Origin of the sequence: Mucilaginibacter sp. PAMB04274 (genome assembly GCF_039634385.2) — a bacterium.
Taxonomy (GTDB): domain Bacteria; phylum Bacteroidota; class Bacteroidia; order Sphingobacteriales; family Sphingobacteriaceae; genus Mucilaginibacter.
In genome coordinates this window covers 2,479,591-3,402,336 of the sequence record NZ_CP155081.2, presented here as the reverse complement: position 1 = coordinate 3,402,336, position 922,746 = coordinate 2,479,591, and the positions used below count along the sequence as shown (strand labels likewise).

General features: G+C 42.9%; 738 protein-coding genes, 7 tRNA genes, 1 other RNA gene, 3 pseudogenes and 3 riboswitches (2 of these 752 cut by a window edge). Of the genes and pseudogenes, 489 read left to right on the top strand and 260 right to left on the bottom strand.

What is annotated here, in order from left to right; translation table 11 throughout:
* Positions 1–813 carry the 3' portion of a PQQ-dependent sugar dehydrogenase gene (locus ABDD95_RS14210; protein WP_345947999.1) on the top strand. It extends 297 nt beyond the left edge of the window, so only the last 813 of its 1,110 coding nucleotides appear in the window; its start codon lies off the left edge, out of view; its stop codon occupies positions 811–813.
* Between the two features lie 86 nt (positions 814–899).
* On the opposite strand, the gene ABDD95_RS14205 is transcribed toward ABDD95_RS14210, so the two are convergent.
* Positions 900–1,865 carry a glycosyltransferase gene (locus ABDD95_RS14205; RefSeq protein ID WP_345947998.1) on the bottom strand — a complete coding sequence of 322 codons (966 nt, stop codon included), beginning with the start codon at positions 1,863–1,865 and terminating at the stop codon, positions 900–902.
* Complete coding sequence (locus tag ABDD95_RS14200; RefSeq protein ID WP_345947997.1) at positions 1,865–3,583, bottom strand: carbamoyltransferase C-terminal domain-containing protein; 1,719 nt, start codon at positions 3,581–3,583, stop codon at positions 1,865–1,867. The genes ABDD95_RS14205 and ABDD95_RS14200 overlap by 1 nt, the downstream gene beginning before the upstream one ends.
* Positions 3,584–3,843: 260 nt before the next feature.
* Here ABDD95_RS14200 and ABDD95_RS14195 point away from each other — a divergent pair, with 260 nt between their 5' ends.
* Entirely contained in the window at positions 3,844–4,077 is a 234-nt protein-coding gene (locus ABDD95_RS14195) for a hypothetical protein (protein WP_345947996.1), read from the top strand.
* A 125-nt stretch (positions 4,078–4,202) separates the two neighbouring features.
* Here ABDD95_RS14195 and ABDD95_RS14190 read toward each other — a convergent pair whose 3' ends face one another.
* The 5 genes from ABDD95_RS14190 to ABDD95_RS14170 all read right to left on the bottom strand — a co-directional run bounded on the left by ABDD95_RS14190 (position 4,203) and on the right by ABDD95_RS14170 (position 7,665).
* Positions 4,203–4,811 carry a DUF1349 domain-containing protein gene (locus ABDD95_RS14190; protein WP_345947995.1) on the bottom strand — a complete coding sequence of 203 codons (609 nt, stop codon included), beginning with the start codon at positions 4,809–4,811 and terminating at the stop codon, positions 4,203–4,205.
* A gap of 65 nt (positions 4,812–4,876) precedes the next feature.
* Positions 4,877–5,731, bottom strand: coding sequence for an alpha/beta hydrolase (locus tag ABDD95_RS14185; RefSeq protein ID WP_345947994.1), 855 nt, complete (start codon positions 5,729–5,731; stop codon positions 4,877–4,879).
* A gap of 53 nt (positions 5,732–5,784) precedes the next feature.
* Entirely contained in the window at positions 5,785–6,840 is a 1,056-nt protein-coding gene (locus ABDD95_RS14180) for a nucleoid-associated protein (RefSeq protein WP_345947993.1), read from the bottom strand.
* 58 nt (positions 6,841–6,898) lie between these two features.
* The gene (locus tag ABDD95_RS14175; RefSeq protein WP_345947992.1) at positions 6,899–7,261 is read right to left on the bottom strand and encodes a helix-turn-helix transcriptional regulator; all 363 of its coding nucleotides are present in this window, start codon (positions 7,259–7,261) and stop codon (positions 6,899–6,901) included.
* 74 nt (positions 7,262–7,335) lie between these two features.
* Complete coding sequence (locus tag ABDD95_RS14170) at positions 7,336–7,665, bottom strand: hypothetical protein (RefSeq protein WP_345947991.1); 330 nt, start codon at positions 7,663–7,665, stop codon at positions 7,336–7,338.
* A 203-nt stretch (positions 7,666–7,868) separates the two neighbouring features.
* On the opposite strand from ABDD95_RS14170, the gene ABDD95_RS14165 reads away from it, so the two are divergent.
* The 4 genes from ABDD95_RS14165 to ABDD95_RS14150 all read left to right on the top strand — a co-directional run bounded on the left by ABDD95_RS14165 (position 7,869) and on the right by ABDD95_RS14150 (position 11,585).
* Positions 7,869–8,447, top strand: a complete 579-nt coding sequence (locus ABDD95_RS14165) for a CAP domain-containing protein (protein WP_345947990.1) — start codon at positions 7,869–7,871, stop codon at positions 8,445–8,447.
* A gap of 219 nt (positions 8,448–8,666) precedes the next feature.
* Positions 8,667–9,812 carry a zinc-dependent alcohol dehydrogenase gene (locus tag ABDD95_RS14160; protein WP_345947989.1) on the top strand — a complete coding sequence of 382 codons (1,146 nt, stop codon included), beginning with the start codon at positions 8,667–8,669 and terminating at the stop codon, positions 9,810–9,812.
* 12 nt (positions 9,813–9,824) lie between these two features.
* Positions 9,825–10,313, top strand: a complete 489-nt coding sequence (locus ABDD95_RS14155; RefSeq protein ID WP_345947988.1) for a hypothetical protein — start codon at positions 9,825–9,827, stop codon at positions 10,311–10,313.
* Between the two features lie 231 nt (positions 10,314–10,544).
* Positions 10,545–11,585: a DUF4097 family beta strand repeat-containing protein gene (locus ABDD95_RS14150; protein WP_345947987.1), complete on the top strand. Its 1,041-nt coding sequence runs from the start codon at positions 10,545–10,547 to the stop codon at positions 11,583–11,585.
* Between the two features lie 71 nt (positions 11,586–11,656).
* Here ABDD95_RS14150 and ABDD95_RS14145 read toward each other — a convergent pair whose 3' ends face one another.
* Both ABDD95_RS14145 and ABDD95_RS14140 read right to left on the bottom strand, forming a co-directional pair.
* Entirely contained in the window at positions 11,657–12,502 is an 846-nt protein-coding gene (locus ABDD95_RS14145) for an endonuclease/exonuclease/phosphatase family protein (protein ID WP_345947986.1), read from the bottom strand.
* Between the two features lie 66 nt (positions 12,503–12,568).
* Positions 12,569–14,425: a hypothetical protein gene (locus ABDD95_RS14140; RefSeq protein WP_345947985.1), complete on the bottom strand. Its 1,857-nt coding sequence runs from the start codon at positions 14,423–14,425 to the stop codon at positions 12,569–12,571.
* Between the two features lie 382 nt (positions 14,426–14,807).
* Between ABDD95_RS14140 and ABDD95_RS14135 the strand changes: the two genes are divergently transcribed.
* From ABDD95_RS14135 to ABDD95_RS14125, 3 genes are all read left to right on the top strand, one after another.
* Entirely contained in the window at positions 14,808–18,050 is a 3,243-nt protein-coding gene (locus tag ABDD95_RS14135; protein ID WP_345947984.1) for a TonB-dependent receptor, read from the top strand.
* Positions 18,051–18,067: 17 nt separating this feature from the next.
* On the top strand, positions 18,068–19,573 hold the full coding sequence (locus tag ABDD95_RS14130) for a RagB/SusD family nutrient uptake outer membrane protein (RefSeq protein WP_345947983.1): 1,506 nt from the start codon (positions 18,068–18,070) through the stop codon (positions 19,571–19,573).
* A 64-nt stretch (positions 19,574–19,637) separates the two neighbouring features.
* Positions 19,638–20,705, top strand: a complete 1,068-nt coding sequence (locus tag ABDD95_RS14125) for a glycoside hydrolase family protein (RefSeq protein ID WP_345947982.1) — start codon at positions 19,638–19,640, stop codon at positions 20,703–20,705.
* 89 nt (positions 20,706–20,794) lie between these two features.
* Here ABDD95_RS14125 and ABDD95_RS14120 read toward each other — a convergent pair whose 3' ends face one another.
* A complete protein-coding gene (locus ABDD95_RS14120) occupies positions 20,795–22,552 on the bottom strand; it encodes an alpha-L-arabinofuranosidase (protein ID WP_345947981.1) in 1,758 nt (585 codons plus the stop codon).
* 447 nt (positions 22,553–22,999) lie between these two features.
* On the opposite strand from ABDD95_RS14120, the gene ABDD95_RS14115 reads away from it, so the two are divergent.
* From ABDD95_RS14115 to ABDD95_RS14015, 21 genes are all read left to right on the top strand, one after another.
* Positions 23,000–23,248, top strand: coding sequence for a GntR family transcriptional regulator (locus ABDD95_RS14115; protein ID WP_345947980.1), 249 nt, complete (start codon positions 23,000–23,002; stop codon positions 23,246–23,248).
* Between the two features lie 9 nt (positions 23,249–23,257).
* Positions 23,258–25,432, top strand: coding sequence for a family 43 glycosylhydrolase (locus ABDD95_RS14110; RefSeq protein ID WP_345947979.1), 2,175 nt, complete (start codon positions 23,258–23,260; stop codon positions 25,430–25,432).
* A 181-nt stretch (positions 25,433–25,613) separates the two neighbouring features.
* Positions 25,614–29,657 (top strand): two-component regulator propeller domain-containing protein, encoded by a 4,044-nt coding sequence (locus tag ABDD95_RS14105; protein ID WP_345947978.1) that lies wholly within the window; start codon positions 25,614–25,616, stop codon positions 29,655–29,657.
* 335 nt (positions 29,658–29,992) lie between these two features.
* The gene (locus ABDD95_RS14100) at positions 29,993–31,195 is read left to right on the top strand and encodes a glucuronyl hydrolase (protein WP_345947977.1); all 1,203 of its coding nucleotides are present in this window, start codon (positions 29,993–29,995) and stop codon (positions 31,193–31,195) included.
* Positions 31,196–31,208: 13 nt separating this feature from the next.
* Positions 31,209–32,438 (top strand): DUF2264 domain-containing protein, encoded by a 1,230-nt coding sequence (locus tag ABDD95_RS14095; RefSeq protein ID WP_345947976.1) that lies wholly within the window; start codon positions 31,209–31,211, stop codon positions 32,436–32,438.
* Positions 32,439–32,447: 9 nt separating this feature from the next.
* Positions 32,448–33,557, top strand: a complete 1,110-nt coding sequence (locus ABDD95_RS14090; RefSeq protein ID WP_345947975.1) for a glycoside hydrolase family 43 protein — start codon at positions 32,448–32,450, stop codon at positions 33,555–33,557.
* Position 33,558: 1 nt separating this feature from the next.
* Positions 33,559–35,409 (top strand): glycoside hydrolase family 2 TIM barrel-domain containing protein, encoded by a 1,851-nt coding sequence (locus tag ABDD95_RS14085; protein WP_345947974.1) that lies wholly within the window; start codon positions 33,559–33,561, stop codon positions 35,407–35,409.
* Between the two features lie 23 nt (positions 35,410–35,432).
* A complete protein-coding gene (locus tag ABDD95_RS14080) occupies positions 35,433–37,268 on the top strand; it encodes a beta-galactosidase family protein (protein WP_345947973.1) in 1,836 nt (611 codons plus the stop codon).
* 39 nt (positions 37,269–37,307) lie between these two features.
* Positions 37,308–38,162 (top strand): glycoside hydrolase family 16 protein, encoded by an 855-nt coding sequence (locus ABDD95_RS14075; RefSeq protein ID WP_345947972.1) that lies wholly within the window; start codon positions 37,308–37,310, stop codon positions 38,160–38,162.
* 117 nt (positions 38,163–38,279) lie between these two features.
* Positions 38,280–41,387, top strand: a complete 3,108-nt coding sequence (locus ABDD95_RS14070; protein WP_345947971.1) for a glycoside hydrolase family 2 TIM barrel-domain containing protein — start codon at positions 38,280–38,282, stop codon at positions 41,385–41,387.
* 252 nt (positions 41,388–41,639) lie between these two features.
* Positions 41,640–42,467: a glycoside hydrolase gene (locus ABDD95_RS14065; RefSeq protein WP_345947970.1), complete on the top strand. Its 828-nt coding sequence runs from the start codon at positions 41,640–41,642 to the stop codon at positions 42,465–42,467.
* Positions 42,468–42,820: 353 nt separating this feature from the next.
* Positions 42,821–45,841 (top strand): TonB-dependent receptor, encoded by a 3,021-nt coding sequence (locus tag ABDD95_RS14060; RefSeq protein WP_345947969.1) that lies wholly within the window; start codon positions 42,821–42,823, stop codon positions 45,839–45,841.
* Between the two features lie 14 nt (positions 45,842–45,855).
* On the top strand, positions 45,856–47,481 hold the full coding sequence (locus ABDD95_RS14055; protein ID WP_345947968.1) for a RagB/SusD family nutrient uptake outer membrane protein: 1,626 nt from the start codon (positions 45,856–45,858) through the stop codon (positions 47,479–47,481).
* Between the two features lie 721 nt (positions 47,482–48,202).
* Complete coding sequence (locus ABDD95_RS14050) at positions 48,203–51,235, top strand: SusC/RagA family TonB-linked outer membrane protein (RefSeq protein ID WP_345947967.1); 3,033 nt, start codon at positions 48,203–48,205, stop codon at positions 51,233–51,235.
* A gap of 13 nt (positions 51,236–51,248) precedes the next feature.
* Positions 51,249–52,982, top strand: a complete 1,734-nt coding sequence (locus tag ABDD95_RS14045; RefSeq protein WP_345947966.1) for a RagB/SusD family nutrient uptake outer membrane protein — start codon at positions 51,249–51,251, stop codon at positions 52,980–52,982.
* Positions 52,983–53,023: 41 nt separating this feature from the next.
* The gene (locus tag ABDD95_RS14040; protein WP_345947965.1) at positions 53,024–56,167 is read left to right on the top strand and encodes a TonB-dependent receptor; all 3,144 of its coding nucleotides are present in this window, start codon (positions 53,024–53,026) and stop codon (positions 56,165–56,167) included.
* Positions 56,168–56,200: 33 nt separating this feature from the next.
* The gene (locus ABDD95_RS14035) at positions 56,201–58,021 is read left to right on the top strand and encodes a RagB/SusD family nutrient uptake outer membrane protein (RefSeq protein ID WP_345947964.1); all 1,821 of its coding nucleotides are present in this window, start codon (positions 56,201–56,203) and stop codon (positions 58,019–58,021) included.
* A gap of 208 nt (positions 58,022–58,229) precedes the next feature.
* Positions 58,230–59,231 carry a glycoside hydrolase family 43 protein gene (locus ABDD95_RS14030; protein ID WP_345947963.1) on the top strand — a complete coding sequence of 334 codons (1,002 nt, stop codon included), beginning with the start codon at positions 58,230–58,232 and terminating at the stop codon, positions 59,229–59,231.
* An 84-nt stretch (positions 59,232–59,315) separates the two neighbouring features.
* Complete coding sequence (locus tag ABDD95_RS14025) at positions 59,316–61,013, top strand: beta-xylosidase (protein WP_345947962.1); 1,698 nt, start codon at positions 59,316–59,318, stop codon at positions 61,011–61,013.
* Positions 61,014–61,036: 23 nt separating this feature from the next.
* Positions 61,037–63,448, top strand: coding sequence for a glycoside hydrolase family 2 TIM barrel-domain containing protein (locus ABDD95_RS14020; protein WP_345947961.1), 2,412 nt, complete (start codon positions 61,037–61,039; stop codon positions 63,446–63,448).
* A gap of 34 nt (positions 63,449–63,482) precedes the next feature.
* Positions 63,483–65,588, top strand: coding sequence for a DUF2264 domain-containing protein (locus ABDD95_RS14015; RefSeq protein WP_345947960.1), 2,106 nt, complete (start codon positions 63,483–63,485; stop codon positions 65,586–65,588).
* 113 nt (positions 65,589–65,701) lie between these two features.
* Here ABDD95_RS14015 and ABDD95_RS14010 read toward each other — a convergent pair whose 3' ends face one another.
* Positions 65,702–67,432: a glycosyl hydrolase family 28-related protein gene (locus ABDD95_RS14010; protein WP_345947959.1), complete on the bottom strand. Its 1,731-nt coding sequence runs from the start codon at positions 67,430–67,432 to the stop codon at positions 65,702–65,704.
* A gap of 424 nt (positions 67,433–67,856) precedes the next feature.
* Between ABDD95_RS14010 and ABDD95_RS14005 the strand changes: the two genes are divergently transcribed.
* The 5 genes from ABDD95_RS14005 to ABDD95_RS13985 all read left to right on the top strand — a co-directional run bounded on the left by ABDD95_RS14005 (position 67,857) and on the right by ABDD95_RS13985 (position 77,159).
* Positions 67,857–69,497: a DUF6377 domain-containing protein gene (locus ABDD95_RS14005; protein WP_345947958.1), complete on the top strand. Its 1,641-nt coding sequence runs from the start codon at positions 67,857–67,859 to the stop codon at positions 69,495–69,497.
* A gap of 411 nt (positions 69,498–69,908) precedes the next feature.
* Entirely contained in the window at positions 69,909–73,061 is a 3,153-nt protein-coding gene (locus ABDD95_RS14000) for a TonB-dependent receptor (RefSeq protein WP_345947957.1), read from the top strand.
* Between the two features lie 25 nt (positions 73,062–73,086).
* Positions 73,087–74,913: a RagB/SusD family nutrient uptake outer membrane protein gene (locus tag ABDD95_RS13995; protein ID WP_345947956.1), complete on the top strand. Its 1,827-nt coding sequence runs from the start codon at positions 73,087–73,089 to the stop codon at positions 74,911–74,913.
* On the top strand, positions 74,913–75,038 hold the full coding sequence (locus ABDD95_RS13990; RefSeq protein ID WP_345947955.1) for a hypothetical protein: 126 nt from the start codon (positions 74,913–74,915) through the stop codon (positions 75,036–75,038). Before ABDD95_RS13995 ends, ABDD95_RS13990 begins: the two co-directional genes overlap by 1 nt.
* A gap of 21 nt (positions 75,039–75,059) precedes the next feature.
* The gene (locus tag ABDD95_RS13985; protein ID WP_345947954.1) at positions 75,060–77,159 is read left to right on the top strand and encodes a glycoside hydrolase family 97 protein; all 2,100 of its coding nucleotides are present in this window, start codon (positions 75,060–75,062) and stop codon (positions 77,157–77,159) included.
* Between the two features lie 143 nt (positions 77,160–77,302).
* Here ABDD95_RS13985 and ABDD95_RS13980 read toward each other — a convergent pair whose 3' ends face one another.
* Complete coding sequence (locus ABDD95_RS13980) at positions 77,303–81,868, bottom strand: Ig-like domain-containing protein (RefSeq protein ID WP_345947953.1); 4,566 nt, start codon at positions 81,866–81,868, stop codon at positions 77,303–77,305.
* A gap of 386 nt (positions 81,869–82,254) precedes the next feature.
* Between ABDD95_RS13980 and ABDD95_RS13975 the strand changes: the two genes are divergently transcribed.
* The 11 genes from ABDD95_RS13975 to ABDD95_RS13925 all read left to right on the top strand — a co-directional run bounded on the left by ABDD95_RS13975 (position 82,255) and on the right by ABDD95_RS13925 (position 97,212).
* Positions 82,255–83,214, top strand: coding sequence for a PorP/SprF family type IX secretion system membrane protein (locus ABDD95_RS13975; protein WP_345947952.1), 960 nt, complete (start codon positions 82,255–82,257; stop codon positions 83,212–83,214).
* Positions 83,215–83,409: 195 nt separating this feature from the next.
* Positions 83,410–84,147: a FadR/GntR family transcriptional regulator gene (locus ABDD95_RS13970; RefSeq protein ID WP_345947951.1), complete on the top strand. Its 738-nt coding sequence runs from the start codon at positions 83,410–83,412 to the stop codon at positions 84,145–84,147.
* A gap of 35 nt (positions 84,148–84,182) precedes the next feature.
* The gene (locus ABDD95_RS13965) at positions 84,183–86,324 is read left to right on the top strand and encodes a heparinase II/III family protein (RefSeq protein WP_345947950.1); all 2,142 of its coding nucleotides are present in this window, start codon (positions 84,183–84,185) and stop codon (positions 86,322–86,324) included.
* A 5-nt stretch (positions 86,325–86,329) separates the two neighbouring features.
* Complete coding sequence (locus tag ABDD95_RS13960; RefSeq protein WP_345947949.1) at positions 86,330–86,680, top strand: cupin domain-containing protein; 351 nt, start codon at positions 86,330–86,332, stop codon at positions 86,678–86,680.
* A gap of 16 nt (positions 86,681–86,696) precedes the next feature.
* Positions 86,697–87,587, top strand: coding sequence for an alpha/beta hydrolase (locus tag ABDD95_RS13955; RefSeq protein WP_345947948.1), 891 nt, complete (start codon positions 86,697–86,699; stop codon positions 87,585–87,587).
* Positions 87,588–87,598: 11 nt separating this feature from the next.
* Complete coding sequence (locus tag ABDD95_RS13950) at positions 87,599–88,885, top strand: MFS transporter (protein ID WP_345947947.1); 1,287 nt, start codon at positions 87,599–87,601, stop codon at positions 88,883–88,885.
* 8 nt (positions 88,886–88,893) lie between these two features.
* Positions 88,894–89,646 (top strand): SDR family oxidoreductase, encoded by a 753-nt coding sequence (locus ABDD95_RS13945; protein ID WP_345947946.1) that lies wholly within the window; start codon positions 88,894–88,896, stop codon positions 89,644–89,646.
* A 225-nt stretch (positions 89,647–89,871) separates the two neighbouring features.
* The gene (locus tag ABDD95_RS13940; protein WP_345947945.1) at positions 89,872–93,123 is read left to right on the top strand and encodes a TonB-dependent receptor; all 3,252 of its coding nucleotides are present in this window, start codon (positions 89,872–89,874) and stop codon (positions 93,121–93,123) included.
* A gap of 10 nt (positions 93,124–93,133) precedes the next feature.
* Positions 93,134–94,732, top strand: a complete 1,599-nt coding sequence (locus ABDD95_RS13935; RefSeq protein ID WP_345947944.1) for a RagB/SusD family nutrient uptake outer membrane protein — start codon at positions 93,134–93,136, stop codon at positions 94,730–94,732.
* Between the two features lie 18 nt (positions 94,733–94,750).
* Positions 94,751–96,331: a hypothetical protein gene (locus tag ABDD95_RS13930; protein ID WP_345947943.1), complete on the top strand. Its 1,581-nt coding sequence runs from the start codon at positions 94,751–94,753 to the stop codon at positions 96,329–96,331.
* 65 nt (positions 96,332–96,396) lie between these two features.
* Entirely contained in the window at positions 96,397–97,212 is an 816-nt protein-coding gene (locus ABDD95_RS13925; RefSeq protein ID WP_345947942.1) for a polysaccharide lyase family 7 protein, read from the top strand.
* A 457-nt stretch (positions 97,213–97,669) separates the two neighbouring features.
* Here ABDD95_RS13925 and ABDD95_RS13920 read toward each other — a convergent pair whose 3' ends face one another.
* Positions 97,670–99,238, bottom strand: a complete 1,569-nt coding sequence (locus ABDD95_RS13920) for an MASE3 domain-containing protein (RefSeq protein ID WP_345947941.1) — start codon at positions 99,236–99,238, stop codon at positions 97,670–97,672.
* 364 nt (positions 99,239–99,602) lie between these two features.
* On the opposite strand from ABDD95_RS13920, the gene ABDD95_RS13915 reads away from it, so the two are divergent.
* The 3 genes from ABDD95_RS13915 to ABDD95_RS13905 all read left to right on the top strand — a co-directional run bounded on the left by ABDD95_RS13915 (position 99,603) and on the right by ABDD95_RS13905 (position 102,397).
* On the top strand, positions 99,603–100,691 hold the full coding sequence (locus ABDD95_RS13915; RefSeq protein WP_345947940.1) for a GAF domain-containing protein: 1,089 nt from the start codon (positions 99,603–99,605) through the stop codon (positions 100,689–100,691).
* A 47-nt stretch (positions 100,692–100,738) separates the two neighbouring features.
* Positions 100,739–101,824, top strand: coding sequence for a GAF domain-containing protein (locus ABDD95_RS13910; RefSeq protein WP_345947939.1), 1,086 nt, complete (start codon positions 100,739–100,741; stop codon positions 101,822–101,824).
* A gap of 273 nt (positions 101,825–102,097) precedes the next feature.
* Positions 102,098–102,397, top strand: a complete 300-nt coding sequence (locus tag ABDD95_RS13905) for a hypothetical protein (protein ID WP_345947938.1) — start codon at positions 102,098–102,100, stop codon at positions 102,395–102,397.
* A gap of 342 nt (positions 102,398–102,739) precedes the next feature.
* Here ABDD95_RS13905 and mnmE read toward each other — a convergent pair whose 3' ends face one another.
* Positions 102,740–104,119 carry a tRNA uridine-5-carboxymethylaminomethyl(34) synthesis GTPase MnmE gene (gene mnmE, locus ABDD95_RS13900; protein ID WP_345947937.1) on the bottom strand — a complete coding sequence of 460 codons (1,380 nt, stop codon included), beginning with the start codon at positions 104,117–104,119 and terminating at the stop codon, positions 102,740–102,742.
* 392 nt (positions 104,120–104,511) lie between these two features.
* Here mnmE and ABDD95_RS13895 point away from each other — a divergent pair, with 392 nt between their 5' ends.
* Positions 104,512–105,018, top strand: coding sequence for a DUF4385 domain-containing protein (locus ABDD95_RS13895; RefSeq protein WP_345947936.1), 507 nt, complete (start codon positions 104,512–104,514; stop codon positions 105,016–105,018).
* Between the two features lie 13 nt (positions 105,019–105,031).
* Here ABDD95_RS13895 and ABDD95_RS13890 read toward each other — a convergent pair whose 3' ends face one another.
* A complete protein-coding gene (locus ABDD95_RS13890) occupies positions 105,032–105,505 on the bottom strand; it encodes a hypothetical protein (RefSeq protein WP_345947935.1) in 474 nt (157 codons plus the stop codon).
* A 201-nt stretch (positions 105,506–105,706) separates the two neighbouring features.
* Between ABDD95_RS13890 and ABDD95_RS13885 the strand changes: the two genes are divergently transcribed.
* Positions 105,707–105,937 carry a hypothetical protein gene (locus ABDD95_RS13885; protein ID WP_345947934.1) on the top strand — a complete coding sequence of 77 codons (231 nt, stop codon included), beginning with the start codon at positions 105,707–105,709 and terminating at the stop codon, positions 105,935–105,937.
* Between the two features lies 1 nt (position 105,938).
* Here the strand turns inward: ABDD95_RS13885 and ABDD95_RS13880 are convergent, their stop codons facing one another.
* The gene (locus tag ABDD95_RS13880) at positions 105,939–106,583 is read right to left on the bottom strand and encodes an HAD family hydrolase (RefSeq protein WP_345947933.1); all 645 of its coding nucleotides are present in this window, start codon (positions 106,581–106,583) and stop codon (positions 105,939–105,941) included.
* Positions 106,584–106,757: 174 nt separating this feature from the next.
* On the opposite strand from ABDD95_RS13880, the gene ABDD95_RS13875 reads away from it, so the two are divergent.
* A complete protein-coding gene (locus ABDD95_RS13875) occupies positions 106,758–108,011 on the top strand; it encodes a metallophosphoesterase (RefSeq protein WP_345947932.1) in 1,254 nt (417 codons plus the stop codon).
* 125 nt (positions 108,012–108,136) lie between these two features.
* On the opposite strand, the gene ABDD95_RS13870 is transcribed toward ABDD95_RS13875, so the two are convergent.
* From ABDD95_RS13870 to ABDD95_RS13825, 10 genes are all read right to left on the bottom strand, one after another.
* The gene (locus ABDD95_RS13870; RefSeq protein ID WP_345947931.1) at positions 108,137–108,943 is read right to left on the bottom strand and encodes a hypothetical protein; all 807 of its coding nucleotides are present in this window, start codon (positions 108,941–108,943) and stop codon (positions 108,137–108,139) included.
* Positions 108,944–109,050: 107 nt separating this feature from the next.
* Entirely contained in the window at positions 109,051–109,989 is a 939-nt protein-coding gene (locus ABDD95_RS13865; RefSeq protein ID WP_345947930.1) for a phosphatase PAP2 family protein, read from the bottom strand.
* 1 nt (position 109,990) lies between these two features.
* Positions 109,991–110,611, bottom strand: coding sequence for a sterol desaturase family protein (locus tag ABDD95_RS13860; protein ID WP_345947929.1), 621 nt, complete (start codon positions 110,609–110,611; stop codon positions 109,991–109,993).
* A gap of 6 nt (positions 110,612–110,617) precedes the next feature.
* Positions 110,618–111,199 carry a DUF4833 domain-containing protein gene (locus ABDD95_RS13855; protein WP_345947928.1) on the bottom strand — a complete coding sequence of 194 codons (582 nt, stop codon included), beginning with the start codon at positions 111,197–111,199 and terminating at the stop codon, positions 110,618–110,620.
* 9 nt (positions 111,200–111,208) lie between these two features.
* Positions 111,209–111,925: a CDP-alcohol phosphatidyltransferase family protein gene (locus ABDD95_RS13850; RefSeq protein WP_345947927.1), complete on the bottom strand. Its 717-nt coding sequence runs from the start codon at positions 111,923–111,925 to the stop codon at positions 111,209–111,211.
* A 27-nt stretch (positions 111,926–111,952) separates the two neighbouring features.
* Positions 111,953–114,469: a DUF5686 family protein gene (locus ABDD95_RS13845; protein ID WP_352432907.1), complete on the bottom strand. Its 2,517-nt coding sequence runs from the start codon at positions 114,467–114,469 to the stop codon at positions 111,953–111,955.
* Between the two features lie 577 nt (positions 114,470–115,046).
* The gene (locus ABDD95_RS13840; RefSeq protein WP_345947925.1) at positions 115,047–116,369 is read right to left on the bottom strand and encodes an inositol-3-phosphate synthase; all 1,323 of its coding nucleotides are present in this window, start codon (positions 116,367–116,369) and stop codon (positions 115,047–115,049) included.
* A gap of 33 nt (positions 116,370–116,402) precedes the next feature.
* Positions 116,403–117,386: an NAD-dependent epimerase/dehydratase family protein gene (locus ABDD95_RS13835; RefSeq protein WP_345947924.1), complete on the bottom strand. Its 984-nt coding sequence runs from the start codon at positions 117,384–117,386 to the stop codon at positions 116,403–116,405.
* Complete coding sequence (locus ABDD95_RS13830; protein ID WP_345947923.1) at positions 117,383–118,501, bottom strand: hypothetical protein; 1,119 nt, start codon at positions 118,499–118,501, stop codon at positions 117,383–117,385. The genes ABDD95_RS13835 and ABDD95_RS13830 overlap by 4 nt, the downstream gene beginning before the upstream one ends.
* Positions 118,498–119,703 (bottom strand): pyridoxal phosphate-dependent aminotransferase family protein, encoded by a 1,206-nt coding sequence (locus ABDD95_RS13825; RefSeq protein WP_345947922.1) that lies wholly within the window; start codon positions 119,701–119,703, stop codon positions 118,498–118,500. Before ABDD95_RS13825 ends, ABDD95_RS13830 begins: the two co-directional genes overlap by 4 nt.
* A 334-nt stretch (positions 119,704–120,037) precedes the next feature.
* Here ABDD95_RS13825 and ABDD95_RS13820 point away from each other — a divergent pair, with 334 nt between their 5' ends.
* The 3 genes from ABDD95_RS13820 (at position 120,038) to ABDD95_RS13810 (ending at position 126,029) form a co-directional block, all read left to right on the top strand.
* Positions 120,038–121,489: a TolC family protein gene (locus tag ABDD95_RS13820; RefSeq protein WP_345947921.1), complete on the top strand. Its 1,452-nt coding sequence runs from the start codon at positions 120,038–120,040 to the stop codon at positions 121,487–121,489.
* Positions 121,490–121,501: 12 nt separating this feature from the next.
* The gene (locus tag ABDD95_RS13815) at positions 121,502–122,683 is read left to right on the top strand and encodes an efflux RND transporter periplasmic adaptor subunit (RefSeq protein WP_345947920.1); all 1,182 of its coding nucleotides are present in this window, start codon (positions 121,502–121,504) and stop codon (positions 122,681–122,683) included.
* Between the two features lie 163 nt (positions 122,684–122,846).
* A complete protein-coding gene (locus ABDD95_RS13810) occupies positions 122,847–126,029 on the top strand; it encodes a multidrug efflux RND transporter permease subunit (protein ID WP_345947919.1) in 3,183 nt (1,060 codons plus the stop codon).
* Between the two features lie 406 nt (positions 126,030–126,435).
* Here ABDD95_RS13810 and ABDD95_RS13805 read toward each other — a convergent pair whose 3' ends face one another.
* Positions 126,436–127,731 carry a beta-mannosidase gene (locus ABDD95_RS13805; RefSeq protein WP_345947918.1) on the bottom strand — a complete coding sequence of 432 codons (1,296 nt, stop codon included), beginning with the start codon at positions 127,729–127,731 and terminating at the stop codon, positions 126,436–126,438.
* A gap of 232 nt (positions 127,732–127,963) precedes the next feature.
* On the opposite strand from ABDD95_RS13805, the gene ABDD95_RS13800 reads away from it, so the two are divergent.
* Both ABDD95_RS13800 and ABDD95_RS13795 read left to right on the top strand, forming a co-directional pair.
* Entirely contained in the window at positions 127,964–128,548 is a 585-nt protein-coding gene (locus ABDD95_RS13800; RefSeq protein ID WP_345947917.1) for a hypothetical protein, read from the top strand.
* A 251-nt stretch (positions 128,549–128,799) separates the two neighbouring features.
* On the top strand, positions 128,800–129,354 hold the full coding sequence (locus ABDD95_RS13795; protein ID WP_345947916.1) for an outer membrane beta-barrel protein: 555 nt from the start codon (positions 128,800–128,802) through the stop codon (positions 129,352–129,354).
* A 152-nt stretch (positions 129,355–129,506) separates the two neighbouring features.
* On the opposite strand, the gene ABDD95_RS13790 is transcribed toward ABDD95_RS13795, so the two are convergent.
* Complete coding sequence (locus ABDD95_RS13790; RefSeq protein ID WP_345947915.1) at positions 129,507–130,700, bottom strand: pyridoxal phosphate-dependent aminotransferase; 1,194 nt, start codon at positions 130,698–130,700, stop codon at positions 129,507–129,509.
* A gap of 59 nt (positions 130,701–130,759) precedes the next feature.
* Between ABDD95_RS13790 and ABDD95_RS13785 the strand changes: the two genes are divergently transcribed.
* Genes ABDD95_RS13785 through ABDD95_RS13770 form a run of 4 tightly spaced genes read left to right on the top strand, consistent with a single transcriptional unit; the run spans position 130,760 to position 134,086 of the window.
* Positions 130,760–131,764, top strand: a complete 1,005-nt coding sequence (locus ABDD95_RS13785) for a cation diffusion facilitator family transporter (RefSeq protein ID WP_345947914.1) — start codon at positions 130,760–130,762, stop codon at positions 131,762–131,764.
* Positions 131,764–132,201, top strand: a complete 438-nt coding sequence (locus ABDD95_RS13780; RefSeq protein ID WP_345947913.1) for an NUDIX hydrolase — start codon at positions 131,764–131,766, stop codon at positions 132,199–132,201. The genes ABDD95_RS13785 and ABDD95_RS13780 overlap by 1 nt, the downstream gene beginning before the upstream one ends.
* Complete coding sequence (bioA, locus tag ABDD95_RS13775; protein WP_345947912.1) at positions 132,198–133,463, top strand: adenosylmethionine--8-amino-7-oxononanoate transaminase; 1,266 nt, start codon at positions 132,198–132,200, stop codon at positions 133,461–133,463. The genes ABDD95_RS13780 and bioA overlap by 4 nt, the downstream gene beginning before the upstream one ends.
* A gap of 5 nt (positions 133,464–133,468) precedes the next feature.
* Complete coding sequence (locus tag ABDD95_RS13770) at positions 133,469–134,086, top strand: hypothetical protein (protein ID WP_345947911.1); 618 nt, start codon at positions 133,469–133,471, stop codon at positions 134,084–134,086.
* Between the two features lie 80 nt (positions 134,087–134,166).
* Here ABDD95_RS13770 and ABDD95_RS13765 read toward each other — a convergent pair whose 3' ends face one another.
* The 3 genes from ABDD95_RS13765 to ABDD95_RS13755 all read right to left on the bottom strand — a co-directional run bounded on the left by ABDD95_RS13765 (position 134,167) and on the right by ABDD95_RS13755 (position 137,429).
* Positions 134,167–134,793 carry a DUF4412 domain-containing protein gene (locus tag ABDD95_RS13765; protein WP_345947910.1) on the bottom strand — a complete coding sequence of 209 codons (627 nt, stop codon included), beginning with the start codon at positions 134,791–134,793 and terminating at the stop codon, positions 134,167–134,169.
* A 43-nt stretch (positions 134,794–134,836) separates the two neighbouring features.
* Positions 134,837–136,954, bottom strand: coding sequence for a ComEC/Rec2 family competence protein (locus ABDD95_RS13760; protein WP_345947909.1), 2,118 nt, complete (start codon positions 136,952–136,954; stop codon positions 134,837–134,839).
* A 139-nt stretch (positions 136,955–137,093) separates the two neighbouring features.
* Complete coding sequence (locus ABDD95_RS13755) at positions 137,094–137,429, bottom strand: MerR family transcriptional regulator (protein ID WP_345947908.1); 336 nt, start codon at positions 137,427–137,429, stop codon at positions 137,094–137,096.
* Positions 137,430–137,667: 238 nt separating this feature from the next.
* Here ABDD95_RS13755 and ABDD95_RS13750 point away from each other — a divergent pair, with 238 nt between their 5' ends.
* From ABDD95_RS13750 to ABDD95_RS13740, 3 genes are read left to right on the top strand one after another with little or no spacing between them, the layout of a single operon-like run.
* Positions 137,668–138,651, top strand: coding sequence for a D-alanine--D-alanine ligase (locus ABDD95_RS13750; RefSeq protein WP_345947907.1), 984 nt, complete (start codon positions 137,668–137,670; stop codon positions 138,649–138,651).
* A 9-nt stretch (positions 138,652–138,660) separates the two neighbouring features.
* Positions 138,661–139,296 (top strand): ABC transporter ATP-binding protein, encoded by a 636-nt coding sequence (locus ABDD95_RS13745; protein WP_345947906.1) that lies wholly within the window; start codon positions 138,661–138,663, stop codon positions 139,294–139,296.
* Positions 139,293–140,402, top strand: coding sequence for a hypothetical protein (locus ABDD95_RS13740; protein ID WP_345947905.1), 1,110 nt, complete (start codon positions 139,293–139,295; stop codon positions 140,400–140,402). The genes ABDD95_RS13745 and ABDD95_RS13740 overlap by 4 nt, the downstream gene beginning before the upstream one ends.
* A gap of 141 nt (positions 140,403–140,543) precedes the next feature.
* Here the strand turns inward: ABDD95_RS13740 and ABDD95_RS13735 are convergent, their stop codons facing one another.
* Positions 140,544–140,966: an acyl-CoA thioesterase gene (locus tag ABDD95_RS13735; RefSeq protein WP_345947904.1), complete on the bottom strand. Its 423-nt coding sequence runs from the start codon at positions 140,964–140,966 to the stop codon at positions 140,544–140,546.
* A gap of 107 nt (positions 140,967–141,073) precedes the next feature.
* Here ABDD95_RS13735 and ABDD95_RS13730 point away from each other — a divergent pair, with 107 nt between their 5' ends.
* The 7 genes from ABDD95_RS13730 to ABDD95_RS13700 all read left to right on the top strand — a co-directional run bounded on the left by ABDD95_RS13730 (position 141,074) and on the right by ABDD95_RS13700 (position 148,152).
* Entirely contained in the window at positions 141,074–142,027 is a 954-nt protein-coding gene (locus ABDD95_RS13730) for an adenylyltransferase/cytidyltransferase family protein (protein WP_345947903.1), read from the top strand.
* A gap of 112 nt (positions 142,028–142,139) precedes the next feature.
* A complete protein-coding gene (rpsO, locus tag ABDD95_RS13725) occupies positions 142,140–142,418 on the top strand; it encodes a 30S ribosomal protein S15 (RefSeq protein WP_345947902.1) in 279 nt (92 codons plus the stop codon).
* Between the two features lie 118 nt (positions 142,419–142,536).
* A complete protein-coding gene (gene pnp, locus ABDD95_RS13720) occupies positions 142,537–144,678 on the top strand; it encodes a polyribonucleotide nucleotidyltransferase (RefSeq protein WP_345947901.1) in 2,142 nt (713 codons plus the stop codon).
* A gap of 177 nt (positions 144,679–144,855) precedes the next feature.
* A complete protein-coding gene (locus tag ABDD95_RS13715) occupies positions 144,856–145,131 on the top strand; it encodes a hypothetical protein (protein ID WP_345947900.1) in 276 nt (91 codons plus the stop codon).
* A gap of 82 nt (positions 145,132–145,213) precedes the next feature.
* Positions 145,214–145,864, top strand: a complete 651-nt coding sequence (gene rpe / locus ABDD95_RS13710) for a ribulose-phosphate 3-epimerase (protein ID WP_345947899.1) — start codon at positions 145,214–145,216, stop codon at positions 145,862–145,864.
* Between the two features lie 144 nt (positions 145,865–146,008).
* Positions 146,009–147,079 carry a 3-phosphoserine/phosphohydroxythreonine transaminase gene (gene serC / locus ABDD95_RS13705; RefSeq protein ID WP_345947898.1) on the top strand — a complete coding sequence of 357 codons (1,071 nt, stop codon included), beginning with the start codon at positions 146,009–146,011 and terminating at the stop codon, positions 147,077–147,079.
* A gap of 116 nt (positions 147,080–147,195) precedes the next feature.
* Positions 147,196–148,152 (top strand): D-2-hydroxyacid dehydrogenase, encoded by a 957-nt coding sequence (locus ABDD95_RS13700; RefSeq protein WP_345947897.1) that lies wholly within the window; start codon positions 147,196–147,198, stop codon positions 148,150–148,152.
* A gap of 73 nt (positions 148,153–148,225) precedes the next feature.
* Here ABDD95_RS13700 and ABDD95_RS13695 read toward each other — a convergent pair whose 3' ends face one another.
* From ABDD95_RS13695 to ABDD95_RS13680, 4 genes are all read right to left on the bottom strand, one after another.
* The gene (locus tag ABDD95_RS13695) at positions 148,226–148,969 is read right to left on the bottom strand and encodes a hypothetical protein (RefSeq protein ID WP_345947896.1); all 744 of its coding nucleotides are present in this window, start codon (positions 148,967–148,969) and stop codon (positions 148,226–148,228) included.
* A gap of 52 nt (positions 148,970–149,021) precedes the next feature.
* The gene (locus ABDD95_RS13690) at positions 149,022–150,416 is read right to left on the bottom strand and encodes an MBL fold metallo-hydrolase (RefSeq protein WP_345947895.1); all 1,395 of its coding nucleotides are present in this window, start codon (positions 150,414–150,416) and stop codon (positions 149,022–149,024) included.
* 95 nt (positions 150,417–150,511) lie between these two features.
* Positions 150,512–152,347 (bottom strand): ABC transporter transmembrane domain-containing protein, encoded by a 1,836-nt coding sequence (locus tag ABDD95_RS13685; protein WP_345947894.1) that lies wholly within the window; start codon positions 152,345–152,347, stop codon positions 150,512–150,514.
* A gap of 216 nt (positions 152,348–152,563) precedes the next feature.
* A complete protein-coding gene (locus ABDD95_RS13680) occupies positions 152,564–153,340 on the bottom strand; it encodes an SAM-dependent chlorinase/fluorinase (protein WP_345947893.1) in 777 nt (258 codons plus the stop codon).
* Positions 153,341–153,443: 103 nt separating this feature from the next.
* Between ABDD95_RS13680 and ABDD95_RS13675 the strand changes: the two genes are divergently transcribed.
* The 4 genes from ABDD95_RS13675 to ABDD95_RS13660 all read left to right on the top strand — a co-directional run bounded on the left by ABDD95_RS13675 (position 153,444) and on the right by ABDD95_RS13660 (position 156,854).
* Positions 153,444–154,406 (top strand): PhoH family protein, encoded by a 963-nt coding sequence (locus ABDD95_RS13675; protein WP_345947892.1) that lies wholly within the window; start codon positions 153,444–153,446, stop codon positions 154,404–154,406.
* A gap of 125 nt (positions 154,407–154,531) precedes the next feature.
* A complete protein-coding gene (locus tag ABDD95_RS13670; protein ID WP_345947891.1) occupies positions 154,532–155,476 on the top strand; it encodes a phosphoribosylaminoimidazolesuccinocarboxamide synthase in 945 nt (314 codons plus the stop codon).
* Between the two features lie 51 nt (positions 155,477–155,527).
* Complete coding sequence (locus tag ABDD95_RS13665) at positions 155,528–155,905, top strand: STAS domain-containing protein (RefSeq protein ID WP_345947890.1); 378 nt, start codon at positions 155,528–155,530, stop codon at positions 155,903–155,905.
* Positions 155,906–155,927: 22 nt separating this feature from the next.
* A complete protein-coding gene (locus ABDD95_RS13660) occupies positions 155,928–156,854 on the top strand; it encodes a ribonuclease Z (protein WP_345947889.1) in 927 nt (308 codons plus the stop codon).
* Positions 156,855–156,957: 103 nt separating this feature from the next.
* Here ABDD95_RS13660 and ABDD95_RS13655 read toward each other — a convergent pair whose 3' ends face one another.
* Both ABDD95_RS13655 and ABDD95_RS13650 read right to left on the bottom strand, forming a co-directional pair.
* Positions 156,958–157,905, bottom strand: coding sequence for an MlaD family protein (locus ABDD95_RS13655; RefSeq protein WP_345947888.1), 948 nt, complete (start codon positions 157,903–157,905; stop codon positions 156,958–156,960).
* Positions 157,906–157,929: 24 nt separating this feature from the next.
* Positions 157,930–158,793 (bottom strand): N-acetylmuramoyl-L-alanine amidase, encoded by an 864-nt coding sequence (locus tag ABDD95_RS13650; protein WP_345947887.1) that lies wholly within the window; start codon positions 158,791–158,793, stop codon positions 157,930–157,932.
* A 91-nt stretch (positions 158,794–158,884) separates the two neighbouring features.
* Here ABDD95_RS13650 and ABDD95_RS13645 point away from each other — a divergent pair, with 91 nt between their 5' ends.
* The 6 genes from ABDD95_RS13645 to ABDD95_RS13620 all read left to right on the top strand — a co-directional run bounded on the left by ABDD95_RS13645 (position 158,885) and on the right by ABDD95_RS13620 (position 168,974).
* Positions 158,885–161,569, top strand: coding sequence for a putative LPS assembly protein LptD (locus tag ABDD95_RS13645; protein ID WP_345947886.1), 2,685 nt, complete (start codon positions 158,885–158,887; stop codon positions 161,567–161,569).
* Positions 161,570–161,571: 2 nt separating this feature from the next.
* Entirely contained in the window at positions 161,572–162,813 is a 1,242-nt protein-coding gene (locus ABDD95_RS13640) for a competence/damage-inducible protein A (RefSeq protein ID WP_345947885.1), read from the top strand.
* A gap of 51 nt (positions 162,814–162,864) precedes the next feature.
* Entirely contained in the window at positions 162,865–164,217 is a 1,353-nt protein-coding gene (locus ABDD95_RS13635) for a dihydrolipoamide acetyltransferase family protein (RefSeq protein ID WP_345947884.1), read from the top strand.
* A 668-nt stretch (positions 164,218–164,885) separates the two neighbouring features.
* Positions 164,886–165,001: riboswitch (SAM riboswitch) on the top strand.
* 265 nt (positions 165,002–165,266) lie between these two features.
* Complete coding sequence (locus ABDD95_RS13630) at positions 165,267–166,601, top strand: O-acetylhomoserine aminocarboxypropyltransferase/cysteine synthase (RefSeq protein ID WP_345947883.1); 1,335 nt, start codon at positions 165,267–165,269, stop codon at positions 166,599–166,601.
* A gap of 103 nt (positions 166,602–166,704) precedes the next feature.
* Complete coding sequence (metX, locus tag ABDD95_RS13625) at positions 166,705–167,760, top strand: homoserine O-acetyltransferase (RefSeq protein ID WP_345947882.1); 1,056 nt, start codon at positions 166,705–166,707, stop codon at positions 167,758–167,760.
* Entirely contained in the window at positions 167,760–168,974 is a 1,215-nt protein-coding gene (locus ABDD95_RS13620) for a homoserine dehydrogenase (protein ID WP_345947881.1), read from the top strand. Before metX ends, ABDD95_RS13620 begins: the two co-directional genes overlap by 1 nt.
* 93 nt (positions 168,975–169,067) lie before the next feature.
* On the opposite strand, the gene ABDD95_RS13615 is transcribed toward ABDD95_RS13620, so the two are convergent.
* Entirely contained in the window at positions 169,068–169,421 is a 354-nt protein-coding gene (locus tag ABDD95_RS13615) for a hypothetical protein (RefSeq protein ID WP_345947880.1), read from the bottom strand.
* Positions 169,422–169,576: 155 nt separating this feature from the next.
* Here ABDD95_RS13615 and ABDD95_RS13610 point away from each other — a divergent pair, with 155 nt between their 5' ends.
* The 3 genes from ABDD95_RS13610 to ABDD95_RS13600 are packed head-to-tail and all read left to right on the top strand — an operon-like array spanning position 169,577 to position 172,475.
* Positions 169,577–170,743 carry a glycosyltransferase family 87 protein gene (locus tag ABDD95_RS13610; RefSeq protein WP_345947879.1) on the top strand — a complete coding sequence of 389 codons (1,167 nt, stop codon included), beginning with the start codon at positions 169,577–169,579 and terminating at the stop codon, positions 170,741–170,743.
* On the top strand, positions 170,744–171,697 hold the full coding sequence (locus ABDD95_RS13605; protein ID WP_345947878.1) for a glycosyltransferase family 2 protein: 954 nt from the start codon (positions 170,744–170,746) through the stop codon (positions 171,695–171,697). It abuts the gene before it with no gap.
* Positions 171,678–172,475, top strand: a complete 798-nt coding sequence (locus ABDD95_RS13600) for a polysaccharide deacetylase family protein (protein ID WP_345947877.1) — start codon at positions 171,678–171,680, stop codon at positions 172,473–172,475. The genes ABDD95_RS13605 and ABDD95_RS13600 overlap by 20 nt, the downstream gene beginning before the upstream one ends.
* A gap of 39 nt (positions 172,476–172,514) precedes the next feature.
* Here the strand turns inward: ABDD95_RS13600 and ABDD95_RS13595 are convergent, their stop codons facing one another.
* The gene (locus tag ABDD95_RS13595) at positions 172,515–173,636 is read right to left on the bottom strand and encodes an aminotransferase class V-fold PLP-dependent enzyme (RefSeq protein ID WP_345947876.1); all 1,122 of its coding nucleotides are present in this window, start codon (positions 173,634–173,636) and stop codon (positions 172,515–172,517) included.
* A 270-nt stretch (positions 173,637–173,906) separates the two neighbouring features.
* Here ABDD95_RS13595 and gatB point away from each other — a divergent pair, with 270 nt between their 5' ends.
* The 3 genes from gatB to ABDD95_RS13580 all read left to right on the top strand — a co-directional run bounded on the left by gatB (position 173,907) and on the right by ABDD95_RS13580 (position 177,286).
* Positions 173,907–175,376, top strand: coding sequence for an Asp-tRNA(Asn)/Glu-tRNA(Gln) amidotransferase subunit GatB (gatB, locus tag ABDD95_RS13590; RefSeq protein ID WP_345947875.1), 1,470 nt, complete (start codon positions 173,907–173,909; stop codon positions 175,374–175,376).
* The gene (locus tag ABDD95_RS13585; RefSeq protein WP_345947874.1) at positions 175,376–176,491 is read left to right on the top strand and encodes a TlpA disulfide reductase family protein; all 1,116 of its coding nucleotides are present in this window, start codon (positions 175,376–175,378) and stop codon (positions 176,489–176,491) included. Before gatB ends, ABDD95_RS13585 begins: the two co-directional genes overlap by 1 nt.
* Positions 176,492–176,560: 69 nt before the next feature.
* Positions 176,561–177,286 carry a response regulator transcription factor gene (locus ABDD95_RS13580; RefSeq protein WP_345947873.1) on the top strand — a complete coding sequence of 242 codons (726 nt, stop codon included), beginning with the start codon at positions 176,561–176,563 and terminating at the stop codon, positions 177,284–177,286.
* 148 nt (positions 177,287–177,434) lie between these two features.
* Here ABDD95_RS13580 and ABDD95_RS13575 read toward each other — a convergent pair whose 3' ends face one another.
* Positions 177,435–177,815, bottom strand: coding sequence for a hypothetical protein (locus tag ABDD95_RS13575; protein ID WP_345947872.1), 381 nt, complete (start codon positions 177,813–177,815; stop codon positions 177,435–177,437).
* A 149-nt stretch (positions 177,816–177,964) separates the two neighbouring features.
* On the opposite strand from ABDD95_RS13575, the gene ABDD95_RS13570 reads away from it, so the two are divergent.
* On the top strand, positions 177,965–178,690 hold the full coding sequence (locus ABDD95_RS13570) for an RNA pseudouridine synthase (RefSeq protein WP_345947871.1): 726 nt from the start codon (positions 177,965–177,967) through the stop codon (positions 178,688–178,690).
* A 132-nt stretch (positions 178,691–178,822) separates the two neighbouring features.
* On the opposite strand, the gene ABDD95_RS13565 is transcribed toward ABDD95_RS13570, so the two are convergent.
* The 5 genes from ABDD95_RS13565 to ABDD95_RS13545 all read right to left on the bottom strand — a co-directional run bounded on the left by ABDD95_RS13565 (position 178,823) and on the right by ABDD95_RS13545 (position 183,556).
* Complete coding sequence (locus ABDD95_RS13565) at positions 178,823–179,563, bottom strand: class I SAM-dependent methyltransferase (RefSeq protein ID WP_345947870.1); 741 nt, start codon at positions 179,561–179,563, stop codon at positions 178,823–178,825.
* A 95-nt stretch (positions 179,564–179,658) separates the two neighbouring features.
* Positions 179,659–180,372: a siderophore-interacting protein gene (locus tag ABDD95_RS13560; RefSeq protein WP_345947869.1), complete on the bottom strand. Its 714-nt coding sequence runs from the start codon at positions 180,370–180,372 to the stop codon at positions 179,659–179,661.
* A 75-nt stretch (positions 180,373–180,447) separates the two neighbouring features.
* A complete protein-coding gene (locus ABDD95_RS13555) occupies positions 180,448–181,299 on the bottom strand; it encodes an AraC family transcriptional regulator (protein WP_345947868.1) in 852 nt (283 codons plus the stop codon).
* Between the two features lie 62 nt (positions 181,300–181,361).
* Positions 181,362–182,756, bottom strand: coding sequence for an arginine decarboxylase (locus ABDD95_RS13550; RefSeq protein WP_345947867.1), 1,395 nt, complete (start codon positions 182,754–182,756; stop codon positions 181,362–181,364).
* Between the two features lie 221 nt (positions 182,757–182,977).
* A complete protein-coding gene (locus tag ABDD95_RS13545; RefSeq protein ID WP_345947866.1) occupies positions 182,978–183,556 on the bottom strand; it encodes a Crp/Fnr family transcriptional regulator in 579 nt (192 codons plus the stop codon).
* A gap of 154 nt (positions 183,557–183,710) precedes the next feature.
* Between ABDD95_RS13545 and ABDD95_RS13540 the strand changes: the two genes are divergently transcribed.
* Both ABDD95_RS13540 and ABDD95_RS13535 read left to right on the top strand, forming a co-directional pair.
* Positions 183,711–184,079 carry a response regulator gene (locus ABDD95_RS13540; RefSeq protein WP_345947865.1) on the top strand — a complete coding sequence of 123 codons (369 nt, stop codon included), beginning with the start codon at positions 183,711–183,713 and terminating at the stop codon, positions 184,077–184,079.
* Positions 184,080–184,181: 102 nt separating this feature from the next.
* Positions 184,182–184,607: a BLUF domain-containing protein gene (locus tag ABDD95_RS13535; RefSeq protein ID WP_345947864.1), complete on the top strand. Its 426-nt coding sequence runs from the start codon at positions 184,182–184,184 to the stop codon at positions 184,605–184,607.
* Here ABDD95_RS13535 and ABDD95_RS13530 read toward each other — a convergent pair.
* Together ABDD95_RS13530 and ABDD95_RS13525 are read right to left on the bottom strand one after the other, a co-directional pair.
* Entirely contained in the window at positions 184,604–185,590 is a 987-nt protein-coding gene (locus tag ABDD95_RS13530) for a glycosyltransferase family 9 protein (RefSeq protein ID WP_345947863.1), read from the bottom strand. The two genes, ABDD95_RS13535 and ABDD95_RS13530, sit on opposite strands and share 4 nt — an antisense overlap.
* 20 nt (positions 185,591–185,610) lie before the next feature.
* Positions 185,611–185,883, bottom strand: a complete 273-nt coding sequence (locus ABDD95_RS13525; RefSeq protein WP_345947862.1) for a DUF3072 domain-containing protein — start codon at positions 185,881–185,883, stop codon at positions 185,611–185,613.
* Positions 185,884–186,004: 121 nt separating this feature from the next.
* On the opposite strand from ABDD95_RS13525, the gene ubiE reads away from it, so the two are divergent.
* The 23 genes from ubiE to ABDD95_RS13410 all read left to right on the top strand — a co-directional run bounded on the left by ubiE (position 186,005) and on the right by ABDD95_RS13410 (position 209,391).
* Positions 186,005–186,736, top strand: coding sequence for a bifunctional demethylmenaquinone methyltransferase/2-methoxy-6-polyprenyl-1,4-benzoquinol methylase UbiE (gene ubiE, locus ABDD95_RS13520; protein WP_345947861.1), 732 nt, complete (start codon positions 186,005–186,007; stop codon positions 186,734–186,736).
* On the top strand, positions 186,736–187,464 hold the full coding sequence (locus tag ABDD95_RS13515) for an outer membrane beta-barrel protein (RefSeq protein ID WP_345947860.1): 729 nt from the start codon (positions 186,736–186,738) through the stop codon (positions 187,462–187,464). The genes ubiE and ABDD95_RS13515 overlap by 1 nt, the downstream gene beginning before the upstream one ends.
* Before the next feature lie 270 nt (positions 187,465–187,734).
* A complete protein-coding gene (locus ABDD95_RS13510) occupies positions 187,735–188,493 on the top strand; it encodes an SDR family NAD(P)-dependent oxidoreductase (RefSeq protein ID WP_345947859.1) in 759 nt (252 codons plus the stop codon).
* Between the two features lie 127 nt (positions 188,494–188,620).
* Complete coding sequence (locus ABDD95_RS13505) at positions 188,621–189,070, top strand: GatB/YqeY domain-containing protein (RefSeq protein WP_345947858.1); 450 nt, start codon at positions 188,621–188,623, stop codon at positions 189,068–189,070.
* A 131-nt stretch (positions 189,071–189,201) separates the two neighbouring features.
* Positions 189,202–189,969, top strand: coding sequence for an alpha/beta hydrolase (locus ABDD95_RS13500; RefSeq protein ID WP_345947857.1), 768 nt, complete (start codon positions 189,202–189,204; stop codon positions 189,967–189,969).
* 3 nt (positions 189,970–189,972) lie between these two features.
* Positions 189,973–190,632, top strand: coding sequence for a CBS domain-containing protein (locus ABDD95_RS13495; RefSeq protein ID WP_345947856.1), 660 nt, complete (start codon positions 189,973–189,975; stop codon positions 190,630–190,632).
* 4 nt (positions 190,633–190,636) lie between these two features.
* Positions 190,637–191,515 carry an NAD kinase gene (locus ABDD95_RS13490; RefSeq protein WP_345947855.1) on the top strand — a complete coding sequence of 293 codons (879 nt, stop codon included), beginning with the start codon at positions 190,637–190,639 and terminating at the stop codon, positions 191,513–191,515.
* 9 nt (positions 191,516–191,524) lie between these two features.
* On the top strand, positions 191,525–192,316 hold the full coding sequence (locus tag ABDD95_RS13485; RefSeq protein WP_345947854.1) for a DUF6089 family protein: 792 nt from the start codon (positions 191,525–191,527) through the stop codon (positions 192,314–192,316).
* A 375-nt stretch (positions 192,317–192,691) separates the two neighbouring features.
* Positions 192,692–193,207 carry a biopolymer transporter ExbD gene (locus ABDD95_RS13480; RefSeq protein ID WP_345947853.1) on the top strand — a complete coding sequence of 172 codons (516 nt, stop codon included), beginning with the start codon at positions 192,692–192,694 and terminating at the stop codon, positions 193,205–193,207.
* Positions 193,208–193,517: 310 nt separating this feature from the next.
* Entirely contained in the window at positions 193,518–194,258 is a 741-nt protein-coding gene (locus ABDD95_RS13475; protein ID WP_345947852.1) for an isoprenyl transferase, read from the top strand.
* Between the two features lie 61 nt (positions 194,259–194,319).
* On the top strand, positions 194,320–196,866 hold the full coding sequence (gene bamA / locus ABDD95_RS13470; protein ID WP_345947851.1) for an outer membrane protein assembly factor BamA: 2,547 nt from the start codon (positions 194,320–194,322) through the stop codon (positions 196,864–196,866).
* 9 nt (positions 196,867–196,875) lie between these two features.
* Positions 196,876–197,406 carry an OmpH family outer membrane protein gene (locus ABDD95_RS13465; RefSeq protein ID WP_345947850.1) on the top strand — a complete coding sequence of 177 codons (531 nt, stop codon included), beginning with the start codon at positions 196,876–196,878 and terminating at the stop codon, positions 197,404–197,406.
* A 49-nt stretch (positions 197,407–197,455) separates the two neighbouring features.
* On the top strand, positions 197,456–197,968 hold the full coding sequence (locus tag ABDD95_RS13460; RefSeq protein WP_345947849.1) for an OmpH family outer membrane protein: 513 nt from the start codon (positions 197,456–197,458) through the stop codon (positions 197,966–197,968).
* A 62-nt stretch (positions 197,969–198,030) separates the two neighbouring features.
* Positions 198,031–198,858 (top strand): glutamate racemase, encoded by an 828-nt coding sequence (gene murI / locus ABDD95_RS13455; RefSeq protein ID WP_345947848.1) that lies wholly within the window; start codon positions 198,031–198,033, stop codon positions 198,856–198,858.
* A gap of 205 nt (positions 198,859–199,063) precedes the next feature.
* The gene (gene nuoH / locus ABDD95_RS13450) at positions 199,064–200,134 is read left to right on the top strand and encodes an NADH-quinone oxidoreductase subunit NuoH (protein ID WP_345947847.1); all 1,071 of its coding nucleotides are present in this window, start codon (positions 199,064–199,066) and stop codon (positions 200,132–200,134) included.
* Between the two features lie 101 nt (positions 200,135–200,235).
* Positions 200,236–200,829, top strand: coding sequence for a 4Fe-4S binding protein (locus tag ABDD95_RS13445; protein ID WP_345947846.1), 594 nt, complete (start codon positions 200,236–200,238; stop codon positions 200,827–200,829).
* Positions 200,826–201,374: an NADH-quinone oxidoreductase subunit J gene (locus tag ABDD95_RS13440; protein WP_345947845.1), complete on the top strand. Its 549-nt coding sequence runs from the start codon at positions 200,826–200,828 to the stop codon at positions 201,372–201,374. Before ABDD95_RS13445 ends, ABDD95_RS13440 begins: the two co-directional genes overlap by 4 nt.
* The gene (gene nuoK, locus ABDD95_RS13435) at positions 201,371–201,676 is read left to right on the top strand and encodes an NADH-quinone oxidoreductase subunit NuoK (RefSeq protein ID WP_345947844.1); all 306 of its coding nucleotides are present in this window, start codon (positions 201,371–201,373) and stop codon (positions 201,674–201,676) included. Before ABDD95_RS13440 ends, nuoK begins: the two co-directional genes overlap by 4 nt.
* A 5-nt stretch (positions 201,677–201,681) precedes the next feature.
* Positions 201,682–202,188, top strand: a complete 507-nt coding sequence (locus tag ABDD95_RS13430) for a TonB-dependent receptor plug domain-containing protein (protein ID WP_345947843.1) — start codon at positions 201,682–201,684, stop codon at positions 202,186–202,188.
* Positions 202,185–204,242 carry an NADH-quinone oxidoreductase subunit L gene (locus ABDD95_RS13425; RefSeq protein ID WP_345947842.1) on the top strand — a complete coding sequence of 686 codons (2,058 nt, stop codon included), beginning with the start codon at positions 202,185–202,187 and terminating at the stop codon, positions 204,240–204,242. The genes ABDD95_RS13430 and ABDD95_RS13425 overlap by 4 nt, the downstream gene beginning before the upstream one ends.
* A 5-nt stretch (positions 204,243–204,247) precedes the next feature.
* Positions 204,248–205,846, top strand: a complete 1,599-nt coding sequence (locus tag ABDD95_RS13420) for an NADH-quinone oxidoreductase subunit M (RefSeq protein ID WP_345947841.1) — start codon at positions 204,248–204,250, stop codon at positions 205,844–205,846.
* A gap of 3 nt (positions 205,847–205,849) precedes the next feature.
* On the top strand, positions 205,850–207,352 hold the full coding sequence (locus ABDD95_RS13415) for an NADH-quinone oxidoreductase subunit N (protein WP_345947840.1): 1,503 nt from the start codon (positions 205,850–205,852) through the stop codon (positions 207,350–207,352).
* A 131-nt stretch (positions 207,353–207,483) separates the two neighbouring features.
* Positions 207,484–209,391: an amidophosphoribosyltransferase gene (locus ABDD95_RS13410; protein ID WP_345947839.1), complete on the top strand. Its 1,908-nt coding sequence runs from the start codon at positions 207,484–207,486 to the stop codon at positions 209,389–209,391.
* A gap of 89 nt (positions 209,392–209,480) precedes the next feature.
* Here ABDD95_RS13410 and ABDD95_RS13405 read toward each other — a convergent pair whose 3' ends face one another.
* Together ABDD95_RS13405 and ABDD95_RS13400 are read right to left on the bottom strand one after the other, a co-directional pair.
* Positions 209,481–210,002: a hypothetical protein gene (locus ABDD95_RS13405; RefSeq protein WP_345947838.1), complete on the bottom strand. Its 522-nt coding sequence runs from the start codon at positions 210,000–210,002 to the stop codon at positions 209,481–209,483.
* Between the two features lie 66 nt (positions 210,003–210,068).
* Positions 210,069–210,725: a LysE family transporter gene (locus ABDD95_RS13400; protein ID WP_345947837.1), complete on the bottom strand. Its 657-nt coding sequence runs from the start codon at positions 210,723–210,725 to the stop codon at positions 210,069–210,071.
* Positions 210,726–210,877: 152 nt separating this feature from the next.
* Here ABDD95_RS13400 and ABDD95_RS13395 point away from each other — a divergent pair, with 152 nt between their 5' ends.
* Positions 210,878–212,485 (top strand): MFS transporter, encoded by a 1,608-nt coding sequence (locus ABDD95_RS13395; RefSeq protein WP_345947836.1) that lies wholly within the window; start codon positions 210,878–210,880, stop codon positions 212,483–212,485.
* A 6-nt stretch (positions 212,486–212,491) separates the two neighbouring features.
* On the top strand, positions 212,492–212,968 hold the full coding sequence (locus ABDD95_RS13390) for a dCMP deaminase family protein (RefSeq protein ID WP_345947835.1): 477 nt from the start codon (positions 212,492–212,494) through the stop codon (positions 212,966–212,968).
* Here the strand turns inward: ABDD95_RS13390 and cmk are convergent.
* Entirely contained in the window at positions 212,958–213,635 is a 678-nt protein-coding gene (gene cmk, locus ABDD95_RS13385; protein WP_345947834.1) for a (d)CMP kinase, read from the bottom strand. The two genes, ABDD95_RS13390 and cmk, sit on opposite strands and share 11 nt — an antisense overlap.
* A 66-nt stretch (positions 213,636–213,701) precedes the next feature.
* Between cmk and arfB the strand changes: the two genes are divergently transcribed.
* A complete protein-coding gene (gene arfB / locus ABDD95_RS13380; protein ID WP_345947833.1) occupies positions 213,702–214,112 on the top strand; it encodes an alternative ribosome rescue aminoacyl-tRNA hydrolase ArfB in 411 nt (136 codons plus the stop codon).
* Between the two features lie 60 nt (positions 214,113–214,172).
* Here the strand turns inward: arfB and ABDD95_RS13375 are convergent, their stop codons facing one another.
* The 4 genes from ABDD95_RS13375 to lon all read right to left on the bottom strand — a co-directional run bounded on the left by ABDD95_RS13375 (position 214,173) and on the right by lon (position 218,959).
* On the bottom strand, positions 214,173–215,147 hold the full coding sequence (locus tag ABDD95_RS13375) for a lipid A deacylase LpxR family protein (protein ID WP_345947832.1): 975 nt from the start codon (positions 215,145–215,147) through the stop codon (positions 214,173–214,175).
* Between the two features lie 78 nt (positions 215,148–215,225).
* Positions 215,226–215,726: a hypothetical protein gene (locus ABDD95_RS13370; protein ID WP_345947831.1), complete on the bottom strand. Its 501-nt coding sequence runs from the start codon at positions 215,724–215,726 to the stop codon at positions 215,226–215,228.
* Positions 215,727–215,825: 99 nt separating this feature from the next.
* Positions 215,826–216,422: a hypothetical protein gene (locus ABDD95_RS13365; protein WP_345947830.1), complete on the bottom strand. Its 597-nt coding sequence runs from the start codon at positions 216,420–216,422 to the stop codon at positions 215,826–215,828.
* 50 nt (positions 216,423–216,472) lie between these two features.
* Entirely contained in the window at positions 216,473–218,959 is a 2,487-nt protein-coding gene (gene lon / locus ABDD95_RS13360; protein WP_345952108.1) for an endopeptidase La, read from the bottom strand.
* Between the two features lie 373 nt (positions 218,960–219,332).
* Between lon and ABDD95_RS13355 the strand changes: the two genes are divergently transcribed.
* Positions 219,333–219,944, top strand: a complete 612-nt coding sequence (locus tag ABDD95_RS13355; protein ID WP_345947829.1) for a hypothetical protein — start codon at positions 219,333–219,335, stop codon at positions 219,942–219,944.
* Between the two features lie 58 nt (positions 219,945–220,002).
* Here the strand turns inward: ABDD95_RS13355 and ABDD95_RS13350 are convergent, their stop codons facing one another.
* Positions 220,003–220,539 carry a hypothetical protein gene (locus ABDD95_RS13350; RefSeq protein ID WP_345947828.1) on the bottom strand — a complete coding sequence of 179 codons (537 nt, stop codon included), beginning with the start codon at positions 220,537–220,539 and terminating at the stop codon, positions 220,003–220,005.
* Between the two features lie 10 nt (positions 220,540–220,549).
* Positions 220,550–222,070, bottom strand: a complete 1,521-nt coding sequence (gpmI, locus tag ABDD95_RS13345; protein ID WP_345947827.1) for a 2,3-bisphosphoglycerate-independent phosphoglycerate mutase — start codon at positions 222,068–222,070, stop codon at positions 220,550–220,552.
* A 196-nt stretch (positions 222,071–222,266) separates the two neighbouring features.
* Here gpmI and nadC point away from each other — a divergent pair, with 196 nt between their 5' ends.
* The 4 genes from nadC to ABDD95_RS13325 all read left to right on the top strand — a co-directional run bounded on the left by nadC (position 222,267) and on the right by ABDD95_RS13325 (position 225,438).
* Positions 222,267–223,115 (top strand): carboxylating nicotinate-nucleotide diphosphorylase, encoded by an 849-nt coding sequence (gene nadC, locus ABDD95_RS13340; protein ID WP_345947826.1) that lies wholly within the window; start codon positions 222,267–222,269, stop codon positions 223,113–223,115.
* Positions 223,116–223,156: 41 nt separating this feature from the next.
* The gene (gene plsY, locus ABDD95_RS13335) at positions 223,157–223,804 is read left to right on the top strand and encodes a glycerol-3-phosphate 1-O-acyltransferase PlsY (protein ID WP_345947825.1); all 648 of its coding nucleotides are present in this window, start codon (positions 223,157–223,159) and stop codon (positions 223,802–223,804) included.
* Positions 223,805–223,816: 12 nt separating this feature from the next.
* Positions 223,817–224,620: a M48 family metallopeptidase gene (locus tag ABDD95_RS13330; RefSeq protein WP_345947824.1), complete on the top strand. Its 804-nt coding sequence runs from the start codon at positions 223,817–223,819 to the stop codon at positions 224,618–224,620.
* Positions 224,621–224,691: 71 nt separating this feature from the next.
* Entirely contained in the window at positions 224,692–225,438 is a 747-nt protein-coding gene (locus ABDD95_RS13325; protein WP_345947823.1) for a DUF2071 domain-containing protein, read from the top strand.
* Positions 225,439–225,536: 98 nt separating this feature from the next.
* On the opposite strand, the gene ABDD95_RS13320 is transcribed toward ABDD95_RS13325, so the two are convergent.
* Complete coding sequence (locus ABDD95_RS13320; RefSeq protein WP_345947822.1) at positions 225,537–227,402, bottom strand: SPFH domain-containing protein; 1,866 nt, start codon at positions 227,400–227,402, stop codon at positions 225,537–225,539.
* A gap of 238 nt (positions 227,403–227,640) precedes the next feature.
* Between ABDD95_RS13320 and ABDD95_RS13315 the strand changes: the two genes are divergently transcribed.
* Both ABDD95_RS13315 and ABDD95_RS13310 read left to right on the top strand, forming a co-directional pair.
* Positions 227,641–228,105 (top strand): hypothetical protein, encoded by a 465-nt coding sequence (locus tag ABDD95_RS13315; protein ID WP_345947821.1) that lies wholly within the window; start codon positions 227,641–227,643, stop codon positions 228,103–228,105.
* Positions 228,095–228,598, top strand: coding sequence for a hypothetical protein (locus tag ABDD95_RS13310; RefSeq protein WP_345947820.1), 504 nt, complete (start codon positions 228,095–228,097; stop codon positions 228,596–228,598). Before ABDD95_RS13315 ends, ABDD95_RS13310 begins: the two co-directional genes overlap by 11 nt.
* 72 nt (positions 228,599–228,670) lie before the next feature.
* Here ABDD95_RS13310 and ABDD95_RS13305 read toward each other — a convergent pair whose 3' ends face one another.
* Entirely contained in the window at positions 228,671–229,465 is a 795-nt protein-coding gene (locus tag ABDD95_RS13305) for a TIGR00266 family protein (protein WP_345947819.1), read from the bottom strand.
* 429 nt (positions 229,466–229,894) lie between these two features.
* On the opposite strand from ABDD95_RS13305, the gene ABDD95_RS13300 reads away from it, so the two are divergent.
* The 3 genes from ABDD95_RS13300 (at position 229,895) to ABDD95_RS13290 (ending at position 233,563) form a co-directional block, all read left to right on the top strand.
* Entirely contained in the window at positions 229,895–231,370 is a 1,476-nt protein-coding gene (locus ABDD95_RS13300) for a S41 family peptidase (RefSeq protein ID WP_345947818.1), read from the top strand.
* A 132-nt stretch (positions 231,371–231,502) separates the two neighbouring features.
* The gene (locus ABDD95_RS13295; RefSeq protein WP_345947817.1) at positions 231,503–232,753 is read left to right on the top strand and encodes a DUF2130 domain-containing protein; all 1,251 of its coding nucleotides are present in this window, start codon (positions 231,503–231,505) and stop codon (positions 232,751–232,753) included.
* Positions 232,754–232,831: 78 nt separating this feature from the next.
* Positions 232,832–233,563 carry a DUF481 domain-containing protein gene (locus tag ABDD95_RS13290; RefSeq protein WP_345947816.1) on the top strand — a complete coding sequence of 244 codons (732 nt, stop codon included), beginning with the start codon at positions 232,832–232,834 and terminating at the stop codon, positions 233,561–233,563.
* A gap of 125 nt (positions 233,564–233,688) precedes the next feature.
* Here the strand turns inward: ABDD95_RS13290 and ABDD95_RS13285 are convergent, their stop codons facing one another.
* Positions 233,689–234,180: a VOC family protein gene (locus ABDD95_RS13285; RefSeq protein ID WP_345947815.1), complete on the bottom strand. Its 492-nt coding sequence runs from the start codon at positions 234,178–234,180 to the stop codon at positions 233,689–233,691.
* 57 nt (positions 234,181–234,237) lie between these two features.
* On the opposite strand from ABDD95_RS13285, the gene yihA reads away from it, so the two are divergent.
* From yihA to ABDD95_RS13250, 7 genes are all read left to right on the top strand, one after another.
* The gene (yihA, locus tag ABDD95_RS13280) at positions 234,238–234,846 is read left to right on the top strand and encodes a ribosome biogenesis GTP-binding protein YihA/YsxC (protein WP_345947814.1); all 609 of its coding nucleotides are present in this window, start codon (positions 234,238–234,240) and stop codon (positions 234,844–234,846) included.
* Between the two features lie 89 nt (positions 234,847–234,935).
* Entirely contained in the window at positions 234,936–235,790 is an 855-nt protein-coding gene (locus ABDD95_RS13275; protein WP_345947813.1) for a UbiA-like polyprenyltransferase, read from the top strand.
* Positions 235,778–236,386, top strand: coding sequence for a Crp/Fnr family transcriptional regulator (locus tag ABDD95_RS13270; protein ID WP_345947812.1), 609 nt, complete (start codon positions 235,778–235,780; stop codon positions 236,384–236,386). The genes ABDD95_RS13275 and ABDD95_RS13270 overlap by 13 nt, the downstream gene beginning before the upstream one ends.
* Before the next feature lie 80 nt (positions 236,387–236,466).
* Entirely contained in the window at positions 236,467–237,402 is a 936-nt protein-coding gene (locus tag ABDD95_RS13265) for an NAD-dependent epimerase/dehydratase family protein (protein WP_345947811.1), read from the top strand.
* A gap of 144 nt (positions 237,403–237,546) precedes the next feature.
* On the top strand, positions 237,547–239,247 hold the full coding sequence (locus tag ABDD95_RS13260) for a M3 family oligoendopeptidase (protein ID WP_345952107.1): 1,701 nt from the start codon (positions 237,547–237,549) through the stop codon (positions 239,245–239,247).
* 138 nt (positions 239,248–239,385) lie between these two features.
* Positions 239,386–240,780 (top strand): DNA/RNA non-specific endonuclease, encoded by a 1,395-nt coding sequence (locus tag ABDD95_RS13255; RefSeq protein ID WP_345947810.1) that lies wholly within the window; start codon positions 239,386–239,388, stop codon positions 240,778–240,780.
* 96 nt (positions 240,781–240,876) lie between these two features.
* Positions 240,877–241,341: a DUF2147 domain-containing protein gene (locus ABDD95_RS13250; protein WP_345947809.1), complete on the top strand. Its 465-nt coding sequence runs from the start codon at positions 240,877–240,879 to the stop codon at positions 241,339–241,341.
* A 40-nt stretch (positions 241,342–241,381) separates the two neighbouring features.
* On the opposite strand, the gene trxA is transcribed toward ABDD95_RS13250, so the two are convergent.
* On the bottom strand, positions 241,382–241,678 hold the full coding sequence (gene trxA / locus ABDD95_RS13245; protein ID WP_345947808.1) for a thioredoxin: 297 nt from the start codon (positions 241,676–241,678) through the stop codon (positions 241,382–241,384).
* A gap of 178 nt (positions 241,679–241,856) precedes the next feature.
* On the opposite strand from trxA, the gene ABDD95_RS13240 reads away from it, so the two are divergent.
* From ABDD95_RS13240 to ABDD95_RS13225, 4 genes are all read left to right on the top strand, one after another.
* Complete coding sequence (locus tag ABDD95_RS13240; protein ID WP_345947807.1) at positions 241,857–242,192, top strand: cupin domain-containing protein; 336 nt, start codon at positions 241,857–241,859, stop codon at positions 242,190–242,192.
* A gap of 195 nt (positions 242,193–242,387) precedes the next feature.
* Positions 242,388–242,612: a hypothetical protein gene (locus ABDD95_RS13235; RefSeq protein ID WP_345947806.1), complete on the top strand. Its 225-nt coding sequence runs from the start codon at positions 242,388–242,390 to the stop codon at positions 242,610–242,612.
* An 85-nt stretch (positions 242,613–242,697) separates the two neighbouring features.
* The gene (locus ABDD95_RS13230; RefSeq protein WP_345947805.1) at positions 242,698–243,498 is read left to right on the top strand and encodes an SDR family oxidoreductase; all 801 of its coding nucleotides are present in this window, start codon (positions 242,698–242,700) and stop codon (positions 243,496–243,498) included.
* A 139-nt stretch (positions 243,499–243,637) separates the two neighbouring features.
* Positions 243,638–244,156, top strand: a complete 519-nt coding sequence (locus ABDD95_RS13225; protein ID WP_345947804.1) for a GNAT family N-acetyltransferase — start codon at positions 243,638–243,640, stop codon at positions 244,154–244,156.
* A 67-nt stretch (positions 244,157–244,223) separates the two neighbouring features.
* Here the strand turns inward: ABDD95_RS13225 and ABDD95_RS13220 are convergent, their stop codons facing one another.
* The 6 genes from ABDD95_RS13220 to ABDD95_RS13195 all read right to left on the bottom strand — a co-directional run bounded on the left by ABDD95_RS13220 (position 244,224) and on the right by ABDD95_RS13195 (position 248,270).
* Entirely contained in the window at positions 244,224–244,541 is a 318-nt protein-coding gene (locus ABDD95_RS13220; protein ID WP_345947803.1) for a hypothetical protein, read from the bottom strand.
* Between the two features lie 5 nt (positions 244,542–244,546).
* Complete coding sequence (locus ABDD95_RS13215) at positions 244,547–245,266, bottom strand: pirin family protein (RefSeq protein WP_345947802.1); 720 nt, start codon at positions 245,264–245,266, stop codon at positions 244,547–244,549.
* Positions 245,267–245,511: 245 nt separating this feature from the next.
* On the bottom strand, positions 245,512–245,724 hold the full coding sequence (locus tag ABDD95_RS13210) for a hypothetical protein (protein ID WP_345947801.1): 213 nt from the start codon (positions 245,722–245,724) through the stop codon (positions 245,512–245,514).
* Between the two features lie 51 nt (positions 245,725–245,775).
* Positions 245,776–246,435 (bottom strand): YdeI/OmpD-associated family protein, encoded by a 660-nt coding sequence (locus tag ABDD95_RS13205; protein ID WP_345947800.1) that lies wholly within the window; start codon positions 246,433–246,435, stop codon positions 245,776–245,778.
* A gap of 4 nt (positions 246,436–246,439) precedes the next feature.
* Positions 246,440–246,970 (bottom strand): RNA methyltransferase, encoded by a 531-nt coding sequence (locus ABDD95_RS13200; RefSeq protein WP_345947799.1) that lies wholly within the window; start codon positions 246,968–246,970, stop codon positions 246,440–246,442.
* Positions 246,971–247,109: 139 nt separating this feature from the next.
* The gene (locus ABDD95_RS13195) at positions 247,110–248,270 is read right to left on the bottom strand and encodes a galactokinase (protein WP_345947798.1); all 1,161 of its coding nucleotides are present in this window, start codon (positions 248,268–248,270) and stop codon (positions 247,110–247,112) included.
* A gap of 135 nt (positions 248,271–248,405) precedes the next feature.
* Here ABDD95_RS13195 and ABDD95_RS13190 point away from each other — a divergent pair, with 135 nt between their 5' ends.
* Complete coding sequence (locus ABDD95_RS13190) at positions 248,406–248,696, top strand: YciI family protein (protein ID WP_345947797.1); 291 nt, start codon at positions 248,406–248,408, stop codon at positions 248,694–248,696.
* 159 nt (positions 248,697–248,855) lie between these two features.
* Here ABDD95_RS13190 and ABDD95_RS13185 read toward each other — a convergent pair whose 3' ends face one another.
* The 5 genes from ABDD95_RS13185 to ABDD95_RS13165 all read right to left on the bottom strand — a co-directional run bounded on the left by ABDD95_RS13185 (position 248,856) and on the right by ABDD95_RS13165 (position 251,862).
* On the bottom strand, positions 248,856–249,590 hold the full coding sequence (locus ABDD95_RS13185) for an SDR family NAD(P)-dependent oxidoreductase (RefSeq protein WP_345947796.1): 735 nt from the start codon (positions 249,588–249,590) through the stop codon (positions 248,856–248,858).
* Between the two features lie 72 nt (positions 249,591–249,662).
* Positions 249,663–250,523: an aldo/keto reductase gene (locus tag ABDD95_RS13180; protein ID WP_345947795.1), complete on the bottom strand. Its 861-nt coding sequence runs from the start codon at positions 250,521–250,523 to the stop codon at positions 249,663–249,665.
* Positions 250,524–250,615: 92 nt separating this feature from the next.
* Positions 250,616–250,972 carry a hypothetical protein gene (locus ABDD95_RS13175; protein WP_345947794.1) on the bottom strand — a complete coding sequence of 119 codons (357 nt, stop codon included), beginning with the start codon at positions 250,970–250,972 and terminating at the stop codon, positions 250,616–250,618.
* A 167-nt stretch (positions 250,973–251,139) separates the two neighbouring features.
* Entirely contained in the window at positions 251,140–251,373 is a 234-nt protein-coding gene (locus ABDD95_RS13170) for a hypothetical protein (protein WP_345947793.1), read from the bottom strand.
* A 126-nt stretch (positions 251,374–251,499) separates the two neighbouring features.
* Positions 251,500–251,862: a hypothetical protein gene (locus ABDD95_RS13165; protein WP_345947792.1), complete on the bottom strand. Its 363-nt coding sequence runs from the start codon at positions 251,860–251,862 to the stop codon at positions 251,500–251,502.
* Positions 251,863–251,995: 133 nt separating this feature from the next.
* Here ABDD95_RS13165 and ABDD95_RS13160 point away from each other — a divergent pair, with 133 nt between their 5' ends.
* Complete coding sequence (locus tag ABDD95_RS13160; protein WP_345947791.1) at positions 251,996–252,247, top strand: hypothetical protein; 252 nt, start codon at positions 251,996–251,998, stop codon at positions 252,245–252,247.
* Positions 252,248–252,297: 50 nt separating this feature from the next.
* Here the strand turns inward: ABDD95_RS13160 and ABDD95_RS13155 are convergent, their stop codons facing one another.
* Positions 252,298–253,215 carry a glycosyltransferase family A protein gene (locus tag ABDD95_RS13155; RefSeq protein WP_345947790.1) on the bottom strand — a complete coding sequence of 306 codons (918 nt, stop codon included), beginning with the start codon at positions 253,213–253,215 and terminating at the stop codon, positions 252,298–252,300.
* A 461-nt stretch (positions 253,216–253,676) separates the two neighbouring features.
* Here ABDD95_RS13155 and ABDD95_RS13150 point away from each other — a divergent pair, with 461 nt between their 5' ends.
* The 4 genes from ABDD95_RS13150 (at position 253,677) to ABDD95_RS13135 (ending at position 255,380) form a co-directional block, all read left to right on the top strand.
* Complete coding sequence (locus ABDD95_RS13150; RefSeq protein WP_345947789.1) at positions 253,677–253,922, top strand: hypothetical protein; 246 nt, start codon at positions 253,677–253,679, stop codon at positions 253,920–253,922.
* A 19-nt stretch (positions 253,923–253,941) separates the two neighbouring features.
* Positions 253,942–254,721, top strand: a complete 780-nt coding sequence (locus ABDD95_RS13145; protein ID WP_345947788.1) for a DNA-formamidopyrimidine glycosylase family protein — start codon at positions 253,942–253,944, stop codon at positions 254,719–254,721.
* A gap of 163 nt (positions 254,722–254,884) precedes the next feature.
* A tRNA-Asp gene (locus ABDD95_RS13140) sits at positions 254,885–254,996 on the top strand.
* A 219-nt stretch (positions 254,997–255,215) separates the two neighbouring features.
* Positions 255,216–255,380 carry a lmo0937 family membrane protein gene (locus tag ABDD95_RS13135; RefSeq protein ID WP_345947787.1) on the top strand — a complete coding sequence of 55 codons (165 nt, stop codon included), beginning with the start codon at positions 255,216–255,218 and terminating at the stop codon, positions 255,378–255,380.
* Positions 255,381–255,446: 66 nt separating this feature from the next.
* Here the strand turns inward: ABDD95_RS13135 and ABDD95_RS13130 are convergent, their stop codons facing one another.
* The 4 genes from ABDD95_RS13130 to ABDD95_RS13115 all read right to left on the bottom strand — a co-directional run bounded on the left by ABDD95_RS13130 (position 255,447) and on the right by ABDD95_RS13115 (position 258,750).
* Positions 255,447–256,418 (bottom strand): hypothetical protein, encoded by a 972-nt coding sequence (locus ABDD95_RS13130; protein WP_345947786.1) that lies wholly within the window; start codon positions 256,416–256,418, stop codon positions 255,447–255,449.
* 85 nt (positions 256,419–256,503) lie between these two features.
* Positions 256,504–257,511, bottom strand: a complete 1,008-nt coding sequence (locus tag ABDD95_RS13125) for a PmoA family protein (protein WP_345947785.1) — start codon at positions 257,509–257,511, stop codon at positions 256,504–256,506.
* Positions 257,512–257,595: 84 nt separating this feature from the next.
* On the bottom strand, positions 257,596–257,922 hold the full coding sequence (locus ABDD95_RS13120) for a hypothetical protein (protein ID WP_345947784.1): 327 nt from the start codon (positions 257,920–257,922) through the stop codon (positions 257,596–257,598).
* A 216-nt stretch (positions 257,923–258,138) separates the two neighbouring features.
* Positions 258,139–258,750 carry a hypothetical protein gene (locus ABDD95_RS13115; RefSeq protein ID WP_345947783.1) on the bottom strand — a complete coding sequence of 204 codons (612 nt, stop codon included), beginning with the start codon at positions 258,748–258,750 and terminating at the stop codon, positions 258,139–258,141.
* A gap of 433 nt (positions 258,751–259,183) precedes the next feature.
* Between ABDD95_RS13115 and ABDD95_RS13110 the strand changes: the two genes are divergently transcribed.
* From ABDD95_RS13110 to ABDD95_RS13100, 3 genes are all read left to right on the top strand, one after another.
* Positions 259,184–260,290 carry a hypothetical protein gene (locus ABDD95_RS13110; protein ID WP_345947782.1) on the top strand — a complete coding sequence of 369 codons (1,107 nt, stop codon included), beginning with the start codon at positions 259,184–259,186 and terminating at the stop codon, positions 260,288–260,290.
* A 702-nt stretch (positions 260,291–260,992) separates the two neighbouring features.
* Positions 260,993–263,647 carry a DNA mismatch repair protein MutS gene (gene mutS / locus ABDD95_RS13105; protein ID WP_345947781.1) on the top strand — a complete coding sequence of 885 codons (2,655 nt, stop codon included), beginning with the start codon at positions 260,993–260,995 and terminating at the stop codon, positions 263,645–263,647.
* A 109-nt stretch (positions 263,648–263,756) separates the two neighbouring features.
* On the top strand, positions 263,757–264,527 hold the full coding sequence (locus tag ABDD95_RS13100) for an AAA family ATPase (protein WP_345947780.1): 771 nt from the start codon (positions 263,757–263,759) through the stop codon (positions 264,525–264,527).
* Between the two features lie 132 nt (positions 264,528–264,659).
* Here ABDD95_RS13100 and yidC read toward each other — a convergent pair whose 3' ends face one another.
* On the bottom strand, positions 264,660–266,489 hold the full coding sequence (gene yidC / locus ABDD95_RS13095) for a membrane protein insertase YidC (protein WP_345947779.1): 1,830 nt from the start codon (positions 266,487–266,489) through the stop codon (positions 264,660–264,662).
* Positions 266,490–266,512: 23 nt separating this feature from the next.
* Complete coding sequence (locus tag ABDD95_RS13090) at positions 266,513–268,123, bottom strand: CTP synthase (protein WP_345947778.1); 1,611 nt, start codon at positions 268,121–268,123, stop codon at positions 266,513–266,515.
* Between the two features lie 323 nt (positions 268,124–268,446).
* Between ABDD95_RS13090 and glgB the strand changes: the two genes are divergently transcribed.
* Complete coding sequence (gene glgB / locus ABDD95_RS13085; RefSeq protein ID WP_345947777.1) at positions 268,447–270,738, top strand: 1,4-alpha-glucan branching protein GlgB; 2,292 nt, start codon at positions 268,447–268,449, stop codon at positions 270,736–270,738.
* Positions 270,739–270,773: 35 nt separating this feature from the next.
* Here glgB and ABDD95_RS13080 read toward each other — a convergent pair whose 3' ends face one another.
* Together ABDD95_RS13080 and ABDD95_RS13075 are read right to left on the bottom strand one after the other, a co-directional pair.
* Positions 270,774–271,637 carry a CPBP family intramembrane glutamic endopeptidase gene (locus tag ABDD95_RS13080; RefSeq protein ID WP_345947776.1) on the bottom strand — a complete coding sequence of 288 codons (864 nt, stop codon included), beginning with the start codon at positions 271,635–271,637 and terminating at the stop codon, positions 270,774–270,776.
* A 72-nt stretch (positions 271,638–271,709) separates the two neighbouring features.
* Positions 271,710–272,192, bottom strand: coding sequence for a tetratricopeptide repeat protein (locus tag ABDD95_RS13075; RefSeq protein WP_345947775.1), 483 nt, complete (start codon positions 272,190–272,192; stop codon positions 271,710–271,712).
* Between the two features lie 131 nt (positions 272,193–272,323).
* Here ABDD95_RS13075 and ABDD95_RS13070 point away from each other — a divergent pair, with 131 nt between their 5' ends.
* From ABDD95_RS13070 to fbp, 7 genes are all read left to right on the top strand, one after another.
* The gene (locus tag ABDD95_RS13070) at positions 272,324–272,509 is read left to right on the top strand and encodes a hypothetical protein (RefSeq protein WP_345947774.1); all 186 of its coding nucleotides are present in this window, start codon (positions 272,324–272,326) and stop codon (positions 272,507–272,509) included.
* A 105-nt stretch (positions 272,510–272,614) separates the two neighbouring features.
* Positions 272,615–273,163, top strand: a complete 549-nt coding sequence (locus ABDD95_RS13065) for a hypothetical protein (RefSeq protein WP_345947773.1) — start codon at positions 272,615–272,617, stop codon at positions 273,161–273,163.
* 257 nt (positions 273,164–273,420) lie between these two features.
* Entirely contained in the window at positions 273,421–275,643 is a 2,223-nt protein-coding gene (gene purL / locus ABDD95_RS13060; protein WP_345947772.1) for a phosphoribosylformylglycinamidine synthase subunit PurL, read from the top strand.
* Positions 275,643–276,032 (top strand): VOC family protein, encoded by a 390-nt coding sequence (locus tag ABDD95_RS13055; protein WP_345947771.1) that lies wholly within the window; start codon positions 275,643–275,645, stop codon positions 276,030–276,032. Before purL ends, ABDD95_RS13055 begins: the two co-directional genes overlap by 1 nt.
* Positions 276,033–276,036: 4 nt before the next feature.
* Positions 276,037–276,750, top strand: a complete 714-nt coding sequence (locus tag ABDD95_RS13050) for a methyltransferase (RefSeq protein WP_345947770.1) — start codon at positions 276,037–276,039, stop codon at positions 276,748–276,750.
* 28 nt (positions 276,751–276,778) lie between these two features.
* Positions 276,779–277,276 (top strand): metallophosphoesterase family protein, encoded by a 498-nt coding sequence (locus ABDD95_RS13045; protein ID WP_345947769.1) that lies wholly within the window; start codon positions 276,779–276,781, stop codon positions 277,274–277,276.
* A 16-nt stretch (positions 277,277–277,292) separates the two neighbouring features.
* On the top strand, positions 277,293–278,342 hold the full coding sequence (gene fbp, locus ABDD95_RS13040; RefSeq protein ID WP_345947768.1) for a class 1 fructose-bisphosphatase: 1,050 nt from the start codon (positions 277,293–277,295) through the stop codon (positions 278,340–278,342).
* A gap of 14 nt (positions 278,343–278,356) precedes the next feature.
* On the opposite strand, the gene rnhA is transcribed toward fbp, so the two are convergent.
* Positions 278,357–278,827: a ribonuclease HI gene (rnhA, locus tag ABDD95_RS13035; protein ID WP_345947767.1), complete on the bottom strand. Its 471-nt coding sequence runs from the start codon at positions 278,825–278,827 to the stop codon at positions 278,357–278,359.
* Between the two features lie 110 nt (positions 278,828–278,937).
* Between rnhA and ABDD95_RS13030 the strand changes: the two genes are divergently transcribed.
* A tRNA-His gene (locus tag ABDD95_RS13030) sits at positions 278,938–279,011 on the top strand.
* On the opposite strand, the gene ABDD95_RS13025 is transcribed toward ABDD95_RS13030, so the two are convergent.
* From ABDD95_RS13025 to ABDD95_RS13015, 3 genes are all read right to left on the bottom strand, one after another.
* Positions 279,007–280,533 carry a recombinase family protein gene (locus ABDD95_RS13025; RefSeq protein ID WP_345947766.1) on the bottom strand — a complete coding sequence of 509 codons (1,527 nt, stop codon included), beginning with the start codon at positions 280,531–280,533 and terminating at the stop codon, positions 279,007–279,009. The two genes, ABDD95_RS13030 and ABDD95_RS13025, sit on opposite strands and share 5 nt — an antisense overlap.
* Before the next feature lie 577 nt (positions 280,534–281,110).
* Positions 281,111–281,230 carry a helix-turn-helix domain-containing protein gene (locus tag ABDD95_RS13020; protein ID WP_345947765.1) on the bottom strand — a complete coding sequence of 40 codons (120 nt, stop codon included), beginning with the start codon at positions 281,228–281,230 and terminating at the stop codon, positions 281,111–281,113.
* 94 nt (positions 281,231–281,324) lie between these two features.
* Positions 281,325–282,038, bottom strand: coding sequence for an AraC family transcriptional regulator (locus ABDD95_RS13015; RefSeq protein WP_345947764.1), 714 nt, complete (start codon positions 282,036–282,038; stop codon positions 281,325–281,327).
* Positions 282,039–282,108: 70 nt separating this feature from the next.
* Between ABDD95_RS13015 and ABDD95_RS13010 the strand changes: the two genes are divergently transcribed.
* From ABDD95_RS13010 to ABDD95_RS13000, 3 genes are all read left to right on the top strand, one after another.
* Positions 282,109–282,564: an SDR family NAD(P)-dependent oxidoreductase gene (locus ABDD95_RS13010; RefSeq protein WP_352432906.1), complete on the top strand. Its 456-nt coding sequence runs from the start codon at positions 282,109–282,111 to the stop codon at positions 282,562–282,564.
* Positions 282,467–282,823: a hypothetical protein gene (locus tag ABDD95_RS13005; RefSeq protein ID WP_352432905.1), complete on the top strand. Its 357-nt coding sequence runs from the start codon at positions 282,467–282,469 to the stop codon at positions 282,821–282,823. The genes ABDD95_RS13010 and ABDD95_RS13005 overlap by 98 nt, the downstream gene beginning before the upstream one ends.
* Before the next feature lie 209 nt (positions 282,824–283,032).
* Positions 283,033–284,226 (top strand): MFS transporter, encoded by a 1,194-nt coding sequence (locus tag ABDD95_RS13000; RefSeq protein ID WP_345947763.1) that lies wholly within the window; start codon positions 283,033–283,035, stop codon positions 284,224–284,226.
* A 239-nt stretch (positions 284,227–284,465) separates the two neighbouring features.
* Here ABDD95_RS13000 and ABDD95_RS12995 read toward each other — a convergent pair whose 3' ends face one another.
* Entirely contained in the window at positions 284,466–286,355 is a 1,890-nt protein-coding gene (locus ABDD95_RS12995) for an ATP-binding protein (RefSeq protein ID WP_345947762.1), read from the bottom strand.
* 458 nt (positions 286,356–286,813) lie between these two features.
* On the opposite strand from ABDD95_RS12995, the gene ABDD95_RS12990 reads away from it, so the two are divergent.
* From ABDD95_RS12990 to ABDD95_RS12855, 28 genes are all read left to right on the top strand, one after another.
* A complete protein-coding gene (locus ABDD95_RS12990) occupies positions 286,814–287,143 on the top strand; it encodes a hypothetical protein (protein WP_345947761.1) in 330 nt (109 codons plus the stop codon).
* A gap of 92 nt (positions 287,144–287,235) precedes the next feature.
* Positions 287,236–288,627 (top strand): TolC family protein, encoded by a 1,392-nt coding sequence (locus ABDD95_RS12985; protein ID WP_345947760.1) that lies wholly within the window; start codon positions 287,236–287,238, stop codon positions 288,625–288,627.
* 7 nt (positions 288,628–288,634) lie between these two features.
* A complete protein-coding gene (locus tag ABDD95_RS12980) occupies positions 288,635–291,877 on the top strand; it encodes an efflux RND transporter permease subunit (protein WP_345947759.1) in 3,243 nt (1,080 codons plus the stop codon).
* 7 nt (positions 291,878–291,884) lie between these two features.
* A complete protein-coding gene (locus ABDD95_RS12975) occupies positions 291,885–292,967 on the top strand; it encodes an efflux RND transporter periplasmic adaptor subunit (protein ID WP_345947758.1) in 1,083 nt (360 codons plus the stop codon).
* 8 nt (positions 292,968–292,975) lie between these two features.
* Positions 292,976–293,410 carry a MarR family winged helix-turn-helix transcriptional regulator gene (locus tag ABDD95_RS12970; protein ID WP_345947757.1) on the top strand — a complete coding sequence of 145 codons (435 nt, stop codon included), beginning with the start codon at positions 292,976–292,978 and terminating at the stop codon, positions 293,408–293,410.
* 301 nt (positions 293,411–293,711) lie between these two features.
* Entirely contained in the window at positions 293,712–294,101 is a 390-nt protein-coding gene (locus ABDD95_RS12965) for a DUF202 domain-containing protein (protein ID WP_345947756.1), read from the top strand.
* 60 nt (positions 294,102–294,161) lie between these two features.
* Positions 294,162–295,256 carry a c-type cytochrome gene (locus ABDD95_RS12960; RefSeq protein ID WP_345947755.1) on the top strand — a complete coding sequence of 365 codons (1,095 nt, stop codon included), beginning with the start codon at positions 294,162–294,164 and terminating at the stop codon, positions 295,254–295,256.
* A gap of 18 nt (positions 295,257–295,274) precedes the next feature.
* Positions 295,275–295,730 (top strand): DsrE family protein, encoded by a 456-nt coding sequence (locus ABDD95_RS12955; RefSeq protein WP_345947754.1) that lies wholly within the window; start codon positions 295,275–295,277, stop codon positions 295,728–295,730.
* 6 nt (positions 295,731–295,736) lie between these two features.
* Positions 295,737–296,654, top strand: a complete 918-nt coding sequence (locus tag ABDD95_RS12950; protein ID WP_345947753.1) for a substrate-binding domain-containing protein — start codon at positions 295,737–295,739, stop codon at positions 296,652–296,654.
* Position 296,655: 1 nt separating this feature from the next.
* Positions 296,656–297,399 (top strand): substrate-binding domain-containing protein, encoded by a 744-nt coding sequence (locus ABDD95_RS12945; protein ID WP_345947752.1) that lies wholly within the window; start codon positions 296,656–296,658, stop codon positions 297,397–297,399.
* A gap of 58 nt (positions 297,400–297,457) precedes the next feature.
* Positions 297,458–298,105, top strand: coding sequence for a Crp/Fnr family transcriptional regulator (locus ABDD95_RS12940; RefSeq protein WP_345947751.1), 648 nt, complete (start codon positions 297,458–297,460; stop codon positions 298,103–298,105).
* A 65-nt stretch (positions 298,106–298,170) separates the two neighbouring features.
* Positions 298,171–298,968 (top strand): sulfite exporter TauE/SafE family protein, encoded by a 798-nt coding sequence (locus ABDD95_RS12935; RefSeq protein ID WP_345947750.1) that lies wholly within the window; start codon positions 298,171–298,173, stop codon positions 298,966–298,968.
* Positions 298,968–299,435, top strand: coding sequence for a methyltransferase (locus tag ABDD95_RS12930; protein ID WP_345947749.1), 468 nt, complete (start codon positions 298,968–298,970; stop codon positions 299,433–299,435). Before ABDD95_RS12935 ends, ABDD95_RS12930 begins: the two co-directional genes overlap by 1 nt.
* 57 nt (positions 299,436–299,492) lie before the next feature.
* A complete protein-coding gene (locus ABDD95_RS12925) occupies positions 299,493–299,816 on the top strand; it encodes a rhodanese-like domain-containing protein (protein ID WP_345947748.1) in 324 nt (107 codons plus the stop codon).
* Positions 299,817–299,832: 16 nt separating this feature from the next.
* Positions 299,833–300,639 (top strand): universal stress protein, encoded by an 807-nt coding sequence (locus ABDD95_RS12920; RefSeq protein WP_345947747.1) that lies wholly within the window; start codon positions 299,833–299,835, stop codon positions 300,637–300,639.
* The gene (locus tag ABDD95_RS12915; RefSeq protein ID WP_345947746.1) at positions 300,623–301,177 is read left to right on the top strand and encodes a YeeE/YedE thiosulfate transporter family protein; all 555 of its coding nucleotides are present in this window, start codon (positions 300,623–300,625) and stop codon (positions 301,175–301,177) included. Before ABDD95_RS12920 ends, ABDD95_RS12915 begins: the two co-directional genes overlap by 17 nt.
* Before the next feature lie 4 nt (positions 301,178–301,181).
* Complete coding sequence (locus ABDD95_RS12910) at positions 301,182–301,595, top strand: DUF6691 family protein (protein ID WP_345947745.1); 414 nt, start codon at positions 301,182–301,184, stop codon at positions 301,593–301,595.
* 80 nt (positions 301,596–301,675) lie between these two features.
* Positions 301,676–301,888: a DUF2892 domain-containing protein gene (locus tag ABDD95_RS12905; protein WP_345947744.1), complete on the top strand. Its 213-nt coding sequence runs from the start codon at positions 301,676–301,678 to the stop codon at positions 301,886–301,888.
* The gene (locus ABDD95_RS12900; protein ID WP_345947743.1) at positions 301,885–303,090 is read left to right on the top strand and encodes an FAD/NAD(P)-binding oxidoreductase; all 1,206 of its coding nucleotides are present in this window, start codon (positions 301,885–301,887) and stop codon (positions 303,088–303,090) included. Before ABDD95_RS12905 ends, ABDD95_RS12900 begins: the two co-directional genes overlap by 4 nt.
* Before the next feature lie 21 nt (positions 303,091–303,111).
* Positions 303,112–304,473: a rhodanese-like domain-containing protein gene (locus ABDD95_RS12895; RefSeq protein ID WP_345947742.1), complete on the top strand. Its 1,362-nt coding sequence runs from the start codon at positions 303,112–303,114 to the stop codon at positions 304,471–304,473.
* 5 nt (positions 304,474–304,478) lie between these two features.
* Positions 304,479–305,909: a bifunctional metallophosphatase/5'-nucleotidase gene (locus ABDD95_RS12890; RefSeq protein WP_345947741.1), complete on the top strand. Its 1,431-nt coding sequence runs from the start codon at positions 304,479–304,481 to the stop codon at positions 305,907–305,909.
* Positions 305,910–305,961: 52 nt separating this feature from the next.
* Entirely contained in the window at positions 305,962–306,375 is a 414-nt protein-coding gene (locus tag ABDD95_RS12885) for a hypothetical protein (RefSeq protein WP_345947740.1), read from the top strand.
* Positions 306,376–306,472: 97 nt separating this feature from the next.
* The gene (locus tag ABDD95_RS12880; RefSeq protein WP_345947739.1) at positions 306,473–307,846 is read left to right on the top strand and encodes a TolC family protein; all 1,374 of its coding nucleotides are present in this window, start codon (positions 306,473–306,475) and stop codon (positions 307,844–307,846) included.
* Between the two features lie 8 nt (positions 307,847–307,854).
* Positions 307,855–311,040: an efflux RND transporter permease subunit gene (locus tag ABDD95_RS12875; RefSeq protein WP_345947738.1), complete on the top strand. Its 3,186-nt coding sequence runs from the start codon at positions 307,855–307,857 to the stop codon at positions 311,038–311,040.
* Positions 311,041–311,056: 16 nt separating this feature from the next.
* Positions 311,057–312,169, top strand: a complete 1,113-nt coding sequence (locus ABDD95_RS12870) for an efflux RND transporter periplasmic adaptor subunit (RefSeq protein WP_345947737.1) — start codon at positions 311,057–311,059, stop codon at positions 312,167–312,169.
* A 28-nt stretch (positions 312,170–312,197) separates the two neighbouring features.
* On the top strand, positions 312,198–312,794 hold the full coding sequence (locus ABDD95_RS12865) for a TlpA disulfide reductase family protein (protein ID WP_345947736.1): 597 nt from the start codon (positions 312,198–312,200) through the stop codon (positions 312,792–312,794).
* A gap of 3 nt (positions 312,795–312,797) precedes the next feature.
* Positions 312,798–313,373, top strand: coding sequence for a cytochrome c oxidase subunit 3 (locus ABDD95_RS12860; protein ID WP_345947735.1), 576 nt, complete (start codon positions 312,798–312,800; stop codon positions 313,371–313,373).
* 9 nt (positions 313,374–313,382) lie between these two features.
* A complete protein-coding gene (locus ABDD95_RS12855) occupies positions 313,383–313,781 on the top strand; it encodes a DUF983 domain-containing protein (RefSeq protein WP_345947734.1) in 399 nt (132 codons plus the stop codon).
* Positions 313,782–313,849: 68 nt separating this feature from the next.
* Here the strand turns inward: ABDD95_RS12855 and ABDD95_RS12850 are convergent, their stop codons facing one another.
* From ABDD95_RS12850 to ABDD95_RS12840, 3 genes are all read right to left on the bottom strand, one after another.
* Positions 313,850–314,182: a hypothetical protein gene (locus tag ABDD95_RS12850; protein WP_345947733.1), complete on the bottom strand. Its 333-nt coding sequence runs from the start codon at positions 314,180–314,182 to the stop codon at positions 313,850–313,852.
* Between the two features lie 262 nt (positions 314,183–314,444).
* Complete coding sequence (locus tag ABDD95_RS12845) at positions 314,445–315,077, bottom strand: DUF932 domain-containing protein (protein ID WP_345947732.1); 633 nt, start codon at positions 315,075–315,077, stop codon at positions 314,445–314,447.
* Positions 315,078–315,262: 185 nt separating this feature from the next.
* On the bottom strand, positions 315,263–315,547 hold the full coding sequence (locus ABDD95_RS12840) for a hypothetical protein (protein WP_345947730.1): 285 nt from the start codon (positions 315,545–315,547) through the stop codon (positions 315,263–315,265).
* Positions 315,548–315,636: 89 nt separating this feature from the next.
* On the opposite strand from ABDD95_RS12840, the gene ABDD95_RS12835 reads away from it, so the two are divergent.
* Genes ABDD95_RS12835 through ABDD95_RS12820 form a run of 4 tightly spaced genes read left to right on the top strand, consistent with a single transcriptional unit; the run spans position 315,637 to position 321,410 of the window.
* Positions 315,637–315,981 carry a hypothetical protein gene (locus ABDD95_RS12835; protein WP_345947729.1) on the top strand — a complete coding sequence of 115 codons (345 nt, stop codon included), beginning with the start codon at positions 315,637–315,639 and terminating at the stop codon, positions 315,979–315,981.
* 11 nt (positions 315,982–315,992) lie between these two features.
* Complete coding sequence (locus ABDD95_RS12830; protein ID WP_345947728.1) at positions 315,993–316,718, top strand: Error-prone repair protein ImuA; 726 nt, start codon at positions 315,993–315,995, stop codon at positions 316,716–316,718.
* Positions 316,711–318,213: a DNA polymerase Y family protein gene (locus ABDD95_RS12825; RefSeq protein WP_345947727.1), complete on the top strand. Its 1,503-nt coding sequence runs from the start codon at positions 316,711–316,713 to the stop codon at positions 318,211–318,213. The genes ABDD95_RS12830 and ABDD95_RS12825 overlap by 8 nt, the downstream gene beginning before the upstream one ends.
* The gene (locus ABDD95_RS12820; protein ID WP_345947726.1) at positions 318,210–321,410 is read left to right on the top strand and encodes an error-prone DNA polymerase; all 3,201 of its coding nucleotides are present in this window, start codon (positions 318,210–318,212) and stop codon (positions 321,408–321,410) included. The genes ABDD95_RS12825 and ABDD95_RS12820 overlap by 4 nt, the downstream gene beginning before the upstream one ends.
* A 4-nt stretch (positions 321,411–321,414) precedes the next feature.
* On the opposite strand, the gene ABDD95_RS12815 is transcribed toward ABDD95_RS12820, so the two are convergent.
* Complete coding sequence (locus tag ABDD95_RS12815) at positions 321,415–322,341, bottom strand: SOS response-associated peptidase family protein (protein WP_345947725.1); 927 nt, start codon at positions 322,339–322,341, stop codon at positions 321,415–321,417.
* A complete protein-coding gene (locus ABDD95_RS12810; protein ID WP_345947724.1) occupies positions 322,290–322,592 on the bottom strand; it encodes a hypothetical protein in 303 nt (100 codons plus the stop codon). The genes ABDD95_RS12815 and ABDD95_RS12810 overlap by 52 nt, the downstream gene beginning before the upstream one ends.
* A 182-nt stretch (positions 322,593–322,774) precedes the next feature.
* Here ABDD95_RS12810 and ABDD95_RS12805 point away from each other — a divergent pair, with 182 nt between their 5' ends.
* A complete protein-coding gene (locus ABDD95_RS12805; protein ID WP_345947723.1) occupies positions 322,775–323,608 on the top strand; it encodes a potassium channel family protein in 834 nt (277 codons plus the stop codon).
* Positions 323,609–323,644: 36 nt separating this feature from the next.
* Positions 323,645–324,463, top strand: a complete 819-nt coding sequence (locus ABDD95_RS12800; protein ID WP_345947722.1) for a DUF2971 domain-containing protein — start codon at positions 323,645–323,647, stop codon at positions 324,461–324,463.
* Between the two features lie 529 nt (positions 324,464–324,992).
* Here the strand turns inward: ABDD95_RS12800 and ABDD95_RS12795 are convergent.
* Positions 324,993–325,520, bottom strand: coding sequence for a hypothetical protein (locus ABDD95_RS12795; RefSeq protein WP_345947721.1), 528 nt, complete (start codon positions 325,518–325,520; stop codon positions 324,993–324,995).
* A gap of 206 nt (positions 325,521–325,726) precedes the next feature.
* Between ABDD95_RS12795 and ABDD95_RS12790 the strand changes: the two genes are divergently transcribed.
* Positions 325,727–325,924, top strand: a complete 198-nt coding sequence (locus tag ABDD95_RS12790; RefSeq protein ID WP_345947720.1) for a hypothetical protein — start codon at positions 325,727–325,729, stop codon at positions 325,922–325,924.
* A gap of 2 nt (positions 325,925–325,926) precedes the next feature.
* A complete protein-coding gene (locus tag ABDD95_RS12785) occupies positions 325,927–326,673 on the top strand; it encodes a hypothetical protein (protein ID WP_345947719.1) in 747 nt (248 codons plus the stop codon).
* Between the two features lie 142 nt (positions 326,674–326,815).
* On the opposite strand, the gene ABDD95_RS12780 is transcribed toward ABDD95_RS12785, so the two are convergent.
* Positions 326,816–328,753: a P-loop NTPase fold protein gene (locus ABDD95_RS12780; RefSeq protein WP_345947718.1), complete on the bottom strand. Its 1,938-nt coding sequence runs from the start codon at positions 328,751–328,753 to the stop codon at positions 326,816–326,818.
* Positions 328,754–329,535: 782 nt separating this feature from the next.
* Between ABDD95_RS12780 and ABDD95_RS12775 the strand changes: the two genes are divergently transcribed.
* The 4 genes from ABDD95_RS12775 (at position 329,536) to ABDD95_RS12760 (ending at position 332,264) form a co-directional block, all read left to right on the top strand.
* Positions 329,536–330,579, top strand: coding sequence for a DUF932 domain-containing protein (locus tag ABDD95_RS12775; RefSeq protein ID WP_345947717.1), 1,044 nt, complete (start codon positions 329,536–329,538; stop codon positions 330,577–330,579).
* Between the two features lie 42 nt (positions 330,580–330,621).
* Complete coding sequence (locus tag ABDD95_RS12770) at positions 330,622–330,861, top strand: hypothetical protein (protein WP_345947716.1); 240 nt, start codon at positions 330,622–330,624, stop codon at positions 330,859–330,861.
* Between the two features lie 79 nt (positions 330,862–330,940).
* Complete coding sequence (locus ABDD95_RS12765) at positions 330,941–331,126, top strand: hypothetical protein (RefSeq protein WP_345947715.1); 186 nt, start codon at positions 330,941–330,943, stop codon at positions 331,124–331,126.
* 1 nt (position 331,127) lies between these two features.
* Positions 331,128–332,264: a hypothetical protein gene (locus ABDD95_RS12760; RefSeq protein ID WP_345947714.1), complete on the top strand. Its 1,137-nt coding sequence runs from the start codon at positions 331,128–331,130 to the stop codon at positions 332,262–332,264.
* A 158-nt stretch (positions 332,265–332,422) separates the two neighbouring features.
* Here ABDD95_RS12760 and ABDD95_RS12755 read toward each other — a convergent pair whose 3' ends face one another.
* Positions 332,423–332,647 (bottom strand): helix-turn-helix transcriptional regulator, encoded by a 225-nt coding sequence (locus ABDD95_RS12755; RefSeq protein WP_345947713.1) that lies wholly within the window; start codon positions 332,645–332,647, stop codon positions 332,423–332,425.
* Positions 332,648–332,783: 136 nt separating this feature from the next.
* Here ABDD95_RS12755 and ABDD95_RS12750 point away from each other — a divergent pair, with 136 nt between their 5' ends.
* The 7 genes from ABDD95_RS12750 to ABDD95_RS12720 all read left to right on the top strand — a co-directional run bounded on the left by ABDD95_RS12750 (position 332,784) and on the right by ABDD95_RS12720 (position 341,053).
* The gene (locus tag ABDD95_RS12750; protein ID WP_345947712.1) at positions 332,784–332,915 is read left to right on the top strand and encodes a hypothetical protein; all 132 of its coding nucleotides are present in this window, start codon (positions 332,784–332,786) and stop codon (positions 332,913–332,915) included.
* 243 nt (positions 332,916–333,158) lie between these two features.
* Positions 333,159–334,079, top strand: coding sequence for a hypothetical protein (locus ABDD95_RS12745; RefSeq protein WP_345947711.1), 921 nt, complete (start codon positions 333,159–333,161; stop codon positions 334,077–334,079).
* The gene (locus tag ABDD95_RS12740) at positions 334,076–335,956 is read left to right on the top strand and encodes a hypothetical protein (protein ID WP_345947710.1); all 1,881 of its coding nucleotides are present in this window, start codon (positions 334,076–334,078) and stop codon (positions 335,954–335,956) included. The genes ABDD95_RS12745 and ABDD95_RS12740 overlap by 4 nt, the downstream gene beginning before the upstream one ends.
* The gene (locus tag ABDD95_RS12735; RefSeq protein WP_345947709.1) at positions 335,946–336,893 is read left to right on the top strand and encodes a hypothetical protein; all 948 of its coding nucleotides are present in this window, start codon (positions 335,946–335,948) and stop codon (positions 336,891–336,893) included. The genes ABDD95_RS12740 and ABDD95_RS12735 overlap by 11 nt, the downstream gene beginning before the upstream one ends.
* Positions 336,893–338,002: a methyltransferase gene (locus ABDD95_RS12730; RefSeq protein ID WP_345947708.1), complete on the top strand. Its 1,110-nt coding sequence runs from the start codon at positions 336,893–336,895 to the stop codon at positions 338,000–338,002. The genes ABDD95_RS12735 and ABDD95_RS12730 overlap by 1 nt, the downstream gene beginning before the upstream one ends.
* A 296-nt stretch (positions 338,003–338,298) precedes the next feature.
* Positions 338,299–340,236 carry an AAA family ATPase gene (locus tag ABDD95_RS12725; protein ID WP_345947707.1) on the top strand — a complete coding sequence of 646 codons (1,938 nt, stop codon included), beginning with the start codon at positions 338,299–338,301 and terminating at the stop codon, positions 340,234–340,236.
* Positions 340,223–341,053, top strand: a complete 831-nt coding sequence (locus tag ABDD95_RS12720; protein WP_345947706.1) for a hypothetical protein — start codon at positions 340,223–340,225, stop codon at positions 341,051–341,053. The genes ABDD95_RS12725 and ABDD95_RS12720 overlap by 14 nt, the downstream gene beginning before the upstream one ends.
* A gap of 262 nt (positions 341,054–341,315) precedes the next feature.
* On the opposite strand, the gene ABDD95_RS12715 is transcribed toward ABDD95_RS12720, so the two are convergent.
* Entirely contained in the window at positions 341,316–341,552 is a 237-nt protein-coding gene (locus tag ABDD95_RS12715) for a helix-turn-helix transcriptional regulator (RefSeq protein WP_345947705.1), read from the bottom strand.
* A 558-nt stretch (positions 341,553–342,110) separates the two neighbouring features.
* On the opposite strand from ABDD95_RS12715, the gene ABDD95_RS12710 reads away from it, so the two are divergent.
* The 4 genes from ABDD95_RS12710 to ABDD95_RS12695 all read left to right on the top strand — a co-directional run bounded on the left by ABDD95_RS12710 (position 342,111) and on the right by ABDD95_RS12695 (position 348,394).
* A complete protein-coding gene (locus ABDD95_RS12710) occupies positions 342,111–342,464 on the top strand; it encodes a hypothetical protein (RefSeq protein ID WP_345947704.1) in 354 nt (117 codons plus the stop codon).
* 84 nt (positions 342,465–342,548) lie between these two features.
* Positions 342,549–343,841, top strand: a complete 1,293-nt coding sequence (locus ABDD95_RS12705; RefSeq protein ID WP_345947703.1) for a TlpA disulfide reductase family protein — start codon at positions 342,549–342,551, stop codon at positions 343,839–343,841.
* A 10-nt stretch (positions 343,842–343,851) separates the two neighbouring features.
* Complete coding sequence (locus tag ABDD95_RS12700) at positions 343,852–347,031, top strand: SusC/RagA family TonB-linked outer membrane protein (RefSeq protein WP_345947702.1); 3,180 nt, start codon at positions 343,852–343,854, stop codon at positions 347,029–347,031.
* Positions 347,032–347,041: 10 nt separating this feature from the next.
* Positions 347,042–348,394: a RagB/SusD family nutrient uptake outer membrane protein gene (locus tag ABDD95_RS12695; protein WP_345947701.1), complete on the top strand. Its 1,353-nt coding sequence runs from the start codon at positions 347,042–347,044 to the stop codon at positions 348,392–348,394.
* Between the two features lie 43 nt (positions 348,395–348,437).
* Here ABDD95_RS12695 and ABDD95_RS12690 read toward each other — a convergent pair whose 3' ends face one another.
* The 4 genes from ABDD95_RS12690 to ABDD95_RS12675 form a co-directional block, all read right to left on the bottom strand.
* Entirely contained in the window at positions 348,438–348,782 is a 345-nt protein-coding gene (locus ABDD95_RS12690; protein ID WP_345947700.1) for a hypothetical protein, read from the bottom strand.
* A 132-nt stretch (positions 348,783–348,914) separates the two neighbouring features.
* A complete protein-coding gene (locus ABDD95_RS12685; protein ID WP_352432904.1) occupies positions 348,915–349,271 on the bottom strand; it encodes a MauE/DoxX family redox-associated membrane protein in 357 nt (118 codons plus the stop codon).
* Between the two features lie 132 nt (positions 349,272–349,403).
* Positions 349,404–349,610, bottom strand: a complete 207-nt coding sequence (locus ABDD95_RS12680) for a DeoR family transcriptional regulator (protein ID WP_345947699.1) — start codon at positions 349,608–349,610, stop codon at positions 349,404–349,406.
* 78 nt (positions 349,611–349,688) lie between these two features.
* Complete coding sequence (locus tag ABDD95_RS12675) at positions 349,689–350,036, bottom strand: helix-turn-helix transcriptional regulator (protein WP_345947698.1); 348 nt, start codon at positions 350,034–350,036, stop codon at positions 349,689–349,691.
* Positions 350,037–350,160: 124 nt separating this feature from the next.
* Here ABDD95_RS12675 and ABDD95_RS12670 point away from each other — a divergent pair, with 124 nt between their 5' ends.
* Entirely contained in the window at positions 350,161–350,334 is a 174-nt protein-coding gene (locus tag ABDD95_RS12670; RefSeq protein ID WP_345947697.1) for a hypothetical protein, read from the top strand.
* Positions 350,335–350,364: 30 nt separating this feature from the next.
* Here ABDD95_RS12670 and ABDD95_RS12665 read toward each other — a convergent pair whose 3' ends face one another.
* Complete coding sequence (locus tag ABDD95_RS12665) at positions 350,365–350,985, bottom strand: rhomboid family intramembrane serine protease (RefSeq protein ID WP_345947696.1); 621 nt, start codon at positions 350,983–350,985, stop codon at positions 350,365–350,367.
* 105 nt (positions 350,986–351,090) lie between these two features.
* Here ABDD95_RS12665 and ABDD95_RS12660 point away from each other — a divergent pair, with 105 nt between their 5' ends.
* The 9 genes from ABDD95_RS12660 to ABDD95_RS12620 all read left to right on the top strand — a co-directional run bounded on the left by ABDD95_RS12660 (position 351,091) and on the right by ABDD95_RS12620 (position 358,845).
* Positions 351,091–351,732 carry a hypothetical protein gene (locus tag ABDD95_RS12660; protein ID WP_345947695.1) on the top strand — a complete coding sequence of 214 codons (642 nt, stop codon included), beginning with the start codon at positions 351,091–351,093 and terminating at the stop codon, positions 351,730–351,732.
* A 22-nt stretch (positions 351,733–351,754) separates the two neighbouring features.
* Positions 351,755–353,155, top strand: a complete 1,401-nt coding sequence (locus ABDD95_RS12655) for a cysteine peptidase family C39 domain-containing protein (protein WP_345947694.1) — start codon at positions 351,755–351,757, stop codon at positions 353,153–353,155.
* A 135-nt stretch (positions 353,156–353,290) separates the two neighbouring features.
* Positions 353,291–354,130 (top strand): RteC domain-containing protein, encoded by an 840-nt coding sequence (locus ABDD95_RS12650; protein ID WP_345947693.1) that lies wholly within the window; start codon positions 353,291–353,293, stop codon positions 354,128–354,130.
* Positions 354,131–354,603: 473 nt separating this feature from the next.
* Complete coding sequence (locus ABDD95_RS12645) at positions 354,604–354,873, top strand: hypothetical protein (RefSeq protein ID WP_345947692.1); 270 nt, start codon at positions 354,604–354,606, stop codon at positions 354,871–354,873.
* 58 nt (positions 354,874–354,931) lie between these two features.
* Entirely contained in the window at positions 354,932–355,879 is a 948-nt protein-coding gene (locus ABDD95_RS12640) for a toprim domain-containing protein (RefSeq protein ID WP_345947691.1), read from the top strand.
* 208 nt (positions 355,880–356,087) lie between these two features.
* Entirely contained in the window at positions 356,088–356,498 is a 411-nt protein-coding gene (gene mobC / locus ABDD95_RS12635; protein ID WP_345947690.1) for a plasmid mobilization relaxosome protein MobC, read from the top strand.
* 388 nt (positions 356,499–356,886) lie between these two features.
* Entirely contained in the window at positions 356,887–357,858 is a 972-nt protein-coding gene (locus tag ABDD95_RS12630; protein ID WP_345947689.1) for a relaxase/mobilization nuclease domain-containing protein, read from the top strand.
* 16 nt (positions 357,859–357,874) lie between these two features.
* Entirely contained in the window at positions 357,875–358,501 is a 627-nt protein-coding gene (locus tag ABDD95_RS12625; protein WP_345947688.1) for a ParA family protein, read from the top strand.
* On the top strand, positions 358,498–358,845 hold the full coding sequence (locus ABDD95_RS12620) for a hypothetical protein (protein ID WP_345947687.1): 348 nt from the start codon (positions 358,498–358,500) through the stop codon (positions 358,843–358,845). Before ABDD95_RS12625 ends, ABDD95_RS12620 begins: the two co-directional genes overlap by 4 nt.
* Positions 358,846–358,868: 23 nt before the next feature.
* Here ABDD95_RS12620 and ABDD95_RS12615 read toward each other — a convergent pair whose 3' ends face one another.
* Complete coding sequence (locus tag ABDD95_RS12615; protein ID WP_345947686.1) at positions 358,869–359,180, bottom strand: hypothetical protein; 312 nt, start codon at positions 359,178–359,180, stop codon at positions 358,869–358,871.
* Between ABDD95_RS12615 and ABDD95_RS12610 the strand changes: the two genes are divergently transcribed.
* The 25 genes and pseudogenes from ABDD95_RS12610 (at position 359,174) to ABDD95_RS12490 (ending at position 385,308) form a co-directional block, all read left to right on the top strand.
* Entirely contained in the window at positions 359,174–359,416 is a 243-nt protein-coding gene (locus ABDD95_RS12610; RefSeq protein WP_345947685.1) for a DUF4134 family protein, read from the top strand. The two genes, ABDD95_RS12615 and ABDD95_RS12610, sit on opposite strands and share 7 nt — an antisense overlap.
* A 242-nt stretch (positions 359,417–359,658) precedes the next feature.
* Entirely contained in the window at positions 359,659–359,967 is a 309-nt protein-coding gene (locus tag ABDD95_RS12605; RefSeq protein ID WP_345947684.1) for a DUF4134 domain-containing protein, read from the top strand.
* 2 nt (positions 359,968–359,969) lie between these two features.
* Positions 359,970–360,257 carry a plasmid transfer protein gene (locus ABDD95_RS12600; RefSeq protein WP_345947683.1) on the top strand — a complete coding sequence of 96 codons (288 nt, stop codon included), beginning with the start codon at positions 359,970–359,972 and terminating at the stop codon, positions 360,255–360,257.
* On the top strand, positions 360,235–362,337 hold the full coding sequence (locus tag ABDD95_RS12595; protein ID WP_345947682.1) for a DUF87 domain-containing protein: 2,103 nt from the start codon (positions 360,235–360,237) through the stop codon (positions 362,335–362,337). Before ABDD95_RS12600 ends, ABDD95_RS12595 begins: the two co-directional genes overlap by 23 nt.
* Before the next feature lie 548 nt (positions 362,338–362,885).
* Positions 362,886–364,694 (top strand): reverse transcriptase domain-containing protein, encoded by a 1,809-nt coding sequence (locus ABDD95_RS12590; RefSeq protein WP_345947681.1) that lies wholly within the window; start codon positions 362,886–362,888, stop codon positions 364,692–364,694.
* Positions 364,695–364,819: 125 nt separating this feature from the next.
* Positions 364,820–365,443, top strand: a pseudogene (locus tag ABDD95_RS12585) (conjugal transfer protein TraG); the annotation flags it as partial.
* Positions 365,440–366,105 carry a hypothetical protein gene (locus ABDD95_RS12580; RefSeq protein ID WP_345947680.1) on the top strand — a complete coding sequence of 222 codons (666 nt, stop codon included), beginning with the start codon at positions 365,440–365,442 and terminating at the stop codon, positions 366,103–366,105. The pseudogene ABDD95_RS12585 and the gene ABDD95_RS12580, both read left to right, overlap by 4 nt.
* A complete protein-coding gene (locus tag ABDD95_RS12575) occupies positions 366,102–366,764 on the top strand; it encodes a hypothetical protein (RefSeq protein WP_345947679.1) in 663 nt (220 codons plus the stop codon). Before ABDD95_RS12580 ends, ABDD95_RS12575 begins: the two co-directional genes overlap by 4 nt.
* Positions 366,761–367,423 carry a hypothetical protein gene (locus ABDD95_RS12570; RefSeq protein WP_345947678.1) on the top strand — a complete coding sequence of 221 codons (663 nt, stop codon included), beginning with the start codon at positions 366,761–366,763 and terminating at the stop codon, positions 367,421–367,423. The genes ABDD95_RS12575 and ABDD95_RS12570 overlap by 4 nt, the downstream gene beginning before the upstream one ends.
* A complete protein-coding gene (locus ABDD95_RS12565) occupies positions 367,420–368,199 on the top strand; it encodes a hypothetical protein (RefSeq protein WP_345947677.1) in 780 nt (259 codons plus the stop codon). The genes ABDD95_RS12570 and ABDD95_RS12565 overlap by 4 nt, the downstream gene beginning before the upstream one ends.
* Positions 368,196–369,365, top strand: a complete 1,170-nt coding sequence (locus ABDD95_RS12560) for a plasmid transfer protein (RefSeq protein WP_345947676.1) — start codon at positions 368,196–368,198, stop codon at positions 369,363–369,365. Before ABDD95_RS12565 ends, ABDD95_RS12560 begins: the two co-directional genes overlap by 4 nt.
* Before the next feature lie 82 nt (positions 369,366–369,447).
* A complete protein-coding gene (gene traK, locus ABDD95_RS12555; RefSeq protein WP_345947675.1) occupies positions 369,448–370,062 on the top strand; it encodes a conjugative transposon protein TraK in 615 nt (204 codons plus the stop codon).
* Positions 370,040–370,450 carry a hypothetical protein gene (locus ABDD95_RS12550; RefSeq protein ID WP_345947674.1) on the top strand — a complete coding sequence of 137 codons (411 nt, stop codon included), beginning with the start codon at positions 370,040–370,042 and terminating at the stop codon, positions 370,448–370,450. The genes traK and ABDD95_RS12550 overlap by 23 nt, the downstream gene beginning before the upstream one ends.
* A 9-nt stretch (positions 370,451–370,459) precedes the next feature.
* Complete coding sequence (locus ABDD95_RS12545; protein ID WP_345947673.1) at positions 370,460–371,617, top strand: conjugative transposon protein TraM; 1,158 nt, start codon at positions 370,460–370,462, stop codon at positions 371,615–371,617.
* A 1-nt stretch (position 371,618) separates the two neighbouring features.
* Complete coding sequence (locus ABDD95_RS12540) at positions 371,619–372,428, top strand: DUF4138 domain-containing protein (protein WP_345947672.1); 810 nt, start codon at positions 371,619–371,621, stop codon at positions 372,426–372,428.
* Positions 372,429–372,438: 10 nt separating this feature from the next.
* Complete coding sequence (locus ABDD95_RS12535) at positions 372,439–372,654, top strand: hypothetical protein (protein WP_345947671.1); 216 nt, start codon at positions 372,439–372,441, stop codon at positions 372,652–372,654.
* A 1-nt stretch (position 372,655) separates the two neighbouring features.
* The gene (locus ABDD95_RS12530; RefSeq protein WP_345947670.1) at positions 372,656–378,097 is read left to right on the top strand and encodes a helicase-related protein; all 5,442 of its coding nucleotides are present in this window, start codon (positions 372,656–372,658) and stop codon (positions 378,095–378,097) included.
* A gap of 71 nt (positions 378,098–378,168) precedes the next feature.
* Positions 378,169–380,172 (top strand): type IV secretion system DNA-binding domain-containing protein, encoded by a 2,004-nt coding sequence (locus ABDD95_RS12525; RefSeq protein ID WP_345947669.1) that lies wholly within the window; start codon positions 378,169–378,171, stop codon positions 380,170–380,172.
* A complete protein-coding gene (locus ABDD95_RS12520; protein ID WP_345947668.1) occupies positions 380,172–380,585 on the top strand; it encodes a hypothetical protein in 414 nt (137 codons plus the stop codon). The genes ABDD95_RS12525 and ABDD95_RS12520 overlap by 1 nt, the downstream gene beginning before the upstream one ends.
* 20 nt (positions 380,586–380,605) lie before the next feature.
* On the top strand, positions 380,606–381,022 hold the full coding sequence (locus ABDD95_RS12515; protein ID WP_345947667.1) for a M23 family metallopeptidase: 417 nt from the start codon (positions 380,606–380,608) through the stop codon (positions 381,020–381,022).
* Entirely contained in the window at positions 381,000–382,184 is a 1,185-nt protein-coding gene (locus ABDD95_RS12510) for a zincin-like metallopeptidase domain-containing protein (RefSeq protein ID WP_345947666.1), read from the top strand. Before ABDD95_RS12515 ends, ABDD95_RS12510 begins: the two co-directional genes overlap by 23 nt.
* 4 nt (positions 382,185–382,188) lie before the next feature.
* On the top strand, positions 382,189–382,959 hold the full coding sequence (locus tag ABDD95_RS12505; protein WP_345947665.1) for a DUF4099 domain-containing protein: 771 nt from the start codon (positions 382,189–382,191) through the stop codon (positions 382,957–382,959).
* Positions 382,959–383,561 carry a hypothetical protein gene (locus ABDD95_RS12500; RefSeq protein WP_345947664.1) on the top strand — a complete coding sequence of 201 codons (603 nt, stop codon included), beginning with the start codon at positions 382,959–382,961 and terminating at the stop codon, positions 383,559–383,561. The genes ABDD95_RS12505 and ABDD95_RS12500 overlap by 1 nt, the downstream gene beginning before the upstream one ends.
* 480 nt (positions 383,562–384,041) lie before the next feature.
* On the top strand, positions 384,042–384,989 hold the full coding sequence (locus ABDD95_RS12495) for a hypothetical protein (RefSeq protein WP_345947663.1): 948 nt from the start codon (positions 384,042–384,044) through the stop codon (positions 384,987–384,989).
* 64 nt (positions 384,990–385,053) lie between these two features.
* Positions 385,054–385,308 (top strand): hypothetical protein, encoded by a 255-nt coding sequence (locus ABDD95_RS12490; RefSeq protein WP_345947662.1) that lies wholly within the window; start codon positions 385,054–385,056, stop codon positions 385,306–385,308.
* A 437-nt stretch (positions 385,309–385,745) separates the two neighbouring features.
* On the opposite strand, the gene ABDD95_RS12485 is transcribed toward ABDD95_RS12490, so the two are convergent.
* Together ABDD95_RS12485 and ABDD95_RS12480 are read right to left on the bottom strand one after the other, a co-directional pair.
* Complete coding sequence (locus ABDD95_RS12485) at positions 385,746–388,439, bottom strand: DEAD/DEAH box helicase (protein ID WP_345947661.1); 2,694 nt, start codon at positions 388,437–388,439, stop codon at positions 385,746–385,748.
* Positions 388,432–389,376, bottom strand: coding sequence for a Hachiman antiphage defense system protein HamA (locus ABDD95_RS12480; protein ID WP_345947660.1), 945 nt, complete (start codon positions 389,374–389,376; stop codon positions 388,432–388,434). Before ABDD95_RS12480 ends, ABDD95_RS12485 begins: the two co-directional genes overlap by 8 nt.
* A 247-nt stretch (positions 389,377–389,623) precedes the next feature.
* On the opposite strand from ABDD95_RS12480, the gene ABDD95_RS12475 reads away from it, so the two are divergent.
* Positions 389,624–391,579, top strand: coding sequence for a DUF4365 domain-containing protein (locus ABDD95_RS12475; RefSeq protein WP_345947659.1), 1,956 nt, complete (start codon positions 389,624–389,626; stop codon positions 391,577–391,579).
* A 48-nt stretch (positions 391,580–391,627) separates the two neighbouring features.
* Positions 391,628–392,704, top strand: coding sequence for a hypothetical protein (locus ABDD95_RS12470; protein ID WP_345947658.1), 1,077 nt, complete (start codon positions 391,628–391,630; stop codon positions 392,702–392,704).
* A 560-nt stretch (positions 392,705–393,264) separates the two neighbouring features.
* On the opposite strand, the gene ABDD95_RS12465 is transcribed toward ABDD95_RS12470, so the two are convergent.
* From ABDD95_RS12465 to ABDD95_RS12455, 3 genes are read right to left on the bottom strand one after another with little or no spacing between them, the layout of a single operon-like run.
* Positions 393,265–394,914: a RagB/SusD family nutrient uptake outer membrane protein gene (locus tag ABDD95_RS12465; RefSeq protein ID WP_345947657.1), complete on the bottom strand. Its 1,650-nt coding sequence runs from the start codon at positions 394,912–394,914 to the stop codon at positions 393,265–393,267.
* A 14-nt stretch (positions 394,915–394,928) separates the two neighbouring features.
* A complete protein-coding gene (locus ABDD95_RS12460) occupies positions 394,929–398,069 on the bottom strand; it encodes a TonB-dependent receptor (RefSeq protein WP_345947656.1) in 3,141 nt (1,046 codons plus the stop codon).
* 39 nt (positions 398,070–398,108) lie between these two features.
* Positions 398,109–399,260, bottom strand: a complete 1,152-nt coding sequence (locus ABDD95_RS12455) for a phosphotransferase (protein WP_345947655.1) — start codon at positions 399,258–399,260, stop codon at positions 398,109–398,111.
* A 297-nt stretch (positions 399,261–399,557) separates the two neighbouring features.
* Between ABDD95_RS12455 and ABDD95_RS12450 the strand changes: the two genes are divergently transcribed.
* Genes ABDD95_RS12450 through ABDD95_RS12440 form a run of 3 tightly spaced genes read left to right on the top strand, consistent with a single transcriptional unit; the run spans position 399,558 to position 405,255 of the window.
* Positions 399,558–402,299: a glycoside hydrolase domain-containing protein gene (locus ABDD95_RS12450; RefSeq protein WP_345947654.1), complete on the top strand. Its 2,742-nt coding sequence runs from the start codon at positions 399,558–399,560 to the stop codon at positions 402,297–402,299.
* A gap of 4 nt (positions 402,300–402,303) precedes the next feature.
* Positions 402,304–404,583: a right-handed parallel beta-helix repeat-containing protein gene (locus ABDD95_RS12445; RefSeq protein WP_345947653.1), complete on the top strand. Its 2,280-nt coding sequence runs from the start codon at positions 402,304–402,306 to the stop codon at positions 404,581–404,583.
* 18 nt (positions 404,584–404,601) lie between these two features.
* Positions 404,602–405,255 (top strand): carbohydrate-binding family 9-like protein, encoded by a 654-nt coding sequence (locus ABDD95_RS12440; protein ID WP_345947652.1) that lies wholly within the window; start codon positions 404,602–404,604, stop codon positions 405,253–405,255.
* Here the strand turns inward: ABDD95_RS12440 and ABDD95_RS12435 are convergent.
* From ABDD95_RS12435 to ABDD95_RS12415, 5 genes are all read right to left on the bottom strand, one after another.
* Positions 405,252–406,319 carry a substrate-binding domain-containing protein gene (locus ABDD95_RS12435; RefSeq protein WP_345947651.1) on the bottom strand — a complete coding sequence of 356 codons (1,068 nt, stop codon included), beginning with the start codon at positions 406,317–406,319 and terminating at the stop codon, positions 405,252–405,254. The genes ABDD95_RS12440 and ABDD95_RS12435 overlap by 4 nt on opposite strands.
* Positions 406,320–406,392: 73 nt before the next feature.
* On the bottom strand, positions 406,393–407,673 hold the full coding sequence (locus ABDD95_RS12430; protein ID WP_345947650.1) for a sugar MFS transporter: 1,281 nt from the start codon (positions 407,671–407,673) through the stop codon (positions 406,393–406,395).
* Between the two features lie 24 nt (positions 407,674–407,697).
* Positions 407,698–408,510, bottom strand: a complete 813-nt coding sequence (locus tag ABDD95_RS12425; protein WP_345947649.1) for a TIM barrel protein — start codon at positions 408,508–408,510, stop codon at positions 407,698–407,700.
* A 2-nt stretch (positions 408,511–408,512) separates the two neighbouring features.
* Positions 408,513–409,406 (bottom strand): phytanoyl-CoA dioxygenase family protein, encoded by an 894-nt coding sequence (locus tag ABDD95_RS12420; protein WP_345947648.1) that lies wholly within the window; start codon positions 409,404–409,406, stop codon positions 408,513–408,515.
* A gap of 11 nt (positions 409,407–409,417) precedes the next feature.
* Positions 409,418–412,588 (bottom strand): DUF5107 domain-containing protein, encoded by a 3,171-nt coding sequence (locus ABDD95_RS12415; protein WP_345947647.1) that lies wholly within the window; start codon positions 412,586–412,588, stop codon positions 409,418–409,420.
* A gap of 233 nt (positions 412,589–412,821) precedes the next feature.
* Between ABDD95_RS12415 and ABDD95_RS12410 the strand changes: the two are divergent.
* Positions 412,822–413,739 (top strand): annotated as a pseudogene (locus ABDD95_RS12410) (LacI family DNA-binding transcriptional regulator); the annotation flags it as partial.
* Between the two features lie 32 nt (positions 413,740–413,771).
* On the opposite strand, the pseudogene ABDD95_RS12405 reads toward ABDD95_RS12410, so the two are convergent.
* Positions 413,772–413,819 (bottom strand): annotated as a pseudogene (locus ABDD95_RS12405) (hypothetical protein); the annotation flags it as partial.
* Positions 413,820–414,133: 314 nt separating this feature from the next.
* On the opposite strand from ABDD95_RS12405, the gene ABDD95_RS12400 reads away from it, so the two are divergent.
* The 7 genes from ABDD95_RS12400 (at position 414,134) to ABDD95_RS12370 (ending at position 428,415) form a co-directional block, all read left to right on the top strand.
* Positions 414,134–416,356 carry a glycoside hydrolase family 3 N-terminal domain-containing protein gene (locus ABDD95_RS12400; protein WP_345947645.1) on the top strand — a complete coding sequence of 741 codons (2,223 nt, stop codon included), beginning with the start codon at positions 414,134–414,136 and terminating at the stop codon, positions 416,354–416,356.
* A gap of 87 nt (positions 416,357–416,443) precedes the next feature.
* A complete protein-coding gene (locus ABDD95_RS12395; protein ID WP_345947644.1) occupies positions 416,444–419,155 on the top strand; it encodes a glycoside hydrolase family 78 protein in 2,712 nt (903 codons plus the stop codon).
* Between the two features lie 16 nt (positions 419,156–419,171).
* Entirely contained in the window at positions 419,172–420,692 is a 1,521-nt protein-coding gene (locus ABDD95_RS12390; RefSeq protein ID WP_345947643.1) for a glycosyl hydrolase family 28 protein, read from the top strand.
* A 9-nt stretch (positions 420,693–420,701) separates the two neighbouring features.
* On the top strand, positions 420,702–421,922 hold the full coding sequence (locus ABDD95_RS12385) for a DUF2264 domain-containing protein (protein ID WP_345947642.1): 1,221 nt from the start codon (positions 420,702–420,704) through the stop codon (positions 421,920–421,922).
* 282 nt (positions 421,923–422,204) lie between these two features.
* A complete protein-coding gene (locus ABDD95_RS12380; RefSeq protein ID WP_345947641.1) occupies positions 422,205–423,260 on the top strand; it encodes a FecR family protein in 1,056 nt (351 codons plus the stop codon).
* Positions 423,261–423,491: 231 nt separating this feature from the next.
* Positions 423,492–426,707, top strand: a complete 3,216-nt coding sequence (locus tag ABDD95_RS12375) for a SusC/RagA family TonB-linked outer membrane protein (protein WP_345947640.1) — start codon at positions 423,492–423,494, stop codon at positions 426,705–426,707.
* A gap of 10 nt (positions 426,708–426,717) precedes the next feature.
* Positions 426,718–428,415: a RagB/SusD family nutrient uptake outer membrane protein gene (locus ABDD95_RS12370; RefSeq protein ID WP_345947639.1), complete on the top strand. Its 1,698-nt coding sequence runs from the start codon at positions 426,718–426,720 to the stop codon at positions 428,413–428,415.
* 106 nt (positions 428,416–428,521) lie between these two features.
* On the opposite strand, the gene ABDD95_RS12365 is transcribed toward ABDD95_RS12370, so the two are convergent.
* The gene (locus tag ABDD95_RS12365; RefSeq protein WP_345947638.1) at positions 428,522–429,103 is read right to left on the bottom strand and encodes an RNA polymerase sigma-70 factor; all 582 of its coding nucleotides are present in this window, start codon (positions 429,101–429,103) and stop codon (positions 428,522–428,524) included.
* Positions 429,104–429,568: 465 nt separating this feature from the next.
* Here ABDD95_RS12365 and ABDD95_RS12360 point away from each other — a divergent pair, with 465 nt between their 5' ends.
* From ABDD95_RS12360 to ABDD95_RS12290, 15 genes are all read left to right on the top strand, one after another.
* Complete coding sequence (locus tag ABDD95_RS12360; protein ID WP_345947637.1) at positions 429,569–431,431, top strand: beta-galactosidase; 1,863 nt, start codon at positions 429,569–429,571, stop codon at positions 431,429–431,431.
* A gap of 23 nt (positions 431,432–431,454) precedes the next feature.
* Positions 431,455–433,767: a family 20 glycosylhydrolase gene (locus tag ABDD95_RS12355; RefSeq protein WP_345947636.1), complete on the top strand. Its 2,313-nt coding sequence runs from the start codon at positions 431,455–431,457 to the stop codon at positions 433,765–433,767.
* Between the two features lie 3 nt (positions 433,768–433,770).
* A complete protein-coding gene (locus ABDD95_RS12350; protein WP_345947635.1) occupies positions 433,771–435,891 on the top strand; it encodes a discoidin domain-containing protein in 2,121 nt (706 codons plus the stop codon).
* Between the two features lie 6 nt (positions 435,892–435,897).
* The gene (locus tag ABDD95_RS12345; RefSeq protein ID WP_345947634.1) at positions 435,898–438,165 is read left to right on the top strand and encodes a GH92 family glycosyl hydrolase; all 2,268 of its coding nucleotides are present in this window, start codon (positions 435,898–435,900) and stop codon (positions 438,163–438,165) included.
* 42 nt (positions 438,166–438,207) lie between these two features.
* Positions 438,208–440,892, top strand: coding sequence for a glycoside hydrolase family 2 TIM barrel-domain containing protein (locus ABDD95_RS12340; protein ID WP_345947633.1), 2,685 nt, complete (start codon positions 438,208–438,210; stop codon positions 440,890–440,892).
* 6 nt (positions 440,893–440,898) lie between these two features.
* The gene (locus ABDD95_RS12335) at positions 440,899–443,262 is read left to right on the top strand and encodes a glycoside hydrolase family 3 N-terminal domain-containing protein (RefSeq protein ID WP_345947632.1); all 2,364 of its coding nucleotides are present in this window, start codon (positions 440,899–440,901) and stop codon (positions 443,260–443,262) included.
* A gap of 90 nt (positions 443,263–443,352) precedes the next feature.
* Positions 443,353–443,928, top strand: coding sequence for an RNA polymerase sigma-70 factor (locus ABDD95_RS12330; protein WP_345947631.1), 576 nt, complete (start codon positions 443,353–443,355; stop codon positions 443,926–443,928).
* Positions 443,929–444,113: 185 nt separating this feature from the next.
* Positions 444,114–445,313 carry a FecR domain-containing protein gene (locus ABDD95_RS12325; protein ID WP_345947630.1) on the top strand — a complete coding sequence of 400 codons (1,200 nt, stop codon included), beginning with the start codon at positions 444,114–444,116 and terminating at the stop codon, positions 445,311–445,313.
* A 260-nt stretch (positions 445,314–445,573) separates the two neighbouring features.
* Positions 445,574–448,819: a SusC/RagA family TonB-linked outer membrane protein gene (locus tag ABDD95_RS12320; RefSeq protein ID WP_345947629.1), complete on the top strand. Its 3,246-nt coding sequence runs from the start codon at positions 445,574–445,576 to the stop codon at positions 448,817–448,819.
* An 18-nt stretch (positions 448,820–448,837) separates the two neighbouring features.
* Positions 448,838–450,457, top strand: a complete 1,620-nt coding sequence (locus ABDD95_RS12315) for a RagB/SusD family nutrient uptake outer membrane protein (RefSeq protein ID WP_345947628.1) — start codon at positions 448,838–448,840, stop codon at positions 450,455–450,457.
* Positions 450,458–450,487: 30 nt separating this feature from the next.
* Positions 450,488–451,516, top strand: a complete 1,029-nt coding sequence (locus ABDD95_RS12310; RefSeq protein WP_345947627.1) for a glycoside hydrolase family 18 — start codon at positions 450,488–450,490, stop codon at positions 451,514–451,516.
* A gap of 33 nt (positions 451,517–451,549) precedes the next feature.
* Entirely contained in the window at positions 451,550–452,716 is a 1,167-nt protein-coding gene (locus ABDD95_RS12305; RefSeq protein ID WP_345947626.1) for a DUF1735 and LamG domain-containing protein, read from the top strand.
* 9 nt (positions 452,717–452,725) lie between these two features.
* Positions 452,726–453,727, top strand: a complete 1,002-nt coding sequence (locus ABDD95_RS12300) for a DUF1735 domain-containing protein (protein ID WP_345947625.1) — start codon at positions 452,726–452,728, stop codon at positions 453,725–453,727.
* A gap of 145 nt (positions 453,728–453,872) precedes the next feature.
* Complete coding sequence (locus ABDD95_RS12295; protein ID WP_345947624.1) at positions 453,873–455,294, top strand: glycoside hydrolase family 125 protein; 1,422 nt, start codon at positions 453,873–453,875, stop codon at positions 455,292–455,294.
* 28 nt (positions 455,295–455,322) lie between these two features.
* Positions 455,323–455,652, top strand: coding sequence for an L-rhamnose mutarotase (locus ABDD95_RS12290; protein ID WP_345952105.1), 330 nt, complete (start codon positions 455,323–455,325; stop codon positions 455,650–455,652).
* Positions 455,653–455,911: 259 nt separating this feature from the next.
* Here the strand turns inward: ABDD95_RS12290 and ABDD95_RS12285 are convergent, their stop codons facing one another.
* Complete coding sequence (locus tag ABDD95_RS12285) at positions 455,912–457,546, bottom strand: RagB/SusD family nutrient uptake outer membrane protein (RefSeq protein ID WP_345947623.1); 1,635 nt, start codon at positions 457,544–457,546, stop codon at positions 455,912–455,914.
* A gap of 20 nt (positions 457,547–457,566) precedes the next feature.
* The gene (locus ABDD95_RS12280; RefSeq protein WP_345947622.1) at positions 457,567–460,503 is read right to left on the bottom strand and encodes a TonB-dependent receptor; all 2,937 of its coding nucleotides are present in this window, start codon (positions 460,501–460,503) and stop codon (positions 457,567–457,569) included.
* A 367-nt stretch (positions 460,504–460,870) separates the two neighbouring features.
* On the opposite strand from ABDD95_RS12280, the gene ABDD95_RS12275 reads away from it, so the two are divergent.
* The 16 genes from ABDD95_RS12275 (at position 460,871) to ABDD95_RS12200 (ending at position 492,882) form a co-directional block, all read left to right on the top strand.
* Positions 460,871–463,465 carry a glycoside hydrolase family 2 TIM barrel-domain containing protein gene (locus ABDD95_RS12275; RefSeq protein ID WP_345947621.1) on the top strand — a complete coding sequence of 865 codons (2,595 nt, stop codon included), beginning with the start codon at positions 460,871–460,873 and terminating at the stop codon, positions 463,463–463,465.
* Positions 463,466–463,478: 13 nt separating this feature from the next.
* Positions 463,479–464,570, top strand: a complete 1,092-nt coding sequence (locus ABDD95_RS12270; RefSeq protein WP_345947620.1) for a sulfatase-like hydrolase/transferase — start codon at positions 463,479–463,481, stop codon at positions 464,568–464,570.
* 13 nt (positions 464,571–464,583) lie between these two features.
* Positions 464,584–467,616, top strand: coding sequence for a discoidin domain-containing protein (locus ABDD95_RS12265; protein WP_345947619.1), 3,033 nt, complete (start codon positions 464,584–464,586; stop codon positions 467,614–467,616).
* An 8-nt stretch (positions 467,617–467,624) separates the two neighbouring features.
* Complete coding sequence (locus ABDD95_RS12260) at positions 467,625–469,865, top strand: GH92 family glycosyl hydrolase (protein WP_345947618.1); 2,241 nt, start codon at positions 467,625–467,627, stop codon at positions 469,863–469,865.
* A 12-nt stretch (positions 469,866–469,877) separates the two neighbouring features.
* Positions 469,878–472,799 carry a glycoside hydrolase family 2 TIM barrel-domain containing protein gene (locus tag ABDD95_RS12255; protein ID WP_345947617.1) on the top strand — a complete coding sequence of 974 codons (2,922 nt, stop codon included), beginning with the start codon at positions 469,878–469,880 and terminating at the stop codon, positions 472,797–472,799.
* A gap of 20 nt (positions 472,800–472,819) precedes the next feature.
* Positions 472,820–474,052: a DUF2264 domain-containing protein gene (locus ABDD95_RS12250; RefSeq protein WP_345947616.1), complete on the top strand. Its 1,233-nt coding sequence runs from the start codon at positions 472,820–472,822 to the stop codon at positions 474,050–474,052.
* A gap of 18 nt (positions 474,053–474,070) precedes the next feature.
* Positions 474,071–475,264: a glycoside hydrolase family 88 protein gene (locus ABDD95_RS12245; protein WP_345947615.1), complete on the top strand. Its 1,194-nt coding sequence runs from the start codon at positions 474,071–474,073 to the stop codon at positions 475,262–475,264.
* 104 nt (positions 475,265–475,368) lie between these two features.
* Positions 475,369–476,835, top strand: a complete 1,467-nt coding sequence (locus ABDD95_RS12240) for a glycoside hydrolase (RefSeq protein WP_345947614.1) — start codon at positions 475,369–475,371, stop codon at positions 476,833–476,835.
* A 363-nt stretch (positions 476,836–477,198) separates the two neighbouring features.
* Positions 477,199–480,006: a SusC/RagA family TonB-linked outer membrane protein gene (locus tag ABDD95_RS12235; RefSeq protein WP_345947613.1), complete on the top strand. Its 2,808-nt coding sequence runs from the start codon at positions 477,199–477,201 to the stop codon at positions 480,004–480,006.
* A 13-nt stretch (positions 480,007–480,019) separates the two neighbouring features.
* Positions 480,020–481,711 carry a RagB/SusD family nutrient uptake outer membrane protein gene (locus tag ABDD95_RS12230; protein ID WP_345947612.1) on the top strand — a complete coding sequence of 564 codons (1,692 nt, stop codon included), beginning with the start codon at positions 480,020–480,022 and terminating at the stop codon, positions 481,709–481,711.
* A 37-nt stretch (positions 481,712–481,748) separates the two neighbouring features.
* Positions 481,749–484,826, top strand: coding sequence for a TonB-dependent receptor (locus ABDD95_RS12225; protein WP_345947611.1), 3,078 nt, complete (start codon positions 481,749–481,751; stop codon positions 484,824–484,826).
* 19 nt (positions 484,827–484,845) lie between these two features.
* Positions 484,846–486,540 (top strand): RagB/SusD family nutrient uptake outer membrane protein, encoded by a 1,695-nt coding sequence (locus ABDD95_RS12220; protein ID WP_345947610.1) that lies wholly within the window; start codon positions 484,846–484,848, stop codon positions 486,538–486,540.
* 31 nt (positions 486,541–486,571) lie between these two features.
* Positions 486,572–488,059 carry a hypothetical protein gene (locus tag ABDD95_RS12215; protein ID WP_345947609.1) on the top strand — a complete coding sequence of 496 codons (1,488 nt, stop codon included), beginning with the start codon at positions 486,572–486,574 and terminating at the stop codon, positions 488,057–488,059.
* 60 nt (positions 488,060–488,119) lie between these two features.
* Positions 488,120–489,607: a hypothetical protein gene (locus tag ABDD95_RS12210; RefSeq protein WP_352432903.1), complete on the top strand. Its 1,488-nt coding sequence runs from the start codon at positions 488,120–488,122 to the stop codon at positions 489,605–489,607.
* Between the two features lie 16 nt (positions 489,608–489,623).
* A complete protein-coding gene (locus ABDD95_RS12205; protein ID WP_345947607.1) occupies positions 489,624–491,384 on the top strand; it encodes a DUF4998 domain-containing protein in 1,761 nt (586 codons plus the stop codon).
* A 13-nt stretch (positions 491,385–491,397) separates the two neighbouring features.
* The gene (locus ABDD95_RS12200; protein ID WP_345947606.1) at positions 491,398–492,882 is read left to right on the top strand and encodes a hypothetical protein; all 1,485 of its coding nucleotides are present in this window, start codon (positions 491,398–491,400) and stop codon (positions 492,880–492,882) included.
* 76 nt (positions 492,883–492,958) lie between these two features.
* Here ABDD95_RS12200 and ABDD95_RS12195 read toward each other — a convergent pair whose 3' ends face one another.
* Genes ABDD95_RS12195 through ABDD95_RS12180 form a run of 4 tightly spaced genes read right to left on the bottom strand, consistent with a single transcriptional unit; the run spans position 492,959 to position 498,485 of the window.
* On the bottom strand, positions 492,959–495,172 hold the full coding sequence (locus ABDD95_RS12195) for a glycosyl hydrolase 115 family protein (protein ID WP_345947605.1): 2,214 nt from the start codon (positions 495,170–495,172) through the stop codon (positions 492,959–492,961).
* A gap of 10 nt (positions 495,173–495,182) precedes the next feature.
* Entirely contained in the window at positions 495,183–496,181 is a 999-nt protein-coding gene (locus ABDD95_RS12190; protein ID WP_345947604.1) for a GRP family sugar transporter, read from the bottom strand.
* 19 nt (positions 496,182–496,200) lie between these two features.
* Positions 496,201–497,100, bottom strand: a complete 900-nt coding sequence (gene rbsK, locus ABDD95_RS12185; protein WP_345947603.1) for a ribokinase — start codon at positions 497,098–497,100, stop codon at positions 496,201–496,203.
* 14 nt (positions 497,101–497,114) lie between these two features.
* The gene (locus ABDD95_RS12180) at positions 497,115–498,485 is read right to left on the bottom strand and encodes a hypothetical protein (protein WP_345947602.1); all 1,371 of its coding nucleotides are present in this window, start codon (positions 498,483–498,485) and stop codon (positions 497,115–497,117) included.
* Between the two features lie 203 nt (positions 498,486–498,688).
* On the opposite strand from ABDD95_RS12180, the gene uxuA reads away from it, so the two are divergent.
* The gene (gene uxuA / locus ABDD95_RS12175) at positions 498,689–499,873 is read left to right on the top strand and encodes a mannonate dehydratase (RefSeq protein WP_345947601.1); all 1,185 of its coding nucleotides are present in this window, start codon (positions 498,689–498,691) and stop codon (positions 499,871–499,873) included.
* 51 nt (positions 499,874–499,924) lie between these two features.
* Here uxuA and ABDD95_RS12170 read toward each other — a convergent pair whose 3' ends face one another.
* Positions 499,925–504,097, bottom strand: coding sequence for a two-component regulator propeller domain-containing protein (locus tag ABDD95_RS12170; RefSeq protein ID WP_345947600.1), 4,173 nt, complete (start codon positions 504,095–504,097; stop codon positions 499,925–499,927).
* A 460-nt stretch (positions 504,098–504,557) separates the two neighbouring features.
* The gene (locus ABDD95_RS12165; RefSeq protein WP_345947599.1) at positions 504,558–506,234 is read right to left on the bottom strand and encodes an arylsulfatase; all 1,677 of its coding nucleotides are present in this window, start codon (positions 506,232–506,234) and stop codon (positions 504,558–504,560) included.
* Between the two features lie 189 nt (positions 506,235–506,423).
* On the opposite strand from ABDD95_RS12165, the gene ABDD95_RS12160 reads away from it, so the two are divergent.
* The 3 genes from ABDD95_RS12160 to nagB (ABDD95_RS12150) all read left to right on the top strand — a co-directional run bounded on the left by ABDD95_RS12160 (position 506,424) and on the right by nagB (ABDD95_RS12150) (position 511,546).
* The gene (locus tag ABDD95_RS12160) at positions 506,424–508,211 is read left to right on the top strand and encodes a sugar-binding domain-containing protein (RefSeq protein WP_345947598.1); all 1,788 of its coding nucleotides are present in this window, start codon (positions 506,424–506,426) and stop codon (positions 508,209–508,211) included.
* Between the two features lie 205 nt (positions 508,212–508,416).
* Positions 508,417–509,601: an ROK family protein gene (locus ABDD95_RS12155; RefSeq protein ID WP_345947597.1), complete on the top strand. Its 1,185-nt coding sequence runs from the start codon at positions 508,417–508,419 to the stop codon at positions 509,599–509,601.
* Between the two features lie 25 nt (positions 509,602–509,626).
* On the top strand, positions 509,627–511,546 hold the full coding sequence (gene nagB / locus ABDD95_RS12150; RefSeq protein ID WP_345947596.1) for a glucosamine-6-phosphate deaminase: 1,920 nt from the start codon (positions 509,627–509,629) through the stop codon (positions 511,544–511,546).
* A gap of 174 nt (positions 511,547–511,720) precedes the next feature.
* Here nagB (ABDD95_RS12150) and ABDD95_RS12145 read toward each other — a convergent pair whose 3' ends face one another.
* The 4 genes from ABDD95_RS12145 to ABDD95_RS12130 all read right to left on the bottom strand — a co-directional run bounded on the left by ABDD95_RS12145 (position 511,721) and on the right by ABDD95_RS12130 (position 514,619).
* Entirely contained in the window at positions 511,721–512,038 is a 318-nt protein-coding gene (locus ABDD95_RS12145) for a DUF3817 domain-containing protein (protein WP_345947595.1), read from the bottom strand.
* A gap of 65 nt (positions 512,039–512,103) precedes the next feature.
* Positions 512,104–512,565, bottom strand: coding sequence for a hypothetical protein (locus ABDD95_RS12140; RefSeq protein ID WP_345947594.1), 462 nt, complete (start codon positions 512,563–512,565; stop codon positions 512,104–512,106).
* A gap of 47 nt (positions 512,566–512,612) precedes the next feature.
* A complete protein-coding gene (locus ABDD95_RS12135; RefSeq protein WP_345947593.1) occupies positions 512,613–513,200 on the bottom strand; it encodes a TetR/AcrR family transcriptional regulator in 588 nt (195 codons plus the stop codon).
* Between the two features lie 243 nt (positions 513,201–513,443).
* On the bottom strand, positions 513,444–514,619 hold the full coding sequence (locus ABDD95_RS12130; protein WP_345947592.1) for an MFS transporter: 1,176 nt from the start codon (positions 514,617–514,619) through the stop codon (positions 513,444–513,446).
* A 313-nt stretch (positions 514,620–514,932) separates the two neighbouring features.
* On the opposite strand from ABDD95_RS12130, the gene ABDD95_RS12125 reads away from it, so the two are divergent.
* The 3 genes from ABDD95_RS12125 (at position 514,933) to ABDD95_RS12115 (ending at position 519,813) form a co-directional block, all read left to right on the top strand.
* Positions 514,933–515,955 carry an LLM class flavin-dependent oxidoreductase gene (locus ABDD95_RS12125; RefSeq protein WP_345947591.1) on the top strand — a complete coding sequence of 341 codons (1,023 nt, stop codon included), beginning with the start codon at positions 514,933–514,935 and terminating at the stop codon, positions 515,953–515,955.
* Between the two features lie 59 nt (positions 515,956–516,014).
* Positions 516,015–516,608 (top strand): DUF4202 domain-containing protein, encoded by a 594-nt coding sequence (locus ABDD95_RS12120; RefSeq protein WP_345947590.1) that lies wholly within the window; start codon positions 516,015–516,017, stop codon positions 516,606–516,608.
* Between the two features lie 286 nt (positions 516,609–516,894).
* Positions 516,895–519,813, top strand: a complete 2,919-nt coding sequence (locus ABDD95_RS12115; RefSeq protein WP_345947589.1) for a glycoside hydrolase family 3 N-terminal domain-containing protein — start codon at positions 516,895–516,897, stop codon at positions 519,811–519,813.
* A gap of 9 nt (positions 519,814–519,822) precedes the next feature.
* On the opposite strand, the gene ABDD95_RS12110 is transcribed toward ABDD95_RS12115, so the two are convergent.
* Positions 519,823–520,566, bottom strand: a complete 744-nt coding sequence (locus tag ABDD95_RS12110) for a DeoR/GlpR family DNA-binding transcription regulator (protein WP_345947588.1) — start codon at positions 520,564–520,566, stop codon at positions 519,823–519,825.
* Between the two features lie 197 nt (positions 520,567–520,763).
* Here ABDD95_RS12110 and murQ point away from each other — a divergent pair, with 197 nt between their 5' ends.
* The 6 genes from murQ (at position 520,764) to ABDD95_RS12080 (ending at position 532,147) form a co-directional block, all read left to right on the top strand.
* A complete protein-coding gene (murQ, locus tag ABDD95_RS12105; RefSeq protein WP_345947587.1) occupies positions 520,764–521,582 on the top strand; it encodes an N-acetylmuramic acid 6-phosphate etherase in 819 nt (272 codons plus the stop codon).
* Between the two features lie 65 nt (positions 521,583–521,647).
* Entirely contained in the window at positions 521,648–523,567 is a 1,920-nt protein-coding gene (nagB, locus tag ABDD95_RS12100; protein WP_345947586.1) for a glucosamine-6-phosphate deaminase, read from the top strand.
* Positions 523,568–523,613: 46 nt separating this feature from the next.
* Positions 523,614–525,548: a family 20 glycosylhydrolase gene (locus tag ABDD95_RS12095; protein ID WP_345947585.1), complete on the top strand. Its 1,935-nt coding sequence runs from the start codon at positions 523,614–523,616 to the stop codon at positions 525,546–525,548.
* 1,025 nt (positions 525,549–526,573) lie between these two features.
* Positions 526,574–529,678, top strand: coding sequence for a SusC/RagA family TonB-linked outer membrane protein (locus tag ABDD95_RS12090; RefSeq protein ID WP_345947584.1), 3,105 nt, complete (start codon positions 526,574–526,576; stop codon positions 529,676–529,678).
* Positions 529,679–529,690: 12 nt separating this feature from the next.
* Positions 529,691–531,301 (top strand): SusD/RagB family nutrient-binding outer membrane lipoprotein, encoded by a 1,611-nt coding sequence (locus ABDD95_RS12085; protein WP_345947583.1) that lies wholly within the window; start codon positions 529,691–529,693, stop codon positions 531,299–531,301.
* 18 nt (positions 531,302–531,319) lie between these two features.
* Positions 531,320–532,147, top strand: a complete 828-nt coding sequence (locus ABDD95_RS12080; protein ID WP_345947582.1) for a DUF4397 domain-containing protein — start codon at positions 531,320–531,322, stop codon at positions 532,145–532,147.
* Positions 532,148–532,427: 280 nt separating this feature from the next.
* Here the strand turns inward: ABDD95_RS12080 and ABDD95_RS12075 are convergent, their stop codons facing one another.
* Together ABDD95_RS12075 and ABDD95_RS12070 are read right to left on the bottom strand one after the other, a co-directional pair.
* A complete protein-coding gene (locus tag ABDD95_RS12075) occupies positions 532,428–532,610 on the bottom strand; it encodes a hypothetical protein (RefSeq protein WP_345947581.1) in 183 nt (60 codons plus the stop codon).
* A 142-nt stretch (positions 532,611–532,752) separates the two neighbouring features.
* Positions 532,753–534,363 carry an ATP-binding protein gene (locus tag ABDD95_RS12070; RefSeq protein ID WP_345947580.1) on the bottom strand — a complete coding sequence of 537 codons (1,611 nt, stop codon included), beginning with the start codon at positions 534,361–534,363 and terminating at the stop codon, positions 532,753–532,755.
* A gap of 251 nt (positions 534,364–534,614) precedes the next feature.
* Here ABDD95_RS12070 and ABDD95_RS12065 point away from each other — a divergent pair, with 251 nt between their 5' ends.
* Positions 534,615–535,832 (top strand): hypothetical protein, encoded by a 1,218-nt coding sequence (locus ABDD95_RS12065; protein WP_345947579.1) that lies wholly within the window; start codon positions 534,615–534,617, stop codon positions 535,830–535,832.
* Between the two features lie 67 nt (positions 535,833–535,899).
* Here the strand turns inward: ABDD95_RS12065 and bglX (ABDD95_RS12060) are convergent, their stop codons facing one another.
* From bglX (ABDD95_RS12060) to ABDD95_RS12030, 7 genes are all read right to left on the bottom strand, one after another.
* Entirely contained in the window at positions 535,900–538,203 is a 2,304-nt protein-coding gene (gene bglX / locus ABDD95_RS12060; RefSeq protein WP_345947578.1) for a beta-glucosidase BglX, read from the bottom strand.
* A gap of 10 nt (positions 538,204–538,213) precedes the next feature.
* Positions 538,214–538,873, bottom strand: a complete 660-nt coding sequence (locus tag ABDD95_RS12055; RefSeq protein WP_345947577.1) for a GDSL-type esterase/lipase family protein — start codon at positions 538,871–538,873, stop codon at positions 538,214–538,216.
* 6 nt (positions 538,874–538,879) lie between these two features.
* Positions 538,880–540,604, bottom strand: coding sequence for a family 43 glycosylhydrolase (locus tag ABDD95_RS12050; RefSeq protein WP_345947576.1), 1,725 nt, complete (start codon positions 540,602–540,604; stop codon positions 538,880–538,882).
* Position 540,605: 1 nt separating this feature from the next.
* Positions 540,606–541,958 (bottom strand): glucoamylase family protein, encoded by a 1,353-nt coding sequence (locus tag ABDD95_RS12045; RefSeq protein WP_345947575.1) that lies wholly within the window; start codon positions 541,956–541,958, stop codon positions 540,606–540,608.
* Between the two features lie 130 nt (positions 541,959–542,088).
* The gene (locus ABDD95_RS12040) at positions 542,089–543,630 is read right to left on the bottom strand and encodes a RagB/SusD family nutrient uptake outer membrane protein (RefSeq protein ID WP_345947574.1); all 1,542 of its coding nucleotides are present in this window, start codon (positions 543,628–543,630) and stop codon (positions 542,089–542,091) included.
* Between the two features lie 14 nt (positions 543,631–543,644).
* On the bottom strand, positions 543,645–546,662 hold the full coding sequence (locus ABDD95_RS12035) for a TonB-dependent receptor (protein ID WP_345947573.1): 3,018 nt from the start codon (positions 546,660–546,662) through the stop codon (positions 543,645–543,647).
* A gap of 272 nt (positions 546,663–546,934) precedes the next feature.
* Positions 546,935–549,817, bottom strand: coding sequence for a triple tyrosine motif-containing protein (locus ABDD95_RS12030; RefSeq protein WP_345947572.1), 2,883 nt, complete (start codon positions 549,815–549,817; stop codon positions 546,935–546,937).
* 18 nt (positions 549,818–549,835) lie between these two features.
* Between ABDD95_RS12030 and ABDD95_RS12025 the strand changes: the two genes are divergently transcribed.
* On the top strand, positions 549,836–550,030 hold the full coding sequence (locus ABDD95_RS12025; protein ID WP_345947571.1) for a hypothetical protein: 195 nt from the start codon (positions 549,836–549,838) through the stop codon (positions 550,028–550,030).
* Positions 550,031–550,445: 415 nt separating this feature from the next.
* Here ABDD95_RS12025 and ABDD95_RS12020 read toward each other — a convergent pair whose 3' ends face one another.
* The 3 genes from ABDD95_RS12020 to ABDD95_RS12010 are packed head-to-tail and all read right to left on the bottom strand — an operon-like array spanning position 550,446 to position 553,738.
* Complete coding sequence (locus tag ABDD95_RS12020) at positions 550,446–551,294, bottom strand: TIGR01459 family HAD-type hydrolase (protein ID WP_345947570.1); 849 nt, start codon at positions 551,292–551,294, stop codon at positions 550,446–550,448.
* A gap of 16 nt (positions 551,295–551,310) precedes the next feature.
* The gene (locus ABDD95_RS12015) at positions 551,311–552,360 is read right to left on the bottom strand and encodes a hypothetical protein (protein WP_345947569.1); all 1,050 of its coding nucleotides are present in this window, start codon (positions 552,358–552,360) and stop codon (positions 551,311–551,313) included.
* A 22-nt stretch (positions 552,361–552,382) separates the two neighbouring features.
* Entirely contained in the window at positions 552,383–553,738 is a 1,356-nt protein-coding gene (locus ABDD95_RS12010; RefSeq protein ID WP_345947568.1) for a glutamine synthetase family protein, read from the bottom strand.
* A 230-nt stretch (positions 553,739–553,968) separates the two neighbouring features.
* Between ABDD95_RS12010 and ABDD95_RS12005 the strand changes: the two genes are divergently transcribed.
* Entirely contained in the window at positions 553,969–556,023 is a 2,055-nt protein-coding gene (locus ABDD95_RS12005; RefSeq protein WP_345947567.1) for a tetratricopeptide repeat protein, read from the top strand.
* Here the strand turns inward: ABDD95_RS12005 and ABDD95_RS12000 are convergent.
* The 4 genes from ABDD95_RS12000 to ABDD95_RS11985 are packed head-to-tail and all read right to left on the bottom strand — an operon-like array spanning position 556,020 to position 559,253.
* Positions 556,020–557,279 (bottom strand): aspartate kinase, encoded by a 1,260-nt coding sequence (locus ABDD95_RS12000; RefSeq protein WP_345947566.1) that lies wholly within the window; start codon positions 557,277–557,279, stop codon positions 556,020–556,022. The genes ABDD95_RS12005 and ABDD95_RS12000 overlap by 4 nt on opposite strands.
* Before the next feature lie 7 nt (positions 557,280–557,286).
* Positions 557,287–558,084, bottom strand: a complete 798-nt coding sequence (locus ABDD95_RS11995) for a DUF3298 domain-containing protein (RefSeq protein WP_345947565.1) — start codon at positions 558,082–558,084, stop codon at positions 557,287–557,289.
* The gene (locus ABDD95_RS11990) at positions 558,081–558,554 is read right to left on the bottom strand and encodes a GNAT family N-acetyltransferase (protein ID WP_345947564.1); all 474 of its coding nucleotides are present in this window, start codon (positions 558,552–558,554) and stop codon (positions 558,081–558,083) included. The genes ABDD95_RS11995 and ABDD95_RS11990 overlap by 4 nt, the downstream gene beginning before the upstream one ends.
* A 9-nt stretch (positions 558,555–558,563) precedes the next feature.
* Positions 558,564–559,253 carry a YggS family pyridoxal phosphate-dependent enzyme gene (locus ABDD95_RS11985; protein ID WP_345947563.1) on the bottom strand — a complete coding sequence of 230 codons (690 nt, stop codon included), beginning with the start codon at positions 559,251–559,253 and terminating at the stop codon, positions 558,564–558,566.
* Between the two features lie 49 nt (positions 559,254–559,302).
* On the opposite strand from ABDD95_RS11985, the gene ABDD95_RS11980 reads away from it, so the two are divergent.
* Positions 559,303–559,824: a DUF4296 domain-containing protein gene (locus tag ABDD95_RS11980; RefSeq protein WP_345947562.1), complete on the top strand. Its 522-nt coding sequence runs from the start codon at positions 559,303–559,305 to the stop codon at positions 559,822–559,824.
* A 7-nt stretch (positions 559,825–559,831) separates the two neighbouring features.
* Positions 559,832–562,198: an endonuclease MutS2 gene (locus ABDD95_RS11975; RefSeq protein WP_345947561.1), complete on the top strand. Its 2,367-nt coding sequence runs from the start codon at positions 559,832–559,834 to the stop codon at positions 562,196–562,198.
* A gap of 76 nt (positions 562,199–562,274) precedes the next feature.
* Here ABDD95_RS11975 and galU read toward each other — a convergent pair whose 3' ends face one another.
* A complete protein-coding gene (gene galU / locus ABDD95_RS11970) occupies positions 562,275–563,150 on the bottom strand; it encodes a UTP--glucose-1-phosphate uridylyltransferase GalU (protein WP_345947560.1) in 876 nt (291 codons plus the stop codon).
* A gap of 2 nt (positions 563,151–563,152) precedes the next feature.
* Positions 563,153–564,148, bottom strand: coding sequence for a hypothetical protein (locus ABDD95_RS11965; RefSeq protein WP_345947559.1), 996 nt, complete (start codon positions 564,146–564,148; stop codon positions 563,153–563,155).
* Positions 564,149–564,719: 571 nt separating this feature from the next.
* On the opposite strand from ABDD95_RS11965, the gene ABDD95_RS11960 reads away from it, so the two are divergent.
* Positions 564,720–565,697 (top strand): SGNH/GDSL hydrolase family protein, encoded by a 978-nt coding sequence (locus tag ABDD95_RS11960; protein WP_345947558.1) that lies wholly within the window; start codon positions 564,720–564,722, stop codon positions 565,695–565,697.
* A gap of 350 nt (positions 565,698–566,047) precedes the next feature.
* Here ABDD95_RS11960 and ABDD95_RS11955 read toward each other — a convergent pair whose 3' ends face one another.
* A complete protein-coding gene (locus ABDD95_RS11955; protein WP_345947557.1) occupies positions 566,048–566,632 on the bottom strand; it encodes a hypothetical protein in 585 nt (194 codons plus the stop codon).
* Positions 566,633–566,903: 271 nt separating this feature from the next.
* On the opposite strand from ABDD95_RS11955, the gene ABDD95_RS11950 reads away from it, so the two are divergent.
* Both ABDD95_RS11950 and ABDD95_RS11945 read left to right on the top strand, forming a co-directional pair.
* A complete protein-coding gene (locus tag ABDD95_RS11950; protein WP_345947556.1) occupies positions 566,904–569,603 on the top strand; it encodes a glycoside hydrolase family 2 TIM barrel-domain containing protein in 2,700 nt (899 codons plus the stop codon).
* 90 nt (positions 569,604–569,693) lie between these two features.
* Positions 569,694–572,522, top strand: coding sequence for an FAD-binding and (Fe-S)-binding domain-containing protein (locus tag ABDD95_RS11945; protein ID WP_345947555.1), 2,829 nt, complete (start codon positions 569,694–569,696; stop codon positions 572,520–572,522).
* Positions 572,523–572,655: 133 nt separating this feature from the next.
* Here the strand turns inward: ABDD95_RS11945 and ABDD95_RS11940 are convergent, their stop codons facing one another.
* A complete protein-coding gene (locus tag ABDD95_RS11940; RefSeq protein ID WP_345947554.1) occupies positions 572,656–573,219 on the bottom strand; it encodes an acyl-CoA thioesterase in 564 nt (187 codons plus the stop codon).
* 330 nt (positions 573,220–573,549) lie between these two features.
* Here ABDD95_RS11940 and tkt point away from each other — a divergent pair, with 330 nt between their 5' ends.
* Genes tkt through pgl form a run of 7 tightly spaced genes read left to right on the top strand, consistent with a single transcriptional unit; the run spans position 573,550 to position 581,513 of the window.
* The gene (gene tkt / locus ABDD95_RS11935; protein WP_345947553.1) at positions 573,550–575,574 is read left to right on the top strand and encodes a transketolase; all 2,025 of its coding nucleotides are present in this window, start codon (positions 573,550–573,552) and stop codon (positions 575,572–575,574) included.
* Positions 575,571–576,026, top strand: coding sequence for an RpiB/LacA/LacB family sugar-phosphate isomerase (locus tag ABDD95_RS11930; RefSeq protein ID WP_345947552.1), 456 nt, complete (start codon positions 575,571–575,573; stop codon positions 576,024–576,026). Before tkt ends, ABDD95_RS11930 begins: the two co-directional genes overlap by 4 nt.
* Positions 576,023–577,150, top strand: coding sequence for a transaldolase (tal, locus tag ABDD95_RS11925; RefSeq protein WP_345947551.1), 1,128 nt, complete (start codon positions 576,023–576,025; stop codon positions 577,148–577,150). Before ABDD95_RS11930 ends, tal begins: the two co-directional genes overlap by 4 nt.
* A complete protein-coding gene (locus ABDD95_RS11920) occupies positions 577,147–577,779 on the top strand; it encodes an HAD family phosphatase (RefSeq protein ID WP_345947550.1) in 633 nt (210 codons plus the stop codon). Before tal ends, ABDD95_RS11920 begins: the two co-directional genes overlap by 4 nt.
* 35 nt (positions 577,780–577,814) lie before the next feature.
* Entirely contained in the window at positions 577,815–579,221 is a 1,407-nt protein-coding gene (gene gndA / locus ABDD95_RS11915; RefSeq protein WP_345947549.1) for an NADP-dependent phosphogluconate dehydrogenase, read from the top strand.
* A gap of 34 nt (positions 579,222–579,255) precedes the next feature.
* A complete protein-coding gene (gene zwf, locus ABDD95_RS11910) occupies positions 579,256–580,770 on the top strand; it encodes a glucose-6-phosphate dehydrogenase (RefSeq protein ID WP_345947548.1) in 1,515 nt (504 codons plus the stop codon).
* 11 nt (positions 580,771–580,781) lie between these two features.
* Complete coding sequence (gene pgl, locus ABDD95_RS11905; RefSeq protein WP_345947547.1) at positions 580,782–581,513, top strand: 6-phosphogluconolactonase; 732 nt, start codon at positions 580,782–580,784, stop codon at positions 581,511–581,513.
* A gap of 108 nt (positions 581,514–581,621) precedes the next feature.
* Here the strand turns inward: pgl and ABDD95_RS11900 are convergent, their stop codons facing one another.
* Positions 581,622–583,526 carry an AAA domain-containing protein gene (locus tag ABDD95_RS11900; RefSeq protein ID WP_345947546.1) on the bottom strand — a complete coding sequence of 635 codons (1,905 nt, stop codon included), beginning with the start codon at positions 583,524–583,526 and terminating at the stop codon, positions 581,622–581,624.
* Between the two features lie 250 nt (positions 583,527–583,776).
* On the opposite strand from ABDD95_RS11900, the gene ABDD95_RS11895 reads away from it, so the two are divergent.
* The 16 genes from ABDD95_RS11895 (at position 583,777) to ABDD95_RS11820 (ending at position 606,485) form a co-directional block, all read left to right on the top strand.
* A complete protein-coding gene (locus tag ABDD95_RS11895) occupies positions 583,777–585,177 on the top strand; it encodes a serine/threonine-protein kinase (protein WP_345947545.1) in 1,401 nt (466 codons plus the stop codon).
* Between the two features lie 97 nt (positions 585,178–585,274).
* Entirely contained in the window at positions 585,275–586,237 is a 963-nt protein-coding gene (locus tag ABDD95_RS11890; RefSeq protein ID WP_345947544.1) for a hypothetical protein, read from the top strand.
* A 68-nt stretch (positions 586,238–586,305) separates the two neighbouring features.
* On the top strand, positions 586,306–587,805 hold the full coding sequence (locus tag ABDD95_RS11885; RefSeq protein WP_352432902.1) for a protein phosphatase 2C domain-containing protein: 1,500 nt from the start codon (positions 586,306–586,308) through the stop codon (positions 587,803–587,805).
* On the top strand, positions 587,786–591,880 hold the full coding sequence (locus ABDD95_RS11880) for an FtsW/RodA/SpoVE family cell cycle protein (protein ID WP_345947542.1): 4,095 nt from the start codon (positions 587,786–587,788) through the stop codon (positions 591,878–591,880). Before ABDD95_RS11885 ends, ABDD95_RS11880 begins: the two co-directional genes overlap by 20 nt.
* A gap of 34 nt (positions 591,881–591,914) precedes the next feature.
* Positions 591,915–592,706: an FHA domain-containing protein gene (locus ABDD95_RS11875; protein WP_345947541.1), complete on the top strand. Its 792-nt coding sequence runs from the start codon at positions 591,915–591,917 to the stop codon at positions 592,704–592,706.
* Positions 592,699–594,111, top strand: coding sequence for a serine/threonine-protein kinase (locus ABDD95_RS11870; protein WP_345947540.1), 1,413 nt, complete (start codon positions 592,699–592,701; stop codon positions 594,109–594,111). Before ABDD95_RS11875 ends, ABDD95_RS11870 begins: the two co-directional genes overlap by 8 nt.
* Before the next feature lie 68 nt (positions 594,112–594,179).
* Positions 594,180–594,875 carry a sulfite oxidase-like oxidoreductase gene (locus ABDD95_RS11865; protein ID WP_345947539.1) on the top strand — a complete coding sequence of 232 codons (696 nt, stop codon included), beginning with the start codon at positions 594,180–594,182 and terminating at the stop codon, positions 594,873–594,875.
* Positions 594,876–594,957: 82 nt separating this feature from the next.
* Positions 594,958–598,338: a DEAD/DEAH box helicase gene (locus tag ABDD95_RS11860; RefSeq protein ID WP_345947538.1), complete on the top strand. Its 3,381-nt coding sequence runs from the start codon at positions 594,958–594,960 to the stop codon at positions 598,336–598,338.
* 403 nt (positions 598,339–598,741) lie between these two features.
* The gene (locus ABDD95_RS11855; RefSeq protein ID WP_345947537.1) at positions 598,742–599,272 is read left to right on the top strand and encodes an OmpA family protein; all 531 of its coding nucleotides are present in this window, start codon (positions 598,742–598,744) and stop codon (positions 599,270–599,272) included.
* Between the two features lie 393 nt (positions 599,273–599,665).
* A complete protein-coding gene (locus ABDD95_RS11850; protein WP_345947536.1) occupies positions 599,666–600,601 on the top strand; it encodes a ring-cleaving dioxygenase in 936 nt (311 codons plus the stop codon).
* Between the two features lie 2 nt (positions 600,602–600,603).
* Entirely contained in the window at positions 600,604–601,227 is a 624-nt protein-coding gene (locus ABDD95_RS11845) for a dienelactone hydrolase family protein (protein ID WP_345947535.1), read from the top strand.
* A 46-nt stretch (positions 601,228–601,273) separates the two neighbouring features.
* On the top strand, positions 601,274–601,561 hold the full coding sequence (locus tag ABDD95_RS11840) for a GNAT family N-acetyltransferase (RefSeq protein WP_345947534.1): 288 nt from the start codon (positions 601,274–601,276) through the stop codon (positions 601,559–601,561).
* Positions 601,562–601,572: 11 nt separating this feature from the next.
* On the top strand, positions 601,573–601,929 hold the full coding sequence (locus ABDD95_RS11835) for a hypothetical protein (RefSeq protein WP_345947533.1): 357 nt from the start codon (positions 601,573–601,575) through the stop codon (positions 601,927–601,929).
* Positions 601,930–602,027: 98 nt separating this feature from the next.
* Positions 602,028–603,434 (top strand): ATP-binding protein, encoded by a 1,407-nt coding sequence (locus tag ABDD95_RS11830; RefSeq protein ID WP_345947532.1) that lies wholly within the window; start codon positions 602,028–602,030, stop codon positions 603,432–603,434.
* Between the two features lie 33 nt (positions 603,435–603,467).
* Complete coding sequence (locus ABDD95_RS11825) at positions 603,468–605,129, top strand: FAD-dependent oxidoreductase (protein ID WP_345947531.1); 1,662 nt, start codon at positions 603,468–603,470, stop codon at positions 605,127–605,129.
* Positions 605,130–605,225: 96 nt separating this feature from the next.
* Positions 605,226–606,485: a cation:proton antiporter gene (locus ABDD95_RS11820; protein WP_345947530.1), complete on the top strand. Its 1,260-nt coding sequence runs from the start codon at positions 605,226–605,228 to the stop codon at positions 606,483–606,485.
* A gap of 10 nt (positions 606,486–606,495) precedes the next feature.
* Here the strand turns inward: ABDD95_RS11820 and ABDD95_RS11815 are convergent, their stop codons facing one another.
* The 4 genes from ABDD95_RS11815 to accD form a co-directional block, all read right to left on the bottom strand.
* Complete coding sequence (locus tag ABDD95_RS11815; RefSeq protein WP_345947529.1) at positions 606,496–607,293, bottom strand: molybdopterin-dependent oxidoreductase; 798 nt, start codon at positions 607,291–607,293, stop codon at positions 606,496–606,498.
* A complete protein-coding gene (locus ABDD95_RS11810; RefSeq protein ID WP_345947528.1) occupies positions 607,271–607,978 on the bottom strand; it encodes a cytochrome b/b6 domain-containing protein in 708 nt (235 codons plus the stop codon). Before ABDD95_RS11810 ends, ABDD95_RS11815 begins: the two co-directional genes overlap by 23 nt.
* A gap of 111 nt (positions 607,979–608,089) precedes the next feature.
* Positions 608,090–608,632, bottom strand: a complete 543-nt coding sequence (locus tag ABDD95_RS11805) for a pyridoxamine 5'-phosphate oxidase family protein (protein WP_345947527.1) — start codon at positions 608,630–608,632, stop codon at positions 608,090–608,092.
* A gap of 244 nt (positions 608,633–608,876) precedes the next feature.
* Complete coding sequence (accD, locus tag ABDD95_RS11800) at positions 608,877–609,722, bottom strand: acetyl-CoA carboxylase, carboxyltransferase subunit beta (protein WP_345952104.1); 846 nt, start codon at positions 609,720–609,722, stop codon at positions 608,877–608,879.
* 181 nt (positions 609,723–609,903) lie between these two features.
* On the opposite strand from accD, the gene fbaA reads away from it, so the two are divergent.
* From fbaA to ABDD95_RS11785, 3 genes are all read left to right on the top strand, one after another.
* The gene (gene fbaA, locus ABDD95_RS11795) at positions 609,904–610,983 is read left to right on the top strand and encodes a class II fructose-bisphosphate aldolase (protein WP_345947526.1); all 1,080 of its coding nucleotides are present in this window, start codon (positions 609,904–609,906) and stop codon (positions 610,981–610,983) included.
* A gap of 86 nt (positions 610,984–611,069) precedes the next feature.
* Positions 611,070–611,561 carry a low affinity iron permease family protein gene (locus tag ABDD95_RS11790; protein WP_345947525.1) on the top strand — a complete coding sequence of 164 codons (492 nt, stop codon included), beginning with the start codon at positions 611,070–611,072 and terminating at the stop codon, positions 611,559–611,561.
* Positions 611,536–611,964 (top strand): GNAT family N-acetyltransferase, encoded by a 429-nt coding sequence (locus tag ABDD95_RS11785; RefSeq protein ID WP_345947524.1) that lies wholly within the window; start codon positions 611,536–611,538, stop codon positions 611,962–611,964. The genes ABDD95_RS11790 and ABDD95_RS11785 overlap by 26 nt, the downstream gene beginning before the upstream one ends.
* Positions 611,965–612,075: 111 nt before the next feature.
* Here the strand turns inward: ABDD95_RS11785 and ABDD95_RS11780 are convergent, their stop codons facing one another.
* The 4 genes from ABDD95_RS11780 to ABDD95_RS11765 form a co-directional block, all read right to left on the bottom strand.
* Positions 612,076–613,395 (bottom strand): NAD(P)/FAD-dependent oxidoreductase, encoded by a 1,320-nt coding sequence (locus ABDD95_RS11780; protein ID WP_345947523.1) that lies wholly within the window; start codon positions 613,393–613,395, stop codon positions 612,076–612,078.
* A gap of 100 nt (positions 613,396–613,495) precedes the next feature.
* Positions 613,496–616,471 carry a protein translocase subunit SecDF gene (gene secDF / locus ABDD95_RS11775; protein WP_345947522.1) on the bottom strand — a complete coding sequence of 992 codons (2,976 nt, stop codon included), beginning with the start codon at positions 616,469–616,471 and terminating at the stop codon, positions 613,496–613,498.
* Positions 616,472–616,581: 110 nt separating this feature from the next.
* The gene (locus ABDD95_RS11770) at positions 616,582–617,070 is read right to left on the bottom strand and encodes a dihydrofolate reductase (RefSeq protein ID WP_345947521.1); all 489 of its coding nucleotides are present in this window, start codon (positions 617,068–617,070) and stop codon (positions 616,582–616,584) included.
* Positions 617,071–617,078: 8 nt separating this feature from the next.
* Complete coding sequence (locus tag ABDD95_RS11765; protein WP_345947520.1) at positions 617,079–617,900, bottom strand: thymidylate synthase; 822 nt, start codon at positions 617,898–617,900, stop codon at positions 617,079–617,081.
* A gap of 113 nt (positions 617,901–618,013) precedes the next feature.
* Here ABDD95_RS11765 and ispE point away from each other — a divergent pair, with 113 nt between their 5' ends.
* Positions 618,014–618,817, top strand: a complete 804-nt coding sequence (gene ispE / locus ABDD95_RS11760; protein WP_345947519.1) for a 4-(cytidine 5'-diphospho)-2-C-methyl-D-erythritol kinase — start codon at positions 618,014–618,016, stop codon at positions 618,815–618,817.
* Positions 618,818–618,868: 51 nt separating this feature from the next.
* Here ispE and gap read toward each other — a convergent pair whose 3' ends face one another.
* Positions 618,869–619,864, bottom strand: a complete 996-nt coding sequence (gene gap, locus ABDD95_RS11755; protein ID WP_345947518.1) for a type I glyceraldehyde-3-phosphate dehydrogenase — start codon at positions 619,862–619,864, stop codon at positions 618,869–618,871.
* Between the two features lie 6 nt (positions 619,865–619,870).
* Positions 619,871–620,719 (bottom strand): hypothetical protein, encoded by an 849-nt coding sequence (locus ABDD95_RS11750; RefSeq protein WP_345947517.1) that lies wholly within the window; start codon positions 620,717–620,719, stop codon positions 619,871–619,873.
* 260 nt (positions 620,720–620,979) lie between these two features.
* On the opposite strand from ABDD95_RS11750, the gene ABDD95_RS11745 reads away from it, so the two are divergent.
* A complete protein-coding gene (locus ABDD95_RS11745) occupies positions 620,980–621,672 on the top strand; it encodes an NUDIX domain-containing protein (RefSeq protein ID WP_345947516.1) in 693 nt (230 codons plus the stop codon).
* 63 nt (positions 621,673–621,735) lie between these two features.
* Here ABDD95_RS11745 and ABDD95_RS11740 read toward each other — a convergent pair whose 3' ends face one another.
* Positions 621,736–622,596, bottom strand: a complete 861-nt coding sequence (locus ABDD95_RS11740) for an N-acetylglucosamine kinase (protein WP_345947515.1) — start codon at positions 622,594–622,596, stop codon at positions 621,736–621,738.
* 267 nt (positions 622,597–622,863) lie between these two features.
* Between ABDD95_RS11740 and ABDD95_RS11735 the strand changes: the two genes are divergently transcribed.
* The 15 genes from ABDD95_RS11735 to ABDD95_RS11665 all read left to right on the top strand — a co-directional run bounded on the left by ABDD95_RS11735 (position 622,864) and on the right by ABDD95_RS11665 (position 641,446).
* Positions 622,864–624,195 (top strand): nucleotide sugar dehydrogenase, encoded by a 1,332-nt coding sequence (locus ABDD95_RS11735; RefSeq protein ID WP_345947514.1) that lies wholly within the window; start codon positions 622,864–622,866, stop codon positions 624,193–624,195.
* Between the two features lie 162 nt (positions 624,196–624,357).
* Entirely contained in the window at positions 624,358–625,458 is a 1,101-nt protein-coding gene (gene glf / locus ABDD95_RS11730) for a UDP-galactopyranose mutase (protein ID WP_345947513.1), read from the top strand.
* A 115-nt stretch (positions 625,459–625,573) separates the two neighbouring features.
* On the top strand, positions 625,574–626,401 hold the full coding sequence (locus ABDD95_RS11725; protein WP_345952079.1) for a polysaccharide biosynthesis/export family protein: 828 nt from the start codon (positions 625,574–625,576) through the stop codon (positions 626,399–626,401).
* Positions 626,402–626,406: 5 nt separating this feature from the next.
* On the top strand, positions 626,407–628,794 hold the full coding sequence (locus tag ABDD95_RS11720) for a polysaccharide biosynthesis tyrosine autokinase (protein WP_345952078.1): 2,388 nt from the start codon (positions 626,407–626,409) through the stop codon (positions 628,792–628,794).
* Between the two features lie 6 nt (positions 628,795–628,800).
* A complete protein-coding gene (locus tag ABDD95_RS11715; RefSeq protein ID WP_345952077.1) occupies positions 628,801–629,742 on the top strand; it encodes a GDP-L-fucose synthase in 942 nt (313 codons plus the stop codon).
* A 7-nt stretch (positions 629,743–629,749) separates the two neighbouring features.
* The gene (gene gmd / locus ABDD95_RS11710; protein ID WP_345952076.1) at positions 629,750–630,862 is read left to right on the top strand and encodes a GDP-mannose 4,6-dehydratase; all 1,113 of its coding nucleotides are present in this window, start codon (positions 629,750–629,752) and stop codon (positions 630,860–630,862) included.
* A 1-nt stretch (position 630,863) separates the two neighbouring features.
* The gene (locus ABDD95_RS11705; RefSeq protein ID WP_345952075.1) at positions 630,864–632,105 is read left to right on the top strand and encodes an FAD-dependent oxidoreductase; all 1,242 of its coding nucleotides are present in this window, start codon (positions 630,864–630,866) and stop codon (positions 632,103–632,105) included.
* A gap of 29 nt (positions 632,106–632,134) precedes the next feature.
* Complete coding sequence (locus tag ABDD95_RS11700; RefSeq protein ID WP_345952074.1) at positions 632,135–633,250, top strand: glycosyltransferase family 4 protein; 1,116 nt, start codon at positions 632,135–632,137, stop codon at positions 633,248–633,250.
* Position 633,251: 1 nt separating this feature from the next.
* The gene (locus ABDD95_RS11695; RefSeq protein ID WP_345952073.1) at positions 633,252–634,691 is read left to right on the top strand and encodes a flippase; all 1,440 of its coding nucleotides are present in this window, start codon (positions 633,252–633,254) and stop codon (positions 634,689–634,691) included.
* A 4-nt stretch (positions 634,692–634,695) separates the two neighbouring features.
* Positions 634,696–635,763 (top strand): glycosyltransferase family 4 protein, encoded by a 1,068-nt coding sequence (locus ABDD95_RS11690; protein WP_345952072.1) that lies wholly within the window; start codon positions 634,696–634,698, stop codon positions 635,761–635,763.
* Positions 635,764–635,766: 3 nt separating this feature from the next.
* Positions 635,767–636,906, top strand: a complete 1,140-nt coding sequence (locus ABDD95_RS11685) for an NAD-dependent epimerase/dehydratase family protein (protein ID WP_345952071.1) — start codon at positions 635,767–635,769, stop codon at positions 636,904–636,906.
* 5 nt (positions 636,907–636,911) lie between these two features.
* Complete coding sequence (locus tag ABDD95_RS11680) at positions 636,912–637,805, top strand: glycosyltransferase family 2 protein (RefSeq protein WP_345952070.1); 894 nt, start codon at positions 636,912–636,914, stop codon at positions 637,803–637,805.
* A gap of 50 nt (positions 637,806–637,855) precedes the next feature.
* Positions 637,856–639,037 (top strand): hypothetical protein, encoded by a 1,182-nt coding sequence (locus ABDD95_RS11675; protein ID WP_345952069.1) that lies wholly within the window; start codon positions 637,856–637,858, stop codon positions 639,035–639,037.
* On the top strand, positions 639,030–640,130 hold the full coding sequence (locus tag ABDD95_RS11670; RefSeq protein ID WP_345952068.1) for a glycosyltransferase family 1 protein: 1,101 nt from the start codon (positions 639,030–639,032) through the stop codon (positions 640,128–640,130). Before ABDD95_RS11675 ends, ABDD95_RS11670 begins: the two co-directional genes overlap by 8 nt.
* A gap of 182 nt (positions 640,131–640,312) precedes the next feature.
* Positions 640,313–641,446, top strand: coding sequence for a glycosyltransferase (locus tag ABDD95_RS11665; protein WP_345952067.1), 1,134 nt, complete (start codon positions 640,313–640,315; stop codon positions 641,444–641,446).
* Between the two features lie 12 nt (positions 641,447–641,458).
* Here ABDD95_RS11665 and ABDD95_RS11660 read toward each other — a convergent pair whose 3' ends face one another.
* Positions 641,459–643,147 (bottom strand): gliding motility protein RemB, encoded by a 1,689-nt coding sequence (locus tag ABDD95_RS11660; RefSeq protein WP_345952066.1) that lies wholly within the window; start codon positions 643,145–643,147, stop codon positions 641,459–641,461.
* Positions 643,148–643,302: 155 nt separating this feature from the next.
* Here ABDD95_RS11660 and rfaE1 point away from each other — a divergent pair, with 155 nt between their 5' ends.
* From rfaE1 to rplT, 12 genes are all read left to right on the top strand, one after another.
* On the top strand, positions 643,303–644,307 hold the full coding sequence (gene rfaE1, locus ABDD95_RS11655) for a D-glycero-beta-D-manno-heptose-7-phosphate kinase (RefSeq protein ID WP_345952065.1): 1,005 nt from the start codon (positions 643,303–643,305) through the stop codon (positions 644,305–644,307).
* Positions 644,308–644,328: 21 nt separating this feature from the next.
* Entirely contained in the window at positions 644,329–644,892 is a 564-nt protein-coding gene (locus ABDD95_RS11650; RefSeq protein ID WP_345952064.1) for a D-sedoheptulose 7-phosphate isomerase, read from the top strand.
* Positions 644,893–645,198: 306 nt separating this feature from the next.
* Complete coding sequence (locus ABDD95_RS11645) at positions 645,199–646,596, top strand: undecaprenyl-phosphate glucose phosphotransferase (RefSeq protein ID WP_345952063.1); 1,398 nt, start codon at positions 645,199–645,201, stop codon at positions 646,594–646,596.
* A 108-nt stretch (positions 646,597–646,704) separates the two neighbouring features.
* Positions 646,705–646,786: transfer RNA gene (locus tag ABDD95_RS11640), tRNA-Leu, on the top strand.
* A gap of 364 nt (positions 646,787–647,150) precedes the next feature.
* Positions 647,151–649,550, top strand: coding sequence for an ABC transporter permease (locus ABDD95_RS11635; RefSeq protein WP_345952062.1), 2,400 nt, complete (start codon positions 647,151–647,153; stop codon positions 649,548–649,550).
* A 116-nt stretch (positions 649,551–649,666) separates the two neighbouring features.
* Positions 649,667–650,989, top strand: a complete 1,323-nt coding sequence (locus ABDD95_RS11630; RefSeq protein WP_345952061.1) for an MFS transporter — start codon at positions 649,667–649,669, stop codon at positions 650,987–650,989.
* 15 nt (positions 650,990–651,004) lie between these two features.
* Complete coding sequence (locus ABDD95_RS11625) at positions 651,005–651,733, top strand: (Fe-S)-binding protein (protein WP_345952060.1); 729 nt, start codon at positions 651,005–651,007, stop codon at positions 651,731–651,733.
* 21 nt (positions 651,734–651,754) lie between these two features.
* Positions 651,755–652,135, top strand: coding sequence for a hypothetical protein (locus ABDD95_RS11620; protein WP_345952059.1), 381 nt, complete (start codon positions 651,755–651,757; stop codon positions 652,133–652,135).
* Positions 652,136–652,279: 144 nt separating this feature from the next.
* The gene (gene thrS, locus ABDD95_RS11615) at positions 652,280–654,205 is read left to right on the top strand and encodes a threonine--tRNA ligase (protein WP_345952058.1); all 1,926 of its coding nucleotides are present in this window, start codon (positions 652,280–652,282) and stop codon (positions 654,203–654,205) included.
* Between the two features lies 1 nt (position 654,206).
* Positions 654,207–654,776, top strand: a complete 570-nt coding sequence (gene infC, locus ABDD95_RS11610) for a translation initiation factor IF-3 (protein WP_345952057.1) — start codon at positions 654,207–654,209, stop codon at positions 654,774–654,776.
* A gap of 74 nt (positions 654,777–654,850) precedes the next feature.
* Positions 654,851–655,051 (top strand): 50S ribosomal protein L35, encoded by a 201-nt coding sequence (gene rpmI / locus ABDD95_RS11605; RefSeq protein ID WP_090525627.1) that lies wholly within the window; start codon positions 654,851–654,853, stop codon positions 655,049–655,051.
* Between the two features lie 79 nt (positions 655,052–655,130).
* Positions 655,131–655,478: a 50S ribosomal protein L20 gene (rplT, locus tag ABDD95_RS11600; protein ID WP_345952056.1), complete on the top strand. Its 348-nt coding sequence runs from the start codon at positions 655,131–655,133 to the stop codon at positions 655,476–655,478.
* A 205-nt stretch (positions 655,479–655,683) separates the two neighbouring features.
* Here the strand turns inward: rplT and ABDD95_RS11595 are convergent, their stop codons facing one another.
* Entirely contained in the window at positions 655,684–656,439 is a 756-nt protein-coding gene (locus tag ABDD95_RS11595) for an SRPBCC family protein (protein ID WP_345952055.1), read from the bottom strand.
* 169 nt (positions 656,440–656,608) lie between these two features.
* Here ABDD95_RS11595 and ABDD95_RS11590 point away from each other — a divergent pair, with 169 nt between their 5' ends.
* On the top strand, positions 656,609–657,199 hold the full coding sequence (locus ABDD95_RS11590) for a DUF6580 family putative transport protein (protein ID WP_345952054.1): 591 nt from the start codon (positions 656,609–656,611) through the stop codon (positions 657,197–657,199).
* 70 nt (positions 657,200–657,269) lie between these two features.
* On the opposite strand, the gene ABDD95_RS11585 is transcribed toward ABDD95_RS11590, so the two are convergent.
* The 5 genes from ABDD95_RS11585 to ABDD95_RS11565 form a co-directional block, all read right to left on the bottom strand.
* Positions 657,270–658,235: a YpdA family putative bacillithiol disulfide reductase gene (locus tag ABDD95_RS11585; RefSeq protein WP_345952053.1), complete on the bottom strand. Its 966-nt coding sequence runs from the start codon at positions 658,233–658,235 to the stop codon at positions 657,270–657,272.
* A 12-nt stretch (positions 658,236–658,247) separates the two neighbouring features.
* Positions 658,248–658,526 carry a GNAT family N-acetyltransferase gene (locus tag ABDD95_RS11580; RefSeq protein ID WP_345952052.1) on the bottom strand — a complete coding sequence of 93 codons (279 nt, stop codon included), beginning with the start codon at positions 658,524–658,526 and terminating at the stop codon, positions 658,248–658,250.
* Between the two features lie 101 nt (positions 658,527–658,627).
* Positions 658,628–658,726, bottom strand: an RNA gene (ffs, locus tag ABDD95_RS11575) — signal recognition particle sRNA small type.
* A 213-nt stretch (positions 658,727–658,939) separates the two neighbouring features.
* Positions 658,940–659,500, bottom strand: a complete 561-nt coding sequence (locus tag ABDD95_RS11570) for a 2'-5' RNA ligase family protein (protein WP_345952051.1) — start codon at positions 659,498–659,500, stop codon at positions 658,940–658,942.
* A gap of 35 nt (positions 659,501–659,535) precedes the next feature.
* The gene (locus tag ABDD95_RS11565) at positions 659,536–660,072 is read right to left on the bottom strand and encodes a 2'-5' RNA ligase family protein (protein WP_345952050.1); all 537 of its coding nucleotides are present in this window, start codon (positions 660,070–660,072) and stop codon (positions 659,536–659,538) included.
* Between the two features lie 77 nt (positions 660,073–660,149).
* Between ABDD95_RS11565 and dinB the strand changes: the two genes are divergently transcribed.
* A complete protein-coding gene (gene dinB, locus ABDD95_RS11560; RefSeq protein WP_345952049.1) occupies positions 660,150–661,331 on the top strand; it encodes a DNA polymerase IV in 1,182 nt (393 codons plus the stop codon).
* Positions 661,332–661,510: 179 nt separating this feature from the next.
* Here dinB and ABDD95_RS11555 read toward each other — a convergent pair whose 3' ends face one another.
* Both ABDD95_RS11555 and ABDD95_RS11550 read right to left on the bottom strand, forming a co-directional pair.
* A complete protein-coding gene (locus tag ABDD95_RS11555; RefSeq protein ID WP_345952048.1) occupies positions 661,511–662,605 on the bottom strand; it encodes an L-dopachrome tautomerase-related protein in 1,095 nt (364 codons plus the stop codon).
* 215 nt (positions 662,606–662,820) lie between these two features.
* The gene (locus ABDD95_RS11550; RefSeq protein WP_345952047.1) at positions 662,821–663,411 is read right to left on the bottom strand and encodes an acetate uptake transporter; all 591 of its coding nucleotides are present in this window, start codon (positions 663,409–663,411) and stop codon (positions 662,821–662,823) included.
* A gap of 106 nt (positions 663,412–663,517) precedes the next feature.
* Here ABDD95_RS11550 and gpmA point away from each other — a divergent pair, with 106 nt between their 5' ends.
* Positions 663,518–664,207 carry a 2,3-diphosphoglycerate-dependent phosphoglycerate mutase gene (gene gpmA, locus ABDD95_RS11545; protein WP_345952046.1) on the top strand — a complete coding sequence of 230 codons (690 nt, stop codon included), beginning with the start codon at positions 663,518–663,520 and terminating at the stop codon, positions 664,205–664,207.
* 97 nt (positions 664,208–664,304) lie between these two features.
* On the opposite strand, the gene ABDD95_RS11540 is transcribed toward gpmA, so the two are convergent.
* The 4 genes from ABDD95_RS11540 to argB all read right to left on the bottom strand — a co-directional run bounded on the left by ABDD95_RS11540 (position 664,305) and on the right by argB (position 670,455).
* Positions 664,305–667,166, bottom strand: a complete 2,862-nt coding sequence (locus ABDD95_RS11540) for a prolyl oligopeptidase family serine peptidase (RefSeq protein WP_345952045.1) — start codon at positions 667,164–667,166, stop codon at positions 664,305–664,307.
* Between the two features lie 200 nt (positions 667,167–667,366).
* Positions 667,367–668,740 (bottom strand): aspartate kinase, encoded by a 1,374-nt coding sequence (locus ABDD95_RS11535; protein WP_345952044.1) that lies wholly within the window; start codon positions 668,738–668,740, stop codon positions 667,367–667,369.
* 110 nt (positions 668,741–668,850) lie between these two features.
* A complete protein-coding gene (gene proC / locus ABDD95_RS11530) occupies positions 668,851–669,660 on the bottom strand; it encodes a pyrroline-5-carboxylate reductase (RefSeq protein ID WP_345952043.1) in 810 nt (269 codons plus the stop codon).
* A gap of 3 nt (positions 669,661–669,663) precedes the next feature.
* Complete coding sequence (gene argB / locus ABDD95_RS11525) at positions 669,664–670,455, bottom strand: acetylglutamate kinase (RefSeq protein ID WP_345952042.1); 792 nt, start codon at positions 670,453–670,455, stop codon at positions 669,664–669,666.
* Between the two features lie 166 nt (positions 670,456–670,621).
* On the opposite strand from argB, the gene ABDD95_RS11520 reads away from it, so the two are divergent.
* From ABDD95_RS11520 to ABDD95_RS11505, 4 genes are all read left to right on the top strand, one after another.
* Entirely contained in the window at positions 670,622–670,990 is a 369-nt protein-coding gene (locus tag ABDD95_RS11520) for a BlaI/MecI/CopY family transcriptional regulator (RefSeq protein WP_345952041.1), read from the top strand.
* Positions 670,987–672,642, top strand: coding sequence for a M56 family metallopeptidase (locus ABDD95_RS11515; RefSeq protein ID WP_345952040.1), 1,656 nt, complete (start codon positions 670,987–670,989; stop codon positions 672,640–672,642). Before ABDD95_RS11520 ends, ABDD95_RS11515 begins: the two co-directional genes overlap by 4 nt.
* Before the next feature lie 130 nt (positions 672,643–672,772).
* Positions 672,773–674,083 carry an NAD(P)/FAD-dependent oxidoreductase gene (locus ABDD95_RS11510; RefSeq protein WP_345952039.1) on the top strand — a complete coding sequence of 437 codons (1,311 nt, stop codon included), beginning with the start codon at positions 672,773–672,775 and terminating at the stop codon, positions 674,081–674,083.
* Between the two features lie 101 nt (positions 674,084–674,184).
* On the top strand, positions 674,185–674,424 hold the full coding sequence (locus tag ABDD95_RS11505) for a hypothetical protein (RefSeq protein ID WP_345952038.1): 240 nt from the start codon (positions 674,185–674,187) through the stop codon (positions 674,422–674,424).
* Positions 674,425–674,461: 37 nt separating this feature from the next.
* Here ABDD95_RS11505 and ABDD95_RS11500 read toward each other — a convergent pair whose 3' ends face one another.
* The 8 genes from ABDD95_RS11500 to ABDD95_RS11465 all read right to left on the bottom strand — a co-directional run bounded on the left by ABDD95_RS11500 (position 674,462) and on the right by ABDD95_RS11465 (position 681,183).
* Positions 674,462–675,094 carry an FMN-binding negative transcriptional regulator gene (locus ABDD95_RS11500; RefSeq protein WP_345952037.1) on the bottom strand — a complete coding sequence of 211 codons (633 nt, stop codon included), beginning with the start codon at positions 675,092–675,094 and terminating at the stop codon, positions 674,462–674,464.
* A 189-nt stretch (positions 675,095–675,283) separates the two neighbouring features.
* A complete protein-coding gene (locus ABDD95_RS11495) occupies positions 675,284–676,231 on the bottom strand; it encodes an N-acetylornithine carbamoyltransferase (RefSeq protein WP_345952036.1) in 948 nt (315 codons plus the stop codon).
* A 48-nt stretch (positions 676,232–676,279) separates the two neighbouring features.
* Positions 676,280–677,422 (bottom strand): aminotransferase class III-fold pyridoxal phosphate-dependent enzyme, encoded by a 1,143-nt coding sequence (locus tag ABDD95_RS11490; RefSeq protein ID WP_345952035.1) that lies wholly within the window; start codon positions 677,420–677,422, stop codon positions 676,280–676,282.
* Positions 677,423–677,458: 36 nt separating this feature from the next.
* Positions 677,459–678,472 (bottom strand): N-acetyl-gamma-glutamyl-phosphate reductase, encoded by a 1,014-nt coding sequence (gene argC, locus ABDD95_RS11485; RefSeq protein ID WP_345952034.1) that lies wholly within the window; start codon positions 678,470–678,472, stop codon positions 677,459–677,461.
* Positions 678,473–678,475: 3 nt separating this feature from the next.
* Positions 678,476–678,964 carry a GNAT family N-acetyltransferase gene (locus ABDD95_RS11480; protein ID WP_345952033.1) on the bottom strand — a complete coding sequence of 163 codons (489 nt, stop codon included), beginning with the start codon at positions 678,962–678,964 and terminating at the stop codon, positions 678,476–678,478.
* Positions 678,957–679,307, bottom strand: coding sequence for a cupin domain-containing protein (locus ABDD95_RS11475; RefSeq protein ID WP_345952032.1), 351 nt, complete (start codon positions 679,305–679,307; stop codon positions 678,957–678,959). The genes ABDD95_RS11480 and ABDD95_RS11475 overlap by 8 nt, the downstream gene beginning before the upstream one ends.
* A complete protein-coding gene (gene argG, locus ABDD95_RS11470; protein WP_345952031.1) occupies positions 679,308–680,501 on the bottom strand; it encodes an argininosuccinate synthase in 1,194 nt (397 codons plus the stop codon). It lies immediately after the preceding gene.
* 34 nt (positions 680,502–680,535) lie between these two features.
* Complete coding sequence (locus ABDD95_RS11465; protein WP_345952030.1) at positions 680,536–681,183, bottom strand: GNAT family N-acetyltransferase; 648 nt, start codon at positions 681,181–681,183, stop codon at positions 680,536–680,538.
* A 351-nt stretch (positions 681,184–681,534) separates the two neighbouring features.
* On the opposite strand from ABDD95_RS11465, the gene ABDD95_RS11460 reads away from it, so the two are divergent.
* The 3 genes from ABDD95_RS11460 (at position 681,535) to ABDD95_RS11450 (ending at position 683,333) form a co-directional block, all read left to right on the top strand.
* Entirely contained in the window at positions 681,535–682,134 is a 600-nt protein-coding gene (locus ABDD95_RS11460) for a Crp/Fnr family transcriptional regulator (RefSeq protein ID WP_345952029.1), read from the top strand.
* Positions 682,135–682,199: 65 nt separating this feature from the next.
* Entirely contained in the window at positions 682,200–682,793 is a 594-nt protein-coding gene (locus ABDD95_RS11455; protein WP_345952028.1) for a DinB family protein, read from the top strand.
* 30 nt (positions 682,794–682,823) lie between these two features.
* Complete coding sequence (locus tag ABDD95_RS11450; RefSeq protein ID WP_345952027.1) at positions 682,824–683,333, top strand: 2'-5' RNA ligase family protein; 510 nt, start codon at positions 682,824–682,826, stop codon at positions 683,331–683,333.
* Positions 683,334–683,419: 86 nt separating this feature from the next.
* Here the strand turns inward: ABDD95_RS11450 and ABDD95_RS11445 are convergent, their stop codons facing one another.
* Both ABDD95_RS11445 and ABDD95_RS11440 read right to left on the bottom strand, forming a co-directional pair.
* Positions 683,420–683,665: a hypothetical protein gene (locus ABDD95_RS11445; RefSeq protein ID WP_345952026.1), complete on the bottom strand. Its 246-nt coding sequence runs from the start codon at positions 683,663–683,665 to the stop codon at positions 683,420–683,422.
* A complete protein-coding gene (locus ABDD95_RS11440; protein ID WP_345952025.1) occupies positions 683,662–684,372 on the bottom strand; it encodes a DUF3291 domain-containing protein in 711 nt (236 codons plus the stop codon). The genes ABDD95_RS11445 and ABDD95_RS11440 overlap by 4 nt, the downstream gene beginning before the upstream one ends.
* Before the next feature lie 78 nt (positions 684,373–684,450).
* Between ABDD95_RS11440 and ABDD95_RS11435 the strand changes: the two genes are divergently transcribed.
* From ABDD95_RS11435 to ABDD95_RS11405, 7 genes are read left to right on the top strand one after another with little or no spacing between them, the layout of a single operon-like run.
* Complete coding sequence (locus tag ABDD95_RS11435) at positions 684,451–684,927, top strand: GAF domain-containing protein (RefSeq protein WP_345952024.1); 477 nt, start codon at positions 684,451–684,453, stop codon at positions 684,925–684,927.
* A complete protein-coding gene (locus tag ABDD95_RS11430) occupies positions 684,927–685,586 on the top strand; it encodes an alpha/beta hydrolase (RefSeq protein WP_345952023.1) in 660 nt (219 codons plus the stop codon). Before ABDD95_RS11435 ends, ABDD95_RS11430 begins: the two co-directional genes overlap by 1 nt.
* Entirely contained in the window at positions 685,573–686,175 is a 603-nt protein-coding gene (locus ABDD95_RS11425) for a DNA-3-methyladenine glycosylase (protein ID WP_345952022.1), read from the top strand. Before ABDD95_RS11430 ends, ABDD95_RS11425 begins: the two co-directional genes overlap by 14 nt.
* A 60-nt stretch (positions 686,176–686,235) precedes the next feature.
* On the top strand, positions 686,236–686,742 hold the full coding sequence (locus ABDD95_RS11420) for a pyridoxamine 5'-phosphate oxidase family protein (RefSeq protein ID WP_345952021.1): 507 nt from the start codon (positions 686,236–686,238) through the stop codon (positions 686,740–686,742).
* A gap of 44 nt (positions 686,743–686,786) precedes the next feature.
* Entirely contained in the window at positions 686,787–688,070 is a 1,284-nt protein-coding gene (gene kynU / locus ABDD95_RS11415; RefSeq protein ID WP_345952020.1) for a kynureninase, read from the top strand.
* Between the two features lie 4 nt (positions 688,071–688,074).
* Positions 688,075–688,920, top strand: coding sequence for a bestrophin family ion channel (locus tag ABDD95_RS11410; protein ID WP_345952019.1), 846 nt, complete (start codon positions 688,075–688,077; stop codon positions 688,918–688,920).
* Between the two features lie 8 nt (positions 688,921–688,928).
* Positions 688,929–689,831, top strand: coding sequence for a histone deacetylase (locus ABDD95_RS11405; RefSeq protein WP_345952018.1), 903 nt, complete (start codon positions 688,929–688,931; stop codon positions 689,829–689,831).
* Here the strand turns inward: ABDD95_RS11405 and ABDD95_RS11400 are convergent.
* From ABDD95_RS11400 to ABDD95_RS11390, 3 genes are read right to left on the bottom strand one after another with little or no spacing between them, the layout of a single operon-like run.
* Positions 689,820–691,202, bottom strand: a complete 1,383-nt coding sequence (locus ABDD95_RS11400) for an MATE family efflux transporter (protein WP_345952017.1) — start codon at positions 691,200–691,202, stop codon at positions 689,820–689,822. The genes ABDD95_RS11405 and ABDD95_RS11400 overlap by 12 nt on opposite strands.
* Before the next feature lie 60 nt (positions 691,203–691,262).
* Entirely contained in the window at positions 691,263–691,886 is a 624-nt protein-coding gene (locus ABDD95_RS11395; protein ID WP_345952016.1) for an RNA-binding domain-containing protein, read from the bottom strand.
* Position 691,887: 1 nt separating this feature from the next.
* Positions 691,888–692,358 (bottom strand): GNAT family N-acetyltransferase, encoded by a 471-nt coding sequence (locus tag ABDD95_RS11390; protein WP_345952015.1) that lies wholly within the window; start codon positions 692,356–692,358, stop codon positions 691,888–691,890.
* 178 nt (positions 692,359–692,536) lie between these two features.
* Here ABDD95_RS11390 and ABDD95_RS11385 point away from each other — a divergent pair, with 178 nt between their 5' ends.
* Positions 692,537–692,737, top strand: coding sequence for a Vmc-like lipoprotein signal peptide domain-containing protein (locus ABDD95_RS11385; RefSeq protein WP_345952014.1), 201 nt, complete (start codon positions 692,537–692,539; stop codon positions 692,735–692,737).
* Between the two features lie 37 nt (positions 692,738–692,774).
* Here the strand turns inward: ABDD95_RS11385 and ABDD95_RS11380 are convergent, their stop codons facing one another.
* The 3 genes from ABDD95_RS11380 to ABDD95_RS11370 form a co-directional block, all read right to left on the bottom strand.
* Entirely contained in the window at positions 692,775–693,719 is a 945-nt protein-coding gene (locus tag ABDD95_RS11380; protein WP_345952013.1) for a glycosyltransferase family 2 protein, read from the bottom strand.
* Between the two features lie 61 nt (positions 693,720–693,780).
* A complete protein-coding gene (locus ABDD95_RS11375) occupies positions 693,781–694,140 on the bottom strand; it encodes a DUF4174 domain-containing protein (RefSeq protein WP_345952012.1) in 360 nt (119 codons plus the stop codon).
* A 40-nt stretch (positions 694,141–694,180) separates the two neighbouring features.
* Positions 694,181–694,642: a DUF4268 domain-containing protein gene (locus tag ABDD95_RS11370; protein ID WP_345952011.1), complete on the bottom strand. Its 462-nt coding sequence runs from the start codon at positions 694,640–694,642 to the stop codon at positions 694,181–694,183.
* Between the two features lie 79 nt (positions 694,643–694,721).
* Here ABDD95_RS11370 and ABDD95_RS11365 point away from each other — a divergent pair, with 79 nt between their 5' ends.
* Positions 694,722–695,705: an SMP-30/gluconolactonase/LRE family protein gene (locus tag ABDD95_RS11365; protein ID WP_345952010.1), complete on the top strand. Its 984-nt coding sequence runs from the start codon at positions 694,722–694,724 to the stop codon at positions 695,703–695,705.
* A gap of 37 nt (positions 695,706–695,742) precedes the next feature.
* On the opposite strand, the gene ABDD95_RS11360 is transcribed toward ABDD95_RS11365, so the two are convergent.
* The gene (locus ABDD95_RS11360) at positions 695,743–698,178 is read right to left on the bottom strand and encodes a prolyl oligopeptidase family serine peptidase (protein WP_345952009.1); all 2,436 of its coding nucleotides are present in this window, start codon (positions 698,176–698,178) and stop codon (positions 695,743–695,745) included.
* Between the two features lie 128 nt (positions 698,179–698,306).
* Complete coding sequence (locus ABDD95_RS11355; RefSeq protein ID WP_345952008.1) at positions 698,307–698,993, bottom strand: class I SAM-dependent methyltransferase; 687 nt, start codon at positions 698,991–698,993, stop codon at positions 698,307–698,309.
* A gap of 74 nt (positions 698,994–699,067) precedes the next feature.
* Between ABDD95_RS11355 and ABDD95_RS11350 the strand changes: the two genes are divergently transcribed.
* Positions 699,068–699,781 (top strand): DUF92 domain-containing protein, encoded by a 714-nt coding sequence (locus ABDD95_RS11350; RefSeq protein WP_345952007.1) that lies wholly within the window; start codon positions 699,068–699,070, stop codon positions 699,779–699,781.
* A gap of 123 nt (positions 699,782–699,904) precedes the next feature.
* Positions 699,905–700,099: a cold shock domain-containing protein gene (locus ABDD95_RS11345; RefSeq protein WP_345952006.1), complete on the top strand. Its 195-nt coding sequence runs from the start codon at positions 699,905–699,907 to the stop codon at positions 700,097–700,099.
* 115 nt (positions 700,100–700,214) lie between these two features.
* On the opposite strand, the gene ABDD95_RS11340 is transcribed toward ABDD95_RS11345, so the two are convergent.
* The 4 genes from ABDD95_RS11340 to epsC all read right to left on the bottom strand — a co-directional run bounded on the left by ABDD95_RS11340 (position 700,215) and on the right by epsC (position 707,417).
* Positions 700,215–704,999: a PAS domain-containing protein gene (locus ABDD95_RS11340; RefSeq protein WP_345952005.1), complete on the bottom strand. Its 4,785-nt coding sequence runs from the start codon at positions 704,997–704,999 to the stop codon at positions 700,215–700,217.
* A gap of 261 nt (positions 705,000–705,260) precedes the next feature.
* Positions 705,261–705,692 carry a DUF1810 domain-containing protein gene (locus ABDD95_RS11335; protein ID WP_345952004.1) on the bottom strand — a complete coding sequence of 144 codons (432 nt, stop codon included), beginning with the start codon at positions 705,690–705,692 and terminating at the stop codon, positions 705,261–705,263.
* Between the two features lie 29 nt (positions 705,693–705,721).
* Positions 705,722–706,594 (bottom strand): cysteine synthase CysM, encoded by an 873-nt coding sequence (gene cysM, locus ABDD95_RS11330; protein WP_345952003.1) that lies wholly within the window; start codon positions 706,592–706,594, stop codon positions 705,722–705,724.
* A gap of 10 nt (positions 706,595–706,604) precedes the next feature.
* Positions 706,605–707,417, bottom strand: coding sequence for a serine O-acetyltransferase EpsC (gene epsC, locus ABDD95_RS11325; RefSeq protein ID WP_345952002.1), 813 nt, complete (start codon positions 707,415–707,417; stop codon positions 706,605–706,607).
* A 255-nt stretch (positions 707,418–707,672) separates the two neighbouring features.
* On the opposite strand from epsC, the gene ABDD95_RS11320 reads away from it, so the two are divergent.
* The 4 genes from ABDD95_RS11320 to ABDD95_RS11305 all read left to right on the top strand — a co-directional run bounded on the left by ABDD95_RS11320 (position 707,673) and on the right by ABDD95_RS11305 (position 713,948).
* Positions 707,673–708,077 (top strand): hypothetical protein, encoded by a 405-nt coding sequence (locus ABDD95_RS11320; RefSeq protein ID WP_345952001.1) that lies wholly within the window; start codon positions 707,673–707,675, stop codon positions 708,075–708,077.
* Between the two features lie 167 nt (positions 708,078–708,244).
* Complete coding sequence (locus ABDD95_RS11315; RefSeq protein ID WP_345952000.1) at positions 708,245–709,327, top strand: efflux RND transporter periplasmic adaptor subunit; 1,083 nt, start codon at positions 708,245–708,247, stop codon at positions 709,325–709,327.
* 27 nt (positions 709,328–709,354) lie between these two features.
* Entirely contained in the window at positions 709,355–712,522 is a 3,168-nt protein-coding gene (locus ABDD95_RS11310; RefSeq protein ID WP_345951999.1) for an efflux RND transporter permease subunit, read from the top strand.
* Positions 712,515–713,948 carry a TolC family protein gene (locus tag ABDD95_RS11305; RefSeq protein ID WP_345951998.1) on the top strand — a complete coding sequence of 478 codons (1,434 nt, stop codon included), beginning with the start codon at positions 712,515–712,517 and terminating at the stop codon, positions 713,946–713,948. Before ABDD95_RS11310 ends, ABDD95_RS11305 begins: the two co-directional genes overlap by 8 nt.
* A gap of 109 nt (positions 713,949–714,057) precedes the next feature.
* Here ABDD95_RS11305 and ABDD95_RS11300 read toward each other — a convergent pair whose 3' ends face one another.
* Positions 714,058–714,666, bottom strand: coding sequence for an alpha-ketoglutarate-dependent dioxygenase AlkB (locus ABDD95_RS11300; RefSeq protein WP_345951997.1), 609 nt, complete (start codon positions 714,664–714,666; stop codon positions 714,058–714,060).
* A 10-nt stretch (positions 714,667–714,676) separates the two neighbouring features.
* On the bottom strand, positions 714,677–714,949 hold the full coding sequence (locus ABDD95_RS11295; protein WP_345951996.1) for a hypothetical protein: 273 nt from the start codon (positions 714,947–714,949) through the stop codon (positions 714,677–714,679).
* 264 nt (positions 714,950–715,213) lie between these two features.
* Here ABDD95_RS11295 and ABDD95_RS11290 point away from each other — a divergent pair, with 264 nt between their 5' ends.
* The 9 genes from ABDD95_RS11290 to ABDD95_RS11250 all read left to right on the top strand — a co-directional run bounded on the left by ABDD95_RS11290 (position 715,214) and on the right by ABDD95_RS11250 (position 730,390).
* Positions 715,214–715,945: an Error-prone repair protein ImuA gene (locus ABDD95_RS11290; RefSeq protein ID WP_345951995.1), complete on the top strand. Its 732-nt coding sequence runs from the start codon at positions 715,214–715,216 to the stop codon at positions 715,943–715,945.
* A gap of 2 nt (positions 715,946–715,947) precedes the next feature.
* Positions 715,948–717,450, top strand: coding sequence for a DNA polymerase Y family protein (locus tag ABDD95_RS11285; RefSeq protein ID WP_345951994.1), 1,503 nt, complete (start codon positions 715,948–715,950; stop codon positions 717,448–717,450).
* An 11-nt stretch (positions 717,451–717,461) separates the two neighbouring features.
* Positions 717,462–720,659, top strand: a complete 3,198-nt coding sequence (locus ABDD95_RS11280; RefSeq protein WP_345951993.1) for an error-prone DNA polymerase — start codon at positions 717,462–717,464, stop codon at positions 720,657–720,659.
* 18 nt (positions 720,660–720,677) lie between these two features.
* Positions 720,678–722,681: an HRDC domain-containing protein gene (locus ABDD95_RS11275; protein WP_345951992.1), complete on the top strand. Its 2,004-nt coding sequence runs from the start codon at positions 720,678–720,680 to the stop codon at positions 722,679–722,681.
* Positions 722,682–722,757: 76 nt separating this feature from the next.
* Positions 722,758–723,027, top strand: coding sequence for a hypothetical protein (locus ABDD95_RS11270; protein ID WP_352432939.1), 270 nt, complete (start codon positions 722,758–722,760; stop codon positions 723,025–723,027).
* A 10-nt stretch (positions 723,028–723,037) separates the two neighbouring features.
* Complete coding sequence (locus ABDD95_RS11265; protein ID WP_345951990.1) at positions 723,038–724,876, top strand: DNA topoisomerase 3; 1,839 nt, start codon at positions 723,038–723,040, stop codon at positions 724,874–724,876.
* 145 nt (positions 724,877–725,021) lie between these two features.
* Positions 725,022–727,151, top strand: coding sequence for an FUSC family membrane protein (locus ABDD95_RS11260; RefSeq protein ID WP_345951989.1), 2,130 nt, complete (start codon positions 725,022–725,024; stop codon positions 727,149–727,151).
* A 186-nt stretch (positions 727,152–727,337) separates the two neighbouring features.
* A complete protein-coding gene (locus tag ABDD95_RS11255) occupies positions 727,338–728,894 on the top strand; it encodes a protein adenylyltransferase SelO (protein WP_345951988.1) in 1,557 nt (518 codons plus the stop codon).
* A gap of 101 nt (positions 728,895–728,995) precedes the next feature.
* Positions 728,996–730,390, top strand: coding sequence for a glycoside hydrolase family 28 protein (locus ABDD95_RS11250; RefSeq protein WP_345951987.1), 1,395 nt, complete (start codon positions 728,996–728,998; stop codon positions 730,388–730,390).
* A 142-nt stretch (positions 730,391–730,532) separates the two neighbouring features.
* Here the strand turns inward: ABDD95_RS11250 and ABDD95_RS11245 are convergent, their stop codons facing one another.
* Positions 730,533–730,868, bottom strand: a complete 336-nt coding sequence (locus ABDD95_RS11245; protein WP_345951986.1) for a hypothetical protein — start codon at positions 730,866–730,868, stop codon at positions 730,533–730,535.
* A 387-nt stretch (positions 730,869–731,255) separates the two neighbouring features.
* On the opposite strand from ABDD95_RS11245, the gene ABDD95_RS11240 reads away from it, so the two are divergent.
* From ABDD95_RS11240 to ABDD95_RS11195, 10 genes are all read left to right on the top strand, one after another.
* Entirely contained in the window at positions 731,256–732,788 is a 1,533-nt protein-coding gene (locus ABDD95_RS11240; RefSeq protein WP_345951985.1) for a DEAD/DEAH box helicase, read from the top strand.
* A gap of 78 nt (positions 732,789–732,866) precedes the next feature.
* Positions 732,867–734,519 (top strand): alpha-glucan family phosphorylase, encoded by a 1,653-nt coding sequence (gene glgP / locus ABDD95_RS11235; RefSeq protein ID WP_345951984.1) that lies wholly within the window; start codon positions 732,867–732,869, stop codon positions 734,517–734,519.
* A gap of 469 nt (positions 734,520–734,988) precedes the next feature.
* Complete coding sequence (locus ABDD95_RS11230) at positions 734,989–736,728, top strand: alkaline phosphatase D family protein (RefSeq protein WP_345951983.1); 1,740 nt, start codon at positions 734,989–734,991, stop codon at positions 736,726–736,728.
* A gap of 142 nt (positions 736,729–736,870) precedes the next feature.
* Positions 736,871–737,122, top strand: coding sequence for a hypothetical protein (locus ABDD95_RS11225; protein ID WP_345951982.1), 252 nt, complete (start codon positions 736,871–736,873; stop codon positions 737,120–737,122).
* 570 nt (positions 737,123–737,692) lie between these two features.
* The gene (locus ABDD95_RS11220; RefSeq protein ID WP_345951981.1) at positions 737,693–738,964 is read left to right on the top strand and encodes an Hsp70 family protein; all 1,272 of its coding nucleotides are present in this window, start codon (positions 737,693–737,695) and stop codon (positions 738,962–738,964) included.
* Positions 738,965–739,299: 335 nt separating this feature from the next.
* A riboswitch (SAM riboswitch) is annotated at positions 739,300–739,413 on the top strand.
* Between the two features lie 81 nt (positions 739,414–739,494).
* Entirely contained in the window at positions 739,495–740,109 is a 615-nt protein-coding gene (locus ABDD95_RS11215; protein WP_345951980.1) for a TlpA disulfide reductase family protein, read from the top strand.
* 7 nt (positions 740,110–740,116) lie between these two features.
* Positions 740,117–740,188, top strand: a tRNA-Cys gene (locus ABDD95_RS11210).
* A 266-nt stretch (positions 740,189–740,454) separates the two neighbouring features.
* Positions 740,455–742,683 (top strand): transferrin receptor-like dimerization domain-containing protein, encoded by a 2,229-nt coding sequence (locus ABDD95_RS11205; protein WP_345951979.1) that lies wholly within the window; start codon positions 740,455–740,457, stop codon positions 742,681–742,683.
* A 14-nt stretch (positions 742,684–742,697) separates the two neighbouring features.
* Positions 742,698–745,829 (top strand): TonB-dependent receptor, encoded by a 3,132-nt coding sequence (locus ABDD95_RS11200; RefSeq protein WP_345951978.1) that lies wholly within the window; start codon positions 742,698–742,700, stop codon positions 745,827–745,829.
* A gap of 10 nt (positions 745,830–745,839) precedes the next feature.
* Positions 745,840–747,321, top strand: a complete 1,482-nt coding sequence (locus ABDD95_RS11195; RefSeq protein WP_345951977.1) for a RagB/SusD family nutrient uptake outer membrane protein — start codon at positions 745,840–745,842, stop codon at positions 747,319–747,321.
* A 497-nt stretch (positions 747,322–747,818) separates the two neighbouring features.
* On the opposite strand, the gene ABDD95_RS11190 is transcribed toward ABDD95_RS11195, so the two are convergent.
* A complete protein-coding gene (locus ABDD95_RS11190; protein ID WP_345951976.1) occupies positions 747,819–748,841 on the bottom strand; it encodes an LLM class flavin-dependent oxidoreductase in 1,023 nt (340 codons plus the stop codon).
* 579 nt (positions 748,842–749,420) lie between these two features.
* Here ABDD95_RS11190 and ABDD95_RS11185 point away from each other — a divergent pair.
* The 11 genes from ABDD95_RS11185 to ABDD95_RS11135 all read left to right on the top strand — a co-directional run bounded on the left by ABDD95_RS11185 (position 749,421) and on the right by ABDD95_RS11135 (position 769,276).
* Positions 749,421–750,008: a sigma-70 family RNA polymerase sigma factor gene (locus ABDD95_RS11185; RefSeq protein ID WP_345951975.1), complete on the top strand. Its 588-nt coding sequence runs from the start codon at positions 749,421–749,423 to the stop codon at positions 750,006–750,008.
* Between the two features lie 102 nt (positions 750,009–750,110).
* Entirely contained in the window at positions 750,111–751,172 is a 1,062-nt protein-coding gene (locus tag ABDD95_RS11180; RefSeq protein ID WP_345951974.1) for a FecR family protein, read from the top strand.
* A 232-nt stretch (positions 751,173–751,404) separates the two neighbouring features.
* Complete coding sequence (locus tag ABDD95_RS11175) at positions 751,405–754,809, top strand: TonB-dependent receptor (RefSeq protein ID WP_345951973.1); 3,405 nt, start codon at positions 751,405–751,407, stop codon at positions 754,807–754,809.
* Positions 754,810–754,820: 11 nt separating this feature from the next.
* On the top strand, positions 754,821–756,272 hold the full coding sequence (locus tag ABDD95_RS11170; RefSeq protein ID WP_345951972.1) for a RagB/SusD family nutrient uptake outer membrane protein: 1,452 nt from the start codon (positions 754,821–754,823) through the stop codon (positions 756,270–756,272).
* A 138-nt stretch (positions 756,273–756,410) separates the two neighbouring features.
* On the top strand, positions 756,411–758,726 hold the full coding sequence (locus tag ABDD95_RS11165; protein ID WP_345951971.1) for a glycoside hydrolase family 3 C-terminal domain-containing protein: 2,316 nt from the start codon (positions 756,411–756,413) through the stop codon (positions 758,724–758,726).
* A 12-nt stretch (positions 758,727–758,738) separates the two neighbouring features.
* Complete coding sequence (locus ABDD95_RS11160) at positions 758,739–760,511, top strand: glycoside hydrolase family 2 TIM barrel-domain containing protein (RefSeq protein ID WP_345951970.1); 1,773 nt, start codon at positions 758,739–758,741, stop codon at positions 760,509–760,511.
* Between the two features lie 6 nt (positions 760,512–760,517).
* Positions 760,518–762,740: a beta-glucosidase BglX gene (gene bglX / locus ABDD95_RS11155; RefSeq protein WP_345951969.1), complete on the top strand. Its 2,223-nt coding sequence runs from the start codon at positions 760,518–760,520 to the stop codon at positions 762,738–762,740.
* A 3-nt stretch (positions 762,741–762,743) separates the two neighbouring features.
* Positions 762,744–763,931 (top strand): prolyl oligopeptidase family serine peptidase, encoded by a 1,188-nt coding sequence (locus ABDD95_RS11150; RefSeq protein WP_345951968.1) that lies wholly within the window; start codon positions 762,744–762,746, stop codon positions 763,929–763,931.
* Positions 763,928–766,285: a glycoside hydrolase family 2 TIM barrel-domain containing protein gene (locus tag ABDD95_RS11145; protein ID WP_345951967.1), complete on the top strand. Its 2,358-nt coding sequence runs from the start codon at positions 763,928–763,930 to the stop codon at positions 766,283–766,285. Before ABDD95_RS11150 ends, ABDD95_RS11145 begins: the two co-directional genes overlap by 4 nt.
* 7 nt (positions 766,286–766,292) lie before the next feature.
* Positions 766,293–768,455 carry an alpha-galactosidase gene (locus ABDD95_RS11140; protein WP_345951966.1) on the top strand — a complete coding sequence of 721 codons (2,163 nt, stop codon included), beginning with the start codon at positions 766,293–766,295 and terminating at the stop codon, positions 768,453–768,455.
* Between the two features lie 26 nt (positions 768,456–768,481).
* Positions 768,482–769,276, top strand: a complete 795-nt coding sequence (locus ABDD95_RS11135; RefSeq protein ID WP_345951965.1) for a GDSL-type esterase/lipase family protein — start codon at positions 768,482–768,484, stop codon at positions 769,274–769,276.
* Between the two features lie 66 nt (positions 769,277–769,342).
* Here the strand turns inward: ABDD95_RS11135 and ABDD95_RS11130 are convergent, their stop codons facing one another.
* Entirely contained in the window at positions 769,343–769,588 is a 246-nt protein-coding gene (locus ABDD95_RS11130; RefSeq protein WP_345951964.1) for a hypothetical protein, read from the bottom strand.
* A gap of 256 nt (positions 769,589–769,844) precedes the next feature.
* Here ABDD95_RS11130 and ABDD95_RS11125 point away from each other — a divergent pair, with 256 nt between their 5' ends.
* The 6 genes from ABDD95_RS11125 to ABDD95_RS11100 all read left to right on the top strand — a co-directional run bounded on the left by ABDD95_RS11125 (position 769,845) and on the right by ABDD95_RS11100 (position 780,710).
* Positions 769,845–773,216, top strand: a complete 3,372-nt coding sequence (locus tag ABDD95_RS11125; RefSeq protein WP_345951963.1) for a TonB-dependent receptor — start codon at positions 769,845–769,847, stop codon at positions 773,214–773,216.
* A 43-nt stretch (positions 773,217–773,259) separates the two neighbouring features.
* The gene (locus ABDD95_RS11120) at positions 773,260–775,074 is read left to right on the top strand and encodes a RagB/SusD family nutrient uptake outer membrane protein (RefSeq protein WP_345951962.1); all 1,815 of its coding nucleotides are present in this window, start codon (positions 773,260–773,262) and stop codon (positions 775,072–775,074) included.
* 233 nt (positions 775,075–775,307) lie between these two features.
* Positions 775,308–776,294: an alginate lyase family protein gene (locus ABDD95_RS11115; protein ID WP_345951961.1), complete on the top strand. Its 987-nt coding sequence runs from the start codon at positions 775,308–775,310 to the stop codon at positions 776,292–776,294.
* A 56-nt stretch (positions 776,295–776,350) separates the two neighbouring features.
* On the top strand, positions 776,351–777,214 hold the full coding sequence (locus ABDD95_RS11110) for a glycoside hydrolase family 16 protein (RefSeq protein ID WP_345951960.1): 864 nt from the start codon (positions 776,351–776,353) through the stop codon (positions 777,212–777,214).
* Positions 777,215–777,244: 30 nt separating this feature from the next.
* A complete protein-coding gene (locus tag ABDD95_RS11105; protein WP_345951959.1) occupies positions 777,245–778,435 on the top strand; it encodes a glycoside hydrolase family 88 protein in 1,191 nt (396 codons plus the stop codon).
* Between the two features lie 13 nt (positions 778,436–778,448).
* Positions 778,449–780,710 carry a trehalase family glycosidase gene (locus tag ABDD95_RS11100; RefSeq protein ID WP_345951958.1) on the top strand — a complete coding sequence of 754 codons (2,262 nt, stop codon included), beginning with the start codon at positions 778,449–778,451 and terminating at the stop codon, positions 780,708–780,710.
* A gap of 1,148 nt (positions 780,711–781,858) precedes the next feature.
* Here the strand turns inward: ABDD95_RS11100 and ABDD95_RS11095 are convergent.
* Together ABDD95_RS11095 and ABDD95_RS11090 are read right to left on the bottom strand one after the other, a co-directional pair.
* Complete coding sequence (locus ABDD95_RS11095) at positions 781,859–782,560, bottom strand: hypothetical protein (protein WP_345951957.1); 702 nt, start codon at positions 782,558–782,560, stop codon at positions 781,859–781,861.
* Complete coding sequence (locus tag ABDD95_RS11090; protein WP_345951956.1) at positions 782,557–792,663, bottom strand: FG-GAP-like repeat-containing protein; 10,107 nt, start codon at positions 792,661–792,663, stop codon at positions 782,557–782,559. Before ABDD95_RS11090 ends, ABDD95_RS11095 begins: the two co-directional genes overlap by 4 nt.
* Positions 792,664–792,820: 157 nt before the next feature.
* Here ABDD95_RS11090 and ABDD95_RS11085 point away from each other — a divergent pair, with 157 nt between their 5' ends.
* Positions 792,821–793,153, top strand: coding sequence for a hypothetical protein (locus ABDD95_RS11085; protein ID WP_345951955.1), 333 nt, complete (start codon positions 792,821–792,823; stop codon positions 793,151–793,153).
* On the opposite strand, the gene ABDD95_RS11080 is transcribed toward ABDD95_RS11085, so the two are convergent.
* The 7 genes from ABDD95_RS11080 to ABDD95_RS11050 form a co-directional block, all read right to left on the bottom strand.
* Positions 793,094–793,342: an Arm DNA-binding domain-containing protein gene (locus ABDD95_RS11080; RefSeq protein WP_352432938.1), complete on the bottom strand. Its 249-nt coding sequence runs from the start codon at positions 793,340–793,342 to the stop codon at positions 793,094–793,096. The two genes, ABDD95_RS11085 and ABDD95_RS11080, sit on opposite strands and share 60 nt — an antisense overlap.
* Before the next feature lie 249 nt (positions 793,343–793,591).
* Positions 793,592–793,679, bottom strand: a tRNA-Ser gene (locus ABDD95_RS11075).
* A 104-nt stretch (positions 793,680–793,783) separates the two neighbouring features.
* Positions 793,784–794,761, bottom strand: coding sequence for a YihY/virulence factor BrkB family protein (locus ABDD95_RS11070; RefSeq protein ID WP_345951954.1), 978 nt, complete (start codon positions 794,759–794,761; stop codon positions 793,784–793,786).
* Positions 794,762–794,770: 9 nt separating this feature from the next.
* Positions 794,771–795,178: a thioesterase family protein gene (locus ABDD95_RS11065; RefSeq protein WP_345951953.1), complete on the bottom strand. Its 408-nt coding sequence runs from the start codon at positions 795,176–795,178 to the stop codon at positions 794,771–794,773.
* 8 nt (positions 795,179–795,186) lie between these two features.
* Positions 795,187–796,242: an endolytic transglycosylase MltG gene (gene mltG, locus ABDD95_RS11060; RefSeq protein WP_345951952.1), complete on the bottom strand. Its 1,056-nt coding sequence runs from the start codon at positions 796,240–796,242 to the stop codon at positions 795,187–795,189.
* 26 nt (positions 796,243–796,268) lie between these two features.
* The gene (locus ABDD95_RS11055; protein WP_345951951.1) at positions 796,269–796,610 is read right to left on the bottom strand and encodes a rhodanese-like domain-containing protein; all 342 of its coding nucleotides are present in this window, start codon (positions 796,608–796,610) and stop codon (positions 796,269–796,271) included.
* Complete coding sequence (locus tag ABDD95_RS11050; RefSeq protein ID WP_345951950.1) at positions 796,570–797,382, bottom strand: PASTA domain-containing protein; 813 nt, start codon at positions 797,380–797,382, stop codon at positions 796,570–796,572. The genes ABDD95_RS11055 and ABDD95_RS11050 overlap by 41 nt, the downstream gene beginning before the upstream one ends.
* Positions 797,383–797,588: 206 nt before the next feature.
* Between ABDD95_RS11050 and alaS the strand changes: the two genes are divergently transcribed.
* Entirely contained in the window at positions 797,589–800,225 is a 2,637-nt protein-coding gene (gene alaS, locus ABDD95_RS11045; RefSeq protein ID WP_345951949.1) for an alanine--tRNA ligase, read from the top strand.
* Positions 800,226–800,335: 110 nt separating this feature from the next.
* Here alaS and ABDD95_RS11040 read toward each other — a convergent pair whose 3' ends face one another.
* Positions 800,336–801,007 (bottom strand): hypothetical protein, encoded by a 672-nt coding sequence (locus tag ABDD95_RS11040; protein WP_345951948.1) that lies wholly within the window; start codon positions 801,005–801,007, stop codon positions 800,336–800,338.
* A gap of 175 nt (positions 801,008–801,182) precedes the next feature.
* On the opposite strand from ABDD95_RS11040, the gene mqnE reads away from it, so the two are divergent.
* From mqnE to ABDD95_RS11015, 5 genes are all read left to right on the top strand, one after another.
* Positions 801,183–802,376, top strand: coding sequence for an aminofutalosine synthase MqnE (mqnE, locus tag ABDD95_RS11035; protein WP_345951947.1), 1,194 nt, complete (start codon positions 801,183–801,185; stop codon positions 802,374–802,376).
* Positions 802,377–802,378: 2 nt separating this feature from the next.
* Positions 802,379–802,999, top strand: a complete 621-nt coding sequence (locus tag ABDD95_RS11030) for a histidine phosphatase family protein (RefSeq protein ID WP_345951946.1) — start codon at positions 802,379–802,381, stop codon at positions 802,997–802,999.
* Between the two features lie 9 nt (positions 803,000–803,008).
* Entirely contained in the window at positions 803,009–803,752 is a 744-nt protein-coding gene (locus tag ABDD95_RS11025; RefSeq protein WP_345951945.1) for a menaquinone biosynthesis protein, read from the top strand.
* A 237-nt stretch (positions 803,753–803,989) separates the two neighbouring features.
* Positions 803,990–804,490 (top strand): hypothetical protein, encoded by a 501-nt coding sequence (locus tag ABDD95_RS11020; RefSeq protein ID WP_345951944.1) that lies wholly within the window; start codon positions 803,990–803,992, stop codon positions 804,488–804,490.
* A gap of 147 nt (positions 804,491–804,637) precedes the next feature.
* Positions 804,638–806,827: a bifunctional alpha,alpha-trehalose-phosphate synthase (UDP-forming)/trehalose-phosphatase gene (locus ABDD95_RS11015; RefSeq protein ID WP_345951943.1), complete on the top strand. Its 2,190-nt coding sequence runs from the start codon at positions 804,638–804,640 to the stop codon at positions 806,825–806,827.
* On the opposite strand, the gene ABDD95_RS11010 is transcribed toward ABDD95_RS11015, so the two are convergent.
* Positions 806,824–808,638, bottom strand: coding sequence for a glycoside hydrolase family 15 protein (locus ABDD95_RS11010; protein WP_345951942.1), 1,815 nt, complete (start codon positions 808,636–808,638; stop codon positions 806,824–806,826). The genes ABDD95_RS11015 and ABDD95_RS11010 overlap by 4 nt on opposite strands.
* 347 nt (positions 808,639–808,985) lie before the next feature.
* On the opposite strand from ABDD95_RS11010, the gene ABDD95_RS11005 reads away from it, so the two are divergent.
* The 4 genes from ABDD95_RS11005 to ABDD95_RS10990 all read left to right on the top strand — a co-directional run bounded on the left by ABDD95_RS11005 (position 808,986) and on the right by ABDD95_RS10990 (position 812,231).
* Positions 808,986–809,183 carry a cold-shock protein gene (locus tag ABDD95_RS11005; RefSeq protein ID WP_345209171.1) on the top strand — a complete coding sequence of 66 codons (198 nt, stop codon included), beginning with the start codon at positions 808,986–808,988 and terminating at the stop codon, positions 809,181–809,183.
* A 102-nt stretch (positions 809,184–809,285) separates the two neighbouring features.
* Positions 809,286–810,581 (top strand): MFS transporter, encoded by a 1,296-nt coding sequence (locus ABDD95_RS11000; protein ID WP_345951941.1) that lies wholly within the window; start codon positions 809,286–809,288, stop codon positions 810,579–810,581.
* A 31-nt stretch (positions 810,582–810,612) separates the two neighbouring features.
* A complete protein-coding gene (hemF, locus tag ABDD95_RS10995; RefSeq protein WP_345951940.1) occupies positions 810,613–811,524 on the top strand; it encodes an oxygen-dependent coproporphyrinogen oxidase in 912 nt (303 codons plus the stop codon).
* A gap of 308 nt (positions 811,525–811,832) precedes the next feature.
* Positions 811,833–812,231: a hypothetical protein gene (locus ABDD95_RS10990; protein WP_345951939.1), complete on the top strand. Its 399-nt coding sequence runs from the start codon at positions 811,833–811,835 to the stop codon at positions 812,229–812,231.
* A gap of 45 nt (positions 812,232–812,276) precedes the next feature.
* On the opposite strand, the gene ABDD95_RS10985 is transcribed toward ABDD95_RS10990, so the two are convergent.
* Positions 812,277–812,411: a hypothetical protein gene (locus tag ABDD95_RS10985; protein WP_345951938.1), complete on the bottom strand. Its 135-nt coding sequence runs from the start codon at positions 812,409–812,411 to the stop codon at positions 812,277–812,279.
* A 379-nt stretch (positions 812,412–812,790) separates the two neighbouring features.
* Here ABDD95_RS10985 and gyrA point away from each other — a divergent pair, with 379 nt between their 5' ends.
* Genes gyrA through ABDD95_RS10970 form a run of 3 tightly spaced genes read left to right on the top strand, consistent with a single transcriptional unit; the run spans position 812,791 to position 817,750 of the window.
* On the top strand, positions 812,791–815,364 hold the full coding sequence (gene gyrA / locus ABDD95_RS10980) for a DNA gyrase subunit A (RefSeq protein WP_345951937.1): 2,574 nt from the start codon (positions 812,791–812,793) through the stop codon (positions 815,362–815,364).
* Between the two features lie 3 nt (positions 815,365–815,367).
* Entirely contained in the window at positions 815,368–816,489 is a 1,122-nt protein-coding gene (locus tag ABDD95_RS10975; RefSeq protein ID WP_345951936.1) for a tetratricopeptide repeat protein, read from the top strand.
* Between the two features lie 7 nt (positions 816,490–816,496).
* Positions 816,497–817,750, top strand: coding sequence for a hypothetical protein (locus tag ABDD95_RS10970; RefSeq protein ID WP_345951935.1), 1,254 nt, complete (start codon positions 816,497–816,499; stop codon positions 817,748–817,750).
* Positions 817,751–817,868: 118 nt separating this feature from the next.
* Here ABDD95_RS10970 and ABDD95_RS10965 read toward each other — a convergent pair whose 3' ends face one another.
* Positions 817,869–818,411: a DUF4142 domain-containing protein gene (locus tag ABDD95_RS10965; protein ID WP_345951934.1), complete on the bottom strand. Its 543-nt coding sequence runs from the start codon at positions 818,409–818,411 to the stop codon at positions 817,869–817,871.
* A gap of 113 nt (positions 818,412–818,524) precedes the next feature.
* Positions 818,525–821,122 carry a phosphoenolpyruvate carboxylase gene (locus ABDD95_RS10960; protein ID WP_345951933.1) on the bottom strand — a complete coding sequence of 866 codons (2,598 nt, stop codon included), beginning with the start codon at positions 821,120–821,122 and terminating at the stop codon, positions 818,525–818,527.
* 183 nt (positions 821,123–821,305) lie between these two features.
* Between ABDD95_RS10960 and ABDD95_RS10955 the strand changes: the two genes are divergently transcribed.
* On the top strand, positions 821,306–823,489 hold the full coding sequence (locus ABDD95_RS10955) for an FUSC family membrane protein (protein WP_345951932.1): 2,184 nt from the start codon (positions 821,306–821,308) through the stop codon (positions 823,487–823,489).
* Here the strand turns inward: ABDD95_RS10955 and ABDD95_RS10950 are convergent.
* The 3 genes from ABDD95_RS10950 to ABDD95_RS10940 all read right to left on the bottom strand — a co-directional run bounded on the left by ABDD95_RS10950 (position 823,486) and on the right by ABDD95_RS10940 (position 827,406).
* The gene (locus ABDD95_RS10950; protein WP_345951931.1) at positions 823,486–824,835 is read right to left on the bottom strand and encodes a PhoH family protein; all 1,350 of its coding nucleotides are present in this window, start codon (positions 824,833–824,835) and stop codon (positions 823,486–823,488) included. The two genes, ABDD95_RS10955 and ABDD95_RS10950, sit on opposite strands and share 4 nt — an antisense overlap.
* A 556-nt stretch (positions 824,836–825,391) precedes the next feature.
* Positions 825,392–826,150 (bottom strand): TIGR03915 family putative DNA repair protein, encoded by a 759-nt coding sequence (locus tag ABDD95_RS10945; protein WP_345951930.1) that lies wholly within the window; start codon positions 826,148–826,150, stop codon positions 825,392–825,394.
* Complete coding sequence (locus ABDD95_RS10940) at positions 826,150–827,406, bottom strand: putative DNA modification/repair radical SAM protein (RefSeq protein ID WP_345951929.1); 1,257 nt, start codon at positions 827,404–827,406, stop codon at positions 826,150–826,152. The genes ABDD95_RS10945 and ABDD95_RS10940 overlap by 1 nt, the downstream gene beginning before the upstream one ends.
* Before the next feature lie 91 nt (positions 827,407–827,497).
* Between ABDD95_RS10940 and ABDD95_RS10935 the strand changes: the two genes are divergently transcribed.
* Entirely contained in the window at positions 827,498–827,911 is a 414-nt protein-coding gene (locus ABDD95_RS10935; RefSeq protein ID WP_345951928.1) for an organic hydroperoxide resistance protein, read from the top strand.
* Between the two features lie 116 nt (positions 827,912–828,027).
* On the opposite strand, the gene bioB is transcribed toward ABDD95_RS10935, so the two are convergent.
* From bioB to ribD, 6 genes are all read right to left on the bottom strand, one after another.
* Entirely contained in the window at positions 828,028–829,041 is a 1,014-nt protein-coding gene (gene bioB, locus ABDD95_RS10930) for a biotin synthase BioB (protein ID WP_345951927.1), read from the bottom strand.
* 27 nt (positions 829,042–829,068) lie between these two features.
* Positions 829,069–830,418, bottom strand: coding sequence for a magnesium transporter (mgtE, locus tag ABDD95_RS10925; protein ID WP_345951926.1), 1,350 nt, complete (start codon positions 830,416–830,418; stop codon positions 829,069–829,071).
* A 103-nt stretch (positions 830,419–830,521) separates the two neighbouring features.
* Positions 830,522–830,800 (bottom strand): hypothetical protein, encoded by a 279-nt coding sequence (locus ABDD95_RS10920; RefSeq protein ID WP_345951925.1) that lies wholly within the window; start codon positions 830,798–830,800, stop codon positions 830,522–830,524.
* Positions 830,801–830,898: 98 nt separating this feature from the next.
* Entirely contained in the window at positions 830,899–831,513 is a 615-nt protein-coding gene (locus ABDD95_RS10915) for a YigZ family protein (RefSeq protein ID WP_345951924.1), read from the bottom strand.
* 5 nt (positions 831,514–831,518) lie between these two features.
* On the bottom strand, positions 831,519–832,385 hold the full coding sequence (locus ABDD95_RS10910; protein ID WP_345951923.1) for a DMT family transporter: 867 nt from the start codon (positions 832,383–832,385) through the stop codon (positions 831,519–831,521).
* A 6-nt stretch (positions 832,386–832,391) separates the two neighbouring features.
* Positions 832,392–833,417, bottom strand: coding sequence for a bifunctional diaminohydroxyphosphoribosylaminopyrimidine deaminase/5-amino-6-(5-phosphoribosylamino)uracil reductase RibD (gene ribD, locus ABDD95_RS10905; RefSeq protein WP_352432937.1), 1,026 nt, complete (start codon positions 833,415–833,417; stop codon positions 832,392–832,394).
* A 54-nt stretch (positions 833,418–833,471) separates the two neighbouring features.
* On the opposite strand from ribD, the gene prmC reads away from it, so the two are divergent.
* Positions 833,472–834,332, top strand: a complete 861-nt coding sequence (prmC, locus tag ABDD95_RS10900; protein WP_345951921.1) for a peptide chain release factor N(5)-glutamine methyltransferase — start codon at positions 833,472–833,474, stop codon at positions 834,330–834,332.
* A gap of 4 nt (positions 834,333–834,336) precedes the next feature.
* Here prmC and ABDD95_RS10895 read toward each other — a convergent pair whose 3' ends face one another.
* The 6 genes from ABDD95_RS10895 to ABDD95_RS10870 form a co-directional block, all read right to left on the bottom strand.
* Positions 834,337–835,704: an oligosaccharide flippase family protein gene (locus tag ABDD95_RS10895; protein ID WP_345951920.1), complete on the bottom strand. Its 1,368-nt coding sequence runs from the start codon at positions 835,702–835,704 to the stop codon at positions 834,337–834,339.
* Positions 835,705–835,752: 48 nt separating this feature from the next.
* Positions 835,753–836,544, bottom strand: coding sequence for a glycosyltransferase (locus ABDD95_RS10890; protein ID WP_345951919.1), 792 nt, complete (start codon positions 836,542–836,544; stop codon positions 835,753–835,755).
* Between the two features lie 16 nt (positions 836,545–836,560).
* Complete coding sequence (locus tag ABDD95_RS10885; RefSeq protein ID WP_345951918.1) at positions 836,561–837,445, bottom strand: glycosyltransferase family 8 protein; 885 nt, start codon at positions 837,443–837,445, stop codon at positions 836,561–836,563.
* A 266-nt stretch (positions 837,446–837,711) separates the two neighbouring features.
* On the bottom strand, positions 837,712–838,566 hold the full coding sequence (locus tag ABDD95_RS10880) for a fumarylacetoacetate hydrolase family protein (RefSeq protein WP_345951917.1): 855 nt from the start codon (positions 838,564–838,566) through the stop codon (positions 837,712–837,714).
* Positions 838,567–838,644: 78 nt separating this feature from the next.
* A complete protein-coding gene (locus ABDD95_RS10875; protein ID WP_345951916.1) occupies positions 838,645–839,685 on the bottom strand; it encodes an aldo/keto reductase in 1,041 nt (346 codons plus the stop codon).
* Positions 839,686–839,779: 94 nt separating this feature from the next.
* Positions 839,780–840,337 carry an arylesterase gene (locus ABDD95_RS10870; protein WP_345951915.1) on the bottom strand — a complete coding sequence of 186 codons (558 nt, stop codon included), beginning with the start codon at positions 840,335–840,337 and terminating at the stop codon, positions 839,780–839,782.
* A 119-nt stretch (positions 840,338–840,456) separates the two neighbouring features.
* Between ABDD95_RS10870 and ABDD95_RS10865 the strand changes: the two genes are divergently transcribed.
* On the top strand, positions 840,457–841,275 hold the full coding sequence (locus ABDD95_RS10865; protein ID WP_345951914.1) for an SDR family oxidoreductase: 819 nt from the start codon (positions 840,457–840,459) through the stop codon (positions 841,273–841,275).
* Positions 841,276–841,330: 55 nt separating this feature from the next.
* Here ABDD95_RS10865 and ABDD95_RS10860 read toward each other — a convergent pair whose 3' ends face one another.
* Positions 841,331–842,656: a hypothetical protein gene (locus ABDD95_RS10860; protein WP_345951913.1), complete on the bottom strand. Its 1,326-nt coding sequence runs from the start codon at positions 842,654–842,656 to the stop codon at positions 841,331–841,333.
* A 229-nt stretch (positions 842,657–842,885) separates the two neighbouring features.
* Between ABDD95_RS10860 and ABDD95_RS10855 the strand changes: the two genes are divergently transcribed.
* On the top strand, positions 842,886–843,941 hold the full coding sequence (locus ABDD95_RS10855; RefSeq protein ID WP_345951912.1) for a spore photoproduct lyase family protein: 1,056 nt from the start codon (positions 842,886–842,888) through the stop codon (positions 843,939–843,941).
* Positions 843,942–843,970: 29 nt separating this feature from the next.
* Here the strand turns inward: ABDD95_RS10855 and ABDD95_RS10850 are convergent, their stop codons facing one another.
* The 4 genes from ABDD95_RS10850 to ABDD95_RS10835 form a co-directional block, all read right to left on the bottom strand.
* Complete coding sequence (locus ABDD95_RS10850) at positions 843,971–845,104, bottom strand: GAF domain-containing protein (protein ID WP_345951911.1); 1,134 nt, start codon at positions 845,102–845,104, stop codon at positions 843,971–843,973.
* Positions 845,105–845,223: 119 nt separating this feature from the next.
* On the bottom strand, positions 845,224–845,841 hold the full coding sequence (msrA, locus tag ABDD95_RS10845) for a peptide-methionine (S)-S-oxide reductase MsrA (RefSeq protein ID WP_345951910.1): 618 nt from the start codon (positions 845,839–845,841) through the stop codon (positions 845,224–845,226).
* 75 nt (positions 845,842–845,916) lie between these two features.
* Positions 845,917–846,168 (bottom strand): hypothetical protein, encoded by a 252-nt coding sequence (locus ABDD95_RS10840; RefSeq protein ID WP_345951909.1) that lies wholly within the window; start codon positions 846,166–846,168, stop codon positions 845,917–845,919.
* 90 nt (positions 846,169–846,258) lie between these two features.
* Positions 846,259–847,077 carry an MOSC N-terminal beta barrel domain-containing protein gene (locus tag ABDD95_RS10835; protein ID WP_345951908.1) on the bottom strand — a complete coding sequence of 273 codons (819 nt, stop codon included), beginning with the start codon at positions 847,075–847,077 and terminating at the stop codon, positions 846,259–846,261.
* 120 nt (positions 847,078–847,197) lie between these two features.
* On the opposite strand from ABDD95_RS10835, the gene ABDD95_RS10830 reads away from it, so the two are divergent.
* The 4 genes from ABDD95_RS10830 to ABDD95_RS10815 all read left to right on the top strand — a co-directional run bounded on the left by ABDD95_RS10830 (position 847,198) and on the right by ABDD95_RS10815 (position 848,934).
* Positions 847,198–847,271, top strand: a tRNA-Arg gene (locus ABDD95_RS10830).
* A gap of 347 nt (positions 847,272–847,618) precedes the next feature.
* Positions 847,619–847,867 carry a YtxH domain-containing protein gene (locus ABDD95_RS10825; RefSeq protein ID WP_345951907.1) on the top strand — a complete coding sequence of 83 codons (249 nt, stop codon included), beginning with the start codon at positions 847,619–847,621 and terminating at the stop codon, positions 847,865–847,867.
* A gap of 8 nt (positions 847,868–847,875) precedes the next feature.
* A complete protein-coding gene (locus ABDD95_RS10820; RefSeq protein WP_345951906.1) occupies positions 847,876–848,241 on the top strand; it encodes a hypothetical protein in 366 nt (121 codons plus the stop codon).
* A 45-nt stretch (positions 848,242–848,286) separates the two neighbouring features.
* Positions 848,287–848,934: a DUF748 domain-containing protein gene (locus ABDD95_RS10815; RefSeq protein ID WP_345951905.1), complete on the top strand. Its 648-nt coding sequence runs from the start codon at positions 848,287–848,289 to the stop codon at positions 848,932–848,934.
* A gap of 100 nt (positions 848,935–849,034) precedes the next feature.
* Here ABDD95_RS10815 and ABDD95_RS10810 read toward each other — a convergent pair whose 3' ends face one another.
* Positions 849,035–849,433 (bottom strand): BON domain-containing protein, encoded by a 399-nt coding sequence (locus ABDD95_RS10810; RefSeq protein ID WP_345951904.1) that lies wholly within the window; start codon positions 849,431–849,433, stop codon positions 849,035–849,037.
* A 195-nt stretch (positions 849,434–849,628) separates the two neighbouring features.
* Positions 849,629–849,829: riboswitch (cobalamin riboswitch) on the top strand.
* A gap of 99 nt (positions 849,830–849,928) precedes the next feature.
* On the opposite strand from ABDD95_RS10810, the gene ABDD95_RS10805 reads away from it, so the two are divergent.
* The 4 genes from ABDD95_RS10805 to ABDD95_RS10790 are packed head-to-tail and all read left to right on the top strand — an operon-like array spanning position 849,929 to position 855,156.
* Positions 849,929–851,983: a TonB-dependent receptor gene (locus ABDD95_RS10805; protein ID WP_345951903.1), complete on the top strand. Its 2,055-nt coding sequence runs from the start codon at positions 849,929–849,931 to the stop codon at positions 851,981–851,983.
* 13 nt (positions 851,984–851,996) lie between these two features.
* Positions 851,997–853,112, top strand: a complete 1,116-nt coding sequence (locus ABDD95_RS10800; RefSeq protein ID WP_345951902.1) for a DUF5074 domain-containing protein — start codon at positions 851,997–851,999, stop codon at positions 853,110–853,112.
* 15 nt (positions 853,113–853,127) lie between these two features.
* Positions 853,128–854,240: a DUF5074 domain-containing protein gene (locus ABDD95_RS10795; RefSeq protein ID WP_345951901.1), complete on the top strand. Its 1,113-nt coding sequence runs from the start codon at positions 853,128–853,130 to the stop codon at positions 854,238–854,240.
* Positions 854,241–854,259: 19 nt separating this feature from the next.
* Positions 854,260–855,156 (top strand): cell surface protein, encoded by an 897-nt coding sequence (locus ABDD95_RS10790; protein ID WP_345951900.1) that lies wholly within the window; start codon positions 854,260–854,262, stop codon positions 855,154–855,156.
* A gap of 70 nt (positions 855,157–855,226) precedes the next feature.
* Here ABDD95_RS10790 and ABDD95_RS10785 read toward each other — a convergent pair whose 3' ends face one another.
* Both ABDD95_RS10785 and ABDD95_RS10780 read right to left on the bottom strand, forming a co-directional pair.
* The gene (locus ABDD95_RS10785; protein WP_345951899.1) at positions 855,227–855,610 is read right to left on the bottom strand and encodes a VOC family protein; all 384 of its coding nucleotides are present in this window, start codon (positions 855,608–855,610) and stop codon (positions 855,227–855,229) included.
* Positions 855,611–855,633: 23 nt separating this feature from the next.
* The gene (locus ABDD95_RS10780) at positions 855,634–856,074 is read right to left on the bottom strand and encodes a DoxX family protein (protein ID WP_345951898.1); all 441 of its coding nucleotides are present in this window, start codon (positions 856,072–856,074) and stop codon (positions 855,634–855,636) included.
* A gap of 336 nt (positions 856,075–856,410) precedes the next feature.
* Between ABDD95_RS10780 and ABDD95_RS10775 the strand changes: the two genes are divergently transcribed.
* Positions 856,411–858,354 (top strand): sialate O-acetylesterase, encoded by a 1,944-nt coding sequence (locus ABDD95_RS10775; RefSeq protein ID WP_345951897.1) that lies wholly within the window; start codon positions 856,411–856,413, stop codon positions 858,352–858,354.
* A gap of 7 nt (positions 858,355–858,361) precedes the next feature.
* Positions 858,362–859,180 (top strand): polysaccharide deacetylase family protein, encoded by an 819-nt coding sequence (locus tag ABDD95_RS10770; RefSeq protein ID WP_345951896.1) that lies wholly within the window; start codon positions 858,362–858,364, stop codon positions 859,178–859,180.
* A gap of 5 nt (positions 859,181–859,185) precedes the next feature.
* On the opposite strand, the gene ABDD95_RS10765 is transcribed toward ABDD95_RS10770, so the two are convergent.
* Positions 859,186–860,328: a serine hydrolase domain-containing protein gene (locus tag ABDD95_RS10765; RefSeq protein ID WP_345951895.1), complete on the bottom strand. Its 1,143-nt coding sequence runs from the start codon at positions 860,326–860,328 to the stop codon at positions 859,186–859,188.
* A 157-nt stretch (positions 860,329–860,485) separates the two neighbouring features.
* On the opposite strand from ABDD95_RS10765, the gene hscB reads away from it, so the two are divergent.
* The gene (hscB, locus tag ABDD95_RS10760; RefSeq protein WP_345951894.1) at positions 860,486–861,013 is read left to right on the top strand and encodes a Fe-S protein assembly co-chaperone HscB; all 528 of its coding nucleotides are present in this window, start codon (positions 860,486–860,488) and stop codon (positions 861,011–861,013) included.
* Positions 861,014–861,029: 16 nt separating this feature from the next.
* Positions 861,030–861,113, top strand: a tRNA-Leu gene (locus tag ABDD95_RS10755).
* 182 nt (positions 861,114–861,295) lie between these two features.
* On the opposite strand, the gene ABDD95_RS10750 is transcribed toward ABDD95_RS10755, so the two are convergent.
* Together ABDD95_RS10750 and ABDD95_RS10745 are read right to left on the bottom strand one after the other, a co-directional pair.
* Positions 861,296–861,979, bottom strand: a complete 684-nt coding sequence (locus ABDD95_RS10750) for a YihY/virulence factor BrkB family protein (protein WP_345951893.1) — start codon at positions 861,977–861,979, stop codon at positions 861,296–861,298.
* Positions 861,940–862,260: a YhjD/YihY/BrkB family envelope integrity protein gene (locus ABDD95_RS10745; RefSeq protein ID WP_345951892.1), complete on the bottom strand. Its 321-nt coding sequence runs from the start codon at positions 862,258–862,260 to the stop codon at positions 861,940–861,942. The genes ABDD95_RS10750 and ABDD95_RS10745 overlap by 40 nt, the downstream gene beginning before the upstream one ends.
* Before the next feature lie 208 nt (positions 862,261–862,468).
* On the opposite strand from ABDD95_RS10745, the gene ABDD95_RS10740 reads away from it, so the two are divergent.
* Entirely contained in the window at positions 862,469–862,660 is a 192-nt protein-coding gene (locus ABDD95_RS10740) for a cold shock domain-containing protein (RefSeq protein ID WP_345951891.1), read from the top strand.
* A 103-nt stretch (positions 862,661–862,763) separates the two neighbouring features.
* Positions 862,764–864,311 carry a bifunctional GNAT family N-acetyltransferase/carbon-nitrogen hydrolase family protein gene (locus ABDD95_RS10735; protein ID WP_345951890.1) on the top strand — a complete coding sequence of 516 codons (1,548 nt, stop codon included), beginning with the start codon at positions 862,764–862,766 and terminating at the stop codon, positions 864,309–864,311.
* Positions 864,312–864,469: 158 nt separating this feature from the next.
* On the opposite strand, the gene ABDD95_RS10730 is transcribed toward ABDD95_RS10735, so the two are convergent.
* A complete protein-coding gene (locus tag ABDD95_RS10730) occupies positions 864,470–865,327 on the bottom strand; it encodes an RNA polymerase sigma factor RpoD/SigA (protein ID WP_345951889.1) in 858 nt (285 codons plus the stop codon).
* A 731-nt stretch (positions 865,328–866,058) separates the two neighbouring features.
* On the opposite strand from ABDD95_RS10730, the gene kdsA reads away from it, so the two are divergent.
* The 7 genes from kdsA (at position 866,059) to ABDD95_RS10695 (ending at position 874,180) form a co-directional block, all read left to right on the top strand.
* Positions 866,059–866,838, top strand: coding sequence for a 3-deoxy-8-phosphooctulonate synthase (gene kdsA, locus ABDD95_RS10725; RefSeq protein WP_345951888.1), 780 nt, complete (start codon positions 866,059–866,061; stop codon positions 866,836–866,838).
* Between the two features lie 56 nt (positions 866,839–866,894).
* A complete protein-coding gene (locus ABDD95_RS10720; RefSeq protein ID WP_345951887.1) occupies positions 866,895–867,830 on the top strand; it encodes a KpsF/GutQ family sugar-phosphate isomerase in 936 nt (311 codons plus the stop codon).
* Positions 867,831–867,892: 62 nt separating this feature from the next.
* Positions 867,893–868,240, top strand: coding sequence for a DUF3140 domain-containing protein (locus ABDD95_RS10715; RefSeq protein ID WP_345951886.1), 348 nt, complete (start codon positions 867,893–867,895; stop codon positions 868,238–868,240).
* Positions 868,241–868,660: 420 nt separating this feature from the next.
* The gene (locus ABDD95_RS10710) at positions 868,661–870,028 is read left to right on the top strand and encodes an NAD-dependent succinate-semialdehyde dehydrogenase (RefSeq protein ID WP_345951885.1); all 1,368 of its coding nucleotides are present in this window, start codon (positions 868,661–868,663) and stop codon (positions 870,026–870,028) included.
* 160 nt (positions 870,029–870,188) lie between these two features.
* Positions 870,189–871,277, top strand: coding sequence for a tRNA 2-thiouridine(34) synthase MnmA (gene mnmA, locus ABDD95_RS10705; protein ID WP_345951884.1), 1,089 nt, complete (start codon positions 870,189–870,191; stop codon positions 871,275–871,277).
* A gap of 131 nt (positions 871,278–871,408) precedes the next feature.
* Positions 871,409–873,739: a type I DNA topoisomerase gene (topA, locus tag ABDD95_RS10700; RefSeq protein WP_345951883.1), complete on the top strand. Its 2,331-nt coding sequence runs from the start codon at positions 871,409–871,411 to the stop codon at positions 873,737–873,739.
* Positions 873,740–873,775: 36 nt separating this feature from the next.
* Positions 873,776–874,180, top strand: a complete 405-nt coding sequence (locus tag ABDD95_RS10695) for a hypothetical protein (RefSeq protein WP_345951882.1) — start codon at positions 873,776–873,778, stop codon at positions 874,178–874,180.
* Between the two features lie 37 nt (positions 874,181–874,217).
* Here the strand turns inward: ABDD95_RS10695 and ABDD95_RS10690 are convergent, their stop codons facing one another.
* Complete coding sequence (locus tag ABDD95_RS10690) at positions 874,218–874,943, bottom strand: glycosyltransferase family 2 protein (RefSeq protein ID WP_345951881.1); 726 nt, start codon at positions 874,941–874,943, stop codon at positions 874,218–874,220.
* Between the two features lie 209 nt (positions 874,944–875,152).
* Between ABDD95_RS10690 and ABDD95_RS10685 the strand changes: the two genes are divergently transcribed.
* The 5 genes from ABDD95_RS10685 (at position 875,153) to ABDD95_RS10665 (ending at position 881,300) form a co-directional block, all read left to right on the top strand.
* The gene (locus ABDD95_RS10685; protein ID WP_345951880.1) at positions 875,153–875,857 is read left to right on the top strand and encodes a 3'-5' exonuclease; all 705 of its coding nucleotides are present in this window, start codon (positions 875,153–875,155) and stop codon (positions 875,855–875,857) included.
* A gap of 57 nt (positions 875,858–875,914) precedes the next feature.
* A complete protein-coding gene (locus tag ABDD95_RS10680; RefSeq protein ID WP_345951879.1) occupies positions 875,915–877,645 on the top strand; it encodes an ABC transporter ATP-binding protein in 1,731 nt (576 codons plus the stop codon).
* Between the two features lie 103 nt (positions 877,646–877,748).
* Positions 877,749–879,887 carry a ribonuclease R gene (rnr, locus tag ABDD95_RS10675; protein WP_345951878.1) on the top strand — a complete coding sequence of 713 codons (2,139 nt, stop codon included), beginning with the start codon at positions 877,749–877,751 and terminating at the stop codon, positions 879,885–879,887.
* A 23-nt stretch (positions 879,888–879,910) separates the two neighbouring features.
* The gene (locus ABDD95_RS10670) at positions 879,911–880,885 is read left to right on the top strand and encodes a polyprenyl synthetase family protein (RefSeq protein ID WP_345951877.1); all 975 of its coding nucleotides are present in this window, start codon (positions 879,911–879,913) and stop codon (positions 880,883–880,885) included.
* 4 nt (positions 880,886–880,889) lie between these two features.
* The gene (locus ABDD95_RS10665; protein ID WP_345951876.1) at positions 880,890–881,300 is read left to right on the top strand and encodes an energy transducer TonB; all 411 of its coding nucleotides are present in this window, start codon (positions 880,890–880,892) and stop codon (positions 881,298–881,300) included.
* A 69-nt stretch (positions 881,301–881,369) separates the two neighbouring features.
* On the opposite strand, the gene rpmA is transcribed toward ABDD95_RS10665, so the two are convergent.
* From rpmA to ABDD95_RS10645, 4 genes are all read right to left on the bottom strand, one after another.
* Positions 881,370–881,792: a 50S ribosomal protein L27 gene (gene rpmA, locus ABDD95_RS10660; RefSeq protein ID WP_345951875.1), complete on the bottom strand. Its 423-nt coding sequence runs from the start codon at positions 881,790–881,792 to the stop codon at positions 881,370–881,372.
* Between the two features lie 48 nt (positions 881,793–881,840).
* On the bottom strand, positions 881,841–882,149 hold the full coding sequence (rplU, locus tag ABDD95_RS10655) for a 50S ribosomal protein L21 (protein ID WP_345951874.1): 309 nt from the start codon (positions 882,147–882,149) through the stop codon (positions 881,841–881,843).
* Positions 882,150–882,230: 81 nt separating this feature from the next.
* On the bottom strand, positions 882,231–882,737 hold the full coding sequence (locus ABDD95_RS10650; protein ID WP_345951873.1) for a hypothetical protein: 507 nt from the start codon (positions 882,735–882,737) through the stop codon (positions 882,231–882,233).
* A gap of 130 nt (positions 882,738–882,867) precedes the next feature.
* Positions 882,868–884,241, bottom strand: a complete 1,374-nt coding sequence (locus tag ABDD95_RS10645) for a dicarboxylate/amino acid:cation symporter (RefSeq protein ID WP_345951872.1) — start codon at positions 884,239–884,241, stop codon at positions 882,868–882,870.
* A gap of 61 nt (positions 884,242–884,302) precedes the next feature.
* Here ABDD95_RS10645 and ABDD95_RS10640 point away from each other — a divergent pair, with 61 nt between their 5' ends.
* The 6 genes from ABDD95_RS10640 (at position 884,303) to ABDD95_RS10615 (ending at position 888,247) form a co-directional block, all read left to right on the top strand.
* Entirely contained in the window at positions 884,303–884,827 is a 525-nt protein-coding gene (locus ABDD95_RS10640) for a hypothetical protein (protein ID WP_345951871.1), read from the top strand.
* 51 nt (positions 884,828–884,878) lie between these two features.
* On the top strand, positions 884,879–885,376 hold the full coding sequence (locus tag ABDD95_RS10635) for an RNA polymerase sigma factor (RefSeq protein WP_345951870.1): 498 nt from the start codon (positions 884,879–884,881) through the stop codon (positions 885,374–885,376).
* On the top strand, positions 885,363–885,953 hold the full coding sequence (locus ABDD95_RS10630; protein WP_345951869.1) for a hypothetical protein: 591 nt from the start codon (positions 885,363–885,365) through the stop codon (positions 885,951–885,953). The genes ABDD95_RS10635 and ABDD95_RS10630 overlap by 14 nt, the downstream gene beginning before the upstream one ends.
* 5 nt (positions 885,954–885,958) lie before the next feature.
* Positions 885,959–886,483, top strand: coding sequence for a GNAT family N-acetyltransferase (locus ABDD95_RS10625; RefSeq protein WP_345951868.1), 525 nt, complete (start codon positions 885,959–885,961; stop codon positions 886,481–886,483).
* 45 nt (positions 886,484–886,528) lie between these two features.
* Entirely contained in the window at positions 886,529–887,752 is a 1,224-nt protein-coding gene (locus ABDD95_RS10620; protein WP_345951867.1) for a serine hydrolase, read from the top strand.
* A gap of 111 nt (positions 887,753–887,863) precedes the next feature.
* Complete coding sequence (locus ABDD95_RS10615; protein WP_345951866.1) at positions 887,864–888,247, top strand: SRPBCC domain-containing protein; 384 nt, start codon at positions 887,864–887,866, stop codon at positions 888,245–888,247.
* Between the two features lie 53 nt (positions 888,248–888,300).
* Here the strand turns inward: ABDD95_RS10615 and ABDD95_RS10610 are convergent, their stop codons facing one another.
* The 4 genes from ABDD95_RS10610 to ABDD95_RS10595 form a co-directional block, all read right to left on the bottom strand.
* Complete coding sequence (locus ABDD95_RS10610) at positions 888,301–889,644, bottom strand: OmpA family protein (protein ID WP_345951865.1); 1,344 nt, start codon at positions 889,642–889,644, stop codon at positions 888,301–888,303.
* A 250-nt stretch (positions 889,645–889,894) separates the two neighbouring features.
* Complete coding sequence (locus ABDD95_RS10605) at positions 889,895–890,737, bottom strand: maleylpyruvate isomerase N-terminal domain-containing protein (RefSeq protein ID WP_345951864.1); 843 nt, start codon at positions 890,735–890,737, stop codon at positions 889,895–889,897.
* A gap of 8 nt (positions 890,738–890,745) precedes the next feature.
* A complete protein-coding gene (locus ABDD95_RS10600; protein WP_345951863.1) occupies positions 890,746–891,936 on the bottom strand; it encodes an aminotransferase class I/II-fold pyridoxal phosphate-dependent enzyme in 1,191 nt (396 codons plus the stop codon).
* A gap of 10 nt (positions 891,937–891,946) precedes the next feature.
* Positions 891,947–892,384, bottom strand: coding sequence for an OsmC family protein (locus ABDD95_RS10595; RefSeq protein ID WP_345951862.1), 438 nt, complete (start codon positions 892,382–892,384; stop codon positions 891,947–891,949).
* 94 nt (positions 892,385–892,478) lie between these two features.
* On the opposite strand from ABDD95_RS10595, the gene ABDD95_RS10590 reads away from it, so the two are divergent.
* The 5 genes from ABDD95_RS10590 to ABDD95_RS10570 all read left to right on the top strand — a co-directional run bounded on the left by ABDD95_RS10590 (position 892,479) and on the right by ABDD95_RS10570 (position 901,492).
* Positions 892,479–892,952, top strand: coding sequence for a hypothetical protein (locus tag ABDD95_RS10590; protein WP_345951861.1), 474 nt, complete (start codon positions 892,479–892,481; stop codon positions 892,950–892,952).
* Positions 892,953–892,979: 27 nt separating this feature from the next.
* Positions 892,980–894,218 carry a nucleoside recognition domain-containing protein gene (locus ABDD95_RS10585; protein ID WP_345951860.1) on the top strand — a complete coding sequence of 413 codons (1,239 nt, stop codon included), beginning with the start codon at positions 892,980–892,982 and terminating at the stop codon, positions 894,216–894,218.
* A gap of 213 nt (positions 894,219–894,431) precedes the next feature.
* Complete coding sequence (locus tag ABDD95_RS10580; protein WP_345951859.1) at positions 894,432–899,963, top strand: PKD domain-containing protein; 5,532 nt, start codon at positions 894,432–894,434, stop codon at positions 899,961–899,963.
* Between the two features lie 5 nt (positions 899,964–899,968).
* On the top strand, positions 899,969–901,000 hold the full coding sequence (locus tag ABDD95_RS10575) for a PorP/SprF family type IX secretion system membrane protein (protein ID WP_345951858.1): 1,032 nt from the start codon (positions 899,969–899,971) through the stop codon (positions 900,998–901,000).
* Between the two features lie 81 nt (positions 901,001–901,081).
* Entirely contained in the window at positions 901,082–901,492 is a 411-nt protein-coding gene (locus tag ABDD95_RS10570; protein ID WP_345951857.1) for an OsmC family protein, read from the top strand.
* 171 nt (positions 901,493–901,663) lie between these two features.
* Here the strand turns inward: ABDD95_RS10570 and ABDD95_RS10565 are convergent, their stop codons facing one another.
* Positions 901,664–902,149: a DUF4126 family protein gene (locus ABDD95_RS10565; protein ID WP_345951856.1), complete on the bottom strand. Its 486-nt coding sequence runs from the start codon at positions 902,147–902,149 to the stop codon at positions 901,664–901,666.
* Positions 902,150–902,368: 219 nt separating this feature from the next.
* Here ABDD95_RS10565 and purB point away from each other — a divergent pair, with 219 nt between their 5' ends.
* Complete coding sequence (gene purB / locus ABDD95_RS10560) at positions 902,369–903,712, top strand: adenylosuccinate lyase (RefSeq protein WP_345951855.1); 1,344 nt, start codon at positions 902,369–902,371, stop codon at positions 903,710–903,712.
* Between the two features lie 83 nt (positions 903,713–903,795).
* Positions 903,796–904,344, top strand: coding sequence for a NifU family protein (locus tag ABDD95_RS10555; RefSeq protein ID WP_345951854.1), 549 nt, complete (start codon positions 903,796–903,798; stop codon positions 904,342–904,344).
* A gap of 134 nt (positions 904,345–904,478) precedes the next feature.
* Here ABDD95_RS10555 and ABDD95_RS10550 read toward each other — a convergent pair whose 3' ends face one another.
* The 7 genes from ABDD95_RS10550 to ppk1 all read right to left on the bottom strand — a co-directional run bounded on the left by ABDD95_RS10550 (position 904,479) and on the right by ppk1 (position 912,098).
* Entirely contained in the window at positions 904,479–905,267 is a 789-nt protein-coding gene (locus tag ABDD95_RS10550) for an inositol monophosphatase family protein (protein ID WP_345951853.1), read from the bottom strand.
* Entirely contained in the window at positions 905,248–905,715 is a 468-nt protein-coding gene (locus tag ABDD95_RS10545) for a GtrA family protein (RefSeq protein WP_352432936.1), read from the bottom strand. The genes ABDD95_RS10550 and ABDD95_RS10545 overlap by 20 nt, the downstream gene beginning before the upstream one ends.
* Positions 905,708–906,889, bottom strand: coding sequence for a prolipoprotein diacylglyceryl transferase family protein (locus ABDD95_RS10540; RefSeq protein WP_345951852.1), 1,182 nt, complete (start codon positions 906,887–906,889; stop codon positions 905,708–905,710). The genes ABDD95_RS10545 and ABDD95_RS10540 overlap by 8 nt, the downstream gene beginning before the upstream one ends.
* Positions 906,890–906,917: 28 nt before the next feature.
* The gene (gene mtaB / locus ABDD95_RS10535; protein ID WP_345951851.1) at positions 906,918–908,237 is read right to left on the bottom strand and encodes a tRNA (N(6)-L-threonylcarbamoyladenosine(37)-C(2))-methylthiotransferase MtaB; all 1,320 of its coding nucleotides are present in this window, start codon (positions 908,235–908,237) and stop codon (positions 906,918–906,920) included.
* 209 nt (positions 908,238–908,446) lie between these two features.
* Positions 908,447–909,007: a UbiX family flavin prenyltransferase gene (locus tag ABDD95_RS10530; protein WP_345951850.1), complete on the bottom strand. Its 561-nt coding sequence runs from the start codon at positions 909,005–909,007 to the stop codon at positions 908,447–908,449.
* Positions 909,008–909,162: 155 nt separating this feature from the next.
* Positions 909,163–910,044, bottom strand: a complete 882-nt coding sequence (locus ABDD95_RS10525) for an exopolyphosphatase (RefSeq protein WP_345951849.1) — start codon at positions 910,042–910,044, stop codon at positions 909,163–909,165.
* Complete coding sequence (gene ppk1 / locus ABDD95_RS10520) at positions 910,041–912,098, bottom strand: polyphosphate kinase 1 (RefSeq protein ID WP_345951848.1); 2,058 nt, start codon at positions 912,096–912,098, stop codon at positions 910,041–910,043. Before ppk1 ends, ABDD95_RS10525 begins: the two co-directional genes overlap by 4 nt.
* Before the next feature lie 146 nt (positions 912,099–912,244).
* Between ppk1 and ABDD95_RS10515 the strand changes: the two genes are divergently transcribed.
* On the top strand, positions 912,245–912,736 hold the full coding sequence (locus tag ABDD95_RS10515) for a YajQ family cyclic di-GMP-binding protein (protein ID WP_345951847.1): 492 nt from the start codon (positions 912,245–912,247) through the stop codon (positions 912,734–912,736).
* An 83-nt stretch (positions 912,737–912,819) separates the two neighbouring features.
* Here ABDD95_RS10515 and ABDD95_RS10510 read toward each other — a convergent pair whose 3' ends face one another.
* A complete protein-coding gene (locus ABDD95_RS10510; RefSeq protein WP_345951846.1) occupies positions 912,820–913,260 on the bottom strand; it encodes an Hsp20/alpha crystallin family protein in 441 nt (146 codons plus the stop codon).
* 138 nt (positions 913,261–913,398) lie between these two features.
* Here ABDD95_RS10510 and ABDD95_RS10505 point away from each other — a divergent pair, with 138 nt between their 5' ends.
* Positions 913,399–913,848, top strand: a complete 450-nt coding sequence (locus tag ABDD95_RS10505; protein WP_345951845.1) for a thioesterase family protein — start codon at positions 913,399–913,401, stop codon at positions 913,846–913,848.
* 5 nt (positions 913,849–913,853) lie between these two features.
* Here ABDD95_RS10505 and folB read toward each other — a convergent pair whose 3' ends face one another.
* The gene (gene folB, locus ABDD95_RS10500; RefSeq protein ID WP_345951844.1) at positions 913,854–914,204 is read right to left on the bottom strand and encodes a dihydroneopterin aldolase; all 351 of its coding nucleotides are present in this window, start codon (positions 914,202–914,204) and stop codon (positions 913,854–913,856) included.
* Positions 914,205–914,420: 216 nt separating this feature from the next.
* Between folB and ABDD95_RS10495 the strand changes: the two genes are divergently transcribed.
* Entirely contained in the window at positions 914,421–916,457 is a 2,037-nt protein-coding gene (locus ABDD95_RS10495; protein WP_352432935.1) for a HAMP domain-containing sensor histidine kinase, read from the top strand.
* Positions 916,458–916,464: 7 nt separating this feature from the next.
* Here the strand turns inward: ABDD95_RS10495 and ABDD95_RS10490 are convergent, their stop codons facing one another.
* Positions 916,465–917,820 (bottom strand): GH1 family beta-glucosidase, encoded by a 1,356-nt coding sequence (locus tag ABDD95_RS10490; RefSeq protein WP_345951842.1) that lies wholly within the window; start codon positions 917,818–917,820, stop codon positions 916,465–916,467.
* Positions 917,821–918,055: 235 nt separating this feature from the next.
* The gene (gene lysA, locus ABDD95_RS10485; RefSeq protein ID WP_345951841.1) at positions 918,056–919,243 is read right to left on the bottom strand and encodes a diaminopimelate decarboxylase; all 1,188 of its coding nucleotides are present in this window, start codon (positions 919,241–919,243) and stop codon (positions 918,056–918,058) included.
* Between the two features lie 441 nt (positions 919,244–919,684).
* On the opposite strand from lysA, the gene ABDD95_RS10480 reads away from it, so the two are divergent.
* From ABDD95_RS10480 to ABDD95_RS10470, 3 genes are all read left to right on the top strand, one after another.
* Positions 919,685–919,888 carry a hypothetical protein gene (locus ABDD95_RS10480; protein WP_345951840.1) on the top strand — a complete coding sequence of 68 codons (204 nt, stop codon included), beginning with the start codon at positions 919,685–919,687 and terminating at the stop codon, positions 919,886–919,888.
* A 255-nt stretch (positions 919,889–920,143) separates the two neighbouring features.
* Positions 920,144–922,456 carry a TonB-dependent receptor gene (locus ABDD95_RS10475; protein ID WP_345951839.1) on the top strand — a complete coding sequence of 771 codons (2,313 nt, stop codon included), beginning with the start codon at positions 920,144–920,146 and terminating at the stop codon, positions 922,454–922,456.
* A gap of 2 nt (positions 922,457–922,458) precedes the next feature.
* Positions 922,459–922,746: the 5' end (the start) of a PepSY domain-containing protein gene (locus ABDD95_RS10470; RefSeq protein WP_345951838.1), read on the top strand. The gene runs 1,170 nt beyond the window's last position; the window shows 288 of its 1,458 coding nt (coding positions 1–288); the start codon lies at positions 922,459–922,461; the stop codon falls past the right edge of the window.

Sequence of the window (922,746 nt, the reverse complement as noted above, 5' to 3'; positions counted from 1 at the left end):
ATGGTCTTACATCCTGATTTTGCCAATACTCCGCAGGTGTTTGTAGCTTATAATTACGACAAGAATGGTACGTACACCGAGAAGATTGTTCGCTATACCTACAATGGCGGGTCGTTGATTAGCTCGGTAATATTGTTGGATAATATCCAGGCAGCTAACAATCACAACGGCTGCCGGTTGGCCATATCACCGGATGCCAAGCTTTTCATTACCACCGGAGATGCTACAGTGGCTTCGCAAGCACAAAGTTTGAACAGCTTATCGGGCAAGATACTGCGTATTAACCTGGATGGTAGCATACCTGCCGATAATCCTTCGGCAAACAGCCCAATATGGAGCTATGGTCATCGTAATGCGCAAGGACTGGTATTTGCCAACAACCGCTTATACAGCTCGGAGCATGGCAATACTACTGATGATGAAGTGAACATTATTCAAAAGGGCCGCAACTTTGGATGGCCTAATGTAGAAGGATACTGTAGCACGGGTAATGAACCGGCTTTTTGCAGTACCAATAACGTGGCGGAGCCCATACAGGCATGGTCACCCACTATTGCGCCATCGGGCATTGATTATTATAACAACAACGCCATACCCCAGTGGAAGAACTCATTGCTGCTGGCCGTACTGAAAGACAGCGAATTACTACAGCTTAAATTAAACGACGCCGGCGACAGGGTTGAAAAGGTAAATACCTACTATAAAAGTACCTATGGCCGCCTGCGCGATGTATGCGTTGCACCTGATGGCCGGGTTTATATGATTACCAGTAATGGCAATAACGATAAAATTGTGGTGGTTAGTAAAAAGTGATAAACGGACACTTTATTTGGTAGATAGCTGTTGCTGATCTATTGGATAAACTGTTGTTTATTAATTCTATTTAAATTCTAAAAGTTTCAACCAAACCAAACCCCATACTTATAACACCCATAAAAATGCCAGTAAACCGATGCAAAAGGGATAACAGCCGAAGTATAGAGCATTTCTGACACATGGCTAAATGCGTGCGACGTATGCGCCAGGCGTTTCAGTGTAAATTGAAGTGTGAACAGCAACCATACGGCAAAGGCCATTAAAGCGATTATAGAATGTTGCAGCACCAAAGCAACTACAGCTAGCAGTAACGCAATTACCATTACGTAATAAGTAACCGGTGGTTTTGCCTGTATTTGCTGTTGATATAGCTCCGGAAACTTTTTAAATAGCAAGGCATTAAACAGCGTTTTCTTTTGCTCACGGATGCTCACTCCCCATGCTGCCTGCCGTACCGGATGTACTATTACGGCCTCTTCAACTTTACTTAAGGATATGCCTGCCTGCATAATTTTAAAATGCAGGTCGCTGTCTTCGCGCCAGGCCATGGCAAAGCGCTCATCAAAACCATCAATAAGTTTTAGCGACGCTTGGGTACAAGCGCAGTTAGCAGTTACAAAATCGGCCTTTTCTAAGCCGGCGGTATTTAAGGCAAAGTCGGTTGGGTGGGGTGGAAGCGGCACAATTACTTTACCGGTAAAGGCGGCCAGTGTTTGGCCTTGCCAGGCTTGCAAATAGGCAGTGAGCCAGTTGCTGTCAGGTAATGTGTCATCATCAGTAAAGGCAATTAACTTACCTTGTGCATGTTGCCACCCAAAGTTTCGGGCGGCGGCGGGGCCACCTTTTTTGGGCATGGGCAAATAGTGCAGGTTCAAGGAAGTGTCTGGCCTGTTTTCCAACGCATGTTCGGTGACCGAGTCGGGGCCATCACTTACTACAATAACTTCAAACTGGTCCTTTGGCAAGGTCTGCTCACACAGCGCCCCGATGCACTTTAAAAGTAAATCGGGGCGACGGTAAGTAGGTATAACTACAGAAACACGGATCATTATTTCTCAATAACGAACGAGCCTATAACCAGTGCATCAAAAGGTGACGACCAAAAACACTCAATTGCATCCCTCGGTGTACAAACAATAGGTTTGCCCAAGGTATTGAACGAGGTATTCACTAATACGGGTACACCGGTTTTGCGTTGAAATGCTTTAAGTAAGTCGTAATAGTTCTTGTGCTGGCGCTCATTAACGGTTTGTATACGCGCCGTACCATCGGTGTGACGCACAGCCGGAATTTGGTCGGCTTTCTCAGGCTTTACATCATAGATGAACAGCATAAAAGGCGAATAACTTGCGTTTTCAAACCAATTGCCGGCTTCTTCTTCCAATACAACAGGTGCAACGGGACGGAAATCTTCCCTATCCTTAACTTCATTTAACCGCTGTTGCATAGCCGGACTAATAGGCGACGCCAGTATAGACCGGCTGCCCAGCGCCCTTGGGCCAAACTCCATACGGCCCTGGTACCAACCTATAATTTTGTCTTGCGCCAATATATCGGCAGTTTCTTCGGCTATATTATTGAGTTTACGGTAAGGTACTTTGCACCATTTCATAAACTTCTCAATCTCTGCGTCGCTGTATTCTGGTCCCCAATAACAGTGCTCCATTACAAACTCGCGCTTGGTTGATTTGCGTTGCTGGGCATCTACCCATAGCGCTGCACCCAAAGCGGTACCATCATCGCCTGATGCTGGTTGAACCCAAATGTTCTGAAACGCGCCTTTATCGCGTATACGGGCGTTGGCTACGCAGTTAAGGGCCACGCCACCGGCCAGGCAAAGGTTTTGTTCGCCAGTTTCTTTTTGCAGCCAGTCCGTTAGTTCCAGCAGGGTTTCTTCCAATACCAATTGCAGCGAGTGCGCTATGTTAAAGTGGTGAGCCGTAAACTCCTCATGGCGCAGGCGTTTGGGGCCAAAGCGCTCCACAAAGTTTTTATTGTCAATAGTATACTGCCCGTTTACGCCAACTTTGATGATCTCGCGGAAATCTTTAACGAAATCCGGTTTACCATAACTGGCCAGTGCCATCACCTTATACTCATCAGACGAATGCAGGAAACCGAGGTGCGTGGTTATTTCTTCATACAGTAAACCCAACGAATTGGGAAAATTAACCTGACCAATGCGTTTCAAGTCATGGCCGTTGCCAATGCTGTAAGTGGTTGTTGCATGCTCGCCGCGGCCGTCAACCGTCATTACAGCAGCGCGCTCAAATGGCGAGCAGTTAAAGGCACTAGCGGCGTGCGCTACGTGGTGATCTACGAAGTGCCATTTTTCGCGCGGTACGTTGGCACCCACAAAGCGTTGTTGCAGGTGTTGCGGCCAGCCGTCGTTTAACTGCCCAACGGCGTTAATGATAGATGAAAGAAAAAGCGGGTCCCAAACGTTGAGCCAATCGGCGTTAATTGGATCGGTTGATGGTTCGAAGGGAATGTCGATAGTGCCTTTACCCTGGTATTGCTCTTTAATGAGTTGATACGGATCGAATGAGTAGGCTATATGATCTACATCATTTATATGTATGCCGGCTATCTTAAGGCAGTAATCAATGGCATGAAAAGGAAGTTCCCATGTGCTGAAAGGCACCGGACGCTTGCCATGTTTAATGTGCGTAAAGCGTTCTTCTTCAGTAGCGGCTAAAAGTTGGCCGTCTTTAATAATACATGCTGCCGAATCATGAAATACAGCGTTAATGCCTAAGGTGTACATGCGGAGTAGATGTTTTTATAGTTAATGTTTTTGCACACTAAGAAGCAAGTAACGAGCTAAAAGGTTTTGAAATATTGATATTATACTATTAGTTAAAATAAGTATTGCTGAGTTGGAGTGTACAACCGGCTTATAATAGCCAAGGCTTGGAATGGTATTTTCCATTTTTTAAACTGCGTCATAAAAATTTAGTCCAGCCTCATGCTAAAACCAAGAGTTGTGGTATGGTTTACTGGTATAACGTTTGCAAAACTATAGTTATGATTTTACAGCTCGATCCGGCCATATTAGTAGATACTCCTTTAGGCAAAGGCCACGCAATATTTTTAATTGACTATGGCATGCACCAAAACACCTGCTGGGTGGTTGCCCTGCACAAAGATGGTGTAATAAAGCACTTTGACTGCAACGATGTGATTATGGGAACCAATTACACATACGGTATGAACTTAACCCGTCATCATAACCACTTGCCTAGCGCAAGCGACCAATAAAACGTACATTTGTATAGTATTGTACCATTTTTGATTTAATGGTATAATGATGTATTAAGGTAGCTATAAATTATTGAAGGTGCAATAACTGATGCTCTTACTAAAGCAATGGGATGGAAGTAGGGTTACTTTGCTGCTTTAACTGAAAAGCTTTCAAATATAACCGGAAAGCTTTTCTTACCGGGCGCTGCTGCTACCATACCAATTTGTGCTTTAACTTTAGGTGGAAAATAAGCCAGTCGCAGCATCTTAAACGTCTTGTTATCAAACGAGTATTGTATTTGAACGTAATCACTCTTGCGCAGCAATTTAAGCCAGATAGATTTTGGACTGTCGTTACGCGGTACGACCGACCAGTCTGACACCTCGCGAGTAACCACAGCGCTTACATTCTGCACCCCGTCAACATATTCAATACCTGTTTTAATCCAGTTCTTGTTATCAATGCGTATCATTAAGCCAGCCTGATGGAAAAGCTCCTGATAGCTGCCGGTCACTTTTACGCTGGCTTCAAAATCACCTGCGGCTTCCTGATAATAGAAAGGCCCTGAATCGCGTATAAAGCCATAATGTGTAATGCGCCAGTAATCAGTGCCGGGGTCAACCGTAAAGGTAAGTTTATCGGCATTGCCGCTCCACTTTTTGGGTTGGTTAAACCATTTCATGGATTTATTTTGTGCAGCGGCTACTATTTGCAGTAGCACTAAAGCGGTAAGTAAAAAGATGTTTTTCATGATGTAAGATGAGGTTATTTATAAGTTGACTGCAAGGATAGTGATAACCTCGTTAACGCACAAACCTACACCAGTTCTTCCTTAGCAAAGTCCAGTATGATCTGGTTAACCCTGTCGGGCATTTCGTGGTGAAGCCAGTGGGTAGCATTATTAAGCATAACCAGTTTACCTTGTCTGCACATAGCTAGGCTATCATGGGCCATTTGCGCGTTTAAGGTAGCGTCTTTCTTTCCCCATATAATGAGTGTAGGTACGGTTACCTTTGGGTATTTTTTTAATATATCATACAAAAATGCCCGGTACCAGTTTAACATGCTGGTTAAAGCGTTGGGCTCGCTCCAGGCTTGTTTGTACTGCTGCATTTTTGTGCGGGTAAATGTTTTCGGGTTAGCCGATTTCATCATCGCGTTCACCAAAAAACGATAATCCCACATGCGGCAAACCAGTTCGGGCACAACCGGTAGTTGAAAAAATGCTGCATACCAGCTTTTTAACATTTGCTTAGGGTTAGTACGCAAGTGCTTTTTCATTACTGCCAGGTGCGGCATGTTCATAATCACCAATTTTTCTAAAAGCTCAGGGTGTTTTAGGGCCAGTGCCCAGGCTACGCCGCCACCCCAGTCGTGGGCGGCTAATATCACTTTATTAGGTGTAAGCTGCTTAATCCAGGCGGCTATATCGGCTACTAAGTTGTCAATAACATAGGCTTTAACGCCTTTGGGCTTGCTGCTCAGGTTGTAGCCCCGTTGGTCGGGTGCCAGGGCGTAAAAGCCGTGCTGCGCAAAAAAAGAAACCTGCTTTTGCCAGGCCAAGCTAAACTCCGGGAAACCGTGAAGAAAAATGATGATCGGTGCGCTGATCTCGCCTTCGTGTAAAACATGTAGCCTTAAACCGTTTACCTCGTCAAATCTTTCCTGCATAGCCTGCTATTTATTAAATAATAGCTGTAAGTCAGGAATTGTTTAGATACCCATTACTGTTCTTCCTTAAAATATACCTTATAATAGTTCATGGCCTTATCATCGTCGAAGCCTTTTTCAATAAGCTCTTTATTGCCATGAATATAAATGTGAAAGTTTTTATCGAGCTTTAAAACGCTTTTATATACTCGCGCCTGCTTTTTAACGGCATTGTCAGATATCTCAAAAGTGTCGGGTATTTTGGTTTCAAATTCTTGCTCGTACTGGTTCTTGTAGTTTTTGAACGATTCAATAGCCTCATTGTTACCCAATACTTCGCCCGTAAATTCGTCCAGCTCAAAAGTGTCTTTCTCTTTAAAATACTTCATCGAGCGGTTTAGCAAATCAATCTTATCAGCCTTGCTCATCTCAAACTCGTCGTCCAGTTTTTGGGTAACAAAATTTTTATAGATGCTTAGCGTGTTATTGGTTTGGTTAAAGTTGTCGTTACGTATCTTAAGCTTCAAAAAATCATCTTTCCAGTATACGGCTTCCTGGCTTCGGTTGGTTTGGTCAATTACCACAACTTTGTAGCCTTCTTCTTTTTGCGTGTTAATAATAAGGCAGCCTTTGTCAAGCTTGTTAATGTTAATAGCGTTCTCTTCGTAATCCAGTCCAAAACCACCTTCCTGGGGGTAAACCTTTAAAAAGGTTTCTTTCGTTTCCGATTTAAAAATGCCTACGGCATCCAGTTGTTCTCCTTCTATTTGTATGTTGCTAAAGTAGCCTATGTAAACCTCGCCTGCCTTAATTTTAGGATGGCCTGATACGCTGTACAGGTGCTTGGCAATTTGCTGCGATAGTTCATGAAAGCGACTTTCGTCGGCAAACATATCGGTGCAATAGTGGTAAATCTCATTCAGGTGTAAATCATCGCCGGGATGCATGAGATGGTACACTTCGTTGGTTTTCTCAAATGGTGTTAAGAAATACTGCATCAGCAAGCGCGGAATAATATCATCCTTTAATGCCAGCGGTGCATCAGAAAGCGCATAGCGTTCATCCTGCAATGGGTTACCTACGTGGTGTACCGAAATATCCTGAAGAGAAGCCTCGAAAAAACTTACCATAATTAGAGGCGGCAAATAAACAAATAATTTACGGGTTGGGCCGTATAACGTGGCTTATTTACCCTGCTTGTTGCGGGTGAGTAAGGGTATTTTCGCGCAGGTCATTTAATTGCAGTTCATAAGCGCGCATGCGGGCGTGAAGTATGTCAACCTCTGTACGCAGCATTTGTATTTCGGTGATAAGCTTGGGCGATTCTGCTTTGGTGATTTTCTTCTCACCGCTACCCAATATTAACCACTCGGGTGAGTATTTGAGTTGAAAGCACAGTTTACGTATAAGATAATAGCTAATCTCCTGTTTTTTATTGATCACCTTACTGATAAAGCCCTGGTCAACTTCAATAGCCCTGGCCAGGGCCAGTTGCCCGCCGTGGTCTTTTACAATTACCTTGAGCCGCTTTATGAGTGCATCATCAGACATAAAAAATGCTTTTTTGCAATAATAACTATTATTGGCAAAAAAGCATGTGAAATTTAAGGTTACTTGAAATGAAGTTATTTGGCGTTTAGCTGCTTCATTAATTGATCTAAACCTTGGTTGTACGTTTTTATGCAAATGGTTTGATTGCGGTACTGGGTTACAAGCGTATCAAGGTTCGTTTTAATTTTTTGGTGATGCTCTTCTGCAGCATGTGGTAATTTGGAACGTATGGCGTTAAACTTGTGATGCGCAGATTGCTGCAACAATAAAGGCGCTACATTTTTGTTTAGCTTCATAATATGATTTACCTTTTTGTGCTGACGGCTTAAGTAAACAGTAATGGCAATAATACCTACCATACCTATTGCCGCAAAACCAATAATGATATTATTAATAGTGAACATGATACTTGAAGTAAGATATAAGGTTGATTTGTAATATCTTAGACGTCAAACCTACCTGTTATGTTACGTTATTTTAACATATTTTTTAAAGTATAGTAATATGATATTTAGAAGAAATTTTAGTTAAAAGGGGGATAATTAGATTTAAGTTAATTAACGGTTAATTAAACTTTGCTTTTTGGCGAAAGTCTAAAATTATAGATATGTTTAAACTTGTAATTAATACCATTGCTATATCTGCCAGCTTAATGCTGGGCATATTCCATACACCGGTTATCAACCCTGAGTGGGAGAGTAATTCATTTAAAAATGAGTTTTTGTCTCGCATAAATAAGGTTAGGCAGGAGGGGTGCAAATGCGGCACCAATTATATGCGACCTGCCCCGCCGCTCACCTGGAACAACGAACTGGCCGATGCTGCCCGTGCACATGCCCGCGACATGAGTAAGCGCGATTATTTTAGCCATACCAGTAAGGATGGCCGTACTATAGAAGACCGTATTATGGCTGCCGGGTACACTTACGATGGTTATAAGAGCTACGCTATTGCCGAAAATATTGCCAAAGGCCAGCAAAGCATAGCAGAAGTTACCGACGGCTGGTTTAAAAGCCCCGGACATTGCGGCAACCCGATGAACCCTGACTTACGTGAGATAGGCATTGCCGAATATGATAAATATTGGGTACAGGACTTTGGCGGTCGTGAAGCATTTTCGGCCCGTGAGAAGCAAATGATAAAAAGTGGCAGGCTGATCATTAAGCACCGCAAGACCGAAGAGTAATTATTCTTGCGTTTTGCGAATCATCTTTCACCCCCCCCATATATGATGTTTACGAGCGGCAGGGTTGGATGCTTTTTTTGTTGGGTTAATAAATTATGCATTTGTAAAGCATAATGATTTATTATGATAATAATTAAACAATAAGTTATCTGTTAGGTTATTTAGATTAACCACAAGTTTAATCTAAAAAAAGAAAGGAAATAGATACCTATGTTGGCAATGAATTACCGCGGACCGTTCAGGGTACGTGCAGAACAAAAACCCTACCCCGAAATTTTGCACCCAAGCGATGCGATTGTTCGTGTAACCCGTTCGTGTATTTGCGGATCAGACCTACACTTGTACCATGGTTTAGTACCAGATACCCGGGTTGGTACCACGTTTGGCCACGAGTTTATTGGCATTGTGGAGCAAATTGGCCCTGGTGTTGAAAAGCTTAAGGTAGGCGATCATGTGCTGGTTCCGTTTAATATTGCCTGCGGTACTTGTGCTTTTTGTAAACAGGAGTTATACGGTAATTGTCATGAATCGAATCCTATGGCTACAGCTGTAGGGGGGATATTTGGCTACTCGCACACAGCAGGTGGTTTTGACGGGGGCCAGGCTGAGTATGTACGTGTACCTTATGCTGACGTTGGCCCAACGGTTATCCCGGCCGATATGGATCCGGATGATGCCGTGCTGCTCACCGACGTAGTGCCAACAGGTTATCAGGCCGCCGAAATGGGTGGCATTAAAACCGGCGATACGGTTGTTGTATTTGGCGCCGGCCCGGTAGGGATTATGGCTGCTAAATGTGCATGGCTGTTTGGCGCAGCACGTGTTATAGTGATAGACCACCTGGAGTACCGCCTTGACTTTGTTAGACAGTATGCACAATGCGAGGCTTATAATTTTAAATCTCTTGAAGACCCGGTTCTTTTCCTTAAAAAAACTACCGATTGGCTGGGCGCCGATGTTTGTATTGACGCCGTAGGCGGCGATGCTGCAGGTAGCGCTATGCAAACCATTACAGGCCGTAAACTAATGCTGCAGGCAGGTTCGGCCACGGCGCTGCACTGGGCTATAAACTCGGTAAAAAAGGGCGGCATTGTATCAATAGTGGGTGTTTATGGCCCAACAGATAACCTGGTGCCCATCGGTAACGTGGTTAACAAAGGCATCACCATTAGGGCTAACCAGGCATCGGTAAAACGCTTATTGCCAAGGCTGATTGAGCACATACAAGCAGGCCGCTTAAACCCGAAAGAGATTATCACACATCGCATACCTTTAGAGGAGGTTGCCGATGCGTATCATATATTTTCGGCCAAGCTGGATAATTGTATCAAACCAATTTTAATTCCACCATCAGCCAGAGTTTAAAGGAGATTTATTATGGAAAGCACAGAAAAAGATTTTTCACACATAAAAGGTTGGGGTATTGATGCCGATCCGAAGAACGAGCCAACTTACCCAATGAAAAAATATACGGGCGACGATCATAAACGTATCAATTGGGTACGTCCGCCGTTACAACCGGTCACGGTAGAGATTCTTCATTCAAACGAGCGTCCTAACGTAACTGCTGTGTTTGGTACTGTAGCGCCTCCATCGGGTTTAAGCGGAGCCATTCGCCGCTACGCGTTTAAGTACAGTGAGTCAAGTTACGGACACTGGTTACCGTTATTATTGGCCGACCGCGTAAATGTGGTAGAGGGTGTAATTGATGACTTGAAACGGGGTCACGTTCCGAATATTTTTGCCGAAAAAGGTTGGGGGGCCGAGTGGAAGTACAACCGCAAAGCACTGATTCAAAAAGTGGCAACCGGCGCTATACTGGCCGTAGTAGTATGGGCTTCGTTAAACAAGAAAAAGAAGAAGTAAACCGCATTATATATTTATAAAAAAGGCGCTTATACAATTGTATAAGCGCCTTTTTTATGCCTGAAGCTGTATCATAACCGAACGATGATTGTTGCAGATACGAACAATTAGTTATTTAATCAGCGTTGCAAGAGATTGATTTTTAGATATTTGCTTGTTTGGTACTAAATTTAACTGTTTAAATTACACGAAATAACACAGACACTTGAATAACCGTTAAATCAAAGTATCATGAAAAAATATACCCTTATCATTCTTATGGCCATGAGCAGTGTAGCTGCGCTGGCACAAAACAAATGGAATACTGAGCCTTACTTAACCAAGTCGTTATCGCAGGCAGCCATTAAAGAAGCATTTGTGCGTACCTCTGGTGGCAGCATTAGTGTTAGCGGTGTCGAAGCCTCACAGGCACGCATTGAAGTATATGTGAGTCCTAACAATAATGATAAAAACATCAACACAGAAGAACTCAAACAGCGTCTCGACGATAATTATACACTCGAAATAACCGACAAAGATCATGAACTGCATGCTACAGCCAAATCTAAATTCGGTAACATCGACTGGCGTAAGTCGGTAAGTATTTCTTTTAAAATATTTGTACCGGTACAAGTAGCTACTAATTTAACCACCAGTGGCGGTAGTATAAGGCTTGCCAATCTGGCCGGCGATCAAAACTTTGCCACCAGCGGTGGCAGCCTTCACATAGCCAGTGTAAGCGGTAAAATAAAAGGCCGTACCAGTGGCGGCAGCATACAGGTAGAGGATGCTAAACAAGAAATTGATCTCACAACCAGCGGTGGCAGTATCACAGCCAACAACTGTGACGGTATTATCACATTGGTAACCAGCGGCGGCTCCCTCAAACTAAATCAACTTAACGGAACTATAAATGCTACTACAAGCGGCGGCAGCGTAACAGGCAGCGGCGTTAAAGGAGAGCTTATAACAAGTACATCAGGTGGTAGTATAAACCTTACAGAAATGGCCTGCAGTATTGAGGCATCAACCAGTGCAGGTAGCCTGCGGGTGCAGATGAGCGAGGTTGGAAAATATGTGAAATTAAATACCAGTGCCGGCAGCATCGACCTGAAAATGCCACCCAAAAATGGTTTGGATCTGGATTTGAAAGGCGACCGGGTAAATGCCAGCATAAGTGGCAAGTTTCAGGGCAGTACGGAGACAGATCGCATTGAAGGTAAGTTAAATGGGGGTGGTACCCTGGTACAGGCCCACGCTTCAAACGGCCGTGTTACCTTGCGCTTCGAATAAGTTGCTTTTACCCATACCTTATCACAAGCAAAGAGCCCCTGCGTTAACGCAAGGGCTCTTTGCAGTTTGGATTATTTGAAAGTGATCTCTGCCATTACCGGAAAGTGGTCTGAAGGAAATTTACCGTGGTAGCTATCTGTAATTACCCCCCAGCGATTAACCAAAACGTTAACCGTAGTAAATATGTGGTCAATGATCTCATTGTTTTTAAGTGATGCGCCGAAGCCGTTAAATGAGCCGTTGTTAAAGTAAGGGTATTTAACCTGCTGATAAGTATCTTTCAATAAATCAGATGTAGCAATGCGCTTGTACCAGCTGCTGTTATGATCGCCATTAAAATCACCAGTTAATATAGCAGTGGCACTGCCGGCTATAGCTTTTATCTTTTGCAGTATAAGTTTACTGCTTTCCTCACGCGCCACCATGCCCTGGTGATCATAATGCACGTTAAAAAAATAGAATCTCTTTTTCGACGTAACATCCTGTAGATATACCCATGAGCATATGCGGTTACAGCAGGTGGCATCCCAACCCAGTGATGGTTTTTCGGGCGTTTGCGATAACCAAAAATCGCCTTTGTTCAGCAGCTTAAATTTATCTTTCCTAAAAAATATGGCGGAGTGTTCGCCCTTGTCGCTACCGTCATCACGACCCACACCGTAGCGCTGGTATTGCGGCAAGGCAGTAGCAACATCGTCCAGCTGGTTCTTCAGGGCCTCTTGGGTCCCAAAAATATCAAAGTTATGAAAGCGTATGAGTGCCGCAACCACCGGCGCGCGGTTTACCCACAGGTTACCCGTATCGCGCGGATTATCAAACCTTAAATTATAAGTAGCAACGGTTAGCGTTTGGGCATGTAGCATACCTGTAACAAGAGTTAGCAGCAAAAGCAATTGCATAAAAAATCTTACCTTCATAAGTATATCAGTTATATGAACTGCAATAATACATTTCCTGTTTAAACGCAAGATTAACAGGCAAACTTATTGATTTGCTTTTTTCTGCTGCTCTTCAGCCTTTTCTCGAGCCTTTTTCTTTTGCTTATCCAGCTCCTTTTGCCTGTCCTTTTCCGCCTTCTCTTTCTTTTCGGCTTCCTTTTTCTTCTTTTTAAAAAACTCCTTCTTTTCTTTTTCCGAGAGTTTTAAATCGGCGTCCCGTTGGGTTTTAGTATCAAGACCAGCACACTTTTTTATACCCACTAACAGTGTACGCCACAGTGTTTGAAAGAAAGGGTAATTTTTAGGTCGTAGATAAATTACATCTACCGAACGTGGCTGTTGGTCAGGCTTATCCGGGTTATTATCTTTTAAGATCAGCGTGTTGGCAATTAGTGAAACCAAGGCTAACTTGCGCATTTTGAGGCTGGCCGTGTCAGCCTTAAGTAGCTGTACTTTCAAGTCGTTGTACAGTAAGGTCACTTTCCCTTGTGCCTGTTTACGGTTGCCCTGTATGTTGAAGTCCATGCGTTTTAACCGGCCCGATTCAATCTTGATGGATGAAAGTGGAACAGTGGCTACATTAACTGCCTGCAGGTTAAGCGGGCCTGCCCATCCCCGGTAACTGTAAGCGTATAAGCTATCCTTCAAATTAAATATGAAGTTTACCGCCATGGGGGCGCGGTTCATAAAGCTTGCCCTTAGGTTAGCCTTCCAGAGATGGTTTTTAGCTATGGCTGCCGAATCGGTGGTTACATTATACATGCGTCCGTTTATCCGGTTAAAGGTAATATACCCGGTGCGCTTGGTTTTAGGGTTGTATTCTTTATAATAGACTTCGTATCCTGACAGCTTAAGGGTATCAATTTTAAGCTTAACGGGTAGCTGCTGAACAGTTTTGTTAGGAAAGGTGATCGACTTATCTAACTTAAAGCTTTTGGGATCGGTGCGTGGGTTACTGTAAACCTGTATATATCCGGATGATAAACTGGCGCTGGATGCCTTTATGGTTTGGTTCTTATTAAAAGTCTCGAAATCGAAATTATTAAACTGTAAGCTTTTAACACGCAGCACAAAGCGGTCTGAATAAGTTTTTTGGAAAAAGCTGGCCGGCGTTTGTAGCGGAAGTAGTGATAGACCATTGATCTGGAGCTGCTTGGTACGGGTGGAATAAGTAATGCGCTTAACCTCATAACCGTATAGTGCCTTAGCTGCCCGGCCACGATAATTATGGAGTTGTACACTTACCTCTCTGCAAAACAGGAAGCGGCTTTTATCAAATTGTGTAGCCGAGTCAATCAACAAATCGGTTGCTTTAAAGTCGAGTTCTTTAAAGGCGTTAACTGCGGGTTGTTTATTGGTGTAATTTTCATAGCGCAGTTTTACGTTGCTAAAAACAATCTGGCCTATATGCAGCATTTTTAGTGAACCCGCCATGCGCTGGTAAACAGTGCGATTGTCTTTGGGCTTGTTTTTAGGCGTTAAAAAGGGGTATTGCGCTACCCGTATCTCAGGCGCATCTAATACTATCGTTCCAATATCGAGCTGCTTTTTAAAGTAAAGCTTTAGCAGATGTGCGTTGTTGATTACCAGCCTGTCCACTCTAACGTGATAGAGCTTATCGGGCGCTGTGCCTAACTGTTTTTGCCAGTTAAAAGCCGCCGTATCGGGTATAAGGCTTGCATGATGAAGAACAACTCGCCCTAACAGTAAATTCAAACTTGCATCATCAAAATTGGCATGGTACAAACCATCCGAACCTCTACGAAGTGCATTATTGATTTTGTCTTTTAGGATAGGTTTAAAGCACAGGGTTAACACAAAGCCTGCTACCAAGAAAATAGTTATAATAATGAGTAGTGTACCGAGCGCTATTTTTACCCACTTGTGCTTAAAAATATCCATGTTATTAAAAAAAGAACTTGTATGGGTGCATGATGCGCTTCAGAGAATAATCTAATTCACTAACAAGTGATAGTGCGGTAAGTTTTGTTAAGCCAATGCGATTACCAATAGTGAGTTTTTAATGTTTTAACGAAGTACTTGTGTACCGACTATAAAGTTTAAAGAAAAGGTAATATGGACTGTTGTTAAGGTTAATAGGTGATCAATCTGAGTTTTAAACATTTATTTAAAAGAAAATGCAATAACAATGAACCGTAAGCGTAATAAGAAAGTTACATTCAGGACAGTTCAGGACACTACAGATTTCCGAATTGATTAATATTGACCCGAACCAATTACGAGCGCTGTTTATCAATTGCAGCCTTAAACTATTTTTGAATTTATGATACGACAATTACAGTATTTGCCTATTGGCAAAAGGCTATGCCTACTGCTATTGATTAGCATTTTGAGCATAGGAACAGTATTAGCCCAACAAGTTACCGTTACAGGTACAGTAACAGATGAGAATGGTGAAACGGTACCTGGTACTACCGTTACTATAAGGAATAAGGCGGGCGGCACATCAGTTGATGTGAACGGCAAATATAGCATCAGAGCCACTAAAGGTGATGTATTGGTTTTTAAACTGCTGGGCTATACCGATCAGGAAGCTACCGTTGGTGACAACCCGGTGGTTGACATCAAATTTGCCCGGAATACCAAGCAACTTACCGATGTTGTGGTTATAGGGTACGGTACACAAAAGCGGGGTGATGTTACCGGTTCTGTATCCAGTTTAAAAGCAGGCAATATACCAGAAAGGCCAGTTACCCGCGTTGACCAGGCATTGGTTGGTCAAATTGCTGGTGTAACCGTAAGGCAAACCACAGGTGTACCGGGTAAAGCATTTAGTGTGCAGGTTAGAGGTACCGGTTCTATCTCGGCTGGTAACGAGCCCTTGTACGTAGTTGATGGTTTTCCGCTAACTCCTGCCGCACCGAATGGTTCGGGCAACTTTGCTACCGGTAACCCTTTAGATAACATCAACCCTGCCGATATAGAGTCGATAGAGGTGCTAAAGGACGCTGCTGCGGCTGCCATCTATGGTTCACGTGCATCCAACGGTGTTGTATTGATTACTACCCGCCGTGGTAAAATTGGCAAACCCGTAATTACTTACAACGCTTTTGCCGGCTATAACGACAAAACAAGGGGATTAAATATGTTAGATGGGCAGGGATGGATTGATCGTGCTACCGAAATGATAAACGGTGCTTATGTAAATAACTATGGTTCTATCGGTGCTAAAGTAACTGATACGTATGAGCAGCGCCGTCAACTCATTAACACAACGTTAGCAGCCTCCAGTCAAATTCAAGCAGGCCAATTTAACACTGCCTACATGCTTGATGACCGCTGGGCGCAACCAGGGCATCCGGGATTAACCTTTGTTGACTGGCAAAAAGAGGCTTACCGCAAAGCGCTGGTACAAAGTCATCAATTAACAGCAAGTGGCGGTACCGAAAATGTGAAATACTTCGTTTCGGGCGCGTTTAATGATCAAAATGGCATACTAAGAGGGCTTGATTATAAAGCATACTCTTTAAGAGCCAATGTTGACGTTACAGCAAGCAAGGTGTTTAAGTTTGGTATAAATATATCACCTTCTTATTCTATAGCCCACGATCCGGGGGTTGAAGGTAAAGACAATATCTTTCACCAAATCTTGAGCATGACTCCTGTACAGGAAGCTAATGCAGGCAGGTATGCCAATTCGGGTTTGTTTCCGCAATACAACTGGAGTGTATCAACCAACAGCCCAATTTCTAAATTAGAAAACAACATAGGAGAAACCAAGCGCTACCGTACTTTGGGAACCATATATGCGGAGGTTAACATCCTGAAAAACTTGGTTTTCAGAACAACGTTAAACCTTGACAATACTGATAACACGTCGAGCTCATACGTGCCGTATATCAATGCGAGTTCGTTAACAGCGCGCTTAGCACAAACTACAACGTTAACCAGCGGAACATACAACACCTTCCGTCATCAAACATTTGTAAATGAAAATACGCTAAATTATAATGCTACCATAAGCAAGAACCACAACTTAAACTTATTAGCAGGTTATTCATTTACAGCCGATCGTAATGATCTGTCAACAATGTCATCCTCTAACGGATTTTCAAGCTCCGTAATACAGACACTTAGTGCGGCTAATGCTATAACAGGTGGCTCCAGTGCTAATAAAAACACGCTTGAGTCTATGTTTGCCAGGGCGCAGTACTCGTTCAGGAGTAAATATTTATTTTCTGCCAGTATACGTCGTGACGGTTCATCGAGATTTGCCGAGAACAACAAGTATGGCTATTTCCCATCTGCCTCAGTAGGATGGAGAGTTACAGAAGAAAACTTTGCCAAAAAACTGACCGCGCTTAGTGATTTGAAATTACGTTATAGCTATGGTGAGGGTGGTAATTATAACATTGGTAATTATTCGGCCATATCGCAAATTGGTTTGTATAACTACTCCTTTAACGGAGCCTCAGCAATCGGCCAAAACAGTTCTAATAACCCTGCTGCCGACCTAAGATGGGAAAAATCGAAAACCCATGATGTGGGAATTGACTTCGGCTTTTTTAAGAATCGTTTAACTGGTTCGGTTGACTACTACATTAAAGATAATACAGATCTTTTGTTGAACGTTCCAACTCATGCCTTATCGGGTTTTACGTCAACGCTTATGAATGCCGGCTCAGTTAGAAACAAAGGACTTGAAATTGAATTAACCTCGCAAAACTTTTCACGCGGCGTATTTACCTGGAGCACATCTGTAAACGTAAGTCATAACAGCAACAAGGTAACAGCATTGGCCAGCGGGCAAAGCCAGCTGCTTATTCCATCAAGCTTTGATATCGAGCATAGTATTTTGCAGGTAGGTCAACCGCTATACAGCATTTATGTAGTTAAGCAAATAGGTATTTTATCACAGCAAGATATTGCCAATAATTATCCGGTATATCAGGGCTCTACAAAAGAAACAGTGGGTGACCCCAAATACTTTGATGCCAATGGCGATGGTGTAATAGACGCTAACGACCGTGTAATTGTTGGTCAGCCTAATCCAAAATGGATTTGGGGTTTTACTAACAGCTTTAAATACAAAAATTTCGACTTGAGCGTTTTAGTTCAGGGACAGAACGGTGGTTCGATCTATTCACTGCTCGGGCGCGCATTAACCCGTACTGGCCAGGGTTTCACAGATAATACCCCGGCATTTTATGAAAACAGGTGGCGCTCACCATCAAACCCGGGCGAAGGCAGGGTAAGTAAAGCTTACTCAACTTTTGGCCGTATAGCTAATACCGACTGGCTTTACTCATCAGATTACTGGAGGGTACGTAACATTACATTAGGTTATAACTTAAACAATGTGATTAAAAAGGCCAAGTTTATTTCATCGGCCCGTATCTATATTACAGCAGAGAACTTCTTCGGACATGATAAATACTACGGCGGCTTAAACCCCGAGGCTAACAACACCAATTTAAGCGGAAGCGATACCTACCCAGAGGCTGGAGATTATGGTGGTTTGCCATTAGTTAAATCACTGGTGTTTGGTTTAAACTTTGGTTTCTAACAATTAAGAAAATTATCATGAAAAATAAATTAATATATATAGTAGCGCTTGCATTCACATTTAGCGTTGGTTGCAAAAAGGAACTCAATCAAACGCCCATTTCAACGGCAACTACTGAAACCTTTTTTGCATCGAACAACGATTTTTTACAGGCCGTGAATGCGGTTTACGCTGACTTGCGTACGTACCCCGACCGGATGCTGAATTTGTCGGAAACACGCTCAGATAACTTATATGCCGTTGCCGACGGGCCGCGGGATTGGGAGCCGATTAACAACTTTGCCCGTACCATCTCTGGTAACCCTTATATTCAGGAAGCGTGGAACACTAATTTTAACGGCATTTACCGAGCAAACACCGTTTTAAATAAGCTGGAAACTAACGGAAACGTAATAACTGATGCAAATCTAAAAACCAGGTTAACAGCAGAAGCACGTTTCCTGAGGGCTTTCTTTTATTTTGATTTGGTAAGATGGTTTGGCAAAGTGCCTATTGCTGATAAGGTTTATAATTCGGCAGAAGCAACAACGATACCGCGCAGCGGCGTTGCAGCAGTTTACAATTTTATACTCGCCGATTTGAAGTTTGCTGCTGATAATTTGCCTGACACCTATACAGCCGCTGCAGATAAAGGCCGCGCCACAAAGTGGGCAGCTAAAGGTATTATGGCGTTAGTGTACATGACCCGTTCTGGACCTACTTATAATATTGATGGCCCGGGCTTAGCCACTAACGACTGGCAGGTTGCGCTCGATTTACTGAACGAGGTGATTAATAGCAAACGCTTTAATTTCCTTACTTCGTATGCCGATATCTTTTCTTATAGCAATGAGAACAATGCCGAAGTTGTGTTTAACGTAGAGTATTCAACACTATCAAACCCTGTGGTAGGAAGTACTTTTGCTTGGCTGCTGGTACCCGATACTTATTTTACTTCCATAGGTAAAGCGGTTCAGGGTGGCTTGTTAATACGTCCGGTATCAACAGACCTGGTAAACACTTATGCTACCAATGATATACGCAAGCCGTTTAACATATATACTGCCGGTTATACCGCACCGGGTATCGGAACTGAAAGCCGTCCGTTCTTTAAAAAGTATTTAGATATTAGCAAGGTACCGAACAACCGTGTCGACTGGCCAATTAACTACATCGTAATGCGCTATACAGACGTTTTGATGTTAAAAGCTGAATGTATTTTAAGGGGTGCGTCAGGTTCACAAGCTGATGTGGATTTAATTATGAACCAGGTTCGGAGCAGGGCCGGTTTAACAACTCCTGTTACCGGAACTACAATACCGCAATTAATGGAAGAACGCCGCCGTGAATTTGCCGCAGAAGGGCTGCGTTGGCATGATTTGGTAAGAAGTGGCCTGGTAACAACGGTTATACCAGCATGGGATGCTAAAGAAGATGTATCTAACAGTATAGCTCCGTTTAATAATAATTACATCATTTATCCGGTTCCACAAGCAGAGTTGAATGTCACACCTGGACTATACACGCAAAATCCGGGATATTAATTTAACTTTAAAAGATATCAAAGCCACTCTAAGGTAACTGGGGTGGCTTTGATGATTAAAAACTATGCAGAGAAGAAAATTTATACAAGGGCTGGGGCTGACATCAGCAGCACTGGCCTTTATGCCCGATTTTGTTTTTGCTGAAGATGGTAAGGAATCAGACTTTGCCAAACACCTGGTTCCGGTTGGCCGCAGGCTGGAGATGGAAGGCTACTACGTTTGGTGCAACAGCCCTATTGAAGGGCCTGATGGAAAGATTCATATTTTCTTTTCGCGCTGGGTTGCAACTAAAAAGATGGGTGGTTGGATAAACGGTTCTGAAATTTGCCATGCGGTGGCTGATGGCCCAGAGGCAGAATTTAAATTTGTGGACGTTGTTTTAGCGCCGCGCGGCCCTGGCCATTGGGATGCCACCACCTGTCATAATCCGTCTATAAAGTTTGTAGATGGTAAGTATTGCCTGTTTTTTATGGGCAACTCTAACGGAAAAACCAACACTAAACGCATTGGTTTAGCCACGGCCCCAACGTTGAACGGCCCCTGGAAGCGGCCGGACCAACCGCTACTTGAAGCCGGCCCCGCCGGTGCCTGGGATGACCATTGTACAACTAACCCGGCTTTTATAAAGCAAACTAACGGAGAGTACTGGTTGTATTACAAATCATGGAACACGGCTGAATATGAAACTTCTAAAGACCCGCTGGTACGCGGTAACCGAAAATATGGCCTGGCTATATCCCGTAACTTAGAAGGCCCATATGTTAAGTATGAACACAATCCGGTTATCGACTTTTCATCGCGCCCTAACAATGCTCAATTGGAAGATGCTTTTGTTTGGATGGATAAAGATAGAATAAACATGCTGGCCCGGGATATGGGAATATTTAACCATGAGTACGGCCTGCTGATGCAGTCGAAAGACGGAAAGAAGTGGAATGAGCCCCAGGTTGCATATTATGATGCCGCACATTACCATATTGGGCAGCCTCCACCACCATCATACCTCAAAAAATATGGGAGATTTGAGCGGCCGCAGTTGCTTTTCCAGAATGGTAAGCCCACCTACCTGTTCACCACCTCGCAAGGCGGAAAGTATATGACGGCTTCCTCTTTTCTGTTTAAGATTGTGTAGCGGTCAGTTAGTTGGCCGCTAAGCAAAGACCGCTAATGTATCATCGGCAGATTACACATTAGCGGTCTTTGTTTTATAAGTATGGAAAGTTATGGTTTACTTACTATACTAAATACGGCGCCATAAGCCGGCAGCCAAACCTTAATACCACCTTGTGTGGCTGAACGGTACGGTGGGAGATAGGCGTAGCTTAAAGGTCCGCCTTCGGCGCCGGCTGTAGTTGCGCCATTTACATACACTTTACGGGAAAAATTTGGATCATCAGTTCCGCCCTGTAGCGTGTAGTAGTAGTAATATGCGCCGGGCGTATAATTGTTAGTATTTATGGTAACAGCCTGCCCCTTGTTGCTTTTGTTAACCAGTACAATGCCTACCTGGCCTGATGAAAAAGTAGAGGCATAACTTACTACATCTGTATTTCCTTGTACGGTTGAAGCTACCATGCGGTCACCAAAAAAATTTTGGAAATAGTACATATAATAGAACGCCGGACGCGGATTCCATTTAGGATCGGCTGCGGTGTTGGCAGCTTTGGCATTAAGCATTCCCATGTCGTTACCACCTTGGGCGCCGTTATTGGCTAAGTCCCAGCGGCAGGCAACACCGTATTGGTTTTTAATGAGCTCGCCTAAAACCAGTGCCGAATGCAGGCCCGATATGTTAGATATCATTTGTTTTGAGCCTTCGGCAAAAATATTCCACTCGGTTAAAGCAACCGGCTTTTGTATCACGCCCGCCTTTGCTGCACTGGTTTTCATCCAGTCCATAATGTCACGTGTTACGGTCGCGGCTGAGTTTAAAATAATTGAGGGCGTGGAGTTTTGCGCATAAGGCGTGTAATAGTTGTGCACCGAGTAGTAGTCAGGAGCATTACCGGCGGCGGCTAAAACGCCTTCGTTCCAATTACTCACTTCTTCTCCGCTGGCCTCACTGCGGTCAATCATTACGGCACCAATTTTAATCGTAGAGCCAATCTCGGCGGCAGCTTTGCGCATCGAGTCGGCAAAAACTTTAAAATGCTTACCATATAGTTGCCCGGTAATGATTTTGGGTTGTCCGTCTTTGTTTTTAGTAACATCAATAATAAAACCTGCTTCCCAATTGCCAAAACATTCGTTACCCACTTCCCAATATTTGGTACGGCCTTTATCATAGCGTACCCAATCGGCGGCTAAATGTGCTGCAATTTGTACCGGGTGTGCACTGGTGCCATAACGTGCGTAGCCATAATTTACTGTGATAAGGCCGGTGCTGCGGGTGGTTTGCAGCATTTGGTAGTAATTGTCAAGAGTACAGGTCCAGGTGCCAGTGTTACGGCCATACCAGTAACCACCGGCTGGTATTACGTTGCCTGATGGATCATATAACTGATCCGGAACATCAGTAGGCTTTTGCTCGGGAGAACGGTTCCAGAAGTAAGTATCAGAAAAGCTACCACCCGGAACACGTATTATACGGGGAGCTAAGTTAGTAACATGATTAAGTAGTACAGGCTCGTTAACCATAGGCCCCATATATGCATTAGCGTTGTTGCCATAAATGTAACTTGGAACCTTGCTAACTACCTGGTTTGGGTTAACAGTAACCGTAACTGATGAATAGGTGGGTTTTTGTAAATCTAGGTAGCTGGCAACATTAAAGGTTCGAGTTTGCCAACTGTCCATAAAAAATCCGGTAGTAGCCGGCAACTGCGGGTCAATTGACGAAACAGCAGCAGTAGTTTTAGACGCTGCCTCAAACTGGGTGTTTTCGGTTGCATTCGGCGGCGCCTGTGCCTCTTCTTTTTTACAAGCTTGCACAGCTAGCGCAAGCCATAACGCAATAGCTAATTTTTTAGGGGTTTTCATAACAGCTTTTACGTTATATAAATGTTATAGGTTCTCTTTATATAAGCATATTTAACTATTGATTGTGCTATTATAACTGGTAGTGTGGTATTTTTAGATGTATATTAAATATATGTCATATAGGTTTTCTTGCATGCGGAGCTTTAGGATTAGTAAAATGGTTGTTTACTAATCCTAAGCATCATTATGTAAATACCGATCATTTTAGGATTAACAAGGCTGCCATCTGCATCAAGTAAATTCGGTAGCCTTTTCGAAACTGTATGCGCTGGTTGCTACAGTTTAAAGCCTATTTTATACTTTTAACAATAATACCCCTGCTCTTTTACAGATTACTCCCCTTTAAAATAGTACTTAACCAAGTATATTGCGCCAAAACAATTTTCCATTCACTGTCAGTAATCTAAAAAAGACTAAAAGAATCACATTAATTGACTGATTTTAAATATGTTGAACTGGACACCAAATTTCGTGGCATTGCTTCCTTTAGATTTGCAGCTAACAAACTTGATTATTTCCAAGCTTAAGCGGCACGAGCTAAAAGAGGGAGATTTATTACCTGCAGTAAGAGAATTAAGCAACCAAACGCTTGTGTCGGTTTTTGTTATTCAACAGGCTTACTCAAAATTGAAAATTATGGGTATAATTAATACTGATACTATCAATGAAAATCCAATCCTCACTTACAACCAATAAAACAAGTAAATGAATCTTAACAGAATCAGCATTATCTCAAGCCTCGTGCTATCCTTATCGCTACATTTCTTGTACCTGGTACCGCTCAACGCCAAGCCGGTTGCCAATACTGTTCCCCAACCTGAAGCTTACCTGTTCGTTTACTTTACCGGCAACGGAAAGGGGGGGGAGGAAATTCGCTTTGCCATTAGTAAAGATGGCTATCATTTCAAATCCCTTAACCGGAATCAGCCAGTTTTAAGCAGTACCGAAATCAGTGCTTCTGGCGGTGTAAGAGATCCTCATATCCTACGTACTCATGATCAAAAAGGTTTTTATATGGTTGCAACCGACATGGTGTCGGCTAAAGGCTGGGATTCTAACCGTGGAATCGTCCTGATGAAATCGAAAGATTTAATCAAGTGGACTACAAGCCGAATCAACATTCCCGAATCCTTCAAAGCATTTCAAGGAGTTAACAGGGTGTGGGCACCGCAAACTATTTATGACCCGGTACATAAAAAGTATATGATCTATTTTTCGATGCGCAAGGGGAACGAACGAGACAAGATATACTACGCTTATGCAAACAAAGATTTTACCAGTCTTGAAACCGAACCACGCCAGCTTTTCTTTCATCCCGACAGCAACGCCTGTATCGATGGAGACATCATTTTAAAGGATGGCAAATACCATTTAATTTTTAAAACCGAAGGCAGCACCAAAGGGTTAGGCATTGCCGTTTCCAACAGTCTTACCACGGGTTACCAGCTGGCTAAGCAAGGCATACAACAAACTACCGACCCGGTTGAAGGAGCTGGTGTTTTTAAGCTTAACGGAAGCAACACCTATATATTAATGTATGATATTTACACTAAAGGAAAATATCAGTTTACAAAAACTACAGATTTTGAGCATTTTACTGTTGTTGATGAGCAGGTATCTATGGATTTTCACCCGCGGCATGGTACCGTTATGCCCATTACTAAAACCGAAGCCGAAGCGCTGATGGACAAATGGTTTTCAACCGATGATGTATTTTCAACCCTTAAGGGGCCTGGCATTAAAGCGAATAACTTAGTGTTAGATACGGCTGCCAAAATGGTAAGTGTTCCAGTAAATGATAACATTACTGCCAGTGCATTTAAAGGCTCTTTCTTAAATCTGCCGGACCTAAACGTTAAAAAGTTGACGGTTAATGAGGCTAAGGGAACCTTAAATTATCGGGTACAAATAGGTAGCACACCGGCAGTTACTTATCAAGTCAGCCTTAAAAAGTTTCATAACCCCGTATTGCCCGGTTACTTTGCAGATCCGGAAATTATGTATTCGGAAAAGAACCGGCTATTTTATCTTTATCCCACATCTGATGGGTTTACCGGATGGAGTGGTACTTACTTTAAGGCGTTCTCATCGCCCGACTTAGTGACCTGGAAAGATGAAGGTGTTATTTTAGACCTGAACAAGGACGTGAGTTGGGCCAAAAGAAATGCCTGGGCACCCTGCATTATTGAAAAAAAGATAGATGGGAAATTTAAGTACTTTTATTATTACACCGCAGCACAGAAAATTGGTGTAGCGGTAGCCGATGATCCCGCCGGACCGTTTAAAGACACCGGTAAGCCTCTTGTTGAAAATCGCCCTGAAGGAACGAGGGGAGGCCAGCTGATTGATCCGGATGTTTTCACTGACCCTCAGACTGGTAAAAGTTATTTGTATTGGGGAAACGGTTATCTCGCCGGAGCTGAACTTAATGCCGACATGATTTCTATAAAGGCGGGCACCACAGTAATATTAACACCCGACCGAACTTTTAGAGAAGGAACATACGTCTTTTACCGCAACGGCCAGTATTATTTCACTTGGTCTGAAGATGACACGCGGAGTGTTAATTATAAAGTAAGATACGGTACGTCGTCGGGCCCCCTTTCCAAGATCACTGTACCGGAGAATAACATTGTTATTTCTAAATTGGATGAAAAGGGTATTTATGGAACTGGTCATAACTCCGTAATTCAAGTTCCCGGCAAAGATGAATGGTATCTTGTTTATCATCGCTTTACATATCCCACTGGTATAAAAATGGGCAGTGCTGCCGGTTACAATCGCGAGGTGTGCATAGACCGGCTTACCTTTAAGGCCGACGGTAGCATCCAGCCTGTTACACCTACCCATGAGGGTATAAAAGCTGTAACAGTACGGTAGCGATTGAAGCCATGGTGGTACCTGCAATTTCTATATTTTGAGAAATTATCTGAGGTAAGTATAAAAGTGACAACCGAATAATTGTTTAATTGTCGGGTTGACATTTTTGGTACCGGTTAAGTAAAAGGACACTAAAAATATTAAATTTGAAATACCTTTTATAACCGATTTGCCTCCTATTATGAATAACATACTTTACAAAAAGTATTCATTCTGTATTTTAATGCTGCTCTTCACTTCCTACTTTACGTTTGGTAGTGAGCAGGTACGTTGTTTAGGTATCGAGAAAGGGTTGTCCAACAACTCTGTTACTGCCATTTTTAAGGATTACTATGGCTACATGTGGTTTGGAACATACGATGGTCTGAACCGATACGACGGCCAAAAATTTAAGATATTTCGTAACAGTTGGGGAGACGTTAGCTCGCTCGGAAACAATCACATCACTACCTTAACGGGCAACACACGTGAACTTGTTGTAGGTACCCAAAAAGGTCTTTTTCGTTATGATTATCGTTCAGCAAAGTTTGCTCCTTTACAATATTATTTTACACAAGCTATTGGGCAAAGGCCTGTAACGGCAAGCATCAATTCGCTGGTGAGCGGTAAAGATGGAACGGTATATGCCGGCGCCGAAAAACTTGGGCTGCTGCTATACCGCGGCAAAAATGCTGTTTGCCAAAAAGTAGTAGGGGCAAATGGAAGTACTTATACAGTACAGGCTTTAGCTTTAGATACTGATGATCAGCTTTTTGTTTTCGTAGCTAATGAGGGCCTTTTCAGGCTAAATAAAAAGAACAATGTTTTACAACCTGTAAACCGCGACTTAGGCTCGGCTACCTGCATGTTGTTTGATAGGTTTAACAACCAGGTTTGGATCGGTACAGAAAACGGGCTTTACTACTATGACCAAAAAGACGGCATTCTGCACCGGTATCAATCATCATTGGGCAAGCTTTCCAGTTATAACATAACTGATCTTAATTATGATAGTCAGGGAAATTTATGGGTGAGTACAAATGGTGGAGGTATTAATATTCTCAATATTAAACAAGAAAAGCTAACTTACCTTACACCCGGCAGGGAACAGGGCAGGCTGCGGAGCGGTGCAATAAGTGCCGTATATATGGATAACGAGTCGCGCAAATGGATTGCCACTTTGAGGGGTGGGGTAAATATTGTTGAACCCGACAACGGAAACTTTAAGCAGTATCGCCATGACCCTTTCAACAAGAATAGTGTAGTTAACGATTTTATTCTATCATTTTGCGAAGACGAACGCCGGAATATATGGATAGGTACAGATGGTGGCGGCTTGAGCTATTGGAACCGGAAAACAAATGCTTATCAAAACTTTGTACATAGTACAGATCCAAAAAGCCTTCAAAGTAATTTTGTGGTAAGTGTTGTTAAGGATTACACCAACCGCATTTGGGTTGCAAGTTTTAGCGGCGGCATTGATGCTTTTAATCCTAATACAAATTCATTTATTCATTACACGTGTTACAATCCAGTACGTAAAGCAGCCGAAAAGAACATGTGGAAGCTGTTTGAGGATTCGAAGCATAATTTGTGGGCCGGCGCTACACGGGGCGGGGCGTTATATAAGTACAACCGGGTAAAAGACTGTTTTGAGATTTATGACAACACATTAACGGATATACATGTCATTTTTGAAGATGCAGCCGGAACGCTTTGGGCAGGTGACTATGCTGATTTGATTAGCATAAGCCCCAACACTCGAACAACTACTCGGTATAATGTTGGGTACGCTTTAAGGGCCATCTCACAAAGTGATCGCAGCAGCCTGTGGATTGGCACAGAAGGAGGTGGCCTGCTCCGGTTTAATTTAAGCTCGCACCGTTTTGAACGCTATACGCAAAAGGATGGCTTGGCCGGCAATTCGGTTCTAAACACGTTGGTGGCTAACAACGGCGATTTGTGGTGCAGTACTTATAATGGCCTGTCGAGGCTTGATGTTAAGCGTCGCGTTTTTACAAATTATAACGGATCTGATGGTTTGCAAAGCAATCAGTTTAATTACAACGCTGCATTAAAGTTGAGGTCCGGGGAGTTGCTATTCGGTGGCATTTCAGGCTTTAATCTTTTTGATCCGGATAGCATCAGGTCTGTAGCCAGAAGTCCCAAATTGAGGATTAACGATGTTCGCATCGGCAATGCAACCGTAAACGGGAGTAGTGAATTTACCGATGGAAAACCTATTGCACAGTTAAGGGAAATTACTGTACCCTATAACGAAGCTACCATTGCGATTGAGTATACAGCACTGGAATATTCATTGCCGGATAAAATAAATTACGCCTATTATCTTGAAGGCTGGGATCATGGTTGGAATTCGGTTGGCAAATTGCAAACGGCGTATTATACCCGTTTAAATGAGGGTAGTTACCGCCTGCATATCAAAGCTTCTGATACGCAGGGTAAGTGGTCGGCCGGGCAGTTAACTATCGAAATCACCATTTTGCCGCCATGGTACCGAACCTGGTGGGCATATCTGCTGTATATCGGCGTTGGAGGCGCCACTTTATATTGGTTCTGGTTATACCGGAGTCGCCAACAGCAGCTCAGATATGAAGTGCAGATTGCGAATCTGAATATGGAGCGCGAAAAAGAGTTGAATGAGAAGAAGCTCTCCTTTTTTACCAATGTCTCTCATGAGTTTCGCACACCGCTTACGCTTATCATCAATCCAATAAAGGATCTGCTGAGCCAAAACAAAGGTCAAAACGACGAACTTAATGTCATTTATCGAAATGCCCGCCGATTATTGGGGCTTGTAGACCACCTGCTTTTATTCCGCAAAACCGAAACAGAGAACGCAAGTCTCCGGGTATCCAGAATGAATTTTGTAACTATCTGTAATGAGGTGTTTATGTGCTTTACTCATCAGGTAAAAATAAAGCACCTTAAGTACACGCTGGTTGTTTCCAATGAGCAGATGGAGGTTTATGCCGACCGCGAAAAAATTGAGATAGCACTTTTTAATCTCATATCTAATGCTATAAAATTTACCCCCGATGGTGGCGAAATCCAGGTAATGGTGCACGACGATGGCACTCAGGTGTTTTTCGAAATTGCAGATAGTGGCATTGGCATTAGCGCTGATGTCGGCGAAATGCTGTTTGATAAATTTTTCAGAATAAAAGATAAGCAATATTCTAAAACCGGATTTGGAATAGGCCTATACTTGGTTAAGAATTTTATTGACAGTCACTTCGGCAAGATCTATTACCATGCGAGCAAACTGGGAGGTACAACTTTTATCATGAGTTTGCCTAAAGGCAATGCTCATTTCTCTGAAGAACAAATCGATGAAACAATTATTTCCCCAACGCACATAAACGAATTAATCGATCATGACAATAAAGACATTCTTCCGGAGGAGGAGAGTAACAATCTGGAATTACTAATTTCTGATAAACAAACCATCCTGGTAATTGATGACAATGACCAGATCAGAAATTATATTAAAAAACTCCTGACGCCTGAATACAGGGTGATTGAATCGGAAGATGGGCAAGCCGGATTGAAATTAATCAAGGTAAACTTACCTGATCTGGTGCTTAGTGATATAGTGATGGGCGAACTTAACGGTATTGAACTGTGCAAAATACTTAAAGACGATAACGCGACCAATCATATTCCCATCATACTGCTTACAGGAAATGCCACGCCGGAGTTGATGTTGAAGAGTATCAATGAAGGTGCAGCAGATTTTATCAGTAAGCCGTTTGAAAAGGATGTTTTGCTTGCAAAAGTTAAAAGTGTGCTCCGCAGCAAAAAAGAGTTGCAGAATTACTTTTACCAGGAGATAACCTCCAAGAATACTATTAAAAATGTTTCGGAAGAACACAAGGATTTTCTTTATAAGTGTATCAGCATAATTGAGGCGCATCTTACCGATCCTGCATTTGACGTAGAGAGCTTAGCCAGGATGATGAAGATGAGTTATCCTACGTTATTTAAGCGTATCAAGTCAACCACCGGTAAATCCATTAACAACTTTATACGCTTTGTTCGCCTACGTAAGGCTGCCGAATTGTTGATCCGTACAAACTGTAATGTTAATGAAGCAGCGTTTCAGGTAGGAATAAACGATCTGAAATATTTTCGCGAACAATTTCACAAACAATTTGACCTCAACCCATCCGAATTTCTGAAAAAGCACCGGGCTAATTTCCAAACCACCTACCGGGTGGAGTAATTTCTTGTGAACGGTAAGCCTTTGTCAGTTTTGGGGAACCTGGAACTAAATTATTGCGAATTACGCGATTTAACAAAAATACCCCCTAAGATTTACCATTCAATCCCCCTACAATTAGATGATTTTCTCTTTATTTCGTAGCCGGACTTATAACGAAACCAATTATATTATAGGATAAACTTGCTTTTCGGCTTTATATTGAAAATTCTAAATATAGTTATCCGGACAAAAGTCAGGGAAAAAAATGACCGGCTTTTGCGTAAGGGCGTGCATTTTGCATGTCAAGTAAGTGTGAAGGAACAGACTAAAGAGTGGGCGTTAAATAAAATTACATAATGCGATTAACAAGTATTGCAATTGTTTGCCTGATAGGTATTTTGACCCTATCATCAACGTACGCACAAAAGGCCACGGGCTTCAAGAAAGATAAGGCGCTGCTGGGTTCCTTAAGCCAGCAGTTTAAGGCTGGCGGGTCCCAGTACAAGCTGCTGGCTGCGCGGTTGAAGGCAGACCGCTTCCCCAAAACCTACTATGCCAAAACCGACAGTTTGGAGACCAGCGGCTCGGGCTGGTGGTGCAGCGGCTTTTACCCCGGCACGCTCTTTTACCTGTACAAGCAAACCCATGATAAGGCACTGCTGGCCGAGGCCAACCGTGTCCTTTTGCCACTGGAAAAAGAACAGTATAACAAATCGACCCATGATCTGGGCTTTATGATGTACTGCAGCTTTGGCAACGCCTTAAAGGTTGACCCCAAGCCCCGCTATAAGCAAATACTGCTGAACAGCGCCAAATCCCTGTGCACCCGTTTTGACCCCAAGGTGGGCTGCATTAAATCATGGGATTCCAAAAAGCCGGAGTTTTTGGTGATCATTGATAATATGATGAATTTGGAACTGCTGTTCTGGGCCACCCGGGTAACCGGTGATTCGAGCTTTTACAAGATAGCGTTAACCCATGCCAATACCACAATGAAGAACCACTTCAGAGCCGATTACAGCTCATACCATGTTATCGACTATAACCCCCAGACAGGCGCCGTACAACAAAAGCGTACCGCCCAGGGCTATGCCAATGAGTCGGCCTGGGCCCGGGGGCAGGCCTGGGGCTTGTATGGTTATACGGTAATGTACCGCCATACCCGCGATAAGAAGTACCTGGTGCAGGCCAATCACATTGCGCAGTTTATCCTGGGCCACCCTAACTTGCCAAAAGACAAGATACCGTACTGGGATTTCAATGCGCCTGACATTCCCAAGGCCTTAAGGGATGCCTCGGCAGGAGCGGTGATGGCATCAGCCCTGCTGGAGCTGTGCACTTATACGGATAAAGCCATGGCACAGCGCTACTTCGGCAGTGCGCAAACGATGCTCAAAAGCCTGTCGGCAGCGCCATACAAGGCAGCCCGGGGCAGTAACGGCGGCTTTATTCTGCAGCACAGCGTTGGGCACATACCCCAGGGTACAGAAGTGGATGTACCCCTTACCTATGCCGACTACTACTTTATGGAGGCACTAGAACGGTATAAAGCGTTGTAGTAATTTGCAGGCTATGTTTCAGAAAAATAAAATATTACTGTTGCTGGTCTTGATGCCTCTCATAGCATCCGGTCAGCGCAAAGCGAAGCAAAACACCAGGGAAACGTGGTTGGCTTATATGGACCGCATTGCCAGGCCGGTGATATACAGCCTGGCGCAGGGTAAGCTAAAAGCTAATATGCCGGTGGAGTTTTCTGAGCATGTCGACAATAAGGCTTCAAGGTCACGGGTTGCTTATTTGGAAGCATTTGGTCGCACACTTTCGGGTATTGCGCCGTGGCTACAGCTTGAAGGCGGGAGTGAGAAGGAAATAAAGCTGCGTAACCAGTACAGGCAATGGGTAGTGGCAGGTATTGCAAATGCTGTAAATCCGCAATCTGCCGATTACATGGAGTGGAATGGTGGGCAACCGCTGGTAGATGCCTCGTTTCTTGCTTTAGCACTCATCAGGGCACCCTGGATATGGGAGCACCTGGATAAAACGGCAAAAGCCCAGGTGGTGGCAGCTTTTCTGCTTACCCGCAACACTGTTCCGGTTTATAGCAACTGGATATTGTTTACAGGAGCTATTGAGACGTTTTTTGATAAATACGGTTTAGACTACGACCCTGTAAGAGTAGAATTTGCAATCAGAGAATTTACACAGCATTGGTACACAGGCGATGGGATGTATGCAGATGGAATGAGCTTTCACCTCGATTATTATAATAGTATCGTTATTCAGCCTTATCTCAGCGATATTTTGGATGTAATGGCAGATAAACAAAAACGCTACCTGCGTGAAAGGGATCAGGTAATGCAAATAGGGCAGCGGTATGCGCAAATTTTGGAACGCTCGGTTAATACAGACGGTAGTTACCCTACGTATGGCCGTTCAATCGTTTACCGCGGAGGAGTATTTCATCACCTGGCCAACGTAGCGCTTAAAAAACAATTGCCATCGTCTATTTCACCGGCGCAGGTAAGAGAAGCTTTGACAGCCGTTATGAAAAAGACCATAGATGCGCCGCAAACCTTCACCAGTTCCGGCTGGCTAAATATTGGTTTGTATGGTAAACAGCCCGGCCTGGCCGAAGGATATATAACCACTGGGAGCGGCTACCTTTGTTGCACACTGTTCCTGCCTTTGGGCTTACCCGAAACCGATGATTTCTGGTCGTCGGCGCCGCAGCCATGGACGGCTGTAAAAATCTGGAGTGGACAGGATGTGCCTGCCGACCACGCCCTGGAACTTAGAAAATAAACATGCCTTATGAAAACCTTTAATCAAATAAAATACCTGATCTTATTATTCATACTCCCTGCTTTATACGCTCACGGGCAACGCAATAACTTTACACCTGGCGAAATCTGGCCCGATGATAAAGGCGTGCATATTAATGCTCACGGTGGCGGCATAATGTATCAAAAAGGGAAGTATTACTGGTTTGGCGAGCACAAAATTGCCGGAGGTGCTGGGAATAGGGCCATGGTTGGTGTGCATTGTTACTCATCAAAAGACCTATACAATTGGAAGGATGAAGGTATTGCTTTAAAGGTGTCTGAAGATACCACAAGCGACATTGCCAAAGGCTGCATTTTAGAACGGCCTAAAGTAGTTTACAATAAGAAAACGAAGAAGTACGTGATGTGGTTCCATTTGGAGTTGCGTGGGCAGGGATACAAAGCAGCACGAGCGGGAGTGGCCACAAGTGACCGTATTAATGGCCCGTATACCTTTATCAAGAGCTATCGCCCAAATGCCGGTTTTATGCCAATTTCTCCGGCCGGAACGCCAGACGCTGAGAAAGTAGATTGCGCCAACATTAAGAACCGGAGCGAGGGTTTCTTTTGCAGAGACCTGCCCGGAGGACAAATGGCCAGAGATATGACTGTGTTTGTGGATGATGACGGGAAGGCCTACCATGTGTTCTCTGCAGAAGAGAACGCCACGCTTGATATGGCAGAACTGACAGACGACTATACCGCTCACACCGGCAAGTTTGCAAGAGTTTACCCTGGGCGCTCAACCGAAGCGCCGGCTGTATTTAAGCGTAAGGGTACTTACTATATGATTGGCTCGGGCACAACAGGTTGGGATCCAAATCCGGGGCGTTGGTTTTCTGCGCCATCCATTTGGGGGCCATGGACATATCATGGTAATCCATGTAAAGGGTTGAAAGCGGAAATTACATTTGGCGGGCAAAGTACGCACGTACTGCCGGTACAGGGCAAAAAAGACGCTTTCATTTTTATGGCCGATAAATGGACGCCGAAAGATGCAATTGATGGGCGTTATCTCTGGCTGCCAATAAAGTTTAACGGAGACGAGATGGAAATTGATTGGCTGGAAAAATGGGATCTAACGGTATTTGATAAGTAAGATGATCAAGATAATTCTGACAGGAGTACTGTTGGCGACGGGATTGCTTGCCACTGCACAAAATAATTTAATTACTAATATAGGGAGCCGCAAGGCCGTTAGCCTGAACGGCACCTGGCAGTATATTGTTGACCCTTATGAAACTGGTTTTTACGATTACCGCTACAAAGAACTGCGCGAAGACCACCCGGATGCGTATTGGAATACCGATGTACCCACCGACCGCAGTGAAAAAAAAGAGCATGGTTATACCGACAAGTACACCTTACAGGTACCAGGTGACTGGAACCATCAAAAACCGGAGTTTGTGTATTACGAAGGCACTGTATGGTATAAGAAGAACTTTAGTTACCCTAAAACGACTGCCGGCAATAAATACTACTTGTATTTTGGTGCTGTAAATTACCGGGCCGATGTTTACCTGAATGGCAAAAAGCTCGGCATGCACAAAGGTGGCTTTACTCCCTTTAACTTTGAAGTGCCCGCAACGCTGCTTAAAGAAACCGGCAACTTTCTGGTGGTAAAGGTAGATAACAAGCGCGATGCCAATGAGGTACCCACGCTGAACACCGATTGGTGGAACTACGGCGGCATAACCCGCGATGTAAAGCTAATTGAGGTGCCGCAAAACTTTATACAGGATTACGTCATCCAGCTTAAAAGGCCGCAGCCAGGCAAAGCACCGGCCAAATCACCATTGGCAGAAGGCTGGGTGAAACTTAGCCAGCAGCCTGCAGCTAATGAAATGATTAGTATTGAAATTCCGGAACTGAAATACAAAAAGCAGGTACCGGCTACCGCTCAGGTCACTAAGCTAAGCATCAATTTACCTAAAGTGCAGTTATGGTCGCCGGTACAACCCAAACTGTACAAAGTATTAGTAAGTACTGCAACTGATAGGGTAGAAGATAAAATCGGTTTCAGAACAATTGAAGCCTATGGTAAACAGGTATTACTTAATGGCAAACCGCTGTTTATGCGCGGCATTAGTATACATGGCGAGATACCACAGGATGTAAGACGCGCTTACAGCGAGGCGGATGCCCGGCAACTGCTGGGTCAGGCTCGTGAACTGGGCTGCAATATGGTAAGATTAGCACACTATCCGCACGACGAAACAACGACGCGTTTGGCCGATTCGCTGGGCATAGTGGTATGGTCGGAAATACCGGTGTACTGGACTATTAACTTTGGCAGTGCCGAGGTGTTAGCCAAGTCCAAGGTGCAACTTAACGAGATGATTACCCGCGATCACAACCGCGCCAGCGTCATTATTTGGTCGGTAGGTAACGAAACACCTATCAGTCAAACCCGAACTAATTTTATGAAAAGCCTGATTACGGCTGCGCGTGAGCTCGATAACACCCGCATGATATCTGCAGCTCTAGAAGTGAACTATAATTCGGGTAAAAATCTCAATCTGATAGACGATCCTCTGGGCGAATTTGTTGATCTGGTAGCGTTTAACGAATACCTTGGCTGGTACGGCGGCCTGCCCGATAAGTGCCGAACCACTAACTGGGGCACTGTTTACAACAAACCCTTATTTGTTAGTGAAACAGGTGCCGAAGGTAAAACCGGCTTCCATGCCGATTCGCTTACTCGCTTCAGTGAAGAATACCAGGCTTGGTATTACCGCGAGCAGATAGCTATGCTCAAGCGCATGCCCGATAATTATGTAGGCATTTCACCCTGGGTACTGGCAGATTTTCGTTCACCCAAGCGTAACAACCCGCTTTACCAGGAAGGTTGGAACCGCAAGGGCTTGTATGACGACAAGGGAAATAAAAAACAAGCGTTTTATATTCTTCAACAATATTATCAAGACATCGCGCAAAAAACAGGCAAATAGGTTCAACAATAACAATTACTATTATGATAAAAGTAAAGTGGCTTACATTAGCCATTGGTGCCATTATATTGTGCCATGCTCCGGTCAAAGCACAAACAAAACATTCATTTTCATTAGGCGAGCAGGACTTTCTGCTCGACGGGAAGCCTTTCCAGATGATAAGCGGAGAAATGCACTATCCGCGTGTACCGCGCGAAGCCTGGCGAGACCGCATGAAGATGGCCAAAGCCATGGGGCTAAATACCATCGGCACCTATGTGTTCTGGAATTTACATGAACCCCAAAAAGGCGTTTTTGATTTTACAGGCAACAATGATATTGTTGAATTTGTACGAATTGCCCAGCAAGAGGGGCTGTGGGTTGTTCTACGGCCAAGCCCGTATGTATGCGCGGAATGGGAATTCGGCGGCTATCCGTACTGGCTGCAAAACGAGAAGGGGCTGGTTGTTAGGAGTAAGGAGGCCCAGTATCTGAAAGAGTATAAGGCATACATCGATGAAGTAGGTAAAAGGCTGGCCCCCATGCAGATAAATCACGGTGGCAATATTTTGATGGTACAGATTGAAAATGAGTATGGTTCATACGGCAGTGATAAAGAATACCTGGCTATTAATCAGAAAATGTTTAAAGAAGCCGGTTTTGATGGCTTGCTTTACACCTGCGACCCTGCTGCTGATGCTGCAAACGGCCACCTGGAAGGACTTCTACCCGCGATTAACGGCTTGGACAACCCCGCCAAAGTAAAAGCGCTGGTAAATAAATTGCACAACGGAAAAGGGCCGTACTACATTGCCGAATGGTATCCGGCTTGGTTTGACTGGTGGGGAGCACCTCACCATACTGTGCCTGCCCAAGCCTATGCCGGTAGGTTAGATTCGGTGCTAACCGCTGGTATGTCTATCAATATGTACATGTTTCATGGTGGTACAACGCGCGGCTTTATGAATGGCGCCAACTATAAAGATACCAGCCCTTATGAACCGCAAACCAGCAGTTACGATTATGATGCCCCTCTGGATGAAGCTGGTAATCCTACTGCTAAATATCTGAAATTTAGGGAGGTTATTCAACGCAGTTTACCAAAAGGGCAGGCGTTGCCACAGGTGCCCGCAGCGAAACCAGCTATGCAAATTAGTCCGGTTACTTTGAGCCAAGCCGCCGTTTTGTTAAATAATCTGCCTAAAGCTGTAGAAAACCCAACACCATTAACTTTTGAGGACCTTAAGCAGGATTATGGCTATATGCTATACAGTACAACGGTTGAGGGAGGACGAAGTGCTTTATTAAAAGTAAAGCAATTAAGAGACTTTGCCATAGTTATGTTGAACGGAAAAACGGTTGGAACCCTGGACCGCAGGACCAAACGCGACAGCATTAACCTGGAGCTCCCTACAGGTAATGTTAAACTCGATATACTGGTAGAGAATATGGGCCGCATTAATTTTGGCAAATATCTGTTAGAGAATAAAAAGGGTATCACCGAAAAGGTTTTGCTTGGTGGTGAGGAAGTTAAAGGCTGGAAAATGTACAGATTCCCGATGGCCAATAGCAACGCTTTCCGATTTATAAAAGCAACTCAATCCGGAAATTCTCCCGTTATGAAAAAAGGAAATTTTAATGTAAGTACGCTTGCAGATACCTATCTGGATATGAGTAAGTGGGGAAAAGGGGTTGTTTGGGTAAATGGACATAATTTGGGTAAGTACTGGAACATTGGCCCTCAGCAAACGATTTATGTGCCCAAAGAATGGCTTAAAAAAGGCAGCAATAGCATCATCGTTCTGGATTTACTGACCTACAACGAACAAAAGGTAGTTACCACCAGTAAGCCTGTGTTAAATGTTATGGTAAAAAAGTAAAAGTTGAGTGCCAATAGCATGGCTGAAAGATAATAGCTTATGAAAGTATTAATCACCTTGTTGCTCTTTTTGCCCTCGCTGTCAATGCAAACGCCCGTGAGCCTGACCCAGCAATCTGACTACAAGCTTGTATGGAGCGACGAGTTCAATAAAGACGGAGCGCCGAACCCTGACAATTGGACGTATGAGAAAGGTTTTGTTCGCAATCATGAATTACAATGGTATAGTACTGAAAATGCACGCTGCAAGGGAGGGAAATTGATTATTGAAGCCAAGAAAGACACTTCTAAAAATCCAATATACGACCCAACTTCTTCAGATTGGAAAAAAGCCCGTCCAAAAATTGGGTATACCTCAGCAAGTATCAATACATCAGGCAAGCACCAGTGGCAGTATGGACGTTTTGAAATGCGTGCCCGTTTCGATGTAGACCCTGGGCTTTGGCCGGCATTTTGGACGTTAGGCGTTAATGGCGAATGGCCCTCCTGCGGAGAAATTGATATTATGGAGTATTACAGGGGCAAAGTCTTAGCCAACATTGCCTGCGGAACTTTGGCCAGGTACAAAGCCCGGTGGTTCAGTAATACCAAAGCGCTTGAAGAGTTTAAGGATAAAGATTGGGCTCAAAAGTTTCATACCTGGAAGATGGATTGGGATGAACAAGCTATTAGTCTTTACGTGGATGATCAACTGCTAAATTCTGTAAAGCTAAGCGAGCTCGAAAACGCCAGTAAAAACCCGGTTAACCCATTTAAGCAGCCACATTACATTCTGCTTAATCTTGCACTTGGTGGTGATAACGGTGGCGATCCTAAAGGCACACCATTTCCGCGTACCTTCGAGATTGATTACGTGCGTGTTTACCAAAAAGAACCCAATGCTATTAAACAGTAAAGGTCACTTACAAATAAACAGATTCTGAAAAAGCCTGCATATAAAAAGATAACTGGGCTTTATTGTAAAAATATATCCTACAGTTACACATTATTGTAACCGCCAATCTAAACTTCCATGAAAAAACTGCTACTTATCTTTACTTTCATTACCTCAGTGGTTAGCGCACAAGATGCCCGAAACGACTGGGAGAACCCCAGCTTGTTGGATTGGAATAAAGAAAAGGCACATGCAGCCTTCATGCTTTATGATAACGCCGCTAATGCTAAAACTGATGACTATAAGTTGTCGCCATATTTCCGGTCATTGAACGGTGATTGGAAGTTTAGCTATGTAAATAAATATGCACAGCGGCAAAAGGATTTTTATCGAACCGACCTTGACGACTCTAAATGGGGTACTATTGCGGTGCCCTCCAACTGGGAGCTAAAAGGTTTTGGTATTCCTATTTACACCAATATCACTTATCCGCATTTGCGGCAGCCGCCTTTAATTGGAGATAACAACCCGGTGGGAACCTATCGGAAAAGATTCAGCGTGCCTGCAAATTGGCAAGGTAAGGAAGTGCTGCTCCATTTTGGTTCAATTAGCGGATGTGCATTTGTTTTCGTTAATGGACAGAAAGTGGGCATGTCTAAAGTGGCTAAATCCCCGGCAGAATTCAACATTACAAAATACCTGAAACCAGGCGAAAACCTGCTGGCTGTACAAGTTTTTCGCTGGCACGATGGCAGTTATCTGGAAGATCAGGATTTTTGGCGACTGAGCGGGATAGAACGCGACGCTTTCCTTTACGCCGTGCCCGGTAAAACCGTATGGGATTACTTTTTACATGCAGGCCTCGATGATGCTTATAAGAACGGCACTTTCTCTGCAGAGGTAGCTTTAAGATCTTTTGTGAAACAAGTTACCGCCTCATCTTCTCTTACCATCGAAATATTTGATCGTTTAGGTAAACGTATATTTTCCGAAAGTCAGTCTTTAAATGCCAGTAATGATACTTTGCAGCAAGTGCGTTTCAAAGGGCTGGTAAAGCAACCTTCAAGATGGAGTGCGGAATCTCCCTACCTGTATGATTGCGTAATGACCTGGAAATTGGGAGGCGAAACTTTTGTTACCTCCAATAAAATCGGGTTCAGGCGGGTGGAGATCAAAGGTGCTCAACTGATGGTAAATGGCGTTCCCATATTGGTGAAGGGAGTGAACCGCCATGAACATGACGATGTGCAGGGCCACGTGCCTGTACGCGAAACGATGCTTAAAGATATAAGGCTGATGAAACAGTTTAATATCAATGCCGTCCGTACCAGTCATTACCCCAACGATCCGCTGTGGTATAAACTGTGCGACCAGTACGGCCTATATCTGGTAGATGAAGCCAATATTGAAACCCATGGCATGGGAGCGGAGTTGCAGGGATGGTTTGATCGGTCTAAACACCCGGCTTATCTCCCCGAGTGGGCACCTGCACACATTGACCGCACCATACGTTTGGTAGAACGGGATAAAAACCATCCGTCTGTGATCATTTGGTCTTTAGGAAACGAGTGCGGTAATGGCCCGGTGTTCCATCAAACATATAATTGGATTAAAGAACGCGACCCTAGCCGCCCGGTTCAGTTTGAGCAGGCTGGCGAGAGCGAGAATACCGATATTGTTTGCCCAATGTATCCCAGCATCACTAACATGAAAAAATATGCTGCTGCAGACAAGCAAAGACCATATATTATGTGTGAGTATGCGCATGCCATGGGTAACAGTAACGGAAACTTTCAGGAATACTGGGATATCATCGCCAGCAGTAAGCACATGCAGGGCGGTTTCATTTGGGACTGGGTAGATCAGGGCATACGCACTGTAAATGCCAACCAGGATGTGTTTTGGGCTTATGGCGGCGATTTGGGTGCTTTTCATCTGCAAAACGATGAGAACGGTGTGGCCGATGGGTTGCTAAGCTCCGACCGTACACCCGACCCGGGATTATATGAAGTAAAGAAAGTATACCAGAATATTCATTTCAGCTCTACATCCCCCGGTAGTGGCAGGTTCACCGTGCGGAATATGTTTGATTTTACCGACCTCGATCAGTATAATTTCATGTGGTTGTTATACAAAAATGGTGAGTTGATTAAACAGGCGCCTTTTACGTTAAAGTTACCACCTCATCAACAAAAGGAAGTTAAACTACCGCTTAACGGCATCGGCAAAAATTTGAGCGATGAATATTTTGTTATCATCCGTGCATTAGCTAAAAAGCCATCAGAGATGATACCGCAGGGCCATGTAATTGCCGAAGAACAGTTTAAGCTAGGCGGTGATTATTTTGCAAGCCAGCCTGAAAAAAAAGGACAATTGGTTATAAAGCGGAACGAAAAGACGCTGAGCTTTACAGCCGGCGACATTAGCGGGGAGTTTGATATAACTGCCGGCCGCATGAACACGTTTGCAAGCAGTGGCGGGCAAGCACTAAGGCAATTCCCGGAACCTTATTTTTGGCGTGCACCAACCGATAACGATTTTGGAAATGGAATGCCCGAAAAATTAGGCATTTGGCGCAATGCTCATGCAGCCCGCACAGTAAAGAGTGTGGTTGTTGGTGAGCAAAATACCACTGGGTTAAACATTGCCGTAAATTATTTATTAGACGGCATTGACGTACCGTATACGGTTAACTATCACGTTAACAACGATGGTTCGGTTAAAATAACTGCTGCAATAGATATGACAGGCCGCAACCTGCCCGAATTGCCTCGCTTTGGTATGCGGATGCCGGTTCGTGGCGGTTATAACCATTTGTCTTATTACGGACGGGGGCCTTGGGAAAATTATAGCGACCGTAATACGGCAGCATTTATTGGCCGTTATAACGACCTGGTAGAAAATCAATTTTACCGCGGTTATATAAGGCCGCAAGAAAGTGGCTATAAAACCGATGTAAGGTGGCTAACATTGCTTGATGCCGAAGGAAAAGGCTTAAAGGTGGAAGGTGCCCAGCCCTTATGTTTTAGCGCGATGAACATTGCGACCGAAGCCCTTGACCCCGGCCTGTCCAAAAAGCAGCAACATCCAACAGATCTGCGTTACAGTAACAATGTGTTTCTGCAAATTGACCTGGCCCAGCGCGGAGTTGGGGGAGATGACAGTTGGGGAGCATTGCCTCATCAACAGTACCGTTTGCTGGGAAAGAAGTACAGCTATTCCTATACATTAAGTTTGGTTAAATAACTCCTGCAATCGGAGAGTTTAAGTTTGCCTGGTTCATATTTCTAATGAGTTTTAAAAAGGTTTGATAAATTTTGATGGTGTGATTTGAAGTTAAACAGTAGGTTATCTAACATTATGAAATACCCACCAAAAAAGATTGGTTTACCCCTCACTAGGTAATAGTAAATGGTCCTAATTTGCCCAATAATTAATTATTTTTTAATTAATAGTATTAGGGGAAGCCGTTTCTATTAACCAATTAAAACCTTCTTTATGAGACCTTTAAAAATTATTTTGCTTTTACTTTTGTCGGTTACTGCTTTTACCTCGTGTAAAAAAGGTAATGCCGGCATTGAAGAAACCAGCGCGAGCGCTGACAATCTAACAGTCAAAAAAGATAATGCCGTATCGTGGGTAAACGTCATCCCGGCTAATTCTTTCAGCTCATTCTCTACGTACTGGAATAACCTTTACCCTTGGGGATCTGACCATAATGGTACAGCCAGAATGCGTGCGGAAAATATCAGCGTATCGGGCGGTGTGTTAACGCTAACCAGTGCGCCAAGCGGCAGCGTGGGCAACAGCAATAAAGACCCTTACTTGCCTATCCATTACTATTCAGGTACCGTCTATGCGAAAACAATCCCCGTGATCGATACATCATGGCCCAAATGGCACTTTAAAGGCGAGTTTCAGTGCGAATCCCAGCGCGGAACCTGGCCAGCGTTTTGGATTACAGGGGCAGACTCCTGGCCGCCTGAAAGCGATTTTATGGAATTTAAGGGAAGTGCAACCTGCTGGACAAATACTTACAAAAATTTAAGTGGGGGGTGGTCAAGTGTGGGTACAACCGTTGCTAACCCTGGCAACTGGCATACTTACTCAGTATACGTAACCAAAACTAACGCGACCGACGTATCTATAGAATATTGGATAGACGGCTCGTTAAAAAGTACTCAAACCGGCGCCAACTTTGTAGGTAAACGATTTAACATCATAATTGATTATCAGATGGAGGGCTCATCAGGCTCTCCGGGCCCTACCGGAACAACGTATATGCGTGCGCGAAACGTTATTGTTGAAAAAAGTGCAACCTTGTAAATAACCCCAGCGGCTTCCCCTTAAATTTACCATTCTCCTTGCTAGTCTACCAAACCCGAAAAAAACAATGCGTTTAAATGGGGTTTAAAATAAACTTTTAATTTTACGAATTTTCCTGTCAGATGAACGGCGTAAGATGTACAGTGATTATTTAACCCACATTTTAATTAATTGCCCCCGTTTATTTATTGTTTTGTCCCCCTATCTTCATAAATAAATCCCATTAATTAGCATTGTATTCTCTTAACCGGAGTTGCAAGCCCAATTTAAAAACCAACAACCCATGTCACCTTACTTTGTCCTGTATTGCAGGTTCCGGGTAAGGCTTAACTAATTGTTAAAATTAAGTATGTATGAGAAGAACACTAACTTATTATGTTCGGCTTACTGTGCTGGTAAGCCTTCTAATGCACAGCCTTTTGCAGCACGCCTTTGCACAAGCATCCTATGTAGTGACCGGGCGCGTACTCGATAGCAAAAGCGTGCCCCTGCCCGGTGCATCAATTAAAGTAAATGGAACACAACAAGGGGCGGTTGCTGATCCCAACGGTAATTTCAGACTTGAACTCAACGCACCGGTCACACTGGTTATATCCTTTACGGGCATGATTACAAAGACGGTGCAGGTAAGCTCTGCCAACACAAAGGTGGATGTTACCCTTGCTGATGGTGGTAAGCAGCTATCAGATGTAGTTGTTGTGGGTTACGGTACACAAAGAAGATCAGATGTAACGGGTTCGGTAGCTTCGGTACCCAAAAATCGATTGTCGCAGTTGCCGGTTACCAATGTACTGCAGGCGCTTGAGGGCGCCGTAGCTGGCGTAAATATCACTACGGTATCTTCTATCCCCGGGTCTCAGCCTGCTGCAACAGTTCGCGGTCAGAACTCCATTACTGCATCAAATGCGCCATTCGTAGTAGTAGATGGAATACCGCTGAGCAAAACAGGCGGCTCACTGAACGATATCAATCCTAATGATATAGCTTCGATGGAAATACTGAAAGATGCCTCGGCAGCAGCTGTATACGGTACCAACGGTGCAAACGGAGTTATTTTAATTACAACCAAACGCGGCTCAATCGGCAAGCCGGTTATTCGGTACAACGGCTATGCAGGGCTGGAGAATTACGCTCATGTGCTCCAACCTCGCGACCCAGCTTCATTTACACAGAAGTACCTCGATTACCTTAAGCAGAACAATTTACCACAACAATTCACTGAGCCGGTTTACAACAATGGCGAACGTGCCAATTACGCAGCCGGAAGGACAGTGAACTGGTTAGACGAAATTAGTCAGCAGGGCGTGATGCAGGATCATAACCTCAGCGTTCAGGGCGGAAGTCCGGATGTTAAATACTTTGTGTCTGGCGACTACCTGAAACAGAAAGGTATTCTTCAGGGCTATCAATATCAACGCGTTAGTTTCCGTTCAAATCTGGATATTAATGTTACCGACTTTTTGACGGTAGGTGCATCTGCTTTTTTTACCAACAATAACTATGATGGTGGCCGGGTAAATCTTCTGTTTGCAACAGCACTTAGTCCATACGGCAACATTTATAATGCGGATGGTACCTATGCCATTTATCCGCAGGCCCCAGAGCAACTCTACACAAACGCTTTCCTGGGTTTAACAACTGATGTGGTTAACCGCAGCGTTAACGCGGTTGGCAACGGTTACGCAGACGTTAAATTTGATAAGCTAATTAAGGGATTAAGATACCGCCTTAATGTTGGCTATAATTATTTGCCTACCCGCTATAATAGCTACAGTGGCCGCTTGGCTAATTCAACAATAGGATCGGCAACAGCAACGGCTAATGAGACAACGGGTTATACAATTGACAACCTGCTTTATTATGTACGTGACTTTAACAAGCACCGTATTGATTTTACAGGTTTATACGGCGCTCAAAGAACGCGGTATTTTAGCCAAACTTCAGGCGCCACCGGCTTTGTTAACGATGCGCTTTCTTATAACAACATAGGTGCCGGAGCAACTCAAACAGCTGGCTCAAATTCTACTCGTTATGCGTTAAATTATTATATGGCCCGTGCGGTATATTCTTATGACCAGCGCTACGTGGCTACTTTAACTTTCCGCCGCGACGGCTCATCTGTTTTTGGTGCCAACACCAGTAAGTTTGGTACTTTTCCGTCAGCTGCATTAGCCTGGAACATCAGCAATGAGAACTTTATAAAAAGTGTAAAGTGGATCAACACGCTTAAACTGAGGGGTTCTTACGGCAAATCGGGCAATGAAGCAATTGGCGTTTACGGAACTATCACTACCGACAATAGCGTAAGATTTCCTTTTAACGGTGTAAGCCTTGTTGGTTTGCAGGCTGGTAACCTGGGTAATGTTAACCTGCAGTGGGAGACCACCAAATCAGGCAATATCGGTATAGACTTTGCCGTGCTTAACAGTCGTATAAGTGGTACCCTTGATTTTTATCATAACATTACCGATGGATTGCTGCTGCGAAGGGTGCTTCCGGCAGTAACCGGCTATGCTAACGTGTTAGACAATCTGGGTAAAACACGTAACAAGGGTGTTGAGCTTACGGTAAATACCCGCAACATACAATCTAAAACCTTTAGCTGGGAAAGTAACATCGTATTTGCCGCTAATAAGAACAAAATTGTTGACTTGTTTGGTGATGGCCAAAATGATGTTGCCAATAACTTATTTATAGGCTCGCCTGTAGGGTCAATTTATGATTACCGGATGACCGGTGTGTGGCAAACGGGAGAAGATGCTTCGAGGCAGGACCCCAGCGCAAAGCCCGGCGATCTGAAATTTGCTGACACCAACGGCGACGGCCGTATAACTGCTGATGATCGCGTTATTTTAGGGCAGACTGCCCCAAAATGGACAGGCGGTATATCCAATACCTTCAGATACCAGAATTTAAGTTTGACCGTATTTATCCAAACAGCACAAGGTATGCTGCGAAACAATACAGATTTTAATTATGCCGATGAAGCCGGACGCCGTAACACACCAGCCGAAATTGGATATTGGACGCCTACAAACGGCAGTCAGGAATTCCAGTCGTTGTCTTACACCAATACGCGAGGCTATGGGTATCCGCGTAACGCTAGCTTTACACGTTTAAAAGATATAACCTTAAGCTACACAGTACCTCAAAGTATGGTTAACAAGCTGGGCATATCAACACTAAGCATTTATGCCAGCGGGCGCAACCTGCATACCTGGACCAAGTGGATTGGTTGGGACCCTCAGCAAACTTATTATACCCGCGGTGTTACCAGCCAGGCTAACGATCAGAGTGCGTTTGCAGCAGGCTTTAATAATAACTATCCCATTACGCGTACAGTTGTTTTAGGGTTAAACATTTCGTTGAAATAATATCTGAAGATATCATGAAAAGAACTTCCATTATAATAGGCGTTTTAGTAGCTGTAATACTAGGCGCTGCATCCTGTAAGAAAGCTTTTTTGGATGAAAAGCCATATTCAAACTACATACCGTCAACAGTAACCGATTCGCTTGGATTTGAGGCATCCCTGATTGGTTTGTATCAATATCAAACCGGTACGCTAACATGGTCGGCTGACCAAGGGTGGCCCAGTGTTTGGCAAGTAGGTACAGATGTGGCTAATGCCACCGCACAGCAGCAGGGCATTGAAGTGCCTTATTACACCTATTCGCAATTAACCGCTACAGACCGGGCTGCATCGATTACCTGGAGCCGCTACTATGCTTTAATTAACAATGCAAACATCATTATCGATGGATTACAGTCTGCCACAGGTATGGGCGCTGTAGGTAAGCGTTTGGTAGAAGCTGAAGCAAAGTTTTTTAGGGGATACGCTTATAACACCTTGGCCACACTTTACGGTCGGTTACCTATTATTTTGCATACCATTACCAGTCCTAAGCTGGATTTTACCCGTGCACCGCTCGAAGAAGTGAACAACCAGATTACAAGCGACCTGGCATTTGCCGCAGCTAACCTGCCCGACCTGAACGCTGGCAACAGCAGAACAAACGCAGCAGGCAAACCCGTAGGCCGGGCTAACAAGTATATGGCTATGCAGGTACTTGCTGAAGCCTACTTGCGGATGGGTAAAAATGACCTGGCAGAACAGCAGGCCCAAGCCGTTATCAATAGCGGTAAATTCAGCCTGATCCGTTCTCGTTATGGAGTTAGGGCTGGGGGTGCCGGCGACTATTATTCAGATATGTTTGTTTATGGTAACCAGCGCCGCTCACAAGGTAATACAGAGGCTATATGGGTTTTAGAACAGGAAAACCCTTCACTGGTACCAGGCGGCAATGTGGATAATGCACAACAGCGTCGTGTTTTTGGTGCCGCCTATTATGCCATTCCAGGTATGCTACCGGCAGATTCGCTGGGCGGTAGGAGTGTAGGCAGGTTGCGCCTGAGCAATTGGGTATTATACCGGTTGTATAAAGGCAACGATATCCGCAATTCTCAGTACAGTATTAAGCGCCGGTACTACTATAATGACCCGGCACCTGCTTACGCATCCCTGTATGGTAAGCCGGTTCCGTTTACCGGTGCCGATACACTTTTTCGTATCGCACCCAGTACGCTTAAATGGGGCGCTTTCGACCCTAATGACACATTCGGCTATGCTATGATTAAAGACTTTATTATGATGCGGTTGGGCGAAACTTATCTTTTGCTGGCCGAAGCGCAGTTTAAACAAGGCAAAATAGGCGATGCTGTAAATTCTATCAACGTTTTGCGTACCCGTGCTAATGCGCCGCAGGCTACAGCAACTGAAATGTCGCTCGACCTGATATTAGACGAACGTGCAAGGGAGTTGATTGCAGAAGAAAACAGGCGGATGACGCTGATGCGTACCGGTACTTTAGTTACAAGGTCGTTAAATTTAAACAGTAACGATCCTCAGAAGCCGACAACCGGCCTTACCAACACCCACCTGCTCTTGCCCATTCCTTTAACAGATATTCAGGTAAATAAAGATGCCAGGCTTGAACAAAATCCGGGCTATTAAAAAAAAGCGGGTTCGTCCATCGAACCCGCTTTTTTTGTTTAAGTCGCTTAGGCTTCTAAACGGAGATGTAGGTGTCATTGAGTGCGGCATTATTAATCAATTGATTCATCAAATCTCAGCCTGTGCCATCCATTAAGCACCGTAATAATGAATTTGCCCCTTATCAAATATGGATTTACCCCTTCTGGTGGTTAATTATTTATATTTTATTTGCAATGAGAAGAAACCAAAACCAATTATAACCAAACCAATTTATGAAAAAACATTTACCTAGTTAAACTCCAATCAACGCTCCCAATGCCACTAATTGATGGTATAAAATGCAGCGACCAAGCTATTGCTTTTATAGTAGTAGTAAGCCAATTAGGCAACCAATATTATTAAAATCTGTTGCGGGATGTTAGTCAGCCCCACTTGCATGTTTTTACATTAATCCCGTGTGATCTACCTGTGTATACTATGTGTATACTATAGGCCTTGGCACTGCTTTGTCCAATTTACTTGGATAAAAGAATAATAGCGTGGGTTATTAGGTGCCTAACATTAATTAATAGGTGATGATAGCTCTCGCATACTATGGGGGACCAACTATATAAGCTATATGGCGATGTTTCAGGAGCAACGAATTTTTAAGGAAGCGGCTTCAATTAGTAATCACTAAAGTTTTCCAATTACAACATCCTTTTATAAACAGAAAATACTAACCAATTACTCTTTAATTATGAAAGTTTTGCTCAAAACCACACTGCTATGCCTATGGACATTCGTGTCCTTGAGTGTAGTGGCCTCCTCGTACAGCAAAAAACCACATCCAACCCCTAAGCGATTCCCCCAAACTACCCGGGCCGATTATCAGGGTACGGTGTCGGATGCTCAGAACAACCCTTTAGCCGATGTTGCAATCAGGGTGTCGGGAAAGCAGATAGTAGTTAAAACCAACAGGAAAGGCCTATTCAATTTAACGGCAGAAAGTGGCGACACCATTGTTGTAAGTTTAAACGGATTTAAGAACTTAACCTACATTTTGGGTAACGAAGCTCAACTTGCCCTAACATTAGAAGCAGATAACACTTTGCCGTTGGTTAAGCCTACCACAGTGCAGCAGATATACCATTCTGTGCCACAGGAGTTTAACGTTAGTTCAACAGACGCTGTGTATAACAGCGAGTTGATTAAATCTCCGGTTACAAGTTTTAGAAATGCAATAACCGGCCGGCTCGCTGGTTTGTATACATTACAAACGTCCGGCCTGCCTGGTTCAGACGGGGCAAACCTAACCTTAAGGGGCCAGAGCCCTATAATTCTGATAGATGGAGTAGTTGCCAACCTAACCACTTTTGACTTAGAAGAGATTGAATCGGTGACAGTTTTAAAGGATGCACTTGCCACGGCCATGTTAGGCGTACGTGGTAGCCATGGGGCCATCTTGGTTACTACCCGAAAGGGGAGTGCCAGAAAACAGCAGCTGTCGTTCACCGTGCAGTCTGCCATACAACAGCCAATAACCTGGCCTAAACCGCTAAACGCGTTCAACTATGCAACGCTGAGAAATGAAGCATTACGCAATGACGGCGTGCCGGCTGCATCCGGTTTATATTACAATCAGGCTGCGCTTGATGCTTACAAAAACAATTCTGATCCCATTAATTTTCCGAATGTAGATTACAGGCGGGCTATTACCAAAAACAGTTCTGTATTTAATAGGTACACCTTTAGTGCAAGCGGTGGCAACCAGTCGGCCAAATATTTCGTTTCATTAGAACATGTAAACCAGGGCGGCTTTTTTAAAACGGTTGATACTACCGCTTATAATACTAACAACAACTTTAAAAGCTATGTCATCCGCTCAAACGTAGATTTGAACATTACCAACAAGCTAACCGGCGGGTTATATCTTTTAGGTAGAATTCAGAATACAAACGAGCCTGGCGTTACTACCGGAACAATTATCTCCAATTTGTTAAACACTCCGGCTAATGCGTACCCACTTTTAAATCCTAACAATTCCTATGGCGGTTCGCAACTGTATCAAACTAACCTTTTGGCGCAAACCATTGGCTCAGGTTACCGGCAACGATATTTCAGAGATATCCTCGTGAACCTGTATTTAAAGCAGAATCTGGATGATTTAGTTAAAGGCTTATGGATTAAAGGAAAAGTGGCCTATAACTCAACTCTGGCAGAAGATATCAACAGAAGCAAATCATTTGCAGTGTTTCAGCAAGGTACCGCATCACTGGCTCAATTCGGAACAAATGGCGCACAATCAAATTCCAATTCAATAGCCTACCAGGGCAGGCAGGATTACGAGGAGTTTTCGATTGGGTACGATAAGAACTTTGATAAGCATGGTTTAAATATACTGTTGTTGGCCAATAGGGACAATACAACCACCCCAAGCGATGCGCAAGCGTTGCCATATACCATTGTGGGGACCTCCGGTAGGTTTGCCTATAATTACGATGGTAAATACCTGGCAGAAGCTGCCTTTGGATTTAATGGTTCGAACCGCTACCCGCCTGATGGCAACACCAAGCTGGGCTTCTTTCCAGCTTTCGGCTTGGGATGGAACATGGAGAAAGAGGATTTTATGAAGCCGGTAAGCATGTTTAATCGTTTAAAGCTTTATGCCTCTTACGGTATAAGTGGATGGGATAATCCTGGTTATTTCATTTACTACCCACGCTATTTTGACGGCCCTTCCCCTTATTTTGGAACCGGTGCAGGTACAGTAACATCTATCACAGAGGGAGTACTGCCCAATGCCAACATAACGTTCGAGAAAGCAAAAAAACTAAATATTGGATTAACCGGAACATTACTGGATAACAGGCTGTCGTTCACGGCTGAGTATTTTAATAATAAATACTATGATTTAATTCAGCAACGTGGTGCCAGTGCTGGTTTGTTGGGCAATATTTACCCTGATGAGAACATTGGGCAAAACAGGTATTATGGTTGGGAAGGGCAGTTGAGCTGGCAACAACATGTTAACAAGTTCCAATACTTTATATCGGTAAACGCATCAACCGTAGGCAGCAAAGTATTATTTGCTGATGAAGTAGCCCGTCCATACGCCTACATGTATCAAACAGGTCAGCCCGTTGGCCAGCAGTTCGGATATGTTTCACAAGGTTTATTTCAAAGCCAGGCCGAAATTAACAGTAGCCCTACCACTGTTGGTTACAAACCACAGCCGGGTGATATCAAGTATCAGGATCTAAACGCCGACGGAATCATCAATCAAAATGATATTACTGCTATCGGGTCTACCAAGCCGCTTTTCTTTTACGGCATTTCACTCGGTGCAGGCTGGAAAGGAATTGATTTTAGCGTGCTGTTTCAAGGCGTCCAAAACAGAAATGTTTATTTAAGCGGTAACAGTTACTGGGCGTTTCAGAACAACGGTACCGGACAAGCATACGAACAGAACCTGAACCGATGGACGCCACAAACGGCAGCAACGGCCACCTACCCGCGGCTGAGTTATGGTGCCAATTCTAACAACGATGCCATGTCTTCTTTCTGGATCAGGAGCGGGGATTATTTCCGCTTAAAAAATATTGAGATAGGCTATTCCTTGCCAACCGCATGGGTGAGCAAATTGGGACTAAGTTCTACAAGGCTTTTTGCCAATGGCTATAATCTGTTTACAAAAAGTTCATCACAATTGGATGGATTGTCTCCTGAGTCTTTTGCTGGTGGCTTCCCGGTACTCCGCCTCTATAACTTTGGTATAAACGTAAAATTTTAACGACCTCAAAAGTATGAAAAAGCATTTTTACTTAATATGTTCATTCGGGCTGTTCATCTTCATGAGTACGTCCTGTCGTAAGTACGAAGAGCAGCCAAAAGACTGGTTTACCAAAGAAATGGCCTTCGACTCAACCGACAAGAATGGAATTGTAGCAGGTTATGTGTTGAACAACATTTATACCTACATCCCCGACGGGTTTGCCCGGGTAAACGGCGAATTTTTAGATGCAGCAACAGATGATGCCGTACCATCGAGATACAACACGCAGGTTGAATATTTTACCCGCGGTACGGTTACGGCTCAAAATAACCCTGAAGAAAATACCGGCAACGGCTACACACTAACTTTTTGGGCCAATTGTTATTCCGGCATTCGCAGAGCCAACTTGTTTTTAGCCAATATTAACAAAGTGCCGGTAACCGCGCAAACTAAGCAATACTGGATTTCGGAAGCCCGTTTTTTGCGTGCCTATTTTTACTGGGAACTGCTTAAAAGATATGGCGGTGTGCCCCTTTTAGGTGATACCGTTTACGGTTTGGAAGATGACATTAAACTTCCCCGGAACACTTTTGCTGAAACAGTAGATTACATTATAAGTGAATGTAATTCGGTCAAAAATAATATGCGCCCTGATCCTGTTTCCTCTTCCGACTTCGGGCGGGTATCAAAAGGTGCAGCGGTTGCATTGAAATGCCGTGTATTGCTTTATGCTGCCAGTCCGCTTTTTAACGGCGGTGGTTTTGAATCTGATGCCACAAAAAAGGCATTAACCGGTTACCCAAGCAATAACCCAAATCGCTGGCAAGCAGTTGCAGATGCTTATACCGAATTTAAAGCTTTGGGTTATTACAACCTGGTTTCCAGCGGTACTCCAACGCCTTTTATCTCAGTATTCATCAATAAGATGTCGGCCGAAATAATTTTTGCCAAGCAAAGTGCCAACACCCTTACACTCGAGAATAACCAATCTCCTGTTGGATACATTGCCGCAAACGTAAAAAGTCAGGGGTTAACCAGTCCTACCCAAAATTTGGTTGATGCATTTCCAATGTTAAACGGATTGGGTATCAATGATGCCGGATCAGGCTATTCGGCGTCTGCGCCTTACAATGGCCGTGATCCGAGGTTGGCTGCCACTGTGTTTCATAATGGTTTAACCTGGTTAAACCGCCCTGTGCAAACTTATGAAGGCGGTTTAGACAAACCCAATAACACGGGTATATCCACTGTTCAAACCCGTACTGGTTATTACCTGCGTAAATTCTTGGGCAACTTTGCTACCAGTACTACCTACTCTAATACCAGTCATAACTTTCCCATTTTTCGTTATGCGGAGATCATCCTGAATTATGCTGAAGCGCTGAATGAACTTGGGCGAACAGAAGAGGCCGTTCAACAGGTTGCTTTAATAAGACAACGGGGAGGTATTGCTGCAGGCGCCAACAGCCGGTATGGTGTACCTGCTGGAATTACTCAGGCAAACCTCAGAACGCTCATTATGAACGAACGCAGGATTGAATTTGCCTTTGAGGAACACCGCTTTTGGGATATACGTAGATGGAAAATAGCTCCCCAGGTGATGACACAGAATCTGACCGGCGTTTCTATAACTAATGGAACAACGCCATCTTTTCAACCAATTTCTGTAACAACGCCGGTGTGGAATGATCGCCTGTATCATATGCCCATCCCTTATGACGAAGTGCTCAAGAATCCCAAACTCATTCAAAACGAGGGCTGGTAACCTCTATGTTCAGGCAATTAATCATCAATTAAAGATTAAAAATGAAAAATATTTTTTATTGGGTTCTCGCCATCTACTGCTTATGCAGTGTGAAAGCCATGGCGCAGAACAACAACATCTCAGGATTGGTTTCAGACACAACGGGTGCTCCCATAGCTGGCGCAACCGTTACAGAAAAGGGGGTAAGCAATTCCGTTCAAACGAACGCTGTAGGTCGTTTTACACTTGCCTTAAAAGGTACATCAAAAACGCTGGTAGTATCTATTGTAGGTTTTATTACAAGGGAGATTAACATAGGCAGTCAGCAAACAATATCGGTAAGGCTGAGAGAATCTTCTCAAGGGCTTTCAGAAGTTGTAGTGGTAGGCTATGGTACGCAAAAAAAGATAACAACCACAGGCGCCATTAGCACAGTATCGGGTGCAGACCTGCGCCGAAACCCTGCTGCCAGTATTCAGAACACGATGGCTGGAAAACTTCCGGGCTTTTTTACGCAGCAAACCTCGGGGCGCCCGGGTGCAGATGGGGCCGATTTTTACATTCGTGGGGTTAGTTCTTTCAACTCCGGTAACAACTCGCCTACTATTTATGTAGATGATATTGAGTATACGCTCGATCAGTTTTCGAGGCTCGACCCAAATGAAATTGAATCGGTAACGGTTTTGAAAGATGCATCGGCAACGGCTGTATTTGGTGTTAGGGGAGCTAATGGTGTAATTATCGTTACCACCCGTCGCGGCAAAATTGGTACCCCTCAAATTACTTTTCGCGGAGAGACCAGCATTTCACAGCCTACTATTTTCCCCAAATTCCTGAATGCGTATGATGCTGCGGTACTGTACAACCAGGGCAAAAAAAACGATGGCCAAACACCCCAGTTTTCGGATGCTGATTTGGCCGCCTACCGCGATCATACCGACCCTTACGGGCATCCGGACATAAACTGGAAAGATGAGTTGTTTAAAAAGTATAGCCAACAGTATCGCGGCAACTTTGATGTTAGCGGTGGCAGTCAAACCGTTAGATACTTTGTATCTGCCGGCTATCTTCATCAGGATGGTATGGTAAAGGATTTTGGTAGCAAGGTTGGCGTGAATAACAATTATTACAACGAGCGCTATAACTACCGTTCAAACCTCGATTTGAAATTAACCTCAAGTACAGATTTCAAAATTGATTTATCAGGCAACATCAGCACCATCAATGTGCCGCAAGTAGGTAGTCCGAACGGCTGGAATGATGTATTTGCCGATTATGGCAGTATATGGACGCTTGCACCCTGGGCTTATCCGCTTTACAATCCGGATGGATCATTAGGTTACAGCCAGTGGGCCCGTAGTCCGGGTACAGGTGGTACCGTTTACGATGCCAATAACATTATTGGCCGGCTAACTTACCTGGGCTATGTGCGCACGTTTGAAAACAACATGAACTTAGCAGCACAATTAAATCAAAAGCTGAATTTCGTTACAAAAGGCTTATCGTTAAAAGGAACTTTATCTTACGCTTCTAACTACAACAATCCCAACGTACGCATGGATGGCGGCGAGTTTCCTTCCTTTATTTACGATGCTGCTGCTAATACCTATACACCCCGCAATAGTAACGTTTTCCGTGTAAGGAGGTTAATAAGGGGCTCCAATAATGGTAGTACTATCCGGTTGCTCAATGCGCAGGCATCTTTAAATTACGACAGAAGCTTCGGATCTCATCATGTAAACGCCCTGGCACTGGTGTTACAACAATCTGATACGCGGGCCGGCACCGGCGAGTACAATTTTAAACCTACCGTGTTTAGAAGTTATGTTGGTCGTTTAGGTTATAATTTCAGGGAAAAATATCTACTGGAATTTAATGGCGCTATTAACGGGTCAGACCGTTTTTACATTGATAAGCGCTTTGGTTTCTTTCCTGCGATATCAGCCGGCTGGGTAATGAGTCAGGAAGCATTTATGAAGAAGGTAGATTTTGTTAGTTTATTTAAAATTCGGGGTTCTTATGGTTTAACAGGTAACGACAAACTGGGTGGATTTACCTATTACTATCAGCAGGTTTACACCTCTAATGGAAACCAGACTTACTTTGGCAACCCCAACCCTAACACAAGCGGCGGTATATATGAAGGCAGACTGGGGAACCTGGAGGTAACCTGGGAAACTGAAAAGAAACTGGACTTAGGTTTAGAGCTGGGTTTTTTTAACAATAAGCTTACCACTACAGTTGAATATTTTAATAACAATAGGTTTGATATCCTTACAGACCGCGGCGGAGCAGCCGATTCACGGTTTGGCTCTGTTTCGCGGACTGTTGGGCAAGACTTGCCACCCGTAAACATAGGTAAGGTTAACAATAAGGGTTACGAAGTTGATGTAAATTATAACGGAAGGGTTGCAAAGGATTTTACTTTTAGTGTAAGAGGAACTTATTCTTTTGCAAAAAACAGAATTGATTTTGCTGATGAACCTTCATACTTGTACAGTTACCAGGCATACACAGGTCACCCCATCAATACACAGCGTGTTTATACGTGGATTGGTTATTACCAGGATGCTAATGATATTGCCAACAGTGCTAAGCCTGCCGGCCTTACCGTTCGTCCGGGAGATTTGAAATATGCTGACTTAAATGGAGACGGTATTATTAACGGCTATGATGCCAGCGTACAGGGTAACCCTAATATCCCTAATACAACAGGGGGCTTAAATTTATCGGTACGGTATAAAAATTTCAACTTTGGTGTATTTTTCCAGGGATCAAGAAATTTCAATGTGCGGGGCGCTGCCGAAGCCATTCAGCCATTCGGCTCTAACTTCAGGGCTATTCATCAGCAGGCCTGGACACCCGAAAATGCCGGCAACGCGCAGTTTCCGCTGCTTTCGTTCATTCCCGGTATCAGCGATTCGAGGGCCTATCCGTCTACCTTCTGGTTAATTCCGGGAGATTTTATCCGCTTAAAAACCGCCGAAATTGGCTACGCATTTCCCAAGAGTATTGCGTCAAAACTAAAAATGAAGGATTTGAGAATATACTCTAACGGATACAATTTATTTACCTGGACCAAGCTTAGTAAGCTTTATCAATTGGATCCGGAAATTGGTCAGGGTACAAACGGATCAGGCGGTACCGACAGGACCAATTATCCGCCGCAAAGGACATTTAACTTTGGTATTTCTGCAACATTTTAATGATTGAGGTTTAAATCAATAACAAGATATTTTATGAGAAAGAGCTTATTTATCATATTAGGTGCTTACATAGTCCTATCTTCCTGCAGCAAAACATCAGGGTTTCTGGATACTTCAGCACCTGCCTTGGATGAAGCGCAAACATTTACCGACAGTTTGCGCACTATGCAATTTTTAAACGGGATTTATGCTGAAGGAAATGCTGGTGAAACCAGTTATGCAGGCATCGGGTTTTCCTTCAACAAACGAAGATGGGAAACGCACGGCAACTGGGAAACCTCTGCAGACGATGCAGAATACTCATTAAGCTCTGCCACCCGTCCATCAGTAATGTTTTATCAGGGCACCTTTTCACCGGCAAACTACGGTTCAAGCCCAAAGGCTACAGATATTTGGGCAACACCGTACCGGAATATACGACGGTGTAATGTGCTGTTAAAAAATATTGACAGGGGGCCTCTTACTAATGTTACCAAAAACCGAATGCGCGGTGAGGCACGGTGTTTACGTGCCTGGTACTACCTGCAGCTGCTTATTGTTTACGGCGGGGTGCCAAACGTAGGCGATAGTGTTTATGGCATCGAAGATTTTATTGATCTTCCGCGTCAAAATTTTGCGGAATTTGTGACTTACCTATCTAACGAGCTCGATCAGGCAATGCAACTGTTGCCCGCACCTAACGCGGCTCCGCCTGCAGGGTACCAGGATGCTGATTTTGGCCGGGTAACTAAAGGAACCGCAATGGGGTTAAAATCAAGGTTGTTGTTATATGCTGCCAGTCCGTTGTTTAATGGCGGTGCCATACCGGCTGCAAATGCACAGCAAAAGGCAATTGTAAGTTACCCGGAGTACAACGTAAGCCGCTGGCAGGCCGCAGCTGATGCAGCTGATGCTGTTATTAATAGCGGATATTATTCTTTAAATGTTAACACTGCCAAACCAGGGCTTGGTTTCTATGAGGTTTTTTTAACCAGGGCCAATAAGGAATATATTTTTATGGTAACCCGTCCAAATAACAAAGATTTTGAGTCTTATTATCTGCCCGGAACAAGGAGTGGTCAGAACTATTCACGCCCTACTCAGGATGTGGTGGATGCGTTTCCGATGCTTAACGGAAAAGCAATTAATGACCCGGCATCTGGTTACAATCCTAATAATCCTTATGTTAAACGCGATCCGCGGTTTAATTACAGTATCATTTTTAATGGCTCCAGGTATCAAAGTAATTCAAATGTTCAGGATTTTGTTTGGACCTTTACCGGCACCGGATCTAACGGCGATGCATTCTCATCTGGCGGTAATACGGGGTATTTTTGCCGTAAAATGTGCGACAGTACCATAACAAATAACGTAGGTGCCAGCCCTACCAGGAACTGGCCATTGATGCGTTATGCCGAAATATTATTAAACTATGCAGAAGCAATTAACGAAACCGGAAGAACAGACCTTTCTTATCCGAAATTAAGAGAACTTAGGGAAAGGGCAGGCATTGAGCCCGGGGCAGATAACAATTATGGAATGAAAGCCAATATGACGCAGGCCGAAATGCGGGCATTTATTCAAAACGAGCGGAGAATTGAGCTGGCCTTTGAAGATCAGCGTTGGCACGATATAAGAAGGTGGAAAATCGCCATGTCGCTTTACAACGGTGGTCCAAATGGTTTTAACCGGGTAATGCATCCAATACGTGTGGGGTCAGCCGGTTCTTTAGCCACCGGAGTTGGCTTAACTTTTACCTACCAGGTTGAAAATAACATTCGTCAGCATGTGTTCAGACCCGAAATGTATTTGTTGCCAATAATGGACGAGGAGATCCGAAAAATGCCGTCGATGATTCAAAATCCAGGATGGTAAATCAACGCAGCTGATTTGTCTTAAACAAATATAGCTTCATAGATAGTAAATAGTTGTAGTGGTGATACCTGAGTGGCTGTCACCATTACATATTTATACCTGCTAAATATGTTGATTGGCCGAAAAAAGACAGCCTACGGGAACTTTTGGAGTGCCATTGGTATATATTAAGGGCACATTTAGGGGTATTGTATAACTTGGTAAAGACATGGTAAAGAATTTCATTGTTATAATGGCCGGAGCATTGCTGCTCATTTCTTCCTCTGCAAGGGCACAGCGGAGTAATAAGATTAGAATCGATGTTCCTTTAGATTCTATTAGGTTGAGCGACCCTTTTATTATGGCCGACCAAAAAACAAATGCTTATTATATGACCGGCACGGGGGGCATGTTATGGAAAAGCAAAAATTTAAAGTTATGGGATGGTCCTTACAACGTGGCTCAGGTTGATACCTCTTCATGGATGGGGCCTAAACCCATGATATGGGCGGCCGAAATACATGAGTATAAAGGTCGCTATTACTATTTTGCCACCTTTACCAACCGTAATATCAAAATTGATAATTATAAGGGTAATACTGTTGAAAGGCGGGCTTGCCATGTTTTGGTTAGCAATAAGCCCGACGGCCCATTTGTTCCTATGAAAGACTCGCTGTACCTGCCTGCCAACAAATCAACTCTGGATGCTACCTTGTGGATTGATAAGGATAACAAGCCGTACATGATTTATTGCCACGAGTGGCTGCAAAACTGGAACGGCACGGTAGAGAAAATTGCATTAAAGCCCGATTTAAGTGGCACCACAGGCGAAGGCAAAGTACTGTTCCGGGCCAGCGATTCGCCCTGGAGCAGGGAAAAAGATGAGCAAGGCTCAGAACGGCCAAACCGGGTTACAGACGGGCCTTATTTGTTTCGGACATTAACCGGGCGTTTAGGCATGATATGGACAAGCTGGGTATACAGCGTTTATACGCAAGGCGTTGCCTATTCAAAAAGCGGTACCCTAGACGGCCCCTGGATACAGGAAAAGCTGCCTATTACTCCGCCCGACTATGGGCATGGTATGTTATTTAAAACGTTGGCGGGAAAGACTTTGATGGCTATTCACAGCCACAAAAGTGTAAACGGCCGTTACATCCGGGTGCCTCATCTGTTCGAAGTTGATCTAACCGGCAACCAAATTAAGGTAGGCAATTCTTATCAACCTTAACTGGAAATTTCTACCTTGTGTACTGTTTTCTAATAACCAACTTACAGCTCTACTGATCACAAAATTCTACTTCCCATTATATCAATGATGCGCAACTATTGGCTATTGTTACTTTTTTTTTACGCCCTAATATTTGGTAAGCAAGCAAATGCACAACCCACACCAGATAGTGCGGCCTATATTACTGTAGATCTGAACCAGAAAGTTGGACCTATGAAACCAGTATGGGCATGGTTTGGATATGACGAGCCCAATTATACCTACATGAAAGATGGTAAAAAGCTGCTTAGTGAGCTAGCGCAGCTAAGTCCTGTTCCGGTATATGTGCGTACGCACAGCCTGTTGGTAACGGGCGATGGCACAGCCGCTTTAAAGTGGGGGTCAACTAATGCTTATACCGAAGATGCTAACGGTAAGCCGGTTTATAATTGGGCCATTATTGACAGTATTTTTGATACCTACGTTAAACGTGGTATGAAGCCGCTGGCGCAAATTGGTTTTATGCCCCGGGCTTTATCCACCCACCCAGAACCTTACCGGCATTATTGGAAACCCGGCGACCCTTATACGGATATTATCACCGGCTGGGCCTATCCGCCTAAAGACTATGATAAGTGGCGCGAATTAGTATATCAATGGGTAAAGCACTCCGTTGACAGGTATGGTAAAAAGGAAGTGGAAAGTTGGTATTGGGAAGTATGGAACGAGCCCAACGGGTACTACTGGAAAGGCTCCCGTGACGAATTCTTTAAACTTTACGATTACGCAGCCGATGGCTTAAAAAAAGCGCTGCCTACTGCAAAAATTGGGGGTATCAACATTGCTGGTACGGGCGGTAAAACTGCTACAGAGTGGACAACTCAATTTATCAAACATTGTATTTCGGGAACTAATTATGCTACCAACAAAAAGGGAGCTCCTTTAGATGCATTGCTGTTTCATGCCAAAGGTAGTCCCAAGCTTAGCAACGGTGTAGTTAGAATGAATATGTCGCCCCAGTTACGCGATATATCAGCAGGATTCAAAATGGCAGCCTCTTACCCCGAAACAAAAAAATTGCCGCTTATTATTGGTGAATCAGATCCGGAAGGCTGTGCGGCCTGCGGTATGGCTACTAACCCCGAGAATGCTTATCGGAACGGCACTTTATACTCCAGCTATACAGCCGCTACCTTTGCACGTAAATATTTATTAGCCGACCGTTATCAGGTCAACTTTCTTGGCGCTGTATCGTGGTCATTCGAGTTTGAAAACCAGCCATGGTTTTATGGCTTCCGCGATTTGGCTACAAACGGCGTAGACAAACCGGTTCTGAACGTTTTCAGGATGTTTGGAATGATGAGGGGCGATCGGGTAAAAGTTGACGGCAACCGAATGCTTCCGTTACAAACCGTTGTCGACTCCAGTATCAGAAAAAATAAAACTGAAATAGGAGCGCTTGCCGCCAAGGCGCCAAAATCGGCCGCTGTAATGGTTTGGAACTATCATGATGAGGATAAGCAAGGTTCTGCTGAACCGGTGAAATTGACAGTCACAGGAGTGCCGGCCAAGGTGGTTACGGTTAAGGTTTATTTAATTGACCGTGACCACAGTAACTCCTATGAGGTATGGAAAAAGATGGGAGCACCACAAAGTCCAACCACCGTCCAGTTTGCAACATTAGAAAAAGCGGGAAAGCTGCAATGTATACAGGTGAAAAAACAAACGGTTCGTGCCGGTGAAGTAAAGCTGCCTTTAGGCTTGCAGCGTCAGGCTGTGGCTTTAGTAACCCTGAACTGGTAACCAATTTCATAACAACCATCTCCATGAAAAAAGTATTGCTTATAGTTCTTTACTGCGCATTCTCCAACCTGTTATTCGGCCAAACAGCAGGTAAATGTTACTTGTTTACCGAAGGGTGGAAGTTCTATAAAGGCGATGCCGGCTCGCAAGCGCAAACAACTGCTTTTGATGATAGCGGCTGGAGGTTAGTTAGCCTGCCGCATGACTGGAGTATTGAAGGGCCTTTTAGTGAGCAATGGGCCAGCGGTACCGGATATCTGCCCGGTGGAATCGGTTGGTATCGTAAAATGTTTCAAGGCGGTGCGTTTCCTTCCTCTGGTAAAACCTTAATTTACTTTGATGGCGTTTACAAAAATAGTGAAGTTTGGATAAACGGACATTTATTAGGCAAACGGCCTAATGGGTTTATACCATTTTATTATGACCTGACCGCTTACCTTAAAAAAGGGAACAACACGTTGGCTGTAAAAGTAGACCATACACAGTTTGCCGATTCGCGTTTTTACACCGGTTCGGGCATTTACCGCAATGTATACCTAATTACCAAAACGCCGGTGTACATGCCGGTTTGGGGTGTAAAGTTTACAACACCTGTTGTGAACGTTAGTCGTTCGGCGGCTAATGTAGATGTGTTAGTTAATAATTCGTTAAATGAAAAAGCTGCCGTTACGCTTCAGGCTACATTACGTTATAAAAATGCTACTGTAGCCAGTTCTAAGCAAAACGTTTTAATTCTGGCCAGGGGTTCAACAAGCAGTCACCTTTCTATCGTGGTGAATGATGTGAAGTTATGGTCAGACAGTAACCCTAATTTGTATGACTTACAAGTTGCTGTTATAAAAAATGGAAAGAAAGTTGATGAGTACAGTCAAAAAGTTGGCTTCAGGTCATTAAAGTTTGATGCGGATAAAGGCTTTTTATTGAATGGAAAGAATACCAAACTCAAAGGCGTTTGTATACATCATGATGCAGGCGCTCTGGGCGCTGCGGTGCCTAAAGATGTGTGGGCAAGGCGTTTAAAGTTACTCAAAGCAGCCGGTTGCAATGCCATCAGGATGAGTCATTATCCGCATCAGGTTTATATGTATGATTTGTGCGACGAGATGGGGTTTTTGGTGATGGATGAGGCCTTTGATGAGTGGGAAGTGGGGAAAAACAAGTGGATAGCAGGCTGGAACGTTGGCAAACCCGGTAAAGACGGCTATCATGAAGCTTTTACAGCATGGGCCCGTCGCGATGTAAAAGATATGGTACTGCGCACACAAAACCATCCGTCAATCATTATGTGGAGCATTGGTAACGAAATTGATTATCCAAACGACCCTTACAGTGCCGAAGTACTAAACACCGGAAGAAACCCGCAAATTTATGGCAAAGGGTACCTGCCCGATCATCCGCCGGCAAGCCGCCTTGGCGAGTTGTCTGAAATGCTGGTAAAAGCAGTTAAAGAAGTAGATACTACCAGAGCTGTGACCGCTGCACTTGCCGGTGTGGTCATGTCAAACACTACCACTTATCCGCAAAACTTAGACATTGTGGGGTATAACTATCAAGAATACCGTTATGCTGGTGACCATAAAAGTTACCCCAAACGAATAATTTATGGCAGCGAGAACGGAAAAACGGCAGATGCTTGGACCGCTGTAGATACCAGCACGAACGTATTCGGCCAGTTTTTGTGGACAGGTTATGACTTTATTGGTGAGGCCAGAAAATGGCCCGTTAGAAGTAGCGGGGCCGGGTTATTGGATTTGGCTGGTTTTCCTAAAGCGGACTTTTATGCCCGCAAAAGCTTATGGTCAGCCGACCCTGTGATTTATTTAACGGCTTCTAAAGCTACAAATGGTAATGAAGACCGGAGCCAGCGCACCTTAAAGCCTTCATGGAACTGGGAAAGGGGAGATAAAATAAGGGTTAATTGCATCTCTAATGTTGAAAGTGCAGCGCTTTTTCTGAACGGAAAGTCATTGGGTAGTAAAGAACGAATAGCTTCAAGCGGACAGGGTACTTTTTGGATGGTGGATTATGAGCCTGGTGAGCTGATGGTAAAAGGCGTCAAAGACGGCAAAAGCGTTTCCTTTACATTAAAAACAACTTCGGCAACCGCGCAGATAAAGGCTACGGCTGATAAAAAAATACTTCGATATGCGCAAAAGGAGCTTGCACATATCGAGATACAACTTACAGATAAAGATGGAAACCCGGTTTACGAAGCCGACAACGAGTTATCAATCAGGGTGGAAGGTCCGGCCAAGCTCCTGGGACTCGAAAGCGGCGATTTGGCCAGCCATGAAAGTTACCAGGCTAACCGGCGGAAGGCCTATCATGGCAAACTGCTGGCATATATACAGTCGCAAAAAAGCCCGGGAGTTATTAAAGTTAGCGTCAGTTCAGCCGGTTTAGCACCAGCAATGGTTACCCTCAAATCTCAGTAAGCTATTTGTTGCATCTTGATTAAACTAGACTTGTATGAAAATTAGACCCATAAAGTTGCTCATTTTGCTATGTGCGTTAATGCAAGGCGCATTTGGTCAGATTTCCGGTGCTGGCTCAACGGTTGGTGTTTTCCTAGCTGATACGGAACCAAGGAGCACCGTTGCTCCTGATAGCACTCCGGGCAATAAAAGGGTATTCGACGTAAGTGATCCCGATACACAGCTGAGTCCACTAACGGGTATGACTAGAAAGCATTGGAAGGACGCCGGTGTTTACCTGTTGGCCGGAGCCTTCAACTACGTCAAGACGCTTGATGACCCGATGGAGTTCCCTAAACAGCCGGGAAAGAGTTATCCACGTGACGATAAGCCGAATGCTACCGAAAAAATGGAAGGGCTGTGCCGCACCATGTTTATAGCCGGCCCACTTTTAAAAGAACAGCCAGATTTAACTATTAATGGCATTCCTCTGGCGAAATATTACAGGCATCAACTGGGTTTAATGCTCAATCCTCAAAGCAGTACTTACATAGAACCTCGTGCTAAGGGCGGAGGGCCGAGCCAGAAGCTTGTTGAGTTTGGCGGGCTTGCTGCCTCTCTGTTGGTAGCGCCCGAAATCTTTTGGACACCTCTATCAACAGAAGTTAAAGCAAAACTATCCGAAACCATGCTGAGCTATGGTGATGGCCCGACGATAGGGATGAACTGGCGCTATTTTAACATCATGATCTTAAGCTTTTACAAAAGCCAGGGATACCAAGTTAATGAGCCATTGCTTAAGGATTTGATGGAAAAATCTTTAGCTCAATACGATGGGCAAGGGTGGTATAATGATAGTCCGTATTATGATTATTACAGCATGTGGGCATTCCAGATGTATGGAAAAATTTGGTCTGAATATTTTGGCAAGAAATATTACCCGGCATACGCCGCCCAACTGGATAAGAACTTTGATAATTTACAGGATAACTATCCTTACATGTTTTCCAAAAAAGGGGAGATGATTATGTGGGGGCGCAGCATTTCTTATCGAATGGGGGCTGCTGTTCCCTTTCCATTAATGGGGTTTACTGCCAATCCAAAGATTAACTATGGGTGGATGCGGCGTATTGCATCGGGCACCATTCTGCAATTTTTGAAAAACCCCGACTTTTTGAAAGACGACGTGCCAACGCTGGGTTTTTATGGAGCTTTTGAGCCAGCCGTTCAGACCTACAGCTGCAGGGGAAGCGTTTTTTGGTTGGGGAAATTGTTTTTAGGGCTGCTGGTTCCGCCAAACAGCCCGTTTTGGACAGCTAAAGAAAATGAGGGGGCCTGGACCACCCAGTTACAAACGGGTAAGGTATACAACAAATACGCAAAAACGTCGAACGTTCTGATTACTGATTATCCGGATATTGGTGCTTCGGAGATTAGGGCGTGGTGTTACAGCAAAACTGTGGGGGTATACCAAGGAACGGAGAATTATACCAGGCTTTCCTACAACAGTGCTTTCCCGTGGCAAGCCGATGGCAAGAATGGTGAAGTGGCAATGGGCTATGTGTTCAAAACTGATAAAGATGAATGGGAGGCCATGCGCATGTTTACTTTTAAGGGATATGATAATGGTGTTTATTACCGCGATGGCGTGTTTGCGTCAAATGATAAAGTAAAAATAAATCTGGCCGAAATTCCACTTCCAAATGGTGTTTTGAGAATAGACAGAAACATGAGTACGGTACCGGCAACCATCAGGTCGGGGCACTACTCACTGCCCGCTGTTAACGGAACAATCAAAAGGGAAACCCGCCGCATTAAGGGACATCAGGTTGAAATTATAGACAACGGTATTTACCAGCTTGCTTTGGTATCACTCAGTGGATGGGATAAAGTGGAGGTGGTTAATAGTACCGGCTTACATCCGGTTGCGCTAAAAAGTGCGGTTATCGATGTAGAGGATAAGTACGACCCGGCTCAACATTCTGACAACTTATATGCAACGCTAATGCTTTGGAAGAAATCAGGGGAACAATGGTTGGAAAAGGAATTGCTGCCAGTTCGTAAAATGAAGTACACAGTTAAAAAAGGAACCGTAAGCCTTTCTTTTTACAGTGGGGATAAAAAGATAGTTGATTTTAATTCGAGAAGTGAAGCGAAATAAAGGTTGCATGCTAATCATCTTTTTATGGATACGGTCAGATGATCCTGGGGCCGGTTCGCTGTATGCGCAGCTTCATTAACGCGGCTTTAATTTCCGTTAGTATAAAATATTCGTTACTTACTTAAGTTCGACAAGCTAAAGTTGGGGGATTTGTTTTCGATTGCTGATATTTTTGAATTAATGATGGTTAGCTGCCCTTTAGCATCGGTCGATATGTATAAAGCATGCTTATCCTTCGCCGCAATGCCATAACGCACAATGTTGATGTTGTGCAAACTGGCGTTACTAAGTCTTACTGCCTTGACATTATCTTGCTTAGTTATAACGCTTAGGGCGTTTGAGAGGCTGTTGCTAACTTTGATGTCCTTTATCGCAAGCCCGCTGATACTGCGTTTATCAAGGCATATTTCTATTGCAGCCCGCCAATCCCATTCATGGTCAAAGCCGCCACTTGTTTTAATTTCACAGTTTTGTATGGTGGTAACACCTTTAAAGTTGTTATTGACTGTTTTATCACCATTTTCTGTCGGAAACGTAGTGCTTAGCAAAATAGCCGAGCCTTGGCAAATATCTGCAAAAGAGCAGTTGGCTATTTCATTGCTGTCACCTCCGTAAATGGCCGCTCCGTTAGCCAGAAAAGGTAACTGGCCCGTACAGTTCTTAATAATGTTGTGTCCAGGTGCAAATTCTTGTTTGCTAAATACGGCTGGCCATATAGCAAAGCAGTCGTCACCCGTTCCTCTTGCCGTGCAATTTTCAATGGTGGATGAGTTCATCCCTACACAGAAGTTAATACCGTCGGCCATTGTGTTCCGCAATCTGCAACCTGCAACTTTCAAATTACTGGAATTTTCTATCCACATACCCACCTTGGTGTGTTCCACCCATATTCGTGAAATTGTTGAATTCGTTCCATAAGAGCCTACAATGCCGTCATTAGCTTCCTTGTCGCTCCTGTAATTAAGGTTTCCGGTTATGGCAAAATCAGCTAGGTGAATATTGCTGCCACGGCCAACTAATCTTACCCGCTTATTAGGATCGGCGTACAACTGGTCATCGCCAACCAATTGGCTGTACCACATTCCGGCTCCGTTAATCTGTATATTTGCAGGCAGTATTATATCTCCGCTTATCTTGAAAACACCGGCAGGAATCCAAACGCTTCTTCCGGTCTCTACAGCCTTGCTTATACACTTATTAAAAGCTTCAGTATAGTCTCCGTTAACCGGAACGGCAATGCTTGGGTCGGTAATGGATATGGAACTTGAAAGTGCTTTTAACGGTAAATCAACGTTTTCAAGGTCCGCCAGGTCAATTGTACAATAAGCAGCTTCATCGCCTTCCTGATCATCACGTTGTATTCTGATAACGTCGCCTTTCTTTACCTGTATTCCGCTCAATCTAGTTTCATCAAAAAAATGCCTGGGCGTACCGCCATTAAGGTTGTTGGAAAAAGGATACTTACCATACAGCCAGGCAAAACGCGATGTTATTTTTTTTTGCTGATTTAGTTTACCATTCTTGTATACGCCCAGTGTTGCCGTTTGGCCGTTTCCCTGTTTGCTGTCTGGCAAACTGTACCTTATTACCAGTGTATTGGCTGTAACGGTAGCCGTAAATTCAACAAATTGCTTTTTAACACTAAGTTTAACGCAACGCTGGCCGGATGATTCAGTTTCCACTCTATATGGATTATATGTTGGACCCATAACCATGCCGTTTGTACGCATGTTCTCCGCTTCATAAGTGGTCCATAAAATACGGGCGCCACGACCAGGCAGTTCTGTTGCAAAACTTGTTGAAACAAACACCACGAACACTACAAATAAGAATTTCAACCGCATATTAATTGAATTGCTAGGATACTTATGTTATGTAGAATACACCTCGTTTACAAATAGAAGAAATAAGCGGTAATCTTTCCAGCTGTGAAAGTGGAATATAAACCAGGATTGCTCTTTTAATACGCTTTGAGACTGACTAACAATAATTTATAAGTAAATGGGCAACACCAAAATATAAATGGTAGTAGATCTTGGTTTTCATAACTTTATACCACCAGTATGCAAAAGCATTAAGATGAATGTTTTTCACAGCTAAAATTTAAACAATGCCTTAGTTATTAAATCTTTGTTTTCCTAACCGGTTTTCTAAGTTTAGTATGCACTTGCTTTTCTTATTAAAAGCAATTAACTATCGTTGGTATAAAAAATTTGCTGAAATTCACAGACCAATTTATAACCAAGTTCTATTATATAATATAAGTTTATGAGGCGTATTGCACTTTGCATAGCTTTTATGGTAATTGCTATTAAAATTGTTTGGGCAAGCGGTAACGATAAGCTTTTAACACAATTGAATAGCGTAATTGAACAAAAGGCGCAATATGATACCGGCAAGCTAAAAAGGATTTCTGCTTACCAGAAAGAACTTGCCAACGCAAAAAATTTACCCGGTCAATACAGCATCTGTTTAAGCCTGTATAATGAGTTTAAGGCTTTTAATTATAATAAGGCATTTTTTTATTCGCGAAAGTTGCAACAGTTAGGACAGCAACTTAAAGAGCCTTCCAAAATATCGTATGGCAAAATAAAGATGGGCTTCACCATGCTTTCATCGGGCATGTTTAAAGAGGCCTTTGATGTGCTACGAACAGTTAACGTAAAACTGCTGCCCGATACAGTAAGGATGGAATATTACCTGCTAACCGCCCGTACTTATTACGATTTGGCCGATTATGATAAGGATGAGTATTTTACCGCAAATTATAACCAGTTGGCTGGTAAATACATCGATTCTGCTTCCAGGTACTGTAGCCCGGATTCTTATTCATTTTTGTATTACCACGGACTAAAGTATTTAAAGGCAGGTAATTTTGAATTTGCTATCAACAATTTAAGCCGGCTTATTGCTAATCATAAACTTACTAACCACGAGGTAGCCGTAACTGCATCAACACTAAGCGACGTTTACATACAAACCGGCAAGCCCGATTTGGCAGTAGCGTTACTTGTTAAGGCAGCAATTGCTGATATCAAGACATCAACCAAAGAAACGGCCGCCATGGTAACCTTGGCGCAGTTGCTACATAAACAAGGGGAGGTGAAGAAGGCCTACTTTTATATAAAACAAGCCTTGGACGATGCTACCTATTATGGTGCCAGGCAGCGAAAAATACAGGTTACTGCTATTTTGCCGGTTATAGCCGGCGAGCGTATCAATACCGAAGAAGAGCAGAAGCAATTGCTGTTCCTATATGCAGCTTTGTTAACCGTTTTAGCCGTTATAATTGTGGTGTTCGCGTTTATCATTAGCAAACAACTCAAAAAGCTTAAAGCTGCCGATAAAATTATTATGGAGGCCAACCGGGAGCTTCAGCATACCATAGATCAGCTCGATCTTACCAACCATACTTTAAAGCAGACTATACTTAAACTTGATGAAGCTAACCATATTAAAGAAGAATATATCGGCTATTATTTCAACATCATAGCCGATTATATTGATAAGCTGGATAAGTTTAAAAGATCGGTAGAGAACAAGTTGCTTACTAAGAAATTTGAAGACATACGTGTGCTTGTCAACAATATAAACCTGCGTAAAGAACGCGAAGAACTTTTTGTGAATTTCGATAAAGCTTTTTTAAAAATCTATCCAAATTTTGTAAAAGAGTTTAACTCTTACTTTAGTGAAGAAAACCAGGTGAAACTTAATAACGGCCAATTGCTTAACACGGATCTCCGCATTTTTGCACTTATTCGTTTAGGGATTAATGATACCGAAAAGATAGCCCGCATTTTAGAGTATTCACTCAATACCATATACAATTACAAAGCTCGTATTAAAGGCAGATCGACATTACCCAATGATGATTTCGAACATGCAATTATGGCTATAAATGCTATATGACGTAATGGTGCGGTAGTTTTTTAGGTTACATTTCATTTATATTCCGTAATGTAAGTTCTTGTTTTAAGTGTCTCTTTATTAGCGGTTTATGATATGTAATTAGCTAAAAGCGTTTATATTTTTATTTTGAGATTTGCTTACCCCAAGTTAATGCTGTCTCTTTGAATATCGTTACGGCGTGCTTTACCATGCTGCCGCTAACTTTAGCCAATTTTATATAAACCTATAAATTAACCGAATTTATGATGTTAAAGTTCAGGGCTCATTTGATGTCTTGAGAAGCCTCGTACTGCACTGTTTTGAGCACACAAAGTTTGCCGCTGCGCATGTTTGATGTGATCTCATGTAAACGGAATGACCGATGGGGTATTTGACCAGTTAGCCAATTTATTAAACCTATAAACAAGAATTATGTATAAAAAACTATTACTAAAAAATGTAATGCTTTGCTTTTTCCTGCTGCTATCACACCTGGTGCTGGCACAGAGCATTACAGTAACCGGTAAGGTTACTGATGAAAAAGGGAACCCGCTTCCGGGCGTTACTATAGCCCTAAGGGGTTCCTCAAAAGGCACAAATTCTGATGCGGGCGGTAATTACTCTATTAGCGCCGGCAGCAATGATGTGCTGGTATTTACAACCGTTGGATTTAATAAAAAAGAAGAAACGATTGGTAGCCGCGCATTAATCAATGTGCAGATGAAGGAAGACCAGAGAATGCTTAGTGATGTGGTTGTAGTAGGCTACGGCACCCAGCGCCGCCGCGATTTAACAGGTTCGGTAGGTTCAGTAAAGGGCGATGTCTTTAAAAACCAGCCCATTACTAACCCAACAGAGGCTTTGCAAGGGCGTGTAGCTGGTGTTGATATCATTAAAAGTTCCGGCGCGCCTGACGCTACTCCAACTATTATAATACGCGGCCTGGCTTCTTTAAATCAGCCAAACCCGCTTTACATTGTAGATGGCGTACGCGTACCCGATGGTAACAACATTAACCCGCAGGATATTGCCACCATAGATGTGCTGAAAGATGCCAGCTCGGCTGCTATTTATGGCGCTGCGGCTGCGGGCGGCGTAATAGTAATTACTACCAAAAAAGGGGCTGGTGTCGGCACAACGCCAACTATCAATTTTAACGCCCGGTATGGTGTAACTCAGCCTAAGTTGATCAAGCTACTGAATAAAAATGATTTTATCCGCCTGGAAAATATCATCAACCCGTCGTATTTTCAAAATACGGATGGTACAGCCAAAGGAGGCATAGATACTTTGGCCGATACCGATTGGACCAAAGCATTGTACCGTAATGCTTATGAGCAAAACTATAACTTATCTGTAGCGGGCTCTTCCCCTGTGGTTAATTACTTGTTTTCGGGCTTTTATAACTCCCAAAAGGGTATCTATATAAAAAATTACTCAAACATTGGCGGCGCCCGCATAAATACCGATTATAAGCTAAGTAAATGGCTTAAAATCGGAGAGCAGCTTGCCGTATCGCAACGCAGAACCTCGCCGCCGGTAGGAAGCGAAGCCCAGTTGCACAATGCGCCGTTCCGTACCTTACCGGTTATACCCATAATGGATCGTTTTGGTAAATACGGCGTTGTGCCTAACGGTTATGGTCAGCTATCGCAGTTTGCCGGTACCAACCCAGTTGGCTCAGCTAATTACGCCAACGCACAAAACGCCCGGAATAACCTGCAATCAAACGTATACGCCGACATTACACTTCCGTATGGCTTTAATATTAGAGCTAATTTTAGTTACAATTACTACCTCGAAAATCAGGACTATTTTCAGGATGCGTTCACCATCGGTAAAATATCTGTAGGTAGTAATTCGCTGAACAAGTATTTTATAGAAAGTACGCAGTTTTTAAGCAACTATGTTTTAAGCTGGAACCATAGCTATGGTAAGCACAATATAAACGCCATTGCAGGTTATGAGCAAATACAAAATAAGTATAATAACCTTAACGCTTCCGAAACCGCTATTGGCCTGCCCGGTTATTCATTCATTCAAACCTCAAATTCTAACTTATCTATTTCAGGCAAAAATGATCCGAACGGATTGATCAAATCAAAATTTGCCAGGTTAAACTATAATTTCAACAGCCGGTATTACCTGTCTGGTTCTGTACGCCAGGATGCCAATTTTGTAGTGTTTGGTCCTAACAAGCAAAAAGGCGTGTTCCCAGCCGCATCAGCGGGATGGAATATTAGTGAAGAGCCGTTCTTTAAGAAATTGCTGCCGGCGGTTACTACGTTAAAACTGCGTGGCAGTTACGGTGAGTTAGGTAATAGTAACATTGGTCCTTACTTATTTAATTCATCTTATCAACAGTTTCAGGCTACGAATGGCATAGCCTCTGGTGGTCAGAATTTCTCGCCAAATGGTCCGTTCACCATCGCCAATTCTATTAATGCCATACCCAATCCCTCCCTGCATTGGGAAACCATCCGGGAAACTAACCTGGGCATAGATGGTGAGCTGTTAAGCGGCCGCTTATATTTTACGGCAGAGGTGTATAACAAGAACACGGTTGACATGCTTTATAATATTAAGTTACCGCTGAGTACCGGTTTTACAGCTCCATACATAGCTAACATTGGTAAAGTAAACAGCAAGGGTATCGATTTAATGGTAGGTTCCCGTAGTAGTGGCAACAGTGCGTTTGGATATGACGTTAGTGCTACAGCAGGTTTTAACCGCAATAAGGTAACCAGTTTATCAGGCCTGGCTACAGATGCTATTTACGATGGTTATAATTATTACAGCGTTGGAGATGCCGGCTTTAACATGATGCCTAATCAAACGCTTACTATTACGCAGGCAGGTTCGCCTTTTGGTTCATTTTACGGGTATAAAGTGCTGGGCATTTTTCAAACAGATGCCGAAGCTGCGGTGCAAAAAGCTGGTGCCGGCTTAGCCCGTGCAGGCGATCTGCACTTTGAGGATGTGAACAAAGATGGTGTTATTAACGATGCCGACCGCCAAATCATTGGCAACCCTAACCCAAAACTGGTTTATGGTATTAACGCCCGCTTTAATTTTAAGGGTTTCGACGCCGCTTTGTTATTTAACGGTGTAGCCGGCGTTGATATATTCAACGGGGTAAAGGCTTATGAGCAATACCCATTTTCTGACGGTAACACTACCAGTCAGGTATTTAATAACTCCTTCTTAGGCAACAATGGGGTAACCGATCAGCCTCGTCTGGGTATTAAAAATGCCGATGGTTCCTTCACCTTAGATCCCAATAAAAATTTCACTTCAGTTAACAGCTACTTTGTAGAGAGCGGCAGCTACCTAAAATTGAAGAATCTGCAAATTGGCTATACTTTTTCGAGTGCTTTGCTTCAAAAAGTAAAAGTTAAAAATGCAAGGGTGTTTATTATGGGTAACAATCTGTTCACCATCACCAAATACTCGGGTTTAGACCCAGAGTTGGGCAGTGCTGCGTCGGCACAGGGATACTCTGGTGTAACCACGCGCGGTGTAGATGCCGTTTCGCAATATCCGCAAACACGCATTTACTCGGCAGGTATAGATATCAACTTTTAATCATCGCTAATAAAAGCTAAATCAAATGTCTAAAAAATTATATATAACCTCAATGCTGGCTTTAGCAATGCTTGCCGGCTGCAAAAAGGATGTGGATACAACCAGTGACCCTTCGTTATACTCAACCAGTAATTATCCAACTACGCTAAACGATCTGCAGAGTACTCTGGCCCCATGTTATTCTATTTTGCGCGACCAGAACTTATTAGGTTTCAATTTAATACCTAAGGCGTTGTCAAATGCTACGCACACGGCAAATTCGGCCTATAACGGCGATGCATCCTGGAACGAAATGGCCAATACTAATTTAAGTGTCACCAATTCTTATTCGAGCGGTGCTTACACCTCATATTTTGTTGGTGTAAAAAACTGTAATGTTGTTTTAGCCGCTGCCGATTTGTATTTAAGCAAATTTGCAAAAGGCGAAGAAAAAACTGCAGTAGATCTAATACGCGGTCAGGCTTACTTTTTAAGAGCTTATTACTACTTCCAGCTGGAGTGTTTGTTTGGCGAAAGCTATATCACCACAGCCGGAGGGGGCGATAAAATGGGCATGCCGATTTACAATGGTGTGCCTACAGATTTAGCCAGCACTCAGGTTTCCCGTTCAACAGTGCGTCAAACCTGGGATTTTATAGAAAACGACTTAAAACAGGCAGCAACCTTACTAAAAGGTAAGGTTTGGAGCGGAGACGAAAGGGGTAGGGTATCTGAGTGGGCGGCCAAGGGCTTACTAGGCAAGGCCTACGTATTTACGCAAGACTGGGCAAATGCCCGTACTACTTTGCTCGATGTGATACAAAACAGTGGTAAAACCCTAATGCCTTTTGCTAAATATGCCGACGCATTTGACGGTAACAGTGCCAACGAATTTAATGAGGAATCATTATTTGAATTGAACGTTGATCCCGATGCGCGCGGCAATGACTATGGTATCTATGGCGGAAAAGCCTACAACTCTACAACTATTAATGGTCTTATATGGCCAGCGTGGGCATTAGGGAGTGACGGGACTGAAGGTGGTGCACAGCCCCTAGGTTATGGAAACGAGGTTGTGCATGACAAAAACATTCTGCGTTTTGGTTATAATATAGGTACTTATAATCTCGTAGCTAATCCGGCATTCAGCGGTACGCCTACACAAAATAACCCGCGCCTCATCATGGATCCGGTTTATCGCGCAAAAGCTTTGCAGGTGCGCGCGGCTAAAACAGCCGATCCCCGCTTGTTTGTTAATACCGTACAACCCTGGATTGACCAGGTTAAACCCGACGGCGTAACCGTTTATCCGGCTTCAAAACCTAATTTTTATGCCGGTCAGGCAAATACTTATGGTTTTAGTTTCCGCAAATATTCGCCCGTTAATTATAATGTGAACGATCCTTCGCCCTTGAAAGCTGGGGCTAATGGTCCGGCTGATGCATGGAATCAGTATCTGTTGCGCATGGCCGATGTTTACTTGTTGTATGCTGAAGCTTGTAAAGGGGCAGGTGATAACGGCACCGCACTGGAGTATATTAACCGCGTTAAACGCCGCGCTTACAATCTGCCTTTAACGGCACCGTCGGCTGTTGATTATACTTCGTTGAGCAGCACTACATCTGCCATCGGTGACCCGGTGCTGGGCAACAACCCTCTGTATTACGAGCGTTGGGCAGAGCTGTTTAATGAAGGCGGCTGGTGGTACGACGTGTGCCGCTGGAGAATAGGAGCATCTGAAGCTGCATATTTTGGCACGGCATTAAATCTTACCGGTGCAATTCAATGGAACGATAGCAAATCATACACCTGGCCCATACCGCTGGCCGAGATTAACAGCAATAGTAAAATCAAGCAAAATCCGGGATATTGATGGCACAGTGCGGGGGCATATTACTGCCCTGCACTAACCTAGGTGAGCTACATGCGCTGGCTCTGGATATGCAGCTTAACAGCATGCTGCTGATACATGTGCAGGCAGGCAGCCAAGCGGATTAATTTTATAACCAATTACTACTAATGAAGAAATTATTTGCCTGTTTATTGGGTTGGGTGGCCATAAGCCAGGTATATGCCCAGCCCGGTAAAAGCATTAGTGCCAGTCTTGGCAAGGTTAAAGTTCAATTTATACTTGAAGACGGAGGCAAACCAGCCTACACGGTTACTTACGGCGCAAAACCGGTTATCAATAAATCTAACTTAGGGTTTGCATTGGCCGACGATAGCACATTTTATAAGGGTTTTAAACTACTGAGCACCAAGTACGACCAGGTGGACGAAAGTTGGGCGCCTGTTTGGGGTGAGGTAAACAGCATCCGGAATCATTATCAGCAAGTAACAGTTCACCTACAGCAAGAGGGCGGGAAGCAACGCCTGCTTAATGTTGTTTTTAGAGTATTTGAAGATGGTGTTGGGTTCAGGTACGAATTTCCTAAGCAGGCAAACCTAAACTACTTTATTGTTACACAAGAGAAGACCGAGTTTGCCCTGGCATCCGATGCGAAAGCATTTTGGATCCCCGGTGATTATGACTCCAATGAGTACGCTTATTCTACTACGAAAGTAAGTGAGATAGACAACCAAAAGATAGTGGGTGCGTCAGGCGATATTGCGGTACGTTTGGCTCCTGACAGGTACTCGGTACAAACACCGCTTATGCTAAAAAGCGATAACGGTTTGTACATCAACATCCATGAAGCAGCACTGCGCAACTATTCAAGTATGCAGTTACATGTTGATAGAAGCCAGTTTAAGCTAAAGAGTAGCCTGGTGCCCGATGCCGTAGGCAATATGGCTTATCTGCATGCACCTTTCCATACGCCATGGCGTACCGTTATCGTTAGCGGTAAGGCCGCGGATATTTTATCGTCTAAAATGATACTGAACCTTAATGACCCTTCAAAGGTTGAGAATACCTCATGGATAAAACCAATGAAATTTGTGGGGGTGTGGTGGGAGATGCAGATTGGTAAAAGCACCTGGAGTTATGCCAAAAGCATGAACGATGTTGATGCCAATGGCAAACTTATTCCAAGCGGCTTGCATGGCGCTAACACGGCCAACGTAAAACGCTATATTGATTTTGCAGCCAGGCATGGCATACCAGGTGTACTGGTTGAAGGTTGGAATACGGGTTGGGAAGATTGGTTTGGAAATTGGAAAGAGGACGTTTTTGACTTTGTTACCCCTTACCCGGATTTTGATGTGGCCGCGCTAACCAGTTATGCCAGGGCAAAGGGCGTAAGCATCATTATGCACAACGAAACTTCGGGATCGGCTACCAATTATGAACGTCAGTTAGACACTGCGTACCGATTTATGAACGAACATAGCTATCCAGCTGTTAAAACAGGCTATGTAGGCAAAATCATTCCACGCGGAGAGCATCATGATGGGCAATGGATGGTAAATCACTATGCGCGGGTAGCTCAAAAAGCAGCCGAGCATCATGTGATGTTAGATGCCCATGAACCTGTAAGACCAACCGGCTTACAACGCACCTATCCAAACTGGATGGCAAGTGAGGCTGGCCGTGGTAATGAGTACAATGCGTTTAGCGAAGGTAACTTACCCGAACATGAAACCATTTTACCGTTTACGCGCTTAATGGGCGGCCCAATGGACTACACGCCCGGGATATTTAAACTAAAAGGTTATACCACCGTACCTAATAGGCAGGTGCATACTACACTGGCTAAGCAACTGGCTTTGTACGTAACCATGTACAGTCCGCTGCAAATGGTTGCCGATTTGCCCGAGAATTATGATAAGTATCCTGATGCCTTTCAATTTATTAAAGATGTAGCCGTTGATTGGGATGATACTTACATACTGGAAGCCGAACCCGGCGATTACCTTACCATTGCGCGTAAGGCAAAAGGAAAAAACGAATGGTTTATAGGAGGCATTACTGATGAGCATTCGCGTACAGCAAATTTTAAATTAAATTTTCTTCCTCAAGGCCGAACATTCGAGGCAACAATTTACGAAGATGGCAGGACAGCTAGTTTCGATAAAAATCCTGAAAGCTACGCTGTTCGTAAGATCAAAGTAACTTCAAAAACAGTACTACAATTAAAGATTGCCCCCGGTGGTGGATTTGCATTAAGCATTAATTAAGGTAACAAGTGCCTTCATTTTGGTTCAAAAAACCGATATAAACGTTTTTTTGCTTCCAAAATGAAGGCACTTGCTTTTCCATTCATGTGGATCATTTAGGAATTTTCCTATTGCCAAGCTGTATGAATGGTATCAGGAGTTTATCAATTGTTCTTCAGTACAAAATATCCAGTCATTCGCTTCTCCACGCCACCGTTAGTGGTGTATTTTAACAAATAGTAATATGTGCCCGGAGGCTGTATCGAACCTGTAACACTGGAACGGCCATTAAACGCACGTGTCACATTATCATAATTTTGCGTTTCAAATATTTTGTTACCGTTACTGCTCATAACCAGTAACTGATTTTTTGGGTGCTCATCAATACCTTCAATATATAGAACATCGTTAAGGCCGTCGCCGTTTGGCGATAAAGCTTGCCGAACAACTAATTTCTTACTGCCTGCTTCATCGTTTAACGAATGATCAGTTACTGTATTTGTGGTAGTGCTGTTTTTGTTCAAGGTTGCAGACATTGCAGCGGTCAAGGTGGTAAACTCTGCGTCCCGACCATAACTGATACCTGTGCTGTTGATAGCATATGCTCTATAAACATAAAAGGTATTTGGAGTTAAGCCTGTTACAACTGCGGAAAAATTACCAGCACCACTTCCTATAACTACTTTTGTATCAACACCCACTGTAGACGAGTAATGATTGCTGTATACTATGCCCCGTTCTGTTACAGTTGCCGTGGCCCCGCCCTGGTCTGTAACGTTACCGCCCATGGTAGCAAAAGTGTCGCCTATAGAGGTAGCTTCGGTTGTGGATACCCTGGCGTAATCGTTAGGTATCAGCATTTTTGTAGCAACAGGGCTGGTAGTTGCACCGTCAGATACCGTGTAGTTTAGCGTGCGGGTTAGCAGCGAGTTGCTAAAGGTTGAAAACTTGATGCTTCTTAATATGGTTTCTGCTTCGCCCACAGTAACCTGTGCAAAGATGGTAAGTACACCTGTATTTCGGTTATAAGTTACCGGATAAGTAAGATTTAAATTAGTTGAAAGCTGGTCACCGAAACTAAAGTTGGTGATTGTAATTCTGGCGCCCGAAAGGTTAGCATTTTTATCGCCCGAAACGCTTACTCCGGTATCAACAAAATCATTAAAGGCACTTGGTGTGAATATAACGTTGCCAGGACTCGTGGTTACAATCGAAGCAGGTTTGTCCGGTCTTGTAATGGTATATACCTCGCTGTTAAATGGAACGGTACCTACAACTGGCGGGTCAATAAAGTTACTGTTGTCAAAACTCAACTGCAGCGTTCCGCTACCCGTCCCTGTACGAATAGTTACTACAAATTCGGTACCCAAACCTGTTATACCCATGCTGCCATCTAAAGCAGGCTTTAAATTGAACCCGGTAGTTATTAATTTTAGATTTTCTGTATATAAACGACTAATAGGCTGAGAGAATTTGATGGTGTATCTCACCTTTGGGGCATCAGTTACAGCCGGGTCATTACGGGTTATTGATAAAACCCGCGCTTGCGAATTTGTGGTAAACGACAACTGCTCACCATATGAAACCCCCAAATCATTTATGGCGTAGGCCTTGAAATAGTATAGCGTATTTAAAAGCAGATTCCGGGCAATGTCGGCAAAGTTATCCAGCTCAGAGGCCACCAGCTTGGTGCCAGATGTGATAGTTGGATCTGGGTTGGTACTATACACCAGCCCGCGTTCAGTTATTTGCAATCCGCCATTACTAAGAATAGTGCCAAACAAGCGGGCCTCTGTTGCGCTAAGAAGCGTTGCAGAATCTGTTCTAACCACAGCAAGGTACCTGAAATCGGCCGATGCTTCGAGGTTTCCGGTACCTTTGGCATCAATAGCTACTCCGGCCGGAACAGTGATCTTAATTGGGCCGCTTGCAACAGGCGTAAGCAAAAAGTTATAATCGTCGCCACTACCAGTAAAATTACTAACTGTAGCGTTAATTGTAACGATATCTGAAGCGGTAAAGCCGGTTACAGGGTTAGAAAACGTTACCCTTATCGGGAACGCGGTTTGCTGACCAGTGGCAGTACCGGATATGGTTACATTAACCTGATCGCGGTTAATGGTATAGCTGCCACCATAAAATGGCAGGTTAGCAATAGCCGGTTCAATGCCGGCTGTATTCGAAAACCCTAACTGGAATGTACCACTACCGGTACCTGTACTCAAAGTTACCACGTAACTATTACCTGAGCCGATTAAATCTCTGATGGCAGGAGGGGTGATGAAGCCCGTGGCCGGCACGGTGAAGTTTGAGGCAGTTAAACCGGTAACGGGTTGCGATAAGGTAATGTTATAACTTACAAAATCCGATATGGTGTTCATAGGATAGTTACGCGTTATGGACGTTACCTCGGTTGGCATTTTAGTGGTGAAGGTTTGATTTTCGCCATAAGAAGTGCCCAGGCTGTTGATAGCATAAGCGCGGTACACATAAAAGCGGTTAGGAGCAAGGCCCGTTTCTACTTTTGAAAAACTGCCTGTGCCGCTGCCCAGCACAATCTTATTAGTCGAAGCTGTGGTAGGATTATAATCGGTGTCATACACAATGCCTCTTTCGGTAACAGGCAGGCCACCGTCATCGGTCACGTTGCCGCCCATGGCGGCAAAGGTAGCACTTATGGCCTGGGCCGCTGTAGTGGTGACTGTTGGATAAGCATTGAACGAGAACGATTTTTCACTATTTCCATTACCTACGCCATCAAGCGCAGCACCTGCCGGTATGGTAACCTGGGTTTTTCCGCCTGAGGTTGGCGTTAACTGGAAGGTATAGTAATCGCCGCTGCCGTTAAAATTACTAACGGTTGCATTGCTTGCGTTAATATCTGAAGCGGTAAAGCCGGTAACAGGTTTAGAGAATGTAACCATTACTGGGAAAGCGGCCAATTGAGCTGCTGCGATACCAGCAATAATTACCTGAGGCTTTTCACGATCTATTACATAAGAGCCTCCGTAAAACGGCAGGTTTACAATAGCGTGATTAACACCGGTAGAGTTAGAGAATGCCAATTGCAACGTGCCACTCCCGGTTCCCGTGCTTAAGGATACAATGTAAGTATTGCCTGAGCCGGATATGCCGGTGATTGTCGGCGGTGTGGTGAAATTTGATGCAACTATAGTGAAATTAGCGGCTGTGATACCTGTTACGGGTTGCGATAAATTCACTGTGTAACTTAGTGTTTCAACATTGCTGGTCATGACACCGTTACGCGTTATGGACGTTACCTCGGTTGGCATTTTAGTGGTGAAGGTTTGATTTTCGCCATAAGAAGTGCCCAGGCTGTTGATAGCATAAGCGCGGTACACATAAAAGCGGTTAGGAGCAAGGCCCGTTTCTACTTTTGAAAAACTGCCTGTGCCGCTGCCCAGCACAATTTTATTAGTCGAAGCTGTGGTAGGATTATAATCGGTGTCATACACAATGCCTCTTTCGGTAACAGGCAGGCCACCGTCATCGGTCACGTTGCCGCCCATGGTGGCAAAGGTAGCACTTATGGCCTGGGCCGCTGTAGTGGTGACTGTTGGATAAGCATTGAACGAGAACGATTTTTCACTATTTCCATTACCTACGCCATCAAGCGCAGCACCTGCCGGTATGGTAACCTGGGTTTTTCCGCCTGAGGTGGGCGTTAACTGGAAGGTATAGTAATCGCCGCTGCCGTTAAAATTACTAACGGTTGCATTGCTTGTGTTAATATCTGAAGCGGTAAAGCCGGTAACAGGTTTGGAGAATGTAACCGTTACCGGGAAAGCAGTCAAGGAGCCGGTGGGCGTACCTGCTATAGTTACTTGCGGCAGTTGACGGTCAATGGTGTAAGAGCCTCCGTAAACGGGGAGGTTGCCGATAAAAGGTTCTACACCGTTTGTATTTGAAAATGCAAGCTGAAAAGAACCACTGCCGGTGCCTGTGTTAAGCGTTACCACATACACGCTCCCCGAACCCGATATATTGGTGATTGCCGGAGGTATGGCAAGGCCGGTTGAGGGTATGGTAAAGTTGCTCGCTTTAACGCCGGTAACAGCCTGAGAAAGATTAACGGTATAGCTTACGCTTTGTGCATTACTGGTTACAGGACTGTTGCGCGTAATAGAAGTTGCCTCCGTTATGCCTTTGGTAGTAAAAGTCTGGTTTTCGCCATAAGAGGTACCCTGGCTGTTTATGGCGTAAGCGCGATATACATAGAAGCGGTTAGGAGCAAGGCCTGTTTCTACTTTTGAAAAACTGCCTGTGCCGCTTCCCAGTACAATTTTATGGGTGGAGGCTGTGGTGGGGTTGTAATCAGTATCATACACAATGCCGCGTTCAGTAACGGCTGATCCGCCATTATCGGTCACATTACCGCCCATGGTTACAAAGGTAGCGCTTATAGCTTGAGCCGGTGTTGTGGTAACCGTTGGACTAGCATTAACGTTGCCTAACTTTTTATAAAATGCACCGCTTGGAATGCCATCCTTATTGGTGTAATAGATAATATGGGGTGCTTTGGTTGTAGTGGCAGCCTGTAATGTTATACTTAATGGGTCTAAATTGGCAATCCAGTTATGGGGTTCATCGCCTACGCCTAATCCATCATCAATGGCCAGGGCATGGCCTGTGTTAGCCTCTGTAACAACAGCCCTGCTCAAGGCGCAACTAAATAAAATAATCAGAACAGTTAAGGATAGGTTTCTCATGATTGGTTTGATTAGCTGAATACTTATCAAAACTATCTTTTTATTTCAAGATGAGTTAACTGTCGGTTAAGTCGTGTGCTGATTTTAGATCGTTTTGCTCTATTAATGAGCAAGTTAATGAGAAAGTGTGTTTTTAAACGATACGGTATGTGTGCACAATAAAATGGCTAATTGTTGCTTGTAGTTTCTACATTGAACCGCATATCATCGGAGGCTTACCGGCGTTCAACTATTCTAAAATGATGCATCAGGCATAGGCTGTATTACGTACTATTACAGCTAAAGTGCCTTTTTATCCTAACCAATTAAGATAAACCAGAAATACAGTATATAAATAGGTTTAAACAAATCTTGTTGTATAAGCAACAGCGTTTAATTTATCCTTTATGAATAACTCAAAACCAAAACCATCACATCCACACCTATCTATCTGCAAGCAAACATTCGGTTTAATAACGGCTTTTTGCTGTTTTATTGCAGCACAAAATTGTAAAGCCCAGCAACTTTTTAACTACACGCAGTATATGCACAACCTTGTGCCTTTAAATACTGCTGCCGCCGTGCTGGAGCAAGCGGGATCCGTAAACGTGGTTATACGAAGGCAACTTACAGGTATTGAGGGCGCACCGTCTACTTTCATTTTTAACGGACAACTGCCTGTAGAATCCATTGGTGCAACGGCCGGCCTGGTGTTGCTTAATGATCAGTTTGCCATTGAACGCCTCACCGAAATCAACGCATTTTTGGCCAAGCGCATACGCCTGGCCCAGGGAGGTCAGTATCTCTCGGTTTCCCTGAATTTAGGAATCAGGAGGTATACTGCCAACTATTCTTCGTTGGATGCTACTGATCCGCAGTTTAGAAACGATGTAAGGGAATCAAGGCCAAATATTGGCTTTGGAATTTTGTACCATAGTGCAAGATATTATCTTGGTATAGCCGTACCTGAGTTTACTACGCGCAGTTTAGGTCAGGCATCACTGGTTGATAACAGCTTTTTTAGCAGTCATTACAATTTTTCAGGCGCTTATCTACTGGGCGATGAAGGTGGAGAGGTTAGAGTTAAGCCCTCAGTGCTTGCCAGCTATGCTAAAGACCTGCCATTGGTTTGCAACTTCTCGACCACCTTATACCTGAAAAGTACCCTGGGGCTGGGGGCTAACTACCGGACTAACAAAGAGATGGCAGGGATTCTTTCCTACACATCAGACCTGTTAAAAGTTGGCTATTCTTATCAATTTGGTACAGTAAACAATAATGTCGTCAACGGCTTCCGTAATAATACGCATGAAATTACCTTCACCTACCGCTTCGGTAACAATCTCGGCAATCGTTCGTTGCTGTAAATGATACCTCCAACCACAGCCATCTTAATTCAAATGTAAATTTGAGTTAGTTGTCATTGCATCTTTGTTGATGGTCAGCAACTTCCCCAATTACTATTACACATACCCACAACAGGCAAAAAAAATTAATCTTTTTTATTTGCAAATACAAAAATAACAATCCATATTTGGTTAACCAATCTGGTCAACCAATTTATGAAGCCAATTACTGAAACACTGCCGGCTATGCAGCCTGAAAGTTCTGTTGATAAAATCATCAGGGAGTTAAAGCAACTGATCGTCTCGGGCCAGTTAAAGCCTGGGGATAGGTTACCGGCCGAGCGATCCTTGTCCGAAAAATTTGGTGTAGGTCGCAGCTATGTTCGCGAAGCTATTTTGAAACTGGAGTTTTATGGCTTACTAAAAACTAATCCACAAAGTGGCACTTACGTTTCAGGCTTAAGTATTAAGGTGATTGATAATATCATTAATGATATCATAAAGCTTAACAAAGACAATTTTAGTGCATTAATTGAAGCGCGGTATTATTTGGAACTAGACGCCGTTAAACTGGCGGCCGAGCGCAGAAGCCAGGCCGACTTGGAAGCCATTGAGCAGGCTTTGCTTGATTATGAAACTAAGACCCTGGCAAACCAGGATGCGGTAGAAGAGGATATGCTCTTTCATATCATGATAGCGCGTGCCGCCAACAACTCTGTTATCGAATCTATGATACTGGTATTAATTCCTGACTTGATTAAAACCATTATCGAAAATAAAGTGTGTGGCGAAAACCGGGGCAAAACTGCTATGAAAGAGCACCGCGCCATATTAGAAGCTTTAAAAGCAGGTGATATTGATGCTGCCGAAGATGCCATGGCACAACACCTTGACGAAATACTGCAGATAAGCCGAACCGATTATACAGCAAAAAAAATTATAAACAACCAATAAAGCGTTCTATAACCGCTTAAATCCATTTTAAAAACATGAAAATGAACTACTTTAAAAAGGTGGTATCACTACTCTCATGCCTTTGTTTTAGCGTTTGTGCCCTTGCGCAAATACACCCTAATATAATGCTTACTAAGGCCAATATTGCTGCAGTGCGCAAAGGTGTAACCCTATATCCGTTACTTAAAAGCTCTTACCAGGATGTAAAAAAAGAGGCCGACCGCGCGTTGGCGGCTCCTGTTGTTGTACCGGTTCCGAAAGATGGTGGTGGTGGAGCCAGTCATGAACAGCATAAGCGTAATTACCAAAATATAATGGCCTGCGGTATAGCTTACCAAATAACCGGCGATGCTAAATACGCCACTTATGTTAAAAACGTGCTGCTGCAATATGCGGCTCAGTATCAAAAATGGCCATTACATCCAAAGCGCGAAAACAGCAACCCACCCGGCCGTATGTTTTGGCAAATTCTAAATGATTGTGTTTGGCAGGTAAACGTAATACAAGGCTACGATATGGTATATAACGGTATAACTCCGGCCGACCGCAAGATCATCGAAACACAATTATTTGCCCCTATCGTAAAGTTTATTTACGACGATAACAAGGAAACTTTTGACCGTTTGCACAACCACGGTACCTGGGCTGTTGCAGCGGTAGGCTTAACCGGTTATGTATTAAACAAGCCCGAGTGGGTGCAAATGGCCCTCAAAGGAACCGATAAAAGCGGGCAAAGCGGCTTTTTGGCACAGGTAGATGAGCTCTTTTCGCCCGATGGTTACTACACCGAAGGGTTTTATTATCAGCGCTATGCCTTACTGCCGTTTGTGGTTTTTGCCAAAGCCATAAACCAATACGAACCTCAAAGGCATATATTTCAGTATCACAGTGGTATTTTAACCAAGGCAGTAAACATTGCCTTGCAGGGGACTTACAGCAACGGCGCTTTTTTCCCTATTAATGATGCCATGAAGGATAAAACCTTCGAAAGTTTAGAGCTGATTAATGCAGTTGATATTGCCTATGCAGATATTAGTCCTGATAAAGGTTTGCTTGATGTAGCAGCCCGTCAGAAAAGGGTGGTGGTATCTGATGCAGGTCTTAAGGTGGCTAAAGATCTGGCTGCTGGTTTGGCTAAACCCTTCAACTACCAGCCTATGTGGATGACAGACGGTAAGAAAGGCGATGAAGGAGGTATTGGCATCCTGCGCTGGGGCGAAGGCAATAAGCAACAGGCCGTATTGTTAAAAGCCGCTGCACAAGGTATGGGCCACGGCCACTTCGACCGGCTGAACATGTTGTACTATGACAACGGCGGCGAGGTGTTTCCCGACTATGGAGCTTCGCGCTTTATAAACATCGAAACTAAAAACGGCGGCGGTTATTTGTCCGAAAATACCTCATGGGCAAAGCAAACCGTGGCACATAATGCATTGGTGGTTGATCAGATGTCGCATTTTAAAGGCAACCTGAAAGAAGCTTCCAAATATCACCCTGAATTAGTTGCGTTTAAAATCACAGATAAAATACAAGTAGTAAGCGCCCGCGAGGACCACGCTTATCCGGGTGTGCAAATGGTTCGTGCCACGGCTTTAATGCAAGTGCCGGGGTTAACTAAACCCTTGCTGGTTGATGTGGTAAAAGCATCAGCGGCAACTAATCACCAGTATGATTTACCCTACTGGTACAAAGGAACCATTGTTGACGCTTCATTCAAAAAGGAAGCTATTCGGGATGATTTAAAGGCGTTGGGAAAATCAAATGGTTACCAGCATTTATGGCTCAACAGCGAAAACGAAGTGCCTGCAGCCGAAGGGTACGTAAGCGTAATGCAGGGGCAAAGCTTTTACACCACCTGCTTTGCCGGCACTGCGCCCATGAAAGTCAAACTGGTATCAACCGGGGCCAATGACCCTGATATGAGTATATTGGAAAGCAAAGCTTTTATGTTGTCGCAGCCGCAAGCCGCCAACCAAACATTTGTTACGCTAACCGAAAACCACGGGCAAATTGACCCTGTAGCCGAAACCACATCTGGTGCTAAAAGCGCCATTGGTAAGCTGAATATAATAAGCTCCAACGATAGTAAAACGATATTCACTTTCGAGGTGAAGCATAAAGCTTATACCGTTACCCTCAATTACCAGGATAAGAACAATTTTGTACAAGTAAATTAATAGCAATGTTACAAGGAACTTTATTTCAGATAGAAGACGAAACTCCGTGGCAGGATTTAGGAAATGGCGTGAAACGGCAGATGTACGGTTACGATGATAAAATCATGCTGGTAAAGGCCAAGTTTGAAGAAGGCGCTGTGGGTACACTGCACCAGCATTACCACTCGCAGGTTACTTATGTAGATAGTGGTGTATTTGAGATGACCATAGGCGATCACAAAAAGATTATACGCAAAGGTGACGGCTACTATGTACCGCCGCACGAAATACACGGCTGTGTATGCCTTGAACCGGGTATACTGGTTGATGTATTTAGCCCTCACCGCGAAGATTTTATTGAAAACATTAAGTACTAACCCCATCCTTATAAACATGAGAAGAATATACATCGTGGCATTACTGGCACTTATGTGTGTTGCAGCAAAAGCACAAGACAGTGCTGCCGTGCCGAAAGTTATAAAAACGCCTGCCGGCTATACATCGCAGATTGATGTGGTGTATACTAAGGTAAATGGCTGGGATGGACGCATGGATTTATACCTGGCACCTAAAGATAAAGCCCCGTCTCCGGTAGTGATTAACATTCACGGCGGCGGTTGGAACAAAGGGCGGAAAGAAGACCAATCGGGCTGGAATGCCTTTTTTAAAAAAGGTTATGCTGTAGCTAATGTGGAATACCGCTTATCGCAAGCAGCACCTGCACCGGCAGCTATTGAGGATGTGCGGTGTGCACTGATCTATATTGTTGAGCACGCCAAGGAACTGAATGTAGATGCTAACAAAATTGTCATCATGGGCGGATCAGCGGGGGCACACCTGGCCTTAATGGGCGGCTTGCTGGAAAACGACCATAAATTTGACACTAACTGCAAAACCACTAAAACCATTAAGGTTGCCGCTATTATAGATCAGTATGGCATTGCCGATGTAAGCGACTGGGCTTATGGTCCGCATAAAACCAGCAAGTCGGCTATCCAGTGGCTTGGAGACAGGGCTAAAGAAAAAGGCTTTGCCGAATCGGTATCGCCTATTACTTATGTTAAAAAGAGCAGCCCGCCAACCTTTATTGTGCATGGTGATGCCGATCCGGTGGTGCCTTATGAACAATCGGTAATTCTGTACAAAAAGTATCAGGACATGGGCGTTAAATCGCAGTTTGTGACTGTTGCGGGTGGCCAGCATGGCAAGTTTACACCCGAAAAGAAAACTGAGCTTAACGCCCAGATCATGGAATTCCTGAAAAGTGTTGGTGTACACCAATAACCCATAAATTAATGAAAGTTAAAGGTTTACGCTGGTTTATTATTGCGCTTATTGGACTGGCCACGGTTATTAATTATATTGACCGTAGCGCCATCAATATAATGTGGCCTTACATATACCACGAGTTTGGTATAGCCGATGTTGATAACAAAAGCACACTGGCCTTAATTACTACCTTTTTTATGTTGGCTTACGCATTAGGCCAAACATTTACCGGCAAACTGATGGATGCCGTAGGTACACGCCTGGGCATGGCGGTATCCATAGCTGGCTGGAGTGTATCCATTGCCTTGCATGCGCTGGCACGGTCTATATTTTCATTCAACATATTCAGGTTTTTCCTCGGCTTTTTTGAAGCCGGTAATTGGCCTGGTGCCACTAAAAGTAACGCTGAATGGTTTCCGGCTAAGGAGCGGGCTATTGCACAAGGCATTTTTGGTGCAGGCGCATCATTAGGCTCGGTTATATCTGCACCTGTAATAGCCATACTATTTGTGGCTTTTGGGTGGAAAACAACGTTTTTCATGATAGGGGGCCTGGGGCTTATTTGGTTACTGCCTTGGCTCATCATCAACAAAAATACACCCGATAAACACAGCTGGATAACACCCGAAGAACAAGAGCATATTTTATCGTCTGAAAGCATGGTGGCTGGTGCAACGCAAAATACAGTGGTGTTAAGCTGGTCGCAGTTGTTACAATACCGCAGCACCTGGGGCATTATATTAGGTCGCTTTTTTATTGATCCGGTTTGGTGGCTGTTTGTAACCTGGTTGCCTACGTTTTTAAAAGAGCAATTTATGTTTGACATTAAACAGATAGGTGCCTTTACCTGGTTCCCTTATCTGTGTGCTGCTATTGGCAGTTTGCTGGGTGGCTTTTATTCATCAAGGTTAATTAAACAAGGCACCAAGGCAGGCCGGGCACGTAAGCGAGCTGTTACCATAGGCTGCATTTTTATGCTGATTGGCTTAATTGGCATACTGGCAACCTTAAGTACGTTAAAGGAGAAGCCATCACTGGCCATGGCCTTAATTGGTACAGTTTTATTTGGCTTCCAGTTTTTAATCGGTAACCTTCAAACTCTGCCAAGCGATTACTTTAATGGTAAAAATGTGGGTACCGTTGCTGGTATGGGCGGTACTGCAGCTGTGGTAGGCACCCTCTTTACTACCTGGGCTGTACCGGTTATTACACAAACCAGCTATGTGTCTTTTTTTGTACTGGGGGCGGTTTTAGTCCCGTTGGCCTGGCTCGCTATAAATTTCATGAACTCAAAAAATATTAATTCTAATTAAATCAAATCATGCGTTTACAAAACAAAGTTGCCGTAGTTACGGGTGGGGCCAGAGATATTGGCCGGGCTATATCATGCCAGTTGGCTCGTGAAGGGGCAAAAGTGGTGATTAATTATTTTGATAGCGAAGATTCGGCTAAAGAAACGCTGTCGATAATTGAAGCAGAAGGAGGCCAGGGCATTTTGGTGCATGGCGATATGACCAAAATGGCTGATGCCAACAACTTAATTGAAAAAACTAAAGAAGCCTACGGCCAAGAAATACACATTTTAGTTAACGTGGCCGGTGGCCTGGTAGGCCGTAAAAAAATTGTAGAAATGGATGAAGATTTCTTTGACTTTGTGGTTGATCTGAATTTTAAATCGGTGTACCTGGCTACTAAAGCGGCTGTGCCTTTTATGCCTGCCGGCTCATCTATCATCAACTTTTCGTCACTGGCAGCACGCGATGGCGGAGGGCCTGGCGCAAGTGCCTATGCTGCTGCTAAAGGTGCCGTAATGACCTATACCCGCTCACTGGCTAAAGAACTGGGCCCGCAGGGTATAAGGGTTAATGCGCTGGCTCCGGGCGTTATTTCAACCACTTTTCATGATACCTTCAGTACCCCGCAGGTACGAACCAACATTAGCAACGCCACTGCGTTACGCCGTGAAGGCAGCGCACAAGAGGTGGCCGATCTGGTAGCCTACCTGGCGTCTGAAAATTCATCTTTTTTAAGCGGAAATAACATCGATATAAACGGTGGCTTAGCCTTTTCTTAAAAACATCCGGCCAGTACTTAAAATACTTTTATGTACTGGCCATAAACCAAGCCGGCGTAAAGCCGGCAGTAACCTAAACCCAAACAATCTGTTCCCTATAATACGGGACAAACCTTATAAACCAAGTCATTTAAGCCGTCCCAGCGCTTAAATGCACGCACAAATTGAACATTGTGCTGCAGCTAACCACTGCAAACTAATTATTAACCTAATAAACTGATTAAAATGGTGAGAAGAAATTTACTATTTAAATGCAGGGGTAAAAGTTTAGCTACGTTGTGGCTGGTTGTAACCCTGTGTTGTGTACAGGTGTTTGCCAGTGAAACCAAACCCGCTGCTAATTTTAACATTGGCGTTAAAGGTAAAGTGGTTGATGAACAGGGCGAAATACTAGCTGGCGTTACCGTAATGGTAAAAGGCACGCGCATAGGCACCTCAACTACCGTACAGGGCGAGTACAAAATTAATAGTGTGCCCGAAAACGGAACCCTGGTTTTTAGCCTTATTGGCTTCAAAACTTTAGAAGTAAAGGTTAACAACCAAAAAACCATAAATGCAACCCTGATAGCCGATAAGGGTACTTTAGATGATGTGGTGGTAATAGGCTACGGCACCATCAAGAAATCTAACTTAACCGGTGCGGTTGCCAAATTGAAAACCGATAGGCTGGACGAACTGCCAACCTCCCGCCTTGATAATGCATTGATTGGCAAGCTGGCCGGATTAACCGTACAAATAAACAGTTCGGAAGCAGGGTCAGAACCTACACTGCGTATTCGTGGGGCCAGTTCCATTAGTGCAAATGCATCGCCCTTGGTAGTGGTTGACGGCCATCCCATTGAAGATGGCCTGGCTTATGTTAGTCCGCAGGATGTGGAGTCGCTTGAGGTGCTGAAGGACGCAGCATCATCGGCCATTTATGGTTCGCGCGGTGCGAATGGCGTTATTTTGGTAACCACCAAAAAAGGTGTAGCTGACAGGCCACGTTACAGCATCAAAACTTATTACGGTATTAAGGACGCTTACAAACTGCATCCCATCATGAATACAACCGAGTATACCGAGCTGATGTTTAACGAGGCCAGGCAGCGCGCTAATGACCCAACCGTACCTACTGCTTCCCAAAACCTCATTACTGCTAACGAGCGTGCAGCCTACATTATCGAAAATCAAATTACCGGTGTAGCAACCGACTGGCAAAAGGCAGCCCTGCGCGATGCATCTATTTATAATATACAGGCCAGCGTTTCGGGCGGCAAAAAAGATTTGCGTTATTATGTTTCGGGCAACGTGCAGCAAGACCAAGGTATTATGAAGTACAGTGAGAATCAACGAGGTAACTTTAAGGTTAATGTGGATGCAAATTTAAGTTCTAAGCTAAGCTTAAATGTAAGCCTGAATCCAACCTATACTAAAACACAAACACCGGCCGTAAACTTTACCGATTATTATCGTTTTCTGTCATTCATTCCCGTTTACCATACCGATTTTTCTTCGGCCTTTGTGAATCAGAATGCGCAATGGGCTGGTGTTAGAGCTGGCGACTATGCACAGGCCCGTCATTTTACTAACCTGGTTTACGCAGGCACCATGCCCGATGGTTCTTTTTACACCAGCCCGGGCACCGTAGCGCCATTTTCATCAACCAATAATACGCCTATATCTATAGCTGCACGCGAAAACCGGTATGCTACCTTTTACCGCCTGCAAGGCAGTACAGATTTAAACTACAGATTTAGTAAAGCACTGGTATTTAAATCGGCCTTAAGCGGCTATTACCGCAGTGTGGAAAATGACATTTTTACCAAGAGCAATGCACGCAAAGATGGTGACGTAAACTCTGGCAGTATTGTAACCTCGCGTACTATCGATTATTTGTGGGAAAACACACTGAACTATACACAAAGTTTCAAGAAGCACAGTATTACCGGTTTGTTAGGTTATACCGTTCAAAAAACAACAATTGATGGATCGAGCATCGTAGGTTCTAATTCTCCGTCTGACGACTTTACCACATTGGCGCAGGCATCGGTTATTGACCAGCTAAACACCTACACCACCAAAACTCCGATTGGGCTGGTGTCATACTTAGGCCGCGTAAATTATGATTATGCTAACAAGTATCTTTTCTCGGCCAGCTTACGTGCCGATGCCAGCTCTAAGTTTAATGCAGGAAGCCGTACAGGATGGTTTCCGGCAGTATCAGCCGGATGGGTATTGAGCAACGAGAAGTTTATGAGTAAAACAGCTAACTGGCTAAGCAGTTTAAAAGCCCGTGCGAGTTATGGCGTAACAGGCAACAACCGTATTGCCGATTTTTCATACCTCGACTTGTTGTTTAAATCTACTTATTCATTTGGCGAAGGTACCGGAACTGTAGTACAAGGACAGTCGCCTAACAACCCGGTAACCTTTGGCCCCGGAATAACCTGGGAAACCACCAACTCCACTGATATTGGTTTGGATATGGGTTTTATGAAAAATAAATTCACCTTAACGTTAGACTATTATAATTCGCGAACCAATAAATTGCTATTACAACAAGGAACGCAATCTTTCACCGGATCAAACGTGTTTTATAACAATAATGGCAGCATCAAAAATGAAGGTTTTGAGGCCGAGTTTAGTTCAACCAATATTAATGGTAAAAAATTTTACTGGACAACTTCCTTTAACATTTCTGTAAACCGCAATAAACTGTTAAAACTTGGTGGCGAGCCTTACCAGTATAATTATGGCGAGCGTAACGAAATTTATGCCACTATAGTTGGTTCGCCTTATGTACAGTTTTACGGCTACCAGTCAGACGGTGTGTGGCTTTCTCAGGCTGATGTGGACGCAGCACTGGCCAGTGGACAGACTTCCATACTGCAAAGTTACTTTCAGCCCGGAGGTTTAAAGCTTAAAGATTTAAACGGCGACAATAAGATCGATATAAACGACCGTACCGTTATTGGCAATCCTTTTCCTGATTTTACGTGGGGTATAACCAATAGCTTTAAGTTTAAGGGTATTGATTTAACTCTAATTATGCAGGGATCGCAGGGCGGAAAGTTAGTAAACGGCGACCTGTTTTATAACGAAAGTAAAAAGCTTAACCGCAACTTTACAGACAACCGGTGGGTAAGCGCTGCTAACCCCGGCGATGGCAAAACTCCTTACTTTACCAATGGCATAGCCGCCGACCTGCTACTAACTGATTATGCGGTTGAAAGTGCTTCATACGCATTTTTACGTAACGTAATAATTGGCTATACGTTGCCACGTACCTGGCTTAAGCGGGTGAAATTTAATAATGTACGCTTGTATGCCGCTGCCGATAACGTATTTTTTGTAGCCGGTAAGTCATACCGGGGTATTAATCCTGAGGCGCGTATGGTCTCTGCAGCGTATTCGTCACCCGTGGTATCGGGTTATCAGCGGGGTGGCTTTCCGGTAAACCGTACTATCACTTTTGGTTTAGATGTCAATTTTTAATGATTGAGCTATGAAAAAATTACTTTATATAACCATCACACTTTTCTTATTAAATGGTCTGTCATCCTGCCAAAAAATTGTGGATGTGGATCCTATTTCGAATGAGGTAGCATCAGAATACTATCGTAACAACACCGAGGTAAACAACGCGTTATCCGGTTGTTACAACGGCATGCAAGAACCACTTTTGTATGAATGGATGCTAACCGAATTACGCAGCGATAATGCTAAACAACGTTCGGTAAGCAGTACTACCAATGCAAACGTGGAACTTAACCAGCTTAATATGTATACAGCAAGTGCACAGCACCAGCAGATATACAACTATTGGCTGAGCGTTTATAAAAATATCCGGAACATCAATTATGTATTGCGCAGCTTGGGCGTAACGTACCAAAACGGACAGTTAAATTACGGCCAGCCTACAGCCAATGTTACAGCGGCACAAAAGTCGCAACTTGCAGGGCAGGCGCTGTTTTTAAGGGCTTATCATTACTTTAATTTAGTACGCCTGTTTGGTGGCGTATTTTTAGTAACGCAACCGCTCGAACCTGCAGCTTCAAAGCAGGTTAACCGTTCATCGGTTGAGGATTGCTATAAATTGATTATAGCCGATTTAGAGGGAGCCGCCAGTTTGCTGCCTGCTAATAAATATGGTCAAATTCCATCTGCAGATGTAGGTCGCGCTAATGCCTGGTCGGCTAAAGCTTTACTGGCCAAGGTATATTTAACCTTACCTGTGCCGCGCCCCGCTGATGCATTGGCCCTGCTTAATGATGTGATTAGCAACAGCGGTTATGGCCTGGAAACTAATTATGCTAACGTGTTTTCAATAAGCAACGAAATGAATCGTGAAATACTATTTACGGTACGCTTCAAAGCTGGTTTGGTAGGCTTAGGCAATTCAATGGCCAATACTTTTGCACCGGCTAGCAGCGGCGATGCCATTGTAAATGGCGATGGTAGCGGCTTTAATTATCCAACTACAAACCTAAATTCTGCATTTAGAATATCAAACACCAGCTTCAGCGACGCGCGTAAGCCAGTAACAATTGGTACCTATGCGGGTAGCACCACCCCATATTACGTTAATAAGTTTTTATCAAAAGTGCTGGTAAAAAATGATGCTGAGAACGACTTTCCGGTAATCCGCTTTTCTGACGTATTGTTGCTCAAGGCAGAGGCTACAGGTTTTGATGGTCCGGCCGGTACTTCGGTAGGTATTATTAACCAGATACGTGAAAGGGCAGGGGCAGGTAATTATACTACCGGCAGCTTTACAGCAGCTTTTTATAAATATCCGGCAACAGGTACAGCAGCTATAACCACACAAGCCGCCTTTATAACGGCTTTGCTTGATGAACGTAGGTTAGAACTGGCTTTTGAGAACCAGCGGTTTTTTGATTTGGTGCGTACCGGGCAGGCAGTTGCTGTTATGCAGGCTTACTATGCATCAGAATATACATCGCATTACGGCAGGTATACGCCAACCATTCCGCTGACCACCTTACAGGCTAATGTGAATACGCAAAAGCTTTTACTGCCCATACCACAGCGCGAAATTGATACTAATAACGAAATCAGTATTCCGCAAAATCCAGGCTACTAACCGGTAAACTTTAAGGATATGAAAAGATTTTTAAAACCTATATTATTTATGCTGAGCGCATGCGCGGTTATGCTATCCTGCAAAAAGGATAAGATAGCAGGTAGTGGCAGCAGCAGCTTTACGGCCGATGATTATACCTTTAACCGTGCCACCAAAAACTTTGCGCCAGCTGCCAGTATTGGCGGGCAGTTAACATCATCGGCAGGTATACGTTTCGTGTATTGTTACCTCATTCGTGCCAATGCAACCGATTCACTTATTTATGTAACTGATAACACGGCCGATAACCCAACTAACTATACGTTAAACATACCGTTATCTTCTTTTCCGGTTAATAACATGAGTAAGGCCACCGGCGTTAAAATTATGGCCAAACAAACGGATAACAGCAGCATACAGGGCTTCATCAAAATAACTTACTTCGATCCGGCTTTACCGCAGTTAACCAATTTCCCAGCCAGCATTACCGCTAATTTAAATGGCGGTAACACAGCCATTACGGGTACTATTACCTCTAATTATGGTCTAAAGCAAGTAGATATATATGACGACTCAAAAGTGGAAAATACCTATGAGCTGGCGGGAAGCCTAAACGATGTAAACGGCGCCAAAACATATACGCTTAACTATGCTTACAAATACCGGAAAGCTGCACAACACATTAAAGTAGTTGCTACGGATATTTACAACCAAACTAATGAAACCATCATTAACATGCCGGTTGATTTAGCGGCGTTTAAGCCTAACTTTTCTAACTTTGCAGCCAGTATAACACCTAATCTTACAGGTGCTACAGCCATTACCGGCAGTATAACATCGGTAACCGGATTAAAAAGAATCGATATTTATGACGATTATCAGGGCGCATACGTATTGGTAAGCAGCATAAGCAATTTGAACGGAAGCTTAAATTATACTCTGAACTACAATTACACTTTTCGGAGGCGCGCTACCAACATTAAACTTATAGCATTTGATACTGATGATTTGCAAACTGAGAAAGTTTTACCGCTTAATATCACCTACAAAACTGAACTTTACCGGGATGTATTCATGAATGCTCAAACCACCGGTACCAGCACTATTTTCTTTGTTGATAATGGAACAACCAAAGGTAATTGCGATTTAAATGCCAGTGAATCTACCATGTCGTTCCTTTTTTATGGTACTGGTACCGGTCCGGCATTTTATAGTCCTACCAATACTACCAACGTGGCCTCCAACTTCAAATGTAATGGTTCATCGTGGGTCATCGGTAATGCGTCAAATTTCAGGGCTACCCGTTTTAGGGTGTTGGTGCCCGGAAGTACAGGCGTTGATAATATTTATGCACAATACAATGCAGGTTCAATTGATGCGCTGGATGATGCCTTTTTTACCGCCAACGGCATAGTAGCACCCACAGGCAGCAGTGCTCGTTTTGATGCAACTGCGGCGGCCACCACCAGTGTGTTTAACACTACCAATGCCTACTTAATTTATTTACGTATCCCCGACGCTAACGGCATCACTTACAAAAATGCACTTATACGTGCTAAGGAAGCTATTTCGAGTGCTGGCACATCAACTGTAAAGTTTGATATACTTGTTCAAAAATAGATTGGAATGAACTGGCTGCTCCCATAAAGGTGGCGGCCAATTCATTCTAATTTTAAATATATAATATGAAAATATATATCTGCGCCTTGGGTATTTTGCTTTCGGCTTTAACCTGCAGCAAATATGCAGTGCAGCCTACAAGAAATGCGTATAGCCCACAGGGGCCCGCACCTGAAAATGCTAAGTTACCCGGAGAGGTGTTGAACCTTACTAACTGGAAGCTTACGTTGCCCATAAACACAGATGCCTCCGTAAACCCTGATGAAATAAAACAACCGGTGCTTAACACGTATAGCAACCCCGACTATTTTTTTACAAGCAAAGCCAACAATGCGGTAGCCTTTAGGGCTAATGCAGGCGGCGCTACCACCAGTGGATCCAACTTTCCTCGGTCGGAATTACGTGAAATGACGGACGGGGGAAAAAAGCCGGCAGCCTGGTCATCGGCCGAAGGCACCCATACGCTGTTCATTGATCAGCGCATAACTCACTTACCCGATGTGCGAAAGCACATGGTTGTAGGGCAAATACATGATGCTAACAAGTATGTGATATTCTTCAGAATTGAAGATAAGAAGCTTTTGGTGTCAGTAAACGGTGGTGCCAGAGAGGTGCTCGATGAAAACTACATTTTGGGCACACGTTTTACCGTGAAAATGGTGGTAAATAATAACACCGTTAAATGTTATTACAACGACCTTTTGAAAAGTACGTTTGATATTGTTTTTAACGATGCCTACTTTAAAGCAGGTGCATATGTGCAATCATCTTGCAAAGGCAGTAAAAAAACAGATGGCGAGTCGTGCAATGCTTATGGAGAGGTTGAGATATATAACGTTTGGGTAAAGCATGAAGGAATAAAAACCGCGGAAACGAGATGAAGATTAAATTGATGCCACTATAGTAAAGCTACACTTCGTTAATTGGCCGCTAATAAACAAGGACGGTGCATGGCACATTAAATTTGTATGCTTTAGCTCGAGGACCTTACAAATATCGTAACCGATGGTAAAAAGCGCACAATTGACGATTTACTCAAAGGGGGGTGTAATTTGCTCGGCGGGAGCCTAACATGGAAATGCCCTTACGCGGATGGAAAATAAACCGGCTAAAACTCTTAAGAGCATCTTTGCCAGTAACTGAAGAGATTTTTAATAATGACACCCTTACCTTGCTCAATCATTTGCGACAAGACCGTTGTCTCCGGCGTATCGGATGTCAGCATCTCTGTTGTGCCGTGCTACATGCTGATCCGAGACTTTGGAATATTTTCAACTAGCACAAGATGAACGCATGGGGGTTGTTTCCATCAGCCTTTATCTCCAGGAATAATCGATTTTAAATAGAAACCTGTCCGACTGTTTTCTTGTTCAGGTTCTTTGGTGTAGGTAAAGAAAAATAGATCGTTGTTCCCTGACCTACCTTGCTTTCGAGCCATATACGGCCGTTATTAAGTTCGACAAACTCTTTACACAGCACCAGTCCCAGTCCCGTGCCTTTTTCGTTGTCTGTACCGTTAGTGGTGTGTCTTGCACTGATCTCGAGTAGTTCTTCCTGCAACGCCGGCTCAATTCCTACGCCCGAGTCCTGCACAGCAATGGTAACTTCCTTATTCATTAATGCCCCGTTGATTTCGATTATACCACCGTGGTGGGTGAATTTGATAGCATTAGAGAGTACGTTGCGTAAAACAGTGTCTATCATCAGCCGGTCGGCGAACACTGTCAGTTCGTCCGTTTGTTTAACGATCAGCCGAATGCTTTTGGCTTCTGCTGCTGGGGATGCAAAAGTCAGCGCATCTCTATAAATATCGTCAAGAAGTACCTGTTGAAAGTTAGGCTTCATCAAACCACTTTGCACGCGGGACCAGTTTAGCAAATTTTCCAGCAACACGAAAGCCTGCTTGCCCGATTCGTTAATTCGCTGCCCCATCCGCTTAACCTTTTCAATTTCCATCCGATCTGCATTTTTAGAGATCATCTCGCTGAAAGAAAGCATAGAAGTAAATGGGTTTTTGAGGTCATGGGCAATGATGGAAAATAGCTTATCTTTCATGGCATTTTTGTCCTCAAGCTCCGGAACGTTCTGGGCAAGCGTGCGGTACTTTTGTTCATCTTCTTTCAGGCCCCTGAATATTGTGCCCGTTGGATTTAAAAAACCTGATTCAACGTTCGCTTTGTATATTAAAAAAAATGCGATCAACTTAGCATAATGGCCAATTTCATTGGCTGTGCTGTAATTGGAAACATACAGCGTAAAGCAAAATTCACTGATTACGGTAAAGAAAAGTGAAAAAGACAAAAGGCGATACGCCTGACTGCTAAAATGCTGCCGGTATTGGAAAAGCAGCCAACCGGCAACAAATAGTATGGCTATGATAAAGTATTCGGCATAGATCTTAAAAGGGGTTTGGCCTAACCCGTCGAGGTAACATCTTGGAAAGTTTTTGTATACCAGAATAGAAAGCGTAATTAGCAGGGTTAGTACAAAATAACTTAAAAAGATCAGATCAGCGCTAATCCGTTTGCGGTAATTAATGAAATAGAATCCGGCTACAAATGTTAAAGCTTCCAGCAGCCGGGTCGCTACCCAAAATTGATTGGCATAATACCGTTCGTTGGCAGGAATAATATTCATGCCTTTGAAAGTAAGCGTGTGCAACAGGTCGAGTGCAGCGATGGCAATGTAAGCAATACCAACAAAACGGAGATAGGGATTGTCCTGCATGTTGCGGGTGTTCCAGGCAACAATAAAGACAGCAAAAGCCACTACGATAGAAAACAGTTCAACGATGGTGTGGAAGAGCAGGTAACTTTGGAGGATACTGCAGTAAAACACCGCAGCCAGGACGGAGACAGAAAAAAGCGTACGGTAGTTCGCTTTCAAAAAAGCAATTAGGGCTTTCAAATCTTGTTCAAATTAATAGAGCGCCAATTTAATGAATTTCTTTCGCTACAAATAAGAAATCGCCGCTATGCTTCTCAGGTTATGAACATACAAGCTTAGCACAACCAATAAAACAAGAAACACGTATATGTAGTCCAGTACCGCTAAACTAGTTGTTTTTACATAACATCAGGTTGCACTGCGCAATCATTTAGGATAGAGGCAGCGGTCTGTTTGTGTTGATGACCCGCAAAAATTTACGTGTAGGTTAGTAAGATTTAAACAATATTCAATTTTTATCACGGTGATATAACATTTCGGAAGTCAGCGCAACAATACGGAAAAGCAATCCGATTATTGTACTCCGAAAGTAAGCAAACAGGTTATGCTAGAGAAAGAAAATGCAAGATTACGTACGGTTAGCCGTTATTTGAATCTCAAGATCAGCAAAGAACAGGATCTTCAGCAAATAGTTGAACTAGCCGGCAAAATCTCTGGTTCGCCGATTGCCATGATCACTATTATGGATGGCGAAGCGCAGTACATAAAGTTCAGCGTCGGTACTGACATCCGCGAAGTCCCCTTACAGGATACCATTTGCCAGCATGCCATTGTACAAAAACAGCTTTTAGTAATACCTGACATCCTTGCGGATGAGCGGGTAATGCATAACCCTTTTGCCGTAGGAGAGCCCGGCCTCCGATTTTATGCAGGTTCCCCCTTGATTACACATGATGACCAGCATATGGGCACATTGTGTGTGTATGATCTTAAACCTAAAGAGTTGACGGATATTCAAAAAAAGCTGCTTCATCGCATGGCTAAACAAGTGACCCGGCTCTTGGAGTTTGAAGCCAGTATCGGCGTACTTAATGAGCAGTATCATCAAACCCGGGCGGAAGAAACCAAGCTGCGCTCTTTTTTTGAGAGCTCCAGTTCTTGTCACCTGCTGCTGGACCGGGATTTAAGGGTGGTATCTTTCAATAAAGCGCTGTCTGAAATTATGAAGAACAGTTACGGGATGCCAATTTCGGAAGGTGTAAACATTGTTGATTATGTAAATCCTGGTTTTGTAGATGAGTTTACCCGGAATTGCTATAAGGCGCTGACTGGGGATAATGTACGGGCGAAAAGTCGGGTTAACTCGCCGGAGGGGGACCTGTTCTGGTACATTAGCTACGAACCGACCCTCGATCAGGAAGGCAATATAACCGGCGTGTCCTATTGCGCTACCGATATTACCCAAACCGTACAGCATGAAAAGAAGGGGATGATGCAGGAAGAGTCTTTTCAGAAAATCAACCATATTCTGTCAACAGAACTGCATCAGCCGTTAAATGCTGCCAGAGATGCCATGGCCGGACTGAAACTGCAGGGTTACCCAGATCACTTAACCGAATTTTATTTGCTGGAACAAGCATTTCAGGAATTGGCGGAGAAGACACATGTGGTACTCAATAATTTTAAACAATAGCGTTAGCTGTAACATGATCAGCAATATCATAATATCTTCAATCCCCAATGCCGCAAAGAGAACTTAACCGACTAGAAGCGGTTCACCGCTTTCTGAAAATTCAAATCAACAAGCAGGAAGAGTTTAACGAAATTACGCAGCTCGCCGCCGACATCTGTGGTACACCGAGTGGTTTGATCACGTTAATTGGAGAAGATACGGAATTCGTTTTAGAGAACGGTAATTTTAAGCCCAACTCCGGGCGGGATGAGTCCTTTTGTCATTACGTGCTTGAGAGTGATCACGTGATGGTTGTACCGGATGCCCGTTTAGACTCAAGGCTACAAGATTATTCTGCAGTGACCAGGAAAGCCGGAATTCGTTTTTATGCCGGGGCGCCTTTAACCACTCATGATGGACATCGTTTAGGAAGTTTATGTGTGATTGATCAAAAACCCGGAGCGATGACACCGCTGCAACAGGAAATGCTGGAAAATCTGGCCGGGCAGGTAATTCAGTTGCTGGAATTTGAAAGCAACCTCCATTTTCTCAAATTGCAGTATCTGGAGGCCAAACGTACGGAGCTGATTATGCGCTCATTTTTTGAGAGTACGGCGAGCAGTCATTTGTTATTGGACCGGAATTTCCGTGTACTGGCCTATAATAAGGCGGTGACCTTGTTTATCCGCAAAGCCTACGGAGTAGACATGAAAGAGGGAATGGATGTGAAGCAATTCATCAACGAGGTTTACATGGCCGATTTTATGGAAAATTGTAGCCGGGCATTAGCCGGGGAGAGTATTAAGCGGGAACGCCTGCTAGACTTTGCAGGCCATTCCGTTTGGTGTATGCTGACTTATGACCCCGCCAGGGATGCTGATGGAAACATCATCGGCATTTCGTATAATTCTACAGATATTACGGAAAGAGTATTTAGGCAACAAGCGGTAGTGGATCAACAGGTACAGTTGGACCGTATAGCTTATATTCAATCCCACGAGTTCCGCAGGCCGGTAGCAACCATCAAGGGTTTAATAGATCTGCTCAGTATGGATGGCTATGCCGAAACTTATCCTTTATTGAAAGTAATGAAAAAAGAAATTGAGCTGATTGATGCCAAGATAGCAGAGGTGGTAAATTTCACTGATATTTAACAGGAATATTTACCACCTGCAATTACATTACGTTCTTGAAGGCGCCTCTTTTTTTATTGCGCTAAAAAGCAGCTTCAAATCAGTTTAATGCTGTCTTTGCAATGCTACATTACAAAGTAATCAAGCATCTTGTCCTTAGTGCTTTCTAGGGTATGCCAGGCAATAATGCCCCAAAAAATCTGCTTAATCCTTTTGCGTTAATACGAAAGTTTAAAACTTTAAGCAAAATAAAGGGTTTCCCATCAAAAAAAATTATTCAAAATAATTGGCAGCATGATAGACACGACCCAAACCACCGCAGCTATGAGGTTTATGTTTGTGAGTGAAGAAGAAATCGTCTTTTGCACTTCAGACTTAAATGCGTATAAATCCCACATTCATCCGCATGACATTGGCCAAATCTCCAGCGGGGATCAGGTAGAAGTTGCAGACAAACCTTATCAAATTGATAGTATTCAAATTGAACATTACTCCTGGCCTATGGAAGGACATGTATTAAATCAGGTTGGCGTTCTATATCCTTATACCATCAACATTACCTTAAATTTATCGCGGCTTTTTGATGAGTGGTAGCGAATAAAACAGGAATTCCAAACAAAGGAATTGATGACGTAAATGATACAATATCTACATAACCTTAATAAAGTAGCTAACTTTTAAGCCAGCTACGCAAGCCATCTCTCTTTACAAACAAAAATCGCGTCTGGGAGATACGGAACAAAAATAATGGCCAGGGGATGCGAGGCTGCAAGCAACCTTCACTCAGCAAATTGTATGTTACAGTAAAAATGGTAACAAAAAGCATAAATATTCCGATTGGTTTTGTTTATAACAGCCTTATAATATGAAGTTTAGGAAGTAAAAAAATAGTGATTTTTATGCTTTATTTTGATTTACAAGTAATTGATTAATCAATTACTTTCCGATACAAAATTTAGAAAATATGTTATCCAGCAAATCATCGGTGGTAACTGCGCCTGTAATTTCGCCGAGATAGTGGAGGGCTTGTTTAATGTCCATAGCCAGGAAATCAGATGTAACTTGCGTGTCAATACCTCGTAGGGTTTTAATGAGCGCCTGCTCAGTTTTTTGAAGCGCTTCCAAATGGCGTATATTGGTAACCAGTGTTTCGTTACCATTCAACTTTCCTTGTATGGTGGTATTGTATATGAGCTGTTTTAGCTCATCAATATGCAGCTTTTCCTTTGCAGATATGGCGGCCAAGGTAGCGCCCTCTGGTAAAGCCAATTGGTATGCATCAAGCTCAGGTTGTGAAGTGTCTATCTTATTCGCTACCGCTATAGCTGGCAAGCCGGCTTTGTACAAGCTGGCAAGATCTTGCTGCAATTCGGCAGGAGTAAGGTCTTCCACATCAAATACGTACAATAGCAGGGCCGACTGGCTTATCTTTTCCATCGTTTTCTGTACGCCAATTTGCTCAATAGCATCGGTGGCCTCACGTATACCGGCCGTATCAATCAATCTAAAATTGATGCCGTTAATGTTGAGCGTTTCTTCTATAGTATCGCGGGTGGTACCGGCTATATGGCTTACAATGGCACGATCCTCGTTAAGCAAGGCATTAAGCAGGGTTGATTTTCCGGCATTGGGCCTGCCAGCAATTACGGTGTTAATGCCTTGCTTTACCGCATTACCTAATTCAAACGATTGGATAAGTTTGCCAATAACGCGGGTAAGATCATGTATAAGTTGCTTAAGCTGTGCACGGTTCGCAAATTCAACATCCTCTTCCGAAAAATCAAGCTCAAGCTCTATCATGGAGGCAAAATGCACCAGTTGCTCGCGTAGTGATTGCAGTTCGGTACTGTAACCGCCTCGCAATTGCTGTAAAGCAACCTGCTGCGAAGCTTTAGAGTCGGAGGCAATTAGGTCGGCCACGGCTTCGGCTTGCGAGAGGTCAAACTGGCCGTTCAGGAAAGCACGGAGCGTAAATTCGCCCGGTTTGGCTGAGCGTGCGCCTTGCTTAATAAGCAATTTTATAATAGACTGAATAATATAGTTAGAACCGTGGCATGAAATCTCAACTACGTTCTCGCGGGTGTAGGAGCTGGGCGCAATAAACAGCGACATTAATACTTCATCCAACACCAGGCCATTATCCATAATGGTGCCGAAGTGCAGGGTATGTGAGGCCTGTTTAGTTAAGTCTTTGCCTTTGAAAACGCTATTGGCAATGGTTAAGGCATCCGGTCCGGACAGACGGATCACACCGATGGCGCCTGTTCCGTTGGGTGTAGCCAGTGCTACAATGGTATCCTGTGTAAACTGATTCATGCAGGTTACAAAAATGCAGTTTTACAAGCTGACTTGTGTTGAATATGGGTAAAAAATAATGGCTAGGCTAAGGGAGCTAAAGGTATGAGAGCATAGGTTATACAAGTGTTCCTCTGATTTACACCTATGCTGAAACATGCTGATGTTCAACACCATACAAGTTTAGTGACAAGGTTGTGTCAATGAGGTGAACATAGATAATCTTTTAGCCTATAATGCCTTAAGCTTTTAAGGGGGTTTAATCGCGTTCCAAAAAAGATCATTGAACACTTGGGTTAAAATATACTATAGAAGAGATAATAACACCACAAATGTTTGAATAGACAAAACATAAAGTGCTCTAATGAAATTCTCTAAAGTAAAAGCCCATAGACAACAGACCCAGACCACAAATGCCGAAGGCGCCGTTTAATTATACATTGAGTTTCGATAAGATTGATTTCAGGCAGCAGCCCGAGTTTTACCGTATCGGTAAGGGTGAGCAGGGGGTGTTATTAGTACAACCTTATAAAAGTGAAATACTTCCTCACTGGCGGTTTAAATCGCCAGCCATTGCTCAATTATCAGCCGAAACCATTTATAAACTATTTTTGGAATACAAAAGCCAGCATGATTTTGTAGGAATGGATATGGCTCGCAAATTTTTGCAGATGGGTTATACCCGGTCGCGCCGTTATGCCAATCACAAGAGTGGCAAAAAGTATGACGGACCGGTACCAGCAGATAAAAAGGGGCAAAGTGGCTCACATGGACGCAATCAGTTACCACAGGTAGTTGATGAAATTAAAGCTGCATCAGCACGCATATTTTATGAGTATTGGCAAAAAGCTAAGAATGACAGCGATTACCAGCAGATGGCCTTACAGCATCGGCAGCAGTACGAAACCACCTACAAATAAATTGAGAGCAGTATTATTTCTTGATATAGATTTGAGCACCTATGCAGCATGCGTTAATTGGGCACACTACTGTCCAGGTTAATGTTGTCCTTTTTTCGTTCAATTTATAAGTGAAACTTTGATCGGGACTATCAGTATGTAAAATAAGGTTTTTTTCATCGGCGTATGGTGTATTATCGGCCGGTGAATAACGTTTTACGTTATAAATTTCAACTAATTCGCCATTTTTTATCCGGTAGTTAGCAACAAACTTTGAGGTGAAGCCTAAAATTTGGCCGGTTGTTGCATCAAAACGTTTGCTTGACATGGTCAGAATGCCATTATTATCAAATTTCAACTCCGAACTGGTGTGCGGCGCAAAGTTGTTACTGGTTGCTGGCAGTAGCCACTGCCCAACCAATTCGTTCGCACTGTTATTGCTGTCTTTTTTACAGGCAAAACAAAGGATGCTTATTAAAACCAACACATGCAGCGTATACTTTCTCATAACAAGTTTTTTAATCAATACGTATGGCTTCAATAATATGTAACACTCCTGAAAATTAGTTTCCGGACTTGTACGGTTAACGGCTGTGTACAATACTGCTGTTATTTTATGCATCCTTCCGGTTGCCGGAAACGATGTATATCAAAACCTTTACAAAGCACAACGCAGCGTGGCACTATACATGTTGTTAAACAAGCACTTATGAACAAACAATTTATGTTGCTATCCAAAAGCTGCTTCCTTGCAACGGTTTTTGTTACCTTGCTTATAACAGCCTGCCAGTCGCCATCAAAAAAGCAGCACCAGGATAAGTTGCAAAAGGCCAATACCTTGCAAAATCCGAATGCTGAGGCCACCACCGACCCCGAAAATATGATTGGCAGCGGCAATTTAACAGATAGTACGCGTACTGATACTGGCGTTCGGCGTTGAGTTATAGCAATTCTTTCAATTCGCTGAATTGTGCAACTGTAGCTACCGGGTCGCCTTGTACATCACCAAATCCATATGCCGCAAATATAATGGGTACGCCTGCTTTAACAGCACTGTCATAATCGCCTTGTGTATCGCCAACGTATACCGGGTTTTTCAGCTCGAAATCTTGTACAACATCTATAATGTTTTGAAACTTGGGCTGGCCTTTGGTTCCATAACACTGGTGTCCTTTAAACAGCCTGTCCAAATTATTTAACGTCAGGAAAGTTTCAATGTAACCGCACTGGCAGTTGCTCACCACAAACAACTGGTATTTGGTATGCAGGTATTCCAGCGTAGGTATCAGGTCGGGGTATAAATCTCCGCCTTTGGCGTTTAATGTGTCTAGCTCGTACTTCGCACTTAGCGCCTTAAACTCATTGCGGCGTTCTTCGGTAAGGTAAGGCGCCAGCTTCTCAAAAATCGCATCATAAGCCATCCCGGCAATTGAGCGTACAATATCCTGAGTAACATCATCTTTTACAAAATCAAGTTCTTCCTTGGCTTGTTGCCAGGCAGCGGCCACGTTAGCGGTCGAATCCCACAGGGTTCCGTCAAGGTCAAATATAATGCTGTCAAAGTTGTTCTTTAGTTCGGTATTCATATAAAATTAGTAAGCGGCAAAAGTAAGGGATTATATAAAAGGGCTTTGTTTTTAATTCGTAAAAGTTAACGTAACTAAGTGCTAATTTTAGCGGTATGGCCAGCAACAAATAATTACATTAACCTGTTAGTAATCATCCCAATATTGGGCATCTTGCAACATTTAAGTTAGATTATGCGTCACGGTGGTTTTTTTCAGCTGTTTTTAATATTCATAGTCATCAGTATTTTGATGGACTTGTATGTTCATCAGGGCTTGCGCACCTTACTTTTAGGTAATAGTAAAACTACCCGCCGCGTTATTTTGTGGGTTTATTGGGTAATCAGTTTAGGTGTAGTAATGCTGTTTTTGCTTAGTTTGAGCAGTGCCAGCAAGCCGCCCGGCATGAAACCTTACCATCAATGGGTGCTTAGCCTTTTCCTGGGCTTTTTGGTAAGCAAAATTGTGTTTATCCTGGTGCTGGTAATGGGCGATGCCTATCGTTTGATAGCCGGCCTGGTTAACGTAATCCGTAAAACGCCCGAACAAGGTAGCTATATACCCTCGCGGCGCAAATTTGTAAGCGAGGCCGCCGTACTGCTGGCTGCTGTACCGTTCAGCTCTTTTTTGTATGCCATGTTTAAAGGCAAGTACGATTACCGGGTACATAAGCAAACGTTGTATTTTAAAGATTTGCCCCAAGCGTTTGACGGGTTCACCATCACCCAGCTATCTGACATACATTCGGGCAGCTTTGATAGTGCTGCAGCCGTACAGCGGGGTATTGATCTGGCCAATGCCCAAAAGTCGGACCTGTTTGTATTTACCGGCGATTTGGTAAATAATGTAGCCAGTGAGATTGAACCTTACATAAGCCAGTTTGGCCAGTTAAAGGCTCCCTATGGGCAATACTCTATTTTAGGTAACCATGACTATGGCGATTATGTAGAGTGGGGCAGTGCCCAGGAAAAAGCAGACAATTTGCGAAAATTAAAAGAGAACCACAAAGCTTTAGGTTACCGGTTGCTGCTGGATGAAAACCTGGAGCTGGAAAAAGAAGGGCAAAAAATTACGCTTATCGGCGTTCAAAATTGGGGTAGGGGATTTATACAGATGGGAAGTTTAGATAAAGCCTTACAAGGCGTAGATCCTGCTGCGTTTAAAGTATTGCTCTCACATGACCCTACGCACTGGGAAGAGATTGTCCGGTACCACCCAACCCAAATTCATCTAACCTTATCGGGCCATACACATGGTGCCCAGTTCGGTATCGAGACTGATAGCCTGCGCTGGAGCCCGGTAAAATACCGCTACCTCAACTGGGCCGGCATATTGGAGCAAAATAAACGTTACCTATATGTAAACCGTGGTTTCGGCTTTCTGGCATTCTCCGGTCGCCTGGGCATTTGGCCGGAGATTACAGTAATTGAATTAAAGCGGAAAGCATAAAAGACCAATTCCAGCCACCCTGCTTAGCATGTTGGCAACTGCCCAAGGACCTCCCGCCGCATTCTTTTGGTACGAAAAAAGCACGACTTGTAGAGGTCGTGCTTTTTTGTATATGCTAAGTTACCTTATAATGAAACTGTTTTCACGGTATCGTTTGATAAAGTACTTGATGGCGTTTCCCAGGCAATGGAAGGAACGGCCGATTTAATTACGTCGCCGCTTCTTTTCTTGCTAACAACTGCATATACTTTTTTCTTGCTTTGCAGCTTTTTGGCTTTTAAAGCAGCAATGGCCAGTTTCTTCTGGTTCTCGGCCCAAACTATCTCTTCTTTCTTTATTGTTGCATCCAATCCTTGAAAAACGTTCTCGCTGGCCGGAACACGGATGTAAGTGTACAAGCGGCTGTAGCTCTCTTTAACACTTGAATCCTGCGCTGTCAATTTGTTACGCAGTGCAAGTTTATGCGCTTCGCGTAAGTCTCTTTTAGCCAAGTTATAATCCTTAATATCTATTTTAATGGCAGCCAGATCAACTAAACTGCTCACTATGGCCGGGGCCGAATTCTGTTTGCGCGAAAGCGTGTTAGCTTGTAAAATAAACCATTTCGCTTGTGCAAACTTACGCTGGTTACGGTAAGCTTTTGATAGGTTGCTATAGCTGGTAACCAGGCCGGTTGTGTCATCATGCTTGTAATATACCTTCATGGCAAGCATGGTGTAATTAATAGCGTTTTCCTGATTAATGCGTTTGCTGTAGGCGTTGGCAGGGCTCTTTGCTTGTAAGTAGCAGTTAGCCATTTGTGTGTAAATGCTGGCTTTCTGCGTATCATCCGTGGCTAATTGCAATTGCTGTTTTAAGCTATCTAAAGGAGTAGCGAATGCAGCCGCTCCAAACATCCCCAGGTATATATATAGTAAAACTAATTTTTTCATAAACAAGCACATATGTATTTGTATTGATTGTAATACAAATAGCATGCCTATTTACAAATTATTATATTAAACGCTAAAAATGTGAATAACTAATAAATGTGGAAAACCTATTGTAGGATGGCCTCATACCTATCGAGCCAGCCGCTTATGGTTTTCGACTTAGCTACAATGAGCCTGAACAACGCTATGCCAATGGCTGCGGTAGCTATGCCGGCTAATACATCCAGTACATAATGGTGGCTGGTATAAACAGCTGAGAACCAAATGCCTGCTGTTACTGTAATAAAAAACAGGTTAGCCCAGCCCAGCCGGTTCTTAATGCCATAATAAACTACAATAAGCGGATAACTGGAGTGCAGGGAGGGCATAGCCGCAAATACGTTTGAGCCCTTGGCGTAAATAGACTTAAACAGGTTGATGTTAAAGTAAGCATCAAACTTAGAAAGGCCGGCCGTATTGCCGGGAGTAGCTTGTACAAACTGAAGGCCGTGGTATTGAATGTACCAGGGTGGTGCGGCAGGGTAGGTGTAGTATACTACAAAGCCAAGCAAGTTAACCAATACAAATGTTAAGGAAAAATATAAGAACTGGCGGCGGCGTGTAAAGAAAAGATAAGCCGCAAAACCAAGGGGTACTGGTATCCAGCACAGGTAAAACAAACCGGTGAGTATATCTAAAAAAGTAATACCGTGTATACGCCAATACTCATTAGGGGTAATAACATTACCGGTCTCATTTATACCAAATATGTTTTTCTCGAGGTTATAAAGGCCCGATATATGTACATCGCTGTACTTATAATTGGGAAAGGCCTTCATGTAATCAAAAATTATCCAGTATACAATGAAAATGGAAAAGCCTAATACAAATTTGCGTGTAACGCCCGATGAAAAGTATAACGTAAAAAATATTCCTATTAAAACCAGCTGATCGGTTTTAAAACCTACCAGCAGGTAAGAGCACACTAAATAGGCAATAGATAAAAGTACAACAGTTAATATGCGTTTAGATGAAACTGTTGCGCCTCTGGTAAGGGCAAAGCTCATTTTATTTTTTAGCAAAGTCTGACCGGAAAACTTTATCCCAAATGGGCGAGCTTACACCATACCCTTTCGATGGGTCCTGATAATGGTGAAGCATGTGGTGTTGTTTAATGCGTTTCCACATGCCACCCTTAAAGTTAAAGTGGTGTATTGCGTAGTGGGAAATATCGTAAATTAAATAACCTATCAAAAAGCCCGGGAAAAAGGAATAGATATAGGTAGGCGGCAACATCCAGTTAAACAGGAAAAATAAGCCTAAGGCCATTGGGATACTGGCAGATGGTGGCATTACCAGGCGTTTGGCATCGCTGGGATAATCGTGGTGTACACCATGAAATATAAAGTGTATACGCAGAGCCCAGGGTGCTTTAGGCACAAAATGGAACACAAAGCGGTGAAGCACGTACTCGGCAAAGGTCCAAAATGCCAGGCCGGCCAAAAGTAAGCCAAAGAAACCTGCTGTAGTAACCGTGCTTTTAGTAAAAGCCAAATAACACAAATAGCTAATTACCGGCACATATACATACAGTGGAACGGTATAATGAACTTTGGATAAAGCTTCTAATAAGTCGCTTTTAAACATCCTTACAGACTCACTTGAGTTGGAAACGTAATTTCTTTTCATCACTAATCAGGGTTTGAAACGTTCAGTAACTTCTTTACCAGTTGCAGGATCCGTTCCTTTAAACTCCACAAACCGCACGTTGGGAACCCAAAACGATCCTCCTTCAATTTTAACAAAAATTCGGTTAACTATAAGTTGCTTTTGTGAAATTGTTGCGAAGATATGATATTTTCCGTCGGCAGCCTTCATTAAAGTGAGCGGAAACTTCTTGTATGATACAAATCTGACATCCCATTTACCATTACCTAATGATTTTGAGGTAACACCGTAGGCAAACTTGCGTTGTATGTAGCCCAAGTCTTCTTTTTGCCCCTTCTCATTATAACGTATCCAGTAAGGATGCACCGGTTCATCTGCATCAGGCTGGCCATCGCTATCCAGTTTCAGCTCGTAAACTATGGTATTGGGGTTGGGGTTGCGCTGTACATAAAACAAGCGGCCTACGTTTGCAGGTAAGGCAGGGAATGGGTTGCCCGGTAATTTGTAAAGGTTTTTAACCGTATCGGCCGGGGCAGACTTGGCTGACGCTGTCTTATTAGCGCCGGTGATCAGCAATAAAATGCAGCTGATTGAAAATAGAAGCTTCATGTAAAAAGATTATGCCTCGTTTTTGGCTTCCAGAGCTTTTTTAGCATCCCTGAGCCTGTTGAAAGCTGTTATATTGGTTAGTACCGCCAAAATGGTGATAGGTATGGTAAAGATAGACATGGTTTCGAACACATGATATTTAATGCCAGGTACGAATAATTTATATTCTCCGCCAAGATACTGTGAGCTAATGCCGCAAGCCATTGCACATACGCCTATGGTTACCACACGTTCGGGGCGCTGCATGAGGCCGCCTTTGCATTCAATGCCTAAGCCTTCGGCACGTGCACGTACGTAGCTCACCATCATAGAGCCAATCAAAGCTATAAAGGCAAAAATTGAACTTAAAAAGTAGTGGTTAGCCACCAGGTAATAACATATACCCAAAAACATAATCAACTCGCTATAGCGGTCAAGCACAGAATCGAACAGAGCGCCGAAAACCGATTTCATGTTACCCAGACGGGCTACTTGCCCATCGAGCATATCAAACAAGCCGGCAAACAGGATCAATGCACCGGCCCAACCCACTTCAGATAGGTCGTCGCGGGTGCCTTCCTCGGCACCGAATATAAAGATAGCGGCTACGCCCACGTTAAGTATGAAACCGATAAGCGTAACAATATTGGGCGTAAGACCTATCTTAATGAGCACCTTTACAAAAGGGTCGATGATACGATAGATGCCAAGTTGCAAATTGGTACGCAACGATGTTTCCTGAGCCATGTTAAAAAATAATTTGCGCAAAAATAATTAAAAAATGAATTGTACACGCGCCCGAATGCCCCAGTCGGCAATGTTCGGGTGATCAAGGTAATTGAAACGCTTAACTGCATCGATTCTAAGTACCTTAAAGATATTTTCGATGCCCACACTTCCCTCAACATACGGTTTGCTACCTAACGAGTAGGTGATAGGCGCACCGTTGGCTTCCTTCGGAAACTCATACAATGACGGGTGCAGAGAAGGGTCGTTCTCATTGCGTACACCGCCCCATAACGATTTGAATGAAGCCACTTCACGCCACTTCAATTTCCTGAATAGCGGAATACGATTGAACAGCAACCCATGAAAATGCTGATCGATATTAATGCTTGCATAGTGATCGCTCACAAACTCTAAAAAGTTCATCAGGTTGTAAGAGATGGGATCGTAAGCAAAGGTTTGGTTGGCCCGGTGTATATTGAGCAAAGGGTAGGGTACGGTACCAAAGGTATTACCACCCTCAAGCCAAACGTCGGCATCGCCAAGCTTTTTTAAATAAAAGTGTTTGTAGATATTGAGCGATATATCTTGATAATTATACTCTCCGCCCAGTACGTTTTTAAATCCAGCTTTATAATCGAGCGTGATAATAGGGTATCGGTTAATAAAGGCTTTGCGATAAATCTTACCCTGGTAAAATTCCTCGTGAGGAGCGTAACGCAACTGTAAGCTTGCCTGCGATGTAGTTAAGTTTTGTACCTGATTTGGAATATTATTGTTGCGGGTTATAAAGTAAAGCGAACCAGCCGGCGTTTGCGTGAGTTTGCGCAAGCCTAAACTAAACGAAAAATGGTTCGAAAACTCTTTGACGTAATCAATGCGATAATCATCGTTGTAAATGTATTTGTCGTTATTTCCGCGTTTAAATGACAACAGAAAATTGTCCTCACGTAAAAACATCAGCTCTTGGCCGGGTATGCGGGTATCGCGCTGAAAGCTGGCACGTATATAATTTTGCGGAAAGCGATAAACAGAATTTTTATTGAACGACCATATCCCGCTCAGAAAGTATTTCCATTTTTGATCTTTAAAGCCATAGGCAGCATAAGTTTCCAGCAATACACGCTTACTAAAATCGATATTAGTACGACCGCCAAGGCGTAGCCTGAAACCCTCAACCGGATTAAAACTGTAAAATGCGTTGGCCGGGCCAATATCAAACGGTCCTACGCCTTTATAACCAAATACAAACAGCTGTGCTATATCCACAATGCGCTTAAATGATTGCATGCGGCCCAGGCTGTCAATGTTAGTGTATACCTGTGCTTGTGCTTTAGATAATGTATCCTGACGGTTTTGAGCCCAGAAATCGTCGCTGCGGTGTTTCACTTCATCCGAAGTAATTTCATTGCGGCCTTCATAAGTTGTATCCGGACGAGCAATGTTAAAAGCATAGTTTTGGTAACTCACATAGCGCTGGCCAAACAAACCGCGGTCTTTTGTTTTCGACAGACCAAAATCGGCCATAGTATTGCTTTTGCTTAGCACATACTTACCTTGTGCATTCTTTGCAAAATCAAGATTAATGTGCATCTCCTTAACCCAGTTTAAGTTAATGCGGCGGTTAATGGTGAGGTTGGCTTTTTGCACTGCATAATTGCCATCAAGTGTTATAAAAATACTGCCCTCATACAATACATCGTTAGTGTTACGCGGCGTAAAGCTTAGTTGTACCAACTTGGTATTATCAACTACAACGGTATCGGTAATAAAAAATTTGTAGTTACCTGGGGCGTTGTCTGATATGGGGCTTAAAAACTCGTTGGTAACCAGCACTGTGCTGTTAGCATAAATATCTACGTCCTGGTAAAGGTGCTTAAAGTAGACGCCAATACCCTCGCTGTCTATGAAGCTGCCAAAGTTTACGCCTTTTTCGCCAATAACTTTAGTTTTTTTACGCTCCGGGTTTTTGCTGTAGTAGTATTGATAAACGCGCTCGTTCAAATAAATGGGTAACAGGTTTTTGCCGGGTACAGTGGTAGTATCGCGGTTGTCGAGTAAAAACTTATACTTTTTAAAAAGCTTTTTGTCGCTAAAAGCCGGAGATACGTTAATGAACGAAAAGTTTAACCGCTCGTAACCCTTGTATTCCAGATAGTTATAGCTCTCAGGACGGTTCTTGTCTTTATTGGCTATAACTTTTCTAATCAATTCAACAGCCGGATTATCACGGTTAGTGTATTTTTTCTTTTTGGATGATTGTATAACCACCTCGCTTAGCTGCTTGTTATCAGGCTGCAGGCGTATATTAAGCGATTGTTCTTTACCGGGCACAACAGTAAAAGTGGCTGTTACATAACCAATAAAAGTAGCCTTTATTTGTGTGTAGGCCGGGTTTGTAGTAGCTAACCTGAATTGTCCTTTTTCGTCGGTGGTGGTGCCAATAGTAGTACCAGCAAAACCAACTGTTACATATGATAATGGTCGCCTGTTGCCGGCATCGGTAACTGTACCGGTAACTATAGTAGTACTCTGACAAAATGCAATAAGGTTACTGCAAATCATCAACATGAAAAGTAGGAAAGATCTTGTGTAATTGTTAAGGTGCATTATATACTAATAGGGCTCAAAGCAACAACATTCCTCTTTCAGCAACTGATGCCGGTTGAGTATTATTACCAGCTTGGTTGCAATAATTAATTATTTAAGGTATGGTAAAGTAATATGTTTGTGAACCGATATTACTTATATATATAGCTGCTTTAATGTACAAAAATAAGCAAATTGCTGAGAGTAAGTAAGATAAATTAATCAATTGATTAATTTTTACAAAACTCTGTTACAAGCAATTATAGGCTACGTGATTTACAAGAGACGAGGTTGCTGTTAGTTCGGCAAGGGAGAGTGTTGTCATAATAATGTGTTAAGGTACCATCATAGACGTTGTTATAGTCGTTTCGTTACAAGTAGATAACAAAAAATGTTGCTATGTAAGGTTTGTGCTAAAAGGGGGAGCTGAAAAGAGACCTGCATGAAATTATCGTTTGTTAAGCTGCCGGTACAGTATACTACTCAAATGCCCGTAAAACAAAAACGCCTTACAGAGACTGTAAGGCGTTTTAAATAGATGACTAATCTAAAATTACATTGCATCAACTACTTCCTGGTAATAATCTAAACCCAGGTGGGTGATCAGATCTTCGCCCATCATGTGGCGCAGGGTATTTTGCAGTTTGGTTAATTGTTTAAAGATGTCGTGCTCAGGTGCTAATCCGGGTGCAGTTTGTGGCGATTTTAAGTAGAATGATAACCATTCTTGAATACCACTCATGCCGGCACGCTTAGCTAAATCAGAAAACAAGGCCAAATCTAAAGCAACCGGTGCAGCTAAAATTGAATCGCGGCAAAGGAAGTTGATTTTGATTTGCATCTTATAACCTAACCAGCCAAAAATGTCAATGTTGTCCCAGCTCTCTTTGCTATCGCCGTGAGGAGGGTAGTAGTTGATACGTACTTTGTGGTACATATCACCGTACAGATCAGGATTGGCTTCTGGCTTGAAAATTTCTTCTAATACGCTCAGTTTAGAAACTTCTTTTGTTTTAAAGTTATCCGGATCATCCAATACATAACCATCGCGGTTACCTAAAATGTTGGTAGAGAACCAACCGTTAACGCCTAAAGCGCGCGCAGCCAAACCTGGGGCAACGATGGTTTTCATCAAAGTCTGGCCAGTTTTGAAATCTTTACCAGCAATTGGAGTTTCGGTGTATTTGGCCAATTCAACCAGTGCCGGGATATCAACTGTTAAGTTAGGAGCGCCGTTTACAAACGGAACGCCTAATTTTAAAGCTGCATAAGCGTAAAGCATACTTGGTGCAATTAGCTTGTCATCGTTAGACAAACCTTGCTCAAATGCAACAATGCTTTGGTGAACTTCAGATTCTTCAAAGTAAACTTCGGTTGAACCACACCATAAAACTACCACGCGGTCTAAACCGTTTTTCTCCTGAAAGTTTTTAATGTCTTCAATCAACTCGTTAGCCATTTCTAAACGAGTACCGGTTTTTACGTGAGTACCGTCGAGATTTTTGGCGTAGTTTTTATCAAACGCAGCTTTCATTGGCACAATAGCCTCCAGCTCAGCTTTAACAGAGTTTAATAAACCTGGCTCTAATACCTCAGCGGTAACGGCTGCTTCGTATACGTTATCTGAATATACATCCCATCCACCAAAAACGATATCAGTTAAGTTAGCCAGGGGCACAAATTCTTTAATCTTTGGGTAGCGGTTTTCTGTTCTTTTGCCCAGGCGGATATTGCCCATTTGTGTAAGGGCACCAATTGGCTTAGACAAACCTTTGTTTACTGCCTCAACACCGGCAATTAGGGTGGTAGCAACCGCACCCAAACCCGGAATCAGTATGCCAAGCTTGCCATTAGCAGGTTTAACGTTGTTTTCCATTTTTCTTATTTTTCTACTTTATATAATATACGGCTACAGCCATTTATTTGCTTTATACCAGTTCAGGGTCTCGTTCAAGCCGCTGTTTAAATCATACTGCGGATAAAATTCAAGTTCCTTCTCAGCTTTCTCGATACTGCAAATCCAGTTTACAGCGGTTAACTCGTTCAGCTTTTCAATATTCAGAGCCGATGGTTTTTTGGTAATCCGGCTAACACCTTCGGCTATACCGGCTATTACACGTACAAAACCTACAGGCAAATGTATTTTAAAAGTATTAATGCCTAGTAAGCGTTTTGTAATATTTGCAAGCTCATAACGGTCGTACCGTTTGCCATCCGACAATAAATACGCCGATTGATTGCCTTTTGTTAAACCAAGTATACAAGCCGTTGCCAAATCCTTCACATAAATAAAGCTCAGGTATTGATCTATTTTACCTATATAAGGCTCAAAACGACCAGCAAACTGCTTTAGCACAATTAATATATCCTTATCGCGCGGGCCATAAACAGCCGTAGGACGCAAAATTACGTAGTTTAAGGAAGTGAACTTTTTAAGTTCTTCTTCTGCCCGCCTTTTGCTGTGGCCGTAGGCCGTAACGGGCAACTGCTCGTTCTGTTCGGTGATTATACCTTCAACCGTAGCAATCGGACCCATAGCAGCCAGACTGCTTATAAACACAAATTTTTTAATCCGGCCTGATGCTACCGCGGCCTTAGCCAGGTTTACTGTATAATCGGTATTAATGGCGTCGTACTCGGCTGCAGAGTTGGCTTTGGTTACACCTGCTGCATGTATAATATAATCGTACTGATTTTGCTCAATCTCGGCAGTGAGTGCTTCTACACTATTAAAATTAGTATAGGCGTATTGTATATTAAACTCTTTTAAATGATCAACCTTACTGCTTTTACGCACAGCGGCAAAAACCTCAAGATTGTTTTTTATTGCTGCTTCAATTAAATGATAACCTACAAACCCACTGGCACCGGTAATTAATACCCGTTCACTCATATAGCCTTTTCGTAAATGCGGTATGTTTTGTATGGGTCGCCTCCAATGGCTTCAATGGCTCTGTTTACCATTTCATTGTTTTCCAGCGTCCATGAAGCTTCTGCATACTTATAATCTTTGCGGCGATACTCCTTTATAATGGTACCATATAAACAGGCTTCAATACCCAGTTTACGATGGCCTTCTATTACGCCTAAAAGCATAATACGTATACCATTAATCTTCTTTTTGTTAAGTAACAGCTTAAATATACCGGTTGGTAACAACCTGCCCTTTTTAATGGTCTTTAAGATTTGGTTTATATCGGGTATAGCCACACCAAAGCCTACAATTTTACCATCTTGCTCCGCAACGTAAGCAAAATCAGGGTCGAGAATAAGTTTTAGATCTTTAGCAGTGTAATCAAATTCCTCGTTGGTCATTGGGAAAAAGCCCATGTTTTTATCCCAGGCATGGTTGTATACATCCCGCAACCTATCGGCCTCTTCCTTGAAATTTTTAAGGTTTATTTTACGTATAATAACATTACTATTCCGTTGCAAGCGCTCCTTTAACTTATCGAGCATCTGGAGCGACTTGTCGTTATAGTTCTGTCCTTTCCAGCTCCAGGCAATCAGATCAACCTGTTTGTGCAGGCCAACTTTTTCCAGCAACTCTACATAATAAGGCGGATTGTAAGGCATCATTACCACCGGAGCGCTGTCAAAGCCTTTCACCAGCAAACCGCAAGTCTCGTTAGTAGACGGATTTGCAGGGCCAACCAATTTATTAACGCCTTTTTCTTTTAACCATTTTGTGGCCGCGTCAAAAAGGAGGTTTGCCACCTCCTGATTATTTACACAGTCAAAAAAACCAAAAAAGCCATCGCTGGCGTTATTGAATTTGTTGTGGTTGGTGTTAAAGATAGCTGCAATTCTTCCGGCAATCTTACCATTATCATACGCTAAAAAGCATTGTAATGATGAGTGTTTGTGGAAGGGGTGGGTGGTTAGCAGGTCGCGCTGGGCGATGAACAGTTCCGGAACATAATTTGCGTCATTGGCATACAAATCGTGCGGAAAGTCGATGAAAGCGGCAAGTTCCTTTTTGGAACTTACCGCAGTAATGTTGATCATATTTTTTCTTTAACAGTGGTTACACCCACCTCTTTAAATACGCGTGATATTTTGTCTACAGCTTCGTCGATCTGGTCGAAAGTGTGCGTGGCCATTAATGAGAAACGCAGTAACGATGAATCGGAAGGCACAGCCGGAGATACAACCGGATTAACAAACACACCATTGTCTTGCAGTAACTTGGTTACCATAAAAGTTTTGGCATTATCACGTATATATATAGGCAATATCGGGCTTTCAGTAGGTCCAAGGTCAAAGCCTTCGTCTATCAGAAGCTTCATGGCATAATTGGTGTTATCCCATAGTTTCTCAATACGTTCAGGCTCCGTTTCTATAATATCTAAAGCAGCAATTACACTAGCTACCGATGCCGGAGGCATACTCGCGCTAAACATTAGTGAGCGCGCACGGTGCTTTAAGTAATCAATAGTTGCATGATCGGCAGCTATAAAACCACCTAATGATGCAAATGACTTACTAAAGGTACCCATAATCAGGTCAACGTCATCGGTCATGTTAAAGTGAGAGGCAGTACCCGCACCTTTATGGCCAATCACACCTAAGCTATGCGCATCATCAACCATTATGTTAGCACCATATTGCTCGGCAATAGCAGCAAGTTCAGGCAGCTTAACAATATCACCTTCCATGCTAAAGATACCGTCAACGGCAATAACTTTCACAGCCTCTTCCGGTAGCAGCGCCAACTTGCGTTGCAGGTCCTGCATGTCATTATGAGCGTATTTTATAACACGCGAAAATGATAAGCGGCTGCCGTCAATGATAGAAGCGTGGTCGTATTCGTCTAAAATTAAGTAATCGTTACGTCCTGTGATGCAGGATAACACGCCTAAGTTAACCTGAAAGCCGGTGCTGAAAAGCACTGCAGCTTCTTTGCCAACATAAGCGGCCAGCCTGTTTTCTAATTCAATATGTATATCAAGTGTGCCGTTCAAAAACCTTGAACCGGCACAGCCAGTACCATATTGGTCGGTAGCTTTCTTCGAAGCTTCTTTAATCTTTGGATGGTTGGTTAAACCTAAATAAGAGTTCGAACCAAACATCAGTACCCGCTGTCCATCAATAATTACTTCAGTGTCCTGTCCCGACGTGATTGGTCTGAAAAATGGGTATAATCCCTGTTTTCTGATGTCTTCAGCGTCTGTAAACTGAGCAATTTTATCATGTAGTCTTTTACGCATGTATTAACCCTGCTTAAATTTTTTGTAAAAATACCAATCAAAAAGCTTAAAACTTATACTTGATATGTAAATTTTTTAAATATTGTAGTTTAACCCAATATTATGTATTCGGCAAAGTAATCAAAAATTTTAGAAATCATTATCACAGTTTTCTAAAATGTTTTAAAATATCCTACTTTTTTTCAAGCTATACGCCAATTACCTTTTTTGTGTAAAAATTTTATTCATAACCTGCTTTCCATTGTAAAAAGTGCAATTTTTGCGGCACCTCTAATTACTAAATGAAAAACTAATAACTGTGTCCTACGTTCTGTAGGAGCACCGGGTATTGCTTATGAAAAAAATTGTTCCGTTCTATATTATAACTTTTTTAATTGTTACGCCCTGTATGCTCTTTGCACAAAGTGTAAGAGATACAACAGCTACTAATTTAACCTTACAACAGTGCATAGATTTTGCATTGCGCAATCAACCAGGCGTGCGCCAGGCCAATATTGATGAAGATATCAATGAGCGCGATATACGCATAAGTCTGGCCGCATGGTTACCACAAATCAACTCATCGGGCAGTTACCAGCGTTATTTACAGCGTACCACTATAGGTACAGGCGCCAATGTAGGAACAGGTAATACAGGTGCCGGGGGAGCTGGTACAGGCACAGGCGGCACCGGAAACGGTGGCACAGGCACTGGAACAGGCACAGGCGCTGGTACTGGGGGAGCAACCGGTGGTACGCAGCAATCCGCGTTAGCGCTGGCCAACAATGTGTCTTCGTTAGGTGTGCAGGCCAGTCAGGTACTTTATAATAATGATGTGTGGCAAGCTTCGAAAGCATCCAAGTATTCACGCCAGTATTACAATCAGAATACACAAAGTGTAAAAATTGATGTGGTAGCTAATGTTAGCAAAGCTTTTTTTGATGTATTGCTGTCGCAACGCCAGCTGGATATTATTGAAGAAGATATAGCCCGGCTGCGTCGCAATTTAAGAGATGCCACATCACGTTACCAGGCCGGCGTTACCGATAAAATTGACGCCAAGCAGGCTACTATTGGCTTAAATAATTCGCTGGCTACACGCAAGCAACTAACGGAGCAGGTTAACAGCCGGACAGCTTTTTTAAAGCAGCAAATGGGTTACCTACCGCAAAGACCATTAAACCTGCAGTTTGATTCGACCCGTTTAGAGCGCGAGATAGCCGTTGATACCAACCAGGTGCTTAATGTGAACAACCGCATAGAGTATAGCTTGCTGGAAACGCAGAAGAACCTGCAAAGCATTAATGTTAGTTATTACAAGTATGGTTTCCTGCCGTCACTATCGGCTGTGGGTTCTTACAACATGTTATACTTTAATGACAACTTCTCCAAGCTATACCGCGACGCTTTTCCAACCTCGCTGGTGGGTTTGAGCTTAAGCTTACCCATATTTCAAGGCGGACGCCGTTTGCATAACTTAAGCAAGGCACGCCTGCAGGTGAAACGTGTTGATCTGGATTTGGAAAATACCCGCAATGCTATTAACACCGAATATGTGCAGGCTTTAGCCAATTATAAAAGCAACTTCAGTAATTACCAGTTCCTGGGGCAAAATGTGGAGCTTGCCCGCGATGTATATAAGGTAGTAAGCCTGCAATACCGTGAGGGTGTTAAAACCTATCTGGACCTGATTGTAGCGCAAACCGATCTGCGTACCGCCGAATTGAATTATTATAACGCGTTATTCCAACTATTATCCAGCAAAATTGATTTACAGCGTGCGCTTGGAACACTGCCTGTGCGCTAATCCATTTAATATATGATGAAAAACAGATATATCTTATCAGCCATCCCTTTAGCATTGCTGTTATGGTCGGGGTGTAAAAGTAAAGACAAAAATGCCGCAGCTGCAGCCCCGCCGGCAACACCGGTTAACGTAACCGAAGCCAAAATAGTAAACGCTGTTTATTATGACCAGTACCAGGCTACCGTAGTAGCGCTGAGCAGTGTTGAATTGCGTGCACAGGTAGCTGGTTTTATAACCGGTATATTTTTTAAAGAAGGTGAAGTAGTGCCTAAAGGAAAAGTACTGTATGAGATTGACCGACGTACTTTTCAGGCGGCGTATCAGCAGGCCAGGGCAAATCTTTCGAGCGCGCAGGCCAATCTTGTACGTGCACAAAAAGATGCAGACCGGTATACGTTCTTGTTAAAGCAAGATGCTGTTGCCCGTCAAACTTATGACCAGGCAGTGGCTACACTGGCTACGGCACAAAGCCAGGTAGAGTCGGCCAGGGCGGGCGTTACTACGGCACAAACTAACTTATCATACTCGCAGATTCGTGCGCCGTTTACCGGCCGAATTGGTATTTCGCAGGTAAGGTTGGGTGCACAAATATCGCCCGGAACTACGCTGCTGAACACTATATCAAGCGAGCGACCTATTGGTGTCGACATTGTGATTAATGAGCAAAATGTAGATCGTTTTTATCACTTGCAAAAGAAAACTACCGACTCAACCTTCAGGCTTAAGCTGAGCAGTGGCAATATGTATAACCAGCAAGGCAGCATTTACGCTATAGACCGTGGTGTTAACAGCCTCACAGGTTCTGTTAAAGTGCGTGTTAAGTTTCCTAATCCGCAGGATAGCCTTCGGGATGGGATGAGTGCGGTACTGAATGTATTGAATGATGAATCGGGCGATAAGATACAGATACCCTATAAAGCAGTAACAGAGCAGATGGGAGAGTTTTTTGTTTTTGTTGCGCAAGATACCATTGCCGAGCAGCGCAAAATCACCTTGGGTCCACGCGTTAATGCGAATGTAGTTGTCACCTCTGGCCTTAAAGAAGGAGAGAAGGTAATTACAGAAGGTTTTCAGCGCTTACGCGATAAAGGCAAAATCACATTGGGTATGCCGCCTGCACAAGGTGGCCCTGCCGGTGGTGCTCAGGGCAGCGGTGCCGGAGCTGGCAAAGCTGGTGATAAACCGAAGCAGTAGCGCCAACATAACATATTTGTCATTTCGGGCATAGACTAGAAATCTTTCTGGAGCGGTTAATTGATCGATTAAAGAGATCGCTCACCAAGGTTTAAGATGACAAAACGGAGTTCATACTCCATAGAGTTTCGAGCCTTCAGGCTAAAGCAAATAAAGAGAACTAATGATTGCAGATGTATTTATAAAACGGCCCGTTACCGCTATCGTTATATCGATAGTTATAGTTGTAGTGGGTATACTTGCCATAATGAGCCTGCCTATAGGGCAGTATCCTGATATTACACCGCCAACGGTACAGGTTACCGGTAACTATACCGGAGCTGATGCCTTAACGGTGGAGCAAACAGTGGCTACGCCGGTTGAGGTGCAGGTAAACGGTACGCCGGGCATGACCTACCTGCAAAGTAACAGTACCGGCAATGGCCAAATGAGCATGACGGTAAACTTTGAAGTAGGTACCGATATTAACATTGCCGCGCTCGACGTGCAGAACCGGGTAAGTATTGCGCAACCAACCTTGCCGCAAGAAGTACAGCGTTTAGGCTTAACCGTACGTAAACGTAATCCCAGCATCCTGATGCTGGTGGCTATGTACTCGCCTAAAGGCTCGCACGATGTAACCTTTGTAGATAACTATACCAACGTTTTTGTACGCGATGCCTTGTTGCGTACAAAAGGAGTGGGCGACGTATTCACCCGTGCAGATGATTTTAGTATGCGTATATGGCTAAAGCCTGACAAGCTGGCCTCATACGGTATGACAGCAGGTGAGGTAACAGCTGCTTTACAGGAGCAAAACGTACAGGTAGCTGCAGGTACTGTAGGCGCACCGCCAGCCATGAACGGGCAAACATTTGAATATACGGTATTAACCAGGGGGCGTTTAGCTAAGCCCGAGGAGTTTGAAAATATCATAGTACGTACACAACCCAATACAGGTGCTTTGGTGCATTTAAAAGACGTAGCGCGCGTACAATTAGGTAAATTTAACTATACCGGTAACTCTTTTGTGGATGGCAAACGGGCGTCATACCTGTTGGTATACCAGGCGCCTAACAGTAACTCACTGGAAACTGCCGAAGGTGTTTATGCCACTATGGATCAGTTAAAGAAAACCTTCCCGGCTGATATTGATTATGTGGTGCCTTTTGAGTCGATAACAGTTGTTAAAGTATCGGTTGAGGAGGTAATTCACACTTTGGTTGAAGCGTTAGGCTTGGTAATTATTGTAGTGTTCCTGTTTCTGCAAAGCTGGAGAGCTACCTTGATCCCTGTACTGGCTATTCCGGTATCTATTATCGGTACATTCATCTTCTTTATACCACTTGGTTTTACCATCAATACATTAACCTTGTTCGGGTTTGTACTGGCTATTGGTATTGTGGTGGATGATGCCATTGTGGTGGTAGAGGCCGTGCAGCATTATATGGACGAGGAAGGGCTTTCGCCGCGTGAAGCTACAGAGCATGCCATGCGCGATATATCTGCACCGGTTATTGCCATAGCCTTAATTTTGGCGGCAGTGTTTGTGCCGGTGGGTTTTGTGCCGGGTATAGTTGGGCGTTTGTATCAGCAATTTGCTATCACTATTGCTATTTCTGTATTAATCTCGGCTTTTGTAGCTTTATCATTAACCCCGGCTTTATGTACTCTTCTTTTAAAACCACACAAGATAGACGAAAACTCTAAAGGTTGGCTAGACAGGTTTTTCTATAAGTTCAATACTTGGTTTGGCCGTGTTACCAATAAGTATGGCAGAGGCGTTGACAAGAGCATCAAAGCCTCTAAACTGGTCATGATATTGTTAGTGTGCGTCATTGTTGGTACGGTGTTTTTGTTTAAAGGTAAACCATCGGGCTTTTTACCTATTGAGGATGAAGGCCGTATTTATGTGACCTACGATTTACCTGAAGGTTCATCAACCCAGCGAACTGTTGACATGCTAAAACGCATGATGAGCACACTGGACAGCATCCCTGGTATAGGTCATTACGCCGCTTTGGGTGGATTGAATGCAGTGAACTTTGCCAGTAAATCAAACAGTGCAACCATATTTGTGCAGCTGAAACCTTGGGATGAGCGTAAGGGCGATGGAGAAAACGCCACAGGTATTGTGGCCACGCTGCAACAAAGACTGGCTAAATATAAAGAGGCAAGCGTAGTCGTAATTCAGCCGCCGGCTATTCCGGGTTTAGGTAATACCGCCGGATTCTCTTTTATATTTGAGGAAAAGCAGGCAGGTGGTGACATCAAAACGTTTGAAAAAACATTGCAGGGCTTTATTGCCGAATTAGGCAAGCGCAAAGAAATTGCCCGTTCGTTCTCGTTTTTTACTGCGCGTACGCCAGCATATCAATTAACCGTAGACCGCGAGAAGGCCAAACGCCTGGGTGTACAAATCTCCGATATCAACAACGCTATACAAACCTACCTGGGTAGTGCTTATATAAACGACTTTACCATTTACGGTCGTAACTTCAGAGTGGTGGCACAGGCCGATACGTCTTACCGTACCAGTATACAAAACCTGGGTCAGTTCTTCGTGCGGAACTCAGCTGGTACCATGGTGCCATTGAGTACACTAACCTCTTATAAAATTATAGAGAACGCGCCGTTAATATCGCACTATAACCTGTTCCGTTCGGCAGAGGTAAACGGTAGTCCGGCGCCGGGCTACAGTAGCGGCGACGCTATACGGGCTTTGCAGGAAACGGCAGCACAGTACTTGCCCGAAGGTTACGGATATGAATTTTCGGGTTTGAGCCGCGAGGAGATGCTATCGGGATCTAAAACGGTGTACATCTTTGCCTTGTCTATAGGCTTCGTATTCCTGTTTCTGGCGGCCTTATATGAAAGCTGGTCGGTTCCGTTTTCAGTACTGCTGTCCGTACCTTTAGGCGCTTTCGGGGCTATCCTGTTCCTTACCTTCCTGCCATCGTTAACCAATAACGTTTATGCACAAATTGGTTTAATTACGCTCATTGGTCTGTCGGCAAAGAACGCAATTTTGATTGTGGAATTTGCCAAGGAGCGGGTGGATGCAGGGCACGAATTGGAAGAATCTATCCTTGAGGCGGTGCGCCTGCGTTTGAGACCAATTATTATGACCTCGCTGGCGTTTATCCTGGGTGTAGTGCCATTAATACTAGCCTCCGGTGCCGGTGCCGAGGCTCGTAAAACTATTGGCTGGACCGTATTTGGTGGTATGCTTGCAGCTACTTCCATGGCTATATTTATTGTGCCAGTGCTATATTATTTAATTACCAAGTTGGCATACGGTAAAGAAAAACTAGCCGAAATGCAACGTAACCGCGACGATAAAGGCAAAGCATTGCCTGAGGCATAAGAAACCATCAGTCTGCAAAAGAAGTCACTGCAAATATTGCAGTGGCTTTTTGTTTATATACCTTTTTCTTGCAGTTAATAATAGCCGCCGTTAGTGTATCTTAGTGTGTATATATAGGTACGAGGGCTTTTTTGATATAAAAGTGTGTGTTAACTGTTGGCTTTGTAAACCGCAAAGCGATAATTTAGCAAATACAAAAAGCGTTAATAATGCGTGCTTCATTTTCAGGGAAGTATTTTAAATTATAACAGCATTGCTTAAGACAAGCACCGACAGAACTAATAATAAAGCACCGAAAACAATGGCGCTAACCCCGAGTGATAAATTGCATAAGCTAAGGGGGCTATTATGCGGTAACAAGCGTTATTATGATTGAAAGTATACCTTTCATTGTTTAGAAAACTTTTTATTTCTTAGTATAGCTCCTTATCACTTTCCAGGTACTGTCATCGGTATTAAACACGGCGTTTAAACCTTGTTCTTCCTGCGGTGGGTCGCCGGTATAATCATCACCGGGTTTCCACCAATATTTTTGCTCCGGCTTGGCTCTGGCTGTGCCACCTACGGCCCAAAAGTTAGCGCCATTTATAACGCCCTGTTTTTGTACGCTGCTTTGCCATATGGAAAAAACGAAATGGTAATATTTGTCACGCCATAATGTGCTGGATGTTGGATCGAAGGAATGCAGGTCGCGTGGCAAACCAAACTCTTCGATAACTAATGGTTTGTTCAGCTTTTCGGCTATGGTTACATGCCGATCAATGTAATTCTTCGTATTTTTGAGTACATCGTTAAAGCCAACGCTAATGGATGTATCCTTAAACCAGTTCCAGTTCTTGGGCCAAATATGTATGGTCAGATAATCAATGCCCGGTAAACGATTTGCATTTTCATAAACGGTCCTATCCATATCGGAAGCAATATCGCCCTCGCTGCCAATAGTAACCAGGTGGTTTCTGTCCAAGCCCTTTATCAAACTGGAGGTACGGGCTATCCAGTCTAGATACTTGTCGTTATTGGCAGCCGTCATAGGGCGGGGTTCGTTTGCCAATTCCCAAGCCATAATAGCCGTATCATCTATATACTTTTTATTGGTGTAAGTATTGGTGCGCGTTACCAGATGCTTTATGTAAGCGTTCAAGTCGTTTTGGCAGGGAAGGCAGTTGTAAAATTGGGTAGTGTAGGCCTTATTCTTATCCCAGCTATAATTTTCTGTTTGTGGGAGAGGGCCCTGGCCGTAGCCATTCCATTGCAGGTATTGGTCAAGGCCACCGCTCCATTGCCAATTGTTGGTTAAATACAAAATGGCAGTCATGTGTCTTTTACCCATTTGCTGTAAAAGGTAATCCAGGCCTTTTAATACTTCTTCATTATAGCTTTGCTGTTTAGGCTGTGCAGTTTCGGCTACGCTGTAATAGTAGCTGCCCGGCTCACCTTCTGAACCAGCCAATACACGCAGGTTGGTAACGCCATTTTGTTTCAGAAAGTCCAGCTCCTGTATTAAACGTTGTTTGCCAGCCTCACCTTTAACAGCGCTCAATAAACCGCCATACCAATAATTGCCGCCTATGTAAGTATAGGGGGCGGCGCCACGATAAAATTGGTGTCCTTTAACCTTAACAAAACTGTTTTGTGCAACAACATGACAGTTGATGCATGCAATTGCGACCAAAAGCAGAATGATCTTAACAGATTTTAACATTAGGATGATGTTTGGCTAACTAGTGAAAGATAAAGATAAGAAAGTGAACTGAAAATCAGTATGATGGTTGATGTGGTCCGCTAGGGAAATATTGAGAAAGCTGTGCAAAATCGTTGGTAAAAATGGCAGTTGAGTAAGCAAATTACCCGAATGGCAAAGTATTTGATAAGGGCACTGTGTACAATTTTGTACGTGATTTTAAAATTTCACACAAATCTAAGAAAACACAATTATGAAAAATTTGACAAAAGTTATAGCAGCTGCATCATTTGCCGTTGCCACTTTATTTGCATCAAACGTTGTTAAGGCACAATCTACAACCCCTCCAAACGCCTGGAGATTCGGTATCGGTTTAGAAGGTGGTGTGCCGGTTGGCGATGTACGTGAGCTTACTAAGGCTATGGCAGGTGCTACTGCTAGATTACAGTATGGTGTAGGTAACAGTGTAGCCCTTACATTAACTTCTGGTTATTATCACTTGTTCGGTGCTGATGCTGTGAAAATTGCTGGCAATAACAATGATATCAGCTACAAATCAATGGGTGTTGTGCCTGTGAAGTTTGGTATCAAAGCTTACGCTGGTGGCGGTTTCTACGTACAAGGTGAAGTTGGTGCCGGTTTCGAAACTTCAGTTTTCGGAGCAATTAAAGGTCAGAATGTTGAAGGTTTTGATAAAAACACTAAATTAATTCTTGCTCCAGGTATCGGTTATTCATGGACTAATGTTGACCTTGGCGTTCGTTACGAGCGTTTTTCTGGTCAAAATGCTAACTACGGTATGGTTGCAGCCCGTTTAGCTTACGGCTTTAAATTATAATTAATATAACAACTAAAAACTAAAATGGCCTTCCGGTTTCGGAAGGCCATTTTTTTTGATTTGTGTACCAAAATGTGGTCTAAAGTGTGAAATATTGCTTTTTGTAGGTATTTGTATATAAACACATACTTTTTTGATAATATTCTAATTTGTAGTTACAATTACAATATTTTCTTCAATAAGTGTATTTATTTTATGTAAATGTTAATTATTAAGATTATATTCGTGAAGTTATTTTATCACATGTGGCCATGAAAAAATCTTTGCTTTTACTTGCTATAATAGCTGCTCTTTTTTGTTCAACCATTGTTAAGGCGCAGCTATTAGGTAATAACGAACGTTATAGCCAATACTCAAATCACATTAATGTGGGTATAGATGGTTTTTATAACATGAACCCAGGCAGTAAAACTTATAAACCAGGTGTTGGCGCTTCTTTAAAGTACCAATATGATGTTACACAAAACTTGGGTCTTACTTTAGGCGTAGGTTATTTTGTAATTCCTGCTAATACCACCGTATCAAGGGTTGCAGCTTTAAGACAAGATTTAAAATTAATACCATTAAGGTTAGGTGCTAAGGCGTACTTTTTACCAGAGTTTTATTTAGGTGGTGAGGTTGGCGTAGCATATGCTGATCCTTATATCGATGTCAGAACCAAATCTCACTTTAGCAAATTCCTGGCCCCATCAGTTGGTTATGAAACCAACCACCTCGATTTTTCGTTCCGGTACGAAAACGTGAATCACCAAGATGATTATGTAAGCTTTATTGCTCTGCGTATAGCTTATACCTTCAACTTCTAAAAGAGAGCACCTAGAAAATATTTAAGCCTTAGCAGTATATATGCTAAGGCTTTTTTAATGGATATAATTGTCATTTGGAATTATACCTAAAACAGAATGCCAGACTATTTAGCCTGGCATTCTGTTTTAGTATAACTATATCAGTTGTAATATTACTGCAGTTGTGCTAATGCTTTCTTAATACGTTTACAAGCCTCTATCAATTTATCTTCAGCAGCAGCGTAAGATATTCGGATAGATTTTGGATCACCGAATGAAAGGCCGCCTACAACTGCTACATGCGCTTCTTCCAAAAGGTAAATGCTTAATTCGTCGGCATCATTTATAACCCGGCCGTTGTATGACTTACCAAGGAAGGCTGTAACATTAGGGAAGAAATAAAATGCACCTTGAGGCAGATTAACTTTCAGTCCTTCAATTTCACGCAGTAAGCTGTACACTAAATCGCGGCGTTTTTTAAATTCAACGCGCATCGCTAAAACAGAATCTAACCCGCCCAGGTAAGCAGCAGTGCCCGCGCGTTGCGTAATTGAACAGGTGCCTGATGTGATTTGTCCCTGCATCTTATCAAAGGCAGTAGCCAATTCTTTGCTTGATGCGGTATACCCAATTCGCCAGCCGGTCATGGCGTAGGCTTTGGAAAAGCCGTTAATGATAATCACTCGGTCTTTAATGCTGGCAAATTGCGCAATCGACTCATGCTTATCTACATAATTGATATGCTCATAAATTTCATCCGAAAGGATGTAAACCTGCGGGTGGCGCTCAAAAACTTCTGCAAGTCCAGCCAGTTCAGCTTTGCTGTATAAGCTACCAGTTGGGTTTGATGGCGAAGAGAACATGAACAGCTTGGTTTTGTCGGTAATGGCAGCTTCCAGTTGTTCAGGCGTAATTTTAAAGTCTTGCTCAACAGTGGTGTCAATAAACACGCTTTCACCTTCGGCCAGTTTTACCACTTCCGAGTAAGATACCCAATAAGGCGTAGGTATGATCACTTCTTCGCCTGGGTTAACGAGGCATAATACTGCATTGGCAATAGCCTGTTTGGCACCGGTTGATACCACTATATCAGTAAAGTCGTAATCTAAATTGTTTTCAGTTTTAAGCTTGTGCACTATGGCCTTTCGCAATTCAGGATACCCAGCTACAGGGGTGTAGTAAGTAAAGTTATCGTCCATGGCTTGCTTGGCGGCTTCCTTTATATGCTCGGGCGTATGAAAGTCGGGTTCGCCAAAGCTCAGGCTGATTACATCAACACCTTTTGCGGCCAGTTCGCGGCCCATTTTGGCCATTTTAATTGTCTGTGATTCAGACAAATTGTTAATTCTGTCACTTAGTGCACTCATAGTTAAAAATCAAGTTGTGGCAAATATAGAAAATTACTTTACCCGTATTTAAACTGCTTATGATTAAATTTGCCTACATTTTTAAGGCATTGAACGAGAAGAGGAATATAATCATAATAGCGTTGGTGGTAAGTGTGGTGTTAATGCTGGCTAAGTTCAGTGCCTACTTCATCACGGCATCTAACTTTGTATTAACCGATGCTGCTGAGAGCATTGTAAATGTAGTAGCCAGTTCATTTGCATTTTTCAGCATATATATTGCCTCGCGCCCCCGCGATGAAAATCACCCTTATGGCCACGGAAAGGTAGAATTCTTTTCTGTTTTTTTGGAGGGAGCATTGATATCGGTTGCTGGTGTTGGTATTTTGTTTAAGTCGGTATACGGGCTATTTTACCCGCAGCAGATTCACGATTTGTTAATTGGTGCCGTTATAATAGGCGCAACGGGGGCTATAAACGGCGCTTTGGGGTATTATATGATTTACCGGGGCAAGGCGCTGAAATCATTAACGCTTGATGCCGACGGCCGCCACTTACTTACCGATATGGTAACCAGCGGTGGTTTGGTGCTAGGCTTACTGCTCATCTATTTTACCGGCTTAATATGGCTGGACGGCGTTTTATCAATAGCTGTGGGCTTGTTTATTTGTTTTACGGGTTACAAACTCATCCGTAAATCGGTAGCCGGATTAATGGATGAGACCGATTTTGCCGTTGTAGAGCATATTATTAAAGTGTTGAACGAGCAACGGAAGGCAGAGTGGATTGATATACACAACCTACGGGCGCAGAAGTACGGCCATGAGCTACACCTGGATTGCCACATGACGTTGCCCAATTATTTTGATTTGAACCGTGTACACCAGGAAGTAACATTGGTTGATAAAATGATAAATGAAAAAGCTGGAGTGGCTACGGAACTATTTATCCATACCGACCCATGCATACCCGAATGTTGCCATTACTGCAGTATGCCTAATTGCCCTATTCGTTCTGAGGCTAAGCGTGTGGATATTGAGTGGACCATGGAAAACATCATCCGTAATAAAAAGCACTACGAATAATGTATTTTAACGTAAGAGTGTACGGTTTGCTGCTGAATGAGCAGCAAGAGATACTTTTGACTGATGAGCAAGAGAAAGGCTACCAGTTTACTAAATTTCCGGGTGGCGGTGTGGAGTTTGGTGAGGGACTCACAGAAGCACTTAAGCGCGAATTTATGGAGGAGTGTAATACTCCAGTTGAAATACTCAGCCATTTTTATACAACTGATTTTTTTGTAAAGTCGGCCTTTAATAATTCGCAGCTTATCAGTGTGTACTACATCGTTAAAAACACATCTTCTTTAAACTTTGCTATTAAGACCAAGCCTTTTGATTTTGATGGTGAAGGCGAAACCCTGCAATCCTTCCGGTGGAAAAAACTGAATGACTTGAAGGGAGAGGACGTAACCTTCCCGATTGACCAGTATGTGGTTGAACTATTGAAGAACAACAAATGAACTTAACCGAACGTGACCTTAAAGTAATATGGCATCCTTACACCCAAATGCAAACTGCGGCAGCGCCTATTGGCATTGTGAAAGGGGAGGGTGCTTGTTTGTATGATGAAGCAGGTAAATGTTATATAGATGCTGTATCATCATGGTGGGTAAACATACATGGGCATGCACACCCTTACATAGCCCAAAAAGTAGCTGAACAGCTCAGGGAGCTAGAGCATGTAATTTTTGCTGGCTTTACGCATAAACCGGCGGTTGAACTGGCCGAACGGCTTTTGGATTTACTGCCGGCTAATCAGCGCAAGGTTTTTTATTCAGACAATGGCTCTACAGCTATAGAGGTGGCCTTAAAAATGTGCCTGCAGTACTGGCACAATAAAGGTGAGCAACGTACTAAAATTGTTGCGTTTAAAAATGCCTATCATGGCGATACTTTTGGCGCCATGGCTGTAAGCGGCCGTAGCGCGTTTACCAATGCCTTCGAAAAACTATTGTTTGATGTGGAGTTTATTGATCTCCCCACAGAACAAAACATAAGCCAACTCAAATCGCAGATTTCAAACCTCAAATCTCAACTTTCCTGTTTCGTTTTTGAACCGTTGGTGCAGGGATCGGGCGGGATGATTATGTATGAGGCTATCTGGCTGGATGAGTTAATGAAGCATTGTAAGCAAGAAGGCATCTTTACCATCGCCGATGAGGTATTTACCGGTTTTGGCCGCACAGGCAAGTCTTTTGCCAGCGATTACTTGCTACAGCAGCCCGATATTATGTGCTTTTCTAAAGGGCTTACGGGAGGCACTATGGCGCTCGGTGTTACCACTTGTACCCGGCAAATATATGATGCTTTCTTGTCTGACGATCGATTAAAAACGCTGTTTCACGGGCATTCTTTTACGGCTAACCCTATAGCCTGCGCAGCGGCATTGGCTAGTATGGATCTGTTTGTAGAACCATCAACAGCAGCTAATATTAAACGTATTACAGAACAGCACCGGGTTTTTGCAACGCAGGTTAAACATCACCCGCGTATACGTACAGTTAGGCAAACCGGTACTATACTGGCAATGGAGTGGGAGACCGGTAACGATACCTCGTATTTTAACAGCCTGCGCGATACCCTCTATCAATATTTTTTACGTGCAGGTATTGTACTGCGCCCGCTAGGTAACATCATTTACATTTTACCTCCGTATTGCATAACCAACGAGCAACTAAGCTATATTTACAGCACCATTCAGCAAGCGTTGGATACAATTTAACCCTTATGGAACTAAAGAATCTTTTTACTTTTATAGTTAACAATGATGCCTTACACGCGCGTTGGTTAAATACCCTCTCGCTGATGGAAAATACAGGCGCCCGCAAAATATCGGCTAGTGAAGATCCGGCTACGGTTACCTACATCATATTAAAACACGCTGCCGAGGAGCATCGCCATGCTTTTTATTTAAAAAAGCAGATAGAGAAAATAGAATCAGAGAAACTACCTACATATGCGCCCAATTATCTGCTGGCAGCCACACATAGCAAACGTTATTTAAACCAATTAGATATTGACGTTTGCCGCTATTTAAAGCAGGCCTTAAGTTTAACAGGTAAAGAGTTGCGCTTTGCTGCCTACCTGTTGGTTACCTATGCTATTGAAGTACGCGCCGATGAGCTATACCCAGTTTATCAGGATGCGCTTACTGAAGCCGGCAGCAAAGTAAACGTCAAATCAATTATACTGGAAGAAGAAGGGCACCTGGAAGAGATGATTAACCAGCTTCAGCAGTTTTCGGTTGATTGGCAGATACATGCTAACAAGGCTGTTGCCATTGAAACCGCATTGTTTGAAAATTGGGTGAGTGAAGTAAAAGCCGAAATAGAAACTGCGGCATAAGCACTTTTATATATTGCCATCAAATAAAAAGGCCTTGTACATTGTACAAGGCCTTTTTATTTGATGGCGCTTAGCGCAAGTTATCTTTTTGGACTTCGTGCCTTAAGCTCAGTCATGGTAATTCTTTCAAAACCAGCCGGGATACCAAAAGTACCTGCAGGTGCTTTTGAATCAGAAATAGCTTTTAACGTATTGGTTATGGTTTGTCCCATCATGCTCATGGTAAATTGCACAGGAAAACCACCTGCTTTAGCATACATCATACCAAATGCACTTGATGGCGCACTAATGTCTTTAGTTACCCAAGTGTCATAAGTGGTATTACTTTTAGTGTCTTTAGCTGTTACCTTAGTACATTTAAAACCATTAATAACTTTGGTTTCGCTGGTAGGTGTAAAGGTGAAAGATGGCAATCCTGCTAATTCTTCTTCAAGCTCTCCTGGTGTAGCTACTGCTGCCCATTTAATGCTTGCCACAGGAACGTCAATAACGGTTGCTGAATATTCATCTTTAAAAGCAAGTCTTTTAACGGCTGCCGGTCCGCTTTGTATCAATGTGGCAGATGAGTCGCCTTTAAAGTAAACCTTGCCTTCCATGCCATTAGCTTCGTAAACAGCTAAACCTTCGGTATAAGATTTTTGTGCGCTTGCACTTAATGCAGTTGCTGATAAGGCCAGGCCAACTACAGCAGTAAATAGTTTATTCATGATTTTAATTTATGCAGTTAATGATTAAACCTAAAGTTTAAATTTAGTATTTAGATGCAACAATAAAGCAATTGTTACGCTTCAGAAAATTTATTTTTAAATTCATGCTGTCGCCCTCTGCTTTTAGCATGTGAAGCCTTTGTATGGAGTTGTTAGCATCTGCAATAAAGTATTTAAAATTAAAGTTTTGCTTAATGGTGCGGAGATTAACGTGCGGGTTGTGCGTGAAAAATAAATAGTCGACCGATATTTTTTGTGACGGCCAAGTTTTGTGCAAAGCAGTATTAATTAACAGTACCGATTTATCAACAAACTGTACATAGTTCATTTGCTTTTTAAAATACGGCAATTGCAAGTTTTGATTAGCGTTACAAATTACGGTGCTATCAACACCCAGGCTATCTAAACAAGGCTGTATGCTGTACTGATAATTTTTATCTTTCTCCTTCAAGTCTGTTAATACCACCGCTTGGTTGCCTTTTTGAAACAGGATGGCCGAGTTTTTCTTTACATTAAAAAACACCATCCGGTATTCCGAAGCCGACTGTATAGCACTCCAACTAAACGCTGTACATAGGATTAGAGTGCCCACTAATAAAATGCTTAGCTCGCGGCTCCGCTTATAAAGGAGTAAATAGATGAAAGCTAAAATCATTAACCAAAGTACGAGGTGCTGCCAGGGTGATAGCCAAATGCGGCTGATGGTAGCATATGGCCAATGCTCAATAAGCGCAAGCAGCTTGTTCATGAGCAGTATTAAATGCTCAAGCAGATAAGATAAAGCTTGGCAAATAACTGATACGCCCGGAATGTAGGTGCACAGCAAGAATGTAAGCCCAATAAGCACAATGCCTTCGGCCGGTAACATTATAAGTAAATTACTCACTAAAAAGTACACCGGGAATTGGTGAAAATAATAAGCGCTTAAAGGAAACGTGATGAGTTGCGCAGCCAGCGAGGCTGAACAAGCGTACCACAATTTTTGCGCATAGGCCTGCTTAAAGTTAAATTGTTCATAAATAATGGGCTGGAACACTACCAAACCAAAAACAGCCAGGTACGACAGTTGAAAACCCACATCAGTCAGCAAAAAAGGATCATATAACAACAATGCGAAAGCCGATGCTGCCAAAGCATTTAACGCATGTACAGGCCTGCCGCTGGCTTTGCTTACTATAATCATACTTAGCATTAGCGCAGCTCTGCACACCGCTGGAGAAAGGCCTGTTAGAATGGCATAGCCCCATATAAGCGTTAGTGAAAGTAATGCATTAAGCAACTTGCCGTAACGGTTATGACTAAAGGGTTTTAGCAGGAGCGTGATAAGCCAGAAGAATACCGCCACATGCGCCCCGGAAACTGATAATACGTGTATAGTTCCGGTTTTTGAATAAGCCTGCAATACCTCGTCGCTTAAATCGGCTTTGTACCCCAGTAAAAGGGTAGAGGCGATTGCCGCGGCACCGGCGTCATGAAAATAAAGGCCAATCTGTTTAACCAAATGCTGCCTTACTGCTAATGAATAAGCAATAATAGTGTTGCCTGTTTGTTGTTGCAATTTTTTAAACTCACGGCGGGTGATGAAGCTTTGATGGTAAATGTTTTGATGGGCCAAATAGCGCTTGTAGTTAAATTCGGCCGGGTTAAATGGCTGGTCGGTTACCTTGTAGTTTGCGGGTATAAGCAACTGGTCGCCATATTTAACTAAATGTGTATTGCTATCGGCAACTAAAGTAACCAGAAGTTTACCCGTAGCAGGCCTAAGTTTGCGCTGTAAACCTGTACGTTTTACACTAGCGACAAACCGGGTGTAAATTCCTTTATGTACCGGCTCACTGTTTACTTGTACAATAAGGTAATTTGCCTTTTGCCTGGCAAAATGTTCAGCGTCGTTTAAGCCGTTGTGCCAGTAACTGCATAACCAGCCTGCGCATAGCAAAAACAGATGCATAACAACGCCACCTATCCACATGTGGCGGTAGAGTTTTAAGATGTTATAAAAATTATTAAGTCCAATAAAAAGAAGGCAGGATACAGTAAAAACATCAACAGCTAACTGCAGCCAGCCTTCTGCCGTAAAATAAACCTGCAGTATTATGCCGGCTATAAAAGGCAATAGCCAATAGAGGATAGGTATTTCGCCTTTATGGGCACGCAGCATGATAAGTATGAATTGGCTGAACAGAAGCCAATATACAAAAAGGTATTGTTTACTGCTTAATAGTTAGCATTAACAACGCATTAAACGATCGCCCATCCAACCGTCTTTATGATTGATCCTATGCTCTCCACTCTAAGTACTACAGTTGATCGCGCACCTCGAGAAGGAATTTTTTCAGATTTTCAAGCGAATCTAATACGCTTTGCTGGCTTTTCGATTCATTCAAATTGTTTTTTAAATGATCTTTAGCCCCTTGTATGGTATAGCCTTTTTCGCGTATAAGGTGAAAAATGATTTTCAGGTTATCGATATCCTCACCGGTAAAATAGCGATTGCCTTTTTTGTTCTTTTTAGGTTGGAGAATGTCGAATTCCTTTTCATAATACCTGATCAGTGAGTGATTTACGTCGAACATGGAAGTAACCTCGCCCATGGTGTAGTACATCTTGCTGATATCGCGTTCTTTATAAGGCATGTACAAAAGTAGTAAAAAAATGGCCTGTGTAAATGCTAAGCCCACTAAATCTCCTCGGGGAGGGTAGACTTTAATATGGATCATTAGTGCTAAACTTATAAAGCAGGATTTAAGCCATTCCGCAAAGTTCAGTTTTATGTGTTCAACAGTAATCACTCCCATGTTTTGTTGTGCATTTTTTAAAGCCATCCTTATTTCTGAGGGTTTGTGAGGTCTAATTTTTTCTATATTTGGCACTATGAGCAAGAAGAACATCGCCCTGCTGGCCGGCGGCTACACCGGCGAATATGAGGTATCCATTAACAGTGCTAAAAACATTGCAGCAAACCTAGATGCTGAAAAATATAACGTTTATACCATCCTGATAAACCGCGACCGCTGGTTTTTCCAGAGCGATGGTGAAGCTGTTGATGTTGATAAAAACGATTTCAGTCTGACGCTCAACGGTAGCAAAATATTATTTGATAGCGCTTTTATTACTATACACGGTACCCCCGGCGAGGATGGGAAGATACAAGGTTACCTGGACATGCTGGGTATCCCGTACAATACCTGCGATGCTACAACATCGGCCATTACCATGAACAAGGCTTATACCAAGGCGTTGGTGCAAGGTGTTCCCAATTTACATGCGGCCAAGTCTGTAAAATTGTTTAAGAGTGATATGCACGATGTAGGTACCATTGCCGCTGCATTGAAATTTCCATTGTTTGTGAAACCTAACAATGGTGGCAGCAGTGTGGGCATGAGTAAGGTACATTCGGTTGCAGAGCTACCAGCCGCATTAGAGAAGGCATTTCATGAGGATAGCCAAATACTGGTTGAGGAGTTTATAAAAGGCCGCGAATTTAGCCAGGGTATAGCTCGTTTAAATGGCAAGCTGGTAGTTTTACCAGCTACCGAGATCATAAGCTCTAAAGAGTTTTTTGACTACGAAGCCAAATACACCCCCGGCGTAACACAGGAGATTACACCCGCCGATTTACCCGCCGAAAAGAATAAGATTATAGCCGATATTTTGACAGAGGTTTACCTGCGCCTTAATTGCCGAGGCATGGTGCGGATAGATTTTATTCTTGATGAGCAAACCGGCGATTTTTATTTTATTGAGGTAAATACCACTCCCGGCCAGTCGGCCAATAGTTTGATACCGCAGCAAGTGCGCGCCGCAGGTATGAGTGTTCAGGAATTTTACGGTAATATTGTAGAAGGCAGCTTTTAAGGCTTTCTTATGCTACGCTTCAATAACTTTCAGAAATCTTATGGCAGTTACCCTGCGCTAAGTATATCCGATTTTACCGTTGATGCCGGCATTTACTGGATTAAAGGCGTAAACGGATCGGGTAAAAGCACCCTGCTAAAATCGGTTGCCGGTATACTCTCGTTTCAGGGCGATGTTTTTTTGAATGGTATCAGCATCAAAAAACAGCCTGTTGAATATCGCAAGCTGGTCAACTTTGCCGAAGCCGAGCCCTTGTTCCCAGAGTTTTTAACTGGTCGCGAACTGATCGATTTGTTTGCTGGAGCTAAAGATGTGCCGGCAGGGCAGGAGCAACACTACCTGGATACAATGGGCATGGGTAGTTATGTGCATAAACCTGTTGGTACGTATTCCAGCGGGATGCTCAAAAAGCTATCGCTGTTATTGGCTTTTTTAGGTAAACCCAAACTTATATTGTTGGATGAGCCGCTGATTACGATTGATACTGCCGCGCTCAACATTTTATACCAGTGGATAACCGAACACCACCAGCAATACGGAACCAGCTTTTTGCTGTCATCGCACCAAATACTCGACAGTGCAATTTTACCGGCCCAGGTGTTGCAAATTGAGAACCAAACGTTAAACGCTGCCACCGTTATATGAAATGTTGGCCTACGCATGTGCTCAATCGCATTTTTGTGCAGGGCTTTTACCAGGCACATGCTGGCCTGTTTCTGTTCTTCTTTTTGTTTATGATTGGCGCGGTTGATCCCGCACAAATTATAAACTATCACAAAACGCTGATGCTGGCATTTATTTCCAGTCCCATCATGCTTTTGATTGTTTTTGGCGCATGGTTAATTTACACCGTTAAATGCTGCCACTATGTTGCCGGCCAGATGCTGGCACCACAGCAACACTTTTTGTTTTATAGCCTTAACTCATTTAGCCGGAGCAAGCAACTTCAAAGCTGGTTCATTATACAGCTATATATACTATTGCCTGTTATAACTTATGGCCTTATAGCTGTGTGCGTAGGTATAGCATATCATTACTACCTAACGCCGGTTATTATCTTTACTTACTTGTTGCTGCTGGCGGCTGCAAGTGCATGGCTGTATACCTTACTTTTAAACCGTTTGATAAACGGCAGTAACAGCTCCTGGTTATTAACATGGACCAGCTCCTTCCGTAAGCCGTATTTCAGCCTGTATATATATCATGTTCTCAACCGGTTAAAAGTGCCTTATAGCATTACCAAACTGCTGTCGTGGCTCATTGTTACCAGCGTATTCTATTTGTTTGATGATGTGAAGAGCGATGCTCGCGTGGCTGGTATGGCAGTACTGGCTATAGGAGTGGCGCACGCTGTACTCGTTTTCGAAAAGCAACGGTTTGAGGTAACTTATTTAAGCTTTGTGCGCAATTTCCCTGTCTCGCTTGGTAAGCAGTATGGCAATAACTTTCTTACTTACCTGCTTTTGTTACTGCCCGAAGGCGTTTGGTTGTTCAGCCGTTTTAACCCGGTGCTTGCTGTGCAACTCTTGCTCATGGCTTTAAGCATGCTCATGCTACTGCATACCTTAGTGTATTATATAGGCCTCAACATGGATAAATATCTGCAGTGGGTAATGGGCCTGTTTATACTGTTATTTTGGGTAATGATGTTTAAGCTGATGCCTGTAGTTATTGGCGTTAATTTAATAGCATCATATCTTATACACCTCCGGTTATATTACAAGGACATGCCGATGGTTACTGAAAAGTAACCTTACTAACTTTCAGATTACAGCACGCTACAAATGCTGCTTCATTAATAAGCTTAACTGGTTATATCATTTCTTCCGGTAATTCTATAAACTTTTTAGGGGTACAAAATTATATCTAAAAACTAGCATTCCCTCAAGCTACTATACTCCGTAATGCGCGATAATATCTTCGGGTATTTTGGCACCGCGGCCGGTTTTCATATCAATCATGGTATAATCGAACCAGCCGTCGCAGCAAACTTTCTTGGTGGCTTTGTTGGTAATAGTGAAGGCCACACGGCAGCCTTTGTCGTCAATAGTTTCAATTCCCGTACGCACTAAAAAGTAGTCGCCCATAACCAGCGGACGTTTATAATCTACATGTGCAGTGCGCACTACCCAGCCAAAGCCGCGTTCCATAAATTTCTCCATCGACATGCCGTAATGGGCATCCATTTGCTCGTAACGTGCAGCCAGCACGTAATCAAAATACTTGCTGTTATGCACATGCTGAAACATGTCTATATCATCGGGCCGTACGCGGTGCTCGGTTTCAAAGGTGGCATATTTAAAAGGGGCGTTCATATGCAAAGATGTAAATACTAAATACGAAAGCCGTCCGCATTGTTTAAAATTTTGTAAATGATACATTTGACGCTGAAAACAACTAATTACATAAGCGTAAATGGACAATGGATATTACATTGATTAAGAACAAACTGGCGCAGTTAGGAGTGCCTCATGAGGCGTTTAAACGCTATGAGGAACCACATAGGTTTTACCATACCTTGAACCACCTTGAAGATATTTTTCAGCAATTGACAAACCGGGGCCTGATAGATAATAAAGCACTGCTATTAGCAGCCGTTTATCATGACATTATATACGACCCAAAATCGTTAACTAATGAAGAAGACTCAGAACGATTCTTTATCGAAAATTACAGTGGTGACGAAATGTTGAAGCAAGAAGTATCAAACATTATTTTAGACACTAAAACGCATCAGCCTTCTACAGCGCTCTCTGCCATATTTTGCGAAATAGACCTTAATATACTTTATCAGCCTTTACATAAACTCATCGCCTATGAACATCAGATATTCAAAGAATTTCAGTTTGTAGATTACAGTATTTATAAAGTTAAACGTCTTGAAGTTCTAAAAAAATTAAAAGAGCAGGTGGCTAACCCTGATCTGGATGCGTTAATTACTTATGTAGAGTGCAGGCAGCCAACCATTGCGGTTTACCCGGGAAGCTTTAACCCTTTTCATAAGGGGCATTACAATATATTACAAAAGGCGGAGGGAATATTTGACAAGGTAATTATTGCCCGCGGCATTAATGCCGATAAAGGGCCCGCAACACATACCCTGCCTGCCGCTCTAACTTACAGGCAAATTGAAAGCTACAGCGGACTGCTAACCGATTTTATAAATAGTTTGGGCTATCCTGCAACCATTATAAGAGGTTTAAGAAACAGCACAGATTTGCAGTATGAACTAAACCAGTACAGGTATTTACAAGATTTAAGTACCAAGCCGCTTCATATTATATCTGTTTTTTGCGACCGCGAATTTGAGCACATATCAAGCACTGGTATTAGAAATTTAGAACAATATGGACAGGCAGGGCAGTATCTGTTATAAGGGCCCTTTACTAACTTTTTTGTATCTGTTGAGTGTTTGTGTAACTAAATAATATTAGCTACATTTGCACCTAATTAACAAAAGTTATAAACGCTTTAATATTATTCACGTAATGTATTTAAGTTCAGAGTGGAAACAAGAGATTTTCACAAAACACGGTGGCGCTGCCACTAACACAGGTTCAGCCGAAGGTCAGGTTGCTTTATTCACAAACCGTATCGCACACTTAACCGGTCACTTAAAAAAGAACAAAAAAGACTTCGCCACTCAGTTATCATTACAGAAACTGGTAGGTAAACGTCGTGCTTTGTTAGCTTACCTGTACAAAAAAGACATTCAAAGATATCGTGCTATCATCAAAGCTCTTGAGCTGAGGGATATCATTAAATAATGCTTTCCGGTCTTTAAAAAAAAGCTGTCCGTTTGCGGATGGCTTTTTTAATTTTGATACAAAAACAATAAAAAACCGGTGCGCTCTAAAGATGAAAAGCGCATCACATAAAACAAAGATGAGTTACAATGCAATTAAAAAGGTAATCGATTTAGGTGACGGCCGCACCATTGAGATCGAAACCGGAAAACTGGCCAAACAAGCCGATGGCTCGGTAGTGGTAAAAATGGGTGATACCATGTTACTGGCTACTGTAGTTTCTTCGAAAGAAGCTAAAGAAGGGATAGATTTTCTGCCCTTATCGGTAGACTATCAAGAAAAATATGCGGCTACCGGTCGTATACCAGGTGGTTTTTTGCGCCGCGAGGCCCGTTTATCAGATTATGAGGTTTTAATCTCACGTTTGGTTGACCGCGCTTTGCGTCCGTTATTCCCTGAAGATTATCACGCAGATACACAAGTGATGATCTCTTTAATATCAGCCGATAAAGATATCATGCCCGATGCTTTAGCCGGTTTGGCTGCATCAGCAGCTTTGTCTGTTTCTGATATTCCTTTTAACGGCCCAATTTCAGAAGTACGTGTAGCTAAAATTGATGGTCAGCTGGTTATTAATCCAACTTTAAGCCAGTTAGCTAACGCCACTTTAGAATTCATCGTTGCAGGTTCTGAGCACGATATTAACATGGTAGAAGGTGAAGCTTACGAAATTCAGGAAGCTGAACTGGTTGAGGCCATTAAATTTGCCCACAATGCTATTAAAATCCAATGTTTAGCTCAAAAAGAGTTAACTATTGAAGTTGGCAAAACCGAGAAACGTACCTATAGCCACGAGCACAGCAACGAGGATTTGAAAAAAGCCATCTATGCTGCCACTTATGAGCAGGTTTACGCAGTTGCTTCTTCGGCTTCGGCTAAAGATGAGCGGTCGGCCAAGTTTAAAGAAGTGCGCGATGCATATATTGCTACTTTAGGCGAAATTGACGACATCACCAAGTCATTAGCTAAAAAATACTACCATGATGTGGAGTATGATGCTATTCGTAACCTGGTGTTAGATGAAGGCAAGCGTTTAGATGGCCGTCAAACTACACAAATTCGTCCTATCTGGAGCGAAGTGGGTTACTTACCATCTGCACACGGTTCGGCCGTATTTACACGTGGCGAAACGCAATCATTAACCACCGTTACCTTAGGTGCTAAGGATGATGAGCAAATGATTGATGGTGCATTCATCAATGGTTATCAAAAATTCCTGTTACACTATAATTTTCCCGGTTTTTCAACAGGTGAGGTTCGTCCTAACCGTGGTGCTGGCCGTCGCGAAATTGGTCATGGTAACCTGGCTATGCGTTCATTAAAACGCGTATTACCTGCTGAGGACGAAAACCCATATACTATCCGTATCGTATCCGATATTCTGGAATCAAACGGTTCGTCGTCAATGGCAACAGTTTGTGCCGGTACCTTGGCATTGATGGATGCAGGTATCAAAATAAAAGAACCTGTATCTGGTATAGCCATGGGCTTAATCACCAATGAAATGGGTACCAAATATGCTATCCTTTCTGATATTTTGGGTGATGAAGACCACTTAGGTGATATGGACTTTAAGGTAACCGGTACCAAAAATGGTATTGTAGCTTGCCAAATGGACTTAAAGATAAACGGTTTATCATACGAAGTATTAAGCAACGCGTTAGATCAGGCTAAAGAAGGTCGCTTACACATTTTGGGCGAAATGGCTAAAACCATTGCTGCCCCACGTGAAGATTACAAGCCGTTTGCGCCACGTATTGTTACCCTTAAAATCGACAAAGAATTTATTGGTGCAGTTATCGGGCCTGGTGGTAAAATCATCCAGGAAATGCAACGCGAGACCGGTGCTACCATCAATATCGAGGAGAAAGACAACCAGGGTATCGTACAGATATTTGGCGACAACAAAGAAGCTATTGATGCTGCTGTAGGCCGTATTCGTGCTATTGCATCAAAACCTGAGGTAGGCGAAACTTACGAAGGTAAAGTACGCTCAATTATGCCTTTCGGTGCATTTGTTGAGATCATGCCTGGTAAAGACGGCTTACTTCACATTTCTGAAATAGACCATCGCCGTATCGAAACTATGGATGGTGTGTTTGAAGTGGGTGAGATGGTAACTGTGAAATTGTTAGATATCGACAAACAAGGTAAACTTAAGCTTTCGCGTAAAGCTTTGTTGCCTAAGCCACAAAGAACAGACGCTCCAAAAGGCGAATAAATAGCAGCCTTAAACCGCGCAAAAACCACATATCCCCAGATTTATTCAAAGGGTATGTGGTTTTTTTGTTTGTTTTTCGTTTCTTTGTAAACCCCTAAGTCATTAGTTTAAAACTATTGGATAAGATTTCTATTAGATAAATGCCGAAGCATCTAAAGTCTGATCCTATTGAAAAACATGACATCTACGTCTAATGATGATCCTTTAGATTTTTTGAGCAGCAGTTTACACGGTACACCCAACAGGTCGCAAACCGATCTGGTCCAGCAGCTGCTTTACGAAATTATAAGGGTTAAAGAGTTAATTAAGTATTACGAATCAATTCCCAACGGCGCTGGCCAATTGGGAGCTTCTATTCTGAACGAGCTGGTGTCTGAGGCTTACCAATCACTGGTAAACTACGATACTGAGCTTATGCGTAAATATTACGATCTGTTGCTAAACTGCGACTAAGCCACGCTTTGCCTTTTTTGGGGCTTTTTTCCTTTTACACTTTCCTGATTAATCTTTTCCCAAAGTATCTATCTTTGGCGGCATGAACCATCTAACTGCCCCGTCCATTTTAGCTGCAGATTTTGCTAACCTACAGCGTGATATCGAGTTGCTCAACAATAGTGAGGCCGACTGGATACATGTTGATATTATGGATGGTTTGTTTGTGCCTAACATTTCGTTTGGTTTTCCGGTTGTAGAGGCAGTTCATAAATATGCAACCAAGCCATTAGATGTGCATTTGATGATAACCGACCCCGACAGGTATATTAAGGCATTTGCCGATGCAGGCGCTGCTAATATAACCGTACACATTGAGGCAACCACCCATCTTCACCGCACCCTGCAAGTCATAAAAGAATTAGGCTGCAGAGCAGGGGTGGCGCTCAATCCGCATACACCGGTTGCCTTGCTGGAAGATATTATTGCAGATTTGGACCTAGTACTAATTATGTCGGTTAATCCGGGTTTTGGCGGCCAAAAATTCATCAACAACACTTATAAAAAAGTGGAAGACATCAAAGATTTGAGCTCGGCTCACAACCCCGGTTTATTTATTGAAGTTGATGGTGGTGTAAATTTGCAAAATGCGCCACAATTGGTTGCCACAGGAGCCAATGTGCTGGTAGCCGGCAATTTCGTTTTTTCTTCTGATGATCCGCGGCAAACCATTGCCCGGCTTAAGCATGGGTAAGGGGCGTTTTCATTTTGGCGTAATTCACAATGCTCACTTATTATTCACAAAATTGTAATTAACTACCAACTTAATAGGGTAAATATTTAACTTCGGGCGCAAGTAAAGGTGCTCATTTGCCCTTGCTAACTATATACAAGCGTTATGAAACACAATTTCGGTGCCGGACCAGGCATCCTTCCTCATGAAGTTTTAAAACAAGCTGCCCAGGCAGTGGTTGATTTTAATGGTATCGGTTTATCCATCCTCGAAATTTCGCATCGCTCAGCCGAGTTTGAAGCTGTTTTAGACGAGGCCGTAAAGCTGGTTAAAGAATTACTGGAAGTGCCTGAGGGTTATTCGGTATTGTTTTTACAAGGCGGTGCCAGCCAGCAATTTGCAATGGTACCCTATAACCTGCTGCCTGAAGGTGGTAAAGCGGCATACCTTGAAACTGGTGTATGGGCTAACAAAGCCGCCAAAGAAGCTAAGTATTTTGGTGCCCTGGAAATTGTAGCTACCTCTAAAGAAAGCAATTTCACTTACATCCCTAAAGATTATACGGTACCTGCAGACGCGGCATATTTTCATATCACCACCAACAATACTATATACGGTACGCAGTTACAGGATATTAAACCATCACCTGTGCCTATGATTGCCGATATGTCTTCAGATATTTTCAGCCGTAAAATAAACGTGGCCGATTTTGGCTTGATTTACGCTGGCGCTCAAAAGAACATGGGTCCTGCTGGCACTACATTGGTGATTGTTAAAGACGAGATTTTAGGCAAAGTTGACCGTAAGATTCCGGCTATGTTCAATTATCAAACGCAAATTGAAGGGGGCTCTATGTACAATACGCCTCCGGTATTTGCTATTTACGTGTCTATGCTTACGCTGGGTTGGTTAAAAGCTAAAGGCGGCGTAGCTGCTATGGAGAAAGAGAATAATGACAAGGCAGCAATGCTGTATCGTGAGATTGACCGCAACCCTTTGTTCAAAGGCGTAGCTGCAACCGAAGACCGTTCAAAAATGAATGTATGCTTCGTGGTAAACAATGCTGAGCATGAGAAGCCTTTCCTGAAGCTTTGTGATGAGAAAGGCATTGTGGGTATTAAAGGCCACCGCAGTGTAGGTGGTTTCCGCGCGTCTATTTACAATGCATTGCCTACCACCAGTATCCACGTGCTCATTGACGCGATGCAGGAATTTGCCGAGAAAAATAAAGCTTAATAATCTGTTGATGGGTTGAGGTGTAAGATAGTTTGAGCTGTATCAACCATTCTATCTATTAAGCTATTCAACCAATAAGCCACTTAAGCAACAAACCTTAAACACTCCCTTAAACCATGATAAAATTACTAGCTAATGATGGTATTGACCCAGTTGGCAAGCAAATGCTTGAAGCTGCCGGATTTATTGTTGATACCACGCACATACCCCAAGAAGAACTGCCTGTAAAATTGCGGGCATATGATGCCATAACCGTTCGCAGCGCTACCAAAGTACGCAAGGCCTTAATTGACGAATGCCCTGATTTGAAACTGATTGGCAGAGGCGGAGTAGGTGTTGACAATATTGATGTAGAATATGCGCTTGAAAGAGGCGTTGCCGTACATAACACACCTGCTGCATCATCGGCATCGGTAGCCGAACTGGTGTTTGCGCACTTGTTTACCGGTGTACGCTTTTTGCAAGACAGCAACCGCAAAATGCCGGTTGAAGGCGCAACAAAGTTTAACGACCTGAAAAAGGCTTATGCCAAAGGTATTGAACTGCGTGGTAAAACAATTGGTATTTTAGGCTTTGGTCGCATAGGCCGCGAAACAGCCAAGATTGCTTATGGCCTTGGAATGGAAGTGCTGGCGTTTGACGTGCATCCATCTACAACCGAGTTGGAACTTACTTTAGGCGGCGGCATAACCGTTAAGGTGCCTGTACAATATGCCGAGAAAGAAGAAGTAATTGCCAAAAGCGACTTCATATCGCTGCACGTGCCATTTAGCCATGAGCCGGTAATTGGTGCAAAAGAATTTGCTCTGATGAAAAAAGGAGCCGGATTGGTAAATTGCTCACGCGGTGGCACTGTTGATGAGGCTGCCCTGTTAGAGGCCCTTAACAGCGGTCAACTGGCTTTTGCGGGTTTGGATGTGTTTGATGACGAGCCTACGCCACTTGCTGAGTTGCTACAGCATCCAAAAATCTCGTTAACACCTCACATTGGCGCTTCAACAAACGAAGCACAGGAGCGGATAGGGGTAGAGCTGGCAACTTTAATTATCAATCATTTTAAAAGTATAGCATAATACATTACCCTACTCAACAAAAAAGCCCTGGCATCAATGCCAGGGCTTTTTTGTTGAACTTATTTGGCCGTAATTACTGCAGGTTGAAAGATCCGCCAACTTTAATTTTATCGTTTGCATTACTTTCGTTTTCAAGTATCATATCAAACGTGCCTTTGGTTGTTAACTTATTGCCGCTAACAGAAAAAGTGTTGTAATTTATCTTACCTGCTGTACTCAACGAGTAAGTTGTTCCATTAGGCAACATTATACTGGCTTGTGTTAAATCCATTACGCCTTGTGCCCCACCAAAAGTGCCTAAAATAAATGTAGTTGAGCTTGCCGGATCAGTGCCGGTACCTGTAATGGCATTGGTAGTAAAGCCTAATGCAGATATAGATGTGCCCATAACTGCATAGTTAGATGAATTTCTTAATGTAAATCTGGTCCCTTTAAAATCATATACAATAGTGTTTGCTTCGCCGATAGCAATACCGGCATTGCCGTCATTGCTTATGGTAAGCGAGCCGCCGGTTCCAGGTGTTGTCGTTCCACCTCCCGGAATTGTCGTTCCACCCCCTGGCGTTGTAGTTCCACCACCAGGCGTTGTAGTGCCACTGCCAGGTGTAGTAGTTCCTCCACCCGGTGTAGTAGTGCCACCCCCAGGTGTGGTAGTGCCTCCGCCCGGCGTAGTCGCTGTTCCACCTGTAATTGGAGCCGAAGAAACTTTTATAACCGCCGGATCAGCTTCTTTGCCGCATGATGATAGTGTTGCTACCAGCGCTGTAATCACTAAAAAGCTAATCTGAGATCTTTTAAAGGATGAAAATCTTTTCATGAGATAAAATTGTGATACTGCCTTAATTGTAAATGCTTATAAATATAAGCATTTACAAGGTATAGCTTAAACTTTTCTCTGGTATGGTAACTTTATAGCCATCTGCAAAAAGCGCATCGGCCATGGCTTGCATACTTTCATCTTCGCCGTGTACTAAAAAAACCTTTTTGAGCTTTTCTGGCTTTTGCTGCTTAACGGTATTGACTAAATCATCGTGATCGCCGTGAGCGCTGAACAGATCTGTTTTTTTAATAGTGGCATAAACGGCCATCTCCCGGTCTTTAATATGAACAACCGGATCTCCACGAAGCAGGCGGTAGCCCAACGTACCTTTGGCGCAATAGCCAATAAAAAGGATGGTGCAATAGTAATTCTGAATATTGTTGTAAAGGTGATCTTGTATACGGCCACCCTCCAGCATACCTGCTGATGATATGATGATGCAAGGCTCAAAGTAATTAGCTATCTGGCGGCTATCTTTTAAATTTTCAACGTAGGTAAGGTTGTCAAATTCAAATTCATCGCCTTTGTCGCGGTAGAACTCCTGCGCCTCTTCATTAAGCAAGCCATGGTGTTTGCGGAACACCTGGGTTGAAGCAGAAGCCATCGGGCTATCTACAAAAACCTTTATGGGCGGTAATAAGCCACTACTAAAAATCTTATTAAGCGAGTATACCAAAGCCTGTGTGCGGCCAATACTAAAGGCCGGTATAATTAACCTGCCTGATTCTTTAATGCAGGCTTTGTCAATAGTCTCAATAAGTACCTGCTCAATAGTTTTATCCTTAGAGTGAAAGCGGCCGCCATAGGTAGATTCACTTACTAGGTAATCCACAGGAGGTAATGGTTGCGGGTCATTTAATACCGGGTAGTTGTTACGGCCAATATCGCCTGTAAAAGCTATCGTTTTTTCTTCACCATGGTCGTTTAACTTTAAAACTACGGCAGCAGCGCCCAGTAAATGGCCTACCGGTATAAACGTCAACTCAATATCGCCGTTTAAACGGAAAGGCTTATTAAAGCCAACGGTTACCATACGTTCCACCGTATCCATTACGTGCTTTTGCAAGTATAACGGCTGGCGTGTGGTGGAATGATGTTTCCCCCGGCGATGCTTATTTTGCTTATGCATCTTATTCAAAAATATACTTACCGAGTCCATCAAAAGTAACTCGGCCAGCTCGGCAGTAGGCGGGGTGCACAGAATTTGTCCCTCAAAGCCCATGCGCACCAGTGTTGGTAAGTTACCCGAATGGTCAATGTGCGCGTGGGTTAAAATTACTACGTCTACCTCAGATGGGTTAAACGGAAAATCTTCGTTCGCTTGTATGTTGCGGTCTTTCTCATAATCAAGTCCGCAGTCAATTAATATTTTGTATTGGTTAACCTCCAGCAAATGCATGCTGCCGGTAACCTGACGGGCTGCCCCGTGTATCGTTAAATTCATTTTATATGGTTCATTATTCAATGGCTTATCGGTTCAACAGTCTTGGCAGCTAAAAAGCCATTATTAAAACTGATGAACCTTATAAACGATGAACGTTAAGCAGTCGTATCGAACTGCAATTGGCTAAGATAACGGTAAAGGCCTTCTTCGCGGGCAATAAGTTCTTCATGAGTCCCGCTTTCAATGATACGGCCTTTTTCGAGAACTACAATTTTGTCAGCTTCGCGAATGGTAGAAAGGCGGTGTGCGATGATGATAGAAGTACGGCCCTTCATCAACTCTTCTAAAGCCTCCTGCACCAATCGTTCAGATTCTGAGTCAAGAGACGAGGTAGCCTCATCTAATATGAGTATGGAAGGATTTTTAAGCAAAGCCCGCGCAATAGCAATACGCTGGCGCTGACCGCCTGAAAGCTTAACACCACGTTCGCCAACAATGGTATCATAACCTTCCGGAAAACCGGTGATAAACTGATCTGCGTTGGCCCGCTTGGCTGCTTGTATAACTTCCGCCTCGGTTGCATTACGCTTGCCGTAAGCGATGTTTTCACGAATGCTGCCGCCAAACAACAATACATCCTGCGGCACTATGGCTACCTGGTTGCGTATGTCGGTTAAAGCATAATCGGCTGCAGGTTTGCCATCAAACAGCATTTGACCGCTTTGCGGATGGTAAAATTGCAATATCAATGCTGCCATGGTTGATTTACCCGAGCCGCTCGGTCCCACGATAGCTACTTTTTGACCGGCTTGCGCTTCTATTGAAACCTCTTTCAATACCTCAATCTCCGGCCTTGAAGGGTAATGGAAATTGATATTACCGAAGGTCAAATTACCTTTTATAATTTGTTTGATGGCATTTTCGCTTTCATGTATCGAAACAGCTTCACCTTGTTCGGCTAAAATTTCCAACACCCGTTCGCTTGCACCAATGGCTTTTTGCAAGTTGGCATACAGATCGGGCAGGCTACCCATTGCCGCACTAATGAAAGCTGCGTATACAATAAAGGTGGTTAACTTTCCAAAGGTCAGTCCGTTATCGTGAATAGATACTAGGTAAGAACCGTACCATATTTCGCAAAAAATAGTACCAAACAAACAGAACACAATAAAGGCACCGAACATACCGCGGTACTTAGCTCCTTTAACAGCCAGCGTTACCACCTCGCTCAGGTTTTTAGTATAGCGGCCTGCCTCAAAAGCTTCGTTTACAAATGCCTTAACGTTGGCTATGCCTTGTAAGGTTTCCTCAACAATGGTGTTTGATTCGGCCAGCTTATCTTGCGCCTGACGAGATAGGTTACGAATGAACTTGCCAAAAAATATGGCTATCACAATTAAAAACGGCAGTACCAATAGCAGTGCCAGCGTTAACTTAATAGATGATATAGCCAGTAAAATGATGCCGCCTACCAGAATGATGATTTGCCTGATGATTTCTGCAAAAGTGGTGGTCAGTGTATCTTGTATTTGTGAAAGGTCGGCGGAGATGCGGCTGTTTAACTCTCCAACACGGCGGTTAGAGAAAAAATTCATAGGCAGCGTTACCAGCTTAAAGTAAGTGTCTCTGCGAATATCTGCCAGAGATTTTTCGGCTACCTGTACAAACCAAGTAATACGGAAGTAGGACACAAACCCCTGTAAAAACAATACCACAATAGCTATTTCGCCTATGGTAACTAAATTGGCCGGTATAAAGCTAAAGTGCTGCTTACCTTGTGCTGCATCAATCAGTGCTCCAAAAAAGCCCGGAAAAGCCAAGCCTGTTAAGCTTGATATGATAAGAAATATCAAACCGCCAAAAAACTTAGCCCGGTATGGTTTTATGTAGCCAATAAGCTTGCTGATTTTTTGCAAGCTTTGTTTGTTGATCTTTGCTTTTGGTAATTCTTTCTCAGCTGCGTTCCCACTATTCAGTCGTGATCTTGCCATAAAATACTTTCTTCCTCAACTTATTTAAAAGGTAAAAATACGGTTTAAATGCAGGTTTGCCGGCAAGTGTTGGTAAAATTGACGTTATAATGAAAACGGGGGGATAATGAGTGGTTCGGAAGTAAGTGCTTGTGTATTTTACAAAAGCTTATTGCAGATTTTTATCTGTCCTTTATCAAATAAGTGAACGTGTTCAACTGTATTATTAAGCTTGAGTTATTGAAAATCAATAATTACACTATCGCCCAAATTGAGGCCTAGCAGGCCACTGGCGTTACCTTTATTAATGGCAATTTCCAGGTGATCGCTAATGCCGAAGAGACAAAGCTTTTCACCTTCGGGCACCTCGTTATAGTGCCAGCTCAGGTGGGTAATGGTTTCGTTACGCTTAAAGTAAAGTACAAAGCGTCGTCCTTGCTGCACCCGGTTAAAAAAGTCTTTAGTAATGTTGGTGATCACGTTCTGAAACGAGTCGATATAAATTACCATACCCCTGATCTGGTTGCGCTCAACGGCAGGTTGCAGCGTCATTCGTTTTTCGATGCTGTGTACCGGCAGGCCAATGGCGTTTAATGTGCCTCCCTGGGCCAGGTGGCAAGCAGCTTTCACAAAAATATCAGATAAGGGAAAGTGCAAAAACTTTAAATCCTGCAGTATGTTAATCTCTACCATCTCCTCCGGTTCATCATCAAATATGAGTGAAAAGATACCATTATCGGCTCCAACAAAGTAATGATTACGGTACCTGATGGCTAAAAAACGGTTCTCTTCACTGTATACCGTATCTATGCCAATAAGATGTACTGTTTCTTCAGGGAAATAGTAAAAACTGTTCTTTAAAATGAAAGCAGCCTGTTGTATATTGAAGGCTGCTACAGAGTGGGTTATATCTACAATATTAACTGAAGGCGATATCTTCAGGATGCTGCCTTTCAGCGCTGCCTGATAAATATCTTTATCGCCCAGATCAGTTGTTAAAGTGATTATTCCCATTCTTAATTAAAATATTTATTGCTAATCTTGTAAAAGCGTTAGCGAGTGCAAATATTCAAAAATTTAACCATAACGAATCAGCAACTACAAAAATCATTTTCTGTTGAACGAACTTAAAATATCAATTGACCACATAAACCCCGCCGTACTATGGGGACCTAACAATGATCATTTTGAGATCATTAAAAAGCAATACCCTAAGCTCAAAATTGTGGCCCGGGGCAGCGAGGTAAAAGTTTTAGGTGATGAGCAGGAGCTTGCTTTTTTTAATGAAAAGTTTGGCTACTTGTTACAACACGTAGAAAAATACGACACGCTGAATATTGCCGATCTGGAGCGTTTACTAGGCGCCAAACATATCGAAACAAAGACTGCCGATCAGCCAAACGAAAAGCCTGGCAGTACAGGTGAAGTTATTGTTTTTGGACATAACGGCATAATGGTAAAAGCCCGTACGGCTAACCAGCGCCGTATGGTAGACAGCATTACCAAAAGCGACATTATGTTTGCTATAGGGCCGGCCGGTACAGGTAAAACTTATACGGCAGTAGCTTTGGCAGTAAGGGCCTTAAAGAATAAGGAGATTAAGCGTATCATACTTACCCGCCCGGCCGTTGAGGCAGGGGAGAACCTTGGCTTTTTGCCAGGCGACCTTAAGGAGAAGATAGACCCATACCTGCGCCCGCTGTACGATGCGCTTGACGATATGATACCGCCCGAAAAGTTGAAAACTTATTTGGAGAACCGTACCATTGAAATTGCACCTCTTGCCTTTATGCGTGGCCGTACGCTGGATAATTGCTTTGTGATATTGGACGAAGCCCAGAACGCTACTGATATGCAGCTGAAAATGTTCCTTACACGTATGGGGCCAACCGCCAAATTTATTGTAACAGGCGACGTAACTCAGATCGATTTACCTAAGAAACAGCAATCGGGCCTGCACACAGCGCTGCGTATCCTGACCGATATTAAAGGCATCGAGATTATTTACCTGAGCGGCGAAGACGTAGTACGCCACAAACTGGTACGGCGCATACTGGAAGCCTACGGGGATATACAATAAGGTTTAGGATAAAGAATATAGTCAGGAGTTAAGATTTTAATCGGAAACTCCTGACTATTTATACATTTAACTACTTATTTTTGCATTTCAATCTGTAATCTTTATTCCTTACTCTATTCTACTTCATGGAGGCTATTAAACTAACACAATATAATTTTCCAGGGCAAACGGCTTATTACAAAGGCAAAGTACGCGATGTATACACCATAGGAGATAAATACCTTGTTATGGTAGTTACCGACCGTATTTCAGCTTTTGATGTAGTATTGCCCGAGCCTATCCCGTACAAAGGACAGGTGCTGAACCAAATTGCAGCTCATTTTTTAGAGGCAACTGCCGATATTGTACCGAACTGGGTGGTGAACGTGCCCGATCCAAGTGTTACCATAGGTAAAATGTGTGAGCCGTTTAAAGTAGAAATGGTGATACGTGGTTACCTGGCGGGCCATGCTGCACGCGAGTATGCTGCCGGTAAACGCACGCTATGCGGCGTTACCCTACCCGAAGGTTTAAAGGAGAATGATAAGTTACCCGAGCCTATCATCACGCCAACAACTAAAGCATCAGTAGGGCATGATGAGGATATATCAAGAGAAGACATTTTAGCAAAAGGCATTGTATCCGAACAAGATTACCTGCAGTTAGAGCAATATACCCGTGCGCTGTTTGCACGCGGTACCGAAATTGCTGCCGAGCGCGGCCTTATTTTAGTAGATACTAAGTATGAATTTGGCAAAGCCGACGGTAAAATATACCTGATTGATGAAATTCATACGCCCGATTCGTCACGGTACTTTTACAGTGAAGGATATGCAGACCGCCAGCAAAAGGGCGAGGCACAAAAGCAGTTATCTAAAGAGTTTGTACGCAAATGGCTCATCGAAAACGGCTTTCAGGGTAAGGATGGGCAGGTTGTGCCTGTAATGACACCAGAGATCGTCCAATCTATATCAGAGCGTTACATAGAGCTGTTTGAGCAGATTACCGGTAAGCCGTTTGTAAAATCTGACAACCTGGATGTTTTAGCAAGGGTAGAAAGTGCAGTTAAAGGGGCGTTGCTAACTTTGTGATTTTATTAATACGTAAATTAGTTATATCTTTAGCCCTATAATTATTTTAACATGAAATTCACTGTTGATAAGCATGAGAAGTATGTTTTGATTAGGCTGAACGAATCAAAGCTGAATTCATTAATTACTCCACAACTAAAATCTGAGCTGATACTGATTAATACTGAGGGACAGCGTAATATAATTTTGGATTTGTGCCAGGTTAAGTTTGCTGATTCATCAGGATTAAGCAGCTTATTGGTAGGTCATCGTTTATGCAAAAATGCCGAAGGTAGCTTTATTTTAGCTTGCCTTAACGAATCGGTTTCTCGCCTGATAAGCATATCGCAATTAGACAACGTACTGACCATTGTTCCTACCACTGAAGAAGCTATTGACCATATTTTTATGGAAGAGATAGAAAAAGAACTGAAAAAAGAAGCAAAATAAGGCTTATGTGTGTTTACCCATTATGAAGTTTGAGGTAACCATACTTGGAAGCAGTTCAGCAACTCCCATTTTTAACAGAAATCCTACGGCACAGGTGCTTAATATTAATGAGCGCCTGTACCTGATAGACTGCGGCGAAGGCACCCAGGTGCAAATGTTGCACTTTGACGTTAAAACCAGCCGCATAGACCACATCTTCATCAGCCATTTACACGGCGATCATTATTTTGGACTTGTAGGGTTATTGTCATCCATGCATCTTAACGGTCGCACCAAGCCGCTCAAGTTGTTTGGTCCGGCTCCTCTCAAAGAAATCATTGACGTACAGTTTAAGTACTCAGATACATCACTCAATTATTTGATTGAGTTTACAGCTACCGACCCTACCGCCCCCCAGCTTATATTAGATAATCAGGATGTAATGGTAGAAACCATACCTCTGGATCACCGGATACCAACCACAGGTTTTTTGTTTAAGCAAAAGAAACGCTTACGTAAAATAATTAAAAATAAGGTTGAAGCCTTAGGGATACCTGTTGAGGATTATCCCTTGCTAAAAAAAGGAGCCCCATACACAGCGCCTGACGGTACGGTTTACGGCAACGAGGACCTTACCGTTGATTCGGACCGGCCAAAATGCTATGCCTTTTGCTCAGACACAATATACAATGATGCATATTTTGAGCAGATCAGAAATGTGGACCTGTTATATCATGAATCTACTTTTTTGCACAACATGCTGGATAGGGCCAATAAAACTTTTCATACCACAGCGTGGCAGGCAGGGCAGGTAGCGGTACAAACCGAGGCTAAAAGCTTGCTCATTGGTCACTTCTCTGCCAGGTATAAAAGCCTGATGGACCTGCTTGAGGAAGCGCGCAGCGTTTTCCCTAATACTGAATTGGCCGTTGAAGGTAATACTTATACCGTAGGTGAAGATATGGTGTAATAAATCCTTTAACGTTATAGCATTAAACTAGCCAATACTTAAATATAGGGCACAAAAAAAGCCAGGCACATGCCTTGGCTTTTTTTGTTAAATGCTATTGTTATTAATCACCTTTGCGGCCAAAAACCGAGAAGCTTACATAACGCTTAGGATGTGCTTTTAAGTCGATAAAAAGGTTGTTTAAGTTTGCTGATGCCTCGTTTAAGTTGTTGTACATCTTATCGTCGTTTAAGAGCAGTCCTAACGATCCTTTGCCACTATTAATACGATTTACAGTCGACTGCAAGTCGGCCATGGCTTTATTGGCATTCTCTAAAGTTTGTTTGATATTCGAATTGGCCAAATCGCTGCTTACCTTTTCAAAATTAGCTGTAGTGGTGTTTAAACGTCCGCTGCTGGTGCGCAAGTTAGATGTCATCACCTCTGCATTGGTTAATATGCCGTTAATGTGGTTTGATTGCGCGCCTACTAAGCGGTCAATTTTTTTGGTAGTCCCTTCGAGTGTTTGCAGCGAGTTGGCAATGCTCATAAAACTGCGGTCAACGTTACGCTGAAATTCAGGATTCAGGATCTTGTTTATAGCAGCAAGGCTGGAGTCGACTCTTTCCATTAGCATTTCGGCTTTGCGCTGCACAGGCTGCAGGCTTTGCGCAAGGCTACCCTGAATATCGGCCCGAAGCGTGTCTTTGTTTTCGGCCAGTTCGCGGCTGTTACCCAATTCAAATATAATAGCTTTACTACCTAAAAGGTCTGTACTTTCTAACCGGGCCAGTGTATTGTTCGGAATAGGATATTTAGGATCTACCTTAAACTCAACAATGGTAAAACCGCTCTCGGTTTGCAGGGTCATGTTAGATACATGGCCAATCTGAAAACCGTTAACCAGAATAGGCTTAGATAACGTTAATCCCTCAACATTGCGGTACAGTGCATAAAACTTGTTCGAGCTGGAAAATACGTCATTACCTTTCAGATAGCTGTAACCTAATACCAGTACAGCTAAACCAATTACCGTAAGTATCCCAATTTTAGTTTCGTTGTTTATTTTCAAGGTAGTATTAGTTAAGTTTTATATTTAGGGAGCCGTTTGCTCCAGTTCGTGCTTATATTGTTTAATTGCTCTTACAATTGAGTTTACAATTTCGGCCTGTCCATCTTCCGAGTTTAAATAATCCTCTTCATCGGGGTTGTTAATAAAGCCTGTTTCAACCAGTACAGATGGCATAGCCGTATGAGCCAGTACCAGTACACCTTGTTCAATTACACCCAGGCTATTGCGGCCATCGGTGTTTGTAAACTCGTTATTGATTAAACTTGCAAGGTGTATACTTTGTTTCCGAAACTTATCACGAAACGCATTTAATGTCATTGCCTGTGCCGGGTCAAGTTCTTTTCTGGCCGTACCTTTAGAGTATTGCTCCTCCTGTTCGGCAAACTCATTCTCGCGTAATGCAGCAACTTGCTCATTCATGCGGCCAATACGGTTAACCAGTAACAAAACGCCTTTGCCTGAACGGTTAGGAACCGAAACTGTTTTACCGTTAACAACTCTGCGTGCATTAGGCAGAGAGTTGCAGTGTAAAGAAACATAAATATTTGCCTTGTTTTCATTAGCCATGTCCGCTCTGGAGCGGTTAGGCACAAACACGTCGGTAGTACGCGTCATGATTACATTTACGTCTTTTAATTCTTTTTGTACTGCCTTCTGCAATTTTAACGCTAATGCCAGCGTTACATTCTTTTCCATCGAATAGGCACCAAGCGCGCCTGCGGCTTTACCGCCGTGGCCAGCATCAATTACAATGGTTTTAAGTTTAAAACCGGTTGCAACTGTTGTGTCTTTTTTAGCAGGATTATCTGTTGTGAAAGCAAAATTTATACTGGAGATGACTAAAGCCAATAATCCATAAATGAATGTTTTGAAACCTTTATTTTTCATTATTTTTGAACGCCGTTAACTTTATCTGCAAAAATACTATTCATAATCAATTTTGAAATTTCTCAGGTTCTTTTTTATAATAGCCATTGTTTTGATAGTTAATGCAATAGCACATGCTCACAAAGCAAGCTATTACAATACTACTGTATTTACGGCAGATACCCTCATTAAGCTCGACTCTGTTAAAGACAAAAAGCTTTTAAAACCCGCACAACGTATAGCTGCTAAAGCCAAAAGATCGGCAAAACAGGATACCTCTAAAAAAGTGGCCCGTTTAGATACGACTAAAAAGAAGCCCGGAGGTTTACAGTCTGAAGTAAAATCTGTTGCTGATGACTCTACTTACACTGATCCTGACAAAAAAATAACTTACCTCTTTGGAAATGCCCGCGTAACATACGAAGATTTTTCATTAGATGCAGACTATATACGTGTTGATCAAACCAACCACCTCATATTTGCCAGCGGCAGGCGCGATCCCAAAACACGCCGGTACACCGGCCGTCCCATCGCTAAAAACAAAGATGAAAGCCCCTTAACGGCCGACTCCATCTTATATAACTATCAAACCAAAAGAGCTTACTCGTATAACACGTCAACTGAGCAGGAAGGTAATTTTATAACCGGTGGCGAGGCTAAAAAGCTTAACGAAACGGAAGTTGCCTACCATAACATCTTGTTTAGTACCTGTTCATTGCCTTATCCCGATACGCACTTTGGCATTGTAATTACTAAAGGTATTGGCGAAAAGAATCGCATAATATCGGGCCCGGCTTATCTTGAAATTGCGGGCGTGCCGTTACCGGTGGCTGTACCTTTTGGCTTTTTTCCTAAACCTAATAGCCGCTCATCCGGCTTCATCTTGCCATCCTTTGGTGAGGATGCACGTTTAGGATTCTTTTTAAGAAACTTTGGCTATTACAAAGCTTTTAGCGATTACCTGGACTTAACTACCATGGCAAGTGTATATTCCAGGGGATCTGTAGAGATCGGCACCACGGCTCGTTATTTAAAGCGTTACAAATACCAGGGAACATTGGCGCTAAATTTTGGCTCCCATAACTACGGTGTTTCCGGAGATCCGTTCACCAGGGATTACAATATACAATGGACACACTCGCAGGATGCCAACGCTCATCCGGGTAGCACGTTCAGCGCTTCGGTAAATGCGGCTACGCAGTCTTATTATGCCAACAACCCTGCTACCACTAATTATAACATACAGCAATTAACGCAAAACAACCTTCGTTCGAGTATTTCTTATAGCCGTACTTGGGCAGGTACGCCATTCAATCTAACTACCAGCCTTTCGCATAGCCAGGACTTATCGCGTGGAACGGTATCACTGGAGTTGCCAACCTTTAACTTCAACATGTCCTCTATCAGTCCTTTTGATAACAGGGACAGAGTAGGGGAGCCTAAATGGTACCAGCGCGTTACAGTAAGTTATACCTTGCAGGGAACCAACAAGGTTAATGACGTGCCCGAGTCGCAGCTGTTTAAGGCATCCACCTTATCTAAACGCCTGCAAAATGGTTTCTTTCACCAAATACCTATAGGTTTAAACCTGAATGTATTGAAGTATTTTCAGTTTAACACCAGCGCCAATTATTCTGAACGGTGGTATTTTCAAAGTATCCGTAAACGCTATGCCCGTGGTAGCATCCGCGGCAACGAGCAACTGGTTACCGATACTGTTCCGGGCTTTACCAGGGCAGGAGAATACGCGTTAAACGGCGGCTTTTCAACCAAAGTTTATAACACACTTTCGTTTAAAGGCGGTAGTCTGAAAGCCATACGCCACGTAATGACGCCATCATTAAGTTTTAATTATCGCCCCGATTTTGGTGATCCTGTTTATGGCTACTATCGCCAGGTGGTTAGTGATGCTATTGTGCCCTATCCGGCAACATCACAAAAGTATTCAATATATGAAAGTTCGGTTTTTGGTGGCCCAAGTTCGGGCCGGTTTGCGGGTGTGAGCTTTTCGTTAGATAATACCATCGAAGCTAAAATGAAAGCCCGCAGTACTGATACATCGGGTGCCGACCGCAAGGTGAGCATTTTACAGGGCTTAAGCCTGAGTACAGCATACAACTTTGCTATCGACTCGTTTCGTCTGTCGCCAATAAATCTAAACGCGCACACGGCGCTTTTCAATCAAAAGGTAAGTGTGAGTTTAAACGGTACATTAAATCCTTACGTTACCGAAGTGCGCGACTCGGTTAGTAACGGTACACTGGTGAAATACATTCGTCCGGTTGATCGGTACACTTTTCAGAATGGTCGTTTCCCCACGCTTACCAACTTATCCATGTCAATGAGCTTTAGCTTAAACTCGGCAACCAACAAGAAAAATCCGGCTCCTAACACGTTGCAAAATATGACTGCCGGCCAAGCTCAGCAATTAGCCATGATTGACAGTGACCCCAGTCGTTATGTGGATTTTAATGTTCCTTACAACGTAAGTGTCAACTTCAACTTTAATTATAACAACTCCTACCTTACCAAAACTACATCAAGCACGGTGAGCGCGAGCGGCGATGTCAACGTATCGCCTAAATGGAAGGTGCAGTATACTACCAATTACGATTTTAAGGCGGCTAAACTGGGTATCACACAATTTTCTATCTACCGCGATTTGCATTGCTGGGACCTTTCTTTCAGGTGGACTCCTTTTGGTATATATAAATCTTTTAGCGTGGATTTACGTGTGAAAGCCTCTATTTTGCAGGATTTAAAACTTACCAAACGAAAAGATTATTATAACAATTAATCATGCTTGCAGAAATTATAACCATTGGCGATGAGATACTCATCGGCCAGATTGTAGACACCAACTCGGCCTGGATGGCGCAGCAGTTAAACGCCATTGGTGTACGCATTAAGCAAATTTCGTCGGTTTCAGATGATCGCCAGCATATACTGACTGCCTTGGCAGAGGCGCAGCAGCGTGCAGACATCGTTTTAATTACAGGCGGATTAGGCCCTACCAAAGATGATATCACCAAAAAAACGCTGGCCGATTATTTTGGCGTGGGCTTTGTTGAAAACGCTGAAGCGTTAGCCAACGTAGAGCGTATTTTTGCCAAATATAATCGTCCGTTGTTAGAGGTTAACCGTCAGCAAGCAATGGTGCCTGCCAATTGCGAGGTGCTTAATAATCAAAATGGTACGGCACCAGGCATGTGGTTTAATCATAACGGTAAGATATTCGTGTCTATGCCGGGCGTTCCGCATGAGATGATGTATATGGTTGAAGAGCAGGTAATCCCCAAACTAAAGGCCACTTTTAAGTTACCCGTAATTATTCATAAAACTATATTAACCGTAGGCGAGGGAGAGTCATTTTTGGCTGAGCGTATTACAGATATTGAAGAAGCATTACCTCCTTATATCAAGTTGGCTTACTTGCCAAAACTTGGGCAGGTGCGTTTGCGCCTGAGCGGTTATGCTGATGATGAAGCAATTTTACAACAGGAAATTGATACTCTGGCAGCCCATCTTACCGATCGTTTAGGCAGTGTAGTAGCAGCGCAAGAAGATATTGCTCTGGAGAAAGCCATTATGAACAAGCTGGAGCAACTCGGTCAAACCATATCTCTTGCCGAAAGTTGCACCGGTGGCTACCTTTCGCATTTGTTTACGCAGCACCCAGGCTCATCTAAAACGTTTTTAGGGGGCGCAGTGTCTTATTCTAATCAGTTAAAGGAGAGTATATTAGGTGTTACAGAAGATAATTTACGCCAGTACGGTGCGGTAAGTGAGCAAACAGCCACACAAATGGTTGAGGGCGCATTGCGCAACTTTAAATCAGACTATGCTATTGCGGTTACCGGCATAGCCGGCCCCGATGGCGGTACGCCTGAAAAGCCTGTTGGCACCGTTTGGATAGGCGTGGCGGGCAAAGGGAATATAGTGGTTAAAAGGTTTGTTTTTGGCAACAAGCGCCGTCAAAATATTGAGCGCACGGCCATCACTGCACTCGGAATGTTGAATACTTTACTTGCAGCCCAGTAAAACTAACAGATAATTAAGTAATTTTGGCCATAAAAATTGTAGAGATTAAACATGGCGAAATACCAGCTGCTGCTGCCAAAAATGGGCGAAAGTGTTGCCGAAGCAACGGTAATTAACTGGCTTAAAAATCCCGGAGATAAAATTGATGCCGATGATGCGGTAGTAGAGATTGCTACCGATAAGGTTGACTCTGAGGTACCCTCGCCGGTTAGCGGTGTGCTGATTGAACAATTGTGCCAAAAAGATGAGGTAGTACAAGTAGGCAGTCCTATAGCAATTATTGAGGTGGAGGGTGAAGAAGAGCATGTGGTTGAAGCTGCCCCTGTTTCATCACAACCTGAAGCGCCGATTATGGATCCGGAGCCGGTTCCTGAAGCTGTAGTGGAAAAAGAAATACCGGGTTTGGAGCACCTGACCAAGCCTGATGTGCCGGCTATACAATCATCAGGCATTCGTTTTTACTCGCCGTTGGTACGCAACATTGCCAACCAGGAAGCCATCACTCAGGCAGAGCTTGACGACATACCAGGCACCGGCGCCGAAGGTCGTTTAACTAAAGATGACCTTTTAACTTACCTTGAGAAACGCCAGCCATCACCTGCTCAGGCACCACAGGCATTGGCTGCAAGCTCTGCTCCAAAGGCGGCACAGCCGGCTTATACACCACCGCCCACACAAACTTACCGTACCTCTGGCAGTGACGAGATCATTGAAATGGACCGCATGCGCCGCTTAATTGCGGACCATATGGTAATGAGCGTGCAAACTTCAGCGCATGTAACCTCTTTTGTAGAGGCCGACGTAACAAATTTAGTTTACTGGAGAGAGAAGATCAAAGCTAAGTTTGAGGCCCGTGAAGGAGAAAAAATTACATTTACACCTATATTTATTGAAGCTGTGGCAAAAGCTATTGCTGATATGCCAATGATCAACGTTTCTGTAAACGGTACCCAGATCATTAAAAAGCGGGATATTAACATAGGGATGGCTACTGCGTTGCCAAATGGCAATTTAATTGTACCGGTTATTCGCCGCGCCGATACGCTTAACCTTACCGGCTTGGTTAAGAGTGTAAATGACCTGGCCAACCGTGCCCGTTTGAATAAATTACGGCCTGATGATACCGCCGACGGTACTTTCACGGTTACTAACATAGGCATGTTTGGCAATATTATGGGCACCCCCATTATTAACCAACCACAGGTGGCCATACTGGCTATTGGTACCATTAAAAAGAAACCTGCTGTATTGGAAACCCCAACCGGTGATGTAATTGCTATACGCCACATGCTGTATTTATCTATGTCGTATGACCATAGGGTAGTGGATGGCGCTCTAGGTGGTTCTTTCCTGAAGCGTGTAGCCGATTATCTGGAGCATTGGGATTTAAACAGGGAGTTATAAAAACAAGCCAACTTGCGTGCTGCTGTAATGTGTGCTTAATTGCTAGTGAAAGAGTGACGTTTTTTTATCAAGTAGTATTAAAACTACCGGTATCAAAAAGGTTATAAGCCAAACCAGCCAGGCAATTGATCTATTTCTTTTGTTATTAAAGTCACTGTCTTTGAACTCGTTGTATATCCTTTCCGATTTACCATCCTTTAAACAAAAGACATATATGAATCCAAATGACAGGAAAATACTTGTTGCTTCGTAAATAAGGCGGCTTTGATACGAGTATCCGCTAAAAAATTTTATAATCCACGTTAAGGTTAAAAGCAGGCTAAAGATGCTTAGTCCCATCACCAAGGTTGCTCTGAACCAATATGGAGCATCATTCCTGAAGCTCCTTTTAACGAAGTGGTTGTAGAAGGTGAAATAATAAAACCGTATTAACATGATAAATCCAATTATTCTTTCCTGAAGGAATTCTTTCAATGACCAAAGTAATTCATTCCCAATTACATTACTTTGATTGGGAATAAAAATAATAAACATTAAACAACCGCAATTAAATCTTCAGATCTGCGCCTCAATAAATATTTTTAATAATACTTGGTATTTTAAAATATTACGCATTACCTTTGTGCAACGGTTTAAATACCATAATCAAATACCCTCCGTAGGTTTTTGATTTATAAAGAAGCGGCGAGAGATCAGGCTCACTGACCCGCTGGCAACCCTCCGATGAACGGAGAAGGTGCCAATTCCTGTCCCGGTTTGGATATACAGCCGGGGGATATAAGTTAATAGCCATGAAACGATTTAACTGCTACAACACTACTGCTAATTTATTAGTTACCCCAACGGGTACGCCATCAACCTGCAATATAGCCAACGGCTTTATGAGCATGTGTTGCTGTTAGAGGCACAACACGTACGTCATTTCCTGCATTACTTAATGCAATAATGTAACGTGTTTACGCTCAGGCACCGCTATAGTCTGTCCGTACGCCACCTCCGCTTATAGCAAATTCAATAAGTTTTAAGCACAAATCTAAACAGCAACAACCATGTCAACTTCATCTTTAAAATTCGAAACTTTACAGTTACACGCCGGTCAGGAAGCCGACCCTACAACCGGTTCGCGGGCAGTGCCCTTATACCAAACTACCTCATACGTATTCAAAAATGCCGAGCATGGCGCCAACCTGTTTGCCTTAAAAGAATTTGGTAATATCTACTCGCGTATCATGAACCCCACTACAGATGTGTTCGAAAAACGTATAGCAGCATTAGAGGGTGGGGTGGCAGCGTTGGCAACCGCGTCGGGGCAAGCGGCACAATTTTTAGCGCTTAACAACATCTTACAAGCAGGCGATAATTTTGTTACCTCCCCGTTTCTGTATGGCGGCAGTTATAACCAGTTTAAAGTGGCCTTTAAGCGACTTGGCATTGAAGCCCGCTTTGCCAAAGACGACCAGGCCGAAAGCTTTGAGCCATTAATTGACGAGAAAACTAAAGCCATTTACCTGGAAACCATCGGTAACCCAGGCTTTAATGTGCCCGATTTTGACAAGATAGCTGCACTGGCCCGCAAGCACGATTTGCCGCTGATAGTTGACAATACCTTTGGCGCAGGAGGCTACCTTTTTCGCCCAATAGAGCATGGCGCCAATGTGGTGGTGGAAAGCGCTACAAAATGGATTGGTGGCCACGGTACCAGCATTGGCGGTGTAATAGTAGATGGGGGCAACTACAACTGGGGAAACGGCAAGTATCCGCAATTTAGTGAGCCATCAGATGGCTATCACGGTTTAGTTTTTTCTGATGTATTTGGTGTTAACGGTCCGTTTGGCAATATTCAATTCATTATTCGTGCACGGGTAGAAGGGCTGCGAGATTTTGGCGCTTCACAGTCGCCATTTAATTCGTTTTTACTGATACAAGGGCTAGAAACACTTTCATTGCGTGTGCAACGCCATGTTGATAATACACTTGAACTGGCCACCTGGCTGGAGCAGCACCCACAGGTAGCTAAAGTAAATTATCCGGGTTTGGCATCGTCACCCTATCACACATTAGCTAAAAAATACTTAAAAAATGGTTTTGGCGCCGTACTCTCATTTGAGTTGAAAGGCAGCAAAGAGAACGCCGCAAACTTCATTAACAGTTTGCAGCTGGTAAGCCACCTGGCTAACGTGGGCGACGCTAAAACATTGATTATTCAGCCAGCTGCAACCACGCATCAGCAGTTAAGTGATGTGGAGCAGGTTGCTGCCGGTGTTACGCCAACGCTTTTACGCGTAGCCGTTGGCATTGAGCATATAGACGATATAAAAGCCGACTTTGAACAGGCATTTGCGAGCGTAAAGTTGCAAGAGGCTCAGCTGGCCGAACTTAACTAACCGGCAGGCAGCTGAAAATTAATATGCCGCCGCAATAGATTTAATTTGATTAATAGTATGACCGGTACCGCTTGTAAGCCAGGCGGGCCGGTTTAAAATAACAATGAGTATACAGACATACCGATACAACGGCACTTTTGAACTGGAATCAGGAGCGAAACTGGAGAACCTTGAAATAGGCTATCATACTTATGGCCGGTTGAACGAAGCCAAAGATAACGTGGTTTGGGTTTGCCACGCCCTAACCGCCAACTCAGATGTGTTTGACTGGTGGAAAGGTTTGGTAGGCGAGGGTTACTTTTTTAATCCTGACGAACATTTTATCATTTGCGCCAACGTATTGGGATCTGCTTATGGTACTACCAGCCCGTTAAGCATTAACCCGGCTACTGGTCAACCTTACTACCTATCTTTTCCGCAGTATACCACGCGTGATATGGCCAATGTGCACCGCTTACTGGCAGCGCATTTAGGTATTAAAGATATTTGGGTGTTGATAGGTGGCTCATTAGGCGGCCAGCAGGCATTGGAATGGAGCATTATAGAACCTGAACGCATTAAGCAGTTGATTTTAATTGCCACTAATGCTAAACACTCGCCCTGGGGCATTGCCTTTAACGAGTCGCAGCGCCTGGCACTTAACGCCGACGCTACCTTTAACAACGGAACACCTGATGGCGGCAGCGCAGGTCTCAAGGCAGCCCGCAGCATGGCCCTTCTCTCATACAGAGGTTACAAGGCCTATAATATCAAACAGCACGAAGAAGATGATGATATCACCGATAATTACCGCGCGTCGAGCTACCAGAGCTACCAGGGCGATAAGCTGGTGAACCGCTTTAACGCCTACAGCTACTGGTACTTAACCAAGGTGATGGACTCGCACCATGCCGGTCGTAACCGCGGTGGATTAGAGAAAGCGCTTGGCACCATCAAAGCGCAGACGCTGGTTATCGGCATCAAGTCTGATATTTTATTCCCGGTAGAGGAGCAGCAATACTTATTTCAGCATATACCAAAGGCAGCTTACGCTGAGTTTGACTCGTTTTATGCGCATGATGGCTTTTTAATAGAAACAGAAACCCTAACTAAGATCATCTCTTCATTCATCAAAACCGATGTAAGAGGGAAAATTATTGAATTACAAAAGATAGCTTAATGAGTAAAAAACTAACTATTGGTTTATTTGGATTTGGCGTTGTTGGACAAGGATTATATGACATCATCAGAACTAAAAAACTGAATATTGAGATAAGAAAGATTGCCATAAAGGACCCTAACAAACAAAGAACCTTACCTGCCGAACTTTTCACAACCGATCGCGACGAAATTTTAGAAGATCCGGAAATCAATACCGTTGTTGAGCTGATCAATGATACCGAAGCCGCTTTTGAGATCGCATCAAGAGCTTTATCTACCGGTAAGAACGTAGTATCAGCCAGTAAAAAAATGGTGGCACTGCATTTACAGGAACTCATTAACCTGCAAAGGGAACACGGCACCTCCCTGCTTTATGAAGGTGCCGTGTGCGGTAGTATTCCCATCATCCGTAACCTGGAAGAATATTATGATAACGAACTGCTGCATTCTATAAGTGGAATTTTTAACGGTTCTTCAAACTATATTCTTTCCAAAGGTTTTATCGAAAACCTGGATTACGATACCGCCCTTAAACAGGCTCAGGACTTAGGTTTTGCCGAAACCGACCCAACTATGGACGTAGGTGGTTATGATGCAAAGTTTAAGCTGGTTATTGCTGCCGCCCATGCCTACGGCATAGTGGTTAAGCCCGAAGAAGTGCTGAACATAGGCATTCAAAATCTATCGGCTTATGATTTGCAATACGCCCGCGAAAAAAAGTTAAAGATTAAATTGGTGCCTGTTGCCAAAGAACTTGATGATAAGCACGTAGCGCTTTTTGTGCTGCCTAAGTTTGTAAACGATACCGAGTTTTTATACAACGTAGAATACGAATACAATGGCGTAACCGTACAGGCCGCATTTGCCGACCAGCAATTCTTTTTTGGTAAGGGGGCAGGCGGACACCCGACAGGCTCGGCCGTGCTGTCAGACATTGCCGCATTGCGTTATGGGTATGGTTACGAGTATAAAAAGGCGCACGAGAAAGCACAGGATTTGAACTTCACCAATGATGTGGAACTAAACATTTATCTACGTTATGAAGACGAATACCTGGTGCAGGATTTAGGCTTTATTCATATTCATGAACGCTTCTATTCGGGCGATTTTAAATTTGTTAAAGGAAAAATTAATTTGAAAAATCTGATCATTCATCAGCAACGTATATCTGATAGCAAGGCATTCGTTGCCTTCGCCGATCAGCTAACGGGGGTCAGTTTAGCTACGGCGTAATAGATATAGTTAGAGTTTTTTAGTAGATTTCTGCTAACTATTGATTAATTGCAAAAGGCTTCTTTACAGAAGCCTTTTGTTGTTTATACTACACTACATCGTTTCAATGGCATCCGGGTTCCTTGGCTTCCAGATAGCGTAATAGTATGCCAGGCAAAATACGCCCATCATAAACGGGAGAAGCGTAAGGTTTTTGTAAGTGATATGACCATAAACGGTGTGCGTATCAAATCCCAAAAATTCGCTGATCATCCAATACGAGTTGGCGCTTATCCAAAAGGTTATAGCCAGGTTGTGGCACAGTTCAGCCACCATATCGCGGGTACGGTAGGCAATCACAATAGAAATAAACAGGGTAGGGATAATCATAACCAGCCCTAAAGGTTTCCACACCAGGCACCAGCCAATATCTTTCAATAGCCAAAAGACAATGTGCAGGTTCTCCATTTTACGGTACTTTAAGGGAATAGAATACTGATCCGTGTGGCTAAAATAATAAGAAATAGTATATTTATATAAGCCGTTGTAACACTGGTATGGCAACCCGTCAATTAAAGAACATATTGCTATATTTGTAACAAGTAATTGACAGTCCGCTTTTAATGTCTAAATTTTTAAAGCTGTTCAGCAACCGGATTTTTGTAACCATTATTTGGTTTGGGCTGAGCTTTTTCGCTATCCTGAAACAGGCGCTTCATCAGCATATCAACAACTACTACATTTATAAGTATACGTTCATTAACCTGGTACACCAGGTTAATTTGTATGCCCCTCAGCCCAGGTATTTTTTAGACACCAACCATTACGGTCCATTGTTTGCGCTTGTAATAGCGCCCTTTACCTTACTGCCCGATACCCTTGGTTCCATTTTATGGGTAATGGTAAATGCGTGGGTGTTGTACCAGGCTATATTGCTTTTGCCGCTATCGGTCACTCAGCGAACGGCCGTGTTGCTCATTTGCGCTCACGAGCTTATGACATCATCTTTTAACGTGCAGTTTAACCCCATGATGGCAGGGATTATTGTGCTGAGTTATGTATTCATCAGGCGCAGGCAGGATTTTTGGGCAGCGCTGTTAATTGTAGCCGGTACATATATTAAGCTTTACGGCATTGTGGGTTTGGCATTTTTCTTCTTTTCAGATAATAAGCTGAAATTTATTCTGTCACTTATATTTTGGGGTATTGTGCTTTTCGCGCTGCCCATGCTGTTCTCGTCACCATCGTTTGTAATGCAAAGTTATTACGATTGGTACGCCAGTTTGGTAGAAAAAAATGCGCTTAACGCCACCTCAACCATGCAAGATATAAGCGTAATGGGTATGATACGCCGTATCTTCCAATATCCGCAGCTGTCAAACCTCATAGTGATGGTACCGGCCTTGTTGTTATTTGGTACATCTTATTTAAAAATACACAGTTACCGGCAAGCGCCTTATCAACTGTTGCTTTTAGCATCTACGTTGATTTTTACCGTAATTTTCAGCACCGGGTCCGAGTCGCCTACTTATATCATAGCTTTTATGGGTGTAGCCATATGGTACATGAACCTGCTCCGGCCGGTTACCAAGTTGGAGATTAGCTTGCTTATATTCGCGCTGGTTATTACCAGCCTGTCACCATCAGACCTGTTTCCTAAATTTATCAATAAAACCTACATAAAGCCATATGCATTAAAGGCTCTGCCTTGCTTTGCGATATGGCTCAGAATAATATACGAAATTTTAACCCGGAACTTTAACCGGCAACCAGTTTACGTGGCCCAATAGATGAGAAAGAAGATTTCTGTAGTGATTCCGTCTTTTAACGAAGAAGGAAATATCGAGGTTTTAGCTGAACGTCTTGTTACAGTATTAAAAACCATAAACTACGATTATGAAGTGATTTTCGTGGATGACGGCAGCTCCGATGGAACCTTAAACAGTTTGAAAGCGCTGGCGGGATTAGACAACAACCTGTATTACCTGGAACTGTCGCGCAATTTTGGTCACCAAAATGCGTTGAAAGCCGGCTATGATTATGCCGATGGCGATGCCATTATCAGTATGGACAGTGATATGCAGCACCCGCCCGAAATGATTCCGCAGTTTTTGGAAAAATGGGAGGAAGGGTACGACGTAGTATACACCTGCCGCGAGTACCAGGACGAAGCCACTTTCTTTAAAACCAAATCGTCTGATCTTTTTTATGGTGTGCTTAATTCACTTTCAGATACTAAGCTGGAAAAAGGTACGGCCGATTTTAGGCTCATTGACCGTAAAGTGGCCAATGTACTAACCAGTTTAAACGAGAACGGCTTATTTATACGGGGCTTGGTTAAATGGCTTGGTTTTAAGCAGTACGGCATACATTATATATGCGAGGCCCGGTTTTCGGGCAAGAGCAAATATAACCTTAAAAAAATGGTTAACTTTGCCATGCAGGGCATCACCGCATTCAGCGTAAGGCCGCTGTATATAGCCACGGGTTTGGGTATGTTCTTTTCTGTAATGGCGCTGCTGTATATGCCTTATATATTAATCAGCTATTTTTCGGGCGATGCAGTTTCCGGCTGGGCGTCCATGTTAACTACCATTGTATTTTTTGGTGGTTTACAGTTGATGGTACTGGGCATCATAGGTACCTATCTGGGTAAACTGTTTATGCAGGCCAAGCAGCGGCCTAATTATATTATACGTTCTACCAATTTACAACGCATTAACCATGATCTTGCTAAGCTTTGATATTGAGGAATTTGATATGCCTTTTGAGTATGGCAAGAGCATTCCGTTCGAAGAACAGCTTTCCATATCAACCACCGGCACTTTAAGCATTTTAAAAGTATTGAAAGATGCCGGCGTAAAGGCTACATTTTATACAACGGCCAATTATGCACAGCATAGGCCCGAGATAGTGATGCAAATTATTAACGAAGGGCATGAACTGGCTTCGCACGGCTATTATCATTCCGATTTCAAACCGGAGCACCTGCTACTATCCAAACAAAAGCTAGAAGAGATTAGCGGTGTTCAGGTAACCGGCTACCGCATGGCACGTATGATGCCGGTAGACGAGCGCGAGATTGAAAAAGCGGGTTATGTTTACAATTCATCCATTAACCCAACCTGGTTGCCGGGCAGGTACAATAATTTTAGCAAGCCGCGTACCTGGTTTTACCACCATAACGTGCTGCAGTTACCCTCATCGGTATCACCGGTTGTTCGCTTTCCTTTGTTCTGGTTAAGCTTTCATAATTTGCCAATGGCTCTCCTAAAAATGCTAAGCGCAAGTACGCACCGTAAGGATGGTTACCTCAACCTGTATTTCCATCCGTGGGAATTTACCGACCTGAATCAGCCTGAGCGTTTTGGTTTTCCTGGTTATGTGGTGCGCAATAGCGGCGATCCGTTCATTAAGCGCCTGGCCGATTTTATAAGCTGGGGACTAAAAAAAGGTTATTCTTTTGGCAAAACAGGCGACTTTGTGACTATGGTAAGAAAAATTGGAAAGTCGCCCGCATAACGTTTTTTAACGATTTGTACACGCAATAAACTTAAGCAATCACCTGGCTTCAAGGGCAGCTTGCATGTCTTCAATCAGGTCGTCAATATGTTCTAGCCCTACCGAAACGCGCAGCAAATTTTGAGGTGTTTTAGTATCAGGGCCTTCGATAGCTGCACGGCGTTCAATCAGGCTTTCAACACCGCCCAGGCTAGTGGCCGAGGTGAAGAGTTTAGTATGGCTTAATACCTTTTCTGCCGCTTCCTGCCCGCCTTTTACCATAAAAGAAAGCATACCGCCGAAGCTCAGCATCTGGCTTTTTGCCAACTCATGTTGTGGGTGTGAGGGCAAACCCGGGTAAAGCACTTGCTCAACCTGGGGATGCTGCTCTAAAAATTGGGCCAGCAATTGTGCATTGTGCGTATGGCCGCGCATACGGTAGGGCAATGTTTTAATACTCCGCGTAAGCCAGTAGCAATCGCTTGGTGAAGGTATGGCGCCACCCATTTGCTGTACCTGCAGTATGCGTTGCCACCAGGTACCGGTTTGTGCAGTAATTAAAGCGCCGCCTGTTAAATCACTGTGGCCACCCAGGTATTTGGTAGTGGAGTGCATTACCAGATCGGCACCAAGGGTTAACGGCTGTTGTCCTAACGGACTAGCAAACGTATTATCGCACGCTACCTTGATGCCACGCTCATGTGCTATAGCAATTATCTGTTTAACATCGGTTATTTTTAACAACGGGTTTGAAGGGGTTTCAATCCAAACTAAGCCGGTATCAGCGTTGATTGTAGATTGTAATAACGCTTCATCATTGAGGTCAATAAAATCAAACGTTAAAATGTCCACAAACAACTCTTTTAACTGGTTGCGCAACCCATGATACATATCACTAGGTGCTATAATGTGCGTGCCAGGTTTAAGCGACTGAAACACCGCCATACCGGCGGCATTGCCAGATGAAAAGGCCGCAGCCTCAGCACCGCCTTCTAATTGGGCCAGCACAGTTTCTAAAGCGTTACGATTCGGATTACCCGCCCGGCTGTAGCTGTAACCTTTGCTATATCCGCCATCGGCATCGCGCTCAAATGTAGTGGCTAATACAATGGGCTGTATAACGGCAGATGTAGCGGTATCTGTATGGTTGGCGGCATGTATGGCCAGCGTTTCAATCTTCATTAAGGCTATATTTATATATGGTGGCAAATGTAAATAATTGAGTGCTTAGCAGGTAGATTATAACCTAAAGAGTTGGCGAGCTAACAAGAGTTTTACAAGAAACTGATGTTTACTCCAGCGCGGATTTACAGCAGATTATTTTTATGTTGCGCAACATTTTGGCTGTTCGCATGTACACCCGCCAAACTTTCTATCGTTTTTAGGTCGATAACTGCTGAATAAATTTATATTTGCCACGTTAGGGTAGGCATAACTACTTGTATTGGAACAATGATTAATAATAGCACCGAAGCAAGCGAAAAGTACGAGCTGGTAGTGGGTTTGGAAGTACATGCGCAGCTATCAACCTTAAGTAAGGCCTTTTCGGCCGATAGTGCCGAGTTTGGCGCAGGTCCTAATGAGCACATCAGTATGGTATCATTAGGTCATCCCGGAACCTTGCCGTTTTTGAATAAAAAAGTAGTGGAATACGCCGTGAAGTTAGGCTTCGCCTGCAACGGGCAGGTTAATCGCTTCAACAACTTTGCGCGCAAAAACTATTTTTATGCCGACTTGCCCAAAGGCTATCAGATCAGCCAGGATCAGCACCCGATTATTACGGGCGGCCATGTAACCGTAAAACTGCATGACGGCACCCAGCGACAAATTGCCATACACCATATTCATATGGAAGAAGATGCGGGCAAAAGTATGCACGATCAGCATGATACGCATTCACTTATTGACCTTAACCGGGCCGGCGTGCCCCTGCTCGAAATAGTATCAGAACCCGATATTCACAGCAGCGAAGAAGCGGTACAATATCTCACCGAAATGCGCAAGCTGCTGCGTTACCTGGGCATTTGCGATGGTAACATGGAAGAGGGGAGCATGCGTTGCGATGCTAATATCTCTGTACGTTTAAAAGGTGCCACCCAATTGGGCAACCGCTGCGAGGTAAAGAACCTGAATTCGATACGCAATGTACAGCGCGCCATTGAGCATGAGTTTTTACGACAAATAGACATTATAGAAGCAGGTGGTTATATTGACCAAAATACGCTGAATTTTAATGCCGATACAGGCGAAACATCTGTTCTGCGCAGCAAGGAGATGGCTAATGATTACCGCTATTTCCCCGAGCCCGACCTGCAACCGTTGATGTTGAGCGAGGAATACCTTGAGAAAATTCGACAAGGTATGCCCGCGTTACCCGAGGAGCTTTACCACAAGTATATTGAGCAATTGGGCCTATCGCCGTATGATGCATCAGTAATTACGGCCGATCATGACCTCGTAACATATTTTGAGCAATTAATAGCTTGTACAGCTAACTACAAATCGGCGGTCCACTGGTTAATGGGTACAGTTAAATCATACCTTAATGAGCATCACCGAACCATTGATTCGCTTACTTTAACTCCGCAGCAACTGGCAGGCATAATTGAATTAGTTGATGCAGGCAAGGTAAACAATACAGTAGCCTCTCATAAGATATTTCCGGCACTGTTGCAGGATGCTACTAAAACGGCTGAACAGGTTGCTGCAGAGCAGAATTTGATCATCAGTGATAACGGCGACGAACTGGATGTTTTCATTAAAGAAGCACTGGCCAAGTTTCCGGATAAAGTGGTTGAATACCAAAAAGGTAAAAAAGGCGTATTAGGTTTATTCATGGGCGAGATTATGAAACGCTCCAAGGGTAAAATAGATCCGCAAAAAACAAATCAGCTTTTAATTAAAGCACTACAAGCTCAATAATGAAGAAACACATCATTACCTACAGCCTGGCGTTAGCCGTCATGGGTATGTATTCCTGTAAAGATAAATCGGCCTTTACTATTAAAGGTACCATCAAAAATCCCAGCGAAGCTAAAAAGGCTTACCTGCTACGTGCTGATACTTCTCAAGTGAGCATCATCGATTCTGTAGAGCTTTCGGATGGAAAGTTTACGTTCAAGAACCAATCGCCAACCGCCAACCTATTTAAGGTACGCGTAGGCGGAACGCTGTTTGACCTGATTGCACAAAACGGCGATGATATATCTTTTGAGACAGACTTAAAAAATGAAGGCCATGCTTACACAGTAACAGGTTCGCAGGAGTCTGACAAAATTAAGGAGTTTAACACCTTCAGCAACAAGTATGGCGAAATGAACTCTAAGGTTGTGAACGAGTTTCAGGCCAAGGCACAGGAAACCAAAAATCAGGACTCACTGCTGAAGATTTACCAGCCCATGTTTGAAAAGAACATGGCCAATTACAGCACCGAGGTATTGCAGTTTATAGACAAGAACAAAAGCTCATTGGCTGCTTTTTACGCTGCTATGTCGCTCGACCCTTATAAGTATGAACCCCAGTTGGTTGCGTATGCCGATGGCTTGGAAGGCAAGTTTAAAGAGAATGCCTCCGTACAGCAATTTGTGAAGCAAATGGAAGCAGTTAAGCCAATCTCAGTGGGTCATAACGCACCTGAGTTTACCACTAAAGGCATTGACGGCCGGCCGGTTAAATTATCTGATTACAAAGGTAAATATGTAATGATTGATTTTTGGGCATCATGGTGTGCGCCTTGCCGTCAGGAAAATCCTAACGTTGTGCGCCTGTACAACCAATACAAAAGCAAAGGCTTAAATATCCTGGGCATATCTTTAGATGAGGAAAAGGCCGCCTGGCAGCAAGCTATAGCAGCTGATAAGCTAACCTGGCAGCATGCGTCAGACCTGCAAAAGTTTGAAGGACCAACTGAACGACTGTACCATATTGAGGCTATTCCATCGAATTTCGTTATAGATCCGCAGGGAAAGATTATTGCCAAGAACTTATCAGGCAAGAGTTTAGAAGAGTTTTTTAACAAAACCTTCGCTAAACTTTAAGTAAATATTAAGCATTAACAATTTATTAACAATGGTTTAACCATTTGCTTTTCTTTTGGTATTACCTTTATGCCAAAATTCGACCTGATGAGCACTACAGCGAAACAAAAGATATTAATTGTTGATGACGAGCCTGATATTTTAGAGTTAATAGAATATAACTTAAAGAAAGAAGGTTATCAGGTGCATTTAGCCCATAATGGACAAGAAGCAGTTGCTGAAGCAAAGAAAGTGTTGCCTGATTTAATTGTGCTGGACATTATGATGCCTAAGATGGACGGCATAGAAGCCTGCCGTATTATGCGCACCATGCCAGAGTTTAAAAATACTTTTATGGTGTTTTTAACTGCCCGCAGCGAAGAGTATTCGGAAATTGCAGGCTTTAACGTAGGCGCTGATGATTACATAGCCAAGCCTATTAAGCCCCGTGCCCTTGTGAGCCGTATAAACGCCATACTGCGCCGCAATGCAGGTACTGATGAAGTGTCTGACAATAAGCTTGAGGTAGGTGACCTGGTTATAGATCGTGAAAGCTACCTGGTTTATCAAAAAGGTGCTAAAGTAGTGCTTGCCAAAAAAGAATTTGAATTACTTTACTTGCTGGCCTCAAAACCCGGAAAGGTTTACACCCGCGATGTGATCCTTAAAAATATTTGGGAAGACTCTGTAGTAGTTACCAACCGTACCATCGATGTACACATTCGCAAACTACGCGAGAAATTAGGCGAAGACTATGTGTCAACGGTTAAAGGGGTAGGATACAAGTTTGAGTATTTGCCAACTATTGCAAATTAATAATTTAGAAATATTAAACAAGGCGCTTATCTCATCAGGTAAGCGCCTTGTTGTTTTATCCACTGCTACCTATAAATAACCAAAATTATCTCAACGGAGAAGAGATGTTCTAATAGGCAGCCGAGTATTTCTATCAAGCAGTTAAGTCTTACTTTGTAGTTCTCGCTTTTTTCTTAACCACAGATGTTGTTGCTTTCTTGGAATTGGTCTTTTTAACAACGCTTTCTGCTTTAGGTTGCGTGGCTGCCATAGCTGCAGTTTTTTTTACATCAGCCAAATTAACTTTAGCCTTTTTTAAAGATGGTGCCGTGTCTCTCACTAGCTGCTTGGCAGCCGATGGTTTCCTGGCAGCCGGTACTTTTTTAGCGCTCACCTTCTTCTTAATATCCTCAATCTTATCCTCTGCTACTTCTTTTAAGTCCTCTGCTTTGTGAGCGGCGGAGTCCCACATATCGCTGACAGCAGTTTTAACTTTGTCAAACAAGTTCTGTTGTTTCGTTTTTACCGGCCTTGCTGATTTTGTACTCATGGCATTGTTTCTTTAAATTGTTGGATAGTAACTGTTTAACTTATTGGCTAGTAGTTTGTTTGTGTTGTAAACGCATAATCTTACAACTGCTGCTGCAGTGACTTAAAGTATTGCGATAATAACCGTATTTTTGTACCCTATTTGTAAGTATGAAAATTCCGAAGTTTACTGACCTCATTATATACGAAGACGATAACCTGTTTGTAGTGAATAAACCGCCATTCATCAGCTCGCTTGATGAGCGTGGCGATGGCAGCAGCGAGATCAGTATGCTCAGGCTGGCCAAAAATTATTGGGAAGATGCACAAATTTGTCACCGCCTGGATAAAGAAACATCAGGCGCGTTAATTATTGCAAAAAATCCCGAAACCTATCGTTTAGTGTCTATGCAGTTTGAGCGGCGCCAGGTAAAGAAAGTGTACCACGCCGTTATAGAAGGCACCCACGTGTTTGATGATTTGCTGGTTGATCTGCCTATTCTCAACACCGGTAAAAACACCGTGTCTATAAGTCGGCAGGAGGGTAAACGTGCCGAAACGTGGTTTCAGTCGTTAAAATATTTTAAGCATTATACTTTGGTAGAATGCAGACCGGTGACAGGCCGCATGCACCAGATCCGCATTCACTTGGCCACACAGCGCGCATCCATAGCCGGCGATGAAATGTATAAAGGCAAGCCTGTATTCCTTTCGCAGCTCAAGCGCAAATACCATTTGGGTAAAGATCAGGAAGAACTGCCTATCATGAAACGCTTTGCCCTGCACGCCTTCGAGTTAACGTTTAAAGTTAGTGAGGAAAAACAAGTGGTTATCAACGCTCCATATCCAAAGGATTTCGAAACGTTATTAAAATTACTGGACAAGTTTGATAGTTAATAAACAGTAAAGACAGAAGGTATCGTTTAGAGGACTACTGCCGCAGTTTGAGCATGTTTGTTAAGCGACTCGTAGACATACGGTTTACACCTGCTGCGTACAGTAACGTTCATTAATAATCAATCGAACTAATTATTTCTTCTGATAGATTAAAAAGTGCTGCATAGGCAAGCCGGCTTTATCTTTTACAAAGGTAAAGCCGTTAGCGGTTAGCTCCTTGCTTATTTGTACTGTAGTAGTCTTGTGCAGCTCTTTGATAGGCACTTCAGGATCTTCACCTTTATATTCCAACATCACTATTTTGCCGCCAGGCTTAAGTGCTTTGTACAAGGCTTGCAAGTACTCATGCGGATACTCCAGCTCGTGGTAAACGTCAACCATCAAGGCCAGGTCAATACTGCTGTCTGGTAGGTTAGGGACTTTTTCCATACCCTTCACCACCTCTACATTTGTTAGCTTTAATTTCTGGCTGCGTTGCTTCAGGTAGTCCAATGCTTCGTCCTGCAATTCAATGGCCAGTACCTTTTTTACTTTCGGGGCAATCCTGAAGGTGTAAAAGCCCGTACCTGCACCAATATCGGCCACTACGCTTTCTTTATCAACCGGTAAATACTTAACCGCTAACTCTACATTTTCTTCCTGGTTCCGCGTATCTCGCTCCAGCCAGCCAGCGCCGCTAAAGCTAATTACTTTCGCTATCTCGCGGCCCTTGTACATTTTGCCAATACCGTTTGGCGATGGCTTTTTGTATGTATAAGCCGAGTCTTTGGGTTGTGCAGATTGCTGTTGGTTTGTTGCTTGATGCTTGGGATGTTCGGTGCAGCAACTTAAAAATAATAAGGCAGATAACAGGCTGAATTTGTAGTTTAACATGGCTTAAGCAGGTTTACGTTAAAGCAATGCTAAATTACCTTATTTGTTTGATAAAGGTATAATCAAATGCACAGCTTTTGTAAACCATATTGCCTTTACGACCAAAAGCCCTGACACTTAATTTGATTTGATTGATAGCCCTGCTTTCGAAGCAATTTGCGCATTTGGGTAACCATATGGCTATTACCAACAATATAGAACAGTGTGTTTTGTATGGAGCAAGTCTGTTCCAGCAACCATTCTGTTAACGAATGATGACCACAAACATCAGTACGGGGTATAGGTTGCAATGGCGATTTAAAAAACTGCTTAAATAAGCTTCGGTTTTGGTCGTTGTCAATAATAATAGCACCTGAAAACCGGGTTTGGGGCAATGTAAGCTGTTGCATGGCCAGCAGGTGGCCTATGCTGCTTTCGTCGCCCAGGCATATTACGGCCGATGTGGAAGAGGGTGTTTGCCGTGTACTGTTAGTGCCCAGGTAGCTTATTTTATCGCCTTTTTGTAACTGTTGCGCCCAGCGACTGCCAGGGCCCGCATGTCCGGCGTCTATAAACAGGGTGCAGGTTTGCGTTTCGGCATCCCAGCCGGATGGGGTGTAATCTCGGTAGGTAAGGTCATCAACCTTACACTTCATGTATGGAACTTCGTTCCAGTCGTCCATAACGGTTTGCGGTAAATGGAGGTCTACCTCTATAATGGTTGATGGTTCCCATTTACGTACTTCTAATACCGTTCCAGTTTTTGCGAGTTTGCCATCAATTAAGTTGGCCGCTTTTTTTCTAAAGTGTTGCAGGAATTTGTCGGTCATTGTATAAGATTTATGATTACAAAGAAACCGTGATAATGCCTGCCGGCAAATAGATAAAGCGGGGTATAGATTGGACTATTTTCGGTAAAGCTCCCGAAAAGCCAGCGGTGTTATTTGGTTAGCCTTTTTAAAAAGGCGCGAAAAGTAAGTATGGTCATCATAACCGAGCTGGTGTGCAATTTCCTTAATATTGAGTTGGCTATAATAAAGCAGTCGTTTAGCTTCAATCATCACCTCATGCAGTATCCAGTAAGATACAGGTAAGCCTGTAATTTTTTTTAAAGCCTCGTTTAAATAAGATTCCGATATGTGAAGCAGCCTTGCATAAGCAGCCGGACTTTTAATGCTCATAAAGTTTTCGGTAAGCAGCTTTTTAAAATTATGTGCAATAAGCATTGGGCGGGTAGTGGTTGGTACCCCGTTTATCTGGTCGCTGTACAGGCATGCCGTCATCGCTAAAAAGGAGTTAAGCAGCCCTTGTGTTAAGTGTGTAGAAAAGGCTTTGTTATTATCGCTACTGAATTGCTGGTGTAAAAATTTAACTATGGTAACAAATCGCTGGTAATAATCAGCATCCAGCAACCTTGGTTGTTGCATAAGCAGCCCATTCTCTAACACGGTTCTAAAATCTACCGAAATGAGCGACGTATCAACAGCAAGGAACCAGCCTGCCGCGCTCACACTTTTTATACCATGATGTACTTGCCCAGGTAAAACGTAATAGACAGACGTTGCAGCAATGCAGATCTCTGTGAAATCGACCATAAGTGAAGCCTCGCCTTCTTCCATTAAAAAAAAGATGTAGTGGTCATCGCGATGTGCTCCCAAGCGCATGCCATCTTTTTTAAAACCCTTGTCGCCCGAATGCCAAATTTCAAAGCCTAAGCCTGTGCTGCTTTGCAGCTTATGAACGGGGATATGTTCCATGTGTATAAGGTGAGCTACAAATAAAACAAAAAAGCCCTCAAATTTTGAGGGCTTTTATACAATTAGGTGGTGTAACCTAAAATCTTTAAAACCTGTTTACTGTTCTGCTCTTCGCCAAACACTTCAAAATTGAAGGTCTCATCGCGGTTGCGCCGTATGAGTACATGTTTAGGGGAAGGCAGCAGGCAGTGGTGTATACCGCCGTAGCCGCTCAATACCTCCTGGTAAGCACCGGTATTAAAAAAGCCCAGATACTGCACCTTACGCGTTTTTGGCATAAATACACTGTTCATGTGAGCTTCCTGGTTGTAGTAGTCTTGTCCGTCGCAGGTAATACCGCCAAGGTTTACACGCTCGTACTCGGCGTCCCAGTTGTTAATGGGCAGTAATATATATTTTTGGTTAAGCGCCCAAACGTCGGGTAAGTTGGTGATGAATGATCCATCCAGCATTAGCCACTTTTCGCGGTCGTTTTGCTGTTTACGGCCCAATACTTTATAAAGTATGCCCGATGCTTCGGCACAGGTATATTTACCAAACTCGGTAATAATATCCGGTTCCTCTACATCGTGCTCACCGCAAATTTCTTTAATACGTTTCACAATCTCGTTGATCATGTATTCGTAATCAAAATCAAATACCAGCGAGTCTTTAAAAGGCATACCACCGCCAATGTCGAGTGTATCCAGCTCAGGGTTTATCTTTTTGAACTTACAGTATAGCGTAACGTATTTCTCTAACTCATTCCAGTAATACGGCGTATCTGATATGCCGGAGTTAATGAAAAAGTGCAGTAACTTCACCCGGAAATTTGGGTTCTTTTCTACCTTATTATAGTAAAAATCAATCACATCCTCCATGCGTATGCCCAGGCGCGATGTGTAAAACTGCGAATCGGGCTGCTCTTCGGATGCGATACGGATACCCAGGTTACAAGGTGTATCCATCTCAATCTCGTCATCATAGATGTTAAACTCCTCTTTGTTGTCTAACACCGGAATGATGTTCTTAAAACCATCATGCAGCATGTCTACAATGTACTGCTTGTACTGGTACGTTTTAAAGCCGTTACAAATTACTGTAATATCCTTACTCACCACACCCTTCTTTTCCAGGGCATCAATCATGGGCATATCAAAAGCCGATGACGTTTCAAGGTGAATATCGTTTTTTAAAGCTTCTTCAACAACGTGTTTAAAGTGTGAGCTTTTGGTGCAATAACAATATTTATAACTGCCACGGTAATTATTGTTAACAATAGCCTGCTGAAATAGCAGTTTTGCTTGCTGTATTTTTTTAGAAATGATAGGTACATAGGTAAACCTCAGCGGGGTACCATACGTTTCAATCATCTCCATCAGGTTCAGGTCGTGAAAGTATAATTCGTCATCTATGATCTCGAAACCATCCTGCGGAAAACCCACACTCAGGTCCAGAAATTCCTGGTAGCTTTGCATTCTTTATGTTCTCTAAAATTTTGGCAAAAATGTAACTTTTTTCAATAAAAAATGGGCAAAGTTACTCACATATTTATCGCTGCAATGTAATTTGTTTTCAGGGTTTTAGTTGGAGGTTAAATAGTGACCAGTTATGTAATTAATGATTGAGTAATTAAGCAATAAAAGCCCTAAAAGTTTGCGTTCACAAAATAACCCGGCTTAGCGTCAAATTCTTACAACTACATTGCTTTGCGCATCTTACTGAAAAACTCGGGTGTAACACCAATGTACGATGCTATTTGTTTTTGGGGCAAGTGATAGATTAGAGTAGGGTACCGGCGGCAAAAACGGTCATAACGCTCGGCAGCAGGCAGGCTGAGGTTATCAATAAGGCGTTGCTGATAGGCTACTAATGATTTTTCGGCCAGTATACGAAACACCCGCTCAAATTTAGGTACTAATTTATACAGCTCTTCCTGGCTGCTTTTGGGCAGTAGCAACATTTCCGTATCTTCCAGCGCTTCAATGTTTAAATGTCCGGGTTGGTTAGTAAGCAAACTGTACATGTCTGCCATCCACCAGTCGGGCGGGGCAAAGCTCAATACATGCTCATAACCGTTGCTATCAACGGTATAGCCGCGCAGGCAACCAGCGGTTACGTATGCCGAATGACGACAAATATCACCGGTGGCAAGCCAATGCTGCTTACGTTTAAGGTGTTTGGTTTGCAGCATACCCGTGAATATGTCTTTTTCGGCCTGGGTTAAGGCTATGTGTTTGCTTACGTTATTAAGTATAGCATTGAGCTGATCATCCATTGGCCTAAAATAAAAAATGCATTTGAGTTACCATATCAATAGAGCCGATAGCCTCTCTATGTGGAAAAGTAATATAGTAAGTTAATTTATTATTTAACCATTGGTTTAAATATGGCATGTTATTTGAATCATACCATATATAACGAATAATATTATGGAAAACAGGGTTTTAGTTGTTGACGATAACGAGTTTATGTTGAGCCTGATTTGCCAGATATTAGACGATCAGGGTTATGAAGTAAAAACGCTTACGCGTGCTAAGGGATTAATTGAACACATACAAAAGTATCATCCTAACCTGATTATTCTTGATGTGGAGTTACCTGATGGTGACGGACGCGAATTATGTAATCAGATAAAACTTTCAGACGAAACGCATGCTATTCCAGTTGTAATGTGCAGTGGTATGGACGATCTGGGCGATTACTTTAAAAAAATAAAACCTGACGGCATTTTACCAAAGCCGTTTGACATGAGCCGACTCATTGAACTGGTTGAAGAAAAGCTACCATTAGCCGCTTAAGTGTCGTAGCTAAGTAATTATACTAACTATATTCTGATGATGCGGGCCAGTGTATGTAGAGTTTACGCCTAAGCTATATCTTTGCAGCTTTTGTTACACCCTATGAAATACCTTGTCTACATCAGTTCGGCTACTAAAATGCTGAATCAGGATGAATTACTCGACATCCTTACGGTAAGCCGTCAAAATAACGAACGCCGTAACCTTACAGGACTGCTGCTTTATGGAGGAGGTACTTTTATACAAGTGCTCGAAGGAGAGGAGTTGGCATTACAGGAAGCCTATAACATCATAGCTGCAGACGACCGTCATACCAACATTTTGAAAATGACAGAAGGCGAAATAGCCGAACGTCTTTTTCCGGAATGGAATATGGCTTTTAAAGCGCCTAATGCAGAGGAAATGGCCGAGCTTGGTACTTATGTAAATCCTGGAGATAAAGGCTTTTTAGAAAATCCGGCTGGCAACAGCATTTTAAAGCTGTTAAGCAATTTTGCTAATACCAACCGGATGGTTGAAATATATTAAGCTTTTTGTAATAAATCCTTTGTCTCGTTAAATACCAGGTCAAAGTTGGGGTGCTCAATCCAATTTAATGTACGGTGTACTTGTTTGTTGATGGGACCCCAGCGGTCGGGCTCACCATCCATGCTAATTACAATGCTTGGTGTTTGGAAAGCCGAAGCCATGTGCGACACACCGGTGCAATTAGACACCAACAGGCGTGCATTTTTAATAAGTACACCCATAGCGCCCAGGGCTGTAGTTCCAGCCGTGTTTAGCGCTGGGTGTTTCATATTTCCAATTACACTCTCTACTATAGGCATTTCGCCCGCAGTACCGGTTAGTACAGCGGTATAACCCTGCTCAACACAGTAATCCGCTAAAGTAGCAAAGTGCTCGGTTGGCCACTGGCGCCAAGCTCCACGCGAGCCGGGGTGTATGCAAACATAATTGCCTGGTTCAAGCGGTAGTTGCAGGGCATCAAAGTCTGCTTGGTCTTGTTCAGTTAGCGGAAATTCCAGTTCGTTGCCCTTGGCGGGTATGCCTAAATGCTCCATCAATAACACATGGCGCTCGGGTTCGGGGCCATAATTAGGATAGGGCATATAGTAATCGGTATTAGCAGCGAAATCGCCAGGCGTATAAAAACCGCCTGTAAATCTCGAACCAAATAACTCCATCATCGGGTTTATAACCGTTCCATTGCCTTGCATTTGCAGCAGCAAATCGAACTGCCCTTGCATACCTGTTAAAAAAGCTACAGTTTCTTTAGCATCAAAAGGTTGTTCAGGCAAGCCCGGGAAGCCTGGGAAGTGAATAAAGTCATCAAAGTAGCTGCTGAAGCGTTCGGTGAAACTTTTGGCCCAGGGCAAACCCATCAATGTAATATGTGCAGTAGGGTAGGCATAGCGTAATGCTCGCATGGCTGGAATAATGCACAGCATATCGCCCAATTGCAACGCGCGAAAAACGGCTATCTTCTTAATCTCGGTAGCAGGTAGTTTCATTAATAGTTCGGATGCTTGGCTTAGCTTAGTCCTCGGCCGGTTTTATGTTGCAGTTCATCTATGCGTTTAGAGGCTTCTGCTTTAGTTAAGTTCTCATCAAACTCTTCATTAGCTTCGTCTGATAGTGTTTTAAGATACGATTTCTGCGCGCCGGTCATTGGTTCATCACCGGTAGTCCAGTCATCAGGGTCTTTCTCTGTATTGGATCCTTTTAGGTTATCGTTGCCGTTTTCGGTGTTGCCGGTGTTATTGTCTTCGAATAAATCGCCGGTAGTATCTTCGTTTATCATCATCTGTGTTTTATTGTTGGGTAAACTGGCAAGCGGTTTAATTTGTTTCAGGTTGTTAGTAAATCCCAACTTATGGCAGCCAACTTAAAACAGCAAACTACAAAATCACTATCTTTACAGCGTAATGAATAAAACTGTAACGCCCTACCAAAACCAGCAGGCAACCAAAAAGGAGCAAGTAGCCGATATGTTTAATAACATATCTAAAACTTACGATTTTTTGAATCATTTTATGTCGCTGGGGATCGATATCATTTGGCGTAAAATTGCTATAAACGAATTAAAGGAACTTAAGCCCAAGCGCATATTAGATGTAGCCACCGGAACCGGTGATTTTGCGTTTGAGGCTTTAACCATCCTAAAGCCAGAAAAGATTATTGGCGTGGACATCTCTGCCGGTATGCTGGAGGTAGCTAAACAAAAAATAGCGAAACGTAATTTAAGTGACCGCTTTGAAGTGCGTTTAGGCGATTCGGAAAAGCTGCCATTTGACGACAATGAATTTGAAGCCATTACGGTAGCTTACGGTGTGCGCAATTTTGAGAACCTGGAAACAGGTTTGGCAGATATGCTGCGGGTGCTTAAACCGGGCGGAAAAGTGGTGGTGCTTGAGTTTTCGAAACCAAGGGTGTTTCCGGTTAAACAGCTTTATAATTTTTATTTTAATTATATCACGCCTGGCATTGGGAAAATCTTTTCTAAAGATGCCCGTGCTTACTCTTACCTCCCTGAGTCGGTAGCCGCTTTTCCGGATGGGAAAGACTTTGTAGCAATGATGAATAAGGTAGGTTATAAACAAACTAAAAACCGTCCGCTGGCTTTTGGTATTTGTTCTATATATACAGGTGTAAAGTGATGATGGGTGTTAAGAAAGCTATAGTATTTGTTGCAGCTATGCTGCTATATCATTTTGGTAAGGCGCAGTCATGGGGTGGGGGTGCCGATCAAAATGATCTGAGCTTTGGTTTTAGCTTTCAATACATAAGGCAGGATTACAAGATTATTAAACAGCCCGACTGGCGCACACCCATACGCGACCCTGAAACGGGTAATAATTTAACCAGCCCGCTTACCAGTATCAGTTCACGCAGTACACCCGGCTTTTCGGTTGGATTTATTACTCGCTACCGTCTTTCGGAAAATTTAGAAGCCCGTACCACACCGGCACTGGTATTTGCTGACAGAGAACTGAATTATACCTTCGAAAACGGCAGTGATAACCTGACCAGGCAGGTGCAAACCACATCGGTTGATGTACCGCTGCTGTTAAAGTTACGGTCTGACCGGATCGGGAACGTTCGGGCGTATATTTTAGGCGGCGTAAAATATTCTATGGCAGTAAGCAAAGGCAAGCCCGATGAGAACGAAGCGCCTTTACAGCAACGGTTAAGGAACACACGTGGCTTCGCTTCTTATGAAGCCGGCTTTGGCTTTGATATTTATTTCGAATATTTCAAGATGTCGCCAGAAATTAAGGTGGGCAATTCTTTTGGTAACGTGCTGGTGGGAGGAAATACACCGCTTGCGGCACCCATCAATAAGCTGTTTTTACATAGCTTAATGTTCAGCCTGCATTTCGAGTAGCAAGCAATGTTACATGTCGTTTAAATGAGCCCGGAACCAAGCATGCCATATAAACGAGTGCGGGAAAATACGACTAAAGACACCGGATGCTTTTTGAGTAAATGGGTTAATGTGTTTATTATTGCTTTATGCTATCGTTGCTATGTATCACAGTTGAGTTAACCTACAAATTGGTATAACATCCAGAAGTAAGCCAGAGCTTAAACTTTATTCTAATTCTTCACTCTACTTTAAAAAACATAATTTCGCTGCCAGTAGTTAAGTATTCCTATGGCTAAAATTGCTTTAATAACAGGAGCCACCGCCGGAATAGGCGAGGCCTGTGCACACTTATTTGCCCGCGAAGGGTACGACTTGATACTGACAGGCCGCCGGCAAGACCGGCTCGATCAATTGGCCCAATATCTCAACACTACCTACAACGTGCGTATAGCTACCGCAGCTTTTGATATCCGTTCGCAGGAGCAGGTTCTCCATCATCTGGAAACTTTGCCGGCCGAACTAAAACAGGTAGATGTACTTATCAACAACGCCGGCCTAAGCCAGGGGCTGGATCCCATAAACAAAGGAACCTTTGCCGATTGGGATACCATGGTAGATACTAACATAAAAGGGTTATTGTACGTAAGTAAAACCGTGGCCAATTGGATGATTGATAACGGGCGCGGCCATATTATCAACCTCGGCTCCATTGCGGGTAAAGATGTATACCCTAATGGTAACGTTTACTGTGCTACCAAGTCGGCGGTTGATGCTTTGACTAAGGGGATGCGTATGGATCTGTTGCAGTACGGTATTAAAGTAACAGCCATTCATCCGGGAGCGGTAGAAACCGAATTTTCGGAAGTGCGGTTTAAAGGTGATAAAGACAGGGCTAAAAAGGTTTATGAAGGCTTTACACCATTAACTGCGCATGATGTAGCCGACACTATATGGTGGGTAGCCTCCAGGCCGGCACACGTTAATATCAACGACCTTGTGCTTATGCCAACGGCACAAGCCACCGGAACAATGATAAACAGAAAGTGAGTTAAATAATAGTGTTTGACGGATGATTAGTCAAAGCGTATGAAAAGCCGGCATTGTCTTACTCATTCCATATACATCTTCGCCAGCCATAACTATCAATATAATTAACCAATAAATTAATCACAAAATGTCGCTAACTACAAAAATAGATCAGGATATTAAGCAGGCCATGCTGGCTAAGCAGGAAGCCAGGCTTCGCGGCCTGCGCGCCATAAAATCGGCTTTGCTGCTGGCTAAAACCGAAAAAGGCGTTGCGGAGGAAGTAACGGAAGAAACCGAAATTAAAGTACTGCAAAAACTGGTTAAACAGCGCAAAGAATCGGCTGAGATATACCAGGCCCAAAACCGACCGGATTTGTACCAGATAGAGAAGGAGGAAATGGAGGTAATAGAGGCCTATCTACCGCAACAGATGAGTCGCGAAGAAATAGAAACTTATCTTAAGGATTTAATAAGCAGGGTAGGTGCTACTTCGGTAAAAGATATGGGTAAGGTAATGGGCGCAGCCAACAAAGAACTGGCCGGTAAAGCCGACGGTAAAACTATATCTGAAGTGGTAAAACAATTGCTGGCATAATTAATTTGTTTAAGTATTGAAACTCTGTTTCAAAAAACTACTTTTATAGCCAGCGATTAACTGTTTTATACCGATTATAAAAGTAGTATAATGAGCTGATACCAAAATTGATAGATATTCACACCCCCGATATGAAATTTGTGCTTAAAGAAGAAAAAGGATTTATATACATCGATGAAGGCCAGGGCGAGGTATTATTGCTGCTGCACGGCCTTATGGGTGCCTTAAGCAACTGGGAGGAAGTGATTGAAGAGTTTAAGAATGAGTACAGGGTAATTATCCCTATACTGCCTATATACGATTTGCCGTTATTAACTACAGGTGTTAAAACGCTGAGCAAGTATGTGCACCGTTTTATAAAGCAAATGGAGCTCGACAACATTACCCTTATAGGTAACTCTCTTGGTGGCCATGTGGGTCTGATCTACACTCTTGCTCATCCCGAAAGGCTCAAGACACTTGTATTAACAGGAAGCTCGGGTTTATATGAAAATGCTTTTGGGGGCACGTTTCCGCGCCGCGAGAACTATGAATTTGTAAAAGAAAAAGTTGCCTATACTTTTTATGATCCGGCTGTAGCAACCAAAGATCTGGTTGATGAGGTTTTTATCACCATTAACGATAGATCGAAGGTTGTGCGTATATTGGCTATGGCAAAATCAGCCATCAGGCACAATATGGCGAAGGATCTGGCTAAAATAAAGTTGCCGGTTGGGCTAATTTGGGGTAAAAATGATAAAATTACACCACCCGAAGTAGCCGTAGAGTTCAACCAGTTGTTGCCCGATTCGGAACTTTACTGGATTGACCAATGTGGCCATGCACCTATGATGGAACGACCGCAGGAGTTTAACAAAGCACTGCGTGAGTATTTAGAACATGTAAAACAAAAAGTTTAACTTATGCTTGCAATCGAGTTAGCTGCCAACACTATACCACCGGTTACTACCACTGATCCCATACAACGGGCTATTGACCGTATGGTAGAATTTCGTGTAAGGCACCTGCCGGTTGTAAATGAGCAAACGTTTATCGGCCTGCTGGCCGAAAGCGACATTACCGACCCGGACCATACGCTGCCGGTAAGTTCCATACCGCATTTGCACGTTAATAATTTTGTGTTCGAAGATCAGCATGTTTACGACGTAATCAGGCTGTTTTACGAGCATCATTTAACCATGGTACCTGTGCTGGGGCCAACCAAAAGTTACTCAGGCGTTATTGACCTTAACGTAATGAATAGCTACTTTGCCGAAATAACAGCCGCCGTACAGCCAGGCGGCATCATTGTGCTTGAAATAAGCAATAAAAACAATTCCATGTCGCAAATGGCCCAGATCGTCGAATCAGACAATGCCCAGATTCTGAGTTCGTACGTGCGCACTTTTCCGGAATCCACTAAACTTGAAATAACGCTTAAATTGAATAAACTGGATATTTCCTCTATCAACGCCGCCTTTTTACGTTACGGCTATGATGTAAAAGCAACCTTTAATCATAACGATGACGATGATGATTCTTTGAACAGGTACGAATCTTTTATGAACTACCTGAACATGTAATTTTATGAGGATAGCAGTTTACGGCAGGCAGTTTAACGATACGGTGCTTCCGTTTATTCAGCAAGTATTTGATGTACTCGCTCAACACAAGGTTGAAGTATACCTGTACCAACAGCTCCATGCAGCTCTGCAGGGTAAAATCAACAACCTTACATGTGTAATATTAGAGAGCGAGCAGCCACTTAACGGGGTTGTTGATGTGGTTATTACTTTGGGCGGCGATGGTACCCTGCTTGATATGGTGACGCAGATACGCGATAGCGGTATTCCGGTTATTGGTATAAATTTTGGCAGGCTGGGCTTTTTAGCCAGTGTAAACAAAAATGATATTGCTGCTGCTATATATGCAGTGGTAAACCGCGAGTTTACGCTCGATTCACGCGAGTTGATCTGCTTATGCTCAGATGCAGAGATTTTTGGCAAGCATAATTTTGCGCTGAATGATATTACTATCCATAAGCGCGATGACTCGGCCATGATTACCATGCACGCTTACCTGGACGGTGAGTTTTTAAACACCTACTGGGGCGATGGCATTATAATATCAACAGCAACCGGTTCTACGGCATACTCACTAAGCTGCGGTGGACCGATTATCTACCCTCAATCAGATACCATTGTAGTAACACCGGTATCGCCACATAATTTAAATGTTAGACCTATAGTACTGCCCGATACCTGCTCGCTTACGTTTGAGGTAGAAACCCGGAGCGCTAATTACCTTATATCTTGCGATTCGCGAACGGCTGTGATTGATAGTAGTATGAAATTTGACATCCGTAAAGCCGGTTTTAGTGTAAACCTCATCAGGCTCAATAACGAGAGTTACCTGGCCACGCTGAGAAATAAATTATTGTGGGGATTAGATGCTCGCAATTATTAAATTTGTAAAATGCGGGGCTTGCTTACTTTGGTGGTTTTGATGATGGTGGGTGTTTGTGCAAAGGCCCAAAAGTGGGAAATCGGTGTACAGGCTGGTGCTGCTGGTTACCAGGGCGATCTTAATCAGCGCAATCCCTTACAGGTAAGTGGTTTGGCTGCCGGTATACTAATGCGTTATAATGTTAACGGCTATATATCTATAAAAGCCAGCTTTACCAAAGCACAAATCGAGGGCGCCGACAGCACATCCAAGTACCAGCAACAGCGTGATCGCAACCTGAGCTTTTTTACACCAATGAGCGAACTGGCTGTAACCGGCGAGTTTAATTTTTTGAAGTATTTGCCTGGCGATGGTTATAACAGTTTCACGCCTTTTATTTACGCTGGCATAGCTTCTACGCGTTACAATCCGCAGGCTACTTATCAAAACGAAACGTATGAACTGCGGCCGCTGCGTACCGAAGGGCAGCGTGTACCCTATAAAAACAGCACATTTGCTATTCCTTTTGGTGGAGGAGTAAAATATAATATTTCGGGCAAATTGAGTTTGGTAGCTGATATAGGGTATCGTACTGCATATACCGACCGGCTGGACGATGTAGCCAATCTGTATACCAGCCCCAACGCTTTTCGCGACCCGATTGCTCTGGCCCTTTCCGATCGCAGCGGCGAACGCAATGGTTGCTTTAACATAGGTGCCCCAGGCACTCAACGCGGCGACCTCCGTAAGCATGATACTTACATGCTATACACTATCGGCATCTCTTACATTTTTTTGAGCCAGAAGTGTTATTACAGGTAGAAAAGGAAGGATAGCGTTATTTCAGTCCAGTAATGCAAGCGTGCAACTTCACTTGTCTAAATTGCTGATGAGTCATTAAGCCCTGATAGGGCAATGTGATCTGTTTCGTATTCAGATATAAAGTATTGATTAGTAGGCGAATGTGTTTATTGATCTTAATAATAATATTTGATAAACCTTAATTTTGGTGATAGCAAAGTGTTTCAAGAGTCAGACGCCACATTGAACAGCTTAATTGCGTAAAAAAGCATTTTTTCATAAAAACATCGGTAGGCAAACAAGCGGAAATCTAACGCTTGCAAAAGAGAACAATTAAATAGTTATATTCGTTTAACTACTAACAACCAATTGTTTAACCTTTAAAACTTACCCATTATGGCCGAGCTAAATGCATCACCCGAAAAAAATGGTGACAAAAAAGTGCGCAAAACCAACAATCTGCGTGTAGACCTCACTGCTATGGTTGATCTGGCTTTTCTGCTGGTTACCTTCTTTATGCTCACCACTACTTTAACCAAGCCCAGGGCCATGGATTTAGCCATGCCGGTTGACGGGCCAAGTGATCCTGTACCACAGAGTCGTACAGTTACCCTGTGTTTAGGCAAGGATAATAAAGTGCTACTGTACCAGGGTATGCCCGAAACGGCAATGCCATCTGTCTTAGATTTTAGCAAAAACGGCTTGCGTAAGGCATTGCTTGACGCCAAAGAACGTATATACGCTGCAACAGGCAAAGATGTGGTAGTGTTGGTTAAGCCCAGTAATCATTCTGTTTATGGCAATCTCGTAAATACGCTCGACGAACTGAACATTAGCCAAAACTCCAGATATGCTATTGTTGATATATCGGCACAAGATATCGATATGCTTAAAAAGCAATCTATTTATTAAAATAGCAATCTTTATTAGTTTGCAGCCTGGCTATTAAGCCAGGCTTTTTTGTTGCTCATTTTTATAAAGCCTTATGCGGCTTACAAATACATTTTCTTTTTGTTTTGTGTATAATAAAAAAACCAAAGTATAGTTTTACCTTTGTTCCCTGAAAAAAATGGGATTTGGTAAGGCTTATCTGGCTCGAACCCCGGTTATTTCAACAAAGTGTATAACTCAAAACAAATAATAGTAGCTACAGAACCAGCCTTAACGGCTTCTTGCAACGGGGCCTTGCGTGCCGTACTGCAAGGCTTTAAGCATTAGTATTATGGGGTATAAAGAACAGATCGACTTATCACGGCTCCCTGAGCATGTAGCTATCATTATGGATGGCAACGGCCGTTGGGCTAAGGGCAAAGGCAAATTACGCGTGTTTGGTCATCATAACGGCGTAGTGTCTGTACGTGATGTAGTAGAAGGCGCCGGCGAGCTGGGGGTTAAATACCTTACATTATACACCTTCTCGGCCGAAAACTGGAACCGTCCAAGCTTTGAGGTAACTGCCATCATGGAGCTATTGATAGCCACCATTAATAAAGAGATTAAAAAGCTGATGAGCAATAACGTAAAGTTAAACGCCATTGGTGATTTGGAAATGCTGCCAGGCAAATGCCACCGCGAGTTGAAAAGCGCTATCGAGAAAACATCAGGCAATACAGGCTTGGTACTTACCCTGGCTTTAAGCTATAGCTCACGCAGGGAACTTACACAAGCTGCTCAAAACATAGCACAGCAAGTGCAAGCGGGTACATTAAAGCCAGAAGATGTTACCGAAGAAGTATTTGCAAAAAATTTGTATACCCACAACTTGCCCGATCCTGAACTGCTGATTAGAACAAGCGGCGAATACCGTATTAGTAATTACCTGCTATGGCAAATAGCCTATGCCGAGTTGTATTTTACCGATAAACTATGGCCCGACTTCAGGCGCGAAGACCTTTATGAGGCCATTCTGGATTACCAGAAACGCGAACGCCGCTTTGGAAAGACCAGTGAGCAGGTAAACTAATTTTTCTTTTAACAAAATTTAACAAACGTTTAAATTACTTTAGCGACCACAAAATATTCGGATGAATAAAATTTTCTTTGCTATTCTTTTTTCATTGATGAGCGCTGCTGCTTTTGCCCAAATAGGGGGAAGCCGATTGAGCAAATCTTCTATTCCTGCCGATAGCTTAAGTTATCTGAACCCTAAGGATTATATAATAGGTAAAATAACCGTTGCCGGTACCAAATACCTCGACAAGGATGTATTGATACAAATTGCCAAAATTAATAAAGGCGACCGTATCAATTTGCCTGGCGAGGCTTCGGCCAATGTTTTAAAAAACATGTGGTCGCAGGGGTTATTTGATGATGTGCAGTTAAATATCACACGTATCAACCTGGACACCGTTGACCTTGAATTATTTGTTACTGAACGCCCGCGTTTATCACGGTTGCGCTTAAACGGTATTCGTAAGGGCGAAATTGAAGACGTTCAAAAAAAGTTGAATGACAAAACCGGGAAAATTGTAAATGAAAACCTGTTGAGCACTACAACAGCCATCATTAAAAAACACTTCAACGAAAAAGGTTACTTAAACACAACCGTTGACATAAAGCAGCTGCGCGATCCGGCCGACTCTAATAGCGTTATCCTGAATGTAGCTATCGATAAGAAACAGAAGGTTAAAATTAACGATGTAATATTTGAAGGTAATAAAGAGTTTAGCACGGCCAAGCTGCGCAAATATTTACCAAAGACACGTAAGCGCAGGTTTTACAACCTGTTCGGTTCCAAGAAATTTAAGCAAGATCAGTACGAAGAGGATAAGCAGGCGTTAATTGCGAAAATGCAGGCCAAAGGTTTCCGCGATGCCGAAATTGTTAGCGATTCTGTTTGGAAACACAATGAGAGTACAGTGAATGTAAAGCTTAAAGTGTATGAGGGACGCAAGTATTACTTTGGCAATATTACCTTTACCGGTAATGCACGTTATTCATCAACTGTGCTTAATAAGATACTGCGCATTGGAAAAGGAGATGTATTTAGCGAAGAAGAGTTGGGCAAACGCTTAAATGGCGGTGGTCCTGATGGGCAGGATATTAATTCCCTTTATCTTGATGATGGATACCTGACCTTTAACTCAGAGGCTGTGCAAACACGTATTTATAACGATACGATTGATTTGAATATCCGTATTTATGAAGGTGCACAGTACACTATTAACCGGGTAATTATTAAAGGTAACGATGTAACCAACGATAAGGTAGTGCGCCGGGAATTAGCAACCAAGCCAGGCCAAAAGTTTTCAAAGTCACTCATTGTACGCAGTACCCGTCAAATTACTCAATTAGGTAATTTTGATGAGCAGAAGATAGAGCCTAAGCCTACTAACATTAACCCGCAGGATGGCACGGTTGATATTATCTACAACGTGGTTGAAAAGCCGTCAGACCAGATCGAGCTTTCGGGCGGTTTTGGTGGCGGGCAACTGGTGGGTACACTGGGCTTAACGTTCAATAACTTCTCAGTTAGAAACCTCTTTAACGGTAAAGCCTATAAACCGCTGCCTAAAGGTGATGGTCAGAAATTAAGTTTACGTGGTCAGGCTAATGGTAAAAACTACCAGAACTTTTCGTTTACGTTCTCTGAGCCATGGTTAGGTGGTAAAAAGCCAATTTATTTCAGCTTATCGGCCTACACGCAGTTAAGCTCTACTGGTCAGTTCTATGCAAAAGACAACCCGCTTTACAATTATCTGCGTATAAACGGTATTGGTGTAACATTAGGTAAACGTTTAAACTGGCCGGATAACTATTTCCAGTTAAATTACTCGCTTAACTTTGACCATTATAAACTGGATAACTTTACCGGTTACCTGTTCTCTAACGGTACTTCGTTCAACATTAAGTTAACGCAGGAGTTTAGCCGTAACTCAGTTGATGCGCCTATTTATCCAACCAGTGGTTCAAACATACGCTTCACACTACAGGTAACGCCGCCATACTCACTATTCAACAATACAAACTATCGTATTGCTACTCCTGAAGAACGTTACAAGTTTGTGGAGTACCATAAGTGGAAATTTGACGCGCAGTGGTTTACCCGCATTAGTGGCAAGTTGGTTTTGATGTCGCAGACCCGTTTCGGTTTCCTGGGCAGCTACAACAAACAGGTTGGCCAATCGCCGTTTGAGCGGTTTAAATTAGGTGGTGATGGTATGGCTACTTATCAGTTCTTGCAGGGTAGTGAGATCATAGGCTTACGTGGTTATCAGAACTTCTCGCTGGTACCTGTGGGTAGTAAGTATACTGCCGATAATAACCCGGGTAGCCCTATTTATAACAAATTTACCATGGAGTTACGTTACCCTGTTATTGCAAGTCAGTCGGCAACAATTTTCTTGCTTACATTTGCTGAGGGTGGTAATACCTGGAACAATTTTAGAGATTACAATCCGTTTAATATCCGACGTTCAGTAGGAGTGGGCGCTCGTATATTCTTGCCAATATTTGGTTTACTCGGCTTGGATTACGGTTACGGTTTCGACAAGATTCCGGGAATACGCGATGCTAATAAAGGGCAGTTCCACTTCTCTATCGCACAAAGCTTAAATGGTGGATTTAATTAATTTATGAGAATGAAAAAGTTACTGATTACATTAACATTTACGTTGATGGGCTTGGCAAGCGCAATGGCACAGCGTTTTGCTTATGTTGACTCAGATTATATTTTGCGTCACATACCCGAATATGCCTCTTCACAAAAGCAGCTGGCGGCCCTGTCAGACCAATGGCAACGCGAAGTGGATGGCAGATTTCAGGAAATTGACCGCTTATATAAAGCCTATCAGGCCGATCAGGTGCTGATGACCGCTGATATGAAGAAACGCCGTGAGGCCGAAATAGTAGACAAAGAGAAAGCAGCAAAGGATTTTCAGCGTTCAAAGTTTGGTCCGGACGGAGAACTTTCACAACGCAGCAGCAGCTTGGTTAAACCTATTCAAGAAAGAGTGTCTAAAGCTATACAAGCAGTTGCCGAGGGCGAAAACCTGGATATGGTATTTGACAAGAACAGTGAAGTGATGATGCTGTATGCCAACCCCCGTTATAACAAGAGCGATGCGGTGGTTACGCGCCTGGGTTTAAAACCCGGCACCTTTGCAAAGTAAAATTTTTTGATTAAAATAGCACACGATTAAACACAGACAAAAAGAAGAAATGAAAAAGTTATTTAAAGTTGCTTTAGTAGCAGGATTTATGTTATTGACGGCGGGTTTTGCTAAAGCACAAACTAAAATTGGCTACATTGATTTTAACCAGTTAATTGAATCAATGCCTGACTTAAAGCCGATACAAGCTCAATTACAGACCTACCAAAAAACATTTGTAGATCAATTGAGTACTATGCAAAACGAGTTTCAAACTAAAGGCGCTGCATATGAAAAAAACCGCGCAACCATGACGGATGCTGCACGTACAGCTTCAGAAACTGAGTTACAAGACATCAACAAACGTATACAGGATTACAACAACACTGCTCAGCAACAAGTGCAAGCAAAAAGCGCTGAGTTATTCAAACCAATCAGCGATAAAGCTAAAGCTGCTATCAATGCAGTAGCTAAAGAAAAAGGTTATACTTATGTTATCGATTCAGGTACAACCGGCCTAATCGTATCGCCGGCTGGTGACGACCTGATGGCCTCAGTAAAATTGAAATTAGGTGTTAAATAACATTAAGTGATATTAGAAATTAAAAGCGAGGGCATTGCCCTCGCTTTTTTTATTTTTGCACCATGCAGTCAACCCGCCCCATAGGTATCTTCGATTCTGGTTTAGGAGGGCTAACCGTTTTTAAATCTATTGCAGAAAAGCTGCCCGGTTACGATTACATATATTTTGGTGACAATAGCCGTGCGCCGTATGGTAACCGCTCATTTAACACCATTCATCAATACACATGGGAGTGTGTACAATGGTTGTTTGGGCAAGGATGCCCGCTTATTATACTGGCTTGTAATACGGCCTCGGCTAAGGCATTACGCACTATTCAGCAGCGTGATATGTTAAACGGTTATGCTAATAAACGCGTACTTGGCGTAATAAGGCCTACGGCAGAAGTAATTGGGGACTATAGCCAAAGTGGCGAGATTGGCGTTTTGGGTACAAAAGGTACCGTACAGTCGGAGTCATATGCCATTGAGATTAACAAGTTTTTTCCGGATGTGAAGGTTTACCAGCAGGCTTGTCCTCTATGGGTTCCGCTCATTGAAAATGGAGAGTATAACAAACCTGGAGCCGAATACTACATCAAGCTATATCTCGATCAAATTTTGGCCCAGTCATCCAGCATTGATACCTTATTGCTAGCCTGTACGCATTATCCATTATTGCAGGATAGGATAAAGGCGTACTTGCCAGAAAACATTCAAGTGGTAGCCCAGGGTGATATTGTAGCTAACAGCCTGGTTGATTACCTGAAACGCCACTCCGAAATTGAAAGCAATATTACGCAAAACGGTGTCAAACGATTCTTTACAACCACCGACGATACCCAAGAGTTCGATCAGCACGCCTCACTTTTCTTTTCAGCTCCGGTTAAGTCGGAGTATGTGGCTATTTAGTAGGGCAAAATTGTTAAGTTCTTGAATGGTTAATTAGTTCGTTGTTGAGTTGTCTAAAACGCTACCTCTTTTTAACCAAAAATGCCTACTGGAAATTTTAACTAATCAACTAATCTCTACCACCACGATAGAATAATTCTAAACAGCCGCTTATCATTCTGAACATAAATAGCTAAGTTTGCACCGTTTTGTAAATCGGTTTGCATTGAGCTTTTATATCATTTACATATTGGTTGCCATTGGGCTGTTTACTTTTGTAGCAGTGTTTACGCTATTTGGCGTTTACGCAGAACGAAAGCTATCGGCCTTTATCCAAGACCGTTTAGGACCTACCGAGACGGGCAAATTCGGGTCACTGCAAACTATTGCAGATATACTAAAAATGCTTCAAAAAGAACTTATTACGCCCGCCGCGGCCGATAAAGTTCTTTTTATGCTTGCACCAGTAATCATATTTATTGCCGTATACCTTGGGTTTGCTGCCTTGCCCTGGGCTCCTGATGTCATACCATCAAAAATAAATATCGGCTTATATTACATTTTCGCTATCGTCTCAATCGAATCTTTAGGTATAATAATGGCCGGTTGGGGATCCAACAACAAGTATTCTATATTGGGGGCCATGCGGTCGGTGGCACAAATAATTTCTTATGAAATTCCGGCCGGCTTTGCGCTTATTGCAGTGGTCATGATCTCACAAACGCTCGATTTGCAACAGGTTGCCATGCAGCAAGGCATACTTTCACAAGAGAAAGTGAAGTTTTTAGGCATTTGGGATGTTACACATATAGGCGGTTTTTTGAGTTGGAACGTGTTTAAAGCGCCGCATCTTATCGTAGCTTTCGTCATTTACTTTATAGCATCTTTAGCCGAAAGTAACCGCGCGCCTTTTGACATACCTGAGGCTGAATCTGAATTGGTCTCTGGTTTCCATACCGAATACAGTGGTCTTCGGTTTGCTTTCGTCTTTTTGGCCGAATACTCGATGATGCTTTTAGTATCGATGGTAGCTGTGGTGTTATTTTTAGGAGGGTGGAACACTATCTTACCTAACATTGGCCCTATAAAACTGGCCGACTGGACAACTGGTATTGGATTTGGGATTTTATGGACGTTGCTTAAAGCACTGATGCTGGTTGGCGTTCAAATGTGGATACGCTGGACATTGCCACGCTTGCGGGTTGATCAGTTAATGGACCTGTGCTGGAAAGTTTTAACGCCGCTGGCTTTTTTGTGTATGATTGTATCAGGCATATGGCGCTTGTGGGTAATGTAAATTAATTGTAAGTTGTGAATTTGCACAACTGGCAAGCTATCAATTATGAGTATATTGTTAATTGAATATTTCATCAATCAACAAAATCAGGACAGAAGAAATTGTTAATTAAAAACACATATAACGCATTTATAACGGCCTGGAAAGGCCTGGCACTTACCTTGCGCCATCTTTTGGGTGCTAACGGTAAACGCAATACTATTTCTGTAAAATCAGACAATTATTTTAAGCAGCTGGAGGAAGGTACAAATACCATACAATACCCTAAACAACAACTGCCTATACCCGAGGTTGGACGTTACCAGTTGGATGTGGAGATTGATGACTGCATTGTTTGCGACCTTTGCGCCAAAATTTGCCCTGTTGATTGTATCAGCATTGAATCCATTAAAGCTACGCAGGCCATAGGCCAAACGTCGGATGGTTCGACCAAACGCTTGTATGCAGCGCAGTTTGATATTGATATGGCTAAGTGCCTGTACTGCGGTCTGTGTACGGTTGTATGCCCAACAGAGTGCATTACCATGACTAACCAATACGATCGCAGCGTTTATCAATTAGGCGACCTCACTTACAGTTTCTCAGACATGAGCCCCGAACTTATAGCTGAAAAAAAGCAGGAAATTGAAGTGCAGCAGGCTGAACGGTTGGCAGCCAAGCAAGCTGCCATAAAGGCTAAGGAGGGTGGTGCATGAGTTTAGTAACGATAATGTTTTACGTTATGGCTGTTATTGCGCTTGGCTCAGCCTTGTATACAGCTGGCAGCCGGAACCTGGTAAGGTCGGTGTTTATGTTTTTTATAACGCTGTTTGCACTGGCTGGTTTATACGTTTTGTCGCTGGCCGATTTTGTGGCGGTAACCCAAATAGTAGTGTACGTTGGTGGTATACTGGTACTGATTTTATTTGCATTTATGCTGTCGGGGCGCGAGTCGCTGGCCGCCTTGGAGCAGCAAAAAAAACGGCTGATCGCTGTTAATAATCTGCCGGCTTTGCTGCTTGCTATTTTGTTTTTCGTAATGATGGCCTATATATTTTTGCGTGGTCATGTTGATGATGCCACCTGGTTAAAACAAGCGGTTGAAAAACAGAATGTAATAACGCCGCAAAATGTCACGATTAATAACCTGGGCGTTAATCTTATGACCAATTACCTGCTGCCCTTTGAGGCCATATCTATATTGTTGTTAATGGCATTAGTAGGAGCAGCGCATTTGTCAAGAAAGGAGGCGACTGCATGATTACACTTACTCATTACCTGATAGTAAGTGCCGGGCTGTTTTGCATAGGCCTTTACATGATTCTGTCTAAGCAAAATGCGGTGCAGATACTCATTGGCATAGAACTGATGCTTAATGCTGCTATACTTAACCTGGTAGTTTTTGGTAAGTTCGATAGACTTGATAATGGTGGGCAAGCATTTGCCTTGTTTGCCATAGTATTGGCTGCTGCCTCAACGGCTGTAGCTTTGGCTATCGTATTGAATGTTTACAGGCGGTACGGTACTATTGATCCGGGCAAGGTAAATCAACTAAAAGACTAAGTAAAATGAGGCTTGTATACATTTTTTTCTTAGTATTTGCTTTTGGCGTTATTAAAGCCCAGGATAATCACATGGTGATTACCACCAGCAATCAGAACACTCCAAAACCCTTATACGTAATTGATGATGTGGTTACAAAAGATGTGTCTGCCTTATCAGGAGTAAATCCGAACGACATAGAATCGATTGAGATTTTAAAAGACGCTAACAGTACCGCAGTGTACGGTAATGATGGCGTAAATGGTGTGATAGTAGTAAAAACGCAAAAGTACGTGAAACGTAAAACTTTGAATAAACTGGCCGAATTTTCGGCTAAACTACAAAGGTATCTAAAGCACAAGTCTGACACGGCAAGTTTCCGTTATTTAATTAACGGTCGGCAACCAGCCGACTCTGCCAGGCAAACTCCAGGCACTGTGTTCAGTCTTCCTAAAAGTGCCATAAAAAGCGTTGAGTTCAAAAAACCAAAAACTGGCGAAAAAGCTATTGTTAAAATCACAACCAAACCTTGATTACTGATTTATCACATACTGCAACCGTTACTAACTACGCCCTTGTGGCGGTGGCACTGCCGCTTGTTGCTTCGCTTGTGAATTTTTTATTGCCTGCTAAGGCAGGTAAGGTTTCAGGGTGGATTTCTGCATTGGCTGTTTTGGCAAGTGTGATACTGGCTGCAACCGTATTTGGCAAAGTATGGAATGCTGAGCAGATACATATTCGTAACCTTTGGTTTACTATTGGCCAAACTAACGTTTACGGCGGTTTATTGCTCAATAATCTGTCGGTGTTTATGTTGCTGCTGGTTACGGTTATTGCCTTGCCGGTACATATCTATTCTACAGCTTATATTAAACCTGCTGAACAGAACCGTTATTTTACTTACCTCAGCTTCTTTTGTTTTAGTATGCTGGCTCTTGTAGTAGTCGATAGTTTAGTACTCGTATATGCCTTTTGGGAATTAGTAGGCTTTTCATCATACTTGCTCATTGGCTTTTGGTTTACACGTGACAGCGCTGTACTGGCTAATAAAAAAGCCTTTATAATGAACAGAATAGGTGACATTGGATTGCTTTCAGCGATTATTATTCTGTTTGCCCAATACCACACTTTTGATTTAGTTGAATTGTTCGGTCAATACGGCTTGGTGGTCAAATCTATCGTGCAAAATGGAATCTGGCTGGCCCCAACAGGTCAAATGCCTCAAGTATGGCAGTATATAGCATTTACAGGCATATTTTTGGCTGTGGCTGCAAAATCGGCCCAGTTTCCACTGCATACCTGGTTGCCCGATGCAATGGAGGGACCAACCTCTGTTTCTGCATTAATACATGCAGCTACCATGGTTGCGGCCGGCGTGTTTTTGCTGGGGCGTGTTTACCCGCTATTTAACATATATGAATTAAACGCCCTGGCTATTGTAGGGTGTTTTACGGCGTTTTTGGCAGCTACCATAGCGCTTACACAAAATGATTTAAAACGAATATTGGCATATTCCACTATATCTCAACTGGGATACATGATTACTGCAATGGGCATCGATGCCTATGCTTCGTCGCTTTTTCATTTGGCTACGCATGCTTTTTTTAAGTGTTTGTTGTTTTTATGTGCAGGTGTTATTATACATGAGGTGCAGCACATTAAAGATGAAAACCAACTCGATATCGATCCGCAGAATATCTTGTATATGGGTGGTTTGCGTAAAAAGATGCCGTTAACATTTATTGCAACGCTTGTTGGTTGTTTGGCCTTGGTTGGCGGGCCGCTTACATCGGGCTACCTCTCTAAGGATGGTATACTAATACAGGCATTTGAATGGGCCGAAAATAAGAGCTGGGCATACAAAATTATACCCATCAGTATTTTAGTTACCAGTTGCATTACCGCTTTTTATGTAGCCCGTTTACTGTTTAAAGTGTTTTTTGGAGAGTTCAGGCTTAAGGAAATACTGCCTGACATGCAACTTCATATTGGCGATGGTAGTTGGGGCTTTCGTATACCACTGGTTTTTTTAACGCTTTGTTGCTTGTTCCCATTGTTTTCACTGCATCCGTTATTGTATGAACATGCCTGGTTATTTAAGGGTTTACGGCCGGCTGATTATATGGCACGCGAAAACATCTATCATACCATTATTCCAGTTGCCATAAACATATTGAGCGTTTTTGTAGCTTATTGGGCTTTTGCAGTTTATATTCAGCAACGCAAACTGGTATTTAGTCAAACCAACTTTTTATTCAAGCTTTCATACCATCATTGGTATATTGATACCTTTTATCAAAATACCGTAGTGAAAGCCGTATTATTATTAAGCAACGCCTTGTTTTGGTTTGATCGCCAGGTTATTGATGGCGTTATAAATTTACTACAAAGAGCCAGCGGCCTGCTAGCCAGCCTCACCGCCTGGACTGACCGTTATATTGTTGACGGTACTTTGCACTTTTTGGCCCTGTTAGTTAAAGCAATAGGCAATTTTTTCCGTGGTTTTCAAGGCGGCAAAGTGCAATACTATTTATATAGCATGCTGGCCTTAATTCTAACCCTTTTTATCATTAAAATACTGATCTGAACCTGATGAATATATTAACCTTATTCATATTTATACCTGCCCTTTTCGGTTTGCTTATTCTGGTGCTTCCATCATCGTTTAAGCAAATTTTTAAATATATAACGCTTGCGGCAACTATCATACAGTTAGCGCTGAGCGTATTTATATACTTGAATTTTAAAACAGGCGCGGCTTATGCTGGCGTTAATAATGAAAGTCAATTTCAGTTTGTACAAAAAACACCCTGGATTAGCTTGAATTTAGGCAATGCAGGCCATATGCAGATTGATTACTTTGTAGGTATTGATGGCATATCGGTATTAATGCTGGTAATGACGGCTGTTGTAATGGTAATAGCAGTACTGGCCTCATGGGAGATTAAACAAAACCTGAAAGGTTTTTTCGTATTGTTCCTGCTGCTGGATATGGCTGTTGCCGGAGTATTCTGCGCGCTTGATTTTTTCTTATTTTACCTGTTTTATGAGCTCATGCTGCTGCCGCTTTACTTTCTTATTGGTATGTGGGGTGGGGTAAGGCGCGAGTATGCGGCTATTAAGTTCTTTTTATACACGCTGTTTGGCTCAGTGTTCATGCTCTTAATTATGGTGGGCCTGTACCTGTCAGTTACCGATCCGGCAACCGGCAACCATACCTTTAACATCATACACATGATGAACCCGGCTAATTATCAGCAAGGTTCAGTGTTCTCAGTGCTAAGCCATCAAACGCTGTTCGGAATGCCGGCAAGAGTAGTGGGCTTTGTAGTGATCTTCATTGCTTTTGCCATCAAGGTGCCGGTTGTACCTTTACACACCTGGTTGCCCGATGCGCACGTTGAGGCGCCTACACCGGTATCTATTATTTTAGCGGGTGTGTTGCTTAAGATTGGCGGCTACGGCATTATCCGTATATGCATGGGTATCTTCCCCGAAGTGGCAGCTTCGGGTGCGTTTTGGCTTGGTTTGCTGGGCGTTGTTTCGATAATATATGGCGCCTTAAATGCCTTGGCACAGCGCGATTTAAAAAGGCTAATCGCTTATTCATCCGTTTCGCACATGGGCTTTGTATTGTTAGGTTTGGCTTCGCAAACAGCCGAAGGGGTGAGCGGCGCTATGATGCAGATGATCAGTCACGGCTTCTTATCATCCATGTTGTTCTTCCTAGTCGGCGTTATATACAACCGGGTGCATGACCGGGATATATATAACTTCCGTGGATTGGCTACCGTAATGCCACAATACACAACTTATGTAATGATCGCTTTTTTTGCGTCATTAGGCCTACCTGGCTTTTCGGCTTTTATTGCCGAAGCTTTTTCGCTGGCTGGTGCTTTCAAATCAACGGTTATTCCAAACTGGATGGCAGTATGCGGATCCATAGGTATTTTACTAAGTGCCGCATATTTTTTATGGACGCTGCAACGCATGTTTTTTGGCAAAGAGTTGCTAAAAGGAGGCGAAAGCTGGAAACAAGCTTTAACGGGTTTGCATATACGCGAAAAGCTGGCTTTGTTCCCACTGGCAATTTTAGCGCTGGCGTTAGGTATAATGCCCTCACTGGTGTTCAGCAAAATTAACGACTCGGTGCTGGCCGTAGTCGAATTTACAAAACAGATGGTTCGTTAAGTGATGCAGCACCTTTTGCCCAATATATCAACACAATTAAACGACGTGCTCGGCAGCCTGCCGCTGTTTAAACCCGAGATTTGTTTAGGTGCTTTGTTTTTACTGGTGTTAATTGCCGACCTTTTTTACCCCAAAAATAGAGGTAATGCCTGCCGCATGTTAGCCTGTGCAGGCATATTGCTGGTGCTGGCTGCCGACTGGGGCCAATACATTATTTTTAAGCAAGAGGCACAACTGCTATTTAACGGTAATCTTATTTTGCACCATAGCAACATCGTGCTAAAAATGGTGATGGACGTACTGGCCTTTGTACTGTTATTGTATTTCCGTTGGGATAACCAATTTAAAATGCACAAAAAGGGTATGGGCGATGCTTATACTATTATAGTGGCCTCGGTATTAGGCCTGCATTTAATGGTAATGTCGGCAACATTGCTAACGATGTTCTTGTCTATAGAGATGGTGTCTATAGCCTCTTATTTGTTAGTAGCTTACCGTACAGAGAGCGCGCTTAGTGCTGAGGCCGGTTTGAAGTATGTACTTTTTGGCATGGCTGCATCTGCTGTGATGTTATATGGAACATCCTTAGTATATGGCCTCACCGGAACGCTGAACTTGTTTGATGCACGGTTTATTGGCAACCTACAGCAGGCTGATAAAATGATGGCAGCACTGGCTATACTGCTTATACTGGCCGGCATTGGCTTTAAACTATCGTTTGTGCCGTTGCACTTTTGGGTGCCAGATGTATACCAAGGGGCCAGTACACCAGTTACGGCATATCTTTCAACCTTGCCTAAAATAGCCGGCTTTGGTTTACTGATAACTTTTTTAACGCCGTTTATTTACAACTCAGGATGGAAACAACTGGACCTTAGTCTCATCTTATCGGCTGCAGGCATTATCACCATGATAGCCGGAAATTTTGCTGCAGTATGGCAGCAAAATATAAAGCGCCTGCTGGCTTATTCCAGCATTGGGCACACAGGATTTGCTTTAATGGCTATTGTAACGTTTAATGCGCAAGGCATTAACGCGCTTAACTTTTACCTTGCTGTATATGCTTTAGCTAATATTGGCGTGCTGGCCTTGGCCAGTTATTTTGCTAATACTATGCAGGCACATGCCCTGGAAGATTATAAAGGACTGGGGGCAAAGTATCCCATTGCCTCGGTATGTTTTGTACTATTGCTTGTTTCGTTAACGGGTATACCGGTTTCGGCTGGTTTTAATGGCAAACTGCTGGTGTTCTCATCAGTTTATTCAGTTTATCAAAATGGGCATAATCCAGTGTTGTTAGCTTTGCTCATCACTGGGGCGGTTACCACAGTAGTCTCTTTGTTTTATTATATAAAAATCCCATTATTCCTTTTTCTGAAGAAGGGTGATAATGAGGAAGCCGATTTTTCGGCCACCTCTAAGTACCTGCTTATTATGATTGTGACGATTACGGCGGTGGTAATTTTATTAGGAATTTTTCCGGACTGGTTGGCCAATCTGTTGTAACATCGGTGCGGTAGCCCTGTTAATTGTAATATTCGCAAAAATAACACCAGTACGCTTTTTATGCTTTCGCATGACAATTACACGCGAAACGAATAAGAAAAAGTTGTACTTTCGTGGCTTCATTTAAAATCATGAGCGATCAGATTAAGCATGAATGCGGTGTTGCTTTTATACGTCTTTTAAAGCCCCTCTCATACTACCAGCAGAAGTACGGTACTGCACTTTACGGTTTAAATAAGCTATACCTTTTAATGGAAAAGCAACATAACCGCGGCCAGGATGGCGCGGGCGTTGCCACCATTAAACTGGATATTGAGCCTGGTAAACGGTACATTAGCCGTCACCGCTCAATGGCCAGCAACGCGGTAGCCGACATCTTCGAATACATCCAGAAGAAATTTGCGGATGTAGAAAAGGAATTTCCCGAAAGGATGAAGGATGCCGATTGGTTGAAAGAAAACATCAGCTTTACCGGCGAAGTGCTGTTGGGCCACCTGCGCTACGGTACGCACGGCAAAAACAGCATCGAAAGTTGTCACCCGTTTTTACGTCAGAACAATTGGATGACCCGAAACCTGGTAATTGCCGGTAACTTTAACATGACCAATGTTGATGAATTACTGGAGCAGTTATACGAATTGGGTCAGCATCCAAAAGAAAAAGCCGATACTGTAACGGTACTGGAAAAAATAGGACACTTTTTGGATACCGAAGTTCAGGGCCTGTTTGACCAATTTAAGCGGGAAGGCAATGATGACAACATAGAGATCAGTAAGATGATTGCTGATAGCATGGATGTAGCCAAGATCATAAAAAAATCGGCCAAGAACTGGGATGGTGGTTATACCATTGCCGGTATTATAGGTCACGGCGACGCCTTCATTATGCGCGATCCGGCTGGTATTCGGCCGGCGTTTTATTACGCCGACGATGAAATTGTGGTAGCTACCTCTGAGCGTCCTGCTATACAAACAGCCTTTAATATTCCGCTTGAGAAGATTAAAGAAATACAACCCGGGCACGCGCTTATCATCAAAAAAAGTGGTAAGGTATCTGAAGAGCAGTTTAGCGAGCCGAAGGTAAAAAAGGCATGTTCATTTGAGCGGATCTATTTTTCTCGTGGCAGCGACGCGTCGATTTACCGGGAGCGTAAGCAATTAGGCCGGTTATTGTGTAACCAGATTTTAGAAGAGGTTAATAACGATATCAAAAATACCGTGTTTTCTTACATTCCTAATACTGCCGAAACTGCTTTTTATGGCATGGTAGAGGGTGTAAATAAATATGTTAAACAATACCAGCGCGATCGACTGCTGAACCGGGACGATAAAATTACTGATGAGGAGTTAAGCGAAGTATTGAGCCTGGCACCAAGGGTTGAGAAAATTGCCATTAAAGATGTAAAACTACGCACCTTTATTACGCAGGATGCCGACCGCGGCGAGATGGTAGCCCATGTTTATGATACTACTTACGGCCTGATAAACAAAGGAACCGATACACTGGTATTACTAGACGATTCTATTGTACGTGGCACGACGCTTAAACAAAGCATCCTGAAGATTATGGATCGCCTTGGGCCTAAAAAAATTGTTATAGTATCATCAGCACCGCAAATACGTTACCCGGATTGCTATGGCATTGATATGTCTCGCATGGGCGAGTTTGTGGCTTTTGAAGCGGCAATTAGCCTTTTAAAAGAAACCGGCCAGGAAGATATTATTTTGGATGCTTACCAAAAGGCTAAAGCCAGCAGCGCATTGCCTAAAGAGCAGGTTGAAAACCATGTGAAAGCCATTTATGCGCCTTTTACCGATCAACAGGTATCAGACCGTATTGCAAAAATTATAACGCCTGCTGAAGTAAAGGCTGAAGTGCAGGTAATATACCAAACGCTGGATAATTTACATAAAGCTTGTCCCGACCATTTGGGCGACTGGTATTTTAGCGGTGATTACCCAACACCGGGTGGTAATAAAGTGGTAAACCGCGCCTTTGTAAATTGGATGGAAGGTAAAAACCAACGCGCTTACATGTAAGCTGCGACGTTGATATAAAAGCAAAAAGGTCCACAGTTTTACCAACTGTGGACCTTTTTGCTTTTATATGCCTTTAATAATCTTGCTGGTTATTTGTAAACAAGCTTGCTGGCCTTGAAAGCTTTGGTCCATTTTTCTACAAGTAAGGGACCCAGCATATCTTTTTTTACGGCTACAAAGTTGTTATATAGATTTTGATTGCCTTGAAATATATAGTAGAGTTGCGACTCCGGATTTTTTACGTTTAACCCAGGTTCGATCTTAAAGATTATCCAGGGGTTGGTGCCGCTGTCCTTACGCTCAATTATCCTGAGCTTGGATTGTGGCGTTCTGCTCTTGGTTTTTTCGAATATTGCATTCATGATAGGGTCAAGTTTCATGTTCTTAACACCTTTCATGCTCACTGTAGTTACAATAATGCTCCAGTTATTTAAGGTCTCATTTTTGGGGATCAGCTCCATCATACGGTTCTTACCACTTTCCTGGTCTGAACCAAGCTTCCAATTATATTCAGATGGTAAAAAGAGTCTTAAAGTTTCCTGCTGGCTTTGCGCAAAACTGTTGGTGAGGCAACTTAGCGTCATAACAGCTAAAATAATATACTTTCTCATATCGGAATGTTAGGCATATAATACAACTGTTAACCGGCTATTGTGTTTTGACTAACAAGGCAAGCCTTAGCCGGCAGGCATAGGCGAGAACACGATATGGGTAACCAATCTGTCGAAAATAACAATAGCAGCAATAATTAGCGCCGCTCCGGCCACATAATTAAGCTGATGCACCAGCTTGACCGAAATTTTATCACGCAGTTTATTGGCATAAAAAGCTTTAACTACATCCATGCCAAATTGAACCAGCAAAATTGTTAAAAACATAACAGCAATTTTAAGCTGGCGGTTTGGTATACCCTCATGATAAACGGTACTGGCTGTTCCTATAACAGTAATCCAATGAAACAGCAGGGTAGGGTTAAATATGCACATTAAGAACCCCTTAAAAAAGTAGCCAGCTCTATTTACAGTGGGCGGCGTGTGCGTATTGTAGCTTACCTCGGCCTTTTTGGTTAAATAGTGGGTACCTATAATAAGCAGTATCACACTGCCAATTACCCCCAGCCACACTTTAGCCTTGTCTGGCACTTCAAACAACTGCGAGCCAAATATAATGGCACCTACAAATACCACATCGCTGCTTACTACCCCCAATGCCAAAGCTGCGCCTGCATGAAATCCCTTCTCAATGCTCGTTTTTATCAGCGCAAAAAAAACAGGGCCGGTAATAAACGTCAGCACTAAGCCAATACCAATCCCCGAAATAATAGCTTCAATCATTACAGATATAAATTAAGCCCGGCGAATATGCAACTTATCTCTTAAAACAAAAAACCTTAAAAATGTTGACGATTAGTTGTAAAAGTATGAGTATTATTTACAAAAATTGAACTATGTTAGCACACTTAAAAGCCCCTTAACAACCGCTTAATATGGAGCAAAATAATAATAAGAACTACGGCTCAGCCTTATACACACTAATTACTGTCTTTTTTTTCTGGGGATTTTTAGCTGCCTCAAACGGTATTTTTATTCCTTTTTGCAAAACACATTTTAGTTTAACACAATTTGAGTCGCAGCTTATTGACTTTACGTTTTACGGTGGTTACTTTATTGGCTCGTTAATACTCTATTTTGCGTCGCAGGCCAGCCGGGTTGATATATTAAACAAACTCGGTTATAAAAATGGTATTATTCTCGGCCTGATCATATCAGCCGTTGGTGCCCTGGTTATGGTGCCTGCCATTGGCTCGGGCAGCTTTGGTTTCATACTAGCTTCTTTCTTTGTTATTGCAGTTGGATTTTCTTTGCAACAAACAGCAGCAAACCCTTTTGTAATTGCCTTAGGCCCGCCAGAAACCGGCGCTAGCCGCTTAAGCTTTGCTGGTTCCATTAACAACATTGGTGGTTTAATGGGGCCTGTTGTGGTAGCGTTGATGCTTTTTGGAACAGCTAAGGGCGATGCAAATGTTAAAGTTGATATTGCTTCGGTAAACAACCTTTACTACATATTGGCAGGTCTATTCATTGCAGTTGCGGGCTTTTTCTGGGTATCCAAGTTGCCAAAAGTTACCAGTGATGAAAAGATAGAGCAAAGCAGTAAAGCCAACAAGCCATTGGGTATTATATTTATTGCTTTTTGTTTGATATTGGCTGCTGGTCCGTTAAGCAACGCCACAGGCCTATCGCAGCCTTACTTTGTATATGCGTCACTTTTAATCATCCTATCTACACTGATCAGCTCACTGCTTTCGGCACAAAAGAACAGTGAAGGCTGGGGGGCTATGCGTTATCCGCAATTAATTTATGGTATGATAGCCATTTTTACCTATGTAGGCACCGAAGTTACTATTCAAAGCAACATGGGGGCATTACTAAAGTTACCTGCCTTTGGTGGATATAATGAAAAAGACATAGCGCCATTTATATCGCTGTATTGGGGTAGCTTAATGATTGGCCGTTGGGCTGGTTCGGTAGGGGCATTCAACATTAAGCCTTTGCTTAAGAATATATTAACAGTAATCATTCCGTTTGTGGCCTTTGCCGCAATATTATTTATCAATCATTTAACTGGCTCAAAGGTAGATCATCTTTTCCCTTATGCTATATGCGTTGCTGTATTAGTTCTGGCTTTCTTTTTAGGTAAGCAAAAGCCGGCCCGCACGCTGACTGTATTTGGTTTACTGGGTGTTGCCTTTATGTTAGTAGGATTAGTTACTACAGGCATTGTGGCCACTTTTGCATTCATCAGCGGCGGCTTGTGCTGTTCTATAATGTGGCCATCAATATTTGCATTGGCCATCACAGGGTTAGGTAAGTATACCAGCCAAGGGTCGGCATTTTTGATCATGATGATTTTGGGCGGGTCTATTATTCCACCGGTCCAGGGTATACTGGCTGATACGAGCGGCATACACCTGTCTTACATTGTACCGGTATTAGGTTTTGCTTACCTGGCGTTCTTTGCCTGGAAGGTGAGTCGCGAACTGCGTAAGCAGGGTATTGACCTGGACCATGTTGAAGCCAGCGGCGGGCACTAAGAATTTATGAGTAAGCTTTCGTTCGACCAAATATTTATGAACCTGGCCAATGATTTTGCCAAGCGTTCGCATTGTGTAAAAGCGCAGGTAGGAGCGGTGCTCACCAAGGATACCCGTATTATATCCGTAGGCTATAATGGTCCGCCTGCGGGTACCCACAACTGCGACGAGGAATGGCCCGAAACCGGTTGTCCGCGCGATGCCCGGGGAAGCTGCTCACTGGCCCTCCATGCCGAAGAAAACACCATACTTTACGCAGTGAAAAATGGCGCAAAGTTAGAGGGCGCCACTATGTACACTACCCTGTCGCCATGCTTGCCATGCGCACGGCTTATCTACTCAGCAGGTATAACCAAAGTATATTATCAGCACTCTTATGCAGAATACAAGGGTTTAACCAGCGATGAAGGGGTAGACTTTTTAAATCGCTTTGGTGTGCAGGCGCTCAAGTTTGAGGCCGAAAGCAATAGTGTTAGTTTTTAAGAAAGGGCTGTACTTTTTCTAATGCAAAGGCCAGCTGCTCGTCTGGCGTAATGTTAGTGTTATCCAGGATGACGGCATCCTTGGCACGCATAAGCGGACTTTCTTTGCGGGTAGTATCTGAGTAATCGCGGTGGGCAATGTTTTCAAATACTTCTTCGAGGGTGATATCCGGATTGTTAGGCAGCAATTCCCTGTAACGGCGTTCGGCACGTACCTTAGGGTCGGCCGTCATAAATAATTTCACCTGCGCATTAGGGAAAACTGCGGTGCCGATATCGCGGCCATCCATTACAATGTTTTTTGACTTGCCCATGCGCTGCTGCTGGGCAACCATCTCTTTACGTACTTCCCGTATAGCCGACACTGGACTTACATTTTCGGATACCGGCATTAAACGAATCTCGTCTGATACCTCTTCGCCGTTGAGCGTAATGTGTGTTTGATAATCGCGTGAATGGAAATTCAGGTGAATGTTCTGCAAAGCTGCGGTAACCTGTTCAGCATCTGCAATGTTAACATGGTTACGTAAAAAGTATAGGGTTACGGCGCGGTACATAGCGCCACTATCAACGTATATAAAATGGAGTTTCTTGGCTAAGGCTTTGGCTAAGGTGCTTTTTCCACATGAGGAATAACCGTCAATAGCCACCACAATGTTTTTGCTCATCGTGGTGCTAAGGTACAAAAATGCGCTAAATTTTTGCGGTTAAGCAATTAAACTTAGTTTTGAACAATGAACTTTTCTAAAGCCGAGCTTCAAAAAGAGGTTATTTATAAAGCGTCCAGAAGTGGTGGAAAAGGTGGGCAAAATGTAAATAAAGTATCAACCAAAGTAGAACTGCTTTTTGATATACAGCAGTCGGTATTATTTACTGATGAACAAAAAGCCCGCCTTGTCAGCAAACTACAAGTTCGTTTTAATAGAGATGGCTTGGTACAGGTTATAAGTGAGGAGGAGCGGAGCCAGCTTATGAATAAAGAAAGGGCCATGGATAAATTGATTTCCATGCTTATCCAAGCACTTCATCAACCAAAATTGCGTAAGCCAAGTAAGGTAAGCAAACAGGCCAAAGCCAAACGTATGGAACAAAAGCGCCTACAGTCGGTAAAAAAGCAACTCAGGCAGTCGGGCAGAGACTATTAAGTAAACTTGTGTGGATGGAGGCAAAAAACTGCTTAATACCTGCCGCTAAGTTGCTGATAATTACATTTTAGCTTTATAACCGTTAAACCTATAAATTACACTCAAGGAGCCCCACTGGTGGTTATTAAAAGTTTGCGTTTTAACTTCCCTTGAATTAAAAGTTGCGGCCGCGTCAAAAATCCAACGCGATGAACAAAAGCTCACACCAACCTGGTTGCTGAATACAAACCGATTTGGGCTGCTGGTAATTTCAGTTCCTTTTTGCTCCTTACTTTCAAAGTACAATGCGCCTTGTACAGTAGCATCATAAGCAACGTAATTAAACTGCGGCCGGTAATGCAAAAAGAGTTCTTTTTTATGCAACTGTGCAATGCTGTTGCGGGTTGCGGTACTTTGTGTACTTATTGAATTAAATAACTGGTTAAACTTACCCAAGCGTATAAGCGGACCAATACCGGCTCCTGTAAATGTTGTACCCAAGTTGCCATATCCGGTTGCTGAGATATCTGCCCAATCCTTACGGAAAAGCAAGCGGTTATATTCGGCAGATAAGTTGACTTGGAAGCTGTTCTGAATCTGGTACTGCCAGCCGTTCAGTTCATAAAAACCAAAAGTGTTGTGTATGATTTCCTGCACCTGCTTGCCTTTAGCCGACGGACCAACTACACCAATTTGTGCACTAAGCTTTAAATTACTCTCATTACGGTATAAGTAGTTAACGTTTACACCTGCATATAGGTAAGCAGCAAACGGGCGGTCTATGTAGGTGGAGTCGGGCACGCTGCCAGATATAGGGTTATACATCTTCTGGCCAATTTCAATACCCAGTACCTTGTTGGCCAGTTTTGGATTTTTAAAGTCCATGCCACGGCGGTAAAATATAAATAAGCCGTTAGTATAATACCGGTCGGAGCCCTGCGCCAAAAAAGAATCATTATCAGATTGAAAGCCGAACTCATGTGTGCGGTTCTGGGCAAAAATGCCATTAGCTGTCAATTCCAGCAAAAAACAAATAGCAAGTAATTTTATTTTCATCAGCCTAAATAAGGAGTGCTAAAAATAATAAAGCCGGACGATTAATCGTCCGGCTTTTAATATTAAATACTTTAATCTTTAAAAAGTATATCCAAAGCTCACTCCACCAAAAAACGGGAAAAAATCGTGTTTGTTGAAAACCGGGTTAAGTGCTGCCCTGAAATTGAACCCACCCTCTTCGGGCTGGTATCGGTAACCAAACGTCATAGTCCCGATTGTGTTTTGAGCGTTATCGAGTGATAAAAAGTCATTTTCGTCGCCGCGTGAGCTTACAAAGGTAGCGCCTATCCCTAATTCAAAATATCGGTTATTTCTGCCCAGTAAATAATTAATTTGTAAAGGAACAGTAAGTAAGGAGTTATCGCTTATAGAAAGATAACCCACACCTAAACGTCCGCCCACACCATCATGCCGGTTTACAAATCGCGTATCGTAATTAGCTGAAAGCAGCAGTCCGGGACCGCCCAATTCAACAAATATGTTTTGCGCACGGGCACCCGCAGTTGTTTGCGCGTGGCTTGCACATGCCAGCGTTAACAGTAACAAACTTGTGCAAATGTATTTAACTATATGCTTCATAAAGTGATGCGTTAATTAACTAATGTAAAGGTATTTAGAATTTAAATTATTGGTAGTGAAATCTTTAATAGAATATAACTGATAAATCTTTCAGCGCGTTCATTTAGCCGAAAAGGTATAACCAAAGCTCAGTCCAAAAAAGTAGGGTATGAAATTTTTACTGTCAAATACCGGGTTAATATAGCCCCGAAAGCTAAATCCGCTGTTAAGGGGCTGGTATCGGTAACCAAACGTCATGGTGCCTAGCAAGCCAGAACCGTTGCCTCTATTTACAACTAAAATCCCGTCATCATTGTCTTCCGAATAGATGTACTGGCCGTTAGAACCATTATAAAACACGTTGTAGTTTTCCGGCCTGTTTTTAGCGTTATAGTAGGTAGCACCTAAACCAATTTCAAAGTATTTGCCTTTTTTACCTAACAAATAATTAAGCTGCATCGGCAGGGTAAACAATTTATCGCCATCTTCAGCAAAGAAACCAGCCCCTAAACGGCCGCCTAAACCATCGCGCCGGTTACCGAAGCGGGTATCATAATTAACTGAAAACGTGACGCCGGCACCCAGCAATTCGGCAAATACATTTTGTGCACGGTGCGTTGAGATACTGTCTGCCGTTTGAGCACTCACTTTTAATGTAAGCACTATTGATACGGCCAGTAATAGGGCAGTAACTTTGTTAGTTAAGTTTTTAATCATGTAAGGTTTAGCTTGCCCTAATATAGGCATAGCTAAACCTTACATCCAAATTATTGTGCCAGTTCGCCGGCAAGCTTTGGTTCTTCTTTTATGGTCAAATCCAACGGTTCAACAACCAGCTCATCTAAAAGTGCCAGGTTGATTACGTCACGCATCTCTTTTACGTAATGGAAATTCAGGTCTTTTATGTAATCTTCCTTAATTTCCAAAATGTCTTTCTGGTTAGATTGACATAGGATCACGTCTTTAATGTTGGCGCGTTTAGCGGCTAAAATCTTTTCTTTAATGCCACCAACCGGTAAAACCCGGCCACGTAAAGTGATCTCTCCGGTCATGGCCAGATGAGGTTTAACTTTGCGTTGCGTAAAGGCTGATGTTAATGCTGTAAGCATGGTAATACCAGCCGATGGTCCATCTTTAGGCGTAGCGCCGGCCGGAACGTGAATATGTATATCCCATTGCTCAAAAAGCTTAGGATTAATGTCGAAATAGTTGTAGTGAGCACGCAGGTAAGCTAAAGCAATAGTAGCCGATTCTTTCATTACATCGCCCAGGCTACCGGTTAGGGTAAGTCTGCCTTTACCAGGGCTTAAACTGGCTTCTATAAACAGTATATCGCCGCCTACCTGTGTCCATGCCAGGCCCGTTACTACGCCGGCAACATCGTTACCTTCATAAAGGTCTTTATCAAACAACGGCGGACCAAGGTAACGCTCTACATCTTTTTTGCTGACAATGCTATTGTATTCTTCTTCCATGGCGATGCTTTTGGCAACACCACGTACTATAGATCCAACTTGTTTTTCTAAACCACGTACACCCGATTCGCGCGTATAATCTTCAATCACCTTTTCCATGACGTCGTTCTTGATCGTCACATCTTTGGATTTGATACCATGCGCCTCACGCTGTTTAGGCAAGAGGTGTTGTTTGGCAATTTCAACTTTCTCTTCGATAGTGTAGCCGCTTACCTCGATGATTTCCATACGATCCAGCAGGGCTGGCTGTATAGTGCTCAATGAGTTAGCTGTGGCAATAAACATTACGTTAGAGAGGTCAAAGTCCAGCTCCACGTAATGGTCATAAAAGGTGCTGTTTTGTTCGGGGTCCAACACCTCCAGCAAGGCCGAAGATGGGTCGCCTCTGAAATCATTGCCTACTTTGTCTATCTCATCCAGGATAAACACAGGGTTGGCCGCGCCAGCTTTTTTTACCGATTGAATAATACGGCCCGGCATAGCGCCGATATAAGTTTTACGATGACCACGAATTTCGGCCTCGTCCCTTACGCCGCCCAAAGCCATACGTACATATTTACGGCCTAAGGCTTTAGCAATTGATTTACCTAACGAAGTTTTACCTACTCCCGGAGGACCAACCAGGCACAAAATAGGCGCTTTCATATTATGTTTTAGCTTCAAAACAGCTAAATACTCAATAATGCGGCGTTTTACCTTGTCCATGCCAAAATGGTCTCTGTCTAACACCTTTTGAGCCCGTTTCAGGTCAAAGTTGTCTTTGGTAAACTCATTCCAGGGTAAATCAAGCAATAGTTCCAGGTAATTGATCTGAACCGAATAATCGGCAGCGGCAGGGTTAATGCGCTGTAATTTTTCCAGCTCTTTGTTAAAATGATCATTAACTTCTTTAGACCATTTCTTTTTTACCGAACGGGTACGAAGATTTTCAATTTCCAAATCGGGTGTGCTGCCGCCCAGTTCTTCCTGTATGGTTTTTAACTGCTGGTTCAAGAAGTAATCGCGCTGTTGTTTATCCAAATCAGTACGCACCTTGGTTTGGATCTGATTTTTGAGCTCCAGCATCTGCAAGTCAGTTGTTAGATGCTCCAGCACAATACGGGCGCGTTCACGCAAATTAGGTATTTCTAACAAGCGCTGTTTAGCCGTAATATCGGCATTCATGTTAGAAGCAATGAAGTTAATCAGGAATGAAGTGCTCTCAATATTACGGATAGCGATACCTGCTTCGCTCGGAATATTAGGTGAAAGTTGTATAATGCTCATGGCCATATCCTTTACAGACGAAACCATGGCCTTAAACTCCTTGTCTTCCTTAATAGGCAGTTCCTTAAAAGGTTCAATAGTGGCCTTTATATAGGGGGCGCTTTGTATCTCTTCTTTTAATACGAATCTTTTTTTGCCCTGCAGTATAACAGTGGTATTTCCGTCGGGCATCTGCAGCATCTTAATAATAAGTGCTGTTGTACCAACACTGTGCAGCTGGCTAAACTCAGGATCTTCGGCATTCACATCATGCTGGGCAACCACGCCCACCATGCGGTCGCCTTTATTGGCATCGCGTATAAGTTTAATAGACTTATCGCGTCCTACGGTTATGGGTATTACAACTCCAGGGAACAATACAGTATTGCGTAGCGGAAGTATGGGAAGAAACTCAGGTACTTGCTCATTATTCATCTCCTCTTCGTCTTCGGTAGACATCAGCGGAAAAAATTCTGAATCTTCATTTATTATTGGTAATGCATGTTTGAAATCAAACGGATCGAAACTCATCAAATACCCTTTCTTATATGGTAGTAAAAACGTCATGTTGTCAGCCTGTACGCGGACGGGCTGGTGGAAGCGTTGCAAAAGTACACTTTTATGCGCTAACATTGTAGTCTTTCAATCCGTATGCCAATGTATTGTTGAGTGACACATTACCATCATGCTGTCACACTTCATGCAAGCAAATTTTTATTTAGCTTGTTATTTGTAATTGATTTGTTATTATTGCTTCCCCTCACTGTTAAGCGTTTACCTTGCAAGCGGCAGGGCATTAAAACATTTGCCTAATGGTGCGAAAAGTTTTAAACATTAACCTACTACCACACAATAAATTATAAGTGCACCAGTTATTGTATAGTTATTGCATTAACAAATTTGATTGATGATAAGGTTATCCGTCATACTGTCTTTATTAGTTGTATCTTTTGAGAGCTCGGCCCAAAACGCATATCTTAAGTTAGGGTACCAGGCATTGATGGATAAGGACTTCAAAACAGCCGTACGTCAGTTAGAAAAAGCCTGCGTGGTCGACTCTAACAACACTAATGCTTTGTGGATGTTAGGCTACTCGTACTTTCATAGCGAAAATTACAAGAAGTCTATAGCCGCCTATAGTAAGGTCATTGCCGCAAACAGCACCGATAAAGCCGCCTACTTTTTCCGTTCAAAAGCGAAAAGCAATATGGCCCATGATGCACAAATGCCGTCTGCGGAGAAAGAAAAGTGCTTGTTAGGGTCTATTGCTGATTTGACAAAAGCCATATTAATTAAGCCCGAAGATAGCTTTTATCAAAACCGCGGTATCAACTACAAAGATTATGCGGCGTTAAAATTACAGCATAGTCCTTATGATAAATTGCGGGCTATTAATGCCCTTAAGGCTGCAATAGGCGATTTTGAAAAGGTATTGGCCAATAACCCAAGCCGGACTGATATATCCTCTCTACTCGATATTTCTAAAGAAAAGCTGGCTACCCTGGTTGGGCATCATTAATCAATTATCTATTGCAAAACATAGGTTTTAGAAATGTAATGCAGAAAAGGGCGGAGTTTTATTTTATTTTCCCAATAATCAAATAACGATTACTTCCAATAAACCTGACTTTTTGTAATTTATCTATTTCGTACAATGAGTCCGGATAATATACCAAATGCTCAGTTGTCTGGTAAAGCATATTCTTAGTAAAATTATCTACCGAAATTTTTTTGACCTTGCCGGGAGTTCCATAAACAACCATGCGGCGGGTAGTTAAATCTTGTTGCAGAGCGGTGTATACTACCGAATCTCCACCTTTTACAATTTTGTAGCTATCTCGCCAGGCCGGCTTATTAATGTCTGAGGCTGCAAATAAATTAAGTTCCTGACCCCAGTTGGTAATTTTGATACGTTTGGTTTGTGGGGCGCTGTTGTTTTGAACTACGGTTTTAAGTACGGCAGTTTGGGCTTTGCTTAAACGTGCCGAGTCGGTATGAATAAATTTCGCCAGGTCGAAGTAGCGCTTTTGCCCTGCGCTTACATGTATATCCGGCCGGCAGGCCGCCAGGCCGGATATACATAATAAGGTGCTGTAAAGTAACTTTAAACGCACATTGTGAGTTTTACACCAATACATTGCCGGTCATTGTCTCAGGTATAGCTACACCCAGCAGCTTTAATATGGTGGGTGCAATATCACCCAACTTGCCATTTTCAATATGAGTTACATCTTTATCAATAATAATGCAGGGCACTAAGTTGGTGGTATGTGCCGTATTAGGCGAACCATCCTCGTTAACCATATAATCGGCGTTGCCGTGGTCGGCAATAATGATGAAGGAGTAGCCATTAGCGGTGCCCACTTCAACCAGGGTTTGTACGCACCTGTCTACTGTTTCGGCTGCTTTAACTACTGCATCAAATACACCGGTGTGACCCACCATATCAGTATTGGCAAAGTTGAGGCATATAAAATCTGCCCAGCGGCTTTGCAACTCGGGCAAAATAGCATCGCGTATACCTTCGGCACTCATTTCAGGCTGCAAATCATAAGTAGCCACCTTGGGCGACGGTACCATTAATCGCTTTTCGTTTATAAACTCGCGTTCACGACCACCAGAGAAGAAAAATGTTACGTGCGGATACTTTTCTGTTTCAGCTATCCGGATCTGTGTTTTACCGGCGTCCTGCAATACCTCGCCTAAAGTTTGGGTAAGGTCGTCCTTGTTAAAAATTACCTGTACGTTCTTAAAGGTCTCATCATACGGTGTCATGGTGATGTAGCGCAGGTTAAGCGCATGCATGTTTTGCTCCGGGAAATCCTTTTGCGATAGCGCCTGCGTGATCTCGCGGCCACGATCGGTACGGAAGTTAAAGCAAATTACCACATCACCGTCTTTAATAACGGCAATAGGGTTGCCGTCAACATCGGTCCGCACTATCGGTAATATAAACTCATCGGTTACGCCATCAGCATATGATTCCTGAATGGCTTGCACCATATTCATAGCTGGCCTGCCAATACCGTTTACCATTAGATCATAGGCCAGTTTTACCCGCTCCCAGCGGTTATCGCGGTCCATGGCATAATAGCGGCCAATAGCAGATGCCAACTTAACCGGCTGCTGGCTAATAGCAATCTCCAGATCGGTTATATAATTAACACCCGAATTTGGGTCAGTGTCACGTCCGTCTAAAAAGGCATGTATAAAAACCTTATCCAGGCCAAACTCGGTAGCCGCATCACACAAACCTTTTATATGTTTAATATGCGAATGCACGCCCCCGTCAGACACTAAACCAATCAGATGCACATCTTTATGGTTCAGTTTGGCGTATTCAAAAGCATCTTTTAAAACATTAATTTGGGGCAGTTCGTGGTCATCAACCGCTTTATGTATACGGCCCAGTTCCTGGTAAACAATACGGCCGGCACCCAAATTCATATGGCCAACTTCAGAGTTGCCCATTTGTCCGTCGGGCAAACCAACATCCATCCCCGAAGTTACCAGTTTTGAATTAGGATACTTTTGCAGCATCTCGTCAAAAAAAGGTGTATTGGCGGTATATATAGCGTTTGAAGCATCCTGGCGGCCGTAACCCCAGCCATCCAGTATTAATAAAGCGATTTTCTTGTTTTCCACGGTGCAAATATAGTTGATTGGAGCATAGTTGCTTGGTGAGTTATTAAATCGTTGCTTAGTTAAGCAATTAATTATGGATTTTTTCTTGAAAAAAAGCTTAGTGTGGTTATTTCACAGTAATTAGCCAACTTCAACAAAATTGAAAAACTAAATCACCAGTATTTGTTTTACTTTTGAAGCGTAAATACTTACTATTTTGGATAAACAACTTGTTGATGACTTTATAGAACGTGCGTTGGCCGAAGATGTAGGCGACGGCGATCATACCTCGTTGGCCACTATACCCCAAGGTACTATGGGCCGGGCCCGTTTATTGGTAAAAGATACCGGCGTTTTAGCGGGTGTTGAACTGGCTTCAGAAATATTCCTGATAGTGAACCCTGACTTAAAGGTGAACATATTTTTACAGGATGGTGCTTTAGTAAAACCGAAAGACGTGGTGTTGGAGGTGGAAGGAAGTGTGCATTGCATTTTACGCGCCGAGCGTTTAGTGCTCAATTGCATGCAGCGTATGAGTGGTATTGCTACAAAAACGCGTGAAATTATGGACTTGTTAAAGGGCACTAATACAAAGGTGTTAGATACCCGAAAGACAACACCGGGTTTCCGTTACCTTGAGAAATGGGCTGTACAGATAGGTGGAGGTGTAAATCATCGCTTTGGTTTGTATGACATGATCCTGATTAAAGATAACCATGTAGATTATTCGGGCGGCATTCAGCAAGCCATTACTAATACGCATGAATATTTAAAACGGGAGAATAAAGAACTGGCTATCGAGATAGAAGTGCGTAGCCTTGACGAATTGGAGCAGGTGCTGCAAACCGGCGGGGTGGACCGTATCTTACTGGATAATTTTAGCATACCTGATTTAAGAGATGCAGTTAATATTATAGCAGGCAGATTTGCTACCGAAGCATCGGGCGGTATTACGTCCGAGAACATTGGCGAGTATGCAGCATGCGGTGTAGATTATATTTCAGTCGGCGCGCTTACCCATTCTGTTAAAAGTCTTGATTTGAGTTTGAAAGCCGTAAAGCAATAAAAACCGTGATTATAGCATTGATTTAGTATTATTGTGGCAAAATGATATCAGTCTATTCTGTTTTAGTGCTCATTCTGGCCTACTTGTTCGGCTCTATTCCCACGGCTGTGTGGATAGGCCAGGCATTTTATGGGATAGATGTAAGGGAATATGGCAGCGGTAATGCCGGTGCAACCAACACCTTCAGGGTTTTGGGTAAGCAGGCCGGTATACCGGTTATGCTTATAGATATATTAAAAGGCTGGACAGCCACCAACCTGGCTTATTTAATTGGTGTAAGTACTATTGGTAGTCATCATTCTTCGGCTTTTATTAATTACCAGCTGGCATTAGGAATTGCCGCTGTAATGGGCCATTTGTTTCCGGTGTTTGCGGGTTTTAGAGGGGGTAAGGGCGTGGCAACGCTTTTTGGAATGGTTTTGGCTATCCACTTGCAAGCCGCCTTGCTTTGTGTGCTGGTGTTCATTGTTATACTTTTAGTAACCAAATATGTATCGCTGAGTTCTATAATGGCGGGCTTTACTTATCTAATAGGTGTAACATTTGTTTTTCCGGTGTATATCAAATCGGTCATTATATACAGTATGTGTATATGTGTACTGATACTGGTTACGCACCAAAAGAACATTGAACGTTTGCTTAAAGGCAAGGAGTCTAAAGTAAACTTGTTTAAAAGTAAAGTTGCCTAAATTATCTATCTTATGAAAATTACCAAACCTATTTTGGCGCTGTTAACCGCCACTGTACTTTTTAGCTGTTCAACCGTACCGTTAACAGGCCGTAAACAATTTTTAGCGGTGAGCGATTCTCAGGTCAATCAATCAGCTGCCACCAGCTACCGTCAGCTATTATCAGATCCTAAAACAAAAGTGATTACCAGCAGCACAGATGCACAACGTGTAAAACGTGTTGGTAACCAACTGGCTGCTGCTATACAGCAGTACCTAAGCCAGAATGGTTACGGCGATCAGTACAATTTTGCGTGGGAGTTCAACTTAATTCAAAGTAACGAAGTAAATGCATGGTGCATGCCTGGTGGTAAAGTGGCCGTATACAGCGGCATATTGCCGATTACACAGGATGATGCCGGACTGGCGACCGTTATGGGGCATGAGATTGGTCATGCTATTGCAAAGCACTCGGCCGAGCGTATCTCACAAGAGTACGTTGCTCAAGGGTTAGGAGCCGCTGTTGGTGTGGCTTCAAGTAGCTCACAATCGGGTTTATTAAAAATTACAAACGCACTTTATGGCACCGGAAGCCAATTAGCTTTACTAAAGTATGGCCGTAACCAGGAAAGCGAGGCAGACCGCCTGGGCTTAACCTTTATGGCAATGGCTGGTTATAACCCAAATAGTGCAGTAGGCTTTTGGCAACGTATGGCGGCAAAAAGCGGCGGACAAGCACCGCCCGAATTTTTAAGCACGCACCCGTCAGATGCAACCCGTATACGCGACATACAAAGCCGTATACCTGAAGCCATGAAGTATTATAAAGGAAGATAAAATTTTCAAATCCCGCTCCGGCGGGATTTGTTGTTTAATAACAATTACAATGTTATTGGTTATGATGAATAATGGCTAAAATTAAATTTTTACAGGCAGAGTGGCGCAACCTGCTCATGCTTAATTATGAAGTTGATGCGGAGGTGTTAAAGCCATACCTGCCTGCTTATACCGAATTGGATTTATGGCAGGGCAAAGCTTTAGTGAGCATGGTAGGCTTTATGTTTTTGAACACTCGTGTATTGGGCATAAAGTGGCCGTTTCATGTAAACTTTGAGGAAGTGAACCTTCGATTCTACGTGCGTTATTTTGACGGCTTGCAGTGGAAACGCGGCGCAGTTTTCATTAGCGAGATCGTTCCGCTTGCCGCCATTCCAATTGTTGCCAACAATCTTTACAATGAGCATTATAAGGCAATGCCCATGCGCCATTCGGTCATACCAACAGCCGATGGCCGTACGGAATACACTTATGAATGGAAATACAAAGGAAATTGGAACAAGCTAGGCGCTATGATAGGCAATACCTTTGTGCCTATTGAGGCCGGAAGCGCAGAAGAATTTATTCTTGAACACTACTGGGGTTACAATGCTATTAACGGTAGTACAACGTTAGAATACGCTGTTGAACATGTGCCATGGCAAGTAGCTCGGGTAACCAACCCTGTATTTGAGGCAGATGTTGCTGCTTTATATGGCCAGGCTTTCGTATCTTTTCTTCAACAGCCCTACTCAGCTTTTTTTGCAAAAGGATCGGACGTGGTGGTTAGGGTAGCGCAGAAGATAAGGAAGGGTAGGGAGGAAAGTATTGTACTATGATACCTGGTTGCATTGCAAGCTTTGTACGGATTTTAATAAGCTAGATATGATATTAAATAAAGTGGTAAGCGCACATCTATGCGCTTACCACTTATGGCTTACTGCTCGTTTTCCTTTTGCAGCTTTTTTAGCATTTCGCTGCCTATCAGGGCATCTATTAAGCCGCTACTGCCGCCGTCTTTACCATTAACCAGTATTTCCGGCACCAGTTTTATACCGTTGCTGGCAAGGGCTTCAGCTACGCGCACCACGGCGTATTGCTCGGTGCCCATAGCTTCTGTTTTTTGTTTGGTTACTTCTGCTTCGGCCAAGCCTATGGCTTTTATTTTGCCGGCATCGGCTGTACCGTTTAAGTCGGTGGCTTCAGCATCAGCTTTAGCAATAATAGTTTTAGCTTCCGCTTCGGCACGGGCGTTAATGGTACGGTTTTCGGCATCTGCCTTAGCGTTAATTACTCGCGATTCAGCATCACCTTTTGCTCCGGCAACCTTAGCGGCCGACATTTGCGTGTTGATTTCGACCTGGCGGGTCGATTTTACCACTTCGGGCTGCATGTCGGCGCCGGCTTTGGCGCTTTCAAACTCTTTACGTTCCAGTTGGGCGCTGCGTTGCACCTCATATGTATGGCGTTCTTCCTCGGCCAGTTTACGGTCGGTCATGGTTTTCATCAGCGCTTCCGGTGGTTTAATATCGCCAATCAGCGTATCCACACCAACTACGTTATAATCGGCCAGCACCTGGCTAATGTGTGTTTTAGCATCGTCTTGCCTTTGCGAACGATTGGTGAGGAAACCAATTACATCACTTTTTTGAGCCGCGTTGCGAAAGTAGTTGGCAATAGTTGGTTCGAGCACCTGCGATATCAAGTTCTTCATCTTGCCAAACCTTGCAATAACTTTAGGCGCCTCGTTACGGGGTATGTGTATAATCTGCGATACATCCAGGTTAAAAGTAAAACCATCAAACGAGCGCACATTGATAGTGCTCAGGTTTTTATCCAATTCGTGTGCCTCGCTGCGGCTATTGGCCCAGTTAAGTACGGTATTGGTAGTTGGCACAACCTCTACGCTATGAGTATAAATGTTAACCGGGTGTTTGCCAGGATCAAGCGGCTCATCCCAAACGCCTTTTTGGTACTTGTGCACAATGTTGCCATGTTTAAAGTTGTCGCCACTGGTGTCTTTACCTTCGGGGCCAACAAACGAGTTAACCACACCAACGTAGCCAATAGGTATGTGCATCATTTCTACCTGCTCCAGTAATACAAACCAGGGGTTAAGGTAGTAAGTGCCGGCCAAAATCACATCCTCCTGCAAACCCTTTTTACCGCCTGCCTGTATAAAGGCCATAGGGTCCTGATAGTTGCGGTGACCAACTACCGAGCCGCCTGCAATCTCACCCTTCTCGAGCGGTTCCCCGTCTAACGTGGTTACAATGCCTACTTTGTTTTCATGCACTTGTGTAATGGGTACCATTACAATTTCGAAAAGATAGGTGTTGATACGATAGCTGCCTGGGGTTAAAAAAGCAGCCTGTGGCCCTTTCTGGCCGCCGTTTTCTAAAAATCCCTGCGCATCCTGAAACTTGTCGCACTCAACCGGGCGGCCTAATACACGGCCGGTATCCAACGATGCACCATCTTTGGCCTTTACCAGGCCTAACTTGTCTTGCTCTATAATGGTAAAGGGTTGCATGGTAATGCCATACTGCCATGGCCACATGCGCCAGTATAAACCTGGTGCCAGCGGCTTAGCCTGCATACCAGCTTCGCCTCGGGTGGCTATAATGCGGCCATCGGGTAGGCGCTTATCTGAGCCATAAAGCGTAAATTTTTTAACAACCAGTCCGATACGATCATCGGGCACGATGATCATACCAAAAAATACACGAAGTACAGATTTGTACAATAGGAGGGCGGCCACAACAGGCAGCACCCACCATAGCTTGAAAATTAAATCAGCCATTTTAGTAATAAATTGATTTTTGATTTTTTGAAGAAGCCCTTAAGGTGCGGGCTAGTGGACGTTGCTTACAGCATTTTGTAGTACCTCGGCTGGGTAAGCGTTTAATTAGATATAGATGATATGCCAATTGTTACACACAAGTATCAATATTTTTTTAAGACGTTTACAGGCCCTTAATTGTCGTTTTTGAAGCGATTAGGCTATATTTGTTGAATATTAGCATTTGACAACCTGATTTGTGGATCAACGTATAATAAGTTCAGATACAACCGCCGGCAGTATACCTTTAATACGATCATTGTATGACCGTTACGGACATGCGTTATTAGGCTATATTACAGAAGTAGTGCAAGACGCCGCCAAGGCCGAATACTACCTGGTTGAAATATTTAAGCAAATTAGCCGTTATGCTGATGAGCTTACCGGGCCTGGGGTTAATACCTGGGTACAATTACAAGCCATTGCGCGTAACACCCTCCGTAAAGATAGCGAGCAGCTGGGAAGTGCTGGTGTAGCCGGAACTGATCTGGCCAAGTTTAATAAGTATACAAGAGCCATGAATCAGGAGCAGAAACTGGTTTTTAACGGCGTATATTATCAACACAAATCTATAACTATACTGGCAAAAGAATTAAACAGGGATGAAAGCGCTGTTAAGCGTATTTTGAAAGAAGCTTTTAATGTTATCAGAAATGAACAGTAAGGTTAAAGAATTTATAGAAAGCGGCATCTTAGAAGCTTACGTAACCGGATCTGCTTCATCTGTGGAGGAGCGCGATGTGCTTTATATGAAAGCGCATTACGCCGAGGTAAACGAAGAATTGCAAAAGCTGGAAGAAGATTTAGAAAAGATTGCCGATGGTATGGCCATTCCGCCGCCGCCTGGTTTATGGGACCAAATTGAGGCAGAGATTGATTCGCTGGAGCGTATACCGAATAAGCCTGCTTTAAAAATAGACCACGACGGATCTGGTTATAAAAAAGAAACTGGATCCCGCCAAAATAATTTTATTGAGGTGGAAGCCGAATCGACCCATATGCGTGTGCACAAAGCATGGCGTTGGGTGTTCGCTGCCGTTTTTGTATTGGGTAAGATATTTTTAGCAGCGGCCATTTATTATTATCTTGAAAACCGACAGGCACAGCAAAACATACAAGACCTTAAACAGCAGCTTAAGGAAGTAAGAGGTAAATAATTGAAAATAAGTAGTTTAATTTGCTTGTTCATGACAGCAATTGAGTTCCCGTGAACAAGCAAATACTGGTTGCTAATATCCGTCTCCGTCTAACAAGTTACCCAGGCCGCCTAATATTCCACCTTCTTCTTTACGGCCACCGGGTGATGCGTAGCTTAAAATACGACTGGCCAGCCGGCTAACAGGCAGGGTTTGTATCCAAACTTTACCAGGCCCGCGCAAGGTGGCAAAAAAGATTCCCTCGCCACCAAAAATCTTGTTTCGTATTCCTCCAATGAATTGGATATCAAAATCAACACCAGTGGTGTAAGCAACCAACGATCCGGTGTCTATCTTGATGAGTTCACCGGGCTGCAATTCGCGCTCAAATACGTGGCCGCCGGCGTGCATAAAGGCCATGCCATCGCCCTGCAGGCGTTCCATAATAAAACCCTCGCCACCAAACAAGCCCGTGCCCAGCTTACGCTGAAATTCAATATTAATGGCAACGCCTTTAGCTGCGCACAAAAAAGCATCCTTTTGGCAAACTATAGCGCCACCCAATTGCATTAAATTAAGCGGAATGATTTTTCCGGGATAGGGTGAAGCAAAGCTTACGCGTTTTTTGCCTTGAACGGTGTTGGTAAAGGCCGTCATAAACAAACTTTCGCCCACTAAAAGGCGTTTGCCGGCACTAAATATTTTGCCCATTAAACCGCCGCCCTGCTGCTGGCTGCCATCTCCAAAAATGGTTTGCATTTGTATGCCGTCATCCATCATCATAAACGCGCCCGACTCGGCGATGGCCGTTTCATTAGGATCAAGTTCTACTTCTACATACTGCATTTCTTCACCAAAAATGCGGTAGTCAATTTCGTGGTTTTGCATAGTGATATTTGTAACAGGTTAATTTCGTTTTCGTAATTAGATTACTGAAGACGTCTGAAATTACAATTTAGAATTTAAATATTTTATCTGTTTAAAAACGCAAATAAAAATGGCGGGCCTGCTATGCAAACCCGCCACGCTTATAAGCACTAATGACGAAGCGTTTAAACGCCTTAACTGCCGCTTAGGTGGTTGTAGCGGGCTAGAGGGGTACAAGGTCCTACCTATGAGGCCAAAAAGTCGGAGTTCATGTCGGTATCATCATCCATCACGTTCCGCCAGCCGTGTTTTTCCCAGCATTACAAACGAGACTTTATCAGGCGAAAGGCCGGCACTGCGAATGCACGGTAAAACTGATTTATCTAATTGGGCAAACGGGTTAGCGAAAAGTTCAGAGTTTGCTATATTTACTAGCCCTTTGGTAAACATATGTTAAGAAACTTTTGCTGGAGTATTTGCGGCTTAATAGCTTTAAGTTTTATAATTGGCTATACGCCGAAGAGAGCATCAGGCCACTCAACCGTTCCTTTTCCAGACCGCGTACTTTCTACACAGCAAATGCAGGCCGATCTTACTTTTATGCGTAACGCTTTAGAAGAGGCACACCCAAGCTTATACCGTTATTACGTAAAAAGAGAAATAGACTCCTGCTTTGACGATGCTTATAATCAGTTGGACCATGCTATGCCCGAATTGGAATACTGGCGGGTGATGAGCAAACTGGTTACCCATATAAGTTCGGGACATACTGTAATTTGGCCCAGTAACGCAGCGCAAATTCAATACAACAACAGGCTTAAATATATTTTGCCGTTGAGCGTAGCAGTTATAAACGGCAAATTATACGTGAGCCGGGTTTTAACATCTGATGCGGCTATTAAGCCGGGTATGCAAATATTGGCTGTAAACGGGCGGCCCGACCTTAACCTGCTGGGTACCATAAGGGCGTTTATACCGGGCGATGGTTACAGTAATGCTTTTAAAGACAGTAAGGTACAAGAACTCGGCTTTTTAAGAAACTACTGGTATGTTTTTGGTGAAAGTAGGCACTATAACATTGTTTACCTTGATAGCGCAGGTAATAAAGCGAAACAAACACTAATGGCGCTAGCCATTAACCGCTGGCCGGTGCCAGCCAGCCGTGGTACCAACCAGCCGTATGAATTAAGCTATCCCGATTCGCTGCCTAACACTGCAATATTCCGGATACATACTTTTGCAGACACTAAAGCTGCTGAGGTTTACGACGCTGCTTTTGCAGATTTTAAAAAGCAAAAGATACGTAACCTGGTGCTCGATTTACGAGGTAATGGCGGTGGCTTATTTGCAGCAACCACCGAGCTGTTGCGTTACATAGCTAACAAAAAGTTCAGAATGGCTTATTATAATGAGTGCAGGGTTATTGAACCATCGTTTATGAGCCACGCCCGTAATGAGCGTAAAGACAATACTTTAATAAGCCGAACGTACAACCCGCTCCCTAACGGAAATTTGCAGGTATCAGATAATTTATCCAGCTACTTGTTACCTTACACCAGCCATCATTACAACAAACGCATTTATGTTTTAACGGATGGTGGTACCTTCTCTGCAGCATCTACGCTGGTAGCCGTTTTAAAAACGCAACCCGGTGTAACGGTTATTGGACAGGAAACCGGAGGAAATGAAGGCAGTACTGATGGTGGTGTGCTGTCTATTATTACCCTTCCATCCACTCAGTTACAACTGCGTTTCCCGCATTTTAGGTATGCCATAGCTTCGGCGCATCCAAACAGTGGATACGGTGTGCTGCCTGATGTGCCGGTCATTGCAAATCCGGCACAAATTGGCATGCAGGTAGATCCGGTAATGAATAAAGCAGGGGAGTTGATACTGCAAACCGAAGTCAGAAATTCAAAAAACTAAGTAGGCCATAGGGTAAAAGTGCCTCTTGATGTGGATAACCCAAGTTTACGTGTTCAAATCTTTGCTTAAACTTTTAGCAAAATACCCTTACCTTTAAGGCGGTTAAACCCATAATGCTAAACAAACCCAGGTATGGCAACAGAAGTTAAGTGTCCGAGTTGTAATCATGGCTTCCCTATTGAGGAAGTGATGACAGAGGAGTATAAGAAACAGCTTCGCCTTAAAATGCAGCAATACACGCAGCAAAAGGAAGATGAATTTAGGAAGAAGGAGGAGGAATTTGCCGCAAAGCAGCGCCAGCAACAGCAGCAGTTTGAGCTGCGCCTAACTGAGGAAAAGCGCCTGATGCAGCAGGAGATGGAAGCCGCTATGCGCAAATCCATACAGGCCGATATGGAAAACCAGCTGCGTATGCTCGAAAACTCGGTTAAAGACTCAGAAGAAAAGCTGCGCCTGTCTCGCCAAAAAGAGCTGGAGTTTATGCAAAAGGAGCAAACACTTAAACAGCGCGAGGAGGAAATGGAAATAACCTTACAACGCCGCATACAGGAGCACCGTAATGACCTGGCCGAACAGATACGCAAACAAGAGAACGAACGTTTCGCCCTGCGCGATACCGAATACCAGTTTAAAGTAAAAGAGCTGGAAAAACAGTTGGACGATCAAAAGAAACTGGCTGAAGAAATGAAACGCAAGGCCGAACAAGGGTCTATGCAGTTGCAAGGCGAGGTGCAGGAACTTATACTGGAAGAATTGCTGCGCAGCTACTTTCCGTTTGATATGATTAATGAGGTAGGTAAGGGTATACGCGGGGCCGACTGTGTGCAAACGGTACGTAACCAGTTTGGACAGGAATGTGGTAAGATTATATTCGAAAGCAAGCGAACCAAGGAATTTGGCGGCGATTGGATTGAAAAGCTGAAAAAAGACATGCGCCACATAGGTGCCGACATAGCCGTTATAGTTACACAATGCTATCCGCGTGATATGGATTGCTTTGGCGAAAGGGATGGCGTATGGATATGTTCATTTGCTGAGGTAAAGGCTGTATCTTACATCTTGCGCGACTGCGTGATCAAAACCTCGGCCATTGTAAGGGCGCAGGAAGGCAGGGGAGATAAAATGCACTTGTTGTATGACTATTTAACCAGCAGTGAATTTAATGAGCAATGGAAGGCCTTGCGGGAGGGCTTCACCAGCATGCGTATGTCTATCCACAAAGAGCGGGAAGCCATGGAGAAAATGTGGAAAGTTCGTGAAAAGCAATTGGAAAAAGTACTGCTGAGCGCTGTGCACATCCAGGGCTCTGTTGAAGGCATTGCCGGCAGCGAAAACATTCAGCTAAGCCTTACCGATGATGAAGACTTGCTGATGCTGGGGTAGGAGAGTAGTAGACCATAAGATTTTTATCAAACAAAGCAGGCGGTTTGGTTGTCGGTAAATGGCAACCAAACTGCTAATATGCATAAATACCCCTTGTTGTTCGTGCTATTGCTGGGTAGCTTTACAGCCTCCGCACAGTTTAACGATACAACCAATTACCATGTTATTTTTAACGCCACCGGCTCGGCCAACCGGGCGCGCGATGGCAATGCTTATTTGCTTAACAACGGCTTGCGCTTTGAGGTGAAGAAGAAAAGCGTTGCCATGAATTTAAGTAACAGTTGGGTTTATGGCAAATCAAACGGAGCGCTTACCAACAATGATTATTCTGCCTCGTTCGATTTTAATTTATATAAAGCCATGCCCCACGCTTATTACTGGGGGCTGGCTAATTACAATACCAGTTATTCGCTTAAAATTAATAACCAGTTACTCGCCGGCGGCGGCATTGCTTACAGTATTTACGACCGCCCCAATGCCTATCTGAACGTAAGTGATGGCATATTGTATGATCTAAGCGACATCAATACCACTGATACTACACGTGAGGTTTATTATACTTACCGTAATTCTTTAAGGCTGCAATTCCATTTCGTAGTTAAAGACCTTATAACTTTGGATGGCAGCAACTTTCTTCAAAATTCTGTAACCCGAAAGGGTGATTACATTATTAGAACTAATGTTGGCTTGGGCTTTAAATTAAATAATTGGTTAACCCTGAACAGTGCTTTATCCTACAATAAAATCTCGCGTACCCAAAGTGAAAACCTTTTGTTCACCTATGGTTTAAAGGTTGAAAAATACTTTTGACTGTCTTTTTCCATGCCGAAGGTGTGCTGTAATGGTTATAATAAAAAGTTATAATCTGTTTTAAGTATTAATTAAAATTTTGTAATACAGCACATTGCGAGGATTAAATAAAATTTAAGTTTAATTTACTTAAGCTCATTTAACAATCCTTCAATGTCAAGCCTTTTAGTGAACATGGTCAGTTCGCCGGCTTGATCTTTAGGCCATTGCTCTCTCGGGCGGTCCCAATAGAGCTCCACGCCATTCTGATCAGGATCGTTTAAGTAGATAGCTTCGGATACACCATGGTCCGATGCGCCTGTGATGTGCTGGTACTTGGCGTCAATCAATCGCTGAAATATGACAGCTAAATCCTTACGTTCGGGATAGAGTATGGCAGTGTGATATAAGCCGGGTGCATGCTCGGGCGCAGGACCTGCTCCCAGGCTATGCCAAGTGTTTAACCCAATATGATGATGGTAGCCGCCGGCCGATATAAAAGCCGCCTGGGTGCCGTACTTCATCATCAATTCAAAACCCAGTAAGCCGCAATAAAAATCAAGTGAGCGTTGCAAGTCACTTACTTTTAAATGTACGTGGCCTATTCGGGTAAGCGCAGGGATCTGATAGTCATTCATAGCTCATTTATGTGTTTAAACATCAAATTTAAAGGATACAACTGTTACCTTTGTATCATGATTGTCAAATCTGCTGAATTCATTTGCAGTAATACGCAAATATCAAAACTGCCACCACCCGAGAAGCCCGAGTATGCTTTTATTGGTCGATCCAATGTAGGCAAATCGTCTTTAATAAATATGCTGACCAGTAAAAAAGGTTTAGCTAAAACCTCGCAAACCCCCGGTAAGACGCAACTTATAAACCATTTTTACATTAACGAAGAGTGGTATTTGGTAGACTTACCTGGTTATGGCTATGCCCGTATATCTAAAAGTAAAAAAGAAGATTGGGATAAGTTTATCCGCACTTACCTGGACAAGCGCGAGAGCCTGCAGTGCGTGCTGGTGCTAATTGATAGCAGGCTGGAGCCGCAGAAAATAGACCTTGCTTTTTGCAACTGGTTGGGCGAAAAGGGCCTATCCTTTGTATTAGTGTTTACCAAAGCCGATAAGCAATCGGGCCTCAAAACCGAACAAAATGTTGCTAAATTTAAAGAAGCGTTAAGTGAAACATTCGAAGAAGTACCGCAATGTTTCATTACCTCTTCTGAAAATAAATTAGGCAAGGATGAAGTGCTTGGTTTTATTGACAGTGTTAATAAGACCTTTGTTAAAAACTGGTAGGTTAACTTACTGCATATATCGGTCTCTACAGCTTTACAGAATAATTTGGCTGTGCCGCCTTTTAAAGAAAGATATAACTGAATACAATAATGAAAAAATACTTTTCTTTAGTTACGTTTTCACATACCATATTTGCAATGCCGTTTGCCTTTATAGGCTTTTTTTTAGCTGTTACCACTACCGAATATACCTTTGAGTGGCATAAGCTGGTGCTCATGTTGCTGTGTATGGTTTTTGCCCGCAACTCGGCCATGGCGTTTAACCGTTATCTCGACAGGGATATCGATGCGCAAAACCCCCGCACTAAAGTGCGCGATATTCCGGCTGGGCGTATTTCGCCAGCCGCCGCCTTAACCTTTACTTTAGTTAACTGCGCGTTATTCATGTTAGCTACGTGGTTTATAAACCGGCTGTGCTTTTACCTTTCACCTGTTGCGTTGCTGGTAGTGTTAGGTTACAGCGCTACCAAACGGTTTACAGCATTATGTCATTTAGTATTGGGCCTGGGCTTATCACTGGCTCCTATAGGCGCTTATTTAGTGGTAACCGGTCACTTCGCTGTACTGCCCATTTTCTTCTCGCTGGCTGTAATATGCTGGGTAAGTGGTTTTGATATTATTTATGCTTTGCAGGATGAGGATTTTGACCGCAACCAGAACTTGCACTCTATACCCAGCAAACTGGGTACGGTGAGGGCTTTAAATTTGTCTACTTTTCTGCATGTACTCTCGGCTATATTTGTGATACTGCCTGCGTTTTTTACAACAGTGGGTATTCCTTACTATATCGGTATTTTGGTATATTGCACTATGCTGGTTTATCAGCACCGTTTGGTTAAACCTGAGGACCTTAGCCGGGTAAACTTTGCGTTCATGACCACCAACGGAATAGCCAGCGTAGTGTTTGCCGCTTTCTTTTTGTTGGACAGATTATGGATACGATAGAAAAGTACTTGCCTGCATTTAAAAAGCAACTGGATAAACTGGTTGTTTTTGAGGATGAGGAGTGGGATATTTTCAAGCGGCATCTGCACTTAAAGATTCTCCATAAAAAGGACTTTTTTGTAACCCAAGGCGAAGTATGCAAGGATGTAGGCTTTATCGTTTCGGGCAGCGTGCGCTTCTTTCACGTTAGAGATGGTGCAGAGATAACCAATTACTTTTGTCTCGATAATGAATTTGTAAGCTCTTACAAAAGCTTTTTAAAGCAGCAGCCAAGTTTTACCAACATACAAGTGCTTGAAGATACCGTGCTGCTAACTTTTAGCCATAAAAGTGTACAGCAATTGGTAGATAATAAAATAACCGCCTACAAGATGGAGCGCTTTGGCAGGCTGATAGCAGAGTATCTTATTTGTTGTTACGAGGACCGCGTACAGGCCTTTGTGACGCAGACACCTGAAGAGCGGTATATAGACTTGCTCGAGAGTAATTCCCGAATACTTCAACGCATACCTCAGCACTACTTAGCCAATTTCTTAGGCATTACACCTGTTTCGCTTTCACGCATTCGTAAGCGCATTTTTGAGACTGTGAAATAACGGGTGGTTTTTCTTATCTTTTGTTAACGTTTTAGCTGACAGGCATGGGGTAGTTTTGAGTAATTAAAACACACCCAAAGATGCACACTATTTTAGGAGCAGGCGGACCAATTGCCAATGCACTTACCACCGAGCTAGTCAGTTTAAATCAAATTAAGAACATACGATTGGTTAGCCGGAGGCCGGTAGCCACTCACAACCCCAAAGTGCAGTGGCATAAAGCCGATCTCACGCAAGCTGCAGAAGTAATGTTAGCAACCAAAGAATCGAGCGTTATCTACCTATGTGCTGGCTTGGTTTACGATAAAGACGTATGGCAGCAACAATGGCCTGTTATTGCTCAAAATGTTATCAATGCGGCTAAAGAGAACAACGCCCGACTCATTTTTTTTGACAATGTTTACATGTATGGTTTGGTTAACGGGCCTATGCTTGAAAGCACGCCATACAACCCTGTGAGCAAAAAAGGGGAAGTAAGAGCGCGTATAGCAACTCAACTAATGGAAGAGGCAAAGGCTGGTAACTTGCAGGCCACCATTGGTAGAGCCGCCGATTTTTATGGTGCTGAAAGTATGAACAGCTTTTTAGACAGCATGGTGCTTGCCGAATTTGCAAAGAGCCAAAAAGCTATGTGGTTGGGCAAAGCGCAAACTAAACACTGCTTCACTTACGTACCCGATGCCGGCAAGGCTATGGCTCTTTTAGGTCAGCACCCTGAACACGATAACCAGATATGGCATCTGCCTACGGCACCAGCCTTAACCGGCTTAGATTTTTTAGAAATTGCTGCATCTGTATTCGGCACAAAGCCGCGGTACATGACGGTAAATAAACTGATGCTGCAATTGATAGGCATGTTTAACAAAGTGATACAAGGCACTGTAGAAATGTACTATCAGTATGATCACGATTATATTTTCGATTCAACCAGGTTTGAAAAAGCGTTTAACGTGCAGCCCACGCCTTATGCTGACGGTATATTACACTTGTCAAAAACTCTGTTCAGGCAGCAATAAGTTGGCGGCGTAATTTACTTTGGTGATTTAGGATGTGATTTGAATTTTCTGTTACTAAAATTATCTCTAATTCATTTGCTTAATCCTTTGTACAGTTGCACATTTGTAAAGCTGCATGTCATAAAAGATATGCCTTATTTACAAATGATATCTGCAAAAGCAAGAACATACATTCCGGCACAGCTGGAAATTAAATGGGAAAATTTAGAGCCGCTTTATCAGGAACTGAGCAGCCGCCAAATAAATTCGGTTGCAGAGCTGGAGCAATGGCTGCATGACCGTAGCGAGTTGGAGGCTGCCTTGGAAGAAGATTTTGCCTGGCGTTACATCCGCATGACCTGCGATACAACTAATGAAGAGCTGCTTCAAAACTTTCAGTACTTCGCTACTGAGATTGAACCAAAAATAGCGCCTTATAATAATCAGTTAAATAAGAAACTAGTTGATAGCGAATTTGTTAACAATCTAGACGAGAAGAAATACTTTATATACTTGAGAAGTATTAAAAAGTCACTTGAGCTGTTTAGGGAAGAGAATATACCGGTACAAACGGAGATTCAGTTGGAGCAGCAAAAGTACCAGTCTATAACCGGTGCCATGTCGGTGCACATAGGCGATAAGGAGTTCACATTAGAACAAGCCGCCGCTTTACTAAAAGATACCGACCGCAGCAAAAGACAGAATGCTTGGGAGAAAATTACCGACCGCCGTTTGCAGGATAAGCAACCACTTAATGAGCTATTCGACCTGCTGCTTGTGCTGCGCCATAAAGTAGCCCGCAATGCCGATTTTGCAAATTTTAGAGATTACATGTTCCAGGCGCTGGGGCGTTTTGATTATACCCCGCAGGACTGCTATGCCTTTCATGAGGCTATAGAAACGGCTGTAGTGCCCATTCTGCGTGAACAGGCACACAAGCGTCAGGAAGCTTTAGGACTGGACGCGCTTAAGCCCTGGGATATGGATGTTGATACTACAGGTAAGCCGGCTTTAAAACCTTTTCAAAACGGAGAAGACCTGGTTAATAAATCTATTGCGTGTTTTAACCGCATTAGCCCTTACCTGGGCGAACGTTTGAGCATCATGAAGGATAATGGCCTGTTCGATGTGGAAAGTCGCAAAGGTAAAGCCCCAGGCGGTTATAACTACCCACTGGCAGAAACAGGCGCGCCTTTCATTTTCATGAACTCTGCTAATACCTTTCGCGATCTTACCACCATGGTACATGAAGGTGGCCATGCGGTGCATACTTTTCTTACCGCCGGTTTGGAGCTTAATGATTTTAAACATTGTCCAAGCGAAGTGGCCGAACTGGCCTCCATGTCAATGGAGTTGATCTCGATGGATAATTGGGATGTGTACTTTAGTGATGAAGAGGAACTTAAACGCGCCAAACGCGATCAATTGATTGATGTGCTGAAAACTCTTCCCTGGGTGGCTGTGGTTGATCAATTTCAACACTGGTTGTACACCAACCCCGACCATACCGATGCACAACGCCGGGATGCCTGGATTCAAATCTATGAGCGCTTTGGTGCCGGTTTTATAGACTGGAGCGAACACTCTGATGCTGAAGCAAACCTCTGGCAAAAACAATTGCATATTTTTGAGGTGCCGTTTTATTACATTGAGTACGGCATGGCCCAGTTAGGTGCTATAGCAGTTTGGAAAAATTATAAAGAAAATCCCGAAAAAGGTTTACAACAGTATATTGACGCCTTAAAGCTGGGCTACACTAAAACTATAACCGAGATATATGAAACCGCTGGTATAAAGTTTGATTTTAGCGCCGACTACGTTAAAGAACTGGCCGAGTTTGTGAAAAGCGAGTTAGAGAAAATATGACGGTATAACATTAAATTTTAATATGTTAGGCCTCCTGACCTCAAGCAAAGTCTAATAGATGCTTGAGGTCTTTTTATTTAAGAGAGACAAACTTTTCCGTTAATTTATTTATTTAAATTACCAGCACCTAAAGTAACAATGAAGCGATATATCTGGCATTTTCTCATTTGCTTTCTGTTTTTTGTTGCAGCCTGTAATGAAAACAAGCAGCCGGCAAATCAATCTGCAGCAGTCGCTTCTTCTTCTATAATCAATGAAGATTTTGAGGCTGGCGCTAAGGGTAGTTACAGCAAGGCCGAAGTAAGACTAGGCAAAGGGGCATGGTTGCTGGATGATGCGTTGATTGCAACGGGCAGCAAGGATGCAAAAGCAGGCAACCAGTCTGTACGCATACGGAACAAGGGTGTTTTAAGGATGGAGTTTGATGCAAACGGCGCCTCTATGGTTACAATAAAGCACGGCGCTTATCAGCAAAACAAAGCATCGGCATGGCAACTTCAAATGTCTGTTGATGGTGGACATACGTATCAGCAGGTAGGTGAGGATATAACCAGTAAGGAGCACCGTTTGCAAACTGCAAGTTTTACTGTGAACACTAAAAAGCAAGTGCGGTTTCAGGTTGTAAAAATCTCTGGTGGTAATAACCGTATTAATATTGACGATTTGATTATTTATCCTTCGGGAGGTAAGTCCTCAATCACTACCTCAGCAGATTCGACTCAAAGTTTAGGCACAGATACACCCGTTGCTGGCGACAATAGCCACCTGCTGCTGGGTAACCCGAGCAATGCAGTTAACAGCATCTCATTGCCCAATAATTATTTAATTACTAAACCCTATTATACGTTAAGTTATAATCGGGATAAAGGTTGTCCTAATTGGGTAAGCTGGTATGTAGGTGATGAATGGCTAGGCAGCATAAAACGAGTAAATGATTTTAGGCCCGATAACACCTTGCCACCTAAGTGGTATCATGTGCAAAGTACAAGCTACATAGGCAGTGGTTTTGAGCGGGGCCATAATTGCCCATCAGCCGATCGTACCAATTCTCTCAAAGCTAATTCGGCAACTTTTTTAATGACGAATATGATACCGCAAGCGCCAGCCAATAACCAGCATACCTGGGGTAATTTAGAAAGCTATGAACGCCATCTGGTAAATCAGGGCAACGAGGTTTATGTAATAATGGGCAATTACGGCAAAGGGGGGTATGGCACGCGCGGTTTTAAAACTACTATAGATAGCGGCCGCATAACAGTACCGGCTTATATATGGAAAGTGGTTTTGGTTTTACCAAACGGCAACAATGACCTTAAGCGAGTTACTGCATCCACCCGCATTATAGCAGTAATTACGCCAAACAATAATGCTGTAAACGCCAACTGGACTAATTACCTGTGTACCGTGCGCGATATAGAGAAGGCTACCGGTTATAATTTGCTGTCTAAATTACCAAAAGGGGTACAGGATGTAATTGAGACCCGTAAAGATGCCGGAATAAATCCTGAGGATGGATACATCATTAGGCTGTAGCTGGCTAATCGTCATAGCAACATGATCTAAAATTCATTGTAAAACAATTGTCATTTTATCTGCGTTAATTTATTAACTTGTAAAAGGCAATTGTTTATGGTAAGGAAATTTAGTGTGAGTTTGTTTTTGCTTATTATTTTATCGGTAACGCTCAAAGCAGTGAATAAAACTGTTGCGCCTTGCGATAGAATCTGCGGCAGATGGCAATCGGAGAAAAAGAATTGTATTGTTCAGGTGTACCGCGAGGACGATGATTTCAAAGCCAAGCTGGTTTGGTTTGACGATTCAGACGATCCGTCCAAGCCCATGGAAACAAGGGTTGATTTTAAAAATCCTGATAAAGCCTTACGCACCCGCAAGCTTATAGGTATGAACGTACTCGAAAAATTGGAGTACCGCCCGAAGACCGATAGTTGGGAAAACGGCATCATATACGATGCGCAAAGCGGCAAAAAGTGGAACTCAGCAGCATATCTGACGTCTGATGGCGTACTTAAAGTTACGGGCTACTGGCACTTTAAATTTATAGGCCAAACCATGGCTTTTTATAAAGTTCAGTAACACATAAGGTGCTTGTTTAAAGGCCGTTTAATGGTTTTATCTATAGGTATTGTTGAATAATTTGCTGTATCTGACCTGCTTGTAATACACCACTTTGCCGCCACTTATTTTCGCCGTTTTTAAATAAAATCAAAGTAGGCACGCCCTGTATGCGATAATTATCGGCCAACGCTGGATTCTTATCAATATCTATCTTTACAATTTTCACCTGATCGCCCATGGCGTCTTTTACCTGTTTCAGGATGGGAGCCATCATTTTACATGGGCCGCACCACTCGGCCGAAAAATCGACAAGTACAGGTTGCGGTGAGTTGATTATGTCTGAGAATGTTGCCATGCTTAGTTAACTTAGGATGTAAAATATATAAGGTATAACAGTGCTGATAAAAATACGTTTTGCGTTGACCTTAATTCTTCAAACAATGGCTTCCTAACAACGCTTACAACAAAACAAGTCAACTACACGCTATTCTTTCTGTTTCCACCTATCTTTGCCGGTAACAACATCAATTAACATGGACACCTTAATTTTTAAAAAGTTTAGCGAAATAGAAGCGAAGCAGATGTCGCCAGGGTACATGGCAAAGCTTATTCATACCGAAGTTAACACCCTTAATTTTTTGGAAGTTGAGGCGGGTGCTGTTTCGGCTATACATACACATCCCCACCACCAATGTGCTTTCGTGCTCGAAGGCCAGTTTGAACTTATCGTGAACGGCGTTCCGCAGGTGTTAGACACTAATACCTTCGCTGTTATTCCGCCTAACGTACCACACGGCGGACGTGCAATCACTAAGTGTAAGCTGCTGGATATCTTCAGTCCTATAAGGGAAGATTTGAGACAGCTCTAGAATTTTCAAGGCAGACCAGCCTATAACCGGTATGCCTTGAATAGTTGTGTTATAGCTACGCTTCCCGAATAAAAAGCTTTATAAGTTCAAATAAGTGAAACATACTTCCTAGTTTTACTGAATTTTCAAATTTTAATTTGGAATTGATCTGCTGATTAGTTAACTTAAGCCTACCTTAATTAATTTAACCAGACGATGGAAACTAACAACAGAACCGCGTCGGCAGTAGGATTTTACAGTGCCGACGGCTTTTTTCAGCCACTTGCATCCCTTACTACAGCTAATTTAGAATTTGTCAGCAAATCTGTTTACGAACTTGAAATTATGCTCGATGAAAACGTACAACTGGAGCGTTATGAGAAGTGCGCACAAATAAGGGACGAAATCATCAAACGTGCCTTAGCCCGTAAAAACAGGTAAACATTTCGTTAAATTTCAAAATATTAAAAACATTTGACATAGTTAGTGTTATTAACTTATAATTAATAAAGTTAAATCTACTACTATGTCAAACACAAATAAATATGCGCTGATCACCGGTGGTACATCAGGCATTGGGTATGAGCTTGCTAAGATTTTTGCACGCGAACAGTACAATCTTATTCTGGTTGCCCGCAATGAGCAGGAGCTTAACAATTGTGCATCTCAACTTCGCCAAAATGGAGTTGAAGTAATTACAATGGCAAAAGACCTGTTTAAACGCGAAGAAGCTTTTGCGGTTTATGATGAAATAAAAGCTCAGGGTATACAGGTGGATGTACTGGTAAATGATGCCGGCCAGGGTTTATACGGGGAGTTTAAAGATACTGACTTGAACCGTGAGCTTGATATTATACAACTCAATATTGGTGCAACGGTCATTTTAACCAAATGCTTTTTACAGGATATGGTTGCCCGTAACGACGGTAAAATTTTGCAGTTAGCCTCTATAGCCAGCAAAACACCTGGCCCATGGCAATCGGTTTACCACGGTACCAAAGCTTTCGTACTTTCATTCTCTGAGGCTATACGTGAGGAGTTGCGCGACACTAACATAACGGTTACTGCGTTGTTACCAGGCGCAACTGATACCGACTTCTTTAACAAAGCCGAAATGCAGGAAAGCAAAATTGTGCAGGAGAATACCTCAATGGGCGATCCGGCCGAGGTAGCAAAGGATGGCTTTGACGCCTTAATGGCTGGAGATGACAAAGTGATCTCGGGTTTTAAAAACAAAGTGATGGTAGGCATGAGCAACATGATGCCTGATAGTACAGTTGCCCACAATATGTACGAACAGCAGAAACCTGTTGATAAAAACGACTAACTGTAATTTTTAGTTACGGTGATATCACCCTGAATTGGCCTTACAGCTGGTTCAGGGTGTTTTTATTTTACAAAAGCCCGACGGGTAGTAAGTTGCCGGCAAGATAAAAGAATGTTAGGTTTGCACCCTTTAAATAGATATGCACAACATTACAAACGCTAATTTAAACGATGTACCCGAAATTGTTGCTCTTGTAAATAGCGCTTATCGCGGAGAAACCTCAACAAGAGGCTGGACCAGTGAAAGCCACCTGTTGGAAGGGATACGTATAGACGAAAATGAAATGAGCGGTTATTTCACCCGCCCGGAAATAACGCTGCTGAAATGCACTAATGAGATAGATGAAATTGTTGGTTTTGTATACCTGGAACAAGTAAAGAATAACAAGCTGTACCTGGGTATGCTCACGGTAAATCCGTTATTGCAGGCGGCAGGTATTGGGCGGCAACTGTTGGCCGCAGCAGATGACCATGCCCGCAAATTGGGTTGCCAAGCTATAAAAATATCTGTAATAACCAGCCGGCTGGAACTGATAAGTTGGTACAAGCGCCGGGGCTACATAGCTACCGGCGAAACCATGCCCCTAGTAACGCACAATAGTGTTGCTAAAGTACCGGTAGAACTAATGATTATGGAGAAACTTGTTGTGCAGAGTTAAAAGCTTAGAACAGGACATAAGTTTGAAGTGCGTTTCATTTAAGTTTTTAGAGGCAAGAACCGCATGTTTACAGCGTTTGGCTCTTTCTACGCAAGGCTTCATATATTTCTGCTGTTAACAGCCCGCTGCCGCCACCATAGTGTTGTATAATGGTAACAGCAGGGCGGTGCGCAGTAAAATAGGCGCGGAGGTTGGATTCTGATTCCGGCTCAATGCCTCCGCAAAGCAATATCACATCAATCACTTGGTGGTCAAATTGCTGTACGGCATCTTTGTCGGTTACGGCGCCCACACCCTCCCATTCCGGATTGTTGTTAACTAAACGTACCACGGTTTGTAATATTTCTTCGTGCCGGCCTACTGCCAAAATCTTCACCTTGTCCATAATTTTTAAAAAGTCATCGGTACTTCCATCAACAGAATCTCAGCATCGCTTTCAGCAAGAATGTCTATGCTGTTTGTATCCCATAGCCCAAAACCGTCGCGGGTGTTAAGTAACTGATTATTGATGCGTACATCGCCATTGAGTACAAATGCATATACGCCATTGTTTGCGCCGCCTTTAAGTTGGTAGGTAGTTTTGAAGTCCTTATCCAGTTTACCCATATGGAACCAAGCGTTCTGGTATATCCAAATGCCTTCATCACCTTCATTTGGCGAAAGCACTTGTTGTAAGCGGTTATGCCGGTCATTCAAATTTAAGGTAAGCTGGTCATAACGCGGTTCAACGTTTTTCTGATTCGGATATATCCATATTTGCAAAAATTTGGCTTTCTCATTTTCATTAGCATTCATTTCACTATGGTATATGCCAGTGCCAGCACTCATAGCCTGAATATCACCTTTGCGAATAATGGCTGTGTTACCCATGCTGTCCTGATGCTGTAAGTCACCATCCAGTGGAATGGAGATGATTTCCATATTATCATGCGGATGACGGCCAAAGCCCCTGCCACCACTCACCACGTCATCGTTTAAAACGCGAAGCGCACCAAAGTTCATCGCTTCGGGGTTATAGTAACTGCCAAAACTAAATGTATGGTGGCTGTCTAACCAACCATGATTTGCGTGCCCCCGGCCATTAGCCTTATGTAAAACAGTAGTTGTCATAGTTAAATATGTTTTGTAATACAAAGGTATTGGTAGCAATAGCCCATACACTTAATGTAGGTTAAGTTTTATGCAGGTTCAACTCAACGAGGGCATATTCATGTTATTTAGAAGTTAGGAAGGAGCGTAAATGCACCCGGTTATCCAAATTCCATCTTTGCCGCCGCTTATTCAGCCGCACCTTTTACGCGGCATTGGTAAACTCTAACTTCAAGTCATCCTTTTGTGAAAGCAAACGTGGCTTACTAAAAGACTGGTCCGCCAACTACAGTTAGAATCTTTTGTTTAATTTCTGCATAAGACTCCTTTACGGTTACATAGGATTCGCGGTCACCAATAACGTAGATGTGTACTTCTTCGTCGGGGTTGGTATACACTACAACCGAGGTTATATTATTCACATTGATAATAGCCGGGCGGTTATTTTTGTCGGTAACTTCAATAAATCGTGCTGTCATCTTTATATAACAGCACTGCCGCCATAAAGTTGACGCTTAAGGAGCCGGTAATTACTTTTCAGACGGATTTTTCTTTCCGCTAAGTAGCTTTTCAATCATTTTATTAAGCCTTTCTGTACGTGTTTTCTCCTGTTTGGCGGTAACAATCCATAACACATATTCTTTCTTGTTAGAGTATGAAAGGCTCATGAGGTGGTTGAGCGCAGCCGGTTGATCTTTAAGCGCTGTTTCAACATCGGGAGGGAGGGTTACCGTTTTACTGATCGCATCAATGTAAGCGCCAAATTCATTAGCGCTTAGTTCACTGTTGCGTGTGGGCGATACTTTGGATTGTACTTTGGGCCTAAAGCGCAAGGCCGTCCAGGTTGCATCGATAGCAGCGGCAGCTACACTGCCCAGGCCATGCTTTTCGGGCTCTGCCCAGTTGCTCATCATGGCAAGGTCGGTAGCTATGCCTGAGCTTTTCTTTGGGTAAATGATCCAAAAGATGGTTTCTGCTTTTAGTAAAGGCACTATTTGCTGAAGAGCTGCGGCAAGTTCGGCGCTGTTTAATACAAACAGTTGAATGCCATGGAAACTGCCCTGAGCTACATAGCTCACCTGCACACTTTCGGGCAATGGTTCGAGCACGGGTAAATAGTTATTGGGCGCGTTGTACAACAGCCAATGCTGGCCAGATTTCATCAGTAACTTTTTGGCGACAGCACTCATACAATCATAATTTAAGCTTGGCAAAAAAGTCCCACAGTACAATACCGGCCGATACCACTATATTAAATGAGTGCTTAGTGCCAAACTGCGGAATTTCAAGACAGGTATCAATTTTAGCCATCACTTCTTCGCTTACACCATTTACCTCATTACCAAAAATAAGTGCATACTTTTGGTTGGGTTCAGGATGGTATTCGTTCAGCATCACGCTATTTTCGGCCTGCTCAACGGCTACAATGGTATAACCCAGTTGGCGTAGTTCATCAACGGCCTCAGTTGCATTGTTATGGTAAGTCCAGTCCACAGACTGCGTAGCCCCCAGGGCGGTCTTTTCAATTTCGCGGTGTGGCGGCTGACCGGTTATACCGCACAAACAAATATGCTCAACTGCAAAACCATCACCTGTACGGAAGATAGAACCCACATTGTGCATGCTGCGTACGCTATCCAGCACAATGGCAACAGGTAATTTATCCTGCCCTTTAAATTCTTCTACCGATACCCGGTTCAGTTCATCTAATTTCAGTTTGCGCATAGCTACAAAGGTAAGCTTTTAGCTCATTGGTCCGCTCATTTACTGGTTGAATCAGGTTTGTTATAAAAACTACCAGTTGAGAAAATGAACGAAAGACTCAAGTAGCAGCTTGAGTCAATTCGCCTCAGTTAACCAATAACTAATCAATTAATTCGTGCACACCATCGCTGATCGTTGTTGCGTAAACCGATGGGGCATAGCCTATTTTTTCGGTGTAGTAGTTTATTACTTTTTCGCGGTAGTCCTCAAACGCATCGGCTTTTACAATGGCAATGGCGCAGCCGCCAAAGCCGGCGCCTGTCATACGGGCGCCTACCACATTAGTATCGGTACGGCTGTATTCTACTACGGCGTCAAGCTCAGCACCGCTTACTTCATAATCGTGCTGTAGAGAGTGGTGCGAGGCATACATCAAGCGGCCAAACTCGGCAAGATTATGCTGCGCGAGTGCTTTGGCAGCTAGTTTTACCCGGTCATTCTCTGCAATTACGTGGCGTGCGCGTTTTTGCACCACCTCATTGGTTATCAAGTGCTCATACTGCTTATATGTATCCGTGTCTATATCGCAAAGGTTGGCAATCTTTAATTCCTGTTGCAAAGCCTCAAGCGCTTGTTGGCATTCCTGTACACGTTCGTTGTATTTTGATTCGGCCAGTTTACGGGGTTTATTGGTGTTAATTATCGCCAGCACATTATCGGCCAGGTTTGCATCTACTGCCTCATACTCCAGTGTATCACAGTTAAGCATCAGGGCTTTATGCTCCTCGCCAAACGCTACGGCAAATTGATCCATAATGCCGCTGCTTAAACCAATAAAGTTATTTTCGACCGATTTTGCCATTTTAACCAATTCCAGCTTGCTGTAACCCGATTTAAAATACTGGTTAAATGCGTAAGCTGTAGCAATTTCAATAGATGCTGATGATGACAGGCCCGAACCGATTGGCACATTGCCATAATACAGTACATCGAGGCCTTTAACAGTTTTGTTATCAGAAACAAAATGGTGCAACACACCCAGTGGGTAGTTATACCACTCGCGACCGGTTTTTTGATAAGCGGTTTGTACACCTGTTTCGTAAAACTCCTCAAAGTTTACACTTCTGAACCTAAAAACATTGTCTTCATTAGGTGCTAGTAGCATCCATGTGCCAAAGTTGATGGCGCAGGGCATTACCAGGCCGCCGTTGTAATCAATATGTTCGCCAATAAGGTTAACACGACCAGGGCAAAAGTAACTCTCTAATGCCTGTTGGTTAAATAAGATCTCAAATTGCTGTTTCAGTTGGTCTATTGTCATGGTAAGCAAAAATATAAAAGCTCTTAATAAATAAGGATTTTATTTAAGCTTATATATATTTAGTTTGTTAGGTTTGAGCATAACAACATAAACCGTTACTATTAACGTCTTACGCAATACCAACAAATTTAAAATATGAAACAGTACGTTTTAACAGCTTATGATTTTACAGATGCCGACGCTCTAGGACGTCGTATGGATGTGCGCCCGCATCACCTCGATAAAGTAAAAGAATTGAAAGAGAACGGCAATTACATAGCAGGCGGCGCCATACTTAACGATGAAGGCCATATGATAGGCTCGGTAATGATGGTTCAATTTGAAAACGACGAACAAATGGAAGCCTGGCAAAACAATGATCCTTATGTAACAGGCAAAGTTTGGGAGACTATAGACGTGAAACCATTTAAGCAGGCAATAGTGTAAGGGTTTGTTCTATTACAATTTGGTCTCGAATACTAATGAGATATCATGTTCACATTTACTGCTCCAACCAAATTTCAGGTGGCTTTTGAAATGACAGATTCTACATTAATACGCACAAGTATTTAGCCCTCCCTACATGGGAGGGTTTAACGTAACTGCTTAATTGTTCATTACCTCAAACATGCCCTCGCGTTTAGCACGCAAATGTTCGGCCTGGCCAATAGCGACTTCATAAATATCGTTTTGAAGGGCATCAATGGCGCCGGCAATAAATTCATCAACGGGCATACCGCCGTGCGATTCGTTTTTATCTTCTCGGCGGTCATGGCCCAGTTCGGTATCTACCGCAGGTGGCGCAATCTCAAAAACTTTAATGTGCGTATCTTTCAGCTGATGCCTTAACGATAGAGAGATGGAATGTACTGCCGCTTTAGTAGCACAATACACTGGCATAAAAGCAAGTGGGGCGAACGCTAAACCAGATGATATATTGATGATGGCGGCACCATTCTTATCGCGTAGATGCGGCGCCATTAATGAGGCCAGGTGAATAGGGGCCACCAAATTAGTTTCGATTTCTGAACGTACACGTTCCAGATCGCAGGGTTGGGTAAGGTCGGTTAGCAGTTGTATGCCTGCATTATTAACAAGCACATTTACATCGGGATAATTGGTAACCAGCCATTGCACTAGTTCTTCACGTTGTTGGGCATCGGCCACGTCGCAAACACGCGTTATAATGCCCGGGTGCTGAACCGTAATTTCGTTTAAACGATCCTCACGCCGCCCGCAGATAATAACGGTATTCTCACGCGACTTAAACTCCTTGGCAAAAGCCAGACCAATGCCCGAGGTGCCGCCCGTGATCAATATAGTATTGTGTGTTAGCTGCATAATTTTGTAGAATTAAAAAAGCCCGTTAGTTTAAACAATGCTAACGGGCTAAAAGTTTATGGACGTATTTGATTATCCTTGTGATATAGTATCCAGATCCTGCATATCAGCTTCGGTGAGCTGTATGTCAAGTGCTCTCATGTTATCCTCAAGGTGTGTTACTTTTGAAGTGCCCGGAATGAGCAGAATGTTGTTAGCATGATGCAACAACCAGCTTAAAGCAACCTGGTGGGCAGTGGCGCTGTGGTCCTCGGCTATACGTTGTAGCACCGCCTGGCTCTTTACATTGCCGGCGCTTAATGGGTACCATGGTATAAAAGCAATGTTATGGTCTTTGCAGTACTGCAATACATCTTCCCATTTGCGGTTATCCACGCTGTACATATTCTGTACCGAAACTACCTCAAAAAATTCCTGTGCCTTTATAATGTCATCAACGCTTACTTCCGAAAGGCCGATATGCCTTACTTTGCCTTCCTGCTGTACTTTTTGCAAAAATGAAAAAGTTTCTTCGGCAGGTACTTTAGGATCTATTCGGTGCAATTGGTACAAATCAATACGTTCCAGTTTCAGGCGTTTTAAGCTGCCTTCCAGTACTTCTTGTAAATGGGCAGGGCTGGCATCTATTGGCCACTCATTTGGGCCGGTGCGTAATAAACCGCCTTTGGTGCCTATAACCAGGTCATCTGTATAAGGGTATAAAGCCTCAGCAATTAATTCCTCAGATACATTTGGTCCATAACTATCGGCAGTGTCAATAAAATTAACACCAAGCTCAACAGCGCGTTTTAAAACACGAATGGATTCCTCATGATCTTTAGGCGGGCCCCAAATGCCATCACCGGTAATGCGCATTGCGCCATAGCCCAAGCGGTTTATATTTAAATCGCCGCCAAGTTGAAATGTTTTTTCGAACGAAACAGTATTTGCCATTTTATATTATTAATGTGCTTTTATAACACAATATGCAAGGCTATGTTCACCTTGCTTTATCATGCCGGTATCATAATTAGCAATAGAGCCGCTTACATGTCTTCGGCCTGTGTAAGTGTTGAAGCAGATAAGCCTGCTAACCCAACGCCAATAACGGCATTACGGGCTTTTTCGTTATGAGAAAAGCCAAGTAACCATGGGGCACCTAAGGCAAATAAGCTGGTGGTAAAATCGATAAGCAGATGTTTCTTAAATGGGAGTACCTTAATAACTCCCCACTCGGCTTTGGTGAGCAAACTATAAGCCAGTGCACCGCCGGCCAATACGCGGCAAAGCGTCACCGCTTTTTTTTCCTCTTTGAAATCCAATAGTTCAGGCAGCATAGCTACAACTGCACCGTAAGCATAATCGATGGCGCCGTGTGCCTGGCGCGAAATTGGTTTTTCCATTGTAGTGTTATTTAATGGAATAACACCTGATAATGGAATGTGTTTAACTAAAAGTTAATATAACGAAAGTAGCCTTACATTTACTGCAAGGCTACTTTAAAATTTAAAGGTAAGTTTCCTAAAAGAGGTAAGATTTAATTCAAATTCTTGCTAGTTGGAATTTTTAATTAACTCCAGCCCGTGCCTTTTTTGGCGTTACCTTTTTCAATGTGCTCTTCGGCTGTAGCCTTGCTCATAATAGCGGCCATTTTGTTGCCATCTGCATCTTTACCGGTGGCTATGTAACGACCCGATTTCACGTCAATCACCGGGTCAACCATCGGAACATTTTTAGTTTTTGTTTTTACAGAATATGCGGTGATACCACCTGACGCTGCTTTGTCGTTTTTCGCCTTAGCCATAATAATTTAAGTTTAGTTTAAGGCTAAACTCCAAAGAACAAGCTTTGTTTTAATTTTAAGTAATGTATTCAAACCTTTTTGTGTTAATGGCCGTGTACATAAACGTATTTGGCATGCTATTACCTGCTAGCTTTTAAGTGGCGTAAGCCATGGTTTCAGTTTTTTAAACGCCTCCGGATGGTCTGAATCATCCAGAACACAAACGCTCACGCCTTTTTTTCCGGCTGCACCATACGGCGCTGTTGATGCACTATCTTTGAGTACTTTGGTGGTAGTAACCCATTCGGCCTTCATTAACTTCAAACCATCAGGCGCGATATTGTACTGCTTGCCGGCCGATTGTATGACCGTGTATGCCGGTATACGATGAGAATACACGGTATTAATCCGGTTTTTTATGATGGGCTGGACGTCGGGCACCTGCGACTTTTGTGCATAAGCCGCAACGCTTGTTGCCAGCAGAATCCCACTATAAAATAATGCTTTCATGACTATTAAAGGTTAATAAACAAATGTTTTGTCCAAAATAGCTAAACTTTAATTACCTAAAGGTTAAAATAAGAAAAAAGTAAAAACAGTATTTTTTGGCGCGAGTTAAATATAACAATACTAAATTATAGCTATGAAACTTGGAGAGGAAGTAATTAAAGTACTTAGTAAAACTTACGAGCCTTCAACCATGGTTGAGATGCCGTTTAAACGTTATGATATGGCTTTTAAAACCGATGAGGCTGGCCGGCCTATTTTGCTTTTTATGGGCAAGAAGGATGAGCACGGCAACATTAAAGGTGAGCGCTTTGCCCGCCGGTTAAAGTTAGGGCCCGATGGCAGCGTGATTAAAGATCACTGGGAAAACAAAGGACCATCAACCTAAGTGGTTAAAGATGTTTGCCGTTTTTAGTTACCAGGCAGTAATAGTAAAAATTATTGCCTGGTCAATGCGGCTTGCTTTAAATAGAACAGGCTCCTCAAGTAAAATCCCTTCCGCAACAGAAACTTAAACTCCTTGCGCGACTCCTTCCTTAACAGCCGCAAATTTTTTTGATATAAAGCGTTTGGTAGCTGCTGTAAAGACCGTAAAAAGGCTTTGTAAGCAAAGCGCATAATAAGGTCATATTGGTAATAAAATGTGCGATGTGCACCAGATGAATGAATGACGCCACCACTCTCTACATACCTGAAGCTGTTAAGCATTTGGGCACTGTAGAAAAGGCTGCCCTCGTTTAAAATCTTAAGCCAGGTTAGCCAATCGGCAACGTATTTGATATTGGCATCTGCACCACCAACCTTTTGATAGGTTTTTTTACGAAATACCACCGCACTTGCATTGGGTATAGTATTACGATAAATTAAAAAACGGTCGGTATATTCCTGTCCGCTCATAATAAAATCCCGCCTGAAAAGGTCTTTATCCAGATCGTCCGTTTTAAATAACCAGTTGGCGAAAACTTCGCTTTCAGCGTTTATACGCAACGACTGGCAATAGCTAAGTACCAGATTGGCGTTGTTAAGCATTGGAGGAACCAGTGTTTGGAGCAGATCGGGGTGGGCCACATCATCCGATTCTGCAATCCATATCAGTTCGCTGTGTGCCATATCAACACCCTTGTTCCACTGCTTAAAGGTAGAGCCTGAGTTTTGCTGGTTATATACAATCTGTGTAACCTTCGGGTGGGTGCGGTACTTCTCAATGAGTTGCCGGCTGTTGTCGGTAGAGCAGTCATCCATAATCATTACCTCAAAGTTGGTATACGATTGATTAAGGACGCTCTCTATTCGCTCACGCAAAAATTTGTGATGATTATAATTGGGAATAATAACGGTAACAGCCGGAGTTTGCATGCGTTAATTAAAAGCTCAAAAGTAGTGGTTATGTGTTATGGTTTACTATTTAGAAAGCATTATTGCGTTAAATAGCACAACGCAATTATCATTTGGCCCGTAGTTGAAACATTTAAGTATTGATAGGTCTGGGTTGAATGAATTTAAGTGCAGTGCCGTAAATTTGGACTTGATTAACAGTATGTTAACATTAAAAAATTGCCCTGATATACCAATTGTTGTTGGCCGAAAATGTGAATAACTGCCTTGTGGGGTTTAATTTTCCAGCCGAAATTAGCTTCAAGATATTGCTTTTAGATGCTTCAAAGCACATTATGCACCTTATCTAATAAAAAAGTTAACAACATCTAAAATGTTGATAATCATAGTTAAATTTGTTTATAACGTGTGGAGAGATTGTTATTTCCATATGGCGTAAGTGGCGCAGATATTGCTCATTTACAGTTAAATATAGCTGAGATATGAATATGAATGCCTTTTATGAAAGATTGTGGCATTTTGCAGAGTTGGTAAACAATGCAAGCCAGGTTGAGCAGTATAACTATGCTGAGCACTTTAAAGTACAGCATCCACCGTATCCGGTGGTAAGCTCTACACGCAGTATTGTGCCGAAATTGGTTTTTGAAGAAGATTGTCCAACCGAAACACGGTTAAAGATCAGATACCTGCTCAAAAAATCATTTAACCGTATCCGCAATAAGCAGTAACGCTTCTATAAATCATTTTATGCCCGAACTTCCCGATCTGCAGGTTTTTAGCCGAAACCTTAGTCATGCTTTAAAAGGATTAAAGCTTATAAAAGTAAACGTTGTACAAAGCAGGAAACTTAATGTGCCCGTAAAGGACCTTACTAAAGCTTTAGAAGGAGAGGTGCTGGAGGACGTAATACGCTCGGGTAAACAACTTCACTTCAAGTTTACAAATAACCAAACACTGGGCGTGCACTTAATGCTGCACGGTGAAATTCACTGGCTGGAAGAAAACACTAAACAAAAATTTGTAATTTTTGAACTGCATTTTGAAGGTGGAAAAGGAATTGCCGTAACTGATTTCCAGCGCGGTGTTATGCCAACCCTAAACCCCGACCCGGCTGAAGCGCCCGATGCACTGGACAAGACTGTTAACACCAATTTTTGGAAAACAAAGTTTAAAGCCAGGCGAACGGCAGTTAAAAAGATATTAATGGATCAGGATGTTGTACGTGGCATTGGTAACGCCTATGCTGACGAAATTTTGTATGACGCCGGCATTTCTCCTTTCTCAGTTGCGGATAAAATACCTGATGATCGCGTAGAAGCTTTGGCTAAATCGGTTAAGAAGGTATTGGTAGACGCCGAAAAGCAAATTTTAAAATCCAACCCCAGTATTATAAGTGGTGAAGTACGCGATTTCTTAAAGGTGCACAGGCCAAAGCAAGCGGCCACGTCCGACGGTGCGGCCATTCACATGGATACCATTGCATCCCGTAAAACTTACTATACCGACAAACAGCAGTTATTCGATTAACGATTCATCTTTAACACCCCTCATTTTTTAATACGCTTTAATGATTTAATATTTAAAACGCCATTTGTTTAAAAAAATATCAAAAATTAAATTAATTCAATAAAATGTTTGCAAGTAATTGGTTATTGCCTTACATTTGTAATAACAAAAAGGAAATAAATACTGTAGGGTGGTGAAATTTGGCAGACACACCTCCTTGTCCCGGTGGCGGAGATAAATAGGAAACCCTTAACGGGGCTAACTACTCTTTGAAGGTTCGAATCCTTCTCCTACAGCTCTTCTCATAATTTAGGTTTATAATTGGTTAGTAAAGGCCTCCTGCCCATCAGGAGGCTTTACTTTTTATAAGGCTTTTTACTTAGCCATTCAGACGTTGGCATACAATTACATCAAATCAAATGTTTGTCATTGTTGAATACTTTAATTTCTTTACAGTTAATCGTTTGGCATGATTTTGTATACTGTTTAAGTAAATTAACTTAAATATATCTACCATGAGATCACTATTGTATATCATCGCCGTAATACTTGTAATAGGTTGGGCGATCAGCGTATTTGCTTATTCTGTTAGTGGATTAGTACATATCTTAATTGTACTGGCCATCATATCGTTCGTATTGGGAATGTTCAGAGGTCCGTCGTCTACAACAACAGTATAAGCATAACATGTCATAAACAAAAAATGCGGCTCAAAAGGGCCGCATTTTTTGTTTATAAACATTTAATTAATCTTGTATGCCTGTTACGTTAACCAGAATGCGGCTAGCATGCGGCATACCGAGCGTTTTACCGGGTGTGGTCTTGAGGTAAACAGTCAGGTAACCATCAACAATGCCTTTCATCACCTTTTTGCGTTGCTCTACCTCATCATAAATAAAGGAAAGTGGTTTTACAAAGTGCAGCTTACCCTTTTCGTCAGCAATGAGCTGCATCTTTTGATTAAAGTTGGCATAGGCCTTATGGATAGTGATGTCGAAAGTAGGCGAAAGGTAATTATCAGCCAGTGTAACATCTTCAATGGCGTTAGCTTTTTTAACTTCTTTCTTTTTTACCTGTACATTGGGGCTCAGGCTTTGCAATACTACCGGCTCGTAGGCGGCAAAGGCCTTGTTTATGTTGGCAACTGACTCTTTTACTTTCTTCTGGATAAACAGCGTATCGCGGCGCGGCGGCTTTTGCAGTTCGGCCGGGGTAGTACGCAGTACGTTTTTAATGTAGTCGTTGCTGTACAGCTTCATGGTTATATTACTAGCTTCATCTATATGAAGATTGCGCACATACAACACCTGGAAAATCATACTGTCGCGGCTCAGGTGCTTTACCCGCAGCCAGGAATGGGCAACATTCACCACCGAATCGTGATCCAGAACCACTTCCTGTTTAATAAAACGCTGCAGCACCAAGCTGAAAATGCGCACTGTATCGTCTGACAAGAACGTTACCCGCCACTCGGGTTCCAGGTGATAGCCATCATTACTAAACCCTAACCGGTTGCTGTACTCGCGGCGCACCTCAGTGTAGGCAATGCCATGCACTTTTTTAAAAGACACTCTGGGCCGCTCGGCCAGCTCAGCCCTTGTGCTATTGGCAGCGCTTGTTTTAGGAGTTGATTGTTTACAGCCTGCCGCAAGCAGTATAATCCATAAAACACAAAGCAAGTATATAAATGAGGGCCTAAACCGGTAGATAGTCTTCACGCCGCAAAATAAGCCGAAATTGCTAATTAAGCAAGGTTTTACGGTAAGGGTATTGTAAAAGGCGCACCATTTAAAGCGCCTCGTACTACGGTTTCGTTGCAAATTGCGCGGCTTGCCGGTTCAGTTGATAAGCGGCCGGCGTTTGTTTACCGTTGTTAATAATGATCTGGTATTTGAAAGTAACCGACTCGCCTTTGTTAAGGCTGAGGTTTTTGGCCGATTTACCGTTGGTAAACACTTTTTCGCCAAGTGGATTAATGGCAAACAACCCGTAACCACGAGCATGCCAAAAGCCGGGATAGTTAGGATTGGCCGGATGATCTATAATGGCAATGCTGACCGAATCGGCGCCCATTTTCCCAAAAACCTTGCACCAGGAGGCCCGTGTGCCCCAAACCTTGTTGCCGGTTGCACCGGTACTGCTCAGGTAATTACCAGTAGGGATGCTATCGCGTACGGGCTTGCGGGTACTATCGGGCATTTGCAGTTGGTGGGCTATGCGCAGGCCGAGCAAGCCATCCTTTACATCAGTAAAAATGGCTTTTTGTATGGCTTTGAGCGTAGTAGTGCGGTTTATTATACGCCGGCCTACGCTGCCGCTAAAGGTAAAACGGGTGGTTTCTTGCAGTATTATATCTTTTTGTTCATTAGTCCAGCTGGATTCGTATATCAGTAGGCCGGTTTTGCCGCTGCTGATTTTGAGGACGTGCGTATTACGGATCCAGCCGTACAAGTGTTTGCGGACTTGCGGTATAGCGTAAGAGTTGTTCCAAAAATCAAGATCGTTCAGGTTCTCATAATTAAACCACAGGCCTATATGGTGCGGATGATCGGTAGGGTCGCCCGGCTGTGGGTTGAGTGGGAAGCCTCGTGTTACGGCTGTGCCATTGTCGGCATTTAGCGGATAGAGTACCGGCTTCTCCAAACTGTCGGGGTATAAAAAGCTGGTGAATAAGCAGCCGCCTATAAAAATATCTACTTTCTTGTGTTGGGATGACTGCACTACTTTAACTGCCTGGCCCGGTTGCGACCATGATTTAGCACACAGCGTTATTAACGCTACTAAAAGCAAAAAGGTCCGGTTGTTCAGCATAAGAGTTTAAAGGTACGTGTAATTGGCGCCTAAATATAAGGCTTATTAACATACCTCACTACAGCTTAACAACTGCTCTAATAACTAATTAACCATTTGCAAGCGTGTGTTGTGGCGTGGATCTACGGTGGTGAGTGCTATATCAGGGCACATTTTAATGCCTGCATACCAGCGTATGCCCTTTTGAATAAGCGCAACAGGTTGGTTGTTATATCCTTCCGTTTCAAAGGCCACCCACCAGCTAAACAATTTACCATAAAATTGTACCTCATCGGGGTTAGCCCTAAAATCCGACCGGATAAGCGGAAAGATGTTGATACGCAGCCCACTTTTGCGATGCAAAAGGTATTGTGAACTGGTGCGCTGGTTGTTATGGAAGACCGGCAATAATTGGAATGTAACAGCTAACATGAAGTAAATATAACATTCAACTTTATAGGTTATGTTAATTTTTTAGTCCTTTTGCGAATAATTCGCAGACGTAACTTAGTAGTTAAAGTGTTGTTGTTTTAGTTGAATGCAGGCTGTGTTTTGCATCCGGCATTACCTGATTTTTAACAATCCGGTTCGGCAAATGAAATGAGCGTTTATCGCAAACAACAATTTATGCAAACAAAAGCCTTAACCTTATTTAACCTCAATACCCTGCACCAGGTAAGTATTGGCGCGGTTATCGGTAGCATGGGTTACGGTTGCTTTAATAGATACCGAATGCCCGTAAGCAGGGTCGGTGTAGATGCGCTGGCGAAGAGCCAGTACTTCTTCAATCCTGGCTTTCACCGCATCATTGGCCGGCTTAAATTCGTAGCTGAGGTAATAGTATTTATCATCGCGCTTGCCTATAGCCAAACCGGGGCCGCCGGGTACGAAATTAGAGATCAATGACACCTGGAAAGGCTCGGTACCGGTATACAGGTCTTTACTTACCACCCGCTCAAACTCAAACCAGCGGTCGGGCCCGTCTTGCAGCGGCTCTTTGGTAATAACCACTTTAGCCTTTACCCGGTAAGTATAGCCCAGTTCACGTTCGTTAAAGCCCTGCAACCCGTAAGGTGATTTTATTTTATCCGGAAGGAGGTAAGCCATCTGGTTGCCCACATCCTGGTAATGATCTAAAAATAGCTCCACTTCCTGTCCGTTCTTTGGTTTGTCTGGGTCGAAATCCTTTTTGCAGCCGGTTACAATGGTTAATAACATAACAACACAAAGAGCGCCGGCTTTAATAACGTTTGATTTCATAAGCTATGGTTTATAATATTTGATATGCTGTTTTTTAACTATACGGCTTTCGGTAGCAAAGCGCTACTGTAATTGTAAAATATTTTTAAGTACTATTCTAAAAAGTGTTGTTGCGGCAGGGTTTTGAGGTGGCTGTAGGCTTTGTGCCTAAGTGTTTCTGTATGAGTGTTAAAGCCTAACCCAACTGGGATAATGAGCGGCTTACACCTACATTTACCATCAACAAATCTTAACAATTCATTCTATAAGTAGTCGCTTAACGTTATTATGCTCATTTTCGATCGAATAAGCCAACTTTAGCCGCTAGCTTTAGTAAAATAAAGGCAGCCATTAACTGTAATCATAATCCAAAAGTCATTTTGGCGATGAAACGCATCCGGGTTAAATATTTTTACGTTTATGATTTCAAAGTAACTGAAAGATAAAGAATTGAATGACTAGAAATTACTTAGGTAAATTACAAGCAGCGGTTTGGGCATTAATTATAGCGGTTAGCTTTACTGCCTGTAAAAAAGACAACACCCAGCCCGAAGCTCTCAAACCCCAACCCAAGCCTTTAGCTACCCTGGGTTTATACCAGTTTGCCAGTGGCGCCAACAAGCGTATTTTTATACCCATAAGCCAAATTGGTACGCAAAAGGTAGCCTATGCCGGCATTTTCGATACGGGCTCGTCGGGCTTTACAATGGACGCCAACGGACTATTGCCTGCCAGCATGATTACCAGCAACGGCATACAGGTAACCGGCGATTCGGTGACTGTAAATGGCATTACCGTAACCAACAGAACCGCCACTATGGCCTATGGCGATCTCACCGGCAGCACGCATGAATATGGTAACCTGGCTTATGCTAGCATCGTAATTGGTAATTCGGCCGGTAGCGTTACTACCAAGCGTATCCCTATATTTTTGTATTATAAGATTGTAGATGGCGACGGGAAGGAACTGCCCCAGCACTCGGCCGATGTTTTTGGCGTGGGCCCCAGCAAAGGCTACACCTTTCCGGAAGTGGTGAGTCCGCTGGATGGTTTAGCCCTGCCTGCCGGTACTACGAGCGGGTTTAAGCTGGCCAAGCTGCCGGCGGCTAACTTCAACAGCACCGGGGCGTTAATATCAGGCCTGCTCACACTGGGTTTGGTGCCTGATGATCTCAGTCAAGCATCGTCGGGCTTTATCATGCACCCTTTAAACTTTAGTGCAGCAGGAGGCTATTCGCCCAATATACAAGCCACCATTACCTACGGCAGTACCAGTGTAGACGCGCAGGTATTGTTTGATACCGGTAATCCGTCGATTTCGGTGATTGAAAACAATAAAGAAACCCGTGCCCTGGGCAGGTTGCCGGCCAACACCGATGTTACCATAACCACTAAAAAAGGTTTTGTTTACAAATACACCACCAATAGCACCGGCAATTTAACACAAATTCAAAACCCGAACGTGAGCGGCGATTTCCGCACTATAATGGCGCTCGATTTCTTTATAAACAACGAGATGCTCACCGATTATAGTAACCATGTTATCGGATTGAAGAATTAATATTAGTGAACAAGTTAGCAGAGAACGGGTAGAAAGCAGCTTAGCCAGGAAATAGAGTATAGCAACAATTGGTTTTTAAGTGCTGATAAAAGCAGGTAACAACTGAGTACTCATATTTTTTTCGAAACCTAAGCCCGATTGGGAATAGAAAACATACGAGGAGGTGTTAAATAATCCTAACAAACTTTTTGCTGTTACGATTGGTGCCAAGCTACCGCTTGCTTAAGGTATTATCAGAAAGTATAGCTACATTGGATCGTTTATAAGAAACGGCAAAATGAGCTTCGTACGAATCCTTGTGCTCTTTTTTACGGTAATGCTTTACGCTCGTTCGGTAAATGCGCAAACCCCCGCTCCAACAAGTTACAAACTGATTGTAAATTTAGATAGGGCCCCATTCGATTCTTTATTTCTTCAAGATTATACCGAAGAACATTTAGAAGTTGATTACTGGACAGGTGTTTCGCATAATATTTTTACGGAACGCCCCCATATAAATGATAGGGTGAACACTTCTCTGTATTAAATCAACTAATCGGAATAGCGTACATGCTTAGTGATGCTATCGCTCACTGCAGTCCAGTCCTTCTTATCTCAAACCCCGCCTTTTGATTTTAACTCACAATAGTAGCAAATTTTCCACAAGGACCGTCAAACCGGGCGTAAAGCCTTAAATTTACCGTTCAATTAAAATTTAAACGCTTGGGCAAAACCGCTACCAAAGAAACGCCGCTAATGCAGCAGTATAACCAGATCAAGGCCAAATATCCAGGTGCCTTGCTGCTATTCCGTGTGGGCGATTTTTACGAAACCTTTGGCGAAGACGCCGTTAAAGCGGCCGGCATACTGGGTATTGTGCTTACCAAGCGGGCCAATGGTTCGGCCTCGCACATTGAGCTGGCCGGTTTCCCGCACCACTCGCTCGAAACTTACTTGCCCAAACTGGTGCGCGCGGGTCAGCGTGTGGCTATTTGCGATCAGCTTGAGGATCCCAAGATGACCAAGACCATCGTAAAGCGGGGCGTAACCGAACTGGTAACACCTGGCGTGGCCGTAAGCGATAACATCCTGCAGCAAAAGAGCAACAACTACTTGGCCTCCCTTTATTTCGAAAAGAATAGCATCGGTATTGCCCTAATTGATATATCAACCGGCGAGTTCCTTACGGCACAGGGCAACGCCGATTACATGGACAAGCTGCTGCAATCTTTCAGCCCAAGCGAGGTTATTTACCCCAAAAGCTGTAAACGCGATTTTATCGAAAAATTTGGCGACCGCTACTATACTTACACTTTGGATGAGTGGCCTTACAGCGGCGACTACGCTTACGAAACGCTTACCAAGCACTTCGGCGTAAAATCGCTCAAGGGCTTCGGTATCGAAAAGCTTAACCTGGGTATTGTAGCAGCCGGCGTAGCCCTGCATTATCTGAACGAGACGGAGCACCGCAACCTGCAGCATATCAGCGCTATTAGCCGTATTGAGGAGGACCGCTACCTGTGGCTCGATCGTTTCAGCATTCGCAACCTGGAACTGGTCGGTTCCAACAATGAAAATGCCATAACCCTGGTTGATGTGTTGGATCATACTTGTTCGCCAATGGGTGCCCGCCTGCTGCGCCGCTGGATTGTGATGCCGCTTAAGGAGCTCAAACCCATACAGGATCGACTCAATGTGGTACAGCACCTGATAGACCATGAAGACTTGCGTAATGAACTGCAGGCCTGCATCCGCCAGGTGGGCGATCTGGAAAGGCTCATTAGTAAAATAGGCTTGCAAAAAGCCAATCCACGCGAGGTTTGTCAGTTACGCAAGGCGCTGCAAGCTATTGGAAGCATTAAAAGACTATGTGACGGTACCGGTAACGCAGTTGCTGGGTTTGACAATGTCATAAGCCTGCTAAAGCCCAACGAAGCGCTACTGGCTATCGGTAACCAGCTTAACCCCTGCGATTATATATGTGATAAAATAGGCAAGGAACTGAATGCCGAGCCGCCTATCCAATTAGTAAAAGGCGGCGTAATGGCCGAGGGTATACATGAGGAGCTTGACCGCCTGCGTAAAATTGCTTTTGGCGGTAAGGGTTACTTGCTCGAAATACAAAAGCGGGAAGCCGAGCAAACCGGTATCCCATCGCTTAAAGTGGCGTTTAATAACGTGTTTGGGTACTATCTTGAGGTTACGCATTCGCACCGCGATAAGGTACCTACCGATTGGATACGCAAGCAAACGTTGGTTAATGCCGAGCGCTACATTACGCCCGAGCTTAAAGAGTATGAAGAACAGATACTGGGTGCCGAGGAAAAGATACTAGCATTAGAAACCCGTTTATACAATGATTTGCTGTACTCGCTCACCGAGTATATTAAACCTATTCAGCTTAACGCGCAGCTCATTGCACGGTTGGATGTGCTGTTGAACTTTGCAACGGTATCTATCAAGAATTACTATGTAAAGCCGCAGATAAACGATGGCTTACTGATTGATATAAAAGGGGGGCGTCACCCTGTAATAGAAAAAAACCTGCCGCCCGGTGAGGAGTACATCACTAATGATGTTTACCTCGATTCGGATAGCCAGCAGATTATTATTATTACCGGTCCCAACATGGCGGGGAAGTCGGCCATATTACGGCAAACCGGTCTTATTGTGCTGCTGGCGCAAATGGGTTGCTTTGTGCCTGCAAAGGAAGCAATCATTGGCTTAGTGGATAAGATATTCACGCGGGTAGGAGCGTCGGATAATTTGTCGTCGGGAGAGTCGACCTTCATGGTAGAGATGAACGAGACGGCCAGTATTCTCAACAACCTGAGTAACCGCAGTTTAATTTTATTGGATGAGATTGGCCGGGGCACCAGTACTTATGATGGTATTTCCATTGCCTGGGCTATAGCCGAGTATTTGCATAACCATCCGTCGGCTAAGGCCAAAACGCTGTTTGCTACGCACTATCACGAGCTGAATGAGCTAACTAACATGTTTGGCCGGGTCAAAAATTATAACGTAACGGTAAAAGAAGTTGGCAATCAGATCATATTCCTGCGCAAGCTGGTGCCGGGCGGAAGCGAGCACAGCTTTGGTATACATGTGGCTAAACTGGCCGGTATGCCACCAAAAGTGCTGAGCCGGGCCAACGAGATTCTCAAGAAACTGGAAGCCGAGCGCACGGGCGGCGAAAACATTAAGGAGAGTATCAAAAAAGTACAAAAGCAGGCCTTGCAACTGCAGATGTTCTCGATTGACGACCCGGTGCTGGTGAAGATACGCGACATGCTGAACAACCTGGATGTGAACACGCTTACACCTGTGGAGGCTTTAATGAAACTGGATGAAATACAGCGCTTGATTAAAGGTTAACAGGAACGAGTTTTTCTTGTTCAGGTGTGTTAATCATCTGTATTCGTAAATGATTTATTGTATGGTGATATAAACGTTTTGTACTTTTATTATAATCAAACCAACAAGTATGATTTCGAGAGGGGAGTTAAAAGACGTTTATTTCAACAAAGAAAACATTAATACAAACGTATTTCCTTTTTCACTACCTTTTTTCAGGCATGCGGATAAGCTTACCATTCATCCTCAGATGACCTTTTTTGTCGGAGAAAACGGTACAGGTAAATCTACGCTTTTAGAAGCCATCGCTGTAGCCTCAGGTTTTAACCCCGAGGGCGGAACAGTCAATTTTAACTTCGGCACCAGACAGTCTCATTCGGCACTGCACAGGCATATCACTACATCCAGGGGTATACATCGTCATACAGATGGCTTTTTTTTGAGAAGTGAAAGCTTTTTTAATTTAGCTACGGAGATTGAAAATTTAGACATAGAGGATCCCGAATTAAAGAACTTAAATTTTCCGGAGCCACCTAAAATTATGGACGCTTATGGTGGTGTCTCTTTGCATGAGCAATCTCATGGTGAGTCATTTTGGTCACTGTTTATAAAAAGATTTGCAGGTAATGGCTTTTATATTTTGGATGAGCCGGAGGCCGCCCTGTCTGTAACCAGGCAAATGGCCATGCTGGTAAGAATGCATGAATTGATAGACGATAATTCTCAGTTTGTCATCGCAACACATTCTCCTATATTATTGGCCTATCCGGGTGCCTTGATTTATGAGTTTAGTGAGCTCGGCGTACAAAAGGTAAGTTTCGAGCAAACGCAGCTGTATCACTCTTACGCCAGCTTTTTTCAAGATCCGTCTTACATCGTTAAACAACTGTTAAATCTTTAAACACTATCTAATGATGGTGTTGGAGCGACCGCAAGCTAGGTGTTATTTATTCCCTATCTATTTTAAAGGGCCTATAACATAAAAGCCGCCGTTTTAACAACGGCGGCTTTTATGTTTATATAAGCTTGCTAATTACTTCTTTTTACCTTGTGCTTGTGCTTGTTGCTGCTGGCGCATCATTTCTTCAAGCTTAGCCTGGAAACCCGTTTTTTTCTTTTTAGGATCGTCGGGTTTCTTTTTGTTTTCCTGTATTTGCGCATGTATCTTTTTGTCGTCAACCCACAAGCGGATAAGGTATTGCTGCAGGAAGGTAAGCATGTTGGCCAGGAAATAATAGTAATTCAAACCTGCAGGATAACTGTTCAGGAAGCCCAGGAACATAATAGGGCTGATGTAACCTATATATTTCATTTGCCCGGTTGCACCCGACACCTGGTTATTGAAGTAAGTATAGATGAGTGTAGAAATGGTCATCAACAAACACATCAAACTTAAGTGATTGCCCAGGAACGGGATGTTAAAGCCAAAGTTAATTACGGCATCATAGGTCGATAAATCCTTCATCCATAAAAAGCTTTCGCCACGAAGTTCAAACAAACTTGGGAAAAAACGCAGGAAGGCAAAAATGATAGGCATTTGCAGCACTAAAGGCAAACAACCACCCAACGGGTTTACACCTGCTTTGCGGTAAAGTTTCATATATTCCTGTTGCAACAGGGTAGGGTTATCCTCGCCAACCTTTGTCTTAATCTCATCCATCTCCGGCTTTAAAACTTTCATTTTAGCCATGCTGAGGTATGATTTATACGTAAGCGGAGATAATACAAGCTTTAATAATACGGTTAGGGCCAAAATTACCAAGCCCATGTTCCAGTTAAACTGCTGTAAAAAGTTAAATACAGGTATTACAGCCCAACGGTTAATAAATTTTAGTGGGCCCCAGCCCAGGTCAATTTGCTTTTCAAGTTGGTAGCCTTGTTTTTGAAGTGTTTTAAAGCGGTTTGTACCAAAGTAAAACTCCATTGGGTAAGTGTTATCCGCGTTGTTAATCAATGTTAAAGCCGCTTTCATTTGCTTTACATCAACAGAGCTTGGATTAGTGCTTACTGACAGATTAGCTCTGTCAAAACCTTGCTTGGCAATCAGTACGTTGGAGAAAAAGTGCTGTTTAAACGACACCCACTGTATTTTCTGGTCGGCAATGTCTTTGGTTTCGTCTTTACTTACGCTCAGGTAGTCAACACCACCATCCGTGTTTTTATAATACACGGTAGAATATAAGCGCTCCTGTGTAACATCTTTTTCCTGTTTGCGCAGGCCGGCAGTCCAGTTTAAAGTAAGTGCCCGGCTATTAATAATATCGCCTAAGCCAGTCAACTTAACGGTGTAGCCCAGTTTAAAGCCGGTGGCACCTAACGTATAAATGTAATCGATATACTGGGTAGGGCTATAGCTTAAACGTAGGGTTATAGCGCTGCTGTCGCTTCCGGCTACTTTGATTGCGCTGCTTGTAGGTGTAAAATACCGATCGTTAGTATTAATAACTGTGCTGCCGGCATTAAATTTAATACCAAATTGGTTGCTGTTGCCATCAAATAAAATAAGCGGCTTTTTATCAAAGGTTTTGAAATCTTTTAGCTCAACGCTATAAACGCGGCCGCCGCGGCTCGATAGCTTTACACGAATGTCTTTATTTTCTAAAGTAATTAACTGCTCGCTGCCAACCGTTGAGGCGCCAAAAGGTGCTTTAAGTGCAGCTGAATCAACAGGTGCCGGCTTCGTATTTGTATCTGCTTTTGCTGCAACTGCGGCCGGCTTTAAAAGTCCAGCTTTTTTCAGGGAGTCCAGGTGCTCAATCTGACGTGCTTTTTTTGCCTCCTCCTCAGTGGGTTTCATTAAGAAGAACGAGCCCACCAGTATGATGGCGATCAGGAATAACCCTGTGAACGTATTTCTATCCATTATTTTTTTTCGAGTACAATTAATTAGTTCTTGCGGGCATAAGCCAGCGAAGCGGCCACAAAGTTAACAAAAAGTGGATGAGGATTATCAACCGTTGATTTTAATTCGGGGTGAAATTGCGACCCTACAAAAAATGGATGGTTTTTTAACTCAACAATCTCTACCAAACCGTTTTGAGGGTTAATACCTGAAGGTATCATGCCGGCTTCTTCGTACTGTTGTAAATACTCGTTGTTAAACTCATAACGGTGACGGTGGCGCTCTGTAATGTGCGTTTTTCCGTAAATGGATAACGCCTTGCTGCCTTTCTTTAAATCACACGGGTAAGCGCCCAGGCGCATCGTGCCACCTTTTGCAGTAATATTTTTCTGATCTTCCATCATACTGATAACAGGGTAAGTGGTGTGGCCATCCATTTCCACGCTATTGGCAGCATCCAGATGAAGAACGTGGCGGCCAAACTCTACTACCGCACACTGCATGCCTAGGCATATGCCAAAAAACGGAATGTTGTTTTCACGTACGTACCTAATAGCTTCAATTTTACCTTCAAAGCCACGCTGGCCAAAGCCGGGAGCAACCAATACGCCATGTAAACCGCGCAAGCGTTCTACAGCATTTTCCGGTGTTAATGTTTCAGAGTGTATATAGTCAACCTTTACCTTACACTCATTTTTAGCGCCGGCATGTATAAATGCTTCGGTAATAGATTTATAAGCGTCAGGCAGTTCTACATATTTACCTACTAAACCAATGCGCACTTCGGCAGTTGGGTTTTTTAACCGACCTAAAAAGTCTTTCCAGCTTTCTAAATCCGGCTCATTTTTATTTGGAAGTTTAAGTTTAGTAAGTACCGTTTTATCCAGCTGTTCTTTCAGCATAAGCAGTGGTACATCATAAATAGATGGCGCGTCAATCGACTCGATAACTGCATTGATGTTCACGTTACAAAATAGCGCTATCTTTTTGCGCAGGTCCATATTTAAATGATGCTCTGTACGGCAAACCAAAATGTCAGGCTGTATGCCGTATTCCAGCAGCATTTTTACGGAGTGCTGAGTTGGCTTGGTCTTTAACTCGCCTGCTGCGGCCAGAAAAGGTACCAGGGTTAAGTGAATAACGAGTGAATTACCCGAACCGGCTTCCCACCTGAACTGCCTTACGGCCTCCACAAACGGAAGCGATTCAATGTCGCCCACAGTACCGCCAATTTCGGTAATCACAATATCGTAATCTCCGCTTTCGCCCAATATCCGGAAATTGCGTTTAATTTCGTCGGTAATGTGGGGTACTACCTGTACGGTCTTGCCTAAAAATGCACCTTCGCGCTCGCGGCTAATTACATTTTGATAAATACGGCCGGTAGTAATATTATTAGATTGGGAAGTAGCCCTGTTTAAGAAACGCTCGTAATGGCCCAAATCCAAATCTGTTTCGGCGCCGTCTTCGGTAACATAGCATTCACCGTGCTCGTAAGGGTTTAGTGTTCCCGGGTCGATGTTAATATAGGGATCGAATTTTTGAATAGTAACGCGGTAACCGCGAGACTGAAGGAGTTTAGCCAATGAGGCCGAAATAATACCTTTTCCTAACGACGAGGTAACGCCACCCGTAACAAATATATATTTAGTCATGATTTTGATGAATTTGGCTGCGGCTGATGCCTAAACCAATGCTATGTGTACGGGATGCAAAAGTAAGAATTTATTTGGGCTGAGCAGGAGGTATTTTAAAATAGATGGTCAGGTGGCTGTCAATTGCGGTTAAAAATTTAGGTGTACGCTGCTGCTTGTGGAACAAAATCGAAACGTATCTTTCATAAAAATTACTACTATTGTACGCAGGCGAAACAAGCATGGCATGGAGGTGTTGTTTTTTCAAACCAATAGTCTTGCAAACATTTTGCGCTCTCTGCAATTACTAAGTTTTTATTTGTCTGCAAAGACCTATCTACATTATGGCAAAACAAAGCAAAAAAGACAAGCCTGCTGCCGCAGCTTTAGGTGAAACACCTTTAGCAGAAGGGCAAGCAGCTTCTTTTCCCGAATCACAACCTGTAAATACAAAGAAATCAACAGCAAAAGCTAAGGTTCTTCCACCGGCACAAACAGAAACTTTCCCTGAATCGCAACCGGTAAAAGCAACCAAAGCCACCGCCCGAAAAACTAAAAGCACTGCTGAGGCAGACTTACCGGCAGAAATTTCGGTATCGGATCTAATAACCGAAATTGCCGAGAAGAAAAAAACCAAAACTTCAGGCAGTAAAAAGGTTGCGGCTAGTAAGCTACCCGTTATACCCGAAACGGCTGAAGCTTCAGCATTGCCTGCAACATCAGCGTCGGTTAACCCGGTGGAGGTATACAGCCGCTTTACGGATTACGATATTAGCCTCTTCAAGGGCGGAAAGCATTTTAAGTTGTATGACAAGCTGGGCTCGCATGTGGTGACCCATAAAGATGTTGTAGGCACTTATTTTGCAGTTTGGGCACCCAATGCACAATATGTATCGGTGATAGGTAATTTTAATGGCTGGAACCGCGCTGCACATGCCTTAAATCATCGTTGGGATGGCTCAGGTATTTGGGAAGGCTTTATCCCGCATATTGGCGACGGAGAGGTTTACAAATATTTTATTAATTCACATAACGGCGAGGAATTAGAAAAAGGCGATCCTTTTGCCCTGCGCTGGGAGGAGGCCCCGCTTACGGCCTCAATAGTAGCTCATACATATTACGAATGGAGTGATACCCAGTGGATGGCTAATCGCTACCAATACAATGCGTTAGATAAGCCTTATTCGGTTTATGAGATACACTTGGGTTCGTGGGCACGCAATGATGAAAGCCCGAACGAATTTTACACCTACAATCAGATAGCCGAAAAACTGGTGCCTTACGTTAAGGAAATGGGTTTTACGCACGTGGAACTGATGCCAATCATGGAGCATCCGTATTATCCAAGCTGGGGATACCAGCTTACTGGGTTTTTTGCGGCCACTTCACGTTATGGTACTCCCCAGCAACTTATGTACCTCATAGAGCGATTTCACCAGGAAGGTATTGGCGTAATACTGGATTGGGTGCCGTCGCACTTTCCGGGCGATGCGCATGCATTATACCGTTTTGATGGCACGCACTTGTACGAGCACGAGGATGTGCGCCAGGGCTATCATCCCGATTGGACTTCTTATATATTTAACTACGGACGTAACGAAGTTAAGGCTTTCCTGATCAGCAGCGCATTGTTTTGGCTCGACCGCTACCATGCGGATGGTTTACGTGTGGATGGTGTGGCTTCAATGCTTTATCTGGATTATTCGCGCAATGAGGGTGAATGGATACCTAACCAATTTGGCGGCAACCACAATCTCGAAGCCATTGAGTTCTTAAAAGAGTTCAATTTGGCCGTATACAGCACTTTCCCGGATGTGCAAACCATAGCCGAAGAAAGTACATCCTTTCATGGCGTAAGCCGTCCGGTTTATTCGGGTGGATTGGGCTTTGGTATGAAATGGATGATGGGCTGGATGCACGACACCTTAGGTTACTTTAAGCGTGACCCGGTTTATCGGAGCCACCATCATAACGACTTAACCTTTAGCTTGATATATGCCTTTACGGAAAACTTTATGCTGCCATTTTCGCACGATGAAGTTGTTTACGGAAAAGGGGCGATGATTAATAAAATGCCTGGCGATGAATGGCAACGATACGCCAATCTGCGTTTAATGTACAGCTACATGTTTACGCATCCCGGCTCAAAGCTATTGTTTATGGGTGCAGAGTTTGCCCAGAACAGCGAGTGGGATTTTGGCAAGTCGTTAGATTGGTGGGTTACGCAATTTGATTGTCATGCTGGTATGCAGGAAGCAGTAAAGGCGCTCAACCATTTATACCGTAACGAGCCCGCGTTATACGAAAAAGGCTTTGAAGCCAGCAGTTTTGAATGGATTGATGGCGGCAATGCCAAAGATTCTGTCCTGATATATGCCCGTAAAGGTCATGACGCTGTTAACGATGTAATAGTGGTACTGAACATGACACCAGCCGTACATTACCATTACCGTGTAGGTGTAACCAGTGCAGGGCAGTGGAAAGAGTTATTCAATTCAGACAATAAGAAATACTGGGGAAGCGGTGTCGACAATCCGTTGCCTTTAGCATCGGAGCCACAGGGCTGGCACGGTCGCGAAAATTCTATCAGTATAACCATACCGCCATTAAGTGCGGTGGTTTTTAAGCAAGTATAACTGCTTTTATTTAAGTGCCGGCAGGTAAGATAATGCTATTGTAATGCAATGGCTGGTTTTACTTGCCGGCGTTTTAATTTTTGATAAAGCGCAAAAGAAAATAACAGCAATACCAGTGTGGTGATAACAGATCCCTCAAGCCCAAATGCACCACCGTTTACAATATCATCAGCTTGTTTGCCCGGCTGTGTGAAAATAGAATGCATAGATAGTCCACTCACCGAAAAACCCAAAACCGGCCCCTGAAAAAAGTTCCAGCTTAGGTGAAATAACGTGGCCAGCCAAATATTTTTTGTTAGCAAATAAAGCTGTGCTAGTATAACGCCCGCCAGCAGGAGGTTTAAAAATGATAATGCGGTAACGTTAGGGTTAAATAAGTGTAGTGCAGCAAACACACCAGATGAAATGACGATGGCTGTAAAATCCGAATGCCTTATACGCAAGTATTCCACCCATATACCCCGCATCAAAAATTCTTCGTTAAAGCCTACCAGTATAAATAAAATGAAGTAGATGCCTAGCTCGGCCACCGAATAAGCGGCATTGAAATACACATGCACGGCACCAAAGGCCATCATAAGCCCGGTAATAAAAAAAATGAGCAGCGCCGCAAACCCGAAACCTTGGTTAGCAAACAGGAGTTTGTTTGTCTTAAAGCGTAATATTCGGCTATAGTTAAGGCGCAGCGTGCGTCTTTTAAAAAAGAAGGTGAGCAATATTATGGTTTCGGAAGCTTTAAGAAACACGTCATCCAGCAAAAAGGTGCCTAAACGGCGGCCGTCAAAACGGGTTACCAGCTCAAAAGCGTAACTGCCTATGCCCAATATTAAAATGTAAATCAGCGTATAACCGAACAGGATGCCAAAGTCCTTCAATATGGACAGCAAGATGTTTTTCATGATCATAGTACTGGCAAAACGTTTAAAAGCAGTTTTGCCAGTTAATATTAAAAAAGCTGCCTGTACCTAAATTTAAAGCGTTGCTTTAAATTCACAATTGCTGATTGCCCGCTTATAATCTTCAATAGAATCAAAGTTCAAGCAAAGCTTAATGGCTTTTTTGTAGTATTTAATCGCCTCATCAAAGTTTTGCGCATACTCCTCTAAAATACCCAGGCGATAATTTATAATAGACTTATCAACCAATGGCCTGATGAGCGCTTTATTCGCAATTTCACGGGCTTTGTCCCACTGCTCCAGGTTGGTGTATAGTATAACCAGGTTTACATAAGCGTGCGGATATTGAGGGTTGCTTTTAATAGCGGCTCTGTAGTGATTCTCTGCACGGTTATAATCATCAAATTGCGTGCGGTACAACCAGCCCAATGAGTTATGTGCCTGTGCGGTAGCTGGTTCCTCTAATATTATGTTTTCAAGTAGTTGTTTGGCTTGCAAATAGTTAGCGTTACGTATGGCTTCTTCAGCCTCCAAATATATATCTTCCCAGTTCTGCATGTTATCTAATTAATCGGGGGTGTTTGAGGCAATATACAAAAAAGATGGCGGTTTAACGCAAGCGGAGCTTCAAAACCAAACATAAATGACATTAGTCGGTTATTCATGTTCATTCAGCGTTTTATTGAGCAATGAAATTCTTCTACCTGTACCTTATTGGCGGCACTGTGGCATTAGTGCTGGTTGTTTATCAGCTTATTAGTACTTACCCGGCAATTAAGTTTACAGCAGCTCTTATATATCTTATTCCGGTACTGATTTTATATTATATGGCTTATAAAGCTTACCACGTTAAAAAGGATAACGAGCTTATGTAAAACGTAAGGCCCAACAGCTAAAATTTGATGAAAGTTTTTACCTGTTTGGAAAACAAACCCTTTAGCTGAAAGGTTATTAACTTAACACCCTTAAAAAAAGAACCTATGTTAGCATTTGATCAAGACACCTGGACCGTTGAACAGGAGATACCAACCAATTTACGCCATCCATATGCAGTATCACCTGATGCTGATGACGACTTGGACGAAGATGATGATTTGGATTTGGATGATGACGACGATCTGGATTTAGACGAAGACGAAGATTTAGACCTGGATGACGATGTAGTGCCTGACTACGACGAGGATTTAGACGAGGACGAAGATGACGATTTGGACGACCCGTTAAGGGCTGAGCTTGATGATGAGGATGACGAAGACGTCTCTTTTGATTTAGACGGTACCAATGATCCCGACGAAATCCCTGAGCGCGAAGAATCTGATAATGAAGATTTGGGTTATCCAAACGAGCAGGAGGTAAGAACCCCACAGGAAGGAAACGATACATCATTTAGCGAACAAATCGACGTAACACCTCCAACACCACATGAGTTTCCGTCTGAAGGTAGCCCGCAAACTGATTTTTCCTCACGCCCTCATGGCCGTACAACTGGCCGCATGATAGGTCACGAGCCAGGCACAGAAGGTATTTAATTCAGTATAAAAATATTCCTTAAGCCCTTGCCTTAACAGGTAAGGGCTTTTTTAGTCTCTGACGGTTGGAGTGTGGCCTTGCAGTAAATGTTTAAAGCCACAGGATACACCGTTTTACATGCACGCTTTGTCAATAGATCTTTTTTACAATATATATCTACAGCGGTTATGAGGGATTTATTCCAAATCAAAATTTAAATGCCACCATTTGAGGCATTTTTCTAATTTTGCGCTTTCATCCATCAAAACATCCTATTGTGGAGCAAAACCAACTTACTACCGTTGACACGGCCAAAGATTTAGGCCTTCTTCCCGAAGAGTTTGAGCGTATAAAAGAAATTCTGGGCCGGACACCAAATTTTACCGAACTATCTATTTTCTCGGTGATGTGGAGCGAGCACTGTTCCTACAAAAACTCTATCAAATGGCTTAAAACATTACCACGTGATGGTTCGCGCATGCTGGCCAAAGCCGGTGAAGAGAACGCAGGTGTGGTTGACTTAGGCGATGGAATTGGCTGCGCTTTCAAAATTGAATCGCATAACCACCCATCGGCACTTGAGCCTTACCAAGGTGCAGCAACCGGCGTTGGCGGTATTAACCGCGATATTTTTACGATGGGAGCAAGGCCAATAGCACAGCTTAACTCGTTGCGTTTTGGCGACCTTAGCCTCGACCGCACTAAATGGCTGGTTAAAGGCGTTGTAAAAGGCATTGGTGATTACGGTAATGCTTTTGGCATTCCAACTGTGGGTGGCGAGCTGTTTTTTGATGAATGTTATAATGTAAATCCGTTGGTAAATGCTATGTCGGCTGGTATACTAATGGAAGGCGATATGGTTTCAGCTACATCATACGGTGTAGGTAATCCGGTATATATTGTTGGTTCATCAACCGGTAAAGACGGTATACACGGTGCAGCATTTGCTTCTAAAAATATTACCGAAGATTCGGTTAACGACTTGCCGGCCGTACAGGTGGGTGATCCTTTCCAGGAAAAACTGTTGCTGGAGGCCTCATTAGAAGTAATCAGGACTGGCGCTGTAGTAGGTATGCAGGATATGGGCGCTGCAGGTATCATTTGCTCTAACTCCGAAATGTCGGCCAAGGGTGAGCATGGTATGCGCATTGATCTGGGTAAGGTTCCGACACGCCAGGAAAACATGAAGCCTTTTGAGATTTTATTATCAGAATCGCAAGAGCGTATGCTGATTGTAGTGCATAAAGGCCGCGAGGCTGAGGTACAAGCAGTATTTGACAAATGGGATTTAAACTGCGTTCAAATAGGCGAGGTAACCGATACAAAACGCCTGGAGTACTACATGAATGGCGACCTGGTTGCCGATGTTCCAGCCGATGATTTGGTATTGGGCGGCGGCGCGCCGGTTTACGAGCGTGAGTACCGCGAGCCTGCTTATTACCAGGAATACCAAAAATTTAACATAAACGATGTACCGGTACCCGAAAGCATGGTTGATGTGGCCGAGCATTTAATTGCTCACCCCAACATTGCCTCAAAACGCTGGGTAACCGACCAATACGATAGCATGGTAGGCACTGCCACCATGACCACCAACCGCCCTAGTGATGCTGCTATTGTTGCTGTAAAAGGCACTAATAAAGCTATTGCATTAACGGTTGACTGTAACTCTCGCTATGTAAATGCCGACCCGCAAAAAGGTTGTGCTATTGCCGTGGCCGAAGCTGCACGTAACATTACCTGTTCTGGTGGTGAGCCGGTAGCTATTACCAACTGCTTAAATTTTGGTAACCCATATGTGCCTGAGGTATTTTGGCAGTTTGTAGGTGCCATCAAAGGCATGGGCGAGGCTTGCCGTAAGTTTGAAACACCGGTAACCGGCGGTAACGTAAGCTTCTATAACCAAAGCACAGATGATGGCCCGGTTTTCCCGACGCCAACTATTGGTATGCTGGGCGTACTGGATGATAAGGACAACATCATGACAGCTGATTTTAAACAGCCGGGTGATTTTATTTATTTGATTGGTGAATCACAAAACGATATAGCTTCATCACAATACTTAGCTTCTTATCACAAGATTCAGGCATCACCAGCCCCTTACTTTGATTTGGATAAAGAGTATGCGATGCACCAGGTGATTAAAGAGCTAATTAAGCATAAAGTTGTAGCCTCTGCCCATGACGTGGCTGACGGTGGCTTATACATTGCGCTGTTGGAATCTGCCATGCCGTTAGGTTTGGGTTTTGACATTGCTACCGATGCTGATTTCCGTAAGGACGCTTTCTTATTTGGCGAGGCACAGGGCAGGGTGGTAGTGAGTGTTGCGCCCGAGGAGCAAGATCGCTTTACCGAAATGATGGCTACAAGCGAGGTAGAGTATACCATGCTGGGTACCGTAACTAATGGCTTTTTGAACGTTGACGAGGAGCTTTATGGCCACGTAACCGACATCAAATTGCTTTACGATAACGTATTGCATGTGGCATTAGGCGAATAATGCTAACACTTAAGCACATACACCATGTAGCTATCATCTGTTCTGATTATGAGCAGTCGAAAAGGTTTTACACGGAGGTTTTAGGCTTAACTGTTGTACAAGAGATTTATCGGACCGAAAGACAATCATACAAGCTCGATCTGGCTGTTGCAGGGCAATACCAGATCGAGCTTTTTTCTTTTCCCAATCCACCTGCAAGGCCATCCCGGCCAGAAGCGGCCGGTTTAAGGCACTTGGCCTTTGCGGTTGACGGTCTGGAGCAGGCTGTTACCCAATTGCAGCGTAATGGCGTAGTCACAGAATCTATCCGTACGGATGAATACACTGGCAAACGCTTCACTTTCTTTGCCGACCCAGACGGCTTGCCGCTGGAGCTGTACGAGGTTTAGCGTAATGGGCGATATTTTTAATTTTAAGCAGTTTAGCGTTAACCAGGCCGGCTGCGCCATGAAGGTGAATACTGATGGTGTTTTACTTGGCGCATTAGCCTTACAGCGCGATGCAGAACAGATATTAGATATTGGCACCGGCACAGGTGTTATTGCGCTAATGCTGGCGCAGCGTTTTCCGAACGCAAAAGTAGATGCTGTAGAGATAGACGAGGCAGCAGTTTTAACGGCGGGTGAAAATTTTTCGACTTCACCTTTTGCTGAACGTTTGCGGGGGCACCATAGCAGCTTTCAGCATCATTTTACGGTTAATTCTGCAAGTAAGTACGACCTAATCGTTTCTAATCCACCGTTCTACATCCGTTCTTTGCAGTCGCCCGGAGCTGCTAAATCTTTAGCTAAGCATGCTGATGAAGCTTTTTTCGAAGAACTGATTGCGCATTGTTCAGTACATTTAACTGCTGAGGGCAGTATCTGGCTCATCCTTCCTCCTGAAACGGCTGAACTTGTTAAGCTCCTGGCTAAAAAAATGAGCTTGCATCTAACGCAGGTCATTAATATACAATCTTTTGCACATTCAACACCTCACAGGCAGATTCTAACTTTCAAATCCCAACAAACTGTTATACAAAACCAACGTTTAATACTGTATAGCGAGCCCAAGTTATACACTGACGCCTACAAAGGCGTTTTGAAGGACTTTCTGACCATATTTTAACGTAACTTAGTTTTACTTCTTAATTGATATGACCCGCATTGGCTTAATTTCAGATACCCACGGTTATCTGGACGATGGTGTATTTAAACATTTTGCAGACTGTGATGAGATTTGGCATGCCGGCGATTTTGGAACTATTGAATTAGCTGACCAGTTGGCCGGATTTAAACCATTAAAGGGTGTTTACGGCAATATTGATGATGCAAAAATCAGACAAACATTTCCGGAAAACCTGCGTTTCAATTGCGAAGAAATAAATGTATGGATGACACATATTGGCGGTTATCCCGACAAATACAGTCCGGCTGTAAAGCGTACAATTTACACTAACCCTCCCGATTTATTTATCAGCGGGCACTCTCATATTTTGAAAGTTATTTTTGATAAAAAGATCAATTGCCTGCATTTAAACCCCGGAGCCGCAGGAAAACAAGGATGGCACAAGGTGAAAACATTGATAAAATTTTGCGTTTCCGGAAAAAAAATTCATAACTTGGAGGTCGTAGAACTCAATAATAATATGTAATTAATACACTAAGCCTATGAAAGCAGTAAAAACACTAGGACAATTCATAATCGAAAAACAGGCAGATTTTCCTTATGCCAAAGGCGAACTGTCGCGCCTGTTACGTGATATAGCTATAGCAGCTAAAATCGTTAACCGCGAAATCAATAAAGCAGGCCTTGCCGATATTATTGGTGACATGGGCACGGTGAACATTCAGGGCGAAGGTCAGAAGAAGCTGGATGTATATGCCAACGAACAATTTATAGCAGCTTTACAAAGCGGCGGCGAGTGCTGCATTGTGGTATCAGAAGAAAACGATGAGTATATCTATATAGACTCCGAAATCTCTAAAAATGCTAAATACATTGTTGCGATAGATCCGTTGGATGGTTCATCTAACATAGATGTGAATGTGGGCGTGGGTACCATATTTTCCATATTCCGCCGTAAATCGGTAGAGGGAAAAGCTACACTTGAGGATGTGCTACAAAAAGGTACAGAGCAAATTGCTGCCGGCTATGTTGTTTATGGCTCATCTACCATGTTGGTTTATACTACCGGCAAAGGCGTTAATGGCTTTACATTAGATCCATCTATTGGCGAGTTTTGCTTATCACACCCGGATATGCAGGTGCCTAAAGAGGGGTACATCTATTCTATCAATGAGGGCTACTATGCGCATTTTCCCGATGGTATTAAAAAATACATTAAGTACTGCCAGGTAGAGGATGAGAAAACCCGTCGCCCTTACACATCGCGCTATACCGGTTCTATGGTGGCCGATATACATCGTACCCTTATAAAGGGAGGCATATTTATGTACCCTATGACGGCACAGGCACCTAAAGGTAAACTGCGTTTAATTTATGAATGTAACCCGATTGCTTTCATTGTTGAACAGGCGGGCGGAAAAGCAACCAATGGTTACGAACGCATCCTGGAATTGGACGTTACGGAGTTGCACCAACGTTCGGCAATTGTTATTGGCTCATCAAGTATGGTCGAAAAAGCCGAAGAAATGCTGGCTTGTTTCTCGCCTCAGATAACCAAGCGTAGTTTTGAGGGCGTTGTATCGATACAATAATTGTAATATAAGCTTTATATAGCGTTACCTTTACTGCTTTCTACTTCAAATACCGAATCTACAAGTAAGTTTTTTTGCTGAGATGCTGCTACGGCTAAGCGGTCGCACCGTTCATTTTCGGGGTGACCGGCATGGCCTTTTACCCATACAAAGCGTATTTGATGCAGTTTGCTTACTTCGAGGTAGCGCAACCATAGGTCTTTGTTTTTTTTACCGGCAAATCCTTTTTGCAGCCAGCCATGTACCCACCGTTTTTCAACGGCATCAACTACATATTTAGAGTCTGAATAGATGGTTACTTGCTGGTTGGGGCTTTTTAGCGCTTCGAGGCCTTTTATAACGGCCAGCAGTTCCATTCGGTTATTAGTGGTTTTACGGAAGCCTTCAGCAAGTTCCTTATAATGTTTGCCAGCGCGCAGCACTACACCATATCCGCCCGGACCAGGGTTACCGCTCGACGCGCCGTCTGTAAAAATTTCGATCATAAAAAGATATTGCAATGATAGGAAATTGGCTGCTTTGAAGCCAGTAATAATTATTTAAAAAAGGGTTTGCAAAGAGCGTAAAGATTTCTATTTTTGTACCCGCAAGCACGGTAGATGTAGCTCAGTTGGTTAGAGCATCGGTTTGTGGTACCGAGGGTCGTGGGTTCGAGCCCCATCATTTACCCTTCACGGGGCAAGAGATTTTTAAGAGTCTTTTGCTCCGTTTTTTTTGCCGATAAATTGCTGTTTATCAGATAGATATAATTAAACGGCTCGGAGGTTTTAGCGGTTCGATGTTTTAAATTTTCAAAAGTGATTTTTTCAGGGAACATCGAACCAATCAGCTTTCTTTTTTCTTCACTCGTTGATTTACAGTAAATTATATCTAAGGAAGTTAATGTGGTAAGTGCTTTATTGATTATAGGCTCCAAACGCTCGACGCTGTAAACTTTTGAATTGATATCTTCCAGTTTAAATTCTGTTTGAGAGATCGCCTCGTCGCATTCCTGCTTGATGATACGATAATCAGAGGATTCAATGTCCCCATTCAAAAGCAACTCTCTGGCTTTTGTTAATTTATTCTGCAAGGTCGAAAGCTGTTTAATTATTCCAGCTTTCCGTTCTTTTGCAGACTGGGTGTTATTAGCGAACTCTTCAAGAATTGCCTCCTTCAAAAATATTGATAAGGTTTGATTGACTTTATGTTCACTTAAGAACGTGATCATTTCTCCATTAATTTCAGCTGCTTTATACCTGTAGCCGCATTTAGAACTGCAATGGTAATAATAATAGTAGTTGGTTCGACCCTTTGATGCACTACCACAGAGGGTACGATTACATCGAGGACAAAGTAAAAATCCTTTTAGGGGGATTTCTTCATCTGTTGCAATTTTTGTTTTGATACTCTTTTTTCTCCCGTTTAGTATATTTTGAACGTCATGAAATAGAGCCGATGTGATCAGTGCTTCATGAACACCTCTAACAACAAAAGCTTCTTCATCTTTATAACGGGGAACGTTGATGTACCCTGAATATATAGGATTGCGAATTGACCTGAGAAAGTTGTTTTTGCTGCATCGTAACCCTTTTTCAACCGCTCGTTTATATATCTGTTCAGTACTAAAATTTCCTTTGGATATCTCTTTAAAAGCCCACCTCAAATGTTCTGCTTGTTTTCCGTCCGGAACGATGATCTTACGGCCGTTTTCTTCAGTCCTGTTGATGTAGCCTACTGGAGCCAAGCCTGGCCAACGACCTTCTTTTCGTGCGCGTCTGATACCATAAAATGTATTTAATCCACGTCTGTCATTCTCAATCTCAGGAGCGGTCAGATATATAGCCAGCATCATTTTGTTCTCCGGAACATCGAGGTCCAAAGGCTGCTCAATTGCCTGAGGTTCTATACCATGTTTTCGCAAAATAGCGATCATGTTGTAAGCGTCGGGAGCATTTCTACTAAATCGGTCCCATTTGGTAAATAGAATAAGATTTGATCGGTTTTTAGATTGCTTAAGTAGAGAAAGATGCTTCTGCCACTCAGGTCTAATGAAAGTTTTTGCAGAGTGATCTTCAAAGATGATCCTCCTGATTGTGATGTTGTTTGTTTCACAATAACGTATCAGGCGTTCTTCTTGGTCGCGCTGAGAGTAGCCTTTGTCAGCTTGTTCGTCTGTACTAACACGAATATAGAGATCGGCTATTTTCATTACTTGAAGTTTTGTTTTACTATCAATTTCGCCAAAAAATAGATCAAATCCAAGATTTCGTTAGCTTTTTTTTCATCGACTTCTATGCCGTGTAATACCAAATGATCGATTAGTTTTTTGTGATTCAACTTTCGTTTCCCTACTTTACCCATAAAGTTTTCCCTTTATAGGCAATTATTGGTGTTTCTGGAGATGTTTTATCACCAGTTTCTCTGTACTACAGATATTTAAAAAATTAAATACTAAAGATCGGAAAGCTATTCTAAGTTCCACTAATTCTGATAATGTGCCAAATTGAATTTGACCTATCAGGTTTGTTATGCTTAACACCCTGACGGGAATAAGGATAGAACGGAATCTTGCCGAAGGAGCGGAGCTTCATTTTATTGGAAAACGCAAGTTAACAACCTGCTGTGTTCACTCAGTACAAGAATTGAAATAATGTCTTTATGTGCAATGATATATACGAACGGCGTAGATTAGATCAAATATTATACTGGAGTGATCGAACAGTTGGTATTTATGAATAAGCCTGTCTTAGAGAGAATATATGACGGCTTGATCTTGCCTCTTTATATTAATTTTGGAACGACTGCCTAAATTCTTTTGGAGAGATATTGGTTTTTGTTTTAAATAGTTTACTCAATGAGGTTATATCCTCAAACCCTAAAACATAGGCAATCTCGCTAACGGTCAAATCCGTAGTAGATAGTTTTTCCTTCGCTTTTTCAATGATCTTTTCGTGAATATGTTGTGGGTGTTGAGCCCCGTCAGCGATCTAAGCAGTCCGCTCAGATAATTTCGAAAATGTGGAGCGCATCCGCGATGTATTGTGCAGTCGGGAGGCCTTTGCTCATCAGGTCCTGTGTTTCAAAATACTTCTCGAGAATGTCCTCTAAGCGTTCCAGTACTTTATGATTGGCCATTTTTGACCTGATGAACTGACGCTGGTAGAACCGTTCAGCGTAATTCAGTAGTACTTCCAAATGTGCGATCATAATGTTTTGGCTGAATTTATCAATATTGGAATTATACTCTTCTCTTATGCTTTTGACAATTCCTCTGATGACCTTTTTTTCTTTCGATGTGATTTTTAAAGCCTCATTTATCGTATAACCAAAAAATTCATATCGTTTCATCATACCGACCTGTGACGTGTTCCAGAGAAAATCCGGATGGATTAGGATCATCCAACCCGATGATCTTTGCGAGTCTTCGATGTTTTGGTTATAGATGATCGTAAAGACCTGTTTTGGAGCCATGAATGAAATGTCACCCGATTCTATCCGATATTCCTGCTGCCCGTATTTAATAGTTGCATCAAAAAATATATCAAAAGCGATGATATAAAAATCGTAGATCAGGCAAATGGGATCTCGGCCCGGCTTACGACGGATATCGCCAGGGTTGATGATACTGATATACGGATGATCAGGTTTAGGCAACCCGATCTTTTCGTGATACTGGCTGATCGTCTTTATGCGGATAGGGTTGTTCGCTTTCATCGTTAAATGTTATCAGGGATATCTGCCAAGTAAACTGATCCGTACTTCTTTTATTCAAAAATCGGCTATTATGCTTACTGCTTTAGATAATACTGTCATCATCACGGGCCGGGACCGGCAGCGGCTGGATAAAGTAAAGGCCCTGTTCCCGGATATACATACCTTTCCTTGTGATGTAAGAGATCCTTTGGCTATCAGGAATCTTTTTGAACAGGTTACAACCAAATTTCCCGAACTGAATATGCTGGTGAACAATGCCGGTGAAATGCGAAAGATACTGGTACTTGACCGGAAGGAAATAGCTGATGTTACCCGGGAAGTAGAGATCAATTTGATGGGGCCGATACGAATGGTTCAGCAATTTCTGCCCTTCCTGGAAAAAAAAGGAAGCCTCGGTCGTTCTGAATGTAACTTCACACGTTGCTTTCATGATCCTTCCCATTGCGCCTGTATACAGCGCCATTACGGCCGGGCTACGCGCCTATACCCGGGCATTAAGGGTGCAGTTAAAGAATACCAATGTTAAGGTAGTGGAATTGATCGCGCCGGGTTCAGGAACGCCCCTTAATGATAAATTCAGGAAAGAGGCAGTGTTCGATCCCGACCCCAGAATGCTGACCTCTCCTCAGAAGATTGTGGATGCTGCGATCAATGGTTTACTGAATAATAAAAATGAAGTGTATCCCGGAAAAGCAGGACTGGTCTATCTGTTGAGCAGGATCGCTCCGGGGTTCCTGCTCAACCAGGCAGCGAAAATGGGTGCATCGGTCATGTACAATTACTGATCGGCCGGTCGTCCCAGGAAGGTTTTTTTGTTCATGCCGGAGGATAGGAAGCTATATACTTTCCGGTGAACTTCTACTAAAGTACTTAAACAGGTTTTTATTTATCTCAATCTTTATCGGCAATGGACAACTCAATTACATCTGGTTACAGCGGAAATGCCTTATAATTAGGCGGTTGGCGGCAAAAGGCATCATTAGCCACCTTGGTATTGGTCATTACATTCAGCCAGATCGACCGGATACTGCCTTTTATATTGTCAGAAAGTATCAAGACCAAGCTTCGCCTCAACGATACCCAACTGGGGATAGTGTCCGGGTTTGCATTTGCACTTTGCTATGCATTGGCAACCCTACCGTTGGCGCGAATTGCAGATATGGGGCGGGCGAAGCAGGTACTATTCTGGTGTGTGTGTATTTGGAGTTTGATGACGGGCTTTGGCGGCTTTGCCAACGGTTTCCTGTTGCTTGCCCTGTCCCGTGTGGGTGTTGCGCTCGGAGGAGCCGGCGGAACACCCGCAAGCCATGCCCTTATCGGGCGAAGAATACCGGAGTCTTTTCGTGGACGTGCACTCGGGCTGTTCTCTATGGGTATACCTGTAGGTACTGTGCTCGGGTTTGCTTTAGGAGGCTGGGCAAACGATCATATCGGTTGGCGTGGCGCGCTTATTCTCGCCGGCGGGGTTGGTCTGGTAGTTGCGTTGTTAGCGGGTGTCTTCGTGCCGAAGACGCCGCTCGCAATCGTGCGAAAGGTAACCATTCATGAAAATTTTTTACAATCCAGCCGCCGGTTACTGTCAGATCCCAATTTTCTATCGTTGTTTATTGCTGCTAATCTCCTCGGTTTTGCTTCGGGGCCTTTCTACGCTTTTACAGCCGCGTTCCTCATCAGAACTCACGGGTTGACGCCGAGTCAGGCGGGGCTAAGCTTCGTTATATTACAAGGGCTGATGGACATTGCCGGAACGGTACTGGGTGGCAGGCTTTTCGACCGTGCAATAAAAAGCGGGAAGAACAACTTACTCCGCTATCCCGGGATTGCATTTTGTGTTGCGGCCGTATCCACACCGGTAGCCTTGTTCGCCCCTGATAGCCGGATAGCTGTTATTTTATTGGTCCCGGCGATGTTCTCTTTCCCTTTTGTGCTTCCGCACGCGTTTGGCGCCGGACACCTCTCTGCTGGCGAAGGCAGGCAAGGCTTGGCCTCTGCGCTGCTTATGCTGGGATCAAGCCTCTTGGGATCTTCTTTATCTCCGGTCCTGGTTGGCGTGATCAGCGATATGGCCCGAAATGCGAATATCCAAAACAGCCTTGGTACAGGCCTTCTTTTGGTGCCAGTGTTTTGTTTATTAACGGGCATCAGCTGTTTCATAGCGGGCCGACGCGTCGGTTCGTATTCAAACTAATGTTTTTTAATGGTTGATGACCGGAAACGAAACTATCGAGGCTTTTGGTTTCCACCTGGGCTCGAACGTATTTCCTTAAATCATTGATTTTCAATGATTTACTTTGATCTTCGTTGTTTGAGGTAGTCACATAGGTAACACGCCCTATTGACTAAGTAAATATACTTATTTAACAGAATACATCAAAATTTAAAGTGCCAACTTGATGCAGGATAATAAAATGAGTGGAGCAGGTAATGTTAATTAATCTTTGCCACAGGGAATGAAAAATAAAAGGTCGTGCCTTTTCCTTCTTCACTTTCAAGCCATAACCTGCCACGGTTATGCTGAACGAACTCTTTGCTTAGCATTAAGCCAATACCTGTTCCTTTTTCACCTTTGGTCCCGTAGTTAATATCAAGCCCCGATTTCTTGAATTGGGCCTGCTGTTCGGCACTAATGCCTTTACCCTCATCGCTTACCGATAGAACGGCGTCATGGCCTGATAACTTTACATCAATAATAACCTTACCACCTGGATGGCTGAATTTAATGGCGTTGGACAACAGATTACGGACGATAAACTCGAAGTGTGTAAGGTCTCCAAAAATCCTCAGGTTCTCCGGTGCGAGGTTTGACACGGTTACCTGCTTATCGGCAGCTTGTTGTTGCAAAGCAGAACGGTTCTTTTCAATACTATCATATGCATTTACATCAACAGGTTTAACATGAATTCCTTTTAACTGCGCTTCGCCCCAATTGAGTAGGGCGTTCAAGATATCCAGGGTAACATTACCCTGCTTTTTCATGGCCGAGATAAGTTCCCGCAATTCATGTTCAGATAAGCCACCTTCTTCCATCAGGGCCAGGAGTTGTGTGATGCCCCCGATAGGGTTACGAAGATCGTGACCGATGATGGAAAACAGCTTGTCTTTGATTTGGTTAGAATTCTCCAGATCACGATTCAAACGCTTGGTGCGTATAAAATAAAAGATGCCAACAAGTAACACCAGCAAAATGCATATCGCTGCAATGATGACCTCGTTACGCTGCTCATTACTTTTTTGCTTTTCCAATGCCAGCGACTCCAGCCTCAGTTTAGATTCAGCCAGCTCATAGCTACTTTGCAACACGGCAATACGGTGACCGGCATTCATCGTCTTTAAGCTATCAACCATTCGGTGATGAACACCAAGCGTTTGCAAGGCTTCCTTATACCGGGATTGCTGACGATAGATCTCCGATAGACTGTGGTAGATCTCGCTGGCCAGCTGCCGGTGACCGATACTTCGGGCGATCTGCAATGCATTCTCCAGATGACGGATACCTTGCCCGGCGTCTTTATTCCTGATCACAGCTGCCATGCCGATGAGCGAACGGGCTTCCTCTTCCTTTAAACCTGAAGTTTTCGCCATAGCCAAACCCTTTTGATGCAAAACGAGAGCTTTCTGAACATCTCCGGCGGCTTGCCAGGCTATGCCCGCACTATGCAGGAACGCCAGGTGAGCTTTGAGGTTACGCTGATCTTTACTTTTTTCAATACCTTTTTCATAATAAGAAGCAGCCTTGTTGTGATCACCCAGCCGTGTATGTACACGGCCCAGGCTATGCAGCACAGTAAAATAATCGTCTGATAGCGGTTGGCCAGGTTGCAACTTTTCTGCATTCCCGTAAAATATAAGGGCTTCGGCCAGGTTTCCCTGTAATTCCGCGACTTCGCCAAGCCGTGTATAGCATTTCACCATGCCGGCCGCTTGTCCATTGTGCTTAAAATTGGCCAGAGCGTGAAGGATCATTAGTTTACCCTGATCATGATGTCCTTGACGGGCTAACAGGATACCAAGGCAAGACGTTGCGTTGTCGATCTCTTTTGGGTTGGAAAGTGCACTATAACCATTTAACGCCAGGCGCTGGTAAGTAGTAGCCAGTTTAAGATTGCCATATTGCGCGTTAATAACGGCCAGTCGGTTATAAAAACGGCATTCGCCCGGCAAATACTTCTTTTGCCGGGCATATTTTAGCCCTGCATAAGCATAATAGATAGCTGAATCAGGCTGGGAGGCCTGGTACCGATCACTTTGTGCGAGATAGCCTTCCAGTCGCAAACTGTCTGCCCGGCTAAGTTTGACTGGCGCATGTTTGTGCTTCATAGCGCAGGCTGAAACAGAAAACAGTGCGATCAGAATGGGAAGTATACAATAACTTAAACTGGTTTTCATAACGCTGGATACTTTATACGTAACCGGATAAGGGAAGTTTGGGTCTGCCTCATCTTTACCCACATACATTCCCCTAAAAGTATATGGTCAGCTTAAAGATCTTGCAGGTTAATACTGGATATTTTTGTACGGATAATGGGGCCTAAACAAAATACATTAATTAAAACCATTTGCCAACGAGTAGCACAATAATCGATTTTGTATTAACCAATGTTACTATGAATAATAGCTGATTTTAATGATCTACATGTTTATAGATCGCTTTTATGCAATATTAATGTTACAAAAGACCAATACATGTATAAACTTATCACCTTTAAGAAATAAAGCGTTAACAACACAAGGTGCATCAATTAAAAACATACAAACTCATCCTATCAATAGCGGCAATGTTATTCCTTGCTAAGCCATTCCTGGGTTTTAGTGTATATGGACAGTTGCAGGAAAAAGCTCAGGAGAATACCCTTTTGGTCAAAGTGTTCGCCAAACGGAAACCGGAATTCATGGAAGAGGCGATTACCCGATCTATTGCATTCCAAGCCATGTTGAAGGACAGAGCCGACCAGTTCATCCTCACTTTTGGCGCGTTGCTTTTAAGCCTTTTTTCCTTCCTTGCTGTCAATGCTCAAAATGCCTTCGGCCGGTATAATAACCAAAGAAAACAACATATAACGTCTATAGACCCCATCTATCTGCTTACCTGCAGGCTAACTATTTGATGTATTAAGGTTATCCGATCTCACGGATCAATTCCTTTTAAAGCAGCTATTAGCTGTCCCATTTTTTTACATCATTTTAAGTATTTATTACAATGCTACGTTTTAAACATAGCTGGTGCCTGGCGTTGCTGCTATTGGCATCCGTTTCGTTATATGCGCAAGTTCCCGATAAGAGCGTATCTCTTAAACAACTATTGGATCAGGTGTCGCATAATGCACCAACCTTGCTCACCGATTCGTCGGCCATATTAATCAAAGAGGCGCAAGCGCGCGAAACCGGTTACAACTGGCTTCCTAACCTCAAACTCAACTACCAAACCGACTTGGGAACCAATAATAATGTAGGCGGCGGTTATTTTGGCTTTGGTATGGTGCCCACCAACAACAGGGGCGTGCGCGATGAGAGTAATGCTACCGCCGTACTATCCAACCTGGGCATTGCCGCCTTTGATATGGAGATCTATAATTTTGGCGCTTATAAGGCGCAAAATAAAGTGGCCAGTGCCGATGTAGCGGTGCAGCAAAACCAGTTCAATACATCCAAATACAACCTGCAGGCCTACACTATTGACAATTACCTGCAACTATTGAGGCTGCAAGAGTATATCCAGATTCAATCGCGCAATATTCAGCGTAACCAGGAGATCAGGCGTTCCATACAAGCTTTGGCCAAAAGCGGCATACGTGCCGGTGTTGATACCAGTATAGCCGAAGCCGAACTATCCAAGTCAAGACTGAACTACATCGAATTAAAGAACCAGGCCAAGCAAGTTCAGCTCAAATTATCGGCCATCAGCGGCATGCCGTACCAAGCTATCGTTCCTGATACCACGGCCGAAACCAAACTGTTCGCCCAGTCTGCCGAGAGCCGTTTGTTCTATGCCGATACCCTTAACCACCCGGTCATCAAGTACTACGAATCTTTATACGATAACAGCCTGCAGCGCGAAGACCTCGTTAAAAAAAGTTACAATCCTAAAGTGTCCTTTCAGGCTGCAGCCTGGGGTCGTGCGGCCAGCTTAGATGCCAACAATGGGTATACCAGCTTGAATAATGGCTGGGGTTTTCAACGTGGGAACTATTTGGTAGGCGTCGGGATAACCTACAACCTGTTCGATCTGAAACGGAAAAATCTCAAACTCACGACTCAAAAGATCAATTCGCAGTATACGCTTACCAAGCTCAACGAGCAAAAGGTATTGTTGGCGGCAAGCGCAACGCAGGCCGATGCCAATGTGGCCACAGCTATGGAGCGGCTACAGGAGATACCCAAGCAACTCAAGGCAGCTACCGCCGCTTACCGGCAAAAGTTCTCGCTTTATAAAAGCGGGTTAACCGATATCATCGAGCTAAATGCCGCATTAAGCTTATTATACCGTGCCGAGATCGACTATATATCGGCTAAGTACAGCTATACCCAGGCACTGTTCCAAAAGGCAGTAACCGAAAACCAGGTGAACACAGTAATTAACCTATTAAACTAAACCAATTATGTCAATGGTTACTTCTGCACTGAAAAGGCCGGTTACAACAGTTATTGTGACCATCAGCCTTTTGCTATTCTCAGTGCTTAGCGCTATCAAGATCCCGATAGATATATTTCCCCAGCTGAATATGCCCACCATGTATGTGATCGAATCATACGGTGGTATGTCGCCCCAGCAAATGGAGGGCTTCTTTTCCACTCGCTTACAGGACCAGTTCCTGTATGTGAATGGTATCAAGTCTATCACCAGTAAAAATATACAAGGCCTAACCTTGCTTAAACTCAGCTTTTACGAAGGTACCGATATGGGTGAAGCCTCAGCGCAGGTAGCCTTACAGGTAAACCGGGCCATGAAGTTCTTTCCGCCGGGAGCCTTACCGCCGCAGGTTTTACGTTTCGATGCCTCGTCGCTGCCGGTCGGGCAGTTGGTGCTATCCTCTAAAACACGCAGCTTAAAAGATATTTATGACCTCGCTACTACACGCGTGCGGCCCATGTTCTCATCAGTTGCAGGCCTGTCTGCACCGCCGCCTTTTGGTGCTAATTCAAGGTCGGTGATCATCAATATTGATCCTAATAAAATGCGGAGCTATAGCTTAACGCCGGATGAGGTGGTGGGCGCGCTATCCAAATATAACGTCATGTCGCCATCGGGTAACCTGCGGATGGATAATACCATGTACGTAACCACCATGAACTCCCTGATCAGCAAAGTGGAAGATTTTGGCAATATCCCGGTGATCAGCAAGAACGGTAACCCGGTATTTGTCAAAGATATTGCACGCGTATCTGACGGTGCCGACGTGACCGTGAGTTACGCGCTCATTAACGGCAAACGATCGGTGTATATACCTGCGGTTAAAACGGCCGATGCCTCTACCTGGGCAGTGGTGCAAGCCTTAAAAAGTAAACTGCCCGATATTCAAAGCTTATTGCCCGATGATGTCAAGGTATCTTATGAATTTGACCAGTCGGTATTTGTAATAAACGCCGTAGAAAGTTTACTAACCGAGGGTGGCCTGGGCGCCTTACTCACCGGCTTAATGGTATTGCTTTTTCTTCGCGATTGGCGCAGTAGTTTGATCGTGGTGATCACCATCCCGGTATCGATCATCATTGGCGTGATGCTGTTAGGCTTCTTTGGGCAGACCATCAACATCATGACCCTGAGCGGACTGGCACTGGCTATCGGTATTTTAGTCGATCAGGCTACAGTGACCATTGAGAACATTCACCAGCATCTGGAAATGGGCAAATCTAAAAAGCTGGCTATATACGATGCCTGTGAAGAGATCTCGTTCCCGCTGCTGTTGATCCTGCTCTGTATACTGGCCGTATTCGCACCATCGTTCCTCATGACCGGCGTACCTAAAGCCATGTTCCTGCCGCTGTCGCTGTCGATCGGGTTGACCATGATCGTGTCCTACATCATCGCCCAAACCCTTGTCCCCATTTTAAGCAACTGGATGATCAATGCCGAGCAATATCAGCATGGTCATCACGGCCAGATCCACGCCCATGCAGGTGAGGCTTTAGACAAGCAGGAAGAACAACAGGTAGGCAACCATTTAAAGGCTGAACAAGATCATCCTGAACAGAATGATCTTTTCGAGCGGGTGAAACTGCGCTACATGACCATTATCCAAAAATGGATGCCCAATAAAAGGATCATCGTGCCAGTGTACCTGATTTTGGTTTTGGCCTTAGCCTTAGGAGGCTTCCTGCTCATAGGTAAGGATATGATGCCCAAATTAAATAATGGTCAGTTCCAGATCCGGATCAAAGAACCGGATGGTACGCGTTTGGAACGGACGGAGGCCAAACTTAAACAGGTTCTGCAGATCGTTGACAGTACCTCCAGCCACCATGTCGCCATCAGTTCGGGTTACGTTGGATTGATACCGAGCAGTTATGGCGTAAGTAACCTGTACGTATTCAATACCGGTACACATGAGGCCATTTTGCAGGTTAACCTGGATGCCGATTATCACGTGAACATGGATGACTTTAAGGAAGCTTTGCGCAAGAACATAGCCTATGCTATCCCCGAACTGCGGGTAACTTTTGAACCCATCGATATGACAGAAAAGATCATGAGCCAGGGTGCCGCTACACCGATCGAGGTAACTGTTGCCGGGAAAGATATGGCGCAGATAGAGGCTTACAGCAACAAACTGGTGAACAAGCTGAAACAAGTTGATTACCTGCGCGATGTGCAGATCAACCAGCCCCTCAAATTCCCGGTGGTAAAGATCACTTTGGATCGGATGAAACTGGCACAGATGGGGTTGAACGTGAGCGAGATCTCGCGCTCGGTAACAGCCAGTACCTCCTCCAGCCGATTTTCGGAAAAGAACCAGTGGCTGGACGAAAAGGCATCGAACACCTACCAGGTACAGGTGCAGATACCCGAATATGTGATGAATAATATGGATGAGATCCGGGAGATACCTTTAGTGAAAGGGCAAAGCAGCCCGGTTTTAGGTGATGTGGCTGAGTTCAAAACCGTTTATGTGCCTGGCGAATATGACCGCATGGGACCGAGGAGATACCTGACCGTGAGTGCCAATATTCATCAAAAAGATTTGGGCTCGGCTACAGATGCCGTGCAGGCTGCGGTTAAATCATTGGGCACACCGCCAAAAGGTATTGTTACCCAGGTGCAGGGCATGTCGAGTTTACTGACCGATACTTTATCCAGCCTGCAAAACGGATTACTGTTCGCTATTCTCGTGATCTTCCTGCTGCTGGCCGCTAATTACCAGTCGGTAAAATTGTCGTTAACGGTACTGTCAACTGTACCGGCCGTAGTTTTAGGGTCGATCGGTGCTTTGTTGCTTACCGGCTCCACCTTGAATCTGCAAAGTTATATGGGTATGATCATGTCGGTGGGGGTATCGGTAGCCAACGCGATCCTGATCGTGACCAATGCCGAGAAATTACGATTGGATTACCAGGATGCCACCAAGGCATCCGTAACCAGTGCATCCATCCGCTTGCGGCCAATCTTAATGACCAGTTTGGCTATGATCGCGGGTATGATCCCTATGGCATCGGGTATGGGTGAGGCCGGTGAGCAATCAGCACCGTTAGGCCGTGCCGTGATCGGTGGCTTATTCGCCTCTACCATTGCAGCCCTGTTCATCCTGCCACTGGTATTTGCTTGGGTACAGAATAAAACCACCTATAATTCGCCTTCCTTAATGCCTGAAAAGTCAACCGAAGACCTCATCTTAAATCAACAATAACATTATTATGAAACACCATTTGATCTTTACCGCAGTATTAGCTGCTACCTTATATAGTTGCTCAGGCCCGCAAAAACCGGTTGATATGACCGACGAAAAAAAGAAAACCGAAAGCAAGTTTGAGATCGGCACTGTGTCGGAAAAAGCCATGTCAAGTTATGTACGACTGCCAGGCCAACTCAAGCCGTTTAACGAAGTAAACATTTTTGCCAAGATCAATAGCTTTGTAAAAACGATTAACGTAGACCGTGGTACGCTGGTTCATACAGGGCAGTTGCTGGCCGTATTGGAGGCACCCGAGATGGCCTCGCAGGTACAGTCGGCTCAGGCCAGGTTTTTGCAAGCGCAGGAATCGGCCAATGCGAGCCGCGAGAAATACCGCAGGCTAAAGGAAGCCGCTAAAGAGGAGGGAGCGGTATCGCCGCTTGACCTGGACAATGCGATGTCGAAAATGAAGGCCGATGAAGCAGTTGTGATGTCTGAAAGATCGAACGCGGCGTCCGTCAGCGACATTCAGGCATACCTGAATATCCGTGCACCATTTGATGGCATGATAGTACAGCGTAATGTATCAGCTGGTGCACTGGTGGGGCCAGGTAAATCTACCGACCAACCGATGCTGGTTTTGCAAGATACCCGTAAACTGCGTTTGGAGGTGATGATCCCCGAAACCTATGTAGAAAAGGTAGACTTGAAACAGCAGGTTACCTTTGTGTTTAACGCGCTGCCGGGCCAAAATAATAAAGCTTATATAAGCCGCTCGGCCAATGCACTGGGTACTCAACGTTCTGAAGCTATAGAAATAGACGTAAATAACAAAGACCAGTTTCTAAAGCCGGGCATGTATGGAGAGGTAAAGATCCCGCTTATCTTTGGGGCAAAATCCTTACTGGTGCCTAACAATGCGATTGTAAGATCAACCGAGCGGCAATATGTGATCAAGGTGGTCAATGGTAAGGCGGTCTATGCCGACGTTAAAGAAGGTATAGCAGGAGAGGAGTCGACTGAAGTTTTTGGTAACCTGGAGGCAGGTGACCGCATCGTACTGCACGCAGGTGACGAATTAAAAGAAGGTGAGGTTATTAAATAGTATTTTGTATGGAATTCGCTGGCGATATTTTACTTCAACTGATGATCATTCACAGATCGTTACATTCACTCTTTGCGGATACGCTCGACATACCCGAGATTTCTCAACATTATCACGTACTGCTGGTGTTGAACAGGATCGGCGGAGTTGCCACACAGATTGAGTTGATTGCTTATCTTAAAGCAAATGAATCCACCTTAAGGGCATCAATATCTGTATTGGAAAAAAAAGGATATGTTACCAAATCAAAAAGCAATCGCGACCAAAGAAGTCAACTCATTAAAGTGACCAACAAAACAAGGATGCTCATGGTGAGTATTCAAGATGCTATAAGCATTGTAGACAAAACTGCTTTGAAAAATTTTGAACGGGATGATCTCTTTCAGTTTTTATCAGCCCTGATCAAGATCAGAGATAACATAGCAACTGTTAGCAAAGCTTAGAAGAAAGCTGAGTGAATAACATATCTGAGAAATACTTGCTCGATATTAAAATGACCGCGTTGAATAATAAAGTACGCTTCTTATATAAGTTCACTTTTGTGGCTCATAAGCATCAACTTATTATATGTAGGAAGCGGTTGTGGAGTTTAGACTGGTGACCGCGTTTGACAAGCAAGATCGGAAGTGGCGGTTTAATCGATTTTAATGGTACCCGGGCGTAACTATTCGGGTGCCTAAAATTTCACACAATACATAGTCAAAAGGAACAAACGCTATTGCTCAGAATTATCTTTCATACACCATGAATAACGAAAAACCAGTAAAACCAACCTTAAACCCTAGCGATCATTTAGCCAATGAGCGCACTTTTCTTGCTTGGATAAGAACCAGTATTGCATTGATGGCCTTTGGTTTCGTGGTCGTAAAATTCGCCCTTTTCATCAAACAAATCTCCATAGTCCTTGCCGGGAAAGTTATCCTTCCGGGTAAAGGTTATTCCGCTACGATCGGGATATTTTTTGTTGCTATCGGCGCGTTGATGGCCTTGCTGGCCTATTTCCGGTATAAGCATACAGAAAAGCAATTGACGGAACATACTTACCAACCATCTTTTATGCTATCGCTGGTGTTAACACTCGCAATCATTATCATGAGCGGATTGCTTATTTACTATCTGCTTCCAAGTATATAATCACTGCTTTGTGACAATTATCACCAATCTTATTTAGAAATATCGGGAGTTTTACAAAAAATGGAGAAAGACGAGGAAAAAGAAGTCATCAAAACGGTGGTCAGCATGTCGCGGTATTTGATGCTCATGACCGTGATCGCTTTGTTCTGTATTTTTCTTTTTGTCATTTTAACTTTCAATCAGTCTGCCTTAACAAATTCACCAGTTAATGTGGCTGTTAGCACTTCCACTAATATCCCACCCATCAAACAGGAATCTGCAGGCAGCCCGCCAAGGCCTGCCCCAACAGATGCCTGGAAAGCACCGGACATCAGGACGATCCCGGCTGGTAAAGACGGAGATATGATTCGCTATGGTAAGGAACTGATCGTTTCGACTGCGAAATATTTAGGCCCGCAGGGTAGCGTGGCCCATTTAACCAACGGCATGAATTGCCAGAATTGTCATTTAGACGCCGGGACAAAATTGTTCAGTAATAATTTTGCCGGTTTCATAGCCAGTTACCCGAAGTTTAGCGGAAGAAGCGGCAAAACTGAACCAGCATCGGAACGTATTGCCGAATGTTTCGAGCGTAGCCTGAACGGAAAAGTACCTGACACCGGAAAAAAAGAGATCCAAGCTATTATAGCTTATATGAAGTGGATCGGGAAAGGCGTAAAAAAGGGCGACCAGGTATTCGGTTCATCTACGGAAAAGTTGACCTTTTTAGATCAACCTGCTGATCCGGCTAAAGGTAAGGTAGTCTTTATAATGAAGTGTCAAAGCTGCCATGGGGAGCATGGCGAAGGAATTTTAGCGACTGATAAAAAGTCATACACTAATCCTCCTTTGTGGGGAGCTAACAGTTACAATGACGGCGCAGGCATGTACCGGTTAATCAATTTCGCAGGATTCGTAAAAAACAATATGCCGTTTGGTTCTACCTACCAAAGCCCGCAATTGACTGATGAGGAAGCATGGAATGTCGCCGCGTTTGTTAATTCACAACCACGGCCCCATAAACATCCGGGCAAAGACTATCCTGACGCTTCCAAAAAACCTATTGACCTGCCATTTGGGCCTTTCGCCGACCAGTTCACTGCAGAGCAGCATAAATATGGCCCGTTCGGCCCAATACAGCAACTACACCAAACAAAAACAACTAAAAAAACTTAACCATTGATAAATTAAACTATGAAAAACTTACTCTTCTCCCTATTTGCGCTTACCGTTCTTTGTGCCTCAAAGCTCGTATTTGCGCAAAGTGTGCCATCAGAATTTAAAGGCGCGGAAGCTACTAAATCACATTATAAAGCACTTTATTATCTCGATGACGCTGATCCCAAGAAGATCAAGGGAACGCTGCGTAATATCGATAACGCGTTGGAAGATGTACGACTGAAAGGCAAAGTAGAAATTGAACTGGTTGCTTTCAGCGACGGCGTTGCCGTTTACGATAAGAGCGGCCCCTTTGAAGCGCAGCTATTGGCCCTGCAAAAGAAAGGTGTGATCCTGGCGCAGTGCAATAATACGGTGATGGAAAGACATATCGATAAAGCCACCTTGTTTCCTTTTATTAGTTATGTGCCAAGCGGCAACGGGGAGATCATAATTCGACAGGCAGAGGGTTGGGCGACTATACATCCGTAAGTAATAATGCTAAAACGCAAAAGCCTTTTTGTAACAGCCATAACGTTCCTGCTTGCAGGTAAGCTCCAGGCGCAAAGTCATCAATTTGATCCGCCCTGGAATACCCCTCCCGCAAGCAAGGTGAATTTCACGGTTCCAGGCATTGATAATGTACCCGATCTTTTTGGAGATATCAATGATCCGCAGCTCGTAGTGTTTTTTGCGGGCAATCAGTTCATGTGTATTGATGACCTGATCGCTGCTTTTAAGAAACTGCATCCGGAATATCAGCGGATCTTCGTGGAAACCCTGCCGCCAGGCATATTGGCAAAACAGATCATGGCGGGCAGTATCGTTATCGGTAACCTGCGGATCACCTTAAAACCGGACGTTTACACTGCCGGAAAATCAAGGATAGATCAAATGCTGGAATATTTTTCAAAGACGGAAGTGTATGCAAAGAACAGGTTGGCCTTATTGGTTCAAAAAGGAAATCCAAAAAGCGTGCAAAGCCTGCGTGACCTCGGGCGCTCAACTGTAAGGGTAAGTATGCCCAACCCGGAATGGGAAGGCATCGGTAAGCGAATTGAGGAAGCTTACGTAAAAGCAGGCGGCGAAGAACTGAAAAAAACAGTGATGGAAACCAAGGTAAAGGACAGCACCACCTACCTTACCCAGATCCATCATCGTCAATCTCCGATGCGCATCCTTTACGACCAAAGCGATGCCGCGCCCGTATGGTATTCCGAAGCTTTTTACCAGAAAATGATCGGACATCCGGTTGAGCTGGTCGAAATTACGGAAAAGGAGAACATTGCTTCTCAATATATAGCCGGTTTAATGAAAACTGCACCTCACCCTAAAGCAGCACAACAATTTATGGATTTCCTGATCAGTCCCACCGCCAAAGCGATCTATAAAAAATATGGTTTCAAAACAGATTAATATGTACAAGGGAATTGTTTTTGCCGTGGCAATACTTTTGCCGCGTTTGTTAATAGCACAGTCGAATGATACATTATATGTCTACGGCCCTGGTGGCCCGCTGGCACCTTTCCAGGAATGCGGCAGGGTATTCACGCAGCGTTATCACATTCCGGTGAAAGTTTCTGCCGGTCCGGAAAGCGATTGGATAGCCGATGCTAAAATTCATGCCGATCTGTTTTTCGGCGGTGCGGAATATATGCTTACTCAATTTGAGATCGCGCACCCTGACCTTGCTTTAAGAACGTCGCGCATTGAACTCTATAAAAGAGCCGCGGGCATTTTAGTGCGGCCCGGTAATCCCAAGCATATTCATAGTTTGCAGGATCTGGCAAAACCAGGTATTAAAATTTTGGATGTCAATGGTGCCGGACAGCTGGGCTTATGGGAAGATTTAGCCGGTCAAACAAACAGCATCGCTGGAATTGCAAGTAATATAGCCGGTACTTTTGGCAACAGCGCATTAGGCATAGATGCTTGGAAAATGGATAAAAGTTATGATGCCTGGGTCACTTTCTCTTCCTGGCATTACCGCCTGCGGGAGATCACTGAGCTTGTACCCATTACAGGTACAGGAGCGGTTTACCGGGGCACACCCGTGGAAATGAGCGCGACCTCAAAACGTCAGCACCAGGTAAAGCAATTTATGGAATTGCTACGGTCGCCTGAAGGACATGCCATATTTAAGAAATGGGGTTGGGAATGATGGCCTGAATGTTGCTTTAATTTGCGACATTGCAATAACATTCACAACCGCTTGACCCATGTTTAAGGAAAATCTATCTGTATCTGATTATATCAATCAGCACTTTTCGCAATTTGAACCACCTTTAAAAGATTTTTTGAAGGAACACGCTTCCGTGATGGATTTTCCGGCGGGAGAAGTGATCATGCGCACCGGACAATACATTCGTGCCACGGTAATGATCGTGGAAGGGCGCGTGAAATTATATCGTGAAGGAGAAGACGGCGGTGAGTTCTTTATGTATTATTTAGAGCCGGGCAATGCCTGTGCGCTATCGATGATCTGCGCTACCAAGCAGGAAACCAGCCAGATCATGGCAAAAGCCGTTGAAGATACGCGGGTATTGATGGTACCCATTGGGCTGATGGATGACATGATGAAGCAATTCAAGACCTGGTATTACTTCGTGCTGGAAACTTACCGTTTCAGGTATGAGGAATTACTGGTGGTGATCGACCATATTGCCTTTAAAAACATGGATGAACGGTTGGCGCATTACCTCGCCAATCAACATGAAAAACTTCATACCCGTGAATTAAAGATCACGCATCAGGAGATCGCTACCGATCTGCATTCTTCGCGGGAGGTGATTTCCCGGCTGCTCAAAAAAATGGAACAGCGTAAGGATCTTATTCTTCACCGTAACTATATCGAATGGTTGCGATAGCGATGTGACAAAAGTCACCGTTCCGAAATTTGATTGTCAGCATCTTTATGGCCTAACATCATGACATGGCTATTTTCGCTTACTTCGCTTCCGCTTTGATCGGACTTTCTTTAGGACTCATTGGCGGTGGCGGTTCCATCATGACCGTTCCGGTTTTAGTGTATCTGTTCGGCGTTAGTCCCATCCTTGCTACTTCCTATTCCTTGTTTATTGTCGGTTCTACCAGCCTGGTAGGCGCATTTAATAACTACCGGAAAGGATTGGTGAGTATCAAGACCGCTTTGTTATTTGGAATATCATCAATCAGTACCGTTTTTTTAACCCGTAAATTTATTATCCCGGCAATTCCTAAACACATCGTTTATATCGGGACATTTAACCTCACCGAAAATATACTTACCATGTTACTGTTCGCGGTGTTAATGGTGGCCGCGGCCAGCGCTATGATACGCAGCAGCCGTAAAAACGAACCTGAAGTACTTGAGCCCAAAAAACTTAACCTGGTTAAGCTGCTGATCTACGGTGTCGCTATTGGCCTGGCAACCGGTTTATTAGGTGCAGGCGGCGGTTTTCTGCTAATCCCCACGCTCGTATTATTAGTTGGCCTGCCAATGAAACAGGCCGTGGGAACTTCGTTATTAATCATTGCTTTAAATTCCCTGATCGGCTTCACCGGTGATCTGGGCCACTTTCACATGGACTGGCTGTTTCTTGGGGAGATCACAGGTATAGCTATTGCGGGTATATTTGTTGGTGGCATGATCGGAAAGAGAATAAACGGGGCCGGTCTGAAAAAAGGATTTGGCTGGTTTGTGTTGGTCATGGGGGTCTATATTATCAGCAGAGAGTTGTTTTTTAAATAATGGGGAAAAGTAAGTCAAAAGATAGATTTTATGTAGGGGTACAATTTGTGTTGTTATGCATCTATTTCATTAATTTTTGGCCATTACGTTTCAATTTTCCCTATTTTCTTCGTTTTGTCGGATTAGTTTTGATTCTCGCAGGTGTAGCTGAATGTTTGTTAGCCATTTATTTGTTGAGAAAACATCTTACGCCCTATCCCACGCCATCACCCGGAGCCACTTTAATAGTGGAGAGCATTTATAAATATGTTCGCCATCCAATTTACGGAGGTATCATCGCTTCAACTGCAGGCTATGCTTTCTTCAGCCAGAGCATTGGACGCCTGTTGTTGGTCTTGGCTCTCACGATACTCTTTTATTTTAAATCAGTTTATGAGGAGCATATGTTACGACTGCAATTTCAGACCTATGAAGCTTACAAGAAAAAGACCTTTAGCTTTTTTCCTTTTTTTAAGCGGTCAACGTGACTTTGGTCACCGAATATGCCTGCACCATACTTCATATTTGTATTTAAGTTAATTTTTATGCTAAACAGCTTTTTCTCAAAAGATAAAAGTGATCTGGATGGTTACAATTTCAAAAAACAGATCGAAAAAACCCCGGATTCGGCAGTTATACTTGATGTCAGGACGCCTGCTGAATTTGCAGAAGGGTCGATCCCCGGCGCCTTAAATATTGACATATTGGCAAACGATTTCAAAACCAAGATTGAACAACTTGATCCTGCGAAGGTTTATTACGTTTATTGCCGCAGCGGTAACCGTAGCAGCAACGCAGTTGGCCAAATGGCCAAACATGGCTTAACCGCATTTAGTCTCGTCGGCGGGCTCGGTGCCTGGCCAAAATAAAATTATTTCGTTGAGTATGATTATCTTAATTCCTATTGATCTTTCGGCGCATAGCAAGCCTACATTAAGGATTGCCCGTTTGTTTCAGGAGAAGTTAGGTGCAGAAATACATATCCTGTATATTTTAGATCTTCCGGACATCGTTACCACAACAAATACCACTGGTGATCAAAATTGTCACGCCATACCCACTGATGATGAAAATAGGGAATATCAAATACATATCCGATCAGGTACTGCCCTTGATGCTATGCGAAATGTCGCCTTTGAAATTCACGCAGATATGATCATCATGCCTGCAGTTGATCGCGATGATTACGGTCACGCAACGGTGAATGAAGACCTGAATATTTTGATCTCCGAACTTGGCATACCCGTTTTATCATTAGAAAACGGTTACCGGCTTAAACCGATCGAACACATTCTTTTAGTAGCTGATTTTGACTTCTTCGGTAAAGGCACCCAGATCGGGCTGATCAAAATTATCGCTGCTGCCTTTGACTGTACAATACACCTGCTGAAGATCGTTAACAAAAATGATCAACAGCATTTAGATCTAGTGACCGCACAAATGAAGTTTTTTGCAGAAGAACACGCTCTTGATAAGTATGAAATTAGTATTTATCCCGCATCCTGGGATAAAGTTATTGAGCAAATTAATTTTCATAACTGGGATACCCAAATGGACCTGATCTGTATCAGGAAAGATCGTTGGAAAAATTTTAACGACTTGCTGTTTGGAAGCATCGCAAAAAGGCTTCTCTATGATCAAGCAAGGCCACTACTTACATTTAAATTAAAGCAATATGATGGAACTTATTAAACAGCCCTGGCCCTGGTACACCTCAGGCGCAATAATCGCTTTCATAATGGTTGCCCTGCTTTATTTTGGCAAATCATTCGGCTTTTCTTCCAACCTGCGAACCATCTGTTCCATTGCCGGTGCAGGAAAACAAGTGAAGTTTTTTGATTTTGACTGGAAGGCCCAGCGCTGGAATTTGATGTTTTTAATAGGCGCAGTTTTGGGTGGGGTTATTTCGTCAGTATGGTTGACAAGCGGCCAGCCACTGCAATTATCTGACGCAACAATTGCCGATCTTCAGCAATTACATATCCATTTTGATGGGCAACTCAATCCTGCGCAATTGTTCGGCACTGCTTTCTTAAGTGTGAAAAATGTATCGCTGCTGTTAATTGGTGGCCTGCTGGTTGGTTTTGGTTCCCGTTACGCCGGTGGCTGCACATCCGGACATGCCATCAGCGGTTTGTCCAACCTGCAATTACCGTCGCTGGTGGCGGTCATCGGATTTTTCGCCGGTGGCCTGATCATGACCTGGCTCATCTTCCCACTTTTATTTTAAAGCAATGAAAAGCATCAAATTTATAATAGCCGGTATCCTATTCGGTATCGTTATGGTCAAATCAGAAGCTGTTTCCTGGTACCGGATACAGGAAATGTTTCGTTTCCAGTCGTTCCATATGTATGGGATAATCGGAACGGCCGTTGTGTTGGGTATTATTGCTGTTTACCTGATCAAACAATTTAAGTTAAAAGATGTACAGGGAACGCCAATTACGTTTGCCGATAAAGACAGGAGCTGGAAAAAATATATTATCGGCGGAACGATCTTCGGTTTAGGTTGGGCACTTACCGGTGCTTGTCCCGGCCCGATGTTCGTTAATATTGGTTACGGTTATTTCAGCATGGTCATCGTAGTAATCGGCGCTTTGCTCGGCACTTACTTATATGGGGTGCTTAAAATCCGCCTGCCGCACTAATTATAACTGCTTGTGTGACAATAGTCACCTTTTGGACTTTGCTAACGGACTAAATTTGATTAAAACCAATCAAAACCGTTATGAAGAAAAACATGGGACGTCTTGACCGCATCATTCGCTTGCTGGCTGTAGTAGTCATCATCATGCTCTACCTCACACATAACATATCCGGCTTAACTGCTACGATACTGTTGATAGTCGCAGGCTTACTTGTTGTTACCAGTTTTGTGAGTTTTTGTCCTATGTATCTGCCGTTCGGTTTCAGTACCTATAGAAAAACAAAAAAATCATGAAAACACACTATCAGATTCTGATCGTAGGCGGCGGAAATGCAGGCATTTCTGTAGCAGCGCAACTCCTGCGTAAAAAAGGAGACCTGATGATCGGCATTATTGACCCATCTGAAAAACACTATTACCAGCCGGCATGGACACTGGTTGGCGGCGGCGTGTTCGATATTAATAAAACCGTCAGAAAAGAGCAGGATGTGATCCCTGAGCATGCCGACTGGATCAAAGATGCGGTAATGGAATTCCAGCCGGAAAATAATTCCCTTACGTGCGCAAGCGGCGCGAAATTGACTTACGACTATCTTGTAGTCGCCCCGGGTATCCAGCTGGACTGGCATAAGATTAAAGGACTGAAAGAAAATCTCGGTAAAAACGGGGTTTGCAGCAATTATACTTTCGAGACTGCGCCTTATACTTTTAAGACATTGGAAAAAATGGGTGCCGGGAAGGCGATATTTACGGCCCCCAGCACACCTATTAAATGTGGCGGCGCACCGCAGAAGATCATGTATCTGGCCGCGGATTTTTTACGCAAACACGGTTTGTTAAAACAATCGGAGGTCCATTTTTATTCTGGTGGCAGTATCATTTTCGGGGTGAAAAAGTATGCGGAGGCGCTGAATAAAGTGGTCGCACGGTACGGCATAGCCACTCATTTCGGACACAACCTGGTAGAGATTGACGGAGATAAAAAGATAGCTTATTTCGAAACAAAGAATGGTAACGATGAAGTGGTGCGCGTCGCCCAGGAATTTGACATGATTCACGCTACCCCTCCGCAATCCGCGCCGGATTTTATCAAAAAAAGCCCGCTGGCCGTAAAAGATAATCCGCTGGGATGGGTTGATCTGAACAAGGACACCTTGCAGCACAATCAATTTAAAAACATCTTTGGCTGCGGGGATGCCGGAAGTACGCCAAATTCCAAAACCGGAGCGGCGATCCGCAAACAGGCGCCCGTCCTGGTAAAAAACCTGTTAGCACTTATGAATGGCAAACAACCGGCTGAAAAATATAACGGCTATGGTTCATGCCCGCTTGTTACCGGTTACGGCAAACTCATACTGGCCGAATTTGATTACAATAATGAACCGTTGGAAACATTCCCATTTGACCAGGGTAAAGAACGCTACAGCATGTGGCTGCTCAAAACAAAGGTGTTGCCCTGGCTGTACTGGAACAAGATATTAAAAGGCACCGCCTGATCTGATATATATTAAGCGATTATGAAAATTAAACAATTTGAAGATAAGGGACTTGCCCATTATTCCTATGCTATACTAAGTGAATGCGAATCGCAGATCGTACTGATCGACCCTGCAAGAAATATCACTGAGTACCTGGAATATGCTAAAACGAATGATGCAAAGATCATTGGCGTGATAGAAACACACCCTCATGCAGATTTCGTGAGCGGCCACCTGGAATTATATAAAGTGACCGGGGCTACACTATATTGTTCTAAACTGGTAGGCGCGGCCTATCCGCACCAGGGATTTGACAACGGGGATGTGATCAGCTTTGGCAAGATCAAGCTGAAAAGTTTAAACACACCGGGGCATTCTCCGGACAGTATTTCCGTAGTACTCGAACATGAAGATAAAGACAAGGCCGTTTTTACAGGCGATACACTTTTTATTGGTGATTGCGGAAGGCCTGACCTGCGTGAAAACGCTGGTAATGTGACTGCTAAACGCGAAGAATTGGCCGCGCAAATGTATCATTCCCTGCGGGAGAGCTTAATGCCGTTAGCAGATGAGGTGATTGTCTATCCGGCACACGGGGCGGGAACCTTGTGTGGAAAGGCTTTAAGCGATGCAAACCATAGCACTATCGGCGCTGAAAAGATCAGTAATTGGTCGCTAAAGGAGATGACCGAAAAAGAATTTGTTAAAGAGTTGACCGCCGACCAGCCTTTTGTACCCAAATACTTTCCTTATGACGTAGGCTTAAATAAAGAGGGGGCGGCTGACCGGGAAAAATCACTTTCAGCCGTGAAGTTTGGGGCGACTGATGGCAGCTCAGCAAGTTTACCAACAATACAAAAGGAAATTGTCATCATAGACACCCGCACGGCGGCTGAATATCGCAAGGGACACCTTCCGAATTCTATCAATCTGATGTATGGCGGAAAGTTTGAAACATGGCTGGGCAGTATCGTTACCCCTCATGAACGCTACTACCTTGCGGCAGACGGTCATGCACAATTAGAATTGTTGATGGAGAAAACTGCAAAAATCGGTTACGAACCATTGATAAAAGAAGCGATAAATGTAACCGGAGGACCGGTTTCCAACCCGGAATTTGATCTTCAGGCTTTTAAAGCCGACCAGGAAGCCTATACCATTGTAGACGTAAGGAACCCGGCAGAGGTGAAAGAACACCCGGTCTTTAAACATGCCATCAACATTCCTTTATATCAGCTCAGGGAAAGGGTAAAAGAAATTCCTGTTGATAAACCTATTGCGGTTCATTGCGCCAGTGGCTATCGCAGTGCCGCCGGCACGAGCATTGTGGCTGATGCACTTAATGGCACAGCGCTTGTGTATGATATTAGCGACGACATTAAAACGTTCACGGAACATTAAAACTAATGGATTTATCACTATTATATATAAATGACGTACATGGCTATTTGGAACCGCACCCCGAATTATTTTATCGCGGCAACGAAGTTTACACCGAAGAAGTAGGTGGTTACGCCCGTATAGCCACGCTGATCAATGAGTTGAAAGCGACAAATGACCATGTACTCGTATTTGATGGTGGTGATACCTTTCATGGAACTCTGCCCTTGGTGGAGTCAAAAGGTGAAGCAATAGTACCTGTGTTGAACCGTCTTGGAATTAGTGCTATGGTTGGTCATTGGGATTTTGGTTATGGGCCGAAACAGTTACAGCACCTTGCTTCCCAATTAAATTATCCGATTTTAGGCATTAACGTATTTAAGGATGACAGTTCTTTATTTTTAGAACCTTACACCTTTGTCAATGCGGGACGATTAAAAATCGCTGTAATAGGTATTTGCTGTGATATTATAGATAAGACCATGCCTAAGCAGTTCAGCGAAGGATTGAAGTTTACGAATGGTATTCAGGAGTTACCCGGTTACATCAGGGCAGTAAAGGAACAAGGAGCTGATCTGGTATTTTTATTATCTCATAATGGCCTCCCGCAGGATATTGCCTTATTGAATCAGGTAAATGGTATTGATGTTTGCCTTAGCGCTCATACGCACAACCGGTTATATGAACCTGTAACCATTAATGAAACCATTATCATACAATGCGGTTGCCACGGCTCATTCGCAGGTCATTTACGGCTAACTGTCGAAGACAGAAAAATTACTGGTCATCAATACGACCTGTTCCCCCTGGATAGCCGTTATACTAACGATCCAACCATCAGCGAAATGACTGGTAAGATCATGGCATCATACCGTAAATTGCAACAGGAAAAAGTGGCACACAGCGAACAAATCTTGCATCGCTACAATATTTTATCATCAGGAATGGATGATTTTTTATTGACTGCCGTTTGTGAAGCATCAGGTTGCCAGATCGGTTTTTCCAATGGCTGGCGGTATGGCGCACCGATACCCGCGGGGCCAGTTTCGGTATGGGACCTCTATAATATGGTTCCGATGAATCCGCCTATTTCCACGGTTGAACTGTCAGGTAAAGAAATATTGGAAATGATGGAAGCTAATCTGGAGAGCACTTTTTCAGCAAACCCAATGGCACAGATGGGTGGTTATGTTAAACGCTGTTTCGGCTTGCAGGCTTATATTAAGATCGAAAACCCTAAAGGAACCCGTATACAGCAACTGTTTGTAGGTAACGAACTGGTTAACACTGAAAGAATTTATCAGGTAGCTTTCGTTACCAGCCAAGGCGTGCCTGAAAAATTCGGAAAGAACAGAAAAGACCTTCAGATAAAAACTATTGATGCACTGAAACAATACTGCATTAAATCTGGTATCATTAATTTAGCAGATAACCCGGAAACCGTCAAAGCAATATAATTGCCTGGCTTAAATTAGTATTGATCGAAAAATTAGCTTCAATTAGCGTAATATGAAGGCGGCAAAAATAAAGTATCATCAAAACAGACCGGGACTGGCATTCGGCCTGATGGTCTTATTTGTGGTGCTTACTGCCTTATGCCCGATAAAGAGGATTTTTTTTAATAGCCTAAGCTCCAATTCCTTACAGCAGCGGGCTAAAATCACGAGTGAAAAGCGAAGTGTTACAGATGCCCGGTTCGAAACCGGTGCCGGTGGGGCCTGCGGTATGTCATATGTTACTTTTAAACGATCTTTTACGGACCATACACCGGTAAATATTGATTTAACGGCACTGGTTTCATTAGTTTTTACTTTTTTATTCTTCTTTAAATTATTTAGCCAGCCTTTAGCTGTTCCTGAAGCGGTCAGTCATCGAACATCCGCTGTTCCTCTCTTTCTCCGCAATCAACTTTTGCTGATCTGATCCTGACACGTTTACCATTGGTAAGCACCTATAGGTTCAATTAATTTAACTGCACCCGCGGTTAGACATTTCTCATTTTAATTTTCTACATATGACCATGCCCAGGATCTATCTTGCAGGCTTGATAATATTCATTTCCGGCACTTTTGCCCGTGCTCAAAATCCCAAAGATCTGCCCTTATCAAAAGCGTGGCAACTTGCTTTTGACACATATCCGGGCTTGAGGCAGAAAAAGGCGCAGATTGGCGAAACACAGGTTTTAAAAGACATTGCATCAAGTGACAGGCTACCACAGGCGCAGGCACAGCTGCAAAATTCGATCGGCACCTTTGCCGGCAGTACGGGCGCATTTATTCCCTTACCAGGTATTTTTAATGTGAACAGCAATAAAACCATCGCAGGCGGATCATCTACGACTACGAATTTTTATGGTTCTGTCGTTGCGGACTGGAACCTGATCGGTTTCGGAAAGATCAATAACGCTGTAAAAGCCGCTGACGCAGAAGTTCAGCAAGCTAAAAGTAGTTTTGATGCCTATCATTTAACTTTGCAAGCCAGGGTAACCCGGCAGTATTTCGATGTTTTATACAATCAAACTAACCTAAGCTGGGCTGAGGATAATGCTAAGCGCGTAAAGCAAATACTTGAGCTTTCAAAAAGCCTTGCGGAAGCAGGCCTGAAACCAGGGGCTGATACTTCGCTCGCCGCGGCCACCTATTTGCAGATACTCGCTGAAAAAGATAGCTGGAAGGGCAAATTTGGTGCGAGTAAGATCACGTTAACAGAAACGGTGCCCTTACAGCCAATTGATTTTACCATGCCGGTGAAGAACTATCTGCAGTCCAATAGCGATATACCGACAGAGAATTCCGTGCAGGATACACACCCATACCTGAAAGTTCTGGAAAAGCAGGTACAGGTAAGTGAAGCACGAAGCAAAGCTGCGGGCAGCCAGGCACTGCCTACTATCTCGCTGATCGCAGGTTACAGCGGCCGTGGAAGCGGAATCTCGCCGGACGGTCTGGTCAGCAATGATTACACTGCCGGTTTCAACAACATGGCCAATAATTATCTGGTAGGTGTTGGTGTAACCTGGAACATTACCGGTGCCTATACCAGTGCTCTTCAAAAAAAACGTTTTGGTCAGCAGGCGCAGGCTAATAAATACGGCTATGACCTGGAAGAAAAACAACTTCAAACCCAGTTAGCTTCAGCCACAGCCAGATTGACGGAACAGATCAGTCAGGCCAATAAAACCCAGCGTGCGGTACTTAAGGGCAGGGAAGCCTATGAACTATACCTGTCCCGTTATGAAAGCGGCCTGATCAGGTTAACGGAGTTATTACAGATACAGGGCATTCTTCAGCAAGCCGAAAAAAACAATATTGATACGCATGGGCAGCTCTGGGATCAGTTGATCAACCAAGCCGAGATCAGCGGTAATTTCAATTATTTATCCACTCAATTTTAACCGCCATCATGAATATAATCAGATTTGCCCTAAGAAAGCCCATCGCTGTAATGGTGGTGGTGATGGCTATCGCATACTTCTCTTTTAACGCGATCAAAAAGATTAATGTCGATATTTTTCCCAAGATCGAATTACCTGCAATTTATATCGCCATGCCTTACGGCGGGTTAACCCCGGCTTACATGGATGGTTTTATGGCAGACGGATTTCAAAAAGTACTCATTTTTGTCAGCGGGGTCAAACAGATCGATTTTAAGAGCATACAGGGTTTCACCCTGATGAAACTGACCTTTTATCCGGGAACAGATATGGCCCAGGCCTCAGCAGAAGTTTCCAACCAGGTCGCCAGGGCAATGGGCTTTTTGCCGCCGGGAGCCGTTCCCCCACAGGTGGTACGATTTGACGGGAGTTCACTCCCCATTGGCCAGCTTGTTTTTGAAAGCCCTAAACGGTCAATCACAGAACTTCAAAACCTCGCCTTGACCAGAATAAGGCCAATGTTCGTAAATATTCCGGGTGTGACCGCACCCGCGCCCTTCGGCGGCAATATCCGGACGATGGTAGTTAAAGTTAACCCGGAGCTGATGCAATCCTATGGCTTATCTGCCGAAGATATCATGAGCGCTATAGCCAAAAATAATTTGCCGTCCGCAGCGGGTAACATCCGTATCGGTAATCAAAATTTGATGAGCCCGGTGAATTCTATCGCTAAAGGCCCTGACGATTTCTTAAATACTCCGATCAGGCTGGGTTCCGGAACAACTGTCTTTATCAAGGATGTAGCGAGTGTAGAAGATGCCGCTGACGTAACCAGCGGTTACGCCATTATTAACGGCAAGCGTTCGGTATATCTTCCTGTGATCAAGAAAGCAGATGCCTCAACACTGACTACGGTCGAAAATCTTAAAAATTCCATTCCGATGCTGAAAGCGGCGTTACCCGAAGATGTCAACGTTCGTTATGTTTTTGACCAGTCCGATTATATTAAAAGGTCACTGACCAACCTTATTCACGAAGGCATCCTTGGGGCCTTGCTGACCGGCCTGATGGTCTTTCTGTTCCTTGGGGACTCCAGGGGTGCTTTGATTGTTGTACTTACCATTCCTATTGCCATCCTTTCGGCAGTGGTAATGCTCTATCTCTTCGGACAAACCATTAATGTGATGACGCTGAGCGGTCTGGCATTAGCTATAGGTATACTCGTTGATGAGGCGACGGTAACCATTGAAAATATCCACCAGCATTTTGAAATGCATAAACCAAAGCAGCGGGCTATCCTTGACGCACTACTGGAGATCTCTATTCCCAAATTACTGATCCTGTTGTGTATCCTGGCAGTGCTGATTCCCTCATTTATGATGACCGGGATACCAAAAGATATGTTTCTTCCGCTTTCGCTGGCGGTTGCATTTGCGATGATCGCTTCTTATATAGCCTCACAGACATTCGTACCCGTACTGGCCAATTGGATGATGAAGGCTGAGAAGTTTCATCATAGTGATATTAAACAACATAAAAAGAAGCTGACAAGATTCGAAAAATTTAAGCGGCGTTACCTGATTGTCATACGTTATCTCCAGAGTAAAGCAGCTCGTGTGATTTCCGTCTATGCCCTGGTCGTGATTATCATCGTTGCCGGTAGTGCCCTGTTGATCGGGACCGACATTCTGCCGGCAAGTAACAGTGGCGACCTCCAGTTAAGAATTGTAGCACCTGAAGGCAGCCGCCTGGAACAGACTGAATCCTATCTGCAACAAGTTACAGCGATCATCAAACAACAGTTACCACCCAATGCGGTTAAGATCAGTTCCGCTTTTGTTGGCTTACAACCTTCAGGTACAGCGATCAATCCTATTTTTCTTTTCACCAGCGGTTCCCACGAAGCCGTTTTACAGCTATCCATAGATCAGGAAATTTACGGCAAAAGCATTATTGATCTAAAAGAACAGATCAGGAAAGCGCTTAATAAAGCGCTTCCGGCCGTGCAAATCGACTTTGAGCCGATGGAACTGGTCGAAAAGATCATGAGCCAGGGAGCAATGACACCTATTCAGGTACAGGTAGCTGCCGGACAATTAAACGTAGCTGATAATTACGCCAAAAAAATCGCTGCCGATATGCAAAGGATACCCTTTTTACGGGATGTGCGTATCGCTGAACCCGTTAATTATCCAAGTGTACAGATCAATGTCAATAGGGAACTGGCAGCGCAGTTTGGGCTCACCATGGAGGATGTAACGAGGGCATTGACCATTGCGACTTCGTCCACCAGGTTCACTAACAAAAATCTCTGGGTTGACCCTAAATCAGGCCTTGTATTTCAGGTTCAACTGCAAATCCCTGAAGCTGACATGCAATCCCTGGATAACCTGCGTTCTCTCCCGCTCAAATCCGGTCAGCCAAGGCCTGTTCTGGAAGATGTGGCCACTTTACAACTCACAAAACTTCCGGCTCAGGTTAACCGGCAGGGGCCGAACCGGTATGTCACGATCATTGCCAATACTTACCATGCCGACCTTGGTGCAGCCAGCAAAGCCGTGAATAAAATCTTAAAAAATGCAGGTACACCTCCGCGCGGTGTAATTATAAGTACTTCAGGGATGATGAAACTACTGGATGATACGATGTCAGGTCTGCAAATCGGTTTAGCGGTAGCTATTGTTGTTATATTTTTATTGCTTTCCGCCTACTACCAGTCTTTCGCCGTTTCCGGTCTGATCTTATTGGTAGTACCTGCTGTAGCAGGCGGGAGTCTGCTGATGCTGATCATTTGTGGAAGCACGCTAAACTTACAGTCCTATATGGGTATTATTATGTCCGTAGGCGTTTCTGTATCCAATGCTGTGCTGCTGATCAATCAGGCGGAAATTAATCGGCTTCAAAAAGGCATGGAAGCCAGGACAGCGGTACTGTTATCTGTTTCATCCAGGCTTAGACCGATCATTATGACCACACTGGCCATGATCGCCGGAATGATCCCCATGGCGTCAGGTATGGGTGAAGGAGGTGAACAGGTTGCGCCGCTCGGGCAGGCTGTTATCGGCGGGCTTATTCTGTCCACGCTCACCGCATTGCTTGTTCTGCCTAATCTGTTTACTGTGATCAGGGGGAAAGCCACGCGCTTCAGCCCGACACTTGATCCGGATGATCCGGAGAACAGGTATACCGAATCTTTACAAACCGCTACTCATTAATCATCCAGTTAATCTTATGAAAAGTATTCAATATAAACTATTTAAATCAGGATTTGCAATATTGCTGCCGGTCGCACTCCTGGCATGTGCCTGTTCGGACCAATCCAAAAAAGAACCGGTTGCAACGACCGCTGTACCTAAAATCACCACGGTTAAAGTTATCAGCCCGGTACAAAGACAACCGCTCTATAAGCTCACCGTTCCCGGTGAACTTGTACCCTTTGAACAAGTCACCATTTATCCAAAAATAAAAGGCTTTGTTAAAAAGATCTTTGTTGATCGTGGCAGCGTTGTGAAAAAAGGCCAGCTATTAGCCTTGCTGGAAGCACCTGAAGTAAACGAAAAATATCAATCCTCCCGTTCTGATCAGCAAAAGTATTATGAGGATTATTTGTACAGTAGGCAATCCTTTGACCGGTTAAAAAAAGCAGCGGAAAAAAATGGCGCTGTCGCTGCGATTGAACTGGATAAAGCCAGAAGTAAGCTGCGCGCAGATAGTTCGGCTTATGCTTCTGCAAAATCAACTACCAGCGCTTCGGCACAATTGAGTGATTACTTACGCATCACTGCTCCGTTTGATGGCGTGATTGTTGACAGGAATATCTCAGTCGGCGCTCTGGTTGGTGAAAATATGACCACATCGTTGTTCGTAGTTGCGCAAAATCAGCGATTGCGCCTGACCGTCGCTATACCGGAGAAACATGCAGCATCTGTTAGCACCGGAACTGATGTTACATTTACGGTCAGCGACCATCCGGGTAAAGTATATCACTCCAAACTGTCCAGAGATGGTAAACTATTGCAGCAATCTACGCGATCTGTAACGGTTGAATTTGATGTGAACAATAAGGATATGTCCCTAAGCGGTGGCGAGTATGCCCAGGTCTTACTGATGCTGCGCAGGCCTGAACCAACCTTGTGGATACCGGCAACCAGCGTGGTTCATGCACAGTCCGGTATATTTATTCTGGACGCCGACAGTGGCCGGATCAAACGTATTCCGGTTGTGGAAGGTATCCGGCAGGATTCGCTTCAGGAAGTCTTCGGGCAGCTAAAGCCGGACCTGAAAATTGTAAAAAACGGGACGGAAGAACTTGCTGAAGGGACAAAAATTAAGACTAAAAATTGAAGCAAATAATAATTAATAATTCAATATCATGAAAAAGAAATTAATCACCTGGTCTAATGCGACCACTGTAATGTTGGCTTTAACCATGATTATAGTGTTGATCAGCCCGCAGGCTAAAGCGATCATGATTGAAGGGCTGATGAAAATTGGCCTTTTTAAACCACCGGCCGCTAATACCGAGCCAGAAGTTACTGTAGCCGGTTCGGCTAATACTGCGCCAAGTCTATTGCTGAAGGATCAGTTCGGCAAAACGATAAATATTAAAGATGAAAAAGGCAAGGTTCTGTTTATCAATTTCTGGGCAACCTGGTGCCCGCCATGCCGAGCCGAGATGCCCTCGATCAATGAGTTATATGCCAGATATAAGAACAATCCGAAAGTCATGATCCTGGAAGTCGACGCAGATAATGATTTCAGCAAGTCTGTCCCCTTTATGAAGGATAATAAATTTCAGTTAACCGTTTATAATACGGCCAGTGCAATGCCTGAAGGGTTTTTAGGCAATGCGCTCCCTACGACGGTTATTATAGACAAATCCGGTACGGTGGCCGCGCGACATGAAGGGGGGGCAGACTATACGGATAAAGCTTTTTACAGCTATTTTGACGGTTTGATTAACAAATAATTTATGCCATACGAACAAAGTTCTGACCGCTCCAACCTAAAGGCAAAAAAATTCATGATCTGGTTGATTGTAACGACCTCATTTATGCTTTTTGCGGCGTTGGGCAGCGTTTTTATCATTGCCGTTGCGCAAAGCCCCTCAGGCAAGATCGGTGTTCAACTACCGCTCACTTTCGCTGTAAGCACGCTGGTTATCATAGTAAGCAGTTATACCTTGCATTTGGCAGGTAGGGCCGGTATGGCGTTGGCTTTCAAAAAACAAAAGCAATTACTGAGTGCTACTATTATACTGGGAATAGTTTTCTTCGTTTTGCAGTTGGAGGCCTGGAACCAGTTGATCCATGCCAATGTATTGTTCAAAAATCTCAATAGCCCGCAAACATTCATTTATGTCTTAACCGGCGCCCACTTGCTGCATATCCTCATTGGATTGATCCTGCTTGGCTACACGCTTGCTGGAAGGATCGGTAATAAAGCCAACGTACGTGTCAATTTAAGAATGGATGTTTCTGCTATATTTTGGCATTTTCTCGACGGGCTATGGGTATTTTTATATCTATTTATGCTTATCTATCAATAAACCTTAATCATGGAAAATCAAGAAAAAAAACCAATAAAAATGTGGCCGGCTATCATCCAGGCTAAATGCCCAAGATGCCGTGTAGGTAAGATTTACGCTAACTCCATGTATAGTTTTAGTGGGCAGAAGATTTTACAGAAATGCCCACATTGCGGGTTGACCTATGAAAGAGAACCCGGCTATTTTTATAGTGCCATGTATGTAAGTTATGCGTTCATAGTCGCCGAACTGGTTACATTGGGGGTAAGTGCGTCAATATTAACAGGGAGTGAAAACCCCTGGTTTTATCTTGCGGTCATGCTTTCCGTTGTGCTATTACTTGCTCCGTTCAATTATCGCTATTCCAGGGTATTATTGTTGCACTGGCTTACACCCGGGTTAAATTACCGGCCGGATCTTAGCAGTTAAATAATAAACAAATCAATACAGGCATGGTTGTTGAAATTTAACATGGAAGCGATCTAATCAGTTTAATTTTACCGACACTTCGGGTAGATCTCATCAGACAACTTTTTTAAAATTCGACCTTGCACATCCGTGTCCTCAAAAAAATGTTGATGTTTTTTGAAGTCCTCGGTGTAATCACCGCTGGCTTTATCATAAGTAATACTTATCATATTTTCTTCCGCATTCCACGTTGCTTTGACCACAGAACCTTCTCCGATCTCGTCTGCGGATTCGATTACGTTCCAAATGGCTTCACCGTTGGGTTTAAGCGTGTAGATCTGAATATTAAAGCCTTCATCGCCTTGCAGATGTTCGATACGGTATTTTCCGGCAAATTGGTGAGTAAAATTATTTTCGCTCATAGGAATAGGTATTGTAATATCTTTTCTTTAGTTGCATAGATAACAATCGTAGTTTAGATAGCGTCAGGTCTCTTAGCACTAAGTTAAAATGTGTTATAATATTTCCCCCAAAATTTATCTGTCTATCTTTTTAAATGTCGCGCCCCCTGTTTTCGCCATAGATCATTAACGATATGAAAACAGGGGGCGTCTTCACTTGGGCCCCGCAACGCGGGGCCGTCCGGCAATTTTGAAGAAAAGGGGGATCGCTCCCCCCTTTTTATTAATTATACGAAAGCGCACCGCTTCCCTGCAAGGCAAAACCCTGGCAAAGATCAAAGGCGGTCTGTGTCCGTTGTTTCGCGGTGCCGTCCATGATCGACTTAAATTTGGCTTCCTCACTTTTAAAGCAGCGCACATTCTGAAAATAGCCGGTTACGGCATTGTAGGCACCGAATACCGTAACTGCGGTGGTATCGCCTTGTTGGGTCGGATTACCTAATGGATACGCGTACACATTATTCACAATATTGGTGTAATGGGTGGACAACAAATCCAATTTGCCAACGGCCAAATGCGTCAGCACTTCTTTGTTGGGTGCCATGGCGATCTGTATCAGTTTTTTTACCTCGGCATCGGTGATCCGCACTTTTGCCCATTGGTTAAAGAGGCCTTCCCTGATGCAGGATAAGGGCATCCGCATTTTAATTTCATTCAAAAGCGGCTGCCGGTGTAACCTGAAAAAGCAGCCTCCTGTCGACTGCGGCGGGACACCACGCTTCGCGCTGCTCAGCCGGGTAACCCGCCTTGCTCCATACGGCTGCATTTTCTGTCTATTATCGGGAAGTTGCAGGATGTTCCAACGGATCTGGCTAGGAGTAGCCTTCCATTGCTGTGTGGATACTGATCGGTGCACAGGTCAGAAAAAACACGAGGGTTTACTGGCAGGAAAGAAAAAAGACAAATAAATACGAACGAGTTCGACCAGTGCGCTTCAACAGCGGCCACCGCATTGCATCGGTCGTATCAAGGGCATGGTCGCGCAAAGGCTTATGACCGACACCTTGTTGTTTCAGGACCAATTTTTCGTCCGTACTTAACTCAGGATCTATCTTTTTTTTCATGGAATGCTGACCAATCTATCACATTCGTATCAGGCTGTGGCTTCGTTAAAGCCTCCGCGATCTCTTCCTGTTCTTCAACATTCAGTACATCGCCGTCATAGATCCAATGCTCCCGGTCATCAACCAGGATACGGCCTAACTCCAGTTCAGCTACTGCATCATAGGCCCGGTACCCTTCCCCGTTATTCCGGTAGATATGTACCCAGCGCCCGGTATTCAGTTTGACCGCTTTAGGTATATCATCGAACATTAAATCTTCCATAAAACAAATGTGGGAAAAAAAATGTAAAAAAGAGTAGAATATTGCTAAAAATATTAGCATAGATTTGTGATTCTAAAAATCTGACAGGCATGGTACCATTTAATTTAGAATTCGAGTTCGAAGGCGGCCATGTGGCCGGCACCGCCGAACAGCTGGATCAACTCGCTGATACAGCAGGCTTTATGCGTTATCAGGTCATTGCCGGGGAACGGCGGTCGGTCGTCTGCGTGAACATCGAAGAAGGTCCGCGACAGCCGGTGACCGCCCGGGATGCTGAAGATCATTATGAGGCTGTCCATTACCCGGAACACGACCCAGGTTTTAGTGAGGATGACGTTTTTACTGCTGAAGAGGTCGGTGTGATCGTTACGGCGATCAGAGCTTACAACGATAGCCGTATGCTCAAATTTGATCAGATGAATTTTGACTTTTAGAACCGGTGACCATGAATGTAACAAAAGAAGAGATCATCAGCAAACTCCGGCAGGATATGGTCCGCTGGGAAGGCTTTCGCCCGCCCAAGCCCGGCGCTAACAACGACCTGGGGCTGGGACCGGTAGCGTCCGCTTTTCCAAATGGTGTATTCCCGACAGGTGCCATTCACGAGTTCATCAGCAGCAGCCCGGAGGATACGGCGGCCAGCGGTGGCTTTATCGCCGGGCTTGTACAAAAGTTGCTGAGCAGCGGCGGGGCATGTTTATGGATCAGCTACACCCGGCGGATCTATCCGCCTGCGCTTAAACTTTTTGGCGTGGATCCCGACCGCGTCATTTTTATTGATGTGCCTTCACAAAAAGATGTGCTTTGGGTGACCGAAGAAGCTTTAAAATGTGAAGGAGTAGCTACAGTGATCTGTGAGACCAAAGAACTGAGTTTTACGGAATCGCAGCGTTTACAACTGGCCGTAGAGAAAAGCCACGTGACCGGGTTCGTGCTGAGAAAAGATGTGAAAAAGATCAATACCACAGCCTGCGTGACCCGCTGGCAGGTCCGCCCGGTGCGCAGCCAGCTCCGAACCGGTATGCCGGGTGTCGGCTATCCGCGCTGGCAGGTAAACCTGATCAAAGTGAGGAACGGCAAGCCCGGCAACTGGATCATCGAGTGGAAAAAGCTTAGTTTCCAGCCCGTTATTGCACCACAAATTACCGAATCAGCACGCCAGTATGCCTAAGCGCTTTGCATCCATATGGTTCAGGCATTTGCTCACCGATCAGAAGGCGATCCGCCAGCCTGAGCTGAAAGGGAAAGCTTATGTCTTTGCCGAACCGGACCATGGACGCATGTTCATTACCGCGTTAACGAATGAAGCCCGTAATTACGGGATTACCGAAGGCATGACCGTTGCCGATGCAAGGGTGATCACACCGGATCTGCTGGTCTTTGACAGCGTACCCGGGCGTAACCTGAAATTGCTGACCGGCCTGGCGGAATGGTGTTTGCGCTATACGCCTGCTGTTCAGTTGGACCCGCCGGACGGCTTATTGCTCGATATAACAGGCTGTACCCATTTGAAGGGTGGTGAAAAAGCGTATTTACGGGAGATCGTGTCCCGTTTAAAAGCGGCCGGTTATGATGTCCGCCCGGCAATTGCCGATACTATCGGTGCCGCCTGGGGCATGGCTCGCTGCGCGACCTCCGGTCTTATCGTACCGGAAGATGCACACCGGAATGCACTGATGCCTTTACCGCCTTATGCGCTTCGGCTGCCTACCGATCTGCTGGTCAAATTACGCAACCTGGGTCTTCACCAGATCAGCAGTTTCATTTATATGCCGGATGCCGTATTGCGCCGCCGTTTTGGAAAGAATATGGTCTTGCGATTGCATCAGGCGCTCGGCCAGGAAGCGGAATACCTGTTCCCACTCAAAGAACCTGTTCCTTATACCGAAAGCCTGGCCTGCCTGGAGCCTGTTACAACGAGAACGGCGATCGAGATCGGCTTGAATGACCTGCTCGAAAAATTATGCAAAAGACTTTATGGCGAAGGGCTGGGCCTGCGGTCCGCTATGCTGACCTGGTACCGGATCGATGGCAAGAACGGAAATATCAAGATCGGGACCAACCATCCCAGTAACCGGGTGCAGCACCTGTTCAAGCTGTTCTTTAACAAGCTGGATACGGTCGCCCCGGGGATGGGTATCGAACTGTTCGTTTTGGACGCGCTCAAAACGGAGCCGGTCAGCGACAAACAAAGTGAGATCTGGTCCTCGAAGGGTGGCGCAGACAGTGAAGAGGTAGCAGAACTGCTTGACCGGGTCGCTGGGCGGATAGGCAATGCGAATATCAACCGTTACCTGCCCGGAGAACATTACTGGCCGGAGCGTACGCTAAAGCCTGATATTGATATTAAAAAGAAAGCTGAAAGCGAATGGCGCACGGATAAACCGCGCCCTATGCAAATATTGGATCGACCCGAACCCATCGAAGCCATGGCCTTAACGCCCGATTATCCACCTAAATTATTCATTTGGAAAGGTGAAAGGCATGTTATTGTCGGTGCAGATGGCCCTGAACGGATCGAGCGGGAATGGTGGCTGGAACCGGGTGAACACCGGGATTATTATATCGCTGAAGATGAAGCCGGACGACGTTACTGGCTTTTCCGTTCCGGGCATTACAATGCAGAAAACAACCAGCACTGGTATTTACATGGCTTTTTCGCATGAGTTACGTCGAGTTACAGCTGACCAGCAATTTCAGCTTTCGTCGTGGCGGCAGCCATCCGGAAGAACTCGTCGACCAGGCGGCCGACCTTGGCTATGCCGCTATCGGTATCACCGACCGTAATACGTTCGCGGGTGTTGTGCGTGCCTACCAGGTTGCCAAAGACCGCAAGATCCGACTGCTTCCCGGAGTGCGCCTGGACCTGCTCGACGGTCCCAGCCTGTTGGCCTACCCAACGGATAAGGAAGCCTACGGCCGGCTTTCTGCTTTACTGACACTTGGTAATCTCCGTGCCGAAAAGGAAAAATGCTTTATCTCCAAAAAAGATGTTTATGCTCATGCGGAAGGGAGCTACTTTATCATCATCCCCCCCGACAAGCTTACCCAGGACTTTGAGTTTGAATTCGTTTTTCAGCTCCATGTTCAGGATTACCAGGCAAATCTGCCCAACCTTTATTTAGCCGCCACCAAATACTATACCGGTGATGATGCCAAGCGCCTGTTCTTATTAGCAGAATTAGGCGTACCGCTCGTGGCCACCAACGATGTGCATTACCACAATGTATCCAGACGGGAATTGCAGGATGTCCTGACCTGCATCCGCGAAAAATGCACGATCTTCAATGCGGGCTATAAGCTGCATCAGAATGCCGAACGACACCTCAAGGAAAGAGCGGAGATGGAACGTTTGTTTCGTAACTATCCCGAAGCGATCGCTAATTCACAGGTCATTGCCGATGCCTGCCAGTTCGACCTGCGATCCCTGAAGTATAAGTATCCCAGTGAACTGACCACAGAAGGCCGTACGCCTCAGCAGCAGTTGGAATACCTGACCTGGAAAGGCGCGAACAGCTTTTACGATAATAACATACCGGTCAAGGTCAAAAACGCGATCGAAGATGAGCTGGAGATCATCGCCGAACTGGATGTGCCAGATTATTTCCTGACCGTAGAAGATTACGTCACCTGGGCACGCGGGCAAGGGATACTTTGCCAGGGCCGCGGGTCGGCGGCTAATTCCGCCGTATGCTTCGTGCTGGGGATCACTTCCGTCGCTCCCGATAAATCCAATCTGCTGTTTGCCCGTTTCCTTTCCAAAGAACGGAACGAACCACCGGATATCGATGTCGACTTTGAGCACGAGCGGCGCGAAGAGGTGATCCAGTATGTGTACAACCGATTCGGGCGCGACCGTGCAGCGATCCTGCCCACCGTCTTTATGCTGCATTACAAAGGGGCAGTGAACGATGTGTCCCGAGCCATGGGCCTATCGGTCGATACGACCAAGACCCTCTCCGAAGCTTTTGGAGAACTTAGCGATGAGGAGATCACGGCCGATCAGGTGAGTAAATTAGGCCTCAACCCCAAAGATCCGCACCTGTTAAAAGTGATCGAGCTGACCTCCCTGCTGATCGGTTTTCCACGTCAGTTGGGCCAGCACACGGGTGGCTTTGTCATCACCGATGGTAAGCTGAGCGACCTGTGCCCGATCTTTCATGCGCGAATGGAGAACCGCACCAATATCGAATGGAACAAGGATGATATAGACGCGCTCGGCTTTATGAAGGTCGATGTGTTAGCATTAGGCATGCTGACCTGTATCCGAAAGGCCTTTGATCTTGTACAAAGCCATTACGGCAAAACTTTAACGCTCGCCAATATTCCGCAGGACGATCCCAAGGTTTACGAGATGATCACCGAAGCAGATACGCTCGGCGTGTTTCAGATCGAGAGCCGTGCACAAATGTCCATGCTGCCGCGTATGAAGCCCACCTGCTTTTATGACCTGGTGATCGAAGTAGCCATTGTTCGGCCGGGACCGATACAGGGTGATATGGTGCATCCCTATATCCGCAGACGGAACGGCGAAGAAGATGTGGACTATCCAAATGATGAGATCCGCTCGATATTGGAGCGTACTTTGGGTGTACCACTATTCCAGGAACAGGCTATGGAACTGGCCATCGTAGCTGCCGGGTTCACGCCGGGCGAAGCAGACCTGCTGCGCCGAACCATGGCGACCTTTAAGTTCAATGGCATGGTCAGCAAATTCGAGCACAAACTGATCAATGGCATGACCTCCCGGGGTTATACGGAGGAATATGCCCGCCGCATCTTTAAACAGCTGGAAGGATTCGGCAGTTACGGATTTCCCGAAAGCCACGCCGCCAGTTTCGCCCTGCTGGTCTATGTTTCCTGCTGGCTGAAATTCTATTACCCCGATGTATTCGCCACCGCATTACTGAACAGCCAGCCCATGGGATTCTACCGGCCGGCGCAGATCGTACGGAATGCGGAGGAGCACGGCGTAAAAATGCTGCCGATCGATGTGAACAGATCGCAGTGGGATAATACCTTGGAAACGAAACAAGGCAAATATTTTGCGATGCGCCGGGGCTTACGGGAAATAGCAGGTATAAATAAAGAAGAAATGGATAAACTGATCGCCGGCCGGGTTAAACCTTATACCGAACCCCACCAGCTTTGTGATGCGGGTGTCAGCGTCGCCACCATGGAAATGCTGGCTAATGCCGACGCTTTCCGCTCGATGGACCTTGACCGCAGGCGTGCCCTTTGGGAAGTTTCCGCCCTTCATGACCGGCCTGTGCAATTGATGAAGGGCCAGCCCTCTGAAAGCCTGCATGAACCTGAGGTCAACTTACCGGAGTTGAGATTGTCTGAACATGTGGTGCAGGATTATGCGACGACCGGCTTGTCCATCAAAGGCCATCCGCTAACATTTATCCGGCATACGCTTGATCTGTTGCGTATCGTTCCTGCCAAAGAAGCCAACCAGACCGAGAATAAAACCATCATCAAAACAGCCGGTCTGATCCTGATACGTCAGCGGCCAGGCACAGCTAAAGGGGTATGTTTTATTACCCTGGAAGATGAGACAGGCACGACGAACCTGGTAGTTTTCCCAAAGATATTTGATAAGTACCGTAAAGAGATCTTACGTGCGCGTCTGCTGATGGTCGAAGGCGTGGTCGAGCGTACAGAAGTGACGCACATCATCGTGCGCCGGATATTTGATGTCACCAAATTGCTGGGCGACCTGACCGCTATTCGTAACGAAAAGCAGCCGGTGCTCACCCTTTCACGGGCTGACGAAAAAGCGTCGCCATTCATTCCCATGGAGAAGCCGTTAAAGAGCCAAGCGGAAGATGCCATCCATAAGGGCAGGAATTTCAAATAAATGTTTAGCTGAACAGATCGCCCTGTTTAGTACCTCGCGGATAATAAGATCGAACAGTTTCTTCGACTACGACCATTTCATCTTCTACTTCTTGCGGTACAGCCTCTGTGTCCACAGGCCAATGGTTGAACTGTAGTTCTTCTGCATTGATGAAAGATGTATCAATTGGTGCCAATTCCGGGTAGTCGAATGGCGTCGCCTCCAGCGCGGTCCGGTAGTTACGGTCTACTGTGCAAAAATCCAGTAACCTTGAGGGGATCTGTGTCCGGGCGATCTGCGAAAGGCGTTCTTCACTCGGTTTCTCCATGAGCCATTCCCAGGCAAGGTCCTCGGTTAAAATGGCCGGCATGCGTTTCTTGGAATTATGGATCTGCGACATCACCTGGTTTGAATCGGTGATGCTGAAAGCCACCGTCATCACAAATTCACTGGTCTCGGGGTCCAACCATTCGTTATACAAACCCGGCAGGTAAAAATACTCATGGTCTTTTAAGGTGACCTGATAAGGGTATTTGATCATTTCCTTTAGCTCCTGACCTTTCTTACCGATCTTGGGAACATGCCGGGATTCGACTATACCGGTCGATAAAACAAGGCAACGGCGGTTCTTGGCAGCATCAGCCCACATGGAGCGCTTGCCATCTTCTTTAATAAAAAGATTTTCTGACCTAAAGTTAAGTGTAGTGTATTTCGCGCGGAAGATATTGGCCTCTGTTCGCGTTTTTACAAAGCCGGGTACATAACCCCATTCCGCCTGGACGATATTAAAGTCTTTTCCATCTGCCGAGGGGATCAGGATCGCGCAAGGCGCGTAATTGAAACCGTTATGTACGCCAACATTTAAGAAGTTATATTTCTTGATCGCTTTTTCGATGCCTTTTAGCCGAATAGATTCGGCACGGGTAACTTTTTGTCCGTTGTAGTAACACATAACTGGTTCCTCCTGTATTCACGAATATACGCAGCAATAACCTTGCCTGCAAATTCAGCTTCCTCCTGGCGCCCTTCAGGAACAGAGGTCCAGAATTTTACGCCGTCAGTGTTCTCCGCAATCGTAATATTCAATGGGGGAGTGGTACTTGGATAAACAATATGAAAAACACGGGCCGACCTGATCGTATGGTCGCTCACCCTGACCATCTGGCCGTTCAACTCCAACTCAAATAATTTCGGATCGTTCATTAAAGCAATATTACTAAAATATTTAGTAAAATGGCAAGGTGTTTTTAGAATTTAGAGGATGTGTATCCAATGAGGTTATTGGGGATTGGCATCTAAACTATTCAGCATTATGCATGTCGGACCGCTAAGATTTGGAAATCGCGCTCAAGTGATTACATTCGTATGTTTCATAAAACCTCAACATGCAAGATAACCTCCAGTTTCAGCTCCCCAAAATTCGAAGAGTGTCGATTATTGAGCTGATCGACCGAATTCGACCGGAATTGCTTGTTGTTTATGGTCTTGCATTATACGTGGTAACGGTTCTATTCTTTACAGCAGTTGAGCTTGTGATAGGCCTTTCCGGAAATATAAAGCCCTGCCCGGTTGACGGCTGGGACCTGTTGTACTTCAACTTTGTTTCAATTCTTACCATTGGCTACGGCGATCTTTCGCCCAAGGGAATATTCCGGGTACTAACTATCATCGAGGCTATGATCGGTCTTGCCATTTATAGTCTGGCAATCTCCGTGATCACCTTGAAAATGCTGTTGCCACGGAAGCATACGATCGTTTTTTCTAAATTTGCTTACTATTCTACCAAGGATAAGGCGTTCCTGATCATCTATCTAAATACGGCCCGCCAGTTCATCACGAATCTGGAAACGACCTGGTATTTCAAGCTGAATGAGGATTGGAAAACAGGGCCGCCTTCGCGTGTACCGTTCATAACCACCTCCGTACAGACCTTTTATCTTCGATACGAATTGGAGCTGGATAAGATCGTGTCCGATTTACATCCGTTCGACTGCCTTCGTGTCGGGTTGTCGGGAGGTCTTGGCGTCTCAAACTATTCCACTTATGTTCAATATGACCTCGACAAGATACTGGTCATTCCGGATCGCGAGGAGCTTAAAGCCTACGAAGGTTTTTATCAGGTCGATGATCATTTATCATCAACGGGATTCCGTGATAAATTCCATTACCGCCCGGATAATGCAGCTTCGCTTGCTGATCTTTTAGCTAAACGCTCTTAGTTTTGTGGTATGAAGCTACTTTATAAATATTGCAGCATGGCCGGTATCAAAATACTGGAAAATTGTACGATCAGGGTCACACCACCCAACCAGTTCAACGACCCTTTCGAGTTTGCCAGCTATGGTACCGGGATCATTGATAGGGGGCACATCATATCGCTTATTGAAGATGAACAACTCCTGTTGGAACGGTATAAACTGATTGCAAAAGATTCCGGCATGAGCCTGGAGCAGTACCGGGAGGACCAGGCCACCTTGCTTTCGGACAATGGACGGCTGCAGCAGGAGATCGCGACCGCTACGCAGCTTTATATGGAATGGGCGGCGCATTTTGTTGATCAGGTCAGCCATAATGCAGGAGTAGTTTGCCTGACGGAAGATGATACCAGCATTTTAATGTGGTCACATTACGCCAGTAATCATGAAGGCTTGATGATCGGTCTGGATGTCGACCGCCTGCCTTATCTGAAACTGTTTAACGTTGAATATACAACCGAACATCAGTTGCCCATCGATCTGTCACGCGTCCACCTAATGGAATATCTTCAGGAACAGTACGTTGCCATCATGCGCCGTAAGTTCTCTGTTTGGGGTTACGAGAAAGAATACAGGATGCAATTCCATTTCTCCGTTTGTGAACAAATCCCGGCGATCGGTATGTGGTTCTATCGCTTTGACCCTGAGGTGGTCAGATCCGTCACTATCGGTATGAAGTGTAAGATTGAAGACAGAGAACATGTTCTGTCACTACTTGCTGAACCTCGTTTTGCTCATGTTCAGGTAAAAGAGGCGGTTAAAGATAAAACGGAATACCAGGTACGTTATAAGGAAGTTAGGCCTGCCTCCGCAATATAAAGTAGAACCGCTGATCCGGTTTTCGATATGTTATGCAGATGCTGTTACGGGCTTTTGACCAAGATAACATAAGGTTCTACCTGGGGTTGAACTGCGCAAAGGAGGATTTACTGCCATATCCTGATCAATGAATGATGCTCCGGGACCCGTGCATGTCTTTTTTGCGCCACATTGTTTTTTAGCTTTCCAAAGTTTGGGTGAAGCCGGTTCTCCCGTCCAATTTGCGACTTTATGCCCCGGGCATCCCCTCCGGGCCGGGCTATACGCTATATCTTTTCTCCGAAAAGGATGCCGCTGCTATCCCTGATGCGAAATAAGGGCATCCGCCTTTTCATTTCATTCCAAAAGCGGATGCCGGTGTAACCTGAAAAAGCAGCCTGCTGTTCGTCTGCGGCGGGACACCACGCTTCGCCCTGCTCAGCCGGGTAACCCGCCTTGCTCCATACGGCTGCATTTTCTATCTGTTATCGGGAATTTGTATGGAGCACATGTGTTCGTTCAAAAATCTCGCCTATCGATGGGCGTATCTTTATTTAAGAAAAAGACGGCCCAATAGGGCTGCATATCTGCCTCTTGCCAGGTCTTTTCTGGCATCTGCCAGTATGGCCTCGTAAACTTTCTCAACTACAGGAAGGACTTTATCCAAATAATCGCTGGTGCATATGGCATCAAATTCGTCTATCAGCCAGTGTTCGGCTATCAATTCCTCTATGTGTCGTACCGCGTTCTTCGATAGGAAAAGCCGCCCTATATGCACTTGCTCCCGTATCGATGCTAACGCAGTGTTACCGGCCGATATTAGCTCTTTAAAACGGGGTAGTTGAGAGATCGTGCTGTCGCGGAACTCTGTGCCTGGTTCCATGTAGTAACCCTGGCGGTCGGAGAGGCTGTTCTTCCAGCGGCCTAACGAACCGAGCAGGTCATAATAGAACCGCTCGCGCTCCGGCCATTTCGCCGTAAAAATCAACCAAATGCTGCCCCCGATCAGCAGGGTCAGGATAGGGATGGGGAAACCATATTTGTTAGCGGTCTCCATGAATGTAAAAACTTGTTCCATAGGTTTTTTATCTTAAAGATAAATTTATCAAAAATCATCGGTTTGTGATGGTAAGGTGGGGGAAAGTCCTCCTTTTGAACCTTGGAAGTTTTGATCGGTGAATATTTTGGTGAATTTCTTTGAAGTGCCCGATTGTAAAAAGCTGAAAAAAAACAAACAATTAAAATAATCACTATCTTTATATAGTTATCATTCAGGGACTGAACATGACGAACATTAAAATATCAGAAAAAGGCAGGGCTTTTCTTAAAAAAGGAAGTGCAGCTTCGCGTGTAGCATCGGCAATAGCAGCGCAGAAAAGCCAATTGCTGACCGAACAAGGCATTACCGTCCAGATCGATGAAAGAACTTCGATGACGGTCAGGAGTGCCGGAGCTTCTTCCAACGACGTTATTTCCCGTTAATCATGAATATAGCACTTAGTGCTGTTATTATTTCCATCCTTTTGATCTCTCCGGTTGTGTTTTATTTCAGCCTGTATATCGGAGAGTTCCCCAGAGCTATACCCAAATTTTCATTGTTCGAAGGCATTTTGGGAACGGCTGTTATCTCACTCCTGATCCATGCGGTCGCCATTCTATGCATTCCGGACGAGATCCGTTTCGATATACTGATCAAGGTCTTAGGTGGTGACCTCAAAAATGTTGAAAGCACAGTAAATAATGCTGTGTTCAAAGATGCGGTCACGGATTTCGCCTGGTATAACTTGCTTTTGCTCCTTGCCATGGTCGTGCTTGGCCGCTTGATCAGGTTCTTTTTATTACGCACGGGCCTGCATGAACGGGTACCCGCACTTAACCTGTTCCACGAGTGGTGGTATTTTTTCGATGGTGCATTTGCCGGCGTCGAAGACTACGATCTTGTTTTCGTTGATACCAAGGACGGAACTGTTATTTTTTCCGGGTTCCTGATGAACTTCGAGACCGAAGGCGCTAACCTCGATCGGATCTACCTCAAAGACGTGACGCGCCGTGAATTTAAAAAGTACGCCAATGATGAAGGGGCAAGGCTGATCAATGAATCGGGGGATCCGCTTACCATACCGTCCGGCACATTTTCTCTGAAATACAGCAATATCATCAACCTGAGCGTAAACTTTATTATTCTCGATGATGCCGTTTCCAACCCGGAGGAAGACCTGCAAATTTTATAACTTTTCTTCCGCTTTAAGATTGCGAGGTGCTGCGATATTTCTTTCTAGCTTGTGCCATCATTTCAAGATTTTTAAATTAATACGGGTGGAGGTTTTGTTCGATCATCCAAGTATCCAATTGTGCTGACTTTCCATTTCGGAATTATTGATCATTTTTTGCACTCTTCTGCTTGTATATTCTCGTTTGGATCTCATTCAATGTCGACGAAAGTTCGTCGATCACATACATTCGAAGATCAAGCAACTGTTCTTGTTCACGTTTGCTGATATGGTTCTGTAGGTCAGCAAGAAAACTAGACTCGACCCAGTCTAATATGTGCAAATACTGGTAACGGCTATTTATGAATCGTTTGAATCTTCTGATTTCCGTAGGCTTCAACTGATCAAAATGTGCTAAAAACGTAGTGGTATCCCAACTATCAAAAACGTTTATCTGCGGGTATTCCTGGTTAATGAAAGTATAGAACTCCTCCTTATCCCTGACGAACATCTCATACAGTTCGTTTTTTCTCACAACTATCTCCTGGGTTCGGATGCTGTCATTGATCTTGATAACCTCTCTCGCAAGCTTATCAAAATGAACAGCCTGCTGACCCTTTTCATCATAATTTATTTTAGAGTCCATATCTGGGTCATAGCTAAATTTTCCGGAATGAGCCTTTATTGCTTTGACCAATTGTTTGAGAATGATCTCCGGCTTATAGGTAAGGATATCAGGAAATCTAGTCAGGTAATGGAAAACGGACATATATTTTTCCAGGTTGTAATCCCCGTTAAGCGCATATTGATACATCTCTTCCGTTAGCCTTATCAATTCATGATTTGGCAAGTCGAACACTTGATTGTAAGATAATTGCTGGTGAATTATTTCCTGTGGTGTCTGAACTACCCGGCGATCATCGATGTTTTGTTTAAGCTCTTCCAAAAGCAAAAATGCCATGAACTCATTTCCTCCCGTTATAAAATCATAAATAGCTCTATAGAACTGATAGTCTTTGCCATCGTAATAGGTATCGATAAATTGTTCTTTGTAGGCTTTTGGTGTGGCTTCTGCCTTGCCCGGAACCAGTTGTACTTCCTTCTTTGCAAAGGCTTCTTTCAGCCACTGAAGATGTAGGCCATTATTGATCTCCTTGACCTTATCGATACCTTTCGGGTCTGAGTAAGCTATGTTCCCTGCTTTAAATTCGATCGTCACTGCAAGCGTGAAACGACAGATGATATGCAGTTTTTGAACATTTAGTTCTCCCGGATCCTCGAGTCTTAATTGCAGCGCCTCGTATAATTCATGAAATATAATGTCGAAATGCTGAAGGAAATAGAGTAGAGTTCGTAGGTTGGCAATGCCTGACCAGCCGAATACGGACATGATCTCTGGCTTCAGCAGGTTAAGATATGCATAATAGGAAGAAAAGGTAGCTTTATACTTTCCCTCAATTATCTCGTCAAAGGTCTGATCGAATCTGGATTGGAATTCAACAATTGTACCAATGGTCTTCTCCTTAACTGCCAGGAAACCCTTCTGATCCTCTATTGTACTGTCGTCCGCAATGATGATCACTTTATTATTTTCATGCTCCACAAGTGAGTTGATGAAACCGATCACCTCTGTCAGATCAACACCTGGTGATAAGCGGTCCAGGTCATCAAATATGATCACAAAATCCTTCGTATCGACCGCTTTCTTAGCGATATCGGAAATGTCTGTCAAGAATGGATCTGCTTCCCCTAACTGATTAAAACCCATGAAGCCTCTGGTCAAAATTTTTGCAACGCTCATCGTAACCTGAACATTCTTTTTCTTTAAAAAAGGCATTAATTCAAGAGACAGCAGCCCAAATATATCTTCGATACTTTTGAGGCCATAAAGGGATATATAGATCGGCTTATATTTTTTGGAATCATTATGCAATAACGACAGCTTTTTGATCTCTGGGAGCACTTTGTTCTTCATGAAGAATGTTTTCCCGATCCCGCGTTTCCCATTAAGCAACAAAGCGTAACTCGTTTCCATCTTCAAATAGCGGTTAATGACCCGCTGCACTTGCGGCACAGACTGCGTTTGTTGTGATAGTTCCATACTCAATTATACTCAATATAACCCGAAGTTACCGCTGGAATAGTTTTCCAGTGTACTGATAGATGTGACGTTCCCACTTGTTCACCGGCGACCTGCAGTTAACGTTCGCGGCCCAATATAGGAAGGGGCTCCGTAATGCCGAGTAAATACCTGTTATATCATTCTTAAAGTTGCTGTTGTGTTTGGTTCTCGAGATGGGCATCCGCCTTTTCATTTAATTCCAAAAGCGGCTGCCGGTATAACTGAAAAAGCAGCCTGCTGTTCGTCTGCGGCATGTCACCACGCTTCGCCCTGCTCAGCCGGGTGACCCGCCTTGCTCCATTCGGCTGCATTTTCAATATGACGGGAGGATGTTATGCGGACAACATTTAACAACAACAGTTATCTGCTTTTCGACAGACCATATAGGTGGTAATTAAGATGAACCAATTTCTGAGCTCTTTCTTCTGTCGCAACGCTTGACCTGTCTTCAAAAATGTTCTTTGGGTAAACTTTCCCTTTCCTAGCTCTTTCACAGGAACTTGCCTTTCCGGCCCGGTGAATAGTGCAGCTAAGTTCATGCCGCCAGTTGACAATGGGTAGGTCAAAAGACTACGGCATAATGGTACAGCTCGTACCTCACTGCACCAGCCTCCGGCACTTATTCCGTTTCCTTTTGCCTTCCACGGCCGGCATCTCCTGAGGCTTTCTATTCCCCGGCTCCTCAAGGAAGTTCTTGCCTTGAAGAGAGCTGGCAAAAAAAGAAAAGAGAACGAAATAAGTATTCACCCAAAAACAGCAGTATGCACAACTTAGCAAAAAACACAAAAAACGATGAGTACAGCTTTTTTAGCTGCAAGGAAAAAGCATGGCACGGCCTCGGCACCATTGTAGAAGACTATCCCACCAGCGCAGAGGCATTGCGCTTCGCAGGGCTGGATTACACCGTAGAAAAGTGGCCAATGAATGCCTATGCCCCTAACGGTAACACTTGCGACGACCTCCATGTCCCTGACAAATTCGCCACCGTTCGCACTGATAACCACGCCGTGCTCGGCACCGTAGGCCGTGACTACGAGATTGTGCAGAACGTAGATGCCTTTGCCTTTTTTGACAGCATCGTCGGCGGTGACCATGGTATCCTGTACGAGACCGCAGGCGCACTCGGTAAGGGGGAGCGCATCTTCATTACCGCCAAACTCCCCGGCTATATCCGCGTTGGCGCGGATGATTGCATCGAAAAGTATTTGTTCCTGACCACCTCCCACGATGGTTACGGCAGTATCACCGCTGCCTTTACACCTGTTCGCATCGTCTGCAACAACACCCTCAACGCAGCCATGCGAAACCACACCAACGCCATCAAGATACGCCATACCGGCGGAGCCAAAGAACGCCTGGCCGAAGCGCACAAACTCATGCAGATCTCCAACAGCATGAGCGACGAACTCAGCGGCATCTTTAATCAATGGGCGAAAGTCCGGATCACCGACCACGAGGTCAAGCACCTCATTCAGGTGGCTATGGTGCCGAACAAGGAAACACTCAATAACCTGCTGCAAGGCAACACGGATGAACTCTCGACCGTCTATACCAATATGGTCGACAAAGTGTATGAGTATGCCATGAGCGCACCCTCTCAGCAACAGGACACCACCGCAGGAACCTTGTTCGGTGCCTACAACGCCGTTACGGGATACTTTCAGAACGTCCGAAAATACAAGGACGACGAAGCAAAACTCAAGTCCGTGATGGACGGTACCGGGCGTTTACGAGCGCAGGCAGCCTTTGACCTTTGCACTGACTTTGCTAAAGAACTGCAGGTAAATCATTTCATCATAAACTAATAGCTGATGGGGGAGCGATCCCCCTTTATTAAACTTATAAACATGATACCGAAAATATTGATCACCGTGAACCAAGGCATCGTAACCACCGTTGCTACAACATTAACAGAATGTCAGGTCCTTATTGTCGACTTCGACCGCCAGTCGGACGACCCCGTCTGGATCGGCCCGCCCAAAGAGCAGGACGTGTGTTTTCGTGACGGCGAAGCCAGTCTGCTGTTCGATGCGAATGATGAACTCGAAGCAGACGCCGCCCGGCAATTGAAATGGATAAATTATTAGTTACCCTTGAACTGACCGGATCGCAGCGTAACTTCTGTATGTGCTAAAAAATTCATGAGAACCATAACCATAGACCGATATGCAGATCACCGATAATACTGGCAAAGTGATCGAGGTAGAGAACCTTGATCTTGCCTTGATGCAGGCGGACGATTACCGCCATTTTCGCCACTTCGACACCGCCTTTGCCGAGACAGACCAAAAGTCACAGATCTACTGGCAGGATATCTACGATAAATTGTTGCTGTTAAAAGAGGAGGTTTAACATGGTCAAGATCAAGGACGGCTATGTCATGGATCACCGGGAGCAGGGGGAGTTCGACCGCGTCAACGCACTCCCGCGCAAGACCTCGGGCACGGTCGCTTACTACTTTAAGCCCCAGACCAAATACCCGCCCCGCATCTACGTTTTTATGCATGCCGAGATATGGTGTGACCGCAACCGCAGGCCTATGGGACTATTCCATGCGCTGCCATTCCTGAAACGCCGGATGAACAGCGAAGAGATCGAATACCACCATTTTAATACACGCCTGTGTTATTACCAATATGAGGACTGGGGCAGATTGCTGTATGCCGAGGATAAAGAAGCCGAACAGTTGGAGCTGGAACAGCCAGGGATAGGTGTAGCCTTTTTAGAAAGTTTGCGGTCATTTCAGGGTAAGTACCCGCTTGGGGTTTCTCCTCTGATCGTAAAGCCGGAAATTGTTGAACCTCCGGAAAGCGATGAAATGCGCTATCTCCGGGAATTGATCGCAAAGGGCGCGGAGCTGAACGCAGGGGAGATCGCGGAACTGCTGGACAAAGAACAGGAAGGGGAGAAGCGGGCGTGCATCCTCATTTTGCTGCGGGAAATATATAAGCAAGCCGCAGGGGCTTCGAACAGCCTCGCGAAAATGACAACAGCGGTCATTCGACGCAGGGCAGAAGTATCTGCACAGCGCAGCCGCCGCAATTTCGTAAGGCGCATCTACCGTTGTAACCCACTTTTTGCTTTAGAGGAGATCGGTCAGCGTTATCCCGGTTATGACATTACTATGCTTATTACCGACCTCAGACGAAAGACCGTGAAGAGGAAACAGGTGAAAAAGAAACCCGTACTTGACTTGCGGCGGGTACAGCTGAGGAAACTTGCAGAGAAACTGGAACAGGCCGGCGAAGATGAGCATGCCTACCATGAGATCTGTACGCGCATCGCCATACTGGCAGAGGCACACCGCAACCGCTGTCCCATACCGCTTTCGGTTAGATTACAGGGCAGAACGGAAACCTATTATTTCCATTGGAAGACGCGAGAGACGGTAATTAAGGCTTTCGCTGAGTATGCCAATACGCATGGACAGACGCATGAGGCCTTGCAAACGCGGCATAACGAGATCACTTCAAGTAATTATTCGTTTTGAAACCGAAGGTGCAGTGACCTTTGTTGTGAGCGAACCAGTGCAAGTATGCTCGGATCACCCTGATCGCAAGTTTAGTTGAGGATACCTGGTGGTAGCTTTAGATGGCGTTTAGCGAGTCCGGGTTTCTTTGAACGTGTCAGATCAGGCTGTTTCCCGGGTCAAAAATCCATTAGCTCCTTGACCGATATTTCAAGAGCTTCTGCCAATTCCAGCATGGTCAGCGCGGAAATGTTGACCTCGCCCTTTTCATATTTCTTCAGGTTGGCATAGTCGATCGTACAGCGCTGGGCCAGCTTTCGGAACGAGAGTCCTTTCTGCTTTCTCACCATTTCCAGGTGCATGCCAAACCTCGTTAAAAAATCCTTTTGTGCTTCGCTATACATCGATCGATACGGTAAGCGAAATTTGGTTTTTAAGGTGTTAAAAGTGTTGGTGTTTAATACCACACTTTGTATTTTTGTGAAAACGCAGATCTGCGTAGTCCAATCTGTTTGCGGGATTTTCTACTATTGAAGGGTTATGGAAAAAAAGAAACTATTTTTTCAGGGTAAACCAGATACCGTAAAAAATACATCATTATGGTTCGCTGCCGGTTTGTTGGTGCTGTGGATACTGGTTTTCACAGCTTACCGACTGGGTTATTTGTCTTGAAATGTTAGGTAGCGAATCATATCCTATTATGTTTCTTAGCACATAATTCATACGCTGTTTCAATGCATTTAAGTCGAACCTGCCTATTTGCCAAAATTTAAACACCTCGCGTGGATAATAAATTACATTGCTTATAGCTATTCAATTGGAACAGCTTCTTTTTTAAGGTGGATGATATTCATAATATTTGAAATATCTTTATGCAAATCTTGGAAAAAACATATTAGCTAAGCACAATAAATAATGGCAGAAACAGATTCTCCGATTTACGTTGACACAAAAGATAGGAGCAAATTCTTTCAAACAATTCAGGCGTGGCCCTTAGATGAGGAATTAAATTATGATGGTTGGTTGAAGAATTTTGCCGCAGGTGATGATCGAAATATTGCATGTAACATATTGGATTTTTTTAATCACTATTCTGCGAGGATGGTAAACCACATGCTTAAAGCTTCAGTAGCAAAAGCAGGATATTTTTTTAAAACACACTTCGCGGATTGGCAACATTCAAATTTTAACGATAGATGTGTTTATAGTTACATTCCCGGTGAGTCACCTAACCCAACGGACAGTGGAAATTTGTTTTCTAGAAAATTGCGTGATGAGGTGGGTATTCCTCAAGGCCGTATTGTAGAATATAACAGATTGAATGAAGCGTTAAATATTCTTGCAGTGCCTTCCCCTATTGTTTTTGTAGATGATTTTGTGGGCACTGGTCAACAAGTTCGTAAAGCTTGGAAAGTTAATGTATTTGATAGAGGTTTAACCTTGGAACAAATCTGCAAAGCAGGAGGGCATTGCGCTGTTTATGCCCCTTTAATTGTGAACAAAATGGGTTATGATGTAATAAAGAAAGAGTGTATAGGACTTAACTTATCGACAATTCATGTCTTAGGACCGGAATATTGCTTATTTGATCCAAACTGTATTTGCTGGAAAAATGATATTGATTTGCATAAAAAAGGTATGGAACTAATACTACGTAAAAGCAGGGAAATTGGCATACCGTCAACAAATGGGCATTCAGTTACCGACGAGAAAGGGTATCTGGAACAAGGATTAGCCATTTCTTTTGAACATGGGGCACCTGATGCAATTATTCCATTATTTTACTGGAACAGCGACAATTGGACGCCGTTGATTCGTAAGCAACATGACAGATGAAAACAAAGGAATTATTAAACAATTTAACGACATCATTTGGTAGTTATAGAGCAGAGTGGTTGAAGAGCCAAATCTTTGAACTGTTTGCTGAACCATACTATTTTTCAGTACTTCAAGACAATAGACCATGCGTATTAGAAGGAGGAAGAGGCACTGGAAAAACTACTGTGTTACGCGGATTGTCTTATCAAGGGCAGTATGCGATACACAAAAACGACATTTTTCAATTTGATAAAACAAATTTTATTGGCATTTATCATAGGGTAAACACTAATCATGTACGTGCGTTTACAGGAGGAAATTTAGAGGAAAAATCATGGGAACGTGTGTTTGCCCATTACTTTAATCTCCTAATATGTAGAGATATTTTAATGTTTGTTAAATGGCATAGCGACAGGCAACAAAATGATGAGAAATTATCTTCCCATACATGTCGGTTAATTGCAAATTCCATAAATATCGAGGAGCCATGTGATAATTTGGATAGGTTGCTGGAGTTGTTTGACATGGCAATGTATTCATTTCAATCTGAAATAAACAACATTGTTGATGGTACTTTACCGAAATTATCTATGGCCGGTGACCCTATCAAGATTATTACAGAATACACTGTCGCTCTATCGCAATTCGAAGGCAAGATGTTTTTCATTCTTCTTGATGAATATGAAAATTATGAAGATTATCAGCAGAAGATTCTTAATAGCTTATTGAAACATAGTCCAGAAAGCTATACTTTTAAAATTGGTGTTCGAGAGCTTGGTTGGCGTATTAAACATACACTTAATCCTTCTGAGCTATTACATGATCCTGCGGATTATGTTCTTGTGAACATTGAAAGAAATTTAACAAGTAACGACTCCAATTTTTCAGACTTTGCGAAGAATGTTTGCCAGCAAAGAATAAGAAAACTTTTGGAAGAAAATGACTCGACTAATAATTATGAGATAGAGCATTCACTTAAAGGGTTGACAATTGAAGAAGAAGCAGAACTTCTCAATGTTAAGAACACTACTCATGTGAGTAATTTTGAACGCCTAAATAAAACTTATAAAAAGAAAATTTTAAATCTTCATCCACTATATCTGTTTTTTATGTCTTATTGGTCGACAGTTCATAACATGACATTAACAGAAGGAATTGACGATTATATAAATGATACCAAAGCGTGGGATGATCGATATGATAATTACAAATATGAAATGCTCTTCAAAATTCATAAAAAGGCGGGCATCCAAAAATATTACTCTGGATGGAATACGTACACGAAATTAGCTAACGGCAATATCCGATACTTAATGGAATTGGTATACAGAGCTTATGAGAAGCATTTGATTGCTGATCAAGGCTTGGATATCCCAGTGAGCGCCCGTAATCAAACATTGGCAGCGCAAGAAGCAGGTTTGAAAAATCTAATGGAGTTAGAGGGTTTATGGAAAAATGGAGCACAGTTAACGAAGCTGCTACTAGGAATGGGCAGAATATTTCAAGTTTTAGCGAGCGGCGATGGAAAATCAGCCCCTGAGAAAAATCAATTTTCCCTTGAAAAAGCCAATACCTTTTCACCCGAGCTTGAAGAATTAATGAGAAATGCGGTAATGCATTTAGCCTTGGTCAGAACAAAAGGAACTAAAATGGCTGATGATTACAGTACGCGTGATTATCTGTATATGATTCATCCACTTTATTCAGCTTACTTTCAATTTAGCCATCGCAAAAAGCGTAAAATTAATATCAAGCCGGATGATATTTTAGGAGTAATTAATCACCCAAAAGAAACAATCAAGAAAATTTTACAAAAGTCAAATATCGACGATTTATCAATCGAAAAATTACCACAACAAATGACCCTCTTTGACGGATATTATAATGAAAAATGATTATTTATATTCAACCGTCCATGAAAAGGTTGACAATTTGAAAATTGAATCGAATAGCACATATATTTTTGGCTACTCAGTAGAAGACCGAAGTCACTTTGTTGACCAATTAATAGCAAGGGCTGAGGATGGAATTAATTTTATTCGATTGGAGTTAATTGATAAAGAAAGAATAAAGGACTGTGATACTAACGAAATATATTTTTTAAGGAGCTCTAATAGTATTCAGAAACTTCTTTTAAGCAAAGGGAATAATAATTTATACGTTGATGTCACAGGGCTGGATAATCGAATTTGTGCTGCACTAATAAAGGGCTCAATTGAATGCTGTAATCTAAATAAAGTCATTAACGTTTCAGTTCTGTATGCTGAACCCGCTACCTATAATATAAAGCAATTTAAAGCTGAAAGTGTATTTAACGATTTGTCTGAAAAAATTGAAGGTATTGAACCATTACCTGGATTCGCCACGATTTTCCCTGAGGATGAAAACGATATTTCTCTCGTCGCTTTATTAGGGTTTGAAGGCGGACGTTTTATCCATATGTTAGAGAGTGTTCAGGCTCCAAGAGAAAATGTGATTCCCGTTATTGGACTACCGGGATTTAGATTAGAATATCCATATGTTGCATATTGGGGAAATAGGCGACCGTTGGAAGACACAGATACTTGGCGTAAAATAAAATTTGCATCTGCTAACTCGTTAGTAGATATTTATATGATTATTGCGAAAATCATTAAAAAAAGCCCAGATCAAAGAATAAAATTGGCTCCTATTGGAACCAAACCTCATGCAATTGGTGCTATGCTTGTTGCATTAAAATTTCCTCGTAATATAGAGTTAGTTTATGATAACCCTAAAAGAAATTTACAGCGAACAGAGGGCGTGGGAAATATTATTGAATCGTTAGTAAGTAAATTGATTAAAGAAAATTAATGCATCGAGACTCATATTATACACCTAAAATTTTATCTGATAAGCTTGTTAGTTATATTAACAAAAAATCTGTACGGTTTGTTGCTGACTTTTGTGTTGGTGACGGGGAATTGCTGCGTTCTGCGTCTGATAAATGGAAAAATGTAAAATGTTATGGAACAGATATTTCACAAACTGCTATTGATGAGACTTTTTCTAAGCACCCAAATTGGGTTTTAGAAGCAGTTGACTTTTTAGATGATAGTTCGCAAAAGAAATCGAAAGTTTTAAGCGGGCAAAAAAAATATGACTTGATTTTACTTAATCCGCCCTTTTCATACATTGGCGGCGTAAGTAATGAGGTGGTTTTTGAAAGTGTAACTTACAAGGTAAGCACTGCAATGAAATTTTTAACGGAATCTCTTCGCTATTTAACGCCGGATGGTTTCATTTACGCAATACTTCCGTCAAGCACTGCATATTCTCAAAAGGACCGAAAACTATGGCTTGTATTAGAGAAACGATTCAATTTATCAATTTTGGAGGAGCCAAATTCTAATTATTTTAAAGGTGCAACTCCTAATATCATATTGATTTCAATAAATGATTTCAGTTGTATTTCAAAAAATAGACAACTAAGCAAAATATCATTTAAAATCCCGCCAGTCAAAATTTTGAGAGGTAAGCTAAGTATGAATTTGCTCCCTTCTTTAGTAGGCGAGTATTATCTTGTACATACTACAAATATAAAAAATCAGTCACTTTTTAATTTAAGCATAAAGGTCAATCATGATACCTCAAAAGTTATTGGCCCTGCTATACTTTTATCACGGGTCGGAAATCCAAAATCAATGAAGATATGTTTAATTGATAGTTCCGAGACATATGTATTATCTGATTGCTTGTTAGCCATTCAAACTAAGAATCAAAAAGATGCAAGTAACCTGTTTAGATATTTTATTGATAATTTAGACTTGTTAAGTTCTTTATATAAAGGTACAGGAGCGAGATATATTACGATTGATCGCCTTAAATATTTTTTAGACTTAGACATAAAAACAAACCATTGTGCTTTATTTTCCACACTTGATTCCATAGAAGATAGTATTAATGAAGTTGCTTTAATTTAACGTTTACAGATGGGTTTATTTACGCCTCATCTTATCTAAGAGTTATTCATTCATTAAATAAATTGTAAGATTTTATGATGAATTCCTTAAAAATCATTTATCGTAGTTAGGAACAATAGCTACTCAGCAGTAGAATACAGGGCGGACAAAACCGCATATGATAGATTTCGTTTCATATCCTATTTTGAAATATCAACTAAGGAAATGTCATTTATTGAAATAAATCGGGAAATAAGCTGCAGCATTGAAATTAGATAAGGTTATGTATTTAAACACGTTAGTGGCATTCAAAATCTATGAGTATTGCAAAAGCAAATCAAATCGCCATTTTTAAAATTCTAATTAAAGAATGGGATAGAATCTATAAGGATCGGCAGGATGGCTCTCTGGAACTTATTGAGGAAATATGGAATTTGAGATCCATGCCTTCAGAAGACGACCGTTATCAAGACGCTTACGGAGACATCATCCAGCATTATTACCGTAATGATGATATTACCACGGAGTATTTATTTACAGAACGCTTGAAGCTTTATCAGGATGATGACCGGTTTCAAAAGTTTATTGAGGTGTTATTGTCTCCGGCTTATTATGATTCTGTAGACCTGCTAAATGAAATCAGCTTGTCAATCGACACTATCCTTGGTAAGGACTTTCTGAAGCTGGTCACAGAAGATTTCGATGATAGGGGACTACCGGTTCAGAAAGTCAGGCAGCGTACCTTGGATAATGACCTGCCGCAGGGCGTTAAGAGAAATAATATCCCCTTTTATGTTATAGGGGATAAAAAAATCAATCGTAGCGGTGAGCAGTACTTTACGCTTGATCCGCATAAGAACTGGAACGACTTTAGTGTTGTGTCTGGCTTTACCCTGTCCTTTTATGACATAAGTAATTATAAAGTACAAATAGGTTATGTGAAGATTGTTTTCCGGGAAGAGCTGAAGACATGGATTCATATGGAAGATCAATTCTTTTCGCTTTCAGAAGATTTCTGCTCACTCTCGGGGCATGATGATTATTATTTTAATCTTAAAAATCAGTTCGGTGACCATGGAATGATAAGTGTGCTGTACGCTTTACAGGATGCGGCATATTTTGCTGACATCTGTGATCGTTTTGAAAACAATTCAGGCTTTACGCACTCGTTGATCAGGGAAAACGCTGCAGAACGTATGCTACGCGAACTAAGGCCAAAGCTGCAGGGACTGGATTTAAGCGAAGCACACAGCTTTTCTTACCGATTTCAACCAGCATATAGCGAATCTCCCGTAAAGGTCGATTTTAATTTCAATGATGCAGACCCTTTGCCAAACCGCATTTTCGCAGTGATCGGTAAGAATGGAACGGGCAAAACACAGCTAATGACCAAGCTGCCTGTTAGTCTGGCCAGGGGTGATGCGAACGAATTCTATAATAAATTACCATCTTTTACCAGGATCATCGCTGTGTCCTATAGCGTTTTTGATACCTTTAAAGTGCCTAAAAAAGATGCGGCCTTTAATTATGTTTTTTGCGGTCTGAAAGACGAAGAGGGCGACATGCGTTCCAGTCGTGGCCTCGTATTGAGTTTTCACAACAATTGGAAGAAGATCGATGATATGCGGCGTACTAGACGATGGCGGGAAGTACTTAAGAATTTTATTGACCCGGAGATTGTCAATACATTCGTTATCCGGTCCGAACAGCCAAGTAAAGATTTTGAGGTATCTCTCGACGGTTTTCATTCCATCCGGAATAAATTGAGTTCGGGGCAGAGTATCCTGTTATATATTATTACACAGATTGTTGCTAATATTAGGGTAGACAGCCTAATCCTTTACGATGAGCCGGAAACACACCTTCACCCGAATGCTATCGTAGAATTGATGAATACAATCTATGAGTTAGTAAATGAATTCGAATCTTACTGCCTGATTGCGACCCATTCTCCACTGGTCATCCGGGAACTGTTTTCGAAGAATGTATTCATACTGAATAGGGACGGCAATACGCCGTCTGTACGCCGGATCGGTATCGAAAGCTTTGGAGAGAACCTCGGCGTTTTAAGCGACGAAGTGTTTGGTGACCGGGGGATGCCTAAGCAGTACAAAAAGATTATCGAAGAACTGATTAGGAAAGGGAACTCTTTTGATCAGATCGTTTCAATGCTGGAGTTCGATGAGGTTCCGCTAAGTCTGAACGCACGCATTTACATCAGTAACCTACTGAGGAGGAACAATGAAGAATTCTAATCCTTACCTGGGTGATGCTTTTGCTTTTTATAAAAAGGTTTGTGCGAAAAAACAGGATGCTGCTTTAAAAGCAAGGCTGCTGGCTATGGATGTTAATATTCAGGCATTTTATCAGGACTATGATCAACATTTTGCAGGAAATGTTTTGGAGCAGATGGCCCCTGCTGGTTATGTGGACCTGCAACGCGCCGATCTGCATGAATTATATGATTTCAAAAGTGCTGCACTGAAGAAGCTTAATGCCGATCTCAGTACAACTGAAACAGGCCGTGTGATTAAGTGTCAGCAATGTACGATCAATGATGTTCATACTTTCGACCACATCGTGCCGCAAGGCGAGTTTGCTGAATTCGTGGTACATCCCAAAAACCTGATTGGCAGCTGCAGCGACTGTAATGCTCGGAAAAGCCACGTCTGGAGGAACGCCGGCCGGAGAACCTCGTTGAATTTATACCTCGATATTCTGCCCGATGTTCAATATCTGTATGTAAGAGCCGATGTCGGCAATAGAAGTATAAATACTGAATATTATCTTGAAAACAGGAACGGCGTCGATCCTGCCCTTTTTGCACTGTTAGAAGAACATTACCGGCGACTGAATCTTTTCCAGCGGTTTGCTGATGGTTCAGATACCGTTATCTCATCTTTGAGAAACATATTAGAACCTATGCATGTGTTAGGTGATCCTGCGCTCGTCCGGCAAATTGTAGAAGGTAGCGTTAGCCGTGATAAAAAAGCTTTCGGACATAATTACTGGCAGTCCGTTCTGAAAATGGCGTTACTTGATGACGAGGATTTTATGATTGACTTTCAATAAAGTCAAATGTATTTATCAAAGTCATATATATCGGTTTGAATGTTATCTTAAACCAGAATTACAATTTGTTAACAAATACACGCGTTGCTGTTCTTTAACATGAAACTTTAAAGTCATAAGTTACTAATCACGCACAATAGTTATACCGGGACTTGAACCTAAACTATTTGCGATGGTGTTAGAGCTATGGAAAGATAAATTTATAATACTCTAGTGTTTTAAATTAATTAAGATGACTAAAAAGTTTAATATCGTTAGTCTGTTAATCGAGTTCTTCAAAATCAAATAAATCACCAACGTTGACCTTTAATGCTTTGGATATTTTCAAAAGGAGATACGCGGTTGGGTTAGCTCCTCCTTTTTCATAGCGATTTATAAATTGTTTATCTCGTCCGTCGAGCATGCTAGCAAGTTCGTGCTGCTTTATATTTTTACTTTCTCTTAATTGCGCGATTCTTTTCCCTAAACTGACCTTGAAATTTGCTAATTCCTTTTCCATTTGCGAAAAATCTTTAAAAAAAACACAGGTCTGGTCAACATTTATGTTTACTTTTTAATTTATTTGCTTAAATTTGATTATTAAGATGGTATAAATAAGAGTCTTGCAACTCCAATCTCACGCCGTTGATGCAGGACAGCAGATTTATGCCCATTTCTTATTAACATATGCTAAATTAGCGTACTAAATAGGAGTGGGCTTCTGCTGTAATTCCGTATCAACATAAGGCGTGAGAACTAAATGGAGTTACGGTTGGTAGAAGCCCACTTTTAGCTTTATAGCTAAAATGCTTGGCTTTCAATTCTTCAATGATGAAAGCGAACGTATCTAACATTATTAGAATTTTAAAGGTTAACTTTTATAAGTTAGTTGGATCCTCGTGGAGAATACTGTTTGCCAGAATCATCTTTTCATTAAATAAATTTTCTAACATTATAAAAGCTCCGGTTTGATTGTTGAAAACGGCAACCCATTGAGTTTTTAAATAGTTTAGTTAATTATCGGGTTGCCGTTTTCTTTCTTTCCATAAGCCATTCCGTAAACTTTTATTCACATGTTATGAAGCATCGATACCGCTTCCTGGGAATGCCATTGCTTTTTTTTCGGCAATTACTCTCAGGCCAACTCTTTAGAAATATTAGAAACTATACCCGATATTATAGCGAAAGCATTGTCCTCGCAAATGCGCTGAAAGCTTACTTCGGCGCAAACTCGCCTGAACTTGTTAAATACTTTACCTTAATGATCTTTCAGTGCTGGAGCATGAATGAATGCAAGATCAAATCAGAGGTTTCAGATAAGGACTTTGCCTTATTCCTCGATGAATTGAATGAGCTCGTTGAGGCAGCTCACCGCTATCATAAAAGTGCTCCAAGAATTTTTGGTCGCTTGAACGGAAAGCCTGTGATTTAGCTTCCGTCTATTTCCTCCGTTTGGAACAGTCAAGGGGAATGTATAAAGGCTGTCCCGCTTACAATTAATTACTGAAAATTACTCATGAAAAAATTAACGATCTTGATCGTACTGGCATTGCTATGTTTAAAAATTCCGTTAATAGCGCAGGAAAATCAGATATTATCTGCACTAAAAATAGGGGATACAATCCCTGATATCAATCTTACCCACATTCTTAATTACCCTTCCAAAAAGGCCAAACTTTCCGACTTCAAAGGAAAAGTGATCATTTTGGATTTCTGGGCAACCCATTGTGCCCCCTGTATTGCCAGTTTTCCAAAGCTTGATTCCGTTCAGCGGAAACTTGGCAACGAGGTTCAGATCCTTTCCATTACCAACGAGACAGAAGCAGCGATCAAAACATTTCTCGAACGGTACCCTGCTAAATATGGACCCATGACGACCGTACCACAGATAACGGAAGACAAGGTATTGCACCGGCTTTTCCCTCATCGCTCCATACCTCATTATATATGGATCAGCAAAGAAGGGACAGTTGAAGCGATCCTGGGCGGATTCCAGTTCAAACCGGAAAAGGTCGAAAAATTCTTAAAGGAGGGAGGACTGGGTGAATTACCGGTCAAGATCGATATTGACGGAAATATCCCTTTGTTTTCATCTGAATTACTACCTAAAGCAAAACTGGAAGATTATCGGGTATTTTTCAAGGGTAGGTTAGAGGGCATTGGTGCCGGTACTTTTCCCAGGAGGTCTGCCAATACTATAGGCATTTGCTGGACAAATGAACTCTTGATCGACCTTTTCAAGATGTGCGGGCTGAAGATCATTTCAGGTTTTTCTGATAAATCACTGGTGATCCAGCCTAAAGACTCCCTTCAATTATTTTATCAAAAAGGCGCGATGCCTGAGAGTGATTGGATCTATGCCAATGACTATAGTGTGGATTTTATAGTTCCCAAACGCGATTCAACAAGTCTATTTCGTCAGGTACTAGCCTATATCAATTCACGTGCTCCATATTCCGCTAATGTGGTCAATAGGAGATTGGCCCACCTTGAATTGAGGGTCACAGACAAAAAGGCTTTGCTACCCACTAAAAGCGATCTCTACAAAAATACACTTTATAAAAAGGTTCCCGGCTCGATGATCGCAGGTCCGACCCGCAACTTCGTCAGCTGGTTCAATGAGCATTTTCCTGATCTGCCATTACTTGTCGACCGGACTGAACTTTCATCTCCTGTCACTATACGGGTAGAGCAACAAGTGAGCAGCGTGCGCGAATTAAATGATCTGCTTTCAGAACAGGGTTTGATGATCGTCCCGAGTAATAAGCAGGTGGAAATGCTGGTCGTTAGTCCTAATCCTAAACTCTAAACCTATCAAGATGAAAAATTTAATAATCCTAAGTCTTTTCTTATGCTATGCCACGGCCGCCTATCCTCAGCGCTTGGTCAAAGGTCAGGTTCTTTCAGCGAAAGACTCCCTGCCATTGAAAGGAGCGGCTGTAATGACCCGGGATAGCACAGTTCGCGTGCTAACAGATGACGAAGGTCGCTTTGCCTTAACCCTAGCTAATTCACCTACGAACATCATAGTTTCCTTTGTTGGTTATCAGACGCAGGTTCTTACTATCAATGGTACAAACAGACTTTTGACCGTTAGATTGATGGAGCGCAACATTCAGTTCTCCGATGTGGTCGTGTTTTCAAATGGATATCAACTGTTACCCAAAGAGCGATCCACCGGCTCCTTCAACGTTGTTGGTAATAAACTTTTTAATGAGCAGGTTTCGACATCTATACTGCCACGACTGGAGGCGGTCGCGAACGGGCTTTCCGTTGATCGAAGATCGACCAGCCCTGGGATCATGATAAGGGGCCTCAGTACGATCCAGGGGAACCGTGGTCCGCTGATCGTGCTGGATAATTTTCCGTATGAAGGCAATATTGACAATATCAACCCGAACGATGTGGAGAGCATTACGGTGCTTAAAGATGCAGCAGCTGCTTCTATCTGGGGTGCAAAAGCCGGAAATGGCGTGATCGTGATCACGACCAAAAAAGCGAAAAATGATCAGCCTCTTACCGTGAGCTTTAACAGTAATCTGACGATTGGTGGACGGCCGGATCTTGGGAAAGCCAAGCAGATGGGAAGTGCCGACTATATAGGCGTTGAGCGTATGCTTTTCTCGAGGGGGGGCTATGATGCGCAGATCAATGCGGCTGCGCGCCCTTCATTAAGCCCAGTGGTCGAAGCCTTGCTGGCGGCGAGAAGAGGGACAATAACTAATTCCGAAGCGGAACGGCAGATCGCCGCGTTGCAGGAACAGGATATACGGAATGATCTGAACCACTATGCTTATCGTCAGGCCGTTAACCAACAGTATGCACTCGGTTTGCAAGGCGGCGCGAACAACTTCTCCTGGTCAACTTCGGCTAGTTTTGATCGCAATCTGGGTTCTTTGTCAGAACGTTATGACCGGGTCAACCTGCGTCAACAGGCATCTTTTCGTCCATTTAAAAACCTTGAACTCAATACTGATCTATATTACACCCATTCAACTGCAATTACAGGAAGGCCGGCTTATGGGAGTTCTGAATATCGTAACCAACCTTATATTTCTATCGCGGACAATTTAGGAGAACCTGTCGCAGTCGCCAGGGATTTTAGCCTGAGCTATTTGGCAACCTTACCGCAGGGCAGGTTGCTGGATTGGAAATACTATCCTTTGAGGGATTGGGAGAGCGACAGAACCAACACCGGAATACAAGACATCTTAGCGAATGTAAGCATACGTTATCGTATCATTCCGGGATTGCATGCTGAAATGCGGTACCAGCATGAGCGGCAGACCCGGGAGACCGGGGGGAACCATGAAGCGGACAGCTACTTTACCCGAAATCTCGTTAACAGATTTTCCCAACTTTCTAGTGCAGGTGATGTCCTCAGACGTATCCCGGCCGGAGCGATCTACGACCGAAGTAATGCTATTCTGTCCTCCAACAACGGACGTGCATCGATAACATACGACCGAACCTGGGGCTCCCACAGTATCAATGGGATAGGAGGTGCTGAGATCCGTGACAGCCACACCGACAATTATCAAATGCGGCGATACGGTGTCAATCCGGATGTACTATCTTCCGCCTCCGTAGATTATTTGAACTCTTACCCGGCGTATATTGGCGGGTCTCAGGGGTTTATTCCAATGCTTGATGGTTTTGGACGTTCCACCACCCGCTTTGTTTCGGTCTTTGCCAATGCTGCCTATACCTACCAGGAGAAATATACGGTCTCGGGCAGCGTTCGCCGCGATGCGTCCAACCTCTTCGGAGTGAATATCAACAATAAATGGACGCCGCTTTGGTCAGCAGGTCTGGCCTGGGATCTTAGTAAAGAAGAATTCTTTGATCCCAGTTGGTTATCCGTGTTGAAACTGCGGGCAACATACGGATACAGTGGGAACACTGATCCATCACGTACCGGGGTCACGACGGTTAGTTTTTCTACGAACTCCGTTTATACAGGAAGTCCGATCGCACGAATAGAAAGATTCGGCAACCCTGATCTGGGCTGGGAGCAGGTATCGACGGCAAACTTGGGTCTAGACTTTGCTACCAAAGGTAACAGGATACAGGGAAGCATAGAATATTATAGAAAACGCGGGCAAGACCTATTTGGCAACGCCTTGTTGGATTATACTGGAGGAGCTGGCGCTTCTATTGTTAAAAATGTCGCATCGATGAGCGGGCATGGTATCGATCTGGAATTGAAAAGCATCAATTTGAAAGGAGCTATCACCTGGTCGACCGACCTCAATTTCAGCACATACCACGATAAGATCACTACTTATAATATCAGTTCGCGCCAAGGCAGTCAATTTGTTGGTACCAGCACAGGTTTATCTATATCCGGGCTTGAGGGAAAGCCGGTATATTCTGTCTTTGCTTACCGATGGGCCGGGCTCGATCCACAAACTGGCGATCCAAGAGGTTACTTAAAGGGACAGGTTAGCAAGGATTACGCAGCACTTACAGGAGCGAGTACCACTATCGATGATCTCACCTACGTTGGTCCGGCATTACCACAAATTTATGGTTCCCTGGGCAACACGGTCTCCTGGCGATCTTGGTCCCTGGATGTCAGGCTGCTTTATCGCTTCGATTATTATTTTAAAAAGCCAACGATCAGTTATACCAGCCTTTATAACGGCGGTGCAGGACATAGTGATTATGGCAGTAGGTGGCAAAAGCCCGGTGATGAGGTTTTTACCAATATCCCGTCCGCAGTGTATCCCGCCATCTCAAGCAGGGATTCATTTTTTGGGGCAGCTGAACCGAATATTTTAAAAGGAGATAACATTCGCCTTCAGTACATCACATTAAGTTATTCTCTTGATAGTCGACGGCTTCCTTGGTTACCCGTGAAGAACGCTCAACTGTATATGAATGTTAACAACATAGGCATCTTATGGCGGGCAAATAAAGATGGCATAGACCCCGATTTTGCTTCACCAATTCCCGTTCCCCGTACCTATGCTTTTGGATTTAGAGTAAACCTTTAAAATAATGATCATGAAACACCACAAAATATTGATATACTTTTGTTTCGCTATCCTTTCTCTTTTGGCTGGATGTGAAAAATTTCTTGAGGAAAAGAGCCAGGCTTCCTATGCTGTGCCCGAAAAGGTCAGCGACCTACAGGCTATGCTGGATAATGAGTCATTTTTAAATACGCTTGATCCCGGAGCGGGTGAGGTCACCAATCCTGACTATTATTTATTGGATGCAACATGGTCTTCTCTGTCGAGTGAATATGACCGGCGTATGTATGCTATGGACCGGGCCAATATATTCGAACCTGCAAATAATGACTGGAGCTACGTATACAGGGTAGTGAATATCGCTAACACCGTACTGGATGCGTTGCCGAAAGTTCGTCAGGATAATGGCCAGTTACAATGGAATAGCGTCAAAGGACAAGCTTTGTTTTTTAGGGCAAAAGGGTTTTTACAGGCTTTAGGTATATGGTCGCCCGCATTTCGCGCTGATGCCGTGCAGGAAACGGCCGGTATACCGCTGCGATTGAACTCCAATTTCAATGAGCGTTCGGTACGTTCTTCAGTTAGCGAAAGTTACCAGCAGGTTATTCTCGATCTACGCACTGCAGCGTCATTGTTGCCAAATACCCAGATCACCGCATTAAGGCCATCTAAGGCTGCTGCTTTCGGCATGTTGGCCAGAGCTTATTTGCTCATGAGAGATTACACTTCCGCTGAGCTATATGCAGATTCTTGTTTGCGTATCAATGCTAACTTGTTATCATTTTCTTCCTTGAACGCTGCTGCTACATTTCCAATTTCAAGATTTAACACTGAGGTCGTCTTTGAAAGTTATATCCCATCTCCCTTGCCCTTAAGTCAATCAAGGGCGAAGATCGTCCCCGAACTTTATAATTCTTATCAGGCAAATGATCTACGCAAAACAGTGTTTTTTAGGACTAATACCGATGGCTCTTTTGCATTCAAGGGGAGTTACGAAGGTGGTGCTGTCCTCTTTTCAGGTATAGCTACGGATGAGATGTATCTCATAAGAAGTGAGTGTCGCGCCAGGGGTGGGAAGCTTCAAGAAGCGCTCGATGACTTGAATAACTTACTGCGAACACGTTATAATACAAGCTTCGCCGCTTTGCAAATTGGCGATCAGGCAACAATGGTCAATAGAATAATAATGGAAAGAAGGAAAGAGCTATTGATGCGGGGCTTGAACTGGGTGGATATCAAACGGCTTAATGCGGAGGGAAGGCAGATCAGCATAACGAAAACTATCAATGGAGTTACGCGTTCGTTAGCGCCGAATAGTGGGGGATTTGCACTTCCGATTCCGGAAGATGTAATAGTGCTATCAGGGATGGAACAAAATCCTTAAATTAAACTATTAGGGGGAAATTTACCTTCCCCCTGATAGTCATTTACTCAGTTCTGCGCGATGTTGCATTGGCGCGAATGCTCGTTGCACTGCCTTGTGCATCCAGATAGTTTTGCAATGGCGTATTTGTTGACGGCATTTGGTAATCATCCGCCTCAAAATCTACCTGGCATGGCACTTGGTTGGCATTGTCACACGATTGCTGCGGACTGGTGGACCAGTTCGCGTCATCGATCGCATCGCCAAGTTCGTGCCCGCTCTGGAAATACCAGGTTTGGTTAACCCTCTTGTTCATTTCACTTTTGCTCACGGGAGCTTTCAATGTAGTAAATGCACTAGCTGCGATAGCGATGGCTACTGTCAGCAATTTTATGATGTTAGTCTTCATTGTTGATTCAAGCTTTTGAAAAAGCTCTAAATTTAAGTGTTGATTTTATTTATATCACTGCCTACTCGATCTGAAGGTTTTCGGCACCCCCTTTGCATGGTCTGAGCTCCCGTCTAAACCAGTGCGATCGTTTCATGTTACTTCCCCACTGAACCTCCTTTCTATTAGTAGTAGTCTTATCGTTGTGAGGTTGATGACTATAAAAAACAGGTTGAAAATGAGATGCTCTTTCCAGGATAATTTCTCTAAGACCCCGCCGCAAGAACAGGGTATATGTCCTAATCCGCCGAAGATCGCTAATGCGATATAGGTGGTAAATGCGGTAAGTAAGGTGATTGATATATAAAGGCCCTTTGCGTACTTGCGTTCAGAAAGTAGAAGTAATGCTAAGATGATCTCGAAGGGGGGAAGTACGTAAATTAACGGTAACTTCATAGATTCTGGAAGAACCTGTAATTGCATCTGATCGTGAAAGTCACCGAATTTCATGAGTTTAGCTGAGGCCGCATACAACCACAACAGAATTAATACAACGCGTCCAGATAGTATCCAGGATTTTAATGATATGTAAGTCCGTGTATCCATGAGATAAAGTTCAGGCGGTAGAAATGCCAGAAAATGTCACTCATCTTTTTTGATGTAATATTTTTTTTGTCTTTTGTCATAACGGACCTGATGACCTTGCTCCCTTAGGTTGTTGAGCATTCTTTTGAGCGTACGCGTGCTGATGCCGAAACGTTTTGCAACAGCGGAGAGTGACCGGAAGCGGTTCTTTTCGATCAGTTCAAGAATATACTCAAGCCTGCGTTGATAAGAAAGGTAATCCATAGAACTTCCATTTAGCCCATACTAAGCCAGCTAAATTCAGATTTCCCTTTCTTACCCGCTATTACTCAAAATTGTAAATTATAATTTTTCAGTATTTGATTTGTCACTGTGATGGATCATCGAATTCATCTCGTGTTCGGATTCCGTGATAGGTTTTCGACCGAGTACCTTACTGATCTTCCTGATCGTGTCCAGGAACCATTGATGGTTAATGCCGGTGCCGAACTTCGCAGCCGGGAGAAATTTCAAGGGTGAAACTTTCAGTATCTCTGCGATCTGGTAGATCATGGACACGGTGATCTTTGTTTCATTTCGTTCGATCTTCGAATAGGCAGGCTGAGAGATACCCAACTCCCAGGCCATATTTTCCTGGCTGTAATTCTTTGCCAACCGCTCCAGTCTGATTTTTTCGCCGATGTTATTCATATTATTTGGATTAATCTATAAGCTACAGTTATAAGTTATAAAGTGCGGTTTTAGCTTTCCGCAACCTGTTGGGGGATCTTTAATTCAATTTCCAATACCGGGAAGAAACTTAATATTCTCCACTATGAAACAGTTATCTGACGAAGCCGCCGACGAACTCAAAGGTGGTGCAGCAGCCGGAAGTTGCGCTTACAACATTGCATTTTCAGCCTCTTTAGGCGGCCTTTTTGGTGGTGCCGGAGCGGTGATCGGCGCCATCGCTGCAGCAACAGGGCCTTCCTGCCTTGCGGTTTGGTAGTACGTAAAAAGCCGGGCGACACCCGGCTTTTTATTTGACCAGAAACATCAGGGCAATTGCACAGCAACCTCCCGCTAATGCGCCAAAAAAGTGCAGTTCAATATTGATCCGCTCGTCACGGCGTCGCCGTTGGTAAATGATCATGATCACGACATAGATCAATCCCCCATAAATATTTTTAACAGCTCCAAGAACAGGAGCATAGAATGCGATCACTTCCGGTTGCAGGATGATGTAACAGAACATACATCCCATGATACTCCCTGAGAAACCCGCCCCGGAGAAAAGAAAGTCTGTACGATGCCTGTAGGTAGAAGCGATACTCCCGGCAAGATTACTTCCTAAATAGACCACTCCAAACAGAATGCTTCCATAAGGATTAATGTGGTTCAGATAACGCTCCAAACCGATACCGAAATTCAGGAACATGAACTCGTTGAACAACCAATGGATCCGATCCACATGGATAAGGTCATGACTAAGGAGACGATAATATTGTTTGTTTACGACGATGCTGTAGGGATGAAGCATTAAACCACGAAACCAAGATTCCTTAATAAATGCGGCGAAAGTGATGATCGTTGTCAGGCCCATCAGCGCCAGGCTAACGGGAAATTGTTGGAACGCAAGATTGTGAACGGTCAGTATCATAGCAAAAAAATGTGGTTGATACAATAACTTCCAGGCATAAATTACAATTTCTTGTAATTGCCCGTGGCCTGCTACCTGACGAAATTTACCTAAAATTTTTAGGCCATGTATTTTTCGAAAAAATCCATTTTCATCAGCTTCGGTGCAATAGCTGCTCTCACTTCGGTGACGATTGTAACCGCAAAATACTTAATTTATACAACAAATTTCTTTGCGGAAAGTAAAAATCCGCTCACCGGTATTTATGGGCAGGATGCCTTGTTGCTTTCAGAACTAAATATTTGGCTTTTTTTGATCGCCAATGGTTATCTATTAGTTAAGTGTCTGCTCGTTTCATTCTGCCTTTATACCGGCTTTTTCATTGCGGGAAGAGTGCTCTCATTCCGACAGATCTTTGGTGTTGTCACGCTGGCTGAATCCGCATTTATTATTTCCGCACTGCTCAAGGTCTGTTGGTTTCACTGGCGGTATCCGAATGGTTCACTTATGGAATGGCATAGTGTATATATGCTGTCGATCATCGGCTTTTTTAATCATGTTCCCGCCGCTTGGTCTTACGCCCTTCAAACCATGAATGGTTTTGAACTGGTGTATATTCTCACTATGGCTTTCGGCATATCCCGGATGACCGGTAATACTTACAAAAATGAGTTGACGGTCGTTGCTGCCAGCTATATGCCAGTACTTCTCTTGTGGGTCGTTATCGTCACTTTTTGCACGATCCTTTATTTCCCAGATCATACTTGAAGTTCCACTAATCTTAAATATCATGAAGAACATTAACCTGCTAAAGCGCACATTCGTCCGCCAAACCGGTCAGGATGAATGCGGAAATTCCTGCCTGGCCATGATCCTGAACTATTCAGGTCTGACCCTGGCATCACGTCAGATGCGTAGTTTGAAAGCGCCTCCCGGGGGATATTCCCTATTGTCTCTCAAGGAATTGGCTTTCAAAAGCGGGCTGAATGGTCGCTGCGTAGAGTTAGAAATGGCATTTCTTCGGGCGATCCAACAGCCCTGCATTTTACATACACTGAATGATCACAACGAGCCTCATTATCAGGTGTGCTACGGCAGCAAAATTTCCCGTAAAGGAAGTCAGTATTTGATGGCGGATCCGGCTAAACAATTCTATTTTATTACAGAAGAAGAGCTCTCCCGCCGATGGTCAAGCAAGGCGGCGCTATACTTTGAGCCGCTTGAGCAAAACCTAACTCCTTTTAGCGCTTCGCCCTGGTTATCCCTGTTGAGGGTCGTTCCATATCCGGTGGGCCTTTGGGGCGTTCTGCCACTAATGGCTGTTCTTTCAGCATTGTTAGGGATAGCGTTATCCTGGGTATTGCAAAAAGGTATCAATGACAGATCCATCCTGGAGGGACCTGTGATCGCCATTCTTTTATGCCTGTTGCTGGTCATCGGTATTTGCCGTGCCGGTTTGGGTTTTCTTCGGCAATTTATCCTGATCAAGGTGAACATGGTCATCAATGAATATTTGACAGAACGTTTTATCAAGGGAGCATTTTATTCACGTGCCGGAGAGTTTCCTGCGTCCTCGTTCTTTATAAGATCGTCTATCCGCGACATTCAGCGTATTCAGAACGCCCTGTCGTCATTTCTGAGTATCTTACTTCCGGAAGGCACGCTGGTCATATGCCTGTTAGTAGTGATCGCCTGGAATTCTACGTCAGGAGGCCTTTTTTCGGTTATTTATATGGCTGTTACCGCATGTTTAGCCTATCGGAATTCGAACACTAATACTTACCAATTTTCCCATCTATCTCAACTGTCCGGCGGAAATGAAGAAGCATTGACCCGGGATGCCTTGAGTATGACCAACATCACTGATGCCGGACATCTTCAGGAACGCTTCGAGTATCACCTTTCCAGGCAGGAACTCGCTACTGCACATATTAGTAGTATTGCGATCTCTGCGGGCCTGCGATCTCTATTCATCGAAGCATGCGGCGCCGTTTATGCGATCGGTCTTTTCGCCCTTCTTATCGCTAACTACATCAATGGAGACGTGTCATACAGCCTATTGATGGTCATGGTCATCTGTGGCTATTTTGCATCTACGTTGATGCCCCGGCTGTGCATGGTCATTAATACACTAGCTGAAGGAGCGGATGCTTTTATTCAGTACCAGGCGTTTCACGCTGATCGATCTTGACAGGTCGGTCTTGCAGTTTTGACCAATTACCAAACCTTTTTTGTGATCTGATGTGCCTGGGAATTTTCGTCCCGGCCGGCATCGCTATGTCCTAAGCCTTCACAATTTCTATCGGTCACTAAAAATTATACGACTATGAGTAGCAATATTGAAGAAATGGTTACGGGATTGAAAAGTGAACTTCAATTGAACGGTCAGACCAATAATTATCTTAAACGTTTTAACAATGCTATCCGCATCATTGAGGAGGCCAACGGACAAATTCGGGCTTATTTAGAGGAAAATTCATTGCCCGAACCTGACGAGATACACTACTTTAAGAAGATCAAACCCCTGGTGATATCTTACGAGATAGAGGAGGGCCTGATCTATAACATTTTTGTTAACCGGACGGTAGGTACTGAAAAAGATCAGTTGAAATATTTTGAAGATGAATTGAAAGCTATTCGCACCACTTTCAGAAGGAACGCTTTTTATTATCAATACTATAAGAATGATTTTGCCGAATTGGATAGCATATTCTTTTTAAGAAGCGCTACCTCTCTTGCATTGCCCCTGCCGGAGGTCCCGATGATCGAAGGCGAAAATCTAACACCAATGACTTGCTTGTTCGCCAGGTTCATGGCCTTCGAACGGTTACAGATCCACATACTGGAACAAATGAATGCGCTCCGTAACGGAGGTGAACTGCAAGCGTTTCGCTCTACCGGCGATCTTTCTAATCTCAAATGGACCGGCGACATCATCAACCTGGTAGAACTCGCCTACGGTCTTTGGCTTACCGGCCAACTTAACAATGGGAATGTTACGCTGACTGAGCTGGTTGCCTGGCTGGAAGTAAACTTCGGTACCAATATCGGTATTATTCAAAAGCGATTCGCTGAGATCGAACGGCGCAAACGTATCAGCAATACCAAATACCTTGACCAAATGAGAGATGCTGTCATGGCCAGGGTTGTCAATGGAAGTGCTTGATCTCGGTGGGTTCAAGATGCAAAAGCGGGTGAGAGCCCGCTTTTTTTATGCGTAAACCTTCGATTTTCTAAGATTATTTATCTGTAGTACAGAAGAACTACAGATAAACCCTTACGCCAACCCCTCAATTTTGTCTTAACGAAACCGGCTGAGCAGTAGCCCGAAAGCCGCAGAATAACAGGAGGTCATTAGCATCACCTTATCCGATTCTGCCACGAGCCACGCCTGCCTGATCCGTGATCCGGCCATAGAGATGGCAGGGTTGACGCTCCCCAGGGAGTCGCTCTTTGACGTACAGGGATGAAACATTAACCCGTTAACACCGGGGAATTTCGCGAAGGTGAGCGTAAAGCCGCAATACCCGAAAGCGTGAAGGCAGGCCTGAGGGCCCGTATCGTAGGATATGACGTTGGTAGTCCCGAAAATTTGCCGGCAGGAGAGGATCATCCGGGACCGTTACCCGCTGCCGGCACATGAAGACCATTAATAAGAGAACACGGGAGGTGCTGCTGATCGGCGCATCCCTCGGTGCATTGAACGCATTGATCAATGCTGGAAAGATCAAAAGGTACCTCACAGAATCCCAGGCATATGAACTTTACGGACGGGCAACAGTAGAAGAGTGGGTTAGGCAGGCTTTGATCTCGCCATTCCGCAGCTGTAGCTTTTTCTCCGCAAAAAAATTCGATCGTATGGACCTGGAACTGCTCGTCAGGGCACAGGAGCTATCTGCGCTGCGATGATCCTATCGCTGGATCGCGATCAGGCAAAAGATCCAATAAATAACTAACAACAATTTATATGGCAGAATCACTCAATTTTAAACAGCTAAAAGAACAAGCCTCCATCGTCGAGCTTTTGGAGAAGCTCGGTCACCGTCCAGTGCCGCGGCGTGGAAGGGAGATCATGTATCACAGTATGCTCCGAGACGATGACAGAACACCCTCTTTCAGTGTCAATGACGCTTTGGGTGTTTGGTTCGACCATGGCCTTGGAAAGGGGGGCAATATCATCGACTTCGGTCTGCTCTACTGGAAAGGACTTGAATTTAATCAGGTCCTGGCCAGGATCAATGAGGTACTGGCATTGGAACAGCGCCCGAGGATACCGTATGTTTCTCAAGGTCGAACGCCGGTCAAAGTCCCACATTATGTCGTACAACAGGTCAAAGCGATCGGTACGCATCCTGCGATCACCAATTATCTGAAAGGAAGGGGTATTTTCGACGCCGCACTGAAATGTTTGAAAGAGGTCTACTATTATGTCGAGGATCAAAAAGGAAAACGACAGCAATATTTTGCGGGCGGTTGGCAGAACGAGAACGCAGGCTGGGAGGTCAGGAACAAATATTTCAAAGGTTGCCTCGGCAAAAAGGCCATCACCTTTATAGAGGGACATGAAAAGAATGCTGCGGTTTTTGAAGGATATCTTGATTATCTCAGCTGGCGTGTCGAACACCCACAGAACAATTCCAGCATCATTGTGCTGAATAGTTTGAGTTTACTTTCTGCCGGGATCGCAAGGGGAAAGCGTTTCTCATCTATCGATCTTTATTTCGACAGGGACCCCGCAGGGCTCAGGAGTACGCGCGATTTCATCGCGTCCTTGCCTTACGCTACGGATCGCTCCGGTGCCTACGAAGGTTTCAATGATTATAATGATAAGATCAGGGCGCAGCTTAAACCCATGCCACAGCCCGATCAACGGTCAGTTCAGCCCGATACCTCTCAAATGTCATTCTCCAGGTGACCGTGATCGTGTCCGATCATTCGCCTGGGTTGTATAATGCCGGTTTTCAACCGGTTTCTTTATTTTATTTAATACCTATCTATTCTTGTTTTTTAGACGGCAAGATGTCTTTTTGTCGGACAGAAATCCGCTACGCAGGATTTCTATCCATCCAAAAAGAATCTTGCCCCTCCGGGGAGGAACTGAAAAACTTCGCAACTCGTTTTTTATGACAGCATCCGGAAAATTAGCCGGAAGGCCTAAACTGGCAGGGAACAAGCGTTCCCGGAAGATCGATGCCAGGTTTACCGAAGCGGAGTACGAGACCATCGTGGCATTGGAGCAGCAACTTGGGGTCAGTAAGACCGAACTGGTCCGCATGCGCCTATTGAACAATGGGGACCAGGTTTTGGTCAATGCAAAGGAGGTCATCAGCAAACTTGATTCTATTGGCATTGAAATGGGCCGGATAGGAAATAACGTCAACCAACTGGCCAGGCATGCGAACCTGCTGAACTTGCAAGGTAATGTGCCACCTTATGTTGTCGACCAGTTCAATCAGTTGTTAAGCAGGTATATCGGGATATTACAGGAAGTGGACACTACCTTCAGGCGGGTCATCCGAACAACTGGCAAATAGGTGCCACGACTGTTCCATTGATATGTTGCAGTATAGTTCGTCTGATCGCCGGTTAGTTCGTTTCGTTCGTATGTTGATCGGTCGATGTACAGATCAACTGTTCCACTGCGATGAAGTTAGCAAGCTACACTGTTCTGCTGATACATTGCTCGGTGGATATTCGGCTATACTGACGCATGGATATCGGTGTACGATGTTAGGCAGATCGGTCGATATTTTGATCAGGCATTACAAAGCATTCGCGCTATCCGGCTACAATGCTATTCTGACCTATTGGTTCAAGCTTACTAAGCGCCATAGCTCAATAGATGAAATGTTATGCTGTTCGAATGATATGTCGCATGATAGGAAAGCCATTCGGTCCATCAACTGGTAATATCTCAATCCTATGATCGTACGTTTTCTTGATCCAGTTAAGAACTTTCCCGGTGTACGCTACAACACGAATAAAGTAGAACGGAATAAGGGGGAACTGATGAAAGTATCCAATTTCGGTGCATTGCAGGGATTTGCCGAGCTAAGGCCGCAGGATTACATCAATTATCTTCAAATGCTTTCCGCCCAAAACCGGAAAGTGAAACAGCCGCAGCTTCATGTGGTGCTTTCCGGTAAAGGGAAACTGTATGACAAGTTCCAGCTGACCCAGGCTGCCGAACTGTGGATGAAAGAAATGGGTTATGGAGAGCAGCCTTACTTCATTACCCTGCACAGGGATACCGGCAATGATCACGTTCACATCGTCAGCACACGGATAGACCGACAGGGCGAAAAAATAGACAGCGCTTTTGAGTGGGTCCGTGGACAAAAGGCATTGAACAAGGTGCTCGGCTATGACCATGCCTTCACGTATAAGTTCAGTACTCAGGCGCAATTCTATCTCCTGCTGGAACAAGGTGGCTTCCTGGGTCGCGATCTTTTGGACCATTCAAAACTTGAAAAGCATATCGGCCGCTATCAAAAGGATCAACAAAGAGCTGACGAATTGCGGGATCTCTTTCTAAGTCGAAAAGCCGAATCAGGGTTTTTAGAATTGCTTGCCACTAAGTTTTATGTTGAGCTGGTGTTCCACGCTTCAGCAGGTAAACAGCCTTATGGTTATACAGTGCTCGATCACCATACCAAACAAGTGTTCAAAGGAGGTGAGATACTGCCGCTAAAACACCTGCTGGATGTGCCCATTTTTCCGGTTATGCCGGTACCTGGTGACGCTCACGATTCAGGTATTCAGCAGGATAGGATAGAAGTGCTGGATACAGGTAATTATATCGGTCCGGTCTGGATCGCTGACGATATCGATGATGAAGGTGTACTTGGCCGGAACAGGCAGCGCAAGAGAAAGGCAAGAACCAACACCCGTTAGGGTTTAAACAAATATCATGATCACTATAATTGGAAATCAAAAAGGCGGGGTTGGGAAAAGTACGCTGACCGTATTAGCCGCCAACTACCTCACCATTGCCATGGAATGGCCCGCTACCATTATCGATATGGACTACCAGCAGTCCATATCCCAGAAATTTGAAAAAGCGAAAGTGCTGGAAAACGAGGAGCCTTATCAGGTCACACCGGCAACATTGGACAGCTACCCGATCTTAAAAAATGTGCTTGCACGGGACCCTAAACATGCGATACTGATCGACCTGCCCGGGAAGTTGGACGATGATGGGCTCATCCCGGTATTCCTTTCTGCTGACCTGGTCATCTGTCCGTTCGCTTATGATGAGTTCACCTTCGAATCGACCGTTCTGTTTGCCGTTGTCCTTAGGAAGGTCAATCCCAAAGCCGAGCTGGTCTTTGTTCCCAACCGGATCAAGGCTACCGCAAAATTCGAGACAATGGGGGAGGTGAATGCCCAGCTCTCGAAGTTCGGCAGGATAATGCCTGCGATTGCCGACCGGGTCGACTTCCAGAGGATCACTACATTTTATACACCCGTCTCTATCGCACCGGTCGTTCAACCGGTATTTGAGGAGATATTTTCAGCACACTTATGGAACAAATGAGATCCCTCGCTGACGAGATCAGACAGGAACTGGCTAAAAGCACACCCGGAAAACCTCCTTCGAAGACAAAGCAAGGGAATACAGGGCCAGGTAACAACAAGAAGGCCAGTGAGAAGACGCCGGAGATCTTACAGGCCATGCTGGATTATGATAACAGCATGAACAAGCACATGGTGCATGTGCGATTCGACAAGCAAACCGTGGCGCTACTCAATAAGTTCAAGATGGCGACCGATGTGGATCTCACCCGCTTTGTGGCCTTCGCTGTCAAACACCTGGTGGATAATTATCCTGACATCAGGGCTATCATCAAACAATTCATTCAAAACTCAGATCACTTATGACATGGATCAAATTTATATTATGGTTACTGGGCGGTTATGCCATTTATTATGCTGCCCTCATCCTTTGGGACCAGCTGCACCGCAGGCCCATCGCTGGCGATGACACCGCCAATGAGCTTACCTTCATTGAGCATATACGACCTGCGGTCGCCATGCCGGATGTTGCTGCACCACTTCCACCATCGCCCATCGTGGCCTCCGGAGGGGTGAGTCTGAAGGACACCTTCAATCTTGCCAGGGAAGAGGTGGTCGAATATATCAGGGCGGTAAGTTTCTGACCATGCCCGTCCTTTTCTTGCTGTTGTTGGTCTGCTGCTTTGGGCAGACCATGGCACAGCCGGGTATTGCGGAGATGCAACAGGCCAGGCAGGACTTTACCTCCAGTTTTTTTTCGGTGTTTGATCTTTCCCTGGTGATCGCCGGAATATTGGGCATCACCGGTGCTGTCAAGATCTACCATAACTGGCAAATGGGAAAGCATCACATCGAATCAGATGTGTCCGGCTGGTTCTTCGCCGCCCTGTTCATGGTTTTGGCCGGTGCATTTATCAGAGCGTTGTTCGGGATCTGAACGTTCATGACTTTAAATAATAGGCTTTCGAACCCGGAAGCTTTAAAAGTTCCCCGTCTTACTTCACATTAAAGTATTCTTTTCTTTTCAGAAAGACTTTTGAACCAGCCCCGCTCCGTGGAGCTTGAGGGGCATTCCAATTGCGGCGTCGCTTGTGATCTGTTCGCCGCATACTCACCGCATGTTGTGCCGTTCGTGCCAACGCTAAAAGATCTCCGTCCGGAATCTTTTTCTCCATTTTAATGTCTCAACAGCTTAAAAAATTATGGGCGTTCGTTGCCCTGCTTACGCTTTGCATACCGGCCGCAATGGCCCAAAGCGGTGTCAACGGTTTGAACACCGCCACCTCAACGCTGAAAACCTATGTTGACCCGGTCACCAATATTACCCTGGTCATCGGTGGTATCGTCGGTATCGTCGGCGCTATCCGTGTCTACTCCAAGTGGAATAGCGGAGATCAGGATGTCAACAAAGAGTTGATGGGCTGGGGCGGATCCTGCGTGTTCCTGGTCGTTTCCGCATTGGTAATCAAATCTTTCTTCGGTCTTTAATTATGGCCAGGCAGTTCGCCGTTTACAAGGGGCTTCAAAAGCCCCTTGTTTTTAAAGGCTTCAAAGGCAAATATATCTACTGGGGCTTAGCTTCTGTACTTGCAGGCCTGGTCTTTGGCGCATTGACGATGTCTTTGGTGAACATGTGGCTCGGTGCCCTCATCCTCGTCGGCTTCATGGTCGGCGGCCTGCTCTATACTGCCTCGAAACAAAAAGGCGGGCTCTACAGCAAAGCCCGGTCCCCCAACATCTATATCCTGAATCACTATGGGCGCAAAAACTTTGTTTAATGTTCCGTACGCCGGCATTGATAAGGGAAATGACCTCGACCTGCTGATTGGCCTCAATGGCGAGGTTTCCGTGGTCCTTGAGATCATCAATCCGGTGGTGCGTTTCTCCGCTTTCCCGGCGGGTTATGACGAATTTCATCACCTGCTGACCGGGATCATTAAGGTCCTCGGCGACGGGTACATCCTGCAAAAGCAGGATGTCATCAGCAGGACACCCTTTGAACCACAGCCCGCCAATGAATATCTGCAACAGAAGTACAATCAACACTTTGCAGGCAGGGACAGGCTGGCCGTCAGCACGTACCTGACCATAACCAGGCAGATCAGGAAAGGCACCTTCTACGTCTACGATGCAAGAGTGCTTTCTGAGTTCCGGCAAGCAGTGGCCAAGGTGATGGAATTGCTGCCCGGCTCGCGGGATCTCAAGGAAGCTGAGCTAGATCACCTGGTGCTCCAATTTCTGAGCATGACGTTCGGGGATGCGACCACGCCGCTGAATAATCTCGCGCCGACGGATACGGAGATCAGGATGGGGGAAAGGTCCGTGCGTAGCATCAGCCTAGTCAATATTGACCGGATAGACCTTCCGCCAAGCATATCGACCCATATCGAATTGAATGATAAGGATAGCATTCGGGGTTTCCCGGTGGATCTGCTATCGTTTCTATTCCGGGTACCTGGCTGCGATGCGGTCGTTTATAATCAACTGGTAGAGATCCCGAACCAAACGATGACCCTGCGCAAACTCGAGCAAAAAAAGAAGCGGCATGCGGGTATACCCGATCCCGCTAACCAGTTATGCGTTGAAGATATCGATCTTTTGCTGAATGATGTGGCCCGCGAAAATCAGTTGCTGGTCAATTGTCACTTCAATATTCTCGTATGTGCACGACACGAAGTATTGCCCAAGGCATGCAATTTTATTGATAGTGCATTATTTCAGCTGGGGATCATCCCGAGCCGGAACGCTTATAATCAGCTGGAACTGTTCCGCAGCGCTTTACCCGGTAATGGCGGTGAACTCAAAATTTACGACTGGTTCCTGACCACAGCCGATGCCGCGCTCTGCTTCTTCTTTAAAGAATCGCTGCCAAAGGATGAACCGTCCGATTTTCTGCTGCGCTTCACCGACCGGCAAGGTATACCCGTAGGTATGGATCCTGCCGATCTGCCCATGAGAACAGGCCGGATCAATAACCGGAACAAGTTCGTGCTCGGTCCCAGCGGTTCCGGGAAAAGCTTTTTTATGAATGCCCTGATAGAACAGTACATGCTCTATAATATGGATATGGTCATTGTCGATACCGGCCATTCCTATTCGGGACTTTGTGCGTACTACCAGGGAAAATATATCACCTACTCCGACCAAAGCCCGATCACGATGAATCCATTTCAGCTAACGGAAGGAGAGTATAATATCGAGAAGAAAGATTTCCTGACCACGCTGATCGGCTTGCTCTGGAAAGGAAGTGACGGATCACTCAGCCAGGTAGAACGAGATGTGATCAGTAACGTCATCAGTTCTTATTACAGCCAGTATTTTAGCCAACGGCCTTTCCCGGGTTTGACCAGGGAAAAGCGCTGGGAAGTTCATCGCCGGGTCTTTCGGTCGATGGGCGAAGATCAGGATTCCAAACATCTACATGAGCCCGGCACGGATAACTTTCCCTCAGAACTGGTCTGGCCTGAGTTAAGGGATGCCGATGAGGTGTTGATCGATGCGCTGGAACTTCCTGCATCTCAAAACGGTAATACGTTCTTTTCTGTCTTTCGCTTTAAATATCTCCAGGCGTTACGCGAGGAAGAACATGCCGAGCAGGAACGTTTTGAAAAAGATCATATCCGCCGGTTGGATTTTAACTCTTTCTATGACTTCGCGCTGCAGCGCATGCCCGATATCAGGAAAAACGAAGGGATCCAGTTCGACCTTGATGAGTTTCGCTATGTATTGAAGAAGTTCTACAGGGGGGGCGAGTTCGAACCGATCCTTAATCAACAGGCCGACCATTCGCTATTTACAGAACGCTTTATTGTATTCGAGATAGATTCGATCAAAGGTGCGCACGTAATGGCTGCATAATAAATATACCCATGGCAGGGTATTAGGCCAGTGTTCAAAGGGCCTATCATCCGTCGGCTTATCCGTGAGGGAAACCAAATATCGGGGAGTGTAGCATGCCGACAGCATCTATAAGTTGGCCAGTTATCAGGCCACGACTGAATAGCGGATGAGAAAACAGATATAAGGATAAAATCCATACTGATTGAATGATAACCTGAGCGGCTCCTCGTTGTATCTGTGACGTAAGATAACTGAACTCGTCATACTGTGATACTCTTTTTCCATTCCTTGAGGAGGGAGAGCAAGAACAAATCACAGCGCAATTGCAATATGCAATAAAGGGTGGACATCATATCCGACAATCTGTTGCGCCATAGTTATTACGCAGCTAAACGTGGATTACCTAAGTCAGAACGCCGCTGGCGCGGCTATCGAGCGTAGGCTCTTGAATATCTGATATGGTAACGGAGCTTCCGTAGTAGTCCGAGCAAGGGAAAGCCTTGTACATGGCGAAGGGAAGCAGCTAATATTTATTAATACCTATTTAGGAAAATGTGAGAGACATTATGAGAAATCCAGAAAAAGTATTAATCAGTCTAACAGCGCATAGCAAACTTTCAGATTATAAGTTTGAAAGGCTCTATCGTATCCTTTTCAATGAGGAAATGTATTACGTGGCGTATCAAAATATTAATGCGAAGCCAGGTAATATGACTAATGGCACAGACAGTCAAACTATCGACGAAATGAGCCTTTCCCGAATTGAGAAACTAATTGAAGCTATCAGAAATGAAAGCTATCAGCCACGTCCTTCAAGGAGGACTTATATACCGAAGAAAAACGGTAAAAAGCGTCCTTTAGGGATACCAGTATTCGATGATAAGCTGGTGCAGGAGGTAATCAGGATGATACTTGAAGCTATTTATGAGGGAAGCTTTGAGCATACCTCTCATGGTTTCAGACCTCAAAGGAGTTGCCATACTGCGCTAATGCAAATCAGCAAATCTTTCAACGGAGCCAAATGGTTCATTGAGGGCGACATTAAAGGGTTCTTTGATAACATCAATCACGATGTTCTGATCAATATCCTGCAAGAACGCATCTCCGACGAACGTTTTATCAGGCTCATCAGGAAGTTTCTGAATGCTGGCTACATGGAAGATTGGGTATATCACAAGACATACAGCGGAACGCCGCAAGGTGGTATCGTTAGTCCGATACTGGCTAATATCTACCTTGACAGGTTGGACAAGTATGTTAAAGACTATATCAACCGCTTCGATTTGGGTGAAGGGCGTACCCCGAGCAGGGAACGCAATCAATTGGAATACGATAAGCGAATTGCTACGCAAATGCTTAAAGCCGAAGATGATGCTACCGACAGGAAACTGATAGGCAGGCGCATTAAGGAAATTGATAGAAAAAGAGCATTGATACCCAGTTGCGACGAGATGGACGCGGGCTACAAAAGACTCAAATATGTCAGGTACGCAGATGACTTTTTAATTGGCGTAATCGGTAGTTTGGACGATTGTAAGCGAATCAAACAGGATATTTCAAACTTCCTGAACGAACAGTTACAGCTTACTTTATCGGACGAAAAAACGTTGATTACCCATACTGAGAAACCTGCAAGGTTCCTTTCATTTGATATTACTGTACGCAAATCCAACTTGACAAAAAGGAACGTTGAAGGCAAGATAAGGCGAGCATATCACAAAAAAGTGGTTCTCAAAATACCGCCTGATACGATAAAACAGAAGTTGCTCGACTACGATGTGTTAGAAATAAAACTACACAACGGGAAGGAGCAATGGAAACCAAAGCATCGGAAAGGATTGATATTCAACGATGACCTGGAAATCCTTAGCAAGTACAATGCAGAACTGATTGGCTTCTATAACTACTATTCAATTGCACTTAACGCCGGAACTGTCAATAACTTCAAGTACATCATGGAGTATAGTATGTACAAAACTTTTGCAGGTAAGTACAGGACTACTGTACCCAACATCTGTAGAAAGTACAAGAAAGACGGCGTGTTCACCGTAAGTTACACGAATACGAAGCGGCAACAGCGTTTTCGCACATTCTACAATGACGGTTTTAAGCGGAAAACAGAGGCCAAAGATGCCTTCTTTGACAAGCTTCCCAATTACTATCACGCAAAAATGAGAACAAGCCTGATTGACAGGCTGAAAGCTCGCAATTGCGAATTATGCGGGGAGACGAGTGAACTGGAAATGCACCATGTCAGGAAACTGAAAGACGTCGCTAAGGGCAAAGACCCTTGGGAAGTTCACATGATTGCACGGAAAAGGAAAACGATGGCCGTATGCCATACTTGTCACATGAAGATACATCACGGTAAATAGACTGTGGATATTAGTGGAGAGCCGTATACGCTGAGAGGTGTACGTACGGTTCGGAGGCGAGTGCTGGGAAACCTAAGATAGTAATATTAAAAGGCGCCCGGTGCTTAGCCCTACAGCACAAGATCCTTTTTCCGATCGTGACGCTGATCATTATGGATGTGTTCATCCAAAAAATGCGTTATCGCAGCGGTTTCCGAAAGGCACTTGTCGTTGAAGAAGCCTGGAAGGCCATCGCCAGCCCACTTATGGCCGGGTATCTACTCTACCTGTACAAGACCGTTCGTAAATTCTGGGGTGAAGCGATCGTCGTCACTCAGGAGCTTGGCGATATCATCGGGAATTCGGTGGTCAAAGACAGTATCATCAATAACTCCGATACGGTGTGCCTGCTGGATCAAACGAAGTTCAAAGACAATTACCAAGAGATCGCCGCCTTACTATCCATTAACGAGACGGAGCGAAGGAAGATCTTTACGATCAACCAGCTTGATAATGCAGAAGGTCGTGGGCGCTTCAAGGAGGTCTACATTCGCCGCGGTGCTGTAGGAGAGGTCTATGGCGTAGAGGTCTCACTCCAACAATACCTCACTTACACGACAGAGAAACCGGAGAAATCTGCGGTAGAAGCTTATACCAGCCGCTACGGTTCTTACGCTGACGGGCTCGATGCCTTCATCAGCGACCTTACAGACAGTGGAAAAACCCTGCCTGCCTTTATCAGGGATGTTAATCAATCACACGATAAATGAAAAACCTATCGATCCTTTTTTTTGTGATCTCATTTATCCGGCCTGTTCTCGCCCAGGAATTGGTCGTCGATCCGGTCGTCTCGGGTGCGATCGCCATTAATTCAGCCACGATCAACGGGCAACTGAACACGACCAATAACCGGCTCGATCTTATTCAAAAAGGTCAGCTGGCCGTTAGCGGTCAGTTGGTACTGGTCAATAACCTGCAAAACAGGATCTACCATGGTCTATCCCAATTATCAGCAGTGATCAATAACTTGTCGACCATCAAAGAGATCGCCGAATGTGGCATGGACATCGTCAAAGATGTTGAATCTTCCGTGCAACTGGCTCGCTCGAATCCGGCATTGCTGCTGTTCGCAGAACGCGGCGCCCGCGATTTTCAACAGCGGGCTAACATGCTGGCCGCTGAGGTCAGTGCTTTTGTGTTGAAGAGCGGAAGCGACAACCTGATGGACTCCGGCGAGCGGGGCAAACTGTTGAATCACATAGCGACACACATGCGCATCCTTCGCGGCATCGCTTACGGAATGAACCACGCCATGTACTGGGCAAAGATCAATGGCATCTTTCGTTCCCTGAACCCTTGGGCGACCTGGCAGAACCAGGATGTTCGGATCGCCGGTGAGGTTCTCGCCAATTCTAAATACCTTAAGCCATGAAAAAACTGATCTTTCTCTTTTTACTTTCTGCCCACTTACTGACGGCATCCGCCCAGACCAAAATGATCAATATACCTGCATTGCATCAACTTGTCAGGCAGTCGGAGACCGAGTACGACCGGCAAAATACCGCAAAGAACCGGCAGGCGCTCGTTACGACCAATGAACAGGCCAACACCACCTTACTGGACAGGACCAAGAAGGTATACCGTACGCTACAGCAACGGTATAATACACTTGGCACGTTGGTGTCGGTCGCCGGGATCGGTCTGTACGGGAGACCGATGGTCGACCGTATCATCTCGAACCAGGAGCAGATCGTTAGCATGGTGCACAGAAACCCGGCTCTGGTCGCGATGGGATATGAGTCTCAGCTCCAGTTCGCCGACCAGGGAAAAGATCTGGTCACTTTTCTGGCAGGACTTTGTCTTTCGGCCGATAATGTCAACCAGATGAAAGCTTCGGACCGGAAAGTGCTGTTCGATCATGCACTTGCCGAGCTAAGTCACCTGCAAGACCTTTCGAATAAGATGTTGAGCCTCATGCAATACAGTAGCCTGAGTTCGGTACTGCGTTCTGCGAATCCATTCCAGAATTACGTCGACATGGATGTTGCGATCGGCAAAGAGATCATTCAAAATGCAAAATATCTGAAATGAGATCTATCCTGTACCTCCTGTTGATGTTGTCGGCTACAGTAGCCACAGCACAATCCATCGTCGTCGACCCGCAGCACTTATTGTCTGTCACGCAAAACGCAGTTGTGCGAAGCAGTGCCGAGTCAACACACGCCAATTACCTCGGAAAGATCAATGATAACCTCAATGATCTCAATACCAATATGGCATCGGTTGTGATCGCTCAGAACATGATCTATAACGCGCTGGCGAACGTCAATTCCGCATTAAAGAATGGTCTTGCCGTCCGCAACATCGCCACGATCATCGGGGATATGCAACACTATATCGGTGAATCGGTCAAAATGGCTCGTGACGAGCCTTACCTCCTTGTTTTTACAGAGGGTATCTCCGAACATATGCGCACCCGGGCTGTGACTTTGGCCAATGACGTATCCGGTTTTATTTTGAAAGAAGGGGACAATATGCTGGCTGATTTCAACGCCCGGGATCAGCTGTTGCGACGGGTAACGCAGCAATTGCAGATCCTCAGCAGCCTGGCCTACGGGGGTTGGAAGGCCATGTATTGGGCGAAGGAACGCGGTGTGATCCGTAGTCTCAATCCCTTTGCCGGGTTCATTGATCAGGACCGCGCCGCAGTGGAGCGGATCCTTCTTAACGCTAAATATCTTAAACCATGAAGAATTTTTTGATCCTGAGTATCATCCTGGTGCCCCTGTTGCGCATTTGCTACGCCCAACGCGTGGTTCGTGATGAAGCAGTGACTTACCAGCAGCAGCGAATGGTCTATCAGCAATGGGACAAAAATAAGTTTTCGCCGAAGCCTGGCTTTTTAAGCCTCAACCCTTACTACTGGCTGACCTGGGGATTGTTCCACCCCAATTATCACAAGACAGACCGCCGCCCGCTGAGCGCGACGGGACCCCAAACGCAACGTTTGGCGATGGTCGCGTCCATGAAAACGATAGATGACCGCTATAAACTACATAGCGATACAGTTCGTAACACTGCATTGGCAGAGATCGCTAACCAAAGCGGCACGATAACCGGTGTTGACCCCTTATGGCAACTCTACTATAAAAGGCAGCTCGATCCGGTACTGAACTATTCTCCTTCCTCCATCCTTGCAGGTTTGTCACCTCAGGTAAGCGGTAAGCTGATCAGCGAAGGGCTTTACGACTGGTACCGAAATGAACTGGAAATACTCCGCGAAAGGGTGAACGCCGCCCACACGACGGATATGGATCGGGGTGCAAGGATCATGGCCTACCACCGTCTGTTCCTGGAATATCGAAAACTGGCGGGAGTATGGTCTATTCGAACCTCCTCGGCGCAGTCGACCATTCGGATGACAGCGCAGCAACAACGCTTAAAGACCGGTACTATCGCAGTTCCGGCATGGACGCCGGGATCGGACGTCCAGATCGCCCGTAATGTTTTAGCACACGTACAATGAGAAAGGTCATTCACCTTATTAAGTTCTTTGTATTCGCATTGCTGGCAGCCAGTTCATCCGTGGCGTCGGCCCAGACCGCGAATGATAACCACACCAAGACCCTTGAATTCTTACAAGGCGATGGGGTGTACGAGACCGGCGTAATGGTCTTCCTGAAAGGCCTTAAAGAATCCGTTTGGTCCCATTTTGACCTGTTCATCACGGATGCGAAAGCTTTGTCCGCGATCTTTATGATCATCTTTTTTGCGATCAAATCCTACGAGATGATGGTAGGCGATAAAAAGCTCGAGGTTATGCCGCTCCTTCGCCCTTTCGGGCTTTCTATGATCATTCTCTGGTGGGGCGTTTTCGTTAAAATGGTAGCTTTTCCTACAGACCTCGTCGCTGCTAAAACCGAGGAGATGTTCAACAGCCAGCAGCAATTGGTCAACAACCTCCGGCTGAACCGCGCCGACCTGATGATCAAAGTTGCTAATTCCTTGTACACCTTCCAGGCGCAGGCAGAAGTGGCCGAAAAAGAAAGTGACACCTGGTACGGGCAGGCCTGGGATTCGGTGACCAGTACCGTAAAAGAGGGTATCAGTACGGTGATCTCACCGCTTCTGGAATTAAAAGCAAGACTGACCGTAGGTATCCAACTTCTTCTTACGCAAGCGATCGAGTTGGTCGGGATCTGGATATTACGGCTCGCTGTCTATATCATTTTTATGCTTCAGATCATTTACTCCACGATACTCATTATCCTCGGCCCGTTCGCTGTGGCAGCAAGTATACTCCCGGCATTCCGTGACAGCTTCAGTACATGGGTTGCCCGTTTCATTTCCGTGAACTTGTACTCAGGTATCGCCTTTCTCATCATGTACCTCTGCGGCCTGATGCAGGAATACGCGCTGAGCTCGGAGATCAGTAAATACAAGGAGCTGGTCGGGGAGGATGGCCTGGCAGCCAACATGGAAAAAATGGCCGTATTTGCAGGTAATGGAATACTCTCTTTCGGTACCGTAGTTATCGTATTCCTGATCGGCGCGATCTGCATGTTCACCGTGCCAAGTATATCGACCTGGATCATTTCCACTTCGGGGATAAGTTCTGCGGCGTCCACTTTTGGCCGTAGCGCCGGGACAGTATGGGGTAGTGCTAAAAAGGCTGCCGGAAGCATGCTCTGATCACGAATAGACGTACGATACCTCTATTCGCATTTCACGATGGCCACCTTTCGTTAAGGTGGCCTTTTTTATTAAAAACTTCATGATCATCAAGAACATCGAAGCCAAGATCAGGCTTGCGACCATGATCGCTATGGGGAGCTTGCTGACCTCGCTGGTCATCGTGGCGATCCACAGCATATTCGCTTACCGGGCCGTGTCTTCCGCTCAAAAGAGTATTTATATTCTGGATGGCGGGATACCCATGCTCGCCAGGCAGACCGATGTGGAAATGAACCGTCCCGCTGAATACCGGGCGCATGTGAATCTTTTCCACTCGCTATTCTTCTCCCTCACGCCGGACGATAATTACATGGAATACCAGATGAAGAAAGCCATGTATCTCATAGACGAATCCGGTATGAAACAATACAACGATCTAAAGGAAAAAGGCTTTTTTAACTCCATTCTTTCGTCGAGTTCGGTACTCACCCTCCAGACCGACTCGGTCATTCTCCTGCCCGAACGGCGATACTTCCGGTATTATGGTAAACTGAAGATCGATCGCCGGAGTGCGATGGTCGTACGTTCACTCGTGACGGAGGGCTATCTCAAAGATATTCCCCGTAGCGACAATAATCCACATGGCGTGCTGATCACCGGGTGGAAGACCCTCGAAAATAAAGACCTGCAAGATGTGGCGAAAAATACATTCTGAGCGGGATCCGAGGGATACCCTATTCGCTGAGCTCAACCGCGAATTTGGCGCATACGCCAACCGGGTCGGCTTTTATATAAAGGCATTCTTTGATAAAAGTCCTAAAGCGACCTTCGGAATAATGGCAGCCGTGATGTTGATCTCTGCTGCGCTTTCCTTTACCATCTTTCGCTCCCGTTCGACTCCTTCACATGTCAACGTAGCTGGGACGGCCGCTCCCGTAAGCAGCGGTTTCGATGAGCTGTTGCAGGCGACCGGAAGGATCCGCGAAACGCTTCATCTAAAAAGGCTCGTCGATAGCCTAAGTAATAAAAAGGAGCTCACCTCAAATGACAGCACAGCGCTGATCCATGCACTAGACAGGCTTCAGCAGCTCAACAAACATTAACAGATCAATATGAACATCAATTTCAAACAGCCCAAATATGTGCTGCCCCTGATCTTGCTGCCCTTTCTTTGTTTTTTCTTTTACATATGGAAAAGCGGCTTTGAAAAACCACCTCGGGAAGTGGCAGAGACGGCAGCACTCAAAAGCAGTGTCGGCGAGGTCTCAGCCGACGTTCGGAAAAGGCAGTTGGCAGATAAGCTTGATGCCTACCGAAATACCTACAAGGATGCCGATGGTACGAGCGCCGTCAATACGATACCCGCTGAGCTTTCGGTGGACCCTCCGGTCCGGAATTACAGAAAGGGGAGCACCGATGCTTCTTCGGCAGGAATTGGCAATACCCCAGGCGGCGGAATGCAGCCAAAGTACAATGACCGTTTAGCTGATCAGCAAATGATCAGGGCGATCGAGGAAATGAACAAGCCCAGGACGGCCCAGCCTGCCAGGCCCGAACCTCAAGGGCGTGCAGAACCGGATCCGATGGCCGTTTTCAAACAGCAAATGGCTTACATGGATAGTGTCGGCAAAGCGAATGACCCCGCTTACAAGGAACAATTGCAAAGGAAAGAAGCCTCCGACAGGCTGGCTGCTATCAAAGCCGCAGAGGTCACGCTTCCGGTATCAAAAGAAACTAAACCGGCGGGATCTTTCAACACGATTCTCCCGCAGGAACATGCTCCGTTCATCAACGCAGCGGTAGATGAGGATATCACCGGTTATGCCGGGTCTCGTATCCGTCTCAAACTGCTCGAGACGGTTCGAGCCGGTCAGTTCACGATCGTTAAAGGTTCGTACATCTATGCGGAGATCAGCGGTTTTACAGGACAACGGGTAACTCTGACCGTAAGATCCATACTCAGTGAAGGCAAGATACTGCCGGTCAAGTTGCAGGTTTATGACCTTGACGGGATGGCAGGTCTCTATGTGCCCGCTTCCGCATTTCGTGAGTTTACGCGCGATTTGGGCAGTAACTCGGTTCAGGGTGTTACCCTTGATGGTAGCTCGGGCAATAGCCAGTTCCTGATGAGTACCGCCGGTAAACTCTTTCAGTCCACTTCCTCAGCTATCGCCGATCTGATCCGGAAAAATAAGGCGAAGCTCAAATACAATTCTTATGTGTACCTCATCGATACCGATGAATTACAAAAAAACCAGCAAAAATATTAATATGAAACAGTTCATTTATTGGCTTTCGGTGGCTTTCCTGATCACAGGTATCTCCTTGCGTTCACTTGCCCAAAATAGTATGCCCGTCGCTTACCTGCCTGACAGTGCGACGATCCATTTTATCTCGCCGCAACCGGTACAATATGTCGACATCTCCAGTAACGCGCTGGAAGGTGATCTGCCGCTAAAGAATATTGCCCGCATCAAACGGAGGAATGGCGCTGCTTCGTTCCAGGGTTCAGTGATCACGATAGTCGGCGAAAATTTTGTAGCTCAATATCGTTTACTCCCAGGTCCGGCAAACTCCCCCGCAAGCGTATTAATTCAGCCCGGGGATACACAACCACTGGACATTAGCGGTATCGGTCTGACACAGGGACAATTAAAAGCGGTCTCACTCCGGATACTGGCGGCCAAGCCATATGGCAAGGTGGCTAAGGAGAAAGTCTTTGGCCTGGTCGGAAAGGTCAATAATATATATACGATCGATGATTATATTTTTTTGAACATCAGCTACCGCAATAAGACGAACCTGCGATTCGATATCGAAGATCTTACCTTCAAGGTCGACGATCGTAAGGTCACCAAAGCCTCTAACGTTCAGTCCGTTGAACTTAAGCCGATCTTCACCTTGCTTCAGGTACCGGCTTTTGGGAAGACCTACCGCAATGTATTCGTGCTCAAAAAAATGTCTTTCCCCGGAAATAAGGTCTTAAAGATAGTGCTCAGCGAGAAGCAACTTTCCGGGCGAGTGGTCACTTTGAAACTCGATTACAAAGATCTTTTGTCCGCGGATCCCCTACCAGATTAAATGTTGCGCTATGACCGATACCCTTGCTTATGACTACGTCAAGCAGGTACTCGAGGAAGAGTTTCTGGAGACCTACCTGCGTTATTCCAACAACGGAATATTGCATTATGAACTGACCAATATCCTCGAACTGTGCGAGCCTCTGATGAAGGGGTTGGACGAGGATGACCGCTTCCTCCGTTATGAGGTGATCGGGACCATCGCTGACTACATACTTGACCTTTGATATGGCATTCAATCCCGTCAGGCAGATGGCAGAGAACCTCGCCGCCATTCGCATTGCATTGGATCTTAACGGGCGAAAGCCCGATGATGCAGAACTGGAACAATTGAAACGTTTCGCAGGCTTTGGAGGATTAAAGGCGGTCTTGTACCCGCCGGGCGAGATCAGCGGCTGGCAAGCCATGAAGGCCTCTCAGGCAGATCTCAAATTATATCCTGCTATATTGGAACTGCACCGCATACTGAAAGAGCATTTCGAAGACGCCGAATATAAAACGGTCGTCGATTCTATCAGGAATAGCACGACCACCGCTTTTTTTACCCCACCGCTTATTCCTTCCCTGATCTATGATGCGATGTCCGCCGCTGGGGTCAGCCCAAGGCACCTATATGAACCCAGTGCGGGTGCAGGTGTATTCATTGACGAAGCGCTGAAAGCATTTCCTGATATACAGGCCGTTACTGCGGTTGAAAAAGAACTGCTGACCGGGAAGGTACTGGCTGGTATATGTTCGGCTTTTGAGAGACCTGTAGAGGTTCAGGTCAAAAAGCTGGAAGATACACCGGCCCATGAAAAAGGCAGGGCCGACCTCGTGATCAGCAACATTCCTTTTGGGAACGTTCAGGTTTATGACCCTGCTTATCACAAAAGCGGGATCACTGCTAAAGTACACAATTATTTTTTTGCCAAAGGGCTCGACAAGATCGCTGATGGGGGAGTACTCGCTTATCTGGTGTCTGGTGCGTTCTTGAATAATCCCTCTAATGCCATGGCCAGGAAATTCCTGTTCACATCGGCAGATCTGCTTTGCGTTGCTGCACTACCGTCAAATCTGATGAAAAGCAATGCCAACGTCGAGGTCGGCACGCACCTGATCCTGATGCAGAAGAACGATACGAAGGATGCTTTGCTGGCGGAGGAAGCGCTCCTGTTGGATACGGTCGAGCGTAGCAACCGATTTGGTAACTATACGCTCAACGCTTACATCGAAGCGCATCCGGAACTGTTGGTCGGCGATCAGATACGGGAAGGGACAGATCCTTACGGCGAAGCAGACCAGGTGATCTGGCAATCCAGTGAGATGGAGGCGATCCGTCCACGACTTCAACATATTCTTACAGAAGGGATGAAACGCCTTGACCGTCAGAAATGGCTCGCGATCACTTTCCCGGAACAAGGAACTCCAGCGGTACGCCGTTTCAGTTTTTTGCCGGTACCAGAGACCAAACCCTCCCAAGTAAGCGGACAGCTCGGATTATTCGAGACCGCCGAGGTTTTTTCCGGCAATCAGGCGACCGCCTATTTAGAGGATATCGATAAAGTTCAGGTCGACGAGACCTCTGCGAAACTGATCAGTACGATCAGGACGACGGCGCGGCCGCTGCATGACAGCATCGTGTTGCTGACCGCCCGCTCGAAGGTCAATAACCGGTACCTCTACAGGCTGTTCAGCAATGTCGCGGAACTAAGGCCTCCCGAAAAATGGATGACCGGCCAGACCCTGGGACAGGAGCTTCAGGCCCTTTCGGCGCAACTCAAGTTATATGCGTACGATTATCGGTATCAGGGAGACCAAAGTCTCGAACCGTCCTTTCGCCTGATGCTAGACAGGCCACAACCGTTTACCGCCATCAGGTCATTTTACGAGAAAGATACCTTGGTGCTGTTCAATGGAACGGTCGGCCTGATCGGAACGCCTGAACACGGGGAGGCTACTTTCGCCGCACTGGAGCCGCAGCCGGAAATGCCATTTTTTACGGAATACATCCGGCTTAGGGATGCGTACCTCGATCTGTTTGAACGGGAGGGCGCTTATAAGAAACCTTTTCCGGAACTTCGTCGTGAACTGAACCAGGCATACGAGGGTTTTATCGAACAGTTCGACCTCCTCAATCATCCTGCGAACCGGCAACGCGTATTGTCGGATGTGGCATTCGGTTTTCGCATGTTATCATCGGTCGAGGTTCGGGAAAATGATCGATTTGTGCGCTCAGATATCTTTCACGGACCTGTCTACCACCGTAGCGAGCGCGTAAAAACGGATGACCCTGCGGAAGCGCTGGCAATAAGTTTGAACGAACTGGGCAGGGTAGACCTGGCCCTGATCGCCGAATTGACGGGCCTGGATAATACCGCGGTCATCGTGGCTCTTGATCGCCAGATACTGTACAATCCCGGCGCGAACGATTGGGAAACCACCGACGCTTATCTGTCAGGGAACGTCGTCTCTAAACTGGCGGTTGCCGAGAATGCGGTAGCCGCTGACCCGGCCAATATTCAGTTAGCGAGGAGTCTCGTCGCCCTCAGGCGGGTACAGCCCGAGCGCATCCCATTCGACCCGCAGGACTTCAATCTCGGTGAACGCTGGGTGCCGATGGCTTATTATGAGCGATTTGCAAGCGCACTGTTCAAACAGGAAACAACCGTGACCTACTTTCCTTCCGTCGATACTTTCAAGGTCAAATATCCTAAAGGTAATACGATCACCGACCAGGAATTCGCCGTCGTACCAAAGGAAAGTCACACGATCCGCGGGCGTACCTTACTGGAGCATGCGCTTGAAAATACCAGCCCTCACATCACCTATTCCGTTAATGACGGCGACCGTGTGATCAAGGTGCCGGATACAGAGGCGATACAAAATGCGCACCGCAAGATCGAAACGATCCGCGCACGTTATCTGGATTGGTTGAATGATTTGCCCAACGAAGACAAGATCCAGTTAGAAAAGATCTACAACGATACGTTCAACTGTTATGTTCTGCGGGAATATGACGGTAGCCACCTGACCTTTCCCGGGCTGGATCTCCGGTCTCTTGGTGTTCCATCACTTTACGATTCGCAGCGAAATGCCGCCTGGCGGACCATTCAAAACATGGGCGCACTCATCGATCATGAGGTCGGACTGGGAAAAACGCTGATCATGATCATCGCCGCCATGGAGATGAAACGCCTTGGACTACTGCATAAACCGATGATCATCGCGCTCAAAGCCAATATTGAGCAGATCACCGAAACATTCCGGAAAGCCTATCCTAAAGCAAAACTCCTGGCACCGATGCCTGCCGATTTTGAACCGGCCAGGCGACAGCGGATATTCCAGGAGATCAAGGCCAATAATTGGGATTGTATTATCCTGACCCACGATCAATTTGGCAAGATACCGCAGTCCGAAGAAATTCAACGGGAGATCCTTTCTACTGAATTGAATAACACCGAAAAGGATCTGTATACCCTGCATGAACTTGGTGGTGAGATCAGCAGGGAGATGCTTAAAGGGCTGGAGATCCGCAAGCAGAATCTAGAGGCCAAACTCAACAGCGTTATCGACGCGATCAAAATTCGCAAGGATACGGGGATCAACTTTCAGGAAATGAATGTGGATCATTTATTCATTGACGAATCCCATAAGTTCAAGAACCTGACCTTTACCACACGGCACAGCCGGGTCTCCGGCCTGGGCAATACGGCAGGGAGCCAAAAGGCACTGAATATGCTTTTTGCCATCCGTACACTTCAGGAAAAGTTCGACAGGGATATGTGCGTCACCTTTCTTTCCGGAACACCTATCTCGAATAGTCTTACCGAACTCTACCTGATCTTTAAATACCTGCGTCCGAAAGAGCTCGAACGTCAGCGCATCTCCAACTTTGATGCTTGGGCAGCGGTCTTTGCCCGGAAAACGGTAGACTTCGAATTTTCCGTGACCAATGAGATCAAGGCGAAAGAACGGTTTCGTCACTTTATCAAGGTGCCCGAACTGGCCATGTTCTATAATCAGATCACGGACTACAAAACAGCGAAGCATATCAGCCTGGACAAACCGGAGCTCGAAGAGATCCTGGTCAATATACCGCCTACGCCCCAACAGCGGGATTTTATCAAAAGGTTGATGTTGTTCGCGAAGTCGGGGGATGCTACGCTGATCGGTCGCAGGCCATTGTCCCGTGATGAGGATAAAGGCCGGATGTTGATCGCGACCAACTATGCGAAAAAGATGGCGGTAGACATGCGGCTTATCAATGAGGACCGGTACGGTGACCACCCCGGGAATAAGGTCAATATCTGCGCGAGGAATGTTGCCGCGATCTATCAGGAAAGTTCGCCGCATAAGGGAACACAGATCATTTTCTGCGACATCGGCACGCCCAAGCCCGATGGCTTTAATGTATACGATGCGCTTCGCGAAAAGCTTGTCGTTGACCTGAAAATACCTGCGGAGCAAGTAGCCTTTATCCATCAGTGGGAAGGCAGCCGCCGGAAGGAACTCTTCAAGCGAATGAATGCCGGCGATATCCGAATTCTCCTCGGCAGTACTGAAAAGGCCGGAACCGGACTGAATGTACAAGCACGTATTGTTGCCATGCACCATCTCGATATACCTTGGAAGCCTTCCGAATTGGAACAGCGTGATGGGAGGGGTGCCAGGCAGGGCAATATCGTGGCGAGGGATTTTTATGGCAATAAGGTGCGCAACTACATCTATGCGGTCGAGCAATCGCTCGATAACTACAAGTTCAATCTGCTCAAGAACAAGCAGATATTCATCAATCAGATGAAGAACAATGAGCTTTCCCTCAGGACGATCGATGAGGGTGCGCTGGATGAACAAAGCGGCATGAATTTTTCGGAGTACATCGCTATTCTTTCCGGCGACACAACCCTGCTGGAAAAGACCAAGGTGGAGAAAAAGCTGGCTGAACTGGAAAGTTACCGGGCGGCACATCAGAAGGACGTGGCGCGGAGCCGATACCTGCTGGAAGACCTACGTAAGCGACACGCCAGTACCGTAGCGACCTTATCCATGGTCAAACAGGATGCTGAGAACTATACAGCACGCTTGGGTCACGAGCCGGATGGAGCGAAACTCAATCCCGTTAAGCTAATTGGTATGAACACAGCTGACCCGGCTGTGATCGGCCAAAAGCTGATCGAACTTTTTCAGCATTGGAATGGGACCGATAGTGACCGCGCTGAACATTTGCTTGGGGAACTTTACGGATTCGATCTTTATATCCGGCGCCAGTTACATGGACTGGAAAGCAATTCCGATAAGTTAGAGTTCGTCACCAGCCTCTATGCACAAAGCCGTCAAACCGGTATCAAATACTTACAGAATGGGGGCGCACCGAATATCGATAACCCGAAGGTTGCCGCGAGGTATTTTTTGAACAGTATCGACCGCGTAACCGGTATGCATGAAAAATATCACAAACAGTTGCTCGAGATCGAAGAACAAATTCCAGAGGTTGAGGTGTTGACCCAAAAACAATTTGACCGGGAGGATGATCTGGCAGGTCTCCGTATAGAACTTGAAAGGCTTGAACAGGTCATCACCAAGAACATCCAGGAACGCGAGAAACTGGAAAAAACGCCCGAACTCGACCTCCTGCCGGAATCAGAGGTAATATCTGTAACGGTTACCAGCCCGGAATTGGGACGATAGCGGTTTCAACGCTGCTTTATTTCAACTGCTTGCGGCCGCAGGCAGCCATTAAAACCTTAGTTCTATGTATCGTGGAAGAAACTCGGGAGCAGCAAAAGCTGCACGGCTTCCTGCAATGCGGTATTTATTTGTCCGTAGCGCTGGAAGCAGCGGTCTTTATTTATCTGCGCGCGCCCTTTTGGGGGATATTCAGGTTGCCGCTGGAACGCATTGCCCGGCTGCCCATTTACGACCAATTGGTCTACAGTAAAATGTTGACGTTCGGTCTTATCTGTCTCGTCAGCATAGGGACACTGGCAAAAAAGAAAACAGACCTTGATCCCAAACTGCACATTGTCTACCCGCTTTGCCTGGGCTTGATGCTGTTCTTCGGCGCGATGGCCGCACAGGGAAGGAGCGCAGGGAAGGTTTTTGTCTATACCAACTGGTACGACGTTCTATACATGGCCTGTTCCCTTATCGGTGCGCTGCTGTGCAGCGTGGCCATGGATAATATTTCCAAGGTCATTCGCTCAGGCCTCGGCAAGGACAAATGGAACAGCGAGGCGGAGAGTTTTATGCAGCCGGTCGTCCGCAAAGACACGCCATATTCGGTCAACATACCCATGCTCTTTTATTATGATAAAAAGGTACGCAAAGGATGGATCAATATCTGTAACGTTTTTCGCGGCACCATCGTCATTGGCACACCAGGCTCCGGTAAAAGCTTTTCCGTCGTCAACCCCTTTATCCGGCAACTCATAGCCAAAGGATTTGCGGTGTGCCTTTACGACTTCAAGTTCCCGGATCTTGGTCAGATCGCTTACTACCATTACCTGCTCGCTAAACAACAGGGCAAGCTCAAAGATTTTGCCTTTCATGTGCTCAATCTGAACGATGTCGAAAAAAGCCGCCGTATCAATCCCTGGCGGGCCGATTATATCCGGTCTCTTGCTGATGCTTCAGAAACAGCGGAAGCACTGGTCGAGGCCCTGAAGAAGGGAGATAAGTCAGGAGGCAGTGATCAGTTCTTCACCCAGTCGGCCATCAATTTCCTGGCCTCCTGTATCTACTTTATGAGTAAGTATAACGGAGGCAAGTTTTCCAGCCTCCCGCATGTGCTGGCACTGCTCAACCGCAGCTATGAGGAGATCTTCAATGCACTGATCTCGGAACCGGAATTGAAATCGTTGCTGTCCCCGTTCATGACCGCATTCGATGCGAAGGCATTCAATCAATTGGAAGGGCAGATCCGTACGCTGAAGATATTCATCAGCAGGTTGGCGACCAAAGAATGTTATTGGGTCTTTTCCGGCGATGACTTCGATCTGAAGATCTCCGATAAGGCTAATCCGGGTATGCTCGTGCTGGCCAATGACCCGAATACGCAAAACATCAACTCTGCCTGCTATTCCATCATCATTAACCGCTTGACGAAGCTGATCAATACCAAAGGTAACCTGCCCTCTGCCCTGATCGTCGACGAGGTACCAACCTTGTTCGTGCATAAGGTCGAGAATCTGATCGCGACCGCGAGAAGTAACAAGGTAGCGGTGCTGATGGGGCTTCAAGAGTTGCCGCAGTTCAATCAACAGTACGGAAAAGATACCGCCGCGACCATTACCGCAGTGGTCGGCAATGTGCTGTCAGGTTCCGTCCGTAACAAGGAAACACTGGAATGGCTGGAAAGACTTTTCGGTAAATCGAAACAACTGGGAGAGGGGCTGTCCATCGATCGTAACAAGACCTCGCTCTCACTGAATGAAAAACTGGAGGCGCTTATCCCCGCAGGGAAGATCGCGTCGCTTAACGCCGGGGAAATGGTCGGCGTGCTGGCCGCCGATGCTCAGGAAGCCTATACCGGCCAGTTCGAAACTGCTGCGGTCAATTGCCGGATCAACCTTGATCTTAAAGAGATCGCCGCAGAGGAAAAGGCCTACCGTCCGCTGCCGACCTATTATGATTTTGGAGGACAGGCCGATGAGAAGCTTCGGCAAAACTTTGACCGGATCACCCGGGAAGTACAGGAAATGGTGCTGGCCTTTACTAAAGCCACGGCCACTGCCTCAAAAACACCCCTTAGAGTAAATCAGTAATGAACACAAATGAAAAATTGAACGGTACACTGGTGCTGGTGCACCCGCAACTGGAGAATGATCCAGCAGGTAAACAGGGCAAGGTTGCGGTCGTGAATTATGACCGCCAACAGTCCAGTGAGGTCTATGTCGGTTTCACCGACGGGACCGAAGCTATCTATCGCCCGGATCAGCTCATGAAGCTGAAAAGCTACGAGGAGATACGCCAGGACCTGGCAGACAATGGACCGGCCATGAAGCCCGCTGAGTTCGGTGCACTGTATAAGATCATGATGTTGCAGGAACGTAACACCGCACAGGCTAACTGGTCGTCGCTCGAGATCGCAAGGGATAACCCCGGCATCCTTGACCGGGCATTGGAGCCTGCCCGCCAGGAACAAGGACTTGATATGCAACAAGGTGTCGAAAGATGAGGTGGTGGCTATGTATGTGCATGGCCACTTTGCCTCTAAAACACCTGACCATCAATTCCGGCTATGGAAAACGTATTCATCCCATCACGCATCGGTATCGTTACCATACAGGTGTCGACCTGAAAGCCAGAAGGGATACGGTGTACGCGGTGCTTGACGGAAGGGTAAGCCAACTGACCTACGACCCCGCCCTCGGCATCTACCTTTCCCTGGCTCATGGTAACAGGTTCGAAACGCTATATGGTCACCTAAGTATCCCGCTCGTAAGGCCGGATGATTCCGTCAAAGCGGGAGAGCCGATAGCCGTAACCGGCGCTACCGGCCACGTGACTGGTGAACACCTGCATTTTAGCGTGCGGTGCGATGGGAAATATGTGAACCCCTTAAAATTCTTACATCAAATCATAAGTAATCATGGACAACAACAAAAAATTTAAACCATTTCATGTACAGATCGCGGAAAAGCTGTCTGCTGAACTCAAGGAAGGGACATCTTTCTTTCAAAAGCCGGTCAAAGAAAATGGAATGCCCTCCTTTGTCGCGCCGGTCAATCCGATCACGGGGAAAGGGTATAGCGCACTCAATGCGATCTCGCTGGCGCTCAAACGACATGATGACCCGCGCTGGATGTCAGCCGAATCAGCACGCTTCGCCGGATTTTGGGTAAAACCAAATGAGAAAGGCACCATGATCAGCTTTCCCAAGAAAAGTGATATAGAGGCGATACGCGCACCCGACGGCAGTAAGATCACCGATGAGCAAGGAAAGACCCAGACCAAGGTCGTTGAGTTTGAGAAACCCAAGCAGGAGGTCGCTTTCCTTTTCAATGCCACCCAGATCAGGGACTTTACACCATTGGAAGAATTCCTGGCCAAAAAGGAGGCCGGCGTAGTGCTATCTCCGCTGGAACGTGCAGAACAACTGATCCAGCAGAGTGGTGCAGTGATCATTCATGGCGGACAGGAAGCCAATTATGACAAAATACGTGATGCTATCTTTTTACCGGAGAAGGACCAGTTTAAAACAGAAGCTCAATATTACCAGGCTGCCATCCATCAGCTAGTTCACTGGTCCGGTCACGAAACAAGGTTAAACCGGCCAATGGAAGGAAAATTCGGCTCTGTCGAATATGGTAAGGAAGAATTACGGGCTGCGATCGGTGCGATGCTGATCGGAGCCGAATTAAAGGTCGGACATGCATTCGGCCCCCATGCAGCCTATTCAGGGAATTGGATCAAAATGCTGAAAGAGGATCCCTACGAGATATCCAGGGCTGTCAAGGATGCCCAACGCGCTGCGTCCAAATTGTTGGGAATGGGAGAGGTGCGTGAGCAAAAGCAAGTTGCTGCTAACTCAAAGTACCTTGAAAAAGGAGAGGAGGTAGCCTACAACGACACTGTTTATAAAGTGCTCGATAAAAAAAGATCACAGATCGAGGTCGAGAAGGCGGATACCGGTGAGAAGATCAAGGTAAAGCCATCCGACGGCCTTTATAAAAATCTCGTCGAAGCACGGAACAATTCCGGCGTAAAACAAGAGGCAGGACAAACACAGGATATCGCTGTCGAACCGGAAGTGAATTACAATGTAGAAAGGTGAACGAATGGACCTGATAAGATTTAAAGAAGATGACCTTCCCCTGAAGGACTTGGAGACAATAGGGCTGGCCCTTAATGGCCAGCTCTTGCTGACCGCCGAGGATAAGCAGGCCTTGCTGACCGGCCGGCGCACCGGGCTGATGCAATTGCGGGATCTCGAAGCAGAAAATATCAAGATCAGATCGCTTGATGCCAAGCTTTCTCTGCAACAGCATGCCAGTGGTGCCAGCCTGCTCATTCACCCGGTTTACAAGAGAGCGGTCGCTCCAGGTCTCCTTAATGAAGAGCAGATCGAAGCGCTGCGATCTGGTAAAGTGGCCAATGTGCTTATAGAACGATCAACGACCGAAGGTCAAAGGTCAAGCCTGCTTGTTGAGTATGACCCGGAGACGCGGGAATTCATTTCCTCTGATACAGACAGGATATTGGCCCCTGATATGGTCAACAACGAATTTCTTACAGCTGCTCAGAAAGAGGTTTACAGAAAAGGGAAGGAGGTCAAACTCGCCGATCAGACCTCCTTCGCCTACACCGGGGTAGATACACAAGGTATGCGTTCTGATAAGATCGCGCTTATCGCTTCGATCCTGATCGATGGTGGGATGAGCTATATGCTATATATGGGCTTGAATGCGCTTTTTGGTCAGAAGCACGATAAAACTACGTCGGAGCAGTTAAGCCCGGGTTACCATGCGGCATTGAACGATGCGGAACAGCAAACGCCCGCGAATGAACAGGCCAGTCACGCCTATAACCGCGGCCTGTTCACCCGCTGATGATGCCTGATTGGTCTGTTCTGGGCATCGCGGAAGAAGTTCCCGCCGCATTTGGGATCACAAATACGACATTTGATCATGGTAACGAGCAGGAGTGGCATGACGGTGAACGGCACTTCATTCCAGCGACCCTGAACATCTGGCGTGTCGGTGATCGATCGGTCAGGGAGGTTCTGCTTTCTAATTCTGTATTGGAAATGCTTGCTTTTCTTGCCCTTCACCGGTCACGCTATCCTTCCCTGGGAAACGTAGGTTTGGTGTCCTTCGGTAATCTACCTTCTACTAACCAGTTACAATGGACCCGCTCCTATTTCTCACGCCCTCGATACACCTTGCTCTTTGGAACCGATCCGATGGCGTCCTTGATCGATATCAGGGTCGCATGCGGATTAAAGGGGAAGTCGGCCAGGTTTCGCTGGGTGCAGGGACGAGTGCTGGTCGAATATAAGGAACGAGCGAGCTACTTTGATCTTGAACAAATAAGCCTGTTCTCATTCGAAAGGATATTCGGAGTGAGGTCAGGCCTTCGGACACGTAAGCCGGCAAAACATTCCACTTTCCTAGAACAGTTAAGGTCAATGGCCGTCAATACGGATCGCTAACTGTACGGGCCGGACAAAATTATTGTCCAAAAATAGCCCTGAAATTTTGTTTTTACTAAGGGAATTAGTATATTTAAGTATAACATTTGACCATGAAAACATTCGTTCACCTCCTTCTGACCGCTGTGATCTCCACCTTTGCTTTCTGGGGTGCAATAGCCTCCAAACAGGATCCCTGGCCGGGTTATGCGGTCGCATTCGGGATCTGGGGTGTATTCCTTTGGCGGTACAATGTCCGTTTAAGACGGGATGCTCGCCGTAAAATGTTCGAACAGCAAATGTTCCGGGATCACATGCGTTCGAAGACACGATATTTTCATTAGGATGTACTATATTAGTTCCATCATTCGCAGCGGTCTGCTGCAAATTGTGATAAGGTTTAGGTTGAAAGCCCGGTTGAGCAAGTCATACCGGGCTTTTATTTTGTACCAGCCGGTCATATTGAAACCTGTATCACTTCGATAATATTCATCCTTACTTATGGCAAACACCTGCTACAACTCGATCACGTTTTCGGGTGACCCGGAAAAGGTGGAGGCACTGCTTTCTTATTTAAACAATGCGATCGAACTTTCCTGGCAAAGGGAAGAGGCAAAACGTGGTCTGTATCAGTTTATCAGATATAAGGACACGGTGCTGAGTGAGCCCTGGCTCGCGGGTCAGAACTTTAATTTCCAAAGCTTGTCCTTTCCGCCTATCGACGCAATGGTGGCCCTCGCCGCTCAATTCCATTTCAATTTTGAATACCGCTACCATGAACCGAGTAGGGGTGTATATGGTGAGTCAGTTTACCAAAACGGCGAACACCAGGACGCGAGGCTTGATGCAAAGGATTACCGCGCCGTTTATTACGCAGCTGAAAATGATGTGTTCTTTTATCAGGGAAAATGCTATTCCGATCCCTATATAGTATTCGATATCCTTTTGGAAAATAAAAAGAATGGCATCCCTAATGAACCTTATCAACCTCTGAAAATCGTTATGAATCCTTTAGATAAAAGACTGGCAGGGATCCTGCCACAGATCGACCTTGCCGGTACTGCTTTTACTATTGATCTTCGGCTGAATGAGCTCCGGGAAACTCTTTCTCCCTGGAATGTCATTTACCTTGATGATCTGCTTATGTCTGAGGACGGAAATAAATACCTTTTCTTATTTGATAAAGAATTGCACAAGCAATTTGAGCTTACCCCGCAGGTTACGGAGCTTCCAGATAATATAGTCATGCTGGAGATACCTTATGATGTTGATCTTGACCCGGTCGGTGTAGCCAATCGTTTGGAGAACGACGTCAATTCGTTCTTAAAAGATTTTCCGTTAAAAGAAGGGCTAACCGCGCGGGTTATCCCGATACACGAAACCAATGTACCGGAGATGCTGGAACAAAATTGGCGTGACGCACAGCAAGGTTATGGAGCAGGACGGTGATCCCGGTTAGCACGGGAAAAACCCCCGTCCCGTGCTATCTCTTAATTCTTATTACCTTTGTTTCATGATCAAAAGTTTTCAAGCTAATGTTGCCGGCACAGATTTCGAATTCAATACGATGAATGTGAACCGGTTGCATCTTTACCAAATATATGTAATGGATCAAGGACAAAAAAAACGGTTCCACATGCAAGCCGATGCGTCAGGTATCTTCAATATCACTGATCCAATGGCCTGCCCTGAAGAGATCCTTCCTCTTGAATTTGCTTTGAACGAGGCCATTTACCTTAATAATGATCGCCCTGTCCCCGTTATTTGACAAATACTTTAACATCGGTCCTTGTGGTCTCGCTATTGAATGGTACCGATTACCTTTTATATTGAGAGAATTTAATTCTTGAAAAATACGTTGGAACAAAGAACAGTAGTGAAGTGGTAGCCAGTTCAAGCTGGCCGCATTTAAGTAATAACGGTCACAAAATTTCTTGTAAGATCAGATATTACTTAATTTATCATAGCTAACGAAGCCGGTTGCATCTGTGTTTGTAAAAAACGTTTCCGTTGTCAGCGGTATTGATGTTTATTGGACGTATATCTTTTTTTTAAGCCGATTATTTCCAGCTTCCTTTCTATCACACAATTACAGAAAAGAAAACACCCCGAATACATAGGCTTAAATCAGAATATGGTAAGCATCAAATGCGTTCACCATGCGGCACTCTACTATGTATTAGTTAGCACCCACCGTTGAACACATCACTGGCGGTTTGCAACATACACAGATTTCAACAATTTCATTCGTTTTAAATACCGATTATAGATCGGTTTTAAGTTCAGTTCCTCCTTTGATGCCAGCCATCGAATAATATCTAAATTTTCGTAACCCTCGATTTTTCGAAATTCATTGAAGATCTTCAGGGCAATACTTCTGGATACGCCTCTTGAAATCAAACTAATGACTGATTCTTCCCGAGTGCCTAGTTCCAGCATTGATGGTAATGCAAAAGATAAGCGATACCTCTCCTTAAGTTCATCTGTAAGAAATGGTTCGGCCAGATCATTGAGTAATTTGATATATTTTATCAAAAGATGTGTGGTAATCACCGAATTGACCTTAATTACGTTGTTGATGCGGTCATTGACCTGGTCATCATTATCCGGGTCGATTTTTTTTCCAGCGTTCGTGTGATTACTGTGGAAACGAATATCTCCCTCGATCAACCTTCTTAGACTTATCCCATTTAACCATTTCCGGGCATGAAAGCAGATCTGCCTCACAGAGATGCTAACGCTATGCTTAAAGTATGCCTCATTTGTGATGTGAAAGATCTCATCTAGTCTTGAGATGAGATCATTTAATTGCCAATAAAAACTCCATGATTCAAATGGAAGTTTTTGCTTTTCTGCTTCTGTTTGATATTTATAAAGATTGGGATTTTCATCAGACGAGGCTATCAACCATTTCTCCACTCCAAGAGCTTTGATTTGTTCATACAATTCGCTTTGTAATAAAGGGTCAATGGTTGGGTTTTGCCTGAGGACCTCATGGGGTATCGACAAATTTTCAAGCGAAGTTTTAAGGAGAGTTTCAACTTTTTGAATATCTCCCTCACTAAGATTGTTACGGTTCAAATATTCTTGTAGCTCATCAGGGCTTTGCGCATATTTCTGCCTAAAAAAGACGACCGCACTTCGATCCGCTTCATTAGTGATATCGTCCACTTTCTTTTCTAGCTCGTTTATAAAGTCGTCCAGCCGATCTAAAGATTTCGAGCTGGCTGTTTGCACTTTCTTTTTGAAAGATTTGGCATACATTTCCTGTGACCACAGGTCTTCTTCCTTTCGTTCGATACAAAAGATTGTTCCATAAAGTGAGTCACGGATACGTCCAGCCCGTCCAACAAGATTTCCAAAGTCAAATGGAGTTAAAGCCATGTGCCTTTTCTTCGGCATCGGTATAAAGAGATTGTTCGCCGGCAAATTGACGCCTTGGAGCAGTGTCGACGTGCAAAAAAGATTTCTGATCTTTCCATCCAAAAATCCATCTTCGATCTCCTTCCTTACGATATCGGGTAAATTCCCATGGTGGTAAGCAACCCCCTTTGATAAACATGGAATTAGGTAATAACGGGGATGAATTTCCTCTGCTAAGAATTCAATGATCTCTTGGAGAAACGGGTCTGTTTTGACATTGTCGTCAATAGTAGCCGCAAATTTGAGTGCCCAATCAGCTGCCCAATTACCTTTCGGTGAATAGATGATGTTTTGTTGGCCCTTTCCACACAAACTGATCAAGTGTTTCAAGCCTTCACCTGTATTAGTGTTGAAGTTTTTTTGATGATCAATATCTGTTTTAATAGTCAAACTTTGTGTGGTCCTGTTGTTTGAAGAAATTGTAAATTCCAAACGATTGTCAGATTTGGGGATAACCGTCGTTTTTATCTGAAATACAGGAGAGACAGTGGTTTCTACGGTCTTTCCCTTTGTTCCAAAAACGTGATCGAACAATATCCCGGCATCCTCGATGTTAGGCCCGGCGGCAATGATCTTTGCCGCCGGAAAAAGTTTGTAAAATTCTTTGAAAACAAATTCAGAAAGTGCGCCACGTCCCTGGGTGTCTTCAACGTTTTGAACTTCGTCAATAAAGATCATATCGATCTTCAGATCTTTTTCCCATCGGTATTTCAATAATCGAAGACAACGTTCTGGCGTCAAAATGAATATCCTGTGTGTTTCATCAGCATCTTCGTCGAAATTGAATACTGTTTTTATCGTCACATGTTCAATGTCGACCTCGTTTCTCAGATCCTCGCTGACCTGATTGAGCAATGCACGTGATGGTACCACATACACAGCTGTATAGCTTTCAGTATCGGCTATTTGCGTCTTTAGGAATTTTTTTATGATGAAAGATTTGCCCGACGATGTGGGCGCTGATACCACTACTTTATTTTCGTTGCCGATCTGTTCCCACAAGGTTCTTTGGAAACCTGTAGTTGTGATCTCTTCGTTCGCACTTTGTATGGTCTTCGCTGTTTTTTCGAGTTGGAGTTCAAGCAATAATGAAGCGTCATAGGCATCGAAATCCCCCAGAGTGCCCATGCTCACTTGTGCATAGTTGCTGGTTTGTGAGGTCAGAAGATTTGCGCCTGTCAAATTACCCAACCTGGAAAATAAGACATAACAAGCTCTCCCAATGTCATTGTCCTCCGTGTTTTGTAGATAAAGTAATGATGCGAGTACTTGCGAAAGATTACGGTGTTCATCTTTCTCGCTAGTAGATAAAATAGAGGTTAACCAAATTGCTTTTCTTATGTCTTGTTTTGCGATCTGGATTTTAGCAACACCAAGTCTTTCGTGAAATATTTGGTTAAAGGATAGGTCGTCGATCATCTTCCTGATCAATGGATGCAAGGATATATCCTCTAAAAGCAGTTCATTTTCAGCCATTCTTTTGAGGATTACTATAGGGAACACCATGTATTTTTTGATACATACTGTTCCGGAAATCGTCAACTGAGTTACAAGGAAGAATGAAAAAGTCTAAAAATACCTTTTCTACTTCTGGATATTCCTTTAACTTCTCAGTGATCTTTCTTACTAACACTTTATCCTTCCCAATTACTTTATCTGCAATAGCCTTTTCGAGTTCTTCATAAGTATGACTTTCTCTTTCCAGTTTTCCGAACGAAGTCGTCGTATACATTAGCAGGATCGGATGGACCAGCACTTGTCGCTTGAATGCGTCCGACGTTGGTGTCAGTCGATCATATAATTCATCGATATTATCAATTGTTACTTTAATGAACTCTTTTGCGACGATAAGCTCGTTGTCTAAAAAGTCAGCTTTTGATCTTAGGTCATGAAAACGGTTTATGGAGATCAATGCCTCGGAAAGGGCATCCGAAAACGTTGACGTCACCTTAGATTCCCCGATTAGATAAGCTGGATGAGGTGTTCCGCCAACCTCATAATTACCAATAAATATTCCGTCACCTCCTTTTACTTGGTCAGAATAATTAGAGAGTGATCGGATCTTATGAGCGATCATTTTACACGCTAAAATACTTTCTACTAAAACAAAAAGAAGAAGTTCCCCATACTTACCATCAGTTTGCGGTTGTTTCTGACCGAAAAAACTCTTAGCGTTCAAGCCTGCCCACATTTCCCCTTTTTTTGCAATTTCCGCTTCGCCATAAACATAATAAGCTAAAGCGTCGTGCAATACCTCGCAAATCCCGTTGACCATCAAACGTGTTCCCGATGGCTTTAGAGTATAGAATCTTAAAGCTAATTTGTCGCTGATGCTAAAGAAATGTTGGTTAAGTTGATCCAAGATCTGACCGCGGTCGATCTTTATATGTTGAGCCCAGTCTTCAGTAAACATTCATTTATCATCATTAGGAATATAATATTAGATAAAAGTAAAAAATATTTCGAATAAACAATTCGGATGATAGAGCTCGCTGGTCTTCAAACACAACACTGTGAAAATTAAGTCGCGGGATTGCTAAAAATTTCCTAATAATAATATTAAAATATTATCGGTATTAAGCAGATATAATCTTTTCATAATAAAGTGCTGCGTACTATCGGGCTAATTTCGATGGCGCTGAATTATTATATTTGAGCCAATGGATAAACCTGTGAGAGACACCAATCATGTGCTGTCTAACCGTTCCCGAAAGTATTTCGATAGGTTCCTGCCTGATTCTTGGGTCGCCACCGTCCCACAGGAGGACTACGGGATCGATTTCTACGTAGATATTGTCATCGACGGAAAAGTATCGGGCCTGAATTTTTCGGTTCAATTAAAAAGTACGGCGAACGGTAAGAGTTCGAAACATGTCAGTGCAATACTTAAACGTAGTACGCTCGGGTTCCTTCGCGTTCGACTTGAGCCTGTAATGGTCGTTGTTTACGAAGAGAGTTCCGATGAAGCTTACTGGTGCTGGCTTACAAACGGAATGTACGACCTCTCAAACGGGCACGACACTTATTCCATTCCCGTTACAAGACAAAATAAGTGGAGCAAGATGGACTGGAACGAATTGACCAAACACGTTCAGCGACTTTTTAATAACAAAACTTTTATTGGTGATTTTGATCTATCTAAAGTCCATTCAGACGTCGAGTTGATCGCCTGGAAGGCATATTTCCGAAACGAATTTGGTAAGGCGGTGTATTTATTCCGTGAATTACAAAAGGAAAGCGATCTTAATGACTTTGCCTTGCAAGCATTAGCATGGAGCCTGTACATGACCCACCAATATAGAGATGCCTTATTTTTGATCAATCAGGTACTTAAAAATAAGCAGACCGACAATTTATTCCAAACTAAGGCCTGCATACTCGCAGAAATGGGACGGGAAGACAAAGACCGTGGTAAGGTCCTTCAGGCAAAAGAACTTTTTGAGTCTTATGCATCGAAAGATGTCACTGGTGTAATGTCTTACAATTATGGTAACACCTTAAGTTCCTTAGGTGAGATCAAACAAGCTGTTATCCAGTATAAAAAAAGTTTAAAGATCGATTCTTCTAACGCCCGTTGTTGGAAAAATCTTGGCACCGCCTATTATGATCTTCAAAAGCATGATAAAGAACTTCAATGTTATGATGAGGCGTTGAGCATAGATCCAGAGCTTGAGGAAGCGATGTTTAGCAAAGGGATTACATTAGCACAGATCTATGCAAATTACCAGGAGGCTTTGGAATTGTTCAACCGGGTTTTGTCTAAGAACAACTCAGTAAAAGAGCGTTTCGTTAACGGTCTGTTTTGGGTCGCCTATTGCTACGAACAGATCGGAGATCTGAAGAATGCCTTATATTGGGTAAATACGGGTTTAGAACTGGAAGGTAGTAATAGATATCTACTTAATTTTAAGTCAAACTTCTTAGCTGAATATTGGCCTACCTATCCTGAATTCAAAGATGTTGCCGAAAAGTTTTTCAATTATCGCATAGCTTTGGAAGGTGATTATTTGAGCATTTATCACCTGGTTGTGCTGAAGAAATTATCCATGGCCGAAACTGTGGCGCTATTGTCGGAACATATTCCCCTGTTTGAAAGACTAACTGCTCCGGCTATTGAAAGTACAGGAATGGATACTTCGACCATTATTTCGATCTTGCCTGGACTTGAGCTATATCTAACTTTTCGACGCTTATTTTCACTAGACCGATTTAAAAATATGATTGATCTGGGTGAGAAATTTTGGGCATTACTCGAGCTTTTCGCTGTTCAGGCTTTCAATACGGCGTTCAAAAAGTACGAGTTTTTGAAAAGCGCCGATATGGTAGCTTACGACGTGTTAGCAAATCTTACATCTTACCTTCCACTTGCGATTCCCAATATTCAAATACAAAATAAGATGATACATAAGAACGGGAATGATCTGGCCGCAGCAATAGAAAAAATGCTGTTAGAATTGATTGATATCGAATTCAAAGCCCAAGCTCGTTTTATACTAAGACAATTTGGTTTAGAAAATATGGACTGTGATTCACTGCTTATCAAAACTACCGTTAATTATTTTAGGGAGGATTTACATGTTGAAATTGAAGAAAACTTACATTTGATGACCGCATAACAGTTTGTTTTAGTTCTCGATTTCATAAAATTTAATTCTGATAGAGCTATGGAGATCAATGCGATCTATAACCGTTTTGAAAGCATCGTCGAACGTATGCTGAAAGCATATGACTTTGTTATAACTTCCCATGTGTTTCAAAGGACTGAAGATCGAACCTTTGAGATTGATTTTGTTATTGAGCGGAACCAATTCAAAACGCTCGTTGAAATAAAATTTTACCGTAGTAAAACCGGTGTTACCTCGGCGATCCGGGATGCTGCGAAACGATTGATTTTACTTCTTGCAGCAAGAAACAGTGGTGAGAGCGGACTTCTGATAATTACTGGGTATGCATCAAACGAATTAAAGAGAGAATTAGCTAGGAATAGCATCATTGTTTGGGACAGGAGTGATCTATATAATTTGATCAAATTAGGCGTATCTGATTCCCGTCTTTTTGAAGATTTTGAGCAACTACTGAATGAAACCAAACAAGGAATAGATACTGAGGATGTATTTGCGGATGTTGAATTAGATCTTCGCTTCCCCGTCGACTATTTTGACGATTTGCGGAGGCCCTTCAAAGAATTTCCTTTAGGTTTTGAGCAGCTTCCCTTAAAAAATTATTGCGCCGAACTAAATGCCATCGCCGGTGGCCGTCCCGGCTGGCGTGAATATGAATTGAAATGCATTGAGATCTTAAAATACCTTTTTTCACAAGATCTTGATAATTGGAACACCCAACATACTACGGATGACGAGTTGAGTCGATTTGATATGGTGTGCCGTATCGTATCGCAAAATGACTTTTGGAAAAGTCTTGTACAATCGTTTCAGTCACGTTATGTGCTGTTCGAATTTAAAAACTATATTGACGCAATAGGACAGGATCAGATCTATACCACAGAACGCTACCTATACCTTCGAGGGCTCCGATCCGTCGGATTCGTTATTGCTAAAAATGGAGGAAAGCCACAAGCGTTGAAAGCAGCTAAAGGTGCTTTGAGGGAACATGGCAAGTTGATAATAATATTGGATAACAACGATCTTTGTAAAATGGTAGACATGAAAGTTGAGGGAAAGATACCGAGTGACTATCTTTCCCAAAAGTTGGATGATTTTTTAATTTCACTATCAAGGTAATGATTGAATCGCTATTATGCATGCTGCATATTATTCCAATGATATCCGGTACAACGTAGAAATCTTTAATATCTGAAAATTGGATTATATTATACCAAATCGGTTTTCAGTCCAAGTTCTCCAATTGTGATCAAATTTTCAATAAAATGGTTCGAATACTGCACCATTATCGACCCCTAAGGAGGCAGTCAGTTTTGATTGTCTCCTTTTTTATTTTAGTCCAATTACAAAAAATAAGTTAACTCGTTGAAATTGAAATAAGGCGATCCTTTTTTATTTTCAATTTGCTACTGTCATACTCCCTTGTTTTTATTATGCCTGCTGTAAACCCTTAATAGGGTTTCAGGAGCATTCATTATGCGCTTAACTAGCTTTTGCTTGTCACGAGCCATGTATGCGTAAGGTAACACTATAAGCACTTATAAGTACAAGCGGTTTTTAACTTAGTAGTTGATTTCTAGTTATCATAACGATAAAATAGAAATTTTAACAAAGCAAAAGGCGAGGTCAATTTGAATTTCCCCCGCCTTTGCCGATTAACTAATTTATTAAAGCAACTATTAATAGCCTGGATTTTGATTTATTTTTGCTCCAATGTTCCGGTCAATAGCTGTTTGCGGAATGGGCATAAGGTTGTTAAACTGTTGAATTGATGCTGCCGACTCAGGAGATCCATAACGTTTGGTCCGATCATAAACAAGACCAAGCCTGCCGAGTGTCAATATCCGGAACTCTTCGCCATAAAGTTCACGTGCGCGCTCATCCAAAATGTAGTCAATGCTTACATCTGCAGAAGTGATTAAGGGGGCCTGTGCACGTGCTCTGACCACGTTAATATCTGCAGCTGCGTTTGAGGTTAACCCTTTACCTAAATAAGCCTCAGCGCGTAACAAGTAGGTTTCTGATAAGCGGGCCACATAAAAGTCTCTTACATATCCGTTATCAGGTTGTGCGTTAATGTGTTTATCAGTGCCAAATTTACACCAGTTAGGAAATACGTAAATCATCGTATCATCTCTGGTAGTAAGGAACGATTTAGGGATAAGGTCTTTAGGTTTGAAGCCCGTGCTTGGCGCTATACCCGGGCCAAAGTAATATTTACGTTTAATGCATACTTCGCTATTACGTATGTCGTTCCCGGCATTTCTCCAAATAGTGTAATTAGTATAATTGGTTGGTCTCACAAAACCCACACCGCGTCCGGTCGAATCAACTGCTACACCTGTGGTATAGCCAATTTTGGCTAATCCCCAATAGTTACACCACATCATACGCTCAATAAGCGGCCTACTGAAACTTGGTACACCACCGTTGACAACACCACCTGTGGGTGTCACCTCAAATTGAGCAACCATCAATCCTTCATTGTTGCCGGCTTGCGTATTTTGGTTACCCATTACAAAAAGATCATAATAGTAATTCTTATCAGCTTCGGCTGCACGGGCACCAAACCTGGCTTTTACTAATGAGAAATTTCCGTCGGTGCCATCTATAACACGTGTTGCAGCGGCTATAGCGCCATCATAATCCTTTAAGGAAATATTCACTTCTGATAAAAAGTGATCTGCGGCAGCGCGTACTACCCGGCCTGGGCTTGTTGTAGTAAGCGGCAGGTAGGTACGGGCAAATTCAAGGTCTGCTTTTGCAAATGCCCAGCATTCTTCGCGGCTGTTTCTAACAAAATCATCTTTGGCTTCGGCTACCGGCTTATCGACAATTGGAACCCCGCCAAAAATATTAGCCAAGTTGCGGTAAGCAAAACCTCTAAAAAAGCGGGCTTCGGCAATTGTAGCATTTTTTATCGCCTCGCTGGCCCAGGTAACTTCCGGATTGGCAGCACCGGAAATAAGTGTGTTGGCAATTTTAATGATATTATATTGCGAGTTGAACCAATCATTCGTGTAATTGTCCTGAGCTGTAACGATAGACCAGTTGTTGAATTTAGTCGATGCATCGCGCGGGTCAAAGCACACATCAGTGCCTAAACCCAGTATCCATGCATCCTTGGTGCCATCGGCCGAGTTGTAAAACAACTGTACGTTACGATACATTGATGCACTCATTACATCAAATTGTGCTTTGTTAAGCAGTGCATTGCTGGTGAGAAGCACATCAGTTGGCTGCTCTGCTAAAAAGTCGGCATCCTTGCAAGATGACATCATCATAATGCCTACTGACGCTATCGTTAATATGTTTCTAAATAATTTCATAATCCTAAGCTTTATTAAAATCCTAAATTTAAACCAAACGTTACAGACCGCATTATGGGGTTCGATTGGTTAACAGAAGAGTTTGTAGAACCGCCATTGCCACCAATTTGAGCACCATTGGCAGGATCGAGCCCTGTCCAGCCGGTTGCTGTGAAAAGGTTAGTACCAGCTACATATACTTTTAAATTGCTTACCCGTATCTTTTTCAAGATGCTTTGCGGAAAAGTGTAGCTTAATGATGCATTCTGTAACCTGGCAAACGTTCTGGATTGGTAAAAACCATAACCGTAAGGGTTGGCATAATTAGGACGAGGGTACTCGTTACTTGGGTTGTTTGGCATCCAGTAAGGCTGATTTAACCAGTTACCCGAGGCCGACAATACAGCACCTGGGTTTCGGCCCCTTAAATTTGTAGACATAAAGAAATTGTCTTTGCCTCCACCAATTATAGCATTGATGGTAAAATATAACTGGAAGTTTTTGTAGCTAAATGTGTTAGATATATTGAAGTTATAGTTTTCTTTAGCATAGCCGATAACTGAACGGTCAAGGTCGTTTAACTTACCATCGTTGTTCAGATCTTTAAACTTAACATCTCCGGCTACTGCGCCATAGGTTTTAATGTAATCAGCATCGGTAGACTGAACTATACCATCAAACGTAAGATCGTATATGGCTCCTAATGATTTGCCAATAAAGAAACTGTTGGCAATATCATCATCTTCTTTGCCATCACCATTTGCATCAGCACCATTCAGGTGTACTAACTTATTCCTGTTTATCCAAAAATTAAATCCAGATTCCCATTTAAAGCCGCTGGCGGCTTTAATATTAACGGTATTTAACGTTACTTCTAAACCCTTGTTGGCTACTTCGCCACGGTTAGATTGAACGGTGTTAAAGCCTGTAAAAATCGGTATGAAACGGGTAATGAGCTGATCAGTAGTGTTGCTTTTATACATATCAATATTACCGTATACTCTGTTATCCAGCAATGTGAAGTCGACACCAAGGTTTAACGCATCGGTTTTTTCCCAGGTAAGGGTTTGGTTGCCGAGTGTAGATGGTGTTGTGTAGAAAGCACTGTTTGATCCAAATACAGTATAACCGGTACTTGTTAATGATTGGGTTTGGTAAGGTGATATGCCCTGATTACCCGTGCGACCGTAAGACAACCTTAACTTTAAGTAGTTAACTGCCCGCACATTTTTCATGAAGCCTTCTTCGCTTAAAGCCCAGGCAACCGATCCGGCCGGGAATACCCCAAATTTGCGTCCTTCGGCAAACGCGGTATACCCATCCCTTCTAACATTTATGGTTGCGTAATATTTACTTTTGTAATTGTAGTTTAAACGGCCTATGTAACCAACGTTAGAGTACTTCGAATCATTAGTAGCTCCTGTGATGGTAGTAGCTGCATTTAAGCCATAAAAACCTAACACAGTTGTGCCATTAGTTGCAAAGTTAGCACCATTTAAGGTTATCGAATTTTCATGCGTGTAATCGCGGGTGTAGCCCACTAATGCATCTATATTATGATTGCCAAAAGAGCGGGTGTAGCTTAACAAGTTGTTAAACAGCCATGCATCTGATAATCTATTAGTTTTGTAACCCCGTGCGGTTGATAAGAATTGGGAAGGATTGGCAATTTCTGAGGCTACCAGCGTATTTATATTTCCACTTTCATGATGGAAGTAGCCGTAGTCCATTGTTCCACGGCTTCCGGTTACATCAAAACGGTAATTTAGCCCTTTAAGAAACGGAAATTTCACGTTAATAAAGCCAGTACCTCTAATGCTGGTGTAAATTTCCCGGTTATCATCAATATAAGCAGGCTGTGATAAACCTACGTTACCCCAATACGGGTTATAGAATGATGTACTGCCGGTAGGGTAGCGCTGCAGCAAATTGTCATTTGTGCCAGCAACATATTTGTAACTGTAAGGCGACATATAAGTTGCCATATACACATCAGGACTTATGCCCGAATAATCGCGCGATGAATAATAAGCATTTGCACCGTAGCTAAGCCAATCAGTAATGTTATTTTCGAGTTTTAACGTAAAGTTAGGCTTTTTGAAATTATCGTTAGCTAAAACCCCTTTTTGGTCTAAGAATCCTGCCGAAAAGTAGTAATTTGTTTTGGCTGTTCTGCCTGAGACACTTACCTCGTAATTTTTAATGGGTGCATATTGGGTGATATCATCTAACCAATTCATTTGGTGTCCCTCGTTATAAGCTTGTTGCTCAAGAGGAGCTAAAAACACCTTGGTTGGATCGGTTATGTCTGTACCTCTGATGGATAAGTTATCTTTTCGCCATTGTAAGAAATCATCACCAGTTCTCATTTTAGGTACCCGGGTCCAATTTTGGATACCGTAGTAAGTGTTGAAATTAATAGTAGGTTTATCGGTTTTGCCTCTTTTGGTGGTAATTAATACAACCCCATTTTGCGAACGAGAACCATATATAGCAGCCGAACTAGCATCTTTCAGAATGTCGAAAGTTGCTACATCGTTCATATTGATCTCGTTAAGGTTGCCGTTAAAAATAACTCCGTCTAATACAATAAGCGGGGATGTTGCGGCAGTAACAGAGTTTTGGCCACGAACTACAATGTTTGGACTTGCGCCTGCACTGGTAGACGGACCTACGTTTATGCCTGGTGTGCCCTGCAAGGCCTCTAATGGGTTTACGAAAGGTACACTTTCCTTCGGTCCGCCTTCAAATTTAACAGTTGTAACAGCACCGGTTACATCTTTACGCTTTTGTGTACCGTAGCCTACTACAACAACATCATTTAATTGCTTATTATTTTCTATTAAGGTGGCGTTAATGGTTGTTTTACCAGCCACCTGTACCACTAAAGAATCGTAGCCCAGGCTGGTAAACGTTAAACTGCCCTGCGCGCCAACCCTTATACTATACGTGCCATTTACATCGGTGCTCGTAGATACTCCGGTTGACGCTTTTACAGTTACACCGATAAGCGATTCGCCTTTTGCGTCAGAAACCTTTCCTTTTACGGTGGATGATACCTGCGCCCATGAAGCCGAGCCGATAAATAGCAGCATGGCAGCTATGGCACATGATAACATCATCTTGGTTACTCCTAAATGGTAGAAATAACGTAATTGTAGTCGTTTTTTCTTCATACGCAGTGTTTGTTTAAATTAATTTTTGACATTGTTGGTTTATAAATGGTTATTAATTGGTACAGTTAAACGGTATTCATCTGTTGTGGTCTGCACTATGCGCTGCAGGTCTTCATAATTGTCTTCAAGTTTCCTTAATAGTTGAAATTGCGCCCGTGCACGTTGCAGATTATGGTCGGATGACTGGGTTTTAAAATAAATGTCGCCTTCAAGATAATCGGTTAAAAAGCGCAGCCCTATCATGTAAGGCAAGAGCAAGGTGCCTATCGTGAGCGATTTTATTTCTAAATCGGTTAATACGTTGGCCGTTTCTTTTAAAAAACCTATCGCAAATGCTTTAAATAAGCTAATGTTGACATCTATTTTAGATGTATCTGCTTCGTCTTCAGCCGCTGTATTCACAATACTTCGTATAGCATCTCCAAAATCGTAAGCAATGTAGCCGGGCATAACGGTGTCCAGGTCAATCACACATTGAGCCTTACCGTCGGCGTCAAGTAGTACGTTATTAAATTTGGTATCATTATGGGTAATGCGTAAGGGAAGTTTCCCCGCACGACCTAAGTTAAGAATGGAGCACATCTCCTCCTGGCGTTTCAATACAAATGCAGTTTCCTCGGCTACATATGCACTCCGTCCCACCGGATCGGCATCCAACACATATTTAAATTTTTGAAGTCTTTTTTCAATGTTATGGAAATCCGGAATAGTTTCGCCCAGAAGATCGGCGTTCAAATCTGATATCAGCGCCTGAAAACGTCCAAAAGCTTTACCTCCCTCTCTTGCCTGATTAATCGTAGTTACAATATCAAATGATAGTGTATTTTTTAGGAAAATGTACACACGCCAGTAATTACCTGCATTATCCTGGTAATAGCATTTATTTTCGCTTGTCCTGACCAGAGTTAAAACTTGTTGGTTTGGATCTACGCCATCCCAGGCCGACAGTTTCTGTTTGATATGATGCGTAACAATTTCAATGTTGTTTATCAAGATCGCTACGTTTTCAAAAACATGCGAATTAATGCGTTGCAATAAGTAGTCCGGCAGCTCAGACTTTGCATTAATGATATGGAAAGTGTCGTTAATGTGCCCTGAGCCATACGCGTTTATCTCTTTAACTTCTCCCTGTATGTTAAATTGAGACACGATGTCTTTTAAAGTATTAAATGTATAGGAGCCCAGATACATAAGTGTAAATAAAAAAAGTTTATAGAGAGAGAACCGAGGTGCGTGCTTGGACAACAAGTATATTTGGTGTGTGCGCAAACAAATGTATAAAAACAATTTGTGTGCGCACACAAAAAAAAATATTTTTTGATAAATGTATATTTTTTTAGCGAAGAGTATTAGCTTAGCGGCGTCAAGCAGTGATATAAATCTAACCTACTTGCCTGCCTAAATTATATCCTGAGGCAAGTCTTAAAAGTATTCACTAAAGCCTGCTTTGATAAGGTACTTATCCAAAGGTGTAACTAATTATAAATTATGAAGATAGGCTTAATTGTGTTCATGATATGCGCAAGCATAAATGCTTTCTGTCAGAATGATGATAAAAAGAAGCACGCCATTGATGTTGATGCAATACGTGAAACTCAATTAACAGGCGATGTTGGCTTAAGACCAACGATAATGTCTGCGCCGGCCAGCGCACAACAGGTAGCCCAACTTTTAAAGAAATTTCCTGGCAAGAGATACCTGACATTTCCGGAGACGCGCCAAAATTCTATTCGGTTGTTAGATTCACTGCCTAAGCCGTGGCTAAGCAGAACAGCTGCCGAGTTAAGTAACTTTAATGGCAGTGCACAACCCGGAGAGTACTACGTTTTTCAGATAGGGGTTTATGCAGCAGCGCAGCAGCTTGACGGACTTATGGTAGACATTGCACCCTTAAGTAATGCGGGTAAAGTAGGCATCACTGATGTCACCTGCTTTAACACCCAGGGTGTCGATATCGCCGGAAAATCATACAAAAAATCACTTACTGTAAAGTCTAAAAATGTTTTACCTCTATGGTTTGGCATTATGGTGCCTGAAAATGCAGCCGGGTTGTATAAGGGTTTAGTTCACATTAAGCCCCATGGCCTGCCAGCAACTACCGTTAATATAAACATCACTGTTAAAGGTAACAAGATTGAAAACCATGGTTTTAATAAGGATGATAAACTCTCCAGATTGGCTTGGCTAAATTCTAAAATAGCTTTAGATAACGATGTTACACAGCCATACAAGCAGTTAGGGCGCAATAATAATGAGATTAGCGTACTTGGGCGTACCATCAAACTCTCTGCCGAGGGTTTGCCGCAAGATATCCAAACTTACTTTGATAAAAATAACCAGCGTTTACTACCAACGAGCGAACCCATATTAGCAAACAAGATGCGGTTTGTTGTGGAGCAGCGCGGTAAACAGCTCCAATTTTCGCCTGCTGCTATATCTTTTACAGATAATTTTCCAGGGGCAACACGCTGGACAACCTTACTTAAAAGTGCTGACGTTAATATAGCGGTGCATGGTAGAGCCGAGTTTGATGGATACCTAGGGTACCAATTAGTGGTTACACCGTTAAAAGATATTATGGTGGATGATATCAGGTTAGAAATGCCTATGTCTCCTCAAAAATCAACCTATATGATGGGTTTAGATAAAGAAGGCGGATTTCGACCCGAAAAATGGAACTGGAAATGGGATGTTTTAAATAAAGATCAGGATGAGGTTTGGATGGGCGATGTTAATGGCGGCTTAAAAATTAAATTTAAAGGTGCTAATTATAAAAGGCAATTAGTAAACATCTACTATTCATTTGGCCCCCTTAATGAACCCGAATCTTGGGGCAACGGTAAAAAGGGCGGGATTGACATCAATACTGAAAATAAGGGTGCTGTGCTTAAAGCATACTCCGGGAGCCGTTTGTTACGTAAAGGGCAAACTTATCATTTTAACTTCGACTTACTGATTACGCCTTTTAAACTCATTAACAAAAGCATCCAGTTTGGCGACAGATACTACCATACCGACATAGATACCACTAAAAATTTTATAAAAACTGCCAGTGAACATGGCGCTAATATTATCAATATCCATCATAAGAAAGACATCTATCCCTTTCTGGATTACCCTTTCATGGACGAAAACTTACCGGATTTAAAAGCATTTATCGATAGTTCACATGTACATGGTTTAAAGTCTAAAGTTTACTATACCACCCGCGAACTTTCGGTTAATGCAAAGGAAATTTGGGCTATGCGTAGTCTTAACAATGAAATAATATTTCCCGGTCCTGGTATTAATACACGTACGCTTGTAAATCCTAAAGGCGTACACCCGTGGCTCGCTGCTAATTTTAAAGAAAACTTTATACCCGGCTGGGTTGCTACATTCACCCATGGCAAATACAAAGGCAGGCAAGATTTAGCTGTACTTACCACGCCAGATAGCAGGATGAACAATTTTTATCTTGAAGGTTTGGATTGGATGTGTAAAAACATAGCCATTGATGGTATTTACATGGATGATTTAGCTCTGGATAGAGAAACCATGAAGCGCGCGCGCAAAATTTTAGACCGCGAACGTCCGGGTGCCCGCATTGACATGCACACCTGGAACCATTACAACGAGTACGGCAAATTTGCATCATCACTTAATGTATATATGGATATGCTGCCCTATATCGATCAGCTTTGGATAGGAGAGGCGCGTAACTATGACACACCCGCCGACTACTGGCTAATAGAAATTAGCGGTATACCATTTGGTTTAACCTCACAAATGTTAAATAAAGGTGGTAATGTTTGGCGTGGTATGAACTACGGTATTACAGACAGGCTTGGCTGGTTCAGATCTAAAACGCCGGAGTATTTGTGGCTGTTTTGGGACGAGCACAACATTGAGAAGAAGGAGATGATTGGTTTTTGGGATAAAAGCAACCCGGTGCGTAGTAATAACCCCGAGGTGGAAGCCACTATTTTTAAAGGCCGCGACGAAGTCTTGATATCCGTTGCTAACTATTCAGACAAGGACCGGAAGTTTCAGTTAAATATTAATTGGAAGGCCCTTAATCTTACTCCCGATGAGGTTACTGTCGAAATGCCGGAAATAACTGAATTTCAAGAAAAAAAATCTATTAAATGGAATGATGAAATAAAAGCTGACGCGGCAAAAGGTTATATCATCGTCATTAAAAAGAAAGTTGTTAAAGTAATTCCTTTAGATACCAATCGTCACGGGTAACCCTATGAAATATAAATATATAATTACACTGTTTTCCTGTTTCATTCTACAGCTATCCATAACCCGTGCGCAATCCGTGTACAAAATATATGTCGCTAATACAGGTGCTGAAAGCGCTTCGGGCACCAGGGAGCAACCCGTAAACAACGTGCAAAAAGCTATAGAGCTTGCATCTAAAGTGCAGGGTGATAAAGTTAAAAAAATTGAGATATGGGTTAGAGGCGGTACTTACTATATTGACCACTCAATTGATTTGATACAAGGAAAAACGTGGACGTCAACCTTGCCGTTAAGTATAGAAGCTTATAACAAAGAGCCTGTAATTTTTCATGGCGGTGTTACTGTTGGCCACGATAGGTTAAAGCCGGTTACCAGTAAAGCCTACTTAAGCAGGTTTCAACCCGAATTTAGAGATCGCATACGTCAAATCGACCTTAAGGAGCTAGGTATAGACCCTGGTCAGCTGCGCCCTGTAGGATTTAGCAGACCTTTTGGTCCAACCTGGATGGAAGTATTTGTAAATGGTGCTCCCGGGCAAATTGCGCGGTGGCCCAATGCCGGCACTGTACCCATTGATTCTGTTTTACAAATTGGCAGCACCATCTCTGATAAAAAGGTGGTGGCCGTAAAACCAACGGAAGTTAAGAACGCCGTAATGGCTATTAAGCCTACTGAAGTGAATAAAGAGATTGTATCTATTAAACCGGTCGACTCTGCTGCAAAAAATACAACGGTAGCGGTTGTAGATACTACAAAAAAGGGCGGTGTGTTTTTTTATAACGATCCGCGCCCATCCAAATGGAAGGAACCTAAAAAAGCTTGGTTAAGTGGTTTTTTTATGTGGGGATATGCTGACGATGCTATACCCGTTGAAAGTATTGATACCATAAGGCGCATTATAAAAACAGCCATGTCTACCCGGTACGGTTTTGGCAGCGGTAAGCCGTGGCGCGCTTATTATGCTTATAACATACCCGAAGAGATAGATATACCGGGAGAGTATTACGTTGATACGGACACAAAAATACTATACGTGCTGCCCCCTGCTAAGTTGAGCAGCCTGGAGTTATCCGTATTAGAGACGCCAATGTTACAAGTGGAAGGCGTAAATAACTTCCAAATTAAGAACATACACTTTACATGTAGCCGCGGAATGGGTATTTATACCGAAAGAACAAAAGGCCTGCGTGTTAATCAATGTAAGTTTAATAACCTTGGCATGATGGCGGTGTTTGTAGGTAAATCTATGCTGAGTGTTGACGGCGATAAAGTGGTTACTAACCTAAACGCAAAAGCGCGGGTAACCGGAGATATACTGCAGTATATTTACGACAATACCACCTTTGATAGTGAGGGCGGCAGTGATAACGGTATTCTAAACTGCGAGGTTTATCAAACCGGGGCAGGTGGTATTTATCTTAGCGGAGGTAACCGCATCGCCTTATCCGCTTCAAAGTCGTTTGTAAAAAACTGCCTTATACACGATTATAACCGGATAGCAAAAACTTTTATGCCGGGCATTTACATTGCTGGTGTGGGTAATACTATTGCTAACTGCGAAATATACAATGCCCCTTCGGTGGCTATTTTGCTGCATGGCAATAACCATATCATTGAATATAATGATATACACAGCACTACCCTAGAGGTTGATGACATGGGTGCCATTTACCATGGTCGAGATCCGTCAGAGAGGGGAAATATTGTACGGTATAACTACCTGCATGATTTAGGTGGCTTAAATAAAACCATGGGAGTTTATCATGATGATGGTGCTTGCGGTACACAGGTTATCGGAAATGTTTTTTTTAGAGCCGGTACCGTAGCAGGATTTATTGGTGGGGGGCAGGATAATGTCTATATCAACAATCTGTTTTTGAATACGCGTTATGCATTTCATATTGATAAGCGCCTAACAGGGTGGGCTAAGGGTGTTGTGCAGCCAAAGGGCTTGTTTCAAAAGCGGCTCGAAGCAGTTAACTATACCAAGCCGCCTTACTCAACCGCTTACCCTACACTGAAAGAGTATTTTAACGAAGGGCCGGCCGTGCCTCAACGCAATAAGTTCGAAAACAATGTTATGGTAAATATTGAGAAAAAGTTTGAAGGCGATACTACGCTGGTTTATTTCGGTAAACACAATTTCGAAACTATTGGCGATCCCGGATTCAAGAATTACCCTAAACAGAATTTTAAGATAAAACGACATTCTTTAATTTATGATAATGTGCCGGCTTTCATAGCGCCACCTCTTAAAAAAATAGGTTACCGTAAGGTTAAGTGATGCTCTAACCGTTAAGCTATGCCTGTTGAACAACCTTTGAAGATCTTTTACCTGCAACCTTACCACGAGGGCACATCCATTGCCGATATTGTATCGGCGATGGATGATTTGCCTAAACATGCCATAGCAAAAGCCCCTTGGGCAGATTATCAATATAAGCCCGACTGTGCTTTTGCAATAGCGCACTGTAACAGTAATATATATATCAAATTTTTTGTTGTTGAAGATGCTGTGTTGGCAAGGTTTACAACACCTAATAGTTTGGTTTATAAGGATTCGTGCGTTGAATTTTTTATAGCATTCAACAATGAGCAAAGTTACTATAATCTCGAGTTTAACTGTCTAGGTACCGCTTACGTTGGTTATGGGTCAGGTAAAACCCAACGGGAGGCTGCACCAATTCCTATTGTTGAGCAGATAAAAAGTAGTAGTTTATTGTACTCTGTTGATGGTAAGATTAAATGGGAGCTTACGCTGGTGATACCTACAGATACATTTTACCGACACAGCAGCCCACAATTATTGCAACTTGATGCTAAATGTAATTTTTACAAATGCGGAGATGATATGCCGGTTCCACATTATTTGTGCTGGAACAATATTGTTTCTGACGCTCCTGAATTCCATTTACCCGATTTTTTTGCGAAGGCCAGTTTTATTCCTCAATCTTAGATGTTGTCTTCGTCCACGTAGTAATTAAAATTCTCTTTAGTAACAATATCCAACGGTAAAAATTTAACGGCTGCCACTTCTTTCTTAAAAACGAGGTGTTCAACAAGCTGGTTTATACCCCAATAACCTTGTCCCTTTGGGTTTTGATTGATGAGAAAGCTTATACTGCCCTTATTAAGGTAATGAACGTTTTGCGGTAGCAGGTCGTAACCTATAATGTTAACGTGCTGAATATTTTGCTGCTCTAAATATTTAGCAATATCATGAGCTTTGGAGGTTGTAACAAAAACGGTTTTTAAATCGGGTGTGTTAGCAAAAATTTGGTTAAGGCTGGCTTTAAATGTGGCAGCATTCTCGCGTTTAAGCTCTGCTTTTATAATGTTATAACGGTCGCTCAGATTATTATGTAAAAAGTAATTGCGTAAGCCTTGTTCTTTTTTTAGCAAGTGAGCTGCATTGCTTATCTCTTCGTCAATGTGCGCAACCAGAATTGATGCTGGTTGCTGCATGCCGTAATGTATCAGTTTACCGGCTAAAAAACCACTTTGGTAAGAGTCCTGTCCTATGTAGCTTAATGGATCGAAATCAGCTATTTGCGTGTTAAACAGCACAAACGGAATATTCTGTTTCTTCCATTGTTCAAAAAATGGCAATACTTCCCGGTAAAATATAGGCGATAACAATATGCCGTCCGGATTACTGTCTGAAACGTTTTGAGCGGCTTCTATAAAAGATTTAACATTGAACGGATCAAACGTAAACTGGTGAACCTGCATGCCAAATTTACCCAAGTCTTTCTCTGCCTTTTCGATGCCTGATTTTGGGGCAAGCCAGTAAGAGTCGACCGTATGATTGGGAATTAAAGCAGCTAAATGATATGTTTTATTGGAACCTAGCGCCCGGGCTATGAAGTTAGGCTCATATTTCATCTCGCTGATAATCTTGAGCACTTTTTCTTTTACCTTTTCATTAACATTGCCACGATCATGTAAAACCCTGTCAACAGTACCTGTAGAAACATTCGCCTTTAGGGCAATATCCTTAATCCTAATATTTACCTTCATGCAGCATTCAGCTCTAATAAATTTGTGTGCAAAACTACTGTAAAAGCAAGTTTAAACAAATACAACCCCGTTATTATCTATTAGTTTTTGTTGTGAACCAACTACCGCGTAAGCAGTAATACAAATTGAAGAGGTAACAAGGGAGCAATAGCATATAGGCGGCCTGATTGTTGGTTAGTCGTGCAAGCCAGCCATAAATCAACGGCATAATAGCGCCGCCTGCAACACCCATAATTAATAATGCCGAGCCCCGGCTTAACTGTGCACCGCTTAACCCTTTTAGTGCTTGCGGCCATATAGCAGGCCATAGTAATGCGTTAGATAGCCCTAGTAATGCTACAAACGCAATAGAGGTTTTGCCGGGAGTAATGATAACCAATACGGCTATAATAAGGCCTAAAATAGCTGAATAAAGAAATGCTTTTTCTTGTGTTATAAATTTAGGGATGGCAAAAGAACCAAATAAGTAGCCAATAACGGTAAATGCCAGTGTATAAGAGGTGAGACTTTTGGCGATGTTTAAATTGAATCCATGATATAGGCCATAGTTGCCGATAGTGTCTCCAGCCAAAACTTCCAGGCCTACGGTGCAAAAAACGGCAACAAATCCCAACAAAAAATTCACACTGTTTTTTTGATTTATCGGTTGGCCGGTGTCTTCGGCTGCAACTGGTTTAATTTCTGGAAGATGTGCGTATTTAATGCCAAATGCGATTGTCAAAAGTATTATGCATAGCACCGTATAGGGCATTATAACCGCACGGGCGAGTTCATTAAGCCGTAATACTTTATCGGCTGGAGAATATTGCGCTAGTTCTTTGATCAAATCCCCGGCGTTGTTTAAGATGATAGCGCCTAAAATAATAGGTGCAACCACACCCGCCAGCTTATTGCAAATGCCCATAATGCTCATGCGTTGTGCTGCCTTATGAGCGGGCCCAAGTAAAGTTATATATGGATTAACTGCCGTTTGCAACAACGTTGTGCCAGTACCCACCACAAATAAACCTAGCAAAAATATAGGGTAGTAACGCATCAAAGCGGCCGGAATAAATATAAGACAGCCAAAAGCCATAATTATCAGACCTAACCGCATTCCCTTGATCATACCTGTACGCTGCAAAATTTTGCTTGATGGAAGCGCCATTATCGTGTATGATATATAAAAGGCAAATGTTACAAGGTAGGCCTGCCACTCTTCGAGCTGACAGGCAATGAGCAAGTAAGGAATAAGTGTACCGTTAACCCAGGTTACAAAACCAAATATGAAAAAAAAAGCACCAACAGTGCCTATCTGCTTTGCATAACCGCCTTTAGCGGTTGGTTCACTTAAATTAGCTGTAGCGTCAACCATGTTTATGATGTATTAGTATGATAATTACTTATATCTGTTTTTTAACAAGTCTTTCATGTACAAATTTACATCCCACTGATTAGCTACCGGTGTGGTACTAAATGGCTGTAACTGCATATATGGATGAGGGCCAAACTCTGCAGTAACAGTTAAATATTCTGAGCCCTTTATTCTATGCGCATTTATCACCCTATCCCAACAGGCAAGATGCGTCGCCACAACTTCCTTCCATTCAGCCGACCGCGGATCGGTAACCTGAGGTCCATGAGCGTGGCCTATACGGGCATGAATATGGTCGGTATGCGCAACGGCCAAATCAACCGCCGTTTGCTGATCGGCCAGGTAACTTTCGGCCACTGCGTACCAGTGAGATATATCGAGTGTTAGTCTCAAATCACGATATTTTTGCAGATATGCCTGCGTTACATGTGCAGCGAAACTAAACTTGCCGCGATGCGTTTCATGAACAATTTTAACACCGGTTTCAGCGCTTATTTTTTCAGCGCGTTCAATTAAATATTCATTTTGCTGATATGTGAAAAAATCCCTTCCGGTGTGCGACGTAATGAACAAAGGCAAGGCAGCAGCCATAGACCGCAACCGCAGGTCAAATTCTTTAACATGCGTTTCAAAATCAGGCGTAACCGTGTCCCAATGCTGCCCAAGAAGTTTTAAGCCATGCCTGCTTAATGTTGACTGGATAAATTTAATCTCATTCTCATCAAGTGGTAAGCTGGTTTCCACACCGTCAAAGCCGGCATTTTTAACCTTTTCACAAAAAGATTCCCATGGGATATCTTCCTGGCCCCATCGGGTACAAAAAAACAATAATTTCAAAATTATAGGGTAGCCGGGTCAATAATAATCGGAAAAAACTGGCCCTCAATTTTATTCCCCTTCGGAATAGGAGGAGTACCGGGCATAAGTTCCTTGTCAGAATTAGTGATGGTACCGTCGGCAAACATATTTAACACAAACGCCCTGCGCGAGCGTGTTGACTTATTCTCATACGATCCGTGCACCAAAAGCGGATGGTGAAACGTACCATAACCACGTTTTAACTCAATAGGTATGGGGGTAAATGCCGCTTTCTGTTCTTCTGTTAAAAACTCCATTAAACCGTCCATTTCGCCAGCAAGCTCAGGCTTTTCCAAAAGGCCCCAACGCTGGCTGCCCGGTACATAGTACATGCAGCCATTTTCGGTTGTTGCATCGTCAAGCGCTACCCAGCAAGTAAGGTGCTGCAGTGGGGAGGTACGCGTCCAGTACGAATAATCCTGATGCCAGGCTACTACGCCTCCATGATTGGCCGGCTTGCAAAATAATTGATCATGCCAAAAACGAACAGCTTTATTGCCCAATAATTGACTTGCAGCCATCACAAAAGCCGGATTCCATAATATGTCATGAAACCCGGGTGTAAGACGCCATGCACCAAGTGCATGAAACAACACCGAATTTTCATCAGTTGATGCATTTGAGAAAAATTGATAGAACAGGGCGTGTTTGGGATGATCGGGCTCGGCAATAGCAGCAAGCTCATCATTAAGTTGGTCTACCTGCCATTCTTCTAAAAATTTTATATTACTTAAGTAGCCATTCTCATTAAAAAAGTCTATCTGATCCTGGGTGAGCTTGTATTGTTCCCACTCTTCTTTGTTTGCAGGCCATTTAAAAAAATCAGATACCAATTGGTGGTGTTCCGAAAGATCTACTAATTGCTGGTTTTCCATATCGATAAAATTTACAATTTGTTTAACATTGGGGTTGGCTGTTGCAGTGTTATAAGGTTTTTATACTGGCTAAAGAAATTCCGGTTATGCATCTCTTTGATAAATTGAAAGGATCTGTCTTCGAATAAGATTTCGTAAGGCAGTGGTACTTTCTTTTTATGCTCCGCCGCGTTAATGGTATTTAGTGCATTATAGTCGCCTTTAAAAAACGAAAATGCCCACTGTGCTGCCAGGTCATCTTGGTCGTGCATTAGCCAGCTACTTAAAATAGCTTCTTTGTTATCACCCGTTCCAAGCACATTCATAAGGTACATGCTCAAAAAATCATTTGAGCTATAAGGCGTCTCCGGATGGTTTTTTCTGTAATCTATTATATATTGTGTAAGCTCCGTAGAATTTACCCCGTTTTTCAAAAGCAAAATATAGCTCTCGATAAAGGCCTCTAAGCGCTCATCTACTTCATACGGTTTGCCTACTCCTAAATTTTCGGGCCACTGGCGGGCTTCATTTATATAATGAAGTGCTTGTTGTAAATTGTTGTCTTTTATCTCGTCAAGTGCAGCAAAAACATGAATTTCCTTCCAAATATTTCTCCCTTCAGATGCTCCTTCATTTGGCAGCACGGTAAGTTGCTGCAATAGCTTAATACCCTCGGTAAAGTTTGAGGTATGCATTAAGCAATTGGCTAACTGTAATCCAAGGTAATAATTGCCCGCATTAACGTGGTAACCTTTCTTTGCCATTTGTAATGCTTCTTCCCAATTTTTGTTAAGAGCAAGGTAATTACATAACGAGAACGCGGTTCGCCATTGGGTAGGGGCCAGTTCATATGCCCTATACAGACTTGACAGTGCAGCATCGAATTTTATTTCGCGCAGCAGGTTAGCTTTTACTATGTAAAAAGTGTAACTATCAGGTTCGTTATTACATTGCTGTAGAAGCGCTAATGCTTCCTCTTTACGCAGCATTTGTATATAAGCCAAAGCAAGGTAGTATTTAAATTTCCAGCATTCGTTTGTATTTATTGCCCATGTTAACGCATCTACATCTTCCTCGCGATGCGAAAAAACAAAATCAGAACCTAATAGAGTACTTTCTTCCAGTAACTTGACAGCTGCTGGTAAGTCGCCTGACACACCTTTAACATAAGCCCTCCAAACATATACCATGGCATAGGCAGGGGCAAAGTCCAAAATCTCAAGGCTGGTTTCGAACTGTTTTACGTTAAAATAAAATAGGCTTAGCTCAAGATATATTTCATAAGGCATTTCACTTTTAATGCCTGCATTAAAGTCATTGGCGCTCACCGTGCCAAGCTTGTAAAGTTCAAAACGCGAAATGTGATCGAGCGGGTTGCCCTGTATTAAACTTTCTGCCAGTGCTTTTGCATTGTTATGTTCACCTTGCAAACGTGCAACCAACACTTCTAACTGTAAGGCTTGCCAATTGTACACGTTGTACTGAAGTGCCTTTATTATATAGGATAACGATTTTGTTAATTGTTGCTGACTTAATAGTACCTTGGCTAGCTCGGTATAGCTGGCAGACCGATATTGTATTGACTGGCAGGCTATAGAAAACCCATCCTTGGCATCTGTATATAATCCTAACCTGGCGTTAACAACACCGTACAGATAATTTGCTTCGGCATTATAAGTATCAATAGCTAAAGCTTTTTTCACTAGTGCTAAAGCCTCGGCATATTTAACCTGCCTAATGTATACACCCGCTAAACCGGTTAAAGCTGCCGTGTAGAACGGGTCTTTTTTGAGGCAAAGCCGGTACTCATTAACAGCACGTTCGTAAAAACGTTGTCGTTCCCACTCTTTAGCCTGAATGCAAATAGCCTGTACCGATTCAAAATCGTAACCGGTAGCGATGTCAACAGGCCTGTTTAGCTTATAATCTTGTTCAGTGGCATCAAAGATCAGTTCGTCGTTAAGCCAAACTTTTATGTTCTTGGGCGTTTCTGATATTTGTAGTGGTATGCAGGTTGTTTGTAGCGTAGCAAATACAATATCTTGCTTCAACAATATCCTCCCGTTATCCTCAATCTTCAAACAGCCTTCTAATGGTTGATTAGCGCAAATATTTATTTGGCAGCCATCAGTTGTACAGGTTAAATAAAAGGATAGCTGCTCATTAGCGTAAGTTAAACCGTCTATATCTTTTATAGGAAACCAATATTCTGCCCAGTTATCAAAGCTGTGCGGTAAAAACGAGCTGTGTTTAAAAGGGGTTTTTGAACTTTGAGCTATACTTTGATTAAACAACCGGCCCGATTGCACCTCTGTATACTGTCCATCGGTGTCAGTTAGTAAATCTTCCCATATCATTCCGTACCGAGAGAGCCCCCAGATCCATATTTTTTTACCAGGCTTGTCATCGTACGTTGCTGAATGCCCGAAGCCAAAGTTGTCTGCATGCCAGTAACAACCCCAAAAGTCGGCATATGATCCAACAACGTGATATGACTTATACTCGCCAAAGTTATTTTGCTCATAGTCGGATATAGTACGACCTTCTTCATCTTGAGGCCAGCTGAAATGCTTCCCGTCATGTCCGAGCCTTTGATGGCCAGGGAAAACATACTCCAGATCGCCATTGGTTTTAATACCTATATTGTTCCACTGGTAATAGGATTGCTCTAATTGGCTGTTATTATACCAGCTGGATCTGGTTAGGAAAAAGGCGGTATCAGCAGACAGATTGATTTCAATTAACCAATTAGATCTTGATGGCCAGTCGGTTGCGCTGATAAAGCAACTTACGCTGCCATCGGCGTTACTACGGGTAAAGTAATCCACCGGAGCTGAACATGATGGAGTGTGACCTATAATTCCCATATTGGTTTCCATTCCGCCTGATGTCCAGGGACCACGCATAGCTACATCTCTAAATTTAGCTGCATGATTAAAGTAGATAAACTCTTTACCACTACGTTTTTCAACAGCGCCCCATATTTTTCCTCCTACAGCAGGGTTTATCCATAGTTTGATGTGCTCATTTTCCAATACAATCATTTCCCAAGAGTGGGGGGTACCAGCATTGGTGTAACCGTCAAAACGATTGTAGGGGTAAAGCCGGCCAAATTCGGGTATTGGGCTTGGGTCAGAATAAGGATAGGTAGTTAAAGTAATTAACTCTTTACTAACACTTGCTTCCTTTTTACCTTCAGGCATCGTAAATGGTATTATAAAATAGAAATTGGTTGGCTATCTTGTTCCAAACCTAACGAACATAAATACAGGATGCAACTTTTTTCGAAAAAAATGTGTGCGCACACAATTGCTTATAAGTCTTCAATAACAATTTTTAAAACTGAAATTTTAATACGAAAACATATTTTTGCAATAGGTAAGATAACAAGCATGCGCTTATAACGTACATATGATTTATTATAGGGTATTAATAAATGAAAAACGTTCGGATTAAGGATATCGCCCAAAAAGCTAAGGTGTCAACTGGAACCGTAGACAGGGTATTGCATAACAGAGGGCGTGTGTCAGACGGTGTAAAGAGACACGTACTGAAAGTAATTGAAGATATGGAGTACGAACCTAATATCCTGGCTCGTACTCTGGTGTCAACCAAGGTGTATAATTTGGCTGTTCTGTTGGCAGACAGCCAGGTGGATTCATATTGGGAGGATCCTCAAAAAGGTATTGAACAGGCCCAAAAAGAATTGAAGCAGTACAGAGTTAAGGTGAACTTATTTGTTTTTGATCCTTACAGCGTTGCTTCCTATATCAATCAGGCTGCTGCTCTCACTGCATCAAAACCCGACGGCATTTTTTTATCGCCCATATTTTATCGTGAAACTTTACCGTTTTTTAAGCAATGGGATGAAGATTCTATTCCCTTTGTGTTATTTAATACGAATATTGAAGAGTGCAATGCGCTAAGCTATATTGGTCAGGATTCTTACCAGAGTGGTATGTTAGCCGGTAAGCTTGTTGAGTATGGTCAGCCCGATCCTTGTAGCGTTTTAATTGCTCACATAGATGAAGATATCAGTAACTCAGCTCATCTCACTCAGAAAGAACAAGGTTTTCGTGACTATTTTGCTGAAAATTTTTTAGCTGATAAATACACACTAATGCGAACCGAACTTAATCGAGCCGATTTTTCTTCCTTCACCAATCAACTCGATACTTTGATACAAAACACCCCCGACTTAAAGAGTATCATCGTAACAACTTCGAAAGCTTATGAAATAGCAGCTTATCTTGAACAACGGCGTTTAAAAAGTATAAAAATTATAGGATTTGATCTACTTCCTAAGAACATTAACTTCTTAAACCGAGGTTATATTAGCTTTCTTATAAACCAAAATCCAAAAGGGCAGGGGTACTGGGGGATCCATTATCTTGCACGCCATCTTTTGTTCAAGAAAGAAACGCCTAAGGTGAAGTATTTGCCATTAGACGTAGTAACTAAAGAAAACCTTAGATATTACGCTGGTGAAGAAGAATCTGCACTTTTATAAATCTAAACAAGCCGTTTAAAACGCTGGCTAATCTGCATGCGGTAACCATAGCTGTAATCTTAATTTGTCCCTTTAAATAAAAAGTGTGCGCACACATTTGTTGTATTGAAAGTTTTTTATATAATTGCAGTCGCTTATTGTGTTCGTACATCAGTTTGTTTTTGTGTCGTTAATAAGCACTTCTTAGTATAAACCGCGAAAGCCCAACCGGCTAAAACTGTCTTTATAAATTGTGCTGATGAAAAAAAAGATTATCACGCTTGTTGTACTATGCCTGCAGCAGTTAATGGCAAATGCGCAAAATAGCAGGGTGAATAACTACCTGCCTGTTAGTGTACAAAGCCGACAAAAGATAGAGAAACTTATTAGTTTAATGACGGTTGAGGAGAAAGCACATCAATTGGCTTCCTTTTATCCCAACGCAAACCAAAGACTGAACATTCCGCATATGCAGGCAGGTGAGGCGTTGCATGGCGTTGTGGCATCGGGAACCACATCATTTCCTGAAGCTATTGCTTTGGGTGGGTCTTGGGATACAACCTTGGTTGAAAGCGTAGCAACTGCGATAGCTGCAGAGGCACGGGCATTAGGTGTACATCAATGTTATACTCCCATGTTAGGTGTGCAACGTGAAGCCCGCTGGGGACGTTTTGAAGAAGGTTATGCTGAAGACCCTTACCTGGTGAGCCGGATAGGAGTTGCCTTTATAAATGGTTTGCAGGGTAGGGGATTGCAGCGCTTTGATAAAAACCACGTAGTGGCTACTGCAAAACACTTTGTGGGCGATGGCGAACCCCTTTTAGGAGAGAATGGAGCCGCTGTAGAAATATCCCTGCGCAGCCTGCACGAGGTGCATTTGCCTCCATTTAAGGCAGCGGTAGAAGAGGCTCATGTTGGCGCAATAATGCCGGCACATCACAGTTTAAACGGAGTTCCTTGCCACATTAATACCGATATGCTTATTGGCGTATTAAAGAATGAGTTTGGCTTTGGTGGATTAATAGTGTCGGATAACAATGATATCCGTTGGGTTCAGGATAAGTTTCATGTTACAGCATCAAGAGACGAAACGATAACGAAGGCGCTTGAAGCCGGTGTAACTACCGAGCTTGCCTGGCAGCAACCCTGGGGTAATTTACGCATGTACGGCCCTGATTTAATTAACGGTGTAAAAAGCGGAAAGATACCTATGGCGCTGTTAGATAATGCTGTACGTAAGGTGCTCGAGTTTAAGTTCTTGCTGAATCTGCAAAATGAAGAGAACCCTATGGGTAAAGATATGAGCTTTATGGAAAAAGGTACAGGAAGCAAGGATGACGGAGCCGATGTCTTTTTCTCGCAGATCAATAAATCATTATCAAGTCCGCGCAAAAATTACTTAAGCGTAATTAACAACAAAGCTCATGACACACTTGCCCTGAACGCAGCACGCAAATCTCTTATACTGCTTAAAAATTCAAATAACATCCTTCCGTTAAAATCAACTGATTTTAAAACTATAGCTGTGATTGGTCCAAATGCCGACACCGTTAGACTGGGTACTTATTCTACAACAGAGCCGAAGTACTTTGTAACCGTACGTCAGGGGATTGAAAAGCTGGCCGGAAAAAACATAAAAGTACTTTACGATAAGGGCACCGATATTCAGAATCCGAAAGCTGGTTCAATTACTCAGGCACTTACCATAGCAAGACAAGCCGATATAAATATTTTGGTTTTAGGCGATGATGCAAAAACGGTGATGGAAAACGTAGACCGGGATGATATTGCACTACCCGGACAACAGCAACAATTGCTGGAACAAGTGACTGCTTTGGGCAAACCGGTAGTTTTAGTTCTATTACATGGCAGGCCGCCCGGCATACAATGGGCTAAAGAAAATGTATCAGCTATACTCGACGGATGGTTTTTGGGGCAAAATACAGGCACGGCCATTGCCGAAGCCATCTTTGGAAAAATAAATCCGGCTGGTAAATTAACAGTAACCTACCCGCGCAATGTAGGGCAAACACCTGCATATTACAATGCTTTAACACCTGGCAGGCCACGCGAACTTTGGCAGGCTTCATCCGATCCAACTTATCCGTTTGGTTTTGGACTAAGTTACACCAAATTTAAGTACACCAACTTGCGTCTGGCCAAAACAACCATGGGCGATAATGATACCAATTACGCCGAAGTAACAGTAACAAATACAGGTAGCATGAAAGGCGATGAAATTGTGCAGATGTATATCCACGATGAAATAGCTTCGTTAACCCGGCCTGTAAAGGAGCTGAAAGGCTTTCAGCGTGTGTCACTACTTCCTGGCCAATCCAAAAACGTCAGTATACCGATTACGAAAAAGGCGCTAGAATTTTGGAAGGATGGTAAATGGATAACGGAAGCAGGTAGCTTTGAAGTTATGGTTGGAACCAATTCCGTTGAATTAGATACGGTAAAATTAACGCTTACAAAATAACCATTTTAGTGTACCAAGTACTTAACTCATTATATGCATATTTATATAACACGAATAACAACAGCAACAATAAGGCTATCGGTTTTTATGATGTTGCTGTTATTGAGCACGGTTGCTTTTTCTAAAGCATTAACGGTGAATTCGCTGTTGTGCGAGTATCAGGTCAATCCTGTTGGTATTGATATTTTGAAACCACGCTTTAGTTGGAAACTAAAATCAACGCTTAGAAATGTATTGCAAACGGCTTATGAGTTAAGAGTGAGTACAAACGCCGGAGACATACAAACCGGCAAACAATTGCTTTACACTACAGGCAAGGTAAATTCTGAGCAATCGGTGTTTGTAAGTTACAAAGGGCCGCAGTTATTATCGCGCATGCGTTATTACTGGCAGGTGAGGGTTTGGGACAACCAAGGTAATGCATCGCCCTGGAGCGAAGTAAACTTTTGGGAAATGGGTTTGCTGAACCCTGGTGAATGGACTGCGCAATGGATTAAGACCAATAACCCGGCCGACACCACCGATGGTGCTAGTCCAATGTTTCGTAAGGCGTTTGATTTAAGTAAACCTGTAAAAACAGCGCGGCTATATATTACATCGCATGGTATATATGAGGCCTTTATTAACGGTCAGCGTGTAGGTAATGAGTACTTTACGCCCGGCTGGACAAGCTACAACAAGCGGCTGCAATATCAGGTTTATGACGTAGCGTCGTTATTAAAAAGTGGTGGGAATGCCGCCGGAGCTGTATTGGGAGATGGCTGGTTTCGGGGCCATTTGGACAAATGGAAAAATTTGTACGGCAAAGATCTTTCGCTCCTAATGCAATTAGAAATAACTTTTACAGATGGTTCAAAAACCACGATAGGGACAAACAATGATTGGAAAACATCCGATGGTGCCATCAGGAGTTCGTCTTTTTACAACGGCGAGGTTTATGATGGCCGTTTAGAAAAATCTGGGTGGAATACAAGCGCCTATAACGATGAAGGCTGGCAGGCGGCAACTGTTATAGATAGCAGTAAAAGTAATCTAATAGCCCCGGTGATACCGGGCGTTAAAAAACGCGAAATATTCCGTCCGCTAAAAACATTTGTTACACCCAAGGGCGATACAGTTATAGATTTTGGCCAAAATTTGGTAGGGTGGGTAGTACTAAAAATTAAAGGCAAAAAGGGTGATGTAATTACCCTTAACCATGCCGAGGTGCTCGATAAAGAAAACAACTTTTACACACTAAACCTGCGTCATGCCAAGTGTGTTGTAAAATACATTTTAAAAGGCGATGCCGAAGAAGTGTATGAGCCGCACTTTACCTACCAGGGTTTTAGGTACGTAAAAGTTAGCGGTTACAAAGGGCGTTTAGATTCCAGCATGCATGTACATGCAGTTGCCCTGTATTCTGATATGAATACTACGGGGAACTTAACAACATCTAATCCGTTGCTCAACCAATTGCAGCATAATATCCAATGGGGACAAAAGGGCAATTTTGTTGATGTTCCTACCGATTGCCCTCAACGCGATGAGCGTTTGGGATGGACAGGGGATGCGCAAGCTTTCGGCAGCACTGCCGCCTTTAATATGAACGTTTCTGGGTTCTTTTCTAAATGGCTTAAAGATCTGTCAGCAGATCAGCGTGCCGACGGTGCAGTGCCATGGGTTATTCCAAACATGATGCCTAAAACGTCGGCCGGTGTAGCTGGTTGGAGCGATGTAGCCACCATTTTACCATGGACTATGTACACCACATATGGTGATACCCGGATGCTTCAGGAGCAATACCCAAGTATGAAAGCCTGGGTAAATTATATGCGGGACCAAAGCAAAGATAATTTATGGAATACAGGTTTCCATTTTGGCGACTGGTGCTTTTACACGCCCAGCCCAACAGATGATAGCGGCAAAGGCGCCGTAACCGATAAATACCTTATTGCGCAAACCTTTTATGCACACTCTACACAGCTATTAATAAATGCAGCTGCTGTGTTAGGTAAAGAAGATGATGTTAAAAGTTATACCCAACTACTCAATCAAATTAAACTGGCTTTTCAAAAAGAATATGTCACGGCCAGCGGCAGGGTTTTATCAAGCACGCAAACAGCATATTTGCTTACGCTTGCGTTTGATATGTTGCCCGAACATCAACGTGCACCATTAGCTAAACGATTGGTTCAGAACATAAAAGATTACGGTAACCATTTAACTACCGGTTTTTTAGGTACGCCTTACATTTGCCCTGTTTTAACGCGATTTGGTTATGATGATATCGCATACACTTTGTTGTTGCAAGATACCTACCCATCATGGTTATACCCTGTAAAAAAGGGTGCAACCACCATTTGGGAGCGTTGGGATGGCATCAAGGCTAATGGCGACCTGCAAGATCCAAGTATGAATTCTTTCAATCATTACTCGTACGGGGCTATAGGCAATTGGATGTACCACACTATGGCTGGCCTTAATACCGATGAAAGCATGGTAGGATACAAAAAGATACTTATTGCCCCTCACCCCGGCGGCAAAATAAGTATGGTGAATGCAGCGCTTGAAACAATTTATGGTTATGCGAACTCAAAATGGGAGGTAAACAGTGGCATTTTTAAAATGGATATTACTGTTCCGCCCAATACTACTGCCAAAGTAGTACTACCAGGAGCAGCCCGAAAAGGTATAACCGAAAGTGGCAAGTCAATCAATACTGTAAAGGCTATTTCGGGGTTGCAACAAGACAATACGGACGTTCAATTCCAGATAGGATCTGGTACTTACCATTTCCAATACCCGTACTCCAATTAACATTTAATCTATGCTCATGTTAAAGAAATTTACCTTCATTATCTCCGTTATGCTGGCGTGCGGATGGTCTGCTAATGCGCAAAGCTTTAATATTACGGACTATGGTGCGGTAGCTGGCGGACAAACCCTTAACACCCAGTTTATTCAAAAAGCTGTGGACGCCGCCGCAGCCAAAGGCGGCGGTAAAGTTATTGTACCACAAGGAATTTTTTTAACCGGCACTATTCATCTAAAGAGCAATGTTGAGTTTTTTTTAGATAAAGGTGCGATATTAACAGGCAGCACCAACCTGTCTGATTATGAGCGGACCGACCGTTGGTATGCTATTTTAATAGCTGATAAGCAAAGCAATATCAAAATTACTGGTTACGGCACTATTGACGGACAAGGAAAAGCACTTGCTAAAAATGTAATAAAACTGGTTAAAAACGGGGCTGTTATAGATGAGTTTAAATTAAACAGGCCGGATGAGCATTTAAGGCCACAACTTATCGAGATTCAAAACTCTGCACATGTTCAGATTAAGCATGTTACTTTAAAAGATGCCGCATGCTGGGTGCAAACTTACAACAAGTGCACAGACCTGCTAATAGACAGCATCAATGTGCAGAGCACCGCTTTTTGGAACAACGATGGTATTGATGTAGTTGATTGTAAAGATGTTAAGATTAAAAACTGCAACATTAACGCAGCCGATGATGGTATCTGCCTAAAGTCGAGCGATCGGGCATCGGCTTGTCAAAATATCGAAATTTCCAATTGCAGGGTGCGTTCAAGCGCCAGCGCCATTAAATTCGGAACAGCTTCTCTTGGCGGTTTTAAGCAAATTAACGTTCATGATATAGAAATATATGACACGTACCGTGTTGCCATAGCGCTGGAGATTGTTGATGGCGGCACCATGGAAGACGTTGTTGTTTCAAACATTAATGCACATAATACCGGTGGTGCCATTTTTATCCGTTTAGGCCAACGTAAGGGAGACATACCCGGTATTTTAAGACGTGTTCATATTAGCAACGTAACAGTAGATATACCCAAAGGTAAACCGGATGCCGGTTACGATATAGCCGGCCCGCCAGAAGAGGACATTTATCCGCATAACCTTTTGCCTACAGAAATAGTTGGGCTTCCTGGCCATCCGGTACAAGATGTTAAATTAGAGAACATCACTATAACCTACGGTGGCGGTGCTGATAAAAGACATGCCTTTGTATCGCTCGACTCGTTGGCATCTATTCCTGAGAGAGCATCAGAATATCCCGAATTCAGTATGTTTGGCGAGTTGCCGGCATGGGGAATATATGCTCGCCATGCCGAAAATATCCAGCTTAAAAATGTAACCATTAGGTATAAGGAAACCGATTTTAGAGCTGCCGTAGTTATGGACGATGTAAAAAAGCTAATCGTCGATGGCCTTAACATACCAACTGCGAGTACAGATGCAGTAATAGTGTTAAGAAAAGTAAGCAACGATGTGATAAAGAAATTAAAAACACCTGTTGCGGCAAAAAAGGCAGTAGTGCGAAAGTTGTAAATTGTTACTATGAAAAAGCTATGTTTTCTGTTCTTAACGTTGTTGCAGTTTTCTCAGCTCAATGCGCATGATATACCCCCAAATGACAGAGCATATTGGCTAAGCCAGCTGAATAAAGTGGCGCGGCCGGTATTCTCAAATCTGGCCGACGATAAATTGAAGGCTAATATGCCGGTTTTAACGGCAGAGCATCCCGATGATAAGGATATTCGTTCAAAGGTTGCTTATTTGGAAGCATTTGGCCGTACGCTAAGTGGTATTGCGCCCTGGCTTAACCTCGAAGGTGGTTCATCTGCAGAACAAAAGCTCAGAAACCAGTATCGCGAATGGGCAGTTAAGGCGGTTGGCAATGCTGTTAACCCTAAGGCAAAAGATTATATGCAGTGGCAAGGTGCACAACCGCTGGTTGATGGCGCTTTCTTCGCTCTCGGACTTATAAGGTGTCCTTGGTTGTGGCAACATCTATCTGTAGAGGTGCAGCAACAAACAATAACTGCCCTAAAAATTACCCGTACCTATACGCCCAATTATAACAACTGGCTACTTTTTTCGGGTGTAATTGAGGCGTTCTTTTGTAAGTATGGCGTAGATTATGACGCAATGCGCATAGATTACGGGATACGGCAGTTTATGGGACAATGGTATGTTGGCGATGGTGTATTTTCTGATGGAGATGATTTTCGTCTGGATTACTACAACAGCTATGTTATACAACCTTTCTTGACAGCAATGTTGGAGATCATTAATACTAAAACTCAATTGTATGCCGACCATTCTGCACGGTTAAGTAAGATAACTAAGCGATACGCCGAAATACAAGAGTTAATGATAAATACCGACGGTTCATACCCAACTACCGGCCGGTCAATTGTATACCGTGGAGCGGCTTTTCAGCACTTAGCAAATATGGCTTTAAAAAAGCAGCTACCCGAAAAACTAGCTCCCTCACAAGTAAGGGCAGCACTTACCGCTGTTATAACTAAAACACTATCTGCACCCCAAACTTTTATGCCAACGGGTTGGCTAAATATGGGTTTACACGGAAAGCAGATAGGACTGGCCGATTTTTATATTACAACGGGGAGCCTTTATTTATGTGCCAACATCTTTTTGCCTTTGGGGTTGCCGTCTACTGATGAATTTTGGAGTGCTCCAGCAAAACCTTGGTCGGCCGTTAAAGTATGGACCGGACAAGAAGCCATAGTAGACCACGCCCTAGATATGAAATAGTGTTGAATTGGCTTGAGTGGTAGTTTTGATTTAAAATCGTTTATTTCAGGCCTGCCAGTTACATCAGTCACATTATTTGCAGTTAGGTTACTTAATTGGCGTCCAAAAGAAATGAGTCGTCAAGTAACGTGTATTTTATCTTTTGTTATTCATTAGTCGTCCATAGAGCAATACGTGCCAGACTTAGCTCATCACTTTTATTATTAATTGTGAAAAATAGTTAAATTACTTATAGGCACTTTTTTTAAAATTATTGTCTATGCCATTAAAGCCCCATCTTTAATGGACGATAATCGATTTTCAGAACTAATACTTCATAAGATCAATGCCAGTTTAACCGAAGCTGAGGAAAGCGAATTGCAGTCTTTACTTTCTTCAGATGAAAGTTATGCAAGTCGGTATCGTATGCTCATGGAGTATTGGGAAACTAAAGAAACCGATAATTCCAACAGCCAGCGGCTATTCGAGCAGTTATCTGGCAAAATACGCCAGCAGGATGTTCAGGAGCAGGACGCAAAATCATCAATATTTTTCAGGAACAGATGGCTGTTGGTTGCAGCAGCCTTGCTGGTCTTTTTTGTTTCAGTGATTGTTATCAGTAAGTCGGGTAGGGAAGCAACCGAATATGAACTTACGGTTAATAACACAGCAATTAATGGCCAAATCTCTGCAGGAATAAAAAAAGTGACCCTGGCAGATGGCTCTGTTATCAAATTAAACAGAAATTCGAGTCTGGCGGCTATCCGTATGTCTGGTAATAGTCGTGAAGTCACCCTAAGTGGCGAAGGTTATTTTGATATTAAAAGAGATGTTAAGCGCCCTTTTACCATACATACTTCTAAGATGGATATCCGGGTTTTGGGCACCTCATTCAATGTTTGTGCTTATCCTAAAGAGAAACAGCAGCAGACAGTTTTGATACATGGGTCAATCAAAGTTACGCTTCATAACAAAGCCCGGTCTGTTTATTACCTTAAGCCAAATGATAAGCTTACCATCAACACCAGCAAAAATTTTGAAAGCTCTTTAAGAGAGCCTAATGAAAAGGTAATCTTATCAAGACTGAAACATTATGAAGCCGACGAAGCTCCGGCGGTAGTTGAAACCGCCTGGATGAGCAATCACCTTGTTTTTAGAGACGAAACTTTTGAGGTTTTGGCAAACCGGCTGGAGATACGTTATGGAACACAAATAGTGTTCGAGTCTGAAGAAGCAAAAGCCCTGCGGTTTAATGGCACATTTAAAACTGAGAGCCTGCAGGATGTACTTTATGTTTTGAGCCGTACGGGTAGTCCGTTCACTTTTAAAATCAGGAACGGAAAAGTGTATATCGATTAAGTAACCAAACTAAATATAAACTAAACCAAAAGCTATGCGAAAAAATTACGCTACAAGTTAAAAATGGCACTACCAGGAGGTAGTACCATCAGCTAAAATTAAGACTAACAACACACCGGCCTTTTCCCAGAAGGACGGTATTAATTAACCTTAAATCGTAAAAATATGATTTTTTTTAAACACCCCAAGGGTGTGAGTGAAAACTATTGGCTAATAAAATCGCTGATAACCATGAAATTAACTTTCGTTCTTGCCATTTGCCTAAGTTTTCAAGCTTTAGCTAATGTATATTCTCAAACCAAAATTACTTTACAGCTTAATAATGTTAGTTTAACAAAAGCGCTTGAATTGATTGAAGCAAAAAGTGATTATTATTTTGTTTACAGTGAGCAGGCTAATCTGAACAAGCTAACGGTTAACATCAGTAGTGTAAATGAGCCAGTGCCCAGCGTGCTGAACAGAATGCTCTTAAACTCAGGTTTCACTTTCGAGCCAACAACTAATAATCTCATCATTATTAAACCATCAGGCAATCAACAGCAAATATTAGGGGTAATATATGATGAAAATAAAGTTCCTATACCGGGCGTGAGCGTGAAGGTTAAAGGCGCGTCGAGAACTTCAATTACAAATGCACAGGGCGCGTTTACTATCGAAGCCAATACCGGCGATGTACTGGTTGTTAGCTACATCGGTTATAAAACTGTTGAGGTGCCGGTAACAGGTAACAATATAACTGTTAACCTGGAATTGGCAGACCAGAATTTGAACGAAGTGGTGGTTGTTGGTTACGGCACGCAGTTAAAAAAAGAGGTAACTAACGCAGTATCACAGGTGAGGGGATCTGAGATTAGAAAGAGTTCTGCCCCGGCTATATCAAATGCACTGGCTGGCCGTGTACCGGGTTTAATTGTAAACCAGCGTAACGGCGAGCCGGGCCGCGACGAAGCCACCTTGCTGGTTAGAGGTTTAGGAACTACCGGTAATAGCTCGCCGCTGATTGTAATTGACGGTGTTGCCAACCGCGACGGTATTTCACGTATCGACCCTAACGATGTAGAAACCATCAGTGTGTTAAAGGATGCTTCGGCAAGTATTTATGGAGCGCAAGCCGCAAACGGCGTTATATTGGTAACCACCCGGAGGGGCAAAATTGGCAAGTCACAGTTTAATTACAGCTTTAATCAAGGTTTTGTTAGCCCTACGCGCCTTGTTAAAATGGCTGATGCTTATTTATACGCACGTACTCTTAATGATCTTGCAGTTCAAACTGGCGCTAACCCTGCTTATAATGCAGCGCAGCTCGCTGCTTTTCAAAGCGGCACCATGCCCAGTACTGATTGGCAGGCCGAAGTTTTAAAGGACAATTCAGTTCAAAGCAGGCACAGCATTACTATGAATGGTGGAACCGAAGCAGTGAAATATTTTTTATCAGCCGGTACATCATCGCAAAATGGCTTGCTGGAACGTGATAAAACTACGGGCTTCAAACAGTATAATTTTCGTACAAATGTAGATGCAAAGGCATCAAAGCGACTTACTTTAGGATTTGATGTAGCAGGCCGACGTGAAAATCAGAACTTTTTGCAACAGGAACAGCAAGTCTTATTTCAGAATGCCTTATTAGGTGCTCCAGATATGGCTGCCACCATTAATGGATTCCCAACTTCAGGCCGCCAAAATCAAAATCCTTTAGCCATTGCTGAAGGTCCGGGTTTTGACAAAACCGAGTTAAACTTAATTAACAGCACATTCCGTTTTAAATATGATGTACCCAAAATAGATGGGTTATTTTTAGACGGTTTTGCGGCTTACGATTTTACGCAAACCTTGCGTAAGGTATGGGCACAGCCATGGACGTACTACGGCCAAAATAACACAGGTGCTGTAGTTCCAACTGTAATTGGGCCTAATTCCTTACAACAAACCTACAACCGTGTCCAGTCGCTTACCCTTAATGCTAAAATTAATTACGCCAAAACCTTTGGCAAACATAATGTGTCGGCATTTTTAGCTTACGAGCAAAACGAAATACGCACAGACATTTTTGCAGCTTCAAGGGCAGATTTTGCTTCTCCGCTGATAGATCAGCTTTTTGCAGGTAATGCAGGTACGCAGCAAAATACCGGTTCAGCTATTGAAAGTGCAAGGCAGAATTATTTTGGCCGGGTAAGTTATGACTATGAAAAAAAATACCTTTTTCAGGCCATATTAAGATACGACGGTTCACAAATATTTCCTGAAGGTAATAGGTTCGGTCTTTTCCCAGGCTTATCTGCCGGTTGGGTGATTTCCGAAGAAGCTTTCATGAAGAATATTTCGTGGCTTTCTACCTTAAAGCTCCGCGCTTCGTGGAGTAAATTAGGTAATGACAGGGTTAATCCATTTCAATATCTTAATTTGTTTAATTACGGTAGCGGTTATGTATTTGGTGGTACTTCTGATGTGCTGGCATTAAATCCAGGCGTTGCCGCTAATCCATACATCACTTGGGAAAAACAGCTAACCCGTGATATTGGTTTAGAAGCAGGTTTTTTTAGGAACAAACTAACATTTGAGCTAGACGCATTTTTTAATAAACGCGACGACATTTTAGGCCCGCGTAATGTTACCGTACCTCAATATACTGGAATTCGCTTGCCAAGTGAAAATATACAACGTGTTAATAATAAAGGATTTGACGGTTCAATCAATTACAATGGTTCATTAGGTAAGGCTAAATACAGCATTGGAGGCAACTTTACCTATGCCAAGAATACTTTGGTGTTTGCTGATGAGGGTACGGTCTTAAAAGATTATCAGAAAGCAGAAGGCAGGCCTTTAGGATCGCCACTTATATATAATGTAGTGGGTATTTATCAATCCAATGCCGATTTAGCTGCTCATCCGTCGGTAAACACAGTTAAGGTAGGTGACTATATTTACGAAGACGTAAATAATGACGGAATCATATCAGAGGATGATAGGGTGCGTTCACCTTATTCAAACATTCCGCAAATACAATTTGGACTTAATATAAATTTGAGCTACAAAAACTTCGATTTGTCGGCCTTAATACAGGGTCAAGCAAAGGTTAGGCAACTTATGGACTACAACGTTACTGCCGGGACTAACGGCCCCGAATATTTTTTAAGTAACGCTTGGAGGCCTGATGCAACCTCAAATTCGCTTGCTCGTGTAGGTCGGAGTATTACTTTAAATAGCAGTTTTTACCACGATGTATCTTTTGCCCGTTTAAAAAATGTTGAGTTGGGGTACACTATTCCTCAGTCAATATTAAGTAAAGCGGGCGTGCAGGCTTTGCGCATTTATGTTAATGGTTACAATTTGTTTACCGTTGACGGCTTAAAAAAGAAGGGGTTAACTGACCCGGAGAACGTGAACGAAAAAGGCTGGCGTTATCCGCTTACCAAGAGCATCAATTTCGGCGCTAACTTAACATTCTAATTGACACACCATGAAAATTAAAAACATACTTTGCATCCTGCTTTTTACCGCTTTAACTGCAGGTTCGTGTAAACAGGATATACTCAACTTAAAGCCGCTTGATGGCTATAGCGAAACCGATGTGTTTGCAGATGCTGCATTGCTCAACCAGTTTGTTAACGGCATTTATCGTGGTATGGGCCACCCATTTGGGGGCGAAGGTGATAAATTTATTGAGGGTATGACCGATGATGGATATAATCAGCACGGTGGTACTACCAACCCTTACCGCATGTTTACAGCCGGAGAGATAGGCAGCACCCAAGGCGAAGCATTAAATGATAATTTATGGGCAAATAGTTACGATCAAATTAGGAGAACTAATTTGTTTTTTGATAAAACTTTGAATTCTCCTGTACCTGCCGCACAATTACAACGACTTACTGGTGAAATACGTTTCTTACGCGCATTTTTTTATGCCCGTTTAATGATATGGTACGGCGGCGTACCTTTAATCACCGAAACTTACAACCTTGGGCAGGAAAGTTATGATGTATCGCGTAACACACCGGATGAAATTGCTGCATTTGTAGTGCGCGAATGTGATTTGGCTGCGGCAGTGTTGCCATCTTTTACTGCTACAGATTATGGCAAAGCGAGCCGTGAAGCTGCACTTGCGTTAAAAGCCCGCACATTGCTTTATGCTGCAAGCCCGTTGTTTAACCCTAATAACGAGCAGGCACGGTGGATAGCCGCCCGCGATGCCAATAAAGTGGTTATCGATCTAACCACCATAAATAACATAACTAATGCTGATGATTATGGTAACGTTTTTAACGGTAAAAGCCGTAACGACGTTATCCTTTCGCGCAGCTTTACTCAAAATAATGCGCACGGCGGCGGCGAATGGGGGATAAACATGTGGTTTTACCCGGGATCGATGAACGGCTGGGGAACACTTGTGCCGACTCAGGATCTGGTAAACGCTTATGAAATGACCAACGGAAAATTGCCATCTGATCCAACCTCAGGCTTCAACATCAATAACCCATATACTAACCGCGACCCACGGTTTGCTAAAACCATTTTATACCAGGGTGCCACTATTTTTGACCCTGAGCAAAAATTAAATCGCGAACTGCAGTATTTTTATGATAAAAACGATCCTACTAATACTGCTAAAAACGGTATAGACGGAAAAGGCGGGCCAAACCAACCTTGGAATAATTCACCTACGGCTTACAACTTTCGTAAGTTTTTGGATGAGGGCAAAAGGGCTCAGCAAAAAGGCGCTGATGAAAACTTGAGTCCATGGATCTATTTCCGCAAGTCTGAGTTTTACCTTAACTATGCCGAAGCCCAGATTGCATTAAACAATGAAGGCGAGGCGCGTAGCGCACTAAATACAATAAGGAGCCGTTACGGAATGCCAGCTATTACTGAGGGCGGGGCAGCACTGGTGCAACGCTACCGCAATGAAAGGCGTGTAGAATTGGTGATTGAACAACACCGCTTTCATGATATGCGCCGTTGGAAACTGGGTGCTGCAGTTTTTGCTAAGCCAGCGTTGGGTGCGCTTATTTTGAAAAATGGCAATACGTTTGAATACAATTTAACTAACGTGGTCGACAACACGCGTAAGTTTGTTGAAAAGATGAACCTGGTGCCAATCCCATTCTCTGAAATTCAACGCAGTCATGGTAAATTAGTTCAAAATCCTGGATATTAAAATATCCGGTGTAGCAGCTATTTTAAAAGTCGGGGGCTAAGCATTCCCGACTTTTAAAATGGTAAGTTAATTATTGAATGAGGTAAAGTTGCTAGCTGATGGCGCCTTATTTAGCGGCGGCCCTTTCCATATAAATTTTCAGTCGTTTGTTCAGTTTTGAAATTGCTGAAAATAAATGGTTTTGGACGGTTTTAGGGGAAATTTCTAACAGTTGGGCTACTTCTTTATATTTTAGGCCATCATCCTTTATTAACTTAAAAACCATGCGTGATTGGGGTGGTAGACTCTCTATTGTATCATCAAGCTTTTTAAAGAGTTCTTTTTTCTCCATGATGAGCTGAGGGTCAGCAGTGTCAATCAGTTCGTATTTGCCCGATTCATCTAGTTCTACATAGCGCACCAGCGAGAACTTTTTAAGATAGTTTAAAGATTGATTTTTAACAGCCGTATATAAGTAAGTTTTAGGATTAATTACATGGGTAAGTTCAGCCCTTTTGTTCCAGTACTTCAGAAAAACATCAATTACGATTTCTTCTGCCACCTGACGGGTGTGTACATACTGGATACTGAATTTAATTAAAGGTGCATTTAGTAAGTGAAATATGATTTCGTATGACGCAGCATCACTATGATGGCACACATTGAGCCAAAGCGTCTGTAGGCTATCATCGTTACTGGCCTTAGTCATACTTTTTTGCTGCTAAATACATCAATCCGAAAGTAACGAAATATTAATAATGTTTTCAAGTAATGATAACAATATTTTTACATGTAGTCAAAACGGTTATTTAATTGTAAAGTGAATTGATAAGACGATTTCTGCGCTCATGGCGAACTTTAAGACTTAAAATAAGTCGTTTTTTTCTACAAAATTCACCAGCAATAACCTGTCTTAACTTTTTAAATTTTTTAAAAAGATATTAAATTTTATATTTACGATTGTAAGGGCTTGCAACTTGTAGCAACCTTACAATGAATATCTAAAGCCTAATCATTATGCCGCTAATTGTGGCTGTTTTTACATGTATTAAATCTAACGGATGTTTTATCGGTCTCTATTATAATTTACATAAGGTTCGCCCCATAAGCCGGTTTACCAGCAAAGTGGGCCAATTATTAGAGCCCAACACGTCATTTTAAAAATGCCAAACAAATGATCATAAATCTATTTCTACGCAAGAATAACTTTTTCAACCGTTTACTGTCGAGTTTATTGATACTTACATTAGCCATAAGTTTTAAACAATCAGCGGCACAATCAAAACACACTTTTGCCTTAGGTGATACCGATTTCTTGCTTGATGGCAAACCTCTGCAAATGATATCGGGCGAGATGCACTGTGCCCGTGTACCCCGCGAATACTGGCGAGACCGTATGAAGATGGCAAAAGCAATGGGGCTTAATACCATTGGCACTTATGTATTCTGGAATGCGCACGAAGCTCAAAAAGGGAAGTTTGATTTCAGCGGTAATAATGACATTGCCGAATTTGTAAGAGTAGCTCAGCAGGAAGGTCTGTGGGTAGTGCTCAGGCCCAGCCCCTATGCCTGTGCCGAGTGGGAGTTTGGCGGTTATCCTTGGTGGTTGCTTAAAGATAGCACCTTGAAAGTTAGGAGTAAAGACACCCGATTTATTTCCGCTTATACCAACTATATAAACAACCTGGCGAAGCAATTAGTGCCTCTGCAGGTAACCCATGGCGGCAATATTCTTATGATACAAATTGAGAATGAGTATGGATCATATAGCGACGATAAGAGCTACCTCGATTTGAACCGCAAAATTTTCCGCGATGCCGGTTTTGATGGTATTTTATTTACCTGCGATGGGGCAGACCAGATGCCGAAAGGTTATTTACCGGGCTACCTGCCTGCTGTTAACGGTTTAGAAAACCCAGCCGAGGTAAAAGCACTTATTAACAAGTACCATAATGGGAAAGGGCCGTATTACGTTGCCGAATGGTACCCGGGCTGGTTTGATAACTGGGGTAAGAAGCACGCCCGCGTTCCGGCCGAAAGGGCTGCTCAAAAACTTGACCATATTTTAGCTGCGGGAATATCCATTAACATGTATATGTTTCACGGCGGTACTACTCGTGATTTTATGAATGGTGCAAACATGAACGTTAATGACCCTTATTCGCCGCAAGTGTCAAGTTACGATTATGATGCCCCACTGGATGAAGCAGGAAATCCTACCCCTAAATATTACAAGTTCAGGGAGGTAATATCCAGGTATTTGCCCCAAGGACAAACTTTACCGCCTGTTCCGGCTAATAAAACAGCTAAGGCCATTAACAATATTAAGTTAAGCGCTTACGCCAATGTTTTTAGTTATTTGCCCAAGGCTGTTACAAATAAAAGAACTTTAACCTTCGAGGATCTTAACCAGGCTTACGGCTTTGTAATGTATCGCACAAAGGTATCGTCGAAGGGGATGTTAAGATTAAAAGACCTGCGCGACTATGCCATTATTTATTTAAATGGAAAGCAGATTGCAACGCTCGATAGGCGGTTAAAACAAGATTCGGTTACGCTTACTAATGTACCGGCAAATGCCACGCTTGATGTTTTAGTAGAAAATAACGGCCGTATTAACTATGGCCCTTACCTGGCCGATAATCGCCATGGCATTACGAAAATGGTTAGTCTTAACGGCAAGGAGTTACTTAACTGGAATATGTACCGTTTGCCTTTTACTAACCTCAGCACGTTTAAGTATGCGGCTAAGCCATTCACGGCAACTGCACCGGGTTTATATAAAGGCACTTTTACCTTAACCACAACGGCAGATACCTATTTGGATATGCGGTCTTTTGGTAAAGGCTTTGTGTTTTTAAACGGCCACAATTTGGGTAAGTACTGGCAAATTGGTCCGCAGCAAACGCTCTACGTACCTGCAGGCTGGCTCAAAAAGGGCAAAAATGAAGTGATCGTTTTTGATGAACTTAAAAACGGCCACCGCATCTTAAATGCCATTGATCATCCTATTCTTGACCAAAACATAACTAACTGATTTTTGCATAGCTGACCCATCTTATGAAAAGACCATTATTTAAAATGCAAATGCTATTACTTATAGCCGCACTTGTGGTATTTGGCGGCAGTCTTAAAGCACAGAATGCTGCATCGCGCTTTCCGCTTATACCGTATCCCAAAAAACTGGTAGAGGGCAAAGGCTTGTTTGTAATAAATGCTCAAACCGTTATACAGCTTCCGGCAAACGGCACATACAGCGAGGAAGCAGGTGCACTTAATGAGGTTTTACGTATGAACCTTGCTATAAAAGCAGGTACTCGGTCATCGGCAAAAAGTACGGTGATCCAGTTAGTAAGTGACGCCGCCATAACCCGTACCGAGGGTTACCGTATGCAAATTACCCCAAAGCGTTTAACCATATCAGCTAATAGTGGTGTTGGCATTTTCAGAGCTATTCAAACAATCAGGCAATTATTGCCCGAAAGTTTAGAAGATAAACTTCAAATTGCTCCTAAACAGCTTTCCTTACAAGCTTTAATTATTGAAGATGAGCCTGAATATGACTGGCGAGGCATGCACCTGGATGTTTCTCGCCATTTTTTTTCGGTAAACTATTTAAAAAAATTTATCGACAGGTTAGCTCTCTATAAATTTAATAAGTTTCACCTGCATCTAACCGACGATCAGGGATGGCGCATTGAGATTAAGAAATATCCTAAACTTACACAGGAGGGAGCTTGGCGCACATTTAATAACCAGGATTCGGTTTGCATGGCGAGAGCAGCAGAAAACCCCGACTTCATAATAGATCCGCAGCATATAATTCAACGAAACGGTAAAACTTTGTACGGTGGCTTTTATACCCAGGCACAGATGAAAGAGGTGGTTGCCTATGCACTGGCACGTAAAATTGACATCATTCCGGAAATAGATATGCCCGGCCATATGATGGCAGCTATAAACTCATACCCTTTTTTAACCTGCAATGGCGAAAATAAATGGGGTGAGCTTTTTACCAAACCTATTTGTCCGTGTAACGAGGCCACCTATGAATTTGCCCAGAATGTGTATGATGAAATTATGGAGATCTTTCCATCCAAATACATACACATAGGCGGCGATGAAGTAGACCGTACAGATTGGGGAAAGTCTGAGGTATGTAAAGCATTTATGCAACGCGAGGGCATTAAAGATTTGGCCGGTCTGCAAAGCTACTTTATTAACCGCATGGAAAAATATTTCAATTCCAAGGGTCGTAAGCTAATAGGGTGGGATGAGATATTGGAAGGTGGTATCAGCCCTACTGCGTTGGTAATGTACTGGCGTTCGTGGGTGCCTAAGGCTCCTATAATGGCTGCAAAAAACGGCAACAAGGTCATCATGTCTCCGGGTAGTCCTTTATATTTTGATGCTAAATATGATAAGAATGCTGATTACAATGTTTACAAGTTTAACCCGGTCCCTAAAGGGTTAACCGATAAAGAGGCCGAAGGAATAATGGGTGCACAGGCAAATATATGGACTGAATATATACCCACCGAACAGCGTGCGGATTATATGTATATGCCCCGTATGACCGCCCTTGCCGAAGTACTATGGACCAACGACAAACAACGCGACTTTGATAACTATCGGAGCCGGTTAATGCAGCATTACAAGCGTTTGGATGAATTAAAAGTGAACTATCGCCTGCCGGACCTGCCCGACATGATTGATACCCGGGTATTTACCGACCAGGAAACCTTAAAAATTAATAAACCCATGGCAAATTTACTGTTGCTCTATACGGCCGATGGTAGTCAGCCTACAGCGACTTCAAGTCTTCTAAACGACCTGGTTATTAAAACTACCCAAAAAATCAAAATCGCTGCATTTACTCCGGCTGGTCGCCGTGGCGATGTATATGAAATCAACTATCAGCATCAGTCACTGGCTCCGGCAGCAACCGCAACTGCTTCTAATAACGGGTTGACGGCAGCTTTGCATAAGGGACTGTTTAAACAAGTAAGCCGCATAAGTACTAAACCTGATAGTGTATTTTCTGTAAGCAGCATTGTTGTGCCGCAGAGCATCAAAGCGCCGGCGTTTGCTGTAAAGTATTCGGGTTATATTAACGTTCCTCAGGATGATATTTATACATTTTACCTTACTTGTGATGATGGTGGTGTGCTAACTGTTGCCAACCGTTTAACCGTTGACAATGATGGCTTGCATAGTGCTGTCGAAAAAAGCGGGCAAGTAGCGTTAAAAAAAGGTCTGCAGCCGTTTAAACTTGATTTTATTGAAGGCGGTGGAGGGTATACCCTTAAATTGCAGTATAGTGTTAAAGGACAAAAGGCACAGGATATACCAGGAAGTTGGTTAAAAAACTAAATAATGATAAGAAAACCCATCATAACAGTTTTGTTGCTTGTTACTCATGCTTTGGCATTTGGTCAGGCTGCTCCCAAACCATACGGCGTATTGCCCTCAGCCCGGCAAATTGGCTGGCACGAAACCGAGATGTACTGCATCATTCATTATGGATTAGACACCTATACAGATAAGGAATGGGGGTATGGTAATGAAAGCCCCGAACTGTTAAACCCCTCAAAATTCAGCGCATTGCAAATTGTAAATGCTGCTAAAAAAGGTGGCTTTAAAGGCGTAGTAGTAGTGGCCAAGCATCATGATGGTTTTTGCTTATGGCCCACCAAAACTACGTCACATAACATCAGCAAAAGCCCTTACCGGAAGGGGAAAGGCGATATGATTAAAGAGTACGAACTGGCTTGTAAAAAGCTGGGTATGAAATTAGGTTTGTACTGTTCGCCCTGGGACCGCAATAATGCCACTTATGGCAAGCCAGCTTACGTCGACATTTACCGTCAGCAATTGAAAGAGCTGTACGCCAATTACGGGCAGCTTTTCATGTCATGGCATGATGGTGCAAACGGTGGTGATGGGTATTACGGCGGTGCTAATGAAACCCGTAAAATAGACCGTACTACTTATTATGGCTGGGACAGCACCTGGGCCATAACCCGCAAAATGCAGCCACTGGCCAATATTTTCGGAGATGTTGGCCTGGATGTACGCTGGGTAGGTAATGAGGAAGGCCGTGCCGGAACCACCCATTGGGCAACTTATACTCCGCAGGCGCCTGATGAAGGCAAATTGCCTGCTAACGGATACGTAAAGTATTGGGAGGGGGTAGAAGGCACGCGTAACGGTAAGTACTGGATACCTGCTGAATGTGATGTGCCTTTAAGACCCGGATGGTTTTACCACAAAGCGCAAGACGGCCAAACTAAGTCGCCGTATTATCTGCTCAACCTGTATTATGAAAGTGTAGGCCGTGGCGCTAATTTGGATCTGGGTATATCACCCAATCATGATGGCGTGATAAGCAGCGAAGACGAGCAAATATTAGAGGAATTTGGTAAATTGCTAAAGCAAACGTTCGCTATTAATTTACTTAAAGGGGCCAGGCTTACCGCAAGTAACGTGAGGGGAGGTAATACAGCAAAGTATGGTACGCAAAATCTGTTAGATGGGAACCGTTACACTTACTGGGCAACCAGTGATAATGTGACCAAACCTACGCTGGAGATTGATCTGCAAACTGCCAAAACCTTTAATGTAATACAGCTTCGTGAAAATATTAAGCTGGGCCAGCGTATCGAAAAAGTGGCCTTGGATATGGATGTTAATGGTGAATGGAAAGAAATAGCCGGAGCCACCAGTATAGGGGCTAACAGGCTTATCCGTTTAAGCAAAAACGTTACAGCCCGAAAATTAAGGCTTCGTATATTGCAATCGCCGGTATGTGTTGCCATAAGCGAATTAGGTATCTACAAAGAGCCGGTTCATTTATCGGTTCCGATGATAACGCGAAGTGGTAAAGGCTTGGTTACCTTAAGCACCGAAGCCCCGGTGAGCAGCATACATTATACTGTAGATGGAACAGCGCCAACGCCACAGTCGCCGGTGTATGACGAGCCTTTTGCGCTACCTAATGGTGGTGTAATTAAAGCCCGAAGTTTTGAGACAAAACAGCAATACAGCGAAATAGCTACACGTCAGTTCGGCCTTGTTAAAACAGGTTGGAAAGCGCTTACACCAAGTACTGGTACAGGCACATCTCAGAAAGCAATTGATGATTATGAAGAAACGTTTTGGAGTAGTACAGGGCCAGCCTCGGCTGTAACTAATTTGCCGCAAGATTTTGTGGTAGACATGGGCACAAGCCAACTCATTAAAGCATTCACTTATTTACCGCGTCAGGATAAAAAGGCAGACGGCATCATTGATAATTATAGTTACGCTGTTAGTACAGATGGCTTAAACTGGAAAGTGGCTGCCGAAGGTGAGTTTGCTAATATAAAATCTAACCCCATTGCACAAACAGTGCAGTTAAGCACACCGGTAAGCGCCCGTTATTTTAAGCTAACCGGCAAACACGTGGTTAGTGGCAGCGGCATTACGATAGCTGAAATTGGGGTAAACATCAAATAATATAGCATGAACCAGTGGTATAAAATAGTTATAGCCTTAGTTCTTAACTGTAGCCTTGCAGGGGCACAGCATAAAGCAGTAACGCAAGTGCCTAACTTAACTCAGTACGTAAATCCAATGATTGGTACAGGTTTTCATGGTCATGTGTTTGTTGGGGCTAATGTTCCTTTTGGAGCAGTGCAACTCGGGCCAACCAATATTGGTGAAGGGTGGGACTGGTCTTCAGGGTATCATTACTCTGATTCTACTATAGTAGGGTTCCAGCATACACATTTAAGCGGCACGGGCATAGGCGATTTAGGCGACATTTCCATCATGCCAATCACCGGGCCCATTAATGTATTTAAAGGCAATCTTAAAAATAAAGCTGGTGGTTATTACTCATTGTTCTCTCACAAAGAAGAAGTGGTAAAACCCGGCTATTACAAGGTAAGGCTTAGCAAATACGACATCCAGGCGGAACTGACGGCCACAACCAGGGTTGGTTTTCATCAATATACGTTTCCAAAGTCGTCGCAGGCGCACATCATTATTGATTTGGGTGCAGGCATAGCCGATCATGCTACCGAAACTTATATTAAACAAGTAAATGCCACTACGGTTACCGGATACCGTTTTTCAAAAGGATGGGCCAGTAAACAACGTATCTATTTTGCTGCTGTGTTTTCCAAAGCACCATCAGGGTTTGGCATTTATGAAGATACTACGCGTATTACAGGCATTCAGCATAAGGGTATTAATGTAAAAGGCGTAGTAAGCTATGCCGTGCAACCTGGTGAGAAAATACTGGTTAAGGTAGGCATATCGCCGGTAAGCGCTGAAAATGCTTTACTTAACATTGACAGGGAGTTGCCCGACTGGAACTTTAAGCAAATAGTTAGCGCTGCTGATGAGGCCTGGAATAAACAATTACAAACCATCCTCATCAAAACCGATTCAGCAACGCAGCGGATAAAGTTTTACACCGCCATGTATCATAACTTAATGGCGCCTTCAGTATTTAACGATGTAAATGGGCAGTACCAAGGTACAGACGGCAAGTTACATATCGCACCATTTACCAACCTAACTACGTTTTCTTTATGGGATACCTACCGGGCAGCTAACCCGCTTTATACCCTTACGCAACCAAAGCAAGTTGGCCACATGATTAATTCAATGCTGGCTATATACCAGCAACAAGGAAAATTACCGGTATGGCACTTAATGGCTAACGAAACCAACACAATGGTAGGCAATAGTGCCATACCCGTTGTGGCAGATGCATTTTTAAAGGGCATAAAGAGCTTTGATAAAAACCTGGCCTACGAAGCCGTTAAGGCCACCGCCATGCGAAACGACAGGGGATTGAACTTTGTAAAGACCTTAGGCTATATTCCGGCCGATAGTACCGTAGAATCTGTAGCGATGGGGCTGGAATATGCCATCGACGATTGGTGCATAGCGCAGATGGCCTTAAAGATGAATAAACTGTCTGACTACGCATATTTCAAAAAACGTAGCTCGTATTATCGTAATTACTTTAACAAGGAAACCAACTTTATGCAAGGGCGGGTTTCCAAAACACAATGGCGTACTCCCTTTAGTCCGTTTGTCTCACGGCACATGAAGGATGATTACACGGAGGGAAACGCCTGGCAATATACATGGCTTGTGCCCCATGATGTAGAAGGTTTAACCGAATTGTTAGGTGGCCAAACAGCATTTAGCTCAAAACTCGATTCGTTCTTTTTAGCGAAAGGCGATATGGGTAAAGAAGTTTCGGGCGATATATCCGGACTAATTGGCCAGTATGCTCATGGTAACGAACCAAGTCATCATATTGCATATTTATATGCTTATGCAGGAAAACCCTGGAGAACAGCGAAACAGGTAAGGTACATACTCAACAAATTTTACACCACTAAGCCCGACGGAATTATAGGTAATGAGGATGTGGGGCAAATGTCTGCCTGGTACATATTTTCCAGTTTAGGATTTTATCCGGCCAACCCTGCTAATGGAGCTTACGTTTTTGGTAGCCCTACGGTAAATGAGGCAGTTTTAAACTTGCCTGGCGGTAAGGTGTTCAACATTTCCGTAAAAAATAACAGCCCTGTCAATATCTACATACAAAAGGTTTTGCTTAACGGTGTACGCTACAATCAATCATACCTGCCGCATAAAACAATAGTTGCTGGCGGCAATATGGTTATAGTAATGGGCAGCAAACCTTCGCCAATATGGGGGGTAAGCAAGCAAGACAGACCTGTATCAAGCAAAGTATATCAATAAGCCAGCTATCAAGTAAAGATGTTAAAAACGGTAACACATAATATGAACGAAACACAATTAAAAGCTTGCAAAGGCAGGATAATTATAGTGTACTTGATAACGCTTGTGGCTTTTTTGGGGAGTAGTTTATCTTTTGCTCAAAACCGGTACGAACTTAATAGCGGGTGGAAATGTAACCCGGTTGGCAAAGTTACTGAAACGGGTAATATGATATCATCGGCCACTTATTCGTTGTCTGGTTGGCAGCCTGCCGTAGTACCTGGAACGGTGCTAACCACTATGCTGGCCAACAAACAAATACCTGACCCTTTTTGGGGAATGAACAACAAGAAAATCCCGGATATTTACAGCACAGGCGCTCAATACTATACTTATTGGTTTGTAAAGGATTTTAAGGAACAACACCCCTCAGGCAAGCAGCAGGTTTGGCTAACCTTTAGGGGTATTAATTACAGCTGTGACATATACCTAAATGGCAAAAAAGTAAATACTACACCCTTTAAAGGGATGTTTCTGCGTAAATCTTTCAATGTAACCAGCTTGCTTTCGGCTAATGGCAATAATCGTTTAGCAGTAATAGTTTATCCTGCCGATGTACCCGGCAATCCTAACGGCGGGCAGGGCGGCGATGGGACTATAGCCCGGAATGTGTCGCACCAGTACACAGCCGGCTGGGATTGGATAAGGCCCATTGCAGATCGTAATACAGGTATATGGGATAAAGTTTACATCGAAAAAACAGGAGTTGTAAATTTGAAAGATCCACATATTGTAACTTTGGTAAAAGGTAAAAGACTACCCGACGGACCACAGCAACCTGCCTTGATCAAGGTGTCGGCATCACTTCAAAATACCTCGTCAAAAAAAGTAGAAGGTGTGTTGCAATATTCAATAGATGGCAAAATGGTGTCCAAACAGGTGAGCATTGCGCCTAATACCCTGGCTGACGTTGAATTACCTGTATTTCAACTTAATAATCCGCGTTTGTGGTGGCCCGCAGGTTATGGTAAACAAGAACAATATACTATTAACTTGCAATTCGTTGAAAAGGGGGGTATGGCATCGGATGCAGAAAAGATAACTTTTGGTGTACGCGAGATACAAGCCGAATGGAACCCGCTTACTATGAGTAAGCAAGTTTTGGTTAACGGTCAAAAAATATTCATCAAAGGCGGCAACTGGATCATCTCAGATGCCATGCTCCGGTTCTCTGAAAAACGCTATGATGCCGAGATCAGGTTCCATCGGGATATGAACCTCAACTTACTGAGGATATGGGGCGGTGCATTGGTGGAGCGCCCTGAGTTTTACGAAGCCTGCGACCGCTATGGACTGCTGGTAATGCAGGATTTTTGGATGTCGGGCGATTGCAATGGCCGTTGGGTTGACCCTATGAAACTTGAAGACCAGTGGACACGCCGGCAATATCCGGATGATCATCATTTGTTCCTCGAGTCGGCTGCGGATATGATAAAAATGGTGCGTAACCATCCTTCACTGGCTATATGGTGCGGTGGAAATGAAATTACACCGCCCGGAGACATTCTAACCCCTTTGCGCGATTCAATACTGCCCAAACTTGATGGTACACGCTGGTTCATTGAGTTTTCCAACTCCGACGAAATGTCGTACAATAGCGTTGGTGGCAATGGCGATGGTCCGTATACTATACAACCTATTAGTATATTTTGGGAAAAAAGAACCTTTCCTTTTAATTCCGAAGTTGGTTCGGTAGGCGTGGGTGACTACGAATCCTTAGAACGCTTTATACCGAAGGAAAACATGCGGGTACCGGTTCCACGCCCCGGCCAAAATCCTAACGAAGACGCTGATTCTGTATGGACGTATCATACCTATACAGGCGTAGGGTATGAGCAAATGCTAGAACCTTACGGAAAACCGGCAGATATAGAGGATTTTACGCGCAAGGCTCAGCTGGTTAACTATGATCAGTATCGCGGATTGATAGAGGGCTTTAGCTCCCACATGTGGGATTGGTATACGGGTGTGATCATATGGAAAACCCAAAACCCTTGGACGGCCATGCGTGGGCAGATGTATGATTATTACCTCGACCCAAATGCTTGCTTATACGGGTTAAAAACCGGCAGTAAGCCTTTAAACGCAATGTGCAACCCGGTTGATGGTATGGTAATGATTGCCAACAATGATTTTAAGCCGCGCCGTAACATAATGCTTGTTATTAAAACATATGATATTACGGGTAAAGAAAAGCTGTTTACCAGCATATTTGCCTATGTGGGGCCAAGCAGCGTTCAAAAGATCTCGTCGGTAAAAAAGGAAATAGAAGTAATGGCGAAAAATCATGGCGGCTTTTTGCACCTCGAACTGTTTGATGAGAATCAAAAATCAATAGGTGAAAATTTATACTGGTTCCCTGATGATAAAGGCATGTACTCGGGTCTCAATATGATGAAAAAGATAACGCCGCAGGTAACTGCTCGTCAAGTGCAAAAAGGAAAAATTGAGGTAACGATGAGCAATGTGGCAGGTAATCCCGTTGCGTTCTTTAACCGTTTGTCTTTACTTGATCCCAAAACGGGTAAACGGCTGCTTCCGGTATTTTACAGTGATAATTATGTATCAGTATTACCGGGCAAAAACAAAATAATCACTATCGATTACACACCTGAAACAGGTGAAGCTTTACCGACGCTTTCAGTGAAGGGCTGGAACGTAGATGAACAAAAAATCATTATTAAATAAGCGTACATGAGAAAAATAGTTTATTTATGGCTCACGCTTCTTGTTGCTGTTAACGTACAGGCTCAAAACAAGCCGTTATATAAAAATGCTACTGCGCCCGTGAACCAACGGGTAGCCGATTTGTTAAACCGCATGACACTTGAAGAAAAGGTTGGTCAGCTATCGGTGCTTTTAGGTTGGGATATGTATGAGAAGAATGGCAACCAGGTTACGGTAAGCGCAGCGTTTAAAAAAGCTTTAAAAGAGCAGTATACTGGCATGCTTTGGGCTACGTTGCGTGCCGACCCTTGGACAAAAAAAACACTCCTAAACGGGCTTAACCCCGAGCTTGCCGCACGTGCTACTAATGCTATTCAGAAATATGCAATAGAAAACACGCGCTTAGGCATCCCTGTTTTTATTGCAGAAGAGTGCCCACATGGACATATGGCCATAGGGACGACTGTTTTTCCGACTGCTATAGGCCAAAGCAGCACCTGGAATCCTGCTCTTATACAAAACATGGCAACTGTTATTGCTAAAGAAGCGCGTTTACAAGGTACACATATAGGCTATGGACCCATACTTGATCTGGCACGCGAGCCTCGCTGGTCGCGCTTAGAAGAAACTTATGGTGAAGATGCCGTTCTGAACAGTGCCATGGGGCAGGCTGTGGTTAAAGGTTTTCAGGGAAATAGCCTGTCGTCGGGTATAAATGTAATTGCTACCCTCAAACATTTTACGGCTTACGGGGTACCCGAGGGAGGGCATAATGGCAGCAGTGTAAGCATAGGTAACAGGGAGCTGCACCAATCGTTCTTGCCGCCCTTCAAGGCCGCCGTAAAAGCTGGAGCATTATCAGTAATGACGGCTTATAATTCTATTGATGGGGTGCCTTGCTCGGCTAACCCGGTTCTTCTTAAAGACGTGTTACGCACCGATTGGGGATTTAAAGGTTTTGTTGTGTCTGACTTGGGAAGTATAAGCGGGCTTGAAACTAATCATAAAGTGGCGGCAAGTGCCGAAGCTGCCGCAGCATTGGCCATAAACTCGGGCCTTGATGCTGATTTGAGTGGTTATGGTTATGGGCCTGCTCTTATAAAAGCAGCCAAAGCAGGTAGCGTAGCTACAGCAGTAATTGATACAGCTGTGGCCCGCATACTAAAACTTAAGTTTGAAATGGGGTTGTTCGAAAAGCCTTATGTGGATGTAGCCCTCGCAAAAAATGGAGTTAAGACGGCTACAAATATCCAGTTAGCAAGGCAGGTTGCACACGAGTCTATTATCTTGCTTAAAAATGATAGGGGTACGTTGCCGCTTAAACGAACATTGAAGAGCATTGCTGTAATAGGTCCTAATGCAGATAATATGTATAATCAATTGGGTGACTATACGGCTCCGCAGGATGAAGCAAGTGTGATTACCGTTGTTCAAGGGCTCCGAGCCAAGTTGCCGTCCACAACAAATATTAGCTATGTAAAAGGATGTTCTGTTAGGGATACTTCTTTTAATGAAATAGCAAAAGCGGTTGAGGTAGCCAGGAAATCTGAGATAGCTATTGTAGTATTAGGCGGATCGAGCGCACGTGACTTTAAAACCAAGTATGAAAGCACTGGCGCAGCGCAGGTAACTGCAAACACCATAAGTGATATGGAAAGCGGTGAAGGCTTTGATAGATCTACCCTTAACCTGATGGGTAAGCAGCTAAAGCTTTTACAAGAAATAGTTAAAACCGGTACGCCTGTGGTTTTGGTACTGATAGAAGGCAGGCCGCTTGATATAAACTGGCCGGCAGAACATGTTCCGGCAATTATTAACGCATGGTATCCGGGCATGCAAGGTGGCAATGCTATTGCAGATGTGCTTTTTGGCGATTATAACCCTGCCGGGCGATTGCCTGTTTCGGTACCTAAATCCGTTGGGCAACTCCCTGTTTATTACAACTACAAAAAGCCCAGCCCGCATAACTATATCGAAACTGATTCTAAACCACTATATCCTTTTGGTTATGGCTTAAGCTATGCAAAATTTGACTATAGTAACCTTTTGATTAGTAAAATACAAGGTGCATCAGGTTCTTCTATCAGTGTAAAATTCAAAATCAAAAACGTAAGCAATCGTGAGGGGGACGAGGTTGTGCAGTTGTATCTGACCGATGATGTTAGCTCCGTAGTAACCACCAACAAGCAGCTTAAAAAGTTTAGTCGTATACACCTGAAAGCTTATGAAGATAAATCTGTTGAATTTTTACTCAACGAGGAAGACCTGCAAATACTCGATATAAATATGAAATGGGTGGTTGAGCAGGGCACCTTTTCGGTAATGGTTGGAGCCTCATCGGCCGATGTGAAACTAACCGGAAGTTTCAGTATTGGCGATGGTAAAAAATAACACTGTGTTTTTGAGTATAATTTTGTTACATAATAATATTATCTGTATATAACTTAGAAGTTAATTTTACATAAATTCGTTGGAGCTATTATGAGCCAATTCAATAAACTCAGCGATTATAATCTGATATCCTTGTTAAGAGAGGATGACGATGCTGCGTTTAAGGAAATTTATGGTCGTTATAATAGCCTGCTGTATATTTATGCCTATCGCAAATTGCGCGATAAGGAAGAAGCACGTGACGTGGTGCAGGAAGTTTTTACAACTTTATGGACAAACCGCTGCTCTTTAATTATTCAAACCACATTATCCGGCTATTTGTACCGGGCTGTGCTGAATAAAGTGCTCAACATATTCAGACATAAAGGCTTTTGTGATGCTTACGCCGATCAGTTGCAAAGTATGATGAGTGCAAACTCTACTACTGACTACCTCATTCGGGAAAAGGAAATTGCAGGGCTTATTGAAAAAGAAATTACTTCGATGCCTCCCCGTATGCGCGAAGTATTTGAACTCCGCAGGAAAGAGTTTTTGACTAATAAGGAAATTGCCGATCGGTTAAGCATATCAGAGCATACCGTATCCACGCAAATGAAAAAAGCTCTCCGGGTTTTAAGAGTGCGTTTTGGTGTTGTATCGGCATTCTTATATCTCATTTTCGGTTAACAGCTTCGCTTCAGAATCGGTTTATACATCCGCATCTTAACATATAGATTTTTTTAAATAATTATTTTGATAGCGCATACCCAATGCGCTTAAGTCGTGTGTCTTATACATAACTTCAATAATATAATAAGGCTTAGCTAAGTAATCTTTGCCGTTCAGCCTTTTCATGAAGTGAACCACATCTAATGGAAAACGAAGATTTTAAAGACTTATTAAAAAAGTTCAAAGAAGGGACTTGCACTGATGAAGAAAAGGCAATGATAGCCTATTGGGTTCATCATCTTAATCAACAGGGAGATTCTGGACTTTCGGAACAGGACATGATGGAAGCGCACGATCAAATGTGGGATAATATCAAACCTGTTAAAAAACTAACCCGGCGTTTTTATTGGCCCGCTGCAGCAGCTGTACTGGCATTCGCAATGTTGGGTTTGGCAGCTCACTTTTTGTTGAATAACGTAGCTAATAAGGCAAGCAACGCAAACAAAGTGTCCGTTACCAGCAAAATTAAACCAGGTGGCAATAACGCAGTTTTAATACTTGCAAACGGAACACAAATCATATTAAATCAGGCATCGAATGGTCAAATTGCCCACCAGGCTGGGATACGTATCAGCAAACAGGCCGATGGGCAGCTTATTTATTCTGTAGCCGGCAATTTTACCCAGGCAGATAGCAGCGAATTAGCCTATAATACACTGCAAACCCCGCGAGGCGGCCAATACCAAATTAATTTACCCGATGGGAGTAAGGTTTGGCTAAATGCAGCCTCGTCATTGCGTTTTCCTCTCCGGTTCAACACCAAACAACGCATGGTAGAATTATCGGGCGAGGGGTATTTTGAAGTTGCGCACGTAAATGCGCCGGGTGGTAAAAGGTTGCCGTTTACGGTAAAAACCATTTCGCCTGTAGCCGGCCAAAATGGGCAGTTGGTAGAAGTATTAGGCACCCACTTTAACGTTAACGCTTATGATGATGAAAGCGTTGTAAAGACAACGTTGTTAGAGGGGAGCGTCCGCGTAAGGCAGTTGAGTCCCAATCAGCAAGCTAATGCCAGTTATGCTATGCTAAAACCCGGAGAGCAATCTGTTTTAAGTAACGGAGGGTTCACGGTAGTGCCTACTGATACAGAAGCCGCCATAGCCTGGAAAAACGGATACTTCCGGTTCAATGACGAAAGCTTGGAGAGCATTATGCGTAAAGTATCAAAATGGTATGATATAGATGTGGCCTATCAGAATGAGGCGCTTAAAAAGAAACTATTTGCAGGCGTAACCACTCGTTTTGCAAACGTAACTGAACTACTAAAAATGCTTGAGCTTACCGGCGAAGTTAAATTTAAAATTGAAGGCCGGAAAATACAAGCCTTCGATAAAAAGAACTAATACTGATTAACCAATTAACTTAAACCAAAACAGAAAACTTATGAAAGACTCAACCTAAACTTGAAATAGCTATGAGCATATACTTCAATCATAAGTGCTATACAAAACTACTGAGAGGAGGACTTACTCAATTTTCTTTTGAAATAACGTATTAATATTAAAAATAGACATAAATGCATAAAGTTTTTACTAATTCTTTTTGTAATTCACCGGCAGTTACTGGCCAGCGCTTCGTAATCACAAAAATTATTACGGTATTAATGTTTGCCACATTAATGCAGGTTAGAGCAGCCGGATTTGCTCAGCAAGTATCCATTAACCAGAAGAACATCACTTTAAAACAGGTTTTTAATGAGATAAACAAACAGACCGGCTATAACATCCTGTGGTCATCCAAAAACATAAGGAATGACAAGGTAATAGATGTGGATTTGAACAAGGCGACTATACAGCAAGCCTTAACAGAATGCTTAAAAGGTTCTCACCTTACTTATACAATCGATAACAAAACCATTGTAATAAGAGAAAGTGAGACCGCGGTTAAAAGCGAAGTGGCCAAACCTATCAAAGGAAAGATTACCGATGACAAGGGCGAGCCATTAGTTGGCGCTACCATTAAAGTAAAAGGTTCATCTAAAGGTTCGGTAACCGATGCAACGGGCTCGTTTACGCTTGATGCTTCAGCAGGTGATGTACTTGTTGTATCTTACCTAGGTTACACTACAGAAGAGGTTACTGTTGGCAATCAAGCTGTTCTTTCCATTGTGTTAAAAGAAGCGCAAAACGAGCTTACTAGGGTGGTTGTTACTGCATTGGGTATAAAAAAGCAGGCACGCAGCCTTTCATACAATGTACAGGAAATCAATGGCGAAGAGCTTAACCGTGTTAAGGACGTTAACTTTGTAAATGCGCTGGCAGGCAAGGTGGCAGGTGCTACAATTAATAGCAGTTCGGCCGGTCCGGGCGGCAGTACAAGGGTAGTACTACGTGGAACCAAATCAATCAGTAACAATAATAACGCCTTGTATGTGGTTGATGGTATTCCAATGCCTTCGCTGTCAAGCGGGCAGCCGGGCGATGTGTTTTCGGGTGCTGGTCAAACCGGCGATGCTATATCTAACATCAACCCCGAGGATATTGAATCGGCTACGGTCCTGACGGGCCCATCTGCCGCCGCCCTGTATGGTAATCGTGGAGCTAATGGTGTAATTGTAATCACCACTAAAAAGGGCATAAAAGGAAGCTTTTCTGCAACGGTATCTAATAACACCACTTTTACATCGCCGTTTGTAATGCCCCGCTTTCAGAACACGTATGGTTCTGAGGCCGGCAGCTTTTCAAGCTGGGGTGAAAAATTGAGCACGCCAACTTCTTACCAACCTAAAGATTTTTTCCAGACAGGAGTTAACACCACTACGGCGCTTAGCATATCAACCGGTACCGAAAAAAGCCAGACTTATTTCTCGGCAGCAGCAGTTAATGCTAATGGTATTATCCACAACAACGACCTTGAGCGTTACAATTTTTCCTTCCGCAACACTACCAAATTTTTGAACGATAAGCTTAACCTTGACGTAAGTGCCATGTACGTGAAGCTTAAAGAGCAAAATATGCTAGCACAAGGGCAATATTTTAATCCGCTTATTCCTATCTATTTATTTCCTCGTGGCGATGACATCCGCAAATACCAGGCATTTGAACGTTACAATCCAACCCGTAACTTCAAAACACAATTCTGGCCATTCGGCGATCAGGGTTTCCAGATGCAAAACCCATATTGGATAACCGAACGCGATTTGTTTGAGAACAACAAAGACAGGTACATGCTTACCGCTAATTTGCAGTACAACATTAACAGCTGGATGAACATTACTGGTCGCGTAAAAATGGACCAAAATACTTCGATAAATGAACGGAAGTATTATGCCTCAACTGCGGGTTTGTTTGCCAGTGATGCAGGTGCATATTACCGTTATAACTACAACACGCGTCAAACTTATGCTGACCTGTTGCTGAATATCAATAAAACCGTTAAAGATTTTTCTATATCGGCTAACGTTGGTGCCAGTTTAACAGATGACGTATACGATGAAACATCATTTGGTGGTAATCTGCAGAGTGTGCCTAATCTTTTCACTTATGGAAACGTTAATCTTTCGAATGCAAGGCCGTTACAAACCGGTTACCACGAACAATTGCAGGCTGCATTTGCAACAGCACAAGTTGGCTATAAAAGCAAGGTTTATTTAGATTTAACAGGCCGTACCGATTGGGCATCACCTTTAGCTTATACCAGTACTAAAGCAATCTTTTATCCATCGGTAGGTTTGTCAGGTGTAATGACTGATATATTTGACATCAAGTCAAATGTGCTTTCGTTTTTAAAGGCACGAGTTTCTTATAGCGAGGTGGGCAATCCGCCAACCAGGTTTCTTTCAAACCCAACCTATCCTTTAACAAACGGATACCCGCAAACCACTACTTATTTGGCGGCGTCCAATCTTACTCCAGAAAGAACCAAATCATATGAGGCCGGTTTAAATTTCGTATTCTGGAACAACAAGGTTAAATTAGATGTTACCGCCTACAGCTCATCTACTTATAACCAGTTATTTAACCCCTCGCTTTCGCCAAGTTCGGGCTACAGCAGCTTTTATGTTAACGCAGGCCGGATAGATAACAAAGGTATCGAAGTAACTGCTTCATTGAACCAAAAGCTTGGTCCGGTTAAATGGACCTCAAACCTGGTATACTCACTAAACCGTAATAAGATCAAACAATTATTACCGGCCTACCAAAATCAGGCAACCGGCGAGACAGTTTCTATTGATAGTTTAGATATGGGTGGCACCACCAGCTACAAAATGATACTGGTTAAGGGCGGCTCAATGGGCGATGTTTATGTAAACACCCTTAAAACGGATGAGCACGGTTATATTTATGTAAACTCGTCATCTCAAACCGTAGCTACTGATCAAAACCGGTATGTAAAGGCAGGTAACGCCAATCCAAGGTTTAACCTGGGCTGGCGCAACGGCTTTAACTACAAGGGTGTAGACGTGAGCTTTTTGGTTACCGCGCGTATTGGCGGTGTAGGCGTTTCGGTAACCCAGGCAGTTATGGATGCCTACGGTGTGTCTGAAACTTCTGCTTTAGCCCGCGACAATGGTGGAGCTGTTGTGAATGGTTATAAAATTCCGGCACAACCTTATTACCAAACCATTGGCGGCGGTACATCTGGTGTGGGTTCCATGTACGTTTATAGTGCAACCAACGTACGGTTAGGCGAAGCATCGGTAGGCTACACCATTCCATTAGGGAAATATGCAAAATGGGTTAAAGGCTTAAACGTTTCGGTTATTGGACGTAACTTGTTTATGTTCTATAACAAAGCACCGTACGATCCGGAAAACACCGCAAATACAGGCACCTACTACCAAGGTATAGATTATTTTATGCAGCCAAGCTTACGCAGTTTAGGTTTTTCGGCAAGGCTGCAGTTTTAATAGTTAATAAAGAAAAAGATGAAGAATACAATTAAAACCTATATAAGCAAATTGCCATTATGTACAGCAATGCTGTTAATGCTAAGCAGTAGCTGTACCGACAATTATGAAGATTATAACACCAACCAGCATCAGGCCACTGCAGAGATGTTACAGGCTGATAACCTGGCGACAGGAACATTTTTTGTGCAGATGCAAAAAAATGTGTTCCCGATAGCACAGCAGCCAGAATTTGGCGACGAAGTTTACCAAACCATGCAAAACCTGGCGGGAGATGTTTACTCGGGTTACATGGGTACAACTAACAACTTCTATTCAGGTGTAAATAATACTACTTATGGTTTAGTGCCACAATGGTACGGCCAGGCGTTCAACAGAGCATTTGTAGGCATTATGCCGGCCTGGAGTGCAATTAGAAAAGCGGCACAAACTGAGACACCACAGGTACTTGCTATTGCTACCATTGTAAAAGTGGAGGCATTACATCGCACTACCGATATGTATGGTCCGCTACCATATAAAAACTTTGGCAATGGCGCGCTGCAAAACCAGTACGACAGCCAAAGAGATGTGTACTACGCTTTTTTTGATGAACTTAACCAGGCTATACAAACGCTAACCGATTTCTCTGTTAAGTTTCCGGGCGCTACTGCGCTTGCTCAGTATGATTTTATTTACGGCGGAAACGTGAAAAATTGGATTAAGTTTGCCAATTCGTTAAAGTTGCGGTTAGCCATGCGTATTGTTTACGCCGATGCAGCTAAGGCTCGTACTGAGGCTGAGTCTGCGGTTAACCACCCTATAGGCGTAATGACTGATGCCAGCGAAATAGCTGCGCTTCAGCATACTTCTAATCTCGTTTATAACCACCCGCTGTATATTATATCAACAAACTTTAATGATATAAGAATGGGCGCTAACATGGAGTCATTCCTGAGCGGCTATAAGGACCCACGCCTGCCTCGCTACTTTAACGCCGCGTCTGATGGCTTGTACCATGGTATCCGTAATGGTATTACCATCACCAATAAAGCTACCTACGCAGAAGGCCCGTTTTCGGGTTTAAATGTGGTATCAAGCACACCAATAGTTTGGATGAATCCGGCTGAAGTTCATTTTTTGCGGGCCGAAGGGGCATTAAGAGGTTGGAACATGGGAGGTACGGCTAAGGCATTTTATGAATCGGGCATACGTACGTCGTTCACTGTAAGCGGCGTAACTGCAAGCGCCGATGCATACATTAGTGATGCGGTGAGCCTTCCTGCTGCTTATACTGATGTGCGTAATAGTGGAAACAACGTAACTGCAACAAGTGCCGATTTAAGCAAAATTACCATTAAGTACGATGAAACGGCTGCCTTTGAAGCTAATTTAGAACGCATTATTACCCAAAAGTGGCTTTCTACGTACCCTGACGGTCAGGAGGCTTGGACAGAGTTTAGACGTACCCGCTATCCGAAGGTTTTCCCGGTGGTGTTAAATACAAGCCAGGGGTTAATCAATACAGCAACCCAGATACGTCGTTTACCTTTCCCTGCCACCGAGTATCAAACCAATTCGGCAGGCATAGCGCAAGCCATATCATTGCTTGGGGGAGCCGATAATGGCAACACCAAACTATGGTGGGATAAAAAGTAGTAATTGAGAACATTTAATCATCAATTAAGAATGAAAAAGAAATTATTGAATCTGTTGCTTGCTTGTTTGGCTGGTGCTTTTACGGCTTGTGATAAACAAAATATGCCTGAGGCTATCCAGATACAAAAACCCTATACTTATAATGATAAGTATTACGAAAACTTACGCGCCTACAAGAAGTCTGATCACCAGATTTTTTATGGATGGTTTGCCGCTTACAGCCACAAAGAAGGGGTTGTTGCGGAGTATAAAAAGTCTGCCTCATGGGGTGAGCACATCGCCGGCATGCCCGATAGTTTAGACTTTTGCAGCCTTTGGATGGGCATACCATCAAATAAGCAGAATGATGCGGTTACTACTTATAACCCGATAGCGTACGAAGAAATGCGCAAGGTAAGGGAAATTAAAGGAACCAAAATGCTTGTTCCGGAAATTACCCGCATTGCAAAGTACCCTAATTTTCCAAAGAACGATGATGGTATAAAAATGTATGCCGACTACTTAGTTAAAATGGTGCTTGACAATGATCTTGATGGTTTGGATCTGGATTATGAACCCGAAGGGGACTGGATATCCGGTGATAACTTTACAAAGATGGTGGCACTCATAGGTCAGCAGTTCGGGCCAAAATCGTCCCGTCCTGATAAGTATCTGATAATTGATTATTACACCCAGTTACCGGCAGCTGCGGTAGAGCCTTACATAAATTATTTAGTAAACCAGGCTTACACCCAGGGTACAACAACAACTTCGGCTACTTTTTTGCAAGGCCGTTACAACTCTGTAGCAGCATGGTGCCCTACAAAAAAATATATTGTTACCGAAAACCTGGGCGAATGGTGGGAGAACGGTGGCTCGCCGTTTACCGAGGCCGATGGCAATACGTTTAACAAGGATGGAAAGCAGATGTACTCATTAGAAGGAATGGCCCGCTGGAACCCTACACAGGGTAAAAAAGCCGGCTGGGGAGCTTTCTATTTTGATCGTGATTACAACACTCAGGTTCCGTATGGTAATGTAAGGCGCAGTATTCAAATCGCTAACCCATCGGTGCGGTAACCTAATAACATTTAAATAAAAAAATAAGTCATTATGAAAAAGTTAAGCTATAAAATAAGGCTCGCATTGCCTGTTGTGCTTGGCCTGGTATCGGTACTATTTGCTACATGTAAAAAGTATGTCGATTTCAAGGATGTAATTATGATAACAGGTACCGAAACCAACAAACTCATTAAGTTTACGGTTGAGGGAAGTACAGCTACTTATGGTGTAACCGCAACGGCTACCGGAAAGGTAAGCGAAGATGTTACCGTTAATTTTGAAATAGATAGCACACTTATTGCTGGCTATAATGCCGAAACATCTGCCAAGTATGCTATACCGCCAAAAGGTAGTTACGAATTGGTTGGCAACACCGGCATTATAAAGGCCGGAACAAATGTATCTAACGCAGTTTCGGTTAAAATTTTGTCTACCGCGAAATTTGTAGACGGCAGATCGTATGTAATACCGGTAACTATTAAGAGTGTAACCGGTACAACAAGTGTATTGGAGGCATCTCGTACGGTATATTTAAAGGTAGCCCGTGTTCTTGATTTCAACTCAATAGATATTTCCAACCCAAATTTTTACTATCCGTATGCATTTGCTCAGCCTTTAAATAATATTACCAAATATACTTTTGAGATTAAATGCTACATCAACGACTGGCATCCTGGAAGCAACCAAATAAGCCGTTTGAGCAATTGGGGGCCTGTTGACGAATCATTGCCCAACTTGCTGCGTTTTGGTGAAGCTGGTAGCAAAATAAACCAGTTACAATGGGTATCGGCTGGTGGCAGTGCTTTCTCAACCACGGAATTTGCCACCAAGACATGGTACACCATATCATGTGTGTTTGATGGCAGTACTTACCGTATGTATGTAAACGGAAAGTTAGATGCAAGCTTTGAGGGCGCTCCTAAAACTTACCAGTTAGGTGCACTGGAAATAGGCATGTCTTATGCAGTCTATCAAACAGCACAACGCTTTTTGGGCCGGGTTGCTGAGATAAGATTCTGGGACAGACCACTATCATTAACTGAAATACAGGAAGGACTTTGCGGCGTTGACGCTGGTGCCAATGGCTTAATGGGTTATTGGAAAATGAACGAGGCTTCGGGCAATACTTTCTTTGACCGCAGCGGACATGGCAGAGATATGGCATGGCCTAAAGCCGTAACCTGGATTACTGATATTAACAACAAATGTGCTCAATAAAATAAGCGTATGAAAAGTTTGAATTATAAAAAGATATATACGGGTATTTTAGTATTAATGGCGTTTATTCTGCCCTCATGCAGTAAGGACGATAGTTTTGACGTAGTTGGCGATGAAACTAACCGGGTGTTTTTCAATACCGAAAATTATACGGTTAAGAGTTATAACAGTTTTGTTTTTCCGGTTATACACACACCCACAGGTAGTTTAGGCGATGTTACGGCCTCTTTTCCTGTACGTTCTACACAAGCGGTGAGTAGCGATGTACAAGTGACTTATACGGTTGATAATTCTTTAATTGATAGTTACAATTCGGCCAATGGTACCCAATACATTAAGCTGCCCGATGGTTTTTTAACTATAGGAGCGCTTACCCTGACGATTCCGCAGGGCAAGACAACTTCGGCAGAGCCTGTAAAAGTATCGGTTGCAGCCAGCAAACTGCCCCAATTAACCGAAGCCGGCTACATAGTTCCCTTCAAAATTACGTCGGTAAACGGCAATGGAACACAGATCAGCACCAATCAAAATACAGCATACATGCTTATCAATACCAAGGTAACTAACCTATATAGCAGTCCTGTACTGGCTGATATGACAGGTAGTACCCTTATTGCAAGCAGAACGGGTTGGACCGCTACTTTGGATGCAGTGCCAACTTCGGGCACTTTAGCCAACATGTTTGATGCACGTACCAATACTAACTGGCAGCTAAATCCGGCTAAAGCCGCTAAGCTAACGGTTGATATGGCAAGTAGTCGAAGTAACCTTACTGGCATACGTATTCATACCAGCAGTACGGCCAATGCACTTACATCGGCTATGGTATCTACCAGCGTTAATGGAGTTGATTGGGTATCGCAGGGTACTACTACGCTATCTATTGCGTCAGCCTATCAATATTTTAAGTTCTACTCGCCGGTAACAGCACGTTATATCAGAATCGATATTTTAGGGTGGAGATCAACCTTGCTGTTCCTTACAGAGTTTGATGTATATCAAGCTAATTAGGGAGAAAAATTATACAAGATATCATGCTTTCTAACTTGTACATCAGGCAATAAGTTTGGTTACCAAGAGGTACTTTAATAAGTGCCTCTTTTTGTGTTATGTTTACCAAGCCGATATACCAGTTATTAATTGAGATTTTATACCTATGAAAAGACGAGTATTTATCAAGAATGCAGGGCTACTATGTTCCGCAACACTACTAAATAAATATAGTTATGCTTTTAAACCCGATTTTCCGGTGGTAAGGATACCGTATGCTTCACGCAGGTTTCATAGCCAGGCGGTCGAAAATGCCATTGCCGAATTCAAATCAAAAGTTAAGGATAAAGAATTAGTTTGGTTGTTTGAGAACTGTTTCCCTAACACTTTAGATACAACTGTATTTTATGAATCTGTAAATGGCCGACCGGACACCTATGTAATTACCGGCGACATTGATGCCATGTGGCTGCGCGACAGTTGTGCACAGGTTTGGCCTTACTTAACTTTTGCCGGTAAAGATGAGAAGTTAAGAAATATGATAGCCGGTGTAATAAACCGGCAAACCAGATGTGTCTTAAAAGATCCTTATGCTAATGCGTTTTATAAAAATGAAAAGCAGATTAGCGAATGGAAAAACGATAAAACAGAGATGTTGCCCGGCGTGCATGAACGTAAATGGGAAATCGACTCGTTATGTTATCCTATCAGGCTGGCTTATAATTATTGGACAATAACAGGCGACAATCATCCCTTTGATGAAAACTGGAAAAGTGCGGTTGAGTCTATCTTAAATGTATTTAAAGTACAGCAGCGTAAAACAAATGCAGGGCCATACCATTTTCAGCGAGAGACGGTTAAACCGACCGACAGTTTACCGATGAATGGATATGGTTTTCCGATAAAACCAACCGGGCTTATCTGCTCCATGTTCAGGCCCAGTGATGATGCCACTATATATCCTTTCCTGATACCGTCTAATTTTTTTGCGGTTGTTTCTTTAAGGCAGGCAGCAGAAATGGTATCTGCTATATTTAAAGATAACTTACTGGTTCAAAAGCTAAAAGCGCTGGCCAGCGAAGTTGAGGGCGCATTGCGCATACATGCGGTTGTAAAACACGCAGTTTATGGTAGCATTTATGCTTTTGAAGTCGATGGCTTCGGAAATTATAATATGATGGATGATGCGAATGTGCCTGGACTATTATCTATGCCATATTTAGGTTTAGTTAAACATGATGATCCGGTGTATTTGAATACGCGTAAATTCGTATTGTCGGCCAGTAATCCGTTCTTTTACAAAGGTAAGGCGGGAGAGGGTATAGGCGGACCCCATGTTGGAGCGGCCAATATGATTTGGCCATTGAGTATTATTTGCCGCGGATTAACCAGCACCAGTGATATTGAAATTAAACAGTGTATACAAACGCTAAAAAACAGCCATGCGCAAAAAGGGTTTATGCACGAGTCTTTTGATAAGGACGATCCAGCCAATTTTACACGTAGTTGGTTTGCCTGGGCCAATACCCTGTTTGGAGAATTTATATGGAAGGTTTACAAAGAAAGGCCAAATCTGCTATCAGCTTAACAAAGATGTTTAACTTTAGATAATGATGATGAAGACATATTGTTTACTCCTCGATTTAGTAGATGATCCTGCACTAATTGCTGAATATGAATCTGTTCATAAAGCTGTTTGGCCTGAGATTTTGGAAAGCATTAAATCATCCGGTATAACAAAGATGGAGATATACAGGTGCGATAACCGTTTAACTATGATAATTGAAGCAACTGAGGATTTTTCATTTGAGAAAAAGGCGGAGGCCGATGCTGATAATATAAAAGTTCAGGAATGGGAACAACTGATGTGGAAATACCAACAAGCGTTGCCGGGTTCAAAACCGGGAGATAAGTGGAAATTATCGAATATGATATTTTCTCTTTAGATTTAAAAAAACTTGTAAATAAACCTGAAATATTAATTCATCCGCTTTATTGAAAGGATGACCGGGCTGCCCGGTCACCCTTTATTTTTTTTCTTATGTTGTTATTGTAAAGGTAACAACGCAAGTTGTGATTTGAGTTGTTTTACATGCAAACTGCTGTTGGACATTTCACTCAAATTGCAAGTTTGATTTTTTGATGTGAGTTTAAATATAGCCGTCGGTATAACAGGTTCGATAAGGTGGTGGCCGCTAGTCAATCCTAATACCCAAAATTTTGCGGCATTTTACTGGTTAAATTAGCATCAATTACATTTTGAGGAATGGGTAAAAGCTTGTCGCGGTCGGTTACAAAGGGCGCTGCGAGCTTGTTATAAAGCTTAACTCGTTCTAACCATTTACCTGTACGCAGCAGTGTATAGCGCCGCTCTTCTTCTGAGAAAAGTTCTCTTGATCTCTCGTCCAATATAAAGTCTAACGTCACCTGGCCGGCTGTAATCCTGTCAGCATGAGCACGGTCGCGCAATGCATTAATTGCACCAGCAGCCAGATCGAGGTTGCCTAACTTTAAGTAAGCTTCGGCCAGTATGAGGTAAGTTTCGGCCGACCGTACCATTATTTGATCGTTATACTGGCGGTCAACGGTAACGTCAATAGGGCTTACATAGTCCCATTTTCGAGTGCTAGGCCAGTTAGGATTGGTTGTTTTTTCATTTGATGTTCTGTCCAACTGTATTACATCGCCAAGATTGCGACCTACTGGTATACCGGCTGGATTATTAATGGCATATGAAAAGCGCCAGGCATAATCCGATCCGCGATCATCGTTAGTACTGTACAGGCTCAATGCAAATTTAGTAGGGGCGAGCCTGCCTATGCCACGGCCGCCATAATCGGCACTTACCGCAAAAGGATTTTTAGACTTGCCATCGGTGCCGGTTACCGCTAATGAATAGTAACGATTTACCCAATACCTGCGCATAATATTGCTGCCCTCACCACCTGCCACATTCAATTCGTTTTGTATGACCCATAAAGGCTCTGTGTTTACGGCGGTACGGTTTGCATTGCCATCTAAAAATAAATCGGTAAAAGGTGTTCCGGGTTTGGTAGCGTTAGCGCCATACCGCGTGGTAACTAACCTGTAATTTCCATTAGTGGTAACCTTAAGGGCATAATCACGCGCCTTATCATTTTGATTGGTTGTTAAGTACAGTTCGGCCAGGTAGTGCTGAACGGCTCCCTTAAGTACTTTGCCAGGGTTTGATGGCGACGTTTCCGGCAAGTATTGTTCTGCAAACAACCAATCGGCTTCCATCGCCTTACGTACCTCTGCTACGGGCGTGCGTTGCCAGTCAGTTTTAATATTGGTGCCCGATGATTCCTCAAGCGTCAGAGGAACATCGCCCCACAGGTAGGTTAAATGCCGGTAAGCCCAGGCTCTGAAAAAGCGGGCTTCTGCCATTGCCATGTTTTTATCATTTTCAGATAAGTTGTTGGGTTGACCTGCTCTATTGATAATCGTATTGGCGGCGTTTATGGTTTCATATAGCCATGACCATATATAGCGATAGTGTAACACTGATGCATTGTTGTTGGCCCCCCAACTATTAAAAACCCGCTCATATGCGTCTTCATAGTTGCCATAAGCGTTATCCACGCCAATAAAGGCAGGTTCTAACATTAAATTTGTTGAGCCCCCGTACGTACTGCCCGATCTTGATCGGCGGGCCTCGTCATACAGGCCGTTTATTCCTGCATCAAAGCCGGCTTTGTCTTTGTACAAATTATCGGCCGTAAGAATACTTGGCGATGATTCATTCAATGTATCTTTTGAACAGCCTGTTAGTATCGATGCTATTATAACAAGTTGTAGGGTTTGGGTAATCAGTTTCATAATAACAGATCTAATAATGGTTATAAACCGATGTTTAAGCCTAGTATAAATTCTTTTTGAAGCGGTATAGCGTCCTGAGTGTTCAGTTCCGGGTCAAGGCCGGTCCATTTAGTGATGGTAAATGCGTTGCGCATATTAAAATAAACCTTTACCCGGCTAAGTTTTATTTGCCTCAATAACTTTTCAGTAAGGTTATAGGATAGTGAAATATCCTTAACCCGTAGGTAGCTATCGCTTTCAAAAATGCGAACGCCATAGATGTTCGCATTAACGTCGTTTGCATAATATTCATTAGTTGGGTTAGTTGGCGTCCACCAGTTTTTACGGGTGGTATTGTATCTTACGCCTGAGTTGACGTCATCCGCAAGGAAGGTATTACGACGGCTTGTACCTACAACGCCCTGCGCAAAAACGTATAGCGAGAAATTCTTGTAAGTCAGTGTATTACCAAGCCCCCAGGTAAAGTCGGGTTGCCTGCTACCAATAATGGTTTTATCCCGGGCATCAATCTTTCCATCGTTATTGTAATCCACAACTTTGGCATACCCAGCTTTAGTGTTTGGCTGCGGCGATTTGCTTAAATCATCTGTAGTTTGCCAAACACCTCCATAGGTATAGTCGAAGTTTACATCGATTGGCTTGTTCAAAAACCAATTGTTCAATGTGTCGCTTTTACCATTGCCATACAGCTCAACAATTTTATTCCGGTTTATAGATATGTTGGCATTGGAGGTCCATGTAAATTTTGAAGACTTAATGTTAATGCTGTTTAAGCCCAGTTCAATACCTTTATTGGCAGTTTTGCCTATGTTTTGCGTAATAGTATCAATGCCATGAACAGGCGATATTTGGCGTTTTAAAAGCAGATCGCGTGTTTTAGCTGTATAAGCGTCAATGGTGCCGGTTAGCCGGCCTTTAAATAGTCCAAAATCAATACCAACATTCAAACTCTTAGTTGTCTCCCAGCCCAGGTCTGGATTGGCCAGAGAAGTTGGTATATAACCAGGTGCGGTGGCAGAGCCGTTAACGTATGATCTTTCGGCCAGTCTTGCTAAAGTACGATAGGTGCCTACAGCCTGGTTACCATTGCTACCATAGGATAAGCGCAGTTTCAGGTTAGAAATAGCGTTAATGTTTTTAACAAAATCTTCTTCAGATATGTTCCAACCTAAAGCTACGGATGGAAAAAAACTGAATTTTTTATTAGCGCCAAAACCTGAGAAACCATCGCGCCTACCGGTTAGCGTTAGTAAATATTTGCCGTTATAGGAGTAATTTAAACGGCCCATTTGAGATATAAGCGTTTGTTTAGAGTAATTGGCTGATGGCGTTTTTGACAAGGCAACGTTAGCCTGGTAGTAGGTAAGAACATCATTAGGAAAACCAGTTGCATCAAGTCCGTTTATTTTGATATTGTCGTACTGGTAACTGTATAGGCCTGTAAAGCCAATGGCATGTTTGCCGAAGCTACGATTATAATTTACAATATTCTCAATCAGTATATTACGTTGTAGATTGGTGCCGAGGCTTAAGTTTCCGTTGTCTTTAAAGCCGGTGCGGGTGTCGCGGCCATAATAAGTACTTTGATCGCGGCTTGTATATTCAATACCCGTATTGAGGCGATAAGAGAGCCCTTTAACCGGTAACTGCACATTTAAATAATTTGTACTGATCACTTTATAGGTTTCGTCGTTGTTGCTCGCGAGCGTGGGGGCCAGCGGATTAGCAAAGAACGTGTCATCGGGCCATGGATACACGGTTAAGGTACCGTTGGCATTGTAAGCCGTTGTTAACGGATTAAAACGGTAAGCGCCGTAATCCCCGTTAAACGATGCAGCCAGGCCGCTTCTATTATTGTAGGAAAGCTGTGTATTTGTGCCATAGGTTAGCCAGGAGGTAACATTGGTCTCTAAATTTATACGGGTCGATAACCGTTTAAAATTATCGCCCAAGGCAACGCCTTTAACATCGAGGTATGTTGCCGAAACATAATAACGGGAGTTATCACTGCCTCCGGTAACTCCTAATGTGTGCTGACTGCGACTGCCTGTACGTGTTGCCAGATCAACCCAGTTTGGAAAGTTCTTAGAGTCATAAACAGCTTGTTCTGACGTGGTAATGGGTGTATTTGGCTCGCGGGTTCTTTTAAAAGTATAAAATTCTTCGGGGCTGAGCATATCAGGTAGATTGGTGAATTTTTGTATGCCGTAAAAGCCATCATAAGAAATACTCGGCTTGCCTCTTTTCCCTTTCTTTGTAGTTACTAATATAACCCCGTTTGAACCTCTTGAGCCATATATAGCAGTAGCCGAAGCATCTTTAAGCACATCAATATTCTCAATATCGGGCGGATTGATGTCTGAGATGCTGCCATTATAAGGGATACCGTCTAACACTATCAGCGGATCATTGGTAGCAGTGATAGAATTTTTACCTCGAATTACAATTGAGTTGTTATTGCCTTCCGCACCTCCGCTGTTTTGATCAACGCTTACACCGGGTAAAGACCCCTGCAAGGCCTGCGCAAAATTAGTGTTGGGCAATTGCTCCAAACGGCTCTTGTCAACCGAAGCAACAGAGCCTGTAACATCTTTTCTCCTTTGCGTACCATATCCCACAACCACTACATCATTAAGGTTGGTTACATCCGAAACCAGCGCTACATTTAAGGTGTTTCCATTGGCTGTAGATACGCCGACTTCCTTGGATGTAAATCCAACGGATTTAAAAATGAGCACTTCACTTGCGCGCGCTGCTATGCTGTAGTTTCCGTCGCCATCAGTCGTAGTTACTTTCGATCTGCCTTTTACCGATACCGTTACCCCGGGCAGCCAGCTCTTGTCTTTCTGGTCGGTTACCTTGCCCGTTATTGTAATATCTTGCGCCAGTGCCGGCATAACGGTTGAAATACCTAATAATAAAGAAAGCGTAACCCATTTTTTAATGAGGTTTTTCATGCGTTTAATCTTGGTTTTATAATTGGTTTCGTAAGCACAGAAGCTCCGCATTTACGGTATCAAACTAGCAATCTGAAAATTGTATTCGGTGCTGGTTGTAAATTGGTTAACGTAGCAGGAGCTTCTGCTTGCATCAATCGAAATTAGCTACCAATATTACATAATTAGGCAGTTAATTGGTTCATAAATGCGGGTTAAATGCTACATAAGCAAATACATCACACAGCATACTGTTGCTTAAAAAATCACTGCAGATGTTCATTAGCAGGGTATATGTGCTTCATTTAACCTGTACGTAGCCTCAGCCATATATATATCTTGCCCTTACAATTATAATTCTCAATAATCCTATATACTTTAATTAATAATGACTCGAAAGTTATTACTCTTTGTTTTATTGTTGGCCCTGTCATGCCCATTTGTTAAAGGGCAGTCGCGATTGATATGGTCGTTAAATGACGGTTGGAAATACCTTCCTAATGGTGCCGACTTTGCACAACGGCCAAAAGCTGATGACAGTAAATGGGAAACGGTAGATTTACCTCACACCTGGAATGCAAAGGATCCTTTCGATGATGACGAAACATCGCGCAGAGGTATTAGCTGGTACCGCAAAAAAATAATGCTCGACAGTAGATTTAAGAATAAAAAGCTGTATCTGAATTTTGAAGGTGTTGGGCAAGTTGCCGACGTTTATGTAAACGGCGTATTTGCCGGACAGCACAAAGGCGGGTATACCGCTTTCACTTTTGATGTTACACACCTTGTAAAGTTATCGGACAAGCCAACTGAAAATTTAATTGCCCTACAAGTTAACAATGCACAAAATGATTTTTTACCGCCATTATCTATCGGTTATGCGTCTTATGGAGGTATTTACAGGGATGTTTGGCTGGTGGCAGCTAGTAAGTTGCATTTTGATCTCTTAGATCATGGTTCAAAAGGGGTTTATATATCAACACCAGCTGTTAGTGCAGCATCGGCTTCTGTAAAAATAAAAAGCACCATCGTAAACGATGCCGAAACTGAGCAGAAATTTCAAATACAGCACATCATTTATAATGCGCAAAATAAGGAAGTGGGTAGTGTATTAAAACAAATTGCAGTTGGTGCTGGGCAAAGCATTAAGAACGAACTGGATGTTCCGGAAATTAAGAACCCCAAGCTATGGTCGCCCGATCACCCTAACCTTTATCATGTAAAAAGTATTGTCAGGCAAGGCACATTGGTTATTGATGAGATTGATAATCCGCTGGGTTTTCGTTGGTTTTCATTTTCGCCCAATGAGGGGTTTAGTTTAAACGGACAAAAGCTGGTATTGAGAGGAACAAACCGCCACCAGGATTTTAAAGACAAGGGAGATGCGCTCACAGCTGAGGACCACTACCGCGACATGAAACTGATTAAAGAAATGGGGTGTAATTTTTTGCGTTTGGCCCATTACCCTCAAGCTCCTGAAGTACTGCAACTGGCCGATAAAATGGGGTTACTCATATGGGAGGAGATTCCACTGGTGAACTATATGAACCCAGTGCCGGAGTTCTTTAGTAATTCGCGCAATATGATCAAGGAAATGATCAGGCAAAATTACAACCATCCATCGGTGATAGTTTGGGGCTCCATGAACGAGGTTTTGTTATGGAGCGAGAAGGCTGAACGCATTCAGGTTCAGGATAATATGAAGTATATAAACAAGCTCAAAAAATATGCTGTAAAATTAGATAGTACTGTAAGAGCAGAAGACCCATTACGTACCAGCACAATGGCTATGCACATGAGCGATGATTATGACAAATTCAAACTATCAGATGTTCCGGGTTTGGCCAGTTACAATATTTATAACGGCTGGTACAGTGGCAAGCCCGAAGAATTTAAGCCCATTATAGATGCCAAGCACAAGGCTAACCCCATGCAGGTGCTTTTTATAAGTGAGTACGGGGCCGAAAGTGACAATCAGGTAAATACGGAAAGGCCCGTACGCTTTGATTTTACCGGACAATACCAACGCATATTTCACGAAGCGTACATTATGCAAATGCGACAAATGCCCTACCTTGCCGGAACCGCCATTTGGAACCAATTTGATTTTTCGCAGCCTAATGTGGGCGGGGTGAGCAACAACATGAACCAAAAAGGCATGGTAACCTGGGATAGGAAGCCAAAAGATGTTTACTATCTGTACAAAGCTAACTGGAACCCCCAACCTATGGTTTACATTGCTTCGCGCGACTGGCAAACAAGGGCCGGTTTGAAAAACGCAACTTCAACTATTGTAGTGTATAGCAATCTCAATGAGGTAGTGCTTACCTTAAATGGCAAGCAAGTAAGCACCAAAAAGCCGGATGCACTACATAAATGTGTTTGGACCATTCAGCTACAGTCAGGAGAAAACAAAATTGCAGCTTCGGGTAGTAATACACAGCAGGATGTTACCGATAATTTTACGGTAAATTACCGGATTTATGACGAGAATTTATCAGCCGGTCCTTTTAGAGAGATTGCCGTCAACGTGGGCTCAGATGTTCAATATATTGATGGATCAAACCATATTTGGATTGAAGATCGGCCTTATAAAAGTGGAAGCTTTGGGCACATAGGCGGCACCCCTGCCATGCTTAACATTAAAACAGTTAAGAAGAACACAGCCGATAATCCACTTTATTATTCGTACCAGGATGGTATTAAAGGGTACCGTTTTGACGTTGCCGACGGCACTTACGAGCTGGAATTATCTTTTATAGAAAGCGATAAGATACAGAAAACGGAGCGGGTTTTTGATGTTTTGGTGAACGGTGACCGCCTGATAAGCGATCTGGATTTGAGTGGTGATTGTGGGTTTGGGGTTGCGCTACGCAAAAAGTTTATCATTACTGCCGCCGACAACAAGGGCATCAATGTCTCTTTTAATGCTAAGGCTGGCAAGGCTACTTTATCTGGAATTCGGTTAAGAGCGGTTAATTAAACTATGTTCAAACATGAAGAAGATTAATTTCACTATAATGTTTGCCTGCTTCTGCCTTACCGCACTTGCCCAGCCGCAAGGCAGTAACAAAATGGTTATCATTACTTTTGATGGTTTACGCTGGAAAGAAGTGTTCAGCGGGGCCGACTCTGCAAAGCTGTTTAGCCAGGCTATAAAGGCAAAAGATTCAGCACAGCGTATAGCCCGTTTTTGGAGTAGTAGTCCGCAGTTAGGCAGATCGCAAATAATGCCGTTTTTATGGACTACAATCAAGGCCAAAGGTCAGCTGTATGGTAATCGCAATTTGAATAGTAACGTCAATGTAACAAATTCGTATTGGTTCTCTTATCCGGGGTATAACGAAATTTTCACTGGGTATGCCGATAAGCGCATAAACTCGAATGATTATGGACCCAACCCTAACATTACACTGCCAGAATTCATCAATCAGCAACCGGGTTATAAAAATAGTGTAGCAGCTTTCGCGTCTTGGGCCGCTTTTGACCGTATCTTAAACAAAGACCGCTGTGGTTTTCCAGTAAATGCGGGGTATACCACGTTTAAAGATAAACACCTAACTGAAGCACAGAAGGCACTAAATGATGTTCAACCTTTGCTACCTAAAACTTTCGGAAATAACGAAAGGCCGGATGCTGTTACTTATTTTTTAGCGAAGGAGTACATGAAGCAGAACCACCCAAAAGTTTTGCAAATTAGCTTTATAGAAACAGATGCTTACGCGCATCGCAACCTGTACTATGAGTATTTGTCGTCGGCCTATAATAATGACAAGATGATTGAGGATGTATGGAGTTATATCCAAAGGGATCCTTTTTATAAAGATCAGACTACCTTGTTTATTGTTAGCGACCACGGAAGAGGAAACGACCAGGCTGATAACTGGACTCACCATAACAGCAAAGAAGCTGGATCTGACCAGGTTTGGTTTGCGGTAATTGGCCCCGGTGTTAAAGCCATCGGCGAAACTCAGAACATACAGGTGTACCAAAATCAATATGCAAGAACGATGGCCGCACTTTTAGGCATTACTTTTAAAAGCCCCAACACTACCGGCCAACCAATAGAAACCGTCTTAAAGAAATAATACGACTACAACCATGATCAAACGCGGTTTAACGATAACCTTATTCTACTTTTTGTGCTGTTGCAGATTTGGAGCCTATGCACAGCAAAATAACATTGCTTTGCACAAGCCGGTTCTGGCATCATCAGAAAGCAAAGCATTTCCGGCCTCAAGGATAACAGATGGCGTTATCTCGCGTAACGGCAAATGGGAAGCGGGCACCAGTAAAGCGCCCCATACAGTAGAAATCGACCTTAAAAAATATTATAATATCACCGGAGTTACCGTACACAGCGGGATAACGGACCTGGAAAAAAAGCAGGATGAAACGACACAAGCTGCCGGGTTTTGGTCGGTAAAAAACTTTAAGCTGCAGTATTGGGACGATGCCAACTGGACCGATTTTCCTAAAGGAGAGGTACATGAAAATCGTTTGGTTGCAGCCGCGTTTCAATTCAAGCCTGCCGTTACAAGTTATAAGATTCGTTTGATTTGTGATGACGGCGAGCCTATTAATATTATGGAAATTGAAGTATTTGGCGCAGAAGCGCCGAATATGCCAGCTCCGCCAACCCTAACGCAGGCAGCTCCCCGTGTAAAAAAAGCCGGCGGTTTACAAAAAGCTACAATAACAGTAACCAATAAGGTTATTGGCAAAACATTAAAATATGTGGGTTATAATCAAGGCTATTATTTTCCGGGTAGCAACATATCGGGTTGGTTAGAATATGCTAATGTAAATAGCTTAAGGGTATGGGCTACGCTTAACGCATTTGTTCCGGCCAATACCGTTCAGGTTGATGGCAAGGTTACAACGGTAGAAGAGTTTGACAAAAGAAAGAATGAATTACGCTCTTCTCCTGAACATAACCCATTCATTAAGTGGACAGAGCTGACGCCGCTTTACGACAAGCCAGATTCATCATCAACAAATGCAATGGTATACAACTACGCTTTAACCGAGTCAAAGCGCTTGGGTATTGACGTGATATTGCAAATTGGCAGCACTGATTTTAGCAATGACTGGAAAAATAAATGGATGCAGTGGCAACGTTATTATGCACTTGCTTACCATTCGGCTAAAACTGGCGATGTAACCATGTTTGCCATGCAAAATGAACCAAACCACAAAAACTCTGGTCCAATGAAGTTGGATCAATGGATATCGGGCGCACAGATCGTTTCTGATGCTATACATTGCGCAGTAGAGGACGTGAACAAAGCTTATGGCAAGAATTTGCAGGGCAAGTTTGTAGGACCAGTAACCGCCGGGCAGAACACGGACTGGTGGGCGGCTGTAGCTAAAGCCACTCATACCGACTATCACGGCAAAACGGTTGCCTCCAATCTGGTAGACCTGTTCTCCACCCATTCCTATAACTCTCCCGCTGCAGGATATGCGTCGCGCATCAGTAACATCCGGAAGATACTCGAAGAAAATCATCCTGAGGGAAAATCAATGCCCATTATGTACACCGAAATTGGCAGGTGGATGAATGCTTACCTCATCGATAAGGAAGAAACTATGGATTCGCCGTCATTATTTACAGAGTGGGCCGGTATATATGCCAATAATATGAAAAACGGAGGCTACGGTATGTGGGCTTTTAAATTTGCCAATACCGCAAGCGGACCGTACCCCAGGGGGATAAAGTCTGGTCACCACTATATTTGGCAGGGCCGGCGCATAATTGAAGATGCGTACAAAAATGTTGCATTAAACAAGCCGGTTAAAACCAGTACTTCTTCCGCTTCAGCCCAATTTGTTACGGATGGTAATAAAGCAGACAATTCGGCTTGGCAATCGGGTAATGGTGCGGAAAAAGAGAAATGGGTAGAAATAGACCTTGGAACACCTCAGGAAATAGGAAGCGCAGTAGTGTATACAGGTTCGGCCGACGGTGTTTATACCAGCCCTGACCGTATTAAAAACTTCAAATTGCAATACTTGCAAAACGGCGCCTGGCTTGATATTCCGGGCATGGAAGAAAAAGCAAGCAAATACAGCCAAATATTCACAATTTTTAAATCGGCTGTTAGAACGAGCAAAGTGCGCTTTATAAGTACAGATGCTGGTAATTTAAAAGTTAGAGAAATAAAGCTTTTTGCTAAAGGTGATGAGCCGTCATCGGCTCCCGACTTCAACGTTTCGGGAATACAACGTACAGGGGAGGTAGTACGGCTTTTTGCTAAAGGATTTAAGGACGAGCGTAAGTTACTCCAAACAAATAATTCAGTACCTGATGATACCGACCTGGATACTTACACATCTTATGATGCCATATCTGGCAATTATTATATGTGGTTGGTACAGCGTAGTTTGCAAAATTACCAGCTTAGCATCAATCTATCAACGCTCAAAATCCGCGCTAATACACCTATAACTGCTGAAACGGTAAACAGTACTAATTATGGTGAAGTAACAGAACTTATCAATTTGGCTAATACGGATAGGTTTAATCTTACCCTGCCTCCTCAAAGTGTAATGCTCCTCACCATCCCATCTAACATTAAGCCAGTTGTAAATACCTTACAAGCCACTGCTGCTGTAACAGTTAAAGGCGGAAAAGATGCAGGTAAGAACTTCAATTTAAATAAATTTATGTCGGTGCAGTTGGACGCCGCCAACCCAGCTAACAACCAGGTGGCGTACGTTAAATTCAACTTACCCGGTAGTCGCACAACTATAAAAAGATGTATCCTGTCTGTTAGCGGTCATGTAAATGTTGGTGATAGACCTTACCGGCTGCATGTTTACGGCATTCCTCAAACTGTAGACTGGAATGTTAAAACACTAAGCTGGAACAGTGCCCCACTACTGGATAAACAAGAGGCCTTGATACATAACGTTGGCAAAGATGCCTTTGTGGCTGGTGAGATAGCCTTTGGCAAGATAGAGAAACGCCATTACCTTGATGTTACTGATCTGGTTAAAAAACATGGTGCAAGTGGGATGACATTTGTACTGGTTAGAGAAACCCGGCAATTGGGAGATGATGAAGATAAAGGCAGAACGGTTATTATATCAAATTCCGTAGCAGCGCCGCAACTTAAAATTTGGCAATAAGTAATTGTATGATGAGCAAGTTAAAATACTGCATCTATTTATTACTGCTTATTACAGTACTGCCCAAGGCATATGCACAAAACAGGGTAGTGCAATATGTAGATCCTTTTATTGGTACCGAAAACTCGGGCAACGTTTTTCCTGGTCCGTCGATGCCTTTTGGTATGGCAAGGCTCAGTCCCGACTGCCAGGTTATAAATGGCAAATCTCCTAATACAAACTCTGGTTACGTAAGCGGTGGGCAGGTTTATGGTTTTAGCCATATGCATGTAAGCGGCACTGGCGGCGGCGCCAAATATGGCAATATCCAAATTATGCCTATAACAGGGGCCGTCAACTTGAAGGATCATCAGAGTTCCGTAAAACAAGAAAGCGCTGCAGCAGGCTATTATACTGCTTTGTTGGAGCGTTACACTATTAAGGCCGAATTAACAGTTACGCACAGTACTGGCTTGCACCGTTACACTTTTCCTGAAACTCAAGACGCTCACATTTTGATTGATGCAGCCTCATTTTTGGTGAAGGGCAGCACTGTGCAAAAACTGGTAAACTCATCAATAAAAGTAATATCACCAACCGAAGTAGAAGGTTTCGGTACGGTAGCCGGTGGATGGAATGAAGGCGCCCCTTATACCGTGTTTTTCTACGCACAAGTAAGTAAACCGGCCAAAGGCATCCAAACATGGTTTAACGGCGTACTTTCAACCAACCGCGAGGTAAAGCCTGTTAAGGCAGGCGGTACCGGATCAAGCGGTGCGGTATTGTCCTATACAACACAAGCAGGCGAGCAGCTAATTGTGAAAGTGGGTATTTCATTTGTCAGCACCCAGAAAGCCAAACAAAACCTGGAGAAAGAGTCGTTAACAAAGAGTTTTGACCAAATCAGAAAGAGCGCATCAGCTGCATGGAACCAGCTTTTACAAAGGGTGCAAGTAGAAGGGGAAAACACGGCAGACAAAACCAGATTTTATACTGCACTATACCATGTAATGCTCATGCCGTCCAATCGTACCGGCGAAAATCCTTTATGGAAGTCAAAGGAGCCTTACTATGACGATTACTACGCTATATGGGATACCTATAGAGTGTCAAACCCATTGATTACTTTGATTGACCAAAAACGGCAGGAGGATATTATACGGTCGTTAATTGATATTTATAACCATGAAGGCTACATGCCCGACGCACGTAGTGGAAATGACAATGGCTTAATTCAGGGTGGAACAAATTCTGATATGCTGATTGCCGATGCGTTGGCAAAAAAACTGCCTAATATTGATTATGCCAAGGCTTACGAAGCGATGGCGAAGAATGCTGAAACGGAACCAGTAAGACCTAAAAAAGAAGGTCGTGAGGGTATAAGCAAGTACAAAGCGTTAGGGTATGTGCCTTACGGAATTTCGATAGCCGGTTCGCGCACTCTTGAATATGCCAATAACGATGCTGCTGTAGCCTCAGTTGCTAAACGGTTGAAAAAAGATGCTGAAGCTGCAAAATATTTGAAACGAGCATCTAATTGGCAAAACTTGTGGCGGCCAGTAACTAATCATGGTGCAAACGGTTTTATATGGCCCAAAAATGAAAGCGGCGAATGGGAACCCGACTTTGATTTTTTTAAGCGCGGAACATTCAAGGGTTACCTGTATGAAGGTGATAGCTGGACATACTCTTTTTACGTGCCGCAGGATGTAAAAAAGCTAATTGAAGTTTCGGGCGGCAAACAGGCATTCATCAGCCGGCTTGACACTTTTTTTACAAACAAATATTATGATGTAAATAATGAGCCGGGCTTTTTAACACCATGCTTGTACATATGGGCTGGTAGGCCAGATAAAACAAGTGAACGGGTAAACGCCATTCGTGCCCAATATTACAACACGCTCCGGGGAGGACTGCCCGGTAACGATGATTCGGGAGCGATGTCTGGCTGGTTTGCTATGCATAGCATGGGCTTTTACCCAAACGCGGGGCAGGACGTTTATTTAGTTACCGCACCATTGTTTAAAAAGGTCACTGTTAATTTGCTAAACGGTAAAAAATTGACAGTTAATGCTATCAAGCTAACTGCGCAAAACATTTATATCCAATCGGCTACATTAAACGGCAAAAACTGGGACAAAGCCTGGTTTAGACACGGTGATATTATTAACGGAGCCACACTGAATTTGATGATGGGCAGCAAGCCTTCCAACTGGGGGACACAAAATTCGCCTCCATCTTTATTAGACAACCAACAAAAGACCAATTAAACTATAATATATATGAGAAGAATTGCGCTATTTAGCCTGCTTATTTTTACCTGTGCAAACATTTCACTTGCTCAGGATAAAGCCAAAAAGCGGCTTACGCCATTTACAGGTACAGATTACATGCGTCTTGTGGTGGATGCCGACTACCAAACGGCCGGCAGTAATAACTTTAAAGTGATAATTAAAGCTGCGGCTGGCGGTAGTATTTTATGGCAAGGAGCTGTAAGGCCACAAACGGTTGATAATGCAGGTAAAAAGCAATTAGCTTTTAACATCACCGGCCTTAAACCAGTTCTTTGGACGCCCAACAACCCTTTTTTATACAACGTAACTTTAGAGCAGTACAGTGCAGGGAAACTGAGAGACCAGCTCAATGAGCGCGCTGGATTTCGGTCATTTGAGCGGCGTGGAGGTAACCTGTTTCTCAACGGCAAACCTATTTTTCTTCGCGGCATAGCCATTAATCCTCCCGGCCGCGGTATACCCGACAAGCTGGAGAAAAGCCGGGCTTTTGCCTTGGATTATGTCAGGTTTATGAAAAGTATCAACGTAAATATTATACGTATACCTGATGCTGAAGAGTGGTTTGACGTATGCGACGAATTAGGCATGATGGTTTTTGGCGGTAACTACAGCGGAAAGGTTGGTACAGGCGAAAAGGTGGAAGATTTCGAGGCCGTTGGCGATGAAACTGATGGTGGGTTCCCGAAAGATTACGATAAAGGGGTTGCCTGGTACGAGCACAAAAAGCTGGGAGCCATTGCCCATCACCCAAGCCTTATGGTTTATGCTATGACCAATGAAACACCTTTTGTAGGTAAGCGTGCCGAGATGTGGGAAAAGTTTCTAACCTATGCATTTGGAAAGCTTAAAGGTTGGGATGAGACCCGCGTTTACATTGCCAACGCGGGCTATGGTTATGGAAAAACTGGCGACATTTGCGACCTTCACCGTTATTGGGGCTGGTATTATAGTTCGCCGTATACATTTCTTAATATCAGAAACAATGAAGCCATAATTCCTTTCCCAAAGAAAGGCCAGCCTATAACGTTTACAGAATGCGTGGGCAATTATACCGGCCCTGATGGCCGTTATAATTTAACGCCGTGGCACAAAAATCCTTCATCGCAACTGGCCTGGACCGGGCACGAACAACAGGCTCTGCAATCCCAACTGGCCGATGAGCACCAAAAATTCACCATTCGACAGGCAACAGAATCATTTAGGCAGTTCCGTAATATCAATCCCGACCTAAGCGGTGTGTTTCCGTTTACCATACTCTTTTATAATTGGGATAGTATCGAAAAGTTTGCAGACATGAAGCCAAAACCGGCAACGGAGCAGGTTAAAATATCCTATCAGCCTGTGCTGTTAAGCTGGGAATGCTACACACCTAACGTTTACGCAGCGTCAACCGTTAAGGCCATTGCTCATATTATTAATGATGATAATGATTTTAGTGACATTAAAAATGCAACCTTGATATATGAGCTTAAAGACAAAACTCATGCTGTGGTGCTGAAAGACAGTGTAAAGCTCAAAGATCTGCCTTATTATGCTGAACAAAGCTTAAGCCTCAATATTAAATTGCCCGAAAAATTAACTACAGGTGATTACGAATTGGCAGGTAAAGTGATGTCAGGTGCCGAAACCATTTCAAAGAATACCTATAAGCTATTTGTTGCTGACAAGCTTTTTACAGCCGTTACAACCACACCTGTCTTATTGTATGATAAAGCAGGCGCAACTAAAAAGGCATTTGATAATCTGCAAATAAAGTACACTGAAGTCTCTTCTTTTAACAAAGTTATTGAAGGACAAAACGCGCTGGTTATCGGTGAAAATTCGGCCGATAAAAGTTTATCAGATAATGCTGTCGGTATTAAGAAATTTATTTCAAATGGGGGCAGGGTTATAAGTCTCCGTCAAGATAGCGTTCATATGGCAATGCTAAACGCATTATTGGCCAATCCAGTAGGTAACACCAATACCAATATCGACAACCCTGTTTATCCGGTAAGCAACAAATCACCCCGTAACGGCTATTATGTAAATCCAGAGCGTCCGGACCATCCAATTTTTGCCGGAATAACTCGAGCTAATTTACGAGTGTGGAGCGATTATTCCGATTGGGATGCTACCCAAAAAGGTTTTCCAGCCAACAGGCCGGTAACAGATGGCTTTACGTTTGAAAACAGCGACGATATATTGAACACGGCTATTTTGGCAAATTTCGGTTCTGGATTAAGAGGCGTGACCTTAGCCGAGCAGTATTCTGGAAGAGGAAGTGTTATGCTATGTGGCCTGGACCTGGCTAAGCATGTAAGTGTCGATCCGGTGGCATCCAGACTACTGCTTAATATGGTAAGCTATGCCGGTTCTCCAGTCGGTCATGAGGTTTACCAACTCATCACCAGCCCAATCATTTGGGGCGAGTATCAAACCGAAAAAGGCGTAGTAACCGATATTTATAGCGGGTTTCTCGTTAATTCAACCCCCCGTTTGCCCGAATCATTTACTAAAGGCGTAAGTGTTACTCCCGAGGGGTATCAGTTAGCTGGCGGCAGCCGCTCTGGCTTCAATTCTCGCCCTGGTATACAATATGTTGCCAACGGTCGCAGGCCTTTCGGTCCGTACGTACACAGCTTTGGTGGCCAACCTCAAATTAGCGATAAAAATTCGGTTGTTGGCATTGGTAAATTTTGGTGCCGCATACCCACAGGGCAAAATAATGTAACGTCTGTTGTCTGGAATCCGGGCAAAGAGCCACTTGAAATAAAGGTTAAGGTGAATGCGCTCGCCGAAGTTAGCCGTACCATAAAAGCAGGAGAGAAGCTGGCTTTAGATTGCCCGGTAGACAAAAATGAGGTCAATATAACCTACACCGGCGACAGGCGATTAGTAGTACTTGAAACAGCTTTTAGTAAAAAATAAACCTGATCAAATAACTGATTATGAAGTTCAAAAGAATTTTAATTATAGCGCTGTTATCCGTTCCCACACTGGTTAACGCACAAAAAATGACTCCGGCCAATGGCTTGGGCGAACGCGAATACTTTGTAAAAACTTTAACCCGCATTGCCGACCCTGTACTGGTTGCCCTGAGTAAGAATGAGCTTAAAAAGACGATGCCGGTTGAAGCGAAGGTAGCTAAAGACCGTGTGTACAGCACATATCTGGAAGCCTTTGGCCGTTTAATTGCCGGTATGGCTCCGTGGCTTGAGCTTGGCCCTGATGAAACGCCTGAGGGTACGCTGCGCAAAAAGTACATTGATCTTGCGGTGCAGTGCATCAGAAATTCGACAAACCCTCAGGCCCCCGACTTTATGAACTTTAACCAAGGCAGGCAGCCCTTGGTAGATGCCGCTTTTTTTTCTCAGGCGTTATTACGCGCACCAAAACAACTGTGGGGAAATTTGGATGAGATCACTAAAAAGAATGTAATCAACGCTTTAAGATCCAGCCGTGTAATTTCACCATCTTATTCAAACTGGTTAATGTTTAGTGCTACTATAGAGGCAGCTTTGCAGAAGTTTGATAACTCAGGCGATAAAATGCGTATTGATTATGCCTTAAGGCAACATTTGCTTTGGTACAAGGGAGATGGTGCTTATGGCGATGGGCCTAACTTTCACTGGGACTATTACAACAGCTTTGTAATACAGCCCATGCTCCTCGAAGTTACAAAAGAGCTGAAAGACGCCAATCTGGATACTAAAAAGTATTACGAATTAATGCTCGAGCGGTCTCGGCGATACGCTGAAGTTCAGGAGCGGCTAATATCTCCGGAAGGCACTTACCCGCCTATTGGAAGGTCACTGGCTTATCGCTTCGGTGCTTTTCAACTGCTTTCCAAAATAGCCCTCATGAAAGAATTGCCTGAACACGTAACGCCGCAACAAGTTAGGTCGGCCTTGTATGCAGTTGTTAAGCGGCAAATCGAAATGCCTGAAACTTTCGATAAGAATGGCTGGCTGCAAATAGGTCTCGCCGGGCATCAGCCCGAGGTAGGGGAGAATTACATATCCACCGGAAGTTTGTACTTATGCTCGGAGGCATTCTTAGTATTAGGTTTACCAGTAAATGATAGCTTTTGGCAATTGCCATACGCCGATTGGACAGCAAAAAAAGCATGGAAAGGTGAAAAGATTCAAATTGATCACGCCATTGTAGATAAAGAGAACTAACCAATAACCCTATATATTATGAAACTAAAAATATTAATTACTGCTGCTATTGCGGCTTATAGCTTTCACTTGCAGGCACAAACGGTTGCCTTAAAACCAAAAGCCGACCTTGTGAAGCTCATAGATAAAAATTTAAAAGATGCCAACGCCCAGTACAAAGTGTTGATGACAAACGTGCCAAAGGACAGCCTGCCCGAAACATTTCAAAACAATAGGTCTAAAAGCACTTCGGCCAAAAACTGGGTAAGCGGCTTTTACCCTGGTACTATGTTCTATTTGTACAAAGGCACCCAGGAGCCGGCTATGTATACTGCCGGATTGGAAAAGCTTCCAGTTATGGAGCCTATGAAAACTATCGATTCGCATGATATTGGCTTTATGATGTACTGCAGCTTTGGCAATGCTAACCAGATTAAGCCAAGCGCGGCATATAAAGACGTATTGCTCACCAGTGCTCAAAGTTTGTCTAAACGCTTTAATCCAAAAGTAGGATGCACCATGTCATGGAGTTCGAAACCTGGTGAGTTTAGAGTGATTATTGACAACATGATGAACCTGGAGTTATTGATGTGGGCAACCAAGGTAAGCGGCGATTCATCGTATGCTAAAATAGCAATAAGCCATGCTAACACGACTATGAAAAACCATTTTCGGCCCGATTACAGCTCGTATCACCTGGTTAATTACAACCCCGAAACAGGCGGTATCAACAAAAAGCAAACCGTACAAGGCTATGCAGATAGCTCAGCATGGGCGCGCGGCCAAGGCTGGGGATTGTATGGGTTTACTATGATGTATCGGGAAACTAAGGATAAGAAGTATTTAAACCAGGCAAAAAATATAGCAAACTTTATACTAAGCCATCGCAATCTTCCTGCCGATAAGGTGCCGTATTGGGATTTTAACGCTCCCGATATTCCTAACGCCTATCGCGACGCATCGGCCGGAGCCATTTATGCTTCAGCTTTAATTGAGCTGGCCGGATATGTTGACGCTGTTAACGCCAAAAAGTATATCAACGTGGCCGAAACGATTATCCGTACGCTTTCGAGCGATAAATTTAAAGCTGCACCGGGCGAAAACGGAGGGTTTATACTAAAGCATAGTGTTGGTCATTTGCCTAAAGGCGCCATGATTGATGTGCCTTTAACCTATGCCGATTATTATTTTGTAGAAGCCATGCTGAGATACAAAAACTTAGGTAAGAAATGATTAAAGTAATCTTAAATAAAAAAGCAGGACTGTGTTGTACATTCCTGCTTTTTTTGAATATAGCTTTGTCGCAACCGCTTCAGAAACGCTATATAAAAGCAGATATGAACCGCTTGGCAGGGAATACGAGCACGGTATTCAATGAGTGCATAGGTGCCGGCAGGGCAAATGAAGGCTTGCGCGCCGATTGGCAACAACAACTAGCCAGGGTGCAAAAAGACATTCAGTTTAAATATATCCGTTTTCACGGATTATTGCACGATGATATGCGCGTTTATGCTGAGGACAAAACAGGGAAGGTTATCTATAACTGGCAATACATTGACAAGCTGTTTGATTATTTGTTGAGCATAAACATAAGACCTTTTGTAGAGTTTGGCTTTATGCCTGCTGATCTGGCATCGGGCACAAAAACTATATTTTGGTGGAAAGCTAATGTAAGTAAACCTAAAGACTACGCCAAGTGGGATGCGCTTATTGCCAGTTTGGTTACACACTGGCAAGAACGCTATGGCGAGGCGGAAGTAAAGAAATGGTATTTCGAAGTTTGGAACGAGCCCGACTTACGGGGCTTTTTTGATGGAACGCAGGCAGACTATTTTGAGCTTTATACGCACACAGCTAAAGCAGTCAAAAGTATATCTCCAGTATATCGTGTGGGCGGCCCTGCTACATCTGCAACAAAATGGGTTGCCGAATTTTCAACCTTTTGTGATGCCAATCAACTTCCTGTTGATTTTATATCAACACACGACTATGGCACTACATCCGTATTGGATGAAATGGGCACTAAAAAGCAACAGCTTAAAAGTATGCGCGATACCATCGCCAGAGATGTGCAACGCATCCGGGACTTGATTCGGCAATCGGCTTATAAAAAGGCTGAGCTGCATTTTACGGAATGGAACACCTCGCCATCATCGCGCGATCCTATACACGATACTTATCAGAATGCTGCATACATTTTGCATGTACTCAAAAAAGCATCTGGCTACGCCAATTCTATGTCATACTGGACATTTACTGATATTTTTGAGGAAGCCGGTCCAGGTCAAACACCGTTTCACGGCGGCTTCGGATTAATAAATCTGCAGAATATTGCTAAGCCGTCTTATTATGCTTACAAGTTTATGAGCCAATTGGGGCCTTTCGAACTTCAAAATGATGATCAGAGTTCATACTTGTGCAAATCATCACAAGGGTTGCAAATTTTGCTTTGGGATTACACACATCCGGCAACAGGTTACAGTTTTAATCAGGATTACTTTAACAAAGAACAGCCTTCAGCAGTAAAGCAAAGCGTCACCATAAAGGTAAACAATGTTAAAAATGGAAAATATAAACTAGAAATCTATAAAGTAGGCTACCAACAAAACGACCCTTACACAAGCTACCTCGAAATGGGTAGGCCGGCGCAATTAAGCCGCAACGATGTGTTACAATTAAGCAAAAAGGCGGCAGGCTTACCGGTACAACAGGCTACTGTTAACATAACTAACGGTAGGTTCGATCATCAACTGAATGTAAGGCATAATGATATCATCTTTATAAAACTGCTTAAAACACAATAAATCTTATCAAATGCACAAAAACGGCTTTTTTTTATCGTGTAACATGTATATATGAACGATTAGTCATGTTGGAACAAGCGCTTTAAAGCCTACTATTGAAATATGTTTTTGACAAGCCAGTGCAACGCCCCTGAGAAGACTAAGCCAGCGCATGTCAAACAGTTCTGCAAACAAACCAATTAAACATATTAAACCTAACTAATTATGAACAAAAGCTTTACTCCAATTACTACATGTTTAGATGGGTAGCCCCCGCTACGCTAAGCTCCTCAAATTTTAGTTTTCATTGATTTCCTGCTCCAGCATTGATAGCTGTGAGTAACGGTATACCTATAAACTTACCATAACCTATTAAACCTATTTATGCGTAACTACTATTTATATAAAAAAATAGTGCGTTTGCTATTTTTACTGATTTTAACATCAGAGGCAGGTACTGTTTTTTCACAAAATAAAACTGATACGGCCTTTAGTAAGCGGGACAGTTCGTTAAGACAGGAGAAGATCACTTTGCTCAATAAAAGCCAGCAAAAATCGCAACTGCTCCAATCAACAGCTACTGTATACACCAACCAGTTGACCACAACGCCGGCACCTTCATTTTTGCAGGCCCTGCCGGGAAGACTTTCAGGGCTATACACCCGTCAGCGTAGCGGTGTGCAGGATAATGATGATCCCTCCTCAATAATCGACTTTAAGATAAGAGGGCAGAACCCACTCATATTAATAGATGGTGTTCCCCGAAACTTCTCATCAATCGAGCCCGAATCGATCGAGTCGATAACGGTGTTAAAAGACGCGTTATCAACTGTAATGTACGGGCAGAGATCATCAAATAATATCATCCTTGTAACTACCAAAAGACCGGTGCAAACCGCTTTTAAATTATCGGCAACTGCTCAGCATGGGGTTCAAAATCTAATTAACCTGCCCAAAACAGTTTCGGCCGCTGATTATGCCATATTATATAACGAGGCCCGTAACAATGATGGACTGGCACCAACATACACCGCCGCCGACGTACTGGCCTACAGGAACGGAACCGACCCCATAGGCCATCCCGATAATAATTATAAAGACTTGTTTTTAAATAAGAACGCATACCTGGACCGATACAACATTAACATACAGAACGGCAATAATATTGCTCGCTTTTATGTGGCGCTGGATTATCAAAACGAGGATGGATTTTTAAGAACATCAGACGTTAACTCATACAGTACTAATAATAACACTAACCGCTATATCGTTCGGTCTAACATCGGTATCGATCTGAGTAAAACCTTAAATGTTTCACTCAATGTTTTTGGACGTATACAAAATGCAACTCAGCCTGGTACGGCAAGCACCACATCTGCCATATATAGCGCCATAAGTGCAACACCAAATAATGCTTATCCAATTTTCAATCAAAACGCATCGTTGGGAGGGAGCACCCGTTACAATCAAAATTTATGGGGTCTTTTAAATAATTCGGGTTATACTAAAGGCACCACCCGAGATCTTTCAACAGATATCGAAGCCACTCAAAAGCTTGAAAAATGGCTGCCGGGTTTATGGATAAAAGGCAGTATATCTTACAACAATACTATCGATCAAACCGTCAACCGGTCAAAAACTTTTGCGGTTTACACCTTGCAAAACGGGGCTAACCAAACATATAATGAGGTAGGCACTAATGGCAGTCAACTTAATACGTTTTCTTTCAATTCGCGCCGAACATACACTTATGGCAAATTAAGCTTGGGATATGATAAGATTTTTAACAATCACAAAGTCCAGGCGCTTGTATTAGCCGACCAGCAATCAACCACGCTCGATCTTCAGTTGCCTGCTATTTATACCAACTTTGCCGGCAGTGCAACCTACAGCTTTAAGGATAAATATTTTGCTGAATCTGCCTTAAGTTACGGGGGTTTTAACCGTTTTAAACCGGGCAGTCGCTTCGGTTTATTCTACGCAATGGGCTTGGGCTGGGATATAGCAAAAGAGGATTTTTTAAAGAATGTTAAATGGGTAAATACGATAAAACCCAGGGTAAGTTACGGCCGTACAGGTAATTCAAACGTGGGCTATTACATTTACGACCAGTACTACGAATATGGCGGCACAACCGCTGTTTACTACTTTGGTCAAACTCCTACGAGTGCCCGCGGATACACCGAGTTAGCGCTGGCTAATCCGAATGCGACCTGGGAAAAAGCAAATAAGCTTAACATAGGTTTAGATGTGAGCTTATTTAACAACCATTTAAGCCTTACTTCGGAATATTTTAACGACACATACTTCGATTTAATGCAGGTGCGCGGAACCTCTACGCAAATTATAGGGCAAACCTATCCGGCAGAAAATGTTGGCAAAAATCGTTATACAGGTTTGGAGAACAGCGTTTCATGGAACGGTAAGAAGGGGGCGTTCGGGTATTTTGTGAGCGGTAATTTGTCTTTGTTGAAAAACCGGGTGATTTATCAGGATGAGGTAGCGCAAACTTATGCTTATCAAAGATCCACAGGGTTGCCGGTTGGGCAAACATTTGGTTACATAGCCGATGGTTTTTACCAATCGCAGGCCGAAATTAATGTTAGTCCGCGTGTTGACGGATTTACGCCTGTACCGGGCGACTTAAAGTACCGAGACTTAAACGATGATGGTGTTATTAATCAGTTTGACCAGACTGCAATTGGTACGCAAAAGCCTTTAATTTTTTACGGCTTAACCACCGGCTTTAACATTAAAGGTTTCGACTTGAGTGTATCTGTTCAGGGTGTGGCTAACAGAGATATTCTGCTGTCGGGTACCCAGGAGTATGAATTTCAAACAGGCGGCAACGGCCAGATATTTCAGCATCAGCTAAACCGTTGGACACCATCTAACGCTACAAATGCCACTTATCCGAGGCTTTCCCTTGCGGCGCAGGCAAATAATTTAAATCAACGTAATTCAACATTCTGGATTCACTCGTCAGCCTACCTGCGGTTGCAAAATGTTGATTTAGGCTATACGCTGCCAGTATCATTTGCCAGTAAAATGAAATTAAGCAGTATACGTGTTTTTGCCAATGGCTTTAACCTTTACTCGTTTGATTCGCTCGGTCATAATGATCCAGAAAACAACAACTCGGTTTTTCCACTTCGCAGAACCTTTAACGCCGGCCTGAATGTCAAATTCTAAAAACGTACGACTCATGACAAAGTATATAAACACGCTGTTTACACTAATTGGTACTGCTATACTGTTTACTGCATGCCAAAAGTTAGAAGACAGGCCGCTTGAACTGGTAACAGAAGAGTTTCTTTGGGATTCTAAAGACTCATTAGGCACTAACGCAGGTTACTTTCTAAACAGCATTTACGCTGATTTGCCAACTGGTTATAACCGTATTGGTGGCAATGTGCTTGATGCTGCCACAGATGATGCCGTGCCTACTGAGGATGGAACAACCATTGCTTCGTTTACAAACGGTGGTTACAGTGCAATCTCAAACGCAGATAATTCATGGCAGTCCAATTATGCCAGCATTCGTAAATGCAATTTATTTGTACAGAACTTTAACAAGGTTCACTTTAAAAAGGACCCGACAATTTTTATACAAGGCCAGTACTGGCGGGCAGAAAATCGCTTTTTGAGAGCCATATTTTATTATGAACTCGCAAAACGTTACGGCGGCGTTCCGCTGCTTGGCGATAAGGTGCTTTCACTGGATGATGACCTTAAATTGCCGCGAAATAGTTTTGATGAGTGCATCAATTACATAGCAAGTGAGTGCGATGCCATAAAGGACAGCTTGCGGGCCGACCCTGTACCAGCTTCTGATTACGGTCGCATAACTAAAGCCGTTGCGCTTACGCTAAAGGCAAAGGCTTTACTGCTTGCTGCAAGTCCGCTAAATAATCCGTCGAACGATATAGCTCGCTGGCGTAGAGCTAAAAATGCGGCTGCTGATGTGATTCGACTTGGACTATTTTCGCTCGAGCCCAATTTTTCGAACGTGTTTCTGACCAGGAAGAACAGTGAAGTTATACTTGCCTACCAGCGCAATGTAACTACCGATCTGGAGACCAATAATGCACCTATAGGTTATGTGAGTGGCAGTACCACAAGCCGGGGCCGCACCAGCCCAACTCAAGAACTGGTAGACGCTTTTACTACAATTAAAGGTTTGCCCATAACTGCTGATATTAAATCAGCTTCAAATTTAACCGGATATGATGCAGCAAATCCATATGCCAACCGCGATCCACGCCTGGACAAAACTGTATTCTACAACGGCTTGCCTTGGCTAAGCCGTGGTGTGGAAACCTTTGATGGGGGCAGAGACCGGCCCGGAGGTTCCGTAATCCAAACCAAAACCGGGTATTATATGCGCAAGTTTTTGGGTGAGCTGGCCTCAAGCACTGCTTACTCTAACCAAACGCACAATTTCCCAATTTTTAGATACGCAGATGTTCTTTTGATGTTTGCCGAAGCCAAAAACGAAGTGGATGGGCCTGGCGCAGCTTCCGATTCTGTTTACAACTTTGTTAGAGACATCAGGAGGCGGGCCGGCATACAAGCAGGTAGCGGCCAAAATACATACGGCCTTACAGCGGGTATGAGCGTAACGGACATGCGCAACACTATTCGCAACGAACGCCGTGTTGAAATGGCTTTTGAGGAGCAGCGGTTTTGGGATATACGCCGCTGGAAAATTGCTGAATCGATATACAACAAGCCTCTGCACGGCATACGCATAACAAAAGCTAGTAATGTGTTGAATTATAAGGTTGAACAGCTAAACACACCTTTCCAGTTTTTTGCACCCCGTATGTATCGCTACGCCATACCATACAGCGAAGTAGTAAAAAACACTAACCTAACTCAAAACGAAGGATATTAAATAATGATCTGGTAACAGATGATTAAATCATATTGATATGAAGAAAATACTACAAATATTTCTGCTTGTATTAGGCTTGTCTCCGTGCCTGTTATATGCACAAACAATCGTTCGCGGAACGGTGAAAGATAATTTGGGGCCTGTACCCAGCGTAACAGTATTGGAAAAAGATTCAAAAGGAAACGGTACCACTACCAATGAGCGTGGCCTTTTTCAAATCACTTTAAGAGGCAATTCCAAAATATTAATCTTTACTTCAATTGGCTACGTTACTCAGGAGCTAAATTTAGCCGGACGTACAAATGTTACTATAACGCTTAAGGACGACGCCAAAGGCCTGGAGGATGTAGTAGTTGTAGGCTACGGCACCAAAACCAAATTAACCAACACAGGCGCGGCCAGTAGCGTATCTGCCGCTGATATTCGCAATACACCCACCGCCAATATTCAGAACACGCTGGCCGGCCGTGCGCCTGGTTTTGTGTCTCAGCAACGGTCTGGGCAGCCAGGGCGCACCGGGGCCGAATTTTTTATCAGAGGTGTAAACTCGTTGTCCTCAGAATCGCAAAAGCCGCTGATTATGGTTGATGACGTAGAATACACTTATGACCAGGTAGCGCAATTAGATGCTAATGAAATTGAATCGTTCACTGTGTTAAAAGATGCATCAACCACAGCTGTGTTCGGTATAAAAGGTGCAAACGGCGTATTGGTAATTACAACCCGCCGGGGTAAAATAGGTAAAGCACGCGTAAACTTTAATACCGAATCAGGGCTGCAGCAGGCGGTAAACACTCCTAAATTCCTAAATGCTTACAGCGTGGCACTCTTAAGGAATGAGGCATTAAGAAACGACGGACTTGCAACCGAATTTACCGACGAAGACCTTGAACATTGGCGCGTTGGTGACGATCCTTACGGGCATCCCGATGTAGACTGGTACAACGCTGTTTTTAAGAATAGTGCTTACCAAATGCGTAATAACGTAGACGTTTCGGGCGGGAACGAGCGCGTGAAGTATTTCTTGTCTGCCGGGCAATTAACGCAAAACGGATTGCTGAGAGATTTCAGTAAGGGAACCGATGCGCCGCAAAATAATTATAAATATCAGCGGTACAATTTCCGGTCGAATTTAGATATGCAGGCCACTAAGGATCTGACGTTACGTTTAGACGTGAGCGGCCGTATCGGAACCATAACCGAACCCCACATTACTACGGCACCATTAAGCACCATATACAGCTTTCAACGCTTGCCGCCTTATGCCGAACCTTTACTGAACCCTAACGGCAGTTATCCATGGGCATTCCGATCAAGGCCGTCGTTTTATGAAACCAGTTTAATTGGTCGTTTGGCTTTGCAGGGCTACGATAAAACCTACCGCAATGAATTTAACATATTAGTGAATGCCAGCCATAAGCTCGATTTTTTAACCAAGGGTTTGTCGGTAACCGGGCGTATAGCATATGCTGGCGACGTTTCTTACGACCGGAGCCTTTATCGCAGCAATATACCGGCGTCTTATTACAATCCGGTTAACAACACTTACACCATACATAGTAACGGCCTATACCGTTTAGAACCATTAACGCTGGCTAGTACGGCTAACAACAGCATATCCAACAAAACTATTAATACCCTTGCCCGGCTAGACTACAACAGGTCCTTTGGAGACCATCGCGTTAGCGGGTTGGTGCTTTATAATTTAAATTCAGCCACGGCAGCATCTTACAATAGTGCCACAGGTATTACAGCTGTGCAAGAATATGCTCCTGTTTCATCACAAGGCTTAACCTTTAGAGCCGATTACAACTATAAACAACGTTACCTGATCGACTTTAGCGGTGCATATAACGGTACAAGCGAGTTTGTTGGCGATAAGTCGATGGGCTTTTTTCCGGCCGTTTCGGTTGGGTGGAATATTTCAGAAGAGCCTTTCATCAAAAAGCACATTAAATTCTTAGACCTTCTGAAAATCAGGGGATCTGTAGGGTTGGTAGGATCTGACATTACCCGTGACCGTACTTACAAAACCGAGCAGATATATGTAACCGGCACTGGATATAATTTTGGCGAAACATCAAACACAGCCATAGGTATAGAGGAAGGCACGTTGGGTAACCTAAACATTACCTGGGAAAAAGCCCGCCAAACGGACATCGGTTTTGATGCACAGTTTTTGCGAAGCAAGCTCTCTATAACTGCCGATTATTTCTTTGAACGCAGGTACGATCAGTTGTACCAGAGAGAAAATGTATTGCAAGTTATAGGTGTAAAACTCCCTTACACCAATTCTGCTGTGACCGAAAAAAGAGGGTATGACGGACAGATCAGGTATAGTGATAAAGCCGGCAAGTTTGATTATTCCACCTCATTTACATTCTCATTCTCAAAAAACAAGATTATCGATCAGGGCGAAGCACCTCCAAGGTACGCATACCTGGCTAAAACCGGTTTGCCCATAGGGCAGGGGTTTGGTTATAATGCGTTGGGCTTCTTCCAAACTCAGGATGAAATTAATAATTACGCACACCTTGCTGATACCCAGCCCGGCGATTTGAAATATGAAGACATGAACAACGACGGCGTGATAGACCAGCAAGATTACAGGGCTATAGGTAAACCTAATCTTCCGCAAACTGTGCTGGGTGCAACGTTTGGCTTAGGCTATGGCGGCTTTAGCGTAAATGTACTCTTTCAGGGAAGTTTTGACTATAGCTACCGTATTGCAACAGCCGGTGTTATACCGTTTCAGGGAAATTTGCAGGAATCGGCTTTAGGAAGGTGGACGCCTGCAACAGCAACAACTGCTACGTACCCCAGGCTAAGCAGTAATTTGGCTGGCCCGAGCAGTCCATCCAACCTTTCGTCGTTCTGGCTGGTGAATGCTAAATACGTTCGGCTAAAGTCGGTTGATTTGGGATACACTATTCCAAAAAGATGGCTAACAAAGTTACGCGTGAGCACAGCACGGCTTTACCTGAGCGGATATGATCTCATTACATGGGCAAATTTCGACTTGTACTCTCAGGATCCGGAGGTAGCCAGTAACGGCAGCGCCGGAACTTATCCTGTACAAAAAGTATTTAACCTCGGACTGCAGATTGGCTTTTAACCCCTCAAAACTTATGGAAATGAAAAATAAGTACACGATTTTGCTTACACTATTTGCCGTGTTAGCTATAGCCTCTTGTAAAAAGGGCGGTGTGTTAGATCAGGTTAAAACAACCGATCTGAACGAAGAAAAAACGTTTTCTGACAGTACGCGTACCATACAATTCCTTACACGGATTTATAGTGATATCGGTTTTAGCGCAGACCCTAGGAGGTTTGGCAGTAGTGTTGGAGTATACAGTATAACAGATGAGGTTGAAGGCTCTTTACTGGCAGCCACTGCTTATAACGTTATCTTTCAAACCGGTGCAGTAAGTGCTATTAACATACCTACCGATGCTTGGGTAACCAGCTACGCCAATATAAGACGGGTGAATGTGTTTTTAAAACACCTGCCCGAAACACCACTATCGCCAGGTTTGCGTAACAAGCTGGCCGGTGAGGCACGCTTTCTGCGTGCCTGGTATTATTTCATCATGCTTAAACATTATGGCGGTGTTCCGTTGATAGGGGATGCCGTTTATGAAGCAACAGATGATGTACCAGGCAAACGAGCAACTTTTGAAGCTTGCGTAAATTATATCGAATCGGAGTGCAACGCTGCAGCAAGCCAGTTGCCGCTTACGCAAAATGGCTTAGACTACGGACGTATTACCCGTGGTGCTTGTTTGGCGCTTAAATCGAGGCTATTATTATATGCGGCAAGTCCTTTATTTAATGCCCGCCCAGAGATGGACGGTGTATTGGGTTACACAACGTTTGATGGCCAGCGTTGGAATAAAGCCGCACAGGCCGCTTTAGATGTAATTAACTTAAACCAGTATCAGCTTTTAGAATTATCTACACCGGCACCTGGTTACGGCTTTCAAAAGGTGTTTACGCTCCGTAAAAACACAGAATACATTTTAGCTGCTATGGCCGGAAACAACCGCACGCTTGAGGCCATTTGGGATCCGCCTTCAAGAGCGGGCAGCGGCAGTGCTTACCCTTACCAGGAATTAGTTGATGCATTCGGAACCAAAAATGGTAAACCTATTGCAACCGATCCAACTTACAATCCGGCTGACCCTTATGCCAACCGCGATCCACGATTAAATTACACCATACTGTTTAATCAGGGCCTGAGATTGGGTACAAACAAAGCCATATCACCGGTAAATACCTATGTAAATGCAGCACAGGATGGCTTTCCACTTACTAAAACCGGCTATTTTTTACGGAAATTTTTGGATGAAAACACTATTGCAAGTGCCACATCGTCTACCACTGAGCGTTGCTTTCCGCTAATACGTTACGCCGAAATACTGCTTAATTATGCCGAAGCCGCTAACGAAAGCGGTGATATCAATACGGCCTATACGCAACTTGTGGCCATTCGTCGCCGAGCCGGTATTAATGCAGGTGCCGACGGTATGTATGGATTAACTGCCGGAATGAGTAAAGAAGATATGCGTGTGCTCATCCAAAATGAAAGAAGGGTTGAGCTGGCCATTGAAGAACACCGCTACTGGGACGTAAGGCGTTGGAAAATTGCAGAAAATATCTCGAACAAAACCCTGCACGGCATGAGGATAACAAAGGTTGGCAATGGATATACTTATGAGCGGATTGACATACGTACGCCGGTATTTGTTGCGCCGAAATGGTACTTATGGCCCATACCGCAATCAGAAGTTAACAAATCAGTTGATCTAACTCAAAACCCTGGTTGGTAACAAAGGGCCAATCATAAAAATATTAAAAACCATGAGTTTAAAAAACTTTAAGTTGATGAAGCTTGAGTATGCTACTGTTTACATGACAGCATTAATCTGCATACTCTTTTCGGGCTGCCAAAAAAACAAGTTCGATGTACCCGTAAATACGGCCACTATTAGATTTAGTGAGAGCGCCTATACGATTGAGCGCAACGCTTTGGAGCCGTTAACCGTGAGATTACCGTTGTCATTACCTTTAGAAGAGGATGCAACGGCAGTTATTACCGTAGACAATTCCAGCACTGCTGACGCTTCTGAATATGTTGTAACGCCCTCTCTTGCTGCCACTGGTATAGAAATGAAGTTAGCAAAGGGTGCTACAGAGGCAACCTTTCAGGTGGCATCCGCCGACAATTTTGAAGGCGACCGGACATTAGTGTTCAAAATAACCTCTGCAAAGGGTGGTGTCATAGTTTCAAATACGAATGCTTCTGCTGTAATTAATATTAAGGGCAAGCCTATTATACTGCCGTCTATTGGTACATCGGTTACAGACCTGCCAAGTTTTGGTAATGTAATTACCACAACAGCCTCTGCTTCGTCTATGTACACGGTTTCTGGCGTCAAGCTAAGTGCTGATGTTACAATTACAGCGTCTGCTAACTTCCAGGTGTCCTTAAACAATATAACATTCACCAATACTGTTTCCATTCCGTTTGCAACAGCCAACGCCAGCCCTGTGCCGGTATACGCCAGGTTTGTACCTAATACAGGCAGCAACCAAGGTATATCAGGTACAATAACGCATTCATCAGGCACGCTGCCAGACGTGGTAGTTAACGTAATTGGCGTTGAATATGGCAATGCGGCGGCAGGTGTGCTGATTATGAAAGATGATTTTGAATATGGTTCAACCGCCGGTAATCTTAAGGATTTAAGCAATGGTAACTGGACCTTATTCTCGGGCGGGGTTAATCCGGCCAGGTATATTACCGCTGGCTTAACCTTTCCGGGTTACGTTGGCTCTGGAAAGGGCGGTGCTGTAATATCTGAAAATGGTGCCGGCTCAAGAGAAGATTACAGCCGTAGCTTTACGGCTCAAAGCGACGGCGTACTGTATACAAGCCAACTGGTTAATTTTGCATCTTCCCCGGCTGCAGGAGATTTTTATACTTCATGGCGTGATCCTGCTGCGGCTTATTTCAACCGTATTTATGTAAAGGATAACGGCGGCAAGCTAAACTTGGGTATAGCAAAATCATCAGCTACCACTTCTTATTCAACCGCAGCTTATGAATATGGCCAAACCTACCTGTTGGTTACTAAATATGACTTTGCTTCAGGCATATCGTCACTGTACATCTTGTCGTCTGCACCACCTTTAATCGAACCTGCGGTTGCTGATGCCACTACAAATGTTGGTGCTGGCCCAGCATCGCTGATCAACATCATCATCAGACAAAATACCGGCGTTTTAACCACAACAATGGATGGTATACGTGTAGCCACATCGTGGAAGCAAGCCGTAGGCCTTTAATATTAATGTATCTGACACAGATAATTTAAACGATCACATTCATCTAAACCGATAAAAAGTATGAGTACAATACTCAATATACGAGCCGGCAGGTGTTTAACAGCCTTGTTTGGAATATGCTTGCTTACCTGCTTCATGATAATAAGCTCGTGTAAAAAAAAGGAGCAGGACGAGCTCAAAATACCATCACGTGCAAGCTTTAGCAGTACCGCGTTTATAATTGAGAAAGATAATGCAGATCCGTTTCCTGTAACAGTTAAACTTGCACGTCCTCTTGATAAAGCAAGCTCCCTGGTTATAAAGGTTGAGGCAAGCGGTACAGCAGCTAATACAACTTACAATACCAGTCCTTCTGCTAAAGAGGGACTCATAACTTTAGATTTACCACAAGGCGCTACAACAGCATCGTTTACTGTGCAGTCCGCACATAATTTTGATGATAGCAAGACAATAGTATTCAGAATTATGTCGGCCACTGGTAGTGCTGTGCTAAACGATCTCAACTTAAGTACCACCTTAACTATGAGAGGCAATAACTGGGTTACGCCTGAAATGACTACTTCGGTTGCTACACTTGGCAACTTTGGTTCTGTTAAAGTGAATACGCTATCTGATGCAAAGTCTTATACACTTTCTGGTAAAAATTTAAGTGGAGTTGTTTCCATTACAGCACCCGCCGGCTTTAAAATATCTACCGATAACATTACTTATAGTTCCTTTTTAACGGCCGACGTGAACAACAAATCGGTGACTGTTTATGTGAAGTTCAACCCGGCAACGGGCCAAAATCAAAGTATTACAGGTGCCATTGTGCACAGTTTAGCCGGCATGAATGATGTTAGCATTAACGTAAGCGGTACTGAAGACGGTAACATCCCTTACGTGCCCGAAGTGCCTTTGCTGAATGAAAACTTCAATTACGGTGGGTCATCCGACTTTATAGCCCGTTTAACTGGAGATTGGATAGCTTATTCTGCACCGGCAGCAATCCCAGTTATTTATGTGCCTCAAGGCCTTTCGTACACAGGTTATGGCAGTTCTAATATTGGTGGCGCGGTAACCATTCAACACGGAGATTTTTCGAGAGAAGACATTGCCCGAACATTTGCGCCTAAAAACAGCGGCAACTTATATACTGCGTTGTTAGTCAACGTTACTGAGGCCGGTGCTGGTGATTTCTTTTTTGCGCTTAGAGATGCAGCCGGTGGCTTTTTTAATCGTTTTTATGCTAAGGATGATGGCACAGGGAAACTGGTGTTTGGCGTGGGCAAGAACACCACGGTTCAGTACGGCACCGGAAGTTATAAATATAACAACACTTATTTGGTAGTCATTAAATATGATTTCGCCGCCAAAACTACTGCTATGTATGTGGTAGACGGTGCTGTAACAGATGTAGAGCCTGCCTCTCCAACTATACTTTCTGCAACCGGCACTGCACCAACCAGCTTAAACGATGTGGTTATCAGGCAATCGGATGGTGTTTTAAGTGCCACTGTTGACGGTATCAGAGTAGCCACTACCTGGAAAGGCGCATTAGGACTATAACCATTAATTAATCACAATGAAGACATTACATAATACTTTAGTTCGCGTACTCGTCATAAGTATAATTATATCAGGTATTTATGCCTGTAAGGATAAAGAGATGTTTGATGCGAGCGATAAAAGAGAATACATAAGTGCTGCTAACAGCGTAAATGCCTACTCTGGGTACAAAAGGCTGCAGCTAAAGTTCAACGTTTCCAACACGGCCGCCGTTAGAGCTAAAATCTACTGGAACAACCGTAGCAATTTCATAGAAATACCAATTCATGTTGCTTCGGCTAACGATACTGTAAGTACGATCATCGGTCCGCTTGAAGAAGGTACTTACAGTTTTGAAGTAATTACTTACGACAATAAGGCCAACACTTCAGTGCCTATAAAAATTACAGCAACTGCGTTAGGACCAAATTATGCGCATACCCTGGCCAACCGGCCAATAAAGGATATATTTTATGAAAACGGCAATGCAACCATTTATTGGGGTAGCGCAGGCGCCGAACTTTTTAACGAGGTGATTTATACTGACAATAATAACGTGCAACGGCGTGTAAAGGCTGCTCAGGGAAAGGACACCAGCAAGTTATTGAATGTGAAACCTGGTGAATTGGCTACTGCATTACAATACCGCACCGCTTACATACCGGCAACGGCTATTGATACTTTTTATGCTGACACAAGGTCTGAAGCGATTGTAACGGGCAGTCTGAAGGATTTAGCTAAAGCTAAGAATGTCTTATTCGGTAGTTTAATTAGCTATGGTAATGGTATTACGCACGGTGTGGTTAATGATGGCTCGCCAAACGGCATATACAAGCAAATTTGCGACAATGAATTCAATTTTGGTCAGGCCTCATGGGGAGGCACTCGCTGGAAACGGGATGGAGGATCGGATTTTAACGATGTTAATGCAGTAATAAATTGGAGTAAGGCGCATTACAATAAGGTTTTTGCACAACTAATAGTTGGTCCTAACGGCTACATGCCCGATTGGTTTAAAAATGGAACTTTTACACCCGCTGAAATGGATGGCCTTCTGAAAGGATTAGTAAAGGAGTTTATGGAAACCAATGATAACAAATCAAAAGTGGATGTATGGGGGGTGGCCAATGAAGTATTTAGTAATGATGGTACCTACGTAAATATGAAATGGAACGACATGGGCTGGGAAGATGATGCATCGGGCTTAACCGGTACAGATAAGATTAACCTAAAGCATCCGGTTTTTATTGGTAAAGCTTTTATGTACAGCAGGCAAATGACCCAAGCTTTGCTCGAACTGCGTGATCATGATTTTGAATACAATACTTCTGCATCAGCCTATTATACCAAGCACAAAGCGTATTACCAATTACTGAGACATCTAAAGGCCAAAGGCTATCCGGTAGATGTTGTGGGCATACAAGCGCATTACAACTTAGGCAGTGGAATTAGCGGTGGTTATGAGCTGTTTAAGAAAACTATCGAGAAGTTTAAAGCTACCAATGTACAAGTACATTTAACGGAGCTGGATATCATAGCTCCTAAAATTAATAATGCCTTACAGCCCTGGACCCTTGCCCTTGCCGACCAACAAAAGACTGATTACTACAATGCTGTTAAAGCCGCAGTTGAAGCCGGCGTTAGCTTGATTTCACTTTGGGGTGTAAGAGATAACAACGATCCAGGATGGCGTTTTGGGCAGTATCCGCTTTTATACGACGAGAGCTATAACCGGAAACCGGCATATTATGGTGTGCAGAAAGCATTATTTGATGCTAAAAAATACAGTGCTAATTAGAAACAACCTTGTTATGAAGAAATTGAATAACCTCCTTATTATTTTTTTGATGGTTGGGATAATTTCGGCCTGCTCCAAACGGCCGGGAATTATGCCGCCAACACCTGTAGAAACCAGCAGTAATGCTCCCGCAAGTAATTTGAATACAGCTATAACGGTTGATTGTAGCCAAACCCAGGGCGATGTAATGCGATTGGAACAGGCTAATGTGCACTCAACTACATCGGCGCTGCCGGGCGAGAAAGCACGCATTTGGCTGCAAGCGTTAAATCATAAAACTATACGTACCTGGTTGGCTTTGAGAACTATAAACAAAGAAGGGTATAATTACAAATACGATGGAAACGTTGGCGCCGAAACTTCGTTGGCTTATTATTCAACCTGTGCCGACTCACTACTTATTGCCTTAACGGCTTATACGCCGTCTGCAACTTTTCCGCTGCCAGGTAATGGCAAGGGGACCGCATTTCAAAACTTTATTAAGCAAACGGTAATCTATTACAAGAACAAATTTCCTAAAATAAAATACATACAGGCAGGTAACGAGCCAGATTATAACGGCGAGAGCGCGGCCGACTATTATGAAGTGTACAAAGATTATTACAAAGCTATTAACGCTGCCAACATTGAGTTAGGCTTAACGGGTGCCAACCGTATTATGCTTAGTAACGGCGCATTTACCAGTACAACTACTTTTAGTGAGTTGGTGTCATATACTAACCAATTTTTAACGTTATATGCGGCTGATGCTGACGCCAGTAAAAGGTTAGATTTTTTTAGCATGAATTGCTACACAGAACAAAGTAATCCTAAGCTTTTTGAAACTGCAAAGCCACAAATTATTGCAGCTATGGCCTCCAAAGGAATAAATGCCAGACAGGTGTTTGTAACCGAGTATGGCCTGGCCGGAGGCAACTTTATTCCAACCGTATGGAACCAGGCCCAAATCATGACAGCATGGGCTCCCGCACAAATAGCGAAAGCATTTTATTTATACGAGGGAGGAGCTGACCGTGTATTTAACTGGTGTATCAATCATGCCGATATTTTGCACAAAAGCGAACTGGCCGATTTGACCAATGCCTATCCCAATCCCTATGGTTATGCAATGGTGTTTGGCCGGGAAGTTACAGCGAGAGGCACGAGGGTGAAAGCAACCGCGAGTAAACTTAATGCCCAGGGCTTGGGTATTAACGCGTTGGCCGCAATGGGCAACAACAAGGGCATTGCTGTTTTGGTATGGAATTACAACTATACCTCGTTTGTTGGCGACCAAGAGGTTAATGTGCAAATAAACAACATACCACAAAGTGCTTTTAATGATAAGGTAAATGCAAAAGTTTATATGATCGATTCTAAGAATAATAACATTTACAGCAATCCTACGCAAACTTCGCTTAAATCCTCTTCAGACCAGGCGTATAACTATGCGGCAACTCTTAATATTCCTTTGAAGCTGGAGGGCAACTCAGTAGCATTGGTTCTGCTAAATCCATAAGCTAATACTTGACTTTCTACCTACCTAATCACAATCAAAAAAGGCTTATTCATTTGAATAAGCCTTTTTTGATTTATTAGTAAGTAGCCTTTATACGATCAGACGCCTCTAAATATTCAGTCCAAAGCTTAGCGCCTTCAATATTATGCCCTAGATTGGGTTTAGGGTTTATAGGAGTTTGCGTGCCGTTGCAACTTATAAATTCTCGTATTTGTGTATAAGAACGGTGTATGTTAAACGGAGCTGCGGGCGTTTTAATCCAGGTTGGTATATACCATTTGTCGAATGGTGGTCGTTCAGCTCTCAAAATCTCCACTTCTAATTTTTCTAGCGGTACCGCAGCTTCTGCAATGATATTCCAGGCCTTATTTTCATCTGGCTCATGCAAAGCATTCAATAACATCAAAGCAGCTTGTGTAGGCCGTTGGTCTACCCTTAAGCCAAATTCAACATGCTCAAAAAAGAATTGCTTTTCTTCACGATTTAAGGTTGGTAACAATGTGTTGATCGTGTTAATAACCGACTCATATTGTGCGTTTCTGCGCCTAAGCTCATTCACTTTTACCTGATCGGGCTGGTTGTAAGTTTGATGCGTAAAACGTTTATGCAGTAATTCTAAAACAGACTCGAATTGTACAGCTCCAAAGTAGGTCTTGTCTGAACCGTTTATTAACGCGTAGTACTGGTCATAACAGTGCATAATACTTTGGCTATCGGTAGTGCTTGCAAAGTACTCATCAATCCACCACTTTAAATAAGCTTTATGAGGCTCGGGCTTATTGAGCACTGCGGCAGCGTTCCAGCAAATGTCAGCTATCATACGGCCTTCCATAACATGCTCACGCAATTCAGATACATTTACCAGCATAAATTCTGTGGCGCCGGCATCAACAATTCGTTTAAACTGTTCTGCGACACGTTCCGGCGTAACAACATGAGTGCCTTGCTTTGTGGGCGGGCCGCCGTAGTAAGCCAAATGGTAATAAACTCCGTGTTTCCACTTGTCGGTACCAGATGGTAAATCTCTCATTACCCCGTCGTTGTTGTCTGGCCAAACCAAAATTACATCGTCGGGCACGTTAAAATCTTCAGGGTGTTTTTTATATTTTTCGAGCATCTCGGTGTAAAGCGTAAAATGAAAGGCAGGAGGGTCATTTGCCGGAGCCAATTCTCTTACAATTTTAACCTGAGCATCAATCGCTTCTCTAAATACCTCAGCTTGCTCTTTTTCGGTCGTATCTTTCGGAAACTCATAGGCATGGTCGTCCGTGCCGCGCAAGCCTACCGGCCAAATGGCATTAACACCTTTATTTTCTTCAACCCCGCCGCGCCAGTACCTTATCATGTTATCCTTGCTTTTAAACCAGTCCCAGTCGGTATTAACGCCTCGTCTTTCGGCCAGTTTAAAGCGCTCTATACCAAACGGATTTGAAAGCAATATGTCGTAATGATGCGAGGTGAAATACAAGCCCCAGTCGCTGGCGCACTTTTGTACTTCATAGCGGCGGTGCACTCGCACATAAGGTGCCACCATATTCATTCGTAAACGCAAGGCCGTTTCAAAAAAGTTTTGATACCACTTTAAAGGCACATCGCCTATACGTAGGGGAAACCCATACCGATCAAACGGCCGTGGCAGCACATCCTCGTCATCATGAAAAAAGCCGCGGTATTTCACAGTTGGCGGCGCTTCGTAATGATTTGTGCTTTTTAATGTAAGGTTGGTGTTTTTTAAAGCCTGATAACCTGTCCATAAATAAAGCGGATCAATACCTAAGCGCTCGCTTAAATGGTATGCGGCATACGCTGTTCCTCTAAAATCAGCTCCAATAAGCCAAACTTCATTGTTATGGGTAACTATTTGGTAAGCTTCTTTTTTGCCTTTAAGCTTACTCGAACTGATCTGAGACGGTAAGCTGCCGCTCCCAAATGTTGATAAGATAACGTTAACTTTACTTTCGTCTTTTTGTGACAAAATAGGTGGTTTGTAGCCGCTTATTTTTGCAATATCATCTGTTAAAAATTGGGCTGCCTGCCTTACGGCGGTATGCTCTTTATTATTTACAACTATCACACAGTTGCTTAGCTTAACGTCGCCAGCCGCACTTTGCCCAACCCTGACCCACGAGCCCCTTGTTTTTGTGCTATTGTTTCCTTGTTCCTTATTCCCTGTATAGAATGGTATTTGTTTAGCCTTTGGAGCTCCTAAAACATCTGGCAAACCAACCGAAAGCAAACCTAACGTGGCCGAACAATTTTTTATGAAGTTTTTACGTGAAATCTTATTCATTTTGTAAGATTTAGTTTCGTGCTGTTATTAACAAAATAATACCGAATACATACAAGCCCAGCATAATGTAGAGCTGAATATTGGTTTTACGCTCGGCGTTTTTAAATTCTTTCCAGATAAATATGCCCCATATTGCGGCAATTACCGTTGCGCCTTGCCCGAGTCCGTAAGAAACAGCCGGACTAGCCTTGCCGGCTGCCAGTATATTAAGTGCCATCCCGATATTCCAAATCACACCGCCAATAATGCCCATAGCATGATCTTTAGCGGAGCCTTTAAACCAGGCGTTCCATTTTATTGGTGTGCCTGCAAAAGGGCGGTACATAATAAAGCTGTTAAAAATGAAGTTGCTGGTAAAAATTCCGATTGCAAAAAAAACGAGTGCTGTATAAGGAGTTAGTTTGCCAGTTTCCGGGTTTACCGCGTTAGTGGCCATTGATACAGCTACATACTTATAAAAGAAACCTAACAAAACGCCGGCGATAATGGCAATGATTAGTCCTTTTATGGAAAAATTTGCTGTGTTTTTATGAAGCTGCTTATAGGCGTTGGCATTGAGCAGTATAGCTGCGGCAATTAGCATTACACCTGTAAATAATATATAGGGATTGCCTTCGGGCCTTGCAAGGTAATTAACAATTACCCCCAGTATAAGCGCAATACCAATACCCGTTGGAAAAGCCACTGACATGCCTGCAATGGCAATTGCGGCTACCAGCATAATATTAGCTAAGTTAAAAAGTACACCGCCCGTAAAAGCTGAGATAAGATTTTTCTGATCGGCCTGACGTAAATCGTCTAAGAAATGCCGCCCCATATCGCCATTGCTGCCGGCCGTGAATGCTAATAAAACTGAGAATAGCATAATCCCTATAACATAGTCCCAATAAAAGAGCTCAAAACGCCAGGAAGTGGAATTGAGCTTTTGCATGTTGGCCCATGAACCCCAACAGACCATAGTAATAAAGCAAAAAATGATGGCGATTGGGTAACTTTCAACAATAAACATAATAGTGATAAGGTTTAGTTCAATTAATTTCTTTTGCCCAAGGGGCTGAAGCTTGTGCGCCAATACGTGTTACCGAAATAGCTGCTGCTTTGCATGCATATTCAACAGCATTGATGAAGTTTGATTGCAAGGAAAGACAATGGGCAAGGGCGCCGTTAAAAACATCTCCGGCAGCAGTGGTATCAACAGCGTTTACACTTGGTGCTGGTATGAGTAAGTCGTGCTCATCAGTACTAAGCCAAGCTCCTTTACTGCCCAACGTAATGACTACATTATGCACGCCCCGTTTCATTAATTCATGTGCACATTGTTTTGCAGTGGCCTCATTTGTAACTTCCATGCCCGTAATAAGCTGCGCTTCAGTTTCGTTTGGCGTAATCATGAAAAGATCTTTTAAGAGCTCATCGGGCAGTGAGGTGGCCGGGGCTGGGTTAAGAATAACCCTTCGACCTAATGCTTTGGCAGTTTGTACAGCATGTACAACTGTATTCAACGGAACTTCAAGTTGCATTAGTAATATGTCGTTTATGCTAAGCAGGTATGGCAAATTGCCGATATCATTGGGCTTTAAATAGTCATTCGCACCTGGAGCAACTACTATCATATTTTCGCCCGAACTGTTAACGGTTATCAATGCCGTTCCGGAAGCGTTTTGTGGGTCGATAATTACGTGCGATGTATTAATAGCTTCCTCATTGAAATTCTTTAAAGCTGTTTCACCAAAAACATCGTTACCTAATTTGGCAATTAAAGTTACTTCGGCCCCTAAACGCGCCGCTGCCACCGCTTGGTTAGCACCTTTGCCACCAGCATTAAGTAGAAATGTTCCACCAATTATCGTTTCGCCAGGTTTAGGGAACCGGCTGGTTAGGATGGTCATATCGGTATTTGAACTGCCGATAACTAAAATTTTGCCCATAATTGTATTGCGGTTTAGTTTATTGGAAATTCATACGCGCCTAATCCCGGCTTTTTTGCAGACACCGGATAACCATCCAAATCATGTTGGTAACCTAATCTTGCGCCTTGTCCTTTTGCCGGACTGCTAGGCGTAAGCCTGAAGTTGCGGTTTGTAATGTCTATAAATTTCGGGTCGGCAATTAAATCACTGTTATCAGGCTTAATACCTACCGGATTTTTATTACCCGGCGAATAATACAGATTATTACTACGCGGATGCTGACCAATGGAAACGCGTACATGCCCGGTGACTTTTTTTACCGGGCCGAAAACACCCAAATCTGGCGAGATGTAGAAGATGTTGTTTCGTACATTATAAAACGTAAGCTCCGGATTAAACGTCCAAAATATATACCGGTCTACGTTTGGCTCACGTGTACGTACAACGGTATTGTTAAATACATTAACCTTATAGCCACCACCGCCAATAAACTGGTTTTTGTCATCGCTCAGATTATAGGCAACTGTAACGCTATCTACATTGCGAGCAGCAATTTCTAGAAAGCCATGGTTATTAACAGAAATGTTATGATGAATATTTATGTTGCTGGCTTTAAAATCATCATCAACGCCATCAAGTTCTACCACTCCGCCGTCAGACCCGTAAGGCCCTCCATAAGCGCCATAATTTTCTATACGGTTGTGTGAAATTTCGTTGTGGCCTGACACGACCATAATGGCGATAGGTCCCCATGAGTAAGCCATCATCTCGCTGGCATCGTGCATGTAGTTACGAGTTATTAGATTATGCGTGCCCTTTACCTTTACGGCAACCGGAGTATGAAAAAATTCACAATTTTTAACGGTGTTATAGCGTGTATTTAAAGCAAGGTAAACAGCGCCCATTTTCTGCACATTCTTGTTGTTTTTGTCAGACCCGGGAGGGTTGGTGTTGTCATGAAAGTACAAGCCATCTATAACGATGTAACTGGCCTCTATCCGAAAGATGTTTCCGTTTAAAGTTTCCCAAGTTGGATTAGTAAATGAAGGCGGCGGACCAGCGCCATATTTTTCGAAGTATGGTGTTAGCTCTGTACGTGGTGTTTTAAGTATTATGTCGGCACCGACACTGTAGGACGAAAAAACAATAGGTTTAGCGGCAGTTCCCGAACTGGTAAAAATAAACCCACCGGTATAGGTCGAACCCTTGGCAAATAAAATGCTGTCGCCAGGTAAGAAATGATCTTTCTGCAGATTAGTGAGACCTTTCCAAGCCTGGTCTTTTGTTGTGCCGCTGTTTGTATCATCACCTGCTTTACTATTTACATAATAATTAGTTGCATGAACATAGGCGCACAAATGAATGAACGAGCAAGTTAAAAGCGCAAATTTTAAGAATCGCATGTTTTACAATTGGTAAGGTAAATGTAGCCTAACACATACGTTTATGAAAAGGTATATCGTACAAATGTGCAGGGTAATTGTATCAGTGTATCGCTGTACTGCATTATTGTACATGCTACTTTCGGCATGTAGTTTTGATAATTATACCATGAGGGTTAATGATTAAGCATCCGTAAGTTGCAGGCACTTACTTTAAAGATATAATGCAGAATTTAGAACAGACTTTCAGATGGTTTGGCCCCAATGATGAGGTTACTTTAGCCGACATCAAACAAACGGGAGCAACAGGGATCGTAACCGCACTGCATCATATACCTTGTGGTGATGAGTGGACAATGGATGAAATTGAGAACCGGAAGCGTATGATTGAAGCATCTGGTTTAAATTGGTCTGTAGTTGAAAGCGTAAATGTGCATGAAAGTATAAAAGTGGGGGAGCCTGACAGAGACAAGTATATTGAGCGTTATAAAAACTCACTAAAAAACCTTGCTGCTCATGGACTAAGAGTAGTGTGCTATAATTTTATGCCGGTGCTTGACTGGACGCGCACTCATTTAGACTTCAGATTACCCAACAATGCCAGCGCCTTACGGTACGATTCGACAGCACTTACTGCGTTTGATTTATATATTTTAGAAAGGGCAGAGGCGTTCATTTACACATCCAAAGAACAACAGGCGTATGCAAGGAAGTATTTAGACGCATGTACTGCAAGTGACATACAGTTGCTCACCAATACCATTATGGCGGGTTTGCCAGGCACCGATGATGTTTTCACAGTTAGTGAATTCAAGCAGCACCTAAGGCGTTATGCAAATGTTGACAGCAAAAAGCTAAAAGAAAACCTAGCCTACTTTCTAAGGGCTATAATTCCAACTGCCGAAGAAGTAGGTATTAAAATGTGTATACATCCTGATGACCCTCCGTTTCCGATATTAGGTTTGCCACGGGTGGTTTGTACAGAGAGCGACCTGCTGGATGTTGTAAACTTTGCACCGTCGCCAAGTAACGGCATTACTTTTTGTACCGGATCATTGGGCGCAAACCCGCAAAATGATTTACCAGGCATGGTAGCAAGGCTAGGCAGCCACATTCATTTTTTACACCTGCGGAATGTGCAGCGCGAACCTGATGGTAGCTTTTATGAAGCTGAGCATTTAAGCGGCAGTACAGATATGGCTGCAGTAATGGAGAACGTTATTTTAGAGCAATTAAAACGTGTTGCAGCTGGCCGTACTGATATAGCAATACCCATGCGTCCAGATCACGGTCACAAGCTGCTTGATGATTACAATAGAAACACTTATCCGGGTTACAATATAATTGGACGCCTAAAAGGCCTTGCCGAACTGCGCGGGTTAGAGATGGGCATCAAAAGTATGCTGTAAAAAGATTAGTTTTAATGCTTAGGCTGGATTGAACCGCCTAAGCATTTGCTTTTATTTAACAACAGCCTGGTTGGCAAATTCTTTAGGCGTAAACCCAAATTCATCTTTGAAACAGCGCCTGAAATAATCTATATCTAAAAAGCCAACCATATACGCTACTTCATTTACGTTTAACTTGTTCTGCTCCAAAAGTTGCGCAGCACGTTTTAACCGCACACTCCTAATAAACTCTACAGCAGTTTGGTTTGTAAGCGCTTTAATTTTACGGTAAAGTGTAACTCTGCTCATACCAACCTCTTTGCCCAATTCCTCAACGCTTAAGGTTGGCTCGGCCATGTTGGCCTCAATATACTTCATTACACGTTCTAAAAATTTTTCGTCGGGTGAGGTGATGGCTGCATTAGTTGGCTGCAGCGTAATTTCCCGTCTATAACGTTCTCTTAGCTTCTGTCTGGAGTCTAACAAATTCCATACACGGGCTTCTAACATGGTGAGGTTAAAAGGCTTTGTGATATAGTCATCAGCGCCGGTTTCCAAACCCTCAATGTTAAATATGATAGGTGTACGCGCTGTTAATAATATAACTGGCACATGGCTTGTACGTGCATCAGCTTTTAATTTACTGCAAAGCGTAATGCCATTCATTTCGGGCATCATTACATCGCTTATAATGATATCCGGAACAAGTTCTAATGCTTTTTGCAGTCCCACAGCTCCGTTTTGAGCAGTATGAATCTCAAAATCGGGCTCAAAATGCGACGAGACAAATTCCTGAACTTCCAGGTTGTCTTCAACTATAAGCAGTATAAGCTTTTCCTTTCCTGCATTTTGTAAAACTTGCTGTTTGCGCTTCTGTATGGCCAATCTGGATGCAGATGAGATTTCACTTTCGCGATAGGCATCCAAGTCTTCACTGTTTTTATAATCAGCAATCACTTCATCTTCTGATAAATGCTCTTTCCCTACGGGAAGAATAATTCTGAACACCGTTTTTCCCTGTTGCTGCGGTGTTGCAACTGTGCTTTCTACGTGCATGGTGCCTTTATGCAGTTCTACCAAGCCTTTTGAAAATGCCAGGCCAATACCCGTTCCTTTAGTATTAATACCCTTGTCGTCAAAATGCGTAAACTGATCAAATATCTTGTCTATTTGGTGAGGTGGGATACCTATGCCATTATCTTCAATTTCGATGATTAGATTTGATGGTTGCGTATCAAGCTGTTTGATGTATACAATAACCTGTCCTCCTTCGTTAGTAAATTTCAGTGCGTTTGATAATAAATTGTAAATTACTTTTTCCAGCTTATCACGATCATACCATATCCTTATTCGCTGTTGTTCGGTCATTAACTTAATGCGAATGCGGCGGTGATGTGCATAAGATTCAAAGGCCATTAAAATTTCCTTCACAAAACGCACAATATTACCTTCTGCAGCCTGCAGCTTCATGTTTCCCGATTCAAATTTTCTAAAATCAAGCAATTGATCAATCAGCCGCACCAGCCTCTCTCCGTTACGTTGTATAAGCCGCAATTGGTTTTGAGTTTTATTATTTCCCTCATTTAAACCTATCAGCTTATCAATCGGTGCTAAAATTAAAGTAAGGGGTGTCTTTATTTCGTGCGATATGTTGGTGAAGAAGCTTAGTTTGCGCTGGGCAAGTTCCTGGTCCTTTTCATGACTCATGTGTTGAAACTTCAACTCATGTGTAAGCTTACTGGTTTTTACCAAATGATAGTATACCATGTAGAGTACCAAACCTAAAATGCATACATAGAGCAAATAAGCCCACCAAGTTTTCCACCAGGGAGGGAGTACCGTGATACGGACTGTTTTAACTTCATCCGTCCAAACGCCATCATTATTAGCTGCCCTGATTTGAAAAACATACTTTCCAGCATCCAGATTTGTGTAAGTGGCTGTTCGCTGATTATTTACATAATGCCATTCATCATCGTAAAAACCGCGTAAACGGTAAACGTATTGGTTCTTGTCGGGGTTTAGGTAATTTAAAGCAGCGAATTTAAATGTGATAAATGCCTGATCATGTGTCAGCGTAATATCCTCGGTTTCGTCTATTGGTTTGCTAAGTGGTGAATTTTCAGCACCCAAATTAGCCGGATTGTTTTTGATCAGAAAGTCGGTAATAACAACCTTTGGCTTAAACGTATTATAAATGATTTTATTAGGGTAAAAGGCAGTTAAGCCGTTTATACCACCAAAAAGCAGTTCTCCGTCTTCGCCGGTTTCTGCCGCGCCCGATGAAAACTGGTTGCTTTGCAAGCCGTCGTCAACCGTGTAGTTCATAATGCGCAGTGTGTTTTTACTAAATGGAGGCGTAAAGCTTTTGAATATTATTTTCGATAGTCCCTGGTTTGTGCTTAACCATAGGTTTCCATCAACATCTTGTTTTATAGCATGTATTACACCATTGTTCAGGCCTTCATTAGTGCTTATGGTATAAAAATGTTTCGAACTCCTGTCATAATAACTTACGCCGCCACCTTTGGTGCCTACCCAAAGCCGGTTTTTGGAATCAGCAAATAAAGACAGTATCGTATTATGCTGTAAGCTGTAAGGTTTACCATCATGATGTACAAACTGGGTGAACCGGTTGGTTTGAGTATCAAAGTAGCTCAAGCCATGTTCGGTACCTACCCACAACCCATCTTCCGAATCTTTAAGAAGGCAAAAGCCGGTATTGCCGCTTATGCTGTTATTGTTGTTAGCATTGTGAAGGTAGGTACTGAACTTACCTTCTCTGTCCATAAATTTTAAACCCCTGCCATCGGTGCCCATCCAAACGCCGTTTTTTGCTGCCAATACAGCAAAAACTTGTTTGTTCTCTGGTTTGCTGTCGTTTTCGGTTATGTCAAAATTGGTGATTAGTCCGCTTTGGGTGTCCATATAGCTTAATCCATCATAGGTGCCTATCCAAAGATTTCCTTTTTCATCTTTAGAAAGCGACTTGACGATGTTTTGCTGCTCACTGTTAATAACGAAAGCTTTTTGAATTCCTTTATTTCTGTCGATATAATTGAGCCCGCCGCCTTCGGTACCCACCCAAAGTGCGCCGTTATTGTTTATTATAGAACTTACTACCCGATGGCTTAACCCGGCCTTATTACTTGATTTTTCTCCTATGTATGAAAAATTATTTCCGCCGGATGAAAAGAAGTTAAGGCCTCCCGCATAGGTGCCCAACCAAATGTTACCTGCCCTGTCTCTAAAAATATTTCTTACCGAGTTGTGACTAATGGTTTTAGTATCATAAGGGTTATACTTATGGTTTGTAAACGTATTGGTTTGCATATTTAAAATGCTCAACCCATCGCGCGTACCAATCCACATTTCTGTGTCACTATAAGGTAAAAGCGACCTTATAATATTTGTTGGCAAACTTTTGTTATCGCTGTTGCTATGCAGGTAATGTGTTGTTTTATTGGTTAGTATGTTATAGCGGTATAAGCCGCCACCTTCTGTACCAAACCACAATTCGGCATTTTTACTTTGTTTAATAACCCTAATGTTGCTTTTGCTAAGGTCAATATTCTCTTGGAGGCCAGCTGGTAGTGGCATTGGCTTTTGGGTCGAAAGATCAATACGTTTTAGGTTTTTGCCAATGCTTACCCATAATGTTCTGTCGGCATCCTCAAAAATAGCCTGCACCCTTTTGCTGGTACCCGTACTTTGGTTGGAAGATTTTATAGTGTAATCGACTACCTTATTGGTTTTATAATCATATCGTTTTAAGCCACCAAAAGTGCCTATCCAAAGGTTCCCAAAGCTGTCATATAAAAAAGAGGTGATAAATTCGTTCGTGCCCGACTCGCTATTCGTGCCGGTACTTATTTTTCGGAAACTCTCTGTGTGTTTATCAAAGCAATTTAAACCATCTGAGGTGCCAACCCATAAATTACCCCTGGGGTCCTCTTGAAGGGCATTTATTTGACTATGACTTAAACTTTTCGGGTTGTTGTCCTCATGCTTATAAATACTGAATTCGTAACCATCGTACTTATTCAGTCCATCCTCGGTACCTATCCAAATAAATCCTGTTTTATCTTGCGTTACACAAAAGACAGTGTTTTGCGACAGGCCCTCGTTAATGGTAAGGTGTTTAAAATTCAGATGTTGTGCCCATGCCCGTTTGCCTACCGATGCCATTAGGAAAGGTAGCATAACCAACATCATTACACGTAGCAATGTAGTCTTGGTTTTCAAGATCAATGAAATTTATAAATGGTTATTTAAAGATACTAAAAAAATGTAGTGCCTGTAACATGTGCCGTTAACAGGTATGCCGCTTTTAATAGCAGTATACAAATGGAGCTCAATATAGATGGAGTTGTAAGTGGTTTAAAATCAAGTTTATATAAACTTTAGTGCTTGTGGTTCCTGCGCTATTATAAGACATGTATAGGCCGCAATGACACTTTTGACCTGTAGAATTGAACAATACATCAGGAGTACGGATGCCTGCAATTACAACTTTATTATGAATTACTGTAGATGATAAAACGTTCTCTACTGCAAAAGCAGACATAAAGGCAAATCCGGTAATTGTTCATGTTGAGCAGGTGGCCATACTTGTAGCTGTTATCCATACAAGCAGTGGGAGAGGGCTGGGCTATTTATCAACGACAGGCTCCCGGTCTCTTTTAAGAACGAGTAATTTATAGCCTTACTTACCCGGTTTAGGTAGTACTTGGTTTTTAGTGGCCCAAGCGTTCCACAGGCTATCTAATTCCTTAACCTTTTTGGGGTACCTTAAGGCTATATCGGATAATTCGGTTTTATCCTTGTCCATATTATATAACTCCCACGGCATGTCTGAGCTTAGCTTAACCAACTTCCATTTACCTGCTCTTACTGAGCGTCCGTTCACATGTTCGTTGAAAATAAAATCATGAGCTTTACCAGGCAAGTTTTTAAAAGCCGGCACTAGGCTAATGCCTTGCATGGGGGTTATGTGATGGCCTTTGTAAATAGAAGGATATTCTGCTTTTGATAACTCTACAACGGTGGGCATAAAGTCCATCACGTGCTCAACCTTATCGGTTATGCTTCCTTTTTTTAATTTCAGGCCCTTTGGCCAATATGCAATAAATGGTGTGCGTACCCCACCTTCATAAGATTCCCTTTTCCAGTATCGCAGAGGAGCGTTGGCTACATTGGCCCATTCCTGGCCTATAGAGGCGTAAACGGTTTGCGGTCCGGGCATTACGTCCTTGTTTTTTGGATAAATAATAAGTTGGCCACTACGCGTTTGGCCCGGTCTGTCAAAACCAGGCTCAAGCACTTGCGCAACTTCAGGACTGGCGCCATTATCACTTAAAAACATGATTAGCGTATTTTCCAATTGTCCGGTTTGACGCAGTGTTTTAATGATGCGCCCAATGCCCTGATCTATACGGTCAATCATGGCGGCATGTACCGCCATCACCCGCGCATCCCATTCTTTTGTGAGGTTGCTTTCCCAGCTTTTATTGCCATACAGAGGCGACAGGGGCTGCGTTGCCGGATCTATCAGCCCTTGTGCTATCATCTTTTGGTAGCGTGCTTTACGTATGGCCTCCCAGCCTGCCTTGTAAGTGTCTTTGTACTTGTCAATGTCGATAGGTAATGCTTGTACCGGCCAGTGCGGTGCATTGTGTGCTACGTATAAAAAGAAGGGTTTATTTTCCTTGCTAAACTGCCGAATGTAAGACGATGCCGTGTCGTTAATGGCATCAGTGTGATAATAGTTTTTAGAAAGCTTTTCAACAGGCTTAGTTCCGTTAACTAAACTAAACGGATCAAAGTGATCTATTACGCCCCATATGGTGCCATAAAACTTCTCAAACCCTCGGCTGGTGGGGTACTGCTCAATAGGAGAAAACAACGGGTAATTAACTTGATGGTTGAGCCACATCAATTGCTCTTTAGGATCGCTCTTTTCAACCGTGTTAGATACATGCCATTTACCTACCATCCCAGTGTGGTACCCTGCCTTTTTAAGTACCTCGGCAAGTGTAACCGTATTCTCTGTAAGATATCCGCGGTAAGCTGGCTGGTGCTGATCGCGCGTCATGCTGCCGATGCCTGCTTGCTGGTTATATAAACCAGTTAGTAAGGAAGCCCTGCTTGGACAACAACGCGATACGTTATAAAACTGAGAAAATCGTAAGCCATTAGCAGCTAGGTAGTCGAGGTTAGGTGTATTAATCTCGCCGCCAAAAGCACCGATATCTGAATATCCTAAGTCGTCAGCCAGTATAATAATAATATTAGGACGTTTATATTTTGACTTCCGTGGTTGAGCAAATCCAACAGCAGCTGCGGCAAACAAGATAATAAAGACTATTATGCAGTTTTTCATAGCGTCAGTCAAGTTGAATGTAAATATATAATTGCAAAGCTTTCATCTAACAGGCTGTATCGTGCAAAGTAGACAGTAATATGTTGCACGGCCACGGTCTCTGAACATCTATAAGACCGGGAAATCTGAACGATTTGACGGGTGCGCTACACAATTGCACCTATTATATTGCGATACCGATTATTAAAGATGAAAAACTTATACCTTCTGATTGTTGCTATCCTTTCAGGGGCTTTTGCATTTGCTCAGCAGGTGCCACGTCCTGAGTATCCCCGTCCGCAGTTCGTTCGCAGTGATTGGGTTAATCTTAATGGCACTTGGACTTACGTCTTCGATCAGGGAGACTCTGGCTTAGAGCGAGGCCTCACAGCAAGTAAAGGATTTCCCGGTAAAATCACCGTTCCGTTTTGTCCGGAAAGCAAATTATCAGGTGTAGGTTACACCGACTTTATCAATGCCATGTGGTATCATAAAAATATCAGTATACCGATAGGCTGGAAAGACAAAAAAATATTACTGCATTTTGGAGGGGTAGACTACCGCTGCGACGCCTATATTGACAGTCAGTTAGTGGCTACTCATTTTGGCGGCACATCTGCCTTTACGTTTGATATCACATCTTTTGTAAAAGCCGGCTCGTCGCACAATCTGGTGTTATATATAAAAGATGATACCCGCTCAGGCATACAACCGTTGGGCAAGCAAGCTTATAAATACAATTCGAGCGGGGCAAGATACACACGTACCACCGGTATTTGGCAAACGGTTTGGATGGAGGCGGCAGCGCCACTCGGACTGGAAAGTTGTAAGATTATACCCGACTTAGATCAAAGCAGGTTTACGGTTATGCCAGCTTTCTTTGCTTTTAGAGGACAAAGGTTAAGAGTTACCGTGAAAGACGGCGACAGGATAGCCGGTCAGCAAACTATACCCGCAAGTAACAGCGCTATGGCCGTCATCGAGCTGGAAAATATAAAACCGTGGAGCCCTGAGAATCCATTTTTGTATGACTTTATATTAGAAGTGCTGGACATGAATGGTGAGGTGATTGATAAGGTAACCTCTTATGCTGGAATGCGTAAAGTACATATTCAAGACGGTTGGGTTTATTTGAATAACCAGCCCCGATATTTACGCTTTGTACTGGACCAGGGCTTTTATCCGGACGGCATCTGGACTGCACCTACCGACGAGGCCATGAAGCATGATATTGAATTGAGTATGCAGGCCGGGTTTAATGGTGCCCGTTTGCATCAAAAAATATTTGAGGAACGTTTTCATTACTGGGCCGATAAAATGGGGTATTTAACCTGGGCAGAAGCAGCCGATTGGGGAGGCGACCGCACTAAGCAGCTTACCATGAAGAATATTACCGAAGAATGGATTGAGACTGTGCAACAGCGTATCAATCATCCATCCATTATTGGGTGGACACCGCTCAATGAACTTTGGATAACCGACGAAACAGAGTACCCTCGCTTTAACGAAAGTATTTATAATTTAACAAAAGCTTTAGATCAAACCAGGCCCATAATTACCGCTGCCGGTGGAGAAATTTACAAGGCAGATATTTGGAGTGTGCATGACTATAGCCAGGATGCAACAACGTTTGCACAGAAGCTGCAACTAAAGACCGGGAAGTTTGATTTTTCACAATACCACATATCGAAAAAGGCACGGTATGAGGGACAGCCGATAATGGTAAGTGAGTACGGGGGCATAAAATGGCTTAGTGATCAAAAATATGCAGGATCGTGGGGTTACGGAAAAGGCCCTAAATCGCTGGACGAATTTTATAGCCGGTTGGAGTTGCTGACCGGTACAATATTAAAATCTAAACATATAACTGGCTATTGCTTTACTCAGTTGACGGATGTTGAGCAAGAACAAAACGGTATTTATACCTACGATAGAAGGCCTAAATTTGACATGAAAAAAGTTCGTAAAGTATTTAGTGCTACACCAAGTAATAGATGACGATCTAATTGTCGGTCAAAAACCAGCCGTTGTTTATGAACTGGGCAACAAGAGCCAGTTATGGCATAAATGGGCACCTAATCGATTATAGTATAGCGCGCAAAGCGGAAAGTTCGGCATTACGGAACAATTCAAATATTTAAAATCTTTTTAAATATTTTAAAAAGATTTTAAATTTCTATATTTACAATTCGCAGAAAACACGATGCCAGCCAGCGAATTTGATTCAAAAAGCAAAAAAGTAGTTAGGTCGTTGTACCACGGTAAAAACTCGTGCGCAACTATAAGTGCCGAAGTAGGCTTAAGTATACCTAGCGTTCAGAAAATAATAAACGCACTTTTACAAAAAGGTTGGATTTCGGAAAGTGGCGTGGGAATCTCGAGCGGAGGACGAAAGCCTGCTACTTATGTTTTGAACGCCAATAGATTATATATTCTATGTGTAGCAATGGATCAGTTCACCACACGGGTTGGACTCACCGATTTACAAAACAATTTTGTAACACCGGTTCATGAATTTGAACTCAAATTGCACAATAATGTTAATGCCACGCAAGACCTGGTTAATGGAATTGCACTGTATTTAAAGTTGGCCAATATAGATAGCCATAAAATTATCGCAGCAGGTATAGCTATGCCCGGGTTTGTTAATGAGGCCGATGGTATTAACTATAGCTACTTGCCGGTAGATGATGGGCATAACTTGAAAGAGTACCTGTCTGAAAAGCTAAAAATGCCAGTCTTTATTTTCAATGATTCGAATGCCGTAGCTCAGGCCGAATTAAAATTTGGATTAGGCGCAGCCTTTCAGGAAATGATGGTAATTAACATAGGATGGGGTATAGGTTTAGGTATGATCATTAACGGCAAAATGTATAATGGCTACAGTGGCTTTGCTGGCGAATTTAGCCATATTCCCTTAGTTAAAAATGGTCAGTTATGTACTTGTGGTAAGCATGGTTGCTTAGAAACCGTTGCCTCATTAATCGCTGTTGAAGAACGAGCAATTAAAGAAATGCGAGAAGGGTTGTATACCACTAGTTTAACCGCACTTGGCAGGAAAATAACCGCACAGGATATTTTGGAAGAGGCCGGTAAAGGTGACCGTTTTTGCATCAAGCTTATAGCCGAGGCCGGCTATCACATAGGCGAGGGCCTGGCTATATTGCTTCACATAATGAACCCGCAAGTAATAGTACTAAGTGGTAAAGGTGCAGCAGTAGGTAAACTGTGGCTGGCACCCATACAACAAGCTATAAATGAGCATAGCATACCTCGTTTAGCGTCGTTCACCGAAATTGCTATATCCGAATTGGGCAATAACGCAGAACTGATTGGAGCCGCATCCTTTGTGATGGAAAACATACATAGCATAACAATAACAGAGTAATAATCACATTAACATCTTATATCCTATGGCACGATTAAATCTACTTGAAGAAACACGGTTTGAGAAGCTTCCGGTAAGCATTTATCCTAACGCACAAACAGCCAGCATAGTGGTGGCACAGCGTATAGCAAAATTAATACGTCATAAACAGGCAGAAGGCCGTAAGGCTGTTTTAGGACTAGCTACAGGTGTAACACCTATTGCAGTTTATAAAGAATTAGTACGCTTGCACTTGCAAGAAGGCTTAAGCTTTAAAAATGTAATTACATTTAACCTGGATGAATATTTTCCGATGCAAGCTGGTTCGGCACAAAGTTATGTAACCTTTATGCATGAAAACCTGTTCGACCACATCGATATTCCCGCCGAAAATGTTCACATTCCCGACGGAACACTGAGCCAGGATGAGGTAGCTGCATTTTGCCTTAACTACGAAAAGCAAATAGAGGATTTAGGCGGTTTGGATTTTCAATTGTTGGGTATTGGTCGTACCGGCCATATCGGCTTTAACGAACCCGGCTCGGCACCTAATTCAGGTACAAGGTTGGTTACCCTTGACGACTTAACCCGAAGCGATGCCTCGCGTGATTTTGGTGGAAAAGAAAATGTACCCACCAAAGCCATCACTATGGGTATAGGTACCATTTTTAAAGCCCGCGAAATCATACTAATGGCATGGAGTGCTAAAAAAGCACCGATTGTAAAAAAAGCTGTAGAGGGCGAAATCTCGGGCGACGTATCGGCTACTTATTTACAGCTTTCGGATCATGTAGAGTTTATATTAGATGAAGGTGCAGCATCAGAGCTAACCCGCTTTTACACGCCTTGGCTTGTTAAAGATTGTACTTGGGATGCTCAATTGAAAAAGAAGGCGGTTATTTGGCTGGCCAGCGAACTCAAGAAACCAGTGCTCAAATTAACCGAAGAAGATTATAATAATCATGGTATGGCACAACTTGCTGTAGAGCAGGGACCTGTCTACAATATAAATATTGATATATTCAACAAAATACAGCATACCATAACGGGCTGGCCGGGTGGCAAACCCAATGCCGATGATTCGCAGCGGCCCGAGCGTGCCGAACCGGCAAAGAAGCGTTCGCTGATATTCTCTCCGCACCCTGATGATGACGTCATATCAATGGGCGGTACCTTTATTCGTTTGGTAGACCAAGGGCATGATGTGCATGTTGCCTACCAAACATCGGGCAACACCGCCGTATGGGACGATGATGTACTACGCTATGTTGAATTTGCTATAGACTTTAACCAGAGCATAGGCAAAGACACTACAGAGTTGGAGGGCATTTACGACAACATGCGCGATTTTATTAAACAAAAACGCCCTAACCAGATAGACTCGCAGGAGATACGTAACGTAAAAGGCATTATACGCAAGGGAGAAGCAATTGCCGGCGCGCGTTACGCGGGCTTGCCTGATAGCAGTATTCACTTTATGGCCCTGCCTTTTTATGAAACCGGTAAAACCAAAAAAAATCCGGTGGGAGAAGAGGATATTCTGTTAACTATAGAATTGCTGCAAAAAGTAAAACCTCATCAGGTATTTGCTGCAGGTGATTTTGCCGATCCGCATGGTACACACATTGTATCATTTAATATAATACTGGCTGCCTTGCAACGCCTTAAAGCCACAGAAGAATGGGTTAAAGATTGCTGGTTATGGCTGTACAGAGGTGCATGGCACGAGTTCGAAACACATGAGATAGAAATGGCCGTACCGTTATCACCGCAGGAAGTGATCAGGAAACGTCAGGCTATATTTAAACATCAGTCACAAAAAGATACGCCGGTTTTCCCGGGTGATGATGCCCGTGAGTTTTGGGTAAGGGCCGAAGATCGTAATCGCGAAACGGCTAACCGTTATAACGAGCTTGGCCTTGCCGAGTACGAAGCCATGGAAGCGTTTGTTAGATATAAATTTTAACTGCACTAATTTGTAGCAGAAGAGCACAAAATAAAAGTTCTTTAAACCCTGGATACGGTAATTTATACGCCTACGAGGTAGATTATTTGGAAACTGTAATACGGTGGACGAGGGCAATCTACCCGGACTGTTATACATGCCCTATCCAGGGTTTTGCTATGAAATTTACATCCCTTAGTTCGGGCTTTTTGCAGCTTGTTTGAGTATATAGTAGTCAATGTAAAAGGTTCCGAAAGGAATCATGCAGGCAATAAGCACCTTCCAGGTAATTTGCCGGAATTTCCAATTTTGCTCCACCCCAACACTCAGTGTACTAATTACAAAATACAAAAACAATAAGCCGTGTACCGGTCCCAGCGTTTTAACTAATACGGGGTTGTTGCTGTAATATTTTAGTGGAACACCAATAAAAAGCAGCATTATGAGCGACGTTCCTTCCAAATAGCCAACCAGGCGTAAACGCCCAACAGATGTTTTTATCAAATTATTCATGTTTGTTAGATTGATTTCTTGATATCAAGGTTTTACTTTAATTAAACTGCATTCCTTCAACGTACTTAAAAGCTTCTTATATAAGGCCTGCTCGTAAGTGGTGAAAAAGGCCAGGGGATGGCAATGAAAATGACCGCAAGGCCTAAACTGAACCACTTAAACATAATCCTATACTTTTCTACCTCATTTTTGGACCGTTTAGCTCTGGCAGAACCAATCGTAATTAAAATTACAGCAACCAACATCATGGCAAGGTGGAAGTAACGAAAGAAGTATTGCTCGTTGATTAAATTATGGGGACTGTCTAGTAAGTGATATTTCACAACCGGGCTTTGTATATAAATTGACATGCCCAAAACCAGTTGGATATGGATAATTGTTGCTGTCCAATGACGGAGCTTATCGGCGGCTGCTGTAAACTTTTTCTTACTTATAAAGCCACTGTAAGAAACGTAAATGGAATAAATAAGGCTGCCTAAAACGAGCCAGCGCCACAACGAATGAAGAGAAATGAGGAATGGATACATAGATTAAAAAATTAACATACTAAATGGTATGTTTTTGGTGAAAAAAATTATATAAGTTGATTAAGAAATTTTTTGTGTTCACTCAGAAAAGCTTTGTAAGATGCTTGCCCCAGTAGTTTGCCGGTATTTCGTATACCTGTATAATTAGAAATAATAAAAGTTGCCAGATGCGAAGGATTGTGCTCGTCGCCAATCTGCTTTTTTTGTTGTGCATTTGTAAGCGTAGCTTCGATAGCACCGTGCCACTGCATCATGATACGTAACAGGGCTTTTTTAAACAGTGGATTAAGCGGTGCCATCTCTTCTATCATATTTACAGCAGGGCATCCATAATTTATATCGAAGAATGATTTTTCCAAAAGCAGGCTCTCCATCATATTATACAGATTAAGCCGAACATCTTCTGTTTGATTCAAGGTCGATTCCATATACGGAATCAAACCCGGATACATTATTTCGTTGATAATGGCCAGCCCCATATCTTCCTTATTTTTAAAATGGTAAAAAAAGGCGCCTTTAGTTACTTGAGTTTTCGCAATGATATCGTCAATGCTGGTAGACTGATACCCTTTACGGTAAATCAACTCAAACGCTTTTTGTAGTATGTTCGAACGTGTTAGCGCAGCTTTTGACATAAAATACTAACTGGCATGTTTTGCAAACAACGGCATTTCTAATTTGCCTAACAAATTGTTAATGTCATGATAAAGCAATTGTTATTTATAAGTTAGCCTAGACAATAGCTGTTGTTGAATGAGCTATGCTTTACTCAACACGCCTTGCTGGTTTTTAAGAGGTTTTTGAACGCTTGCTTTTGCAAAAGGGTACAACAAAACAATAAGAAATGCGGTGGCAATGATGCCTGTTTTTTTAAATCCTTATGCTGGTATTAGCTCTTTAGCTAATTTTATGTTTGCCTGCCTTCTTACTAAAACAAAGGCAAAAAGCACACCTATTAGTGCCATAACCATGCCTACAAGCGACGGTGTATCATAACTTAAACCGGCAGCAATAGGTAAGCCGCCAAAAAACGCACCCAATGCATTGCCAATATTGAAAGCCGCCTGCGTAGCTGCCGCACCCAGCATCTCCGCGCCTTTAGCCGTTTGGATCATTAATATTTGGATGGGCGATGCTATAGCCATAGACAATGCACCGGCAATAAAGGTAAGCAACAAGGCAATAACCTGATATTCTGAGAAAAAGTAGATACACAACAGTGTAATTGCCATGGCCATAAGCAGCCCGGTACAAGCCTTAGCAGGTTGCACGCGGTCAGCCAGTCTTCCGCCAACAAGATTGCCAACTACCATGCCCAAACCGGCTAAAATTAATATCCAGGAAACGCTACTGGCAGAGAAACGGGAAACTTTCGTCATGAGGGGAGCTATATAACTTATCCACGCAAATAAGCCACCCGTGCCAATTGCCGTTAGTAGAATTACAAGCCATACTTCAGCACTTTTAAATACCTTTAACTCAGACCGTGCATCGCCCTTTCTTTCTACCGGAAGTGCAGGCATCCAGGCAGCAAGGAACATAAGGGTAAGCAAGCCAATCAAAGCAACTATACCAAACGTATACCGCCATAAATAATGATGACCGATCCAGGTTCCCAGAGGCACTATAGCCAGGTTGGCTATAGTGAGGCCGGCAAACATCATGGATATGGCCTGTGCCTGTTTGCCTTCATCGGCCAATCGGCTGGCCACAACTGCTCCTACACCAAAAAAAGCTCCGTGAGGCAACCCAGCAAAAAATCTGGCCATAAGCAACGTAAAATGCGTAGGGGCAAAGGCCGATACTGTATTAAAAATAGTAAAGATTAGCATTAGGAACAGCAATACTTTCTTGGGTGGGTAGCTACTGGTTATCATTACCAGTAGAGGAGCGCCTACAACAACGCCAAAAGCATAAGCAGAAATCAAGTGTCCGGCAGTTGGTATACTGGTATGCAGATTCTCGGCAATGTCTGGCAGCAGGCCCATCATCACAAATTCGGTGGTGCCTATGCCTAAACCGCCAAGTAAAAGCGGAAATAAACTTTTTTTCATTTGTTCTTCAATAGGACGGCAAAGATAAACAACCTGTTACCAGGCTTTATTGGATTAGTGTAAAAATTACACTAATAGTCTTGGGCAATTGAGGAGAATTGTGTCGGAAAGCGTAGTAGAAAGGACCTGAACACGGAATGAACCTGCGCTGTAAGATTTAATTTAGGAAACGATAATGAGCATGGAAAGGATGATGAATACCGCTTCCGAATTTTTATAGTTAACGAAGTAATAACATCATATTTTAGAATGAGCGCATAAAAATGACCTGGCCATTACCTGTACTAAACAGCACTGATGCATATATTGCAGAATGGAAATCGGAATAGACAGCTTTGCGTCGGCAATGTATGGCACAAATGCACTCAGCAGTGTTGAAGCAATGGAACAACTATTAGAACGTATTGTACACGCTGATCATGCTGGACTTGACGTGTTCGGTATTGGAGAACATCACCGCAAAGAATTTTTAGATTCAGCGACAGCAGTAATTTTGGCGGCAGCCGCAAGTCGTACCAGTCGCATTCGGCTTACCAGCGCAGTTACTGTGCTCAGTGCCGCCGATCCGGTTCGTGTGTTTCAGCAATTTGCAACACTCGACCTCATTTCCAAAGGTAGGGCAGAAATGGTTGTTGGCCGTGGTTCATCAGTTGAAGCTTACCCGCTCTTCGGTTTCAAACTTGATGATTATGATGCTTTGTTTAGTGAAAAACTTGATCTTTTATTGCAAATACGCGAGAATGAATTTGTAACCTGGTCTGGCAAATTTCGTGCTTCAATTCCAAACTTGCCGGTTTACCCACGGCCACTTCAAAATAAGATGCCCATTTGGCTGGGAGTGGGTGGCACGCCGGAGTCTTTCGTAAGAGCGGGCTCTCTTGGTTTGCCTTTAATGGTAGCCATTATCGGAGGCAACACCTCTCGTTTCCGTCCACTTGTTGATTTATACCGTGAGGCGGGTGCACGTGCAGGATTCTCATCAAAACAGCTTAAAGTAGGCCTGCATTCTCCGGGTTACGTAGCCGAAACCAATGAGAAAGCCATTAGCGAATATTACCCCGGCTATGCCGAACTTTGGACCAAACTAGGTCGCGAGCGCGGCTGGCCGCCAGTTACGCGTACGCAATTTGATCATTTAGTAGGGCCGCAAGGTGTACTTTTGGTAGGCGGTCCTGAGCAGGTGGCTGAAAAACTTCTCCATCATAGTGAAGCCCTGGGCGGCATTGATCGTTTTACCTTTCAGATGGACAACGCAGGCCTTACTCATGAGCAATTGATGCGATCAATCGAGCTAATTGGACAACGAGTCATTCCACAAATTAATACCATTGGCTGATTAGTGTTCTAAATCAACATAGCCTTGAGTTAGCAAAGAAAAGATGGTAATTTGCGTACATGAGTAAATTAGATGCTGCTTACAAACTTTTTGATGAATATAACAGAAAAGACCCTCGGGTTTTTGAGTGGGCAGGCGAGACTTATCCGCAAGAGTACTTTTTTGCCATAAAATTATATGAGTGGGTATTAAAGCTTAGTCCTGATGCTGGTGAGGAATTGCTTTTAGCCTCGCGTAGTCAGCATATTGGCCGCTGGGAAATGCCTCGTGATAATTATCCAGAAGGTCGCGATTCATACCTCAAATGGCGTAAAGAGCTCGCCCTGCACCATGCCTCAATTGCTACCCGGTTGATGCAGCAAGTTGGTTATGCCGATGTGCAGGTTAAGCGCGTAAGCGAAATTCTCTTAAAAAAGCGTATTAAAACAGATGCAGATGTTCAAACAATGGAAAATGCATTGTGCCTGGTGTTTTTAGAATTTCAATATGAAGAGTTTCGTAAAAAACATGAAGATGACTTGCCAAAGGTTGTCAACATCCTCTGGAAATCGTTATTGAAAATGGATGCTCACGGACATCAATTTGCCTTGTCTTTACCTTATTCGGAGGCGGGCTTAAATTCGGTTGTTGCGGCTATGCAAAAACTTAATTAACCTCTGGCAAATGGAATGGCTGCATTCTTACAGTTGCACTTTTAATGCAAGTAGTTAGTATAAACGAAAATGTCACCAGTACCTGAGTATAAAGTTTGCATGTTTTTGCATGTTTTAAAATTAATTGCGTAAAATTACGCAGGCTATTATTTCAAGTTGTTCGCAGAAACATTAGTCACGCCGTTTAATTCAGCTGATTTCTAAATTTAATGATATGTTCGGGTACAAAAGACATCTATTTTGTTCGCTTCTCTTATTAGTATCTACGCTTGGTTATAGTCAACGTTTGCGTGATACCTCAGTTGCACAGCAGTGGGTGGATAAAAATTTCAAAAGCCTGTCCAGGAAACAGAAGATAGCGCAACTGATGGTTGTTCGTATGTCCGAAAAGAGGGGTAAGGATGTAGTGTTCTTCGACAAAGAAGTTGAATCTTATATAAAGAAATACAAAATAGGTTCTGTATGCCTTTTTCAGGGCAACTCATTACAGCAGGCTAAAGTTTTAAACCATTTGCAGCAGGTTTCAAAAGTTCCGTTATTGGTTTGTATCGACGGAGAAACGGGTGTAGGTATGCGATTTGGCGATATAAAGCCTTTTCCCGATCAGCTGACTATTGGCGCTACTAATGATGCGGCCATATCGTACCAAATTGGAAGAGCCATTGGTTTACAATGCAAAAATGCAGGTATTCAGGTTAACTATGCACCCGTTATAGATATCAATAACAATCCAAATAACCCTGTAATTAATTTTCGCTCATTCGGTCAGGATAAATACAAGGTATCGTTGTTCGGTAGTAGAATCATGAAAGGCATGCAAGATGCCGGAATCATGGCTTGCGCCAAACATTTCCCGGGCCATGGCGATGTTGCAGTTGATTCGCATCTGGACTTGCCTATAATCACAAAATCGTTGGCGCAGCTCGATTCCCTTGAGCTTTTTCCTTTCAAAACACTTATTAAAGATAAGGTTGGCAGCATGATGGTTGCTCACTTATATATTCCGGCAATTGATACCACACGTAATAAAGCCACTTCATTGTCTAAAAATAACGTAACTGGTTTACTGCGCGAGCAGTTTAAATTCAGTGGTATTACTTTTACCGATGCGCTCGAAATGAAGGGGGTAGCGAAGTTTTATCCGCAGGGCGAAGCGGCAGTACAATCTTTGATTGCAGGCAATGACATGCTGTGTTTACCCGGCGATATCAAAGGAAGTATTAAAAAAATTCGTAAAGCTATACGTAAAGATAAACTAAGTTGGGATGATATAAACGCAAGGGTGAAGAAAGTGCTAATGGCAAAATACAATCTTGGCCTTGACGCTTTACAGCCCATTGATACTCTTAATATCGCAGCAAGGCTGAATGCTGACGTTGATGAGCTTAAAAAGACTGTTTACAAAAATGCCATTACACTGGTTTGCCAAAATGATAGCAATGTACTGCCATTAAAGCATTTGAATAAAATTGCATACGTAGGTATTGGCATTGAACAAGAAAATCACTTTGCGAAAAAATTACATGAGTTATACAACGCCGATTGCTTTTATCTGGGATACAAAAGCGACAGTGTTAAAGCCAGTCAGCTTTTACAGCAAATAGGCGATAAGTATGATGGGATAGTAATTGGTATGCATAAATATGCTAAATACCCAGCAAAAAATTTCGGTATAAGTAATGCGTCTGTTTCACTCATACAACAGTTGCAGCAAAAGGCTAATACGGTGAGCTTTGCATTCGGCAACCCCTACGCAATAGCCAATTTTGCGGACGCCAAAAATATAGTTGCCTGTTACGAAGATGATGATCTGATGCATGATGTAGCGCTCGACTTATTGGCCGGAAAAATTACGCCCAAGGGGAAACTGCCAGTTACAGTAGGTAAGTATGCTTATGGCACTGGTATCAATACCAATTTTTATCTGCCTATTGTAAAGCCGGTTCTGGCTGGTTTGGATAGTGCGTCACTTTTAAAAATAGATACAATTGCAGCAAATGCAATTCAAAAAGGCGCCACACCTGGTTGTGTAGTTCTGGTGGCTAAAAACGGAAAGGTCGGTTTTTACAAAGCATACGGCCACTTGAGTTATGATGGTGCAGAAAAAACCACATTACAAACGGTTTATGACTTAGCGTCGGTAACCAAAATCAGCGCGACTAACGTTTCGGTAATGAAGTTGTATGAGGAGGGTAGGCTTGATATACAAAAAACTTTAGGCGACTACTTGCCTTGGGTGCGTGGAACTGATAAAGCTAATTTAAAGCTGTTTGACGTTTTGTTGCACCAGGCAGGCTTAGTATCCTTTATTCCGTTCTATCGTGAAACTATCGATGTGAAGACCGGTCAGCCAAAATTAGGCTTTTATAAGACTGAGCCAATCGGTAACTATACTACAAGGGTAGCAGATGAATTATATATGCGTAAGGACTGGGTTGACACCATTAAAGCTAAAATACTAAAAAGCAAACTTGGCCCTGCAAACAAGTATGTTTACAGCGATAATGACTTCATTTTTCTGGGTATGGTTGTTGAGCAAATTACAGGTTTAACGTTAGATGCGTACGTGCGTAAAACCTTCTATCTGCCGCTAGGAATGACAAGCACAACCTTTAAGCCCAGAGAGCATGAGCCGATTAACTTAATTGCACCAACTGAAAATGAGAAATTTTTCAGGTTGCAGCAGCTGCGTGGCGACGTGCATGACCCTGGAGCCGCTATGTTAGGTGGAGTTGCCGGCCATGCAGGTTTATTCAGTAACGCGTATGATCTTGCGCAGCTTTATCAATTACTGTTAAACGGAGGAGAGCTCAACGGTGTAAGATTGCTGAAAAAAGAAACGATAGACTATTTTACTGGCTATCACAGTAACATTAGCAGGCGCGGAATAGGGTTTGACAAACCAGAAAAAGATAATGCAACCAGTAAGTCACCTTATCCATCACTAAGTACATCGCCGCTAACGTTTGGGCATACGGGCTTTACCGGCATAGGTGTATGGGCCGATCCCAAGTATAATCTGCTATACATTTTTATGTCTAACCGGGTAAATCCTGATGGGGGCGATAATAACAAGTTGAGCTCATTGAGCGTTCGTGGCGATATCCAGGAAGTTATTTATAAGTCTATTATAAAAGAAAAAGACAAGCGCTCGGTTACTACAGCTACCAGGCCAGTTGGTAAAAAACGTAAAAATTTAAAATAGCAAACAAGGTTAAATTACTGACACTATACTTGCATACTTCTCGATATAAACACTCTGCGGATCCAGGTCGGTAAGCAGGTAATCAATTGCGCTTAAATTGCAAATTTTCATCTTTTGCATGGAATCAAGCTTTTCAGATATGCTTAATAGCGCTGTTTTGCTTGCAGAGTTAATCATGGCCTTTTTTACCTGCACTACCTCCCAATCTGAATCAGATATACCATGGGTGATGGATATGCCGTTGGTTCCTAAAAAACAGAGGTCTGCCTTAATTTCCGATAGTTGACTTATCACCTGCGATCCGGTGACTATATGGGAATTGGCGGCAAGTTGGCCAGCTAATAGGTTAACAGCAATGTTTGGATGTTCTGCTAATTCCAAACCTACTAAAGGGCTTATCGTAAAGATGGTACAGTGGATATTTTCTGGAAATATGCGAGCCAGCTCAATCATTGTTGTGCCGCCACCAACTAACAGCACCATGCCGTCTTCAACTAATCCTACTGCTTTTCGGGCTATTTCTTTCTTGCCATCCTTGTTATAAATTTCGCGGCCCGAGAAGGGGTAGTGAAACGACTTAGATAATGCGCCGCCATAAACCTTTACAATTTTACCAAGTTCGGCTAATTCGTTTAAGTCGCGTCTAATGGTATCCTCCGAAACATTAAGCTGAGCACTTAGGTCAGTGGACAATACTTTGTTGTGAATGTTTATCTGGCTTATTATATGTTGCTGCCTTTCTTCTTTAAGCATAATTGATAAATGTATAAATTTATTCCAGCTTCATAGTATATCGGGCAAACTTCATTAAAAGTCGATTTTTTTAGGCCATGTTTTTTATGCGTTTTCTTGCATGTTTGATTTTGAAATAATATATATTTGTGCATGTTGCTGCGTTTTTTCTTGTTTTAACATAACAATGGCAACCCCTAAATAACATACTTCGCTAAATGGAACCCACTACAGAACAGGTATCCCAATATACCGATCTTGATAAGATGTCAATCAACGATATCTTAGTTAACATTAATAATGAAGACAAAACAGTGCCGCTGGCAGTTGAAAAGTGCTTAGATAAGATTGGCGCTTTAGCTACCGCCGTGCTTGAAAAGATGAAAGCAGGCGGACGCTTGTTTTACATAGGCGCCGGTACAAGCGGACGCTTAGGAGTAGTTGATGCCTCGGAGTGCCCGCCCACGTTTGGCGTTTCACACGATTGGGTAGTAGGCATTATAGCCGGTGGAGACACTGCTATACGTAAAGCTGTTGAATTTGCAGAAGACGATGCTGAGCAGGCCTGGAAAGATTTACAGGAGTACAATATAACTGAAAATGACGTAATTGTTGGTATTGCAGCATCAGGCACTACCCCCTATGTATTAGGCGGTTTGAAAGCAGCGAACGAAAAGGGACTTGTTACAGGATGTGTGGTGTGTAACAGCGGAAGCCCGATAGGCAAGGAAGCAAAGTACCCGGTAGAAGTTGTTGTTGGACCAGAATTTTTAACAGGCTCAACCAGAATGAAAGCAGGTACTGCTCAAAAGTTAGTTTTAAATATGCTTACCACATCCGTTATGATTGGTTTAGGCAAAGTTAAAGGTAACTTAATGGTTGATATGCAACTTACCAATCACAAACTGTACAACCGTGGTGTAAACATGATTATGAAAGTGACCGGCAAAGACGAGCAAACAGCTACTGAGCTTTTAAAGCTACATGGCGGTATACGCCAAGCTATTCAGGCAGTGCAGGGCCAGTACACTGAATAAATACAGCACCTTACAACTACAAGACACTACAAACCTAACCTTATCACTTTATCTTACAAACGCCCATGGCAAGATTAAATCTACTGGAAGAAACGCGTTACGAAAAATTACCTGTAACCATTTATGACCATGCCGCAACTGCAAGTATAGCCGTTGCACACCGTATAGCTAACTTAATAAAAGCTAAGCAAGCCAAAGGCGAATTAACAGTACTTGGCTTGGCCACAGGTGTAACACCCATTAAGGTTTACGCTGAACTGGTGCGTTTACACCGTGAAGACGGATTGAGCTTTAAGGATGTAATTACGTTCAATTTGGACGAATACTATCCTATGCAGCCGCATGCCGAGCAAAGCTACGTCACATTTATGAATGAAAACCTGTTCAATCATATTGATATAGATCCGGTTAACATTCATATACCTAACGGTACGTTGCCTAAAGAAGATATAGCGGCGTTTTGTTTATACTATGAAAAGAAAATTACTGCTTTAGGAGGCATTGATTTACAATTGTTAGGTATCGGTCGTACCGGCCATATCGGCTTTAATGAACCTGGCTCGGCTCCCAACTCAGGTACACGGCTGGTAACGCTTGATGATTTAACAAGGCACGATGCTTCGCGCGATTTCGGTGGTAAGGAAAATGTTCCGACCAAAGCTATTACCATGGGCATTGGTACTATCTTTAAAGCCCGCGAAATTATATTAATGGCCTGGAATAAAAAGAAAGCGGCCATTATAAAAAAAGCTGTTGAAGGTTCAATTTCAGCAGAGGTGCCTGCAACTTATCTGCAATTATCCGAGCACGTAGAGTTTGTAGTAGATAAAGATGCTGCATCTGAATTAACACGATTTGATACACCGTGGCTGGTGAAAGATTGTGTTTGGGATGAACCAACAATTAAAAAAGCCGTAACCTGGTTGGCAAGCAGCCTGAATAAACCTATTTTAAAGTTAACAGAAGAAGATTACAATAATCATGGCATGGCTCAACTGGCCACTGAAAGGGGGCCGGTATATAACATCAATATCCATATTTTTAACCAGGTGCAGCATACCATTACAGGCTGGCCCGGTGGCAAGCCCAATGCAGATGATTCGCAACGGCCGGAACGGGCCGAACCGGCTAAAAAGCGGGTTATCATTTTTTCACCTCACCCTGATGACGATGTAATTTCTATGGGTGGTACTTTTATTCGCCTGGCAGATCAAGGACATGATGTACATGTAGCTTATCAAACCTCAGGCAATACTGCTGTTTGGGATGATGATGCATTACGCTTTGTTGAATTTGCCATTGATTTTAATAAGTCGCAAAACACCGACGAGAATGTGCTACAGCAGTTGTATTTAGGCATGCGGGAGTTTGTTAAGCAAATGCAGCCTAATCAGATAGACGCTCCCGAGATGTCAACGGTAAAAGGTCTTATCAGGAAAGGAGAGGCCCTGGCCGCCGCACGTTTCGCCGGTTTACCTGATGAGAATATTCATTTTATGGATCTTCCGTTTTATGACCGTTCAAAAAGGCATAAAGACAATAGTTACGAAGCCGACGTGCAGCAAACCATTGCGTTGCTGCAGGAAGTTAAACCCCATCAAATATTTGCAGCCGGAGACTTCGCTGATCCGCATGGCACACATAAAATTTGCTTTGATATATTATTGCAAGCGCTAAAGCGCCTTAAACAGGATGAAGAATGGGTTAATGACTGCTGGTTGTGGCTATATCGTGGCGCATGGCATGAATTTGCTATACATGAAATAGAGATGGCTGTGCCACTTTCTCCTCAAGAAGTACTCAGAAAACGGCATGCCATATTTAAACATCAGTCACAAAAAGATGTTCCGGTATTTCCTGGAGATGATGCACGGGAATTTTGGGTTAGAGCTGAGGACCGTACCCGCGAAACTGCACAGTGCTATGATCAGTTAGGTCTGGCCGAGTATGAAGCCATTGAGGCTTTCGTAAGATGGCGAATTTAAATAAAAACTACGTTATCTTAGATATCATCAACTTCACAGGTTTAGCATGAAAAGAATAAGTCTCTTACTGATAGGTGTTTTGCATGTTCTCACATTAAACCGTGTAGCTGCCCAGCAAATAAGTATTGTACCGGCTCCGGCTTTAGTAACTTACAATAAGGGGCAATACGTGTTGCCTAAGGTGATTACTATCCAGGTAAACAATCTGTCTGATAGTGTAAGAAATGTTGCTAATCAATTGGGCGAAAAGCTAAAAAGATCAACAGGTCGGTCTTATGTCGTTAAGAGCACGATGGCCTATCAGCCGGGTTCAATCCGCTTGCTAATTAACAAAGCACCAACAGCAACATTAGGAACAGAGGGTTATCATTTAAGTGTTACTAGTAACGGGGTAACAATCACATCTAACAAGTCTGCCGGGCTGTTTTACGGTTTCCAGACGCTTATGCAGCTTTTTCCTAAGGAGATAGAGAGTACAACTGCAAAAGCTAATGTAACGTGGAAGGTGCCGGCCGCGAGCATTACCGACTACCCCCGCTTTAAATGGCGAGGTATGATGTTTGACGTAGCCCGCCACTTTTTTACCAAACAGCAGGTAAAGCAGTTTATTGATAATATGGTGAAGTACAAGTTTAATGTACTGCACCTGCATCTTACCGATGATCAGGGATGGCGCTTGCAAATAAAGAGTTTGCCCAAATTAACTGAGGTAGGGGCTTGGCGTGCTGAACGTACTGGTCGTTGGGGAGAATTTTCAAAACCCACCCCTGATGAACCTAAAACCTATGGCGGCTTTTACACGCAAGACGACATGCGTGAGATTATTAAGTATGCGGCAGATAGGTATGTAAATATTCTTCCGGAAATTGACATTCCGGGCCATAGCCTGGCTGCTGTAGCCTCGTACCCTGAATTAACATGTACACCGGGTACTTACCAGGTTAATGCTGGCGAGCGATTTATGATATGGAAGGGCGGAACTTTTTATGGGCTATTAGATAATACGATTTGCCCGGCTAATGAAAACGTGTATCCCTTTTTCGATAAAGTATTTACGGAGGTTGCCGCTTTATTTCCGTTCCCCTATATACATGTAGGTGGTGATGAATGCTACAAGGGCTTTTGGGAAAAGAGCGACGCATGCAAGCAACTGATGCAGCGCGAAAACCTCAAAAATACAGATGAACTACAAAGCTATTTCATTAAACGGATTGAGAAAATAGTATCGGCCAAAGGAAAAAAAGTAATGGGTTGGGACGAGATACTGCAAGGCGGTTTGGCACCTGGAGCTGCAGTAATGAGTTGGCGAGGCATGCAAGGCGGGGTAGAAGCAGCTAAGATGAACCATGAGGTTGTGATGACACCTAATACCTTCGCTTACCTCGATCTTTATCAAGGCGACCCAATGGCCGAACCTCCTACCTATTCGATGGTGAGATTACGCAAAGCCTACGAATTTGATCCACTGCCTGCAGGTGTTGATCCGCGTTTCATTTTAGGTGGGCAGTGTAATTTATGGAGCGAACGCCTTTCAACGATGCGCCACGCCGAGTATATGTTATGGCCTCGCGCTTTTGCAATATCTGAGTCGGTATGGTCTTTACCAGCTAAAAAGAACTGGAATAACTTTGTAACCCGTATCGAACAACAATTTGAGCGCCTTGACGCTGCCGAAACTAAATATTCGCTTAGCATGTACGATCCTTCGTTCACTGTAAGTAAGGACACAAGTAATAATATCAAAATCTCACTAAGTACCGAGGTTTCCGGATTAGACATCTTTTATAGTTTTGATGAAACTAATCCTGATAGATTTTATCCTAAATATCAGTTGCCGCTCACCGTACCCAAAGATGCTGCGAACCTCAAAGTAATTACCTATCGTAACAACAAACCAATCGGAAAGCTCATTAACATGCCTATAGCAGAGCTACGGAAAAGGGCAGGTATTGCGGAGGTAAAGCCAACGCCAACGCTTTAAAATTGAATGCTGACGCAGCTAATTTCAGGCTGCCTTATTTGTGCGGCTGTGCTTGGCGGGCTTCGACTGCTTTTATAGCTGTATTTGAAAGTTTTCAATCAAAATATACCCTCGCCGCCTAAAACTACATGCACTTATTATTTTACCGTTTCAGGCTTCTAACATTTTAGAAATATTAAAGGGATGCTTACGGGCGGCTTTGGCTCGGTTTCAGGTGTCGTTGCATTTCGCATAGAAAGCATTCATATCGACCGAGCTTACATCATTGCTGTCTAAAATGCTGCATATCACGAGTCAAATAGCTCGTGATAAATAAAGCATAATGTGATTGGCAATTAAGGCTATAACAAGCTAAAGCAACTGCGCAAGACATCCTTCATGGCAAAGTTGAGTTTGTCGGCTCTATTAAATTTTACCGCCACATCGAAATATCCGCTCAAAAGTGTATAATCGGTGCAGCATTAGTACCGCATGCATGTAAAGAACAGCAGTATACTGTAATGGAATAAAGCGCTTAAAAAAGTAAGTACAGAAATGTCACATATGTGATGCTTTTCCTACGCTAGTTAGACCCACATTAGTTTAAGACACGCTCTTCTTATCATTTAATGTTAATATTTGCTTTTATTATGCAAAGCTTTTGTTGAAAATTTTATAAATAATATCTGTTTTTGATGAATTTTTGGAAAAAAAATTCAGATTTGATAAGCATTTTGTTATTAATTAATAGGTAAGTCGGTAAAAAGGGGAATTCTTTCTTGAAAAGTATCGCCAAAAACACTGCTTTGGGCCATTAATGTCGACATAAACAGTAATTTATGCTTACTTATTGCATATCTCTGCACTTTTTAGCCACATGTGCGCAAAAGTTTGCATTAAATTAAAATCTTTTTAATATGTTTATGCAAAAGTTGACCAAGTTTGTTTTCGAACGAGTTGTTAAGCTGAATGCTTGCTTCATCTTCTTCTCTCACGCTTCAACTTTTTATCCCTATGCACTTATTGATTAACTTTTAATATAGAACATGCAAAAACAATTACTCTCATTTATCTTGGGGTTTATCTTGCTTGCAGCACAGGCAATGGCCCAGCAAAGGGTAGTGACCGGCACGGTACTTGACGCCACCGACGGTTCCCCGCTCCCCGGAGTTAACGTAAAAGTCAAAGGTAGCCAAATGGCCACCACAACCTCGGCTCAAGGCCGTTATTCTATCAGTGCTAGCTCGGGGCAAACACTGGTGTTTTCTTTTGTGGGCTACAAAGGTCAGGAAGTCAAAGTTACTACTAGTGGAACAGTAGATGTAAGGTTACAGACCGATGCAACGGCATTAAACGATGTGGTGGTAACAGCTAACAATATTTCTCGTGACAGAAGAAGCCTTGCCTATTCTGTACCCGTTGTTAAAGGCTCTGATGTAGCTGAGACCCAACGTAACGATTTTTTTGGCGGTTTGCAGGGTCGGGTTCCCGGTTTATCTATTAACAGTACCAATGGTAATCCCGGTGCTTCTGCACAGATCGTGTTAAGGGGTTTTGTATCTATCAGCGGTGATAACAATGCCCTGATTGTGATGGATGGTGTGCCAATTAACAACACCACGCTGAATCAAACCCGTGAGTTGGTTAGCGGCGCAGCCAACCGTGACCAGGATTTTTCCAATAGGGCCATCGATATTAACCCTAATGATATTGAAACCTATACTATTATGAAAGGCCCCGAAGCAACGGCCTTATATGGTAGTGCAGGTGCCAGCGGTGCCATAATTATTACTACCAAAAAAGGTAAAACAGGCGCTGGGTCAATCAGTTACAATAATTCATTCAGGGTAGAGCAGCTTAGGAAGTTTCCTGAGCAGCAAAAGATTTATAACCAAGGTAGTGTTGGTGTGTATGATGGTACAGCCACTGTATTTAACGGACCGGCCTATCAACCCGGAACACAACTTTATGACAACTTTGATCAATTTTTTAGAACAGGTTTTACCCAGAAACATAATCTATCTTTTGAAGGTGGGACAGATAAGTTCACGTATAGGTGGTCTAACGAGTATAGCGATAGCAGGGGAACCATCCCAAGCACTACATATAAGAGGTTTTCGTCTAGATTAACCGGTACTGCTCAGATTTTTCCTATATTAAAGGTAACCACATCGTTCAATTATGTGAATTCATCAAACGATAAGGCCAACAAAGGAACAAACGGATTTTTGATGTCATTGTATAGATTTAATCCATCATGGGATGTAACTAATTATCAGGATGCAAACGGTAACAGGCTGTTGCATACCGGATCGATATATGGCGAATGGGACAACCCCTTTTGGGATGTTTACAAAAACGTAAACAATGACCGTACAAATCGTTTACTGGGTAACGTTAATTTTGAATTCAATCCTTTGAAATGGTTGAAATTTAATGCTGTTTTAGGCACCGATGTGGCTGTAACTAATGGTTTGTCAGTTTACCATGCACAATCCTACAAAGGTTCAGGATCAGCTACTGCGCCAAACGGCGGCAAAATTTTAACTTACCAAAGGTTGGATAAAATTTACAACGGTGTATTCACCGCTTCTGCACGTCAAAAATCTGGTGATTTTAACGCTACTTATGTTTTGGGAACAACATTTAATGATTTCAATTCATCTACCAATTCCCAGCAGGGGCAAAACATGTATGATCCTAATTTCTATAGTATCAACAATACCTTGCCTACTACTCAGCGCACTTTGAATTACATAAACCGTTATCGTACGGTGGGAGCGTTTGGGCAAGCTATCTTAGGTTACAAAACATTATTGTATTTAACCCTCAGCGGACGTGTTGATGGTGCGTCGAAGCTTATGAATCCAGTTGATTTTAAAGGTAGTGACCCATACTTTGCTTATCCGTCAATCAGTACGGCTTTCAACTTCTCGGATCTAAGCGTTTTCAAGAATAATTTACCTTGGTTAGATTATGGTAAACTGCGGGTTTCATATGGTTTAACTGGTAAAGAACCATACAGGGAATACATACTAGCTACTAATTATGTCGGTGCAACAACAACAGGCGGTGGATATGCAGTATCTTCCACACTAGGAAATCCTAATCTTAAGCCCGAAACTTCAAAAAACTTTGAAACAGGTATCGAGTTACAGTTTTTCAAAAACCGGTTCAGTCTGGATTTCAACTATTATAAACTGCGAAGCGAGGATCAGATCATTCTACCACGTTTGAGCTATGGCAGTGGTGGTATATTAGAAATGATGAATGGCGGTACAGTAGTAAACCAGGGTGTTGAAATACAGGCCAAAGTAGCTCCTTTCAGGCAGAAGAGTTTTAGCTGGGACATGACCTTTAACTTTACCCTGAACAGAGGCAAGGTACTTTCTATAGCCGAAGAACTTCCGGAATTATACGAATCGGATACGCAAATACTCGCAGGTGTTAGAGGTGCCGTGCTCCCCGGTGCAAGTACCGGAGCTATAAGTGGTACACGGTTTGACCGCAATAAATATGGCGATGTGTTAATTGCCCCAACCACTGGTTTACCGCTATCAAGCGATACCCAGTATTATCCTATTGGCGACCGTAACCCTAAATTTAATCTGGGCTTTGTTAACCAGTTACGCTACAAAAGCTGGAGCCTGTCATTTTTGTGGGATTTACGCTACGGCGGCGACGTGCTCAACGGTACCGATTATGAAGCTTATACCAGAGGTACTAGTATTAAAACCCTGGATAGAGAAACTCCGAGAATCGTTACAGGTGTGTTAAAAGACGGATTAGAAAATACAGCTAACCCAACCCGCAACACCATAGCAGTTACGCCTTATTATTCACCAGCTTATTACACTACCAACGTAACCGGCGAGATGTTTATTGAGCGTAATATTAAAACTTTACGTCTGCGCGATATAACTCTGAGCTATGATTTCTCACAATCTATGTTAAACCGTATAAGGTTTGTTAAAAGCTTAGGTGTGTTTGTAACGGTAACCGATGCGGTTATGTTTACAAACTATTCGGGCAACGATCCGGAAAGTAACCTGAATACTCCAGGTGTTGGCGGTATTGGTGGTTTTGGTTTGGATTACGGAAACGTGGGTAAGCCAATTGGTGTTAACCTTGGTTTAAGGGTAAGATTATAAGAGTAAAAAACAATGAGAAACTTATATAAAACAGCAATAGTATTAACAGCCATGGTGTTGGGCACCGGTTGTAAAAAATATTTAGATATTAACAGTAACCCCGCTGTACCTCAGGTTGTTGGGGCAGAGCTTTTGTTGCCCCCAATCATCTACCAGATGACAAATGGCACCACGCAGGATAACCGGGTGATTTGGAAAATTACACAGAACATGGGCGGCACTTCTACTGCTGATGCCTCTACCATTTGGGAGAAACATGGTTATCCGTCGGCAAGTGATGTTGGCGGCGTAATATGGCGCATGACTTATTTTGATTTAGGTTTGAACCTGGAAAGCATGATAAAAGATGGTTTGGAAAAACAGAAATACGAATATGTAGCCATTGGATATGCCATTAAAGCATGGGCTTACCAAATGACAACTGATTTGCATGGACCCATCATTTTGGATGAGGCTTTTACCACAGGGCAATTAAAGTTTCATTACCAGGACCAGCCAGATGTCTATGCAAAGGTAAGGGAGTGGGGTAATTTAGCTATTAAATATAGCAATATGAAAAGCCCTGTGAGCTATGCGGCTACATTGAGCGGTGTTTCGGGCGATGGCATATATAAAGGCGATATGGCCAAATGGCGGAAATTTGTTTATGGTTTGTTTGCACAGCAATACAGCCACTTAATCAATAAACCTCAGTTTAAAACTAACTATGCTGATAGCGTTGTTAAGTATGTAGATCTGTCGTTCGCTAACGAAACGGAAGATGCGACAGTTGGGTTTACGGCTTCCGTTGCGGCTGATTCTAACCCAATGGGACCGCAAATGGGATTGATGACGGCAAGCACGACCTATTATGCAAGGCCAACTACTACCATCCTGAACTTGCTTGCAGGCGGTGTTAGGGGTACTGCTACCGTTGATCCTAAAACATCAGTTGATCCGCGTTTATCCAGATATCTGCAGCCGAGCACAACTACGGCCACTTTAGGTAACTATCAAGCCATTACGCCAACTAAAGGGAGCGCTACAACAAACGTTCCAATAGTTTTAGGTGTAATACCAACTGGTGGTACCACTTACCCGGGCCGGTATATTTTTACTGATAAAGCACGGTATCCAATTATGACCTATAGCCAATTACAATTTGCTAAGTCTGAAGCTAATTTTATTAAAGGCAATACTGGTGATGCATACACAGCATATGTGAATGGTATAAGAGCAACATTCGATTTCTTTAACCAGTATGGTCGTAGTGCCAACACGCCTGATCCGGCTATTTCAACTGCCGAGATAAATGCTTACATGTCTTCGAGCGAAGTGGCGCAAAATGCCGGGGATTTAAGAATATCAGACATAATGCAGCAAAAGTATATTGCACAATGGGGCTGGGCAGGTTTAGAAACTTGGTGCGATTTGCGTAAGTATCATTATGACGCTACCGTATTCAGAACTTATTATCAGTTAACTGCAGGTGAGCTTTCCACAAACAACGGCGGCAAATTTGCGTATCGCTTCCGGCCTCGTTATAACTCTGAGTACGTTTGGAACGCAGAGGAGTTGGCAAAATGGGGTGCGTTAAACCCAGATTATATGACTAAGGAGCTTTGGTTTAGCTTATCTAATTAATAACACTATAAAAGAATAATGATGAAGATATTATCTAAGCTAGTTATAGGTGCGGCAGGTTTACTTGCCATAGCAAGCTGTACGAAAAATCAAATAGATTATGGTGAGGTGGAGAAGTTAACAGGCGATGAAACGCTTTTGAAAATTAACAACGTATCAATGTATTATAATAACCGTTCTACCATTTTTAAAATAAATGGCAAACGGGTTAGCGGATTACTTACTGCAAGGTCACCGTTTCCTGGTGGTGGTTATAATACAGGGGGCGATTCAAAACCGGATTTCTTGTCGGTACCGTCAGGAGATGTTAATCTTTCTGTTGTTTTGCCCAAAAAGAAAGACGATGGCACCGACTCTCTTGTATTATACAATACAACCCTGAATCTGACTGCCGGTAAAAGGTACTCCGTACATCTTACAGATACGGCTGCCGCAACCAAGAGTTTATTAACAGAGGAAAATTTCACCATGCCTGACTCGACCGTTGTTCGTTACAGGTTCGTAAATCTGATGCCTAATGTGGCCGCAGTAGACGTATATTATGGGGTGACATTAGCCACGCCTACTAAGCCAAGCGTCGATTCATTGATTTTAAGCAATGTGCCATTTATGCAAATGACACCAGAATTTAAATTAAAGGCTGGCGGACTTACGGCTGGGGGAGTTCTCGGATCTTGGAAAGTAAGGCCTGCCGGTGCTGCTAATACAACAGCAACAGTATTAGCTTCTTACTCAAGTGCAAGCACCGTGCTGGACAGACGAGTATACACTGCTTTTGCATGTGGCTATAGCGGCAAAACTACAGCGGCTCAAAAGCCTTACATATCGTTTTACCTGGTAAGGTAGATCGCACCTAAGGTAATTTAGCTCCGCACAAATAGATAGGGACCCTAGCTATTTTGTGCGGAGCTTTTTAGTTTCTCTACAAATGAAGTACGCTAATTCCAGGCAAGCAGCTAACAGTCTGATTATTTCATGTTACAAGTGCTTATAGCAAAGCCCGTAATTTAGCCAGCCCGCTGCTAAAGATGTATTGGTACGGCGCTTAATAAGTTAGCTTTTACGTCAAACATCTATGTTGCAAGCATATAAAGCGCAAGACCTTATAAGTGATCCACTTAAGCAATTAATACATGGTGTTATGAATTTTTAATTTAGCTGGTGTTGGATGAGCGCTTGCACGCGAATCGTTACCGCATTTACCAAGCAGTGTATAAATTATAATGAATATAATAATGGTAGAAAAGCAGCCACCTCCTAGTTTTTTGGCACCGTAGCCAGCTATTAAGGCTCTAAAAAAGTTATTCATAAGTATCTTATTTATCATGGTGAACACCATTTACCTTAAGATAGTTTTACTTATGTATATAATAGGTCCGTAGCTGCTGAATGGTTGCTTAGCAATTCGTCTTTTATAACGGATTGCTCGTTACATTATATTTATTGGTAGATTACTGCAAGGGCAAAGTGAACCAGAAAGTTGTGCCTTTTCCCAATTCAGTGTCAACATCTATTTGGCCGCCATGCTTTTCAACAATTTCTTTACTAATGTACAGGCCTAAACCTAAGCCAGAAAACTGCATGCCTGTATAGTCGGCCCGGTAATAGCGCTCAAAAAGGTGAGGTAACTTGTCAGGTGATATACCCGGACCTTTATCAATAACTGATATTTTAACCGCACTAACCTGCTTTTTTACTTTGATAACAATGTCCTTTGAACCCGGCGCATACTTAACGGCGTTGTTAACCAAATTTACCATTACCTGGTCAATCTGTTGCTGGTCGGCAAATACTTCAGTGCTGATATCGCCTTTCAATACGGTGTTAAATACGCCGGCATTTTTAACATGCTGACAGCAATCTGTTAACATATCTTCCAGCTTAAAACGAGTTTTATGTATCTGCCATTGACCATGGCTTAATCGGTTAGCGTCTAAGAGGTCTCCGATAAGGCCGCTTAATTTGCTAAGGCTTTTGTTAGATTGTGAAACCAGTTTATTTACTCTTTCCAGCGTAAGGTTGTCCTTCATGCGATCCAACATTTGTAAAGAGGCCTTCAAACTTGTTACGGGCGTTTTAAGCTCATGGCTTGCAATGCTTATGAATTCCTCTTTTTGCTGCAATAGCTTGCGTCTGTTGGTAACATCCGTAAACGTACCAATACCACCGGTTATTTTACCTGTTATAGGATCTGTGATAGGAGCAGCGTTTATGGAGATATAAATACGCTCGGCATTTGGTGGTTGCACAGCAATTTCATGATCATAAATAGATGTACCCGTACGTAGCATAACCGCCATTGGATGATCTTCAGGTGGGAGCGGCGAACCGTCCACCTGCAAATGCTGCCATGGAGATTGATTGTAACCACGCTCCTTTGACTCGTGTCTTGTTATACCTAATATGCGCTGCGCTATATTATTTGCGTAAACCATATGCCCATCGGTATTTACAATACCTACACCTTCGGCCATGGTGTCTAATATACTTTGCAGGCGTTGTTCGCTAGCGCTTAGCTTATCGTTAATAGCTAGTTGCTTTTCCGTCTCCTGAAGAGTTGCCAACCGTAGCTCCGTTTGTTCCATGGCCACTGCTGCAAGTCCTTCTAAAACATCTTTGTCGTGGTCCGAAAACTTACGAGGTTTAGTATCCACCAAGCACATTGTACCAATGGTGTAACCGTCAGCAGTAATTAATGGAGCACCTGCATAAAATCTTAAGCCGAACGGGCCATGCACATAGGGGTGATTGTCGAACAAAGAATCTTCGGTAGCATCCTCAACAACTATAGTTTTTTGATGGAGCACAGTCAATGCACACATGCTTTCCCCGCGATCAACATTTAACATTTCTCCAAGACCAACATTCGCTTTAATGAACTCCTCATCACCGCTCATGAAAGAGATATGTGCAATTGGTACCTTAAAAATGGTTTTAGCAAGTTCGGCAATCCTTGTAAATGACGGCTCAGGCGCCGAATTAAAAATGCAGTATCGGTTCACCGCCTTTACTCGTTCAACATCGTTATCAGGAATAATATTGATGCTAAAAACACTTTTCATTTTTCTCCAGGTATTATAACAATGTTTTGTAGAGTTGTAAAGGTAAAATTTAAACCAATAATTGACAAGTTTTAATTATATGTGATGAATTGTAATTCTTGAATAAAAATGCGATTTCTTTTTGGTTAAAATTACAGTAAGCGCTATTTGCTCAATTGAAGGTATTACTGCAGGTTGTACAAAAAAAAATACCAGAATCTTCTTGCTGACGTTAAAATTTAAGTAATTTTAATAAAACCATTATAAACCCGATGAAGGGTCTTGTTATTTGTCTAAACATTTTATTTGCCACCTATGGGCTATCTTTTGCTTATGGACAAAATAAGACTGTGCCTATAAAGTTTGAGATTTATAACGATACCTTTCAAACGGATGTGGACACCTCCGTAATAGCAGCCTTTGTAACACCTGTTACGCCGCATGCCGTTAAAAGCTTTTACAACAAACTAAGCACCAGCAGTTACGAATCATTGATAACATCGTTGTTGGCATATAAAGAAAAGCATCAACTCAACGATTGGCTTTACTATCAATTAATAAGGCGTACGGCTCAGCAAATTAGCGCTAAATCTGATAATTATGCCCGGTACACGTTATATAAATGGTTTTTGTTATCCAAATCGGGATATGACGCACGGTTGGCCATAGCCAATACAAAGCTCATCTTTTACGTTTACAACAATGAAGATATAACCGATATACCGTTTTTTATGATAGAGGGTAAAAAGTACATGTGCTTAAACTATCATGATTACCCAAATGCAGATTTGCACCTGGAACCGCCGTATCCGGTTAAGATTGAAATACCCGAAGCCAGCAATTCGTTTTCATATGAGGTAACACGCATGCCCGATTTTAAAGCCGAAAGTTATTTTGAAAAGAGCCTTGGCTTTGTTTATGACCATAAAACCTATAATTTTAACATTAAGCTGAACCGGCAGGTAGACAGTATTTTTACCAATTACCCTGGTGTAGATTTCAAGACCTATTTTAATATACCGCTTACCCACCAAACCTACAGTTCGCTTATACCCCTGTTGCGGGCTAATACAAAAGGTATGAACCAGAAAAAAGGGGTGGATTACCTGATGCGTTTTACCCGTTATGCTTTCCTGTACGAAGATGATGCGCAGAACTTTGGCAAGGAGAAAAGGCTATCGCCGGAAGAAACACTTTTTAATAATTATAGTGACTGCGACGACAGGGCTGGTTTGTTCTTTTACTTGGTTAAAGAGCTCTACAACCTCCCAATGATAGCCTTGCTTTATCCAACCCATGTAACCATAGCTGTGCAGTTTGATAAGCCCGATAAAGATGCCATAATGTATAATGGTAAGTTATACTCGGTATGTGAACCTACTTTACAGCCTGAGGATTTACGTATAGGTCAGGTTTCGTCAAAGTTGAAGAATACGCCTTATCAGGTAGTGTATCATTATGAGCCCCTGCAAAAAGGGGGGGCTCACTAAAAAGGCCGGTCAGGTTACAAGCGTTTACTTGTAATCCGGCCGGCCTTTTCCATTTATCGTATGGGTTCTATTTACTCAGTAATTTGAACTGACTTTCTTTTACATCCCGAGAGTTAGGGCCGATGAAAACTTTAAAGTCACCTGGTTCGGTTACGTATTTCAAGTCCTGGTTATAAAACTTTAGGTCGTTTTCTCTTAGGGTAAAAATTACCTGCCTGCTTTCACCGGGTTTGAGGCTGATTTTTTGAAAGGCTTTGAGTTCTTTAACCGGACGTGTGGACGTGCCCACCATATCGCGGGTGTAAAGCTGTACCACTTCTTTACCTTCGGTACTGCCAGTATTGGTTACGGTTATGCTGGCGGTAATAGATTGCCCCGGTTTAAAGCCCGCAGCGCTTAACTTAATATCACTGTAACTAAAGGTTGTATAGCTCAAGCCGAAGCCAAACGGATACAGCGGATCATTGCTTACATCTAAATAATTGGAACGAAACTTGGTAAACCAACCACCCGGAGCTAAGGGACGACCTGTATTTTTATGGCTGTAATAAATGGGTACTTGCCCTACATTTTGTGGAAATGTAATAGCCAGTTTGCCGGACGGATTGGCATCACCAAACAAAACATCTGCAATGGCGTAGGCCGCCTGCGAGCCTCCAAACCAAACATTTAGGATAGCTGGCACCTGCTCACTTTCCCATTTAATTGCCAGCGGGCGACCTGTAAACAGCACCAGTACTACTGGCTTACCCGTTTTTAGTAAGGCGGCAAGTAATCGTTTTTGCACATCAGGTATTTCAATGTTGGTACGGCTCGAGCTTTCGCCGCTCATTTCCGAGCCTTCGCCTAAAGCAGCCACCACAACATCGGCTTTTTGTGCAGTATTTATGGCATCTTTAATAATTTCCTCTTCAGGGCGGTTGTCACGCGGAATATCACGGCCAAACATTGTAGAATGCTGCTGAAGCGTGGCATCTCCGGTTAGGTTTGAGCCAAAGCTATGCAATATATTAACCTTGTTGCCGGCTACTGCTTTTAAGCCTTCCAAAAGCGAGGGAGTGCTTGCAAGGTCGGCGTTTACACTCCAAGTACCCGGCATGTTAGATTTGGTATTAGCCAGCGGACCAATGACAGCAATTGTTCCGGCTTTTTTTAGCGGAAGTGTTTTGTTCTCATTTTTTAACAACACAAAAGTTTGTGCAGCAGCTTGTCGCGCAAATTGTAGATTGGCCGGCGTTAAAATTTCTGTTTTAGCGCGGTCTTCGTTGCAGTAGCGGTAAGGATCTTCAAACAGGCCTAATTTGTACTTAGCCTCTAAAATTAAACGGCATGCATTATTGATTTCTGCTATGGTGACCTTGCCTTCCTGTAGCGATTTTTTAAGTGTTTTTAAGTATCCCTCGCTTACCATGTCCATATCTGTACCTGCCTTCAATGACAGTCCCGACACGTTCTGCAAATCTCCTAAGCCGTGTTCTATAAGCTCACTTACACCGGTGTAATCAGATACTACAAAACCTTTAAACCCCCACTGTTTACGTAACAGATCATTTAACAACCACTTGTTTGCTGTTGCGGGTACGCCGTTAATATCATTAAACGATGCCATTATACTGCCTGCGCCTGCATCAATAGCCGCTTTGTAAGGTGGCAGGTAGTCATTGTACATACGGTCGAGGCTCATGTCGGTTGTATTATAATCCCTGCCAGCCTCGGCAGCGCCGTATAAGGCAAAGTGTTTAACACAGGCCATTATGGTATTGTACTTTTTCAGATCGTCGCCCTGGTAGCCTTTTACCATCACTTTGGCAATTTGAGAACCCAGGTAAGTATCCTCGCCACTGCTCTCGGCTACACGTCCCCAGCGGGCATCACGCGATATATCAACCATAGGGGAGAAGGTCCAGTTTAAGCCATCGGCACTGGCCTCTATAGCTGCCACACGCGCCGTGCGTTCAATCAGTGCTAAATCCCAGCTTGCGGCTAATGCCAATGGGATTGGGAAGGTGGTTTTATAACCATGTATTACATCCTGTCCAAAAATTAACGGAATTTTTAAACGGCTCTTATTAATGGCAATTTCCTGAGCTTTACGGATCCGCGCTGGCGTGGTAAGACTAAATATGCCGCCAATCTGCCCGTTAGCAATCTTACTTTCAACATCAGTACTTACGGCAGTGCCGGTTGTTGCTTCGCCTCCGGTAACCAGGTTTAGCTGGCCTATCTTTTCATCAACGCTCATTTTAGCCATCAGCTGGCTAACAAACGTATTCATTCTTGCTTGTTCGGTACTTACAGGCTTTTTAGTTTGTGCTTGTAAAGTTGTAGTACTAAAAGCTAAGCTCAACAATAGCGAAGTTGCTTTTTTCATAATTGTAGTTCTATTTTTTTTGCAGATAAGGAGTCAATTCTTTAATCCATATATCGTAGCCTGCTGGCTTCATGTGCAACATATCGGACAAGAATAACTCTGGTCGGAGGCTGCCGTCTTTGTTGTGCATTTTAGAATCAATATCCACAAACTGTGTGCTTTGATAATGGCTCAGGAATTCTTTAATAAGTGCATTGGCATGTATTACGGCCGAAGCATACTTTGTTCGGGATGGGCTTTGTTTCATGGATACGTATATGATGGGAACGTTATCCTGATTATTACGGATGCTGGTAAACAGGGTTGCAAAGCGGTTAAGCGTTTCAATGGCACTTGCACCGGCCGCTACGTCATTTTCGCCGCAATAAATTACAACCTGCCTTGCAGCGTACGGAAATACCACATCTTTTACATAGTTGTTAACATCAATTAAGGTTGATCCGCCAAAGCCGCGGTTTATGGCACCATAGCTTTTATAAACCGTTTCGAGGTCTGTCCATTTGGTGAATGATGAACTGCCAATAAACAATATACCACCCTTAGTCGGCATGTTCAGGCTGTCTTTCTTTTTAAATGCCTGCACTTCTTTCCAAAAAGCAGGTTTTTGTTGTGCTTGAGCTGTAACAAAGAGGCCGGTAAAAATTAATAGGGCAATGATTCTCAATTTCATGGTTAATTATTGTGATTGTTTGGATAATGATGATTTACTGATGCCATTTTCATTAAAGGCTTCAACCGTAAAGTAATAAGTTTGATCTACATTAAGGCTCTTTAAATCTAAACTGTTTTTATCATACACTAGCCATGAACTGTAAAGCTTGTTAGGCGCTATACCCCATTTAACGTTATATCCTTGGGCGCCTTTTACCGCATTCCAGGTTAGGAGCGCTTCGCGACGGTCACTTCCGCGCCTGGCTTTGAAGTTAGCAGGCGTTTTAGGTGCAACGCCCTTGCCTTTACCAAACACCCTGAAACCTGATATGGCCAAATATGGCGTAGGTACATGGAGGTTATGATAACGTATATACCTTGCTGTAACCGGTTCTGCAAGCTGCACATAATCGTTAGGGCTATCGGCAAAGCTGTCTTTTTTATCGATGATAGTAATCCAGCTCTTTCCGTCCATACTACTTTCTACCGTGTAACGATGGTATAAGCCAGGTAGCCTGCCGTAAAGGTTCGACTGATAATCGTGGTAGTTAATTTGAACCGCATAAACCGCAGATGGCTTTTGCATATCTACCTGCAACCATTGTTTATCATCATTTTTAGCAGCTATCCAAAAAGATTTTACATTTTCATCCAGCGCTTTATCGGCAGTATATTGGGCTGATAGGGCAGATGAAGCAGTAACCGGCTTTTTATAGTTCAACAGCATCCACCCGGTAAAACCACCTTTTTTGGCAGGCATATTGGGGGAATAGTGCGGATAATCGCCGTACTCCGTGTTGGTATACATTAGCCCATCAGCGTCGAAACCCGTTGGGTAAGCACATAGCCGGCGTTCCCAATTTACATTTACTGATAGCGACATGGATGAGAAGTGCCAATATTGGTTACCCGGCCCCAGCACCGTACTGCCATGCCCTGCGCCATTCATAAACCCCCCGGGCTTGTACGAAATAGGGTTGTTAGGTGCGTAGGAGTATGGCCCCAACGGGTGGTCGCTTACGTATACACCATCGCCATAAACGTTAAATTCTGTACCTGGCGCGGCATATTGCATATAGTACTTGTTATTGTGCTTGGTTAGCCAGGCTCCTTCCATATACCCCTTTAGCTTAGTATCCGAATGGTTTTCACCGAAGCGCTCCCAGCCGTGTTTTTCACCGTCCAGCTTAAACAGTTCGGTTATCTCTTTGGCGGGTTTGAAATTGTTGGTGCGGTCAAGCTCACGGCCTTTTATAGGAAATGTGTTTGATGATCCCCAAAACATATATGCTTTGCCATCATCATCAATAAACAGGTCGGGATCTTGCAGGTCATTCAGGATGAACGGAGTTGCTTTCCAGTCGCCTTTTTTTGGATTGTCAGTGTACAGGATGCTCATGGAACCTGAGGGATCTCCAGCTACATATAGTACCGAATCTTTATAGCTGTGCGCTGCCGGTGCATTGCATCCCTGAAAGTACCACTTTTCGGGTGTTATAAAATCCCAGTTGGCCAGGTCTCTGGAGTGCCAGTAACCCATGGAACGGGTAACAAACATATAGTATTCACCCCTAAACTTAACCACGGCGGGGTCGGCACCTGAGCGGTAAGACAAACCCTCGCCGGCATTGTAGATCATGTAGGTATAATCGATATTGAGCGGGTTGCAGTACGTACTGTTTTGATTAAACTGAGCCTGGGCGGCAAGACTCAGTAGCAGGCAAAACAACATTTTAAAAACATACTTCATGTTATTTTAAGTAAGGGCTTTTAAAATCGAGCTTTTTTAATCCGGTTTTTACTTCGGGGCAGCTCATAAATAAATTCCACAATAAGCCCGAGCGGCCATTTTCTATCATAACTGCTATAGGTCCTTGGTCTATGCCCAAATAACGTTTTGGATACCAGTTATCGGTTTCGCTAAAAGCATCGTAAAAGCCGTATTTTCCCCAAACCTTATCGCCTAAATCTTCATATAAATGCCGCATCATTTTTAAACTGTATGCAGGTGTATAGGGATAGGAGGCAAATGCGGCCGTTGGCGATATTACACCTAAATCTTCAGTAGGGCTGTGGCCTGCATAACCGTTAACCGAATAGCTGGCTGTTAATCCCCAGCAATCAGTGCCGTAGCCTTTAAAGCGTTTAGGGTTGTCTATACAATACGCACGATGTATAAGTGTATGGTTTTGGTTTTCTATCCAGTAATTGGCATAGCGGTCTGTTAAGCCTTTGGGGCTTAAGCCCAGATATGAATACTGTGCCCAAAATAACGGACCAACATTACCCGGTGAACCATTGTGCTTTAGCCGGATAGGGTAACCGTACACTTTTATATTCGTATCTATACCGCCTTTACGCGCCCAGCCCTCATGATAAACCTGGGCGGGAACGCCATGTGTGGGCGAGGAGGCAGCCATAATATACATGATAAGGCATTCGTTGTACCCTGTTACGGCAAAATTCATTTTCCATCCAACCCGTGGCGACCAGTGCCAATAAAGTACGTTTTTATCGCCATTACGGTACCAGTTCCAGTCAATCTCTTTCCAAAGCTTATCAATACGGGTAGCCAGCTGCTTTTCGGCAGTGTTGCCGTTTCTAAAGTACTGCCGCACACATAACAGACCTTGAGCCAGGTAAGCTGTTTCTACCAGGTCGCCACCGTCATCATTAGCACCAAAGGGTTTCACTTTGCCAGTTTCGCCATACATCCAGTGCGGCCATGCGCCATGAAATCTGTCGGCCTTTTCTAAAAAGTTAATTGCTTTTTGCAGGCGCTTAAAACCGGCTTGCCGGGTAATATAATGACGGTCTATAGCAGCAATAATGGCCATAACACCAAAACCAGCTGCACCGGTTGCCACTACATTTTTATCGTTCAGCGGATAGTCTCCGTCGATATGATAGCGCTCGCGGGCCAGGCCCGAGTTAGGTTCGGCGCCATCCCAAAAGTATTGGAACGTTTGCCGTTCCACCAAATTAAGTAACTGCTCGTCGGTAAGTTTCTTTTTAGAAGTAATAGCTTTAGTAGATTGCCCTAACGCCGTTCCAGTGCTTAGAGCAATTGCTAACAAAAAGAGAGATATTCCAATATACTTCATTAAAAATTAAGGTTGACGATTAGCAGATCGCTATGGGTTGAGATTATCGACTTAAGCGTTCTGCTTAAGTATAACAGTAAACTTAAATTGAATAGGTGGAGCTGCATTAATCGCTCCACCTATCTAAAAATTAGTAACCCGGATTTTGTTTCAGATTACCGGCGCTCAAATCAATTTGCTGTTGCGGTATAGGGAACACGGCCCGTGTTGCGTTCCAGGTTTTTCCATCGGCAGTAAACGCCGCGGCTGCACGGCCCGGTTGTACGGCATCCTGGCGCACCAGGTCAAAAAAGCGGTCTTGTTCCATGGCCAGTTCAACACGGCGCTCGTGCCAAATTTGCTGTAGGGTAGGTATGCCGGTTAGCTCGGCAACCTTGGCTCTTCTGCGCAAGGCGTTAATATCAGTCCGGGCTGCACCGCCTTGGCCAATTTGCGAAGCTGCTTCGGCATGTATGAGCAGTACTTCGGCATAACGAATAACCATTACATGTTTAGGTAAACGATCAGGATTGCCACAATTAGGCTCAGCCTCGCGGCTATAATAGGCTTTGTAGTTGTAGCGCTGATTTTGTACCGAATCCTGCGTAGGAACCCTAAAACCATCGTACAAGATAGTGCCAACTGAATTAGCACCGTTAGATGGATTAATTGTTATAATGGTCGCATTTTTACGGACATCATTTGGCTCATATTCATTAGCCAGGCTTACCGAAGGATTGTTGAAGCCATAACCACGGTCTACCCAGCCGTTCTTACCACCGGCGCGAGGGCCTTGAGCAACGGTAAATCTATCAATAGCAGCGTTACAGGCCAGGTTTTGGCCGGCCTGTATTTCAAATATAGACTCACGGCTATTATTACCTGATTGTCTGAAGAGTTGTGTAAAATCGTTCAGCAATCCATAAGTGCCATCTGTAATAACGGCTTGCGACGCGTTATAGGCATTTTGATAATCTTTGTTATACAAGTATACTTTAGCTAACAGCGCCTGAGCTGCACCCTTGCTTGCACGGCCAACATCGGCACTGTTGTTGGCAATTACAGGCAGGTTATTGGCTGCAAAGGTGAGGTCATCAATAACAAACTTATAAATATCGGCAGCTGTTGCGCGCGTTTGGAACTGCGGTAAGTTTACTTCGCTGGCCGCTGGTACGCGATTTAATAAGGGCACACCGCCGAAAATGCGTACAAGGTTAAAGTAAAACATGCCGCGCAGAAAACGTGCTTCGCCTATAAGCCGGTTCTTGGTGGTGGCATCAAACTGTGCATTCTGTAGTTGTGATAGCGCCTGGTTGGCACGTGCAATGGCTTGGTAGTAGCCTTTCCAAATATTATTTACCACACCGTTATTACCATTGGCTTGCAATTGATCAATTGCATTAGCATCGCCATAATCTTGCGGCGTACTGCCCTTGTCGGCATCGTCTGATGCAATATCGCCCAATATGGTAAACTGAAACCCGCGCACATCGTTGCCAAACGCGTCGCCGGCAAAAAATATATTGTAAATACCGGTTACTAAGTTTGTCGCCACATTAGGATCGGAAATGATTTGTTCTTCGGTGATCTGAGCTTGTGGATTGATGTCAAGTGAGTCTTTACAGGAGTATCCTGTGCTCAAAAGCAGCGTCGTAAAAGTGGCAATTGCCGTAGCTTTATATAGTGTTTTCATGGATGACGGTTGGATTAAAATTCAACATTAAGACCAAAAGAGAAAGTGCGTGTTGTAGGGTAGCCGTTAAGATCTATACCCGAGTTAAGCACATCAGTTGTTAAAATTTCCGGGGTAAAACCGGTATATCGTTTAGCGGTAAACAGGTTTTGAGAGGTAGCATAAATTCTTACCCGGTTTAATTTAAAACGTTTCAACACATCAGCTGGTAGCGTATAACCCAGTGTCAGGTTATTCAGTCTTAAAAATGCGCCCGACTCAACGAAGTACGTTGATGCTGGCAAATTTTGAGCAATAACTTGCGGATTTACACTTGACGGGTTACTCGGCGTCCAACGGTTTTGTACATAATCGGCTTGTACGTTATCACTTGGGTTTGCTCTGAAAGCTTTACGGCCGTTGTAAATTTTATTACCCCAGTTGCCGTAAAAATCAGCGCTTAAGTCCCAGTTTTGATAATCGAGCCCGACATTGAAACCACCGTAAAATTTGGGTTGGTAAGAACCCACATAGGTACGGTCATACGTGTCAACTACACCATCAGGTACACCATTAGGGCCGCTTAAATCGGCAAACATCATACCGCCAACAGATTTGCCGTAGCCGTTAAGGTTATATGCAGGCGCGGCGTTAACTTCACTTTGGTTTTGGAAAATGCCGGTTTGCTGTAACACGTAAAAACTAGCTATAGGTTGGTTGTTGTCGGTACGGGTAATGCTTCCCTGGTTACCAATGCCGCCGCCAACAAGCGCCTGGCCGCCGTTTAGGCCTATTACCTTGTTTTTATTATAGTTGATGTTACCACCAATGTTATAGCCCAGTTTACCTATTTTATCGCTCCATTTGGCAGAAAACTCAATACCTGTGTTTTGATAAGAAGCGGCATTAGTTACGTAGATAGCATCTGGGTCGCCCAAAATGCCAGGAATGCTCACGTTAGTTAACGCATCGCGCACTTTTTTACTATAGTAATCTATTTCACCAGTAAGTTTATTTTTAAAGAGGCCATACTCCAGGCCGATGTCCCACTGATCGGTACGTTCCCATTTCAGATTAGGGTCTTTAATATCCTGTATGGCTGTGCCTAATGATAAGCCATTGTTAAAGAAATAGGGTAGGTTAGGTGTTGCTGTGGTTACAAATAAACCCTGGCTAATATTATCATTACCTAACTGGCCCCAGCTACCCCGAAGCTTTAAGTGACTGATGAGGTTACTGCTTTTAAGGAAGTCTTCTTCTGACAGTACCCAGCCCGCACTAACGGTAGGGAAGTAACCGAACTTTTCGCTGAACCTCGAGCTGCCATCAACCCTGAAGGAGGCGCTGAACAGGTACTTGCCTGCATAGCTGTAGTTTACCCGGCCAAGATAAGATAGCCTTTTGAACAGGGTGCCATTATTAGCATAAGTGGCACCAACCTCAGGATTGCCCACATCAAGGTACCACAGGTCTTGACTTTCAGGCACGTCGCGGCGTGTGCCAGAAAGCAATTCGGTGCGTATGTATTCTTGTGTGTAACCCCCCAGCACGGTAAAGTTGTGCTTGCCAAATGTCTGCTGCCAGGTAATAGTATTATCCCAAATGGTACGGAACGATTCGTCGTTTTGTACCAGTAAGGTGCTGTATGGGTTAAATTGCTGACCGCCGGCTACCGTAAAGGTATTTTGATCGGCTGCGAAGCGGTAGTTGTAATTACGCAATTTGTTCCAGTACGTATCTGCGTTAAGTGCTGTACGCAGGGTTATTGACTTGATCGGTTTGTATTCGAGGTAAATATTGCCCTGTACACGGTTGTTAATGGTTTGGTTGTTTGTTTTATTCAGGCTAAGCAATGGGTTACCCAGGTTGCCCCACAAACTGGTATTACCATAACGGCCGTTCTCATCAATAGCCGGAATAACCGGTGCTGCCCGGTAAACATTACTATACACACCTTCCAGCGGTACAGGGCGCTCTTTACTGCGGGTTAAAGATAACTGTGTACCGAAGGTTAAGTTATCGGTGATTTTTACATCGATATTAGAGCGGAACGTGTAGCGGTTAAAGGCATTGGTTTTAACTAAGCCGTTGTCTGTAAAAGTACCTACGCTAAAGAAGTAAGTTGTTTTTTCACTGCCGCCCGAAAGTGACAGATTGTGGCTCATTTGAAGGCCTTTCTTCAACACCTCATTATACCAATCGGTTGACCCAGGTGTAGTAAGTGGAGCTGCGTCAGAAGTTAATATAGTGGGGTTTGCATCGCGCAGGTAAGAAACATATTGCTCGCGGTTGGCCATCTGCACCCGGTTTGATAGTTCCCTGAAGCCGGCATTGGCATCATAGCGCACTACCGGCGGCCCGTTCTTGCCTTTGCGGGTGGTAATAATTACAACACCGTTAGCCGCTCGTACACCATATATAGCTGCAGAAGCATCTTTAAGTACATCTATACTTATGATATCATTATTGTTAATGTTACGGACATCATCCGTTAGTACGCCATCCACAACGTATAAAGGGTTTGCGCCCCCCAATACTGACCCGGTACCACGTATACGTAACTGAGGTTGAGAGTTAGGCTGTCCAGAGCCAATCACCTGTACGCCTGCAACCTTTCCCTGCAAAGCTTGGGCAGGAGTTTGCACCGGCTGTTTGGCCAGTTCGGCACCGCCTACATTGCCTACAGCGCCTGTAACGTCACGCCGGCGTTGGGTGCCGTAGCCTACAACCACTACCTGTTCCAGGTTGCGGGTTGATGAACTGAGCATAATATTTAAAGTGGTTTGACCATTTACAGAAACTGACCTTGTCATATACCCAATGTAAGTGAATTGCAGGGCCGCGTTAGGCGCAGCGCTAACTGAAAAGCGACCATTTACATCAGTTTGGGTGCCTGCGGTACTGCCATTCACCTTAACGGTGACGCCGGGCAATGGCGATTTGTCAACGCTGTCAGTTACTGTTCCGGTAACTGTAATGCTTTGCGCTAATACCGAAAAAGCGGAAAAGCAAAACACGACAAGAAGGATAATCCTTGTAAAAGTTTTTTTCATACTGTAGATAAATTAGTTAATCGGTGAGCTGATATCGGGGAGTAACAGCAAGGCGAAATTGAGTTTGATTTTTTGTTTGTACAAGCATTTCTACTTTCACATTATTACATCAACGTTCAATTAAACACTGGTACAAAACATATGTTTAAATATTTTAAGCCTGAAATGCGCTTTTAAAAGGCTTGTGATGACAAACAGATAATTTGTTAATGAGTTGCAAAATGCTTAGCAGAAATGGGAATGAAGGCAGTATGAGAGGTAATGATGTAGTGCTAAAGCTCCATGAGAAACTCTACCAGGTTTTTATCATGAGGTATATTTAACTTTTTACGTAGTCTGTACCGCCGGATTTCGACACCCCGCAAGGTGATGTTAAGTAGTGATGATAATTCTTTGCTACTCATATTCATTCTTAGATAGGCACAAAGCTTTAGGTCATTCGGTACTAATTCCGGATGTTGTGCTTTAAGTTTCTTGAAAAAGTTTTCGTGAGCTTCGTTAAAGCTTTTCTCAAAAAGGTTCCAATCGCGCTCATCATTCATGCCATCGTTGATTACCTTTTGTACCTTGTTGATCTGATCTGTGGGTAGCCTTTTGCCATTTTCATCTTTTAGCTTTGCCAACTCATCACTCAGTTTTTGTAGCAATTCGTTCTTGTAAGCCACTGATAATGCTGAGTTAGACAGTTCGCGGTTTTTAGCATTTAATTCAGACTGTAATTTTTCTGTTTGCAGCCGGTGTATCTCCCGCTCATTTGCTTCGGCTTCAACTTTCAATTTTTCGTCTTGTTCTCTTTGCATTTGCTTGGCTATCCGCTGATGATCTTTTGCCAGCTTTCTGCGGTAGAGCTTTTTGCTAATCAAGACTAACACGCCAATTAATAGCATGTAAAAAATATAAGCCCATTTGCTAGCATACCAAGGTGGCAATACTTCAAAATTAAAACGGCTTACAGGGCTCATCACCGCATGGTTAATACGGGCGCGTACTTTAAATATATAAGACCCGGTAGCCAGATTGGTGAAATCTTTTTGTGTAGCAGCACTCCAGTCTGACCATTGTTTAGAATAACCCTCCAGAAAATACTGAAATCTCACATGGGCCTGGCGGTAGTATGGCAACGCGTACGCTATTCGAAGATTGTTCCGGTTATTGGTTACTTTTAAAAGTCCGCCGGTACTGCCGTTTTCGCTTAAGGTTTTGTATCTATCAGTAATGTCATCAATTCGCCTTATAAGTACCGCCGGTAATTTACTCGAAACGTTCTTAGCATCGTCACCCGCTGCATCATAAATCACGAAACCATCGTCAACACTGATAAGATAAACAGAATTACTAATGCGACTTATGTTTTCATAAGATTGAACCATACGGCCGTCTAACACGCTAAAGCGGGTATAATCAATGGGTAATTTACCAGGTTGCGAAAAATCGACCAAAGCCATTTTACCATGGTTTATAAACCAGTATTTATGCGCACCGGCATTAATAATTTTATTTGATGTAGCGAATGAGCCTAGCTTTTTATTTAAAATTACATATTTGCTAAAGCGATTACTTAGTTCATCGTATGTATAAAAGCCCGAACTTGAAGAGAATACTATTTTGTTTTCTAAGTTGAATACATTGATGTTATAATCGCCTGGCAAACCGTTCTTTTCGTCAAATGCACGCTTAGCAATTACTTTCTTATAGTCGGTGCTTAATGTCAATTTGCTTAAACCTTTGTAAGCGTTACTCACCCAAATATCGCCTTTACTATCCTGCTCTACATGCCGTGATGGTTCGTCAAATCCAGCAATTGCGCCTTTTAATACCCACTTACCTGCGGCATCCTTATTATACAGCGCTAAGCCATTATAAGTACCCTGGATTAGAAAATTGGGATTTGAATTGAGCCTTTTAATGGTCCAGCCACCGTTCATAGCCGAGATTTTTTCAATTCGGTCACCTACAACTTTGAATGTGCCATTATTGTGGCCGCAAAATAATTGCCCGTCTAATAAACTAAGGTCCCAAACCTGACCCTGGGAATTGGCAACCATGTGAAAGTTGAGCGAACTATTCTGTTGAGGCCATTCACTGTAAAACAGGCCTTGATTGGTACCCAGGTAAATTTTATTGTTCTGTATTATGCTTGAATAAACAGTGCCTAAATTACCGGTTTTATCAAAGTAGAAGTACAGCGGAGAACTTAGCTCGACACGATCAATGCCATTATCCAGCCCGGCCCAAAGATTTTCGTTACTGTCTGCATAGAGGCTGAGTACAGTGTTGTTTTGCAAGCCACTGATTTTGTTGATCTGCTGCACAATCCGGCCATCCTCATTAATAATGATGATTCCATTAAGGATAGTTCCATAAACAAAGTACTTGCCCAGTACCCGCGCTCCATTGTTTAGCTGATTAACTTTTAAAAACGGATTTGCGGGTGTATTAAATGTGTTAAATGCTTTACCATCAAAAATGTATAGCCCCGATTTGTTAGTGCCGATAATAAATTGGTTGCTTTTGTAAGGCAATATGGAAAGGACACCATGAATCTTTTCACTGCCAGGGATAAAATTAAGCTTAACACCAACTAACTCGTACAGGCCTTCGTTAATCACTTCGGCAAAAAAACGACTGCCACATTTGTGAAGAAACAAGAATGGTGTTGGTGCCTTTACAACATCGACATGGTTGTTTTGATAAATATAAATATGAGAGAATGATTGAAAAATAACCCGGCTACCATCAATGTATATCTTCCATATCTCGCCGGCTAATGCACTCTGCCTGGGTATTAAGGAAGCTAAAGATTTAAAAACAAGTTTGTTTTGCTGGTAAGACCAGTAGCCAAACTCGCCAAAGCCACCGGTATATATACGTCCTGAATCATCGGCTGCTACAGCCCTTACAATTTGCCGATGTGGCATAACATATTGCTGCCAGTAACGGCCATCATAAACTAACAGTCCTTCGCCATTGCCGAAGTACATAATGCCATTCTTATCCTGAGTAACCGACCAATTTTGATTGCCTGAATTATAGACTGATTTATGATAGTTTTGAATATAAGGTACTCCAAGGCTTTTTATCTGCGCTCCGTATACAGAATTAAAATATATAAAAAGCAGAAAGGCTATAAACAGACTTGGTATAGGTTTACGCATAGGTAGCTTAGCTCAGTAATGGAATACAAAGTAAGTAAAACAATTACTAAAACTGGCATTGCCGGTACCTTAAACGGGGCTGTTAGCTTTGAAAGCAAACCAGGCATGGCGTTAAACAACAAACGGGTAACGAGGAAAAGAAGCCAGCAGGTACCTGCAAATAAATGGACTATCGGAAACCTCAACACAAACGCGTTAAGCCCAAAAAGTTAAGTGCTCAGACGGCTTATCCAGAAAAACAGTGGTGGCTGGTCAAATAACTTAACTCGAACGTAACCGCACCTCTAAATTAATAAGACTCACCTATACCCAGGCCAGTATAAGCAGCAATAAATAACCGGCCGATAAAAGAAAGAAAAATTAAAACAAGTGTATGCACGTAAGCATTGCTCTCGGTTAGCTTTTTCATTTATACCAAAAATTTTTGATGAAAATAAAAGTGCTGAAATGAGTAAGCGAGCTATGTATAGACGTATCGGCGGTGAAAAAATTAGCGAACGCTAAAAACGGAAAAATATGTAAAGTGCCGGCAAAATGATTTAATCCACTTTGATGGTGGCGAAGTTACAAATTATTGGATAATGCAAGTTAATTGTTGATTAATACGGTATGAATTTTTGAATACAGTTTACACTATTACAGCAGTTTCACAAATGTAAGTAGGAACTATGCCGGTGGCATTAATACTGGTAGCCGCTTCATCTGGTAGGGTATTACCTGAGTACACTAATACGGTATCTACACCAAATTTATTGCCACCTAAAATGTCGGTGTGCAGTGTGTCACCCACCATTACTATGTCTTTTTTACTAATGTTGCTTTTTTCACGAACCAAATCATAAGCAAACATAAACATCTGTGAATCAGGCTTACCAAACCGAATGAATTTTTTCCCCACAATGTGTTCAATCATATTTGCTAAAGCCCCTACGGCGATAGCTACATCATTTTTAGTAACCGGGTATGCGAAGTCTGTATTGGCCACTATAGCAGGTATAGTTCGCTTACGTAACAGGTTAACAACCTGATTTAGATCTCCAAACCAATTAAAACCCTCATCGTCCAAAAATACGAGTGCATTTACTTGATTTATATTAGTGTCATTAATGGCACTAACCGGTATGGCCTTTAACCCGGCACTTTCTATGTAATAGGCAGATCCATCAGTACCTAGGTATGCTACTATTCCATCGGGGACTTTAAGTTGTAAATATTCCTGTGCCAGCATGCCCGAAGAAATTACTTTTTCGGGAGTTATCCGCTCAAGCCCCAATTTATTAAAAGATTCAGCCAGCTGTTGCGGGCTGCGGGAAGCATCATTGGTAACTATATAATAGTCCTTTTGATTTTCTTCAAGATAATCAAAGGTGTTTATCATCCCCGGAACGAGCCCTTTGTAATTTTTTATAACACCGAACGAGTCAAAGAAAATTACCTGGTAACGGTCAACAACACTTTTAAAATCAATAGGTAGCATAGAATATGAGCTAAAATTAGGGTTTTAGTTTGAGCGCACTGAGTAATACCTCGGCATCAAAGTCGCGATCTACTGAAGGTAAATATATATCATACGCCTCCTGCTGTAGCTTTACGGCATATTGCTCGTTAAAAAAATGCTTGCCGTCTTTTATCACATAATTTAAAATGAAAAAACGATAGGCTTCTTTTAAAAAGTAAACTTCATTTATAGAAAGCGGGTTGTGCTTATGGTATTCTTCCAAAAACATAATAAAACGCTTCTCCATCATGGTGGTGACGAGGTAACTGAACACGGTACGGTCTCCCGCATCAGATACAACCCGGCTGAAGAAGTAAAAATCCATCATACGGGTGCTCATCCTAAACCAGTCATAATCCCAGCGGGAGTAAAGTTCTAATTCAGGTGTAACTGAGAAATTGCCAATGTTCCAGTCTATAAATACAGGTATTGTTTCAAAGGTGTTTGCGGCATATTTGGCCCGGCCTTTCAAATATTTATCACAATGATACCTAAGCTGGTCCGCATTGCTCCGGGTTCCGAACCTGCTTTCGTCTCGCCCTAATTGTTCCAGTAAAGTGTTGATATCCGTGCGCATTGTTTTTGACGACTTGGGCAGCACTTTGCTGGCTCTCGAACATGCTTTATGAAACTTGGCCAACTGCTGTGCAATCTTACGGATGTGATGATCTTCCAACCTGCGTGGGAGGCGTTCCATAATGCGGGTTGGGTTGTAAAAAACCACCCAGGCATCTGTGCCACTTAACCGGTGACGGTAAATATAAACACGGTTATTTTTGAGTAACGATTTGGCCAGAAAGTTCTCGTATGGGTACAGCAGGTTGTTAGATAAACTGTGGATGATACGGTGGTCTTCCTTAAAATATTCGTGCTTGCCAAAATTTGATAACTTAGCAATTATAATATCGTCATCCTCAAAGGTGATGCGAAATACGAAATTGGTTGATACATTGGCGCTGATGTCATCAATACTTCTGATAACTTTAGAAGCATCATAACCTTCCCAAGCTTTCCGTACAATCAGCTTACTTAATTCGTGGTCCATAATTGGTGATAACCCGTTTGGGTTAAATTATCTCAAAATATCTTTTTAATTCCCAGTCGGTAACCTGTTTACTAAATTGTCGCCATTCCCAAATGCGAGTATGCGCAAAATGCTTTGTAAATGTGTTGCCAAATAACTCACGTGCAATAGCCGAGTTTTTCATGGCGGTGGCAGCCTCCAGCAAATTGGAAGCGATGCTGCCGTTGCTTTTATCTAAATAGCCATTACCTTTAACAGGGGCAATGTTAAGCGGCAATTTATTTTTTATACCATATAATCCCGATGCCAGCGCAGCTGTCAAAGCCAGATAAGGGTTGGTATCGGCACCCGGAATACGGGTCTCAACACGCGTTAACGCCGCCGATGAATTTAATATACGCAGGGCAGTAGTACGGTTGTCTATACCCCAGGTTATAGTAGTTGGCGCCCAAGCACCTTCAACCAGTCTTTTGTAACTGTTTATGGTTGGCGCATACATTGGCAAAATGTGCGGCAAACAATAGAGCTGACCAGCAACATAATGTTTCATTATATCGCTCATATGGTGTTCATCGGCAGGCTCATAAAACAGGTTGGTAGTTTTATCCAAACTCCATAAGCTTTGGTGCACATGGCCGCTGCAACCGGGTAGAGTTTCTGTCCACTTGGCCATGAAAGTGGCAGTGATGCCATGTTTTGATGCAATTTCCTTAATAGCATTTTTGAGCAAAGCAGCTTTATCAGCTGCGGCAACTACATGGTCATGTATTATGGCAGCTTCATATACACCCGGCCCCGTTTCGGTATGCAAACCCTCTAACTGGATGTTAAACTGTTCGAGCAAATTGACCAAGTCAAAATAAAAGTCGCTTTGCTGAGACGTGCGAAGTATTGAATAACCGAACATGCCTGGTGTTAACGGTTCCATATCAGCAAAGCCTTTTTGCTGTAATGATTGTGGATTCTCCTTAAAATTAAACCACTCAAATTCCTGCGCAAACTCCGGATGAAAACCAAGGGCTTGGCATTCATCAGCTATTTTTTTAAGAAGCGTACGGGGGCAGGGTACATTGTCATTTCCCTCGCCGCTAAAATCGGCCATGAAAAACGGCATATCATCTTGCCACGGAATTGTACGAAAAGTTGATAGGTCAATACGGCATTGTTTATCGGGATAACCGGTATGCCAGCCGGTGACATTTACGTTATCATACCCCTGGTCATTACTATCCCAACCAAACACAACATCGCAAAAACCGTAGCCTTTGTCTAGTCCTGCCTCAAATTTTTTTCTATGGATCACCTTGCCCCGCAAAATTCCATCCACATCGGCGAAGGCGAACTTTATATGATGAATATCATTCTGATTTAAATACTCCAGAATCTGTTGTTTATCCATGGGTGGGGTAAGGTTTATACACGTGCGGCCAAGTTAGGTATTCGAGTGTGATTTTGCTAAAAAAGTTAAAAAGTAAGCCGGGTACTATTGTCTGTAGTATTCTGCCGGTGAAAACAGGTTTCTTTTAAAACGACTATAGCTTATAGGTGGCTTTAACTAATAATAAAATCAACTTTCATCAATAGTATTCGTAAAAGCGAAATAATAATTATATTTACATGTTCGTATAAATGCCCCTAAGAAAATTTATACTATTGACTATTACTGCGCTTTATTTAACCATTGGTTATAGTAGGGCGGAGGCACCCGGTAGCATCCCAACCGGCAAGGCATCGTCTGCGCTTAACATGGTCGATTTTGACAAACTGATAAAGCGCTATCGCTACTTTAAACCCGATTCAGCTATCTTCTTTGCCAATTTGGCGCTTGCACAGGCCCGTCAGCAGCATGATGATAAAAGTATAGCCAATATGCTTAATCAACTCGGGATGATTGACGACAATAAAGGCGATTTTGAGACATCGAGGCCTAAATACCTGGAAGCACTCGCTATTCACCGCAAAACGCAAAATGCTGTTGGTGAAGCAGCCGTTATTGTGCGTTTAGGCGTGGTAGAGCTTAGAAAAGGTAACTACGACAAAGCAATAGGTTACTTTTTGCAATCATTAAAAGTAAGCGAACGCAGCCATAATACAGCCGGCCGTATGGAAGCATATTTAACACTTGCAGAAGGCTATATGGGCCAGCGCAAGTTCGACATTGCATTGAAGTATTTAAATACCGCTGAGCGCATAAACAATACTATTCCATTTTCCAATCTATCACTTAATATATATAACAACTTCGGTGTGATTTATCGTGAGCTGGGTATGCCTGCAAAGGCGAAGGCTTATTTGGAGAAAGGAATTATGCTGAGTGATGAACCGCAATATCAAGGATTGAACATTACGCTGATAAATAATTTAGCTAAAGTTTATAATAAGGAAGGTAACAAGGCGAAATCCATAGAGCTGCAAATAACAGCCTTGCAAAAGGCGCGCACCATTCAAAACTATCTGCGCGAATTGCAAACATTAACCGGCCTTGCCGATACCTATGGAGCTGCTAATGCTAAACAAGCATTATATTATTATAGGCAGGCATTAATTCTTGTTGAAGATAAAGGAGCCTACAAACAGCAGATTGATATATTGGGTCGCCTGTCTGAATTATATAAGTCTGAAAAAGATTTTAAGACTGCTTTGTCAATGAAAGAGCTGCAAAACCGACTTGCAGACAGCCTGTTTTATAAGGCAATGGCCAAACAGGTGGTTAGTTTGCAGTCTGAATACCAACTTTATAAATCTAAGGCTAAAGTTAATGAACTTAAGCAGGTTAACAGCAGTCAGGAACAACAGCGTAACTTCTACATCGGCCTAACTGTTGCAAGCATACTTACCTTACTGGTTTTTGCCTATTACTTTTATCGTACAAGTAAGTTAAATAAACTGCTAAACACGGCCAACACCGACCTGCAGGATTCGAACCGGGTTAAAGACAAGCTGTTTTCCATACTGGCGCATGACTTAAGGGCGCCGTTTGCTTCGGTAATTGACTTATTATTTTTGCTCGACGATGACGATATCAACGGCGAAGAAAAATCGATGTTGATTAAAAGGTTAACCGCCGCCAGTAATGTATCATTAGAGACGTTGAACATGCTGCTTAAATGGGGCGAAATGCAGCTTAAAGGCGTAAGACTTAACAGTATGATTGTGCAGCCTAAACCAATCATACAACGAACTGTAGGCTTGCTCAAAGAGGCTGCTGAAAAGAAGATGATACAAATTCAGGACAAAGTAAGCGATAGTGTAGCCGTTATGGTTGATCCTAACCATTTTGAATTTGTATTGCGCAACTTACTATCAAATGCTGTAAAATTTACAGCAACAGGCGGGGTCATACAAATTGAGGCTGTGGTTAATCAGTTTGATAATCGTGTGCTATTTTCGGTAAAAGATAACGGCATTGGTATAAGTGCAGAGAGACTTCCGCTTGTTTTTGATATCGAAAACGTAAGCACCAAAGGCACTAACAATGAAACCGGTACCAGTTTGGGTTTGGTGATCTGCAAAGAGTTTATGGAGCTTAATAAAGGAAAAATATGGGTTGAAAGCCTTTTAAATCAAGGGTCTACCTTTTATTTTTCACTGCCTTATTTTAAAATAGCAACTGAATCCAAGGCGATTAACATACCTGTATCCAAAGTATCAAGGGCTGGTCGAAAAGAGTCTAACAAATATTAACCGGCAACAACAACCTGCGCAGTATTACGGCTAATTTGTTCAAGCAGTACGATCTTGCCGTCAACCAAGTCCTTAAGCAAACTGTATTGGTAATGCCTTAGTGTGATTAAGGATAAGCGGCTGTTATACTTCACATTGAAATTTTCCCTTAACTCCAACAAAAGCTTCTCAAAACGTTCTTCAACCCAGTCTATACATACCGACAAACTTAAGGCTGATGTTTGTAATACATTGATCTTGACATGATTTTTGGCAAATAAAGAATAAATCTGGCTCATTTGGCTTTCGGAAACAAACGAGTAATCTTTTGCTGATACCGAAAGTAATACCTGGTTTTGTTTAATGATAATAACCGCTTTATCAAACTGCGTTTTACCAGTCTGGCTAATCTTTGTTCCTGCTGCATCCGGGTCATTAAACGACTTTACCAGCAAAGGAATGCCTGCATTGTATAATGGCTTTATTGTTTTGGGATGAATTACACTGGCTCCATAATAAGTCATCTCGATGGCTTCCGTGTAAGATAGCTCGTCGAACTTTACTGTATCGGTAAACAACTTTGGGTCGGCGTTCAATATGCCTGGCACATCTTTCCATGTGGTTACTGACTGGGCGTTAAGGCAGGCAGCAAAAATGGATGCTGTATAGTCAGATCCTTCGCGCCCCAGTGTAGTGGTAAAATTTTCGGATGTGCCACCTAAAAAGCCCTGTGTTACTATAATGCTATTTTCCAGCAAGGCTGGTAAGTGCTTTTGTATTCTTGCACAGGTTTTATTCCAATCTACCAAACCTTCGCGGTAATTATTATCGGTATGTATATAACCACGTACATCTAACCAACGACTTGGCTGCCCCATATGCACTAAATAAGCATTTACAATCCGGGATGAAAGTAATTCGCCAATTGACACAATTTGGTCGTATATAAAATCGTAACTGTCGTGCGGCTCATCCTCCAGCATCCAATCAATTTCAACAAAAGTATTGGATACTTCATCAAATACCGGATGTGAGTCATCAAACAACTCATGTAATACTTGATAATGATATTGCTTTATACCATCGTAAAGCTGGTGTACGTTATCCTGCTGGTTAACATAAGCGCGGGTCAAATCTTCTAAAGCATTGGTTGTTTTTCCCATTGCCGACACCACTATAAGCAATGGCTCAGCAGTGTGCTTTTTTACAATCAGTGCCAGGTTGGCTATACCCGCAGCATCCTTTACAGACGCGCCGCCAAATTTAAATACAAGCATTATCTTATTATAAGTATCGGGCTACAACTGTACGGGGTTGCAGTAAGGTTTTAATTTTAGAATATGGAACTTCGAGGCTTGTTTGCCCGGCTGCATAAGGCTTGATTTCATACTGGTTGTATAAAAACTTTATGCCTATGGGGGTAATTAAAAAATTTTGGTTCAGGCTAAATTTCCCGTCCTTAAAAAAGTAATCATCTTTCAGGGATTTTCCGGGTGTCAGGTTTTCCTGTTTTCGAAATATCTTTTCTGCCGTTTTAGTAAGTTCGGCTTCATACCCGGGTGTAAAGATATCGGACATCAAAATCTTTTTTTTGCCTTTTACATCCCAGTTCAAGTAACGGATAACCGTGCCTCCATGAGCCCCGCCGGTAAACTGATAACCATTATATTCCATTGTTACAAGGCTTGAATCTTGCCTTATAATATTCACTTTGCAATCCAGTTCAAAGTGCATGGGAGATGTAGGATTTTGTTTTCTGAAATCTTTATAGTCCTGTAAAAACTGCCAGGTTAATCGCTGTAATCCGGCAATACCTTTTTGTCTATCCATTAACATAGCTAAACCGGTAACCACCGTATCATTCAATAAAGGCTGGTTATCAAAAGCCGGATATTTAAACTTCACGTAGGTGCAGGTGCTGTCGGGCTTACCGGCGCAATCATCGGCCTTGGCATTTACAGCCTTAAATTGATAGGTCAAGGTATCTGTATAAACGTCGGGCTTGTCAATTTTAGGGCTGCTAATGCACGATGCCAAACAGTTACAAATTATGCTCAGCAACAACAGATATTTCAATTTCATGGCTTAAAGGTTAATAGCTGTTCGCTAGAAAGGGAGGCATTCAGCCAACCTGCTTCAAGACCAGCTTCGTACTTTTTATAAAAATTTATAGCAGGCTCGTTCCAATCCAGCACCTGCCAGCTCATGCCGTTAAAGCTCATTTCACTGGCTTCTTGCAATAACCGGTTAAATAACAATTTACCAATGCCACGGCCACGCATAATTTCTGTAACAATTAAATCTTCCAGATACAGGCGACTTCCTTTCCAGGTAGAGTAGCGTACATAATATAAGGCGAAGCCTACAATGAAATTGTCAACCTCAGCCACAAAAGCTTTCCAAACCGGGCGTTGACCAAAGCCTGCTTCCTCAAAGTGTTGTAAGCTTACGGTTACCTCTTGTGGCGCACGTTCATATACGGCCAGTTCATTAATCAATTCCATCAACCGCGGGCAGTCTTGTTTCTGGGCTACTCTTAAATGTACCTGCATGTTGATGGCCTAATTGTTTTTCCAGTGTTTAATCACCCGGTCGCCGAAGATAGTACTGCCCAACCGCACCATAGTACTACCTTGCTCTATGGCAATTTTATAGTCTGATGACATTCCCATTGACAGTGTATCAAAACTATCTTCTTTCCTGAAGTAGCTTTGCGTTATGCCGTCAAAAAATGTGTCTAATTCATAAAACTCTTCTTTAATCTGTTTTTCGCTATCGGTATTGGTGGCAATGCCCATCAGGCCTCGTATGCGTATATTTTTCAGCTCTGCAAACTCGTCTGATCTTAATAATTCGATCACTTCGTCAAATCCTAAGCCATACTTGGTTTCTTCATCAGCTATATACACTTGTAGCAAGCAATCAATAATTCGTTTGTTTTTAGCAGCTTGTTTATCAATTTCCTGCAAAAGCTTTAAGCTATCAACCGAATGGATAAGGCTAATAAAAGGTGCAATGTATTTAACCTTATTAGTTTGCAAATGACCTACTAAATGCCACTCTATGTCTTTTGGCAACTGTTCATATTTCTCCACCAGTTCCTGAACCTGATTTTCGCCAAACAGACGCTGACCGGCATCATAAGCTTCCTGTATCTCGCTGGCAGGTTTGGTTTTTGACACCGCAACTAATGTGACGTGTAATATATCCAATTCACTTTTCAGACGTTTAATGTTATCGGTAATGCTCATTTATATTCCGTAAATTTGCTCATTAATTATTAGCCCGCTAAATTACAGAATGCACTTATATAAAAACTTGTTTTTTTTGGTCGCTATTTTTTTTGTGTCTTGTGGTGATGATGTTCCAAAAGGCATACTAACACACCAACAAATGGCCGGTGTGCTGGTTGATGTTCATATTATAGACGGTAGCCTGATGGAGATTGCCCAGCAACCCGACACATTATATAAATACAGTGCAAACCGTTACCTGCAGGTGTTTAAGCAACATGATACTGATAGCGCGCAGTTCAGAAAAAGCTTCAGTTATTATGCCAACAAGCCCGATCAGTTGTTTGATATATACGAAAAGGTGCTTCCGATTATAAAAGCGAAATCTGATTCGGCTACAAAAGTTAAAGTAAGGGCTGATTCATTAGAGAGAATAAGACAGAATAAAATAAACGAAAAGATTGCCAAACGCGTAGCCGATTCAGTTGCGCGTCTTAACAAGGACAAAGCCGATTCGGTTGCTAAAATTAAAAAGATGCCCAAGCAGCATATTAAGAAGGCGCAAGCGGGGCAAGGTAAATTATTATAGATATTAGATGTTATATCCGGACAATAGTGCAGATAAATTAGGCTTTACCGAAGTAAAGGAACTGATAAAAGCACACTGCCTGAGCACCATGGGCCAGCAAATGGTGGACAAAATACAGGTGATGAATAATTATGATCAGATACATAAGTTTCTGAGTCAGGCCCAAGAATTTAAAAACATATTGCTAAATGATGCGGCTTTGCCCATCAACCATTTTTTTGACATTAAGACTCTTGCCAGTAAGGTTAAGATAGAAGGGACCTTCTTATCTGAAGAAGAGTTTTTTCAGATACAAACCTCACTGGCAACTGTGTTTGCTGTAATTGGTTATTTTAACGAGCGGGAAGGGCTGTACCCTAACCTTGAAGCCTTATTTGAGCACTTACCTATAGAGAAGGCCATTATTAAGAAGATTGATATGGTGCTGGATGCCAAGGGTAAGATACGGCCAAATGCATCGCGCGAGTTGCTGGATATTACTTCAGGAATTGCCAAAGCTGAACAGGAAGCCCGTCGCAAAATTGATCAGATCTTTAAAAGTGCCTCTTCTAACGGCTGGACAGCCGACGGCTCACTCACCATTAGGGACGGCCGCCTGTGTATACCTTTACTAGCCGAAAACAAGCGTAAGTTAAAAGGCTTCATTCACGACGAGTCATCAACCGGCCAAACGGTTTATATGGAGCCGGAGGAAGTATTTAGCCTCAATAACCGTATACGTGACCTCGAATTTGAACGCCGCCGCGAAATTATAAAGATATTAACGCAGTTAACCGATGAGTTGCGACCCTACGTGCCGTTGCTATTATCCTATCATAGCTTGTTAACCAAGTTAGACTTTGTTCGTGCAAAGGCCTTATTTGCTATAGATATTGAAGGTGAGATGCCCATTGTAGTTAATGAAGCCAAGTTGAGGCTTATAAACGCGAGGCACCCTTTGCTATTCTTAAGTTTTATAAAGGAAAAGAAAATCGTAGTACCGCTTAACGTGAGCATTGATGATGGCGTGCGTATAATTACAGTGTCAGGGCCTAATGCCGGTGGTAAGTCGGTTTGTATGAAAACGGTTGGCTTGTTACAATTAATGAGCCAAGCGGGATTGCTCATACCTGCTGATGAAAATAGTACGGTTGGCGTATTTAAGCAGGTATTTGTAGATATTGGCGATGACCAATCCATCGAAAGTGATTTAAGTACCTACAGTGCGCATTTATCAAAAATGAAGCACTTTGTAGAGATGGCCAATGGTAGAACTTTGATTTTGATTGATGAGTTTGGTACTGGTACGGACCCTCAATTTGGTGGACCCATTGCAGAGGCGGTTTTGGAGTCGTTAAATCAAAAAAAGGTAAGAGGAATGGTAACTACACACTACTCAAACCTTAAAATATTTTCGAGCAACACCGAGGGTATAGAAAATGCCTCTATGTTGTTTGACAACCAGCAAATGCGGCCGTTGTATCAATTAGAGGTAGGTAAGCCAGGTAGCTCGTATGCTTTTGAAATTGCTCAAAAAATTGGTTTACCGCCGCAGGTGCTTAATCTGGCTAAAAATAAAATTAGTGCTGGCCAAAAAAAGGTAGATACTTTATTGGTTGATCTGGAGCGGGAAAAGAAAGAGATTTACGATACTAAGGTGCAGCTTGACCGTCAGCAGCGGCGGGTTGATAATTTGCTTACCGAGAACGAGAAGCTGAAAAGTTACCTGGAAGAAAATCAAAAAGCCTTAATACGGGACGCCAAACAACAGGCCAAGGACATTATAACCAATGCTAACAAACTGGTTGAGAATACGATATCCGAAATTAAAAGCAACCAGGCTGATAAAGAAAAAACCAGGGTATTACGTGAAAACCTAAACCGGGAGGTGGAGAAGAATACAGTTAAGGCTGCTGCGCCAACAAAACTAACAGGCGATGAAGACTTAAAAGTAGGTGATTGGGTTAAACTGACAGACTCAAACACTACCGGCCAGGTAATGGAGATTGCCAAGGATAATGTAATTATAGCCATAGGTGATCTGCGGACGGTAGCTAAGCGCAAACGCGTGCAAAAGGTATCGCGTAAGGAAGTGCCAAAAGAGATTCGCCGTGCAGGAACCAGCGCATCATCAACCAGTGATGTAGCAGGCTTTAGTCCCGAAATTGATGTACGTGGTATGCGGGGAGAGGATGCTTTGCATGCTATTGAAAAACTATTGGACCGTGCCCTAATGATGAGTTTCGGCTCACTTAAAATTATACATGGTAAAGGCGATGGCATACTACGCAAATTAATACGCAACTATTTCAAGAAATACGATCAGGTTAGCCACATGGAAGACGAACACCCGGATAGGGGCGGTGATGGTATTACTTATGTTTACCTAAAGTAAGGGTAATGAAAGTAGGTAAAGGGACCATAAAACCAAAAAGCGGCTGTTGATGATCAACAGCCGCTTTTTGGTTTAGTTAAAACTGATCTTTATGTTGCTCTACAATTTCTTTTAAAAACGCATAAAAGGGCTTGGCAAACTCCTTACGGCGCAACGCAAATTCTACGTTTGTTTTCAAGAAATCAAGCTTGTTGCCAATATCATAACGTTTACCTTCAATAGTGTGCGCATACATGCTTTCACTTTTTAGCAGGTTAAGCATGGCATCAGTTAATTGCACCTCGTTGTTTTTTCCCGGAGGCGTTTTCTCTAAGGCGGTATAAATCTCTGGTGTTAAGATATAGCGGCCTGCAATGGCCAGATTTGATGGAGCCTTGTCAACATCAGGCTTCTCTATCAGCGTATTCAGGTTCATCAGCGTGTCAGACAGCATATCGCCACCCACGATGCCGTAACGCGACACTTTATCATGCGGAACAGTTTCTACAGCAATAACCGTGCTTTGATACTGTTCATAAATGTCTATTAATTGCTGCGTAACTGGTATCACAGAGTTGATGATGGTATCACCTAATAACACGGCAAACGGCTCTTTACCAGTGTGATGGCGGGCATAGCAAATAGCATCGCCCAAACCGTTAATTTCTTTTTGGCGAATGAAGTGGATATTAGCCATGTCAGATAAGTGCATGATCTCGTCATACATTTTATCTTCTTTCTCCAGCAAACGCTCTTCTAATTCCGGATGACGGTCAAAGTGATCTTCAATTGACCTTTTCCCTTTTCCGGATATAATTAGAATATCTTCAATGCCTGAGTCAACCGCCTCTTGTACCACATACTGTATAGTAGGCGTATCAATTATAGGGAGCATTTCTTTTGGAGACGCTTTGGTTGCGGGCAAAAACCGGGTACCTAATCCTGCCGCTGGAATTACTGCTTTCTTTACCATAATTATATCATATAGGGTTTTATTACCCTGGCGTTAATCTTTTTCAAACTGTAAACCAGCTTCTTCAACATCTCATCATCCTCGTAAATGCCTATAATTGCCCCGCCCGATCCTGTGAAGGAAGCCGATGCGCCGCAATTACGGGCAGTATTTACCAACTCCATATTGCTGTCGCTAATGCTCATTATTTTGCAGCGGTTATCAAAGTTGGCGTTTATTAATTGTCCTAATAAATCGTAGTCCTGGTTCTTGATAGCCTCTGCGCCTTCATCGGCTAGGTTGGCAATCGTTTTTAGGGTGCTTATTACGTGCTCGTCGCCCTTGTCATATTTAGAGCGGATCTCGTTCAACACCTTGCCTGATACTTTGCCCAAATCTGTTTTATAGGCAATATAGAGTTTAGGTAATAAATTTGGATCAATAGGGGTGTAAATGCCGTAACCGTGTTCATCCATCTGTACCTTGTTGAAATCCATATGCACACAGCCTTCATAGCATTGTATTACGCGGTCTTGCAAGCCTGCGTTAATGCCCATTTCCTGCGTCTCGGCTTGCAAAGCAATGTTAGGCAGTAAATGAACCGGAATATCAATATTATAAAAGCGCATTAACGCTTTCAGCGTAGCAATAATAATAGCACTAGAGCCGGCCAAACCAACCTGTCGTGGAATGGAAGAATGATAGCGTATAGTGAAATTTTTGTTGGATAGCTTAATACTGTTTTCGTCGCAATAGTCGCAAAACTTCTTAATAGCAGCCTTTATAATGGGGATGCCGCCGTTATAACCAATCAGGCTAACGGTGTCTCTTAGGTGATAAACGTTTCTAAATGCGTTGGCATCAGCCTCTTGCGGTTCAATAACCAGTTCGGGCGACTTATAGAGTAGTATGTGGGCTCCAAAGTTTTTGATGCTTAAACTTATGGTTTTTCCGAAGTAGCCATCGCTGGGGTTGCCCAGCAATCCGGCTCTCGCGAACGCCCGGGAATCAATTATCATAGGTTGAATATTAACTTTTGCTAAAAATGCAGATAAATTCGAAATATCAGAATGATAAAGAGAAATTATATATTTTCGAGAAAATAAAATATGAACGGCTTTATGGTGGAATATTAAAAAAGCAGCGTTGAGCGGAAATATATTATCTTATTCGGGAACGGTATCTAAAATATTATTACGTGATGCAAAAGTGAATTTTAATTATTCATATTGCATGGTAATGGAACTACACTTTAAGTGTACTAACTCTTTGGACAACTGCGGCACCGTTTGCCTTTCTTATACTTTTTGCAGCACTTTTTGTAAACGCATTCCAGCTGAAAAGTAAACTCTTTCATCAACAATGGTTGATTAACGCTATATTCGGCTGGTGTATTTGTAAGCTCTTTATCCATGGCACTTTGCTGTGACAAAGGTAGTTTATAATTATTCTAAATAAAAGAACTGTTTTCAATTTAATATTACTGGAATGCATAAAATATGCTTTTGTTTACTAGTTAGCTTAGCAACAACGTTGGCTGCTCATGCGCAAGATGTAGTTGTAAAAAGTAATGATAATCATATACATTACATGGGCAGGGTAGACATACAGCCCGAACGAACTATGCTGGCCTGGTCTGGCACGAGCGCAAAAATTAATTTTAATGGCACCGGTGTTAAAGCTGTATTGCAGGATGAAGGCGGCAATAATTACTACAATGTAATTATTGATGGTACAGTTACGCAGCGCATTCAGATTGACGCTCAAAAACATGCTTATACTTTAGCGGCAAATCTACCTAAGGCGAACCACACTTTGGAGTTGTTTAAGCTAACAGAGTGGGCAATGGGTAAAACCTGGCTGTACGAATTTGATCTGGATGCAGGTTCTGCGCTTTTAGCTGCGCCGGCTATTAAGAAACATAAGATTGAGTTTTTTGGTAATTCTATAACCTGCGGCTTTGCTGTATTGGATACAACCGGAAAAGATCGTGGATCTGCTCCTTATGAAGATAACTATCAAAGTTATGCCGCTATAACCGCCAGGCACTTCGACGCCGAATACTATTGCACGGCTCGGAGCGGTATAGGCGTTTTGGTAAGCTGGTTTCCGCAGATTATGCCAGAGATGTACGATAAAGTCGATCCGTCTAACTTGCAACTGAAGTGGGATTTTACCCGTTATACGCCTGATTTGGTTGTAATTAACTTGTTTCAAAATGATTCCTGGCTGGTTGAACACCCAGAGCATCCGGAATTTAAAGCACGTTTTGGTGATAAAAAGCCAACGCCGGCGCAGATAGTTGCCGCTTATCAAAGTTTTGTAAAAACTATTCGCTCAAAATATCCTAAGGCTCAAATTATTTGTGCCTTAGGTAGTATGGATGCCAGCCGCGAAGGTTCGCCATGGCCGGGATACATAAAGCAGGCCGTAGTGGGTTTAAAAGATAAAAGTATTCAATCATTCATATTCCCTGCTAAAAATACGCCCGGCCACCCCAGTAAAAAGGAACAAATGGATATGGCTAATCAGTTAATTGGCTTTATAGACAAGAATGTAAAGTGGTAGTTTAAGGTTTAAGTTTGCTGTGGCACAATTTGAGTTTTCTTCAACCCGGAATTTAATCATGCTGAAATTAAATGCAGTGGTATTGAATCAGCCAGGGAAATTGAATTGAGCCTTTGCCTGTTCTGAACTTCTTTAAGTCTTCATTAAACGCTTCGTTTTCCGTTGGTGTTGCATACAAACCACTATGGTTCTTAAAGGCAGCAAAATGTACTAGGTTTCCGTTAAAGTTATTACTTAATGCGCCTGTGAGTTATATTTTTACTTTTACGAGGGCGATGACGCCGCAGTAGCGCCATAAAAAAGCGCTCTGTGAATTTCACAGAGCGCTTTTTAAACAGTAAAAATTTTGCTTACTGATTATCCGGACTGTTGCTACCATAGTCTGGCGTGCCTTTATCGTCCTCTGGCTTGTAATAAGCGGTACCTTCCGTATCAGATTCATCCTGACCTACTTTTTGGCGGTCGCCGTCATTATCTGCTGTTCCTTCTTGGGTGCGGCCATTGTCTTGTTCAACACCGCCTACTTTTTGCTGTTCTGGCTCTTCACGGTAGCCCGGAACTTCTTCTTTTCCTTCGTTCACGTCTGGTTCTCCTTGTTGGTCTTGTGGTTTAAAATTTTGATTTTCGGGGTGTTCCTGCAGGGGTTCTGTACGTTTAAAATAATCGTTACTGTAACCCGCAGTGCGCGATGGGTTGGCTAAGTCATCACCCGAACGGTTTTCACTCATCTCGCCAAAACTTTGTCCGCCCATGCCGTGGCTTTCATAGCCGGGCTGATCGGGGTTGTGCTCTTCGCCGCCAAATATGGTGCGTTTCAAATCGCTTTCATCCAAATTACTATCATCCTTTACCTCATAACCGCCTGCTGGTGCATCGGCCGTTTGCTCGGTATGGTGAGGATAATCTTTGGTTGGCTCATCATCATAGGGTACCATAGGTTCTGTTTTTTAGATGTATATTAAGTAAACAACCAGATGGAAAAAAGTTTTGCTTTAAGCTTTAACGAGTAATGTTTGTAAGGGGTTTGTGTAACCACAAAATGGAGGCCTTACTAATTTAATTTAAAAGTGTATTAAATACACAAATATGTTTGCTATTCTTCACCAAAAATCGTCTTTTTATGGCCAGTAAATGCCAGGCGTGTAGCTATGATATCGCCACCGCCCAATTAGCATTATAAACCAAAAATTGTAAAGCGTATTTTCTATGTCTGCCTTAACTAAACGTTTGCTTATCCTTTTGCTTTTGTTTCAGGTTGTAACTGTGCACGCACAACGGATCAAAGCCAGTATAAATACTAACTGGCAGTTTTATAAAGGTGATATTGAAGACTTTCCGGCAAATAACACCAACGTTAAATGGGAAACCATATCTATTCCGCATAGCTGGAACACAGCCGATGTAACAGACGACGAAAAAGGCTATTACCGTGGTACATGTTGGTACACCAAACGCTTAAGCATTCCGGCATCCTGGCAGGACAAATATGTCAGCGTTTATTTCGAAGGTGCTTCGCAAGTTGCTGAAGTGTATGTAAACGGAAAAAAGGCTGGTGCACACATTGGCGGTTATAGTGCTTTTAATATACCGGTTAAGCAATATTTAAATTTTGCGCCAAACTCGGTCAATGTTATTGCTGTGAAGCTTAACAATAAGCATAATGATGATATTCCACCATTATCAGCCGATTTTACTTTTTTTGGCGGTATATACCGCGACGTTTATTTGGTGGCTACCAATCCGGTTCACTTCGATACGGATAATAACGCGTCAGCCGGGATATTTGTAACCACGCCGAATGTATCGGCTGCAAAAGCTGATGTAAACATAGCCGGAGCATTTGTAAACCAATCAACCAAAACCAAGAGTTTGCAGGTCATTACTCGTATTACAAACAATGAAGGGAAGGTAATTGCGCAAAAACAAACATCAACAAAAGCAGGAGCGGGGCAAAAAGTAAGCTTTACGCAGAATATTGTAAACATCATGCAACCCACCTTGTGGTCGCCCGAAAGCCCTTACCTGTATAAGATTAATTCAGTTTTAGTTGATGCTGATACCAAAACACAACTGGATGAGGTAAACAATCCGCTAGGGTTTCGCTGGTATAGTTTCGATGCCCAAAATGGCTTTTTCCTGAACGGAAAACATTACAAGCTAATGGGTGCCAGTCGCCATCAGGATTATAAAGACCAAGGTAATGCGCTGCCTGATGCTATGCACGTGCGCGACGTTGAACTGTTAAAAAACATGGGTGCCAACTTTTTGCGCGTGGCTCATTATCCGCAAGATCCGGAAGTTTTGCAAGCCTGCGACCGGCTGGGTTTACTGGCTTCGGTTGAGATACCTATCGTAAATCAAATTACCGAAAGCCCAGCGTTTGCACAAAACAGTAAAAATATGCAGGTGGAAATGATTCGTCAGAACTTTAATCATCCAAGTCTTATCATTTGGGCCTACATGAACGAGGTTTTACTGCGTTTGCCCTATGCCAACGGATCTGTGGAACGGCAAACTTACCTTAAAAACGTAGCTCAACTAGCACAGCAGCTCGAAGATATTACCCGAAAAGAAGATCCATACCGGTATACCATGATTCCTAATCATGGCAGTTTTGAATTGTATAATAACGCTGGCTTAACCAAAATACCTAAAATTGTAGGCTGGAACCTATACCAGGGCTGGTACGGCGGCGATTTGAACGGCTTTGCCCAGTACCTTGACCGACACCATAAAGATTTGCCCGATAAACCGTTAATAGTTACAGAATATGGTGCCGATGCCGATCCGCGTGTACATAGCATGCAGCCTGTAAGGTTCGACAAATCAAACGAGTATGCGGTTATCTATCACAAGGCTTACCTCAAAGCCATGAACGAACGGGCATTTGTTGCCGGCGGGGCGATATGGAACCTGGCCGACTTTAATTCAGAACAACGTGCTGAAAGCATGCCCCACCTTAATAATAAAGGTATAGCTACTATAGAGAGACAACCCAAGGACAGTTATTGGCTATACAAAGCCAACCTATGGAAAAAACCTTTTGTATCCATTGGCTCCAAGCGATGGACATTACGCAGTGGTATAGCCGAATCGACAGATAAATTGCAGTGTACCCAGCCTGTCGAAATGTACAGCAACCAGCCCAGTGTAACGCTGAAGCTGAATGGTAAAAACTTAGGTTCGGTTAACACGGTAGACGGTGCTGCGGCATTTAATGTGCCCTTTATAAACGGCGAGAACAGGCTGCAGGCAATAACTTTTGTTAATGATGAGCAGGTTGCCGACGAGGTGTTGATCAATTTTAATCTTGTACCCGCCAATCTTAAAAGCACCGCTTTGCCCTTTACTGAGTTAAATGTAAGCCTGGGCGATAAACGCTTTATTGTAGATGAAGTGCAGCAGCAAGTATGGTTACCCGAAAAAGCCTATGAACCTGGTAGCTGGGGCTATATAGGCGGTGAGGTGTTTACGATGAAAGGCAACGGACGTATCAGTTACGGATCTGACAAAAACATATTGGGTACTGATAACGATCCGGTGTTTGAAACGCAACGGGTAGGCATAGAGCTATTTAAGCTTGATGTGCCCGACGGTACTTACGAGGTAACACTGCACTTTGCCGAACTGCTCTCTAACCAAAAAGGTGAGGAATTAGTCTACAACCTTTCAACAACAGGCAGCGTTGCCAAGAAAGACGAGATCAGCACACGTGCATTTGACGTAGCTATAAACAATGTTACCGTATTGGAAAACTTAAGCAACAGTAATTACCTCGAACCCGATAAAGCTTACAGTAGTAAAGTAATGGTTAATGCAAGCCATGGGAAGGGCATCGTTATAAATTTTAAGGCGCGGACTGGGCAGACTATACTAAACGGTTTACAGGTACGTAAACTATTTTAGAACAAGGCAATATATTCAGCACAAAAAAACAACCGGATAAACGAATAATAGCTCAAGGGGCGTTAACTTTACAGTTTCGAATATTGTAGCATGGATATACCCCGGTTATTAGAAGATATTTTACCTAAAGAACGTGTTAAGGCCAGTCTCATCGATTTGGTTGCATCGGCATCTGATGCAGGTTTTTATTACATGCGCCCTAAGGCTGTAGTACTGCCTGTTAACGAAACTGAGATTCAAAAGCTGTTTCACTTTTCAAAACAGCATCAAGTGCCACTGGTGTTTCGCGCGGCGGGTACGAGTTTGTCAGGTCAGTCGGTTACGGATGGTATATTGGTAGATCTAAGTCAGCATTGGCGTAAGATCAGTATTGAAGACAATGGCGGCAGCGTTCGTGTTCAGCCAGGTGCTATTGGCGCTATTGTGAATACTTACCTTAAAAAGTATGGGAAAAAAATCGGTCCCGATCCTGCGAGTATAAACTCGGCTATGATGGGTGGAATCATCTCCAACAACTCCAGCGGCATGTGCTGCGGAGTTGCCAAGAATTCCTATCACACGATTAAGCATATCAGCTTTATACTGCCCGATGGTAAGCAATTTTCGACCGAGAACCAAGCTGATTACGGTCGCTTTAATGCCGAGTGTGAGGTTTTGGCTGAACAATTAAAAAGTATGCGTAGCCAGCTAATAGGCAATCCTGAGCTGCAAGCTATCATCCGTAAAAAGTATAAAACCAAGAATACGGTTGGCTATGCTGTTAATGCCTTTTTAGATTTTGAGCATCCGCTGGATATATTAGGGCACCTGCTGGTAGGGGCCGAAGGTACTTTGGGCTTTATTGCCGAAGCAGTGATGAACACCGTGCCCGATTATAAGGCAAAGTCTACGGCTATGTTATATTTCCCAAGCATCTATTCCGCTTGTCAGGCCATTGTGCCACTTACCCAATCGGGTGCTGAAGCGGTTGAGTTGATGGACAGGGCTTCGCTACGCTCAATTGAGCATACACCCGGAATGCCCGCTATAATTAAAGAGCTGCCCCAAAGTGCTGCTGCGCTCTTAGTAGAATTTCAGGCAGATACAGCGGAGGAAGTGGAAGCAAAAATAGGGCAATTTATGGAAGTTGCCGCTCAACTCGATTTGTTGAATGAGGTGAAATTTACCGTTAACCCGGTGGAGCAGGCGCTGTTATGGAAAGTACGGAAAGGGCTTTTTCCGGCGGTGGGCGCGGTAAGGGCAAGCGGTACTACGGTAATTTTAGAAGATATAGCCTTCCCGGTTGCCACCTTAGGTGATGCCATACTGGATTTGCACCGGCTGTTCGAGAAATACCGTTATCAAAACGCCATTATTTTTGGTCATGCTAAGGATGGGAACATACACTTTGTAGTGACCCAAGCATTTGATACCCCTGCCGAAATTGAACGTTACGATAGCTTTATAAGAGAAGTTGTGAACCTGGTAGTAGATAAATATCAAGGAACTCTTAAAGCTGAACATGGTACAGGCCGCAATATGGCGCCATTTGTTGAAACTGAATGGGGGCCGGAGATTTACGAGATTATGAAAGCGGTGAAACTTTTGGTTGACCCTGAAAATCTGTTGAATCCTGGTGTGATCATTAACCATGATAAGGCCGCACACATACGCAACCTTAAAGACTTGCCGCAGGTAGAGGAAGAGGTAGACCGCTGTATGGAGTGTGGTTTTTGTGAACATAAGTGCCCAAGCCGCGATGTAACGCTAACGCCCCGTAAGCGCATTGTGGTAAGGCGCGAAATAACCAAACTTAAGCTACAGGGTAACTTTAAACAGTATAACGAATTGGTAGAACAATACCAATATCCCGGATTGGATACCTGTGCCGTTGATGGCTTGTGCGCCACGGCCTGTCCGGTTGATATTAACACCGGCGAATTGGTAAAACGGCTGCGCAAAGAAAATCACTCGGGTGTGGCTAACAGCTTAGCTTTGTTTACTGCCAAAAATTTTAAGGTAGTAGCTGCTTTGGTTAAAACTGCGTTGTACATGGGCGTAACGTTTAATAAAGTATTTGGCGTAAACACCATGAAAAATTTAACCGCAGGTATTAAGAAAGTTGTACCAGCTTTCCCACTGTGGTCAAACCAGTTGGCTGTTGCGCCGTCACTACCTAAATTAAACAAGTCTACCGGCTTGGCTGATGCCGTAGTGTATTTCCCGGCCTGCATCAACAGGGTGATGGGAGAGGCTCATAAGGGGCAGAAAACAGTTATGCAAACGTTCTTGGATGTTTCGGCCCGGGCCGAAATACAGGTTATTATTCCGCAGGGATTAGGCGGTCTTTGCTGTGGACAGATCTATTCGTCAAAGGGTTTTTCAGATTCGCATGCTTTTACCGTCAACCAAACGGTTCGTCATCTATGGGAAACAACGCAGCAGGGTAAGCATGCCATAGTTTTAGACATTAGCTCCTGTACGCAAACGCTACGCAACTGTCGCGGCAAGCTTACAGATGAAAACAAGGCCAAATATGACGCTATGCGCATTTTAGATAGCATAGAATATGTACAAGAATATATTATTCCTAAAACGCCTGTAGTAAGTAAAAAAAGCAATATTATGTTGCACCCAGTATGCTCATTAACCAAAATGGGGCTTGAAAATGCCTTTTCGGTTGTGGCTGGACACTATGCCGAAAAGGTGACGGTACCAGTGCATGCTGGCTGCTGTGGTATGGCTGGCGACAGAGGTTTCTTATTCCCCGAACTTACCAGAGCTGCAACGCACCTCGAAGCTCATGATGCAAAGAACGAACCGTGCAGCGGTTATTACTCATCTTCCAAAACATGTGAAATCGCCTTGTCAGATGCCGTGCAAAAGAATTATCAATCAATTCTTACCCTGGTTGACGAATGTACTGCGCCGGTAAGGTAGCCAACGGCCGGCTATAGTTAAACGTAGAATGCTGTTTCAAGTGATTAACAGAGGTCTTATACGCCTTGCTTCTAAATGGAAAAGCGGATAAGACCTCTCATGGCTGTTTGTGAACAGCGGGAAAAGGTGCAAATCAGGCAGTTGTATCGATCAACTCAACCCGGCACCGTTCCTGTCCTAAAAGCTTAATTGCTTCCTCCATTTCATCGGCGTTTTTTATACGGTTCTGTTCCTGGTTGTAATAACGTGTTAACTCTTTGCGGTGGTAGGCTTCGTAAAAACGCTTAATCTCTGTTTGGTTTTGCAGTATGAGCCCCGGTACTTGTACGGGCATATGATCATCGCCCATGGCTACCATAGTAAAGTAGCTGGAGTTGGTATGTTTAATCTCCTGCGTTTTTACATTCTCTGTTTGTACCCTGATGCCAATTACCATCGATGAATTGCCTACGTAGTTAACCGAAGCCAGCAGGGATACAAGTTCGCCAACTTCTACCGGCGCCATAAAGTTTACCGTATCAATAGAAACGGTTACACAATAATTACCGGCATGTTTGGCAGCACAAGCATACGCTACTTTGTCCATTAATCCCAATATAACGCCACCGTGTACCTTTCCACCGAAATTAGAGTATGATGGAATCATCAGCTCTGTTAAAGTTGTCTGTGAGTTTTTTACGGTTTTATAGGTTTCCATGAAATGCGTAAAGCTTGAGTTATTGGTTAAATATACCATTTTCGGTGCAGTTTAAATACCAGAAAGTTTTATCTTCAAAAAGTCAAATTAGAGCTCGCGTTTTTTTAGTGAAAACCTGTAGCCTAGCCATGTGTTAAACTTGAACGATTAAATATGTAAAGATCATTCATATATTCATTTAATTATTGACATATGTCAACGCTACTTTATGTCTTTTATCAAATGTTTGCAGGCAAGCTTTGGTCAGTTTTGCAACGGTGCATTTAGCAGCTAATTTACCATTCAACTAAAATAGAATAACCATCATTAAAAGTGATATAACATCCAATCATGACAAAACAAGCATTCTCTCAGGTCGATGAACTCAGCGTAAACACCATCCGGTTCTTATCGGTTGATATGGTCCAAGCTGCCAATTCGGGCCACCCCGGTTTGCCGTTAGGTGCGGCGCCTATGGCTTATGTACTTTGGAGCCGGTTCTTACGCTTTAACCCGGCCGAGCCTAAATGGCCAAACCGCGATCGTTTTATTCTTTCTGCCGGACACGGATCTGCCTTATTATATAGCTTATTACACCTTTACGGTTATGACCTTCCGTATGAGGAACTGAAAAAGTTCAGGCAGTTAGGCTCAAAAACGCCTGGTCACCCCGAATCGACAATGACGCCGGGTATCGAAGTAACAACTGGTCCGTTAGGACAGGGCTTTGGTAATGGAGTAGGTGTAGCCATTGCCGAAGCACATTTAGCAGCCCTGTATAACCGCGAAGGTCATAATTTAATAGATCATTACACGTATGGCATCGTGAGCGACGGCGACTTAATGGAGGGCGTAGCCTCTGAAGCCGCTTCTTTGGCCGGCCACCTGAAATTAGGTAAGCTGATTTACTTATATGACGATAATAAAATATCGCTTGATGGGCCTACAAGCCTGGCATTTACTGAAGATGTGCAAGCACGATTTGATGCGTACGGATGGCAAACCCTAACGGTAGTGGATGGCAACGATTTGGCAGCCATTGAGCAAGCTATTTTAGATGCACAGGCCGATACAGAGCGCCCAACCTTAATTTCAGTAAAAACTATTATCGGTTTTGGTAGCCCAATGCAAGGAACCAATAAGGTGCACGGCGCTGCCTTAGGCGAAGATAACGTTAAGAAAACTAAGGAGTTTTTTGGATGGGATCCTAAAAAGACGTTCTTTATTCCGGAAGAAGTAAAGCAACTTTTATTGGAGCCGGGTAAACAAGGTGCACAGTTGCAAACAGAATGGAACCAAGGCTTTAAAGCTTACAGCGAATCTTTTCAAACCGAGGCTAAGCAATTTGATATTGCCTTTAAAGGTGAGTTGCCTGAAGGATGGGACGCACAGTTGCCTGTATTTTCGCCCGAAGAAAGCCTGGCTACACGTCAGGTGTCAGGTAAAACGCTGGAAGCCTTACGTAAGTCGGTGCCATTTTTAATTGGTGGTTCTGCCGATCTTGCAAGTTCAAACGAGACGCCTAAAAGCGGTGACGAGAGTTTCCAGCCTGGCCGCTACCAAAACAATACGATATGGTTTGGAGTACGCGAGCATGCCATGGGCGCTATCATGAACGGCATTGATGCGCATGGCGGTACACGTGTGTATGGCGGTACCTTCCTTACTTTTTCAGATTACATGAGAGGTGCTATCCGTTTGGCTGCCTTGACACATGCTCCTGTTACTTATGTGTTTACACATGACAGTATTGCACTAGGTGAAGACGGCCCAACTCACCAGCCGGTTGAACAGGTTACCGGTTTACGTACAGTGCCTAACCTAACTGTTATTCGTCCGGCTGATGCTAATGAAACCGTGCAGGCCTGGCGTATTGCTATGAGCCGTAACAAAGGTCCGGTGGCGCTTATATTGTCCCGTCAAAAGTTACCGGTGTTAGATCAGAATATTTACCCTTCGGCCAGTAATGTAGAGAAGGGCGCCTATATACTGAAGGATAGCGATGGCGAGCCCGATATCATCTTGATAGCAAGCGGCTCTGAAGTAAAGTTGGTATTAGGCGCACAAGAGCAGCTTAGTAAAGAAGGTGTCAAAGTACGTGTAGTGAGTATGCCGTCATGGGATCTGTTCGACTACCAAGACGAAGAATACCGGAACGCGGTATTGCCACCAAATGTTACCAAGCGTATAGCAGTTGAAGCCGGTGTTACTTTTGGCTGGTACAAATATGTAGGTATCCAGGGCAAAGTAATTGGTATCGACTCATTTGGCGACTCAGGCGAAGGTGAGGCTGTTTTAGAGCATTTCGGCTTTACCGTAGATAATGTTTATCAAACTGCCCAGCAATTGTTAAATACAAACCCAACGCAACCATGAAAATAGGTATTGCCGCCGATCATGCCGGTTATGAGCAAAAGCAAAAACTGGTACAGCAACTCACCGATATGGGTTACGATATTACCGATTACGGAGCTAATACCTACGAACCAACGGATGACTATCCGGATGTTATTATTCCGCTAGGCATGGCATTGCTCCATAAGGAGGTTGACCGTGGCATTGCCGTTTGTGGAAGCGGGGTTGGCGTTTCGGTAGCAGCTAATAAGATACCAGGTGTTAGAGCCGCCTTAATAACCGAAAGTTATTCGGCCCACCAAGGCGTAGAGCATGATGATATGAATTTGCTCTGCGTTGGAGGCCGTGTAATAGGTCCCATGTTAATATGGGAAATAGTTCAGGCTTTCCTGAACGCAAAATATGACGGCGGAGAGCGTTTTCAACGCCGTTTAAATAAAGTAATCGCATTAGAAAAACAATTCAAATCATGAATCCATTAGCACAAATTCCAAACTTTGGCCAAAGTATCTGGCTTGATTATATCCGTCGCAAGTTTATCGCCTCTGGTGAACTTAAAGCGCTTATTGATAATGATAATTTAAGGGGCGTAACCTCAAACCCAGCCATATTTGAAGAAGCCATTGCACATAGCGATGACTATGTGGATATCATTCAAACGTTGGCTAAGTCAGGTAAATCGGCCGAAGAGATATTCCTGGCCATTGCCATAGAGGATGTACAAGCCGCGGCAGACCTTTTTAAGGAAGTATACAAGGAAACTAATGGCCTTGATGGTTATGTAAGTCTTGAGGTGTCGCCAAGTTTGGCACTTGATACAGAGGGTACTATAAAAGAAGCCCGCTCATCATGGCAAGAGCTTGACCGACCAAACGTAATGATTAAGATTCCCGGAACCAAAGAGGGTTTACCTGCCATTACGCAAGTTATTGCCGATGGTATAAATGTCAATGTAACTTTACTCTTTGGATTGGAACGATACAGGGAAGTGGCTGAAGCTTACGTTGCCGGGTTAGAAGAACGTGATGCAAAAGGAGAGAGGATTGATAACATCGCTTCCGTGGCCAGCTTTTTTCTAAGCCGTATCGACGCAATGGTCGACCCAATGCTTGAAAAAATATGTGAGGAACAAAATAATCGGTCGTTAGTAGCCAAACAATTAATAGGTAAAGTAGCTATCGCCAGCGCACGGGTTGCGTATCATATTTATAAAGAAGTGTTCGAGTCTGATAGGTTTAAAGCCCTTGAAGCTAAAGGAGCTAAACCGCAGCGTTTACTGTGGGCAAGCACCAGTACCAAAAATCCGGCTTACCGGGACGTGATGTACATTGAGGCTTTAATTGGTCCGAATACGGTGAACACCGTACCTAAGGACACTTTGAACGCCTTTCGCGATCACGGCGTGCCTGCTGATCGTTTAGAGGCAGGCATAGAAGAAGCACAGTGGGTGCTTTACCAACTGGAAGATGTAGTAGGCATCAAGCTTATCGACATCACCAAAAAGCTTGAAGAAGAAGGTATTCAGAAGTTCACTAAACCATTTCAGAGCCTTATGAGCGTACTGGAAGAAAAACGGGCAGAAGGCGCTGTGTCATGATACAGGATTCAAGCCCAATAAAAGCGCTTTTACTGGACATTGGTGGGATTTTTCTCACCAATGGCTGGGACCGCGGCTCTCGTAAGGCTGCTGCCGATCACTTCAACATCAATTTTGAGGAAATGAATGAGCGGCACCGCATTATATTTGATGCTTATGAGTCGGGCAAGAGCACTTTAGACGAGTATCTTAACTTATTAGTATTTTACGAATCGCGTCCATTTACTCCGCAGGATTTTAAGAGCTTTATGATGGGGCAGTCTCAGCCTTACCTTGATATGATTTCGCTGGTTACACAGCTTAAACAACAATATGGGTTACAAACCATTGCTGTTAACAATGAGGGTAAGGAAATTAATGAATACCGGATAAAGCAGTACAACTTGAAATCGTTTATTGATGTGTTTGCTTCATCATGTATTATTCAAGCACGAAAGCCCGATAAGAGTATTTATACAACGGCGTTAGACCTGTTGCAGATTAAGCCAAAAGAAGCTATATATTTGGACGACCGGTTGGTGTTTATACAAGCTGCCCAGCAGTTAGGAATCAATACCATACATCATATTAATACGGAAACCACCCGAAGTGCTTTTAACGCCTTTGGGCTGCGTCCTGAAGCAGTATAAGGCAGGAAATTTCAACTCAAAAACACAATTATTTTATGAAATCATATGATTTTGGCATAGTAGGTTTAGGCGTTATGGGCCGTAATCTATTGTTAAATATGGCCGATAACAATTTTGCGGTAGCTGGTTTAGACCTTGATGCTGCTAAGGCTGAGTCTCTTGAAAAAGAGGCTGCAGAAGGCCAGGATGTAAAGGCTACTACGCAAGCGCAGGAATTTGTAAGCCTCATTCGCAAACCACGTGCAATTATGTTATTGGTGCCCGCTGGCAAGCCGGTTGATAGCGCTATAGGCAGCTTGTTACCCTTTTTAGAAGAAGGCGACATTGTAATTGATGGCGGTAACTCTTATTTCCCGGATACAGACCGCCGTGTGGCTGAACTTGCTGAGAAAAATATCCACTTTTTCGGCATGGGTATTTCGGGTGGCGAAAAAGGCGCCCGTTTTGGCCCAAGCATGATGCCGGGCGGCGATCAAAATGCTTATGAGCGTTTACGCCCCATTTTTGAAGCTATTGCTGCTAAAGTGAATGGCGAGCCTTGCGTAACGTATTTGGGCAGTGGTTCGGCTGGTAACTATGTAAAGATGGTGCATAATGGTATCGAGTACGGTATTATGCAACTCATATCTGAAGTGTACGACCTGATGAAACGTGGTTATGGCATTAGTGATGAAAAGATACAGCAAACTTTCGCGGATTGGAATCAGACCGAATTGCAATCTTTCTTAATTGAAATAACCGGCATTGTACTAAATAAATTTGATGAAGAAACCGGTGAACGTTTAGTAAACAAAATTTCTGACTGGGCTAAAGCTAAGGGTACCGGCAAGTGGACTTCGCAAAATGCTATGGACCTTCAAGCGCCAATACCGGTTATTGATGCTGCAGTTACTATGCGTGATATGTCAAAATACAAACCCGAGCGTATTGAGGCAGCTAAGGAACTTACCTGGACAGCAACTGGAGGCGAGATTAGCGAAGAGCAGTTGATTGAGGAACTAAGACAGGCCTTTTACTTTGCCATGATTACCATTTATGCACAAGGATTAGCTCAATTAACCATTGCTTCCAAAACCTACAATTATGGCTTAAACCTGGAACAGGTAGCTAAAATTTGGCGTGGCGGTTGTATAATTCGGGCAGTTGTGCTTGAGGATTTCCGGCAGGCATATGTTCGTAACCCTGAATTGCCAAACATATTGCTGGATAACGAAATTGGCGGCAAGTTGGTAAGCAAGCAAACTAACATCCGTACAGTAATTAAATTAGCTGTAGATAAAGGCATCCCAGTAGCGGCTTTTATGAACTCACTTGCTTATTTTGATGCTTATCGTAGTGAGCGCTTAGCAACTAATCTTATACAGGCGCAACGCGATTATTTTGGCGCACATACATACGAACGTACTGACCGCGAAGGAACTTTCCATACACACTGGGATTAATTGTTTACCTATTCATTACTATAATTTTACAAGCATGAAAACAGGTAATAAAGCTAAACCAGCAATCATCGTTATTTTTGGCGGTACTGGAGATTTGGCTAAACGTAAATTAATTCCAGCTTTCTACAATTTATTTTTAGAAAATTGGATGCCCGAGCAGTTTGCTATCATTGGTCTCGGTCGTACAGAGCTCGACGATGAATCTTATCGTGCGCGTTTAAAAGACGGTTTGGCTGAGTTTTCAAGAACCGGTGCTCCGGCCGACGATAAGTGGGCCAAGTTTAATCCGAGTATCACTTACTTTCAATCTAACATAGATGATCCCGAATCATACAAGCAATTGGCCGAAAAGCTGGATGCCTTAGATAAGGAATGGGGAGAAAGAGCAAACAGGCTATTCTATCTTTCAGTAGCGCCAAGATTTATCGAAGCGGTTACTGTTAACATCAATCAATCGGGCTTAGCCAGCGTACCCTCACAAGATCGCATGGTAATCGAAAAGCCGTTTGGTCATAACAAAGAGACGGCTATTGAGCTTAATCAATTGCTTACCCGTACTTTCCAGGAAGAGCAGATTTACCGTATTGACCATTACCTAGGCAAAGAAACAGTACAGAATATTCTGGCCTTCCGCTTTGCAAATGCATTGTTTGAACCGTTATGGAACCGCAACTATATTGAGTCGGTGCAAATAACGGTTGCTGAGCAGGTAGGTGTTGAAGACCGTGGCGGCTATTATGAGAGCGCAGGTGCACTAAAGGATATGATTCAAAATCACCTGCTGCAAATATTGTGTATGGTAGCTATGGAAACACCAGCTTCCTTTAAAGCTGAAGAGATCCGCAACCGTAAGGTAGATGTGCTACGTGCTATCAGGCGTTTTAAACCCGAGGAAGTGCATCATTATGCTGTACGTGGTCAATACAACGATGGCTGGATGCAGGGAAAGAAAGTAGCGGGTTACCGGCAGGAGGAGGGCGTAAACCCCACTTCTAACACGGAGACTTTTGCAGCTATTAAATTTTACCTGGACAATTGGCGCTGGCAAGGTGTACCTTTTTACCTGCGTACTGGTAAACGCATGCAGGAAAAAACATCATCTATCACTATTGAGTTTAAGCCGGTGCCTCACTCAACCTTCTCAGATGGGCAGGCTGAAAACTTGATGCCTAACCGGTTGACTATTAATATTCAGCCGCAAATGGATATCAGGTTGAGGTTTATGACTAAACGGCCCGGGCTGGAAATGAGCTTAAATCCTTCGGAAATGATTTTTGATTATGATACCTGCTCAACACAGTCGCCGGAGGCTTACGAAACGTTGCTGCTTGATGCCATGCAGGGTGATGCCACCTTGTTTATGCGTTCGGATCAGGTAGAGGAGGCTTGGGACGTAATCACGCCTATACAGGAAATTTGGGAAAATCGTGAGTCGCTTGATTTTCCTAACTACGCTGCAGGAAGCTGGGGGCCCGAAACTGCCGAAGCATTGATAGCACGCCAAGGTCATGTTTGGGCTTTGAACGCGCATAACAAAACGCACCATTAATTGCCACAATAATGATTCGTATATTCAAAAATACTCAGGAATTAAGCGATGCCGCGGCACAATTATTTGTGCAATCGGCACAGGAAGCGATTGCCGAAAAAGGTAGCTTTACAGTTGCTTTAACAGGTGGTAGTTCGCCCGTTGCCTTGCATAAGTTACTGGCTGCTTCGCCATACGCTGAACAGGTTGAATGGCAACATGTCTTCATCTTTTGGGGAGATGAACGCTGGGTTCCAATGGAAGATGAGCGTAGCAACGCCAAAATGGCTTTTGATACACTGCTTAACCACGTGCCCATTCCCACAAAACAAATCAAACCTATGTACGATGCAGCGGATTCTCCCGAAGCGTTTGCTGCGGAGTACGAGCAGTGGATACGCGAACAGGTTGGTGAAGAGGGTGCGTTCGACCTGATATTTTTGGGTATGGGTGACGACGGCCATACCGCATCCTTGTTTCCTGGTACCGACGTGTTGCATGAGCAAGACAAGTGGGTAGCTGCTTATTACCTGCAGCCGCAGGATATGTATCGTATTACCTTAACTGCACCGCTCATTAATCGGGCAAAAAGGATAGCCGTGCTTACCTTCGGTGAAAAAAAGACTCATGCGCTACATGAGGTAATAGAAGGTGAACGCAATCCTGAAAAATATCCGTCTCAATTACTAAATCCAACTCACGGAGAATTAATTTTTATGGTTGATGAGATTGCTGCATCGCAGTTATCAAAGCCAGCCATTTAATATGTATTTATATTTAAAGAAAAAGAAGGCCGGGTAACCGGCCTTCTTCATAGAGTAGTGCTAATTTAAAAACTCGTTAATCGAAAGTATCACTACAGGTGGTTACTTCTAACTTGTATATTCCCAAGCGCTTTGATATCCGCCTTGTTGTTCGGCATAGGTTATAAAGTCGGCGTAAAACGGTAACTGTGCTAGGGTAGAGCTATCGCCTATTACTACCAGTTTTTTACGGGCACGGGTCATAGCTACATTCATGCGGCGTATATCTGATAAAAAGCCAATATCACCCTGGTTATTACTGCGCGTCATGCTGATGTATACCACATCACGTTCTTGACCTTGAAAACTATCAATCGTGTTTATCGCTATTTTATCTCCATAAGTAACTAATTCTGGATGATTAGCCAATTGGTCCCGCAATAAACGTATTTGTTCTTTGTAAGGTGATATAACTGCAATACTCGGAAAGTTAGTTAAGGCGTAATGACCGCTGAGTTGCTCTACCAATTGTGCTAAGTGTGTAAATAAAAAGGTGGCTTCTTCAGGATTGGTTGAACTTGTTCCTTCCATCTTTTCGTCGAAACCGCAGCCCGCTGTATCTACAAAGTTGAGCGGTAAATCGCCTTCAAACAACAATTGTTTCGCTACTGATGAATTGGCTATAAGTTTGTCTTGGTAAAATACTTTTGATGAATAACCCATAATCGACTCATTCATCCGGTATTGCTCTTCCAATAAAGTAACAGCCTTGGGATGAAGCAATGTGCACTTTTCAAGCAACGTAGTGCTTAATCCTCCTTTTGCAGCCTCAGCCGATTTAATGGTGGGCGGAAGCTGGTAATGGTCACCGGCTAAAATCACTTTTTGAGCTTTAAGTATCGGTATCCAACAAGCAGGTTCCAATGCTTGCCCGGCTTCGTCAATAAAAACGGTCTTAAATTTCAGATTCCGGGTGGTATAGTGGTTTGAACCTACAAGAGTAGCTGTTATGACCTGCGCCTTGGCCGTCAAATCATCGGTGATGTATTGTTCTGTTTTGCCCACATCTTTCATAATGCGGTGCGCCTCATCAAACAAAGCCTTGCGTTGGTCACGTTCTGCCTTTCCAAAGCTGCGCTTGTATTTATGCGCCATATTCTTGTACTCGGCCGCCTGTTTCTTCAACTTTTTTATTTCCTTCATGTGCGGATGATTGGCAATCTGCTCATCAAGGGTAAGCGCTGTTAACCTGTCTGAAACACGAACAGGGTTGCCAATACGCAACACACGTAATCCTTCGGCTGCTAATTTTTCGCTTAACAGATCAACCGCAGTGTTACTGGGCGCAACTACCAAAACCTGTTCTCCTTCTTGAGCAATCAATGTTTTAATGGCTTGTACCAGTGTAGTTGTTTTGCCTGTACCCGGCGGACCATGAACAATACATAAATCTTGCGCATCAATGATTTGATCAACAGCTTTATTCTGCGACCCATTTAAGCTAACGGTTGAGGTGTAACCGGCCCTGTTTAAGAAAGATGGTGGCTTTTGTCCGGTTAGTACTTGTATAAGACGGAAGTCAGTTTGTTTATCAGACAATGCATCAGCTGTTTTAAGTGCATCTTGCATTTCCTTGTAGCTATTCTCATCAAACAGCAGGTCTATACCCAACTTGCCATCGCGCGACCAATCTGGCAACTCATCGGTAAGCAGGGTGATCTTTAGCCTATCCCTGCCCACATAAGCAATCGTGCCTTCTACGCGGTTATTCTTCGGGTCGTGGTTAGAAAACAAAGCCGCCGAAGCGCCAAATCTCAACTGGTGGGTAATTTCCTGATGGGTGGTTCGTTCAACTTCAACAGTCAAATAGTCGCCATGGCTAAGTTCAGTCCCTCTTATGGCAATAGGATACCAAGTTAGGCCGTTAGCCCGGCGATCTGTAGCCGAACTGGTCTCGGTAAGTTTTAAATAAGCTTTACGGTCGTCATCACGTTCAATATTTAACAGGGTTAAAAGCTTTTTAAAGTAATCCATGCGACAAAGTTAATAAAGCCGGCAGCTTTTGGCGTAGCGGCTTACCTTACGGCTGTTTTGCATAACAAAACAATTGATTACATTTAAGGGCCACATAAATTTTTAATGCTGTAGCTAAACATTCTTAGAGATAGTTGTCTAAAAAATTAATGTAAAACACAACAAAGCCGCAACTAAAATGTAGTTTACACCGCGTGCTGTTACAACTGCGGCAATATTATTGCGCATATAATTTATCTTGATTAACTAAATGAGTAAAGTATTTACCATAACAGAAGGGTTGGAAAACCTCGGCGCTATGCGCACCGGCGGACAAGGTTCTGTATATAAGGGTCGTCGTACAGGTACGTTGTATACCGCTATCAAACTATTGCCAACCCCCATTCTTACCGAAAGCGAAGACGATAAAAACTACAGAAATTTTCAGAACGAAGTAGCCAAGCTGCAAAAAGTGAATGAGCAGCCCAACCCCAACGTTGTAAAAATAATGAGCTGGGGTTTGTCAGATAGCGGCTCGTTTCCATTTATTGAAATGGAATATATAGATGGCCCTGATCTTTGCGAACTGCTTCAGCCACCGCACGAAAAGATATTTGCGCTGAAAGAGCTGATAAAAGTAGCCGACCAATTGGCTGGCGCTCTGGCTCATTGCCATAAGGTTGGCGTAAAGCACGGAGATATTAAAAGCAATAACGTTAAATATAACGTACACACCGGCAACTATGTACTGCTCGATTTTGGTTTGGCTATCATGACCGAAGATCAACGCCGCAGTAGTATGCGTCATGCTGGTGCTATAGAGTTTATGGCACCCGAGCAGCATGAAGGACATATGCTGCCCCAAACTGATGTATACAGCTACGGGGTTATATTATACGAGCTGCTATGTGGTGAGGTGCCGTTTCCATTGAATGGCAATGGCGAAACGGCACGTAACACGGTAATGGTGGCTCATATGGAAACGCCTATTCCCGATCCGTTAAGCAAGAGGCAGGAAAATTTACCTGCGGCGTGGTCGGCCGAGAAACGGGCACAGGAAATGCAGGTGCCGTACTGGCTGCTGCGCATTATTGCAAGGTGTTTGGAAAAAGACCCGCAAAACCGCTACGCAAGCGGCGTCGAGTTGCAGGAAGCTATCGTAAACAGCAGCTTGCAAGCCACTGAAAATTATGCTCAGCAGCAAGAAGTGTTAAGCACAAGTGCATTGCAAGCGGAGAACGAGCGTCTGCAAGCTCAACTGCTACAATATCAGCAAGGCCAAAACGACAACGTGGAAGCTAACGATGAAGAAGAGGAAGGCTCAAACGTAGTGCTGTCTAAGCCAATGTTTATCTTGTTCATTACCTTATTGGTACTTTTCATGGGCTTTTCTGTGTATTCTGCTTTCTTTAAGCGTGAGGCAACTGCAATGCTATCTGGTGGGGCCGACACTACAAAAACAGATACGAGTACGATCCCTCAGCAAGATTTCAAGGTTAATTCTACAGATGTTGAAATCATTAAGCAACGTGCAAAGGATTCTATGCAACGGGTTGTTGATAGCGTGATCAGAGTGGAGCGCAAAGCGCAAGAAAAACTAAAAGCTCAGAAAGACAGTGTAAAGAAAGCCGAAGCAGATACCACCGAAACAACTGAGGAGGAGCCGTTTTAAAGGTATTGCTCTAAGATCTGTTTAATGGCATTCAAACATCTGCGGTTGTTTAGATGTTGCGTACACATTATAATTGCATACTACCAAATCTACTCTAATGGATTCTAAACCTAATTTTTGGCAACGAATAGGCATTCAGGACTGGTTCCTCACCAAAGAAGGAACCGAAGCGCTTAACCTAACGCCAGCCCTTACACCTGATACTATCTATAAATATATCGTTGAAAAGTTTCGTGAGTCTATCGGTGAGTTATCTTTTGCTGATAGGGTTGTGTTTTATCACGAGTTTATCATCAGCTTTAATGCCGATGATTACAAAGAATTTAATGAAAATAAGCAGGGGATTATAGGGCTTATTGTTAAGGAAACGGTAAAGCGCTTTTACGAGATATTAAAAGAATACCGTGATGCCGGCAAAACTGTAGAGCCATCCGGATCGAAGTGGGTTTTCAGGGTAGTTTCTCACCCCGACTATGCACGCGGAGATAAAGGCTTTATAGGCAAACTACTTCCTGATAATAATAATACAGTAGTACCAAAAGAGGAAAATCTTAGGGTAACATTTATACCCCGGCAAACCGGTATAGCACAAACCTTTGATGTAAACCAGGATGTTTTAAAAGGCTTTACTTACTATAGTGATGGCTATTTCGAAATACCTTACGAAGAGGAGTTGGAGTATGATGCGAAAGATAACACCAAACCAGGTCAGGCGCTTATTGCCCGCTTAGAAACGATTATTCCGGATCAACAGTTTGCTGGTAAAAAGGTAGAGTTTCTGATGAAAGATGAAGAGATCATTGTAACGGGCAGTGAAGATACCCGCGATAAGGCAGATGTTTTCAAAATACCGTCAGACTGGGTAAACGTGCCACATCTTGCTATTAGGTTTAACAAAGCCGATGGCAAGTTTTATCTGGCCTCTTTTGGCGAGATGACAACGCTTAATGAAGTACTTATTTCCCGTAGCGATGTGAACGCACCCGCCTGGGTCGAGTTGCCTGTTAACTCGCGTATGTTGCTTAATGGTATCATTGGCCTAAATCTTTTTAAATCATAGCTGTATGTCACAAATTTTATCTATAGGGCTATTAGTACTGGTTGTAGGCCTGCTGGCCACTCATTTTTATGACATCAAAAATTCGGGAAAACGTAATGGCTGAGAACTATTTTGGATTAACCGATACCGGCAAAGTCCGGGGCAATAACGAAGATACTTTCATTGCACAAAAAACAACGAGTAACCTGGTTTTAGCTTGTGTGATTGATGGCGTAGGCGGGTATAGTGGCGGCGAAGTTGCTGCGGCAATTGCCCGCGATGAAATCATTGCACAAATGGACAAAGTAAACACCGACTTTGTGCCGGCCATGGTGCAGGCTTTCAGATTAGCTAATAAAAGTATATACGCCCGTAAACAACAGGAGAAGGAATTAGAGAGTATGGCTTGCGTAACAACGCTTGCAATGGTTGACGTGGATAAAAACCAGTTCTACTATGCGCATGTTGGCGATACGCGCTTATACCTTTTACGTGATGGCTCTCTAGTTAAAATATCAAAGGATCAGTCTTTCGTAGGTTTCTTGGAAGATTCGGGCAGATTAAGCGAAGCTGCAGCTATGAGTCATCCTAAACGCAACGAAATTAACAAGGCCTTAGGCTTTGATGGTGCTATTGATACTGACGATGCTTATATCGAAACTGGTCAGTCGCCTTTCTTGCCAGGCGATATGCTGTTGCTTTGCAGTGATGGGTTGTCTGACCTGGTGGACAGAAACGAGATCACAGGCATTATCACGCAGGGTACGTCGTTACAACAAAAAGCATCTCAGCTTATTGAGGCTGCCAACAACAAGGGAGGTAAAGACAACATAACTGTGGTACTGGTGCAGCATGCCAAAGCTTCGCAACAGCCGGCCGCTACCGTACCACCAACAGCTTTAAAAAAAAAGGACTTTTCAGTTAGGGAAGATAAGCCCAAGGTAGATAGCGTAGTAGGAAGTGCTAATACAAAACAAGAGCCTGCTAAAGTTATAGTAAAAAATAACAAGGGGTTATCCATTATATTGGCTATGCTGTGCGTGGCGTTCTTGTGTTCTACAGTGTGGTTTTACAGGCAGTGGAAATCCAGCGAAGCTTTGGTAAGCCGGCCTGTTGCAGATACGTCTACTGTAAAAAACGCACACAATGCCGATGAAGTAAAGCTTCAGCAAGCTATTGATAAAGTAACCGGTGATACACTGGTACTGTCTGATACAGTATTTAAGCAGCCAATCATCATTAGCGATAGTATACACATACAAAAAGACACGCTGTATATACAGGCAAAAGGCAACGTATTGTTTAAGCGCGATTCGAGCTATAACGGTCCGGCCTTGGCCTTGTCCGTTAACTGTAAACACATCGTGTTAGATGGTATTAAATTTGATGGCTTTATCACCGGTATTCAATCTCATAACACCGCACTTGAGTTGAAGAAAGTACAATTTTTAAACTGTCTTCAACCTTTACTAAAGCTCTATAGCTTTGATCTTAAAAATCCGGTTACCAGTTCTTTACCTGCAGTAACCTATACTACTGATACTTTGAAAAATACTTCTACAAAACCTAATGGAAACAAACAAAATTGAGACCGGCGGCCGTGGTAAGGAACGGGTGTTTTTATTGCTAATCACCATACTATTTGCATTTTTATTTTATCGTTTGTACACCGTGGTTCAGTTGCGCTTTGCTGATGTAGATAAGCGATTGAAAGAGGGTACCATGGTTAACCTAAATGATAAAAATCCGGCGGCACGATTCCGAACGTTGCTGCAAAAAGGTTACTACTTTGAGGATAAACGCGACATAGACCTAATAGAGGCTACTGTTGCAAATGGCATTAATACAGGCGAAAAGATTGACAACATTGGTGAGCTCAACAAGCGCAAGTATTACATTAATGCTGACGATGCCAATGAAAAAGGTGGCGAGTCATTTAAACAGAGGGTAAGCGCTTCGCGCTCTTTACTCGGATATACTGGCGATGACTCGTTAAGGTTTATTCAAGAGAGAAGGAGCGCACCTGAGCTGCCAGCAGTCGTTGACCTGAATATGGGTACGCACAGCATAGGTGGAAAGATAATTAACAAAGAGCAACCGGTTGGCGGCGTATTGTTGCGTTTACAGATGATCTTACCGCAGGATAGCATTTACAACGATGAAACCGGTGAAGAGGTTAGGCCCATAACCGAGAAAAGCAGCACCTATACCAAAATTTATCTGCCAGATAGCGCCGGCAAAAAGCATCTCCAATCTTTTACAGCATATGCCCGTACCGATGGCGGAGGGAAATTCCAGTTCAGCAACCTGCCTGATGGAAAAGCGTTTAAAGTATTGCCATTACAACCGGGCTACCAGTTCGGTACGTCGCAGGGGGTACAAAGCCTTGATGAAGACGTAACGTTCAATTTTCGACAGTCGCCCCATACGTTTAAACTGTTATCCACTCGGGATTTTAATATTCTGAAGAAAGAGAAATCGCTCATTATCCGTACACCGCAAGAGTTTAATAAATGGTTTTGGATAATTGCTGGTTGCTTTGTGGCAGGGTTCTTCATCATACATCTTATTCTTTCTATCCGCTTTAACGGGGCCGATCAATTGATACTACCTATCATTATGATCCTTACAGGTATGTCATTCCTTACGTTGCTGAGCTTGCAAGATCCGCTTCGCGACCGCTTTTTGGCTAAGGATATGCTTACTTACTTGGGTATGGGTGTAGCGGCTATCACGGTGATGTTGCTGTTTAACCTGCGCCGATTTACGGTTGATACCTGGGTTTACCGTATGGGTATTTTTAAAAATGTGCCCAGTGCAGCTAACGGCTGGCCGTGGGTTGTTTTAGCGGTAGGCCTGTTGGCCCTTACTATTGTTTTTGGCACCGGGCCTGAAGGGAGTGGGGTAAAAGTAAACCTGTTTGGCTTTCAGCCCAGCGAGATTGTTAAATATCTCATCATCTTTTTCCTGGCCGGCTTTTTTGCCGCTAATGAAAAGCTGATAAGCGAATACACCAGTTGGACAAAGCGCTGGTCGTTCTTTTCATTCGCATTGGTTGCTATTTTAGTGACCCTGATGCTTTTCTTGCTGCTGGGTGATTTAGGACCGGCAATGGTGGTATGTTTTACTTTCATCACGCTATTCTCTTTTTCTCGGGGCGATTTTGCATTTATGGCAGGCGCGGTAATTATTTACGTGCTCACCTCCTGGGTGGTTAAAAACGTATGGCTGTCGGCACTTATAACGGCCGCCATAGTAGCGTTGCTCATGCTGTTTCAGCGGCGGCAACTTAGCGAGTCGGCCGTAATGGTATTAGTGATCATGGCTGCGTTTTTAACCATCGATCAGATACCTTACCTGGATAAGGCTTTTCCCGGACCTGTGCAGCGCTTGGTTGACCGCAAAGCTATTTGGCAGGACGCCTGGAACAACGAAGTGTACGGCGGCGACCAGGTGGCCAACGGCCTTTGGGCCATGGCCAGCGGCGGTACCTCGGGGCAAGGCGTAGGCGAGGGCTTTGCTAAAACCATCCCCGAGGCACATACCGATATGATTTTGCCGTCTATGGGCGAAGAATTCGGCTGGACAGGTATTGTATGTATTTTCCTACTTTTTCTCTTATATCTTCACCGGGCCATATTAATTGGACGGCGTACGGGCACGCCGTTTCTATTTTACCTGTGTGCAGGGATAGGTATATCAACTTTTGTACAATTCCTGCTTATTGCAGGCGGTTCAACCGGTGCACTGCCGCTTTCTGGTGTCTCTTTACCTTTTCAAAGTTATGGCGGTTCATCATTAGTGGCTAACATGCTGGCTTCAGGCTTCCTGTTGTCGGCCTCATTGGTAAGAGGTACGCCTGTTCAGATGACTTACATTTCGAAACAACAAGACAGAAACCTGGTGCCGGCTCTTATAGCTGCTTGTGTAGGTGTTTTATTGCTAACGGTCAATGTGTCGCGCTATCTTTTTAACAACAGTAAGTGGGTAGTACAGCCTGCGTTAGTGGCCGATAAAAGTGGTGCACGTATGTTTAGCTATAACCCACGCATTGCTATATTGATGAACCGTTTGCAAGCCGGTAATTTGTACGACCGTACTGGCGCTATACTGGCTACCAGCAAGCCCCAGCTTATTCGCAAACAACGCGGTCAATTGGCCGGTGCCGGTGTAGCAGGATACAATCTTGATTCGGCCATGCATAAACGGCTCGATCGTTATTATCCTTTTGAAGAACAGGCGTTTTTTTGGACAGGTGATGCTAATACGGGTGTGTTTAACGGTAGTGCGAACGGCTACTTTGCCGAATATGAACATGCGGCCGAGCTGCGTGGCTTTAAACTACCCACCACCAGTTACAACACCATAGCCAGCCGCTACCGCGAGGACCGTTTCCTGGCGCGTGGCGTAAAGGAAATGACGGTAGTGAAAAAAGACTACAGCGCTTTAGCGCCGTTACTGCTCGCCGGTATTAACAGTAAAGAAGTTGAAGCATTCAAAAATCGTAACCGCGATGTACAGCTTTCTATTGATGCCGGTTTGCAAACCAGTATACAACGTTCGCTGGCCACTGATACTTCACTGGCCGATAATCGTGTGTCGGTTGTAATAATGGAGGCTGGTACTGGCGATGTGCTTACTTCGGCTGTTTACCCTTTGCCGCCCGTACGTAACTGGGAAAAACTGACCATGACTTATGCGGAGCAAAACCAGTTGGCACAATGGATGACGACATCCGACTTAGGTTTTACCACGGCAACACAGCCAGGTTCAACAGCTAAAGTATTAACAGGGTTGGCGGCGTTTAACAAATTAGGGCCTGTTGCAGCCAGCAAAACGTTTACCGTAAGCGCTGCTGAACGTATTCGTACCAAAGGCATAGAACCCGATGAAACCGGCGTTATCAACCTGCAGCGGGCCATTGTAAAATCAAACAACGTTTACTTCATTAAGCTGGCTAACGAAGAGCATTTGCAGGAACAGATGGCAGATCTGTACCTCAAAACCGGTATGTTTTTACATGGCGTAGGCGGTTATTATTACAACCGCGAAACCGTAAACACTGCGCAGGAAGAGAAATGGCGTGAGCTTTGGCGTAAAACAGAATTTAACACTAAGCCCCGGTATAATCCAAATAATATTCGCCGTACCCGGGCTAAGGGCATATCTGGCATGGCTTGGGGGCAGGGCGAACTTATTGCTACGCCAGCAGCCGTTGCCAGGCTGGTATCTGGCGTTGCTAATAACGGTACTTTGCTGCAAAACCGGTTTGTGTTAAAAGTAAGCGACGCTGAGCAGCCAGTTAAAGCGGGTACACAACTGGTAAGCAATCCGCAATATGCACAACTAATGCGTAGTTATATGATTGAGCAAAGTGCTCCTAAAGCTTATACATTGGGGATATCTGTGGCTGGTAAAACCGGTACGCCCGAAAGGATATGGAAAGGGCAGCAAATAAACGACGGTTGGTATACTTTTTTTGCGCCCAAGGCTAACGGAACCGGCAATATGGTGGTTTGTGTACGTGTGGAGGCTACCAAGGGATCTTCTGATGCAGTTAAATTAGCCGGAAAACATGTTGTGCCTTTTCTGGTTAAAAAGGGTTACATTAAAAGTATTGTTGAACAAACAACCAAACAAGAGCCGGAGCTTATTGAAGAGTAGCAAACGAGCCAGTACAAATTTAAGGACATAAAGTATGTTTAATTTTTTCAAAGGTAATTCTGACGAGCGCCCTACCGATGTAAAGGGTGTACGTCATGCATTGCTGCAGTTTGTAAAACAGGAACTCCAAAAGGCTGAAGGAGGTGAGGGCAGCAACATAAAGGGCCTATGCCTGTACATCAATGGTAACGCTAACGACCAGCATATGTACGAGACAGCAGTATACGCCGAAGATCAGGAGCAGTTCAGAGCAGAGATTCAGAAAATTGCAGATGATTATGACCTTTCTTTACCGGCAAACTGGACATTGGATGTATATTTTGATGAAGAAATACCTGCCGAAGCTATAAAAGCGCAAAATGTAGACGCTGCTTTCTTTATCAAAACCAATAAGCATTTCATCAAACAAACAGCTACCGCTTATTTAGTGGTGTTAAGCGGCGATACTGGCCAGCAGACTTATGAGATCAGCTCTACAGCCGGAAAAATCAATATTGGCCGTGATAAAAAAGCGCAGGCCGATGATGGTTTTTTTCGCACTAATCACATCGCGTTCCCATCCGATAGCAGTAACCAGAGCAATAAATATGTAAGCAGGCAGCATGCTCATATTGAATGGGACAATGACAGAGCACACTTCATTATTTATGCAGATGAAGGCGGCGTGCCTCCGCGTAACAAAGTGAAAATTCTTATAGAAAGTACCGAAGAATTAGTGAAACTGCATTCTACCGAAATAGGACACCCGCTTAATGAGGGAGATCAGATCATTATTGGCGAATCAGCAGTATTACAGTTCAGTTACAAACCATCTAACAATGGGTAAGGTCTTTACCATAGCCGAAGGACTGGAGAACCTGGGCGCCATGCGCACCGGCGGGCAAGGGTCTGTATATAAAGGCCGTCGCACAGGCACCATCTACAGCGCCATAAAATTGCTGCCTACGCCCATCCTTACTGAGGATGAAAACAATAAAAACTACATCAATTTTCAAAATGAGGTTGCCAAGCTGCAAAAGGTAAATGAGCAGCCTAATCCGCATGTGGTTAAAATTCTGAGCTGGGGATTAACTGATAGCAGTTCATTTCCTTTCATCGAAATGGAATACATTGAAGGCCCTGACCTTTGTGATCTGCTGAACCCGCCACATGAACCTGTTTTTACGCTTAAGGAACTTATTAAGGTGGCCGACCAACTGGCCGGCGCCTTAGCGCACTGCCACCGGGTAGGCGTAAAACACGGCGATATTAAAAGTAATAACGTTAAATACAATGTGCATACCGGCAACTATGTACTGTTGGACTTTGGTTTAGCTGTTTTGACTGATGAACAGCGCCGCAGCAGTATGCGTAACGCCGGTGCCATAGAGTTTATGGCACCTGAACAGCATGAAGGGTACATGCTGCCGCAAACAGATGTCTACAGTTATGGTGTGGTGCTATACGAGTTACTTACCGGTCAGGTACCGTTTCCCCTTAATGGAAACGGTGAGACGGCTCGAAACTCGGTAATGCTGGCACACTTAGAGTCGGCTGTATCAGATCCGTTAATGAAACGCGGACTGAATATGCCTGTTGATTGGTCGGTTGAGAAAAAGGCGCACGAAATGCAGGTACCAGAATGGTTATTAGAGGTAATTTCCAAGTGCCTTGAAAAAGATCCGCAAAAGCGTTATGCAAATGGTATAGAATTGCAGGAAGCGGTGGTTAACGGCACATTGCAGGTAACTGAAAGCCGGTATACAAAACAACAGGAGGTGTTAAGCACGAGTGCGCTGCAAACAGAGAATGAACGCCTGCAAGCGCAATTGCTTCAACACCAACAGGCAGAAGATGAAGTTCAAAAAAAACTGTCGTCTTTGCAATCAATAGCATTAGAAGCTGGAGGTGTATATAACCCCAATAAGGGTGTTTACGAGCGTAACAAAGCTATTGTATTCTTACCTAAGCGGCTTTTTTTAGGTATAGCAGGAGCCGGCTTATTATTTATGCTACTTTTTGTCTTTTCTTTTTTTAACAAGAATGAAGGTAATGATACCAATGTGGCTCTAACAAAGCCTTATCGCTCACCTTACATTTATTTTAAAAAGCCGTATAATTATGACAGCGTAGCGCGGGCTCGCGCTGCGGCTATTGTTAAGCCAAAAGAACAAGGCGTTTATAAGCAGCCAATTGTTAAGGCTAAAAAATGGCAAAAAAAGAAGCGGAAGAAGTTTTTAGGAATATTTTAGACGATTGCTTTTGCCAACATGCCTTATTGTAGGTTGCTGCTTTTGCCTATTATACTTACATTTATCTTATGGAGGAGTCAGAAAAATTAAACCGCATTATTGAGGCCCGTATGAAGCTAAAGGCCCGTTTTGAGGAAAAGATGGCGCAAACGCCATCTGTGGCTGATGATACTCCCCGCGGCTCTGGCAATCTTAACCGGCATGGTATGCCGGCGGTACCCATTGGTCAAACTACAACTACCAAATGGCCGGTTCTGGATTTAGGGTATCAGCCAAACATTCCACTCGATCGCTGGCGGCTCACCATTGATGGTGCTGTTGAAAACCCGGTAAGGCTTACCTGGAAAGACTTTATGGCATTGCCACAAACCAAGGATACATCCGATTTTCATTGCGTTACTACTTGGTCTAAATTAAACATGCACTGGAAAGGGGTGAGTATGCTTGATTTGGCAGCCTTGGTCCACCCCCATGAAACGGCAACCCACATCATGTGTTATGGGTACGATACCTATACCACCAATATATCGCTTGAGGAAGCGCTAAAGCCCGATGTACTTTTGGTACACACTTTTGATGGACAGCCACTACCCGTTGAACACGGCGGCCCGGTTCGTATGATCACACCCCAGTTATACGCCTGGAAAGGTTCTAAGTGGATTAAGCGAATTGAGTTTATGACTGAGGACAGGCTTGGTTTTTGGGAAGACCGTGGCTACTCCAATACCGCGTATCCCTGGCGTAATGATAGGTACAGCGATTGATTGACGATTAATCAGGCATTAATCCGTTCAATCAAGACAGCTTTATCAAGGTATAAATTTATTTTTGCAGGTAACATCAGTCATGGAGCCGGTTCAACCACACCCACATTCTTTTCCTGTAGTATACACCATACCTAATGTTACGGTTAGTTCGCTTACAGAGGTTGTTATTGCCCGGCACGGCGGTAGTTATGATTCGTTGGATACAGAAATAACCGCTGAGTACTTAAGTATAGATCATGGCATTTTCAAAGTTCAACTGCGTTCAGACGGGTTTCCAGTGGTAGATGTGTTGCAACAAGGTGAACATTTAATGCTCACCTGCCCATGTAAGCAACCCAAAACCCAACTGTGTGAGCATCAGGCAGAGGTTTTACGCCAACTCATTTACAAGGAAGATTATCGCCTTTTTTTTGATGAGCGGTTTCGGTACGATCTGCAGCTTAAGCTGGCAGTTGATTACGGATTACAGGACGAGCCGGATTTGGATAGTTATTTTGATCTGCGGCATAGTGACAGTAAAACGATAATTGAACTTAAGAATGCTGCACTATACCCTGTTACACCCGAAAGTTTAAACATAGTAAAGGGTTTGGTTTTACCCCAGCAACCACATGCTTTTTACCGGACCGGAGAGCTGCAGGATGGCACCACGCGATTTTTGGTTTTGAAGCAGCATAAGTATTACAAGCACTTGATGCTTGAATTGTATGATGCGCCGGTAACGCGAGATGGAAAGATCAAAAACCCGCTTAGTCCGGTAAACGCATTAGAGCTGATATGGGATACGAATGATCCGCTTGAATTAAAATTCTATACTGCTATATCCCGTTTTCAAAATAGTGTCGACGGTAAAGTAACAGCCTCTGCGCTGAACAGCTTAAAGGCTGCAATACGTAATCCGCTGAATTTACCATCTTACATACATCAAAGCGCTGTATCAGAAAAGGTAACGGCAACAGCCTTGCAACAAGTAAGCTTAAGCGTTATTATTAACAATATAGAGCTGACCGTTGAACAAAAAGGCCATTTTTTTGAAATATCGGGTACCCTTTTGATAGGTGATAACACGCTTAAACTTACAGATCTCGAAATCAAGTTCGGCTATTTTGTACAATTAAATAATAAGTTGTTTTTAGTTAAGGACCTGCAAATGCTGGGCACCATAAACTTTTTTAAACGCCGTGCCGAAAGTTTGCTCATACACCAGTCTAAGTATAGCCTGTTTCAGGCACAGATATTAAATAAGCTGGAGGACGGCACCAAGATTAATTATCGTTACATCAAGCCGGCCAATCAAAGTCAGTTGGCCGAGCAGGGATTTACCAGAGATGCAGAAAAAATCATCTACCTGTCGGATTTTGGTCAGCATGTAATGATTGTGCCTGTTATGCGCTATGGCGAAGTGGAAATTGCCATACGTTCGCAAAAGCAAATCAATGCAATAGATCATAAAGGTAAATATTTCACGGTGCAACGTAATGAGGAAGCCGAGAGGAATTTTACCGCTTTACTGCTCAAACAACACGCCGATTTTGAAGAACAGCTTACTGATGACCTGCAATACTTTTACCTGCACAAGAAGAAGTTTTTGAATGAGGATTGGTTTCTGAACGCCTTTGAAGACTGGTATGCTGATGGGATCACCATATTTGGCTTTAATGAGTTAAGCGGCAATAACCTCAACCCGCACAAGGCAAAAATATCGGTAAGGGTATTAAGTGGTATAAATTGGTTTAATACAGAATTAAAGGTGTATTTCGGAAAGCGGCGTGCTGCCTTGAAGCACTTGCATAAAGCTATTCGGAACAAAACCAAATTTGTACAGTTAGACGACGGCACTATGGGCGTTTTACCAGCCGAATGGGTAGAACGCTTTACGCAATATTTCAATACCGCCGAAATAGGTAATGATGAACTGCTTTATACACCCAAGGCAAACTTTACATCCATTGCACAACTATACGACGATGCTATGCTGGATGAAGAAGTAAAAGCAGAAATATATAATTACCAACAAAAGCTTAATGACTTTAATGAGATACAATCAGTACAAGTTTCGCCCGAGCTGCAAACCACACTACGGCATTATCAGCACCAAGGGCTTAACTGGTTAAACTTTTTAGACGACTTCAATTTTGGAGGCTGTTTGGCCGATGATATGGGTTTGGGTAAAACCATACAGATTATTGCTTTTATACTGTTGCAGCGGCAGAAAACTAAACACAACACCAATTTGCTCGTAGTACCCACCTCGCTAATCTTTAACTGGCAGGCCGAAGTGCAAAAGTTTGCGCCTTCAATCAGAATTCACACAGTTTACGGCGCAGGTAGGGTAAAAAGCGTTGAGGACTTTGATGGGTACGAGCTAATCTTAACCTCCTATGGCACCTTGTTGAGCGATGTGAACTTTTTGAAAGAATATTACTTTAACTATATTTTTCTGGATGAATCACAAAATGTTAAAAACCCCGATTCACAGCGGTACAAGGCTGTGCGCTTGCTCAAATCACGTAACAAAATAGCCATTACCGGCACACCTATCGAAAACAACACTTTCGATTTGTACAGCCAGCTTTCTTTTGCAAGCCCGGGTTTATTAGGCAGCAAGCAGTATTTTAAAGAAATCTATCTTACACCCATTGACCAGTTTCAGCAAAGTAAGCGTACAAAGGAGCTCCAAGAGAAAATCAGGCCGTTTGTGTTACGTAGAACAAAGGAGCAAGTAGCCAATGAGTTACCCGAAAAGACCGAGATAGTGTTACACTGTGAGATGCAAACCGAGCAGCGTAAAATTTATGACGCTTACGAAAAAGAGTTCCGTGAATTTATTTCGGCCACTACCCAGGAAAGTCTTCCTAAAAAATCAATGTACGTTTTGAAAGGCCTCACAAAGTTGCGTCAGGTTTGCGATTCGCCTTTGTTGTTGAAAGGAGAGAAGCTGCCCGGTAATGCTTCGGCAAAGATCGATGTACTGATGGAACAGATACAAAGCAAAGCACCGCATCACAAAATTTTGATCTTTTCGCAGTTTGTTACCATGCTTAACCTGATACGCGTGGAGCTGCAACGCCATCATATTGGTCATGCATTTTTATCAGGCAACACCCGGAACCGGGAAGGTGTAGTAAATGATTTTCAGGAAAACGCAGAGACGCGTGTGTTTCTGGTGAGCTTAAAAGCAGGCGGAACAGGATTAAATTTAACAGCAGCCGATTATATATACGTTGTTGACCCCTGGTGGAACCCGGCGATAGAAAATCAGGCAATAGACAGAGCTTATCGTATTGGCCAGAAAAAGAACGTAGTTGCTGTAAGGTTAATTTGTCCGAACACTGTTGAAGAGAAGATGATGCAATTACAAGAGACCAAGCGTGAGCTTGCTGGCAGCATCATTACTGATGCCTCTGGCTTTAGGTCGCTTACAAGGCAAGATTTGTTAGGTATAGTTACTCATGCCTAGGTGCCTTTTTTCTTGGGAGTATAGTTTGTACAAGTTGTTTTACATATTTATTGTAAAACAACTTGTACAAACGCGCTTTGCAGTAAAACACGGAGATCTTTTCGTGCTTCCTTGCAAACTTGTTTTAGGTGTTATAATAGTAAGCATTATTGAATCAATTTATTTTTGCTTACGAAGAGACTTTTGAAGCAGAAGCTAATATGTTATATGTCTTTCTTAAAACACTGCCTGAAAACGGTGACTTGATTCCTGTTATTCCAATAGTTAAATGGAGAATGGTTTCAATAATGATATTAAATCTGCATGTTGTCAATAGTCGGCATTAAGTTAAATAGTTGTTAATGTTCAGCGCAATATTGGACAGGTTGTAGATGTTTTATATGTTTACGCAAATAACATTGCTATGAAAGCGCCAAAAATCTATTTTTTATCTGTTACTGTTTTGTTGGGCCTCTCGTTTGGAGCCTGCAAAACTAAAAAATTACCAGCCAAACCGGCTCCGCCACCAGCTGCGGCACAGCCCGCACCGCCGCCACAAGCACAGGCGCCGGCGCCAGCACAGCAGCCTAAAGAGGAACCTGCAACGCCGCCAGCTAAACCAAATTTCAATTTCAGTAATATTCAGTTCGAATTTAATTCAGCCGTGCTAAAAACAGGCTCGTATGAAACGCTTGATAAAGTAGTAGGAGAAATGAAGAAGGACCCGTCAGCGAAATTTACCCTCAATGGTCATTCGTCTGCCGAAGGAACGGCTGAGCATAACCAGTCATTGTCGGTAGATCGAGCCAACTCGGTGAAATCATATCTTATAAATGGCGGTATAAATGGTGCTAATTTGACTGTTAGGGGCTGGGGAGAAAGCAAGCCTATAACTACAAACACAAATGAGGAAGCCCGTGCGCTTAACCGCCGGGTCGAAATTAAGCTTAACTAAGCTTTTTTAGAGTTACCAGCATCGTGCACCCTTTTTGACAAAGTCATGCCTTCATTGCTTGAAGGCATGACTTTTTTTGTTTAATGCCTTTTCTTAAGGTTTGTGAACGCTCAAAGCAAATGGCTGTAAAATGTGATCTTCAATCATTTCTTAATGTACGTTAAGAGTGAACGGCTGCAGAGTGCCGACATTTGAACTATCAAAACAAACAAAGATGAAAGTTATAGCACAACTGATCGCATTAGGTTTTCCGGAATCAAACCCAGCACAAATATCAGCAGCATTATGTATGAGTGTAAGTTACCTCAAAATCAATTGGAGCAAGTTCAAATAACGGTCATATCATTAATCAGTAATCAACAAAACCATCATAACAAATTTAAAAATACAACCATGGAAAATTCAATAAACGGCATACATCACATCACAGCTATCGCTGGCAATGCCCAACGCAATTTTAATTTTTATAGCAAAGTATTAGGCCTGCGCCTGGTGAAAAAGACGGTTAATTTTGATGACCCTCAAACTTATCACCTGTACTATGGAGATGAACAAGGCACTCCCGGTTCTATCTTAACCTTTTTCCCTTGGGAAAACATCATGACCGGTCGCCGCGGCACCCGGCAGGCTACCGAAATAGGTTATTCAGTGCCCGAAAACAGTTTCGACTTTTGGGTGAAACGCTTTGAACAACACAATGTAACTTACAACAAAGTAGCCGAAAAATTTGGCGAGCCTTATTTAACCTTCCTGGATCCTGACGGTCTTAAACTGGAATTGATAGCATCTAAAACAGCAGATTACCGCTTGCCCTGGGAAACTGCAGAAGTGAATGCCGAAAACGCGACCAAAGGGTTTCACAATATAACCATCACTACTAACAAAATGCAGCCAACTGCCGATATTTTGACCGGCGTGTTTGGTTACCGTTTACTGGAGCAACACGTGAATCGCTACCGTTTTGTAACTGATGCGGTTGATAATGCAAACATTGTAGATTTGGTTGAGGTACCTGGTGAAGCTGCTGGTCATGTAGCTGGTGGTTCTGTTCACCACGTAGCATTCAGGGTTAAAAATGAGGAAGTGCTGATGCAGTACCGGGATAAAATTGCAGCACTGGGTTTGCATATTACCGAAAAAATCGACCGTAATTATTTCTATTCACTATACTTTCGCGAACCAGGAGGCGTACTGTTTGAGCTAGCTACCGATAACCCGGGCTTTAGCGTTGACGAACCTGTAGCCGAATTAGGCACACATTTAAAGCTGCCTGCACAGTACGAAGAGTACCGCGCCAGTCTAGAAACTACTTTACCAAAATTGATCTAATCATGTACACACATAGCAATCAATATAAAACAGCCGGAGCCCCTGCAGCCAATGCGAAGGGGGCCCTGGTTATGTTGCATGGCCGTGGTGGCAATGCAGCCAATATTTTGAGTTTAGCTGCCGAGCTAAATGTGGAAGACTTTGCGCTCTATGCACCACAAGCCAGTAACAATAGCTGGTACCCGTACAGCTTTATGGCGCCCGACAAGCAGAACCAGCCGGCGCTCGATTCAGCAATTGAAGTTATTGATATTTTGGTCCAACTGATAATAGCCGAGGGTATTCCGGCTGAAAAAATATACTTTATAGGTTTTTCTCAGGGGGCGTGTTTAACATTGGAGTATATAAGCCGTAATGCTAAACAATACGGCGGTGCCGTTGCATTTACCGGCGGCCTGATAGGTGAGCAGTTACAGCCCGAGAACTATACGGGTGATTTTGGCGGAACCCCGGTGCTGATAACAACTGGTGATCCCGATCAGCATGTGCCGCTAACTCGTGTCGAGGAGAGTGTCGAGATTTTGAAGCAGCACCATGCACAAGTAACCTTAAAGGTATATCCGGGCCGGCCACATACCATAACAATGGAAGAGATAGATTTAGCCAACCAGTATGTTTTTGTGTAAAGTTAACCAAGTACCACCCGGTAAAAATAAGTAGAAAAATAGAGAAATGAAATATCCAGATATTGAACTGGTTAACAATGAAGCCATTCACAATTTTGAATTGGTTGTTGACGGTTACCGGTCGTTTATCGATTACAAAATTAAGGATGAGAAAATATATCTCATACATACCGAAGTGCCGGCCGAATTAAAAGGAAAAGGTGTTGCTGAAGCTATTGTTGAAAAAACATTCAATTATATTGAGCAGCATCATTTAAAGCTGGTACCTATGTGTACTTACGTGCAGGTATATTTAAAACGTCATCCCCAATGGAATCGGCTTTTGGCTAGTTAACTCACAGATTTATGCAATCATTCAAGGTAACACGTGTTTATAACAATGCCAACGGCGATAGCTGTTTTGAGGACATTGAATATCCGTTAACTGATAAAGGTCCTATTGGTTATTTATCTGAAAAGGTTAAAGTAAGTAATCTGCTGTTCCGCAAAGTTCCGCCTGGGTACAATGACCTGCACACGGCGCCCCAAAAACAGTATGTAATTCTGCTGGATGGCGCTGTAGAGATAGAAACCTCGCTGGGCGAGAAGCGCATATTTAATGAGGGACAAATATTGCTAATGGAAGATACCGAAGGGAAAGGGCACCGAAGCAAGAATGTTTTGCCGCTGGAGCGGAGCTCGCTGTTCGTAACCTTTGATTAAACGTTTAAAGCATGGCATTCGCCATGCTTTTCTGTTGTTGAATGGTCGTGCTTTTCATGTGTAGATAATTCAATTTGTATGTTTAAATTGCCAACAATATGCAACAGGTTACCATTCCATGGCTAAAAAGTATTGAAGCGCTTAACCCAGTGCCTGATGAACAGTTGCAATGGCTGATAGACAACAGTGACCACCAGGAACTTAACGAAGGTGATTATATCTTTAAGCGTGATATGCCGCTCGACGGTACCATCTTTATTGTTGCAGGACGCATTCGTATTTACCTAATGCGCAACGGTGTCCGTTCGGAATTGGTCTCTATGCACGAACGACAAGTTACCGGCTTTTTACCTTACTCCAGAGCCAAGGTGGCTATAGGTGATGGTATTGCAGTAGAGACTACACAAATTATGATGTTGCCGAGGGAAAAATGCCCCGAACTGATCAGGGACTTTTATGAGTTGACCCAGGCACTTGTGAGTTTGATGAGCGACCGCGTGCGCGATTCTACAGCCATTATTCAGCAAAATGAGAAGATGATGGCCTTGGGGAAATTATCTGCAGGTCTGGCTCACGAGCTTAACAACCCTGCCTCATCAATTGTTCGTAATGCAGCCTTATTAAAGCAGCATTTAAAAGCACAGCCGCAGCTCTTTGCCAAGCTTTTAGCCGTCAATTTAGATGCAGACAAAGTTGCAGCCGTTAAAGCAGAGCTGACCCGTATTTTGGACAGCAAAAAAGACGACCGCCTTACATTGCGTGAGCGTAGCAGGCTGGAAGGTGAGTTGCTGGATTGGTTTGAAGAGCACGAAATTGATGACAGCGACGAAATGGCCGAAAACTTTGTTGAACAAGGTTTTAATTCCGCAGATTTAGATGCAATTTATAGGCACGTAACCCCAGAGGCTGCTGCTCCGGTTTTTCGCTGGATAAACGACAATTTGCTGTCTGAGAAAATGGTAGCTGATATACACCACGCTTCTGAGCGCATTGCAGATTTAATTACTTCTATTAAGACCTTTACGCATATGGATAGGGGGCAAGATAGACAGTACGCACCGGTTGATACCGGTATACGTAATACCCTTACCATGTTGGGGCATAAAATAAGAGCAAATAACATTACGGTTGTACAAGAGTACGACCCTGAATTGCCACCCGTAAAGATGCTGGTAGGAGAGTTGAACCAGGTTTGGACAAATTTAATTGATAATGCCATCGACGCCATGAGTGCCAAAGGCAAAGGAACATTAAGTATCCATACAAGGAAAGACCGCGAATTTGCTGAAATCATAATTGCCGATGACGGCCCTGGTATAGCAGAGGATATAAGAAGTCGCATTTTTGACCCGTTCTTTACTACAAAAGAGATGGGTAAAGGCACAGGTATGGGTTTGGAAGTGGTGCAACGGATTATCAAACAGCAGCATCAGGGATCAGTTAAAGTAAACAGCGAGCCGGGTAAAACAGAATTTATTGTCTGTATACCTATTGAGAGTTGCTAATAATTTTATCTACCAAATATTGAATATTGTTTTATGACCCGCCCCATTATACTAATTATTGATGACGATGTGCAGGTTCTGCGTGCTGTCAGTCGTGATTTAAGAGCTCAGTACAGCAAAGAGTACAAAATTATGAGCACAGAATCTGCGTTAGAAGCGCTGGATACCTTGCTTGAACTAAAAAATGCCGGCGACGTTGTAGCCCTATTTATAAGCGACCAGCGCATGCCCGAAATGCCAGGTGTTGACTTTTTACAAAAGGCGGCCAAAATTTATCCTGATGCAAAGCGTGTGTTGCTTACCGCATATTCTGACACGGATGCAGCTATCAAGGCCATAAACGATGTGCAGCTCGATTACTACTTGATGAAACCGTGGGATCCGCCCGAAGAGAAATTATACCCGGTGGTGAGCGATTTGCTAGATGACTGGCATACGCACTACATTCCGGTTTTTAAGGGTATAAAACTTATTGGCTACCAGTTTTCGCCGCAATCGCACACCATAAAAGATTACCTTGGGAGTAACTTAATTCCGTATCAATGGCTGGATATTGAACGTAATGAAGAGGCCAAGAATTTGTTTACGGTTAATAAGCTGACCAATGAACAACTGCCGGTTGTTTTTTTTGAGGACGGATCTTACCAATCAAAACCTTCCATTGCTGATATAGCTGTCAAAATAGGTATTAGCCCACAACTAACCAACCAGATTTACGATGTGGTGATCATAGGCGCTGGTCCGGCCGGATTGGCTGCCTCTGTTTATGGCGCGTCTGAAGGGTTAAAGACCTTGCTTATTGAGCGTAAAGCACCTGGTGGTCAGGCCGGTTCCAGTTCGCGGATTGAGAACTACCTCGGCTTTCCGGCAGGTTTAAGCGGAGCCGATCTCACCCATAGGGCTATCAGTCAAGCGCGGCGTTTAGGCGCTGAATTTTTATCACCGCATACCGTAGCCGATATACAGGAGCGTGATGGTTATAAATATGTTATTTTGGATGATGGTTCTGAGGTAATCAGCCGTTCTATTGTCATAACTACGGGCGTTGATTACCGTAAGTTGGAAGTGAATGGTGTGGATAAGTTTACCGGTGCGGGAATATATTATGGCGCCGCGATAACCGAGGCTGTTGCTTGCAAGGATAAGGAAGTCTACATCATTGGTGGGGGCAATTCAGCAGGCCAGGCAGCTATGTACCTGTCAAAGTTTGCTAAAAACGTTTTCGTCGTCATCCGTCGCGAAAGCCTTGCAGCAACTATGTCTGCCTATTTGATTGAACAAATTGATAACACACCCAATATAACCGTATTGCCATGTACAGAAGTAATTGAAGCCCACGGTGAAAATTGCCTTGAGGCACTTACATTGATAAATGTAAACACGCAGGCAACGGTTAAAAAGCAAGCAACAGCCCTTTATATCTTTATAGGAGCCAAGCCTTATACAGATTGGATACAGATGGGAATTATAAAAAGTAAAGGCAACTTTATAGAAACCGGGCGCGACTTAGCCAGCTACGATAACTTTGGCAAATCATGGAAACTGCCACGCGATCCGTTCCTTTTGGAAACCAGCTGCCCCGGCATTTTTGCCGCCGGTGATGTACGTGCCGGTGCCATGAACAGGGTAGCTTCTGCTGTAGGAGAGGGATCAATGGCAATCAGTTTCGTACACAAATATCTGGCAGAGGTTTAACAATGAAGCGAAGCAAATTATAGCGAAGTTTTGACGGTTGGCGTGCAAACCCTATTATCAACATCATGTACTTTTATGCTATAAGTTATTGCCGTTATGAATAAACATATGTTTGATGAAATACTATCTAAGTTTCAGTTGCCGGTAACCAACCCGGTACTGATGTTTATGTTGGTATTGCTCATTATTTTACTTTCGCCGCTGCTGCTCAAAAAAATACGGGTACCAGCTGTTGTAGGTTTTATAATGGCTGGTATAGCAGTAAGTCCGCACGGGCTTAACGTTTTGCAAAAGAATGCTGCGACTGATTTGTTTTCGACTATCGGATTGCTTTACATCATGTTTATTGCCGGTCTTGAGCTTGATCTGAATGATTTTAAACAGAAAAAGCATAAGAGCTTGCTTTTTGGTTTTCTTACCTTCTCTGTTCCCATACTAATAGGATTCCCGGTTTGTTACTATGTGCTGGGTTATCCTTTACTTACCTCCATATTAACATCCAGTATGTTTGCCACCCATACGCTGGTGGCGTACCCGATCATCAGCAGGTACGGTATCTCTAAAAATGAAGCCGTGGCGGTAACAGTTGGTGGCACTATATTAACAGACACTGCTGTCCTTATCATTCTGGCGGTTGTAATGGGATCGGTTGCTGGCGGATTAACAGCCGTGTTTTGGTTGCGTTTAACGGCGTCTTTAATCGTATTCTCATTAATTGAATTCATCGCTATTCCTCGCCTGGCAAACTGGTTTTTTTTAAGGGTTACCAATGAAAGAACCACGCACTTCATTTTTATACTATTTATGGTATTTGTTTCGGCTTTTTTGGCTCAGCTGGCTGGTATAGAGCCAATTGTAGGTGCATTTGCTGCTGGTTTGGCACTTAACCGGCTTGTGCCACCTGGTTCTAAGCTAATGAATCAAGTGCAATTTGTGGGTAACGCTATTTTCATTCCCTTCTTTTTGATTAGTGTGGGTATGCTGGTTGATTTACATGTGTTGTTTAACGGCTACCACGCATTGATGATTGCCGGTGTACTTACTGTAGTAGCGTTGGCAGGTAAGTGGATAAGTGCATTGATCACACAGCTCGTTTTTAGATATTCTAACGCACAGCGAGGCTTAATATTTGGCCTCAGTAGTTCGCACGCCGCAGCCACTATGGCCATCATACTGGTAGGTTTTAAAGCCAGAATTATAGATGGTAATATCTTGAACGGTACCATCATACTTATTTTAATGACGTGCTTGGTAGCATCTTTTGCTACTGAGAAAGCAGCCGTAAGAATTACTGCCACAGACGGAGGCCGTAATAAACCGCTTTTACAGAAAGAAGAAGTAAATACTGGTTCGTGAGTATACGCTGCTATAACCCCGAAAAGTAATCATATCCGCGTTCAGCCCAATAGTCTGGCGGTCGTTCATCACTAAAAAATAATGTACCTATCCGTTTTAGGTTTTTAATGCCATACTTAGTGGGTATGATGAGCCGCAGTGGTGCGCCGTGTTCTGGGGACAACGGTTGACCGCTTACCTCGTAACATAAAATGGTTTGTGGATGTAATGCACTTGGCATATCAATACCCACATAATACTTCTTATCGGGCGTATGCATACCAACGTAAGCGAGTTTGGCTTGTTCAGCTAACCCATAGTGCTTCATAAAATCACTAAATTTAACACCGCCCCAATGGCTTATCTGGCTCCAGCCTTCAACGCATTTAAACTCGAAAGCAAATTCTGTTTTAGGGAGTTTCTTTAAATCGTTTATAGATATTGTTAATGACTCAGATGGGCTTTTAATGATATGTAATTGCCAGTCGTCTACACTTTTATCTGTTATTCCTACGTCGCCGTTTATACGAGGTTTTTTAACTGCTGCTGACTTGGGATAAGTACGCGAGAAATCATTCGGCCCTATGGTACTTTCAAAAAGTTCGCCATTTGCATCCAGGCCTTTTCTTAAAGGAGCACGTGCACCTGCGGTTGCGTCGGCCGTTGTCTCTTTTGGTGCGAGGTAAATCTTGTTCCAGCCCAGGTAAGCTAATACCCCTCCGGCGCCAAAGGTCAATGTAGATATGAACGTACGTCGGGTAACCTTTTTCTTATCGTAGGGTTCTGTGAGCGGTAGTAGCTTTGCTTTACTCTTTTGTTGCTTTGACATCTTCTACGGTTTTAGAAACAATTGGAGCAATAGGTTTATCGGTTACTTCAAAGCCACGTATCATACTAAAAAAGTTTTGCCAGCCAGCCAAAGCCACCTGAACAATGTGTATTACAAAGAACAGGCAATAGCCTATTGTAAGCGTAAAATGAATAAGCCGGGCGGTTTTGTACCCCCCGCAAATGAGCACTAACCAACTAAGTTGTACAGGTTTGTAAATAGCAAACCCGGTAAGTAGCGAGCCCACGCCCATAATAAGTATAGCTGTGTAAGCTATGCGTTGTGCAGCATTGTATTTGTTTACAAGCGGAGCAGTTTTGCGAATATGCAAATCGTGCAGCAATACCAGCCATGCCTCACGCCACGAGCTTTTTTGAGGTAGCAAATTTCTCCACTGGCCGGATATTGCTGTGTATAAAACGTATAAAAAGCCGTTTATAGCAAACAGCCACATAAAAACAAAATGAAATGCCATGCCCTCAGCGAGCCGGCGTTTGATATGGTATTTTTGATAGAACCACTCAGGGAAGAATTTAAAAATTGTGTGGCCAAACAGTTTTATAGCGTAGGGGTCATAAGCCCAATAAATAAGCAGCCCGCTCCAGATCATAATGGCTAGCAAGGGGAAATTAAGCCAGTGGAACCAGCGTATAGCTAATGGATGCTTATTTATGATGTACTTCATCTATTGTATATACGTTGTAAAGGTTGCAATTATTCCTGACATGTTAAATTAAATAGAAAGGCCCTGGTATGCGATGCACAACAGGGCCTTTCATAATTGCATTCGAGGTTATTAATCCTCCATTTCAAGCTTGCCTTCCACTGAATCATCCAGCGTTTTGCCTACAACAGCGCTTGCTGCTTGCTTAAGGAAAGCTATGGCGTTGCCGTGTTTATTGTCCCAATAGTAACCCTCAGTAGGCTCCACTTTTACAACGGTTATGCGAGGGTCATCTTCACCTTCAGTAAACCACGCTTTAAGTATGGGTTTCCACAATTCTTTAATCTTTTCTTTATCCTTACTAATCTCGGCTATGCCATATATGTTCAGGAAGTCTGAATGCGCTGACCCCTGAAATAAAAGGTGGACAAAGGGATCATGAGAAATCTCTTCGTTCTTGTGGCTATCGTCAGCACTTAAGAACCAAAAATTACCTTCATCATCAATCTTTTGTACAGCCATAGGGCGTGTAGAGATGGGAACACCTGTTTTTATGTTAGAACAAAAGAAACAAGTTTCGGTCTTTTCGGCCAACTCCTTAATTTTTTGTTTGGCCTCTTCGCCCTGCAAGTTCTTGAAATTATCTTCGGGCTGTTGTTGATTAATGCTATCCATGATGTATACTATGTTTATCGGTAAATGAATAACAATAACCAGCCGGAAAGCATTTTGTGTGGAACAATTTTGATTTCAGTATAGGTGTAAAGGAATTGGGCAGGCACTGGCTGTATTTTTCCGTTGCCTATAAACCGACGCATTAGTTTTAAAAAAGCCAACAAGTGAACGAGATATGATATCGAACATTACAAGGCTGTTCCAAACAAAAAAGGCTTTGCGATTCCCGCAAAGCCTTTTTTGTTTAGTTAGTCATCATTTTTAAAAAGGACGCTAATTTTTCTTTCATTTCTCGTCTGTCTACTATGAAATCCAGAAAACCGTGCTCTTGTAAAAATTCTGCGGTTTGGAAGCCTTTAGGCAGGTCTTTTTTAATAGTTTCTTTTATTACACGCGGACCAGCAAACCCGATCAATGCACCTGGCTCTGCTATATTGATATCACCTAGCATAGCATAAGATGCGGTAACACCTCCGGTTGTGGGGTCGGTTAAAAGCGAAATATATGGTACACGTGCTTTAGCCAGCAGTGCCAGCTTTGCCGATGTTTTAGCCATTTGCATCAGGGAAAACGCTGCTTCCATCATACGCGCCCCACCTGATTTTGAAATCATGAGGAACGGCACTTTGTTAGCAATACTATAATCGATAGACCGGGCAATTTTTTCACCTACTACCGAGCCCATTGAGCCGCCTATAAAGTTAAAATCCATACAAGCTACCATTAACGGCTGACCGTCTACCAAACCGTGGGCCGCACGTATAGCATCGTTTAAGCCTGTTTTAGACATTGTATCTCTTAAACGGTCACTATATTTCTTTGTGTCTACAAATTCAAGCGGGTCGCCCGAGCGCAGGTTGGCAAAAAGTTCAGTGAACTCATTATTATCGAATAAAACCGAGAAATACTCTTTTGATCCAATACGCAAGTGGAAACCGCAATAATGGCAAACATATTGGTTTTCTACCTGCTCGGTATAATGCAGGGGCCTTTTGCAATTAGGGCACTTATTCCAAACACCATCCGGGGCTTCTTTTTTATCTTCAGTGGAGGTAGTAATACCTTTTGATTCTCTTTTAAACCAAGCCATTGCTATATCTTTCATATTAACCGATGCAAAGAAACAAAAATAATCTTACTTAATTGTTTGCCTATATGTATCGAAAATTGTGATTATTTAAAAAATATGAACGATCTGCGTAAAATGCTGTAATACATTTCAAATCACTTATATAAATTTATACATTCGTAGCATAAACATACATTCGCATATGGATTTAAAAAATTATAAAGGCGTTTTGCACGGTGATCAGGTGCAGGAAATGTTTGAGGCAGCAAAGAAGCATCAGTTTGCTTTGCCTGCTGTTAACGTAATTGGCACTAACTCTATTAATGCCGTTATGGAAACAGCCAAAGCAGTTAACTCACCTGTTATTATACAATTGTCAAACGGCGGCGCACAATTTTATGCCGGTAAATCACTTGATAATTCGAAACTGCAGGCATGCATTTTAGGCGGCGTATCTGCAGCCAAACACGTACACTTGTTAGCAGAACACTATGGTGTAGCCGTAATTCTGCACACCGATCACGCTGCTAAAAAATTATTACCGTGGATTGACGGCTTGTTAGAACACGGTGAAAAGCATTTTGCTGAAACTGGTAAGCCCCTTTTCTCTTCACATATGCTCGATCTATCTGAAGAGCCAATAGAAGAAAATATTGAAATTTCAGCTCAATACTTGGCTCGCATGGCCAAAATGAACATGACTATTGAAATTGAGCTGGGTGTAACCGGTGGCGAGGAAGATGGCGTGGATAACAGCGATGTTGACAGTTCGCGTTTATATACCCAGCCTGAGGAAGTTGCTTATGCATACGAGCACTTATCGGCTGTTAGCCCGCGCTTTACGGTAGCTGCTGCATTTGGTAATGTGCATGGTGTTTACAAACCAGGCAACGTCAAGTTACAACCAGTTATTTTACATAACTCTCAGGAGTTTTTAAAGAAGAAACACATTATTGAGACCGAAAAGCCAATCAACTTTGTGTTTCACGGCGGTTCTGGTTCAAGTCAGGAAGAAATTCGCGAAGCCATCTCTTACGGTGCCATTAAAATGAATATTGACACTGACATGCAGTGGGCTTTCTGGGAAGGCATAAAAGATTTCTACAAATCTAAAGAAGGTTACCTTCAATCGCAGATCGGTAATCCTGAAGGCGAAGATTCACCTAATAAAAAGTATTACGATCCACGTGTTTGGTTACGCAAGGGTGAAGAGAACTTTGTTAAGCGTTTAACTCAGGCTTTTGCCGATTTGAATTGTCTTGACGTAAACAGCAAACTGTAATTACTGTATAAACTTAAAGGAAAGCGTCTGTACCTATAAGTACCGGCGCTTTTTTATGATATTTACTTTAAATATATCAGCCGATCATGTCTAAAAAGAAAAGCAGTTTTATGGAGCAGTTTGCCAATTGGGCAACTACTGCAACAGGTAGTTCAGGGGCATTTATATTAGCTGCCCTGGTTGTAATAGTTTGGGGTGCCAGTGGCCCGGTGTTTCATTTTTCTGAAACCTGGCAGCTGGTTATCAACACCGGTACTACTATAATAACCTTTTTAATGGTGTTTCTTATCCAAAAAGCGCAGAACAAGGATTCTAGAGCCCTGCATTTGAAGCTTAATGAGTTAATAGCCGCAATGGAAGGTGCCAGTAATCGTATGGTGAATATCGAAGACCTGAGCGAGCATGAGCTGGAGCAGATTCATAAATTTTACGTACGACTATCTGAACTTGCTAAAACGGAGGATGACTTAGGTTGTACACATACTATTGACGCTGCTAACTTAAATCACGAAAGTAAATCAGAAAGATCAAAACATACTACACAACGTATAAATGATTCGAGAAGTAAAAGTAAGTAAGGTAACCGAACAGAACGATCTGGAAAAAGTATTTGCCATACGCCATGAGGTTTTTGTGGTTGAGCAAAATTGTCCGCCTCAGTTGGAGCACGAGTTTGAAGATCAGTCAAACCATTTTTTAGCTACAGTTAATAATACTCCTGCAGGAGCATCGCGTTGGCGCAAAACCGATAAAGGGGTTAAGCTGGAGCGTTTTGCGGTGCTAAAAGATTATAGAGGGCAGGGAGTAGGACAAGCGCTTGTACAAGCCGTGTTAAACGACTTACCGGCAGAGGTTGATAACGTATACCTGCATGCGCAAATCCAGGCGGTATCATTATATGAAAAGTTTAACTTCGTTAAAATTGGGCCCGAATTTGAAGAGGCCGGTATTAAGCATTATAAAATGGTTTTAAAGAGATAAGACGAAGTCCTACTCCTCTAATTGGAATGCCGTTAAATGATAAAAGGTTGGAAACGCAGGTTAGTAAAATTAACCTGCATTTCCAACCTTTCTTTTTTACTTAAATAGTCATTAGTCTGTTTTAGGCAGCTGTGCTGCGGCTGCAGCCTCCGGAGCAACCTCGCGTACGTAACGACGTATAATTAAGCGTGTGCCGCCATTGTAGGTAACATAGCTACCCAGCCAGTTGATGAAAGTGATAACTTTATTACGGAAGCCCAACAGTGATATCAAATGCACAAACATCCAAATTAACCATGCAAAAAAGCCGCTCAGTTTAATTTTACCTAAATCGGCAACTGCCTTATTGCGGCCAATGGTTGCCATTGATCCCAAGTCTTTGTATTTGAATGGCTCGGTTGGTTCACCTTTAACCAAGTGCGACAAGTTCTCTGCCAGCTTTTTTCCCTGCTGAATGGCTACTTGCGCAACACCGGGGTGACCATTAGGTGTTGCTTCTGTTACCGAAGCACCTACGTCGCCAATGGCAAATACGTTGGTTGTACCTACCACACGGCAAATTTCATCGGTTTTGATGCGGTTGCCGCGCACCAGGTTCTCTTTAGCAATACCCTGTGGCACAACACCCATTACACCTGCCGACCATACTACGTTTTTGGTCCGTATAACCCGTCCGTCTTCAAATTTCAACTCCGTACCGTCATAGCTGGCAACCTTTACGTTAAGCAGTACTTCAACGCCCATCTTCTCTAAAAACTCCTGCGCTTTTTTTGAAGCCTCGTCAGACATTGGACCTAAAACCTTTGGTAAAAAGTCGACCAGATAAACTTTCATATCCTCTTTGCGCAGCTCCGGGTAATCCTTGCTTAATACATGATTACGTAATTCGGCAAAAGAACCGGCAAGTTCAACACCCGTTGGGCCCGCTCCAACCATTACAAAAGTAACGTATGGGTCGCGTTCCTCTTTAGTGGGAGCTATTACCGCTTGCTCCAAATTCTGTAAAAACATATACCGCAGGTTTAGCGCCTCAGGTATGGTCTTCATAGGCATGGCATAATGCTCAATGTCTTTATTGCCAAAAAAGTTGGTAGTCGATCCGGTGGCCATTACCAGGTAGTCATAAGCTATCTCGCCAATGGTCGTTTCAAGGTAGTTGTTCTCTGTATTTACTGCGGTAACCTCGGCAACCCTAAAACGCAGATTTTTTTGCCCCTCAAAGTTCTTTCTCAATGAAAAGGCTATAGCTTCACACTCCAGGCTTCCGGTAGCCACCTGGTATAACAGGGGAGGGAATGAGTGATAGTTATGCTTATCAAGTAATAATATTTCAACCGGCTCTTTAGCCAGGTGTTTGGCCAGCTCAATACCGCCGAAGCCACCGCCTACTATTACTACCAGTGGAAATTTTGTGTTTTGTTTTGCATCCATGTTCTTTAAACAATTTGCGTGTAAGGTTGATGTCTGTTTGTATAACAAAAAAGGCTTCAAATGTTCTTTGAAGCCTTTTATAAAAATTTATAATGAAATTTTAGTTGAGCTTCTTGCCGCCAAAATCGAGCATTACCGGTGTTGCCACACAAATGGATGAGTAGGTACCAAAGCACACACCCACCAATAAGGCAAACGAGAATCCGCGGATCACATCACCACCGAATATAAATAATACGATGAGCACAAAGATAACAGTTAAAGCAGTAATAATGGTACGGCTTAGTGTACTATTAATAGCCTGGTTAACTACTACAGCCGGATCATCGGTCTTGGCATGGTGCAGGTTAAGGAACTCGCGGATACGGTCAAACACAACCACAGTATCGTTAATGGAGTAACCTATTACAGTTAAGATAGCTGCAATAAATGCCTGATCTATATCCAATGCAAAAGGTAACACACCGTTGAACAGAGAGAAGAACGATAATACCAGCAACGCATCGTGTGCCGTAGCCACCATGGCGCCTAAACTGAACTGCCATCTGCGGAACCGGATTAAGATATAAGCGGATATAACGAGGATAGCAAAAATTACAGTCCATATCGCCGATGTTTTGATATCATTAGCGATAGTTGGCCCAACTTTTTGCGAGCTCATGATTTTAAAGGTAGGAGAAACCTGGCTTAAACCCTTACGCAGCGTGCTTTCAACTTTATTATCAGCAACCGTGGTGTTATCTTCTATCAGGTAGTTGGTAGTAATACGTACCTGGTTACCCGAACCGAAAGATTTAACTTCTGATTTACCTTTGCCCAGCGTGTTGTCGATAGCACTCCGAACATCTTGGGTAGTCAGCGTTTTATCGAAACGTACAACGTAACTGCGGCCACCCTGGAAATCTACGCCGTAGCTAAATCCACGTGTAAACATAGAGATTATACCGGCCAAAATAAATATACCTGAGAAAGCATAGAATCTGAAACGGTTTTTTACGAACGCATAGTTGGCACCCTTAAATAAGTTAGAGCTCCATGCATTCGAAAATTTAATATTCATGTCTTTATCCAGCATCCATTCAAATATTAAACGTGAGATTAACAAAGAACAGAACAATGATGTCAGGATACCGATCATCAAGGTAGTAGCAAAACCTTGTATTGGCCCTGTACCAAAAATGAATAGGATTAAACCGGTAAGGAAGCTACTGATTTGGGAATCGAGAATTGAAGACAAGGCATGTTTGTAACCATCTGCAATGGCTAAACGTTTAGATTTACCAGAAGCAAGTTCCTCTCTAACACGTTCATAAATAAGTACGTTAGCATCAACCGATATACCTAAAATTAACACGATACCGGCAATACCAGGTAACGTTAATACGGCATGTATGCTGGTTAATACACCCATCAGGAAGAAAACGTTTACAAACACTGCAATGTCGGCAACTACACCTGAGTTATTGTAATAAAGTATCATGAATAACAATACTACAATCAAACCAACACCACACGATACTAAACCGTTGTTGATCGCTTCCTGACCTAATGACGGACCAACGATATCTTCAGACACAATACGAGCAGGAGCAGGCAAACGACCAGCCTTTAATGCATTAGCTAAGTCTTTAGTTTCATCCTGAGTAAAGTTACCGCTGATTGAGGACTGGCCACCAGCAATCTCATTATCTACCCGTGGAGCAGATACCACGTTCTCGTCGAGTACAATGGCGATTGAGCGGTTATCATTAGGATCGGTAGGGTTACCGGCAGCTTCAGCAGTAGCACGTCTCCAGGTTTTAGCACCATCGGAGTTCATTGCCATGGAAACCTCGTAGCCGCCTTTAGTTTGATTTAAATCACTTTTGGCATCGGTAATAACTTCACCGCTTAAAACCGGACCATTTTCGGCACCTGAAAGCTTAATGGCATATAAAGAAAGAGCCTTTGTGCCACCTTCGTTAGGTTTAGCTGCCCAAAGTAACTTCATGTTTCTTGGGATAACTGCCTTAACGTCTGGACTGTTTAAATATGAATTTACTTTAGCAGTATCTTTTATCAACGAGTAACCCACAACCGGACCAGGATATGGCTGCATGCCGTTTGCACTTTGCCCTGCGTTAGGTTGTAGTATAGACAATAAAGGAAGTGTTTCTGTTAGCTGGCTTTTGTTTTTCAATGACGCAGCTGAAGTATCTTTAGCCGAGTTTTGCTTAACCTTGCTTAACAATGAACCACCTTTTTTAGCCGTATCAGCAACTGCTGTAGCTGCGGTTGCAGTAGTATCTTTTTTAGCTGTTGATTTGTTTTTAGCTGCTATTATACCGTTAATGTTGAACAGTAATTGTGCAACTTCGGTGTTATCATATGTAGCATAAAACTCCAGCTTAGCTGAACCTTGCAGCAATTTACGTACACGCTCTTTGCTGGATTCAGACACGCCTGGTAACTCAATTAAGATGCGGTTACCTGCTTGCTGCTGAATGTTAGGAGAGGTTACGCCAAATTTATCAATGCGGCTGCGCAGGATGTTAAATGATTGGGTAACGGCAGTGTTTGATTGCTCGCGTAAATAAGATTCAACCTGGCTGTTGCTGGCATCAAATTTTAAGTTGCTTTGGTTAGCCTGTGTAGAGAAAATAGGTGCTAACTTGCCGTTAGGACTAATCTTTTTATACTCGCGCATAAAAATATCGATGTAGTTTTCAGGGCTTGTTTTTGCAATTACATCTGCATTGTGTAAAGCCTGATTAAAGGTAACATCCGGATTATTGTTGGCCAACGTACGGATCAGCTCACTCAAAGAGATCTGCATGGTAACGTTCATACCGCCTTTTAGATCCAAACCTAAGGCCAGCTCATTGTTTTTACAATACTGATAGTCATGGCCAAACAACGGATAAACCGGTTTATTTGAAATAGAATCTAAGTAAGCTTTTTCTTTTTCCGGGTTGCCTTTAGCATAAGCCCTGGCATCATCTTCTACCTTTTTGGTTACCCAGGTGAACGAAAGCTGGTACAAGCAAACAAGCGCCACTAATACAGCAAAAAATTTAATAACCCCTTTACCTTGCATGGTGTAGTCTATGTGTAAATTAATTTATAAGCTTTGAAAATAAGACGGCAAATCTAATAAAATTTCGTAAGGGAAAGACTTTAATTAAAACAAAATAAATGGCTGTGTTGTTAGCGCCGCTTTAAGGTGATGAAGGAGTAAGGAAGCGCATTTTTTTCATCGGCTTGATAATCTGCCCGACCTACTTCTTCCCATTCAGTCATATTTATTTCCGGAAAAAATGTATCGGCCTCAAACACTTGATGCACAATAGTTAAATTTAATATATCTGTTATAGGCATAGCCTGTTTATAAATTTCGGCACCGCCAACAATATGCAGCTCGGGTTCATTAGCGCCTAACCCTATAGCTGCATCTAAAGAATTAACAACCTCACATCCCGGAATTTCAATATTTTGGCGGGTAATCACAATATTACGGCGCTTGGGCAATGGTTTACCAACCGAATCAAACGTTTTGCGCCCCATAATTACTGTATGCCCGCTTGTAATGTCCTTAAAGTGTTTCAAATCATTAGGCAAATGCCAAAGCAACTGATTGTTCTTTCCAATGGCGTTGTTCTCTGATATTGCAACCGTGATAATTATTTTAGGTTTCATAAATGGTTTTATACGGCTACTGCACCTTTAATATGCGGCCAGGGATTATAATTTTCTAACGTAAAATCTTCAAATTTAAAGTCAAAGATGTCCTTTACATCAGGATTGATGTGCATAGTAGGTAATGGTCTGGGTTCGCGGCTAAGCTGCAGGTTAACCTGCTCCAAGTGGTTATTATAGATATGGGCATCGCCAAACGTATGTATAAAGTCGCCGTAATCCAGGTCACAAACCTGGGCTACCATCATAGTAAGCAAGGCGTACGAAGCAATGTTAAACGGTACTCCTAAAAATATATCGGCACTGCGCTGGTACAGCTGGCAAGACAATTTGCCCCGTATTTCACCTTTTTTGGTGTCGGCTGGCTCTACATAAAATTGAAACAAGCTATGGCAGGGTGGAAGCGCCATATGGTCAACATCGGCCACGTTCCATGCCGATACCATAATGCGGCGCGAATCTGGATTAGTTTTCAGTGTTTTTACCACCTGGCTTATCTGGTCAATGTGCCGGCCATCGGGCGTAGGCCATGAGCGCCACTGGTAGCCATAAACTGGGCCAAGGTTGCCTTCGGCGTCGGCCCACTCGTCCCAAATGCGTACGCCGTTCTCTTTTAAATATTTAATGTTAGTATCGCCACTTAAAAACCAAATAAGCTCGTGTATAATAGATTTAAGGTGCAGCTTTTTTGTAGTTACCAACGGAAAGCCATCCTTTAAATTAAAGCGCATTTGGTACCCAAAAACGCTGATGGTGCCTGTTCCGGTACGGTCGTGCTTTTGAGCGCCATTCTCCAGCACATGGCGCATCAAGTCGAGATATTGTTTCATAATTTAAAAAGCCGCGCAAAAACAACAATGTTTAAACGCTTGCGGTTACAAAGAAAATTAATCTATTTTGGCTTTCCTACTAATGTGCAAAATTCAACCGTATATCAACATTCATGATCGTATTCCCAAACGCTAAAATTAACATAGGGCTTCATATTACTGAGCGCCGTCCGGATGGATACCATAACTTAGAAACAGTTTTTTATCCACTGATGATAAAGGATGCGCTGGAAGTGATTGAGAGCAAGGAGCTTAATTTTCAGTCATCGGGCATTCCTATTCCAGGAAATAGTAGCGGCAACCTATGCCTTAAAGCCTACCATTTAATAAAGCGCGATTTTGACATACCACCGGTAAGCATCCATTTGCATAAGCATATACCTATTGGCGCCGGTTTGGGTGGTGGCTCAGCTGATGCCGCTTTTTTTCTTAAGTTGATGAATGAAACTTTTAATTTAAGCTTGAACGAAGATGATATGATGAACTATGTACGGCAGCTTGGTGCCGACTGTGCTTTTTTCATAAAAAACAAACCCGTTTATGCTTTAGAGAAGGGCGACCGTTTTGAACCGGTAAAACTGGACTTATCAGCATACCATATAGTATTAGTTATGCCATCAGTACATGTATCTACGGCCGAGGCCTACGGTGGAATTAAACCGGCGGCACCTCAAGTGTCAGTGAGAGAGTTGATTCAGCAACCTATCAATGAATGGAAGCACACCATAACAAACGATTTTGAAAAGCACATATTTGAGGCCTACCCGGTCATCAGGCTGATTAAAGAAGCATTATACAATGCCGGAGCACTATACGCCAGTATGAGTGGGAGTGGAGCTTCAGTATTTGGGATATTTAATGAGATGCCTGACTTGAGTGTGCTTGAAGCGGATAATCAGGTATTTTATAATTTATAAAGCAAAAAAAGCCAGGCGATTTGCCTGGCTTTTTTTGCTTTATATGCACAATTATAATTTACCAAGTTCTTGAACTAGGTCAATCAATTTGTTTGAATAACCCCACTCGTTATCGTACCATGATACTACTTTAACAAAGTTTCCGTTCAGTGCAATACCGGCTTTAGCATCAAAAATTGATGTGCGTGCATCGCCTTTAAAGTCTTCGGATACTACTTCATCTTCAGTATAACCTAAAATGCCTTTTAATTCGCCTTCAGAAGCTTCTTTCATGGCAGCTTTAATGTCATCATAAGAAGTGTTTTCTCTTAAACGTACGGTTAAATCAACTACAGATACGTCGGCCACTGGCACACGGAAAGACATACCGGTTAATTTGCCTTTAAGGGCAGGAATAACCAATGATACTGCTTTAGCAGCACCAGTTGATGAAGGGATGATGTTTTGATAAGCGCCACGGCCGCCTCTCCAGTCTTTTGCAGACGGGCCGTCAACTGTTTTCTGAGTAGCAGTAACCGCATGGATCGTGCTCATCAGGCCTTCTTCGATACCAAACTTATCATTTAATACCTTGGCAATTGGAGCCAGACAGTTTGTAGTACATGATGCGTTTGATACGATGTTTTGCTCAGCTTTAAGCTCTTTGTGGTTAACACCCATAACGAAAGTAGGCGTATCGTCTTTTGCCGGAGCTGACATCACCACTTTTTTAGCGCCAGCATCAAGGTGTTTCTGAGCTGATTCCTGAGTTAAGAATAAACCAGTTGATTCGATTATTACTTCAGCGCCAACTTCATTCCATTTCAAGTTAGCCGGATCTTTTTCGGCAGTTACACGAATGGTTTGACCATTTACTACCAGGTTACCATCTTTTACTTCGATAGTACCGTCAAACCTACCATGGGTTGAGTCATACTTAAGCATATAAGCCATATAGTCTGGTTCAACCAGGTCATTGATTCCTACTATCTCAATATCGGCTCTCTGTATAGCGGCCCTAAAAGCTAACCGACCAATACGGCCGAATCCGTTAATTCCTATTTTCATGTGTTTCTAATTTTTATTAGCGTAATAATTTAATAAATTGTTTATAGGTTCTTTTAAAATGTAAGCAATTTGAACGCCGGCTTTTGCCGCCGCTTGTTCTAACTGGGCTTTGAAACCGGCAGCCACCGATCCAGCAAAATGCACCTCAGCATCCGGGTATTGCTCTTTTAAAGGTAGCACATACGTGTTTATCATGAGGTCAAAGCCCCTGGTAATGACGTTCTGAATATAACTATCGGTTTGATTATCTACAAAGAAGTCGGCCATTGAACTTAGGTATAAAGCCGGCTGCCGCTGATGATAAACTTTTTCCAGAAGCAGCCTTCGGTCTGCATCATAGCGCTTAATAAATTTTTTTCGCAAGTTTTCGGGCAAAGTTTCATTAAGGTATGCTTTAATGAGTTGTTTACCCAACCAATTACCCGAACCCTCATCAGCCAGGATATAGCCTAAACCGTAATTGTTGGGTTTAATCTTCTTGCCGTCGAACCAAGCTGAGTTGGTGCCGCTGCCACAGATACATACTATGCCGGGCTGGCTCTTGCAACAGGCTATAGCAGCACCTTGCATATCATGCTCAATAACCACGCGTGCATATTTAAAAAATGCGGAAAAGCTGTTATAAACCAGCTCTTGAAGCGGCTTGTTCAGCACACCAGCACCAAAAAAGTAAATGCGCTTAATCTGCTCGGCATGGTGTATAAGGTTAATATTCTTATTCAGCAGTTGCAGGATATGCTTTTCGTCATTAAAAAACGGGTTTATACTGCCAGTTTTAAATGAGGCTACCGTTCGGCCTTTATCGGCTAAACGCCAATCAGCATAATTAGATCCACTGTATATTACTGCAAGCATGTAAATGAAGCACTTTGGCGCGCAAATATAATAACTTTGGTGGCTTATCAACCTAATATCTGCCAAGGTTTCGTGTAAAAATTACACCAACGTTTTATAACCGGTTTAAATTGCCTTTTGCTTACTAAAAATTTGCCACTCGTGTCTGCATATTATCTAAAAAATGTATTATTGTTGCAGTTGCTAAATTCGAGTTAATTTTAGCTGAATAACAATTACCTTTATAACTTAAAGCTTTAATTTATTTAATACTGAAGGCCTTGGAAGAACAGTTGGTTAAATTTGAGTCCGAATTCTCGATCGATTGCGTGATATTTGGGTTTGAAGCCGGTGAATTGAAAATATTATTAATTGAGCGGAATGACGAACCGTTTAAAGATTGGTTAGCGCTTCCGGGTAACCTGGTACAAAATAATGAAGGAATTGAGGAAGCTGCTGAGCGCATACTACATGAGCTAACCGGCCTGAACAACCTGCACATGGAACAATTCCACACATTTGGAGATGTGAATCGTCACCCTCGTGGTCGTATTATAACGGTAGCTTATTATGCACTGATCAGGATTGACAGTCAAAAAGAACTTAGGCCGGGCCAATTGGCCAGAAAAGCACTATGGCATACCGTTAGCGATTTGCCCAAGCTGGCGTTTGACCATACCGAAATTTTTAAAACAGGTTTTAATAAGCTGCGTCGCCGGTTGAGCTATCAGCCTATTGCCTATGAGCTACTGCCCGAAAAATTTACTTTAACGCAATTGCAGCAATTGTATGAGGCTATCTTGAATAAAAAACTCGATAAGCGTAATTTCAGAAAGAAGATGTTAAGCTACGGTTTTTTAAAGGAGTTGGATGAGAAGCAAAAAAACGTGTCGTTCCGGGCTGCAAAGCTATACAAGTTTGACAGGCGCAAGTACAGTAAAATTTTTCAAAACGAGTTAGGGGTAGACATATAAGCGAATAATAAAAAGAAAGCGCCGATTTAATCGGCGCTTTCTTTTTATATGCTTGTCGGCAAACTATAATTGGCTGGGAGCAAGTTCAAGATGGAACTTAACCAAATTATCTATAGGTGAACGGATAATGTTACCCATCTTCATGCCGTTCTCTGTAACTACTTCTTCCAATACGTTCCTAAAATTATAGCCTACTGATCCGATGCAGTTAAAACTATAGTTTTGGTAATTAGGATAGCGGGTAACCAAGTTGCGGAAAAAATCTTCGAATGATGTTTTTACCAGATTGCGCGTGTACTCCAAATGCACATTGTTATCATAAACAAATTTGCTGAAGCCTGCACAAAAGCGGTTAGCAAGGGGTTGTGAGTACACCTGTTCGTTAACGTCGTCAGGTGTAAGATGATAGGTATCCCAAAAGTTTTTGCGTACAGCTTCAGGCATGTAACCTCTTAAATAGTCAATCAGCAATTTTTTGCCAATATAACATCCACTGCCTTCGTCTCCTAAAATATAGGCGCCCGAATCGATGTTGTGAGCGATAGTTTTACCGTCATAAATACATGTGTTCGTGCCAGTGCCTAATATTGCTGCAAATCCTTCTGTGTGGCCAAGCAATGCACGTGCAGCGGCCATCAAATCATGACCAATATTTACTTTAGCATTTACAAAAACTTTTTGCATAGCTCCCTGAACTACTTTACGTTTTTCTTCGGTAGAACACCCGGCACCGTAATAATTCACTTCGGTTAGAATGTCCTTTTGCAGGTCAGACGGCAGATTTGCGTTTAATGATTCGATTATGTACTCAGTACTTACAAAATAAGGGTTGTAACCCTCTGTATTGAAATATACTTTTTTACCTTCATCGTTCACCAAGCACCAGTTGGTTTTAGTTGAGCCGCCGTCAGCAATTAATTTCATAGGCTTTTTTAAAGTTAAGTTGGGGTTAAATGTAGGATTTACTTACTTTAAATAAAATAAATTTTAATGTAAAAAATACACTAACCTCATATTGTTAATTAGCAATCGATTGCGGTGGTAAAATTTACAATATATAAGTGCTTCTTTTTAAAAGTTAATTTTTACACAAATGCTAAGCTTGTTGCGGCCATCATAGCGATGCCGGTATAAGTGTCATCAAATTAAATTTATATTTGCAAATTATCTACTCACTGCGTTACTAAAATAATGATTGATTACAAACTTGGCAACAGCGATGCAATGCCTGATCTGAGTAATACCTGCATTGCAATAATTGGCTTAGGCTACGTTGGCCTGCCACTTGCAGTTGAATTTGCCAAAAAATATCCGGTGTTTGGGTTCGATAAATCGCTATCCAGAATTGCAGAATTAAGCGCCGGGTTCGACCGGACTCATGAGATTACAGATTTAGAACTAAAAACCGTTATTACTGGTGTAAACCCGGGCGTTGGTTTATCCCTAACATCAACGCCTGAGCATATTCAAAAATGTAACGTCTATGTTGTAGCTGTTCCGACACCAACCGACAGACATAATAGGCCAGACCTGGGCTTAATTAAGTTGGCGAGCGAAACCGTTGGCAAGGTACTAAAGAAAGGAGACGTAGTTATCTACGAATCAACCGTATACCCAGGCCTAACTGAAGAAGTTTGTATTCCTATTTTAGAGCAAATTTCTGGTTTAACGTTTAATCAGGACTTTTACGCAGGTTACTCACCCGAGCGTATAAATCCGGGCGATAAAGTACACACTTTAACCAGTATTGTTAAAGTAACCTCAGGTTCAACCCCCGAAGTGGCCGATTATGTAGATGCACTATACAGGTCCATCATTAAAGCGGGCACACATAAGGCACCCAGTATTAAAGTTGCAGAAGCCTGCAAAGTAATCGAAAACTCACAACGTGATATAAACATTGCTTTTGTGAATGAGATAGCCAAGATATTTAACATTTTGAATATTGATACACAGGCCGTTTTAGAAGCAGCTGGCACCAAATGGAATTTTTTAAATTTTAAACCCGGATTGGTAGGAGGCCACTGTACCGGTGTTGACCCATATTACTTAGCGCAAAAAGCGCAGGAGGTAGGGTATCACCCTGAAATTATTTTAGCAGGCCGGCGCATTAACGACGGCATGGGAACCTATGTGGCCCAGGAGGTGATCAAGTTAATGATAAAGAATAACATTGGTGTTAAACAAGCTAGTATATTGGTGTTGGGATTTACGTTTAAAGAGAACTGCCCTGATGTACGCAATACGCGTGTGGTAGATATTGTTAAGGTACTTCAAGAGTATGACACCAATTGCGAAGTATATGATCCATGGGCCGACCCGGCAGAGGTAAAGCGTGATTATGGAATTACGACCTTTAATAAATTTAGCCAGCTAAGCGGCAAGTACGATGCTATTGTTCTGGCTGTTGCGCATAAAGAGCTTTTGTCATTAGATATCAATGCTTTAAAACGTCATCAGCATGCCGTTGTATATGATATTAAAAGTATCCTCCCAGCAAGCACAAGTTCTGGAAGGCTGTAAGCTATCCCTCAAAATTTCTTATTTGTACAATATTTTTGCCATTCCTTAAAACATTACGTGTCGGTTTTTAATTATTACAACAGTTTTAACGGTTCTTGCTAAATCTCAAAGTGAAGTATCTGTTTCACTAAAAAATTTGTAACAATTAAAATAATATACTTAATGAGCAAACCATACGATTATCTAATAGTAGGATCTGGATTGTTTGGGGCAGTGTTTGCCCATGAAGCTAAAAAAAAAGGAAAACGTTGTCTGATTATCGACAAACGTAATCATTCTGGGGGCAATATTTATTGCGAAAACGTGGAAGGCATTAATGTCCATAAGTATGGCGCTCACATATTTCACACCAATGATAAGACCATTTGGGACTATGTAAACTCTTTCGTAGAGTTCAACCGTTACACTAATAGCCCGCTCGCTATTTTTGAGAACGAGATGTACAATCTTCCGTTCAATATGAACACCTTTTATCAATTATGGAAGGTTAAAACGCCCGACGAAGTTAAGGCAGTCATTCAGGCTCAAATTGCCGAATCAGGCATTACAAACCCGCAAAACCTCGAAGAGCAAGCTATATCGTTAGTAGGTACCGATATTTATTACAAACTTATAAAAGGTTATACCGAAAAGCAATGGGGCAGGGATGCTAAGGACTTACCCGCATTTATTATAAAACGGTTGCCGGTACGCTTTACCTACGATAATAATTACTTTAACGATAAATACCAGGGTATCCCTATTGGCGGTTACAATAAGCTGACCGAAGGGTTATTAGAGGGAATTGACATAAAACTAAATGTTGATTATTTTGCTAACCGGGCTGAATGGGATGCGCAAGCCGACAAAATAGTTTTTACCGGAAAAATTGATGAATTTTATGATTACCGCTTTGGTCAATTGCAATATCGCAGCCTCAAGTTTGAACATCAAACCAAGGATACCGACAATTACCAAGGCAATGCTGTGGTAAATTATACAGAACGCCACATACCTTACACTCGCATAATAGAGCATAAGCACTTTGAGTTTGGCACGCAGTCCAAAACGGTCATCACGAAAGAGTATCCTGAAGAGTGGAATACCGAAAAAGAACCGTACTATCCAATAAATGATGCTCACAACACAGAAATTTATAAAAAGTACGAAGCTTTAGCGAAGGCTGATAGTCACATTGTATTTGGCGGACGTTTGGCAGAATATAAGTACTATGATATGCACCAGGTGATAGGTTCAGCACTGAAAAAGAGCCAGTCTATTTAACGTCAAAAAACAGGCGTAAAAAAATAAGGGGTTTTAACGCCCCTTATTTTTTTACGGTTTATTCAAAAAAACATGCTATTTTTGGAAGATTTAATTTTCCTAAAAAGCTATTACCGTGCCTCTGAAAAATAAAAAGATTTTTTTTAAATGGTGTTATATTATATGTCTGCCAGTTATCGTTTCATCATGCTCTTCTATAAAAAACGTTAAATATTTTAAAGATATATCAGATACAACTGCAATTACAAGATTAGCGGATGTTAAGTATACGGAGCCAAAAATTCAGGCAGACGATATTTTGTCGGTTAATATTCAAACAGTTGATCCTACTGCCACTCAAACGTTAGCACAAGGCAACGTCCAGAATGCGGCCATTGGCGCTACGTCAGCCGGTAGCACGGGCGGCCAAACCATAGCTGGCTACTTGGTTGATAACAAAGGCAACATTGAAATGCCTGTTATTGGCAAAATAAAACTTGCGGGTTTAACTACTGAACAAGCAAGGGATGTAGTTCGGGAGAGAGCTAGCCAATTTTACAAAAGTCCAACCGTAAATCTGCGTTTTGCTAATTTTAAAATAACAATTTTAGGTGAGGTGACGAAACCAGGTACATACGTCGTTTCTAATGAAAAGATAAATATCTTGGATGCACTGGGGTTAGCTGGTGATTTAACTGTTTATGGTAAACGGGAAAACGTTGCATTAATTAGACAAGGTGACAATGGCATACGTGAACTTGTTAGGCTTGACTTAAGCAAGAGTGAAGTATTAAATTCGCCATACTTTTTTCTAAGGCAAAACGATTACATATACGTTGAGCCAAGCAAATCTAAAATTGCATCATCCGATGCCATACAAAACCGGAATATTACCATCCTTACCACACTTGGAGGGTTACTAATTTCTATTGTAGCAATTGTTGTAAGCGCTACTAGCAATTAATTTTTATGTCTCAAAATTCATACTCTAATTCTGCAAGCGCACGAAAAAAAATAAAAAGTGCGGATGAAGATGTCATTGATATCAAAAGTATCGTAGGTAGGCTGATTGATAATTGGTTATTCTTCGTTTTATGTATCCTAATCTGCTTAACGTTATCCATTGTTTATGCTCACTACTCCTCACCAAGTTGGCTTGTTACTAGTAAAATACTGGTAAAAGATGATAAAAGTAGTCCAGGAAGTGCTGTAAGTGGATCTTTGGGAGGAGATTTCGGGTCCTTACTTAACTCTAAAAGTAGCGCTGATAACGAAATGCAGATTTTAAAGTCTCGTACTTTGATGGAAAAGACTATAGATGCGATGCAGTTAAATTTAAGAACTTATTCGGTCGACGGTTTAAAATCAACAGAGATATATGAGGAAGCTCCTTTTACTTTAAGCGTTGCGAATAAAGTCGACACTATACAATTTAGGAAATACGATGTCGAGATTTTAGATGATAGTAATTTTATTCTTTCAAACAAGAAAGATAATTTAGAACAGAAGGGTAAGTTCGGAGATATAATAAGCCTTAAACAATATAACTTAAAATTGCGGTATAAACCTGGGTTTAAGCATGCAAGAAAGTATCAAATAGCAATCGAATCATCAGACGCCGCTGTAATTAGTTTCTCACAAAGTTTTACAGCCGCTTTGTCAGACAAACAAGCTACCACAATAGATCTTTCAATTACCTATCCAAACCCAGCTAAAGGAGAAGCGATCTTAAATAAGATTATGCAGATCTATCTGCAATCAAGTGTGCAAAACGAAAAGCAAATCGCTGACAGTACCATGAGCTTCATTGATTCCCGAATTCTGTTGGTTTCTAAAGAGCTTAATAACATAGAAAAGCAGTTTGAGCAGTATAAATCACAAAACAACATAGCCAATATAAGTGAACAGTCGAAAGTACTGGTTAGCAGCGCAAGTGAATATTATGATAAACTAGCACAACAAGAAACGCAGCTAACAATTATTAATGACTTGGAAAGGCGTTTAAATAATTCCAAAGATAAAAATATTATTCCCCGTTCTTTGATAAATCCAAGTGATCAGTCATTTGGGCAAGCCATCAATAGCTACAATGATTTAGTGCTAAGTAGGGATAGGGCAACCCTGTCTTTTACAGAAGAAAATCCTGTCGTACAAAATCTTGATAAGCAAATCAATAATGCGCGATTAACCTTGTTAAACAACATACAATCCTACAAGCAAAGTTTGCAGGTAGGTAGAGCCGAGCTACAAAAACAAAACACCGGATTTACTGGACAGCTTAAACAACTACCGGGAAAAGAACGCAACTATCTAGATTTCTCGCGACAACAGAATCTTAAACAAGAACTTTTTGTGTTTTTGTTGCAAAAACGTGAAGAGACTGCTATTTCAAGAAATTCAACCATATCAAATTCAAGAATTGTTGATATGGCCAAAAGTGACTTTTTACCGTTTAAGCCTAAAAAGGTAATTATTTATACACTAGGATTGCTATTGGGAATAATCCTGCCGGCGCTCTACTTATTCATAAAAAACTTATTAAATGTTAAGATTGACTCGAAGAATGATATAGAGAGAGTTACTGACATTCCAATTTTAGGCGAAATTGGACACAATAATGACAAACAAAGTTTAGTGACCGGAACAAATTCAAGATCTGTTATTTCCGAACAGTTCAGAAGCTTAAGAACAAATTTACAGTTTGTTTTAGGAAGTTCTAAATCGAACGTTTTATTGTTTACTTCGAGTATGAGTGGCGAAGGAAAGTCTTTCCTTTCTCTCAATATTGGAAGTGCGTTGGCACTCACCAATAAAAAGGTTGTCTTTATGGAAATGGACTTAAGGAAGCCTAAGTTGTCGGAAAGTGTTGGTTTGTCAATCGAAAACGGTTTTACAAATTACGCTATATCAGAAGACAGTTCTTATGATTTTAAAAAGTTGCTTAAGCCATTAAGCTTTAATAAAAATTGTTTTTTAATTTCATCGGGGCCAATACCGCCTAATCCTGCTGAATTGCTTATAAATGGCAAACTCGAAATACTTATCAACTATTTGAGAAATGAATTCGATTACATCATTATGGATTGTGCACCTGTTGGTTTAGTAACAGATGCTTTAATGATTGAAAGATATGTTGATCTAACTCTATATGTTGTACGGCAAGGCTTTACCTTTAAATCTCAACTTAGTATAGTTAATGATTTAGAAAAAGGTAATAAAGTGAAAAGTTTGTATTTGGTTGTAAACGATATCAAAGCAGAAAAGGGTGGATATTCGACATATAAACGAGCTTATGGTTATGGTATTGAAGAGGAAGAGACAGTTTTTTCAAAGATTAAATTTTGGAAACGTAAATAATTGAAATTGGAAAAAGGAGCTAAGATATACATAGCTGGCCATCGTGGAATGGTAGGCTCGGCTATAATGCGCAAGTTAGAGCAGGAAGGGTTTACAAATTTTGTAACGCGCGGTTCATCAGAGCTTGATTTACGCAATCAGCAAGCGGTAGCTGTGTTTTTTGAACAGGAAAAGCCTGACTATGTTTTTTTGGCAGCCGCTAAGGTGGGTGGTATTGTAGCTAATAACACGTACCGGGCTGAGTTTTTGTACGATAATTTACAGATACAGAATAATATCATTCAATCGGCTCACCTCAACGGCGTAAAAAAGCTGATGTTCCTGGGATCCAGTTGTATCTATCCTAAAATGGCGCCACAGCCATTGAGAGAAGATTACCTTCTTACCGGCCCGTTAGAAGACACCAATGAGCCTTATGCTATAGCTAAGATAGCCGGTATAAAAATGTGTGATGCTTACCGTGCACAGTACGGCTGTAATTATATCTCGGTTATGCCAACCAATTTGTACGGTTATAACGATAATTACCATCCTCAGAATTCGCATGTCTTGCCAGCCATGATCCGTAGGTTTCATGAGGCAAAAGAGCAAGGTTTACCATCGGTTACAATTTGGGGAACCGGCTCGCCCAAACGGGAGTTTTTGTTTGCCGATGATTTAGCCGCAGCTTGTTATTACCTGATGGAGAATTACAACGAAGCTGGTTTGGTAAACGTAGGGACAGGTGAAGACCTGTCTATAAAAGAGCTGGCCGAGCTGGTTAAAGCAACCGTGGGTTATCCAGGAGAGATTACTTTTGATACCTCGAAACCGGATGGTACCCCGCGTAAGTTAATGGATGTATCCAAATTGCACAGTAAGGGCTGGAAACATACAATAGACCTGCCAGAAGGTATCCGGTTAGCTTACCAGGACTTTTTAACAAAACATACAGTAACACAAATATAATACACGTATGAAGAAAGCATTATTAACAGGTATAACAGGTCAGGATGGGGCCTATTTAACAGAGTTACTATTGGAAAAAGGCTACGAAGTACACGGCATCAAACGCCGTTCATCGTTGTTCAACACCGATAGGATAGACCACCTGTACCAGGATCCGCATGAACCACATCCCAGCCTGGTTTTGCACTACGGCGATTTGTCTGACTCGACCAACCTGATCCGCATCATCCAGCAGGTACAGCCTGATGAGATCTATAACCTGGGTGCGATGAGCCATGTTAAGGTAAGCTTTGATACGCCCGAGTATACAGCCAATGCCGATGGTATCGGCACCCTGCGTTTGCTGGAGGCTATCCGTATTTTAGGATTAGAGAAAAAGACCCGCATCTACCAGGCTTCCACCTCAGAGCTTTACGGTTTGGTACAAGCCGTTCCGCAAAGTGAGACGACGCCTTTCTATCCCCGAAGCCCTTATGCCGTAGCCAAGCTGTATGCTTACTGGATTACGGTCAACTACCGGGAAGCCTACGGCATTTATGCCTGTAACGGCATCCTGTTCAACCATGAGAGCCCGCTCAGGGGTGAGACCTTTGTAACGCGTAAGATTACCCGTGCGGTAGCCAAGATAGCCATGGGTTTGCAAGACAAGCTTTACCTGGGTAACCTGGATGCGCAGCGCGACTGGGGACATGCCAAAGACTATGTGGAGGCAATGTACCTGATCCTGCAGCAGGAAACACCTGAAGACTTTGTGATAGCCACCGGTGTAACCACTTATGTACGCGACTTTGTGCGCATGGCTTTTGCTGAAGTGGGTATCGAGGTTGAATTCAAAGGCGAAGGTGTAGAGGAAAAAGGTTACGTGGTAAGCTGTTCAAAACCGGAGTTTCAGGTTGTAGCAGGTACCGAAGTGGTAGCTGTAGATCCTAAGTATTTCCGTCCTACGGAAGTAGAATTACTGATTGGCGATCCAACTAAATCGATGACCAAGCTGGGCTGGAAACCGAAGTATGACCTGCAAGGTTTGGTGGCCGAGATGGTGGCTATGGACGTAGATCTGTTCCAACGTGAAAAACTGCTGAAAGACTCAGGTTACCAAATCAAAAACCAATACGAATAATATGAGAATTGGAATATTAGGTGCCGGCATTTCCGGCTTAAGTGCTGCAAAGTTATTAAGCAAAAAGTTTGATGTTGAAATTTTAGAACGTAGCCATATACATGGTGGCATTGCAAGGACAAAAGAAGTTGAGGGGGTAGCCTACCATGTAACAGGAGGACATTGCTTTAATTCCAAATATAGAGATGTTCTTGATTTTGTGTTTGATGAAGTACTCAGCAAAGACAAATGGCACAACATTCAACGAGCTGCAAATATAAACTTTCGGGATAATGAAATAACCTATCCTATTGAGTTTGCAATTAAGCAAATCAATAATTTTGATAGTGAACTAGCCATCAATATTACAAAAGACTTTTTGGCAGCAGAGGACGATTTAAATTACAAAAATTTGGAAGATTGGTTCCGAAAGAAGTTTGGAAATACATTAGCTGAGTCTTATTTCATCCCGTATAATACCAAAATTTGGAATCGGTCACCTAATGAAATGAGTCCAAGCTGGGTTGAAGGCAAGTTGCCTATTCCTGATAAAAAGTCATTCTTTAATGGGCTAGTCAATAATGAAGCAGATAAAATGCCTCATGCAAATTTCTTTTATCCAAATACCAACAATCAGAATACCTTTATAGATGCCTTGGCAGAAGATTTGAATATTACGTATAATTATACTGTTCAAAAAATTAGCTTTGACGCTTTTGAAAAATTATGGATCGTCAATAACGAAAAAAGGTACGACTTAATCATATCAACGCTACCTCTTAATATCTTGCCAACATTAATAGAGGCAACACCACAGTTCGTTTTAGATGAGGCTGGTAAATTGAAGTATAACAAAGTTTCTACCATGTTATGGGAAACACAAGGAACTAAGCACACCTGGACCTATGTTCCCGAATCAAATAACTTTTTTCATCGCTATATACATATCGGTAATTTCTACCAACCTCAAAGAAACGTGTCTATAACAGAAGTTGTGGGCGAAAAATCATATGACGAAATGGTTGAAAACGGAAAGAAAGATCCTTTTTTGATACGCCCAATAGATTACCACGTTTCTGATCACGCATACGTTGTTTTTGATGAGAATTACGATACTGCAACCCAAAATGTAAAAACCTATTTACAAAACCTGGGCATCCATACTTTAGGACGTTTTGGCGAGTGGCAATACTATAATATGGACGTATGTATCAAGCAAAGCATTGATCTATACAACAATCTCATCCAAAAGATTGAAGATTAACCCAGTTGCATTTACACTTGATAGAAAGTATGAAAATAAACGTATGTTCAATAGGCGATCCTAACAGCCCGAAAACGTGGTCAGGAACGTCTAGAAACATTTTAGATGTTCTTAAGAAAGAAGATAGGGTAGAGATGACTTTTTATGCCGATCAGGAAGCATTAAAGAGTAAAGCAATACAATTTCTATCAATGTTGTATTACAAAACGTTTGTTGACAGAAACAGAGGCAAATTTATCAGGCATGCCTATGGAAGGAGCTTTGTAAAAAAAACTGCCGAGTCTAAATCCAAACATACTTTGCATGTTGGAACCTGCTGTTTACCTGCCGCCCTACCAAAAGATCAGCACCATTATTTCTATTGTGATTTTACCTGGAACTTGTGGTCTTCACAAGCTACAAATATGGGTAAGTACTCTAATAAACTTATTAATGATGCCGAAAAGGTTGAATATGAAACTTATAAAAATTTAGATCATATTTTTTCTATAAGTGAGTTTGTGAAAGCAAATTTAATTAATCACTACCATGTTCCGTCTGAAAAGATAACAGTTGTTGGTACAGGAACCGGTGTTATTAAACCTTTTTTTGGTACAAAAGACTATAGCAATGGAAAAATACTCTTTGCAGCCAAAGGTAGGTTTAAAGACAAGGGAGGAGATATAGTGCTTAAAGCTTTCGAGAAAGCATTAACTATTAATCCTAATCTCCAGCTTTCAATCGTTGGCCAAAATGACTACACCGGGTTAATAGATCATCCTAACATAAAAACATACGGTTTTATACCTATTGAGGAATTACAGGACTTATTTAACACGCATAGTTTGTTTTTAATGCCTGCACTTAACGAGCCTTGGGGCCTTGTGTATTTGGAGGCGCTGGCTTGTAAAATGCCAATTATTGGGCTTAACCGAAACAGTTTTCCCGAATTATCTGGGCATGGTGGCTATGGATTCGGTATAAACGAGGCTGACCCTGACATACTTGCTGAATGTCTAGCGAAAGCTTTGTCAGATATTCCTATGCTCCAGAATATGGCTGAAAAAGGACAGCAGAACTGCTTATCAAATTTTACTTGGGACAACACAGTTGAAAAGATTATATCAAAAATTGAAGATTTAGCATCAGTTAAGGTGAAAAATTGATATGCTAAAAAAGAATATTTTATTCAATCTGATCTTATCGGTTAGTCAAGTACTATTCCCGTTAATTATATTTCCCTATGCGTCAAGAGTGTTAGAGCCTCAAGGTATCGGCTCTGTTGCTTTCATTGACAGCATAACATCAATCTTTCTACTTGTTGCGTATTTAGGAATACCTATATACGGAGTTCGCGAAATTTCTAAGGTAAAAGATTCTCCCTCTAAGTTAAATGACTTGTATGGCGAACTTATAATTATACACTTTGCGTCAACCTTATTACTGGGTATAATTTATTTAGGAAGCTCATTTGTTTTTTCTGCATTGATTGTACACCGAAATTTGATTTATATTGGTTTATGTACATTAATATTTAATGTTTTTATAACAGAGTGGTTTTTTCAGGGGATTGAAGACTTTAGCTATATAACCAAACGGACTTTACTTATAAGGATAGTTTTTATCGTTCTGTTGTACACTTTTGTTAAAAGCAAGGAAGACACATTATTATATTATGGTTTAATGTCTTTAAGCTTCCTTTTTAACGCTTTATTTAATTATTTACACGCGCGTAAACAAGTTAAAATCTCGTTTAAAAATATCAATTTAAAAAGGCATTTAAAGCCTCTTTTAACCATTTTAGGATCCAACCTTGCTATTAGTATTTACTTGTTAATTGACACGACTGTGTTAGGGTTGCTAAAAGGTGAAGTAATCGTTGGATATTATTCCACGGCTGTTAAAATAACAAAGATATCCATAACATTAATTACAGCATTGGGTATTGTTTTAATACCACAAATTAGTAAGGCATTTAGTGAAAGTAATTTCAAACGGGTAAATGAATTAATAGACAAATCCATCAATTACACAAGTACTCTTGCAGTTCCAATATGTTTTGGGATAATAATTACCGCTCCTTTTTTAGTTGATATTATCGTCGGACCTAAGTTCCATGAATCGATATTATTAATCAGGGTTTTAGCGGCTATTACAGTCATAATAGGATTTACTAATGTTTTTGCTTGGCAAATCTTAACCCCCCTCGGGAAAGACAAGATTATTTTTACAATTGTTACTGTTGGTATGATAATCAACTTATCTTTAAATTTGGCAATTGTGCCATTTTTTTCAGCGCTTGGAGCAACAATTATCAACGTTTTTACAGAAGCGTTTGTGATGTTAATGACGTTTTATAACGTGCGAAAGTTAAACATAGTTAGCATTAATTATAGGTATTTAATTGATGCAGTAATAGGCTCGTTATTTTTTATTCCCATAAAGTTTGTCTTTAATTATTTTGTACTTAATTCTTTTCTACAAAACATCTTAACAGTTCTATGTTGTGCAGCTTTTTATGCCATCTATCAAATTTTCTTTGTAAAAAATGAGTTAATTACATCGTCACTATTAAACGTTAAGTCCAAGCTTTTTGCGTCATCTTAATAATATGAAAATAAATGTTCTAATTCCGTTTATACCTGTCAAACCTGGTGGTGGATTAAGAGTAATGTTCGAATATGCAAACCATTTAGTTGCTTTAGGTCACGATGTTACGTTCTATTTTCCTATTAAGGTAAGTTATATAATGCAGTCAGGGGTGAAAATGGCTTTAAAATATTTGTATTATAAAACCACACAACCCAAAGTTCCAGAGTGGTTTGAGCTCGATAAAAAAATAACTATCAGATACATTTATAGCATTAATAACAATACTATAAAAGATGGCGATATTGTATTTTCTACATGGTGGGTTCTTATGTTCGATATTAAAAGATTATCTTCAAGTAAAGGCACGCCATTCAATTTAATTCAAGATATTGAAAACTGGACTGGTAACGAAGATGCGGTTTTAAAGTCTTACACTGTTGCAAAGTCTGAAAACGTAGTTATCGCCAATTATTTATATAAATATATAAAACAAGTAACTGGCGTATACCCGCATAAAGTAAGCTTTGCAATTGATCACAATAAATATTATGCAAAGGTAAATATAGCCGAAAGAAATCCTTTAACAATTTGCATGCTTTATTCGACGGAACCTAGAAAGGGCAGTATTTACGGATTAGAAGCATTAAGAATATTGAAGAAGGCAAACCCTGAACTTAAAGCGTATTTATTTAGCGTTAGCTTAAGGCCAGAAAGCATAGATGATTGGATTGAGTTTTATTATAATTACTCAGACATTCCTGAAATCTATAATCAATCTGCTATTTTTTTGGGCCCAAGTGTTCAGGAAGGGTGCGCATTGCCACCTATGGAAGCTTTATATTGTGGCTGTGCCGTAGTATGTACAGACATTGACGGACATAAGGATTATGGTATTGACCGGGAGACAGTTTTAATGGCTAGGCCACAATCTGCTGAGGACCTTGCAGAAAAAGTACAATATTTAATAGATGACAATTTATTTAGAATTGACTTAGCAACAAGGGCTAACAAATTTGTTAATGAGTACACTTGGAAACGCTCGACAAAAGAGTTAGATGAAATTTTTAAATTAAGAGTAAAAAAATAAAAGATGAACAGAGTACTTGTTACTGGTGGAGCTGGTTTTATTGGAAGTAATTTAGCATTGCATCTGGTAGACAAAGGTTATAAAATTACTGTTTTAGATACCTTATCTGAACAAATTCATGGTAACCAGCCTGAAATAAATTCGCAACTATTTACATCAATCAAGGATAAAGTTACCTTTATTAAAGGTTCTGTTACTGACAGGGCAGTACTGGCTGGAGCTTTACAAGGGCAGGATGTTGTGGTTCATTTGGCTGCTGAAACGGGTACAGGGCAATCTATGTATGCCATTGAAAATTATGTACAAGTTAATGTGGGCGGTACTGCATTATTGTTGGATATACTGGCTAACGATAAAAATAAGACGGTAAAAAAAATAGTAATTGCATCATCAAGATCAATTTATGGTGAGGGGAAATATCTTTCTGAAGATCATGGTGTAGTTTATCCAGAACACCGAAGTGCTTCCTCTATGGATGCAGGCAATTTTGAGGTACAGTATCCCGGCATTGATAAACCTTTGCAATTAGTAGCAACAGATGAGGAATCCAAGATTCACCCATCTTCGGTTTATGGTATAACCAAGCAAAACCAGGAGCAAATGATCATGACTGTATCGCCGACTATTGGCATAGCTCCTGTGGCTTTCCGTTATCAGAATGTATACGGCCCTGGGCAATCGTTATCAAATCCATATACTGGTATATTGTCTATATTTTCTACATTAATTCGCAATAAAAAATCTATAAATATTTTTGAAGATGGTCTTGAAAGCCGAGACTTTGTTTTCATAGATGATGTAATTAATGCAACTACTTTAGGTATTGAAAATGACAAGGCAAATGGCCAAGTTTTCAATGTTGGCACAGGAGTACCTATTAACGTTATTCATGTTGCAAAAACATTGATTGCTAGCTATGGAATTGATATACCCTTACATATATCAGGCAATTACCGTTTAGGTGATATCCGTCATAACTATGCCGATCTCACCAAGATTAAATCTATTTTGGGTTTCGAACCGAAGGTGTCTTTTGAAGAAGGTATAAAGCTCTTCACAGAATGGGTTTCGAGCCAAGATATCACTGTTGACAAATACGAACAATCAATTAATGAGATGAAAGAAAAAGGGCTTTTTAAATAGATATTATGCCTTTAGTTGGATTAGTAACTGTTCTATACAAGAGTGATGATGTACTTGAAGGCTTTATTAAAAGTCTTTACGAGCAGACCTTCACAGATTATTGTCTTTATTTGATTGATAATGATCCTAACCCTCAAACTGACAAAGTTTTGATGGACCTGCTTGCTATATACCCAATACAAAATTATAAACACATCAAAAGTGAGTTTAATTATGGAGTTGCTAAGGGAAACAATGAAGGAATTAAGCTTTCATTGGAAAGCAAAACGTCTTACACATTACTGTTAAACAATGATATTGAATTTGATAATGTTAACGGATTAAAATCATTTGTAGACTTAGCTATCGAAAAAAAGGAAAGTATTGTAATTCCGAAAATACTTTTTTACGGTACTAACAAAATTTGGATGGCAGGAGGGAAATTAATAAAGTATAAAGGCGTTACTATCCATGCAGGAGAGGGGGATGATGACGATGGCAAATATGACGTTGATAAGTATTTTAAATACGCACCGACCTGCTTTATGCTTATACACAACAGTGTTTTTAAAAATGTGGGATTGATGGACGAAAAATACTTTGTATATTATGATGACACTGATTTTATATATCGATGCATTGTAAAAGGATATCAGATTTATTACTATCACAATTTTAAAATTTTTCACAAAGTGAGCTTCTCAACCGGAGGAGACGATTCTTTATTCAGTATATATTATGGCCGTCGTAACAGAATCTATTTTTTAACAAAAAACTTAAATTTTATAGAGAGAATTATACCTATTACATACACTTTTTGCACCAGCTTATTAAAGTCCTTAAAGTACAACAGTGCACAAAGAGAAAAAATTTTTAAAGGGTTAATCGATGGTTTTAAGCTAAACTTAAAAAATAATTAAAACTGGTTTTACTCAATGTATAATCAAGCGTTCCTAAATACTGACCTTTGATGACTCGTTTTAAGCGTTCATTCTTAACTTTAACAATTATATTTTTAATTGCTTTTCCAAAAGGCGGCTTTAAAATCTCTGGTATACCTTTGACATGGGGCTATCTCATCTTAATGCTTTCATCCGTATTCTGTTTAGTAGGATTATTTATTGATAACAGTAAAATCTATTTTAAAAAAGAGAGACTTTTAACATTACAAACTTGTCTTCCATACATAGCATATACAGGTCTGGTCCTTTTAACAAAAGACGTTGAAAGTTTCGGTTTTCTGTTTTCTTACATCTTAAGTGTATTATTTATGCCGATTATGTTCTTAATGGTATTTAACAGGGTTATCGACAATGAAAATTTTAATGTACTTTTTACTAATGTTTTTTTATGGTGTTTAAGATTTGTCATAGTATTTGGCTTGCTGTTATTCGTATATAAGTTGAAAAGCAATAGGACAATCGAAATCCCATTTTTGACCGTAAACATAGATGATACAAACTCTCTGGAAGAGAAATTTAATAGCAGAGGCGACTTCTTTAAGCTTGTTTCCACATATAATAACGGAAATATCTTTGGCGTCTGCATGCTCATATTTGCGCCACTATACATGAGCATTGAAAAATACAAGTTTTTCAGGTTGGGGTTCTTTATAGCTCTGTTTTTAACTTTATCTAGAACGGTATGGATAGGTACATGTATTTATTTTTTGTTGATTATATTTAGGAACCTAAACGGTGTAAAAGGGTGGACGGTGTTAGTATGTGCGTTAGTTTTTTTAACTTTTTGTGTACCTTTAGCTTTGAATCTATTAAACTTAGATTTAAGTTTTCTTTTCGATAAAAATCTCGGTGGGAGGCTTGAGCAGCTGAGCGCTTTAAACAATATTACGTTGTTTGGAGAAGATAAATTTAAAGGTATTGGGGAAATAGTTTATACATCAGTTTTACAAGAGTTTGGTGTTATCGGGCTGGTGCTTTACCTTGGGTATATTTCCGCACCCTTAATCATTTACTACATTAAGAAAAAAAAGTTCAGTAGTACTAATCTCCATTGGAGTTTAATTATCTATATAATAATATCAGCATCCGACGGTGCCATACTTTATATACCAACTATGGCTTTTTATTGGTTCGTTGCTTCTTATTTATTCAAACCAATTCCTAAAAATATAACACCGCAAGATGCCTAAAATTGTTATTGACGGAAGAATGATTTCCAGCTCGGGAATCGGAACTTATTTAAGTGAAATAGTTAAGTCGATCAAATCAAATTATACAGTTACTGATAAAGTAGATGACGTATCAAAGTCATTTCATAATAAGGAGAGACTTAGCTTTGTACAACTCAACGTTAATGCCAATATTTATTCACTCAAAGAACAAGTATTGTTACCAAAAAATATCCCTAGCTGTGATGTATTTTGGTCGCCGCATTACAATGTTCCCGTATTTCCCGTAAGAGCAAGGAAGCGATTGGTAACCATTCATGATGTATACCATCTGCATAATTATGAACAGCTTACTTTTTTTCAAAAAATGTATGTAAAAACTGTAATGTATGCAGCCGTTTACAATTCAGATAAAATTATCACTGTTTCAGCGTTTTCTAAAAATGAGATTTTAAAGTACTATGAATGCGATCCTGACAAAATTCTCGTTATTCATAACGGTGTAGAACAACAAGTTCAACTTACAGACGTAAATGTAGTAAAGGCAAAGTATAAGTTACCAGAACATTATATATTGTTTGTAGGTAATGTCAAACCGCACAAAAATCTAAACGTCTTGATTGAAGCATATTTAAAGTTAAGCACCTCCATTCAAGACAAATATAAAATAGTGATAGTTGGGAGAAAGGAGGGGTTCATTACAGGCGACCAATCAATATTCAATAAAATACAAAATAATTCTATTCTTCAAAAGTCTATATTATTTACTGGATATGTTAATCAGCAAGATATGGATAGTTTATACACAATGGCATCTGTGTTTGTATTTCCATCTTTTTATGAAGGATTTGGCTTGCCGCCACTTGAGGCCATGAAATGTTCTTGCCCTGTAATTGTATCTGACATTCCAAGCCATCAAGAGGTTTGTAATGATGCCGCTTTATATTTTGATCCATTAGATAGTTCCAAATTAGCCTTACTGTTAAAAGAAGTTTTGACAGATGATTGTTTACGAAAGACGATAACTGAAAAAGGCGCTATACAAATAAAAAAGTTTACATGGAAAAGCAGTTATGATAAACATATACAAGTTTTCAATGATCTATTATCATAAAGAAACTTTTAATTTAAGTTCATTCATTTTTGTAATTTCGCCAATGGTAATTATTGCTGCCATTTAATTTAGTGATAAAGATCCAGCAAAAGTTCCGGCGGTTTTTGTGATGTGAAAATTGTATAAACCAATTGGAAAATATGTTTATAAAATATAATACTTACAAATCTTATAAATAGTAAATGAGGGTAGCAGTTGTTCATGATGAGCTCATGAGAAGAGGAGGAGCAGAACAGGTTGTTTTAACTATTTTGAAAGCTTTTCCCGAAGCGGACGTGTATACATTAGCTTATGATGAAAATAGCACTTACCCTGAGTTCAAACAATACAATGTAAATACCTCTCTTTTTCAAATACTCGCTAAAAATGTAAAAGTGATGCATGCCCTGTTTTTTCCTCTGGGCATAATTGCTATGCAACAAATGCACATTAAAAATTACGATGTAGTAATAATCTCAAATACACATTGTGCAAAATACGTTAAGATTGATCCCAAGTCATTAGTCTTTATGTATACACATACTCCATTCCGTTTAGCATGGAACCCAACCTCATATACGCAGTATCTTAAGTCTACAGGGCTATATAGGACTTTATTTGATGTCGTCATAAAGCAATTAAAAAGAATAGATGCCAAATCCGCCAAAAGAGCGGATTACTTTTTAACAAACACTGCTGAAGTTGCCGAAAGGATTAAGAAAGCGTACAAGGTGAAAACTGTGCATGTAATTAAGCCAGATGTCAAAGTCAGGAACTTTTATCTTTCTGAACACATCAGTAATTATTATTTAATTGTTACTCGATTGGAATACTATAAGAAAGTTGACTTAGCCATTCAAGCATTTAATATGTTAGGGATTAAATTAATTGTTGTCGGTAATGGAACAAAGTCTGCTGAATTAAAACAAATTGCTAAAAATAATATAGAATTTAAGAGTGATTTAAGTAATAATGAATTAGCAGAGTTATATTCAAAATGTAGAGGATTTATATTTCCACAACACGAGGATTATGGTATAACACCTTTAGAAGCTAATGCATCGGGGCGCCCTGTAATTGCTTATGGAGCCGGAGGAGTATTGGAAACTATGATACCTTACAGTGGTGATGCAGATCATTGCACAGCAGTGTTCTTTGATGCCCAAACACCTGAAGCACTTTGTGATGCTGTTCGGCGAGCTGAAAGCATAAGCTTCAATACACTATTCATACGTGAGCATGCAGAAAAATTTGATGAAACAGTATTTATTCAACAATTAAAAAGTTTTGTAATAGATAAATATGATAAAAAAGCGTTAAATACGATTAGCACTTAAATCTTCAATTTTTTATTTATAACTCGCTAAATCATGATATAAATTCCTGAAGGAACTTCTTAAACCTATTGTTATCACCTTGGTGCTGTTGTTAAACAGATTGTTGCTTTCCTGACGATAGACTCCTCCAAGTTCAATCCGCAAGTTATATTTGGGGTTTAATAAGTAAGCAATCTTACCTTCAACATAATACATATTAGTGGTTAAACCTTGGCCGATAAAGTTTCCTGTTGTTGTTGCCGCATTACGAGTGCCGAAATCTTCTGGTGCTCCGTTGAATCGAGCAGGGGTAAGGTAAGATAAGAAAATATCTTTCCCCCAGTTAAGGCCGTTCTCATCCATCCCATAATGCCCATAATCGATTTGTCCCGAAAAGTCGAAACGCTTGTAGCTATAATTTAGTAATCCAACAAGCTCTTTGAAATTTGCGCCGAAAGGGTGTGCTAATGGCTCATTTTGCTGTGCATAATTAATTACAGAACTAACCTGGCTGTAAGTATAAGGCAAGGCCCCATTATATTCTACCAAAAAATTTAGGTTTTTAACTTTTAACGCGTTAGCGCCTCTAACACCGATTTGCCAGCCATATTTGTTTCTAGAGCTCCCTTTTCCAGAGAAGAAATTCTTTGCTTCAAATTCGTCTAAAGCGAACTGACCATAAACTGCTACTTGATCTGAAATTTTATACTTTCCATTGAATCCAATCATAGCATTATCTGGTGATCCATTATCCGCCTCAACAGGTCTCAAAAATATAATTGGATTACCATAAGTAAAGTCAAATCCACGTCTGTTACCATTGTCGTCTGTTACCGCCCAAATAACGGAGTCAAAGAATCCTAAGGATAGTCGTTTCGTTACATTCCAGTCTAGATAATGAAAAACGCCCCACTTTTTACGATTGCCTATATCCATACCAACTTTAGGTGCGCGTGGGTCTTGCATATAGCTCCACATAGCCATGTAACTTACATTTCCTAAATTGCCTGTAAGCTTTAAAAAGGTGTAGGGCGAACTGAAGTCAGATAAAAGCATAGAGCGGTATCCGTCGCCTATGAAGTTCTTATCATGCCCTAAAGCAATGTTAAGATATTTAGAAGGAGTATATGAAAGTAAAGCTGTAACATATGACCAATCCTTAGTCGTACCGCCCGGCTTGCGGTCATATGCCTGCCCCGAAACAATTCCTGTTTGGTTAATATAAGTATTAAAATAATCAGGGAAAACGGCTTGATTTTCGTAGCCACTTGAGTAAAAATAAAACTTTTTACCAACTGTTCCTCCAACTTGATATCCCCGGGTGTTCAGCCAAGTAGTTCGGGAATTGCTAAATTCCCTACCTAGGGTCAAATCTGGAAGATAATCCGCAAAAAAAGTATAATCGCTTTTTTTGATGTCTATCAAATGTTCGTCGAATAGTTTTCGGTGCACCCAGCTGCGACGATTTGACGTGTCAACCCCATAGTTGGTTAAGGTCTTATATTTTGCATATAACGTCGTATCGTCTATTAAATAAGGTTTAATTGCGCTATGAAAGTTTGTTTTAGTTGAGTAAACAGAGTCGTTCAGCTTCTGATAGAATTGATAACTATATGGCTGATAACGAACCTGAGCTTGTGCGCTTAAAGTGTATGCCAACAAACAAAACAGGATATGAAACGCTATTGTGCTTTTGAAAGAGTTTGGTTGAGCTTTTTTCATAGATGAGTGTTGTACAAATATACGATAACAATTTGCAGTAAGTGTATATAAGTATCACCAGAAACAAAACTGTACGATAGATGTTTTATTGCCTGTATATCGGCCATATCACGGCTTTCTAAAGACTAATCTGACATTGTTTCTCATTAAAGTTTGTGGGCTTATTACCTCAACTGAAGCATTGTCTGTTGCTTTTGCTTAAAAATATGTATAATAATTTGAACTGTAATTCTAAAATTTTAGTTATCGGTGATTTAATGATTGATCATTACATCTACGGTAATTGCGATCGAATATCGCCTGAGGCGCCTATACCCGTAGTGGAAATAACGCGTGAGAAGCGCACATTAGGTGGTGCGGGTAACGTGCTGAAAAACTTGAAGGCCTTTGGTTGTACTACCACCATTATTTCTGTCACTGGAGACGACGAAAATGCAGCGATTGTTGAGATGATGCTTCAAGCGGATGGTTTTGTTTCTGATGGGCTTGTGAAAGACGCAAGCAGATGTACAACAATTAAATCGCGTGTGTTAGCCGTAAATCATCAGCTTATTAGGCTGGATCGTGAGGTTACTGAATCAATTAGCTCACAAGTAGAGCAGGCTGTTGTCACTAAGGTTAGAGATATCATCAATACCTATGAAGTTATTTTGATATCAGATTATAATAAAGGGTTGCTCACCGCAAGCTTGGTTCAGGCAGTTGTAAGCATATGTCAGCAAAGTAGTAAAATCGTTCTTGTTGATCCCAAAGGGCTTGATTTTTCAAAGTACAAGGGTGTTAATCTCATTAAGCCTAATAAAAAAGAAGCAGGTTTAGCCACTGGTATTGCAATTAAGGACAAGGATAGTTTGGAACAGGCTTGTAAAAGGATTAAAGAAATAACTAACTGTAACGATGTAGTTGTAACAATGTCAGATGAGGGAATTGCCTTGTTTTCTGACTCCGGGTTAAATGTAATTCCTACCAAGGCCCTTGACGTTATTGATGTAACTGGTGCGGGCGATACGGTTTTGGCCTCTTTAGGCCTTGCATTGTGTTCGGGAAAATCCTTGTATGAGGCTTGCGTATTTGCCAATCAGGCAGCTGCCGTTGTAGTAAGTAAAGTAGGCAGTGCAACAGCAACACTTGATGAGATTGAACAAAGGTTTAATAGGTAATTTTAACAGTAGAGACCCAGGATGATTAACGATATTAAAGATATATTCAATCAACATATTTCGGTAGCACAAGATACGCTTGTTAGGCTTTCTCCCAAGTTAGAAGAAGCTTGTACTCTTATTAAAGCATGCCTGAGAGCTGGCAATAAAGTGTTATTATTTGGAAACGGCGGTAGCGCTGCTGATGCTCAGCATATTGCAGCGGAGTTTACTGGCCGGTTTGTAAAAGAACGGCGGTCATTGCCGGCAATTGCGCTTACAACCGACACGTCTGCACTTACTGCAATTGGTAACGATTACGGATTTGATCGCATATTTGAGCGTCAGGTGGAGGGGTTAGCTGCTAAGGGCGATGTACTGGTAGGCATATCAACAAGCGGCAATAGCGGCAATGTTATCAAGGCACTACAGTTGGGCAAACGTTTGGGTTGTACTAATATTGGTCTGTCAGGCAATACCGGAGGTCAGATGACTGATTGTTGCGATCTTAATTTAATTGTTCCATCGGCAGTAACAGCACACATACAGGAGATGCATATACTCATAGGGCATATCATTTGTACAGCGGTGGACCTTAATTACTAAATGATGTTATTTGTTGCCGTAGTCATCAACTGAATAATGAAATATTTCTGAGGCAGGCATGTTATATTGCCTTACCTGACTGCTTTCAAAGGTTGCTCATGCATCTATGGTTATAAGTTAATTATGTAGGGGCCAAGATTTATATACCCAGATTAAATCAAACAGGCTATTTTGATGCATTAACTTAATTACTATCTGTGATACTACGCTTAAGCATCACTTTACTATATACAATTTCAAAAATATCTGTTAATTTAGCCAACCCTATAAGCCAGCCTTCTGGTTAGATAAGGATGAGAATACAATATGAGCCACAGATACGCTACTTTCATAAAAGCCATAAATCTTTCTGTTGATTATGTGATTTTGAATGTTAGTATGATACTGGCCTATATTATAGTTGATAAATCATACATCATCTGGATCAACAATAAAAATTATTTACCAATTGTATTAGTTTTCAATTTAATATGGCTGTTGTCTGCTAATATTACTCGTTTTTACGAGCAGGTATTAAATAAAGACTCTATAAAAACTTACAGGGGCGTTTTTAAAACCTACCTATTGTTTGTGAGCCTTATTTGCTTTACGGTTCTCATCATTATTGGTACTAAGGCTTATTCTATCACACGTCAATACTTATTTTATTCCTTAGCACTTTTTGGCTTTTTACTGGGTGTTTGGAAACTTATCTTCCTGGCTATAAGGCGTAGCGATCGCGCGCTGTTAACTGACTTTAGGCGGGCCGTGATTGTTGGAGGTGGCCGAATTGGTACCGACCTTTATAATTTTATCAACCTCAATCCTGAACGGGGATATAAAATACTGGGTATATTTGACGACCGCAATACTGAGATTAACAGAAATCTTTTTCTGGGTGGTACCGACCGTTGTATAGAATATGTGAAGGAAAATCGCGTTGACGAGATCTTTTGTACTCTTCCCAATACTGAGGCCGACAAAATTGAGCAACTTATGATGGATGCGGATAAAAACCTTATCCGCTTTAAGCTCGTGCCTGAATTCTATTATACCCACAAGCCAACCTTTGTTCAAAATTTCGGGCACATACCCGTTATTTCGATCAGACCTGAACCCTTGGAAAACATGCTCAATCGCTTTTTTAAGCGCTTGTTCGATATATCCTTTTCTTTATTTATTATCCTGTTTGTGTTTAGCTGGTTATTTCCAATTTTGGCCATCCTTATAAAGTTGGGCTCAAATGGACCTATATTTTTTGTTCAAGTACGTTCAGGACGTGATAACGAAGCTTTTCGTTGCTTCAAGTTCCGCAGCATGAAAGTGAACAAGGATTCGGACAGCAAACAAGCCACCCGTGGCGATTCGCGCATAACCAGGATCGGCGCTTTCCTGCGTAAAACTAACTTAGACGAGCTGCCACAGTTCTTTAATGTACTAATGGGGCATATGACGGTTGTTGGTCCGCGTCCGCATATGCTTAAGCATACCGAAGAATATTCTAAATTGATAGACCAATTTATGGTTCGCCACTTTCTAAAACCGGGCATTACAGGTTGGGCACAGGTAAACGGCTTGCGTGGTGAAACTAAAACAACCGAAGACATGCTGCAAAGGGTAGAAGCTGATGTGTGGTATCTGGAAAACTGGTCGTTCCTGCTTGATCTGAAAATTATTTTCTTAACTTTTTGGGGCACTGTTAGAGGTGATAAGAATGCATTCTAAAAGCTCATTAAAATTAATTGGCTATATATCAGCACAATTAGCTCAAAATGACTTTTTAATTTTAAATATTAACAGATAACGCTATATTTGCACCCTGTTAATCCTAATGCGGAAGTGGCGTAATTGGTAGCCGCACCAGACTTAGGATCTGGCGCCGCGAGGCGTGGGGGTTCGAGTCCCTTCTTCCGCACCGAATCAGGTAATTCTGAATTAAGAAAAGGCTGCCCGTAAAGAGCAGCCTTTTCTTTTTTGGTAGTTACCCCTAAATCACCTTTAAATAGGTATATCATCATCAAGCATCAAAGCTCTTAGTGTGATCTTTTTTAGTTGCCGCTGCTAACGCAATTGTCTTCAATCCAGTTATTAGTTGTCATTATTACCTATATCGTGTTTAGTTTTCACGTTACCGCGTGTATCAAAAGCATTCAATTATTGTATCAATTGCGCACAGTGTAAGTATTATGATAAATTGTAATTTGTTGATATGCAAGTGTTTGCGATGATGGCTTGCCATGTGTAGCTTAAAATACGTTGGTTTAATCGCCATCTATTTTATGATAAAAAGCTATATCAAAAGCGCATTGCGGAATCTCTGGAAAAGCAAGTTCTTTTCAGTGATCAATATTATCGGCCTTTCAATTGGTATCGCCGCTTGTATCGTGATTTTGCTTTTTGTTTTTTACGAGAAAAGCTTCGATAAATTTCACACAAAAAACATTTATCGTTTGAGTGAGGTGCAAAAGTTTCCGGGTATGGTAGCTTCGCAAAAAGTTGCGCTTTCAATGTACCCTATGGGACCAAGCCTCAAAAATGACTACCCTGCAGTAAAGAACTTTACACGGGTAAAATGGAGCAATAAGTATCAACTGGCTAACCAGTCGAAAAGGGTTTTCCTACCGCAGGTACTATTTACAGACTCTGCCTTTCTAAGTATATTCAATTTCCAGTTACTCAAAGGCGATAGGAAAACGGCTCTTGAAAAACCAAATAGCATAATAATCACCCAGCAAACGGCCCTAAAGTTATTTGGTAATAAAGATCCCATGGGTAAAACCGTTATGCACTATGGTTCTGATACCGTGGGCTTCGCCGTTACCGGAGTACTGGCAGATGTACCCCAAAATTCACAATTGCAGTTCGACGGCTTACTATCACTAAGCAGTATTCACGAATCATGGATGGACAGCTGGAGCGGCAACTGGCTAAATACTTACGTAGAGCTTGCCCCAGGAACAGATATAAAAGTGCTGGAAAACAAAATGCCGGCTTTTTTGAAAAAATATATGCCCAATAATGATTCATGGAAGTTGTATGAACTGTTTTTTACTCCCATCAGTGAAGTTCACGCATCAACTACAGACGTTGGACTGGATTACCTGAATTATCAAAAATTTGATAAACAGTCAACCAATTTGTTTAGTGTAATAGCTCTTGTTGTGCTTGTTATAGCCTGTGTTAATTTTATGAACCTTACAACGGCACGGTCTATAGAGCGTTCGAAAGAAGTGGGCATACGTAAATCCATAGGAGCGCACCGTACACAACTTGCATGTCAGTTTTTGGGTGAAACGGCTATGTTATCACTTATTGCCCTCGTCTTAGCTTTAGTAATTGTTAAATTATGTCTGCCTTATGTTAATCGGCTTAGTCAGCGTAATCTGGAGCTGTCTTTATTCAGCAATCCGGCATTGTTAGTGGGTTTGGTTTTACTGACAGTTGTGGTCGGTTTAATAGCGGGCTTGTATCCGGCAGTGTTCCTGTCATCTTTTCAACCAGTCAAGGTGCTTAAAGGTGCGGTATCTTTGCGTTCTAGCAAGTCTGGTTTACGTAATATACTGGTTGTTGGTCAGTTCTCAAGTGCTGTTTTTTTAATGATAGCAACTGTTTTTGTTGTTAAACAACTTAAGTTTATGCAAAAGCGCGACCCAGGGTTTAGTCGTGAACAAATTATTACCATACCGCTTAACGACGTTGCAAAGAAAAAATACGACCAACTAAAGCAGGATTTATTAAGCAATAGCTTAATAAATGGCGTAACCGGGTCGCAGGACGTGCTGGGCAGTCATCTTGATCAGGGTGGAGTGGGGTACAAACCAGAGAATGGACCGGTACGTGTTCTTACCTCTACCAGGCTTATTGTTGATAAAGACTTTTTAAATTTATATAACATTAAACTGACTGCGGGCAGTAATTTTTCGACTGGTGAAAATGGTTATGGTAGAGAGTACATCATTAATGAAGAACTTGCCAAAGAACTACTTAAGGATGAGCCTAAGAAAAAATTACAGTCGCTCATTGGCAGGCAGTTTGGGTTCGATTCACTTGGTGTAATTACAGGTATAGCTAAAAACTTTAACTTCAACTCTATGCATCATAAGGTGGAAACCATGTTTATGTTCAATGTAAAAGCTTGGGGTTATAGCCAAATGTCGGTAAAAATAAGTCCGGGCAGAACCAAAGAGGCGCTTGCTTTCATCAAATCAAAGTGGGCAAATACTATTTCGGATTACCCTTTCGAGTACCAGTTTGTTGAAGATCACTTTAGTGAAGTATATCGCGCCGATAACCAGGTGAGCCAGGTAATAGGAATCTTAGCCGGCTTAGCTATTTTCATATCGAGCCTTGGCCTGCTCGGGTTGGCGTCTTACTCTGCCGAAAAGCGGATTAAAGAAATTGGGGTAAGAAAGGTGTTGGGCGCATCAGTTAATAACATTGTATTCTTAATTTCAGGGCATTTCCTTAAATTAATAATCTTAGCAAATATTATTGCATGGCCGCTAGCCTGGCTGGCCATGCACAAGTGGTTAAATAACTTTGCTTACCGCATAACTATCGATTTATCTGTTTTTGCATCGGTAGCAATCGTGTCAATAGTAGTAGCATTATTTACCATTAGCTTTCAATCGGTAAAGGCTGCTATAGTTAACCCTGTAAAAAGTTTGCGCACAGAATAGCTGTTTTGAAAGTAGCATTGCTAACGTACCGTAAGTTCAATTTGGGCAAATGCGAAAAAGACTTGTTTCCTAATAAGTCTTTTTTTGTGCGTATATATTTCTAATTTAGCTTATCCATGCAAACCAAAAACAACCCAAAAACCATCCAAGCCTGGGCTATGTTCGACTGGGCAAACTCAGCTTACAATCTGGTTATAACATCAACCATCTTCCCGGCTTACTATACCGCTATTACTAAAACCGAAGCAAATGGAGACAAGGTTACCTTTTTAGGCCATAAGTTTGTAAACACTGCCCTGGCCGATTATGTATTGGCAGCTGCCTATATGATAGTTGTTCTACTACTTCCCATCTTAACCTCAATAGCAGACTACAGGGGAAACAAGAAAAGCTACATGCAGCTGTTTACATGGATAGGAGGACTGGCTTGCTGTGGGCTGTATTTTTTCAAATTAGATACACTTGAATTTGGTATGCTTTGCTTTGCACTTGCTGCTATAGGTTACTGTAGTGGTGCTGTGTTCTATAACTCCTACCTTCCCCAAATTGCTACGCTTGATAAACAGGATGCGGTGAGTGCCAAGGGTTTCACCTATGGTTACGTGGGCAGCGTATTATTGCAGATTATTTGCTTCATATTTGTTTTAAGACCAGAGTGGTTTGGTATTAGCGATGGTTCGTTTCCGGCACGGCTTTCATTTTTGTTGGTTGGCATATGGTGGTTGGGCTTTGCTCAAATTCCGTTTTATAAGTTACCTAAAGGTGTGCCTAATAGTGCCAGCCAGCGGCAAAACGTTATTGCAGGTGGTTTTAAAGAATTAGGCCATGTTTGGCATCAAATACAAGCAATGCCCGTGCTTAAACGGTACTTATCGGCTTTCTTTTTTTACTCTATGGGCGTGCAAACTATTATGCTGGTAGCTACTGGTTTTGCGGCTAAGGAATTGAAACTGCCAGCAGAAAGCTTAATAGCAATAATTCTGATTATACAACTCGTAGCTATCGGTGGTGCGGCGCTAATGTCAAAGCTGTCGTCCATCTATGGTAATGTTAGGGTACTGATAGGGGTGGTGATGATTTGGATAGGCGTATGTATAACCGCTTACTTTATACAAACTGCCGTGCAGTTTTATTTGCTGGCTGTAGTGGTGGGTTTGGTAATGGGAGGTATACAGTCGCTATCGCGCTCAACCTACTCGAAGTTTTTACCGCAAAATATTACAGATACTGCATCCTATTTCAGCTTTTACGATGTTACCGAAAAGCTGGCTATTGTGATTGGATTGTTTACTTTTGGCTTTGTGGAGTCGCTTACGCATAGCATGCGTAACTCGGCGCTGGTACTTACCGTGTTTTTTATAGCAGGTTTGTTGCTGTTGTTTTTGTTGTTGAGTACGCAAAAGCGGCAAGCAGAAACCGTGGCGGTTAGTGCACAATAAAATGGATAAGCTATCATGAAGGTTGAATTATTTGTGCCGTGTTTTGTTGATCAGTTGTTCCCGGATACGGCTTTTAATACAGTTAAGGTTTTACAAAAGGCCGGATGCGAGGTGAACTTTAATGCCCAGCAAACCTGCTGTGGTCAGCCTGCTTTTAATGCCGGTTTTTGGGACGACGCTAAAGCCGTAGGCAGCAAGTTTTTAAATGATTTTAGTGAAGAAGATATCATCGTAACGCCTTCCGCCTCATGTACAGGCATGGTGCGCAATTATTACAATGATTTGTTTACCAATACCACCGCGCATAACAAATGCCGGGCTATACAAGGCAACATTTACGAATTATCTGATTTTCTGGTAAACATTCTGCAGGTTGATTATTTTGGTGCAGAACTGGAAGGCCGGGCCGTTTACCACGACAGCTGTAGCGGGCTGCGCGAGTGTAAAATTAAGGATGAGCCCCGTAAACTCTTATCTCAGGTGTACGGATTGGAGATGCTTGAACTGCATGGTAACGAAACCTGCTGCGGTTTTGGCGGCACGTTTGCCGTTAAGTTTGAGGCTATATCAAGCGCTATGGCGCAGCAAAAGGTAGATAACGCTTTAGCTGCCGGCGCTGATTACATTATTTCAACTGATGCATCCTGCTTATTGCATCTTCAAAATTATATTGACAAACAAAATCTGCCCATTAAAACTATCCATATAGCTGATGTACTAGCTAATGGGTGGGGGAATATTTAAGTTAGCTATTTACTGCATTAAATGGAATACAAGTTACAAACGAAGCTGGCCTATGTCTATGGTTTTTCCATATTACTTAACATTGTGCCATTTATACTTGATGGGTCTATTTCGTCAAAAGAGCTGCCATCAATGTTCACCATAATCATAGTTGGCTGCGCCATAACCAGTGCAATTTATCGCGGTTCAAGAACCGTTAAATGGCTTTTACTATTCTTTTCTGCATTCACATTGCTACCATTAGTGTGGATGCCGGAGGTTTTTAATCTGGCTTTTAAAAATATTACACTGTTTGTGAGGATGCTTTGTTTTGTAACCTCCGCTGGCATACAGCTTACTACCACAGTTATATTATTTGCTATTGCAGACAAGCGTTTAATTAAGTCATCAAATAGCAATTAGTTATTTTCAATAATAGCCAGTGTCATCCTTTCATATCAGGCTAACGATTTCATACAAATTATTCTATTTTTGCACCCAACTCATAAATCACTGTTGTAAGTGATTTTATATTTTTCATTTTAAGAACATAAATCATAGTTGTAGATGATTAAGATTACACTTCCTGATGGTTCCGTTCGTGAGTACGAAAAAGGAACTACCTCCATGCAAATTGCACAATCTATTTCAGAAGGATTAGCACGTAACGTTTTAGCTGCCGAGGTTGACGGCACCGTATGGGACGCCAACCGACCAATTGAGCAAGACGCAAAAGTTAAACTGCTTACCTGGAACGATGCTGATGGTAAATCAACTTTCTGGCATTCATCAGCCCACTTAATGGCCGAGGCTTTAGAAGCCTTGTATCCCGGAACCAAGTTTGGTATTGGTCCGGCTATCGAAACCGGTTTTTACTACGATGTTGACTTTGGCGACCGTACCTTCTCACAAGAGGAATTTAAAGCCGTTGAAGATAAAATGGTGGAGCTGGCTAAAGCAAAATCTGACTACGTGCGCAAGCCGGTTAGTAAAGCGGACGCTATTGAATACTTTACCGAAAAAGGCGACGAATACAAGCTTGACTTGATCAAAGACCTGCCCGACGGTTCTATAACTTTTTATAGCCAGGGCAACTTTACGGATTTATGTCGTGGTCCGCATATACCTAACACCGGTTTTGTAAAAGCGGTAAAGCTAATGAACGTGGCCGGTGCCTACTGGCGCGGCGATGAAACCCGCAAGCAGCTTACCCGTATATATGCCGTTACCTTTCCTAAACAAGGCGAGTTAACCGAATATTTGCGCGTACTGGAAGAAGCCAAGAAACGCGACCACCGTAAATTAGGTAAAGAACTGGAACTCTTTGCTTTTTCTGAAAAAGTGGGCATGGGCTTGCCTTTGTGGTTGCCTAAAGGTACTGCACTGCGCGAGCGCCTGGTTAACTTTATGCAGCGCGCACAAGTAGCTGCGGGTTATGAGCAGGTAATTACCCCGCACATCGGTCATAAAAACCTCTACGTAACATCGGGCCACTATGAAAAATATGGCAAGGATAGCTTTCAGCCTATTCAAACACCGCAGGAGGGAGAGGAGTTCTTTTTAAAACCGATGAACTGTCCGCACCATTGCGAGATATATAAAGTTAAACCACGTTCGTACAAAGATTTACCGGTACGTTTTGCCGAATTTGGTACCGTATACCGTTACGAGCAAAGCGGCGAATTACATGGCTTAACCCGTGTGCGTGGCTTTACACAGGATGACGCCCACTTATTTTGCCGTCCAGATCAGGTAAAAGAAGAATTTAAAAAGGTAATCGACCTGGTGTTGTACGTGTTTTCGGCCTTAGGTTTTGAAGATTATACGGCACAGGTGTCTCTGCGAGATCCGGAAAACAAAGCCAAGTACATTGGCACCGACGAGAATTGGGCTCTGGCAGAAAGCGCAATTATTGAAGCAGCTGCCGAAAAAGGTTTACCAACTGTAGTTGAATACGGCGAAGCGGCATTTTACGGCCCCAAGCTCGACTTTATGGTGAAAGATGCCCTGGGCCGTAAATGGCAGTTAGGTACTATACAGGTTGATTACAACCTGCCTGAGCGTTTTGAGCTGGAATATACCGGAAGCGATAACTTAAAACATCGTCCGGTAATGATTCACCGGGCGCCATTTGGTTCGTTAGAAAGGTTTGTAGCTGTTTTGATTGAACACTGTGCCGGCAACTTCCCGCTGTGGTTGTCGCCCGAGCAATATGTAATCCTGCCTATATCTGAAAAGTATGAGGATTATGCGAAAAAACTTTCACAAATGTTAAATAATTCCGATATTCGCGGGCTGATTGACTTCAGAGATGAGAAGATAGGCAGAAAGATACGTGATGCTGAAGTCAAAAAGATTCCATACATGCTTATAGTAGGCGAGAAGGAAGCTGCCGATGGCACGATTTCTGTTCGTAAGCACGGCGTGGGTGATTTGGGAAGTATAAGTATTGAAGATTTTAAACAACAATTAGTTAAAGAAATAACCATATAACTTGGCATTAGGAAGACCGAATTTCAACAGAGGGCCACGGCCTCCTTTCAAGAAAAAGGAAGCAGAGCACAATATTAATAACTTCATCAAAGCTCCCGAGGTTCGCCTTGTGGGAGATAACGTGGAGCAGGGTGTATACCCAACCCGCGAAGCTTTGGCTATAGCGCAAGAGCAGGAGCTGGATCTGGTTGAAATATCGCCTAATGCTGTTCCGCCTGTTTGCCGTGTGATTGACTATAATAAGTTTATCTACGAGCAAAAGAAAAAGCTAAAAGAGATCAAGAGCAACGCTAAGCAAACCGTAATTAAAGAGATACGTTTTGGCCCAAATACTGATGATCATGACTTTAATTTTAAGCTGAAGCATGCGATCAGCTTTTTAGAGGCTGGTGAAAAGGTTAGAGCTTACGTACACTTTAAAGGTCGTGCGATTGTTTACAAAGAGCAGGGTGAGATTTTATTGCTTAAATTTGCACAGGCTTTGGAAGAAGTTGGCAAGGTGGAGCAACTGCCCAAGCTTGAAGGTAAGCGTATGTTTTTGATAGTTGGCCCTAAAGCAGCCAAAAAATAGTTAACTGAAACCAGCCTTTGTGCTGTGTAAAGATAATACGCTGGTGAAGCGTAGAAATTAAATAAATAAGTGTTATGCCAAAAATGAAGACCAATTCCAGTGCTAAAAAGCGTTTTAAGCTTACTGGAACCGGTAAAATTGCCAGAAAAAACGCATACAAAAGCCACATCTTAACCAAGATGTCGACTAAACGTAAACGCGCCTTAGGTCAGACCAGTTTAGTATCTGATGCTGACATGGGTAACGTTAAACGTATGCTTTGTATCGGAAAGTAATTCATTAAATTTTTAACCAGGTATTCGAGTTCGTCAAGTTTCCGATTAATGGAACACTCACTACCAAAAGAGCAAAAAAATGCCACGTTCAGTTAACGCAGTTGCGTCGAGAAGACGCCGGAAAAAAATCATGAACCTTGCAAAAGGTTATTATGGTTCACGCAGCAAGGTTTACACCATTGCAAAAAACACAGTTGAAAAAGGTTTACAATACGCATACCGCGACCGTAAAACCAAAAAAAGAGAGTTTCGTGCTTTATGGATTCAGCGTATTAACGCTGGTGCCCGTCAGCATGGTATTTCTTACTCACAATTAATGGGTAAGTTAAACGCCAGCGAAATTGGCTTAAACCGTAAAGTATTAGCAGACTTAGCAATGAATCACCCAGAAGCTTTTAAAGCTGTGGTTGAGGCGGTTGTTAAATAAGCCAGACTCTTACATACAAGCAAACAAAAGAAGCCCTGCTCATCTGAGCAGGGCTTCTTTTGTTATTACTAACAGTATGGAGAGAGAGGCCGCAAAAAGTCCAGGTAACATAAACTGGCTTTGCATAATGGGCCAGTAAGGCGGAATTCGCACATAAAAAAAGCCATGTTCGTTAGATCATGGCTTTTTTTATGTTTACAAGCTGTTATAATACAGCGCTATTTGAATGGGGTTGATCAGCGCCCGTTCCAGCTAACGTGTTATCAGTGCTTTCAACATCCATATATTGTTTAAAGTTACGAACATCATCATCAACCATCTTTTTAAACAGAGGGTTGAGTGCGTGGCCGGCTACCGTACCTACGCCACCAGCAGGAGGAGTGTAGCTTATCACTACATCTACAATGGTGCCACTGCCGTCTTCTGTATCTTTAAAGCGTACTTTACCTGCGTTATCAATAGTTGAGCCTGGTAATGAACTCCAACCAATGGCGTAGCCTGGTTCGTCATTTACAATCTCAGCATCCCAGCTTACTTTAGCTACATTAGTAGGCAATTTTAGCACCCAGTGCGAGCGTTTGCTATCAATTACCTCTACTGTATCCAGGTGCTTCATAAATTTAGGCAGGTTATCTAACTGGCGCCAAAATTCGTATACTTCTTGTCTTGGTTTATTTATAGTAAATGATGAGCGGATGTTTACATTAACCGGCTCGGTGCTGTTTTTACCCATTTGGGTATATAACTCACAATGACCAGTGATGCCGCGGGTAATAAGGTAGCCGCCGGCACCAACTTTTAAGATGCTGGTAAACGGACTTGAAAAAACGTTTTTTAAGCCTGACAGTGAAATCTTTACGCCAGCGGCTATTGATATATAACGCTCGGGCCACTCCAGATTTATAGATCCTTTGGTTAAGCCTTCAAATAATGGTTTTTTTTCTAATGCATTAGTTGCCATAACATTGTTTTTTATAGGTACATGTTAAACACTGCGTTGTATGCTAAGTTTTGTTTATCTGAAATTAATGGAATTTAGCTTGTTTTGTGTAGTTTAAGAAAGCTACTTTGTAAACGGAACAGTCGTGGTACATAAATATTTCATAAATTTGCATCTACAACTTTAAAAAATGTCATTGCAAAAAGTAAAACTAAGCGTACCAGCTCTCATACTGGTAATTGTTGCATCTGTTATATCTACCGGCGCTATGCGTTTGGTGAGCTTCTATTTTCCGATGCTGAGCAATTTTACACCGATGGGTGCACTGGCTATATTTGGTGGCGCTTATTTTGCTGATAAATGGAAAGCTGCTTTGCTGACGGTAGTTACCCTTTTTTTAACAGATATATTTATTAACTATTTGTATACCTCTAAGCTAATTATTTGGTACGGCAATAGTGCTTTGTGGCTATATGGTAGTTTAATTATTATGATTTTTATCGGTAGCCTGATTAAGAAAGTAAACGTTACCAATGTGCTGTTAGCATCACTTGCAAGTGTGGCTATACACTGGTTGTTAACTGATATTGAGCCATGGTTGTACAGCAGCTATTATGATAAAGGACTTTTAGGTTACGGTGAGTCATTGCTAATGGCGCTGCCATTTGAGCGTAACATGCTGCTGGCTGATGCGATATTTGGCGCCATACTGTTTGGCGGTTTCGAGTTAATTAAAGCTAAGTTTGGCGCAGCCAAATATGGCAAGCAACTATCTGTGTAAGCAAAAACTAGCTTACGTATTCGGCCAGGGTATTATCTTGGATCAGCTCATACTGATATTCCACAAGATTTTAACGTTGTTGTTTTTCGACAATATCGCTCAAGATCATTTCCGCATGCACACGTGAGTTTTCAATGAACCACAAATGGGTATCTAAGCCACCGCAAACTACGCCTGCCAAATAAACGCCTGGCAAATTAGTTTCCATAGTTTCCGGATTATAATGTGGAATAAACTTGCCGTCGTCAGATAACTGTATTCCTATCTTTTTCAAGAAATCAAAGTTAGGCTTATAACCTGTCATGGCCATTACATAGTCATTTTGGATGGTAATAGTTCCACCCGGTGTTTCAATGTCCACTTCGTGCTCGCGGATTGCTTTTAGATTGGAATCAAAGTAAGCCTTAATACTGCCTTCTTCAATACGGTTCAAAATATCGGGTTTCACCCAGTACTTAACCCGCCGGCTAATCTCATTGCCCCGCACAACCATCGTTACTTCCGCACCTTTACGATAAGTTTCCAAAGCTACATCAACCGATGAGTTACTGGCGCCTACTACCACTACCTTTTGCATAGTAAAAAAGTGCGGGTCCTGATAATAATGCTTAACCTTAGGTAGGTTCTCGCCGGGTATGTCCAAATTAACCGCTATATCATAAAAGCCGGTGGCAATTATGATGTGTTGAGCCTGATAATTTCCCCTCGTGCTATTTACCGCATAACCGCCTTGAACGGCATCAACAGAAGTCACCTCTTCAAATAGTTGTAGTGGCAGGCTATTGCTAAGCGCTACCCGCCGGTAATACTCTAAAGCATCGGCTCTATTAGGCTTAACGTGAGTAGTGGCAAAGGGATATCCACCAATCTCCAGCTTTTCTGAAGTGGAAAAGAAGGTCATGGTAGAGGGGTAGTTATACAGCGAATTCACCAGCGTTCCTTTTTCGAGGATGATGAAGCTGAGGCCGGCTTTTTGGGCAGACAATCCGCAGGTTAAGCCGATGGGGCCGCCGCCAATAATAATGAGGTCAAGCATATTAAAATTTAATCAGGCCAGTACGTCTTGCAGTGCCTTGTTTCTGGCAAATACAGTTTTAGCAAAGGTACAAGATGGCACCACTTTTAGCTGATTTTGGCGGGCATAATTTGCTGCATATTCAATCAGTTCTTCGCCAAGCTTTTGGCCCTGAAATTCTGGGTCGACTTCGGTATGGTAAATTTCTATTTCACCGTCATTGATCATAAAGCGTACTTCACCTGCCGGCTTATTGTCTTTCTCGACAAAGAACAGGCCTTCGTCACCATCTATTTGTTGTTTGATTTGCATAACATATTTACAAACTAAACAAGCATTTCGCCAAAAGGATTACTTAAATGATGATTTATTGCAAGGGAAGGAGAGTCGTTTGGAAAAATTTAGGCACAAAAAATGGGTAAGCTACTTCTATCGCACCGCTCAACTCTCTACCCTTGCTGCGTTCCCACCCTGGGGGAGTTCAAGAGGAGCTGGTCGTAAAAGACTTACCCGCCACAAAAGTAGAAAAAATATCGATTTCTGTGCAACTAAATGTAAAGTTATGGTTAAGCAGCTGATGTTCAGCTATAAAAATCACCGTTAAACTCCGGTAGGGATTCCTTTTAACCGTCTCAGTGAATGGTTGCAGGCGTTAAACAAGTTGTGCCCTTTGTGAAACGAATAAGTTCCAACGTTTGCTCTAACATCCTGGTTACTGCCTATTGTCAGTACTGTGCTTTCAACTCATTTTTGAAATAGATTTCCTCCCGGATGTTATATTTAGCGTTAGGCTTAAATGTTTCTTTTTCTAAAATGGTGAGCCTGTTGGCCACAAAACTATCTTGATAGCGAACCTGGCGCAATTCCGGCCAAAGCTTATAAAAATCATTCACCGGAATATACCGAGTTACCGTAATGTGCGGTGTTAAAGGCCTTTTGCTGTTCAGTAGCTTTTTGAGTAGTGCAAACCAGTTGTCTGTTTTATAGGTAGGCTTAATGGCTGCATAAATAGTCATGTGCTCATTGCTGTGCATAAAAAAGTCAAAGCCGTTAATCTCCAGGCTAACCGGTGGAATGCTGTTTGCCTTGTTTTTAACGGTTTGCAGGTAAGAGTCAATAACATGCGGCTTTTGCCGTGTTATTTCGCAAATGCTAAGATGGGCAGTGGCTTTCATGCCCTGGTAATGGCCAATATATTCGCAGGCCTTCAGTTTGCAGTGCCTGATCTGCTCTTTTACCGCGTCCGACGGCTGCAGTAAGAAAAGATAATCATAATATCCTTCCATGTTAGATGTGGTTTATATTAATGAATCGTAATAATTTATTGATTGAAACAACGTGTTTTATGAGGCTTCCAATGGGAGTTATGATCGAAAGTATCTCTTACCAACACGGTAATACCGTTTGGAGTAAAGCTTTCATTGATTTTAAAATCTTTAAATAAGCGAAAGATGGAATGACGTTGTTCGAGTTGTAATCCTCTGGCAATGGTAATATGAGGCGTTCTCTTATTATGCCTTATCGCATTATACAACTCATTGAACCACTTATTAATTGTTGATGTTTCTTCTAGAGGAATAAAGACGGTATAGGGAAATTTTTCACTAAAAGAATTTAACCCGCCAGCTACCAAGGTCTGTGGTCGTATTGCTCTAACATATTTCTCATTTACTGAGATTAGGTGGTCAATCAAATATGGAGATAGGTTTGCAGCGTCCCATAAGGTTATATGGGCTTTAGAATACCTGCTTTCATATGAGCCGATAGTGTTCGCAACTTCAGTTTTCATTGCAGCAACCTTCTGTGTTAATGTATCTGAAGGTTCCAGGATAAATAAGACGTCTTTATTTTTTAACATGTTGTGTTTTCTGACCCAAACAAAAATGCTAATAAAATTAGTAATTTGTGATTTCTTTTTTCCACATTTGTAGCGTGATGTCCAAGAGATATATTGTACATATCGATCTCGATTCGTTCTTTGTGTCGGTGGAACGGCGATTAAATCCGGCGTTGATAGGTAAGCCGGTAATTATCGGCGGTTCAAAAGACAGGGGAGTGGTGGCTTCTTGTAGTTACGAGGCGCGGGCGTTTGGCATTCACTCGGCCATGCCCAGCCGGCAGGCTTATAAGCTTTGTCCGCATGCTATTTTTTTGCATGGCAGTCATGGGCGGTATTCCGAAGCATCGCGCGAGGTAACACAAATTATTCATGATACGGTACCACTTTATCAGAAAACTTCGGTTGATGAGTTTTACATTGACCTCACTGGTATGGACCGTTATTATGATCCTTACCAAATGGCGACTGACTTGCGCCAGCGAATTATGACAGAAACCGGTTTGCCTATTTCTTTTGGCATGGCATCCTGCAAAACGGTAGCTAAAATGGCCACTAATCAGGCTAAGCCAAACGGACAACTGTTAATTGAACACGGCCGCGAAAAGGAATTTATGGCGCCGCTCAACATTAGTAAGATACCCATGCTGGGTGATAAAACCTGCGAAAAGCTATATCAATACGGTATTGAAAAGATTGGAGATTTACAACGTGTAAATCCGCGCTTTTTGGAGAGCATATTTGGTAGGGCAGGCAAATACATTTGGGAGAAAGCCAATGGTATTGATGACAGCGAAATTATACCTTACAGCGAACGCAAGTCCATTTCAACAGAACACACTTTTCATCAGGACACGGCCAACAGGCACGAGCTGGAAACGCTGCTGGTGTCGATGACTGAGGAGCTGGCTTTTAAATTACGCAGCGAAAGTAAGCTGGCTTCGTGCCTGGCTATCAAGATACGCTACGCTAATTTTGAGACGCATACCTTGCAGGAGAAGATTGCGCTAACCTCAGCCGAGCATATCTTAATTCCGGGTATAAAAAACCTTCTTAAACGTGCCTGGAACCAGCACAGGCCCATACGCTTAATAGGTGTAAAGCTTAGCCAGCTTTGTACAGGCAGCTATCAAATTAATTTGTTTGAGGATAATGAGGAACAAATAAAGCTCTATAAAGCCATGGATAACATCAACTTTAAGTATGGCAATAAAACCGTTTGCCGTGCCGCCGGCATGGAAATAGGCCAACGGAATTTTAACCCTTTCCATGCGGGTTAAACTATGGGGAATTGAGCCGGGAAGCAAATGAATTACAAAAAGTGTCATCTCGAACTACAATCAGAGATTTTTTCAAATTGACAAGCTAGTCGCATGGAAAAGATTTCTTGCTGTAGCTCGAAATGACAAGGGATGACCTTAAATGGCTTTTGCTTCTAACGCTATATTCTATACGCTCCTTACGGTAGCTTTACTTTAAACACCCGGTACGGCTCTGTGCGCTTGTTTACGCCGTTATTAAAATCGGGCTGCTTTTGAATTTGTGAGGTAGTGATGTATAGGTAACCATCGTTTGATACGGAATAAGTATCTGGCCAGATCAGGCTTTTGCTTTTAAACCAGGTGCGTGCTTTTAAATCGGGAGATATTTGTATCATGCGATAATTGACCATATCGCCCAGGTAAAGGTTACCTTTCTTATCAAAAATCATGGCATCGGTGCTCGCTATTTCTCCCAGGTATTTTACCTCGCCGCCTAACTGCTGAGGCGTTAACTTTTCGTTTAACAGCGAAGCAGTTTTGATACGGTAAAGCTTTTTATCATTAATAGCTTTATAATAGAGCCATTCGCGGTCTGGACTCAGGGCAATACCATCCGAATTAAATACAGCCGGTTGTCCCTGCTTCATTAACTGTTTGCCATCAATCACAAATTTATAATTTGGATCAGGCCGTACCGATTTGTGGCTTTGCAACACCTGGCGCGATTTGCCTGTTTTAAGATCCAGTATCACAATACCGCCTGTACCCGAGTTGGTAAGATAAGCCATTTGCTTTTGGGTATCTACGCGTATATCGTTTAAGTAACTGCTGTTATCTATAGTGCCGGTAAAACGGTATACCTTTTCAATTTTATTGGTGTTTAAGTTAAACTTCACCACTTTGGCACTGTTGCCTACCACCTTGGCCAGCATAGGTGCTGCAGGGTCAACAATGTAAAGATAATCCTGATCGTCTACATAAGCGGTTTGCACACAAACCCATTTGTTCATGCCATCCTCACCTGGCTGCCAGCTGTTGGTGGCTGCATCAGGAAAAGGTTTTGCGGTGCCGTTGGGCATCACCTCAACCACGGCGTATTTATAGGTTTTAGACCAGCGCGGGTAGGTAACAAACAGTCGGTTTTTGGCAGATATGGCTACGCCTGTAAATTGATAAGTATTATCAGAATATACCTGCTGCAGTTTAGGCTGCTGTGCATAGCTGGTTGATGCGATAGCTACCATCCCGGTAACCATGGCAAAGTTCATAAGGCAGATGAGTAACTTTTTCATAAAACCTTAACCCAACTCATAAGATAAATGTTTAGGTGTCAGTTAATATTAACTGTATCAGTTTAAGATTTCCTCAATTATACTGACATAAGAAAGCCGGACTGGTATTTATTCCAATCCGGCCTTCGTAGTGTGCTAAGTTTCGCAATTATTCGCTCAACTGGCGTCCACATCAATTCGATATGTTTACCTAAACTAGTGTTTATGAAATTGTGTTAAGCATTAACCGGACCAATAGGCAACACAGTTTTGCCATACACCTCGTTTAAAACACCGGCAATACCCGTATAAATGGCAGAGGCGCCACATACAATGCCTTCGTACCCAGCCAGGTGCTTAATGCCTGCATCGCCAGAGGCGTCACCCCAAACAAGCAGTGCAAACAAAATGGTTAGTGAAGCAAAAACAAATTGTAGTGCACGGTTAAGTCGCAAGGTGCCAAAAAACAAGCAAAAGGTAAAGATGCCCCATATGCTTAAGTAAGCCACCATTGATCCGTTGCTGGCGGGCTCGGCCCAACCCAGTTTAGGCATAACCAGCAAACCAACTAATGACAGCCAGAAAAAGCCATAAGAGGTGAAGGCCGTTAAGCCAAACGTATTGTTCTTTTTGGCCTCAATTATTCCGGCAATTACCTGGGCTATTCCGCCGTAAAATATGCCCATTCCCAGTATCATGGAACTAAGCTCGGTAAAGCCGGCATTGTGAATGTTAAGAAGAACAGTGGTTAAGCCAAAGGCGCAAAGACCAAGCGGTGCCGGATTGGCTATGCCATCCTTTACCACTACAGGGGTAGTTGGAATCATAAAATATAGGTTTATTATGGGTTAGTATGCGCAATATAAATCATTCATCATCAATACGCAAAAAATATAAACCGATAGTTAGCTTTGCTGTTGAATAGCTAATTATATGCAAAAACTTGTTTTACTGCGCCACGGCGAAAGTATTTGGAACCAGGAGAACCGTTTTACCGGGTGGACGGATGTAGACTTATCTGCCAATGGCATAGAACAAGCCAGGCATGCCGGGCAACTGCTTAAAAAGCATGGCTACACTTTTGATGCCGGTTTTACATCGGTACTCAAACGCTCAATCAAAACGCTGCATATTGTGCTCGAAGAACTGGATATGCTGTGGATACCGGTGCAAAAATCATGGCGGCTTAACGAACGTTTTTACGGTGCTTTACAGGGTTTAAGTAAGCAGGAAACCATTGATCAATATGGCGAGGAGCAGGTACACAAGTGGCGACGCGACCCTAAAGAGCACCCGCCTGCTATTACCGAAGATGATGACCGCTTCCCCGGCCATTACCTGCGCTATAACGATTTGACTTACCGGGAGCTTCCCCTTACCGAGAACCTGAGCGAAACCATGACGCGCGCGCTACCGTTTTGGCATGAAAGCATTGTGCCGGCGCTGCGCCAAAACCAAAAAGTAGTTATTTGTGCACACGGCAACAGCTTACGTGCACTGGTACAGTATATTGATAACCTGAGTGACGAGGAAGTTGCCCAGCTGGATATTCCTACTGCTACCCCCTGGGTTTACGAGTTAGATGATAGGTTAAACCAGATCAGGCATTACTACTTGGAGTAAAGTTTACTAAATGCTAGCCAAAGTAGTAGAAGTAAAAAGGGTGCTTAGAAAGTCTAAGCACCCTTTTAAGGATTAACCGTAGTACTTAACCCTTAAATTATCTACTGCCATCGCTTAAGGCCAAACCCCAGTCTTTGCCTTTATCAACAGCTGGTACGCCTTTGTCCATCCATACGGGCAGTGGTGCGCCTTTCAGGAAGTGGTCAAAAAATTGCGCTTCGCGGATGGTGATGTCTTTGCGGTTGCGGCGCTGCACCAGGTTATGTGCTTCATCGTTGTACTGCAATAGCCAAACCGGTTTATTTAACCGGCGCAGTGCGGTAAACATTTCAATACCCTGATACCATGGCACGGCTCCGTCTGCATCGTTAGACATTACCACAACAGGGGTTTTAACCTTAGGGAACTGGAATATTGGCGAATTTTCCATATAAAGTTCAGGTTTTTCCCACAATGTAGCACCAATACGGCTTTGCGTTTTTTCGTACTGGAACTGGCGATTTACACCGCTTTCCCAACGTATACCGCCATAAGCAGAGGTCATGTTAGCAACCGGTGCGCCAGCCCATGCGGCTGCATACATATCGGTTTGGGTAATGAGATAAGCCACTTGGTAACCACCCCAGCTTTGGCCTTGTATTCCAATGTGTTTTCCGTCAACCCAAGGGTTTTTCTTTAGCGCTTCAACACCCGAATTCACAAACTCAACTGCCGATGGGCCGGGGTGACCAATCTCGTAGCTAATATCAGGCGTAAAAACCAGGTAACCATTGCTGGCAAAATAGGAGATAGGCAAGCGTGAAGGCGTAGGTGCCGGCGACTGATAATTATAGAGCGTTTCTGAAACCTTTTCATAAAAATACACCAGCATTGGGTATTTCTTATTCGGGTCAAAGTTTTCGGGCTTGTACAATATGCCTTTAGATTTGTAGCCCTTTGGCGTGGTCCATTCTACCAACGCGGCAGTAAACCAGTTGTATTGTGATTGCTGCGGATTAATAGCGCTGAGCTTGGTTTCTTTCTTTAAATCGGTAGACACATACAAATCGGGCGATTTATCGAAGCTTTGTTTGGTATAAATATATACGTCGGCGTTTTTAGCTTTGGTTAAGGTACTGTAGCTATATGGCGCAGTCACCATTTTTTCGGGCGCTTTTGACGAGCCGAACGCCTGTTTGTAATAGCCCCATTGCTTGGTATCCTCATTTTGCGTAAGCAACCACAAAGGTTTTTTGGTGGAGATGTAGCGGTCATCATCATCCACGCTACCACCGCCAAATAATGCTGCAAAGCGGCCGCCACCCGGCATAGGATAACGGAAAATTAAATGGTTTTTACGCCCAGCACCTTTAGTGAAATTTACAGCCTTGCCAGTTTCAGGATCTATGCTCCAAATGTCGTAACGGTCATAAATCAGCACGTTCTTATCATCTGCAGTCCAGCCGGCTAAGCCGTACGGGTTTGGATCATCGGGCACGTCGTTATCCTCTTCGCCCAGTTTAACGCCGGTGGCTTTAGTAAGGTTTGCTTTTTTACCGGTAGCCAGGCTGTAGCTAAAATAGTTCTGATCTTTAGCATCAAACCAAATTACATATTTACCGCCTGTACTGAACAGGTAGCGTGCTTTTGTACGGGGGATAATTCTTTTACGTTCGCCGGTTTGGGTGTTTATTAAATAAGCTTCCTGGTTACCACTGCCTTCCCACTGGGCTTGCACCCTTGAGCCGGTATCGGTAGTGCCTAATACATATTTTGAGTCGTTGCCCATGGGCTGCGATATGTTCTCAATATATTTATCGGCCAGTTGAACCATTTTAGCGTTAGCCTCAGCCGGATGAATAACGGCCAGATAGCTGCGGCGCAAATCGCGTTGCAGGGTTTTAAGCTGTTGAGGTTGCAGATATTCGTCTTTGTAATTCCAGATGTCCAATTTGGCAGTTTCAAACTCAACAAGCGTGGTATCGGCAGGTTTAGGGATAGGAGCAGTGCCAAAGAATAAGTTGTTACCACTTTTGCTGAAATACACACGGCCATCTCCACTAACCGACCATTTAGGCGTAATACCCGCCATAGCCGGACCAGCAATTGCCGTAGCGCTATCTTTAGATGTATTGTAATAGTATAACTTAAAAGGTTTAACCTGTGCTTTCTCCGGGTTTTTTTCGGCTGTAAAAGCCAGCTGTTTGCCGGTCTCATCAAAAGCCAGGTTGCGGTAAGTGCCCCGGCCGCTGCTGATAGGTTTTATGGCATCTTTTTCAATATCGTAAAAATACACGCCCGATTGCACATCTTTAGAACGGCGGGGGGCAGTTACGGCGTAAGCCATAAACTTGCCATCCTTACTCAGCTGGTACTCGGTTACATATTTAAAGGTGCGTTGCTTGCCTTTAAGCAGTTGTTTGATGGTAAGGTCTGCACCTTCGCGGGTTGGAGGAGCAATGGTAGTAGCTACCGCACGACGGGATGTATCGCCAGCGGCCGGCTTCCGAACTGTGTCAGAAGGAGCCAGGTAAGCAATAACTGCGGCTTTATCGGCTATCTTAAATGAGCGCACGCCGGGTACTTTGGTTATGGTTGTACCGCCCAAGGTAAGCAGGCCTAAAGTGTCTTTAGGCATTTCATCAGGGCGTTTCTTTTTAATGCGGGCCATGCGGGTGGCGGCATAAAATGGCCTTATCAGAAAAACTGCGTATTTAGAGTCGGCGGTAAAGCGGGCGGTATCTGCACGCGGTATGGTGATTTTTCCGGCATTTTTAACGGTGGTGATTACCATGTTGGCATCGCCTTGCTGCGGTCTAACCACATAAACCACCCATTTACCATCGTTACTAATGTTTTGGTTGGCAACACTCTGCCAACTATCATACACCGAATGGTCGAGCGGCTTTTTAGCTGCCTGCTGAGCAAAAACGCTCATGCTGGCTGCCGAAAATAGGCCTAAAAGTAAAATTTTACGCATTTCAAGTTGAGTTTTCGTTAAAGTCAACCTAAAATGCGTAAAAATAGGTGGGAATAAAAGCGGGTTATGAAAAAGTTACAATGCAATTTTCATTAACCATTAAAATGAAATATCTGTAGATACAACATGGTTAATTCCATATGCGAAATTCACTTTTATGAAAGTTTTCCTCCTAAAACTAATTTGCCCGCGCGGCGGCATTACATGCCTTTGTTCAGGGCTATAACAGCAGTATCAAAGTCCTGACGATCTACCAGGAACTGGATGTTTACCTGGCGCAAGGCAAAGCCAGCACTTTTTATGTTAATGTCTGCACCCGCCAAGGCCTGCGCTGCCCGGGCCAGTAAGCCTGGCTGATCCATATTTGAACTGATTAGACATACCATAGCAACCTTTTCGGCGGTTACTTTCTCAAATTTCGATTGTAGTTCGTCGAACAGTTCACTGGTATAATCTTTTTCCCAAATAACAATGGAGATACTGTTAGCACTGGTGGCTTTAAAGTTGTAGCTTACATTATGGTTTGCAAAAATCTGCATAATCTGCAAATCCGTACCTACGTTGCCTACCATCAGCGGGTCGTAAATATCTACCATTACCAGTTTGTTGGTACCGGTAATCACCTCCACTTTTTTCTCTGGAGAAACATACTCGCGAGTAATTAATGTGCCCGGGTGTTCGGGCTCAAAAGTGTTTTTAATACGTAGGTTTATGTCGTTAATTTCTAAGGGTTTAGATGCCTTTGGGTGAATTGCTTCCATGCCTACATCAGCCAGTTGATCAGCTACGTCATAGTTGGTAAAACCTACCGGCATGCAATTGTCAACGCCTACTAAAACCGGATCGGCCGAGCATAGGTGATACTCCTTGTGTATGATAGCTTCTTCAGGTTTTACCGCAACAGCTATTTTGCTAAAGGTAACTTCCGAGTAGCCACGGTCAAACTCACGCATAATGCCCTCGGTACCTTTAGTGTACCCGGTTGCAATGCAAATAGTACTGGCAAAATCAATGTCCTTAAAAGCGTGTTTAATGCGCTGATCTATAGTATAAGGCTCGTGATCATGAAAGCCGCTTAAATCTACTAGCGTAGCATTAATGCCCATGTTTTGCAGAATGTTAGTAAAAACATAAGCCGAGTGTGTTTCGCCTATAGAAGCAAGGATTTCTCGTGCAGCTTGCAAAATGCCCTCCGTGCTTACATAACCTGAGGCCAAGATGCCAACCAAATTATTTAAAAAGCCTTCGGCGTGTCTAATGTGCTTTTCAATAAACTCATCCGCTTCGGTTAGATTAAGGCCGAGCGGCTCATATTGCTTATTCAGCTGCTTAAGCTTCACAATTAATTGCTCTAACGCTTGTTGAAAATCTTGGTGTTTGGCAATCAAATGATATACACCGGGTTCGCCCGTCTTTTTGTTTTCTAAAAGCACATTAGTAACACCCGAAAATGCTGATACCACAAATATGCGGTTATAAAGTTGGTTACCGGTACGGTTATACAGGATGATGTTTTGAATTACATCGCCCAAGGCACTCATAGAGGTGCCGCCTATTTTTTCTACAGTTAACATGAATGAGTAATACGTTACAGAGCCTTTAAAGTAAAACTTACCGGCTCACGAATTGAAAAATTAATCTGCCTAATATAGACAATTGTTCATCCTTACGGACTTACCGAGTGTTACTCAGTCTTATATAACGCGCCCGCTTTTTCGGCCGAGAGTTTAATACCCTTAATTAAAGCGGAGCTAAAGCCGTGGTGCTCCATCTCGTTTAATCCAGCTATGGTACAACCCTTTGGCGAAGTCACCTTGTCAATTTCCTGCTCGGGGTGTGAGGCTAGTTGCAATAATAAATCTGCAGCTCCCTTAGCCGTCTGCGCTGCCATCTTTAAAGCATCATGGGCATGAAAACCGATTTCGGTGCCACCCTGTGAAGCCGCGCGTATGGAGCGTAAAAAGAAAGCAATGCCGCAAGCACATAAGGCAGTAGCCGAGGTCATCAACTCTTCGTTAATCTGTACGGTGATGCCAACGGTATCAAAAATAGATTTCACCAGCTGCAGGCTCTCGGTTGTGGCTGTATCTGTTGCAATACAGGTCATGGAATGGCCTATTGCAATGGCTGTGTTGGGCATGGCCCTAACCACTTGTACATCCAGCCCTAATTGTTTACGGATATCCTCACAGCTCACGCCAGATACAACAGATATAAATAGCTGTTTTTCAATGCTGATAGCTGGCTTTATTTCATCTAACAATTTATTTAGCTGTTGTGGTAAAATAGCTAATACTACAATATTAGCCTCGCTTACCGCCCGTGCGTTATCGGCTGTTGTATCCAAACCTGCCTCGGCTAAGCTGGCCAGCGCGGCTACATTACGGCGGGTTAAAACGATTTGTTCGGGTTCGTATTTATTTGCCTTAATTAATCCTTTAGCTAATGACAGGCCAATGTTACCGCTGCCTAAAATGGCAATTTTATTATTCATGATCTATTTACTTAATCGTGTACCAAAAGGTTCGTTTTGTTGAAGCTTGTTCAGTTCGTCTGCCTTGCCAATAACCACGGCTTTTACACCACAAGCAATTGCCGTAAATGCATTGTCCAGTTTGGGTAGCATACCACTATGAATAATTTGCTCTTTTTTCAGTTCTTCATAGCGTACAGGGTCAATATCGCGTATCAGTGAATCCTCATCATTGATATCTTGTAATACGCCTTTCTTTTCGAAGCAGTAAATTAAAGTGGTTTCATAGTGGGCTGCCATTGCAACTGCCAGGGCCGACGCTATAGTATCTGCATTTGTATTTAGCATCTGGCCATCCCCATCGTGCGTTAAAGCGCAAAAGGTAGGGGTAAAGCCGGCTTCCAATAAATTACTCAGGTTTTGAGCATTAACCGAATTTTCATTTAAATCGCCTACAAAGCCGTAGTCAATTGTTTTTACCGGCCGTTTTACCGCTCTGATAAAGTCACCATCGGCACCTGTTAAGCCTATGGCATTGGTGCCAAAACGTTGTAGTTGTGCTACTATATTTTTGTTAATTAAACCAGCATAAACCATGGTAACCACGCGCAGCGTTTCTATGTCTGTTATACGGCGGCCATCAACCAATTGGGCTTCTATGCCCATTTGTTCTGATATTTGAGTAGCTATTTTGCCGCCTCCATGCACTAATATCTTATAACCGTCAAGAGCCGTAAAGTCCTTCAGAAAGTGATAGAGATTTTCAGAATTATCAATGACGTTGCCGCCTATTTTAATTACGTACAGAGGTTTCATAATGCCTTACCCAATCCAAATTATTGAACGGCGGCTATTATAGGCAAATTTTTATAGAATCTGATAAATATCTATTAAAATGATAGACAAAGACAACAACTTATGTTTCAGTTTTAAAACTGAAACATAAGTTGCATAACTAAAAAATAAGTTATAGATTTGAGTTATGGAAGAGCTAACCCGTACCGAAGAGCGTGTAATGCAGATTTTATGGAAGCTGAAGAAGGCTTTTGTAAAGGATATAATTGAGGCCATGCCTGATGATCCCAAGCCACCGTACAACACTATATCTTCGGTTGTAAGGCTGTTGGAGAAAAAGAACTACGCGGGGTATAAGGCTTATGGCAAAACCTACGAATATTTTCCGCTTATCTCCAAAGCCGATTACCGTAAAACCTTTTTTAAAAAGATGTTTACCAATTACTTTGATAGCTCTGTAGAAAGCCTTTTGTCATTTATGGTAAAAGAAGAGAAGATGAGTGATGAGGATATAGAAAAGCTTAAGGACTTGATCAGCAAAAACTCAAAGAAATGAAGACTGTCATTTATCTGTTGGAGGCATCGGCCTGTACCGGCCTTTTCTATAGCTTTTATTTTTTGTTTCTGCGCAGGTTAACATTCTTCACCCTCAACCGCTGGTATTTGCTGGTAACGCTGCTGCTTAGTTTTGTGATACCTAAACTACAAATGCCGGTAGAGGCACCCAATGCTAATGTATTAAAGCCGGTTATGTACATACAACAGATGCAACGGCTGGAAGTGAACTCTTTGCATATAAATCACAAGGTGGTTTATGAACCGGGTGTTGCCTGGGTTAAGGTAATTAAAGCCTTATACTTTACAGGAGCCTTGCTATTATCTATAAAATTAATGATTGTGCTTGTAATATTTTGCCGTAAACTAAATGGTAAAAGGCTGGCGCAACTAGGGTTTGTAACTGTAATGAAGGGAGATAAAAGTTTTGGTAACAGCTCGTTTTTAAATGTAGTGTTTATAAACGATGAGGAGCTGGATGCCAATGAGGTAAGGCAAATTCTTTCGCACGAATTACTGCATGTTAAATTGCTGCACTCTGTAGACAGAATTATTGCCTGGCTGGCAAGGATTGTATTGTGGTTTAATCCGTTTGTATACGGCTACCTCCGCTCCATAGAAGAAAACCATGAGTTTGAGGTTGACCGTATTGCTGCAGGTAATGATGAAAAGGGTAAGTATGCTTCACTGCTGCTTAAATTAACGGTAGCAAACCAGGCAACCATTTTTCAGGGCTTTAGTAAAGCGCCGCTTAAGAAACGGATATACATGCTGTTTAACCAACCCACATCCAATATGAAAAAAGTGATTTACGTGCTTGTGCTACCTATGGTAGTGATAAGCTGCCTTGCCTTTGCAAGATTTGAACATGTACAAGTTAACCATAAACTGAATCTAAAGCTAAGCGATGGAAAGCGTTTACGTCCCGACTCCGTTAATCCTTACCGACAAAAGGTTAAGAGAACACTTGGGCAGATCAAAGGCCATGCAGCCTTTATTGCCTGGACCAAATCTGCCGACTACCAGGCAAAAGTGAGAGCGGCTGAAAAATTAAAGAATGAAATCGGAACCTTTAAGGTAGTTGGCAGTATTACCAGCGATAACGTATTTATAAAACAAGGCACCTTAATACAGCGTGACGGAAACAATTATATTTTGGGAGATAATTTTGGTCGGGACAAAGATGTGCATGCCTTACTGAAGCCGGGTGATGTAATAGATATAAAGCCTTCATCTATACTGTACGGTAAAAACGGTCCGCTTGTTATTCAAGCCAGCTTTATTAAACGGGACAATGTAATCATATATGAGGCAAAGCCTGAACCTGCCCCTGACTACGCATTTTTGTACGAAGCCAACCGTGTACGCTTTGCCGATGGCATTTTAACCAACGTTGATAGGTACTCTAACGGCAAATGGAAAACTGCAATCATTGCAGTAAACGGTTATCAAATCAAATTCAACGTTAAGCCATCGGCCCCAGAGTTTGACGATATAGCACAAGGTGATCATGTGCGTTTCAGGTTTGTGCACGAGGTGAAAACCGGTACAAAAGAGTACACTGTGAATGATTGGATATCAATAAGCGCAGATGTGAAAGACTATGGTATTAAGAATCCCGATTTCTTTTTTAAGTTTTATGAAAAGATTTAAACAAAAAGCGATGGTTACCATCGCTTTTTGTTTTTAAGCGGCACGTTAGCTATCATTGCGCATCACAGTTTTATCTTCTGGCAAACATATACCATGGCAAGGAGGTTCTATTGTAAATTTATAATAGCCGATGGCAAACATGTATTTAGGCAAAACATCGGGTAAACCGCGTGTTGTAATTATAGGCGGTGGCTTTGGTGGCATCAATTTAGGCAGGCATTTGAGGGATAAAGAAGTGGAGGTAGTTATGGTTGATAAACACAACTATCATACTTTTCAGCCTTTGTTGTATCAGGTAGCTATGGGCGCTATTGAAAGCGATGCCGTTGGTTTCCCTATCAGGCGCATATTTACCGGGCATAAAAACTTTAGCTTTCATATGGCTGAAGTGCAGCAGATCAACCCGGCCAGTAACACGATAAGTACCACGCTAGGCGATATACATTACGATTACCTGGCAATTGCTACAGGCGCAAATACCAATTTTTTTGGTAACAAGGAGATTGAGCACTTTACGATGCCCATGAAGAACATTCCGGAGGCATTAAATATCAGAAGTTTGATATTGCAAAACCTGGAAAAGGCGGCTGTAACTACCGACCCGGTGGAACGCGCAGCATTACTAACGTTTGTGGTGGTTGGCGGCGGACCAACAGGTGCAGAACTTTCGGGTGCTTTGGCCGAAATGCGCATGAATATGTTATGCAAAGATTACCCTGACCTGAAACCCGAAGATATGAAAGTGTATTTGGCTGAGGGTAAACCTAAACTTATAGCGGCTATGTCTGAACAGGCATCGGTTAAGGCCAAAGAGTTTTTGATTGATATGGGGGTAATCATTTATAATGATGTGCACGTAACCAGCTTTAACGGCGATGAGTTAAAGATAGACAACGGCGTAACTCTTAAAACACGTAACGTATTTTGGGCTGCTGGCGTTAAGGGTGAGGTGCCACCGGGTATACCGCAGGACGTAGTAATTAGAGGCGCGCGCATACAGACCGACGAGATAAGCCGCGTTAAGGGATTTCAGAATATATTTGCTATTGGCGATGTGGCTGCCATGATCACACCCGACTCGCCCGAAGGGCATCCGGGTGTTGCACCGGTAGCCATACAGCAGGGTGCGCACTTGGCTAAAAATATATTGCACCTGGTAAGGGGAGAAGCCACCCAACCTTTTAAGTATCACGACAAAGGATCTTTAGCTACCATAGGGCGCAACCGCGCTGTGGCCGATTTGGGTAAGCTACGCTTTCAAGGCTTTTTTGCCTGGTTTATATGGTTATTTGTACACATTATGTCGTTGGCTGGCTTTAGTAATAAATTAGTAGTATTTAGCAACTGGCTCATAAATTACTTTACCAAGAATACCGATAACCGGCTTATCATCCGTTATTTTGATACCAATACCATGATGACTGAACCCACAGCTAAATAAATTATTCCTGTGAGGTGTATTCGTAAACTTTTAGTTAAAATTTGTTAACAATATTTGAGGCAATGTGTTATTACTACAACAAATAACTAATAACTCAAATCATGGCAACAAATTTCAATCCTGAACATAGCGAAGGCCCAGTAGCCAAAGCTATCGAACAGCAAACCGCCAAGCTACCATCTGATCTATTTTTGTGGGCGGCGTTAGGTTCAATGGCAGTTTCTGCTACTTTAAAAATTATGAAAAAAGACAAAACTGCATTGTTTGTTGGACAATGGGCAGCACCATTCCTGCTGTTGGGCTTATACAACAAAGTGGTTAAGTTAGAAGGAAGTGAGTAATCAATTACATCTTCAAGAAAATAAAAAGCCGGTTAAATTAGTATTTAACCGGCTTTTCTGTTGCTTCCAACTGCATGTAATCAGCTATCACCCGTTCATTTACATCATTGCTGTGGCTAAACGCAGTAATAATACTTTGCTGGTCGGTATCATTTCTGTTTTGACTCAATTTTTTTTTGCCTTGCAGGTCGGTCACTTTAATATCAAACACTACAATGCCTTTGCACATTTTCAACTTATAATCTAAGGGTATGTTGTTCCATTGTTTCAGGTAGGCGGCATCGTAAAAAGATACCATGTGTTCTAAGGCTTTTAGTTGCTCGCTTTCGTTTGTTACAATCGTAGCTACGCCGTAAGCATGCACAGCAATATAGTTCCATGTTGGCACGTTTAAATCTTTTTCGTAGTGCTTGGGTGCAATGTAAGCATGTGGCTCTGTAAATATAACGAGCGATTGCCCTTTAATAACATCGCTGGCCTGCGGATTAGCTGCAGCAAGATGTGAGGATAGAACAACCGCATCTCCTTCGTGCTTTACTAAAAATGGCAGGTGTGTAGCCTGGGGCAAGCCATCGTTAGTATTATTAACCAGCGTAGCAAAACTGTACCGCTGCATAAAGCTTACGGCCTCTTGGGTATCAGTAATTTGGAAGTGTTTAGGGATGTACATGGGATAAGGGTATAGCTATTTAGCAAAAATGCCAAACAGAAATTTAATTACAGGTGTGTATATTAAAATGAGGCGGTAGGCGAGGGAGCAAGGTAGCCGGAGCAGGGTAAGCAGCTATCCATATTTAGCTGATAAGGCCAAGCAGAGGATAAGCAGCCAAGCCACTCATCCTCTGCTAACAATCAAGGATTATAAGTTTTCTAAAAGCTGCTTTAATACCGCCTGAGCAGCCCATACGCGGTTGCCTGCCTCATGTATAACGGCTGAGTGTGGCCCGTCCAGAACTTCGTCTGAAAGCTCCAGGTTTCGGCGTACAGGCAAGCAATGCATAACTTTGGCGTTGTTGGTCGCTTGCAGCATTTCGTTATTAAGCATCCACTCCGGATAGCTGCCAGGCATCTCACCGTAAGGCTCATAAGCCGACCAATTCTTTACATACACAAAATCGGCACCAACTAAGGCCTCCTGTTGGTTATGGGTAATAGTTGCACCTTCCGTAAATTCGGTGCTTAAGTTATACCCTTCAGGGTGTGCAATTACAAAATCGACGTCGGCACGGCACATCCATTCGGCAAAAGAATTAGGTACTGCCTGAGGCAACGCCTTGATGTGTGGCGCCCAGGTAAGTACTACCTTAGGTCGCTCAACTGTTTTAAGTTCTGTAATGGTTATTAAATCGGTAAGGCTTTGCAGCGGGTGGCGGGTTGCCGATTCCAGGCTTACCACCGGTACGCCACAAAATTCTACAAATTTATTGAAGATAGTTTCGCTGTAATCCGCCTCACGGTCTTTCAGTCCCGGAAACGAACGCACACCAATGATATCCACATACTGACCCAAAACTGCCGCCGCCTCACGTATATGCTCAACTGTTGTACCGTTCATAATGGCGCCATCCTGTAGTTCCAAAGCCCAACCTTCCTTATCAATGTTGAGCACCATGGCGTTCATCCCCAGGTTAAGAGCCGCCTTTTGTGTGCTCATCCGGGTACGCAAGCTTGGGTTAAGGAACACTAAGCCTATGGTCTTGTTTTTGCCTAAGTGCTGAAAGGCGTAAGGGGCGCTCTTTAGCTGCAGTGCTTCGGCAACTAAGGCGTTAATATCGGTTACGTCGTGTACGGATGTAAATTGCTTCATCTATCTTTTCCGGTCGTCCCTAACGGGAAAGTGTTTTAGTTTAATATATTAGGCTACAGCGTGCGCAGCTTTCAGGGTTTGTGCAAATGCTTCTAAAAACTGGTCGGCATGTGCTTTGGTTAAGTTTAGCGCAGGTAGCAATCTAACTACATTGGGTTTAGCTTCGCCTGTAAAAATATGGTGCTTATACAAAAGCTCTTTACGAACGTCGGCCAGTTCCTGCGGTAATTCGATGCCAATCATCAAACCACGACCACGAACTTCTATTACCTGCTCAAACTTCCTAAGTTCAGTAATCAAGTATTGGCCAACTTCGGCAGCATTCTGCATTAGGTTATTTTCTTCTATTTCCTCTAAAACCGCTAAAGCAGCCGCGCAGGCTAAATGGTTACCGCCAAAAGTAGTACCCAACATACCATAAGCTGGCTTAATTTTAGGAGAGATGCTAATAGCACCAATAGGAAAACCATTACCCATGCCTTTGGCCATGCTGTAAATATCAGCGTCAACCCCTGCAAAATCATGTGAATAGAATTTGCCCGTACGGCCATAACCGCACTGAACCGAATCGGCAATAAATACTGCATTATACTGATCGCACAGCGCTCTTATTTTTCGCAAAAAGCTTTCGGTTGCTACTTGTATACCACCAACACCTTGTATGCCTTCAATTATAACCGATGATATTTCGTTTTGGGTAAATGCTTGCTCTAATGCACTTTCATCGCACCAGGGCAAAAATATTACGTTGTCGGTCTCATTAACCGGCGCTACAATTTTAGGGTTATCAGTTACTGCAACAGCGAGCGATGTACGGCCATGGAAAGCTTTACTAAAGGCAATAACTTTCTTTTTACCGTTGTAAAAAGAAGCAAGCTTTAAAGCATTTTCGTTAGCCTCGGCACCGGAGTTACACAAAAATAACTGGTAGTTGTTCTTGCCAGATACTCGGCCCAATTTTTCGGCCAGTTGCTTTTGCAAGGGTATTTCTACAGAGTTTGAGTAAAAACCTATCTGATGTAACTGATCTTCCAATCGTTTTACATATCGTGGGTTAGTATGACCAATAGAAATTACGGCATGACCGCCATATAGATCCAGATACTCGGTACCCTGAGCATCGTAAACCAAACTACCAACACCCTTTACAATCTCAATCGGATTGATGGGGTAAACATCAAATAGTTTCATTTGCTAAAAATGTAAAACGTTAAAAAATATAATCAATTAAAAAGCTGCGGCTTTCAGTTTCAAGCCAGTGGTTTCCTCTAACCCAAAAATCAGATTCATGTTTTGGACTGCCTGGCCTGATGCACCCTTTAACAGGTTATCCATAATGCTGATTATAAATAACTTGTCACCCTTTTTTTGTACCTGTATAAAGCATTTGTTAGTGTTCACAATCTGCTTTAAGTCGATGTTGCGGGTGGTAACGTGAGTGAATAGATGGCTGGCGTAATATTCAGTGTAAAGTTTCACCGCTTCTTCGGCCGACAGATCGCTGTCCAAATAAATGGAAGCAATAATACCTCTGGTAAAATCGCCACGGTACGGAATAAAGTTCACCTGTTTGTTGAAGCTGGCTTGCAGTTGCGTAAGCGACTGGCCAATTTCATTTAAATGCTGGTGATCAAAAGCTTTGTAAACCGAAAGATTATCATTACGCCAGGTAAAGTGTGATGTTGGCGACAAGCTTTGCCCAGCGCCTGTAGAACCTGTAGTAGCAGTAATATGCACCTCACTGTTTAACTTGCCACTGGCAGCCAATGGCAATAAGCCTAATTGCAAACAAGTAGCAAAACAACCTGGATTGGCTATGTTATGAGCCCCTTTTATAGCCTCACGGTTAAGTTCCGGCAAGCCGTATGTGAAGTTGCGTGTTGTAGATTCTGAGTTTTCCGTAGCCGGGTTGGAGATGCTCGATTTGTCTTTCAGCCTGAAATCCTGGCTCAGGTCAATGATCTTAACACTGGCTGGAAAAGGATTGGCATCTAAAAACTTGCGTGCATCGCCGTGGCCAACACATAAAAACAGCACATCAATATCATGCGATAGCTCGCCTGTAAATTTGAGCTCAGTGTCACCAAAAAGGTCAGTGTGAACCTCATACACAAAGTTGCCTGCGTTGCTATTGCTATGTACAAAGGCTATGTCAACCGCAGGGTGGTTAATCAGGATTCGTAAAAGTTCGCCGCCTGTATAACCAGCCCCGCCAATTATGCCTGCTTTAATTTCTGCCATTATTTAGTTTACTTCTTTTTTGTAAATAATAAATCCGTCGATTATCCCCAGTTTTATAAATCCGATCGACTCATAAAGACGTTGCGCTGCATAATTGTCCACGGATGTTTCCAGCTGCACATATTTTGCATTATTCTGTTTTGCAAATTTTAGAGCATACTCAATAATCATTTTACCAATGCCTTGGTTTCTATAAGGTTCATCAACAAAAAGGTCATTAAGTATCCAATTCCTTTTCATGCGTGCAGATGAAAACTTAGGATACAACTGTGTAAAGCCCTTTACAACAACGTTATCATCGAGCCTGCATTCGGCTATAACAATAACCGACTCATTATTACAGAGTCGTTCATTTAAAAACGTATGCGCCTCAACCACATCAGACTGTTGCTTGTAAAATACCCTATATTTATCAAACAAGCCAACCACTGCATTCACGTCGGTAACATCAATGTGCTTTAGCTCAACTTGGTTTTTTTGCTGATTATTCACAATTGATTCTATCGTTTTTTGTAGACGGATGTGAGTATAATATAAATTCCAAATCGGTTTCGGCATGATTGCTTACCCGGTGCTTTTGCCCCGGTTTAATTTCGATGCCTTGCTGCCGGTTAAGCACAGTAACTTGACCGTTGATAACCAAAATGGCTGTGCCGCTTAATATAAAAAAGAACTGTGTTGCATGCTCATGATAGTGCAGTTGCTCAGTCGCATTTGGTGGCATTAGCTCCTGCTTTATGGATAGTGCTTCAGTATCCACAAAGTTCCAGCCGTCACAGTTGTCACCCCATTTATAATGGCTTAAACAGTTCTCCTTTGAAAGCAGCGATTCCATTTATGATTGTTGATTTACCTTGTGGTATATCATAACCTGGTTACCAAATATCTTAGAGAAACCCTTAACGTCATCACCGGTCCAGGCGTTGTTCATCTCGCCGTAGCTGCCAAACTTGCTCGACATTAAATCGTGATCAGACTCAATACCGGTTACCTGGAAACGGTACGGGTTTAACTCAACAAACACTTTGCCGCTAACCTGTGTCTGGGTATCGTTCAGGAAGGCTTCGATGTTGCGCATGATTGGGTCATGAAACTGACCTTCGTGCAGCCAGTTACCGTAGAAAGCAGATAGTTGGTCTTTCCATGATAACTGCCATTTGGTTAATACGTGTTTTTCTAAAGTATGGTGTGCCTTGATAATAACCATTGGTGCGGCGGCTTCAAAACCTACGCGGCCTTTAATGCCTATAATGGTATCGCCAACATGAATATCGCGGCCAATGCCATAAGGCTGGGCAATAGCTTGTAATGCCTGAATGGCTTTGGTTGGGTGATCGTAATTAGTACCATCAATGGCTACTAGTTCGCCTTTTTTAAACACCAGCTCAATGTTCTTGGTTTCGTTTGAAGTAACGGGCGTAGGCCATGCGTCCTCCGGCAGACCTTGGTTTGAGGTCAGGGTTTCTTTACCGCCTACAGATGTTCCCCAAATGCCTTTGTTGATTGAATATTTATTCTTTTCAAAATTCATCTCCACACCGTGGTCTTTCAGGTATTGAATTTCTGCCTCGCGGCTTAGTTTCAAATCGCGGATAGGAGTTAGTATCTGCACATTCGGAATCAGAATGTTGAAGATCATATCAAAGCGTACCTGATCATTACCGGCGCCAGTGCTGCCATGAGCAACATACTCGGCACCAATTTCTTTGGCGTAGTTAGCAATAGCTGTGGCTTGGCTCACGCGCTCGGCACTTACCGAAAGGGGATAGGTGTTGTTCTTCAGAACGTTACCATAGATCAGGAAACGAACACAAGAATTGTAGAAGTTTTCCGTCTCATCAACCACATGGTGCGAAGTAACACCCATTTTGTAGGCACGTTCTTCAACCTGTTTTAACTCTTCGTCGCTAAAACCGCCGGTGTTTACAATAACCGAGTGTACTTCCAGGCCTAAATCCTGTGTTAAGTAGATGCAGCAAAATGAGGTATCTAATCCGCCGCTATAGGCTAATACTACTTTTTTCTTCATTATGATGGGTTAACCAAAAAGGTGATACTTAATATTAAAATGTAATGGTTTTTACGCTGTTTTTAATTGCATTTTCAATACGCTCCAATAGCGTAGCCTTGTGTGTCAGCTTCTTCATCTTCTCTTCAAACTGTTGCTGCTTATCAACCGGGTCCCAAAGCATGGCGGTACACATACAGTTCTTGCGCTCTTTGGCTGTTAAAATATCATAGTTAACACAGCTGCGGCAACCTTTCCAAAAATCTTCATCCTGGGTAAGTTCTGAGTAGGTAACCGGCTCGTAACCCAGTTCTGAATTAATTTTCATAACCGCCAGGCCCGTAGTTAAACCGAATATTTTGGCATGTGGGTATTTAGTACGGGAAAGATCGAACACAGCCCTTTTTATGGCCTTGGCTAATCCTACCTTCCGGAACTCCGGATTTACAATTAAGCCCGAGTTAGCTACAAAGTCGCCGTGGCTCCATGTTTCTATATAACAGAAACCAGCCCAGGTGCCATCTTTATGCAGGGCAATAATGGCTTTACCTTCCAGCATTTTATTAGCAACGTACTCAGGAGAACGCTGTGCAATACCAGTACCGCGTGCTTTAGCCGATGATGCCATTTCATCGCATATCTGCGGTGCGTAATCGGCGTGATTTTCGGTAGCAACTATAATATCAAAATCTTGTAAGGTCATGAGTAATAAAACGATTACCTTAAATTATTGGCTTAAGCCTTATGTAATTAATGGTTTTGTATAAAAGAAGTTTGAAAAAACCTCAGTTTGGGTTGTGGCGATGAAACAGTGTTTATCAAACCCGGGGGATATACAATCGTCGTCGTGACGGGAAGTTAACTAAAACAACAGCGTTCAAAGCAGCGGCGAACCATGCATTTACTGCTGCGGTTACTGTCCTTTTTATGCTTTGAATGTTCATTTTTTGTTAATATGCTCTATTTGTGAATTTTTGTGCAAAGTATCCAAAATAATTTTATTTATGCAAGTAAAAAATGCATATTAAAGTTAAACTTTTGTAAAGAAATATCTTTGATAACTACAGCTATAAATCAGCAAGATATACAGCGCCTTCATCAGGTGTTCAACAGCATTGCTATGTTTGATGATGAGCCCTTCAATGCTATGCTTCCACATTGGGGTGCGTTAACCTGTAAACGCAAACAAATCCTGACACAAATAGGCGAAACAGAGCATTATCTGTACTTGATAACCGAAGGCATACAACGTGGCTTTTGTAACTACGAGGATAAAGATGCCACGCTGGTTTTCTTTTATCCAAATTCTTTTGCTGGTATTGCCGATAGTTTTTTATTGCGGCGCCCATCTGCCTTGTACTTTGAGACGCTTACCGCAAGCCGTATGCTGCGTATTAGTTACAACAACTTTATGCAGATAGCACACGAATTTCCGCAGGTTGAAAAGTGGCTGCGTATAATGCTAAGCCATACTTTGGCCGGTTTGTTGGAACGGCAAAAAGAGCTTAGTGTTTATACCGCTGCCGACAAGCTAGCGGCGTTATTTAGGCGTAGCGCATTTATCTTCAACATGGTTCCGCATAAGTACTTAGCATCATACATAGGTGTAGATCCGGCCACTTTTAGTAAAATGTACAGTAGGCTTGAAAAATAAAAACGATGGTATAGATCAAGATTTTTGTCAGGGCAAATCCGGTACTTTGCCCAAAATCCTAAACCATGTCACAATTTAAATCCAAACAATTGCTTGCAAATCTAAAGATAGATATTATTGAAATTACCGAATGGGCAAAGCAGTTGTTAATAGCCACACATTATCTAAACACCGTTCCACAGCCCGGCAAATGGACCATTGCTCAGGTGATTGAACACCTGAACACTTATAATAATTATTATTTGCCTGAAATAGCCAAAGCACTTCAACACTATCCAACCGGCTCATGCCATGCAAATGGCATATTCAAGACCGGCCTTATTGGTGGATACCTCACCGAAATGATGCAGCCGGATATTAACGGAAAAATAAGCAACAAAACCAAAGCATTTAAGAAACATATACCTGTAGCCGAACTAAACGCGGAAACGGTTCTTCAAGGCTTTGTAACAGGGCAAGAGCAATTCCTGTTATTAATTAAGCAAGCACACCTTTACGATTTAAATAAAGTGCGTATTAAAATGAGCATTAGTAACCTCATCAAATTAAAGCTGGGCGATGTGTTACGCGTATTGGTTATACACCAGCAAAGGCATTTTATTCAGATAAGAGAAGCACAGGACCTTATAATAGCTAAGCAGAAGCTACAAATCTGCTAAACAGTTAGCCAGCACAGCCGTTTATTAAGAATGAGTGATACTCCGTTGATACTTACACTTACGCTGGACGAGGATAGCCAACAATATTTTAACGAACTGCGCCGTGAACATTTCCCGCCCGAGCGTAATTACCTGAACGCACACCTAACGCTTTTTCATCATTTGCCGTCAGATCGGGACCAAATTTTTTCAGACATTTTGTTGGCAGTAAAGACCTATCAAATCATGCAGCTTGCCGTTACCGAAATTAAAAGCATTGGAAGCGGTGTGGCCTTTAAGATTGAAAGCACACCGTTAATGCAATTACACCGGTACCTACAGCAATTGTGGCAACCCTGGTTAACTCCGCAGGATAAGCAAACACTGTGGCCGCACATTACCATCCAAAATAAAGTTGAGCCTAACCAGGCCATGTTATTGGAAGCACAGCTGGAGCAAGACTTTAAACCATTTACTGCCAGGGGCTTAGGGCTTAGCGTCCATGAGTATCAAGGCGGGCCGTGGAAGTTTAAGAAATCGTTTGAGTTTGGAACTAACTAAATCCATACTTAACGGAATGCCAAAGGAATAGAGCGGACTCCCCAGCTTGTTGAGAGATCAGTCTTAAGCTCGCAACCAATGTTATATCAGTTATATTTGTTATAAGCATCTCGCCAATCCTTTCGCATTTCTGTAAAGCGTGCGGCAACGGTGGCATAAAAAGCTTCGTCCAGTAGTTCAAAAACGCTGTTCACGCCGTCCATCAAGTCGGCCTCTGCCACTTTATAAGTTTGCTCTAAAGCACCTTGCTCCAGTTTTATAATGAACTTACGATTCATGCTAAATATGGAAACCTTAAATTCAGGATGCGGTAATTCAGCTATAACTCTCATAATGTTTCAAATTTAATTCTACCCTGTAGCGGGTCGGCACCATTGAGGGTACCCCAGGCAGCAAGTGGTTTAAACCGTGCAAAAAGCTCCTCGCTGTACCAGCCCTCCGCACGTGTTTTCTTAATAATATCAGCGTGCTGGCGTGAACGATATGCAAATGCCTTAACGTTGTCGATGCTTTCCCAAACCGAAAACGTTGCTTGCCTATAGACGGGAGCTTCACCAATGCCAACTGATGTAATATATCCTGGCGAAGCAGCCATCATACTGGCCGCCTCATCTACATGTCTCCAAAAGTTTTTAAGGCGACTTGGCCTTATGGTAGCCCTGGTTAACACCGCTACAGCGCCGTTGTAGTCCTTTACCTCGGACTTGCCAAAAGGGTCTTTGCCATCCCACTTGCCGTGGCTCTGTAGTGGCTCGGCCAAAAGGGTCCAGCTTTCCGTAGTCAACTTTTTCCACCAGGATGATATGAACGATTTCTGATAAAAGCTGTCAAAGTCTGCTCTAGTATTCCAGGTTGCCAGTAAGCCCCATTGTTGCCAGTCGGGTGTAAGGTCAAAACTGCCGTTGCGGCCGCAGCCCATTAATTTCCAAAAGGTGCAGCCTTTTTGTAATGAAAGCGGCAGGCGGTGCAGGGCCATAGCCAGCAGGGCAAATGGGATAAAGGCTTTGCGGTAACGTACTATAGTGAGGCTGACAATCATATTTGACTAAGCGAAATAACTCATTAAAAATGAGATTTGGCTTATTAAGTTTTACCTTACCCTGCTTACTTTTGCAATATGGCCGAAGACTTACAAATACTACAATCAGCCGATAAAGCTGCTCAATATCAATCTTTGCTACCGCAAATTGAGGCGTTAATACAAGGCGAAACCGATCTTACCGCCAACCTGGCTAATATAGCTGCGGCGTTAAAAGAACAGTTTAAGTGGTTTTGGGTAGGATTCTATCTGGTAAAAAACGGCGAGTTAGTTTTAGGCCCGTTTCAGGGACCGGTGGCCTGTACACGCATTGGCTTAGGTAAAGGTGTTTGCGGCGCAGCCTGGCAGCAACGTAAAACATTGATAGTGCCAGATGTGGAAGCTTTTCCCGGTCATATTGCCTGCAGTTCGTTATCACAATCTGAAATTGTTGTGCCGTTTTTTAAAGGCGACGAGGTGGTAGGCGTGCTTGATGTGGATAGCGAATTGCTGGATCAGTTTGATGAAACAGATGCGCTTTATCTGGAAGAGCTGGTAAAAATGATAGTGTTTTAATGCGGAAAGTATTTCTGATCTCTGGTTTAGGTGCCGATCATCGATTGTTCGATAAGCTCGAATTGCCGGGATTTGACTTGGTACACGTTAACTGGATCGAACCCGAGGCAAAAGACACCTTGAGCTCCTATGCGCAAAAATTGGTAGAAACATATGGCATTACGCCACAGTCTACCGTAATAGGTGTATCAATGGGTGGAATGATAACGGTGGAGATTAGCAGTCTGATGCCACTGCGTACGGCTGTTATTATCTCCAGCATAAAATCAGTTAACGAATTCCCGCCTTACTTTAAGTTTTTTAGAAGGGTTCCTATTTACAAGATCATACCGCATGGATTTTACACCTCAATGGGTTTGTTAATTAAGCCGTTATTTGGCGAATTGCGTGGTAAATCAGGCTTCCTTTTTGTAGATATGATAAAAAACACATCGCCTGTATTTATGCGGTGGGCTATGCATGCCATTGTAAACTGGCAACCTAAGCCGTTACGCAATAAAATTTATCATATTATCGGTAATAAGGACTTGATCTTTTCCCATACCCGCATTAAGGATGCCACCTACATTATAGAGCGCGGCAGCCATGATATGGTTTATACGCGTGGCAAAGAAATAAGCAAAATTATAGAAGGAATATTGACAGATGAAACTACCTGAGTCGTTCTACCTAAATAGCCAGGTTACAGAAGTAGCCCGTAATTTGCTTGGTAAATACTTGTTTACCTCTATTGATGGTGTAATTACGGGTGGTTATATTGTTGAAACAGAAGCATATAATGGCGTTATAGATAAGGCCTCTCACGCCTATGGTAACCGCCTAACGCCGCGTACACAAACTATGTTTGCGCAGGGCGGCGTAGCCTATGTGTATCTGTGTTATGGCATACATGAAATGCTAAACGTGGTAACTTCTGTTGCCGGGCAGCCGCATGCAGTGCTTATTAGGGCAGTTAATCCTACCGTTGGCTTAGATACTATGCTTTACCGCCGTAACATGGCAGTTGTAAAACCTAATATTACTGCTGGTCCGGGGTCGGTAGGTAAGGCTTTAGGTATTAGCCGAAAACTGAACGGTATGAGCTTTCAAAGCGATCAACTTTGGATTGAAGACCAAGGTTTAACTTTTAGCGATAAGCAAATTGCTGCCGTTCCGCGCATTGGTGTTGCTTATGCGGCAGAGGACGCACTGTTGCCATACCGGTTCTACGTAAAGGGTAACGTATACGTGAGCAAACCAAATCGGTAATAATTCAATCAAAAATGCTTTTTTGGGGTTTATAGGTTATCATACTTAAAAACATTCGCTATGGATTACCAAAAAGACTTGAAAAAACTGGAAGATATAGAGCACTTGCGTGGCATGATCGACAAATCAAAAACCGCTATGCTCACTACTTTTACCATAGACAACGGCTTTCACAGCCGCCCAATGGCTACTGCACAGTTAGATGTAGAAGGTAGCTTGTGGTTTTTCACCAATGAATTTTCATCCAAAGTTGCTGAAATATCGCACGATAATAAAGTTAACGTTACCTACTCAAATGGTAGCGCTACCACCTATATCACTATTAACGGCATAGCGCAAGTGGTAGATGACCGTGTTAAGATGCAGGAACTTTGGGATCCGTTTGTTGAAGCATTTTTTAAAGACGGCCTGGAAGATCCAAACCTTACTTTATTGCGTGTGAACATAACAGATGCTGAGTATTGGGACAACAGTGCCGGTGCCGTAAGCATTGCATTTAAATGGATCAAGTCGGTTATAACAGGCTCGAAATTCGAACCTGGCGAGCACGATAAAGTTGATTTATAAACATGAGAGGTAGATAAAATCTGCCTTTTTTGTATTATTGGCTGATGGAATATGTAAATAGTGCTGCCTTTGCCAAACAGTTAGATGAACAAGACTTGCTTGGTCCATTCCGCCAGCAATTTTTGATACCACATTATAAAGGAAAAGATATTATATACCTGTGTGGTAATTCATTAGGACTACAACCTAAAGCGGTACAGCAGCATGTTAACAAGCAACTAAGCGCCTGGCAAGAGCTGGCGGTAGAAGGGTGGTTTCAGGGTGAGGATCCCTGGTTGTCTTATCATAAGCAGTTATTGCAGCCTCTGGCAAACATTGTGGGAGCACACCCTAACGAGGTAACGGTAATGAATTCACTAACCGTTAACCTGCACTTACTCATGGTGAGTTTTTACAAGCCAAGTGGTAAGCGTTACAAAATACTGATGGAAGGCGGCGCATTTCCATCAGATCAGTATGCGGTAGAGAGTCAGGTAAGATTTCATGGCTTTGAGCCGGGCGACGCGGTAATTGAGATATTTCCCCGCCAAGGGGAAAGCACACTAAGGACCGACGACATCACACAAGCTATAAACGATAATGCCGGTGAACTGGCTTTAGTTTTATTCAGCGGTATTAATTATTATACAGGGCAGTTTTTTGATTTGCAGGCTATTGCCAAAGCCGCAAAAAAGGCAGGCGCTTACGTGGGTTTAGATTTGGCTCATGCCACCGGTAATGTGCCACTTGAGTTACATGAATGGGAAGCCGATTTTGCCTGTTGGTGTTCATACAAATACATGAACTCGGGCCCTGGTGGTATTAGCGGCATATTTGTTCACCAAAAACATCATCACAATAAGGAACTGAACCGTTTTGCTGGTTGGTGGGGCTATCGTAATGATGCGCGCTTTAAGATGGCTCCCGGCTTTGATCCGGAAGCTGGGGCGGAGGGATGGCAGGTTAGTACAAGCCCGATTCTTTTAATGGCCGCCCATAAGGCTGCGTTAGATATATTTGAAGAAGCGGGCAGTGTATCTGCCCTGCGCCAAAAAAGCTTACTACTCACGGGTTACCTTGCGTATCTAATTAATGAGATTAACAAAAAGCAAGGTCAGCAATTGTTCAACATCATAACACCGGCAAACGAACAGGAGCGTGGCTGCCAGCTATCCATTGTTTGCAAGCAAAACGGAAAAGCTACATTTGATTACCTCGTGAGTAAAGGTGTGGTTGGAGATTGGCGCGAGCCTGATGTAATCAGACTAAGCCCTGTGCCTCTGTACAACACTTTTACCGATGTTTATACTGCTGCCTTACATTTAGCTGAGGCCGCTAAACGATATTAAATTCATGATTAGTTACAACCCTAAAGACTGGTTTACTTTTTTGTTCAGGTTTCATAAATCTGACACCCTGCGAGAGCTTTTTCCGCTAATGATTGGCGTGGGTTTGTACGCAGCTGTGATTACCTGGATATTACTTGATTATGTACACGTACCTGATACCAGTGTGATACACAAAACTAACGTAGTGCATCAAACGCTGGGCTTTGTACTATCGTTATTACTTGCATTTCGCATAAACTCAGCTTATGACCGCTGGTGGGAAGGGCGCAAATTATGGGGCAGCCTTGTAAATAACAGCCGTAATTTAGCAATGAAAGTAAAGCACCTGGGTAATGAAGCTGATGCTGCTTTTTTTAACCAGCATATACCTTTATATGCCGAGGTTTTAAAAGACCACTTGCGCGATGCCATTAAAGGCGATTACAATGCCCAGTTAGATGCTGAGAAACATGTACCTAACCAGGTGGCATCGCGTATTATTGAGCGTGCGTATAAACTGAATAACGCGCAGATTAACACCGAGCAGCTGATGAGTATCAATGCTGAAATCATGTCGTTTACCGACATTTGCGGCGCTTGCGAACGGATTAAGAATACGCCTATCCCTTATAACTATGGCGTTTTTATAAAAAAATTCATTTTCTTCTTCATCATGACACTGCCTTTAACCTGGGCGTTTGAATTGCATTATTATATCGTGCCTGTTATTGCATTTGTGTTATACGTGCTGGCCAGCATTGAATTAATTGCCGAAGAAATTGAAGATCCTTTTGGTTATGATGAAAATGATCTGCCTTTAGAGCGGCTGTCAACCAATATAAAAAAGCATATTAACGAAATATTGGGTTAGTAAGCCATATGCTCAAAATAGCTTTCGACCCCATATATGCGCATCCTCTGCCTGAGGGCCATCGTTTTCCTATGCTGAAATACGAGTTAATACCGGCTCAATTACTGCATGAGGGTCTAATCACGCACGTTAACCTGTTTTCGCCCGAGCCACTGGACGAGCCGACTATACTACTAACGCATGATGAGCATTACTGGGAGCAACTACGCGATTTAGCTTTGCCGCCGAAGGAACAACGCCGCATTGGTTTTCCTTTAGATGCAAAATTGATAGAGCGTGAAATACGGATAGCTAAAGGAACTATTGATGGTTGCCGGTATGCAATGGATAACGGTGTGGCATTTAATGTAGCTGGTGGCACTCATCATGCAGGTACAAACTGGGGTGAAGGGTTTTGCATGCTGAACGACCAGGCTATAGCTGCTAACTACTTATTAAATAAAGGTTCATCTAAACGTATCTTAATTATAGATTTAGATGTGCATCAAGGTAACGGCACAGCGCAGATATTTGCACAGCAGCCTAGGGTATTTACTTTTTCTATGCACGGTGCTAACAATTTTCCCTACCGAAAAGAAAAGTCTGACCTGGATATTCCGCTGCCCGATGGCTTGGAGGATGAGCCCTTCCTGGCTATAGTTAAGGAAACTGTACCCAGACTAATTGAAGAACACCAGCCGGATTTTATTTTCTATCTGTCGGGCGTAGATGTGTTAGCATCCGATAAACTGGGCAAACTGGCGTTAAGCAAAGAGGGGTGCAAGGAGCGTGATCGTTTTGTGCTTCAGCAATGCAAGCAAGCAGGTATACCGGTGCAGGTTAGTATGGGCGGGGGCTACTCACCGCATATTAAAGATATTGTTGAGGCACATTGCAATACTTACCGTGTCGCCGTTGATTTATACTTTTAAGGTATCGTCAAAAATGTAATCTTCAAGATGCTTTTTAGTGGTATGTGTAAATCTGAAATACAATAATACAGAGGCTACACCCAAACCGGCAACAAGCCCATACCAAACTCCATTAGCGCCTAACTTTAGATGTAAGCCCAGCCAGTACCCCAAAGGCAAACCTATTACCCAATAGGCTAAAAATGTTATTATTGTCGGAATATTCACATCACCTACGCCACGCAAAATACCCAACCCAATTACTTGTGCACCATCAAAAAGCTGAAATATTGCTGCGATGATTAACAGCTGCGAGGCTATGGCAATCACACGTACATCAGAAGTAATAATCCAGGGCAGCCATTGGTTGAATAAAATAAATAAGAGTGCTGTAGTACTCATAAAAATGAGTACAATGTGATAACTGGCGATAGCCGATGCTCTTAATTCGCCAAAACTTTTAGCACCAAAATAATTGCCTGACTTTATAGCCGCTGCCGACGAGACGCCGCTGGCAATCATATATGTCATAGATGCCAGGTTAATGCCCACTTGGTGCGCCGCCTGCTGCACAGGGCCAATTTGGCCAACTAATACTGCTGCGGCACTAAATGCACTTACCTCAAACGTTGCCTGTAAACTCACCGGTGCACCTATGCGTATCAATTCCATACACCTTGCGCGATTAATGTAGGTAATTTTAAAATCCTTTAAGTAGGCTTTGAAGTGCTTAGACCTGAAGATATAAATAGCCATCGCAATGGCCATTACTGTTCGGTCAACCAGTGTGCTGTAACCAACGCCGCTCACACCCATAGGTTTAATGCCAAAAAGCCCTTTTACAAATATTACGCCCAGGCAAATATTAAGAACGTTACCCCATATAGAAACTTTCATGGCTTGTTTAGTAAAGCCCAATCCTTCGGCAAACTGTTTAAATGCACTAAACAACATTAGAGGTATAAGGGAAACCGATAATAACAGCAAGAAAGGTTTAGCCTGTTTTAATACCTCAGGAGATTGCCCCAAATGATCGAGCAGGTTTCCTGCGCCAAAATACATGGCGATGAAAAGAACCACGCCAAATATTAAATTGAGTAATATACTGTTGGATAGCAGGCGTCCGCAAGCTTCATAGTTTTTTTGCCCATTAAACTGTGCTATTAAAGGCGTAATACCGTACGCAATACCAAGTCCCATTACCATGGCTACCACAAAAACACTGTTTACAAGTGATACCGCAGCCAGCGAAACTGTGCCCGCAAAGTGACCCACAATTACGCTATCAGACAAATGTACCAGCGTATGGCCCAACTGCGATATCACAACCGGTATGGCCAACTTCAAGTTTTCGCGATAATAGGGCTTATAGGCTTCAAAATAAGATAACATAGAACGGCGAATAGATGCAGGGGAGGTCAAAGATAAAGCTTTTATATAAAGGAAAGAACCTTATGCAGCTGTGTAGAATTCCTCTTTTTCGGTTGTATGCACACGAATAACGCCCGAAAGTACCAGATTAACCAGTATACGTTGCGCGCGCCTGCGGCTCATGTTAAGCAGTTCGCAGTATTGTCTCACGGTTATGCGCTCGTTCTTATCCAGGTATTCCAGCAAAGCTTTTTCTTTGGATGAATACTCGATGAGCACACCTTCGTTATTATCCGAGCGCTTTAATACATCCACCACTATTTTACTGGCCAGTACGCTTTTGTCTTTTATGCGTATATAAACCCACCACTTGCCGTCATCGCCTAATGCATAATGAGGTTTGGTAATGCTAGGCTCAATCTCAACCACCAGAACCAGTTTATCATCTACATAAATTTCTTCAAAGGCTGGTTCAAGTGCGGGGCGGGCATAAAAGTGTGCTGCTTTGGTAATCATGTAGCGCTCCTCATCCTCGGATTTTACGCCTTTTATGCTGCCGTTATCCAAAACTCCTATCAACAGGCGGCCTCCCTTGTTATTAGCAAAGGAAACCATTGTTTTAGCTATCTTTTCACAACTGGTAATGGTCTTCTTAAAATCCAGCGAAACGCCCTCACCCTCTAATATCAGCCTTTTAATATTCATTTTAACTTCCCGATTCTGCCTGGGGTATATAGGGTGTAAAAATTTCCATCCAGTTATTTGTTTTACTTAACGGACTAAAACCAAACTGCACGTAAAGCTCATGCGCATCGGCGGTAGCAAGTGCCCAACGCCTTAATGTCTTTAACTCCGGATGCTGTCTAATGTTTTGCATCAGCCATTTTGATAAGCCTAGCCCCCTGTATGTTTTTAACACAAAAACATCACATATATAACCAAAGGTTGCCCTATCAGTAACAACGCGTGCAAAGGCACATAAATTATGATTTTTATAAATACCAAAGCATAAAGAGTTGTCGATAGCTTTTTGCAGCTTATCCACCGGTATTCCTTTTGCCCAGTATGATTCATTATTTAAGAAATTATAAATCACATCAAATGGAAGCAGGTTATTATCTGTCGATACGGTGTATCCGTTGTTCAAAAAGTCTGCATCGTTAATTGCCGTATACATAGCAAAGGGCGGTTAAAACGCTAATATAAATAAAATGGTAAAAACACTTATAGCGTTAGGCGGTTAGTATTTTATAAGGAAACGTAAATTGCTAGTTACACAACAAGCCGAAAAGAATATAACATAAACAAAATCAACCCGATAAAGGTTAATGCAGAAACAACAAATAATCAATCCTATGAAAAAGCAATTTTTGAGTTTTGCCTTTGCAACGGCGTTAATAGCTACAGTGGCTGCAGGATGCAGCTCACAGCAGGCAGCAAGCGGATCAGACAGCACAGCAACTGTAGATTCTGCAGGCACAATGTCAACAACAACCGATACTACAGCACGGGATACCGCGCGTAGAGACACAACAAAAACTAATCCTCCACAATAATGGTGAGAAAAGGCCCGGACTACCGGGCCTTTTTTATTTATGCAGTTTTAGCACCCGTAAAAACTTTGCGCACCTGGTAGGTTTTCTTATTCTGAGACTCAAAATAGGTACGTACATTTACCTCAGCTAAAATGCCTAAGGTAATTAGTTGAACACCTCCCAGCAAAAAGATCAAGCCCAGTATTAATAAAGGTTTGCCGCCAATATCATGTCCCATTATTTTGAGTACAAGCAGGTAGGCGTTAATTAGCACACCCAAGAAAAAAGCAATGAACCCAATGCTGCCAAACAAATGCATTGGCTTTTGAATATACTTACGGAAAAATACCATCAGTATTAAATCGCTGATTACCTTAAAGGTACGGTTAATGCCATATTTTGATTTGCCAAACATGCGGGCATGGTGACGCACATCAACCTGTGTTATACGTGCTCCTTGCAATTTAGCCAATACCGGTATGAAACGGTGCAACTCACCATAAAGGCCTAAATCTTCGGCTATCTCGCGTCTGAAAATCTTGAGCGTACAGCCATAATCTTTAATATAAACCCCTGTCATGCGGCGTATCAGTGCATTGGCTATTTTACTTGGAATTTTACGCAGCAGCACGCCGTCTTGCCGGTTAGCACGGTTGCCTGCTACCACATCCCAGTCCTCATCTTTTAATTTTTGCAGCATAGATGGGATGTCGTTAGGGTCATTTTGTAAGTCGCCGTCCAGTAAAGCTATATAAGCGCCGCTGGCGTGGTCAATGCCTGCTGTCATTGCGGTACTTTGCCCATAATTTTTACGCAGCTCTACTAATTTAATGCGTTCGTCGGCGTTGGCAATAATTTCGCGCCGGGTGCCGTCTTCAGAACCGTCATCAACAAAAACCACCTCGTAATCAATAGCCGGTAAAGCTTTTCTTATTTCTTCAATAAGAGGTTTAATATTTTCCTCTTCATTCATCACAGTTATAACAACTGATAACTCCGGCATAGCTGATCGTATTAATTAAAGCCCACAAAGATAGGTATTTTAAGCATTTAAGAAACACACACTACGGCCGGCTCTTCATTTCCTGTACACGCATTGGCATGGCGTCTATAATGCCGAAAAGTTTAGAAAGTGTTATGGGCTGAGTGGCCCGATATTTTTCGCCACCATCTTTACCTATCAAAATTACTGTAAACGCGTCTTTGACAGATCTTTTCTGAAATTGAACCCTGTCCTTACCCTCATAATAAGTAAGCACTTCAATGTCACGTTCGTTAATGCCTGCAACATTGGCATCAAGTATGTCCTTCTGTTTTTTAACAAGCTGATTTCCGGGTCTATCAGCGAAGATAAGGAGCATTCGTTTCTCGCGAAAAATAGTAGTGCTTAAAAATATTAATGCTGTAAATAGTGTTCTTAGCATAATATACATAACAGTTTAAAGGCCAAATGTTTAAGCATTATTACTGCAATGCCTCAAAGCTGTACCTTGCAGTGCTCCAAAAATCATCGAGCGCTATAACACGGGGCTTGAAAAAAGAAATTAACGCTGGCCAGTCGTTACGATTAAATATGCTCACACCATCCATATCCTTGTAAATTCGGCTAATGGTTTTTCCGTTTACGTCGGTCGTGTGCAACTCCCATTCCCAATCTTCATTCAACGCATCTGCTAAAACAAGTCTCAGTTCTTTAAACTGCTCAAAAAACAACTCCTGTATACCGGCATCAGGGTGAGATAGCTCAATGGCAATGATTGCCGACCGGCTTTCTGCCAGCATTTTGAAGTTAACGTGCTTGATGCCCGTTTTGTAATTTATCCAATTAATTTTCAAACCATCGGCTGATAGTTGCGGAGCTATATATTGCCCAAAGGTGGTCCAAAAAGTTTGCCGTAACTGTGATGACTGTTCTTTTGAGTACATGTGTAAACTAATGCTTAACTAACACTGTTGTTTTATTGCGCGGTAATATCGATGTTCGCTTTAAACTACCATACCAGTTATGAACATCATTAGTAAACTTGGCATTGCAGCAGTATTGCCCGCAGCTTTATTTCTTAATATCACTTATGTAAACAAACTGCCCGCAAAGGTAGTTAACTCATTAAATATGCAAGATAGTTCTTACAGCAAAACGGATTTATTTGATCAAAACGCGCAACCTAAACTGATTAGCAGGCAATTTGAGTTTACTGAAGGGCCGGCGGCAGATAAGGAGGGCAACGTTTTTTTTACCGATCAACCCAACAATGCCATTTGGAAATATGGCTTAGATAGTAAGCTCAGCCTTTTTTCTAACACGGCCGGTCGGTCTAACGGTATGTATTTTGATAAGCAAGGCAACCTGTTTACCTGTGCTGACGAGCAAAACGAAATTTGGAAATTCGATCAGAGCGGTAAACGAACAGCCATTATATTAAGCGGTGTAAACGGGCGCAAGTTTAATGGCCCGAATGATTTGTGGATGGATGGCAAGGGTGGTATTTACTTTACCGACCCTTACTACCAGCGCTCATACTGGACACGTACCCAAACCGAATTAGATGGCGAAAAAGTATACTATTTGCCTGCTGGCAAAAAAGAAGCCATGCTTGCCAGTAGTGAACTTCAAAAACCAAACGGTATAGCTGGTACAGCCGATGGCAGGTATTTGTATGTTGCCGATATAAAAGCCAATAAAACATACCGGTTTTCTATCACAAAAGATGGCTTGCTAACTGATAAGCAATTGTTTACCGACAAAGGATCGGACGGTATGACTTTAGACGATAAGGGAAATGTGTATTTAACAGGCAATAAAGGGGTTTATATTTTTAATGCTGACGGACAGCAAATAGGGCTTATTGCTATACCGGAACCTTGGACAGCCAATATTTGTTTTGGCGGTAAGAACCGCGATATGCTATTCATTACAGCCTCAAAAGCTATATACACCATGCAAATGAAAGTAAGGGGATATAGCAAAAACGCCTCAAGACAACTGTAGTTGTTTGAGGCGTTTTTGCTATAAAAAGTATCTTATACTAATTAGCTTGCGCTGTTTGTGTTGATTTGGCACCTTTCACATAAGTGTCTAACCACTGTGTTTGTTCCCATAACTTATGAAGCAGGTTCTCTTTACCACGGTAGCCATGCGCCTCAAACGGCAAGAACACAAAGCGTACAGTTCCGCCAAAACCTTTTATAGCAGCAAACAAACGTTCGCTATTAATAGGATAAGTACCGGTATTGTCGTCAGCGTCGCCATGTATTAAAAGTAACGGCGTTTTTATCTTATCAGCATAGCTGAACGGACTCATCTCATAGTATAGCTTAGGATCATCCCAGTAAGTACGCTCTTCATTTTGGAAACCAAACGGTGTAAGGGTGCGGTTGTAAGCACCACTCTCGGCCAAACCGGCCTTAAACAATTTGGTGTGTGCCAACAGGTTTGCAGTCATAAAAGCGCCATAGCTATGGCCGCCTACAGCCACACGGTTGCGGTCGCCGACGCCCAAATCGGCCAGTTTACCAATTGCTGCTTCAGCATTCATTTCCAGTTGCTGCACAAAAGTGTCATTCGGTTTTTTGCCATCTTTAGCTACAATTGGCATCGAAGCATTATCTAACACCGCATATCCTTGCGTTACAAAGAAAATTGGCCCTCCCGGGTTGATAGTGATAAAGCGATCTTTGGAACCTCTTATTTGTGCGGCGTCGTCGGCCGAGTTGAACTCAGCAGGGTAGGCCCATATTAATACAGGCAGTGGCCCATCTTTTTCCTTATTGTAGCCCTTGGGCAGGTATAAGTCACCGGTCATGTCCACACCGTCCGAACGTTTGTACTGTATTTTTTGCTTGGTTACACCCTGCATTTGCGGGTATGGGTTGGTAAAGTTAGTGATCGGCTGATCGGCAATCCTTAGCTTCAGGTTTTTGATGAAATAGTTAGGAACCTCGGTCTGCGTTTCGCGGCGGGTTACTAATACCAGCTTGGCCGGATCAAGTACATCATAAATGTACTCATATTGTCCTTCAGCGCTACGCCAAATTATTTCACTTTTTTTGGTGCTTAAGTCAAATTTAGCCAGAAAAGGCAAGTCGCCTTTGGGCGATGAACCTACAGCATTATTCATTAACAGCTTGGTGCCGCCATCAACTGGCATTATAACGCTGCGGCCAAATTTATTACGATCTGTTACGGGTTCGCCCAGGTTGTTGTAAACGTCGGTTTGGTTGCGTTCCCAAAGTTTTTCCAGTTTACCGGTAGTGCTGTTAAAGCGGCTAACTTTTGTACTTTGCTTTGAGCGCAAACCTTCGTAAACTAAGGCTAAATCTTCGGTTCCCCACTGCACATTACGGAAACGCTGCTCTGTTTTGAACAGTTCTTTAGGTTCAGCGGTAAAAGGTGCACTTAGTGCATATACTGCATCATGAAAATCAACTTTTTTACGAATCAAACCGCTATCCAATGGCATAGCCCAGGTTAAAGTAGCTGCCTCATCATCACGCCAGTCAAAGCTGCGCGGCACATTTTGCAGATTATCATAGCCTGAGGGTCTAACTTCACTCGACGGCAAACTGGCTACCGTTTTCAGTACTTTACCCTTAAGATCGGTAACGGCAACGGTAGATGGAAAACCGCCGGCTGTTACCAGGTACGAAAATGGTTTATGCAGCGTGCGAACCAACAAATACTTTTTATCGGGCGATAAAGCCGCTAATGCATAAATAGCTGGTTTGCCAATTGGGGTTTCTACGCCGTTTTTGTTGATCACCAGTTGGGATGTACCATAAAACTCAAATAGCTTTTCATCAAACGGCGATTTTATTAAATCTTGGTAAGTTACGCTTGGTGCTGCTTTGCCTAAATTTTGTTGAACAACCGGGCCGGTAGGAGCCAATGGTTTAACTGGAGCCTGGGCAACCGGCTTAGCAATAACACGGTACATCATGGTGTTGTTATCAACCCAGGTAACGCCACCACCCATTACATTGTTTAATGGCAGCTTATTTGCCTTGCTTGCCTTTTGCGTTAACAGGTTGATTACATAAAGGTCAACGCTTTTAGCATTCGTTTGTGTAAAGGCAATTTTGTTCTGATCGGCGTTCCAACTCATCCCGCTGGCATTAAGCGGAACAGGTAAGCCTGCAACCGGATATACCTTACCTGTTTTTATATTTTTAAGGCTTAGTCCACTAAAAGATATCACCTGCCTGCTGGGTGCAAAATTGTTGGGATTTATGCGCATACCTGCTATACGGAGCTCAGGGCGGGCCAGGTCTTCAACAGATGGCAGGGCATTACGCTCACTGATTAGCATCCACTCGCCTTTAGAATCGATACTTACCGATGGGGTAGGCTTGGCCAGGAGCAAGTCGGTAATGGCTTTGGCCGGCATTTGATACTTGACGGCGTCCTGGGCGTTAACCCATACGCTTGTGGATATCAAAAAGGCGCATAAAAAAGTCTTTTTCATATACTCGTTTATTATTAGGAAGTTAAACTGTGATGAATTTACTCATTTAATCGGCAATTAAACCACCAAGCCAATGTGCATCATATTTTTTACATTGATTGGGCGTTTCTAAAACAATAAACCAACCGTTAAAGAGTTATCAAGCGCACCAGGTACTGTTCAAAATCATCCTCGTATAAAACTTCTACATTCCAACCGGTAGCCGTTGCAACCTTTTGTAAGGTGTGCATATCCACATACAACCACTCAAACCATTCCGATTTTTGATTTTTATATTCGTATTGGTACATGATATTACCATAGTAGCCCGTATCAGGAAGTTTGCCCTCGTATAAATAAGCAATATTAGAAGAGTCAAAAAGTAGCTGTCCGCCTTGTGAAAGTAAGGTTTTCAAGTGGATGAGCAATCTTTCGAGGTTTAGCAAATTGCCGGCTAAGCCAATGCCGTTCATCAGTAATAATAACGTATCGTATTGCTGCTCCTGGTATGTAAATATATCGCCAACGTGCGCCTCTTTTACACCCCGTTGGTGCATTACCTCTACTGCTAAAGGCGATATGTCTATTGCTGTTACCTCATAGCCGCGCTGTTGCAATTCAAGTGTATGGCTGCCTGCACCAGCTCCAATGTCCAGTACCTTGCCCCGGCATTCGTTCAGTGCCAACCATTCAAGGTCGGGCATGTCGTCTTCCGTTCTAAAATAGGCAGCAACCGGCATGGGTTCTTTTGGTCCGTATTGGTTATGTATCCAAAGCTTGCCCGGCGCTGTTTTGTATTGATAATCATGTATGGCCTGTCCGAGTACATCTTTCATAGCTGCAAAAGTACTTTATTTGCCATAGTTAAGTGCACTGCACTAGGTCATCACTATATTTGAGGCTAACAGGTATGATAACAGGCGCTGATTATCTCATTATAATATTTTTGCTTGCTGGTGTAGTGTTAAGTGTTCGGTTTAAAAAACTAACACTTAGCGCGGCAATTATGGGCGCTGCATGCGGCGGGCTTGTATACAAGGGTACTGGTTACACAGGTATAGCTACCATGACCATGTTTTTTATAGCAGGCACCCTGGCCACCGGCTGGAAACTGACCCAAAAGCAGCAACTTAAGGTAGCAGAATGCGACCGGGGACAACGTAAGGTGGGGCAAGTGTTAGCTAACGCCGGCGTTGCAGCTGTTGCCGGAGCAATTGCATGTTTATTTCCACAATACGCTAATCTTTGTACGCTTTTAGTTGCAGCTAGTTTTGCAGCAGCAACCGGCGACACCTTATCCTCAGAATTGGGAACCGTATATGGGAAACGCTTTTACAACATTTTAACTTTCAGCACTGATACCCGCGGGCTTGACGGCGTAATTAGCTTAGAAGGAACAATCATAGGAGTAGCAGGAAGCGCGCTAATTTCCTTAATTTATGCTGTATGCCTTAAATGGGATTGGGATATACTTATTATTATAGTGGCAGGTACGGCAGGCAATTTTGCCGACTCTCTTCTTGGGGCAACGTTAGAAAGGAGCGGAATTCTTAAAAATAATGCAGTTAATTTACTCAATACACTTACGGGAGCCTTAGTGGCATTGCTCTTGGCTATGCTTTAAATTAACTAAGCTGACCTCTTAATATAAGTGCGCTGCTTTGTTAGGTAGATGTTAAATAAATTCACCAAAAAGAAAATAACCCGATTTTAATGCCTACCTTGCACGCTTATTAAAAATAATATAATGCAAAAAGAAGGAACAGTAAAGTTTTTCAATACCGAAAAAGGTTTTGGCTTTATCTCACAAACAGAAAACAGAGCTGATGTTTTCGTACACTCATCTGGCTTAATCGATCAGATTCGTGAGAACGATAAAGTAACTTTTGATATTGAAGAAGGTCGTAAAGGACCTAATGCGGTAAATGTAAAAGTAGTTTAAATATACACTATAAAGTTTAATCGTAAAGCACCTCTTGTGAGGTGCTTTTTGTTTTTACAAGGTTTTTTTAAGTAGACTTGATTAAGCCCAAACGTATTTTAGCAGCAGTTACAGATTAATTATTGACTTTATTGGGAATGCGAATTTTAACGGTGCTGCCCACACCTATTTCTGATATGATTTTAAGTTCGCCGTTTAGTAAATTTACTTTGCTTCGGATAGAGGCCAGGCCAATGCCCTTTACCTTCACTTTAGATGTATCGAAACCTTTGCCGTTATCTTTTACGGTTAAAACAACTTCTTGCTCATTCACGTCAATCTGTGCATCTGCTATAGTTGCATAGGCATGCTTTATAACATTGATCATTAACTCCTGAATTATTCTGTAAATGGCTATTTCAAGATATTTGTCGAGGTTGCGATTTACACCATTAAACGTACACTGAAAACGTACGGCTCCGCTTAACTGCCGGCATACATCCTCAATTGCTTCCTTAAGGCCAAAGTCCTCTAAAATAGATGGCATCAACTCGTGCGAAATGCGGCGGGTTTCTCTAATACTATCGCTAAGCAGTCGCTTAGTTTGCTGCAATGCATCACTGTTTTCCTCGGGGCGTTTAACCCTGGTTAAATTTATTTGATCGAGGCTAAGCTTTACGCCGTATAAAAGCTGTCCTAATCCGTTATGTAAGCTTTCTGCAATTCGCTTGCGCTCTTCTTCTTGTGTGCTAAGTATGGCTCTGAGCACTTCTTGTTGCTGTTCTATTTCCAGCTTCTTTATTTTTTCTTCGGCCATTTGAGTGGCCGTGGTATCCATATTTATGCCTAAAATCTTAACAGGTGTGCCGTTATCATAAATAGCTGTTGCTTTTAGCTTTACTACTTTTATATCACCACCTACTTTAATTCTGAAGCTCTCATCAAAGGTTCCTGTTCCGGTTTTAAGGAAATCGATGATTTGTTCGGCTATCAGCCTGTCTTCATCAATTATAAACTGTATATATTTGTCTGGTTGTATAAGCGTGCCCTTTGCCACATTGAACAAGCTATACATGCCATCAGACCAGCTAAATACCTCTGAAAGCCTATTATACTCCCAGCTACCCAGTAGTGCAACTTCTTCAGTCTCTTGCAGTAATGTTAAACTTTTAAGGCGTTCTTCTTCAGCGTTTTTTCGTTCGGTTATATCTAAGTTTGTTGCAACCAATCCGTCATCCATCTTAACAAACATGCTCGAAAACCATTTGTTAAATCCATCGTACGGATAACTATACTCTAGCTGGCCTGGTTCGCCAGTTTCCATAACCTTAAGCATCAGGTCAAATAGGCCGGTTTTTCTTACTCCTGGAAATACGTGGCTATATAACTTACCTACCATATCATTTCGTTCACTCAAACGCTCCAGTTCTTTATTAACCATCTTTATCCTGAAATCGACTAGTTGGCCATTCTCATCACGTTCTGCTGTATGACAAGCCATTCCTATCAAAGTGGTGTCGAACACCGACTGTAACAAGCTGTTGGTCTCATTTAACTGTTGGTCTGCTTTTTTTCGTTCGGTTATATCGGCTGTGCTGGTGGCCACACCATCGTTTAATTTAACTACCGATTGATGAAACCAGCCGTTAAATTGTTCATACACATAATGTATTTCGTATTGCTGCGAAATACCTGACTCCGTCACCTCAACAAAACTGTTAAATATGCCGGCTTTTACAACGCCTGGATTGTTTTGAAGCAAGCTTTTACCAATCACATTTCCGTAATTTTTATTGGATGTATCGTTGTTTAAGATCCACACAAAGTCAACTATTTTTCCATGCTCATCACGTACGGCCTCAAAAACCTGAATCATGTCAAGTGTGCTATCCAGGGTGGCTGACAATAGTTTTTGGCTTTCCTCCAGGTCATGTGTTCGTTCAGACACCTGCCGTTCGAGTATCATATTCATATCCTCTAACTGCCGTTCAACTTCCTTACGTTCGTGAATATCGGTAGCTGCACCTACCCACTGCCATATCTCTCCGGTTATTTTGTATACCGGAACAACCTGAACCGAAAACCAACGATATTCTCCTTTAACACTTCTAATACGGTGTTCTTGTCTAATGGGTCTTCCTTTATCAAAGGCCGAGCGAATTTCATTGATTAATAAGGGTTTGTCATCATGTGAAATAACCTCATACCAGTCATTTTCTACTGCCTCTTCTAAAGTTTGGCCTGTATAGGTTAACCAGCGCTGATTGTACCAATAGGGTTTACCGCTAGGGTCATTTAACCAAAGCAGATCCGGAACAATATCAACCACCGTTCTGAACAACTGCTCGGACTTACGTAAAGATTCCTCTACCTGGGCGCGTTCAACAGCTGCCCAGGTGCGCTCAGCTACTTCTTCTATCAGTTCTATTTCTATAGCGCTCCATTTACGGGGCAGGGTGGCCTGAACACCGAATGCAGCCAGCCACCGTCCGTTTTTAATAAGCATTACAGCTACCGAGGCCCGCAGGTGTGCATTGCGCCAGGTATTACGCTCTTCGGGCGTTATACGATTATCGGTCTCAATATCTTCAATCACGACTGTATGGCCCTGCAAATAATCTTCTATAAGTGCTTTACCAAAATCTGCAAACTTAATATCGCCGGTTAGTGCATCAATGCCGCGTGTCCAACTATCGTGCACCGATAATTTATTTCCGTTAACCTCACCATAGCTGGCGCTGTTTACGTCCATATACTCACCAAGCATACGGGCAGAAACGGCCTGGATGCGAAGCGGGTCTACCACTAAACGTAAGGCATCATTAAACTTTACTAAGAAAGCATGCCGTGCCTGGTTTTGCCGCTGTGTTTCTTCTACCAATTTACGATCGGTAATGTCTATATGAGCGCCAATTAAACGCGCTGGTTGCCCATCACTGTCAAATTCAACATCACCTTTGGCAAATATCCAACGCACTCGGCCGTCAATGGGTCTAATGATTCTGTATTCGCTTTGGTAAGTATTTTCCGGGTTTTCGATTACCTCTTGCAGCGTTTTGCTGGCTTGGTCTCTGTCATCAGGATGCAGGCGGTTAATCCAGTCCTGGTGTGTTTCGAGTTTTGTACCTGGCGGTAAACCATGCAGCCGTAAATACTCGGCCGAGTGCCAGGTGCGTATGCCCGTACTTATATCAATATCTACACCGCCAACACCGCCTATCTCCTGCACTCTGGTTAACTCAGCTTCGCGGTGCCGTAAATCTTCTTCAGCACGTGCGCGGGCAAGCCGCAGCCATATGCGTTCGGTAAGTTCCTTCATCATCCGTATCTCGTCTTTGCGCCAGGTACGTGCAAAAGGGTAAAGTATGCAGGTTAAAAAGCACAAATGCCCGCTTTTGATAATAGGAGTTATGATGTAGGATTGACTGTTTAGTAATGCACTTCCCCCTAAGTTATTACCTATATCTAAATGGCTATCGTTTATAACTACTGCTTCGCCGTTTAGTAGATCTTCGTAGCAGCCATCCGGAATAAGGTCATTTAAAGGCAACGAACGTTTGGTGTTGACGCCTGCTACACCTTCAAGTTGCCAATCGCAGGCAATTTGGCCTGTAAAATTCGCCTGATTTATATCAGCAAAAAAGCAGCGGGTAAGTTTAAAGTGCGAGGCTATCTTAATAGCGGCCATTCTTAAAATACGCTCCGGGCTTTTTAAGTGAGCAAAGTCGTTAGATAAATCTGCTAAAAAAGCATTATTTATCTCTGAGCGTTTGCGGTCGGTAACATCGTTAAAAACGGCTGCAATAAGATGTGTGTTGTCGTCGTCTAAACGCATAAAGCTCACATTCAGCCAGCGGTCCAATGCTTTAACATATGCTTCTAACTTTACCGGTTTTCCGTCTGCAGCAACTGCATCTGCTGTTTGCAGCCAGTATGACTCCATTAATGGATTCACTTCGTAGGCTGTTTTACCAACAATGTCAGAGAGGTTGCTGAGCTTTTTAAAGGCCGGGTTTACTTCAAGATAGCGCATATCAACGGCTTGTTTGCCACTGTAGATCATTTCCAACAGTACAAACCCATCATCTATAGCATTGAATAAGGAGCGGTATTTTTCTTCATATTTAGATAATGCTTTAGCAGTTTTATTTTCGAGCTCTTTAGCGTTGGCTAATTCGTCTAAGACCTGCTTCATTGGTTCACTGGTTTGCATTATCTCAGCCTCCAAGGTATTCAGCAGCAAATGCGATAGCTCAGGATGCTTATCCATCATGTCTACCATATCAGGCTCAAAAGTTACTTCAGGATGATTTTCTATCCAGAAATGAGCTGTACGAACATAAGTAAGGAGCAGGATCAGTGCTTCAAAATTTGCAGTACCTAAAGATTGGCAAATGGCCTGGCGTACACGCTCTGCCCGGTGGGGTTCTAAAAAAACTACGGTTAATGCATCGAAAAGATCGGCCTCAATTTGGGATCCGGGCAAGGGTATAGGCAAAGGTTGCTCCTGTACTTCGAGCCGGTTAAGTAGTTGATCATATGTTGTAGCACTGGGTGTAGGGCGTTTTAACAAGGTAATAACATGGCTCATGCTTTCGGGAATCGCGTTAGAATCACCAGCAGAATTGCCTAATCCCATTAAAAAGCCTGCATGCCGAACAATGCAGTATCTCGCCCTGCAAAAACGCGATAAGTGTACGTAAAGTCTCTCTTTAAATACTGCAGGTAGCGGATTATCTAAATAAGCGGATTTGGTAAAAGCCCATAGATCATGCGGCTTATTTGGATTAGAAGTTCGGAAGAAATTTGGCATCAAACCAAAACTCGAAATCACCTCATCCTCGTAGTTGAGTTCATTAGGTAAATATTCTTCCTCAGCCTTTCGGCCTACGGTGCGTTCGCCAGATTTCTTTTTCTTCATTTGTACTTATACAATCAACAGGCGGTTGATACCTGTTTAGCAAAGCAATAACCAGCATTGCCACTAAAAGTGTTTGCTTTGCATTAAAAGTTTAAACATTTAAAAATCAGGCACGAAGAGCTTGCATGCTGCGCCTACATATCTTAAACATTTTAAACAAAGTAGCCGCTAGGTTAATGGCCAAAGTTGTAAACTTGTAAAAAGCAGAGTAAATGTACATTTAGCAATCGACAATTTTACAGGTAAATTTAATATGATGCGCTAATGTGCCTTGTTTAATACGTTAATGGTCTTTTGATCTGCTTCACCACCAAAAAATAGATCTAGTATTTGCTTAAACACCGGCGATGTATTTTCAATTGATGAAAAAAGCGTCATGCATGACTTCAGCTTCATATCATCGGGACTTCCGAATATGTTATGCGCATCATTATTACCAAGTGTAAGTAAAACGCTCGATATTTCTATCAGTCTTTTACCCAAAACAGGGTGTTGTAAATATGCTTTAGCTTCTTGCAAGTTTTTAATTGCATAGTATTGTGATGTTGAGCTGAGACCTAAGCCTTGAATTTGCGGGAAAATGTACCACATCCAATGACTACGCTTTTTTCCACTCTTTATCTCAGATAATGCTATAGCGTAATCTGTTTCTTGTGCATCCAAAAAACGCTTAAGGTTCTGTTCGTTACTCATAAAATCAATTTAATAATTTTAGCAATGTATTAACCAAATAAACTACTGCTAAGGTATCGGTCGCCGCGGTCACATGCTATAAATACAATGGTGCCCTCAGTTAGCTCCTGCGCAAGTTTAGTAGCCGCCACGCAGGCACCTCCACTGCTCATACCGGCAAAAATACCTTCAACTCTGGCTAGCTGTCGTGCCATTTCGGTAGCGTCAGTCTCCGAAACGTCCATTACCCGGTCCACGCGGCTTGGTTCAAATATTTTAGGCAAATAAGCCTCCGGCCAGCGCCTGATGCCCGGAATTGACGATTCTTCGGTTGGCTGACAACCAATAATTTGGATGTTGCTGTTTTGCTCTTTAAAATAGCGGGAGCAACCCATGATGGTGCCGGTAGTGCCCATAGCACTCACAAAATGGGTAATTTGGCCGTCAGTATCACGCCAAATTTCGGGCCCGGTAGTTTTTACGTGCGCCAGGTAATTGTCGGCATTGGCAAACTGATTCAGAAGAAAGTACTCATCAGTTGCTCCTTTTTCTTCGGCATAATCACGGCAGGCCTCAATTCCTTCAAGCAAAGTAACTTTAGCGCCAAATGCTTCCATAGTTAAAGTACGTTCACGGGTAGAATTGGAAGGCATAACCAATTCAATTTCTAAATTAAATAACCGTGCAATCATGGCCAGGGCAATACCGGTATTACCGCTGGTGGCCTCAATTAACCGTATGCCTGGCTTAATTTCGCCTCGGCCTAAGGCGCTGCGTATCATATTTAAGGCTGCGCGGTCTTTAACGCTACCGCCTGGATTGTTGCCTTCCAGCTTGGCATATATCTTTACGTTAGGGTTAGGGTTAAGTTTGGTTATTTCAACCATAGGGGTATTGCCCACTAAATCAATAATGCCTGCCATAAAATATAAATTATCTGTCTGCAATAATGTTTTGAACCGTAATCATCGGGTTGTGATAAACGGTAGAGTAGGGAGCTACACTTTGAGTAAGCCAAACATTGCCACCAATGGTACTATTATGGCCAATAACGGTGTCGCCACCTAAAATGGTAGCGCCTGAATAAATAACCACACGGTCTTCAACCGTTGGGTGACGTTTGATGCCCGCCATAGTTTTGCGCACGCTTAAAGCGCCTAAGGTTACGCCCTGGTACATTTTTACATATTTACCTATAGTACAAGTTTCGCCAATTACAATGCCTGTACCATGGTCTATATGAAAATATTCGCCTATACTGGCTGCCGGGTGTATATCAATACCGGTTACAGAATGGGCATGTTCAGTTAATATACGCGGTACAAGTGGCACATCCAACAATACCAAAGTATGGGCAATCCGGTAAATGGAAATGGCATAAAAGCCCGGATAGGTACGAATCACCTCAAACTCGCTGCGCGCAGCAGGGTCACCTTCATAAATGGCTTGTATATCGGTATTTAAAATATTGTAAAGTTCTGGCAACCGGTCAAAAAACAAACCGGCAACTTCTCCAGACCGTGCTGAATTAAAGTTGCTTACCGTATTAATGATTTGCGATAACTCTTGTTGTAAATTATAAGCTTGCAGTTTAAGCTCCTGGGAGGTAGCAAAAAGCTTTTTAGATTGTTCCGGATACAGTAAGTGTATCACACTTAAAGCCCAGGCTGCAATTGCAGTGTTGGCAGGTATGCCGTTACTATTTTGTTGTTTTTCAAATAAATGCTGATAAAAATTATCACTCATTGCTACACTCACCCTTAATTATAAATAAAGGTACAGAATTATAGAATTTAATTGAAAAATGAAAACGAATATCAGGTGCTGTGTTAATGTGACAAAAAAGAGATATTTATACAATAAGGTGAATATATAAACATCAATAAAATCACATAATACAACCAATATCTTCAATAGAATAAAATATTTACAAATTTCTGGCGTAATAGCTATCAATGACGCATAAAGTTTCTGTTTGATGTGTTATATTTGAGGCCGTTAATGAAAACTGTGTATATCTTTTTAGTGTCCCTGTTTTTCCTGTTGTTAGGAGGGGATAACTATGCTTATACCGGTGCTCACCTCAAAAGAGCCAAGTACTCGTCAGCTCAAGACGTTAGTAAAGTACAAAAAGTAAGCCTTGGCACTGTCAATAAGGATAACACCTTAATAAAACAAGCAAATTTAAGTGAAGATAGTGAACACCTCATTAGTGTTGAAGATGAAGATGAAAGCGACGGACTTGCCCGGAGGCATCTACTGCTAGATAAGTATTCACTACTGCTCGCTTACACATTCGTTTTAAATCTTTTCTACATAAGCTTTGTTAAGCGTCTGCCTTTTTGCAGCCACTTATCTTATTCAAGCTCCTATAAATACCTCCTGCAAAGATCATTAAGACTCTGATTTTAATATACATCAGTTACTGAGGTGTGCCCTGCGCACATCCGCTGGATGCATGTTGATATGACTCTGCCTGTAAACAACTCAGGTAACATCCGGCAACTGATATCTTCCCCATACAAAGGAATTTTTAATTCCATGCTATTCAATTGCTTAATTCATTTAACATCATGAAGAGAATTCTCATGTTTACAGGCCTGTTGGCCTTATTGTACCAAACCAGCTGTACACAAAAAAAAGAAGTAAAGGAAGAAGAAGGTAAGTATGCCGTTACCAGTCCTTTAAGAATTGATACCTCCTTTACCAAGGAGTATGTATCGCAAATACGCTCTGTACGAAATATTGAGCTAAGAGCCCAGGAAAAGGGTTATCTGCAAAATATTTATGTTGACGAGGGCCAGTTTGTAAAAGCTGGTCAGTTACTGTTCAGGATTATGCCTAAATTATATGAGGCTGAATTATTGAAAGCGCAGGCCGAAACTAAAGCCGCGCAAATTGAGGTGCAAAATACAAAGCTACTGTCAGATAAAAACGTAGTATCTAAAAATGAGCTAGCTATGGCGCAGGCTAAGCTTGACCAAGCCAAAGCCGAAACGTCGCTTGCCAGGTTGCATTTATCATTTACTGAAATCAGAGCGCCGTTTGATGGCACGATAGACCGTATTCCCAAAAAGTTAGGAAGCCTTATTGACGAAGGCGAGTTATTAACCAGCCTTTCAGATAACAGCCAGATGTACGTGTACTTTAACGTTTCTGAACCGGAATACCTGGATTATGAAACGAATACAAAAGGCCGTGCAGACCGCAAGGTGAGCTTGCTGTTAGCTAATAACCAACCGCTAAAATATAAAGGCGATGTGGAAACTATTGAAAGTGAGTTTAATAACGAAACCGGAAACATTGCCTTTCGGGCTAAGTTTCCCAATCCCGATAAGCTTTTAAAAAATGGCGAAACCGGTAAAGTACAAATGACCGTTCCACTTCGCAACGCGTTGGTTATTCCACAAAAGGCCACGTACGAGATTCAGGATAAGATCTATGTATTTGTAGTAGACAAAAATAATGTAGTAAGATCAAGAAGTATTACCATCACCGGTGAAATGCCAGACCTGTATGTGGTTGCAAGCGGTCTTTCTGTAAGCGATAAAATCCTGCTTGAGGGCGTTCAAAAAGTAAAAGATGATGACAAGATCAAGTGTGAATTTGTGTCGCCTAATGAAGTTATTTCTCATTTGCGATTAAAGGCCGAGTAGCGCTTTAATCCTTAAATAAGTAAATCAATGTTTGATAAGTTTATACAGAGGCCAGTCCTCTCCATAGTTATATCGCTCATTATAGTGTTTCTGGGGGTGCTGGCTATTACCCACTTACCGGTAACACAATTTCCGTCAATTTCGCCGCCAAAAGTGAATATTACGGCTGAGTACCCCGGAGCAAATGGCGAGCTCCTTATTAAATCGGTAGTTATACCTCTTGAGCGGGCAATTAACGGCGTACCGGGCATGAAATACATGGCATCTGATGCTGGTAACGATGGTGAGGCCACCATACAGGTGGTATTTAACCTCGGTACTGATCCTAACCAGGCATCAGTAAATATCCAGAATAGGGTGGCATCGGTAGTTAACAAATTGCCGCCGCTGGTAGTGCGTGAAGGGGTGAAGATAACCCGCGAAGAATCGAATATGCTGATGTACATTAACTTGTACAGCAAGGACCCACACATGGACCAGAAGTTCCTGTTTAACTTTGCCGACATCAACGTATTATCTGAACTTAAGCGGGTTGATGGGGTAGGTGTTGCCGATATTTTAGGTAACCGTGAGTATGCCATGCGTATTTGGTTAAAACCTGACCGTATGCTGGCCTATAAAATCTCTTCGGAAGAAGTAATGAAAGCGCTTGATGAACAGAGTTTGGAAGCCTCGCCCGGTAAAACTGGTGAAAGCTCGGGCAAAAGGTCACAGTCTTTTGAGTACGTATTAAAGTATCCCGGCAGGTATACCACTAAAGAAGGATACGAAAACATCATTCTAAGATCTAGTTCAGATGGTGAGATACTTCGCTTAAAAGATGTGGCTCAAATAGAGTTTGGCAGCTCCATGTACGATATCTATTCTAACCTGAACGGACATGCTTCGGCAGCCATCACCGTAAAGCAATCTTATGGCAGTAATGCCAGCCAGGTAATTAAGGATATTAAATCCAAAATGGAAGAGATCAAAAAGAGCTCATTTCCTAAAGGCCTTGACTACGAAATTAGCTATGACGTTTCCAAGTTCCTCGATGCTTCCATCGAAAAAGTAATTCACACGCTGGTAGAAGCATTTATCCTTGTGGGTATTGTTGTATTCCTGTTCCTGGGCGATTGGCGCTCTACCGTTATTCCAGCCATCGCAGTGCCGGTATCGCTTATCGGTACGTTCGTGTTTATGCAGTTCTTCGGCATTACGCTCAATCTTATAACATTATTTGCATTAGTACTGGCCATAGGTGTGGTGGTGGATGATGCCATTGTGGTTATTGAAGCGGTGCATGCTAATATGGAAGAGTTTCATCTTTCGCCACTAAAGGCTACTAAGAAAGCCATGCATGAAATTAGCGGAGCCATTATTGCCATTACGTTTTTGATGGCCGCAGTATTTGTTCCGGTTGCATTTATGTCGGGGCCGGTTGGTATATTTTACCGGCAGTTCTCCATCACCATGGCAACAGCTATTATTCTTTCGGGTATAGTGGCGCTAACATTAACACCAGCACTTTGCGCCATGATGCTTAGAAATAATCATGGAAAAACTAAAAAGGCAACGGTTCTGGATAAATTTCTTGGTGGGTTTAATAACGGCTTTAACCGCCTTTCGGGCAGGTACCAAAGGATACTCGGGTCTATTGTTAACCGGCGGATGATCACTTTCGGTCTTTTAATCGCTTTTTGTACCGGTATCTATTTCCTGAATAACAGTTTGCCTTCAGGGTTTATCCCCAACGAGGATCAGGGTATGTTTTACGCTATCATCCAAACGCCTCCGGGATCATCACTGGAAAGAACTAACCAGGTAGCCGAAAAACTGCAAAAGATTGCGGAAGGTGTTGAAGGTGTACAATCTGTTTCATCGCTGGCAGGTTATGAGGTGTTAACTGAAGGAACCGGCGCCAACTCCGGAACTTGTTTAATTAACCTAAAAAGCTGGGAAGATCGTAAAAACTCGGTTCAGGATATTATTAAAGAGCTGGAAGAGAAATCGCAGGATATTACCGGTGCTACTATCGAGTTCTTTCAGCCACCTGCTGTTCCGGGTTATGGCGCTGCCGGTGGTTTCGAGTTGCGTTTGCTGGATAAAGCCGGAAGCGGCGACTTCAAAAAAATGGAAACGGTGAGCCGCGATTTCGTGAGGGAGCTGAACAAACGTCCAGAACTGTCGTCGGTGTTTACTTTTTATAGTGCCAGTTTTCCGCAGTACATGCTACGTGTTGATAATGACATTGCACAACAAAAAGGGGTGACTATTGAAAATGCCATGAACACTTTGTCTACGCTTGTTGGTAGTAATTACGAAACCAACTTCATTAAATATGATCGGCAGTACAAGGTAATGGTGCAGGCTTTACCACAATACCGCGCCTTACCCGAGGATATTTTGAAGCTGTATGTAAAAAACGACCGCGATGAAATGGTTCCTTTTTCGGCTTTCATGAAAATGGAAAAGGTATACGGTTTATCAGAAATCACCCGGCATAACATGTACAATGCTTCTGAAATAAGTGGTGCAGCTGCACCGGGTTACAGTAGCGGTGCAGCCATCAGCGCTATTAATGAGGTTGCTCAAAAAACCTTACCAAGGGGTTTTGGTATAGACTGGGCAGGTATATCTAAGGACGAGGTTGCCCGTGGTAACGAAGCCATCTATATATTCCTTATCTGTTTGGCGTTCGTATACCTCATTCTGGCTGCGCAGTATGAAAGCTTTATATTGCCTTTGGCAGTTATTCTTTCACTTCCTGCTGGTATTTTTGGAGCCTTCTTGTTGCTGAAACTGTTAGGCTTGGAGAATAATATTTATGCCCAGGTTGCCATGGTAATGCTCATCGGTTTATTAGGTAAAAATGCCGTTCTAATTGTAGAGTTTGCTGTTCAGAAACATCGTTCGGGTGAGTCGGTACTTAAAGCAGCGATGGAAGGATCGGCTGTAAGGTTCCGTCCAATCCTCATGACCTCATTTGCTTTTATTGCAGGTTTAATTCCATTGGTGCTGGCTTCTGGTCCTGGTGCCATAGGTAACCGGACTATTGGCTCTGCGGCTGCTGGAGGTATGCTGTTTGGAACTGTCTTCGGTGTTTTGATCATACCCGGATTGTACTATGTGTTTGGCACCATCGCAGCAAAACATGTGCTCATAAAAGATGAAGAAGAGAATCCATTAACCGAAGAAATTGATCACAATGTATAAATATAACCTACATAAATGCATTGGCCTGGTAGGTATTTGCCTGGCCATTGCAAGCTGTAAGGCCCCGGCCATTATACAGACTACCGAAAACCGGTCGGTGCCCGAATCATTTGGCACCGGTCGGGATACTACCAATATATCGACCATACAATGGCGAAACTTTTTTAATGACCAAAATCTTGTCAGCTTAATTGATACGGCACTGAAAAATAACCAGGAGCTGAGGATTACCCTGCAGGATATTGAGATTGCAAGGAACGATATTCGTTTGAGGCAAGGGCCGCTACAACCAACAGTTGGGTACAGGGTTGGAGCCGGTGTAGAAAAAGTAGGCAGGTACACCAGTCAGGGAGCGGGCGATGCTTCAACGGACATTGCTCCTGGCAGAGAGGTGCCCGACCCTTTAACCGACATTACAGCTGCGTTATATGCGAACTGGGAAGTTGATATTTGGAAAAAGTTGCACAATGCTAAAAAGGCCGCTATAACCAGATACTTATCTACAGTAGAGGGCAAAAACTTTGTGCTTACTAATTTGGTTGCCGAGGTGGCTAATTCATATTATGAATTACTGGCCCTGGATAACCAGCTGGCAATTGTGCAGCAAAACATCAGCCTGCAAAAAAATGCCCTTGAGATTGTAAAAGTGCAAAAAGAAGCCGCCAGGGTAAATGAGTTGGCTGTTCAAAAATTTCAGGCTGAGGTACTAAAATCTCAAAGCCTGGAGTTTGAAATTCATCAGAAGATAAAGGAGACTGAGAACAGAATCAACTTCCTGTTAGGCCGCTATCCGCAGGAGATAGTTAGGGATAAAAGTAACTTTTTGGTCTTAACGCCTACAGTAGTCAATTCTGGTATACCGTCGCAATTGTTAGCTAATCGTCCGGATATTAAACAGGCCGAGTTAGAGTTAGTAGCTGCAAAGCTGGATGTGAAAGTTGCACGGGCCGAATTTTATCCATCTTTCGGTATCTCAGCGGCTTTAGGCTTCCAGGCTTTCAAACCATCTTATTTGGTTAAGTTCCCTGAGTCGTTACTTTATTCATTAGCCGGAGACTTGGCCGGGCCGCTTGTTAACCGTAGTGCTATTAAAGCTGAGTTTTACAGCGCCAATGCAAGGCAGCTGCAAGCCATGTATAACTATGAGCGTACCATATTGAACGCTTACATGGAAGTTTCTACCCAATTATCAAACATCAGTAACCTGGGTAAAAGTTACGAACTGAAATCGAAGCAAGTAGATGCCCTAACCCGGTCTATTAATATATCTAATGATCTATTTAAATCTGCCCGGGCCGATTACCTGGAGGTTTTGATGACCCAGCGTGATGCACTGGAATCTAAACTTGAACTGATAGATACTAAAAAAGAACAGTTTAATGCTGTTGTTAACGTTTATAAATATTTAGGTGGTGGTTGGAAATAACCACCACCCGAAAAACAAAAAGAGCCGGCAGCTATAAACTGACCGGCTCTTTTGTTTTAACCGCTTACTAGGTAGCTATGATACCTAATACATAACATCATGGCTTTATTTATTTCACTATCCTGAAAGTTAAATTAATCCGTGGTTTCATAGGTTTTACAGATTTGGCTATGCGGTGTTCCCAGTTTTCTTGCAAGCCTGCTTTCATCAGTAAAAATGAGCCATGTTCAAGTTTAACTGAATATTTAGCATAATGGTTATCCTTATTACGGATATCAAAGCTGCGTACCTGCCCAAAACTAACCGAAGCTATAATGGGATTTTTCCCCAAAATCTCCTCCTTGTCTGAATGCCAGGCTACCGAGTCGTTCCCATCTCGGTAATAATTTAGTAACACGCTGTTAAAAGTAACGCCCGCTATATGCTCAACCACATCTTTAATGAGGAGCAGTTCGGGTGTCCAGCTATAGGGCTTGGTTTTTCCAAGTGACTGGTAATCGTATGCTTCAGGGTCTCCGTACCAGGCAGTAAGCCTTGGTGTTATTACTTCTTTGGTATACATCATGCGTACTTGTTGCTTCCACGGTGTTTGAGTAATAAACTGCTTTAGCAAGGCATCGCTCTGGCGCAGGTTAAATACACCTGGTTTATACTCCAGCAGGTGATTAGGTAAATCTTTACTTTGTCCTGTTTCCGGAAAAAAACATAGCTGCTCCATTATTTTATTGTTAAAGCCTTTCGGTATAATTTATAATAAACTTGGCAACCTGTTCCTGTTCGGTAACCGACAATATATCACCATCATAAATCCAGTAACCTTTTGCATCAAACAGAATGCAGCCCAAGTATTCCGGGTTTTCGTCAAACGCTGTAAATAGTGCATAATTAGGAATATGGCCGTCGGTTAACCTGTCTGGTACAATCCGCAGAATCTCATCAGGGCCTTTCTTTCGCTTTAACCATGCTTTAGCTTCCCTGTCTAAATACGTTTTTATTGCCATTAGATATGTTGAAAATTATTTTTCAAAGGTAAACAAAATGCTAATAATATTAGTATTAGTTTTGTTGACCGTAAAGAATTTTAGATATGACACTATTACATTTAGCACGCCAGACAAATGATAAGCAAGTATTAAAAAGGCTTAAAAATGAGTTTACAAATAGTTATCGGAAGCTTTTTATTGGTGACCGTTAATATATAAGCTATCAATAAGAAGCACATTGTTTTGAATTTTTAAACTATTGCGTACAAAATAAATTGCATAATGGAAAATAGTAGAGCAAGTCTCATATCCCGCCTGCAAGGAGATATTTTGCGTTGGCAAGGTTTTCAAGCCCCGGTAGCAGGCAAGGCAAAAAGTATGGGGCTTGGACCGCTGGAGTTGGCTTTCCCAAATGGCGTTTTTCCAACAGGTTCAATTCATGAGATGCTTTGTCCTACGGCCGAGCATACGGCTTCTACAGCAGGGTTCCTTAGCGGCTTATTGGCTACCCTTATGGCAGGCAAAGGTGTATGCCTATGGATCAGTACTTCACGGAAACTTTTTCCAACATCGCTTAATGGTTATGAAGTAGAGGCTGACCGGGTCATATTTGTTGATGCGCGGCGTGAACTGGATGTACTTTGGGCGGCAGAAGAAGCGCTCAAATGTGAGGGATTAGCTGCCGTAGTTGCCGAAGTTGCAGAAATTAGTTTTGCACAGTCGAGGCGGTTGCAGCTAGCTGTAGAGGCAAGCCGGGTAACAGGCTTTATTTTACGAAATAACCTAAAAAAATTAACCCCTACCGTTTGCGTGGCCCGTTGGCAAATCAAACCATTGCCTAGCCGACAGGAGGATGAATTGCCGGGTGTGGGCTTTCCACAATGGCAGGTAGAGTTGCTTAGGGTACGTAATGGTAACCCTGGCACTTGGAAGCTGGAATGGACTGATACGGGTTTTATGCCGGTTGAAGAAAACCTGGCAGCATATCCCGAACAACATTTAAATGTGGGTTAGTTATGTCAAAACGTTTTATTTCCATATGGTTTAGGCACTTGTTAACAGATTGGCTGGCACTGCGCCGGCCTGAATTGAAGGCAGTACCTTTTGTGTTGGCAGCGCCAGTGCATAACCGCATGGTCATAATAGCGGCTAATAATTTGGCAGAAGCACAAGGAATAACTGCCGGCACTACAGCTGCAGATGCTAAAGCGGTGATTCCTGACTTGCTGGTAATAGATGCAGTGCCCGGACAGGCCGAGAAAATATTAAAAGCAGCAGGAGGGTGGTGTATCCGCTATTCGCCGGTAGTAGCAATCGATCTGCCAAACGGGCTCATCATAAATGCCTCTGGCTGTGCACATTTATGGGGAGGCGAAGAAGCTTATCTTCAAGCTATTTTAACCGCCTTAAAAAATAAAGGCTATCATGTACGTGGTGCAATGGCTAGTACTATCGGTGCAGCCTGGGCTATGGCACGCTATGGCTCAAATAAACTGATCATCCCTCCCGCAGACCAGGCTACTGCGCTGTTGGCACTGCCCCCAATTGCCTTACGACTGGAGTCATTGCTTTTAGAACGACTGCATAAGTTAGGCTTTTACACCATTCAAAAAATTGCCGTTTTGCCACGCCGGGCGCTGCAAAGGCGTTTTGGAATGGAATTGCTGCTCCGCCTGGATCAGGCCTTCGGTCATGAAGAGGAGCACCTGGAGCCATTAAATCCGCCCGAGCCGTATCATGTCAGGTTACCTTTTCTGGAACCCATCCGCACGCCGGAAGCCATTGCACAAGCCATTCTGAAATTATTGGAAATGATGTGCTTGCGCTTAAGACAGGAAGGCAAAGGGTTGCGTTCGGCTATATTAAAAGGCTATAGGATAGATGGTAAGCTGGTTAACATAGCTATTGGCACCAATCGTCCTGTGGTACATATTGAACATTTATTCAAATTATTTGAGCTGAAAATACCGCAGATTGAGCCGGCTTTAGGTATCGAATTATTCACGTTGGATGCGCCCCGGGTGGAAGACTTATCAGCCGATCAGGAAGCACTGTGGGCTTCAGACGGCTGTGGGCTGAATACAATAGCTCTATCAGAATTACTGGATCGGTTGGCCAATAAACTGGGTACAGGTAGCATACAGCGATACCTGCCGCAGGAACGCTACTGGCCCGAACATACTATCCGCTTAGCCAACACACTTACAGAACAAACTGAGGCAAACTGGCGGATTGGTAAACCCAGGCCAACCATTTTATTGCCCAAACCAGAAAGGATTGAAGTAACTGCCCTGCTGCCCGATAATCCGCCTATGCTATTTATTTATAAAGGTGTACGGCATATTATTCGGAAAGCAGATGATGCTGAACGGATTGAACGGGAGTGGTGGCGTGACAAGGGGCAGCACCGGGATTATTATGTAGTTGAAGACCAGGAAGGTCGGCGTTACTGGCTTTTCCGTTCAGGGCATTATAATTCAGAAAGCTCGGAGTGGTATATACATGGTTTTTTTGCCTGAAAGGAGTTACAATGGAATATGCAGAATTACAAGTAACAAGCAATTTTACCTTTATGCTGGGTGGTTCGCACCCTGAGGAACTGGCGGGGTGTGCAGCCGAATTAGGTTACACAAAAATTGCCATTACCGACCGTAACAGCGTGGCAGGCGTAGTACGGGCACATATTGCAGCTAAGGCCAAAGGTATTAGCATTATTCCAGCCTGCCGGCTAGATCTCATTGATGGGCCAAGTTTGCTGGCTTACCCAACAGACATTACAGCCTGGGGGCGTTTATGCGCCTTGTTATCACTTGGTAACCTGCGCACTGAGAAAGGCAAATGCGAATTGTATAAACAGGACGTGTACAATCATAAGGCAGGGATTAAATTTATGATTATACCACCTGCCAAGCTAAACAGGCAGTTTAACTTTGATGATAAATTTATAGCGGAAGTAGCAGAATACCGGGTGGCTTTTGGTGAATCTTTATATGTGGCCGCCAGCCGTACTTACAGCGGTTATGACAGCAAGCGTTTGTACCGTATCTCACAATTAGGCGTTCCAATGGTGGCAACTAATGATGTGCATTACCATGAGCCTCAACGGCGCGAACTACAGGATATACAAACTTGCGTGCGCGAAAAGTGTACAATTGATACGGCTGGCTTTAAGCTGCATGCCAATGCTGAGCGCTATCTTAAACCTATTGAAGAATTGCAACGCCTCTTCAGGCAATATCCGGATGCTATTGCGCGTACACTAGAAATTGCCGAAGCCTGTACCTTTTCATTAGATACGCTCAAATACCTCGAACCGGAGTGGGTAAGTCCTGATGGCCGTACGGCAGATGAGCATCTGAGAGAACATACCTTAATTGGCGCACGGAAATTTTTCGGTAAGGAGGTGCCTTTAAAAGTGTCAAAACAGATCGAATTCGAACTGGCATTTTTTGCCAGAAAGAAACTGGCTCCTTATTTTTTGCGGGTATTTGCATATACACAAAAAGCAGACGAACTGGGTATTTTGTACCAGGGGCGTGGTTCGGCGGCCAATTGCACGGTTTGCTTTTGCCTGGGTATAACCCCGGTAAATCCTACCAAGTCCAATCTGTTATTCTCCCGTTTTATGTCAGACGCACGGGATGAATGGCCTGATGTGGATGTAGACTTTGAGCATGAGCGGAGAGAAGAAATTATACAGTGGATATACGAAACTTATGGACGGGACCATGCAGCCATCGTTGCAACCGTAACACAGGAAAGGCATAAAGGCGCCATCCGCGATGTAGGGAAAGCCATGGGCTTATCCGAAGATACCATCAAGCGCTTGGGCGGTGCTATCTGGAGTTTCTCAGACGAAGGGTTTGACCGTGAGCGTATCATAGGGCAAGGCTTAAACCCCGATGATCCTCATTTACAAAAAGTATTGCAACTCACAGATCAATTAATGGGCTTTCCACGGCAATTGGGACAGCATACAGGCGGATTGGTAATTATGCAGTGCAAGCTTTCGGACCTGTGCCCGGTGATGAACGCCCGAATGGCCGACCGCACACAACTGGAATGGAACAAAGATGACCTAGAAGCATTGGGTATTTTGAAAGTGGATGTGCTGGCCTTGGGTATGTTAACCTGCATCCGCAAAGCTTTCGATCTATTAAAGCAGCACTATAACAAGCAATATACCCTGGAAAGTGTACCGCAGGATGAGGAAGAGGTTTATGATATGATCTGTAAGGCAGATACACTTGGTGTTTTCCAGATTGAGAGCCGGGCGCAAATGTCTATGTTACCCCGGCTAAAGCCACGTGTGTTCTACGATCTGGTAATAGAGGTAGCCATTGTAAGGCCCGGACCTATTCAGGGTGACATGGTACACCCGTACCTGCGGCGCAGGGAAGATCCAAGTCTTATTGATTATCCGTCAGAAGAATTGAAGAAAATATTAGGCCGAACAAAAGGCGTTCCTCTTTTCCAGGAACAGGCCATGGAAATTGCTATAGTGGCAGCCGGTTTTACCCCAGCCGAAGCTGATCAGTTGCGCCGAAGCATGGCTACGTTTAAGGCAAAGGGTTTAGTAAGCCAGTTTCAAAAGAAGCTGGTAGACGGAATGACCAAAAAAGGATATGACGAAGAATTTGCTAAACGAATATTTAAGCAACTGGAAGGCTTTGGTTCCTATGGTTTTCCAGAAAGTCATGCTGCTTCTTTTGCACACCTAGTCTATATTTCCTCGTGGCTTAAATGCTATTACCCTGATGTATTTGCTGCGGCACTGCTTAACAGTCAGCCTATGGGCTTTTACCAGCCGGCAGAGATTGTAGATGATGCCCGGGAGCATGGTGTTGTGGTTAGGCCAGTAGATATAAACCATTCTTACTGGGACAATACACTCGAAGAAAAGGATAGTAAATATTTTGTTTTGCGCTTGGGTTTCAGGCAGGTAAAAGGATTACGCGAAGAAGATATGAATATGTTGGTTGCTAAGCGTGGGCAGGGGTATCAAACTATTCAACAGCTTAGCGATGCAGGTTTGCCCCAGGCTGCTATCGAAAAACTAACCGATGCTGATGCCTTTCGTTCTTTAGGAATGGACCGTAGGCAGGCGCTATGGGAAGTACCGGCGCTGAGCGATAAGCCTACCGGGTTATTTAAAGGGCAGCCTTCAGAAAGTGCGCAGGAAGGGCAAATGGCTTTGCCACTGATGGGGTTAAGTGAACATGTAGTGCAGGATTTTGCCGTTACCGGCTTATCGCTAAAGGCTCATCCGGTAAGCTTTGTACGTGAAGATCTGGATTTATTGCATGTAGTAACAACGGCCAAGCTCAAAACCCTGAAAAACGGAGACCCGGTTAAAGTGGCCGGAATGATTACCGTGCGCCAGCGGCCGGGTACAGCAAAAGGCATATTGTTTATCACCATTAAGGATGAAACAGGCTTTACCAACTTGGTGGTTTGGAGCAAGTTCTTTGATGAGTATCGAAAGGAAATAATCCAATCGCGACTGATGATGGTAGAAGGAACATTACAAATAGAAGGCCAGGTAATACATGTAATAGTTAAACGCTGCTTTAATATGAACGGTTTGTTACGTAAGCTTACCCCTAACCAGGATCAGGCACCGTTACTTACACTGGCACGTGGTGATGAAACCACCTTGCCGCCGCCAGAGCAACAACGGGGTGCGGTTAAAAAAGAGGTGTTTTATAAAGGACGAAATTTTCAATGATAGTTTTAATATTGCAGAATGAATGCACCTATGCAGCTGGCACATGATTATCTGGAATTAACCAATACGGTTGTATTCCTGACGGGAAAGGCAGGTACAGGCAAAACTACTTTTTTACGGCAGGTGCGGCAGGAATCTAAAAAAAAGATGGCGATTGTTGCGCCAACAGGGGTAGCGGCTATCAATGCCGGCGGAATGACTATTCACTCTCTATTCCAATTGCCTTTCGGCCCCATCATGCCTGGAGGTGCTGAACGGCCTGAGGTACATTATAACAACGAGAAAAAAGAATTACTCAACAGTTTGGAGTTACTGGTAATTGATGAAGTGAGCATGGTACGGCCTGATGTACTTGATCAGATTGATTTGATTCTGCGAAATGTTAAAGATAATACCTTTCCATTCGGCGGTGTACAATTGCTGCTGATTGGCGATCTCTCACAGCTAAGTCCAATCATCAAGGATGAAGAGTGGGCCATATTGAGGCGTTATTACGAAACACCTTACTTTTTTAGCAGCCAGGTACTACAAAAAGCATCTTACGTTCGTATTGAGCTTGATCATGTATATCGGCAAAAGGAGCAGGCTTTTGTGGAAATTTTAAATGAAGTACGTAACCAAAGCATCAGCCAGGAAAACCTTGCATTGTTGAACGCCCGTTACGTACCTGACTTTCGTCCACCTGCAGATGATCCATACATTACCTTAACTACACATAATAGTATTACCCGACAAATTAATGAAGAATTTATAACCGTATTGGCAGGACAGGAAATGGAATTTGCGGCATCTATACGCGGCGAGTTTCCTAAAGATGCTTACCCGACTGAAACCAGCCTAAAGCTTAAGGTAGGTGCTCAGGTGATGTTTGTTAAAAATGATAACTCGGCCGAAAAGCTGTATTACAACGGCAAAATTGGTACTGTAACGCGTTTAGAAACAGATACTGTTTATGTACGTTGCGGGCATGAGGATAAAGAACTGGCTGTACAAGCCCAGGAATGGACCAACGTAAAATACCAACTGCAAGGTGAGCAGATAGGCGAAACAAATGCAGGCAGCTTTGCACAGATACCTCTAAAACTGGCCTGGTCAATCACCATTCATAAAAGCCAGGGTTTAACTTTTGAAAAGGCTATTATTGATGTGAGCGGAGCCTTTACGCATGGGCAGGCTTACGTAGCACTGAGCCGTTGTAGAAGCTTGGCTGGTATGGTACTGCGCAACCCTATAGCCCCCGAAAATATCATAGGAGATCCGGCTGTATCGCGGTTTAATGAAAAGGCTAAAGCTTTCAACCCCGATGAGGCCAGTTTAAAGCGCGACATAGAACTACACAGGCAGTTTATGCTGTCTGAATTGTTCAATTTTAATGTTTTAAAGAGAAAGAGCAAAGGCTTTGAAGCATTACTAACCGGTTTGCAAAAAGATATTTTTGAAGTTGCGGAAAAATTACAGCGTCAGCTGTCGGCCTATCCTTTAGACCGCATTCAAAAAGCTGCAATTTATTTCAAGGAAAAGCTCGAAACGCTGGTTAACAGTTTGCATTCGGAGCTATCCGGCCTAATAGGCCAGTCGAAAGAATTGGCTGGCAAGGCGGATGAATTGATTCGCTACATCATGATGAAGATTAAACTGATGGACTACTTCACCAACATCAATTTTACATCACAAGCTTATGTAGCCATTAAACGCGATGTCTGGGCAGGAGTTAAAAGTGATACTTCCCGATCATATTTAAAAGCCTTGAACGCTAAGCCTAATGAAAAGCTGTATGAGCAATTTGGAGAATGGCGAAAAAATGTTGCTGATAAAGAGAAGGTAATGCCGAATATGATACTGTCAGAAAAAACAATGGCTACCATTGCAGAGAGGCTGCCGGCAACCATAAAAGCACTCAGTCAAACCAAAGGCGTAGGCGAACAAAAAGCCCTGCAATACGGTGCCGAACTTATTTCAATGATACGGCTTTATCAACAAGAGTTAACAGGGATTGATACTGAACAAGGGAGTCTTTTTTAATAACGAGATATGCTACGATGGCAAAACCAATTATGGGTAATGCGAAGTCAGGGCAAAATCTAAATTTCAACAACCATTGCTGCACGAATATGCTTTAAGTAATTTCGGCACCGATATGGGACAGTTGTTAAGGATTACTTTTGAAAATAAAGATTACACATTTAAATTACGCAATGCTTTACCCGCCGACCGGATTGTAAACGAGTTGGCTATTTTGCTTTCGGGTGAGGAGCAGGTGCTTATTCGGGAAGGTGATACCTGGCAATTCAAGAACAACGTCGATAAAGATTTCAACCGGCTTGCCGATGCCATTGGAAAAGCCATCTCATTACGCTTCCGTATATAAATATTCTGCAATGAAAGTAATTATTGCCGAAAAGCCATCTGTGGCAAGGGAAATAGCTAAGGTGTTTGGCGCTACTACCAAACGTGAGGGGTATATTGAAGGTAAAGGATACACCTTTACCTGGGCCTTTGGACACCTGTTACAACTGGCCACTCCTCAAGAATATGGTTATTACGGTTGGAGCGTTCAAAACCTGCCTATGTTACCCGGTAAATTTAAGTTGGCCATCCGTAAGGTAAAAAGCAAAGAAGGCATGGTGGATGATCCTTCGGTAAAAAAGCAACTGGACATCATAAATACGCTTTTTGAAGAAGCAAGTGAAATTATTGTAGCAACGGATGCCGGGCGTGAGGGAGAGCTTATTTTTAGATATATCTATTACTATCTTAAATGCAAAAAGCCATTTAAAAGGCTTTGGATATCGTCACAAACAGATGCCGCCATCAAAGAAGGCTTTAGGAACTTAAAACCCGGCAGCGAATATGATACGCTGTTTAACTCAGCACACTGCCGTTCACAGGCCGACTGGCTTGTTGGGATGAACGCCACACAGGCACTTAGCCTTGCTGCTGGTACGCGGTCTGTATTATCGTTAGGCAGGGTGCAAACACCAACGCTGGCCATGATCTGTTCCCGTTACCTCGAAAATAAAAACTTTGTGCCACAAATTTACTACCAGGTTGCTATACAGGTAGACAAGGATGGTCAATTATTCAGAGCCATATCAACAGAGAATTATAAAACAAAAGAGCAGGCGCAGGAGGTACTTGAAAAGGTAGAAGACACTGCTGCCGGCTTTCCGCAAGGCGGACAGATTATTAATGTGGAGGCCAAACCCCGTAAAGAACCGCCACCTTTATTGCATGACCTGAGCAGCTTACAGCAGGAAGCTAACAAACGTAAAGGCTTTACAGCAGATCAAACGTTGGGTATACTGCAAAACTTGTATGAAAATAAGTTAGTGACCTATCCGCGTACAGGCAGCCGTTATATTGGCGATGATGTGTTCGCCACCGTTCCGGGTTTAATTGAAAAGCTTACAGATCATCAAAATTTTGGTAAGCAAGCAACGTTGTTAACCAGTGCTAAGCTAAACAAGCGCAGCGTAAATGCTAAAAAGGTAACCGATCACCACGCTATACTGCCCACAGGTGAGGCCCCCCGTCAGCTAACGCCCGATCAGCAAGCAGTATATGATATGGTGGCTGGACGAATGCTGGAAGCATTTCATCAGGATTGTATTAAAGAGATCACTAAGATTACCGTACAGTCGGGCGTTAAGTTTGCGGCAAGCGGTACGGTAATTAATACGCCTGGCTGGCGTGCAGTTTTTAATGATAAGGATGAGGAAAAGAAAGATGAGGAGAATGCATCACTACCAAAAGTAACAAAAGGTGAAAGCCTGCCCGTTACCAATAAAGCCGTGCTGGAAAAGCAGACTAAGCCTAAGCCGCTCTACAACGAGGCCTCATTATTAAAAGCACTAGAAACGGCCGGTAAAGAAATTGAAGATGAGGAGTTACGTTATGCCATGAAAGAAAGCGGCCTGGGTACGCCTGCTACCCGCGCAGCCATCATTGAAACGCTTATTAAGCGCGACTATGTAATTCGTGAAAAGAAGAACCTGGTGCCTACGGAGACAGGACTGTCGGTATATTGTATAGTTAAAGACAAGCAAATTGCACAAGCAGAACTGACCGGCAATTGGGAAAAACGTTTAGAAGAGATTCGTTCAGGAGCCTCCGTTGCTGATTTTCAGTCAGAGATTCAAAACTATACACGTTCCATCACCAGTGAGTTGCTAAAAGCAGGTACGCGTTTTCGGTCTAAAGAACTTACTGCCTCCTGAGTGATGATGAGAAACCAGTACAAGCGGGCAGTATTTAAACCTGCGCGTGATTGGAAATATGCTATTCAGTAGAGCTATAATAGTCAACCGCAAAACAAAATAACATCCTAGGTATTACATTCTCATAAGTGTCATTTAGTGTTAGATGATTTGGTTAACCAATAAAAAGAAGCTTTCTTTTTTTCTATCGAGCGAATTTTTTACTGATGCGCTACGCACAACTATAAGCATTTTTTTGCCTGTATGGCTGTTGTTTAGTTTAGGTAAACCGGATATCGCCGTTGCCGTAGGTATTGGTACATTATTAACCAGCCTTACCGATAGTTCGGGTACCTACAGTGATAAAAAGTTGGGTTCACTGGTTAGCATTGGTCTTTTCTTTTTTGTTACACTGGTTACCTCGTTTTGCTGGCAGCATCCTTGGCTGCTGGGTATTATGCTATTTGTGTTTTGTTTTAGCTTTGCTATGCTAACAACGTTTGGCAATCGTTTTTCTATGATTGGCACTACAGCCATAGCGCTTTGCATATTCATTAGCGGAATGCGGCCACTTAATGGATTCGAATTCAGCGCCTACATACTTACAGGAGGGGTTTGCTATTACATGATCAGTTTACTGCAGTCATGGTTATGGCCGTTTCGCTCGTTATACCAGGCGGTAACCGAATGTATAAAGGCTACTTCAACGTATATGCAAGCCCGTACAGCTTTTTATAACCGCAACATTCCTCTCGAAGAATGTTATTATAATATTATACCGCTTCATACACTGGTAAATGAAAAGCATGAAAACGTTCGCGACCTCTTACTTCGCGACAAACTGGCCATGCGATCAGATAATAAGAAAGGGCAGTTGTTATTAAGAATTGCCACGCAGGTGATTGACCTTTATGAACATATTACCACTGTTCATTTCGACTATCAACATTTTAGAGATGCACTGGGTATGAGCGGCGCGCCAGAGGTTATAAGCCGGCTTATCGAAATTATGGCATTAGACATTGATCAGGCTGGTAATGCATTCTATCTGAACAAAAGTGTAACGCCTAATCATCACAGCCAAGAAGTGGCTTACCTGCATAGCCGTCTGCAATATATTATAGAAAAGGAAAACGTAAATAATCAGGCCCTGTTGCGGCATTTAAAGCATAACATTGAAGATGTTTCTGAGCGTATAACCCGGCTTAAGGCTCTGATGGCCGGTCAGGAAGAAATAGAATTGGTTGAAAACGAAGCCCTGAGTTATCCGGATTTTTTAACCTACAGGCCACGCACTTTTAGTCAGTTTAAAATGCATCTCAACTTCAGGTCGCCTGTGTTCAGGTTTTCTTTACGGTTGGCGGTAGCCTGTACATTTGCTTACATACTAACTTGTGCTTTTCCGTTAGGTGGGTACAGTTACTGGATCATGCTTACTGTAATAGTAATCATGAAACCAGCCTATAGCATTACAAGGCAGCGTAATAAGCAGCGCCTCATTGGCACGCTTACAGGTGTGGCTGTGGGGTTATTGCTCATTGCCTTTATCAATAGCACAGCGGTATTGCTTACCATTTCGCTTTTTCTCTTGTTGGGGTTTTTTACGTTCAGCCGCACCAAATATGCGCTCAGCGTAATGTTTATAACGCCTATGGTTATGATTTGCCTGCATATTTACAGTGAGGGAAAAACTGCTTTTATATTTGAACGAATTTATGATACGCTAATTGGCTGTGCAATTGCACTTGTGGCGTCATACATCTTCCCGGTTTGGGAAAAGCATAATCTGAGCCGGTACCTTAATAACGTGCTTGACGCCAATTACGCTTACTTAGACGCTTTGTACCAAAAACTTTCCGGAGAAACCGTTAGTTATAACACTTACAAACTGCTGCGTAAAAATGTATATACGCGGCTGGCCGATTTTTCAGCAGCTTTTCAGCGCCTGCTGCTCGAACCGAAAAGAATGGATATTGCCGTGGATCACTTACAGCGTTTTCAGGCACTTAATCATCAGTTGTATGGTGCCGTAGCATCTTTAAATCTTAACAGCGGTAGCCTTAATGGTAATAGCCTGCACAGAATAATGACTGCACAAGCTTTAAATAGCCTGCGAAAGTGCATGGAATGCCTTAATGATGAGGAAGCAAGTAAAGTGCAAATTAAAGAGGAACAAGTTAATGGGTTAAACGGAGAGACATCTGCTAATGATACTGCGCTTAATAGTCAGTTTAACAGTATAGTGTCCACGGTAGCGCAACTTCAAACCTTATGTCAAACCCTTCTCGGTAGTTGAATATTCATTGCCTTGAGGAGATGCATTTGATCGAATCACTACTTTAAAAATCAATATTTGATATTGACTATTGCATCAAAGCTTATAAGCTAATTGAATGTCATATAAGCTGAATAGAGGTTGATTTTAGCCCGCACACTTGAGATGTGGCATGACATTGGCTATTAATGTATATCGAAAATTATTATGCAACATTTAAGTTCTGACGTTTTTAAATATGCTTTTGTAAGCACTTTTCCGGGAGATGATAGCGGCAGTTTAAAGCCTCGTCAAACACCTGGTGTATTGTATAGCAAAACCATGCCCACCCCGGTAAATAAGCCTGTGCTTTTGGCCTGGTCTCCTGAATTAGCGGCCGAGCTGGGTATAGCAATGCCTGCTGAAGGCGATATTAATTTGCTGGGTGGTAACCTCGTTACACCATCTATGCAACCTTATGCTTTATGCTACGCAGGGCATCAGTTTGGTAATTGGGCCGGGCAGTTGGGTGATGGGCGTGCCATTTGTTTAGGTGAATGGGAAACGCCGGCAGGTGATGCATGGGAGATCCAGCTAAAAGGAGCCGGTCGAACGGCTTATTCGCGAAGGGGAGATGGCCGGGCGGTCTTACGTTCGTCGCTAAGGGAGTATTTGATGAGCGAGGCTATGCATTATCTGGGTGTTCCTACCACGAGGGCATTGAGCCTTGTAGGCACGGGCGATCAGATTGTGCGGGATATGTTTTATGACGGAAGGCCTGCTTATGAACCTGGAGCAATTGTAGCTCGCGTTGCGCCGAGCTTTTTGCGGTTTGGTAACTTTGAAATACTTGCTGCAAGAAATGAGATTGAAAGCCTCACAAACCTGGTAAACTGGACCATTGAGCGTTATTATCCACATATTGAAGGGGATGATAAAGTACTGAAATGGTTTGGTGAAGTAATAGAGCGCACGGCAACCATGATTGTGGAATGGCTAAGAGTTGGTTTTGTGCATGGGGTAATGAACACCGACAATATGTCCGTATTAGGTTTAACGATCGATTATGGGCCATTTTCTTTTTTGGATAACTACGACCCGAATTTTACACCCAACACAACCGATTTGCCGGGAAGGCGTTATGCTTTTGGTCAGCAGGCTAATATTGCCTACTGGAATTTAAGTTGCCTGGCCAATGCGTTGGTTCCGATGTTTCCGGATACGGACCAATTAGCCGAGCAACTGAAAATCTATGAAGATATCTACTGGAGTAAGTATTACGCAATGATGGCCAGTAAACTTGGCTTGGATAGCGTGCGGAAAGAAGACGTTACACTATTTCAGGACATTGAAAAAATGCTGACTTCGATACAGCCGGATATGACTATCTTTTATCAGTTACTGATTGATCTGCCACTCGACACAAACGATAAAGACACTATCGTAAACCACTTTAGAGATAGCTTTTATGATGATCTTTCGGCAGCAGGCAGTGAACAGCTCTACTCGGTAATCACAAATTATATTATTCGAAGAAAAACTAACGCTGGCTCTGACGAGGATACAAGGTTAAGTATGATGAAAAGCAATCCGCGGTTTATTTTAAGAAATTACCTGCTTCATCAGGCTATTGAAGAACTGGAAAAAGGAAACAACGAACTGTTTTTAAAGCTACAGGAGGCAATAAAAGATCCGTATTCTAAACGGTTTGATGAGTTTTATGAAATCAGGCCCGGATGGGCAACACAAATGGCTGGTTGTTCAATGTTATCTTGCAGTTCTTAAGAATAGGCAGGTGAGGAATAATTCACAAAATAACCGGATATTAGCTTATGATTAAAAGATCAGCACTCATAAAAAAATTATATAAATGCCAACTTGTTTTAATGTTGGGTCTAATTGGCTGCTCAGCTCTTGCCCAAACGCCTGTAGGTAGCGGCTGGTCACAGCTTGATGGTATATTGGCGCAAATCAAAGCGCCCACGTTTCCAAAACGTGATTTTGACGTAACCCGCTATGGCGCATCAGGTAATGGTAAGGTGGACTGTAGCAAAGCCATCAAAGCTGCCATTGCAGCTTGTAATAAAGCTGGCGGTGGTAGGGTGGTAGTGCCTGCGGGAAAGTATTTAACCGGTCCTGTATACCTGAAAAGCAATGTTAACCTTCATCTCAATAAAGGTGCAGTACTGCTTTTTTCTACCCGGCCCGATGATTACCTGCCGCTTGTACCTACCCGCTGGGAAGGTGTGGAGCTAATGAATTATTCGCCGTTGGTGTATGCTTACAAAGAACATCACATTGCCGTAACGGGCGAAGGCGTGTTAGATGGGCAGGCCACTAACCAAAACTGGTGGCCCTGGAAGGGAAAAGAAGAATACGGCTATAAGCCAGGTACTCCTAGCCAAACGGATAAAGGTAACCGTCCGGCGTTATTTGCTATGGCCGAAAAAGACGTACCGCAGCGCGATCGTAAATTTGGTAATGGTTTTTACTTGCGTCCGCAATTTGTACAGCCTTACCTTTGTACGGATATACTGATAGAAGGCGTCAAAATTATTAATTCGCCCATGTGGATACTGAACCCGGTGCTGTGTACCAACGTTACAATTAATAAGGTAACTGTTGAAAGCAGTGGCCCCAACACCGATGGTTGCGACCCTGAATCTTGCCGAAATGTACTGATTAAGGATTGCTACTTTAACACGGGCGACGACTGCATAGCGCTCAAATCGGGCCGTAACCGCGATGGCCGACGTATTAATATACCGTGCGAAAACGTAATTATTGAAGGCTGTACTATGGTTAATGGCCACGGTGGTATTGTGATTGGCAGCGAAATTTCGGGTGGAGTGAAAAACGTATTTGCTCAAAACTGTACCATGAACAGTCCGCTTTTGGATAGGGCACTGCGCATTAAAACCAGTTCGGCCAGGGGCGGTACTACCGAAAATATTTACTTACGCAACATTGCCGTTGGGCAGGTAAAGCAAGAAGCTATATTGATCACTATGTTTTATGAAGATACCGGTGCTTTTATGCCGCTTATCCGAAATATCGAGGTAAGCAATATGCAAGTGAAACATGGTGGCACTACCGGTATACTGGTAGAGGGCTATGAAAAACAACCGGTACAAAACTTACGCCTGAACAACGTTTCTATCAACAACGTTAAAGTTCCGTACAGCATAGCCAATTTAGTCGGCCTTCAGCTTGATAATGTAACCATCAACGGTGCAAAAGTTGAAACTAATGAAGTGAAAATTACTAAGGCAGAAAAGTAATGACGCTATAGAATCGAACAAAAGTAAATAGACAACTGCGCTGTTACACGTTACAACCGTTAGGCGTTCAAACTAAAAAGGCTGGCTTATAATTTTAGGGGCAGCCTTTTTAGTTTATAAGCTTGGTTAGTACTTTTAACATTTATTGCTTAAGATTAACAGCCATCCAGTTTTTGTTATGGATAGCTTGCTTTTCCAGGTTCAATGCAATTAGTGCAGAGTCTAATCCTTTTTTAAGGCAGCGCAACGTTTTAAGTCGGTTTATGTTTATTTTTTGGTTTCGAACTTCTTCTTGATAAATCAGTTGGTTCTCTATGCTATAAAATTGGACGGTGGTTACTTTCTTCACATTTTTATTGCCGACCAATACCCGATAGCCGTTAGATGAGATACATTCAGCCCTGCTTTGGGCTTTAACCTGCAAATCAGATAAGTTAAACAGAAAAAAAGCAACTGCGGTAAAAAAGAGATTTTTCATAATTGATTGTTTTAATTTTAGGATATTAATGAACCACTGGATGCTATCGAACAGGGTATTGGCAAAGAGTTCACACAGGCACGCGCAGCCTATAAAGGCTAAATGGTTAGCCGTGTACAGCAATTAATAATGTAAGCCTGGATAAGTATCTAGGACACTAAAGTCATAAGCATTAAAAGTTTGGTGCTTACGGCGTATTTTGCTAATTCTTAAGTGTGTTGATATAGTTAAATGGTGGCCATCACCCTGATGTGATTGATATAGAGTATTGCTGGGAGATTGGGGAGGTGGGTTGAATAATTTGTACGATAAGATTGGCTGCATTCTTGATAGCAAAGGTTTAAAGACTCTTTTACTAAACGGAGTTTTAAACTACAAAACCGAAATATGCCCGACAAATTATACCCAGCGTTGAATACAACATCCGGAACACTTTACGACTACCAGGAAAAAGACATACAAACGCTGTTCGATAAAATGGAGCAGGCGTCCTGTAATTATAAATTACTGTACCAGTTGCCCACCGGTGGTGGCAAAACGGTCATCTTTTCAGAGATTGCAAATCGCTTTATCTCCAAATATGATCAGAAAGTGATGATTTTGACTCACCGGCAAGAACTATGTAACCAAACCTCGGCTACCTTAAAAAGCTTTGGGCTAAAGAATAAAATTATAAATAGCGCCGTAAAACAGCTGAGCCGGAAAGATAAATACCGTTGCTACGTGGCAATGGTGGAAACACTTAATAATCGCATTGCTGATGGATTGGTTGACACGGATGAGATAGGTCTTCTCATCATAGATGAAGCACATCATAATTCGTTTCAAAAGTTGTTAGACAAGTTTAGTAACGCCAGAATTATAGGCGTTACTGCTACCCCGTTTAGTTCTGATATCAACTCGCCCATGCGCAGTACTTATAACGAACTCGTTATTGGAGAAAGCATCATTTCGTTAATAGAGAAAGGCTTTTTAGCAAAACCAGCTATATGGCGGTACGATGTAGAGTTGAATACTCTGCAGACCGGCGCACATGGTGATTTTACCACCAGTACTTCTGACGATCTGTACTCGTCTCCAGCTATGCTTGATTTATTGTTGCATGCATATCAAGAGCATTCTAAAAATAAAAAGACGCTAATTTTCAATAATGGCATCTTTACTTCGAAGGCAGTTTGCAAGATGTTTAGCGATGCGGGTTATGACACAAGGCACCTGGATAACGAAACTTCGGCTACTGAACGTGCAGAGATATTGAAATGGCTTAAGGTAACAAAGGGGGCTATATTAACGTCGGTTTCCATTTTAACTACCGGGTTTGATGAGCCATCCATCCAAACGGTAATTCTTAACCGGGCTACAACCTCTCTTACCCTATATCATCAAATGATTGGCCGTGGTTCCAGAAGATTACCCAACAAGAAGAATTTTTCTATTATTGATCTGGGCAATAACACAGATCGTTTTGGTGCATGGAATGCAGAGGTGGATTGGCAATACGTTTTTGAAAATCCGGAGGCTTATAGTGAAAGTGTTCATGCGCAATCAAGCCACGAAGCCCATCATATGCCTTCCGAAATGCGTTCGAAGTTTCCAAATAGCTTAGAAATTTCATTCGACATTCAGAAAGCTTACCAGGCGGCCATAGATAATCAAGAGAAGGCCGGTAGTGTAATAACAGAATCGGTTAACCAACACGCACATATGTGTGCAGACAATAGCGATACCATAAGCGAGGCCATTGCTTTGGCAGACGAGCTTAAAAAAGAGATTGAATGGCGTGTTAAACAGTATGGCAAATGCCTTGGTAAGGTTACAAAGAACTATTTGGAGTGGCTGCAAGAAGATTATATGACGAAATTAAAAGCCCTTGTTCAAGAGTTAAAAAGTCAGCAGGTTTTGCAAAAGGTGGCGGTTTAATCAACTTGTATACTCATATACTGAAACTATTCATATACCTTAAGGCTTTGCATTAAACCCAGCTACATCAAATCCCCAATGATTACTAAACAAGATATTTTCAGCTACGAAATTGACCCAAAATACAACACATCGGTTGCTTACTTTTCAATGGAGTTTGCTATAGATCAGGCACTGAAAATTTATAGCGGCGGACTTGGCTTTCTTGCTGGGTCGCATCTACGCAGTGCCTACGAGCTTAAGCAGAATTTACTGGGTATAGGTATACTTTGGAAATATGGTTACTACGATCAGGTTAGAGATGGTAATGCGCTGATGAAGTCGGAGTTTATTCAAAAGGACTACTTTTTTTTGCAAGATACAGGTATAGTTTTTACGGTAACCGTACATGATGCACCGGTACACGTAAAAGCTTGGCTTCTAAAGCCGGATACGTTTGGCTCAGCGCCACTATTATTACTGAGCACTGATATTCCAGAAAACGATGATGTTTCCAGGTCCATAACACACCGTTTATATGATGGTAATGAGTCTACCCGTATTGCGCAAACCATTATTTTAGGTATTGGCGGAGCCATGTTGCTTGATGCATTAGGTATAGAACCAGAGGTTTACCATATGAACGAGGGCCATTCTGTGTCACTCAACTTTTATCTGTATGCTAAGTTTAAAAGCCTTGAAGAGGTTAAGAAGCGGGTAGTGTTTACCACACATACGCCTGAAATGGCAGGTAACGAGTCACATAATTATGAGTTGCTCAAAGAAATGTCGTTGTTCTATCATTTACAGGTGCATGAAGTGAAATACATTCTAGGTATGCAAGGCGATGACTTTAATTATACACTAGCGGCACTTAAATTTGCGCGAAAGGCTAACGGTGTTTCTAAATTACATAGGGAAGTGGCTACCCAAATGTGGGGGAACAATGAAGGTGTTTGCGAAATTACGGCTATAACTAATGCGCAAAATGAAAATTATTGGGTAGATGCTTTGCTTGCCGATGCATTTACTAATGGAGATAATGCAATGGCCACATTACGGAAGAAGGAACTGAAAAAGACCTTATTTAAGGAGGTAGCGAACCAGTGTGGTAAGCTGTTTGATGAAAATGTGCTTACTGTAGTTTGGGCCAGGCGCTTTGCAGGTTATAAGCGGGCCGATTTGATTATGCGGGATTGGGAAAGATTTGAGAAATTGGTAAACAATGCTCAATATCCGATACAACTAATATGGGCAGGCAAGCCTTATCCGGGAGACACAGATAGTGTAAATCTGTTTAATCATATTATATCGAGGAGTAAGACATTTAAAAACTGCGCTGTGCTTACAGGTTATGAACTTGGCTTGTCGGCCTTACTGAAGAAAGGTGCGGACATATGGTTGAACAACCCCACAATGTATAGAGAGGCCTCCGGAACGAGTGGTATGACAGCTGCAATGAATGGCGCCATCAATCTTTCCTTGCCCGACGGCTGGGTGCCGGAATTTGCTGCCGATGGGGAAAACTGTTTTCTTATTCAACCAGCGGATGATCATTTGCCTGCCGAAGAGAAAGGCCGGTTAGAAAATGAAAACTTAATGCATGTGTTAGAGGAGAAGGTGCTACCGGTATACTACGATAACCAACCCAAATGGTTCCAAATACAAAAGAAGGCTGCCAAAGATGTAGTGCCCGCTTTTGAATCGGGCCGAATGGCCGATGAATATTACCGGGTGCTTTACCAATTGTAAAAGTACCTCAATAACGTCTCAACAGTAAAAAAGCCTTTAAACGGTCTTACCGTACCATATATCGAATTGGTTATGACAAGTAGTTGCCCAGGCCGGTTTTATTTTTAAGCCATGGGGTACTCTATTTTATCAGAAACAACAATTGCACCTACTGAGAAACAACTTCGTGATATTTTATTGTTCGTAAAAAATGGGCCGTATGGTAGCGGTTTGCCATGTATTACGCTATGCGCCATACCTTGTTAAAACGGCAGCGTTGATTGCCAAAGGGCTATAGGGGGAGGTAATCAGTAGCTGCACTTGAGTATACATCGACAAATGTGAAGATGCTACAGCGGTTGTATAACGTATTGTTATAAAATGCACGACAGAGGCGCAGTTAATTTTTCACCAAGTTAACGCAAGCATTATAAAGGCTTTATACTGAACACATTTAAAAATGATAGATTGGTGAAAATAATCTCGCTAAATGAATAATGAACAAATACTCAGAAAACTCAGCCGCCGTAATTTCATACGAAATGCAGCAATTGCAGGCGCTGGTGTGGTCTTATTACCATCGGCTATCACCAGTTGTAAAAAGGATAATGATGACGACGACGAGGAGACCTATGAAGGACATGGTTTTAAAGAAGGCGTAGCCAGCTTTGATCCCAGCCAAACACAAATTATTTTGTGGACCCGTTATACACCCGCAGCACAAGAAGTCACCAAACCTACAATATTATTGGATGTAGCTAAAGATAAAGATTTTAAGAACGTAGTAGTAAGTCAGTCGGTTATGGTTGATACTGCCAGCGATTATACAGTGCACGTAGATGTAAGTAACTTAACGGCAAATACCAAATATTACTATCGTTTTCGCAACGAAAAGACAATGGCGGTATCCGTAACTGGCGAAACTAAAACGTTACCGGCAGCCGGGCAGGCAAATGAAGTGAAGATGGCCGTTGTATCATGTGCTAATTTCCAAGCTGGCTTGTTCAATGTTTACGGTGCCGTAGCTGAGTCGGATGCCGACGTGGTGGTGCACTTGGGCGATTACATTTATGAGTACCCGGCCGGCGGGTATGGAGCCAGCACAGCAACGGCCAATTTAAACCGGGCGCATAAACCGGTTGGTGAAATACTTAAAGTGGCAGACTACCGCGAAAGATACCGCCAGTACCGTAGCGATGAGCAATTACAGAAAGCGCATCAGTTAAAACCATTCATTTGTGTATGGGATGACCATGAGGTGGCAAATGATGCGTATAAAGATGGGGCAGAGAATCATCAGGCCAATGAAGGTGATTTTGCAACGCGTAAATTAAGTGCAATACAAGTATGGCATGAGTATTTACCAGCTCGCGTTCAGGATAATGCCAAAATTTACCGGAATTTTGACTTTGCTGGCTTCGTCAACTTAATAATGCTGGACACCCGAATAGTTGGTCGGGATAAACAACTTAGTTATGCAGATTACCTCACCGCATCCGGACTTAATACAACAAAGTTTTTAACCGATTGGCAAAATCCACAACGCAGCATACTGGGCGCTGAGCAAAAAAGTTGGTTGGCTGCTAAGCTAAATAGCAGTTCTGCAAAATGGCAGGTTCTGGGAAACCAGGTATTAATGGGTAAAATGTTTATGCCCGCCGAATTGTTGCTGATTGTTGCTCAAATAGCTGGCGGCAGTACTGACGCTACATTGCTTACACAATACAACACCTTGGTAACCCAACTGGTAGCCATCAAATCACGCATGCTGCAAAATGATCCTACCTTAACCGCGGCAGAAAAAGCCAGGGTACAAAATGCGTTACCGTACAATCTTGATGCTTGGGACGGATACCCTGCTGAACGTGAAATGGTATATGCTTCAGCAGCTGGTAAAAAGCTTGTTTCATTAGCCGGCGACACGCATAATGCATGGTATTCAATCTTAACAGCTAACAATGGGCAAAAAGCAGGCGTGGAGTTTGCCACTGCCTCTGTGACTTCTCCAGGCTTTGAAGCCATATTTGGTAGTAATCCACAAACAGTTGCTAGCTTCGAGCAAGCCAACGCATTACTTATCGAAGAACTTGAATACCTGGACGCGTCAAGACGCGGATATATTATGGCCACTTTCACAGCCAACGAAGCTAAATCCGAATGGCGGTATGTAAGTACAATCAATAATGTTAATAGTGCTACCACTACCGGCAAAAGCGTTGTAGTAGTATAATAAACATGACTGTTGTTTATAAATCTGAGGCGTTAATCTGCCTTTATACAAGCGCTTATTAATATGTATTTGTTAACATAAACATAATATTGAAGTAACATTTAGATAATTTAGATTTGACGCTTATCAAGAAGCTACTTTTATGTCAACCAAGTCATCCTTAAAAAGCGCAAAAAAAACTGCCAAAAACGAAATTGAGTCAGTACTGATTAAAGAACTAAATAACGTTACTGCCAAGTTTGGTCCTGGTTCGAAAAAATTCAAAAAAAGCATTGAAAAAAGTTCAAAAAGATTAGCCAAGAAGCTTAGCAAGGAAATTAAGATTGACGAATCATTTTTCGCCAATGAAAGTATTACTGACGAAAGCAAGCCTAATGAAGACAACGCAAAATAACGCGTTATTCAACCCGGCGATGTTCTTATATTGTGAATTGTAGATCTCAATTGGATAATTTAATGATAAGCTATTAATTGCAGACAGTATTAATCGGAGTTTAATGAGCGCGAAGGCAGACATTGTTTGTTGAAAGCCGTTAAACTCTGGTTATTAAAAAGCACATTAATACAAGTTTTTTAAAGTGCGATAGTCTGTAAGCATCGTATCAACTATAGCGTTCTCTGTTTTACATCGTAAATGTAAATCGAGCTTATTGTCCTAAACTCGGGCAAGCCTATTAGCATCTCAAATAATTGCTTCTACAGGTGCGTAGCCTTTGAAGCTTTTTTGCCAATTTATAAACTGCCACTAAACAGATCACTGGCTGTGTGCTCAGCCATGGGCTTTTGCATTTGTTGCACATGATGTAATTAATCGAAGTGATTTCAATTAAATACGTTCAATCTAAATGGACGTCATGCCACTCCCTGATTAGCTTGGCGTAATCTTGAGACTGGTAATTTCATTTTGACTTTATTTTTTGATACTTTCGCCGCCCTTTAAATTTTTTGGTAAGGCGGCATTTATATGAATAAGTTTTTATACGGAATTGATTTTGGTACAACTAACTCTGCTTTGGCTATCTACAATGAGGAAACCAAAGAAATTCAACATACCATCATTATTCCATCGCTTATTTATTTTTATGAACAGCAGCGCTCGGGCATTGCTCCGGATTACGTAGTAGGCCAGGAAGCAATTTCGGCTTACTTAAACGAGCAAATGAGCGGGCGTTTTATAAAGTCGGTTAAGCAAATTTTATCCAGAAGCAGTTTTACCGAAACGCGGATTCACAACAAACGATACAACGCATCTGATTTGGTGGCCATCATTCTGAAAGAATTAAAATCGCGGGCTGATAAACTAATAGGCCAGGATTGCCGTAAGGCTGTTATAGGCAGGCCTGTATTCTTTGATGATGATAACGTGCAAAAGGATACCCTTGCCCAAACCCGCCTTAGCAAGGCTGCAGAGTTAGCTGGGTTCAGGGAGGTCCGCTTTCAATTTGAGCCGATCGGCGCTGCTTTTGCTTATGAAAGAACTTTGCAAAAAAAGGAAAATGTACTGGTTGCTGACTTAGGTGGAGGTACTACTGATTTTACTTATTTGGTTCTGGATCCAGAGAAAGCGGGTAGCAAAGACAGGAAGAACGACATGATGGCCACGGGTGGTATTTACATAGGAGGTGATAGCTTTGATGCCGCATTTATGTGGGAAAAAGGTACGCCCTATTTTGGCAAGCATACACAATATGAAGCTACCCCGGGCAAGCGGTTAACTGTGCCTAAATCACTTTTTGCCAATATATGCTCGTGGGAGCAAATGAACTTTTTTAATGGCCAGCGAATTAAAAAGGATATTGAAGACTATTATTACTTTTCGGGGAAAGACCGGCAATTCAAAAACCTGATTACGCTTATTGAACACAACTTGGGTTACGCTGTGTTCAGGTGTATTGAGAAAACCAAAATAACACTCTCTAATGCAGACACTGCTCGGTTCGCTTACCATGAAATGGATATTGACATAGAAGAGGATGTTCCACTGTCGGTTTATGAACAAATAATTGCCAAAGACGTAACCCGAATTGCCAACTACCTCGACGAATTTATATCGCACAACAAGATAGAACCCAGCAATGTCGACAGTATTTTTTTAACTGGTGGCACTTCAATGGTTGGGAGTGTTCAAAACATATTCAAAGAAAAGTTTCCTCACGTCAACCTCAATTCGGGCGACAATTTTAAAAGTGTGGCTACAGGTTTGGCTTATAGCGGATATCTATTTGAAGGTGAATGATGATTGAATCATAGCATCCAGTATCATCACGCTTAATTGTAATAAAAGGATAAGTATTAGTAAGGAAGTTTGCACGCATTGCAACAAGTTCCATAATTACCCAGTTGCTAATACAAAGCCTTCACTTACCACAAAAATAGGCTTATTTGGAACCTTTGAAAACTGCCGGCCAATCTTCCCTATGCATATACAATTCGGTATAACTGCGCCTGTATCTGAATAACTTGTACGTTTCTTTGTGTCACATTTATTTCATTTTGAAAATTATCTACTAAATCTATAGACTATGTAAAATATATAGCTATATTTGCAGTGTTAAATAACGTACTTTGATTTACTTATCCAGAAAGACTGAGGGAAAGGCCCTGTGAAGTCTTAGCAACCTATACCACCTCAAAAAGGTAAAAGGTGCTAATTCCTGCTCCTCAAATGAGAGAGAATGATAAGATACAAGTTTTGCTTGTTCATCGCCCATTTACAGTCTCGCTGGTATAAGTATTTGAAATTGAAAGCAATCAACTTATATGATTATGAAAAATTACCTATTACAATCTCTTTCCAAAGCAATGTTTGCAGCTTCTGTAATTGTTGCGGCCGCATTTCAATCAAATGCGCAGACGCAAAGTGCTGCGCAACAATCTTCTACAGTTGCAACAACCGCAAATGCAGACAGAGGATACCTGGTTAAGGTAGGAGACCAGGCGCCCGACAATTTTGAATTAGTGTTAGATAACGGAAAGAAAACCTCCCTGAAGCAGTTACGCGGCAAAGTGGTTGTATTGCAATTTACAGCAAGCTGGTGCAGCGTATGCCGCAGAGAAATGCCGCATTTGGAAACAGACGTGTGGAAGGCTTACCAGAATAAAAACGTAGTGCTTATTGGTGTAGACCGTGACGAACCACTCGAGAAAGTGCAAAAGTTTCGCCAGGATATACAGGTAACCTATCCTTTGGCTTTAGATCCGGGCGCCGATATATTTGGCCGCTTTGCTGATAAAAAAGCTGGTGTTACACGTAATGTAGTCATCGATCAAAGCGGTAAGATAGTTTTTTTGACGAGGCTTTATGACGTAAACGAATTCACGGAAATGGTAAAAGTGATAGACGATTTAGCAAACAAACCTTTGTTAAAGGCATCGCTTTAAAAGCAATGGTGGAGTGGCCGAGCGGTTAGGTAGGGGTCTGCAAAACCTTGTACGGTGGTTCGAATCCATCCTCACACCTCATCATCGGGTTATTAAGTTTTTTTAGGCGCTGTAGGCAACCCGGTGGCATTATTTCAAAGCGCTAAGGCAATTTAAATGTATCTACAATTTTATGAATTTTAATTTTTATTCTAAAACCGGCTCTTTTAAACTAATAGCATGTATCCACTCTCCAAATGATGTTGCTTATACAAGCAACGGTTGCTGTTGATCTCGTCTTATTTATAGAGTAACCTTACCGATCCAGGTTCTCACCCTCTATTTTATTTAAATATAAATTTCTTTATGAAAAAAATAAGGATGCTGGCAGTGTTATGCTTTGCCGGTTATGCTACATCATACGCACAAAATACAAACATTAAGGGCTTTACGGCGGCAGCTGCAACTAAACAACTTCAGGCAGAAAAAGACTTTGATAAGCACATAAGTAATGTGCGTATTGGCCATAACATTAAAGAATTGGCTGCACGTCCTCACCATTTGGGCTCGCCCGGAGGAAAGGCCGTAGCACAAGCCGTTTTACAAAAGTTTAAAGAGTATGGATGGGATGCTCGTATAGAAACGTACCAAGTGTTGTTTCCAACGCCGAAAACGCGATTGCTTGAGCTTACTTATCCTACTCAATATACAGCAAAACTTAAGGAACCGGCTGTTGCCGAGGATGCCACATCAGGGCAGGAAGGGCAGTTGCCCACCTATAATGCCTGGGGAGCCGATGGTGATGTAACCGGCGAATTGGTATATGTGAATTACGGCTTGCCCGATGATTACGAGCAGCTTAACAAACTGGGCATTGATGTAAAAGGAAAAATAGTAATTGCCAAATATGGCCGCTCGTGGAGAGGTATTAAACCAAAAGTAGCTTATGAGCATGGAGCCATTGGCTGTATAATATATTCAGATCCTAAAGACGATGGTTTTTACCAGGGAGAGGTATACCCTAAAGGACCGTTCAAAAATGACCAGACCGTGCAGCGCGGCTCTGTGATGGATATGGTTATTTACCCCGGCGATCCTTTAACGCCGAATGTTGGCGCAACTGCAAAAGCCAAAAGATTAGACAAAAGCGAGGCGCAGACCATTTTAAAGATTCCGGTGTTACCTATTAGTTATGGTGATGCACAACCATTGCTCGCTGCGTTGGGTGGCCCGGTTGCACCGGCAGATTGGCGCGGAGCACTGCCCATTACTTATCATGTTGGCCCGGGCAAAGCAAAGGTTCATTTAAAAATAGAGCATAACTGGGATTTAGTGCCCGCCTACAACGTAATTGCCAAAATAAAGGGTAGCCAATTCCCAGAGCAATGGGTAATACGGGGCAATCACCACGATGCTTGGGTAAACGGCGCTGATGACCCCATAAGTGGTTTGGCTGCCCAATTGGAAGAAGCGAGGGCCATTGGCCTCTTGGTAAAAGCAGGCTACAAACCAAAACGCACGCTTGTTTATTGCGCTTGGGATGGCGAAGAACCATCGTTGCTCGGCTCAACAGAATGGGTGGAGGATCATGCTGTGGAGCTGAAAGAAAAGGCAGTAGCTTATATCAATTCCGATGGCAACAGCCGTGGCTTTTTGGGTGCCGGAGGTTCGCATGCGCTTGAGGTGTTCACCAGCGAAATTGCTAAAGACGTGATGGATCCACAAACCCGCGTAAGTGTTTTTGAACGTAAGCGGGCTAATGATGCCGTGCATGCTGTATCAGCCAAAGCGCAAAAAGCGATACTTAAGCAAGATACGCTCACGCTTTCGGCATTGGGCACGGGTTCTGATTATTCCGCGTTTTTACAGCATTTAGGCATCCCCACACTTAACTTGGGTTATGGTGGCGAAGACAGCGGAGGTGATTATCATTCCATTTATGACTCGTATGATGATTATGTGCGTTTTAAAGACAGCAGCTTTGTATATGGTGTTGCCCTGGCCCAAACAGCAGGCCGCGCCGTGTTGCGACTGGCCAATGCCGATGTGCTGCCGTTTGACTTTGTAACCCTAGGTAAAGTTATTAACCAGTACGAAGGTGAGGTAAAACAACTTACCGAACAGCTACGTGAAAAATACAATACCGAAAATCAGCTTATAAAAAGCAACAGTTACCAACTGGCTAATGATCCTAAGGATAAATCCATTTTACCCGTTGCGAAGCCAGAGGTACCCAGTTTTGATTTTGCAGCGTTTGATAACGCATTACAAAAGCTCAAGCAATTGGCAACTGCTCTAAATGGGGTAAGTGGCCAGGCATTAAAAGACGCTAAACTGGCTGCAAAATTCAACAACGCAGTTTACCAGGCCGAGAAAAGTTTACTTATTGCAGAAGGGCTTCCTAAGAGACCATGGTATCGTCACAGTATTTACGCGCCCGGTTTTTACACCGGTTATGGCGTAAAAACGCTCCCCGGCATAAGGGAGGCCATTGAACAGAATAACTGGGAAGAAGCCAGGCAACAAATAGCCGTAGCTACCAAGGCTATCGAACAGCTTAACACAAAACTTGGAAACATAACTCAAGTTCAATAACAACCTAATCAGATATGAAATATAAATTTTTACTGTTCATCTTCCTGGTAAGCTGGGTATCCTTTGCCCAAGCACAGGAACGCAAAATAAGCGGGACGGTAACGCAGGAGGGTAGTACACAACCCTTGCCCGGTGTAAACGTCAATGTCAAAGGACAAAAAAAGAACACACAAACCGACCCTGATGGTAAGTTTAGCATTAACCTGCAGAGCGGCGAAAATACGCTGGTGTTTACCTATGTAGGTTTTGAAACAAAAGAGATACCGGTAAGCGGTAATATATTATCTGTACAACTCAAAGCGGCCAACAATAATTTGAACGAAGTTGTTGTTGTAGCTTACGGTACGGCCAACAAGGCAACCTACGTTGGCTCGGCATCCGTTGTAAACGCTGCCGATCTTGAAAAACGGCAGGTATCCAACATCAGCCGTACCTTGCAGGGCGTTGTACCCGGTGTGCAGTCGGTGGCATCGGCCGGGCAGCCTGGTAGCGAAGCAACTATCCGGCTACGCGGTATAGGTTCCGTTAATGCCTCGAGCGATCCGCTATACGTGGTTGATGGTATTCCATACTCGGGAAATATCAATGCTATTAACACGGCCGATGTTGAGTCTATATCTGTACTGAAAGACGCCTCAGCAAGTGCACTTTACGGCTCGCGCGGTGCAAATGGTGTAATTATTATCACTACTAAACGCGGTAAGTACAATGCTAAGCCTACCGTAACTTTAAACGCTAATACCGGCTTTTCCTCACGTGCGGTTAAGGATTACGATTTTGTAAATACGAACGATTATTTCCAGTTGCAATGGGAAGCGCTACGCAATAATCAGCTCGATCAAGGTAAGACGGCTCAACAAGCTGCTCAGTTTGCCAGTACAGAGCTGGTAAGTAATCTTAAAATCAATCCTTACGGCTCCGCATTTCCTACACCGGTAGGGTTAGATGGCAAAATTGTACCGGGCGCAGTACCTCTGTGGAATGATGACTGGAGCAAATCATTAAGCCGTACCGGCATCAGGCGGCAGGTTGACTTGGGCATAAGCGGTGGTAGTGCAGACTCTCGCTACTTTGTTTCGGGTGGATACCTGGACGATAAAGGCTTTATTGTAGGTTCACATTTTAGAAGATACAATGCCCGAGTAAACTACAATACAAAAGTAAATAAGTGGTTTGAAGCAGGCGTAAATGTAGCTGCGTCAAGCACCAATCAGGATTCTCCCCCACAAACCGATAGTGACCAGGGTAACTTTGCCAATTTCGGGCGCCTTGTAGCAGACATTTACCCGGTTTATGAGCGTAATGCCGATGGTTCTTACAGGCTTGATGCGGCAGGTAATCGCATTTACGACTTCGGTAACTACCGACCCAGTGCTGCCGCTACTGGTAACAACTTGCTGGGTATAGCCGATCTAAATACCTACAACAGCAAACAGGATGCGTTAATACTACGCGGAAATTTACAGTTCAATATTACAGACGGATTAAAATTAAAAAGCAGCGTTAACACCGATTACAATAACCGTAGCGGCTTATCGTACACAAATCCTATTTATGGTTCAGGTATAACCGGTGGCGGATCGGTAAGTAAAAATGCTGCACGTACAGTAGGCTATACCATAAATAATCTGCTCGATTATACGTTTAACGTAGCCAATGCACACCATTTTAATGTGCTGGCAGGGCAGGAAGTATATGTGCTCAACATATCAGCCCTATCGGGAAGCCGTAGTAACTTTGGTTTTGCCGATAAGCAAGAGCCTGCAGCAGCATCCCTGTTAAACAGCTTCACCGGCACTTCAGACGAATACAAACTGGCAAGCTTTTTAGGTAAGCTAGACTATAACTTCAATCAGCGCTACTATTTTTCAGCCAGTTTCCGCCGCGATGGTTCGTCAAGATTCAGTCCGCAATCAAGGTGGGGTAATTTCTGGTCGTTGGGTGCATCATGGAATGCCAAATCAGAAAACTTTTTGAAAAATGTGTCATGGTTGAACACTTTTACGGTGCGCAGCAGTTACGGTGCACAGGGTAATGATAACCTTGGCAGATACTATGCCTACCAGGACCTGTACTCTATTTACAATAGCTTGGGGCAGGCGGGCCTGGTTACATCAAGATTGCCGACGCCGGGTTTGAAATGGGAAACCAATTTGAACTTTAACGCCGGTATAGACTTTGCCGTATTTAATAACCGTATCAGCGGTACGTTCGAGGTATATCAGCGTCGTTCTAAAGACTTACTATTTAGTCGTCCTTTAGCACCGTCATTAGGCTACACTGCCATCGATGACAACATTGGGTCATTGCGTAACAACGGCTACGAGGGGCAAATTAATCTAGTGCCTATAGTAAGCAAGGATGTTAAATGGACCGTTGGCTTTAACTTTGGTCACTATAACAACAAGATTACCAAACTTCCTCAAAAGGAAATCATATCTGGTAATGTTGGACAATTAGGGTCAACTAAAAAGCTTACGGTAGGCAGCTCTGTATATGACTTTTATATCCGTGAGTGGGCCGGGGTAAACCCAGCAAACGGAAAACCGCTTTGGTATAAAAACACTTACACAACCGATGCCTCAGGTAACCGCACCGTAAGTGGCCGTACTACAACCAGTGTGTATGCCGAAGCTGATCAATACTTTTCGGGAAGCGCGCTTCCGAAATTATACGGCGGTGTGAATACCACTATCAGGTACAAACAATTTGAGCTGTATGCCTTAGTTGCTTACAACATTGGCGGTAAAATATTGGATTTAGATGAGGTAATGATTTTGCATACCGGCGAAAATACAGGCCGTACCTGGAGCACCGAGATACTTAACCGTTGGACACCCCAAAACACTGTTACCGATGTGCCACGCTTAACTACTACTGCAACAAATTGGAATAGTATATCAACCCGTTTTTTACATGATGCCAGTTATGCGCGTTTAAAAAACGTGAGTCTTGCCTACAACCTGCCCGAAAAGTGGGCAACACGCATTGGCCTTAAAAATGTGAGGGTTTACGGAAGAGGTGAAAACTTATACACCTTGTACAATCATAAGGGGATGGACCCTGAACAAGCTGTTGATGGTGTTACCTTCTACCGTTACCCTGCTCAAAAAACTTACACCTTTGGTTTAGACCTTTCATTTTAATTAGCTCGTTATGAAACTACGCTATAATAATATTATTAAGATGCTTTTTGTGGCTGCTGTATTAACCTTATCAGCCTGCAAAGACGACTTTTTTGAAACCTCCCCGTCCGGCGATTTAACCGGCAGTGAAACCTATGCATCAACCAAAAATATTGATGCGTTATTTAACGGAACGCTGCGCTATATGATGGAGACTAGCACCTCGCAAGACAATCCGGGCCTATCGGCCATTACCCTTACACATGAAGTAATGGGTGATGACGCTATAGCACGTGATGGAGTATATGGCTTTCGTGATTCATATCCTTACCGCGATCCATTTGATAATACCACAAGGAGGGCCCTTTTCTTTTGGAGTTTTCAGTATAAAGTAATTGATAACTGCAACAACATATTGGCCAATGTTGCTGCAGCAAGCGGTACGGATGCAGAGCGCCAGTACCTCAAAGGACAGGCTCTTGCACTGCGTGGCTTTGTTTACCTAAATTTAGTAAGGCAATACCAATTTACGTATGCGAAGGATAAGAACGCCAAAGCTGTTCCCATTTACACCGAGCCAACCAGCCCATCATCAGTACCTAAAGCCCGGGCTACAGTTGAGCAGGTTTATAACCAGATAATAAGCGACTTAACGCAAGCCGAAACTTTGCTTAACGGCTTTGTACGTAAAGTAAAAAACCGCCCAGATGCTAACGTGGTTAAGGGTTTGCTTGCCCGTACTTACCTTACTCAGGAAAACTGGACGTTGGCTGCTGCTAAAGCACGTGAGGCTCGTACAGGGTATAATATTATGGAAGCTACTCAATATACCCAGGGCTTTAACGATGTGAGCAATGTTGAATGGATATGGGGGCATCCGCAACAAGCCGATCAAAATTTAGGAGGAGCTTCTTACTTTGCTTACATCGACGTTACTCCGGCTGCCGGTTATCGTTCTATCATGCCTGATCCATACTTCCGACAATTATTTGCCGATGGTGACATTCGCAAAACATTATTTGAGACAGTTACCGTATCAACAGATCCTATGTACCGCTGGATCAAGTATAAAAAGTTTGTAAATAAGGCTGATCAATCAGGCCATATCGTATTAATGCGCTCTTCAGAAATGGCGCTAATTGAGGCTGAGAGCAAAGCCCGGTTAAATGATCTTACCGGAGCTATAGCAGCACTTAACGAAGTTAGGATAAAGCGTAACCTACCCGTTGCTGTGGCGGCCAACTTCAATCAAACAACTTTAATAGAGGAGATATTGACCGAACGTCGCCGCGAGTTATGGGGAGAAGGTTTCCGCTTGTATGATTTATTGCGCTTGCAGCGTGCACCTGTAAGAAGGGAATCAACAGAGACGGTACGCATCGGTGCGGCAGACGTGCCAATTAAAGGGCATTACGTTTTAAAATTCCCTGATAACAGCAACCTGGTACCAAACAGTATTTACTACCTTTTTCCTATCCCGGTAAATGAAATTAACACTAATCCAAATCTGTAGGTGCAATACAACTACACGCATGAAAAACTGTTCGCAAGTTTTTATGCTGAGTAAGCGGTTTGCAAATCAATAAGCTCTTCCTTAAATGGTATGTTAAAAAGTATTTGAGGTGATTTGAGCAGGGGTGACAATGTAGTACGAAAGTAGAACATTGTCGCCCTTTTTATTTGAGGTGCGTTTAGATATACTGTTATTGAATTTATTTTGAACCGGTTTTGAGCTGTTAAATACCTTACATCCAAATTAAAAAAGCACACCTATTTCTGTAATGCAGGTTATTTCCCGATTCAAGGTTCACGTGAGGTGTTTTCTCCATGAAAACCGTTTTCATGCTAACTATTTGAAAAGTGTCGTCTGTAACAAAAAAGGGTATTTAGTGACGTAGCATTCCGTTAAACCGCCCACACTCAGTCAGCGGCACGTCTAAATTTGTGATTGATTTTTATTAATGTTAGCTGAACGGTTCTGTACCTATATCGCTAAAAAATGCTTGCTTGTTAACGCCAACCCAATCCCGGAGCTACATGCTTTAAAATCGCTGACAGCACATGCACATTGTAATCGACACCCAATGTGTTTGGAATTGTTAAAAGTAGCGTATCTGCTTCTTGGATGGCTTCATCTTTAGCCAGTTCTTCAATGAGTTTACCCGGTTCAGCGGCATAACTTTTTCCAAAAATTGCCCGCTTGTCACTTTCTATATAGCCGAAACTATCAGCCGCCTTACCTTGCTGGCCAAAGTAATATCGGTCTTGGTCAGTTACAAGCGCAAAAATAGACCGACTTACCGAAACACGTGGTTCACGTTCATGTCCTGCTTTTTTCCAAGCTTCTTTATACAATCTGATTTGTTCTGCCTGCTGGATATGAAAAGGCTTACCAGTTTCATCAAACTTTAAGGTTGAACTTTGAAGGTGCATGCCATTTTCGGCCGCCCAAATGGCAGTTGCGTTCGATGCAGCCCCCCACCAAATGCGTTCCCGCAATCCTTCAGCATAGGGCTCCAGACGCAACAATCCCGGCGGATTGGGAAACATTGGGTATGGGTTAGGCTCGGCAAATCCGGCTCCCTCTAGTTTATTTAAAAAATCAAGCGCTTTTTTGCGCCCCATATCTGCGTCCGTTTCACCATCGGCAGGTTCGTATCCGAAATGACGCCAGCCGTCAATCACCTGCTCCGGTGATCCCCTGCTTATTCCTAACTGCAACCGGCCACCCGAAATCAGGTCTGCAGCACCAGCGTCTTCCACCATATACATCGGATTTTCATAGCGCATATCGATCACGCCAGTTCCGATCTCTATTTTACTTGTTTTAGCACCAATAGCCGATAGCAAAGGAAATGGCGATGCCAATTGAGCCGCAAAGTGATGGACGCGAAAATAGGCGCCATCTAAACCAAGCTCCTCGGCCGCAACAGCCAGGTCGATGGACTGAAGCAACGTGTCGCCTGCTGTCCGAGTTTGGTAAGCAGGATGGTTAGACCAATGTCCAAACGATAAAAATCCAATTTTCTTCATTCTATTACAAAGCTACTGAATAGCAAACTCAAATGGTATCAGCGGAAAGTCAATGTTTGTTGTCTTATGTTGTATCGTTCAAAAGCAGCGCTTCTCAATCTGTAAATAGTATGATAAATGCGTCTTACTTCGTATCGGGACCGTCTCTTTTATGAATCAATTCATACAAGTAAGGAGATTGGTGAAAGGATAACCGGCTATCCTGACCGATGTGAAGAACATAAACAACCGGACATAAGTGGTTATATCAATGGCTATACATCATCGTAAATTTGCTGTCAATCTTTTAAGTGGTTATTAGGGGAAATAATGACTAATCGCATTAAAGGAGAACCTTCTGTTTTCAGGAAAAATGCAAAAACAATCTACTGTTTCCTTGTCATGCTCGAAAATTTGAACTGAGCTATTTGCGCTGGAGGACCTTCCAAGCAACCTGATCAGTTTTTGTAGTTGTTTAAAAATGTGCATAAAGCCGCTTTTCTAAATTTTTTTTTTAGATTTATTTATCTTAACATCGGCTCAGTAAACCTAAGGCACCTGCAAGGGTGTCACAACATGCAGGTAAATACATTTGTGTAAATGGAAATTGATGAGATAAATTTTGCAGATACAGAACTGTGGAACCTTTTTAGATCGGGCGACGAGTTAGCTTACACAAAGCTGATGAACAAATATACTCGCCTCATGTATAATTATGGGTATCGGTTTTGTCAGGACGCAGATTTAATCAAAGATTGTGTACAGGAAGTCTTCCTTGAATTGTGGAAGAAACGGACTCGCATAAATTCAACTCCATCGGTCAAATGGTACCTTTTCAAATCGTTGAGGCTAAGAATATTCCGTGACCAGCCCGGTTGGCAAAGAAACGAGGAACTCGAAGATGGTTATAACTTTGTGGTTGAATTTAACATTGAGTCGCAGCTTATTGAGGCCTCAGGGCTGCAAGAGCAATCATCAAAAATAACAGCGGCTTTAAATAACCTGCCACCCCGGCAGCGAGAAATTTTATATCTACGATTTTACGAAGGTTTAGATTTCGAACAGATATCAGAACTGATGGGTATCAGCCGTCAATCAGTTCATAATTTATTGCAAAAGGCTTATAAAAGCTTCCGCGCCGAATGGGCAATCATTCTCCTTACCGCAGCCGTTATTTTTTATAACTGATATTCAATGGTTTATAGATAATCTTAAATTTTCCTGTAATCTGAAGGGTAATTAAGATTTCCTTATTGCTTATTGCATAAAAACCAGTTCAAACCTCACTTCATGACCCCATATGAGCATTACGAAGTCGAAGACTTCATGCAGGACGAATTTTTTATAGAATGGGTATTGCACCCTAGCGAAAACAGCAACGCTTTTTGGTCGGGTTGGCTGATGCACAACCCAGACCGGCAACCTGTTTTGGAAAGGGCGCGCGCAATTGTAAGCAGTATCACTGTTAAACCAGTAGCAAGAGAACTGGCAGATACTGAAGTGCGAAGTATTATTGACCATGTAAGGTTAAACGGTTTTAAAACAGAGCAACCCGTACCAACTATCAAAATATCTCGTACCGGGTGGTTTCAGGCCGCTGCGGTTATTTTAATATGCTTTACTGCTGCACTGCTGATCTATCGCCAGGTAAATGTAAAACACGTGCTGTCACAAACCAACAACGAATATATACAGGTAAGCAACCAATCTAATCAATCTAAGTTGGTCCGGATGAACGATGGTAGCCTGGCGGTACTGCATCCGGCTTCTGTATTACGTTATCCCTCGCGTTTTAATGGCAGCTCGAGAAATGTCTATCTCAGTGGGGAAGCATTTTTTGAGGTGCATAAAAATCCCCGGAAGCCGTTTTTAGTACATAGCCAGAATATGATTACCCGGGTGTTGGGCACAAGTTTTACAGTGCGGGCCTTCAAAAATGAAAACGCCTTCAAAGTAATTGTTAATACCGGCAAAGTGATGGTTTATGCAGACAAGCAGCAAGCTCATAAAATTAATGCAAAGTCGGTTATGTTGCTTCCAAATCAAGAAGTAACGTTTGACCATAACCAAATAGTACTCAAAAAAGATACATTACAGACCCCGCTGTTGTTATCTAAAGAGGTGGCTACGCATAAGTTTACTTTTAATAATGCCCCGCTTAGCCAAATCATAGCCAGATTGAACGAAGCATACGCTATTCACATTGTATATGATCAGGAAAGATTGGGAAATCAAACGCTAACCGCATCGCTGTCTGATTTGCCGCTTGATGAAAAGGTAAAATTGATTTGTAAGGCGATCAATGCACAGTGCAGCTTCGATGGGGGACAAATAAAGATACTCAACCCATAACTAACCAAGATTAAACGCTAACCCAAATTATGAACAGAGCAATAACCTATTTCTAAAAAAAAGCTGACCGGAAGTACGTCAATACCTCCGGTCAGTAATTAAGCCCTAAAATGATTCACAGCCATTTAATGAGCAGCCGCAGAGCGACCGCATGGGCATTTTGTGTCGAGTTAATAACGAATTAATAACCCAAATCAAAACTATGAAATTTAAACCTGTACTTGTAAAAATTATGAAAATAACATTTTTACAGCTTACACTCCTTTTGTCTGTGCTGGCCAGTGCGATGGCGAGGGAGGTACGGGCTCAGGCGATACTTAAGCAAACAACTTCGCTGAATGAAACCAATGTGACGTTAAACGACGTTTTGAAAAAGCTGGAGAGAGAATATAAGATCAACTTTGTTTACAGCACTCAACTTGTAGACGTAAGTAAGCGCGTAAACGTTTTTGCACAACAGCGTCCTTTAGAAGAAGTGCTTGAGCAAACATTAAAGCCCCTATCGCTCATATTTGAAGCATCGGGCGACGTGATTGTAATCAGAAAGCTTAAATCAGAGGCTTCAGTTTCGGCACAATCAACCACAGCAAGCCGCCTTGTGCAGTCGGTAACCGGTAAGGTGGTCGATGAAAAAACAGGGCAGCCATTGTCGGGTGTGACAGTTAAAGTTAAGGGAAGTACCACAGGGGCCACTACCAATGTTAACGGCATCTACAACGTCACAGTAAACGATCCTTCAGCAACGCTCTTGTTTAGCTTTGTTGGTTATGAAGAACAGGAAAAGTTGGTAGGGCAGTCAACCATTATTAATGTTGTACTGCGTGAAAAAGACAGCAAACTTAATGAGGTAGTTGTGATTGGCTATGCATCCGAAAAAAAGAGTCAGGTAACGGGCGCTATTAGCAGCATTAAAGCTAAAGATCTTCAGGATCAGCAGTTCACCCGCTTTGACGATGCGCTTCGCGGCCAAGTAGCCGGTGTAAATGTTATTCAAAGCTCTGGAGCACCCGGCTCAACACCTACGGTAAAGATAAGGGGAACCACTTCTATTAATAGCAGCAACCCGCTTTACGTTATTGATGGAATAGTGATAGACAATGGCGGGCTGGATAACATCAATCCTGCCGACATTGAATCCATTGATGTACTTAAGGATGCATCCGCTGCAATATACGGATCGCGCGCCTCTGCAGGTGTAGTTATTGTAACCACAAAAAAGGGCAAATTAGGTGTGCCGCAACTTACGTACAATGGTTATTATGGCGTTCAGAACTCTATCAAGCGGCTTAAGCTGGCAAATGCCACACAATATGCCGATCTGCGCAACCAGGCATTAACCAATGACGGCAAAGCAGCAGCTTTTGCTAATACTGCTGCTTTAGGCGATGGCACCGACTGGCAAGATGTTTTGTTTGGTAAAAATGTGCCGATACAGAATCATAATCTTAGCATAAGCGGCGCTAATGACAAAGCGAGCTATTATACATCTTTTGGTTACCTCGGCAACAGGGGAGTGGCCGCACCTTCCATCGCCAATTATCAGCGGTTAAATTTAGCCCTTAACACCAGTTATAAGGTGGCAAGTTGGCTAACTATCGGCGAAAACCTTAATATTGCTACTTCCAAAAGTCAGTTGGCTTTAAGTACAAACACCATTGGTGCTAACGGCCCTCTCAGTTCTGCTATATTATTAGATCCTATTACACCTGTTGTTGTTACCGACATCAATGCGCAGCCTAATGCAACCGTTTATAAAAATAATGCGCAGTACATCGTTTACAATGATCAGGGCCAGCCTTACGGCATATCCCCTTATATACAGAATGAGGCTGCCAACATAGCTGCCTATGTGGCTGTTAACCAGGGTAATTACTCGTGGGCTACCAACCTGATCGGTAATACATATGTTGAACTGAGACCGGTTACGGGCCTTACACTTCGTTCCCAAATTAGTATAAAAGCAGCTTACTACGGCGGCAACTCATTTACGCCAATGTACTTTTTCTCGTCAAGCTCTAATAATATCACTGCAACAGTTCAAAATTTGAGTAGCAGTCGCAACGCTACACTGAACTGGGACAATACAGCAACCTATAGCCGCAAGTTTGGTCAGCACAGTGCTACTTTGCTTGTAGGTACAAGCATGCAAAACCAGAACGGACACGGCTTAAGCGGTGCGTTTACTGGAGAACCAGTTAACACCTTTGCCGAAGCCTCACCCAACTTTTCGCTTGCAGCAGCTAACAAGGTAGCTAACGGCAGCGATAACCAGCCTTATAAATTGGCTTCTATTTTTGGCCGGGCCAGCTATAATTACGCTGAAAAATACCTGTTAGACGTTACCTTACGCCGCGATGGATCTTCAAAGTTCGGACAAACTAATCAGTATGGTGTTTTTCCATCTGCCGGCTTAGGTTACATTATTTCAAAAGAACCGTTTTTCCCGAAAGACAATTTTGTCGATTTTCTTAAACTGCGTGCATCTTATGGAGTATTGGGTAATGAACAATCGTTGGGCCTGTTCCAGTATACATCAGTGATTGGTAGCGGCAGTAATTACCTGTTTGGCAATAGTGTCGCTAATATCGGGTACCGCCCTAACGGGTTGTCAAATCCAGATCTGAAATGGGAGCAGGTTAAAATTACAAATCTTGGGCTGGATGCTGTAATGTTCGGCTCATTGAACGTATCGGTAGAAGCTTACCGCAAGCTAACTGAAGGTATGCTTCAACAAATTGTTCTTCCTAATTATATTGGCACCTCTTCTAACCCTTATGCCAATATTGGTAACCTCGAAAATAAGGGAATTGAATTGAGCCTGAGCTATGCTAACAAAATAGGCAAGTTCAGCTATAGTGCGGGCGGCAACATATCTTACAATAAGAATGTAGTAACCTATTTAGGCACAACGCAGTACTATACCAATGGTAATCTTCGTGGCACAAGTTATGAATTGGAACGTACCTCCGTGGGCCAGCCATTTCAGTCATATTACGGTTTTGTAGAGCAAGGCGTTTTTCATTCGCAGGCGGATGTAAATGCTTACAACAATGCGGCTGGTGCGCTCATACAGCCTAATGCCAAGCCCGGCGATTTTAAATGGAGCGACATTAATGGCGACGGTAAAATAGATGCAAACGACCGTACTTACCTGGGTAATTCGATTGCGCCGTATACTTATGGTGTTAACCTTACCGCGGCTTACAATCACTTCGATTTCAGGCTTTTTGGGCAAGGCGTTTGGGGAAATAAGTTGTTCCAGGATACGCATCGCCCGGATTACCCTACCGCTAACTATCGTATAGAAGCGCTTAACGCATGGTCGGTATCAAATCCCGACAGCAATTATCCGCGCTTGTCTGATGTAGATCCTAACAACAACTTTAAGAATCCTTCTAACTTTTTTCTTCAAAGCGGCGCTTATTTCCGTCTAAAGACCTTGCAATTAGGTTATTCGTTGCCTCAGGATGTGCTTAATAAGATACATATGAAGCGCAGCCGGATTTTTGTAAGCAGCAATAATCTATTTACCATAACCAAGTATACCGGTTATGACCCCGAGATTGCCGGTGGCATAGATTCCTCGATTTATCCTCAGGCGCGCACATTTATGGTTGGTTTAGACATTACCCTTTAATTGTAAATATCATGAAAATTCGCAATTTAAAACTCATTATAGCACTGGTTGGCGTAACAGTGGCCATCACGTCTTGCAAAAAATACTTAGATACAAAGCCGGTAGGCCAATACCTTGCAGTAAATTATTATAAGAACCCATCCGAAGCATATGCTGGTTTAGTAGCTTGCTACAGTCCGCTCAACAGCGGTGAAGGCGGTATATTACTGGCGCTGAACGCAGGGTCAGACGATTGCTATGCCGGAGGAGGTAGTTCTACAGACAACCCGGTTGCTCAGGCTTTCAGTAATTTTAATCTGATGAATTCAGCTAATTCGATTGGTAGCACTTTTTGGAATCCCCTTTACGCAGGTATCTACAATTGCAACGTTAGCCTTTCGCAGCTGCCAACCGTCCCGGGGATGACCGCTGATTCGCTAAAGCGTTATACGGCCGAGTCTAAATTTCTGCGGGCTTATTATTACTTTGATCTGGTGAGGACGTTTAAAAACGTACCGCTCATTCTCAAGCCACTAACCTCATCCGAAGTATATGATCAGCCCCAGGCTACTCCGGAAGCAGTTTACGCACAAATAGAAAGCGACCTCAACGCTGCTATCGCCGACTTGCCTGTCAAAATCCCCGCAACCCAAAACGGGCGTGTTACGCAAGGAGCTGCCAAGGCGCTTTTAGGCAAAGTTTTCCTTTTTGAAAAAAAGTGGACGCAGGCTGCAGAAATGCTGGCGCAGGTTAACGGAACGCCCGGAGGCAGCAATAGTTACGGTTATAAATTGCAAGCAAACTTTGCCAGTCTTTTCGATCAAACCAATAAATTCAACAGTGAGTCTATCTTTGAAATACAGCAGTCCAATACTATCTCGGGCTGGGCAAATTGGTATAGCAGGTATATCGGTCCGCGTTCATCCAGCCTTCCTGTAATTTTTAGTGGCGGCTATGGTTTCGAGGTGGTGACATTGAACCTTGTTAATGCAATAAAGAACGATCCGCGGTACCCAGCCACTGTTATCAACGCAGATAGTATTGCAAAGGCTACCAATACAAGTTACTCTCCCGGCTATCAAAACACCGGTTACTTTACCCGTAAGTACGCGCCAATGGCAGCAAGTTTTAACAGTTATGGAGAGGGGTATGATTACATTATTATCCGGTTGGCAGACACCTACCTGATGGAGGCGGAAGCACTGGTACAAGCCGGTACAAACACTACACGTGCCCAGGCACTGCTTGATGCCGTTCGCGCCCGTATAAAACTGGTGTCGATTCCGGCCACATTAACTAACATCTATACCGAGCGAAGACTTGAACTGGCTCAGGAAGGGCACCGTTGGTATGATCTGGTTAGAACCGGACAAGCACCAACCGTGCTGGCCTTTAAGAACTTTACAGCTGGAAAAAATGAAATTCTTCCAATCCCACTCGGAGATCTAAATAACACCAAGCTAAAGCAAAATCCTGGGTACTAACTATTTTTAATACTTTTTTTTCTAAATGCCTGATTTATAGCATCAAAAAATCACAGCATTTGATAAACAACACACTTTGTATACAAGGTGCACGCCACTGTATTGATTGGCCGTGTCCATTATTTTATTCCTCTTTTCATGTCTGAACAAAAAAACAGCCTTTGCCGGTATTGGCTAATATTGGCTTTCATAAGTTCGCTATGCACAAATATCGATGCAAGCGCGCAAACCACCTCTGCACAAAAGCCGGTGCCTCAACTAGGAAAAAATCCTATTGACGAAGTTATTGCGGCAATGACGCTGCAAGAAAAAGCGCTAATGGTAATTGGAGGTGGGCGGACAGGTACCGGCATTGACCTAGGCGATGGTTCAATGATAGGCCGTACCGAATCTCGTGTCCCTGGGGCAGCAGGATGCTCCAATGCTATTCCGCGGTTAGGCATACCGGCTATTGTGTTACCCGATGGCCCAGCCGGCGTACGTATTGATGTTAAGCGTAAAAACGATCCTAAATCTTATTACGCTACAGCCTTTCCATCGGCCACTACGCTGGCATCTACCTGGGACACCGCTTTGGTGAAAAAGGTAGGGAAAGCGTTCGGAAACGAAGTGCTGGAATATGGTGCTGATATTATTTTGGCGCCGGCTGTTAATATTCACCGCAACCCGCTTGGCGGGCGCAACTTTGAATACTATTCTGAAGATCCTGTGCTTGCCGGTAATATTTCTGCTGCCATTATTAACGGCATGCAGAGTAATGGCGTAGGCACTTCCATTAAGCATTTTGTAGCCAATAATCAGGAGACTAACCGTGCCATCATTAATGAGATGATTACTGAAAGGGCTCTGCGCGAAATTTATCTGAAGCCTTTTGAAATAGCTATAAAAAAATCTCAACCATGGACGGTGATGTCGTCCTATAACTTGGTAAATGGCGTACATACGGCCGAACGTAGCGATTTAATTACCAGTATCTTGCGCGACGAATGGGGCTTTAAGGGCTATGTTATGACTGACTGGGGAGGGATGGCTAAAGATATTATTGCCCAAATGAATGCCGGAAATGATGTGATTATGCCTGGCAATGCGGGCCAGGTAAGGCGGATTGTCTCTGCAGTTGAGCATGACTCGCTGAGTGTGGAAGTGCTCAACCGTAATGTAAAACATGTGCTTAACATTATTGTAAACTCGCCCACTTTTAGAAAATACAGCTATTCTGGAGCGCCCGATCTCAAAGCTCATTCGTTAGTTTCGAGAGAGGCTGGAGCGGATGGTATTGTATTACTTAAAAATCATCTGGGTACGCTGCCTTTAAACGTTTCGGCAAAGAACATCGCACTATTGGGAAATATGAGTTACTCAACAATTGCCGGTGGTACAGGTAGCGGCGATGTAAATAAAGCCCATACCATTTCGCTGGCTCAAGGCCTGTTTAACGCTGGCTTTATACCGGAAGCCAACTTTGTTGCTACTTATAATACGTATGTGTCTGATTGGCGGAAGCGTTACCGTGAGCTGGACCTTACTGACGAACAGTTGGCCACCCTGGCCGAAAAATGCGATGTTGCATTGCTTACTATTGCCCGCAACAGCGGAGAAACCAAGGACCGCAGCCTGGACACTAATTATAAATTAAAACCGGCAGAATTATCGCTAATTGATCGTACAGCCACGGCTTTCCACAAACTTGGAAAAAAACTGGTTATCGTATTAAACATATGCGCGCCGATTGATACCAAAACCTGGCGGGATAAAGCAGATGCTATTTTGTTGGCCTGGCAGCCTGGCCAGGAAGCGGGCGATGCCATGGCCGATGTGCTGACCGGTAGGGTAAACCCATCCGGCAAACTCGTGGATACCTTTGCAGAAAACTACGAAGACGTGCCCTCTGCCCGTGATTTCCCTGGAATGAATACTGAAAACACCGAGCAGATAAGTTACAAAGAAGGTATTTATGTGGGATATCGTTATTACGATACATTCAAAATTAAACCGGCATATGAATTTGGATATGGCATGTCCTATACCAACTTTAAAATCAGTCCGGTAAAGCTTTCGCAATCCACCGTCGAAAAAGTGTTCACTGCACAAGTTACAGTTACTAACACCGGTAAAGTTGCAGGTAAAGAAGTATTGCAGGTTTACATAGCTGCGCCGGTTCCATCAATTGCTAAGCCTGCCCAGGAACTTAAAGATTTTGCAAAGACCAGATTGTTGCAACCCGGCGAGTCCCAAACGATAACATTTACCGTTCCGGTTAGCAGTTTAGCGTCTTTTCATAACGATAAGAACGCATGGATTGCAGATGCTGGCTTGTACCAACTTAAAATAGGCACTTCATCAAGACAAATAAGGCAGCAAAGTACATTTAAAATTCGCAATCAAGTAATTACGGAGCGTGTCCACAGTGTAATGCATCCACCAATAAAAGTGGCTGTTTACAATGCCCAATAACACCGTACAAAAATGTTAAAAAAACTAATTTACAGAACTGTAGGCATTTTGTCAGCGATTATAGTCACCGTACATACTAATGCACAAACCGCGGCACGCAGTTCCCAAAGCCTTGACGGCAAATGGCAGATACTTGTGGATTGGTATGGAATCGGAAACGCAGACGATATAGCCCGTAACAAACAACCAGCTGGTAAAAATGAGTTTGTTGAATTTTCTTTCGATAACAGCCAGACACTCGATGTACCCGGCGATTGGAATTCACAGCGCAATGATCTGAAATACTACGAAGGTACAATTTGGTATAAGCGTAACTTTGATCATCAACCGGAGACGGGTAAACGCAGTTACCTGCAATTTGCAGGCGTTAGCTATCGTTGCGAGGTTTATTTAAACGGCTCAAAACTAGGTGAGCATGAAGGTAGTTTTACCCCGTTTACGTTTGATATAACCAAGAGTATCAAACCTGGCAAAAATCTCCTGGTACTTAAAGTCAACAATGAGCGGCGTGAAGATGCTATTCCGGCACGCAAATTCGACTGGTGGAACTACGGGGGCATTACCCGTAGCATCACACTAGCTAAGGTGCCCGATCAGCATATTCTCGACTATTTCATTCAACTTAAAAAAGGATCGCTTTATGAAATACGCGGCTGGGTTCAGTTGAATGCTAAACAGCAGCAACAAACAATCACCTTGGAGATCCCCGAGGCACACATTAAAAAAATACTGACTACAGACAGCAATGGTCGTGCGCAGATAAACTTCTCGGCCAAACTTAAGCTATGGTCGCCCGGGCAACCTAAACTTTACACTGTTAATATCTATACGGCCAATGATACAGTGACTGACCAGATAGGTTTTCGTTCCATAGAAGTTAAGGGAACACAAATTCTGCTTAATAAAAAACCTGTGTTTTTACGCGGCATCAGCTTTCATGAAGAAATACCACAGCGGGCCGGCAGGGCATATTCTGAAGCCGACTCACATATGATGCTTTTCTGGGCAAAGGAATTAGGTTGTAATTTTATTCGACTGGCGCACTATCCTCAAAGTGAGCAAACTGTAAAGCTGGCTGAACAAATGGGCCTGATGATGTGGGAGGAGATCCCTGTTTGGCAAGGTATTCAGTTTACAAATCCCCAAATTTTAAGCAAAGCCAACAATATGCTTCAGGAGATGATAAAGCGTGATAAAAACCGTTGCGGCATTGTCATTTGGAGCTTATCAAACGAAACGGCTCCAAGTCCGCAACGCAATAAAGTTCTGGCGCAAATGGCACATGATGCCCGTTTGCTTGACTCTAGCCGCCTTATTTCATCTGCCTTTGATCATTTTAAATACGATGGCAACCAGATACTGATCGACGATCCGCTGAGCGAAAGCCTGGATGTACTAGCCGCTAATAAGTATATGGGCTGGTACGCCAAATGGCCTGCCGGGCCGGGCAATGTAATTTGGAAAAGCAATTTTAACAAGCCGCTCATCATTTCAGAGTTTGGTGCCGAGGCGCTTTATGGCAATCATGGTCCGGCAGACACTGCCAGCCTCTGGACGGAAGAATACCAGGAACAGTTGTATAAAGACAATATTAACATGTTTAACAAAACGCCTTTTTTAGCCGGCGTTTGCCCATGGATTCTGGCTGATTTCAGAAGCCCTTCACGTATGCAGGCGCAATTTCAGCAAGGATGGAACCGTAAGGGATTGTTATCCGATAAAGGATTTAAAAAGAAGGCATGGTATGTAATGCACAAGTACTATCTGCAAAAACAAAAACAGTAAGTCTTTATGTACAAGATTAGAGAAACTATTATAGCCATTGTGTTTACAAGCATGCATTTTTCTGCTTTAGCACAGCATAAAACTGTTGACCAGCGTGTGGACTCTGTTATGCGATTGATGACACTAAACGAGAAGATAGGGCAACTAAACCAGTATTCCGGCCGGGAGGCGACCGGGCCTGTAACTGCCCGAAATTCAGGTATTCTTGATGATATCAAAAACGGAAAAGTGGGGTCAATGCTAAATGTACAAGGTGTTAATAATGTAAGACAAATACAGGCAGTGGCCATGCAGTCGCGGTTAAAGATACCGCTGTTGTTTGGTATGGATGTCATTCACGGATATAAAACTATTTTTCCTGAACCTTTAGCAGAGTCAGCTTCGTGGGATTTGGCTGCCATTAGGCAGTCAAGCCACATTGCTGCGGTTGAAGCAGCGGCCGCCGGCCTTAACTGGACTTTTGCGCCTATGGTTGACATTGCACGTGATCCACGTTGGGGCCGCATTATGGAAGGCGCCGGCGAAGACACCTATTTGGGAAGCGAGATAGCCAAAGCCCGGGTGCTGGGTTTTCAAGGTGAAAAGCTGGGTGGTTTAGACGCGTTAATGGCTTGTGCCAAGCACTTTGCCGCTTATGGCGCGGTGTCATCTGGTCGGGATTATAACGATGTCGAGATGAGCGAACATCAGCTATGGGAAACCTACCTGCCTCCATTTAAGGCATCAGTAGATGCAGGTGTAGCAACTTTTATGAGTTCTTTTAATACTTTAAACGGCGTTCCCACAGCCGCCAGTAATTACCTGCAACGCGATATTTTGAAAAACAAGTGGAACTATAAAGGCTTTGTAGTAAGTGATTGGGGGTCGATAGACCAAATGATAAAATGGGGATACGTTAAGGATAAGAAGGACGGCGCTATGAAAGCCCTTATTTCCGGATGCGATATGGACATGATGAGCGACAGTTACATTGACAATCTGAAGCAACTGGTAGCGGAAAAGCAGGTAAGTATTCAGCTGATAAATGATGCGGTAAAACGGATATTATACAAAAAGTTTGAATTGGGATTGTTTGATGATCCTTATCGCTTTTGTAACGAGGAGCGTCAGCGAAGGGCCTGGAGTAATCCGGCACACAAGGAGGCCGCCTTGCGCACTGCCGAGAAATCTATTGTGCTGTTAAAAAATTCCAGCAATATTTTGCCACTTCAAAAGCATGGACAAACCATTGCATTGATAGGGCCTCTGGTTAAGTCGAAACGAGACCTGCAGGGTAACTGGATTGGTGCCGCAGAATTTGGCAGAATAACCAGTATGTATGACGGCCTCATCCAAAAGGGCGGCAACGACGTTCATTTTACGTATTCGGCAGGTTGTACCATTAAAAATAATGATACTACAGGTATTAGCGAAGCGGTCCAAATGGCCAAGCGTGCCGATATGGTTGTAATGGCTTTGGGCGAAGCAGGTGACATGAGCGGCGAATCGCGCTCACGTGCCGACATCGGATTGCCTGGTCGGCAGATGGAATTGTTTAATGCGGTAAAAGCAACCGGCAAACCCGTAGTAGTAGTACTTATGGCGGGCCGCCCCATGATATTCAACGAAATTGCTGACAAGGCCGATGCTATCTTATATGCCTGGTTTCTTGGGGATGAAGGTGGACCAGCTATTGCCAATGTGCTTTTTGGCGATTATAACCCCTCGGGGAAACTGCCGGTAACTTTTCCACGTTCGGTTGGACAGATTCCGCTTACTTATGACGGCTACAAAACCGGCCACCCGTTTACTACGTCGAGCACACAATACCAGACCGGCTATATCGATGTGCCTAATGCGCCACGCTATGCCTTCGGTTACGGGTTGAGCTACACTAACTTTAAATATGCTGATCTGAAGCTTGATAAGACCAGTATGGCAAGAACAGGCATTATTACCGCCAGTTTTACTCTTAGCAATACCGGCAAATATGCGGGCGAGGAGGTGGTGCAGCTTTATATAAATGACCCGGTCGCATCCGTAGTGCAGCCCATAAAAAAATTAAGAGATTTTCAGAAAATACCTTTGAAACCAGGCGAGTCCAAAACGATCACCTTCAAAATTAATAATGAGAAGCTTTCTTTTTACAATCAGCAGTTACAATGGGTATCGGAGCCCGGAGATTTTACGCTGATGATTGGCAGTGCATCTGATGATATCCGGCTGCAAAGTAACTTTAAGCTGCAATAGCCAATGAACAGATTTAAAGCATTGGTTGGGCTGGCGTTAATCCTAATCACATCGGCTGCTTTTGCGCAAAACTACGACGAAAAGCTGGTGACAAAATACACCCTGCCGGATATGCTCACAACCCTTAACGGAAAAAAGGTTAAACGTAAGGATGTGTGGGAACATACACGCAGGTTGGAATTGCTCAAGCTTTTCGAAGACAACGTATACGGTCAAATGCCGCAGGACTTTGATAGCATAAAGTACCAAATAACTCATTTGGATAATTCGGCTATGGGAGGCAAAGCCGTCCTGAAAGAAATAGATATCAAAGTTTTTCGGCAACAGCAAAGCGTCGGTATTCACCTGGTGATGTTTACACCGTTACATGCCAGGCAGGCATCACCTTTATTCCTCTTAATCAATAATCGAGGTAAAAACAACATGGACCCGTCCCGCATCAGCAAAACGGAGTTCTGGCCTGCCGAACAGGTAATTGACAGTGGCTACGCAACAGCAGTCTTTCATGTAAGCGATCTGGCACCTGACCGCAAGGAAAGTTACGCCAACGGTGTATTAAGACTTTATCCGGAGCAACTGAAAGCCCCGAACGGTATGAAAGCCATAGGAGCTTGGGCCTGGGGTGCAAGCCGGGTGATGGATTATCTGCAAACCGACAAGTCCGTCGATGCTAAAAAAGTAGCCATCGTGGGCCATTCAAGGGGTGGTAAAGCCGCACTCTGGTTAATGGCCCAAGACCGCCGTTTTGCGATGTGTTTTGCTAGTTGTTCGGGCAATACTGGCGCTGCCTTGACGCGCAGACGCTTTGGTGAGACCATCGAAAAAATCAATACCACATTTCCGTATTGGTTTTGTGATAACTATAAAAAGTACAACAATAACGAAGACGATTTGCCAGTGGATCAGCACATGCTGATTGCCCTCAGCGCCCCGCGGCCGGTATATACAACTAATGCAACAAAAGATAAGTGGGCCGATCCAAGTGGAAGTTATATGGCTATAAAAGCAGCGGAACCAGTATATGAACTATACGGCATAAAATCTGCTTTGGATGCTAGTTTGCCACCGGCCAATAAGCCAGCTTTGCAGCCACCTTTGGGCTATCATCTCCGCGAGGGTATACACGACCTCACTGCTTATGACTGGGATAAATTTATTCGCTTCGCTCACAATTACTACCAAAAACAATGAGAAAATACTTCTGGAAACCAATACGAAATATAGGTTTAGTCTTTTGGGCAACCCTGTTCTTTAACCAACAAGCTTCTGCACAGCAAATGGTCCGAAAGGACAGCTTGCTTAATTTTGGCTGGAAGTTTCGGGTCGGAGACAATCCTGATGCCAAACATATTGTGTTCGATGATAAAAAATGGCAGTCTGTAGATCTTCCGCACGATGGCAGTATAGCCGGTGCTTTTGACACCCTTAGCGGATCGCGGCAAAACGGCTTCCGTCCACGGCATATCGGGTGGTATCGTAAAGTTTTCACTCGTCCGCCGGGCACAAATGGTAAGCTGGTAAGCCTAGAATTTGAAGGTGTGTACCGCGATGCCGAAGTTTGGTTAAACGGTACTTACCTGGGCAGGCACCGTAATGGCTATACAGGTTTCAACTACGACATCACAAAACTCGTAGCGCCGGGCAAACAGGCAACCATAGCCGTCCGGTACGACAATACGTTTAAGCAGAGCTCACGATGGTATACAGGCGAAGGTATATACCGGAATGTATGGCTGCATATCCAATCGCCGGTTCATGTGGCCGAAAATGGCACCTATATAAGTACGCCCTTTATTGGCGATAGGAGGGCTGATATAGCCATACAAACACAAGTGGTTAACTCAAATGATAGTACTGCTCTCACTACGTTGAAAACGGTAATTATCGATCCCGATGGCAAAGAGATAAAGGAGATCATCAGCAATGTTCCATTGCGCGCTCACGAAACATACACCTACAGGCAAAACACTGTAATAACTAATCCCCAACGCTGGGACATCAGTTCGCCTAAACTTTACACAGCCAAAACTTATGTATGGCTTGGAAGCAAATTAACAGATACTTGTCAGAGCCGTTTTGGTATAAGAACAGTTGATTTTAACTCACAACAAGGCTTTTTGCTTAACGGCCGTAAAGTATTTCTTAATGGTGTAAATATTCATCACGACCTTGGGCCGCTCGGCGCAGCTTCTTTCGAAAAAGGCTACCGCCGGCGGTTATCAGGGCTTAAGCAAATGGGGGTAAATGCCATACGTTTAGCACATAATCCTTGTTCGAAAGCGGTACTTGACTTAGCGGATGAGTTGGGAATCCTGATTTTTAACGAAAGCTTTGATAAGTGGAGCAGCGAATATTATGGTCCGGGTGAAGACTTTCATCAGCATTGGCAGCCTGATCTGGAGTGGTTCATTAAGCGAGATCGGAATCATCCATCCGTTTTTATATGGAGTGTGGGTAACGAGGTGGCTGTAAAGCAGGAATATAAAGACAGCGCATTTGTTATACAACTGGACAAGATGGTGGAAGTAGTTCGCCGGCTCGATCCTTCGCGTAAAGTAACCAGCGGATTGTATCCGTCACGCGATGAAGATACCCCGGCACCGATGGCATTTCATATGGACGTAATGAGCGATAATTATATGGCCCGCTTTTACAAACGCGATCGTTTAAAATTCCCACAGTTAATTTTTCTGGAAAGCGAGATGACCACTGACAATGGTGGGGAAAACTTTTTCGCTTACGATCACAGCTATACGTGCGGACAGTTTTATTGGGGTGGCACTGATTATATAGGCGAGTCGTTTGGATGGCCATCAAAAGGGTGGAACGGTATTATTGACTGGTGCGATTTCTGGAAGCCCATCTCTTATTACATCAAAAGCCTGTACTCGCCAGAGCCAATGGTTAAGATTGCCGTTTTGGACGCAAAAGGTAGTGATGCCAGAGTTTGGAATGATGTGTTTATGAAAACGCTTAAGATGACCGATAGTTGGAACTGGGAAGCTGGTAAGAAGCTTACCCTCTATACATTCACCACAGGTGATGAAGTGGAGTTGTTTCTGAATAATAAATCGGTAGGAATAAAACGGATGAGTGACTTTACTAAGAACAAAATAGTATGGGAACTAAATTATGAGCCGGGCAGTATCAGGGCAGTGGCACGGTTAAATGGGAAAGAAATTGCGGCAGACGAGATAAAAACGGCCGGGCAGGCGCGCCGCGTAGTGCTCAAAACCGATTCAACTCATATGCAGGCAAATGGGCTTGACCTTGCCTACATTACAGCAACTGTGGTTGACCAGAACGGAATTATTGTACCGCAAGCAACAAACGATATTAAGTTTGATGTTAAAGGAGCTGCTACCATTGCAGGCGTAGCCAACGGCAATCGTATGAGCGATGAACTTTTTGTGGCTAATCATCGCCAGGTATTTGAGGGCAGGTGCCTGCTGGTTTTGCGCAGTAGTCGCTTGTCCGGACCGGTACAGGTAAAGGCCACCTCAAAAGGCCTAAGTAGCGGCGTTATGAATATAACTGTAAAATAAATTCATTATGAATAAGATAAAGCTATTCTTTTTGTTGGCATTGATGCCGTCTTTTATAACAGGCTATGCGCAAAACAATAAACGTATCATCATTGAAACTGATCGCACCTCGCTCATATTAACGGTAGGTAAGAATGGGCACGTTTACCAGTCTTATTTGGGCGAGCGCTTCCAAAACCGCGAGGATAACAACAGTGCGCCCCAAGGAAAAAACGCCTATATCACCGGTGGTATGGACGATCAGTTTCAGCCGGCCATCCGTATCACTCATGCCGATGGCAATCCCTCACTAGATCTTGTTTATGTTGATCAGAAGGTAAACAACCCTGATGCAGCGAGTACAGAAACCGTCGTCACTTTAAAAGATCCTCAATATCCTGTCATCGTTAAGCTACACTATCAGGCATACGCCCATGAGGATGTGATCAAGTCCTGGACCGAGATCATCAACAACGAGAAAGGAACGATCACCCTGAACGATTATGCCTCATCCATGCTGCATTTTGATGCTGAGAGCTATTGGCTTACTCAGTTTCATGGCGATTGGGCTTATGAAATGCAAATGCAGGAGTCGAAACTGACCAGCGGAATTAAAGAAATCGATAGTAAACTCGGTACCCGGGCAAATATGTACCAGAGCCCAATGTTTTTGCTGTCGTTGAACAAGTTAAGCGATGAAACTACCGGTGAGGTTATAGCCGGTACACTGGCCTGGACAGGAAATTTTCGCTTCCACTTTGAGCAGGATCAGAACAACTCGCTGCGTGTTGTATCAGGTATTAACCCATATGCATCAGCTTATCAATTAACCGCAGGCAAAACCTTCACTACTCCGGCTTTCATTTTTACCTATTCGGCAAATGGACGCGGACAGGTAAGCCGAAACTTACATATCTGGGCACGTAACCATGATGTAATGGACGGCAACGGGTCTCGCTTGGTATTGCTTAACAATTGGGAAACCACCAAATTTGATTTTAATGAACAGCAGCTCAATGGAATGCTTGATAATACCGTTAAAATAGGCGCAGATCTTTTTCTGCTTGATGATGGCTGGTTTGGAAATAAGTATCCTCGTAGTGACGACAAGACTGCATTGGGCGATTGGCAACCCACTCAAAGTAAGCTTCCGAATGGGATCGGTAATCTGATAAAGCAAGCCAAGGCAAAAGGTACTAAGTTTGGTATATGGATTGAACCTGAGATGGTAAATCCTAAAAGCGAACTATACGAGAAACACCCCGATTGGATATTGAAGCTGCCTAATCGTGCCGAAAACTATTATCGCAATCAACTGGTGCTCGATCTTACTAACCCAAAAGTAGCTGATTTTGTATTCCGCACGATGGATGAACTCATTGAAAAAAATCAGGGATTGGCGTTCATTAAGTGGGATTGCAACCGGCTGATGACTAATACATGGTCAGCATATCTCAAGGATAAGCAATCGAACTTGTTTGTAGACTATGTTCAAAGCTTTTATAATATATTAAAGCGTTTACGTGCTAAGCACCCTCAGCTGCCTATAATGTTATGCTCGGGAGGCGGTGCCAGAACAGATTACGAAGCTTTAAAATACTTCACCGAGTTTTGGGCAAGCGATGATACAGATCCGGTTGAGCGCGTATACATTCAGTGGGGCTATAGCAATTTTTTCCCCGCAAATACTGTGGCCTGCCATGTAACTTCATGGGGTAAACAATCACTAAAGTTCAGAACTGATGTAGCCATGATGGGTAAGTTAGGTTATGACATCGACGTAAATAAAATGACGCCCAACGAACTTGTCTTTACACAACAGGCCATCAAAAATTACAAACGCCTTAGCAATGTGATTTGGCGCGGCGATATTTACAGGCTCATCTCGCCCTATGAGGCCAACCGTGCAGTGCTTATGTACGTAGACAGCACAAAGTCTAAGGCGGTTCTATTCAATTATAATCTAAATATCCGCGAACGTGAACAAGTGAACCGTGTACGTCTTCAGGGGCTTAACCCACAGGCTAAGTACAAAATAGAGGAAACCAATTTGATGCCTGGTACAAAGGCAATTCTTACCGATAACGGCCGGACTTTTACCGGCGACTACTTAATGAAAGTTGGCCTCGACCTGAATAACTGGCACTTAAAGGCATTAACAAGTTCAGTAGTAGAAATAACCGTACAATAGACATACATCAACCAGGTCATTAAACCATGCACTTATCTTACCGTAAATTTTTTTTGATTGCCGCCATATGCTTGCGCATCCATGTGATGGCAAAGGCTCAAAGCGTTGACGCAGGGCGTCAAAATGTTAATATCGTTTTTATTGGCAATAGTATCACTTATGGCGGTGGCTTAAAAAATCCGGCTACCGAAGCGCCTCCGGTATCAGCTGTTGCGTGGTTGCGCACTCAAGCCGAAGTTGGAACCGTTAGTTTTAAAAACATGGGCTTTAGCGGGCATACCACACTGGATTTTTTGCCTGGTAGTGGCCGGGATTTCAATCAGGTTGAGCGAGCCGTAGCCAGTTTTGAGGATAGCAAGGCACAGCTTGTTTTCTCGCTGATATTGGGTACTAATGATAGTGCTGTTAAAGGGCCGCACGGTGCACCCGTATCTCCTCAAAGCTATGAGAAAAACCTACGCGCCATCGCCAATCAACTACTAAAACAATATCCCGGGTGTAAACTTGTGTTCCAACAGCCTATCTGGTACAGCCCCAATACGCATAACCGGGGTGCAACCTACGATGCAGATGGATTGGAGCGACTGCAAAGCTACTTCCCGGTCATACGTGCGGTCGTTAAAAGTTACCGTATAACGCACCCGAATCAGGTCTTTCTGGGCGATAAAAAAGCATTCAAGTTCTTTAAGCATCACGCCGAAGATTATTTTCAACATGAAGATGGGGTGGAAGGAGTATTTTTCTTGCACCCTAATAAAATGGGTGCTGTTAAATTAGGTGAGTTTTGGGCCAAAGCTATTTACAGAACGGTTTTGAATTAGTACCAAGTTGATTTTCATAAAGAGCAAACTTTTCGGCCTGTAAACCAGTAGTTTAAATTAAAATTCTTAAAGAAATGATTTTCGGAGGGTATTATTAGGTACCTCGATGCTTATCTGTATTAAACCAATATAAACATCAAATGATACAGCCGCGAAGTAGTTAGATTCGGGGTTTTCTGATGTAATAAATTTTGTGGCCACGGTAAACCCTTTGCGCATACCATGTGAAGCAAATAGCTTTAGATATTTTTTAAAAATGCTTTTATGTAGCACGTAGGGAACGGGTAAGATAAAGTCGGGAATAAAGTTCATTTCCGGAGGATATAAAGAATAGATAAATATTCCAGATATAACCAATTAAACCTAATAGAATATGAATAAAACCTATACCTGACCTTCGTAAAAGCTGACCGTAGGTACGTCAATACTCACGCTCACTTAATTCCGCCCAAAGATGATTCACAGCCATTTAAGAGCAGCTGCCAGGCGGCCGCATGGGCTTTCTTGTGTCAAAAAATAACGATTAACAACCAAAACCATGTATTGTAAACCTGTACTTGTAAAGTTCATGAGATTTAGTTTTTTACAATTAATACTCGCTTTGACCATTTTGGGTAGCAGCCTCGCCGAGGGAAGCGGTGCGCAACCCATTCTGGACAAGAGGGTTAGTATTAACCGAACGGGTTTGGAACTTAAAAAAATCCTAACCGAACTCGAACAGAAATATAAAGTCAATTTTGTTTATAGCCCAGCGCTTATCAATGTTGACGATAAAATTGACTTGAAATTTCGCGATACGCCCCTTTCTGAGGTGCTCAAGCAATTGCTTGATAAAAAGAAACTCTACTTTGAGGTTTCGGGAGATGTTATTGTCATTCGTAACACCAAAACATCTGGCAATTACCCCATTTTGCCAAAAGAGGTATCACCACCTGCTGAGATACCTGTTTCAGGAAGAATAACCGATGAAAAAGGTGATCCTGTTCCGGGTGTCACTATTAATATCAAGGGGAGCACTAAAGGTACGGTGTCAGACCCGGACGGTAAGTATCAGCTCACGGTTCTTACCGGAAATGAAACCTTGGTATTTAAATTTGTAGGGTATAAAACCCAGGAGATCTCTTTAGATACCAGAAGACAACTTAATGTATCGCTCGAGCCTGATGTGACCAGCCTCAACGAAGTGGCCGTGGTAGCTTACGGCATACAAAAAAAGGAAAGTTTGGTAGCATCTATTTCTACGGTAAATGTAAGAGATGTGAAACAGGCGGCTCCCCGCTCGCTAACTAATGCACTTGCCGGCAAAGTTTCAGGTTTAATATCCGTACAAAGAAGTGGCGAACCGGGTTATGATGATGCCCAGTTCTGGATAAGAGGTATCAGTACATTTGGTGCCGGAGCCAGTCCGCTAGTATTGGTTGACGGTGTTGAGCGGCCCATATCAAATATAGAACCTGAAGAAATTGCTACCATTTCTGTGCTCAAGGATGCTGCTGCCACTTCGGTATATGGTGTAAGAGGAGCTAACGGAGTAATCCTTGTTACAACCCGCAGGGGGTCCACCCAGAAACCAGCTATCAGTTTTAAACTGGAACAAGGCAGCAACAGGCCTACCAGGCTTCAGGATTATGTAGATGGTCCCACATGGCTTACGTTGTACAACGAGGCACAGTTAGCTACTAACCCAAGCTTTGTTACTCCTTATACTCCCGCAATTATTGATAAATATCGCAGCGGCGAAGATCCATACTTGTATCCTAACGTAGATTGGCTAGACCTGATTCTGAAAGACCATGCCAATAATCAAAGAGCAAACTTAAATGTAACCGGTGGCAGCGATATGTCAAAATATTTTATATCCGCCGGCTATTATCAGGAGGATGGGATTTGGAAAGGCGATAATCTCAACGCTTACAACACTAATGCAAAAGTAAAACGATACAATTTCAGAGCGAACGTTGACGTAAACCTGAATAAGTATACAGAGCTTAGCCTCGGTTTGGGCGGTATCTTAGTTACATCAAATTATCCCGGAACAAGTAGTGGAAATATTTGGTCGACGATACAAAATAATACACCTATCGGTTATTCTCCCACTTACCCCGACCCCGCAAACCCTGGAAAATCTCTTTACGGTGGAATCAGCAGCCTTATTAACCCTTATGCACAACTTACGGGCACAGGCTTCATCACTGAATGGAGAAACAACATCCAGACTGATCTTACTCTCAGGCATGATCTGTCGAGGTTTGTGAAAGGACTTACTATCCAGGGAAAGTTTGCTTTCGACGGTTACAACTATCATAATATTAATCAGATACGATCATACCTGGCTAACAGTGACCAGGTTGATAAGTATTTTGCATCGGGTCGTGATGCTGCCGGGAATTTAATCTTGAGCAGATTAGTGACCGGAAAGGCCGACCTTGGCTTTTCAAAAGCTGCGGGCGGAAACCGGCGAATCTATGTTCAGGCCAACATTGATTATAGCCGTAGTTTTGGAAAACATGATGTAAAAGCATTATTACTATACAATCAGCAGGACTACCAGGACGCTGATGCCACAGATGCTATAAGTGCACTCCCTTTCAGGCTTCAGGGGGTGGTTTCCAGACTTTCGTATGGTTATAATAATCGTTATTTTCTGGAAGTGAGCGCCGGCTATAATGGCTCTGAGAACTTTTCACCGGGACACCGTTATGGCTTGTTCCCGGCAGTTGCTGCGGGTTGGATCGTTTCTCAGGAGTCTTTTTTCAAAAACAACATATCCTGGGTTGAATATTTGAAGCTGCGCGGCTCTTGGGGTATAAAAGGAAACGACCAGATTGGCGGCCGGAGGTTTGCTTACCTCACAACTGTAGGTGGCGGCAATGGCAGCTATACCTTCGGTATCGACGCCAATAATGGCTTTGGTGGAAGAGGCGAGGACCAATGGGGTGCAGATCTTACCTGGGAAAAGGAGCGTGAAGTGGATTTGGGATTAGAGACCAGGTTTTTAAATGGCTTTAACATTCAAGCCGATGTATTTAAACGCCACCGTAAAGGTATTTTCCTGCAACGCGCCTCGTTACCTGCAACCCTGGGTTTGCAAAACAACCCGTACGGCAACCTCGGAGAAATGGAAAATAAGGGTTTTGAGGCTACCGTGGAGTACAGAGCCCGGGTAGGCGCTTTAGATGCCACTTTTAGAGGCAACTATACTTATGCCAGAAACAAGCTGCTCAATACAGATCAGCCCGATTATCTTTATAACTACCAAAACCGGGTAGGAAAGCGCTATAACCAACCTTTTGGGTTAATCGCACTTGGTCTTTTCCAGGATCAGCAAGATATAGCAAACTCGCCGGTGCAACAGTTTGGTGCTGTAAGACCTGGCGATATCAAGTACATGGATTATAATAACGACGGTGTGGTCAATGCCTATGACCAGGTAGCCATAGGTAATCCGGCGGTGCCTCAATCAATTTACGGGTTCGGAACGACGCTCGCTTTAAAAGGATTTGACTTTTCCGTTTTTTTTCAGGGAAATGGTTCAGCCAGCTTTACACTTGGCGGCACGGGCTGGTATCCTTTTCAGGGAGGCGGACTTATCGGCAACCTGAATGTGAACAGTCTTGACCGCTGGACGCCTGATAATCCACGGCAGGATGCGTTGTTCCCAAGATTGTCTTTCGGAAGCAATACTAACAATTATCAAACTTCCACATGGTGGCAGCGTGATGCGGCTTATATCCGGCTTAAGACAGCCGAACTTGGTTATACCTTACCTAAATCACTCACAAAAAGGTTGAAAATAAATACGCTCAGGGTTTACGCCAGTGGGCTCAACCTGTACACCTGGAGTAAGTTTAAGTTTTGGGATCCTGAATTGGGCAGTGCCAATGGCGGGGCCTATCCGATTCAGAAAACGTTCAACTTTGGTGTAAACCTTAATCTTTAATGCTTAGCGTAAGCAAAGTAAAATAAATGCTAAATCAAAAGCCATGATAAGAAATAAACTAAAATATATTCTGCTGGTACTTTCAAGCATCGCGTTAGTATCCTGCAAAAAGTTTCTTGATAAGCAGCCGAACGATATGCTCAACATCGACCAGGTGTTTACAATCCGGCTCGAAACCGAGCGTTACCTGGCAAACGTGTATAGTTACATCCCAGACCCGCTGATTTGTAACGGAACAAATTATACCCCGCTTTCGGATGAGGCAGACTGGGTTTTCAACTGGCCTCATCAGCAGATAAACACCGGGAACTGGTCGCCCGTTTCGGCCCCTTTTGACTTGTGGGCTAAATATTATAAAGGTATTCGTGCGGCAAGTACGTTTATTAATAGAGTAGGAGAGTGTGCGGAATGTGATCAGCTTAACCCAGGAATTACCGCGCAGTACAGGGAACAGGCAAGGGTGCTAAGGGCCTATTATTACTTTTTGTTATTGCGCCAATACGGTCCGGTTGTTATTTTGCCCGAAACGCCGCTACCAATTGATGCGCCGCTCGACGAAATTCAGATGCCGAGAAACTCTTATGACGAATGTGTAGACTTTATTGTATCCGAGCTTGATAAGGCAGAAAAGGTGTTGCCGGATAATCCACTTAATACGATTGACTATGGCAGAACTACGGCAGGAGTAGCAAGGGCACTAAAATCTCGGGTGTTGCTTTATGCGGCAAGCCCACAGTGGAATGGCAATACAGATTATGCGGATTTTAAAAACAAGGACGGTAAACAGTTAATTAACCAGGTTTTCAACAAAGAGAAGTGGGTAAAAGCTGCGGCAGCCGCAAAGGCGGTTATAGACAAAATGCCTGGCGGATTATATAAAAAGAATGGTATAGATGGCAAGTTTGATCCGCTTCTTTCTTATCAGTATCTTTTCTTAGACCGTTGGAATGCAGAAGTTATTTGGGCGCGCCCGCAAACCGGCGACGTGATCCGTTATGAGCGATGTGCTTCTCCAAGGCAGCTTAATGGCTACATAGGTCTTGGCCCGAGCCAGCAACTGGTAGATGAGTATGAGATGGAAAATGGTATAGCTCCGTTCACTGCTTACAGTACCACGGCCAGCCCGGTAATCAATCCGGCATCTGGCTATCTGGAAGCTGGATTTTCAACCGCAGCAACCAAATATGCAAAGGCCGGAACCTTCAATATGTTTGTAGGAAGAGAACCTCGCTTTTATGCATCAATCGGCTACAATGGTATGGATTGGTTATATAAGGGAGCCGATGGTAAAACAATTACCCGTGTTGAGCTTTTTGCAACAGGCAGGGACGGTTATAACGGATCCAATGACCACTCTACCACTGGCTATACCACTACTAAGATGGTAAATCCGGAAAGTGATGTAAAAAATGGCAAGCATGTACTTAAGGCCTGGATATTTTTCAGGCTCGGCGAGTTTTATCTTAATTATGCAGAGGCCTTAAATGAAGCCGACCCTGGTAATTCCGATATCGCCAGATATGTAAATCTGGTAAGGGAACGCGCCGGCCTGCCGGCACTTATTACCGGTTTGTCTCAGGACCAAATGCGGGAACGGATCAGGCATGAGCGCAAGATTGAACTTGCCTTTGAAGAACATCGCTTTTGGGACGTTAGACGTTGGAAAATAGCGGATAAGACCGAAACCACACCTATTTATGGTCTTAGCGTTACTGCCGGTACTAACTTCACGGATGTTAATTTTTATAAGCGGACCATAGTAGAGACAAGAGTTTTTAATAAAAAACACATGCTATGGCCATTGCCGCAATCGGAGATGGATCGTAACAACATCCTAGTGCAAAATCCCGGATGGTAAACTGTGTAGTCCCGTTAGTGCATCCGCCCTTTCACTAAGAGAGGGCGGAGCATTATTTAAAATGAAATAATACAAACACCAGTATGCTAAGTAGCTGTCAAATGTCAATTTACAAATCCAATTTCCCTTTAAAAAAATTCTGTTGTTTAGCATTCCTCATATTTTTAAATATAAGTCCGGTCCTGGCGTTTGATACCTCCGGCGGTATGCATCCTAAAGCGCAGATTGAATTTGTGAAAAAACAAATCAGATTAAAAAAGGAACCTTACTTTTCGGCTTATAACTTGCTGATCAAAAAGGCTGATTCGGCACTTTTAATAGAAAATCATGCAATTGTAGATTTCAGTATCCCCGGATATTATTCAGATAAAGCAGGACATCAAAAGAATTCGCTGGCATTGCAGGTAGATGGTATTTCGGCATATAGCTGTGCTTTAGCGTACAGGCTGAGCAATCAAAAAAAATATGCCGATAAGGCCTTGTATTTCTTAAACTCCTGGTCAAGAATTAATCAAAGATATTCCCAGTTAGACGGATCGTTAGTTATGTCGTACTCTGGAACCACTATGATGATAGCTGCAGATCTGTTAAAAGGTTATACCGGCTGGGGCCAAGCAAGTCAGCAGCAATTCAGACACTGGACTGTCCACGTATTTCGTGATGCAGCTAATAGCATCCGGGTCAGACATAACAATTCAGGCGATTGGTCCAGGTTAGCCTCATTACTTGCCGATGTCTATCTGGAAGATAAAGAAGACCTTCAAAAGAATGTAGATCTAATTAGAGCTGATTTATTTGATAAAATTTCGCCTGATGGTCATATGGTAGAAGAAGTAAAGCGTCAGGTTAAAGGTATATGGTATACCTATTTTTCGCTTGCGCCGTTAACGGCTTCTTGTTGGGTGATTTATAATCAAACTGGTGAGAACCTCTTTAAAGCCGAAAAGAACGGCGCATCTATCCAAAAAGCGCTTGCCTATTTGTTATATTATGACCAGCATCCCGCCGAATGGAAATATGCTAGTAACCCTGAAACAAGTTTAACTTATACAGAAACTGGTCCGTGGCCAGCCAATTTACTGGAGGCAATGAATGGAATTTACAAAAGCCCTGATTTTGACGCTTTTGTATCACCATACCGGCCAGTTATGTACCCCAAGCATGATTATGCATGGACATTCCCAACCTTAATGCCACTTAGCTTAACGGCTTACAAATAAAGGCTGTATATCACGAAAAGTGGTATGTCTGCTTGATACTTACTATTAATCAAATAATGAAAACACACCTATTAAAATATTCTTTTGTTGGCCTCATGCTTTGTGCCGCACTTACGTCTGCCGCTCAGCGTAATACCGCTGCCAAGCCGCCTAAATTGCAAAGCGATGGTTACAAGTTGGTTTGGGCCGAAGAATTCAATTACAATGGGGCCCCTGACCAATCTACATGGAACTTCGAAAAGGGCTTCGAAAGAAACGAAGAATTACAATGGTACCAGGAGAACAATGCCAGGTGCAAACACGGGCGTCTGATCATTGAAGCGAGGAGGGAATCTGTAGCTAACCCCAATTTCCAGGCAAACAGCAGCGACTGGAAAAAAAATAGAAAAGAAGCAACTTATACCTCTTCCAGCATCAAGACCCGGGGTTTGCACAGCTGGCTTTATGGGCGTTTTGTGATGCGTGGGAAAATTGATATTCGTGACGGAATTTGGCCCGCTTGGTGGACTTTAGGGATTAAAGGGAAGTGGCCGGCAACCGGAGAGATAGATATTATGGAATACTATCGAAAAAAGCTGCTTGCAAATATTGCTTATATGGGTGCCGATAACAAAGACGCATGGTTTACCGTCAGTAAAAATATCGATTCTCTTGGCGGTAAGGCCTGGGCTGATAAATTTCATATCTGGCGCATGGACTGGAATGAAAACAGTATCGCGCTGTATGTTGATGATCAATTAATAAATAGGGTTGAGATGGATAAACTCATGAATAGAGATGGCACCGGTATCAATCCATTTAAACAGCCGCATTATATGCTGCTAAACTTAGCCATAGGCGGAAAACAAGGAGGCAACCCCGAGGCAACCCTTTTTCCTGCCAAATTTGAAGTAGATTATGTTAGAGTATATCAGAAGTAAGCAAACGAAATGTCAGTTAACAATTTCACAATGAAAAACGTAACGAAGCTTACTGCATTTATTCTGGTCTTTATAACCGTAAACAGCAAAAGTCAGTCTGTTGTTAAAGCTAATATTTCCAATGCCAAATACGCAATTAACTTAAAGCCAAGATATGGTCGAATTTTCGAGGATACCGTTTTTAAAACTAAAGCGATCTTCAACGCCATGCAACGTGTGGCAGACTGGCAGATTAATACTTGGAACAGCAAAGGCTTTAAGGCTTCAAAAGTGGACTGGACCAACGGTGCATGTTACACCGGTTTATTTGCCTTCGGAAGTCTAAAAGGTAACCAGAAATACCTAAAAGTTTTACTGGATATCGGTAATGACGTAAAATGGAATACTGGACACCTGCGTTTTTATGCCGATGATTATTGTGTGGGCCAAACCTATGCACAGTTGTACGGAAGGTATCGAAGAAAAGAAATGATCACGCCGTTTACTATTCAGGCCGACAGCATTGTGGCCAGCCCACATGATGAGCCGCTACACTGGAGAAATAATATTCAGTTGAGGGAATGGGCATGGTGTGACGCGCTTTTTATGGCGCCGCCATCACTCGCATACCTGAGCACTGCTACAGACGATCAAAAATACCTAAATACAGCTATTAAACTTTGGTGGAAGACGACGGACTTTTTATATGACCCAGCAGAAAAGCTGTATTTTAGAGACGAAACCTTTTTCAACAAAAAGGAAAAGAACGGTGAAAAGGTATTTTGGTCGCGGGGAAACGGTTGGGTAGTTGCTGGTTTAGTCCGGGTGCTGGAGAATACGCCAAAAAATCATCCCGACAGAGCCAGACTTGAGAAGTTATTCAAGAATATGATAGGTAGAATAGCCAAACTACAACAGCAGGACGGAAGCTGGCATGCCTCATTACTCGATCCGGATAGTTATCCGATTAAAGAAATGAGCGGGACAGGCTTTTTCTGTTATGCAACGGCTTGGGGCCTTAATCATGGTCTGCTTGATGAAAAAACCTACCTTCCGGTCGTTAAGCGGTCATGGCTTGCGCTAAATTCAGCGGTTAAAAACGGAATGTTAGGCTATGTACAACCCATAGGCGCAAGCCCGGATCAAGTAAACGCTAATAGTACGGCGGTCTATGGGGTCGGAGCTTTTTTACTGTCCGGCGTACAGTTATACAATTTTATGGAAAGACATCCAAACTACTAACGATTTTTATCAAATGTTATCAATCAAATATATTGTTACCTGCATTTTGGCATGTTTAATTCTGCAAGCAAATTTACAGGCGCAAAGCAACGTTATTTACCAAACTGAAGCCTACACGCTCTACCGCGACAGCGTTGTGCAGGCGAACTTTACGGCACGCGCTTTATCTGCGACCCAATTAACTTCCAATTACAAGGGTCGGGATAAAGCAGGTAAATACAAGGAGACATTAGCTACAGCCTGGAAGCTTTCAAAAGATATCAGCAGCTTCCCTCAATATCAATCAGAGTTCCCTATCATAAACGCCATCTACAACTTGTCTCTTGAAGAAATGCAGAATGCGGTAGAACCTGACAGCACCTTCAGAACAGGTAAATCATGGAAGGGCGTATGGACAAGGGACATTAGTTACAGCATCATTTTGTCAATGGCTGTTTTGCAGCCAGAAGTAGCCATGAAAAGCTTGATGCGGAAGGTTAAGGACGGACTTATTGTTCAGGATACCGGTACCGGCGGAGCGTATCCTGTATCATCCGACCGAATGATTTGGGTAGTTGCAGCCTGGGAGATATACAAAGTAACGGGGGATAGAGGCTGGTTAAAGAACGCATACGACATTATCAAAAGATCGGCAGTCAATGACGAGGTGAATTTGCATAATTCGAAAACAGGCTTGGTTAAAGGCGAATCCTCCTTTTTGGATTGGCGGGAACAAACTTACCCACGCTGGATGCAGCCGGCAGATATTTATGAATCGGAATGCCTGAGCACTAATGCTGTGCATTACCGTATGTACAAAGTACTGGCAGACATGGCAGCTTTATTTGGCGATGATAAATCGGCAAACTTATATAACAAAAATGCAAGCGTTATTAAAAAAGGCATTAACGAATATTTATGGCAGGAAAAAAAGGGGTACTACGGGCAATATTTGTACGGACGAGTCCATAAAACCCTTTCGCCCCGGGCCGAAACCTTAGGTGAAGCCTTGGCTGTTCTTTTTGATATTCCGTCTGTTTCCAATCAACATAAAATAATCGAAAATACACCCACAGGTGTTTACGGTACGCCCTGCATTTATCCGCAGATACCAGAAATTCCGCCTTATCACAATAACGCCGTATGGCCTTTTGTAGAAAGTTACTGGGCATTGGCTGCAGCTAAAGCAGGTAACGAAAGTTCAGTTTTAAAAAGTTTGAGTGCTATTTACCGGGCAAGCGGGTTATTTCTGACTAACAAAGAAAACTTTGTTGCCAGCACTGGTGATTTTGGTGGAACAGAAGTCAACTCAAGCAATATGCTTTGGAGCCTGTCTGGCAACATTGCCATGATTTATAAAGTGCTGTTTGGTATCAGTTACAATACAGATAACCTAAGCTTTACGCCGTTTATACCCAAAGCATTAAGCGGGAAACATTTACTTAAAGCATTTAAGTACAGGGATGCCGAACTGGACATCTCCATATCTGGATATGGAAACACAACAGCCAAGGTCACTTTAGATGGGAAGCCGCTGCCTGCTGCCACTGTACCTGCCTCATTATCAGGAAATCATAGCATCAATATAACCTTGTCTAATTATTTTGCTCCATCTAAAATTAATACACTTCCTGATTATACAAGCCTTCCCAACCCTCAGGTTCGTTATAACAACAATACCCTGTCATGGGAGCCAATCCTGGGTGCCCAACGTTATCAAATAATGAAAAATGGCAGTTCGGTTGCAGAGGTTGTAAAACCCAGCTATTCCATTGGTGCGGGCGATAGTGAATATCAAGTAATAGCTATTGATAAAAATAATGTAGGCTCATTTACAAGCGAGCCCGTGCTGGTTGCGGCAACCCGGCCTGCCACCATTTTACAGGTAGAGGATTATACCGAAAAATCTTCGCTCCCTTACGTTGGCTATTCAGGAAAAGGTTTTGTGAATACTGATACAAAGGAAAATACGAATATTCAAATGAATGTAGATGTAACCCTTGCGGGCTGGTATACGATGGATGTACGTTACGCCAACGGTAACGGCCCGATTAATACCGGTAATACATGTGCCATCCGTACCATCGTACTGAATGGGCAATTTTCGGGGATAGTAGTCTTACCGCATCGGGGAAAAGGCCAATGGTCTAACTGGGGGTTTAGCAATTCCTTAAGAGTAAAGCTACGGAAAGGAATAAACCAGTTGTCTATACAGCTAAAAAGTACCAATACCAACATGAACATTGATGTAAATCAGGCTATGATCGATTACGTCCGTCTTTTACCGGCGTTATAATGAAGGGATAATTCTAAATACTTTCTTGTTGTCTATTTAACATCTTATTGATCATTTTTTTCCTAGTTATACTGAAAGGGGCACAATGTGTCTTTCAGTATAAGTATTGATAATTGATGATTTTGGGCAGATTATAAGGCATACTCAAGTGCTGATTTGACCGAACTGTTGAGGCCGGAGATAGATTCCCATTTGCAGAGATTATAATCGATACAAATTAATACAAGATAAGCGACCTGGAACAAAAACGCATAATGCGGCAGAAGCGCAGGACGTGTTACATATTAATATTCGGAAAGAAAATTTTGCCGTGCCTGCCGTTCTTAATGAGTGCCTGATGCAGAGTTATTCGAGCATTATTCACTAATTTTCAAACTGGACTAAAGACGCTGAATTCAGCAACCTGCGTGCAGCTGGTGCATTTTTAATAAGCGCAGCTCAAAGGAACGGCAAGGTGCAAACGGTCACCATAATTAGGTCTGATGCCGGTATAATGGTATGCTGGCTGGTGGAAGTTGGTTTCTTTTATCGCCAATTACATAACGGTCTTTACCGTTGAGGCAGTAAAAGCAATAATGTCTTTGCAGCCCTTGCGCCATTCGCGGTAATGGCCCAATGCTTTTTGGTAAAAAGCCAGGACCTAAATCAAAAAGGCCGTAAAATTAAATTTTACGGCCTTTTTGCTGTTTAATTATAATCTGCGGAGAGTTAGGGTTCAGAACCATCACTCTGACGTACTGAATGTCAGATATTTACATTGTAAAAAGTTCCTTACTCTACGAATGACGCTAATAGCAAGTATTCTCTAATTGTTAAGTCAAATATAATAATTTTAACATAATCACTATTGTATTATTTTATTGCGATCATAAACATTGTGCTCTTCATTCTAAGAAATGATAAGGATCTCGCCAAGGGGAAGAGGTGGCCAAAGATTATTTGGATCACCTGCTCAATCACTTGGTCATTACCCGCATTATTTGTGATCGCAACTCGGAAATTCAGCATGACACAAAGTGGTAATCTAAGGGACAATGCAATCGCTGAAAGGGTTAACGGTGTACTGAAAATTGAACTGCTGCACAAAGTATTTGAGGATATTCCATCAGCGGTTCAAAGTGTAAAAAGGGGCTGTCACTGTTACAAAGTTAATTCACCTTAAAGCTGTAAACGCCAGAATCTGAGCTGTTGCCTTGTGCATCGTAGGTGATTATTTTCCAGTAATAAGTGCTATTGGCGGTAACATTTACATTGGTTAATGACATGGGCGCCACCCCGGATTGCAGCAAGGCTGGTACGGCGGTAGTACTTAAATAAACATCGTAATACGAAATGTCGTTATCAGCATCAGTACCTTTCCAGGTTAGGGATATTTTGCTGTTCACCGCATTTACAGTTTGTCCCAGCGCAGGCGAAATTATTTCGGCCGGAAAAGGCGCATAATTAGTAGTTCCGGAACCGGCGTTATAAAATTTCCAGATGTCGCTCTGCGCTATTAAGCTGGCCTTTGCAGATTTTGCAGTAACGCTCCACGAAAATGGTGTGTTACGGCTTAAAATGACATCTGTTTGAGGCAGTAATGTAGTTTGTGTGATGACGACGCCGGTAAGTAAATTCTTTAAAGTTAATTCGTAGCTATCGGCGTTTGCAGCAGCATCCCACTTAAAATTAACCGTGCTTTGACTGGCCGATATGACTGTCCCTTGCGTGCAAACCTGGTTTTGCGCCGGGGTGACCAGCACGGGTTTTGAGGGAGGCGGTATTATAATTTCACTTGGTGTGGTTGAGCTTTCCCTTTTTCCGCAGGCAGCCAGTAAAATCAATGGTACAATGTATAGTAATCTTTTCATCTTTTTAACATCTTAAAAGTCAGCTCTTCACCATCACGCTGTAAAATAAGGGAGTATAAACCGGCATTCAATTGAGTTACATCTAATTGTATTGTGCCAGATTGGTTAATGTATTTTTCAATTTTTTCCAGTTTCCCGTTGGTTATATTATAAATTTTAACAACAGTTGTGTTGATTACCTTTTCACCCAAATTGATATAAATAGCATTTACGAACGGATTTGGATATGGCTTCAAATTACCCGATGTATTAATAATTTGCTCGAAGGTACCTTGGCAAGGTTTGTCGGTAACTACTGTTATTTTATTACTGCCGGCACTTAAAGGAAGCATAATGGAGTTTGAGCTGGTATTATAAACCGCATTGTTTACACTTATGGTGTATTGTGCGCCGCCGTTTAAATTTAAATTAACGGTATTAAGCGTTTTGTTTACAGCGGCATATACCGCAAGGTTAGCAGGCTCTTTGATAATGAGAATATAACACTGATTATAATTATCTTGTCCGGCTACCGTGATACATAAATTATAAGTGCCGGCGGTTAAACCGTCAATGGTCAATGTATTGGTAAAGCTTAATATTTTGCTGGTATTGCCGGTGAGGGTAGCCGTATAATTAGAAGGCTGTGCCGCTATGATGGCAATTTTGCCATCGGCCTGGCCTGTGCAGGTTGCGCTGGTGGTAGCCACACTAAAGTTGGTAACCGGCAAAACAAAATAAACTGTTATGGCAATGGCTTCGGAGGTAGTTACATAATCTGCTGCTTTCACATTAACCGTATATGCTCCGCTTTCGCTGGCTGTATAGCTGGCGCTGGTAGCACCCGGTATAGCTACGCCATTTCTGTTCCACTGATAAGTATAGCCCAAATTGGTAGTAGTGGAAAGAACCACCTTGCCGCCCGATGCAAAGCTGGTAGGCCCGGTGGCCGTAACAACAGGTTTGTCAACAAATGTAAAGCCTGGAAGGTAAGCTATCCCATTAACGCCCGTAATGGCAACTTCACCACTGGCTGCCGAACTTACTGTTGCTGTTATACTGGTTGGCGAGTTTACCGTAAAAGATTGGGCAGCAACGCCGCCGAAACTCACTGCATTAACTCCGGTGAAGTTGGTCCCGGTAATAGTGACTTGGGTTTGAGCCCCTGTTACAGCAGGTGTAAAACCGGCTATAACCGGTGGTGCTTTAAACACAAATCCTGCAAGTTTTGCCGTGCCCAAAGGAGTAGTTACCGATACATCACCACTGGCACCAGCGCCAACAGTAGCGGTAATGCTACTGGCTGAATTGACGGTGTAATAATTTGCCTTTACACCACCGAAACTGATCTCGGTGGCCCCTGTAAAGCCTGTTCCGGTTATATTTACGTTAGCTGCTGTGGCTGCCGACTGCGGTGTGAACGAAGTGATTACCGGAGGTGTTGCAAATGTAAAACCGCCAATACTAGTGATGCCATTAATAGAGTTTAACGTAATATTGCCGGAGGCACCCGTTCCTAAAACAGCCTCAATAACAGTTGAAGAAACAATTTTGAATGAAGTTGCCTTAACGCCACCAAATGTAACAGCGGTTACATCGTCAAAATTATTTCCGGTTAGGGTCACCGTTGCTCCCGCACCAGCCACTGCCGGCGAAAAAGCAAGCACGACTGGTGGCGGTGTATACACAAACCCCGAAAAGCGACCTACTCCACCCGCTGATTTAACAGTGATATCGCCGGTGGTGCCTGTACCCACATATGCAGTTATACTATTAGCCGAATTAACTGTATAAGACAGCGCAGGCGATGAGCCAAATTGTACACCAGTAACACCTATAAAATTTTCTCCGCTTAGGTTAATTTGGTTACCTGTGTTTGCCCGTAAGGTACTTGCTGATGCAATAACGGGTGCCGACAAAAAGGTAAAATCAAAGTAGCCGGTGCCGGCACTATTAGTAACACCCACCTGCCCCGACGCGCTGCCCGGCGCTACCACCGCGCTGATCGTTGTGGGCGATACAACGTTGAACGAACTGGCCTCAACCTTGCCAAATTTTACTGATGTTATCTTAAAAAAGTTTTGCCCGGTAAGGATAACGGTATCTCCAGCCGCTACCGAGTTGTTTTTGATACTGCTGATAACGGGAGTTTTAACCACAAAAGTAAAACTAGGATAAGCAACGGTACCTAAAGGAGTAGTTACCTCAACATCCCCTGTTGCGCCGGCGGCTACTACAGCATCTATTTTGGCTGCCGATACCAATTTAAAGCTTGCAACCGGCACACCTCCTATTTTTACCGCAGTGGCTCCGTCAAAATTTGATCCGGTTATATTTATGGTTTCGCCGGCGGTAGCAGTGAGTGGCGAAACAGAGGTAATATTAATGGGATTAACTTTTGAGTTTTTTAGTACCGACGCCGTATTATCGTTAAGGTTGGTTACCGCAATATCAGGCCGACCATCCAGGTCAAAATCGGCTGCATTAATGCTAAACGGATTGTTTCCAGCCGGGTAATCTCTGGGAAATAATATTACGGTTTTATTTGTGGTTGACTGGTTTCTAAATACTTCAACTGATTTTTCGACAGGGATCGATAGCAGTATATCGGGAATACCGTCACCATCCAAATCACTTAGGGCCGGATGATTAGAAGTTGGCGTGTTGGGCAATGGGCTTGATACCTGGTAAGATAAAGGTGCAAATTTAATATTGCCGGTCGTTCCCTGGTTTAACATTATCCTGAAATTGCCAACGCAACTTATAATCAGGTCCAGTTTATCATCTCCGTTAAACTCGCCTATAATAACATTTTCAGGAATATTGGCATAGTATGACTCTTCTATGCTGACGCGTATGCCTGCTGCAAAGGTTACCGGTCCGCTGGTGGAGGTATTTAAATAGAAATTAGCTGTGCGGTCGCCTTGGCTGATTACTATCACATCAGCTTTGCCATCATTATCAATATCGCCAATAACCAGCCCGCGTGTGTTACTGCTTAACGTTAATTTTTGCTGTTGCTGAAAGGAAACAGAACCGTTAGCGCTTATATTTTTCCATATTTCAACGGTGTTGTCGGTATCGGTGGTAACTGCTAAATCGGGCTTACCATCTTTATCTAAATCGCCTGCGGCTATTGCAAAAGCATGGTTACCTATCTTAAAATCCTGTTTTGGTAAAAAGGTTATACTGCCGCCTGTACTGTTATTTATCAATATTGATAATACGCCGCTGGCACCAGCCGCAATAATATCTAATTTGGTGTCGCCGTTTACATCAGCTGCCAGTAGGGCAACCGGGTTAGCCGCTACTGCAAAATCAGCTTTTTGTGCAAATGCTATACTGTTAGCCGCGGTATTTCTTAATACGGAAACGGTGCCGTCGGTAGCATTGGCCGTAATCAGATCGGGCTTGCCATCTCCATCTATATCGGCCGCAAAAGAAGCCGAAGGTTTAGCCCCGGTGGCAAAACTGGAACGGGTAGCAAAAGAAGCAGCCGTAAAATTAAAGTTGCCGCCGCCACCGTCATAAGTGGTTACAAACGGCTTTTGTGAATAAGCAGTTAACTTATTATTAGTAACCGAAATAGGCTGGTAAGTAGCACCATAAGGCACCTTCACGGTGAGTACTTCTTTATCGGCGCTTAGTACAGTAGCTTTTACTGCGCCAAAGAACACCGTGTTATCTGCAAGGGTTTTACTGAAGTTTTTACCGGTTATAGTTACTGTTGATGCCACCGGGCCGTTTGATGGTGCAAATGAAGTGATAGCCGGTGGCGCATCGCCAGGTTGGCTGTCAATAAAAACAAATCCTTCTTTAGCACCTGAGCTACCTTTTTTTAAAACTAATACACTGCCCGAGGCTCCGGATGCAATAACGGCTTTGATGCTGTTTTGCGATTCGACAGTAAACGAAGAAACCGGAACGGTACCCACCCTGACTTCGGTTATGTTATCAAAATTACTGCCGCTAATAGTTATGGCGGCGACCACGCCACCCGTAGCAGGCGTAAAAGCGGTAACTACCGGCGCTACATCGGCAACCGGTTTGTTTTTTAATACGATTAAGCTGGATGGTCCCGCCAGAACGGCCATATCCAGCAAGCCATCGTTATCTATGTCGGCGATGGCTATATCCACAGGAGAAGCTCCTATATCGAAGTCTACTTTAGGTAAAAACGAAGTTTCCAGAATAGCGCCGGGCTCTGCAATATTTTTAAATACCGACACCGTTTTTGCGTTTAAATTAGCTACAACCAAATCGGCTTTGCCATCACCATCCATATCAGCCGAAGCTACTTTTACAGGGCCCAAGGCAGTACTGATGGTTACTTTGCCCGCTAATGATTGCTGGTTAATTACGCCGGCCGTCGCTGTATTCCGAAATATTGATAGTGTATTTTCGTCTTGATTAGCCACTACGATGTCTACTTTGCCATCTCCATCTATATCATCTAAAGACAATGAGTTAGACGCCCAGCCGGTATCAAAATCCACTTTAGGCTCAAAAGATGTGGTGGTAATAACGTTATTCTGAATACGGTTTCTGAGTATAGATATAATTTTGCTTTCGTTGTTCGTAATAACCAGGTCGGGTTTGCCATCGCCATCTATATCAGCAACGCCAACACTAGAGGGTGCTATGCCCTTGGTAAAAGATACAGCCGGGGCAAATGAATTACTGTTGATGAGTCCTGGTGTACTCAGGTTTTGAAATACGCTCACAGAAATACCACCGCCAAAAATACTCTGCGGACTCAAGCTGTTATTAGCTACAATAATTTCAGGCTTGCCGTCGCCGTCGAGATCGGTAACCGCCAGTACGCGGGGCGCTAAACCACCGCGAAAGTTAGCCATCTGAAAAGGAGCTTCGCCCGTTGCCGTTAGGTTATTACGATAAATAGAAATACTTCCTCCAAAATTGTTTCCAACAATGATATCCAGATACCCATCCACATCTACATCGGCCAGGGTAACGCCTTCGGGTTCAAAATCAGTACTTAGTTGCAGGTATGGCGTTGTTGCCTTGTTCATATAAACGTAGGCTTTATGCTCGTTCCTCATGGTAATTACCATATCGTTTACTCCGTTATTATCCAGGTCGCCTGTGGCTACTGCGTAATGGCCGCTACCTGCCGTAAAAGCATAGAGGTTGGTAAAATCTGCAGAGGTAATATTTTTTTTCGAAGTAAACGTTGGCGAAAAAGCTTGGGCGGAGTACCCAACAAGGCTGCTGCCAGTATTAAGGACCGACACCTTACTATAGCTTAACCCTACAGGTACCTTTACACTGAGCTGCTGGGCTGAAGCGGCGGTAACTTGTGCCCGTACTCCGCCAAAATAAACAATGTTGTTAGCGGCTGTGGCATTAAACCCGCTTCCTGATATGGTTATGGTTGCACCCACATTGGCCTTTAACGGGTTTACTGCGCTAATCACCGGCGGCATTTTAGCGTCATTAATGAGCACAGACAAGGTATTATTCTTAGTATTCAGAGTAATGATATCTGGTTTGCCATCGGCATTTAAATCAGCCAACTGTATAAGCCCAGGTGTAGCATCTGTACTCAAATTAACCCTGCCCGAAAAACTCAAAGTATCTTTCCCTGTGGCCAGTTGTGCATTTCGAAGCACCGCTACAGCATTCAGTGCGGGCTGGCTAAATACGATATCAATATTGCCATCGCCATCTACATCAGCCATACCTAAATTACCCACATTAATACCATCTACCTGGCTGGTCTTCACGTTTAAAACTATGTTGTCACCTGGTGATTGGTTGGTAAAAGTGATCACGCTGCTACCCGTAATATAAGTATCATTATAAGCGGCTATAATATCGGGTTTACCGTCAGCGTTTAGGTCGCCTGTAGCTATCGCTGCAATGCCGTAATAAAGGTCGGCACCTGCATCGTTGAACTGTATTATGCTTGGAATTGATGTATTTTGTGCTATACGAAGCTGGCTGCCGGAGCCATAGTTAATCAATTCGGGCTTTCCGTCGTTGTTTAAATCCTGCAAAAGCACATTAACTCCGTATCCATTAAAATCAATTTTAGAGCTTAATGAACTGCTGCCGAACTGGCCGCCTGAAAAAGTGTTTCTAAATATTGAGACCGGGTACGAACCCGTGGCTATATCCGGCTTACCATCCCCGTCAATGTCAGCTACCTCAATAAAGGCAGGCGAGGAGCTTATTTCAAAATCGACTTTGGCAGCAAATGAAGTACCGGTAATAGTGCCTTGAGTAACCTGATTACAAAGAACAGAAATTGAATTGCCGTTTTTATTAGCTACCAGTATATCCAGTTTTCCGTCTAAATTAACATCGGCCAACTTAATATACTGTGGGTTGGCACCTGTTGCAAAATCAACTTTGGCGGCGTACAAAAATGTTCCCGACTGATTAGGTGATGTATTACGGTAAACTGAAACGGTGTTTAATGAACTGTTAGTCACAATCAGGTCGGGCTTCCCATCGCCATCCACATCGCCTGTGCACATAGCCGATGCAGGGGTAGTGCCCAAGGGTATCTCTGCATGTAGGTTAAAATCGGCCGAAGTGAACCGTTTATTACTTGGGAATAATGGAACGAAAGGCATTTTCGATACTGCAAGCAGGTTTGCAGCGGTGTTGATTACCGTTATCTTACCATACTCGGGTGCTATGGGAACACTTACGGTAAGCTGTGTTGCAGTGGCATCGGTAACCACTGCTTTTATTGTACCAAAGTACACGGCATTTTCATTAGGCACTGGGTTAAAATTCGTACCTGTAATAGTAACCACAGCATTTGGACCGGCCGATGAAGGTGTAAAGCTACTGATAGCCGGGGGTAAAGAAGGGGTTTCGGGTTGGGGTAAATTGGAGATAAACGTCCATGCATTGTTTTGCGGAACAGTTACTAATATATCGGGCTTGCCGTCTGCATTGCCATCGGTCAACGTTAAACTGCCTGGTGTGTTACCGGCATCCAAATCAACCTTGGCGGCAAACAGCGGGTTAGCAGCAGCTTTACCCGGATGTATGTTTTTCAAAACCGATAAGATAGAGCTGCCTGAATAAGTTACTACAATATCTACCTTGCCGTCGCCATCCATATCAGCGGTGTTAAGTGTTGCAGCGTTGGCATTAACCAGAAGTGTCGTTTTATAAGAGGTGTTTAAAACTTGCTGATAAACTTTAGTTACTACGGTAACTATATTATCCGCCGGACTTAAAACGGCTAAATCATCGCTGTTATCATTGTCAAAATCTGCCAGCACCAGTGCCTTTGCACCAACAGCTATATTTTGCTGGTTAAGTATTAACTGGCCGGGTTCGGAAGTATTAACTAATACATAAACTGCCTGATTTTGAATGAACACGATTTGCGGCCTGGCTTCATTGCTCTTTAAGTAGCCGGTGGCTATCATTCCCGGCATACCGGTTGTTGCAAAATCGGTACGAACAAAAGAGGTAGATGAAAGTGCGCTTTGGTAGTTGTTTCTAAACACCGATATGGAGTTAGCGCCTGTGTTGCTTACCACAATATCAGGCTTGCCATCTAAATCTATATCAGCGACGTTACAAAACATAGGGCGGTTTCCGGTGGCGTAATCAGTTCTATTACTTATTGCCAAATTGCCCGAAACGGAATTGTTGATATACACCGATAGCGTGTTATCCCCACTATTGGTAACAGCTATGTCGGGCTTGCCGTCGGCATTCAAATCAGCTATACTGAGTGAAGTTGGGGAGTTGCCAGTTGCAAGGTCAGTTTTTGAAGCATAGGAAGTTGACGTAACGGCACTGTTGGCTGCTGTGTTCAGGTAAACTGAAATAGTTTTATTGGCGTTCAGCATTATTACATCGGGCTGACCGTCGCCGTCCATATCTGTTACCTGGCTCAGAACAGGTTGTACCGTATTGGCAAAGGTAATTTTGCTACTAAAATCGTTGCTGGAAATTTTATTTAGTGAGGCAAATACAGGGGTGAACGATGCTGTTGAATATCCCGTTAATTTAGTGGAGAGGTTTGTGACCGACAAGTGCCCGTAAGTGGCCCCCGCCGGTATAGTAACTGTAAGTTGTGTAGCCGTAGCATTGGTAACAGCAGCCTTCACCGCACCAAACATAACTACGTTTGAAGCGGCATTGACATTAAACCCTGTACCTGTTAGGTTTAAACTTGCCCCGGCCGGCCCGGATAACGCGGAACTGTTACTAATAACCGGTGCCGCAGGGTAATAAACCAAACCAGGATAAGAACTAATGCCGCCAGCTGTTTGTACAGTTAATGTTCCGCTAGCTCCTGTTGCTACTGTGGCCACAATACGAGTATCAGACACTACTGAAAAAGAAGCGGCCGGTACGCCACCAAAGTTCACGGCTAGTGCATCTTTCAAATCCAGGCCTTCAATAGTTACCCGGGTGCCAGCTTTAATGTTAAGTGGCGAGCAAGAAGTGATTTTTGGATTGCTGATGTACTTAAAACCAGCTATGCTATATGAGCTATTCAAAGATTCGGATACCGAAATATTTCCGGAAGCACCACTGCCGACAATGGCAGTTATTGTATCTTTCGATACCACTTTGAACGAAGCTGCAGCTATATTGCCAAACATAACATTGTTTACACCAGCAAAGCCCGAGCCTTTAAGGATAACGGTGGTGCCGGTGCCAGCCGTTTTCGGCGTAAAGGAATCTATGGTAAGGCTACCTGTCCGGTTGAGAAATACCGAAAAATTGTTGTTGCTCAAATTGCTGCATACCATATCAGGCCGGCCATCGCCATCAAAATCAGCAATACTAATGCCTTGACTACTTGAGGTTTTGGTATAACCAACCCCGCTTGCAAAGGCTATGCTGTTGGGTGTGCTGGCATTGGCCAATACAGTAATTACACCGGGGTATACATTGTCGGGCACAGCGATATCTACCTTGCCATCGCCATTTAAATCGGCGCAAGCTGCGGTGGATGGATAATAACCTGTAAGGAGCGTAAGTTTTTCCGAAAAAGAAATGTTTTGACCCGAAGTGGTATTTTGAAAGATCCTGGTTGTAGTGTACGGCCCGTCAGGTGAAACAATATCCAGTAAACCATCGTCATCCAAATCGGCCAGCAACGGATGCTCAACCAAAGATGCCGTGCCTAAGTTTGCCCGTTCAGTAAAACTTAATCCTGCTGCCGAAGTGGTATTTTCGTAGACTGTAAGCGTTTTGGACGGGTAAGTATCTTTGCACAAGATAATGTCATCCTTATTATCACCATTAATGTCGCCGGTTACAATAGAAACACCGATTCGGGAAGTATTAAAATTTATTTTCGGATCAAATTTTATGGTGTTGCCACTGCTTGTATTTAGCAGAACAGCAAACGTGTTTTCATTGCCATGTGAAACAGCAATGTCCGGCTTTCCATCCTTATTCAAATCGGCAACGGCAATGCCCGAGGGTGAGGCGCCAGTGATAAAATCCGTTTTTTCAGCAAATGCAGGTGCGCCTTTTGTACTGGTATTTTTTAATACCGATATCTTGTTTGATCCGCTAATGACCACAATTTCGGCTAACCCGTCTCCATTAAGATCGGCAGCGGCAATTCCAGGGGTTGAAACACCCGTGGTAAAATCTGCCTTTTTTATAAAATTAATAGCTCCAACACTACTAGCATTCAAATAAACAGAAAACCCTCCCGAGTAAGTTAATGCCACATCCGGCTTTCCATCGTTATCAAAATCCTGACTGATGATATTACGGGGGGCCGAAGCGGTGGTAAAATCAACCTTGTTAGCAAAAGAGTTGGCAGAAAGCGCTGCCCCATCGTCAAAAGTAAGCAAAAAGGGTTTTGATGAATACGCTGCAAGGCTGTTTGCCACAAGCGTGATTGGCTGATAGGTTGCACCGGGCGGCACTGCTACCTGAAGCTGGTTTGCACTGGCGGCAATCACTGTTGCTCTCGCTGCACCGAAGGTAACTATATTGCGTTCGGGCGTACTGTCGAAATTACTACCTTGAATGGTTACTATAGAACCCGTCTTGCCCTTAAGAGGGCTAAATGAATTAATAACAGGTACCTGGCTTATGGCATCGTGGACAAAAAAAATCAGCGCGACAGCTAATAATTTAAGAAAAATGCGGTTCATTGTAAAAAGGTTGTGGTTAATTCTGTAGTAAACTTTGCAACCAAGATAAGCAAAGTACAACAATATATATATTACTGGTGAGAATCAAGAACATCAATATCCTGATGACGATTTAAACTTAAATGAACTTGCCTCATTTCTTAAGGAACTCGAGTCTTTGACAATTGAGACCTTTACGTCCATCACTGCTTATTACAATCTTCATACAGCCAATCTGAATGAAACGTTTACTACTGAACTAAGCCCAGATAAGATTCAAAAACTCCAGCTACAAACCCGCCTGCTGAATGGGAACTATGCAAGCCTTAACGAAATTCTTGTTACACTTGACAAACAACTGAAGGACATTACGAGGAAAAATCAACAGATACAGACGGCCAAATCGGGTTCCAGCGATTTGGCTAAGAGGCACGCCGAGGTTAGCGAAAAGCTACAATACCTGAGTAGTGAATACCAAGGTATCAAGATAATAGTTCAGCTCCTTTGTTGATTCTTTATTTCCGGACGCCCTACCGGCCGCGGTACTCCAGCGCGACAATTCACATTTACGTTTTGTAGACAGTTCGGTAGCCTTCCCGTCTACAGTTATCTTAACATAAATGGACCTCAAGGTCTCAATTTGATTTTTGGTTGTTTTAAGAAAAACATCAATCCAAAGCTCTTTTCCAGCATAACACATTAATAAAAAGGTTAACAAAATTACGTTTGAACCGGCTATATCACAAGATGTCTATCTCTTAAATATGCTGTAATACAGTTGGTTATAAGCCAATCCTAGAGTCTTTTTGTTTTTTAGCCTGATTTTGAAAAGACTCTACGAATGACGCAAAAGAGTTTTGCGATTAGATGCGAGTTTTGGTAGGTAATGGCAAAGAAAAAGCCCTTTAATCTTTCAATTAAAGGGCTTTATACACTTTTTAAATGCTTTTGGCGGAGAGTTAGGGATTCGAACCCCAGGACCTGTTACAGTCAACAGTTTTCAAGACTGCCGCAATCGACCACTCTGCCAACTCTCCGGGGACAAAAGTACAAATCCGGAGCGAATTGGCAAATTTGAAATGCATTTTTTTTAGATATTTTTAAACGGCTATTTAACGTATTTATTATCAGTAAATTAAATTTAATACACCTGCTTTATTTTGTTAGTACGGAACGTATTTACCTTGGGTTTTACGATTTTGATGCTCCGTTTCGACAAATCAACGCTTGCATTTAGCTCAAATCCGATTAAAATAATCAGGGAATTGAGGTACAACCATATCATCATTACGATAAGCGTTCCTATAGAACCGTAAATTTTGTTGTAGGATGAAAAGTTATTGATGTAGTAAGAGAACCCAAGCGAGGTGAGTACCGCAAGGGTAGTAGCTAGTATAGAACCCGGGCTCGAAAATTTCCAGCGATTCTTATGCGCCGGGCCATAACGGTACAACAACGATACCACTACAAAGAAGATCATTACTACAATGACCCACCGCGTAAGTGATATAAGCCACAGCCAAAAGTGCCAGCTGGTAAACATGTGCGATTGCAAAAATTTAAGCAGGGCCTGGCCGGCTATTAATATAGATACCGCGAGCAACAATGAAAAGCTAATTACTATAGTTAATGTAATAGATACCAGCCGACGTTTGATCCAACTGCGCGACTCCAGGATAAGAGATGACTTGTTGAAGGCCTGCATTAGGTTATAAACGCCGTTTGATGCAAAATATAGGGCTGATGCAAAACCTACCGAAAGTAATTTTCCATTTTGATTTTTGATGATATCCTTCATGGTGCTTTCAAACGCTTTCGACGCATCATGAGGTAGAATAACCGTTATCTGGTTAAGTAACGTCTCCTGAAATCTATCAATAGGTACAAAGGGGATAAGCGTAAACAAAAATATGGTGGCCGGAAAAAAAGCGAGCATAAAGTTATAAGCTAACGATGATGCGCGGTTAATGAGTGAGCTTTTCTTAAGCTCGCCAAAAAAGAAAACACCGATGGTATATAAAGGCAGCGGCCTAAAACCCGGCAATATCACCGATTTAGTCCACTCTAAAAATCCCCTGTATAAACTCGTTTTAAGCAGTAATCGGTGCAGCCAATCCATCAACCAAATTTACGCAAAATAGGGCTTCACTTTATCTAAAAATTCTTGCGGCGGTAAACTCGGCCGATTCGTCTTCATATTGATGAATGCCAGCAGCGTTTCGCCCACATGTATCAGTTCCTGTTTCTCGTTATATAATTCATACTTAAAATGAATCTTTATACCTGGCATCTTTTCCATGCTTACCTGTATGCTAATCTCTTCGTCATACAAGGCGGGTTTTAAATACCGGCACTTCATTTCAAGCACAGGCATCATAACGCCGGTCTCTTCCATCCAGCGGTAGGTTAAGCCCAGGCTGCGCAGCATTTCCACACGGCCTACTTCAAAAAATTCCGCGTAGTTGCCGTAGTACATGTAGCCCATTTGGTCGGTTTCGCCGTAGCGTACGCGTAGTTTAGTGGTGTGAACAAACATGAGACAGTTTAGCGTTTAATGCCACGTTCATTTAAAGCCTGCTGAAAGCGGCGTGCATTGGCCATATGTTCGGCCACATTGGTGGCAAAGTTGTGGTAGCCCGAAAAATCTTCTTTGGCACACATGTAAATATAATTGTGCTCTTTGTGATTTAACACTGCCTTAATTGCATTTACCGAGGGCATCATGATGGGACCTGGGGGCAAACCGCTAACGCGGTAAGTGTTATATGGCGATGGCGTGTTTAAATATTTGTTCAACACACGCTTAATAGTAAAATCTCCGGTAGCGTAAATAACCGTAGGATCGGCCTCAAGCTTAATACCGCGTTTTAAACGGTTAAGGTACAAACCGGCTATTGTGGGCATCTCGTCGTCATGTAAAGCCTCAGCATCAACAATTGATGCCAATATAGACACCTGAATGGGGGTAAGATTTAGTTCAGCTGCTTTTTGCTTGCGATCAGCCGTCCAAAATTTAGTGTACTCCGCATGCATCCGCTCAAAAAACTTTTCGGCGGTGGTGTTCCAATACATCTGGTAAGTATTGGGCAAAAACATGGTGTAAACGTTTTCGGTGGTAAAACCATACTTTTCCACAAACTTTGCCGAGTCCAGCAAACTGATAATGGCAATGGAGTCAGGCTCTATTTGCTTAGATACGTAACCCGCAAACTGCGGCTTTAGTCTCAAACCACGAAACTTCAAGTCAACCGGCTCCTGGGCGCCAGATGCCAGCATATTAATAAGCTTACGGTTGCTCATGCCTTGTTTAAGGCGGTACTTACCTGGCTTTACCCGGCCAACATAGTGCATATTGTGAGCTGACCACAAAAACGTGGCGGTATCCTTTACAATACCTTCTTCCCGTATAGTTTGGTAAACATCATCAAAAGTGGCTTCGGTATGGATATAAAGGTATTCCTGCTTATCAGTTACATTGGGTCCAAACCAGCGCAAATAATATACTACGCCGGTTATGCCTAGCCCCAGTATGATGATAGCCAACAGGGCAATGAAGAATTTTTTAGTTGTGCCGCCTGATGACGTTTTTTCGGTAGACATAACAGATGTATGGTTTTTTATAGGTATTAATGTTTAAGTCGTTGTATGGCCAGCAATCCGCCGGTTAGATTGCGTATATGCTCATAACCGTTTTGTTGCAAAATTGATTGCGCTGTTCGGCTGCGTACGCCCGCCTTGCAAATCACAATAATTTCATCGTCCGTGTTCCACTCCAGTTCATCGAGCTGGCTATGCAGTTGCCCTAAAGGAATATTGGTACCCCCAATGTTATGCGTATGGTATTCAATAGGTTCCCTTACATCAAGCAAATGCAAAACCTCGCCGCGTTGCAAGCGTTCTAGCAGTTCACCGGCTTTAATATCCGGGTTAGGGCTGTTGTTGTTGTTGCTGCTGCTGCTGTGGCTCATTGGTTGTTTTAGCTTGTGTAACAGTCAAATTAACACGTGTGCCTATGCTGGTTTTAGCGGTAGAATCGGTACGCATGGGGAACTGCGATACCACTACCAAATTGGTTGAGTCGGTTATGCTTCCCTCGTAAGTAATGGTACCTATTGATAGGCCAGCCCCGCGTATGGCAAAACGGGCCGCATCCAAATCCTGGTTTAACAGATCGGGTATATCCACTTCGTTGGCACCCGCGCCATCTCCCAACACCAGGCTTAAGCGTGAACCTTTGGGTAATTTTTGACCGGTATGAATAACCTGGCCATTAAAACGCACTTCCAAGATACGGTCTCGGGCAATGTCAGATGCGTAAGTGGTATCACCCACTTTCAAGCCATTGTTTGATAATATGGCCACAGCCTCACGGTAAGTGCTCTGCTCCAGATCGGGCAGACCAACAGACGGGGCTTGGGTGGTAACCATTGTTAAGTAAATGGTACGGTTTTCTTTAACATTTGTGCCTGCATCCGGATCTTGCTCTAATACGGTACCCGGCGGCTGGTCTTGCACATAAACAGAATCTATTTGGTAGCGGAAGCCCTGCTCATCTAATATAGCAGTAGCGCGATCAATACTTAAACCTTTAAGTTTAGGTACCGGTATACCTGAGCCATGACGGGTGTAATACCCTAAGCTAAGATAAGCAATCAGTATTACGGCCAGCACCGATCCGGCTGCGCCTATAAGGTGATTTCTAAAGTCTTTGGTTTTTAAATAAGTCCAGAATTTACTCATCTGCAGCTGTAAAGTAGTAATAGCTTAAATTAACTGTCAAACATAGGGAAAATTGAAACAAGAGACAAGAACCAAGGGCCAAGACACAGCATTACAGATGGTTACTAATCAGCTAAAGATATGGTGAGTTAAAAAGTGGGGAACAATACGATAAGTCTTGGTTCACGGCGCTTGGCTCTTGGCTCTAAAGCTTTATCTTTGCAGCTATGACTGCTCAACAGATACGCCAGGCTTTTCTGGATTTTTTTGCCTCAAAGGGCCATACAATTGTACCATCGGCACCAATTGTGGTTAAGAACGACCCGACGCTGATGTTCACCAACGCCGGCATGAACCAGTTTAAAGATATATTCTTAGGTGAGGCGCCAGCCAAAGCATCACGTGTGGCCGACACACAGCGTTGTTTGCGCGTATCGGGCAAACATAACGATTTGGAAGAAGTAGGGGTAGACACCTATCACCACACCATGTTTGAAATGTTGGGCAACTGGAGCTTCGGCGACTATTTTAAAAAGGAAGCCATTGACTGGAGCTGGGAACTGCTTACCAGTGTTTACAAGTTAGATAAAGACCGCCTTTACGTAACTTATTTTGAAGGCGACGAAAAAGAAGGTTTGGCGAAAGATACTGAGGCTTACGATTTTTGGAAAGAATATGTAAGCGAAGACCATATTTTACCGGGTAACAAAAAAGATAATTTTTGGGAAATGGGGGAGACCGGCCCCTGCGGACCATGTTCTGAAATACATTTTGATGGCCGTACTGACGAGGAGCGGTCTAAAGTAAGCGGCGCTAACTTGGTAAATGCTGATGATCCTAACGTTATTGAAATATGGAATAACGTGTTTATGCAGTTCAACCGCTTAAAGGATGGTTCATTGCAGCCTTTGCCTGCTCGCCATGTGGATACGGGTATGGGCTTTGAACGCTTGGTGCGGGTGCTACAAGGCAAAACATCTAATTATGATACTGACGTTTTCCAGCCACTGATACAGTTTTTATCAGACAAAAGCAGAAAATCCTACAATGCAGACGCTACACCAGGAACTGAAGGATGGAATGAGGCTGTAGCTATGCGAGTAATGGCCGATCATATACGGGCTATTAGCTTTGCCATTGCTGATGGACAGTTGCCGTCAAACAACAAGGCGGGATACGTGATTCGCCGTATTTTACGCCGTGCTGTGCGTTATGCTTACCAGTACCTGGGCTTTAAAGAGCCGTTTTTGAATCAATTAGTTCCTTTATTAGCCAATCAGTTCGAAGGCGTTTTTGATGAGTTATTTAGTCAAAAAGATTTTGTGCAGAAAGTCGTTTTGGAGGAAGAGATTGCGTTTTTGAGGACGCTTCAAAATGGCATAGTACAGTTTGAACAAGTTGTAGCCTTTGCAAATGACAATATAATAGGTGGGGGATTTGCCTTTGAACTATCTGACACTTTCGGTTTTCCTTTAGATTTAACGGAACTGATGGCACGTGAAAGAGGTTTTACTGTTGATGTAGAAGGGTTCAATAAAGCCCTTGAGCAACAAAAAAGCCGCTCACGTGCTGCAACTGCTATTGACACCGGCGATTGGATTTTGTTAAAAGAAGATGATCATGTAACCTTTACCGGCTACGATGAAACTGAGAGCGTAGCGCATATAACAAAGTACCGCAAGGTAAAAGCAAAAGGCAAAGAGCAATTTCAACTGGTGCTGGATAAAACTCCTTTTTATGCCGAGAGCGGCGGTCAGGTAGGCGACACCGGAGATTTGATTTTCCCTGATGGTGAAATTGTAAAGATAACCGATACCAAGAAAGAAAACGGCCTTATTGTCCACTTTGCTGATACCCTGCCTGCAACCATCGATGATGCCCTGACTGCGTATGTTGACCCTGAACGCAGACGAAGTATAGAAAGCAATCATACAGCCACGCATTTGCTGCATGCAGCCATGAAACAGGTACTCGGCCATCATGTAAATCAAAAAGGCTCACTGGTGAACGGCGATTATCTCCGGTTCGATTTTTCGCACTTCAGCAAAGTAACCGACCAAGAGCTGGCGCAGATTGAAGCCATTGTCAACCAAAAAATACGGGAAAATATATTGCTGAAAGAAGAACGTAACGTACCTTACCAGCAGGCATTAGACAGCGGTGTAACAGCACTGTTTGGCGAAAAATATGGCGATTTTGTGCGTGTAATTACCTTTGACGATAATTTTTCGAAAGAACTTTGTGGTGGTACTCACGTTAAAGCTACCGGTTCAATTGGACTTTTTAAAATAACCGGTGAAAGTGCAGTTGCTGCCGGCGTGCGCCGTATCGAAGCGATTACTGGTGCAGCAGTGGAAAGCTATATTAACGAGCAAACACAACTTATGCAGCAACTTAAAGAGTTACTGAAAAACCCGAAAGATATAGCTAAAAGTATTGAAGGCTTGCTGGAAGAAAATAGCCGTTTGAAGAAGGAGATCGAGAAATCGGTTATGGAAAAAGCGGCCGGCTTAAAAACCGAACTTGCACAAAAAGCAGAGCCGTTGAATGGCATCAACCTAATAGCACAAAAGGTAGCACTGCCTAATGCCGATGCCATCAAAACGCTGGCTTACCAGCTGAAAGATATGGTAAGCGACCTGTTCCTGGTACTTGTTGCCGACATTGAGGGGAAACCCAACATTACCGTTATGATTGCAGAAAATTTGGTGAAAGACCGCGGCTTAAATGCAGGCAACATTGTACGCGAATTGGCCAAAGAAGTACAAGGCGGAGGTGGAGGTCAGCCGTTTTTTGCTACAGCTGGCGGTAAGGACGTAAGTGGATTGGAGCGGGTATTAACTAAGGCACGAACATTCGTGTAAGCTAAATCTGCGTTTATTTATTTACAAAGCCTTGTATAATTGTTAACGCAACAATGTACAAGGCTTTTTCCTTTAATTAAGTCGTGTTAGGATGCAAAATATAAAGGATACTAATACACGACTGCAGGACGGTTTACATACTTTTTGATAACAGCTATTATAGCGCTTGCATTGTACAACTCACGCACATTTGCATACTGCTTTAGTGAAGCATTTGGATTGCCATAGCCGTAACTACGCTGCCTGCCCTGTGTACGCAGACTGTAATGGTAATACATTCCGTCTGTCATTTCGGTTCGGCGTTCCAAGCTGTAAGGCAGGTTGGCGGTGTCCAGCTCAAGGTGGATCATTTGAGGGCGTAATCTATTATGGTCGGGTAAAGTGAGCACCTCAAGTTGGGTTAGCATACACCACAAATTATCGGCATAGGTTGTGCCCACGTGGCGTTCTCGCAGGTTTTTGGTCAAATTTCCTTCATCATCATAATGATTAAAGTAACGAATTTCCCAAGTCTTGTTTTTGGTAAAGGTCATGATGAAGGCGGCTTGAGACTGAACAGACAATCCCATTTCATATAATCTAAATTCGAATAGTTCGTCTGGTACGGGCTTGAACAACGAATCGAGGCCAGCTATTTTAAAATTATTTTTAGCAGACGTATCAGCAGCGAACGTAAAATCGGTTGTACAGGGCTTAGCTAAGCGTGCCGTAAACAGCTTATTTTGCGCTTTCGATAACAAAGCCACGCTAAGTGCAACTACTACCAGGACTGCTTTTTTCATGATGACTGAGGTTAGATTCTTACATCCTAATTTAATGGGATTCTTAGAATTCGGTAAAACTAAGATAATAATTAGCCTTTGATAATAACCCAAGTTGGGGGCCGGCACAATGTTACAAACAACTGATACACTAACCCCACCTATTTATTACCTTTGCAGCATCAAAAACGAATACATGGATGCTGAACAACAAGTAAGGGTATTACTCCAAGATACCCGTTTAGCTGATGATCTGAAACACATCGCCCAAAAAGTACTTAACCGCGAGCGCATTACTTTTGATGAGGGCGTTACTTTATATCAAAAAGGCGAGCTTAGTTACCTGGGTATATTAGCTAATTACATTCGTGAGGCGCGTCACGGTAACACCACTTACTTTAACCGTAACTTCCATATCGAGCCTACTAACCTTTGTGTGTACGATTGTAAGTTCTGTTCTTATTCTCGTCTCATCAAGCAACGCTCTGAAGGGTGGGAGTATACTATGGACGATATGCTCAACATTGTTAAAAAGTACGATAACGAGCCGGTTACCGAGGTACACATTGTAGGTGGTGTTTTGCCTCAGTATGATATGCCATTTTACCAGCAACTATTTAGTGCCATTAAAACGCACCGCCCGGATCTGCATGTAAAAGCGCTTACCCCAGTTGAATACCACTACATTTTCAAAAAAGCTAAGGTAGATTATGCCACTGGTATGCGCCTCATGAAAGAAGCCGGCCTGGAATCAATGCCTGGTGGTGGCGCTGAGATTTTCCATCCGGAAGTACGTGACCAAATAGCGAAAGACAAGTGTACAGGTGACCAGTGGCTACAAATACATGAAGAATGGCATAAGCTGGGCATGCGCTCAAACGCTACTATGCTTTATGGTCACATAGAGGAGTACTGGCACCGGGTTGACCATATGGAACGACTGCGCCAGTTGCAGGACCACACGCACGGATTCCAAACTTTTATTCCATTAAAGTTCCGCAATAAGGATAATCAAATGTCTAACGTTGCAGAATCATCTGTGATAGAAGATTTGCGTAACTATGCTATAGCCCGGATTTATCTGGACAATTTTGATCACATTAAAGCCTATTGGGCCATGATTAGCCGCACTACTGCGCAATTATCCCTTAGCTTTGGGGTTGATGATATAGACGGCACCCTGGACGATACCACCAAAATTTATTCAATGGCAGGTGCAGAGGAGCAAAACCCGGGTATGAGTACCAAACAGCTTGTTGAATTGATTAAGCATGTTGGCCGCCATCCAATTGAACGCGATACTTTATACAACGTAATTACCGATTATAACGACTATGTGTTTGCGGAAGAGGTGAAACCACAGTTTTATAAGTTACCGGTTATTAATTAAGCATGACTGAAAAAACGCTATATATTGTCCGTCATGGGCAAACAGATTTGAATAAAAGGGGCATTGTACAAGGCCGGGGCATGGATACCGACCTGAATGATGAGGGCCGATTACAGGCCAATATGTTTTACAATGCCTATAAGTATGTTGCCTTTGATAAAATTTATATATCTACCCTTAAGCGCACACAACAAAGCATCCAGCAGTTTATTGATGCCGGCATTCCTTTTGAAAAGCTATCGGGTTTGGATGAGCTTGCATGGGGTATCCACGAAGGTCAGCCCAGCACACCTGAAACTAAATCGGCCTTTTTTAAGCTAATGCGCGACTGGACAGCCGGTCGTCTTGATTCAAAGTTCGAAAGAGGGGAGAGTCCTAACGAAGTTCAGGAACGGCAGAAAGAAGCTTTAGAAATCATCATGAGCCGGCCGGAAGAAAAGAACGTGCTGATTTGCATGCATGGCCGCGCTTTGCGCTTATTTTTGTGTCTGTTAACAGATAAGTCGCTTATCCACATGGAAGATTTCCCGCATCAGAATCTTGTTCTTTACAAAGTAACTTATGATGGCAGCCGGTTCGACATAGCCGATTTTAACAATGCCATCCATTTGCAAATTCACTAGTTTAATTTCTTGAAAAAAATTAGAATTTCGGCTGTTAGTTATACTAACACCAAACCTTTTTTATACGGTATACAGCACACTGATATCATTAACCAAATTGACCTGAGTTTAGATATACCAGCAGATTGTGCTCAGAAATTAATAGATGATACAGTTGATATTGGCCTCATACCTGTAGCCGCTACGCTTAACCTACCCGAGTGGCATTTAGTTTCTGACTACTGCATTGGTGCGGTAGGAGCTGTTAACTCCGTTTTTATTTTTAGCAACTGTCCGATAGAACAGGTTAAAACTTTACAGCTCGATCCAGAATCACGGTCTTCAAATAACCTGGCAAAGGTTCTACTAAAAAATTATTGGAAGCTACAGCCCGAGATGGTTGTTGCAGCATGTGATTATAGTAAGTCGACTGATTCGACCACGGCGTTTGTACAAATAGGTGACCGTACCTTTGGTAAGGCAAGCGCTTACTTATATGTATATGACCTTGCCGCGGAGTGGACAAAATTTACTGGGCTGCCTTTTACATTTGCTGCATGGATAGCCAACAAGCCCATTTCTCAATCATTTATTAATGATTTTAATCAATCATTGCAGTATGGCCTGGATCACCGCAATGAGTTATTTAAAGAAATGGAAATGCGGACCGATTTTGATCTAAAGGACTATTTGATGCATAAGATTGACTATCCGCTTACGGAAGCCAAAAAGCAGGCCCTTTACTTGTTTTTAGATTACATAAAACAACTATAGTTTTAGCAAATCAGTAAGTATTTCATTGTTTTGGTAGCATTTTGATTTCTATGATGTGTTTTTATTAACAATATTTAAATTTCATCGTGATGAAATCGGTTTAATTTTAAAATGCCAAGTTGTAAAGCCTAATTTTATGAAATTATCATAAAAGTTCAAATAAGTTTATCAATTTGTTATTTGAGTTGTAAATTTGTTGCGGATTTAAAATTTAATACAACGCAAATTTAGAACATTATGAAAAAGTTAACATTATTTAGCGCTTTGTTCGCCATATTCACTTTAAGCGCTTTTGCCGATGGTGGTAAAAAAACAGATGATTCGAACAAGGTTCCTTATCACGTTATTCGTCAATTCGAATACGAGTTTAACGATGCAAAAGATGCAACCTGGACCGTAACTGATTCTTTTGAAAAAGTTGAGTTCACCTCTAACAAAGTTAAGATGGCTGCTTACTATGATCTGAATGGTAAATACCTTGGTCATACAGAAGCCGTATCTTACACTACTTTGCCTGCACACGCAAAAAAACAAATTGCCAAAGAATACGAAGGTTACCATGTAAAAGAACTTATTCGTTTCCAATATGCAGATGCTCCTTCTTCAGCTCTTTCACGTCTTACTGCAATCAACGTAGCTGACGACGAAGTATACCTTTTGAGCCTGTACAAAGCTGACAAACAAGCTACTTTAAGAATCACCCCTTCTTCAGCAGTTGAGCTATTAAGCAAAAACTAATAGTTAATTCAACTCATCTATATATAATGTGAGCCACGCCTTAACGGTGTGGCTTTTTTGTTGTCTTTCATATTCAATATCCATCAAAAAAACGGCAAACAAGTTTTGGCTTAAGCGCTTTATATAAGCAAGCAAACGTTTCGTATTATGCCAAAAGTAATTATTGTAGCTAACCGGCTGCCGGTTAAGATACAGGAAAGTGAAGAAGGATTGAAACTGATGCCAAGCGAGGGCGGACTTGCCACCGGCCTTGGCTCAGTTTATAAGCAGAATGACAATGTTTGGATTGGCTGGCCCGGACAGGTTATTGCGCACGAGCAACAAGATCAAGTTACCCATCAACTGGCCGATTTAAGCCTGATGCCGGTCTATTTAACGCAAGAAGACATTAGCGAGTTTTATGAGGGTTTTTCTAACGAGGTACTGTGGCCGGTTTTTCATTACTACGCATCAACGTATGCAACCTACAACCCCTCAAACTGGGAATACTACAAAAGTGTAAACGAAAAATTCAAGGATGTGGTGCTCAGCATTGCAGAACCGGGCGACACCATTTGGGTGCATGACTACCAGTTACTGCTACTGCCGTCGTTAATACGTCAAGCAAGGCCAGATGTATCTATCGGCTTCTTCCTTCATATACCATTTCCGTCTCATGAGATGTTCAGACTTATACCATGGCGGATGGAATTGCTCGAAGGAATGCTGGGAGCTGATCTTATCGGTTTTCACACTTTTGATGATGTACGGCACTTCCTGAGTTCTGTAAGTCGCATATTACCTTACCAGGTATCTTCTAACACCATTACTTGCGATGAACGTTTAGTAATAGTAGAGTCGTTCCCGATGGGTATTGACGAAAAGAAATATGCCGAACTTACGGGCACCACCGAAGTGCAGAATCAATCCAAGCAAATTAACGACATTTATAAAGACAATAAGTTAATCCTTTCTATAGACCGGCTGGACTATAGCAAAGGCATTTTACAGCGCCTACAAGCGTTTGAGCTCTTGTTGGATGAAAACCCAGAATATGTAGGTAAAGTAACACTTTACATGGTTGTTGTACCATCAAGAGATACGGTGGCGCAGTACGCGCATCTTCGGGATCAGATTGATAAAAAAGTAGGTAATATAAATGCACGGTATCGCTCTATAGAATGGACACCCATAAGTTATTACTACCGGTCGTTGCCCATTGAAACGCTGGTTGCGCTTTATAGTACCGCTGAGGTTTGCCTGGTAACGCCCATGCGCGATGGTATGAACCTGGTAAGTAAAGAGTATGTAGCCAGCCGTACGCGGGATGATGGCGTTTTAATATTAAGTGAAATGGCAGGTGCTTCTAAGGAACTTATTGATTCATTGCTGGTTAATCCTAACAATATAGTTCAGGTTAAAGATGCAATAATAGAGGCACTTAATATGCCTTTAGATGAGCAAACGCGCCGCATGAAACAAATGCGTAGTGTAGTGGCCAAATTTAACGTTACCCATTGGGTTGCTTTATTCATGGAACGCTTGAATGAAGTAAAGGCAATGCAACGGTCAATGCAAACACGGCATGTTCACTCGGCTACCGCACAATCTATCGTTAATCGTTACCATGATACCAGTAAACGTATCATATTTTTAGATTACGACGGTACACTGGTTGGCTTTAAACCTAATGTTGACCAAGCGCGGCCGGATGCTGAACTATACGATATTCTTACTCAGCTTTCTTCAGATCCTAACAATCACCTGGTTATTATTAGCGGTCGCAAACACGAAAACCTGGGCGAGTGGTTTGGGGACAAAAACATTTACCTAATTGCCGAACATGGTGCATGGTTTAAGCAGCAAGGCATGGAGTGGTATAAAACCAGCGGCCTGTCAACCAGTTGGAAAAAGGACATTTTTGGCGTGCTGGAAAAATACGTAGACCGTACACCTGGTTCTTTCATTGAGGAAAAAACCTATTCACTGGCGTGGCATTATCGCAAAGCAGAACGCGGTCTTGGCGAGTTAAGAGCAAATGAGCTCATAAATACACTTAAATTTTTAGCTACCGACAAAGGATTGCAATTACTGCCTGGTGATAAGGTTGTGGAGGTGAAAAATATTGACGTAAACAAGGGTAAAGCGGCGCTAACCCTTGTTGAGCAAAAAGATTACGATTTTATTATGGGCTTTGGCGATGATTTAACAGATGAGGATCTGTTTAAGTCATTACCAGATAAAGCAATTACTATAAAAGTGGGCACAGGAGCATCAGCTGCCAAGTTTTACGTACGTAACCCTACAGAGGTCCGCAATTTGCTCAAGGCATTAACGTCAGATGTAACGGTGTATTAAATTTTAGTTTCGTTTAGGTCTGAACCATTGTTTTGTAGAAAGATAGGCTTATCTAATTTCATAGCAATACGGTATGCGGCGTTCATTAATCCAACATGGCTGTATGCTTGCGGAAAATTGCCCCACTGGCTGCCATCTTCTTCAGCAACATCCTCACTGAATAACTGCAGGTGGTTAGAGTGCTGAACAATGTTTTCAAACTCGCGTACAGCATCATCTAACCGGCCAACACAGGCCAGGGCCTCTATATACCAAAAGGCACAGACCAGAAAAGTGGTTTTCGGCCTCCCGAAATCATCGGCATGTAGGTAGCGGTAAAATAATCCGCTTTCTGTTTTTAATTCTTTTTCAAGGGCTATTAAATGGTCCTTTGCTCGTTGGCAGTGTGGGTCAAGGTAATTCATCATAATGAGCTGAAGAGTGCTCGCATCTAAATATGGGCTTCCCACAGCGTTGGTGTACACCTTTCTAACCGGGTCATAACAATTTTCGATGTGCGTGGCGGCACGGTTTTTTAAAGCAATAGCACGTTTTATAAGATCCGGGTTATTAATGGTCCTGGCCATCTTCTCGGCTGCGCAAGCGCCTGCCCACTGAAAAAGGTTAGTGTAACAATGTATATTGGCCATGTTCCTGAACTCCCATATGCCGGCGTCTTTTTCATCAATGGTGCGTTCTACTTTACTGAGAAGGTAATCCAGCCATTTAGTTGAATCTTTACGTTCATCAAAAATAAAGCGATGATCGGTGTATAACGGCAAAACAGAAATCATCACCTGTCCGTAAATATCGTTTTGGATATGTTCGGCGGCTTGGTTGCCTATACGCACAGGTTTGTTACCTTCATACCCATCTAATTCAAGAATGCGTTCTGTAAGTTCCTTTTTACCTGTAATGCCATACAAGGGTTGGTACCGCTCATCATCAGCGAATGAAATATCTGTAACATAATTGAAGTACCGTTCCAATTCCTCAAAATGACCTATATGGCTCAATGCACTAATAACATAATGCGTATCACGCAGCCAGCAATAGCGGTAATCCCAGGTACGGCCGCTTCCGGGAGATTCGGGCAGGCTCGTTGTACTTGCCGCAATAATGGCACCAGTATCTTCATACTGATGTATTTTAAGCGCAAGGGCAGACCGAATCACATACTCCTGATAAAAGCCAGAGATAGACGAATGCTTTATCCAGGTACGCCAGTAGTGAGCGGTTTCTCTTAAAAACCATTCTACTGTGCTACTTAATGGCTTCTCTAAAGGTTCACCATAAGTAAGCACCAAGTATTTGTTTTCCGTGAGTACAAAAGATTGGTGATCAAAAACGTAACTTATAGGAATGTTAGTGGTTAACCGAATTTTTTCTTCACCACCCAAATATTGTATATGGTTGCTGCCGCGGTTAACGTCAAGCTTAACAGCACCATAGTCCGAAACAGGTTCGCATTTTACACGTATACGAGGGGCACCTTCCAAAACTTCTACCTTCCGAACCAACATTAGTGGTTTAAAATAGCGCTGATGTTCTTGAAACCTGGGCGCAAAATCAGTGATCCGGTAGCGCCCGCCGTCTTTTATGGTAATATCTGTGATTAAAACATTGGTGTTTTCCAGGTAATACTGCTCAGACTCGTAATCGCCTTCGGGCCGTATAGAAAACTCGCCGCCTTTTTGTGTATCCAGCAAACCTCCAAAAACAAAGGTACTATCGAACTGTGGCCAGCACAGCCAGTCGACGTTTGTGTTTTTATTAATGTGTGCTAAAAAGTTACAGTTGCCGATTATGCCCGTATTGTAGGTATGCTTCATTTAACAAGTGTTTGCAAGGGCTTAATGACGAGCCCAAAGTGTGGTAACAAGCATTTACCATTTATGTTGCATGTAACTTTTTAGTCAGTATATAACGCTCTCTTTATTAATTCAAAGGAAAACATGCCAAATCATAGTTTCTTTAAAATTAACACAACTTTAATATGCAGGTTGTCAGTAGCTTAAACTGTAAGTTTTAGGAAATGTAAAAATATTATTGTGTGATACTAAAATTTTTATATTTGGACAAAATACTTTAATTTGCTGTAACCTTTCTGACTATGAGCTTATAGTTTTCAGTTTGGCGTTAGTTATCAATCTCTTATAAATCTATACAATTATTAATTATGAAAACTGGAAAAGTTAAGTGGTTTAACACTCAAAAAGGCTACGGCTTTATTATTACCGATGATGGAAAGGACTTATTTGTGCATTTTAAAGACGTTGAAGGCGGCGTAAATGCCATTAAAGATAACGACAGTGTGGAATATGATGTTGAGGACGGACGGAAAGGATTGCAGGCCGTGAAAGTTAAAAAGATATAAAACTAAAATATACTTAGCTTAAACCTCTGTGACAACAGAGGTTTTTTTTGCACAAAACTTTTATATTGCCGACAAAAAATAAACAAGGCGTTCTAACATCCCATGCAAGATCTATCCATTACTAAGAGCAATAAAAACGTTATTTTCCTGGTGGCAGTAGCTGCGCTTGGTTACTTTGTTGATATTTATGACCTGCTGTTATTTTCGATAGTGCGCTTGCAGAGCCTGCGCGATATTGGCGTTGCTGAGACAGACATACGAACTAAAGGTGAATTTATTATTAACATGCAAATGTTTGGTTTGCTGGTTGGTGGTATACTTTGGGGCGTAATAGGCGATAAATTTGGCCGCATTAAAGTTTTGTTTGGCTCCATTTTGTTGTACTCATTAGCCAACTTTGCCAATGGCTTTGCTACCGACTATCAAACTTATGCTATCATAAGGCTTTTAGCCGGTGTTGGCCTCGCTGGCGAACTAGGTGCTGGCATTACGCTGGTGAGCGAAACAATGAGTAAGGAAAAACGCGGCTACGGAACAATGATTGTGGCAGTTGTGGGATTGTTAGGTGCAGCAGCAGCGGCTACTGTTGCTAAATACGGATGGCAGCGTGCGTACTTTATAGGAGGTGGCTTAGGTTTGTTGCTTTTACTTTTGCGGGTGGGTACATTTGAGTCGGGCATGTTTAAGCAGGCAGAGCAGAGCGATACCGAAAAAGGCAACTTTTTAATGCTGTTCACCAACAGGAAACGTTTTATAAAATACCTATGCTGTATCCTGATCGGAACGCCGCTATGGTTTGTAGTAGGTATTTTAATCACCCAGGCCCCTGAGATAGGCAAGGAGCTGGGAGCACCTGAAACTTTAAGTGCAGGCACCGGAGTAATGTATACTTATATAGGCTTATCGGTTGGTGATATGTTTGCCGGCTTATTTGCGCAGATTACCAAATCAAGGCGCTTAACAATGCTTATATTTCAGCTCATGTCGGTGGTAAGTGTGGTTTTTTATTTAAATGCACACGGTATTACAGAAGGGCGTTTCATTTCAATATGCTTATTTATCGGATTCTTTATAGGGTACTGGGCAACATTTGTCACTGTGGCGTCTGAGCAGTTTGGTACCAATATCCGTGCAACGGTAACTACCACCGTTCCAAACTTTGTACGTGGTTTCTTAATTCCGATAACCTTAAGCTTTGAATTTTTTGTAAAATATTTCACAGCACAGGGGTATAAAAACAGCATTATTGTTAGCTCTTATGTGATGATGGGCATTGTTACCGCAATATCACTATTGGCGCTTACGCAACTTAAAGAAAGCTTTGGCAAGGATCTGAATTACATGGAAGGCGAGGAGCCGGCTGGTAATCTCAACGCCGCTTCTGAAATGAAGGCGTAGCATTAGCCCATTTTTTTGCATTTTTGTACCGATGGTGACTAAAGAAACGATTGCAAGCGAGTATCAGCAAATACAGGATGAAATATGCAGCGCTCTTGAAGCGCTGGATGGTGTAGCCACTTTTGAACAGGAGGTTTGGGAACGAGACGGCGGCGGCGGTGGCCGCACCCGTGTAATTCAAAACGGAACCATATTGGAAAAAGGCGGTGTGAATTTTTCGGCCGTGTATGGTAAGTTGCCCGACGCTGTAAAGAAAGGTTTGAAAGTAGAGCAGGATGACTTTTTTGCAACTGGTGTGTCTATCGTTATCCACCCAAATCACCCCATGGTACCCATAATCCACATGAACATCCGGTACTTTGAAATGCCATCTTCTATTGAAGGCGGGCAGCCATTGCGTTGGTTTGGTGGTGGCATTGATTTAACGCCTCATTATGTTTTTGAAGAAGATGCCCGGTTCTTTCATAGCCACTTGAAATCTGTTTGTGATTTGTTCAATGCTGATTTCTATCACCGCTTTAAAACCTGGGCAGATGATTACTTTTTTATCAAACACCGCGACGAGACGCGCGGTATAGGTGGCATTTTTTATGATCGGTTAACTGCCAGTGACGACTTAACATGGGAAACCATATTTGAGTTTTCTAAAGCCGTTGGCAGATCATTTGCACCGGTTTATACTGAATTGGTTAATCGGAACCGAAATAAACAATTTACTGAAGAGCAACAGCAGTGGCAGTACCAACGCCGCAGCCGTTACGCAGAATTCAATCTGGTATATGATGCCGGCACTAAGTTTGGCTTAGAAACCAACGGGCGCATTGAGTCCATCTTAATGAGTTTGCCTCCAACCGCTAAGTGGCTTTACAACTATCAACCGGAAACAGGTGGTGAGGAGGAAAAAACATTAAAACTTTTAAAGAAGGGGATTAACTGGGTTTAACAATTGAACCCTTTACATACATACGACGTGTGTAATACTTATAAACCTTAAAGCCGTGCCACACTTAAAATCCTTTTTCGCTTTTTCTTATTCAGCCTTTTTGCTGCACCACAACTAACAATTTTTAAACTCTTCTGAAATCCTTATCGTTCTGTACAGCGCAAGAGCCGCATTTCGGCAGTTTTTGCATGATAAATTTAAACAGTTATATATCAGACAAAAATTTTTTCATTAAAAACACTTTATTTGTACTGCAGTTTATTGAGCTGCGGCATTTTTATTTAAGAAATTCATCTGCCTCTATACAAATGAAAGCATTACTTATACTCACTGCTATAGCTATGATATCATTATCGGCATGCAACGGTTCTGGAAAACTGGAAGGAAAATGGTTATACGCTGGGGGCGTATACAACGGAAAAAAAGAGGGAGGCACAGAGGGGTACCAATTGCAGCGGACTTACACCGATAAAAAGTTTGAAGCCGTTATGATTGAAGATGGCGGTGAACCGCAAAAGTACCAGGCAGGCGATTACGAAATTGATGGCAATACCTGTACCGAAACCGAAACCTTCTCAACCCAGCCTTCAAAACTGACCAATGTGCCTGTACACTACAATTACCAGATCAAAAACGACACGCTGATTCTGGAAGGCAAATTACCAACCGGTATGCAGGTTGAAGAGCATTGGACGAAGATGAAGTAGGCCTTGAAGGTAACATTTCTGCAAAGTAGCCACCACAGAGCCATACTACTTTTTTTTGGCGCCTGCGCCTGCGTCGTCTTTGGAAGATGATTTCTTACCCGATTGATAGTCGGAGGTTGCTTTTTTACCTTCCGTACTGGGTGCTTTTTTAATGTTTTTGCCGCCTTTATCTTTACTCATGATTATTTGTTTTATGTAGTGTGCGTGTAAGCTCCGACCGCTTTTTAAGAGAAGTAATGGGATTGATATTTGCAGAGTTACAACTAAAGATACAACTGAAAATAACGGTAATAGTTTTGCTAAGTCCTATTAAAAGCATCGCACGAGTAATCTTAACCGCCCTTTGCCTTTGCTGCTGTTAACGATCTGCCTTTTTACCCCGTAATTATTCGGTAAGCTGAGTTACTTTTCCTTTATTGCAAAGCCTGTATTGTAAGCCTTACCGGCCGGAATGTTAGTAATTTTACCTTTAAAATGGCTTAAAATTCGTATCTTCGCAAGTCAAATTTTTCGCATCAACCTAACACATTGAGCAAATTTTTCTTACACAAAAATTGAAATGGCTGAAGATAATTCACAGAACGAAGACAGAATCATTCCTATAAACATTGATGAAGAAATGCGAGCGGCCTACATTGATTATTCAATGTCGGTTATCGTATCACGTGCACTTCCAGATGTGCGCGACGGCCTAAAGCCTGTACACAGACGCGTATTATTCGGTATGCTCGATTTGGGTTTATCCAGTGGTAAACCTTTTAAAAAATCGGCGCGTATTGTAGGGGAGGTGCTTGGTAAATATCACCCGCACGGCGACTCGTCGGTATATGACACCATGGTGCGTATGGCTCAGGATTGGAGCTTACGTTATCCGCTGGTAGATGGTCAGGGCAATTATGGGTCTATTGACGGTGATAGCCCTGCGGCTATGCGTTACACGGAGGCTCGCTTGCAAAAGATAGCCGAAGAAATGATGGCCGACATCAATAAAGATACTATCGACTACCAGTTAAACTTCGACGACTCATTAGAGGAGCCAAGCGTACTACCTGCTAAAATTCCTAACCTGCTTGTTAACGGTGCGTCGGGTATTGCGGTGGGCATGGCCACTAATATGGCGCCGCACAATCTTTCGGAAGTTATTGATGCTACGGTAGCGTTGATTGATAATCGCGATATTGAAGTTGCCGAGTTGATGAACTATATCAAAGGTCCCGACTTTCCGACTGGTGCAATTATTTATGGTTATGAAGGTGCCCGTGACGCCTTTGAAACCGGCCGCGGCCGTGTAGTTTTACGAGCACGTGCCGAGATTGAAACCTTCAATAACGATCGTGAACGTATAATAGTTACCGAGATTCCTTACCAGGTAAACAAGGCGCAAATGATTGAGCGCACTGCCGAGCTGGTTAACGAAAAGAAAATAGAAGGTATATCTACCATTCGCGACGAGTCCAGCCGCGAAGGTATTCGTGTAGTTTATGAGATCAAACGTGATGCCAATGCCGCTATCGTTTTAAACAACCTCTATAAATATACCTCACTGCAAACTTCTTTTAGTGTAAACAACATTGCGCTGGTTAAAGGCCGCCCTATGTTGCTTAACCTACGAGACCTGATACACCACTTTGTGGAGCATAGGCAGGAAGTTGTTGTTCGCCGTACCCGGTACGAACTGGCGGAAGCTGAGAAGCGCGCGCACATCTTAGAGGGCTTATTAATTGCTTTAGACCACTTAGATGAGGTAATACGCCTTATCCGTGCTTCGGCAACGCCTGAAGAAGCACGCGATGGTTTAATGACGCAGTTTGGCTTAAGCGAAATACAAGCCCGTGCAATTTTGGATATGACGCTGCGCCGTTTAACGGGACTGGAGCGCGATAAGATTAAAGAAGAGTATGCCGAGTTAATGAAAACTATTGAGTACTTGAAATCTATCCTGGCAGACCCGGCGTTGCAAATGCAGATCATCAAGGATGAGCTATTAGAAATCAAAGAAAAATATGGCGATGAGCGTAAAACCGAAATGGTTCACTCGAGCGCCGAAATGATGACTGAAGATTTCATTGAGGATGAAGATGTTGTTATCACTATTTCGCACGAGGGATACATTAAACGTACGCCATTAACTGAGTATCGCCGCCAGGGCAGAGGAGGTAAAGGCGCTATTGGCAGTAACAGCCGCGATGAAGACTTTATAGAGCACTTGCTGGTAGCATCAAACCACAATTACATGCTGTTCTTCACTGAGGCCGGCCGTTGCTTCTGGTTAAGGGTATTTGAAATTCCGGAAGGCACCCGTACCTCAAAAGGACGTGCTATCCAAAACATTATTAATATCCCTAAAGAGGAAAAGATTAAAGCCTATATAAAGGTTAAGAATTTGAAAGACCAGGAATACCTGGAAAACAACTTCATTATCATGTGTACGGCTAAAGGCACCATCAAGAAAACTTCTTTAGAAGCCTATTCTCGTCCGCGTTCTAACGGTATTAACGCTATTAATATTAATGATGGCGATACCTTGCTCGAAGCCACATTAACTACCGGTAGCAGCGAAATTGTAATGGCCTTAAAATCAGGCCGCGCAATCCGCTTTAATGAAGCTACAGTTAGGCCAATGGGTCGCACTGCAACCGGAGTTAGAGGCGTTACTTTAGAGAACGAGCAAGATGCTGTTGTTGGAATGATAGCCGTTAACGATTTAGACACAACCATACTTGTTGTTTCTGAAAAAGGATATGGCAAACGTACAGACGTTGATGATTACCGCGTTACAAACCGTGGTGGTAAGGGTGTAAAAACTATTAACGTAACTGAAAAAACCGGCAAACTTGTTGCCATAAAAGATGTTACAGATGGTGATGATTTAATGATCATTAATCGCTCTGGTGTCATTATCCGTATTGCCATGAACCAATTAAGGGTTATGGGCCGTGCAACCCAGGGTGTTCGTTTGATCTCTCTGAAAGAGGGTGATGAAATTGCTTCGGTAGCTAAAATTGAGCACAGCGAAGAGGAAGAACTGGAACAGGCGATTGAAAGCAGCTTGAACACCAACGGCACCGACGTTGGAATTGAAGACAACGATAGTCCGGCGGCAGATGCGCCAGATGATGCAGAAAACGAATAAATTATGCTACTAAGCCGTAAAATCATTGTACTGGTTTTATTAGGATTGTTTACCGCACCGTTAGCCTTTGGCCAAAGCGAGGCATTAAAGGTTGTGGTAAACAATCTGGCTTACTATCGCCAGCGCGGCGAGCTCAAATATCTGAGCAACGCCAAAAAATCGGTTGATAGTTTAATTAAAACCCGGTCAGATTCATCTAACCTTGGTAAAAACATATACAAAGCTATTGTTTACTCAAGCATAGCTTATATAGACTCCACTAACCGCTTAAATCAGCCTGCAGATTTTTCGAACAAAACAGTTGAACTGGTTGATAGACTTTCTCACCATAAACGAATCTACAAATACCAAACGGAGCTCGATTTTTCAAAACGATGCCTGGCTAATGTTTTGATCAGAAATGGATTTGAGCAATGCCGGCATTTAGATTTTACAAATGCGGTTGAATCTTTTAAAAAAGCACAGCAGTATTCACCTAAGTTTGGTCAAATAAACGCTTATATAGCCTATGCTAATACCCGGGCCGGCCGTTTGGAGGAAGCAGTTAAATTTTATAACACCTTGCTGACTGCCGACAGCGCCAAAACAGAATATGTGATTGCCGCGTCAAACATTTATAAAACGATGGGGGATACCGCAAAGGCACTGGAAACGTTGCAAAAGGGGAGGCGCTTTTTACCTGGCGATAAAAGCCTTGTTTTGGAAGAAGCTAATATCTTCAATAATAAAAAGGATTACAGATCACTGGAGCCGCTGTTGAAAGATTTACTGGATGCTTACGGCAATGATGCAGAGGTGTATTTTATTGCAGCTAATTGTTATGACCGTTTGGAAAAATATGATAGGGCAGAGTCATTGTACCTGCGTGCTATTGAACTGAATAGTGCTGCTTATGACCCCGTACTTAATTTAGGGCTTTTGTATTTAAAGCTTAGTGCTGCCAAGCGAAACAAGGATGAGGCGGATAAAAATCTTTCGCGGTCGGCACTTTGGCTGCAAAAGGCATATGAAATGTCTCCTAAAAACGTTAATACCCTAAAGCTTTTGCAACTTATATATGCAAAAAGCGGAAACGACACTCAATTAAATAACATAAACAGTAAATTGCAACAATTAACTAATTAGAGAATCTATGAAAATTAAATTTTTGATAGCAGGTGCTATGAGCCTGTTCTCGGCAACAGTATTTGCACAAAAATCAGAGTTAAATACTGCTCAGACCGAGTACGACAAGTATGCAGTTTTCAGACAGCAAAAGGCGATGGCTACTAACGCCAGAACCAGCCTTAATACTGCTAAAACTTCTATTGATAAAGCCGCTACCAACGATAAAACCGGTACATTACCTCAAACTTATGCTCTAAAAGGCGCAATTTATGGTGCTTTGGCTTATAACGATACAGTAGCAACAACATCACAGCCTTTGTATAGCGCTGCCGCCGATGCTATAAAAAAAGCTAAAGAAACTGATACAAAAGGGGAGTTTAAAAAACTGGTTGACGAAGCAAATCAGTATCTGGCTTATTATCAGTTGAATAAAGGTGTAAAAGAATTTCAGGCTAAACAATTTGACGAAGCCTACAAAGCTTTTGATTTTTATCGTAGCATTTATCCAGAAGATACTACAGCCATTTACTACACCGGCTTAGCTGCTGCAAACTCGAAGAACTACCCAATTGCCATTAACAACTATAAAAAATTAGTTACCACAAATTATAGCCGCAGAGCAGATATCTATTCAGATTTATCCAACTTATATCTGATGACAAAAGATACCACCAATGCATTAGCTGCTGTAAGTGAAGGAGTTAGCAAATTCCCAACCAGCGCAACATTACGCGGCCGTGAGGTAGAAATTGCATTACAACAAGGCAAGCAAGCAGAATTTATAGACAAAATTCAAGCTGCTGCTACTAATGATCCAAAAAATAAAACGCTGCACTTTTATACTGGCATTGCATACGGTAAAATAGCCGATGCACAGGCCGAAACTGCTAAAAAAGCCAAAGATCCGGCTGCTAAAGCTGCTGCTTTGAAAGCCAGAGACGACAACAATGCTAAGGCTGCAGATGCTTATCAGAAAGCAGTTGAGTTAGATCCGAACTATTTCGAAGCTAACCTAAACATGGGATATATTTTAATGACTTCTGCAGTTGATGATTACAATGCTGCAAACAAGTTACCCGTTGCTAAGCAAAAAGAATACAATGCATTATCTGCAAAAGCTAACGCCGCCGCTGATAAAGCAAAACCATACCTGGAAAAAGCAGTTGAGCTTAAACCAGATGATTTAAGCGCTTTAGGTAATTTAAGAAACTACTACATCATTAAGAAGAACACCGTTAAAACTGCAGAGATTAAGAAAAGAATGGATGCAATAAAATAAGTAACAAGGGGCCCAGTAATGTGGGCCCTTTATTATAATTGAATTTACTTAACATAATGTTAATTATGAGAAGTTATTTCAAATAGAAAAAGCAGCTTGATAATAGCTGCTTCTTTTATTATTTTAAAGATGCATTAATCGCTTTGGCTGAATCTAAGTGCATGTTTAGTTTCGGTAAGCTTTTTTCGGCCAGCTTTTTTATTTCGGTTATACGGTTATCGGTATTCTTACGAAATAGCTCAATAACTTTAGCATGATCTGCAACCATCATTTGCATGTACGCTTTGTCAAAGGCAGGTCCCGACATTTTATTTAAACCAATCACCATTTGCTGATGTTCCGGATTCAGTGTGTCTGTATCCATTTTTAAATTGACATACTTATCAGTCGCGAGCTTTTTTACTTCGCTGCCCATGTATTTATGATCAGATATCATCATCTTGGCAAAGCTAATAACCCGCGGGTTTTGTGATTTGGCCTGCGCAACTGTGCCAGCCTTTATTTCTGTTAAACTGGCTTCATGAGCTTCCTTTATAAATCCAATTCCCTGGTCATCAACCAAAGTTTTTTCGTTATAATTTTTTGCGCGCCGATTATCATTACAGGCGGTTATTGATATAGCTAGTAACGCTACAGCGCTTAAACTTAAGATGTTTTTCATTTTGTAAGATGATGTTAACAGATAATTATTTTAGTAACAATTAAATGTTTTACTGGTTTACAAAACGAACAACAATATTTGAACAGTTTGGATTTTATTATTTAACTATAGTATTAGGCCAAATTACGTCCGGCATTTACAATACCGTAAACTGTACGAATCACTAACTTACTATAGGCGCTCTTTAACTCTTCATCTGTTGTATTTTTTAATTGTTGCAGTGCATAATGCTGTGTAACAACCAACGGTAAAACAATGCGCTCACGCATTGCTATAGAGCGTTTTTCAACCGGGTATTCTTGCATTAGTTCCTGGTTGCCCGTTAATTCAAGCGTTAAAGCCTTTGTTAAGTCAAACTCGTTTTTCAGTAATTTCCAAAACTCCCCATAATGCTCGTTATGTTCCAGGTGCGCTGTAATCCTGAAGTCGGATTTAGACATGGACATCATGCAATTATCGATCATGGTTTTGAAAAAACCAGATGACTTGTACAAATCTACCGCATCTTGCCACTTACCTAAGTCTTTTGCTTTTTTTAAAGCCGAACCAACCCCATAAAAGCCTGGTACATTTTGTTTTAACTGGCTCCACGAGGTTACAAAACTAATAGCCCGCAAATCTTCTAACTTTAACGGCGCGCCAGCATTGCGTTTGGTAGGCCGACTGCTTATATTGATGTTGGACAGCAATTTTAATGGGCTCATGTTCTCCAGGTACTCGGTAAAGATGGGATGCTTACGCAATGCCAGAAACTTATCAAAGCTCTCATTGGCCATTGTGGAGATTAAGTCTTTATGTGCTGTGTCGAGCAAATCACGATGATTTGGATGCAGCGCTGATGTGATACCAGCGTTTACGAGTTGCTCGATATTGTATTTTGCTGTTTCTATAGAGCCGTATTGTGAACTAACGGTTTGGCCTTGTATGGTCAGTTGGATATGATCGTTCGCAATTTCTTTGCCCATAGCCGCATAAAAGCGGTGCGTTTTGCCACCACCTCTTGCCGGCGGACCTCCCCTCCCATCAAAAAATGCCAGCTCAATATCATACTTTTTGGTTATGGCGGTTAACTCAACCTTGGCTTGGTATATAGACCAGTTAGCCATCAAATAACCACCATCCTTAGTACTATCTGAGAAACCCAGCATTATCATCTGACGGTTTCCACGCTTCTTTAAATGCTCTTTGTATATAGGGTGCGCATACAATTTTTCCATTACGCCAGCCGCATTTTTCAGGTCATTTACGGTTTCAAACAATGGCATAAAATCAATGGTCAGGTTGTCTTTCGTCCAACCGCACCACAAAAACAAATTCATTAACTGCAGTATATCCGAAGCTTCCTGGCAATTGCTGATGATGAACCGATGGCTGGCCTTCTCGCCGTTTTGTTGCTGAATTTTATGCATCAGCCTGATAGTGCATAGCGTATCATTGATCATCGCTTCATCAGTATTGCCATCTGTTTCCTCAGTGCAAGGATAATCAGCTTCATTAAAGCTAATGAGTTTTAGTTTTTCATCTTCACTCAGTTCGCTGTAATTTTCTGGCAAGCCGTTATTTAGCCCGGGTTGTTTTAAGCCATATTGAAATACCGTGCGCAATACCCGGCTATCCTGCCTAATGTCTAAGCCAGCAAAATAGCAGCCGTAAAGCCTTACCTTCAGTGTCAGATCTTCGATCAGCTCTAAAAATATACCATCGTGATCTTTAACCAGCGTATCTTTAATACCCTGCAACAAGTCAATCATTTCTTGCTGCAGATCACCAGCCTCTGGTTGCGGATTAAAGGCGTTCACGTACAACAAATCACCAAGCCTGCTCATAGGCTCCTCAATGCCTCTAAACGTAATGCGACGCTTTAGGATGCGGTAATCTCTATAATAACACCTGAAGATGATTTGCCTTAGCGTTGCTGCAACCGTACGTGTCGAATTGGTTTTTACGTTCGGGTTGCCGTCGCGATCGCCGCCCGGCCAAAAGCCTAATTCAAACACCTGGTTGGGAAAGCTGTCAATACCAAACTCCTCATTCAATCGGGTTTGTATACCAGCCAAGGCGTAATAAAACACGTTCTCTAAAAACCAAATCAGGCTAATGGCCTCGTCTACAGGCGTAGGCGAAGTTTTGTTAAAGAACGGCGTTTTACCCAACTGCTGTAAAAGCAGATTTACGGTATTAATATCGTTCGTTTTAAGCGCCTCAATTAGGTCGGTCATGATTGTTAGTACCGTGCCAGGGTAAAACTGTGTAGGATGCGCGGTTAATACTAGGCGTAATGAGAAATTCTTAAGCTTCTCACTAATCTTTTCGCGCACTTCATCGCTCGATGCCACCTGCTGCAATAAGCCTTGCAGGGTACCGCTATCATCGGTCCGGCTTAATTTGCTGAACGATGAATCCTCAATGGCATCAAATAGTACCACTTGTCTTTCGATATACTGTATAAAGCGGAACAAACGATTAATCTTCTCACGTTCATCAACGCCGGGTACATGCTCATCAAAAAAAGACTCAATAACTTCACTTGGTGATTTAAGTTGTGCTACTCCTTTTTCGCAATGCGAGCTAAAGAACGGTAATAAAATTCCGGTATCCTTAACTTGATAAAAAGGTAGCGTTAAAAATAAACTGTTATAAAGTTCGAAGCGAGTTATGACCTCTTGGCTGAAGACTGTTTCCCGTTGGGTAGAATGTGGTGTTACTGACATATTTTATAAACTGTTAAATGAAGGCGAACGCCTTCTTTAAGCGGCGTTAAAATACACATCTTATCTATAAATAATCAAACCAAGCTGATAATAAATAGTTATTGCATTTAGCACAATGTATGTTTTTCTGATATACTTCTTGGTTTATCTATTTTTGTACTGTAATTTGCTGCTGCTAACCTAATGTCTACCCAAACCCGCGAGATAAAAAGCTTCCTTTTCAGCCAGTATTTTTCTGACGGGCTGCGTATTAGCATGGGCTTGCTATTGCCTGCTGTTGTTTTTGCTCAATTAGGCTTACTTCAAACCGGTTTAACTATATCGTTAGGTGCTGTTTGCATGAGCGTTATTGATAACCCCGGACCGGTTATTCACAAGCGTAACGCAATGCTAATAGGCAACGCCCTTGTTTTTTTGGTATTGATAGTTACCGGATATGCACGTTTTAATCTATGGGTTTTAGGTACTGAAGTTACCCTCCTCTCTTTTATTTTTTCCATACTCATCGTTTTCGGTAATAGGGCAGCAGCAGTGGGAACCGCAGGTTTGCTAGCCATGGTTTTTGTGATGGATAAAGATATTGCCAGAAGCGAGATTTGGACGCATAGCTTAATGGTGTTAGCCGGAGGTATATGGTATATGCTCATGAGCCTGATGTTCTTTGGCATTAGACCTTATCGTGCGGCCCAGCAGGCTTTAGGTGAAAACATCAGGGATATTGTTGAATTTTTAAGGGTGAAGGCCGATTTTTATTTACCTGAGATTAATATTGACGACAATTACAGAAAGCTTGTTTCCAAACAGATCATGGTAAGTCAGCATCAGGATTCCGTTAGGGAGTTACTGTTTAAGAGCCGGCAGGTGGTTAAAGAATCAACCAATTATAGCCGTATGCTGGTACTTACGTTTGTTGATCTGGTAGATATGTTTGAGCAGATTATGGCTACCCACTATGATTACAGCCGTATACATGAGCAGTTTGGCGAAACAGGTATTCTGGAAGATATTGGTCATTTGCTTCACCGCATGGCCGATGAACTAGATAACATTGGATTTGCTGTGCTTTCTAACACTACTTACCGCTCAGCCAAGCGGTTTAGCACCGATTTAGAAGAGCTGAAGGCTAAGATTGATACACTGGGAGCTTCCGGAAACACAGGAAGTAACCTGGTGTTGAAAAAAATCTTGATTAATCTGCGTGATTTAAATCAAAAGATCGTCGACATTTATAGATATCATAAGGCCCGCACCTCTAAAAAGCCAATTGACAATCCATACCAGGTAGAGTATGATAAATTTGTTGCGCATCAGGATTTTTCGCTTAGACTGCTATTAGACAACCTTACGTTCAAATCAACCACCTTTAAGTTTGCACTGCGCGTTTCTTTAGTTTGCCTGTTTGGTTTTATCATTACCAAAAGCAGCGCTTTGCTACATTTCATTAATGCTGTTACTGGCCGTACAGTAGTATTTGGGCAGCATAGCTACTGGGTATTACTTACCATTATTGTTATTATAAAACCGGCGTTCAGCCTTTCTAAACAGCGCAACTACCAGCGGCTTATCGGTACCATTTTTGGAGGAGCTATTGGCGTTGGTATTCTTAATTTTGTACATAACGATACGGCTCAATTTGTAATATTGGCCGTTTTGATGGTTGGTGCCTACAGTTTTATACGAATTAATTATGGGGTGGGCATCGTACTGATGACGCCTTACGTGTTGATATTGTTCCGGTTTTTAGGTTTAGGGCATTTAAACATTGCCGAGGAAAGGATTATAGACACGATAATAGGGTCAGTAATTGCATTTGGTGCTAATTATCTGTTATTCCCAACTTGGGAGTCTGAACAGTTAAAACAGAGTTTGCACGAAGTACTTACGGCTAATGCCAATTATCTCACTAAAATTGCTGAAAGTATAACCGGTATACCGGTGAGCACTACTGAATATAAGCTAGCACGTAAAGAGGTATATATCAAATCCGCTAATTTATCAGCTGCTTTTGAGCGCATGACTTCTGAGCCCAAAAACAAGCAGCACAAAAGTAAGGATGTGCATAAATTTGTTGTATTAAATCACATCCTATCCTCATACATAGCTACAATGGCTTCGGGCGTTACAGGGCGTGAGCTGCATAAAACCAGTGGCGAGAACTTAAAGATGGTTAAACGTAGTATTAACATTCTTAATGACAGCGCTAAAAAGCTGGGCGGAGTCGGTGTTGACTTTGTAGGCGATAAAAAGTTGGACGGTTCTGAACAACGCGAGTTAACTGCAGACGAAATTTTGTTAAAAGACCAGCTCGGTTTCATTCATAAAATAAGCGCCGATATTGCTAAAACGGCTGATGCATTTATAAGTTAAAGTAATTCGTTTGCAAGGTTGGCCAATTCGCTGCGTTCGCCTTTTTGCAAAGTGATGTGCGCGTAAAGCGGATGGTTTTTAGCTTTATCGATTAAATAAGACAACCCGTTACTCTCCGCATCGAGATATGGCGTATCAATTTGGTAGATGTCTCCTGTAAATACCACCTTGCTGTTCTCCCCTGCTCTTGAGATAATTGTCTTAATCTCATGTGGTGTCAAGTTCTGTGCCTCATCAACCATAAAGAAAATTTTGCTAAGTGTACGTCCGCGTATAAAAGCCAGGGGCGTGATGGATATTTTGTCGGTAGCCACCAGTTCATCAATCTTCTTTTGCATTTTCTCATCATGGGCATATTGGTCTTTCAAGAACTTGAGATTATCCCAAATGGGCGCCATAAATGGATCAACCTTCGATTTAGCATCGCCAGGTAAATACCCGATTTCTTTATTGCCCAGCGGCACGGTAGGGCGTGTAATAAATATTTGCCTGTAGTTTTTACGCTGTTCAAGCGCGCTTGCCAAGGCAAGCAGTGTTTTGCCGGTGCCCGCATTACCTTGTATGGTAACCAATTTAATAGCAGGGTTAAGCAAAGCATGCAAGGCAAACGCCTGCTCCACACTCCTCGGCTCAATGGTAAAAGCTGTTTGCTGCTGTATCTTCTCTAACTGGGCATTCTGTATGTTATAAAACGCAGGAACAGCAGTATTTTTACCTTGCAATATATAGAATAGATTACCGGCGGGGTGGATATTTGCCGTGTCAGCCGGCAACGGCTGCTTGTTAAGCTGGCCCAGCAGCCGTTCGGTTACTTTTTGCAGGGGGCCTATGCCAGTATATAACGCTTCCAGATTTTTTACTTTACCTGTCTCATAATCTTCGGCATGCAAGTTCAGCGCCTTTGCTTTTAGCCGCAAACAAATATCTTTCGATACTAAAATAACTTTTTTGTCCGGATTTTCCTGTTGAAGGCCTAAGGCTGCATTAAGTATGCGATGATCTATCTTATCACTTCCAAATATAGTCTCCGCATTAACTGTAGCCTCTGACTTATCCATTACAACTTTAAACGAACCTTTATTTTTACCGTTTAATGGTAACCAGTTGTTAAGCAAATAATTTTGCGAGTAATTATCCATTAAGCGAATAAATCCACGAGCTTCAAAATTACGCGTATCATTACCCGTTTTCATGTTATCCAGCTCTTCTAATACCTGAATTGGAATAGCCACATCATGTTCCTGAAAGCTTTCAAATGCGTTATGATCGTAAAGAATAACCGACGTATCCAGTACAAATATTTTTTTTTGAGCAGATGTTGATTTGATTTTACCCTCTTTAGCCATGTAAGGTAAAAATATACATTTTAGCTGTAGCCTATAGTACGGCCGAATGAATATAATTGAAGAGTATATAAAACACGAAAACGGAAGCCTCCACATTTACGTTTCAACTTCCGTTTCCTTAACTTTTAACCCCAACCATAGCTGGCTTTAAAAGCATTAAGTACGATTTGATGTGCATTTACCGATCTGCCCTCTGTTATTGCTCTATATAACTCGCGTCATATACAAGCGATTACTACTGCAAGACCATTACCTTTGTTTTCACTGTTTCTCCGTAGATTACGGTGTCCTTTTTGGTAATACCTTTTTTAACCCTCACCCCTCAGCTATAATAACTTGCGTATCTTATTTGCTACCAGGATGCAATTAAAGACTTCCTATGATCTTTAGATCCTCCGAAGATTCACCCGATTCATTTTCCGTTACTCAAGGCTGTCAATGTACGTCGTTCTTAATAATACTAAGATAGCATCTTTTACTATACGTGTCAAGTGTAAAATTTAATTATTTTTCAACTTGCTGTTAATCAGTAGAATAAAATCATCGCCATTGCCTTTTAAATTTTTTCTGTTAAAAACCGCCAATACCTTTTTGGAATATGGCGCATATGCAACTTTGTGTTTTTACGCGCTGGTATATTTACGCTGTTAAAATAATTCTTCCAAAGATTTTGATAAAGTCCCTCGTCTTCTGTATAAGTTGATATCACATTGTCGGGACGGGCAGTTGAAAAATCAAGTGTAATAAATTCGAGTTCGTGAAGATTATAGTATAAGCCATAGTTGCGCCGCATGTCGTAAATGATCCACTTTTGGTCGGTATATCGGTTTTTGAAATGTTTACCTAATAACGGGAGCACATTAAAATCGGGTTCTATAGCCGAATAGAAAGTTTCATCTTGTAATTTTTGAAAGCGTATGAAAGCTTCCATGCGATGTTTTTCACGGCGTATCATCCGCAACAGCTCTGCCATCCGAAGCACATATTTATTGCCATAATCTTCTTCTACATTAATTTCTGAATCGAAAACATACCTAATGTAGCCAATAATTGTTGCGTCCTCGCCATCAAAACCAGCCATATGAATAGCATAAAGGCGCTGCATGCTTGCCGTTGCCAAGCGCTGCTGTAAGCCCTGCAATACACGGCCTGCGCGGTTTTGATCGGTCACTATCTTAATAACATCTTCAAACAAAGCGGCACTTAGCCACTCCCCTTTCTGTATTTTAACCTGTTGCAGCTTGTGTTCATAAATTTCAAACACCGCGGTAAGGAGGCCTTCAAACGATCCGTCGTATACAAGCGTAGTCATCATTAAAACAAGTTAAGCTGAGTAACCGAATTTTTTAAATACTTACTTTGCGACTGAGACAGGATGTATTGCTTAATGGCAGTTCCAGTTAAATCTCGCTTTTCAAATTGCGGACTGTGGCAAGTAATAAAATACTTTGCCCGGTTCAATGCCACGCCTATCTTCTTTAATTGGTCCCAATTTAACCTACCGAACAGCCTTGCGCTAACAATTTTTTGTGCCGACTGTAACCCAATACCAGGTACCCGTAATATCAATTGCAAGTCAGCTTTATTTATATCAATCGGAAAAACGTGCAAGTTGCGTAATCCCCAGCTTAGCTTTGGGTCGATGTCGAGATCGAGATGTGGATTTTGCCCGTTTACAATTTCATTTACCTGGAAGCCATAGAATCGCATCAGCCAATCGGCCTGATAAAGGCGGTTTTCTCGTACCATGGGTACGCTAGTGTGCAGGTCGGGCAGGCGTTTATCGCTTATTACAGGTACATATCCTGAATAATAAACCCGTTTTAGATTGAAATTTTTATAAAAATGATTGGCCGTATGTAAAACCTGATGATCAGTTTCGGGCGTAGCACCTACAATTACCTGGGTACTTTGGCCGGCCGGTGCAAAAATGGGTGCTTTCTTAAACAAAGTCTTTTCTTCCGTCCGGAGAATGATTTCGTTTTTGAGGAATCCCATAGGTTGAATCATATCCTGGCGGTTCTTTTCGGGCGCTAAAAGCTTTAAACCCTCTTCTGTAGGCATTTCTAAATTAACGCTTAACCGATCGGCATACAGGCCCGCCTCTCGCATTAATTCGTCACTTGCTCCCGGAATTGATTTAAGATGAATGTAGCCGTTAAACTTGTGCTCAGTTCGCAGCTTTTTAGCAACGCGTACCAAACGTTCCATGGTAAAGTCGGCGTCTTTGAAAATACCGGAGCTAAGGAACAAGCCTTCGATATAATTGCGGCGGTAAAAATTTATAGTTAAATCAACTACTTCTTGCACAGTAAACGCAGCACGTTTTATGTCGTTGCTGCTACGTGAAACGCAATAAGCACAATCAAAAATACAGTGATTGGTAAGTAGTATTTTAAGAAGCGATACACAGCGACCATCTTCTGTATATGTATGGCAAATGCCGTTACTGGCATTACCTAATCCTTTGTTTTCGTTTTTACGCTTGCTACCGCTCGACGCACACGATACATCATATTTGGCAGCATCCGCTAAAATATTCAGCTTCTCAGTTATACGTTTCTCATCCATATGATTTCAAAAATACTAATATTTTTAGCATGATTGGAATAGAATAAAAAACTTTACACAACTATAAGGGTTACATTTAAAAAGATATATAATGGAAAAAGTGTATACAGCTGTTGTAACAGCTAAAGGCGGCCGTGATGGTCATATTAAATCGTCGGACGGCATTATTGACCTGGACTTGAAAAAACCGGTAGAAATGGGCGGTGAAGGCGGCAGTTTTACCAATCCCGAGCAATTATTTGCTGGCGCTTATGGCGCTTGTTATCTGGGCGCCTTAGGCAGCGTGGCCAAAAAAGATAACATTGATGTAAGCGAGGCAACGGCTGAGGTACACGTAAGCTTTAATAAGGACGATAACGCCTATGTGCTTTCGGCCGAATTGCATGTACACATTCCGGGCAGGAGCCTGGACGAAACACAGCAACTGGCGGATAAAGCTCATCGTGCCTGTCCTTATTCGAAAGCTGTGCGGGGAAATATTGAGGTTAAGGTCATAGCAGTATAACGCAATCACCTTCTAATTAAAAGCTAACAATAGAAATGGTTCACAGCTCGAAGTTTCAAAAACTTAGGCTGTGAACCGTTTTTTATATACTTGGGTTTGAGGAAATATGTTGTTAATTAAGACACGGCAACTTCAGCGCTTTCAGTAATAGGCAACTGGTTTGGTCTGCCGTTTTTAAATGCTTTACGTGGAGTCAAACCCAGTAATTCAAACATGGCCATATCCTCATCAAATGACGGGTTAGGCGTAGTTAAAAGTTTTTCACCAGCAAAAATAGAACTGGCACCTGCCATAAAGCATAAGGCTTGTTCAACAGTACTCATTTCGGTACGGCCTGCAGATAGTCGCACTACCGTGCGCGGCATAATAATGCGGGCGGTTGCAATCATGCGCACCATATCCCAAACAGAAACCCTCGGCTGCTCGGCCAATGGGGTGCCTTGAACTGGTACCAGGGCGTTTACAGGCACTGACTCGGGATGCTTTGGCATATTAGACAAGGTCTTTAGCATGGAAATCCGATCTTCGACCGTTTCACCCAAGCCGATAATACCACCACTGCAAACTGAGATTTTAGCTTTCCTAACGTTTTCAATGGTTTTTAAACGGTCGTCATAAGTACGAGTAGTGATAATGCGCTTATAATCCTCTTCAGATGTGTCGAGGTTGTGGTTATAAGCGTATAAACCTGCATCGGCAAGCCGTTGAGCCTGACTTTCTGTAAGCATGCCTAAAGTGCAGCACACTTCCATATCCAGTTCATTAACGGCTTGTACCATTTCAATCACTTTATCAAAATCGCGGTTATCACGTACTTCGCGCCATGCTGCACCCATGCACAAACGAGATGCGCCGCCTGCCTTGGCTTTTTGAGCAGCAGCTACAACTTCATCTTTAGGTAAAATGGCATGCACATTAACGCCGGTTTGAAAACGTGCAGCTTGCGGGCAATAAGCACAATCTTCAGGGCATCCACCGGTTTTAACAGAAATCAGCGAGCTGATCTGCACTTCAGCGTAGTCTTTATTTTCGCGGTGAACAGTTGCCGCCCGGTAGATCAAGTCCAGTAATGGCGTATGGTATATTTCAGAAATTTCTTCTTTGGTCCAGTCGTGTCTTATTTCAGTCATTGGATAGAACTTTAAACTGTGGCAAATTTATAATAAAAGCTTTGTTGCCAACCATAGTGGCATCAAAAAACCTATACAGTCTGTAAAAGTGGTAATAATAATGGACGAAGCTACAGCGGGGTCGATACCCACACGCTTAAGCAGCAGCGGTATTGTGGCACCAGTAAGGCCGGCGACAATTAAATTACCTGTCATAGCTAAAAACATAACCAGCCCTAACGTAGGGTTGGCATCATAAACAAGCGCTACAATAAAAACAATTAACCCAGTGGTGGCGCCATTGGTCATTCCAACCAAAAACTCCTTAATTACAGTGATATAAGCCTGCTTATCTGTTAAATCGCTTAATGATATGCGCCTTACTGTAACAGCCAGTGCCTGAGTGGCTGCATTACCGCCCATACCTGCAATAATTACCATGTAGGCCGAAATGATTGGTATTTTCTTCGCCGTTTCATCAAAGCTCCGGATAACAGAAGCTGCTAAAAATGCTGTTGCCAAATTAATAACAAGCCAAGGCAAGCGGCTTTTAATGGCAGCCTGCCAGCTACCTCCTAATTCCTCATCTTCAGACACACCTGAAATTTTCAGAATGTCTTCTGTATTCTCCTCCTCCAGCACGTCCATAATGTCGTCGACCGTAATACGGCCGAGCAATCTCATGCTATCATCTACGACGGGAATACTGGTTAAATTGTACTGTGAGAAAAGCTTGGCTACCTCTTCCTGATCGAGATCCGCTTTAACATATACAAACTCCGTATTTACTAATTGAGATACGGTTACTTGCCTTTTCGCCTTTATGATATCTTTGATAGAAAGTATACCTTTCAGTTCGTTATTATCATTTACGGCATAAAGCGTATAGAACTCTTCCATCTGCTCCGACTGGAGAATGATTTCTTCCAAAGCCTCATTCTTAGTAAAATTGATGTTAACTTTAATGAGGTCGGTATTCATCAAACCACCGGCCGTTTCCTCGTCATAGTTGAGTAAGGCGCGTATGTTCGTCGCGTCTTCCTCATCAATTTCACCTAAAATTTCCTGCTGATCGCTCTCATCTAGTTGTGAAATAAGGTCGGTAGCATCATCGTAATCAAGTTCTTCAACAATCTCCGACCGTTTTTCCGGCGTCAGATTAATTAATAATTCTGCCGGGTGATCTGCGTCATCCATCTCCGAAATAACTTCGGATGCCTCTTCGGCCGGAAGAATGTTAATGATTCGTTCGCGTTCTGCAGGCGAAAGCTTCTCGAAAAGTATGGCAATCTCAGAGGTATGATACTGTTGCAGAACCTGTTGCAGGTCTGCATCACTACCATCAAGCGCTGCTTTAAGGCGCTGCAGGTCTGACTTATCAATTTCAAAAGATTGCATATATGCCCAAGTTACAAATTATAGGGCAAAAGGCCATTAAAAAAGGGTAATATGTAATATTACCCTCTTTACTAAAAATCACATAAAAGTTCTTTATATTATACTAAGCTACTTTCTTAAGCTTGTAAGATGTATTGTCATGGTTTATAACCAGTTCATTCTGGTCTATCGATTCAATCATGATTTTACGTTCGCCCAAGCGGTCGTAATTGTGAATTAATAAATAATAGCCGTCATCGTTTTTAATTAAACGAAAAGGCGACACAATAGTACCCGCGGGTTGAGTTTCTTTAAAAAATTTGATTTTTAGTAAATGTTTAACAAAATCGAATTCGAATCTTCTCTCGTTTTCGAGATAAATCCCAATTGGCAAGCCGTTCATGATGTTTGGAGGTTAGATGTAAATGTTACCCTAAATTAAATAGTAATTATATTTTTTGCAACTAAAAAGACTAATTTATTTATTAAGTCATTTAATTGCTAAATACTATATAGGTAATTGGTTGTAACATTATATAAACTGCTGAGTTTATTGATTGTTTGGCTAATCTTTAATTTTCTTACAGCAATTTTTATAGTGCATGTATTATCGGCGTGTTGCTCCAATATATTTACGCCCTCATCTTTCAGAATTTTCATCACATCATTCATCTGCAGGTAATCAAAATCAATGCTATAAACATCGCTGCTTATTTTTTCAACAATTCCAGCTGCTGCTAAACCTTGCTCTGCCGCCGTTTTGTAAGCATTGATCAAACCGGGCACACCCAATAACTTTCCTCCAAAGTATCGTACGACTACAATGAGGGTGTTAGTTACATTTTTAGATAACATCACATTTAGTATAGGCCGCCCAGCAGTGCCCGATGGTTCTCCGTCGTCATTCACCTTAAATACAGAACGGTCTGGCGTAATGCGCATTCCCCAGCAATGATGGTTAGCTTTAGGATGCGCAGTCTTTAACTGATTTATAAGCGGCTTAATCTCACTTTCTGATGTAATGGGATAAACAAAGGTAATGAATTTACTGCCACGGTCGGCAAAAGTACATTCGGCCGCTTGTTTAACAGTGAAGTAAGTATCTTCAAATAGCATAATAACTATAATTGAGCGCTGTAAGCAATTACCGCAATGGCAATTACGGCCAGTGCTATGCCAACTTTATGGAGTAAACTCAGCTTTTCTTTAAATATCATTAAACCAACTAAGGTGCCGGCAGCAATAACACCAATGTTCATTGCTGTAAAAACTACAGATGGGTCACTGGCTAACGCTCTATGTGCTTTAAGGTAAAACAAAATGTTACCAAAATTGAAGATGCCGAGTATCCAGCCAAAAAAAATGTGCCTAAACAGAAAGCGTTTATTTTTGAATTTAATCTGATACAGAGAACCCAGCACGGCTATTATAAATGCAGCAACATAAACAATAAACAACGATGCCGTATAAGGTGCTGTTTTGCTGGTGGCCATCTGCTTAAAAAGTATATCAATTGCACCAAAGCCTAAAAAAACAATTAAAAGGTAGAACCAGGTATTTTTATTATCCTGGGTAACTACATGCTTTTTTTGCCAGGGTATAAGGCAAAAAATAGCAGCAAAGCCAAGGGCTATGCCAAAAAACTTTAATAACGTAAAATGGTCTCCTAAAAATAAAAAGGCGGCAGTGAGTGAAATAAGTAATGATAAACGTTGAGCTACATCGGTACGTACAATACCTGCAGATCTAACTGCCAGCGCCATCATATAAAAGATGACGGGCAACAATATGCCTAACAACAAATAAATATTAATCGGTGCGTTGGTTACGCTCTTTACATCAGGTCTTAAAAAAATCCAGGTGAGCAGCGCTGCTATGGAATAATTCCAGGTGATGGCTTGTACCACGTTAATTTGATAACGCTTAGCCATTTTTAGCAGTATAGACACCAGCACACTACAGCAAACACTTAGAAATATATAAAGCATCAATGGCTATTGGTTGTAAATTAATTGCAAACGATCATCTCCTACCACGGTTTCTTCAAATCGGCTTCCGGTAACAACGGGCGCTTTTATACCATCCCGAAGCATACTTGTGCCGGTAAATATACGTGCTTCGTCCCATAAACCTGTTTCTATAAATTGGTTTAATGTGTGAGCACCGCCTTCAATGATAATTGATTGCACATCTTGCAGATACAGCTGAAACAAGATGTACTGTGGTACAAACCGGTCGAAATCTTCTAAAGCAATATACTTAGTCTTACCTTCAACGTCTGTCTTCAAAGCATTAAATACGAAGGTATCTACTGAATTATCGAATAAGTGTAAACTATGATCCAACTCCAGGTTACGGTCAATTACAACCCGTTTGGGCGACTTGCCGCTCCAATAACGCGCGTTAAGCTGAGGATTATCAATCCTCGCGGTATTTTTACCTACAAGTATAGCATCCTCTTCTGTCCTCCAACGGTGTACTAATTTTCTGGCTTCTAATCCAGTTATCCAATGCTGCGAGCCATCCGCCGGTGCAAACATGCCATTAGCCGTCTGTGCCCACTTAAGCACAATATAAGGGCGCTGCTGCTGCACACGTGTAAAAAAACGCTTATTAATTTGACGGCATTCTTTTTCCATTACCCCTGTCACAACTTCAACGCCTGCTTGCATTAGCTTCTCTATTCCTTTTCCATCTACCTGCGCAAATGGGTCGCGGCAGCCAACAACTACACGGGGAAATTTATGCTTGATGATCAGATCAGCACAAGGTGGTGTTTTCCCGTAATGTGCACAGGGTTCTAAGGAAACATACAAGGTACATTGTCTGAACAGGTCGGCAGCGTTTTCATGTATCTCTAAAGCCTGGTTAACGGCATTTACCTCCGCATGCGCTTGTCCGTATTTTCGGTGGTAACCCTCTCCTATTATTTTCCCCTCGTGCACAATAACGGCACCCACCATTGGGTTGGGGCTTACCTGCCCTATGCCTAAAGCTGCCAGCTCCAGGCAGCGTTGCATAAAAATTTCAAGGTTAACCATCGCACAAAAGTAGCTTTTATGTTTATTTGTTGCATGAAAACGGTTAAAGATGCTTTTGATAGGTTTAAGACAGATTTAACTGGCATGTACAGCACTCAGGAAACTGATGCTATAACTAGCTTGTTATTAAGTGATTTAACCGGAAAAAACAAAGGCTGGCTTAAGGCTTTTGACAGTTATGAAATGAGTACGGAACAGTCTCAGCAATTATTGGATGCGCTCGAACAATTAAAGACTGGAAAACCTATTCAATATATACTAGGACATACAGAATTTTACGGCCTGAATTTTATGGTAAATCCATCAGTTCTTATTCCACGACCGGAAACTGAAGAATTAGTGGAATGGGTGTTAGCATCGGTTGATAGAGAAACAAAATACGACATATTGGATATGGGAACCGGCAGCGGTTGCATACCTATTTGCTTGAAAAAGTTTTTGCCGGCCAGTACCGTTGCTTCCATCGATCTATCTGCCGAAGCTTTACAAACAGCTGAGAGAAATGCGGAATTAAATCAAGTAGATGTGAAATTTCTGCAAGCTGATATTTTAAATTTGGCAGAACCCGAAGTTACAAGCAAGCAATACAATGTTATAGTAAGCAACCCACCATACGTTACCATGACCGACAAGGAGCAAATGCACCAGAACGTAACGAATTTTGAGCCGCATACTGCGTTATTTGTAAGCAACGAGCAGCCGCTGATTTTTTATGAGGCGATAGCCAGTTTTGCCCATACAAACCTTACCAAAAATGGGTTTTTGTTCTTTGAGATTAATGAGAGCTATGGCAACAAAACGGTTGATATGTTATTAGCTAAAGGATTTGTAAACATCGAATTACGGCAGGACATGACCGGTAAGGATCGAATGATTAAAGCTATGAAAACTTAGATATTTAAGTGTCAGACGCTGTTTCACGCTTTTTACGCAACATAGCCAGGCTGTCTTTTACTAACCATTGCGTTTCCAGCCAGCCAATTTTATACACGTCCCACAAATCAAATTTCATATAACGCTGTAACCAGCTGTAGCTTATAATCATGCCGGTTAGTATAGGCAGTATGGTTGCCAGGGCAACTCCGTAAATATTGCCGAACACCCACACACCAACAAAATCGCCCACTACGTTAGCAATTAGCATAAATACCAGTTTAATTGCGTTTACCCGGGGCTGGTTAATGGCGTCGAGGGTAAGTGCCATAAAACGTTCAACCGGATATAGCAACGCAAACGACATAAAAACCCGAAGCACATTCGCAGCTTCGGTAGACAGGTACTTCTTGTCTACAATCCATATGGCAATTTCGGCGAAAAGCAGCGATCCTATCACCACCGGAATTAGAAGAATAGTAAGCAAGCCAGCGTATTTTTTGAGCAGATAGATTACATGATATTTATTATCCTGATTATAAGCAGCAGATAACGGTGGCATAACGGTGGCTGCAAAGCTGCGTAACGGAACTTCTACAAGCTCCATTAACCGCAAACCTAAATTGTATATAGCGAGGCTGCTAGGACCAAGCATAAAGTTAATTATAGACGTATCTGAATAACGGAACAGGTTGCTGCCTAACGAAGTGCCGACACTATATTTACCAAAAGCGAAAAGCGCTTTAACGGTAGTGATGCTTTTATTAGCAAGAGTACCCAAGCGGGCCCAACCCAACACAATAGTCATTAAACTGGTTACACCACCTGCAACAAACCCTACGTAAATAGCTGTATTTAAATTAAGCGACTTGGTTAAAATCAACGTGAGCACCATTGTAATTGATAACACAGTACTGATAGCACGAATATAAAGTAACCTGTCGAACCGTTGCTCAGCCTGGGCCACACAGCTGGCTATAAAAGACGGTAACGTAATTACAAACACTAAACCAAACCACTTTAAAAATAAATCTAACCCACCATCTTTAATATGGATAGATGAAGCTAAGTAAACCAGATTTATGATAACAAATATACCGGTAATTAAAAGTGACAAGTACCAGGCCGACCCCGCTACCTCGGCCGCCCGCTCTTTTGTAGTACCCGAGTAAGATGTAATAAAAGCAGTTGTAATTAAACCTGCCCTTAAAGTATCAACCAAGCCTATAGTGCCCTGGAAGAAAAACCACACCCCCATTGTTTCTATTGAAAGATAATTAAACAAAATAGCGATCTGAACCAGGTTTAGCACCTGCATAATAGCAGTGCCTATCAGGTTTACGATATGTGGGTTTTTAAGTTTTTTGAGTATTGGCTTTAGTTTAGCAAGCATTACAGCGTTTAAGGTATCTTAAATGGTTAATTATTATGAAGGACGTAATCAGTTCAGTTTTTTCAGCTTTATAGTGCTGTTAACCACTTTGCCTTTTAAATACAAATTGCGCATTACACTTACGAAGAAAGAATTACTAAGTTTCCATTTGCTACGTACCATTGTGTTGGGTTCGATTGCACCATGTTCGTGCAAAAACAAATCCGAGTCGGCATTAAACATTAATGCCCTGCCGTTTTTACGGATAAACTGCATACACATGTTGTATTCAGTCGGGTCGCCACGTTGGCCCTCTATATATCGCCCAAACTTTTGAAAAAAGTGTGACCGGCGCAGATGCGGGTGATCACTGTACAAGCGAAACTTTAAATGATTAAGATGTAATAGCGTAGGTTTAAACAACATTTCTGCATATCCCAGCTTATAGTCTTTAAGGTATGGAAATGGCGCCCACGGGAAAGTATAAAAGCGAATTATATCCCAGCTTTCCGTATCCATTAGCTTAATTGCATTTATAAAGTTCGGTGCAAAGTCACAGGTGGGTTCAAAATCTTCCTGTACATACAGCGTATAAGGCGTTTTGACAGCATCCTGTCCCCTGTTTATGTTGGCGCCCAAGCCTTTGTTTACCGGTGTAGTGATTAGCCTGAATGTATAGATTTGCTGTAATGATTTAACGTAGCTTAAATGTTCAGGCTTACTTCCGTCATCAGATATAACAATCTCTTCAAATGATAAATCTTCCTCAGCACAGCGTTTTAGCAAATGCTCAAGCGACTTACTGCGATTGTAATGTGTTATTAATAAGGTTACGCGGTCAAAATTGTATGGAGCTCCCATCAGTATATCTATAAAATTAACCGGTAATTTTTCTAACAAATCGTTTAACCATGCGCACGCGACGCGTAAACGCGCCCACCAATTTGAAATCCTTCCAGTCCGTTTTACTTAAGTAATCAAAGAAGATTTGGCGGTACTTTTCACTGTATGTATAGTTGGTGTAAATAGGTTTATTGCCTATATAGTGTAAAAGCTTAGCGCCGGGTTTATCATTGTCTACTAAATGGTTCCACTCCGGGTCGAGTTCTACCCAGCGGTTGGCTAATACTGCATTTAAACAGTATTGGTCCCCATATACAATGTGCTTTTGATATTTTACAGCAGCATCTAATGCCTTCGTACAAACATCAAACTCGTTCCATTTTTGCAGGTTTATAAGTAATAACCCCGCATTCAGGTATTTGTCATCCGCTTGATATCCTAACTCTTTCCAATTGCGCACGCCTCCGCCCCATGAACATCCAAGCGTTTTAATACCCGGATCCTGTACAGCAGCAATAATGCTGTCGCCAAATTCAACCTCCCACAACTCGGCGATGTTACCCAGTACAATCATGTCCGAATCCAGATACAAAACACGCTCAGTACCTTCTGGAATAAAAGTATGTACAAACAGCCTGAAAAAAGTGGTTACCGGCAAAGCGGCATTATTAAAGTACGGTATAGTAATCTTGCCCACCACGTCTTTTACCAGTAGAAACTTAATGGCAATTTCCTTCGAACTGATAGAATTAATTAGCCGTTGACGGTTTGCAGCGCTAATGCCATCGTCTATAACGTAGATATCTTTTTGAACTCCGGCCGAATTTATTTCGAGAGATTTAATTGAGGCGGCCAATAGTGGTACGAAGTTATTATCACAGGCATAAACAACACTTAAACGCCTATCAGTACTTGTCATATATGGATTAGTAGTAGGTTTAATTTCAATTTGCAATAGCAATTAATTAGCCAGCCGCAATGTAACAACAATAAAAGCGCTGGTTGAATGGCTAGTGTACGGCACATGCGCCCAAAAGCCATTTTTTTAGTTATACGTAAAGTATGTGTGGATGGTTATGGAAAGTTCAATATGTAACAAACGGGAAAATTGTTCCTCGAACTATCGCTTAAAACCACAAAACCCGCAATTGCTTGCGGGTTCTTGGTAAATAAATATATACTGTCTTATTCGCCGTAAGCTTTAACAACCTGCTTCTGGACGCCTAAGCCATCAATGCCTAATTCAATTACATCTCCAGGTTTAAGATATACCGGTGGATTGAATCCTAAACCTACGCCAGCAGGTGTTCCGGTGGAAATAACATCGCCTGGCAACAAAGTCATAAACTGACTAACATAAGAAATCAGGAACGGGATATTAAAAATTAAGTTGGCTGTTGTGCCGTTTTGCATTTTTTGCCCGTTAACAGTTAACCACAAACCCAAATTGTTTACGTCGCCTACTTCATCGGGCGTAGCCAAAAACGGACCTAACGGAGCAAATGTATCGCAACCTTTCCCTTTATCCCAGGTTCCATTACGTTCCAATTGAAATTCACGTTCAGAAACATCATTATGCAAAACGTAACCGGCTATACAGGCTTCAGCCTCTGCTTCGCTCACATAACTCGCTTTTTTGCCTATTACTACTGCTAACTCTACTTCCCAATCGGTTTTAACAGAGTTTTTAGGTATAACTACATTATCGAACGGGCCCACTATAGCTGTGGTGCTCTTCATAAACAAAACAGGCTCGGGTGGCAATGGCGCTCCCGTCTCCTTAGCATGATCGGCATAGTTTAAACCTATACAAAGTAATTTTGACGGACGAGCTACCGGACTTGCCACACGCTCATCGGCGCCAACCTCAGGCAGATTATCTTGATGTTCCTCTATAATAGCCTTAAGCTTTTCCAGGCCGTTGGTCTCAAAAAATGCTTCATTGTAGTCAGGGATGAAGCCTGATACGTCGTACCGTTTATCATTTATCAGTACACCTGGTTTTTCCTGTTCCTGATGTCCAAATCTGATTAATTTCATATCGTGTTTTTATGTGTAGCGAGTACTTAATGTTTGGGAACAATAATAGGTGTAATTCTTGCTTTTTACCAAAATAACTTACCCTTTGTTCAGAAAATCAAGTGCCTGATCGTTTATCAGTCCATCGGTATGTAACTTCTCCCAAAAAGCTGCAGGTATAACAGCGTTTACCATTTGGATATTTTGAGCTACACGTTGCGGATTGGAGGTGCTTAAGGCTACGCTTGCAACACCGGGCGCAGTTAATCCAAACCGAACACATACTGTTGCCGGATCGAGCTCAAAATCTTTACAGCATTCGTAAAATTGATCGCGCCATTGGTAAAGTGCTTTACCGTTGTCGCTTTGCTTATCAATAAGCTTATAGTTATAGTAGTCTCCGCCGGTTAAGAAGCCAGCGTTAAATACAGCCGAGTTGATGATTAACGTACCTTGGTCTTTTAGCTTCTGCATAAATGCTAAAAGGTCTGCCGGATGACTATGTGCCGTCATGCTATTGGCAATCATTACCCAGTCTAACTTTACATCGCGGTTAATAAGCTCAATGCTTTTCCAATCCTTGGCGCCCACGCCGACAGCCTTTGCTTTACCTTGTGCCTTCAATTCAGTTAGCGCTTCGTAAGCAGCCAATATATCCTGATATCTTTTATTACGATCTGATTCATCAGTTGCCGCAGTAAGGTATTCATCAGGATCATGTACCGATACAAACTGAGTTTGATAATTTCCTAATAATTCATTGCCTTGCTCATAACACTCCAAAATGCCTTCATAGCTTATTTTTTGAACGGCATCGTACTTTAAATCCTTCCAAACACCGGGTTCAAACGTAGGTTCGGGCGTTTTAAGCTCCGTACGCACCCAGCCTAGCTTGTTACTTATCAGTACTTTATCAGGGTGTACATTTAAATCTTTTAAGCATTGGCCCAGCGATTCTAAAGCTAAGCCAGCCCCATATTTACCTGCCGAATCGAAAACAGCCGGCACTCCGCTATTACTTACAAATTCATCCACAATAGCCCGCTTTTTTTCATGAGGCAAGGCAACGTACAAATTCCCTAACCCGCTGGTACCAAAAATCACCTTCGGAAGTTTTAGAGATGGCTCACTGAACTGCATATTATTTTTCAATTGGTTAGTGTTGTGGCAAAGCTATTACTATCTGCGAAATTATTGAGCGTTAAGTTGACAATTCTGAATTGACATATACCTATCACGCTAGCAAGGGCTGAATTACCGGCCAAACTTTATCGGCAATTATTTGGTATCCCTGGGCCGTAGGATGCAAACCATCGCGTAAATTGAGATGCGAAACGCCTGCCACACCATCTAGCAAAAAGGGCAAAAAAGCCATGTTGTTCGATTTGGCGACTTGTGAAAACACCGCTCTGAATTGCGCAACAAACGCTCCAGGTATCCAGCCAGGTAGTTCCATACCCAACAAAGCCATTTTTGCATGAGGATGTGCAGCCTTCACTTTGTTAATAATAGCTTGCAAATTGCTGGCCGTTGTTTGTGGCGATATACCACGAAGAATATCATTAGCACCTAATTCCAGCACAAAGACATCAACTGGTTGCTTTAACAATAAATCTATTCTTGCAAGCCCACCGCTTGATGTTTCTCCGCTTACGCCGGCGTTAATTACCTGGTATGCAAGTTTCTCTTTTATGATCCGGGCTTGTATTAAAGCCGGTAAAGATTCGAGTGATACATTTAACAAGCCATAGCCGGCAGTTAAACTATCCCCAAAAAACAATATATTCTTCAATTTATTTTTCCTTTTTAATTAGTTGCGTAAGTAAATAACGCTCAGGATGCTGTTTACTTATAATGTCATTATTAATCAAAATACTGACACCTTGTTTGCACTTTATTAACTTCACCCCCATGATTAGTATTTTAGGTTGCGGTTGGTATGGACTAGCTTTAGCGAAAGCTTTGTTGGGTGAGGGTGAATTGGTTAAAGGATCCACCACTTCTGAAGCGCGTTTGCCCGACCTTACTCAGGCCGGCATAAAACCTTACATCGTTTCAGTTACTGAAGAAGGCACTGCCCAGGCATCAGGTTTTTTTGAGACCGACACCTTAATTGTATGTATTCCGCCCAAATTCAGGAGCGGACAAACAGCAGCTTATCTTTCAAAGATGGAGAATATTATTGCGGCTGCCATAAATCATAACATAGGGCAAGCGATCTACATAAGCTCAACGGGTGTTTATCCAGACAACAACCAGGTTGTAGATGAATCAGTACTACCAGAACCTGATGAGGCATCCTCAGCGCATATACTATTTGCTGCCGAACAATTGTTTATGAAGCAAACGGCGTTCAAAACAACCATAATACGCTTTGGTGGTTTGGTTGGCCCGGGCCGTCATCCGGGCCGTTTTTTTGCTGGTAAAATAGGCGTAGATAACGGAAGAGCTCCCGTCAATCTAATACATCTGGATGATTGTATACAAATAACCCTGTCAGTGTTAAAGCAGCAGGCGTACGGATTCACATTCAACGCCTGTTCGCCGAGTCATCCACAAAAGCAGGTGTTTTATACTCAGGCGGCAATGCACGCAGAACTGCCGTTGCCGCAGTTTAAAGATGAATTAAACGATTGGAAAACTGTAAATAGCATAAATTTAGGCCGCATACTCAACTACAAGTTCATTGTGGGTGATTGGAAAAGCTGCTTTGCGGAAAATAAATTTTAATTTTAGTCGTCGGGCAATTATGAATAGCACGTTCGTCCATCTTGGGTAATAAATTTCAATTTAAAAATACCTGATATTGTAACACAATGCTGCTTTTTCGATCGGTTTGAACTGCTTTTGCGCCCGGGCTCAATGTTTCAAATATAGGTCTGTTTTGATAAGCAAACGTAAGTTTAGAGGTATGTCCCTTCAATAACCAGCTCGCTCCTGCCTCCCAATAGTTCATTTTACCAGCTAGCCGGTCATACTTGGCATATTGTAAGCTGGCGTAGGGCAGTACTGTTGTGCTTCCTATCAAGTTATTTTTAAACTTGTAACCAACCTGTGCATACAGTAAGCTGCCCGATCCGAATGATGGGTAGCCGTTACCGCTGCCATTTATAATAGTCGGCATTGTGCTGCCATTCGCCGGATTCATGGTCGACTGATTGCGAATGTAACCAGGGCCGTGTTGCAGGTTCATATATGCAGCATAGGCGCTAATAGCGGTGCCGGTTGCCGTATTTAACGGAGCATCATAGTAGGCATCAACAGCAAAATGACGCATTGGTGATGTTATTGTATCGGTAAGGCTCACACCTTTTCTCCACATAGCATCGGGCTGGTATTGGAAGCCCGCCCCTACGTTAAACACACGCTTTGTGCCTAAATACGTACCTGTTGCATAGGGCGTTGTATTCGCTTCTTCATCTAAAAACTGCCATTGAAAATAACCCTGCCATTGCATTTTTGCAGGCATTGCTGAATAAGTGGAATAATCAGTGAGTGCTGCATTATAATTTGAAGATTTTTGAACAGCCATCGGACTGCTCATTATTAATCGGTAATCTAACTTACCCAGCTTGCCCTTTGCGTATATGCTTAATTTTCTTAAAAACTGATCGGTAACATCGTTAGTTGTTTGCTCAAATAAAGGAGCATCCAACCCCAATATGCTCCCTACAGATGGTGCTGCATAACGTGAAAGGCCGTTCCATGCTGTAAGGCCAGCACCGAGAGAAAGCCGCTTACGTGCAATTTCATACTCGCCGGTAATATCGTGTATAAAGAAACCCGCTTTACGATCTGAAAGGAAATTGAAATTGTTCATACCTATTTGCGAATAGATAAACACCCGGTCGGCAATTTGCCCGTATGCCTGCAGCCTGGCCCTCCTGACGCCAATATCGGTATAGCTACTTTTGGGATAACCATTAATGGTTGTGCCAGGGTTCATGTCTGTGTTACGCACCCAAACCTGCGATATCAGCGTGACTTTGAAATAGTTGCTGCCATCTTCGTTAAGCCAAAGCTTACCGTCTTGTATTTTTTGCGCCTGTACGTATGTAACCGTTATTAGCGTAAATATGAAGGCTGTAATTTTAGTAAATTTATGTTTCATTAATTGGCGGATGTAACAAATCGTTGTCAAACTTTGGAAAAAAACTTGAGAATAAGCAGCCTTAATTTACGATGAGCTTTTACCGTTAATGATTAGCGGCTGTTTTCCTTATAGTGAGTTACTCCTTTTTTGTTTAGATACTGGCTTTGATATGATTGTTAATTAGTCAGTTTGGAGATAGCTGGCATGGTTGTTAAGCATTATTTATTGTTTTTAATTTAAAAAACAGATGCCTGATTTTAATCCAAAACAAGTTTTATATACTGCTGACGCGCTTAATGAGCGCGGATTAAGGTTAGCTGAGAAATATTCAGACGCTGTACATGTGCCCGTTAAACAACACAACAGACTGGTCGAGATTGATGAAATATCACATTATAAGGCTAAGACGGATTTGTTGGTTTTAGGCAGGCTTAAAACGCTTGATATAAAATATAGCGGGCGTAGCTCAGATTATATTGCGCCAAGTTTGGCTAATGGCTGCTTTGGCGCCTGCACTTATTGTTATGTTGATCGGCATAAGAAAGTTAATCCCATAACCATTTTTACCAATGTAGACGAGATACTGGCTAAAGTAGATAAGCATGTGGCTTTATTACCATGGCCGAAGGCGGCCAACCAGACGGATGATATCTATTACACTTACGATATTGGCTGTAATTCAGATATTGCGGTTGATTATGATATATCACCCGGAATTGCCGAGGTGTTTGAATTTTACAAACATCATCCACGTGCTAAAGCAACATTTGCCACCAAATTTGTAAACCCAAACATGTTAGGTTTTGATCCGCAGCGAAAGGTGAGAATAAGGTTTAGCTTAATGCCTACCGAGGTAAGCAGGCTGGTAGATGTACGTACAGACAGCATTGAAAAGCGCCTGAAAGCCATCAACGACTTTTATGAAGCCGGGTATGAGGTACATGTCAACTTTTCTCCTGTTATTGTATATGACCGGCTTCGTGGTGTAGACAGGGATTGGGAAGAGGATTACCGGGAACTTTTCAGGCAATTAAACGCAGCAGTAACCGAAAAAGTCAAAGAACAGATGCAATGCGAAGTGATTTTTTTAACGCATAACGAGCGTCAGCATTTGGTTAATGTTGATATAAACCCTAAAGCGGAAGAATTACTTTGGCTGCCCGAGTTACAGGAGCAAAAGCGAAGCAGTTTTGGCGGTGTTAATATCCGCTACCAATACCAACTAAAGGCCAAAATGATAGATACTTTTGTAAATATGCTTACTGAAGAAATACCCTGGTGCGGTATCAGATACATATTCTAATATCCTTAAGTATAACTTTTTGAGTGCAACTAGTTATGTGGATGATTAAGCGTTCGCTCTGACTGGTACACAATGTCCTTTATCTTGGTATCCAACTCATTAATGGTAAGCTCAATCATAGGGTAATAACTGTTAAACACGTAATTATCATCCAGCTTTAATACTTCCATTAATCCCATTAAAGATGCAACAGGCTTGCGCAGTTCATGCGATTGAATTGTGGCGATCTTCTGTAAGGCCTCATTCTGTTTGTCAATCTGCTCTGCGTTTTGCTTACGTATAGTTACATCGGTTGCATTAATGGTTACGCCAATTATCAGGCCGGTATTATCAGTAACCGGTTCAAATGTCACTTCCAACCAGCGGGCGTCTTCCTGTTCATACTGTAACAGCCATTCGGAATTTACAACCTTACCCTTCATTGCTGCATGAATGTTCTCAAACATTTCATCAGTATAATTTTGATTAGTAAGCGTTAAAAAGTGAACACCCTGCCTGATCTCTTTTTGGTAATTGGCTTTGATATATTTGTAGGCAGCTTTATTGTAAGCAAGCACTTCCATATTACGGCCAATAAGTATGTGAATGTCTTTTTGGCTGTCAAATACCGCCTTTAGTTTAATCTCCGAATCCTCTATCCTTTTCTTTTGAAGCTGGGTGCTTTGGTTTTGCTCCATTAAGCTTTGCATACTCCAATTCAGTTCAATTAAATTGGTAACCTGTTTGGATAACACTTTAATTGTATTAATCTGCAATTCGCTTAACTCAATTGGCTGAACATGTAATACGCACAAGCTACCAACTGCGTGGCCGTCATAGGTCATGAGGGGTACTCCGGCGTAAAACTTAACGTAGGGCGCGTTACTTACAATAGGCAGATTTGCAAAGCGACTATCCTGGCTGGCATCTTTAACAATCAGCACCTCATCGTGCAAAATGGTGTGCTGGCAAAATGATAATTCACGTGCGTTGCAATTGATTTCACCCGTACCAACGCTTGCTTTAAACCATTGCATTTTATCGTCAATAAGACTTATAAGAGCTACGGGTACGTTACAAATACTGGCTAACAGATTTACAATATCATCTAAATCCTTTTTAATACCAGCATCAAGCTTTTTAAAACGGTCAACTGCGTTTAGCCGTTCAAATTCATCAATCATATCCTTTAGGTGGCTATAACCAGCATTTTAATTTTTTTAAAAATAAAATTATTTTTTTAATATTTAACACGATAGCCACTTTTTTAGTTTACACCTTACAACGCTCAGATGTAAAATAATTACTGTTTAAGTTTCTGTTGAAAAACTTTTTCAAGCTTATCTACTTTTGGTTGAATCACCATGCGGCAATATGGTTTGCTGCCATTTAAATTGAAATAATTTTGGTGATAATTTTCAGCAACAAAAAAGTTGCTGAAACGGGTAATCTCGGTAACTATTGGGTGTGGGTATACCTTTTGCTTGTTCAGTTCAGCTTTGTAAGTCTCAGCCAATTGTTTTTGCGCTGCATTATGATAAAAAATAGCCGAACGATATTGTGTGCCCTCATCAGCTCCCTGCCTGTTTAGCGTAGTAGGATCGTGCATTTTCCAGAATATTTCAAGAAGGTCTTTGTAAGAAATAATCTCAGGTTTAAACGTAACCTGCACAACTTCGGCATGCCCGGTTGTACCTGTGCAAACATCCTCATACGTTGGGTTTTTCACAGTGCCGCCCGAATACCCCGACTCTACTTTTGTAACGCCTTTTAAGCGCTGAAATATAGCTTCTGAGCACCAAAAACAGCCCATACCAAATGTTGCTTTTTCAGTTACTACATCCTTCTTATCCTGCGCAAAAACAGCAGGGATAGTAAGCAGACTTACTATCAAAAAAATTACAGATTTAATTTTAATCATACCACAAGTACGCAGATTTATATAAGATAGTTCTCAAGGCCTGTGTTATGACTTTTGTTTGATAATTGCTACTACTTAAATGTTGTAAGACCGCTCGCCTATTTCTTTACCCAGGTGTTGTATTTGTTCTGCATCAAGCAGTAAACCTGCGTGTGCATGCGGCTCATATATCCACACATTATGCTCATTTTTAAAAATGCATCCGCAAAGCTGGTCACAATAAAAAAGATCAAAGACGTTAGCACTATCGGCATCATCGCGTGACTGGACGATGACAGCAATCGGATGATCTTTTTTGGGTATATCTATTTCAAATGTATTTGCCATGTGTGTAATAACCGTTTTAATTTAAGTTGGTTTACAATACTACGTCATTTTAACAACTTACTGTATACTTACACCGGTGCTAATAACTGATCAAAACTGCAACTCTTCACCTAACTGCGTCACCGTCAGCTCATCTCCTATTTTGATTTCGCCTCTGCCGTTATGAATAATATTTTGACCAAAATATATCTTATTACCGGCTTTACGATATTTTGATAATGTTTTGAGCGGCTCGGTACTCGTAACAGCCGTTTGCTGGTCAACACCTATCATAACACAACGGGCGCATGGCTTAACACCATAAAATTTTATTCCTGCTACCTCAAAATGCCGCAGCCGGTCTTCTATGTAAGGAGCCGTTCCTTGTATAACGATATTGGGCCTGAATCGGTTGATGTTGATTGCAACGTCAAGCCGGCTATTCAAATCACTCAAAGAAGCTTCACTTACTAAAAGCATAGGATAACCATCAGCAAAAGAAGTAATATGACCGGAGCCGGCGTAGCGCGGGTCAACCGGCCTGATGCTATCATCTGTCATATATAATAAACGGCATGATATTCCTAACATTTGGCTAAACCACTCATTGGCCGCTGTACTTACCAAAGTGCCTGTGCAGGGCGAGTCCCATACATCAACGCAAACTCTAACATCAGTTTGAGGTAAATAAGGTATCAATAAATTTTTGCCGGTTGATGTGTAGGTAATAAACAGGCCATGCTCATGCAACTGTTGTTCAAACAGCGCCATTTGCGGAAGATACCGTTGTGATAAAAATTCATTGTTGTCATTAACCAAAATCCAGCGGCGGTCGTGCTCCAACCCTCTTGATGTAAGCGAGGCCCTTTGTAAAGCAATGCCGCCTAATGATTTAATTGGATAGATGTACAACTGACTGATACTGGCCATAATGACATTGTAAGTAGTACCAAAGATAAAGACTTTGGTAGCTATAATAAATATTTTGAAAGCTTAAGTTTGCCGTTATCAACCTAAACTTGCATATTTGCACCGCAAAACACCTTGCAAGGTTCCATAGCTCAGCTGGATAGAGCAACTGCCTTCTAAGCAGTAGGTCTCAGGTTCGAATCCTGATGGAATCACAAGAAAGCCCCTTTAAAGTTACTTAAAGGGGCTTTCTTATTTATTGGGTAAACTGTGGATAAACAATTAAAATTTATGCACCAAATACTCTATTATTGACCCAGTGCTGTCACTGTAGTATACAGTTAAGAATTCTTCTTTACAAAAAGGTGGTTCCACTTAATCTAAAATTAATTTCAAACGACCAGATCAATTAAGCTAACTTCAATTATTATGTTAGCTAATGCACTGTATCCTTAACGTCGCTTAATAACTATTGTTAAAAAAAAGATCTGTTATACCTTAAACACAAAACATTTCTTAGAACTAATTAAGCATTTTTCTGTTAAGGTGTAAATCGTTCAGTATGAAAAACTTATTTGTTAAAGAAAATGATAACAGTTTGGTTATTGCAGCCGTTGCTGTAGGCGCCATAGCTGCTGGTGCAATAGCTTACCTTTACGCTACTAAAAAGGGATACTCCTTCCGTAAAAAATTGTCTAATGTAGCTGAAGAGGCTAAAGACCATAGTACCGATTATCTCGAAAAGAAAAATACCAAACGTAAAAGGAAAACTACAGATTTGCACGAAATAGAGCAAATAGTAAAAGGTTAACTTTAAGCATGAATTGGAGAAGGCTAAAGCCGGGATATTGGGTGCTGATTGGTGTTATCGTACTTTTATTCATCATAAGGCTTATGCTTCCGGCTATTGTTAAGGGTTATGTAAACCGTAAATTAAACGAATTGCCAGGTTATACCGGCCATGTAAATGATATCGATATACACCTGATTCGTGGCGCCTATGCAATTGATGGTTTGGTGCTTCGGAAAAAAACCGATCCGCCTAGATACCCCTTTTTGAAAATAAAGCATACAGATCTGTCACTGGAATGGAAAGCCATTTTTAAAGGACGTTTGGTGGGCGAAGTAATTATGAATGAACCTGCCATACATATACTGGCAGAAACAGCCGATATATCTAAATAGCCGGCAAAAGAGCATTGGACACGGACGTTAAAAGCGCTAATGCCTATGACCATTAACCGCTTGCAAGTTAATGGTGGCCGTATAGCCTATATGGATTTTGCAGCAAAACCAGACATCAACCTGCATATTCAGAACATGCAATTAACTGCGCTTAACCTGGCTAATGTTGAAAAAACCGGTGAAGCTTTGCCTTCTACAGTTAGCCTGACTGGAACGTCAATAGGAAATGGAAAGCTTAAGGCCGACATGAAGATTAATGTTTTAAAAGAAATTCCTGATTTTAGAATAAGCGGCCAGTTGACCACCGTAAAACTAACCAGCTTGAATGACTTTATAGAAGCTAAAGGCAAGATTGATGTAGAGAAGGGTACACTGGATATGTATAGCGAGTTAGAAGCAAAGAATGGAAAGTTTAACGGGTATGTTAAACCTTTTATTAAAGGTGTCAAGGTGCTTAACTGGAAAAAGGATGTGAAGAAAAAAGGCGGCATCTTTCAGGCCGCGAAAGAAGCGGTAGTAGGCTTGTTCGTTAAAGCTGTTCAGAACCCAAAAACTAAAAAAATTGCAACTAAGGTTCCCATATCTGGCAACTTAAATAATCCCGAAACCAGCGGATGGCAAACTTTTGTGGGCGTGCTTAGAAATGCTTTTATCAAAGCGTTTACACAAGGCATCGATGGCACTATAAATTAACAGGAATGCACGAACATTTCGAAACAATAGGCATTAAACCGTTTTCGATTCACAAACTTGATTGCAGTTATTTAATCCATTTTTTCAGAATACATAACCGTTAGTACATTTGCAACTGGTTGTCGATGCTTGCGGGTTTTAATTTAGCTATAGCTGGTATCAGCTTATCGGCCTCTCCTTTTTGAGCTTTACCTATTAGCGTCACAACATTCTGTGCAACACTGGCTTGTACTGCAGGGTACACAGCCAAAACGCTGTCTACCGCTTGCTTCAGCAGGAAATCGTTATTCAAAATTACTGGTGCGACTACTAATTGGTTATGCAAACCTTTAATAAGGTGTATGCTTTTTACGGTTTTTTCCACCTCCGATTTTGCTTTTCTGGTAGCGCAAGCGCCGGTTAATGTGACTACACCCTTCTCAACCGAATAGCTGACGCCTGCAAAACTCACGTCAGTTTTTGCCTTAGTAACCAAATCAGCTTTAATTTCCTTGTCCAAACTTTGCTAACTACAGCTTGCAATTGCAATAGATATCAACGCACCTATTACAACAATTGTTATGCTGTTTCGCTTAATTGTCTTCTTACAAGTTTTCATATGAATTCCTGGTGTTTCGTTATAGTTAACAATACTTCAGCACAAGAAATGGTTTGCTAATTAAATCTTGTTGCTTTAAATTAAGCTGTAAACGCTATCTTTGCCCCGGCTTTTGGTTCCTGTAGCATCGCTCTTCAGGATTAAAAGGGAATTTGGTGTAAATCCAGAACTGTCCCGCAGCTGTAAGTTCTAATACAAACCGAAGTTCATTCTTTAGTCACTGTTCCGTTAACACAGAATGGGAAGACGAACCAAGGGGAACAAGTCAGAATACCTGCCTCTAGCTTTTATAATTCATAGCTTTCGCGGATTGAAGCTGGATGAAGATACTTTTCGTGTTTTTCATTTGTAGTGTACAATTTTCGGTATGCTGTGGGTATTTAACTCACAACACACATGGAATTAACTGAACTTTACACGCACTGGCGTGCAGGGTTTTCTGTAAGATTTATTTTAACCTGGGTATTGGTAATGCTTTTGGTTAGCCACTGCTTTGTTTTGTGCGCACAAGTAAAAAAGCCGGCAGTTGATAGCTTACGCAATCATCACTTACAGGAAGTGCAAATATGGTCGGGCGCACAAAGTATCCCCCTCGCTAGTCCTACACCTGTGCAACTATTAAAGGGCGCAGCTCTTGAGAGGTTAAGCACTTTATCTGTTGCAGACGCCATACGTTACTTTTCAGGCGCTCAACTTAAAGATTATGGCGGTGTAGGCGGCTTAAAAACAGTTGATGTGCGCAGCATGGGCAGCAGCCAGGTGGCGGTGTTTTATGACGGCATACAGTTAGGTAATGCACAAAACGGGCAGGTTGATTTAGGTAAATTTTCATTAGACAACATAGGTGAAATTGAGTTATACAACGCCCAAAAAGGCAGTATCTTTCAGTCGGCAAGGGCACTTGCAGCAGGCAGTGTAATCTATCTTACCGCAAAACGGCCTGTTTTTGAAACTGGCAACAATAATCATTATAAAGTAGCCTTTAAGACAGGCTCGCTGGGGTTAGTTAATCCTTCGGCACTTTGGCAACATCGTATAAGCAGTAAAACATACAGTACTGTTAGTACCGAATGGACGCGTGCAAGTGGCCGATACCCTTTCAGATACACCAATGGCGCTTATGACACCACTGCAACAAGAAATAACGGTGACATCGACGCCTTACGCATCGAGGCAGGATTAAACGGAACATTAAGCGACAGCAGCACATGGTCTGTCAAAACCTATTTGTACAACTCCGAACGTGGGTTACCAGGTGCCATTGTAGCCAATAAGTTTAACTATAATCAGCGCGAATGGGACCGCAATTTGTTCATACAATCGGCTTACGAAAAAAAAGGTCCGGTATACAGCTTATTAGCTAATGCTAAGTATTCGAGAGACTACCTGCGATACCTGGATCCTGAGATTGTAACCACAACCGGATTCTCCGATAGCCGTTACCACCAACAGGAACTTTATTTGTCTGTAACCAATCAAATTGTTATCAAAAAGTTTTGGAACACGGCTATCTCGGCAGACTACCTACTTAATACCATGCAATCGAACATTTACAGGTTCACCTACCCTACCCGTAACACTTGGTTAGCAGCAATGGCTACCGAAGTAAAGTGGACCAGATTTATCTTTCAGGCCAACGTACTGGGAACGTTTACCCACGAAAGTACAAAGGCGTTTGAAGCAGCGCCAAACCGGGTAAAATACACTCCTGCTGTAATGGCTTCCTGGCAACCTTTAAAAAGCCCGGACTTTAAGTTAAGGGGCTTTTACAAAGGATTGTACCGTCTGCCAACCTTCAATGAGTTGTATTACACCTTTGTTGGCAGCACATACTTAAAACCAGAATATTCCCAGCAATATGATGCCGGCTTCACTTTTCAGCATAATGGCTCGCAGCGTTTAATAAAGCACATACAATTACAAATGGACGTTTACTACAACCGTGTAGCCGACAAAATTGTAGCAGTGCCGGGCCAAAACCTGCGCCGCTGGACCATGGAAAACATTAACCGTGTAAACGTATATGGAATTGAAACCCGCCTGCAAACGGGATGGCAGTTAAAAAGCAGTTTATTTTTGAATGCCGGTATCAATTATACCTATCAAAAAGCACTCGATGCTTCAAGTGGCTCTATGGCCAACCAACAGATACCTTACACACCGCTGCACAACGGGGCTTTACTGGCTGGTTTGCTTTGGCAACAGCTTAGCTTAAACTACAGCTTTATTTACACCGGCGAGCGCTATAACCAAAGTGCAAATATACCCGCCAACTATGTAGAGCCATGGTACACGCATGATGTAGCAGCAATGTGGCAAACTTCGTTCAAGGGGCATCAAATAAAAGTGGGAATGGATATTAATAACCTACTAAATCAATACTATGAAGTCATTACAAACTTTCCGATGCCTGGTCGTTACTATCGGTTGAAGTTTAGTTTAAATTATTAAACAAATAAAAATAATGAGATCAACATACAAAACTTATTTTTTGCTTATCCTAATTTTGTTGTCTGCCTGCCGTAAAGATCCAAAACCTGCTCCGGAAGAAACAGAAACGCTTTTTGAACCAGTGCCCGCCAGTTCAGTAAAAGGCGTATACCTGCTCAATGAAGGTAACTTAAACATGAACAAAGCCTCTTTAGATTATGTGGATTATACAACGGGCCGCTACAGACGTAACATTTATAATCAGGCTAACCCTGAAGTAATAAAAGGGCTTGGCGATGTGGGAAACGACATTCTTGTATATGGTTCCAAGCTTTATGTGGCTGTTAATAATTCGAACAAAGTTGAGGTGCTTAACGCCAAAACCGGAAAGCGTATAAAACAAATTGATTTAGTAAACTGCCGGTACCTTACCTTTCATAATAACAAAGTTTACGTTAGCGCCTATTTGGGTAGCGTAGGCGACGCAAATTCGCCCAACGGTATAGTGGCTCAAATTGATACGACTACCCTGTTGATTGAACGGCGGGTAACGGTTGGCCGCCAGCCCGAAGAAATGGCTGTTGCAGGTAACAAGCTTTATGTGGCTAATTCAGGTGGTTATAGTCCACCTAATTACGAACGTACCATTTCGGTAGTTGATATCGACACGTTTACCGAGGTTAAGCGAATTGAGGTTGACATTAACCTGGAACATCTAAAAGCTGATCGCTTTGGCGATTTGTACATTACTTCACGCGGCGATTATCTGACCATTCAACCAAATCTTTACGTAATTGATACGCAAACCGAGCGAATCAAAAAAACGTTCAATTTGCAGACAAGGGCGTTGTTTATAGATAATGACCGAGCGTACGTCATAAGCACCAATGCACAATCCAAGTTCGCCTATAATATCATCAACACACTGGATGAAACGCTGCTTAGCCAGCAATTTATAATTGATGGAACACAAAGCCAAATAAGGTTGCCTTACGGCTTGAGCGTTAATCCGGTTACTAAAGATGTACTGCTAACCGATGCTAAAGATTTTATTTCGCCGGGTACGCTTTACTGCTTTGACAGTACTGGCAAAAAGAAATGGTCGGTAACTACCGGCGATGTACCTGCCCACTTTGCTTTTGTTTACTAAAATCCACTATATAAAATGAAAATTGAATTTCTACGCTATTCTAAAAGATTACTATTAGCAATTATTACAACTACCGTTCTTTTTACCTCTTGTAAAAAAGACAAAAACGAGCCTGATACCCTTGAGCCTGTAATTGAAAGTACAGCGGGCGTATATGTACTTTGCGAGGGTACATACGGCAACGGCAATGGCGACATCTCTTTCTACAACTTTAAAACGAATACGGCTGAAAAAAGCTATTACAAAAAAGTAAATGGAAGCAATTTAGGTGAAACACCAAATGATTTGCAACGCTACGGCAGCAAAATGTATTGCGTAGTAAGCGGAACATCATCTCAACCCCAATCATTTGTAGATGTAATGGATGTAAATACCTGCAAGTCTATTAAACGTATACCGTTTAATTCTACAACCGGCGGGTATGAGCCACGCTCAATTGCGTTTTACAAAAACAAGGCCTATGTGTCACGCTATGATGGTAAAGTGAGTCGCATTGACACTGCAACGTTAAACGTTGATGCTGAGTTAAATCTCGAAGTTAATTATCTTGAAGGCGTGGCAACAGCCAATGGCAAGTTATACGTAGCCAATTCAGATTACCTATATACCGGAAATGTAAATAAAATATCTGTGATAGACTTAGCAACCTTTAAAAAAACCAAAGACATCACCGTATCGCTTAACCCGGGTAAAGTGGTTGCTGCACCTAACGGCGATATTTATGTTATCTGTTATGGTAACTATTATACCAAAGTAGCTGGCGCACTCGACAGAATAAGCAGTATTACAGATACCAAGGTTCAAACAACACCTGGCTATGGCTATGGCAGCGCTTTAAGCTTTACAAGTGACAAAGGCATTATTTCAACGGAGACATCTGTTATTAGGCAGTTAGACGTAGCTACGGGTACAGCCGGCGCCAACTTTATTACCGACGGCACCTCATTCACTTATCTTTATGGTGTAACAATCGATCCGTTCAGCAACATGGTAGTAGCTGGCGATGGCGTTAGTTATACCAGCGGTAAAGCCTTCATTTTTGGCAGCAATGGCAAAAAGCTGCATGATTTTGAAACGGGCGTTTACCCTAAAGCGTCAGTATTTGTGTATTCGTACAAAAAACAATAATGGTTTTTCTTTCACTACTATGAAAACAACAAAATATAGACTTTATACAAGCGTGTTGCTAGCATTTGCTGGCGGCACACTGTTTTTCAGCTCCTGCAAAAAGGACGAAGAAATTGAGGAACCTGAACAAACTGAGGAGGTGAAAGTTAGGCCCATTACAACTCAAAGCAGCGCCTATGTAACACAGTTGTTCGATTATACCCCTGGTCCGGGCCAGTTTGTGAATACCGCATTTGGTGATGCGGATGCTGCTAAAACTGTTTTAAACGGTAAACAGGGTTTGGTTAGCTTAGGCTCATACGGCGGTAATATCGTTTTAGGCTTTGATCATACGGTACTTAATCAGAGCGGCAAGGAAGATATTGTTATTTATAATAATGCCTCGGCCACTTTTGCCGAACCGGGTGTGGTTTGGGTAATGCAAGATGTGAATAGCAACGGCAAGCCCGATGATATCTGGTACGAGTTAAGCGGTAGTGCCCAAAATTCGGCAGGCTATACGCGCAATTATAGTATTACTTATACACGGCCTTCATCGCCCGCCAATGAAGTGTCTTGGACAGATAACCTGGGCAACTCTGGCTCGGTTAAAACCAATACGTTTTATAAACAAGCGTATTACCCGGTGTGGATTACCGCAAATACTTATACATTAACAGGTACTTTGTTGCCGTCAAGCAATATTAATAATGCCGGGATTATTACCAGTACGCCCTTTACATTTGGGTATGCCGACAACTCGGCCGGATCAGACAAGCTAGATATAGCCAATGCTATAGACGAAAAAGGCAACAAAGTGGCTTTAAAAGGTATTGATTTCATTAAAATACAAACAGGGATACCATATAACTTGGGTTTGTTGGGCGAACTGTCAACCGAAGTTAAAGGCATTGCCGATATCAGTATCGAGAAATAAACATCTTATCCGCATTACTTAACAAACAAGAAAGGCTGCTAATTGCAGCCTTTCTTGTTTGTTAGTGTTTTTAACGCTGTTCAAGTACAGATAAAATATTCCCGGCTGGATCTTTAAACCATGCTATTTTTGGTCCTCCGCCGTGAAATATTCCTTTATCATCGGTTTTAAAGTTGGGCTCATTGTAAGTTTCAAATTTAACGCCTTTTTGTACAAGCTGATCTACAGCCTTCTCAATATCATCAACCGGAAAATTGAGGATGGTAAACGTGGCTGGCAAATGGTTTGGTTTAGCATATATGAGCACGTGCGATCCACCTGCTATATGCAAACTTAATAGGCCTGGCATATCCAGCTCTTCTACTTCTAAACCCAATACTTCACTGTAAAACTGCTTGGCCTTTTGGGAGTCGTCTACAGAGAATCCGCTAAAAGCTTTTGTGTTTTCAAACATGTTCAAGAATTTTATCAGTTAATTTAATATTTGGTATTAGCTCTATCGCCGAATATAAGTTTATCCAAAGAAAAACGCCCGGCACCTGCTGCCAGCAACATTACGGCAATACAAAAAAATATGGATGCCGGCTCATAGGAACTACCACCTTTAAAATTCACAAATGGATCATTAAAAACGAAGGCATGGGTATAAACAGCTACACCCATTGTTACCAGTAACCCAACACCCGCAAGCCTGGTCAAAAAACCAACAATAAGTGCTATACCGCCTGCAAATTCGGCAATGGCAGCGAGGGCTTGAAATATGGGTGGAATAAACGACTGTGGGCCCATCCAACTCATAGGATGCTGGATTTTTCCCCAGCCATGCAGTATAAACGCATAGCCGCAAACGAGTCTTACTAATAATAACGCCACATCAACAGGTGTGGCAAAATTGTAGGTCGCAAAAAATTTCTTCATAATGATAGGTTATGTATTGTTACTTAAAATTAATAAAAAAGTTTCATCAGCTGGCTAAACTTCAAAATTACGTTCTGGCATTTATACGATTAGCCAGTAATGCGCTAATAAACATCCCGTTGACCGGTTTTGTGCATAATGGCGTCTGCCAAGGAAATTCAATGTACCCTATTAACCGTAACCAACAGGCTTGAATAGCTTATGCCTTAATAATGCAACATTCAACTGAAACAAATCAACCTTTTGCATCATCATAAAAATATTAATTGCAATCGATTGCAGTAAAAATAAATTATGCGATATTTAACGCCGCAACCAATTATATGCACACCTTTTATGAGACAATACTATAAAGTGTTCCTCGCTCTTCTGCTTTCATGTCATGCACAACTGAAAGCACAGGTACGTTTGCCGCAATTAATAAGTGACGGCATGGTGCTGCAAAGAGATCAGAAAATCTACATTTGGGGCTGGGCTGCACCGCACGAAAATGTAAGTATTAAGTTTAACAAAAAGATATATAAAACATCCGCGTCGGCTGTGGGGAAATGGACCACTACCCTGTCTGCGCTAAAAGCAGGCGGCCCATACGACATGCAAATTGATGCGACCAATCATATTTTATTAAAAAACATTTTGTTAGGGGATGTATGGTTTTGTGCAGGCCAATCAAACATGGTTATAAACATGGAACGGGTTAAAGAAAAGTACCCGGACGATATTATCAATGCTGATTACCCTTTGCTCCGGAATTTCTTTATTCCTACCGCATCAGACGTACAGCGTACACACGATGATTTACCGCCTGGCAAATGGGTAACTGCAAACTCAAAAGACGTGTTATCATTTGGGGCGGTTAGTTACTTTTTCGCGCGCCATCTGTTTAACAAGTACCATGTGCCTATTGGCATTATTAACTCCAGTGTTGGAGGCACCCCCATACAGGCATGGATTAGCGAAAATGGCTTGAAATCTTTAGATCTCTATGCAAAGCGGATAGCCGAGTTAAAAGACACGGCCTACTATAATCGCATTAGTAGGCCGTATGTTAGTGCAAATGCGGGTAAACCTGGTAACAAGCAAACCGACAAAGGTCTTACCGGCGCTAAGCCTTGGTTTGATACTACGTTTGTACCTCAAGGCTGGCATAATTTCTGGCTTCCCGGCTATTGGGCCGATCAGGGTGTGAAGGGCTTAAACGGTATTGTATGGTTCAGAAAGGAAATAAATTTACCGGCTGCCATAGCCGGCAAAGCCGCTAAGCTTTTTATGGGTCGTATTGTAGACGCTGATCATACGTATGTAAATGGTAAACTAGTGGGCAACATCACCTACCAATACCCGCCACGGAGGTATGAAATACCAGCAGGGTTGCTAAAAGCAGGCAAAAACATTATAGTAGTCAGGGTAACCAATACTTTCGGTAAAGGAGGATTTGTTCCCGATAAACCCTACTATCTAACGGCCGGCGACTTCAAGCTCGACTTAAGGGGCGATTGGCAATATCAGGTAGGCCAGGTTTTTGAAAGTAGCGGCGCCGGCTTACCCAACTCTTTTTCTGCACAAAGTGAGCCGACCGGCTTGTATAATACTATGGTTGCACCAGCTGTGCCTTACAAAATCAAAGGCGTATTATGGTACCAGGGTGAGGCAAATAGCGGGAAGCCATCCGAATATGCTAAGTTACTACCAGCACTAATTGCAGACTGGCGCACTGTTTGGAATCAGCCGAACCTCCCATTTATTTATGCTCAGTTGCCTAACTTTATGGAGGTTCAGTATTCACCTTCACAAAGCCAGTGGGCCGAGTTGAGGGAAAGTCAGCTTAAAACGTTGTCGGTACCCAATACGGCCATGGCTGTTGCTATTGATGCTGGTGAATGGAATGATATTCACCCACTTAACAAAAAAGATGTTGGCGAACGTATGGCACTTGCCGCGCAACGCGTAGCCTACGGCGATAAAAATGTAGTAGCATCGGGACCGTTATTGCAATCGGCTACGGTTCAGGGCAAACAGATCGTACTTTCATTCACCGAAACCGGAGGCGGCTTGGTAGCCAAAGGAGGCGGTGAATTGCAACAATTCGCTATTGCAGGTGCAGATAAAAAGTTTGTTTGGGCTAAGGCCGAAATTGAAGGCAATAAGGTTATTGTTTACAATGAAGAAATTAATCAGCCTCTTTATGTCCGTTACGCTTGGGCGGATAATCCCGAAGGGGCAAATTTGTATAACAAGGAAGGCCTACCTGCATCGCCATTCAGAACCGATAAACCGTAATAAGCTAATGAAAACATTAAGACTCTTATTTGTAACCGCAACGCTCTTAGCGTTTAAAACCATTACGTATGCCCAGCAAAGCGTATGGAACAACAAACAATGCGCTGTAGTACTTACCTATGATGATGCTATAGACGCCGACCTTGATAACGTCATGCCAGCGCTGGATTCAATGAATTTTAAGGGAACCTTTTACCTAATTGGTTCCTCGCCCGTAATTAACAGCCGTTTAAGCGAATGGAGATTGGCAGCTAAGCATGGGCATGAATTGGGCAATCACGCATTATTTCACCCCTGTGACGGCAGCCTGCCTGGCAGAAGCTTTGTCAAGGCAGATCATGACCTGAGCAAATACACTGTTGCACGTGCCGTAGACGAGATTCGGGTCAACAACGTGCTGCTCAAAGCTATTGACGGTAAAAGCAAACGCACCTTTGCATACCCTTGTGGTGATAGGCAGATAGGGAACGTTTATTTTTATGACCAGTTAAAAAAAGACTTCGTAGGCGCACGTGGTGTATCTGGCGGCATGCCTTCTGCCAAGGATGTGCCGTTGGACAACATCAATTGTTACTCAATAAACGGTCACTCCGCCGAATATATGATAGACCTGGTAAAAAAAGCCCAACAAACGCATACCCTTCTCGTGTTTTTATTTCACGGCGTGGGTGGTGGACATAGCATTAATGTTGATGCACAGGCGCACAGCAAATTGCTACACTACCTAAAGGCAAATGAGAAAAATATTTGGATTGCTCCAATGGTTGATGTTGCCGAAAAGATAAGCACCTATCAAACCGGCGTTTCCAAAGCAATAGGAAAGTAGATTTCCTATTGCTTAATCAGGTTGCTGTACAGGCTTTGCACAACCAGTTTTAGCATTGGGTGCATGTCTTCACCATCAGGTGCATTACAGCCATTCGTTATAGCTACAATGCCAAACTTTTCCTTTGGGTCAAAAAACATTACACTGTATAAACCATATGCCGAGCCAGTGTGGCCAAACATATTTTTACCCGGTATAACGTCGCTGGTGTGTATCGCAAGCCCATACCCCTGCTTTTCGGCAACTGGTTTTCGTATGGTCTTAGCGGACCTTTTAGATATGATTTTGACGCCGTTATATTTGCCGTCGTACATATGCATGGTCATATATTTAGCCAAATCAGTAGCAGATAACTTCATACCACCTGTAGGCGAAAACACGGGTGTTGTGTATCCCAACTTGTAATTTGCTATCTCTTCCCTTCTGGGCGCATAAGCCAGTGGTGCAGGCGTGTATTTATGAGTAGCCCCATTATATTCGTAAAGTGTCACAAACCTTGCGTTATCGAGCGAGTCGACACAGTAACCAGCATTTAACTTCAAAGGATTTAAAACGTGGCTTTTTACATACTTGTCAAATCGCTCGCCTGTAAGCCGCTCTAAAACTGCACCCGCCATATTAAAGTTCAGGTTACAATACTGATAGCCCTTGCCTGGCTCATAGCTGTTGTAACACTTAGACCAGTTTGGGCTTTTATCCGGATTAATTGCATCCAAATTAAAGTAGCCCTCACTGTCATTTATACTCGATGTGTGCGATAAGACCATGCGCAGCGTAATTTTTGTGTCGGGATATTTGGGGTTCCTGATCTTAAAGCCAATTAAGTCACCAAAGTCATCATCCAGGCTTACTTTACCTGCCTCAACCTGTTGCATCAGCGATGTTGATGTAAAGGATTTAGAGATGGATGCAATCCTGAAAATATCAGTATCACTAAGAGGCGTATTATGCTCTACGTCTTTAAAACCAAAAGATTTGGTATAAAATATCTTTCCTTCCTTAACAACCGCCACCGACATACCTATAGCCTCATATCGTTTCATAATGCCCTGCAATTCCTCTTCAACTTTAGATTGTGCAACACCCTTCATAGCGGTTATCGAAGTCAGGAAAATGAGCAGATACTTAATTTTCGTTTTAAAAATCATTTTACGTTTGTTAATGAACTAAACATAGTAAAAATTAACGTCAGCGCATACTTTTTTCCATTCGCTAGTACATTGCATGGGCAAACAATACTTTATTAAATACCTTTACACTCAATAACAAGGGAAATCAGGTTTTCTCTTTTAGTAAAAATGCGTTATGATCAATTTTTTTGAATTTTACGATATACCAGAGTCATTCCATATTGACAGTGCTGCTTTAAAGAAAAAGTTTTATGCGCTAAGCAAGCAGTACCATCCCGATTTTTACGCAAACGAAGATGATAGTAAACAACAGGAGATACTGGAAATATCTACGATTAACAATAAGGCTTACCAAACATTAAGCGATACCGCTAAGCGGTTAGAGTATATCTTAAAGCAGCATGATTTAGTTAACGAGGGTGCCAAGCCGCAGTTACCGGCCGACTTCTTAATGGAGATGATGGACCTTAATGAGCGCCTTATGGAGGCCGATGATGCCGAACAGCTAGCCTCAATACGTGCAGAAGTGCTGTCTGTTGAAGATGATCTGAATAATCAATTTAAAGAGTTAACAACTGATTATGAAACACTTAATGATACGGCAAAAGAAAGTCGTTTAAACAGCATTGCAGATATTTATTATAGACAAAAATATTTGTTGCGAATTCAGGAGAGTTTGAATACATTTGCATCCCGCTTCTGAAAGGAAGTATGGACAGGCCCAGATGGCGGAATCGGTAGACGCGCTGGTCTCAAACACCTGTGGCCGCAAGGCCGTGCCGGTTCGACCCCGGCTCTGGGTACTACACAACAAAATCCGTTATGAGCAATCATAGCGGATTTTTGTTTTTAAGGTAGTAACGTTGAAAGCATACAAAGTATTCTGTTAAACTTACAACGGCTTTTCAGGCGCAAAAGCCAAGCGTTCGTGCAAAGCGTTAAAAATGTCAAGTTAAGACCAGGTATTTATCAGAACACGACCATCTTATTTGGAGTCAGTTTTATGTTGCTTAGGAAGCACATCTACATCTTTTTTCTGTTCTTTCTCTTCTACGTGTACTGCAAATTCTGCCGGCTCTATTTTTATGCCTTTAAAGTCAGCGTACGCCCTGGTAAACTCAGCACCAAAATAGAGTATGGCAGCTGTGTAATACACCCACAACAGTATAACAATCAACGATCCTGCTGCACCATAAGTTGAACTGGTGCCCGACTTTTCTATGTAAATACTAATCAGCAGTCGTCCGATCATAAATAAAACAGCTGTAAATAATGCCCCCGGCCAGATATCTTTCCACCGAATCTTTACATCGGGAAGAACTTTAAAAATCACCCCAAAAAGCACAGCTATTACTACAAAGCTGATAGCCCCGTTAATGACGTTAAAAATCACAACGGTGAAGTCGGGTAAAAAGGTTTTTAACCGGTCGCTCACTGCGAGTAATGCACCGTTAATTACAAGCGAAACCATGAGTAGGAAGCCCAAAGTAATAATTAATGACGATGACAAAACCCGATCTTTAATCATCTTTACCCAGCCTTTTTGGGGTTTGGCTTTAACCTGCCATATGATATTAATTGAGTCTTGAATCTCACCAAACACTGAAGTAGCACCGAGGATTAAAGTGATTATGCCAATAACAACCGATATGGTAGATTTACCTGACATCTCTCAAGATGCTTGATCATGCCTTGAATTTGTTTAGCCGGCTCGTTACCTACCATACCGTTAATCTCTGAAAATACCTTGCCCTGTATGGCATCCTGCCCCATAAAAATACCAATTAACGAAATCAGCAGCAACAACAGCGGCGCTAATGAAAAGATGGTATAGTACGCCAGTGAGGCACTGTACTTCAGTGCACGGTCAGTCATGAAATTGCCGAAAGCCGCCTTTAATATTTTGCCTCCGTTAATGAAAGCTTTTATAGTGAGGTATTCTTTAATCATTCAACAATTATTAATGTTGCCAGCAATCAACAATATCTGTGCCCTGTTTATCATTGGTTGTTATGCTGCTTGCTACAAATAGTCTTTTTAAAGCACTCTTTTAATGTTATCTAAAAAGCTGCTTTATTACCATTAATTAAATACTTTTACCCATAGTAAATTAGGTGAATGTTTTTAAGTATCTTGCCTACTTATCTATAACCATATAATGCAACAAGGAACAGTAAAATTTTTTAATGAGACTAAAGGTTTCGGATTTATCACTCCAAATGATGGTGGAAGCGAGATCTTTGTTCACTCAACCGGTCTGATTGACAACATTAGTGAGAGCAGCGTTGTTAATTTTGACGTAGAGCAAGGCCGTAAAGGTCCTAACGCTGTAAATGTAAAGTTAGCTTAACGAACTATAAAACCATTACGAAGCATCCTCCTTTGGGAGGGTGCTTTTTTTTTACAATTTTAGCTGTCACCAGTTCATCAACCTACTAGAGCAAAACCACAAAATGGAAAAAGAACTTAAAAACGAAGATCTCAAAATAGAATTACGCACGCTCACTAAAGATGATTATCTGGGCTTAAAAGCCTCTATGATGGAAGCTTATTCCGAATGGGAAGGCGCTTCCTTTTGGGGCGAAGTGCATATCACCAAGCTTGTTGAAATATTTCCGGAAGGGCAGATCTGTATACTGGTTAATGGAGCAATAGCCGGATGCGCATTGTCGCTAATAGTAGATTATGACAAGTTTGGAGACAATCATACTTACGGCCAAATTACGGGTAATTATACTTTTTCAACCCACAGCCCAAAAGGGGATGTGTTATACGGAATTGACTTTTTTGTACACCCAGACTTTCGGGGCATGCGAATAGGACGAAGATTATATGACGCCCGGAAGGAAATTTGCGAGCGGTATAACCTGCGAGCCATTATTGCGGGTGGCCGTATTCCAAAATATAAAGACTATGCCGATAAACTCACACCCAAGGCATACCTCGAAAAAGTTAAAGGGAAAGAAATTCATGACCCTACCCTATCTTTTCAACTGGCCAACGATTTTCACGTCAGGAAAATTTTAAAAGGGTATTTACCAGGCGACACGCAGTCACTTGAATATGCCTCGTTGTTAGAGTGGAACAATATATACTACAACGAAGAAGCGGCGCATATCAATTCAAAAAAATCGATTATCCGGTTAGGATTAGTACAATGGCAGATGAGGCCGTTTCCTAACCTGGAGTCGCTATGCGAACAAATTGAGTTTTTTGTAGATGTGGTTAGTGATTATCAAAGCGATTTTATTCTGTTTCCGGAATTGTTTAATGCACCATTGATGACAGATTACAATCATTTAAGTGGAGCCGAAGCAATGCGCCAAATAGCTAATTTCACTATTCCTTTACGGGATAAGTTTATGGAATACGCCATCAGTTACAACATTAACATTATTACCGGTAGTATGCCATACCTGGAAAACGGCGTTTTGCAGAACGTTGGATATTTATGCCGGCGTGACGGATCATATGAGATGTACCGCAAAATTCACTTAACGCCTGCCGAGCAAAGCGCTTGGGGCATGGTAGGCGGCGATAACATCGCTACTTACGATACCGATTGCGGTAAGATTGGCATTTTAATTTGTTATGATGTAGAATTTCCCGAACTGCCCAGGCTGTTAGCCGAGCAAGGCATGCAGATTCTTTTCGTTCCTTTTATGACTGATACACAAAACGGCTACACCCGTGTTAGGAGTTGCGCACAAGCCAGGGCTATAGAGAATGAGTGTTATGTGGCCATTGCAGGCAGCGTAGGTAACTTACCTAAGGTACACAACATGGATATTCAATATGCGCAGTCGGCCGTGTTTACCCCATCAGACTTTTCTTTTCCAAGCAATGGCATTAAGGCAGAGGCAACGCCTAATACCGAAACTACATTGATTGCAGATGTGGATGTAGACCTGCTTAAAGAACTGCATAGTTTTGGTGCAGTACGAAACCTAAAAGACAGGAGATTGGATATTTATAAGATCGTAAACAAAAGCAAGAAGTAGTAATATATTCTTTAATTGCTGCTTGTACACAAAAAAGGTGATGCAAAGCTATCCGTATTTAATTGGCAGCTTTGCATCACCTTTTTTGTGTCATAAGAGATGGATCATCCTGCAACCCGGGGCACCATTCTTTATCTTGAAACGCCTTTAAGTGATTTTTATAAGTATGACTGTAGCACGCCACTTCTGGATGAGCGCTTAATGTTTTGCAACGCCTTATCCTTTAGCTGCCTAACCCGTTCGCGTGTTAAACGGAGTTTTTCTCCAATTTCTTCCAAGGTATGCGTATTTCCTCCGCCCAAGCCGTAAAATAAAATCAAAACTTCACGGTCCCGATCTCCTAGCCTTGAGAGTGAACGATGAAGTTCAATGCTCAGAGAGTCATGAATCATCATATTGTCTGTGGTAGGATCGCTACTGTGCATTACATCCAGCAACGTACCTTCTTCGCCCTGTTGAAAAGGTGCGTCTACAGAAATATGCCTTCCTGAAATGCTCAGCGAATCGCTTATCCTTTCAACAGTTGTTTCCAGGTTTAAAGCAAGTTCCTCGGGTGTAGCCTCCCGTTCAAACTCCTGCTCCAACTTTGATTGAGCCTTTCTGATCTTGCTTATGGCAGTCACCTGATTTAGCGGCAACCTTACTGCGCGTGATTGGTCTCCGATTGCTGAAATGATTGATTGGCGAATCCACCAAACGGCGTATGAGATAAATTTAAATCCTTTCGTTTCGTCAAAACGACCGGCGGCTTTAATTAAGCCTAAATTCCCTTCATTAATCAAATCGCCTAATGTTATACCTTGGTTTTGATATTGTTTAGCAACCGATACCACAAAGCGTAAGTTAGCTTTAGTAAGCCGCTCTAACGCAGCCTGATCGCCTTCCCTGATCTTTTGTGCCAGGATAACTTCCTCCTGAGCCGAAATCAGGTCTACTTTACCTATCTCGGTCAAGTATTTATCTAAGGACTGCGTTTCCCTATTGGTAATGGATTGGGATATTTTTAGTTGTCTCATTCAAGAATTTTATGATGGGCTTACCGCAGCATCAATGTAGTTTTTAGTAGCATTTATAAACTGAGCAACTGCCGGTTTGCCCATTACTGATCAATCTTAAGCTGTTAATCGTTCGTTGTTCAGTAGTGTGTCGCTCGTTCTATCACATCACACAATGTGTGGTGTAAAGTTACCGTTAATTTAATCAGTAACTGGTATGCAAAAAGTCATCTTTGATAAAGAACATTGAAATTGATCAGGTATCATATAAATGAAACTCAAGTTTAAATCCAAACTGCGGTCTGTTTTCTCATATTGTGTTTATATGGTTAAGTCTCCAGGAAAGCGAAAGCTTTTCAAATGATACAGCAATTCAGAAATGGAAATATCAAGATAAGCGCGTTAGACCCATTGGTAAAACTACCGCCAAAACAAAACGTGAATCTTAGGTACTCGCAAAATAGCTATTGGTAATTGAAGCAAAATATCCTAACTATGTACCAAATATATTGCTGAGTTTACGCCAATTTTAGTTGAGCAAAACATTGAATTGTAAATTAGAAGACTGCATAGGAATTAAAGGTTGCTAACCTAAAACGTAAGTCGACGATAATTAATTACTATCAAAGCTGGAAACGTAAGTACACCACAATTAATGGACTAACGGCTAATATATTAGGATCTCATACAAATAGGCCTTGATGCATTTTGCATTGGGGCTTTGTTATTATTAATTACTTATAAGCGTATTAATGACACTTTTCGAACAAATACAACAAAAACCTTTCTTCATTTTAGGCCCTTGCGTGATGGAAAGCCAGGACCTGTTATATCAGGTAGCCGAACAGGTTGCCCGCGTTGGCCAGCAGTACAATATACCGGTTATTTTCAAGTCATCGTTTGATAAGGCAAACCGTACTTCTATCAGTTCCTACCGTGGCCCTGGCCTGGAAAAAGGCCTGGAAATGCTTCAAAAAGTAAAAGAGCGCTTCAACTTACCCCTGACTACCGATATACATGAAAGTTATCAGGCTGCGGTAGCTGGCGAGGTAGTAGATATTTTGCAGATACCGGCCTTCTTATGCCGCCAAACCGATTTGCTGGTAGCCGCTGCCCAAACCGGAAAAGTAGTTAATGTTAAGAAAGCGCAGTTTCTATCAGGTCAGGATATGTTTTACCCTGCCCAAAAAGTGCTTGAAGCAGGAAATCAACAGGTTATCCTTACCGAACGCGGCAATATGTACGGCTACAATAATTTAGCTGTTGATTTTAGGAATATACACGACATGAAATCTTTTGGCCATCCGGTTTGCATGGATTGTACGCACTCGGTGCAACGCCCTGGTGGTGCTGGCGGCAAAACCGGTGGCGACCGGACGTTTGTACCAATGATGGCTCAGGCAGCCAAGGCGTTTGGAGCTGATGGTTATTTTATGGAGGTTCATCCCGATCCTGATAATGCCTTGAGTGATGGCCCTAACATGATCAAGCTAAGTGATTTGGATAAAGTGATTGAGCCATTATTAAGCTAACTACGATATTTCATTTACAGGCCATTTAGAACACAAATTAAGACCGATTATTACGCATGCAGGAAATAGCCAAAAGAGTGTTTAAGGACGAAATACAGTCACTGCAAGAGGCTGCAAGCTTAATTGACGAACAGTTTACTAAAGCTGTAGACGCTATCTTACAAAGCAAGGGCAAGCTTATTGTTACTGGCGCAGGCAAATCCGGGCTTATAGGCAAAAAGATTGCAGCCACCTTGGCCAGTACAGGCACGTCCAGCTTTTTTATGCACCCTACAGAGGCCTTTCATGGCGATTTGGGAATGATTGGGCACAACGATTTGATCATCCTTATCTCCTACTCTGGCGAAACAGACGAGATTATTCGGCTTATTCCTTTTTTAAAATGGAATAAGAACAAAATTATAAGTATCACTGGTAATCCATCATCAACTATCGCTACCAATACTGATTTTCATTTAAACGTCCACATCACACATGAGGCCTGTCCACTTAAGCTGGCCCCAACCTCGTCAACTACTGCAACACTGGTTATGGGCGACGCACTGGCTGTAGCGCTTATGGAAGCCAGGCATTTCCAGCCAGAAGACTTTGCGCGTTTTCATCCGGGTGGCAGCCTTGGACGCAAATTATTGGTTAAGGTGAAAGATATGATGCGTACAGATAAACTTCCTTTTATTAAGGATGACGTACCGTTTACAGAACTTTTATTATGCATGTCAGAAGGTCGTTTAGGAATGGTGATCGTTGGTGACACATCAAACATAAAAGGCGTTATAACAGACGGCGACCTGCGTCGCTCTTTGATGCGCAATCCCGATACGACTACGCAAACAGTGGCCGGGATGATGAACCCGAATCCGGTAATAATCAATGAAGATGAACTGATAAACCAGGCGGATGAATTGATGATCAGAAAGAAGATTACCACGGTGTTAGTTGGTTCCCCCGAAAATCGCTCCGTTAAAGGTATATATCAAATTTATACGCGTTAAAGGAGTAATCTTTTGCGCAACAAATCTTTTATGTGCCTGTTATTTTTGCTTTAACATTATTTATGGACAAGCATCTAAATACAGACGAACAGCAGGAAATATATATTGAGTTTAAAGAGCTGGTAAACATGACGGCTTCATCCCTTGAAAAATGGCTTAAAACCGATGAATCAAAAAAAGTGGGTTGGGACAGTGGCGACGGCGAGTCGGTAGGTCACAAATCGGGCGAGAAGATAGTAAGTCTTCTGCATAAAAATAAAGGCGAGCTGCAGCAAGCAGACTACTTACATATGCAGAAGGTTGTTGGTTACATTAAACGTCACTCCGCTCAAAAACCTTCAGGCGATGTAGCTAACAGCAATTGGAATTACTCCCTTAAAAATTGGGGGCATGATTATTCCAAGAAGTAAGTCTTTATCTTCTCTCAAATAATGCGTTGAAAATTAAATAACGTAGTTCATTACTGCAACGAAGCAGATAATTAGCAAAATAAAGCCTTGTAGTTTTTGCTCAATTGTTAAATCTGTAATGTTCATATTTGGCAAGGGTTATATGGCAAATATATACGCTGCGTATTTCTACGCAATACCTGTAAGTACTTTTATCAAAAATTCACTCAGTTCGCTCTATTGATGCTTTTTCGTTACAAAAAGAAACGATTTATTAGTGAGGATAACAGCATTTATTTGTTGCGTTAACTTTATAAACACACCAGGCATATATAAAAGGTTTGTAAAAAAGCCTACTTATACCGCTCAAAACACTTTTTGGGTGTGGTTGTCTTTCTGATGGCTAATCAAGTTTAAATATCGAGCAGTTAATTAACAATTATGTCTATTCAATCAATTAACCCCATAAACGGAAAAATTATCAAGACTTACGAAGCCGATACCGACGAGCAAGTCCAGTCCAAAATTGAGGCTGCACATGAGGCATGGCAAAAATGGCGCTTAACTTCACACGGTGAACGATCAGTGCTTTTGCTTGCCCTTGCAGCTATATTGAAAAAGCGCAAACAGGAGTTAGCGCATTTGATGGCTCTTGAAATGGGCAAGCCCATTAAGCAAGGCATCAGCGAAATTGAAAAATGCGAGTCGGTTTGCACATACTATGCAGACCACGGCGATTCGTTTTTACAGCAACAGCTGATTGAAACGGAAGCTCAAAAAAGCTTTGTAACATTTGAGCCTATTGGCGTAGTATTGGCCATCATGCCCTGGAATTTTCCTTTTTGGCAAGTATTTCGTTTCCTGGCCCCGGCATTAGCTGCCGGTAATTGCGGCGTCTTAAAGCATGCTTCAAATGTACCGGGTTGTGCAATAGTGATCGAAGAATTAGTACAGCAGGCCGGCTTTCCGCCTAATGTTTTCAAAACACTGTTAGTTACAAGCAATAAAGTTGATGCTATAATAGAAAACTCATTGATAAAAGCAGTGACTTTAACAGGCAGCACACAAGCCGGAATTAAAGTAGCCCAAAAGGCTGGATCTGTGTTAAAGAAAACAGTACTTGAACTTGGTGGCAGTGATGCGTATTTGGTTTTAGACGACGCCGACCTTGAGCTTGCAGCCACAACCTGTACAGATAGTCGACTTATTAACAGCGGCCAAAGCTGCATAGCCGCCAAGCGGTTTATTGTTGTGGAAACGGTAGCCGAGAGGTTTACACAATTAATGCTCGATAAAATGAAAGCCAAACATACTGGCGACCCCTTGAGCGAGGAAACAGACATTGGTCCGCAGGCACGTGTTGATTTAAGAGACGAGTTGCATAATCAGGTAAAAAAATCTATAGAAGCCGGCGCCCAATGTATATTAGGCGGGCAGTTATCTGATGGAGAAAACGCTTTTTATCCGCCAACTATTCTTACCCAGGTAAAAAAAGGTATGCCCGCTTTTGATGAAGAGCTTTTTGGACCGGTGGCGGCTATCATTACAGCAAAGGATGAAACAGAAGCTGTAAGCTTAGCTAATGATAGTGTATTTGGCTTAGGAGCTGCAGTTTTTACACAGGACATTGAACGAGGTGAAAGGATTGCTGCAACGCAGTTGGAAGCTGGTTCCTGTTTTGTAAACTCCCTTGTAAAGTCAGATCCCAGGCTTCCATTCGGTGGCATTAAGCAATCTGGATATGGCCGTGAGCTGGGAATGTTCGGCATACATGAGTTTGTAAATATAAAAACGGTTTATGTTAGGTAATGTATAATGTAAATAATTTGTTGATATAATATTCTCAACTCATTGTTATACAATAGCTATTTCTTAATGGTTAACACGATTGAGTATGGCATTAGGTTTTACCTTATGCTGACATGCCCATTTTTGGCAACGGTTAACAAAGCTTATCTTTGCATTTGATATGAGTAAGCACGGTAGAATCTTAGTAGCCATGAGTGGTGGTGTTGATAGTTCAGTAGCAGCAATTATGCTACATGAGCAGGGCTATGAAGTAATTGGGCTTACCATGAAAACCTGGGATTACGCTTCTGCGGGTGGAAGTTCTAAGGAAACCGGCTGTTGTAGTTTGGATAGCATTAATGATGCCCGCTCGTTAGCAGTTGGTTATGGCTTTCCACATTATATATTGGATATACGCAATGAGTTTGGCAATTACGTAATAGACAATTTTGTTGACGAGTATTTGGCCGGCCGTACACCTAACCCATGTGTTTTGTGTAATACCCATATTAAATGGGAAGCTTTACTTAAACGTGCAGACAAGCTAGATTGTGAATTTATAGCAACCGGGCATTACGCCAATATCCGCTTACAAGATAGCGGTCGCTATGTGGTATCTAAAGGTCGCGATGAAAACAAAGACCAATCTTACGTACTTTGGGGCGTATCGCAACAAAACCTGGCTCGAACAAGATTTCCGTTAGGCAGTTTTGCAAAAGCAGAGATCAGGCAAATGGCATTAGATTATGGGCAGGTTGAATTGGCTGGCAAAAGCGAAAGCTATGAAATATGCTTTGTTCCTGATAACGACTATAGGGCATTCCTTCGCCATAAAGTGCAGGACTTGGACACACGTGTAGGTGCAGGCAACTTTGTGTTAACTGATGGAACGGTTGTCGGCAAGCATCAGGGCTATCCGTTTTACACCATCGGCCAGCGTAAGGGGTTGGGCATAGCCTTAGGGCAGCCTATGTTTGTAACCAAAATAAACCCGGCCGATAATACGGTAGTTTTGGGAACGCAGGAAGAATTGCACCGTAAAGAAGCATGGGTGCGTAACCTGAACCTCGTGAAGTATGAAAACATTAACGAGCCTTTACAGGCCGTTACTAAGATACGCTATAAAGATGCCGGTGCCGAAAGCACCATAGTACAGCTGGGCGATCACATGAAGGTAGATTTTCACCATCAGGTGTCGGGTATTGCGCCCGGTCAATCCGCTGTGTTTTACGAGGGCAACGATCTGCTGGGCGGTGGTTTCTTGATGTAAACCTACTTAGGTAGTAAGCCGTCATCTCGAACAATTCTGATTAATTACTGTTGCAATTAAAAAATTAATACTGTTTGTGAATTTGTGTTTCACATTCTTTGTGTTTTATTTGCAGAAAATAAAGAGCATTAATGGCCAAAAACTTACTTATTGTAGAATCTCCGGCGAAAGCCAAAACTATCGAGGGTTACCTGGGCAAAGACTTTACTGTTAAGTCTAGCTATGGTCATATCCGTGATCTGGTGAAGTCAGAGGACGCCATTGATATACCTAATAACTTTGCACAACGATATGAGGTACCTGCTGATAAAAAACAGGTAGTCAGCGAGTTGAAAAAATTAGCAAAGGAAGCAGAAATGGTTTGGCTAGCATCCGATGAGGACCGGGAGGGTGAAGCGATCTCTTGGCACCTTTTTGAAACCTTAGGCTTAAAAGAAGATAAAACTAAACGTATAGTATTCCATGAAATAACAAAGCCTGCTATTATGCGCGCTATTGAAAACCCACGCACTATAGATTATAACCTGGTAAATGCCCAACAAGCACGCCGGGTATTGGATCGTTTGGTGGGTTTTGAGCTTTCGCCAGTGCTCTGGAAAAAAGTAAAACCTTCTTTATCTGCCGGCCGGGTTCAATCCGTTGCTGTAAGGTTAATAGTAGAGCGCGAACGTGAGATCAATAAGTTTAAAGCCGAAGCTGCGTTTCGGGTGGTAGCTATATTTGGCAAAGGTCGTGAGGCATTCCGTGCAGAACTGCCAGAACGATTTACACAACAGGAAGAAGCAGAAAAATTCCTCAACGACTGTATTGAAGCGTCGTTTACTGTAAAATCGTTAGAAACACGACCAACTAAACGCTCGCCAGCAGCTCCCTTTACAACCTCTACGCTTCAGCAAGAAGCTAGTCGCAAACTGGGATTTTCGGTTTCACGTACAATGTCGGTTGCTCAAAGGCTATATGAGTCTGGTAAGATTACTTACATGCGTACCGATAGTGTTAATTTATCTGATACCGCTCTAAATGCTGCAGAACAGCAAATAGTGTCTGCTTACGGTGATAAATATCATCAGTTACGTAAATATAAAACCAAATCGGCCAGTGCACAGGAAGCGCACGAAGCCATACGCCCTACTTATTTTAATGAGCACACCATTGATGGTGAAAACGCCGAAAAGCGCTTGTACGAGTTGATCTGGAAGCGCGCTATTGCATCACAAATGAGTGAGGCCCAGTTTGAAAAAACCACGGCCAAAATAGACATCTCAACCCGGTCTGAAGATCTGGTTGCCAACGGTGAGGTGATGAAGTTTGACGGCTTTCTGAAAGTTTACCTTGAGTCGAGTGACGAAGATGAAGATAACAACCAGGACGAAAACAACGCCATTCTTCCACCGCTTTCCAAAGGTCAGGTTTTAAGCCTGCAGGAAATGTCGGCTACTGAACGCTACTCGCGGCCTCCTGCACGCTACACAGAAGCAAGTCTGGTAAAAAAGTTGGAGGAATTAGGCATTGGCCGCCCATCTACTTATGCGCCTACCATTTCAACGGTGCAAAACCGTGGTTATGTCTTAAAAGAAGATCGAGAAGGCAAAACCCGAAATTTCAAGGTGTTAACGCTTAAAGATAAATCCATAAAGCGCGAAGAAAAGTCTGAAAATACAGGTGCCGAACGTAACAAATTGTTCCCTACAGATATTGGTGCTGTTGTAAATGACTTTTTAGTACAGCACTTTACCGGCATTGTCGACTTTAATTTTACCGCTAACGTCGAAAAGCAGTTTGATGAGATTGCCCAGGGTTTAACCGAGTGGACAGCGATGATCAAAAGCTTCTACTTTCCTTTTCACGAGGGTGTAGAGAGTACAATTCAAACTGCAGATAAAGCTCGCGGTGAACGTGATTTAGGCATCCATCCCGAAAGCGGCAAGAAAATGTCGGTCCGTATCGGTCGCTATGGACCGTTTGTACAAATCGGCGAAGCTGAAGAAGACGAAAAGCCTCAATACGCCAGTTTAAGGGCTGGCCAGATGATTGAGACGATCACTTTAGAGGATGCGCTGGAGTTGTTCAAGCTGCCCAAAAAAGTTGGTGTGTATGAGGACAAAGAAATGACCGTAGCCATCGGCAAGTTTGGTCCGTATATCAGACACAACAGCAGCTTTTATTCTTTACCAAAAGGCGTTGACCCTATGAGTGTAACAGAGCAGCAGGGTATTGAGATAATTGAAGAAAAACGGAAGAAAGACGCTGAAAAGCTTATTAAAACGTTTGAAGAAAATGCTGATGTTAAAATTTTGAACGGACGCTGGGGACCATATATCGAATTTGGTAAATTAAACGTTAAAATACCTAAGGGCAAAGAGCCCACTACTTTAACCTACGACGAGTGTAAAGCGCTGGCCGATGCCATGGAAAAGGACGGCAAGAAACCGGCAGGCAAAAAGTTTGCTAAAAAGAAATAAAGATAATGCACGCCTGGAAACAGGCGTTTTTTGATTATGATTAGAGATTTACCCGAGAACTTAGTTAAGGATATAGGAGTTGCCGTTGCGCTTGAAAATGAAACCGTAGAGAGCAAAGTATGGTACGTATATCTCATCAACCTAAAAGACCAACCCATCGAAAACGTACTTGTTACATCCAAAGGCTACGGCGAGAAAGACGGCGAGCAAGTTAAAACCTCAGTTTTAAGGCACATGATGCCGATTATTCAAAGCAAAAGCTTTGCGCTTATTGAGCCGATAGACGAGCAAACCTTTGGCCTTAATAATGAGTACTGGGTAAGCTACTACATAGGTAAGGACATTTACGACAAGAAATTTATCTTCCTCCCCGAAAGTATTGTAGAATCAAACTTTATTAAGTTGCCGGTACTTAATAAGCCTGGCGTAATGATTAAGTAACTTACACATCCGGCAGGCTGATAAAGTTAAATGTAAATCAGTTTGCTTTAAAGAGGCCATATTTGAGGATGCAGTAGATTGCCCTTACACCGTCCTTCCATCCTATCTTCTTGCCTTCATAATATGTACGGCCGTAATAGGATATCCCTACTTCATATATACGTATGTGCGGTATGCGCGACATTTTAATGGTAACCTCAGGTTCAAAGCCAAATCGTTTCTCCGTTAACGTTATTCCTTGCAGCATTTTAGTGTTAAACAATTTATAACAGGTCTCCATGTCTGTAAGGTTCAGGTTGGAGAACATGTTTGAGGCGAACGTTAACCAGCGGTTGCCTATGGTATGCCAAAAGAATAATATGCGGTGCGGGTTACTACCCATAAACCTGGAGCCGTAAACTACATCAGCAAACCCGTTCACAACAGGCTTAAGTAGATCATTGTACTCATCCGGATCATACTCCAGGTCGGCGTCCTGAATAATTAGATATTCGCCGGTAGCTTTGGCTATTCCAGTATGTAAGGCCGCACCCTTTCCCTTGTTTACATCATGCTTAAAATAACTGATGGGCAGATCGGGATTAGCTTCTTTATAACGTAGTATAGCCCCTTCCGTATCATCTTTCGAACAGTCATTTACAATAATGACTTCTTTTTGAATACCACTGATAAGTTCAACGGCTTTAACTTTATTCAGTATGAGGTGTATGGTACGCTCTTCGTTGTAAGCGGGTATGATGACAGATAACGTGTTGATGATCATAGGCAAATATCAAATTCGAACTAAGGAGCTTTTTTCCCATTAAGTGTATGTAACTATACTAATAACGTGTTAAAATTATAAATTAGCATAAAGCGCTCTTTGCTACTTTGTACATTTATCAGCTTAATTGTTCGCTACAAATGTAGCATCTAAGTAGTAACATCAATAAAAATGCTTTATTTTGTGGCTGTTTTAAACTCCCGGCTGCTATGCTCGAAAATTTGGATTGGAATAATGTGATGGTGATTGATATTGAAACTGTTCCGCAGTATAGCAGTTACGATGAGGTTCCAGAACAATTTAGGCAACTGTGGGACAAGAAAACACAGTACCAGCGCAAAGAAGAAACAGCCGAAGAATTTTATAAGTGTGCCGGCATCCTCGCCGAATTTGGCAAAATCATATGTCTTTCTGCCGGTATCTTTACAAAGTCAGGCGGCTTCCGCGTAAAATCATTCGCTTCGCATGACGAGAGTGAGTTGCTAAGAAAGTTTTCTGAAATGCTTAAAGGCATGTCAGACAAACTCATACTTTGCGGGCACAACGTAAAGGAATTTGATATTCCTTATATCTGCCGCCGGTTATTGATCAATGGAATTCCCCTACCCGTCCAACTGCATATCTCAGGTAAAAAACCCTGGGAAATTTGCCATCTCGATACAATGGAGATGTGGAAATTTGGCGATTACAAGAACTTTACCTCATTAAATTTATTAGCGGCCATTTTTGGTATCCCTACCCCTAAAGATGACATAGACGGCAGCATGGTGGCGCAGGTTTACTGGGTTGACAATCAGCTTGATCGCATTTGCACTTATTGCCAAAAGGATGTGGTGACTACAGCGCAGTTGCTCAAAAGGTTTAAAGGCGAACCGCTGATCACTGATGACCAAGTCACGATTGTAGACCTGTAATTTGGCATTGTAGCGCATTTACGCTATATTGAGCCAACTGATCCCTTTATTGATTTTATGCTTCAAATTAACAACCTGCATGTAAGTTTTCGTACATCCGATGGATGGTTTGAGGCAGTAAAAGGTATTTCTTTGTCAATAGAAAAAGGGCGCACACTGGGCATTGTAGGTGAATCGGGCTCGGGTAAATCGGTTACTTCGTTAGCAATAATGCGCCTGCTCGAAAGTAGGCATACACAAATAAAAGGTGATATTGTATTTGATGGCATAAACATCGCTCAAGCATCAGAAAAAGAAATGCGCGTGTTGCGTGGTAACCGCATTGCCATGATTTTTCAGGAACCTATGACCTCCTTAAACCCCGTGATTAGTTGTGGTGACCAAATAACCGAAGCCATACAATTACACCGGAAGCTTGATAAACATGAGGCCCGGCAACAAGCTATCAACTTGTTTAAAGAAGTACAGCTTCCACGCCCGGAAAGTATGATTGATAGCTATCCGCATCAACTATCTGGAGGGCAGCGGCAGCGGGTTATGATCGCAATGGCATTATCCTGCAATCCTGATCTGCTTATTGCTGATGAACCTACTACAGCACTTGATGTAACCGTACAAAAAACGATAATTGACTTACTGTTGAAATTGAAGGCGGAGCGCAATATGAGCTTGCTTTTCATTTCGCATGACCTCGGTGTGGTTAGCCAAATAGCCGATGAGCTATTAGTAATGTACAAGGGCGAGGTAGTTGAACAAGGGCCGGTAAAAAACATATTCACCAATCCCAATCACCCGTATACCCAAGGTTTGCTTGCTTGCCGGCCTTCGGCCAATCTCAACTTAAAAAGTCTGCCTACTATCAGCGATTTTTTAAAGGTTGATGGCAATGGGGAGCTTAAGAGCACCGGGCTTTCGGTAAGTGCCGTGAAAGAGAATTTTTCTTATAACCAGCTTGAGGTACATGAACGTAAGCAATTGTTATACAAGCAGGAACCTATTCTCAAAGTAAATGATCTATGTACTTGGTTCCCCGTTAGCTCCGGTTGGTTTTCTTCTTCAAAAAAATATATCAAGGCTGTAAGTAATGTAAATTTCGAAGTATATCCCGGCGAAACTCTAGGCTTAGTTGGCGAGTCCGGCAGTGGTAAAACCACGCTTGGCCGAAGTATTTTAAGGCTAATACAACCCACTTCAGGCAGCGTAACCTATAAAGGAACTAACCTGCTCAACTTAAGGCCAAACGAATTGCGGCATATGCGGCGCCAAATGCAGATCATCTTTCAGGACCCTTACTCCTCTTTAAATCCACGCTTAACCATTGGGCAGTTGCTGATGGAACCTATGCAGGTACATGGCCTGCATGAAAATAATACACAAAGGCGTCAAAAGGCTATTGAACTTTTGGAAAGGGTGAGTCTCCTGCCCGAGCATTTTAACCGTTATCCGCATGAATTTTCGGGCGGGCAGCGCCAGCGCGTGGTTATTGCAAGAGCACTGGCCTTAGAACCTCAGTTCATCATTTGCGATGAGTCGGTGTCTGCGCTGGATGTTTCGGTACAAGCGCAGATTTTGAACTTGCTACGCGATCTGCAAAAAGATTTGGGTCTTACCTATATCTTTATTTCGCATGACCTATCGGTTATACGACACATCTCTGACCGTATCATGGTCATCAACAAAGGAGAAATTCAGGAGATTTCAGATGCAGACGAGCTGTTTATTAATCCTAAAACCCCTTATACACAAAAGCTTATCGCGTCTATTCCTCAAATCGTTATCCCATCTTAAAACCAATAACTTTCGCCAGCTTCGGTTGTTAGTATCTATATCAAATTATATACGCCGCTTACTAAATACAGGTTGCGTATATTAGCACCATAGCTAAATTTAAATGGCCAAAAAGAAAAACATCAGTTCATCAGTTAAACAAGTACTTACACAACTTGTGCTGGATGTATTTGAGCAAAATGCCAAAGAGGCACTTAATTACAAACAGGTATCGTCTAAATTGAACGTACGCGAGCCAGAAGCCCGCGAAACTATATTAGAAATTTTAAAAGAAGAAGCTAAGAAAAACGTTTTACAGGAAGTGTCTCCAGGTAAATTCAAAGTGCTGGAGCTTAAAACTTTCGTAGAGGGCAAGGTTGATATGACCAACGATGGATCGGCCTTTATTGTAACCGACGATGAGTTTGAGAATGACATCTATGTAGCTCCCCGTAAGCTACGCAATGCACTACATGGTGACCGCGTAAAAGTATATGTGTATGCCAAGAGCAAAGGCAAGCGTAAAGAAGGCGAGGTTGTGGATATTATACAACGCGCCAAAATGGAATTTACCGGCATTGTAAAGTTATCTGAACGATTTGCTTTTTTTGTACCCGATGACCGTAAGATGTTGCATGATATCTTTATACCGCTAAGCGATTTAAACGGTGCAAAAAATGGCATGAAAGCCGTTGCAGCTATTACCGATTGGCCCCCTGAAGCAAAAAACCCGGTTGGCCGCATCAAAACAATCTTAGGTACACAGGGCGAGAACGATACGGAGATGAACGCTATCCTGGCAGAATATGGTTTTCCGCTGTCTTTCCCTGCCGAGGTTGAACAGGAAGCCGAGGCTATCTCAGAAGACATAACAGCCGAAGAGATAGACAAGCGCAGGGATTTTAGAGATGTACTGACCTTTACTATTGACCCATTTGATGCCAAAGATTTTGACGATGCGTTATCTTTTAAAAAGCTCGAAAACGGCAACTTCGAAATAGGTATTCACATTGCTGACGTATCGCATTATATTATTCCGGATTCTGCTCTTGACAAAGAAGCTTATGACCGTGGCACCTCTGTTTACCTGGTTGACCGCGTGATACCCATGTTGCCTGAGCGCTTGTCAAACGGACTGTGCTCGCTGCGTCCGCATGAAGATAAGCTTTGCTTTGCAGCCGTATTTGAAATGAATGACGAAGGTCATGTGCTTGACCAATGGTTTGGAAAAACCATCATCCACTCCGACCGCCGTTTTACCTATGAAGAAGTGCAGGAAGTAATAGAAACCAGCGAGGGAGATTATGTGGAAGAGATTCACCAGCTTAATGCAATAGCCTATAAGTTGCGTGAGCAAAAGTTTAAACATGGCGCTATCAGTTTTGAAAGTACCGAGGTTAAATTCAAGCTTGATGAAAAAGGGAAGCCTGTTGGGGTTTATGTTAAGGAACGCAAAGATGCCCATAAGCTGATTGAAGACTATATGTTGCTGGCCAACCGTAAAGTAGCCGAGTTTGTGAGCAAAAAGGGCAAAGGCAAAAAGAAATACGCTTTTGTATATCGCGCACACGATGCACCTAACCCTGAAACCTTAGGCAACTTTGCGCAATTTGCGGCCCGCTTTGGTTACCGCATAAACATGAAGTCGGACCGTGAGATAGCAAAATCACTCAATCACCTGATGCATGATGTAGAAGGCAAAAAGGAGCAAAATGTACTGACACAGCTGGCCATACGTTCTATGGCTAAAGCTATTTATACCACCAAAAGCAGCAGCCACTATGGATTGGCTTTTGACCATTACACGCACTTCACGTCGCCTATACGCCGTTATCCCGATGTGATGGTACACCGGTTGTTATTTCATTATTTAAACGGTGGCGAGGCTGTAAATGCAGAGCACTATGAAGCGCTGAGTAAGCACAGCTCAGAAATGGAAAAAAAAGCTGCCGATGCCGAACGCTCTTCGGTTAAATACAAACAGGCCGAGTATCTACAGGATAATATCGGTAGTGAATACACAGGTGTGATTTCGGGCGTTACCGAGTGGGGAATGTATGTTCAGATTACCGAAAATAACTGTGAAGGCATGGTACGGCTTCGCGACATATCTGATGACTTTTATACCTTAGATGAAAAAAACTATGCTATCATTGGTCAACGGAAAAAGAAGGTTTATCAACTGGGCGACGAAGTCCGGATTAAAGTCAAGAACGTAGATCTCACTAAAAAGCAAATTGATTTCTCACTGGTGCTTGATTAAAAGCCAGCACCGGTTACTTTTATATGAATACATTAAAAGATTTACAGTTACTCATAGAGGAAGCAGTTAACGACCTCTCCTATCCTACTGATCCCGCTGAATTATACGATCCTATTACCTACATTTTGTCGGTAGGCGGCAAGCGTATGCGACCTGCTCTACTTTTAATGGCATGCGACCTTTTTGGCGGCGATGTTAGGGCTGCTGTTCAGCCAGCACTTGCCATCGAGGTGTTTCATAATTTTACCCTGGTACATGATGACATTATGGACAATGCCCCCTTACGCCGTGGCAAAGTAACTGTACACGAAAAGTGGAATCCTAACGTGGCTATTCTATCGGGCGATGTAATGCTGGTGGAGGCTTATAAACTGATTATGCAGGTCGAAGATTCAATCTTGCGCGACGTATTGAAGATTTTCAGTAATACAGCTGTAGGCGTTTGTGAAGGGCAGCAACTGGATATGAACTTCGAGCAAGTAGAACATGTGGCTATTGAGGCTTATCTTAACATGATTAAGTTAAAAACAGCTGTATTACTGGGTGGCGCTCTTAAAATTGGGGCACTGATTGGTGGAGCCAGCAAAGCTGATGCCGATCTACTCTGTACCTTTGGCGAACAATTAGGTACTGCGTTTCAGCTACAGGATGACATTTTAGATGTATACGGCGATCCGGAAAAATTTGGCAAGCAGGTAGGCGGCGATATCATCTCTAATAAAAAGACTTATTTGCTAATTAAGGCGCTGGAGTTAGCAGGAAGTAATGAGATAGAAGAATTAAACCACTGGATAAACAGGGACGACTTCGACGCTGCGGAAAAGGTAAAGGCTGTTACCAATATTTATAATCAGCTAAATATTAGAATGTATGCCGAACAGGCTATGCAAGACTTTGCTAACAAAGCATTCGAGGCGTTAGATCAGATCAGTTTATCAAATGACCGCAAACAATACCTTCGTGATTTTGCAGACGGCTTAATGATACGAGAAAAATAATACGATGATGAAACGTTTCATATTATCCACCCTGTTTATCCTTTCTTTTAGCGTTATTAAAGCGCAAAGTACTAGCCCGGTAGTAAGCCAAAGCGATAGTGTTTACTTACAAACCGACAAAGCTCCTGAATTTGTAGGCGGACAAAAGAAATTGAACAGGTATCTAGTTAAAACGCTACGTTACCCGGCTTATGCTGTAGAACACAACATACAAGGCACAGTCGTTTTACAAACTATTGTAGAAAAGGATGGTAGCTTTAGTCAGCTAAGGATCAAAACCAGCGCATCTACTGACTTAGACGCTGAAGCTTTAAGAGTAATCGCGCAATCGCCAAAGTGGGTGCCTGCGCAAAAAGACGGAAAGATAGTTCGCGCTTATCATGAAATACCGGTTGTATTTACTTTAGCGAACTAGTAAAAAAGGCCTGCATTATATAATGCAGGCCTTTTAATATGATTAGCGAACTAACCTATAGTTACCTTACTAGGCAACAACTTCATCACCTTCAGTAGCAGTTTCAGCTTTAGGGGCTTCTTCTTCAACAGGAGCAGCAGCTTTCTTCGCTTTTCCGTTAGTAGTAGGAGCAGCTACAGCAGCAGCTTCAGTTTGTACGTTTACTACCGGTTTAGTTTCAGCAGCTACTTCAGAACCTTGGTAAGGTAATACTGATACGTAAGAACGATTATCAGCTTTCTTTTTGAAAACTACCTGACCGTCTATCAAAGCGAATAAAGTATGGTCGCGACCAATACCTACGTTTTGACCTGGGTTATGACGTGTACCACGCTGACGAACGATGATATTACCAGCAATTGCAGGCTGACCACCGAAAATCTTGATACCTAAGCGTTTACTATGCGATTCGCGGCCGTTTTTGGAACTACCCGCACCTTTTTTGTGAGCCATGTTTTAATATTTTATCAAAGCTTACTAAGCCTTGCGTTAAACCTTCAATTATAAAGTAATGCCTGTGATTGCAATTTTGGTAAATTGCTGACGGTGACCGTTTTTCTTTTTGTAACCTTTTCTGCGTTTCTTTTTGAAAACCAGAACTTTTTCACCTTTTACATGAGACACAATTGTTGCTGATACTTTAGCACCTTGTAAGGCACTACCTAACGAAAATTTACCTTCGTTTTCAGCTAACAATACTTTGTCAAATTCAATACTAGCGCCCTCATCTCCCTGTAAGCGGTGTACAAAGATTTGCTGGTCTTTTGCAACTTTAAATTGCTGTCCGGCTATATCTACTATTGCGTACATTGTTTGTTAATTAAATTGTTTAAAAATTTGAGGTGCAAATATAGAAATTCTTATTTGTAAAAGCAATGCTGCAACAAAACATTATTGCTGAACTTTCTGCTCTCGATCATCCAATATCTTCTGTATCTCTTTGATGAGACGTTGGTTGGCATCCTTCAGTTTCGGATCGCCATTATAAGCCTGGTCAAAGAGCACTTTCTTAGTCTTTTCCTTGTAGGCAAACTCAATCAAGTAATGGGGTGTCTTTTCTTTCTTTCCCTGGTAAGCATCGCCTTCTTCAACCGCCGGGAAGTTCCAGAAGCCCAAATCCGCCGCCTTGCGATGCAGATAAATCAGATTATCCTTTGTTAAATGCAAATTCATCTTTTTTACCTTACCGCTTTGGGTAACATATTGGTAAGAACCAGTCTTAGAGTTGAATTTATTATTTAAGCTATCACCTAAGCCATACTCGAACCGGATATACTGAAAATCAGAAAAACGATACGGTGCATTTTTAATCATCATACCATAGTAATAGCCGCAGTACAAACCTATAGGCACAATAATGGTCAGTGCAAAAAATATCTTTTTAGTTTTATCGGTCATAAATAAATAGAAATTATGAATTAGTACGAATTGCAAAAATAGGACAAGAACTGTTTTTCAATGTCATAAATTTACCAGTTTGACGGCGGTTCATGTACAAGATTCAGGTTAAGCGGCTAACTAAGATTTATCAGCTCTTTAGCTCTCCCTCCCATTTGCTCACCACTGCTGTAGCCATAGCATTACCTAAAACGTTGGTAGCCGAACGGCCCATATCCAACAAAGGGTCAATACCGATAAGCAGCGCTAAACCAGCCTCAGGAATGTTAAACATGGATATAGTACCCGCAATAACCACTAGTGATGCACGTGGTACGCCGGCTATACCCTTACTGGTTAGCATAAGCACCAATAGCATAGACAGCTGCTGACCAAAAGCCAGATGTATACCGTATGATTGCGCCAGGAATAAGGAGGCAAACGTCATGTACATCATAGAACCATCGAGGTTAAAAGAATAACCTAGTGGCAATACAAAACTTACAATTTTGTTATTGCAACCAAAGCGCTCCAATTCCATTAATATACGCGGGTAGGCTGCCTCGCTGGTTGAGGTACTAAAGGCAATGAGCATGGCATCCTTAATTCGGTTAACCAGTGTAAGGGCCCGTTTCCGCAACACCAAAAAGCCAGCCAACAATATAACCAGCCACAATACCACTAACGAGAAATAAAACTCGCCAATAAACACGGCATAGGTTGATAATATTCCCAAACCTTGCCTGGCTACAACAGCAGTAATAGCTCCAAACACAGCCAAAGGGGCCACCAGCATTACATAGCCGGTAATCTTCAATATAACATGCGCAATGGCATCCATCGCTTTAACAACCACTTCGCCTTTTTCGCCAATGGCACCGGTTGCTACACCAAAAAACAAGGCAAACACCACAATCTGTAATATCTCATTGTTAGCCATTGCTTCCACAAAGCTCTTAGGAAATACGTGGCTAATAAAATCGCGAAGAGATAAAGCGGTTTTTTGGATTCCGGTACTTAAGTGGCTATCTGGTAGTGGAATATGCATAGTCTCGCCCGGTTTAAAAAAGTTCACCAGCATCATACCCAATAACAATGAAACCAATGTAGCGCTGATAAACCAAACCATAGTTTTACCACCTATGCGCCCTACTGCACCTATATCGCCCACCTTGGCTACACCAACTACTAGTGTGGTAAAAACCAACGGAGCTACAATCATTTTAATCAATCTCAGGAATATATCACTCAATATGCTGAAGCCTACCAATTTATCTTCCCGTGTAGTATCATCGGCTTTACGCTGCTTTACAACGGTAGCGCGTTCAGTTTTTAGATTTGCGTATTCAGTTACAGTGGTATCAGTAAGCTTAACCAAGCGGGTATCAATGGCTTTAACACGGGCGTCGGCAACGGCAATGTTGCTGTTGTAAACATTTATAACTTTGATATTGTACAAGTATCCGGTTATTACACCCGCAACTAAGGCAATAAAAATAAAAAGGGTAAGTTTACTTTGTTTCATGAAACGAATTGAGTGGCTAAGCTACAACTAATTACTATTTTGCTAAAATTAAAGTGATGGCATGGGGATAAATACCTACAATTTACAATCAATAAAAAAAGAATTACAACACCTGAACAGCAGCCAGATAAGCGACTTATGCCTGCGCCTTGCTAAATATAAGAAAGAGAATAAGGAGCTACTATCTTATCTGCTTTTTGAGGCCGATAACGAGACCGGCTATACAGACGGCGTCAAACAAGAAATAGATCTCCTATTCAGCTCTTTGCCTAGCCATAGTTACTACCAGGCTAAAGCACTGCGCAAGGCTTTAAAGCTAATTACCAAGCATACTAAATTTATGGCATCAAAACCGGCCGAGATAGATTTACTGCTGCATTACTGTAAACAATATGTGTTGTTCATTGATCGGCGCACCGGCTACAAACCGTTAAGGCAGTTGCTTAACAAGCAATTGGAAAAAACAAAAAAATTGATGAGCGCATTGCACGAGGACCTTCAATACGATTTTCAAACCGATTTTGAGAAGGTGGTTGAACAAGCTGCTGAAAAACTGAGCTGGATAAATAAACGCGATTACGTGTAACAATTGTTATCTTTCGGCCATCTAAACCCTACAACTTAAATACTAACCCCAGTGGCTGATAAAGATGCTGCCTTTAGGCAGATATTTGAATCGAACTCAAAAAAGATATACCGTTTGTGCTACGGTTACACCGGTGACGAGGATGCGGCGCATGACCTGCTACAGGAGACTTTTGTAAAGGTTTGGCAAAACCTTGATAAGTTTCGCAATACCGCCATGATATCTACCTGGATATACCGCATTGCTGTAAACACCTGTTTAACGTACCTGCGGTCTGAAAAACGCCAGGCTAAGGAAGAATTAACTCCGCAACTGGCCGAAACCCGTAAAGAAGAACTATCAGAAAAAAACGAACAAGTAGCTTTGTTGTATAAATGTATAGCCAAGCTCGAAGAATCAGAGAGAATAATCATTACAATGGTGCTTGATGAACTGCCCTATCCTGAAATCGCTGACATCTCAGGAATATCCGAAGGAAATCTGCGGGTGAAAATTCATCGTATTAAACAAAAGCTAACCGATTTATATAATCAATATGAAAGACTTTGAACACCTGCTATCGGTTTGGCAAGAACAACCTAAGCAACCCCAGCTTTCGGTTGATGATGTGCTTAAACAGGTAAAAAAGGGAATTAATAAATTAGGGATAAGGGTGCTTTACAGCATTGCAATTACCGCTGTGGCTCTGATTTTTACATCAGGCTTAACGCTTTTTGCAGTGTACGAACAGCGTTTGAGTTACATTGGCTTATTTGTAATGCTGTTAGGCATGATTGCTTACCTTGTACTACAAATAGGTGATTATCGTACAATAACCAAACACGATTTAACTTTGAACCCCGCTGCTTATCTCAAAAGTTTAAAAGAATACCAAAACAGGCGTGCATATCTCAACGGCAGGTTTTATTATGCATTCGCTTTAATGATTTGCCTTGGCATATCCTTATACACCATTGAGGTATTCCAAAACAAACCATTGATATTTAGGATTTTATATTATACTTTTTGTGGTGTTTACATCCTTATAGCTACCTTTTATTTGAAAGACCGATTGATACAACGTGAGCAGAAGAAGGTGAGTTATCTTATTGAAAGATTGGAACGATTAGAGGGCCAATTCGAATAATTTTAATGGCCGACTCCATACAACTTGAAAAACTATCTGCCGACGATGCAGGAGCCTTATCGGCTATAAGTCGTGAAACTTTTTTTGCAGCTTTTTATCATTTGAATAATGCAGATGATATGGAAGCTTATGCAGCTAATGCCTTCAATATTGATACACTTAAAGATGAAATAAATACGCCTGGCTCTGTATTTTACTTTGCCAGGTTTGATAGAGAAGTTGTAGGTTTCATAAAACTCAATACAGGGAACGCCCAACACGAATTTAAACGGGAGAACAGCCTCGAAGTTGAACGCCTTTATGTGCTGGCTAAGTACCAGGGCAGGCAAATTGGACAACAACTGCTAACATTTGCTTTCGAACAGGCTCATGCCTTAAGTTGCCGCTTTATATGGCTTGGTGTATGGGAACACAACGTGAACGCTATTCGGCTGTATGAGCGTCTGGGTTTCGAGCATTGTGGCAGTCATAGTTTTATGTTAGGGAATGATCAGCAAACCGATTTGTTGATGAGAAAGGTATTGCGTTAGTCCATAGGTGTTTCAATAGTTAGCAACTCTGCTTATATTGCTACCATGAAACGTCCTTTAATTACCATTGCTCTGCTGATGTTGGGCACCAATGCATTTGGTCAGAAAAATAAAACGTTATCAGGCTATTACCCACCGGCTGGCAATTGGCAAACCAGAGCACCAAGCCAGTTGGGGCTTAATGAGCAGGCAATCAAAAATACCATCAGCTTTGCAAAGGCTCATGAGGCTAAATCTTCACGCAATGGCGAGTTATCACAACATCAAAGTTTTGGTCGGGAGCCTTTTAGCGAGGCGGTTGGCCCGCTAACAGACCGGGGCGACGCTTCCGGCTTAATTGTTTACAAAGGTTACGTAGTGGCGCAGTGGGGCCAGCCAAGTCGGGTAGATATTGTTAACAGCGTTACCAAGAGCCTGTTATCCACAGTGGTTGGCGTGGCTGTTGATCGTGGCCTTATCCATAGTACCACAGACACAGTTGCGAACTATGTTCCCTTTGTAGAATTATATGATCTGAAGATCAATACAAACGGATTCGATTCTTCACAAAGCAGTATTATTTATCCATTTGCATCTGAACACAACCGGCGTTTGACCTGGGAAGTGATGCTGCGCCAAACCAGCGATTGGGAAGGCACGTTGTGGGGTAAACCCGATTGGGCCGATCGTCCGCAGGGCGATATTGAGCAGTACAAAGCTCGCAAACGCAATGAGCCGGGCGAAGTGTACAAATACAACGATGTACGTGTGAACGCACTTGCGCTTGCAGCCACATCTGTTTGGCGTAAGCCATTGCCACAGGTGCTTAAAGAAACCATAATGGATCCAATAGGCGCATCGAGCACGTGGCGCTGGACGGGTTACAAGACTTCATGGATTGTACTCGATGGTCAGCCTGTACAATCAGTAAGCGGTGGCGGCCATTGGGGAGGCGGTATGTTTATCAATACGTTTGATATGGCTCGCTTTGGTTTGCTTACCTTGAGGCAAGGCAAATGGAACGGTAGGCAACTTATTAGTGAACAGTGGATAAAACAAGCACTTACGCCCACCAAAGCTAACACAGGTTATGGATACATGAACTGGTTTTTAAACATCGATAAAAAGCTACTACCTTCGGCCCCGGCCAGTGCTTGGGTACACATAGGCAACGGCACTAACATGATTTATTGCGACCCTGAGCATGATGTGGTGATGGTGGTACGGTGGATTGAAAACCGCGATATGGATGGTGTAGTAAAGGCTTTGTTAGAAGCGTTTAAGAAGTGATTTATACAAACGTTTGGTTAGGTGTAGAAATAGAACAGCCTACAAAACTCGCATACCTGAAAATTATATGTTAATTTTGATGACACCGTTACACTGATTAAAAATTACATTTTGAAAGATTATAAAAAATATTACTCTATAAACGCCACCCCAGAAGAAATTTATGCAGCAATCACTAATCCGCTAACCATTCAGCTCTGGACAGGCGAACCGGCCGAAATGTCGACCACTCCGGGCACAGAATTTAGCATGTGGGATGGCAGCATTACTGGTAAAAACCTTGAGTTTGAAGAAGGGAAAAAAATAGTGCAGCAATGGTATTTTGACGGTCAAGATGAGCCTTCAATCGTTACCATAAAGCTTCATGCCGATAAGCAGCATACATCTGTAGAGTTGCGACACGCTAACATTCCGGATGAAGCGTATGATGATATTGTTGAGGGTTGGAACGATGTTTACTTTGGTAGTATTGCAGAATTTTATGAAGGCATATAAAACAAAAAGGCCGCCTATCCAGGCAGCCTTTTTTGTTTATAAGAAGTATTCTGTTAAAATAAAGTAAATTCTACACGACGGTTTTTCTGACGACCATCCGCAGTATTATTGCTGGCTATGGGTTGTGTTTCACCGTAGCCTGTAGCCTCAATACGAGAAGCATTGGCTCCCTGACTTACCAAATAAGCTTTAATAGCTTCTGCCCTGTCTTTAGATAATTTCAGGTTTAATGCGTCAGAACCTGTGTTGTCTGTATGTCCAGCCAGCTTAAGGCTGAAGTTCTTGTTAACAAGAAGTTCGGCAACGCGGTTCAAACTTGGAAATGATTTTTCGCGAATAGTTGCTTTCCCCAAATCAAATTCAAGGTTGGCAATAGCTTCTTTAACTACTTTCCGATCCTCTTCGGTTACATAAACGCGGGTTACCGGAGTTGGTAATGGACAACCTGAACCATCTACCTTAGTGCCGGCCGGAGTGTTGGGGCATTTATCATTAATATCAAAAACACCATCTCTATCGCTATCCGCAGTTAAACGTGTTAAGTTTTGGCTTACAGTGTTTAACTCCGAACGTAAATTAGCATTGTCAGCTTTTTGCTGGTCTAATTGCATTTGTAATGAGCGCTCAGCCATCAGGTACTCTGTACGCATTGACGATACGGGGTTATGAGTAGCCAGCTGAGGTTTTGAACGTTTACCTAAACTAAACTCCAGACCTGCATGAGCGTAGCCAAATTTATCGCGTGCACTGCCAGAGACAAATTGATCCAGGTAATCGCTGTTCACAAAATTAACCTGGTAACCCAAATCCAGGTTCACAACCGGACCTAAATTTATCTTGAAACCACCGCCTACTGGTATAAACCAATCATGCCTGTCGCTAACTCCAGCCATGGTACCGCTATTGTTAGTCAGTGTAGATGTGTAGCCCATATTACCGGCACCCACGCTTACATACGGCTGTATAAAGCTTTTGTTATTTAACCAGTTGATGTTAGCTACCGTAATTACCGCACTCAAATCAACTGCATACTTTACCTTAGTTTCAAAGCGCTGTACCGGATAACCTATCTGACGCGGGTTTGAGCCTTGTACATGCCCTCTAAAAAAGTTGGCTTGCAAACCCAAACCGTGCAGTAGTTGCTTTTTTACATAGCCACCGTAACCCAGGCGCTCATTAGCTGTTACGTAATCGGTTTTTTCTTGAAACAGGGTATTAATTGAAGTCATACCGCCGTGTAAACCGATTGACCATGACCGAAAGTTGTTAGCACCTGAAAAAGGTTTCACATAGTTAGCTGAATTTGTAGTAGAATCTGGAGTTTGTGCAAATAAGTTACCCCCTACTGCAACTCCCAAAAGTAGCAGGCTGGTTTTTTTTAGTTTTAATTTCATCATTGTAATTTTAGATTGTAATACGAGCGCATAGCTACGCTGATGTACAGCCAAGGGGCAACATTGATGCCATGCAAACCACATTTGATAAATTCGAGATTTTAGAACTTCAGTTTATCAGCAATTAAGTTATTTACAGTTATAAGCCAGCCAAGTAACAACAGCAGCGATTTAAAAATGCATAAAGGCCGGTATAGGTAATACCGGCCTTTATGAAACCTTAAATGTATATTTAAATGTACAAAACGCGTGTTTATGCCATGATAGACAACATAGACAGTACGGGCTTTAAAAGATCAATATTTCCTTCCTGATTGATTTCGCCTTGGGCATCCTGTGCCTTTATGGCCTTAGTGAAAAGCTTCCATGCAGATTCGGGACTGAATGTGGCGGCTGCAGCAGGTTCGGCTTTGGCCAGGTTTTTTACAAACCGCCAGCCACCCATAGTTTTTTCTATAAACCATATACCACCGGCATCACCGGTAATTTCAATTTTAATTAGTGTACCAACCTCGGCATTAACATCCCGGTACGCATATGGCAATGCACGCAATAAGGTATCAATGCAAGGGTAAAACAATTCCCGCGTCATTAAGGGGTGCGGCAAGCCTATAGCTTCGCGTATTTGCTGTTGATGGTGCCATTTCTCGGTATATTCACGCGCTATATGAAACCAGTTTTTTGATTCCGTTTCGCCTGCCCACACAACCGGAAAGATGGCTGGAGCAAACGGATCTAGTGCGTGCAGATAAGCCACGTACTCACGTCCGGTTGATTGTAAATGGTCTATTAGTATCGCAGGGCTGATTCTTTTCCAGGCTAACACCCAAATTGTGTTCAGATCATTCAGGTATGTTACTAAATCCCGGTAGGAATTAATCTCTCCGGGTGGATCACCCCTGTAGCCGTCACGTGAAATAGATAAACCGCGCATATTACCATCAAGTAAGTGTGCTGCTATATCCTTAACAGTCCACTGCGGCGACACCGTTGGCATGTCCCAGTCATCTGCCGATAAGGATTTAAGCAAATCGATGAGTAAACTATCTAACTTCTCGAATAAGTGCAGGGTTTTGATAGGTATAACCTGGCTCATAAATCACATTAAACTTTTGCAGCACTTTGGTTTAGTGCCTGACTAATATCTGCAATTATATCATCATCTTTTTCTAAACCGCATGAAATTCTGATCAAGCCTGGTGTGATGCCTACCGCCGAGCGCTGCGCATCTGTAAGCTTTGAGTGCGTTGTACTTGCAGGATGTGAAGCTATACTACGCGAATCGCCCAAGTTGGCCGTTACCGACAGCATTTGCAGGTTGTCCAGAAATCTGCGGCCAGCTTCTAAGCCACCCTTAATCTCAAAACATAAGATTCCGCCACCAAAAGCCATTTGCTTTTTAGCAATTTCATATTGCGGATGATTAGGTAGAAAGGGATATTTAACCCAGGCTACGTTTTGGTGATTTTGAAGCGCTTCAGCCACTTTTAAGGCATTAGCACAGTGGCGCTGCATGCGTACATCCAACGTTTCCAGGCTTTTACTCAACACCCAAGCGTTAAATGGTGATAAAGCTGGTCCGGTGTTTCGGCAAAACAGGTAAATTTCCTTAATCAGATCCTCGCGGCCAACTACGATACCACCCATTACCCTGCCCTGTCCATCAATCCACTTAGTGGCTGAGTGTACTACTAAATCTGCGCCATACTCAATAGGGCGTTGTAATAGCGGCGTGGCAAAACAGTTATCTACATTCAAGATAAGGTTGTGTTTTTTACTGAATTGACCAGCCCATTCCAAGTCAATTACTTCCAGCTGTGGATTGGTAGGTGTTTCGAGATACACCATTTTTGTGTTGGATTGTACTGCTGCCTCCCAAGCTTCTTTATCATTTGCCGGTACCAGTGTGCAAGTTATACCGTATTTAGGCAAGTACTTAGTCACAACGGTAAAGGTGCTTCCAAAAACGGAGCTGCAGCACAACAAGTGATCGCCCTGTTGCAACAAGGCAAACATAGAAGCAAAAACCGCACTCATACCTGTTGATGTTGCAAAACCTGCATCTGCGTTTTCGAGCATGCACATTTTAGCAATAAATTCATCAACATTAGGGTTACTAAAACGGCTGTAAATATTATCGTCTGTTTCGTCGGCAAAGGCTGCACGCATGGCTTCAGCTTCATCAAATGTGAAACTGCTGGTTAGGTATAACGGTGTTGAATGCTCATTTTGCAGCGTTTGCGGAGACCGCAAACGTATCGCTTTAGTTAAAGGATGTAAATCGTTCAATGACATTTTTGAGTTCTTATAATGTTGTATCAGCAGGATGAATAAACACCCGCCAGTTAAGTTCGGCGCCTGCTTTTTCAAGCGTAGCGGCAACAGAGCAATATTTGCCTATAGACAATTCAACAGCACGTTTAGCCTTGTCCTCATCAATGTTACCTTTTAAATGGAATTCGATGTTTATATTTTCCCATAAGGATGGCTCTACGCCCGGCTCACGGTCGCCATTAATTACCATGCGGTAGTCAAGCACTTCCTGACGTTGTTTTTTCAGAATACTGATCACATCTATAGCCGAGCATCCGCCTAAACCCATCAGCAACATTTGCATAGGGCGTACGCCGTAATTTTGGCCGCCACTTTCGGGGCTTGTATCCATGCGCACGGTATGTCCGTTTTCGTCACTGGCTTCAAAGCCATAATCGGCGCTAACTCTTGCTAATTCTATTTTAGGCATATATATAGATATTAAGATGGCTAAATTATTATTTTGAGTTGAAAGTTTTGTTTGCCTACTATAAAAATGATAGTTTTATGCACATAAATTGCAAATGAAGATACTTTTAGTGATTGCAGCTTTGTGTTTTTCTCAAATGATTTGCCAGGCACAACGAAACCTGCTGGCTTATGAAGATATTTTATACATCATTACCAACAACGCTCAAAAAGCCGACGATTTTATGCAGTCGAAAGGTTATACAAAGCTCAAAGTGAAAAAAGCTGGTAACTTAAAGTACCACTTAAGTTTGCCTGGTAACGCGGCATCTGATGTGGAGATCAGGAACGACGGTAAGCGGATATATATTTATTTAGCTACAGACGAGTTGAATCAGGTAAATTTGTTAGTCAACTCCATTTCGCCTTTTGTGCTTAGTCAGGAAGACAACTCCGGCATAACCAGCATTAAGGTAAAAGATTTAGGCATGATATACATGACTGTAAACGATAAAGTACCCTATAGCCCCATCCGGAAAGACTATGACATCCGAATAGTGTCCGATAAAAATATTACAACCTACAATTAATTAACTTTAGCTCTACAATACTCATATATGGCTCTTAATTACATCTGGATAAGTTTTTTTGTGATCGCTTTTTTAATGGCACTGTTTAAGCTGATTTTTCTGGGCGATACTGAAATCTTCAAGCAACTTATTGAAGGTGTATTCGACTCTTCAAAATCATCGGTAATGGATATTGCCTTGCCGTTAGTTGGTACAATGGCATTTTGGCTGGGCATTATGCGTGTGGGTGAAAAAGCCGGAGCAATTAACTTCCTATCTCGTGTTGTGGGCCCTTTCTTTCAACGCCTGTTCCCCGAAGTTCCTAAAAATCATCCTGCAGCAGGGCAAATGATGATGAACTTTTCTGCTAACTTATTGGGGTTGGACAATGCCGCAACCCCTATTGGGCTTAAAGCGATTGCAGGCTTACAAGAGCTAAACCCACTTAAAGAAACAGCCTCAAATTCACAAATCATGTTTATGGTTTTGCATGCCTCTGGTCTAACCATTTTACCCATAAGCATTATTGCCCAGCGAGCTATATTAGGTTCGCACGACCCGACAGATATTTTTATACCTTGTATTATTGCTACTTATGTAGCCACTTTGGTTGGCTTGTTAGTAGTAGCCATCAAGCAAAAAATCAACCTGGCCGACCGAGTTGTTATTAGCTGGCTCCTCGGCCTAACGGCGTTTATTGCTTTTATTGTATGGTATTTTGCCGTTTATTTAAGTAAAGAACAGATCGGTACGGTATCAAAAGTATCCAGTAACCTTATGCTTTTTGCAATACCGGTTGCCTTTATACTTGGCGCGCTTCGCAAAAAAGTAAACGTTTTTGAAGCCTTTATAGAAGGTGCTATTGGAGGGTTTGAAACTTCTGTTAAAATTATTCCATACCTGGTAGCCATGCTGGTTGGCGTAAGTGTTTTTCGTAACTCGGGTGCACTAATCTATGTGGCCGATGGTTTTAAATGGATTTTTGGCCACTTTAATATGGATACCCGGTTCACCGATGTTATCCCAATTGCTATTCTACGCCCTTTAAGTGCTTCTGGTGCACGCGGATTAATGTTGGATAACATGAAAGTGCACGGGCCAGACAGCTTTATAGGGCACTTATCCAGCGTATTATATGGTGCTGCTGATACTACGTTTTATATGGTAGCCTTGTACTTCGGTTCAATTGGCGTTAAAAGAACGCGTTACGTTATACCTGCCAGCCTCATTGCCGACTTGGCCGGCGTAATAGCTGCTATATTAATCTCTTATCTTTTTTTCGGATAGTATTATAAAATATTACAGTAAATCAAGCACATCAATACTCAAGCTTCTATATATAAATATCATTAGCAGAAAAATAATATCTCCATTTGATATTATTTTTTTGCTAATGTTAAATAATTTTTTTTCGCACTAACCTTTCCACCATCCTACCGTAAAAGGACTTAATTGCTATTTTAAATATAGCCGAATACGTTCATATACTTTACATTTTAGATGGTTAGAATATTTACACGGTTTATTGCAGGGCTTGTCTTTTGTTGTTGTGTTTGCGGTGGTGCAAGTGTTTATGCCCAAACAGTAACCATCCGTAATGTTGATGCTGGTCCGTATGCGCCAGGTTCTACCATTGCCGCTACCTTAACCGTTACAGATGCCAACGGTGATCTGAACGCTAATAACAATAAGTACCAACTATACTTATCGGATGCCAACGGCAACTTTGCCGCAGAAAAATTTATAGGGGAATTTAGCGGTTATTACACAGGGTTTGTGAACGGTGTTTTGCCTGCTAATACGCCTGCAGGAACGGGTTATAAGGTTAGAGTAAAAACAACCGCCCCACTTACAGTGAGCGCCCCCTCAACTGCTTTCACCGTTGCAGCTGGCACAGCTGTACAAGCGGGTACAAGTTCAACAGAAGTAAGCAGCACGAGCCCCGAAGTATTTGGGACTTGTTTCACCAACGGCGATTATCCTTTCCTATTTGTAGACCAGTCAACACCCGGGTCTACAGTAACAGCTAACTTTTTTAATGATTTATCGCAGGCTGATGAACAAACCATATCCTTAAGCACGCCTACCACATTTACAGCTAAAACGAGCAACTATACTATACTGGTTAAGGCAGTGAATAATGGCGTTGTAGGCACAAAGGCTTATCTGCTAATTAACAATTACATCAGCAACAGTTTCCAAACGCAAAACTCATCGAGTGTGTGTTTGCCTGAGCAAAGTTATGCGCGCGTTTCGTATAGTGTAAATATAACTGGTGGTGGCGGTATTCAAACCAACTACCCGGGCACCATTTATAATATCAAATGGGGCGATGGCAGCAATTCAAATTTAACCTACTTTCAGATTTTAGCTACCAACGGTGTGCTTAGCCATGATTACCTCGTTTCATCATGCGGAGCCAAGAACGCTGAAGGTGTTGTTACCAATAAATTCGAGGTCGCCTTTAGAGTATCAAACCCTTACTGCCCCGATCAAACGAAGACACTGAGCGGTGACCAGGCTGTGTTATCACCACCTAAAAATGCTATAAGTGGTCCAACAAAAGCTTGTACCGGTAAGGAGGTTACATTCACCAACATATCCTACGCCGGTCAGATTGTGAGCAGTACTGCTGGCGGTGCGTCTTGTGAGAATCCTAATGCAACTTACCAATGGTATATAAACGGGCAGCCGGTACCACCGTTCAACTCAAAAAAGAATATACCGTTTAAATATACCTTTACCACAGCGGGCACCTATACCGTATCTTTAAAGCTTACCAGCGCAACGCCATGTATTGCTCCAGATGCAGTGCACACCATTTGTGTGCAGGATGCACCGCAGGCAGCCACCAACGTACCAACCAACATATGTATAGGAAGCGGCCCTGTTACTTTAACTAACGCCTCTGTAGTTAGCAACCCCTGCAACAATCCCATTACTTATAATTGGAAAATAACCCCAGCTACCGGTTATACTTATGCAGCCGGATCAACCAAGAATAGCTCTAACCCTCAAATCATCTTTTCGACAGCTGGCAAATATGACGTACAGTTAGAGGTTGATAATGGCGTTTGTGATGTGGCTCAAAGTACCATCAAAACTATCATTGTAAGCAACGTGCCAACTGCCACCCTATCGCCTGATTTTTCACTTTGCGGTAAAGGACAAATTTTAACATTTGATAATACTACCGGCAGCGCCACGCGGGTTGTTTTAACTGGTACGGTTGACCCAAAACCGGATACTTACTTGTGGACAGTAGTTGGACAAAACGGCGTTTCACCTGCAACATTCGTAAATAATACTACAGCTAACAGTCAATATCCACAAATAAGTTTTCCTGACTTCGGCACCTACGATGTAACCGTTAAACACACTAATGATTGCGGTACAGTAACATCTCAAACACAGCATATCACCTTTAAAGAAGCGCCGACCCTTACAGCGGGAACGGATCAAACAGTGTGCTTTGGCTCACCTGCCCAGTTGGATGGATCGGTAACCGGTGCGTACAATACCTTGGTTTGGACTACTTCCGGAACCGGAACTTTTAGCAATAATAATATCGACAAGCCGGTTTATACGCCAAGTGCGGCAGATAGAACTGCAGGCCAGGTAAAGCTGACAGTAACGATAACCACAACCCTTCCGGGCGATTGCGCTACTATTAAGGATGAGGTAATTATTAACATCAATCCGCAAAACGATATTACAAGTCCTGCTACAAAAATAATATGTACCGGCGGTACAGTAGCCTATGTACCTACATCAACTGTTGCTGGTAGTACTTTTAACTGGCAGGTTACACAAAGCTCGGCTAATGTAAGCGGCTTTACAGCCAGCGGATCGGGCGATATTAATGATGTGTTGGTTAATTCATCACCTACTGCTAATGGAACGGTAACTTATACTATTGTACCTAACGCTAACGGCTGTGATGGAACACCATTCAACCTCACGGTAACGGTGGTACCCAAACCAGAGATTAATTTGACAGGTCAGCCAGGTAACACTATTTGTAGCGGCTCGCCGGCTGGGGTACAGTTCACATCCAATGTAACTGGCACCCGATATACCTGGACAGTTGCCACAACGGGCGATGTAACGGGTGCAGCAGATCAGGGCGCCCCAACAAACGTAACCGGTATAAGCCAGGTACTGATCAACACCGGAACTGTTCCGGCTACCGTAACTTATACGGTTACCCCATATAATACAAGTTCGGCAGATAACTGCAGCGGCGACGCCAAGACCATAACAATAACGGTACAACCGCAGGTACCCGATGCTGATGCCGGTACCGATGCTGTGTTATGTAACCAACCAACTTACCAGCTAAAAGGAAACGATCCAGGTTCGTTTACCGGTACATGGACACTAACTTCAGGCCAGTCGGGCGTTTCGTTTACCGACGCCACAAAGTTTAACACCACAGTAAGCGGCCTGCAACAAGGCCAGGTGTATACCTTTAGATGGACAATAACCGGCGCAGCGCAGTGTACACCCAAGTTTAATGAAGTTAAGGTTACAAATAATCCTCCTATCAGCAACAACACCGTTACTTTAACCAGCCCAACTACCTGTTCAGGTCAAAACATAAGCATTACAGGCAGCACACCAACCGGAGGCAGCGGCACTTACACCTACTTATGGGAGAGCAGCGCCGATGGCACAAATTGGTTGGTTCTTTCTAACCAAACCGGCAAAAACCTCAACATGCAGGTTATTGAAACTACTTACTTCAGACGTTCAGTAAGTTCTGGCGCTTGTACGGAGGACAAAAGTAACGTCGTGCAAATTATGGTACAGCCTGCTATTAGCGGCAACAGTATCAGCATACCAACAACCGATGTTTGTGTTAATCATTCGGCAGGTATAATAACAGGCAGTACGCCAGCTGGTGCTGACGGAAATTTCAGTTTCCAGTGGCAAAGCAGCACTGACGGCGGAAACAACTGGTCGAATATTACCGGCGCTACAGATGTTAATTATACTACACCTGTTTTGATTGGTAATATTCAGTATCGTCGTGTTGTTAGCTCACTATTATGTAATGGTGTTCAAAGTAATTATAGCAACACAATTTCCATCACTGTTAATCCGGATGCTAAAGCCGAATTTACGTGGACTAAAGATGCTGATTGTATACCATTTGCATTGAACGCACAGAATATTAAAGGTGTAGCCTACCCCGACCGCAACGCCGATTACACTTGGTATGCCAACAACCAGATAATCGGAACCGGCGTAACGTTCCCAGGATATACGATTAATACTGACGGGGAAACCGTTGAAATTCGTTTGGTGGTGACTAGCAAGTTTGGATGCGAGTCTGCGGTATCAACACATATTTTTAAGACTGTAAAATTTATAACTGCAAGTTATACGCAAACGGCTACACAAAACTGTGGTACAACCAACGTAACTTTTACCAACACATCAACCCCAATAGGCGGCGGCACCTATTTGTGGGACTTTGGCAACGGAATAACGTCAACCAAAGAACAGCCGGATCAGGTAACATTCGCAGCATCAACTGATGGTAAAGACGTAGAGTACACCGTTAAACTTACAGCTACTACGTCATGTAGTGTTACCACCATGACTAGTACGGTTACCATTAAGCCTGCTGTGCCGGTTGCCCGTATTTCACCAAAATCCACTTCGGGCTGTGCACCATTCTCATTGGTGGTGGATAATATTTCGCCAGGCAACAATGATAAGTACATTTACCATGTTGTTGATGCCAGTGGTAACGATGTAATTACCCCTGAACCGGTTAATAACAAAGCGCAGCAAACGCTGGTAATTCCCGACCAAGGTAATTACTCTGTTTACATGGAAGCACAATCTACGTGTGGTACAGGGCGCAGTGCTGGTATTCCAATTGTGGTAAGTGCACGTACCGTGTTTGCAGGTATAACCACCGCTACTACCGGCGAACGCTTTGGCTGCGCACCGCATACGGTGAATTTTATTAATACAAGTCAGGGCGGAACATTTTACCGCATTGATTGGGGTGACGGAAGTGTACCGACAACTACCTTAAACACCAACGGTTTGCCGCATACATTTAGCCGTGCCGGCACCTACCAGGTTATTTTATATGCCACTAATGATTGTGCACAAAATGCGCCGTCACAACCGGTAACCATAGTGATAAGCGAGAAACCTGCGCCAGCCTTTACGCCGGATAATGGTGTAGGATGTAAAACCTTAACGGTAAACTTTGCAAACAACACGCCGGAATCAACTAACGCGGGCGATTTTGCTTACAGCTGGAATTTTGGTGATGCCCGGGCTACCGCAAGCAACCCTAATACATCTGAACAGCGCACACCGCCGGCACATACGTACGATTATCTAAGCTCACCCTACACGGTTACATTAACAGTCACCAACCGTACCACTGGTTGTACAGAAACAACAACACGTACTATTACTGTTAATGCTCCGTCTATAGCCGAGTTTAGGGCAAGACCCGACAGTGTGCAAACGTATCCTAATTACACTTTCTCTTTTGAGGATTTAACAAGTAATAATCCTAAGTCATGGAGATGGAACTTTGGTGATGGTAGCGCTTCAACGCAACAAAACCCAACGCATGCCTATGCCGATACGGGGCTATACAAAGTTACGTTAACCACATCAAACCAGTATTGTGGTACAACTAAAACACACTATGTGCGTATAACTGGCATACCGGGGCAGTTGTATGTGCCTAATGCATTTACGCCAAGCAGTACCAACCCTGAGTTACGCACGTTTGCCACAAAAGGATCGGGTTTACGCCAGTGGCACATGCGCATATTTAACAACTACGGTCAAATGGTTTGGGAAACAACGAAGCTTGATGCACGTGGCGAGCCAACCGATTCCTGGGACGGAACCTTCCAAGGATCACCATTGCCGCAGGGGGTATACATATGGCAAATCGAAGCCAGTTTTATTAATGGTTCTGAATGGAAGGGAATGTCGTATAACAATTCGTCGCCTAAGCGAACAGGTGCTATACACTTAATAAGGTAATAAAGATGACGAGAATCAGATATTATATTTTGAGCGTTATGATGCTGTTGACAGCTGCCGTTACAAAGGCGCAGGATCATCAGTATTCGCAATTCTTTAATTCGCCTGTATACTTAAACCCGGCGTTAAATGGTCAATTTGAAGGTGATTTACGCGTTAATATGATTTACCGTAACCAGTGGTCTTCCCTCCCTGGTGCACTTAGTTACTTAACCGCATCAGTAGACCTGAACATACCTAAATTTGGTGGCGGCGTAGGTTTAATGTTTACACGTGCTAATGAGGGTACCGCTTATTATTTAAGAAATAACCTGGCCGGCATCTATTCATACAGTGTGGGTTCTGATGATTTTGTTTTATCGTTTGGCTTACAAGCGGGCATTGGTAACCGTACCATTGATCGCAGCAAGCTTGTATTTGGTGACCAGATTGATCCTCGCCTGGGTTACATTCCCGGGTCACAATCAGCAGCCGATTTAGGTCAGTTGAATAACAAATTTTACTTTGACGCTGGCGCCGGCATCAACCTCGTAATGGGCAATTTTATGGCTGGCGGCGCATTGCAACACATTAACCGTCCCGATCAATCTTTTACCGGAGCTTCAGCAAAGTTACCAATGCGCGCAACCGGTCACTTAAGCTACCGTTGGGATCTTAATCCATACGATAACTACGACGAGGATGAGAAGTCATATGTCATACCTTCGGTGGTTATGTACAAGCAAGCATCATCAACCTCATTAAGTGCCGGTATGCAATACAAACGCCGTAGCGTAAATGCGGGCTTATGGTACCGTAGCGGAGGACAAACTGGTCCAAGTTCATTTGTGGTGTCTTTCATCTTCGATCTTTTTATAAACAAGGATGGTGGCGAAAAAATGCGTTTTGGTATCAGCCACGATGCGCCTACCTCCAAGTTAAACTACAGCAACACCAGCGGAACAACGGAGGGCAGCTTAGGATATGAAACCACCTTACCGTCTCGTACCGGCTCACCAAAATTTATCGGATCAACACGTTGTTACGATTTCTATTAATCAGTAATTCATTTCATTCGTGGCACCTGTTGTTCCACACTCATGTAAAGGTATAGCCGTAAAGCTGTACCTTTATTGCTTATGAATACTGAAAAAAGACTAGTTGCCAAAGCTACAACTACTATTGGGCGCACACAATATCAAACGATAGCCAATAGCGGTAATCATTCCATTATAGTTGATGAACCCGCAGAATTGAATGGAAGTGACACCGGCATGGGGCCTTATGGCTTGTTACTGTCAAGCTTAGGCAGCTGCACTATTATTACGCTACGAATGTATATCGAAAGAAAAATGTGGGTAGTGGACGAAATTAAGGCTGAGTTAGAGATTTATGCAGTAAACGATGGCCATTTGATCGAAACCAGCCTTAGTTTTAAAGGTGATCTCATAGCTGAACAGGTTGAAAGATTATTGCAAGTTGCTGAAGCATGCCCTATCCATAAATTGCTTGCGGGTAATATTGCGATGAAAACCCTTGTCTCGTTATAAAAAACAAGCCGGAAAGCTTAATTTCCCGGCCTGCTTCAATCACTCTAAAACAATCACCTCTACTTAAAGAAGTCTTTTATTGCATAAACACTAATCTGGTTACTTATGCAAATATCGTAAGTAATTATATAACTGTTTATGCACTTACATATTGTGCAGTTTTACAAAATATTAAGCTGCTTTTGCCAAGCCTGCACTCGCACCAATTACCAGTGCATCCTCAATACCGCCAATGATAGGATCCATAATCTTAGTGCCTTTTACAGTTGCTTTGCGTAAATAGAAACTACCAAATGTTGATAGTATGGCCGCGCTGCCTCCTAACAAAGCGCCCACGTAAGCCTGGCCGCCTCGTGCTTTATAAACACTTGCGCCGGCAAGTGCACCAGCTAAAAACCTGGCTGATATTACCGGCAATTTGATACGATCAGGAGCATTGGGTAGCTTATCACCAATAAATTCTGTTACGGCCAGAAGCTTGAAAGCAGTAGCCACTTTGTTAGATTGCATTAAACTCAAGGAAGAATTGGCTAACGCTTTAGACTGGTGGTGACTTAGTATATGACTGGTTAACGCCGGTGCCGACATGGAACGGAAACCGGCTATAGTGCCCAAGCCCACTGCTTGCCAAAACGGGTTAGTTATTTTGAATTTCATAGCTACATTTAATTATTAGTTATATCAAGTACATAAAAAAGACGAATAGTGTTTGACTATCATTGCCCATTTTTATACGAATCAGTATAAGAGTATAACCGTTCCTTGCGCTTTTGCCGGTAGGTTTACTTATGGGTGCCTGTTAATTGATGCGGTCTTGCGTTTTTGCAGTAAGCACATTCCGGCTACTTTGTTACCTTTGCGAAAACTTTTTCTAGTATGTCGCTTACTCCGCTTATGGCCATATCACCTGTTGATGGCCGCTATCATAACGCAACCGCAACACTGGCACCTTATTTTTCTGAATATGCTCTGATAAAATACCGGGTTTATGTAGAAATTGAATACTTTATTGCTTTATGCGAACATCCTTTGCCGCAATTGAAAGGCTTTGATAAAAGCATATTTGATAGCCTAAGAGTAATTTATCAGGAATTTTCTGAAAGTGATGCTGAAGCTATTAAGATTATCGAAAGCACTACTAATCACGACGTTAAAGCGGTAGAATATTTCATCAAACAAAAATTTGATACCTTAAACCTACAGGATTACAAAGAGTTTATTCACTTTGGCTTAACCTCGCAAGATATTAATAACACAGCCATACCCTATTCTTTTAAACAAGCCTTGCATGAGGTTTACTATCCGGCTATAGAAGATTTGCTTGCTGTTCTAAAAAAATACGCGCAAGACTGGAAAGCCGTACCTATGCTGGCCCATACACACGGACAGCCGGCATCACCTACCCGTCTGGGTAAGGAAATTGAAGTTTTTGTTGAGCGCATAGAGAACCAATTGATATTGGCTAAGGCTGTGCCTTTTTCTGCAAAGTTTGGTGGTGCTACAGGTAATTTTAATGCGCACCATGTGGCCTATCCTGCTATTGACTGGACCGATTTTGGAAATCATTTTGTAAATAACATTTTAGGGTTAAAGCGCTCACAATACACTACGCAGATAGAACACTACGATAACTTTGCAGCGCAATGCGACTCATTAAAGCGCATTAACAATATCGTTATGGATCTGGACCGCGATATGTGGAGCTACATATCCATGAATTACTTTAAGCAGAAAATCAAAGCCGGAGAGGTGGGTTCGTCGGCTATGCCACACAAAGTAAACCCAATCGACTTTGAAAACTCCGAAGGCAATGTAGGTTTGGCGAATGCACTTTTTGAACACCTGGCAGCTAAATTACCAGTATCGAGGTTACAACGCGATTTAACAGATTCAACCGTGCTTCGTAACGTTGGCGTGCCTGTAGCACATTCGCTTATTGCAATTAAATCTACTATACGCGGTTTAAATAAATTACTGTTAAACGAAGTAGCCATCAAGCAAGACCTTGAGGATAACTGGGCTGTAGTGGCAGAGGCTATCCAAACTATTTTGCGCCGTGAGAACTTCCCTAACCCGTACGAGGCTTTGAAAGACCTTACCCGGACTAACCAACAAATTAATGCAGCTAGTATAGCTACCTTCGTGGATGCCTTAGCAGTAGCGGATGATGTAAAGGCTGAATTGAAGCAAATTACCCCTTCTAATTACACAGGCGTATAAGTCATGTTGAGGTCAAAACCGGTAGTGGTGCATTGTTAAATCAAAAAGCTGTTTAAATTTGTTCCAATTAAAATTGTATACCCATGAATATCAACGTATATACCGAATCTACGCCTAACCCGGCAACTATGAAATTCATAGTAAATAAACTGCTGATTAACGGCAGTGTAGATTATCCAACCAAAGAAAGTGCCGAAAAATCACCATTCGCTAAAGAACTATATAAATTTTCGTTTGTGAACGGTGTGTTTTTTGCAAGCAACTTTGTTACGGTAACCAAAACAGAAGGTACAGACTGGGACGATATTGAACCCATACTAAAGGAATTTGTAAAAGGCGCTGTTGAAGCTGAATTAAAAGTTCAGGAGGCAGAACAAGAAGAGGTAAACTTTGAGGGCACGGATGCTGAAATAAAGATACAGCAGATATTGCATGACTATGTACGCCCTGCAGTTGAGCAAGACGGTGGTGCTATCAGTTACAAATCATTTAACGAAGGTGTTGTAACTGTTGAGTTGCGTGGCTCGTGCAGTGGTTGCCCATCATCAACCCTTACATTAAAATCGGGTATAGAGAACTTATTGAAACGCATGGTTCCTGAAGTTCAGGAAGTAGTATCAGAAGCTTTGTAACAAATCCGTGTTTTGGGTATGTCTTAAATTACCCGAACCCATCGAATAATAAACTCGTGATTGCGAGATATGAAGTTAAACGCAGGCTAATTATTGATTAGCGGCTAGATTGCTTCATATCTCGCATTTACGTTTTATTTAAAGTGCTGACTAATCATTTCCAGCATCTCCTTCGTTATTTTCCCATTGGTGGCCAGTAATTCGCGGGTGTTTATTACCTCGTCACCTCCGCTAAAATTAACCACATCTCCTCCGGCTTGTCTTACTATCAATACCCCTGCGGCTACATCCCAAGGGTTTAAGTTGTACTCATAAAAAGCCTCAAATCTTCCGCAAGCCGTATAAGCCAAATCAACTGCTGCCGACCCCATCCTGCGCAAGCCGTGGCAACTTTTCATTAATTCGGTAAAGACGTTTATATATTGCTGCTGCTTGGTGAAATCATAATACGGAAAACCTGTAGCTAACAAACTGCTTGAGATAGAAGGCGTGTTGCTTACCTTAATTTCGGCGCCATTTAAATAGGCCGGCGTATCGATACTCGCATAAAAGCATTCATCCAGGTTCACTTCATAAACAACACCTGAAACCAGCTTATCATACTCCTGTAGTGCAATACTTACGGAAAACACAGGAACGCCATGTATAAAGTTCGTTGTGCCATCCAATGGATCTATAATCCAGTTGTAGCGCTCTCCTATTTTTGTCGTTGTCTTTTCTTCCGTAATAAATCCGGCCTCAGGCAGAATCTTTTCCAAAGACGCCACGATCTTTTGTTCGGCTGTCTTATCAACGTAAGAAACCAGATCATTAAGGCCCTTAAATTCAATTCGGTCTGCACTGAAATTTTTACGTTCCTCACGTATAAAATCGCCTGCTTCGCGGGCTACCTCTGTTACTTGTTTAGTGATTTGTTCGAGCATGATTACGTAACGAAAGATTAAAGGAAAAGATTTTATGAATAAAAAAACTGGCAAAAAATAAACTGAGCGCTGCCGTTATACGAGCTGCAGAAGGCGAGAGATATAAATACTTAATAAGCAGTTTGAGTACCTCAAGGTTGGCAAAATAACCAACAAAGGCTACCATTAAGAACCGGGAAAACTGTTTAGCAAAGGGCAGTTTAGATTCGGAAAAAACAAGATAACGGGTGATTAGAAAGTTAACCATTACCCCTAAGGTAAACGATATAATTAACGATAAGGCATGATTACCAGTTTGGTGCCCTAATATTAAATAGCGCTTTTGCGTAAATACGAAATTGTCGAATAAATAAAAAGCAAATATATCAACCAGAAAACCTGAACCTGCCGAAAATAAAAAGCGGGTAAACTTATTTGCAGTAAGCCGTTGCCAGGTTTCATTAGCCATTAGTACCCCGGTGCTCTAATACGGTTCTTCTTTTTTGAGCGGTAACAATCATCACCACACCAGTTAATACCAGAAGGAGCGAGATAAGTTCGGCTTGAGTAAAAGGTATACCTGCCACGTGATATTTGGTATTCACGCGGATCAACTCTATAAAAAATCGTTCTACGCCGTTCAAAATTAAATAAATACCGAACATTATACCTGGCGTTTTGATGTGGTTGCGAATGCTCCATAGAAACAGGAACAGCAATAAGCAAACTACACATTCATAAAAAGGCGTAGGATACACCGGCAACTTTAATTCGTAACAGAACTTGCCAACGCAGTTCGCTATAGGGTTATCATGATCGGCCATGCTCACATTGTGCGGATATTTGAACGACCACATCCAGTCGGGAGCCCATCTTAGCCAGTTGGGTTTTGCTTCCAAGTTAGGTATGCCCCAATCACCGTCTCCGGCCATTTGGCAACCTATCCGACCAACTGCATAAGCCAGCATCATACCAGGTCCACCAATGTCTAGCATGGTTAGCGGTTTTATCCCATGTTTATTGGCAATATACAACACGGCGGCTCCACCACAAATAAGGCCGCCATAAAAGGTTAAACCACTAAAGCCAATGAGCATACCAACCGGGTCTTGCATAAATTCACCCCAGTTTTCAAGTGCGTTAAATATTTTAGCGCCTGCAAATCCAAATATGGCTGCCCATACTAAAATGGTGCCCATTAGGTCATGTGGGTGTACGGTTACTTGTTGGGTAACAGGTTCAGCTAACTGCTCTTTCTTTTTTTCATAATATGCCCAATATGCAATAGCCGCAGCGCCAATTATGCCACCTATCCAGTTACCACGTGTCGATAGTAAAAAACTTTGGGGGTCTTCTATCATTGTGTGATAATTCAGGGCTATATCGACTATTTTATAACCTACTATAAATCCAAAAACGGCATTGGTGATTAATTCAGTAATAGATGCTGGCTGACCAACGGTTACCGTTTGCTGAAATGAATGAACGTAACCCAGCTTTTCTTTACGTTTAAACTCCTGGGCAAAAGCCCAGTAAGCAGCCATAAAAGCCAAGGCCACAAAAAAGCCAAAAGTTTGTATAGGTAATGGCGGTATATTTAATCCGGTTAGATACTGCAGAAGATCGGACAGGGTTGGAAACATCAGGTAGTAATTTGCAGCGAATATAAGCTTAATGCACAAATATTTCTTCGCTTTCGGTAATTTCAACATCACCGTCTGCACTGATCGCTGTAAGTTTCACCGTCTTTAACTCATTCACCAATACAGGATCAAACTTAGCTTTAACCTTTACATAGTTACGTGTAAAGCCATGCATAAAGCCATCCTTGTTATCGCCCTCAAATAACACTTCATCGGTTATGCCGAGTTGTGAATCATAAAAAGCACGGCGTTTTTTTTCAGATAGAATATGCAACATTTTGCTCCTGTCGGCACGGGTCGAACCTGGAACAATGCCCGGCATTTCTGCCGCCAAAGTATTCTCACGTTCCGAGTATGTAAACACGTGCAGGTAAGAGATGTCCAGGCTGTTCAGAAAGTTATAAGTATCTACAAAATCCTCGCGAGTTTCGCCCGGGAAACCAACAATAACATCTACTCCGATGCAACAGTTGGGCATCAATTCCTTAATTTTAGCTACTCTATCAACATAAAGCTCACGGCGATAACGACGACGCATCAGGCCCAGTATTTTGTTTGAGCCTGACTGTAGCGGAATATGAAAATGTGGTACAAAGCGTTTGGAGGTAGCCACAAACTGAATAATTTCATCGGTTAACAAGTTAGGTTCAATTGATGAAATGCGAATTCGGTCTATGCCTTCAACCTCGTCTAATGCCTTAACCAAGTCAAAGAATTTATCCTCGCGCTGCCCGTTTCGAATACCGAAATCGCCCAGGTTAACACCGGTCAACACAATCTCTTTAACGCCCGAAGCTGCAATCTCTACGGCTTGGTTAACAGCGCTTTCAATAGTGTCGCTACGGCTCGCTCCGCGGGCCATAGGTATAGTACAAAATGTACAAGAGTAATCACATCCGTCCTGCACTTTAAGGAAGGTGCGAGTACGATCGCCAAATGAGTAAGAGGAAATAAACTGGTTCGCTTCAGATACGGGCTGATTATGAACTGCGGCCTTGCCTTGTTTAGTTAGGTCGCTGATATGATCAACCAATTGAAACTTTTCGGCAGCACCCAATACCAGATCAACGCCAGGAATTTCGGCAATCTCCTGTGGCTTAAGTTGCGCATAACAACCTACAATAGTTACGTAAGCGTTAGGCGAAATTTTAAGTGCTTCTTTAACTATCTTCTTGCACTTCTTATCGGCATTTTCAGTTACTGAGCAGGTGTTAATTACAAAAACGTCTGGCTTATCCGTAAACTCAACAGTATCAAAGCCGGCGCTATTAAGCAGCCTGCCTAAGGTTGAAGTTTCGGAGTAATTTAGCTTACAGCCTAAGGTATAAAAAGCAACTTTCTTGTTCATTATCAAGCTGCAAAGATACAATTTTATGTGATTAGCAAAAAACAGTTAGGCCAAAGGTGGCGCTAGTACTTAGCCTAAATGACCGTATTATGGCTTTAATGAGTTATTGAAAATCTCTTTTTCCAATACACCCTTTTTGTTCTTTTCCTCAAGCCATGAAACGATATAGCAAAGAATGTTTAAAGCCACTAAGCTTTCTTAATTTATTGTTATTCACTCCAGCGGTAGCTGCTATGGTCTAAGCCTATCAAATCAACTACCCGATTTACTACGGTCATAGCAACGTCTTCAATTGTTTGGGGTTTGCTGTAAAATGAAGGAATTGCCGGGCAAATGATACCACCCGCCTCAGTCACTGTGGTCATGTTACGTAAGTGAATTAAATTTAACGGCGTATCGCGAGCTACCAAAATTAACTTACGGCGCTCTTTTAAAATCACGTCGGCGGCTCGCGTAACCAAGTCGTCAGATACGCCAGCAGCAATTCGGCCCAAAGTACCCATTGAACACGGGATGATTACCATCGTATCGTACCGCGCAGAGCCGGATGCGAACGGCGCCATAAAATCGTGCTTGTCATAAAATTTGAAAGGCATCTTTTGGTAATCGGTATTATTCAATTCGAATTCCCAAACTTGCTTAGCGTTGGTAGACATTACAATAGATACGTCAGCAATTTGCTCGTGCAGGCCCTGTAATTGCTCCAGCAAAAGTTTAGCATAAATAGTCCCACTGGCCCCGGTAATAGCAACTACAATTTTCTTCTTCATGATATATCGTAACAAGACAAAGCTACGAAAGTTGAGGGCATAAAAAAGGGTCGAATAACTCGTACTCGACCCTACATCTACCTATGAAAAACATGCCCTTGAGAGGGCATTACAAAAGTAGCAAAGGTTTTTTAATTATTAAAATAAATTTAAAATTATTTCGGTAAATTTTTTTCAATCAGAGTTTGGATAATTCCATCAGCCATTCCAACCGTGGGAACGTAAATTTGTTTGATGTTGGCCCACTTCATTACAGTGGTATAAATCTCACATGCTGGGATGATTACGTCTGCCCTATCCTGGTTCAACTTTAGTACATTAATGCGATCCTTAAGAGAGTAAGATGACAGGAAACTGTACAGTGATTTCAGTTTGGCATAACTCATGGGTTCACCATCCTTCTCCTCACTTAGCTTAAACAGCTTATTGATGTTTCCGCCCGTGCCTACGCCATATACAATTTTGAAATGTTTGGTGTGCAGCCGGACAAAATCCTGCATCTCTTTCCAGGTTTCATCTTTATCCTGGTTATCCAGTATACGTATGGTGCCAATATTAAATGACTGAGAAGCAATCAACTCACCCTCCGCAAATAACGACAACTCAGTGCTACCGCCGCCCACGTCAATGTAAAGGTACGTTTTGCTCTCATCCAGGTCTATACCGGTATGGCTTGCATAGATTATGCTGGCCTCACGTTCGCCATGAATAATTTCCAAATCAAGGTTAGCTTCTTCTTTAATTCTTTTAATTATTTCAGGACCGTTCTTGGCTTCGCGCATGGCCGATGTTGCACAAGCCATGTAATCGTTCACCTTATATACGTCCATCAAATTTTTAAATGCAGTCATCGTTTTTACCAGGTCATCAGCTTTCTTGTCTGATATATGCTGCTGCAAAAAAGCGTCGTCGCCCAGCCGTAAAGGCACCCTGATCAGCGTGTTCTTTTTAAATGTAACGTTGCCATCATTGTCGGTTGTGTCGGCTATTAGCAGTCGTACTGCGTTTGAACCAGTATCTATTGCGGCGTATCTCAATTTGTTAGGTTATTTAATTGTTTAAGATAATCATATATTTCTACCTGTGCCCGGTGATGTATATCGGTGCGGGTACGGTGGTATTTGTTGGTATTGGTCTTATTTATTTCCCGCGATTTAGTGTTATCCTGCAATTGTAAATTGATAATATCTCTTATTTGCTTCTGCAAGTCGAGATCATAAATTGGAAAGCCAACTTCGACGCGGTTATCAATGTTACGACTCATAAAATCTGCCGAAGTTAGGTAAATAAGCTCTTTACCGCCGTTAGCAAATATATGTACCCTGGCATGCTCCAAGTACTTGTCAACAATGCTGACTACTTTGATGTTTTTACTAAAGCCTTCAACACCGGGTACTAAGCAACACATTCCTCGTATAATTAACTGAATTTTAACGTTAGCATTACTGGCTTCATACAGTTTGGCAATTAATTGCTCGTCGGCCAGGCTGTTCATCTTTAAAACCATATAGGCCGGTTTGCCGGCTTTGGCATTCTTAATTTCTGTATCTATTAGTTTATATATTTCAGGACGCGAATCAACAGGTGACACAATCAGATGACTTAAGCCTTTTGGTAACGTTCCTTTATTGATGGCTCTAAATACCTGAACTAAATCGCCGGTTAGCTTTTTGTTAGCGGTTAGTAAGGTGTGATCGGCATAAATTTGTGCTGTTTTCTCATTATAGTTGCCCGTTGATAAGCAAGCGTAATAGGCTGGTTTACCCTTTTCCATGCGGGTTATCATGCAAATTTTAGCATGTACCTTGTAACCGGGTATGCCGTGTATAACATTTATGCCCTCCTCTTCGAGCCGGCGAGTCCATTGAATGTTATTCTGTTCATCGAAACGGGCACGCAACTCTATCAGGCAATTTACTTTCTTACCATTTTGTACCGCATTAATTAGGGCATGCATAACCCGCGAGTCGCTGGCCAGGCGGTACACCGAAATGTTAATTTCGATCACTTTAGGGTCTATAGCCGCCTCGCGTAAAAAATGAATGACATAATCAAAAGACTGATATGGTGTGCTGATCAGATAATCCTTCGCTGCAATAAAATTGATTAAGCTTTTGCCGAAAGACAAACCATCAACCGGTAAAGATTTGGTGCGCTTGTATTCTAATTCAGCGCCACCAACATTCGGGAAATTAATAAAATCCTTAAAGTTATGGTATCGGTTACCCGGTATCATGTTCTCTACACCTAATCCTAACCTATGTTTTAAGTAAGCTACCATATCATCCTGCATATCAGAATCATACAATAACCTCATGGGTTTACCGTTCCGGCGTTTTTGTAAGCTTTTGGCCAGGGCATCTATAAACTTACCGCTTACCTCCTTATCCAGGTCCAGCTCAGCATCACGAGTTAGCTGAATGGAATAAGCCTCCATGCTATCATACTCAAATATGAAGAATATGTCCTCCAGACTATAGCGTATAATATCGTCTATAAGGATTATAAATTTTAAATTATTGGTTTCGGGCAATATCAAAAAGCGCGATAAGTTACCAGGCAACTCAATTAGTGCTAAACGTGTTTTTTTGCCTTTGGTCAACTTAACAAAAAAATAAATAGCCCGGTCATGCAACTCAGGCATCGGCTTGTCTTCATCCAGCATTATAGGTACCAGCGTTGACAGTAACCGCTCGCGGAAATATTTTTTCACAAACGCGCCTCGTGACACGTTCAGCTGCTTTTCGTTAAGGATGAATATTTTTTCTTCGGCCAGCTGCTTTACAATGATATTGTCGTACAGGTTATTAAATTTTTTTTCCTGTTTTACAACCAGCGTTTTAATTTGATTAAGCACCTTTTTGGGATTGTAGCCCAATAATGCTTTTGACTTTTCATTAAGGTTAGATAAGCGGGTTAAAGTAGCTACACGTACCCGGTAAAACTCATCAAGGTTTGATGAAAAGATTGCCAAAAACTTTACTCGGTCTATAAGCGGAACCGTTATATCGGCCGCCTCTTGCAAAACCCGGTCGTTAAAATACAACCAGCTTATCTCGCGATTAATTAAAGGAATGTTTTTGTGCGCCATAAATAGACATTGCCAGGCAACGCATGTGTGTATGCAAAACTGCTTATTTAGATGTTAAGTTAATATTAACTTCAATATTTTTAATGTGTTTTCGCTAATTGCTTTGCACAACACCTACATTTGCTTGTAAAACTAAACATATACCTATGCCCTCTTTTGATATTGTAAGTAAAATAGATGCGCAAACGTTAGATAATGCCATCAATAACGCTAAGAAAGAAATTTTGAACCGGTTTGATTTTAATGATTCCAAAAGCACTGTTGAACTGGATAAGAAAACAAATCATCTAACCATAGTAACGGAGAATGATATGCGGCTAAAGGCCATTCAGGATTCTATTATCAGCCGTATGGTAAAGCAACAGCTCGACCCTAAAGCGCTTGATTTTGGAAAAGAAGAATATGCTTCGGGTAACATGATACGCAAAGAAATAAGTATTAAGGAAGGAATAGATAAAGAAATTGCCAAAAAAATCGTGAAGAAAATTAAAGATAGCGGTTTAAAAGTACAGGCGTCTATTATGGACGACCAAGTACGTGTACAAGCAAAAAAGATAGATGATTTGCAATCGGTTATTAGCCTTTGCCGCACCGAAGACTTTGGCCAGCCCCTACAATACATTAACATGCGTAATTAAAGGAGAAAGGCCGCCATGCTTTTAAACATGACGGCCTTATCAAACCAAACCAACACTTAACTTATGAAAACAAATGGTTCAAATTACTTAACTGCTATTTCGCGAGCTTGTAATTTGGCTTCTTCTTTTTTAGCTACGGTCAACTTAAGTACGCCGTCAATATATTGTGCTTCAATGTTAGACTGATCTACACTTTCAGGTAAAGTGAATGAACGGCTGAATGAAGCATAGCTGAATTCTTTTTTTGTATAATTTTTAACTGGAGCGCTTTCTTCCTTTTTAGCCTCAGCAGCTACGGTCAAAAGATTTTTTTCCACGTTAATTTTAATGTCCTCTTTTTTCAAACCGGGTACAGCTAATTCAATATCAAAGCCTGTTTCTGATTCAATGATATTTATAGAAGGCACTTTACTTACATTAGCCGGCGAAAAATACTGATCGTTAAACAATGAGTCAAACACATCAATAAAGCGTGGGGCTACTTGATTTCTTCTTTGTCCGTTGTTAAATTTTACTAAAGTCATTTTTATATCCTCCAAAAATTCGTTTTTTAATTATTTTCGTTGCTACATACTATACAAGCGTTATACCAACGCAAAAATTCGAGTTTTTAAAGACACAATGTCATTGAAAACAATATTATACAGACAATTTGACGCATAATGACCAAAGACTTAGCTAATTATAAATATCGAACAGTTATCCCCATACGTTTTTCAGATATCGACGCCTACGGAAATGTTAGCAATACCATTTACCTTAGCTATTTTGAAATAGCCCGATTGAGTTATTGGAAAGAAGTTGTTGATTGGGATTGGTCGAGTTATGGTGTAATATTAGGCCGTTCGGAGATCAATTACCTGAAGCCTATAAAAGTTGACGATCAAATTGCTTGTTACCTTCGTACCTCACGTATAGGCAACAGCAGTTTTGATGTAATTTATGTAGTGGTTAAAATTGGGCCCAATGGTGAAGAAGAAATTTGTACAACCGGTAAATCGGTTTGCATTAGTTACGATTATACTAACTACAAATCGGTACCTATTCCACAGCGCGAACGGCAGCGCATGATAGAGTATGACGAGCCAGGTCTTATTACCAACACAAATTAATTTGATCAGACAGATATTGTAACGCTTGAAGAACCAACGCTGCCCTTTAAGGGGGGATTGCGTTTTTTTACCTGCACGTCCAGTTTTTGTATATATGGAAATTGCTGCATTATATCATCGGCTATGCCTTGAGCTACACTCTCAAGCAGCTGCCTTGTCAATTTCATTTGGCGTGTTGTTATTTCGTATAACTGCTCGTAATTGAGCGTGTTCACAAGCTCATCTTCTATATTTTGAGCCACGGGATGAAAGCTGGCTTCAATGTTTACAACAAAATAATTCCCTAAGATTTGTTCTTCTTTATAATATCCGTGCCGGGCAAAAAACTCGGCTTCGTGCAATCCAACTTTTATCATGAGGTGGTTAACTTGGTAAACAAAGGTATCTCAAATTATTTCAGGCTACTATTTAAATAAAATAATATTAAAAAATTCTAATTACTTATAGATGAATAAGTTTATTATTGTAATAAACCCAGCTGATCACTAATGCAACTATTATGGTATCGTATACACACTCTTTATAATAAGATATTTTGGTATTGGTTGTGTGCTATAGCCTTAATTTGGGGTTTGTCAGGTTGCAAGCAACGCCATTCATCAGCAAAGCAAGCTTCTTTTTCTGTAGTGATCGATTCTGCAAATAAGCTTTACGATTCGGGGAAACAAGCACGAGCGGTATTTTACCTCGATTCTGCCATAATTGATCTTTCCAGTTTATCTGCCAATCAACGGGCCGACTTCTTGACAATTCATTACAACTATTATCTACATATTAAAGGAGACAATAACAAGGCTTTGCGTTATGCCGACGAGTTATTAAAGCTATCGCAAATTACTACCGACCAGGAGAACAAGCTTGCGCTGTATGGCAAGGCTCGCTTTTTTAGAGGTGACGTTTTGTTTAGACAGAATAAATATAATGAGGCTTACTTAAATTATTTTCAAGGCAAGCTGGCAGCCAACAAAAGCAGCAAACTACACAACTGTATGCTAAGCGATTACAGCTACCATATGGGTATGATACTCTATAAGCAGGAACGGTACCGGCTCGCAGCGCAATCTTTCCGGACGAGTTTTAATGAAACCATGACTTGCGACCTGACCTTTCGTTCATTTTATCGCCGGCAGGAATTACTTAATAATGTTGGCATTAGTTTCAACAAGATTGACGAGCCTGACAGCGCATTGTTTTACTTTGACAAAGCCTTAATTTTCTTAAATAATGTGCCAAAAAAATATGCTGTTGCCAACAAATTGTTGCAGGCTGCACGCGGCGTTATATATGGCAATCAGGCATCCGTTTACATCAACACTAATCACCTTAATAAGGCAAAGGCTTTACTTAAAAAAAGCATTTCTATTAACAGCCAAGAAGGATTTGATAATAACGACGCACTTTTATCGCAGCTGAAGCTGGTTAAATTATACGAAAAGCAGAATCAGATAGATTCTATGTTTCTAGTGCTAAAATTGGTTCAAACTAACTTGCTCGCCGCGCATAACGATGAAGCAGTTACCGACTGGAATAGTTTAATGGCTTCTTATTACGAGCATAAAGGCCAGTATGCTAATTCGGTTAAGTATTATAAACAATTTAATGCATCACAGGCAGCCGTATTTAAAAAAACGTTTACGCTAAAAGCAACAGACGTTACCGAAGAGTTGAAACGTTTTGAAGGGGCCTATGAAGTGAATGAGCTAAAAAGGACCAACGAGCTAAAGAGTATTTACTTAATTGTTGCTCTTGTGGTTTTTGTTATGGCTATTACTATACTGATGCTTCTTTACGCAAATTGGAAAAAGTCTAAAAGATTGCTTAGTACAATGAGCGAGCTTAATCTGCAAATTAACGCCAAGAACGAAGATTTACAAAAAGCACTAGCAGGGCTTGAATTGAGCAACCAGGAAAAAGACCGCATATTACGCACCGTTGTGCATGACCTGCGCAATCCCATAGGTGGTATTGCCTCACTTACCACCTCGGTTATTGAAGACGACAACTGCTCTGCCGAACAACGAGGTTATTTACGTTTGGTTAAAGATACTGCCTATAATAGCCTTGAACTCATTAACGAGATACTTGAAGCAACTAATAACAGTAACGGGGCGTTAGAAAAACAGTGGGTAGATATTAACGATCTGCTTTATAACAGCGTTGAATTATTAAAATTTAAAGCAGCCGAAAAAAATCAGCAAATTTTATTGGAGGCGCTTGATGAATCTGAAGAAATACTCATTAGCCGGGAAAAAATATGGAGGGTTGTTAGTAACCTTATAGTCAACGCTATAAAGTTTAGTCCGGTAGGAAGTAAAATTAAAGTTAAGGTTATTAAGATTGAAGATGATATCGAGATTTTAGTGAATGATCATGGTATTGGTATTCCGGTTGACATGAAAAACGTTGTCTTTCATATGTTTACGGAAGCCAAACGGCCAGGCACCCTTGGCGAAAAATCATTCGGCTTGGGCTTGTCCATCTGCCGGCAAATTGTAGAATTACACAACGGCGAAATTTGGTTTGACAGCAATGCGCAGGACGGCACCACATTTTACGTTAAATTGAAGCAGGTAGCCCGGACAGCGACGCCAGTTGCTGCGCAAAGCTAAATTGCACTTACTTTAGGAAATCCCTGTACCAATATCCAGAATTTTTGATGGTGCGTTGTTGGGTTTCGAAATCAATATGCACCAAACCAAATCTCGGGCGGTAGCCCTCAGCCCACTCAAAATTATCTGTGAGTGTCCATATAAAGTAACCATCTACTGGGCATCCCTCCTGTTTTGCCTTCAGTAATTGTTGTAAATTATCCTGTATATATTGAATACGCAAAATATCGTTTACACGTGTATCCTGTAAGGTATCTTTGAATGCCGCACCATTTTCGGTAATAAGTATGCGTTTAATTTGCGGATAAGCGCTAAACTTTTTTAAAATCTCATACATGGCCTGCGGGTAAACTTCCCATCCCATTTCTGTTAAGGGCACATTGCGTGTTTTAGCTTCAACCAATTTAGCGCTGATGTACGGAGTAAAGAACGAATGCTTAACCACCTCACGCGTATAGTTTTGCAAACCTATAAAGTCGAAATCAAATGCTAAAGCATCTTCGTCGCCGGGCTTAAAATACTTTTCTAGCTTTTGCAGTACCGGCAAATCTGCAATCGGGTACCCTAAGCCAAGAAGTGGCTCTATATACAGCCGGTTTATTAATACGTCGGCGCGCTTTGCTGCTGCCACGTCATTAGCTTTAGCACTATAAGGTTCAATGTGAGAACAGGAAAATGTATTACCGATTACCACATCAGGAAGCAAGCTGCGTAATTTACGCGCACCAGCTGCTATACTTAAAGTAACATGGTGTACCGCCGGTAAAAAGTTTTTTAAACCCGTACGGCCCGGTGCGTGTAAGCCTAAAAAGTAACCGGCACCTGTAAATACCGCCGGCTCGTTCATCACCATCCAATGTTTAACCCGGTCGCCAAAGTGCTTGGCACACAGCTCCACAAAGCCCGAAAACCATTCTATACTTTCCCTGTTGGTCCAGCCCCCCCTATTTTCAAGGGTTTGTGGTAAGTCCCAGTGGTAAAGAGTAAGCCATGGTTCTACCCCTTGTTGTAAGCAATAATCAATAACCTTATTATAAAAGTTTATACCATCTTGGTTAACAATGCCTGTTCCATCAGGCAAAATACGCGACCAAGCTATAGAGAAACGAAAATTAGGGATATTAAGCTGTTTGATCAGATCTATGTCCTGCTCATAGCGGTTATAAAAATCACAGGCAACAAAGGCATTCTGATTTCCGTGAACTTTACCTTTTTTTTGCGTAAAGGTGTCCCATATAGATGGCCCTTTTCCGTTAGCATTCCATGCGCCCTCTGTTTGAAACGCAGCGGTAGAAACTCCCCAATGAAAATTGGGACCGAATAAATGCTTATTGAAAGAATTGGTAGTATGATGAATATCCATTTACATAACCCGAACTATATCAGGGTCAAATTGTTCATAATAAATGGATATTGACAGTAAATCGTTCCGTTTATTCACTAATGAATAAAGGATGATTTGAAGCTGCGCAACACCATCCATTCTTTTACGCTTACCAGTAGCGATTTAATTAATTGTAATGCTTTCATAAGTGTCCCGGTTTCGAATTAATACGAAGTTACGGGCCAAGCATTAACGCTAAGTTAAGCGCGGGTTATTATTGTTGTACGTCCAGCAGCTCAGTCTGAGTAGAATATACACTTTGCACCCGGTCGCGCAAGTTGTACGACGAAGCCATAACCTCACCGTAAGCGCCCGCCGTTCTGATAGCGATTAAATCGCCCCTTTTAGATTCGGGCAAAGCAACATCTGTTCTAAAACTGTCAGTACTTTCACAAATCGGACCAACCACATCATAATTAACTGTTGCTGCTTCGGTTCCATGCAATCGCGTTAAATTCTCGATGTGGTGATAAGCCTGGTAAAGCATGGGCCGTATCAATTCAGTCATACCTGCATCCAGCACCAAAAAATTCTTTTTCTGACCATTTTTTACATAAAGTACCCGGGATACCAACGATGCCGATTGTGCCACCAATGCGCGGCCCAGTTCAAAATGCACTTCCTGTCCCGGCTTCACTTTTAAGTGATCGCGATATATTTTGAAAAAGCTGTTAAAGTCGCCAATTGGGTTATTATCGGGCTGATAGTAATCTACCCCTAAACCACCGCCTACATTTAACACTTTAACCGGCATGTTCTGCTGCTCAAACCAATTGCTTAACTCATTTACCCTACCGCAAAGATTTTTGAAAACATCAAGATTTGTTATTTGCGAGCCAACATGAAAATGTATGCCTGTGAAATCTAAATTAGCGCAGCTTTTCAAGGTAGTTATCACATCGTCAAGTTGCCAGGTATTAATGCCAAATTTGTTCTCTTCTAAGCCGGTTGTAATAAAATGATGGGTATGTGCATCCACATTAGGATTTATCCGAATAGCTACACGGGCAACTTTACCTTTAACTGCCGCCAGTTCATTAATGATTTCCAATTCCTGAACAGACTCGACATTAAAGCAGAATATTTCAGCATCTAGCGCCGCGTTGATTTCACGGTCGGACTTGCCTACACCGGCGAATACCACTTTATTTTTATCAAAACCCTGCGCTATGGCTTCCTTAACTTCGTTGCCGCTCACACAATCGGCACCCATGCCCGCTGCCTGTATAATTTGCAGCACTTTAGGATTAAAGTTGGCTTTCAGTGCATAATGCACGTGGTAATTGTGTGGCTGTGCAGCTGCGATACAAGCAGCTACTGTTTGCTGAAGCAAATCAAGATCGTAGTAATAAAAAGGGGTTTCCAGTTGATTGAAATGTGCTATGCTGGTTTTAGAGAACATACTGCTTTATTGTCTTAATTAGAGGCCATAAAAGTAAGGTTTATCTGTGTGTTTTTAATTAGCTTATAATTTAATTTGTAGGTGTGAATCGTAAATTCTAAGCTTTTGGTTACCTCACCTGCCCTTTAACACTGAAAAACTACTTTTTACCTAACTTACATACGATAAGAAAATCCAGTGCGAGTTAGTGCAACCAATTATATTCGATAGTCACCTTACATAAAAACAATAAACATTAAAGCGTTGTAATAGGAAAGTGTTAATTTTGTGCCAATGTTTAAACGGTTTTTAGCCTTACTTTTAATTTGCATAATAATCACCGCTAACTTTACGCGGCTCTTTATTTATGCAGGCTTCGAAGTAAACCAAAAATACATTGCCGAAAAGCTTTGTGAAAATCGTGCTAAACCCTGGCTTAACTGTAACGGCCGCTGTTATCTGATGAAAAAGATTAAACAGGCCGAAGAAAAAGAACGCAGTGCCGAGCACCAAACACAAAAAAGCCTTTATCAGGACGTGTATTTTGCTTCCGGCTTTTCATTTAAATTTTACGCTCAATTACTGCGGCTCATCCCCGGCAATTACCAAGTGATGTCAACACAGCAGGTAAGCCAATCTATCCTTCGCCCTCCGCAAGTGGCTTAATTATTTTAAGATTTTATTGACTACAAATTTGGTTCTGCTTTGAGGCTAATAAGCATGTTATAAAGTTGCTTAATAGTTAACGTAGTAGCATCCCAATCTTAAACCGGAATGGCAACAACTAAGCTATACATTACGGTGTTATACTCTCTCGTCATAAAATCGCATAACACATTGTAAAATAATTCAGAAACAACCTAAAGGCACTTTGCCTAATTATTCTTTATGCGGAAAATTATATTATACCTTTTGTTATATATGCCCTTATGTCTATCGGCTCAAACTGTTACGCATGGAAATGTAGTTGATGCCATAACACATGAACCATTGCCTGGCGTAACAGTAAGTAGTGCAGACAGTAGCTCTAAAAGTAATATCAGCACAATCACCAATCGTTCTGGCGAATTTAACATTGCTTTTTCTTCTAGGCTGCGTTTTACCTATATGGGTTACACCACCCAAATTATGAAAATAAACCCGGGTGATGCCAAGATCAGCGTGAGCTTATCACCTTCGGCTGTCGATTTGCAGCCGGTTATAATTTCGGCCAGCCGTGAAGGACAAGCACGTGAAAACGCCCCTATTGCGATTAGCAAGATTAACACGGTGCAAATTCAGGACACAAAAGCTACTGCCTTATACCAGCTTTTGAACAAGGTTGCCGGCGTATACATGGTTAATCTCGGTAATGAGCAGCACACCATGGCCATCAGGCAACCTATCACCTATAACGCCTTGTATCTTTATATGGAAGATGGCCTGCCTATACGGCCTACAGGCATTTTTAACCACAATGCTTTGTACGAGATAAATATGAACAGTGTAAAGGATATTGAGGTAATCAAAGGTCCAGCATCATCATTATATGGTAGCAACTCAATTGGCGGAGCAGTAAATTTTATTACGCAAAATCCACCAACCGGTTATGCCGGACGCTTACAATTACAGGGCGACAACTATCATTACAGGCGCGTTGATGCCGACGGTGGCTTTACCAGCGGAAAGTTTGGTTTATATGTTGGCGGCTATATTGCCCACCAAGCCGATAGCTGGCAGGATTATTCAGACTTTGACAAGTACTCGGCCAGCTTAAAAACCACTTATGATTTTACTTCGGCAACCCATCTTACTGTATCAGGATCATACAACTACCTGAACACCCAAACGCCCGGCAGCCTGGATAGCCTCAGATTTTATAACCGCAGTTATAGCAGCAACCAGCAATTTACTTATCGTAGGGTTAAAGCTTTAAGAGCCAATGCGAGGTTAGATCATGCCTGGAGCAGCAAAGCACAAACATTTGTAACGCTATATTTCCGCAATAATTCGACCGCACAGTTGCCCAGCTACTTTATTTCTGATGTGCGCAGTAGTACCGGCCAGTATGTAAGCTCGAATGGGCAGGTTAACGACCAACGTTTCAACAGCTACGGGTTACTTGCACAGCACCGTTTAGATTTCAACTTTTTAAACTCCAGGTTAATTGCCGGTGTTTACCTCGATAATAGCCCGAGCTCGTTTTACGCACAAGCGTTAAGCATACAAAAAGACGTGGCTAATAATTTTTATACCGGGTACAGTAACACTGGTACTTATATCGATGATTACCGCATTAAATTATTCAATACGGCAGCTTACGCCCAGTACGAGATTAAACCGGCTGAGCCGCTACGCATTGTGATGGGGCTACGTTATGACCGTGTGAATTATAACTTTAAAAATGGATTACCGCCTAGTAATACCAAATACAAACAGCAGCAAACCAATAACTTTGACGTTTTAGCGCCTAAACTTGGTTTAACATACAATTTAGGTAACCATAAAGGCTTATACGCCAATTATAGTTTAGGCTTTCAACCTCCCGAAACAGGCGACTTATTCAGCTCGCGGCAGCAAGTGCCTTTAAAACAGGCTACCTTTAATAATTATGAGGTAGGCGGCTGGTTCACCATGCTGAACAATAAGCTATATGCAGAAGTGAGTTTGTATGACCTGGAAGGCAAAAATGAGATTATTAGCCAGCTGCTTCCGGATAATACCACACAAAATCAAAATGCAGGAGCTACACAGCATCGCGGTATTGAGTATACACTTACCTACTTGCCTGTACAACAACTTGCCCTTCGCTTTAGCGGAACTAATGCCTACCACACTTACAAAGACTATAGTGAGGTAAGCACAAACTTTGGCACAGGGCAAACCCAGGTCACCGTTTACAATGGCAAGCGCATGAGCAATGCCCCCAGTTGGATTGCAAACGCCGAGCTTACTTATAAGCCCGCATTTTTACATGGTTTTCGAGTAGCAACTGAATGGCAGCACATAAATCAATATTATACAAATCCGGCTAATAGCAAGCGTTATAATGGCTATAACGTTGCTAACCTGCGTTTGGGATATGACTTTAAGCAACAAGTCTTAAAGGGTGCCGGCATCTGGTTCAATGCCCTGAATATAACCAATGAACTTTATGCCACCTCGGTAACCAGCAACCAGTATGGCGACACGTATTATGCTGCTCCTCCGCGTACGTACACGCTAGGCATTAGCTATTCATTTTCAAAATATTAATTATGGAAGTTCAGTTACAACCCAAAACAGCCAAGCGGAAGTTTTATAATTGGCACCGCGTTATTGGTTTGATAAGCCTGGTGCCCGTAATATTTTGGACTGTTAGTGGCCTTTCCCACCCTTTCATGTCAAACTGGTTTAGGCCTTTTATTCCGCAGGAAGTATTTAAGCCACTCAGCCAGCAACAAATGGCCCCAAAGCTTTCCTTACAGCAAATAATGGATAAAAACCAGGTGGCCGAGATCAGGAACTTTAGCTTGGTGCACTTTGCAAAAGGCACCTACTATCAA

What these genes read in the sequence shown, in the direction of transcription:
- ABDD95_RS14205 (WP_345947998.1), bottom strand. Translation starts at nt 1,865, where the DNA reads ATGATCCGTGTTTCTGTAGTTATACCTACTTACCGTCGCCCCGATTTA.
- ABDD95_RS14200 (WP_345947997.1), bottom strand. Translation starts at nt 3,583, where the DNA reads ATGTACACCTTAGGCATTAACGCTGTATTTCATGATTCGGCAGCATGT.
- ABDD95_RS14195 (WP_345947996.1), top strand. Translation starts at nt 3,844, where the DNA reads ATGATTTTACAGCTCGATCCGGCCATATTAGTAGATACTCCTTTAGGC.
- ABDD95_RS14190 (WP_345947995.1), bottom strand. Translation starts at nt 4,811, where the DNA reads ATGAAAAACATCTTTTTACTTACCGCTTTAGTGCTACTGCAAATAGTA.
- ABDD95_RS14185 (WP_345947994.1), bottom strand. Translation starts at nt 5,731, where the DNA reads ATGCAGGAAAGATTTGACGAGGTAAACGGTTTAAGGCTACATGTTTTA.
- ABDD95_RS14180 (WP_345947993.1), bottom strand. Translation starts at nt 6,840, where the DNA reads ATGGTAAGTTTTTTCGAGGCTTCTCTTCAGGATATTTCGGTACACCAC.
- ABDD95_RS14175 (WP_345947992.1), bottom strand. Translation starts at nt 7,261, where the DNA reads ATGTCTGATGATGCACTCATAAAGCGGCTCAAGGTAATTGTAAAAGAC.
- ABDD95_RS14170 (WP_345947991.1), bottom strand. Translation starts at nt 7,665, where the DNA reads ATGTTCACTATTAATAATATCATTATTGGTTTTGCGGCAATAGGTATG.
- ABDD95_RS14165 (WP_345947990.1), top strand. Translation starts at nt 7,869, where the DNA reads ATGTTTAAACTTGTAATTAATACCATTGCTATATCTGCCAGCTTAATG.
- ABDD95_RS14160 (WP_345947989.1), top strand. Translation starts at nt 8,667, where the DNA reads ATGAATTACCGCGGACCGTTCAGGGTACGTGCAGAACAAAAACCCTAC.
- ABDD95_RS14155 (WP_345947988.1), top strand. Translation starts at nt 9,825, where the DNA reads ATGGAAAGCACAGAAAAAGATTTTTCACACATAAAAGGTTGGGGTATT.
- ABDD95_RS14150 (WP_345947987.1), top strand. Translation starts at nt 10,545, where the DNA reads ATGAAAAAATATACCCTTATCATTCTTATGGCCATGAGCAGTGTAGCT.
- ABDD95_RS14145 (WP_345947986.1), bottom strand. Translation starts at nt 12,502, where the DNA reads ATGAAGGTAAGATTTTTTATGCAATTGCTTTTGCTGCTAACTCTTGTT.
- ABDD95_RS14140 (WP_345947985.1), bottom strand. Translation starts at nt 14,425, where the DNA reads ATGGATATTTTTAAGCACAAGTGGGTAAAAATAGCGCTCGGTACACTA.
- ABDD95_RS14135 (WP_345947984.1), top strand. Translation starts at nt 14,808, where the DNA reads ATGATACGACAATTACAGTATTTGCCTATTGGCAAAAGGCTATGCCTA.
- ABDD95_RS14130 (WP_345947983.1), top strand. Translation starts at nt 18,068, where the DNA reads ATGAAAAATAAATTAATATATATAGTAGCGCTTGCATTCACATTTAGC.
- ABDD95_RS14125 (WP_345947982.1), top strand. Translation starts at nt 19,638, where the DNA reads ATGCAGAGAAGAAAATTTATACAAGGGCTGGGGCTGACATCAGCAGCA.
- ABDD95_RS14120 (WP_345947981.1), bottom strand. Translation starts at nt 22,552, where the DNA reads ATGAAAACCCCTAAAAAATTAGCTATTGCGTTATGGCTTGCGCTAGCT.
- ABDD95_RS14115 (WP_345947980.1), top strand. Translation starts at nt 23,000, where the DNA reads ATGTTGAACTGGACACCAAATTTCGTGGCATTGCTTCCTTTAGATTTG.
- ABDD95_RS14110 (WP_345947979.1), top strand. Translation starts at nt 23,258, where the DNA reads ATGAATCTTAACAGAATCAGCATTATCTCAAGCCTCGTGCTATCCTTA.
- ABDD95_RS14105 (WP_345947978.1), top strand. Translation starts at nt 25,614, where the DNA reads ATGAATAACATACTTTACAAAAAGTATTCATTCTGTATTTTAATGCTG.
- ABDD95_RS14100 (WP_345947977.1), top strand. Translation starts at nt 29,993, where the DNA reads ATGCGATTAACAAGTATTGCAATTGTTTGCCTGATAGGTATTTTGACC.
- ABDD95_RS14095 (WP_345947976.1), top strand. Translation starts at nt 31,209, where the DNA reads ATGTTTCAGAAAAATAAAATATTACTGTTGCTGGTCTTGATGCCTCTC.
- ABDD95_RS14090 (WP_345947975.1), top strand. Translation starts at nt 32,448, where the DNA reads ATGAAAACCTTTAATCAAATAAAATACCTGATCTTATTATTCATACTC.
- ABDD95_RS14085 (WP_345947974.1), top strand. Translation starts at nt 33,559, where the DNA reads ATGATCAAGATAATTCTGACAGGAGTACTGTTGGCGACGGGATTGCTT.
- ABDD95_RS14080 (WP_345947973.1), top strand. Translation starts at nt 35,433, where the DNA reads ATGATAAAAGTAAAGTGGCTTACATTAGCCATTGGTGCCATTATATTG.
- ABDD95_RS14075 (WP_345947972.1), top strand. Translation starts at nt 37,308, where the DNA reads ATGAAAGTATTAATCACCTTGTTGCTCTTTTTGCCCTCGCTGTCAATG.
- ABDD95_RS14070 (WP_345947971.1), top strand. Translation starts at nt 38,280, where the DNA reads ATGAAAAAACTGCTACTTATCTTTACTTTCATTACCTCAGTGGTTAGC.
- ABDD95_RS14065 (WP_345947970.1), top strand. Translation starts at nt 41,640, where the DNA reads ATGAGACCTTTAAAAATTATTTTGCTTTTACTTTTGTCGGTTACTGCT.
- ABDD95_RS14060 (WP_345947969.1), top strand. Translation starts at nt 42,821, where the DNA reads ATGAGAAGAACACTAACTTATTATGTTCGGCTTACTGTGCTGGTAAGC.
- ABDD95_RS14055 (WP_345947968.1), top strand. Translation starts at nt 45,856, where the DNA reads ATGAAAAGAACTTCCATTATAATAGGCGTTTTAGTAGCTGTAATACTA.
- ABDD95_RS14050 (WP_345947967.1), top strand. Translation starts at nt 48,203, where the DNA reads ATGAAAGTTTTGCTCAAAACCACACTGCTATGCCTATGGACATTCGTG.
- ABDD95_RS14045 (WP_345947966.1), top strand. Translation starts at nt 51,249, where the DNA reads ATGAAAAAGCATTTTTACTTAATATGTTCATTCGGGCTGTTCATCTTC.
- ABDD95_RS14040 (WP_345947965.1), top strand. Translation starts at nt 53,024, where the DNA reads ATGAAAAATATTTTTTATTGGGTTCTCGCCATCTACTGCTTATGCAGT.
- ABDD95_RS14035 (WP_345947964.1), top strand. Translation starts at nt 56,201, where the DNA reads ATGAGAAAGAGCTTATTTATCATATTAGGTGCTTACATAGTCCTATCT.
- ABDD95_RS14030 (WP_345947963.1), top strand. Translation starts at nt 58,230, where the DNA reads ATGGTAAAGAATTTCATTGTTATAATGGCCGGAGCATTGCTGCTCATT.
- ABDD95_RS14025 (WP_345947962.1), top strand. Translation starts at nt 59,316, where the DNA reads ATGATGCGCAACTATTGGCTATTGTTACTTTTTTTTTACGCCCTAATA.
- ABDD95_RS14020 (WP_345947961.1), top strand. Translation starts at nt 61,037, where the DNA reads ATGAAAAAAGTATTGCTTATAGTTCTTTACTGCGCATTCTCCAACCTG.
- ABDD95_RS14015 (WP_345947960.1), top strand. Translation starts at nt 63,483, where the DNA reads ATGAAAATTAGACCCATAAAGTTGCTCATTTTGCTATGTGCGTTAATG.
- ABDD95_RS14010 (WP_345947959.1), bottom strand. Translation starts at nt 67,432, where the DNA reads ATGCGGTTGAAATTCTTATTTGTAGTGTTCGTGGTGTTTGTTTCAACA.
- ABDD95_RS14005 (WP_345947958.1), top strand. Translation starts at nt 67,857, where the DNA reads ATGAGGCGTATTGCACTTTGCATAGCTTTTATGGTAATTGCTATTAAA.
- ABDD95_RS14000 (WP_345947957.1), top strand. Translation starts at nt 69,909, where the DNA reads ATGTATAAAAAACTATTACTAAAAAATGTAATGCTTTGCTTTTTCCTG.
- ABDD95_RS13995 (WP_345947956.1), top strand. Translation starts at nt 73,087, where the DNA reads ATGTCTAAAAAATTATATATAACCTCAATGCTGGCTTTAGCAATGCTT.
- ABDD95_RS13990 (WP_345947955.1), top strand. Translation starts at nt 74,913, where the DNA reads ATGGCACAGTGCGGGGGCATATTACTGCCCTGCACTAACCTAGGTGAG.
- ABDD95_RS13985 (WP_345947954.1), top strand. Translation starts at nt 75,060, where the DNA reads ATGAAGAAATTATTTGCCTGTTTATTGGGTTGGGTGGCCATAAGCCAG.
- ABDD95_RS13980 (WP_345947953.1), bottom strand. Translation starts at nt 81,868, where the DNA reads ATGAGAAACCTATCCTTAACTGTTCTGATTATTTTATTTAGTTGCGCC.
- ABDD95_RS13975 (WP_345947952.1), top strand. Translation starts at nt 82,255, where the DNA reads ATGAATAACTCAAAACCAAAACCATCACATCCACACCTATCTATCTGC.
- ABDD95_RS13970 (WP_345947951.1), top strand. Translation starts at nt 83,410, where the DNA reads ATGAAGCCAATTACTGAAACACTGCCGGCTATGCAGCCTGAAAGTTCT.
- ABDD95_RS13965 (WP_345947950.1), top strand. Translation starts at nt 84,183, where the DNA reads ATGAAAATGAACTACTTTAAAAAGGTGGTATCACTACTCTCATGCCTT.
- ABDD95_RS13960 (WP_345947949.1), top strand. Translation starts at nt 86,330, where the DNA reads ATGTTACAAGGAACTTTATTTCAGATAGAAGACGAAACTCCGTGGCAG.
- ABDD95_RS13955 (WP_345947948.1), top strand. Translation starts at nt 86,697, where the DNA reads ATGAGAAGAATATACATCGTGGCATTACTGGCACTTATGTGTGTTGCA.
- ABDD95_RS13950 (WP_345947947.1), top strand. Translation starts at nt 87,599, where the DNA reads ATGAAAGTTAAAGGTTTACGCTGGTTTATTATTGCGCTTATTGGACTG.
- ABDD95_RS13945 (WP_345947946.1), top strand. Translation starts at nt 88,894, where the DNA reads ATGCGTTTACAAAACAAAGTTGCCGTAGTTACGGGTGGGGCCAGAGAT.
- ABDD95_RS13940 (WP_345947945.1), top strand. Translation starts at nt 89,872, where the DNA reads ATGGTGAGAAGAAATTTACTATTTAAATGCAGGGGTAAAAGTTTAGCT.
- ABDD95_RS13935 (WP_345947944.1), top strand. Translation starts at nt 93,134, where the DNA reads ATGAAAAAATTACTTTATATAACCATCACACTTTTCTTATTAAATGGT.
- ABDD95_RS13930 (WP_345947943.1), top strand. Translation starts at nt 94,751, where the DNA reads ATGAAAAGATTTTTAAAACCTATATTATTTATGCTGAGCGCATGCGCG.
- ABDD95_RS13925 (WP_345947942.1), top strand. Translation starts at nt 96,397, where the DNA reads ATGAAAATATATATCTGCGCCTTGGGTATTTTGCTTTCGGCTTTAACC.
- ABDD95_RS13915 (WP_345947940.1), top strand. Translation starts at nt 99,603, where the DNA reads ATGCTAGAGAAAGAAAATGCAAGATTACGTACGGTTAGCCGTTATTTG.
- ABDD95_RS13910 (WP_345947939.1), top strand. Translation starts at nt 100,739, where the DNA reads ATGCCGCAAAGAGAACTTAACCGACTAGAAGCGGTTCACCGCTTTCTG.
- ABDD95_RS13905 (WP_345947938.1), top strand. Translation starts at nt 102,098, where the DNA reads ATGATAGACACGACCCAAACCACCGCAGCTATGAGGTTTATGTTTGTG.
- mnmE (WP_345947937.1), bottom strand. Translation starts at nt 104,119, where the DNA reads ATGAATCAGTTTACACAGGATACCATTGTAGCACTGGCTACACCCAAC.
- ABDD95_RS13895 (WP_345947936.1), top strand. Translation starts at nt 104,512, where the DNA reads ATGCCGAAGGCGCCGTTTAATTATACATTGAGTTTCGATAAGATTGAT.
- ABDD95_RS13890 (WP_345947935.1), bottom strand. Translation starts at nt 105,505, where the DNA reads ATGAGAAAGTATACGCTGCATGTGTTGGTTTTAATAAGCATCCTTTGT.
- ABDD95_RS13885 (WP_345947934.1), top strand. Translation starts at nt 105,707, where the DNA reads ATGAACAAACAATTTATGTTGCTATCCAAAAGCTGCTTCCTTGCAACG.
- ABDD95_RS13880 (WP_345947933.1), bottom strand. Translation starts at nt 106,583, where the DNA reads ATGAATACCGAACTAAAGAACAACTTTGACAGCATTATATTTGACCTT.
- ABDD95_RS13875 (WP_345947932.1), top strand. Translation starts at nt 106,758, where the DNA reads ATGCGTCACGGTGGTTTTTTTCAGCTGTTTTTAATATTCATAGTCATC.
- ABDD95_RS13870 (WP_345947931.1), bottom strand. Translation starts at nt 108,943, where the DNA reads ATGAAAAAATTAGTTTTACTATATATATACCTGGGGATGTTTGGAGCG.
- ABDD95_RS13865 (WP_345947930.1), bottom strand. Translation starts at nt 109,989, where the DNA reads ATGAGCTTTGCCCTTACCAGAGGCGCAACAGTTTCATCTAAACGCATA.
- ABDD95_RS13860 (WP_345947929.1), bottom strand. Translation starts at nt 110,611, where the DNA reads ATGAAAAGAAATTACGTTTCCAACTCAAGTGAGTCTGTAAGGATGTTT.
- ABDD95_RS13855 (WP_345947928.1), bottom strand. Translation starts at nt 111,199, where the DNA reads ATGAAGCTTCTATTTTCAATCAGCTGCATTTTATTGCTGATCACCGGC.
- ABDD95_RS13850 (WP_345947927.1), bottom strand. Translation starts at nt 111,925, where the DNA reads ATGGCTCAGGAAACATCGTTGCGTACCAATTTGCAACTTGGCATCTAT.
- ABDD95_RS13845 (WP_352432907.1), bottom strand. Translation starts at nt 114,469, where the DNA reads ATGATTTGCAGTAACCTTATTGCATTTTGTCAGAGTACTACTATAGTT.
- ABDD95_RS13840 (WP_345947925.1), bottom strand. Translation starts at nt 116,369, where the DNA reads ATGGAAAACAACGTTAAACCTGCTAATGGCAAGCTTGGCATACTGATT.
- ABDD95_RS13835 (WP_345947924.1), bottom strand. Translation starts at nt 117,386, where the DNA reads ATGAGTGAACGGGTATTAATTACCGGTGCCAGTGGGTTTGTAGGTTAT.
- ABDD95_RS13830 (WP_345947923.1), bottom strand. Translation starts at nt 118,501, where the DNA reads ATGATCAACATTACTGCGGTAAGTTCCAAAAAGGAACTTGCCGCTTTC.
- ABDD95_RS13825 (WP_345947922.1), bottom strand. Translation starts at nt 119,703, where the DNA reads ATGCGTAAAAGACTACATGATAAAATTGCTCAGTTTACAGACGCTGAA.
- ABDD95_RS13820 (WP_345947921.1), top strand. Translation starts at nt 120,038, where the DNA reads ATGAAAAAAATTGTTCCGTTCTATATTATAACTTTTTTAATTGTTACG.
- ABDD95_RS13815 (WP_345947920.1), top strand. Translation starts at nt 121,502, where the DNA reads ATGATGAAAAACAGATATATCTTATCAGCCATCCCTTTAGCATTGCTG.
- ABDD95_RS13810 (WP_345947919.1), top strand. Translation starts at nt 122,847, where the DNA reads ATGATTGCAGATGTATTTATAAAACGGCCCGTTACCGCTATCGTTATA.
- ABDD95_RS13805 (WP_345947918.1), bottom strand. Translation starts at nt 127,731, where the DNA reads ATGTTAAAATCTGTTAAGATCATTCTGCTTTTGGTCGCAATTGCATGC.
- ABDD95_RS13800 (WP_345947917.1), top strand. Translation starts at nt 127,964, where the DNA reads ATGAAAAATTTGACAAAAGTTATAGCAGCTGCATCATTTGCCGTTGCC.
- ABDD95_RS13795 (WP_345947916.1), top strand. Translation starts at nt 128,800, where the DNA reads ATGAAAAAATCTTTGCTTTTACTTGCTATAATAGCTGCTCTTTTTTGT.
- ABDD95_RS13790 (WP_345947915.1), bottom strand. Translation starts at nt 130,700, where the DNA reads ATGAGTGCACTAAGTGACAGAATTAACAATTTGTCTGAATCACAGACA.
- ABDD95_RS13785 (WP_345947914.1), top strand. Translation starts at nt 130,760, where the DNA reads ATGATTAAATTTGCCTACATTTTTAAGGCATTGAACGAGAAGAGGAAT.
- ABDD95_RS13780 (WP_345947913.1), top strand. Translation starts at nt 131,764, where the DNA reads ATGTATTTTAACGTAAGAGTGTACGGTTTGCTGCTGAATGAGCAGCAA.
- bioA (WP_345947912.1), top strand. Translation starts at nt 132,198, where the DNA reads ATGAACTTAACCGAACGTGACCTTAAAGTAATATGGCATCCTTACACC.
- ABDD95_RS13770 (WP_345947911.1), top strand. Translation starts at nt 133,469, where the DNA reads ATGGAACTAAAGAATCTTTTTACTTTTATAGTTAACAATGATGCCTTA.
- ABDD95_RS13765 (WP_345947910.1), bottom strand. Translation starts at nt 134,793, where the DNA reads ATGAATAAACTATTTACTGCTGTAGTTGGCCTGGCCTTATCAGCAACT.
- ABDD95_RS13760 (WP_345947909.1), bottom strand. Translation starts at nt 136,954, where the DNA reads ATGCTGCGTGCCCATAAAGGCGAAATACCTATCCTCTATTGGCTATTG.
- ABDD95_RS13755 (WP_345947908.1), bottom strand. Translation starts at nt 137,429, where the DNA reads ATGCCTTATAAAGAACGCGATATCAGCAAGATGTACTACACCATGGGC.
- ABDD95_RS13750 (WP_345947907.1), top strand. Translation starts at nt 137,668, where the DNA reads ATGAGCAAGAAGAACATCGCCCTGCTGGCCGGCGGCTACACCGGCGAA.
- ABDD95_RS13745 (WP_345947906.1), top strand. Translation starts at nt 138,661, where the DNA reads ATGCTACGCTTCAATAACTTTCAGAAATCTTATGGCAGTTACCCTGCG.
- ABDD95_RS13740 (WP_345947905.1), top strand. Translation starts at nt 139,293, where the DNA reads ATGAAATGTTGGCCTACGCATGTGCTCAATCGCATTTTTGTGCAGGGC.
- ABDD95_RS13735 (WP_345947904.1), bottom strand. Translation starts at nt 140,966, where the DNA reads ATGAACGCCCCTTTTAAATATGCCACCTTTGAAACCGAGCACCGCGTA.
- ABDD95_RS13730 (WP_345947903.1), top strand. Translation starts at nt 141,074, where the DNA reads ATGGATATTACATTGATTAAGAACAAACTGGCGCAGTTAGGAGTGCCT.
- rpsO (WP_345947902.1), top strand. Translation starts at nt 142,140, where the DNA reads ATGTATTTAAGTTCAGAGTGGAAACAAGAGATTTTCACAAAACACGGT.
- pnp (WP_345947901.1), top strand. Translation starts at nt 142,537, where the DNA reads ATGAGTTACAATGCAATTAAAAAGGTAATCGATTTAGGTGACGGCCGC.
- ABDD95_RS13715 (WP_345947900.1), top strand. Translation starts at nt 144,856, where the DNA reads ATGACATCTACGTCTAATGATGATCCTTTAGATTTTTTGAGCAGCAGT.
- rpe (WP_345947899.1), top strand. Translation starts at nt 145,214, where the DNA reads ATGAACCATCTAACTGCCCCGTCCATTTTAGCTGCAGATTTTGCTAAC.
- serC (WP_345947898.1), top strand. Translation starts at nt 146,009, where the DNA reads ATGAAACACAATTTCGGTGCCGGACCAGGCATCCTTCCTCATGAAGTT.
- ABDD95_RS13700 (WP_345947897.1), top strand. Translation starts at nt 147,196, where the DNA reads ATGATAAAATTACTAGCTAATGATGGTATTGACCCAGTTGGCAAGCAA.
- ABDD95_RS13695 (WP_345947896.1), bottom strand. Translation starts at nt 148,969, where the DNA reads ATGAAAAGATTTTCATCCTTTAAAAGATCTCAGATTAGCTTTTTAGTG.
- ABDD95_RS13690 (WP_345947895.1), bottom strand. Translation starts at nt 150,416, where the DNA reads ATGAATTTAACGATACACGGGGCAGCCCGTCAGGTTACCGGCAGCATG.
- ABDD95_RS13685 (WP_345947894.1), bottom strand. Translation starts at nt 152,347, where the DNA reads ATGGCAAGATCACGACTGAATAGTGGGAACGCAGCTGAGAAAGAATTA.
- ABDD95_RS13680 (WP_345947893.1), bottom strand. Translation starts at nt 153,340, where the DNA reads ATGGGAATAATCACTTTAACAACTGATCTGGGCGATAAAGATATTTAT.
- ABDD95_RS13670 (WP_345947891.1), top strand. Translation starts at nt 154,532, where the DNA reads ATGGAGGCTATTAAACTAACACAATATAATTTTCCAGGGCAAACGGCT.
- ABDD95_RS13665 (WP_345947890.1), top strand. Translation starts at nt 155,528, where the DNA reads ATGAAATTCACTGTTGATAAGCATGAGAAGTATGTTTTGATTAGGCTG.
- ABDD95_RS13660 (WP_345947889.1), top strand. Translation starts at nt 155,928, where the DNA reads ATGAAGTTTGAGGTAACCATACTTGGAAGCAGTTCAGCAACTCCCATT.
- ABDD95_RS13650 (WP_345947887.1), bottom strand. Translation starts at nt 158,793, where the DNA reads ATGAAAAATAAAGGTTTCAAAACATTCATTTATGGATTATTGGCTTTA.
- ABDD95_RS13640 (WP_345947885.1), top strand. Translation starts at nt 161,572, where the DNA reads ATGCTTGCAGAAATTATAACCATTGGCGATGAGATACTCATCGGCCAG.
- ABDD95_RS13635 (WP_345947884.1), top strand. Translation starts at nt 162,865, where the DNA reads ATGGCGAAATACCAGCTGCTGCTGCCAAAAATGGGCGAAAGTGTTGCC.
- ABDD95_RS13630 (WP_345947883.1), top strand. Translation starts at nt 165,267, where the DNA reads ATGTCAACTTCATCTTTAAAATTCGAAACTTTACAGTTACACGCCGGT.
- metX (WP_345947882.1), top strand. Translation starts at nt 166,705, where the DNA reads ATGAGTATACAGACATACCGATACAACGGCACTTTTGAACTGGAATCA.
- ABDD95_RS13620 (WP_345947881.1), top strand. Translation starts at nt 167,760, where the DNA reads ATGAGTAAAAAACTAACTATTGGTTTATTTGGATTTGGCGTTGTTGGA.
- ABDD95_RS13615 (WP_345947880.1), bottom strand. Translation starts at nt 169,421, where the DNA reads ATGGAGAACCTGCACATTGTCTTTTGGCTATTGAAAGATATTGGCTGG.
- ABDD95_RS13610 (WP_345947879.1), top strand. Translation starts at nt 169,577, where the DNA reads ATGTCTAAATTTTTAAAGCTGTTCAGCAACCGGATTTTTGTAACCATT.
- ABDD95_RS13605 (WP_345947878.1), top strand. Translation starts at nt 170,744, where the DNA reads ATGAGAAAGAAGATTTCTGTAGTGATTCCGTCTTTTAACGAAGAAGGA.
- ABDD95_RS13600 (WP_345947877.1), top strand. Translation starts at nt 171,678, where the DNA reads ATGATCTTGCTAAGCTTTGATATTGAGGAATTTGATATGCCTTTTGAG.
- ABDD95_RS13595 (WP_345947876.1), bottom strand. Translation starts at nt 173,636, where the DNA reads ATGAAGATTGAAACGCTGGCCATACATGCCGCCAACCATACAGATACC.
- gatB (WP_345947875.1), top strand. Translation starts at nt 173,907, where the DNA reads ATGATTAATAATAGCACCGAAGCAAGCGAAAAGTACGAGCTGGTAGTG.
- ABDD95_RS13585 (WP_345947874.1), top strand. Translation starts at nt 175,376, where the DNA reads ATGAAGAAACACATCATTACCTACAGCCTGGCGTTAGCCGTCATGGGT.
- ABDD95_RS13580 (WP_345947873.1), top strand. Translation starts at nt 176,561, where the DNA reads ATGCCAAAATTCGACCTGATGAGCACTACAGCGAAACAAAAGATATTA.
- ABDD95_RS13575 (WP_345947872.1), bottom strand. Translation starts at nt 177,815, where the DNA reads ATGAGTACAAAATCAGCAAGGCCGGTAAAAACGAAACAACAGAACTTG.
- ABDD95_RS13570 (WP_345947871.1), top strand. Translation starts at nt 177,965, where the DNA reads ATGAAAATTCCGAAGTTTACTGACCTCATTATATACGAAGACGATAAC.
- ABDD95_RS13565 (WP_345947870.1), bottom strand. Translation starts at nt 179,563, where the DNA reads ATGTTAAACTACAAATTCAGCCTGTTATCTGCCTTATTATTTTTAAGT.
- ABDD95_RS13560 (WP_345947869.1), bottom strand. Translation starts at nt 180,372, where the DNA reads ATGACCGACAAATTCCTGCAACACTTTAGAAAAAAAGCGGCCAACTTA.
- ABDD95_RS13555 (WP_345947868.1), bottom strand. Translation starts at nt 181,299, where the DNA reads ATGGAACATATCCCCGTTCATAAGCTGCAAAGCAGCACAGGCTTAGGC.
- ABDD95_RS13550 (WP_345947867.1), bottom strand. Translation starts at nt 182,756, where the DNA reads ATGCAAAGCTACCAGGAATTTCTGGACCTGAGTGTGGGTTTTCCGCAG.
- ABDD95_RS13545 (WP_345947866.1), bottom strand. Translation starts at nt 183,556, where the DNA reads ATGGATGATCAGCTCAATGCTATACTTAATAACGTAAGCAAACACATA.
- ABDD95_RS13540 (WP_345947865.1), top strand. Translation starts at nt 183,711, where the DNA reads ATGGAAAACAGGGTTTTAGTTGTTGACGATAACGAGTTTATGTTGAGC.
- ABDD95_RS13535 (WP_345947864.1), top strand. Translation starts at nt 184,182, where the DNA reads ATGAAATACCTTGTCTACATCAGTTCGGCTACTAAAATGCTGAATCAG.
- ABDD95_RS13530 (WP_345947863.1), bottom strand. Translation starts at nt 185,590, where the DNA reads ATGAAACTACCTGCTACCGAGATTAAGAAGATAGCCGTTTTTCGCGCG.
- ABDD95_RS13525 (WP_345947862.1), bottom strand. Translation starts at nt 185,883, where the DNA reads ATGATGATAAACGAAGATACTACCGGCGATTTATTCGAAGACAATAAC.
- ubiE (WP_345947861.1), top strand. Translation starts at nt 186,005, where the DNA reads ATGAATAAAACTGTAACGCCCTACCAAAACCAGCAGGCAACCAAAAAG.
- ABDD95_RS13515 (WP_345947860.1), top strand. Translation starts at nt 186,736, where the DNA reads ATGATGGGTGTTAAGAAAGCTATAGTATTTGTTGCAGCTATGCTGCTA.
- ABDD95_RS13510 (WP_345947859.1), top strand. Translation starts at nt 187,735, where the DNA reads ATGGCTAAAATTGCTTTAATAACAGGAGCCACCGCCGGAATAGGCGAG.
- ABDD95_RS13505 (WP_345947858.1), top strand. Translation starts at nt 188,621, where the DNA reads ATGTCGCTAACTACAAAAATAGATCAGGATATTAAGCAGGCCATGCTG.
- ABDD95_RS13500 (WP_345947857.1), top strand. Translation starts at nt 189,202, where the DNA reads ATGAAATTTGTGCTTAAAGAAGAAAAAGGATTTATATACATCGATGAA.
- ABDD95_RS13495 (WP_345947856.1), top strand. Translation starts at nt 189,973, where the DNA reads ATGCTTGCAATCGAGTTAGCTGCCAACACTATACCACCGGTTACTACC.
- ABDD95_RS13490 (WP_345947855.1), top strand. Translation starts at nt 190,637, where the DNA reads ATGAGGATAGCAGTTTACGGCAGGCAGTTTAACGATACGGTGCTTCCG.
- ABDD95_RS13485 (WP_345947854.1), top strand. Translation starts at nt 191,525, where the DNA reads ATGCGGGGCTTGCTTACTTTGGTGGTTTTGATGATGGTGGGTGTTTGT.
- ABDD95_RS13480 (WP_345947853.1), top strand. Translation starts at nt 192,692, where the DNA reads ATGGCCGAGCTAAATGCATCACCCGAAAAAAATGGTGACAAAAAAGTG.
- ABDD95_RS13475 (WP_345947852.1), top strand. Translation starts at nt 193,518, where the DNA reads ATGGGGTATAAAGAACAGATCGACTTATCACGGCTCCCTGAGCATGTA.
- bamA (WP_345947851.1), top strand. Translation starts at nt 194,320, where the DNA reads ATGAATAAAATTTTCTTTGCTATTCTTTTTTCATTGATGAGCGCTGCT.
- ABDD95_RS13465 (WP_345947850.1), top strand. Translation starts at nt 196,876, where the DNA reads ATGAAAAAGTTACTGATTACATTAACATTTACGTTGATGGGCTTGGCA.
- ABDD95_RS13460 (WP_345947849.1), top strand. Translation starts at nt 197,456, where the DNA reads ATGAAAAAGTTATTTAAAGTTGCTTTAGTAGCAGGATTTATGTTATTG.
- murI (WP_345947848.1), top strand. Translation starts at nt 198,031, where the DNA reads ATGCAGTCAACCCGCCCCATAGGTATCTTCGATTCTGGTTTAGGAGGG.
- ABDD95_RS13440 (WP_345947845.1), top strand. Translation starts at nt 200,826, where the DNA reads ATGAGTTTAGTAACGATAATGTTTTACGTTATGGCTGTTATTGCGCTT.
- nuoK (WP_345947844.1), top strand. Translation starts at nt 201,371, where the DNA reads ATGATTACACTTACTCATTACCTGATAGTAAGTGCCGGGCTGTTTTGC.
- ABDD95_RS13430 (WP_345947843.1), top strand. Translation starts at nt 201,682, where the DNA reads ATGAGGCTTGTATACATTTTTTTCTTAGTATTTGCTTTTGGCGTTATT.
- ABDD95_RS13420 (WP_345947841.1), top strand. Translation starts at nt 204,248, where the DNA reads ATGAATATATTAACCTTATTCATATTTATACCTGCCCTTTTCGGTTTG.
- ABDD95_RS13415 (WP_345947840.1), top strand. Translation starts at nt 205,850, where the DNA reads ATGCAGCACCTTTTGCCCAATATATCAACACAATTAAACGACGTGCTC.
- ABDD95_RS13410 (WP_345947839.1), top strand. Translation starts at nt 207,484, where the DNA reads ATGAGCGATCAGATTAAGCATGAATGCGGTGTTGCTTTTATACGTCTT.
- ABDD95_RS13405 (WP_345947838.1), bottom strand. Translation starts at nt 210,002, where the DNA reads ATGAGAAAGTATATTATTTTAGCTGTTATGACGCTAAGTTGCCTCACC.
- ABDD95_RS13400 (WP_345947837.1), bottom strand. Translation starts at nt 210,725, where the DNA reads ATGATTGAAGCTATTATTTCGGGGATTGGTATTGGCTTAGTGCTGACG.
- ABDD95_RS13395 (WP_345947836.1), top strand. Translation starts at nt 210,878, where the DNA reads ATGGAGCAAAATAATAATAAGAACTACGGCTCAGCCTTATACACACTA.
- ABDD95_RS13390 (WP_345947835.1), top strand. Translation starts at nt 212,492, where the DNA reads ATGAGTAAGCTTTCGTTCGACCAAATATTTATGAACCTGGCCAATGAT.
- cmk (WP_345947834.1), bottom strand. Translation starts at nt 213,635, where the DNA reads ATGAGCAAAAACATTGTGGTGGCTATTGACGGTTATTCCTCATGTGGA.
- arfB (WP_345947833.1), top strand. Translation starts at nt 213,702, where the DNA reads ATGAACTTTTCTAAAGCCGAGCTTCAAAAAGAGGTTATTTATAAAGCG.
- ABDD95_RS13375 (WP_345947832.1), bottom strand. Translation starts at nt 215,147, where the DNA reads ATGAAAATAAAATTACTTGCTATTTGTTTTTTGCTGGAATTGACAGCT.
- ABDD95_RS13370 (WP_345947831.1), bottom strand. Translation starts at nt 215,726, where the DNA reads ATGAAGCATATAGTTAAATACATTTGCACAAGTTTGTTACTGTTAACG.
- ABDD95_RS13365 (WP_345947830.1), bottom strand. Translation starts at nt 216,422, where the DNA reads ATGATTAAAAACTTAACTAACAAAGTTACTGCCCTATTACTGGCCGTA.
- ABDD95_RS13355 (WP_345947829.1), top strand. Translation starts at nt 219,333, where the DNA reads ATGATAAGGTTATCCGTCATACTGTCTTTATTAGTTGTATCTTTTGAG.
- plsY (WP_345947825.1), top strand. Translation starts at nt 223,157, where the DNA reads ATGATATCAGTCTATTCTGTTTTAGTGCTCATTCTGGCCTACTTGTTC.
- ABDD95_RS13330 (WP_345947824.1), top strand. Translation starts at nt 223,817, where the DNA reads ATGAAAATTACCAAACCTATTTTGGCGCTGTTAACCGCCACTGTACTT.
- ABDD95_RS13325 (WP_345947823.1), top strand. Translation starts at nt 224,692, where the DNA reads ATGGCTAAAATTAAATTTTTACAGGCAGAGTGGCGCAACCTGCTCATG.
- ABDD95_RS13320 (WP_345947822.1), bottom strand. Translation starts at nt 227,402, where the DNA reads ATGGCTGATTTAATTTTCAAGCTATGGTGGGTGCTGCCTGTTGTGGCC.
- ABDD95_RS13310 (WP_345947820.1), top strand. Translation starts at nt 228,095, where the DNA reads ATGAACAGTAAGGTTAAAGAATTTATAGAAAGCGGCATCTTAGAAGCT.
- ABDD95_RS13305 (WP_345947819.1), bottom strand. Translation starts at nt 229,465, where the DNA reads ATGCAAAACCACGAAATTGACTACCGCATTTTTGGTGAAGAAATGCAG.
- ABDD95_RS13300 (WP_345947818.1), top strand. Translation starts at nt 229,895, where the DNA reads ATGTTAAGAAACTTTTGCTGGAGTATTTGCGGCTTAATAGCTTTAAGT.
- ABDD95_RS13295 (WP_345947817.1), top strand. Translation starts at nt 231,503, where the DNA reads ATGGCAACAGAAGTTAAGTGTCCGAGTTGTAATCATGGCTTCCCTATT.
- ABDD95_RS13290 (WP_345947816.1), top strand. Translation starts at nt 232,832, where the DNA reads ATGCATAAATACCCCTTGTTGTTCGTGCTATTGCTGGGTAGCTTTACA.
- ABDD95_RS13285 (WP_345947815.1), bottom strand. Translation starts at nt 234,180, where the DNA reads ATGAATGACTATCAGATCCCTGCGCTTACCCGAATAGGCCACGTACAT.
- yihA (WP_345947814.1), top strand. Translation starts at nt 234,238, where the DNA reads ATGATTGTCAAATCTGCTGAATTCATTTGCAGTAATACGCAAATATCA.
- ABDD95_RS13275 (WP_345947813.1), top strand. Translation starts at nt 234,936, where the DNA reads ATGAAAAAATACTTTTCTTTAGTTACGTTTTCACATACCATATTTGCA.
- ABDD95_RS13270 (WP_345947812.1), top strand. Translation starts at nt 235,778, where the DNA reads ATGGATACGATAGAAAAGTACTTGCCTGCATTTAAAAAGCAACTGGAT.
- ABDD95_RS13265 (WP_345947811.1), top strand. Translation starts at nt 236,467, where the DNA reads ATGCACACTATTTTAGGAGCAGGCGGACCAATTGCCAATGCACTTACC.
- ABDD95_RS13260 (WP_345952107.1), top strand. Translation starts at nt 237,547, where the DNA reads ATGATATCTGCAAAAGCAAGAACATACATTCCGGCACAGCTGGAAATT.
- ABDD95_RS13255 (WP_345947810.1), top strand. Translation starts at nt 239,386, where the DNA reads ATGAAGCGATATATCTGGCATTTTCTCATTTGCTTTCTGTTTTTTGTT.
- ABDD95_RS13250 (WP_345947809.1), top strand. Translation starts at nt 240,877, where the DNA reads ATGGTAAGGAAATTTAGTGTGAGTTTGTTTTTGCTTATTATTTTATCG.
- trxA (WP_345947808.1), bottom strand. Translation starts at nt 241,678, where the DNA reads ATGGCAACATTCTCAGACATAATCAACTCACCGCAACCTGTACTTGTC.
- ABDD95_RS13240 (WP_345947807.1), top strand. Translation starts at nt 241,857, where the DNA reads ATGGACACCTTAATTTTTAAAAAGTTTAGCGAAATAGAAGCGAAGCAG.
- ABDD95_RS13235 (WP_345947806.1), top strand. Translation starts at nt 242,388, where the DNA reads ATGGAAACTAACAACAGAACCGCGTCGGCAGTAGGATTTTACAGTGCC.
- ABDD95_RS13230 (WP_345947805.1), top strand. Translation starts at nt 242,698, where the DNA reads ATGTCAAACACAAATAAATATGCGCTGATCACCGGTGGTACATCAGGC.
- ABDD95_RS13225 (WP_345947804.1), top strand. Translation starts at nt 243,638, where the DNA reads ATGCACAACATTACAAACGCTAATTTAAACGATGTACCCGAAATTGTT.
- ABDD95_RS13220 (WP_345947803.1), bottom strand. Translation starts at nt 244,541, where the DNA reads ATGGACAAGGTGAAGATTTTGGCAGTAGGCCGGCACGAAGAAATATTA.
- ABDD95_RS13215 (WP_345947802.1), bottom strand. Translation starts at nt 245,266, where the DNA reads ATGACAACTACTGTTTTACATAAGGCTAATGGCCGGGGGCACGCAAAT.
- ABDD95_RS13210 (WP_345947801.1), bottom strand. Translation starts at nt 245,724, where the DNA reads ATGACAGCACGATTTATTGAAGTTACCGACAAAAATAACCGCCCGGCT.
- ABDD95_RS13205 (WP_345947800.1), bottom strand. Translation starts at nt 246,435, where the DNA reads ATGAGTGCTGTCGCCAAAAAGTTACTGATGAAATCTGGCCAGCATTGG.
- ABDD95_RS13200 (WP_345947799.1), bottom strand. Translation starts at nt 246,970, where the DNA reads ATGCGCAAACTGAAATTAGATGAACTGAACCGGGTATCGGTAGAAGAA.
- ABDD95_RS13195 (WP_345947798.1), bottom strand. Translation starts at nt 248,270, where the DNA reads ATGACAATAGACCAACTGAAACAGCAATTTGAGATCTTATTTAACCAA.
- ABDD95_RS13190 (WP_345947797.1), top strand. Translation starts at nt 248,406, where the DNA reads ATGAAACAGTACGTTTTAACAGCTTATGATTTTACAGATGCCGACGCT.
- ABDD95_RS13185 (WP_345947796.1), bottom strand. Translation starts at nt 249,590, where the DNA reads ATGCAGCTAACACACAATACTATATTGATCACGGGCGGCACCTCGGGC.
- ABDD95_RS13180 (WP_345947795.1), bottom strand. Translation starts at nt 250,523, where the DNA reads ATGGCAAATACTGTTTCGTTCGAAAAAACATTTCAACTTGGCGGCGAT.
- ABDD95_RS13175 (WP_345947794.1), bottom strand. Translation starts at nt 250,972, where the DNA reads ATGGAAAAACCAATTTCGCGCCAGGCACACGGCGCCATCGATTATGCT.
- ABDD95_RS13170 (WP_345947793.1), bottom strand. Translation starts at nt 251,373, where the DNA reads ATGGCTAAGGCGAAAAACGACAAAGCAGCGTCAGGTGGTATCACCGCA.
- ABDD95_RS13165 (WP_345947792.1), bottom strand. Translation starts at nt 251,862, where the DNA reads ATGAAAGCATTATTTTATAGTGGGATTCTGCTGGCAACAAGCGTTGCG.
- ABDD95_RS13160 (WP_345947791.1), top strand. Translation starts at nt 251,996, where the DNA reads ATGAAACTTGGAGAGGAAGTAATTAAAGTACTTAGTAAAACTTACGAG.
- ABDD95_RS13155 (WP_345947790.1), bottom strand. Translation starts at nt 253,215, where the DNA reads ATGCAAACTCCGGCTGTTACCGTTATTATTCCCAATTATAATCATCAC.
- ABDD95_RS13150 (WP_345947789.1), top strand. Translation starts at nt 253,677, where the DNA reads ATGAATATGAATGCCTTTTATGAAAGATTGTGGCATTTTGCAGAGTTG.
- ABDD95_RS13145 (WP_345947788.1), top strand. Translation starts at nt 253,942, where the DNA reads ATGCCCGAACTTCCCGATCTGCAGGTTTTTAGCCGAAACCTTAGTCAT.
- ABDD95_RS13135 (WP_345947787.1), top strand. Translation starts at nt 255,216, where the DNA reads ATGAGATCACTATTGTATATCATCGCCGTAATACTTGTAATAGGTTGG.
- ABDD95_RS13125 (WP_345947785.1), bottom strand. Translation starts at nt 257,511, where the DNA reads ATGCTGAACAACCGGACCTTTTTGCTTTTAGTAGCGTTAATAACGCTG.
- ABDD95_RS13120 (WP_345947784.1), bottom strand. Translation starts at nt 257,922, where the DNA reads ATGTTAGCTGTTACATTCCAATTATTGCCGGTCTTCCATAACAACCAG.
- ABDD95_RS13115 (WP_345947783.1), bottom strand. Translation starts at nt 258,750, where the DNA reads ATGAAATCAAACGTTATTAAAGCCGGCGCTCTTTGTGTTGTTATGTTA.
- ABDD95_RS13110 (WP_345947782.1), top strand. Translation starts at nt 259,184, where the DNA reads ATGACTAGAAATTACTTAGGTAAATTACAAGCAGCGGTTTGGGCATTA.
- ABDD95_RS13100 (WP_345947780.1), top strand. Translation starts at nt 263,757, where the DNA reads ATGATTTCGAGAGGGGAGTTAAAAGACGTTTATTTCAACAAAGAAAAC.
- yidC (WP_345947779.1), bottom strand. Translation starts at nt 266,489, where the DNA reads ATGGATAGAAATACGTTCACAGGGTTATTCCTGATCGCCATCATACTG.
- ABDD95_RS13090 (WP_345947778.1), bottom strand. Translation starts at nt 268,123, where the DNA reads ATGACTAAATATATATTTGTTACGGGTGGCGTTACCTCGTCGTTAGGA.
- glgB (WP_345947777.1), top strand. Translation starts at nt 268,447, where the DNA reads ATGGCAAAACAAAGCAAAAAAGACAAGCCTGCTGCCGCAGCTTTAGGT.
- ABDD95_RS13080 (WP_345947776.1), bottom strand. Translation starts at nt 271,637, where the DNA reads ATGAAAAACATCTTGCTGTCCATATTGAAGGACTTTGGCATCCTGTTC.
- ABDD95_RS13075 (WP_345947775.1), bottom strand. Translation starts at nt 272,192, where the DNA reads ATGCAGAACTGGGAAGATATATATTTGGAGGCTGAAGAAGCCATACGT.
- ABDD95_RS13070 (WP_345947774.1), top strand. Translation starts at nt 272,324, where the DNA reads ATGAAATTCTTCTACCTGTACCTTATTGGCGGCACTGTGGCATTAGTG.
- ABDD95_RS13065 (WP_345947773.1), top strand. Translation starts at nt 272,615, where the DNA reads ATGTTAGCATTTGATCAAGACACCTGGACCGTTGAACAGGAGATACCA.
- ABDD95_RS13055 (WP_345947771.1), top strand. Translation starts at nt 275,643, where the DNA reads ATGCTAACACTTAAGCACATACACCATGTAGCTATCATCTGTTCTGAT.
- ABDD95_RS13050 (WP_345947770.1), top strand. Translation starts at nt 276,037, where the DNA reads ATGGGCGATATTTTTAATTTTAAGCAGTTTAGCGTTAACCAGGCCGGC.
- ABDD95_RS13045 (WP_345947769.1), top strand. Translation starts at nt 276,779, where the DNA reads ATGACCCGCATTGGCTTAATTTCAGATACCCACGGTTATCTGGACGAT.
- fbp (WP_345947768.1), top strand. Translation starts at nt 277,293, where the DNA reads ATGAAAGCAGTAAAAACACTAGGACAATTCATAATCGAAAAACAGGCA.
- rnhA (WP_345947767.1), bottom strand. Translation starts at nt 278,827, where the DNA reads ATGATCGAAATTTTTACAGACGGCGCGTCGAGCGGTAACCCTGGTCCG.
- ABDD95_RS13025 (WP_345947766.1), bottom strand. Translation starts at nt 280,533, where the DNA reads ATGAAAATAGCCGATCTCTATATTCGTGTTAGTACAGACGAACAAGCT.
- ABDD95_RS13015 (WP_345947764.1), bottom strand. Translation starts at nt 282,038, where the DNA reads ATGAAAGCGAACAACCCTATCCGCATAAAGACGATCAGCCAGTATCAC.
- ABDD95_RS13010 (WP_352432906.1), top strand. Translation starts at nt 282,109, where the DNA reads ATGCTTACTGCTTTAGATAATACTGTCATCATCACGGGCCGGGACCGG.
- ABDD95_RS13005 (WP_352432905.1), top strand. Translation starts at nt 282,467, where the DNA reads ATGATCCTTCCCATTGCGCCTGTATACAGCGCCATTACGGCCGGGCTA.
- ABDD95_RS12995 (WP_345947762.1), bottom strand. Translation starts at nt 286,355, where the DNA reads ATGAAGCACAAACATGCGCCAGTCAAACTTAGCCGGGCAGACAGTTTG.
- ABDD95_RS12990 (WP_345947761.1), top strand. Translation starts at nt 286,814, where the DNA reads ATGTTATTCCTTGCTAAGCCATTCCTGGGTTTTAGTGTATATGGACAG.
- ABDD95_RS12985 (WP_345947760.1), top strand. Translation starts at nt 287,236, where the DNA reads ATGCTACGTTTTAAACATAGCTGGTGCCTGGCGTTGCTGCTATTGGCA.
- ABDD95_RS12980 (WP_345947759.1), top strand. Translation starts at nt 288,635, where the DNA reads ATGTCAATGGTTACTTCTGCACTGAAAAGGCCGGTTACAACAGTTATT.
- ABDD95_RS12975 (WP_345947758.1), top strand. Translation starts at nt 291,885, where the DNA reads ATGAAACACCATTTGATCTTTACCGCAGTATTAGCTGCTACCTTATAT.
- ABDD95_RS12970 (WP_345947757.1), top strand. Translation starts at nt 292,976, where the DNA reads ATGGAATTCGCTGGCGATATTTTACTTCAACTGATGATCATTCACAGA.
- ABDD95_RS12965 (WP_345947756.1), top strand. Translation starts at nt 293,712, where the DNA reads ATGAATAACGAAAAACCAGTAAAACCAACCTTAAACCCTAGCGATCAT.
- ABDD95_RS12960 (WP_345947755.1), top strand. Translation starts at nt 294,162, where the DNA reads ATGGAGAAAGACGAGGAAAAAGAAGTCATCAAAACGGTGGTCAGCATG.
- ABDD95_RS12955 (WP_345947754.1), top strand. Translation starts at nt 295,275, where the DNA reads ATGAAAAACTTACTCTTCTCCCTATTTGCGCTTACCGTTCTTTGTGCC.
- ABDD95_RS12950 (WP_345947753.1), top strand. Translation starts at nt 295,737, where the DNA reads ATGCTAAAACGCAAAAGCCTTTTTGTAACAGCCATAACGTTCCTGCTT.
- ABDD95_RS12945 (WP_345947752.1), top strand. Translation starts at nt 296,656, where the DNA reads ATGTACAAGGGAATTGTTTTTGCCGTGGCAATACTTTTGCCGCGTTTG.
- ABDD95_RS12940 (WP_345947751.1), top strand. Translation starts at nt 297,458, where the DNA reads ATGTTTAAGGAAAATCTATCTGTATCTGATTATATCAATCAGCACTTT.
- ABDD95_RS12935 (WP_345947750.1), top strand. Translation starts at nt 298,171, where the DNA reads ATGGCTATTTTCGCTTACTTCGCTTCCGCTTTGATCGGACTTTCTTTA.
- ABDD95_RS12930 (WP_345947749.1), top strand. Translation starts at nt 298,968, where the DNA reads ATGGGGAAAAGTAAGTCAAAAGATAGATTTTATGTAGGGGTACAATTT.
- ABDD95_RS12925 (WP_345947748.1), top strand. Translation starts at nt 299,493, where the DNA reads ATGCTAAACAGCTTTTTCTCAAAAGATAAAAGTGATCTGGATGGTTAC.
- ABDD95_RS12920 (WP_345947747.1), top strand. Translation starts at nt 299,833, where the DNA reads ATGATTATCTTAATTCCTATTGATCTTTCGGCGCATAGCAAGCCTACA.
- ABDD95_RS12915 (WP_345947746.1), top strand. Translation starts at nt 300,623, where the DNA reads ATGATGGAACTTATTAAACAGCCCTGGCCCTGGTACACCTCAGGCGCA.
- ABDD95_RS12910 (WP_345947745.1), top strand. Translation starts at nt 301,182, where the DNA reads ATGAAAAGCATCAAATTTATAATAGCCGGTATCCTATTCGGTATCGTT.
- ABDD95_RS12905 (WP_345947744.1), top strand. Translation starts at nt 301,676, where the DNA reads ATGAAGAAAAACATGGGACGTCTTGACCGCATCATTCGCTTGCTGGCT.
- ABDD95_RS12900 (WP_345947743.1), top strand. Translation starts at nt 301,885, where the DNA reads ATGAAAACACACTATCAGATTCTGATCGTAGGCGGCGGAAATGCAGGC.
- ABDD95_RS12895 (WP_345947742.1), top strand. Translation starts at nt 303,112, where the DNA reads ATGAAAATTAAACAATTTGAAGATAAGGGACTTGCCCATTATTCCTAT.
- ABDD95_RS12890 (WP_345947741.1), top strand. Translation starts at nt 304,479, where the DNA reads ATGGATTTATCACTATTATATATAAATGACGTACATGGCTATTTGGAA.
- ABDD95_RS12885 (WP_345947740.1), top strand. Translation starts at nt 305,962, where the DNA reads ATGAAGGCGGCAAAAATAAAGTATCATCAAAACAGACCGGGACTGGCA.
- ABDD95_RS12880 (WP_345947739.1), top strand. Translation starts at nt 306,473, where the DNA reads ATGCCCAGGATCTATCTTGCAGGCTTGATAATATTCATTTCCGGCACT.
- ABDD95_RS12875 (WP_345947738.1), top strand. Translation starts at nt 307,855, where the DNA reads ATGAATATAATCAGATTTGCCCTAAGAAAGCCCATCGCTGTAATGGTG.
- ABDD95_RS12870 (WP_345947737.1), top strand. Translation starts at nt 311,057, where the DNA reads ATGAAAAGTATTCAATATAAACTATTTAAATCAGGATTTGCAATATTG.
- ABDD95_RS12865 (WP_345947736.1), top strand. Translation starts at nt 312,198, where the DNA reads ATGAAAAAGAAATTAATCACCTGGTCTAATGCGACCACTGTAATGTTG.
- ABDD95_RS12860 (WP_345947735.1), top strand. Translation starts at nt 312,798, where the DNA reads ATGCCATACGAACAAAGTTCTGACCGCTCCAACCTAAAGGCAAAAAAA.
- ABDD95_RS12855 (WP_345947734.1), top strand. Translation starts at nt 313,383, where the DNA reads ATGGAAAATCAAGAAAAAAAACCAATAAAAATGTGGCCGGCTATCATC.
- ABDD95_RS12850 (WP_345947733.1), bottom strand. Translation starts at nt 314,182, where the DNA reads ATGAGCGAAAATAATTTTACTCACCAATTTGCCGGAAAATACCGTATC.
- ABDD95_RS12840 (WP_345947730.1), bottom strand. Translation starts at nt 315,547, where the DNA reads ATGGAAGATTTAATGTTCGATGATATACCTAAAGCGGTCAAACTGAAT.
- ABDD95_RS12835 (WP_345947729.1), top strand. Translation starts at nt 315,637, where the DNA reads ATGGTACCATTTAATTTAGAATTCGAGTTCGAAGGCGGCCATGTGGCC.
- ABDD95_RS12830 (WP_345947728.1), top strand. Translation starts at nt 315,993, where the DNA reads ATGAATGTAACAAAAGAAGAGATCATCAGCAAACTCCGGCAGGATATG.
- ABDD95_RS12825 (WP_345947727.1), top strand. Translation starts at nt 316,711, where the DNA reads ATGCCTAAGCGCTTTGCATCCATATGGTTCAGGCATTTGCTCACCGAT.
- ABDD95_RS12820 (WP_345947726.1), top strand. Translation starts at nt 318,210, where the DNA reads ATGAGTTACGTCGAGTTACAGCTGACCAGCAATTTCAGCTTTCGTCGT.
- ABDD95_RS12815 (WP_345947725.1), bottom strand. Translation starts at nt 322,341, where the DNA reads ATGTGTTACTACAACGGACAAAAAGTTACCCGTGCCGAATCTATTCGG.
- ABDD95_RS12810 (WP_345947724.1), bottom strand. Translation starts at nt 322,592, where the DNA reads ATGAACGATCCGAAATTATTTGAGTTGGAGTTGAACGGCCAGATGGTC.
- ABDD95_RS12805 (WP_345947723.1), top strand. Translation starts at nt 322,775, where the DNA reads ATGCAAGATAACCTCCAGTTTCAGCTCCCCAAAATTCGAAGAGTGTCG.
- ABDD95_RS12800 (WP_345947722.1), top strand. Translation starts at nt 323,645, where the DNA reads ATGGCCGGTATCAAAATACTGGAAAATTGTACGATCAGGGTCACACCA.
- ABDD95_RS12795 (WP_345947721.1), bottom strand. Translation starts at nt 325,520, where the DNA reads ATGGAACAAGTTTTTACATTCATGGAGACCGCTAACAAATATGGTTTC.
- ABDD95_RS12790 (WP_345947720.1), top strand. Translation starts at nt 325,727, where the DNA reads ATGACGAACATTAAAATATCAGAAAAAGGCAGGGCTTTTCTTAAAAAA.
- ABDD95_RS12785 (WP_345947719.1), top strand. Translation starts at nt 325,927, where the DNA reads ATGAATATAGCACTTAGTGCTGTTATTATTTCCATCCTTTTGATCTCT.
- ABDD95_RS12780 (WP_345947718.1), bottom strand. Translation starts at nt 328,753, where the DNA reads ATGGAACTATCACAACAAACGCAGTCTGTGCCGCAAGTGCAGCGGGTC.
- ABDD95_RS12775 (WP_345947717.1), top strand. Translation starts at nt 329,536, where the DNA reads ATGCACAACTTAGCAAAAAACACAAAAAACGATGAGTACAGCTTTTTT.
- ABDD95_RS12770 (WP_345947716.1), top strand. Translation starts at nt 330,622, where the DNA reads ATGATACCGAAAATATTGATCACCGTGAACCAAGGCATCGTAACCACC.
- ABDD95_RS12765 (WP_345947715.1), top strand. Translation starts at nt 330,941, where the DNA reads ATGCAGATCACCGATAATACTGGCAAAGTGATCGAGGTAGAGAACCTT.
- ABDD95_RS12760 (WP_345947714.1), top strand. Translation starts at nt 331,128, where the DNA reads ATGGTCAAGATCAAGGACGGCTATGTCATGGATCACCGGGAGCAGGGG.
- ABDD95_RS12755 (WP_345947713.1), bottom strand. Translation starts at nt 332,647, where the DNA reads ATGTATAGCGAAGCACAAAAGGATTTTTTAACGAGGTTTGGCATGCAC.
- ABDD95_RS12750 (WP_345947712.1), top strand. Translation starts at nt 332,784, where the DNA reads ATGGAAAAAAAGAAACTATTTTTTCAGGGTAAACCAGATACCGTAAAA.
- ABDD95_RS12745 (WP_345947711.1), top strand. Translation starts at nt 333,159, where the DNA reads ATGGCAGAAACAGATTCTCCGATTTACGTTGACACAAAAGATAGGAGC.
- ABDD95_RS12740 (WP_345947710.1), top strand. Translation starts at nt 334,076, where the DNA reads ATGAAAACAAAGGAATTATTAAACAATTTAACGACATCATTTGGTAGT.
- ABDD95_RS12735 (WP_345947709.1), top strand. Translation starts at nt 335,946, where the DNA reads ATGAAAAATGATTATTTATATTCAACCGTCCATGAAAAGGTTGACAAT.
- ABDD95_RS12730 (WP_345947708.1), top strand. Translation starts at nt 336,893, where the DNA reads ATGCATCGAGACTCATATTATACACCTAAAATTTTATCTGATAAGCTT.
- ABDD95_RS12725 (WP_345947707.1), top strand. Translation starts at nt 338,299, where the DNA reads ATGAGTATTGCAAAAGCAAATCAAATCGCCATTTTTAAAATTCTAATT.
- ABDD95_RS12720 (WP_345947706.1), top strand. Translation starts at nt 340,223, where the DNA reads ATGAAGAATTCTAATCCTTACCTGGGTGATGCTTTTGCTTTTTATAAA.
- ABDD95_RS12715 (WP_345947705.1), bottom strand. Translation starts at nt 341,552, where the DNA reads ATGGAAAAGGAATTAGCAAATTTCAAGGTCAGTTTAGGGAAAAGAATC.
- ABDD95_RS12710 (WP_345947704.1), top strand. Translation starts at nt 342,111, where the DNA reads ATGAAGCATCGATACCGCTTCCTGGGAATGCCATTGCTTTTTTTTCGG.
- ABDD95_RS12705 (WP_345947703.1), top strand. Translation starts at nt 342,549, where the DNA reads ATGAAAAAATTAACGATCTTGATCGTACTGGCATTGCTATGTTTAAAA.
- ABDD95_RS12700 (WP_345947702.1), top strand. Translation starts at nt 343,852, where the DNA reads ATGAAAAATTTAATAATCCTAAGTCTTTTCTTATGCTATGCCACGGCC.
- ABDD95_RS12695 (WP_345947701.1), top strand. Translation starts at nt 347,042, where the DNA reads ATGAAACACCACAAAATATTGATATACTTTTGTTTCGCTATCCTTTCT.
- ABDD95_RS12690 (WP_345947700.1), bottom strand. Translation starts at nt 348,782, where the DNA reads ATGAAGACTAACATCATAAAATTGCTGACAGTAGCCATCGCTATCGCA.
- ABDD95_RS12685 (WP_352432904.1), bottom strand. Translation starts at nt 349,271, where the DNA reads ATGAAATTCGGTGACTTTCACGATCAGATGCAATTACAGGTTCTTCCA.
- ABDD95_RS12680 (WP_345947699.1), bottom strand. Translation starts at nt 349,610, where the DNA reads ATGGATTACCTTTCTTATCAACGCAGGCTTGAGTATATTCTTGAACTG.
- ABDD95_RS12675 (WP_345947698.1), bottom strand. Translation starts at nt 350,036, where the DNA reads ATGAATAACATCGGCGAAAAAATCAGACTGGAGCGGTTGGCAAAGAAT.
- ABDD95_RS12670 (WP_345947697.1), top strand. Translation starts at nt 350,161, where the DNA reads ATGAAACAGTTATCTGACGAAGCCGCCGACGAACTCAAAGGTGGTGCA.
- ABDD95_RS12665 (WP_345947696.1), bottom strand. Translation starts at nt 350,985, where the DNA reads ATGATACTGACCGTTCACAATCTTGCGTTCCAACAATTTCCCGTTAGC.
- ABDD95_RS12660 (WP_345947695.1), top strand. Translation starts at nt 351,091, where the DNA reads ATGTATTTTTCGAAAAAATCCATTTTCATCAGCTTCGGTGCAATAGCT.
- ABDD95_RS12655 (WP_345947694.1), top strand. Translation starts at nt 351,755, where the DNA reads ATGAAGAACATTAACCTGCTAAAGCGCACATTCGTCCGCCAAACCGGT.
- ABDD95_RS12650 (WP_345947693.1), top strand. Translation starts at nt 353,291, where the DNA reads ATGAGTAGCAATATTGAAGAAATGGTTACGGGATTGAAAAGTGAACTT.
- ABDD95_RS12645 (WP_345947692.1), top strand. Translation starts at nt 354,604, where the DNA reads ATGAAGACCATTAATAAGAGAACACGGGAGGTGCTGCTGATCGGCGCA.
- ABDD95_RS12640 (WP_345947691.1), top strand. Translation starts at nt 354,932, where the DNA reads ATGGCAGAATCACTCAATTTTAAACAGCTAAAAGAACAAGCCTCCATC.
- mobC (WP_345947690.1), top strand. Translation starts at nt 356,088, where the DNA reads ATGACAGCATCCGGAAAATTAGCCGGAAGGCCTAAACTGGCAGGGAAC.
- ABDD95_RS12630 (WP_345947689.1), top strand. Translation starts at nt 356,887, where the DNA reads ATGATCGTACGTTTTCTTGATCCAGTTAAGAACTTTCCCGGTGTACGC.
- ABDD95_RS12625 (WP_345947688.1), top strand. Translation starts at nt 357,875, where the DNA reads ATGATCACTATAATTGGAAATCAAAAAGGCGGGGTTGGGAAAAGTACG.
- ABDD95_RS12620 (WP_345947687.1), top strand. Translation starts at nt 358,498, where the DNA reads ATGAGATCCCTCGCTGACGAGATCAGACAGGAACTGGCTAAAAGCACA.
- ABDD95_RS12610 (WP_345947685.1), top strand. Translation starts at nt 359,174, where the DNA reads ATGGCACAGCCGGGTATTGCGGAGATGCAACAGGCCAGGCAGGACTTT.
- ABDD95_RS12605 (WP_345947684.1), top strand. Translation starts at nt 359,659, where the DNA reads ATGTCTCAACAGCTTAAAAAATTATGGGCGTTCGTTGCCCTGCTTACG.
- ABDD95_RS12600 (WP_345947683.1), top strand. Translation starts at nt 359,970, where the DNA reads ATGGCCAGGCAGTTCGCCGTTTACAAGGGGCTTCAAAAGCCCCTTGTT.
- ABDD95_RS12595 (WP_345947682.1), top strand. Translation starts at nt 360,235, where the DNA reads ATGGGCGCAAAAACTTTGTTTAATGTTCCGTACGCCGGCATTGATAAG.
- ABDD95_RS12590 (WP_345947681.1), top strand. Translation starts at nt 362,886, where the DNA reads ATGAGAAATCCAGAAAAAGTATTAATCAGTCTAACAGCGCATAGCAAA.
- ABDD95_RS12580 (WP_345947680.1), top strand. Translation starts at nt 365,440, where the DNA reads ATGAAAAACCTATCGATCCTTTTTTTTGTGATCTCATTTATCCGGCCT.
- ABDD95_RS12575 (WP_345947679.1), top strand. Translation starts at nt 366,102, where the DNA reads ATGAAAAAACTGATCTTTCTCTTTTTACTTTCTGCCCACTTACTGACG.
- ABDD95_RS12570 (WP_345947678.1), top strand. Translation starts at nt 366,761, where the DNA reads ATGAGATCTATCCTGTACCTCCTGTTGATGTTGTCGGCTACAGTAGCC.
- ABDD95_RS12565 (WP_345947677.1), top strand. Translation starts at nt 367,420, where the DNA reads ATGAAGAATTTTTTGATCCTGAGTATCATCCTGGTGCCCCTGTTGCGC.
- ABDD95_RS12560 (WP_345947676.1), top strand. Translation starts at nt 368,196, where the DNA reads ATGAGAAAGGTCATTCACCTTATTAAGTTCTTTGTATTCGCATTGCTG.
- traK (WP_345947675.1), top strand. Translation starts at nt 369,448, where the DNA reads ATGATCATCAAGAACATCGAAGCCAAGATCAGGCTTGCGACCATGATC.
- ABDD95_RS12550 (WP_345947674.1), top strand. Translation starts at nt 370,040, where the DNA reads ATGTGGCGAAAAATACATTCTGAGCGGGATCCGAGGGATACCCTATTC.
- ABDD95_RS12545 (WP_345947673.1), top strand. Translation starts at nt 370,460, where the DNA reads ATGAACATCAATTTCAAACAGCCCAAATATGTGCTGCCCCTGATCTTG.
- ABDD95_RS12540 (WP_345947672.1), top strand. Translation starts at nt 371,619, where the DNA reads ATGAAACAGTTCATTTATTGGCTTTCGGTGGCTTTCCTGATCACAGGT.
- ABDD95_RS12535 (WP_345947671.1), top strand. Translation starts at nt 372,439, where the DNA reads ATGACCGATACCCTTGCTTATGACTACGTCAAGCAGGTACTCGAGGAA.
- ABDD95_RS12530 (WP_345947670.1), top strand. Translation starts at nt 372,656, where the DNA reads ATGGCATTCAATCCCGTCAGGCAGATGGCAGAGAACCTCGCCGCCATT.
- ABDD95_RS12520 (WP_345947668.1), top strand. Translation starts at nt 380,172, where the DNA reads ATGAACACAAATGAAAAATTGAACGGTACACTGGTGCTGGTGCACCCG.
- ABDD95_RS12515 (WP_345947667.1), top strand. Translation starts at nt 380,606, where the DNA reads ATGGCCACTTTGCCTCTAAAACACCTGACCATCAATTCCGGCTATGGA.
- ABDD95_RS12510 (WP_345947666.1), top strand. Translation starts at nt 381,000, where the DNA reads ATGGACAACAACAAAAAATTTAAACCATTTCATGTACAGATCGCGGAA.
- ABDD95_RS12505 (WP_345947665.1), top strand. Translation starts at nt 382,189, where the DNA reads ATGGACCTGATAAGATTTAAAGAAGATGACCTTCCCCTGAAGGACTTG.
- ABDD95_RS12500 (WP_345947664.1), top strand. Translation starts at nt 382,959, where the DNA reads ATGATGCCTGATTGGTCTGTTCTGGGCATCGCGGAAGAAGTTCCCGCC.
- ABDD95_RS12495 (WP_345947663.1), top strand. Translation starts at nt 384,042, where the DNA reads ATGGCAAACACCTGCTACAACTCGATCACGTTTTCGGGTGACCCGGAA.
- ABDD95_RS12490 (WP_345947662.1), top strand. Translation starts at nt 385,054, where the DNA reads ATGATCAAAAGTTTTCAAGCTAATGTTGCCGGCACAGATTTCGAATTC.
- ABDD95_RS12485 (WP_345947661.1), bottom strand. Translation starts at nt 388,439, where the DNA reads ATGGCTGAAAATGAACTGCTTTTAGAGGATATATCCTTGCATCCATTG.
- ABDD95_RS12480 (WP_345947660.1), bottom strand. Translation starts at nt 389,376, where the DNA reads ATGTTTACTGAAGACTGGGCTCAACATATAAAGATCGACCGCGGTCAG.
- ABDD95_RS12475 (WP_345947659.1), top strand. Translation starts at nt 389,624, where the DNA reads ATGGATAAACCTGTGAGAGACACCAATCATGTGCTGTCTAACCGTTCC.
- ABDD95_RS12470 (WP_345947658.1), top strand. Translation starts at nt 391,628, where the DNA reads ATGGAGATCAATGCGATCTATAACCGTTTTGAAAGCATCGTCGAACGT.
- ABDD95_RS12465 (WP_345947657.1), bottom strand. Translation starts at nt 394,914, where the DNA reads ATGAAATTATTTAGAAACATATTAACGATAGCGTCAGTAGGCATTATG.
- ABDD95_RS12460 (WP_345947656.1), bottom strand. Translation starts at nt 398,069, where the DNA reads ATGAAGAAAAAACGACTACAATTACGTTATTTCTACCATTTAGGAGTA.
- ABDD95_RS12455 (WP_345947655.1), bottom strand. Translation starts at nt 399,260, where the DNA reads ATGTATCTGGGCTCCTATACATTTAATACTTTAAAAGACATCGTGTCT.
- ABDD95_RS12450 (WP_345947654.1), top strand. Translation starts at nt 399,558, where the DNA reads ATGAAGATAGGCTTAATTGTGTTCATGATATGCGCAAGCATAAATGCT.
- ABDD95_RS12445 (WP_345947653.1), top strand. Translation starts at nt 402,304, where the DNA reads ATGAAATATAAATATATAATTACACTGTTTTCCTGTTTCATTCTACAG.
- ABDD95_RS12440 (WP_345947652.1), top strand. Translation starts at nt 404,602, where the DNA reads ATGCCTGTTGAACAACCTTTGAAGATCTTTTACCTGCAACCTTACCAC.
- ABDD95_RS12435 (WP_345947651.1), bottom strand. Translation starts at nt 406,319, where the DNA reads ATGAAGGTAAATATTAGGATTAAGGATATTGCCCTAAAGGCGAATGTT.
- ABDD95_RS12430 (WP_345947650.1), bottom strand. Translation starts at nt 407,673, where the DNA reads ATGGTTGACGCTACAGCTAATTTAAGTGAACCAACCGCTAAAGGCGGT.
- ABDD95_RS12420 (WP_345947648.1), bottom strand. Translation starts at nt 409,406, where the DNA reads ATGGAAAACCAGCAATTAGTAGATCTTTCGGAACACCACCAATTGGTA.
- ABDD95_RS12415 (WP_345947647.1), bottom strand. Translation starts at nt 412,588, where the DNA reads ATGCCTGAAGGTAAAAAGGAAGCAAGTGTTAGTAAAGAGTTAATTACT.
- ABDD95_RS12400 (WP_345947645.1), top strand. Translation starts at nt 414,134, where the DNA reads ATGAAAAAAAAGATTATCACGCTTGTTGTACTATGCCTGCAGCAGTTA.
- ABDD95_RS12395 (WP_345947644.1), top strand. Translation starts at nt 416,444, where the DNA reads ATGATGTTGCTGTTATTGAGCACGGTTGCTTTTTCTAAAGCATTAACG.
- ABDD95_RS12390 (WP_345947643.1), top strand. Translation starts at nt 419,172, where the DNA reads ATGTTAAAGAAATTTACCTTCATTATCTCCGTTATGCTGGCGTGCGGA.
- ABDD95_RS12385 (WP_345947642.1), top strand. Translation starts at nt 420,702, where the DNA reads ATGAAAAAGCTATGTTTTCTGTTCTTAACGTTGTTGCAGTTTTCTCAG.
- ABDD95_RS12380 (WP_345947641.1), top strand. Translation starts at nt 422,205, where the DNA reads ATGGACGATAATCGATTTTCAGAACTAATACTTCATAAGATCAATGCC.
- ABDD95_RS12375 (WP_345947640.1), top strand. Translation starts at nt 423,492, where the DNA reads ATGAAATTAACTTTCGTTCTTGCCATTTGCCTAAGTTTTCAAGCTTTA.
- ABDD95_RS12370 (WP_345947639.1), top strand. Translation starts at nt 426,718, where the DNA reads ATGAAAATTAAAAACATACTTTGCATCCTGCTTTTTACCGCTTTAACT.
- ABDD95_RS12365 (WP_345947638.1), bottom strand. Translation starts at nt 429,103, where the DNA reads ATGACTAAGGCCAGTAACGATGATAGCCTACAGACGCTTTGGCTCAAT.
- ABDD95_RS12360 (WP_345947637.1), top strand. Translation starts at nt 429,569, where the DNA reads ATGATCATAAATCTATTTCTACGCAAGAATAACTTTTTCAACCGTTTA.
- ABDD95_RS12355 (WP_345947636.1), top strand. Translation starts at nt 431,455, where the DNA reads ATGAAAAGACCATTATTTAAAATGCAAATGCTATTACTTATAGCCGCA.
- ABDD95_RS12350 (WP_345947635.1), top strand. Translation starts at nt 433,771, where the DNA reads ATGATAAGAAAACCCATCATAACAGTTTTGTTGCTTGTTACTCATGCT.
- ABDD95_RS12345 (WP_345947634.1), top strand. Translation starts at nt 435,898, where the DNA reads ATGAACCAGTGGTATAAAATAGTTATAGCCTTAGTTCTTAACTGTAGC.
- ABDD95_RS12340 (WP_345947633.1), top strand. Translation starts at nt 438,208, where the DNA reads ATGAACGAAACACAATTAAAAGCTTGCAAAGGCAGGATAATTATAGTG.
- ABDD95_RS12335 (WP_345947632.1), top strand. Translation starts at nt 440,899, where the DNA reads ATGAGAAAAATAGTTTATTTATGGCTCACGCTTCTTGTTGCTGTTAAC.
- ABDD95_RS12330 (WP_345947631.1), top strand. Translation starts at nt 443,353, where the DNA reads ATGAGCCAATTCAATAAACTCAGCGATTATAATCTGATATCCTTGTTA.
- ABDD95_RS12325 (WP_345947630.1), top strand. Translation starts at nt 444,114, where the DNA reads ATGGAAAACGAAGATTTTAAAGACTTATTAAAAAAGTTCAAAGAAGGG.
- ABDD95_RS12320 (WP_345947629.1), top strand. Translation starts at nt 445,574, where the DNA reads ATGTTTGCCACATTAATGCAGGTTAGAGCAGCCGGATTTGCTCAGCAA.
- ABDD95_RS12315 (WP_345947628.1), top strand. Translation starts at nt 448,838, where the DNA reads ATGAAGAATACAATTAAAACCTATATAAGCAAATTGCCATTATGTACA.
- ABDD95_RS12310 (WP_345947627.1), top strand. Translation starts at nt 450,488, where the DNA reads ATGAAAAAGAAATTATTGAATCTGTTGCTTGCTTGTTTGGCTGGTGCT.
- ABDD95_RS12305 (WP_345947626.1), top strand. Translation starts at nt 451,550, where the DNA reads ATGAAAAAGTTAAGCTATAAAATAAGGCTCGCATTGCCTGTTGTGCTT.
- ABDD95_RS12300 (WP_345947625.1), top strand. Translation starts at nt 452,726, where the DNA reads ATGAAAAGTTTGAATTATAAAAAGATATATACGGGTATTTTAGTATTA.
- ABDD95_RS12295 (WP_345947624.1), top strand. Translation starts at nt 453,873, where the DNA reads ATGAAAAGACGAGTATTTATCAAGAATGCAGGGCTACTATGTTCCGCA.
- ABDD95_RS12290 (WP_345952105.1), top strand. Translation starts at nt 455,323, where the DNA reads ATGAAGACATATTGTTTACTCCTCGATTTAGTAGATGATCCTGCACTA.
- ABDD95_RS12285 (WP_345947623.1), bottom strand. Translation starts at nt 457,546, where the DNA reads ATGAAACTGATTACCCAAACCCTACAACTTGTTATAATAGCATCGATA.
- ABDD95_RS12280 (WP_345947622.1), bottom strand. Translation starts at nt 460,503, where the DNA reads ATGAAAAACCTCATTAAAAAATGGGTTACGCTTTCTTTATTATTAGGT.
- ABDD95_RS12275 (WP_345947621.1), top strand. Translation starts at nt 460,871, where the DNA reads ATGACTCGAAAGTTATTACTCTTTGTTTTATTGTTGGCCCTGTCATGC.
- ABDD95_RS12270 (WP_345947620.1), top strand. Translation starts at nt 463,479, where the DNA reads ATGAAGAAGATTAATTTCACTATAATGTTTGCCTGCTTCTGCCTTACC.
- ABDD95_RS12265 (WP_345947619.1), top strand. Translation starts at nt 464,584, where the DNA reads ATGATCAAACGCGGTTTAACGATAACCTTATTCTACTTTTTGTGCTGT.
- ABDD95_RS12260 (WP_345947618.1), top strand. Translation starts at nt 467,625, where the DNA reads ATGATGAGCAAGTTAAAATACTGCATCTATTTATTACTGCTTATTACA.
- ABDD95_RS12255 (WP_345947617.1), top strand. Translation starts at nt 469,878, where the DNA reads ATGAGAAGAATTGCGCTATTTAGCCTGCTTATTTTTACCTGTGCAAAC.
- ABDD95_RS12250 (WP_345947616.1), top strand. Translation starts at nt 472,820, where the DNA reads ATGAAGTTCAAAAGAATTTTAATTATAGCGCTGTTATCCGTTCCCACA.
- ABDD95_RS12245 (WP_345947615.1), top strand. Translation starts at nt 474,071, where the DNA reads ATGAAACTAAAAATATTAATTACTGCTGCTATTGCGGCTTATAGCTTT.
- ABDD95_RS12240 (WP_345947614.1), top strand. Translation starts at nt 475,369, where the DNA reads ATGAACCGCTTGGCAGGGAATACGAGCACGGTATTCAATGAGTGCATA.
- ABDD95_RS12235 (WP_345947613.1), top strand. Translation starts at nt 477,199, where the DNA reads ATGCGTAACTACTATTTATATAAAAAAATAGTGCGTTTGCTATTTTTA.
- ABDD95_RS12230 (WP_345947612.1), top strand. Translation starts at nt 480,020, where the DNA reads ATGACAAAGTATATAAACACGCTGTTTACACTAATTGGTACTGCTATA.
- ABDD95_RS12225 (WP_345947611.1), top strand. Translation starts at nt 481,749, where the DNA reads ATGAAGAAAATACTACAAATATTTCTGCTTGTATTAGGCTTGTCTCCG.
- ABDD95_RS12220 (WP_345947610.1), top strand. Translation starts at nt 484,846, where the DNA reads ATGAAAAATAAGTACACGATTTTGCTTACACTATTTGCCGTGTTAGCT.
- ABDD95_RS12215 (WP_345947609.1), top strand. Translation starts at nt 486,572, where the DNA reads ATGAGTTTAAAAAACTTTAAGTTGATGAAGCTTGAGTATGCTACTGTT.
- ABDD95_RS12210 (WP_352432903.1), top strand. Translation starts at nt 488,120, where the DNA reads ATGAGTACAATACTCAATATACGAGCCGGCAGGTGTTTAACAGCCTTG.
- ABDD95_RS12205 (WP_345947607.1), top strand. Translation starts at nt 489,624, where the DNA reads ATGAAGACATTACATAATACTTTAGTTCGCGTACTCGTCATAAGTATA.
- ABDD95_RS12200 (WP_345947606.1), top strand. Translation starts at nt 491,398, where the DNA reads ATGAAGAAATTGAATAACCTCCTTATTATTTTTTTGATGGTTGGGATA.
- ABDD95_RS12195 (WP_345947605.1), bottom strand. Translation starts at nt 495,172, where the DNA reads ATGAATAAGATTTCACGTAAAAACTTCATAAAAAATTGTTCGGCCACG.
- ABDD95_RS12190 (WP_345947604.1), bottom strand. Translation starts at nt 496,181, where the DNA reads ATGTTTATTGTTGAAAGTTACCCAATCGCCATCATTTTTTGCTTTATT.
- rbsK (WP_345947603.1), bottom strand. Translation starts at nt 497,100, where the DNA reads ATGGGCAAAATTTTAGTTATCGGCAGTTCAAATACCGATATGACCATC.
- ABDD95_RS12180 (WP_345947602.1), bottom strand. Translation starts at nt 498,485, where the DNA reads ATGCGATTCTTAAAATTTGCGCTTTTAACTTGCTCGTTCATTCATTTG.
- uxuA (WP_345947601.1), top strand. Translation starts at nt 498,689, where the DNA reads ATGCAGAATTTAGAACAGACTTTCAGATGGTTTGGCCCCAATGATGAG.
- ABDD95_RS12165 (WP_345947599.1), bottom strand. Translation starts at nt 506,234, where the DNA reads ATGAAAAACTGCATAATAGTCTTTATTATCTTGTTTGCCGCAGCTGCT.
- ABDD95_RS12160 (WP_345947598.1), top strand. Translation starts at nt 506,424, where the DNA reads ATGAAAAACTTATACCTTCTGATTGTTGCTATCCTTTCAGGGGCTTTT.
- ABDD95_RS12155 (WP_345947597.1), top strand. Translation starts at nt 508,417, where the DNA reads ATGCCAGCCAGCGAATTTGATTCAAAAAGCAAAAAAGTAGTTAGGTCG.
- nagB (WP_345947596.1), top strand. Translation starts at nt 509,627, where the DNA reads ATGGCACGATTAAATCTACTTGAAGAAACACGGTTTGAGAAGCTTCCG.
- ABDD95_RS12145 (WP_345947595.1), bottom strand. Translation starts at nt 512,038, where the DNA reads ATGAATAATTTGATAAAAACATCTGTTGGGCGTTTACGCCTGGTTGGC.
- ABDD95_RS12140 (WP_345947594.1), bottom strand. Translation starts at nt 512,565, where the DNA reads ATGTATCCATTCCTCATTTCTCTTCATTCGTTGTGGCGCTGGCTCGTT.
- ABDD95_RS12135 (WP_345947593.1), bottom strand. Translation starts at nt 513,200, where the DNA reads ATGTCAAAAGCTGCGCTAACACGTTCGAACATACTACAAAAAGCGTTT.
- ABDD95_RS12130 (WP_345947592.1), bottom strand. Translation starts at nt 514,619, where the DNA reads ATGAAAAAAAGTTTATTTCCGCTTTTACTTGGCGGTTTAGGCATAGGC.
- ABDD95_RS12125 (WP_345947591.1), top strand. Translation starts at nt 514,933, where the DNA reads ATGGAAATCGGAATAGACAGCTTTGCGTCGGCAATGTATGGCACAAAT.
- ABDD95_RS12120 (WP_345947590.1), top strand. Translation starts at nt 516,015, where the DNA reads ATGAGTAAATTAGATGCTGCTTACAAACTTTTTGATGAATATAACAGA.
- ABDD95_RS12110 (WP_345947588.1), bottom strand. Translation starts at nt 520,566, where the DNA reads ATGCTTAAAGAAGAAAGGCAGCAACATATAATAAGCCAGATAAACATT.
- murQ (WP_345947587.1), top strand. Translation starts at nt 520,764, where the DNA reads ATGGAACCCACTACAGAACAGGTATCCCAATATACCGATCTTGATAAG.
- nagB (WP_345947586.1), top strand. Translation starts at nt 521,648, where the DNA reads ATGGCAAGATTAAATCTACTGGAAGAAACGCGTTACGAAAAATTACCT.
- ABDD95_RS12095 (WP_345947585.1), top strand. Translation starts at nt 523,614, where the DNA reads ATGAAAAGAATAAGTCTCTTACTGATAGGTGTTTTGCATGTTCTCACA.
- ABDD95_RS12090 (WP_345947584.1), top strand. Translation starts at nt 526,574, where the DNA reads ATGCAAAAACAATTACTCTCATTTATCTTGGGGTTTATCTTGCTTGCA.
- ABDD95_RS12085 (WP_345947583.1), top strand. Translation starts at nt 529,691, where the DNA reads ATGAGAAACTTATATAAAACAGCAATAGTATTAACAGCCATGGTGTTG.
- ABDD95_RS12080 (WP_345947582.1), top strand. Translation starts at nt 531,320, where the DNA reads ATGATGAAGATATTATCTAAGCTAGTTATAGGTGCGGCAGGTTTACTT.
- ABDD95_RS12075 (WP_345947581.1), bottom strand. Translation starts at nt 532,610, where the DNA reads ATGAATAACTTTTTTAGAGCCTTAATAGCTGGCTACGGTGCCAAAAAA.
- ABDD95_RS12070 (WP_345947580.1), bottom strand. Translation starts at nt 534,363, where the DNA reads ATGAAAAGTGTTTTTAGCATCAATATTATTCCTGATAACGATGTTGAA.
- ABDD95_RS12065 (WP_345947579.1), top strand. Translation starts at nt 534,615, where the DNA reads ATGAAGGGTCTTGTTATTTGTCTAAACATTTTATTTGCCACCTATGGG.
- bglX (WP_345947578.1), bottom strand. Translation starts at nt 538,203, where the DNA reads ATGAAAAAAGCAACTTCGCTATTGTTGAGCTTAGCTTTTAGTACTACA.
- ABDD95_RS12055 (WP_345947577.1), bottom strand. Translation starts at nt 538,873, where the DNA reads ATGAAATTGAGAATCATTGCCCTATTAATTTTTACCGGCCTCTTTGTT.
- ABDD95_RS12050 (WP_345947576.1), bottom strand. Translation starts at nt 540,604, where the DNA reads ATGAAGTATGTTTTTAAAATGTTGTTTTGCCTGCTACTGAGTCTTGCC.
- ABDD95_RS12045 (WP_345947575.1), bottom strand. Translation starts at nt 541,958, where the DNA reads ATGAAGTATATTGGAATATCTCTCTTTTTGTTAGCAATTGCTCTAAGC.
- ABDD95_RS12040 (WP_345947574.1), bottom strand. Translation starts at nt 543,630, where the DNA reads ATGAAAACACTATATAAAGCTACGGCAATTGCCACTTTTACGACGCTG.
- ABDD95_RS12035 (WP_345947573.1), bottom strand. Translation starts at nt 546,662, where the DNA reads ATGAAAAAAACTTTTACAAGGATTATCCTTCTTGTCGTGTTTTGCTTT.
- ABDD95_RS12030 (WP_345947572.1), bottom strand. Translation starts at nt 549,817, where the DNA reads ATGCGTAAACCTATACCAAGTCTGTTTATAGCCTTTCTGCTTTTTATA.
- ABDD95_RS12025 (WP_345947571.1), top strand. Translation starts at nt 549,836, where the DNA reads ATGGAATACAAAGTAAGTAAAACAATTACTAAAACTGGCATTGCCGGT.
- ABDD95_RS12020 (WP_345947570.1), bottom strand. Translation starts at nt 551,294, where the DNA reads ATGCTACCTATTGATTTTAAAAGTGTTGTTGACCGTTACCAGGTAATT.
- ABDD95_RS12015 (WP_345947569.1), bottom strand. Translation starts at nt 552,360, where the DNA reads ATGGACCACGAATTAAGTAAGCTGATTGTACGGAAAGCTTGGGAAGGT.
- ABDD95_RS12010 (WP_345947568.1), bottom strand. Translation starts at nt 553,738, where the DNA reads ATGGATAAACAACAGATTCTGGAGTATTTAAATCAGAATGATATTCAT.
- ABDD95_RS12005 (WP_345947567.1), top strand. Translation starts at nt 553,969, where the DNA reads ATGCCCCTAAGAAAATTTATACTATTGACTATTACTGCGCTTTATTTA.
- ABDD95_RS12000 (WP_345947566.1), bottom strand. Translation starts at nt 557,279, where the DNA reads ATGCTTGTATTTAAATTTGGCGGCGCGTCTGTAAAGGATGCTGCGGGT.
- ABDD95_RS11995 (WP_345947565.1), bottom strand. Translation starts at nt 558,084, where the DNA reads ATGAAATTGAAATATCTGTTGTTGCTGAGCATAATTTGTAACTGTTTG.
- ABDD95_RS11990 (WP_345947564.1), bottom strand. Translation starts at nt 558,554, where the DNA reads ATGCAGGTACATTTAAGAGTAGCCCAGAAACAAGACTGCCCGCGGTTG.
- ABDD95_RS11985 (WP_345947563.1), bottom strand. Translation starts at nt 559,253, where the DNA reads ATGAGCATTACCGATAACATTAAACGTCTGAAAAGTGAATTGGATATA.
- ABDD95_RS11980 (WP_345947562.1), top strand. Translation starts at nt 559,303, where the DNA reads ATGCACTTATATAAAAACTTGTTTTTTTTGGTCGCTATTTTTTTTGTG.
- ABDD95_RS11975 (WP_345947561.1), top strand. Translation starts at nt 559,832, where the DNA reads ATGTTATATCCGGACAATAGTGCAGATAAATTAGGCTTTACCGAAGTA.
- galU (WP_345947560.1), bottom strand. Translation starts at nt 563,150, where the DNA reads ATGGTAAAGAAAGCAGTAATTCCAGCGGCAGGATTAGGTACCCGGTTT.
- ABDD95_RS11965 (WP_345947559.1), bottom strand. Translation starts at nt 564,148, where the DNA reads ATGATAATTGATTCCCGGGCGTTCGCGAGAGCCGGATTGCTGGGCAAC.
- ABDD95_RS11960 (WP_345947558.1), top strand. Translation starts at nt 564,720, where the DNA reads ATGGGCAGGGTAGACATACAGCCCGAACGAACTATGCTGGCCTGGTCT.
- ABDD95_RS11955 (WP_345947557.1), bottom strand. Translation starts at nt 566,632, where the DNA reads ATGGTACCCTATGATGATGAGCCAACCAAAGATTATCCTCACCATACC.
- ABDD95_RS11950 (WP_345947556.1), top strand. Translation starts at nt 566,904, where the DNA reads ATGTCTGCCTTAACTAAACGTTTGCTTATCCTTTTGCTTTTGTTTCAG.
- ABDD95_RS11945 (WP_345947555.1), top strand. Translation starts at nt 569,694, where the DNA reads ATGGATATACCCCGGTTATTAGAAGATATTTTACCTAAAGAACGTGTT.
- ABDD95_RS11940 (WP_345947554.1), bottom strand. Translation starts at nt 573,219, where the DNA reads ATGGAAACCTATAAAACCGTAAAAAACTCACAGACAACTTTAACAGAG.
- tkt (WP_345947553.1), top strand. Translation starts at nt 573,550, where the DNA reads ATGACAAAACAAGCATTCTCTCAGGTCGATGAACTCAGCGTAAACACC.
- ABDD95_RS11930 (WP_345947552.1), top strand. Translation starts at nt 575,571, where the DNA reads ATGAAAATAGGTATTGCCGCCGATCATGCCGGTTATGAGCAAAAGCAA.
- tal (WP_345947551.1), top strand. Translation starts at nt 576,023, where the DNA reads ATGAATCCATTAGCACAAATTCCAAACTTTGGCCAAAGTATCTGGCTT.
- ABDD95_RS11920 (WP_345947550.1), top strand. Translation starts at nt 577,147, where the DNA reads ATGATACAGGATTCAAGCCCAATAAAAGCGCTTTTACTGGACATTGGT.
- gndA (WP_345947549.1), top strand. Translation starts at nt 577,815, where the DNA reads ATGAAATCATATGATTTTGGCATAGTAGGTTTAGGCGTTATGGGCCGT.
- zwf (WP_345947548.1), top strand. Translation starts at nt 579,256, where the DNA reads ATGAAAACAGGTAATAAAGCTAAACCAGCAATCATCGTTATTTTTGGC.
- pgl (WP_345947547.1), top strand. Translation starts at nt 580,782, where the DNA reads ATGATTCGTATATTCAAAAATACTCAGGAATTAAGCGATGCCGCGGCA.
- ABDD95_RS11900 (WP_345947546.1), bottom strand. Translation starts at nt 583,526, where the DNA reads ATGGATTACTTTAAAAAGCTTTTAACCCTGTTAAATATTGAACGTGAT.
- ABDD95_RS11895 (WP_345947545.1), top strand. Translation starts at nt 583,777, where the DNA reads ATGAGTAAAGTATTTACCATAACAGAAGGGTTGGAAAACCTCGGCGCT.
- ABDD95_RS11890 (WP_345947544.1), top strand. Translation starts at nt 585,275, where the DNA reads ATGGATTCTAAACCTAATTTTTGGCAACGAATAGGCATTCAGGACTGG.
- ABDD95_RS11885 (WP_352432902.1), top strand. Translation starts at nt 586,306, where the DNA reads ATGACATCAAAAATTCGGGAAAACGTAATGGCTGAGAACTATTTTGGA.
- ABDD95_RS11880 (WP_345947542.1), top strand. Translation starts at nt 587,786, where the DNA reads ATGGAAACAAACAAAATTGAGACCGGCGGCCGTGGTAAGGAACGGGTG.
- ABDD95_RS11875 (WP_345947541.1), top strand. Translation starts at nt 591,915, where the DNA reads ATGTTTAATTTTTTCAAAGGTAATTCTGACGAGCGCCCTACCGATGTA.
- ABDD95_RS11870 (WP_345947540.1), top strand. Translation starts at nt 592,699, where the DNA reads ATGGGTAAGGTCTTTACCATAGCCGAAGGACTGGAGAACCTGGGCGCC.
- ABDD95_RS11865 (WP_345947539.1), top strand. Translation starts at nt 594,180, where the DNA reads ATGGAGGAGTCAGAAAAATTAAACCGCATTATTGAGGCCCGTATGAAG.
- ABDD95_RS11860 (WP_345947538.1), top strand. Translation starts at nt 594,958, where the DNA reads ATGGAGCCGGTTCAACCACACCCACATTCTTTTCCTGTAGTATACACC.
- ABDD95_RS11855 (WP_345947537.1), top strand. Translation starts at nt 598,742, where the DNA reads ATGAAAGCGCCAAAAATCTATTTTTTATCTGTTACTGTTTTGTTGGGC.
- ABDD95_RS11850 (WP_345947536.1), top strand. Translation starts at nt 599,666, where the DNA reads ATGGAAAATTCAATAAACGGCATACATCACATCACAGCTATCGCTGGC.
- ABDD95_RS11845 (WP_345947535.1), top strand. Translation starts at nt 600,604, where the DNA reads ATGTACACACATAGCAATCAATATAAAACAGCCGGAGCCCCTGCAGCC.
- ABDD95_RS11840 (WP_345947534.1), top strand. Translation starts at nt 601,274, where the DNA reads ATGAAATATCCAGATATTGAACTGGTTAACAATGAAGCCATTCACAAT.
- ABDD95_RS11835 (WP_345947533.1), top strand. Translation starts at nt 601,573, where the DNA reads ATGCAATCATTCAAGGTAACACGTGTTTATAACAATGCCAACGGCGAT.
- ABDD95_RS11830 (WP_345947532.1), top strand. Translation starts at nt 602,028, where the DNA reads ATGCAACAGGTTACCATTCCATGGCTAAAAAGTATTGAAGCGCTTAAC.
- ABDD95_RS11825 (WP_345947531.1), top strand. Translation starts at nt 603,468, where the DNA reads ATGACCCGCCCCATTATACTAATTATTGATGACGATGTGCAGGTTCTG.
- ABDD95_RS11820 (WP_345947530.1), top strand. Translation starts at nt 605,226, where the DNA reads ATGAATAAACATATGTTTGATGAAATACTATCTAAGTTTCAGTTGCCG.
- ABDD95_RS11815 (WP_345947529.1), bottom strand. Translation starts at nt 607,293, where the DNA reads ATGTCAAAGCAACAAAAGAGTAAAGCAAAGCTACTACCGCTCACAGAA.
- ABDD95_RS11810 (WP_345947528.1), bottom strand. Translation starts at nt 607,978, where the DNA reads ATGAAGTACATCATAAATAAGCATCCATTAGCTATACGCTGGTTCCAC.
- ABDD95_RS11805 (WP_345947527.1), bottom strand. Translation starts at nt 608,632, where the DNA reads ATGGATAGCATTAATCAACAACAGCCCGAAGATAATTTCAAGAACTTG.
- accD (WP_345952104.1), bottom strand. Translation starts at nt 609,722, where the DNA reads ATGGCTTGGTTTAAAAGAGAATCAAAAGGTATTACTACCTCCACTGAA.
- fbaA (WP_345947526.1), top strand. Translation starts at nt 609,904, where the DNA reads ATGGATTTAAAAAATTATAAAGGCGTTTTGCACGGTGATCAGGTGCAG.
- ABDD95_RS11790 (WP_345947525.1), top strand. Translation starts at nt 611,070, where the DNA reads ATGTCTAAAAAGAAAAGCAGTTTTATGGAGCAGTTTGCCAATTGGGCA.
- ABDD95_RS11785 (WP_345947524.1), top strand. Translation starts at nt 611,536, where the DNA reads ATGATTCGAGAAGTAAAAGTAAGTAAGGTAACCGAACAGAACGATCTG.
- ABDD95_RS11780 (WP_345947523.1), bottom strand. Translation starts at nt 613,395, where the DNA reads ATGGATGCAAAACAAAACACAAAATTTCCACTGGTAGTAATAGTAGGC.
- secDF (WP_345947522.1), bottom strand. Translation starts at nt 616,471, where the DNA reads ATGCAAGGTAAAGGGGTTATTAAATTTTTTGCTGTATTAGTGGCGCTT.
- ABDD95_RS11770 (WP_345947521.1), bottom strand. Translation starts at nt 617,070, where the DNA reads ATGAAACCTAAAATAATTATCACGGTTGCAATATCAGAGAACAACGCC.
- ABDD95_RS11765 (WP_345947520.1), bottom strand. Translation starts at nt 617,900, where the DNA reads ATGAAACAATATCTCGACTTGATGCGCCATGTGCTGGAGAATGGCGCT.
- ispE (WP_345947519.1), top strand. Translation starts at nt 618,014, where the DNA reads ATGATCGTATTCCCAAACGCTAAAATTAACATAGGGCTTCATATTACT.
- gap (WP_345947518.1), bottom strand. Translation starts at nt 619,864, where the DNA reads ATGAAAATAGGAATTAACGGATTCGGCCGTATTGGTCGGTTAGCTTTT.
- ABDD95_RS11750 (WP_345947517.1), bottom strand. Translation starts at nt 620,719, where the DNA reads ATGCTTGCAGTAATATACAGTGGATCTAATTATGCTGATTGGCGTTTA.
- ABDD95_RS11740 (WP_345947515.1), bottom strand. Translation starts at nt 622,596, where the DNA reads ATGAAATTAATTGCTGACGGCGGCTCAACTAAAACCAACTGGTGCTTG.
- ABDD95_RS11735 (WP_345947514.1), top strand. Translation starts at nt 622,864, where the DNA reads ATGATTGATTACAAACTTGGCAACAGCGATGCAATGCCTGATCTGAGT.
- glf (WP_345947513.1), top strand. Translation starts at nt 624,358, where the DNA reads ATGAGCAAACCATACGATTATCTAATAGTAGGATCTGGATTGTTTGGG.
- ABDD95_RS11720 (WP_345952078.1), top strand. Translation starts at nt 626,407, where the DNA reads ATGTCTCAAAATTCATACTCTAATTCTGCAAGCGCACGAAAAAAAATA.
- gmd (WP_345952076.1), top strand. Translation starts at nt 629,750, where the DNA reads ATGAAGAAAGCATTATTAACAGGTATAACAGGTCAGGATGGGGCCTAT.
- ABDD95_RS11705 (WP_345952075.1), top strand. Translation starts at nt 630,864, where the DNA reads ATGAGAATTGGAATATTAGGTGCCGGCATTTCCGGCTTAAGTGCTGCA.
- ABDD95_RS11700 (WP_345952074.1), top strand. Translation starts at nt 632,135, where the DNA reads ATGAAAATAAACGTATGTTCAATAGGCGATCCTAACAGCCCGAAAACG.
- ABDD95_RS11695 (WP_345952073.1), top strand. Translation starts at nt 633,252, where the DNA reads ATGCTAAAAAAGAATATTTTATTCAATCTGATCTTATCGGTTAGTCAA.
- ABDD95_RS11690 (WP_345952072.1), top strand. Translation starts at nt 634,696, where the DNA reads ATGAAAATAAATGTTCTAATTCCGTTTATACCTGTCAAACCTGGTGGT.
- ABDD95_RS11685 (WP_345952071.1), top strand. Translation starts at nt 635,767, where the DNA reads ATGAACAGAGTACTTGTTACTGGTGGAGCTGGTTTTATTGGAAGTAAT.
- ABDD95_RS11680 (WP_345952070.1), top strand. Translation starts at nt 636,912, where the DNA reads ATGCCTTTAGTTGGATTAGTAACTGTTCTATACAAGAGTGATGATGTA.
- ABDD95_RS11675 (WP_345952069.1), top strand. Translation starts at nt 637,856, where the DNA reads ATGACTCGTTTTAAGCGTTCATTCTTAACTTTAACAATTATATTTTTA.
- ABDD95_RS11670 (WP_345952068.1), top strand. Translation starts at nt 639,030, where the DNA reads ATGCCTAAAATTGTTATTGACGGAAGAATGATTTCCAGCTCGGGAATC.
- ABDD95_RS11665 (WP_345952067.1), top strand. Translation starts at nt 640,313, where the DNA reads ATGAGGGTAGCAGTTGTTCATGATGAGCTCATGAGAAGAGGAGGAGCA.
- ABDD95_RS11660 (WP_345952066.1), bottom strand. Translation starts at nt 643,147, where the DNA reads ATGAAAAAAGCTCAACCAAACTCTTTCAAAAGCACAATAGCGTTTCAT.
- ABDD95_RS11650 (WP_345952064.1), top strand. Translation starts at nt 644,329, where the DNA reads ATGATTAACGATATTAAAGATATATTCAATCAACATATTTCGGTAGCA.
- ABDD95_RS11645 (WP_345952063.1), top strand. Translation starts at nt 645,199, where the DNA reads ATGAGCCACAGATACGCTACTTTCATAAAAGCCATAAATCTTTCTGTT.
- ABDD95_RS11635 (WP_345952062.1), top strand. Translation starts at nt 647,151, where the DNA reads ATGATAAAAAGCTATATCAAAAGCGCATTGCGGAATCTCTGGAAAAGC.
- ABDD95_RS11630 (WP_345952061.1), top strand. Translation starts at nt 649,667, where the DNA reads ATGCAAACCAAAAACAACCCAAAAACCATCCAAGCCTGGGCTATGTTC.
- ABDD95_RS11625 (WP_345952060.1), top strand. Translation starts at nt 651,005, where the DNA reads ATGAAGGTTGAATTATTTGTGCCGTGTTTTGTTGATCAGTTGTTCCCG.
- ABDD95_RS11620 (WP_345952059.1), top strand. Translation starts at nt 651,755, where the DNA reads ATGGAATACAAGTTACAAACGAAGCTGGCCTATGTCTATGGTTTTTCC.
- thrS (WP_345952058.1), top strand. Translation starts at nt 652,280, where the DNA reads ATGATTAAGATTACACTTCCTGATGGTTCCGTTCGTGAGTACGAAAAA.
- rpmI (WP_090525627.1), top strand. Translation starts at nt 654,851, where the DNA reads ATGCCAAAAATGAAGACCAATTCCAGTGCTAAAAAGCGTTTTAAGCTT.
- rplT (WP_345952056.1), top strand. Translation starts at nt 655,131, where the DNA reads ATGCCACGTTCAGTTAACGCAGTTGCGTCGAGAAGACGCCGGAAAAAA.
- ABDD95_RS11595 (WP_345952055.1), bottom strand. Translation starts at nt 656,439, where the DNA reads ATGGCAACTAATGCATTAGAAAAAAAACCATTATTTGAAGGCTTAACC.
- ABDD95_RS11590 (WP_345952054.1), top strand. Translation starts at nt 656,609, where the DNA reads ATGTCATTGCAAAAAGTAAAACTAAGCGTACCAGCTCTCATACTGGTA.
- ABDD95_RS11585 (WP_345952053.1), bottom strand. Translation starts at nt 658,235, where the DNA reads ATGCTTGACCTCATTATTATTGGCGGCGGCCCCATCGGCTTAACCTGC.
- ABDD95_RS11580 (WP_345952052.1), bottom strand. Translation starts at nt 658,526, where the DNA reads ATGCAAATCAAACAACAAATAGATGGTGACGAAGGCCTGTTCTTTGTC.
- ABDD95_RS11570 (WP_345952051.1), bottom strand. Translation starts at nt 659,500, where the DNA reads ATGGAAGGATATTATGATTATCTTTTCTTACTGCAGCCGTCGGACGCG.
- ABDD95_RS11565 (WP_345952050.1), bottom strand. Translation starts at nt 660,072, where the DNA reads ATGTTAAAAAATAAAGACGTCTTATTTATCCTGGAACCTTCAGATACA.
- dinB (WP_345952049.1), top strand. Translation starts at nt 660,150, where the DNA reads ATGTCCAAGAGATATATTGTACATATCGATCTCGATTCGTTCTTTGTG.
- ABDD95_RS11555 (WP_345952048.1), bottom strand. Translation starts at nt 662,605, where the DNA reads ATGAAAAAGTTACTCATCTGCCTTATGAACTTTGCCATGGTTACCGGG.
- ABDD95_RS11550 (WP_345952047.1), bottom strand. Translation starts at nt 663,411, where the DNA reads ATGATTCCAACTACCCCTGTAGTGGTAAAGGATGGCATAGCCAATCCG.
- gpmA (WP_345952046.1), top strand. Translation starts at nt 663,518, where the DNA reads ATGCAAAAACTTGTTTTACTGCGCCACGGCGAAAGTATTTGGAACCAG.
- ABDD95_RS11540 (WP_345952045.1), bottom strand. Translation starts at nt 667,166, where the DNA reads ATGCGTAAAATTTTACTTTTAGGCCTATTTTCGGCAGCCAGCATGAGC.
- ABDD95_RS11535 (WP_345952044.1), bottom strand. Translation starts at nt 668,740, where the DNA reads ATGTTAACTGTAGAAAAAATAGGCGGCACCTCTATGAGTGCCTTGGGC.
- proC (WP_345952043.1), bottom strand. Translation starts at nt 669,660, where the DNA reads ATGAATAATAAAATTGCCATTTTAGGCAGCGGTAACATTGGCCTGTCA.
- argB (WP_345952042.1), bottom strand. Translation starts at nt 670,455, where the DNA reads ATGAAACCTCTGTACGTAATTAAAATAGGCGGCAACGTCATTGATAAT.
- ABDD95_RS11520 (WP_345952041.1), top strand. Translation starts at nt 670,622, where the DNA reads ATGGAAGAGCTAACCCGTACCGAAGAGCGTGTAATGCAGATTTTATGG.
- ABDD95_RS11515 (WP_345952040.1), top strand. Translation starts at nt 670,987, where the DNA reads ATGAAGACTGTCATTTATCTGTTGGAGGCATCGGCCTGTACCGGCCTT.
- ABDD95_RS11510 (WP_345952039.1), top strand. Translation starts at nt 672,773, where the DNA reads ATGGCAAACATGTATTTAGGCAAAACATCGGGTAAACCGCGTGTTGTA.
- ABDD95_RS11505 (WP_345952038.1), top strand. Translation starts at nt 674,185, where the DNA reads ATGGCAACAAATTTCAATCCTGAACATAGCGAAGGCCCAGTAGCCAAA.
- ABDD95_RS11500 (WP_345952037.1), bottom strand. Translation starts at nt 675,094, where the DNA reads ATGTACATCCCTAAACACTTCCAAATTACTGATACCCAAGAGGCCGTA.
- ABDD95_RS11495 (WP_345952036.1), bottom strand. Translation starts at nt 676,231, where the DNA reads ATGAAGCAATTTACATCCGTACACGACGTAACCGATATTAACGCCTTA.
- ABDD95_RS11490 (WP_345952035.1), bottom strand. Translation starts at nt 677,422, where the DNA reads ATGAAACTATTTGATGTTTACCCCATCAATCCGATTGAGATTGTAAAG.
- argC (WP_345952034.1), bottom strand. Translation starts at nt 678,472, where the DNA reads ATGGCAGAAATTAAAGCAGGCATAATTGGCGGGGCTGGTTATACAGGC.
- ABDD95_RS11475 (WP_345952032.1), bottom strand. Translation starts at nt 679,307, where the DNA reads ATGGAATCGCTGCTTTCAAAGGAGAACTGTTTAAGCCATTATAAATGG.
- argG (WP_345952031.1), bottom strand. Translation starts at nt 680,501, where the DNA reads ATGAAGAAAAAAGTAGTATTAGCCTATAGCGGCGGATTAGATACCTCA.
- ABDD95_RS11465 (WP_345952030.1), bottom strand. Translation starts at nt 681,183, where the DNA reads ATGACCTTACAAGATTTTGATATTATAGTTGCTACCGAAAATCACGCC.
- ABDD95_RS11455 (WP_345952028.1), top strand. Translation starts at nt 682,200, where the DNA reads ATGTCACAATTTAAATCCAAACAATTGCTTGCAAATCTAAAGATAGAT.
- ABDD95_RS11450 (WP_345952027.1), top strand. Translation starts at nt 682,824, where the DNA reads ATGAGTGATACTCCGTTGATACTTACACTTACGCTGGACGAGGATAGC.
- ABDD95_RS11445 (WP_345952026.1), bottom strand. Translation starts at nt 683,665, where the DNA reads ATGAGAGTTATAGCTGAATTACCGCATCCTGAATTTAAGGTTTCCATA.
- ABDD95_RS11440 (WP_345952025.1), bottom strand. Translation starts at nt 684,372, where the DNA reads ATGATTGTCAGCCTCACTATAGTACGTTACCGCAAAGCCTTTATCCCA.
- ABDD95_RS11435 (WP_345952024.1), top strand. Translation starts at nt 684,451, where the DNA reads ATGGCCGAAGACTTACAAATACTACAATCAGCCGATAAAGCTGCTCAA.
- ABDD95_RS11430 (WP_345952023.1), top strand. Translation starts at nt 684,927, where the DNA reads ATGCGGAAAGTATTTCTGATCTCTGGTTTAGGTGCCGATCATCGATTG.
- ABDD95_RS11425 (WP_345952022.1), top strand. Translation starts at nt 685,573, where the DNA reads ATGAAACTACCTGAGTCGTTCTACCTAAATAGCCAGGTTACAGAAGTA.
- ABDD95_RS11420 (WP_345952021.1), top strand. Translation starts at nt 686,236, where the DNA reads ATGGATTACCAAAAAGACTTGAAAAAACTGGAAGATATAGAGCACTTG.
- kynU (WP_345952020.1), top strand. Translation starts at nt 686,787, where the DNA reads ATGGAATATGTAAATAGTGCTGCCTTTGCCAAACAGTTAGATGAACAA.
- ABDD95_RS11410 (WP_345952019.1), top strand. Translation starts at nt 688,075, where the DNA reads ATGATTAGTTACAACCCTAAAGACTGGTTTACTTTTTTGTTCAGGTTT.
- ABDD95_RS11405 (WP_345952018.1), top strand. Translation starts at nt 688,929, where the DNA reads ATGCTCAAAATAGCTTTCGACCCCATATATGCGCATCCTCTGCCTGAG.
- ABDD95_RS11400 (WP_345952017.1), bottom strand. Translation starts at nt 691,202, where the DNA reads ATGTTATCTTATTTTGAAGCCTATAAGCCCTATTATCGCGAAAACTTG.
- ABDD95_RS11395 (WP_345952016.1), bottom strand. Translation starts at nt 691,886, where the DNA reads ATGAATATTAAAAGGCTGATATTAGAGGGTGAGGGCGTTTCGCTGGAT.
- ABDD95_RS11390 (WP_345952015.1), bottom strand. Translation starts at nt 692,358, where the DNA reads ATGTATACGGCAATTAACGATGCAGACTTTTTGAACAACGGATACACC.
- ABDD95_RS11385 (WP_345952014.1), top strand. Translation starts at nt 692,537, where the DNA reads ATGAAAAAGCAATTTTTGAGTTTTGCCTTTGCAACGGCGTTAATAGCT.
- ABDD95_RS11380 (WP_345952013.1), bottom strand. Translation starts at nt 693,719, where the DNA reads ATGCCGGAGTTATCAGTTGTTATAACTGTGATGAATGAAGAGGAAAAT.
- ABDD95_RS11375 (WP_345952012.1), bottom strand. Translation starts at nt 694,140, where the DNA reads ATGCTAAGAACACTATTTACAGCATTAATATTTTTAAGCACTACTATT.
- ABDD95_RS11370 (WP_345952011.1), bottom strand. Translation starts at nt 694,642, where the DNA reads ATGTACTCAAAAGAACAGTCATCACAGTTACGGCAAACTTTTTGGACC.
- ABDD95_RS11365 (WP_345952010.1), top strand. Translation starts at nt 694,722, where the DNA reads ATGAACATCATTAGTAAACTTGGCATTGCAGCAGTATTGCCCGCAGCT.
- ABDD95_RS11360 (WP_345952009.1), bottom strand. Translation starts at nt 698,178, where the DNA reads ATGAAAAAGACTTTTTTATGCGCCTTTTTGATATCCACAAGCGTATGG.
- ABDD95_RS11355 (WP_345952008.1), bottom strand. Translation starts at nt 698,993, where the DNA reads ATGAAAGATGTACTCGGACAGGCCATACATGATTATCAATACAAAACA.
- ABDD95_RS11350 (WP_345952007.1), top strand. Translation starts at nt 699,068, where the DNA reads ATGATAACAGGCGCTGATTATCTCATTATAATATTTTTGCTTGCTGGT.
- ABDD95_RS11345 (WP_345952006.1), top strand. Translation starts at nt 699,905, where the DNA reads ATGCAAAAAGAAGGAACAGTAAAGTTTTTCAATACCGAAAAAGGTTTT.
- ABDD95_RS11340 (WP_345952005.1), bottom strand. Translation starts at nt 704,999, where the DNA reads ATGAAGAAAAAGAAATCTGGCGAACGCACCGTAGGCCGAAAGGCTGAG.
- ABDD95_RS11335 (WP_345952004.1), bottom strand. Translation starts at nt 705,692, where the DNA reads ATGAGTAACGAACAGAACCTTAAGCGTTTTTTGGATGCACAAGAAACA.
- cysM (WP_345952003.1), bottom strand. Translation starts at nt 706,594, where the DNA reads ATGGCAGGCATTATTGATTTAGTGGGCAATACCCCTATGGTTGAAATA.
- epsC (WP_345952002.1), bottom strand. Translation starts at nt 707,417, where the DNA reads ATGAGTGATAATTTTTATCAGCATTTATTTGAAAAACAACAAAATAGT.
- ABDD95_RS11320 (WP_345952001.1), top strand. Translation starts at nt 707,673, where the DNA reads ATGAAAACTGTGTATATCTTTTTAGTGTCCCTGTTTTTCCTGTTGTTA.
- ABDD95_RS11315 (WP_345952000.1), top strand. Translation starts at nt 708,245, where the DNA reads ATGAAGAGAATTCTCATGTTTACAGGCCTGTTGGCCTTATTGTACCAA.
- ABDD95_RS11310 (WP_345951999.1), top strand. Translation starts at nt 709,355, where the DNA reads ATGTTTGATAAGTTTATACAGAGGCCAGTCCTCTCCATAGTTATATCG.
- ABDD95_RS11305 (WP_345951998.1), top strand. Translation starts at nt 712,515, where the DNA reads ATGTATAAATATAACCTACATAAATGCATTGGCCTGGTAGGTATTTGC.
- ABDD95_RS11300 (WP_345951997.1), bottom strand. Translation starts at nt 714,666, where the DNA reads ATGGAGCAGCTATGTTTTTTTCCGGAAACAGGACAAAGTAAAGATTTA.
- ABDD95_RS11295 (WP_345951996.1), bottom strand. Translation starts at nt 714,949, where the DNA reads ATGGCAATAAAAACGTATTTAGACAGGGAAGCTAAAGCATGGTTAAAG.
- ABDD95_RS11290 (WP_345951995.1), top strand. Translation starts at nt 715,214, where the DNA reads ATGGAAAATAGTAGAGCAAGTCTCATATCCCGCCTGCAAGGAGATATT.
- ABDD95_RS11285 (WP_345951994.1), top strand. Translation starts at nt 715,948, where the DNA reads ATGTCAAAACGTTTTATTTCCATATGGTTTAGGCACTTGTTAACAGAT.
- ABDD95_RS11280 (WP_345951993.1), top strand. Translation starts at nt 717,462, where the DNA reads ATGGAATATGCAGAATTACAAGTAACAAGCAATTTTACCTTTATGCTG.
- ABDD95_RS11275 (WP_345951992.1), top strand. Translation starts at nt 720,678, where the DNA reads ATGAATGCACCTATGCAGCTGGCACATGATTATCTGGAATTAACCAAT.
- ABDD95_RS11265 (WP_345951990.1), top strand. Translation starts at nt 723,038, where the DNA reads ATGAAAGTAATTATTGCCGAAAAGCCATCTGTGGCAAGGGAAATAGCT.
- ABDD95_RS11260 (WP_345951989.1), top strand. Translation starts at nt 725,022, where the DNA reads ATGATTTGGTTAACCAATAAAAAGAAGCTTTCTTTTTTTCTATCGAGC.
- ABDD95_RS11255 (WP_345951988.1), top strand. Translation starts at nt 727,338, where the DNA reads ATGCAACATTTAAGTTCTGACGTTTTTAAATATGCTTTTGTAAGCACT.
- ABDD95_RS11250 (WP_345951987.1), top strand. Translation starts at nt 728,996, where the DNA reads ATGTTGGGTCTAATTGGCTGCTCAGCTCTTGCCCAAACGCCTGTAGGT.
- ABDD95_RS11245 (WP_345951986.1), bottom strand. Translation starts at nt 730,868, where the DNA reads ATGAAAAATCTCTTTTTTACCGCAGTTGCTTTTTTTCTGTTTAACTTA.
- ABDD95_RS11240 (WP_345951985.1), top strand. Translation starts at nt 731,256, where the DNA reads ATGCCCGACAAATTATACCCAGCGTTGAATACAACATCCGGAACACTT.
- glgP (WP_345951984.1), top strand. Translation starts at nt 732,867, where the DNA reads ATGATTACTAAACAAGATATTTTCAGCTACGAAATTGACCCAAAATAC.
- ABDD95_RS11230 (WP_345951983.1), top strand. Translation starts at nt 734,989, where the DNA reads ATGAATAATGAACAAATACTCAGAAAACTCAGCCGCCGTAATTTCATA.
- ABDD95_RS11225 (WP_345951982.1), top strand. Translation starts at nt 736,871, where the DNA reads ATGTCAACCAAGTCATCCTTAAAAAGCGCAAAAAAAACTGCCAAAAAC.
- ABDD95_RS11220 (WP_345951981.1), top strand. Translation starts at nt 737,693, where the DNA reads ATGAATAAGTTTTTATACGGAATTGATTTTGGTACAACTAACTCTGCT.
- ABDD95_RS11215 (WP_345951980.1), top strand. Translation starts at nt 739,495, where the DNA reads ATGAAAAATTACCTATTACAATCTCTTTCCAAAGCAATGTTTGCAGCT.
- ABDD95_RS11205 (WP_345951979.1), top strand. Translation starts at nt 740,455, where the DNA reads ATGAAAAAAATAAGGATGCTGGCAGTGTTATGCTTTGCCGGTTATGCT.
- ABDD95_RS11200 (WP_345951978.1), top strand. Translation starts at nt 742,698, where the DNA reads ATGAAATATAAATTTTTACTGTTCATCTTCCTGGTAAGCTGGGTATCC.
- ABDD95_RS11195 (WP_345951977.1), top strand. Translation starts at nt 745,840, where the DNA reads ATGAAACTACGCTATAATAATATTATTAAGATGCTTTTTGTGGCTGCT.
- ABDD95_RS11190 (WP_345951976.1), bottom strand. Translation starts at nt 748,841, where the DNA reads ATGAAGAAAATTGGATTTTTATCGTTTGGACATTGGTCTAACCATCCT.
- ABDD95_RS11185 (WP_345951975.1), top strand. Translation starts at nt 749,421, where the DNA reads ATGGAAATTGATGAGATAAATTTTGCAGATACAGAACTGTGGAACCTT.
- ABDD95_RS11180 (WP_345951974.1), top strand. Translation starts at nt 750,111, where the DNA reads ATGACCCCATATGAGCATTACGAAGTCGAAGACTTCATGCAGGACGAA.
- ABDD95_RS11175 (WP_345951973.1), top strand. Translation starts at nt 751,405, where the DNA reads ATGAAAATAACATTTTTACAGCTTACACTCCTTTTGTCTGTGCTGGCC.
- ABDD95_RS11170 (WP_345951972.1), top strand. Translation starts at nt 754,821, where the DNA reads ATGAAAATTCGCAATTTAAAACTCATTATAGCACTGGTTGGCGTAACA.
- ABDD95_RS11165 (WP_345951971.1), top strand. Translation starts at nt 756,411, where the DNA reads ATGTCTGAACAAAAAAACAGCCTTTGCCGGTATTGGCTAATATTGGCT.
- ABDD95_RS11160 (WP_345951970.1), top strand. Translation starts at nt 758,739, where the DNA reads ATGTTAAAAAAACTAATTTACAGAACTGTAGGCATTTTGTCAGCGATT.
- bglX (WP_345951969.1), top strand. Translation starts at nt 760,518, where the DNA reads ATGTACAAGATTAGAGAAACTATTATAGCCATTGTGTTTACAAGCATG.
- ABDD95_RS11150 (WP_345951968.1), top strand. Translation starts at nt 762,744, where the DNA reads ATGAACAGATTTAAAGCATTGGTTGGGCTGGCGTTAATCCTAATCACA.
- ABDD95_RS11145 (WP_345951967.1), top strand. Translation starts at nt 763,928, where the DNA reads ATGAGAAAATACTTCTGGAAACCAATACGAAATATAGGTTTAGTCTTT.
- ABDD95_RS11140 (WP_345951966.1), top strand. Translation starts at nt 766,293, where the DNA reads ATGAATAAGATAAAGCTATTCTTTTTGTTGGCATTGATGCCGTCTTTT.
- ABDD95_RS11135 (WP_345951965.1), top strand. Translation starts at nt 768,482, where the DNA reads ATGCACTTATCTTACCGTAAATTTTTTTTGATTGCCGCCATATGCTTG.
- ABDD95_RS11130 (WP_345951964.1), bottom strand. Translation starts at nt 769,588, where the DNA reads ATGAACTTTATTCCCGACTTTATCTTACCCGTTCCCTACGTGCTACAT.
- ABDD95_RS11125 (WP_345951963.1), top strand. Translation starts at nt 769,845, where the DNA reads ATGAGATTTAGTTTTTTACAATTAATACTCGCTTTGACCATTTTGGGT.
- ABDD95_RS11120 (WP_345951962.1), top strand. Translation starts at nt 773,260, where the DNA reads ATGATAAGAAATAAACTAAAATATATTCTGCTGGTACTTTCAAGCATC.
- ABDD95_RS11110 (WP_345951960.1), top strand. Translation starts at nt 776,351, where the DNA reads ATGAAAACACACCTATTAAAATATTCTTTTGTTGGCCTCATGCTTTGT.
- ABDD95_RS11105 (WP_345951959.1), top strand. Translation starts at nt 777,245, where the DNA reads ATGAAAAACGTAACGAAGCTTACTGCATTTATTCTGGTCTTTATAACC.
- ABDD95_RS11100 (WP_345951958.1), top strand. Translation starts at nt 778,449, where the DNA reads ATGTTATCAATCAAATATATTGTTACCTGCATTTTGGCATGTTTAATT.
- ABDD95_RS11095 (WP_345951957.1), bottom strand. Translation starts at nt 782,560, where the DNA reads ATGAAAAGATTACTATACATTGTACCATTGATTTTACTGGCTGCCTGC.
- ABDD95_RS11090 (WP_345951956.1), bottom strand. Translation starts at nt 792,663, where the DNA reads ATGAACCGCATTTTTCTTAAATTATTAGCTGTCGCGCTGATTTTTTTT.
- ABDD95_RS11080 (WP_352432938.1), bottom strand. Translation starts at nt 793,342, where the DNA reads ATGTGTTATGCTGGAAAAGAGCTTTGGATTGATGTTTTTCTTAAAACA.
- ABDD95_RS11070 (WP_345951954.1), bottom strand. Translation starts at nt 794,761, where the DNA reads ATGGATTGGCTGCACCGATTACTGCTTAAAACGAGTTTATACAGGGGA.
- ABDD95_RS11065 (WP_345951953.1), bottom strand. Translation starts at nt 795,178, where the DNA reads ATGTTTGTTCACACCACTAAACTACGCGTACGCTACGGCGAAACCGAC.
- mltG (WP_345951952.1), bottom strand. Translation starts at nt 796,242, where the DNA reads ATGTCTACCGAAAAAACGTCATCAGGCGGCACAACTAAAAAATTCTTC.
- ABDD95_RS11055 (WP_345951951.1), bottom strand. Translation starts at nt 796,610, where the DNA reads ATGAGCCACAGCAGCAGCAGCAACAACAACAACAGCCCTAACCCGGAT.
- ABDD95_RS11050 (WP_345951950.1), bottom strand. Translation starts at nt 797,382, where the DNA reads ATGAGTAAATTCTGGACTTATTTAAAAACCAAAGACTTTAGAAATCAC.
- alaS (WP_345951949.1), top strand. Translation starts at nt 797,589, where the DNA reads ATGACTGCTCAACAGATACGCCAGGCTTTTCTGGATTTTTTTGCCTCA.
- ABDD95_RS11040 (WP_345951948.1), bottom strand. Translation starts at nt 801,007, where the DNA reads ATGAAAAAAGCAGTCCTGGTAGTAGTTGCACTTAGCGTGGCTTTGTTA.
- mqnE (WP_345951947.1), top strand. Translation starts at nt 801,183, where the DNA reads ATGGATGCTGAACAACAAGTAAGGGTATTACTCCAAGATACCCGTTTA.
- ABDD95_RS11030 (WP_345951946.1), top strand. Translation starts at nt 802,379, where the DNA reads ATGACTGAAAAAACGCTATATATTGTCCGTCATGGGCAAACAGATTTG.
- ABDD95_RS11020 (WP_345951944.1), top strand. Translation starts at nt 803,990, where the DNA reads ATGAAAAAGTTAACATTATTTAGCGCTTTGTTCGCCATATTCACTTTA.
- ABDD95_RS11015 (WP_345951943.1), top strand. Translation starts at nt 804,638, where the DNA reads ATGCCAAAAGTAATTATTGTAGCTAACCGGCTGCCGGTTAAGATACAG.
- ABDD95_RS11010 (WP_345951942.1), bottom strand. Translation starts at nt 808,638, where the DNA reads ATGAAGCATACCTACAATACGGGCATAATCGGCAACTGTAACTTTTTA.
- ABDD95_RS11005 (WP_345209171.1), top strand. Translation starts at nt 808,986, where the DNA reads ATGAAAACTGGAAAAGTTAAGTGGTTTAACACTCAAAAAGGCTACGGC.
- ABDD95_RS11000 (WP_345951941.1), top strand. Translation starts at nt 809,286, where the DNA reads ATGCAAGATCTATCCATTACTAAGAGCAATAAAAACGTTATTTTCCTG.
- hemF (WP_345951940.1), top strand. Translation starts at nt 810,613, where the DNA reads ATGGTGACTAAAGAAACGATTGCAAGCGAGTATCAGCAAATACAGGAT.
- ABDD95_RS10990 (WP_345951939.1), top strand. Translation starts at nt 811,833, where the DNA reads ATGAAAGCATTACTTATACTCACTGCTATAGCTATGATATCATTATCG.
- ABDD95_RS10985 (WP_345951938.1), bottom strand. Translation starts at nt 812,411, where the DNA reads ATGAGTAAAGATAAAGGCGGCAAAAACATTAAAAAAGCACCCAGTACG.
- gyrA (WP_345951937.1), top strand. Translation starts at nt 812,791, where the DNA reads ATGGCTGAAGATAATTCACAGAACGAAGACAGAATCATTCCTATAAAC.
- ABDD95_RS10975 (WP_345951936.1), top strand. Translation starts at nt 815,368, where the DNA reads ATGCTACTAAGCCGTAAAATCATTGTACTGGTTTTATTAGGATTGTTT.
- ABDD95_RS10970 (WP_345951935.1), top strand. Translation starts at nt 816,497, where the DNA reads ATGAAAATTAAATTTTTGATAGCAGGTGCTATGAGCCTGTTCTCGGCA.
- ABDD95_RS10965 (WP_345951934.1), bottom strand. Translation starts at nt 818,411, where the DNA reads ATGAAAAACATCTTAAGTTTAAGCGCTGTAGCGTTACTAGCTATATCA.
- ABDD95_RS10960 (WP_345951933.1), bottom strand. Translation starts at nt 821,122, where the DNA reads ATGTCAGTAACACCACATTCTACCCAACGGGAAACAGTCTTCAGCCAA.
- ABDD95_RS10955 (WP_345951932.1), top strand. Translation starts at nt 821,306, where the DNA reads ATGTCTACCCAAACCCGCGAGATAAAAAGCTTCCTTTTCAGCCAGTAT.
- ABDD95_RS10950 (WP_345951931.1), bottom strand. Translation starts at nt 824,835, where the DNA reads ATGGCTAAAGAGGGTAAAATCAAATCAACATCTGCTCAAAAAAAAATA.
- ABDD95_RS10945 (WP_345951930.1), bottom strand. Translation starts at nt 826,150, where the DNA reads ATGATGACTACGCTTGTATACGACGGATCGTTTGAAGGCCTCCTTACC.
- ABDD95_RS10940 (WP_345951929.1), bottom strand. Translation starts at nt 827,406, where the DNA reads ATGGATGAGAAACGTATAACTGAGAAGCTGAATATTTTAGCGGATGCT.
- ABDD95_RS10935 (WP_345951928.1), top strand. Translation starts at nt 827,498, where the DNA reads ATGGAAAAAGTGTATACAGCTGTTGTAACAGCTAAAGGCGGCCGTGAT.
- bioB (WP_345951927.1), bottom strand. Translation starts at nt 829,041, where the DNA reads ATGACTGAAATAAGACACGACTGGACCAAAGAAGAAATTTCTGAAATA.
- mgtE (WP_345951926.1), bottom strand. Translation starts at nt 830,418, where the DNA reads ATGCAATCTTTTGAAATTGATAAGTCAGACCTGCAGCGCCTTAAAGCA.
- ABDD95_RS10920 (WP_345951925.1), bottom strand. Translation starts at nt 830,800, where the DNA reads ATGAACGGCTTGCCAATTGGGATTTATCTCGAAAACGAGAGAAGATTC.
- ABDD95_RS10915 (WP_345951924.1), bottom strand. Translation starts at nt 831,513, where the DNA reads ATGCTATTTGAAGATACTTACTTCACTGTTAAACAAGCGGCCGAATGT.
- ABDD95_RS10910 (WP_345951923.1), bottom strand. Translation starts at nt 832,385, where the DNA reads ATGCTTTATATATTTCTAAGTGTTTGCTGTAGTGTGCTGGTGTCTATA.
- ribD (WP_352432937.1), bottom strand. Translation starts at nt 833,417, where the DNA reads ATGCAACGCTGCCTGGAGCTGGCAGCTTTAGGCATAGGGCAGGTAAGC.
- prmC (WP_345951921.1), top strand. Translation starts at nt 833,472, where the DNA reads ATGAAAACGGTTAAAGATGCTTTTGATAGGTTTAAGACAGATTTAACT.
- ABDD95_RS10895 (WP_345951920.1), bottom strand. Translation starts at nt 835,704, where the DNA reads ATGCTTGCTAAACTAAAGCCAATACTCAAAAAACTTAAAAACCCACAT.
- ABDD95_RS10890 (WP_345951919.1), bottom strand. Translation starts at nt 836,544, where the DNA reads ATGGGAGCTCCATACAATTTTGACCGCGTAACCTTATTAATAACACAT.
- ABDD95_RS10885 (WP_345951918.1), bottom strand. Translation starts at nt 837,445, where the DNA reads ATGACAAGTACTGATAGGCGTTTAAGTGTTGTTTATGCCTGTGATAAT.
- ABDD95_RS10880 (WP_345951917.1), bottom strand. Translation starts at nt 838,566, where the DNA reads ATGAAATTAATCAGATTTGGACATCAGGAACAGGAAAAACCAGGTGTA.
- ABDD95_RS10875 (WP_345951916.1), bottom strand. Translation starts at nt 839,685, where the DNA reads ATGCAGTTCAGTGAGCCATCTCTAAAACTTCCGAAGGTGATTTTTGGT.
- ABDD95_RS10865 (WP_345951914.1), top strand. Translation starts at nt 840,457, where the DNA reads ATGATTAGTATTTTAGGTTGCGGTTGGTATGGACTAGCTTTAGCGAAA.
- ABDD95_RS10860 (WP_345951913.1), bottom strand. Translation starts at nt 842,656, where the DNA reads ATGAAACATAAATTTACTAAAATTACAGCCTTCATATTTACGCTAATA.
- ABDD95_RS10855 (WP_345951912.1), top strand. Translation starts at nt 842,886, where the DNA reads ATGCCTGATTTTAATCCAAAACAAGTTTTATATACTGCTGACGCGCTT.
- ABDD95_RS10850 (WP_345951911.1), bottom strand. Translation starts at nt 845,104, where the DNA reads ATGATTGATGAATTTGAACGGCTAAACGCAGTTGACCGTTTTAAAAAG.
- msrA (WP_345951910.1), bottom strand. Translation starts at nt 845,841, where the DNA reads ATGATTAAAATTAAATCTGTAATTTTTTTGATAGTAAGTCTGCTTACT.
- ABDD95_RS10840 (WP_345951909.1), bottom strand. Translation starts at nt 846,168, where the DNA reads ATGGCAAATACATTTGAAATAGATATACCCAAAAAAGATCATCCGATT.
- ABDD95_RS10835 (WP_345951908.1), bottom strand. Translation starts at nt 847,077, where the DNA reads ATGGCCAGTATCAGTCAGTTGTACATCTATCCAATTAAATCATTAGGC.
- ABDD95_RS10825 (WP_345951907.1), top strand. Translation starts at nt 847,619, where the DNA reads ATGAAAAACTTATTTGTTAAAGAAAATGATAACAGTTTGGTTATTGCA.
- ABDD95_RS10820 (WP_345951906.1), top strand. Translation starts at nt 847,876, where the DNA reads ATGAATTGGAGAAGGCTAAAGCCGGGATATTGGGTGCTGATTGGTGTT.
- ABDD95_RS10815 (WP_345951905.1), top strand. Translation starts at nt 848,287, where the DNA reads ATGACCATTAACCGCTTGCAAGTTAATGGTGGCCGTATAGCCTATATG.
- ABDD95_RS10805 (WP_345951903.1), top strand. Translation starts at nt 849,929, where the DNA reads ATGGAATTAACTGAACTTTACACGCACTGGCGTGCAGGGTTTTCTGTA.
- ABDD95_RS10800 (WP_345951902.1), top strand. Translation starts at nt 851,997, where the DNA reads ATGAGATCAACATACAAAACTTATTTTTTGCTTATCCTAATTTTGTTG.
- ABDD95_RS10795 (WP_345951901.1), top strand. Translation starts at nt 853,128, where the DNA reads ATGAAAATTGAATTTCTACGCTATTCTAAAAGATTACTATTAGCAATT.
- ABDD95_RS10790 (WP_345951900.1), top strand. Translation starts at nt 854,260, where the DNA reads ATGAAAACAACAAAATATAGACTTTATACAAGCGTGTTGCTAGCATTT.
- ABDD95_RS10785 (WP_345951899.1), bottom strand. Translation starts at nt 855,610, where the DNA reads ATGTTTGAAAACACAAAAGCTTTTAGCGGATTCTCTGTAGACGACTCC.
- ABDD95_RS10780 (WP_345951898.1), bottom strand. Translation starts at nt 856,074, where the DNA reads ATGAAGAAATTTTTTGCGACCTACAATTTTGCCACACCTGTTGATGTG.
- ABDD95_RS10775 (WP_345951897.1), top strand. Translation starts at nt 856,411, where the DNA reads ATGAGACAATACTATAAAGTGTTCCTCGCTCTTCTGCTTTCATGTCAT.
- ABDD95_RS10770 (WP_345951896.1), top strand. Translation starts at nt 858,362, where the DNA reads ATGAAAACATTAAGACTCTTATTTGTAACCGCAACGCTCTTAGCGTTT.
- ABDD95_RS10765 (WP_345951895.1), bottom strand. Translation starts at nt 860,328, where the DNA reads ATGATTTTTAAAACGAAAATTAAGTATCTGCTCATTTTCCTGACTTCG.
- hscB (WP_345951894.1), top strand. Translation starts at nt 860,486, where the DNA reads ATGATCAATTTTTTTGAATTTTACGATATACCAGAGTCATTCCATATT.
- ABDD95_RS10750 (WP_345951893.1), bottom strand. Translation starts at nt 861,979, where the DNA reads ATGTCAGGTAAATCTACCATATCGGTTGTTATTGGCATAATCACTTTA.
- ABDD95_RS10745 (WP_345951892.1), bottom strand. Translation starts at nt 862,260, where the DNA reads ATGATTAAAGAATACCTCACTATAAAAGCTTTCATTAACGGAGGCAAA.
- ABDD95_RS10740 (WP_345951891.1), top strand. Translation starts at nt 862,469, where the DNA reads ATGCAACAAGGAACAGTAAAATTTTTTAATGAGACTAAAGGTTTCGGA.
- ABDD95_RS10735 (WP_345951890.1), top strand. Translation starts at nt 862,764, where the DNA reads ATGGAAAAAGAACTTAAAAACGAAGATCTCAAAATAGAATTACGCACG.
- ABDD95_RS10730 (WP_345951889.1), bottom strand. Translation starts at nt 865,327, where the DNA reads ATGAGACAACTAAAAATATCCCAATCCATTACCAATAGGGAAACGCAG.
- kdsA (WP_345951888.1), top strand. Translation starts at nt 866,059, where the DNA reads ATGACACTTTTCGAACAAATACAACAAAAACCTTTCTTCATTTTAGGC.
- ABDD95_RS10720 (WP_345951887.1), top strand. Translation starts at nt 866,895, where the DNA reads ATGCAGGAAATAGCCAAAAGAGTGTTTAAGGACGAAATACAGTCACTG.
- ABDD95_RS10715 (WP_345951886.1), top strand. Translation starts at nt 867,893, where the DNA reads ATGGACAAGCATCTAAATACAGACGAACAGCAGGAAATATATATTGAG.
- ABDD95_RS10710 (WP_345951885.1), top strand. Translation starts at nt 868,661, where the DNA reads ATGTCTATTCAATCAATTAACCCCATAAACGGAAAAATTATCAAGACT.
- mnmA (WP_345951884.1), top strand. Translation starts at nt 870,189, where the DNA reads ATGAGTAAGCACGGTAGAATCTTAGTAGCCATGAGTGGTGGTGTTGAT.
- topA (WP_345951883.1), top strand. Translation starts at nt 871,409, where the DNA reads ATGGCCAAAAACTTACTTATTGTAGAATCTCCGGCGAAAGCCAAAACT.
- ABDD95_RS10695 (WP_345951882.1), top strand. Translation starts at nt 873,776, where the DNA reads ATGATTAGAGATTTACCCGAGAACTTAGTTAAGGATATAGGAGTTGCC.
- ABDD95_RS10690 (WP_345951881.1), bottom strand. Translation starts at nt 874,943, where the DNA reads ATGATCATCAACACGTTATCTGTCATCATACCCGCTTACAACGAAGAG.
- ABDD95_RS10685 (WP_345951880.1), top strand. Translation starts at nt 875,153, where the DNA reads ATGCTCGAAAATTTGGATTGGAATAATGTGATGGTGATTGATATTGAA.
- ABDD95_RS10680 (WP_345951879.1), top strand. Translation starts at nt 875,915, where the DNA reads ATGCTTCAAATTAACAACCTGCATGTAAGTTTTCGTACATCCGATGGA.
- rnr (WP_345951878.1), top strand. Translation starts at nt 877,749, where the DNA reads ATGGCCAAAAAGAAAAACATCAGTTCATCAGTTAAACAAGTACTTACA.
- ABDD95_RS10670 (WP_345951877.1), top strand. Translation starts at nt 879,911, where the DNA reads ATGAATACATTAAAAGATTTACAGTTACTCATAGAGGAAGCAGTTAAC.
- ABDD95_RS10665 (WP_345951876.1), top strand. Translation starts at nt 880,890, where the DNA reads ATGATGAAACGTTTCATATTATCCACCCTGTTTATCCTTTCTTTTAGC.
- rpmA (WP_345951875.1), bottom strand. Translation starts at nt 881,792, where the DNA reads ATGGCTCACAAAAAAGGTGCGGGTAGTTCCAAAAACGGCCGCGAATCG.
- rplU (WP_345951874.1), bottom strand. Translation starts at nt 882,149, where the DNA reads ATGTACGCAATAGTAGATATAGCCGGACAGCAATTTAAAGTTGCAAAA.
- ABDD95_RS10650 (WP_345951873.1), bottom strand. Translation starts at nt 882,737, where the DNA reads ATGACCGATAAAACTAAAAAGATATTTTTTGCACTGACCATTATTGTG.
- ABDD95_RS10645 (WP_345951872.1), bottom strand. Translation starts at nt 884,241, where the DNA reads ATGAAACAAAGTAAACTTACCCTTTTTATTTTTATTGCCTTAGTTGCG.
- ABDD95_RS10640 (WP_345951871.1), top strand. Translation starts at nt 884,303, where the DNA reads ATGGGGATAAATACCTACAATTTACAATCAATAAAAAAAGAATTACAA.
- ABDD95_RS10630 (WP_345951869.1), top strand. Translation starts at nt 885,363, where the DNA reads ATGAAAGACTTTGAACACCTGCTATCGGTTTGGCAAGAACAACCTAAG.
- ABDD95_RS10625 (WP_345951868.1), top strand. Translation starts at nt 885,959, where the DNA reads ATGGCCGACTCCATACAACTTGAAAAACTATCTGCCGACGATGCAGGA.
- ABDD95_RS10620 (WP_345951867.1), top strand. Translation starts at nt 886,529, where the DNA reads ATGAAACGTCCTTTAATTACCATTGCTCTGCTGATGTTGGGCACCAAT.
- ABDD95_RS10610 (WP_345951865.1), bottom strand. Translation starts at nt 889,644, where the DNA reads ATGATGAAATTAAAACTAAAAAAAACCAGCCTGCTACTTTTGGGAGTT.
- ABDD95_RS10605 (WP_345951864.1), bottom strand. Translation starts at nt 890,737, where the DNA reads ATGAGCCAGGTTATACCTATCAAAACCCTGCACTTATTCGAGAAGTTA.
- ABDD95_RS10600 (WP_345951863.1), bottom strand. Translation starts at nt 891,936, where the DNA reads ATGTCATTGAACGATTTACATCCTTTAACTAAAGCGATACGTTTGCGG.
- ABDD95_RS10595 (WP_345951862.1), bottom strand. Translation starts at nt 892,384, where the DNA reads ATGCCTAAAATAGAATTAGCAAGAGTTAGCGCCGATTATGGCTTTGAA.
- ABDD95_RS10590 (WP_345951861.1), top strand. Translation starts at nt 892,479, where the DNA reads ATGAAGATACTTTTAGTGATTGCAGCTTTGTGTTTTTCTCAAATGATT.
- ABDD95_RS10585 (WP_345951860.1), top strand. Translation starts at nt 892,980, where the DNA reads ATGGCTCTTAATTACATCTGGATAAGTTTTTTTGTGATCGCTTTTTTA.
- ABDD95_RS10580 (WP_345951859.1), top strand. Translation starts at nt 894,432, where the DNA reads ATGGTTAGAATATTTACACGGTTTATTGCAGGGCTTGTCTTTTGTTGT.
- ABDD95_RS10575 (WP_345951858.1), top strand. Translation starts at nt 899,969, where the DNA reads ATGACGAGAATCAGATATTATATTTTGAGCGTTATGATGCTGTTGACA.
- ABDD95_RS10570 (WP_345951857.1), top strand. Translation starts at nt 901,082, where the DNA reads ATGAATACTGAAAAAAGACTAGTTGCCAAAGCTACAACTACTATTGGG.
- ABDD95_RS10565 (WP_345951856.1), bottom strand. Translation starts at nt 902,149, where the DNA reads ATGAAATTCAAAATAACTAACCCGTTTTGGCAAGCAGTGGGCTTGGGC.
- purB (WP_345951855.1), top strand. Translation starts at nt 902,369, where the DNA reads ATGTCGCTTACTCCGCTTATGGCCATATCACCTGTTGATGGCCGCTAT.
- ABDD95_RS10555 (WP_345951854.1), top strand. Translation starts at nt 903,796, where the DNA reads ATGAATATCAACGTATATACCGAATCTACGCCTAACCCGGCAACTATG.
- ABDD95_RS10550 (WP_345951853.1), bottom strand. Translation starts at nt 905,267, where the DNA reads ATGCTCGAACAAATCACTAAACAAGTAACAGAGGTAGCCCGCGAAGCA.
- ABDD95_RS10545 (WP_352432936.1), bottom strand. Translation starts at nt 905,715, where the DNA reads ATGGCTAATGAAACCTGGCAACGGCTTACTGCAAATAAGTTTACCCGC.
- ABDD95_RS10540 (WP_345951852.1), bottom strand. Translation starts at nt 906,889, where the DNA reads ATGTTTCCAACCCTGTCCGATCTTCTGCAGTATCTAACCGGATTAAAT.
- mtaB (WP_345951851.1), bottom strand. Translation starts at nt 908,237, where the DNA reads ATGAACAAGAAAGTTGCTTTTTATACCTTAGGCTGTAAGCTAAATTAC.
- ABDD95_RS10530 (WP_345951850.1), bottom strand. Translation starts at nt 909,007, where the DNA reads ATGAAGAAGAAAATTGTAGTTGCTATTACCGGGGCCAGTGGGACTATT.
- ppk1 (WP_345951848.1), bottom strand. Translation starts at nt 912,098, where the DNA reads ATGGCGCACAAAAACATTCCTTTAATTAATCGCGAGATAAGCTGGTTG.
- ABDD95_RS10515 (WP_345951847.1), top strand. Translation starts at nt 912,245, where the DNA reads ATGCCCTCTTTTGATATTGTAAGTAAAATAGATGCGCAAACGTTAGAT.
- ABDD95_RS10510 (WP_345951846.1), bottom strand. Translation starts at nt 913,260, where the DNA reads ATGACTTTAGTAAAATTTAACAACGGACAAAGAAGAAATCAAGTAGCC.
- ABDD95_RS10505 (WP_345951845.1), top strand. Translation starts at nt 913,399, where the DNA reads ATGACCAAAGACTTAGCTAATTATAAATATCGAACAGTTATCCCCATA.
- folB (WP_345951844.1), bottom strand. Translation starts at nt 914,204, where the DNA reads ATGATAAAAGTTGGATTGCACGAAGCCGAGTTTTTTGCCCGGCACGGA.
- ABDD95_RS10490 (WP_345951842.1), bottom strand. Translation starts at nt 917,820, where the DNA reads ATGGATATTCATCATACTACCAATTCTTTCAATAAGCATTTATTCGGT.
- lysA (WP_345951841.1), bottom strand. Translation starts at nt 919,243, where the DNA reads ATGTTCTCTAAAACCAGCATAGCACATTTCAATCAACTGGAAACCCCT.
- ABDD95_RS10480 (WP_345951840.1), top strand. Translation starts at nt 919,685, where the DNA reads ATGAAAAAGATTAAACAGGCCGAAGAAAAAGAACGCAGTGCCGAGCAC.
- ABDD95_RS10475 (WP_345951839.1), top strand. Translation starts at nt 920,144, where the DNA reads ATGCCCTTATGTCTATCGGCTCAAACTGTTACGCATGGAAATGTAGTT.